General features: G+C 71.5%; 580 protein-coding genes, 2 tRNA genes, 2 rRNA genes, 26 pseudogenes and 2 riboswitches. Of the genes and pseudogenes, 244 read left to right on the top strand and 366 right to left on the bottom strand.

All coding sequences use genetic code 11. The features are described from left to right. Together ACWD5D_RS03050 and ACWD5D_RS03045 are read left to right on the top strand one after the other, a co-directional pair. The coding region (locus ACWD5D_RS03050; protein WP_451371007.1) for a DDE-type integrase/transposase/recombinase at nucleotides 1-235 on the top strand (235 nt) is incomplete at its 5' end. Nucleotides 236-315: 80 nt separating this feature from the next. After that, nucleotides 316-456, top strand: a complete 141-nt coding sequence (locus ACWD5D_RS03045) for a hypothetical protein (protein WP_451371006.1) — start codon at nucleotides 316-318, stop codon at nucleotides 454-456. Between the two features lie 141 nt (nucleotides 457-597). Here ACWD5D_RS03045 and ACWD5D_RS03040 read toward each other — a convergent pair. From ACWD5D_RS03040 to ACWD5D_RS03030, 3 genes and pseudogenes are all read right to left on the bottom strand, one after another. Beyond that, a tRNA-Leu gene (locus ACWD5D_RS03040) sits at nucleotides 598-682 on the bottom strand. A gap of 175 nt (nucleotides 683-857) precedes the next feature. Beyond that, on the bottom strand, nucleotides 858-2,444 hold the full coding sequence (locus ACWD5D_RS03035) for an aldehyde dehydrogenase family protein (RefSeq protein WP_451371005.1): 1,587 nt from the start codon (nucleotides 2,442-2,444) through the stop codon (nucleotides 858-860). Nucleotides 2,445-2,613: 169 nt separating this feature from the next. After that, nucleotides 2,614-3,291, bottom strand: a pseudogene (locus ACWD5D_RS03030) (ATP-grasp domain-containing protein); the annotation flags it as partial. 208 nt (nucleotides 3,292-3,499) lie between these two features. Between ACWD5D_RS03030 and frc the strand changes: the two are divergent. The 5 genes from frc (at nucleotide 3,500) to ACWD5D_RS03005 (ending at nucleotide 10,164) form a co-directional block, all read left to right on the top strand. After that, entirely contained in the window at nucleotides 3,500-4,741 is a 1,242-nt protein-coding gene (gene frc, locus ACWD5D_RS03025) for a formyl-CoA transferase (protein WP_451371004.1), read from the top strand. A gap of 4 nt (nucleotides 4,742-4,745) precedes the next feature. Next, nucleotides 4,746-6,947 (top strand): acetate--CoA ligase family protein, encoded by a 2,202-nt coding sequence (locus ACWD5D_RS03020; RefSeq protein ID WP_451371003.1) that lies wholly within the window; start codon nucleotides 4,746-4,748, stop codon nucleotides 6,945-6,947. Nucleotides 6,948-7,064: 117 nt separating this feature from the next. Beyond that, a complete protein-coding gene (locus ACWD5D_RS03015) occupies nucleotides 7,065-8,453 on the top strand; it encodes an OFA family MFS transporter (protein WP_451371002.1) in 1,389 nt (462 codons plus the stop codon). A gap of 1 nt (nucleotide 8,454) precedes the next feature. Further along, entirely contained in the window at nucleotides 8,455-9,855 is a 1,401-nt protein-coding gene (locus ACWD5D_RS03010) for an OFA family MFS transporter (RefSeq protein ID WP_451371001.1), read from the top strand. A gap of 81 nt (nucleotides 9,856-9,936) precedes the next feature. Beyond that, nucleotides 9,937-10,164: a hypothetical protein gene (locus ACWD5D_RS03005; RefSeq protein WP_451371000.1), complete on the top strand. Its 228-nt coding sequence runs from the start codon at nucleotides 9,937-9,939 to the stop codon at nucleotides 10,162-10,164. Nucleotides 10,165-10,204: 40 nt separating this feature from the next. Here ACWD5D_RS03005 and ACWD5D_RS03000 read toward each other — a convergent pair whose 3' ends face one another. Both ACWD5D_RS03000 and ACWD5D_RS02995 read right to left on the bottom strand, forming a co-directional pair. Further along, entirely contained in the window at nucleotides 10,205-10,882 is a 678-nt protein-coding gene (locus ACWD5D_RS03000; protein WP_451370999.1) for a GntR family transcriptional regulator, read from the bottom strand. Nucleotides 10,883-11,059: 177 nt separating this feature from the next. After that, nucleotides 11,060-12,007, bottom strand: coding sequence for a beta-ketoacyl-ACP synthase III (locus ACWD5D_RS02995; RefSeq protein WP_451370998.1), 948 nt, complete (start codon nucleotides 12,005-12,007; stop codon nucleotides 11,060-11,062). A 318-nt stretch (nucleotides 12,008-12,325) separates the two neighbouring features. Between ACWD5D_RS02995 and ACWD5D_RS02990 the strand changes: the two genes are divergently transcribed. Then, nucleotides 12,326-13,297: a 2-dehydropantoate 2-reductase gene (locus ACWD5D_RS02990; protein ID WP_451370997.1), complete on the top strand. Its 972-nt coding sequence runs from the start codon at nucleotides 12,326-12,328 to the stop codon at nucleotides 13,295-13,297. A 352-nt stretch (nucleotides 13,298-13,649) separates the two neighbouring features. Here the strand turns inward: ACWD5D_RS02990 and ACWD5D_RS02985 are convergent, their stop codons facing one another. Beyond that, nucleotides 13,650-14,741: a bile acid:sodium symporter family protein gene (locus ACWD5D_RS02985; protein WP_451370996.1), complete on the bottom strand. Its 1,092-nt coding sequence runs from the start codon at nucleotides 14,739-14,741 to the stop codon at nucleotides 13,650-13,652. Between the two features lie 85 nt (nucleotides 14,742-14,826). Between ACWD5D_RS02985 and ACWD5D_RS02980 the strand changes: the two genes are divergently transcribed. Both ACWD5D_RS02980 and ACWD5D_RS02975 read left to right on the top strand, forming a co-directional pair. Then, nucleotides 14,827-15,696 (top strand): LysR substrate-binding domain-containing protein, encoded by an 870-nt coding sequence (locus ACWD5D_RS02980; RefSeq protein WP_451370995.1) that lies wholly within the window; start codon nucleotides 14,827-14,829, stop codon nucleotides 15,694-15,696. Nucleotides 15,697-16,059: 363 nt separating this feature from the next. Further along, nucleotides 16,060-17,886: an AMP-dependent synthetase/ligase gene (locus ACWD5D_RS02975; RefSeq protein WP_451371025.1), complete on the top strand. Its 1,827-nt coding sequence runs from the start codon at nucleotides 16,060-16,062 to the stop codon at nucleotides 17,884-17,886. A 52-nt stretch (nucleotides 17,887-17,938) separates the two neighbouring features. On the opposite strand, the gene ACWD5D_RS02970 is transcribed toward ACWD5D_RS02975, so the two are convergent. Beyond that, nucleotides 17,939-18,118 carry a hypothetical protein gene (locus ACWD5D_RS02970; protein ID WP_451370994.1) on the bottom strand — a complete coding sequence of 60 codons (180 nt, stop codon included), beginning with the start codon at nucleotides 18,116-18,118 and terminating at the stop codon, nucleotides 17,939-17,941. A gap of 40 nt (nucleotides 18,119-18,158) precedes the next feature. Next, nucleotides 18,159-18,278, bottom strand: a pseudogene (locus ACWD5D_RS02965) (hypothetical protein); the annotation flags it as partial. Between ACWD5D_RS02965 and ACWD5D_RS02960 the strand changes: the two are divergent. Both ACWD5D_RS02960 and ACWD5D_RS02955 read left to right on the top strand, forming a co-directional pair. Then, complete coding sequence (locus tag ACWD5D_RS02960) at nucleotides 18,241-18,456, top strand: hypothetical protein (RefSeq protein ID WP_451370993.1); 216 nt, start codon at nucleotides 18,241-18,243, stop codon at nucleotides 18,454-18,456. The pseudogene ACWD5D_RS02965 and the gene ACWD5D_RS02960 sit on opposite strands and share 38 nt — an antisense overlap. 192 nt (nucleotides 18,457-18,648) lie before the next feature. Continuing rightward, nucleotides 18,649-19,485 (top strand): aldo/keto reductase, encoded by an 837-nt coding sequence (locus ACWD5D_RS02955; protein ID WP_451370992.1) that lies wholly within the window; start codon nucleotides 18,649-18,651, stop codon nucleotides 19,483-19,485. A 185-nt stretch (nucleotides 19,486-19,670) separates the two neighbouring features. Here the strand turns inward: ACWD5D_RS02955 and ACWD5D_RS02950 are convergent, their stop codons facing one another. Continuing rightward, complete coding sequence (locus ACWD5D_RS02950) at nucleotides 19,671-20,282, bottom strand: hypothetical protein (protein ID WP_451370991.1); 612 nt, start codon at nucleotides 20,280-20,282, stop codon at nucleotides 19,671-19,673. 191 nt (nucleotides 20,283-20,473) lie between these two features. Here ACWD5D_RS02950 and ACWD5D_RS02945 point away from each other — a divergent pair, with 191 nt between their 5' ends. Further along, a complete protein-coding gene (locus ACWD5D_RS02945; RefSeq protein ID WP_451370990.1) occupies nucleotides 20,474-21,178 on the top strand; it encodes a glycoside hydrolase family 75 protein in 705 nt (234 codons plus the stop codon). 13 nt (nucleotides 21,179-21,191) lie between these two features. On the opposite strand, the gene ACWD5D_RS02940 is transcribed toward ACWD5D_RS02945, so the two are convergent. The 4 genes from ACWD5D_RS02940 to ACWD5D_RS02925 all read right to left on the bottom strand — a co-directional run bounded on the left by ACWD5D_RS02940 (nucleotide 21,192) and on the right by ACWD5D_RS02925 (nucleotide 24,357). Then, a complete protein-coding gene (locus ACWD5D_RS02940) occupies nucleotides 21,192-21,893 on the bottom strand; it encodes an SDR family oxidoreductase (protein ID WP_451370989.1) in 702 nt (233 codons plus the stop codon). A 174-nt stretch (nucleotides 21,894-22,067) separates the two neighbouring features. Then, nucleotides 22,068-23,048 carry a class I SAM-dependent methyltransferase gene (locus ACWD5D_RS02935; protein ID WP_451370988.1) on the bottom strand — a complete coding sequence of 327 codons (981 nt, stop codon included), beginning with the start codon at nucleotides 23,046-23,048 and terminating at the stop codon, nucleotides 22,068-22,070. Nucleotides 23,049-23,290: 242 nt separating this feature from the next. Continuing rightward, a complete protein-coding gene (locus tag ACWD5D_RS02930; protein ID WP_451370987.1) occupies nucleotides 23,291-24,046 on the bottom strand; it encodes a class I SAM-dependent methyltransferase in 756 nt (251 codons plus the stop codon). A 5-nt stretch (nucleotides 24,047-24,051) separates the two neighbouring features. Next, nucleotides 24,052-24,357 carry a 4a-hydroxytetrahydrobiopterin dehydratase gene (locus tag ACWD5D_RS02925; protein WP_451370986.1) on the bottom strand — a complete coding sequence of 102 codons (306 nt, stop codon included), beginning with the start codon at nucleotides 24,355-24,357 and terminating at the stop codon, nucleotides 24,052-24,054. A gap of 136 nt (nucleotides 24,358-24,493) precedes the next feature. Between ACWD5D_RS02925 and ACWD5D_RS02920 the strand changes: the two genes are divergently transcribed. From ACWD5D_RS02920 to ACWD5D_RS02910, 3 genes are all read left to right on the top strand, one after another. Then, the gene (locus tag ACWD5D_RS02920) at nucleotides 24,494-25,351 is read left to right on the top strand and encodes a helix-turn-helix domain-containing protein (RefSeq protein WP_451370985.1); all 858 of its coding nucleotides are present in this window, start codon (nucleotides 24,494-24,496) and stop codon (nucleotides 25,349-25,351) included. 96 nt (nucleotides 25,352-25,447) lie between these two features. After that, complete coding sequence (locus ACWD5D_RS02915) at nucleotides 25,448-26,311, top strand: helix-turn-helix domain-containing protein (protein WP_451370984.1); 864 nt, start codon at nucleotides 25,448-25,450, stop codon at nucleotides 26,309-26,311. 93 nt (nucleotides 26,312-26,404) lie between these two features. Then, entirely contained in the window at nucleotides 26,405-27,205 is an 801-nt protein-coding gene (locus ACWD5D_RS02910; RefSeq protein ID WP_451370983.1) for an SAM-dependent methyltransferase, read from the top strand. 193 nt (nucleotides 27,206-27,398) lie between these two features. Here the strand turns inward: ACWD5D_RS02910 and dnaK (ACWD5D_RS02905) are convergent, their stop codons facing one another. The 4 genes from dnaK (ACWD5D_RS02905) to ACWD5D_RS02890 form a co-directional block, all read right to left on the bottom strand. Continuing rightward, entirely contained in the window at nucleotides 27,399-29,267 is a 1,869-nt protein-coding gene (dnaK, locus tag ACWD5D_RS02905) for a molecular chaperone DnaK (RefSeq protein WP_451370982.1), read from the bottom strand. Between the two features lie 253 nt (nucleotides 29,268-29,520). Then, complete coding sequence (locus ACWD5D_RS02900) at nucleotides 29,521-29,946, bottom strand: OsmC family protein (protein ID WP_451370981.1); 426 nt, start codon at nucleotides 29,944-29,946, stop codon at nucleotides 29,521-29,523. 112 nt (nucleotides 29,947-30,058) lie between these two features. Next, nucleotides 30,059-32,128, bottom strand: a complete 2,070-nt coding sequence (locus ACWD5D_RS02895) for a phage holin family protein (protein ID WP_451370980.1) — start codon at nucleotides 32,126-32,128, stop codon at nucleotides 30,059-30,061. A 167-nt stretch (nucleotides 32,129-32,295) separates the two neighbouring features. Then, complete coding sequence (locus ACWD5D_RS02890; RefSeq protein WP_451370979.1) at nucleotides 32,296-32,727, bottom strand: hypothetical protein; 432 nt, start codon at nucleotides 32,725-32,727, stop codon at nucleotides 32,296-32,298. Between the two features lie 85 nt (nucleotides 32,728-32,812). Here ACWD5D_RS02890 and ACWD5D_RS02885 point away from each other — a divergent pair, with 85 nt between their 5' ends. Then, nucleotides 32,813-33,586 carry an MBL fold metallo-hydrolase gene (locus ACWD5D_RS02885; protein WP_451370978.1) on the top strand — a complete coding sequence of 258 codons (774 nt, stop codon included), beginning with the start codon at nucleotides 32,813-32,815 and terminating at the stop codon, nucleotides 33,584-33,586. Next, a complete protein-coding gene (locus ACWD5D_RS02880; protein WP_451370977.1) occupies nucleotides 33,583-34,218 on the top strand; it encodes a DedA family protein in 636 nt (211 codons plus the stop codon). The genes ACWD5D_RS02885 and ACWD5D_RS02880 overlap by 4 nt, the downstream gene beginning before the upstream one ends. Here ACWD5D_RS02880 and ACWD5D_RS02875 read toward each other — a convergent pair. Beyond that, nucleotides 34,178-34,555, bottom strand: a complete 378-nt coding sequence (locus ACWD5D_RS02875; protein WP_451370976.1) for a hypothetical protein — start codon at nucleotides 34,553-34,555, stop codon at nucleotides 34,178-34,180. The two genes, ACWD5D_RS02880 and ACWD5D_RS02875, sit on opposite strands and share 41 nt — an antisense overlap. Nucleotides 34,556-34,592: 37 nt before the next feature. Further along, nucleotides 34,593-35,234, bottom strand: a complete 642-nt coding sequence (locus tag ACWD5D_RS02870) for an HAD family hydrolase (protein ID WP_451370975.1) — start codon at nucleotides 35,232-35,234, stop codon at nucleotides 34,593-34,595. Between the two features lie 419 nt (nucleotides 35,235-35,653). On the opposite strand from ACWD5D_RS02870, the gene ACWD5D_RS02865 reads away from it, so the two are divergent. Beyond that, on the top strand, nucleotides 35,654-36,505 hold the full coding sequence (locus tag ACWD5D_RS02865; protein ID WP_451370974.1) for an alpha/beta fold hydrolase: 852 nt from the start codon (nucleotides 35,654-35,656) through the stop codon (nucleotides 36,503-36,505). Nucleotides 36,506-36,686: 181 nt separating this feature from the next. Here the strand turns inward: ACWD5D_RS02865 and ACWD5D_RS02860 are convergent, their stop codons facing one another. The 6 genes from ACWD5D_RS02860 to ACWD5D_RS02835 form a co-directional block, all read right to left on the bottom strand. Next, complete coding sequence (locus ACWD5D_RS02860; RefSeq protein WP_451370973.1) at nucleotides 36,687-37,898, bottom strand: amidohydrolase; 1,212 nt, start codon at nucleotides 37,896-37,898, stop codon at nucleotides 36,687-36,689. A gap of 35 nt (nucleotides 37,899-37,933) precedes the next feature. Beyond that, a complete protein-coding gene (locus ACWD5D_RS02855) occupies nucleotides 37,934-38,935 on the bottom strand; it encodes an ABC transporter ATP-binding protein (protein ID WP_451370972.1) in 1,002 nt (333 codons plus the stop codon). Continuing rightward, nucleotides 38,932-39,945 carry an ABC transporter ATP-binding protein gene (locus ACWD5D_RS02850; RefSeq protein WP_451370971.1) on the bottom strand — a complete coding sequence of 338 codons (1,014 nt, stop codon included), beginning with the start codon at nucleotides 39,943-39,945 and terminating at the stop codon, nucleotides 38,932-38,934. The genes ACWD5D_RS02855 and ACWD5D_RS02850 overlap by 4 nt, the downstream gene beginning before the upstream one ends. Continuing rightward, entirely contained in the window at nucleotides 39,945-40,946 is a 1,002-nt protein-coding gene (locus tag ACWD5D_RS02845; RefSeq protein WP_451370970.1) for an ABC transporter permease, read from the bottom strand. Before ACWD5D_RS02845 ends, ACWD5D_RS02850 begins: the two co-directional genes overlap by 1 nt. A 61-nt stretch (nucleotides 40,947-41,007) precedes the next feature. Continuing rightward, nucleotides 41,008-42,726, bottom strand: a complete 1,719-nt coding sequence (locus ACWD5D_RS02840) for an ABC transporter substrate-binding protein (protein ID WP_451370969.1) — start codon at nucleotides 42,724-42,726, stop codon at nucleotides 41,008-41,010. 73 nt (nucleotides 42,727-42,799) lie between these two features. Then, nucleotides 42,800-43,816 (bottom strand): ABC transporter permease, encoded by a 1,017-nt coding sequence (locus ACWD5D_RS02835; protein ID WP_451371024.1) that lies wholly within the window; start codon nucleotides 43,814-43,816, stop codon nucleotides 42,800-42,802. 246 nt (nucleotides 43,817-44,062) lie between these two features. On the opposite strand from ACWD5D_RS02835, the gene ACWD5D_RS02830 reads away from it, so the two are divergent. Then, a complete protein-coding gene (locus ACWD5D_RS02830) occupies nucleotides 44,063-45,535 on the top strand; it encodes a chlorohydrolase family protein (protein WP_451370968.1) in 1,473 nt (490 codons plus the stop codon). Between the two features lie 58 nt (nucleotides 45,536-45,593). On the opposite strand, the gene ACWD5D_RS02825 is transcribed toward ACWD5D_RS02830, so the two are convergent. From ACWD5D_RS02825 to ACWD5D_RS02785, 9 genes are all read right to left on the bottom strand, one after another. Beyond that, the gene (locus ACWD5D_RS02825; RefSeq protein WP_451370967.1) at nucleotides 45,594-46,274 is read right to left on the bottom strand and encodes a hypothetical protein; all 681 of its coding nucleotides are present in this window, start codon (nucleotides 46,272-46,274) and stop codon (nucleotides 45,594-45,596) included. 242 nt (nucleotides 46,275-46,516) lie between these two features. Continuing rightward, nucleotides 46,517-47,548: a peptidase gene (locus ACWD5D_RS02820; RefSeq protein ID WP_451370966.1), complete on the bottom strand. Its 1,032-nt coding sequence runs from the start codon at nucleotides 47,546-47,548 to the stop codon at nucleotides 46,517-46,519. Between the two features lie 4 nt (nucleotides 47,549-47,552). Then, on the bottom strand, nucleotides 47,553-48,062 hold the full coding sequence (locus ACWD5D_RS02815; RefSeq protein WP_451370965.1) for a hypothetical protein: 510 nt from the start codon (nucleotides 48,060-48,062) through the stop codon (nucleotides 47,553-47,555). 178 nt (nucleotides 48,063-48,240) lie between these two features. Continuing rightward, entirely contained in the window at nucleotides 48,241-49,461 is a 1,221-nt protein-coding gene (locus ACWD5D_RS02810; protein ID WP_451370964.1) for an MBL fold metallo-hydrolase, read from the bottom strand. A 160-nt stretch (nucleotides 49,462-49,621) separates the two neighbouring features. After that, nucleotides 49,622-50,878 (bottom strand): aminotransferase class I/II-fold pyridoxal phosphate-dependent enzyme, encoded by a 1,257-nt coding sequence (locus tag ACWD5D_RS02805; protein ID WP_451370963.1) that lies wholly within the window; start codon nucleotides 50,876-50,878, stop codon nucleotides 49,622-49,624. Nucleotides 50,879-51,191: 313 nt separating this feature from the next. Next, nucleotides 51,192-52,106, bottom strand: a complete 915-nt coding sequence (locus tag ACWD5D_RS02800) for a hypothetical protein (RefSeq protein WP_451370962.1) — start codon at nucleotides 52,104-52,106, stop codon at nucleotides 51,192-51,194. A 196-nt stretch (nucleotides 52,107-52,302) separates the two neighbouring features. Continuing rightward, nucleotides 52,303-52,590, bottom strand: coding sequence for a DUF6158 family protein (locus ACWD5D_RS02795; protein ID WP_451370961.1), 288 nt, complete (start codon nucleotides 52,588-52,590; stop codon nucleotides 52,303-52,305). A gap of 96 nt (nucleotides 52,591-52,686) precedes the next feature. Continuing rightward, nucleotides 52,687-54,306: an ABC-F family ATP-binding cassette domain-containing protein gene (locus tag ACWD5D_RS02790; RefSeq protein WP_451370960.1), complete on the bottom strand. Its 1,620-nt coding sequence runs from the start codon at nucleotides 54,304-54,306 to the stop codon at nucleotides 52,687-52,689. Between the two features lie 129 nt (nucleotides 54,307-54,435). Next, entirely contained in the window at nucleotides 54,436-55,092 is a 657-nt protein-coding gene (locus tag ACWD5D_RS02785; RefSeq protein ID WP_451370959.1) for a histidine phosphatase family protein, read from the bottom strand. Between the two features lie 177 nt (nucleotides 55,093-55,269). Here ACWD5D_RS02785 and ACWD5D_RS02780 point away from each other — a divergent pair, with 177 nt between their 5' ends. Beyond that, the gene (locus ACWD5D_RS02780; RefSeq protein WP_451370958.1) at nucleotides 55,270-56,115 is read left to right on the top strand and encodes a class I SAM-dependent methyltransferase; all 846 of its coding nucleotides are present in this window, start codon (nucleotides 55,270-55,272) and stop codon (nucleotides 56,113-56,115) included. A 25-nt stretch (nucleotides 56,116-56,140) separates the two neighbouring features. On the opposite strand, the gene ACWD5D_RS02775 is transcribed toward ACWD5D_RS02780, so the two are convergent. The 3 genes from ACWD5D_RS02775 to ACWD5D_RS02765 all read right to left on the bottom strand — a co-directional run bounded on the left by ACWD5D_RS02775 (nucleotide 56,141) and on the right by ACWD5D_RS02765 (nucleotide 59,584). Next, on the bottom strand, nucleotides 56,141-56,914 hold the full coding sequence (locus tag ACWD5D_RS02775) for a GvpL/GvpF family gas vesicle protein (RefSeq protein WP_451370957.1): 774 nt from the start codon (nucleotides 56,912-56,914) through the stop codon (nucleotides 56,141-56,143). Nucleotides 56,915-57,085: 171 nt separating this feature from the next. Then, nucleotides 57,086-59,026 (bottom strand): transketolase, encoded by a 1,941-nt coding sequence (locus ACWD5D_RS02770; RefSeq protein WP_451370956.1) that lies wholly within the window; start codon nucleotides 59,024-59,026, stop codon nucleotides 57,086-57,088. Nucleotides 59,027-59,137: 111 nt separating this feature from the next. Next, on the bottom strand, nucleotides 59,138-59,584 hold the full coding sequence (locus ACWD5D_RS02765; RefSeq protein ID WP_451370955.1) for a phage holin family protein: 447 nt from the start codon (nucleotides 59,582-59,584) through the stop codon (nucleotides 59,138-59,140). Between the two features lie 126 nt (nucleotides 59,585-59,710). Between ACWD5D_RS02765 and ACWD5D_RS02760 the strand changes: the two genes are divergently transcribed. Beyond that, nucleotides 59,711-60,058 carry a VOC family protein gene (locus tag ACWD5D_RS02760; protein WP_451370954.1) on the top strand — a complete coding sequence of 116 codons (348 nt, stop codon included), beginning with the start codon at nucleotides 59,711-59,713 and terminating at the stop codon, nucleotides 60,056-60,058. Between the two features lie 52 nt (nucleotides 60,059-60,110). Here ACWD5D_RS02760 and ACWD5D_RS02755 read toward each other — a convergent pair whose 3' ends face one another. The 12 genes from ACWD5D_RS02755 to ACWD5D_RS02700 form a co-directional block, all read right to left on the bottom strand. After that, entirely contained in the window at nucleotides 60,111-62,072 is a 1,962-nt protein-coding gene (locus ACWD5D_RS02755) for a DUF5107 domain-containing protein (protein WP_451370953.1), read from the bottom strand. Between the two features lie 189 nt (nucleotides 62,073-62,261). After that, on the bottom strand, nucleotides 62,262-62,813 hold the full coding sequence (locus tag ACWD5D_RS02750; RefSeq protein WP_451370952.1) for a GNAT family N-acetyltransferase: 552 nt from the start codon (nucleotides 62,811-62,813) through the stop codon (nucleotides 62,262-62,264). A gap of 52 nt (nucleotides 62,814-62,865) precedes the next feature. Continuing rightward, nucleotides 62,866-63,111 carry a LapA family protein gene (locus ACWD5D_RS02745; RefSeq protein WP_451370951.1) on the bottom strand — a complete coding sequence of 82 codons (246 nt, stop codon included), beginning with the start codon at nucleotides 63,109-63,111 and terminating at the stop codon, nucleotides 62,866-62,868. 110 nt (nucleotides 63,112-63,221) lie between these two features. After that, nucleotides 63,222-64,145, bottom strand: a complete 924-nt coding sequence (locus ACWD5D_RS02740) for a S66 peptidase family protein (RefSeq protein ID WP_451370950.1) — start codon at nucleotides 64,143-64,145, stop codon at nucleotides 63,222-63,224. After that, nucleotides 64,142-66,118: a prolyl oligopeptidase family serine peptidase gene (locus ACWD5D_RS02735; RefSeq protein ID WP_451370949.1), complete on the bottom strand. Its 1,977-nt coding sequence runs from the start codon at nucleotides 66,116-66,118 to the stop codon at nucleotides 64,142-64,144. Before ACWD5D_RS02735 ends, ACWD5D_RS02740 begins: the two co-directional genes overlap by 4 nt. Nucleotides 66,119-66,132: 14 nt before the next feature. After that, nucleotides 66,133-67,437: a M20/M25/M40 family metallo-hydrolase gene (locus tag ACWD5D_RS02730; protein WP_451370948.1), complete on the bottom strand. Its 1,305-nt coding sequence runs from the start codon at nucleotides 67,435-67,437 to the stop codon at nucleotides 66,133-66,135. Beyond that, nucleotides 67,430-68,263: a M55 family metallopeptidase gene (locus tag ACWD5D_RS02725; RefSeq protein ID WP_451370947.1), complete on the bottom strand. Its 834-nt coding sequence runs from the start codon at nucleotides 68,261-68,263 to the stop codon at nucleotides 67,430-67,432. The genes ACWD5D_RS02730 and ACWD5D_RS02725 overlap by 8 nt, the downstream gene beginning before the upstream one ends. Before the next feature lie 57 nt (nucleotides 68,264-68,320). Then, nucleotides 68,321-68,575, bottom strand: a complete 255-nt coding sequence (locus ACWD5D_RS02720) for a hypothetical protein (protein WP_451370946.1) — start codon at nucleotides 68,573-68,575, stop codon at nucleotides 68,321-68,323. Beyond that, nucleotides 68,572-69,291, bottom strand: a complete 720-nt coding sequence (locus tag ACWD5D_RS02715) for a class I SAM-dependent methyltransferase (protein WP_451370945.1) — start codon at nucleotides 69,289-69,291, stop codon at nucleotides 68,572-68,574. Before ACWD5D_RS02715 ends, ACWD5D_RS02720 begins: the two co-directional genes overlap by 4 nt. A gap of 152 nt (nucleotides 69,292-69,443) precedes the next feature. Continuing rightward, the gene (locus ACWD5D_RS02710) at nucleotides 69,444-72,014 is read right to left on the bottom strand and encodes a SpoIIE family protein phosphatase (protein WP_451370944.1); all 2,571 of its coding nucleotides are present in this window, start codon (nucleotides 72,012-72,014) and stop codon (nucleotides 69,444-69,446) included. A 153-nt stretch (nucleotides 72,015-72,167) separates the two neighbouring features. Next, nucleotides 72,168-74,600, bottom strand: coding sequence for an MFS transporter (locus ACWD5D_RS02705; RefSeq protein WP_451370943.1), 2,433 nt, complete (start codon nucleotides 74,598-74,600; stop codon nucleotides 72,168-72,170). Nucleotides 74,601-74,754: 154 nt separating this feature from the next. Beyond that, nucleotides 74,755-75,198 (bottom strand): SRPBCC family protein, encoded by a 444-nt coding sequence (locus ACWD5D_RS02700; protein ID WP_451370942.1) that lies wholly within the window; start codon nucleotides 75,196-75,198, stop codon nucleotides 74,755-74,757. 134 nt (nucleotides 75,199-75,332) lie between these two features. Between ACWD5D_RS02700 and ACWD5D_RS02695 the strand changes: the two genes are divergently transcribed. The 4 genes from ACWD5D_RS02695 (at nucleotide 75,333) to ACWD5D_RS02680 (ending at nucleotide 79,135) form a co-directional block, all read left to right on the top strand. After that, nucleotides 75,333-76,415 (top strand): Rv2578c family radical SAM protein, encoded by a 1,083-nt coding sequence (locus ACWD5D_RS02695; RefSeq protein WP_451370941.1) that lies wholly within the window; start codon nucleotides 75,333-75,335, stop codon nucleotides 76,413-76,415. A 138-nt stretch (nucleotides 76,416-76,553) separates the two neighbouring features. Further along, entirely contained in the window at nucleotides 76,554-78,116 is a 1,563-nt protein-coding gene (locus ACWD5D_RS02690) for an alpha/beta hydrolase (RefSeq protein ID WP_451370940.1), read from the top strand. Nucleotides 78,117-78,171: 55 nt separating this feature from the next. Beyond that, the gene (locus tag ACWD5D_RS02685; protein ID WP_451370939.1) at nucleotides 78,172-78,591 is read left to right on the top strand and encodes a RidA family protein; all 420 of its coding nucleotides are present in this window, start codon (nucleotides 78,172-78,174) and stop codon (nucleotides 78,589-78,591) included. Nucleotides 78,592-78,616: 25 nt separating this feature from the next. Continuing rightward, nucleotides 78,617-79,135: an N-acetyltransferase family protein gene (locus ACWD5D_RS02680; RefSeq protein ID WP_451370938.1), complete on the top strand. Its 519-nt coding sequence runs from the start codon at nucleotides 78,617-78,619 to the stop codon at nucleotides 79,133-79,135. A 23-nt stretch (nucleotides 79,136-79,158) separates the two neighbouring features. Here the strand turns inward: ACWD5D_RS02680 and ACWD5D_RS02675 are convergent, their stop codons facing one another. Together ACWD5D_RS02675 and ACWD5D_RS02670 are read right to left on the bottom strand one after the other, a co-directional pair. Further along, nucleotides 79,159-79,827 (bottom strand): hypothetical protein, encoded by a 669-nt coding sequence (locus ACWD5D_RS02675; RefSeq protein ID WP_451370937.1) that lies wholly within the window; start codon nucleotides 79,825-79,827, stop codon nucleotides 79,159-79,161. A 70-nt stretch (nucleotides 79,828-79,897) separates the two neighbouring features. Beyond that, nucleotides 79,898-80,482 carry an adenylosuccinate lyase gene (locus ACWD5D_RS02670; protein WP_451370936.1) on the bottom strand — a complete coding sequence of 195 codons (585 nt, stop codon included), beginning with the start codon at nucleotides 80,480-80,482 and terminating at the stop codon, nucleotides 79,898-79,900. 383 nt (nucleotides 80,483-80,865) lie between these two features. Between ACWD5D_RS02670 and ACWD5D_RS02665 the strand changes: the two genes are divergently transcribed. The 9 genes from ACWD5D_RS02665 (at nucleotide 80,866) to pssA (ending at nucleotide 92,591) form a co-directional block, all read left to right on the top strand. Beyond that, the gene (locus ACWD5D_RS02665) at nucleotides 80,866-82,671 is read left to right on the top strand and encodes a 3-hydroxyacyl-CoA dehydrogenase family protein (RefSeq protein WP_451370935.1); all 1,806 of its coding nucleotides are present in this window, start codon (nucleotides 80,866-80,868) and stop codon (nucleotides 82,669-82,671) included. A 169-nt stretch (nucleotides 82,672-82,840) separates the two neighbouring features. Beyond that, on the top strand, nucleotides 82,841-83,665 hold the full coding sequence (locus ACWD5D_RS02660) for a TetR family transcriptional regulator (protein ID WP_451370934.1): 825 nt from the start codon (nucleotides 82,841-82,843) through the stop codon (nucleotides 83,663-83,665). A gap of 1,175 nt (nucleotides 83,666-84,840) precedes the next feature. Continuing rightward, on the top strand, nucleotides 84,841-86,178 hold the full coding sequence (ccrA, locus tag ACWD5D_RS02655; protein WP_451371023.1) for a crotonyl-CoA carboxylase/reductase: 1,338 nt from the start codon (nucleotides 84,841-84,843) through the stop codon (nucleotides 86,176-86,178). Nucleotides 86,179-86,187: 9 nt separating this feature from the next. Further along, a complete protein-coding gene (locus tag ACWD5D_RS02650) occupies nucleotides 86,188-88,215 on the top strand; it encodes a protein meaA (RefSeq protein ID WP_451370933.1) in 2,028 nt (675 codons plus the stop codon). After that, on the top strand, nucleotides 88,212-89,171 hold the full coding sequence (locus ACWD5D_RS02645; protein ID WP_451370932.1) for an HpcH/HpaI aldolase/citrate lyase family protein: 960 nt from the start codon (nucleotides 88,212-88,214) through the stop codon (nucleotides 89,169-89,171). Before ACWD5D_RS02650 ends, ACWD5D_RS02645 begins: the two co-directional genes overlap by 4 nt. Nucleotides 89,172-89,186: 15 nt before the next feature. Beyond that, the gene (locus tag ACWD5D_RS02640) at nucleotides 89,187-89,714 is read left to right on the top strand and encodes a MaoC family dehydratase (RefSeq protein WP_451370931.1); all 528 of its coding nucleotides are present in this window, start codon (nucleotides 89,187-89,189) and stop codon (nucleotides 89,712-89,714) included. A gap of 3 nt (nucleotides 89,715-89,717) precedes the next feature. Beyond that, nucleotides 89,718-90,923: an acyl-CoA dehydrogenase family protein gene (locus ACWD5D_RS02635; RefSeq protein WP_451370930.1), complete on the top strand. Its 1,206-nt coding sequence runs from the start codon at nucleotides 89,718-89,720 to the stop codon at nucleotides 90,921-90,923. Nucleotides 90,924-91,093: 170 nt separating this feature from the next. Beyond that, a complete protein-coding gene (locus ACWD5D_RS02630; RefSeq protein ID WP_393879431.1) occupies nucleotides 91,094-91,750 on the top strand; it encodes a phosphatidylserine decarboxylase in 657 nt (218 codons plus the stop codon). 22 nt (nucleotides 91,751-91,772) lie between these two features. Further along, nucleotides 91,773-92,591 carry a CDP-diacylglycerol--serine O-phosphatidyltransferase gene (gene pssA, locus ACWD5D_RS02625; RefSeq protein WP_094220827.1) on the top strand — a complete coding sequence of 273 codons (819 nt, stop codon included), beginning with the start codon at nucleotides 91,773-91,775 and terminating at the stop codon, nucleotides 92,589-92,591. Between the two features lie 227 nt (nucleotides 92,592-92,818). On the opposite strand, the gene ACWD5D_RS02620 is transcribed toward pssA, so the two are convergent. Next, on the bottom strand, nucleotides 92,819-93,970 hold the full coding sequence (locus ACWD5D_RS02620) for a glycerate kinase (RefSeq protein ID WP_451370929.1): 1,152 nt from the start codon (nucleotides 93,968-93,970) through the stop codon (nucleotides 92,819-92,821). 169 nt (nucleotides 93,971-94,139) lie between these two features. Between ACWD5D_RS02620 and ACWD5D_RS02615 the strand changes: the two genes are divergently transcribed. Genes ACWD5D_RS02615 through ACWD5D_RS02605 form a run of 3 tightly spaced genes read left to right on the top strand, consistent with a single transcriptional unit; the run spans nucleotide 94,140 to nucleotide 96,456 of the window. Further along, nucleotides 94,140-95,213, top strand: coding sequence for an ADP-ribosylglycohydrolase family protein (locus ACWD5D_RS02615; protein ID WP_451370928.1), 1,074 nt, complete (start codon nucleotides 94,140-94,142; stop codon nucleotides 95,211-95,213). Then, nucleotides 95,210-95,704, top strand: a complete 495-nt coding sequence (locus ACWD5D_RS02610) for an NUDIX domain-containing protein (protein ID WP_451370927.1) — start codon at nucleotides 95,210-95,212, stop codon at nucleotides 95,702-95,704. The genes ACWD5D_RS02615 and ACWD5D_RS02610 overlap by 4 nt, the downstream gene beginning before the upstream one ends. Nucleotides 95,705-95,733: 29 nt before the next feature. Next, a complete protein-coding gene (locus ACWD5D_RS02605; RefSeq protein WP_451370926.1) occupies nucleotides 95,734-96,456 on the top strand; it encodes an SIR2 family NAD-dependent protein deacylase in 723 nt (240 codons plus the stop codon). Between the two features lie 63 nt (nucleotides 96,457-96,519). On the opposite strand, the gene ACWD5D_RS02600 is transcribed toward ACWD5D_RS02605, so the two are convergent. The 3 genes from ACWD5D_RS02600 to ACWD5D_RS02590 form a co-directional block, all read right to left on the bottom strand. Continuing rightward, the gene (locus ACWD5D_RS02600) at nucleotides 96,520-97,002 is read right to left on the bottom strand and encodes a methylated-DNA--[protein]-cysteine S-methyltransferase (protein WP_451370925.1); all 483 of its coding nucleotides are present in this window, start codon (nucleotides 97,000-97,002) and stop codon (nucleotides 96,520-96,522) included. Between the two features lie 23 nt (nucleotides 97,003-97,025). Continuing rightward, on the bottom strand, nucleotides 97,026-98,516 hold the full coding sequence (locus ACWD5D_RS02595) for an AlkA N-terminal domain-containing protein (RefSeq protein WP_451370924.1): 1,491 nt from the start codon (nucleotides 98,514-98,516) through the stop codon (nucleotides 97,026-97,028). Between the two features lie 117 nt (nucleotides 98,517-98,633). Beyond that, nucleotides 98,634-99,500 (bottom strand): methylenetetrahydrofolate reductase, encoded by an 867-nt coding sequence (locus ACWD5D_RS02590; protein ID WP_451370923.1) that lies wholly within the window; start codon nucleotides 99,498-99,500, stop codon nucleotides 98,634-98,636. Nucleotides 99,501-99,772: 272 nt separating this feature from the next. On the opposite strand from ACWD5D_RS02590, the gene ACWD5D_RS02585 reads away from it, so the two are divergent. Both ACWD5D_RS02585 and ACWD5D_RS02580 read left to right on the top strand, forming a co-directional pair. After that, entirely contained in the window at nucleotides 99,773-100,351 is a 579-nt protein-coding gene (locus ACWD5D_RS02585) for a TetR/AcrR family transcriptional regulator (RefSeq protein ID WP_451370922.1), read from the top strand. A 114-nt stretch (nucleotides 100,352-100,465) separates the two neighbouring features. Beyond that, a complete protein-coding gene (locus tag ACWD5D_RS02580) occupies nucleotides 100,466-102,430 on the top strand; it encodes an oxidoreductase (protein WP_451370921.1) in 1,965 nt (654 codons plus the stop codon). Between the two features lie 150 nt (nucleotides 102,431-102,580). Here ACWD5D_RS02580 and ACWD5D_RS02575 read toward each other — a convergent pair whose 3' ends face one another. The 4 genes from ACWD5D_RS02575 to ACWD5D_RS02560 form a co-directional block, all read right to left on the bottom strand. Then, a complete protein-coding gene (locus ACWD5D_RS02575) occupies nucleotides 102,581-103,090 on the bottom strand; it encodes an O-acetyl-ADP-ribose deacetylase (protein WP_451370920.1) in 510 nt (169 codons plus the stop codon). Beyond that, entirely contained in the window at nucleotides 103,087-104,496 is a 1,410-nt protein-coding gene (locus tag ACWD5D_RS02570; RefSeq protein WP_451370919.1) for a phytoene desaturase family protein, read from the bottom strand. The genes ACWD5D_RS02575 and ACWD5D_RS02570 overlap by 4 nt, the downstream gene beginning before the upstream one ends. Nucleotides 104,497-104,583: 87 nt before the next feature. Then, complete coding sequence (locus ACWD5D_RS02565) at nucleotides 104,584-105,456, bottom strand: inositol monophosphatase family protein (protein ID WP_451370918.1); 873 nt, start codon at nucleotides 105,454-105,456, stop codon at nucleotides 104,584-104,586. A 138-nt stretch (nucleotides 105,457-105,594) separates the two neighbouring features. Continuing rightward, nucleotides 105,595-107,412 carry a gamma-glutamyltransferase family protein gene (locus ACWD5D_RS02560; RefSeq protein ID WP_451370917.1) on the bottom strand — a complete coding sequence of 606 codons (1,818 nt, stop codon included), beginning with the start codon at nucleotides 107,410-107,412 and terminating at the stop codon, nucleotides 105,595-105,597. A 720-nt stretch (nucleotides 107,413-108,132) separates the two neighbouring features. Here ACWD5D_RS02560 and ACWD5D_RS02555 point away from each other — a divergent pair. Further along, the gene (locus tag ACWD5D_RS02555) at nucleotides 108,133-108,582 is read left to right on the top strand and encodes a hypothetical protein (protein WP_451370916.1); all 450 of its coding nucleotides are present in this window, start codon (nucleotides 108,133-108,135) and stop codon (nucleotides 108,580-108,582) included. Between the two features lie 268 nt (nucleotides 108,583-108,850). Here the strand turns inward: ACWD5D_RS02555 and ACWD5D_RS02550 are convergent, their stop codons facing one another. From ACWD5D_RS02550 to ACWD5D_RS02540, 3 genes are read right to left on the bottom strand one after another with little or no spacing between them, the layout of a single operon-like run. Continuing rightward, a complete protein-coding gene (locus ACWD5D_RS02550; RefSeq protein ID WP_451370915.1) occupies nucleotides 108,851-110,125 on the bottom strand; it encodes a COG4705 family protein in 1,275 nt (424 codons plus the stop codon). A gap of 38 nt (nucleotides 110,126-110,163) precedes the next feature. Next, complete coding sequence (locus tag ACWD5D_RS02545; RefSeq protein ID WP_451370914.1) at nucleotides 110,164-111,432, bottom strand: sensor histidine kinase; 1,269 nt, start codon at nucleotides 111,430-111,432, stop codon at nucleotides 110,164-110,166. Further along, the gene (locus ACWD5D_RS02540) at nucleotides 111,423-112,076 is read right to left on the bottom strand and encodes a response regulator transcription factor (protein ID WP_451370913.1); all 654 of its coding nucleotides are present in this window, start codon (nucleotides 112,074-112,076) and stop codon (nucleotides 111,423-111,425) included. The genes ACWD5D_RS02545 and ACWD5D_RS02540 overlap by 10 nt, the downstream gene beginning before the upstream one ends. A 369-nt stretch (nucleotides 112,077-112,445) precedes the next feature. Between ACWD5D_RS02540 and ACWD5D_RS02535 the strand changes: the two genes are divergently transcribed. Further along, nucleotides 112,446-113,621, top strand: a complete 1,176-nt coding sequence (locus ACWD5D_RS02535; protein WP_451370912.1) for a PP2C family protein-serine/threonine phosphatase — start codon at nucleotides 112,446-112,448, stop codon at nucleotides 113,619-113,621. 214 nt (nucleotides 113,622-113,835) lie between these two features. Here the strand turns inward: ACWD5D_RS02535 and ACWD5D_RS02530 are convergent, their stop codons facing one another. After that, nucleotides 113,836-114,669: a COG4705 family protein gene (locus ACWD5D_RS02530; RefSeq protein ID WP_451370911.1), complete on the bottom strand. Its 834-nt coding sequence runs from the start codon at nucleotides 114,667-114,669 to the stop codon at nucleotides 113,836-113,838. A 40-nt stretch (nucleotides 114,670-114,709) separates the two neighbouring features. On the opposite strand from ACWD5D_RS02530, the gene ACWD5D_RS02525 reads away from it, so the two are divergent. Beyond that, nucleotides 114,710-115,459, top strand: a complete 750-nt coding sequence (locus ACWD5D_RS02525; RefSeq protein WP_451371022.1) for a hypothetical protein — start codon at nucleotides 114,710-114,712, stop codon at nucleotides 115,457-115,459. 23 nt (nucleotides 115,460-115,482) lie between these two features. Here ACWD5D_RS02525 and ACWD5D_RS02520 read toward each other — a convergent pair whose 3' ends face one another. After that, nucleotides 115,483-116,799: a HAMP domain-containing sensor histidine kinase gene (locus tag ACWD5D_RS02520; protein WP_451370910.1), complete on the bottom strand. Its 1,317-nt coding sequence runs from the start codon at nucleotides 116,797-116,799 to the stop codon at nucleotides 115,483-115,485. Nucleotides 116,800-116,954: 155 nt separating this feature from the next. Between ACWD5D_RS02520 and ACWD5D_RS02515 the strand changes: the two genes are divergently transcribed. From ACWD5D_RS02515 to ACWD5D_RS02495, 5 genes are read left to right on the top strand one after another with little or no spacing between them, the layout of a single operon-like run. After that, nucleotides 116,955-117,596: a hypothetical protein gene (locus ACWD5D_RS02515; protein ID WP_451370909.1), complete on the top strand. Its 642-nt coding sequence runs from the start codon at nucleotides 116,955-116,957 to the stop codon at nucleotides 117,594-117,596. Nucleotides 117,597-117,601: 5 nt separating this feature from the next. After that, a complete protein-coding gene (locus ACWD5D_RS02510; RefSeq protein ID WP_451370908.1) occupies nucleotides 117,602-118,315 on the top strand; it encodes an ABC transporter ATP-binding protein in 714 nt (237 codons plus the stop codon). Then, nucleotides 118,302-118,964 (top strand): ABC transporter ATP-binding protein, encoded by a 663-nt coding sequence (locus ACWD5D_RS02505; protein WP_451370907.1) that lies wholly within the window; start codon nucleotides 118,302-118,304, stop codon nucleotides 118,962-118,964. The genes ACWD5D_RS02510 and ACWD5D_RS02505 overlap by 14 nt, the downstream gene beginning before the upstream one ends. After that, on the top strand, nucleotides 118,961-121,612 hold the full coding sequence (locus ACWD5D_RS02500) for an FtsX-like permease family protein (RefSeq protein ID WP_451370906.1): 2,652 nt from the start codon (nucleotides 118,961-118,963) through the stop codon (nucleotides 121,610-121,612). The genes ACWD5D_RS02505 and ACWD5D_RS02500 overlap by 4 nt, the downstream gene beginning before the upstream one ends. Before the next feature lie 38 nt (nucleotides 121,613-121,650). Continuing rightward, the gene (locus tag ACWD5D_RS02495; RefSeq protein ID WP_451370905.1) at nucleotides 121,651-122,379 is read left to right on the top strand and encodes a response regulator transcription factor; all 729 of its coding nucleotides are present in this window, start codon (nucleotides 121,651-121,653) and stop codon (nucleotides 122,377-122,379) included. Between the two features lie 122 nt (nucleotides 122,380-122,501). On the opposite strand, the gene ACWD5D_RS02490 is transcribed toward ACWD5D_RS02495, so the two are convergent. Continuing rightward, complete coding sequence (locus tag ACWD5D_RS02490) at nucleotides 122,502-123,509, bottom strand: M56 family metallopeptidase (RefSeq protein WP_451370904.1); 1,008 nt, start codon at nucleotides 123,507-123,509, stop codon at nucleotides 122,502-122,504. Between the two features lie 4 nt (nucleotides 123,510-123,513). Next, the gene (locus ACWD5D_RS02485; protein ID WP_451370903.1) at nucleotides 123,514-123,939 is read right to left on the bottom strand and encodes a BlaI/MecI/CopY family transcriptional regulator; all 426 of its coding nucleotides are present in this window, start codon (nucleotides 123,937-123,939) and stop codon (nucleotides 123,514-123,516) included. A gap of 143 nt (nucleotides 123,940-124,082) precedes the next feature. Between ACWD5D_RS02485 and ACWD5D_RS02480 the strand changes: the two genes are divergently transcribed. The 4 genes and pseudogenes from ACWD5D_RS02480 (at nucleotide 124,083) to ACWD5D_RS02465 (ending at nucleotide 128,011) form a co-directional block, all read left to right on the top strand. Continuing rightward, on the top strand, nucleotides 124,083-125,471 hold the full coding sequence (locus tag ACWD5D_RS02480; RefSeq protein WP_451370902.1) for an MGDG synthase family glycosyltransferase: 1,389 nt from the start codon (nucleotides 124,083-124,085) through the stop codon (nucleotides 125,469-125,471). After that, nucleotides 125,468-126,271 (top strand): polysaccharide deacetylase family protein, encoded by an 804-nt coding sequence (locus tag ACWD5D_RS02475; RefSeq protein ID WP_451370901.1) that lies wholly within the window; start codon nucleotides 125,468-125,470, stop codon nucleotides 126,269-126,271. The genes ACWD5D_RS02480 and ACWD5D_RS02475 overlap by 4 nt, the downstream gene beginning before the upstream one ends. A 59-nt stretch (nucleotides 126,272-126,330) precedes the next feature. Further along, nucleotides 126,331-126,613 (top strand): annotated as a pseudogene (locus tag ACWD5D_RS02470) (hypothetical protein); the annotation flags it as partial. 81 nt (nucleotides 126,614-126,694) lie between these two features. Next, a complete protein-coding gene (locus tag ACWD5D_RS02465) occupies nucleotides 126,695-128,011 on the top strand; it encodes a hypothetical protein (protein ID WP_451371028.1) in 1,317 nt (438 codons plus the stop codon). Between the two features lie 54 nt (nucleotides 128,012-128,065). On the opposite strand, the gene ACWD5D_RS02460 is transcribed toward ACWD5D_RS02465, so the two are convergent. Further along, nucleotides 128,066-128,509: a MarR family transcriptional regulator gene (locus ACWD5D_RS02460; RefSeq protein ID WP_451370900.1), complete on the bottom strand. Its 444-nt coding sequence runs from the start codon at nucleotides 128,507-128,509 to the stop codon at nucleotides 128,066-128,068. Nucleotides 128,510-128,830: 321 nt separating this feature from the next. Then, nucleotides 128,831-129,028 (bottom strand): annotated as a pseudogene (locus ACWD5D_RS02455) (site-specific integrase); the annotation flags it as partial. A 270-nt stretch (nucleotides 129,029-129,298) separates the two neighbouring features. On the opposite strand from ACWD5D_RS02455, the gene ACWD5D_RS02450 reads away from it, so the two are divergent. The 4 genes and pseudogenes from ACWD5D_RS02450 to ACWD5D_RS02435 all read left to right on the top strand — a co-directional run bounded on the left by ACWD5D_RS02450 (nucleotide 129,299) and on the right by ACWD5D_RS02435 (nucleotide 131,826). Beyond that, the gene (locus tag ACWD5D_RS02450; RefSeq protein ID WP_451370899.1) at nucleotides 129,299-130,477 is read left to right on the top strand and encodes a Cmx/CmrA family chloramphenicol efflux MFS transporter; all 1,179 of its coding nucleotides are present in this window, start codon (nucleotides 129,299-129,301) and stop codon (nucleotides 130,475-130,477) included. Beyond that, nucleotides 130,474-130,690, top strand: a pseudogene (locus ACWD5D_RS02445) (leucine zipper domain-containing protein); the annotation flags it as partial. The gene ACWD5D_RS02450 and the pseudogene ACWD5D_RS02445, both read left to right, overlap by 4 nt. A 243-nt stretch (nucleotides 130,691-130,933) precedes the next feature. After that, a complete protein-coding gene (locus ACWD5D_RS02440) occupies nucleotides 130,934-131,422 on the top strand; it encodes a Fur family transcriptional regulator (protein WP_451370898.1) in 489 nt (162 codons plus the stop codon). Beyond that, complete coding sequence (locus tag ACWD5D_RS02435; protein ID WP_451370897.1) at nucleotides 131,365-131,826, top strand: GTP-binding protein; 462 nt, start codon at nucleotides 131,365-131,367, stop codon at nucleotides 131,824-131,826. The genes ACWD5D_RS02440 and ACWD5D_RS02435 overlap by 58 nt, the downstream gene beginning before the upstream one ends. 1,180 nt (nucleotides 131,827-133,006) lie before the next feature. Here the strand turns inward: ACWD5D_RS02435 and grpE are convergent. The 3 genes from grpE to ACWD5D_RS02420 are packed head-to-tail and all read right to left on the bottom strand — an operon-like array spanning nucleotide 133,007 to nucleotide 135,862. Further along, nucleotides 133,007-133,612: a nucleotide exchange factor GrpE gene (grpE, locus tag ACWD5D_RS02430; RefSeq protein ID WP_451370896.1), complete on the bottom strand. Its 606-nt coding sequence runs from the start codon at nucleotides 133,610-133,612 to the stop codon at nucleotides 133,007-133,009. Between the two features lie 2 nt (nucleotides 133,613-133,614). Beyond that, nucleotides 133,615-135,465 (bottom strand): molecular chaperone DnaK, encoded by a 1,851-nt coding sequence (gene dnaK / locus ACWD5D_RS02425; protein ID WP_451370895.1) that lies wholly within the window; start codon nucleotides 135,463-135,465, stop codon nucleotides 133,615-133,617. Nucleotides 135,466-135,511: 46 nt separating this feature from the next. After that, nucleotides 135,512-135,862 (bottom strand): J domain-containing protein, encoded by a 351-nt coding sequence (locus ACWD5D_RS02420; protein ID WP_451370894.1) that lies wholly within the window; start codon nucleotides 135,860-135,862, stop codon nucleotides 135,512-135,514. Between the two features lie 870 nt (nucleotides 135,863-136,732). Here ACWD5D_RS02420 and ACWD5D_RS02415 point away from each other — a divergent pair. Next, nucleotides 136,733-137,266 (top strand): MarR family winged helix-turn-helix transcriptional regulator, encoded by a 534-nt coding sequence (locus ACWD5D_RS02415; protein WP_451370893.1) that lies wholly within the window; start codon nucleotides 136,733-136,735, stop codon nucleotides 137,264-137,266. Between the two features lie 34 nt (nucleotides 137,267-137,300). Here the strand turns inward: ACWD5D_RS02415 and ACWD5D_RS02410 are convergent, their stop codons facing one another. The 11 genes from ACWD5D_RS02410 to ACWD5D_RS02360 are packed head-to-tail and all read right to left on the bottom strand — an operon-like array spanning nucleotide 137,301 to nucleotide 147,406. After that, nucleotides 137,301-138,350, bottom strand: a complete 1,050-nt coding sequence (locus tag ACWD5D_RS02410) for a Rieske 2Fe-2S domain-containing protein (protein ID WP_451370892.1) — start codon at nucleotides 138,348-138,350, stop codon at nucleotides 137,301-137,303. Between the two features lie 2 nt (nucleotides 138,351-138,352). Continuing rightward, the gene (locus ACWD5D_RS02405) at nucleotides 138,353-138,580 is read right to left on the bottom strand and encodes a recombinase-like helix-turn-helix domain-containing protein (protein WP_451370891.1); all 228 of its coding nucleotides are present in this window, start codon (nucleotides 138,578-138,580) and stop codon (nucleotides 138,353-138,355) included. A 58-nt stretch (nucleotides 138,581-138,638) separates the two neighbouring features. Next, the gene (locus ACWD5D_RS02400; RefSeq protein ID WP_451370890.1) at nucleotides 138,639-139,574 is read right to left on the bottom strand and encodes a PDR/VanB family oxidoreductase; all 936 of its coding nucleotides are present in this window, start codon (nucleotides 139,572-139,574) and stop codon (nucleotides 138,639-138,641) included. A 13-nt stretch (nucleotides 139,575-139,587) separates the two neighbouring features. Beyond that, complete coding sequence (locus ACWD5D_RS02395; protein WP_451370889.1) at nucleotides 139,588-141,213, bottom strand: thiamine pyrophosphate-binding protein; 1,626 nt, start codon at nucleotides 141,211-141,213, stop codon at nucleotides 139,588-139,590. Between the two features lie 12 nt (nucleotides 141,214-141,225). Continuing rightward, nucleotides 141,226-142,008: an SDR family oxidoreductase gene (locus ACWD5D_RS02390; protein ID WP_451370888.1), complete on the bottom strand. Its 783-nt coding sequence runs from the start codon at nucleotides 142,006-142,008 to the stop codon at nucleotides 141,226-141,228. A 19-nt stretch (nucleotides 142,009-142,027) separates the two neighbouring features. Then, entirely contained in the window at nucleotides 142,028-142,765 is a 738-nt protein-coding gene (locus tag ACWD5D_RS02385; protein ID WP_451371021.1) for an SDR family oxidoreductase, read from the bottom strand. A gap of 19 nt (nucleotides 142,766-142,784) precedes the next feature. Beyond that, nucleotides 142,785-143,306, bottom strand: a complete 522-nt coding sequence (locus tag ACWD5D_RS02380; protein ID WP_451370887.1) for a cupin domain-containing protein — start codon at nucleotides 143,304-143,306, stop codon at nucleotides 142,785-142,787. Between the two features lie 9 nt (nucleotides 143,307-143,315). Further along, nucleotides 143,316-144,107, bottom strand: a complete 792-nt coding sequence (locus ACWD5D_RS02375; RefSeq protein ID WP_451371020.1) for an alpha/beta fold hydrolase — start codon at nucleotides 144,105-144,107, stop codon at nucleotides 143,316-143,318. 8 nt (nucleotides 144,108-144,115) lie between these two features. Next, a complete protein-coding gene (locus ACWD5D_RS02370; RefSeq protein WP_451370886.1) occupies nucleotides 144,116-144,919 on the bottom strand; it encodes an aspartate dehydrogenase domain-containing protein in 804 nt (267 codons plus the stop codon). Then, nucleotides 144,916-145,884, bottom strand: coding sequence for a VOC family protein (locus tag ACWD5D_RS02365; RefSeq protein ID WP_451370885.1), 969 nt, complete (start codon nucleotides 145,882-145,884; stop codon nucleotides 144,916-144,918). Before ACWD5D_RS02365 ends, ACWD5D_RS02370 begins: the two co-directional genes overlap by 4 nt. Nucleotides 145,885-145,921: 37 nt before the next feature. Beyond that, on the bottom strand, nucleotides 145,922-147,406 hold the full coding sequence (locus ACWD5D_RS02360; RefSeq protein WP_451370884.1) for an aldehyde dehydrogenase family protein: 1,485 nt from the start codon (nucleotides 147,404-147,406) through the stop codon (nucleotides 145,922-145,924). 182 nt (nucleotides 147,407-147,588) lie between these two features. On the opposite strand from ACWD5D_RS02360, the gene ACWD5D_RS02355 reads away from it, so the two are divergent. The 3 genes from ACWD5D_RS02355 (at nucleotide 147,589) to ACWD5D_RS02345 (ending at nucleotide 150,767) form a co-directional block, all read left to right on the top strand. Continuing rightward, nucleotides 147,589-148,965: an MFS transporter gene (locus ACWD5D_RS02355; protein ID WP_451370883.1), complete on the top strand. Its 1,377-nt coding sequence runs from the start codon at nucleotides 147,589-147,591 to the stop codon at nucleotides 148,963-148,965. Between the two features lie 282 nt (nucleotides 148,966-149,247). Then, complete coding sequence (locus tag ACWD5D_RS02350) at nucleotides 149,248-149,913, top strand: hypothetical protein (RefSeq protein ID WP_451370882.1); 666 nt, start codon at nucleotides 149,248-149,250, stop codon at nucleotides 149,911-149,913. Nucleotides 149,914-150,164: 251 nt separating this feature from the next. Next, nucleotides 150,165-150,767 (top strand): hypothetical protein, encoded by a 603-nt coding sequence (locus tag ACWD5D_RS02345; RefSeq protein ID WP_451370881.1) that lies wholly within the window; start codon nucleotides 150,165-150,167, stop codon nucleotides 150,765-150,767. Nucleotides 150,768-150,785: 18 nt separating this feature from the next. On the opposite strand, the gene ACWD5D_RS02340 is transcribed toward ACWD5D_RS02345, so the two are convergent. From ACWD5D_RS02340 to ACWD5D_RS02325, 4 genes are all read right to left on the bottom strand, one after another. Next, nucleotides 150,786-151,331 carry an RAMP superfamily CRISPR-associated protein gene (locus ACWD5D_RS02340; RefSeq protein ID WP_451371019.1) on the bottom strand — a complete coding sequence of 182 codons (546 nt, stop codon included), beginning with the start codon at nucleotides 151,329-151,331 and terminating at the stop codon, nucleotides 150,786-150,788. A gap of 368 nt (nucleotides 151,332-151,699) precedes the next feature. Next, complete coding sequence (locus ACWD5D_RS02335; protein ID WP_451370880.1) at nucleotides 151,700-152,752, bottom strand: cytochrome P450 family protein; 1,053 nt, start codon at nucleotides 152,750-152,752, stop codon at nucleotides 151,700-151,702. A gap of 888 nt (nucleotides 152,753-153,640) precedes the next feature. Beyond that, nucleotides 153,641-154,120 carry a hypothetical protein gene (locus tag ACWD5D_RS02330; protein ID WP_451370879.1) on the bottom strand — a complete coding sequence of 160 codons (480 nt, stop codon included), beginning with the start codon at nucleotides 154,118-154,120 and terminating at the stop codon, nucleotides 153,641-153,643. Between the two features lie 126 nt (nucleotides 154,121-154,246). Next, nucleotides 154,247-155,032, bottom strand: coding sequence for a hypothetical protein (locus ACWD5D_RS02325; RefSeq protein WP_451370878.1), 786 nt, complete (start codon nucleotides 155,030-155,032; stop codon nucleotides 154,247-154,249). A 417-nt stretch (nucleotides 155,033-155,449) separates the two neighbouring features. Between ACWD5D_RS02325 and ACWD5D_RS02320 the strand changes: the two genes are divergently transcribed. Further along, complete coding sequence (locus tag ACWD5D_RS02320) at nucleotides 155,450-157,978, top strand: FG-GAP-like repeat-containing protein (RefSeq protein ID WP_451370877.1); 2,529 nt, start codon at nucleotides 155,450-155,452, stop codon at nucleotides 157,976-157,978. Nucleotides 157,979-158,517: 539 nt separating this feature from the next. Here the strand turns inward: ACWD5D_RS02320 and ACWD5D_RS02315 are convergent. The 8 genes and pseudogenes from ACWD5D_RS02315 to ACWD5D_RS02280 form a co-directional block, all read right to left on the bottom strand. Further along, a complete protein-coding gene (locus tag ACWD5D_RS02315; protein WP_451370876.1) occupies nucleotides 158,518-160,065 on the bottom strand; it encodes an NCS1 family nucleobase:cation symporter-1 in 1,548 nt (515 codons plus the stop codon). A 275-nt stretch (nucleotides 160,066-160,340) separates the two neighbouring features. After that, nucleotides 160,341-160,553: pseudogene (locus ACWD5D_RS02310) on the bottom strand (nitrate reductase); the annotation flags it as partial. Nucleotides 160,554-160,674: 121 nt separating this feature from the next. After that, entirely contained in the window at nucleotides 160,675-161,697 is a 1,023-nt protein-coding gene (locus ACWD5D_RS02305) for a TIGR03842 family LLM class F420-dependent oxidoreductase (RefSeq protein ID WP_451370875.1), read from the bottom strand. 11 nt (nucleotides 161,698-161,708) lie between these two features. Further along, nucleotides 161,709-163,112, bottom strand: a complete 1,404-nt coding sequence (hydA, locus tag ACWD5D_RS02300) for a dihydropyrimidinase (RefSeq protein ID WP_451370874.1) — start codon at nucleotides 163,110-163,112, stop codon at nucleotides 161,709-161,711. 40 nt (nucleotides 163,113-163,152) lie between these two features. Next, nucleotides 163,153-163,338: pseudogene (locus ACWD5D_RS02295) on the bottom strand (acyltransferase); the annotation flags it as partial. Continuing rightward, nucleotides 163,316-163,540, bottom strand: a pseudogene (locus ACWD5D_RS02290) (PucR family transcriptional regulator ligand-binding domain-containing protein); the annotation flags it as partial. The pseudogenes ACWD5D_RS02290 and ACWD5D_RS02295, both read right to left, overlap by 23 nt. A 102-nt stretch (nucleotides 163,541-163,642) precedes the next feature. After that, the gene (locus ACWD5D_RS02285) at nucleotides 163,643-164,929 is read right to left on the bottom strand and encodes an aspartate aminotransferase family protein (RefSeq protein WP_451370873.1); all 1,287 of its coding nucleotides are present in this window, start codon (nucleotides 164,927-164,929) and stop codon (nucleotides 163,643-163,645) included. Beyond that, on the bottom strand, nucleotides 164,926-165,768 hold the full coding sequence (locus tag ACWD5D_RS02280; RefSeq protein ID WP_451370872.1) for a nitrilase-related carbon-nitrogen hydrolase: 843 nt from the start codon (nucleotides 165,766-165,768) through the stop codon (nucleotides 164,926-164,928). The genes ACWD5D_RS02285 and ACWD5D_RS02280 overlap by 4 nt, the downstream gene beginning before the upstream one ends. 295 nt (nucleotides 165,769-166,063) lie before the next feature. On the opposite strand from ACWD5D_RS02280, the gene ACWD5D_RS02275 reads away from it, so the two are divergent. Further along, nucleotides 166,064-168,622, top strand: a complete 2,559-nt coding sequence (locus ACWD5D_RS02275; RefSeq protein ID WP_451370871.1) for an ATP-dependent Clp protease ATP-binding subunit — start codon at nucleotides 166,064-166,066, stop codon at nucleotides 168,620-168,622. A 118-nt stretch (nucleotides 168,623-168,740) separates the two neighbouring features. On the opposite strand, the gene ggt is transcribed toward ACWD5D_RS02275, so the two are convergent. Continuing rightward, entirely contained in the window at nucleotides 168,741-170,540 is a 1,800-nt protein-coding gene (ggt, locus tag ACWD5D_RS02270; RefSeq protein WP_451370870.1) for a gamma-glutamyltransferase, read from the bottom strand. A gap of 143 nt (nucleotides 170,541-170,683) precedes the next feature. On the opposite strand from ggt, the gene ACWD5D_RS02265 reads away from it, so the two are divergent. After that, nucleotides 170,684-171,436, top strand: coding sequence for a hypothetical protein (locus ACWD5D_RS02265; RefSeq protein WP_451370869.1), 753 nt, complete (start codon nucleotides 170,684-170,686; stop codon nucleotides 171,434-171,436). A gap of 112 nt (nucleotides 171,437-171,548) precedes the next feature. Next, nucleotides 171,549-173,114: a CocE/NonD family hydrolase gene (locus ACWD5D_RS02260; RefSeq protein WP_451370868.1), complete on the top strand. Its 1,566-nt coding sequence runs from the start codon at nucleotides 171,549-171,551 to the stop codon at nucleotides 173,112-173,114. A 49-nt stretch (nucleotides 173,115-173,163) separates the two neighbouring features. Here ACWD5D_RS02260 and ACWD5D_RS02255 read toward each other — a convergent pair whose 3' ends face one another. The 13 genes from ACWD5D_RS02255 to ACWD5D_RS02195 all read right to left on the bottom strand — a co-directional run bounded on the left by ACWD5D_RS02255 (nucleotide 173,164) and on the right by ACWD5D_RS02195 (nucleotide 184,847). Continuing rightward, nucleotides 173,164-174,042, bottom strand: a complete 879-nt coding sequence (locus tag ACWD5D_RS02255; RefSeq protein ID WP_451370867.1) for an amino acid ABC transporter permease — start codon at nucleotides 174,040-174,042, stop codon at nucleotides 173,164-173,166. Then, nucleotides 174,039-174,683: an amino acid ABC transporter permease gene (locus ACWD5D_RS02250; RefSeq protein WP_451370866.1), complete on the bottom strand. Its 645-nt coding sequence runs from the start codon at nucleotides 174,681-174,683 to the stop codon at nucleotides 174,039-174,041. Before ACWD5D_RS02250 ends, ACWD5D_RS02255 begins: the two co-directional genes overlap by 4 nt. Before the next feature lie 11 nt (nucleotides 174,684-174,694). Beyond that, nucleotides 174,695-175,615, bottom strand: a complete 921-nt coding sequence (locus ACWD5D_RS02245; RefSeq protein ID WP_451370865.1) for a glutamate ABC transporter substrate-binding protein — start codon at nucleotides 175,613-175,615, stop codon at nucleotides 174,695-174,697. Between the two features lie 17 nt (nucleotides 175,616-175,632). Then, nucleotides 175,633-176,376 (bottom strand): amino acid ABC transporter ATP-binding protein, encoded by a 744-nt coding sequence (locus ACWD5D_RS02240; protein WP_451370864.1) that lies wholly within the window; start codon nucleotides 176,374-176,376, stop codon nucleotides 175,633-175,635. Between the two features lie 138 nt (nucleotides 176,377-176,514). Continuing rightward, nucleotides 176,515-176,934 (bottom strand): DUF6278 family protein, encoded by a 420-nt coding sequence (locus ACWD5D_RS02235; protein WP_451370863.1) that lies wholly within the window; start codon nucleotides 176,932-176,934, stop codon nucleotides 176,515-176,517. A gap of 15 nt (nucleotides 176,935-176,949) precedes the next feature. Continuing rightward, nucleotides 176,950-177,729 (bottom strand): exodeoxyribonuclease III, encoded by a 780-nt coding sequence (locus tag ACWD5D_RS02230; RefSeq protein WP_451370862.1) that lies wholly within the window; start codon nucleotides 177,727-177,729, stop codon nucleotides 176,950-176,952. Between the two features lie 93 nt (nucleotides 177,730-177,822). Next, nucleotides 177,823-178,458, bottom strand: a complete 636-nt coding sequence (locus ACWD5D_RS02225; RefSeq protein WP_451370861.1) for an MBL fold metallo-hydrolase — start codon at nucleotides 178,456-178,458, stop codon at nucleotides 177,823-177,825. Nucleotides 178,459-178,493: 35 nt separating this feature from the next. Then, a complete protein-coding gene (pcaDC, locus tag ACWD5D_RS02220) occupies nucleotides 178,494-179,783 on the bottom strand; it encodes a bifunctional 3-oxoadipate enol-lactonase/4-carboxymuconolactone decarboxylase PcaDC (RefSeq protein WP_451370860.1) in 1,290 nt (429 codons plus the stop codon). Nucleotides 179,784-179,815: 32 nt separating this feature from the next. Beyond that, nucleotides 179,816-180,913, bottom strand: coding sequence for an IS110 family transposase (locus ACWD5D_RS02215; protein ID WP_451370859.1), 1,098 nt, complete (start codon nucleotides 180,911-180,913; stop codon nucleotides 179,816-179,818). Between the two features lie 723 nt (nucleotides 180,914-181,636). Further along, nucleotides 181,637-182,842 carry a PP2C family protein-serine/threonine phosphatase gene (locus ACWD5D_RS02210; protein ID WP_067246241.1) on the bottom strand — a complete coding sequence of 402 codons (1,206 nt, stop codon included), beginning with the start codon at nucleotides 182,840-182,842 and terminating at the stop codon, nucleotides 181,637-181,639. A gap of 402 nt (nucleotides 182,843-183,244) precedes the next feature. Then, on the bottom strand, nucleotides 183,245-183,613 hold the full coding sequence (locus tag ACWD5D_RS02205; protein WP_451370858.1) for a hypothetical protein: 369 nt from the start codon (nucleotides 183,611-183,613) through the stop codon (nucleotides 183,245-183,247). Next, nucleotides 183,610-184,281 (bottom strand): Asp23/Gls24 family envelope stress response protein, encoded by a 672-nt coding sequence (locus ACWD5D_RS02200; RefSeq protein ID WP_359378555.1) that lies wholly within the window; start codon nucleotides 184,279-184,281, stop codon nucleotides 183,610-183,612. The genes ACWD5D_RS02205 and ACWD5D_RS02200 overlap by 4 nt, the downstream gene beginning before the upstream one ends. Continuing rightward, nucleotides 184,272-184,847, bottom strand: coding sequence for an RNA polymerase sigma factor (locus ACWD5D_RS02195; RefSeq protein WP_451370857.1), 576 nt, complete (start codon nucleotides 184,845-184,847; stop codon nucleotides 184,272-184,274). The genes ACWD5D_RS02200 and ACWD5D_RS02195 overlap by 10 nt, the downstream gene beginning before the upstream one ends. A 153-nt stretch (nucleotides 184,848-185,000) precedes the next feature. On the opposite strand from ACWD5D_RS02195, the gene ACWD5D_RS02190 reads away from it, so the two are divergent. The 7 genes from ACWD5D_RS02190 to ACWD5D_RS02160 all read left to right on the top strand — a co-directional run bounded on the left by ACWD5D_RS02190 (nucleotide 185,001) and on the right by ACWD5D_RS02160 (nucleotide 189,381). Next, on the top strand, nucleotides 185,001-185,498 hold the full coding sequence (locus ACWD5D_RS02190) for an Asp23/Gls24 family envelope stress response protein (RefSeq protein ID WP_451370856.1): 498 nt from the start codon (nucleotides 185,001-185,003) through the stop codon (nucleotides 185,496-185,498). Nucleotides 185,499-185,582: 84 nt separating this feature from the next. After that, nucleotides 185,583-185,750, top strand: a complete 168-nt coding sequence (locus ACWD5D_RS02185) for a hypothetical protein (RefSeq protein WP_030645371.1) — start codon at nucleotides 185,583-185,585, stop codon at nucleotides 185,748-185,750. Then, nucleotides 185,747-186,154, top strand: a complete 408-nt coding sequence (locus ACWD5D_RS02180; RefSeq protein WP_067246275.1) for an Asp23/Gls24 family envelope stress response protein — start codon at nucleotides 185,747-185,749, stop codon at nucleotides 186,152-186,154. The genes ACWD5D_RS02185 and ACWD5D_RS02180 overlap by 4 nt, the downstream gene beginning before the upstream one ends. A 112-nt stretch (nucleotides 186,155-186,266) precedes the next feature. Next, nucleotides 186,267-186,893, top strand: coding sequence for a DUF6286 domain-containing protein (locus ACWD5D_RS02175; RefSeq protein ID WP_451370855.1), 627 nt, complete (start codon nucleotides 186,267-186,269; stop codon nucleotides 186,891-186,893). Nucleotides 186,894-186,921: 28 nt separating this feature from the next. Then, nucleotides 186,922-187,548, top strand: coding sequence for an alkaline shock response membrane anchor protein AmaP (locus ACWD5D_RS02170; protein WP_451370854.1), 627 nt, complete (start codon nucleotides 186,922-186,924; stop codon nucleotides 187,546-187,548). A gap of 85 nt (nucleotides 187,549-187,633) precedes the next feature. Continuing rightward, nucleotides 187,634-187,789 carry a DUF6131 family protein gene (locus ACWD5D_RS02165; RefSeq protein WP_099054839.1) on the top strand — a complete coding sequence of 52 codons (156 nt, stop codon included), beginning with the start codon at nucleotides 187,634-187,636 and terminating at the stop codon, nucleotides 187,787-187,789. Between the two features lie 350 nt (nucleotides 187,790-188,139). Next, nucleotides 188,140-189,381 (top strand): PP2C family protein-serine/threonine phosphatase, encoded by a 1,242-nt coding sequence (locus ACWD5D_RS02160; protein WP_107461330.1) that lies wholly within the window; start codon nucleotides 188,140-188,142, stop codon nucleotides 189,379-189,381. A gap of 108 nt (nucleotides 189,382-189,489) precedes the next feature. Here ACWD5D_RS02160 and ACWD5D_RS02155 read toward each other — a convergent pair whose 3' ends face one another. After that, nucleotides 189,490-190,050, bottom strand: coding sequence for a DUF5994 family protein (locus ACWD5D_RS02155; RefSeq protein ID WP_107461328.1), 561 nt, complete (start codon nucleotides 190,048-190,050; stop codon nucleotides 189,490-189,492). Between the two features lie 344 nt (nucleotides 190,051-190,394). On the opposite strand from ACWD5D_RS02155, the gene ACWD5D_RS02150 reads away from it, so the two are divergent. The 3 genes from ACWD5D_RS02150 (at nucleotide 190,395) to ACWD5D_RS02140 (ending at nucleotide 193,463) form a co-directional block, all read left to right on the top strand. Then, nucleotides 190,395-191,087, top strand: coding sequence for a DUF5994 family protein (locus ACWD5D_RS02150; protein WP_107461326.1), 693 nt, complete (start codon nucleotides 190,395-190,397; stop codon nucleotides 191,085-191,087). A 124-nt stretch (nucleotides 191,088-191,211) separates the two neighbouring features. Then, nucleotides 191,212-192,075, top strand: a complete 864-nt coding sequence (locus ACWD5D_RS02145) for a slipin family protein (protein WP_350834317.1) — start codon at nucleotides 191,212-191,214, stop codon at nucleotides 192,073-192,075. Between the two features lie 119 nt (nucleotides 192,076-192,194). After that, nucleotides 192,195-193,463: an ATP-binding protein gene (locus ACWD5D_RS02140; RefSeq protein WP_451370853.1), complete on the top strand. Its 1,269-nt coding sequence runs from the start codon at nucleotides 192,195-192,197 to the stop codon at nucleotides 193,461-193,463. A 39-nt stretch (nucleotides 193,464-193,502) separates the two neighbouring features. Here ACWD5D_RS02140 and ACWD5D_RS02135 read toward each other — a convergent pair whose 3' ends face one another. The 4 genes from ACWD5D_RS02135 to ACWD5D_RS02120 form a co-directional block, all read right to left on the bottom strand. Further along, the gene (locus ACWD5D_RS02135) at nucleotides 193,503-193,988 is read right to left on the bottom strand and encodes a DUF5994 family protein (RefSeq protein ID WP_069777876.1); all 486 of its coding nucleotides are present in this window, start codon (nucleotides 193,986-193,988) and stop codon (nucleotides 193,503-193,505) included. A gap of 283 nt (nucleotides 193,989-194,271) precedes the next feature. Next, complete coding sequence (locus tag ACWD5D_RS02130; RefSeq protein ID WP_373304000.1) at nucleotides 194,272-194,796, bottom strand: hypothetical protein; 525 nt, start codon at nucleotides 194,794-194,796, stop codon at nucleotides 194,272-194,274. A gap of 6 nt (nucleotides 194,797-194,802) precedes the next feature. Further along, nucleotides 194,803-195,339, bottom strand: a complete 537-nt coding sequence (locus tag ACWD5D_RS02125) for a DUF5994 family protein (RefSeq protein WP_030645391.1) — start codon at nucleotides 195,337-195,339, stop codon at nucleotides 194,803-194,805. 189 nt (nucleotides 195,340-195,528) lie between these two features. Beyond that, complete coding sequence (locus ACWD5D_RS02120) at nucleotides 195,529-196,506, bottom strand: magnesium transporter CorA family protein (protein ID WP_351961978.1); 978 nt, start codon at nucleotides 196,504-196,506, stop codon at nucleotides 195,529-195,531. Between the two features lie 248 nt (nucleotides 196,507-196,754). Between ACWD5D_RS02120 and ACWD5D_RS02115 the strand changes: the two genes are divergently transcribed. The 3 genes and pseudogenes from ACWD5D_RS02115 to ACWD5D_RS02105 all read left to right on the top strand — a co-directional run bounded on the left by ACWD5D_RS02115 (nucleotide 196,755) and on the right by ACWD5D_RS02105 (nucleotide 200,010). Then, the gene (locus ACWD5D_RS02115) at nucleotides 196,755-197,807 is read left to right on the top strand and encodes a fatty acid desaturase family protein (protein ID WP_351961977.1); all 1,053 of its coding nucleotides are present in this window, start codon (nucleotides 196,755-196,757) and stop codon (nucleotides 197,805-197,807) included. A 391-nt stretch (nucleotides 197,808-198,198) separates the two neighbouring features. Beyond that, nucleotides 198,199-199,420 (top strand): annotated as a pseudogene (locus tag ACWD5D_RS02110) (IS30 family transposase). A gap of 443 nt (nucleotides 199,421-199,863) precedes the next feature. Next, nucleotides 199,864-200,010 (top strand): hypothetical protein, encoded by a 147-nt coding sequence (locus ACWD5D_RS02105; RefSeq protein WP_451370852.1) that lies wholly within the window; start codon nucleotides 199,864-199,866, stop codon nucleotides 200,008-200,010. Nucleotides 200,011-200,042: 32 nt separating this feature from the next. Here the strand turns inward: ACWD5D_RS02105 and ACWD5D_RS02100 are convergent, their stop codons facing one another. Further along, nucleotides 200,043-201,401: an ABC transporter ATP-binding protein gene (locus ACWD5D_RS02100; RefSeq protein WP_451370851.1), complete on the bottom strand. Its 1,359-nt coding sequence runs from the start codon at nucleotides 201,399-201,401 to the stop codon at nucleotides 200,043-200,045. Between the two features lie 510 nt (nucleotides 201,402-201,911). Here ACWD5D_RS02100 and ACWD5D_RS02095 point away from each other — a divergent pair. Continuing rightward, nucleotides 201,912-202,958 (top strand): AraC-like ligand-binding domain-containing protein, encoded by a 1,047-nt coding sequence (locus ACWD5D_RS02095; RefSeq protein ID WP_451370850.1) that lies wholly within the window; start codon nucleotides 201,912-201,914, stop codon nucleotides 202,956-202,958. A gap of 186 nt (nucleotides 202,959-203,144) precedes the next feature. Here the strand turns inward: ACWD5D_RS02095 and ACWD5D_RS02090 are convergent, their stop codons facing one another. After that, entirely contained in the window at nucleotides 203,145-203,951 is an 807-nt protein-coding gene (locus tag ACWD5D_RS02090; protein WP_451370849.1) for an SGNH/GDSL hydrolase family protein, read from the bottom strand. 309 nt (nucleotides 203,952-204,260) lie between these two features. Here ACWD5D_RS02090 and ACWD5D_RS02085 point away from each other — a divergent pair, with 309 nt between their 5' ends. Continuing rightward, entirely contained in the window at nucleotides 204,261-204,641 is a 381-nt protein-coding gene (locus ACWD5D_RS02085; RefSeq protein ID WP_451371027.1) for a hypothetical protein, read from the top strand. On the opposite strand, the pseudogene ACWD5D_RS02080 reads toward ACWD5D_RS02085, so the two are convergent. From ACWD5D_RS02080 to ACWD5D_RS02035, 10 genes and pseudogenes are all read right to left on the bottom strand, one after another. Continuing rightward, nucleotides 204,578-204,775 (bottom strand): annotated as a pseudogene (locus ACWD5D_RS02080) (transposase); the annotation flags it as partial. The gene ACWD5D_RS02085 and the pseudogene ACWD5D_RS02080 sit on opposite strands and share 64 nt — an antisense overlap. Continuing rightward, the gene (locus tag ACWD5D_RS02075; protein ID WP_451370848.1) at nucleotides 204,715-206,610 is read right to left on the bottom strand and encodes an ABC transporter ATP-binding protein; all 1,896 of its coding nucleotides are present in this window, start codon (nucleotides 206,608-206,610) and stop codon (nucleotides 204,715-204,717) included. The pseudogene ACWD5D_RS02080 and the gene ACWD5D_RS02075, both read right to left, overlap by 61 nt. Before the next feature lie 235 nt (nucleotides 206,611-206,845). Then, the gene (locus ACWD5D_RS02070; protein ID WP_451370847.1) at nucleotides 206,846-208,801 is read right to left on the bottom strand and encodes an SWIM zinc finger family protein; all 1,956 of its coding nucleotides are present in this window, start codon (nucleotides 208,799-208,801) and stop codon (nucleotides 206,846-206,848) included. 482 nt (nucleotides 208,802-209,283) lie between these two features. Next, nucleotides 209,284-212,142 (bottom strand): DEAD/DEAH box helicase, encoded by a 2,859-nt coding sequence (locus ACWD5D_RS02065; protein WP_451370846.1) that lies wholly within the window; start codon nucleotides 212,140-212,142, stop codon nucleotides 209,284-209,286. 126 nt (nucleotides 212,143-212,268) lie between these two features. Then, nucleotides 212,269-212,850 carry a sugar kinase gene (locus tag ACWD5D_RS02060; protein ID WP_451370845.1) on the bottom strand — a complete coding sequence of 194 codons (582 nt, stop codon included), beginning with the start codon at nucleotides 212,848-212,850 and terminating at the stop codon, nucleotides 212,269-212,271. Continuing rightward, entirely contained in the window at nucleotides 212,847-213,992 is a 1,146-nt protein-coding gene (locus ACWD5D_RS02055) for an ROK family glucokinase (protein WP_451370844.1), read from the bottom strand. The genes ACWD5D_RS02060 and ACWD5D_RS02055 overlap by 4 nt, the downstream gene beginning before the upstream one ends. 118 nt (nucleotides 213,993-214,110) lie before the next feature. Then, complete coding sequence (locus tag ACWD5D_RS02050) at nucleotides 214,111-214,881, bottom strand: ATP-binding cassette domain-containing protein (protein WP_451370843.1); 771 nt, start codon at nucleotides 214,879-214,881, stop codon at nucleotides 214,111-214,113. Continuing rightward, nucleotides 214,878-215,912 (bottom strand): ABC transporter permease, encoded by a 1,035-nt coding sequence (locus tag ACWD5D_RS02045; RefSeq protein WP_451370842.1) that lies wholly within the window; start codon nucleotides 215,910-215,912, stop codon nucleotides 214,878-214,880. Before ACWD5D_RS02045 ends, ACWD5D_RS02050 begins: the two co-directional genes overlap by 4 nt. Further along, entirely contained in the window at nucleotides 215,909-216,913 is a 1,005-nt protein-coding gene (locus tag ACWD5D_RS02040; protein WP_451370841.1) for a sugar ABC transporter substrate-binding protein, read from the bottom strand. The genes ACWD5D_RS02045 and ACWD5D_RS02040 overlap by 4 nt, the downstream gene beginning before the upstream one ends. A gap of 189 nt (nucleotides 216,914-217,102) precedes the next feature. After that, nucleotides 217,103-217,840, bottom strand: coding sequence for a GntR family transcriptional regulator (locus ACWD5D_RS02035; RefSeq protein WP_451371018.1), 738 nt, complete (start codon nucleotides 217,838-217,840; stop codon nucleotides 217,103-217,105). 130 nt (nucleotides 217,841-217,970) lie between these two features. Here ACWD5D_RS02035 and ACWD5D_RS02030 point away from each other — a divergent pair, with 130 nt between their 5' ends. After that, complete coding sequence (locus ACWD5D_RS02030) at nucleotides 217,971-218,993, top strand: Gfo/Idh/MocA family protein (protein ID WP_451370840.1); 1,023 nt, start codon at nucleotides 217,971-217,973, stop codon at nucleotides 218,991-218,993. 13 nt (nucleotides 218,994-219,006) lie between these two features. Here the strand turns inward: ACWD5D_RS02030 and ACWD5D_RS02025 are convergent, their stop codons facing one another. From ACWD5D_RS02025 to allB, 5 genes are all read right to left on the bottom strand, one after another. Then, nucleotides 219,007-220,197, bottom strand: coding sequence for a cytochrome P450 family protein (locus ACWD5D_RS02025; protein WP_451370839.1), 1,191 nt, complete (start codon nucleotides 220,195-220,197; stop codon nucleotides 219,007-219,009). Between the two features lie 316 nt (nucleotides 220,198-220,513). After that, nucleotides 220,514-220,909 carry a ribonuclease domain-containing protein gene (locus tag ACWD5D_RS02020; protein ID WP_451370838.1) on the bottom strand — a complete coding sequence of 132 codons (396 nt, stop codon included), beginning with the start codon at nucleotides 220,907-220,909 and terminating at the stop codon, nucleotides 220,514-220,516. Nucleotides 220,910-221,226: 317 nt separating this feature from the next. Next, nucleotides 221,227-222,042 carry an AIM24 family protein gene (locus ACWD5D_RS02015; protein WP_451370837.1) on the bottom strand — a complete coding sequence of 272 codons (816 nt, stop codon included), beginning with the start codon at nucleotides 222,040-222,042 and terminating at the stop codon, nucleotides 221,227-221,229. 110 nt (nucleotides 222,043-222,152) lie between these two features. Beyond that, the gene (gene alc / locus ACWD5D_RS02010) at nucleotides 222,153-223,268 is read right to left on the bottom strand and encodes an allantoicase (protein ID WP_451370836.1); all 1,116 of its coding nucleotides are present in this window, start codon (nucleotides 223,266-223,268) and stop codon (nucleotides 222,153-222,155) included. Between the two features lie 52 nt (nucleotides 223,269-223,320). Beyond that, the gene (allB, locus tag ACWD5D_RS02005) at nucleotides 223,321-224,658 is read right to left on the bottom strand and encodes an allantoinase AllB (RefSeq protein WP_451370835.1); all 1,338 of its coding nucleotides are present in this window, start codon (nucleotides 224,656-224,658) and stop codon (nucleotides 223,321-223,323) included. 281 nt (nucleotides 224,659-224,939) lie between these two features. Between allB and ACWD5D_RS02000 the strand changes: the two genes are divergently transcribed. Continuing rightward, nucleotides 224,940-225,734, top strand: a complete 795-nt coding sequence (locus ACWD5D_RS02000; protein ID WP_451370834.1) for an IclR family transcriptional regulator — start codon at nucleotides 224,940-224,942, stop codon at nucleotides 225,732-225,734. Between the two features lie 188 nt (nucleotides 225,735-225,922). Here ACWD5D_RS02000 and ACWD5D_RS01995 read toward each other — a convergent pair whose 3' ends face one another. Then, on the bottom strand, nucleotides 225,923-226,210 hold the full coding sequence (locus ACWD5D_RS01995; protein WP_451370833.1) for a DUF5955 family protein: 288 nt from the start codon (nucleotides 226,208-226,210) through the stop codon (nucleotides 225,923-225,925). A gap of 181 nt (nucleotides 226,211-226,391) precedes the next feature. Here ACWD5D_RS01995 and ACWD5D_RS01990 point away from each other — a divergent pair, with 181 nt between their 5' ends. Together ACWD5D_RS01990 and aceB are read left to right on the top strand one after the other, a co-directional pair. Further along, the gene (locus ACWD5D_RS01990) at nucleotides 226,392-227,009 is read left to right on the top strand and encodes a nucleotidyltransferase family protein (RefSeq protein ID WP_451370832.1); all 618 of its coding nucleotides are present in this window, start codon (nucleotides 226,392-226,394) and stop codon (nucleotides 227,007-227,009) included. Nucleotides 227,010-227,194: 185 nt separating this feature from the next. After that, the gene (gene aceB / locus ACWD5D_RS01985) at nucleotides 227,195-228,820 is read left to right on the top strand and encodes a malate synthase A (protein ID WP_451370831.1); all 1,626 of its coding nucleotides are present in this window, start codon (nucleotides 227,195-227,197) and stop codon (nucleotides 228,818-228,820) included. Nucleotides 228,821-228,870: 50 nt separating this feature from the next. Here the strand turns inward: aceB and ACWD5D_RS01980 are convergent, their stop codons facing one another. The 3 genes from ACWD5D_RS01980 to ACWD5D_RS01970 all read right to left on the bottom strand — a co-directional run bounded on the left by ACWD5D_RS01980 (nucleotide 228,871) and on the right by ACWD5D_RS01970 (nucleotide 233,846). Continuing rightward, nucleotides 228,871-229,782 carry a HipA family kinase gene (locus tag ACWD5D_RS01980; RefSeq protein ID WP_451371017.1) on the bottom strand — a complete coding sequence of 304 codons (912 nt, stop codon included), beginning with the start codon at nucleotides 229,780-229,782 and terminating at the stop codon, nucleotides 228,871-228,873. 127 nt (nucleotides 229,783-229,909) lie between these two features. Continuing rightward, nucleotides 229,910-232,978 (bottom strand): NPCBM/NEW2 domain-containing protein, encoded by a 3,069-nt coding sequence (locus ACWD5D_RS01975; RefSeq protein ID WP_451370830.1) that lies wholly within the window; start codon nucleotides 232,976-232,978, stop codon nucleotides 229,910-229,912. A gap of 106 nt (nucleotides 232,979-233,084) precedes the next feature. Next, nucleotides 233,085-233,846 (bottom strand): DeoR/GlpR family DNA-binding transcription regulator, encoded by a 762-nt coding sequence (locus ACWD5D_RS01970; protein WP_451370829.1) that lies wholly within the window; start codon nucleotides 233,844-233,846, stop codon nucleotides 233,085-233,087. Between the two features lie 571 nt (nucleotides 233,847-234,417). Here ACWD5D_RS01970 and ACWD5D_RS01965 point away from each other — a divergent pair. Then, nucleotides 234,418-234,984 (top strand): sigma-70 family RNA polymerase sigma factor, encoded by a 567-nt coding sequence (locus tag ACWD5D_RS01965; protein ID WP_451370828.1) that lies wholly within the window; start codon nucleotides 234,418-234,420, stop codon nucleotides 234,982-234,984. Between the two features lie 104 nt (nucleotides 234,985-235,088). On the opposite strand, the gene ACWD5D_RS01960 is transcribed toward ACWD5D_RS01965, so the two are convergent. Beyond that, a complete protein-coding gene (locus tag ACWD5D_RS01960) occupies nucleotides 235,089-236,057 on the bottom strand; it encodes a hypothetical protein (RefSeq protein ID WP_451370827.1) in 969 nt (322 codons plus the stop codon). Between the two features lie 200 nt (nucleotides 236,058-236,257). Here ACWD5D_RS01960 and ACWD5D_RS01955 point away from each other — a divergent pair, with 200 nt between their 5' ends. Beyond that, nucleotides 236,258-240,748, top strand: coding sequence for an FtsK/SpoIIIE domain-containing protein (locus ACWD5D_RS01955; protein ID WP_451370826.1), 4,491 nt, complete (start codon nucleotides 236,258-236,260; stop codon nucleotides 240,746-240,748). 366 nt (nucleotides 240,749-241,114) lie between these two features. Here the strand turns inward: ACWD5D_RS01955 and ACWD5D_RS01950 are convergent, their stop codons facing one another. The 4 genes from ACWD5D_RS01950 to ACWD5D_RS01935 all read right to left on the bottom strand — a co-directional run bounded on the left by ACWD5D_RS01950 (nucleotide 241,115) and on the right by ACWD5D_RS01935 (nucleotide 244,234). Further along, nucleotides 241,115-242,800: a putative T7SS-secreted protein gene (locus ACWD5D_RS01950; protein WP_451370825.1), complete on the bottom strand. Its 1,686-nt coding sequence runs from the start codon at nucleotides 242,798-242,800 to the stop codon at nucleotides 241,115-241,117. Between the two features lie 43 nt (nucleotides 242,801-242,843). Then, nucleotides 242,844-243,485, bottom strand: a complete 642-nt coding sequence (locus ACWD5D_RS01945; RefSeq protein ID WP_451370824.1) for a hypothetical protein — start codon at nucleotides 243,483-243,485, stop codon at nucleotides 242,844-242,846. A gap of 39 nt (nucleotides 243,486-243,524) precedes the next feature. Continuing rightward, nucleotides 243,525-243,809 (bottom strand): hypothetical protein, encoded by a 285-nt coding sequence (locus ACWD5D_RS01940; protein ID WP_451370823.1) that lies wholly within the window; start codon nucleotides 243,807-243,809, stop codon nucleotides 243,525-243,527. Nucleotides 243,810-243,940: 131 nt separating this feature from the next. After that, nucleotides 243,941-244,234 carry a WXG100 family type VII secretion target gene (locus tag ACWD5D_RS01935; protein WP_451370822.1) on the bottom strand — a complete coding sequence of 98 codons (294 nt, stop codon included), beginning with the start codon at nucleotides 244,232-244,234 and terminating at the stop codon, nucleotides 243,941-243,943. A gap of 249 nt (nucleotides 244,235-244,483) precedes the next feature. Between ACWD5D_RS01935 and ACWD5D_RS01930 the strand changes: the two genes are divergently transcribed. Together ACWD5D_RS01930 and ACWD5D_RS01925 are read left to right on the top strand one after the other, a co-directional pair. Next, entirely contained in the window at nucleotides 244,484-245,245 is a 762-nt protein-coding gene (locus ACWD5D_RS01930; RefSeq protein WP_451370821.1) for a DeoR/GlpR family DNA-binding transcription regulator, read from the top strand. Between the two features lie 97 nt (nucleotides 245,246-245,342). Further along, nucleotides 245,343-246,128 (top strand): LamG domain-containing protein, encoded by a 786-nt coding sequence (locus tag ACWD5D_RS01925; protein ID WP_451370820.1) that lies wholly within the window; start codon nucleotides 245,343-245,345, stop codon nucleotides 246,126-246,128. Between the two features lie 8 nt (nucleotides 246,129-246,136). On the opposite strand, the gene ACWD5D_RS01920 is transcribed toward ACWD5D_RS01925, so the two are convergent. Continuing rightward, entirely contained in the window at nucleotides 246,137-247,660 is a 1,524-nt protein-coding gene (locus ACWD5D_RS01920; RefSeq protein WP_451370819.1) for an IucA/IucC family protein, read from the bottom strand. Between the two features lie 155 nt (nucleotides 247,661-247,815). Here ACWD5D_RS01920 and ACWD5D_RS01915 point away from each other — a divergent pair, with 155 nt between their 5' ends. Genes ACWD5D_RS01915 through ACWD5D_RS01905 form a run of 3 tightly spaced genes read left to right on the top strand, consistent with a single transcriptional unit; the run spans nucleotide 247,816 to nucleotide 251,414 of the window. Continuing rightward, entirely contained in the window at nucleotides 247,816-249,330 is a 1,515-nt protein-coding gene (locus tag ACWD5D_RS01915) for an IucA/IucC family protein (protein WP_451370818.1), read from the top strand. 9 nt (nucleotides 249,331-249,339) lie between these two features. Continuing rightward, nucleotides 249,340-250,602 carry a VWA domain-containing protein gene (locus ACWD5D_RS01910; protein WP_451370817.1) on the top strand — a complete coding sequence of 421 codons (1,263 nt, stop codon included), beginning with the start codon at nucleotides 249,340-249,342 and terminating at the stop codon, nucleotides 250,600-250,602. Beyond that, nucleotides 250,602-251,414: a hypothetical protein gene (locus ACWD5D_RS01905; protein WP_451370816.1), complete on the top strand. Its 813-nt coding sequence runs from the start codon at nucleotides 250,602-250,604 to the stop codon at nucleotides 251,412-251,414. Before ACWD5D_RS01910 ends, ACWD5D_RS01905 begins: the two co-directional genes overlap by 1 nt. A 130-nt stretch (nucleotides 251,415-251,544) precedes the next feature. Here ACWD5D_RS01905 and ACWD5D_RS01900 read toward each other — a convergent pair. After that, a pseudogene (locus tag ACWD5D_RS01900) lies at nucleotides 251,545-252,199 on the bottom strand (winged helix-turn-helix transcriptional regulator). Nucleotides 252,200-252,312: 113 nt separating this feature from the next. Here ACWD5D_RS01900 and ACWD5D_RS01895 point away from each other — a divergent pair. Both ACWD5D_RS01895 and ACWD5D_RS01890 read left to right on the top strand, forming a co-directional pair. Beyond that, the gene (locus ACWD5D_RS01895; protein WP_451370815.1) at nucleotides 252,313-252,954 is read left to right on the top strand and encodes a hypothetical protein; all 642 of its coding nucleotides are present in this window, start codon (nucleotides 252,313-252,315) and stop codon (nucleotides 252,952-252,954) included. 192 nt (nucleotides 252,955-253,146) lie between these two features. Then, nucleotides 253,147-253,740 (top strand): 3'-5' exonuclease, encoded by a 594-nt coding sequence (locus tag ACWD5D_RS01890; protein WP_451370814.1) that lies wholly within the window; start codon nucleotides 253,147-253,149, stop codon nucleotides 253,738-253,740. A 111-nt stretch (nucleotides 253,741-253,851) separates the two neighbouring features. Here ACWD5D_RS01890 and ACWD5D_RS01885 read toward each other — a convergent pair whose 3' ends face one another. The 7 genes from ACWD5D_RS01885 to ACWD5D_RS01855 all read right to left on the bottom strand — a co-directional run bounded on the left by ACWD5D_RS01885 (nucleotide 253,852) and on the right by ACWD5D_RS01855 (nucleotide 259,605). Then, nucleotides 253,852-255,420, bottom strand: coding sequence for a nucleobase:cation symporter-2 family protein (locus ACWD5D_RS01885; protein WP_451370813.1), 1,569 nt, complete (start codon nucleotides 255,418-255,420; stop codon nucleotides 253,852-253,854). Nucleotides 255,421-255,487: 67 nt separating this feature from the next. Beyond that, a complete protein-coding gene (locus tag ACWD5D_RS01880; RefSeq protein ID WP_451370812.1) occupies nucleotides 255,488-256,870 on the bottom strand; it encodes an 8-oxoguanine deaminase in 1,383 nt (460 codons plus the stop codon). Nucleotides 256,871-256,997: 127 nt separating this feature from the next. Further along, nucleotides 256,998-257,921 carry a factor-independent urate hydroxylase gene (gene pucL, locus ACWD5D_RS01875; RefSeq protein ID WP_451370811.1) on the bottom strand — a complete coding sequence of 308 codons (924 nt, stop codon included), beginning with the start codon at nucleotides 257,919-257,921 and terminating at the stop codon, nucleotides 256,998-257,000. Nucleotides 257,922-257,929: 8 nt separating this feature from the next. After that, nucleotides 257,930-258,331, bottom strand: coding sequence for a hydroxyisourate hydrolase (gene uraH, locus ACWD5D_RS01870; RefSeq protein WP_451370810.1), 402 nt, complete (start codon nucleotides 258,329-258,331; stop codon nucleotides 257,930-257,932). A gap of 4 nt (nucleotides 258,332-258,335) precedes the next feature. Continuing rightward, nucleotides 258,336-258,848, bottom strand: coding sequence for a 2-oxo-4-hydroxy-4-carboxy-5-ureidoimidazoline decarboxylase (gene uraD, locus ACWD5D_RS01865; protein ID WP_451370809.1), 513 nt, complete (start codon nucleotides 258,846-258,848; stop codon nucleotides 258,336-258,338). A gap of 146 nt (nucleotides 258,849-258,994) precedes the next feature. After that, nucleotides 258,995-259,306: a helix-turn-helix domain-containing protein gene (locus tag ACWD5D_RS01860; protein ID WP_451371016.1), complete on the bottom strand. Its 312-nt coding sequence runs from the start codon at nucleotides 259,304-259,306 to the stop codon at nucleotides 258,995-258,997. Between the two features lie 47 nt (nucleotides 259,307-259,353). Continuing rightward, nucleotides 259,354-259,605 carry a hypothetical protein gene (locus ACWD5D_RS01855; RefSeq protein ID WP_393879835.1) on the bottom strand — a complete coding sequence of 84 codons (252 nt, stop codon included), beginning with the start codon at nucleotides 259,603-259,605 and terminating at the stop codon, nucleotides 259,354-259,356. Nucleotides 259,606-259,764: 159 nt separating this feature from the next. Here ACWD5D_RS01855 and ACWD5D_RS01850 point away from each other — a divergent pair, with 159 nt between their 5' ends. The 5 genes from ACWD5D_RS01850 (at nucleotide 259,765) to ACWD5D_RS01830 (ending at nucleotide 264,548) form a co-directional block, all read left to right on the top strand. Further along, entirely contained in the window at nucleotides 259,765-260,604 is an 840-nt protein-coding gene (locus ACWD5D_RS01850; protein WP_451370808.1) for a TIM barrel protein, read from the top strand. Nucleotides 260,605-260,648: 44 nt separating this feature from the next. After that, entirely contained in the window at nucleotides 260,649-261,539 is an 891-nt protein-coding gene (locus tag ACWD5D_RS01845; protein WP_451370807.1) for a 2-hydroxy-3-oxopropionate reductase, read from the top strand. 181 nt (nucleotides 261,540-261,720) lie between these two features. Continuing rightward, nucleotides 261,721-263,178 carry a catalase gene (locus ACWD5D_RS01840; RefSeq protein WP_451370806.1) on the top strand — a complete coding sequence of 486 codons (1,458 nt, stop codon included), beginning with the start codon at nucleotides 261,721-261,723 and terminating at the stop codon, nucleotides 263,176-263,178. Nucleotides 263,179-263,569: 391 nt separating this feature from the next. Continuing rightward, nucleotides 263,570-263,803, top strand: coding sequence for a hypothetical protein (locus ACWD5D_RS01835; RefSeq protein WP_451370805.1), 234 nt, complete (start codon nucleotides 263,570-263,572; stop codon nucleotides 263,801-263,803). Nucleotides 263,804-263,966: 163 nt separating this feature from the next. Further along, the gene (locus ACWD5D_RS01830; RefSeq protein WP_451370804.1) at nucleotides 263,967-264,548 is read left to right on the top strand and encodes a TIGR04222 domain-containing membrane protein; all 582 of its coding nucleotides are present in this window, start codon (nucleotides 263,967-263,969) and stop codon (nucleotides 264,546-264,548) included. Nucleotides 264,549-264,601: 53 nt separating this feature from the next. Here ACWD5D_RS01830 and gcl read toward each other — a convergent pair whose 3' ends face one another. After that, on the bottom strand, nucleotides 264,602-266,389 hold the full coding sequence (gcl, locus tag ACWD5D_RS01825) for a glyoxylate carboligase (RefSeq protein ID WP_451370803.1): 1,788 nt from the start codon (nucleotides 266,387-266,389) through the stop codon (nucleotides 264,602-264,604). Between the two features lie 195 nt (nucleotides 266,390-266,584). Here gcl and ACWD5D_RS01820 point away from each other — a divergent pair, with 195 nt between their 5' ends. Beyond that, on the top strand, nucleotides 266,585-267,277 hold the full coding sequence (locus ACWD5D_RS01820; RefSeq protein WP_451370802.1) for a hypothetical protein: 693 nt from the start codon (nucleotides 266,585-266,587) through the stop codon (nucleotides 267,275-267,277). A 33-nt stretch (nucleotides 267,278-267,310) separates the two neighbouring features. Here ACWD5D_RS01820 and ACWD5D_RS01815 read toward each other — a convergent pair whose 3' ends face one another. Together ACWD5D_RS01815 and ACWD5D_RS01810 are read right to left on the bottom strand one after the other, a co-directional pair. Continuing rightward, entirely contained in the window at nucleotides 267,311-268,900 is a 1,590-nt protein-coding gene (locus ACWD5D_RS01815; protein ID WP_451370801.1) for an AMP-binding protein, read from the bottom strand. After that, nucleotides 268,897-270,570 carry an AMP-binding protein gene (locus ACWD5D_RS01810; protein ID WP_451370800.1) on the bottom strand — a complete coding sequence of 558 codons (1,674 nt, stop codon included), beginning with the start codon at nucleotides 270,568-270,570 and terminating at the stop codon, nucleotides 268,897-268,899. Before ACWD5D_RS01810 ends, ACWD5D_RS01815 begins: the two co-directional genes overlap by 4 nt. Before the next feature lie 173 nt (nucleotides 270,571-270,743). Here ACWD5D_RS01810 and ACWD5D_RS01805 point away from each other — a divergent pair, with 173 nt between their 5' ends. The 5 genes from ACWD5D_RS01805 (at nucleotide 270,744) to ACWD5D_RS01785 (ending at nucleotide 277,927) form a co-directional block, all read left to right on the top strand. Beyond that, nucleotides 270,744-271,580 carry a response regulator transcription factor gene (locus ACWD5D_RS01805; RefSeq protein WP_451370799.1) on the top strand — a complete coding sequence of 279 codons (837 nt, stop codon included), beginning with the start codon at nucleotides 270,744-270,746 and terminating at the stop codon, nucleotides 271,578-271,580. A gap of 174 nt (nucleotides 271,581-271,754) precedes the next feature. Beyond that, on the top strand, nucleotides 271,755-274,607 hold the full coding sequence (locus ACWD5D_RS01800) for an ATP-binding protein (protein WP_451370798.1): 2,853 nt from the start codon (nucleotides 271,755-271,757) through the stop codon (nucleotides 274,605-274,607). A 207-nt stretch (nucleotides 274,608-274,814) separates the two neighbouring features. Further along, nucleotides 274,815-275,606: a S1 family peptidase gene (locus tag ACWD5D_RS01795; RefSeq protein WP_451370797.1), complete on the top strand. Its 792-nt coding sequence runs from the start codon at nucleotides 274,815-274,817 to the stop codon at nucleotides 275,604-275,606. A 311-nt stretch (nucleotides 275,607-275,917) separates the two neighbouring features. Next, the gene (locus ACWD5D_RS01790; protein WP_451370796.1) at nucleotides 275,918-277,054 is read left to right on the top strand and encodes a magnesium and cobalt transport protein CorA; all 1,137 of its coding nucleotides are present in this window, start codon (nucleotides 275,918-275,920) and stop codon (nucleotides 277,052-277,054) included. 30 nt (nucleotides 277,055-277,084) lie between these two features. Beyond that, nucleotides 277,085-277,927: a patatin-like phospholipase family protein gene (locus tag ACWD5D_RS01785; protein ID WP_451370795.1), complete on the top strand. Its 843-nt coding sequence runs from the start codon at nucleotides 277,085-277,087 to the stop codon at nucleotides 277,925-277,927. Between the two features lie 103 nt (nucleotides 277,928-278,030). Here ACWD5D_RS01785 and ACWD5D_RS01780 read toward each other — a convergent pair whose 3' ends face one another. From ACWD5D_RS01780 to ACWD5D_RS01750, 7 genes are all read right to left on the bottom strand, one after another. Next, nucleotides 278,031-279,347 carry an ABC transporter substrate-binding protein gene (locus ACWD5D_RS01780; RefSeq protein ID WP_451370794.1) on the bottom strand — a complete coding sequence of 439 codons (1,317 nt, stop codon included), beginning with the start codon at nucleotides 279,345-279,347 and terminating at the stop codon, nucleotides 278,031-278,033. Nucleotides 279,348-279,355: 8 nt separating this feature from the next. Further along, nucleotides 279,356-280,444 carry a hypothetical protein gene (locus ACWD5D_RS01775; RefSeq protein ID WP_451370793.1) on the bottom strand — a complete coding sequence of 363 codons (1,089 nt, stop codon included), beginning with the start codon at nucleotides 280,442-280,444 and terminating at the stop codon, nucleotides 279,356-279,358. After that, nucleotides 280,441-281,991 carry a VWA domain-containing protein gene (locus ACWD5D_RS01770; RefSeq protein ID WP_451370792.1) on the bottom strand — a complete coding sequence of 517 codons (1,551 nt, stop codon included), beginning with the start codon at nucleotides 281,989-281,991 and terminating at the stop codon, nucleotides 280,441-280,443. Before ACWD5D_RS01770 ends, ACWD5D_RS01775 begins: the two co-directional genes overlap by 4 nt. A gap of 48 nt (nucleotides 281,992-282,039) precedes the next feature. After that, on the bottom strand, nucleotides 282,040-284,289 hold the full coding sequence (locus ACWD5D_RS01765; RefSeq protein ID WP_451370791.1) for a tetratricopeptide repeat protein: 2,250 nt from the start codon (nucleotides 284,287-284,289) through the stop codon (nucleotides 282,040-282,042). Then, nucleotides 284,286-285,977 (bottom strand): S1 family peptidase, encoded by a 1,692-nt coding sequence (locus ACWD5D_RS01760; RefSeq protein ID WP_451370790.1) that lies wholly within the window; start codon nucleotides 285,975-285,977, stop codon nucleotides 284,286-284,288. Before ACWD5D_RS01760 ends, ACWD5D_RS01765 begins: the two co-directional genes overlap by 4 nt. A gap of 176 nt (nucleotides 285,978-286,153) precedes the next feature. Beyond that, on the bottom strand, nucleotides 286,154-286,624 hold the full coding sequence (locus ACWD5D_RS01755) for a TIGR03668 family PPOX class F420-dependent oxidoreductase (protein WP_451370789.1): 471 nt from the start codon (nucleotides 286,622-286,624) through the stop codon (nucleotides 286,154-286,156). Between the two features lie 17 nt (nucleotides 286,625-286,641). Beyond that, nucleotides 286,642-287,292: a phosphoribosyltransferase gene (locus ACWD5D_RS01750; RefSeq protein ID WP_451370788.1), complete on the bottom strand. Its 651-nt coding sequence runs from the start codon at nucleotides 287,290-287,292 to the stop codon at nucleotides 286,642-286,644. 169 nt (nucleotides 287,293-287,461) lie between these two features. Between ACWD5D_RS01750 and ACWD5D_RS01745 the strand changes: the two genes are divergently transcribed. After that, complete coding sequence (locus ACWD5D_RS01745) at nucleotides 287,462-287,587, top strand: hypothetical protein (protein ID WP_451370787.1); 126 nt, start codon at nucleotides 287,462-287,464, stop codon at nucleotides 287,585-287,587. A gap of 94 nt (nucleotides 287,588-287,681) precedes the next feature. Then, nucleotides 287,682-287,779: pseudogene (locus ACWD5D_RS01740) on the top strand (polysaccharide deacetylase family protein); the annotation flags it as partial. A 15-nt stretch (nucleotides 287,780-287,794) separates the two neighbouring features. On the opposite strand, the gene ACWD5D_RS01735 reads toward ACWD5D_RS01740, so the two are convergent. Further along, the gene (locus ACWD5D_RS01735) at nucleotides 287,795-289,012 is read right to left on the bottom strand and encodes a cytochrome P450 (RefSeq protein ID WP_451370786.1); all 1,218 of its coding nucleotides are present in this window, start codon (nucleotides 289,010-289,012) and stop codon (nucleotides 287,795-287,797) included. A 157-nt stretch (nucleotides 289,013-289,169) separates the two neighbouring features. Between ACWD5D_RS01735 and ACWD5D_RS01730 the strand changes: the two genes are divergently transcribed. Beyond that, the gene (locus ACWD5D_RS01730; RefSeq protein ID WP_451370785.1) at nucleotides 289,170-289,610 is read left to right on the top strand and encodes an SRPBCC family protein; all 441 of its coding nucleotides are present in this window, start codon (nucleotides 289,170-289,172) and stop codon (nucleotides 289,608-289,610) included. Nucleotides 289,611-289,686: 76 nt separating this feature from the next. Here the strand turns inward: ACWD5D_RS01730 and ACWD5D_RS01725 are convergent. The 6 genes and pseudogenes from ACWD5D_RS01725 to ACWD5D_RS01700 form a co-directional block, all read right to left on the bottom strand. Continuing rightward, nucleotides 289,687-289,907 (bottom strand): annotated as a pseudogene (locus tag ACWD5D_RS01725) (hypothetical protein); the annotation flags it as partial. 15 nt (nucleotides 289,908-289,922) lie between these two features. Continuing rightward, nucleotides 289,923-291,074, bottom strand: a complete 1,152-nt coding sequence (locus tag ACWD5D_RS01720; protein ID WP_451370784.1) for an XdhC family protein — start codon at nucleotides 291,072-291,074, stop codon at nucleotides 289,923-289,925. 44 nt (nucleotides 291,075-291,118) lie between these two features. Further along, nucleotides 291,119-292,576, bottom strand: coding sequence for an NCS2 family permease (locus tag ACWD5D_RS01715; RefSeq protein ID WP_451370783.1), 1,458 nt, complete (start codon nucleotides 292,574-292,576; stop codon nucleotides 291,119-291,121). Nucleotides 292,577-292,734: 158 nt separating this feature from the next. Further along, nucleotides 292,735-295,116, bottom strand: coding sequence for a xanthine dehydrogenase family protein molybdopterin-binding subunit (locus ACWD5D_RS01710; RefSeq protein ID WP_451370782.1), 2,382 nt, complete (start codon nucleotides 295,114-295,116; stop codon nucleotides 292,735-292,737). 1 nt (nucleotide 295,117) lies between these two features. Continuing rightward, entirely contained in the window at nucleotides 295,118-295,693 is a 576-nt protein-coding gene (locus ACWD5D_RS01705) for a (2Fe-2S)-binding protein (RefSeq protein ID WP_451370781.1), read from the bottom strand. After that, nucleotides 295,693-296,595 carry an FAD binding domain-containing protein gene (locus ACWD5D_RS01700; protein ID WP_451370780.1) on the bottom strand — a complete coding sequence of 301 codons (903 nt, stop codon included), beginning with the start codon at nucleotides 296,593-296,595 and terminating at the stop codon, nucleotides 295,693-295,695. The genes ACWD5D_RS01705 and ACWD5D_RS01700 overlap by 1 nt, the downstream gene beginning before the upstream one ends. A 342-nt stretch (nucleotides 296,596-296,937) precedes the next feature. Here ACWD5D_RS01700 and ACWD5D_RS01695 point away from each other — a divergent pair, with 342 nt between their 5' ends. Further along, entirely contained in the window at nucleotides 296,938-298,665 is a 1,728-nt protein-coding gene (locus ACWD5D_RS01695) for a PucR family transcriptional regulator (protein ID WP_451370779.1), read from the top strand. Nucleotides 298,666-298,831: 166 nt separating this feature from the next. After that, a complete protein-coding gene (locus ACWD5D_RS01690) occupies nucleotides 298,832-299,599 on the top strand; it encodes a hypothetical protein (protein ID WP_451370778.1) in 768 nt (255 codons plus the stop codon). Between the two features lie 239 nt (nucleotides 299,600-299,838). Here ACWD5D_RS01690 and ACWD5D_RS01685 read toward each other — a convergent pair whose 3' ends face one another. Continuing rightward, on the bottom strand, nucleotides 299,839-300,672 hold the full coding sequence (locus tag ACWD5D_RS01685; RefSeq protein WP_451370777.1) for a GntR family transcriptional regulator: 834 nt from the start codon (nucleotides 300,670-300,672) through the stop codon (nucleotides 299,839-299,841). An 822-nt stretch (nucleotides 300,673-301,494) separates the two neighbouring features. Here ACWD5D_RS01685 and ACWD5D_RS01680 point away from each other — a divergent pair. Next, entirely contained in the window at nucleotides 301,495-302,538 is a 1,044-nt protein-coding gene (locus tag ACWD5D_RS01680; RefSeq protein ID WP_451370776.1) for a DUF2637 domain-containing protein, read from the top strand. A 104-nt stretch (nucleotides 302,539-302,642) separates the two neighbouring features. On the opposite strand, the gene ACWD5D_RS01675 is transcribed toward ACWD5D_RS01680, so the two are convergent. The 3 genes from ACWD5D_RS01675 to ACWD5D_RS01665 all read right to left on the bottom strand — a co-directional run bounded on the left by ACWD5D_RS01675 (nucleotide 302,643) and on the right by ACWD5D_RS01665 (nucleotide 306,846). Beyond that, complete coding sequence (locus ACWD5D_RS01675) at nucleotides 302,643-303,137, bottom strand: ATP-binding protein (protein WP_451370775.1); 495 nt, start codon at nucleotides 303,135-303,137, stop codon at nucleotides 302,643-302,645. A gap of 298 nt (nucleotides 303,138-303,435) precedes the next feature. Continuing rightward, nucleotides 303,436-305,178: a pyruvate dehydrogenase gene (locus tag ACWD5D_RS01670; protein ID WP_451370774.1), complete on the bottom strand. Its 1,743-nt coding sequence runs from the start codon at nucleotides 305,176-305,178 to the stop codon at nucleotides 303,436-303,438. A 78-nt stretch (nucleotides 305,179-305,256) separates the two neighbouring features. Next, the gene (locus ACWD5D_RS01665; protein WP_451370773.1) at nucleotides 305,257-306,846 is read right to left on the bottom strand and encodes a protein phosphatase 2C domain-containing protein; all 1,590 of its coding nucleotides are present in this window, start codon (nucleotides 306,844-306,846) and stop codon (nucleotides 305,257-305,259) included. Between the two features lie 457 nt (nucleotides 306,847-307,303). Here ACWD5D_RS01665 and ACWD5D_RS01660 point away from each other — a divergent pair, with 457 nt between their 5' ends. Together ACWD5D_RS01660 and ACWD5D_RS01655 are read left to right on the top strand one after the other, a co-directional pair. After that, on the top strand, nucleotides 307,304-308,293 hold the full coding sequence (locus ACWD5D_RS01660; RefSeq protein ID WP_451370772.1) for a helix-turn-helix domain-containing protein: 990 nt from the start codon (nucleotides 307,304-307,306) through the stop codon (nucleotides 308,291-308,293). Nucleotides 308,294-308,329: 36 nt separating this feature from the next. Beyond that, the gene (locus ACWD5D_RS01655; protein ID WP_451370771.1) at nucleotides 308,330-308,812 is read left to right on the top strand and encodes a DUF456 domain-containing protein; all 483 of its coding nucleotides are present in this window, start codon (nucleotides 308,330-308,332) and stop codon (nucleotides 308,810-308,812) included. Nucleotides 308,813-308,874: 62 nt separating this feature from the next. On the opposite strand, the pseudogene ACWD5D_RS01650 reads toward ACWD5D_RS01655, so the two are convergent. From ACWD5D_RS01650 to ACWD5D_RS01620, 7 genes and pseudogenes are all read right to left on the bottom strand, one after another. After that, nucleotides 308,875-310,116, bottom strand: a pseudogene (locus ACWD5D_RS01650) (SGNH/GDSL hydrolase family protein); the annotation flags it as partial. A 211-nt stretch (nucleotides 310,117-310,327) separates the two neighbouring features. Beyond that, on the bottom strand, nucleotides 310,328-311,452 hold the full coding sequence (gene rsgA / locus ACWD5D_RS01645; RefSeq protein WP_451370770.1) for a ribosome small subunit-dependent GTPase A: 1,125 nt from the start codon (nucleotides 311,450-311,452) through the stop codon (nucleotides 310,328-310,330). Nucleotides 311,453-312,450: 998 nt separating this feature from the next. Further along, a pseudogene (locus ACWD5D_RS01640) lies at nucleotides 312,451-312,580 on the bottom strand (MBL fold metallo-hydrolase); the annotation flags it as partial. Beyond that, a complete protein-coding gene (locus ACWD5D_RS01635; protein ID WP_451370769.1) occupies nucleotides 312,580-313,671 on the bottom strand; it encodes an S-(hydroxymethyl)mycothiol dehydrogenase in 1,092 nt (363 codons plus the stop codon). The gene ACWD5D_RS01635 and the pseudogene ACWD5D_RS01640, both read right to left, overlap by 1 nt. Before the next feature lie 398 nt (nucleotides 313,672-314,069). After that, nucleotides 314,070-315,515 carry an aromatic amino acid ammonia-lyase gene (locus ACWD5D_RS01630; RefSeq protein ID WP_451370768.1) on the bottom strand — a complete coding sequence of 482 codons (1,446 nt, stop codon included), beginning with the start codon at nucleotides 315,513-315,515 and terminating at the stop codon, nucleotides 314,070-314,072. Further along, on the bottom strand, nucleotides 315,515-316,801 hold the full coding sequence (locus ACWD5D_RS01625; protein ID WP_451370767.1) for an MFS transporter: 1,287 nt from the start codon (nucleotides 316,799-316,801) through the stop codon (nucleotides 315,515-315,517). The genes ACWD5D_RS01630 and ACWD5D_RS01625 overlap by 1 nt, the downstream gene beginning before the upstream one ends. Before the next feature lie 402 nt (nucleotides 316,802-317,203). After that, on the bottom strand, nucleotides 317,204-318,019 hold the full coding sequence (locus ACWD5D_RS01620) for a HalD/BesD family halogenase (protein WP_451370766.1): 816 nt from the start codon (nucleotides 318,017-318,019) through the stop codon (nucleotides 317,204-317,206). Nucleotides 318,020-318,153: 134 nt separating this feature from the next. Between ACWD5D_RS01620 and ACWD5D_RS01615 the strand changes: the two genes are divergently transcribed. From ACWD5D_RS01615 to ACWD5D_RS01600, 4 genes are all read left to right on the top strand, one after another. After that, on the top strand, nucleotides 318,154-319,074 hold the full coding sequence (locus tag ACWD5D_RS01615; protein WP_451370765.1) for a LysR family transcriptional regulator: 921 nt from the start codon (nucleotides 318,154-318,156) through the stop codon (nucleotides 319,072-319,074). Nucleotides 319,075-320,053: 979 nt separating this feature from the next. Continuing rightward, nucleotides 320,054-320,473 (top strand): hypothetical protein, encoded by a 420-nt coding sequence (locus ACWD5D_RS01610; protein WP_451370764.1) that lies wholly within the window; start codon nucleotides 320,054-320,056, stop codon nucleotides 320,471-320,473. After that, nucleotides 320,470-322,860 carry a tetratricopeptide repeat protein gene (locus ACWD5D_RS01605; protein WP_451370763.1) on the top strand — a complete coding sequence of 797 codons (2,391 nt, stop codon included), beginning with the start codon at nucleotides 320,470-320,472 and terminating at the stop codon, nucleotides 322,858-322,860. The genes ACWD5D_RS01610 and ACWD5D_RS01605 overlap by 4 nt, the downstream gene beginning before the upstream one ends. Next, nucleotides 322,857-322,991 (top strand): DUF397 domain-containing protein, encoded by a 135-nt coding sequence (locus ACWD5D_RS01600; RefSeq protein ID WP_451370762.1) that lies wholly within the window; start codon nucleotides 322,857-322,859, stop codon nucleotides 322,989-322,991. Before ACWD5D_RS01605 ends, ACWD5D_RS01600 begins: the two co-directional genes overlap by 4 nt. 112 nt (nucleotides 322,992-323,103) lie before the next feature. On the opposite strand, the gene ACWD5D_RS01595 is transcribed toward ACWD5D_RS01600, so the two are convergent. The 4 genes from ACWD5D_RS01595 to ACWD5D_RS01580 form a co-directional block, all read right to left on the bottom strand. Continuing rightward, nucleotides 323,104-324,591: a cellulose binding domain-containing protein gene (locus ACWD5D_RS01595; protein ID WP_451370761.1), complete on the bottom strand. Its 1,488-nt coding sequence runs from the start codon at nucleotides 324,589-324,591 to the stop codon at nucleotides 323,104-323,106. 304 nt (nucleotides 324,592-324,895) lie between these two features. Continuing rightward, complete coding sequence (locus ACWD5D_RS01590; protein ID WP_451370760.1) at nucleotides 324,896-326,215, bottom strand: radical SAM protein; 1,320 nt, start codon at nucleotides 326,213-326,215, stop codon at nucleotides 324,896-324,898. 58 nt (nucleotides 326,216-326,273) lie between these two features. Further along, nucleotides 326,274-326,948 (bottom strand): pyridoxamine 5'-phosphate oxidase family protein, encoded by a 675-nt coding sequence (locus tag ACWD5D_RS01585; RefSeq protein ID WP_451370759.1) that lies wholly within the window; start codon nucleotides 326,946-326,948, stop codon nucleotides 326,274-326,276. A 146-nt stretch (nucleotides 326,949-327,094) separates the two neighbouring features. Then, a complete protein-coding gene (locus ACWD5D_RS01580; protein WP_451370758.1) occupies nucleotides 327,095-327,241 on the bottom strand; it encodes a hypothetical protein in 147 nt (48 codons plus the stop codon). 251 nt (nucleotides 327,242-327,492) lie between these two features. Here ACWD5D_RS01580 and ACWD5D_RS01575 point away from each other — a divergent pair, with 251 nt between their 5' ends. The 4 genes from ACWD5D_RS01575 to ACWD5D_RS01560 all read left to right on the top strand — a co-directional run bounded on the left by ACWD5D_RS01575 (nucleotide 327,493) and on the right by ACWD5D_RS01560 (nucleotide 333,911). Beyond that, nucleotides 327,493-328,746 (top strand): FAD-binding protein, encoded by a 1,254-nt coding sequence (locus tag ACWD5D_RS01575; RefSeq protein ID WP_451370757.1) that lies wholly within the window; start codon nucleotides 327,493-327,495, stop codon nucleotides 328,744-328,746. A 258-nt stretch (nucleotides 328,747-329,004) separates the two neighbouring features. Then, the gene (locus ACWD5D_RS01570; RefSeq protein ID WP_451370756.1) at nucleotides 329,005-330,309 is read left to right on the top strand and encodes an ROK family protein; all 1,305 of its coding nucleotides are present in this window, start codon (nucleotides 329,005-329,007) and stop codon (nucleotides 330,307-330,309) included. Beyond that, entirely contained in the window at nucleotides 330,297-333,179 is a 2,883-nt protein-coding gene (locus tag ACWD5D_RS01565) for a glycoside hydrolase family 2 TIM barrel-domain containing protein (protein WP_451370755.1), read from the top strand. The genes ACWD5D_RS01570 and ACWD5D_RS01565 overlap by 13 nt, the downstream gene beginning before the upstream one ends. A gap of 147 nt (nucleotides 333,180-333,326) precedes the next feature. Next, entirely contained in the window at nucleotides 333,327-333,911 is a 585-nt protein-coding gene (locus ACWD5D_RS01560) for a TetR/AcrR family transcriptional regulator (RefSeq protein WP_451370754.1), read from the top strand. A gap of 62 nt (nucleotides 333,912-333,973) precedes the next feature. Here ACWD5D_RS01560 and ACWD5D_RS01555 read toward each other — a convergent pair whose 3' ends face one another. Next, nucleotides 333,974-334,795, bottom strand: coding sequence for an isocitrate lyase/PEP mutase family protein (locus tag ACWD5D_RS01555; RefSeq protein WP_451370753.1), 822 nt, complete (start codon nucleotides 334,793-334,795; stop codon nucleotides 333,974-333,976). A gap of 9 nt (nucleotides 334,796-334,804) precedes the next feature. Further along, complete coding sequence (locus ACWD5D_RS01550) at nucleotides 334,805-336,562, bottom strand: DUF2264 domain-containing protein (RefSeq protein ID WP_451371015.1); 1,758 nt, start codon at nucleotides 336,560-336,562, stop codon at nucleotides 334,805-334,807. A gap of 148 nt (nucleotides 336,563-336,710) precedes the next feature. Here ACWD5D_RS01550 and mmuM point away from each other — a divergent pair, with 148 nt between their 5' ends. Further along, nucleotides 336,711-337,646 (top strand): homocysteine S-methyltransferase, encoded by a 936-nt coding sequence (gene mmuM / locus ACWD5D_RS01545; protein ID WP_451370752.1) that lies wholly within the window; start codon nucleotides 336,711-336,713, stop codon nucleotides 337,644-337,646. A 231-nt stretch (nucleotides 337,647-337,877) separates the two neighbouring features. Here the strand turns inward: mmuM and ACWD5D_RS01540 are convergent, their stop codons facing one another. Together ACWD5D_RS01540 and ACWD5D_RS01535 are read right to left on the bottom strand one after the other, a co-directional pair. Next, nucleotides 337,878-339,425 (bottom strand): carboxylesterase/lipase family protein, encoded by a 1,548-nt coding sequence (locus ACWD5D_RS01540; protein ID WP_451370751.1) that lies wholly within the window; start codon nucleotides 339,423-339,425, stop codon nucleotides 337,878-337,880. Between the two features lie 226 nt (nucleotides 339,426-339,651). Beyond that, complete coding sequence (locus ACWD5D_RS01535; RefSeq protein ID WP_451370750.1) at nucleotides 339,652-340,302, bottom strand: ThuA domain-containing protein; 651 nt, start codon at nucleotides 340,300-340,302, stop codon at nucleotides 339,652-339,654. A 156-nt stretch (nucleotides 340,303-340,458) separates the two neighbouring features. Here ACWD5D_RS01535 and ACWD5D_RS01530 point away from each other — a divergent pair, with 156 nt between their 5' ends. After that, nucleotides 340,459-340,857, top strand: a complete 399-nt coding sequence (locus ACWD5D_RS01530) for a VOC family protein (RefSeq protein WP_451370749.1) — start codon at nucleotides 340,459-340,461, stop codon at nucleotides 340,855-340,857. Here the strand turns inward: ACWD5D_RS01530 and ACWD5D_RS01525 are convergent. Continuing rightward, nucleotides 340,849-341,529: pseudogene (locus ACWD5D_RS01525) on the bottom strand (helix-turn-helix domain-containing protein); the annotation flags it as partial. The gene ACWD5D_RS01530 and the pseudogene ACWD5D_RS01525 overlap by 9 nt on opposite strands. Nucleotides 341,530-341,577: 48 nt before the next feature. Then, entirely contained in the window at nucleotides 341,578-342,513 is a 936-nt protein-coding gene (locus tag ACWD5D_RS01520; protein WP_451370748.1) for an AraC family transcriptional regulator, read from the bottom strand. 207 nt (nucleotides 342,514-342,720) lie between these two features. Between ACWD5D_RS01520 and ACWD5D_RS01515 the strand changes: the two are divergent. Next, nucleotides 342,721-343,107, top strand: a pseudogene (locus ACWD5D_RS01515) (NmrA family transcriptional regulator); the annotation flags it as partial. A 114-nt stretch (nucleotides 343,108-343,221) separates the two neighbouring features. Here ACWD5D_RS01515 and ACWD5D_RS01510 read toward each other — a convergent pair. Next, complete coding sequence (locus ACWD5D_RS01510) at nucleotides 343,222-344,388, bottom strand: YihY/virulence factor BrkB family protein (RefSeq protein ID WP_451370747.1); 1,167 nt, start codon at nucleotides 344,386-344,388, stop codon at nucleotides 343,222-343,224. 130 nt (nucleotides 344,389-344,518) lie between these two features. Between ACWD5D_RS01510 and ACWD5D_RS01505 the strand changes: the two genes are divergently transcribed. The 15 genes from ACWD5D_RS01505 (at nucleotide 344,519) to ACWD5D_RS01435 (ending at nucleotide 359,758) form a co-directional block, all read left to right on the top strand. Beyond that, nucleotides 344,519-346,156, top strand: coding sequence for an acyl-CoA dehydrogenase family protein (locus tag ACWD5D_RS01505; RefSeq protein ID WP_451370746.1), 1,638 nt, complete (start codon nucleotides 344,519-344,521; stop codon nucleotides 346,154-346,156). 462 nt (nucleotides 346,157-346,618) lie between these two features. Then, the gene (locus ACWD5D_RS01500; RefSeq protein ID WP_451370745.1) at nucleotides 346,619-347,890 is read left to right on the top strand and encodes a GAF domain-containing protein; all 1,272 of its coding nucleotides are present in this window, start codon (nucleotides 346,619-346,621) and stop codon (nucleotides 347,888-347,890) included. Nucleotides 347,891-348,071: 181 nt separating this feature from the next. Then, the gene (locus ACWD5D_RS01495; RefSeq protein ID WP_451370744.1) at nucleotides 348,072-349,409 is read left to right on the top strand and encodes a hypothetical protein; all 1,338 of its coding nucleotides are present in this window, start codon (nucleotides 348,072-348,074) and stop codon (nucleotides 349,407-349,409) included. A gap of 118 nt (nucleotides 349,410-349,527) precedes the next feature. Then, complete coding sequence (locus ACWD5D_RS01490; protein ID WP_451370743.1) at nucleotides 349,528-350,103, top strand: GNAT family N-acetyltransferase; 576 nt, start codon at nucleotides 349,528-349,530, stop codon at nucleotides 350,101-350,103. 127 nt (nucleotides 350,104-350,230) lie between these two features. Further along, the gene (locus tag ACWD5D_RS01485; protein WP_309486338.1) at nucleotides 350,231-350,314 is read left to right on the top strand and encodes a putative leader peptide; all 84 of its coding nucleotides are present in this window, start codon (nucleotides 350,231-350,233) and stop codon (nucleotides 350,312-350,314) included. Nucleotides 350,315-350,494: 180 nt separating this feature from the next. Beyond that, nucleotides 350,495-352,192: a nitrite/sulfite reductase gene (locus ACWD5D_RS01480; RefSeq protein ID WP_451370742.1), complete on the top strand. Its 1,698-nt coding sequence runs from the start codon at nucleotides 350,495-350,497 to the stop codon at nucleotides 352,190-352,192. Continuing rightward, complete coding sequence (locus ACWD5D_RS01475) at nucleotides 352,189-352,407, top strand: hypothetical protein (protein ID WP_451370741.1); 219 nt, start codon at nucleotides 352,189-352,191, stop codon at nucleotides 352,405-352,407. Before ACWD5D_RS01480 ends, ACWD5D_RS01475 begins: the two co-directional genes overlap by 4 nt. Next, the gene (locus ACWD5D_RS01470; protein WP_451370740.1) at nucleotides 352,404-353,123 is read left to right on the top strand and encodes a phosphoadenylyl-sulfate reductase; all 720 of its coding nucleotides are present in this window, start codon (nucleotides 352,404-352,406) and stop codon (nucleotides 353,121-353,123) included. The genes ACWD5D_RS01475 and ACWD5D_RS01470 overlap by 4 nt, the downstream gene beginning before the upstream one ends. A 26-nt stretch (nucleotides 353,124-353,149) precedes the next feature. Then, entirely contained in the window at nucleotides 353,150-353,686 is a 537-nt protein-coding gene (gene cysC / locus ACWD5D_RS01465; protein WP_451371014.1) for an adenylyl-sulfate kinase, read from the top strand. After that, nucleotides 353,683-354,618 (top strand): sulfate adenylyltransferase subunit CysD, encoded by a 936-nt coding sequence (gene cysD / locus ACWD5D_RS01460; protein ID WP_451370739.1) that lies wholly within the window; start codon nucleotides 353,683-353,685, stop codon nucleotides 354,616-354,618. Before cysC ends, cysD begins: the two co-directional genes overlap by 4 nt. 2 nt (nucleotides 354,619-354,620) lie before the next feature. Then, a complete protein-coding gene (locus ACWD5D_RS01455; protein ID WP_451370738.1) occupies nucleotides 354,621-355,955 on the top strand; it encodes a sulfate adenylyltransferase subunit 1 in 1,335 nt (444 codons plus the stop codon). 222 nt (nucleotides 355,956-356,177) lie between these two features. Next, nucleotides 356,178-357,284, top strand: a complete 1,107-nt coding sequence (locus ACWD5D_RS01450) for an aliphatic sulfonate ABC transporter substrate-binding protein (RefSeq protein ID WP_451370737.1) — start codon at nucleotides 356,178-356,180, stop codon at nucleotides 357,282-357,284. A gap of 32 nt (nucleotides 357,285-357,316) precedes the next feature. Further along, nucleotides 357,317-358,102, top strand: coding sequence for an ABC transporter ATP-binding protein (locus tag ACWD5D_RS01445; protein ID WP_451370736.1), 786 nt, complete (start codon nucleotides 357,317-357,319; stop codon nucleotides 358,100-358,102). After that, nucleotides 358,089-359,003, top strand: coding sequence for an ABC transporter permease (locus tag ACWD5D_RS01440; protein WP_451370735.1), 915 nt, complete (start codon nucleotides 358,089-358,091; stop codon nucleotides 359,001-359,003). The genes ACWD5D_RS01445 and ACWD5D_RS01440 overlap by 14 nt, the downstream gene beginning before the upstream one ends. An 8-nt stretch (nucleotides 359,004-359,011) precedes the next feature. Then, nucleotides 359,012-359,758: a sirohydrochlorin chelatase gene (locus ACWD5D_RS01435; RefSeq protein ID WP_451370734.1), complete on the top strand. Its 747-nt coding sequence runs from the start codon at nucleotides 359,012-359,014 to the stop codon at nucleotides 359,756-359,758. Between the two features lie 640 nt (nucleotides 359,759-360,398). Here the strand turns inward: ACWD5D_RS01435 and ACWD5D_RS01430 are convergent. The 4 genes from ACWD5D_RS01430 to ACWD5D_RS01415 all read right to left on the bottom strand — a co-directional run bounded on the left by ACWD5D_RS01430 (nucleotide 360,399) and on the right by ACWD5D_RS01415 (nucleotide 367,279). Continuing rightward, a complete protein-coding gene (locus tag ACWD5D_RS01430; RefSeq protein WP_451370733.1) occupies nucleotides 360,399-361,034 on the bottom strand; it encodes a mycothiol-dependent nitroreductase Rv2466c family protein in 636 nt (211 codons plus the stop codon). A gap of 248 nt (nucleotides 361,035-361,282) precedes the next feature. Then, nucleotides 361,283-366,295: a trypsin-like serine protease gene (locus tag ACWD5D_RS01425; RefSeq protein ID WP_451370732.1), complete on the bottom strand. Its 5,013-nt coding sequence runs from the start codon at nucleotides 366,293-366,295 to the stop codon at nucleotides 361,283-361,285. Then, complete coding sequence (locus ACWD5D_RS01420; RefSeq protein ID WP_451370731.1) at nucleotides 366,288-366,650, bottom strand: trypco2 family protein; 363 nt, start codon at nucleotides 366,648-366,650, stop codon at nucleotides 366,288-366,290. Before ACWD5D_RS01420 ends, ACWD5D_RS01425 begins: the two co-directional genes overlap by 8 nt. 83 nt (nucleotides 366,651-366,733) lie before the next feature. Beyond that, complete coding sequence (locus ACWD5D_RS01415) at nucleotides 366,734-367,279, bottom strand: DUF1697 domain-containing protein (protein ID WP_451370730.1); 546 nt, start codon at nucleotides 367,277-367,279, stop codon at nucleotides 366,734-366,736. Between the two features lie 395 nt (nucleotides 367,280-367,674). On the opposite strand from ACWD5D_RS01415, the gene ACWD5D_RS01410 reads away from it, so the two are divergent. After that, on the top strand, nucleotides 367,675-369,933 hold the full coding sequence (locus tag ACWD5D_RS01410) for an MMPL family transporter (protein ID WP_451370729.1): 2,259 nt from the start codon (nucleotides 367,675-367,677) through the stop codon (nucleotides 369,931-369,933). Between the two features lie 126 nt (nucleotides 369,934-370,059). Here ACWD5D_RS01410 and mgt read toward each other — a convergent pair whose 3' ends face one another. The 4 genes from mgt to ACWD5D_RS01390 form a co-directional block, all read right to left on the bottom strand. Continuing rightward, complete coding sequence (gene mgt / locus ACWD5D_RS01405) at nucleotides 370,060-371,274, bottom strand: macrolide-inactivating glycosyltransferase (protein WP_451370728.1); 1,215 nt, start codon at nucleotides 371,272-371,274, stop codon at nucleotides 370,060-370,062. Between the two features lie 77 nt (nucleotides 371,275-371,351). Continuing rightward, entirely contained in the window at nucleotides 371,352-372,632 is a 1,281-nt protein-coding gene (locus ACWD5D_RS01400; RefSeq protein ID WP_451370727.1) for an ABC transporter substrate-binding protein, read from the bottom strand. Further along, nucleotides 372,632-373,465 (bottom strand): carbohydrate ABC transporter permease, encoded by an 834-nt coding sequence (locus tag ACWD5D_RS01395; protein WP_451370726.1) that lies wholly within the window; start codon nucleotides 373,463-373,465, stop codon nucleotides 372,632-372,634. Before ACWD5D_RS01395 ends, ACWD5D_RS01400 begins: the two co-directional genes overlap by 1 nt. Beyond that, nucleotides 373,462-374,367: a carbohydrate ABC transporter permease gene (locus ACWD5D_RS01390; protein ID WP_451370725.1), complete on the bottom strand. Its 906-nt coding sequence runs from the start codon at nucleotides 374,365-374,367 to the stop codon at nucleotides 373,462-373,464. Before ACWD5D_RS01390 ends, ACWD5D_RS01395 begins: the two co-directional genes overlap by 4 nt. A 157-nt stretch (nucleotides 374,368-374,524) precedes the next feature. On the opposite strand from ACWD5D_RS01390, the gene ACWD5D_RS01385 reads away from it, so the two are divergent. Further along, nucleotides 374,525-375,388, top strand: a complete 864-nt coding sequence (locus ACWD5D_RS01385; RefSeq protein WP_451370724.1) for a phosphotransferase enzyme family protein — start codon at nucleotides 374,525-374,527, stop codon at nucleotides 375,386-375,388. Between the two features lie 159 nt (nucleotides 375,389-375,547). Here ACWD5D_RS01385 and ACWD5D_RS01380 read toward each other — a convergent pair whose 3' ends face one another. From ACWD5D_RS01380 to ACWD5D_RS01365, 4 genes are all read right to left on the bottom strand, one after another. Further along, nucleotides 375,548-376,273, bottom strand: a complete 726-nt coding sequence (locus ACWD5D_RS01380; protein ID WP_451370723.1) for an exonuclease domain-containing protein — start codon at nucleotides 376,271-376,273, stop codon at nucleotides 375,548-375,550. Between the two features lie 101 nt (nucleotides 376,274-376,374). Then, a complete protein-coding gene (locus ACWD5D_RS01375) occupies nucleotides 376,375-377,613 on the bottom strand; it encodes an SAV2148 family HEPN domain-containing protein (RefSeq protein ID WP_451370722.1) in 1,239 nt (412 codons plus the stop codon). A gap of 101 nt (nucleotides 377,614-377,714) precedes the next feature. Next, nucleotides 377,715-379,046 (bottom strand): copper amine oxidase, encoded by a 1,332-nt coding sequence (locus ACWD5D_RS01370; RefSeq protein ID WP_451370721.1) that lies wholly within the window; start codon nucleotides 379,044-379,046, stop codon nucleotides 377,715-377,717. Between the two features lie 105 nt (nucleotides 379,047-379,151). Further along, nucleotides 379,152-379,967 (bottom strand): Tat pathway signal sequence domain protein, encoded by an 816-nt coding sequence (locus ACWD5D_RS01365; protein WP_451370720.1) that lies wholly within the window; start codon nucleotides 379,965-379,967, stop codon nucleotides 379,152-379,154. Nucleotides 379,968-380,163: 196 nt separating this feature from the next. Between ACWD5D_RS01365 and glgX the strand changes: the two genes are divergently transcribed. The 4 genes and pseudogenes from glgX (at nucleotide 380,164) to ACWD5D_RS01345 (ending at nucleotide 386,547) form a co-directional block, all read left to right on the top strand. After that, a complete protein-coding gene (gene glgX / locus ACWD5D_RS01360; RefSeq protein ID WP_451370719.1) occupies nucleotides 380,164-382,272 on the top strand; it encodes a glycogen debranching protein GlgX in 2,109 nt (702 codons plus the stop codon). 93 nt (nucleotides 382,273-382,365) lie between these two features. Further along, nucleotides 382,366-384,756, top strand: coding sequence for a malto-oligosyltrehalose synthase (treY, locus tag ACWD5D_RS01355; protein ID WP_451370718.1), 2,391 nt, complete (start codon nucleotides 382,366-382,368; stop codon nucleotides 384,754-384,756). 135 nt (nucleotides 384,757-384,891) lie between these two features. Next, nucleotides 384,892-385,191 (top strand): annotated as a pseudogene (locus ACWD5D_RS01350) (dihydrolipoyl dehydrogenase); the annotation flags it as partial. Nucleotides 385,192-385,296: 105 nt separating this feature from the next. Next, nucleotides 385,297-386,547: a M14 family zinc carboxypeptidase gene (locus ACWD5D_RS01345; RefSeq protein ID WP_451370717.1), complete on the top strand. Its 1,251-nt coding sequence runs from the start codon at nucleotides 385,297-385,299 to the stop codon at nucleotides 386,545-386,547. 36 nt (nucleotides 386,548-386,583) lie between these two features. Here ACWD5D_RS01345 and ACWD5D_RS01340 read toward each other — a convergent pair whose 3' ends face one another. Together ACWD5D_RS01340 and ACWD5D_RS01335 are read right to left on the bottom strand one after the other, a co-directional pair. Beyond that, a complete protein-coding gene (locus ACWD5D_RS01340) occupies nucleotides 386,584-386,997 on the bottom strand; it encodes an SSI family serine proteinase inhibitor (RefSeq protein WP_451370716.1) in 414 nt (137 codons plus the stop codon). Between the two features lie 114 nt (nucleotides 386,998-387,111). After that, entirely contained in the window at nucleotides 387,112-387,666 is a 555-nt protein-coding gene (locus tag ACWD5D_RS01335) for an FHA domain-containing protein (protein ID WP_451370715.1), read from the bottom strand. Nucleotides 387,667-387,839: 173 nt separating this feature from the next. On the opposite strand from ACWD5D_RS01335, the gene treZ reads away from it, so the two are divergent. Further along, a complete protein-coding gene (gene treZ / locus ACWD5D_RS01330; RefSeq protein WP_451370714.1) occupies nucleotides 387,840-389,585 on the top strand; it encodes a malto-oligosyltrehalose trehalohydrolase in 1,746 nt (581 codons plus the stop codon). A gap of 101 nt (nucleotides 389,586-389,686) precedes the next feature. Here treZ and ACWD5D_RS01325 read toward each other — a convergent pair whose 3' ends face one another. The 3 genes from ACWD5D_RS01325 to ACWD5D_RS01315 form a co-directional block, all read right to left on the bottom strand. Then, nucleotides 389,687-390,631: an aminoglycoside phosphotransferase family protein gene (locus tag ACWD5D_RS01325; RefSeq protein WP_451370713.1), complete on the bottom strand. Its 945-nt coding sequence runs from the start codon at nucleotides 390,629-390,631 to the stop codon at nucleotides 389,687-389,689. Between the two features lie 52 nt (nucleotides 390,632-390,683). Continuing rightward, complete coding sequence (locus tag ACWD5D_RS01320; protein WP_451370712.1) at nucleotides 390,684-391,811, bottom strand: M24 family metallopeptidase; 1,128 nt, start codon at nucleotides 391,809-391,811, stop codon at nucleotides 390,684-390,686. Between the two features lie 487 nt (nucleotides 391,812-392,298). Further along, the gene (locus tag ACWD5D_RS01315; protein WP_451370711.1) at nucleotides 392,299-392,934 is read right to left on the bottom strand and encodes a PDZ domain-containing protein; all 636 of its coding nucleotides are present in this window, start codon (nucleotides 392,932-392,934) and stop codon (nucleotides 392,299-392,301) included. A 197-nt stretch (nucleotides 392,935-393,131) separates the two neighbouring features. Between ACWD5D_RS01315 and ACWD5D_RS01310 the strand changes: the two genes are divergently transcribed. Beyond that, nucleotides 393,132-394,697: a hypothetical protein gene (locus tag ACWD5D_RS01310; protein ID WP_451370710.1), complete on the top strand. Its 1,566-nt coding sequence runs from the start codon at nucleotides 393,132-393,134 to the stop codon at nucleotides 394,695-394,697. Nucleotides 394,698-394,704: 7 nt separating this feature from the next. On the opposite strand, the gene cyc2 is transcribed toward ACWD5D_RS01310, so the two are convergent. Next, complete coding sequence (cyc2, locus tag ACWD5D_RS01305; protein ID WP_451370709.1) at nucleotides 394,705-396,897, bottom strand: germacradienol/geosmin synthase Cyc2; 2,193 nt, start codon at nucleotides 396,895-396,897, stop codon at nucleotides 394,705-394,707. 220 nt (nucleotides 396,898-397,117) lie between these two features. On the opposite strand from cyc2, the gene ACWD5D_RS01300 reads away from it, so the two are divergent. Continuing rightward, the gene (locus ACWD5D_RS01300; protein ID WP_451370708.1) at nucleotides 397,118-397,909 is read left to right on the top strand and encodes an alpha/beta fold hydrolase; all 792 of its coding nucleotides are present in this window, start codon (nucleotides 397,118-397,120) and stop codon (nucleotides 397,907-397,909) included. Then, nucleotides 397,906-399,207 (top strand): cytochrome P450, encoded by a 1,302-nt coding sequence (locus ACWD5D_RS01295; protein ID WP_451370707.1) that lies wholly within the window; start codon nucleotides 397,906-397,908, stop codon nucleotides 399,205-399,207. The genes ACWD5D_RS01300 and ACWD5D_RS01295 overlap by 4 nt, the downstream gene beginning before the upstream one ends. Here ACWD5D_RS01295 and ACWD5D_RS01290 read toward each other — a convergent pair. Further along, the gene (locus ACWD5D_RS01290; RefSeq protein ID WP_451370706.1) at nucleotides 399,184-400,383 is read right to left on the bottom strand and encodes a damage-control phosphatase ARMT1 family protein; all 1,200 of its coding nucleotides are present in this window, start codon (nucleotides 400,381-400,383) and stop codon (nucleotides 399,184-399,186) included. The genes ACWD5D_RS01295 and ACWD5D_RS01290 overlap by 24 nt on opposite strands. A gap of 30 nt (nucleotides 400,384-400,413) precedes the next feature. Next, a complete protein-coding gene (locus tag ACWD5D_RS01285) occupies nucleotides 400,414-401,061 on the bottom strand; it encodes a ScbR family autoregulator-binding transcription factor (RefSeq protein ID WP_451370705.1) in 648 nt (215 codons plus the stop codon). A gap of 268 nt (nucleotides 401,062-401,329) precedes the next feature. On the opposite strand from ACWD5D_RS01285, the pseudogene ACWD5D_RS01280 reads away from it, so the two are divergent. Together ACWD5D_RS01280 and ACWD5D_RS01275 are read left to right on the top strand one after the other, a co-directional pair. Continuing rightward, nucleotides 401,330-401,563 (top strand): annotated as a pseudogene (locus ACWD5D_RS01280) (DUF6114 domain-containing protein); the annotation flags it as partial. 220 nt (nucleotides 401,564-401,783) lie between these two features. Continuing rightward, nucleotides 401,784-402,806, top strand: a complete 1,023-nt coding sequence (locus tag ACWD5D_RS01275) for a sporulation protein (protein ID WP_451370704.1) — start codon at nucleotides 401,784-401,786, stop codon at nucleotides 402,804-402,806. Between the two features lie 162 nt (nucleotides 402,807-402,968). Here the strand turns inward: ACWD5D_RS01275 and ACWD5D_RS01270 are convergent, their stop codons facing one another. The 9 genes from ACWD5D_RS01270 to ACWD5D_RS01230 all read right to left on the bottom strand — a co-directional run bounded on the left by ACWD5D_RS01270 (nucleotide 402,969) and on the right by ACWD5D_RS01230 (nucleotide 411,611). Then, nucleotides 402,969-403,925, bottom strand: a complete 957-nt coding sequence (locus tag ACWD5D_RS01270) for an ABC transporter substrate-binding protein (protein WP_451370703.1) — start codon at nucleotides 403,923-403,925, stop codon at nucleotides 402,969-402,971. Between the two features lie 97 nt (nucleotides 403,926-404,022). Continuing rightward, nucleotides 404,023-404,691 (bottom strand): ABC transporter permease, encoded by a 669-nt coding sequence (locus ACWD5D_RS01265; RefSeq protein ID WP_451370702.1) that lies wholly within the window; start codon nucleotides 404,689-404,691, stop codon nucleotides 404,023-404,025. Then, nucleotides 404,688-405,341, bottom strand: coding sequence for an ABC transporter permease (locus ACWD5D_RS01260; RefSeq protein WP_451370701.1), 654 nt, complete (start codon nucleotides 405,339-405,341; stop codon nucleotides 404,688-404,690). The genes ACWD5D_RS01265 and ACWD5D_RS01260 overlap by 4 nt, the downstream gene beginning before the upstream one ends. Next, nucleotides 405,338-406,513, bottom strand: coding sequence for an ABC transporter ATP-binding protein (locus ACWD5D_RS01255; protein WP_451370700.1), 1,176 nt, complete (start codon nucleotides 406,511-406,513; stop codon nucleotides 405,338-405,340). The genes ACWD5D_RS01260 and ACWD5D_RS01255 overlap by 4 nt, the downstream gene beginning before the upstream one ends. A gap of 255 nt (nucleotides 406,514-406,768) precedes the next feature. Beyond that, entirely contained in the window at nucleotides 406,769-408,061 is a 1,293-nt protein-coding gene (locus ACWD5D_RS01250; RefSeq protein ID WP_451370699.1) for a PP2C family protein-serine/threonine phosphatase, read from the bottom strand. 97 nt (nucleotides 408,062-408,158) lie between these two features. Beyond that, nucleotides 408,159-408,566, bottom strand: coding sequence for a peptide-methionine (R)-S-oxide reductase MsrB (gene msrB, locus ACWD5D_RS01245; RefSeq protein WP_451370698.1), 408 nt, complete (start codon nucleotides 408,564-408,566; stop codon nucleotides 408,159-408,161). 13 nt (nucleotides 408,567-408,579) lie between these two features. Then, nucleotides 408,580-409,971 (bottom strand): UDP-N-acetylmuramate--L-alanine ligase, encoded by a 1,392-nt coding sequence (gene murC / locus ACWD5D_RS01240; RefSeq protein ID WP_451370697.1) that lies wholly within the window; start codon nucleotides 409,969-409,971, stop codon nucleotides 408,580-408,582. A 204-nt stretch (nucleotides 409,972-410,175) separates the two neighbouring features. Further along, a complete protein-coding gene (locus tag ACWD5D_RS01235) occupies nucleotides 410,176-410,649 on the bottom strand; it encodes an indole-3-glycerol phosphate synthase (protein WP_451370696.1) in 474 nt (157 codons plus the stop codon). A 155-nt stretch (nucleotides 410,650-410,804) separates the two neighbouring features. After that, entirely contained in the window at nucleotides 410,805-411,611 is an 807-nt protein-coding gene (locus ACWD5D_RS01230) for a pyrimidine reductase family protein (protein WP_451370695.1), read from the bottom strand. 36 nt (nucleotides 411,612-411,647) lie between these two features. Between ACWD5D_RS01230 and zapE the strand changes: the two genes are divergently transcribed. The 9 genes from zapE to ACWD5D_RS01185 all read left to right on the top strand — a co-directional run bounded on the left by zapE (nucleotide 411,648) and on the right by ACWD5D_RS01185 (nucleotide 421,619). Then, entirely contained in the window at nucleotides 411,648-412,751 is a 1,104-nt protein-coding gene (zapE, locus tag ACWD5D_RS01225; protein WP_451370694.1) for a cell division protein ZapE, read from the top strand. 177 nt (nucleotides 412,752-412,928) lie between these two features. Continuing rightward, nucleotides 412,929-413,729, top strand: coding sequence for a slipin family protein (locus ACWD5D_RS01220; protein WP_451370693.1), 801 nt, complete (start codon nucleotides 412,929-412,931; stop codon nucleotides 413,727-413,729). A gap of 9 nt (nucleotides 413,730-413,738) precedes the next feature. Next, nucleotides 413,739-414,302: a YbhB/YbcL family Raf kinase inhibitor-like protein gene (locus ACWD5D_RS01215; RefSeq protein ID WP_451370692.1), complete on the top strand. Its 564-nt coding sequence runs from the start codon at nucleotides 413,739-413,741 to the stop codon at nucleotides 414,300-414,302. 243 nt (nucleotides 414,303-414,545) lie between these two features. Next, the gene (locus tag ACWD5D_RS01210; protein WP_451370691.1) at nucleotides 414,546-415,400 is read left to right on the top strand and encodes a polysaccharide deacetylase family protein; all 855 of its coding nucleotides are present in this window, start codon (nucleotides 414,546-414,548) and stop codon (nucleotides 415,398-415,400) included. Between the two features lie 95 nt (nucleotides 415,401-415,495). Then, on the top strand, nucleotides 415,496-416,212 hold the full coding sequence (locus tag ACWD5D_RS01205) for a peptidyl-tRNA hydrolase (RefSeq protein WP_451370690.1): 717 nt from the start codon (nucleotides 415,496-415,498) through the stop codon (nucleotides 416,210-416,212). A 266-nt stretch (nucleotides 416,213-416,478) separates the two neighbouring features. Continuing rightward, nucleotides 416,479-417,801: a DUF692 domain-containing protein gene (locus ACWD5D_RS01200; protein ID WP_451370689.1), complete on the top strand. Its 1,323-nt coding sequence runs from the start codon at nucleotides 416,479-416,481 to the stop codon at nucleotides 417,799-417,801. Nucleotides 417,802-418,153: 352 nt separating this feature from the next. Then, the gene (locus ACWD5D_RS01195; protein ID WP_451370688.1) at nucleotides 418,154-418,930 is read left to right on the top strand and encodes a DUF4142 domain-containing protein; all 777 of its coding nucleotides are present in this window, start codon (nucleotides 418,154-418,156) and stop codon (nucleotides 418,928-418,930) included. A gap of 96 nt (nucleotides 418,931-419,026) precedes the next feature. Then, on the top strand, nucleotides 419,027-419,830 hold the full coding sequence (locus tag ACWD5D_RS01190; protein ID WP_451370687.1) for a TIGR04222 domain-containing membrane protein: 804 nt from the start codon (nucleotides 419,027-419,029) through the stop codon (nucleotides 419,828-419,830). A gap of 148 nt (nucleotides 419,831-419,978) precedes the next feature. After that, a complete protein-coding gene (locus ACWD5D_RS01185) occupies nucleotides 419,979-421,619 on the top strand; it encodes an alpha/beta hydrolase (RefSeq protein WP_451370686.1) in 1,641 nt (546 codons plus the stop codon). 210 nt (nucleotides 421,620-421,829) lie between these two features. Here ACWD5D_RS01185 and hemQ read toward each other — a convergent pair whose 3' ends face one another. Then, a complete protein-coding gene (gene hemQ, locus ACWD5D_RS01180) occupies nucleotides 421,830-422,561 on the bottom strand; it encodes a hydrogen peroxide-dependent heme synthase (protein WP_451370685.1) in 732 nt (243 codons plus the stop codon). A 5-nt stretch (nucleotides 422,562-422,566) separates the two neighbouring features. Continuing rightward, nucleotides 422,567-424,075 (bottom strand): protoporphyrinogen oxidase, encoded by a 1,509-nt coding sequence (hemG, locus tag ACWD5D_RS01175; RefSeq protein ID WP_451370684.1) that lies wholly within the window; start codon nucleotides 424,073-424,075, stop codon nucleotides 422,567-422,569. Nucleotides 424,076-424,251: 176 nt separating this feature from the next. On the opposite strand from hemG, the gene ACWD5D_RS01170 reads away from it, so the two are divergent. The 3 genes from ACWD5D_RS01170 to ACWD5D_RS01160 are packed head-to-tail and all read left to right on the top strand — an operon-like array spanning nucleotide 424,252 to nucleotide 427,562. After that, entirely contained in the window at nucleotides 424,252-425,247 is a 996-nt protein-coding gene (locus ACWD5D_RS01170; RefSeq protein WP_451370683.1) for a DUF4349 domain-containing protein, read from the top strand. Between the two features lie 37 nt (nucleotides 425,248-425,284). Beyond that, a complete protein-coding gene (locus ACWD5D_RS01165; RefSeq protein ID WP_451370682.1) occupies nucleotides 425,285-426,682 on the top strand; it encodes an FAD-dependent oxidoreductase in 1,398 nt (465 codons plus the stop codon). A 55-nt stretch (nucleotides 426,683-426,737) separates the two neighbouring features. Next, the gene (locus tag ACWD5D_RS01160; RefSeq protein WP_451370681.1) at nucleotides 426,738-427,562 is read left to right on the top strand and encodes a rhomboid family intramembrane serine protease; all 825 of its coding nucleotides are present in this window, start codon (nucleotides 426,738-426,740) and stop codon (nucleotides 427,560-427,562) included. A gap of 10 nt (nucleotides 427,563-427,572) precedes the next feature. Here the strand turns inward: ACWD5D_RS01160 and hemE are convergent, their stop codons facing one another. Continuing rightward, nucleotides 427,573-428,640 (bottom strand): uroporphyrinogen decarboxylase, encoded by a 1,068-nt coding sequence (gene hemE / locus ACWD5D_RS01155; protein WP_451370680.1) that lies wholly within the window; start codon nucleotides 428,638-428,640, stop codon nucleotides 427,573-427,575. A gap of 121 nt (nucleotides 428,641-428,761) precedes the next feature. On the opposite strand from hemE, the gene ACWD5D_RS01150 reads away from it, so the two are divergent. The 5 genes from ACWD5D_RS01150 (at nucleotide 428,762) to ACWD5D_RS01130 (ending at nucleotide 435,577) form a co-directional block, all read left to right on the top strand. Next, the gene (locus ACWD5D_RS01150) at nucleotides 428,762-429,439 is read left to right on the top strand and encodes a DUF3000 domain-containing protein (RefSeq protein WP_451370679.1); all 678 of its coding nucleotides are present in this window, start codon (nucleotides 428,762-428,764) and stop codon (nucleotides 429,437-429,439) included. Between the two features lie 326 nt (nucleotides 429,440-429,765). Continuing rightward, the gene (locus ACWD5D_RS01145) at nucleotides 429,766-430,425 is read left to right on the top strand and encodes a helix-turn-helix transcriptional regulator (protein ID WP_405451316.1); all 660 of its coding nucleotides are present in this window, start codon (nucleotides 429,766-429,768) and stop codon (nucleotides 430,423-430,425) included. Nucleotides 430,426-430,559: 134 nt separating this feature from the next. Then, complete coding sequence (locus ACWD5D_RS01140; protein ID WP_451370678.1) at nucleotides 430,560-431,846, top strand: ribonuclease D; 1,287 nt, start codon at nucleotides 430,560-430,562, stop codon at nucleotides 431,844-431,846. Nucleotides 431,847-432,233: 387 nt separating this feature from the next. Beyond that, nucleotides 432,234-433,451 carry a thiolase family protein gene (locus ACWD5D_RS01135; RefSeq protein ID WP_451370677.1) on the top strand — a complete coding sequence of 406 codons (1,218 nt, stop codon included), beginning with the start codon at nucleotides 432,234-432,236 and terminating at the stop codon, nucleotides 433,449-433,451. Further along, nucleotides 433,448-435,577: a 3-hydroxyacyl-CoA dehydrogenase NAD-binding domain-containing protein gene (locus ACWD5D_RS01130; protein ID WP_451370676.1), complete on the top strand. Its 2,130-nt coding sequence runs from the start codon at nucleotides 433,448-433,450 to the stop codon at nucleotides 435,575-435,577. Before ACWD5D_RS01135 ends, ACWD5D_RS01130 begins: the two co-directional genes overlap by 4 nt. A gap of 54 nt (nucleotides 435,578-435,631) precedes the next feature. Here ACWD5D_RS01130 and ACWD5D_RS01125 read toward each other — a convergent pair whose 3' ends face one another. From ACWD5D_RS01125 to ACWD5D_RS01105, 5 genes are read right to left on the bottom strand one after another with little or no spacing between them, the layout of a single operon-like run. Then, the gene (locus ACWD5D_RS01125; protein WP_451370675.1) at nucleotides 435,632-437,599 is read right to left on the bottom strand and encodes a hypothetical protein; all 1,968 of its coding nucleotides are present in this window, start codon (nucleotides 437,597-437,599) and stop codon (nucleotides 435,632-435,634) included. 49 nt (nucleotides 437,600-437,648) lie between these two features. Further along, nucleotides 437,649-439,745 carry a glycosyltransferase family 4 protein gene (locus ACWD5D_RS01120; RefSeq protein WP_451370674.1) on the bottom strand — a complete coding sequence of 699 codons (2,097 nt, stop codon included), beginning with the start codon at nucleotides 439,743-439,745 and terminating at the stop codon, nucleotides 437,649-437,651. Next, a complete protein-coding gene (locus tag ACWD5D_RS01115; RefSeq protein WP_451370673.1) occupies nucleotides 439,742-441,505 on the bottom strand; it encodes a stealth conserved region 3 domain-containing protein in 1,764 nt (587 codons plus the stop codon). The genes ACWD5D_RS01120 and ACWD5D_RS01115 overlap by 4 nt, the downstream gene beginning before the upstream one ends. Next, a complete protein-coding gene (locus ACWD5D_RS01110) occupies nucleotides 441,502-443,118 on the bottom strand; it encodes a sugar phosphotransferase (protein ID WP_451370672.1) in 1,617 nt (538 codons plus the stop codon). Before ACWD5D_RS01110 ends, ACWD5D_RS01115 begins: the two co-directional genes overlap by 4 nt. 15 nt (nucleotides 443,119-443,133) lie before the next feature. After that, nucleotides 443,134-444,762: a stealth family protein gene (locus ACWD5D_RS01105; RefSeq protein ID WP_451370671.1), complete on the bottom strand. Its 1,629-nt coding sequence runs from the start codon at nucleotides 444,760-444,762 to the stop codon at nucleotides 443,134-443,136. 405 nt (nucleotides 444,763-445,167) lie between these two features. Here ACWD5D_RS01105 and ACWD5D_RS01100 point away from each other — a divergent pair, with 405 nt between their 5' ends. Further along, a complete protein-coding gene (locus tag ACWD5D_RS01100; protein WP_451370670.1) occupies nucleotides 445,168-446,268 on the top strand; it encodes an LCP family protein in 1,101 nt (366 codons plus the stop codon). An 18-nt stretch (nucleotides 446,269-446,286) separates the two neighbouring features. On the opposite strand, the gene ACWD5D_RS01095 is transcribed toward ACWD5D_RS01100, so the two are convergent. The 3 genes from ACWD5D_RS01095 to ACWD5D_RS01085 all read right to left on the bottom strand — a co-directional run bounded on the left by ACWD5D_RS01095 (nucleotide 446,287) and on the right by ACWD5D_RS01085 (nucleotide 449,017). Further along, a complete protein-coding gene (locus ACWD5D_RS01095; RefSeq protein ID WP_451370669.1) occupies nucleotides 446,287-447,414 on the bottom strand; it encodes a hypothetical protein in 1,128 nt (375 codons plus the stop codon). A 143-nt stretch (nucleotides 447,415-447,557) separates the two neighbouring features. Beyond that, on the bottom strand, nucleotides 447,558-448,574 hold the full coding sequence (locus tag ACWD5D_RS01090) for a hypothetical protein (RefSeq protein WP_451370668.1): 1,017 nt from the start codon (nucleotides 448,572-448,574) through the stop codon (nucleotides 447,558-447,560). 62 nt (nucleotides 448,575-448,636) lie between these two features. Beyond that, complete coding sequence (locus ACWD5D_RS01085) at nucleotides 448,637-449,017, bottom strand: hypothetical protein (RefSeq protein ID WP_451370667.1); 381 nt, start codon at nucleotides 449,015-449,017, stop codon at nucleotides 448,637-448,639. A 75-nt stretch (nucleotides 449,018-449,092) separates the two neighbouring features. Between ACWD5D_RS01085 and ACWD5D_RS01080 the strand changes: the two genes are divergently transcribed. Then, nucleotides 449,093-449,485 carry an NTP pyrophosphohydrolase gene (locus ACWD5D_RS01080; RefSeq protein WP_451370666.1) on the top strand — a complete coding sequence of 131 codons (393 nt, stop codon included), beginning with the start codon at nucleotides 449,093-449,095 and terminating at the stop codon, nucleotides 449,483-449,485. Between the two features lie 302 nt (nucleotides 449,486-449,787). On the opposite strand, the gene ACWD5D_RS01075 is transcribed toward ACWD5D_RS01080, so the two are convergent. The 10 genes from ACWD5D_RS01075 to ngcE all read right to left on the bottom strand — a co-directional run bounded on the left by ACWD5D_RS01075 (nucleotide 449,788) and on the right by ngcE (nucleotide 463,511). Continuing rightward, the gene (locus ACWD5D_RS01075) at nucleotides 449,788-451,236 is read right to left on the bottom strand and encodes an ArnT family glycosyltransferase (protein ID WP_451370665.1); all 1,449 of its coding nucleotides are present in this window, start codon (nucleotides 451,234-451,236) and stop codon (nucleotides 449,788-449,790) included. 93 nt (nucleotides 451,237-451,329) lie between these two features. Beyond that, entirely contained in the window at nucleotides 451,330-452,853 is a 1,524-nt protein-coding gene (locus ACWD5D_RS01070) for an amino acid permease (protein ID WP_451370664.1), read from the bottom strand. A gap of 270 nt (nucleotides 452,854-453,123) precedes the next feature. After that, complete coding sequence (gene dxs, locus ACWD5D_RS01065) at nucleotides 453,124-455,064, bottom strand: 1-deoxy-D-xylulose-5-phosphate synthase (RefSeq protein WP_451370663.1); 1,941 nt, start codon at nucleotides 455,062-455,064, stop codon at nucleotides 453,124-453,126. 127 nt (nucleotides 455,065-455,191) lie between these two features. Continuing rightward, entirely contained in the window at nucleotides 455,192-456,514 is a 1,323-nt protein-coding gene (locus ACWD5D_RS01060; RefSeq protein WP_451370662.1) for a sugar ABC transporter permease, read from the bottom strand. Beyond that, a complete protein-coding gene (locus ACWD5D_RS01055) occupies nucleotides 456,511-457,302 on the bottom strand; it encodes an ATP-binding cassette domain-containing protein (protein ID WP_451370661.1) in 792 nt (263 codons plus the stop codon). Before ACWD5D_RS01055 ends, ACWD5D_RS01060 begins: the two co-directional genes overlap by 4 nt. Before the next feature lie 182 nt (nucleotides 457,303-457,484). After that, nucleotides 457,485-458,585 carry a substrate-binding domain-containing protein gene (locus ACWD5D_RS01050; protein ID WP_451371013.1) on the bottom strand — a complete coding sequence of 367 codons (1,101 nt, stop codon included), beginning with the start codon at nucleotides 458,583-458,585 and terminating at the stop codon, nucleotides 457,485-457,487. A 133-nt stretch (nucleotides 458,586-458,718) separates the two neighbouring features. After that, nucleotides 458,719-459,930, bottom strand: coding sequence for an ROK family transcriptional regulator (locus ACWD5D_RS01045; protein ID WP_451370660.1), 1,212 nt, complete (start codon nucleotides 459,928-459,930; stop codon nucleotides 458,719-458,721). A gap of 187 nt (nucleotides 459,931-460,117) precedes the next feature. Beyond that, a complete protein-coding gene (locus ACWD5D_RS01040) occupies nucleotides 460,118-461,038 on the bottom strand; it encodes a carbohydrate ABC transporter permease (protein ID WP_451370659.1) in 921 nt (306 codons plus the stop codon). A gap of 15 nt (nucleotides 461,039-461,053) precedes the next feature. Continuing rightward, nucleotides 461,054-461,989 (bottom strand): carbohydrate ABC transporter permease, encoded by a 936-nt coding sequence (locus ACWD5D_RS01035; protein WP_451370658.1) that lies wholly within the window; start codon nucleotides 461,987-461,989, stop codon nucleotides 461,054-461,056. Nucleotides 461,990-462,062: 73 nt separating this feature from the next. Beyond that, complete coding sequence (gene ngcE, locus ACWD5D_RS01030) at nucleotides 462,063-463,511, bottom strand: N-acetylglucosamine/diacetylchitobiose ABC transporter substrate-binding protein (RefSeq protein WP_451370657.1); 1,449 nt, start codon at nucleotides 463,509-463,511, stop codon at nucleotides 462,063-462,065. Nucleotides 463,512-463,854: 343 nt separating this feature from the next. On the opposite strand from ngcE, the gene ACWD5D_RS01025 reads away from it, so the two are divergent. Together ACWD5D_RS01025 and ACWD5D_RS01020 are read left to right on the top strand one after the other, a co-directional pair. Then, nucleotides 463,855-467,658: a GH92 family glycosyl hydrolase gene (locus tag ACWD5D_RS01025; protein WP_451370656.1), complete on the top strand. Its 3,804-nt coding sequence runs from the start codon at nucleotides 463,855-463,857 to the stop codon at nucleotides 467,656-467,658. Nucleotides 467,659-468,161: 503 nt separating this feature from the next. Beyond that, complete coding sequence (locus ACWD5D_RS01020) at nucleotides 468,162-470,870, top strand: SpoIIE family protein phosphatase (RefSeq protein WP_451370655.1); 2,709 nt, start codon at nucleotides 468,162-468,164, stop codon at nucleotides 470,868-470,870. A 90-nt stretch (nucleotides 470,871-470,960) separates the two neighbouring features. On the opposite strand, the gene acnA is transcribed toward ACWD5D_RS01020, so the two are convergent. Together acnA and ACWD5D_RS01010 are read right to left on the bottom strand one after the other, a co-directional pair. Next, entirely contained in the window at nucleotides 470,961-473,678 is a 2,718-nt protein-coding gene (acnA, locus tag ACWD5D_RS01015) for an aconitate hydratase AcnA (RefSeq protein WP_451370654.1), read from the bottom strand. A 243-nt stretch (nucleotides 473,679-473,921) separates the two neighbouring features. Next, nucleotides 473,922-475,238 carry an MFS transporter gene (locus tag ACWD5D_RS01010; protein ID WP_451370653.1) on the bottom strand — a complete coding sequence of 439 codons (1,317 nt, stop codon included), beginning with the start codon at nucleotides 475,236-475,238 and terminating at the stop codon, nucleotides 473,922-473,924. 141 nt (nucleotides 475,239-475,379) lie between these two features. Here ACWD5D_RS01010 and ACWD5D_RS01005 point away from each other — a divergent pair, with 141 nt between their 5' ends. From ACWD5D_RS01005 to ACWD5D_RS00990, 4 genes are all read left to right on the top strand, one after another. Beyond that, on the top strand, nucleotides 475,380-476,234 hold the full coding sequence (locus tag ACWD5D_RS01005; RefSeq protein ID WP_451370652.1) for a FadR/GntR family transcriptional regulator: 855 nt from the start codon (nucleotides 475,380-475,382) through the stop codon (nucleotides 476,232-476,234). Nucleotides 476,235-476,438: 204 nt separating this feature from the next. After that, a complete protein-coding gene (locus ACWD5D_RS01000) occupies nucleotides 476,439-477,815 on the top strand; it encodes a pyridoxal phosphate-dependent decarboxylase family protein (RefSeq protein WP_451370651.1) in 1,377 nt (458 codons plus the stop codon). Nucleotides 477,816-477,907: 92 nt separating this feature from the next. Continuing rightward, nucleotides 477,908-479,437, top strand: a complete 1,530-nt coding sequence (locus ACWD5D_RS00995; RefSeq protein WP_451370650.1) for a helix-turn-helix domain-containing protein — start codon at nucleotides 477,908-477,910, stop codon at nucleotides 479,435-479,437. Nucleotides 479,438-480,037: 600 nt separating this feature from the next. Next, complete coding sequence (locus tag ACWD5D_RS00990; RefSeq protein ID WP_451370649.1) at nucleotides 480,038-480,529, top strand: hypothetical protein; 492 nt, start codon at nucleotides 480,038-480,040, stop codon at nucleotides 480,527-480,529. 88 nt (nucleotides 480,530-480,617) lie between these two features. Here the strand turns inward: ACWD5D_RS00990 and ACWD5D_RS00985 are convergent, their stop codons facing one another. Beyond that, nucleotides 480,618-488,303 carry a golvesin C-terminal-like domain-containing protein gene (locus ACWD5D_RS00985; RefSeq protein ID WP_451371012.1) on the bottom strand — a complete coding sequence of 2,562 codons (7,686 nt, stop codon included), beginning with the start codon at nucleotides 488,301-488,303 and terminating at the stop codon, nucleotides 480,618-480,620. A gap of 1,609 nt (nucleotides 488,304-489,912) precedes the next feature. On the opposite strand from ACWD5D_RS00985, the gene ACWD5D_RS00980 reads away from it, so the two are divergent. Next, on the top strand, nucleotides 489,913-490,380 hold the full coding sequence (locus tag ACWD5D_RS00980) for an MmpS family transport accessory protein (RefSeq protein ID WP_451370648.1): 468 nt from the start codon (nucleotides 489,913-489,915) through the stop codon (nucleotides 490,378-490,380). Between the two features lie 361 nt (nucleotides 490,381-490,741). Here the strand turns inward: ACWD5D_RS00980 and ACWD5D_RS00975 are convergent, their stop codons facing one another. Further along, nucleotides 490,742-491,500 (bottom strand): SDR family NAD(P)-dependent oxidoreductase, encoded by a 759-nt coding sequence (locus tag ACWD5D_RS00975; RefSeq protein WP_451370647.1) that lies wholly within the window; start codon nucleotides 491,498-491,500, stop codon nucleotides 490,742-490,744. A 340-nt stretch (nucleotides 491,501-491,840) separates the two neighbouring features. On the opposite strand from ACWD5D_RS00975, the gene ACWD5D_RS00970 reads away from it, so the two are divergent. Then, complete coding sequence (locus ACWD5D_RS00970; protein ID WP_451370646.1) at nucleotides 491,841-492,734, top strand: LysR substrate-binding domain-containing protein; 894 nt, start codon at nucleotides 491,841-491,843, stop codon at nucleotides 492,732-492,734. 181 nt (nucleotides 492,735-492,915) lie between these two features. Here ACWD5D_RS00970 and ACWD5D_RS00965 read toward each other — a convergent pair whose 3' ends face one another. Next, nucleotides 492,916-495,375 carry a beta-N-acetylglucosaminidase domain-containing protein gene (locus tag ACWD5D_RS00965; protein ID WP_451370645.1) on the bottom strand — a complete coding sequence of 820 codons (2,460 nt, stop codon included), beginning with the start codon at nucleotides 495,373-495,375 and terminating at the stop codon, nucleotides 492,916-492,918. 118 nt (nucleotides 495,376-495,493) lie between these two features. Here ACWD5D_RS00965 and ACWD5D_RS00960 point away from each other — a divergent pair, with 118 nt between their 5' ends. Continuing rightward, nucleotides 495,494-495,721, top strand: a complete 228-nt coding sequence (locus ACWD5D_RS00960) for a hypothetical protein (protein WP_451370644.1) — start codon at nucleotides 495,494-495,496, stop codon at nucleotides 495,719-495,721. On the opposite strand, the gene ACWD5D_RS00955 is transcribed toward ACWD5D_RS00960, so the two are convergent. Continuing rightward, the gene (locus tag ACWD5D_RS00955; protein WP_451370643.1) at nucleotides 495,716-498,910 is read right to left on the bottom strand and encodes a GH92 family glycosyl hydrolase; all 3,195 of its coding nucleotides are present in this window, start codon (nucleotides 498,908-498,910) and stop codon (nucleotides 495,716-495,718) included. The two genes, ACWD5D_RS00960 and ACWD5D_RS00955, sit on opposite strands and share 6 nt — an antisense overlap. 498 nt (nucleotides 498,911-499,408) lie before the next feature. Further along, nucleotides 499,409-499,873 (bottom strand): DUF6299 family protein, encoded by a 465-nt coding sequence (locus ACWD5D_RS00950; RefSeq protein WP_451370642.1) that lies wholly within the window; start codon nucleotides 499,871-499,873, stop codon nucleotides 499,409-499,411. A 237-nt stretch (nucleotides 499,874-500,110) separates the two neighbouring features. Between ACWD5D_RS00950 and ACWD5D_RS00945 the strand changes: the two genes are divergently transcribed. Continuing rightward, entirely contained in the window at nucleotides 500,111-500,305 is a 195-nt protein-coding gene (locus ACWD5D_RS00945) for a DUF5999 family protein (protein WP_451370641.1), read from the top strand. Between the two features lie 178 nt (nucleotides 500,306-500,483). Here ACWD5D_RS00945 and ACWD5D_RS00940 read toward each other — a convergent pair whose 3' ends face one another. Then, nucleotides 500,484-500,882 (bottom strand): RidA family protein, encoded by a 399-nt coding sequence (locus ACWD5D_RS00940; RefSeq protein ID WP_451370640.1) that lies wholly within the window; start codon nucleotides 500,880-500,882, stop codon nucleotides 500,484-500,486. Next, on the bottom strand, nucleotides 500,879-502,015 hold the full coding sequence (locus tag ACWD5D_RS00935) for an acyl-CoA dehydrogenase family protein (RefSeq protein WP_451370639.1): 1,137 nt from the start codon (nucleotides 502,013-502,015) through the stop codon (nucleotides 500,879-500,881). The genes ACWD5D_RS00940 and ACWD5D_RS00935 overlap by 4 nt, the downstream gene beginning before the upstream one ends. A 182-nt stretch (nucleotides 502,016-502,197) precedes the next feature. Between ACWD5D_RS00935 and ACWD5D_RS00930 the strand changes: the two genes are divergently transcribed. After that, complete coding sequence (locus tag ACWD5D_RS00930; protein WP_451370638.1) at nucleotides 502,198-503,790, top strand: AMP-binding protein; 1,593 nt, start codon at nucleotides 502,198-502,200, stop codon at nucleotides 503,788-503,790. Between the two features lie 15 nt (nucleotides 503,791-503,805). Further along, complete coding sequence (locus ACWD5D_RS00925) at nucleotides 503,806-504,639, top strand: PaaX family transcriptional regulator (RefSeq protein ID WP_451370637.1); 834 nt, start codon at nucleotides 503,806-503,808, stop codon at nucleotides 504,637-504,639. Nucleotides 504,640-504,651: 12 nt separating this feature from the next. On the opposite strand, the gene ACWD5D_RS00920 is transcribed toward ACWD5D_RS00925, so the two are convergent. The 3 genes from ACWD5D_RS00920 to ACWD5D_RS00910 form a co-directional block, all read right to left on the bottom strand. Then, nucleotides 504,652-505,062, bottom strand: coding sequence for a hypothetical protein (locus ACWD5D_RS00920; RefSeq protein WP_451370636.1), 411 nt, complete (start codon nucleotides 505,060-505,062; stop codon nucleotides 504,652-504,654). A gap of 147 nt (nucleotides 505,063-505,209) precedes the next feature. Then, nucleotides 505,210-507,630, bottom strand: coding sequence for a bifunctional salicylyl-CoA 5-hydroxylase/oxidoreductase (locus tag ACWD5D_RS00915; RefSeq protein WP_451370635.1), 2,421 nt, complete (start codon nucleotides 507,628-507,630; stop codon nucleotides 505,210-505,212). Between the two features lie 3 nt (nucleotides 507,631-507,633). After that, a complete protein-coding gene (locus ACWD5D_RS00910) occupies nucleotides 507,634-508,461 on the bottom strand; it encodes an enoyl-CoA hydratase family protein (RefSeq protein ID WP_451370634.1) in 828 nt (275 codons plus the stop codon). 297 nt (nucleotides 508,462-508,758) lie between these two features. On the opposite strand from ACWD5D_RS00910, the gene ACWD5D_RS00905 reads away from it, so the two are divergent. Next, nucleotides 508,759-509,211, top strand: coding sequence for an ATP-binding protein (locus ACWD5D_RS00905; protein ID WP_451370633.1), 453 nt, complete (start codon nucleotides 508,759-508,761; stop codon nucleotides 509,209-509,211). On the opposite strand, the gene ACWD5D_RS00900 is transcribed toward ACWD5D_RS00905, so the two are convergent. The 3 genes from ACWD5D_RS00900 to ACWD5D_RS00890 all read right to left on the bottom strand — a co-directional run bounded on the left by ACWD5D_RS00900 (nucleotide 509,171) and on the right by ACWD5D_RS00890 (nucleotide 513,107). Next, on the bottom strand, nucleotides 509,171-510,619 hold the full coding sequence (locus tag ACWD5D_RS00900; protein WP_451370632.1) for an APC family permease: 1,449 nt from the start codon (nucleotides 510,617-510,619) through the stop codon (nucleotides 509,171-509,173). The two genes, ACWD5D_RS00905 and ACWD5D_RS00900, sit on opposite strands and share 41 nt — an antisense overlap. A gap of 146 nt (nucleotides 510,620-510,765) precedes the next feature. Continuing rightward, nucleotides 510,766-511,797, bottom strand: coding sequence for an ornithine carbamoyltransferase (argF, locus tag ACWD5D_RS00895; protein WP_451370631.1), 1,032 nt, complete (start codon nucleotides 511,795-511,797; stop codon nucleotides 510,766-510,768). A gap of 86 nt (nucleotides 511,798-511,883) precedes the next feature. Continuing rightward, complete coding sequence (locus ACWD5D_RS00890) at nucleotides 511,884-513,107, bottom strand: arginine deiminase (protein WP_451370630.1); 1,224 nt, start codon at nucleotides 513,105-513,107, stop codon at nucleotides 511,884-511,886. A 145-nt stretch (nucleotides 513,108-513,252) separates the two neighbouring features. On the opposite strand from ACWD5D_RS00890, the gene ACWD5D_RS00885 reads away from it, so the two are divergent. After that, nucleotides 513,253-514,398, top strand: a complete 1,146-nt coding sequence (locus ACWD5D_RS00885) for an SPFH domain-containing protein (RefSeq protein ID WP_451370629.1) — start codon at nucleotides 513,253-513,255, stop codon at nucleotides 514,396-514,398. Further along, nucleotides 514,395-515,282 carry a hypothetical protein gene (locus tag ACWD5D_RS00880; protein WP_451370628.1) on the top strand — a complete coding sequence of 296 codons (888 nt, stop codon included), beginning with the start codon at nucleotides 514,395-514,397 and terminating at the stop codon, nucleotides 515,280-515,282. Before ACWD5D_RS00885 ends, ACWD5D_RS00880 begins: the two co-directional genes overlap by 4 nt. Before the next feature lie 89 nt (nucleotides 515,283-515,371). Here ACWD5D_RS00880 and ACWD5D_RS00875 read toward each other — a convergent pair whose 3' ends face one another. The 4 genes from ACWD5D_RS00875 to ACWD5D_RS00860 all read right to left on the bottom strand — a co-directional run bounded on the left by ACWD5D_RS00875 (nucleotide 515,372) and on the right by ACWD5D_RS00860 (nucleotide 519,780). Beyond that, the gene (locus ACWD5D_RS00875) at nucleotides 515,372-517,156 is read right to left on the bottom strand and encodes an HEXXH motif domain-containing protein (protein WP_451370627.1); all 1,785 of its coding nucleotides are present in this window, start codon (nucleotides 517,154-517,156) and stop codon (nucleotides 515,372-515,374) included. 93 nt (nucleotides 517,157-517,249) lie between these two features. After that, nucleotides 517,250-517,486 (bottom strand): hypothetical protein, encoded by a 237-nt coding sequence (locus tag ACWD5D_RS00870; RefSeq protein WP_451370626.1) that lies wholly within the window; start codon nucleotides 517,484-517,486, stop codon nucleotides 517,250-517,252. 102 nt (nucleotides 517,487-517,588) lie between these two features. After that, nucleotides 517,589-518,719, bottom strand: a complete 1,131-nt coding sequence (locus ACWD5D_RS00865; RefSeq protein ID WP_451370625.1) for an effector-associated domain 2-containing protein — start codon at nucleotides 518,717-518,719, stop codon at nucleotides 517,589-517,591. Next, on the bottom strand, nucleotides 518,716-519,780 hold the full coding sequence (locus tag ACWD5D_RS00860) for an alpha/beta fold hydrolase (RefSeq protein ID WP_451370624.1): 1,065 nt from the start codon (nucleotides 519,778-519,780) through the stop codon (nucleotides 518,716-518,718). The genes ACWD5D_RS00865 and ACWD5D_RS00860 overlap by 4 nt, the downstream gene beginning before the upstream one ends. Before the next feature lie 272 nt (nucleotides 519,781-520,052). Here ACWD5D_RS00860 and ACWD5D_RS00855 point away from each other — a divergent pair, with 272 nt between their 5' ends. Then, nucleotides 520,053-521,375 (top strand): cation:proton antiporter, encoded by a 1,323-nt coding sequence (locus tag ACWD5D_RS00855; protein WP_451370623.1) that lies wholly within the window; start codon nucleotides 520,053-520,055, stop codon nucleotides 521,373-521,375. 62 nt (nucleotides 521,376-521,437) lie between these two features. On the opposite strand, the gene fxsT is transcribed toward ACWD5D_RS00855, so the two are convergent. The 5 genes and pseudogenes from fxsT to ACWD5D_RS00830 form a co-directional block, all read right to left on the bottom strand. Next, nucleotides 521,438-525,901, bottom strand: a complete 4,464-nt coding sequence (gene fxsT, locus ACWD5D_RS00850) for an FxSxx-COOH system tetratricopeptide repeat protein (protein WP_451370622.1) — start codon at nucleotides 525,899-525,901, stop codon at nucleotides 521,438-521,440. A 72-nt stretch (nucleotides 525,902-525,973) separates the two neighbouring features. After that, on the bottom strand, nucleotides 525,974-527,053 hold the full coding sequence (locus ACWD5D_RS00845; RefSeq protein ID WP_451370621.1) for an AAA family ATPase: 1,080 nt from the start codon (nucleotides 527,051-527,053) through the stop codon (nucleotides 525,974-525,976). 11 nt (nucleotides 527,054-527,064) lie between these two features. After that, nucleotides 527,065-528,600 (bottom strand): VMAP-C domain-containing protein, encoded by a 1,536-nt coding sequence (locus tag ACWD5D_RS00840; RefSeq protein ID WP_451370620.1) that lies wholly within the window; start codon nucleotides 528,598-528,600, stop codon nucleotides 527,065-527,067. A gap of 178 nt (nucleotides 528,601-528,778) precedes the next feature. Next, nucleotides 528,779-531,342 (bottom strand): annotated as a pseudogene (locus tag ACWD5D_RS00835) (polynucleotide kinase-phosphatase). Next, complete coding sequence (locus ACWD5D_RS00830) at nucleotides 531,339-532,856, bottom strand: 3' terminal RNA ribose 2'-O-methyltransferase Hen1 (protein WP_451370619.1); 1,518 nt, start codon at nucleotides 532,854-532,856, stop codon at nucleotides 531,339-531,341. The pseudogene ACWD5D_RS00835 and the gene ACWD5D_RS00830 overlap by 4 nt, the downstream one beginning before the upstream one ends. Before the next feature lie 165 nt (nucleotides 532,857-533,021). Between ACWD5D_RS00830 and ACWD5D_RS00825 the strand changes: the two genes are divergently transcribed. Both ACWD5D_RS00825 and ACWD5D_RS00820 read left to right on the top strand, forming a co-directional pair. Continuing rightward, nucleotides 533,022-533,945: an LLM class F420-dependent oxidoreductase gene (locus ACWD5D_RS00825; RefSeq protein ID WP_451370618.1), complete on the top strand. Its 924-nt coding sequence runs from the start codon at nucleotides 533,022-533,024 to the stop codon at nucleotides 533,943-533,945. A gap of 230 nt (nucleotides 533,946-534,175) precedes the next feature. Next, the gene (locus tag ACWD5D_RS00820) at nucleotides 534,176-534,313 is read left to right on the top strand and encodes a hypothetical protein (protein ID WP_451370617.1); all 138 of its coding nucleotides are present in this window, start codon (nucleotides 534,176-534,178) and stop codon (nucleotides 534,311-534,313) included. 171 nt (nucleotides 534,314-534,484) lie between these two features. On the opposite strand, the gene ACWD5D_RS00815 is transcribed toward ACWD5D_RS00820, so the two are convergent. From ACWD5D_RS00815 to ACWD5D_RS00800, 4 genes and pseudogenes are all read right to left on the bottom strand, one after another. Beyond that, on the bottom strand, nucleotides 534,485-534,970 hold the full coding sequence (locus ACWD5D_RS00815; protein ID WP_451370616.1) for a DUF6099 family protein: 486 nt from the start codon (nucleotides 534,968-534,970) through the stop codon (nucleotides 534,485-534,487). Between the two features lie 285 nt (nucleotides 534,971-535,255). Then, nucleotides 535,256-535,600, bottom strand: a complete 345-nt coding sequence (locus tag ACWD5D_RS00810; RefSeq protein WP_451370615.1) for a nucleotide pyrophosphohydrolase — start codon at nucleotides 535,598-535,600, stop codon at nucleotides 535,256-535,258. Next, a pseudogene (locus tag ACWD5D_RS00805) lies at nucleotides 535,597-536,933 on the bottom strand (ATP-binding protein). Before ACWD5D_RS00805 ends, ACWD5D_RS00810 begins: the two are co-directional and overlap by 4 nt. 222 nt (nucleotides 536,934-537,155) lie before the next feature. Next, nucleotides 537,156-537,545 carry a cell division protein SepF gene (locus ACWD5D_RS00800; protein ID WP_451370614.1) on the bottom strand — a complete coding sequence of 130 codons (390 nt, stop codon included), beginning with the start codon at nucleotides 537,543-537,545 and terminating at the stop codon, nucleotides 537,156-537,158. A gap of 305 nt (nucleotides 537,546-537,850) precedes the next feature. Between ACWD5D_RS00800 and ACWD5D_RS00795 the strand changes: the two genes are divergently transcribed. Further along, nucleotides 537,851-539,536 carry a hypothetical protein gene (locus ACWD5D_RS00795; RefSeq protein WP_451370613.1) on the top strand — a complete coding sequence of 562 codons (1,686 nt, stop codon included), beginning with the start codon at nucleotides 537,851-537,853 and terminating at the stop codon, nucleotides 539,534-539,536. Nucleotides 539,537-539,538: 2 nt separating this feature from the next. Here the strand turns inward: ACWD5D_RS00795 and ACWD5D_RS00790 are convergent, their stop codons facing one another. Continuing rightward, complete coding sequence (locus tag ACWD5D_RS00790) at nucleotides 539,539-540,054, bottom strand: YceI family protein (protein WP_451370612.1); 516 nt, start codon at nucleotides 540,052-540,054, stop codon at nucleotides 539,539-539,541. An 85-nt stretch (nucleotides 540,055-540,139) separates the two neighbouring features. On the opposite strand from ACWD5D_RS00790, the gene ACWD5D_RS00785 reads away from it, so the two are divergent. The 5 genes from ACWD5D_RS00785 (at nucleotide 540,140) to ACWD5D_RS00765 (ending at nucleotide 546,300) form a co-directional block, all read left to right on the top strand. Then, entirely contained in the window at nucleotides 540,140-540,646 is a 507-nt protein-coding gene (locus ACWD5D_RS00785) for a MarR family winged helix-turn-helix transcriptional regulator (protein WP_451370611.1), read from the top strand. 167 nt (nucleotides 540,647-540,813) lie between these two features. Then, a complete protein-coding gene (locus ACWD5D_RS00780) occupies nucleotides 540,814-542,637 on the top strand; it encodes a methylmalonyl-CoA mutase family protein (protein WP_451370610.1) in 1,824 nt (607 codons plus the stop codon). Further along, nucleotides 542,637-544,820: a methylmalonyl-CoA mutase gene (gene scpA / locus ACWD5D_RS00775; RefSeq protein WP_451370609.1), complete on the top strand. Its 2,184-nt coding sequence runs from the start codon at nucleotides 542,637-542,639 to the stop codon at nucleotides 544,818-544,820. The genes ACWD5D_RS00780 and scpA overlap by 1 nt, the downstream gene beginning before the upstream one ends. A 7-nt stretch (nucleotides 544,821-544,827) precedes the next feature. Beyond that, complete coding sequence (meaB, locus tag ACWD5D_RS00770; RefSeq protein ID WP_451370608.1) at nucleotides 544,828-545,826, top strand: methylmalonyl Co-A mutase-associated GTPase MeaB; 999 nt, start codon at nucleotides 544,828-544,830, stop codon at nucleotides 545,824-545,826. 126 nt (nucleotides 545,827-545,952) lie between these two features. Further along, nucleotides 545,953-546,300, top strand: a complete 348-nt coding sequence (locus ACWD5D_RS00765) for a DUF1330 domain-containing protein (protein WP_451370607.1) — start codon at nucleotides 545,953-545,955, stop codon at nucleotides 546,298-546,300. A gap of 30 nt (nucleotides 546,301-546,330) precedes the next feature. On the opposite strand, the pseudogene ACWD5D_RS00760 reads toward ACWD5D_RS00765, so the two are convergent. The 5 genes and pseudogenes from ACWD5D_RS00760 to ACWD5D_RS00740 form a co-directional block, all read right to left on the bottom strand. Beyond that, nucleotides 546,331-546,582 (bottom strand): annotated as a pseudogene (locus ACWD5D_RS00760) (MmyB family transcriptional regulator); the annotation flags it as partial. A gap of 127 nt (nucleotides 546,583-546,709) precedes the next feature. Continuing rightward, entirely contained in the window at nucleotides 546,710-547,948 is a 1,239-nt protein-coding gene (locus ACWD5D_RS00755; protein ID WP_451370606.1) for a TIGR02679 family protein, read from the bottom strand. Next, the gene (locus ACWD5D_RS00750; RefSeq protein WP_451370605.1) at nucleotides 547,939-552,129 is read right to left on the bottom strand and encodes a TIGR02680 family protein; all 4,191 of its coding nucleotides are present in this window, start codon (nucleotides 552,127-552,129) and stop codon (nucleotides 547,939-547,941) included. Before ACWD5D_RS00750 ends, ACWD5D_RS00755 begins: the two co-directional genes overlap by 10 nt. Continuing rightward, nucleotides 552,126-553,361, bottom strand: coding sequence for a TIGR02678 family protein (locus tag ACWD5D_RS00745; protein ID WP_451370604.1), 1,236 nt, complete (start codon nucleotides 553,359-553,361; stop codon nucleotides 552,126-552,128). The genes ACWD5D_RS00750 and ACWD5D_RS00745 overlap by 4 nt, the downstream gene beginning before the upstream one ends. Next, nucleotides 553,358-554,953 carry a TIGR02677 family protein gene (locus tag ACWD5D_RS00740; protein WP_451370603.1) on the bottom strand — a complete coding sequence of 532 codons (1,596 nt, stop codon included), beginning with the start codon at nucleotides 554,951-554,953 and terminating at the stop codon, nucleotides 553,358-553,360. The genes ACWD5D_RS00745 and ACWD5D_RS00740 overlap by 4 nt, the downstream gene beginning before the upstream one ends. A gap of 304 nt (nucleotides 554,954-555,257) precedes the next feature. On the opposite strand from ACWD5D_RS00740, the gene ACWD5D_RS00735 reads away from it, so the two are divergent. Both ACWD5D_RS00735 and ACWD5D_RS00730 read left to right on the top strand, forming a co-directional pair. Then, a complete protein-coding gene (locus ACWD5D_RS00735) occupies nucleotides 555,258-555,542 on the top strand; it encodes a hypothetical protein (protein ID WP_451370602.1) in 285 nt (94 codons plus the stop codon). Then, nucleotides 555,539-555,937, top strand: coding sequence for a PIN domain-containing protein (locus ACWD5D_RS00730; protein WP_451370601.1), 399 nt, complete (start codon nucleotides 555,539-555,541; stop codon nucleotides 555,935-555,937). The genes ACWD5D_RS00735 and ACWD5D_RS00730 overlap by 4 nt, the downstream gene beginning before the upstream one ends. Nucleotides 555,938-556,330: 393 nt before the next feature. On the opposite strand, the gene ACWD5D_RS00725 is transcribed toward ACWD5D_RS00730, so the two are convergent. From ACWD5D_RS00725 to ACWD5D_RS00710, 4 genes are all read right to left on the bottom strand, one after another. Further along, nucleotides 556,331-557,422 carry a hypothetical protein gene (locus ACWD5D_RS00725; protein WP_451370600.1) on the bottom strand — a complete coding sequence of 364 codons (1,092 nt, stop codon included), beginning with the start codon at nucleotides 557,420-557,422 and terminating at the stop codon, nucleotides 556,331-556,333. Between the two features lie 350 nt (nucleotides 557,423-557,772). Next, nucleotides 557,773-559,239, bottom strand: coding sequence for an AAA family ATPase (locus ACWD5D_RS00720; protein ID WP_451370599.1), 1,467 nt, complete (start codon nucleotides 559,237-559,239; stop codon nucleotides 557,773-557,775). Between the two features lie 492 nt (nucleotides 559,240-559,731). After that, the gene (locus ACWD5D_RS00715) at nucleotides 559,732-561,060 is read right to left on the bottom strand and encodes a class I SAM-dependent RNA methyltransferase (RefSeq protein WP_451370598.1); all 1,329 of its coding nucleotides are present in this window, start codon (nucleotides 561,058-561,060) and stop codon (nucleotides 559,732-559,734) included. 354 nt (nucleotides 561,061-561,414) lie between these two features. Beyond that, nucleotides 561,415-563,463, bottom strand: a complete 2,049-nt coding sequence (locus tag ACWD5D_RS00710; RefSeq protein ID WP_451370597.1) for an APC family permease — start codon at nucleotides 563,461-563,463, stop codon at nucleotides 561,415-561,417. Nucleotides 563,464-563,625: 162 nt separating this feature from the next. Between ACWD5D_RS00710 and ACWD5D_RS00705 the strand changes: the two genes are divergently transcribed. The 3 genes from ACWD5D_RS00705 (at nucleotide 563,626) to ACWD5D_RS00695 (ending at nucleotide 565,316) form a co-directional block, all read left to right on the top strand. After that, complete coding sequence (locus ACWD5D_RS00705; RefSeq protein ID WP_451370596.1) at nucleotides 563,626-563,763, top strand: hypothetical protein; 138 nt, start codon at nucleotides 563,626-563,628, stop codon at nucleotides 563,761-563,763. A 210-nt stretch (nucleotides 563,764-563,973) separates the two neighbouring features. Beyond that, on the top strand, nucleotides 563,974-564,645 hold the full coding sequence (locus ACWD5D_RS00700) for an NAD-binding protein (protein ID WP_161297838.1): 672 nt from the start codon (nucleotides 563,974-563,976) through the stop codon (nucleotides 564,643-564,645). Next, nucleotides 564,645-565,316 carry a potassium channel family protein gene (locus ACWD5D_RS00695; RefSeq protein ID WP_451370595.1) on the top strand — a complete coding sequence of 224 codons (672 nt, stop codon included), beginning with the start codon at nucleotides 564,645-564,647 and terminating at the stop codon, nucleotides 565,314-565,316. The genes ACWD5D_RS00700 and ACWD5D_RS00695 overlap by 1 nt, the downstream gene beginning before the upstream one ends. An 84-nt stretch (nucleotides 565,317-565,400) precedes the next feature. Here ACWD5D_RS00695 and ACWD5D_RS00690 read toward each other — a convergent pair whose 3' ends face one another. The 9 genes from ACWD5D_RS00690 to ACWD5D_RS00650 form a co-directional block, all read right to left on the bottom strand. Further along, nucleotides 565,401-566,186 carry a DUF3159 domain-containing protein gene (locus tag ACWD5D_RS00690; RefSeq protein WP_451370594.1) on the bottom strand — a complete coding sequence of 262 codons (786 nt, stop codon included), beginning with the start codon at nucleotides 566,184-566,186 and terminating at the stop codon, nucleotides 565,401-565,403. 3 nt (nucleotides 566,187-566,189) lie between these two features. After that, nucleotides 566,190-566,588 (bottom strand): OB-fold nucleic acid binding domain-containing protein, encoded by a 399-nt coding sequence (locus ACWD5D_RS00685; RefSeq protein WP_451370593.1) that lies wholly within the window; start codon nucleotides 566,586-566,588, stop codon nucleotides 566,190-566,192. A gap of 137 nt (nucleotides 566,589-566,725) precedes the next feature. Continuing rightward, a complete protein-coding gene (locus tag ACWD5D_RS00680; protein ID WP_451370592.1) occupies nucleotides 566,726-567,412 on the bottom strand; it encodes a response regulator in 687 nt (228 codons plus the stop codon). Then, the gene (locus ACWD5D_RS00675) at nucleotides 567,409-569,964 is read right to left on the bottom strand and encodes an ATP-binding protein (RefSeq protein ID WP_451370591.1); all 2,556 of its coding nucleotides are present in this window, start codon (nucleotides 569,962-569,964) and stop codon (nucleotides 567,409-567,411) included. The genes ACWD5D_RS00680 and ACWD5D_RS00675 overlap by 4 nt, the downstream gene beginning before the upstream one ends. Nucleotides 569,965-570,136: 172 nt before the next feature. Next, entirely contained in the window at nucleotides 570,137-570,835 is a 699-nt protein-coding gene (locus ACWD5D_RS00670) for an ABC transporter ATP-binding protein (RefSeq protein WP_451370590.1), read from the bottom strand. Nucleotides 570,836-570,962: 127 nt separating this feature from the next. Beyond that, nucleotides 570,963-571,145 (bottom strand): hypothetical protein, encoded by a 183-nt coding sequence (locus tag ACWD5D_RS00665; RefSeq protein ID WP_451371026.1) that lies wholly within the window; start codon nucleotides 571,143-571,145, stop codon nucleotides 570,963-570,965. Between the two features lie 54 nt (nucleotides 571,146-571,199). Continuing rightward, nucleotides 571,200-571,970, bottom strand: a complete 771-nt coding sequence (locus ACWD5D_RS00660) for a DUF3710 domain-containing protein (protein WP_451370589.1) — start codon at nucleotides 571,968-571,970, stop codon at nucleotides 571,200-571,202. Nucleotide 571,971: 1 nt separating this feature from the next. After that, nucleotides 571,972-572,523, bottom strand: coding sequence for a dUTP diphosphatase (dut, locus tag ACWD5D_RS00655; protein ID WP_451371011.1), 552 nt, complete (start codon nucleotides 572,521-572,523; stop codon nucleotides 571,972-571,974). A gap of 38 nt (nucleotides 572,524-572,561) precedes the next feature. After that, on the bottom strand, nucleotides 572,562-573,146 hold the full coding sequence (locus ACWD5D_RS00650; RefSeq protein WP_451370588.1) for a PaaI family thioesterase: 585 nt from the start codon (nucleotides 573,144-573,146) through the stop codon (nucleotides 572,562-572,564). 58 nt (nucleotides 573,147-573,204) lie between these two features. Between ACWD5D_RS00650 and ACWD5D_RS00645 the strand changes: the two genes are divergently transcribed. Then, on the top strand, nucleotides 573,205-573,663 hold the full coding sequence (locus tag ACWD5D_RS00645) for a DUF3093 domain-containing protein (protein ID WP_451370587.1): 459 nt from the start codon (nucleotides 573,205-573,207) through the stop codon (nucleotides 573,661-573,663). 19 nt (nucleotides 573,664-573,682) lie between these two features. On the opposite strand, the gene ACWD5D_RS00640 is transcribed toward ACWD5D_RS00645, so the two are convergent. The 4 genes from ACWD5D_RS00640 to ACWD5D_RS00625 form a co-directional block, all read right to left on the bottom strand. Continuing rightward, nucleotides 573,683-574,603, bottom strand: coding sequence for a hypothetical protein (locus tag ACWD5D_RS00640; protein ID WP_451370586.1), 921 nt, complete (start codon nucleotides 574,601-574,603; stop codon nucleotides 573,683-573,685). Nucleotides 574,604-574,616: 13 nt separating this feature from the next. Further along, nucleotides 574,617-574,913 carry a DUF4193 domain-containing protein gene (locus tag ACWD5D_RS00635; protein WP_003997302.1) on the bottom strand — a complete coding sequence of 99 codons (297 nt, stop codon included), beginning with the start codon at nucleotides 574,911-574,913 and terminating at the stop codon, nucleotides 574,617-574,619. A gap of 393 nt (nucleotides 574,914-575,306) precedes the next feature. Next, the gene (locus tag ACWD5D_RS00630) at nucleotides 575,307-576,563 is read right to left on the bottom strand and encodes a sensor histidine kinase (protein WP_451370585.1); all 1,257 of its coding nucleotides are present in this window, start codon (nucleotides 576,561-576,563) and stop codon (nucleotides 575,307-575,309) included. A gap of 5 nt (nucleotides 576,564-576,568) precedes the next feature. Next, nucleotides 576,569-577,222, bottom strand: coding sequence for a response regulator transcription factor (locus ACWD5D_RS00625; protein WP_451370584.1), 654 nt, complete (start codon nucleotides 577,220-577,222; stop codon nucleotides 576,569-576,571). 415 nt (nucleotides 577,223-577,637) lie between these two features. Between ACWD5D_RS00625 and ACWD5D_RS00620 the strand changes: the two genes are divergently transcribed. Beyond that, the gene (locus ACWD5D_RS00620; protein ID WP_451370583.1) at nucleotides 577,638-577,811 is read left to right on the top strand and encodes a hypothetical protein; all 174 of its coding nucleotides are present in this window, start codon (nucleotides 577,638-577,640) and stop codon (nucleotides 577,809-577,811) included. Nucleotides 577,812-577,989: 178 nt separating this feature from the next. Here the strand turns inward: ACWD5D_RS00620 and ACWD5D_RS00615 are convergent, their stop codons facing one another. Continuing rightward, entirely contained in the window at nucleotides 577,990-578,805 is an 816-nt protein-coding gene (locus tag ACWD5D_RS00615) for an inositol monophosphatase family protein (protein WP_451370582.1), read from the bottom strand. Between the two features lie 8 nt (nucleotides 578,806-578,813). Further along, nucleotides 578,814-579,941, bottom strand: a complete 1,128-nt coding sequence (locus tag ACWD5D_RS00610; protein WP_451370581.1) for a ferrochelatase — start codon at nucleotides 579,939-579,941, stop codon at nucleotides 578,814-578,816. Nucleotides 579,942-580,127: 186 nt separating this feature from the next. Here ACWD5D_RS00610 and ACWD5D_RS00605 point away from each other — a divergent pair, with 186 nt between their 5' ends. Both ACWD5D_RS00605 and ACWD5D_RS00600 read left to right on the top strand, forming a co-directional pair. Further along, nucleotides 580,128-581,366, top strand: coding sequence for an MFS transporter (locus ACWD5D_RS00605; protein ID WP_451370580.1), 1,239 nt, complete (start codon nucleotides 580,128-580,130; stop codon nucleotides 581,364-581,366). After that, nucleotides 581,326-582,654, top strand: a complete 1,329-nt coding sequence (locus ACWD5D_RS00600) for a D-arabinono-1,4-lactone oxidase (protein ID WP_451370579.1) — start codon at nucleotides 581,326-581,328, stop codon at nucleotides 582,652-582,654. Before ACWD5D_RS00605 ends, ACWD5D_RS00600 begins: the two co-directional genes overlap by 41 nt. On the opposite strand, the gene ACWD5D_RS00595 is transcribed toward ACWD5D_RS00600, so the two are convergent. Continuing rightward, the gene (locus ACWD5D_RS00595) at nucleotides 582,578-583,354 is read right to left on the bottom strand and encodes a hypothetical protein (RefSeq protein ID WP_451370578.1); all 777 of its coding nucleotides are present in this window, start codon (nucleotides 583,352-583,354) and stop codon (nucleotides 582,578-582,580) included. The two genes, ACWD5D_RS00600 and ACWD5D_RS00595, sit on opposite strands and share 77 nt — an antisense overlap. A 478-nt stretch (nucleotides 583,355-583,832) precedes the next feature. Here ACWD5D_RS00595 and sepH point away from each other — a divergent pair, with 478 nt between their 5' ends. After that, nucleotides 583,833-584,873, top strand: a complete 1,041-nt coding sequence (sepH, locus tag ACWD5D_RS00590) for a septation protein SepH (protein ID WP_451370577.1) — start codon at nucleotides 583,833-583,835, stop codon at nucleotides 584,871-584,873. Between the two features lie 340 nt (nucleotides 584,874-585,213). Here sepH and ACWD5D_RS00585 read toward each other — a convergent pair whose 3' ends face one another. Next, a complete protein-coding gene (locus ACWD5D_RS00585) occupies nucleotides 585,214-586,065 on the bottom strand; it encodes a sulfurtransferase (RefSeq protein WP_451370576.1) in 852 nt (283 codons plus the stop codon). Nucleotides 586,066-586,380: 315 nt separating this feature from the next. Between ACWD5D_RS00585 and ACWD5D_RS00580 the strand changes: the two genes are divergently transcribed. Then, the gene (locus ACWD5D_RS00580) at nucleotides 586,381-587,172 is read left to right on the top strand and encodes a VOC family protein (protein WP_451370575.1); all 792 of its coding nucleotides are present in this window, start codon (nucleotides 586,381-586,383) and stop codon (nucleotides 587,170-587,172) included. A gap of 43 nt (nucleotides 587,173-587,215) precedes the next feature. Here ACWD5D_RS00580 and ACWD5D_RS00575 read toward each other — a convergent pair. Next, nucleotides 587,216-587,407: pseudogene (locus ACWD5D_RS00575) on the bottom strand (thymidine kinase); the annotation flags it as partial. A gap of 419 nt (nucleotides 587,408-587,826) precedes the next feature. Here ACWD5D_RS00575 and ACWD5D_RS00570 point away from each other — a divergent pair. Next, nucleotides 587,827-590,464: pseudogene (locus ACWD5D_RS00570) on the top strand (SpoIIE family protein phosphatase). A gap of 83 nt (nucleotides 590,465-590,547) precedes the next feature. Here ACWD5D_RS00570 and ACWD5D_RS00565 read toward each other — a convergent pair. The 4 genes from ACWD5D_RS00565 to ACWD5D_RS00550 form a co-directional block, all read right to left on the bottom strand. Further along, nucleotides 590,548-591,198 carry a thymidine kinase gene (locus ACWD5D_RS00565; protein WP_451370574.1) on the bottom strand — a complete coding sequence of 217 codons (651 nt, stop codon included), beginning with the start codon at nucleotides 591,196-591,198 and terminating at the stop codon, nucleotides 590,548-590,550. A 60-nt stretch (nucleotides 591,199-591,258) separates the two neighbouring features. Next, nucleotides 591,259-592,449, bottom strand: coding sequence for an alkaline phosphatase family protein (locus ACWD5D_RS00560; RefSeq protein ID WP_451370573.1), 1,191 nt, complete (start codon nucleotides 592,447-592,449; stop codon nucleotides 591,259-591,261). Further along, nucleotides 592,449-593,045 carry a DUF5998 family protein gene (locus ACWD5D_RS00555; protein ID WP_451370572.1) on the bottom strand — a complete coding sequence of 199 codons (597 nt, stop codon included), beginning with the start codon at nucleotides 593,043-593,045 and terminating at the stop codon, nucleotides 592,449-592,451. The genes ACWD5D_RS00560 and ACWD5D_RS00555 overlap by 1 nt, the downstream gene beginning before the upstream one ends. A 201-nt stretch (nucleotides 593,046-593,246) precedes the next feature. Next, nucleotides 593,247-596,258 (bottom strand): bifunctional acetate--CoA ligase family protein/GNAT family N-acetyltransferase, encoded by a 3,012-nt coding sequence (locus ACWD5D_RS00550; RefSeq protein ID WP_451370571.1) that lies wholly within the window; start codon nucleotides 596,256-596,258, stop codon nucleotides 593,247-593,249. 178 nt (nucleotides 596,259-596,436) lie between these two features. Between ACWD5D_RS00550 and ACWD5D_RS00545 the strand changes: the two genes are divergently transcribed. Then, nucleotides 596,437-596,718 (top strand): HPr family phosphocarrier protein, encoded by a 282-nt coding sequence (locus tag ACWD5D_RS00545; RefSeq protein WP_184565564.1) that lies wholly within the window; start codon nucleotides 596,437-596,439, stop codon nucleotides 596,716-596,718. A 179-nt stretch (nucleotides 596,719-596,897) separates the two neighbouring features. On the opposite strand, the gene ACWD5D_RS00540 is transcribed toward ACWD5D_RS00545, so the two are convergent. The 4 genes from ACWD5D_RS00540 to ACWD5D_RS00525 form a co-directional block, all read right to left on the bottom strand. Continuing rightward, nucleotides 596,898-597,593, bottom strand: a complete 696-nt coding sequence (locus ACWD5D_RS00540; RefSeq protein WP_451370570.1) for a GntR family transcriptional regulator — start codon at nucleotides 597,591-597,593, stop codon at nucleotides 596,898-596,900. 274 nt (nucleotides 597,594-597,867) lie between these two features. After that, complete coding sequence (locus tag ACWD5D_RS00535; RefSeq protein WP_451370569.1) at nucleotides 597,868-598,626, bottom strand: M23 family metallopeptidase; 759 nt, start codon at nucleotides 598,624-598,626, stop codon at nucleotides 597,868-597,870. A gap of 12 nt (nucleotides 598,627-598,638) precedes the next feature. Further along, nucleotides 598,639-598,803, bottom strand: a riboswitch (cyclic di-AMP (ydaO/yuaA leader). Between the two features lie 269 nt (nucleotides 598,804-599,072). Then, a complete protein-coding gene (locus tag ACWD5D_RS00530; RefSeq protein ID WP_451370568.1) occupies nucleotides 599,073-600,476 on the bottom strand; it encodes a M16 family metallopeptidase in 1,404 nt (467 codons plus the stop codon). Next, a complete protein-coding gene (locus tag ACWD5D_RS00525; protein ID WP_451370567.1) occupies nucleotides 600,473-601,894 on the bottom strand; it encodes a M16 family metallopeptidase in 1,422 nt (473 codons plus the stop codon). The genes ACWD5D_RS00530 and ACWD5D_RS00525 overlap by 4 nt, the downstream gene beginning before the upstream one ends. Nucleotides 601,895-602,191: 297 nt before the next feature. Here ACWD5D_RS00525 and ACWD5D_RS00520 point away from each other — a divergent pair, with 297 nt between their 5' ends. Next, nucleotides 602,192-604,651 (top strand): DNA gyrase/topoisomerase IV subunit A, encoded by a 2,460-nt coding sequence (locus ACWD5D_RS00520; RefSeq protein WP_451370566.1) that lies wholly within the window; start codon nucleotides 602,192-602,194, stop codon nucleotides 604,649-604,651. Here the strand turns inward: ACWD5D_RS00520 and ACWD5D_RS00515 are convergent. Then, on the bottom strand, nucleotides 604,648-605,742 hold the full coding sequence (locus ACWD5D_RS00515) for a CobW family GTP-binding protein (RefSeq protein ID WP_451370565.1): 1,095 nt from the start codon (nucleotides 605,740-605,742) through the stop codon (nucleotides 604,648-604,650). The genes ACWD5D_RS00520 and ACWD5D_RS00515 overlap by 4 nt on opposite strands. A 402-nt stretch (nucleotides 605,743-606,144) precedes the next feature. On the opposite strand from ACWD5D_RS00515, the gene ACWD5D_RS00510 reads away from it, so the two are divergent. Next, entirely contained in the window at nucleotides 606,145-606,690 is a 546-nt protein-coding gene (locus ACWD5D_RS00510) for a DUF6082 family protein (protein ID WP_451370564.1), read from the top strand. Nucleotides 606,691-606,842: 152 nt separating this feature from the next. Continuing rightward, entirely contained in the window at nucleotides 606,843-607,079 is a 237-nt protein-coding gene (locus tag ACWD5D_RS00505; RefSeq protein ID WP_451370563.1) for a hypothetical protein, read from the top strand. A gap of 171 nt (nucleotides 607,080-607,250) precedes the next feature. On the opposite strand, the gene ACWD5D_RS00500 is transcribed toward ACWD5D_RS00505, so the two are convergent. Then, nucleotides 607,251-608,414: a citrate synthase/methylcitrate synthase gene (locus tag ACWD5D_RS00500; protein ID WP_451370562.1), complete on the bottom strand. Its 1,164-nt coding sequence runs from the start codon at nucleotides 608,412-608,414 to the stop codon at nucleotides 607,251-607,253. A 114-nt stretch (nucleotides 608,415-608,528) separates the two neighbouring features. Between ACWD5D_RS00500 and ACWD5D_RS00495 the strand changes: the two genes are divergently transcribed. From ACWD5D_RS00495 to ACWD5D_RS00480, 4 genes are all read left to right on the top strand, one after another. Beyond that, complete coding sequence (locus ACWD5D_RS00495; RefSeq protein ID WP_451370561.1) at nucleotides 608,529-609,785, top strand: citrate synthase; 1,257 nt, start codon at nucleotides 608,529-608,531, stop codon at nucleotides 609,783-609,785. Between the two features lie 54 nt (nucleotides 609,786-609,839). Then, a complete protein-coding gene (locus tag ACWD5D_RS00490) occupies nucleotides 609,840-610,781 on the top strand; it encodes a sucrase ferredoxin (RefSeq protein WP_451370560.1) in 942 nt (313 codons plus the stop codon). Nucleotides 610,782-610,964: 183 nt separating this feature from the next. After that, complete coding sequence (locus ACWD5D_RS00485; protein WP_451370559.1) at nucleotides 610,965-612,698, top strand: ATP-binding protein; 1,734 nt, start codon at nucleotides 610,965-610,967, stop codon at nucleotides 612,696-612,698. Beyond that, a complete protein-coding gene (locus ACWD5D_RS00480) occupies nucleotides 612,695-613,375 on the top strand; it encodes a response regulator (protein WP_451370558.1) in 681 nt (226 codons plus the stop codon). Before ACWD5D_RS00485 ends, ACWD5D_RS00480 begins: the two co-directional genes overlap by 4 nt. An 18-nt stretch (nucleotides 613,376-613,393) precedes the next feature. Here the strand turns inward: ACWD5D_RS00480 and ACWD5D_RS00475 are convergent, their stop codons facing one another. The 3 genes from ACWD5D_RS00475 to ACWD5D_RS00465 form a co-directional block, all read right to left on the bottom strand. Next, nucleotides 613,394-614,455, bottom strand: a complete 1,062-nt coding sequence (locus tag ACWD5D_RS00475; RefSeq protein ID WP_451370557.1) for an ABC transporter substrate-binding protein — start codon at nucleotides 614,453-614,455, stop codon at nucleotides 613,394-613,396. 75 nt (nucleotides 614,456-614,530) lie between these two features. Then, a complete protein-coding gene (locus ACWD5D_RS00470) occupies nucleotides 614,531-615,394 on the bottom strand; it encodes an ABC transporter permease (RefSeq protein WP_451370556.1) in 864 nt (287 codons plus the stop codon). Continuing rightward, the gene (locus ACWD5D_RS00465) at nucleotides 615,384-616,199 is read right to left on the bottom strand and encodes an ABC transporter ATP-binding protein (protein ID WP_451370555.1); all 816 of its coding nucleotides are present in this window, start codon (nucleotides 616,197-616,199) and stop codon (nucleotides 615,384-615,386) included. The genes ACWD5D_RS00470 and ACWD5D_RS00465 overlap by 11 nt, the downstream gene beginning before the upstream one ends. A gap of 158 nt (nucleotides 616,200-616,357) precedes the next feature. Between ACWD5D_RS00465 and ACWD5D_RS00460 the strand changes: the two genes are divergently transcribed. Beyond that, complete coding sequence (locus ACWD5D_RS00460) at nucleotides 616,358-617,050, top strand: response regulator (RefSeq protein ID WP_451370554.1); 693 nt, start codon at nucleotides 616,358-616,360, stop codon at nucleotides 617,048-617,050. 46 nt (nucleotides 617,051-617,096) lie between these two features. On the opposite strand, the gene ACWD5D_RS00455 is transcribed toward ACWD5D_RS00460, so the two are convergent. The 6 genes from ACWD5D_RS00455 to ACWD5D_RS00430 all read right to left on the bottom strand — a co-directional run bounded on the left by ACWD5D_RS00455 (nucleotide 617,097) and on the right by ACWD5D_RS00430 (nucleotide 624,256). Beyond that, complete coding sequence (locus ACWD5D_RS00455) at nucleotides 617,097-618,689, bottom strand: solute symporter family protein (RefSeq protein ID WP_451370553.1); 1,593 nt, start codon at nucleotides 618,687-618,689, stop codon at nucleotides 617,097-617,099. After that, complete coding sequence (locus tag ACWD5D_RS00450) at nucleotides 618,686-619,234, bottom strand: DUF485 domain-containing protein (protein WP_451370552.1); 549 nt, start codon at nucleotides 619,232-619,234, stop codon at nucleotides 618,686-618,688. Before ACWD5D_RS00450 ends, ACWD5D_RS00455 begins: the two co-directional genes overlap by 4 nt. Before the next feature lie 69 nt (nucleotides 619,235-619,303). Beyond that, complete coding sequence (locus tag ACWD5D_RS00445; RefSeq protein ID WP_451370551.1) at nucleotides 619,304-619,990, bottom strand: response regulator transcription factor; 687 nt, start codon at nucleotides 619,988-619,990, stop codon at nucleotides 619,304-619,306. After that, the gene (locus ACWD5D_RS00440; RefSeq protein WP_451370550.1) at nucleotides 619,987-621,138 is read right to left on the bottom strand and encodes a sensor histidine kinase; all 1,152 of its coding nucleotides are present in this window, start codon (nucleotides 621,136-621,138) and stop codon (nucleotides 619,987-619,989) included. The genes ACWD5D_RS00445 and ACWD5D_RS00440 overlap by 4 nt, the downstream gene beginning before the upstream one ends. Further along, complete coding sequence (locus tag ACWD5D_RS00435; protein WP_451370549.1) at nucleotides 621,135-621,656, bottom strand: DUF1453 domain-containing protein; 522 nt, start codon at nucleotides 621,654-621,656, stop codon at nucleotides 621,135-621,137. Before ACWD5D_RS00435 ends, ACWD5D_RS00440 begins: the two co-directional genes overlap by 4 nt. A gap of 476 nt (nucleotides 621,657-622,132) precedes the next feature. Beyond that, nucleotides 622,133-624,256, bottom strand: a complete 2,124-nt coding sequence (locus ACWD5D_RS00430; protein ID WP_451370548.1) for a DNA gyrase/topoisomerase IV subunit B — start codon at nucleotides 624,254-624,256, stop codon at nucleotides 622,133-622,135. Between the two features lie 440 nt (nucleotides 624,257-624,696). Here ACWD5D_RS00430 and ACWD5D_RS00425 point away from each other — a divergent pair, with 440 nt between their 5' ends. Then, nucleotides 624,697-624,927 carry a DUF7455 domain-containing protein gene (locus tag ACWD5D_RS00425; RefSeq protein ID WP_451370547.1) on the top strand — a complete coding sequence of 77 codons (231 nt, stop codon included), beginning with the start codon at nucleotides 624,697-624,699 and terminating at the stop codon, nucleotides 624,925-624,927. 100 nt (nucleotides 624,928-625,027) lie between these two features. Here ACWD5D_RS00425 and ACWD5D_RS00420 read toward each other — a convergent pair whose 3' ends face one another. From ACWD5D_RS00420 to ACWD5D_RS00395, 6 genes are all read right to left on the bottom strand, one after another. Next, on the bottom strand, nucleotides 625,028-625,888 hold the full coding sequence (locus tag ACWD5D_RS00420; protein WP_451370546.1) for a S1 family peptidase: 861 nt from the start codon (nucleotides 625,886-625,888) through the stop codon (nucleotides 625,028-625,030). Between the two features lie 121 nt (nucleotides 625,889-626,009). Further along, nucleotides 626,010-627,554 (bottom strand): RNA polymerase sigma factor, encoded by a 1,545-nt coding sequence (locus ACWD5D_RS00415; protein WP_451370545.1) that lies wholly within the window; start codon nucleotides 627,552-627,554, stop codon nucleotides 626,010-626,012. A gap of 486 nt (nucleotides 627,555-628,040) precedes the next feature. Further along, the gene (locus ACWD5D_RS00410; protein ID WP_451370544.1) at nucleotides 628,041-628,928 is read right to left on the bottom strand and encodes a FadR/GntR family transcriptional regulator; all 888 of its coding nucleotides are present in this window, start codon (nucleotides 628,926-628,928) and stop codon (nucleotides 628,041-628,043) included. Nucleotides 628,929-629,091: 163 nt separating this feature from the next. Then, the gene (locus tag ACWD5D_RS00405; protein ID WP_451370543.1) at nucleotides 629,092-631,557 is read right to left on the bottom strand and encodes an ABC transporter ATP-binding protein; all 2,466 of its coding nucleotides are present in this window, start codon (nucleotides 631,555-631,557) and stop codon (nucleotides 629,092-629,094) included. Nucleotides 631,558-631,726: 169 nt separating this feature from the next. Continuing rightward, complete coding sequence (locus tag ACWD5D_RS00400) at nucleotides 631,727-632,485, bottom strand: NUDIX hydrolase (protein ID WP_451370542.1); 759 nt, start codon at nucleotides 632,483-632,485, stop codon at nucleotides 631,727-631,729. Between the two features lie 287 nt (nucleotides 632,486-632,772). After that, nucleotides 632,773-634,320 (bottom strand): DUF4192 domain-containing protein, encoded by a 1,548-nt coding sequence (locus ACWD5D_RS00395; protein ID WP_451370541.1) that lies wholly within the window; start codon nucleotides 634,318-634,320, stop codon nucleotides 632,773-632,775. A gap of 131 nt (nucleotides 634,321-634,451) precedes the next feature. Here ACWD5D_RS00395 and ACWD5D_RS00390 point away from each other — a divergent pair, with 131 nt between their 5' ends. Beyond that, nucleotides 634,452-636,617, top strand: coding sequence for a RecQ family ATP-dependent DNA helicase (locus ACWD5D_RS00390; protein WP_451370540.1), 2,166 nt, complete (start codon nucleotides 634,452-634,454; stop codon nucleotides 636,615-636,617). A gap of 294 nt (nucleotides 636,618-636,911) precedes the next feature. After that, on the top strand, nucleotides 636,912-637,532 hold the full coding sequence (locus ACWD5D_RS00385; RefSeq protein WP_451370539.1) for a hypothetical protein: 621 nt from the start codon (nucleotides 636,912-636,914) through the stop codon (nucleotides 637,530-637,532). A gap of 432 nt (nucleotides 637,533-637,964) precedes the next feature. Here the strand turns inward: ACWD5D_RS00385 and ACWD5D_RS00380 are convergent, their stop codons facing one another. From ACWD5D_RS00380 to ACWD5D_RS00370, 3 genes are all read right to left on the bottom strand, one after another. After that, entirely contained in the window at nucleotides 637,965-638,597 is a 633-nt protein-coding gene (locus ACWD5D_RS00380; RefSeq protein ID WP_451370538.1) for a hypothetical protein, read from the bottom strand. Nucleotides 638,598-638,665: 68 nt separating this feature from the next. Next, complete coding sequence (locus ACWD5D_RS00375; protein ID WP_451370537.1) at nucleotides 638,666-639,367, bottom strand: ribonuclease HII; 702 nt, start codon at nucleotides 639,365-639,367, stop codon at nucleotides 638,666-638,668. Between the two features lie 80 nt (nucleotides 639,368-639,447). Then, nucleotides 639,448-640,071 carry a TetR/AcrR family transcriptional regulator gene (locus tag ACWD5D_RS00370; RefSeq protein ID WP_451370536.1) on the bottom strand — a complete coding sequence of 208 codons (624 nt, stop codon included), beginning with the start codon at nucleotides 640,069-640,071 and terminating at the stop codon, nucleotides 639,448-639,450. A 185-nt stretch (nucleotides 640,072-640,256) separates the two neighbouring features. Between ACWD5D_RS00370 and ACWD5D_RS00365 the strand changes: the two genes are divergently transcribed. Further along, on the top strand, nucleotides 640,257-641,804 hold the full coding sequence (locus tag ACWD5D_RS00365) for an MFS transporter (RefSeq protein WP_451370535.1): 1,548 nt from the start codon (nucleotides 640,257-640,259) through the stop codon (nucleotides 641,802-641,804). 461 nt (nucleotides 641,805-642,265) lie between these two features. Here ACWD5D_RS00365 and ACWD5D_RS00360 read toward each other — a convergent pair whose 3' ends face one another. From ACWD5D_RS00360 to ACWD5D_RS00350, 3 genes are all read right to left on the bottom strand, one after another. Then, entirely contained in the window at nucleotides 642,266-643,171 is a 906-nt protein-coding gene (locus ACWD5D_RS00360) for an ADP-ribosylglycohydrolase family protein (protein ID WP_451370534.1), read from the bottom strand. 12 nt (nucleotides 643,172-643,183) lie between these two features. Next, complete coding sequence (locus tag ACWD5D_RS00355) at nucleotides 643,184-643,843, bottom strand: histidine phosphatase family protein (protein ID WP_451370533.1); 660 nt, start codon at nucleotides 643,841-643,843, stop codon at nucleotides 643,184-643,186. An 80-nt stretch (nucleotides 643,844-643,923) separates the two neighbouring features. Next, nucleotides 643,924-644,529, bottom strand: a complete 606-nt coding sequence (locus ACWD5D_RS00350; protein WP_451370532.1) for a YdbC family protein — start codon at nucleotides 644,527-644,529, stop codon at nucleotides 643,924-643,926. 153 nt (nucleotides 644,530-644,682) lie between these two features. Between ACWD5D_RS00350 and ACWD5D_RS00345 the strand changes: the two genes are divergently transcribed. Further along, a complete protein-coding gene (locus tag ACWD5D_RS00345; protein ID WP_451370531.1) occupies nucleotides 644,683-645,216 on the top strand; it encodes a TerD family protein in 534 nt (177 codons plus the stop codon). Nucleotides 645,217-645,328: 112 nt separating this feature from the next. Here the strand turns inward: ACWD5D_RS00345 and ACWD5D_RS00340 are convergent, their stop codons facing one another. Next, a complete protein-coding gene (locus ACWD5D_RS00340; protein ID WP_451370530.1) occupies nucleotides 645,329-648,223 on the bottom strand; it encodes a vitamin B12-dependent ribonucleotide reductase in 2,895 nt (964 codons plus the stop codon). Between the two features lie 165 nt (nucleotides 648,224-648,388). Next, nucleotides 648,389-648,940 carry a transcriptional regulator NrdR gene (gene nrdR / locus ACWD5D_RS00335; protein WP_451370529.1) on the bottom strand — a complete coding sequence of 184 codons (552 nt, stop codon included), beginning with the start codon at nucleotides 648,938-648,940 and terminating at the stop codon, nucleotides 648,389-648,391. Nucleotides 648,941-649,514: 574 nt separating this feature from the next. On the opposite strand from nrdR, the gene lexA reads away from it, so the two are divergent. Then, entirely contained in the window at nucleotides 649,515-650,294 is a 780-nt protein-coding gene (gene lexA, locus ACWD5D_RS00330; RefSeq protein ID WP_451370528.1) for a transcriptional repressor LexA, read from the top strand. Between the two features lie 169 nt (nucleotides 650,295-650,463). On the opposite strand, the gene ACWD5D_RS00325 is transcribed toward lexA, so the two are convergent. From ACWD5D_RS00325 to ACWD5D_RS00310, 4 genes are all read right to left on the bottom strand, one after another. Further along, nucleotides 650,464-652,449 carry an ATP-dependent DNA helicase gene (locus ACWD5D_RS00325; RefSeq protein WP_451370527.1) on the bottom strand — a complete coding sequence of 662 codons (1,986 nt, stop codon included), beginning with the start codon at nucleotides 652,447-652,449 and terminating at the stop codon, nucleotides 650,464-650,466. Nucleotides 652,450-652,685: 236 nt separating this feature from the next. Beyond that, nucleotides 652,686-653,471, bottom strand: a complete 786-nt coding sequence (locus ACWD5D_RS00320) for a GNAT family N-acetyltransferase (RefSeq protein WP_451370526.1) — start codon at nucleotides 653,469-653,471, stop codon at nucleotides 652,686-652,688. Between the two features lie 155 nt (nucleotides 653,472-653,626). Beyond that, nucleotides 653,627-655,573, bottom strand: coding sequence for an IucA/IucC family protein (locus ACWD5D_RS00315; protein WP_451370525.1), 1,947 nt, complete (start codon nucleotides 655,571-655,573; stop codon nucleotides 653,627-653,629). Between the two features lie 259 nt (nucleotides 655,574-655,832). After that, nucleotides 655,833-657,305 carry a diaminobutyrate--2-oxoglutarate transaminase family protein gene (locus tag ACWD5D_RS00310; protein WP_451370524.1) on the bottom strand — a complete coding sequence of 491 codons (1,473 nt, stop codon included), beginning with the start codon at nucleotides 657,303-657,305 and terminating at the stop codon, nucleotides 655,833-655,835. Between the two features lie 287 nt (nucleotides 657,306-657,592). On the opposite strand from ACWD5D_RS00310, the gene ACWD5D_RS00305 reads away from it, so the two are divergent. Continuing rightward, on the top strand, nucleotides 657,593-658,825 hold the full coding sequence (locus tag ACWD5D_RS00305; protein WP_451370523.1) for a trypsin-like serine peptidase: 1,233 nt from the start codon (nucleotides 657,593-657,595) through the stop codon (nucleotides 658,823-658,825). 56 nt (nucleotides 658,826-658,881) lie between these two features. After that, nucleotides 658,882-659,442 (top strand): annotated as a pseudogene (locus ACWD5D_RS00300) (hypothetical protein); the annotation flags it as partial. A 156-nt stretch (nucleotides 659,443-659,598) separates the two neighbouring features. On the opposite strand, the gene hflX reads toward ACWD5D_RS00300, so the two are convergent. The 6 genes from hflX to miaA form a co-directional block, all read right to left on the bottom strand. Further along, the gene (gene hflX, locus ACWD5D_RS00295) at nucleotides 659,599-661,092 is read right to left on the bottom strand and encodes a GTPase HflX (RefSeq protein ID WP_451370522.1); all 1,494 of its coding nucleotides are present in this window, start codon (nucleotides 661,090-661,092) and stop codon (nucleotides 659,599-659,601) included. 181 nt (nucleotides 661,093-661,273) lie between these two features. Continuing rightward, nucleotides 661,274-662,944, bottom strand: a complete 1,671-nt coding sequence (locus ACWD5D_RS00290) for a M1 family metallopeptidase (RefSeq protein ID WP_451370521.1) — start codon at nucleotides 662,942-662,944, stop codon at nucleotides 661,274-661,276. A 240-nt stretch (nucleotides 662,945-663,184) separates the two neighbouring features. Then, a complete protein-coding gene (locus ACWD5D_RS00285) occupies nucleotides 663,185-665,482 on the bottom strand; it encodes a RelA/SpoT family protein (RefSeq protein WP_451370520.1) in 2,298 nt (765 codons plus the stop codon). A 295-nt stretch (nucleotides 665,483-665,777) separates the two neighbouring features. Then, nucleotides 665,778-666,647 carry a diaminopimelate epimerase gene (dapF, locus tag ACWD5D_RS00280; protein WP_451370519.1) on the bottom strand — a complete coding sequence of 290 codons (870 nt, stop codon included), beginning with the start codon at nucleotides 666,645-666,647 and terminating at the stop codon, nucleotides 665,778-665,780. A gap of 188 nt (nucleotides 666,648-666,835) precedes the next feature. Continuing rightward, nucleotides 666,836-667,465: a hypothetical protein gene (locus ACWD5D_RS00275; RefSeq protein WP_451370518.1), complete on the bottom strand. Its 630-nt coding sequence runs from the start codon at nucleotides 667,463-667,465 to the stop codon at nucleotides 666,836-666,838. A 101-nt stretch (nucleotides 667,466-667,566) separates the two neighbouring features. After that, nucleotides 667,567-668,505: a tRNA (adenosine(37)-N6)-dimethylallyltransferase MiaA gene (gene miaA, locus ACWD5D_RS00270; RefSeq protein ID WP_451370517.1), complete on the bottom strand. Its 939-nt coding sequence runs from the start codon at nucleotides 668,503-668,505 to the stop codon at nucleotides 667,567-667,569. A gap of 459 nt (nucleotides 668,506-668,964) precedes the next feature. On the opposite strand from miaA, the gene ACWD5D_RS00265 reads away from it, so the two are divergent. Further along, nucleotides 668,965-669,243 carry an antitoxin gene (locus tag ACWD5D_RS00265; protein ID WP_451370516.1) on the top strand — a complete coding sequence of 93 codons (279 nt, stop codon included), beginning with the start codon at nucleotides 668,965-668,967 and terminating at the stop codon, nucleotides 669,241-669,243. A gap of 262 nt (nucleotides 669,244-669,505) precedes the next feature. Here the strand turns inward: ACWD5D_RS00265 and ACWD5D_RS00260 are convergent, their stop codons facing one another. The 3 genes from ACWD5D_RS00260 to ACWD5D_RS00250 all read right to left on the bottom strand — a co-directional run bounded on the left by ACWD5D_RS00260 (nucleotide 669,506) and on the right by ACWD5D_RS00250 (nucleotide 672,825). Then, complete coding sequence (locus tag ACWD5D_RS00260; protein WP_451370515.1) at nucleotides 669,506-670,219, bottom strand: class III extradiol dioxygenase subunit B-like domain-containing protein; 714 nt, start codon at nucleotides 670,217-670,219, stop codon at nucleotides 669,506-669,508. A gap of 220 nt (nucleotides 670,220-670,439) precedes the next feature. After that, entirely contained in the window at nucleotides 670,440-671,966 is a 1,527-nt protein-coding gene (gene miaB / locus ACWD5D_RS00255; RefSeq protein WP_451370514.1) for a tRNA (N6-isopentenyl adenosine(37)-C2)-methylthiotransferase MiaB, read from the bottom strand. Nucleotides 671,967-672,075: 109 nt separating this feature from the next. After that, complete coding sequence (locus tag ACWD5D_RS00250; protein ID WP_451370513.1) at nucleotides 672,076-672,825, bottom strand: PP2C family protein-serine/threonine phosphatase; 750 nt, start codon at nucleotides 672,823-672,825, stop codon at nucleotides 672,076-672,078. A gap of 287 nt (nucleotides 672,826-673,112) precedes the next feature. On the opposite strand from ACWD5D_RS00250, the gene ACWD5D_RS00245 reads away from it, so the two are divergent. After that, entirely contained in the window at nucleotides 673,113-673,697 is a 585-nt protein-coding gene (locus ACWD5D_RS00245; RefSeq protein WP_451370512.1) for a histidine phosphatase family protein, read from the top strand. 118 nt (nucleotides 673,698-673,815) lie between these two features. Here ACWD5D_RS00245 and ACWD5D_RS00240 read toward each other — a convergent pair whose 3' ends face one another. Both ACWD5D_RS00240 and ACWD5D_RS00235 read right to left on the bottom strand, forming a co-directional pair. Beyond that, nucleotides 673,816-674,574, bottom strand: coding sequence for a CbtA family protein (locus ACWD5D_RS00240; RefSeq protein ID WP_451370511.1), 759 nt, complete (start codon nucleotides 674,572-674,574; stop codon nucleotides 673,816-673,818). A gap of 21 nt (nucleotides 674,575-674,595) precedes the next feature. Then, nucleotides 674,596-674,817 (bottom strand): CbtB domain-containing protein, encoded by a 222-nt coding sequence (locus ACWD5D_RS00235; RefSeq protein ID WP_451370510.1) that lies wholly within the window; start codon nucleotides 674,815-674,817, stop codon nucleotides 674,596-674,598. 35 nt (nucleotides 674,818-674,852) lie between these two features. Further along, nucleotides 674,853-675,003: riboswitch (cobalamin riboswitch) on the bottom strand. Nucleotides 675,004-675,140: 137 nt separating this feature from the next. On the opposite strand from ACWD5D_RS00235, the gene ACWD5D_RS00230 reads away from it, so the two are divergent. From ACWD5D_RS00230 to ACWD5D_RS00220, 3 genes are all read left to right on the top strand, one after another. Beyond that, complete coding sequence (locus tag ACWD5D_RS00230) at nucleotides 675,141-675,500, top strand: DUF6204 family protein (RefSeq protein WP_451370509.1); 360 nt, start codon at nucleotides 675,141-675,143, stop codon at nucleotides 675,498-675,500. A 53-nt stretch (nucleotides 675,501-675,553) separates the two neighbouring features. After that, nucleotides 675,554-676,012, top strand: a complete 459-nt coding sequence (locus ACWD5D_RS00225) for a MarR family winged helix-turn-helix transcriptional regulator (RefSeq protein ID WP_451370508.1) — start codon at nucleotides 675,554-675,556, stop codon at nucleotides 676,010-676,012. A 260-nt stretch (nucleotides 676,013-676,272) separates the two neighbouring features. Further along, nucleotides 676,273-677,727, top strand: a complete 1,455-nt coding sequence (locus ACWD5D_RS00220) for a hypothetical protein (protein WP_451370507.1) — start codon at nucleotides 676,273-676,275, stop codon at nucleotides 677,725-677,727. Nucleotides 677,728-677,730: 3 nt separating this feature from the next. Here the strand turns inward: ACWD5D_RS00220 and ACWD5D_RS00215 are convergent, their stop codons facing one another. Then, entirely contained in the window at nucleotides 677,731-678,135 is a 405-nt protein-coding gene (locus ACWD5D_RS00215) for a pyrophosphohydrolase domain-containing protein (protein WP_451370506.1), read from the bottom strand. Between the two features lie 107 nt (nucleotides 678,136-678,242). Here ACWD5D_RS00215 and ACWD5D_RS00210 point away from each other — a divergent pair, with 107 nt between their 5' ends. Then, nucleotides 678,243-679,241 carry a TAXI family TRAP transporter solute-binding subunit gene (locus ACWD5D_RS00210; protein WP_451370505.1) on the top strand — a complete coding sequence of 333 codons (999 nt, stop codon included), beginning with the start codon at nucleotides 678,243-678,245 and terminating at the stop codon, nucleotides 679,239-679,241. Between the two features lie 50 nt (nucleotides 679,242-679,291). On the opposite strand, the gene ACWD5D_RS00205 is transcribed toward ACWD5D_RS00210, so the two are convergent. Together ACWD5D_RS00205 and ACWD5D_RS00200 are read right to left on the bottom strand one after the other, a co-directional pair. Next, complete coding sequence (locus ACWD5D_RS00205; RefSeq protein ID WP_451370504.1) at nucleotides 679,292-680,695, bottom strand: ATP-binding protein; 1,404 nt, start codon at nucleotides 680,693-680,695, stop codon at nucleotides 679,292-679,294. A gap of 9 nt (nucleotides 680,696-680,704) precedes the next feature. Further along, on the bottom strand, nucleotides 680,705-681,391 hold the full coding sequence (locus ACWD5D_RS00200; protein ID WP_451370503.1) for a response regulator transcription factor: 687 nt from the start codon (nucleotides 681,389-681,391) through the stop codon (nucleotides 680,705-680,707). Nucleotides 681,392-681,685: 294 nt separating this feature from the next. Here ACWD5D_RS00200 and ACWD5D_RS00195 point away from each other — a divergent pair, with 294 nt between their 5' ends. The 8 genes from ACWD5D_RS00195 to ACWD5D_RS00160 all read left to right on the top strand — a co-directional run bounded on the left by ACWD5D_RS00195 (nucleotide 681,686) and on the right by ACWD5D_RS00160 (nucleotide 688,323). Further along, complete coding sequence (locus tag ACWD5D_RS00195; RefSeq protein WP_451370502.1) at nucleotides 681,686-682,462, top strand: amino acid ABC transporter ATP-binding protein; 777 nt, start codon at nucleotides 681,686-681,688, stop codon at nucleotides 682,460-682,462. A gap of 76 nt (nucleotides 682,463-682,538) precedes the next feature. Then, entirely contained in the window at nucleotides 682,539-683,372 is an 834-nt protein-coding gene (locus ACWD5D_RS00190) for a glutamate ABC transporter substrate-binding protein (RefSeq protein WP_451370501.1), read from the top strand. A 75-nt stretch (nucleotides 683,373-683,447) separates the two neighbouring features. Next, nucleotides 683,448-684,113, top strand: a complete 666-nt coding sequence (locus tag ACWD5D_RS00185; protein ID WP_451370500.1) for an amino acid ABC transporter permease — start codon at nucleotides 683,448-683,450, stop codon at nucleotides 684,111-684,113. Further along, nucleotides 684,110-685,003, top strand: a complete 894-nt coding sequence (locus ACWD5D_RS00180; RefSeq protein ID WP_451370499.1) for an amino acid ABC transporter permease — start codon at nucleotides 684,110-684,112, stop codon at nucleotides 685,001-685,003. The genes ACWD5D_RS00185 and ACWD5D_RS00180 overlap by 4 nt, the downstream gene beginning before the upstream one ends. A gap of 177 nt (nucleotides 685,004-685,180) precedes the next feature. Then, nucleotides 685,181-686,839 (top strand): FAD-dependent monooxygenase, encoded by a 1,659-nt coding sequence (locus ACWD5D_RS00175; RefSeq protein ID WP_451370498.1) that lies wholly within the window; start codon nucleotides 685,181-685,183, stop codon nucleotides 686,837-686,839. Further along, complete coding sequence (locus ACWD5D_RS00170) at nucleotides 686,836-687,003, top strand: putative leader peptide (RefSeq protein WP_451370497.1); 168 nt, start codon at nucleotides 686,836-686,838, stop codon at nucleotides 687,001-687,003. The genes ACWD5D_RS00175 and ACWD5D_RS00170 overlap by 4 nt, the downstream gene beginning before the upstream one ends. Nucleotides 687,004-687,130: 127 nt before the next feature. Beyond that, on the top strand, nucleotides 687,131-687,670 hold the full coding sequence (locus ACWD5D_RS00165; protein WP_451371010.1) for a cysteine dioxygenase: 540 nt from the start codon (nucleotides 687,131-687,133) through the stop codon (nucleotides 687,668-687,670). Nucleotides 687,671-687,864: 194 nt separating this feature from the next. Beyond that, nucleotides 687,865-688,323, top strand: a complete 459-nt coding sequence (locus ACWD5D_RS00160) for a rhodanese-like domain-containing protein (RefSeq protein WP_451370496.1) — start codon at nucleotides 687,865-687,867, stop codon at nucleotides 688,321-688,323. Nucleotides 688,324-688,378: 55 nt separating this feature from the next. Here the strand turns inward: ACWD5D_RS00160 and ACWD5D_RS00155 are convergent, their stop codons facing one another. The 3 genes from ACWD5D_RS00155 to recA form a co-directional block, all read right to left on the bottom strand. Continuing rightward, a complete protein-coding gene (locus tag ACWD5D_RS00155; RefSeq protein WP_451370495.1) occupies nucleotides 688,379-690,907 on the bottom strand; it encodes an ABC transporter permease in 2,529 nt (842 codons plus the stop codon). Nucleotides 690,908-691,226: 319 nt separating this feature from the next. Next, on the bottom strand, nucleotides 691,227-692,051 hold the full coding sequence (recX, locus tag ACWD5D_RS00150; protein ID WP_451370494.1) for a recombination regulator RecX: 825 nt from the start codon (nucleotides 692,049-692,051) through the stop codon (nucleotides 691,227-691,229). Between the two features lie 2 nt (nucleotides 692,052-692,053). Then, on the bottom strand, nucleotides 692,054-693,181 hold the full coding sequence (recA, locus tag ACWD5D_RS00145; protein WP_451370493.1) for a recombinase RecA: 1,128 nt from the start codon (nucleotides 693,179-693,181) through the stop codon (nucleotides 692,054-692,056). A 374-nt stretch (nucleotides 693,182-693,555) separates the two neighbouring features. Here recA and ACWD5D_RS00140 point away from each other — a divergent pair, with 374 nt between their 5' ends. The 4 genes from ACWD5D_RS00140 to ACWD5D_RS00125 all read left to right on the top strand — a co-directional run bounded on the left by ACWD5D_RS00140 (nucleotide 693,556) and on the right by ACWD5D_RS00125 (nucleotide 697,093). After that, entirely contained in the window at nucleotides 693,556-693,834 is a 279-nt protein-coding gene (locus ACWD5D_RS00140) for a polyprenyl synthetase (protein WP_451370492.1), read from the top strand. Next, nucleotides 693,824-694,879 carry a polyprenyl synthetase family protein gene (locus tag ACWD5D_RS00135; RefSeq protein WP_451370491.1) on the top strand — a complete coding sequence of 352 codons (1,056 nt, stop codon included), beginning with the start codon at nucleotides 693,824-693,826 and terminating at the stop codon, nucleotides 694,877-694,879. The genes ACWD5D_RS00140 and ACWD5D_RS00135 overlap by 11 nt, the downstream gene beginning before the upstream one ends. Before the next feature lie 142 nt (nucleotides 694,880-695,021). After that, a complete protein-coding gene (locus tag ACWD5D_RS00130) occupies nucleotides 695,022-696,206 on the top strand; it encodes an oxygenase MpaB family protein (protein WP_451370490.1) in 1,185 nt (394 codons plus the stop codon). A gap of 143 nt (nucleotides 696,207-696,349) precedes the next feature. After that, on the top strand, nucleotides 696,350-697,093 hold the full coding sequence (locus ACWD5D_RS00125) for a hypothetical protein (RefSeq protein ID WP_451370489.1): 744 nt from the start codon (nucleotides 696,350-696,352) through the stop codon (nucleotides 697,091-697,093). Nucleotides 697,094-697,105: 12 nt separating this feature from the next. On the opposite strand, the gene ACWD5D_RS00120 is transcribed toward ACWD5D_RS00125, so the two are convergent. Together ACWD5D_RS00120 and ACWD5D_RS00115 are read right to left on the bottom strand one after the other, a co-directional pair. Further along, a complete protein-coding gene (locus ACWD5D_RS00120) occupies nucleotides 697,106-698,404 on the bottom strand; it encodes an AI-2E family transporter (RefSeq protein ID WP_451370488.1) in 1,299 nt (432 codons plus the stop codon). Between the two features lie 178 nt (nucleotides 698,405-698,582). After that, on the bottom strand, nucleotides 698,583-698,777 hold the full coding sequence (locus ACWD5D_RS00115) for a DUF3046 domain-containing protein (RefSeq protein WP_451370487.1): 195 nt from the start codon (nucleotides 698,775-698,777) through the stop codon (nucleotides 698,583-698,585). Between the two features lie 80 nt (nucleotides 698,778-698,857). Between ACWD5D_RS00115 and ACWD5D_RS00110 the strand changes: the two genes are divergently transcribed. Next, the gene (locus ACWD5D_RS00110; protein WP_451370486.1) at nucleotides 698,858-699,802 is read left to right on the top strand and encodes a hypothetical protein; all 945 of its coding nucleotides are present in this window, start codon (nucleotides 698,858-698,860) and stop codon (nucleotides 699,800-699,802) included. Nucleotides 699,803-699,898: 96 nt separating this feature from the next. On the opposite strand, the gene ACWD5D_RS00105 is transcribed toward ACWD5D_RS00110, so the two are convergent. From ACWD5D_RS00105 to ACWD5D_RS00095, 3 genes are all read right to left on the bottom strand, one after another. Further along, the gene (locus ACWD5D_RS00105; protein ID WP_451370485.1) at nucleotides 699,899-700,207 is read right to left on the bottom strand and encodes an AzlD domain-containing protein; all 309 of its coding nucleotides are present in this window, start codon (nucleotides 700,205-700,207) and stop codon (nucleotides 699,899-699,901) included. Next, on the bottom strand, nucleotides 700,204-700,944 hold the full coding sequence (locus tag ACWD5D_RS00100; RefSeq protein WP_451371009.1) for an AzlC family ABC transporter permease: 741 nt from the start codon (nucleotides 700,942-700,944) through the stop codon (nucleotides 700,204-700,206). Before ACWD5D_RS00100 ends, ACWD5D_RS00105 begins: the two co-directional genes overlap by 4 nt. Before the next feature lie 77 nt (nucleotides 700,945-701,021). Continuing rightward, nucleotides 701,022-701,861, bottom strand: coding sequence for an AraC family transcriptional regulator (locus ACWD5D_RS00095; RefSeq protein ID WP_451370484.1), 840 nt, complete (start codon nucleotides 701,859-701,861; stop codon nucleotides 701,022-701,024). Nucleotides 701,862-702,119: 258 nt separating this feature from the next. On the opposite strand from ACWD5D_RS00095, the gene ACWD5D_RS00090 reads away from it, so the two are divergent. From ACWD5D_RS00090 to ACWD5D_RS00080, 3 genes are all read left to right on the top strand, one after another. Next, entirely contained in the window at nucleotides 702,120-707,189 is a 5,070-nt protein-coding gene (locus tag ACWD5D_RS00090) for a DEAD/DEAH box helicase (protein ID WP_451370483.1), read from the top strand. Nucleotides 707,190-707,299: 110 nt separating this feature from the next. Next, nucleotides 707,300-708,160: an Fpg/Nei family DNA glycosylase gene (locus ACWD5D_RS00085; RefSeq protein WP_451370482.1), complete on the top strand. Its 861-nt coding sequence runs from the start codon at nucleotides 707,300-707,302 to the stop codon at nucleotides 708,158-708,160. Between the two features lie 61 nt (nucleotides 708,161-708,221). Then, on the top strand, nucleotides 708,222-708,986 hold the full coding sequence (locus ACWD5D_RS00080) for an SDR family NAD(P)-dependent oxidoreductase (protein ID WP_451370481.1): 765 nt from the start codon (nucleotides 708,222-708,224) through the stop codon (nucleotides 708,984-708,986). Here ACWD5D_RS00080 and ACWD5D_RS00075 read toward each other — a convergent pair. From ACWD5D_RS00075 to ACWD5D_RS00030, 10 genes and pseudogenes are all read right to left on the bottom strand, one after another. Next, nucleotides 708,934-709,212 (bottom strand): hypothetical protein, encoded by a 279-nt coding sequence (locus ACWD5D_RS00075; protein WP_451370480.1) that lies wholly within the window; start codon nucleotides 709,210-709,212, stop codon nucleotides 708,934-708,936. The genes ACWD5D_RS00080 and ACWD5D_RS00075 overlap by 53 nt on opposite strands. Before the next feature lie 116 nt (nucleotides 709,213-709,328). Further along, nucleotides 709,329-709,403: pseudogene (locus ACWD5D_RS00070) on the bottom strand (DNA starvation/stationary phase protection protein); the annotation flags it as partial. A 201-nt stretch (nucleotides 709,404-709,604) separates the two neighbouring features. Then, on the bottom strand, nucleotides 709,605-709,979 hold the full coding sequence (locus ACWD5D_RS00065) for a helix-turn-helix domain-containing protein (RefSeq protein WP_451370479.1): 375 nt from the start codon (nucleotides 709,977-709,979) through the stop codon (nucleotides 709,605-709,607). A gap of 109 nt (nucleotides 709,980-710,088) precedes the next feature. Further along, nucleotides 710,089-710,634 carry a CinA family protein gene (locus tag ACWD5D_RS00060; protein WP_451370478.1) on the bottom strand — a complete coding sequence of 182 codons (546 nt, stop codon included), beginning with the start codon at nucleotides 710,632-710,634 and terminating at the stop codon, nucleotides 710,089-710,091. Next, the gene (pgsA, locus tag ACWD5D_RS00055; protein ID WP_451370477.1) at nucleotides 710,631-711,398 is read right to left on the bottom strand and encodes a CDP-diacylglycerol--glycerol-3-phosphate 3-phosphatidyltransferase; all 768 of its coding nucleotides are present in this window, start codon (nucleotides 711,396-711,398) and stop codon (nucleotides 710,631-710,633) included. Before pgsA ends, ACWD5D_RS00060 begins: the two co-directional genes overlap by 4 nt. Then, a complete protein-coding gene (gene rimO / locus ACWD5D_RS00050; protein WP_451370476.1) occupies nucleotides 711,395-712,867 on the bottom strand; it encodes a 30S ribosomal protein S12 methylthiotransferase RimO in 1,473 nt (490 codons plus the stop codon). Before rimO ends, pgsA begins: the two co-directional genes overlap by 4 nt. Before the next feature lie 92 nt (nucleotides 712,868-712,959). Further along, complete coding sequence (locus ACWD5D_RS00045) at nucleotides 712,960-713,805, bottom strand: helix-turn-helix domain-containing protein (protein WP_451370475.1); 846 nt, start codon at nucleotides 713,803-713,805, stop codon at nucleotides 712,960-712,962. 299 nt (nucleotides 713,806-714,104) lie between these two features. Then, complete coding sequence (locus tag ACWD5D_RS00040; RefSeq protein ID WP_451370474.1) at nucleotides 714,105-716,840, bottom strand: DNA translocase FtsK; 2,736 nt, start codon at nucleotides 716,838-716,840, stop codon at nucleotides 714,105-714,107. A gap of 124 nt (nucleotides 716,841-716,964) precedes the next feature. Then, nucleotides 716,965-717,645 (bottom strand): response regulator, encoded by a 681-nt coding sequence (locus ACWD5D_RS00035; RefSeq protein WP_451370473.1) that lies wholly within the window; start codon nucleotides 717,643-717,645, stop codon nucleotides 716,965-716,967. A gap of 273 nt (nucleotides 717,646-717,918) precedes the next feature. Next, nucleotides 717,919-723,369 (bottom strand): HAMP domain-containing protein, encoded by a 5,451-nt coding sequence (locus tag ACWD5D_RS00030; protein ID WP_451370472.1) that lies wholly within the window; start codon nucleotides 723,367-723,369, stop codon nucleotides 717,919-717,921. 406 nt (nucleotides 723,370-723,775) lie between these two features. Between ACWD5D_RS00030 and ACWD5D_RS00025 the strand changes: the two genes are divergently transcribed. Next, nucleotides 723,776-726,532, top strand: a complete 2,757-nt coding sequence (locus tag ACWD5D_RS00025; RefSeq protein ID WP_451370471.1) for a SpoIIE family protein phosphatase — start codon at nucleotides 723,776-723,778, stop codon at nucleotides 726,530-726,532. Nucleotides 726,533-726,624: 92 nt separating this feature from the next. Here the strand turns inward: ACWD5D_RS00025 and ACWD5D_RS00020 are convergent. From ACWD5D_RS00020 to ACWD5D_RS00005, 4 genes are all read right to left on the bottom strand, one after another. Next, nucleotides 726,625-726,697, bottom strand: a tRNA-Thr gene (locus ACWD5D_RS00020). Nucleotides 726,698-726,795: 98 nt separating this feature from the next. Continuing rightward, nucleotides 726,796-727,458, bottom strand: coding sequence for a DegT/DnrJ/EryC1/StrS family aminotransferase (locus ACWD5D_RS00015; RefSeq protein WP_451371008.1), 663 nt, complete (start codon nucleotides 727,456-727,458; stop codon nucleotides 726,796-726,798). A gap of 114 nt (nucleotides 727,459-727,572) precedes the next feature. Next, a 5S ribosomal RNA gene (rrf, locus tag ACWD5D_RS00010) occupies nucleotides 727,573-727,689 on the bottom strand. Between the two features lie 84 nt (nucleotides 727,690-727,773). Beyond that, a 23S ribosomal RNA gene (locus ACWD5D_RS00005) occupies nucleotides 727,774-727,870 on the bottom strand; the annotation flags it as partial.

Below are 727,870 nucleotides of genomic sequence, written 5' to 3'. Positions count from 1 at the left end.
GAAGTACTTGAACAACCGTGCAGAGAACAGCCATCAGCCCACGAGGCAGCGCGAGAGGGCTATGAAGAACTTCCGCTCAACGGGTGCGGCGCAGATATTCCTCGCCGCGTTCTCAAGGATCTCGACACTCTTCCGGCCCCGCCGGCATCTGATCACAGCGAGTGACTACCGTGCCGAGATGACCGAACGATTCCGTCTCTGGAAGACCGTCACCGGCGCGGCCGCGCAGGCCTGAGCACCGTGCCCGGCACGGAACCCGAGCGCCATCAGTACGCCACAACTCACCTGCCCCACACGCAACTTGACAAGGCCCTCGTGAGCCGTGACCCGGCGCCACCGACACCGGCCCAGGCAATCGCCCGCCTGCGCAGCGAGGAGATCACCCTGACCTACGACCCCGCGGCCAGGACCCTGACCGCGAACACACCCCAGGCAGAAAGGAACACCATCAGCTGACCAAACCCACCACTGAAACGTCGGCGAAGGGAGAGAAGCCGCACCGAAGGCACCGCAACGACGAACACCCGCCCCGGCCAAGAGCCGGAAACGGGTGCCGATTACCCCTGCCCAGAAACCGGGCGCCGTGGGGGAACTCTGTGTCCGAGGGGGGACTTGAACCCCCACGCCCGATAAAGGGCACTAGCACCTCAAGCTAGCGCGTCTGCCATTCCGCCACCCGGACCAGGTGTCTGTCGCCTTGCTCGGAGTGTTCCCCGCGGCGACATGAACAACAATACCAAGGTTTCGGAGTGCGTTTCACCTGCGTATCCGTCCGCCGGGCAGCGGACCGGACACGGAGAGTGTCCGGGCCGCGGGGCCTGAACGGCGCGCGATCACGCGTACGCGTGTCGTGAGGATCAGGGCATGAGCTGGTAGTCGGGGAAGTTCCCGGGAGGCCGCTCCCCTGCCGGGCCCTGGGTGACGGCGCGGACGAGGAGATCGCCGCCGACGAAGGCGCCGCGCCAGGAGGCGCCGAAGCCGCCGAACAGTTCGTCGCGGTCGCCGCGGGAGCGGGGGCGGCCGTGGCCGGTCTTGAAGGCGCGGATCTGCGGGGCGAGCCGGTCGAAGGTGGCCGGGTCGTCCGTGGACAGGGTCGCGACGAGCGCGCCGTTCGAGGCGTTCATCGCGGCCAGCAGTTCCGCCTCGGTGTCGACCAGGACGATGGTGTCGACCGGGCCGAAGGGTTCCGCGTGGTGCAGCGGGGAGGAGGGCGGCGGGCCCAGGAGGGTGACCGGCTGGACGTAGGCCGAGGTGTCCTGGCCGGGCAGGAAGCGCGCCTCGTCCGGCCGGCCGCGGTGCAGGGGTACGGCGCCCCGGTCGACGGCCTCGGCGACCTGGTCGGTGAGTTCCTTGGCCTTGGCCGCGTTGATCAGCGGGCCGAAGTCCAGGGCGGGGAGCGGGTCGCCGGGGTAGGCGACGGCCAGCGGGTGGCCGACGCGCACGGTGCGCACCGCCGGCAGGTAGGCGGCGAGGAAGGAGTCGAACAGGGAGCGCTGGACGACGAAGCGCGGGTAGGCGGTGCAGCGCTGCTTGCCGTAGTCGAAGAGCTTGGGGATCACGGCGGTGAGCCGCTCCCAGTCGGAGAAGTCCCAGATGCCCCAGGTGTTGAGCCCCTCCTGTTCCAGGATGTGCCGTTTGCCGAGGTCGGCGACGGCGGTGGCGACCGCGGCGCCGGTGTCGCGGCCGCCGACGAAGGAGACACAGCCGATCTCGGGCGCCCGCACCAGCGCCCGGCTCAGCTCGCCGCCGCTGCCGCCGACCAGGGTGACGGGCACGCCTTCGCGGGCGGCCAGCGCCGAGGCGAGGGTCAGGCAGGCCACGCCGCCGTCGGTCGGGGTCTTGGCGATGACCGCGTTTCCGGCCAGGGCCTGGACGAGCATGGCGTGCACGAGCACGCTCATCGGGTAGTTCCAGCTGGCGATGTTGGAGACCGGCCCGTCCAGCGGGGCCCGGCCGGCCAGCATCCCTTCGATGCCGTCGGCGTACCAGCGCACCCCGTCGATCGCCCGGTCGACGTCGGCGAGGGCGAGCCGCCACGGTTTGCCGATCTCCCAGACGAGGAGCAGGGCGAGGAGTTCGCGGTGCGCGACGAGGGCGTCCAGAGTGGCGGCGATCCGGGCCCGCCGCTCGGGCAGCGGGACGTGCCGCCAGGCGCGGTGCTGGTCGAGGGCCGCGCGTACGGCGCGTTCGGCGGTGGCGCCGTCGAGGCGGGGTGCGCCGGCGATCGGGGTGCCGTCGACGGGGGTGGTCGCGGGGAGGGTGCGGCCGTCGGGGTGCCAGGTCGCACCCCAGAGGTTGAGGACACGGTCGTCCCGGAAGGCCTCGGGGGCCCCGGCCCGGCAGCGCTGCCAGGCGTCGGCGTAGGCGGTGCCGGGTTTCAGGGTCGGGACGGGGGGCGGGGGTGGTGTCGGTTCGGTTCCGTTCGGGGTGAGGGTGGGTGCCATGCGTCGGCTCCGCTCTCGCTGCACGGTCGGGGCGGGGAGGGTGGCAGGGGGGTGTGGTGGCCGGTGACGGTGAACGCATCGCGTCGGTGACGGTGAACGCATCGCGTCGGCCGTACTGAAGTGTCTGCGGACCAGCCGAGCCCTCTCAGTGGAGGTGCGGCTCGTCCGGTTCGGCTCCCCAACGGGCCTGCCGGAAGCGGGCGTTGTCGTCCAGGGTGATCTTGCCGTCGAGCGCGACGAGGTGTCCCTGGGTGGTGCGCACGAGCGGGTTGACCTCGGCCAGCAGCGCGTCCTCGCGGACCAGCACCTGCCACAGCCGTACCAGGACGTCGGCGGTCTGCGGCGGCAGTCCGGCCGCTTCGGCGATCTCGGCGGCCTTGGCGGCCTTGGCGGCCTTGGCGGAGGTGACGCCCCGGGCCGGGTCGACCGGCACCCGCGCCACGGCCTCGGGCCGGGCGGCGGCGACCTCCTCGATGTCCGTGCCGCCCTCGGCGGAGGCGATGGCGAGGAAGTGGCCGGCCGTGCGGTCGAGGACGTAGGAGACGTAGAACTCGCTGTCGATGTCGACGGGTTGGGCGAGCATGACCGCTGCGACCGTGTGCCCCTTGATGTCCATGCCGAGTATCTGGCGGGCGGTCAGTTCGGCGGCGGCCGGGTCGGCGGCCATCTTCACCCCGCCCGCCCTGCCCCGGCCACCGGTCTTCACCTGGGCCTTCACCACGACCCGGCCGCCCAGCCGCCGGGCGATCCCGCGTGCCTCCTTGGATGAGTCCGTCACCTCTGCCCGCGGCACCACGATGCCGTGTTCCTCGAGGAGTTCCCTTGCCTGGTGCTCGTACAGGTCCATTCCGGCTCCTGTCTTGAAAGTGCCGCACGCCCCCTGGACACCACCCCATCGGATGCGGGATAACAAGCTTCATACAGTATTCGTCGACTGTATGCAATCTACTGTCGACCGCATGCAGTGAGCCGTACACGGGAAGGGGATGCCGCACCGCACGACCGCGCACACCCCCCTGACCGTGATCCAGACCATGTACAAGTGAGGTGGCCCAATGACCGCAACGACCACCAAGGCGCTCGACGGCATTCGCGTCCTGGACATGACGCACGTCCAGTCCGGACCCTCCGCCACCCAACTGCTGGCCTGGCTCGGCGCCGACGTCGTCAAGCTGGAGGCACCGACCGGCGACATCACCCGCGGGCAGCTGCGGGACCTGCCGGACGTCGACTCGCTGTACTTCACGATGCTCAACTGCAACAAACGGAGCATCACCCTCAACACCAAGACCGAACGCGGGAAGGAGATCCTCACCGAGCTGATCCGGCGCTCGGACGTCATGGTCGAGAACTTCGGGCCGGGTGCCGTGGACCGCATGGGGTTCACCTGGGAGCGCATCAGGGAGATCAACTCCCGGATCGTGTACGCCTCCATCAAGGGCTTCGGCGACGGCCCGTACACCGACTTCAAGGCGTACGAGGTCGTCGCGCAGGCCATGGGCGGGTCGATGGCGACCACGGGCTTCGACGACGGGCCGCCGCTCGCGACAGGCGCCCAGATCGGCGACTCGGGCACGGGTGTGCACGCCGTGGCGGGGATTCTCGCGGCGCTGCTCCAGCGGGAGAGGACCGGGCGCGGGCAGCGGGTCAACGTGGCCATGCAGCACGCGGTGCTCAATCTGTGCCGGGTGAAGCTGCGCGACCAGCAACGCCTCACGCACGGGTCGCTGGCCGAGTACCCCAACGATGACTTCGGCGACGAGGTCCCCCGCTCCGGCAACGCCTCCGGCGGCGGCCAGCCCGGCTGGGCGGTCCGCTGCGCGCCCGGCGGCCCCAACGACTACGTGTACGTCATCGTCCAGCCCGTGGGCTGGAAGCCGATCACCGAACTCATCGGCCGGCCCGAACTCGCCGACGCCCCCGAGTGGTCGACGCCCCAGGCCCGGCTGCCGAAGCTGAGCAAGATGTTCCAGCTGATCGAGGAGTGGTCGTCCACGCTGCCCAAGTGGGAGGTGCTGGAGCGGCTGAACGCGCACAACATCCCGTGCGGGCCGATCCTGTCCACCAAGGAGATCATCGAGGACGAATCGCTGGCCGCCAACGACATGGTGGTGCGCGTCCCGCACCCCGAGCGCGGCGAGTTCGTCACCGTCGGCAGCCCGCTCAAGCTCTCCGACTCCCCCGTCGAGGTGACCTCGTCACCGCTGCTCGGCGAGCACAACGAAGAGGTGTACATCGGCGAACTCGGCCTTGGCGACGAGGAGTTGAGCCTGCTCAAGTCGAACGGGGTGATCTGACGTGATGGCCGAGGACCGGCAGTCGCGGGTGCGCGCCCTCCTGGACTCCGTACGGGCACAGGGGCGTACCGCGCTGACCGCACCCGAGGGGAAGGTGATCGCCGACGCGTACGGGATCGCCGTACCGGGCGAGGAGGTGGCCACGGACGTCGAGGAGGCGGTGGCGGCCGCGGCGCGGCTGGGCGGGCCCGTCGTCATGAAGATCGTCTCGCCGGACATCCTGCACAAGACCGAGGCCGGTGGCGTAGTCGTCGGGGTCGAGGGGGCGGCGGACGTCCGGGCCGCCTTCTGCAGGATCGTCGAGAGCGCGCGTGCCTACGACGCGGACGCCCGCATCGAGGGCGTGCAGGTGCAGCAACTGCTGCCCCAGGGACAGGAGGTGATCGTCGGCGCGGTCACCGATCCCACGTTCGGGAAGGTCGTGGCCTTCGGGCTCGGCGGGGTGCTGGTCGAGGTGCTGAAGGACGTGACGTTCCGCCTCGCGCCCGTGGACGCGGACGAGGCGCTGTCCATGCTGGACTCCGTCCGCGCGGCCGAGGTCCTGCGCGGGGTGCGCGGACAGGCGGGGGTGGACCGGGAAGCGGTCGCCGAGCAGATCCGGCGGGTGTCCCAACTGGTCGCGGACTTCCCCGAGATAGCCGAGGTGGACCTCAACCCGGTGATCGCCACGCCCAAGGCCGCGGTCGCGGCCGACATCCGGGTGATCCTCGCCGACAAGCAGCCGCCGCAGCGCAGGAAGTACACGCGCGAGGAGATCCTCACCTCCATGCGCCGGCTGATGGAGCCGTCGTCGGTCGCCGTGATCGGGGCCTCCAACGAGCAGGGCAAGATCGGCAACTCGGTCATGCGCAACCTCGTGGACGGCGGGTTCTCCGGGGAGATCCATCCGGTGAACCTCAAGGCCGATGACATTCTGGGCCACAAGGCGTACAAGAGTGTGACGGACGTTCCCGGTGAGGTGGATGTGGCAGTCTTCGCCATTCCCGCCGCGTTCGTGGCCGCCGCTCTCGAGGAGGTGGGACGCAAGAAGATCCCCAACGCCGTCCTCATCCCGTCGGGCTTCGCGGAGACCGGCGAGCTCGAACTCCAGGCGGAGATCGTGCGGATCGCCGAACGGCACGGCGTCCGTCTGCTCGGCCCGAACATCTACGGCTACTACTCCACGTGGCAGGACCTGTGCGCCACGTTCTGCACGCCGTACGACGTCAAGGGCGGTGTGGCGCTGACCTCGCAGTCCGGTGGCATCGGCATGGCCATCCTGGGCTTCGCCCGCACCACGAAGACGGGTGTGTCCGCGATCGTCGGCCTCGGCAACAAGTCGGACCTGGACGAGGACGACCTGCTGACCTGGTTCGGTGAGGACCCGCACACCGAGTGCATCGCCATGCATCTCGAAGACCTCAAGGACGGCCGGGCGTTCGTGGACGCGGCGCGCGCGACCGTGCCGAAGAAGCCGGTCGTGGTGCTGAAGGCGGGCCGTACGGCGGCCGGCGCGAAGGCGGCCGGCTCGCACACCGGTGCGCTCGCGGGCGACGACGCCGTGTACGACGACATCCTCCGCCAGGCCGGTGTCATCCGGGCGCCGGGCCTGAACGACATGCTGGAGTACGCCCGCGCCCTGCCCGTCCTGCCCACTCCCCAGGGCGACAACGTGGTCATCATCACCGGGGCGGGCGGAAGCGGAGTGCTGCTGTCCGACGCCGTGACGGACAACGGGCTGTCCCTGATGGAGATCCCGCCGGACCTGGACGAGGCGTTCCGCCGGTTCATCCCGCCGTTCGGCGCGGCGGGCAACCCCGTGGACATCACCGGGGGCGAGCCTCCGTCGACGTACGAGGCGACCATCCGCCTCGGCCTGGAGGACCCGCGCATCCACTCCCTGGTCCTCGGCTACTGGCACACGATCGTCACCCCGCCGAGGGTCTTCGCCGAGCTGACCGCGCGCGTGGTCGCCGAGTTCCGCGAACGGGGCATCGAGAAGCCGGTCGTGGCCTCGCTCGCGGGGGACGTCGAGGTCGAGGAGGCCTGCCAGTACCTGTACGAGCGTGGAGTCGTGGCCTACCCGTACACCACCGAGCGGCCGGTGGCCGTGCTCGGCGCGAAGTACCGGTGGACTCGGGCGGCACAGAGGCTGCGGGCCGAAGGCCCCCCAGGCAGGGCGGTGGCCGGAGACGGGCGGGAATCCGGGAGGCGGCGCATGAGGTGAGTGAGGAGGGGCCGGCCGACGGTGCGCGTCGGCCGGCCCCGGGACCCGAGCGCGCACGAAAGGCATTGACCAGGGGGCGCTGGCCAGAGCTTTCGACGCAAGGGGTGCTGAGCACATATGACAACGACCGACTATTCGGCGTCCGTCCCCTACAGAGAAGTGACGGATCGCCACGGCCGCGTGTACCGGATCGGCGAGTCCGATGTGGACATCATGGGCCGCTCACGCAAGTGGATGGTCATCCTGCCGTGGGTGGGCATGATGGGCATCAGTTCCGCCGAGTACGCGTTCACGTCGGCGGAGGACACGCTCCACGAGGCGCATCTGTGGAGCAGTGGGCACATTTTCTGGCTGATGGGCGTCTGGGTGTTCTTCCAGGCGGCCGTGGCCTTCCCGGCCGGGCAACTGCGGGAGAGCGGACGGCTCTCCGCGCGCACGGCCATGCTGATCGGCGCACTGGGCACCCTGCTGGGCTATGTGGCGCTGGCCTTCGCGCCGCACGTGTTCGTCGCCTATCTCGGCTTCGGCATGTGCAGCGGCATCGGTGCCGGCCTCGTCTACGCGACCTGCGTGAACATGGTCGGCAAGTGGTATCCGGAGCGCAAGGGCGGCAAGACAGGGTTCGTCAACGGCGGTTTCGCCTACGGGTCCGTGCCGTTCGTGTTCCTCTTCACCTCCGTGCTCGACCTGAGCAACTACGAGGTCGTGCTCTCCACGGTCGGCATCGGACTGTGCCTGATGGTGGCCTCCGCGGGCTGGTTCTTCAAGGACCCGCCGAAGAACTGGTGGCCGGCGCACGTCGACCCGCTGAAGGCGACCGACGACCCGAGGATCCGGCGGGCGCTGGCGAAGAACCCGCCGGCGATCAAGCAGTACACCCCGCGGGAGGCCGCTCGCACGCCGGTCCTGTGGATGATGTGGTTCTGTCTGCTGTGCACGGCCGGCATCAACATCTTCGGTATCGCCTTCCAGGTGCCGTTCGGCAAGGACATGGGCTTCGCGGGCGGGATCGTGGCCACCGCGATGTCCCTGAAGGCGATCGTCAACGGCACCGGGCGCGGCGTCATCGGCTGGATATCCGACCGGTACGGACGCCGCAACACGCTGATCATCGTGTGTCTCGTGCTCGGCAGCGCACAGTTCGGCGTGCTGGTCTCCGGCCAGATGGGCAGCATGCCGTTCTTCCTGTTCTGCTCCATGGTCTCCGGGTTCGGCGGGGGCGCGATCTTCCCGCTGTTCGCGGCCATGACGGCGGACTACTTCGGTGAGAACAACAACGCCTCCAACTACGGGATGGTCTACAGCTCGAAGCTGATCTCCGGCCTGGTCGGCTCCGGCCTCGGCGCGGTCGTCGTCGGCGAATGGGACTACCACGGCGCGTTCGTGCTCGCGGGCTCCATCGGCCTGGCCAGCGCGGTTCTGGCCCTCTTCCTCAAGGCACCGGGCAGGCCGAACGCCCGGCGCATCGTTCCCAACCCGCACCCGCTCGGCGAGGAGATGGCGTGACATGACCGCAGACCCGATGGCCACGAACACCACCGGCGCGGGCCGGCACCCCTACCGTGAAGTGACCGACGCGCACGGACGCGTGTACCGCGTCGGGGAGACCGACCGGGACATCCTCGGCCACTCCCGCAAGATCATGGTGTACCTGCCCTGGATCGCCATGATGGCGATCAGCGTCTTCGAGTACGCGTACGGCTCCGCGGAGGACACCCTGTCCCACGCGCACGGCTGGACGCAGTCGAACACCTTCTGGATCCTCAGCGTCTGGGTCTTCTTCCAGGCCGGCATCGCCTTCCCGGCGGGCTGGCTGCGGGAGAAGGGCATCCTCACCGCGCGCAAGGCGATGTACGCGGGATCCTTCATGTGCCTGATCGGATTCCTCGCCCTGTCGCATCTGGACAACGTGTGGCTGGCGATCCTCGGGTTCGGTGTGATCGGCGGCGTGGGCTCCGGCCTGGTGTACGCGACGTGCATCAACATGGTCGGCAAGTGGTTCCCCGAACGGCGCGGCGCCCGCACCGGTTTCGTCAACGGCGGCTTCGCCTACGGCTCCCTGCCCTTCATCTTCATCTTCAACTACGCCTTCGACACCGCGAACTACCACCGGGTCCTGGACCTGATCGGCGCCTACGTCCTGATCGTGGTGTTCGCCTCGGCGTTCTTCTTCAAGGACCCGCCGAAGAACTGGTGGCCCGCGGACATCGACCCGCTCACCTACTCCGCGGACGGCAGCAAGTCGCAGTCCCTCACCAGGAACCCGCCCGCCGTACGGCAGTTCACGCCCAAGGAGGCCATCCGCACCGGGATGCTGCCCCTGATGTGGATCTCCATCGTGATGACGGCCGGTGTGTCGATCTTCGGCATATCGTTCCAGGTCGACTTCGCCAAGGAGGTCGGCTTCGGCCCGCTGGTCGCGGCCTCCTCCATGGGTGTGATGGCCGTCATCAACGGCATCGGGCGCGGTGTCGTCGGCTGGATGTCGGACCGGTGGGGCCGCAAGCCGACCCTCGTGTTCGTCATCCTCGTCCTGGGTCTCGCCCAGTTCGGTGTGATCTGGGCCAGTGACGTCAAGAGCGAGTGGCTGTTCCTGTTCTTCGCGTTCCTCTCCGGATTCGGCGGCGGCGCGTTCTACCCGCTGTTCGCCGCGCTCACCCCGGACTACTTCGGGGAGAACTACAACGCCACCAACTACGGCCTGGTGTACAGCGGCAAGCTGGTCAGCGGCCTGTTCGGCGGTGGCCTCGGCTCCATGGTGGTCGGCGCCTGGGGCTACAACGGGGCGTACGCGCTGGCCGGTTGCGTGTCCATGGCGGCGGCTGCGATCGCCCTGCTGCTGCGGCAGCCGGGCCGTGGCAGCGGTACGGCGACGGTGGCGGTGCCACGCCCGCAGACCGCCTCCTGACGACCGCCCCGGGCGGCGCGTCGGCCGCGCGGTGTTCCCCCTCCACGACCGGCTCGCCGATCACCGGAGGGGGAACACCGCATGGACAGCACGCCCTCGGGCGCGGCGGCCGACGGGCCGGGGCGCCGGGTCACCACCCACGCGCCGGTGATCCTCACGACCGCGGTCCTCGCGACCGCGGTCCTCGGCGTCGGCATCTGCGTGGCCGTTGAACTCGTGGCCCTGGTCGCGGCGTCGGTGGCGATGCCGGGCGCCGAGGCCCGCTGGGGTTTCCGGGCCGCCGAGGTGCGGGAACCGGCCCCCGCGTGAGCGGGCCGCGCACCGCCGCCGTCCGTGTCCCGGCCTGCGCTCAGGAGTCGCCCTGCGCGAGGTACGACTGCCGGGTGCGCTCGGTGTGGTCCCGCATCAACCGGGTGGCGCGCTGCTCGTCGCGGCCGTCGATCGCCCGGATCAGCTCCTCGTGCTCGTCCCAGGAGGTGCCCCCGCGCAGGTGGGCCACCGGCGTGTAGTACCAGCGGACCCGGCGGTCGACCTGGGCGGCGAGTTCGGCGAGGACCGCGTTGCCGGCCAGTTCCATGATCTTGGCGTGGAAGGCGGCGTTCAGGGCGACGGCCCGCGTGACGTCGTGCGCGTCGACGGCGAGCCTGCCCTCCCGCGCGATCTCGTGCAGGGCGTCGATGCCCGCCTTGTCGGCGTTCAGGGCGGCGAGCCGGGCGGCCTCCGCCTCCAGGAGCGAGCGGACCGACAGCAGCTGGTCGGCCTCCGCCTGGGTGGGCTCGTGCACGAACGCGCCCTGCGCGGGCCGCAGGTCCACCCAGCCCTCGGTGTTCAGTCGCTGCAGCGCCTCGCGCACCGGCTGCCGGGAGACGCCGAGCTGACCGGCGAGTTCGCTCTCCACGAGGTGCCGGCCCGGCTCCAGGGCGCGGGTGGTGATCAGCTCCAGCAGTGCCTCGTAGACACGCTCGCGCAGCGGGCCGGGCCGCTCGAGTCTGGGCACGGCTCCCTGCGGCAGTCCCGTCGGCAACATCGCGGCCCCCTCCTGCGGTGCACAGTGGACTGCCCACTATGGATTGTCCTTCGTCTACAGTCTACGGTGCACAAAATCCAGCGGACTCGGGTGCCGGACGCGTCACGCCCGCCACGCGCCCCCCTTCACTCCTCAGGGACACCGCGCTTCCCTCCTCAGGGCACCGCGCTTCCCTCCTCAGGGACACCGCACGACCTGGCCGGCGTACGACAGGTTGCCGCCGAAGCCGAACAGCAGGACCGGGTCGCCACTGCGCACGCTGCCCTGCTCGATCAGCTTGGACAGGGCGAGGGGGATGCTGGCGGCGGAGGTGTTGCCGGATTCGGTGACGTCGCGCGCGACCACGGCGTTCACGGCGCCGATCTTCTGCGCGAGGGGCTCGATGATGCGCAGGTTGGCCTGGTGCAGGACGACCGCGGCGAGGTCGGCGGGGTCGACTCCGGCCTTCTCGCACGCGCTGCGGGCGATCGGCGGCAGCTGGGTGGTGGCCCAGCGGTAGACGCTCTGCCCCTCCTGTGCGAACCGGGGCGGCGTGCCCTCGATCCGTACGGCGTTGCCCATCTCGGGCACCGACCCCCACAGCACCGGTCCGATCCCGGGCTCCTGGCCCGGCGCGCACGCCTCGACCACCGCGGCGCCGGCCCCGTCGCCGACGAGGACGCAGGTGCTGCGGTCACTCCAGTCGGCGACGTCGGACATCTTGTCCGCGCCGATGACCAGGGCCCGGGTGGCGGCGCCGGCCCGGACCGTGTGGTCGGCGGTGGCCAGGGCGTGGGTGAACCCGGCGCACACCACGTTCACGTCCATCGCGGCGGGCTGCGGAATGCCGAGCCGGGCCGCGACCCGGGCGGCGGTGTTCGGGGAGCGGTCGATCGCCGTGGAGGTGGCGACCAGGACCAGGTCGATGTCGGCGGGGGTGAGGCCGGCCGCGGCGAGGGCCTTGGCGGCGGCGTGCGCGGCCAGCTCGTCGACCGGTTCGTCGGGGCCGGCGATGTGCCGGGTGCGGATGCCCACCCGGCTGCGGATCCACTCGTCACTGGTGTCGACCATGCCGGCCAGGTCCTCGTTGGTGAGCACCTTGGCCGGCTGATAGTGACCGATGGCGGCGATGTGCGAGCCGGTCATGTCGGGATCCCCCTCGTTGCCATGGGTAGCGGGATCATCCAGTCTGATCAGTGACCGGCGGGTACGAGGGCACGTAAGGCCACAGGAATCAGGCATCCCAGTTGTCGGCTTCTCTCAGTCCCTCGGAAGCCCGAGCACTCACCCCGCGACCAGCCACGTCACCGTCTCCCCACTTCTCCCCACCGGCCGGCGCGCGGACCCTTGCCGAGCCTCATCCCATACTGTAGACAATATCCATCGAAAGGATCGAGCCGACGGAATTCCGCGGCACCTCCTCCCCACCTCCGCGGTATCCCTCAAACCGAACGGAGTGCCCCCGTGAAAGTCGCAGTCCTCGGCGCCGGTGCGATCGGCGCCTACGTCGGTGCCGCGCTCCACCGCGCCGGTGCCGAAGTCCACCTCGTCGCCCGTGGACCGCATCTCGCGGCCATGAGGCACCACGGAGTACGGGTGTTCAGCCCGCGCGGAGACTTCACCGCGCATCCGAACGCCACCGACGACCCGGCCGAGATCGGCCCGGCCGACGTCGTCTTCCTGGGCCTGAAGGCCAACACGTACGCGGCGTGCGGGCCGCTGATCGAGCCTCTGCTGCACGAGCGCACAGCGGTGGTGGCCGCCCAGAACGGCATCCCCTGGTGGTACTTCCACCGGCACGGCGGCCCCTACGACGGTCATCGCATCGAGAGCGTCGACCCGGGCGGCGCGGTCAGCGCCGTCCTCGCGCCCGAACGGGCCGTCGGCTGCGTCGTCTACGCGGCGACCGAACTCCAGGCGCCGGGCGTCGTACGGCACTTGGAGGGCACCCGGTTCTCGATCGGCGAGCCCGACCGCAGCGTCTCCACGCGCTGCGTGGACTTCAGTGACGCCATGAAGGCCGGTGGCCTGAAGTGCCCGGTGGAGCCGGAGCTGCGCGGCGACATCTGGGTCAAGCTGCTGGGCAACATCTCCTTCAACCCGATCAGCGCGCTGGCCCGCGCCACGATGCGGCAGATGTGCCTGCACGGCGGCACCCGTGAGGTCATCGAGACGATGATGCGCGAGACCCTCGCGGTCGCCGAGGCCCTCGGCTGCGAGGTCGGCGTCTCCGTCGAGAAGCGGCTCGCGGGCGCCGAACGCGTCGGCGACCACCGCACCTCCACGCTCCAGGACCTGGAGCGCGGCAAGCCTATGGAACTCGACGTGCTGCTCGCGGCCGTCGTCGAACTCGCGGAGATCACGGGCGTACCGGTGCCCACCCTGCGCACCGTGCACGCCATCACGGACCTGCTCGCCGTGCGGAGCGCCGCGTGAGGCGGCGGCACCCCACGGCGTAGCCGCCGGGCAGCAGCCGAACGCGACGCGGGCGAGGACCGCGTCACCCCGCGGGCCGCGGCCGTCGGGGTGACCGGTCCCCCGCGGCGCGGCCGCGACCGAGCCGTGGCGGGACCTGCCGGAGGCCGAGCGGGAGGGGCTTTCCGCTCGTCCGCCGAGTCGCTCCCGGTGGGGCGGGTCGGTGAGCCGGCGGATGTGGCGGAGGCGTATCCATACCTGCTGCGCGGCGGCTGCAGCACGGGGTCGGTGGTGGTCGTGGACGGGGGCGGTGTGCTGGTCCGAGGCGGTTCAGCCGATCGCGAGGCGCGCCTCGGCGGCGAAGGACCCGCGGTCAGCGAAGGACACGGTCCTGTGGCTGCCCCTGGACCACGTGGGCGGTCGACGGCGGCGGGGTGTCCCGCGGGTCGCGGGCCCGGCGCTTGGCGATGACCGCGCCCACCATCAGCTGCATCTGGTGGAAGAGCATCAGCGGCAGTACGGCCAGGGAGGCGTGGGCGCCGAAGAGCACGCTCGCCATCGGCAGTCCGGCGGCGAGGGACTTCTTCGACCCGGCGAACTGGATGGCGATCCGGTCCTCCCGGCCGAAGCCGAGCGCCTTGGCGCCGTACCAGGTCAGTGCGAGCATGACGGCCAGCAGCACGGCCTCGACGCCGAGCAGCCCGGCCAGCCGCAGGGGGCTGACCTGGTGCCAGATGCCCCGGGTCACGCCCTCGCTGAACGCGGTGTAGACGACGAGCAGGATCGAGCCTCGGTCGACAAGACCGAGCACCTTCTTGTGCCGGCCGACGAAGCCCTCGATCCAGCGGCGCAGTACCTGTCCGGCGAGGAACGGCACCAGCAGCTGGAGCACGATCTTCACCAGGGAGTCGGCCGAGAACCCGCCGCCGCTGTTGCCGAGCAGCCCGGCCGCCAGCAGCGGGGTGACGACGATCCCGACCAGGGAGGAGAAGGAGCCCGCGCAGATCGCGGCGGGCACGTTGCCCCGGGCGATCGAGGTGAACGCGATGGACGACTGGATGGTGGACGGCACCAGCGTCAGGAACAGCAGCCCCTGGTACAGCGGCTGGTTCAGCAGCACCGGCACCAGGCCGCGGGCGGCCAGTCCCAGGACTGGGAAGACGAGGAAGGTGCAGGCCAGCACGGTGACGTGGAGCCGCCAGTGGCGCACTCCGTCCAGCGCCTCACGGGTGGAGAGCCGGGCGCCGTAGAGGAAGAAGAGGAAGGCGATGGCGGCCGTCGACGCCCCGGAGGCGACGTCCGCGCCGGTGCCCCGGGCAGGCAGGAGTGCCGCGAGTCCCACCGTGGCCAGCAACAGCAGGATGTAGGGGTCGATCGGCATCCAACTCGGCCAGCGCAGGCGTTTCACGGTGCTCCGATTGCTGTTCGTCTCGGTCCTGAGCGGGCCCGGAAGGCCCCTCTCCATCGTCCTCCTCCTCGGGCCGATCGGGAATCCCACATACCACTCTTACTGTCATTGCGTTTCGTGATGAACTGGCTAGGCTGCCGTCATGTACGACCCCACGCAGCTGCGCACGTTCCTCGCGGTGGCCCAGACGCTGAGCTTCACGCAGGCCGCCCGGCGTCTCGGGCTGCGTCAGTCGACGGTCAGCCAGCATGTGCGCCGGCTGGAGGACGCCGCCGGTCGTCAGCTGTTCTCCCGGGACACGCACTCGGTGGAGCTGACCGAGGACGGCGAGGCCATGCTGGGCTTCGCCCGCCGGCTGCTGGAGGTGCACGAGCAGGCCGCCGCGTTCTTCACCGGCACCCGGGTGCGCGGCCGGCTGCGGTTCGGCGCCTCGGAGGACTTCGTGCTGACCCGGCTGCCGGAGATCCTGGAGGGCTTCCGCTACGACCACCCCGAGGTCGATCTGGAGCTGACCGTCGAGCTCTCCGGCACCCTGCACGAGCAACTGGCCACCGGGAAGCTCGACCTGGTGCTGGCCAAGCGACGCCCCGAGGATCCGCGCGGGGCGCTGGTGTGGCGCGACGACCTGGTGTGGATCGGCGCGGAGCGGCTGCGCCTGGACCCCGAGCGGCCCGTCCCGCTGATCGTGTATCCGCCGCCCTCCATCACCCGGGCCCGGGCGATGGAGGCACTGGAGGCGGACGGGCGCGACTGGCGGATCGCGTGCACGAGCGGCAGCCTCAACGGGCTCATCGCCGCCGCGCGTGCGGGGCTCGGCGTGATGGCCCACTCCCGGCGGCTGATCCCGCAGGGTCTGCTCCAGGTACCGGAGCGGGTGGGCCTGCCGGAGCTGGGCAAGGTCGACTTCGTCGTCGTCCACGGGCTCCGCCGGGCGGCCGCGGAGGACGCCGCGAACGCGCTGGCGGCGGCGATCCTGGCGGGCGGCGAGCGGCTGCGGCGCCGCGGCGACTGAGCGGCAGGCCGGCGCGGCGGGCACTGAGCGGCGGGCCGCCGCGCGCCGGCGAAGCGTGCGGCGGCAGGGCGTCCGGGCAGGTCGGCGGGGTGCCTCCATGGCCGCACACGCATCGTCGCACGCGGTAACCGCGTCGTACAGATTCGGTGGAGATTGCGGTATCGGAACTTACTGACCCGTCAGTATTGTGTCCGTCCCTTCCCCATGTGCGGGCATTTTCCGGGACAGGCGCGGGCAGAAGGCGAGCTTTGGCCGGTTTCCGTACCCCTCCCGCCCACGAGGCGGGTGGGGTAGCTTTCACGGCGCTGAGCGGAGCATCACGGCATGACCGAAGAGCGAAGAGCGAGGAGCGGGGAGCGGGGTTTGCGCGAGTTCACCAATCCTCCGACGATGTCGGCACCGCAGGTTGGCGGCCTGGCCGATGTCGTCTTCGACCATGCCCGGACGGACCCCCTGCACGTCGCACTGGGCCGCAAGGACGAGGCCGGACAGTGGCACGACGTGACCTCCGCGGAGTTCCGCGACGAGGTCCTCGCGCTCGCCAAGGGGCTGCTCGCCCGTGGCATCCGCTTCGGCGACCGGGTCGCGATCATGTCCCGCACCCGCTACGAGTGGACCCTGTTCGACTTCGCGCTGTGGACCATCGGCGCCCAGGTGGTGCCGGTCTACCCGACGTCCTCGGCCGAGCAGTGCTTCTGGATGCTCTACGACGCCGAGTGCACCGCGGCGATCGTGGAGCACGAGGACCACGCGATGACCATCGCCACCGTCATCGGCCGCCTGCCGCAACTGCGGCAGCTGTGGCAGCTGGACGAGGGCTGCGTGCAGGAGCTGTACGACGACGGCGCGCACCTGGACGACGAGTTGGTGCACCGGCACCGGCAGGCGGTCACCCCCGACTCGATCGCCACGATCATCTACACCTCGGGCACCACGGGCCGCCCCAAGGGCTGCGTGCTCACGCACGGCAACTTCATGTTCGAGGCGGACACCGTTATCCGGCGGTGGGAGCCGGTGTTCCACTCCAAGAAGGGCGACGAGGCCTCCACGCTGCTCTTCCTGCCGCTGGCCCATGTCTTCGGCCGGATGGTGGAGGTCGCCGCGATCCGCGGCAGGGTGCGCTTCGGGCACCAGCCGCAGCTGCACGCGGCCGCCCTGCTCCCGGACCTGGCCGCGTTCCGCCCGACGTTCGTCCTCGCCGTGCCGTACATCTTCGAGAAGGTGTTCAACGCGGCCCGGCGCAAGGCGGAGAAGGACGGGAAGGCGGGGCCGTTCGAGAAGGCGGTCGACGTCGCCGTGAAGTACGCCGAGGCCGTCGAGGCGAAGGCGTGGGGCATCGGACCGGGGCCGTCCGCGGCCCTCAGGATGCAGCACCAGCTCTTCGACAAGCTCGTGTACGTCAAGGTCCGTGCGGCGATGGGCGGCAGGATCCGCAACGCCATGTCCGGCGGCTCGGGCATGGACCGCCGGCTGGGGCTGTTCTTCGCGGGCGCGGGCGTGCAGATCTACGAGGGCTACGGCCTGACCGAGTCGACGGCCGCGGCCACCGCCAACCCGCCGCACCGCACCCGCTACGGCACCGTCGGCCAGGCCATCCCCGGCATGACCGTGTACATCGCGGAAGACGGGGAGATCTGGCTGCGCGGCGACAACGTCTTCCACGGGTATCTCAACAACCCCAAGGCCACCGACGAGACCCTCCACGACGGCTGGCTCGCCACGGGTGACCTGGGTTCCCTGGACGAGGACGGCTATCTGACGATCACCGGCCGCAAGAAGGAGATCCTGGTGACCTCCGGCGGCAAGAGCGTCTCCCCCGGTGTGCTGGAGGAGCGGGTCCGCGACCATCCGCTGATCAACCAGTGCATCGCCGTCGGCAACGACCGTCCCTACATCGCCGCCCTGGTCACCCTGGACATGGAGGCGGTCGAGCACTGGCTCCAGATGCGCGGCAAGCCGAAGCTGACCGCGGCACAGCTGGTGCGCGACCCGGACCTGGAGACGGAGGTGCGGCGGGCGGTGGTCGCCGCCAACACCCTCGTCTCCCAGGCCGAGTCGATCCGTACCTTCCGCATCCTGGCGCAGCCGTTCACCGAGGAACACGGCCTGCTGACACCGTCGTTGAAGCTGAAGCGGAAGGCGATCGAGAAGGCGTACGAGCGCGAGGTCGAGGCGCTCTACCAGGCCTAGCGGCTCGTCCGCCGGTGGACCGCCGGCCGACGGTCCACCGGCGGACGCCCGGTCAGCCGATGGTCACGCGGAAGATCTTGTCGAGCAGACCGCCCTCGCAGTCGGTGGTGACCGCGTTGGGGACGCTGCCGACCTGGGTCCTGGTGCCGTTCTTGGCCAGCTTGAACACCTTGAAGTTGTCGCGTTCGGTGACCTGGGCGGTGGAGCCGGGACAGGTTCCCGGCGGCGTCACGGGCCACCACGTTCAGGGTGTAGGGGCTGTTGCAGGCGAGGCCCGTGAGCCCGGTGGAGGTGGCGGGCGGGGTGCCGGTGACCGAGTCGTACACCGTGGTGCCGCTGCGGACATCGTAGGCGGTGACCGCCTTGTCGTCCGTGGAGGCGCCCCAGCTCAGCTTGACGCTGTTCGCGGTGACGTTCGAGGACGACAGGGTGCCCGGCGTGGTCGGCGGGGTGGTGTCGGAGCTGGGCGGGGTGGCTCAGCTCAGGTCGGGAGCGTCGAGATTGGATGCGCCGTTCGCCGTGGCCGACGTCACGCTGATGACCTCGGAGCCCGCGACGAGCGGCCCGTGAGCGTCGAAGTGGCCCAAGTGTCCCAGGATCCGGGGAAATTGAAAGCCCTGTCGCCGGATACGACGTTTCCGTCGACGCCGACGTCCATCGGGCGGCCGGTGGACGAGCCGTTCGCGCCATAAGGAATGCAGGACGGCCGGTGATCGTTCACGATAGGAGTACCACCTGTCGACAACCGAAGGATCACGGCCCGTGAGCAGCAAGGTCCCCCCGATCATCCTCAACAACGGCGTCGAGATGCCCCAGCTGGGCTTCGGCGTCTGGCAGGTGCCGGACGACGAGGCCGAGCGGGCCGTCGCCACGGCGCTCCAGGCCGGGTACCGCAGCATCGACACAGCGGCGATCTACCGCAACGAGGAGGGCACCGGCAAGGCGATCAACGCCTCCGGCCTGCCCCGCGAGGAAATCTTCGTCACCACCAAGCTCTGGAACACCGACCAGGGGTACGACTCCACCCTGCGCGCCTTCGACGCGTCGCTGGAGAAGCTGGGTCTCGACTACCTGGACCTGTACCTGATCCACTGGCCGCTGCCGTCGCGGGGCAAGTACGTCGACTCCTACAAGGCGTTCGAGAAGCTGTACTCCGAGGGCCGCGTCAGGGCGATCGGTGTGTCGAACTTCCTTCCCGAGTACCTGGAGCGGCTGATCGAGGAGACCTCGGTCATCCCGGCGGTCAACCAGATCGAGCTCCACCCGCATCTGCAGCAGCGCGCGGCCCGCGCGTTCCAGGCCGACCAGGGCATCCGCACCGAGGCCTGGTCGCCGCTCGGCTCGGGCAAGGGCCTGCTGGACGTGCCGGCGATCGTCGCCATCGGGCAGAAGCACAACCGCACGCCGGCCCAGGTCGTGCTGCGCTGGCACATCCAGCTCGGCAACATCGTGATCCCGAAGTCCGTGACGCCCTCACGGATCAGGGAGAACATCGAGGTGTTCGACTTCAGCCTGGACGACGAGGACCTCGCGGCGATCAGCGCGCTGAACGAGGACCGGCGCCTGGGCCCGGACCCGGCCACGTTCGACGTCGGCTGACGTCTCCGGCACGGACCGACACCTCCGGCGACACGAGGCGGTCGGCCCCGCCACCCGGCCGCACCGACGGCGGGACGGCGGGGCCGACCGCCTGTGTGCGCGAACCGCCGTGCGGGCCGGCCTTCTGTGCCGCCGAACCGGCATGCGGGGCGGCCCAGTCGGGGCGGACGTCCTCGCCGGCCGGTTCAGTCGAGGCACACGTCCGCGTGGAGGACCTCGAACTCCTCCAGACCGACCACGTTCGCATGGGCCTTGGCCGCGCCCTCGTGCCGGGCGGCGGCCTGGCCGGCCCGCGACGCCACCATGGACTCCCGGTCGGCGAACATGGTCCCGGCCTGACCTACGCCCCGCTCCCGGTCGATGAACAGGCCTGCCGCGGCCAGCCCCGGCAGGGTCTCCAGGCGTGGGAGCACGGTCGCCCGGAAGGTGTCGGCGATCAGGTCGGCGTCCCTCGGATCGAACTCGATGCGCGTGACGCGCAGTCCCCCGCCGATGCGTGCCGGCTGGACCGAGTGATGGACCACCGCCTCGAAGTTCTCCACGGTGAGCGTGCCGGCGAACGGCTCCAGCATCTTTGGCCGGTGCTCACGCATCACCTCGTCGCTGTTGCGCCGCGCCGCCTCGGAGTCCCACCAGCTCACCCCGAACAGCTTGCCGAGCTCCCGGTCCACGAAGACACCGGCGCCCCGGTAGCCCGGACGTTCCTCGAGCAGTTCCCGGCCCTGGGTGTTGAGCGCTCTGACGGCCGTGTCGATCTTCGCGGGGTCACCGGTCGCATAGATGGTGCGCACGAACATGACGTTTCGCCTCCCGGCTCGACACGACCAGTCTTGCCCCGGGGGCAGAACACCGCAAAACAGGACCGCCGCCCCGGCCCACCCGAAGGGATGCCCCCGAGTTGCCCTCAGAGGGTTGACGGGGACATGCAGATGAGGCCACCTTGTTGGCACCCGGTAAGGAAACTTTCCTAACAGAAGGGTCCCCCACAGTGCTTCTTCGTTCACTGACCCTCGCCGCGGCCTCAGGGGCCGCCCTGCTCACCGCCGGAATACTCCCCGCCAGCGCCTCGGGGCACACCCGGGCCGACGCCCCGCCGTCGGCCCAGGAGGGCACGGTCAGCGCCTCCGCCCTGCTCGCCAAGGTGACGTCCTGCTCGCAGATATCCAACGGCAAGTACAAGACCGACGACGAGACGTCGGCCACCGTCCCGGTGTGCGGCAAGAACGGCGCGGTCTTCTGGAAGGCCGACATGGACATCGACTGCGACGGCCAGCGCACCACCAACTGCAACGAGAACCGCGACCCCTGGTTCCAGGCCGACACCGCGTTCCACCAGTCGGGCGGCCAGCCGCTCAAGGCCGAGTCCCTGCCGTACGTCGTGGTGCCGAGCTCCAGCAGCATCTGGAACTACTCGGGCGCCGGCATCAAGGGCGGCGGTGTCGTCGCCGTCGTCTACGGCGACAAGGTCGAGTACGCCGTCGTCGGCGACACCGGCCCCACGAAGATCATCGGCGAGGCCTCGTACGCCACCGCCAAGGCCCTCGGCATCGACCCCGACCCGGCGACCGGCGGGGCTGACTCCGGCGTGACCTACATCCTGTTCAAGAACTCCAAGGTCTCCCCCATCGAGAGCCACAGCGCGGCCGTCTCCCTCGGGGACCAGCTGGCCAAGCAGTTCCTGGCCGACAACTGACCTTGTCCGTACGTCAGTTGGGCTGGCCCAGCGGGCGTACGACCACGGTGTTGACGTCGACCCCGGCCGGCTGCCGGATCGCCCAGACCACCGAGTCGGCGATCTGGTCCGCGGTCAGCAGGTGCCCCGGGGGCAGGCTTCCGTAGCTGTCCCAGAACGGGGTCTCCACCCGGCCGGGGGCGACCAGCGTCACGCCGATCCCGAACTCCGTGACCTGGCGACGGGTGTTCTCGGCGAGCCCGGTCACCGCCCACTTGGTGGCGCCGTAGATGTTGCCCGGGGTGTTCACGAACCCGGCGACGCTGCCGAGCAGGACGATCCGGCCCCGGCTCTCCTTCAGCGCGTCGACGGAGGCACGGATGAGCAGGGCGGGGCCGAGGACGTTGGTGAGGACCATCTCGGTCCAGCCCGCCGGATCCCCCTCGGCGACCGAGTCGTGGGTGGCGAAGCCGGCGTTGGCGATCACCGTGTCAAGGCGGCCGTAGGCCTTGAGCGTACGGTCGACCGCGTCCTGGACGTCGCCGAAGTCCGCCGTGCTGCCGACGACCGTCTGCAGCGCGGCCGGATTGCCCAGACCGTCCGCGAAGTCCCGAAGCCGCTGTTCGCCGCGGCCGGTGACGGTGACCCGGTGTCCCGCGTCCAGCAGTTGCCGGGCGACGGCGGCACCGATACCGCTGCCGCCACCGGTGATGAGCGCGACCGGAGCGTCGTTCATGGTGTCCCCCTTGTGTGTCGATGAACGACGCGGAGTCAACCACTTGGAGAAGGCTCCAAGTCAAGCGCCTTCGTGGGGCGGGGCGGTACGGCACCGAGGTGGGAGCCTGTGGTGCCATACCACCTTGGGGGCCGGCCGGAGCGGCGCCCCCCGTGGGCTCTCGTGCGGCGTGCGCTACGCAGGCCGGACCGCGGTGTGCACGGTGTACGCGCCCAGGACGAACACGTCCGGCCGCTGGTGCACGCTCGCCGGGTCGGACGGGTCGAGCAGCCGGTCCAGGGTGGCGCGGTCCTCGGCGTCCAGGTCGTCGCCGACACCTTCGCGGAGACGAGTGAGGGAGGCGACGACGTAGGCGCGGGCCCGGTCGGAGGCCGGGGCGGGGAGGTCGAGCAGGAAGGTGCGGGTGCGGGTGTGCTTCAGACCCGCGGCGGCCAGCAGCGCCGGCCAGTCCTCGGTCACGGCGACGGAGCCGGGCAGGCCGGCCCGCATCCGGGCGAACCACTCGTCCTCCAGCACGTCCAGCCGGGACCGGAGGCCGGGCCGTCCGATGCCGATGTCGCGGGGCAGGAAACGGGTGGGCAGGCCGCCTTCGAGGAGGGCGAGGGTGCCACCGGGAGCCAGCCGGCCGGCGAACGCGGCGATGCCGGCTTGCTGGTCGCCGAGATGGTGCAGGCTGCGGCTGGCCCACAGCAGATCGGCAGGGTAGTCCAACTCGCCGAGAACTCCGGGCAGTTCACCGGCAACGGTGTCGAAGCGGTCCGCCACGCCCTGGCGGGCGGCGCGGGCGCGGGCGCGTTCCAGCAGCGGCACGGCGCTGTCGACGGCCACGACCCGCGCCCCGGGGAAGGTCTCGGCGAACAGGCATGCGACGACCCCGGGCCCGCTGCCCGCGTCCACGATCAGACCGGGCTCGGTCACCTCACGCGCCAGCCAGGCCGCCGCCCGCTCGTACACGGGCCCGAACAGCTCCGCCTGCGCTTCCAGCGTGGGGCCCATCGCGGCCCAGTCGAGGTCGGTGTTCCCGTGCCCGTGCCCCTGTCCATGGCCGTGACCCTGCCCGTGGCCGCTCTGGTGCCCCGGTGCGTGCCCATGGCCGGGATCGTGGTCGCCGCGGGTGTCGCGACGGTCCTGGTGGTCCTCGTGGTCGTGCGCCATGGTCGTCAGCCTCTCGTCCGGAGGGGATCAGCCTGCGACGGCGCACCGGGAGCGGGCCAGTCCTGTTGCCGGTCCGGCAAAAGCGGGGGCGGCGGCGGTGCGGAAGTCGGGACGCCGGACGCGGTGTCGGTCGTCGACGACGGCGCGGTGGACGACGAGTTGACGACCCGGTTGCCGACCGACGGATTCGGGAGGCTCCAGGGTGCGGTCGCGCCGCGCTCCGCCCCCCTTCCTTCCGTGTGCTACGACTCGCCGTGGGCCGGTTTCCTGAAGGCGCGCAGGGTGAAGACGGGGTCTGGGCGGCGGCGGTCCTGGTCGGAGAGGCGGGCCAGGCGGGCGGCGAACTCCTCGGTGCGGGGCTCGCCGGGCGGCAGCACCGTGAACCAGCCGCGCCGGAGGTCGGCGATGGTGGCGCGGGGGCTGCGGCCCTGCCCGACGCCGGCGAAGGAGGCCCGTCCGGCCGGGGTCAGCCCCGCTGCGGCGGCGAGGCCGGTGACGGTGGCGGCGCCGTCGTGGACGGTGCGGCGGGGCCGGGTGGCGAGGACGGTGTCGATGTCGCTGCCGACGTCGTGCGCCTCGGCCTTGTCGACCGTGGTGACGTACACACCGCCGGGCCGCAGCAGGCGCGCGCACTCGCCGATCACGGCCCGCACGTCGGCGGGGTCGGACAGCAGGTGCAGCAGCCAGATGCTGGTGACGGCTTCGAAGGTGGCGTCGGCGAAGGGCAGCCGGCGGCTGTCGGCGCGCAGGATCGCGCCGGGCAGGCGGGCCGCGGCCATCCGGGTCATGGCGGAGGCGAGGTCCGCGCCGGTCACCCGCAGCGCGGGCCGGCCCGCGGCCAGGCGCCGGGTGACGATCCCCGTGCCGCAGGCGGCGTCCAGGAGGCGGCCGGGCCGGTCGGGCAGCAGGCCGAGGACGGCCTCGGCTGCAGCCTCGGCCCGCGGCTCGCCGCCGCGCGACGCGTCGTAGGCGTCGGCTTCCTCGTCGTAGTCGAGCACAGCTGTCAGTGTGCCCCGTGGCCTGGAGCGATGTCCTCCACCCTGCGGGCGAGTTCGAAGTCCTTCCCGGTGACGGCACCGCCCACGCTGTGGGTGTTCACACTGAACCGGACGGAGTGGTAACCGAGCGTGAGGTCGGAGTGGTGGTCCAGCTCGTCCTGGACGGCGGCGATGTGCAGGACCAGCGTGGCCGCCGCGAAGTGCGAGCCGAGCCGGTAGGTCCGGGTGAGGTGGTCCTCCTCGAACGACCAGCCGGGCAGCTCGGCGAGCCGGTCCTCGATCTCCTTCTGCGAGAGCGGTTCGACGGCCATGCCTGTCTCCCTCGGTCCTCTGTGGTCAGCCATGCGTCCAGCCTGCCACGCCCGGCCCCGTACTGAGCGTACGGACCACGCCGCAAGGTCCTCCACCGGCGGCCGTCCGAGCGACTCCTCGACTACGGTCGTACGCATGACCATTGTCGCGTCCGGCCTCGCCGACTCCGCCGCCACCCCCGCCGACAGGACCGACAGGACCGACAGGACCGACAAGGGCGTCGGTCCGCTGCTGCGCTCCTGGCGGGAGCGGCGTCGGGTCTCTCAGCTGGAGCTGGCGCTGCGCGCCGACTCCTCCGCGCGGCACATCAGTTTCATCGAGACCGGCCGCTCGCGGCCCAGCGAGGAGATGGTGCTGCGGCTGGCCGAGCACCTGGACGTGCCCGTGCGCGAGCGCAACGCCCTGCTGCTCGCGGCCGGTTACGCCCCGCGTTATCCGGAGACCCCGCTGGACGACCCGGCGCTGGACGCGCTGCGCGACGGCATGGAGCGCCTCATCCAGGGCTACGAGCCCTACCCGGCGCTGGTCGTCGACGCCACCTACACGGTCGTCGCCGCGAACCGGGGCATCGCGATGCTGCTGGACGGCGTACCGGAGAAGCTGATGACTCCGGCGCCGAACGCGATGCGGCTCACCCTGCACCCGGAGGGTCTCGCCCCGCGCATCCGCAATCTGCCCGAGTGGCGCGGGCATCTGCTGGCCCAGATGGAACGGCAGATCGCGCTGCACCGCTCCGACGACCTGCGCGCCCTGTACGAGGAGGTGTCCGCCTACCCGGTGCCCGAGGGGGCGGAAGACGGTGAACCGGCTGAGCCCGTGCCGTACTTCGCGCTGCCGCTGCGCGTCGAGCACGACGGCCGGATCCTGTCGTTCGTGTCGTCCATCTCCACCTTCAACACACCGATGGACGTGACGGTCGCCGAACTCGCCATCGAGACGTTCCTTCCGGCGGATCCGGCGACCGCCAAGTACCTGCACACCCAAGCTGGTTGACACCCGGTACGGACCGTCGCCCGTCGACCACGTGTGCGAGACGGCGGTCGCGTGGCAGACTGCCCGGGTACGACCGCGCGCAGGGGAGGACGTGGCGTGAGTGAGCGGCGGGCCGCGCCGACCGTGGGCCAGGTGGTGCTCGGCAAGCGGCTGCAGGAACTGCGGGAGGCGGCGGGCCTCAGCCGTGACGAGGCCGCCGGCATCCTCCGGGTCGCGTCGGCGACCGTGCGGCGGATGGAGACGGCCGACGTCGCGCTGAAGATCCCCTACGTGCAGGTGCTGTTGACCGCCTACGGGCTGAGCGAGGAGGACGCCGGCGCGTTCGTGCGGCTGGCCGAGGAGGCGAACCGGCCGGGCTGGTGGCAGCGGTACCACGACGTGCTGCCGGACTGGTTCAGCCTGTACGTGAGCCTGGAGGGCGCCGCCCGCATCATCCGCTCCTACGAGCCGCACTTCGTGCCCGGTCTGCTGCAGACGGAGGCGTACGCGCGCGCCGTGCTGGAGGCCGGGACCATCGGGCAGACCGGGCCTGAGTCGGTCGACCGGCACGTGTCACTGCGCATGGAGCGGCAGCGGCTGCTGGAGCGGGACGACGCGCCGCACCTGTGGGTGATCATGGACGAGACGGCGCTGCGGCGGCCGGTGAGCACTCGCGGCGACGTGATGCGCGAGCAGGTGGACCGGCTGCTGGAGTACGCCGAGCGGGACCGGGTGACCCTTCAGGTCGCCGAGTTCGCGGCCGGCCCGCACCCGGGGACGTACGCGCCGTTCACCCTGTTCCGGTTCTCCGAGCCGGAGTTGCCGGACATGGTGTTCACCGAGTACCTGACCGGCGCCCTGTATCTGGACTCCCGCCAGGAGGTCGCCGCGCACCTGGAGGTGCTGGACCACATGACGGCCCTGGCGGCCTCGGCGCGGCGCACCCAGAAGATCCTGCGGGAGTACCGCGAGAACCTCTGACACCGACCGTGCGACACCCGACTCGTGACACCCCGCGCCGCCTCCCGCGACAGCGGGCGAAACCCCTTGTGACACCAGAGGAGCACACAGCGCATGACCGGTTCCGAGACCGCGCCCAGGACCGTCGACACCAGCAGGCCGCACCCGGCACGCGTGTACGACTGGTTGCTGGGCGGCAAGGACAACTACCCGGTGGACGAGGAACTGGCCCGCCGGATCCTCGCGGTCGACGGCACGGCCGTGCGCGGCGCCAAGGCCAACCGGCGGTTCATGCACCGCGCGGTGCGCACGCTCGCCGAGCAGGGCGTGCGCCAGTTCCTCGACATCGGCACGGGCATCCCGACCGAGCCGAACCTGCACCAGGTCGCGCAGGGCATGGCCCCCGAGTCCCGGGTGGTGTACGCCGACAACGACCCGATCGTGCTGCGGCACGCCCAGGCGCTGCTCAACGGCACCCCCGAAGGCGGCACCGAATACGTGCACGCCGACGTCCGCGACCCGGACACGATCCTGCGGCTGGCCGGCGAGTCCCTGGACCTCGACCAGCCGGTCGCGCTGTCGCTGGTGGCCCTCACGCACTACCTGGACGACGGCGCGTACGACCTGCTCGCCGGGTACGTCGACGCGCTCGCACCGGGCAGTTTCCTGGTGCTCTCCCAGGTCAGCCCGGAGCTGGACCCGGAGGCGATCGAGCGCGTCACGGACTTCTTCAGCAGGAGCGGCACCCCGCTCTTCCCGCGTACGTCCGAGGAGTTCTCGCGGTTCTTCACCGGGATGGAACTGCTGGAGCCGGGGGTGCGTCCGGTCCTGGACTGGCGGCCCGGGGCGGAGGACGAGGCCGCGGCGAAGGAGGGCGCGGTACCGGTGATCGCGGGCGTGGCGCGCAAGGCGTGAACTGAGAGAACGTCACGAAGCATACGGGTGAGCTTGGTTGCTCCGGATCGACCGGAGCGGCCGCGGTACTGGCGGTACCAAGCGGGTCCGGCGAAGTCTGGTGCGGTTCGGCAGCGACCCGAAGGGGCGCGGGGAACCGCACGACCAGTCACGACCGGCCCGCGGATGACGCACCGGATTTCCAGCGGAGCGCTCAGACGGCGCCGCCCCGGGTGCCGGGCTCGTCGTCGACGATCTCCGCGTCGACCACCTGGTCCTCGTCCGGTGCCGTCGACGGTTGCCCGGTGTCCGCCTGCCCCGCGCTCTGCTGCCCGGCCTGGGCGTACATCGCCTGGCCCATCTTCTGGCTGACGGAGGCGAGTTTCTCCGCGCCGGTGCGCAACTCGGATGTTTCGGCGTCCCGTTCCAGCAGTCCCTTCAGTTCTGCCGCGGCCGCCTCGACCTCGGTGCGGACGTCGGCCGGCACCCGGTCCTGGTTGTCGCGCAGGAAGCTCTCCGTCTGGTAGACGAGTTGCTCGGCCTGGTTGCGGGTCTCGGCGCGTTCGCGGTGCTTGCGGTCCTCCTCGGCGTACTGCTCGGCCTCGCGCATCATGCGGTCGATGTCGTCCTTGGGAAGGGCCGAGCCGCCCGTGACGGTCATCTTCTGTTCCCGGCCGGTCGCGAGATCCTTCGCGGAGACATGCATGATCCCGTTCGCGTCGATGTCGAAGGCGACCTCGATCTGCGGGACTCCGCGCGGGGCGGGAGGCAGGCCGGTGAGGTCGAAGACGCCGAGCTTCTTGTTGTAGGCGGCGATCTCGCGTTCGCCCTGGTAGACCTGGATGCCGACCGAGGGCTGGTTGTCGGTGGCGGTGGTGAAGATCTCCGAACGGCGGGTCGGGATCGTGGTGTTGCGCTCGATCAGCCGGGTCATGATGCCGCCCTTGGTCTCGATGCCGAGGGACAGCGGCGTCACGTCGAGGAGCAGGACGTCCTTGACGTCACCGCGCAGCACGCCCGCCTGGAGGGCGGCGCCGACGGCGACGACCTCGTCGGGGTTGACGCCCTTGTGCGGGTCCTTGCCGGTGAGTTCCCTGACCAGGTCGGTGACCGCGGGCATCCGGGTCGAGCCGCCGACCAGGATGACGTGGTCGATCGCGGACAGGTTCACCCCGGCGTCGCGCACGGCCTGGTCGAAGGGGGCGCGGCAGCGGTCGAGCAGGTCGGCGGTCAGCTCCTGGAACTGCGCCCGGGTCAGCTTCTCCTCCAGGTGCAGCGGGCCCGCGGCGGAGGCCGTGATGTAGGGCAGGTTGATGGAGGTCTCCGAGGAGGAGGACAGCTCGATCTTGGCCCTCTCAGCGGCCTCGCGCAGCCTCTGCACCGCCATCTTGTCGCCCGCGAGGTCGATGCCGTTCTGTCCCTTGAACCGTTTGACCAGGTGCTCGACGACCCGCTGGTCCCAGTCGTCGCCACCGAGGCGGGTGTCGCCGTTGGTGGCCTTCACCTCGATGACGCCGTCGCCGATCTCCAGCAGGGACACGTCGAAGGTTCCGCCGCCCAGGTCGAAGACGAGGACGGTCTGCTCCTCGCCGCGGTCCAGACCGTAGGCGAGGGCGGCGGCCGTCGGCTCGTTGATGATCCGCAGCACCTTCAGGCCGGCGATCTCCCCGGCCTCCTTGGTGGCCTGCCGCTGGGCGTCGTCGAAGTACGCCGGCACGGTGATCACGGCGTCCTTGACGTCCTCGCCGAGGTACGCCTCCGCGTCCCGCTTCAGCTTCTGCAGCACCCGTGCCGACAGCTCCTGCGCGCGCAGGCGTGAGCCGTCGATCAAGCCCTGCTCGGGGAAGCGCCAGTCCGCGTCGCCCATGTGCCGTTTCACCGAGCGCGCGGTGCGCTCGACGTTGGTGACGGCCTGCCGCTTGGCGACCTCGCCGACCAGAACCTCTCCGTTCTTCGCGAACGCCACCACGGAGGGGGTCGTGCGCGCGCCCTCCGCGTTGGTGACGACGGTGGGCTCACCGCCCTCCAGAAGGGCCACCACCGAGTTCGTCGTCCCGAGATCGATCCCGACCGCACGTGCCATGGTCCGTCCCCTTCCGCCGGGACCCGCCGCGAGGGCGTGTCCACCAGGAGGCCTGCCGCACTCCCAGCACAGGACGTGCGTCCGTCCTTGTCAATGCGCGGGCGCCCGCTGTCGAGACGCGGGAGCCCCGGAAACAGCGATGCCGCGCCCCGGGCGGGGGCGCGGCACGCGGGAGGCTTGACCGGGCGTACGGGCGTACGGGCGTACGGGCGCCGGATCGGCCCGTGCCCCGGCCGTCAGGCCAGCTCGGCCGTCAGGCCAGCTCGGCCGTCAGCGTGATGGTCGTACCGGCCAGGGCCTGGCTGACCGGGCAGTTCTTCTTGGCGTCCTCGGCCGCGGCCTGGAAGCCGTCGGCGTCCAGGCCCGGCACCTCGCCGCGGACGGTGAGGTGGATGCCGGTGATGCCCTCGCCCGGCTGGAAGTCCACGTCGGCCTTGGTCTCCAGGCGGGTGGGCGGGGTGCCGGCGCCGGCCAGGGCGTGCGAGAGGGCCATGGAGAAGCAGCTGGAGTGGGCGCCGGCGATCAGCTCCTCGGGGCTGGTCTTGCCGTTCGCCTTCTCGGAGCGTGACGCCCACGACACCGGCTGAGAGCCGATACCGGAGGAGTCGAAGTTGACGACGCCGCTGCCCTTGAGCAGGTCGCCTTCCCAGACGGTGTGCGCGGTGCGCGTGGTGGCCACGTTGGTTCCTTTCGCGTGGATGCCGTTTCCGGTTCCTGTGCGCCCATCCGATCACATCTGGGCTCCCCGTACCCGGAACAACGGTCCACGAGGGGTGAACGGCGGCCGGCCGTCAGGCGGCCCGCTCCTGCGCGGTCTCCTCGGTGATCGGCACCTGGGGTCCGTTCGCCTCGCGCAGCCAGCGGCGCAGGACGTGGTGCACCTGCTCGGCGCCGGTCAGCTCCTCCCCCTGCTCGACGGGTGCGGACAGCGTGCGCGGGGAGAGCAGGAACGGGTGGGACTGGGCGCCGCCGAGACCGCCGTGGGAGCCGATCTGCTCCTCGAAGGCGAGGACTTCGCCGTCGGCGGGGTCGTGGGCGGAGTTGACCATGATGTCGGCGGTGCGCGGGAAGGAGTGGGTACGGCGGACGGCGTCGGCGGCTCCGGGGCCGAACCGGGCCAGCGGGCCAGGGTTCTCGTCCAGTTCGGCCAGCGGGATCTCGGTGGAGCCCGGGCCGAGCACCACGCCGTCGTGCTCCTCGCTGCGCACCAGCAGGAAGCCGATGCCGGGGTGGTTGGCGAGGGTGGTGAGCAGAGCGGGGTGGCGGGCGTCGATCTCCTCCTTGCTCATCCGGTGGAGCACGTCCGGGAAGGAGACCAGGCCGAGGTTGCCGGAGGCGAGCACGAGGGGTTGCGAGCCGGGCGCGGACCGGTGACGTTCGCCCTTCTCCTCGACGGGCCGGCCGAGCGCGGCGCGGACGGCGGCGCGGGCCTCGGCACCGCTGCGCGTGAGTTCGGCCCGTCGAGGCACCGGGAGTCCGCAGCCGGCGCGGACGAGGTCGGCGAGGGTGAGGCCGTAGCGGGCGTGGAAGGTCTCGCCGGGGCTCTGGCCGTGGTCGGAGAGGATCACCAGGTGGTAGGGGCGCGGGGCGTGCTCGGCGGCCTTCGCGATGAGGGCGAGGGAACGGTCGAGGCGCTCGAGGACCTTCTCGGCGTCCCTGCTGTGCGGCCCGGAGTGGTGGGCGACCTCGTCGTAGGCGACCAGGTCGGCGTAGATGGCGGTACGGCCGGCGAGCAGGTCGCCCATGACCGCCGCGACGACGACGTCCCGCTCGACGACGGTGGCGAAGGCGCGCACGAAGGGGTAGAGGCCGCCGCGGCTCACCCGGGGGCGCTGTTTCCTCATCCGGGCACGGGTGGACTGGCCGATCTCGCGGGCGACCTCGGCGACGAACGACAGGGCGGTGCGGACCGCGTTGGCGGGGTCGCAGAAGTAGGCGAAGTAGCCGGCGCGGGAACGGTTCTCGCGGCCGCGCCGACGGGCGGCGATGGACAGCACGAGGGCCTGTTCACCGGCGCCGCCGCTGAACAGGTTGCCGCGGCTGGCGCCGTCGACGGTGAGCAGTCCCCCGTCGCCGGTGTGCGCGATGGCGCGGCGCTGCAGTTCGGCGGCGCTCGTCGGGCGGTTGGACACCATCACCTCGCCGCGCTCCTTCTCGTACCAGCGGAACGCCGGCACGTCGAAGGTGCTGCCGTGCAGGATGCCCAGCTGGCTGGCGCCGGTCTGGCTGGACCAGTCGGTGCGCCACGGGGTGAGCCGGTGGGTGGGCTCCGCCCCGTCCCGCGTCGACAGCAGGCGGGCGACGGTCGGCATGAGGCCCTTGCGGACGGCGGCGGTGAGCACGTCGTGGCCGACGCCGTCCAGTTGGACGCAGACCGTGCCGGGCGTCACCGGGCAGGCCGGGGTCGATCTGCGACGGCGGTCGGCGAGGCGCAGCAGGCGTCGGCGGTAGGCGTCGTCGTCGCGTACGGTGAGCGCCGCGCCGGTCGCGGAGGCGACCGCGGACATCACGGCGGCGACGATGACGGCGGTCTCCGGGGCCGCTTCGCCCCTGCCGGAGGGGTTGACGCGCAGGGCGAGCAGCAGCAGGGAGCCGTTGAGGAAGAAGACCAGCAGGCCGAGCACGAAGGCGGGGACGAGCAGCAGCAGCCGGACCAGCAGCGGCCAGACCACGGCCGACAGGACACCGAAGGCACCGGCTCCGCACGCGGCCGTGATGGCTATGTGGGTGGCGCTGTCACCGTCGGCGGACTGGAGCTGGAAGTCCGGCAGGAGACCCGCGAGTACGAGCATGGTGACCGTGGAGACCGCCCACACCGTGGCGCTCCGCCCGATCTGACTGGCAACCCGCCGCCACCGCACGCCTCGTACACCTCACGTCCCGGCCTCCCGCACCCTTCGGGCGGGGCCCTGTCTCGCCACGCTCGCCGCAGAGCCTTGCTCCACCTTGTCATACCGCGCGGTCCCATCGGGTGGGCGAACCCTCGCCGAAGGACCGGCCGGGCGGTCGCGGGGAGGAACGGCAGCCGTCAGCGGCCGTCGTAGCCGGCCGTCGGCATGGACAGCCGGCGGTGCACGCGGGCCTTCATCTGCGCGTCGTAGGACGGCTCGGTGTGCCCCACCGTCTCCACCCGCACCCCGCGCCGCTCGCACTCGGCGGTGAACTCCTCCACCGAGGACAGCGCACGCTCCAGCACCCGCCGGCTGGGGGCGACGAACACGTCGACACCGGGCCGGACTCCGTCCCACAGGGCGCAATGGTCGTAACGCAGGCCGCCCACGAGGAGTTCCCGGGCGACGACGTAGCCGCGTTCCGCGGCCCATCGCGCGCACATCGCGTGCTGGCTGCGGGAGTCCACCAGGAAGGGGTCGGCGTCGAGTTCCTCGAGCGGTGTCAGGCTCGCGATGGCGGTGACCCGCACCGGCGGGCGCCCGCCGGAGGCACTCCGCAGCTGTCCCATGGAGTCCCCCTCACCTCCGGATTTCCCCGCCGACCCTACTCCTGCCCGTAGGCTTCGGGGGAGTCGCGCGGAGGAGGCGAAGAAGGTGCCGGTGGAGATCACCTGGTGGGGTCACGCCACCTGCACGGTCGTGGACTCGGACATACGGGTGCTCACCGACCCGCTGTTCGCCCGTCGGCTGGCGCATCTGCGGCGCCGCCGGGGCGCCGTGCCGCCCACCGCGGCCCACCGCGCGGACGTGGCACTCGTCTCGCATCTGCACGCCGACCATCTTCACCTCCCCTCACTGGCCGCCCTCGCCCCGGGCACGCGCCTGCTCGTGCCCCGGGGCGCGCCCCGTGCGGTACCCGGGCTGCGCCGGCTGCGGGACCTGCGGATCACCGAGGTGGCCCCCGGGGACGAGGTGACGGTCGGGGACGTACGGGTCCGGGTGGTGTCCGCGCTGCACGACGGCCGCCGGCTGCCGGTCGGACCGCACCGCTCCCCCGCGCTCGGGTACGTCGTCGAGGGCGAGGCACGGACCTATTTCGCCGGGGACACGGGCCTGTTCGACGGCATGGCCGAGGAGGTCGGGCCGGTGGATGTGGCGTTGCTGCCGGTGGGCGGCTGGGGGCCGTATCTCGGGGAGGGACATCTGGACGCCGGACGGGCGGCGCGGGCACTGGCCCGGCTGGCGCCGCGCAGCGCGGTGCCGGTGCACTACGGAACGTACTGGCCGATCGGCCTCGACGCGGTCCGGCCGCACGAGTTCCATGCGCCGGGGGACGAGTTCGTACGCCTGGCGGCCGAGACGGCGCCGCAGGTGGCGGTGCACAAGCTGGGGCACGGACAGAGCGTGCGGCTGGAGGTCGCGCGGTGAACTGGCTGCCCGCCGCCGTCACCCTCGCCGCCGCGTCGGCGCGGAGCGTGCCGCCGGAGTCGACACAACAGGCGGTCGGCTACCCGTCGTTGTTCCTGCTCGTGCTGATCGGGGCACTGGTGCCGGTGGTGCCGACCGGGGCGCTGGTGAGTTCGGCGGCGGTGGTGGCGTTCCATCAGACGACGCCGTTCTCACTGGCGCTGGTGTTCGTGACGGCGTCGCTCGCGGCCTTCCTCGGGGACGCGACCCTGTACTGGCTGGGCCGGCGCGGGATGCGGTCGAGGAACGGCTCGCGCTGGCTGGAGGCGATCCGGGCGCGGGCGCCGGAGGAGCGGCTGGCGCAGTCGCAGGAGAAGCTGGCCGAGCACGGTGTCACCGTGCTGGTGCTGTCCCGGCTGGTGCCCGCGGGACGGCTGCCGGTGATGCTGGCCTGTCTGGTGGCCGACTGGCCCCTGCGCAGGTTCAGCCGCGGAAACCTGCCGGCCTGCCTGGCCTGGGCGTTGACGTACCAGGTCATCGGCATCCTGGGCGGCTCGTTGTTCCAGGAGCCGTGGGAGGGCGTGGTGGCGGCGGTCGCGCTGACGGTGGCCATCAGCGTGGTGCCGGGGGTGGTGCGGCGGGTTTCGCGGTAGGGCCGGTGGAGGCGTCGGCTTCGGGGCGTGGGAGTGGTGGCGCTGTGAGCAGGGCGCGCAGCCGGGGTGCGCGGTCGGGGTGCGCCTGCCTCGGGCCGCGGGCACGGTCGCGCCGTGCGGGAGTACGTCGGCTTCGGACCGCGGGCGCAGCCCTGTGTCGCCGGAAGCGCCCCGTGCCGTCGGCGGACAGCGTGAAGTCGAACGCGTCGAAGACGATCCCGAAGTGACGCAGGTACGCGAACAGTGCGCGCTCGACATCCAAAGGCGCCTGGACCGGCATATAGGTGTGCGTGCGGTAGTCGGTGCGCCGGTCGAGCAGCCCCGAGTCGATCCGCACCGCCTGTGACCCGCAGGCGGGGCTGTTCGCTGACGGATCACCGCGCGACGAGCCGTACGAGCTCCATGAGCGAGTCGATCCGGTGGTCGGCCGCTGCGACGACCTCGGGGTCGTCCGCCCACAGGTAGCCCCATGGGCCGCGCCGCAGGTGTGCTGTCCGCAGTCCGGCCGCTCGCGCGGGCAGTGTGTCGCTCTGCGGGTGATCGCCCACGTACAGAATCTCTTCGGCCGGCACACCGGCCTCGACGACGAGCCGCTCGAAGAACGCCGGCGACGGCTTGGCGACGCCCCACTCGCCGGATGTGGCAACCAGGTCTGCGGGGAGTTCGAGCGCGCGGAGCAGTGCGGCCGCCTTCACTGTCTGGTTCCCCGCGATGACGACGCGCGCTCCGGCATCGCGCAGGGCGGACAGCGCCGGCCGGACGTCTTCGTACACGTCCCTCTCGTCGAGGTACTCGCCGCGTCCGGCGTCCTCACGGGCCTGGTAGGCGGCGTGGACGTCGATGCCGGGTCGGATCAGTTGCAGCGCGTCGGCGTTGTCCTGGCCACGGGCGACGACGGCGCCGACGAGCGCGGACACGGTATGACGTGGGAGGTGCAGCCAGTCGGCCCACGCCGCCCAGTAGCGGTCATCCCGTACGAGGGTCTCGCCTACGTCGAATGCGAAGGTACGGATCATCCAGCGACCCTATCCACGTGTGGTTGTGGTCGCCCGTAGGAACGACGCATACGTTCTGCGTGGTCACGCAGGTCCTCGACGAGATCATGTTCGTCGTCATGGCAGGGCGGCCAGTACACATCCCGCGGGCCGGCCTGCGTTTCGAGTCAGGAGCTGAGGGCGACGGCCGGGCCGCCGGTCTCGAAATGTACGTCACATGACGGATGTCACCGTAAAAGCGCTCTTCATAGGGTTCACGGCGTGCCATACCGATCAAAGTCGGCCGTGCGCGGCTGAGCCCGCCGACCGAGCCGAACTCCTGACGGCACACCCGTTCAGGTGGTGCCCGCCGCCACATCAAGTCGCCGCCCTCGCACGGCAGCTCAGCGGCGAGTTCTCCGTCGGACCCATTCCCTCAACCCCATTGCGTGAGGAGTCCCATGAGTTCCGAGGTTTCCCGCCGTCAGGTACTGGCCGCCGGAGCGGCGCTGGCCGGGTCGGCGGCGCTGACAGCCGGCTCAGAAGGCACGGCGGACGCGGCGCCGGCCGCAGGCGGTACCGGTGAGGAGAGGTCGAAGGTGAAGCCCACGATCGTGTTGGTGCATGGCGGCTACGCCGATTCGTCCTGCTGGAACGCCACCATCCAGGAGTTGCAGTACAAGGGCTACACCACGGTCTGCGGGTCGAATCCGCTCCGGGGTATTCCGACCGACGCCCCGTACATCGGGAGTCTGCTGGACTCCATCAGCGGACCGGTCGTGCTGGTCGCGCACTCCATGGGTGGCACGGTCATCACGAATGCCGCTGCCGGGAAGACCAATGTCAAGGCGTTGGTCTACATCGCCGCGTTCGTGCCCGACGTGGGCGAGACGCAGGGGGAGCTCATCACCAAGTTCCCCGGCAGCGAGGTCGGACCGGTGAGCGTTCCGGTCCCGTACACGAAGGCCGACGGTACGACCGGAACCGATCTGTACCTGGGCAAGGACGGCCAGGCGGCCTTCGCCGCTGACATACCCACCTCTGCCTTCCGGGTCCTGCAGGCCACGCAGCGGCCGTTCGATGCCGATTCCTTCATCTACCCGACCACGGCCGCAGCCTGGAAGACGATCCCGACGTGGGGGCTGGTCGCCGGCCGGGACAAGGCGATCCCGCCGGCGTGCGAGCGCTGGATGTACAGCCGTGCGAACGCGCGCAAGGTCGTCGAAGTGCCGAACTCCTCCCACGTCGTGATGATCAGCCACCCCAGGATCGTCGCCGATCTCATCGGGGACGCCGCCGAGGCGGTCAGCTGACGCTCGCGACGAGTGCCCCGGTCCACCACCACGGACCGGGACGCTCTCCCCACCGAGCAGATGTGTTCCGGTTCGTCCGCCTGCGGCTCGGCCTGGTCCATGACGCCGGGATTCCCGGCGCCGCACGCCGAAACGGCCCCGCTCGGACGGCATTTCCGAGTCGGGGCCGCTGTCGGCCGGATCAGCCGCGTACGACGGCCAGTTGGTCGGCGACGACGATGCCGTCGTGCAGGACGGTGCGGTCGGTGCCGCGGTCCATCACGGCGCTGGCCGGTGTCTCTCCGTCGACCAGGAGGAGGTCGGCGCGGTCGCCGACGGCCAGGCCGGGCCGGTCGGTGACGCCGGCGAGCCGGGCGACGTCGTGGCTCATGATCGAGGCGCCGCCGATGGTCGCGACCGCCAGGGACATCTCGATCAGGTCGTCACGGCGGAAGTTGTTGGTGAAGGCGAGCTGCCAGGTGCGGTCGAGCATGTCGCAGTTGCCGTAGGGGCTCCAGTAGTCGCGCTGGCCGTCCTCGCCCAGGCCGACGCGGACGCCGGACTCCGTCAGCGCCTCCAGGGACAGCTGGCCGCGGGCCGGCGGCGCCACCGTGGCCATCGCGACGTCCAGTTCGGCGAAGTCGTCGATGATGCGGCGGCTGACCGACTCGGAGATCGAACCCAGCTCGTAGGCGTGGGACATGGTGACTTTGCCCTGCATGCCCAGCGCCCGGGTGCGTTCGAGCACGAGGTCGGTGGAGAACACCCCGAGGTGGCCCGGCTCGTGCAGGTGGATGTCCACCTCGACCTGGTACTTCTCGGCCAGCCCGAACACCACGTCCAGATGCCCCTTGGGGTCCTTGTCGAGGGTGCAGGGGTCGATGCCGCCGATCACGTCGGCGCCCGCCTTCAGCGAGGCCTCCAGGTAGTCGGCGGTGCCCTTCTCGCGGAGGATGCCGGCCTGCGGGAACGTCATGATCTGGACCTCGGCCAGATCGGCGAACTTCTCCTTCGCGGCCACCACGGCGTCGAACTTCTCGAGCTTGCAGTCCACGTCCACCTGGGCGTACGACCGCACCCGGGTGGTTCCGCGGGCGATCATCCGCTCCAGCGTGCCGGCCACCCGCTCGTCGAGCGGGACCTCCGCGGTGCGCCAGTTCTCCCGGTCGTTGAGCATCATCGTCCAGACCCCCGGGCCACCCGTGTGCGGCCGGAACGGGAGGCCGATCCGGGTCGAGTCCAGGTGCACGTGAACGTCGCTGAACGACGGCAGCAACAGCCGGCCGCGACCCTCGACCACCTCGCCGGCCGGCTGCGCGGCCGGGTCGTGCGGGCGGATCGCCGCGATGCGATCGCCGGACAGTTCGACGTCGCTGCGCTCGCCACCCCACGGGCGGACGTCACGGATCAACACGGTTGTCACCTCTCTGTTTCGTGGTACGGACCGGCTCATCGGGCCGTCATGGCCAGTGTCTCGGCGACGACGTCCGTGTAATGGCAGGCGATGTCGCCGCTCGGCACGGCGTCGGTGCACAGCTGCCGGCGTTCCGGGGTCAGCCGCGGATGTACAGGGCAGCGGGACCGGAACACGCAGCCGCGCGGCGGGTCGGCCGGGCTGGGCAGATCGCCGGCCAGCCGGATCCGGCCGCTGCGGTCCGCGTCCGGGTCCGGTTGCGGGACGGCGGAGAGCAGGGCCCGGGTGTAGGGATGGCTCGGGGCGCCGAACACCTCGTCGGTGCCGCCGTGTTCCATGATCCGGCCCAGGTACATCACCGCGATGCGGTCGGCGAAGTGCTGGACCACGGACAGGTCGTGGGCGATGAAGAGGTACGCCACGCCGGTGTCCCGCTGGATGTCCTCCAGCAGGTTGATCACCTGGGCCTGTACGGAGACGTCGAGCGCGGACACCGGTTCGTCGCAGATGATCAGCTTCGGGTCCAGGGCGAGCGCCCGTGCGATGCCGACGCGCTGCTTCTGGCCGCCGGAGAACTCGTGCGGGAAGCGGTTGTAGTGGTCGGGGCGCAGGCCCACCCGGTCCATGAGGTCGCGCACCCTGGCCTTGACACCGCCGGGCGGGGTGATCCGCTGGGCCAGCAGGGGTGCGGCGATGGCACTGCCCACGGACTGGCGCGGGTTGAGCGAGGACGACGGGTTCTGGAACACCATCTGCACCCGGCGCCGGTACTCCTGGAGGTCCGAGCGGCGCAGTTCGGAGATCTCCCGGCCGTCGAGCCGGATGCTCCCGGAGGTGGGTTCCAGCAGTCGCATGAGGAGGCGGCCGGTGGTCGACTTGCCGCACCCGGACTCCCCCACGAGGCCGAGGGTCTGGCCGGCCTCGACCGTGAAGCTGACCCCGTCCACGGCTTTGATCACGCCGCCTGCGGACCGGAAGGCGCCGGAGCGGCTGGGGAAGTGCTTGGTCAGGTCGGTGACCTGCAGCAGCGGTGTCATCGGAGCACCTCTTGGGCCGGTTCCAGGGTCGTCAGGTGGCATCGCGACGGGTGCCCGTCGGGGCCGGTCAGTGCCGGCCGGCGGGTGGTGCAGGCGTTGTCGGGTACGAGGTGCGCCTTCGGGCAGCGGTCGGCGAACAGGCAGCCCTCGGGCAGCGCCAGCAGTGACGGCGGGAAGCCCGGGATGGGGCTCAGCCGCTCGGACTTCGTGGCCAGCGACGGCATCGAGGCCAGCAGCCCCTGGGTGTAGGGGTGGCGCGGGTCGTGGAACAGGCCGGTGACGGTGGCCTGCTCCACGCACACCCCGCCGTACATCACCACGACCCGGTGACAGACCTCGGCGACCACGCCGAGGTCGTGGGTCACCATGATGACCGAGGAGCCGGTCTCGGCCTGCAACTCGCCCAGCAGATCGAGGATCTGGGCCTGCACGGTGACGTCGAGCGCGGTGGTGGGCTCGTCGGCGATCAGCAGCTCGGGTTCGCAGACCAGCGCCATGGCGATCATCGCGCGCTGGCGCATACCGCCGGAGAACTCGTGCGGGTACGCGGAGCAGCGGCGCTTCGGGTCGGGGATCCCGACCCGGCCGAGCATGTCGACGGCGACCGCCGCGGCGGCCTTCTTGGACACGTCGTTGTGCACCCGGTAGGCCTCGGCGATCTGCGCGCCGACGGGATAGAAGGGGTGCATCGCCGACAGCGGGTCCTGGAAGATCATCGCGATCTTCTTGCCGCGGTAGGCACGCATCTGCGCCTCGGTCAGCGGGTTGAGATCCTGTCCGTCCAGCAGGATCTGCCCGTCGACGGTGGCCGAGGTGCCCTTGAGGAGCCCCATCAGCGCCTGGCTCGTGACGGTCTTGCCGGATCCGGACTCACCGACGATGCCGATGGTCTCCCCGCGCGCCAGCGTCAGGTCCATCCCGTTGACCGCGTGCACCACGCCGTCGTCGGTCGGGAAGCTCACCCGCAGATCGCGGATGTCCAGCAGGGGCGCGGCTTCGGGCGTGGTCATCAGGCAACCCTCACTCGCGGGTCGATGACCGCGTAGGCGGCGTCGACCAGGACGTTGGCGATGATGATGAAGAACGCGGCCATCATGGTGATGGCCATGGTGACCGGCAGGTCGCCGGCCTGTGCGGCATGCACGGCGGTGAATCCGACCCCGGGCACCGAGAAGATCTGTTCGGTGAGCACGGCGCCGCCCAGCAGGCTGCCGATGTCGAGGCCGAGCATGGTGACCACCGGGGTGATGCCGGCCCGCACACCGTGCTTGAACACGATGCTCCGCCGGGACAGTCCCTTCGAGCGCGCCGTGCGCATGAAGTCCTCGCCGAGGGTCTCCAGCATGTTGCTGCGGGTGACCCTGATGTACTGCGCGCTGAACAGCACGGCCAGCGCCACCCAGGGGAGCAGGTAGTTCAGGAACCAGCCGCCCGGGCCAGCGGCGCCGAACGGCGAGGTGATCTCGTTGGTGGTGAACGGCAGCAGGTTCAGCGTGCTGACGAAGAACAGCAGCAGCAACAGGCCGGTCACCGGAATGGGCAGGGACACGCCGACGGAGGCGGCACCGACGATGAACTTGTCGGTGAGCCGGCCCTTGCGCAGCGCGGCCAGCAGGCCAAGACCGACGCCGACGAGGGTCCACAGCACGATCGCGCCGCTGGCCACCGACAGGGTGTACGGCAGGGCCCGCCCGATGATCGCGGTGACGTCCTCGTTGGTCTGGAACGACTTGCCGAGGCACGGCCAGGAGCACAGCGTCTCGGTGCCCGGCGCGCCGACCATGCGGCCGCCCACCAGGCCCGACATGTAGTCGAAGTACTGGGTGAGGAACGGTTTGTCCATCCCGAGCGCGACCCGGGCCTCGGCGATGCGCTGCGGGGTGCACTCCTGACCGCAGGCCGCCGCGGCCGGGTCCGCCGGACCGAGCTGGAACAGGGTGAACGTCACGAAGCTGATGACGAACAGCAGCACGATCATCGCGACGAAACGCCGCATCAGGAAACGAGTCATGGGCGCGACCTGCCGACTCGGGAGGGACTCACCGTTTCAACCTCTTTAGTGACGCGATCCGTCAGTGCTGGACGCCGACGATGGACAGGTCGATGGCGCCGAAGAAGTAACCCATCTGCGCGTTACGGACCTTGGAGCCGACCACGCTGCTGGTGTAGCTGCGCACCAGGGGAACGATGGGGTAGCCCTGCATGGCCTGGTCGAACAGGGTCGCCCACTTCTTGCCGAGTTCCTCGCTGGACCCGTTGGTGCCGCGCAGCTCGTACATCTCGTGGGAGACCTTCGGGTCGTAGTAGCGCGGGATGTTGGAGAAGCCGTACGTCTTGCCGTCCACGCTCGGGCCCAGGTTCGGGTCGATGGTGGTGCGCACCGAACCGCTGTCCGCGCCGCCGCACCAGCCGCTGCGGGCGATGTCGGGCATCTGGTCACCGGCCAGGATCGTGTAGTAGTTGGCGGCCGGGATGGGGCGCAGTTGCAGGTCGATGCCGAGCTGCTTGAGGTTCTGCTGCAGCACGGTGCCGACGTTCTTGTAGCGGGGGTTGGCGTCGGCGTAGCCGTAGACCAGCTTCTTGGGAACCGTCTTGCCCGCAAGAAGCTTCTTGGCCTCGTCCAGCTTCGGCTTGCCGGTCGGGTCGAGGTCGGTGTGCTGCTCGACGTAGCCGCGCTGGGCCGGGTTGATGTACGACTGGGCCAGCTTGCCGAACCGCTCGCCGCCGTACTGCACATGGACGGCGCTGCGGTCGACGGCCAGTGCGATCGCCTTGCGGACCTGCGGGTCCTTGATGGTCTCGGTGTTGAGGTTCAGCACGTCCGTGCAGCCCAGCAGGCCGGCCGCGGTGCGGGCCTTGACCTTGGGGGTGCCCAGCTGTGCGGCGTCCGACGCCTGCAGACCGCCGTTGCTGTCCAGCGTGATCGCGGTCGGGTCCGAGTCGGCGAGCAGCTGCTGGCTGATGGTCGCCTGGGCGGTGGACAGGGTGAAGGTGAACGTGTCCGGCAGGGCGGTCCGGTTCGGGTCGGTGGCCGGGTCCCACTGGTCGTTGCGGACGAGCTTCATCGACCGGCCGCGGTCGTACGACTTGATCTTGTACGGGCCCGACGAGACCGGGTGGTTGGTGTAGTCGAGCTTGGTGTCCTCGGCCTTCGGCACGGGCGCCGTGTTCGAGCGCGAGACCAGGGCGGGGAACTCGGCGAAGGGCTGTTTGAGGTGGAAGACGACGGTGCGGTCGTCCGGGGTGTCGATCCCCTTGAAGTCGCCGCCGGTGTACGGGCCCTTGTAACCGTCGTCGGCCAGGGCGGAGTTCAGTTCCTGCGGTGCCTGGGTGTAGACGTCGCGGGCGTAGGTGCGCTCGACCCCGTACTTGATGTCCTTGCTGGTGATCGGCTTGCCGTCCTCGAACTTCAGCCCCTTCTTCAGGGTGTAGGTCCAGGTGAGGCCGTCGGCGGAGGCCTTGCCGAGGTCGGTGGCCAGGTCCGGCACGATGGTCGGCGGTTTGCCGGCGGTCTCCTTGGCCATGGTCAGCGTGCGGTAGTACAGCTGCCCCACGTTGGCGGTCTGCACGTAGTTGCTGTTGCCGGGGTCCAGCGTCTGGAAGTCCGAGGACATCAGGACGTTGACGTTCCCGCCCTTGGTGGCGTAGCCCGCCCCGATCGTCACCGGCGCGTAGGCGTCGCGCGGGGTGCCGGAGTGGGAACCGGCGGCGGGCTTGGGGCCGCCGCAGGCGGTCAGGGCCAGCCCGGCGCTCACCGTGAGGGCGATGGCCGCCGTGGTGCTTCTGTTCACTGCGTCTCCTTGCCGATAACAAAGGGATGGCGCGTCAGGAAGAAAGGGCTGGCGCGTCAGAGGGGTCAGTGGGTCAGCCGCGGGAGGACTTGGGGTCCAGTGCGTCCCGGACCGCGTCGCCGAGCAGGTTGAACGCCAGGACCGTGATCGCCAGCGCACCGGCCGGGACGGCCAGGAACCAGGGGTCGGACAGGTACCAGTTGCCGGCCTGGGCCGCGTTGAGCATCTGGCCCCAGGAGGGTGTGGGGTCCTTGACGCCGACGCCGAGGAACGACAGGGCGGCCTCTGCGGTGATGTTGGTGGGGATCATCATGGTCGCGTAGACCAGCACGACCCCCATGACGTTCGGGATGATCTGCCGGAAGATGATGCTCCGGTGCGAGGCCCCGTAGGCCTGGGCGGCCTCGACGAACTCCTGCTCCCGGATCGAGAGCACCTGGCCGCGCACGACTCTGGCCAGGTACGCCCAGCCGAAGAAGCCGAGAATGATCACCAGTGACGCGATCGGTACCAGGCTGCCCGAGTCGAGGGCGGTACCACGCAACCGCGACTGCATGATCGGGGTCAGCGACAGCACCAGCAGCAGGTGCGGGAAGGCCAGGAACAGATCCATCACCCGGCTGATCACCATGTCGACCTTGCCGCCGAAGTAACCGGCGGCGGCGCCCAGCACGGTGCCCAGTACCACCGACACGAGCGTGGACAGCAGCGCGATGGTCAGCGAGATCCTCGCTCCGTAGGCCATGCGCGCGAAGATGTCGCGGCCGAGTCCCGGTTCCAGGCCGAGCCAGTGCTCGCCGGACGGGAAGCGGTAGTACGGCAGCGGCAGACCCGGCGTTGCGAAGGCGTCCAGGAAGTCCGGCCCGGTCTGCGAGGTGAACGGATCCGAGCCCTCGATGGACACCAGCACCGGGGCCAGGACCGCGAACAGCACCATGAGGACCACCACGACCAGCGCGGCGACGGCGATGCGGCTGCGCCGGATGCGAAGCCAGGCCGTGCCCAGCAGCGAACGCGCGCCGGCGATCTCCGCGCCGGGACCTCGCCCGGCTGTCGCAGCCGCGGATTCTGCTGGAGGCAGGGTGGCCACCTGCCCGTCGGACGGGTCCGGCGCGCCGGTGCGGCGCGACGGACTCTGCGGCTCATGCGGATGCGGATCCGGCACGTCGATCCTCTGGTGCTCGATGGGGTCGGGCAAAATTGGTATACCAAATCGGGGTGAGGTGGCGATACGGTATACCAAAGACCGTCGTCCTACTAGGGTTCGGTGCCATCCGGTGCATCGCCGCCGCACGGACCGTCGGACGCGCCGGCGAAACCGGTCGAACGTGAAGGGATGTCCATGAAGACCCTGGTCACTGCTTCCTGGGTGATCGCCCACGACGGACGCTCGCACGTGGAGATCCCGGACGGCGCCGTGCTGATCGACGGCGACACCGTCCTCGATGTGGGTGATCGCGCCGAACTCGGCCGCCACCAGGCCGACATGAGCATCGAGCTCGGTGACGCGGTGGTCACCCCCGGCCTCATCGACCTGGACGCCCTCACCGACATCGACCACCTGATCCTGGACTCCTGGGCGTCCCCGGAGCACGCCTCCGGTTTCGTCTGGTCGGCCGAGTACTTCACCGCGCCCCGGGCGGTGTTCGACGCCGCGCAACGGCGCACCGTGCGCGAGTACGCGCTGGTCCAGCTCGCCCTGCACGGCATCACCAGTTACATGCCGATCGCCTCCGAGGTGCACAGCGACTGGGCGGAGACCTACGAGGACTTCGTGGCGATGGCCGAGGTGTCCTCACGGCTGGGTCTGCGCGGCTTCCTCGGGCCGTCCTTCCGGTCCGGCGTGAACGTGGTCGGCGCCGACGGCAAGCGCACGGTGATGTTCGACGAGGAGGCGGGCCGGCGCGGTCTGGCCGAGGCGCTGCGCTTCCTGGACCACACCGCACAACTCGCCGATCCCCTGGTGACCGGGGTGCTGCTGCCGTGCCGCATCGAGACCCTGACCCCCGATCTGCTCAAGGACGTCGCCGAGGCCGCACACCGGCGCGGCGCGCTGGTACGCCTGCACGCTCTGCAGGGCACGGCGGAACGCGACTACATCCAGGGCGCCTACGGACGCACCCCACTGCAACTCATCGCCGACTCCGGGCTGTTGTCGGACCGGCTGATCGTCCCGCACGGAGTGGTGCTGGACGTGCACCCCGACGTACTCGGGACCGACACCGGGGATGTCGCGACGCTGGCCGACGCCGGCGTCTCGATCGTGCACTGCCCGCTCACCAACGCCCGCTACGCCCACAACCTGCACACCTTCGGCGGCTACCGGGCGCAGGGGGTGAACCTGTGCCTGGGCACCGACTCCTTCCCGCCGGACCTGATCCGCGGAATCGACGTGGGCACCCAGGTGGCCAAGCTCCAGGCCGGCGACCTGGGCCAGGGGCATCTTCCCGGCTACTTCGACGCGCTCTGGACCGGTGGGGCGAGGGCCCTGCACCGACCGGATCTCGGGCGTCTTGCCGCCGGGGCCACCGCCGACCTGGCGGCGTTCGCCCTGGACGACTTCCGGATGGGCGTCACCGAGGATCCGCTGCGCACCCTCGTACTCAACGGCACCGCCCGCGACGCGGTCCTGACGATGGTCGCGGGCAAGGTCGTCATGCGCAACGGATCGATCCCCGGCGTCGATCTCCCCGCACTGAGGCGAGCCGGCCAGCAACTGTTCGACACCATGCGCGCCGCGTACCCGGAGCGCGACCACCGCCGGCGCACGGAGGAGGAACTCTTTCCGCCGGTGTTTCCACGACGGTAGCGCGCACCGTCCGTGGACCCTGTACGCCTTCCGCTAGGTCCACGTGGGCTGAGTGTTGTCAGCGGTCGTGGCGATCGCAGTGGTCATGATGCCCGTCGCGGCCGTCGCGGCCGTCGTGCCCGCCGCCGTCGTGACCGTGGTGCTCGTGGTTCTTGATCTTGGTGGTGTTGGTGGCGGTGTGGGTGGTGGTGTCACCGCCACCAGTGACGGTAGCGGTGTTGGTGACCCGTGCACGGGCGTTGCAGGAGACGTCGACCCTCAGGGTGACGGGCGGGTAGCTGTGTCCGGGAGGCAAGACGTCGCCGCGTGTACAGGTGAGGGATGCCAGAACGCAGTGCCATCCCTTGCCCGTGATCCTGTCGGCCCGAAGACCTGCGGGGAGGATGTCGTGGACGGTGACCGTGGTGCCATTGGTCGGGACGGCCGCGGCGGCGTTGCCCACAGTGATGGTGTAGACGCCGTCCTCGCCCCGGGTGAAGGTGCCCGCGTGACTCTTGGTGATGGTCAGGGAGGGCTGGCTGACCGGGACGACCGTGAATGTGATGTCGGTACTGCCGGTGCTGTCGGTGCCGCCGGGGTCAGTGGTGGCGGTGCCACTGGGTTCGGTGAGGCCGGTGGTGGTGAAGGTGTCGAGCACCGGCACCGTCCTGTCGTCGACCTGGGCGACGTAGGCGGGCTGAACCGTGGCGGTCCAGGCTGAGGCCATGACGATCACCAGGACAGCCAGCCTGGCCGTCATGACCGCCCCCGTCCTGCGGGACCGCACCCTCAGCCACGATCGAAACATGCCGCCCATACCTCCCGTGCCGCGGCTTGCTCCAGCCCGCCCTCTCGCATGCCTGAACAACGACATCTCCGCTTCCAAACGGTCGACAACAAGCCGCAGCTACTCATTGTGATTTGAATATCACTCTATGCTTCCACCGGTGGGCTCGCGCAGCAGATCAGCCGACTGCGAGGGGCGTGGCTCGCTCGGAGTGGTCACCGGCGGCGCCGGAGGAACGTGGAGAGCGGAAGGCACAGAGCGGTGAGGACGAGAACGGAAAGGCCGGCGACCACAGGGGTGTTGAAGTGCCCTTGCTGGGCGGCCGCCGCGGCGACCGCTCCGGCGCTGCCGGGAGTCGTCGGGAAGGTGACGGTGGCACGCTCGGTGTGCTCGACCATGCCGCTTCTGAGCGTGAGCGCCGCGGTCCACGGACCGTCCGGCAGCCGTGCGTCCAGCGGGACGACCGCCTCCGCGAGGTCGCCCGGAGCCAGTGTGGTGCCCGTCTTCGCGGCGGAGAACGGTCCGGCGCGCAGTCTGCCCGGCCCGTCGGAGAGGGAGAGTGCCCCGCTGATGTCCAGGGCGCGGCCCCCCGTGTTGTGGATCCGGGCGCGTACCTCCCCCCGCCCGTCGCGGGCTCGGGTCGGATAGAGCCGCTCGATCCTGAAGTCCGAGGGTGGCTCACCACCGGGACCGACGTCGACGTACATGCGGACGCCCACCCGGCCCAGCATCGCCAGATTGTGCGAGCGGTCCGTGCCGGTGCCCGTCTGCGCCCAGATGACGCCGTATCGCTCCCCGGCGGCGGCGTCCCTGGGCACCCGGATGGTGGTCCGTACCCGCGCCGTCTGGAAGGCCGCCAGCTCAAGGTCCGCCCTGTCGAGTGACGTCCAGCCGGTCAGCTCGTTGGGGGTGCGCTGCGGCGCGAAGGTGAACTCACCCTTCGCGATGGTGGCCGCCGCGGCGTAGACGTCGACGTGCATCGGTGTGGACGACTCGTTGATGACCTCCACCCGCCGCTCGATGGTCGAGCCGGGCGCGACGTGGTCGACGATGTAGGCATGCGCCCTCGGATCGGCACGGCGGCTTTCCGGAGCGTCGAGCAGCTTGATACCGATGGTCCGGCCCGCGGCCGGGTGCCGGCCGGAGGGCGCCCCGGGCACCTCGTGTCCCGCTGCCGGCATCACCCCGGCCGCCTGTACGAAGGCCAGCACCAGCAGGAGAACCCAGTACCGGCGCGCGCCCTTCATTCCGTCAGGCAACGGACTGGGTCAGCGTTCCGGTGTAGGACCCGCCGACGGCGCCGGCGGGCACGTGAACGGTGACTGTCGGGTTCCAGCTCGCGGTGTTGTCTCCGACACCGGCGCTCCCGGTGACCACCGGCTGTGCGGAGTTGCTCAGCGTCACGGGCGTCCCGGTGGCGGTGATGGTACCGGTCGTCGTGATCGTCCCGGGATTGTAGTCAGCTCTGGTGGCGGGAATCGTCGACGGACCGCTCGCGAAGTCCGTCTCCGCCGCGGTCACCGTCCAGGAGGCCGAGGCGAGGGCGCGATCGTCGGTGACGGTCACGGCGCCGATGGCCGCGCTGATCGCGGTGCCGGGCGCTCCCGAGCCGAGGGTGGCGCTGGCCGGTACCGACATCGACAAGGCGCCGGACGTGACGGTGAAGTTGACTGTGGTGGCGGGGTCGTCCGCCGCGACGGCGAGACCCGGCTGGACCAGGACGAGAGCGGCGGCTGCGGCCGACACGGATAGGCTTCGCACGATAACTCCCGAAGTAGCCGCCCGCCAGCGGACGTCCTGGCTGACAGCGGACCTGCTGGCTGACGTGACGCAGGAAATCGGGCGCGGCCTGTTCACACAAGCCGACGCGCGCCGCACTCCGCCACACGAATGACCACGTTTCAGCCGGAGCGCAGCCCAGCCCGCATCGCCTGCACCCTCAGATCGCCTGGCCGCGATGACGAAGGACCGTCTGGTGGTCCAGCACTCTCGAGGCTCCGACCGGGAGATCCCACAGGTCCTCCCGGTCCAGCCCCGCCTTCTCCCACGCCGTCCGCACCCGCGTCAGCGGTTCCAGCACCGGTTCCGCCGACAGCACGAAGGTCCCCCAGTGCATCGGAGCCATCCTGCGGGCGCCCGCGTCCACGGTCGCCTGGACCGCCTCCTCCGGGTCGCAGTGGACGTCCCTGAGCCACCAGCGTGGGTCGTAGGCGCCGATGGGCATGAGGGCCAGATCGATGCCGGGGTAGCGGCGGCCGATCCGGGTGAACCAGTGGCCGTAGCCGGTGTCCCCGGCGAAGTAGACGCGCGGGCCGTCGGGTGCGGTGAGGACCCAGCCGCCCCAGAGGCTGTGACAGGTGTCGGTGAGGGTGCGTTTGGACCAGTGGTGGGCCGGCACGAAGTCGAAGCGGACGCCGGACAGTTCGGCACCCTCCCACCAGTCCAGCTCGGTGACGCGGGTGAAGCGGCGGCGCCGGAACCACTGGCCGAGGCCCGCGGGCGCGAACACCGGTGTGTCGCACGGGAGTCGGCGCAGGGTGGGGGCGTCCAGGTGGTCGTAGTGGTTGTGGCTGATGACGACCGCGTCGATGCGCGGCAGGCTGTCCCAGGCGACGCCGACCGGGGTGATACGGGCGGGCGTGCCGAGGATGCGCCGGGACCACACGGGATCGGTGAGCACGGTCAGCCCGCCGATCCGGACGATCCAACTGGCGTGCCCCGCCCAGGTGACGGCGAGGGTACGGCCTACCACACGAGGTACCGGGGCCGGTTCGTAGGGCAGTTGGCGGATGCCGGCCAGGCCGTCGGCGCCGGGGCGCACGGCGCCCTCGCGGGCGAAGCGGGCGAGGGCCTTGAAGCCGGGCAGGGGCGCGGTGAGCCGGTCGTGGAACGTCCGCGGCCACACGCGGTGTTCACCCAGCGGACGCGGCTCGGCCAGCGGCGGGAACGGAGTCGCGAGCGGGGCCGCGGAGGCGAGCCGCGCCGGAGACGCGGGCGGGGGCGGGGGCGGGGACGCGGGCGCGGGCGGAGACACGGGCGGGGGCGGAGACACGGGCGGGGAGACGGACGCGCCCGGCGAGGCGGCGTCACCGTCCGCGTCGCTCGTCGCACTCGCCCTGCCCGGCGCACTCGTCCTACTCGCCCCGCCTGGCGCACTCATCGCACTCGTCGTGCCTCGCGCACTCGTCAAGTCCGTGGTGTCTCCCGTGCTCGTCCCGCTCACTGTGCCTTCCGCGCGCGTCACGGTCGTCGTGCCGGTCGGGTTCGTGGTGGTCGTCGTGACGGTCTCGCGGTGGACCCGGACTCATGCGTCTGCTGCGTCATCGAGGAGACTCCCATCGCTCGGCGTCGTCGCGGAGATCGTCGAAGACCGACCCCAGGGTGCTCAACGCGCGGTGCACATGCGGCAGTTCCAACGGTGAGGGGGACGTGAGGCATTCCGTGCGTTCCTCGTCGCCGCCGCCGAGCAGGGGCCCCGTGGCGAGCCGTACGCGCAGCGCCCCGAGGTCGTCGCCGAAGCGGTGACCACCGGGCGCGGGCATGCCGAGCCGGGCGGTGAGGAAGTCCTCCAGCTCCTGAGCGTCGCCGACGCCCTGCTCGGCGAGCGCCTCGCGCAGCGGGCCGAGGTCCGCGTACAGGTGACGGCCGGCCTGCGGCGGCCGCGCGACCGCACCGGCCGAGACGACCGCGGAGTACGCGGCGGCGGCCACGCGCGCGTGCAGGCGTACGGCGGCCTCGCGGCGTTCGGTGACCGGCTCGGGTTCGTCGAGCGCGTACCCGGCCGCGGCGGCGACGGGCGCGGCGACGCGGGCGCCGAGCGCGGTGAGGATGTCGAGCACGCGCGCGTGGAGCCACTCCCCCGCCTCCCCCGACGGGAACCGGGCCACGGCCGCGGGCCAGCCGGCCGGGAGCAGGGCGCCGGCCAGGTCGGTGACGACGGTGACCCGCTCGGGCTGCATCTCGGCGGGACTGAGCAGCACGGTCTCGTGCGGGGCGTGCAGGGTGTCGCGCCAGGTCTCGTCACTGATCAGGTGCAGACCCTCGGCGGCCGCCGCCTCGACGGTCTCGTGCAACAGCTCGGGCGGGGCGACGGTGGCGGTCGGGTCGTCCGCGACGGACAGCACCAGCAGCCGGGGGTCGCCGCCCTCGGTACGGACCCTGCGGACGGTCTCCAGCAGCGCGTACGGGTCGGGCACGCCGCCGCTCTCGGCCGGGGTCGGCACGTAGAAGACGGGCCTGCCCAGCAGCCGGGCGTAGGGCGCCCACCAGGCGGCGCAGGGACGGGGCACGAGGACGTCGCCGCCGTCGCCGGCGATGGCGGCGGTCAGGGCCAGCAGCAGGGCGGGCGCGCCGGGACCGGCCGCCACCCGGTCGGGGACGCAGGGCAGTCCGCGCCTGGTCCAGTAGCCGCAGGCCGCTTCCAGCAGGACGGGGGCGCCGCCGACCGGCTGGGCCTCGGCGCGGTGCGCGGCGGCGGCGAGGTGCGCGACGAGCTCGGGGAGCACGGGCAGTCCGTCGGCGGGCAGGGGCGGCCCGAAGCGGACGGGGCCGTGGCCCTCGGGGTCCGTCCGCCGCATGTCCGCCTCCGCGCAGTCCGTGTGCCGTGTGGTGTTCCGTCCGGGCCGTGCTCGTGTCGTCGGCTGCTCCTGTTCGGGCCACCGGCCGGGTGCCGGGGGCAGGGCTGGTGCGTGCGGTGGGTTCGGGGCGTGCCGTGTGCTCGGTGGGTGCCGTGTGTTCGGTGCCTACGGGGGCTGCGGGTGGTGCTCTCGGGAGGGTGTGTACCCGGTCGGCCGCCGTCCATGGCCCGCGGCCGCAATCGGCCCTGTCACGGCTTCGGGAACGGCCTCGGAGCCTGACCCGGTCACGGCCCGCCCGGCGCCGCGCCGCGCGTCAGCCCTGCACGGAGCGCCCGCGGCCGTACAGCCGGTAGGCCGCGCCTCCGCACGCGGCGACGATCAGCGCACCGCCGATGACCAGCGCGGGCACCGAGTCGTTGAACGATCCCCCCGCTCCGGCCTCGACCCCGCCCTGCACGGTCGCCGGGGCGCAGTCCCCGCTGTGCGACTCCGCGCATGCCTGGTCGCCGCCGCAGGACCGCCCGGAGCCGCACTCGCGCCCCTGACCTTGGCCCTTGCCGTGGCCCTGGCCGTCACCCTGGTCCTGGCCCTGATCCTGACCCCGACCCTGGCCCAGACCTTGGCCCTCGCCCTCACCCTCGTCCTCGTCCTCGTGCTCGTCCTGGAGCCGGCCCTGATCCTGGCCGCCTCCCCGCACCCCCTGGTCTCCCTGCTCCCCCTGGCCCCCCGCGCAGTGCTGCCCCTGGGCGCACGACCCTCCGTCGTCCGAACCGGTGCCGCCGATGTCGCTGTCGCCGTCGCCACCGCCATCGGTGTTGCCTCCGGCTTCGGCCGCGCCCGGGACACTGTCCGGGCTCCCCGACTTGGCCTGCCCGACCGCGCCGGCGGGACAGTCGGCGTCGCCGCTGCGCGTGAGGACGGGAGTGGAGGCGGGCCCCGGGACGCCGGCGGCGCCGGACTCCCGGCTCAGGCTCATGGTGTGGTCCTCGAAGGCCTGCGGGGTGGCCTCGGGGGCTTGCGGTGCCGGTCCGGTCGAGGTGTCGCAGGCCGCGGACGCGGCGGCCCGGACGCCGGGCCGGACGGTCCCGGGGCTGCCGGGACTGCCGGGACTGCCGGGACTGCCGGGGCTCGCCTGGGCGGCTGGGTCCGCGTACGCGGCGGGCCCCGGTACGGCGAGCGCGGCGCCTGCCAGGACGGCGACGGACAGGGCACGGGCGGTGCGGCGCATGGGACGGGCTCCTCGGCAGGACGGCGGCCGGCGACCGGCGGCCGGCCGATGACCGCCGGCCCGACACCACTCGCCGTACACCTCAGGGACACGGCTCTCGTGCCCTCGCTGCCATCACAGCCCCCCGGACGCCGTACCGCGCGCGGCCGGACCCCATTCGCGGGACGCGAACGGCCGGGCGGGTGACCTCAGGGCCTCAGGCGCCGGAGGGCTCCGCGGCCGCCGGTTCGCCGCAGTTGCGTTCCCGGGCGCCCTCGCGGGTGCGGCCGGCGCTGACCAGGCGGCGCGGGTTGCGGCGCAGGTATTCGCCCTCGAGCTGGGCCATGCGCTCGTTGTGGGTGCGCAGGGCGTCGTTCGAGCCGTACAGGAGGGTGTCGTGGCGCGTGCGGTGGATCGTCTCCAGCTCTTTCATGAGCTGCAGGTCGTCCAGCCGGCCGGGGTCGACTCCGGTCATGGTGGTACCCCGCTCGTCGAGTGCGTTCATGCGGCCCGGGTACCCGCCCGGCGTGCACCGCCCCGAGCGGTTCCGGGAGGGAGCCATGGAGCTCGCGTTCCTGCCTCCACTGTACGAACTTCCGGGTCAGCGGGCGCGCTCCACCCGGCGTTCGTCCCAGACGGGCTCGGGGGTCTCCCGGAGGCGGCCGTCGCTGCCGAAGACCAGGAAGCGGTCGAAGGAGCGGGAGAACCAGCGGTCGTGGGTGACCGCGAGGACGGTGCCCTCGAAGGCCTCAAGGCCTTCCTGGAGCGCCTCGGCGGACTCCAGGTCGAGGTTGTCGGTGGGCTCGTCCAGGAGCAGGGCGGTGGCGCCGGCCAGTTCCAGGAGCAGAATCTGGAAGCGGGCCTGCTGGCCGCCGGAGAGCCGGTCGAAGGCCTGCTCCGCCTGGCCGGTGAGTTCGTAGCGGCGCAGCCGGGACATGGCGGCGCCCCGGTCCTGGGAATGTTCCTTCCAGAGGATGTCGAGGAGACTTCGGCCGACCAGCTCGGGGTGGGCGTGGGTCTGTGCGAAGTGGCCGGGCACGACCCGGGCGCCGAGCTTGAACTCTCCCGTGTGCGCGACGTCCTCGCCGGCGAGCAGGCGAAGGAAGTGGGACTTGCCCGAGCCGTTGGAGCCGAGGACGCCGACCCGTTCGCCGTAGAAGACCTCCAGGTCGAACGGCTTCATCAGGCCGGTGAGTTCGAGCTGCGCGCAGGTTACGGCCCGTACGCCGGTGCGGCCGCCCTTCAGGCGCATGGTGATGTCCTGCTCGCGCGGGGGCTCGGGCGGCGGTCCGGCCTCCTCGAACTTGCGCAGGCGGGTCTGCGCGGCGGCATAGCGGGAGGCCATCTCGTGGCTGACGGCGGCGGCCTGACGGAGGTTCAGGACGAGCTTCTTCAGCTGGGCGTGCTTCTCGTCCCAGCGCCGGCGCAGTTCCTCGAAGCGGGCGAAGCGTTCACGGCGGGCCTCGTGGTAGGTGGCGAAGCCGCCCCCGTGCACCCAGGCGTCGGCGCCCGCAGGTCCCGGCTCGACGGAGACGATCTTCTCGGCGGCGCGGGCGAGGAGTTCGCGGTCGTGGGAGACGAACAGGACCGTCTTACGGGTCTCCTTGAGCTGTTCCTCGAGCCACCGCTTGCCGGGTACGTCGAGGTAGTTGTCCGGCTCGTCGAGGAGCAGCACCTCGTCGGTGCCGCGCAGCAGCGCCTCCAGGACGAGACGCTTCTGCTCCCCGCCGGAGAGGGTGCGCACCTGACGCCACTGGGCGCTCTCGTAGGGGACGCCGAGCGCGGCGGTGGTGCACATGTCCCAGAGGGTCTCGGCCTCGTAGCCGCGCGCTTCGGCCCAGTCGGCGAGCGCCTGGGCGTAGGCGAACTGCGCGGCTTCGTCGTCGACCGTCATGATGAGGTGCTCGGCGTCGTCGACGGCCTTCGCGGCGGCGCGGATGTGGGGCGGCGCGACGGAGACGAGCAGGTCGCGTACGGTCGTCTCGTCCCGTACGGAACCCACGAACTGGCGCATGACGCCGAGGCCGCCGCCGACGGTGACGGTGCCGCCGTGCGGTTTCAGCTCGCCGGAGATCAGCCGCAGCAGGGTCGTCTTGCCCGCGCCGTTCGGGCCGACCAGCGCCACGACGGCGCCTTCGCCCACCCGGAAGGAGACGTCGCCGAGCAGCGTCCTCCCGTCGGGGAGGTGGTACTCGAGGTGTGCGGCTTCCAGATGTCCCATGGGCAGGCATTCTGCGGGGCGCGCCCGAGCCGGGGCAAACTCATATCGGGTGGTGAGGGGGTCGACGCACGCTCACCGGGCCGTCACCGGGCCGTCACAGCGACCGACGTCCGGTGATCGTCACGGGTGTCACCCCGCCGTGTCCACCGGTTCTCCCGTCGGGCCGCTGTCCCCCGCCGGCACGACCGTGGCGCCTTCCCACGACAGGGCCTTCCAGCCGTCGGACGGGGAGCCCTCCAGGACGACCACGCCGGTGTTCGCAAGAGGGTGGGCGGCGGCGAAGGCGACGTCGACATTGTCCGCGCGTGCGGCGACCCACACCCGGATCGCGGCGCCGTGGCTGACCATGGCGACGGCACCGGCACCGCTCGCGGCGGCCTCGGCGATCACGGCGTCGTACCGGCCGAGGGCCTCCTCGCCGCTCTCCCCGCCGGGAACGCGCAGCGCGGTGTCGCCCGTCGCCCACGCGAACGCGATCCGCATGTACACCCGGCCCTCGGGGGACTCACCGGGCAGCATCTCCAGGTCGCCGGCGGACAGTTCGCGGATGCCGTCGCGGACGATCACCTCCAGGCCCCGGGCTGCGGCCAGCGGGGCGGCGGTGAGCTGTGTGCGCAGCAGCGTGGAGGCGTAGAGGGCCTCGATGTCCTCCCCGGCGAGCACCTCGGGCAGCGCGGCGGCCTGCCGCTCGCCGAGCGGGGTGAGACCGGGCCCGGGTACGGCGGTGTCGAGCAGGTGGTCGACGTTGGACGGGGTCTGACCGTGACGGACGAGGAGCAGGCGCATGCTCCAGGGTAACCGCACCGCACCCGTCGACCCGCCACATCTGACACTCCATCAGTCCATATACCAGAATGCGGGTCTCATCATTCGACATGCGGGAGTAGCGTTCAGTGCATCGCGGAACGGGGCCGGGTCCGGCCTCGTGACCGGTCAGTCGACAAGGGCGAAGGGGCAACCGTCATGCCGAACGCGCAGCAGCGGCCGCAGCCGAGGGCACAGGAGACCGCCGTCTACACGCACGGGCACCACGAGTCGGTGCTGCGGTCGCACACCTGGCGGACCGCGGCCAACTCCGCCGCCTACCTGCTCGGTTCGCTGAAGCCGCACATGAAGATCCTCGACATCGGCTGCGGTCCCGGCACGATCACCGCCGACCTGGCGGAACTGGTCCCCGACGGCCATGTCACCGGCGTCGACCACGCGCCCGGCATCCTGGAGCAGGCCCGTGCCACCGCCGCCGGGCGCGGACTGGCCAACGTGGACTTCGCGGTGGCGGACGTCCACGCCCTGGACTTCCCGGACGACACCTTCTGCGTGGTCCACGCCCACCAGGTGCTCCAGCACGTCGGCGACCCGGTGCAGGCGCTGCGCGAGATGCGCCGGGTGACCAGGCCGGGCGGGTTCGTCGCCGTCCGCGACGCGGACTACGCGGCGATGACCTGGTATCCGGCCGCTCCCGGCCTGGACGACTGGCTGGACCTGTACCGGCGGGTGGCGCGGGCCAACGGCGGCGAGCCGGATGCCGGCCGCCGGCTGAGGGCGTGGGCGCTGGCAGCCGGCCTGATGGACATTACGGCCACGTCCGGCACGTGGACGTTCGCCACCGCCGAGGAGCGGGAGTGGTGGAGCGCTCTGTGGGCGGACCGCACCCTCGCGTCGGCGTACGCCGAGCGCGCCACGCAGGGCGGCCACGCCACCCCTGAACAGTTGCGGACGGTGTCGGGGGCCTGGCGGGACTGGGGCCGGCACGAGGACGGCTGGTTCGCGGTCCTGCACGGGGAGATTCTGTGCCGCAAGGAGGCGTGAGGCGTGACTCCGTGGCACCACCGGGTCACGTCGCCGCCTCCCCGGTGAAGGAGTAGGCGGCCCAGGGACCTCTGAGTTCCACGCGGAGCCCGGGTGCCTCGTCCCTCGCGCGATCGACCAGTTCCACGAATTTCTCGCACTGTGCGCGGGGCACCAGATACGCCGCGTCGAGGATCTTCCGGCCCGGCACCGTGGAAGGCGCGACGTGGTGCGGGGCGTGCAGCCGGGAGTCCTCGGCGTGCCGGGAGAGACGCTCGTGCAGTGACCGGGCGAGTCTCTCGGCGGCAGCGGGGACCGGCTCGGTGGCAGCGGGGACCAGCTCGGTGGGCTCGGCCCCGGACTCGGACTCAGGCTCGGCACCGGACTCAGGCTCGGCACCGGACTCGGGCTCGGGCTCGGACTCGGGCTCCAGAGAAATCCGTACGCCCCACTCCACCCGGCCCTCCAGCCGGTCCAGGATCCGCCGGAAGTCGTCCCCGCGGGTCTCGATCATCGTGCGCACGCCGCTGTCGTCCGGGATGACGGTCGCGAGCCGGAGCGGCAGGGGGGTGGTGACGGTGGTGAGCGCGTCGATCACGCCCTCGTGGGCGCGGACGGCGGCGGCCCGCCAGTCCGGGTCCTCCAGGTGCGCGAGCAGTGCCTCCTCGTCGAAGTCGGCCTCCGGGACCTTACCGACGACCGCGACCAGCCCCTGGTGGTGCAGCAGCGCCGGAGGTACGCCCCCGACGCCGGTGAGCTCGGCCTGCAGGGGCGCGTCGAGGGGACGGCAGATGGCGTAGACGTACCGCAGTCGGGTCATGGCGCCTCCTCCGGCGTACGGCCCGGCCCCACGCGCCCGGACGTCCTTGGGACCGGTGCTCGCCATGCTCTCAGAATCGCTCCTCGCCATGTCCTCAGAATCGCTCCTCGCCATGTCCTCGGAATCGGACCTCGCCATGTCCTCGGGTCCGGTGCTCGCCGGGACCGTCACTCACCGCACGATCGCCTCCTCGACCAGCAGCTTCGCGGCGGTCGCGATGTTCAGGGCGTCGATGCCGGCGGCGTGCAGCTGCTCGTCGGGGTCGGCGGAGCCCGGCATCGTGCGCACCGCGAGGCGGACCAGGCGGGGCACGGGCCGCCCGTCCGTGAAGGCCTCCGCGACGGCGTCGCCGAGGCCGCCCTGCTCGTGGTGGTCCTCGACGGTCATCAGACAGCCGGTCTCCTCGGCGGCCCGTCGCAGGGTCTCGGCGTCGACGGGCTTGACGGAGTACAGGTCGATGACCCGGACCGCGATGTCGTCCTGCGCGAGCCGGTCGGCGGCGGCCAGCGCCTCATGCACCGTGATCCCGGCCGCGACGACGGTCAGCCGGTCCTCCTCGCCGGCGCGCAGCACCTTGCTGCCGCCGACCGCGAACTCCTCGTCGGGGCCGTAGATCACCGGGCTCGCTCCCCGTGTGGTGCGCAGGTAGCGGATGCCGTCCAGGTCGGCCATCGCCGCGACGAGCTCGGCGGTCTGGTTGGCGTCGCACGGGTACAGCACGGTGGAGCCGTACACGGCCCGGAACACGGCCAGGTCCTCCAGGCCCATCTGCGAGGGACCGTCCTGCCCGATCGCGACTCCCGCGTGCGAGCCCACCAGGTTGATCCCGGAACCGCTGATGGACGCCATGCGTACGAAGTCGGAGGCGCGGCTGAAGAAGGCCGCGAACGTGGACGCGTACGGCAGCCAGCCGCGCGCCGCCATGCCGACGGCCGCGGCGACGAGCTGCTGCTCGGCGATGTAGAACTCGAAGAACCGGTCGGGGTGCTCCTTGGCGAAGAACTCGGTGCGGGTGGAGTCGCCGACCTCGCCGTCCAGGGCGACGACGTCGCCGCGGGCGGAGCCGAGCGCCGCGAGGGCCTTGCCGAAGGCGTCCCGGGTGGCGACGTGGTCGCCCCGGGCGTAGCGCGGGAGCCGCAGGGGCTCGTCGGTGATGGAGCGCCGGACCGCGGCGGCGGGCGGCTCGCTGACGCGGATGTGCAGGTCGCGGCGTCCGCCGAGTTCCGTGATGGCCTCCTCGGGGTGGGGCAGCGGTTTGCCGTGCAGGCCCTCGCGGTCCTCGGCGGAGGCGACGCCCCTGCCCTTGAAGGTGCGGGCCAGGATCGCGGTGGGCCGTCCGCTGGTCGCACGGGCCTCGGCGTACGCCCGGTCGATCGCCTCGACGTCGTGACCGTCCGTCTCGACGGTGTGCCAGCCGAAGGCCCGGAAGCGCCGGGCGTAGGCGTCCAGGTCGTGGCCGTGCCGGGTCGGGCCGCGCTGGCCGAGCCGGTTGACGTCCACGATCGCGGTGAGGTTGTCCAGGTGCTCGTACGCCGCCGCTTCGGCGGCCTCCCACACCGAGCCCTCGGCCATCTCGCTGTCCCCGCACAGCACCCACACACGGAATCCGGAGTGGTCGAGCCGTTTCCCGGCGAGGGCGATGCCGACGCCGACGGGGAGGCCCTGGCCGAGCGAGCCGGTGGCCGTCTCCACCCAGGGCAGCCGGCGCGGGGTCGGATGCCCCTCGAGCCGGCTGCCGAGCTTGCGGAAGGTGAGCAGTTCGCCGTCGTCGAGCACGCCGGCCGCCTTGTAGGAGGCGTACAGCAGGGGCGAGGCGTGGCCCTTGGAGAGGACGAAGCGGTCGTTGGCGGGATGCTCGGGGCGTTCGAAGTCGTAGCGCAGGTGATGGGCGAGGAGTACGGCCATCAGGTCGGCGGCGGACATCGAGGAGGTCGGGTGTCCGGAGCCGGCCGCGGCCGCGGCCCGCACACTGTCCACCCGCAACTGCTGGCCCAGTTCAACGAGTTCGTCGGTGTTCATGTGTCTCCTTGTGCGCTGCGCCCGGGGCGCCGGGGCTCGTCGGCGGTCTTCCGCGTAACCGGAGCCGGGCCGCCCGAACCCCGTGCGCGTCACCGGACGCCGTATGGGCCCGGGGCGGCCCGCCGCGGACCGTCCCGGGCGTCGCGGGTCGTCGCGGGTCGCCCCGGGTCGTCGCGGACCGTGACGAACCGCCCTCGTGAGCCCTCAGGCCCGATGGTGCGGGCCGCCCGGGTCGAGGTCGGGAGGGACCGCCGGGGGCGGCGGAGGCGTCGAGGGCATGGGCGGGTAGCGCATGCCGAGGCCGGCCGGGATGCCGTGACCGGTGCCGGGGCCGGTGCCGGTGCCGGTGCCGTGCGGGTGTCTCCGGTGGGCGACGCCGCGCAGCACCTGGGCGAGGACGCCCAGGATCGCGGCGGTGATCAGGGCGGCCGCCCAGGCGGGCAGGGTCGTCGCCAGCGCCAGGCCCACGGCGAGCGCGACGGCGGCGCCCGCGTACAGGGCGAGGGTGCCGGACGCGGCGTAGAGCATGGCCGTGCGGCGCTGCTTGCGGGTCTGCTCGCGCAGTTCGTCGCGCACCGTCTCGCGTGCCACCTGAGCCAGCTCGTCGACGAGGTGCTTGTCCAGATGTTCCAGGTGATCCAAACGCTCCATGGCCCCCGGGTACCCCTTGGACACGACGCGTAACGGTGCCGGCCCGGGCGGGGTGGACGCGTACCCGCAGGGCGTGCGGGAGCGGTGCCCTGTGCGCGGCCGGGCGATCCAACTAGGCTCCTCTGTATGGAGATTACGGGCGCCTCGCTGCGCATATGCGTCGACGACCTCGACGCCGCCATCCCGTTCTACGAGCGTCTGGCGGGCGCCGGAGCGCACCGGTTCGAGCGGGGTGGCGTGCAGGTCGCCGCGGTCGGCTCCTTTCTTCTGATGAGCGGGCCCGAGTCCGAGCTGGAGGTGCTGCGCTTGGTGACGGCGACCATCGCGGTGAAGGACGTGGACGAGGCCCACCGGCTGCTGACCGAGCTGGGCGCCCAGATCGTCGCGGGGCCCGTGCCGACGCCGGCGGGCCGCAACCTCCTCGCCGTGCACCCGGACGGCTCGATCTTCGAGTACGTCGACCAGACGGGCTGAACGAACGGGCCCGGAGCCCACCGCCCCTGCCCTCCAGCTCGAAGCCCCCCGCTCAGGGCGTGTCCGGTTGCATCCGGAAGTCGTACCGGGCAGGGAGGGGCTCTCCGGTCAGGCGGGCCCACAGGTGGCCGATCGTGATCGCGCCCTCGCGCAGGTCGGCCACCTCGAACCCCTCCTCGAAGACGGCGCGGGCGTCCGCGGGCCGCCCCTCGGCGAGCAGCAGTTCGGCCTCCAGCAACCGGAACCGGCCGCGCTGCCGTACGGCGGGCAGCAGCCGCTCCCAGACGGCGCGGGCGTCGGCCGTCCGTCGTGCCCGGAGCAGCGCCTCCAGGGTCTCGCGGCCGAGCGCGGCGAGCGCGGCGGTCCAGGTCTCGCCGTCGTCGCGCCGCTCGCGGCACAGGTCGTCGAAGGCGTCCGCGTACCGTTCGGCGGCGCGCTCGTGGTGGCCGGCCTCCTGGTCGGCGACGGCCAGACAGCGCAGCAGGGGCCACTGGGACGGGGCGAGCGGGAGGCCGCGTTCCCAGCTGCGGACCGCCTGGGCCCGGTCGCCGGCGTGCCACTGGGCGACGCCGAGGTGGTACTCGGTGTGCGGGGTGGCGGGCGCGGTCTCCAGCATGTCGCGCCAGTGCGGGCCGACGAGGGTCTCGCCGGGCGGGCGGACCCGGCGCGGCTGCGGCAGCGAGCCGCTGCGCAGCAGTTCCCGCCAGGGTGCCTGTGCCTCGCCGAGGGTGGACTCGGGGAAGGGGGTGCCGGGCAGCTTCCAGTCGGCCCGGAGCACTTCGAGCGCGCCCCAGCCGGATCCGGTGGCGAGGCTCTCGCCGGGTTCGGCGTCGGCGTACGGCCTCCAGGCCGCGTACGCCTCGTCGACGCGGGCGCGGGGCAGCACCGCCTCCAGTCGCTCCTCCGCCGACCGGACGACGTCGTCCCAGGCGCCCTCGGGGGACGTGTCGAGCGGGCCGTACGCCTCCAGCCAGGAGATCTCGCTCTCCGCCTCCATGGGGACGTGTTCCAGCTGGGTGCGGGCGAGGCCGGCCTGGATCTCGCAGTAGCCGCCGGTGCCGGGTTCGGTGAGCCAGCGCTGCCAGCGGCGACCGCCGGGCCGACTGCCCCACACGAAGAGTTTCCGGCCGCGCAGCACGTCGGTGGAGGTCTGCACCAGCCCGTGCCCGTCGGCGGCCTGCGCGGCGATCCAGCGGCGGCGGCCGTCGGGCACCTCGTAGAAGTAGTCGGCGGCGTACGCGCTGTTGAGCGGGTGGGTGCGGTCGACGCCGCCGTAGGACGGGACGGGTACCCGGCGCAGGTGGCGTTCGTAGCCGAAGTGCCAGGCCTCCTCGGCCGGGGCGAGGATCCTGCGGTCCTCGGGCACGGCGATGTTGGACCACCAGTACGTGGCCGCGGGCCGCTCGTGCGGGTTGCGGACGCGGACACCGACGTAGAGGAAGTCGGAGCCGTCCGGGAGCCACAGATCGACCTGGAAGGGGAGGTCGCGCAGCCGTTCCCACTCCCACAGGCGCAGCATCTCACCGCCGTCGGGGGCGGGTACGCGGGCGGCGTGCAGGGGTGCGCAGGAGAGGGTGGTGTGGCCGGTGGCGCCGATGTTCCATTCGACGCCGCCGGAGTACCAGGCTCCGTTGAGGGCGAAGTTGGCGGGCTGGAACACCGGGTTGGAATAGAGGAGTTCGCGTCCGGTGGGCAGGTGCACGAGGGAGGCGACGCGGCCGCCGAGGCCGGGCAGGACGGTGGCGCGCAGCCGGTCGTTCTCGATCACCAGCGCGTCGAGGGTGCGGGGTTCGCGGTGCCTGCCGTACCCGTCGCGGACGCGGACCGGGAGCAGGCTGGTCAGCGGTGCGTGGCCGAGCTGCCGGGCCATGTCCCGGGGCATCTCGTCCCGTTCCCGGTCGTCGATGCGGTGGACCTCGTCGAGGGGGCGCAGCGGGGGCAGGGGGTTGTCCGGGCCCAACTGCGCGGCGGGCAGGGTCAGTACCTCACGTCGGATCCTCGTCACGTCGACCATGGAACCTCCCGGCGCGTGACACGGCCAGGGGACGTACGGGTCAGGATTGCGCAAAGGCGTCCACGACCGCGTCGGCGTGCGGAGGCGGTCGGGAGGTCCGCGACGGTCAGCCGGAAGACGCGGGAGGTCAGCCGGAAGGCGCGCGGTCAGCCGGAAGGCGCGGGGCGGTCAGCCGGAAGGCGCGGGGCGTCAGCCCGCGGAGCGCATCTCGGCGGTCAGGGCCCAGCGTTCGTGGTCCCGCCAGGCGCCGTCGATGTAGATCATGGCGGGCGAGAAGCCCTCCAGGCGGAAGCCGGCGCCCCGGGCGAGGGCGACCGAGGCGGTGTTCTCGGGCTGTGCGTTGATCTCCAGGCGGTGCAGGCCGAGCGGCCCGAACGCGTACCCGATCACCAGGTCCAGGCCCTCGCGCATCAGCCCCCGTCCGGCCGCGTGCGCGAAGACGCCGTAGCCGAGGGCGCCGCACAGGAAGCCGCCCCGGACGATGTTGTTGATGTTGATGAACCCGGCGATGCTCCCGGAGTCGCTCTCGCACACCAGGAAGCCCGCCTTGGTCGGGTCCTCGATCAGCCGGCCCGCGTAGGCGGCGTACGCCTCCTCGGTGTCCGGCGGGAACAGCCACGGCCGGTGCAGGTCCTTGCTCTCCCTGGTCCGGGCGGTGAACTCGGGCCCGTCCTCGAGGGTGAAGTGGCGGATGCCCACGCGCGGGCCTTTTGCGAGGTAGTGGGGTGCGGTGTGCGGCATCGGGTCAGACTACGCGCGGCGCCGGCCGCGGCGCTCGCGGAAAACAGAGACGTCACTGGTTGCGGCGCTTCACCGCGTACGCCCCGCACAGCGCGCCGATGGCGCCGGTGGCGAGCAGGGCCGTCCACAGCGGCAGGGTGACCTCGGAGCCCAGCAGCCGGATCCGGACGGGGCCGGTGTTCTGGAAGACGAAGACCAGCGCGAGGACAGCGAGGGCGAGCACGGTCACCCGGGTGGGCGCCGTGAGCTGCCCCTTGCCGCCGGTGGCGGCGCCGCTGTCCGGGGTCTTCGGGCTCATGCGACCAGCGTGGCGGCGAGGACGCCGGCCCGCACGGTGGACGGCGCCCTCCGGGTGACGACGCGACTACCGGTCAGTAGCTACCGGCCGGGAGCCACGGGCACGGAAGTTCAGCGCAGCGCTGGTTCGTCCAGCGTCAACGTGCCCGCGTCCGCGTCGAGTTCGGCCGCCACGCCGAAGGGGACGGTCAGCGCGCCCGCGCAGTGCCCGAACCCGAACTCCTCGACGACGGGCACCCCGAGCCCACCGAGCCGGTCGGCGAACAGAGGGCGCAGCCGGTCGTAGGGGTCGCACTCCTCCCAGGAGCCGAGCAGCACCCCGCGCACCCCCTCGAACCAGCCGGAGCGCAGGAGTTGGGTGAGATAGCGGTCCAGCCGGTACGTCTCCTCGCCCACGTCCTCCAGGCACACCAGCCCGCCGCTCGCGGAGGGGCGGGCGTGCGGGGTGCCGCGTTCGGCGGCGAGCAGGCACAGGCAGCCGCCGAGCGTGACCCCGCGGGCCCGGCCGGGGACGAGGGCGGTGCCGCCGGACGCGATGGTCCGCACCGTCTCCGGCGCGAAGAGCGTGGCCTTCAGATGGTGTTGCGCGCGCTCGCTCTTGATGAGGTCGATACCGGCGGCCATCGGCCCGTACAGGGTGGCGAGGCCGAGGCGGGTGGCGAAGGCCTCGTGCAGGACGGTGAGGTCGCTGAAGCCGACGAACACCTTGGGGCCGGCCGCGCGCATCGCCTCCCAGTCCAGCAGGTCGATCATCCGCTGGACGCCGTAGCCGCCGCGGGCGCACACCACCGCGTCCACCGTCGGGTCGCACCAGGCGTTCTGGAGGTCGGCGGCCCGGTCGGCGTCCGTGCCCGCGAGATAGCCGAACTCCTCGTGCCGGTCCAGCACATGGGGGGCGACGACGGGGTCGAGGTCCCAGCCGCGCAGCACGTCGAGGCCGGCCTGCAGCCGTTCCTCGGGCACCGGTCCGCTGGTGGCGACGACGGCCACGCGTGCTCCGGGGGCCAGCCGGGCGGGCCGTACCAGCTCTCTCATGTGCGCAGCTCCAGCGTCGGGACATCGGGTACGTCCAGGCCGAACACCTGGGCGTACAGGGACAGTTCCGCCTCCAGGGCGCGCACCATGGTGTCGGCCCGGCGGAAGCCGTGCCCCTCGCCCTCGAAGGTGAGGTAGGCGTGCGGCACACCCCGGCCCCGGACCCGGGCGAGGAAGCGTTCGCTCTGCGCGGGCGGGCAGATGACGTCGTCCAGGCCCTGGAGCAGCAGGAAGGGGGCGGTGAGCCGGTCGGCGTGCGCGGCGGGCGAGCGCTCGGCGTACCGCGCGGGCACCTCGGCGAGCGGGCCGACCAGCGACTCCAGGTAGCGGGACTCGAAGTCGTGGGTCTCCCCCGTCGCCCAGGCCGTGAGGTCGAGGACGGGGTAGATGATCGTGCCGCAGGCGTAGACGTCGGTGGTGGTCAGGGAGGCGGCGGTGGTCCAGCCGCCCGCGCTGCCGCCCCGGATCGCCAGCCGGTCGCGGTCGGCGGTGCCCTCCTCGGCGAGGGCGAGCGCGACCGCCGCGCAGTCCTCCACGTCGACCACCCCCCACTGCTCGCGCAGCCGCTCACGGTACGCGCGGCCGTATCCGGTGGAGCCGCCGTAGTCGACCTCGGCGACGCCGATGCCCCGGGAGGTGAAGTAGGCGATGTCGAGGTCCAGCACGAGCGGCACCCGGCCGGTGGGGCCGCCGTGCGCCCAGATCACATAGGGCGGCAGCTCCCCGTCGGGGGCGGTGCGGCCGGGATGGTGGGGCGGGTAGACGTGGGCGTGCACCTCGCGGCCGGCGGGGCCGGTGAAGGTGCGGATCTGCGGCTCCGGGTAGTAGGCGGGGTCGACGGGATCGTGGTGGTGGGCGCCGATGGCGCGGGCGCGTCCCGTGCAGGTGTCCAGCTCGACGACCTCGTACGCGGTGCGCGGGCCGGCGCCGACCGCGACGATGCGGGTGCCGTGGGCGGCGAGGGTGCCGGCGAACTCGGTCCACGGTCCGGCGGCGTCGACGACCTCACCGGAATCCGGCTCCAGTATCCCGAGCAGGGCCGAGCCGCGCCCATGCACGACCGCGATCAGCCCGTTGTCCAGCGGCGCGAACCAGCGCGAGCCGAGCTTCCACAGCGGCCCGCCGAACTCCTCCTCGCGGGGGCACATCGGGGTGCCGTCGCGGTACAGGTTCCACCAGCCGCTGCGGTCGCTCGCGTACAGAAGGGCGCCGTCCGCGGCCCACTCCACCTGCGCGACGGATTCCTCGGGCCCGCCGGCGACCGTGTGCACCGCCCGCAGGGTGCCGTCGTCGCCGACCTCGCCGACGCGCAGCTCCGTCCCGTCCCACGGCATCCGCGGATGGTCCCAGGCGAGCCAGGCGGCCCGGCGCCCGTCCGGGGAGAGGCGGGGGCCGGTGACGAACCGGTGCCGTTCGTCGGTGAGTTCGCGTACCGCGGCCCGGTCGCCCGCGGCCGAGCCGTCCAGTGGTACGGCGGCGAGGACGCGCCGTACGTCACCGGGTCCGTCCCCGGTGAACTCCTCAAGCACGCACCACACCTCGCCCCGGGCGAGGTCCACCCGCGGCTCCACCCAGCGCAGTCCGCCGCCCACACCGGAGAGCGGGGTCAGCGGGACGGGCTCGCCTCCGGGCTCGTACCGGTACAACCGCTGGTCGGCGAAGTGCGTGAACACCACCAGCGGGACCCCGTCCCGTACCTCCCCGTGCCAGGGCCGGCCGCCGTACTCGATGACCCGGCTGCGCACGTTCCACGGCGCGGGCAGCACCGACTCCTCGGTGCCGGCGGCGGTGCGCCGCACCAGGGCCCGGCGGCCGCCCTCTGCGGGCCGGGGCTCGGTCCACCAGACCTCGTCCCCGACGAACCCCACCCATTCGGGCTGCCCGTCGTGCGCGGCGGCCAGCGCCGCGTCGATGGGCGAGGGCCAGGAACCGTACGCCGACCTGAGCACCTCGTCCCCCCTTGTCTCCGGCACGTTCTCCCCCTCGCCTAGGCCGTCCGCAGGAACCGGTCGAGGACCCGGACGCCGAAGTGCAGCGCCTCGACGGGCACCCGCTCGTCGACGCCGTGGAACAGCGCCTGGTAGTCGTACCCCTCGGGCAGCTTCAGCGGCGAGAAGCCGTAGCCGGTGATGCCGAGCCGCGAGAACTGCTTGGCGTCGGTGCCGCCGGACATGCAGTACGGCACCACGTGCCCCTCGGGCGCGAACTCCCGCACCGCCGCGCGCATCTTGTCGAACGTCGGCGAGTCCACGGGGGCCTGCAGGGCGACCTCGCGGTGGTGGAACTCCCAGTCCACGTCCGGCCCGGTGAGCCGGTCCATCGTGGTGGTGAACTCCTCCTCGCCACCCGCCAGATAGCGCCCGTCGACGAAGGCGACCGCCTCGCCGGGGATCACGTTCACCTTGTAACCGGCGTCCAGCATGGTCGGGTTGGAGCTGTTGCGGACGGTGGCCTCGACCAGCTTGGCGGCCGGGCCGAGCTTCGCCAGCAGCTGGTCGACGTCGCCGAAGCCCGGCTCGATGCCGTAGAGGGCGGCGAGTTCGGTGAGGGCGGCCCGTACGGTCGGGGTGAGGCGGAGCGGCCACGTGTGCTCGCCGATGCGGGTGACGGCGGCGGCGAGGCGGGTCACCGCGTTCTCGTGGTTGACCTTGGAGCCGTGCCCGGCCCGGCCGCGCGCGGTGAGCTTGAGCCAGCCGGTGCCCCGCTCCCCCGCCGCGATCGGGTAGATCTCGCGTCCGGCGCCGTCGTGGAAGGTGAACGCGCCGGACTCGCTGATGCCTTCCGTGCAGCCCTCGAACAGCTCGGGATGCCGGTCGGCGAGGAACCCGGAGCCGTCCTCGGCGCTGGCCTCCTCGTCGGCGGTGAAGGCGATGACGAGGTCGCGGCGGGGCCGTACCCCCTGCCGGGCCCAGGCGCGGACGACCGCCAGGATCATCGCGTCCATGTTCTTCATGTCGACGGCGCCGCGCCCCCACACCACACCGTCGCGGACCTCGCCGGAGAACGGGTCCACGCTCCAGTCGGCGGCCTCGGCCGGCACCACGTCGAGATGGCCGTGGACCAGCAGCGCGTCGGCGGACGGGTCGCTGCCCGCGATCCGGGCGACCACGTTGGTCCGCCCCGGCGTCCGCTCCAGCAGCACCGGCTCCAGGCCCGCACCGGCCAGCCGCTCGGCCGCGTACTCGGCCGCCGGCCGCTCCCGGCAGTCGCCGCCGCCCCGGTTGGTGGTGTCGATCCGGATCAGGCCCGAGGTGAACTCGACGACCTCGTCCAGGGCCTGCTGGTCAGCCATACTGCTCCTCCACGGCGGCCGAGGCGATCGTGGTGACCGCCTTGAACGTACGGATCCCCTCGTACATGGTGCTGGTGGTGTACGCGACCTTGCGTTCCCCGATGCGGGCGACGCCCGGCACGACGGTGGCGGCCATCGCCAGGTGCTCGGCGTCGAACTCCACCGCGACGGTGAACGGCCCGGCCTCCACGGGTTCGTGGCGGACCGCCAGCCGTGCGCCCTCCTTCGCGGCGGCGCGGATGTCGGCGGCGGTGCGGGCGGGGGTGCGGCACACCGCCGCGTACCGCGACACGTGGTCCTTGACCGCGACCTTCGGCGCCTCGGGCGCGTAGCCGAGCGCGTCCTCGCAGGCCACGTCGTCGCCGGTGATCAGCACGACCGGGACGCCGTACTCGGCGACGACGTGCGCGTTGAGCAGCCCCTCGCTCGCGCGGACGTCGTTCAGCCACACCCCGGTGATCTGGTTGGCGAGGTAGGTGTGGGCGAGGACGCCCTCCATGCCGGCGGCGGCGTGGTAGCCGACGAAGGCGATGCCGTCCACGTCGCCGTGCTGGACGCCCTCCACCATGGACAGCGCCTTGTGCCGCCCGGTGAGCATCTCGACCCGATCGTCGAGCTGTTCCAGGAGCAGGTTGCGCATGCTCCAGTGGGCCTCGTTGACCAGGACCCGGTCGGCGCCGCCGTCGAAGAAGCCCAGCGCGGCGGCGTTCACGTCCGAGGTGAACATCGACCGGCACCGCTCCCACTGCGGCGTCCCCGGCAGCACGTCGGCCGGCCAGGTGACGCCGGTGGCCCCCTCCATGTCCGCACTGATGAGGATCTTCATGCTGCGCACGTTACGCGCCCGGCGGGCGGCAGGGCTACGACACGGCACCCCCTGACCTCAGTCGTGCCCCTCTCCCTGTCCGGCACCGCCCTGTCCGATCCAGATCTCGAAGTGCCCGCCGCCCGTGGACGTCCGGTACGGCAGCGATCCGGTCAGCCGGTAGCGGCCGCTGGAACGCATTTCCTGGCACACCGCCTCCTCCGCCGGCCGTGCGGGCGGATCCGGCCGGGTGCGGCGCGAACCGCGCGGGACGGCGGCGACAGTGCCGTCCGCCCCGCGCCGCGCGGCCTCGGGGGGCCGGGCCCGACTCATCTCCCGGCGAGCACGAACCAGCGTGCGGGCAGGTCGATGCGGGTGCCGTCGGCGAGGTTCTCGGTCTGCGGCAGGACCGTTTCGCCGGTGGCGAGGATGTCCAGGCCGGCTTCGGCGAGCAGCTGGGAGATCTCCTCGTTCTCGGCGTCGGCGGGCTTGAGGCCGTGCTCGAAGACCCGGCGCAGCTTGGGCCCCGGACCCTCCGGGCCGGATGCGGCGTGCTTGAGGACGTCCCGGGAGTCGGAGGTGAGTTCGACGACGAACGCGCGTCCCGCGCTGCCGATGATCTCGGCGACGGCGGTGGCCACCGCGGCGCGGGCCCCCGGTTCGCTCTGGTGGATGACGGCACGCATGTAGACGTTGCTGTCGCCGAGGCGGGTGTGCAGGGCCTGTACGGCCTCGGTGTCCGTGAGGTCGAGCTGCTGGAACTCGATCGTGTCGTGGCCGACGGCGCGGCGGGCGTGCTCGATGGCGGCGTGCGAGAGGTCGACGCCGACGGCGCGGGCGAACCGGGTGGCGAGGTAGCGGGTCTGGGTGCCGTTGCCGCAGCCGAGGTCCACGATCGTGCGCGTGGTGTCGGCGTACGGCAGGAGTAGTTCGCTGTGCGGTTCGGCGGTGAGGGACGGATCGGAGTCCCAGATCGCCTCGCCCGTCTCGTCCGACGTCTCGCGCCAGTAACTCTCCCAGGAGTTGCGGTAGTTGTCCGAAACGTTCATTGCGATCTCCCCACGGTCGGTTCCGTGATCGGGATATCGCGGTCGCTACGTCCACGGCAAGAGGCCGGTGCCCACCTTCACCGGATGTATGGACCCCGGACATGCCGGCGGGCGCACGCGTCCGGGCCGCGCGCCCCCGGGGCGTGGCCTGTTCAGCGGCCTGCGGTGAGGGCCTGTTCGAACCAGACGGTCTTGCGGTGACCGGTGGCGGTGGCGCCCCACTCGCGGGCCAGGCGGCTGACCACGCGCAGACCGCGGCCGGACTCGTCGGACGGGCCGACGGCCAGCATGGCGGGCAGGTCGGACTCGTCGTCGGTGACCTCGAACAGCAGCGCGTCCGTGCGCACCACCCGCAGTCCGACCCGGCCGCCTCCGCCGTGCTGGACGGCGTTGGTGACGACCTCGCTGACCAGCAGCTGCGCCGTCTCGACCGTATGCGGCAGCGCCCACCGCTCCAGCTGCTCGCGGACCAGCCGGCGGGCCCGGGCCACTTCGCGCGGGTCGGCGTCGAGCTGCCACTCGGCGACGTGGTCGTCGGGGATGCCGTTGAGCCGTGCCATGAGGAGGGCGACGTCGTCCTTGCGGCCGCCGTGGGTGTTGAGGGCGCGGATGATCGTGTCGCAGGCGTCGTCCATGGATGCGGCGGGGTGTGCGGCGGACTCGCAGAGCGCGGCGAGGCCCTCGCCGATGTCGGAGCCGCGCACCTCGACCAGGCCGTCGGTGCACAGGATCAGCCGGTCACCGGGCCGGACGCGGACCACGGCGGCCTCGAACGGGACACCGCCGACGCCGACGGGGGCGCCGGTGGGCAGCTCGATCAGTTCGCTGCTGCCGTCCTCGGCGCGGACCAGCACGGGCGGGATGTGCCCGGCGTTGGCGAGCCGCACCTCGCCGCGGATCGGGTCGTAGACGGCGTACAGGCAGGTGGCGAGGTAGTTCTCGCCGAGCCGCCGGGCCAGGTCGTCGAGGTTGCGCAGGAGTTGGACGGGTGGGGTCTCCATGACGGCCATGGTCTGCACGGCCGTACGCAACTGGCCCATCATGGCAGCGGAGTTGAGCCCGTGGCCCATGACGTCGCCGACGACGAGGGCGGTGCGGGAGCCCGGCAGCTTGATGGTGTCGAACCAGTCGCCGCCGATCCGCCCGAGCCGGGTGCCGGGCAGATAGCGGGTCGCCACGTCACAGCCGGGCATCCGCGGGGTGACCTGCGGCAGCATGCTGTCCTGGAGGATGTCGGCGACGTTCTCCTGGTACGTGTACATGCGGGCGTTGTCGAGCACGAGACCGGCGCGGGCGGCGAGTTCGGCGCCGGTGGTGCGGTCCATGTCGTCGAAGGCCGGGCGGTCGGGGCGGCGCATCAGGACCATGAAGCCGAGGACGACGTTGCGCGCCTTGAGCGGGACGATCAGCAGGGAGCGGCCGCCGATGAGGGGCCGCAGGTCGCGCTTCTCGAACTCGCCGGAGATCCGGTCGGACAGTTCCTCGGTGACCCGCGGGACGAGGACCGGTTCGCCCGTGACCATGCACTTGTAGAACGGGGTGTGTTCGGGGAAGGCGAACGTCTCGCCGACCGGCACGGTGTCGTCCCAGCGGCCGGGTTCGTCGTTGTGCTCGACCCAGACGCGGTGCATCACCGTGGTCGCGTCGGGTGGGCCGTCCGGGAAGCCCTCGCCCGCCAGGACGGCCGAGCGCAGATGGGTGCCTGCGAAGTCGGCGAAGCGGGGTACGGCGGCGCTGGTGACCTCGCGGATGGTCTCGCCGAGGTCGAGGGAGGTGCCGATGCCGGAGCTGACCTCGTTGAGGAACTCGAGCCGCTCGCGCACCGCGGCGTACTCCAGGTCCCGCTCGGCGCCGACGGGGACGACCGGGCCGGTGCGCTGATGAGGTACGACGACGGGCTCGGGGCGGCTGCGTCCGGCGCGCCGGGGCACACCCCAGTACGGGGTGACGGGCACCCGGTCGAACCGACTGAACTCCAGGACGGGATAGCCGAGTTCGAGGATCTGGGAGACGATGCGGCCGCTCGGTCCCGGCCCCATGTTGGGCAGGATCTCGGGCAGGCGCCGCTCCAGTTCGCCGGAGGCGGGCAGTTCGGTGTGGCGGGCGAAGCCGGGCGAGACGCGTTCGGCGGTCTCGTCGTGGTGGCCGCGTTCGTCGCGCAGCCGGGTGGCGTCGGCGGCGAGCACCAGCAGCCGGAACGGCCCCGGGCCGATCAGGGGGTAGGCCCACCACAGGACGTCGACCCGCTCGCCGTCTGCCGGTTCGGAGCCGGGCACGTCGCGGGCGGGCGCGTCGGGGCCGGCCGCGACGGGGGCGGACGTCGCGGTGCCGGGCGCGCCGGAGGCGGGCCGGCCGTCCCGGCGGGAGGCGTCCCCGTTCGGGAAGAGACGGGCGCGGCCCGCGGTGGGGTAGGCGGTGCGGCCGCCGAGGAAGCCCTCCAGGTCGGGGCCGAGTCCGTCGTCCGTCTCGTACGGTTCGTGGGACTCGGGTCGCTCGGCGCCCTGTTGGTCGTCGGGGAGCGCGCCGGAGACCGGCAGCAGGTCGACGGCGGGACGCCCGACGGCGTCCGCACGACTCGCGCCGAACAGCCGGTGGGCGCCGCTGCTCCAGTGGGAGACCAGGCCGTCGCGGTCGACGACGACCACGGCCAGCGGAATCCGGCCAGCCGAGGCCTCACCGGCGCCGCGGCCGGGAGGTGTGTCCCGCTCGCTGGCAGGGTCCATGGCCCAGGCCCTCTCTCCCCAACGGCTGTCCGCAACGATCTGTGCCGCCCGCCACTACCGTACGGCGGCCGCCGGTCGCGATGTGCGGCAATCCTGGAATTGGCTGCCCCGGTTCGCACCGGCGCGCGGACCGGACCCGGGTGGGCGCCTGCGTCAGTCCTCGTGCCCCAACTGCAGGTCCCGTTCCGTGCGGCCACCGCCCGCGACCTGCAACACCGTGGCGACCGGCGGGTAACCGGCGGCGATGACGGTGTACTCCCCGGACGACAGATCCACGAACCGGAACGTTCCGTCGGCTCCGGTGGTGAGGGTGTCGACGACGTTCCCGGCGGCGTCGAGGAGGGTGACGCGGGCGTCCTCGACCGGCCGTCCGCCGCCCGCCCGGACGGTGCCCTTGAGGACGGCGCCGCCCGCGAGTTCGACGTCCTGCCGGGTCTCCCGGGCGGCCTGCACGGTGACCGGGAGCGCGGCTGGGCGGAAGGCGGGGGCGCTGGCCGCGAGCGTGTACTCGCCGGCGACCAGTTCGGTGATGACGTAGCCGCCCTCGCGGCCGCTGCGGGTGGTGGAGACGACCTCGCCGTGCACGTTGGTGAGGGTGACGGTGGCGTCGCGCACGGGGCTGCCGTCGGCGGTGAGCACGCTGCCGGCGAGGCGTCCGGCGCCGCCGAGGACGACGTCGAGCTCGACGGGCCGCTCGCCGACGGTGACGGAGACCGCCTGGGGCTGATGGCCGCCCGCGGCGGCGATCAGCACGTACGACCCGGAGCCGGGCGTGGCGAGCGCGTAGCGGCCGTCCTCGCCGCTGGCGCCCCGGCCGATCTGCTGTCCGGCGACGTCGATGAGGGTGAGGGCCGCGCGGGGCACCACGGTCCCGTCGGGGTGCTGCACCGTGCCGCAGACGGGGATTCCGGCGGCGTACGAGGCGCGGGGCGCGTGGGCGGTCCGGCCGGCCGGCGGCTCGGGGCGTGCCCCCGGGATCGAGGCGTTCAACGGCGCGGTCTCCGGGTCGGTGGCGGGGGCGTTGTGGGACACCAGGGGTTTCTCCTTGAGGAAGAAGGCGATGAGCAGGCCGACGAGGAGCACCGGGACGAGGTACAGGAAGATCCGGGGCATCGCGTCGGCGTAGGCGCGGATGTAGGCGTCGCGAAGGGCCCCCGGCAGCGCGTGGACGAGCTGCGGGGTGAGGGACTCGGGGTCGGGCAGTCCGGCGCCCGCGCGCGGGGGCAGTTCCCTGCGCAGGGAGTCGGTGAGCCGGTCGGCGAAGAGGGTGCCGAACACGGCGGCGCCGACGCTGCCGCCGATCTGCCGGAAGTAGTTGTTGGCGCTGGTGGCGGTGCCGAGGTCGGCGGGGCGCACGGAGTTCTGCACGGCGAGCACCAGGACGGGCATGACCAGGCCGATGCCGGCGCCGAGCACGGCCATCCAGATGCTGTAGTGCAGCCGGGGCGTGTCGGTCTCGAGCCGGGACAGCAGCCACATGCCGACGGCGGAGAGGGCGCCGCCGAGGAGGGGGAAGATCTTGTAGCGGCCGGTGTGGCTGATGAGCTGTCCACCGATGATCGAGGCGCCGACGATGCCGGCCATCATCGGCAGCATCAGCAGTCCGGACTCGGTGGCGCTGGCCCCGTCGACCATCTGCAGGAAGGTGGGCAGGTAGCTGGCCGCGCCGAACAGGGCGACGCCGATCACCAGGCCGACCAGGCCGGTGACGTTGAAGACGGAGTCCCGGAACAGCCGGAGCGGGATGAGGGGTTCGGCGGCGAAGTGTTCGGCGACGAGGAAGAGGGCGATCGCGGCGAGCGCGCCCGCGCCGAGCCCGAGGATCTGTTGTGAGCCCCAGGCGTACTCGGTGCCGCCCCAACTGGTCAGCAGGACGAGGCAGGTGGAGGCCGCGGCGAGCAGCAGGGCGCCGAGGACGTCGAGGTGGGCGCGGACGCGCGGCCGGGGCAGTTTGAGGACCGCGGTGACGACGGCGAGGGTGACCAGGCCGAAGGGCACGTTGATGTAGAAGCACCAGCGCCAGGAGAGGTGGTCGGTGAAGTAGCCGCCGAGCAGGGGGCCCGCGACGGAGGCGAGGCCGAACGCGGCGCCGATCAGGCCCATGTAGCGGCCGCGCTCCCGGGGCGGCACGATGTCGGCGATGATCGCCTGCACGCCGATCATGAGCCCGCCCGCGCCGATGCCCTGCACGGCGCGGAAGGCGATCAACTGGTCCATGCTCTGGGCCCGTCCGGCGAGGGCGGAGCCGACGACGAAGACCAGGATCGCGAACTGGAAGACGCCCTTGCGGCCGAAGAGGTCGCCGACCTTGCCGTACAGCGGCAGGCCGATGGTGGAGGTGAGCAGGTATGCGGTGATCGCCCAGGACATCTTGTCCAGGCCGTGCAGCTCGCCGACGATCTTCGGGAGCGCGGTGGCGACGATCATCTGGTCCAGCGCGGCGAGGAGCAGCGCCAGCATGAGGCCGAGGAAGACCAACCGCACGCGGTGCGCGCCGAGTTCGGCGGGTCCGGCCGGTGGGGGCGGTGCGGGGGCCTCGGCCGTCGCCGTGACCGGCTCGTCCCGCACCAGAGTCGTCCCGCCCACGTACCGCTCCCCTCGTCGCACCTGTCGCACATTTCCCGCGTAAGGCGACAACTACGAACAAGTACGGCGAGTTACGGCAAGGCCCGTGGTTCGCGAGGAGATCCACTCGAACCGGTGAAGGGCACAACGCCCCCTCACCGGTTCGTGTTTGGGGTTACTTCTCGACCTCGGTGGCGAGCCGGGCGAGGATCGCGTCGTAGATCCGGCCGAGGCCCTTGGGCGCGAAGGTCTTCTCGAAGAAGCCGCCGATGCCGCCCGCGCCCTTCCAGGTGGTGGTGACGACGACCCGGGAGCTGCCCTCGCCGGCGGGGGTGACGCGCCAGGTGGTGACCATGGACGAGTTGCGGTCCTTCTCGACCAGCTCGCCGTCGGTGGGCTCCGCGACCTCCAGGAGACAGTCGCGCACCCGCTTGCTGGTGGCCTGGAGCTTCCAGTGGACGAGGGTGCCCTCGCCGTCGCCGCCCTCGCGCACCTCGTACTCGCTGAACTGCTCGGGCAGCAGCTTCCGCCGCGTTCCGCTGTAGTCGGCGAGCGCGTCGAACACCGTGTCCGCGTCCGCCTTGACGACCCGCTCCGTAGTGGCTTCGACCTGCGCCATCGCGTTCCTCCAGGACCTGTTCTCTCGGGATGGGGACAAGCCAACCACCCTCGCACCCGGCCGCCCAAATCGGGGGTCGCACGATCATGGGAACAGATGTTCTATTGTGTGCGGCGAGCTACCGAGGAGGCGTCATGCGCTGGGAGAACCTCACCGTGGAGTCCGAGGGGTCCGAGGGGTCCGAGGGGTCCGAGGGGTCCGGCGGTCACGGCCGGGCCGCCGATGCCACGCTGTTCGGCGCGGACGCCGTCACCACCCGCACCTTCGACACGCCCGAGTTCCGCGGGATCACCTTCCACGAGGTGCGGGCCCGCTCGATCCTGAACCGGGTCCCCGGCGCCTCGCGCATGCCGTTCGAGTGGACGGTGAACCCGTACCGCGGTTGCTCGCACGCGTGCGTGTACTGCTTCGCGCGCAAGACGCACAGCTACCTGGACCTGGACACGGGGATCGGCTTCGACACCCAGATCGTGGTCAAGGTGAACGCGCCCGAGCTGCTGCGCCGCCAGCTGGCCTCGCGCCGCTGGCAGGGCGAGCACGTGGCGATGGGCACCAACGTCGACTGCTACCAGCGCGCCGAGGGCCGCTACCGGCTGATGCCGGGGATCATCGCCGCCCTCACCGAGCGCGCGAACCCGTTCTCGATCCTGACCAAGGGCACCCTGATCCTGCGCGACCTGGACCTGCTGACCCGGGCGGCCGAGGTGACGGAGGTCGGCATCTCGGTCTCCGTGGGCTTCACCGACACCGAGCTGTGGCGCACGGTGGAGCCGGGCACGCCGGCACCCGAGCGCCGGCTGGACGTCGTGCGCGCCCTCGGGGAGCGCGGCATCGGCTGCGGGGTGCTGATGGCGCCGGTCGTCCCGTTCCTCGGCGACCACCCCGCCCAACTGCGGGCCACCGTGCGGGCGATCGCGGCGGCCGGGGCCACCTCGGTCACCCCGCTGGTGCTGCACCTGCGGCCGGGCGCCCGGGAGTGGTTCATGACCTGGCTCGGCAGCCACCACCCGCACCTGGTGCGCCGCTACGAACGGCTGTACGCGGAGGGCGCCTACGCGCCCACCTGGTACCAGCGCCGGATCACCCGTCAGGTGCACGAACTGGCCCAGGAGTACGGCATCGGGCCCACGCGCGCGGGCCTGCCCCGCCGGATCCGCCCGGCAGCGGCGCCGGAGCAACCGGCCGTGACCGAGCCGACCCAACTCACTCTCATCTGAGAGAGCGTTCGAGGGCTTCCCTCGGCCCAATTGGGTCAACTCTTGCCGGAACACGTTCCGAAAGGCCCCGATACCGGGACGATGCGGCGAGAACCGTGATCCTCGCGGTTCGCGTCACCCTCCGTCCCGGGAGGACCCATGAGAAAACGCGCAGCCGTGCTGTGCGCCACCGCGGCCGTGCTGGCGGGCTCGATCACAGCCCTGCCCGCCCAGGCGGCCCCCGCCGCGGCCGCCGCGAAGCTCACCTGGAAGAAGTGCGGCACCGACGACTATCCGACCCTCCAGTGCGCGTCCCTGAAGGTGCCGCTGGACCACGCGCACCCGTCCGGACGGCAGATCACGCTCGCCCTGTCCCGGGTCCCGCACACCGCGAAGACCTTCCAGGGCCCGCTGCTGGTCAACCCCGGCGGCCCCGGCGGCAGCGGTCTCTCGCTCGCGGGATTCGTCGCCTCGGCGCTGCCCAGGAGCGTGGCGGCCCAGTACGACGTCATCGGCTTCGACCCGCGCGGCGTGGGCAAGAGCGCGCCCGCCCTGGACTGCTCGCCCGGCTACTTCGGGCGGGTCCGCCCGGACACGGTGCCGCTCACCGAGGCGACGGAGCAGGCGAGCCTGAAGCGCGTGCGGTCCTTCGCCGCCGCCTGCGTCCGCGCGCACGCGGACGTCCTGCCGTACATCGACACCGTCGACGCGGTCCAGGACATGGACCTCGTCCGCAAGGCCCTCGGCGCGCCGCAGATCGGCTACTTCGGCTACTCGTACGGCACCTACCTCGGCGCCGTCTACGCCAAGCTCTTCCCCGACCGGGTGCGCCGCCTGGTGCTGGACTCGATCGTGGACCCGAGGGGCGTCTGGTACGACGACAACCTGGGCCAGGACTACGCCTTCGACCGGCGCCACCGCGCCCTGATGACGTGGATCGCCAGGTACGACTCCACGTACCGGCTCGGCAAGGACCCCGCGAAGGTCGAGGCCCAGTGGTACGCGATGCGGGCGGCCCTGGCCAAGAAGCCCGCGGCCGGCCGGATCGGCGCCTCCGAACTCGAGGACACCTTCATCCCCGGCGGCTACTTCGACGGCTACTGGCCGTACCTCGCCGAGGCCTTCGCCGCCTACGTCCACGACAAGAACGCCGACCCGCTGGTGGAGGCGTACGACAGATTCGCCGCCGTCGACTCCTCCGGCGACAACGGCTACAGCGTCTACTCGGCGGTGCAGTGCCGGGACGCGGGCTGGCCGCGCGACTGGCGGCGCTGGGAGCGGGACACCTGGGCGGTGTACCAGGAAGCGCCCTTCATGGCCTGGAACAACGCCTGGTACAACGCGCCGTGCGCGTTCTGGTCGGGCTCCACCCGCAAGGCCACGAACATCGCCAACGGCAAGCTGCCGCCGGCGCTGCTGTTCCAGGCGACGGACGACGCGGCGACCCCGTACTCCGGCGGTGTGACGGCCCACCGGCTGCTGGCCGGGTCCAGCCTGGTGGTCGAACAGGGCGGCGGCAACCACGGTGTGACGCTGAGCGGCAACTCCTGCCTGGACAAGTACCTGGCCGACTACCTCGGCGACGGCACGGTGCCGCGCGGCACCGGCGATGCCGACGCGGTCTGCCGGAAGTCCCCGGACCCGAAGCCCCTGAGGACGAAGGCGGCCTCCACGTCGTCGCGCGGTTCGGCCCTGCACGGCCTGCTGGGCTTCCGCCGGTAGGCCGTTCCCCGGGCCCGTCGGGGGCGTTGTCGGTGCCGTGGTCCACCATGGACGCATGAGTGCACCGACCCGGATCCCCGCCCCCGACGGCGTCGCCCCCGCCGCCCAGTACAGCCATGTGGTCACGGCCTCCGGCCGCCTGGTCGCCGTCTCGGGCCAGCTCGCCCTGGACGAGGACGGCAAGCTGGTCGGCGCGGGCGACCCGGCGGCCCAGGCCCGGCAGGTCTTCGAGAACCTGAGGCGCTGCCTGGCCGCCGCCGGGGCGGGATTCCAGGACGTCGTCAAACTGACCTACTTCGTCACGGACATGGCGTACATGCCGGCGATCCGCACCGCCCGCGCCGCGCACATACCCGACGACCGGCTCCCGGCCGCCTCCGCCGTCCAGGTGGCCGCTCTGGTGGCGCCGGAGTTCCTCATGGAGATCGAGGCGATGGCGGTCGTGCGCGACCGATCGATAATCAGCGGCGCCTGAGGTGCCCGTTCCCCAGGGTGCCGGCATGGACGACCCGCTCCCCCGCATCCGCCCGATGGCCCTCGCCGACTGCGAACGCGTCTCCGAGATCCGCGTCCGCGGCTGGCGGCACGCCTACCGAGGGCTCATGCCGCAGACGTACCTCGACGCACTGGACGTCTCCGCCGACGCCGAGCGCCGGCGGGCCTGGTTCGCGCGGAGCGACGACGCGGTGGTGAACCTGGTCGCCGAGCAGGACGGCCGGATCGTCGGCTGGGCCGCGCTCGGGCCGTACCGGGACGAGGAAGTGCGCACCTCGGACGCCGAGTTGTACGCGCTCTACGTCGACCCCGAGCACCTCGGCAGCGGGATCGGGCGGGCGCTGCTGGCCGAGTCGGTCGAGCGCTGCGCCGGGTACCCGCGGATGTTCCTGTGGGTCCTGAAGGAGAACAGCCGCGCCCGCCGTTTCTACGAGCGCGCCGGTTTCCGTCCGGACGGCGCCGAGGAGCCCTTCGACGTGGACGGCGTCCGCGTGCCCGAGATCCGGTACGTCAGGAATCCCTGAGCACCTCGGGATCCCGGCCGGGCCTAGGGGCGGCGCCCGCGCTGGGCCGCTGCCGTGCTCAGGATCGCGTGGGCGGCGGCGCCGACCACCAGCAACAGCCCGATCCCGCCCGGCAGTACGCTCTTCGCCGTGCCCAGCTGCTCCTTCGTGCCGGCCATGGGGAGGACCACGTGCGCCGGGTCGTAGACCACCGGCACATGGCTGTGGTCGAGCATCGGATGCGCGCGCTCACAGGTCCCGCTCGACGCCTGCAACCGCCGTTCGTCGCCGTTGGGCAGAACGACCGTGCAGGTGTAGGCCTCGCCGCCGCCGCGCGTCGTCTCGCTGCTCCTGCCGACGACGGTCGCCGTGCCCGTCCTGCCCCAGATGTCGAGGTAGATGCGGGTCGTGCCGTAGCCCGCGCCGACGACCAGGACGACGAAGCCGAGCCCCGCGAGGATTCCGGCCGCCTTGCGCCCCGGCGAGTGCGGCATCCGCCGCCGCAGCCAGAAGACGTACACGACGCTGAACGCGACCCAGGTGCCGACCCCGGGCCAGTTCCCCGCCTTCACGGCGACGAGTGCGGTGAACGCCACCATGGCGAGGTCGAAGACGACCAGCTCCGACCAGCGCCGCACAACGAGCGGAAGCGGCGCCTCCGGCGTCGCCGGGCGGGCGGGGCCCGTCGACCGGCCGGAGCGCCTGGCGCTCATATGTCACTCACGGCAGGGGACCCTGACAGCGTCTCACCGGCGCCTCCGGGCGTCCGCGGCCGACCGGTCGTCACCTGGCCTGTTCCTGTTCCGGGATGCTCGCCAGCGCCCGCACCGCCGCGCCGGCCAGCGCCGGATGGGCGAGGGCCTCCTTCAGAACGCGGCGGGCGCGGGGGTCGGCGAGGGAGCCGAGGCCCTCCACGCAGGCGAGGGCGACGCGACCGTAGGGGTCATGGGGGCGCAGCCTGCGCTCCAGGGTGGTGATGAGCGCGGGAACGGACTCGGGGGCACGGAGTTCCGTGAGGAGGCGTACGGGGTGCAGGGCGTAGGCCACGCGCAGTTCGTTCGTCGCCAGGGCCGCCGCCGCCCGGGCCGTGCGCGGATCGCCGAGCCGGGCGAGGGCGTAGGCGGCGGAGGCGCAGCGCGGTGGGTCACGGTGGTTGAGGAGGAGCACCAGGGACTCGAAGGCACGCCGGTCGCCGGCGACGCCGAGCCGGAACGCGGCCAGCTCCCTGGCCCACAGGGGCTGTCCGGGCGCGGTGAGCAGGTCCGCGAGGTCGTCGTGGTTCTCGGTCGCGAGCAGGCCGTCGTACCCCGGCGTGCCGCGCGACTCCTGCCGTAAGCGTTCCGTGAGCGATCGCAACTCTTCGTCCACGGGGCCAGCCTAGGCGGGCGGCAGGGGCCGGGGGAGCCACATCACAAAGTCGAGTTCCGCCCGAGGCCTGGCGCGCTCGTTACCGGCCGGTTAAGCTCATACGAGCGAGTTACCCACTCGTGGTTCGCTGACGACGGTTTGGTGACGCAGCCGTCGTGAGCACTGGTCGGTTCGGTACATCGGTACCGCAGTACGACCCGGCTCCGGGACAGGGCCGGTCGGAATCCGCTGCCGGCGGGCGTGTGCACGCCCGTGCGGACGGCACCGGGCGTGTGCGCTCGCAGCCCGGTAACACCCGCACTCCCTTTCATTCCGCTCCGTCGTGCGCCCTCGGCACACGCGGCGCGTTCCTCGTCGTCACCCCTCATTCCTGGAGTCCCGCGATGGCCACTCCCCTGTCCGACACCCCCCTGTCCCCGCTCAAGACGATCGCAGTCGTCGGCCTCGGCACCATGGGCACCGGCATCGCCGAGGTCCTCGCGAAGGCCGGCCGCGAGGTGATCGGCATCGACGTCAGCGAGGCCCAGGCCACGACGTCGGTCGCCGCCCTGGAGGCCACGACCGCCCGCGCCGTGGAACGCGGCCGGATGACCGGGCAGGAGCGCGCGGACGTGCTGGCCCGGGTCCGCACCTCCACCGACCTCGCCGCGGCGGCCGACGCCGACCTCGTCATCGAGGTGGTCCCGGAGTCGTACGAGATCAAGCACCAGATCTTCCGTGCGCTCGACGGCATCGTCCGCCCGGAGACGATCCTCGCGACCGGCACCAACGCGCTGTCCGTGACCCGCCTGGCCGCCGACTCGGCCCGCCCCGAGCGCGTGCTCGGCCTGCACTTCTTCAACCCGGCCCCGGCGATGAAGCTGGTCGAGGTCGTCTCCTCCGTGCTGACGGCGCCGGGGGCCGTCGCCGCGGTCACCGACCTGGCGATCGAGCTGGGCAAGGAGCCGGTCGCGGTCGGCGACCGCCCCGGCTTCGTCGCGGACGGGCTGCTGTTCGGCTACCTCAACCAGGCCGCCGCGATGTACGAGGCCCGGTACGCCTCCCGTGAGGACATCGACGCGGCGATGCGGCTCGGCTGCGGCCTGCCGATGGGCCCCCTCGCCCTGCTGGACCTGATCGGCATCGACACCGCGCGCACGGTCCTGGATGCCATGTACGTGGAGTCCCGCGACCGGCTGCACGCCCCCGCCCCGATCCTGAAGCAGCTCAGCGAGGCGGGCCTGACCGGCCGCAAGTCCGGGCGCGGCTTCTACACCTACAAGGCCCCGGGCAGCCCCACGGTCGTCGCGGACGCCCTGACCCCGGACGCCGTCGGCACCGGGACCCCCGGCCGCGAGGTGCGCTCGGTCGGCGTCGCCGGCTCCGGCACCATGGCGTCCGGTATCGCCGAGGTCTTCGCCAAGGCGGGCTACGACGTCGTGCTGGCCGCGCGCAGCGAGGAGAAGGCGCAGGCCGCCAAGGCCCGTATCGGCAAGTCGCTTTCGCGCTCTGTCGACAAGGGTCGGATGACGGCCGAGGCCGCCGCCCAGACCCTGGACCGGATCACCGCGGCCGGCTCCTACGAAGCCTTCGCCGACGTCGACCTGGCCGTCGAGGCGGTGGCCGAGGACCTGGAGGTCAAGCGGCAGCTGTTCGCGGCGCTGGACAAGGTCTGCAAGCCGGGCGCGGTCCTGGCCACCACCACCTCCTCGCTGCCCGTCGTCGCCTGCGCCCGCGCCACCTCGCGCCCGCAGGACGTGATCGGCATGCACTTCTTCAACCCGGCCCCGGCGATGAAGCTGGTCGAGGTCGTGCGCACGGTGCTGACCGGCGACGACGTGCACGCCACGGTCCGCGAGGTCTGCGTCAAGGTGAGGAAGCACCCGGTCGACTGCGGCGACCGGGCGGGCTTCATCGTCAACGCCCTGCTGTTCCCGTACCTGAACAACGCGATCAAGATGGTGCAGGAGCACTACGCGTCCCTGGACGACATCGACGCGGCGATGAAGCTGGGCGGCGGCTACCCGATGGGCCCGTTCGAGCTGCTGGACGTGGTCGGTCTGGACGTCTCGCTGGCCATCGAGAAGGTGCTGCACCGCGAGTTCCGCGACCCGGGCCTGGCTCCGGCCCCGCTGCTGGAGCACCTGGTGGCCGCGGGCTGCCTCGGCCGCAAGACCGGCCGCGGATTCCGCGAGTATGCCTGCCGCTGACGGCGGCGGCGACCGGTCCCGCACGACCCGCGCGGAGACGGACTGGGGCGGGCTGCTCGACCCGGGCGGCTTTCCGCCGCCCGGCCGGTCCGGTCCTCCCCCGCCCCTCGTGGGCGGGGGAGATCCCGCGGCTGCGCACCGCACCGCACATATGCAGTACGTTCGGGTCATGTCCCAGCCCGCCAAGTCCTCCCGTACACCAGCTACGCCCGACGCGCCCGAGAGTGCCGCAGGCAGTCGCGCAGCGGCCCAGCGGCTCAAGATGCGCCGAGAACTGGCGGCCGCCGCGATGGAACTCTTCGCGACGAAGGGGTACGAGGCGACCACCGTCGACGAGATCGCGGCCGCGGCCGGAGTGGCCCGCCGCACGTTCTTCCGTCACTTCCGTTCGAAGGAAGAGGCGATCTTCCCGGACCACGACGACACGCTGATCCGTGCCGAGGCGGTCCTCAACGCGGCTCCGGCGCACGAGCATCCGCTCGACACCGTGTGCCGTGGCATCAAGGAAGTCATGAAGATGTACGCGGCCCGGCCGGAGATCTCGGTCGCCCGCTACAAGCTGACCCGTGAGGTGCCGACCCTGCGCGAGGCCGAGATCGCCTCGGTGGCCCGCTACGAGCGGCTGTTCACCCGCTATCTGCTCGGCCACTTCGACGAGCACGCGCACGCCGACGACGCCAACGACGACCCGCTGCTCGCCGAGGTCGCCGCCTCCGCCGTCGTCACCGCCCACAACCACGTCCTCCGGCGCTGGCTGCGGGCCGGGGGCCAGGGCGACGTGGAGTCCCAGCTCGACCACGCCTTCGCGATCGTCCGCAAGACCTTCGGCACGGGTATCGGCGTCGGGCGCGGCTCCGCCCCGAGGACGGCCCCCGACGCCGTTCCCGCGACGGTCTCCGCGCACGGCGAGGTCCTGGTGACCGTCGCCCGCACCGACGCCCCGCTGGACGAGGTCATGCGGACCATCGAGGAGGCCCTGAAGGAGCGGCAGTAGGAGTCACGGGCTTTCCTCCCGCTCCGGGATCCTCGCGGCTTCTCACGCGCGGCGCACGGGCCGAGTTCTCGCGCGCTCCGGTGCGAACAGGGCCGCGAGGTTCCGGTCCGCCTCCCCCGTCAGCAACCCGGCCACCAGCCGTCCGGTCGCCGGGGCCGGCATCGGACCGCGCATGTTGTGGCCGGTGGCCGGCAGGATCCGGGGCCGGCCGGGGAGCGGGCCGATCAGCGGGTGGCCGTCCGGGCATCGGGCGCGGGCCCGTCCGCTCCTGTTCCCACCGCTCCCGGCCGGCGCCGGGCGGGTACGGCCGCGCGGCGGCCACGAGGGCGGCCACGCGGCCCTGCCGGAAGCGGTCGGGGTCCCGGGGGCGGACACCATCGTCCCGGCCGACCCGCACGCCCCTGCCCAGCGGTGTCGGCACCGTTTTCGCCGTCCCGGGGTGGACCGGCCGGCGTGGGGCCGGATCGGCCGGGACGGCGAAGCCGTAGCCCCTGCCGGCCGCGAGACCGAGCGGTGCACCCGGCGACCGGCAGACCGCGCGGGACCGCACCCCGGCGGCGACCACGACCGCGTCCGCGCCGTACACCCCGGCGACCACCACCACCGCGTCCCCGCCGTACGTCCCGGCGACCACCACCGCCGCGTCCGCGCCGTACGTCCTGGCCTTCGTGCGGGGACCTCCACGCGCCTCGCCAGCTCGCACACGGCGGCGACCCACGCGCGCCCCGCCGGCTCGCACACGACGGCAGCCCACGCCTCGTCCATCAGCTCGGCTCTGTCGGAATCTCCCCCGAAGCCGCATGACCGGCCACTTTTCCCTACTCGGCGGTAGCTTTGATCGATCATCGCTCATTTGTTACGTAAAGATTTCATCTGAGAGCAAGTTCTGGCACTCAGTGCCTTGCCACGTGACACGCGGTGTCATACGTTGAAGGTGTCCGGGCGGCCCGGCGAACAGAAACCGTTCGCTCGCCGGCTGTCCCCGCAAGCCTCATGGCCTGCGCGCCCGGACGCCTGCGTCACAGGCAACCTCTCGCGCCACAAAGCGCTGCCGAAGCACCGCCCCGCCGAACCGACGGCACCTCTCTCCAAAACCCTCAGCAGCACTCCCCGCACCGACGAACCCTCAGCACCCCTCCCTCAGGGTGCGTACCGCCGGAGGCAACACCGTGACCGTGAAGGACATCCTGGACGCGATCCAGTCACCCGACTCCACGTCGGCCGACTTCGCCGCCCTGCCGCTCCCCGAGTCGTACCGCGCGATCACCGTGCACAAGGACGAGACGGAGATGTTCGCGGGTCTCGCGACGCGCGACAAGGACCCGCGCAAGTCGATCCACCTCGACGACGTTCCCGTGCCCGAACTGGGTCCGGGCGAGGCCCTGGTGGCCGTGATGGCCTCCTCGGTCAACTACAACTCGGTCTGGACCTCGATCTTCGAGCCCCTGTCGACCTTCGGGTTCCTGGAGCGCTACGGAAAGCTCTCCGAGCTCACCAAGCGCCACGACCTGCCGTACCACATCATCGGCTCCGACCTCGCGGGCGTCGTCCTGCGCACCGGCGCGGGCGTCAACGCCTGGAAGCCCGGTGACGAGGTCGTCGCCCACTGTCTGTCCGTCGAGCTGGAGTCCTCCGACGGCCACAACGACACGATGCTCGACCCCGAGCAGCGCATCTGGGGCTTCGAGACCAACTTCGGCGGCCTCGCGGAGATCGCCCTGGTCAAGACCAACCAGCTGATGCCCAAGCCCAAGCACCTCAGCTGGGAGGAGGCCGCCGCGCCGGGCCTGGTCAATTCCACCGCCTACCGCCAGCTGGTCTCCCGCAACGGCGCCGCCATGAAGCAGGGCGACAACGTCCTGATATGGGGCGCGAGCGGCGGCCTCGGCTCGTACGCCACCCAGTTCGCGCTGGCCGGCGGCGCCAACCCGATCTGTGTCGTCTCCAGCGACCAGAAGGCGGACATCTGCCGGTCCATGGGCGCCGAGGCGATCATCGACCGCAACGCCGAGGGCTACAAGTTCTGGAAGGACGAGCACACCCAGGACCCGAAGGAGTGGAAGCGCTTCGGCAAGCGCATCCGCGAGCTCACCGGCGGCGAGGACGTCGACATCGTCTTCGAGCACCCGGGCCGCGAGACCTTCGGCGCCTCGGTCTACGTCACCCGCAAGGGCGGCACGATCGTCACCTGCGCCTCGACCTCGGGCTACAACCACGAGTACGACAACCGCTACCTGTGGATGTCGCTCAAGCGGATCATAGGCTCGCACTTCGCCAACTACCGCGAGGCCTGGGAGGCCAACCGGCTCGTCGCGAAGGGCAAGATCCACCCGACGCTCTCCAAGGTCTACTCCCTGGAGGAGACCGGGCAGGCGGCCTACGACGTGCACCGCAACCTGCACCAGGGCAAGGTCGGCGTGCTGTGCCTGGCCCCCGAGGAGGGGCTGGGCGTGCGCGACGAGGAGCTGCGCGCCAAGCACATCGACGCCATCAACCGCTTCCGGAACATCTGAGGGCCCCAGATGACAGAGCGTCAGAAGGACCGGCCGTGGCTCATGCGCACGTACGCCGGCCACTCCACCGCCGAGGCGTCCAACGAGCTCTACCGGCGCAACCTCGCCAAGGGCCAGACCGGCCTGTCGGTGGCGTTCGACCTGCCGACGCAGACCGGCTACGACCCCGACCACATCCTCGCCCGCGGCGAGGTCGGCCGGGTCGGCGTGCCGGTCTCGCACCTCGGTGACATGCGCCGGCTGTTCCAGGACATCCCCCTGGAGCAGATGAACACCTCGATGACGATCAACGCCACCGCCATGTGGCTGCTGGCGCTCTACCAGGTCGTCGCCGAGGAGCAGGGCGCGGACATCACCCAGCTCCAGGGCACGACCCAGAACGACATCGTCAAGGAGTACCTGTCCCGGGGCACCCACGTGTTCCCGCCGGGGCCCTCGCTCCGCCTGACGACGGACATGATCGCGTACACGGTCTCCCACATGCCGAAGTGGAACCCGATCAACATCTGCAGCTACCACCTGCAGGAGGCCGGGGCCACGCCGGTGCAGGAGATCGCGTACGCGATGTCCACCGCCATCGCCGTCCTCGACGCCGTGCGCGACAGCGGCCAGGTGCCCGAGGAGCGCATGGGCGACGTGGTCGCCCGCATCTCCTTCTTCGTCAACGCGGGCGTCCGCTTCGTCGAGGAGATGTGCAAGATGCGGGCCTTCGGCCGCATCTGGGACAAGGTCACCCGTGAGCGCTACGGCATCGAGAACCCCAAGCAGCGCCGGTTCCGCTACGGCGTCCAGGTCAACTCGCTCGGCCTGACCGAGGCGCAGCCGGAGAACAACGTCCAGCGGATCGTGCTGGAGATGCTGGCCGTGACCCTCTCCAAGGACGCACGCGCGCGTGCCGTGCAGCTCCCCGCCTGGAACGAGGCGCTGGGCCTGCCCCGGCCCTGGGACCAGCAGTGGTCGCTGCGCATCCAGCAGGTCCTCGCGCACGAGAGCGACCTGCTGGAGTACGAGGACATCTTCGAGGGCTCGCACGTCATCGAGAAGAAGGTGTCGGCGCTCGTCGAGGAGTCCCTCGCGGAGATCGACCGGATCCAGGAGATGGGCGGCGCGATGGCCGCCGTCGAGTCCGGCTACCTCAAGGCGCAGCTGGTCTCCTCGCACGCGGAGCGGCGGGCGCGGATCGAGTCCGGCCAGGAGAAGATCGTCGGCGTCAACATCTTCGAGACGACCGAGCCGAACCCGCTCACGGCCGACCTGGACACCGCGATCCAGACGGTCGACCCGGCTGTCGAGGCCCGCGTGATCACGGCGCTGGGGACCTGGCGGGACACCCGCTACCAGCCGCCCTTCAACCACCCGCGTCCCTGCAAGGCGCTGGAGCGGCTGAAGGAGGCCGCCCAGGGCACCGGCAACCTCATGGAGGCCACGCTGGAGTGCGCCCGCGCCGGTGTCACCACCGGCGAATGGGCCGGGGCGCTGCGCGAGGTGTTCGGCGAGTACCGGGCGCCCACCGGGGTCTCCTCCGCACCGGTGGCCGTCCCCGTCGAGGCCGGCTCGGCCCTCGCGGACGTCCGCGCCAAGGTGGACGCCACCGCCCGGGACCTGGGCGTCGGCAAGCTCCGCTTCCTGGTCGGCAAGCCGGGCCTGGACGGACACTCCAACGGCGCCGAGCAGATCGCCGTACGCGCCCGTGACGCCGGCTTCGAGGTGGTCTACCAGGGCATCCGGCTGACGCCCGAACAGATCGTCGACGCGGCCCTGGCGGAGGACGTCCACGCGGTGGGCCTGTCGATCCTGTCCGGCTCGCACGCCCAGCTGGTGCCCGACGTGCTGGAGCGACTCCGTGTGGCCGGTGCCACAGATATACCGGTGATCGCAGGTGGCATCATCCCGAACGGTGACGCCGAGCAGCTGAAGTCCGCCGGCGTGGCCGCGGTCTTCACCCCGAAGGACTTCGACATCACCGGAATCATCGGCCGCATCGTCGACGAGATCCGCAAAGCGAACAAGCTCGACCCCCTGGAGGTCCCCGCATGACAGTCAACCGTCTTCGTCCGCGGCGCTCCTGCCTGGCCGTGCCGGGCTCGAACCCCCGCTTCCTGGAGAAGGCGCAGGGCCTCCCCGCCGACCAGGTCTTCCTGGACCTGGAGGACGCGTGCGCGCCGCTCGCCAAGCCGGGGGCGCGGCACACCATCGTCAAGTTCCTGAACGAGGGCGACTGGACGGGCAAGACGCGGGTCGTGCGCGTCAACGACTGGACGACCGAGTGGACGTACCGGGACGTCGTCACGGTCGTCGAGGGCGCCGGCCAGAACCTCGACTGCATCATGCTGCCGAAGGTGCAGACCGCCGAGCAGATCGTCGCGCTGGACCTGCTGCTGACCCAGATCGAGAAGACCATGGGCTTCGAGGTCGGCCGGATCGGCATCGAGGCGCAGATCGAGAACGCCCAGGGCCTGAACAACGTCAACGCGATCGCGCAGGCCTCCCCGCGCGTCGAGACGATCATCTTCGGCCCGGCCGACTTCATGGCGTCCATCAACATGAAGTCCCTCGTCGTGGGTGAGCAGCCGCCCGGCTACCCGGCGGACGCCTACCACTACATCCTGATGAAGATCCTGATGGCCGCCCGCGCCAACAACCTCCAGGCGATCGACGGCCCCTACCTGCAGATCCGCAACGTCGAGGGCTACCGCGAGGTCGCCCAGCGCGCCGCCGCGCTCGGCTTCGACGGCAAGTGGGTGCTGCACCCGGGCCAGGTCGAGGCGTCCAACGAGATCTTCTCGCCCTCCCAGGAGGACTTCGACCACGCCGAGCTGATCCTGGACGCGTACGACTACTACACGTCCGAGGCGGGCGGCAAGAAGGGCTCCGCGATGCTCGGCGACGAGATGATCGACGAGGCCAGCCGCAAGATGGCCCTGGTCATCTCGGGCAAGGGCCGCGCCGCCGGCATGCGGCGCACCGGCAAGTTCGAGATCCCCGGCGACTGAGGAGCCCTGAGCGCGATGCAGTTCGGACGCACCTACGAGGAGTTCGAGGTCGGGGCGACGTACAAGCACTGGCCGGGCAAGACGGTCACGGAGTACGACGACCACCTGTTCTGCCTCCTCACGATGAACCACCACCCGCTCCACATGGACGCCAACTACGCCGAGAAGACGACCGACTTCGGCAAGAACGTCGTGGTGGGCAACTACATCTACTCGCTGCTGCTCGGCATGTCCGTGCCGGACATCTCGGGCAAGGCGATCGCCAACCTGGAGATCGAGTCGCTCAAGCACGTGGCGCCGACCTTCCACGGCGACACGATCTACGGCCAGACGACGGTGCTCGACAAGTGGCCGTCCAAGTCGAAGAACGACCGCGGCATCGTGTACGTCGAGACCAAGGGCTACAAGCAGGACGGCACCCTCGTGTGCGTCTTCCGCCGCAAGGTCATGGTGCCCACCGAGACGTACATCAAGGAGCGCGGCGGCGAGCAGCCCGGCCGCCCGGAGCTGACCGCACCCGCGGACAAGAACACGGAGAAGTAGGCCATGGCCCGTCTCGCCCAGACCGCCGGTCTGACCGACGTCCAGCAGGAGATCCTCTCCACGGTTCGGGACTTCGTCGACAAGGAGATCATTCCTGTCGCGACCGAGCTGGAGCACCGCGACGAGTACCCGCAAGCGATCGTGGACGGGCTGAAGGAACTCGGCCTGTTCGGTCTGATGATCCCCGAGGAGTACGGCGGCCTGGGCGAGTCCCTCTTGACGTACGCCCTGTGCGTCGAGGAGATCGCCCGCGGCTGGATGTCGGTGTCCGGCATCATCAACACGCACTTCATCGTCGCGTACATGCTCAAGCAGCACGGCACGCAGGAGCAGAAGGACCACTTCCTGCCGAGGATGGCGGCCGGCGACGTCCGCGGCGCCTTCTCGATGTCGGAGCCGGGCCTGGGCTCCGACGTGTCGGCGATCACGTCGAAGGCGGTCAGGGACGGCGACGAGTACGTCCTGAACGGGCAGAAGATGTGGCTGACGAACGGCGGTACGTCGTCTCTGGTGGCCGTTCTGGTGCGAAGTGACGAAGGACACCCTGAGGGCACGCCGCCCCACAAGTCCATGACGACCTTCCTGGTGGAGAAGGAGCCCGGCTTCGGCGAGGTCCGCCCGGGTCTGACGATCCCCGGCAAGATCGAGAAGATGGGCTACAAGGGCGTCGACACCACCGAGTTGATCATGGACGGTCTGCGGATTCCGGCCGACCGGGTGCTCGGCGGCGTCACCGGCCGAGGTTTTTACCAAATGATGGACGGCGTGGAGGTCGGCCGCGTCAATGTGGCGGCGCGTGGCTGCGGCGTCGCTCAGCGTGCGTTCGAACTGGGCGTCCAGTACGCCCAGCAGCGGCACACCTTCGGCAAGCCGATCGCCCAGCACCAGGCGATCCAGTTCAAACTGGCCGAAATGGGCACCAAGGTCGAGGCCGCACATGCCATGATGGTCAACGCTGCACGCAAAAAGGACTCCGGCGAGCGAAACGACCTCGAGGCAGGGATGGCGAAGTACCTCGCCTCCGAGTACTGCAAGGAGGTCGTGGAGGATGCCTTCCGGATCCACGGCGGCTACGGCTTCTCCAAGGAGTACGAGATCGAGCGCCTCTACCGGGAGGCCCCGATGCTGCTCATCGGCGAAGGCACCGCCGAGATCCAGAAAATGATCATCGGGCGCAGGTTGCTGGAAGAGTATCGCTTCCAGGGCTGATTGTCCGGATGCGGGATGTTTTCTTCGAGAAGAAGATCACACCCCGTTGACGGCCCTCAGTCGCCGACTCGGCTTCCTGGCTTGCCCAGTTGTAGCCCGCGACCGGTACGATCCCCGGAAAGCCGCCGTCCCCCGTCATTGCGCGGCATCATCCGCTACGAAGGTCATCCATGCCCCACAGCCAAACCTCTGCACCTCGCGACAGCCGAGCCGGCGTACGCCTCGCGCGCGGAGCATCGCCGTGGCTTCTCCCGACCGTCGCCACCGCAGCCCTCAGCCTGGCCCGTGCGCGCCGCTCCGGCGCGGCCAGGGCCGTCGCCGTGCCCGCCACCGCACTCGCGGCGGGCATGCTGTGGTTCTTCCGCGACCCCGAGCGTGAGATCGCCCCCGGCAGGGTCATCTCCCCCGCCGACGGTGTGGTGCAGAGCATCATGCCCTGGAAGGACGGCCGCACTCGCGTCGCGATCTTCATGAGCCCGCTGAACGTCCACGTCAACCGCGCGCCCCTCGCGGGCACGGTGACGTCCGTCGAGCACGTTCCCGGTGGCTTCGTTCCCGCCTTCAACAAGGAGAGCGAGAACAACGAGCGCGTAGTCTGGCACTTCGACACCGAACTCGGCGACATCGAGATGATCCAGATCGCCGGCGCGGTGGCCCGCCGCATCGTGCCCTACATCCCGCAGGGCACGAAGGTCGAGCAGGGCGACCGCATCGGCCTGATCCGCTTCGGCTCGCGTGTCGACCTCTACCTGCCCGAGGGCGTGGAGGTCGCGGTCGAGGTCGGTCAGAAGACCGTGGCTGGGGTGACTCGCATTGACCGTGATTGATCCGGAGACTCAGGCGGGCTGGGTGCCCGAGGCCGACGAGGTCGACGACGAGGAGGAGATGCCGCTCTCTCTCCGCCTCTCGATAGCGGACACCCTCACGCTCGGCAACGCCACGTGCGGCTTCATGGCGGTGTACTTCACCACCACCGGGATCCTGATCCCGCACCTCACCGACAGCCAGGAGTCCGGCATGGCGCGCAACAGCGCGGCCACGGCGGTCATCCTGATGCTGTGCGCGGCCGTGTTCGACCTGTTCGACGGCCTGGTCGCGCGCAAGCTGCGCTCCTCGCCCATGGGCGCCGAGCTGGACAACCTCTCGGACCTGATCAGCTTCGGCCTCGCGCCGGCGTACTTCGTGCTGGTCTACGGCATGGTCGCGGACGACGCCTACCAGAAGGTGGCGGCGGTCGGGGCGATCGTGGTGCTCCTGGCCGTGGTGCTGCGGCTCGCGCGCTTCTCGTGCGTGACACCGACGAACGGCATGTTCCAGGGCATGCCCTCCCCGTTCGGCGCGCTGACGGTCGTCTCGATCGTCCTCCTGGAGCTGCCCTTCTTCGCGACGCTCCTCGCGATCCTGGGCACGGCCTGGCTGATGGTGAGCCGGGTCGAGTACCCGAAGCCGCGGGGCCGCCTCGCCGTGGCCATGCTGTCCTGGATCGTCCTGTCCATGGGCCTTTTGACCGCCTGGGCCTTCGACGCCCCGGGTGGCCAGCTGCTCCTCCAGACCGGCTGTGCCCTGCAGCTGGTCATGGGCGCGGTGATCCCGCTGTTCGCCACGGCGCGCCGGGTGAACAACTTCCGCGACAACCGTCGCGAGGCGCGGGCGGCCCAGCTGCCGTAACGCTCCGCTCCGAGGGCCCCGGACCGATCTGACGATCTGGTTCGGGGCCCTTTGCCGTGTGCGCGTCCGCTGTGTACGCGTCCGGTGGCGGGGTGACCGCCTGGGGCTCCGCTCCCGGACCCCGGCCCATGCCCACCCACCATCCGGCTCGGTGGGTCGGGAGGGCACCCGTCCAACGGACCGGGACGGGATCGCGGAGGGGAGACGGGGGTCCGGGAGCAGAGGCCTCAGGCCAAGTTGTCCTCAGCGATCCGAACGGCGACCAGCTCCAGGATCGGACCGGCGTCCGCGATGCACTTGGCGATGTCCGGCTCGACCGAGGTGAGAGGGTAGGCCCTCCCGATACCGGCCCGCAGCAACGCCTCCTCCGACAGGGCCAGCCGGCCGCACACCGCGACGACGTCCTTGCCGGCCGCCCGGGCCGCCGCGGCGACCCCCGCCGGGGCCTTCCCGTGGAGCGTCTGCTCGTCCAGCGAGCCCTCGCCGGTGATCACCAGGTCGGCCCGCTCCAGCGCCGGAGCGAAGCCGAGGACGTCCAGCATGACCTCGATGCCGGCCCGGAAGCGGGCGCCCAGGAGGAGCGCGCCGTAGCCGATTCCGCCGGCCGCCCCGGCGCCCGGTGCCGCCGCGTGCTCGGCCGCACGCTCCCCGGCCTCGGCCTCCAGGACCTTCGCGAAGTGGGCCAGCGCGGCGTCCAGCGCGGCCACGTCGTCCGGCGAGGCGCCCTTCTGGGGGCCGTACACCGCGGGCGCGCCCTTCGGCCCGGTCAGCGGGTTGTCGACGTCGCTGGCGAGCACCAGCTCGACGGAGGACAGGCGCGGGTCGAGGCCGGACAGGTCCGCGCGGGCGAGGCCGGCGAGCCCGCCGCCGCCCGGCGCCACCGGTTCCCCGTCCGCGTCCAGGAACCGGGCGCCCAGCGCCGACAGCATCCCGGCGCCGCCGTCCGTCGTGGCGCTACCGCCCACGCCGAACACGATCGTCCGCGCGCCCGCGTCCAGCGCGGCCCGCAGCAGTTCCCCGGAGCCGTACGTGGAGGCCGTCAGCGGGGCGAAGACACCGGCCGGCAGCCGCTGCAGCCCGCTCGCCTCGGCCATCTCCACGACCGCGGTGTCGCCGCGCAGCGCGAACGCGGCCGTCACCTCGTCCCCGAGCGGTCCGGTGACCCGGACCTCCCGGCGCTGGAATCCGGCCGCGACCGCCGCGTCCACGGTCCCGTCACCGCCGTCGGCAACGGGCAGCGCCTCGACCTCGACCGACGGCACGACCCGGCGCAGCCCGGCCGTCACCCGCTCGGCGACCTGCACGGCCGTGAGCGAGCCCTTGAACTTGTCCGCGGCGATGAGCACCCGACGGGTCTCGTTGCCTGCAGCTTCCGCCACCTTGCATTCCCCTTGCTCTCCGGGCCCCGCGCACGTCAGGGCCAGTCGCGCCGCTGCGACCTTAACCTCAGGACACCCCCGCCGTCATGCCCCGCCCGCCCTCTGGAAGCCGTCCGCACGTGGACGGCGCGGCCGTGAGATCAGGCGGAGCAGCGGGTAGACCACAGCCATGAGCGACCTCGACACGGGACCGGACCTCGCCGACCGCGTCCACGGCGGCTGGCTCGGGCGGATCGCGGGCAACATGCTCGGCAAGCCGGTCGAGCAGGGCGAGGTGTGGACGCGCGAGCGCATCGACCGGTATCTGCGCCGGGCCGCCGCCCTGCCGCTGACCGACTACCTGCCCGAGCCCGCCGACCCGGCCGACGGCGCCGTGCTGCGCCCCGAGTGGCGCGACTGCGTGCGCGGCCGCATCCACGGCAGCTGCCGCGACGACGACGTCGACTACGCGATCCTCGGCCTGCACCTGCTGGAGACCCACGGCTTCGGCTTCAGCACCGAGCAGGTCGGCGACCTGTGGCTGCTCAGGCTGCCGTACCTGCAGACCTTCACCGCGGAACGGGCGGCGTACCGCAACCTCGCCAACGGCCTGAAGCCGCCGCTGACGGCGACGTACGACAACCCGCACCAGGAGTGGATCGGCGCGCTGATCCGTGCCGACGCCTACGGCTGGACCTGCCCGGGCGACCCGCGCCGGGCCGCCTCGCTGGCCCGCCGGGACGCGGTGCTCTCGCACACCGGCAACGGTGTCTACGGCGCGATGTGGGCGGCCGCCCTGATCGCTGCCGCGTTCACCGCGCCGAGCGTGCGGGACGCGCTGGAGTCCGCGCTCGCCGAGATCCCGGCGAGCAGCCGGCTGGCCCGCGCCGTGCGCCGGGTGACGTCCCTGCACGAGACCCGGCTGCCCTGGGAGGAGACGCTGGCCACCGTGTCCGCGGAGACCGCGGGCCTCGGCTGGATCCACAGCGTGCCGAACGCGGCGGTCCTCACCGCGGGTCTGCTGTACGGCGACGGCGACTTCACCCGGACCATCACCCTGACCGTCCGCGGCGGCCTGGACACCGACTCCAACGGGGCGACGGCCGGCTCGGTGGCCGGCGTCCTCACGGGTGCGGCCGCGATCCCCGCCCAGTGGAAGGACCCGCTGGAGGACACCGTCCGCAGCGCCGTGTTCGGCTTCGACGGCGTACGCATCAGCGACCTCGCCGAGCGGACGCTGAGGCTGGCTACCCTGTCCGGATGACCTCCACCCAGGACTTCGCCACGTACATCGCGGGTCTCCCCCGCATCATCGCCGGTGCCGCCGTGCTCTTCCGGGACGCCACGGGGCGGGTGCTGCTCGTCGAGCCCAACTACCGTGACGGATGGGCGCTTCCGGGCGGCACGATCGAGTCGGACGACGGCGAGACACCCCGCCGGGGCGCACGCCGCGAGACGCTGGAGGAGATCGGCCTGGACCGGGAGCCGGGCCGGCTGCTGGCGGTGGACTGGGTGCCCGGCGCCGGCCGGCCGCCGCTGGCGGCGTACCTGTACGACGGCGGTGTCCTCACCGACGCGGAGTTGAAGACGATCCGGCTTCAGGAGGAGGAGCTGCTGTCCTGGCGCCTCGTGCCCCGCGAGGAGCTCACCGCCCACCTGCCCGGCGCCCTCGGCCGCCGCGTCCTGGCCGCGCTGGACGTCCTTTCGGAGGGCTCGGGCACGGCGGAACTGGAGGACGGCCACCGGGTCGCGTGAATCCCGCCGGGCCCGCATACGGTGCCGACGTGGCGATCCTCAGCGGCGCCGGCATCTCCACCGACTCCGGCATCCCCGACTACCGCGGCCCGAACGGACTGTGGCGGCGCGATCCCGAGGCCGAGAAGCTCGTGACGTACGAGTACTACATGGGCGATCCGGAGATCCGCCGCCGCTCCTGGCAGATGCGGCGCGCGAACCGGACCCTGCGGGCGGAGCCGAACGCCGCGCACCGGGCCGTCGCCGGGCTGGAGCACTCCGGCATCCCGGTGCGGGTGCTCACCCAGAACGTGGACGGGCTGCACCAGCTGGCCGGGATGCCGGCCCGCAAGGTACTGGAGCTGCACGGCACGGCCCGCAGCGTGGTGTGCACCATGTGCCACGCCCAGGGGCCGATGGAGGACGCGCTGGCGCGGGTGGAGGCGGGTGAGGAGGATCCGGCGTGCCTGGAGTGCGGCGGGATCCTGAAGTCGGCGACCGTCATGTTCGGTGAACGGCTCGACCCCGCGGTCCTCGGCCAGGCCCTCTCGATCAGCAAGGCCTGCACCGTCTTCATCGCCGTCGGCTCCAGCCTCCAGGTGCAGCCCGCCGCCGGCCTCGCGGGCGTCGCCACCGGCAGCGGCGCCCATCTGGTCATCGTCAACGCCGAACCGACTCCGTACGACGAACTCGCCCAGGAGGTCGTGCGCGAACCGATCGGCACGGCGCTTCCGGCGCTGCTGGACCGGCTGGCCACGGAGTACGACGCCTAGGACGGCGTACGGTACGTACGCCGTCGGAGAGCTCCTGGAAGAGACGCCTACTGGAAGAGGCGCCTAGAAGAGCGCCGTTCCGCGCTCGAAGTCCAGCAGGCGGCGCTTGCGGTCCAGGCCGCCGCCGTAGCCAGTGAGGTCGCCGGCGGCGCCGATCACACGGTGGCAGGGGACGATGATGCTGATCGGGTTCTTGCCGTTGGCGAGGCCGACGGCGCGGGAGGCCTTGGGGTTGCCGATGGCGTCGGCGAGTTCGCCGTAGGAGCTGGTCTCGCCGTACGGGATGCGGGTGAGCTGTTCCCAGACGCCGCGCTGGAACGGGGTGCCGTTCAGGCGGAGTTCGAGTGTGAACTCCTTCAACTCGCCCGCGAAGTAGGCGGACAGCTGTTCCTCGGCCTCGGCGAAGGGGGCGTCGTCGGGGCTGCCGAAGGTCTCCTCCGAGGGGCGGTGGCGCTGGTCGGTCATGTAGACGCCGCACAGGACGCCGTCGTCGGCGACGAGGGTGAGGGGGCCGTAGGGGCTGTCGATGACGGTGTGCTGCTTCATCGTGAAGGTCCTCTCGAAGGTTCTTATACGGGAAGGAAGTTGACGGGGTGGCTGTCCGTCGCCCACAAATACTGGACCGCGTAGGCCCGCCAGGGGCGCCAGGCCTCGGCGCGGGCGGTGAGCGCGGCCGGGGTGCCGGGCAGGCCCAGTTCCTGGGCGGCGCGCCGGATGCCGAGGTCGGTGGGGAGGAAGGCGTCGGGGTCGCCGAGGGCGCGCATGGCGATGACGTCGACCGTCCAGGGGCCGAAGCCGGGCAGTGCGAGCAGACGGGACCGGGTCTCGGCCCAGTCGGACTCGACGCCCAGGTGGAGCGTGCCGTCGGCGAGCCGGTCGACGAGAGTGGTGAAGGTCGTGCGCCGGGTGCGGGGCATGGCCAGGGTCTCGGGATCCACGGCGGCCAGCGCCTCGGGCGACGGGAAGAGGTGGGTGAGTCCGCCCTCGGGGTCGTCCAGCGGTTTGCCGTGGGCCGTGACCAGGCGGGCCGCGTGGGTGCGGGCGGCGGCCGTGGACACCTGCTGTCCGAGCACGGCCCGGATGGCGAACTCGGCCTCGTCGACCGTGCGCGGGACGCGGCGCCCCGGGGCCTTGTCGACGAGCGGCGCGAGGAGCGGGTCCGTGCGCAGCCGGTCGTCGGTCGCCACCGGGTCGGCGTCCAGGTCGAGCAGGCGTCGGCAGCGGCTGATGGCGACGGTCAGATCGCGCGGGTCGCTGAGGGTGAGGCGGCAGGCGATATGGTCGGGGCGGGGCGTGAGCGCGGCGATGCCGTGCCCGTACGGGAGCCGCAGCGTGCGCCGGTACGCGCCGTCGCGCCACTCCTCCACGCCGGGTACGGCCGTGGCGGCCAGGTGTCCGAAGAGGTTGTCGGGGTTGAGCGGGGCGCGGAAGGGCAGCCGCAGCGCGATGGTGCCGGGGGTGCCGGCGATGCCCGCGGCGCTGCCCCGCGGCACCCGGGCGCGCAGCTCGCTCGGGGACAGGGCGAAGACCTCGCGGACGGTGTCGTTGAAGGTGCGGATGGAGGAGAAGCCGGCCGCGAAGGCGATCTCCGCCATGGGCAGCGGTGTCGTCTCGACCAGCAGCCGTGCGGTCTGGGCGCGCTGGGCGCGGGCCAGGGCGAGGGGTCCGGCGCCCAGCTCGGCGAGCAGCTGGCGCTCGACCTGGCGGGCGGAGTAGCCGAGCCGGCCGGCCAGTCCGGGCACGCCCTCGCGGTCCACGACACCGTCGGAGATCAGCCGCATGGCGCGGGCGACAAGGTCGGCGCGCCGGTTCCACTCCGGGGAGCCGGGGCTGGTGTCCGGGCGGCAGCGCTTGCAGGCCCGGAATCCGGCCTGCTGGCAGGAGGCCGCGCTCGGATAGAACGTCATGTTCTCCGGCTTGGGCGGGACCACCGGGCAGCTGGGCCGGCAGTAGATGCGGGTGGTCAGGACGGCGGTGAAGAACCAGCCGTCGAACCGTGCGTCCTTGGACTGCACGGCGCGTACGCAGTGCTCCCGGTCGAGGTGCATCCCTGTCTGCATGCGTCCAGGATCGGCCCTGGCGGGGACTCACCGCTGGCGGAAATCCGACATGTACCTGGGGTGGCCTGGGGCGGGAGCAAATTCCCTGGCGGGATCGATCCTCCTTCCCGGTCGGGGTCAGCCGTGCTGCCCGAAGCCCGCGATCCACTCGGAGGTCGTACGCAGGCCCCCGAAGGTGTAGAAGTGCACCTTCACGACGCCGTGCCGCGCCGGGTCGTAGCGGCGGGCGAGTGCGCGCAGGAAGCGGTCGGGGCCCGTCGTACCCATGAGGTTGGTCAGCGAGAAGCCGTACTTGCGGGCGACGGAGGCGCTGGTGGCGACGCCGAAGCGGGCCGCGTAGCCGAGCAGCCGGCGCACTCCTGCCGGGCCGGGGACGCCTATGCGGACCGGCAGGTGCACCCCGCGGTCGCGGGCGGCCTCCAGCCAGGCGAGGACCGGGTCGACGTCGAAGCCGAACTGGGTGATCACGTCGCCGGTGAGCCGCTCGGTGTCGAGGGCCGCCGTCTTGTCGGTGAGCGCCGACCACAGGGTGCCGTCCGTGATGGCCGGGTGCCCCTCCGGGTAGCCGCTGACGCCGATGTGCCGCACCCCGTGGTGCTGGAGCAGGCCGGTGCGGATGACGGAGAGCGCGTCCTCGTACGGGCCCTCGGGGCGGGCGGGGTCGCCGCCGACCACGAACACGTTCTCCGCGGTGCCGTCCGCGGCGAGCCCCGCCAGGAACTCCTCCAGGTGATCCCGCGAGGGCAGCCGGCGGGCGGAGATGTGCGGCACGGGGACGAACCCGAGCCGCTTGACCGCGCGGGCAGCGGCCAGCCGCATACCGAGATCCTCGCCCGCCAGGAACGTCACGTTGATCCGCGTACCCCGGGGGATGCTGTCGCGCGCCTCCTCCAGTTTCGGCACGTCCTTGCCGGTCATCTCCAGGGAGAAGTCGTCCAGCAACGAGGTGCCGACCGCCGGCGCGGCGGTGAGGGCGGCGTTCATCGGGCTCCAGGGTGCGGTTACGGCCGTGATCCCGGCCGATGATGCCATGCGCCCACGAAGGCTCGGTCGGCCAGGTGCTGCCAGGACAGGGCCCTCCGAGGCGGTCCGTGCCGGACAGGGGCGCCGGCCGCCATCTCGAGGGAGTAGGGCATTGTGTCGGGCGTCACAATAATGCGTTATTATTAGCTGGCAAGATGGGCGGGCGAGAACATGTGGCCCGGAAGGTGAAGCCGAGCGCGTGACACCGGGAACGTGCGGCAGCGGGAGCGATCGTGGACGAGCAGAGGGAACGGATCCTGCGGGCGGCGGCCGAGGTGCTGGCCGAACGGGGCTTCGACGCGGGCCGGTTGCGCGATGTCGCCACGGCGTCCGGACTGTCCATCGGTTCGCTGCAGCACTACTTCGAGACCCGCGACGCCCTCTTCCGCGAGGCCTTCGCCTGGTCCATCGACGAACTGATCGAACGCTGGCGGGCCGCGGCCGTCGACGCCCCCGGGGCCTGGCGCCGCTTCGAACTGCTCGTCGGGGCACTCACCTCCGATCCCGGCCTCGTCCGGCGCTGCGCCACATGGACCGAGTTCTGCGCGAGCGCCTCCCGCCGGGAGGAGCTGGGCGAGGGGGTGCGCCGCGTCCACGCCGCATGGCGGGCGCTGGTCACCGAGATCGTCCGACAGGGCCTGCGCAGCAAGGAGTTCGACCCTCCGCTCGCCGCCGACCTCGCCGTCGGTTCGCTGGTGGCCCTGGTCGACGGCTGCGAGATGGCGGTGGCGTCCGGATCCGGGCTCACCGCCGAACGCTACGCCGAGGTGATGCTCGGCACCGCGCGCGTCGTGCTCGGCGTCCGCGCCTAGGCGGGTTCGCGGCGCCCCGTAGGGGCGCGGGGAACCGCGCGACCAGCCACGGCGGACCCGCGGACGACACCGGATTTTCAGCGGAGCGCCAGGCTCCGAGGGAGGAGACGTGCCATGGGAGTGCGGTTCCCGCACCTGTTCATCCCGCTCGAAATAGGCCAGGTGACGGTGCGCAACCGGATCCTGTCCTCGGGCCACGACACCGTCCTGGTCAGGGACGGCGCGGTCACCGAGGAGCTGATCGCCTATCACGAGGCCCGCGCGGCGGGCGGTGTCGGCCTGATCGTGCTCCAGGTCTCCGGCGTGCACGAGTCCGCCCGGTACACCACCCACGTGCTGATGGCCACCGAGGACGAGTGCGTGCCCGGCTACGCCAGGCTCGCCGAGGCGGTGCACCGGCACGGCACGAAGGTCTTCGGCCAGCTGTTCCATCCCGGCCGGGAGATCCTGGAGTCCAAGGACGGCAGCGCGCCCGTCGCCTGGGCACCCTCGGCCACACCGAGCGAGCGCTTCCACGTCATGCCGCGCGCCATGACCGAGGCCGAGATCCGTGAAGTCCTCGACGGCTACGGCCAGGCGGCCCGCCGGCTGCGCGAGGCGGGGCTCGACGGCGTGGAGGTCGTCGCCAGCCACGGCTACCTGCCGGCACAGTTCCTCAACCCCGCGGTCAACGTCCGCACCGACGGCTGGGGCGGCGACGGGCCTGGCCGGCTGCGCTTCCTGCGCGAGGCACTGCGCAGCGCCCGGGAGCACGCGGGAGACGGCTTCGTGGTCGGCCTGCGCATCTCCGGCGACGAACTCAGCCACGACGGCCTGGGTACCGATCTGGTCCTCGAATCAGTCGCCGCGCTCGACGCCGAGGGACTGATCGACTACGTGTCGGTGGCTGCGGGCAGCTCCTCCAGCCTGTCCGGGGCCCAGCACATCGCCCCGCCCATGTTCCACCACGCGGGCTACACCGCGCCGCTCGCCGCCAAGGTGCGCGCCGTCGTCGGCGTCCCCGTGATGGTGGCCGGGCGCATCAACCAGCCGCAGGAGGCCGAACAGATCGTCGCGGACGGTCAGGCCGACGCGTGTGCGATGACCAGGGCCCTGATCTGCGACCCGGACATGCCGGTCAAGGCCGCGGACGACCGCGCCGAGGAGATCCGCGCCTGCATCGGGTGCAACCAGGCCTGCATCGGCCACTTCCAGCTCGGCTACCCGATCTCCTGCATCCAGCACCCGGAGACCGGCCGGGAGCGCCGTTTCGGGGTACTGCCGACGATCACACGGCGGAAGAAGGTACTGGTGGTGGGCGGCGGGCCGGCCGGCCTGAAGGCCGCCGCCGTGGCCGCGGCTCGCGGGCACGAGGTGGAACTGCACGAAGCGGGGCGACGCGTCGGCGGACAGGTACTCCTCGCCGAACTGCTGCCCGGCCGCGCCGAGTTCGGCGGTGCGGTCACCAACCTCGAAGGTGAGGCGCGACGCGCGGGAGCCCGCATCCTGGTGAACTCCCGGGTGGACGGACAGACCCTCGCCGCCGCGGCGCCGGACGCGGTGGTGCTCACCACCGGTGCACGGCCCCGCCGTCCGCGGCTGGAGCTGATGGACGACCCCGTGGTGCTCGACGCCTGGTCGGTCATCCGTGGCGGCGAGGTGCCGCGCGGCCGGATCGTGGTGGCGGACTGGCGCGGCGACTGGATCGGCCTGGGCGTCGCCCTCCAACTCGCGTCCCTGGGACGGAAGGTGACGCTCGGCGTGACCGGCTTCGCCGCCGGCGAGCACCTCCAGCAGTACGTACGCGCCGCCATGCTGGCCCAGGCCGCGCGGGCGCGGATCGACGTCGTGCCCAACGTGCGGCTCTACGGCGCCGACAGCGACACCGTCTACCTCCAGCACACCCTCACCGAGGAGCCGGTACTGCTCGACGGGGTCGCGGGCATCGTCCTCTCCCAGGGCCACGAACCGGTCAACGACCTCGACCCGGTCGCCCTGGGCGTCCCGGCCGACCGTGTCTTCTCCGCGGGTGACTGCGTCGCGCCGCGCACCGTGGAGGAAGCGGTGCTGGAGGGCCTGACGGTGGCGGCCGAGCTCTAGGCCGTACGGCATCCGGGGCCGCCGAACCTCAGGGGCCGGGCGGGGTCGGCGAAGTCCGGTGCGCTTCGGCCGCGCCCGCGGGGGCGCGGGAAACTGCGCGACCAGCCACGACGGACTCGCGGATGACGCACCGGATTGCCGGCGGAGCGCTCAGCCGAGCTGCCGGGCGAACGCGTCGTACGCATGGTCGTCGAAGAGGACGAAGCGCACCTCTTCGACGGCGGTCGGGGTGGTGCGTACGGTTTCCACCGCGACGCGGGCGGCGTCCTGCATCGGGTAGCGGTAGACGCCGGTGGAGATCGCCGGGAAGGCGACCGTGCGCGCGCCCAGTTCGTCGGCGACGCGGAGGGATTCCCGGTAGCAGGAGGCGAGCTGGTCGGCGCGGTCCTCGGAGGCGGACCAGACCGGGCCCACGGTGTGGATCACCCAGCGCGCGTCCAGCTCGCCCGCCGTGGTGGCGACGGCCTGGCCGGTGGGCAGGCCCTTGCCGTACCGGGAGGCGCGCAGGGCGCGGCAGTCCGCCAGGATCGCGGGGCCGCCGCGGCGGTGGATGGCGCCGTCGACGCCCCCGCCGCCGAGCAGGGAGGAGTTGGCCGCGTTCACGATCGCGTCGACGGTCTGCCGGGTGATGTCGCCCCGGACGAGGGTGATGGTGATCATGTCTGCCTCAGTCTTCTCCAGACGGCCTTCGCCGCGTTGTGCCCCGACATCCCGTGCACGCCCGGGCCGGGCGGGGTCGCGGAGGAGCAGATGAAGACCGCCGGGTGGGGGGTGCGGTACGGGGACAGGGACAGTCTGGGGCGCAGCAGGAGCTGGAGTCCGGAGGCCGCGCCGCAGGCGATGTCGCCGCCCACGTAGTTGGCGTTGCGGGCGGCCATCTCGGCAGGGCCGGCCGTGGCGCGGGCGAGGACGCGGTCGCGGAAGCCGGGGGCGAAGCGCTCCAGCTGGCGTTCCATGGCGTCGGTGAGGTCACCGCTCCAGCCGCTCGGGACGTGGCCGTACGCCCAGAAGACGTGCTTGCCCTCCGGGGCCCGGGTCGGGTCGGCCACGCTGGGCTGCACAGTGATCATGAACGGCTTGTCCGGGGCGCGGCCCTCGCGGGACGCGGCACGCAGGGCCCGGCCGATCTCGGCGCGGCTCGCCCCGATCTGCACGGTGCCGGCGACCCGGGCCTCGGGCGCGGTCCACGGCACGGGGCCGTCCAGCGCGTAGTCGATCTTGAAGACGCCGGGGCCGTAGCGGTAGTGGTCGTAGTGGCTGCCGAAGCCGGCGATGCGGGCGAGGGCGGTGGGCGAGGTGTCGAAGACGTACGCGCGCGCGGGCGGCAGGTCGTCCAGGCGCTTGACCTCGTAGTCGGTGTGGATCGCGCCGCCGAGATCCGACAGGTAGCCGGCGAGGGCGTCGGAGATCGCCTGGGAGCCGCCGCGGGCGACGGGCCAGCCGCGGGCGTGCGCGGCCAGGGCGAAGACCAGGCCGACGCCACCGGTGGCGAAGCCGCCCAGCGGGGCCATGACATGGGCGACGAGGCCGGAAAAGAGGGCCTTGAACCGCTCGTCCCGGAAGCGGCTCATCAGCACGGTGGAGGGCGGGAGTCCGGCCAGGCCGAAGCGGGCGAGGGTGACCGGGTCGCGGGGCAGCGCGGTCAGCGGCAGGGACATGAAGTCCCGGGCCAGGGTGTCCCACCTGGACAGGAACGGCGCGACCAGTCTGCGGTAGGTGCCCGCGTCGCGCGGGCCGAACGAGGCGGCCGTCTCGGCGACGGACCGGGCCAGCACGGCCGCGCTGCCGTCCGGGAAGGGGTGCGCCATCGGCAGGTCGGCGTGCAGCCACTCGAGGCCGTAGCGCTCCAGCGGAAGGGCACGGAACGCGGGCGAGTTGATCCCGAGGGGATGGGCGGCCGAGCACGGGTCGTGCCGGAAGCCGGGCAGCGTCAGCTCCTCGGTACGGGAACCGCCGCCGACGGTGGAACGCGCCTCGAACAGGGCGACGGAGAACCCGCGGCGGGCCAGCTCCACGGCCGCGGTCAGTCCGTTCGGCCCCGCACCCACCACGACCGCATCGAGCATCGACGGCACCTTCGGACCCCCTCGTCAGCCGATGGCCACTCGGCTTCAGGATATGCCGGGGGACCGACAGTGCCCGGGGCGGGTGCCTCAGGCCGCCGTGCGCAGCAGCTCGGCGACGCGGCGGGCGGTGGCGGCGTCCCGGGCGGCCGTGAAGGGCAGCGCGTTGCCGCCGGTGATACGGAACGGCTCACCGGTGAGGGTGATGTCGGCGCCGCCCGCCTCCTGGACCAGCAGCAGACCCGCCGCGTGGTCCCAGGCGGCCTCCCAGGAGAACGCGACCGCGTCCAACTCGCCCCGGGCCACGGCGAGATACTCAAGCCCCGCCGAACCGCAGGGGCGCGGGGCGATGCCGTCGGTCCACAGGGCGCGCAGCGAGCGCTTCTGCTCGTCGGTGGTGAAGTCCGGGTGGGAGGTGGCGACGACGAGGTCCCGGCCGGGGGCCGGCGGGCCGGCGAACAGCCGCTCCCCGTCGAGGTAGGCGCCCTGTCCGCGCACCGCCGTGGCGAACTGGTCGCGGGCGGGGGCGTAGGTCCAGGAGGCGAGGAGGGTGCCCCGGTGGGCGAGCGCCACCAGGGTGCAGAAGCCGTCGTCGCCGTGCACGAACTGGCGCGTGCCGTCGACCGGGTCGACGATCCAGACCGGGGCGTCGCCCTGGAGCGCGTCGTACGTGGCCGGGTTGGCGTGCACCGCCTCCTCGCCGACCACCACCGAGCCGGGCAGCAGGGCGCCGAAGACCTCGGTGAGCTGCCGCTCGGCGAGGCGGTCGGCGTCCGTCACCAGGTCGTGCGGTCCGCTCTTCTGGTCCACCTCGTGGTCGGCGAGCCGGCGGAAGCGGGGCAGGATCTCGGCGGCGGCGGCCTTGCGGACCGCGTCTTCCACGTCGGCCGAGCGGCGGGCGAGGAACTCTCCCCCGAGAATCTCGTCCAGAGGGGACTCCCAGGTCTCGGTGTCGTCGATCATGCCTCCATGAGAACACGCCCCGCTGACAATCCCCGCCCGTGCGGTGGATGGGGTATGGAATCACGATGAATACGCGGGGCTGCCCCTCGGGCCCCGGCTGCTCCCCCGCCCGCGGCCGTCAGCGGCCGTCAGCGGCCGTCAGCGGCCCACCGCGTACCCCTGCATGCCGCGCGGGTTGGCCGCGGCCGACAGGATTCCGGTCCGCGGGTCCCGGGCCACCGCGCACAGGCGCCCCTCCGACCATGCGGGGCCGACGGTGACGTCGTGGCCGCGCCGGCGCAGCTCCTCGATCACGTCCGCCGCCATGCGCGACTCCACGGTCACGCTGCCGGGGCGGTGGCCGCGCGGGTAGAAGGAACTGGGGAAGCTGTCGTTGTGCCAGTTCGGGGCGTCGATGGCGCCCTGCAGGTCGAGGCCGCCTCGGACCGGGGCACGCAGCACCGCGGCGAGGAAGAAGTGCAGCTGCCACTGGTCCTGCTGGTCGCCGCCGGGAGTGCCGAACGCCAGCACCGGGACGCCGTCGCGCAGCGCCAGGGACGGGGTGAGGGTGGTGCGGGGGCGGCGGCCGGGGGCGAGGGAGTTCGGCAGGCCCTCCTCCAGCCAGGTCATCTGCAACCGGGTGCCGAGCGGGAAGCCGAGTTCCGGGACGACCGGGTTCGACTGGAGCCAGCCGCCGCTGGGCGTGGCCGCGACCATGTTGCCCCAGCGGTCGACGACGTCGAGGTGGCAGGTGTCGCCGCGGCTGGTGCCGTCGGCGGCGACCCGGGGCTCGGCGGGCGGGTGCGCGACGGTGGGCTCGCCGACGCCCAGCGGGCTGAAGTCGTCGCCGTCGTCGCCCACGCGCGCGTGTGACTGCGCGGGAAGGCGCGGCGCGCGTCCGCCGGGGCTGCCGGGGCGCAGCTCGCGGGATGCCGCGGCGGTGACGAGCGCGCGCCGCTCGACGTTGTAGCCGTCCGACAGCAGTTCGGCGACGGGCACCTCGGCGGCGTCGCCGTACCAGGCCTCGCGGTCGGCCATGGCGAGCTTGCAGCCCTCGATCAGCAGGTGGACGTAGTCGGCGCGGCCGTGCGGGGGCAGCTCGGGCGGGAGGAGGGCGAGCTGCTGGAGGAGGGCGGGGCCCTGGCTCCAGGGGCCGGCCTTGCACACGGTCCAGCCGTTCCAGTCGTAGGTCACGGGTGTCTCGTACGACGCCGACCAGCCGGCCAGGTCGGCCTCGGTGAGCGTGCCGGTGTGCCGTTCGCCGCTGGTGTCCATGGTGGGCCGCCGGGACTGCCGCAGGAGGGCCTCGGCGATGAAGCCGGTGCGCCACACCTCGCGCGCGGCGTCGATGCGCGCCTCCCGCTCGCCGGCGCCGGCGGTCTCGGCGAGCAGCCGCTTCCAGGTGGCGGCGAGGGCGGGATTGCGCAGCGGCTCACCGGGCCGGGGCGGTGTGCCGCCCGGCAGGTACACCTCCGCCGACGAGGTCCACTCGGTCTCGAACAGCTTCCGCACGCTCTCCACGGTCGCGCCGACGTTCTCCACGGGCGGGTGTCCGTGTTCGGCGTACCCGATGGCGTACTTCAGGACGTCGTCCAGGGACTTGGTGCCGTGGTCGCGCAGGAGCAGCAGCCAGGCGTCGAAGGCGCCGGGCACGGCGGCCGCGAGCGGTCCGGTGCCGGGTACGAGGTCGAGGCCGAGCCCCTTGTAGTGCGCGACCGTGGCGCCGGCCGGGGCCACGCCCTGTCCGCACAGCACCCGCACCTCGCCGCCGGCCGGGGCCAGCAGGATCGGCACCTCACCGGCGGGCCCGTTGAGGTGCGGTTCCACCACGTGCAGGACGAACGCGCCGGCGACGGCCGCGTCGAAGGCGTTGCCACCGTCCTCCATGACCGCCATCGCCGACTGGGAGGCCAGCCAGTGCGTCGAGGACACCATGCCGAAGGTGCCTTTCAGGGTGGGACGAGTCGTAAATTCCATATCTGACCTCGGTGCTTACGTGTATCGGTCGGCCCAGAATGGGCCGTGGGGAGCGTCTGGGGAGAATGAGCGCGAGGCCATCTCCTCCAGGTAGACCCATTGCCCCCTCTTTCCTGGCCAGGCTGTTGAGGCCCGACACTGCTGCGCTCGCGGAGTCAACGTGCACAACGGATCAGCGGCAATCCGTCTCACCTGGTGAAATGGGTCCCCTTATGGGCGCCAAAATCTCCTGGTGCACGCTGCCGCTCCGTTACGCGGACATGTCGTTCTCGCCGACTCACGACGCCCCCACGATCGCGAACCCGATACCGCAGGTGGAAGAGCTGGACATCAAGTTGTCCAGAATCTCGATACCTTGACCCGTCAACCAGGCGGCTGATCCAGTCACTCTGCGGTGACCGCCTCCACCGTGATCATTTCCTCGCCTGGCACGCCCTCCTCCGGCGTGCGGCGGCGGTGACCTGTACGTTTGTACCGAAGACGCGGCAGCAGATCGCCCGAACTCGGCGGCGACATGCACAACACAACTCTGCGCGTGACCGTCACCGTGAAGACCGGTTGGTCATCCTCCGCTTCGCGCCCCATCCGGAGAGGCAGCTCCGCACGAGCGCGCCCTGATGCGCAACGAGTTCGCGACCCTGCCCTACCTCGCGCCGATCGCGCCGCTGCCCCCGGCTCATCGCCGCCGACTTCACCCACGAGGTCATCGAACGGAACGTCATGATCCAAACACTCCTGGATGGCGTTCCGGCCGCCGAGCGGCTCGGCGTCTACCCGCGCACCACCTGGCCGGCATTTTTCCGGCAGCTCGGTGAGGTCGCCCGCACCATCCATGCGGTGCGCGGCCGGCACTTCGGCCCCGTGGCCGGCCCCGGCTACACCACCTGGAGTGAGGCGCTGACCGCTTCCTTCTCGGATGATCTCACGTCGGGTCTTGCCCTCCTGGGTGCGGCGTTCGTAGTACGCCTGGGTGCGGGGATCGAAGCGCAGCCGGGTGAACACAATACGGTGCGGGGCGGCGTTGGCCTGCCGGCGAAGGACGCCTCGGTGTTCAGCCGCTCGGGGTTGTCTCCCATGGTGATCAGGAGAGTGGCGGCGCTGTCCGGGCCGATGCCCACCGGTATGAGCAGTTGCGGGGCGTGGCGTTCGACGAGCCGGGTCAGGCGCTGATTCAGCTCTCTGAGCAGGGGCGGCAGCGGGCCGCGTCGGCGTCGAAGGAGCTTCCACGCTCCGGCCCAGGTCGGAAGCCGTGGTGATGACGGTGCGGTCGAAGGTTCCTCGTTGTACGCCAGCACCGTGCGCGCATCGGTGACGCGCGGCAGCTCGGGCAGCACGTGGTCGAAGGTGGGCGCGTCGGAGACCATTGCGTCACTGATCCCGTGCACCGCGAGAGCGTGATCGGCGGCGACCTCGGAGGAGTCGCCGCCGATCAGGTCCGTCAGCGCATGTCCGTGAGGAGGGTGCGGAGTTCAGCCTCCTGGTGGGCCGGCGACATCGGCGGGTTCGGGTGGTCGATGCCGAAGGTCTTCAGGACCTGGTCCATCTGGGCGTCGAGGAACGTCCAGCCGGTGTTGTCCAGCGGCTGCAACGAAGCCTGGTCGGCATCCCAGAGGTCTCGCAGCGACTGGGCAGCCGCGTGGGCCCCGGTCGCGTTCCCCGACTGTGCGTCCCTGAGCGAGGTCGATGCGAGTGCCTTCAGCGCGTCGACCTTCTTGGACGGGAACTTCTTCACGGCCTGGCCAGGGGCGAGTTGAACGGTGGAGGTGGCGTCGGTCTCCGGCGCCGGTCCGACGTGCGGCTGGCTGTGCGCCCAGACCAGCAGGACCCCGGTGGCGACGGCGAGGAGACCGAAGCCCGCCAGCCCGATGCGCTCCCTGCGCGGGTCGGCGGTGATCTGCGGGGTGTGCGAAGCCTCGTAGGTCTCGGTCACGTCGGAGCGCGTCACCGTCAGGTAGATGACAGTCGCCAGGATCAGGCCGAGGAAGATCAGGCTGGTGGTGAAGGTGCCCAGCGCGAGGCCGGTCGGCTCGCCCGGCTGGGCGACCTTCGGGGAGGCGAGCCAGTCACCGATGTTGGCGCCCAGCGGGCGGGTCAGGATGTAGGCGAGCCAGAAGGACAGCACCGGGTTCGCGCCGAACTTCCACAACAGCGTGATCGCCGCGATGAGGCCGAGGGGCAGCAGGACCGAGACTCCCGGGCTCCAGCCGGTGAGCTCGAGGGTCCAGTCGCCGGTCGCGGTGCCGAGCGCGAAGGTGACGAGAACGGCGAGCCAGTAGAACGACTCACGCGGCAGCGTCGTGACCGAGTGGATCGAGAGGGTGCGCTCGCGCAGCCACCACACGCCGAAGACCACGGCGAGCAGGACCGAGAACACCGCGGAGCTGATCCACAGAGGCACGTTGAGCTGGTCGGTCAGGATGTCGGTGTACAGCGTGCCCGTGACACTGACAACGACCACGGTCAGCCAGTACGGGAACGGGACGTACCGTTTCAGCCGCAGCTGGACGCCCAGAACCACCACGAACACGGCGGTGAAGATCCAGGCCGTGTTCACCAGGCCGACGCCCAGCTTCATGTTGATCCAGTCGGCGAAACTCTCACCGACGGTCGTGCACAGGATCTTGATCACCCAGAACCAGATGGTGACCTCGGGAACCTTGTTCAGCATCAGCCGCCCGCTGCGGTGCGTGCGGGCTTCGCTCGTCGTTGTCATGCGACGAGGCTGGCTCGGCCAACCTGCACACAACCTGACTACGCGATCGCCTCCGGCGTGGGGAAGGTCACCTCGACGCGACCGTGACCATCCGCGATCGCACGGACTGCCACTCCCGCGGACGCGGCGAGACGCCTTACCACGGCCAGCCCCAAACCGTGCCCGTTGCCGCTGGTCACGCCCGCTTCGAAGACCCGATCGACCTCCGCCGGATCGAACCCCGGGCCGTCGTCGAGGACATCGATCACGACGCCTTGGGGCTGAATGCGTGCCGTGACCCAGACGCGCGAACTCGCATGCTGCAGGCCGTTCTCCAGAAGGGGGGACAACACGGCCACGACGAGTTCGCTTGCCACGGCGACGTCGACGTTGGTCGGGATGGCGAGTTCGATGGAGCGACCGGCGATCGCCTGTCGCGCCGCCGCCCTGAGATCGCAGCGGGTACCGCCGTCGATCCGTGTCCGGGCGGCACTCAGAATCGTCGTGATCGCCGTGTTCAGGCGGTCGACCTCGGTCAGAACGGACTCCGGTGCCACATGCTGACCGGAGAGTTGCGCCAACTGTGCCTCGCCCCGCAGGGCCGTCAGGGGCGTCCGCAACTCGTGGGCGATCTCGTCAGTGAGCCGGCGCTCGTCCGCGAGCGCGTTGTCCACGCGGTCAAGCAGGCGATCGAGAGTTCGCCCGAGCTCTCCGAATTCATCGTGCGGAACGCCGAGGTCGAATCGGCGCCCGGGTTCGTGATCGCCCCAGTCGTCGGCAAGAGTGGCCATTTCGTGAACCACCCGCAACGCACGCCCCACCATGAGGTATGCGACGACGCCTGCGAGCAGGATCGAGATGCCACCCAACATGAGCGCCATCGTCAGGCTGCGCTGCTCTGACGTCTCGTACGGCGTCAGATCCACCCTCACGACCGCCACGGCGCGGTGGCCTTCGAGCCGGATCGGCTGGGCATACAGAAGGTGACTGCCGACCGTGGTGGTCTGCGACTGCCCGGAGCCGGCAAGCGCCTCGACGCGGCCAAGAAGGCTGCCCGGCACGATCCCGTCGATGAGGTGCCCATCGGCGTACACCCACGTGACCGTGTCCAGCGCTTCGTTGCCGTTCTCGATCAGCACGACGTGACCACCGCGTACGGTTACGTTCGCCGCCACCGCCTCTGCACGCGTATGCGCCAAAGCGTTCGCGTCGGCGTCGGTCACCCGGCTCAGCAACACGTGCGAGACCACCACCAGCACTGCGACCACCGCTGTCGCGATCAGAACCGCAAGCGCGACAACCCTCCCACGGAAGCCCGTCACTCCCATCGATAGCCCACCCCACGGACCGTCGCCAGGCGATCGGCCACACCCAGCGCACCGAGTTTGGTCCGTAGCCGGCGAACGAAGGAGTCAAGGGTGTTGGCGCTGACCTGCGCGCCATGCGGCCAACCGGCAGCAACGAGGGCGTGGCGGCGTACAGCATCGCCCTGCGAAGCGATAAGCCTGCCCAACAGCCGAAACTCGGTCGGCGTCAGGCTCTCGCTCGTCGAACCGTAGATCACGACATGTTTCGCCGGATCGAGAACGACGCCCCTCGGCGGGGACGTCGCGGTTGTTCTGCGCAGCAGGGCGCGGACCCTCACCAGCAACTCCGGGACGTCGAACGGTTTCGTCATGTAGTCGTCGGCTCCAGCCTCGAAGCCGCCCACCTTGTGATGCATGCCGTCCAGGGCGGTGAGCATCAGCACCGGGGCATCAACGCCACGTGCCCGCAGCGCCAAGCAGACATCGCGGCCATCGGCGTCCGGAAGCCCCAGATCCAGGACGACCAGGTGAGGGACCGGCTCAAGGTGCCGCAGCAGGCCGTCCGCCGTAGAAGCGACTGCGACAGTATGGCCGTCGTGTTCAAGTGCGCGCTTCAGGACGTCGCGGACCGCCGCATCGTCTTCGCACACCATAATAAAAGCCACACGCCGACCCTAGGCACTCCGGCGAAAGTTCTCCATTCTCCCTGGTCAGCGCCCTGGTGGTCCGCGAGGCCCGTAAAGCTTCTGCTCCCGGTGCGGCTGGACGGTCCCTGCCCCCCGGCGAGCGTTTCATTCTCGACCGCATCGCCCTGCCCTTCATGTTCAGCGCCGGCGACGACCCCCGCCACTGAGGGGGGCGCCGGCGGGCGTTCGGATACGGAGCGGCAGCACCAAGATCAATCTCATCGGTGCCTGTCGGCTGATGAGCGTCGGCCGGGCCACATGTCGAGCGGTGCGGCTCCGAGCCGAAACCCAAGGTGTTCCCGGCAGCTACGCTCGCCGACCGGAGTGCGCGGGTGCACTGTGGAAGACGTGGGGTTCGAGCAGCGGCGTTCGGCGGGATTCGGGCGGCAATGGCGCTCAGGGCACACACTGCTGCTGATTCCACTGTCGCTGATCGCCTTGATCACCATTGTGGACATCCTGACTCCGAACGACATCGCGCTGGGCCCCCTGCTGGTGATCGCGCCTGCACTGACCGCGTGGTTCGAGGGCCCACGGGCAACGGCAGGCGTCGGGATGCTGGCCATGGCGGCGCAGACGCTCATCGGCTGGGAATCCGGCGCACTGGGGTCACGAAGAATGCTCGTGCCAGTAGCCGCCCTCGCAGTGCTCACTGCGCTTATCGTGTCGCTGTGCGTAGTCCGCGACCGGCGCACACGCCAGCTGGCGCAGGTCCGCTCCGTCGCCGAGGCTGCCCAACACGTCCTCCTGTGGCCGCTCCCGAGCCGACTCGGGCTGATGCACCTGGCCAGCGTCTACCTGGCCGCCGAGGAGGAAGCGGAAATCGGCGGCGACCTGTACGCCGCTGCCCGCACGCACAACAGCACCCGCATGATGATCGGTGACGTACGCGGCAAGGGTCTGCCCGCCATCGGCGAGGCGGCCCTCCTGCTGGGCGCGTTCCGGGAGGCTGCACGCCAGCACACCACCCTGTGCCAGCTTGCCGCCGCCCTGGAGCGGAGCGTTCTGCGCTACCTCGCCGACTTCGAGCCGGACGAGGAAGCCGGTGAACGCTTCGCCACCGCTCTTCTGCTGGAGATCCCCGACGACGAACCCATCGCCCAGGTGATCAGCTGTGGACACCCCGCACCCCTGATACTCGGCCCGGGCCACGCGGTGACCACTCCCGCCCTCAACCCCGCACCACCACTCGGCATCGGCCTGACCACGCCCGGAGACCACAACCTCGACCAGGTGCCCTTCGGGCCGGAAAACACTCTGCTCCTCTACACAGACGGCGTCATCGAAGCCCGCGATCACCACGGCACCTTCTACCCACTCGCCGAACGCAGCGCCCAATGGACCGACAAAGCCCCTGAGATCCTGCTTCACCACATCAGGCGCGACCTGCTCAGTCACACCAGTGGACGCCTCGGTGACGACGCCGCCCTCGTCGCCGTCCGCCGCGCGCCTACCAAGCACGTGGCCCGCCCCGGGCGCCCCACCATGCGCAGTCTGGTACACCCGGACTCCGAAGAGGAGTGACCGCGCAGAGGCAGCGCCCGGGCTGCCTGCCCAGGGTCGCCGTGAAGTTCAGCGCGCAGGCCGGGCGTGCCCGGCCCCACGGCAGAGGTCTTGCAGACGTCGTAACGCGGTCGTACGACAGCGCACCCGCCTGAAAAGGCGATGCCCTGTGGGATGAACCGGCAGTCGAGCGCTTCCGGAGTTGACGGCGGGAACCATCGGACCGGCTCATCGCTCAGGCCGCGTGACCCGGCGCGTTCTCCGGTTCGGCGACGTCCCTGCGGGTGACGGAGAGGTGGACGACCAGTGCGAGGATGACCGCCAGGAACAGAGAGCTGGTCACGACGGTGCCCAGGCCGAGGCCGCCGTCACCGGTGGGCTGAGAGAGGTAGTCGCCGATCGACGCACCCAGCGGGCGGGTCAGGATGTAGGCGATCCAGAAACTCCACGCCGCGTCCAGGTCCAGCTCGAAGTGCGCGATGGCCACCACGGCGATGGCCGCCGCGAAGAGGACGGCGGACAGCCAGTAGCCGAGGGCGATGCGCTCGGACACCAGGTCACCGGCCGCGGTGCCGAGGGCGAAGGTGAACAGGACCGCCGACCAGTAGAAGGATTCGCGGCTGGTGGTGTCGATGTGGTGGATGGACAGGGTCCGCTCGCGCCGGTACCAGACGGCGAACACGACCACGAGGACGATCGCGAAGACCGTGGTGCTCGTCTCCAGTGGCACGCCCACGTTGTCGGTGAGGTTGTCGCTGATCAGCGTGGCGACGACGCTGATCAGTGCCACCGCCGACCAGTACACGCCCGGCCGGTGGGCGTTGGAGCGGAACTGGACCACCAGGGCGACGGCCAGCAGGGCACTCATCAGGGCCGACACACCGGTGAGCCCGAGTCCCGCCTTCTCGTTCAGCAGGTCCGCCGCGGTCTCGCCGACCGTCGTGCACAGCACCTTGATGATCCAGAAGTGGACTGTGGCCTCGGGCACCTTGTTCCGACGCAGCCGGTCCCGAGAACCCGGGGGCCGACCAGCCTGCGGAACCAGTCTCTCAGACGCTTCATAGGTCACGTTGTCCGACCGTGCCACCGGGCACCTGAACGCATCCTGACTGCTGGCGCGCTTCCTGCACGGGACGCCCGACACCGACGGAGGCTGCGGGCTGGTCACCGCGATGATCCTCATCGTGACGATGCCCGTGGCGGCAGGCGCCACGGTGTGGACCGGCAAGGGCGACGGCGACCAGCCCACGATGGCCGGCCTGGTGCTCGCCTCCACCCTCCTCAGCCCGCTGACCACGCCCCTGGTGATCCAGCTCCTGGTCCCGCTGCTCAGCGGCGGCTACGCCGACTCACTCACCGCGCGCCTCCAGACCGCGGGCGACGGCCTCACCCTCGTCGGTGTGGTCCTGCCCTGCACCGCGGGCATCGTGATCCGGCTCGCCCTGCCTTCGTCGCTGCTCGGCCGGGTGCTGCGCGTCGTCGTACCCGTGGCGCTGGTCGGTTCGCTCGTCGTGACGTACGTCGACGCCGGCGCGCTCGGCTCGTTCATCGCCCAGCCGCGCCCGCTGCCACTCATCGCCGCGGTGACCGTGGCGACGTCGGTCCGCCTGCTGTCGTTCCTGCCGGGCCGGTGCGCGGGACGGCTGCTGCGGCTCGACCCGCCGGCCGCCTCCTCCCTCACCCTCGCCTGCGGCATGAACAACAGCAACGCCAGCGCTGTCCTGATCAGCGCGGCCCTCCCCGACAAACCGCACCTGCTGCTCCCCGGCCTCGCCTACGACCTGCTCCAGAAGACGGCCGCGAACCGTGTCGTACGATCCCGGGCACGACGCCCGGCGCACGCGCCGTCCCCGGGCTGACCGGAATCGCGGGCTGCCGCTGCTCACCCCGCTCCGTGCGACGTTCCCTCGGAGGGAACCGGGACGAGCAGGGTGAAGGTACTCGGAGCGCTGCCGGTCAGGGAGAGCCGGCCACCGAGGGCGATCGCCAGATCATGGGCGAGGGCGAGGCCGATGCCCGTTCCCCGCCCGCCACCACTGTGGCCTCGGTCGAACAACCGAGGCGCCGGGCCGTGTACCTCGCCCTCGTCCGTGACGTCGAAGGCGAGGGCGTCGTCGAGGTCACGTACGACCAGACGGACCGTGCCGCGGCCGTGGACACGGGCGTTGTCCAGCAGGATGTCGAGGATCTCCGTGACCGGACCGCCGGGCACAGGGACGCCGTCCGGCACGTCCCATGCGTGGCATTCGAAGCGCCGACCGACCTGAGCGAACGGGCCGTGCCAGCGTTCCTCCGTGGCACGCAGCACATGGCCTACGGGGCGCTCGGCCGCCCTGGGCCGGAGCGCCGCCCGGGATGTGGACAGGCGGAGCACCTCCTCCACCGTGTCGTGCAGCCGGCGGGTGGTGGCGAGGGCCTCGGTGAGAACGGGGCGCAGCCGGGCGTCGTCGTCCTGCTCCAGACCGGTCTCCAGCGTGAGCTGAAGACCGGCCAGGGGCGTACGCAGCTGATGGGAGGCGTTGGCCGCGAAGTCCCGCTCGTGTCGCAGGAGTTCGGACAGACTGTGCAGCATCTCGTTGTGGGTGCGGGCGACCTGGTCGATCTCGGCGATGCTGCTGGGGGCCGCCCGGGCGTTGAGGTGTCCTTCGGTGACGGCCCGGCAGTGCCGGGAGAGGTCCTCCAAGGGCGCGGTCAGGGCCCGTGCCTGACCGCGGGCGACGAGGACGGCGACGGTCAGCGCGACCACGGCCACGCCCAGCAGGGCCGCCCAGGTCAGCAAGACCCGGTCGCGTACGGCGGCGACCGGGGAGGACGCCCGTACGACACCGATCACCTGCTCGGCGTGCGAGACGGGCACGGCCACGACCAGGTCACCGCCCGACCGGGTCCGCACGGCCGCACCACCGAAAGCGTGGTGAACGGGGGAGTCGGCGGTCGCGGGTCCGCTGCCCGCGCGCAGCCGCGCCTGGGGGTCGTACAGGCCGAGGTGCCCGCCGGCCGGGGATGCGGGCAGTTCCACGGGGTCGCCGGTCACGTAGTCCGGGCTCACGCGGACGGCCGCGGCCAGAGCGGCCCGCTCCAGGGTGTCGCGCTGGTCGGCGTACAGGGCCGAGCGGATGGCCAGGGCCAGAGGGACGGCGAGAAGGACGACGGCGACCAGGGCGGCGACGACGGCGACTCGCACCACGCGCTGTCTCATGCCCTCATCATGCGGCCCGGTCGGCAGCCGGGACCACGCGCGCCACACGTTTTGCCGTCGTCTAACCGTCGGCGAGCAGGGCCTTAACCGGCCCGCCCCTAGCGTCGACGGTACGACCGTCCGGTCCGAGAGCTCCATATTGGAGGGCAGTGGGCATGGCAGCGCACGTACGGACGTCCGCATTTGTGGGCCTGGCGCTTGTCGCCGCGGTGACGGCGGGCTGTTCGGGACCTGGCTCGTCGGCTTCCAAGAGCCCTCCCCCGTCGGGCTCGGCATCGGGCTCGACGTCCTCGTCGGCCGGCGGCACGCAGAACAATCCGGCACCCACCGAGTCCAACCCGCCCGGTGACATCCCCGACAACCAGGTGTACGTCCCCTTCCACGCAACCGGTTTCACCGTGAAGGTCCCCGAGGGGTGGGCCCGGACCCAGCGCGACGGCACGACGGCCTTCACGGACAAGCTGAACACCGTACGGATCCAGACGGCTTCCGTACGCACCGCGCCCACGGTCGGCGATGTGACGAACACCGTCGTCCCGCAGCTGCGGGGACAAGTCCCGAGGTTCGCCGCGCCCAAGGTGTCCGAGGTGACCCGGCACTCCGGCCGCGTCGTCCTGCTGACCTACCAGGGGGACTCAGCGAAGGACCAGGTCACCGGCAAGGTCGTGCGGGACGCGTTCGAGCGGTACGCCTTCTACCGGTCCGGCCATGAGGTGGAGCTGACGTTGTCCGGGCCGGTCAACGCCGACAACGTCGACCCCTGGCGAATCATCAGCGACTCCTTCGCCTGGCGGTGACCCCCGTGACGAATGAAACGGTCCTCACCGCCCGTGAGCTGTACCGCTTCTACCGGGCCGGCGAGGAGGAGACGCTCGCCCTGCGCGGGGTGTCCCTGCGGGTGCGGGGCGGCGAGACGGTCGCGGTGGTCGGGCCGTCCGGGTCGGGCAAGTCGACCCTACTGACCTGTCTGGCCGGGCTCGACGAGCCCTCTGGCGGTGAGGTGCGCGTGGGCGGCGTACGGATCAGCCACCGGCCGGAAACCGAACGGGCGCGGCTGCGTGCCCGCCGCATCGGGGTGCTGCTGCAGACCCGCAATCTGCTGCCGCACCTGACCATTCGCGACAACATCCGGCTGGTTCAGCGTGCCGGGGCGGGCAAGCCCGCGGTCTCCGCGCAGGAGTTGCTCGGCCAGCTGGATCTCGCTGGGCGAGGCCATGCCCTGCCCCAGCAGCTGTCCGGTGGTGAACTGGCACGCGCCGGCCTGGCCGTCGCACTCGCCAACTCCCCCGACATCCTGCTGGCCGACGAGCCGACCGGCGAGCTGGACGGCGAGACGGAAGCGGTCGTCCTCGCACTGCTGCGCGACCGGGCCGCCCGGGGCTGCGCCGTGCTGATCGTCACCCACAGCGCGGCCGCTGTTCGCGTTGCCGACCGGGTCATCGGCCTGGAGGACGGAAGAACCGTCGCCGCTTCAACGGAGCTGGAGCGGCAGGAGGCCCCCGATGTCACCGGATGACCCGCTCGTCGTCTGCCGGGACGCGGCGCTCACGTTCGGCCAGGGCCCACAGGCGGTCGTGGCCGTGCACGGAGCCGATCTGGAGATCGGGGCCGGCGACCGGGTGGCCGTCGTCGGCCCGTCCGGGTCGGGGAAGAGTTCGCTGCTGCACCTGCTGGCGGGGCTGGAACAGCCCACCAGCGGCACCGTCACCCGGGCCGAGTCCCTGGACTCCTACGGGATCGGGCTGATCTTCCAGGGCGACAGCCTGATCCCCGCCCTGAGCGTGGCCGAGAACGCCGCCCTGCCCTTGATCCTCGCCGACCGGCCCGAACCCGAGGCCCGCGAAGCCGCCCTCGCCGCGCTCGCCCTGGTGGACGCGGCCGACCTCGCAGACCGGCTGCCCGAGGAGATCTCCGGCGGCCAGGCCCAGCGCGTGGCCGCCGCCCGGGTCCTGGCCCAGGCGCCGCGCCTGATCCTCGCCGACGAGCCGACCGGCCGTCTCGATCATGCCACCGGCACGCGCGTGCTGGACGCCCTGCTCACGGCCGCAGACCACACAGGCGCGGCCCTTGTCGTCACCACCCACGACCCCGCCGTCGCCGCACGCCTGACGGTCCAGCGCACCATGCGCGACGGCCGGCTGCTCGCACCCGAGGAGGTTCCGTGATCACCGTCTGGGCCCGCGGTCTGGCCCGCCATCGCACCGGGCGGCTGCTGGCCGCCCTGACCGGGATCGCACTCGCGGTCGCGCTCGTCGCCGCGCTCGGTTCCTTCCTCACCGCTTCGAAAGCGACCATGACCCAGCGCGCCCTGCGCTCCGTCTCCGTCGACTGGCAGGTCCAGGTCCAGCCCGGAGCCGACCCGAACACCGTGCTGTCCCTGGTGCGGAACACGCCCGCCACCCGGTCCGCCCTCCCGGTCGGGTACGCCCGTACCGCCGGCTTCACGGCTCGTGTGCAGGGCAGCACCCAGACCACCGGTCCCGGTGTGGCGCTCGGCCTGCCCGACGGCTACCGCACCCTGTTCCCCGACGCGATCCGCACCCTGTCCGGCGCCTCCACCGGTGTCCTGCTGGCCCAGCAGACCGCCTCGAACCTGCATGCCGCCCCCGGCGACACCGTCACCGTCCGGCTGCCGGGCGCCGGAAATCACCGAGTGAAGGTGGACGGCGTGGTCGACCTGCCGCAGGCCGACTCCCTCTTCCAGACGGTCGGCGCCCCCAGCCAGTCACAACCGACCGCGCCCCCGGACAACGTCGTCCTCCTGCCCGCCGCCCAGTTCGCCGCCCTCACGCACGGCTCCACCGGTACGACCACCCAGATCCACGTCGCCCGCGACACCACGCGCCTGCCCTCCGACCCGGCCGCCGCCTACACCGCCGTCACCCGGGCCGCCCACAACCTGGAGGCGCGCGCGGCCGGCACCACACTCGTCGGCGACAACGTCGGCGCCGCCCTCGACTCCGCCCGCCAGGACGCCCTGTACGCCCAGATCCTCTTCCTCTTCCTCGGCGTCCCCGGCGCGGTCCTGGCCGCCGCACTGACCGTCGCCGTCGCCTCCGCCGGGAGCGAGCGACGCCGACAGGAACAGGGACTGCTGCGCCTGCGCGGCCTGCGCCCCGGCCAGATCATCCGCCTCGCCGGTCTGGAAGCGGCGCTGATCGGCCTGCTCGGCGGCCTGGCGGGACTGGGGGTGGCCGCGCTGACCGGGCGCCTCGCCTTCGGCAGCGCGTCCTTCGGGACCGGCGCCGGCACCTGGGGAGTCTGGTACGGCATCGCCTTCGTCCTCGGCGCCGCCGTGGCCACCGGCGCCGTCCTCGTCCCCACGCTGCGCGACCTGCGCACGGTGACCGTCGCCGAGACCCGCAAGGAATCCGGCACCTCCGGCACCCGCGCCCCCTGGTGGGCGCGCTACGGCCTGGACTTCGCCCTGCTGACCGGCTCCTGGCTGGTCTTCCGCGCCTCCTCCGGCAACCAGTACGCCCTGGTCCTCGCCCCCGAGGGCGTGCCCAGCATCTCCGTGTCGTACTGGGCGTTCCTCGGCCCCGCACTGCTGTGGCTCGGCGCCGCTCTGCTCCTGTGGCGTCTCACGCTGGTGGCCCTCACCCACGGCCGCCCCGCCCTCGCCCGGCTGGCCCGACCACTTACCGCGAACCTCGCCGGCACCACCGCCGCCACCCTCTCCCGGCGCCGCCGCCCGCTCGCCCGCTCGGTGGTGCTGCTCGCCCTCGCCGTGTCCTTCGCTCTCTCCACAGCCGTCTTCAACGCCACCTACAAGCAGCAGGCCGAGGTCGACGCCCGGCTGACCAACGGCGCCGACGTCACCGTCACCGAACCACCCGGCGCCCATGTCCCGCCGAGCGGGGCGGACACGCTGAAGATCTCCGGCGTCCAGCACGTCGAACCGCTCCAGCACCGCTTCGCCTACGTCGGCTCGGACCTCCAGGACCTCTACGGCGTCCGCCCCGACACCATCGCGCAGGCAACCTCCCTCCAGGACGCCTACTTCGCGGGCGGCACCGCCCAGCAGCTCATGCGGCGCCTCGCCGAGCGCCCCGACAATCTGCTGGTCAGCGCCGAGACCGTCAACGACTTCCAGCTCTCCCCCGGTGACACCGTCAACCTGCGCATCCAGGACGCCCGCACCAAGATCCTGCGCACCGTTCCCTTCCACTACGCCGGCATCGTCAAGGAGTTCCCCACCGCCCCCAAGGACAGCTTCTTCGTCGCCAACGCCTCCTACATCGCCAAGACCACCGGCAGCGACGCGGTGGGCGCCTTCCTCCTCGACACCGGCGGCACCCACCAGCAGCAGACCGCCGCACAACTGCGGGCCAAGCTCGGCACCGCCGCCACCGTCACCGACCTCACCCAGACCCGTGGCACCGTCGGTACCAGCCTGACCTCGGTCGATCTGGCCGGCCTCACCCGCATCGAGCTGGTCTTCGCCGTCCTGCTGGCCGCCGGCGCAGGCGGACTCGTCCTCGCCCTCGGGCTCGCCGAACGCCGCCGCACCTTCGCCATCGCCACCGTCCTCGGCGCCCGCACCGGCCAACTGCGCGGCATGGTCCTCACCGAAGCCCTGCTCCTGGCCGTCACCGGGCTGGCCGGAGGCATCCTCATCGGCTGGGCTCTGTCGGAGATGCTGGTCAAGGTCCTCACCGGCGTGTTCGACCCACCCCCCGCCACCCTGGCCGTGCCCGGCGCCTACCTCGCCCTGACCGCGCTGGCCGCTCTGATCGCCGTGCTGGCGGCGGCCCTCAACGGGATCCGCCGGGCCCGGCGCCCCGCCATCGAGGAACTGCGCGACCTGTGAGTCAGCACGCGACGACCGACGTGTCTACCCTGTCGGCCATGGGCACGCCCGCCGCACCCGACAACGGCCGCTTCCGGGTCCTCGTCGTCGAGGACGACGACGTCATCGGCCACCACCTCCAGACCGGCCTGCAAGGCAACGGCTACACCACCACCTGGAGCCGCACCGGTACCGCCGCCCTTACCGAAGCAAGCCACGCCCCCTACGACGCCCTGCTCCTGGACCTCGGCCTGCCCGACATGGACGGCCTGGACGTCGCCCGCACCCTGCGCGGCCGCTTCCGGGACCTGCTGATCGTCATCCTCACCGCCCGCACCGACGACATCGACATCATCGCCGGACTGGACGCCGGCGCCGACGACTACCTCGTCAAACCCTTCAGCCTCACGGTCCTGCTGGCCCGCCTCCGCGCCCACCTGCGCCGCCAGTCCGTCACCACGGTCGCCGACCAGCCCATCCGCCTCGGCGACCTCGTCATCGACTCCGCAGCACGCCGCTGCCACCTGCACGACACGGAACTCCCCCTGCGCCTGAAGGAGTTCGAACTGCTCGCCCTCCTCGCCCGACACGTGGGCGAGGCCGTCTCCCGCGAGACCCTCATGGCCGAGATCTGGGACGAGAACTGGTTCGGCTCCACCAAGACCCTCGACGTCACCATGGCCGCCCTGCGCCGTCGCCTCACCGACGCCGCCGAGGCACACCCCGCCCCCAGCCGCTTGCCTCGCATCACCACGCTCAGAGGACACGGCTACCGCCTGGATCCGTGACCCACTTCGTTCACCGGCCTCCCGCGGTTCCGAGCCGCACCCTCACCCTGTTCCTCCCGGGCGACCGCGAGGACACCACGTCGATGACCGAATGAGCGCGGGCGCCGCACCGGTGACGGGCTTTACTCCCCGCGGCCCTGACGCTCGTGACCGACACAGCAGAAGCCCGGCCGATGCCGATGCTCTCCCGGCGGCACCGCACTGACGGTACCGAAGCGCGTCGAGCACCGCGCCCACTGTGCGCTGTCGACCATGTGATCACTGTCGGATGCGGCGTTGGCCAGGCTGGTACAACAAACGGTCAGCAGCAGGCCCCCCACCACGAAGGGCAGGCTCCGGCGTGCGGGAGGCGGAGCCAGCAGGGCCCGCACCCGCTGCGGCACAGCCCCACCAGTCACAGCCAGAGCCGGGGGACGCGACGCGCCGGCCGACGCCAAGGCGGCACGTCCGACGGCATGAGCGACGACCCTTCGGTCTCCAACACGCTCGGCGGCCTCCTCGTCCGCCCAGCGTTCCAGGACGTAACCGCCGGCGACGACCAGCGGCCGCAGCAACGGGTTCAAAGCCGCCGTCAGCCGCCAGACGCTCTGGAACAGGTGGTGCCGGCCCCGCAGATGTGCCCGCTCATGCATAAGGAGGGCCTCGCGCTCGTCGTCGCCGAGGCAGCGCAGCATTCCCCGCGAAACCACGACCCGTCCCGGTGCACCGGGCAGCGCGAAGGCCAACGGGGTGTCATCGTCCACCACGACCAACTCGGTCTCCCCTGGCAGGTCGGCGCACTCCCGCCGCGCCAGTACGAGGTGGCGGACCTGCCGTATGGCGGCAACGACCAGCGAGACGAGTCCGACGGCCAGCACCAGGGCGCTGCTGGCCGCGACGACGCGGTACACCGGGTCCTCGGCGCGCAGCGCGGCAACGGACCAACGGCCCTCGGCGGCGATTTGCGGTACCTGGGCCACTCCGGTGAAAGCCAGCAGGGCGAGTGCCCCCGCCCAGCCGATCGCCGTCACGAGCGCGGCGCAGGCCAGAGCCCAGGCGGCGGGACGCGGGGGCAGCCTGCGCGCCAGCCCGGGCCCGAACACGGCGAGCAGAGCCGTGACGACGAACGGGACGTAGACGCTGATCAGCATCGGCTCACCGCTTTCCGCGGGAGCGTTCACCCTCGGCACGCAGGCCGTCCCCGGACAACAACTGCTGCAGCATTTGTTCGTCCCGCGCCGACAGTTCGGAGACGAAGCGGGCCAGCACCGCCTCACGGTCGGAACCGCCTTCCAACAGCGAGTGCATGCGGTGGGCGGTGTGGGACGCCTCGTCGCGAGCCGGCTCGTAGGCGTAGCCGCGGCCCTCGCGATGCCGGACGAGCACGCCCTTGCCGTACAGCCGGGACAGGATCGTCAGGACAGTCGTATAGGCCAGGTTGCCGGGCAGTCGCTCCTGTACCTGACGTGCGGTCGACGGGGCATCGGCAGCCCAGAGCACGGCGAGCACATCGCTCTCCAGTTCACCGCGGGCCCGCTTGCCCGCCGCTTCCGTGGCCTCCTCGTCCCTTCGGTCCGTCACCGTCCACCTTCCTTCGCCATGAGTCCGCACAGCTTACCCGGCCACCAACTACGAGTTGTAGAAGGTATGCTCCAGGCTTCAACTCACGGACTACTACAAGTCGTAGAGCTCCGTCGCTCCCTTCATGTGCGGAGGAACAGCCCATGCCCCACGCCGCAAGCACGATGACCGGACCCGCCTTTGCGGGCGCCATTCCGCAGCAGCGGGCCACGTCGCGCGGCGCGGGCGGGGTCGCGGTCGTCTCGGCGAGCGTCGGAGCCGGTCACGACGGTGCCGCCACCGAGCTGGAGCGCCGCCTCACCGCGGACGGCTTCGCCGTCGACCGCTACGACCTGATGGATCTGTTGCCCGCCGGACTCGGCCGGGCCGTCCGGGACGGCTACCACCGCATGCTCGTCATGGCCCCCTGGGCCTACCAGCGGATCTACACCGGCACCCAGCGCGCGGGCGGCAGCGGCCCGGTGGCACGGGCCCTGCTGCGCAGCTCCGAGGACCACGTGCTGCGCGCGCTGCGCCCGGACGTCGGGGCGGTCGTCTCCACCTACCCGGGAGCCAGCCGGGTGCTGGGCAATCTACGTCTGAAGGGGCGCCTGACCATCCCCGTCGTCACCTACCTGACCGACTTTTCGGTGCATCCGCTGTGGGTGGCACACGGTGTGGACGTCCACCTCGCCGCCCACGCGGTACCCGCCGGCCAGGCTCGAACCGCCGGCGCCAGGGACGTACGGGTGTGCGGACCGGTCACCGACCCGCGCTTCCGCCCTTGCGACGCCGAGCAGCGGGCCCGTGCCCGGGCGTCGTTCGGGTTGCCCGTGCACGTGCCGCTCGCCCTTCTGGTCGCGGGGTCCTGGGGTGTCGGCCCGGTCCGCAAGGTGGCCCTCGAGCTGCGTGACTGCGGGGCCGCCGTCCCGGTCGTGGTCTGCGGCCGGAACGAGGCCCTGGCCGAGCAATTGCGTGCGGACGGGATCGAGTACGCCTTCGGCTGGGTCGACGACATGCCCGGCCTGATGCGCGCCGCGGACGTCCTCGTCCAGAACGCCGGCGGCCTCACCTCCCTGGAGGCGTTCGCCTCGGGCCTGCCCGTCGCCAGCTACCGCTGCATACCGGGACACGGGCTGACCAACGCGGCCGCCCTGGACGAGGCTGGCGCGGCCGTCTGGATCCAGGACCCGGCCGACCTCAAGGCAGTGCTGTGCGACCTGATCGACGGTCAGCTCGGAGCCCGGCAGCGGGCAACGGGCCTCGCCCTCTTCGCCCAGACCCAGGACTCCGGCCCGGCGGCCGAGATAGCGCGCGTTCACCGATCAGGACTACGGGGCCGGAGCCAGAATCCCTCGCCGCCCCACCGTCGTGCTCCGCGCCGTCTCGCAGCCACCGCCGCGGTGGCGTTCACCGTCTGGGCCTGCGCCGTCGGCACGGGGATGGCGACAACGTACGACACCTCGAACCTCCTGCACACCATCGACCACGACCTCCGTCTCGGCAGTCTCACGCAACACCACGCCCCTCACACAGCACAGGACCACTCGTGAACGCCGCCCGGACACTCCGCTCGGCCGCCGCTGTGGCCCTGCCCGCACTGATCGCCGCCCATGCCGCACCCGTGGTCTCCACCTTCGGGCCGCTGCGCAACCGCACCATGCCGCGTCTGTCCGGCCACGGCCACGCGGGCCACGTCGCCCTCACCTTCGACGACGGACCCGACCCGCTGTCCACCCCGTTCTTCCTGCGCCTCCTCGACCGGCGCGGGGTGTGCGCCACCTTCTTCCTGCTGGGCAGCGAAGCCCACCGCTCCCCCGGCGTGGTGCGCGAGATCGCCGCGGCCGGCCACGAGATCGGCGTCCACGGCTGGCGGCACCGGCCGCTACTGCTGCGCGGCCCGCGCGCGACGTATGACGACTTCGCCCGCGCCCGCGACACGGTTGCCGACATCACCGGCACCCGTCCTACGCTCTTCCGGCCGCCTTACGGCGTCATGTCCACCGCCGCTCACGTGGCGACCCGGCGCCTCGGGCTCACCCCCGTGCTGTGGACCTGCTGGGGCGAGGACTGGACGGCGCGGGCCACACCCGAGTCGGTCCACCGGACGGTGACCGCGGACCTCGACGGCGGTGGCACGATCCTGCTGCACGACTCGGACCGCACCTCGGCCCCCGGCGCCTGGCGTTCGGCCCTGGGCGCGCTCCCCCGCATCCTCGACACCAGCGCGGAGCGGGGTTACGAGGTCGGCCCGCTGCGCGAGCACGGATGGCAGCTGTCGGCCACGACCCGTGGGGAGCGCACCGCGGCGAACGATCGTCTACCTTCACGTAGACCGTCGACTCCGGTGTAGTCGTTCACGCCTGTCCGCCCACCGCCGTCACATCGCTCCCAGAGAAGGGCTTCGGCCGCTTGCCCCCACCACTGCACCTCGCGTCGCAGCTCGCCGTGAACGTGCTCGACGCCAAGTCGCTCCTGTACGCCTTCGGCGTGCTGGGCGTCGGCTTGGTGATGTTCGCCGATACAGGGCTGCTCATCGGCTTCTTCCTGCCCGGGGACTCGCTGCTGTTCACAGGTCGTCGGCGGGCTGGTGTGGAGCCTCGGCCTCACGCTCGGCGGATACGGGCTGGGTTCCTCGATCCCGAACGTCGACCGCTATTTGCTGCCACTGGTCGCTTCGATCGTCGTCGTGTCCACATCGCGAGCTGAAGCAACACCCCGGAGAATGACCTTGACGACCAACAATAATCAGTGGGCTTCGCTTCTCACGGGCTCGATGCGGAGAACTCCCTCGCGCAAGCCGATGGTCGTCGACCGGACGGCACCACGCCCGGCGGTGTGGACGGCCGGAGCCGGTGTCGCACTGTTCGCTCTGGTCGGCGCGAGCGCGCCCAACCACAACACGCTCAAGGTACCGATCACCTGGCTCCTGCTGCCTGCCATGTCCGACACCGTCTCCCAGACGGTCACGATCGCCGCGATCGTGTTGTCGTGCTGGGGCGTGCTGGGCATGCTCAAGGCCCATGAGCGGGGCTGGAGACCCGATGCCCGGCTCCTGTTCCGGCTCGGCGCGCTCACCGCGCTGGCCATTGCCAACCTCACCCCGGTCGGCTCTTCCGACATGGCCAGCTACGCCGCCTACGGCCGTATCGCCGCGCTCGGCGGTGACCCGTACGTGACGACTCCCGCCCGGCTGGGCGGCGCGTACGCCCAGCTGGTGAGCGAGGCGTGGCGGAACACACCTTCCGTGTACGGGCCGGTGGCGACGTGGTGGCAGGGCGCTGCGGCGTTCGTCGGCCAGGAGCGGCCGTGGCTGACGGTATGGGCGCTGATGCTCGCGAACGCCGCCGTCTTCGTGGGTACTGGGTACCTGTTGCTGCGTACTGCCGACGATCCGGTCCGGGCGGGATTGCTGTGGAGTGTCAACCCTCTGCTGATCGGCGTGCTGGTCGCGGGCGGGCACCTGGACACCCTCGTCGCGGGCCTTGCCGTCTGCGCGATCCACCTCGCCCGCAGGTCGACTCGATGGCACCACGAACTGATCGTGGGAGTACTGGTCGGCCTCGCCTGCGGCGTGAAGGTCAGCGCCGGCCTGCTGGGCGTCGGACTGGCCTGGCCGCTGCTGCGTTCAGGCGCCTGGCGACCGGTCGCCCGGCAGGCATGCGCGGCCGCGCTGACCCTGGCCGCGTTGTACGGGGCGTACGGCACGCACGCACTCGCACCGCTCTCCGCGGCCTCCCAAATGGTCTCGATCCCCTCTATGTGGGCGGTGTTCGATCAGTTCGGTGACGCCGTTCTGGGCCCTCGCGCAACGACGGCGTTCGTCAGTGTGCTGTGGCCGGTGGTGATGCTCGCGCTGGCGTGGGCGCTTCGCCGCCGCGCCGCTGCGGACGCCCCCTCTGTCATCGCCCTGCCGTTCGCGCTGGCACTCGCCTGGGTCCTCGCGGCACCGTGGTCGATGCCGTGGTACACGGCTCTCGCCTGGGCCTTGGCGGCCCTGTTCAGCCAGAGACGCCCGACTCAGTACCTCACCGTGGCCACCGCCGTCCTGGCCCTGTCCCACAACAGCGGCGGCCACGGCTGGTCATGGTGAGAGAGACCATGCCGGGCCGGTCGCCGAGGTGTTCGGCCGTACGGAAGAGGGCGGTCAAGGCGGCCCAGGCTGCGGTCCGTTCTGCCTCGCCGAGCCTGTCGTGCGCGGCGCCGAGGCGATGTTCGCGAACCTGAGGACAGACTCCCGGCCCGGCGCGGCTGGTGTCGGTGAAGGTGACGGCCGCGGGCGGCGGTCGGTGGGGGCGACCTCGCGGGTGACGAGCCCGGTGGCGAGCAGTCGGTCGATCAGGCCGCTGGCGGTGAACGGTGCCAGGCACCGGCGGGAGGCAAGGTCAGAGACACGGACCGGAGAGTGCTCGGCAAGGGTCTCAACAGCTCGACCTGGGGCATGGGCAGGCCCTCCCTCGGTAGTCGAGGCGCGCAGGGCCCTGTGCAGCGGATCGCCACTTTTATGCCGCGTCGAGCACCGCGCACCGAGCCCAGCCCCGAACGCGGAGACCCCCGTCGGCGCCAGCCGACGGGGGTACTCACCTCTCACGTGCTATCGCAGGCGCTCTCACACGCCTCTCGCCGACTGCGTCGACTCCCTTGGACCGGGATGCCCTGACCTGGAACTACGCACCCGTCCTGGACTGGCTTGGACGTCTATGGACGGCCGTTACGACCTGTGCCATGTGGGACCGTATGACTCAGAGCGGGTGGCCACCCCTCTGCGACCACGGCCGGCCGATTGCTGCCCTGCGCCAGCAGCGCGAGAGCTGCAGCTTCCATCCCGAAGGTGCCCTGGAGCGTCGGACGGGTCGTGAACATACGGCCTCTCACCTCGCTGTTTACGTGTGCCGGCCCGGACGATGGGCTCTCAGGACAGGTCCTGGGGAGAATCTGGGGAGTTTGCGCCAGGGACATCCTCCCGCTCCCCCAGAAGGCTATCGATCGCCCTGCGCCCCTTCTTCCCTGCCTCCGGCATGAAGTGGGCGTAGTGGTCGAGGGTGATGGTCGGCGACGAGTGCCCCAACCACTTGGCGAGCGTCACGACCGACTCGCCTGCCTCGAGGACTAGGTGTTGCGGGACATGACGTTGATGACACATGCCGGCAGCTGTGAAACCGATGTGCCTCGACGGGCATCGGTCGGGTACCGTGCGGGCCATGTCGAGTCCTGAGTCGGACAAGGTAGGGGCTTTCGGTCACGCCGTCAGCCCCCTGAACCGCTGAGTTCGTAGTCCTGCTGTCTCGCCGCGTTCTGCGGCCGGACGAGTGCGCCCCTGGGGGCTGACCCCGGTGACGAGATGACCTTCTCGTGCTTCTCCTCACATCGGAGCCACTCGATGCCTCTCCCCCTGTATCTGCTTGCCGCGGCGGTCTTCGCCATGGGCACTTCGGAATTCATGCTCGCCGGCCTCTTGCCGGACATCGCCTCGGACCTCGACGTGACAGTCGGGACAGCAGGCATGCTCACCTCGGCTTTCGCTATCGGAATGATCGTCGGTGCCCCGCTTATGGCCGGGCTTGCCCGCAACTTGCCTGGACGGTCCAGCCTTCTTGGGTTCGTCCTCGTGTTCTTGGCAGCCCACGTCGTGGGCGCTGCCACCTCGAGCTTCCCGGTCCTGGCTGTGACCCGGGGGGTCGCAGCGCTCGCGTACGCGGGGTTCCTCGCCGTAGCGTTGACGACTGCCACCACGCTGGTCTCGCCCGACAAGAAGGGACGCGCGCTCGCCGTGCTGCTGTCGGGCACCACGGTGGCCACGGTCGCCGGGGTCCCAGGGGGATCGGTGCTCGGCACACTGTTCGGCTGGCGGGCCACTTTCTGGGCCGTCGCTGCTCTCTGCCTGCTCGCAGCTGTCGGCATCGTCAAAGGGATCTCAGCGCGACGTGTGCAGCACGATGCTGCTGACGGGCCGGCCTTGCGATCGGAACTTGCGCAGCTCAAAAGGCCGCGGTTGCTCCTGATCATGCTGCTCGGCGCCACGGTGAACGCGGCAACCTTCGCCAGCTTCACCTTCCTCGCCCCCGTCGTGACCGACACCGCCGGGCTGGGCGAGCTGTGGATCTCCGTCGCCCTGGTGCTCTTCGGTGCCGGTTCCCTCGCCGGGGTCACCGTCGCCGGCCGGTTGTCCGACCAGCACCCCGGCCCGGTCATCGCGGTCGGCGGTCCGCTACTACTCATCGGCTGGCCGGCCCTGGCCGTGCTGGCCGACAGGCCGGCCGCTCTGCTCGCCCTCGTGTTCGTCCAGGGCGCGCTGTCGTTCGCGCTGGGCAGCACGCTGATCACGCGGGTCCTCTACGAGGCGGCAGCAGCGCCCACCATGGCCGGCTCCTACGCGACCGCCGCACTCAACGTGGGCGCCGCCGTCGGACCCCTCATCGCCGCGACGACCCTCAGCACGGCAGCCGGGGACCTCGGGCCGCTCTGGGCAAGCGGAGTCCTCGTCCTGGTCGCGATGCTCGTCGCGTTCCCCTTGCGCAGTGTGATCGCAGCGGGTCGGAGCAGCGAGGTGCTCCAGTGACGCACGCGAACGCCCCGTTGAGCGTCGAGGGACGACGAAGGCTCGTCGAACGCTGCCGCACCCGGCCGATCGCCCACATCGCCGCCGAGGCCGGCGTCTCCCGAGCTTGCCTGTCCAAGTGGAAGAACCGGCCACGACAAGTACGGCGAGACGGGGCTGCTTGACCGGTCCAGCGTCCCGCACTCCTCACCGACCCAGACCCCGCCCGAGACCGCCGTGGCCGCGGCTCGCGGGCCCGGGCCCGCACGGAGGGCCAGCCCTGACTCGCCCAGCCCCACGGCCCGCCGTACCCGCGCAGGTGCGACGGGCCGTTGCCGTCTGATTGCTCCGGCAGCACTGCGAAACCCAGGCGATGCCACCCAGTCACACATGACGGGCATTCACATGGACATGGATTTCATTTCCATCTACGGTGGAGCGTGCCGACCCGGCACAAGCCATAGGGGGTGATGCGCCATGGGCGGCCGGACGACCCGACAACGCAAGGCGGTCACGCGGGCACTCGCGGGCTGCCAAGACTTCGTGTCGACCCAGGAGTTGTACGCCCTTCTGGTGGCCGGCGACCACGCGATCGGCCTGACCACCGTCTACCACGCCCTGCGCGAGCTGGAGACGGACGGCGGTGTGGACGTCGTACGCGACGAGACCGGCGGGCGGCTCTACCGGCTGCGTCCGGCCGACGGACACCGCCACTACCTGATGTGCCGCGACTGCGGTCGCAGCCGGCCGGTGGACTCCGAGGTCGTCGAGGAGTGGGCGGGCCGGATCGCCGCCGCGACCGGCTTCACCGCGGTGGAGCACACCGTCGAACTCACCGGCGTCCGCGCCGACTGTCCGGCCCGCACAGACGGAGGCCGGCCGTCCGGGCACGAAGGAGGAAAGCCGCCATGCCGCTGGGATCGTGGCCCGGGCCTCCAGGGCCCAGTCCACAGCTGCGCGAGCTGAAGGAGACCGTGCGTGCCCTGCTCGGTCTCGACGACGACACCGCCGTCCTGATCCGCCAGCTCGCCTGCACCGAACCGGGCTGCCCGCCGTTGGAAACCGTCATCGTCGTGTTGCCGATGGAGGGCGACGCCCGCCGCTGGACGCTGCACCGCGCCGCCGACCAGATCGCTGAGGACGACCTGCGCGACGCTCTCCGCGCCACACCCGAACAGCACGACCAGGAGACTGAATTGACCTCCCCGGAACCCGCCGAACCCCGCGATGAGCGGGTGCCCGTCACCGTCCTGACCGGCTTCCTCGGCTCCGGCAAGACCTCCCTCCTCAACCGCATCCTCACCGAGAACCCCGCCTCGCCTTCGACGACACCGGCTTCTGGCTGGCCGCCGACGGCGCACCCGACGTGACCGTCTGGGACTTCTCCGGCAAGGGCCCGGAGGGCACCGCACCGCGCTCGCTCCGCTGCCACGAGACGGTGACCGCGCTGGCCTGGCGGCCGGGCGCGGCCGGGCATCTGGCCAGCGGCGGCGCCGACGGCACCGTAGCCCTGTGGCACGCCGCGCGGGTACCTCGTACACACGATGAAGAGAAGAACGCGCGCGTAGCGCCGAGGGCTGCGACGCCGGGGCGAATGTCGCCGACGACATGCACGTGGCCTTGCGTCTGGGACGGCGCTGCGTACCAACTGGTCTCCTGCCGTGCGAGGCCACCGTGGGAAGGGAACGGCGAGATACCGGCGGCACCGCAGTGACGTCCCGTCCCCGGCGCCGGGCACACGGCTGCTCGGCCGTGCGCGTCGCCGGACAGGTGTCCTTGACCATGCGCACGGCCCCGATGCGTCCTGTCGCTCTTCTCAGGTTGGGCCCCGGGCGCGACCTGTCCCGGTTCCTGTCGACCGGACTGTCCTGGCGGACGGCGCCCAAGCCCTTCTCCCTTGGAGATTGGCGCGGGCGGTCGAGGCGGCGTGAACGGTGCCCGGCCGGATCTCAGAGCGCATTCCTCACCTGAACAGCCCAACGTCGGGTCGGCTGCACTGGGCCGGATGCCGCACCGATACGGGGCGCTTCTGGCTGGGCAGCGGACTCACCAATGTACTGGGAACGCCTGGCATGGACGGGTCTGCGCTTTCGGACGGCGGCCATCCGGGTGACTATGGCCGCGTGGCGGGCCGAGCGATCCATCCCACCTGAAATGACGCCGACCGTATGTCTGCCCGGACCCCCGCCCTGCGTGCCCGTTTCGGCACCCGCGGTGGTCACCGCGCCACAGGGCAAGCCGTACAGGGAGGCGATCATGGTCTTGTGCCTGCTTGTTCCGGTACTGATGCTCGGGCTGTTGATCGGTATGGATCTGTTCGAGGAGCGCCTCTTCCGCACAAGGCCATCGCCGCCAAGCTCCCTGTCGAACCCTGAGACCGCCGAAGCCGCAATCCTGGTCGTCCCGGAGTTGCCACCACGCAGCCGCCCGGAGAACACTCGAGCGCCAAGCGACTGACGCCCAGCCGTCCAGTCGGTTCCGGAGACACAGCCCGGCTCCGAGTTGCGAACAGACACTGAGCGTGACCACCGTCGCGCGACGGCAGCCCGGTCAGATCGAGGGCCGGGGAGGAGCACGCCGGTACGACGGAGCCCACGTGTTCGGTGCCGCGGGCCGGACTGGGGAGCTGGGCCGTTCGTCGTCTCGTTCCGCGTCCTCGTGGGACTCTTCGCCATGTCCCGTGAGCAGGTTCCTCGCGGGCGGGGGCGGCCCGGTGGCCTCCACGTGGGCCGGACGCAGGAGTTGGTCACCGAGCCGGTAGCCGGGTCGCAGGATCTCCGTGCAGATCAGCCGGTCGGCGTCCGGGGAGACGTGATGGACCACGGCCTCGTGGCGGGCGGGATCGAAGGGGTCGCCCTCCTGGCCGAACGCCTCCAGCCCCAGGGACCCCAGCTGGGTCCGGAGGGTGTCCGTGATGTCCTTCAGCCCCGGGGTCATGGGCTCGTGCGCGCACGTGCGGTCGACGGCGTCCAGGACCGGCAGGAGGACGCGCAGGACGTTGGCCGCGGCGATCTGACGTACGGCCATGCGGTCGCGGCGCACCCGCTTGCGGTAGTTGTCGTACTCTGCCTTCACCCGCTGCAGGTCCTCCGTGCGTTCCCGAAGCAGCCGCTGCAGCTCGGTGGGGTCCGTGTTCAGTGGCCGGCCGTTGTCCATCGTCAGCCCGCCTCCCCCTTCTCGTCGTCGACGATCTCGGCGTCCACCACCTCGTCGTCCGATCCCGAGGCGCCCGGAGCCTGCCCACCCGCGGGCTGCTCGGTGCGCGACCGCTCGTACAGTGCCGTGCCGATCTTCTGCGCCGCCTGTGCCGCCCGGTCCATGGCCTGGCGGACGGCCGCGGTGTCGTCGCCCTTGAGCTTCTCCTTCAGGTCGGCCACCGCCGCCTCGGTCTCGGTCTTGGCGTCGGCCGGGATCTTGTCGGGGTTGTCCTTGATGAGCTTTTCCGTCGAGTAGACGAGCTGCTCGGCCTGGTTGCGGGTCTCCGCAGCCTCCCGGCGCCGGCGGTCCTCCTCCGCGTGCTGCTCGGCCTCCCGCACCATGCGGTCGATGTCGTCCTTCGGGAGCGCCGAGCCGCCGGTGACGGTCATCTTCTGCTCCTTGCCGGTGCCCAGGTCCTTCGCGGAGACGTGCATGATGCCGTTCGCGTCGATGTCGAAGGCCACCTCGATCTGCGGCACACCGCGTGGCGCGGGTGGCAGACCTGCGAGTTCGAACATGCCGAGCTTCTTGTTGTAGGCGGCGATGTCGCGTTCACCCTGGTAGACCTGGATCTGCACCGATGGCTGGTTGTCCTCGGCCGTGGTGAAGATCTCCGAACGCTTGGTCGGGATGGTCGTGTTGCGCTCGATCAGCTTGGTCATGATGCCGCCCTTGGTCTCGATACCCAGGGACAGCGGGGTGACGTCGAGCAGCAGGACGTCCTTGACCTCGCCCTTGAGGACACCGGCCTGCAGGCTGGCGCCCACGGCGACGACCTCGTCCGGGTTGACGCCCTTGTGCGGGTCCTTTCCGGTCAGCTCCCTGACCAGGTCGGTCACCGCCGGCATCCGCGTCGAACCGCCAACGAGGATCACGTGGTCGATGTCGGACACCTTGATCCCGGCATCCTTGATCGCGTTGTGGAACGGCCCCTTGCAACGCTCCAGCAGGTCGGACGTCAGCTGCTGGAACTGGGCGCGGGTCAGCTTCTCGTCCAGGTGGAGCGGACCCTCGGCGGAGGCGGTGATGTAGGGCAGGTTGATGTTGGTCTCCGACGAGCTGGACAGCTCGATCTTCGCCTTCTCCGCCGCCTCACGCAGCCGCTGAACGGCCATCTTGTCCTTGGACAGGTCGACGCCGTAGCCGTTCTTGAACTGCTTGACCAGGTGATCCACGATCCGCTGGTCCCAGTCGTCACCTCCCAGGTGCGTGTCGCCGTTGGTGGCCTTCACCTCGATGACGCCCTCTCCCATCTCCAGCAACGACACGTCGAAGGTGCCGCCGCCCAGGTCGAAGACGAGCACCGTCTGATCGTTCTCCTTGTCCAGCCCGTAGGCCAGTGCAGCCGCCGTCGGCTCGTTGATGATCCGCAGCACGTTCAGGCCCGCGATCTCACCGGCCTCCTTCGTCGCCTGCCGCTGTGAGTCGTCGAAGTAGGCCGGTACCGTGACGACGGCATCGGTGACGTCCTCCGCGAGATACGCCTCGGCGTCCCGCTTCAGTTTCTGCAGCACCCGCGCGGAAATCTCCTGCGCGGTGTACCGCTTGCCGTCGATGTCACCGTGATCCGGGAACCGCCACGCATGGTCCCCCATGTGCCGCTTGACCGAGCGGGCGGTGCGCTCCACGTTGGTCACCGCCTGCCGCTTGGCGACCTCGCCCACGAGAACGTCGCCGTTCTTGGCGAACGCCACGACCGACGGCGTGGTCCGTCCTCCCTCCGTGTTGGTGATGACGGTGGGCTCGCCGCCCTCCAGGACCGAGACCACCGAGTTCGTCGTACCGAGGTCGATACCCACCGGACGTGCCATCTGGAATCACCCTCCTCTTCCCTGCCCTGCCTGCCAGGGCCCTCGTTCACCTGTGGGGTTCCCATCGGACCGGACCCGCGCGCAACGGCGGTTCGGGGGCTGTGGTGCCGAGTACGACGACGAACCTGCGGGGCGGCCGAGGCGGTGCCGGAGCCTGAGGGGACTCGGCCGGGCCGCGGTACGTCCGCTCGTACGTCTGGTCATAGGCCGCGCGCCGGATGGGATCGCGCAGCGTCTCGTACGCCGAGCGCAGCTGCCCGAACCGTTCCGCCGTGCGGGCATCCACCCGGGTGTCGGGGCGCAGCTCCCGCACCTGACGCCGGAAGGCGGAGATGATCACCTCGACCGTGGCCGAGGGCTCCACCCCCAGCACCGCATACAGGTCCGGCACCTCCATCCAGGCCACCTCCTCGACCGCTGTGAGCTGCGGGTTCGGACCAACCTGCCTATAAGTATGGATAAAACTTGAGTTCCCTCTTGTCAAGCCTGACGGGACGAGGTACAGGGATTGTCGACGACACTCCGGGCCCCCGGAGCCCGGATCGGCGAACTGCCAACGAACCGGTTCCCACCAGCGGAAGCTGGCCGGTCACGGCACGCCAGCAGCGCACCACCGGCTCCCCGAACAGCTCATAGACACTCGAACGGTCACGCGCGACGGACACCACCGCGAGGATGTCGGTGGTCACCGCGATGGCGACTATCACCGCCCGTCCGTTCCACGCCTTCGGCCGGAGTCTCCCGCGCGCCCGCTCGGTGGCACTGCTGTGATCATCGGATTCGGCCGGGATCCGGAAGACCCCCGGCCGGGGCGCGCAGGGCCTGGGACCCCATGGGCTTCCCCCTGGGGCCACTCCTCGGCACCCCGAAGCCACAGGCGAGCGGCCCTCTGCTGGGATCTTCCCAGCCTCTCCCCGTGGGGAGCGGCTGGGGAGCCCAGGTCAGCGACCCGCCCCCGGGACCTCCACGCCAAAGGCGCCCTGGAGGGTGGGGCGGGTCGTGAACATGCGGCTCTCACCTCGCTGTCGGCCAGGACGCGCGTGCGCTTGATCGTCGAACAGACTATCGACCGGTGTCCGGTGCGCGCTGCCCCGTCTCGCCGGCCACGGGGCGTCCATGGATGGCGACACCGGCCGCACCGCACCTGCGGCACGCGCTGCACGAATGTGTGGCGCCCCCCGGGCACAGCGCTCCGTCGGGCCGCATTCGCCTCAGGGGTAGAATTTTCAGGGGTAAGGGACCTCTACCTGGGTGAACGGGGGCCGGGATGGCGGAGCGGAAGACGACGGCGGAGCGGGACGCCGTCGCGATGGTCATCGAGGACTGGGCGCGGGAGCGCCCCGAACTGGACACCACTCCGCTGGAGGTCCTGGCCCGGCTGCACCGCTCGTTCCTGCGCTACAGCACCCGCCTCACCACGTCCATCGAGCGCCACGGACTGTCCGTGGCCGGCTTCGACGTGCTGACCGCCCTGCGCCGGTCGGGTGCGCCGTACCGGCTGACCGCGGGCCAGCTCGCCGACTCGGGGCTGGTGTCCTCCGCCGGGGTCACGCTGCGCATCGACCGGCTGGAGAAGGACGGGCTGATCGTGCGCGAGCGGGACGCCGAGGACCGCCGTGTCGTGTACTCGCGGCTCACGGACAAGGGCCTCGCCAAGGTGGACGAGGTGTTCGCCGAGCACCTCGACAACGAGCGCCGGATGCTCGGCGAGCTGTCCCCGGCCGAGCGCCGCCAGCTCGCCCGGCTGCTGCGCAAGCTGGAGCACTCCATCCTCGCCTCGGACGAGGATCTTCCCCTCTGACGAGGATCTCCCCCTCCGAGCCCCCCGGTCCGGGTCACCCGGCCAGGCCGCCGGCCGCCTCCTGTGCCGCCGGCCGTGCCGACGCCTGCGCCTCGGCCTGCGCCCGGTACAGGCGCCGCAGCCGGACCACGCCCAGGTCGTGCTGGTAGAGGTTCTCCTGCTGGTCGGCGTCGGCGGGCAGGGCCTCCAGCATGACCCGGTCCTGCTCCAGCACCTCCCAGTGCCGCTCCTCGATGAGCGTCTTGTACAGGAAGCGCCAGGTGTCGCGCTGCCAGCCCTGCACGCGGCGGTAGCGCCAGAAGAAGACGCCGGTGCGCTCGGCGTCCACCGGGCAGGCCATGCCGACGATACCGAAGGCGCCGCCGGGGCCGGCGGAGGCCGGGTACGGGATGGACAGGTCCACCCAGTCGATCCCGGTGCGGCACAGCTCGACCCAGTCGAAGTTCACGCCCCGCTGGTCGGTCTTCTCGAAGAAGTAGCCCCGCGCGGTCTCGCGGATGCGGAAGCGGGCGGAGGTGTCCCCGTCGTACATGGTGTGGGACTCGTGGTGCAGGAAGGCGCCGTGCATGGGGTCGAGGAGGTTCTCCATGGCGAACCGCCACGGCACGTCCCACTCGGCGTAGCACAGGATGGGCTCGACGTCGGGGTCGTCGAGCGGGTCGGGGAGGGCCAGTTCGACCGGTTCCGGGTGCTGTTCGTCGCCGAAGTAGGCGAGGATCGCGCCGGCGACCTCGCGCACGGGCAGGGAGGCGACGAGCTTCTTGCCCTCCAGGTTGCAGCCGGGCAGGCCGGGCACGGAGGACACGGTGCCGTCGGAGCGGACCTCGACGCCGTGGTACCAGCAGGCGACCCGGTCCCCCAGGTGCTTGCCCAGGGACAGCGGGGCGCCGCGGTGCGGGCAGCGGTCCGCGAGCATCGACAGGGTGCCGTCGGAGCGGCGGAACAGCAGCCACTGCTCGCCGAGCGCGGTCACCCTGCGCATCGCGCCGGGTGCGACGAAGGAGGAGGGGACGACGGGGTGCCACTGGTTGCGCAGGCCGGTGGCGTGGACGTGGTCGGCGGTGACGTTGCTGGACAGGGTCATGGTCAGGCTCCCAGGCGGTGCATCTCGGCGCGGAAGGACTCCTCGGTCCAGGGGGCGCCGTCGGGCGCGTGGACCTGACGTGCGTTCAGCCCGTGGACCACGTCGGTGAGTTCGTGGCCGTCCTTGGTGAAGACCTCTTCGAGGGTGGCGGCCAGCCGGTACTCGTAGGGGGTGGGTTCGTGGCGGCGGGACTGGTGGGCGTCCAGGTAGGGCCAGGGCGGGGTGGTCATCGGGGTCTCCAGCGGTCGGGGCTCAGGTCATGGGGTCGAGGGGGTGCGGGTCCCCGGGTCACAGATCGAGGACGAGGCGGCCGGAGGCGCAGCGCGAGACGCAGATCATCATGGTCGCGTTCGCGGTGTGCTCGGCCTCGCTGAGCAGGAAGTCGCGGTGGTCGGGGGTGCCGGCGAGCACCCTGGTCTCGCAGGAGCCGCAGATGCCGTCGCGGCAGGAGCTGTCGACGCTGATACCTGCGTCCTCCACGGCCTTCAGGATCGAGGTGTCGGGGCCGACGGTGAGGGTGCGGCCCGAGGTACGGCACTCGACCTCGAACGCCTCGTCGTCCCCGGTGCGTTCGACGACGGGCGCGGCGAACCGTTCGACGCGCAGCCGGTCGGCGGGGCACTTCCGCTCGACGGCCGCGAGCAGCGGTTCGGGTCCGCAGCAGTAGACGAGCGTCCCTTCGGGCAGGTCCGCGAGCGCGGCGTCCAGGTCGATGTGGCCGTGCTCGTCCTGCGGTACGACGGTCACCTCGCCGCCGAGAGCCGCGAGTTCGTCGGTGAAGGCCATCGAGGCACGGCTGCGGCCGCCGTAGACCATGCGCCAGCCGGCGCCGCGCCGGGCGGCCTCGCGGGCCATGGCGAGCAGCGGGGTGATGCCGATGCCGCCGGCCACGAAGACGTACCCGGGTGCGTCCTCCAGGGCGAAGTGGTTGCGGGGTTCGGAGACCGTGACGGTCTGGCCGGGGCGCAACTGGGTGTGCACGTGGCGCGAACCGCCGCGTGAGGCGGGCTCGTTGAGCACGCCGATCCGGTAGGTGCCCGTCACCTGGGGGTCGCCGCACAGGCTGTACTGGCGGATCCGGCCGCCCACCTCGACGTCGATGTGGGCGCCGGGGGTCCACGCGGGCAGGGGCTTGCCCTCGGGGTGGGTCAGCTCGACGGACAGGACGCCGTCGGCCTCCCAGGTCATGCGGCGCACGGTCAGCTGCTGTGACGTCTGGCTCATCTCGGCTCGCTCCTCACTGACCCGGGATCGTCACGGGCGGGGTGAACGGGTTCTTCATGGGGCCCAGCGCCGTCAGGTCGACCTCGACGAGCACCGGCCCGTTTGCGGCGACGGCCTGCTCCAGCACCGGTGTGGCGTGCTCCTCGGCGGCGATGCGCAGGTAGGGCAGTCCGCAGGCGCCGGCCAGCCGCTCGAAGTCGGGTGTGGCGAGGTCGACGCCGGCTCGGCGCTCGCGGTAGGTGTCCTGCATGTTGCGCAGGACGCCGTAGCCGCCGTCGTTGAAGACGATGAGGGTGAGGCGGGGCCGTTCCTGGGCGAGGGTGAGGAGTTCGCCGAGGTGGACGGCGAGGCCGCCGTCGCCGGCGATGACGACGGTGGGCGTCTCGGGCCGGGCGAGTGCGGCTCCGATACCCATGCCGAGGCCCTGTCCGATGCCGCCGCCGCGCGGGAAGACGTTGTCGCGCGGGTCGTAGATCTCCAGGAGCCGGTTGCCCCAGCTGCTGGAGGGGATGGTGACGTCACGGGCCACGACGGCCTCGCGGGGCAGGGCGGCGCGGATCGCGTCGCAGATCGCGGCCTGGGGGCCGATGTTCTCGTGCAGGGTGGCCCGCACCTGGTCGCGGACCTCGGTGACCCGGCCGGTCCAGGACGGTTCGGCCGGGACCGCGTGCGGCAGCAGCGCGGCGAGGACGTCGGCCGCGTCGCCGTGCAGCGGGTGCCGTGCCGGGTACACGCGGCCGAGGGCGGCGGCGTCGAGGTCGATCTGGATGTGGGCCGCGGGGAGTTCGAGCGTGTAGTCGGCGGTCTCGTTCGAGCGGAAGTGGGTGCCGACGGTCAGCAGCACGTCGGCGTCGGCGAGGAGTGCGCGGACGGCCGGATTGGCGGCGAAGTTGCCGACGACCTGAGGGTGGTCCTCGGGTACGGCGCCACGCCCGGAGTTGGAGGTGATCAGTCCGGCGCCGGTCGCGGCGAGCAGGTCGGCGAGTTCGCCGCGGGCCCGGGTGGCGCCGCCGCCCGCCCAGACGAGGGGCCGGCGGGCCGCAGCCAACAGGGCCGCCGCGGAGGCCAGTTCGCCCTGCGCGGGAGCCGGTACGGCAGCCGCGGCGATCTCGGTGACGGTGTCGGTCTGGGCCGCGTACTGCAGGTCGATCGGCCACTCGACGCTCGCGGGGCCACCGGGGGCGGTGAGCGCCGCGTGCGCCGCCTCGCGCAGGACGCGGCCCGCGTCGTCGGCCGATGTCACGGTGGCGGCGTGCTTGGAGACCGCGGTCAGCATGCCCAGCTGGTCCTTGGTCTCGTGGATGAAGCCGCGCCCGCTGCCGAGGAACCCGCTCTCCACCTGCCCGGTGACGTGCAGCACGGAGGTGCCCGCGCTGAGCGCCTCGATCAGCGAGCCGGCGGCGTTGCCCGCGCCGGTTCCGGTGGAGGTGAGGGCGCAGCCGATGCCGCCGCGGGCGCGGCCGTAGGCGTCGGCGGCGTTCACGGCGGACGCCTCGTGCCGCACGGGCACGAACCGCAGCTCGCGGTCGACGGCCTCGACGAGCGGCAGGTTGTGCACGCTGACGATGCCGAAGACGGTGTCGATGCCCAGGTCCCGCAGGACGGCGACGAGGAGATCGCCTCCGTTGTCGTAACGCATGGTGAGGTCTCCTCAGAGGATGGAGCGGCCGACGCCGCCGCAGACGTCGATGGCGGTGCCGGTGATGTACGAGGCTCGGGGGGACAGCAGCGCGACGATCGCGTACGCGACCTCCTCGGCCCGGCCGAGCCTGCCGAGCGCGACCCCCCGGTCGGCGGCGAGGTGCGCCTGCCACTCCTCGTAGCTCTGGTCCGTGTCCGCGGCGGCGTGGCGGCGGGTCCACTGGCCGGTGTCGATCAGGCCCAGGCACACGGAGTTGACCCGGATGCCGTCGGCGGCGAGTTCGAGCGAGAGGGACTTGGAGAGGTTGAGGATGCCCGCGCGGGCGGCGCTCGTCGTGATGAGGCGGGGCTCGGGCTGCTTGGCGAGGACGGCGTTGACGTTGACGACGCTCGCCGCGGGCGACGCCTTCAGGTGCGGGCGGGCCGCGTGCAGCGGGTTGAGGACGCCGTGGAACTTCAGCTCCAGCTCGTCGCGCCAGTCCTCGGCGGTGGACTCGTCCAGGCCCTTCATCCGGGACTGGCCGGCGTTGTTGACGAGTCCGTCGACGCCGCCGAAGCGGCCCGCGGCCTGTTCGACGAAGTCGCGTACGGCGTCGGCGTCCCGTACGTCGCACACGGCGGTCAGCAGCCGGCCGGCGTCGAGGCCGGCCGTCGCGCGGGCGAGGCGGTCGGCGTCGCGTCCGCAGGTGGCGACGTTCGCGCCCTCGTCGAGAAGGGCGCGGACCGTGGCCAGGCCGACGCCCGAGCTGCCGCCGGTGACCACGATGGTGCGGTCGGCGAGGCCCAGATCCATGGCGGGTGACTCCTGTCGCTCAGTGCATGGTGAAGCCGCCGTTGACGGCGATCACCTGTCCGGTCAGATAGCGGGACTCCTCGCCGAGCAGGAAGGCGACCGCTCCGGTGAGGTCGTCGGCCTGCTGGGGGCGGGAGATGGCGCGGTTCGCGCGGTAGAGGTCGTGCCGCTCGGCGGGCACGGTCTCGGTGGCCTCGACCTCGGTCAGCCCGGGGGCGACCGCGTTGACGGTGATGCCCTTGTCGCCGAGTTCCCGGGCCATCGCCCGGGTGAGGGCGATCACGGCGCCCTTGGAGGCGATGTAGTGGGCGAGGCGCGGGGACCCGTACAGGGCGGCGTCGGAGGCGAGGTTGACGATGCGGCCCGGTCCGCCGTGGGCGAGGAGCTGCGGCAGCAGGGTCTTGGACACCAGCCAGGGGCCCCGGGCGTTGACCGTCATCAGCCGGTCCCACGTCTCGACGTCGATGTCCTGGAACTCCTTGCCGCCCACGCCGTTGGCGAGCGCCGCGTTGTTCACCAGGCCGTACAGAGGACCCAACTGCGCGGTGAACAGCGCCAGTTGCTCCACCGAGGCGGGGTCTGCGACGTCGCAGCGCGTGAAGTGGGCGTCGATGCCGTCCGCGCGCAGCTCCTCCTCGGCGGCGCGGCCCCGCTCCTCGGCCAGTTCGGCCAGGACGACGCGGAAGCCGTCCCGGCCGGCCCGGCGGGCCATGGCCAGTCCCAGGCCACGGCCCGCCCCGGTGACGACGACCGTCATGGCATCGCGCGGGAGGCGCTCAGTCACGGGTGACGCCGTGCATCGGCGAGTGCTCGGGGTAGGTGGGCACCTGCGGCTTCTGCGTACCGATGACGACGCAGAACAGCGCGTCCGTGTCGCCCTCGTTCTTCAGCGAACGGGCCACGCCCGCCGGGACGACGATCATGTCGCGGTAGCCGAGGGTGCGGTACTCCGCCTCGCCCTCGCCGCGGTGGATGCCGACCCGCACCTCGCCCTCCAGGACGAAGAAGGCCTCCTCGACGTCGTGGTGGGTGTGCTCGGGACCCTCGGCGCCCGGCGGGAGCAGCATGTTGGAGAAGGTGAACCCGCCGGACGGGAGGATCCGGTTGTCGCCCTCGTGGTTGCCGGTGGCGCCGGAGCCGACGTAGCGGATCTGCGCGCGGCGGTACTGGTCGCCGGCCTTCGCCTGGAAGGCGAGGGTGTTCCAGTCGGGCTCGCGGGAGTCCTTCGTCGCGATGAGCGAGTCGGTGTACGCGGCGAGGTCGCCGCCGTTGTCGTACGCGGTGGTGGTCAGAGGCACGGTGAACTCCTAGGCGGGGATACGGGCGGTGATGCGGAGGTGGGAGAGCACCCAGGCGTCGAAGCGCTCGGGCTGCTCCTGGTTGGCCAGGTGACCGGCGTCCTTGACGATCACGTAGGCGGTCTTGTGGATGGCGCCGGCGATGGCCTGGGAGGCGTCGACGCCGGTGACACGGTCCTGGTCGCCGCACAGGACGAGCGTCGGGGCGGTGATCCGGGGCAGTTCGGCGCGCAGGTCGGCGGCGGCCATCGACTCGGCGGCGTACGCGTAGCCCGGCAGCCGGACGGCGTCCGCCATGGTGTCGGTGACGCGTCGCACGAGGTCGGCGGGGGCCTTCTCGGACAGCAGGCGGGGTGCGCGCCGCTCGGCGAACACCCTGGGGCCGGCCTCGGCCAGCTCGCCGGCCCGCGCCCGCATGGCGGCCGCCTTCGCAGGGTCCGTGCCCGAACCCGGGCTGGAGTCCGCGACAATGAGGGAGGCGACCAGCTCCGGGTGACGGACGGCGAGCCGCAGCGCGATGACCCCGCCCCAGGAGACGCCGAGGACGTGGGCACTTCCACCGCGGGCGCGGATCAGCGCGGCGGCCGTGTCGGCGTAGTCGTCCAGGGTCAACGGGCGGTCGGGGTCCGGGGACTTGGCGTACCCGGGGGCGTCCCAGGCGACAACGCGTGCGTACCGTCCCAGCTCGGCGAGCTGCGGTGCGAAGGCGGCCGAGGAGGAGCCGATGCCGTGCAGGCACAGCAGCAACGGGCCCTGGTCGCCGGCCTCTTCGACGTGCAGGGCGCAGGCGAGGGCCGTCACCGAGGCCGTCACAGGATCTGTCCCGTCCGTCCGGCCAGCGCGGCGAGGCTGCGCAGTACGGCGTACGGCACGACCTGGCTGGTGGCCGGGTTGCCCGGGTCGGGCAGGTGGGCGACCTCGAAGCGGTACGCGCCGTGCGCCCCGGCGGCCTCGACGACGTGCCGGGTGTGGTGCGCGCCGGGGTCGGCGACGACCTGGACCCGCACAGCGTCCAGGTCGCCGACGGCCAGCGCGACCGAGGCGGCCACGTTCGTCGACTTGGGGAACTTCACCGGGATGTCGCGCGCGGTGCCCGACATCACCTCGACCGGGCCGGTCGCGGTCCGCAGCCGGGTGAGCAACTCGTCGTCCATCCAGGGCTGTTCGAGGGTCGAGGGCAGCTTGGTGGTGGTGAGCCGCACGTCGTGCAGCGGGCCGAGGGAGCGTACGGCCTGGAGGAGGTCGAGGCCGCCGACCGCGCCGCCGGTGAAGTACACCCGGCCCGGCCCCGCCGCGAGCAGCCGCTTGGCCAGCTCCTCGTCGGTCATCGCCCCGGTGGAGGCGATCAGCAGGTCGGTGCCTGATTCGAGGACGCGCTCGCCCCACTCGCGGACGACGCCCTGGCCGGCCGCCTCGACGATCAGGTCGCAGCGCCGGAGGGCCTCCTCGAAGGCGATCTGAGGAGCGGGCGCGCTGTCGCCCAGGGGGCGGTTGTCGACGATGCACTCCAACACCGCGCCGGGGATGGACTGTTCGGCGAGGGCGGAGCCGACGACGCGTCCGATGGCACCCCAGCCGACGACACCGACCTTGCGGATCTGGTTCCTGCTCATGCGGGGGTCTCCTCGGCGAGGGCGGGGGCGGAGGGGGAGGGTGAGGGTGAGGGTGAGGCGGCGAGCGGGCCGGGGTCGGGGGTGCCGGCCATGTGGCAGCGGATCTCCGAGGAGGGCGGGCCCGCCGTGCCCCACAGGTCGGACAGTTCGGGGGTGCGTCGCCACACCTTGGCGATCCAGCGGTCCTCGACCACCTGCGCGACCTCGGAGGTGTACTCGCAGACCAGGCCGGTCGGGTCGGTGAAGTAGGAGAAGGTGTTGTCGCCGGGGCCGTGCCGGCCGGGTCCCCACTGGGGGGTGATGCCGTGGTGGCGCAGCCGGCCCAGTCCCCGCATGAAGTGGTCGACGGAACGCATCTCGTAGGCCACGTGGTTGAGCGAGGCCCAGTCGGCCTGGTTGAAGGCGATGCAGTGGTGGTCGGCGTTGCAGCGCAGGAAGGCCATCTGGTGCTCGGACCAGTCGGAGACGCGCAGGCCGAGGACGTCTCGGTAGAAGGCGACGGACGCGTCGATGTCGGTGGTGTTGAGGACGGCGTGGGTGACGCCGACCGGCACGGACTCGTCCCCACCGCGGGGTCGCACCGCCCAGGTCTCGGCGGACAGCTCGATCAGGCGGCCCTCGGGGTCGGTGAAGCGCAGGCCGTAGCCGCCGCCGACCTGGTCGAGGGGGCCGGGTCCGGCCACCGGGGTGATGCCCCGGGCGAGCAGCCGGCGGGCGGCCTCGTCCACCTCGGCGGGCGTGGCGAGCGCGAAGGAGATCCGGCCGAGGCCGACGCGGTGCGAGCGGGTCAGCTGCAGCGCGTGGTGCTCCTCGCCGGTGCCGCGCAGCCAGACGGCGTCGGGCTCGGACTCGACGACCCCGAGCCCCCAAGCCTCGGCGTAGAAGTCCGCGGCGTCGCCGAGTTCGGGTGTGAGCAGCTCGACCGAGCGCAGGGCGCGCAGCCGGGCGATGGGCGGGTGGGACATGACGGTCTCCAGACGTACGAACACGAAGGGTGGGGGCTCATCCGGCCCAGGGCAGCGGCGTCTCGGACGTCCCCCAGTACAGGGACTTCTGCCGCTGGTAGGCACGGATGGCGTCGCGGCCCTTCTCGGTGCCGAGGCCGCTGTCCTTCATCCCGCTGAACGGGGTGGAGATGCTGAACTGCTTGTACGTGTTGATCCAGACGGTGCCGGCCTCGATACGGCGCGCCAGGCGCCAGGCGGCGCGGTGGTCCCGGGTCCAGATTCCGCAGGCCAGGCCGTAGACCGAGTCGTTGGCCTGGCGGACCAGGTCGTCCTCGTCGTCGTAGGGCAGGGCGATCAGCACGGGGCCGAAGATCTCCTCCTGGCACACCCGGGCGGTGTTGGGGAGGCCGTCGATCACCGTCGGCAGGTAGTACGCGCCGTCCTGGTACGCCTCGCCCTCGGGTACGGCGCCGCCGCACAGGACGCGGCCGCCCTCCTCGCGGGCGAGGTCGACGTAGGCCGCGACGGCGTCGCGGTGCCGGTGGTGGACGAGGGGGCCGACCTGCGTGCCCGGGGCGGTGCCGGGGCCGACGCGCAGCTTCCGTACCCGCTCGACGAGTTCGCCTACGAACTCGTCGTAGATCTCACGGGCGACGAACAGCCGCGACCCGGCGATGCAGGACTGCCCGCTGGAGGAGAAGATCCCGAACATCACGCCGGCCAGGGCCTGCGGGATGTCCGCGTCCGCCCGGACGACGGTGGGTGACTTGCCGCCCAGTTCGAGCGAGGCGGGTACCAGTTTGGCGGCGGCGACGGCGGCGATGGCCCGGCCGGTGTCCGTGCCGCCGGTGAAGCCGATGCGGCCGACCAGCGGGTGGGTGGCGATGGCGTCGCCGACGGTGCGGCCGCTGCCCGGGAGCACCGACAGCAGCGCGGTGGGCAGGCCGGACTCCTCCAGTGCGCGGGTGATCAGCCGGCCGAGCGCGAGGGAGACCAGCGGGGTCCAGGCGGCGGGCTTGAGGAGAACGGCGTTGCCGGCGGCGAGCGCGGGGGCGATCTTCTGGGCGTCGCTGGCGACCGGGGAGTTCCAGGGGTTGATGGCCGCGACGACGCCGATCGGCTCGTACACGCTCATCGTGACGTAGTCGCCGCGCGAGGGGGTGATCGCCTCCTCGGCCGTTTCCAGGGCGGCCGCGGTGTAACGGAAGGTCGCGGCGGCGCTGAGCGCGAGGGCCTTGGTCTCGGTGAGGGTCTTGCCGGTGTCGGCGGTCTGCACGGCGGACAGTTCGTCCGCGGCGCCCTCCACCAGTTCGGCGATGCGGTGCAGCAGCCGGGCGCGCTGGTGGGGCAGGAGGCCGCGCCAGGCCGGGTCGGCGGCGGCGCGCGCGCCGGCCCGGGCCGCCTCGTCCACCTCCGCGACCGAGGCCGCCCGGAGTGTGGCGAGGACCTCGCCGGTGGCCGGGTCGACGGTCTGAAGGGGGTCGCCGGCGCCGGGGCGCCACTGGCCCCCGATGAGGATGTCGGTGGCGAAACGAGGCACGGCGAACCTCCCGGACGGGTCGGTGGAGTTGGGGCTGACTCTCAGCGCTAGAAATCTAAGCGCTTAAGTATCTGGCTAGCAAGACCCGGATCAATGAAAAGTGTCTTTGCCCTTAACCATTGACCGCTTAGGTATCTGCTCCTACTGTCTCGGCAACCTCTCTGTTCGCGGAAGGAACCTCCATGACGACTGTGGCCGGCGAAACCGCCGCGGGATCGGCGGAATCAGTAGCCGCACGCCTCGAACGACTGCCGCACTCCCGCTGGCACGTCAAGGTCCGCTGTCTCATCGGCACCGTGACGTTCTTCGAGGCGTTCGACCAGCTGCTGGCCGCCTCCGCGCTCCCTGTCCTGATACGGGACTGGCACCTCACGACGGGACAGGCCACCTTCGCCGTGACCGCCGGCTCCGTCGGCATGCTCCTGGGCGCCCTGGGCGCCGGATCCCTGGGCGACCGGATCGGCCGGGTGCGCACCGTCGCACTCGGGGTCGCCGTCACCGCGCTGGCCAGCCTGGCCGTCGCCTTCGCGAACGGCATCGAGCTGTTCTCGCTCTTCCGGTTCGTCCAGGGCCTGGGCATCGGAGGCGTCGTCCCCGTCGCCGCCACCTACATCAACGAGATCGCGCGCTCGGACCGCCGCGGCCGTTTCGTGCTCCTCTACGAGATGATCTTCCCGGCCGGTCTGGCCGCCGCGACCCTGGTCGCCGTGTGGGTGGTGCCCCACTTCGGCTGGCGGGCGATGTTCGTGATCGGCGCCCTGCCCGTACTGATCGCCGCCGCCCTCCCCAAGCAGGTCGAGGAGTCCCCGCGCTGGCTGCTGGCACGCGGGCGGACGGAGGAGGCCGAGCGGGTCCTGGCCCGGATCGAGGAGCAGGTGACCCGGACCACCGGCGCCCCGCTGCCGAAGCCGGCCGTCGCCACCGGGACCGTGGAGACCGCCCGGGGCCGTCTGCGGGAACTGTTCACCGGCCGCTACCTGCGCCGCACCGCCGTCCTGTCGGCCCTCTGGTTCGTCGCCTACTACGTCAACCACGGCATCTCCACCTGGCTGCCGTCCCTGTACACCAAGTACTTCGGCCTGGACCTGACCACCGCGCTGGTCTATACGCTGCTCAGCAACGTCACCGGCCTGCTCGGCACGTTCGTCGTGGCGCTCGTGATCGACCGGGTGGGCCGGCGCCCGTCGCTGGTCGCCGCACTCGGCGGCACCGCGCTGACCCTGGCCGCGCTCGCCGTCAGCGGGGTCGTCTCCGGCGTCCAGGTCGCGGTGTTCGCATCCTGCACCACCTTCTTCGTGTACGCGATCAACGCCGGGCTCTACCTGTACTCCCCCGAGCTGTACCCGACGCGCAACCGCGCCCGGGGCGCGGCCTTCGGCGGGGTCTGGAACCGGTTGGGCGTCATCCTCGGCCCCGTCACCGTCGGCGCGATCCTGGGCGCGGGCGGCAGCCTGACCCTCGTCTTCGCCCAGCTCGCCTGCGTGGCCGCGGTGGGCGCGGTCATCGCACTGTTCGCGGTGGAGACGAAGGGCCGGACACTGGAGGAGCTGAACGCCTGAGCACCTGAACACCCGTCACCACCGGCGCCGTCCCCCTTCCGGGACGGCGCCTTCGGCCTTTCACCCGCAGGTCACGGCCCGGCCGGAAGCCGGCCGACCGGGCCGGAAGGCAATTGACGTACACCAGGACATACCCGACGCCGGTCGTGGGTCTGTGTCACCGCGTGGGCACGCAGCGAGTTTTCACTTCCGCCCCGCACGGAGTCGTGTGAGACTGTCGTCCCCGTCCACGATGCGGACCCCTTTTGTTTTCCGCACCCCCTCCCCCACGAGAAGTGCGCCGTGCGTTCTCTTCCTCTGCCGCTCGCCCTCACCGCACGTCTGACCCCGGTGGCCGTGCTCGCCTGCGCCGGCTGGGCACTGTCCTCGGGCCCGGACACGCCGGCCGCCGCCGCGCACCGGCCGGACGGGCAGACCGCCACGACGTCGGCCACCGCGCCCGCCTCCGCCGGCACGACGAAGTCGTTCTCCTCCTCGCCCGCACCCTGCACCGGTGTGCCCACCGCGACGGTCAAGTCCCTGGTGCCCGGGGCGAAGACGAAGGGCAAGGAGATCCCCTCGACGGACACCAAACTGCGCCGCACCTGCTCCTGGAACGCCCTCGACGGCTACGACTACCGCTGGCTGGACGTCTCCTTCGAGCTGACCGGGTCGGACGACGACGCGACCAAGGCGTACCAGCAGCGCGTCGCCGGCAAGAGCGGCGGCGGCACCGTTCCGGGGCTCGGGGACGCCGGCTACTCCGTCGTGAACCTCACCACCGACGACAAGCAGGAGACCCGGGAGGGCGTGGTGATGGCCCGCGTCTCCAACGCCCTGGTGATCGTCACCTACAGCGGCAGCAACTTCGACACGAAGAAGGCCCCGAGCACGGACGAGATCAACAAGGGTGCGATCAAGGCCGCCAAGGGTGCGGTGGCCGCGCTGCAGGGCAGCGCGGCCGGCTGACCGGGACGCATCGACCGCCCGCAATGCCGAGGCCCCCGGCGGCACACGGCCGCCGGGGTCCGACACCCGGACTCGGCGCCTGACTCTCCCTCAACCCGCCTGCGCCGCCTCACCCTTGCGGCCGGTCAGCAGCATCAGCAGCAGGTAGAGCACCAGCATAGTGGCAACAGTCCCATACCGAGCTCGATCGACATGACTGCCGTCACCTCAGCCGGAGTGCCGATCGTCAGTGCGAACATTCCGAATACTCCGTGAGCTGGCGGGTGGCCGTGCCTGACATGGGAGCAAGAGCAGCGCAGCAATGGGTGGATCGCCTGCAGGAGGCGACAGACTGGCGGGGGCCCCGACGAGAGTGCGACTGGACGGCGATCGAGTCCGAGCTGGGCACGCAGTTGCCGACCGGCTGGAAGGAGATTTGCGTCCGCTTCGGTCCGGGGTCCTTTTCCTATTACATCTTCGCTCTCCAAAATGGTGAGAATGTGGATTCGCTGGTGCGCTCTTGGCGCACCCTGCGGCGGGAGTCCGAAGAGAAGCCGGAATGGATGGCCAAGTATTTCAGCCCGTTCAGGTTGTATGACCCGGCTGAGGGAAAAGGCCTGATCATGTGGGGCAGGTCTGAAACGGAAGGCCGGTTCTACTGGCTGGCCGACCGTTCCGCCGACCCCGCCACCTGGCCCCTGGTTGTGCGACTGATGTGGGGCGAGGAGTGGCACCGCATCGACATGTCCGTCCCCGAGTTCATCTGTCGCGCGATCACCGACCCTGAATTCCAGCCGTTCACGGTCGCCGACCCCAGGAACCCGCCGGCCTTCTATCCCCTGGAGGGCACCTCGCCGGATCCAGGCCCGGAGTGACATTCCGGCCACCTGGGCTCACGGGCACTGCGCGGATCGACTACACCGCTTTTCAGGTGAGCTCGATGTCGACCCGGTCATGGCTCGGTTGGCCGGAAACGGCCACCCCGGGCCGTAGTCGGACCGACCCCGTGAGGGGTGTGAGGCTCCACCGCGAAGTCGGTGGAGCCTCACATCCGTTACGGGATCAGGGGGCCCGGGCTTGAGGAACGTCGTCGCTTGCCGCAGCCGAGGCTTGTCGCGCAACGCCGTGACGACGCTACGGGGGTAGTGCAGGCTGTCGACGAACAAGGCCGCCGGGCGGGGGCGACCCGTTCCTGCCTCTTCGACGACGCCGCGTCGCTCCAGGCCCCGTTGGCTGCCGAAAAGGTACTCCAGCCACGCGTGCCAGGGGCCGCGTTCACCTTCGCCGAGGGCGCACACGGCGCTCTCGCACCCGTCGCGCCACACACCGGCCAGCGCCTTCCCGGGGATGAACGGGAGCCCGTCATCGTCGAGTTGGACGCTGCGATCGACCATGCTGTGGCGTCCCGCGCCGGTGCCGATGTGCCAGTCCCCAAACATGGTGAGAGTCAGGTCGAGCCTTCCGGTATGCATGGACCTCCCGCCGGTGCAGCTTGGGGCCCGCATGCTGCTTGGCAAACCACCGTCGGCCCCGGGCACTTGGAGTTCCCAGAGGGACGGCCTCATGGCGCCAGGGCGGGGGTGTTCGGCAACCACGGTGTACGTGTCGGTTACCGACTCCACCAGTTCGTGGAGTGCGCCGGACATTCTCGTCACCTCGGTGCGCCCTTCCGTTCGCCGAGCCACCCGGCACGGATCCGTACAGCATGCGACTGGGTGGATTCTCTGGGTCACCGCGCGTGCATGAGTAGCCTGCCAAGAGGCACTGACAACGGCCGCTGAACCGGGCGTTTTCCATTCGGCTCGCCTCAGCCGGGTCGGCGCATGGGCTGCAGCCGCACGGGCACCATGCGGTGCCCGTTGACGAGGAGGCTCGCCACCGGCTCAAGTTCCTCGGGCGGCACTGCGAGGGCCATGTCCGGGAAGCTGTTGAAGAGGGCGGGAAGCGCGGACCGCGCTTCAGCGCGGGCGAGGGGAGCGCCGAGGCAGAAGTGCGCGCCGTGTCCGAAGGAGAGGTGCTGCTTGTCCTCCCGCATGACGTCGAATGCTCCGTCGGTGGCGCCGTGCAGGTTCGGATGCCGGCCGGTGGCGCCGTACGACGCGAGGATCGCCTCGCCCCGGCGGATCACGACCCCGTCCGGGAGGGAGATGTCCTCGACGGCGTACCGAAGCGGCAGGTGGCTGATGGGTGCGGCGCATCGGAGGGACTCCTCGATCACGTCGTCCCACGACGCGCGCCCCTCGCGGACGTGAGCGAGCTGGTCGGGGCTGGTGAGCAGTGCTGTGACGGCTTGATCGAGCAGGTTGACGGTCGTCTCGTAGCCGGCGCTGATGACCAGGAGCAGCGCGTCCAGGAGTTCCTGCTCCGTGAGAACGGAACCGTCGCCCTCGTCGTCGCGTACGTGGATGAGTGCCGACGTGATGTCCTCGCCGGGGGTGGCCCGCTTCGACGCGACCAGCTCGGTGAGGATGCCGTACAGGGCCATGGTGTTGGCGCGGGCCTCCTCGCTGCTGAGCGTGGTGTCGAAGACTCCGTCGACCACGGCTCGGAAGCGGGGCCACGCCTCCTCGGGCAGACCCATGAGATCGCCGATGACCTGGATCGGAAGGGGGAAGGCGAGGGCCTCGCGCAGTTCGACGACCTCGCCGGGCCGGGACCGGGCCATCTGCTGAACGAGGCGGTCCGTGATCTGTTCGATCCGCGGCACCGTCTCGACGGTACGTCGGGCGGTGAACGCCTTGCTGACGAGACGCCTCAGCCGCCGGTGGTTGTCTCCGTAGGCGGTGAACATGTTGTCCACGCCGACCCACGGCGCACAGAACACATTCACCCGGTCCCACGGCGGGAAGTCGGCTGGCACAGCCCGCCACTGCGGGACCGCATGGCGGGTGCAGCGGTCCGCCTCGCGTAGCCGTCGCAGACCGTTGTCGAGCTTGCGTACCCTTTCGTGGCCATCTGTTGCATGAACTGCCGCAGACGGCGGGGCGACCGGCCTACCTGGAGAACAACACTGCGTGTGTGTTCAAGGACCTTGACGAACGAGATCCGGTCGGGGTCCAGACCTTCGCCGTCTGCCAGCCGCATGATGATCCGGTTCAGACAGTGATGGAGGGTCAGGAGCCCAGATCTCCTGCCGCACCAGTTCCGGCGACACCGACCGCTGCACCGCGGTCCTTCCCCGCTGAAAGGTCTTCAGCTGTCGGTAGGCGGATTCGATCTCCCAGCGCTCGTGATGCAGGGCTGCCAGCTCCTCGGCGGGCCAGGCCCTCGGGGTCGAGCAGGTCGGTCAGCAGCCTGGTTGTCTCGCCGCCGTCGACCTGGTAGTCGATCACCCTCACTGTCACTCCGCCCGGATGGGAGCGTCGCTGCCCGGCGAGATTCATCCGGGTCAGACAGGTCCTGTCGGGCAAGACCTCCGTGGGCTTCGCGGCGACGAAGGTGCGGGCCCTGAACCACGCGGTCGACGATTCGTAGGCCGGCCGCGGAGAAGTCGAGGGGGAGCTGCGCCTTCGCGGTCGTGCGGGATGCGAACCTGGAGGCCTACCGGCTCATGTCGGCGGCCCGCAGCGTGCGGCTGACTCGGTCCACCGGTCCCACCCCTCGTGTATGAACCGGCCTGGTTCCCCCGGTCCCCTGGTTCCTCGGGAGGACCGCAGGTCTTCCACGTCCTCCCAACAGGCCCGCGGACCGGGCGCGGGATCGTCACGGGTCCGCGCTGTGATCACTGTCACAGCCTCGGGTGGGCCCGCTATCGGCCGAAGTCGGGGTCGGCGGACATGCGCCTGAAGTCACAGGGGAAGGAATAGGGATCCCCTCCGCTCGCCTCGACACTCCAATTCATCTGCAGCTTCCCCCGCTCCAGGGTGAACGGCATGAACTGATGGTCGTTCCGGTTGTCGAAACGAAGCACCATGTAGGGCGGCAGGCCGGGGTCCTTGTTGACCGCATGCCATTTCCCTTCGCCTGAGCGGCGCGTCACCTTCGCGCCCGGCTCGGGGCCGTCCCACGCGACCGGAAAGCCGTTGGCGGAAAAGGTGTAATCGTCACGCAGGCGAACGACCGGCGAGCCGCATTTCTGGCCACCGTCCCATCGGCCGACCAATTGGGAATGCTGTACGGCCTTCGGAAATACAGGGGCGGGTTTGCTCGGCCCGCAAGCGGTCGAGGCGACGATCGTCAGAGTGGCAGTCGCAAGGCCTGCGCCGATGCGAAATACGTCGAGCTTCACGACATCTACTTCCAGTCGTTCCGGGTGGCGGGGTTGTCCCCCAGGGATCCCCGGGGGACAGCTCCGCCGTTTTTCGAGGCGCGTCCCGACCGGTCGACCGGCGGGAACGAGCGCGTCAGCCTGCCGTCAGAAGAGGCTGCCCAGGAAACTTGCCACAGTGTCCAGGAGGCTACTCGAATCCTCCGACGACGAGGACGAGGACGAGGACTGCGACGGAGCCTTGGGATCATCGAGGTCGACCGTCTCCGTCCACGTGATGTTCTGCGTCTTCTTACTGAAACGCCCCGTGAGGCAATAGTCGTTGAGAGGTTGGGCGATGTGCTCGTCCCACCAGTCTCTGTACCCACCCATCCCCGGGGAGATATGCGTTCCAGAGTTCGTGGTGCTTTTGTTTTCCACATGGAACTGAATGGTCGCCGTCCCCGCCTCCTTGTCGACGGACTTCACCGTGTAGTCCATGTTGGAGGAACCGAGGAACGCCGCGGACAAGTTCGACGTGAAGTCCATGAAGAGGGTCTTCGCGTTCAGCGACTGATTCAGACCGTTGTTCTCCATGACCCCCGTTTCCTTGTTGTACTGCGTGAAGGCGTCGTTTCCGCCGAAGTCCCGATGCTTGGGGCCGGTGCCCGAGACCCATTCGAATCCCAGATCCACTCCGTTGGGATTACCGGGAGTTCCGAAGCATCCTGGGCACTTCTCCCGCAGGATCGGCTCTGCGGCGACCACGGGGCTGGCAAGCGTGTCGGCGACAGTCGTGACGGTGCCGACCCAAGCAGAGGCAAAGTTGTCGTCCCAGGGGCAGAAGGCGCCGTCTTCACACCAGTTGTGACCATCGATCTCGACGCCGCTGATCGGGTTGCCGCCGGTGAAGGCGTAACGGTTCCCCGTGAAGGGGTCCGATCCCAGCCGCATGTCGGCCAGGGCGCGGCCCTGCCACAGTGACCGTGCAACTCGGCGCCAAGGGCGGCCACGCCTCCTGCCGCGTCGACCTGCGTGTCAGAGAGGTCCAGATGCCCACGGCCTCGGGCCCGTACGGACGCGCCACCTGTACTGCGGGAATTCCGCCCAAACAACGCTGAGACCTTCGCGCCTGGACGCAATCGTCCCTTTCATGCCGACGGTTGCCTCCCAGTATGTGGCGTTAAAGCCCCGCATTCAGTCACGAATGCGTCCGATGCCCATCGTGAGCGGCGCCAGCAGGATGTGACAGATGTGGTGCCTGGTGCGCTGGAGTTGGTGCAGACCATGTACATCGAGATACCAGGACGGGAATTTGTGGCGAACAGCAGTAATACAGGATTGGGCAGACGTCGGCTGCCGCAGCGAAGAATGCGCAGGATCGTCCTGCCCTCCCTCGCCACGGCGCTGATCGGTTCCGGCGCGCTGGCCGCCCTGGCCATCGGCACCACTTCCTCGCCCGAGGACTCGCAGCGCGAGGTTCGTCCCGCCGCCGTCCGCACCCTGGCCCTGGAGGGTTCGTCCGCGACGGCGCGTGAGCGGCAGCAGACCACCACCGAGGATTTCTCGATGGTGGCCGTGAGCTGGCCGTCGGCCAAGGCCCGGCTCAGCGGCAAGGTGGAGATCCGCACGCATGCCGCCGGAAGCAGCACCTGGAGTGGCTGGCGCGGGCTGGAAATCGCCGACACGCCGCCCGACTTGGGGCGTGACGGCTCGGGCAAAGGCATGCGCGGCAGTACTGAGCCGCTGTGGGTGGGCCCGTCGGACGGTATCGAGGCCCGGGTGAGCGGCAAACGGTCCCTCCCCGCGTCGATGCGTCTGGACCTGGTCGACCCCGGGACGGGCGGGTCGCCCACCGCGGGCAGCGAGTTCGCCGCGTTCACCGCCGAGAGCGCAAGCCCGTCGCCGTCGCCGACCTCGGTGACCGGGCCGCGTTGCCTGGACGGCCGGTCGACTGCGCCCGCAACGCCGGCCACCGGGCCTGTCCCCAAGCCGGCGATCATCTCCCGCGCCGCCTGGGGCGCGGACGAGTCGATCGTGCAGTGCCCTACCGTCTACAGCCCGGCAGTCAAGGCCGTCGTGGTTCATCACGAGGCGGGCAGTAACAGCTACAGCTGTGCGCAGTCCGCAGCCATGGTCCGGTCCATCCAGGCCTTCCATGTCAAGACCCAGGGCTGGGGCGACATCGGGTACAACTTCGTCGTCGACAAGTGTGGGCAGATCTTCGAGGGCAGCAAGGGCGGTGTCGACAAGCCGGTCAAGGCCCGGCACACCCTCGGCTTCAACCCCGACACGGTCGGCGTCTCTTTGCTGGGCAACATGGAGACCGCGAAGCCCACTTCGGCCGCGCTCGCCGCGATCTCCCGTATCGCCGGGTGGAAGCTCGGCCTGTACGGCGCGGACCCGCTGTCGAAGACGACGCTGACCGCCGAGTTCGACAACGGCCGCTACACCGCGGGCCAGCAGGTCGAGACCGACCGGATCACCAGCCACCAGGACCTCATGGCGACCGCCTGCCCCGGTGCCAACCTGCACGACCGGCTCGCGAACCTGCGTGCACTGACCACCTCACCCACCGCCTCCGCCGTCCGCCCCACCGCGGACCTGGGCCGCGACGGCGTCAGCGACCTCGTCGCCGGCATGCCGAAGAACGCCAGCGGCAGCCTCACCGTCGTCCCCGGCTCACTGACGGGACCCTCTGCAGCCGCCAGGAAGACGCTGACCCAGGCCAGTTCGGGCGTCCCGGGTACGGCGGAGAGCGGCGACTCGTTCGGCGCCGCCACGGCAGTAGGCGACATCAACGGGGACGGCTACGCGGACCTCGCCATCGGAGCACCCGGCGAGGACGACACCTCCGGCAACGCCGACCGCGGCGCCGTCACCGTTCTCTACGGCCCCAGCCTCACCTCGGGCCTCTCGTACACCACGGTCGGCACCACCGCGGCGGGCGCCAAGCTCGGTTCCGCCGTCACCGTCGGCGACTTCAACGCCGACGGCAAAGCCGACGTCTTCTCCGCGGGCACCGGCAGCGGCGGCAGCTGGAACACCCGTCTGACCGGCTCCACCACGCAGTACGGCACCTTGACCACGGCCACCACCCAACTCGCCTACGAGGACGCCGCATCCGGCGACTTCAACCGCGACGGGTACGCGGACGTCGCCCTCACCTACCGTGACGCCGCCGGCATCGGCCGCCTGGTCTGGTTCAAGGGCGGCAGAGGTGGCCTCGCCAAGGCCGGGCTCCTGTCCATCAAGGGCGGCCGCTCCCTCGCCGCCGGTGACATCAACGGCGACGACATCGACGACATCGCCGTCGGCCAGCCCTACACCTCCGAGTCCGGCGCGCACGCGGGCGGCCAGGTCACCGCCGTCTACGGCACCGCCGGCACAGGTCTGACCTCCACCGGCGCGACGGTCGTCCACCAGGACACCTCCGGCGTGCCGGGCGCGGCCGAGTCCGGCGACGCCATGGGCACCGCCGTCTCGGTCGGCGACTACAACGCCGACGGTTACGCGGACGTCCTGACCGGCGCGCCGAACGAGGACATCACCCGCAACTCGGTGAACCAGTCCGACGCGGGCGCATCGATCCTCCTCAAGGGCAGCTCGACAGGACTCACCGGAACCGGCGCCCAGGCCATCTCGCAGGACACCACCGGCGTCCCTGGCTCCACCGAGACAGGCGACAACTTGGGCTCGTCCGTATCCCTCACGGATCTCTCCGGCTACGGCCGCGCCGACCTGACGATCGGCGCAGCGGGCGAAGACACGGGCAACGGCGCACTCCTGGGCGTCCCGAGCAACAGCACGGGCCTGGGCCTGTCCACGTCCACCTACTACGGATCGACCCAGCTCGGCACACCGGCCGGGGCTCACCTGGGAACAACCTTGACCCCATAAGCACCGCCTCTTGCGTCCGCGTGGCACGGCAACAACCGTGCTGCCGCGCAAGCATCGCAGCCAGGTCGGTGGGCGGTCCGGTCTCCAGCCGGACCGCCCACCCCAGCAACGCGAGTAGCGATCGCTACGTCGAGATGGGTCTCAGCCAGCATTTCTGTTTCCCAGAGTCGTAAGTTCGATGGCCCACCGATCGTCCGCGCGGGTCGGGCCCCATCGGGGCAAGCTGCCCGCTCTGGCCGTGCGGCAGCAGCGACGACGGCTGCGCGAGGTAGGCCGCGGGCGCGGTGGCCGGCGCAGTCGGCCGGCCGGGGATGAGCGGCACGGTGGGCACGCCCGGGTCGGCGTCTGGCAGGCCGAAGTTAGGGGCGGACGAGTCGGCCTCTACGCCGGGTACAGGCTTCCTATCCCGGTGTCACTGCAGCAAGGCCGCCTCCCCTGCCGCAGGAGATCACCCCGGGTCCTCGCCCTGCGGATGGCGTGAACGCCCCGCCTCGCGGCGAGGCGCCGGGAGGCGGGGGCGGCTGCGGGGTTTCGGGCTCTCAGCGCCTGGTGCGTTCGCCATGGTTGAGGAGGGTGTAGAGGAGGAGGGAGGAGGCGAGACCGACGGCCCAGCCGTAGTCGGCGAGGGGTTTGAGGAAGGGGATGAGGCCGTCGGTGGGGAAGGGGCCCTGTGCGGTGCCGTTGGCGTCGATAGTGGAGTAGGAGCCGCCGATGGCGAGGACGCCGCCGACGGCAAGGGCGAGGACAGCGCGCAGGTTCCAGCCACCCGTGTACCAGTAGCGGCCGGCAGGGCTGTACAGCTCGGCCAGGGCGAGTTCAGTGCGGCGGACGATCCAGTAGTCGGCGATCAGGATGCCCGCGACGGTGCCGAGCAGGCCGCCGACGACGCCCAGCCAGGTGAAGATGTAGACGTGCGGGTTGGCGATCAGCTTCCACGGCATGATGGCGATCCCGACCACGCCCGTGATCAGCGCGCCGGTACGGAAGTTGATGAAGCGCGGGACCAGGTTGGCGAGATCGTAGGCCGGGCTGACGACGTTGGCCGCGATGTTCACCGACAGGGTGGCGACCAAAACCACGAGCAGGGCGAAGAGCGTCCCCGCAACGCTGTCCATCTTCGCGGCGAGCGCGATCGGGTCCCAGATCGCGACGCCGTAGACCGCCTGCGAGCCCGAGGTGACCAGCACCGAGAGCAGTGCGAACAGCGTCATGGTGGTGGGCAGACCCAGGGCCTGACCACGCATCTGGGCGCGCTGGCTGCCGCCGAAACGGGTGAAGTCCGAAATGTTGAGCGAGAGCGTGGACCAGAACCCGATCATGCCCATCAGAGACGGGAAGAACACCTTCCAGAAACCGCTCCCCCATCCCAGCGCCGACGGCTGCGACAGCAGCGGACCGAACCCACCCGCCTTCACCGCGATCCACACCAGCAACGCCAGCGCGCCCACGATCACGAACGGCGCGGCCCAGTTCTCGAACCGTCGCAGGGTTTCCATGCCCCGCGCGATCACCGCGATCTCCAGGGCCCAGAACAGACCGAACGACAGCCACAGTGTCCACGGCTGCCCGGCGACCTGACCAACACTCTGCCAGCCGCTGCCGAAGAGCTTCCCGGCCAGCAGGAAGATCCCCTCGCCGCCGATCCAGGTCTGGATACCGAACCAGGCACACGCCACCGCAGCCCGAATCAGCGCCGGCAGATTCGCACCCCGCATCCCGAACGACGCCCGCGCGAACACCGGGAACGGAATCCCGTACTTCGTCCCCGCATGCCCTGTGAGCAGCATCGGCACCAGCACGATGAGGTTGGCCAGTGCGATGGTGAGGACCGCCTGCTTCCAGTCCATGCCGAGCGCGACGAGACCGGAGGCCAGGGTCCAGGACGGGATGTTATGAGCCATTCCCACCCAAAGGCTCAAATAGTTGTAAACACCCCATGTACGTCTCTCGACGGGCACCGGCGCCAGGTCGTCGTTGGCGAACCGGGCATCGTCCAGGACGACCCCCTCGGCGAGGGCCACGCGGCCATCGGGATAGGTCTGCTGGACCGTGGACGTCTCGGGTATTGACGGTGCACTGGAGGACATGAAGCCACCTCGGTTCGCGGAGTCTCGTGCGGGGTAAGCGACTTCCCCGAGAGTTCGACACTGGGCCCTCGGGGTCATACGACGGAGCGGGACGACAGTCAGCCCAGTCAGCCCCTGGTGCTGCTCGGGGAAAAGGGGCCAAGGCCACCGGCGTCGGCTCAGCCAGACGCGAAAGCAACAGCAACAGCAACAGCCCACGGCGACAGGCCGAACCCGGACGAACCGGACCCGGCATCTCCCGCCTGACGAGCACCCCCACGAACCCGCAGGTCAGCGCCCCGCGCCAATGTTCGTGTTTCTTCTTGCGCGACCCACAGCGCGGAGAAGTTGTACGTCGTCCAGGTGCGCCTCGACACGGGGACGGGGAGCAGGTCCTCGTTGGCGTAGGGGCCGCTGGGCTGCGGCGCACCGGGGGCGATCTCCACCCGGCCGTCGGCGAGGGTGACTTGAGCGGTCGGCGGTATGGCCGTGGGAGCCGTGTCGGTCATGAGCAGGCCAATCGATGAGGGGTGGGTCGGGAGGCCGTGCGGGCACCAGCCCCTCCCCGGGACGGCGGGGAGGGGTGACCAGGGGGTGGGAGGAGGCGAGGGCGGACAGGGAAGGGGGCGGTCAGCCGTTGACGGCCGGGATCACCGTCGTGCCGTAGGCGTCGATGGTGGCTTCCTGGGCGTCGTGCATGTCGTACACCGCGAACTGGTCGACGCCCAACGCGCGCAGCGCGTTCAGTTTCTCGATGTGCTTCTCGGCCGGCCCGATGACGCAGAACCGGTCGACGATCTCGTCGGGCACGAACGCGGTGTCGGGGTTGTCGGCCCGGCCGTGGTGGGAGTAGTCGTACCCCTCGCGGGCCTTGATGTAGTCGGTGAGTTCGTCGGGGACCTGGCCGGAGTGCTCGCCGTACTTGGCGACCAGGTCGGCCACGTGGTTGCCGACCATGCCCCCGAACCACCGGCACTGGTCCGTCGCGTGGGCGAGCGCCTCGGGCGAGTCGTCCTCGGTGACGTAGGCGGGGGCGGCGACGCAGACGGTGACCTCCGCCGGGTCGCGCCCTGCGGCGACGGCCGCGTCCTTCACCGCCTTGACCATGTACTCGGTGAGATACAGGTCGGACAGCTGGAGGATGAACCCGTCGGCCTCCTCGCCGGTCATCTTCAGCGCCTTGGGGCCGTACGCGGCCATCCAGACGGGGAGTTCGGCGCCCGGCTTGATCCAGGGGAACCGGACGACCGTGCCGCCGCCGAGGTCGGCCGGCTCGCCCCGGCCGAGGGCGCGGATGACCTTCATGGCCTCGCTGATCCGGGCCAGGGTGTTGGGCTTGCGTCCGGCGACACGCATGGCGGAGTCGCCGCGGCCGATGCCGCAGACGGTGCGGTTGCCGAACATGTCGTTGAGGGTGGCGAAGGTGGAGGCGGTGACCTCCCAGGTGCGGGTTCCCGGGTTGGTGACCATCGGGCCGACCCTCAGCTTCGTGGTGTTCGCGAGGATCTGGCTGTAGATCACGAACGGCTCCTGCCAGAGCACGGCGGAGTCGAAGGTCCAGCCGTAGCGGAAGCCGTTGCGCTCGGCCCGCTTCATCAGGCTGATGACCCGGGAGGCCGGCGGGTCGGTCTGCAGGACGAGTCCGAAGTCCATGGGCTCTGCTCCTAGTCGAGGTACTGGCAGGTGGAGCGCGGGGTGTAGACGCCGTGGCCGGCGTGCCCGGTGTACTCCCGCTCGGTGATGACGGGTTCGCCGCGCGAGAGCACGGTCTCGACCCGGCCGGTGGTCCGCTTGCCCTCGTAGGCCGAGTAGTCGACGTTCATGTGGTGGGTCTGCGCGGACATGATCTGCTCGGCGTGCGGGTCGTAGATGACGACGTCGGCGTCGGCGCCGGGGGCGATGGTGCCCTTCGTGGGGTAGAGGCCGAACATGCGGGCCGGGGTGGCGCAGGCGATCTCGATCCAGCGGCGGCGGGAGATGTGCCCGTCGACGACGGCCTGGTGCAGCAGGTCCATGCGGTTCTCGACGCCCGGCAGACCGTTGGGGATCTTGGAGAAGTCGCCGCGGCCCAGCTCCTTCTGGCCGACGAAGCAGAAGGGGCAGTGGTCGGTGGAGACGACCTGGAGGTCGTTGGTGCGCAGGCCCTGCCAGAGCTTGGCCTGGTGCTCCTTCGGCCGCAGCGGCGTGCTGCACACGTACTTGGCGCCCTCGAAGTCGGGCTCGGCGAGGTTGTCGGTGGACAGGAACAGGTACTGCGGGCAGGTCTCACCGAAGACGTGTCGCCCTTCGTCGCGGGCCCGCGCCAGCTCGGCGACCGCCTCCATCGCCGAGACGTGCACGACGTACAGGGGGGCGCCGGCCACCTGGGCGAGCCGGATGGCGCGGTGGGTGGCCTCGGCCTCCAGCAGGGCCTTGCGGACCTCCCCGTGGTAGCGGGGGTCTCTCTCGCCGCGGGCCAGCGCCTGCTCCACGAGGACGTCGATCGCGATGCCGTTCTCCGCGTGCATCATGATGAGGCCGCCGTTCTCGGCGGAGCGCTGCATCGCGCGCAGGATCTGGCCGTCGTCGGAGTAGAACACCCCCGGGTAGGCCATGAACTGCTTGAACGAGGTCACGCCCTCCTCGATCAGCAGGTCCATCTCCTTGAGCGTCTCCTCGTTCACATCGGAGACGATCATGTGGAAGCCGTAGTCGATCGCGCAGTTGCCCTCGGCCTTGGCGTGCCAGGTGTCCAGGCCCTCGCGCAGGCTGTGCCCGACGCTCTGCACGGCGAAGTCGACGATCGTGGTCGTCCCGCCCCAGGCGGCGGCCCGGGTGCCGGTCTCGAAGGTGTCGGAGGCGAAGGTGCCGCCGAAGGGCAGCTCCATGTGGGTGTGGACGTCGACGCCGCCCGGGATGACGTACTTCCCGGTGGCGTCGACGACCCTCTCGGCGGTGAACGCCTCGGCGGCGGGCGTGCCGGTGGCGGCGAGGGCGGCGATGCGGCCGTCCTCGATCAGGACGTCGGCGTGGATCTCGTCGGACGCGGTGATGACGAGACCGCCGCGGATGACGGTACGGCTGCTCATGGTCCCTCTCCTCCCGGGGTGGACGGTGCGGTCGGTGCGATCAGGGTGCGGTCAGCGGCGTGTACGCCCCCGGTGCCCGGTCCCTGTGGAACTGCCGGCGGTCGCGGACCTCGCGAAGCCCCGCCATGTCCAGGTCGCGGACGACGAGTTCGGTCTCCTTCTCGCTCGCCGGCTCGCCGACGAACCGGGCCTCGGGGTCCACGAAGCAGGTCGTGCCGTAGAAGTCGATCGCCGCCGCTGAGCATCACTCCGACGTCGGGGGCCTCGGCGACGTGCACCCGGCGCACGGGCCTGTCGAGCTGCCCGGCGCCGGCCACCACCTCGGGCTCCCCGGCGAGCACCCGCTCAAGGGTCAGCACCTGGCGCACGGAGGGGGCGGGTTCGGACTGCTGCCGGCCGGCGGGACGGGGCTCCGAGGTGGTGGTCATGGCCGTGGACCTCCTTCTCTCGGTTCTCTCGTACGTGCTCCGCAGGTGCTCGGGACCTCGGCGTTCTCTAGTACGCGCTGCTCGCCGACCGGTACGTGCCGCTCACCGGTGCACGCCTCTCAGGGCGTGTTCGAGGATCGCCGCCCCTTCCTCCGCCTCCGCGACGGTCAGGGACAGCGGCGGGGCGATGCGCAGGGCGCTGGTGTCATGGCCGCCGCCCTTGCCGATGAGCAGGCCCCCCTCGCGGGCCGCCTCCAGGACGGCGGACGCCGCCCGCGGATCGGCCTCGTCCGTGCCGGGCTTGACCAGCTCGACGCCGATCATCAGTCCGCGTCCGCGCACCTCGCGGACGCCGGGCAGCTGGGCGCCGACGGCGCGCAGCCGCTCGATGAGCAGTCCGCCGACCCGCCGAGCGTTGCCCTGGAGGTCGTGTTCCACGAGGTACGCGAGGTTGGCGAGGCCGGCGGCCATGGTGATCTGGGTGCCGCCGAAGGTCGAGATGCTGTTGGCGTCCAGGCAGTTCATGATCTCGGCGCGGGCGATCACCCCGCCGATGGACATGCCGTTGCCGATGCCCTTGGCGAAGGTGACGATGTCCGGCGGGCCGTTGCGGTCATGCGCCTGCCAGCCCCAGAAGTGGTCGCCGGTGCGGCCCCAGCCGGTCTGCACCTCGTCGGCGATCCACAGGATCCCGTGCTCGTCGAGCACCTCGCGGAACGCCGCGTACAGCCCGTCGGGCGGGGAGGTGAAGCCGCCGACGCCCTGGACGGGTTCGGCGATCAGCGCGGCGGGCGGCCGGGTCTGTCCGAGGAGGTCCTTCAGGTCCGCCACGCAGGCGTCGGTGAAGGCGCGGTCGTCCAGGTGGGCGAAGGGGCCCCGGCCGCGGACGCCGCCGTGGACGTACAGGGTCTGCAGCGGGGACAGGGAGGTCGGGGACCAGCCGCGGTTGCCGGTGATGCCGACCGCGCTGAAGGAGCGGCCGTGGTAGCTGTTGCGCATGGCCAGGATCGTGTTGCTGCGGCGGTAGGTGGTGGCGAGCAGCAGGGCGGTGTCGTTGGCCTCGGTGCCGGAGGTCGTGAAGAACACGCGGGCGTCCGGGATGCCGCTCAACTGGGCGATACGCTCGGCGAGTTCGACCATCGGACGGTTGAGGTAGAGGGTCGAGGAGTGGATGATCCGGCCGGCCTGCTCGCTGACCGCCTTGGTCACCTCGGGCAGGGCGTGGGCGGTCATGGTGGTGAGGATGCCGCCGAAGAAGTCCAGGTAGCGGTTGCCGGCGGAGTCCCAGACGTGGCGTCCCTCGCCGTGGGTGAGCTCCAGCGGACGGTCGTAGTAGAGGGCGAGCCAGTCGGGCAGCACCTGGCGGTGGCGGTCGAAGAGGTCGTTCACGGCTGCACCAGCCCTTCGTAGGCGTCGGGACGGCGGTCGCGGTAGAAGGCCCACTGCTGCCGCACGTCGTCGATGAGGTCGAAGTCCAGGTCGCGTACGAGGAGTTCCTCGGACTTGTCACTGGCGACGTCGCCGACGAACTGTCCGCGTGGATCGACGAAGTACGACGTCCCGTAGAAGTCGTTGTCCCCGTACTCCTCCTGGCCGACCCGGTTGATGGCGGCGACGAAGTACTCGTTGGCGACGGCCGCGGCGGGCTGCTCCAGCTGCCACAGGTAGGAGGACAGGCCGCGGTGGGTGGCGGAGGGGTTGTAGACCAACTGGGCGCCGTTGAGCCCGAGTTGCCGCCAGCCTTCGGGGAAGTGGCGGTCGTAGCAGATGTAGACGCCGACCCTGCCCACGGCGGTGTCGAAGACGGGCCAGCCCAGGTTGCCGGGTTTGAAGTAGTACTTCTCCCAGAATCCCTTGACCTGGGGGATGTGGTGCTTGCGGTACTTGCCGAGGTAGCTGCCGTCGGAGTCGATCACGGCGGCGGTGTTGTAGTAGAAGCCGGGCTGCTCGATCTCGAAGACCGGTACGACGATCACCATGCCGGTCTCGCGCGCGAGGTCCCGCATGCGGCGCACCGTGGGCCCGTCGGGCACCGGCTCCGCCCAGCGGTAGTGCTCGGGCTCCTGGACCTGGCAGAAGTAGGGGGCGTTGAAGACCTCCTGGAAACCGATGATCTTCGCACCCCGGCGGGCCGCCTCACGCGCGTGTTCCTCGTGTTTCGCCACCATGGACTCGGTGTCGCCGGTCCAGGTGGCCTGGACCAGTGCGGCACGTACGACGTTGGCCATGAGCTGCTCCTTCGACGCGACGTCCGAGCCTCTACGCCCGTAGAGACGGCCGTAGAGGGACGAAAGTAAGCCCCACCGAGGTCCTTGCCAAGACCATCGTCGTCAACCCGCTGGGTCGATCGTGTTTCACACTCCTTAGGGTGAGCGCGGGTACCCCCCTCGTCTGCGGGCCGTAGGCAAAAGGCCCGCCCTCACGAGCGAACATGCCCCCTCCAACGGATCGTGTCATCGTGGCATGAGCGGCCTCCCGGCACCCGTGGCCGCTCCGCACATCCTTCGGCGAAGGACGGACACGATGAACAGCGGCTACCTCGGCCCGGAGGGCGACCCATTCGGAGAGTTTTTCGCCCGCTTCTTCGGCGGAACCGGCACCACGCCCGGACAGCCCGGCCAGCGCCACATCGACATCGGCCGTCTGCTCAGCCAGCCGGCCCGGGAGCTGGTCAGAGGGGCCGCGCAGTACGCCGCCGAGCACGGCAGCCGGGACCTGGACACCCAGCACCTGCTGCGCGCGGCGCTGTCGGCCGAGCCCACCCGGAGCCTGCTCAGCAGGGCGGGCGCGGACCCGGACTCGCTGGCGACGGAGATCGACGGCCGTGCGGGCCCCGTCCAGCACCAGCCGGGCGAGGGGCCGCCGCCGACCTCGCTGTCGCTCACCCCGGCGGTCAAGCGGGCCCTGCTGGACGCGCACGAGCTGGCACGGGCGAGCGGCGCCGGGTACATCGGCCCGGAGCACGTGCTGAGCGCGCTGGCCGCGAACCCGGACTCGGCGGCCGGGCACATCCTGCACGCGGCCCGTTTCCCCGCGAGCAACGTGCCGCCGGAGACCACGGAGGCCGTCCAGGCCCGCCCGGAGCGCCAGCGCCCCACCTCCACGCCGACGCTCGACAAGTACGGCCGCGATCTGACCGAGCTGGCCCGGCAGGGCCGTATCGACCCGGTCATCGGCCGGGACACGGAGATCGAGCAGACCATCGAGGTGCTGTCCCGGCGGGGCAAGAACAACCCGGTGCTGATCGGTGACGCGGGGGTCGGCAAGACGGCGATCGTGGAGGGGCTCGCGCAGCGCATCGTGGACGGTGACGTCCCGGACGTCCTGGCCGGTCGCCGGGTCGTGTCCCTGGACCTGACCGGGGTCGTCGCCGGCACCCGGTTCCGGGGCGACTTCGAGGAGCGCCTGAACAACATCGTGGAGGAGATCCGGGCGCACTCCGACCGGCTGATCGTCTTCATCGACGAGCTGCACACGGTGGTGGGGGCCGGCAGCGGCGCCGAGGGCGGCGCGATGGACGCGGGCAACATCCTCAAGCCGGCCCTGGCCCGGGGCGAGCTGCACATCGTGGGCGCGACCACCCTGGAGGAGTTCCGGCGGATCGAGAAGGACGCGGCGCTGGCCCGCCGGTTCCAGGCGATCCTGGTGCCCGAGCCGACCGTCGAGGACACGATCGAGATCCTGCGCGGACTGCGCGACCGGTACGAGGCCCACCACCAGGTCCGTTACACGGACGAGGCGCTGGTGGCCGCCGTGGAGCTGTCCGACCGCTATCTCACCGACCGCCGGCTGCCGGACAAGGCGATCGACCTGATCGATCAGGGCGGCGCCCGGGTGCGGCTGGGCGCCAGGACGAAGGGGACGGCCGTACGCGCGATGGAGCGCGAGCTGGAGCAGCTGGTCCGGGACAAGGACCAGGCGGTCGCCGACGAGCAGTACGAGCAGGCCACCCAGCTGCGCGACCGGATCGGCGGGCTGAAGCAGCGGATCACGGAGGTCAGCGACGAGGGGGAGGCCGACGAGGGGCAGCACCTGGAGGTGACGGCGGAGGCCATCGCCGAGGTGGTGTCGCGGCAGACCGGCGTCCCGGTGAGCCGGCTGACCCAGGAGGAGAAGGAGCGGCTGCTCGGCCTGGAGGAGCACCTGCACCACCGGGTGGTCGGCCAGGACGAGGCGGTGAGCGTGGTCTCCGAGGCCGTGCTGCGCTCCCGGGCGGGGCTGTCCAGTCCGGACCGGCCGATCGGCAGCTTCCTCTTCCTCGGCCCGACCGGCGTCGGCAAGACCGAGCTGGCCCGCGCGCTCGCCGAGGCCCTGTTCGGCAGCGAGGACCGTATGGTCCGGCTCGACATGAGCGAGTACCAGGAGCGGCACACCGTCTCCCGGCTGGTGGGCGCCCCGCCCGGGTACGTGGGCCACGAGGAGGCCGGGCAGCTGACCGAGGTGGTGCGCCGGCACCCGTACTCGCTGCTGCTGCTCGACGAGGTGGAGAAGGCGCACCCTGACGTCTTCAACATCCTGCTCCAGGTCCTGGACGACGGCCGGCTCACCGACTCCCAGGGCCGCACGGTGGACTTCACCAACACGGTCATCGTGATGACCAGCAACCTCGGCTCCGAGGCGATCACGCGGCGTGGTGCCGGCATAGGGTTCGGGCCGGGCGGCGCGGACGCCGACGAGCAGGCACGGCGGGAGCGGATCCTGCGGCCCCTGCGCGAGCACTTCCGGCCGGAGTTCCTCAACCGCATCGACGAGATCGTGGTCTTCCGGCAGCTCACCGGCGAGCAACTGCGGCAGATCACCAACCTGTTGCTGGAGGGCACCCGCCGGCTGCTGGACGGTCAGGGCATCACCGTGGAGTTCACGGAGGCGGCCGTCGACTGGCTGGCCGAGCACGGCTACCAGCCGGAGTACGGCGCCCGGCCGCTGCGCCGCACCATCCAGCGCGAGGTCGAGAACCAGCTGTCCAGGCTGCTGCTGAAGGGCACGATCGCCGAGGGCGGCCATGTGACCGTGGACGTGCGGGACGGACATCTGGACTTCCGGGCACGGCACGCCCCGCCGCCGCCCGCGGCCGAGGCGTGACGCCCAGGACGGTGTGACGCCCGGGACATCGGCGCTCGACGGGCATCGGCGCCGACGTCCTGGGCGTCGGGATCTGACGTCGAGGTCGGGACCTGACGTCCGGGTCGGGGTCCGGCGTCTAGGGCGTCGGGTCCACGACCATCGCCGAGCCGCCACCGCGCCGTACCTTCTCGGCCGCGGCCAGCCACTTGCCGTCCGGCAGTCGCTGGACGCCGGTCGCTGCGCCGATCTCGGGGTTGAGCTTGAAGCTGTGCCCGATGGCCTCGAGCTGTTTCCTCATGTCGCTGTCGTACAGGCCGGGTTCGAGTTCGGTCTGGGCCGCGTTGCGCTGGCTGGCGCGGGGGGCGGCGATGGCGTCGACCAGCGGCAGATGCCGGTCGAGGAACTCGGTGAGGGTCTGCAGCACGGTGGTGATGATGGTCGCGCCGCCGGGCGAACCGACCGCCACGACGGGCCTGTCGTGCCGGTCGAGGACGATGGTCGGTGAGATCGACGAGCGCGGCCGCTTGCCCGGTCCGGGCAGGTTCGGGTCGTGCACGGCCGGGTTGGCCGGGGCGAAGGAGAAGTCGGTCAGCTCGTTGTTGAGCAGGAAGCCGCGGCCGGGCACGGTGATGCCGCTGCCGCCGGTCTGCTCGATGGTGAGCGTGTAGGCGACGACGTTGCCCCACTTGTCGGCCACGGTGAGGTGCGTGGTGTTCTCGCCCTCGTACGTCGTCGGGGCCGCCGTACCGCCGGCGGCGCAGGCGGCGGGGTGGCGCGGGTCGCCGGGGGCGAGCGGGCTGGTGAGGACCGCGTCGTCCTTGATCAGACAGGCGCGCGAGTCGGCGTACTTCTGCGACAGCAGTTCCTTCGCCGGTACGTCCTCGAAGGCGGGGTCGCCGACCCAGCGGCCCCGGTCGGCGAAGGCGATACGGCTCGCCTCGATGTAGTGGTGCAGGTACTGCGCCTCGCTCGCCTTGGAGAGGTTTGTCCGCTCAAGGATGTTGAGGGCCTCACCGACGGAGGTGCCGCCGGAGGAGGAGGGTGCGATGGAGTACACCTTCAGGCCCCGGTACGAGGTCTTCGTAGGCTGCTGGAGCTTGGCGCGATAGGCCGCGAGGTCCTTGTCGGAGAGCTTGCCGGGACGGGCGTTCCAGCCCGAACCCGGGTCCACCGGCGGCTTGTTGACGGTCGACACGATGTCGTCGCCCAGGTCGCCGTGGTAGATCGCGCCGACGCCCTTGCGGCCCAGTTCCTCGTAGGTCCGGGCCAGGTCCGGGTTCTTGAAGGTGGAGCCGACGACCGGGAGCTGTCCGTTCGGCAGGAACAGCTTGGCGGTGTCGGGGAAGTAGCGGAACCGGGTCTCGTTGGAGGCGGTCTGCGAGCGGAAGGTGTCGTCCACGGTGAAGCCGTCGCGGGCGATGCGCTCGGCGGGCTCGAGGACCTTGCCGAGTTTCCTGCTGCCCCATGTGTCCAGTGCCGTCTGCCAGGTGGCCGGGGTGCCGGGGGTGCCGACGCTCAGACCGCTGCTGACGGCGTCGCCGAAGGCGAGCGGTTTGCCGTTCTCCGTGAACAGGTCGGAGCCCGCGGTCAGCGGCGCGGTCTCGCGGCCGTCGATGGTGTGCACGGTGCGGGACCTGGCGTCGTAGTAGACGAAGTAACCGCCTCCGCCGACGCCCGCCGAGTAGGGCTCGGTGACGCCGAGCGCCGCGGCGGTGGCGACGGCCGCGTCGACCGCGTTGCCGCCCTTTTTCAGTACCTCGATGCCTGCGGCCGAGGCGTCCGCGTCGACGCTCGCGACCGCGCCGCCGTAACCGACCGCCACGGGGACCTTCGGGGCGGTGGCGTCCGGTGCGCCCGGCGGAGCCGCCGCCCCCACCGTCACCACAGCGGCCGAGACCGCCAGAACCGCCAGCTTCCGCGTGCCTGGACGACCCATACGAACCTCCCGTCGGAACCGTCCGCGCAGCCTAACCAGACTACCGGCGGTACCGACAGAGCGCCTGAGTCACCCACTGCACGAACGTCACACTTCGAACAGAGGTACGTACCCGTCACCGGGGCCCGCTACCATGCGCCCCCATGAACGACGACGTACGCAACATCGTCCTGGGTGTCGTGGCCGCCGGCATCAGCACCGCGCTGGGCTGGTTCGCCCGCACCTATCTGTGGAAGCGCAAGCTGCGCCGCAAACAGGCCTTCTTCGGTCTGCCGGAGAACTCGGAGTCCATGCTCGTCGTCAACCGCGACCCCTCCACCTCGGAACCGGCGGTCCACCGCTTCGACGTGTTCGCCCTGCTGGAGCTCTCCGCACTGATCAAGGACTGCGGTGCGCACTTCAACATGGTCACGCAGGACACGCCCCAGCAGAGCTTCGGGGAGCGCACCGAGTTCTGCGTGGGCGGGCCCGCCTCGAACCGGCGGATGCTGGCCCACATGGCCGCGATGCTGCCCGGCATACGCATGAACGTCGACCCCGAACCGGGCCCGGACCGGGGTGCGTTCCAGATCGGCGACGAGCGCTACCGCATGGAGGCGGGGGTCACGGAGTACGTCCTGCTCGCCCGGCTCTCGGCGGGCGCGGAGACCCGGCCGGTGTTCCTCTTCTGCGGCCAGCGTGCCATCACCAACCAGGCCGCCACCCGCTATCTCGCCCGCAATCACGAGCGGTTGGCGCGCAAGCACGGCTCGGGCACCTTCGTGCTGCTGCTGAAGGTGGTCAACTCCCAGGCGTACGGCCCCGATCTTGTCGAACTGGTCGCGGACGTGACGCGGGTGGCCCAGGCGCCGCTGCCGGCCACCACGGAGTCCCGGAGCAAGCACCGGGCGTCGTAACGCCCAACAATCTTTACTCGCACGTAACTTACCCACGGGTTACTTGCGGTAAGGGGTGCCCATTACTGTCGGGTCACTTTGCACTGGCACGAGTTCAGGTCAGGAGTGACCCATGGGAACCGCACGCGCAGCTGTGCGCACCTCGGCCGCGGGAGTCGTATCGGCGGCACTCATCGCCGGCACCGTCGTCGGACTGGCGCCGGCCGCCCAGGCCGCGCCGTCCGTCCGGTTCGTCGACATCACCGGCGACGGCGGCATCGTACTGAAGGCGAACGTCGTCACGCCCGCGGGCGCCGACGGCACACACGACTACCCGCTCATCGTGCTGCCCACGAGCTGGGGCCTGCCGCAGGTGGAGTATCTCGCCCAGGCGCGGAAGCTGGCCGACGCCGGGTACGTCGTGCTCACCTACAACGTGCGCGGGTTCTGGCAGTCGGGCGGACAGATAGAAGTGGCGGGTCCGCCCGACACGGCGGACGCCTCCAAGGTGATCGACTGGGCGCTCGCGAACACCCCGGCGGACCCGCGCCGCATCGGCATGGCCGGCGTCTCCTACGGCGCGGGCATCAGCCTGCTCGCCGCCGCGCAGGACAAGCGCATCAAGGCCGTCGCGGCGCTCAGCGGCTGGGCCGACCTCATCGGCTCGATCTACTCGGGCCGCACCCAGCACGTCCAGGCGGGCGCCCTGCTGGACGGCGCGGGCGTCCTCACGGGCCGGGAGAGCCCCGAAGTCAGGCAGATCTTCGACCGTTTCTACGCCTCCGACCTCTCCAAGGAACAGGAGATGATCGACTGGGGACGGAAGCGCTCGCCGGCGACCTACGTCGACCGGCTCAACCGGAACGGCGCCGCGGTCCTGCTCGCCAACGCCTGGGGCGACTCGATCTTCCCGGTGAACCAGTACGCCGACTTCTATCAGAAGCTGACCGGACCCAAGCGTCTGGAGCTGCGCCCCGGCGACCACGCCACCGCCGAGATGACCGGCCTGTTCGGACTGCCCAACGACGTGTGGACGGACACCGGGCGCTGGTTCGACCACTACCTCAGGGGCGTCGACAACGGCATCGACCGCGAACAGCCCGTCCAGCTGAAGTCCCGCGGCCCCGGCGGCTACGAGGGCTACCCGGACTGGAAGTCGGTCGGGGCCATCGACCGCAAGATCGCGCTCGCGGGCTCCCCGACCGTCCACACGAACGTCGACTCCGGCGCGGACGGCGGGGTCGTCTTCCTCTCCAGCATCCTGGACCAGGTCGGCCGGCTGCCGCCGATGGCCTCGATCCCGCTGCTGCCCCGCCGCTGGGCGGCCGTGTGGCAGTCGGAGCGGTACGGCACCGCGCAGCAGGTGCGCGGCACGGCGAGGCTGCACACGACGCTCACCCCGACCGCGGAGAGCGGCACCTTCATCGCCTACCTGTACGACGTGGGCCCGCTCGGCCTCGGAAAGCTGGTCACCCACGCGCCCAGCACCTGGCACGGGCGGACGCCCGGAAAGGCGTTCGGCGTCGACCTCGACCTGTTCTCCTCGGCCTACGACGTCCCCGCCGGGCACCGTCTCGCGCTGGTCGTCGACACCGTCGACCCGCTGTACATCGAGCACAACCCGTCCGGCGCGCAGCTGACCTTCTCCTCGCCCCCGGACGACCCGTCGTACGTGTCCGTCCCCGTGCGCGAGCAGTGATCTCCGGCTGCCGCCGGACGAGCCTGGCCCGTGTGAACTGCCGCCCCCCTTACGGTCTCGGGGCCGTGGGGGGCTCCCCACCCGGCAGCAGCGTCCCAGGTCCGACCGTGGCGACCAGCGCGGCCTCGGTCTTGGGACTGCGCTGCTCACGGCGGGACACCCAGCCGGCGAACCACGAGAGCAGCATGCACATCCCGATGTAGATCGGCGAGATCACCATCACCACAGGGATGAACGGCAAATCGTAGTCGAGGTTCGACGCGATGAGCTTGCCGGCGTGGAGGAACTCCTCGTAGGTGATGAGAAAGCCCAGCGAGGTGTCCTTGAGGGCGACCACCAGCTGGCTGATGATGGCCGGGAGCATGGCCCGCACGGCCTGCGGGACGAGTACATGGGACATGACCTGGGTCTTGCGCATGCCGAGCGCGAACGCGGCCTCCTTCTGACCGCGTTCGACGGCGTTCACGCCGGAGCGGAAGACCTCCGCGAGCACCGAGCCGTTGTAGAGGGCGAGTCCGGCGACGAGCGCGGGCAGGGGCTGGACCTTGAGCGCCACGAAGATGAAGAAGATCATCACCAGTACGGGCATGGCGCGGAAGAACTCCACGAAGACCGTGGCCACCCAGCGCACCGCACGGTGGTCGGAGAGCCGTCCGGTGGCCAGGACGCCCCCGAGGGCGAGCGAGAGGACGGCCGCCGTCGCGAACGCCTTGAGGGTGTTCCCGAGGCCCCGCAGCAGCAGTTCCTGGATGCCCTTGTACTCGAACGGCGTCCATTTGGTGGCGGTGAACTGGCCGGTGTCGAAGAGGAGATACAGGATCCAGGCGAGGAGGGCGAGCAGGACGACCGTGGACATGACGCCGTAGAGGGCGTGCCGCCGCCTGGTGCCGGGTCCGGGGACGTCGTAGAGCGCGGTGGCGTCGGTCATCGGGCGACTCCGTAGGTGCGCTCCAGCACGTTGAACAGGGCGCTGATGGCGAGCGTGATGATCAGGTACCCGACGGCGATCCAGACGAAGGTCCAGACGACGTTGTAGCCCAGTTCGCCCAGGGTCTTGTAGGTGCCGAGCAGCTCGGTGACGCTGAACGCGCCCGCGATGGCGGAGTTCTTGGCGAGCGCGATGAGCGTGGAGCCGACCGGCGGGATCACGGACCGGAACGCCTGCGGCAGGACGACCACTTTGAGGGTCTGCGTGAAGGTCATGCCGAGGCTGCGCGCGGCCTCGCCCTGCCCCTTGGGCACGGTGTTGATGCCGGAGCGCAGCGCCTCGCAGATGAACGCCGAGGTGTAGCAGCCGAGTGCGAGGACCGCGAACACCTTGAAGGGCAGCACGAGTCCGAACCGGGGCAGGCCCAGCAGCACCGCGAAGAACAGCAGGGTGAGCGGGGTGTTGCGCAGCACGGTGACCCAGGCCGTGCCGAAGACGCGCAGCGAGGCGACGGGCGCGACGCGGAAGGACGCCATCACGAAGCCCAGCGCCAGGGCCAGCAGGGAGGCGTAGACGGTCAGTTCGACCGTGCCGAGGAAGCCCTCTGCGTAGGTCGAGAAGTTGTCGGTCAGTACGTTCATGCCGTCCTCGTTCAGCTCGCCGGGTAGCGGTCGATCGCGGGCGGCCTGGGCGCGGGCACGCCGGACAGGCCGAGCGTCGCCTCGTACGCCTTCTTCCAGTCGCCGTTCCTCTCGCGTGCCTCCAGTGCGTCGTCGAGGGCGAGGCGCAGCGCGTTGTCGCCGCGCGGGACGCCGATGCCGTACGGCTCCTTCGAGAACGGCTTGCCGACGACCTTGAGTTCGCGGGGGACCTTGGCCGCGTAGCCGATGAGGATGGCGTCGTCGGTGGTGACGGCGTCGACCTGGTAGGTGAGCAGGTTGTCGACGCACACCGAGTAGGTGTCGTAGGCGACCAGGATCGCCTTCGGGAACTGCTCCTTGATGCGCTGGTACGGGGTCGAACCGGCCGCCGAACAGACACGTTTGCCGTCCAGGTCCTCGGGGCCGTGGATGTCGTTCTCGTTCCGGCGGACCAGCAGGGACTGGCCGGCCATGTAGTAGGGGCCGGCGAAGCCGACGAGCTTCTTGCGGTTGTCGTTGATGGTGTAGGTGCCGACGTAAGTGTCGATCTGGCCGTTCTGCAGGGCGGTCTCGCGGTTGGCGGAGGCGATGGTGCGGAAGCGGATCCTGTCCGCCGGGAAGCCGAGCGAGGCCCCCAGCATCTTGGCGATCTCGATGTCGAAGCCGGAGTAGACACCGCTCGCCGGGTCTCTCTCGCCGAGGTACGGCTGGTCCTCCTTGACCCCGACGCGCAGGTACCCGCGCTTCTTCGCCCGGGTCCAGGTCCTGGAGTCGGGCAGCGTGAAGTCCCGGTCGACCTCGTAGTGGGGAAGTCTGTTCGCCGCCGGGCCCTTGGTGGGCGGGCTGCCCTCCTTGCCGCAGGCGGCTGCGAACAGCGCGGTCAGGGCGGCCAGAACGGCCAGGAGGAGGGGCACACGTGTGGTACGGAGCATGGGTCGCACTCCCCCGGTCAGTGCTTGAGGATCTTGGAGAGGAAGTCCTTGGCGCGTTCGCTGCGCGGGTTGGTGAAGAAGTCCTCCGGGGTGCGGTCCTCGACGATGCGGCCGTCGGCCATGAAGACGACCCGGTTGGCGGAGGCGCGGGCGAAGCCCATCTCGTGGGTGACGACGACCATGGTCATGCCGTCACGGGCCAGTTGGCGCATGACCTCCAGCACCTCGTTGATCATCTCGGGGTCCAGGGCGGAGGTGGGCTCGTCGAAGAGGAGGGCCTTGGGCTCCATGGCGAGGGCGCGGGCGATGGCCACCCGCTGCTGCTGTCCGCCGGAGAGCTGCGCGGGGTACTTGTCGGCGTGGGCCAGCAGGCCGACCCGGTCGAGCAGCGCACGGGAGCGGCTGTCGGCCTCGTCCTTCCCGCGCCTGCGGACCTTCACCTGGGCGAGGGAGACGTTCTGCAGGACCGTCTTGTGGGCGAAGAGGTTGAAGGACTGGAAGACCATGCCGACCTCGGCGCGGAGCTTCGCGAGGGCCTTGCCCTCCGAGGGCAGCGGCCGGCCGTCGAGGGTGATCGTGCCGGACTCGATGGTCTCCAGCCGGTTGATCGTCCGGCACAGCGTCGACTTCCCCGACCCCGAGGGGCCGATGACCACGACCACCTCCCCCTTGCCCACCGTGAGGTCGATGTCCCGCAGGACGTGCAGCTCCCCGAAGTACTTGTTGACGTTGCGCAGCTCGATCAACGGATCGACGGCCATCCGCAGCCCTACTCACCCTCTGCCGTGTCGTGGTCGCCGCAAACTATCCAGAGAGCCGTGGAGCCGACGGACGACACGCACTTTTCAGGCATTAGGCGTATTTACCCTTCGGGCGGATGCCGGTGCCCGCGATCGGGCTCAGGACTCGGCGACCTCCGCGTACAGCTGCGACAGCTCGGGGACGCCGCTCGCGGCCCACTCCTGCCCGGACTCCACGACCTCGACCTCGCGGCCCGAGGGCAGCCGTATGACCGGCTCCCCGTCGGGCCGGATGCGCCACACGGCGCCGGGTACGGTGCGCACGACCACCGTGCCCAGGTACAGCCCGGCGTCGTTGCCGAGCCAGGGCAGTGTTTCCGCGTCGTCGCGCCAGCGCGGGACCAGCTGGTCCAGCGCCTCCAGGGAGGCCGGCGTGTCGTCCAGGTCGACGCCCGCCCCGGCCGCCTGGGAGCGGAGCAGTTCACATTCCGACAGGAGCGCGGCGATCGCCTCGGGGTCGGCCGGGAGCCCCGCTCCACCGCTCTTCTTGTGCCGGGGGCCCAGGAACGGAAGGTGCATGGACCCAGCGTGGCATCACACGTCGAGGTCGACCACCACCGGCGCGTGGTCGGACGCGCCCTTGCCCTTGCGCTCCTCCCGGTCCACGTACGAGTCCTTGACGGCCTTCGAGAACGGCTCGTTGCCGTACACCAGGTCGATGCGCATGCCGCGGTTCTTCGGGAAGCAGAGCTGGCGGTAGTCCCAGTACGTGAACGGGTGGTCGTACTTCAGCGGGCGCGGGACGACGTCGGTCAGGCCCGTCTCGCGCAGGGAGGCGAGGGCGGCGCGCTCGGCGGGGGTGACGTGGGTGGCGCCCTCGAAGGCGGCCCGGTCGTAGACGTCGTCGTCCGTCGGCGCCACGTTGTAGTCGCCCAGCACCGCGAACGGGCGTCCGCCGGCCGCGTCACCGGCGACGGCGGCCTTCAGGGCCTCGAACCACTGGAGCTTGTAGGCGTAGTGCGGGTGCTCCACCTCGCGGCCGTTGGGCACGTACACCGACCAGACGCGGACCGGGCCGCAGGTCGCCGAGACGGCGCGGGGCTCCACCACGCCCTCGTACCCCGGGTCGCCGGGCAGGCCCTTGACGACGTCCTCCAGGCCGACGCGGGAGAGCACCGCCACGCCGTTCCACCGGCCGGTCGCGTTGACCGCCGACTCGTAGCCCAGCTCGCGCAGCTCGTCGAACGGGAACTGATCCTCGGCGAGCTTGGCCTCCTGGAGGCAGAGCACGTCGGTGCCGCTGCTCTCCAGCCAGGCGAGCAGCCGCGGGAGGCGGGCGGTGATCGAGTTCACGTTCCAGGTGGCGATGCGCATGTCTCACAACCTACCTGCCGGGTGTGACAACCGGCCCCGGCGCACGGCTCACCGCTCCTCGCCCCGGCGCACGGCCCGGCGGAGGCCCGCGGCTCACAGCTCGGCGGAGGCCCCCGGGGCGAGTCGCAGGTGCTCCGCACCGGCCAGGGCGCCGATCTGGCGGTCGTAGATCGGCCGGGCGAGGTCGGTGAGGAGGGCGTCGTGGACGTCGTAGGCGCGCTGCGGAGCGAGCTCACGGACGTAGTCGATGACCTCGGCGATCTTGTTCCAGGGGGCCATCACCGGGAGCATCAGGGTCTCCACCGGGTGGTCGGGGACGGTGAGGGCGTCGCCGGGGTGGAAGACCCGGCCGCCGTCGATCAGATAGCCGACGTTGGTGATGCGCGGGATGTCCGGGTGGATCACCGCGTGCAGCTCGCCGTGGACCTGGACGTCGAAGCCGGCGGCGGTGAAGGTGTCGCCGTGGCCGACGGTGTGCACGCGCCCCGGGAAGGCGGCCGAGATCTGCTCGGCGACGGACTTCAGGGTCCAGATCTCGGCGCCCGGGTTCGCCTCCAGACCGGCCCGCAGCCGGCCCTCGTCGAAGTGGTCGGGGTGCTCGTGCGTGACCAGGATCGCGTCCGCGCCGACCGCCGCGTCCTGCTCGCTGTACCCGCCCGGGTCGATGACGAGTGTCCGCCCGTCCTTCTCGAGGCGGACACAGGCGTGGGACTTCTTGGTGAGCTTCATGCCTCCCCATCCTGCCGTGACCGGGTTCCCGGGGCTCACTCGGCGGGCGTGGTCTCCGCACGGATGACCTGCTGGGCCACCCGGAACGCGCCGCTCGCCGCCGGGACCCCGCAGTACACGGCCGCCTGGAGCAGCACCTCGCGGATCTCGTCCGGGGTGAGGCCGTTGCGCAGGGCGGCCCGGATGTGGGCGGCCAGCTCCTCCAGATGACCACCGGCGACCAGCGCGGTGAGGGTGACGCAGCTGCGGGTGCGGCGGTCAAGTCCGGGCCGGTCCCAGATCTCGCCCCAGGCGTAGCGGGTGACGAACTCCTGGAAGTCGCCGGAGAAGTCGTCGGCGTCGGCCAGGGTCCGGTCGACATGCGCGTCGCCCTGCACCTCGCGGCGGATCTTCAGCCCGGTCTCGTACCGGTCCGGCATTCCGAGCGGCTGCGCCGGGACGACCGCGGGGGCGATCTCGGCGACGGGGCCGACGTGCGGCGCGGCGGTCAGGGCGGGGTTGACCGGGGCGGCCGGCAGGGCGGTCTGGCCGGTGTCGAAGGGCTGCTGCCAGGCGGTGGAGAAGTGCCGTACGAGGAGGTCGGTGACGGCGGCGGGCTGCTCGACCGGCACCAGGTGCGAGGCGCCGGGCACGACCGCGAGGCGCGCGTCCGGTATCCCGGCGACCAGGGTGCGGGCCTCGGCCGGGCCGGTGACCTGGTCGTCGGAGCCGACCAGCACCAGCGTCGGCGCGTCGACCCGGCCCAGCTCGGGCCGTACGTCGAACCCGGCGAGGGCCTCGCAGGCGGCGATGTAGCAGCCCGGGTCGGTGGTGCGCACCATCTGCACGGCCCAGTCGGTTATGGCGGGCTGGGCGGCGGAGAAGCCGTTGGTGAACCAGCGGTCGGGGGCGCTGCGGGCGATGGGGTCGAGCCCGTTCGTCCGTACGATCACGCCGCGCTGGCGGAACTCGTCGGCGGTACCGAACCGGGGCGAGGCGGCGACCAGCGCGAGCGAGGCGAGCCGCTCGGGGTGGCGCAGGGCCAGCTCGATGCCGATGGCGCCGCCCAGCGAGCAGCCGGCGTAGCCGAAGCGCTGCACGCCGACGCTGTCCAGTGTGACCAGCAGCCGGGCGGCCAGCTCACCGACCGAGCCGGCCGGGTGCGCGGGGGCGCCGCCGTGGCCCGGCAGGTCGAAGCGGAAGACGCGCCACTGCTTGACCAGCTCCGGTACCTGGCGGTCCCACATGTGCCATGTGGTACCCAGTGAGGGACCCAAGATCAGGACCGGAGCGTCTTCTGGCCCGTCAAAGCGGTATTGCAGGGTGTTCGGTGGTGTCTCACTCACGCCCCAGACCCTCTCACGTCTCACGGACGCCCCTATAACGCGGGGGCGCGAGAAACCGGTCTGACCAGGTTGAAGACCTCGCGGGCTGCGTATCGCTTGAGGCATCGGACGATCTCACGCCGGGTCTTGCCCTCCTGCGTGCGGCGCTCGTAGTACGCCTGGGTTCGGGGGTCGTGGCGCAGGCGGGTGAACACGATGCGGTGCAGGGCGGCGTTGGCCTGCCGGTCGCCGCCGTGGTTGAGCCGTCGCGTGATGCGCCGCCCGGAGGAGTACTCGATGGGGCTGACTCCGCAAAGGGCAGCAAAGGACGCCTCGGTGTTCAGCCGCTCGGGATTGTCCCCCATGGTGATCAGGAGAGTGACGGCGCTGTCCGGGCCGATGCCCATCGGTACGAGCAGTTGCGGCGCGTGGCGTTCGACGAGTCGGGTCAGGCGTTGGTTCAGCTCGTTGATCTGCCCGGTGAGCTGTTCGATGCGTTCGGCGAGCATGCGTAATGTCATGTGGGTGGCCTGGACCACCGCGTCCTCGTCTCCCCCACCATCGGGTGGGCTGAGGGTCGCGCAGGTGCGGAACAGCTCGGCATTGCCCAAGCTCGACAACCGTTCCCGCAGGGCGGGGTCGGCGATCACTAGGACGGCCTTGAGCTGGTTGATCGCCTGTGTGCGGGCCTTGACCGCGGAGTCCTTGGCGAGTTTGTAGATCCGGGCGCCTTGCACGGGTCCGTCGCCGGACTTGGCCTGGGCCCGGGTGCGACCGCTGAGCACGGCTCGCGCTGCGGCCTGCGCATCGAGCGGGTCCGACTTGCCGAGCAGACGGCGGGCTGTGCGGTCAGGCCGATTCACTTCGAACACCTGGACATGCTGGGCCAGCAGGTAGCGGGACAGGCCCGCGCCGAAGGTACCGGTGCCCTCCACACCGGCCTGGCGCACCGTCCCCCGCCTGCGGGCCCACACGAGCAGCCGACGGTAGCCGGCCACCGTCGCCGGAAAGGACTCGGTGCCAAGGACCTTCCCCAGCGGGGAGATTACGGCGGCGACGTGCACCTCACCGTGCGTGTCCACGCCGAGCACGACTTCTCTCCGCACGGGAGGATCCGTACTGGAGGAGGTGCTGCGCTGTCTGGTCGTCATGGTGGTTCGCCTCCCGCAGGGTGACACGCTGAGTGGATGGCACCGGCCCGCTCGGGCGGTCTGAACCGTGATGGCGCCTGGAACTCGGCAAGGCCCCTATGGGGACACGCCCTGTGGCTCGGTGACAGCAGAAGCCAGCCCGCAACGACGGTCGACAAGCCTGTGACTGGACACTTCGGTCAAAGATCTCAAGAGTCAGACCCCCGTCCGGGACGGCATCGCGCAACCGTCGCATCGATCCCGGCGTATCGGCATCTACCGACCACAGCCGGATGGCTTCGCCCGAACCAATGCCCAACCTGGCCGGAGCAGGCTGAGAATGAGTTGACTCCCCGCCCACTCGCGACCGGCAATGACAGACAGCCGTCTGGGCCGCCTTACGGTCGCCCTCCATCGGCCATCGCACGAACGGCTTCGAGCCCTCATTCTGGTGCACGGTTGTCCGCAGTCATGGCGCGGGCTGCCAAAGAGACTGCCTAGCAACTCGGCAAAGGCACCGGCGAGTGCTTGGGAACTCGGTCTACTCGAGTAACGGGGAACAGCAGCACCGCACGAAGGGGCGCCCGCGTGGAAGGCATGGCGCATGTGGGCGCTGCCGGACCCGATGCTCGCGGCCCCCGTCACCGACCCGGCGCCGCCCGATGGGTGAGCCGCCGAGGAGAAGTGGGACGGTTCTCCAGACACCTCGTGATGTCTCATTCGCGTTGGCACCGTTCACCCAGGTCACGACTGGTCCTTCGTGCGTGCGGCTGAGGCTTGCCGGGTGTCTGCGCCGCTGCTGACGTGCCGCTGGGTCTCCTGGGGGCCGTGCCAGTCCAGGCAGACGGCGGTGGCATCGTCTTCGAGCCGGCCGTCGGCGGCGTCCCGGACCGCGGACGTCAGCGCCAGCGCGGTCTCCCTCGGGTGCAGATTCCGGGTGCACCCCAGCAGGGCGGGCAGATCGACCTTCTCTCCGTGACGTTCGAGCATGCCGTCGGTGAACATGAGCAGACGGTCACCGGGCCGCAGGTCGAGGTCCTGCACACGGTACGGGTGGGGAGTCAGCTCAGACAGCCCGAAGGGATGGTCCACCTCGCAGGTGATCGTCTCCACAGCCCCGTCGCGCATGCGCAGCGGCCAGGGATGACCGGCGTTGACGAATTGGGCCCGCCCGGTATGGAGATTGATGCGCAGGAGCTGCCCGGTGGCATGACCGTGGCCGTGTTCGATCAGTGCCTGGTCTGCCCGGTGGGCCTGTTCGCCCAGGCCGGTGCCCGCCCGGCGGGCACCGCGCAGGGCGCCCACCAGGACCGTGGCGGCCAGGGCGGAATCCATGTCGTGGCCCATGGGATCGGTCACCGACACGTGCAAGGTGTCGCGGTCCACGGTGTAGTCGAAGGTGTCGCCGCTGAGGTCCTCGGAGGGCTCCAGGTTCCCGCACAGGGTGAACTGTGCGGCCTCGCACGACAGCGACAGGGGCAGCAGCTGGTACTGGATTTCAGCTGCCAGGGTGGCCGGCTTGGAGCGTTTGCCCCAGGTGTAGAGATCGGTGAAGCGGCCGTTGGCGATCACGATGTAGGCCAGGATGTGGGCGGCTTCCCCGACTGCGTCGAGCACGTCCTCGCCAGGGCCGGTCGGCAGGAGCAGTTCCAGCAGCCCGATCGCATCCCCGCGGTTGGTGACGGGCACGATCACCCGCTGCCCCTCGCCGGTCGCGTCCTGATACAGGCGCTGGGTACGGATCACCTCCTCGTAGACACTGCCGAACAGGGGAACCCGCTCGGCCTGCCGCCCACCCTGAGTGGGAGCGGTGGACAGCCGAGCCACCGCCTTCCCCGTCAGGTCCACGATGAGGAAAGAGACCTTAGTGGCCTCGAAACGCCGCCGCAGGTCCTCCGCGATCACGTCGACGGCGTCCGCCGGCGCCGCTGTCTCCGCTGCTGTCAGCAATCGAGTGAGCCCACTTTGTCCACCGCTCACGACCGCAGTCCCTTCCGCAACCCCCCACCAGCTTGGTAATCACCGCAGTGAGCGTCAATCCGTGAACAGTCACGCTCCGGCGTTCGCCCGCGGACGGGGCCGCCACGGCTGCTCTGTACAAAAGCGGCTCGACAGGCCGATGTCTTATGCGACACGCCAGAGTCTGGAGCTCCATGGTGGGCGGGCTTCGACACGTCCGGAGGAGTAACTCACAGCCGGTCACCCCGTACGGGAGCCGGATCGTCGGCGGCACCGAGGCTTGAGCCGCGACCACCCATGTAGGACTTCCGGACGGGGAGCAGCGCGCTCCCACGGTCGGCGACCTGCCGCTTGCCGAACGACGGTTCGTGGGGCCTGTGCCCGCGCCGCCGCTCATGCCGCGTCGCGCCAGGCGGCGATACCGGTCACCGTGACCGCGACGGTGACCGGCTCCGCGGCACCGTGGGTGGCGAGGTGGGTGACGAGGGCGGCTGTCACCCGGTCGTGGACGATTCGGGCGATGTCCAGCGCCCGCCGACCCTCCGTCAGGACGCAGCGCACCTCGATGTGCCATCCCGACCCGTCCGGCGCCCGGTCGGCGCGTATGCCGGCCTCGGGTGGCGTGGTGTCCACCCGGGTGGGCGCGGCGGCTGCCGCGAGGCGCCGGGCGAGGCGGGGTTGCAGGGCGGCCACGCCAGGAACCGCGAGGGCTGCCTCGGCCGCGACGCCGGGGAGCGCGGTGGTGCCGGTGGCGGTCATCATGCGCCACCGCCCGTCGGGAGGCGGGGACCGAGGGTCGGTCCCGGTTCCAGTACGTCGGCCACGGTGATGTCGACGGCTGTCACCGTGAGCCCCAGGTCCTGTCCGGCCGAGTGGAGGACCGATCGGCGTACCTGGTGGACCCGGTCGGGCAGCGGGCGGTCGAGGGCGGCGGCCAGGGTCATGGTCACCCGCACGTCGGTGCCGTTGCCCTCGGGTACGAGCCGGCAGGTCGCGGCCCTGGCACCGGGGACCGTGTCCGCGGCCTGCCTCAGCACCTTGGCCGCGGCGCTCTCGGCGATCCGCAGGTCCCGGTCGGGGTCGGCCAGGGGCAGCAGCCGCCCGAACCGGACCTCTGCCCTGACGACGTCCATGACCCGGTCGGCGAGTGCATGCAGGCCCGGAGGGTCCTCGTCGCGCAGCGTCCGGGCGGCCGCGTTCACCGTGGCCAGTCCCTCGACCGCCTCTCGGCAGTATGGACAGGACACTGGGTGCGGGTCCACGGCCGGTGGTGCGTCCCGCGCCTGTTCCCAGACCCGGCTGAGCAGGCGGCCGCAGGGCAGTACCTCATCGCCTGCGATCGGGGGCACGTCGGCGGCGGCCCAGCCGTTGCGGGGCCCGTCGGCTCCGGGCGGTTCGGGAGGCCGCGTGTGCGGGTCGTCTAGCGCCATGAGCCCATCGCCTCCTGCAGGGATCGGCGTGCCCTGAACAGTCTGCCGCGTACCGTCTGCTCGCCGGTACGCGTCACGTGCGCGATCTCCTTGTAGGGCAAGCCCTGCACCTCCCTCAGGATCCAGCAGACCCGCTGCCCGGCGTCCAGCTCGGCGAGTGCGCGGGACAGGGCGGCCGTGGCCGCGTCCTGCTCGGCGGTCCGGGCGGGCTGGCTCCACGCGTCGCCCGCCGCGGGTTCGGCGACGGCGTCCAGGGGGAGGGGCGGCGGTCGGCGGCGGCACATGGTCTGGCAGCGGTTGACGGTGATCCGGTACATCCAGGTGCGGAACTCCGCCCTGTGGCGGTATTCCGGCAGGTGGCGCCAGGCGCTGACGAAGGCGTCCTGGACGGCCTCTTCTGCGTCCTGGGGGTTGCCCAGCATGCAACGGGCCAGGGCCAGGAGGGACCGGCTGTGCCGCTGGACGAGAACGGCGAAGGAGTCCTCGTCCCCCTCGGCCGCCCGTACGGCCAGCAGGCGGTCGGGCAGGTCGCATCCCAGTCGTGGGGAAGCAGTGCGTTCGATCATGGCGCTCCCACGCAGGCTCGGAACAAGCGTGTACCCCTGAACCGAGCTGTGATGCATGTCACACATCGGGCATGTGAGGAACACGCCGCCCGGTATGTCCAACCTTTGACGGGCACCATTCCGGTGTCCGGCCGACCGATCGAGGCGACCGCCATGACGGACAACATCACCAGCGTCGGCGGGGGCAGCCGGCCCGAAGCGGACGTGAGCGCGCTCAAGGGCCGCACCGGGGCCGGGGCTCCGGCCGAGACACGGGGCAGGACCACCATCGCGGACGGTGTGGTGGCCAAGATCGCGGGCATGGCCGCCCGCGAGGTACCGGGCATCCACAGCCTGGGCGCGGGGATGGCCCGCGCCTTCGGCGCCATGCGCGAACGCGTCCCCGGCGCAGGCGGAGGCGGAGGCGGAGCGGTCACCCGCGGCGTCAAGGTCGAGGTCGGGGAACGGCAGGCCGCGGTGGACCTGGACGTCGTCGTCGAGTACGGCGTCTCCATCGTCGACGTCGCGGGCGGCGTACGCGTCAATGTCATCAGCGCCGTGGAGCGGATGACGGGCCTGGAGGTCGTCGAGGTGAACATCGCCGTCGACGACGTCCACCTGCCCGACGACGAGGAGGAACAGACCGGACCGGACGAGGGCCGCGTGAGGTGACCGCTGCCGGGAGCACCGCCGTGTCCTCGGGCCCGAGCGGATGATCACGGCGAGAGGGACGCTCGCGAGACGGGTGAGTGCGAGATGAACACAGCAACGACGGGACTCGCGGCCGGCATGGCCCTCGGCTTCGCCGGCTACTTCGGCGGCTTCTGGGCCTTTCTGCTGGTGCTGGTCCTCGGTGCGGCGGGGCTGATCGTCGGCCTCGTCGTACAGGGCGACCTGGACCTCCGGACACGGAGGCAGCGGTGAAGACCCGGCCCGGTTCCCCCGGCGAGGGGTCGGGCCCGCCGGCGCCGGCCGCCGGGCTGCCGCCCCCGGCCGAGCGGGGCGCCACCGTCATCCCCGACAGGGTGGTCGCCCGTATCGCCGCCCAGGCCGCACGCACGGCCCAGTCCCGGCGCGCCGCCGTACCACCCGACCGCGGCGGACCGGCGGCACCCCACGCCTCCGCCGCCGTCCGTACCGGATCGGTGCGCCTGCATCTGACCATGGACCTGCCCTACCCCACCGACATCCCCCGTGTCTGCGAGCGGATCCAGCGGGACGTCGCTGAACGGGTCGCCCAGCTGACCGGGCTGCGAGTGGGAGAGGTCCTCCTCACCGTCCGGCGGCTGGTGACCGCCGCCGACTCGAGCCGGGGGCGGGTCCGGTGAGCGGCCGGGCGGCCCGGGTCACCGGGCACGCCGTGCAGGAAGGGCGATCGCGATGACATCCGGTCCACGTCCCCCGGGCCGCGGCTCCGAGTCGACCACGCACCCTGCCGCGGTGCCCCTGGCGAAGGAGCCCGACCCTCCCGAACGCGACGTGTCCACCTCGGACCTCACAGCCGGTGAGCGCGAAGGAGGGCACCGAACCCGTCGCAAGTGGTCCGCGCGCCGCATCACGGCGGCGCTGGTCGCCGCGGTGATCCTCGTGGCCGCGGTCGCGACGCTCGTCGACGTCATCGCCGTACGGGCGGGACGTCCGGCGGCGGCCTGGCGACGACACCTGGCCGACGAACTGGCCACCCGCCCGGTGGACGACGTGTGGATGCTGACGGGAGCCGCCGTGGCCGCCGCCGTCGGCGTCTGGCTGATCGTCCTGGCCCTCACCCCCGGTCAACGCCGTTGGCTGCCCCTGCGCTCACCCGCCGGCTGCCCGCGCTTGCGGGCCTTCGTGGACCGCGACGGAGCCGCCGTCCTGCTGCGCGACGCCGCCATGCGGGTCCCCGGAGTCGGCGCGGCGCACGTCCTGGTGGGCCGCCACCGCATCAAAGCCCGCGCGGACGTCCGCTTCCGCGAGCCCCGACAGGTGAAGGACGACCTCACCGCCGTCCTCGACGAGGAGCGCGACCGGCTCGCCCTCGCCCGTCCTCTCCGCATCGCCGTACGGACGCGGCGACGCACCCGCTGACACAAGACCCGCAGCACCGGAGCCCGCCATGACGCCGCGATCCGCTCTCAACCGCACCCTGCTGGCCCTCGCCGGGCTGGTCCTCCTCGGCGGCGGACTGCTCATCCTCTTCGCCGGGCTCGACCTCTACAGGCGGCACGATCTGGCCCCGCCCGCCGGCTGGCCCCTGACCACCCCGGCCGACGTCCTGCTCGGCTCCGCCGACCGGGCCCGCTGGAGCAGCCAGGGCTGGTGGTGGTGGCCCGCGGTCATCGCCGCCCTCGTCCTCACCGCCCTCCTCGCCCTGTGGTGGCTGCTCGCCCAGCTGAGCCGACACCGCCCCGGCTCACTGCCCGTCGGCGGCACACCCCCGCAGGAGGGCGTCGAACTGCGCGACCGCGCACTCAGCGAAGCGATCGCGAACGAAGCCGGTGCCCTGCCAGGGGTAGGCCATGCGGCCGTAGTCATCACCGGCCGACCGGCCCGCCACCGCACCCGCACCCGCACCCGCACCCGCATCGACCTCACCCTCACCCCCGAGGGCACGCCCGGCGCCACTCTCGGTGCCCTGTGCGAAGGCCCGATCGGCACCGCGCGTCGGTCCACCGGCCTCATCGACATGCCCGCCGAGGTCCGCCTACAGGTCAGCCGCCACGGACCACACCGTGTGGAGTAAGGAGGAGATCGGCCGTTCCCGCCGACGCCCTTGCGGCCCATAGCAGTTCGCGGGCGCGCCGGCACCACCCCCCGAAGGAGACATCATGATCATCCTGGGCGTCATTCTGCTCGTCGTCGGCTTCCTCACCGGCCTGTCCATCCTGTGGACCATCGGGATCATCCTGCTGGTCGTCGGAGCCATCCTGTGGATCCTCGGCGCGATGGGACACGCCGTCGCCGGTCGACGCCACTACTGGTAGGCGGGATCATTGCCCTGCAGGGCAGTGATCCATGCTGCGGGCAGGCCGGCAGACGGCGCGGACCCCACCAAGATGTTCGCGGCGGCGGACGACGACGGCGAAGAGGTCGATCCGCCTGAGGCCGCCGCCGGTGCCGGCCAGCCGCCGCGGCTCGGACGCGGGGCGCCCGGTGGCCGTTGTGCCGGTCCTCGCCGCACGAGCGCACGGCCGACTCGTTGGGGAGTCGGTGGATCGGCCCCCACGGTCCGGGCGGAAGTTCCCCACCGCGTCGGCCGGTGAGTCTCCGTCGGGAGTTCGTATGCACAGCACCTTCGTGAGGATCCGCCCGAACGTCCCCCGGGGCCACGGCGATGACGGGCGGTGAGCGGCAAGGACCCGCGGAAGGCTCCACCCGGTCGGAGCACTTCGGGGAGGAGTTTCTGGGAGTCCTGCTGGACCAGGGGCACGAGTTGCCGCCGCACCAGCTCGGTCCGCTCGTCGCACGGCAGATCGGCAGGCTCGACGGCCGCGAGACCTCTATCTTCCTGCAGGACTACGGCCAGGTGTGGCTCGTCCCCCTGCCGGGCGACGGGCTGGCGGCCGGGGAACCGCAGCCGATCGACGGCTCCGACGCCGGACGCGCCTTCCGGGAAGCGCGTCCCGTCGAGGTTTCGCAGGCCGACGGTGTGCGGGTCTACCTTCCCCTGCTGGACGGTGGAGACCAGGTGGGAGTGATGGCCGTCACCCTGGACCACCTCCAGGACGACGAGCGACGGCTGCTGCGCAGGCTCGCCTCACTCGTGGCCGACATGCTGGTGACCAAGCACGGTTACACCGATCTGTTCTTCCGGCTGCGGCGCAGAGAACCGATGAGTGTGGCGGCGGAGATCCAGTGGTCGCTGCTGCCACCGCTGGCGATGTCCACGCCCCGGGTCGAGCTGGCCGGGATGCTGGAACCCGCCTACGACGTGGCCGGCGACAGCTTCGACTACGCCCTCAACGGCGATGTCCTGCATGTGGCCATGGTCGACGCGATGGGCCACGGACTGGACGCCGCCACGATGGCCACGGTGGTCATCGGAGCCTACCGGCATGCCCGGCGCATCAGCGTCGGCCTGTCGGAGATCTATACGTTCATGGACCGGGCCGTCGCCGATCAGTTCGGCCCCGACCACTTCGTGACCGCTCAGATGATGCGGCTCAACACGGCAACGGGCAGGCTTCAGTGGGTCAACGCCGGACATCCCGCTCCTCTGTTGATCCGTGGACACCGTGTCGTACGACGGCTGCAGGGCCCGACGACGCTGCCCGTCGGCTTCGGCGGTCACGAGCCCCGGATCAGTGAAGTGGCTCTCATCCCCGGCGACCGGATCCTGTGCTTCACCGACGGACTGATAGAGGAGCGCGATGTCGGCGGTGAGGAATTCAGTGAGGAGCAGCTCATCGGGTGGGTGAACCGCCTTGAGCCCACGGCGCAGCAGATCCGGACGGTGGCGCGCTCCCTCTCCCACACGCTGCAACGGGCGCGGGGCGGGATCACGACGGACGATGCGACGCTCCTGCTGATCGAATGGCGCGGGAGCGCCACCGACGACCTCGCCCTCCCGGAGTGAGCCGGCCTCCCGCCCCCAGGGAAAGGCCGACGGCACGCAGCCTTTCCCCCACCGCCGATCTCTCACACTCCTGCTGCCGCGGTGGGCACGTGACGGGTGACCGGTCCGTCAGGAGTGCGTGAGGCGGGGGTGGGGGGCGTCGTGTCCGCCTTCGGAGTCCCAGACCGCCTCCCGGAGCGAGTCCGAGTAGGCCGCTGCCTCTGCCGCGGCCCGGAAACGTTCGGCCTCATGGATCAGGCCGCTCGCCGTGAGGCTCCGCGACGGGTCGGTGGCCGTGGCCATGAGCCGGGCTGCGGTGGCCGGGGCTGTCTCCGGTGGGATCACCAGCAGGTCCCAGCGGCCGAAGGTGTGGGACAGCAGCAACAGCTTGTGCGGGTCCTGCCCGGCGTTGGACCAGCCGACGCGCACCATGTGGCCGTGCGCGGGCACTTCACCCGGGATGACCGGCCACAACGTGCGGCTCACCGCTATCCGGGTGATCCGCCCCCACAGCGGGTCGAGACATTCGACGAGCGCCGGGAGCTCCTCCGTCAGGTTGCGCGAACGGGGCCACCAGGCACCGTCGATCAGGGCCGGAGGGGCGCCGGCCCGCGCCAGCGTGAGTCGGAGCGGTGACGAAGAAGGGGCCCGGTCTCCGACTGCGGGTGTGAACGGAATGGTCGCGGTCATGACGCGGACCCAACCCCGGGCCGGTCACGGCCGGCCCGGTTGCCATGAATCGCCGAGAACGACCCGGCGTGGAAGCCGGTGTACGAGATGCTCTCGGTAATCACCAGGATACTCCTCGCCGAGGCCCGGCGGACTGGCGGGGAGTGACGGGCTGAACGGAACAACACACGTCACAGAGCCAGGGGAGTGCTGGGCCGGGGCATGCGGGCCGTCGGGCGTGAGACCGGTCCGGGAGCCGGCATACGAAGGGCCCCGGCGCCCTCGGCCCACTGCCGCCGGTATCGACAGCCGCTTCACCGAATGCGGCGGCGTCTCCACAACCGCCCCGGCGTGTGCGGAGTACCGTGGACAGCACCGAGGGCATTTCGCACACCGGCTTCCACGCCGGGTCGTTCTCGGCGAGAGACGAAACCCGGGGCGCCGCCAAGGCGGCCCGGAGACGGGTCCGCATCATGTCGGCGACCTTGCACCAACTCCTGCCACACCACGAGCCCGTCGCAGCCCCGGCCGTGCGTCTCGCGCTGAAGACCGACGGCCCGTCGCGCGGCCTCCTGGACGGTGCCTGGTGGCCCCGCTCCCGAGACCTGCTGAGCGAGCTGCCCGCACTGACCGATGTGCTGGACCCTCTGTGGGGCCGCATCACCCGCATCGCCGTCAACCCGAAGTACTGGCCGGTCATCCCGCACGAGATCCCCGTGGGCGGTCATGTCGTCAAGGTCGGATGGTTCACCCCGGAGATCGACCCGCACAAGCTGCTGCTGCTCTCCTACGGCACCGGCCGCTGGGACCTGCTGGTCATCCCGCCCGAGACCGAGACGGAGTCGGCGGCCCGCCTGATGGCGGCCGCGTCCGACTACGACGGCCCACCGCTGACCGCAAGCGCTCTCATCGCCGCGGACGAGACCCGGCACGCCGTCTCCGCCGCCGACCGGCCACTCGAACCGGACGAGGCAGGGAAGCACGAGGAGGACGGCCCCGCCTCAGCGGCCGTTCCGGCACGGACGGATCGCGCCAGTCGCCTGGTCATCGGCATGTGAGACGGCCGCCACGACCGGTGCCTTCACGGGTTTCGGACCTGCCTCACGAGCCGGCGCAGGCACATGCAGGGGTCTCGACCGGCGAGTCTCCGCCCCACGTGGTCCTCGTCCCGAGGAGCAGTACATGCAAGCCCTGATCGTTCTCATCGTCGTGATCGGTCTTCTGGCCGTCCTGGCCCTCGCCCTGTCCGTGAAGGTCGTCAAGCAGTACGAGAAGGGAGTGCTGTTCCGCTTCGGCCGACTCGCCGGAACACGCTCCCCGGGACTGCGGTTCATCATCCCGTTCGTCGACGCCCTGCACCGGGTGTCGCTGCGGGTCGTCACCATGCCGATCCAGTCCCAGGGCATCATCACCCGGGACAACGTGAGCGTGGACGTGTCGGCGGTCGCCTACTTCCGGGTCGTCGACGCCGTGAAGTCGGTCGTCGCCGTGGAGAACGTCAACGCGGCGATCAACCAGATCGCCCAGACCACCCTGCGGAAGGTCGTCGGCCGGCACACGCTCGACGAGACGCTGTCGGAGACGGACCGTATCAACCTGGACATCCGCCAGATCCTGGACGTCACCACCGTCGACTGGGGTGTGCAGGTCACCCTGGTCGAGCTCAAGGACATCCAGCTGCCCGACACCATGAAGCGCGCCATGGCCCGCCAGGCCGAGGCCGAGCGGGAGAAGCGAGCGAAGATCATCAACGCGGAGGGCGAGTCCCTGGCCGCAGCCGCGCTCGGCGACGCCTCGGACACCATGATGGCCCACCCCCTGGCGCTTCAACTGCGCAATCTCCAGAGCCTGGTGGAGATCGGTGTCGACCAGAACACCACCGTCGTCTTCCCGGCCCCCCTCATGAGCACGATCGGCGAGCTCGGCTCCTTCCTCGCCCGGGAAACCGCTGCCGCCGCACCCGCCGCGGCAGCGCCACCGGCCGGCACCGGCCGCACCCACACGTCCCTCAGCCCGGCAGGCAGCGCGCCCGGCACCGCGGCGTGAAGCCGACTACGGCCCGAGCGATCCGTGGCGCCAGGGAGGATTCGTGACCGTCGCCTGTCGCGCGCATCCTCCGGGCACCGGCTGATGATGGGGGTACGGCCGAACACGCGGAGCTGATCATGACGGGTTGGCGGGTCAGGGACTACACCCAGGACGATCTCGAAGCGGTGATCCGTGTCGACATGCAGAGCGGCACGACCGAGGAGCCGCCGCTCTTCCCGCTCTCGGACGCCGTGACGGCCCTCCAGACCCGCCACCCGGCCGTGGTGGCCACGGCCGACGACGTGCTGATCGGCGCCGCGGTGAGCAGGGTGGAGGGCGAACGGGCATGGATCCTGCGCATCTGCATGGCGCCCGGCTGGCGGCAGCGCGGGCTGGGCAGTGCCCTGATCACCGCCCTTGAGCAACGGCTCTTCGCCGCCGGCGTCCGCGCGGTGCACGCCGCCCTGCCCGAGGGCGAGACCGGTGCCACCGCCCTGCGCAACTGCGACTTCGGCGCCCGCCCCGGGCTGGTCTTCTTCGAGAAACGCGGACCGGTGACCCCGCAGTCGGCCGGCACGCTGTCCTCGCTCGGAGCGGAGCTGCCGCCAGGGGGGCTGTGGCAGAAGGTCGCGGGCATGCAACGGGAGAAGCAGCTCATCGAGCGGCGCCTGGTCCTGCCGCTGGCCCATCCCGAACTGGCCGCCCAGCACGGAGTGGAACTGCCACGGGCGGTGATGCTGTTCGGCCCGCCCGGGACCGGCAAGAGCACGTTCGCGCACGCGATCGCCAGCCGCCTGGGATGGCCCTTCCTCGAACTGTTCCCCGCCCGTCTGGCCGCCGAGTACGGCCTGGCGACCGGGCTGAACCGGCGCTTCGACGAGATCGCCCGGCTCGACCACGTCCTCGTCTTCATCGACGAGGTCGAGGAGGTCGCCGGCGAACGCGGCGGCGCGGACGCGACCGCTGTCGGCGTCGTCAACGAACTGCTCAAGGCGATCGTCCGGTTCCGAAGCCAGGACGGACGGCTGCTCGTCTGCGCCACGAACAACGTGACCACGCTCGACTCCGCGTTCCTGCGGCACGGCCGCTTCGACTACGTGCTGCCGATCGGCCCTCCCGACCACACCGCCAGGACCGCACTGTGGGAGAGCTACCTGGCCCGAGCGGGCGCGCGGGCCGACAGCGCGGTACTCGCATCCGCCAGCGAGGGGTTCACCCCCGCCGACATCGCCCACGCGGCACGTACCGTCTCCCAGGCCCAGTTCGAGCGCACCTTCGACACCGGAACCCGGACCACCCCCACCACCGACGACTACCTGGACACGATCTGCGACACCAAGCCCACGGTCAGCGCTGCCATGGCCCGGGAATTCGCCCAGCAGACGGAGGAGTTCGCCCGCATCTAGCGTCCAGGCCGGGTGGGGAGTCGATCTGCGACGGACGTGTCAGGCCGGCGTAGGTGGCGTGTCGCTGCCCGTTTCGATGAGGATCTGCCTGGCCTCGGTGACGTTTTCGGCCCGTACGGCCCTGGCCATCGCGGCGCGTGCCGCGTCGGGCGACGTGTCCGGAGGAACCAGCAACAGAGAGAAAAGGTCCCCTTCGCCTCGGGTGATGAGGACGGTGTCGTCACCGACCGGGAAGGAGTCGATGTGCACGACCCGGTCGTCGACCATCACCCGGGTCGGCAGTTCGTCCCAGGCGCTGCCGTCCAGACCGACCCGGGTGACAGGCCCGAGATGCTCGGTCAACGCGGAGATCAGCGAGGGAAGCTCGGCACCGATGTCCCGGGACCGCGGCCACCATGCGCCGTCCAGGATTCCCTCGCGTGCGTGGGTGGTCTCCAGTCGCAGCAGGGCCGTTCCGGGTTTCACCGACCGGTGCACGGCGTCCGGCAGGAGCCTGGGGAAGTCGGGGGTGTCTGAGCCTGCCATGGTGTCCGCCCGTCCGCAGAGAGCAGTGCGACCGCACGGCGTGCGACCACGATACGACCCTGCTACCTCACGGTACTCCGCACGACGCGCCCGCGAGCGCTTCGCCGCAGGCGCGGTTGCGGAAACAGGCAACGGCTCCGGCGTATACCCGCCGGAGCCGCCCTTCCGGGTCATTGCACGTGAGCGTGCGCCGACCCGCTTTCCAGGTTACGTCAAAGGGACTAATCCGCCATAAGCAATCCTTGCGAGGGTTCACTTCGGTCCGAGAAGCCGACGCGGCGGTTCAGCCACGCCCTTCCTCTTCCGTCTCCATCTGCCGGATCCCCTGGTGCGTCAGCGTGATCATCCCGGGCGTGTTGCCCCTCTCCCAGTCCACGACGACCCAGCCTTCACCTGCCAGGTACATACAGGCAGCGGCCATGTCCTGCTCAGGGATACCCAGGTCCGTGCGGAGCTTCGCCCCATCGACACCCAGGAGGCGATTGCCCTCGGCGGCCTGGTACAGAGCCTGCATGATCCTCTCGCGGTACGTCTTCCGGTCCCGCAACATCGCCATGACGCGCCTTCCTCTACTGCCCACGGTCGGGCCGAAGCCGATGTCATCCGCGGTCGCCGTCGCGGTGGGGCGCGTCGGAACGGTCGCATCCACCGACCGACGGTGTCTCCGGGGCCGACGCCCGATCCCCGGCAGAACATCGCTGTAGTGGAAGGCAGCGATCCGTTCGGCGTGCTGGCCGTTGAGCCGGTGGATCAGAACGACTCCGACGGCGATCAGGACGAGCAGCACGGCCACGGCGATGACGAGCATGGGATCTCACCTCCGCCGACCGGCGGGCGAAGGCCCTGCCGAGCCGATGGGCCGGGGCAGGGACGACGGTCGACCTGCTCCGCCGTCGGCCTCCCAGGCTTCTTCCCTGTTTCGTGCATCGATCCTGTCTGCTGCTTGCTCCCGGGCCGAGGCATCGACGCCGTCGCCGACCATCAACTGCGCGGCGGCATCCGCACCGGTTTCCGGCGGAATCACCAGCACGTCCCGGCGGCCGTCAGCGGAGAAAAGAGTGAGTCTGTGGGGATCCTGCTCCTCGGTGGACCAGCCCACCTGCACGGTGCGCCCGGCGTAGGACACCCAGTGCGGCAGGACGGGCCAGTAGGCCGGGTGCACGGTGACACCCGTGATACGACCCCAGAGATCGCCCAATGCGGCCGTCAACGACGGCAGCTCACGGGTGAAGGCACGGGAGCGAGGCCACCACATACCGTCCAGCCCGCCCGGCGCGGGCGTCAGGGACAGCCGGGCCGGCTGCGGCGGCGCACATCTGATCGATGTCGTACGGTCAATGGTCACAGCCATGGCGCGGACCTGTCCCCGGGCTCGTGGGTGCGGCCCGGCGCTGTCGATCACCGGGAACGGCACCCGCGTCGGAGCCGGTGCGCGAAAAACTCCCGGTGTCTTCACACTACTCCGCTCACTGGCCCGAAAAGCCCGGGATGACCAGGCAGTTTCCTACCTTCAGGACCTGGTCGCCGGTGCCGATGCCGGTCAGAGCCAGTCCTTGCGCTTGAACGTCCGATACAGCAATGCGGACAGGAGCACGATGACTGCGGCGGAGGTGATGAATCCCGACTCGCGGCCGAAACCGGGATAGGGGAGGTTCTGGCCGTAGTAGCCGGTGATCGCGGTGGGTACGGCGATGATCGCGGCCCAGCTCGTCACCTTCTTCATGATCAGGTTCATGCGATTGGCCTGGACCGAGAGGTTCGTCTCCATGACCGAGGCCACCAGGTCCCGCAGCGATTCCGTCCACTCGGTGGCACGCAGCACGTGGTCGTAGACGTCCTGGTAGTACGGGACGAGAGGGTCGCTGATCAGGTGCAGGCCGGGGCGCATGAGCCCGTTGACCACCTCGCGCATCGGAAGTACGACGCGGCGCAGCCGGACGAGCGACTTACGCAGTGCGAAGACCCGGCGCTGCACGGCTTCGACCTCACGGCGCCCGGCCGCGAAGAGCAGGCCCTCCAGCTCCTCGATGCTGTCGTCCAGTTGCTGGACCGCGGCGAAGTGTCCGTCCACGAGATGGTCGAGCAGACCGTGCAGCAGGAATCCGACGCCGTGGCCGGCCAGGTCCGGGCTCTCGTCCCAGCGGGCGACGACGTCCTCGATGTCGAGGCCGTCGTCCTTGCGGACGGTGATCATGGCCTGACTGGTGAGGAATACGGCGATCTCGCTGTACGTCAGTTCCGCACCGTCCGGGCTGACGGTCACGGCGTAGGCGCTGAGGAACTCGTGGGTGCGATAGCGGTCGAGTTTCGGCCGCTGTCCACGCTGGGCGGCATCCTCCAGAGCCAGTTCGTGGATGCCGAACTCCTGACCCAGCATGGTGAGTTCATTGGCTCCGGGCCGGTGCAGGTCCAGCCACAGGACCGACGCCGGATCAGCGAGATGCGCAGGGACGTCACTGACGGGAAAGCCCTCCAGGACCAGAGTGCCGTCGTGATACAGCCGGGTGCGCGTCACCATGGCCCGAGGCTAGTGTCTTATACCCCTGTCATGCCGCTTCGCCCCGATTGCCAGCGCGGCAGGTTCATCGACAGCAGCCACCCTCCGTGGGGGCCTTACGTCAAAGCCCGCGACATCCGGACCTCCGACCGACGAGCATCGGGTGCCGGTCCGAAGGCAGGGATGTGGGTACCCGGCCGCCGCATCGCATCCGGCGTACACCGCCCGACCGGATGCCGCCCGTCAGCCGGGAAGGACACTCCGGGACCATGACCACGCATACCCCGCGCCGTCGCCCGCCTCCCCCCGCAGGTGGCAGTGATTTCGCCCGCCTGTCGAAGAAGATCGCCGAGGCCGGCCTGATGAACCGGCGCCCCGGCTACTACATCGTCCGGTCCATCGTCGTGGCCGTCGCCTACGCCGGGGGCTGGAGCGCGTTCGTCGTCATCGGCGCCGGGTGGTGGACCCTGGCGCTCGCCGCGTTCCTCGCCGTGATGTTCGGGCAGGTGGCTCTGCTCGCCCACGACGTCGCGCACCGCCAGGTCTTCCGCCGGCGCCGGCCCAGCGAAACGGCCGGCCGCATCGCCGGGGCCGCGATCGGGATGGGCTACGGATGGTGGCAGGACAAACACACCCGCCACCACGCCAACCCCAACCACGAGGGCCTCGACCCCGACATCGCCCCGGACCTGCTGGTGTGGTCCCAGGACCAGGCCCGCGCCGCGACCGGACTGCCGAGGCTCCTCGGCCGCCGGCAGGCGTTCCTCTTCTTTCCCCTGCTCCTGCTCGAAGGGGTCAACCTTCATGTCTCCAGCGCGCGAGCACTGGGCAACCGCACCCTGAAGAACCGCGCCCTGGACGGCGCGCTGCTCTACGGGCACACCGCCGCCTACCTGACCGCAGTGTTCCTCGTCCTCCCACCCGGCATGGCGAGCGCGTTCCTGGCCGTCAACCAGGGCCTGTTCGGCCTCTACCTCGGCTGCCTGTTCGCCCCCAACCACAAGGGCATGCCGACCCTGACCGGCAACGACCGCCCCGACTTCCTGCGCCGGCAGGTCCTCACCGCACGCAACGTACGCGGCAGCTGGTTCACCGACCTAGCCCTGGGCGGCCTGAACCACCAGATCGAACACCACCTGTTCCCCAGCATGCCCAGCCCGCACCTGCGCAGGGCCCGGCCCATCGTCCGCCGCTACTGCCAGGACCTGGGAGTCGACTATCTGGAAACCGGACTGATCGCCTCCTACCGGCAAGCACTCGCCAGTCTCCACCAAGCAGGAGCCCCACTGCGGCGAGCCCGTATCAGCAGCGCCCGAGCATGACGCACCGGCGCCGGCGGTAGATGATCTCGCCACCCTGTCTGAACCAGGAGGCAATCCCGTCGAACCGCTTGCATGAGTCGGCAGCTGTAACGCATCCAGATTCCCTTGCCGTACTCCAGCGCCTTTTCCCGGTGCCCGACTGAAGTGATCCGGTGAGACCCAGCGGCTGGAACAGCCCCGTCGGCTTCCCGGCGCGGCTGCGTCGTCTTACGGCTCCCCTCCCAGATGGGCGCAATCGCAAATCCAGCGTCCCGCGAGCATCGCAGGAGCGCGCACTGTGTGCGGAGCCGAACGCGGTCATGCGCGCAAGCACAGTCGAGATCACGGCGAGCCCCGCCGGAGTGCTCTTGAGTTCTAGTGGTCGCCGCAACACCCCAGCTCAAGGGGTGCGATGGACTTCAAGATCCGGGAGAACCGTGGTCCTGGGGGCGGTGGCCGTCTGCTGCGTGAGCGGGAGGTATATCTCCAGCTCATGCAGCAGGGCTACAGCAATCGAGAGGCCAGCCGGATCGTCGGCATCAACCCGCGGACCGGCAAGCGGTGGCGCAACGGGCTGGCACTCTCCGCCGACAGGGAAGCCGAAGCCTCCCATCACTGTGGAGATCCCGGCTTGCGAGCCGTCGCGCTACCTGCGCGAGGCCAACCGCATCCACATCGCCGACCGGCTGCGGGAGCGCGCCTCCATCCGGCAGATAGCCGCCGAGCTGGGCCGCAGCCCGTCCACAGTCAGCCGGGAGATACGCCGCAACGGCATCCCCCTGCGCGGGGACGCCTCCCGCTGGGCCTACCGGCCGCACGCCGCCCAGCGCCGCGCCGAGCAACGCCGCCCCCGCCCCCAGCCCGGCAAGATCGGCCAGAGTCAGCAGCTGCGGGACTTCATCCAGCGCCATCTCGACCTGCGCTGGAGCCCCGAGCAGATCTGCAACGCTCTGCAGACCGCCTTTCCCGACCGGCCGGAGATGCACGTGGTCCACGAGACGATCTACCAGGCCCTCTACGTTCAGGGCCGCGGAGAGCTCCGCCGCGAGCTGACCCGGGCCCTGCGCACCGGCCGGGCCATGCGCCGGCCGCACCGGCAGTCCTACAAACGCCTGCCCCGCGCCATCAAGGACAAGGTGATGATCAGCGAACGCCCCGCCGAGGCCGCCGACCGGGCCGTCCCCGGCCACTGGGAGGGCGACCTCATCATCGGCAAGGAAGGCAAGTCGGCCATCGCCACGCTCGTCGAGCGCAGCACCCGCTACGTGCTGCTGGCCCCGCTTCCCAAGGACCACAGCGCCAGCACCCGCGACGCCCTGGTCGAAGCCGTCACATCGCTCCCGCCGCACCTGAAACGGTCCCTGACCTGGGACCAGGGCTCGGAGATGGCCGCGCATAAGGCGTTCACCATCGCCACCGACATCCCGGTCTGCGACCCCGGCAGTCCCTGGCAGCGCGGCTCCAACGAGAACACGAACGGCCTGCTGCGACAGTACTTCCCGAAGGGCACCGACCTGTCCCAGCACAGCCGCGAGCACCTGGCCGCTGTCGCCGCCGAACTCAACGGCCGCCCACGCAAAACGCTCGGCTGGGAAACCCCAGCCGAGCGCCTCGCTAAACTGCTCGCGGCTTGATCAACTCACCACGTGTTGCAACGACCCCTGGAATTCGCCGCTCCGGCGGGGCTTCGTCTCATGGCGCCGAGCAGAAGCCCCGTCGGGGGATGGTTCCCGGAAGGGCTTCACTGCTTCTCCCTCTCTCACACCGCTGTCACGAACTGAGCGGACACCCGCGAACCATAGGGACCTGACCTGCAATTTTGTGCGTGTTCTGGAGTGGCTGGACACCCATGGACGATCGTTACGACCTGTGCCATGTGGTACCCAGCGAGGGACCCAGGATCAGGACCGGAGCCTCTTCCGGCCCGTCAAAGCGGTATTGCAGGGTGTTCGGCGGTGTCTCACTCACGCCCAAGACCCTCTCACGTATCACGAGATCTCACACGACCGGGTGAACCCAGCGGCTCTTGACCCTCTCCGCACGACAGGTCCGGCACCACCGTGCCCCGAGGCTCTGTATGAACCACCTGGAAGCCTTCCGGGGCGGCGCCGACACCGGCGCACCCGACCCGGGCACACTCGACCCGATGGCCTGGTACGCGGTGACGAACAAGGCGAGCGGCAAGTGCATCGACGCGCGGCGCGGGCAGCACCAGCGGCGCTGACTTCCGGCTCGATGCGCCGTGCCCGGCCTGTCTCAGTCCTCCAGTTGCGGCAGCTGCGCCGGGGCCGGGCTGATGCGCTCGCCGTGGTGGTCGAAGACGAACAGGTGGGCGAGATCGACGAGAAGGCGGACCTGCATGCCGTGCCGGAGCTCGAGGTCGGGCGTGGTGCGCACGATGAGGTCACCGGGCAGGGCCGCACGCTGCAAGATCTGGCCCTCGGGCGGTGCCGGGTCGGCCTCGTCGTCGGCCGGGTGCTCCAGCGTCACCACCGGCCCGGCGCGCAGGGCACCCGCGCGGCTGCGCAGCCGGTCCAGCACGGTACCGACGTCACGGCGCCGACGCCGGACCGGCGGGGCGGGCCGCGGGCCCTCCAGATCGGGTACGACGGCGGGGTGGGAGCCGGTGTTGAAATGGACGAGCGTCTCGTGCCCCTGGAACTCCAGATGCTCGACCAGGCCGGTGATCTGTACCTCGCCGGGCCGGGCGGCGGAGGCGCGGTCCGCGATCCGGACCGCCTCCGAGCGCAGCCCCACGATCACCTCGCGCCCCTGTTGCACCCGGAGCAACTGGTGGTCCAGGGAGAGGGGTTCGGGCAGGCGGAGGTACTGCTTGCCGAGGCTGATGGTCATCGCGCCGCCGAGCGGGGCATGCACGACACCGCGCAGGAGGTTGATGCGGGGGCGCCCGACGAAGGCGGCGACGAAGACGTTGCGGGGCAGCGCGTACACCGAGCGCGGGGTGTCGACCTGCTGGAGGACGCCTCCGCGTAGGACGGCCACCCGGTCGCCCAGCGACATCGCCTCGGACTGGTCGTGGGTGACGTACACCGTGGTGACGCCCAACTTCCGGGTGAGGCCGGCGATTTCGGCGCGCAGATGGTTGCGGAGCTTGGCGTCGAGGTTGGACAGCGGCTCGTCCATCAGGAAGGTGGTGGGGCGGCGCACGACGGCCCGGCCCATGGCGACACGCTGACGTTCACCGCCCGAGAGCTGGGCGGGGAAACGGTCGAGGAGGTCCTCGATCCCCAGCATGCGGGCGGTGGCCTCCACCCTCGGTCCGGGGTCGGTGTCGGGCGACTCGATGCGCAGCGGAAAGCCCATGTTGTCGCGGCTGGTCATGTTCTGGTACAAGGCGAAGTTCTGGAAGACCATCGCCAGCCGACGCTCGGCGGGCTGCAGGTCGTTGGCGTACTCGCCGTCCAGCAGCAGTTCGCCCTCGTCGATCTCCTCCAGACCGGCGATCATTCTGAGCACGGTGGACTTGCCGGACCCGGAGGGCCCGAGGAGGACGAGGAATTCGCCGGGCTCGATGTCCAGCGAGAGCCGGTCCACTACGCGGACGCCTTGCGTGTATGACTTGCTCACGTCGTGCAGAGAGATGGCGCGTGTCATGACGGATGCCCCCGGGTCTCGATCAGGCGCCAGAGCAGCTCCAGCATGTGTGCCGGCGCGCGCCGCCGGGCTGTCCCTGGGTGTTCTGCTGTCGAACGCCCCGTGCGGGTCGTACGGGGCGTGTGCGGAACTTACCGAATGTGTACGGGCGGTGGGAACAGGACTGGGCCGGATCGGGTGTCGTGATCCAGCAACTGACAAAGCGGACGCGGCCCGCCCGGTGATCGGCTCGCCCGCGGGTCGATCACGCCTTCCACTCGCCGCTACCGGCTCCGATGCTCGGCGAGTTCCGGGCCGTACTCGACCGCATCGGGTTCAACGCGCCCACACTCACCGCCGTCACCGTGCGCCCGGCCACGGACAGCGAACCGGGAACGGGCGAAGCCTGGCGCAGCCGAGGAGTGGATTCCCTTGAGCTCGGTGCGTCTTGCTCTTGAGACTTCGCTGCCCGGGAGGAGGTGCGTGACGGCGCATGTGACCGAAGTGCTGCTGGACCGCGTATGTCTCCCCATGTCACGTTCGAAGCCGAAGGGAAACGGCTACGGGGGGCTGGGAATGCTGGTGACGGAGTTCAGCACGGACGTCGTGGCAGCGCCGGAGCGGTTCGCGTTGTGGGCGGAGGCGACGGAACAGTCGCATATGCGCAATCTGCTGGACAGCAACGACCGCAGAGACTTCCGCGCCAGGATGCGCGGCCTGGACTTGGGGGAAGTACAGGTGGCCGCGCTCGCCTACCCGCATCTGGAGATCGCGCGGACAACCCGGTTGATCCGGCAGTCCGACCCCGAGGTGTACCAGATCAACTACTTTCTGCGTGGACAGGGAATTGTCTCCCTGGACAGGCGTGACGTGACGCTGGGTGCCGGTGACCTTGTGGTGATGGACAGCAGTCGTCCCTTCCGAGGCGATGTCCACGCCGGTCCGGGCAGGTGGTCGCATGTGACCGTGCAGTGTTCGCGCGGGCTGCTGCCACTGCCGGAGAAGACGGTCCAGCGCCTGCTCGCTGTCCCGATCAGCGGGCGCAGTGGCATGGGCGGGATGTTCGCCCGCTGGCTGTCCGACCTCAACGCACGTGCCGACGAGTTCACCCCAGCCGACATCCCCACCCTCACCTCGGTCACCCTGGACCTCCTGGCCTCCGTCATCGCCCGCTGCCTGGGGGCTGAGGAGTCACTGACCGGGGAGACCCGCAAGACCGCCCTGCGGGCCAGGATCAACGCATTCGTCGAGCAGCACCTCGCCGACACGGACATGGGCCCCCAGACGATCGCCGACGCCCATCACATCTCTCTGCGCCACCTCCAGCAGCTGCTCGCCGAGGACGGCACGTCACCGGCAGCCTGGATACGCCACCGCCGTCTGGAACGCTGCCGTTTCGACCTGGCCGACCCCCGCCTGAACGCCCGCCGCATCCAGGCCGTCGCTGCCCGATGGGGTTTCACCGACCCGGCACACTTCAGCCGCCTGTTCCGGGCCGCCTATGGGATACCACCGCGGGATTACAGGAACCTGCTGCCCGAGGCGTGCGCGAATCGTCAACAACCCTCCGCGGAATGACAAGGCCAGGTGCTGTCCCGCTCGGCATCGGTCGGGCATCGGCCCCACTGAAGTGGACGTTGACCGCTGCTGGCAGTCGTTCCTCCGACGCCTCGACCTCGAGCACCTGGAGGGGCGATCAAGGTCAACGACACAAAGGCCGGCGCCCCGAGAAGGGCCGTACGGGGGCACCGGCGCATGCATGGGTCACGGACGTACGTACTGCCAGACGAGCCAGCCCAGAGCCTGCTGGCCCGTGGCGTTCGGATGGAAGGACTCGACCCTTGACCACAGGGGGCGGACTCCGTTGACCCATTCAGGGTCGCCGCAGCTTTCATGGCCGTTGAACGATGCCCTGGGGTCGACGAAGACGTAGCCGTGCTCTCTGGCCTTGGCCGCGAGTACGGCGTTGAGGGCGTTGGCCGCGCGGCGCAGGGCCTGATGCGTACTGGTGGGCCATGCTCCGTCGTTGAAGCACAGGATCGTGGACCGGCTCAGCACGAGGTGTGGGTAGCCGACGACGACGACCTTCGTACTCTTTGCCTTCCGGATATCGATTCGGTCGTACAGTTTCTCGAGCCTCTCCGGGAGCCGAGTCCGGAAATTGTCCGCGATGCGATTGATCCTGGCGTTGCACTCGCCGGTGGACGGCGGGTTCCACAGGAAGCAGTAGGTGAGGTGCCTGGAGAAGCCGAAATCGTTGGCTCCCGTCTGCACAGTCACGAGGTCGGTTCTCTTGGTGACGGCTGGAACTTGCTGACTCCTGACCGTGGCCACGTCCGACCCGCAGGAGGCACGGTCGATCAGCCTTGCCCCGAGCGCTCTTGCGACGCGCTTGGGATACGCGAGGCTGGAGTTGGGGACCTTGGGCCCGCTCTCTCCTCCGTTCACGTAGCAGGTCCTGGAGTCGGCGGAGGGTGAACCAGCGCCTATTCCAGCTGCTACGGAATCGCCCAGCGCGACGTACTGAGTGACGCGGGCCTCCACGGCTCCCGCCGGCCTGGGCAGTGCCACGACCGTCGCCGTGAAGAGGGCCGTGAGGGTGAGGACCAGTCGGCTCGTGCATAACCGTCTCGCCACTGATGAATCCCTTCTCGATTGCTGGTTCCCGACTGGCAGGATGCTGAGGGCAGGCGACGATGTCCTTGGCCAGGCGCGCACGGTGCTTACCGAATCACGCACGGCTTCGTGGAGAGCCTGGTGGCAGTAGTCCCTGCCCAATGGCGTGATCGCACCCAAGGGTTGGTGGGACGCTGGGGGTCCATCGACAGGCACTCATAGGCCGGCCGGTCTCATCTGACGCACCGCGACGAGGATCAGCCCATGCGCGACAGCACCAGGATCCGCCTGACAGAGCCCGCCGGTGCCGCCCCGATCGCCTCGCACAGGGTGAGGGACTTCGAGGCTTTCCGGCCGTGGGAACCGGCCCAGCCGGGCGACTTCTTCACCCCGGAGGGCCAGGCGGAGCGGATCGACGGCTTGCTGACCGGATACCGGGCCGGCACGGTCTGGCCGGGCGTGGTACTCGCCGAGGACCGGGGGATCGGGCAGGTCACCATCGGAGGCATCCTGCCGCAGCCGCACCTTCGCCGCGGTTCCGTCGGTTACTGGATCGCCGGCGTCGTGACTGACCGACCGTTTCACAACGAGGTCCGCAGGCGGCGGGGGCATACGAGGCTGTGGGCCGGTTCGAGCAGGCCCTGATGGCGGTCAGCACGTCTTTCGTAGCGGACGCGGAGTCGTTTGAACCGGTGAGGCCAGGCGAAGGCGCGCTCGACTACCCAGCGGACCTTGCCCAGTCCGGAGCTGTGGGCGGGTCGGCCGGTCCGGGCAGCCCGCTGGGGCCGGCTCCCGGGACCGGACGTCCAAGGGCCGACTCGGTGCTCTCGCCGAGGAAGCCGCCCGACTGGTGCTGCCACAGCTTGGCGTAGGCACCGCTCGCCGCGAGCAGCTCCTCGTGGGTGCCCTGCTCGACGACGCTTCCGCGGTCGAGGACGACGAGACGGTCCATGCCGGCGACGGTGCTCAGACGGTGGGCGACCACGAGGGCCGTACGTGCGTCCATCAACCGCCACAGGGCGTCCTGAACGAGGAGCTCGCTCTCCGAGTCCAGCGCGCTGGTCGCCTCGTCGAGCAGCAGGATCGGGGCGTCGCGCAGGATGGCCCTGGCGAGGGCGACGCGCTGGCGCTGGCCGCCCGAGAGTTTCACTCCCCGCTCCCCCACCAGAGTGCCGAAGCCGTCGGGGAGTTGGTCGGCGAACTCCGTGACGTGCGCGGCCGCGGCTGCGGCGTGGATCTCCTCGTCGGTGGCGCTGGGCCGGGCGAAGGCGATGTTGTCCCGCAGACTGCGGTGGAACATGGCGGGTTCCTGCGGGACGTAGGCGATCAGTGAGCGCAGGTCGGTCTGGCGCAGCCGGCTGATGTCCTGACCACCGATCAGGATGCGTCCGCCGTCGATGTCCGACATCCGCAGCAGGAGCCGGGTGAGTGTGGTCTTGCCGCCGCCGGACCTGCCGACCAGACCGATCCGTGCGCCTGCGGGCACGTCCAGGTCGAGTGCCTGGAAAATCGGCTTCGCGCCCATGTGAGCGAAGGTCACCGCCTCGAAGCGGATGCCTGTGTCCCGCGGTGCGAGCGGTTCGGGTTCCGTCGGGTCGAGCACGGTGGGCGGATCCAACAGCAGCTCGGTGAACTGCGCGGCCTCGGTCATCGAGCTTTCCAGCCGCCGGTAGATCTGGTTGAACTCGAACATGATCTGGGTCGCGTTGGAGTAGTACGTGAAAGCGACGACGACCTCCTCCACTCCCTGGCCCGAGCCACCGAAGGCGATGGCGACCAACAGACCCATCACGTTGGTCAGCACGGACATGGGGGCGATCAGGGTGTCGACGCGCAGATTGCCGTAGTCCCACGACCTCAGCGTCAGGCGCCGGGAATCCGCGACACGGCTGCGGTGTTCGTCGGCCTCCCGTCCCTCGGCCGCGAACGCCCGGATGGTCTCCATGTTCACGAGGCTGTCGGCGACGTGGCCGGAGACCCGGGCGATCGCCGCCTCACGGTCGTTGACGAGCCTCTGCCGGCGACGGATCAGAGGTGTCGCGGCCACCACGGTCAGCACGATCATCACCAGAAGGCCGACGACGAGCATCGGTTCGTAGCTCCACAGCACCGCGGCACCGAACACCAGGGGGACGAGACTGCCCACGATCCGGTACGTCACCGTGTCGACGAAGTCCTCGAAGCGCTTGCCGAAGCTCAGCACCCGTTTGGTCAGGGATCCGGCGAAGTTGTCGTGGAAGAATGCCGCGTCCTTGGCGAGGAGTTCGTCCATGCCGCTCACGTACAGGTGTTCCATGCCGAGGGCGTCCACGCGGTTCAGGCAGTGCTGCCCGACCCGCCACACGGCCTCGGCGAGCAGCAGCGTCACGCCGAAGCCCAGCACGTACGGCAGCGCCGAGCTGAGGGTGAGACCGTCGATGCCGGCGGCCTGTCCTGCCAGTTTGGCGATCAGCAGGGGGGCGACGTAGCGGATGCCGATGTTGCCCGCGGCCGGCAGCAGCAGCGCGGGCATGGCCAGCCGTCGTAGTCGCAGCAGTTCCCGGCCATAGCGGCGCAGTGCCAGAACGACCGCGCTCCTGCCCGGCATCGGCCCTCGCGTATCTGTTGTCCCCATCACACTCCCGGAGGTTCGGAAGTCGGAAGTGTCCCGTTGGGGGAGGTCCTCAGTCCAGGCATTTACCGCGGACTGGCGATAACCAGACACCACTGCGTTCAGCGCACACAGCGGACGTATTGCGGAACCCTCACAGCCCCTCCGGGAATCACTGCGACCCCCAACAGCCCCTTCACGGGATCACGGACTGAGAGGCTGGGAGCTGGTGAGCCGAGCGGGACGCCGGGCCCCAGTTTCACAGGTCGTTCGCGGTGTCCAGGCCGGTGAGGGCGCCGACCGGGTCGAGGTCGGGGGTGCCGCGGGGCCACCAGTCGTCCTGTCCGGGTTCGGACTCGTAGGCGTACCAGAGCCCGTCCCGGCCCAGGCGGAGCTGGACGTGGCCGCGGGGGTGGGTGAGGTGGTTGCGCCGGGGGCGAAAGGCCGGCAGGTCGGCGGCGAGCAGGAGCGGGCGGGCACGGTCGAAGCGGCCCGCAGGCGGGTCCCACGGTTCCTCCAGGACCGTCAGTCCGGCGAGGCCGCCCTGCCGCCAGGCGGCGACCGCGCGCGCCAGGTCGGCCGTGGTGCGGCCGGTGGCCGTGGCGAGCGTGGCGTACAGGGCGCGGGTCGTGGCGGTCAGACCGGAGCCGGGGCGGGCCGCGGCGAGGCGCACCGCGTCCTCCCACAGTGTCAGCTCGCCGACGGGGTCGCGGCCGGAGGTGAGGAGGGCGTGCGCGCGGGCGGCGGCGTCGGTCGCCAGCTGGTCCAGCGCGAAGGGATCCGGGCCGCCCGGCGCCGCCGGGTACACCGGAGGCTGCTCGGGATGCGGCGGTGGGGGCAACGGCATGGGCAGCGGCGGAAGTTGACGGGGGGCCAGGGCCTCCGAGGCCCGTACGCCCGGCAGCGCGCCCGGCTGCCGTTCCTGGGCGGCGCGGGCCGCGCGGGCGGCGCTGCGCCGGGACAGCGCGTCAAGCAGGTTCCGCTCGCCCCGGCCGCGCAGCAGGAGCAGCACGAAGGGGTCGGCGTCCAGTAGGCGTGCCGTCTGGTAGCAGAGGGCGGCCGCGTGCTTGCAGGGGTGGCCCGAGTCGGGGCAGCTGCAGCGCGGGGCGAGGTCACCCGGGCCGGGCAGCAGGGGCACACCGCAGTCGGCCAGGGACTGGGGCAACTCCTTGTCCAGCAGCGCCGCGATGTGCCCCGGCCGGTCGGCGGCAGCGTCCAGGAACCGCTCCCAGTCCGCGTCGTCCAGCGTCCGCAGCCGCACCTGGACCCGGTACGGCCGCGGCCGGCTCCCCCGCACGTACGCCAGCACGAGGCCGGGAGTCACCGTGATCGCGTCGACTTCGCCCCCGTCCGCGTAACCACGCCCCCGGCCCAGTCGCTTGACGTCCAACGCCCCCTGCTCCAGCGCCTCGACCCAGGCATTGCCCCACCAGGTCTCGGCGAACGCGGCGTCCTGCGCGGAGGCCGGCCTGGCCCGGAACGCCGGGAAGGTGCGGCGGAGTTCGGTGTCGCGGTGGGGGGTGGCCATGGTGGCGGGTACGTGTGGGACGGCTCCGGGGTCCGACGGGCCGGCTCCGCGGTCGGCGGACACGCGGGCGTCGGGCGCCGGGGCCTCAGCGCCGGGTTCCGGCGTGGGCGCGGGAGGTTGGGGCGCGATCCGGGTGGTCGCGTTGCCGAAGATGTCGGCGTCGTCCGTGACCTCGAGGTCCTCGATTTCCTCGAGGTCCTCCAGGGTGTCGGTCCCGGACGGCATGCGGAACGCGGTGGCGAGGAACTGCCGCATGTCGTGGGCGGCTTGGGAGCGAGTGGTCCGGGATTCCGTCCCGGGGTGGGCGGTAGCAGGGCGTGCCGGGGTACGGCGCGGGCGCCTGTGGTCCGGCTGCGTCACCTCGGGGAGGAGCGCCTGCCGACGGGCAGCACGCAGCGCCTCACGGGCGACGTCCCCCGGTCGCGCTCCGGCGGGCGGTGCTTCGCCGGACGGCTGTTCGGGGCGCACGCCGTGGACGGTGTCGGATGCCGAGGAAGGGGCTGCCTCGGTGGCGGATCCGCCCGACGTGCGGGTGTCCCGCTGCCCGCGCGGTCGCCCGTCGGCGGCATCGTCGGCCGCCGGCTCGCCCACGCGTCCGGACGCGGCCTCGGCTGCGGCCGGGCCGGCCGCCGACGCGTCCTCCCTGCCGGGCACCGCCCTGGCCGGGGCACGGCCGGCCGGCGACACGTCTCCTCGGCCAAGCGCCACCCCGACCTCAGCACGGCCGGTCCCCGACACGCCTTCCCCACTGGTCTCCGACACGCCTCCCCCACCGGACGCCGCCCCGACCGAACCACCACGCCCCGAATTCGATGCGTCCTGCCGACCGGGCGCCGCCCCGTCGGCAGCCCCCTCCGTCCTCGGCGCTTCGCTGTCGGCGGCCTCCCGTCGCACCGAACGCGCCGCCACAGCCGCGCGCAGAGCCTCCCTTGCCGCCTCGCCGGGCCTGGCTTCCGCCGTGGCGGGTCGGTCCGCCGACTGCTCGTGGTCGTCGCCGTCCGCCCCGCCCCCGGGCGTGTGGGACACCGCAGGGGTGTTCGAGGGGGGCTGCTCAGCGGGGGCCGTCCGTTCGACGCCGTCCCGCGCCGCCTCCCGGTCCGTCTCCGCTCGTTCCCGGGCTGCCCGCAGGGCGCGGCGGGCGGCGTCGGCGGGGCGGGGGGCGCCGGTGGTCACGGGGTCCTCCGGAGGGAGACCAGGTCGGACAGCTCTCGGTCGGTCAGTTCGGTGAGGGCGGACTCGCCGGAGCCGAGGATGGCGTCGGCCAGGGCGCGCTTGGATTCCAGCATCTCGGCGATGCGGTCCTCCACCGTGCCCTCGGTGACCAGGCGGTGGACCTGGACGGGCTGGGTCTGGCCGATGCGGTAGGCGCGGTCGGTGGCCTGCTCCTCGACGGCCGGGTTCCACCAGCGGTCGAAGTGGACGACGTGGCCGGCGCGGGTGAGGTTGAGGCCGGTGCCGGCCGCCTTGAGGGAGAGGACGAGGACCGGGGTCTCGCCGTTCTGGAAGCGGTCCACCATCCGCTCGCGCTCCGGGACCGGTGTGCCGCCGTGCAGGAGGTCCACGGGGACCGCGCGGGCGGACAGGTGGGCGGTGATGAGGCGGGCCATGCCGACGTACTGGGTGAAGACGAGCACGGAGCCGTCCTCGGCGAGCACGGTGTCCAACAGCTCGTCGAGCAGGGCGAGTTTGCCGGAGCGGGCGGCGAGCCGGTCGGGGCTCGCCGCCTCCTTCAGGTACAGCGCCGGGTGGTCGCAGATCTGTTTGAGGGCGCCGAGGAGCTTGAGGACGAGGCCCCGGCGGGCGATGCCTTCGGCGGTCTCGATGGCCAGCATCGACTCGCGCACCGTCGCCTCGTACAGCGCGGCCTGTTCCCGGGTGAGCGGGACGGGGTGGTCGGTCTCGGTCTTGGGCGGCAGTTCGGGGACGATTCCGGGGTCGGACTTCTTGCGACGCAGAAGGAAGGGGCGCACGAGACGGGCCAGGCGCTCCACGGCCTCCTGATCCTCGCCGTTCTCCACCGCGCGCGCGTGCCGTGCGCGGAAAGACTTGAGGGGGCCGAGGAGTCCGGGGGTGGTCCAGTCGAGCAGGGCCCACAGTTCGGAGAGGTTGTTCTCGACCGGGGTGCCGGTGAGGGCGACGCGCGCGGGGGCGGGGATGGTGCGCAGCGCCTTGGCGGTGGCGGAGTACGGGTTCTTCACGTGCTGTGCCTCGTCGGCGACGACCATGCCCCAGGGCTGCTCGGCGAGGTGAGCGGCGGCGGAGCGCATGGTGCCGTAGGTGGTGAGGACGAAGCCGCCGGCCAGTTTCTCCAGGGTGCGGCCCTGGCCGTGGAACCGGCGGACGGGGACGCCGGGCGCGAACCGGGTGATCTCCCGCTGCCAGTTGCCGAGCAGGGAGGCGGGGCAGACCACGAGGGTCGGCTCGGTGCGGGCCCGCTTCAGGTGCAGGGCGATGAGGGTGATCGTCTTGCCGAGGCCCATGTCGTCGGCGAGGCAGCCGCCGAGTCCGAGGGAGGTCATGAGGTCGAGCCAGGCCAGGCCGCGGAGTTGGTAGTCGCGGAGGGTGGCGGCGAGTCCGGCGGGCGGTTCGGCGGGGCGCAGCCCGGCCGTGAGCCGGTCGCGCAGGCCGGCGAGCGCGCCGACGGGGACGGCCTCCACGCTCTCGCCGTCGACCTCGGCGGTGCCGGTGAGCGCGACGGACAGTGCGTCTACCGGGTCGAGCAGGCCCAGTTCGCGTTTGCGGGCCTTGCGGACGAGGGCCGGGTCGACCAGTACCCAGCTGTCCCGGAGCCGTACGACCGGGCGGTGGGCCTCGGCGAGCGCGTCCATCTCGGCCTCGCTGAGCGGGTCCCCGCCGAGCGCCAGCTGCCAGCGGAACTGGAGCAGTTCCTCGGTCTCGAAGAAGCCGGTGCCGTCGGTCGCCGAGCCGGGGGCGGGCCGTACCACCGCGGCGGCGGTGAGGTCGCGGGCGAGGTCCCGGGGCCAGTGCACGGCGACGCCCGCGGCGGCGAGCCGGGAGGCCGCCGCGCCGAGCAGGTCGCCCAGCTCGTCCTCGGACAGCGCGAGTACGTCGGGGACGTCGCGGACGTCGTGCTCGATGAGCCGGTCCAGGGGCGGCCACACGCGGGCCGCGCGCCGGACGGCGAGGGCGGCGTCCACGCGCGCGCGGGGGCCGAAGGCCGTGTCGGCCTCCCCCGCCCACAGGGCGGCCGCGTCGGCCACCAGGGTCGGGTCGGCGAGGCTGTGGACCTGCGCGATCGCCGCGCCCGCGGCGCGCGCGCCCTCGGCGGCGGCCCCCGTGTCGAAGACGTCGTGGGCGGACAGGTCCAGGCGCAGCGAGATCCGCACGCCCGCGTCCATGCCGGCGGCGACCTCGGCCGCCCAGTCGTGGGCACCGGGCAGCGCCTGGGCCGCGCGGGCGGCGAAGGGTCGGCCGCAGGTGTGGGGGGCCGCGGGGGTGCGGGGCAGGGTGTCGGTGACCGCGTCCAGGAAGGAGCGGACCAGTGCCTCCGGCTCGGGCAGCCGCAGCGGGCCGGGGTCCGGCAACGGGACGGCGTGGCCCTCCGGGGGCAGGGCGGCGGCCACCGCACGCAGGTGGGCGATGTCGTCGGGTTCCAGTGGGCCGGCGCGCCAGGCGTCGTGGCCGTTCGGGGTGAGGCCGGGCAGCAGCCGGCCCCGGGCGACGAGCCGCAGCGCGTGCAGGGCGGCGGCGCCCCAGCAGGCGGTGGCCGGGTGCGCGGCCGGGTCGCGCCGCGCCCGGACCAGCAGCGGCAGGGCGTCGGCGAGCGGCAGGGTCAGCGCGGGCACCTGCCGGCGGCGCACGGTCGCGCCCTGGCGTCGTACGACGGTCAGTTCGCCGAGGCCGGTTCCGGCGGGCAGGGGGCCGCCGTCGGGGTCCCAGAAGGCGATGCGGCCCTCGCGCGGGAGGGGCGCGGGCAGGTAGACGGACGCGAGCCGGACGGGAACGGGGCCCGGGACCGGCCCGGACCCCTCCGTGCGTTCGACCACCGCGGCCGTGCCCTCGCTCATACGTCCTGCCACCTCCCGCCCGTGTTTCGGATCAGACGTCTTCGACTGTACGGGCGGGGTCTGACAATCGGCTCCGGCGACCGGTCGGGGCCGGGCGACACGGGGTGGAGGGCCCTGCCGGCCCGGTCACGGCACGGTGCGGGAGACGACGTACACCGTCGGGTAGACGGGGTCGGCCGTGTTCACGACCACGTCCTGGGTGGGCGCGGGGTTCTTCTGCTTGTGGGTGAGGCCCGACCAGGTGCCGGGGCCGGTGAAGTTCCAGCCGGTGACCTTGCGGTCGCGGGCGCCGATGGTGACGTGGTCCTTCTCCAGCTGGTCGCGGCGTACGCCCATGGCTCCCAGGAAGCTGTCCAGACCGGCGTCGGTCGTGCGGAACTGGACGTACAGGCGGCTGGTCCGCCAGTTATTGGTCTCGTAGGAGGCGAGGGAGTCGGCGGGGTGCGGGACCGCCACCTGGTAGAGGCGGCGCTGCACCTTCGACGGCCAGCCCGGGGTGAGACCGGTGGCCGCGTACTTGTCCTCCTTGGCCCTGCCGCTCGCGCGGCTCTGGTCGGCGGAGATGTTCAGGTAGACGGCCGGGACGCCGATGAGCAGCACGATGATCAGCAGGGTGAGCGTCCTGCGCACGATCTTGTGGCGGCCGCCCTCGGGCGCGGGGCCCGGTCCTTCCGGGGACGTGGCCTGGCGGGGAAGCGTCGTCGTCATGCGGTGTCCCGGTCCTGGCGGGCCTGGGCGTACCGCTCGTAGCGTTCGTACCGCTCCACCCGGCGCCTCTTGGCTCGGCGGAAGCGGCGGGCGACCAGCCGGGAAAGGTCGGCGGCGCCGACCATGCCGGCCTCGGGGCCGAGCTGGGCCCGGGTGATACGGGCCTCGGGGCGGTAGCCGCGGCCTGTGAGGTGGCGTTTGAAGGCGTCCCGGGCGGGGCCGATGAGCAGGTCGTCGGCGGCGCTGACGCCACCGCCGATCACGAAGCAGGACGGGTCGAGTGCGGCCGCGAGGTTGGCGATGCCGACGCCGAGCCACTGCCCGATGTCCTGGAGCAGCTCGATGCACATGGCGTCGCCCTCGCGCGCCAGCTCGGTGATCATCGGGCCGGTGATGTCGCCGATGTTGCCCTTGACGTGCTCGATGATCCCGTACGCCACCGGCGAGTCGGCGGCGGCCAGCTCCTTGGCCTCGCGGACGAGGGCGTTGCCGGAGCTGTACTGCTCCCAGCAGCCGCGGTTGCCGCACGGGCAGCGGTGTCCTCCGGGGACGACCTGCATGTGGCCGAACTCGCCCGCGACGCCGTACTTGCCGCGCTTGACCTGGCCGTCCTCCAGGATGGCGCCGCCGATGCCGGTGCCGAGCGTGATCATCACCAGGTGGTCCTCGCCGCGGCCGGCGCCGAAGCGCCACTCCGCCCAGGCGGCGGTGTTGGCGTCGTTGTCCACGAGGACCGGTACGGACAGGCGGCCGGCGAGGCGGTCGCGCAGCGGTTCGTTGCGCCAGGACAGGTGGGGCGCGAACAGGACGCGGTTGCGGTCGGCGTCGACCCAGCCGGCGGCGCCGATGCCGACGGCGTGGACGTCATGGCGGTCGGAGAGGTCCAGGACCAGCTCGACGATGGTGTCCTCGACGACCCTGGGGCTCTTGGACTTGTCCGGGGTCTCCGTGCGGAGCTTCTCCAGGATGTTGCCGTCGGCGTCCACGACGCCTGCCATGACCTTGGTGCCGCCGATGTCGATCCCGACCGTGGGCACGCGGGGTGCGGTCAGGTGGGAGCGGCGTTCCCGGGTGCCGACCGTCCGGAGGACCGGGGCTCGGCGGGAGCCGATGGGGGCGGTGAGGTCGCGGTAGGTGCTCATCGCTTGTCGATTCTGCCTCACCGCGGGAGTGGGCGGCGTAAGGAACAGGTGTTGGGGGTGACGCGAGCGTCGCGGGGTGCGGGTGCTTCGTGGCCTCCCGGGCAGTGCCCCGCGCCCCTCAACCTCGCTGCAGTTCATGGCGTAGGGCGTCCAGGTCGGAGCCTCCCGCCATCTGTTGCGTCAGCTCGTCCAGGTTGATTTCGTCCCGTGTGTAATTGCCCACCATTGTGCCGCGTCGCAGCAGTACGAAGCGGTCCCCCACCAGGTACGCGTGGTGCGGGTTGTGGGTGATGAAGACAACGCCCAGGCCGTTGTCGCGTGCCGCCGCCACATATTTGAGGACCACACCGGACTGCTTCACGCCCAGTGCCGCCGTCGGCTCGTCGAGGACGAGGACCTTCGCGCCGAAGTAGACGGCCCTGGCGATGGCCACGCACTGGCGTTCGCCCCCCGACAGGGTGCCGATGGGCTGGTCGACGTCGCGGAGGTCTATGCCCATGCGCAGCAGTTCGGCGTGGGTGGTGCGGCGCATGAAGTCGACGTCTATGCGCTTGAAGGGGCCCCTGCCCTTGCGGGGCTCGGAGCCGAGGAAGAAGTTGCGCCACACCGGCATGAGGGGGACGACCGCGAGGTCCTGGTAGACCGTGGCGATGCCACGGTCCAGGGCCTCGCGCGGGGAGGAGAGGGTCGTCTCCTCGCCCTCGATGCTCAGCGTGCCGCCGTCGTGCCGGTGCAGGCCCGCGACGATCTTGATGAGGGTCGACTTGCCGGCTCCGTTGTCGCCGAGGACGCAGGTGATCTCGCCTGCGTCGACCTCCAGCGAGACGCCTTCCAGGGCGCGGACGGTGCCGTAGTGCTTGCTGACGTCGGTCAGCTCGACGAGAGTCACTTGGTCGCCTCCGCGCGCTTGCGGACCCAGGCGTTCAGCAGGGTCGCGAGGAGCAGCATCGCTCCGAGGAAGAACTTGAACCAGTCGGGGTTCCACTCGGCGAAGACGATGCCCTTGCTCGTCATGCCGAACAGGAGCGCGCCGACCGCCGAGCCGATCGCGCTGCCGTAGCCGCCGGTGATCAGGCAGCCGCCGATGACGGCCGCGATGATGTAGATCAGCTCGTTGCCGACACCCTCGCCGGACTGGACGGAGTCGAAGGAGAAGAGCAGGTGCTGGCCGGAGATCCAGGCGCCGAACGCGACACCCATGTAGAGGCCGATCTTGGTCCTGGCGACCGGGACGCCGACCGCGCGGGCCGCGTCCTCGTTGCCGCCGACCGCGAAGATCCAGTTGCCGGCGCGGGTGCGCAGCAGGATCCAGGAGGCGACGGCGACCAGGGCGAGCCACCACAGGATGGTGACCTTGAAGGCGACGCCGCCGACGGTGAGGGTCGAGGCGAAGACGGCGTGGGCGCTCGGGAAGCCCTCCATGTCGCCGATGGTCTTGGTGGAGACAGTGCCGTCGATCAGCTTGGTGAAGCCGAGGTTCATGCCGGTCAGCATCAGGAAGGTGCCCAGCGTGATGATGAAGCTGGGCAGCTTGGTGCGGGTGAGCATGAAGCCGTTGAAGGCGCCGATGGCGAGGGTGACCAGCAGGGACACGCCCGCGCCGACCCAGGCGTTCGCCGTCATCTGGTAGCTGAAGAGCGAGGAGACCAGCGCCGAGGAGGTCACGAGGACGCCCGCCGACAGGTCGAACTCGCCGCCGATCATCAGCAGGGCCACGGGTACGGCCATGATGCCGATGGTCGAGGAGGCGTACAGGACCGTGCTGAGGCTGGCGGCGCGCAGGAAGCCGTCGGCCGTGACGGCGAAGAACGCGAACACGGCGAGCGCGCCGACGATCGAGCCGAGCTCGGGGCGGGTGAGCAGCCCCCGCAGCGGTGAGGCCGGGAGCAGCCGTTCGTCGCTGCGGAGGATCGTGCTCATCGCGTGCCCCGCGCGGTGTAGTCCGCGAGCGCGCCGGCCTGGTCCTTGGTGATGATCTGCGGGCCGGTGAGGACCGGCTTGCCACCGCCGAGGACGTCGCCGTTGTACTTGTACAGCCACAGCAGGTCGACGGCCTGGTAGCCCTGGAGGTAGGGCTGCTGGTCCACGGCGAAGCCGAGGGTGTCGTCCTCCAGCTCGGCGGCGACCTTGGCGTTGAGGTCGAAGGTGTCGATCTCGGCCCTGCTGCCCGCGTCGGTCTTCGCCTTCACGGCGGTGTCGGCGTAGGGGGCGCCCAGGGTGACGACGGCGTCGACGGACTTGTCGGCCTGGAGCTTGGCCTCGATCGCGGACTGCACGTCGGGCATGTTGGTGCCGTTGACGTAGAGCTTCTGGACGTTGCCGTGGAAGGTCTTGGCGACGCCGTCGCAGCGCTGCTCGTGGCCGACGTTGCCCTGCTCGTGCAGGACGCACAGGGCCTTCTTCCTGCCGCGCTTGTTCAGCTCGTCGCCGACGGCCTCGCCGGCGACGGTCTCGTCCTGACCGATGTGGGTGAGGGCGCCGAAGGCCTTGGACTCCTCGGAGCCGGAGTTCACCGTGACCACCGGGATGCCGGCCTTCTCGGCGCGGGCCACGGCGGCCTTGAGGGCGTCGGGCTTGGCGAGGGTGACGATGATGCCGTCGACCTTCTTGTCGACCGCCGCGTCCACCAGCTGGGCCTGCTGCTGGGCCTCGTCGTCGTGCGAGTACAGGAAGTTGATGTTGTCCTTGACGGCGGCCTGCTTCGCGCCGCTCTGCACGATGTCCCAGAAGGTGTCGCCGTCTCCCGAGTGGGTGATCATCGCGAAGGTCCAGCGGGGCGTGTTCACCGCCGCCCGCCCCTGGGCCGCGGCGGCCTTGCGGGCGTCCTCGGCCCGCTTGCCGCCGGTGCTGCTGCAGGCGGCGAGGGACACGGAGAGTGCCCCCGCCAGCGCTATGCCTACCCAGGTCCGAAACCGTGCCACGAGGCCGTGCCCTTCTTGCCGTGTTCATCCGTACGCGGGGGCCGCGCGGCGCATGCCTCAGCGGCCCCAAACACTCCAGTATCGAACACAGGAAACACTCATGACACGGCCGGGGAGCGCACGCCGGTCACATTGTCCGGACATCATGGCGAACCCGGGTGGGCGCTCACGGTGGCGTGGAGAGCCCGCTCAGGGCCTTACGAGCAGCTGGAACTCGAAGGAGTAGCGGGTCGGGCGGTAGGTGTGGTCGCCGAACTCGACCGCGCGGCCGGTGTCGTCGAATGTGACGCGTTGCATGGTGAGCAGCGGGGCGCCCTCGGCCTCGGCGAGCCGCTCGGCCTCGGCCGCGGTGGCGGTGCGGGCGCCGATGGACTGCCGGGCGCTGTGCAGGGTGATCCCGGCCGAGCGCATCAGCCGGTACAGGCCGGTGGCCTCCAGCCGACCGGTGTCCAGGTCGAGCAGGCCGGGGGGAAGGTGGTTGACCAGGTACGCCATCGGCTCGCCGTGCGCGAGGCGCAGCCGCTCGACGCGGTGGACGTCGCCGCCCTCGGCGATCCCGAGTGCGGCGGCGACCTCGGCGGAGGCGGGGACGACGGTGTTGACCAGGACCTTGGTGGCGGGGCGCTGGCCGGCCGCCTCCAGGTCGTCGTAGAGGCTGCTCAGCTCCAGCGGGCGCTTGACCTGGCTGTGCACGACCTGGGTGCCGACTCCCCGGCGGCGGACCAGCAGGCCCTTGTCGACGAGGGACTGGATGGCCTGGCGGACCGTGGGCCGCGACAGGCCGAGCCGTGCGGCCAGTTCGATCTCGTTGCCCAGCAGGCTTCCCGGGGTGAGGCTGCCGTGCTCGATGGCGGCTTCCAGCTGCTGGGACAGCTGGAAGTACAGCGGCACCGGGGAACTACGGTCCACACGGAGATCGAGCGACACGGTCGGGTCCACAGCTGGTTTCGGCACGGGCCCGAGCGTAGTCGTGTGCCCGGTTGACGGGAAGTCGTGAAGTCCGATTGTCCGGACATAACCGTTGACAGCGCGCGGGGTCCGCCCTCACTTTGTTTTCATGCGCATCGGGGTCATCGGGACGGGTCGCATCGGCACCGTCCATGCGAACACGCTGAGCCGCCATCACGACGTCGGGGCGCTGATCCTGACGGACGCCGATCCGGCGCGGGCGCAGGCGCTGGCGCAGCGGCTGGGCGAGACGGCCGCGCCGGGGGTGGACGAGATCTTCACATGGGGCGTGGACGCCGTGGTGATCACCACCGCCACCGCCGCGCACGCCGAACTGATCGGCCGCGCCGCCCGCTCGGGCCTGCCCGTGTTCTGCGAGAAGCCGATCGCGCTCGACCTGCCGGGGACCCTGCACGCGCTCGCCGAGGTGGAGGCGGCCGGCACCGTGCTGCAGATGGGATTCCAGCGCCGCTTCGACGCGGGGTACGCCGGCGCCCGGGAGGCGGTGCGCTCGGGCCGGCTCGGGCGGCTGCACACCGTACGGGCCATGACCTGCGACCAGTCCCCTCCCCCGCCGCAGTGGCTGCCGCTGTCCGGCGGGCTGTTCCGGGACACGCTGATCCATGACTTCGACGTGCTGCGCTGGGTGACGGGCCGTGAGGTGGTCGACGTGTACGCGACCGGCTCCGACGCCGGCCCCGCGATGTTCCGCGAGGCCGGTGACGTGGACACCGCCGCGGCCCTGCTCACCCTGGACGACGGCACGCTGGCCACGGCGAGCGCGACCCGGCTCAACGGGGCCGGCTACGACGTCCGCATGGAGCTGGCCGGGGAGCGCGACACCGTCGTGGTGGGCCTGGACGACCGTACGCCGGTGGCGTCCACCGAGCCGACCGGGCCGCCGCCCGCCGACAAGCCGTGGACCGGCTTCCTGGAGCGGTTCGGACCCGCCTACGAGGCCGAGCTGAACGCCTTCGTCCAGGTGCTGCACGGCAAGCTGGCGAACCCCTGCGACGGCCGCGAGGCGCTGCAGGCGCTGCGGATCGCCGAGGCCTGCGAGGTCTCCCGGCGCGAGCGCCGCCCGGTGCGGCTCGCGGAGATCCCGGACCGGCTCGCGCTCCCGTACGGCTGACCGCTCGGGCGGCTCACCAGCGCACCGGCAGGCTGCGCATCCCCCTCATCAGCAGGCCCGGCAGCCACTCGCCCTGCGCACCGTCGAGCGCGAGACCGGGGGCGCGCTCCAGGAGGGTGCCGATGGCGATACGGCCTTCCAGACGGGCCAGCGGTGCGCCCAGGCAGAAGTGGATGCCGTGGCCGAAGGCGAGGTGGCCGCGGGCGTCGCGGCGGATGTCGAACCGGTCCGGGTCGCCGAAGCGGCCGGCGTCGCGATCGGACGCGGTGATTCCGACCACCACGGTGTCGCCCCGCTCGATGGCCGTGCCGGCGATCTCCAGGGGCTCCGCCGCGAACCGGTACGTGGAGCCCTCCACCGGGCCCTCGTAGCGCAGCATCTCCTCGACCGCCCCCTCCAGGAGGTCCATGTCGGCGCGCAGGGCGGCGAGTTGGTCGGGGTGGGTGAGGAGGGCGTGGACGCCGTTGCCGATGAGGTTGACGGTGGTCTCGTGGCCGGCGACGAGCAGCACGTAGGCCATGCCGCGCAGTTCCCGCGCGGAGAGCCGGTCACCGTCCTCGGCTGTGACGCGCATCAGATCACTGAGCAGGTCGCCGGTGGGGCCGGAGCGGCGCTTGTCCTCGATCAGCTCGGTGAGGTACTCGGCGAGGCGGACGATCGCGTGCTCCCCCGCCTGCGCGTCGGTCGGCGCGACCAACTCGGTGGACATCTTCCGGAAGGCCGCGCGGTCCATGTCGGGGACGCCGAGGAGTTCGCAGATGACGGTGATGGGCAGCGGGAAGGCGAGTGACTCGATGAGGTCGGCGCGGCCGTGCGGCAGCATCTCGTCCAGGAGGTCGTCGGTGATCCGCTGGATGCGGGGGCGCAGTTGCTCGACCCGGCGCATGGTGAACGCGCGGGTGACGAGGCCACGCAGGCGGGTGTGCTGGGGCGGGTCGGAGGCGAGCAGGTGCTTGCCGATCAGTTCCTCGTCCAGGTAGGTGACGCCCATCTTGGCGCTGTCCTTGGCGAGCCGGGGGTCGGTGAGGGCCGCGCGCGCCTCCTCGTACCCCACGATCAGCCAGGTCATTTGGGTCGCGTCCGCCCCCGGCAGCCGGACGCGGTGCACGGGGCCCTGCTCGCGCAGCCGTGCGTACACCGGATGGGGATCGCTGCGGAACGCGTCCCCGAACTCCTCCAGATCGACCACCTGTAGCTCGTCCATCGCTCCCCTTCCGAACTCCCCTGAGGACAACCGGGATTCCCCGGTACGAGGACAACGGGCGGGGTGCCGGCTTGGTGCCCGTCCTCGCCGGGAAATCCCGCGTCGCAGGCCGGCAGGGCGGTCCGGATCCGGTCCCGGCTCACCGCGTCGACGATCTCGTCACGACCTCGGGCGTCCGGCCGGGTCCCCGTACGCGAGCGTCGCGCTTCTGGTGGTCGCGGTGGCGCTGTTCATCGCCGCGAAGCGCCTGGGGTCCGGCCGAGCGCGGACCGGACCCCAGGCTGTGCGCACCGTTCCTCTGGACCTGCCGGACGGTTCAGCAGCCGAAGTCGATCAGGTCGAACGTGGCGTAGTGGTCGGACGTGTAGTAGTCCTCCTGGTACTCCTCGCCCGTGACGATGCGGCGGGCGCCGCGCGTGGAGGAGCCGGGGGTCTTCACCGTGTACTCGTGGTAGTAGCCGGCCGACTGGCCGGGCAGCACGTGCTCACGGTTCTGGAAGACGACGCCGTCCTGCGAGTACGGGAAGGGGCCGCCCTGATCGATGAGGCGCAGGGTGTCGTACGCCTGCGACGGCAGGCTGCCGTAGCAGATGCTGCCGACGGACGTGACCGCGGCGTCCGCCGTGGTCGCGGAGACGGTGCCGCCGACGAGGACGGCGGTCAGGAGAGTGGCTGCGGCGCTGATGCGCGTTGCGCGTGGGGGGATTCGCATGCCCCCATGATGACGCGCGTAGATATTGGCATGTCAACGACAAGGTGGAAGATTTTCCCGTCAAGTCACCTGAGTTCCCGGGAAGTTAACCCGCCACTCGGCGCCCCCACGCGGTCCCCGCCGGCACCAGCGCACCGCCCGCGAGACCGAGCACCCCGAGCCGCTCCCCGCCGAGCGCGATGCCGGTCCCGGCGGCTCTCCCGGTCTCCGGACGGGGTGCGGAGACATCGGCGGCTCGCCCGGGGCGCGATCACCGTACCGGCGGGGACGATCTTCGGCCAGGGATTTCGGCCGGGAGTCAGTCGCCCGGTGGCGGGTCAGCCCGCGTTCGTGGAGAACAGTCCGCCGGTCGGGCCCTGCTTGTCACCGCCCTGGGCCTTCTTCAGGGCGTTGGCGAGGCTCTCGATGGTGAGCGACTGCAGGATCACCCGGCCGTTGCCCTCCAGAGTGGCCAGGGACAGTCCCTCGCCGCCGAAGACGGCGTTCATGATGCCCTGGCGGTTGAGGCCGCCGACACGCTGGACGCCGTACTGGATGCCCTCCTCGAAGGCGACGACGCAGCCGGTGTCGACCTCGATGCGGCCGCCGAAGTCGGCCGGGTTGAGGTCGATGAAGTTGCCCGCGCCGGCGATGATCACCGTGCCGCGCCCGGTGAACTTCTCCAGGATGAAGCCCTCGCCGCCGCTCATGCCGGTACGGCCGCCCTGGAAGGCGATGCCGAACTCGACGGTGGACTCGGCGGCCACGAAGGCGTCCTTCTCCGCGAACCACGCGCGCGTGCCGTCGAGTTCCAGGGCGCGCATCTCGCCGGGCAGCACGCCCGCGAAGCCGACGGTGCCCTCGCCGCCCTGAGAGGTGAAGTACTGGAACGCCAGCGACTCGCCGGCCAGCATGCGCTGGCCGACCTGCATGGCGGTGCCCATGGCCTGGCGCAGCATGCCGCCCATGCCGCCTCCGCCGCCGCTCTGCTGCTGGCCGCCGTTGCCCGACGGCCCGGACAGCCGGGTCTCCATGGTCACGTTCGTCGTCTTGAACAGGAACTTCCCGGCCTCGCAGTACACGGTCTGGCCGGGGTGCAGGTTGACGACCGCCATCTGCATGGCGTTGCCGACGATTTCTTGCTGAAGGGTCACGCGAGGAGAACGCGGGAGGAGGAGCAAAGAGTTCCGGGCTCGTGGGTGAAAGGTGAGAGCCCACCCGGACGCGCCGAGGAGCAGCGGCGCAGGGCCCGGGTGGGCGGAGGTCAGGCGCCCAGTTCCTGGTGCCGGGCCGACAGCGCGGTCGCGCCCTGCTCGGTGAGAGAGCCGTACAGGCGCAGGCGGGAGATGCCGCCGTCGGGGTAGATGTCCACGCGCGCGTGCGTGCCGACGGCCGGGGCCGGGAGCAGGAAGCGGTGGTTGGTGTCGGGCTGGAGGCGGGTGCGCGGGAGGATCTCGGTCCACTCGCCGGTCTCGCCGTCCTTGACCGAGACCGAGGCCCATCCGGCGCTGTTGCCCTTCAGGTACGCGGTGTCGATCTCGATCGCGCGGATCTGGGACTGGGCGACGAGGCGGTAGCTGATCCAGTCGTTGCCCTGGTCGCGGCGCCGGCGGGTCTCCCAGCCGTCGTCCATCTTGCGGGAGCGCCCCGGCTGGATGGTGTTGGTCGCCGGGGAGTAGAAGCGGTTGGACGCGTCCTCGACCTGGCCGCCGTTCTCCAGGGCGACCACGTCGAAGGTGCCGAGGGCCGACAGCCACGCGGGGTCGGGTACGACCTCGCCGTACACACGCAGCCGCGCGATGCCCCCGTCGGGGTGCTGCCTGACGCGCAGGTGCGTGAAGCACTGCTCGGCCGAGACGGCGAAGCCGTTCGCAGCGTGGCCGCCGACCGCGGTGCGCGGGACCAGCGTCGTCCACTTCACGTCGTCGCCGAGCAGTTCCTCGGGAGAGGGCGAGCCGGGCACGGACGCGCCCTCGACCGACACCGCCTGCGGGTAGTTGCCGCGGAAGTGGGCCGTGTCGACGATGATGCCGCGGATGACGCCGGGGGCGCCGAGACGGACCAGCGCCCAGTCGTGGTCCTCGGCCGTCGGCCAGGGGTGTTCGGCGGAGGAGCCGCGCCGGCGGCGGGTCTCCCAGCCGTCCATGATCTTGCCCTTGTGGCCGAAGTGCTCCGGGTCGAACTCGGCCCGCTCGGGCACCAGCAGGTTCTCCCGCTGGGCGAAGAACTCGTCGTTGGCGGCGATGACGCCGGCGCCGAGCTGCCGGTCGGCGAGGTTGGCGTACTGGGTGAAGGGGAAGTCGGCGGTGCGGTAGTCCGCGTACGGGTCGCCGCCTCCGTAGGGGTTCGCGTCGCCGGTGAAGCTCGGGGTCGCCGTCACGGTGATCAGGGGGTCCTTTCTGGAGTCGGCCGGTTGGAGTGGGGAAGGTGGCTTACTGGGGGCGGGAGAGGAGCGTGCCCTTCGGCTCGGTGAACTCGCCGTCCGCGAGGATGCGTTCGCCGCGGAGCCAAGTGGACTTCACGACGCCGTACAGGGTCTTGCCGGCGTACGCGGTGACCCGGTTGCGGTGCTGGAGGCCGACCGGGTCGACGGTGAAAGTCTCGTCGGGGGCGAGGACGGCGAAGTCGGCGTCGCGGCCCACCTCGATGGCGCCCTTGCCGCGCAGGCCGACCAGGGCGGCCGTCCGCGTGGACATCCAGCGGACCACGTCCTCCAGGCCGTGGCCGCGCCTGCGGGCCTCCGTCCATACGGCGGGCAGGCTGAGCTGGAGGCCGGAGATGCCGCCCCAGGCGGTGGCGAAGTCGTCGGTCTTCAGGTCGGCCGTGGAGGGCGAGTGGTCGGTGACCACGCAGTCGATGGTGCCGTCGGCGAGGGCCTGCCAGAGCAGTTCCTGGTTGGCGGCCTCGCGGATGGGCGGGCAGCACTTGAACTCGCTGGCGCCGTCGGGGACTTCCTCGGCGGTCAGGGTGAGGTAGTGCGGGCAGGTCTCCACGGTGACGCGGACGCCCTCGGCGCGGGCGGCGGCGATGAGCGGCAGCGCGTCGCTGGAGGACAGATGGAGGATGTGCACGCGCGCGTTCAGGCGCCGGGCCTGGGCGATGAGGCTCGCGATGGCCGTGTCCTCGGCGTCGCGCGGCCGGGAGGCGAGGAAGTCGGCGTACTTGGGACCGCCGTGCTGGGGGGCCGCGGCCAGGTGGTGCGGGTCCTCCGCGTGCACGATCAGCAGGCCCTCGAAGCCGGCGATCTCCGCGAGGGACTGGGCCAGCTGGTCCTGGTCGAGGTGCGGGAACTCGTCCACGCCGGACGGGGACAGGAACGCCTTGAAGCCGAAGACCCCGGCGTCGTGCAGCGGGCGCAGGTCCTTGACGTTGTCGGGCAGGGCGCCGCCCCAGAAGCCGACGTCGATGTGCGCCTTGTCGGCGGCGACCGCCCGCTTCACCCGCAGGTTCTCGACCGTGGTGGTCGGCGGCAGGGAGTTGAGGGGCATGTCGACGAGGGTGGTGATGCCGCCGGCCGCCGCCGCGCGCGTGGCGGTCCAGAAGCCCTCCCACTCGGTGCGGCCGGGGTCATTGACGTGCACGTGGGTGTCGACCAGGCCGGGCAGCAGGACGTGGTCGCCGACGTCCTCCAGGCGTGCGGAGGCCGGGACTTCGGCGTCGTACGGCAGTACGGCCGTGATCGTGCCGCCGGAGACGGCGACCGAGGCGGCCCGCGTCCCCTCCGGAGTGATGACACGCGTCGAACGCAGCACCAGTTCAGCGTCGGACACCCGAACCCCTCTCTTTGCCGTTTTGCACCGTCCTGCATCCAGGAAACGGGATTTAAGCCCACGTAACGGAATTCAACGTTCTGTTGAAGGAGTCTTCACTCCCGGTTCCCCGCCGTCAAGAGGCACACTTCTGGGCAGGGCACCACACGCGTCCACTCTGGACCTTTCCACAAAGTGGAATTAGAATTCCGACAAGCAGAACGTAGCTACGTACAAGCAGGGAGTCAACCGACTGCCGGGTAGGCTTCTGCCCTTCCTGCCAGTCCCGAAAGGAACGCGCCGTGCCGACGTCCAGCGCCAGCACCACCGACTCCGCCAAGCCCGCCGCCAGTGGCGGGGTCCAGTCCCTGGAGCGTGCCTTCGATCTGCTCGAGCGGATGGCGGACGCGGGCGGCGAGGTCGGCCTGAGTGAGCTGTCCGCCACCAGCGGGCTGCCGCTGCCCACCATCCACCGGCTGATGCGCACGCTGGTGGCCTGCGGTTACGTACGGCAGCAGCCGAACCGCCGGTACGCGCTCGGGCCCCGGCTGATCCGGCTCGGCGAGTCCGCCTCCCGACTGCTCGGCACCTGGGCGCGGCCTTACCTGGCCCGGCTGGTGGAGGAGACCGGCGAGACCGCCAACATGGCGCTGCTGGACGGCGACGAGATCGTGTACGTGGCCCAGGTGCCGTCGAAGCACTCGATGCGGATGTTCACCGAGGTGGGCCGGCGCGTGCTGCCGCACTCCACCGGGGTCGGCAAGGCGCTCCTGGCGAGCGCGCCGGACGAAGAGGTGCGGGCGCTGCTGTCCCGTACCGGGATGCCGGCCACGACGGAGAAGACGATCACCACGCCGGAGGGGTTCCTGGCGGCGCTCGAGGACGTGCGGCGCCTCGGGTACGCCGTCGACGACAACGAGCAGGAGATCGGGGTGCGGTGCCTCGCGGTGCCCGTGCCGGACTCACCCACGGCTGCGGCGATCTCGATCTCCGGGCCCGCGGGGCGGGTCACCGAGGCCGCGACGGACAAGATCGTGCCGGTGCTTCAGGAAGTCGCGGCGGAGCTGTCCCAGACGCTGGCCAGTTCGGGCGCCTAGTTCCGGGCGCCCAGGGGTGGGGGGCCGCCCGGCCATCGGCCGGTGCGGGTGCGTCGCGGCTTGCCGCTCCCCCACTCTCGGCTTCTCCCCCACCGCGAGGGACCCCCACCGCGGGGGACCCCCATCACGGCGGAACCGCATGTCGACACAGCCCCGCGCCCCTTCGGCGGGACCCCGCGTCGGCACTTCTAAGAACCCGGCACCTGTCCGAAGAGGTCCACCGCTTCCCTGACCTCCGACAATCCTCGCGCCAGTGCGCTGACCGAGCCGATCGCGCCCGCGATCAGCAGCAGGGAGCCACGAAGGCGGGGGGTGTCCGGAGCGCCGCCGGCGGCCATCGCGGCGAGCGTGGCCAGTTCGTCCTCGGCTACGGCGCGGTCGGGGAACTCCGAGGGAAGAGTGGCGAGTTCCCGGCGCAGGCGGGAGACCGCGGTCCGCAGTTCGGCCACCCTCGGGTCCTCGTCACTGCCGGTCACCAACCTCTGCCCCAAGCTCTGCCCCAAGCTCCGCAACACAGCCCTCCCCCCACCCACGGCCCCATGCGCGGGCCAGTTAACGCCACGCCGTGCGGGAGCGCCACCGCGCGGACCGAAATTCAGCCCAAGGGACAACCCGAGGGAACGGATCGTCGGCGCCCGCGTCAGGTATGCAGGACGTATGACGGACAACCAGGACCATCGAGACCCCCGCCAGGACGTCGCCGGGCTGCTGCTCGCCGCCGGCGGTGGGCGACGGCTCGGCGGCCGGCCCAAGGCGCTGCTGGAGCACCGGGGGCGGCCGCTGGTCGAGCACGCGATCGGCGTACTGCGCGCGGCCGGATGCGGCCGGATCCATGTCGTCCTGGGCGCGCGGGCCGAGGACGTCCGCGCCCGGGCCGACCTGAGCGGCTGCGTGGTGGTCGACAATCCCGGCTGGGCCGAGGGCATGGGCTCCTCGCTGCGCGCCGGGCTGGGCTCCCTCGCCGGTACGGGGGTGCGTGCGGCCCTGGTGAGCCTGGTCGACCAGCCGGGTATCGGGCCGGAGGCGGTCGCCCGGGTAGTGCGCGCGTACGAGGGCGACGAGTCGCTGGTCTCGGCCACCTACGACGGCGAGCGCGGGCATCCGGTCCTCTTCGGCGCGGCGCACTGGCCGGGCATCGCGGCGACCGCCACCGGTGACCGCGGCGCCCGTGCCTACCTGCGCGAACACGCCGACGCGATCAGGCTCGTGGAGTGCGCGGACATCGCCGAGGCCTACGACATCGACATCGAGGCCGACCTGAGCCACCTTGAGTGAGCGGGGTGGCACCGGGCGCCACCTTGCCTCGACCCAGAGAATCTCGACATCAACAAACCATTGAGATTCCACGATGAGGAAACTACTATCCACTGTTCAGAAGCGCCTGACCGCACAGCCGGCGCTGTCTGTCCTGTTTCGTACCAACTGGCACCCGGTGCCACCGCTGAAGGAAGTGACAGCTCATGTCCGCACCAGCGCCGTCCCCGCTGGCCATCGTCGACGCCGAGCCCCTGCCCCGGCAGGAAGAGGTCCTCACGGACGCTGCGCTCGCCTTCGTGGCGGAGCTGCACCGGCGGTTCACCCCGCGCCGTGACGAGCTCCTCGCCCGCCGGGCCGAGCGCCGCGCCGAGATCGCCCGCACCTCCACGCTCGACTTCCTTCCGGAGACGGCCGCCGTCCGCGCGGACGACTCCTGGAAGGTCGCCCCGGCTCCCGCCGCGCTCGACGACCGGCGCGTCGAGATCACCGGCCCCACCGACCGCAAGATGACCATCAACGCCCTCAACTCGGGCGCGAAGGTCTGGCTCGCCGACTTCGAGGACGCCTCCGCACCCACCTGGGAGAACGTGGTCCTCGGCCAGCTCAACCTGATCGCCGCCTACAGCCGCGGCATCGACTTCACGGACGAGCGCACCGGCAAGTCGTACGCGCTGCGCCCGAACGAGGAGCTGGCGACGGTCGTCATGCGTCCGCGCGGCTGGCACCTCGACGAGCGCCACCTCGTCGATGCCGACGGCAAGCCGGTCCCCGGCGCCCTCGTCGACTTCGGCCTGTACTTCTTCCACAACGCCCAGCGTCTGCTGGACCTCGGCAAGGGCCCGTACTTCTACCTGCCGAAGACCGAGTCGTACCTCGAAGCCCGCCTGTGGAACGACGTGTTCGTCTTCGCGCAGGACTACGTCGGCATCCCGCAGGGCACCGTCCGCGCCACCGTGCTGATCGAGACGATCACGGCCGCGTACGAGATGGAGGAGATCCTCTACGAACTCCGCGACCACGCCTCCGGGTTGAACGCGGGCCGCTGGGACTACCTGTTCTCCATCGTCAAGAACTTCCGTGACGGCGGGGCCAAGTTCGTCCTGCCGGACCGCAACGCGGTCACGATGACCGCCCCGTTCATGCGGGCCTACACCGAACTCCTCGTCCGTACCTGCCACAAGCGCGGTGCGCACGCGATCGGCGGCATGGCGGCGTTCATCCCGTCCCGCCGGGACGCCGAGGTCAACAAGGTGGCCTTCGAGAAGGTCCGCGCCGACAAGGACCGCGAGGCGAACGACGGCTTCGACGGCTCCTGGGTCGCCCACCCCGACCTGGTCCCGATCGCCATGGAGTCCTTCGACAAGGTCCTCGGCGACAAGCCGAACCAGAAGGACCGGCTGCGCGAGGACGTCCACGTCGAGGCGGCCGACCTGATCGCGATCGACTCGCTGGAGGCGAAGCCGACGTACGCCGGTCTCGTCAACGCCGTCCAGGTCGGCATCCGGTACATCGAGGCCTGGCTGCGCGGGCTCGGCGCGGTCGCCATCTTCAACCTGATGGAGGACGCGGCCACCGCCGAGATCTCCCGTTCGCAGATCTGGCAGTGGATCAACGCGGGTGTCGAGTTCGAGAACGGCGAGAAGGCGACGCCCGAGCTGGCCCGCAAGGTCGCCGCCGAGGAGCTGGACGCCATCCGCAAGGAGATCGGCGAGGATGCCTTCGCCGCCGGTCACTGGCAGGAGGCCCACGACCTGCTGCTCCGGGTGTCCCTCGACGAGGACTACGCCGACTTCCTCACCCTGCCGGCGTACCAGCAGCTCAAGGGCTGACGATCACGCGGCGGCGGCCCCGGGGACTCCCCCGGGGCCGCTTCGTGTGTTCAGCCCAGGTGCGCCGACCAGTCCTGTTCCGCCGCCGGCTTGCCGTGCAGGTCGGGGACGTTCTTCAGCCAGGCCGGGCGGCCTGCCTGGGTGCGCGCCGCGCGGGCGGCCTCCTCGGCAGCGAGTTCCTCACGGCTCGGGAAGTCGGTGGGCAGCCACTCCCGCGACAGACGTACCCGCGCGAGGAGGTAGTCGGTGTAGGCGGCGCGGACGTCGTCGGGCGTGGCGAAACCGGCGTCCTCGGCCAGCCAGGCGTCCGGCACCTCGGCGACGACGGCCCGCAGCAGCTCCTCGGTGACCCGGGGTGCCAGCTCGGCGTCGGCGGCCCGGACGTCGGGCGTGTAGTGGCCGAGTGCGTGGTGGCGGAAGTCGTACTTCTTGCCGGGGGTCGTGGTGTCCCAGCGGTGGTGGAAGACGAGGGCGGCGCCGTGGTCGATGAGCCACAGGCGCGGGGGCACGGTGCCGAGCGTCGGCCAGACCATGAGGTTGGAGCTGTGGACCGTACGGTCCACGTTGACGGTCAGGGCGTCGAGCCAGACGATCCTGCCCGCCTCCAGGGGGTCCACGGGGAAGGTCTTCGCGATCTCGGGCGTGAAGTCCTTCGCGCCCGGCAGATAGTCCATGCCGAGGTTGACGCCCGCGCTGGCTCCGTGCAGGTCCCGCACCTCCTGGTGCGGCTCCTTCGCGGCGATGGCCGGGTCGAAGTGGACGAGGACCAGTTCGGGAAAGCGCAGGCCGAGCGCGCGGGCGAGTTCGCCGACGATGATCTCGGCGACCAGCGCCTTGTGGCCCTGGGCCGAGCCGGTGAACTTGACGACGTACGTGCCGAGGTCGTCGGCCTCGACGATTCCGGGCACGGAGCCGCCGGAGCGCAGGGGCTCGATGTAGCGGGTGGCGGTGACCTCCCTCAGCGTCTTCTCTAGCCCCACGGCACTTTTCCCTTGCTCACGGCCTCCGTCATGAAGTGAGCATATTAACCGGGCGTGACATCGGGCCGTCCCGATGTCACGCCACGGCCGCGGGTGTCCTGCTACGACGTCAGCCGCAGGTGAACCGGGCGGCGGCCCAGTCCCCGTGGTCCCCGGTCTTGGAGTTGTTGGTGTCCGTGACCCGCAGACGGACGTGCCGCGCCCCGGTGACGTCGACGTCGGCCGGGACGGTGGCCGACGCGCCGGTCACCTTGGGCGAGGTCCACAGCACCTTGCCGTCCGCCTCGACGGAGAAGGCCACTTCGCCGTAGCCGTTGATCTCGTCGTCGATGCCGACGTCCGTGGTGAACCTGGTGCAGCGCCCGCCGAGATAGACCTCGATATCGGAGTCGGCGTGTGCGCCGATGCCCTTGTCGTACGTCTTTCCGGCGAGGGTGAGGGTGTGGCCGTCGTGGGCTCCGGACTCGCCGTTGCTGCGGTCGCGTTCGGGCGGTCCCCAGCCGTTCGTCGACTTCAGCCACACCAGGTCGCTCGCCCAGGTGTCCCCGGTCGGCGGCTGCGGCATCACGGCGACCGCGAACGCCTGGGTGGAGGTGCGGTCACGCCCCGCGGCCCGGTAGCGGGCGGTGGCGGTGAGCGTCGCCTCGCCGGGGTTCGCGTCCTTGTCCGGGGTGACGGTGACGTCGACGCGGCGGGTGGTGCCGGCCGGGATGCCGTCGATCGGGGCCGGTGCGGTGACCTGCCAGCCGTCGGGCGCGTCGAGGCCGATCCGCACGTCTGTGGCGTCCTTCGTGCCGGCGGTGACGTCGACGCTCACCTTGCCGGGGACACCCGCGCCGAGCTCCGAGTCCGCGGGGGCGGTCACGACGGCGGGGGCGCCGGGCGGAGCGCCGCCGACCGCGCTGGTGCCGCCCAGTTTCAGCTCGAAGGGCTCGGACGTCGACCGGGTGCCGGTCTTCACCAGCACGACGCCGCCACGGTCGTCGCGGTCGTAGAACCAGCCCTGCGCGGCCTTGCCGTAGGCGTCCTTGTCCGCGAGCTTCGGCAGGGCGCGCCCGTCGAGCTCGACGCGGCTCGGCTCGTCTCCGGTGTGCACGGTGAACGTGTACGGCCGCGCGGTCTGCTTGCCGTCGAACCGTCCCTGGCTCGCTCCGATCCGCACGGTCACGTCACCGTCGCCCCTCTGCGGTGCGGAGACCTCGGCACGCTGGGTGCTGTACCCGCCCGTGCGGTGCTGCAGCGTCACACCGTCGTCCTCGTACAGCGTGAACGACGAGGTGCCCTGCGGGTAGATGTCCCACGCGAGCGACGAGTCGGGGGTTCGGTCCTTGTAGGAGCGGATGCCGGGCCACATGGGCACGGCCGCGCCCGCTTTGACGAACAGGGGCAGCGTGTCCAGCGGTGCGCTGTACCCGTCGATGGTGGTCGGGCCCTGGTAGGTGCGCCCGCTCCAGTAGTCGATCCAGGTTCCCTTGGGCAGGTAGATCCCGTCGCGGACGGAGGTGTCCCGGTAGACCGGCGCGACGAGGAAGTCCTCGCCGGTCAGGAACTCGTACTTGGCCGCGTCCGTCGCCGCCTTCGGATCGTCCGGGTACTCGAGCGCGAGCGGCCGGACGGCACCCACACCGGTCTTGGTGGCCTCGTGGGCGTACGAGTAGAGGTACGGCAGCAGCGACTCGTGCAGCTTGAGGTACTTGCGGTTGATGGAGGTGTACGGCTCTCCCTGGCGGAAGGGCTGCTTGTCGCTCGCGGCCCAGCCGTCCATCGACATGGTCACCGGCAGGAAGGACTTCCACTGCAGGTCGCGTACGTACGTCTTGGGGCTGCCGCCGAAGATGCCGTCGATGTCGCCCGTGGTGTACGCGAGACCGGACATCGTCGCACCGGCGTACGTGGGGATCTGCCAGCGGATGTAGTCCCAGCTGCCGGACTGGTCGCCCGACCACTGCACACCGCAGCGCTGTGCGCCGGACCAGCTCTCGGGGGCCCAGGTGAAGCCGCGTGCGTCGCTGTTGTCCTCGATGCCCCGGTAGGCGTCCTTGCAGCCGTCCAGCGCGAACTTGTAGCCGGCGCCGACCCAGGCCACGTCCAGCTTGGCGACGCGCTGGCCCGCCTTGACCTGGTCGGCGATCTTCCCGATGCCGTTCTCGGTCCACAGGCCGAGCTGCGCCTTGTCGCCCTGCAGGCCCTGGGCGGTCTCGGGGAGGTTCTCGTAGCCGCAGCCGTAGCCGTCGTTGACGAGCATCCAGCCGAGCGGCATGTCGTGCTCGACGTACTGGTCGGCGATCTTCACGGCGTCGAGGGTGTGCCGTTCACCGCGGTTGGCGTTGTGCAGGTAGCAGTCGGCATCGCCCACTTCGAGGCCGTAGACGGGTGGCAGGAAGGGCTTGCCGGTGAGCGCGGTGTACTGCCCGATGACGTCCTTGGCGCCTCCGGCGGCCGGACCGGTGAAGTAGTAGGCGTCGAAGCGCTGTTCGCGGGCGGCGGCCGTGACGGGCTCGCCGAAGGTGTAGGTGTTGGGGGCGTACGTGTTGCGGAAGACGCCGTATCCGGCCGTGGAGAGGTAGAACGGCACGGAGTTGGGGTGTCCGCCGTCGTTCCAGTTGTAGTCGACGCCCACTTGGACGGTCTTGCCCCGGTGCGAGGTGTTGCCGCGGCCGTTCTGCATCCCGGCGCCGTAGAACTGTTCGTCGGCACCGCGCGCCATGCTCTGCGTGGTGGTGTCCGCGGTCCAGGTCAGGCCCTTGGTCTCGGCCCAGACGCGGGTGCCGTCGGCGCGGAACAGGGCGAAGCGGAGCGGGCTCTTGTACGCCTGCAGCGTGACCTTCGACGTGCTCAGCTCGTACCGGTCGCCCTTGTCCTTCCAGTGTGTCGTGGGCGGCTCGCCCCGCGGGAGCACGATGTCGTCGCCCGTGGGATCGGTGAAGGTCCCCTCGGGGGCGAGTTCGAGGCGGAAGGTGTCCGGGGTGACGAAGCTGACCCGGGCTTCGGCCTTCCCCGCCGTCAGGTGGTAGACGGAGCCGCCGGGGTCGGCGGAGAAGGCGGTGACGTCGCCGACCGTCGTCCCGGTCGGCTCGGCCGCCTGTGCGCCGCCGGGGCCCGCGAAGACCGCGAGGAGCCCGAAGAGCCCCAGCAGCGTTCCGATCACCGTCGCTCTGGTGCGTATTGGTGATTGCATAGAGCGCTTTTAGCGCAGAATCACGCATGGAGGCCAGAGGTACGACATGACTGGCCCGGTATGTCGGGAGGTGGGTGGTGGCCCGGGTGCCGGCGGGCCGGGTGGTTCACACCCGGATGACCTGGGGGCCGAGCAGGGAGTAGCGCTGGACCTCGGCCGACGGGAGGCCGGCGTCGGTCACGATGGCCTCGACGTCGCGGACCTCGGCGAACCGGCAGAAGCTCACGGCGCCGAACTTGGTGTGCACCCCGGCGAAGACGCGGCGCCTGGCACCACGCACGGCCTGGGCCTTGACCGCGCTGACGGCGGGGTCGGGCGTGGTCAGCCCGTATTCGCGGGAGATGCCGTTCGCCCCTATGTACGCGAGGTCGATGACGAATCCTGTGAGCATCCGGGTGGCCCAGTGGTCGACGGTCGCCAGGGTGCCCCCGCGCACCCTGCCGCCCAGCAGGAGCACGGAGACGTGGCCGGCGTCGGACAGGACGTCCGCCACGGCGAGGGAGGCGGTGACGACGGTCAGCGGCCGGTCCCGGGGCAGCCCGGCGGCGATCAGCTGCGGCGTGTAGCCCTCGTCGATGAAGATGGTCTCCGCGTCGCCGAGGAGCGCGGTGGCCGCGCGGGCGATCCGGGCCTTCTCGGGCACGAGCCGCGTGGTACGGACCGCGAGGGTCGTCTCGAATCCGGCGGTCTCGACCGGGTAAGCGCCGCCGTGGGTACGGCGGACCAGCCCGTGTTCCTCCAGCACCCGCAGGTCCCGGCGGATCGTCTCCCTGGCGACCTTCAGGTGCGCGGCCAGGTCGTTGACGGCCACGGAGCCGGTGAACCGGGCGAGTTGGAGAATCTCCCGTCGACGTTCCTCGGTTTCCACACCATTCATCGTGTCTCCGCTGTGACTCGGCCCCGTTCGGGCGGGGATGTTCGTTCGTACAAACGCGAAAACGACGGTGAACGGGCCTCTCCCGGTGGGATCGGGTCCGTATGCATCCGTCGTGTCCGAGACGTTCTCCCTGGTCAGCCGCGTGACCTGCGGGTGGGCGCCCGGTGGAGCGACCCGATGTGGCGTCAGTTTTCCTGCCTGTGCTGTCCGTTCGCCTCGATGTGGCGTCCGCGGGCACGCAATGGGGCGCCCGACACGGTCCGTTCGGGCCCGACCGCTTGTTTCGCGGGCCCGGTCGGAGCGGAAGCGGGCAGCCACGCGGGCCGGACGGGCGGCACAAACGGGTGGCACATCGCCGATCGCCCTTGGTGAACCGCGATTTCTGGTTCTGCTGATCGGTCAGACTCGGCCCAGATACCCCTCGTTCCGGGCCCGTCGAGCATCCGTTTCCGTCGGTAGAAAGTTCATGCCCCTCCACACCGCGCGTGTACGCGCACCCGCACCCGCACCCGCCTCGCGCGGGACGGCGCGGCCACCGCCACTGATCGACTGGGGATCTGCCATGCAAGTCCTGCTTCCGCGCACCCACGACGCGCTCTGTACCTCCGACTCGGAATCGGCCGAGGCAGAGGCCTTCCTCAAGGCGGTGTACGAACGGCACGGCCCGGTCCTGCTGCGCTTCGCGGCCCGGCTGCTGAGAGGCGACTGGCATCGCGCGGAGGACGTGCTCCAGGAGGCGGCCATCCGTGCCTGGCACAACGCCGCCGACCTGGATCCGACGGCAGAGTCCATACGCCCGTGGCTGTTCACCGTCGTCCGAAACCTGGTCATCGACGGCCACCGGGCCCGGCTGGCGCGGCCCCTCGAGGCCGGCGAGCCGGACATCCCGCATCTGCCCGTACCGGACGTCATCGACGACGCGCTCACCGCGCAGGTCGTGGTCGGGGCCATGAAGGCCCTGGCGCCGTTCCAGCGCGAAGTGCTGCTGCACCTCTACTACTTCGGCCGCAGCGTGAACCAGACGGCGGAGCTGCTGGGGGTGCCTCCGGGCACCGTCAAGTCGCGCTCCTACTACGCGATGCGTGCGCTGCGCGAGGTGCTGCACAGCCGTGAGGTGCTCGCCGGCTGAACCGGAAGCACCCCTCGGGCAGGGTCCCCGCACTCTCCCGGCCGTCTCTCCCGGCGTCGGCCGGCGCGGGCGGCCCGGGTGGCCGGGAGAGTCCGATGCGCCGGTCAGGACATCCGCCCGGCATGGGGGTCGACCCGCAGGTCCAGCGGCCGTGCCTCGAGCGAGCCGTCGGGGGCGACGACGAACCACCAGCCGGCCTCCTTCGAGTCGCCGATCAGCACCAGCGCGTCCGTCGCCCGCAGACCCGCCATGGCCCGCTTCTCGTCCGCGAACTGCGTCGCGTCCACCACGAACAGCCGGGGGACGCGCCCGCGCTTGGTGGCCGCACCGGTGCCCGTGATCATCCGGAAGGGCTGGGTGACCGAGGAGTCCAGGGCGCCCGCGCCGGCGGACTGCGACGGGTCCGTGCCCCAGTCCAGCCCCTCCTGGAGCGTGGCGACGGTCCGCAGCCGCGCGGAGCGCAGCCCCAGCGCGGAGGTCAGCTCGACGGTGGCCGCCGATCCCACCAGGGTCACCTCGGCGTGCCGCCCCACGGGCCCGGTGATCAGCTCGTTGACGAAGGCTCCGACCAGCTCGCGTACGCCGCGGCTGTCGCCGATGACGGCGATCGGCGCGGACGCCCGCGACAGGTCGACCAGCAGCCGTTCGCCCTGGTCCAGTCCGACGGTGACGGCCAGGGAGTACGGATGCGCCGCGTGGGCCGCGTCCGCGGCACTGGTGCCGTTCAGCGCCGCCGGCTCGACAGACCACGTATCGCCCTCCGCGTCCGCGGTCCAGGGTGCGGGTGCCTCCACGTCGGGATCGGCCAGCCGGAGCGTCAGTTCGTCTCCGGAGTAGGAGACGGCGTACACATCGGGCAGCGGCCGCCCCAGCCGCTGGAACTCCGCGGACAGCTTGCGCAGCCCCAGGTCGATGGAGTCCAGGGCCTCCCGTCCGGTGACGGTCGCGGGGGCGGGGCGGGGCGTTTTGCGGCCGTGGGAGAGACCGGGCTTCAACTCGGTGAAGACGAGCGCGGCGATGGCGCCGATCAGCGCCAGACCGAGCACGACGGCCAGGACAGCGGACGTGTTCATCCGACCACCTTTGTCAGGGTCACGGGAGTACCGGGGATGGGTCAGGGCTCCCTACGGACCGGGCCCCCGAGTGGTTCACGCCTGCCGGACAGGGGCGTGGTGAACCACCTGCGGGTCCGCTGCGTAGGGCCGGAGGCGATCGGGACGACCTGCGCGCCCCGACCGAATCCAGCCCACTTCCGCCAGCTTGGGAGAACCTCGTGCGGATGACATTCACCGTGGTCGACGACGTCGGCGACGCCTTCGACGTACATCTCGAGGCCGATCCGGACACACCGGTCGGCACCATCGCACAGGCGCTCGCCGACACGAGCGGCCCCTCGCGGTCCCTGGACGGCCCGGCCCTGCACATCGACGGGGCCGCGCTGCCGGAGGACATGACCCTCCAGGACTCGCCGCTGCGGGACGCCGTCGTGGTCAGCCTCGGCCGTTCCTCCGAGGCCTCCGCGGAGGAGCCGCACGGCCTGGTGGAGATACGCGTGGTCGCCGGTCCGGGCGCCGGCGCGGTGCAGCGCCTGGACATCGGCGAGTACCAGATCGGACTCGACCCCGACGGCAACCCGCAGATCCTGCGCGGAACCGCCCACCGGCTGCTGGCCCTGCTCCGGGTCGGGCCCGGCGGCCGCTGCCTCGTCCTCCCGCAGGGTGCGGGTACGACCCTCCAGCTGGACCGGGAGGACGTCGAGGGCGTGCAGCCCTGGCCGCTGGGCGCCCAGCTCCTGCTCGGCGACAGCATGCTCGAACTGGTCCGCCCCGACCGGCCCGACGCCGCCCTGCAGCCCTCCGAGGACGGCACCGGATGGGACTACAACCGCCCGCCACGGCTGCTGCCCCCTCAGGCGCAGACGAAGTTCACCCTGCCGACCCCGCCGACTCCGCCGGCCAAGCGGCCCCTGCCGTACGTCACGGCGATCCTCCCGGTGGTGGCGGCGGTCGCCGGTGCCATGTTCTTCGGCCGGCTGTCCATGCTGCTGTTCGCCGTCTTCTCGCCGATCTCGATCATCGCCAACCACTTCATGAACAAACGGTCCGGCAAGGAGTCGCACACCACCGCGGTCGCCAAGTACGAGGAGAAGAAGGAGCGCATCGAGGCCGACGCCGACCAGGCCCTGGTCGCCGAGCGCACCGCCCGCCGCACCGGCTTCCCCGACCCGGCCGTCGTCCTCCTCACCGCCGTGGGCCCGCGCCGCAGACTGTGGGAGCGCCGCAAGTCGGACGCCGACTTCCTCGAACTGCGCGTCGGCACCCATGACCAGCCCTCCGAGGTGGTGCTGCAGGACCCCACCAAGGACGAGCACCGGCGCATGGATCCCCGGACCGCGTTCGACGTGCCCGTCACGGTGGCGATGCGCGAGCACAAGGTGCTGGGCATCGCCGGGCAGGGGCCGGCCGCCCAGGCCGCGGCCCGCTGGGTCGTCGCCCAGGCAGCCGTCCTGCACAGCCCCAAGGACCTGCGGATCTATCTGCTCACGACCGGCCACGGCGGCGAGGACGCCTGGGCCTGGATCCGCTGGCTGCCGCACGTGCGGCAGTCCTCCGGCGACACCCTGACCCTCGTCGGCACCGACACCGAGTCCTCGGCCCGCCGGGTCGCCGAGCTGACCGCGCTGATCTCCGCCCGGATCTCCGCGGGACGCGACCGCGAACCCACCCGTGAGCCCGACGTGCTCGTCGTCCTGGACGGCGCGCGCAACCTGCGCTCGCTGCCGGGCGTGGTGCAGATCCTGCGCGACGGCCCGTCGGTCGGCGTCCACGCGGTGTGCCTGGGCACGGAGGAGCGCCTGCTGCCCGAGGAGTGCCAGGCCGTCGTGGTCGAGGAGTCGGGCGGCACCCTGCGCGTCGGACTCTCCGGCTCGGCCACCCTGACCCAGGTCCGCCCGGACGTGGTGTCCGGCGAATGGTGCCGTTCCGTGGCCCGCTCGCTCGGCCCGCTGCGGGACAGCGGCGGGGCCGACGAGGAGGGTTCGGCGCTGCCCGGCTCCGCCCGGCTGCTGGACGTCCTGGCCCTGGACGGTCCCACGCCGGAGAAGATCACCGCCCGGTGGAAGACCGGCGGGCGTACGACCTCCGCGGTCGTCGGTGTCTCGCTGGACGGGCCGTTCTCCCTGGACCTGCGCCGCGACGGCCCGCACGGGCTCGTCGCCGGTACCACCGGCTCCGGCAAGTCGGAGCTGCTGCAGACGATCGTCGCCTCACTGGCCGTGGCCAACCGTCCCGACGCCATGACCTTCGTCCTCGTCGACTACAAGGGCGGATCGGCGTTCAAGGACTGTGTGTCCCTGCCGCACACGGTGGGCATGGTCACCGACCTCGACGCCCACCTGGTGGAACGCGCGCTCACCTCGCTCTCGGCGGAGCTCAAGCGGCGCGAGCACATCCTCGCCGAGGCCGGGGCCAAGGACATCGAGGACTACATAGACCTGCTGCGGCGGGAACCGGGCCGCACCGAGATGCCCCGACTCCTCATCGTCATCGACGAGTTCGCCTCGATGGTCCGCGACCTGCCCGACTTCGTGAAGGGACTGGTCAACATCGCCCAGCGGGGCCGGTCCCTGGGCATCCACCTGATCCTGGCCACCCAGCGCCCCAGCGGCGTGGTCTCCCCGGAGATCCGGGCCAACACCAACCTGCGGATCGCGCTGCGGGTGACCGACGCCAGCGAGAGCCAGGACGTGCTGACCGCGCCGGACGCGGCGTCGATCCCCAAGAGCGCCCCGGGCCGCGCCTACGTACGGCTCGGCCAGACCTCGCTCGTGCCGTTCCAGGCCGGACGGGTCGGCGGCCGCAGGCCCGGAACGGCGGCGGCGACGATCCCGGTGCCCTGGGTCGTGCCCGTGGGCTGGCACCAGCTCGGCCAGCCGCTGCCGGCGCGTCCCCGCGCCGCGTCCCAGCAGAACGACGACGCGATCACCGACCTCGCCGACCTCGTCGAGGCGATCCGCGGTGCCAACGAGGAACTGCACCTCCCCGTGCAGCACAGCCCCTGGCTCCCGGCGCTCCCCACCACACTGGTCCCCGATGATCTCCCCCCGGTCGAGGCGCGCGGCACCTACGACCTCCCGCCGGTCGCCTACGGTCTGGCGGACCTGCCCGAGGAGCAGGCCCAGCGTCCCCTCATCCTCGACTTCTCGACACTGGGACACCTGCACATCGTCGGTTCCCCGAGGTCCGGCCGGTCGCAGACGCTGCGCACCATGGCCGGAGCCGTGGCCCGCAGCTACTCCACGGCCGACCTGCATCTGTACGGGCTCGACTGCGGCAACGGAGCACTGCTGGCCCTGGAGGCGCTGCCGCACTGCGGTGCCGTCGTCCAGCGCACCCAGCCCGAACGGGCCGCCCGGCTGCTGTCCCGGCTCGCCAAGGAGGTGACCCGGCGTCAGGAACTCCTCGCCGCCCGGGGCGCCGCCGACCTGCCCGAACTGCGCAATGCCCTGCCGCCGCAGGAGCGCCCGCCGCACATCATGCTGCTGCTGGACCGGTGGGAGGTCTTCGAGAAGACGCTCGCCGAGTACGACGGCGGAAACCTGCTCGACCGGATGCTCGCCCTGCTCCGGGACGGCGCCAGCGTCGGCGTGCACGTGGTGCTCGCCGGTGACCGCTCGCTCTTCTCCAGCCGGCTCGCGGCCACCACCGAGGACAAGCTGGTGCTGCGTCTCAACGAGAAGTCCGAATACGCCATGATCGGCATCCAGCAACGGTCGGTCCCCGACGACATCCCCCCCGGCCGCGCCCTGCGCGCGGGCGACAAGTCCGAGGTGCAGATCGCCCTGCTCGGCCCCGACGGCAGCGGGCAGGCGCAGGCCGCGATCCTGCAGCAGATGGCCGCGTTCTGCCAGGAGCGGGACGCCGGACTCCCGGCCTCCGCACGGCCGTTCCGGGTGGATGTGCTGCCCGACCGGCTCGACTACGAGCAGGCCGCGGCCCTCGTGCCGGCGCAGCGGCCGGGACCGCTGTGGGCGCTGGCCGGGGTCGGCGGCGACGAACTCACCGCGGTGGGGCCGGACCTCGCGATGACACCGACCTTCCTCGTGGCCGGGCCGTCGCGGTCCGGTCGCAGCACCGCCCTGCTGACGGCGGCGCTCTCGCTCATGGAGGCGGGCACGTCGGTCGTGATCGGGGCGCCGCGGCGCTCCCCGCTGCGGGAACTCGCGGGCCAACCCGGGGTTCTGGCCGTCTTCGACGGGTCCGACATCGATCCCGAGGAGTTGGAGGAGGCTCTGGGCCGGGCGCCGGGTGCCGCCGTGGTGATCCTGGACGACGCGGACCTGCTGATGCAGACCCAGGCCGAGGTCGTGCTCAACCGCATCGCGCGCACCGGGGCGGAGACCGAGCAGGGCCTGATCGTGTCGGGCCAGGCCGAGCGGCTCTCCTCCGGCTACTCGGGCTGGAGCGCGGACATCCGGCGCAACCGGCAGGGCCTCCTGCTGAGTCCGCAGAACATGGGTGACGGCGACCTGATCGGGGTCAAGGTTCCACGCAGCCGGCTCGGCACCGGAAAGGCCGGACGGGGCATCATGCACCTGGGCGACGGAGTGATGCGCACGGTGCAGGTCCCGTTGGCCGCCGTGCCGGAGCCGGTGGCCGCCCCGGAGCCCATCGCCGATCCGGAGGCCATCGCCGATCCGGAGGCCACGGCGCCCGCCACGGACGGCCTTCTGTCCGCAAGCGGTGACGCCGGGGCCGAGGACTGACGCACCGACACGAAGAGGGCTCCCGCGCCGTATTCGGCGCAGGAGCCCTCTTCGTCGTGTGCCCTCCGGAGCCGGATCGACCAGAGGCGACTCAGGCGCTGATTCCGCTGCCGGGCGGATTCCCGTCGTCGGGGCCGCCCGCGCGCACGGTGCCATTCCACGCACCGGCGCTCGCACCGGAGCGTCGGCGGTGCCACCGAATGCGGTGCCGGAGCCGATGTCGCCAGGGATCTCGTCCCAGCCCCACACGCCGCTCCTCAAGTCTCGCACCCACTGGTCGCCGAGGGCTGACGCACCGACACGAAGAGGGCTCCCGCACCGGGTTCGGTGCGGGAGCCCTCTTCGTCGTGCCTTACCAGAGGCGGATCAGGAGCCGTTTTTGTTGTCGGGGTCGCCCGCGTGCACGGTGCCGCTCCACGCACCGGAGGTCGCGCCCGGAGCGTAGATGGTGCCGCCGAACGCGGTACCGGAGCCGATGTTGCCGGGGATCTTCTGCCAGCCCCACACGCCGGTCTTCAAGTCCTGCACCCACTGGTTGATCATGCCCGGGTTGTCCGGGAGCGGATCCGTCACACGGGGCGGGTAGGTGTGTGGCGGTTCGGGGCTCGGCGGTCGCGGAGCCGGGGGCGGTTCGGGGCTCGGCGGTCGCGGAGCCGGGGGCGGTTCGGGGCTCGGCGGTCGCGGAGCCGGGGGCGGAGTGGAGTGCGGGGGTGCCGACGACGGCCGGGGCGGCGGGGCCGGCGGGTCCGGTGTCGGCGCCGGGGGCCGCGGGGGCGGCGTCGTGGAGTGCGGCGGGGCCGACGACGGCCGGGGCGGCGGGTCCGGTGTCGGCGTCGAGGGCCGTGGCGGTGCCGACGACGGCCGGGGCGGCGGGGCCGGCGGGTCCGGCTTCGGCGCCGGGGGCCGTGGCGGAGTGGACGCCGGGGGTGCCGACGACGGCCGGGGCGGCGGGGTCGGTGTCGGCGGTTTGGGGGCGGGTGGCGGCGTGGCGGCGGGCGGCGTGGGGTTCGGTTCGGGGGTGGGCGTCCTGGGCGGCTGCGGCTGCGGAGGCGGCTCCGGAGCCGGCGGCCGGCCGGCAGGGGTGGGCTTGATCGGGCCGCCGCGGATGCCCTTCAGGTTCTGTCCCGCGCCCTTCCAGATGCCGCCCCACCCCGCAGAGAGACCCTTGACCACGGCGAAGCCGCCGAAGCCGGCTCCCAGGGTGCCCAGCACGATGCCCGCGACGTCCCAGTCACCGGTGACCACGCCTCTGGCGATATTGATGCCGAGCGGGACGAGCCCCATGACCAGGCTGAGGGTGCCGATCACGAGGCCGATCGCTCCGAGCCCCGGGATGAGGAAGGAGATGACGCCCAGGACGGCGCTGATGATGCCGAAGATCGAGCCGATGGTGTCCCAGAGCTTGTCCCAGAAGTTCTTCTTCTTGACGGCCTGGTCCTTGGCGTGCCCCAGCGAGGAGGCGGCCGTCGAGGCGTCGGACTCCCGCAGTCCCTGGGCCTCCCGGGCCAGTTGCTTCGCCGCGTCGAGGTCGGACTGCGCCGCGTCGACCGCGGCGTTGGCGGTGGACACGGCGGAGTTGGCGTCGTTCAACGCCTGCCGGGCGGAGGCCTTGGCCTGCTCGTCGTCGGGGGGTGGTGGGGTCGCGCTGTTCAGTGACGAGACGTGGGCGGATGCCGCCGCGGCCGTCTGGATCGCCGCGTCGAGCCTGGTCTTGGCCTCCTTGCCGTTGGCCAGGGCTATCGCGGCCTTGTCCTGGTGGTCCTTGAGCAGGGGGTGGTAGGAGTTGACCGCCTCGGAGGCCGTCTCGTAGGAGTCGCGGAGGGCGGCCACCTGGCCGGGCAGGTCGTCGAGGACCTTCCTGAGCTCCTCCATCGACTTGCCCTTGCCCAGTTCCGAGTTCTTGATCCGGGAAATGGTCTCGTGGGCCTTGGCGGCCTCGTCGGAGAGTTTCTGGTATTCGGCGGCGAGGTTCCTCAGGACGTCCGGGTCGCCCGGAGTCGGATCCTCCCTGAGATCCAGAACCTCCCATTCGGCCAGTTCGGGGCGTGCCATCGAGCCGACCTCTCTTTCTCTTTTCCTGAAGGGGTACGGAAGGTCAGGGGAGGAACCGAAGCGTCCCGCTGATGGCGTCGAACACGTCGAAGAACGCGTCCAACAGGCTGAGATTGGGAGTCGAGCTGGAGATCACCACGAAGTCCCGGCTGTGCGGCACCGGCACGATGGTGTGCATCAGCGCCGTACGCACGGTTCCGCGCCCCCAGTAGTCGATGTCCTCGATCGCCGTGGCGCGGCCGACGGTGCCGACCTCGGGCAGTTCGAGCATGTCCACCTTGTTCGCCCGGGTGCCCTTGCCCATCGGGTTGTCGGCGTTCTTCAGCGCGACGGGGAGCAGCAGTTCGGAGAGGTCGGTGGACGCGCCCTCGGGGACGGGCACCCGCAGGACCACCGTCGTCGCGCTGAGCGTGGCACCGCTCTCGGTGAACTGGAGCATGCCCGCCAGTTGCAGGGCACCCTGCGCCGCGGCCTCACGGGCGGATTTGCGGGTGGTACGGACCACGGTGTCGACCCACTCGCGGTCGACACCGTGCCCCTCCGCCTGGGCCTCGATCGCGCGGCGGATCGCCGCGTCCCTGGTGTTCGAGTCGAGGTCGAGCTTCCACCAGGAAGGGGGGTACGCCATGGTGAAGTTCTGGGGTGCGGCGGCGGTCGCCGCGGCACCGGAGGCAGTGTCCGTCATCGGATGCGCGCCCCTCCCCCGGCGATGTGCCGGCTGCCGCTATTCGAGGTTCTGTGTGGTTTCATCGTCTGTTCTCGTGAAGTTGTCGATGATTCCGGTCGTCGCGTCCTTGAACGCGTCCACGTTTTCCTGGACACGTTCCTGTCCGCCCTTCCAGGCGCCGTCGAAGTCGTGTATGGCTTTGATGAGTTTGCGGTCGCCCACGTCGTTCTCGGACCCGACGCGTTCCAGGCCCGTCTTCTCCTCGATCCGCTGGCGGATGTCCTCGAGCATGGTCAGGGTGTCCCTGAGATCGTCGATGGGAATCTCGATCGAGTCGGCCACGTGCCCGCTCCTTTCCGTTTCCGTTCCTGTACACCGGGCCGCAATGCCCGGCCGGCCGGGGTCCGGACCGCCTGGGGCGCCCCCAGACGGAGTCTGGGGGAGGTCCGGACCCCGGCCGGCGGAGTCAAGGGTCAGCCGACTCCGCTGGCCGTCGTGTTGTCGGTCTCCTCGAACGCGTCAGCGGTCTTCCTCAGGTAGTCGCCGATCTGCGTCATCTCGTCGACACCCTGTTCGAGTTGCTGCCGGAACTGCTGCCACATGGGCTCGAACTTCGCCTTGGCCTGCGGGGTGTTGTAGGAGTTCTCGACGATGTGGTTGATCTTCTCGTTCGCCTGCCTGATGGCGGTCTGCATCTGCTCCTTCTGGTTGTCCATCCAGGCGGCGCCTTCGCGCATCTCCTCCGGAGTGATCTTCATGGCTCCCATGCCGGTTTCCTTCCGTATCGTCACGCGACCGCGGCAGGCGTCCGTGCCGCCGCATCGGTCCCTACGGAGGGTCCGCGAAAACGGTTCACACGACGCACTGTTACCTGGTCGTCACCCGCGGGTCTTGATCCGTTAACACGACCGCCGGTAGAAAGTGATCCACCCACCCGGAACCGGCTTGACCGCGAGGTGAGTTCGAGCGATGTACAGGCTGCCGTGGGGCCACGGGGAAGACCGGAGGGCTGCGTAGTGGAGGCCGAGGACCGCCGTCGTCGCATCGTTCAACTGGCGCGGCAGACGGGTTCGGTGGACGTCATGCGGCTCGCCGAGGACCTGGGTGTGGCCAAGGAGACCGTACGGCGCGACCTGCGGGTCCTCGAACAGCACGGTCTGGTGCGGCGTACACACGGCGGCGCGCACCCGGTGGAGAGCGCCGGCTTCGAGACGACCCTCGCCTTCCGGACCACCAGGAGCGTTCCGGAGAAGCTGCGGATCGCCAAGGCCGCGGCGGAGCTGTTGGACGACGCCGAGACGGTGTTCATCGACGAGGGCTTCACTCCGCAGCTCATCGCCGAGGCCCTGCCCGATGACCGTCCCCTCACGGTGATCACGGCCTCGCTCACGACCGCCGCGGGGCTCGCCGTCCGGGACAACATCACCGTGCTGCTGCTCGGCGGCCGGGTCCGCGGGGGCACGATCGCCACGGTCGGCCAGTGGGCGACCGGGATGCTGTCCGGCTTCGTCGTCGATCTGGCCTATGTCGGCGCGAACGGCATATCCCGCGAATACGGACTGACCACGCCCGACCCGGCCGTGAGCGAGGTGAAGAACCTGGCCGTACGAGCCTCCCGGCGCCGTGTCTTCGCCGGTGTGTACACCAAGTTCGGCGTCGTGAGCTTCAGCCGCTTCGCCGAGGTCGGCGACTTCGAGGCGATCGTCACCGACACCGGACTCTCGCAGACGGAGGCTCATCGCTACGCGCGGATGGGCCCCCGGATCATCCGCGTCTGAGGCCGCTCGGGCGTGTCCGGTTCCCGTTGAACCACTTTCGCACGGCGTCCGTCGACCACAGCGCAGATCCCTCCACCCGTAATCACTGGAGAGCAACATGACGCGCAGATGGTCGCTCATCGGCCTGATCGTCGCCCTGACCGCCGCACTGGCCTTTGTGCTCGTCGACATGGGCTCCGGGAGCGGCGGCACCGGCTCCGGGAAGAAGTCCCCGGAGGCCGCGGCTGCCACCCCCGCGCCGAAGGTGCCGCTCCCGGCGGGCCTCGGCTGGTGGCCCGCCGACCAGGACACCGGGCCCGTGGCCAAGGACGTGGTGGGCCGGCACGACGCGACGCTCAAGGGCGACGCCAGCTGGGCGTCCGGCTCCGGCCGAAGTGCCCTGATGCTGAACGGCACCAGCAGCTATGCGGACACCGGCGCGCCGATCATCGACACCAGTCGCGACTACTCCGTCGCCGCACGCGTCCGGCTGGACGCCGCCGTGGCGTTCAAGACCGCCGTCTCCCTCGACGGCAAGAAGAACAGCGTTTTCTACCTCCAGTACAACGGCGACAGCAAGCGGTTCTCCTTCAGGCTCGGGGACATCATGGCCATCGGCATCGCCGCCGGCGAGCCACAGATCGGACGCTGGTACCACCTGGTCGGCACGTACACCCACGGGGACGGCACCCTCAGGATCTACGTGAACGGCCGCCTGGCCGGCAGTGTCATGGGGGAGAGCAAGGAGAAGCCGACCGGGAACATCGTGATCGGCCGCGGCAAGTACCAGGGCAAGCCGGTCGACTACTGGCTGGGCGCCATCAGGGACGTGCACGTCTACGGCCGTGGCCTGACCCCGGCGGAGGTCGCCTCCCTCGCCGCCCACGAACCGGCTCGCCCGTAAGCGGGCCCTCACTCCCCTCCGGCCAGGGGGTTCGGCAGGGGCAGGTAGCGGGCGGCGGCGCCGTCCGCCCCCGTCCAGCGCAGCAGCAGGTTGGTCTTTCCGGGCAGGGTGGGCGAGGCGAGCAGCGCGGGGATCTCGGGCAGGTCGTGGCGGGCCAGTTCGCGGCGGGCGGCGGGCCAGGGGTCGAGGCCCGGATGGTGTTCGGCGAGGGCGGCGGCGATCTCGGTGAGGTGGTTGACCACCAGGCAGTACACCAGCCGCTCCCAGCCGGCCGCGCGGGAGACGTCAGGCAGCAGTTTGGTGCCTTCGGCGTCGCGGAACAGTGCCTGCACGGGCGTGCCGGTGGCGTCCACGGCGACGAGGGTGTTCTGCAGGTGCGCCTCCAGGACGACGCCGTGGTCGTCGAAGGCTGCTAGGGCGGGCGGGACGACCTGGCGCAGGTAGGCCTCCCACCAGGCGTGCGGATCGGGTGCGGCGGACAGTGGGCTGCCCTCGAAGCCCTCCGCCAGTGCGGCCGCGAGCAGGGGGGTGGCGCCGGGCAGGAGGTGGCCGCGCAGTCCGTCGCGGACGAGGACGGCGAGTTCCTCGAAGGCGAAGGCCGCGGTGCGGTAGCCGCGGTCGGAGAGCCAGGCGGCGGGTGGTCCCATGGCCGCGAAGGCGTGAGTGGCGGCGGTGTCGGTGTGCCGGAGGCCGAGCAGGTCGTGGCGCCACAGCCGGCGGATGTCGTTGGTGATGCGGACGTCGAGGCTGAACTTCAGGAACAGGTCGCGCGCGGGCTCGTACAGCGTGCGGATCGCCGCCGTCGGCCAGGCGTCGAAGGCCGTGGTGCCGAGCCGCAGCAGACGCCGGTCGGCGAAGGCGGGGGCGAGGTCGCGGGCGAGGAGGTCGAGCTGCCAGGGGTGGGCGGGCAGCAGCCGGTAACCGGGCGGGGCCGTGCCGAGGGCGTCGAGGTCGCGGGTGTCGCCCTCCTCCACGACCAGGTCCTCGCGGACGCCGAGCAGCACCAGCGGGAAGCGGGCGTGCGCCTCGGGGGCGTACGGCAGCCAGGCCGCGGCCGGGCCGCCGCCGCGGGCCTTGGGCGCCGGGTGGTAGGGATGGCCGGTGATCAGGGACTGCTCCGAGCGCAGGTACGGGCCCTCGGGCGCGGCGGTCCGGTCCCGGGCGCCGAGCAGGGCGGCGACGGCGTCCCGGCTGTCGATCATCTCGGCGGGCAGGTCGCCGCCCGCCAGCCCGGTGTGCCGGCGCAGTTCCTCGGCGACCAGTTTGACCAGTTCGGTGTGGCCGACGCGGTGCCAGGCGCCGTTCGCGTACACCTCGGGGTCGGCGGGCCGCCGGCCGGGGCGTACCCGCAGCAGCCGCCCGGTGCCGGGCAGCCGGTGGACGGGCCGGTCCCCGGCGTCCGGGACCGGCCGGGCCACCTCGCGCAGCAGACAGTTGAGCAGGGGCGCGGACGCGTAGGCGTCGGCACGGCGGCCGACGGCGTCGGTGCGGGGCTCTGGGTCCAGTCGGTCCACTCGGTCCACTCGGTCCATTCGTTCCTCGTCGGGCCCGGTCGGGCCGGGCCGGCCAGTGCGTCCCTCCGTGAGCTCCTTCGGTACGGCGTTCAAGGAGGGGGGCCGGTCACGATCAGTATGTCTGGCATACCCGACAATCGTGCCCTGAGCTGCCCGTCCCCGAGGAGCCGAACGTGTCCCACTCTCCCACCGCCGAGGCCGAGGTCGCCGAGGAGCTGGCCGCCGTCCGGCCGGGCCTGCTCGCCCGGTACACGGCCGAACTGCCGGGTGCCCGCGCGGCGGTGCTGACCCGGCTGTGGCGGGCGCTCGCCCACGAGCCGCTGCCGTGGATCACCGGCCGCTCCCGGGGGGCGCACCGGCTCGCCCTGCGGCTCGCGAGCGGCCGGACGCTGCACGGGCCGCACGCCGATCCGTACGCCACCGGCGACCACGTCACCGCCGTCCATCTGGACCGGGAGCGCTACGACGACCCGGCGCGCCTGATGACCGACCTCGCGGTGCCGCACGCGGCGGCCTTCGCCATGGAACTGGCGCACAGCGTCGCCTCGCTGGCGCTGTCCCGGGCCGACGCGGAGAGGGCCGGTACGGAGCCGGCGCACGACTGGGAGTGGGAGCAGCGCGTGGTGGACGGGCACCCGTTCCATCCCAACTGCCGTACCCGACCGGGCTTCTCGGTGGCGGACCAGCTGGCGTACGGTCCGGAGCACCGGCCGGTGGTGGAGCTGGGCACGGTGGCGGTACCGGCGGCGGAGTGCCTGGTGTCCGGCGAGTGGCCGGGGGAACTGCGGGACGGGAACGCCCTGTTGCTGCCGGTGCACCCCTGGCAGGCGACCCACGTGCTCAAGCGGTCGTACGAGCCCTGGCGCCCGGCGCACCCGCTGATGTCCCTGCGCACCCTCGCGCTGCCCGGCGGCCCGCACGTGAAGACCGCGCTGAGCGCCCGGCTGACCTCGTCGGTGCGGGACATCTCCACGTACTCCGTGGCCGCGTCGGCGGCGCTGTCCGCGCTCGGCACGGAACTGGCCGCGCGCTCGGACGGCCTGCTGCACCTCACCCGGACCCTGGGCGCGGCGACCGCCCACTCCCCCGACCTGGCGGCGCTGCTGCGGGAGTCCCCCGAGGCGTACGTGAATCCCGGCGAGCGCGTCCTGCCGGTGGCCGCCCTCGCCACCACCCCGCTCCCCGGCTCCCCCGCCTGGCTGGCCGCCTTCACCCGTATCGCCCTCACGGCCGGCCTGCGCCTGCTGGACCTGGGGGTCGCACTGGAGGCCCACGGCCAGAACCTCCTCGTCGTCCTCGGCGCCGACGACACTCCGCTGCGCCTCGTCTACCGCGACCTCGCCGACATCCGCATCAGCCCCGCCCGCCTCGCCCGTCACGGCATCACGCCGCCCGGCCTGACCGGCCGTCTGATCACGGACGACGAGACGGCCCTGCGCCGCAAGCTGTTCGGTTCCCTGGTGGCGGGCGCGCTCGCCGGTGCGGCGGGCTCGGGCCCCGCCCTGGGCACCGCGCTGCGGGCCGCGCTGCCCGACCTGCCCGAGACCCCGGATCTGGCGGCGCTGCGCGAAGGCCCCCTGCCGGCGAAGGCGTTGACGCTGATGCGCCTGTCCCCGGAGACCCCCGGCGACCAGTGGACCGCCCTGCCCAACCCGCTCGTTTTGGAGCCCGGCGCATCTGATCAATAAGATCCGCCGATGATCAGAAGACAACGGCTGGCGGCAGGCGTATGTGCTCTGCTCGCCGCCCTGGCGGCCGGGATCGCGTTTCCCGGCGGAGCCGTCGCCGACGAGACGGCGCGGCCCGCTCCGAAGGTCGAACTCGTGCTGGACGTCAGCGGTTCCATGCGGACCCGCGACATCGACGGCGGCTCCCGGATGGCCGCCGCGAAGCAGGCGTTCAACGAGGTGCTCGACGCGACGCCCGAGGAGGTCCAGCTCGGGATCCGCACCCTGGGCGCCAACTACCGTGGAAACGACCGCAAGACGGGTTGCACGGACACCGCGCAGCTCTACCCGGTCGGACCGCTGGACCGGACCGACGCGAAGACCGCGGTGGCCACGCTGGCACCGACCGGCTGGACACCGATCGGACCCGCGCTGCAACAGGCGGCCAAAGACCTGGACGGCGGCGACGGCACCCGCCGGATCGTGCTGATCAGCGACGGCGAGGACACCTGCCAACCGCTCGACCCGTGCGAGGTGGCCCGCGAGATAGCCGCCAAGGGCATCGGGCTGACCATCGACACCCTGGGCCTGGTGCCGGACGCCAAGACCCGCGACCAGCTCAGCTGCATCGCGGACGCGACCGGCGGCACGTACACCTCCGTGCAGCACAAGGAGGAACTGACCGACCGGGTCGGACAGTTGGTGGACCGCGCGGCCGATCCGGTGGTGACGCCGGTCGCCACCGAGGGCGCCGCCCAGTGCGCCAGCGCGCCCTCGCTCAAGTCCGGCCTGTACACCGACCGTGAGGAGTTCGGGCAGCAGCGCTGGTACAAGGTGGACGTCGAGCCCGGCAAGGAGCTGCGCGCCTCGGTGAGCGTGGCGGACGACCGGGCCGTCAACCCGAACTACGGGGTGCTGCTGCGGGCGGTGACCGCGCACGGCCGGGAGATCGTGCGCGGCGAGGCCGCCGGCACCGGCCGAACCGACGTCCTGTCCACGGGCCTTCGCTACCCGAAGCCCGCGCAGGACGAGGACACCGCGACCCCGGAGACGGTGTGCCTGCAGGTCACCAACTCCTTCGCGGCGGCCGCGGGCGTGAAGACCACGCCGGGTCTGCCCATCGAGCTGACGGTCGACGTCGTGGACGGCCCGGACAAGGCCGGTGACGTGGCCGCCTTCGGTCTCGGGCGCGGCTGGTGGCTGCTGGGCGCGCTGGTGCTGACCGGTTTCGTCGCCGGTGTGCTGTGGGGCTGGCTGTCGCGTTGGCGGGTCGCGGTCTGGAGGACGAACTGATGCGTTTCACACGTGTGTTGAGCACCACCTTGCTGGCGCTCGGACTGACCGCCGGACCGGCCGCCGGGCTCGCCGCCGCCGACTCCTCGCCGTCGCCGAGCGCCTCGGCCGACGGCTCGGCGCCCACCCGCGCGGGCACCTCGTTCCGTACGGCGACGGAGATCGAGCAGGGGCAGCAGGCCACCGCGTCCGCCTCCACCGGTGACTACCTGTACTGGTCGTTCGCGGCGGACTCCGGGCAGCGCCCCACGGTGAAGGCGACCGTGAAGCTGCCTCAGACGCACTCCGCGCAGACCTGGCAGATCGACGTGTACGACGGTCTGCGCCGCCGCCAGTCCTGCCAGTACGGCGCCCAGACCCGCACCGCCGCACAGGACGCCGCCTCGGTCGAGCTGGCCTGTGTGCTGCGCACGGTGCGGGCCTGGTCGGAGCCGTGGGCCGACGACCCGCTGCCGGGCACGTACTACGTCCGGCTGACGGTCCTGGACCTGGGCTCCTCCGACCTCGGCCTGCCGGTGAGCACCGAGGTGCGCGTCGACTCCAAGGACATCGGCGGCGCGGCCGCCGTGGACGGTTCGCTGTCCGAGCCGCTCATCCCCGGAATCGCCGTCAAGCCCGAGGCGGAGCAGGACGACACGAAGTCCGCGGTGCTGTCCGGCATCAAACCGGAGGACGGCTGGTCCTCCGGCTGGTGGTCCGACCGCTGGGTGTGGACCGCGCTGGGCGGCGTACTGGCCGCGCTCGCGGGCATCGGCGGATACGCGCTGACGCGCGGCTCGGGCCGCCCGTCCCGGGTACCGCCGACCATGTGAGTCCACCCTGACGGTGACTCCCCCTGAAGGCCCGCCCCACCGGCGGGCCTTCTCCTTTGCCGGCGCTTCGACGGCCGCCGGACCCGCTCGCCGTCCAGGACTCGCGCGCCCGGCATGAGCCTCGGTCGACTCAGCTCTCGCGCATCGCCTTCGCGAACGCGCCGTCGCCGGTCACGGTGATCCGCCCGTCCCGGACGGCGTCCACGAGACCGAGCCCGCCCCGGCTGATCGCCGTACACGTGGCCGTGTCCATGGCGAGCCGCGCGTCCGCGTCACCGGGCGCGGGCCCGTCGCCGTGGACCGGGCCGTCCTCAGCGCCGACGTGGAGGTGGAAGTCGCCCTCGTCCAGGTGGACTTCGACGACGCCGGTGCCCGCGTTCGCCGCCTCCAGCACGCGCAGCACCGGCGGGGCGAACCAGTGCGCGCGCACGGCGTCGCCTGGACCTGAGCTCGTCCAGCTCGGGCCCTCCCCACTCCCCCAGGGCCTGGAGGACCGGCAGCAACCGCCGTCCGCGCGGGGTGAGTTCGTATACGTTCGCCGCAGCCGGCGGGGGCGGGCGGCGCCGGGTGGCGAGGGTGTCGCACTCCATGTCCTTCAGCCGTGAGGCGAGGACGTCCGTGCTCACCCCGGGCAGGTCCGCGTGCAGGTCGGTGTAGCGGCGGGGGCCGGCCAGCAGCTCCCGGACGATCAGCAGGGTCCAGCGGTCCCCGACGAGGCCGAGGGCGCGGGCCGGCCGGATCGGGCGGTTCCTGAGCGGATACCGCCAGTAGGAGGCGCCGGGCACGGTGACGTCTGCGGGCAGCGGGGCGTTGTCGTACCCCGGTCGTACTCTTCGGAACAGGAGGAGGACTGCCGTCCGGTGGTCCGCGGCGCGTCCGGGGAGGGAGGGAGCACGTCGTGACACGAGCACCGAGTGCCGCGCAGCGGCTGGTGATCGAGGGGGCCGATCCGGTCACCGGGCGGTTGCGCGGGACGGAGGCGCAGCTCGCCGCGCTGGTGAAGCGGGGTCTCGCCTTCAGGCACCCCCGGCCGCCGCACGACCACTTCCTCACTCCGGCCGGCCACCGCATACGCGAGGCCACCCCGGATGCCGCCACCGCTCACCCGGCCGACGCGCCGGCGCAGACCGCACCCTCCACCGGCGTGTTCGCGGCGCGTGTCGGCGGGGAGGAGGCACCCCTGTCCGGACCTGCCCGGCAGCGCGAGGTGCACAGCGCCTGGCAGGGGCTGCTGGAGCTGCGCCGGATGACCAACCCCGACGGCTCCGTGGACCGGCCCTGCGGCTGGGAGCGCACGCATCTGGTGCGGGCCGCCGCGCTCGCGCTGGAGGCCGCCGGACACCGGCCCGAGGGCCCGGACGGTCCCGGCTACCGGGTGCGGGCGACCCCGCAGCCGGAGGCGGTCGCCGTGTACGCGCCGGACACGCAGACCCTGGACGCCTGCGCGGCCACGCTGGAACGGACGGGCTGGCAGGCCGGCGCGTACACCGAGCCGCGGACCCGGGTGCGCTACCTCCTGGCCTCGCCGCGCCGCGTCTGAGGGCATGTCAGGATCGGGGTTTCGAAGGTCGACAGGGCGGTCTGTGACCGGCGCCGTGAGTGAGAGAGGCCGAGAACCCTGAGGCGGGTGAGGCCGAGGGGAGGCGGGTGAGCGCGGCCGGCAGGCCGGGACGCGCTGCCGCGGCCGAAACCGGATGCGCGGTGAGGCAACCGGCTGCCATGCTCCGCTCTCATGTCCGAACGACACGTCAAGCCCAGCCGCTACATCTCCGTCGACATCGAGGCCGACGGCCCGATCCCGGGGCCGTACTCCATGCTGAGCCTGGGTGCGGCCGTCGCCGGCACCCAGGACGCCGACAGATTCACCCCGGCGGACCCCGAAGAGCAGACCTTCTACCGCGAACTCCGCCCGATCTCCGCCGACTTCGTCCCCGAGGCCCTGGCGGTCAGCGGCCTGGACCGCGACCGGCTGCGGACCGAGGGCGCCGACCCGGCCGTCGCCCTCGCCGAGTTCACCGCCTGGGTCCGCGAGGTCGGCGCCGGAGCGCAGCCGGTGATGTGCGGCTATCCGGCGTCGTACGACTGGACGTTCCTGTACTGGTACCTCATCCGCTTCACCGGCGAGAGCCCCTTCGGCCACTCGGGCTGCCTCGACATGAAGACGCTGTACGCCACCAAGGCGGGCCTGCCGCTGCGGGCGGTGGCCAAGGGCACGATGCCGAGGCATCTGCTGTCGAGGCGTCGCCACACGCACCACGCCCTGGACGACGCCGTCGAACAGGCCGAGTTGTTCGCGAACCTCATGGCGTGGCCCGGTCCCGCCTGACCGGCACCGGGACCTGGTTGAAGCCGTGGTGCGGGGCCAGGAGGCGGTGTGCGGCGAGGGTGGCGCCGTACCGCGGCGGGGCCGAGGAGTGACCTCGGCCCCGTCACACCGTCAGTGGGCCGGGGCCAGTTCCTCGCCCGCTTCCATGGGATGCGTGACGTCCTGCGCGTCGCGGCCCTTGCCCAGGTGGTTGAAGACCAGGTTGAGCAGGACGGCCGTGACGCAGCCCGTGGAGATGCCGGAGTCCAGGACGATCTTCGCGGTCTCCGGGAAGGCGTGGTAGAACTCCGGCGCCGTGATCGGGATGATGCCGACCGCGAGGGAGACGGCCACGATCAGGACGTTGTTGTCCTTCTCCAGGCCGGCCCGCACCAGGGTCTGGATGCCGCTCGCGGCGACCGACCCGAACAGGACGACGCCGGCGCCGCCGAGGACGGGACGCGGGACGACCGCGATGAGCGAGGCGGCGATCGGGCACAGGCCCATCAGCACCAGGAAGCCGCCGCCGGCCGCGACCACGAAGCGGCTGCGGATGCGGGTCATCGCGACCAGGCCGATGTTCTGCGCGAAGGCGCTGCACATGAAGCCGTTGAAGATCGGGCTGATCGCCGAACCGAGGGTGTCGGCGCGCAGGCCCGCGGCGATGGTCTTCTCGTCCGCGGGGCGCTCCACGATCTCGCCCAGCGCCAGCATGTCCGCCGTGGACTCGGTCATCGAGACCACCATCACCACGCACATCGACAGGATCGCCGCGATCTGGAACTGCGGGGCGCCGAAGTGGAACGGGGTCGGGAAGCCCACCAGGTCCGCCGTCGTCACCGGGCCGAAGTCGGTGACGCCGAACGGGATCGCTATCAGAGTGCCGGCGACCAGGCCGAGCAGCACCGCGATCTGCTTGACGAAGCCGCGGGTGAAGCGGCGCAGCAGCAGGACGATCAGCAGGGTGATGCCGGCCAGGGTGAGGTTGGTCCGCGAACCGTAGTCGTGCGCGGCCGGGTTGGGCCCCTGGGCCCAGTTGAAGGCGACCGGGAGCAGGGAGACGCCGATCAGCGTGATGACCGTGCCGGTGACGACGGGCGGGAAGAAGCGGACCGCCTTGCAGAAGACGGGGGCCGCGAGGAAGCCGAGGAGGCCGGCGACGATGACCGCGCCGAAGATGATCGGCAGCGCGTCGGACTTGTCGTGCGTGGAGGCGACGATCGCCGTCATCGGCGCGACGCCGGCGAAGGTGACGCCGTTGACGAAGGGCAGCCGGGCACCGATCTTCCAGATGCCGAGGGTCTGCAGGAAGGTGGCGAGGCCCGCGGTGAACAGGCAGGCGCCGGTGAGGAAGGTGAGCTCGGTGCCGGACAGGCCTGCGGCCGCGCCGACGATCAGGGGCGGGGCGACGACTCCGGCGTACATGGCGGCGACGTGCTGCAGGCCGCTGGTCGCCATCTTCAGTGCGGGGAGTTTCTCGTCCACGGGGTGGACGGCCTTCTCTTCAACGGGGTGGGGCCCGTCGATGGGGTGTGCGGTCACTGCGGCTCCTCCGGTCGGTGAGACACGTCGACTTCGTACGTGGGTGTCAGGGAGGTGGTGCGCGGCGGTCGTGCGGGACCGGTGGGACCCGTGGGGGTCTCGGAACGGAGACCGTTCCGGGGCGCGCGCTCTCACACGCGCCCCGAAGACGGCCGCCATGGACCCGGCTCGGGTCCACGGCTGCCGGCCGGGAGCCGTCCCTCTCGGCCGGAGTCAAAGGGGTGGCTCAGCCCTGGGCGGCGATCCGCGCCAGGCGCTGTGCCTCGTCCCGCGTGGAGCGGGCGACGGCGTCCTCGTCGACGGTCAGCAGACGGCCGTTCTCGACGATCTGGCGTCCGTCGACGAAGGATGCGGTGACCGGGGCCGCCGCTCCGAAGACCAGCGCGATCACCGGGTCGGCGATGGAGGCGTGCGCGAGGGTGTCCAGCTTCCACAGCACCAGGTCGGCCAGCTTGCCGGCCTCCAGGGAGCCGGTCTCGGCCGCGCGGCCGAGCACCTGTGCTCCTCCGTAGGTGCCGAGGCGCAGCGCCTGACGGGCGTTCAGCGCGGCCTCGCGGTGGGCGCCGAGGCGGTTGATGAGCAGGGCGTTGCGCAGTTCGGTGTGGAGTTCACCGGACTCGTTGGAGGCGGTGCCGTCGACGCCGAGGCCGACCGGGACGCCCGCCTTCAGCATGTCGGGGACCCGGGCGATGCCAGCCGCGAGGCGTGCGTTGGAGGACGGGCAGTGCGCCACACCGGTCTTCGTGCGGCCGAAGGCGGCGATGTCGGAGTCGTTCATGTGGACGCAGTGCGCCATCCACACGTCCTCGCCGAGCCAGCCCGTTGACTCGAAGTAGTCGGTGGGGCCCATGCCGAACAGCTCGTGGCAGAACTTCTCCTCCTCCACGGTCTCCGAACCGTGGGTGTGCAGGCGCACCCCGAGCCGGCGGGCCAACTCGGCTCCCTGACGCAGGAGTTCGGTGGAGACGGAGAAGGGCGAGCAGGGGGCGACGGCAACCTGGGTCATCGCGTCGAAGGAGGCGTCGTGGTGTTCCTTGACGGTGGCCTCGGTGGCGGTGAGGGCGCCTTCGAGGGTCTCGACGGCGAAGTCCGGGGGCAGTCCGCCGTCCTTCTCGCTGCGGTCCATGGAGCCGCGGGCCAGGGTGAAGCGGACACCCGTCTCGCGGGCGGCGCGGATGATCGCGCCGGACAGGTCGCCGGTGCCGCGGGGGTAGACGTAGTGGTGGTCCATGGCGGTGGTGACGCCGCCGCGGGCCATCATCGCGAGCGAGCCCTGGGCCGCCGAGTAGGCCATCTGCTCGTCGATGCGCGCCCAGGTGGGGTAGAGCGCGACCAGCCAGTCGAAGAGGTTGTGGTCCGTGGCCATACCCCGGGTGATCCACTGGTAGAAGTGGTGGTGGGTGTTGATCAGGCCGGGGGTCACGAGATGCCCGGATGCGTCGATACGGCGTACGACGTTCTCCAGGCCTTCAGGGGCCGTGCCCGCGCGGACCGCCTCGATGCGGTTGCCGGCGATGACGAGGTACCCGGAGGCGTACTCGGTGTCGTCGGCGTCGACGGTCGCGATCGCACAGTTCTCGATGACGATGCGCTGGGCTGCTGCTGCCATGATTCGTCCTTTTCGCTCAGCGGACTGAAATGGGAGGGCACGGCAGGACCCTGGAGGTTTTGAGTGCCGTGACCGGGGAGACGGAGCAACGTGTTCCCCGGTCACGGGTGCCGCGAGAGAGGAAGGATCAGAGGTTGGTGAGGTCCATCGGGATCTTCGCCTCGCAGCCGTCCCGGAGGATGGTCGCCTCGATCAGGCCGTAGGGCCGGTCGGCGGCGAAGTAGACCTCGTTGTCGTTCTTGAGCCCGAAGGGTTCCAGGTCGACGAGGAAGTGGTGCTTGTTCGGCAGCGAGAAGCGGACCTCGTCGATCTCGCCGCGGTTGTTGATGATCCGCGAACCCATCTGGTACAGCGTCTGCTGCAGCGAGAGGGAGTACGTCTCGGCGAAGGCCTGGAGCATGTGCTTCCTGACCTGCTCGTAGGACTTCTCCCAGTGGGGCATCTTCTGCTCGTCGTCGGTCCAGTTGAACCGCCAGCGGCTGGAGACCTGGGTGGCCAGGATGCGGTCGTACGCCTCCTGGAGGGTCGTGTACTTGTCCTTGACGTAGCCCCAGAACTCGGAGTTGGTCGAGTTCATCACGACGAGGTCCTTCAGACCGGAGATGACCTCCCACTTCTCACCGTCGTAGGTGATCTGGGTGAGACGGGTCTCCTGGCCCTTGCGGACGAAGGAGTGCTTGACGTCGTCCGCGCCGATGAACCTGGAGTTGGCGTCGGAGGTCTCGATCCGCTCCCAGGAGTACTCCTCGATGCGGATCCGCGCGGTCTTGATCGGCTCCTGCGAGCCGACGAAGTGGCGGGCGAGGTGGATGCCGAACTGCTCGGCGGACTCGATGCCGTACTCCTTGGCGAACGCGTACACCGTGTTCTTGGTGGTGTCGGTCGGCAGGACGTTCGCGTTGGAGCCCGAGTAGTGGACCTCCTCCATGTCGCCGCTCAGAGCGATGGAGACGTTGAGGTCCTTGATGTGATGGGTGGCGCCGTCCCGCGTGATCTTGACGACCCGGTTCTCGGCCTTGCCGTACTGGTTCTGTCCCAGAATGGTGGGCATGGTGTCTGCTAGCTCCCTCGGTAAACGGAGTAGCCGAACGGGTTGAGCAGCAGCGGTACGTGGTAGTGCTCCCCGGGCTTCACGGCGAAGGTGATCGCCACCTCGGGGAAGAACACGGAACCGCTGTCCCGATTCGCGGGGGCGTCCTGCTGCGCATCGGCTTGCTTGTTCTCGGACTTCAGGAAATACGCCTCGACGGCGAAGTCGAGCCGTACGTGTGTGGTCCCCTCCGGCAGGGCCGGCAGGTCTTTGCACCGGCCGTCGGCGTCGGTCGCGGAGCCGCCGAGCGCCTGCCAGTCCCCCTCGCGCCCGCTGCGGGCGGAGAGCTGGACGGCGACGCCCTCGGCGGGGCGGCCGACGGAGGTGTCCAGGATGTGCGTGGACACGGAGGCGGTGGTGCTGGTGCTCATGGTGTCAGGCGTCCTCTTCGACGAGTCGGGCCAGTCGGATGCGGTTGATCTTGCCGAGCTCGGTGCGGACGATCTCGCGCTCCTGCTCCGGCGCGTTGCCGATCCGCTCCTTGACCGCGTCGCGCATCTGCTCGCCGGTCCGGCCGGTGGCGCAGATGAGGAAGACGTGGCCGAACTTCTCCTGGTAGGCCAGGTTCAGTTCGAGCATCTGTGCCCTGAGGTCCTCGGAGGCACCGGCCATGCCGCGCTGCTCCCGCGCGGAGGTCGGGTCTCCCGGCTTGGGACGGCCGATCGGCGGGTGGCCGGCCATCGCCTCTGCCAGGTCCGTGGCACTCAGCTCGGCCATGGCGGCGTCGCTGGCGGCGTAGAGGTCGTCTACGTTGCTGTACGGGCGGGCGGCGGACAGTCGCCTGGCCCACTCGGTGGAGGCGCACGCCTCGTGGAGTGCGGCGAGGGCCGCGCTCTCCTCCAGGACGTTGAACCGGGCCAGACCCGGTGGCGTGGAAGTCGAAGTCACGGGAGCCTCCGTGGCCGCGTCGGGCCTTCGTGCTGAACGGGCTGCCGATAGCTAACGCCCTCGGAAACATCGCGTCAACACTTTGTTGAAAAATCCGCGTAACAAGCCGCGCCGCCCGGGGCCCTGACCCTGCTCCCCCGGGGGCTTCAGCCCTCCTTCTCCCGGTTGAGGTAGTTGTAGACGGTGAAGCGGCTGACGCCGAGCGCGCCGGCCACGGTCTCCACGCCGTGCCGCACGGCGAAGGCGCCGCGCGCCTCCAGCGAGCGGACGGCCTCCTGCTTGGCCCTGCGGTCCAGGTCGGCCAGCGGTCGGCCCTGGCGGCGCTCCATGGCCGCGAGGATGTGGTCCAGGGAGTCGGCGAGCTGGGGCAGGCGCACGGCGACGACGTCGACGCCCTCCCAGGCGAGGACGACGTCCTCGGACCCGGCCTCGTCGGGCGGGACCATCTCCCCGCCCATGGCGTCGACCAGTGGCTTCACGGCCGCGATGAAGGGCTCCTCCCCGCTCACCTATCGCCCTCCCCGACCACATTGAGCTGGAGCGAGATCCGGGTGGCACCGGCCTCCAGGCTCTGGCGCAGCAGCGCGTCCACGGCGGTGAGCACGCTGTCGGCGCCCCCTTCCGCGGTATTGCCGAACGGTCCGACGTCGACGGCCTCCAGATCGGCGGCCTCGAGGACCTGTCGCGCCACGACGGCGTGCGCGGGCGCCTCGTCGAGGTCGAAGGGTTCGGTCGTGAACTCCACTCTCAATCGCACGCGCACAACCTAACGCGCGACACGGATTTCGGGCATCCCCGCGAGGTCCGGCCGCCCGACCCCCTTGACAAGCGGCGACCCCCGACGGCAATCTTCCATTACGCAGAAACGAACTTCCGTAATACGGAATCTCTACCACGGAAGGGAGCGCGGCCCCCGATGGGATTTGCAGACCAGCGCTTCAACGTCAACCTGTCGATCCTCTTCACGGAACTCCCGCTCCTGGAGCGCCCCGCGGCCGCCGCCGCGGCGGGCTTCACGGCGGTCGAGCTGTGGTGGCCCTGGGTCGACTCCCCCACCCCCGAGCAGTCCGAGCTCGACGCCCTGAAGAAGGCGATCGAGGACGCGGGTGTCCAGCTCACGGGGCTGAACTTCTACGCCGGACAGCTGCCGGGCCCGGACCGCGGCGCCCTGTCGGTCCCGGGTGCGGAGTCCGAGAGGTTCCGCGCCAACATCGACGTGGCCACCGACTTCGCCGCCGCCCTTGGCTGCAAGGCGCTCAACGCGCTGTACGGCAACCGCGTCGAGGGCGTGGAAGCGGCCGAGCAGGACGCACTCGCCCTGGAGAACCTCGTCCTCGCCGCGCGGGCGGCCGACCGGATCGGCGCGATCCTGCTGGTCGAGACGCTGAACCGGCCCGAGTCGCCGCTGTACCCGCTGGTGTCGGCGCCGGCCGCGATCGAGGTCGTCGACAAGGTCAACGCCGCGACGGGCCTCGGGAACGCGAAGTTCCTGATGGACCTGTACCACCTGTCCATGAACGGCGAGGACCTGCCCTCGGTCATCGAGCAGTACGCGGCGAAGACCGGCCACGTGCAGATCGCCGACAACCCCGGCCGCGGCGCCCCCGGGACGGGTTCGCTCCCCCTGGAGGAGCTGCTCGACCAGCTGCGGAAGGCCGGTTACGACGGCTGGATCGGCCTGGAGTACAAGCCGGGCGACAAGCCCAGCGCCGAGGCCTTCGAGTGGCTCCCGCGCGAAGCGCGCGCCGCGCGCTGACCCCCCCCTGACTTTGCAGAGCAGTTGAGAGAGGCACCCCAATCATGAGCAACCTCCCCAAGATCGCATGGGTCGGCCTCGGCATCATGGGCTCCCCCATGTCCGAGAACCTGATCAAGGCGGGTTACGACGTCACCGGCTTCACGCTGGAGCAGGACAAGCTGGACCGGCTGGCCGCCGCCGGCGGTACCGCCGCGTCCTCGATCGCCGACGCCGTGCGCGACGCCGACGTGGTGATCACGATGGTGCCCGCCTCCCCGCAGGTCGAGGCCATCGCCTACGGCCCCGCCGGCATCCTGGAGAACGCGAAGTCCGGCGCGCTGCTGATCGACATGTCCTCGATCACCCCGCAGACCTCCGTGGACCTGGCCGCGGCCGCCAAGGACAAGGGCATCCGCGTCCTGGACGCCCCGGTGTCCGGCGGCGAGGCCGGCGCCATCGAGGCCGTGCTGTCGATCATGATCGGCGGCGAGCGGGCCGACTTCGAGCAGGCCAAGCCGATCTTCGAGGCGCTCGGCAAGACCATCGTGCTGTGCGGCCCGCACGGCTCCGGCCAGACGGTGAAGGCGGCCAACCAGCTGATCGTCGCCGTGAACATCCAGGCCTGCGCCGAGGCCGTGGTCTTCCTGGAGAAGTCGGGCGTGGACCTCGCGGCCGCCCTCGACGTCCTCAACGGCGGCCTCGCCGGCTCGACCGTGCTGACGCGGAAGAAGGACAACTTCCTCAGCCGCGACTTCAAGCCGGGCTTCCGCATCGACCTGCACCACAAGGACATGGGCATCGTCACCGACGCCGCCCGCAACGTCGGCGCCGCCCTGCCGGTCGGCGCCGTGGTCGCCCAGCTGGTCGCCTCCCTGCGCGCGCAGGGCGACGGTGGCCTGGACCACTCGGCCCTGCTGCGGGCCGTGGAGCGCCTCTCCGGCGCCCAGGTCTGACGACGGGTCCGACACCCCCGAACTTCCGGTCCGTGGCGCCGCTGACACCTGTCCTGTCGCGCCCAGGCGGCGCCGCGGCCCGGAATCCACTTCAACAAACTGTTGACGCTCAGATCGCCCCACTTCTAGGCTCCACAAAGCGGAAACAGGTTTCCGCTGACTCCCGCACGGAAGGTCCACGATGTCGAAGCGCGTGCTCACGACCGAGTCCGGCGCCCCGGTCGCCGACAACCAGAACTCCGCCTCCGCCGGCGTCGGCGGCCCGCTCCTCCTCCAGGACCAGCACCTCCTGGAGAAGCTCGCGCGCTTCAACCGTGAGCGGATCCCGGAGCGTGTGGTGCACGCCCGCGGCTCCGGCGCGTACGGCCACTTCGAGGTGACCGACGACGTCACCGGCTACACCCACGCCGCCTTCCTCGGCGAGATCGGCAAGCGCACCGAGGTGTTCCTGCGCTTCTCGACCGTCGCCGACTCGCTCGGCGGCGCCGACGCGGTCCGTGACCCGCGCGGTTTCGCGGTGAAGTTCTACACCGAAGAGGGCAACTACGACCTCGTCGGCAACAACACCCCGGTGTTCTTCATCAAGGACCCGATCAAGTTCCCCGACTTCATCCACTCGCAGAAGCGGGACCCGTTCACGGGCAAGCAGGAGCCGGACAACGTCTGGGACTTCTGGGCCCACGCCCCCGAGGCCACGCACCAGGTGACCTGGCTGATGGGCGACCGCGGCATCCCGGCGTCGTACCGCCACATGAACGGCTACGGCTCGCACACCTACCAGTGGACGAACGCCGAGGGCGAGGCCTTCTTCGTCAAGTACCACTTCAAGACGAACCAGGGCGTCCGCTCGCTGAGCAGCGAGCAGGCCGCGGAGACCGCGGGCAAGGACCCCAACTCGCACCAGACGGACCTGCTTCAGGCCATCGAGCGGGGCGTGCACCCGTCCTGGACCCTGTACGTCCAGATCATGCCGGCGGCCGAGGCGGCCGACTACCGCTTCAACCCGTTCGACCTGACCAAGGTGTGGCCGCACAAGGACTACCCGCTGCAGCGGGTCGGCCGTCTGGTGCTGGACCGCAACCCGGACAACGTCTTCGCCGAGGTCGAGCAGGCCGCGTTCTCCCCGAACAACTTCGTTCCGGGCATCGGCCCCTCCCCCGACAAGATGCTCCAGGGCCGCCTGTTCGCCTACGCGGACGCGCACCGCTACCGCCTGGGCGTCAACCACACCCTGCTGGCCGTCAACGCCCCGAAGGCGACGACCGCGCAGAACTACGGCCGCGACGGCCTCATGGCGTCCAACTCCCAGGGCCGCCACGCCAAGAACTACGAGCCCAACTCGTACGACGGCCCGGTGGAGACCGGTCGCCCGCTGTCGGCCCCGCTCGCGGTGTCCGGCCACACGGGCACCCACGTGGCCCCGCAGCACACCAAGGACGACGACTTCTACCAGGCGGGCGAGCTGTACCGCCTGATGTCGCAGGAGGAGAAGTCCCGTCTGATCGCGAACATCGCCGGCGGCCTCTCGCAGGTCTCGCGCGACGACGTGATCGAGAAGAACCTGGCCCACTTCCACGCCGCCGACCCGGAGTACGGCAAGCGCGTGGAGGAGGCGGTCCGCGCCCTGCGCGAGGACTGAGCCGAAGGACTGCGTCCGGGACCCGACGGGGAGGTCGGGATTCCGGACGCGTACGACCCGCCGCCGAGCGATCCGGATGAGGGGTGATCACTCGGTAGCGCGGGCAGGGCAGGACCGCGGCGCCGTGCGAGCCAGTGCGGTGGTGAAGGTTCCGAGTCCCCTTCTCGACCAGAGGGAAGGGCCCCGGTTCCGTCGCATGCGCCGCGGTCCCCAGCCACGGCCTCCATGTGAGGTCCCAGAGCTCCGTCCGGCGGCGCGAACGACCTGTCGCGCCCAGCCTCGCGCCGTCGGACGGCCATCACGCACCACCGAAGCGCCCCCTGTCCGGGGGCGCTTTCGCATGTCCCGGCCACGACGTGCGCGTGGGCCGTATCCGCAGGACGCTGAAGCCATGGGCAATCCGACGCAGTACCCGCACATCGTGGTCCACGCCCCGGCCCTGGACGGATCCCGGCGGGTCACCGAGGGAGACGTGACCCTGGGGCTCGCCTCCCACCTGGACGACGTCGTCGAGATCCTGCGGCTGGCCGATCTGGACCGGGTCGAGGTCGAGGAGAGCGACCTCATCGAATGGCAGGGCGGCGGCCCGGACGACTGGCCCGGACTGTCGGAGCACGAGGTGTGACGACCCGGGTTACGGCAGCGGCCGTAGGGGGTCTACGCAACCCTCAGATCAACCTCTGAAACACCACCGAGGAGGCTTCACCCACCGGCGCCGGTGGGCACAACACCGTTGTGCGGGGCCCGTCGGCACGGGGACGGCGGGCCCCGCCCCAGGGGGGTGTGACATGGCGGGTGAGACGAACGTCCCGACGGACCCGCACGCGCTCGCCCTGCTGCGCGGGGGAGCCCGCGCAGCGGTGACGGTGGCGGTGCTGGGGCTGCATCTGCGCGGTGCGGTTCAGGCCGGACGGGCCGGCACGATGCGGACCTCGGGCCCGGCGCCACGAGGCCCACTGCCGGCCCTGGCCAGGGCGGTGCACGCCGCCCTCTACCGCCCCGCCGGGCTGCGTCAGCTGCTCGACCGGCAGGGCGTCCGCACGGCCCTGGCCGGACTGCGCGCGGAGCTCGTCGCGGCGGGCATGCTGCGCCGCACCCTCCCCGGCCCCACCCGGGCCGCCCGCCGCGCGCTCCGGCGCATGCGTTCCCGCGACCCCCTGCCCGCCCGCCGCTCCGGCCTGTCCCCCGACGACACGCTCCTGCTGGTGGCGCTCCACGGCGACAAGGCGCTGACCCTGCTGGCCCCCCGCTTCACCCGGGAGGCGGGCCTGACGGGCCGCGGCGGCACCACGGAACGGGGGCTGCCCACGTCCTGGGGCAGCGGAGGAGGAGCAGGAGGGGGCTCCGGCTGCGGGGACGTCCATGCGTGAGGGGCGGTTCCATCCCCCGGGATGGAACCGCCCCTCGTGTGCCTGTCGCCGGATCAGACCTTCAGCGGCTTGATCGAGGTCGGCGCGTGGCCGGGCTCGGTGGCCAGGTCCTCGAACTCGGAGATGTCACTGATGTCCATCGTCCGGCTCATCGAGATGTTGGTGATGCGCTCCAGGATCGCCTCGACGACGACCGGCACCCGGTACTCGGCGGCCAGCTTCTTGGCCTGCTCGAAGGCGGCGCCCAGCTGCTCCGGCTCGGTGACCCGGATCGCCTTGCAGCCAAGGCCCTCGGCGACCTTGACGTGGTCGACGCCGTAGACGCCGAGCTCCGGGGCGTTGATGTTCTCGAACTCCAGGTTGACCTGGAAGTTGATGTCCAGGCCGATCTGCGCCTGGCGGATCAGGCCCAGGTAGGCGTTGTTCACCAGGACGTGGACGTAGGGGATCCGGTGCTGGGCGGCGACCGCCAGCTCCTCGATCAGGAACTGGAAGTCGTAGTCGCCGGACAGGGCGACGACCGGGGAGTCCGGGTCGGCCTTGGCGACGCCGATCGCGGCCGGGATGGTCCAGCCGAGCGGGCCGGCCTGGCCGCAGTTGATCCAGTGACGCGGCTTGTAGACGTGCAGCATCTGCGCGCCGGCGATCTGGGAGAGGCCGATGGTGGTGACGTAGCGCGTCTCCGGGCCGAAGGCCTTGTTCATCTCCTCGTACACGCGCTGCGGCTTCATCGGCACGTTGTCGAAGTGCGTGCGGCGCAGCAGGGTGGCCTTGCGCTCCTGGGTGGAGGCGACCCAGTCGGCGCGGTCGGGCAGCCTGCCCTCGGCCTTCAGCTCCTTGGCGACCTGGACGAACAGCTCCAGCGCGGCCTTGGCGTCGGAGACGACACCGTAGTCCGGCGGGAAGATCTTGCCGATCTGGGTGGGCTCGATGTCGACGTGGACGAACTTGCGGCCCTCGCGGTAGACGTCGAGCTTGTAGCCGGTGTGGCGGTTGGCCCAGCGGTTGCCGATGCCGAGGACGAAGTCGGACTCCAGGAAGTTGGCGTTGCCGTAGCGGTGCGAGGTCTGGACGCCGACCATGCCGGCGTTCAGCTCGTGGTCGTCGGGCAGCGTGCCCCAGCCCATCAGGGTCGGGATGACCGGGGTCTGGGTCAGCTCGGCGAACTCGACCAGCAGGTCGCTCGCGTCGGCGCCGATGATGCCGCCGCCCGCGACGATGACCGGGCGCTCGGAGGCCAGCAGGAAGGAGATGGCCTTCTCGATCTGGGCACGGGTCGCGGTCGGCCTGTAGACCGGCAGCGGCTCGTACGTCTCCGGGTCGAACTCGATCTCGGTGAGCTGCACGTCGATCGGCAGGTCGATCAGGACCGGGCCGGGACGGCCGGAGCGCATCAGGTGGAAGGCCTGCTGGAAGACGCCGGGGACCTGCGCGGCCTCCAGGACGGTGACCGCCATCTTGGTGACCGGCTTCGCGATCGAGGCGATGTCGACGGCCTGGAAGTCCTCCTTGTGGATCACGCTGGTGGGCGCCTGGCCCGTGATGCACAGGATCGGGATGGAGTCGCCGATGGCCGAGTACAGGCCGGTGATCATGTCGGTGCCGGCCGGTCCCGACGTGCCGATGCAGACGCCGATGTTGCCCGGCTTGGTGCGGGTGTAACCCTCGGCCATGTGGGAGGCGCCCTCGACGTGGCGGGCGAGGGTGTGGCTGATGCCGCCACCCTCCTTGAGTGCCTTGTAGAAGGGGTTGATCGCTGCGCCCGGCACACCGAACGCGTCGGTGACGCCCTCGAGCTTGAGGATCTCAACTGCCGCTCGGGCAGCGGTCATACGAGCCATCGAGTACTCCTGCTTCGGCTGTCGGATGCGTACTCCCGTCGCGCCCCGCGGTGAGCACTTCCGTATTGCGGAAAGTAGTTTCTGCTATCTGAAAACAATGTAGGGGGGGTGGCGAAGGCCGTCAAGAGAAGGACACGGAAGGTCCGAAAGGAGCACGATGGGAGCGCTGTCCCGCCATGCCGCCCGGGAGGGGCCATGCCCGAGAGCGTGCCGGTGCGCTGTCCGGCCTGTGGGCGCGCGCACGTCTACACCGCGCCGCCGTACCCCTGCGCCTGCGGCACCCCGACCGCCCTGCGACCGGACCCGGACACCGGGCCCGCCGTGCTGCGGCACCGCAGCTGGGACGAGGACTGGGTCACCGTGCGGTGCGCCGTCTGCGGCCGCACCAACCACTGGCCGCGCCCGGAGCTGGGCTGCCCGTGCGGCACCGTCCTGCGCCTCTCGGTGACCGACGCCCCGGCGCCGCCGTCACGGACGGAACCGGCCGCCGCGAAGGCTCCCGCCACCCGGGCCGCGTTCCGGCCCGTCACCATCCGCACCGCCCGCGACGCGGTCACCGCCGCGGCTCTCTATCTGCGCTGGCTCGGCTACGGCGACATCCGCCGCACCGATGGGCGGCCCCCGTCCGGCATCGGGATCGCCGCGCACGGCCTGGTGGCCCAGGTGGACCCCACGGTGCGCCCGGCCTCGGTGCGGGACGTGGAGTGCCTGTGGCTCACGGCCATGACGGAGTCCGCGGCCTGCGCCTACTTCTCCCTGGCCGGATACGCCGAGGACGCCCGCGCGCGTGCCGACACGCTGGGCGTCCCCTTGTTCGTGCTGGACCTCACGGGCACCCCGCGGCCGGTGAACGACCCGGCCGGCGAGCTGCACGCCATGGGCGCCTGACCCGCCGGCCCCGCCGTTCGGCCCTGCCGCCGCTCAGCCCGCGTACCTCTCCCGCAGCTCCGCCTTGCGCACCTTCCCGGACACGGTCATCGGGAAGGAGTCGAGGATCTGCATCCGGGTCGGGATCTTGTAGTGCGCGAGCCGGCCCCGGCAGAAGGCCTGGAGGTCCTCCAGGGTGAGCGGGACGGTGCCGTCGTGCGGGATGACGCAGGCGAGGACCTCCTCGCCGTACGTCTCGTGCGGGACGCCGACGACCTGGACGTCCCGGATCCCCGGGTGGGCGTAGAGGAACTCCTCGACCTCGCGCGGGTAGATGTTCTCGCCACCCCGGATGATCATGTCCTTGATCCGGCCGACGATCTCGACGTACCCGTCCTCGCGCATCACCGCGAGGTCCCCGGTGTGCATCCAGCGGCCCGCGTCGACGGCCTCGGCGGTCTTCTCGGGCTCGTTCCAGTAGCCGAGCATCACGCTGTAGCCGCGGGTGCACAACTCCCCTGCCACACCGCGCGGTTGAGTCACCCCGGTCGCGGGGTCGACGACCTTGACCTCCAGGTGGGGCAGTACGCGGCCGACTGTGCCGGTGCGGTGCTCCAGGTCGTCGTCCCGGCGCGTCTGCAGGGAGACCGGGGAGGTCTCGGTCATGCCGTAGCAGATGGCGACCTCCTCCATGTGCATCTCGGCGACCACCCGCTTCATCACCTCCACCGGGCAGGGGGAGCCCGCCATGATGCCGGTGCGCAGCGACGACAGGTCGTAGGAGGCGAACTCGGGCAGGTTCAGCTCGGCGATGAACATGGTCGGGACGCCGTACAGGGACGTGCAGCGCTCCTGCTGGACCGCCTCCAGGGTGGCCCTCGGTTCGAAGGAGGGGGCCGGGATCACCATGCAGGCGCCGTGCGAGGTGGCCGCCAGGTTGCCCATGACCATGCCGAAGCAGTGGTAGAACGGCACCGGGATGCAGACCCGGTCCTGCTCCGTGTAGGCGATCAGCTCGCCCACGAAGTAGCCGTTGTTGAGGATGTTGTGGTGGGAGAGGGTGGCGCCCTTCGGGAAGCCCGTCGTGCCCGAGGTGTACTGGATGTTGATCGGGTCGTCGCAGGACAGGGGCTCATACACGGCGTCACCGGTCGCCCGGCCGAGCAGCGCCACCCAGCTCGGGTCGCCTATGTACACGACCTCGCGCAACTTCGGGCAGCTGCCCCGCACTTGCTCGACCATCGCCCGATAGTCGCTCGCCTTGTGGCTGAGCGAGGCGAACAGCAGCGAGACCCCGGCCTGGTTGAGGACGTACTCGACCTCGTGGGTGCGGTAGGCCGGATTGATGTTCACCATGATCGCGCCGATACGGGCGGTCGCGTACTGGACGAGCACCCACTCCGGGCAGTTGACCGCCCAGATGCCCACGCGGTCGCCCTTGGCAACCCCACTTGCGACCAGCGCCTGCGCCAACTCCTCGACGTCCGCCCCGAATCGGGCATACGTCCAGCGCCGCCCCGACGGCACGTCGACCAGCGCCTCGCGGTCCGGCCAGGCCGCGACAGCCCGGTCCAGGTTGGCCCCGATGGTGTCCCCGAGCAGGACGGTCTCGCTGGTCCCGTGCGTGTACGACAACTCGCTCACCGGAAGTCCTCCTCGCGGTACTCGTCGGCCGAGCCCGCGGCGGTCGCCTCGCGCAGCTCGATACGGCGGATCTTCCCGGAGACGGTCTTGGGCAGCGCGCCGAACTCCAGCCTGCGGATGCGCTTGTAGGGCGCGAGCACCTCACGGGAGTGCTCAAAGATGACCTTCGCCGTGTCGGCGCCGGGTTCCCAGCCCTCGGCGAGGACGACATACGCCTTGGGCACGGCGAGCCGCAGCTCGTCGGGCGCGGGCACGACGGCCGCCTCGGCCACCGCCTCGTGCTCCAGCAGCGCGCTCTCCAGCTCGAACGGGCTGATCTTGTAGTCGGAGGCCTTGAAGACGTCGTCCGCGCGGCCCACGTAGGTGATGTAGCCGTCCGCGTCGCGGGAGCCGATGTCGCCGGTGCGGTAGTAGCCGCCGCCCATCGCCTCCGCCGTGCGCTCGGGGTCGCCGTGGTAGCCGGTCATCAGGCCCACCGGGCGCGCGGACAGGTCGAGGGAGATCTCGCCCTCGTCGGCGCCGGGCGCGCCGGAGACCGGGTCGAGCAGTTCGACGCGGTAGCCGGGGCTGGGCCGGCCCATGGAGCCGGTCTTCAGCGGCTGGCCGGGGCTGTTGGAGACCTGGACGGCGGTCTCGGTCTGGCCGAAGCCGTCCCGGATGGTGACGCCCCAGGCCCGCCGGACCTGCTCGATGACCTCGGGGTTGAGCGGCTCGCCGGCGGCGACGACCTCGCGGGGCGGGGTGGCGAGCTGGCCGAGGTCGGCCTGGATGAGCATGCGCCACACAGTGGGCGGCGCGCAGAAGGTGGTCACCCCGGCCCGGTCCATCTCGGCCATCAGCCGGGTCGCGTCGAAGCGCGTGTAGTTGAAGAGGAACACGGTCGCCTCGGCGTTCCACGGGGCGAACAGGTTGGACCAGGCGTGCTTGGCCCAGCCGGGCGAGGAGATGTTCAGGTGCACGTCCCCGGGCTTCAGGCCGATCCAGTACATGGTGGCCAGGTGGCCGACCGGGTACGAGACGTGGGTGTGCTCGACCAGCTTGGGGCGGGCGGTCGTACCGGAGGTGAAGTACAGCATCAGCGGGTCGCCGGCCCGCGTGGGACCGTCGGGCTCGAACGCGGCCGGCGCGGTGTACGCGTCCTCGTACGGCTCCCAGCCCTCCGGGGCCGCCGCGCCGACGGCGGTCCGGGTGTAGGCGCCGGGCACGTCCGCGAACTTGGCGGCGTCCTCGGACCGGACGACCACGTGCTTCACCTGGCCCCGCTCGACCCGGTCGCGCAGGTCGGCGGGCCCGAGCAGCGGGGTGGCCGGGATGACCACGGCCCGCAGCTTCATCGCGGCCAGTGCGGTCTCCCACAGCTCGGCCTGGTTGCCGAGCATGACGAGGACGCGGTCCCCGGCTCCGACGCCCCGGGCGCGCAGATGGTTCGCGACCCGGGCCGAGCGCTCGGCCAGCTCGGCGAAGGACAGCCGGGTCTCGCCGCCGTCCTCCTCGACGATGTGCAGCGCGATCCGGTCGTTGCCGTCGGCGATCACGTCGAACCAGTCCAGCGCCCAGTTGAACTCCTCGGGCCGCGGCCAGGCGAAGCCCTCGTAGGCGGTGGCGTAGTCCTCGCGGTGTTCCAGCAGGAAATCCCGCGCACCGCGGAACAGCTCCGTCGCCGTCGTCATCAGCGTCCTCCTCGCTCGTTCCGGCCGTTCGCCCCGGTGCGCCCCGGGGGCTCACTCCCGGTTCCCGGCCATTGCCGGGCGGCTCCTTCGCATCGTCTAATCCGTGATGCGGGTCTCACTACCCCCGAACGGGGGTAGGGGCAGCGAGATAGCTGCGGCGAAGGAGCGATGAGGTGGCAGCAGAGGCCGTGACGGCGGTGGAGATTCGCGGTGCGCTGGCCCGGCTGCGGCGTACGACCGGGCTCCCGGTGGCCTTCGGCGGGCTGGTCGACGCCGGCCGGCCGCAGATCCGCATCAGCGAGCTGAGCGGAACCACCACGGCGGCCCTGCGCTCGCTCGCGGTGACCTCCGGCAACGGGCTGGGCGGCAAGGCGGTCGCGCTGGCGCGGGCGTGCGCCGTCACGGACTACTCCAGCTCCCGGCAGATCAGCCACGAGTACGACGTGCCGGTGGCGGCCGAGGGCATCCACTCGGTGCTCGCGGTGCCGGTCGTGGTGCGCCGGCGGGTGCGCGGGGTGCTGTACGGCGCGCTGCGCACGGCCCAGCCGCTCGGCGACCGCACGCTGTCGGCGGCGGTGGCGGTGGCGCGGGACGTGGAGCAGGCGCTGGTGGTGCGGGAGGAGGCGCGCGGGCTGCTGGCGGCGGCACGGCCGGCGCCGGGTCCCGGTCACCCGGGCACGGGGGCCGGCTGGGAGCAGGTGCGTGAGGCGCACGCCGCGCTGCGCGCCCTCGCGCCCCGGATAGCCGACCCGCGGCTGCGTGCCGAACTGCTCGCCGCCTGTGGGTTGTTGACGGCACCGCACACCGCCGGGGGCGCGAGCCTGGCGCCGCGCGAGCTGGACGTGCTGTCCTGGGTCGCGGCGGGCGCCACCAACGCGGTGGTGGCCGAGCGGCTGGGCCTGCGCCCGGAGACCGTGAAGGGATACCTGCGTTCGGCGATGCGGAAGCTGGGCGCGCACACACGGGGGGAGGCGGTGACCGCGGCACGCCGAGCCGGACTGCTGCCCTGACCGGACCCGCTTCCGAGGGCCCTCGGCGGCGGTAAGGAAACCTGCCCATTCATGGGACGGTGCATTGAATTTCCTCATCTTTGACTGTTTGTTATTTCCCTCACCACGACTTCCGTCCGAATTCCACGGATCGTTGCCTAGAATTTGGCCCGGACACGACACACGAGGGGAGCGGTGACCGTGCGACGGGACTTCCAGGAGCCTGCCCGATGCCGCCCCGACCTGGTCATCGGCCGCGAGGAGCTGTTCGCGGGCGCACGGGACCAACTGGCCTCCGGGGGCAGTGTGCTGCTGCACGGCCCCGCCGGAATAGGGAAATCGACCGTCCTGCGGGCATTGGCCGAGGAATACGGCGCCACGGCCCGGACCGTGTTGCGCTGCTCGGCCACCGAGTCCGAATCGCACCTGCCCTTCCTCGCCCTCGCCGACCTCCTCGGCCTGGTCCTGGACGAGGTCTCGCCCCGGCTGCCCGCCGCCCAGCGCACCGCCCTGGAGTCCGCCCTCACCGGACGCGGCGAGTCCAGCCTCCAGCGCGACGGCCTCGCCCTGCGCCTCGCGGTGCTCTCCGCGCTGCGCGCACTCGCCGCCCAGGGGCCGGTCCTCATCGTCGCCGACGATCTCCAGTGGCTCGATCCCGCCAGCGCCGAACTGCTCGGCTTCGCCGCCCGCCGCCTGGAGGGCACCCCGGTGCAACTCCTGTGCGCGGTACGCACGGAGGGGCAGGAGAGCCAGGAGTACGACCGCCATCTGCGCGCCTGCCCGCCGGACACCGTCTCCTTCCGGCTGAGCGCGCTCACCCGCGCCCAGGTGGCGCAACTGCTCGACCACCGCGGCCACGGCGCCCTGTCCCGCTCCACCGTCCGCGAGATCCACCGCACCAGCGGCGGCAACCCGCTGTTCGCCCTGGAACTCGGCCGCGCCCTCGGCGACAGCCCCACCCCGCCCCGGCCCGGCGAGCCGCTGCCGGTGCCGACCTCGCTGCGCGCCCTGGTGCTGAGCCGGCTGGACATGCTGTCGGTCGAGGCCCGCCGCACGCTGCTGGTGGCCAGCGCCGGCGCCCGTCCCACCCCGGCGCTGCTGCGCGCGGCCGGCCGGGAGAACGCCGAGGCCGAGTGCGCCCAGGCCGCCGAACTCGGGCTCCTCGCCACCGACGCGGAGGCCCCCGCCGTGCGGTTCGCGCACCCGCTCATCTCCGCCGCCCTGTACGCGGAGACACCAGCCCCGGAACGCCGGGCCGCGCACGCCGCCCTGTCGACGGCCGCCTCCGACCCCATAGAACGCGCCCGGCACCTGGCCCTGGCCACCACCGGCACCGACCCCGAGGTGGCCGCCCGGCTCGCCGAGGCCGCGACCCTCGCCCGGGACCGCGGCGCGCCGTCGGTGGCGGCGCAGCTGGGGCTGCTCGCCGCCCGGCACACCCCCGCCAACAGCCTGCCAGGACCGGAGGAGCGGCGGCTGCAGGCCGCCGAGGACGCGATCACCGCGGGCGATCTGGACCTGGCCCGGGACATCGCCCGGGAGGTGCTGACCCGGGCGACGGCGCCCGTGGAGCGGGTGCGTGCCTGGATGATCGTCATCGACACCGCGGGCCACACCATGGTCGAGGTCGACGCCCTCTTCCCGCAGGCCCTCGCCGACGCCGGTGACGACCCTCGGCTGCTGGCCCTCGTCCACTACCAGCTGGCCTGGCGCGCGCTGATCGTGGAGGGCGACTTCACCGAGGCCCGCGAGGCGGCCGCGCACGCCGCCGACCTCGCCGCGCGCGGCGCCGACCGGCGCACCGAGCTGCTCTCGCTGGCCTTCCAGGCCCAGGCGGAGACCCTGATGGGTCACCCGGAGGCGCCCCGCACCATCAAGCGCGCCCTGATGGAGCCCCAGGACCCCCGGGTGGCGTTCCATCACAACGGCGCGGGCAGCGCCCGGTTCCGCTGGCTGGTCATGGGCGACCAGCTGGCCGAGGCCCGGGCCACGATCACCGCGCTGCTGCGCGAGGTGCGCCGGCGCGGCTCCGTGGAGAGCGAGGTGCACTTCCTGCGCGCCCTCGCCGAGATCGAGCTGCACACCGGCCAGTGCGGCCGCGCCCTCGAACTGGCCCGGGACAGCCTGCGGCTGGCCCGGGACTGCGGGATCGGCAGGACCGCCTCGGCGATGCTGACCTCGCTCGCCGAGGCCTCCGGCGGCGACGTGGACCGGGCACTGGCCCTGGCCCGGGAGGCCGTGCAGCACGCCGAGGAGGACGGCGACCAGATGTACCTGTCGCGGGCGCTGGCCGCGCTCGGGTACGCCCAGTTGGTGGCCGGCGACCCGGCGGGCACGGTCCGCTCGCTGCGCCGGGTGCGCCGGCTGGAGCAGGACCTGGGCGTCACCGACCCGGCACGCGGCCGCTGGCAGGGCGACCTCGCCGAGGCGCTCGTCCGCATCGGTGAGCCGGCCGAGGCGCAGGACGTCATAGACACCAGCCGCGAGCACGCCCTCAGGCTCGGCCGGGAGAGCGTGCTCGCCGTCCTGGACCGGGCGGAGGCGCTGGTGCGCGCCGCTCACGGGGACCTGGAGGCGGCAATCGCCCAGCTGACGTCCGCTCAGGACCGGCTCGGCAAGCTCGGCTACGGCCTGGAGGAGGGCAGGGCCGCGTTCGCCCTGGCCCGGCTGCGCGTCCGCCGCCCGGAGGCGGGCCCGCGCAGGGCGACGGCGTACGACGAGGCCACCCGGCTGTTCCGGCGCTGCCGGGCGCTGCCCTGGCTGCGTCAGGTGGAGGAGGCCGTCACCGGCACCGAGCCGGCCCCCGCCCGCCCGGTGCCGGACGCCCGGGACGTCCCGGACGCCCCGGACGCACTGGCGGGGCTGGCCGCGATGGAGCGTCAGGTCGCCGCGCTGGTCATGGAGGGCGCCACCAACCGGGAGATCGCCGCCCGGCTGTTCGTCAGCGTCAAGACGGTGGAGGCGACCCTGACACGGGTCTACCGCAAGCTGGGGATCCGGTCGCGGGTGGACATCGTCCGATTGGCCGCAGGTCGCCGCGCGAAGTGACGGCACCCCCGGTTAACTGAGCGGGACCGAGGGTTTTCCCTCACGTGCCCCCCTAGGGGGTTCCCTCATTGGGAGGCGGGAGTTCCGGGTCCTAGCGTAAAGGGCGTGCCGCTCGCCCGGGCACACGGGGGTCTGTCCCGAGACCCCCGTGACGTACCTCCCGCCCGCGCGACCCCCCACCGGCAGCAACCCCCCACGAGGAGACGCATGTTCGGGCTCAGACGTGCAAGAAAGACCGCCGCGGTCATGGTGGCCACCGCCGCCGCCGCGGCGACCGCGCTGATCGCCTCCCCCACGGCGACCGCCGCACCCCGGCCCATCGTGGGCGGTACGGCCACCACCACGACGGCGTACCCGTTCGTCATGCAGCTCACGGACGCGTCCGGTAACCAGTTCTGCGGCGGCACCCTGGTGGCCGCCACGAAGGTGGTGACGGCCGCGCACTGCATGGTCGGCGAGTCGACGAGCAGTGTCCGCGTGGTCGGCGGCCGGACCTACCTGAACGGCACCGACGGTACGGTCGGCAAGGTCAGCAAGATCTGGGTCGACCCGGACTACACGGACGCCGTGAACGGCGACGACGTGGCCGTCCTGACCCTGTCGACGCCGATGCCGTACAAGCCGGCGTCCTACGTCTCCTCGTCCCAGACGGGTGTCTACACGGCCGGCACGACGGCCCGGATCCTCGGCTGGGGCACCACCTCGGAGAGCGGTGGCCCCTCCAACCAGCTGCGGACCGCGACCGTCCCGATCATGGCCGACTCCAGCTGCGGCAGTTCCTACGGTTCGGACTTCGTCCAGTCCGACATGGTTTGCGCCGGACACCGGTCCGGCGGCGTGGACACCTGCCAGGGCGACAGCGGCGGTCCCCTGCTTGTCGGGGGCGTCCTGGCAGGGATCACTTCCTGGGGCGAGGGGTGCGCGGAGGCCGGCTACCCGGGTGTCTACACCCGGCTGGCCACCTTCTCGGACCTGGTGAGCGCGCAGGTCACCTCGTGACCCGGAAGAAGACCGCCTGAGCAGCGCTCGGGCAGATACCAGGGGGGCGTTGCGGGCCTCCACGAGCGGCCCGCAACGCCCCCCTCTCCATACGTGGGGCGCTGAGCCGTCCGGGGGGCGGCTCAGCGCCGCACGACAGTGCGACACCCCTTGTCTCCGCCTCTCAGTCCCCTCTGTCCCTGCCTCTCACCGAATCTCTCACCGAACCCTGGACCGGCACCGGGTGCCCCGGAGCAGGAGGCCGCGGCTATCCTGCGCGTGTCCCGCTTCGTGATCACGCCGTACGCAGGCTCGACGGAGAGGCAGCCCCGATGCCCGAGCGTCCAGGCGGCAGGAACGGCGGCCGGAAGTCCGTCTGGCGCCGTGCCGTCACCGCGGCCCCCGCCGTCGAGACCCCGTCCGCCCCGGACCCCGCGGAGGCCGGGCCGGCGAGCGTCGTCGAGGCGGCCCTGTACCGGGACGGCGTCCGGGTCTCCTCCCCCACCACGCTCGCGGAGACCTTCCGCGAACTGCGCGAGCAGCCCTCGGGCGTGGCGTGGATCGGCCTGGCCCGGCCCACGGCGGACGAACTCCTCTCCCTGGCCGCCGAGTTCGACCTGCACCCGCTCGCGGTCGAGGACGCGATGGAGGCGCACCAGCGGCCGAAGCTGGAGCGGTACGGCGACACCCTGTTCGTGGTCCTGCGCGCCGCCCGTTATCTGGACGCGCCGGAGGAGGTCGACTTCGGCGAGCTGCACGTCTTCGTCGGCCCCGACTTCGTCATCACGGTCCGGCACGGCGCGGCCCCCGACCTGTCCGCGGTGCGGCGCCGCATGGAGGACTCCCCCGACCTGCTGGGGCTGGGCCCGGAGGCCGTCCTGTACGCGATCCTCGACGCGGTCGTGGACGGGTACGCGCCGGTCGTCGTGGGCGTGCAGAACGACATCGACGAGATCGAGACGGAGGTCTTCCGCGGCGACCCCGAGGTGTCCCGGCGCATCTACGAACTCTCCCGCGAGACGGTCGAGTTCCAGCGCGCCACCCGCCCGCTGGTCGGCATGCTGCACGGCCTGATCGCCGGGTTCGCGAAGTACGGGACCCACGAGGAGCTCCAGCGCTATCTGCGGGACGTCGCCGACCACGTCACCCACATCAGCGAGCGCGTCGACGGTTTCCGCCAGGCCCTCACCGAGATCCTCACCGTCAACGCGACCCTGGTCACCCAGCAGCAGAACGCGGAGATGCGGGCGCTGGCGGAGGCGGGCTTCGAACAGAACGAGGAGGTCAAGAAGATCTCCAGCTGGGCCGCCATCCTGTTCGCGCCCACCCTCGTCGGCACGATCTACGGCATGAACTTCGACAGCATGCCGGAACTGCACTGGGCGCTGGGCTACCCGTTCGCGATCGGCCTGATGGGCGTGGTCTGTGTGAGCCTGTACCTCGTCTTCAAGCACAAGGACTGGCTGTAGCCGGAACCGGACCGACTTCAAGGAGCTGACATGAACGGGGCGTTGGTGCTGGGCGGGGGCGGTGTGGGCGGGATCGCCTGGATCACCGGGCTGCTGACGGGGCTCGCGGACGCCGGGCGGGACGTGACCTGCGCCGGGCTGCTGGTCGGCACCTCCGCCGGGTCGTCCGTCGCGGCCCAGGTGGGCAGCGGTCTCGGCCTGGAGGAGTTGTACGCCCGGCAGGTGGACCCCGCGCTGCAGTCCGCCGAGATCATGGCCGAGATGGACCTGGAGAAGTTCGCCGAGGAGATCGGGGCGGCCCTGGGCGCCGCGGCGTCGGTGCCGGACATGCGACGCGCGGTCGGGCGGGTGGCCCTTGAGGCCCGGACCGTCCCGGAACCGGAGCGGCGCGCGGTGATCGAGTCCCGGCTGCCGTCCCACGCCTGGCCCGAGCGTGCGCTGAAGGTCGTCGCCGTGGACGCGGAGACCGGGGAACCGCGGGTCTTCGACCGGGACAGCGGTGTGCCGCTGGTCGACGCGGTCGCGGCGAGCTGCGCCGTGCCGGGGGTGTGGCCGCCGGTGACGATCGGCAGCCGCCGGTACGTCGACGGCGGTGTGCGCTCGATCGCCAACGCCGACCTGGCGGCCGGCTGCGAACGGGTGCTCGTGATCGCGCCGATGGGCACCACCGAGCCGTTCCCGAGCGAACAGCCGCTGGAGCGGACCGTCGAGGAACTGCGCGCCCAGGGTGCCGAGGTGGCGGTCGTCGTGCCCGACGACGCGTCCCTGGCGGCGATCGGCGACAACGCCCTGGACCCGGCCACCCGGCGCCCGGCCGCCGAGGCGGGGCGGGCCCAGGGCAGGGGGCTGACGCTGCCCTGGAGCCGGGGCTGAGGAGGCCGCCCACCGGCGCGCCGTGTCGATCGGTGCGCCGGAGGCCGGACGGGGCAGAGGTGCGCGTGCGGCGGAGGGCCGGTGCCGGTCCTCCGGAACGGGCTCAGGTGCCGTGGTCGCAGACGGCGGGGAGCCAGGTCAGGCCTTCCGCGCCAGACAGTTTGTCGAGGTTGGTCAGGAGGGCTTTCAGGTGTGCTTCGCCGGGGTCGGCGAAGTAGTCGATGGTGGCCTGGGTGAAGGCGTCGCGGACCGAGGGCGGCATGGCGTCGGAGGCGTCGAAGCAGTGGACCGTGCCGGGGTCGAGGAGGGTGGCGGCCAGCTCGTGGTGCCAGGCCGGGGCCGACCTGGGGGATGTGGGCTGCGCCTTCGCGGCGACGGTGAAGCCTTTCCCCTGCGTGCTCCAGGTCCGCTGGGCCTCCTCGGAGGCCAGGTAGCGGATGAGGTCCTCGGCGGGTGAGGTGTCGTTCAGCAGCGCGACCAGGTCGCCGGACACCTCCCAACCTCTCGGAGTGCCGGCACCGGGGATCAGCTTCGCCGAGGGCACGTAGCGGCCGTCCTCTCTCTGCCAGGAAAGTCGGCTGCGGATGTACGACGCCTGGTGTTCCAGCGTGCACTCGTTCTTCGCGACGAACTCGGACGCGTCCCCGTACCCGGTCGTGAGTGCCCGCCGCACGAGGTCCTCGCGCTGGTCGTCCCTCGCCAGACTCACCCAGGTCCGCCAGGCCCGCCGCACGTCCCCGGAGTCCCACGGTTGCAGGCCGCGTGCCCACTTCTGGTAGACGTCGGGGCCGCTCTGCTGGAGCAGGATGTCCTCGATCCAGTCGGTGCCGGGCCAGCCGCTGGTGGCGTCGGAGCCCAGGCCCAGACACCAGTTGCCCGGCTGCTTCGCGGCCTGCACGCTCTCCTGCTCGCTCATGCGCCCGGGGTACCAGACGATGCTCTTGAGGTCGGCCTTGAGCGGGAACCAGTACACCTTGTCCTGCGCCTTGTCCTGCAGCGGCATGGCCCAGAACTCGCTGAAGTCGCCTGGCGACAGGATGTCGCCGAGCGGCTTGAGCTGCTTGCGCTGCGCGTAGGCGGCGAGTTCGCCGGGGCCGGTCAGCACCACGACGTCGGGCGGCGTCCCGGTCTCGACGTCGGCGCTGAGCACCTGGCTCTCGGCGGAGCTGCCCTGGTAGTCGACGTGGACGTGGTACTCGCGCTCGAAGGGGGCGAGGACCGACTTCCGGAAGCTCACCTCGTCGTCGCCGCTCCAGTTGGCCAGCAGGGTGACGGTCGGCTCGTGCCCGAGGAATCGTGCGCTCGCCACGATGCCCGCCGCCAGCACGGCCATGCAGATCGCCACCACCATGACGGTGCGGACCAGACGGCGGGAGGGCCGGCGCCGGGTGGCGGGGGCGGCCGGCGCGGAGCCGCTCACGGGGGCGCTCACCAGGGCCTGAACCGGTAGTCGTTGATGTGCCGCCGCAGTCCTCGCTCGGCCAGCCACATGAGCAGGACACCTCCTATCAGGATCCATACCGAGGCCGCCGCGCGGAAACCCGTGTGCTCCAGGTCCGAGGCGGTGTCGTGCCGCGCGGTGATGATGTCCGCCCCGGTCAGCGCACCGTCGAGCCGGCCGGACGTGCCGGCCATCCCCCGGTGCGTCGTCCACGTGAACCAGGCGAGGAGCACGAAACCGGCCACCGTCAGGGCGAGGGCGGCCAGGATGCGCCAGTTGTACTTGCGCCGGAAACGGCGACGCAGGAAGAGCTGGGTCTCGGTCAGGGCCACCGCCAGCACGAGGAGCAACAGCCCGGTCACGCTCCAGCCGACCCACAGCAACCAGCCGAAGCCGGCCTGACGCTTCATCACGGACTGCTGTGCCTTCTGCAGTTTTCGCAGGCGGGGCTCGATGCCGGAGTCCGTCGCGGTCAGCATGCTGTCGGCGTAGCTCAGATAGGCCCCGCGCAACAGGCTGCCCTCGGGCTCCACTTGGGCTTTCTGCACCATGCCGGTGTATCCGGTGATCAGTCCGGAGACCGTCTGCAGGGCCTGCCGGCCCGCCGCGCCGCCCACGCCGTCGGTGGCGGCCACGGTGAGGCTCTGCGTGGCCACCGACACATGTGTCTGGAACTCGCTGATGGACGGGGTCGGACCGGTGGCGGCCTGTTGCGCCTCGTCGAGCGCGTACAGCGCGGTGTCGAGGGCGATGACGGCGGGCGCGCTGGAGGTGCGCAGCGGGTTGGCGTCGCCGTGGACGCCCTCGTAGGAGAGGAACAGCGACAGGGTCAGCAGCGCCGACAGCGCCAGCAGCAGGCGGCGGCGCACCGACAGGTCGTGGGCGGTGGTACTGCCCCCGTCCGCCGGGCGCCGGCCGGCGCCGAGCAGGCGGCCGGGGAACCGGGGCAGGGCGACCGGGTCGCGGGGACCGGTGGCCGCGCGCCCGCGCGCGGGCGTGCGCGAGTCCGTGGGCCGGGCGGGCCGTGAGTCCGTGCCCACCCGCGCCTCGGCGTCCGCGCCGGTCTCGGCGCTCACGCGGAGCCTCTCAGCAGCCGTCCGCACGTTCCGCCGCAGTACACGGAGTCGGCGGGGCCGATCCATCGGCAGCCGGGGCACTCCACGAGGTCGTCGGGGCCGGGGGCGTCGGTGCCCGGTGGGGGCGAGGGATCGGCGGCGGGCGGGTCGGCGCTGGGTTGCCGGGGCGCGGTGGTCATGGCGCTGGAGAGGATGAGGTGCTGCCAGTCGACGTCCTTGAGAGGCGTGCGGACGTGCCCGCCGCGCTCGGGGTCCTCGATCCGGCGCAGCGCGCCGAGGAGGTTCGTGTCGCCCAGTTCCGCGGCCAGTTCCAGCGCCCGGGCGAGTTCGCGGTCCGCCGCCGCGCTGCCGTCCGCGCCGCGCACCCAGGCCCGGTAGGCGCGGGCCACGGCGGCGCCCGCCTGCTGGTACTGCTCGTGCCGGTGGACCCCGGGGTGCCGCCGGGAGGCGTCGAGCGGGTTGTCGGTCCAGCGCACCAGGACGGGCTTCGGGGCGGGCAGCCGTACCGTGCGGCCGAAGTCGGGTACGACCACTTCGACGGCCGCGAGCTGGAGCTCCTCGCCGATCTCGCGGCCGGTCGGGTCGGCGGCGAGGACGACCTGGAAGTGCCGGGTCTCCTCGCCCCACGCGCGGGTGACGTACTCGGCGCCCCGCCCGCCCGACTCGCCGCCGGTGGCGAGGAGTTCCTGCTCGCTGGGCACGACCTGCTTGACCTGGCGGATCACCGTGCCCATGGTCGGGGTGATCCGGATGCGCAGTTCGGGAACGGCGGTGCCGAGCAGTCCGTTCATCAACTCCTCGTATGCGGCGGTGAGTTCGGATTCCTCGCGGACCGCGCCTGCCCGGCCGTGCAGGCGCCGGGTGATGTCCAGCAGCAGGTCGGCGTCCCAGTCGTCGCCGATGCCCCAGGCGTCGCAGACGAACCGGCCCTCGCAGGCGTCCAGGACGGTGTCCAGGCGGGTGGGGGCGGCGGTGCGGTGGTCGTGCTCGTTGCGTCCGTCGGTGAGCAGCAGGACGTGTTTGACGGGCGCCGGCTGTTCCTTGAGCAGCCGGCGGGCCAGGTCGAGCCAGGTGCCGATGGCGGTGCCGCCGTCCGCGTCCAGGATCCGTACGGCCCGTTCGGCCGCCTCGCGCTCGGCGGGCCCGGCGACGGCCATCACGGCGCGGCCGGCGCCGGGGTGGACGACGGTGGCCTCGAACCGGCCGGAGAGCACGGCGAAGGCGGTGCTCTCCGGCAGGAGCCGGATCGCGGCGACGGTGGCGTCCTTGGCGGCGTGCAGTTTGGCGTCCGGGTGGAGCATGGACCGGGAGGTGTCGACGATCAGCACCTCGGCCAGGGCGGGCCCGGTTCCGTGGCCGGCCCCGCCGGCGGACCGCGGGCCGTCGCCGGTCCTGACCCCGATCTCCAGGATGGCGTGCATCTCCCGGTCGCGTGGTTGCCCGGCTGCGTCGGGTGCGGCGGACAACTCCGTGTTCTGGCCGACATCGAGGGTCACCTCGACGTCCTCGGCTCTCTCGGCGCGCTCGGCACTCTCGGCCACGCTCATGGCCGCGTCCCCCTCGCTTCCGTGTGGGCTCATGTGGTGTCGCAGGTCTCAGAAGTTGGTCAACGGCCGCACGGCGTGGGCCAGATCGAGCAGCCGACCGTGTTCGCCGGCGGTGCGGGCCTGTGCGGCCAGGTTCCGGAAGGACTGTTCCAGCAGTTCGCCCAGCCCGTCCTGGTCGCCCTCGCCGAACAGGTCACCGGTCGGGAAGTCGGGGCCCCAGCCCTGCGCGGGCCGGCTGTCCCGGACGTTCTCCCGGACCTCCGCGACCAGCCGGGCCCGTGACTCGCCGTCGGCGGCGCCGCCGTCCAGGCGCAGCTCGGGCAGCCGCCGGTCCGCGTCCCGCAGGTCGGCCACGGACGGCGGGCGGCCGTGCAGGACGCCGGCCCGGATACGGACGGCGGCGATACGGGCGGCGTCGTAGTGGCGGGAGGTGGAGGGGACGTCGTCGAGGACGCGTACGGCCGCGTCCCGGTCGCCGCCCGCGAGGTGACCGCGGGCGAGGCCGAACGCGGCGGCGGTGTGGGCGAAGCCGCGCGCCCACACGGCCTCGTAGAACCGCATCGCGCGGGCCGTGCGCCCCTCGCCGTCGCGTTCGGCGCAGTAGCCGAGGGCGAGCTTGGGGACGTACTCGCCGGGCAGCGCCCGGTAGACGGCCTCGAAGCAGCTGCCGGCCTGCCGTACCTCGTCCTGGCTCAGGTGGAGGACGCCGAGGTGCCAGGCGATGCGCCAGTCGTGGGCGGCGGCGCGTTCGCCGAGCTGGGTCCCGGCCTCGGCCAGCCAGCTCCTGGCCTCGTCCTGCCGGCCCTGCCGCAGATAGGCGCGGCACAGCCACAGGGCGGTCTCGGGGGTGCCGAGGCGGGACTCGCGGGGCCACTGCTCGGCGACCCGGTCCGGGGTGTCGGGCGGGAGGGTGTGCAGCAGCAGGGCGGCGCGGTCGTCGGGGTCGGGAACGGGTTCGGGGAGGGCGCCGGCGACCTCGGCGGCGGTGGGCGGGGAGACGTCCAGTCCGGTGGGCCGCTCACCGGGGCGGGCGGTCCACCGGTGCAGGGCCGGGATGGCGCCGAGTCCGGCGTCCAGGCTGGCCTCGGTGGCCCGGAACCGGGTGGAGCTCTCGGGCAGCTGCTCGCCGAACTGGAGCGAGCGGAACTCGCGCAGGACTTCCCAGAGCTGGCGGGACATCTCGGCGGCGGAGTGGAACCGGGCGCGGGGTTCGGCGTGCGTGGCGCGGTCGACCAGGCGGCGGAAGGAGTCGGAGGAGAGGCCCCGGGCCGGCTCGGCGCTCCGGAACAGGGACTGGAGGGTCATGCCGACGGTGTAGAGGTCGCTGTCGACGTGCCAGCCGCGGCTGTCGATCTCCTTCTTGGGCGGGGCGAACGGCGCGGTGTACACGGGGTCGGAGTCGTGGTCGCCGATCGTGCGGACCGCGCCGAGGTCGATGACCTTGATCGCCCGCCCGAAGTGGATGACGTTGGCGGGCTTCATGTCGCAGTAGAGCAGCCCGCGTTCGTGCATGTACTGGAGGGCGCCGAGGATCTTGCAGCCGTAGGTGAGGACGTGGTCGAGGCGGGGGCGGCCCTGGAAGATCCGCTCCGCGTCGTCGGCGTCGAAGAGCTGCTGCAGGGAGCGGCCGTCGATGTAGTCCATGACCAGGTAGCCGTCCGGGTAGCGGCCGGCGACCGGGTGTTCGGCGAAGGTGATGATGCGGACGATGTCGGGGTGGTGCAGGTCGGTCAGGGAGCGGCGTTCCTCGACGGCGTTGCGGCGTGCGGCGGCGTCGTTGACGTCGATCAGCCCCTTGAGGACGACCCGGTAGCCGTCGGCACGGGTGTCCTCGGCGAGGTGGATCAGGCCGAGGCCGCCACGTGCCAGGAGGCCGCGGACCCGGTAGTGGTCGGCGACGACGTCGCCGGGTTTCAGAAAGGAGTAGGGGGTGCCGCAGCGGGGGCAGCGGCCGTCGGAGCGCGCTTTCTGACCGCCGTAGCCGACCCCGATGGTCATGGTGCAGCCGTTCGCGCCGCAGCGGCGGCCCCCGGACGGTGGCCCCTCGTCCTCGGCGAGGCCGCCCTCGGGGGCGGGGACGTCGGGGAGCCGGACCAGTCCGTGTTCGTCGAGGTCGCCGACACCGGCGACGGCGTGCACGGGCGGCGGGGCGGGAGGCTCCTCGGTGCCGGTGCCGGGCGGCGGGAGCCGCCCCGAGAGGGGTTCGCCGAGCGGGTCGTGGTGGCGGTGCCCGCAGGTGTCGCAGTAGCCGGTGGCCATGATGTGGCCCGCACAGCCGGGCCGGACGCACGAGGTCACGAGGCGCCCTCCTTTCCGGGTGCCGTGCCGGAGCAGAATCCGATGAACCGCCCGGCGGCGTCCTCGGCCCGGTCGACGTCGCAGGGGGTCTGCCGCAGCAGCGACAGGGCGCTCTCGTACAGCTGGTAGGCCTCGACGACGCGCTCGCCCTGCTGGGCCGCCCGCTCCTTGCACAGCGGCCATTCGGCGGCGACACGGCCGAGGAGTTCGTCGCGGCGGCGCAGTCGGGCGGCCAGGGATCCGATGGCCTGTTCCAGGCGCTGCCGGCGGCGGTCGGCGGCGTCCTCGAAGGTGAACAGCATGTCGGCGCGGCGGGGTTCGCGCTCCTGGTCGGGGCTGTGGACCACCCAGGCGTGCAGCATCCGGGAGCGCCGTACGCCGGACTCCGCCTGGTCCAGCAACCCGAGGGTGTCGGCGTCGGGCAGCACACGGTCGCGGAGCTCGTCGAGCTGTGGCCCCAACTCGTCGACGATGTTGTCGAGTTCGTGGCGCAGCCGGCTCCAGCGGTCGCGCAGCGGACGCCGGACGAAGGTTTCGGCGGCCTGGTCGGCGCGTCCCCCGCGGCGGCGGAAGATCAGGAGCAGCCGCGCCCCCTGCCGGGCCAGCCGGTCCAGCAGGCCGAGGAGGGCGTCGGGGTCGGCGGCCTGGTCGACGCCGACGAGGACGGCGGAGAGCGGCACGCGCAGGGCGCCGAGGCGTTCGGGCCGGGGGTCGTCACCGATGCCGAGCCGTTCGGCGATACGGTCCATGATCTGAGTGACCGTCATGTCCCTGGCTTCGAGGGCGAGATCGAGTCCGCCGGCCGGCGGGACGGTCTCGGGCGGGCCCTGTCCGTAGGTGCTGGTGTTGTGCGCGGTGCGCAGCTCCCGGTCGGCCAGGGTGATCGCCCGCTCCAGGGTCCAGGCGCGGCTGCCGCGGGCGGGGACGTGGGTGACGAGGACCGGCCAGCCCTCGCCCCTGAACCAGGAGGCGAGTTCGGTGGCGAGGGGCAGGTCCAGCCGTCCCGGGCCGCCCGTCGCGCCGCCGCGCAGCTTGGGGTCGACGGCCTCGGCGCCGTCGGTCCAGGCGGCCACCTGCGGCAGATGGCTCAGGATGGTCTCGGTCGGACTCATGTGGCTGAAGACGGAGCCCTCGCCCACGTCGGCGCTGAGGACGATGCCGATGACCCGGTCGGTGTCGTGGTCGACGACCACACCCCCGCTGAAGCCGGGGACGACCAGTTCGTCCCGGCTGGTGGGACGCAACTGCACCTGGCTGTCCCGGCCGCGGGCGGCGACCAGGGTGGCCTCGAACCAGCGGCCGCCGAACCAGCCCTCCGGGAAGCCGCACATGCTCACGGGCCCGTGCGGGGCGGCGAGCCGGTGGAGCCGTGTACCGTGCCCGTCGGGCCGGGGCTCGGCGAGCCTGAGCAGCGCCAGGTCGCCGACGGGGTCGCCGTAGGAGTCCACCTGCTGCGGCACATGGTCCGCCGGGTCGACGGTGGCCTGTGCGCCCCGTCCGTCACCCGCGCCGACGAAGTGGACGACGTAGGGCGTGCCGGGACTGACCACGTGGGCGGCGGTGAGCACCCGGTCGCGGCCGAGCAGCACCCCGGCACCGACCACCCGCCCGCCGGGTTCCTCGATGCGGGCGATCCAGGGCGGCATCCGTAACCACGGGATGACGGCTCGCTCCCCCGTGCGCGTCATGTCAACCGAGGCTACTCCGTGCATCCAGCAGGTACCACTGGTGTGCACGAGGTCGTCAAGGACGGACGCGGGCCAGGGGGTGCTGTCCGCCAAATATGCTTGCTCCAACGGAAGTTGAGGGACTTCAAGAAAGCCCGGATCGAGAGGAGCCGGCCCGGGCCGCCCCGAGTCCGGCCTCAACCGCCCGACGCGTCCGGGCGCGCCTCCCAGCCGCTCCACCGGTCCACGGCGACGGCGACGACCGGTCCGGACGGTGGACGGCCCCGGTACTGCGGGTACTTGGCGCACAGCGCCGCGACGGCGGTCGCGTACGCCCGCCACACGTCCGGGTCCGCCGGGTCCGGGGGCAGGACGCGGGCCTCGCCGTCGGCGCGGACCCACCACAGGCGGTCCCAGTCCTCGTCGTAGGCGTCCACGAGCAGGCACACCGGGGGATGCGCCTCGATGTGGGCCAGCCGGCGCAGCCGGACGGTGGTCTTGGGCTTGTGGTCGACGGCGGTGACGATCCGGTCGGCGCCGCCGGCGGTGAGCCGGGCGAAGACGACCGGCACCTGGTGCGGACGGCCCGCCGGGTCGACCGTGGCCAGCCGGGCCACGCGGGCCGCGGTGAACCGGCGTCGCGCCTCGGCCGCGTCAAGTGCGGGCATCCTCGCTCCTTCCGGGCTCAGTGCGCATGGAGCGCCTGCAGCACGTCGAGCACGTCGGCGTCGGTCAGTTGCCCGAAGTCGTCGTACCACTGGCCGACGGCGCTGAAGCCGGCCGGCCGGAGCGGGCAGACCACCGTGTCGGCCTCGGCGGCGAGCTGATCGAGGGAGTCCGGGGCGCCGACCGGGACGGCCAGCACGAGCCGGGCGGGCCGGCTGCGCCGTACGTGGCGCAGGGCGGCGCGGGCGGTGGCGCCGGTGGCCAGGCCGTCGTCGACCACGACGACCGTACGGCCGGTCAGGTCCGGGGGCGGCCGGTCGCCGCGGTAGCGGCGCTCGCGCCGCTCCAGTTCCTGCCGCTCCCGCTCCACGGCGTCGGCGAGCCGGCTCTCGGTCAGGCCGAGGTGTTCGAGGGTGCCGGTGTCGAAGAGGGGCGGGTCGTCCGCGGCGAGGGCGCCCACGGCGAACTCCTGGTGGTGCGGGGCGCCGATCTTGCGGACGACCAGCACGTCGAGCGGAGCGCCGAGGGCGCGGGCGACAGGCGCGGCCACGGCGATCCCGCCGCGCGGCAGGGCCAGGACGACGGGGTCGGGGAGCTCGCCCCGGTCACGCAGGTCCTTCAGCAGGCCGGCGAGCGCGCGGCCGCCCTCGGCACGGTCCCTGTAGCGCATGGGTCCGTCCTCTCGCCAGAGGTCAGCAGGGGTGTCTGCCCCCGCACCTCCATGGTGCTACGGCGGTTCCGGCCGCGGCGCCGGAGCGGATTCCGTGCGGTGTGCGAGTCTCGGGTGACACCGCAGAAATTCGTACACATGAACTATTCACTGCATGTAGAGCCCCGGCATGCCTCGCGGCCGCGCGGAGGTCGACACCGCCTCACCGCGCAGCGCGCGCGGCGAGGCGGCACTCGGGACGCAGGCCCGGTTCGGGAGCTTCGACTGCCGCGAGGCGAGCGGAGCGGAGTCGTAGCGAATCGGGGTACCCCCTCTGGGGGGAGCATCGCGCCGACCTTCGACGCGGGGCCCAGGGCCGCACGGACGCCGCGCCCGCCGCGCCCGCCGCGCCCGCCGCGCCCGGAATCATCGCGCACCGAAGGCGCGCGGATACGTCTTCGTGACAGTGCCTCAACTGCTGTCGCCAGGCAGAGCGGAACCGGGAAGGCGTACCGCTGGCGGCTCACCACGTCAGGTGCAGTTCCTCCGGGGAGCGGAGCACCATCGGCAGCATCGCGACCGGGTGATCCTCGGGCAGTCGCAGCTTGGGCAGCCGCGATGTCAACTCCCTCAGTGTCAACTGGAGTTGTGCGCGGGCGAGCCGGGCACCGGGACAGCTGTGGGCGCCGACCCCGAAGGAGAGGTGGCGGCCCGGGTCACGGGTGATGTCGAACTCGTCGGGGCGCGGATGGGCGTCGGCGTCCCGGTTGGCGGCGCCGAAGGAGACGAACACATCGGCGCCCGCCGGGAGTTCGGTGCCGGCCAGGGTGACAGGACAGGCGGTGACCCGGCGGAAGCCCTGGAGCGCGGTGTCGTAGCGGGCCGCCTCCTCCACGGCCGCCGGGATCCGGTCCGGCTCCGCGCACAGCAGCTCCCACTGGCGAGGGTGGCGCAGCAGGTGCAGCACCGTGGTGCCGATCAGCGCGCTCGTGGTCAGGTGCCCGGCGAGCAGCAGGTTCACCAGGTGGGAGACGGCCTCGTAGCGCTCCTCGGGGGTCAGCTCGGCCGTACCCTCGCCGGCCACGTCGACGACGATCTCGGTGCACAGGTCGTCACGGGGGTCGGCCCGGCGGTCGCGGACGTATCCGTCCAGGACGTGCTGCATGCGGACCACAGCCTCGGCCGCGGCGACCTGCTCGTCCTCCGGCAACGGGAGGAAGACCAGTTCCAGGAACCGGACCCCGCCGTGCACGACGGCCGGTACGTCGGCGGGGTCGACGCCGACGATCCGGCCGATGACCTCGCCGGGCAGCCGTCGGGCGTAGGCCGACATCAGCTCGACGGACCCCTGGTCGGCGAACTCGTCGACGAGGGCGGCGGCGCGCTCGGCCACGAACGGCGCGATCGCGGCGACCCGCGCCGGGGACAGGCCGCGCACGATCGGCTCGCGCAGTCGCCGGTGCAGGTCGCCGTCGGTGACGACCACGTGCGGCCGGTCGGGGAAACCGCGGCCGAGGACGGCGAGCGCGGCGGGCGAGGGCACCACGTCGGGCTTCAGCGCGTTGACGGAGGAGAACACCTCGGGCCGGCCCAGGACTTCGCGTACATCGGCGTCCCGGGCCACCAGCCAGGCGTCCAGCTCGGGAACCCGAACGAGCCCGTCGGCCTTCCGTGCCCGGTCGTAGTGCGGGTACGGGTCGCGATTCATCGTGCCGAGTCTGTCGAGCCGTTCGCGGTCCATGGGCGTCCTCCGGCCGGTGCTGGGGGGCGGGCGGGGCCATGGTGCCGTAGGGGTGTGCGGGTGCGGAAGAGGGCCTGTGCGGACCCCGGTCCGGGGCGACCGCGCCGGGGGGGGGTGAACGCGCAGGTGGTGGGCGGCGACTGCCTACGATCGTGCCGTGCCTCTCTTCACCCTCGAACGCACCGCCCCGCTCACCCTCGACGAGGCGTGGCGCCGGCTCACCGACTGGCCCCGCCACGGTGACGTCGTCCCGCTGACCCGGATCACCGTGCTCACCCCCGGGCCGACCGGCACGGGCACTCGTTTCACGGCCCGCACGGGCATCGGCCCGCTCGGCTTCGAGGACCCCATGGAGGTCACGGTCTGGCTGCCGCCCAGGGACGACGAACCCGGGCTGTGCCGGCTGGAGAAGCGCGGGCGGGTCGTGCTGGGCTGGGCCGAGATCGAGGTCCGGCCGGGTCCCGGCGGCCGTTCCCGGGTGGTGTGGCGGGAGGACCTGCGGGTCCGCTTCCTGCCGCGCTTCCTCGACGGGGTCGTGGAGGGCGCGGCGCGCTCGCTGTTCGGGCGGGCGGTGAACCGGCTGCTCCGGCGGACGTGAGCGCCCACGCGCCATGGCGACCCTCTGAGCGGCGGTCCGACGCCCGGTCGGGCCCTCACTCTGAGCGGCCGTCGGCTCAGTCCTTGCGGCCGGTCACCGCGACCGTGACGCCCAGGCCGATCATGGTGAGCCCGCCCACTCCGCCGACTGCGCCGAGCCGCCGGGGCTGGGGGTCCCCCCTGTTCGAGCGAAGCCGAGAACTTGGGGGAGGGCGAACCAGTCCCGGGCGGCGGAGGCGACGAGCCCCCAGACGCTGTCGGACACGAGGGCGACGAGGTTGAAGACCAGGCCGAGCAGCCGCTCCACCGTCACTCAGGCCACGGACCCGATCCGCCCCGCCGGACGCGGCACCGTGTCGTGGTGGATCGGGGTGTGCGCGCCCGTCAGGGCCACCCCGCTGCCGCCGCGCCGCGCCGCGACGATCTCCGCGCCGATCGACATGGCCGTCTCCTCGGGTGTACGGGCGCCGAGGTCGAGGCCGATCGGGGAGTGCAGGCGGGCCAGTTCGAGTTCGCTCACGCCGACCTCGCGCAGCCGCTCGTTGCGGTCGAGGTGGGTGCGGCGGGAGCCCATCGCGCCGACGTAGGCGACCGGCATCCGCAGGGCCAGCCGGAGCAGGGGCACGTCGAACTTGGTGTCGTGGGTGAGGACGCACAGGACGGTACGGGCGTCGACCTCCGTGCGCTCAAGGTACCGATGGGGCCACTCGACGACGATCTCGTCGGCCGCGGGGAAGCGGGTCCGGGTCGCGAACACCGGGCGGGCGTCGCACACGGTGACGTGGTAGCCGAGGAACTTGCCCACCCGTGCCAGCGCGGACGCGAAGTCGACGGCGCCGAAGACGATCATCCGGGGGGCGGGGACGGAGGACTCGACGAGGACCGTGAGCGGGGAGCCGCAGCGCGAGCCCCGCTCGCCGATCTCCAGGGTGCCGGTGCGGCCCGCGTCCAGGAAGGCGCCGGCCTCGGCGGCGACGGTCCCGTCCAGCTCGGGGTGGGCGTCGAAGCCGCCGTCCCAGGTGCCGTCGGGGCGGACGAGGAGGGCCCGGCCCAGCAGCTCGGCCGGGCCGTCCACGATCCGCGCGACGGCTGCCGCGTCCCCACGGGCGGCGGCGGCCAGCGCGGCCGCGAACACCGGTCGGGCGGGACCGTCCGCCCGGACCGGCGTGACGAGGATGTCGATGACGCCGCCACAGGTCAGACCGACGGCGAACGCGTCCTCGTCGCTGTACCCGAAGCGCTCCAGCACGGTCTCGCCGTCCTCGAGCGCCTGGCGGCACAGGTCGTACACCGCGCCCTCCACGCATCCGCCGGAGACCGAGCCGATGGCCGTGCCGTCGGCGTCCACCGCGAGGGCGGCGCCGGGCTGGCGCGGGGCGCTGCCGCCGACGGCCACCACGGTGGCGACGGCGAAGTCACGGCCCTGCTCGACCCACCGGTTCAGCTCCGCGGCGATGTCCAGCATCTCTCGGTCTCCTAACGGTGTTGCGTGCGCGGGGTGTTGGGGGCCTAGTGGACCCCGAGCCAGCCCTCGATCGGATGCAATGCGAAGTAGATCAGGAAGATGACCGTCAGACCCCACATGAAGGCGCCGATCTCGCGGGCCTTGCCCTGGGCGGTCTTGATGGCGACGTAGGAGATGACGCCCGCGGCGACTCCGGTGGTGATGGTGTACGTGAACGGCATCAGGACGACGGTCAGGAAGACCGGGATCGCGGTCGCGCGGTCGGCCCAGTCCACGTGCCGGGCGTTCATCAGCATCATCGCGCCGATGACGACCAGGGCGGCGGAGGCGACCTCCTGCGGGACGATCGCGGTGAGCGGGGTGAAGAACAGGCAGGCCGCGAAGAGCAGACCGGTGACGGCGGAGGCGAGACCTGTGCGGGCGCCCTCGCCGACGCCGGTGGCCGACTCGATGAACACCGTCTGGCCGGAGCCGCCTGCCACGCCGCCGATCGCGCCGCCGGCGCCGTCGATGAACAGCGCCTTCGACAGGCCCGGCATACGGCCCTTGTCGTCGGCCAGCTCGGCCTCGGTGCCGACGCCGATGATGGTGGCCATCGCGTCGAAGAACCCGGCGAGCACGAGCGTGAAGACGATCATGCCGACGGTCATGACGCCGACCTTCCCCCAGCCGCCGAACTCGACGTGCCCGAAGAGCGAGAAGTCGGGCATCGAGACCGCGCCGCCCTTGAGTTCGGGAGCGCCGTTCGCCCACTGCCGGGGGCTGACGACGCCGGCGGCGTTGAGGATCGCGGCGACGACCGTGCCGGAGATGATGCCGATCAGGATGCAGCCGGGGACGTTGCGGGCCTGGAGCATGAAGATCAGCAGCAGGGTGCCGGCGAAGAGCAGGACGGGCCAGCCGGCGAGTTCGCCGGTGGGGCCGAGGGTGACCGGGGTGGCCTTGCCCTGGTGCACGAAGCCGGACTTGTAGAAACCGATGAGGGCGATGAACAGGCCGATGCCCATCGTGATGCCGTGCTTGAGCGCGAGCGGGATCGCGTTCATGATCATCTCGCGTAGGCCGGTGACGACCAGCAGCATGATGACCACGCCGTACATCACACACATGCCCATGGCCTGCGGCCAGGTCATCTCCGGGGCGACCTGCGAGGACAGGACGCCGGAGACGGACAGGCCGGCGGCGAGGGCGAGCGGAACCTTGCCGACGAAGCCCATCAGCAACGTGGTGAAGGCCGCCGCGAACGCGGTCGCGGTGATCAGGGCCTTCTGGCCGAGCGTGTCCCCCGCCGCGTCCTTGCCGGACAGGATGAGGGGGTTGAGGAGGAGGATGTAGGCCATCGCCATGAAGGTGGTGACGCCGCCGCGGACCTCTCGCGAGACCGTGGACCCTCTCTTGGTTATGTGGAAGTACCGGTCGAGCCAGGACCGACCTGCGGGGACGCGGCTGCCGTCGCCGGCGTCCTCGGCCGTGGTCCTGGGCTCCACTGACTGCTGGGTCATGGTGCCATCTCCCAAGGTTCACAGGGGCACCCGTACACCTGCCTTTGCAGGTACGGGATTTGGGGGAATGGACGACCCGGGGGACGGCCCGAGACGAACAATGGGGGCCTGGGGGAACGAAGTCCCCCCAGGGAAACACCGGTTGAAACCCCGAAGGGTCAGGTGCCCGTCAGGTGCTCGGGCCGTACCGGAGTGCGGTTGAGCTCCAGTCCGGTCGCGTTCCGGATCGCCGCGAGGACGGCCGGAGTGGACGACAGGGTGGGGGCTTCGCCGACGCCGCGCAGCCCGTACGGGGCGTGCTCGTCGGCGAGTTCGAGGACGTCGACCGGAATGGTCGGCGTGTCGAGGATGGTCGGGATCAGGTAGTCCGTGAAGGAGGGGTTCCTGACCTTGGCGGTCTTCGGGTCGACGATGATCTCCTCCATCACCGCCACGCCCAGGCCCTGCGTCGTGCCGCCCTGGATCTGGCCGACGACGGAGAGCGGGTTGAGCGCCTTGCCGACGTCCTGGGCGCAGGCAAGCTCGATGACCTTGACCAGGCCGAGTTCGGTGTCGACCTCGACGACGGCGCGGTGCGCGGCGAAGGAGTACTGGACGTGTCCGTGGCCCTGGCCGGTGCGCAGGTCGAAGGCCTCGGTCGGCCGGTGCCGCCACTCCGCCTCGATCTCCACGGCCTCGTCGCCGAGGACGTCCACGAGGTCGCCGAGGACCTCGCCGCCGTCGGTGACGACCTTGCCGCCCTCCAGCAGCAGTTCGGCCGTCGCCCAAGCGGGGTGGTAGGTGCCGAACTTGCGCCGGCCGATCTCCAGGACCCGCTCGCGGACCAGCTCGCAGGCGTTCTTCACGGCGCCGCCGGTGACGTACGTCTGCCGGGAGGCCGAGGTCGAACCGGCGCTGCCGACCTGGGTGTCGGCGGGGTGGATGGTCACCTGGGTGACACCCAGCTCCGTGCGGGCGATCTGGGCGTGGACGGTGACACCGCCCTGGCCGACCTCCGCCATCGCGGTGTGCACGGTGGCGACCGGCTCACCGCCGACGACCTCCATACGGACCTTGGCGGTGGAGTAGTCGTCGAAGCCCTCGGAGAAGCCGACGTTCTTGATGCCGACCGCGTAGCCGACACCGCGGACGACGCCTTCGCCGTGCGTGGTGTTGGACAGGCCGCCGGGCAGCTGCCGTACGTCGGCGCCCTCGCTGGACTCCCACTGGCGCTCGGGCGGCATGGGCATCGCCTTGACGCGGCGCAGGAGTTCGGCGACCGGGGCCGGCGAGTCGACCGGCTGCCCGGTCGGCATGATGGTCCCCTGCTCCATCGCGTTCAGCTGCCGGAACTCCACCGGGTCCATGCCCAGCTTCTTCGCCAGCTTGTCCATCTGCGCCTCGTAGGCGAAGCACGCCTGGACCGCGCCGAAGCCGCGCATGGCGCCGCAGGGCGGGTTGTTGGTGTAGAGGGCGATGGCCTCGATGTCCACGTCGTCCACCACGTACGGGCCGACCGACAGGGACGAGGCGTTGCCGACGACCGCCGGGGAGGCGGAGGCGTAGGCGCCGCCGTCCAGGACGATCCGGCACTTCATGTGGGTCAACTTGCCGTCGCGCGTGGCCCCGTGCTCGTAGGAGAGCTTGGCCGGGTGCCGGTGGACGTGGCCGAAGAAGGACTCGAACCGGTTGTAGACGATCTTGACGGGCTTGCCGGTGCGCAGCGCCAGCAGGCAGGCGTGGATCTGCATCGACAGGTCCTCGCGACCGCCGAACGCGCCGCCGACGCCGGACAGCGTCATGCGCACCTTCTCCTCGGGCAGGCCGAGGACGGGCGCGATCTGGCGCAGGTCGGAGTGGAGCCACTGGGTGGCGATGTAGAGGTGGACGCCGCCGTCCTCCTCGGGCACGGCGAGGCCGGACTCGGGGCCGAGGAAGGCCTGGTCCTGCATGCCGAAGGTGTACTCGCCCGTCACGATCACATCGGCGCGCTTCGCGGCCTCGTCCGCGTTGCCGCGCACGATCGGCTGGCGGTGCACGATGTTCGGGTGCGGGACATGGCCGGCGTGGTGGTCGTCGCGGCCCTCGTGGACGAGGATCGCGTCCGGCGCCGTGGCGGAGGCCTCGTCGGTGACGACCGGGAGTTCGCGGTACTCGACCTTGATCTTGGCGGCGGCGCGGCGGGCCGTCTCCGGGTGGTCGGCGGCGACGATCGCGACCGGCTCGCCGTGGTGGCGCACCTTGCCGTGGGCGAGGACCGGGGTGTCCTGGATCTCCAGGCCGTAGTTCCTCACCTCGGTGGGCAGGTCGTCGTACGTCATGACCGCGTACACGCCCGGCGTGGCCAGGGCCTCGCCCGTGTCGATCGAGACGATCTCGGCGTGCGCGACGGTGGAGCGCAGGATCTGGCCCCAGAGCATGTCCTCGTGCCACATGTCGGACGAGTACGCGAACTCGCCGGTGACCTTGAGGGTGCCGTCGGGGCGGAGCGTGGACTCGCCGATGCCGCCCCTGGTCCGGGAGCCCTGCGTGATCTTCGTGGGAGCGCCGTTGGCCGGCATGTCAGACCCCCTCGGACTGGCGGGCTGCCGCCAGGCGGACCGCGTCCATGATCTTCTCGTAGCCCGTGCAGCGGCACAGGTTGCCCGACAGGGCCTCGCGGATGTCCGCGTCGGTCGGGTTCGGGTTGTTCTCCAGCATCTCGTCGGCGGCGACGAGCAGACCCGGGGTGCAGAAGCCGCACTGGACGGCGCCGGCGTCGATGAACGCCTGCTGGACAGGGGAGAGCGTCGCACGCGGGGAGGTGTCTCCCTCGCCGGTCTGCGAGTCGGTGCCCTTGGCCTCGTCCGGCGAGGTGCCGCACGCACCAAAGTCCCCGCGGGAACGCTGCCTGGCGTACTCGGCCAGGCCCTCGACGGTCACGACCTCGCGGCCCTCGACCTGTCCGGCCGCGACCAGGCAGGAACAGACCGGGACGCCGTCCAGGCGCACGGTGCAGGAGCCGCACTCGCCCTGCTCGCAGGCGTTCTTGGAGCCGGGCAGGCCGAGGCGCTCGCGCAGGACGTACAGCAGGGACTCGCCCTCCCAGACGTCGTCGGCCTCCTGCGGACGTCCGTTGACGGTGAAGTTGACGCGCATCACGCAGCGCCCCCCTTCGGGTATGCGGTGCGGCGGGCGTCGCGGTACGACTCCCAGGTCCAGGTGAGCGTCCGGCGGGCCATGACGCCGACCGCGTGGCGGCGGTAGCTCGCGGTGCCCCGGACGTCGTCGATCGGGTTGCAGGCGGCGGAGCACAGGTCCGCGAACTGCTTGGCGACCGAGGGGGTGATGATCTTTCCGTTGTCCCAGAAGCCGCCCTCGTCGAGCGCCGCGTTCAGGAACTCCTCCGCGGTCTTCGCCCGGACGGGCGTGGGCGCGGCCGAACCGATGCCGGTGCGCACCGTGCGGGTCTCGGGGTGCAGCGCGAGACCGAAGGCGCACACGGCGATGACCATGGCGTTGCGCGTGCCGACCTTCGAGAACTGCTGCGGGCCGTCCGCCTTCTTGATGTGGACGGCGCGGATCAGCTCGTCGGGCTGGAGCGCGTTGCGCTTGACCCCGGTGTAGAACGCGTCGATCGGGATCAGGCGGGTGCCCCGGGCGACCGACTCCACCTCGACGTCCGCGCCGGCGGCGAGGAGGGCGGGGTGGGCGTCACCGGCGGGCGAGGCCGTGCCGAGGTTGCCGCCGACGCCGCCGCGGTTGCGGATCTGCGGGGAGGCGACCGTGTGCGAGGCGAGCGCGAGACCCGGCAGCTCGGCACGGAGATTCTGCATGATCTTGGTGTACGGGACGGAGGCACCCAGCTGTACCGTGTCCTCGCCGACCTCCCAGTCGTAGAGGTCGCCGACGCGGCCGAGGTCGAGCAGGTACTCGGGCCTCCGGTGGTCGAAGTTGATCTCGACCATCACATCGGTGCCGCCCGCAATCGGCACAGCGGTGGGGTGCTCGGCCTTCGCGGCGAGCGCCTCCTCCCAGCTGGCGGGGCGAAGGAAGTCCATGACCGGCTCTCTTCTGCGTCTCGTGGGTCGTTCGGATTGAGCCAATCCGTGTGCAGCGGGCCCGGCTCGTTCATGTCCTGTTAACGCGGAGTGGAGCCAGTACACCGCTCGGTGCTCCGGGAGGTCAGTCACCGAAACCATGAAGGAGTTGGCTGGCCACGGCGGGCATCTTGTAGATTCGTATGAACAGAGGTCATCAGTAACCTCTCCGTTTTCCTCGGGAAACGCAGGAAACAGCCGGACGACCGCGGAGAAGGCCTGGCCACCACCACGCCGGGCCGCTCCCCCGTCATCCACCCAAGATCCATCGTAGTTTTCTAGACAAAGAACGGCGGCGACGAGATGCGGCTGCGCGCACTCCTGGACACCGATGCGCTGGGCCTGCGGCTGCTCGGCGGCGAGGACGAGCTGGACCGCTCGGTCCGCGGTGTCATGACCACCGACCTGCGCGACCCGAGCCGCTATCTCTCCGGCGGTGAGCTCGTGCTGACGGGTCTGGCCTGGCGCCGGGACGCCGACGACTCCGAGCCGTTCGTACGGATCCTGGTGCAGGCCGGCGTGGCCGCGCTCGCGGCCGGTGAGGCCGAACTGGGCGACGTGCCGGAGGACCTCGTCCTGGCCTGCGCCCGGCACCGGCTGCCGCTGTTCGCGGTGAACGAGTCGGTGGCGTTCGCGACGATCACCGAGCACGTCGTACGGCAGGTCTCCGGCGAGCGGGCCGGGGATCTCGCGGCGGTGGTGGACCGGCACCGGCGGATGATGACCTCGGGCCCGGCGGGCGGCGGCCCGGACGTGGTCCTTGACCTGCTCGGCTCCGACCTGGACCTGCGCGCCTGGGTGCTCTCGCCGACCGGCCGGCTGATCGCGGGTTCCAAGGTCGTGGGCCCGGAGCTGTCCCCGGAGAGCTGTGCGAAGCTCGCCGCCGAGCACCTCGCGGCCACCCGCGGCGGACGCCGCGGACCCCACCGGGTCCTGATGGGCGGCAGCACGTACTCCCTGTTCCCGATCCGCTCCTCCGGCCGCTCCGCGCAGGCCGCGCGGGACGTGCGCGAGACGGTCCTGTCGGACTGGCTGCTGGCCGTCGAGGCGGACGCCGGTGACTGGCCGGCCGAACGGCTCGACCTGCTCCAGGGCGTCACCCAGCTGATCGCCGTCGAGCGGGACCGCCGGGACGCGGCGCGCACGGTACGGCGCCGGCTCGCCCAGGAGGTGCTGGAACTGGTGCAGGCCGGTGCCGCGCCCGCCGAGATCGCCGCGCGCCTGCGGGTCGCGGCCCCGGTGCTGCTGCCCGGTCTCGGCACGGCCCCGCACTGGCAGGTGGTGGTGGCCCGCGTCGAGTGGGAGGAAACCGGGGGCGGGCCCGCAGGGCCCTCGGTTGAGGGTGGTGGCGGGCGACGGGCGGGAGAGACGGAGGGCGGTCCGGTCGCCCAGTCGCTGCTGGAGGAGGTCCTGGTCGACCCGCTGGCCACCGGCCCGGAGCCGTCGGACCGCATCGCCGTGGCGCACACCGGCGACGAGGCGATCGCCCTGGTTCCGCTGCCCGCCGTCTCCTCCGAGCAGGACGGCTCGGAGACCGGGCTGCTCGCCGACGCCCTGCTCCAGGCGGTGCGCGAGCCGCTGTCGGCGGGCCTGAACGGCGACGGCCGGCTCACCCTCGGCGTCAGCGCGGCCGTCCATTCGGCGGACGGGCTGCGCGGCGCCCTGGAGGAGGCCCGGCACGCCCGCCGGGTGGCGGCGGCCCGTCCCGGCCGCGTGTGCGCGGCGGGGCACCAGGAACTGGCCTCGCACGTCCTGCTCCTGCCGTTCGTCCCGGACGACGTCCGCCGCGCCTTCACCGCCCGCCTGCTGGACCCGCTCGAGGACTACGACCGCCGTCACCGCGCCGAGCTGATCCCGACGCTGGAGGCGTTCCTCGACTCCGACGGCTCCTGGACCCGCTGTGCCGCCCGTCTGCACCTGCATGTCAACACGCTGCGCTACCGGGTGGGCCGTATCGAGCAGTTGACGGGACGGGACCTGTCGCGCCTCGAGGACAAGCTCGATTTCTTCCTGGCACTGCGCATGAGCTGAGGTCAGCCGGGTGCGGGGCGGTCGAACCCGCTCGCACCCACTCCGCGACACTTTGTGAAATCTTTCACCCACCCTCTTGGCCCGGTGCCGATATTGGTGCTGGAATGCCGCCACCACTCAACAGCTCGACGGCGTGCTCGGGGAGGGCAACGTGGCGTATTCCGCCATGTCTGGAAACGGAACGACCGCCGGTGACGATCCGCTCCAGACCGCGGTGTGGCGGCTGCGCTCACGGGCCTGCTGGGCCGACGCGGCGGCCCTGCTGCCACGGGACACCCCGACGGCCTCGCTCCAGCGGGCGGTACTCCTCGTCGAACGGTGCCTGTACACCGAACGGGGCTGGGAGGAGGCGGAGGACGCGCTGCGCACGGCGGAGGCGCAGGCGCAGACCGACGAGGAGCGCGGGGCGGCCGCCTGCGAGCGCGGTCAGCTCGCCTACGCCGCGACCCTGCACGGGGTGCGGGACCGGGCGGACGAGGCGCGGGCCGCACTGGGGCGGGCGGCGGCGCTGATCCCTCCGGGGGCGGCGGGCCGGGCCCTGCTGGACTTCCGCCGCGGCCTGCTGGCCGAGAACCTGGCCCGCTCCCCGCAGGCGGCTCGCGCCGCGTACCGCCGGGCCCACGCGGGCGCGACCGCCCACCCCGACCCGCTGCTGCTGTCCTTCACCTGGCGCCATCTCGCCGGACTCGCCCTGCGCGACGGCGAGTTGGCCGAAGCCCGACACGGCTTCGCCGAATCCCTGCGCATCCGCGAGGAGTTGGGCTACCTCGTGGGTACCGCCCCCGCCCTGGTGTCCCTGGCCGACACGGAATCCGAACCGGAGGCCTCCCGTCTGCGGGACGAAGCACGCCGCCTCTTCCGCCTCCTCGGCGGCGTCCCGACCTGGCTGGCCCGCCAGCTGACGCCTCCGGCGCCTGACGCGGCCACGGCCTAGCGGTTCGCGTGCCGCGGCCTGGAGGCGGGTGGGCACGGCCGGTTCGCCGCCTGCGGCCCGGCAGGGGCCGGTCGCGCAGTTCCCCGCGCCCCTGGGTCAGCACCAGCGCACGCTCAGCACAAAGGCACCGGGACGACCAACTCCCTCAGGGTGCGTGGAACTGCGCGACCGACCACACCGGACCCGCACCGGCAGACGACCCTCAGCCTCACGGCGCGACTCCCCCGGCAGGACTCCGCTCAGCGCGCGCCGGCGAAGTGTTCCCCCACCAGCGCCCGCACCACGTCCAGCTCGCGCGCGGCCAACGCGTCCAACAGGGCCGTGTGTTCCGCCGCGTCGGCGACCAGATCCGCACGACCGTGCCGGACGGGACCGCCGACCAGGGGCCACTGGGAGCGCCGGTGCAGGTCCTCGGCGATCCGGACCAGCTGCTCGTTGCCCGACAGGGACAGAAGCGCCCGGTGAAAGGCGCGGTCGGCCTCCGCGTACGTCGCCGCGCGGCCGGACGCCGCCGCGTACACCGTCTCCTCCGCGAGGGGCCGCAGCTCGGCCCAGCGGTCGGCGGGCACCGTACGGGCCAGGCGCAGCACCACCGGCACCTCGATCAGTGCCCGCACCTCGGCCAGCTCGGCCAGTTCGCGCACCCCCCGCTCGACGACCCGGAAGCCCCGGTTGGGGACGACCTCGACGGCACCCTCGAGCGTGAGCTGCTGCATGGCCTCCCGCACGGGCGTGGCGGACACCCCGAACCGGTCCCCGAGGACGGGCGCCGAGTAGACCTCTCCGGGCCGCAGCTCGCCGTTCACCAGGGCCGTACGCAGCGCGTCGAGGATCTGGCCGCGCACCGAGGAGCGCTGCACCACCGCGCGGGGCTGCGGGATCGGCCGCTCACCGTGCGTGTGCTCGCCACGCGCCGCCGGTGCTCCGGTGCCCGGCTCGGGCACCCCGCCCCGGGAGTCGGCGGCGTCGGCCGCGTCGACGGCACACGGCTGGGCCGGTACCCGCACGGCGGCGGCCCGCTCCCTGCTCTGCGGTCCCCCCGCCCCCGCGGACTCGTGCAGGCCCTGCTTCACGGGTCCTCCTCCGGCTGGTCGGCGGTCCGGGTCATTGACGACGGTTTGGCACTTGTCCGTCAAGCACCTTAGGCGTACAAGGCGGCAGGTCAAACTCCCCCAAGGTCGAATAAGGGCAGCCTTCCCTACATCTCCTTGGGCGAGATGGAGCACTACCGGACCGCGGAGAGCGGGCCCACTCGGACGCGACCGCCACTGCGGCCTGCACCGCTACGTCCGCATCGGCCTGCGCGCCGATCACCGTCCCTGGCGCCCGCACCACCGGACACCCGGCCACCCGTGACGTATGTCTCGGATGTCTCGTACGCCTGTCTCGCGCCTCGTACGCCCGTCCGGTGCGACCGCACCACCGGCCGCGCGACCGCACACCCCGCCCCCGCGGGCCCCGTACGGGCCGGGCCCGGGCGCCACATGGTCCACACCGCACACCCCGAGGGCACCCGCCTCGCACACCGAGGACCGAAGCGCCGGACGGACGTCAACCTCAGCCCTCGCGGCATTGCCTGAGGGCCCCTCAGTTCACCGGAAACGGCCCGGAGCACACCCGCCCGTCCACTAAGATCATCACGATCGGACCACCCGGCCCGGACAGGTCGTTCACGACTTCCTCACGCATCGCAGGAATGTTCCGAGGAACCATCCGTACGGGTAGTCTTATTCGAACTCAGCTCCCGCCCCTCACGCGGCAGTTCGAGCAGAACGCTGCCCTGGGCATCCCCTTGCACTTCCTTGGCGGCCTCTTGCCCCGAAACCCCCTGAGGGCCCTCGGGAGTGGGCCACTATGGCGGGCGTTACGCCCTATCCCAATGCAAGGGACCCCTGATGAGACTGACCGACATATCGCTGAACTGGCTGCTTCCGGGCGCCGTGCTGCTCCTGGGCATTCTGGCGGCGGTGGCGGTGCTCGCGCGCGGCAAGCGCTCCTCCGGGGAGAACGCGAGTGCGGACGACTCGTGGGAGCGCAGCGAGGAGCGCCGCAGGCGCAAGGAGGCCATCTACGGCACGGCCTCCTACGTGCTCCTCTTCTGCTGTGCGGCGGTGGCCGCCGCCCTCTCCTTCCACGGCCTGGTCGGCTTCGGCGAGCAGAACCTGGGGCTCACGGACGGCTGGCAGTACCTGGTGCCGTTCGGCCTGGACGGCGCGGCCATGTTCTGCTCCGTCCTCGCGGTGCGTGAGGCGAGCCACGGCGACGCGGCGCTCGGCTCCCGGATACTCGTGTGGATGTTCGCGGCGGCTGCGGCCTGGTTCAACTGGGTGCACGCGCCCCGGGGCGTGGATCACGCGGGCGCGCCGCAGTTCTTCTCCGGCATGTCGCTGTCGGCGGCCGTCCTGTTCGACCGGGCGCTGAAGCAGACCCGCCGGGCCGCACTGCGCGAGCAGGGTCTGGTACCGCGTCCGCTGCCGCAGATCCGGATCGTGCGCTGGGTGCGGGCGCCCCGCGAGACCTACAGGGCCTGGTCGCTGATGCTGCTGGAGGGCGTGCGCAGCCTGGACGAGGCGGTCGACGAGGTCCGCGAGGACAAGCGGCAGAAGGACGCGGCGCGGCAGCGCCGGCGCGACCAGCAGCGGGTGGAGCGCGCCCAGCTGAAGGCGATCAGCCGGGGCCACCGCGGCTTCGTCGGGCGCGGCGCCGGCCGGCAGGTCGAGATACAGACCGTGGAGCGCGGTCCGGCGCAGGCGACCGCGGAGCCTGCCATATCGACCCCGGAAGCACTGCCCGTACGCTCGCGGCCCTCCCTTCAGCCGGTCCGCAAGAGTTCTGAGCCGCTCACCGTCGACCTGACGGCGGAGGACGACACGATGGCGCTGCCGAAGCTGGACTCGCTGGAGCGCAAGCTGAAGGACCTGGAGCAGCAGTTCGGCTGACGCCGGTGTCCCGGGTGCGTCGCGGCTCGCCGCGCGGTTCCCGGCCCCCTGGGGAGTTCGACGGGGTGTGACCTTCGAAGGTCACACCCCGTCCCGTTGCCGTCTCACGCCGCCTCGGCGCCCAGTTCGAACCACACCGACTTGCCCACGTCGTGCGGCCGTACGCCCCACGCGTCCGCGAGGGACTGGACCAGGACCAGACCCCGGCCGTGGGTGCCGTCGCCCGTGTCCGGGGCGCACAGGCGGGGGCGGCGGGCGACGAAGTCGCGCACCTCCACGCGCAGCGCGTCCTGGGAGACGACGGCGATCAGGACCGCGTCGTCGTCGGTGTGGACGAGCGCGTTGGTGACGAGTTCGCTGGTGAGCAGCTCCGCTATCTCCGAGCGGCCTGGTCTGCCCCAGTGCCGCAGTAGTTCGCGCAGTTCCCGGCGCGCCCGGGGCACGGCCCCGAGGTCGGCCCGGACCAGTTTCCGCCGGAACCGGTGCGCGTCCTGCGCGCCGGCGCCGGCTCCTTCCCCGATGGTGCCGGTCTCTTTCTCCGCCGTTGCCGAGGAGGCCCCGATCGTGCCGGGACCGCCCCCTCGTGCCTGCCTCGTCATGACCCCCGCCGCACGTTGCCGGACCTGTCCCCTCGTGGTCGAGCATGTTCACGGGGATCCATTCCCATCGGTCCCCGGGCCAGTCCTGGCCTTTGGCCGACGGCCGTCTGTTCGGCCACCCCCCTCCGGCGTCCCGGCCGGCCCTCGGGCACTCCCTTCGCCGCATCGGGCACGTCCGTGACGCCGTACGACGCCACGGGCGCCCCGACGTGACGATCCGGGCCCGTCCGCTGCCAAGCGCGCCCGTCCCGTCACACCGCGTGAAAGTGGCCGGAAATCACCGCTGCGCGACGCCGGTTCAGAGGCGGGGTACGTTCCTCAGGTTGGAGCGGGCCATCTGGACCATGCGGCCGACGCCGCCGTCCAGCACGATCTTCGACGCGGACAGCGCGAACCCGGTGACCATCTCCGCGCTGATCTTCGGCGGGATGGACAGGGCGTTGGGGTCGGTCACGACGTCCACCAGGGCCGGGCCCTTGTGCCGGAAGGCGTCCCGGAGCGCCCCGGCGAGCTGCTTCGGCTTCTCCACCCGCACCCCGAAGGCCCCGCAGGCGCGGGCGACGGCCGCGAAGTCGGGGTTGACGTCGGTGGTGCCGTACGCCGGCAGGCCCGCGACCATCATCTCCAACTCGACCATGCCGAGGGAGGAGTTGTTGAAGAGGACGACCTTGACCGGCAGGTCGTGCTGCACGAGCGTCAGGAAGTCGCCCATCATCATGGTGAATCCGCCGTCACCGGACATCGAGACGACCTGCCGGCCCCGGTCGGTGAACTGGGCGCCGATCGCCATCGGCAGCGCGTTCGCCATCGAGCCGTGGGTGAAGGAACCGATGATCCGGCGGCGGCCGTTGGGCGTGATGTACCGGGCGGCCCACACGTTGCACATGCCGGTGTCGACGGTGAACACCGCGTCGTCGTCGGCGACTTCGTCGAGGACGGACGCCACGTACTCCGGGTGGATGGGCACGTGCTTCTCGACCTTGCGGGTGTACGCCTTGACCACGCCCTCCAGCGCGTCGGCGTGCTTCTTCAGCATCCTGTCGAGGAAGCGCCGGTTCGTCTTCTCCTTCACCCGGGGGGTCAGACAGCGCAGCGTCTCGCGGACGTCGCCCCACACGGCGAGGTCGAGCCGGGAACGGCGGCCGAGGACCTCGGGCCGTACGTCGATCTGCGCGATCCGCACGTCGTCCGGCAGGAACGCGTTGTACGGGAAGTCGGTGCCGAGCAGGATCAGCAGATCGCACTCGTGGGTGGCCTCGTAGGCTGCGCCGTAGCCGAGCAGCCCGCTCATCCCGACGTCGTACGGGTTGTCGTACTGGATCCACTCCTTGCCGCGCAGGGCGTGTCCCACCGGGGACTTGATCCGCCCGGCGAACTCCATGACCTCGGCGTGCGCGCCGGCGGTGCCGCTGCCGCAGAAGAGGGTGACCTTGTCGGCCGCGTCGATCATCCGCAGCAGTTCGTCGATCTCGGCGTCGCCGGGGCGGATGGTGGGCCGGGAGGTGACCAGGGCGCTCTCGAAGGACTTGTCCGGGGCGGGTTCGGCGGCGATGTCACCGGGGAGGGAGAGCACACTCACCCCGCGCTGACCGATCGCGTGCTGGATGGCGGTCTGCAGCAGCCGGGGCATCTGCTTCGGGTTGGAGATCAGCTCGCTGTAGTGGCTGCACTCCTGGAACAGCCGGTCCGGGTGGGTCTCCTGGAAGTAGCCGAGGCCGATCTCGCTGGACGGGATGTGCGAGGCGAGGGCGAGCACCGGGGCCATGGAGCGGTGGGCGTCGTACAGGCCGTTGATCAGGTGCAGGTTGCCGGGGCCGCAGGAGCCCGCGCAGGCCGCCAGCTTCCCGGTGATCTGGGCCTCGGCGCCGGCCGCGAACGCGGCGGTCTCCTCGTGGCGCACATGGATCCAGTCGATGGCGGAGTTGCGGCGTACGGCGTCGACCACGGGGTTGAGGCTGTCGCCGACAACACCGTAGAGACGGCGCACGCCGGCTCGGGCGAGGATGTCGACGAACTGCTCGGCGACGTTCTGTTTGGCCATGACGGACCACTGACCCTTCGCTGCCCCGGGAACCCGGACTGAGCCGCTGTCCGTTCCATCAAGTCACAAGGATCGCCGTCACGCCTCCCACACCGCTGCCGCCGTACGGTCGTCGGCGTAACCCTTCACCCGCACCTGGGCGTCCGCGAGGAACGCGGCGAGGCCCGGCGGGGCGGGGCGGGACCAGCGGCGGGACAGATAGGCGCACAGGGCGGGCTCGCCGCGCAGCGGGTCGGCGAGGCCACCGCTGCACATCACCAGCACGTCACCCGGGCGGGCTATCGAGGCCCGGAACAGGAAGGGGTCGCGCGGCGGCTCGGCGGCGCTCCCCCGGCCCGCCCCCGCGAACGTCTCGTACGGGCTCGGCGGGGTCGGGATGCCGAGGTCCATGGTGAAGCGGTCGTCCTCGGCGAAAAGAGGTGCGGCGCCGGCCGATCCGGCGGACCCGGTGGGTGCGGTGGGCGGCGGCGCGCCGAAGCCGACGACCGGTTCGCCGGCGGTGTCGGCCGAGGACGCCTGCGGCTCGATGTCCTGCCACGCGCCGCCCCGCAGCCGGAACAGGCCTCCGTCGCCGACGCCGAAGAACACGCGGGTACGGCAGTCGGGGTCGGCGGGCAGCAGCAGACAGCGCAGGCTCGCCGTGTACTCCTCGGGGTCCACGTCCCGTTCGACGGCACTGGCGCGCAGTTTGCCGAGGCTGCGGTCGGTCAGCCGGTGCAGCCCGGACTTCAGCTCGCTGCGCCGGGCCTCCCGGATGTCCTCCACCAGCCGCCGGTGACTGCGGCCCACCGCCTGCCCGATCCACCGGCACGCCTCGGCCGCCGCCCGGTGCGCACCGGGCGTGGCCCGCGCCCCGGTCGCCATCGCGACGAGCAGGAGCGCCTGCTCCCCCACCCCGAACCGCGCGGTCAGCAACGCGTCCCGGCGCGGCTCCCCCCGGTACCGAGCGGAGTCCCCCCGCATCGACACGGCCCGCACCGTACAGACCCCGTACCGGGCGCCGTCGAGCACGGTGTCCGGGACCACCTGCGCCAACTCGTCCGGATCGGCGCCGGGGAGCGCGGTGGGCTCGGGGTCGTAGGTGGGCGGCCCCGAGCCGACGTGGTCGGGGCCGGAGGGGATCGAGAGGCCATCGGTCGGGCCAAGGCCGGTGCGGGCCGCGAACTCGCCCGACCGGGAGCCGGGCGGGGCCTCGGGCGGCGCGAGGGAGGTGTGGGGTGCCAGGTCCGCGGGCGCGGGAGCGTCGAACGGCTCGGGTGACGGGAGCGGTGCGGCGGACGGGAAGATCCGCGCAGAGGTGGGCTCTGCGGGTGCGGGTTCCCAGGGAGCGCCCGGTCCGGGCGGGGTCGAGCGTGAGGAGGGGCCGGTCGGAGACGGTCCGGTCACGGACGGGCCAGGTGGTGAGGCCGGTGCCGCGGTGGCCCGTTGGGGTGGGATCGACGGGTCCGGGGACGGTTCCCGCTGCGGCTCCGGGTTCTGGTGGGCCGTGTCCTCGGGCGGGCGTTCCGGTCCGCGGGGCCGGCCCGTCACCGTGCTCTTCGCCGAGGCGAAGCGGTCTTCCAGGGAATCGGGCGCGGCCGTGGGCCCGGTGTCCTCGGTGGAGTCGTCGTACAACTGCCCCCACCAGTCGTCCTCGCGACGAGCGGGCCTACCCCCCTGCTGGCTCATGCCCTTCATTGTCCACCGCACAGGCCGTATGAAAACGGGGCATCGGGAAAAACCGGCGCCTCGTCCGACCTCACCCGACCTGCCGGAGGACGGCGCGAACGGCCTTACGACAGAAGGCCGTTGGCCGCCGGGCGGCCCCACCCCCCACGGGAGGGCCGCCCGGCGACACCCGATGTGACCCGGTCCCGGATCCCCCGCGCGCTCACGCGGGTCCGGTCCGGGCCACCGTCTCGCGCGGCCGGCTCGCCGAACGAGCCGGTCCGATGGCCGGATTGCGGTGTGGTTCCCGGGATGCGGCGATGCGCCTTGAACACCGCCATGCGTCCCACACGTCCGCCACCTTGGCAGATACGCCTCCCGTACGGCGATGATGTCCGGCGGCGGGTTTGTGCCGTGGCCGGTTTCCGCCACGGCACGCCGCTGCGAGTTGCTCGCTATCTGGGGAGGACGTAGGTCGATGCTGGCTGCGATAGGGCTGGACGATACGCACGAGGCGGCATACCGGGCACTGGTGTCCGTGGGCGCCACCGAGGTGGCGGAGCTGGCCCGGCGCCTGTCACTGGCCGAAGCGGACACCGAGCGCGCGCTGCGCCGGCTGGAGCGGCACGGCCTGGCGGCCCAGTCCCCGGCCCGGCCGGGCCGCTGGGTGGCGGCCCCGCCCGGGGTGGCGCTCGGCGCGCTGCTCACCCAGCAGCGGCACGAGCTGGAGAAGGCGGAGCTGGCGGCGGCGCTGCTCGCCGAGGAGTACCGGGCGACGGCGGCCGAACCCGAGGTGCACGACCTGGTGGAGGTGGTCACCGGCGCCGCGGCGGTCGCCCAGCGATTCCTCCAGCTCCAGCTGGGCGCCACCGAGGAGGTGTGCGCGCTGGTCACCGGCAACCCGGTGGTGGTGACCAGCATGGAGAACGACGCCGAGGAGCAGGCGGCCGCACGCGGGGTCCGCTACCGCGTGGTGCTGGAGCGGGCGGCCCTGGACCTGCCGCACGGGCTGACCGAGCTGACGACGGCGCTCGGCCGGGACGAGCAGGTGCGGGTGGTGGACCAGGTGCCGACGAAGCTGGTGATCGTCGACCGCACCCTCGCCCTGGTGCCGCTGACGCCGAAGATGGCCGAGCCCGCCGCACTGGTGGTGCACGCGAGCGGGCTGCTGGAGCTGCTCACCGCGCTGTTCGACTCGGTGTGGCGCCAGGCACTGCCGCTGCGCCTGGGAACGGACGGCCTGGAGGAGGAAGAGCCAGGCGGCCCCGACGCCACGGACCTTGAGGTGCTGTCGCTGCTGCTCGCCGGACTGACCGACGCCAGCGTCGCCAAACAGCTCGACCTCGGCCTGCGGACCGTGCAGCGGCGGGTGAAACGGCTGATGGAGCTGACCGGGGTGACGACCCGGCTCCAGCTGGGCTGGCACGCCTACGAGCGTGGCTGGGTGTCCCGCGAAGGCTCCCCGTGACCTGCGGTTTCTTCCGGCTTCCGGCACTCTGGGCAAATGGGAGCGTGGGAACTCCTGCTGGTCGGCCTGGTGATCGTGCTCGGCCTGTGCGGAGTGCTGGTGCCGGGTGTGCCGGGGTCGTGGCTGGTGTGGGCCGCGGTCCTGTGGTGGGCGCTGGAGGATCCCCGGCCGGCCGCCTGGGGCGTCCTGGTGGGCGCCACCGTCGTGCTGCTGCTGTCCCTGGTGGTGCGCTGGGCGCTGCCCCCGCGCCGGCTGCGGGCGAGCGGCGCGACGCCGCGCATGGCCGTGTACGCCGGTGCGGGCGCGTTCCTCGGTTTCTTCCTGATCCCGGTGGTGGGCGCCCTGCCCGGCTTCATGGCCGGGATCTATCTGCACGAGAGGCTGCGGCTGGGCCGGCACGGTGAGGCCATGGCCGCCCTGCGCACGGTGATGCGGGCGGGCGGCGCCGGCGTGCTGGCCGAGCTGTTCGCCTGCCTGCTGATCGCGGGGGCGTGGCTGGGGGCCGTGGTGTGGGGGTGAGCGGCGGTGTGTGAGGCGCGGTGCCGGGGACCTGACGTCGGCGCCCGGTGCGACAGGGCGCGGTCGACGGCGTCGGCGATCGTGTGCAGGCCCGTGTCGTTGAAGTGCAGGTGGTCGCCGGGGTCGTAGGCGGGCCGGATGCGCTGCGGGTCGGCCGGGTCGCGTACGACGGCGTCCGCGTCCACCACCGTGTCGAACACGCCGCCGCCGCGGATGAACGCGTTCACCCGCTGTCGTACCGCCTCACCGGCCGGGGTGTAGGCGGGGTATCCGGCGTACGGGGTGAGGGTGACGCCGACGACGGCGACGCCACGGGCGTGCGCGCGGGCGGCGAGCGTGCGGTACGCGGCGGCGAAGGCGCCCGGGTCGTCGGCCACCGGGAAGCCCTTGATGTCGTTGATGCCCTCCAGGACGACCAGGGTCCGCACCCCGGCCCGGTCGAGGGCGTCGACGTCGAGGCGGGCCAGCGCGCTCGGTCCGGTGCCGTCGCGCAGCAGCCGGTTGCCGCTGATGCCCGCGTTGAGGACGCCGAGACGGTGCGGGCGCAGGCGTGCCGCGAGCCGGTCGGGCCAGCGGTGGTTGGCGTCGGGGGTGGACGCGGCGCCGTCGGTGAGGGAGTCGCCGAACGCGACGACGCTGCCGAGGGCGGTGCCGCGGACGTCCACGCCGGTCACGTAGTACCAGGAAGAGGTGACGGCCGTGTACGCGGAGCCGTCCTCGTCGGCGGCCCGGCCGGCACCGGCGGGGGCCACGTAGCTGGTCTGCAGGCCGTCGCGATGGTAGGTGGCCGGTCCGCAGGCGACCGGCGTGAACACCGTGACCAGCAGATCGGCGGCGTCCGGGACGGCCAGGGGCACCGGATCGGTGAGCAGGTCCTGCCCCGGCGCCACGCTGACGGCCGGCCGGCCGCCGAAGGTGGCGGCACGCATCGTGCCGCGCACGGCGTCCGCACCTCCCGCCCCCGTGCCCTCCGTGCGCCGCCTCGCGACCGTGACCGCCCCCAGCACCAGCGGCACCGTGCCGAACCGATTGCTGATCCGCACCCGCACCACCGTCCCGCCCACACTGAGGTGTACGACGTTGCGCACGGCCGCCCCGGGCAGCGCGGGCGCGGTACCCGAGGGCGCGGTCTCCCAGGACCCGGCCCACGGCCGCGGGCCGTCCTGCGCACCCACCACGGCCGCCCGCACCGGGCCGGCCGCCGTGGCCGAGGCCGCCGTGGCCGAGGCCGCCGTGGCCGAGGCCGCCGTGGCCGGAAGCATGGCGAGCAGCAGTGCCACGAGAACCCGTGCGATCTTGCCCATGCGGGTGCCCGCCCTTTCCGCTCCCGGTCCGTCGGAGGTGACCGTGCCACACGGGCGGCTCACGGCGGCGGAACATGATCACCGGTCCACCCGCTCGGCCCAGCGGGGGCGTGGGGCTGCCCTTCCGGCGCAGGGCGGCATAGGCATAGGGCGGGGTGGGGGTACTGGGAGCACAGACAGCCCCCAGAACCCCCACCCCGGGCACAGACGCCTAGCGTCGGCGCCCCTGCTTCAGCTCCATCGCGGCCCGCCCCTCCGCCCCCTTCCGCTTCCAGTCCCTGCGCAGCTCCGCACGGACCCTCGCGTCGGTCTTGGCCACGATCCACTGGTTCTCCCGGATCAGCTTCCGGTAGCTCTCCAGCCGGCGCACGGGCAGTTCCCCGTTCTCCACGGCGGAGCGCACCGCACAGCCGGGCTCGGACTCGTGGGCGCAGTCGTGGAAGCGGCACTGCTCGGCCAGTTCCTCGATCTCGCTGAATACCTGGCCGACCCCGCTCTCGGCGTCGTACAGCCCGACACCGCGCAGTCCGGGGGTGTCGATGAGCACACCTCCACCGGGCAGGGCGAGCAGGTTGCGGGTGGTCGTGGTGTGCCGGCCCTTGCCGTCGACGTCCCGGGCGGCGTTCACGTCCATGACGTCCTCGCCGACGAGGGCGTTGGCGAGGGTCGACTTGCCGGCGCCGGACTGCCCGAGCAGCACGGTCGTACCGGAGCCGACGAGGGCGACGAGCACGTCGAGGCCGTCGCCGTGCAGGGCACTGACGGTGAGCACGGGCACGCCGGGCGCGCTCGTCTCGACGTCCTCGACGAGGTGGGCGAGCGTCACCGGGTCGGGCACGAGGTCGGCCTTGCTGAGGACGACCACGGGCTGCGCGCCGGACTCCCAGGCCAGGGCCAAAAAGCGTTCGACGCGGCCGAGGTCCAGTTCGACGGCGAGGGACACGGCGACGACGGCGTGGTCGACGTTGGCGGCGAGGATCTGCCCCTCGGACCGCTTGGAGGAGGTGGAGCGCACGAAGGCGGTCCGGCGCGGCAACAGCGTCCGCACGTACCGCGGATCACCGCCATCGGAGTCGACGGCGACCCAGTCCCCCGTGCACACGACCTTCATCGGGTCGCGGGGGACGACGAACTCGGTGTCGGCCCGGACGGTGCCGACGGGGGTGACGACGTCACACTGACCGCGGTCGACGCGTACGACACGGCCGGGCAGGAAGCCCTGCTCGGCGTACGGGGCGAACTCGGCTTCCCAGCCCTCGTCCCAGCCGTACGGGGCCAGAGGGTGCGACGAAGTGGAAGAAGAAACGGAAGAAGCCGAACGAGAAGAGAGATTCAAGGGGAACCCTTCACAGGGCGGCCCCGGCCGCGCGCACTCACAGGCGCGAAGAAGACAGGAAAGATCAGCCGGAGACCACGGAGGTGGAGTGGATGAACTTCTGGTTGCGGGCAACGCCCATCACAGAGACAGCCATCGGTCACACCTCCCGTTTCTCACTCGGTCGACGGCAGCGGCCAACGGCCACCGCAAGAAGTGAAGCCATCCTAGAAGCGCATGCATTCGGGCGCCATCGAATTCTCGCTCCGCGTCGCCTCCACACAACGGAGCTGCCGCGAAGCGGGTTGTGCAGGACACCAGCGATCTTGCTGGGCAAGGTTTCGTAAGTCTGCCGCAGACCTGAGGGCACCGCCGGATACCGGTGCCCGGCCCACCCGATTTCCACATGTCCGTCAGGGGGTCAGGAGTGATCAGGAACGTTTTGACCTGCGGCGGAGCGGGGCCGACGGACCGGCGGCGGACAGCCGGACTCACCCGATGGCCGTGGTTGACGACTGCGGTGACCTGAGCACGAAGGCAGTCCCGGTCCGATCGAGCCATGACGCTCCGGGGGCGCTGTCACCGGTCGGTTCGCCAGATGAGGGGTGCGGCCCGACCGACACCCCCTGGAGATGAAAAATTTACCCAAAACCTATTGACATTTGATATATCCGGTACATCCTGATTACCAGGCCATAACACCGAAAGAGCCACAAAGTCGACGAGGACGTCTAGCCGACGGAGTGACTTGGACAGGATGTGGCTCAAGCCCCCGGCAAGCCGGCGCGATACCGAGGCGACAGTGACGACTGAAGCGTCAGGACACGTGCAGCACTACCGGGGACTGCTTTTGGCCCTGGGAGCCTTCGCGCGAGCCTGACTGCGGCGCGAAGGCTCCCTTTCGGTCTCGCTCGAAGAGACGGCCGCCTTGCTGCGCGCCAATCAGGGCTGACCCCGTGGGGTACATCACGCGATTCACGCCGCACGCACAGCGGGACATGCTCAAGATCCCGCGCCCGGACGACGGCCTCGTGGTCGTCGCCGGCCAGCCAGACGTTGTCGTCGACCTCCCTGGTGTCGCCGTCAGAAGGTGCCGAAGGTGATGAGGCGGTCGATGCGCGCCCTCCCCGCTCCCGGTGCCGCCGCCATCACCGCACCACCGAGCGCAGCACCTCGCCGCGGTGCATCTTGGCGAACGCCTCCTCCACTTGGTCCAGGGTGATGGTCTCGGAGACGAACGCGTCCAGGCCGAGCCGCCCCTGCAGGTAGAGATCGATCAGTATGGGGAAGTCCCGCTCCGGCAGGCAATCGCCGTACCAGGAGGACTTCAGCGCTCCGCCGCGTCCGAAGACGTCCAGCAGCGGCAGCTGAAGCTCCGTCTCCGGGGTGGGCACCCCGACCAGGACGACCGTGCCGGCCAGGTCGCGGGCGTAGAAGGCCTGCCGCCAGGTCTCGGGCCGTCCCACGGCGTCGATGACCACGTCGGCGCCGAACCCGCCGGTCAGGCCCTGGATGGCGGCTACCACCGCGCCCTCGTCCATGCCGGCGGAGTTGATCGTGTGCGTGGCCCCCAGATCGCTGGCCCAGCCCAGCTTCTTGTCGTCGAGGTCGACGGCGATGACGCGCCGCGCCCCGGCCAGGACAGACCCGGCAACAGCGGCGCAGCCCACCCCGCCGCAGCCGATGACGGCCACGGTCTGCCCTCGCCGGACGGGGGCGGTGTTGACCGCTGCGCCGATCCCGGCCATCACCCCGCAGCCCAGCAGCCCGGCGACCGCGGGGTCGGCGGCGGCGTCGACCTTGGTGCACTGCCCGGAGTGCACCAAGGTCTTCTCACAGAAGGCGCCGATACCCAGCGCCGGCGACAGCGGGGTCCCGTCAGTCAGGGTCATGGGCTGGGCGGCGTTGCGGGTGTCGAAGCAGTAGTGCGGCTCCCCACGCTTGCAGGCGCGGCATTGACCGCACACCGCTCGCCAGTTCAGCACCACGGTGTCGCCTACGGCGACGTCGACGACGCCCTCACCCACTGCGGAGACCACGCCGGCGGCCTCGTGGCCCAGGAGGAAGGGGAAGTCATCGCTGATGCCACCCTCGCGGTAGTGCAGGTCAGTGTGGCAGACACCGCAGGCGGTGATGTCGACGACCGCCTCCCCTGGGCCGGGGTCAGGCACCACGATGTCGACCAACTCGACGGGTTCGCCCTTGGCTCGGGAGACGACTCCCTTGACTGTTTGCGGCATGAGGCTCCTCATCAGTGTGGGTGGATCGATGGGTTGTGCGGGACGAGTCTGCGCAGCGGTCGGCAGCGTCAGGCGAGACGCTTCATCCGGTCGTGAGGTCCTCCGCGCGCCCGGCCTGCGCGTCCCGCAGCGTGCGGCGGATGCTCCGGGCAACCGGGTCAGCGGCCTCGCCGGTGCCTTGGACTAGTTACTCGTAGCTGCTCACGAGGCGGTCGACAGGGGTGACGACGGCGGCCGTGCCGCCGTCGAAGACCTCATTGATCCGGCCTTCGGGACACGCCGCTCAAGGGGTGTTGAGCTACGTCCCGAAGGCCGGTCCCCGCTCGGCAACGGCGCGTGAACCGGGCGGGAGCCTGTGAGTTGTGCTGTCGCGGTGCTCCGGCTCGTGAGGCATTGGGTCAACTGGCGGCCAGTAACGCGGCTGCCTCGTGAATGTCTTCGGTGAGATTGCGGTCGGCGACGGATGAGTCGAGCCGCTCCGCTACGCCTTCGTAAAAGCTCCGCAGTTCGCCGTCGCCGGCTGGAACGAGCCCGCGCATCCGCAGTGCGCGAACCGCGGCCACGAGTTCACAGGCCAGTACGAGGCCGAAGTGCTCCGCCGACTCCAGCAACCGCCGGGCGCCGGCGGAGGCGAAGCTCGCATGTTCCTCCACCCCGCGCGATATGACCGCATGGCCGAGAGTCACCGGCTGTGCCGCGCCGCGCAGCTCGGCCAACGCGGACTGCGCCGCGTACTCGGTGATCATGAGGCCGCTGCTGCCGTCCTCACTCTCGGCAAGGAAGGGCGGCAGCCCGGTGAAGGCCGGTTCGAGCAGGATGCCGAGCCGGGTCGTGGAGAGCTCCGCGGTGCCCAGCAGTCCCAGCCGGAACTGGTCGAGGGCCAGCCCCAGCCGGGCCAGGTGGAAACCACCGTGGTGGTGGTAGTCCTCCGCGTCGGCGTCGAGCAGCGGGTTCTCCACGGCGGCGTTGATCTCCACGAAGAGCACCTGGTCCAGCGCGGACCAGGCGTCCAGTGCCGTGCCGTGCACCTGCGGCAGGCAGCGCAGACCGAAGGGATCCTGTACCAGGGGCGAGTCCCAGTCCGCCGCGGCCAGCAGCTCACGCATCCGCGCCGCGAGCAGCTGCGCGCCCGCGTGCGGGCGGAGGTCGTGCACATACGTGGCGTACGGCTCGGTGGAGCCGCGCAGCGCGGTCAGGGTCATTGCGGCGACCAGCGGCACCCGGTCCAGCAGATGTCCCAGATCGGTGGCGGCGAGCGCGGACTGGCCGATGGTCAGTGCGCCACTGGACATCAGGGGCAGGGCGTCCCAACGGGTCAGCTTCAACGGTGCGCAGGCGGGCCCGGAGCCGCCTCGCCAGGGCAGCTCGCCGGCCAGGGTGAGGCCGAGCTCACCGAGCGCGGAGAGGTCCCCGGTCCCGATCGCGCCCAAGGCGTGCACAGTGGGCAGGTGACCGCGGGTGAGTGCCTCGGCGATGCGGTCCACTACGGCGACGTCGACCGCCGCCCCGCCGCGCAGCAGCTGGTTCAACCGGACCGTGAGCATCGCCCGGGTCTGGTCGTCCGGCACCACCGGGCCGATTCCGCCGCTGTGGCTGCGCAGCAGTCGCATCCCGAAAGCGTCCACCGCGTCGTCCGGAACGGTCGCCGTCCGGTTGGCGCCCACACCAGTGGTGTAGCCGTAGACCCGGCGGCGGGCGGTGACCCGCTCGGCGATCCGCCGGGCATCCCGCACCCGCTCGCGGGCCTTGGCGTCCAGCACGGGCTGGGCCTGGCCTCGGGCCAGGGAGGAGACTTGGGCGGCGCTGAGCGAGTGCCCGTCGAGTGTGAGGTGAGGGTTCGTCATCAGTGGTGCCAGCCCTCGGCGGTGAGGGTGTCGCGGGTTTCAGGTGCCCAGGTCAGGCTGACGATCGTGCCGAGCAGCAGCACCAGCGCCAACCAGCCCATCGACCAGCCGACGCCGAGGCGGCTGAGGCTGACCGGCAGGACGAAGGTGCCCACCGCCGAGGCGACGCGGCTGATGCCGTTGAGAAAGCCGACGCCGGAGCCGCGCAGCGCGGTGGGGAAGAGTTCGGGCGGGTAGACCTGGGTGATGTTGGACGCCCCCGCCATCACGAACGTGTAGACGAGGAACGGGATCATGAGCACCCAGCCGGAGGCGTCGCTGAGTACGGCCATGGCCGCCAGGCAGACGGTGAGGACAGCGAAGGTGCCGATGGTGAACGGCCGGCGGCCCATCCGCTGCACCGGCCACAGGCCGATGACGCCGCCCAGCAGCAGGGCCAGGTTGAGCGCCAGGTTCTGGGTGTCGGCGTCGGAGATGTGGATGGTGCTCAGGATCAGCGACATGAAGGTGTAGATCGCGAAGTACGGAAGCACCTGGGCGCTGAAGAAGGCCGCGCCGAACCAGGTCTTGGCCGCCTGGCCGCGGGCGAAGAGGTCACGGTAGCGGGCGGCGGGCGGTTGCTCGGCGGCCGCCGTCTGCGCGGCCTCGGCGGTGGCCTCGGACTGCCCGAGGTACTTGCGGCGGATCTGCGCTGCCTCGGCGGCACGGCCGCGGGCGGCCAGCCAGCTCGGGGACTCCGGGATTCCGATCCGCAGCAGCAGCACCAGCAGAGCGGGCAGTGCCCCGCTGGCCAGCAGCCAGTGGGCGGCGCTGTCGGTGATCGGGATGTAGGTGCCCAGGATGTTGGCCAGTACGTAGCCGACGGTCCACAGCACGGTGAGCGAGCCGAGCAGGACGCCGCGCAGCCGGCGCGGGGCGAACTCCGCCAGCAGGGTCGGGCCGACGGCGTAGTCCGCCCCCAGGCCGAAGCCGATCACCAGCCGGAGCAGGAAGAGGACCAGCGGGTCGTGCGCCCAGAACTGGGCGGCGGAGGCGATCGCGATCAGTGCGAAGTTGTACAGATACAGCTTCTGGCGCCCGACCGTGTCCGCCACCCGCCCGAGCACGATGCTGCCGAAGAACAGTCCGATCAACGCGGAGGCGCCGAGCAGTCCCTGCCAGACGCCGGACAGGTGCATGGTCGTGCTGAGCACGGGCAGGACCGCGCCGATGATGCCGAGGGCATAGCCGTCGGAGAAGTTCGCACCGAAGGTGGTGGCCGTTACCCGAAGATGGAACGTGGTCATCGGTTCCGTCGGGGCGGTGCCCGAGGGATCCCTTGCTATGTGGTCGCGTGTCGCCTGCGCATCCATTGGCATGTATGACTCCCGACAGCTCTGATGTGGGGTGCCGACGGCGTCGGCACCCTGGTGGGCGCGCAGCGTCTCCTTGAGTCCCTCAGCGGACGTCTCCCGCCCGGGACGTGATGACCTGCTCGCAGAAGTGCCGTCGCCGACAGCCGCTCATGGGCCCGCTCGCCCCGCCCCCACACTTCCTCTGGTACGACGACCCCCGGTCTTCGTACGCGATCTCGAGGAGTGTGCGGATCCTCAGCGCTTGCCTGTCCGGGACGACGGGGAGAGCGCTGATCCTTGGTCGGGCGATGGGGACTCTTCACGGCTGTCGACGTGCGGGCACGCATGGCACGGTCAGGAGCTGCGGCCGTAAAAGAGCTCCTGGGTCAGCGTGTTCATCTTGTCGTCAGGCTTCGTGGAGTAGGCGAGCACAGCGTTGATACGGGTGGTGTCGCCCTGCACAGGGGTCACCCGGTGCAGGGAGTACTGGCCGCGGAACAGGCTCAGCGTGCCGGGCTCGTTCGGGAGTGTGATCCGGCCGGGCTGCTCATCCTCCAGTGCGGCGACGACGCCCGCCCTGTTCTCGTCGTCGGGGCGGCGCAGGCGGTGGTGGTACTCGTAGGCACCGCCCTCGGTGGCCGGCTGGAGCATGAGCGTGACCGCGAACGGCGAGCGGTCGAAGTGCCAGCCGAGTTCGTCACCTTCGGCGAAGATCATCAGCGATGCGGCACCCAACGGGTCGGCATATCGGTAGAACTCGGGCGTGTCGAGGGCCTGGCCGAGAAAGTTGGTGAGGGCATCCCACTCGTAGGCGATCCGCAGGGCCGAGTCGGCGCCGATGAGGTCCCAGGCGATCGCGGACTTCGAGGAGTGCTGGAGCATCGACTGCGGGTCATCGGGCGCGGAGGTCTCCGGGACGGCCTCGAAGTAGACGTTGTGCTTGGCGTCGGTGCGGTATGCCTGATCGCGCCTGGCGACCGCCTCCGCCACAAGCCGCTCCACGGCCGCCGGCCGGATGAATCCGGGCAACTGGCAGGCACCTTCGAAGGCCAGGGATGCCCGGCAGAACTCCACCAGGGCCTTGCCCTTGGGGCTGTCCAGACGGTCGATCGGGTAGCGGTCGAGGTCAATCACCTGCGACGCGCGTGTGGTCTGCTGCGACTCGGTCATCGCGCTTCCTTCCAAAGGGAGAACTTGGTGTGCGAAGAGGTTCCCGCCCCTGGCCCATCACGACAAGCGTGGTTATTTTCTACTTAACATTCCGTTTGCTTATGGGGGCTACGGTGACACAACTCTGGGCGCGCTTGGACATCCGTCACTTCGTGACGCTCGCAGAGGTGGTGCGCACGGGATCCTTCACCGCCGCTGCGGACTCACTCGGCTACACGCAATCGGCGGTCAGCCAGCAGATCGTCCGGCTGGAGAAACTGATCAACCACCAGGTCGTGAACCGCTCCCCCGGCGGCAGGTCCCTGTCGCTCACGCCCGCCGGCCGGGTGCTGATGCAGCACGCGGATGCCCTCACCACGACCCTGCAACGGCTCGCAGCCGACGTCGCGGCGCTTTCTGACGGCACGGCCGGGATCCTGCGCGTCGGCTGCTACGAGAGCGTGGGCGCCCATCTTCTGCCCCCTGCCCTCGCGCGCTTCAGGCAGGGTTTTCCCAAGATCCAAGTGGAGCTCACCGAGCTACCCGACGACGGGGACCTGCTCGATCAGGTCCAGCGAGACGACCTCGACCTGACCTTCGTCGTCTTCCCGCTGATCGAGGGCCCCTTCGCGTCGCGGGAGCTCCTCGAGGACCCCTATGTCCTCGTTGTGGCCGAGGGCTCACCGATGGCTCACGCTGTTGAACCGGTCGTCCTCGATGACCACCCGGACGTTGCGCTGACGACGTACGCCAACCTGCGTCCCGTGCACTCCATGGAGTCGCGGCTGGGCCGCCCCGGCTACGCGGACCGGGTGGTGTTCCGCAGTAACAGCACCGCGACGTTGCTCAGCCTGGCCGCGCAGAACTATGGGGTCGCGTTTGTTCCCCGAATGGCGGTGGACCCATACATCCCAGGCATACGGGTCCTTGAGCTTGCGAGGGTCAGCCCCCGGTTGATCGGCATCGCCTGGCATCGCAATCGGCCGCTCAGTGACGCCGCCGCCGGTTTCATCCAGGCCGCCGAGGCCGTCGCCTGTGAACTTGAGGCGCGAGCCCAAAAGACCTTCCCGGGCTGACGTCGAGTTCAGGCCTGAGCTCCTGTCGGCCGGCACGGGGGAACGGTCAGTTGAACAAGCCGGCGTAGGGGTCCGGCTCTGGATCGTCCCGGACCCGTACGCATCCATGAACTGCCGTTGGGCGACCGTGTGACGACGCCACGGTGGCTTCCGGTCCGACCGGGCACAAGCGTCCAACTGTCCTTTGCGGACCGCCGATGGGCCTACGGCATTGCGTCAGACGCATCACTGCCGCTACCCGGTGCGACCGCCGCCGGGGCCGTCGTCCGGACTCGTGCTGCTCGGACGAATGTCGTGCAGACTGTTGACGGTGATCACAGACGGCGGATGCGAAGGCGTGGGAACCTGAATGAGAACAGGGACATAAACCATGTCGCCGTGTCTGTACTCGGCCTTCCATGAATTCCTGTAGCACAGGATCATCTGCGGGTTACCGCGCATCGCATAGCATTGAGTTACCGACTTCGCGGGAGTCATCCGCGGTTTATTCGACAAAGGACCTGCTTCACTCGCTGATGCGCCCCGAGCACCAAGCGCGATACAGCAGGAAGCCGCGACCACAAGACCGGCGCCCCGCAAGGCTGCGTTCTTCATTCTCATCACCCGCTCATCACCCGCTCGACGAAGGTGCGATCCCTCCGGGATCCCCCTCTCCTCTCGATATACCCGTAGCTTCACGTGGTCTACCAGATTGCGTAACGAGAGCGCGCCGGGCCGGCGCGGGACACTGCCTGATCATCGACGGATATACGGCCGGCGGAAATGAAGAATTCGGGCCGGTATGTCCGGGACCTGCGTGTCGACATGTGCCGGGCCACTGAATAAAAGGGAATAAAGAGGCGCGGCCCACCGGGTGCCACACATGCGTTTCGGCCAAGATGCGGGCCACCCGGGCATCGAGGCGGCGGATGGGCTGCTCGGGCGGCGCGTGGCTGCCTATCATCGTCGTCACATGTCGAGAGGTGCGGGGGAAGCGGGCATGGATCCGGAAGTGCTGGCGCAGACCGCGGGAACGACCGTCGTGGCGTTGATGGCCACCGACGCGTGGCAGCGGACGCGTGAGGGCGTGGTGGCACTGTGGCGTCGGGTTCGCCCCGCGCAGGCCGACGAGGTCGACACGGCGCTGGAGGAGACGCGCGAGGAGATTCTCGGGGCCCTGCGCGAGGGCGACTCGGCCGGGGCCGACGACCTGGAGCGGGACTGGCGCCGCAGGTTGCGGCGGCTGCTGGCCGCGGATCCGTCCGTCGCACGGGAGCTCGAGGAGGTCCTGGCACAGGCTCGGGCGTCCCTGCCGAAGGACGAGCAACCTCCCGTTCCCTCGGTGCGGTTGGAGGCACACGCGTCGGGGAGCGCGCGGATCTATCAAGCCGGCCGCGACCAGCGCATCATCGAGCGATGACGGAGGGTCCGGGCACTTCGCGAGCGGATCAGGTCCTGCGGGCCGTCGCCGACGGAAGCGGTCGCGTCTACCAGGCCGCCGGCCACCAGATCATCGTGGAGTACTCCGTCCACCAGGACGAACGGCCGTCGCCGGGTGCGGGGTTGGTGTGGTCGAGCCCCGAGTCGGTGCGTACTCCCCTGGTCACTCCGCTCGGTTCGCCCTTCCGTGACCGCGTCGACGTACGAGAGGCCCTCCTGCGGGACATCCGCGATCCGGCGACGGCGGCGAGCGGGCTGCACGTCGTGCACGGCATGGCCGGGAGCGGAAAGACGGCGCTGGCCCAGACGGTGTTCGACGAGGCGATGTCCGGCCACGGCGTCGTGGGCCTGTGGGTCAACGCCTGTGACAGTTCGTCGTTCAGGTCCGGGATGCTGGCCGTGGCCCACGATCGCGGTGCCACGCAGCGCGAGGTCGACGCCGCCCGGGAAGGTCGTCGCGCGGACGCGGATCTGGTCTGGCATTACCTGGACCGCTCGCCCGAGCCCTGGTTCCTTGTCCTCGACAACGCGGACGACCCCTCGCTGTTCCGGCACGGTGCCTGGCTGCGGTCGAGCAGACGCGGCGTCGTGCTGGTCACGACCCGGCACCGGGACGCCCCCGAGTGGCGCCGCGGTGCCACCCATCGCCTGGACGTCCTGGACCTCTCCCATGCCGTGGACGTCCTTCGGGATCTCGCGGTCAGCACGAAGGACGTGGCGAAGCTGGAGCTGCTGGCACGGCGGCTCGGCTGTCATCCGCTCGCGCTGTCTCTCTCCGGCGCCTACCTGGGCCGACAACTCCTGGAGGCGGTCTCCGTGGACGAGTACCTGAAGCGCCTCGACTCCGACCCGGCGCTCCTCGACCGCGGGGCGGCGCCCGGCGAGCAGGAACTGCGCCGACTGATCACCAGCACCTGGCAGGTCTCCCTCGACGCGCTCTCCGAACAGGGTGTGCCCGAGTCGACGACACTGCTCAGGCTGCTGTCGTGCTTCGCTTCGGCGCCCCTGCCGGTGGGTGTTCTCGCTCCGGCCGGTATCGACGGCACAGGGCTGCCCGATGCCTGTCCCCCGCTGACCGGCGATCGCGCGAACCTCGCTCTGGAACGGCTCGTCTCGCATTCCCTGGTCTCGATCCTGGACGCGCCGGCCGGGTCAGGACGTGCCGACGTCCGCAGCGTGCAGGCCCACCCGCTGCTTCTGGAGACGGTCGCGGCACGCATGCCGGCCGACCAGCGAACCCTGGTGCTGGAGGCCGCCGCCGATCTGCTGCGGCGGCTCCTGTCGACGGCCCCCGGCCACTACGTCGACACGCACACCCTGCGGTTGTTCACGCCGCACGCCTCCGCCCTGCTCGGGCATGCCGCCGCGCTGCGCGCCGGGACCGCCACAGAGGCGGCGTTGTCCATCGTGCGCGACCTGCGTGACCAGGCGTTCGTACGCGGGGACTTCCCCACCGCGCGGGCGCTCGCCGACGACGCGGTCCGGGTCGCGCGCGACCCGGATGCCGAGGACGCGCTGACCGACCGGCACGAGCGCGGGCGCGCGCTAGCGGCCCTCGGCCGCTTCGACGAGGCGGCCGAGTTGCACCGGGCGACGTTGCGGGCCCGGGAGGACCTGCTGGGCGTTGATCATCCGGACACCCTGGACAGCGCCCACGCCCTGGGCATCGCCCTGTACGGCCTGGGCCGGTGGGCGGAGGACGAGGAGTACATGGGCCGGGCGGCAGAAGGCCGCGCGGCGGTCCTCGGCCCCGCGCACCCGGACACGATCGACAGCCGAGGAAGGCTGGCCGAGGCGATCGGGCAGCAGAAGCGCTGGTCCGAGGCCCGCCGGCTGGCAGCGGAGAACCTGACGGTCAGCGAGCGGGCGCTGGGCGCCGATCACCCCCACACGCTCCTGAGCCGGATCGCGCTGGCGTGGGTGCTCGCCGGCACCGGGGAGTGGGACGAGGCGGAGACCCACACCCGCGCCACCCTGGAGGGCAGCGAGCGCGTCCTGGGGCCCGATCACCCGCGTACGCTCGCCGCGCGGCAGCGCCTCGCGGACGTCCTGTCCCATCTCGGCCGATGGCAGGAGGCGCTGGAGGCGGCGCGGACGGTACGTGCGGTGCGGCAGCAGGTCCTCGGTCCGGAGCATCCGCACACCCTCTCCGTCGAGATCGTGCTGTCCCGGATCCTGTGCGGAATGGGGCGCTCGGACGAGGCGAGGGAACTGGCCGCGCGTACGCTCGCCGTCTGTGCCCGTGTGCTGGGAGACGATCACCCGGACACGCTGGCCTGCCGGGCGGCGGGCGAGGCGGCCGCGGAAGCAGTTCACTCGACGCCGGAGCGATCCGGCACCGTTGACCAGGAGGACCAGGAGTCGTGACCGAGCCGATACGGGTGTGGCGCAAGAGCAGTTACAGCGGCGCCGACAACGGCTGCGTCGAAATCATGTTCCCCCCCCCCCGCCGGAACGGGCCCCGATTCGTGACTCGAAGGTGCCCGGGGGTCCGGTGATCGACTTCGTGGATCACTCGTGGGAGTTCTTCGTCGAGGCCGTCCGGCGCGGCGAATTCGCCAGGCCCTGACCGAGTCACCTCGCGGGACCGCGTCACCTCGCGGGACCACGTCAACTCGTCGTGCAAGGACTCCCGTTGAGCGCGAAGTCGGAAGGCGCCCGGTTTCCGTCCCGCCACGTGCCGACGAACCCGAAGGTGAAGGCCGAGTGGGCGGCCACGGACTTGTTGTAGTCGCGGGCGGCGGCGGTGACACGGGCGCCGTCCTGACGGGCGGCCGCGTCCCACATCCGGCCGACCTCCTGGCCGTCGCGGAAGGTCCAGCCGACCTGCCAGTCGGTGAGTGCCTCGTCGGTGGTGACCGTCAGGGAGGCCTGGAAACCGGTGCTCCACTCACTGTCCAGGTGGTAGGAGACCCGGCAGGTGGTGGCGGAGGAGGCCGAGCGGCCAGGGGTGGGGGTGGAGGTGGGAGTCTCGGCGGAGGTGCCCTGGGGTGCGGGCTCCGGGTTCCTTTCGCGGGTTCGGCCCCCCGTACGGGTCGCGGAGGGGGCGAGGGAGGGGCCGGACGACGGGGCCGAGGGGGCGGGACCGGATGCGGTGCCGGAGGTGAGAGTGCCGGGGTCGGCGACCGTCTGCCGGTCGTCGTGGGCGGCGGCCCGGTCCTCGCCGGAGCCGTCGAACGGCATCATCGAGACGCCGAGTGCCAGCGCGGACAGCAGGACGGCGGCGGCGAGCAGCCCGCCGCGCAGGACGCGGTGGCGGCCCGCGTTCTCCTCGGAATCACCGGTGCCGCCCGGCGTGGGGCCGTCCGCGCCGAGGCGGACCTCGGCGGCGCGGCGCCGGCGTTCCAGATAGGCGAGGCCGCCCCAGCCGATGACCCCGCCGGCCAGCGCCGCGGGCAGGCCGCCACCGTGCAGACGCAGGCAGGCGGCCGCCTCGGCGCACCGCACGCACGTGGCGAGGTGCCGGGAGAGGTCCTCGGGCGTGTCGGCGGCGGGCGAGCGGGTGACCCCGTCCAGCAGGCGGGCGTAGCTGCGGCACCGCGCGTCCATCGGGGTGTCGCGGTGGGCGCGCTGGCAGCGGTCGCGGAACAGCACGCGGACCTGGTCGAGTTCCTCGGCGGCGGTGTCCGGGTCCAGGCCCAGGCGGCGGGCCACGGTGGGCAGGGGCAGCGCCTCCACCTCGGCGAGCCAGAGCAGTGAGGCGTCCGCCTCCTGCATGTCCCTGAGGCCGCGCAGGGCGATCGGGCGCTGCAGGGGAGGTCCGGTGTAACGGGCCGCCTTGCCCGAGTTGAGCCACAGCCTGAGGTCGGGGTCGAGCTTGTCGCCCTGGCCGTCGGCCTCCCACGCGGCGGCCGTGGCACGGACGGCGGTGAGCAGTTCCGGGATCATCGGCAGCCGTGCGGAGCGCCGGCCCGGACCGCGTAAGGACGAGCCCGCGGCGCGCACCTCGCGCATACCGGCCGTGAAGGCCTCGGTCGCCAGCTGGTGCGCCGCCAGGGAGCCGGCGGTGCACAGGTCGGCGTAGGAGAGCACCGCGTCCCAGCACTCGGAGAACAGCGCGGACTCGGTGGCGTCCTGAGGGGCCGGCAGGTCGGGCATGGGACTCCTGCATCCACGAGCGAGGTCAACTCGCCACAGAACAATGGGAGTTGAGGGGAGACCTCGCGGCGGGCAGGAGCCTTTCACGTCATCCACACAACTGACAAGCGGCATCTGCGAATACGGTGACCGCTCGTCGCTGGGCGTGACCGCGAAACGCCCGGCCCGCAACTCCGGCGTGGAGTACGGACGCGGGCGTCCCGGTGTTCAATGTGCCGGCGGTTCTCTGTCCGACGCCTCGCCGGCTCGCGCCGGCTCAGACCTCCGCCGGCTCAGACCTCCGCCGGCTCAGACCTCCGCCGGCTCAGACCTCCGCCGGCTCCTCGGCGGGCAGACTGTCCATGAAGGAGCTGACGGAGAACACCGCGCGGCCGGGGCCGGGCGGGCCGTAGCCGGGCGGGGAGGAGAGGCCGAAGTCCTCCATCGTCGACCGGTAGGCCTCCAGCAGACGGATGTGGTACTCCAGCGGCGCGCCCTGCGGGTTGGCCTTGCCGAGCGGGGTGGTGGGCTCGGGGCACCAGGTGGTGAAGCGGGGGGTGATGCCCTGCGACATGAAGAAGCGCAGGCCCTCGGTCGTGGAGGCGATGGCCTCGTCGACGGTGGTGAAGCCGAACGGCTCGGCCATCTCCACGCCCGCCACGAAGTTGGGGATCACGTTGCGCGCGCCGAAGATCTCCGCCGAGTCGAGGATCCGCTTGTGCCACTCGTCCCGGCCGACGTAGCGCTCCTTGCCGGGGCAGTACAGCTCGAACAGCCGGCGGTCCCACACCTCGAAGTTGGGGTGGTAGATCTGCACGCCGTAGTCCTTGAACCGCTGCACGTCGTCCTTGGGCAGCGCCTGCGCGACGACCTTGCCGATCCAGCGGCCCGGGAAGCGCTCCTCGATGGCCTTGGCGTAGTGGCCGTAGAAGTCGGCCTCGTCCCGCCCGGCGACGGTCTTGGTGATGGCGCCGCCGGTGAGGGTGTAGGCGGTGGACGTCTTCTGGGTGTCGTACCGGTCGATGATCTCGAGGGCCTCGAGGACCTCCTCGACGTCCTTCACACCGGTGTACGGGCGCCCGGCCGCCTTGTGCTGGCGCCAGTTGTGGTTGATGTCGCAGTACTGGCACTCCTCCTTGGCGCCGAAGTACTGGCAGACCCGGAAGACGGTCAGGTAGATCAGGTAGCCCCACTGGATGGTGGGGGCGACCTCCATGACGGACTTCCCGTTGGAGAGGGTGTGGCGGTAGTACTCGGGCATCGGCGGCACACCGACGTCGGCGATCCGCTTCCCGTCGAGGTAGAGGCCGAGCAGCCCCTCGTCGTCGGCGGCGACCCGGTACGGCGAGGCCGGATTCACCCGTACGGAGACCACCGTACGGCGCAGGTCGTACGGGCCGCCCGTGAGGATGATCTCCTCCGGGGGCCGGCGCAGCGCGGCCTCGCCCAGTTCCGGCAGGGTGCCGTGGTCGAAGGAGAAGATGAAGTACGACTTCGGCTTGACCTCACCGCTCTCGTTGTCGCTCAGGGCGGACGGGTCGAAGGCGACACCGCCCCGGAGCAGGTCCTCCTTGAAGACGGCTTCCCTCGGCACGTGCGGGAAGCGCTCCATCAGATCCTCGACCAGCGCGGTACGGCTGCCCATCCCGTTTCTCCTCCCGGCTCAGGCGTACGGCTCCTCACGGTATGCCCCCGCCCGCGCGTCAGCCGTGGCGGGTCCCCTCTCGCCGCGCGATGTGTCCCGGAACCGGAACGTCCGGCGGCAGCACCGGGTCGGCCACGGGGGTGCCCCAGACGGTGGTCAGCGGCAGGGTCCCGGCCCACAGCCCCAGCTCGGCGTCGGGTCCGTCGCCGTCCTCGGGGGCGCCGGTGCGGATCTTGACCGAGGCCTCTTCCAGGGAGAGGGCGAGGAGGGTGGTGGCGGCGAGTTCCTTACGGTTCGGCAGGCGGGCGTACGACCATTGACCGGGCGTGGCGTGCTCGGTGAGCCGGCGCAGGCCCGCCAGCTTCTCCTCCGGGTCGGTGACTTTGCGGGCCTCGCCGTGGATCACGGCGCTGCGGTAGTTCACCCCGTGCTCGAAGACCGACCGGGCCAGCACCAGTGCGTCGACGTGCGTGACGGTGACGCAGACGGGAACGCCGCCCGCGAGACTGCGGCTCGCCACGGACCCGTGGAGGTACAGCTGCCGCTCGTCGCGGCCGTACACGGTCGGCACGACCAGCGGCCGCCCCTCGACCACCACACCCAGGTGGCAGACGAACCCGGCGTCCAGGATCGCCTCGAGATCGGCCCGCTCCCGGCTGCCCTGCTCGCGCAGGCGACGGTGCCGGGTGAGGTCGGTCTCGGGGAGCTGCGAGGGGAGGGCGTCTGAGGTCATGGCCGGTCAATCTACTGAAAGCGCAGTCAGAGAGCCATGAATTTGCGAAAACGCTTTATCGGCGGCAATTGATCAACGAAATCCGCGCCCATCCGATCCTGCGCGATCCGCTGTCCCGCCGTCCGATCCTGCGCGATCCGTCGGATTCACGCCGTCCGATCCAGATCCGCAAGGCCGACTGCGTGCCGGAGACCGTCGCCCGCCACCAGGAGCCCGGCCTCCTCGACCACCGTCCGCCCGAGCCGGGCCAGTTCGTTGCCCTCCGAGCCGGCGAGGTTCGGCGAGCTCGGCACCGGGCGCCTGAGCGCCGTACTCGATGTCACCGACCCCAACTCGGGACTGCAAGGGACCGCTCGGGACCGCTGAGGAACGGCCCCGCGGCGACACGGCCACGGCTCGCGGCGACTCGGAGACGGCGCTCACGGCGACTCGGAAACGGCGCTCGCGACGGCTCCGGACGTACGGGACGGCAACCGGTCTCCACCGTAGGTCGCCGCGGATGAGAGGGTCAACGCGGACGCACTCTCCGGGAAGGACGACAGCGATGACGGATTCGCCGCAGGCGGTCACCAACTGGGCGCGCAACATCACTTACACGGCCGGGGAGTTCCACCGGCCGGACTCCCTCGACGCGCTCAGGGCCCTGGTGGCCGGCAGTGCGAAGGTGCGGGTGCTGGGCAGCGGCCACTCGTTCAACCGCATCGCGGATCCGGGCGGTGAGGGCGTGCTGCTGTCGCTCGCCGCTCTTGCGCCGGTCGTCGACGTGGACACCGCGGCCCGTACGGCACGCGTCTCGGGCGGCGTCCGGTACGCGGAACTCGGCCGCACCCTCCACGCGCACGGCCTCGCCCTGCCCAACATGGCCTCGCTGCCGCACATCTCGGTGGCGGGCTCCGTGGCCACCGGCACGCACGGCTCGGGGGTCGGCAACGGACCGCTCGCGGCGGCGGTGCGGGAGGTGGAACTGGTCACGGCGGACGGCTCGACGGTGACGATCGCCCGCGGCGACGCCCGCTTCGACGGGGCCGTCACCTCGCTCGGCGCGCTCGGCGTGGTCACCGCGCTCACGCTCGACCTGGAGCCGTCGTACGAGGTCGAGCAGCACGTGTTCACCGAACTGCCGCTCGCCGGGCTGGACTACGAGAGGGTGGCGGGGGCGGCGTACAGCGTGAGTCTGTTCACCGACTGGCGGGAGCCCGGCTTCCGGCACGTGTGGGTGAAGCGGCGCACCGACCAGGCGCCGGTGGACTTCCCGTGGGCCGAGCCGGCGGCCGAGGCGGTGCACCCGGTGCCGGGGATGCCCGGGGTGAACTGCACCGCTCAGTTCGGGGTACCGGGGCCCTGGCACGAGCGACTGCCGCACTTCCGGGCGGAGTTCACTCCGAGCAGCGGGGCGGAGTTGCAGTCGGAGTATCTGATGCCCCGGTCGACCGCCCTCGATGTGCTGCGTGCGCTCGACGGCATCCGGCCCACGATCGCCGGTGTGCTGCAGACCTGCGAGGTGCGTACGGTCGCCGCGGACCCGCAGTGGCTCAGCCCGGCCCACGGCCGCGACTCGGTCGCGGTGCACTTCACCTGGGTCGCGGACGCGGCGGCGGTGCTCCCGGTGGTGCGCCGGGTCGAGGAGGCGTTGGACGCCTTCGATCCCCGCCCGCACTGGGGCAAGGTGTTCGCGATGCCGGCGGCGGCCGTCCGTCGGCGCTACGCACGCCTGACCGACTTCCGGGCCCTGGCCGGCACCCTCGACCCCACCGGCACGTTCACCAACGCGTTCGTCCGGGACATCCTCGGCGACTGACGCCTGCCCGCGCCTGGCCGCACTCGGCCGCGCTGCCCCGCCCCAGCTCCTTCATCCCGGCCCCCTCCCCGGCACGCCCGGCTCCTCCTGGCTTCCCCAGGCTTCCCCGGGTTTCCCCCGGCTTCCCCGGGTTTCCTCCCCCGCTTTTTCCACCCCCTTTCGTAACCCCTTGTCGAAAGTCCCCCCTGGCCCTAGCCTGGCGCCGGCCGGTGCTCCTGACGCACCGGCCGCCGCAGGAGGGGTTGGGAGGGCAGCTCCGTGAAGCGCACCTCACGGGACATCCGCACCGCGAACCGCTACGAGGTGCTGCGCCAGATCATCGCCGTGTCGCCCACCTCCCGGCAGGAGCTGGCGGCGGCCACCGGACTGAGCCTGGCCACGGTCGCCACGCTCGTCGGCGAGCTGCTGGGCCTGCGGCTGATCACCGAGGTCGGCTTCGAGGACTCCTCCGGGGGCCGCCCCCGGGGCCTGGTCGCCGTCGACACGTCCGGGGGCGCGCTGATCGGTGTCGACATCGCGGAGACGTACGTCCATGCCGAGCTGTTCGACCTGTCGCTGAACGTGCTGGCCCGCGCCGAGGAGGAGGTGCGGCCCGGCGCGAGCCGCCCGGAGCAGGTGGCCGGCCAGGTCGTCGCCGCCGTCGGCTCGGTGGTCGCGCGGGCGGAGGCCGGGGCGGCGACCCGAGTGCTGGGGGTCGGTGTCAGCATGCCGGGCCAGGTGGACCGGGACACCGAGGTCGTGGAGTACGCGGCCAACTGGAACTGGCGCGACGTCCCGTTGCTCGACCTGCTCGGTGAACATCTGCCGTATCCCCTCTACTTGGACAATCCGCTGCGCGCCTGCACGGTGGCCGAGCTGTGGTTCGGGGCCGCGCGGGGCCGTACGGACGCCGTGGTGGTGAACCTGGGCACCGGTGTCGGCGCGGGGCTGGCGCTCGGCGGCGGCCTGCACCGGGGTGTGAGCAACAGCGCGGGCGAGTGGGGGCACACCACACTCGTGCTGGACGGCCGGCCCTGCCACTGCGGCGATCGGGGGTGCGTGGAGACGTACGTCGGCGCGCCGGGCATCATGCAGAACCTGCGCGAACTCAGCCCGCGATCCCCGCTGTTGCACCCCGGGAACCAGACGGCCACGATCGACGCGCTGGCCGGGGCCGTGGCCGCGAACGACCCGGTGGCGCTCGACGTGCTCCGGGACACCGCCCGTTACCTGGGCGCCGCGATCTCCGACCTGATCAACCTCCTCAACCCCGAAGTGGTCGTTCTCAGCAGCTGGGTGGCGGCCCGGCTGGGCGAGCCGCTGCTCCGGGAGGTCCGTGCGGCCGTCGCCCGGCGCGCGCTCGGCCGTCCCCTGGCCGCCACCGAGATCGTCCTCTCCCCGATTCCCACCGACCCCGTGTCCCTCGGCGCGGCCACCTTCGCGCTGGAGGGGGTCCTGCGGTCCGCCGGGCAGCGGACCGGTCCGAACGCCGCGCCACCCGCCGGCCACCCGCGCGCGGCGGGGCGGCAGAGCCGTACATCGCTGTTCCCTCGTGCTGAGCTAGGAGACCGATGGCTTCCCTGACCACCACCGACTACGTCGAGGACGTCTCCCCGGGCAGCGGGGCGCTGCCGCCCCGGGCCTGGTACGCGTCCTCGGACGCCAAGGCCCTCTCCCTGAACGGCGACTGGCGCCTGCGGCTGTCCGGCACGGCCGACGCCGAGGACGACTCCTTCGCGCAGGAGGGGTACGACGCCGACGGCTGGGCCGAGGTGCCGGTCCCCGGGCACTGGGTCCTGCAGGGCCACGGTTCCCCGATCTACACCAACCACCGCTTCCCCTTCCCCGTGGACCCGCCCCGCGTCCCGACGGAGAACCCGACCGGCGACCACCTGCGCGTCTTCGACCTGCCCGGCGACTGGCCGGACCTCTCGGACGGCGGGGCGGTGCTCCGCTTCGACGGCGTGGAGTCCTGCGCCCGCGTGTGGCTGAACGGCACCGACCTCGGCGAGTTCAAGGGCTCCCGGCTGCCGCACGAGTTCGCGGTCGGCCATCTGCTGAAGCCCGCCGGCAACGTCCTGGCGGTCCGGGTCCACCAGTGGTCGGCGGGCTCGTACCTGGAGGACCAGGACCAGTGGTGGCTGCCGGGCATCTTCCGTGACGTCACCCTGCTGCACCGCCCGGCCGGCTGCGCCCTCGACTACTTCGTGCACGCCTCCTACGACCACGTCACCGGCACCGGCACCCTGCGCGTCGACTCCGACGTGGACGGCCGGGTGACCGTCCCCGGCCTCGGTGCCGACATCGCGACCGGTGAGTCGGTGACCGTGCCGGTCGAGCCGTGGTCGGCCGAGACGCCGAGGCTGTACGACGGCGTACTGGCCACCGAGGGCGAGCGGATCCCGCTGCGCATCGGCTTCCGCACGGTGGAGCTGTCGGACGGCCTGATCAAGGTCAACGGGAAGGCCGTCCTCCTCAAGGGCGTCAACCGGCACGAATGGCACCCGCGGAAGGGCCGCGCGCTGGACCTCGCGACCATGCGCGAGGACGTGACCCTGATGAAGCGGCACAACATCAACGCCGTCCGCACCTCCCACTACCCGCCGCACCCCGCCTTCCTCGACCTGTGCGACGAGCTGGGCCTGTGGGTGATGGACGAGTGCGATCTGGAGACCCACGGCTTCACCGAGCAGGGCTGGCGGGACAACCCCGTCGACGACGACCGCTGGACCCCGGCCCTCCTCGACCGCGCCGCCAGGATGGTCGAGCGGGACAAGAACCACCCCTCGGTCGTCATCTGGTCCCTCGGCAACGAGGCCGGCACCGGCCGCGGCCTGACCGCGATGGCCGAGTGGATCCACGACCGTGACCCGGCGCGGCTCGTGCACTACGAGGGCGACATCGACTGCCGTGACACGGACATGTACTCACGCATGTACGCCGACCACGCCGAGGTCGCGCGCATCGGCAGGCGCCAGGACGGCGGCACCCACAAGCGCCGCGAACTCCCCTTCATCCTCTGCGAGTACGCCCACGCCATGGGCAACGGCCCCGGTGGACTCGCCGACTACCAGCGGATCTTCGAGTCGTACGACCGGCTCCAGGGCGGATTCGTCTGGGAGTGGATCGACCACGGCATCGAGGACGAGCGGTACGGCCACGCCTACGGCGGCGACTTCGGCGAGGAACTGCACGACGGCAACTTCGTCTGCGACGGCCTGCTCTTCCCGGACCGGCAGCCCTCCCCCGGGCTGATCGAGTTCAAGAAGGTGATCGAGCCGGTCACGATCGAGGGCGTGGGCGTCGGCGGCACGGTCCGGGTCACCAACAAGTACGACTTCGCCGACCTGTCGGCGCTGGCCTTCACCTGGTCGTACCAGGTGGACGGGGAGACGGTCGGGACGGGCGCCCTGACGGTCCCCGCGCTCGCACCCGGTGAGTCGGCCGAGGTGAAGCTGCCCGATCCGCCGGTCACGGCCCCGCAGGGCGAGGCTCTCTGGACGGTACGGGCGCTGCTCGCGACCGACACCCCCTGGGCGGCGAAGGACCACGTCGTCGCCTGGGGCCAGTTCACCGTGTCGCAACGCCGGGCCCCGTCGCTCGAGCCGACGGCCGCGCCGGTGTCCGGCACGGCGAACGGCCGGATCACGCTCGGCCCCGCGTCCTTCGACGCCCGCTCCGGCGCGCTGCGGACGATCGGCGGGGTGGACGTCACCGGACTGCGCCTGGACGTGTGGCGGGCGACGACCGACAACGACGACGGCGCCCCCTGGCAGCCCGACCTCCGCCACGGCCTGCTGTGGCGCGGACTCGGCCTGCACCGTATGCGGCACCGTCTGGACGCGGTGGACCTGGACGACGACGCGCTGACGGTCCGCACCCGGGTGGCGCCGGCCGCCGCGGAGATCGGGCTGGCCACGGTGTACCGCTGGACGTCGGACGGCGACCGTCTCCGGCTGACCGTGTCCGTCACCCCGGAGGGCGACTGGCGCGTACCACTGCCCCGGCTCGGCATCCGCTTCGCATTGTCCGCGGCCGACCGTGTGCGCTGGTACGGCGGCGGGCCGGGCGAGGCCTACCCGGACAGCGCACTGGCCTCCATGACCGACCTCTGGCAGTCGACCGTGGACGACCTGCAGACCCCGTACGTCCGTCCCCAGGAGAACGGAGCCCGCGCCGACGTCCGCTGGGCCGAGCTGGGCGGCCTGCGCGTCGAGGGCGACCCGGAGTTCTACTTCACCGCCCGCCGCTGGACCACCGAGCAACTGGACGCCGCCGGGCACCGCACCGACCTCAGCCCCGGCGACACCGTGTGGGTGAACCTCGACCACGGCCAGCACGGCCTCGGCTCCCAGTCCTGCGGCCCCGGCCCGCTCCCCCAGTACTACCTGCGGGCCGAGCCCGCCCGGTTCTCCTTCGTCTTCTCCCCGACCGAAACCCCGAAGACCGACTGACCGACCCGACCGACCCGACCGACCTGACCAACTGCCCGACTGCCCGACTGCCCGACTGCCCGACTGCCCGACACAAGACCACCGACCCACCTCCTAGACACTCTAGGATCCAGCCTAGGAATCCTAAGAACGTCCAGGAGGTGGCTCGTGGCGCGAGCAGGGCTCACCGTTGACCGACTGGTGGCGGCCGCCGCCGAACTCGCCGATGAGGCGGGCTTCGAGAGTGTCACCCTGTCCGCGCTGGCCCGGCGGTTCGGTGTGAAGGACGCGAGTCTGTACTCGCACGTCCGGAGCCTGAACGACCTGCGGACCCGGCTCGCGCTGTACGCGGGCGGTGAGTTGATCGACCGGATCGCGGAGGCGGTGGCCGGGTGGGCGGGCAAGGACGCGTTGACCGCGTTCGCGAACGCCTACCGCGCCTACGCCCTGGAACACCCCGGGCGGTACGCCGCCACCCAGATCCCCATCGACCAGTCCCTGATCGCCGACACCCCCGCCCTGCGCCGCACGGCCGACATCACGTACGGCATGCTGCGCGCCTACGACCTCGACGAACCCGACCTGACGGACGCCGTACGCCTGCTGCGCAGCACCTTCCACGGCTACTGCGCCCTGGAGTCCACGGGCGGCTTCGGCGCGGACCGGGACGTCCGGGCCTCCTGGGACAAGGCGGTCGACGCCCTCCACCTCGCCCTCACGCACTGGCCCCGGGAAGGGAAGAACGATGACTGAGGAGACCTCGTACGCCTACGACGTCACGCGCAGCGGTCCCGTCCTGCTGCCCGCACCCTCGATCACCCCGTGAAGGTCGTCGACCTGCTCACCGAGACGCTCCTCTCCAGCGCGCACACCTCGTCGTAGGAGGGCGTCGCACCGCCCGGCGCCCGGCCGGCCGCGATGTCGGCCATCGCGTCCAGGGCCGCGCCCAGCGCCCGCCGGTAGAGCAGCGAGCCGAGGCTGACCCTGCGGACGCCCAGGTCGGCGAGCTGGGCAACGGTGGGGCCGGCGGGCGAGTAGAGGATGTTGAGCGGGGCGTCGAGGTGCCGGACGAGGGTCTCGATCCGGCCGGGGTCGGTCAGGCCGGGCACGAACACACCGTCGGCGCCCGCCTGCCGGTAGGCGTCGAGGCGGCGCAGGGTCTCCGCCTCGGCGTCCCTGCCGTGCCCGTCGCCCAGCCAGTACGTGTCCGTACGGGCGTTGACGAAGAGGCCGGGCACGGCCGCCTTCACCGCGGCGATCTTCGCGGCGTGCCGAGCGGCCGGGCCGAGCCCGTCCTCCAGGTTGATACCGACGGCGCCGACGGACCACAACTCGCGTGCGAACTCGGCGACTTCGCACGGGTCGTCGGAGAATCCGTCCTCCGCGTCGACGGAGAGCAGGTAGGGCTCGGAGCCGAGCGTGAGGGCGAGCCGCAGGGTGTGCTCGCGGGTCGCGGCCTGACCGTCGGGGAGGCCGACGGCCGCCGCCACGGCAAGGCTCGTCGTGGCGATGGCGGCGAAGCCGCGGGCCGCGAGGGCGGCCGCCGAGGCGTGGTCCCATGCGTTGGGCAGGAGCAGTGGCTCGCCGGGGCGGTGGTGGAGTGCGGCGAACGATGTCACGGCTTGTTCTGCGGTCATACGTCCACGCTAGGCACCGGACGTTTCGGCGCCCGCCGAACCGTCACCGGGACGTGAGCCATGCGACGAGACCGCTCCCCGTGGTCGCCCTATGTCCACGCCCGACGCGCCCAGCCGGGCCCGGATCCCGGCTCCGCCACTCCACCTGACCTCCAACTCCCCTGCGCCGTCCGCCTCTACGGACACCAGCTCGGCCAGGGGCCGCGGCTGCGGCTCGGCGGTCAGCCGGGCGAGCGCGACGAACAGGGTGTCCCCCTCTCCCGTTTCCCCGGTGAGCGTCTCCGACAGGCCGACGGCGGGCAGGAGTTCGGCTCGGGCGCCGTTCCGTGCGGCCCACCCGGTGATCCGTACCGGGGTCCCGGGAGCGGCTCCCGATACGAGGTGGGCCCGCACCTCCGCCGCGCCCTCGGCGAGCACCAGACTCGTCACAGTGACGACATCACCCACGGAGTGCCGGGAGGCGATCCAGCCCGGCCCCGTCCCCAGCGGCACGATCTCCGTGCGGCCGGGGTCGTCGCCGACGATCACGCTGTTGTCGTACGACGGTGCGGGCCCGGTCGCGGTCGAGTAGGCGAGCCGGGTGTAGTACGGGGCGTAGCGGGCGTCCTCGCTGCCGTGGTTGTGGAGGCGGACAAGGCCGTCCGAACGGGTCGACTGGAGCAGCCAGTTGGGGGCGCTCACGGACCTGACCTCGTCCGTGCGCTCGGCCGGGCCCGGCTCCTCCGTCTCCGTCCACACCTCGTGGTCCGGCGGCAGCAGCAGGCCGAGGAACCCCTTGCTCGCCCAGTACGGGGAGGCCGGGCCGGAGTAGCTCTGCGCCAGCGACTCGTCGGGGCCCAGCCAGCCGAGGGACAGCAGGCCGTGCTCGTCCACCGCGCCCCCGTCCAGGAAGTAGCGCAGCGCTCCCGAGGCCAGCCTGCGGGTCTCCCCGGAGGTCAGCGGGGTGCGGCCGGTGAGGGCGCCGAGCCACAGCGGGGCGGCGGTCGCGAACCGGTAGACGAGGGAGCGGCCCTGCAGCATGGGAGCGCCGTCGCCGCCGAACAGGCGGGCGTAGTCGGCGAGATGGGCCTGGAGCCGGCCGCCGTAGAGGTCGAGCAGCTCGGTGTCGTCGGCCAGCCAGGCATGCAGCACGGTGTAGAGGTGCAGGGCCCAGCCGTTGTAGTAGTCGAACTTGCGGCCGTCGCCGTCGGTGTACCAGCCGTCGCCCACGTACCAGCGCTCGACGCGCTCCAGGCCGCGGTCCATCGCCTTGCGTGCCGCCTCCGGTTCATGGCCGATCTCGTTCAGGAAGCCGCCGACGGTGACCGGGAACAACTCCCAGTTGTTGGGCCAGGCTTCGGCGGTGAGCGCGTCCGCCAGCCAGGCGGCGGTCCGCTCGCGTACCGGTTGGTCCAGGCGGTCCCACAGCAGCGGCCGGGTCAGCCGCAGGGCCAGTGCGATCGAGGCGGCCTCGACCAGGGGCTGGCTGCGGTGGTCGATGCGGGGCCAGACGCCGCCGGGGCCGGTCACGAGGCCCTCGGCGTAACGGCCGAGCACGGTCTCGTCCTTGCGGAAGGCGGCGAGGAGGAACGTACGGGCGTACCCCTCCAGGCCGTCGGAGAGGTGGCCCGAGTGGCTCACGTGGTCGCCGGGGAGGTGGTAGAGGGCGCGGTCGGGGGTGGCGTGGGGCTCGACGGCGGCGAGCAGGGCGTCGGCGGCGGCTTCCCAGTGGGCGCGGGTGTAGCCGGTGTACGGGCTCGGGGTGCGGTCGTCGGCGGGCAGGTTGATCACGTCGGGCCGTTCCTTTCTGACGTCCGGCGGGTCCGGGGCAACCCCAGGGGATCTGGAGCGGACAGGGCCGGCGGCTGGACCGTACCGCTCGGGAGCAAGCGCTTTCTAGAGGCCGTCGCAGGGTGGATTGGACTAGCGTCGTGACATGAACAGCCACTCCTCCCCCGGCCTCGCCGAAGCCCTCACGACCGGAACCGTCGTACTCGACGGCGGCATGTCCAACCAGCTCGAATCGGCCGGGTACGACCTGAGTGACGACCTGTGGTCGGCACGGCTGCTCGCCGAGCGGCCCGAGGCGGTCACCGAGGCGCACCTCGCGTACTTCACGGCGGGCGCGGACGTGGCCATCACCGCCAGCTATCAGGCCACGTTCGAGGGCTTCGCCCGGCACGGGATCGGGCACGAGGGTGCGGCGCGACTGCTGGCGTCGAGTGTGGAGTCGGCCCGCGAGGCGGCACGGCAGGCGGAGGACGCCGGGGCCGCGCGGCCCTTGTGGGTGGCGGCATCGGTCGGGCCGTACGGGGCGATGCTCGCGGACGGCGCCGAGTACCGGGGGCGGTACGGGCTGAGCGTGGCCGAGCTGGAGCGCTTTCACGGGCCGCGGATCGAGGTGCTGGCCGGTGCCGGGCCGGATGTGCTGGCGCTGGAGACCGTGCCGGATGCCGATGAGGCGGTCGCGCTGCTGAGGGTCGTGCGGGGAATGGGCGTGCCGGCGTGGCTCTCGTACACGGTCGACGGTCGGCGGACGCGGGCGGGGCAGCCCCTGGACGAAGCGTTCGGGCTTGCCGCCCAGGTGGACGAGGTGATCGCGGTCGGGGTCAACTGCTGTGCGCCGCGGGACGTGGAGTACGCGGTGGAGACGGCGGTGCGGGTGACCGGTAAGCCGGTCGTCGTCTACCCCAACAGCGGGGAGTCGTGGGACGCGCAGGCGCGGGCCTGGGACGGTCGGGCCACGTTCAGCGCCGAGCAGGTCAGGGGGTGGCGTGAGATGGGGGCGCGGTTGATCGGGGGGTGCTGCAGGGTGGGGCCCGAGGGAATCGCCGCGATTGCGGGGGCGCTGGGTGGGGTTGCGGCGCCGTAGGGGCGGGGGGGTCTCGCCGGTGCGGGCGGTCTGTGGCTGAGCGCGCAGTTCCCCGCGGGTGCGCGGGGCTGGAAGGCGGGGCGCCGTAGGGGCTCGGGAAGTACGGCTGGTGCCGGTGGCCTGTGGCTGAGCGCGCAGTTCCCCGCGGGTGCGCGGGGCTGGAGGCGGGGCGCCGTAGGGGCTCGGGAAGTCCGGCCGGTGCCGGTGGCCCGTGGCTTGGGGCGCTTTTGGTCAGTGGCGGCGGGTGGTGACGGAGCGGCGGAGGCGGCGCGCGGCGGAGGTCGGTTCGGTGGATGGGGTGGGTTCGGGGACGGTGGGGGTGGTGGACCAGAGGGCGAATTCGGCGTCTCGTGGGCCGTGGGCGATCTGCGGTCGGCCGGCGTCGAAGACGCATACCGGATGGGTCGCGTCCCAGTGTTGCCAGCCGGGGTCGCCGGTCCTGGCGAACCGTACCCAGGCGCCGTGCATGGCGGTGGCCAGCTCTTCCGGGGCACCCTCGCCGGCCAGTCTGGCGGACTCGGGGACGTCGCCGGAGTCGAAGACGAAGCCGAGTTCGAGGGCGTGGCATGCGCCGAGGCCGGGGAGGCGGGAGGGCCAGGCGAACTCGTAGAGGTGGGAGGTGCCGGGGCGGGCGTCGGCGAGTCGCTGGAGGGGGATGCGCAGGATGCGGTCGGTGACCATCTGTCCGACGATCTCGGCGGCTCCGGCGTCCGGGTGCAGGGCGCGATAGCCGCGCGGGACCTCGTGGCCGGCGCGGCAGCGGGCCATGGCGCCGGCCAGGGCGACCGGGCCGAGCCGGTCGACGTGGTCCACGAGTCCCCCGGGCACGAGCCACAGCCGGTACTCGTCCCGGGTCCAGCCCATGAGGAGGTCGATGTCCGGGGCGGCCTCCCCGTCGATCAGGGCCTGCAGCGGGTCGCGGGGCACGAGGTCGCCGTCGACGACGATGCCGAACGCCGGGCCGCCGAGAACGGGGCTGCTCAGCCGCCCCACCTCGGCCTGGGTGCGCAGCAGAAGGTCACGGTCGACGGCACCGAAGGCCGCTGCGGTGGCGGGGATCTTCAGCCGGGTGGCCATCCGGCGGACCATGCGCCGCACCTTGTCGCGTTCCGAGGCCTCCGGTGGCCCGCTCTGCAGGACCGCCCGTCGGACGAGGCCCTGGGCCTGGGGCGCGGCGATGAGGGCACCCGTGCTGATGGCGCCGGCGGACTGTCCGCACAGGGTGATGTTGTCCGGGTCTCCGCCGAAGGCCGTGATGGCCTCGTGGACCCATTGCAGGGCGGCGAGCTGGTCGCGCAGGCCGGGGTTGGGGGGTGCGTCCGGGAACAGTCCGTAGCCCTCCACGCCCAGTCGGTAGTTGACCGAGACACAGACGACGCCGTCGCGCGCGAAGGTGCTCCCGTCGTAGACCGGAACGGCCGAGGAACCCCTGGTCAGAGCGCCGCCATGGAGCCAGATCAGGACCGGGAGGCGGGCACCTGGGTCGGGATCGGGAGTCCAGACGTTGAGATTGAGACAGTCCTCGCCCGGGATGACGGGGTCGGAGAGGTACTGGGCGAACGCCTCGGAGTACGGCGGTTTCGGCGCGGTCGGCCCGAAGGCGCCGGCGTCGCGGACTCCGTCCCAGGGTGCGGGCGGCTCGGGCGGCCGGAACCGCCGGGGGCCGAAGGGCGGGGCGGCGTAGGGGATGCCCCGGAACGCCGCGATGCCCCGCTCGTACCTGCCGCGTACGGCCCCGTGGGGCGTCCTGACCACGGGGCCGGTCTGTTCTGCCGTCATCGCCCACCAGCCCTTCGCCGAGCTCGTGCACCGTTCACATCAGAGCACCACACCGCGCGGATGTATTCCGGCGCACGGACTTCGTTTACGGCCGAACGGTGTACGGCGGGGTGTCCCGCCGGGGCCGACAGGAGGCACGGGCACATGGGCATATGGGCACACGTGGCGGAGAGGGCACCACGTGGCGGAGAGGGCACATGGAGAGGGGCACGTGCCGTCGCACTGCTCACTCGAAGCGCCGTACCGCCCAGTCCAGACCGCCGCGCAGGTGGGTCAGGAAGTGCGGGTCGCGATAGGCCGATGCGGCGTGTCCGAGTGCCGTGTAGAACACCCGTCCGGTTCCCTGCGCGCGGCACCAGGCCAGCGGATGGTCGGCGCCCATCCCGCCGCCCTCGTACGACTCCTCGTCGGCCCGCAGCAGCACCCGTGCACGCTCGCGCGGGCTGGAGCGGAAGTCGTACCACTCGTCGGTGAAGTCCCAGACGGCGGGCAGCCGGCGGGTGGCGGGGTGGGCGGCGTCCTCGACCACGGCCCGGCCCGGCTGGTACGCGGGGTGGCGGGCGAAGCGGGCGCCGAGGAGGTCGCCGTAGTACGGCCAGCCGTACTCGGTGCAGGCGGCCGCGTGCACTCCGGCGAAGCCGCCGCCCGACTCCACGTACCCGGCGAGGCGCTCACGCCCGGCCGGGGTCAGCACGTCGCCGCTGGTGGAGAGGAAGACGACGGCCGCGTACGGCTCCAGCGGCCGCTCCAACCGCGCCGGATCCTCGGTGTGGTCGACGGCGAAGGCACTCATCGCGCGTACGGCGGCGACGGCGGCGGGGATCGAGTCGTGGCGGTAGTCGGTGGTGCGGGTGTAGAGGAGCAGTCGGGGAAGCATGGCGGCGACCCTATGCCCGGTGGCGGGGCCCACGATGTGCGGCGGTGGCGGCGGAGCCCGCCGTCCCCGGTGGCGAAGTCCGCGGCCGGACGGAGTCCGCCACCGTGTCCGATTCCTTCAAGACGTGCCCGCCGCCCCCTGCCTACGGTGTCCGGCATGACTCCACGATTCGCCGTGATCGGCGTGGTGGCCTCCGACCTGGCCGCCTCGCTCGCGTTCTACCGTCGCCTCGGGCTCCGCTTCCCGGCAGGGGCCGAGGAACAGCCGCATGTCGAGGCCGAGTTGCCCGGCGGGCTGGTGCTCGCCCTGGACACCGAGGAGACCGTCCGCTCCTTCCACCCGGGCTGGCGGCCGCCGTCCGGTGGGGGGCGGGTCGGGCTCGCGTTCCGGTGCGGCTCACCGGCCGAGGTCGACGCCGTGTACGAGGATCTGGTGGGCGCCGGGTACCACGGGGAGTTGAAGCCGTGGGACGCCTTCTGGGGGCAGCGGTACGCGACCGTGCACGACCCCGACGGCAACGGCGTCGACCTGTTCGCCCCGCTGGGCGGCGAGTAGTTCGCCGAGCGTCGTGCCGGCCAACTCCCGTACGTCCCGGGCGAGATGCGGCTGGTCCGCGTAGCCGGCGCGGGCCGCCGTCTCGGCGTACGGCACTCCGGCGCGGGCGAGGGCCAGGGCGCGTTGCAGACGCAGGATGCGGGCCAGGGTCTTGGGTCCGTAGCCGAAGGCGGTGCGGCAGCGTCGGTGCAACTGGCGGGCGCCGATGCCGAGTCGGTCGGCGGTCGCCGCCACCGGGCGGCCCTCGTCCAGCTGCTCCACGAGGCGGTGCAGGAGCGGGTCGGGGCCTGCCGCGGGCTGTGCGGCCCGGTCGAGGGCGACGGTCTCCAGGCCCGTCGCCGGGTCGGGCGCGGCGGCGACGCGGTCGAGCAGGCGCCATACCCGGGCGGCGGGCCACAGGTCGGCCAGGTCGACGCGGCTGTCGCGCAGTTCGTGGGCGGGGACGCCGAGCAGGGCGGGCGCGGTGCCGGGGAAGAAGCGGACACCCGCCCAGGAGCGCGGCGGGCCCTCGACGACGTGCGCGCGGGTGTCGGGGCCGGCGACCAGCAGCCGGCCCTCGCTGAACAGCAGATCCATGCAGCCGTCGGGGAGCACCGGCCGGGCCGCGCGCCCGTCGGGGGTGTTCGTCCACACGACCGCGCCGGTCAGCCGGGACGCCCGCTCCGTGTACACGTCCGCCAGGGTACGTCGGTGCGGGGGCGGCGCACGGTGCGGAGCCGGTCAGGCGCCGCGGGCGCGGTGTTCCTGGGGGCTGACGCCGTAGACGCGTTTGAAGGCGCTGGAGAGGGCGAAGGGGCTGCCGTAGCCGATCCGGCGGGCGAGGGAGTCGAGGGTGTCGTCCGTGTCGCGCAGCCGGTCGGCGGCCAGGGCGAGACGCCAGCCGGTGAGGTAGGTCATCGGGGGCTCGCCGACGAGGTCGGTGAAGCGGCGGGCGAGGGCGGCGCGGGAGACGCCGGTCTTGGCGGCCAGCGAGGACACCGTCCACGGGTGCGCCGGGTCGTCCTGCAGCAGGCGCAGGGCGCGGCCGACGACCGGGTCGGCCATGGCCCGGTACCAGGCGGGTGCCTCGGCCTCCGGCCGGGAGAACCAGGCCCGCAGCGCGGAGATGACGAGCAGGTCCAGCAGCCGGTCGAGGACGACCTCCTGGCCGGGCTCGTCCCGCACGATCTCCTCCGTGATCAGAGGGGTGAGCGGGCACGTCCACAGGTCTGAGGTGAGGGTGAGCAACGGGGGCAGCGCGGTCAGCAGCCGGCCGCCGATCTCGCCCTGCATCGGGTAGGTGCCGATCAGCATCACCGTGGAGCCGTCGAGGCGGTCGCCCCAGGTGCGCACGCCGAGGTCCATGGAGCCCTTGAGGGAGGTGCCGTCGGGGTAGCCGCACTCGCCGCCCGGGAGGATCAGTGCCTGCGGGGCGGTGGTGGGGTCGTCGGCGCAGGTGTACGGCTCCGGGCCGCGGGCGATGGCGAGGTCCCCGGCCCGCAGGCGGACGGGGTCGCCGCCGTCCGGCAGCACCCACGACTCGCCGCGGGCCTGGACCATCACGGTCAGCGGTGCCCGGTCCTCCACGCGCACGGCCCAGGGCGGGTCGAAACACGCCCGGATCATGAAGGCGCCCCGGGCGCGGGGGCCTTCCAGGAGGCCTGCGAGTGCGTCCATGGGGTCAGCGTAGACGGGCGCGTATGGGAATGAGCCGTTCGGCGACGGGCCCGTGCGCAGAGCGGCAGTTGACTGGCGGACATGACGGAGAACAGGACGCGAAGGACCCGCATGACGATGACGACGACCGTGGTGGTGACCGGTTCGTCCGGGCGGACGGGGAGCCGGGTGGCGCGGGCCGCGCGGGCGGCCGGGCTGCGGGTCCGGGTGCGCGAGCCGTTCATCGACGTGGGGGATCTCGCGGACGTGGTGGTGGCGGCGCTGGCGGCCGAGGACGGCCGGTACGTCGGGCGGACCCTGGAGGTGTCCGGGCCTCGGCTGCTGACGTTCGGCGAGGCGGTCGCGGAGATCGCGGCACAGGCCGGGCGGGAGCTGACGTACCGGGCGGTTCCGGCGCGCGAGTACGGCGAGCGGCTGGCCCGTTTCGGGGTGCCGCCCGAGGAGGCCGGGTTCCTGGTCGAGCTCTTCGGGTCGCTGCTCGACGGACGGAACGCGCACCTGAGCGACGGGGTGCGTCAGGTGCTCGGCAGGGAGCCGAGGGACTTCACCGAGTTCGCGAAGGAGGCCGCGGCGGCGGGCGCGTGGACGCGGTGAGCGCCGGCGGGGGAAGCGGGGTCGGGGAAGGGCCCGGGGCCCGGGCGAGGGAGCCGGTGGACCCGAAGGAGGCGGAGGCCGCCCCCTGCCTCCCCCCGGTCGCGGCCCCGCTCCTCACTGATCCGGATGTGCCGTGTCCGTCGCGCTCTTGTGGCCGGCGTGGGTGTGGTGGTGGGGGTTCTTGGCGTGGGTGCGCAGGCGGGCGGTGACGTCCTCCGGGGGGAGGAAGCGGGACCAGCGTTCCGGGAACTCGGACGGCATGTCGGGGTCCTCGGGATCGGTCTCGCGGGCGGCGGCGACCCGGCTGACGTACTCGACGACCTCCGCCTCGCGCAGCCGCTCGTTGGCCGCGCGGGCGGCGGCCGTGGCGGCGGCCGGCCACACCCGGTCGATGGCGGCGTTGACCGCGGCGCCGACGAGCACGGCGAAGGCGCCCACACCGATCCACAGGAGGACGGCGACGGCGGCGGCGAGGGAGCCGTAGATGGTGGCCCCCTCGATGGTGTGGGTGAGGTAGATGCGCAGCAGGAAGCTGCCGAGGACCCACATGGCGAGGGCGACCAGGGCGCCGGGCACGTCCTCGATCCAGGGGGAACGGACGGGCACCGAGACGTGGTAGAGGGTCGTCAGGAAGACGATGGACAGGACGATGACGACCGGCCAGTACAGGACCTGTACGACCGTCTCCGACCAGGGCACGACCCGGACCACCGCGTCGGGCCCGGCCACCATCAGCGGCAGCGCGACCGAACCGATCAGCAGGGCCACGATGAACAGCAGGAAGGACATCACCCGGGTCCTGACGATGCCGCGGACGCCGTCGAGGCCGTACATGACGGTGATGGTGTCGATGAAGACGTTCACCGCGCGGGAGCCCGACCAGAGCGCGAACAGGAAGCCGATGGAGATGACGTCGGGGCGGCCGCCCTTGATCACGTCGTGCAGGATCGGCTCGGCGATCTCCTTGACGCCCTTGTCCGACAGGATCGTGCGGGCGGCGTCGAGGATGTTGGTCTGCAGGCTCTGGATGGTGTGGGCGCCGGTCCAGGCGTCGACGTAGGCGAGGAGGCCGATGAGGCTCAGCAGCAGGGGCGGCACGGACAGCAGCGTGAAGAACGCGGCCTCGGCCGCCAGGCCCAGGATGCGGTACTCCATGCAGGAGTTGACGGTGTCCTTGACCAGCAGCCAGGCGGTCCGGCGCTTGGAGACGTTCCGGTAGAGGACTCTGGCGCGGTGGAGGCGGCCGGGCGGCCGTTCGGGGGTTTCACTTGCTGGCTGCACGACCTAACGGTATCCGCCGAACGGGGCCGCCCTCACCTCCCGGGGCGGGTGCCGGGCCCCGACGCGCAGACGGGCCGCGCTGTGCCACGCTGAGTCCATCATGGCCGCCGTCCCGGATAGGTTCGCAACCATGGCAGGCATCTCCACCCACACCGTGACGAACCAGCCGCCCCCGCTGGTCGGATACGACGTCTTCACCGCCGACCGCGCCCTCGTCGAGGCGGTGCGGCGGTACACCGGTCCCGGGCCGCGGGAGGAAGTGCTCGCCGAGCTGTCCGAGCTGGGGCGGGCCGCGGGCTCGGCGCAGCTGCAGGAGTGGGGGGTGCAGGCGAACGAGCATCCGCCGCGGCTGCGCACGCACGACCGGTACGGCCACCGCATCGACGAGGTCGAGTTCCACCCGGCCTGGCACCGGCTGCTCGGCAAAGGTGTCTCGGCGGGGCTGACCGGCGCCTGGACGCGGCCGTCCGGGCATGTGCGCAGGGCGGCCGGGTTCCTGGTGTGGACCCAGGTGGAGGCGGGCAACTGCTGCCCGCTGTCGATGACCCACGCGGCGGTGCCCGCGCTGCGGACCGATCCGGAACTGGCCGCCGAGTGGGAGCCGCGGCTGACGTCCACGATCTACGAGCGCGAGCTGCGGCCCGCCGGAGCCAAACCCGGCGCCATCTTCGGCATGGCCATGACGGAGAAGCAGGGCGGCAGCGACGTACGGGCGAACACCACCGAGGCCCGGCCGCTCGCCGAGGAGGGGACGTACACCCTCACCGGGCACAAGTGGTTCTGCTCGGCGCCGATGTCGGACGGCTTCCTGGTGCTGGCCCAGGCCGCGCAGGGGCTGACCTGCTTCCTCGTCCCGCGCGTCCTCGCGGACGGCACCCGCAACGTCTTCCTCGTCCAGCGGCTCAAGGACAAGCTGGGCAACCGGTCGAACGCCTCCGCCGAGGTCGAGTTCGACGGCACCTGGGCCCGCCGGGTGGGCGAGGAGGGGCGCGGGGTGCGCACCATCATCGAGATGGTCGCCGCGACCCGCCTGGACTGCGCCCTCGGCTCGGCCGGCCTGATGCGGCAGGCCGTGGCGCAGGCGATCCACCACTGTGCCCACCGGGAGGCCTTCGGCGGCCCGCTGATCGACAAGCCGCTGATGCGCAACGTGCTGGCCGACCTCGCGCTGGAGTCCGAGGCCGCGACCGCGCTCGCCCTGCGCCTCGCCGCCGCCTACGACGACGGCTCCGAGCAGGAGCGCGCCTTTCTGCGGCTCGCGGTGCCGGCCGCGAAGTTCTGGATCACCAAGCGGTGCGCCCCGGTGGCGGTCGAGGCCGCGGAGTGCCTGGGCGGCAACGGCTACGTCGAGGAGTCCGGCCTGCCCCGGCTGGTGCGCGAGTCACCCCTGAACTCCGTCTGGGAGGGCGCCGGCAACGTCCAGGCGCTGGACGTCCTGCGCGCGCTCCAGCGCGAACCGGGCGCACTCGACGCCTGCCTCGCCGAGATCGGCCGGGCCCACGGCGCCGACCACCGGCTGGACCGCGCCGTGAAGGACCTCTTCACCGAACTCGCCGACCTGGACGGCATCGAGGGCCGGGCCCGCCGCCTGGTCGAACGCCTCGCTCTGGTCCTCCAGGGCTCCCTCCTGGTACGTCACGCCCCGACCGAGGTCGCCGACGCCTTCTGCGCCTCCCGCCTGGGCGGCGACCGAGGCGCCTGCTTCGGCACCCTGCCGACGGGCCTGGACCTGGCATCAGTGGTGGAACGGGCGCGCCCGACGGCCTGAGAAGTCCAGCGATCCGACACCGGGCGGACCAGCCGGCCCAAGGGGCGCGGGGAACCGCGCGACAAGCCGAAACGGACCCGCACCCGGCGCGCGTCGACCCGCACCCCCTGCCGCGCCGGCCGAACCGCCTGCCGCGCCGGCCGAACCGCCTGCCGCGCCGGCCGAACCGCCTGAGGCAGGGGTGGTGCTGCGCCGACACGGCACCACCCCCACCTCATGGGGCCAGTTGAAGGCCAGGAGCGCCACCCGTGGGCGGTGCCGGAGTCAAGTCTCAGCCAGTCCCCGACCGTCCACCAGGGTTGCAGGGGGTTGCAACATGTTGGTGATTGTGCGCGGACTGTGTGCCTCCGGCATGCGCCGAACGGCAGTATGTGGGGAACAGACGGACCGGAAGCGCCGCCCGGACGGCTGGACCAGTGTGTTCGACAGCCTTCCGGGAGGGCCCCAGTGGTGAACCCGTCGATGAACGTGACGCGTCTGGCCGCCGTGGACGCGGCGCAGGCGGCACGGGTGCTGAGCGAGGTGCGCGACGCGACGCTCGCCGGACAGCGTGCGCGGATCGCGCCCCGGCCGGTGATCGAGCAGTCCTGGGGGCGGATGCTGCGCGGCGGGGTGGACCCCGAGCACGACTTCAGATCGGGGCTGCTGTCCGCAGAGGAGGTGCAGCGCCGGCGGGAGGAGTCGCCGCTGCGGCACGTCATGCCGGTGCTGCGCGAGGGCCTGCTCTCGGTCGCGGACGTCGCCCAGCACATCATGGTCGTCGCCGACGCGGACGGTCGGGTGCTGTGGCGGGAGGGCTCCTCGCAGGTGCTGCGCAAGGCCGACGGGCTCGGCTTCGAACTCGGGGCGGACTGGCGGGAGGACGTCGTCGGCACCAACGGCGTGGGCACCCCGGCGGTCGTACGACGGCCCGTCCAGGTGTTCGCCTCCGAGCACTACGTACGCTCGCACTCCACCTGGACCTGCTCGGGCGCCCCGATCACGGACCCCAGGGACGGCCGGCTGATCGGTGTGGTGGACGTCAGCGGTCCGCTGGAGACCATGCACCCTGCGACCCTCGCCTGGGTGGACTCGGTGGCCAAGCTCGCCGAGGCACGCCTGCGCGAGCTGCACCTGGCCTCGCTGGAACGGCTGCGGGCGGTGGCGGCGCCGGTGCTGGCCCGGCTGGACGAGCGGGCGCTGGTGGTGGACCGGAACGGCTGGACGGCGACGGTGACCGGGATGCCGTACGTGCGGCGCGTGGCGCTGCCCAAGTCCCTTCAGCCGGGCCGCCGGTGGCTGGCCGCGCTGGGTCCGTGCGCGGTGGAGCCGCTGGCCGGGGGGTGGTTGCTGCGGGCCGCCGAGGATCCGCAGGCGTTCTCGGCCGCACGGATCGTGCTGGACCTGACCCGGCCGGCCCACTGCTCGGTGACGGTGACGTCCACCGCGGGCTCGTGGTCGCGTGAACTCAGCCCCCGGCACGCCGAGTTGCTGTATCTGCTGGCCGAACACCGCTCCGGGCGCGGGGCGTCGGGGCTGGCGGAGGACCTCTTCGGCGATCCGTCGCGGACGGTCACCGTGCGGGCCGAGATGTCACGGATCCGACGATATCTGGGGGATCTTCTACAGCATCGGCCGTATCGTTTCCGCGAAGACGTCGAGGTCGAGGTGCTGGCGCCCGACGACCCCCGTGACCTGCTGCCTCAGTCGACGGGACCGGGGGTGGCACGCAGACGGGTGGTGTCCGACGCCTGAAGAGGGACGAGCCGTCCGCCACCCCGAAACCCCCTCCCCTGGGGAGCTCTTACCTCACATTTGCGGGGTCTTCGCCCGGCGGCGCACCCCACTGCCGTAGCATCCCCTGACGGGCCTTCCCTCCTGCTCCTCGGTCAACGTACGGACCATCAGGCGCAGTTGGCCCGCCTCGGGAGGAGACATGAAGCATCGCGGCAGACACCGCAGGCGCAGGCGGGGCGCGGCCCTGCGTGCGGTCCTGGCCGGTACCGCGCTGGCACTCACCGCGGCGGCCACCCTGATCAGCGCCTCGCAGGCCACGATCGCCGGGGACCCCGGGGCGCTCGCGCCGCTGACCTCCCCGTCGGACACCGGCGCGCTGCGTCTGAAGGAGGACCTGGTTCCCGCCCGTACGCTGAACCGGCTCGCCGCGTCCATGGGCCGCCCGGTCGGTGTGGACGCCGTACTGCGCAGCGCCGACCGCAGGATGCGCGAGGCCGCCCACTGCTCATCCGGGGACCGCGAGTCCCTTCCCGTCGCCCCGGCCCCCACCCACGCCTACTGCTGGGACCGGGCCGACGGTGCGGACACCGCCTGGCAGCCGGCCTCGGTGACGACCCCCGGGGACGCCGACGACGACGGCGCCTGGGGCACCCACCGGGTGATCCTCACCGGCTGGACCCACAGCACCACCAAGGGCCCCGCCCCCGAGCGAGGCCTGGCGAGGGTCGCCTTCGTCGACGCGGACGACCCCGCCCGGCCGGTGTACCGCTGGGTGCTCCTGGTGGTGCCCGTCGACGGCGGCCGGGACTACCGCGGCCTGTCCTCCCGTGTCTCCGGCATGGTCTGGTACCAGGACAAGCTGCTGGTCACCACCCGGACCGGCAGCGCCGACGCGCTCCACGTCTACGACCTGGACCGCATCCAGCGCACCACCGTGGACGGCCCCGCGATCGGCCGGGTGCCGGGCGGCTGGTCCGCCGACGGCTACGGGTACGTGATGCCCGCCGTGGGTTCCTACCGGCTGCCCGCCGGTCACTGCACGGCGTCCGGGGCGCGGCCCTGTCCCGGCACGCTCTCCCTGGACCGTACGACCGCGCCCGACAGTCTCGTCGCCGGCGAGTGGACCGCCCCGGGGGGCGAGCGCCGGACCCGGCTGTGGCGGTACGCGTTCAGCGACGCCCCGGAGCGCGGCGGGCTGCTGGCCACCGACGCCGCCGGGCTGGCGAAGCCGGTCGAGGCGTACCGGACGCGGGCGGGCGGCATCCGGGGCGTGCTGGCGTACCGGAAGGCCGGCGCGTCGCGCTCGTCCTGGTATGTGGGACAGCTGTCCGGATCCCCGGACCGCCACGGCGCGCTGTGGCGGCAGGACACCGGTGGCGCGAGGACCGCGCGCTGCGGCTCGGACGACGCCCACCACTGCTGGGCGCGGTCCACCGGCTCCCTCTCCTATTGGCAGGAGACCGGCGAGGTGTGGTCGCTGTCGGACCGGATGCTGTTCTCCGTCCCGCTGGCGGCACTGGACCGGTCGCTGGGGTGAGCCCCGCCGGCCGAGGACAGCGGCCGGCGTGACACGTGAGACCGACGGACCGCGAGGCGGCCGGCCGCGTGACGGGAGCGATCGACAGACCGTGGGACGGGATGATTCCCTGGCCCGCATGAACAGCGTCCCTGTCACCATCTGGTCCCTGGAACAGACCTCCCCGAGCGATCTCCTGCCGGCCGCCGCACCCGAGGGCGACGACGTGCGGATCGTGCGCGCCGAGGTCCCCTCCCCCGAGTTCAGCCGCTTCCTGTACGCCTCGGTCGGCGGTGACATCCACTGGACGGACCGGCTCGGCTGGGACCACAAGAGGTGGCAGGAGTTCCTGGACCGGCCGGGTGTGGAGACGTGGGTGGCGTACGACCGCGGGACGCCCGCCGGATACGTCGAGCTGGAGGCGCAGGACGAGGGCGTGGTCGAGATCGTCTACTTCGGCCTGATCGCGGCTTTCCGCGGCCGCCGTATCGGTGGTCATCTGCTGTCGCACGGCATCGCGCGCGCCTGGGACCTGGGCGAGCGGTGGCCGGACCGGGCGCCGACCAAGCGGGTGTGGCTGCACACCTGCAGCAAGGACGGCGAGTTCGCGATGGCCAACTATCTGCGGCGCGGGTTCAAGCTGTTCGACACCAAGGTCGAGGAGGAGGCCGAGGTGGCCACGCCCGGTCCCTGGCCCGGCGCCTACCCTGCCTGACCTGCCGGGACAAGCCGTCCCTCCGTACGTGTGACCGACGACACCCTTGTTCCACATTTCGGGACAAGGGTGTCCGCATGTTGGATAAAGCTGGACTGTGTCCAGATCGCCGTGCCACGCTTCCGTCATGTCTGGAACTGGAATTGCCTTGGTGAGTCGGCGGCACGTCGACCTCGGCCGCATGTCCAGCGCCATCTGTCCGGCGAGCTGAACTTTCCAGCACCGCCGATCCCACCGCACCTCCTCGCCTGCCGCGCGATGACGCGCGCCTATGCACGCATGCGCCCGCGTGCGCAGGTCAGGGCCTCCCGCCCGCCGCCCGACCACCCCCCCCTCAAGGACGGCGCTGCGCGCCGACCCCATCCGTCGCTGTCCCGAAGGACGTAGAACCATGGCCGCCACCCCACCGAACCCTGCCGCCTCCGCGCCCCGACGCAAGGTGAGCCGTCACCGCGGCGAGGGTCAGTGGGCCGTGGGTCACCTCACCCCGCTCAACGGCAACGAGCAGTTCAAGAAGGACGACGACGGTCTCAATGTGCGGACACGCATTGAGACGATCTACTCCAAGCGCGGCTTCGACTCGATCGACCCGAACGATCTGCGCGGCCGTATGCGCTGGTGGGGGCTGTACACCCAGCGCAAGCCCGGGATCGACGGCGGCAAGACCGCGATCCTGGAGCCGGAGGAACTGGACGACGAGTACTTCATGCTGCGGGTCCGCATCGACGGCGGGCGGCTGACCACGGAGCAGCTGCGCGTCATCGGCGAGATCTCCCAGGAGTTCGCCCGGGGCACCGCGGACATCACCGACCGGCAGAACATCCAGTACCACTGGATCCGGATCGAGGACGTGCCCGAGATCTGGAACCGGCTGGAGGGCGTGGGCCTGTCCACGACCGAGGCCTGCGGTGACACGCCCCGCGTCATCCTCGGCTCCCCGGTCGCCGGCATCGCCGAGGACGAGATCATCGACGGCACCCCGGCCATCGAGGAGATCCAGCGCCGGATCATCGGCAACAGGGCCTTCTCGAACCTGCCCCGCAAGTTCAAGTCCGCGATCTCCGGCTCGCCGCTGCTCGACGTGGCGCACGAGATCAACGACATCGCCTTCGTCGGCGTGAACCACCCCGAGCACGGCCCCGGCTTCGACGTATGGGTCGGCGGCGGCCTGTCCACCAACCCGAAGATCGGTCAGCGTCTGGGCGCCTGGGTCCCGCTGGACGAGGTCCCGGAGGTCTACGAGGGCGTCATCTCGATCTTCCGTGACTACGGCTACCGGCGACTGCGGACGCGGGCACGCCTGAAGTTCCTGCTCGCCGACTGGGGCGTGGAGAAGTTCCGGCAGGTGCTGGAGGACGAGTACCTCGAGCGCAAGCTGGTCGACGGTCCGGCGCCGGCCCAGCCCGTGGAGCGCTGGCGCGACCACGTCGGCGTGCACCGGCAGAAGGACGGCCGTTTCTACGTCGGATTCGCGCCGCGCGTCGGCCGCGTGGACGGCGCGACCCTGGCGAAGATCGCCGACCTCGCCGAGACCCACGGCTCGGGCCGGGTCCGTACGACCGCCGAGCAGAAGATGCTCGTGCTGGACGTCGAGGAGGACCGGGTCGACTCCCTCGTCGAGGGCCTGCAGGCGCTGGACCTCACGGTGCACCCGTCCCCGTTCCGGCGCGGCACCATGGCCTGCACCGGCATCGAGTTCTGCAAGCTCGCGATCGTCGAGACGAAGGCGCGCGGCGCCTCGCTGATCGACGAACTGGAGCGCCGCATCCCGGACTTCGACGAGCCGATCACCATCAACCTCAACGGCTGCCCGAACGCCTGCGCCCGTATCCAGGTCGCGGACATCGGTCTCAAGGGCCAGCTGGTCCTCGACGACAACGGCGACCAGGTCGAGGGCTACCAGGTGCACCTCGGCGGCGCGCTGGGCCTGGAGGCGGGCTTCGGCCGCAAGGTCCGCGGTCTGAAGGTCACCTCGGACGAACTGCCCGACTACATCGAGCGGGTGCTCAAGCGCTACCAGGCGGAGCGCGAGGACAGCGAGCGGTTCGCGACCTGGGCGGCGCGTGCCACCGAGGAGGCCCTCTCGTGAGCGAGCGGGCGGCACCCTTCTACTGCCCCTACTGCGGCGACGAGGACCTGCGTCCGAACGAGCAGGGATGGGGGTCCCCCCGCGCGAGCGGAGCCGAGCGTGGGGGAGGCGCCTGGGAATGCGGGGCGTGCAACCGCGCATTCCAGCTGAAGTTCCTCGGGCTGCTCGCCCGCGGGCTGAAGCACGCCGACGACGGAGGGGACGAGCAGACATGACGACGACTCAGCAGGAGCGCAGCGCCGACGCGTTGAGGGCGCTCGCCGAGCAGGCGGGCCGTGACCTGGAGGACGCCTCCGCGCTGGAGATCCTCCAGTGGGCGGTGGACACCTTCGGCAAGCAGTTCTGCGTCACCTCCTCCATGGAGGACGCGGTGGTCGCCCATCTCGCCTCCCGGGTGATGAAGGGTGAGGCCGCCGTAGATGTCGTCTTCCTGGACACCGGCTACCACTTCCCGGAGACCATCGGCACCCGCGACGCGGTGGAGGCCGTGATGGACGTCAACGTCATCACCCTCACGCCGCGGCAGACGGTCGCCGAACAGGACGCCCAGTACGGTCCGAAGCTGCACGACCGCGACCCCGACCTGTGCTGCAAGCTGCGCAAGGTGCAGCCGCTGGAGGAGGGGCTGAAGGGCTACGCGGCCTGGGCGACCGGACTGCGCCGCGACGAGTCCCCGACCCGGGCGAACACCCCGGTCGTCGGCTGGGACGAGAAGCGGCGGAAGGTCAAGATCTCCCCGATCGCCCGCTGGACCCAGGACGACGTGGACGCCTACGTCGCCGAACACGGCGTACTGACCAACCCGTTGCTGATGGACGGCTACGCGTCCGTCGGCTGCGCCCCGTGCACCCGGCGGGTTCTGGAGGGCGAGGACGCGCGCGCCGGCCGCTGGGCCGGCCGGGCCAAGACCGAATGCGGGCTGCACGGATGAGCGACGACCAGATTCAGGAGAACGACGTGACCACCGGAGCCACCGTCTGGCTCACGGGTCTGCCGAGCGCCGGCAAGACCACCATCGCCCACGAGCTGGCCGGCCGGCTGCGCGGGGAGGGCCACCGCGTCGAGGTGCTCGACGGCGACGAGATCCGCGAGTTCATCTCGGCGGGCCTCGGCTTCTCCCGCGAGGACCGGCACACCAACGTGCAGCGCATCGGCTTCGTCGCCGAACTGCTGGCCCGCAACGGCGTCAAGGCGCTCGTCCCGGTGATCGCGCCGTACGCGGACAGCCGCGACGCGGTGCGGGGGCGGCACGACGAGAACGCGACGCCGTACCTGGAGATCCACGTGGCGACCCCGGTCGACGTGTGCTCGGTGCGGGACGTGAAGGGGCTGTACGCCAAGCAGGCCGCGGGCGAGCTGAGCGGGCTCACGGGGGTCGACGACCCCTACGAGGAGCCCGAGAAGCCCGACCTGCGGATCGAATCGCAGCACCAGAGCGTGCAGGAGTCCGCGGCGTCGGTGTACGCCCTGCTCAATGAGAAGGGACTGGCATGACGACCGTGGCGAAGACCGAGGGCGGTACGGACACCCCGTACGCCGTCTCGCACCTGGACGCGCTGGAGTCCGAGGCGGTGCACATCTTCCGCGAGGTGGCGGGCGAGTTCGAGAACCCGGTGATCCTGTTCTCCGGGGGCAAGGACTCCATCGTCATGCTGCATCTCGCGCTGAAGGCGTTCGCGCCGGCCGCGATCCCGTTCTCGCTGCTGCACGTGGACACCGGGCACAACTTCCCCGAGGTGCTGAAGTACCGGGACCGCGCGGTCGCCCGGCACGGACTGCGCCTCCATGTGGCGTCCGTGCAGGACTACATCGACCGCGGTGTGCTCAAGGAGCGTCCCGACGGCACCCGGAACCCGCTGCAGACCCTCCCGCTGACGGAGAAGATCCAGAGCGAGAGGTTCGACGCGGTCTTCGGCGGCGGCCGCCGTGACGAGGAGAAGGCCCGCGCCAAGGAGCGGGTGTTCTCGCTGCGCGACGAGTTCTCCCAGTGGGACCCGCGCCGGCAGCGCCCCGAGCTGTGGAACCTGTACAACGGCCGGCACGCCGCGGGCGAGCACGTGCGCGTGTTCCCGCTCAGCAACTGGACCGAGCTGGACGTCTGGCAGTACATCGACCGCGAGGGCATCGAGCTGCCGGAGATCTACTTCGCGCACGAGCGCGAGGTGTTCCAGCGGTCCGGGATGTGGCTGACGGCCGGCGAGTGGGGCGGCCCGAAGGAGACCGAGACCGTCGAGAAGCGCCTGGTGCGCTACCGGACCGTCGGTGACATGTCCTGCACGGGCGCCGTCGAGTCCGACGCGACCACGCTGGACGCCGTCATCGCCGAGATCGCCGCCTCCCGGCTCACCGAGCGCGGTGCGACCCGCGCCGACGACAAGCTCTCCGAGGCCGCGATGGAAGACCGCAAGCGCGAGGGGTACTTCTAAGCATGAGCACGACCACGACCGAGGCGCTCTCGGCCACCACGCTGCTGCGGTTCGCCACCGCGGGCTCCGTCGACGACGGCAAGTCCACGCTGGTGGGCCGGCTGCTGCACGACTCCAAGTCGGTCCTCGTCGACCAGCTGGAGGCCGTGGAGCGGGCGTCCGCGAGCCGCGGCCAGGACGCGCCCGACCTCGCGCTGCTCACCGACGGCCTGCGCGCCGAGCGGGAGCAGGGCATCACGATCGACGTGGCCTACCGCTACTTCGCCACGCCCCGCCGCCGGTTCATCCTCGCCGACACCCCGGGCCATGTGCAGTACACCCGCAACATGGTCACCGGAGCCTCCACCGCCGAGCTGACGGTGGTCCTGGTCGACGCCCGCAACGGCGTGGTCGAGCAGACCCGCCGGCACGCGGCGATCGCCGCGCTGCTGCGTGTCCCGCACGTGGTGCTGGCCGTGAACAAGATGGACCTGGTCGACTACCAGGAGTCCGTGTTCGCCGCGATCGCCGAGGAGTTCACGGCGTACGCGACCGAGCTGGGCGTCCCCGAGGTCACCGCGATCCCGATCTCGGCGCTCGTCGGTGACAACGTGGTGGAGCCGTCCGCGACCATGGACTGGTACGGCGGCCCGACCGTCCTGGAGCACCTGGAGACCGTCCCGGTCAGCCACGACCTGGCGCACTGCCACGCCCGGCTGCCCGTGCAGTACGTGATCCGGCCGCAGACCGCGGAGCACCCCGACTACCGGGGCTACGCGGGCCAGATCGCGGCCGGCAGCTTCCGGGTCGGCGACCCGGTCACGATCCTGCCGTCCGGCCGTACGACGACGATCTCCGGCATCGACCTGCTGGGCAAGCCGGTCGACGTGGCCTGGACGACGCAGTCGGTGACCGTGCTGCTCGCTGACGACATCGACATCTCGCGCGGCGACCTGATCGTGCCGACGAAGGACGCGCCGGCCACCACGCAGGACGTGGAGGCGACCGTCTGCCACGTCGCCGACCAGCCGCTGACGGTCGGGCACCGGGTGCTGCTCAAGCACGGCACCCGCACGGTGAAGGCGATCGTGAAGGACATCCCGTCCCGGCTCACGCTCGACGACCTGTCCCTGCACCCGCATCCGGGGCTGCTCGTCGCCAACGACATCGGCCGGGTGAAGATCCGCACTGCGGAGCCGCTGCCGGTCGACTCGTACGCCGACTCCCGGCGCACGGGCTCCTTCATCCTGATCGACCCGAACGACGGCACCACGCTCACCGCGGGCATGGTCGGCGAGTCGTTCGCGTCCCCGGAGCCCGTCAAGGACGAGGCCGAGGACGACGGATGGGACTTCTGACATGAGCCCGAACGACGTCTACTCCACGTTCGCGAAGGAGGGCGGCCGCGTCGGCAGCGGTGCCGTCGGCAGTGGGCAGGGCGGAGTGGCGCGATGTGCGTGCTGACGTACGCGCACCGCATGCGCGCCCTCAGTCCCCACCGCCGTAGACGCAGACCTGCCGACCTCCCGGCCACGACCTGAGAGACCGTGACCGCCGGGCCGACGAGAGGAACACCTCCCGTGCCTGCCAATTCAGCCCTCCGTCGCACCCTCGCGGTGGCAGCCGCGCTCCCCCTGCTCGCCCTGGCCGCCTGCGGCTACGGGTCCCAGGCCAAGGGCGACACCTCCGGCGCGCAGATCGCCGCCGGGGCGAGGAAGACCGACGGCCTCGACTCCGTGCGGATCGGCTACTTCGGCAACCTCACGCACGCCACCGCTCTGGTCGGCAAGCAGAAGGGCTTCTTCCAGAAGGAGCTGGGTGCCACCAAGGCCGAGTACCAGGTCTTCAACGCCGGTCCGTCCGAGATCGAGGCGCTGAACTCGGGTTCCATCGACATCGGCTGGATCGGCCCGTCCCCTGCGGTCAACGGTTACACCGCGTCCCAGGGCAAGAGCCTGAAGATCATCGGCGGTTCGGCGTCCGGCGGCGTGAAGCTGGTCGTGAACCCGGAGAAGATCGCGTCCCTGAAGGACGTCAGGGGCAAGAGGATCGCGACGCCTCAGCTGGGCAACACGCAGGACGTGGCGTTCCTCAACTGGGCGGCCCAGCAGGGCTGGAAGGTCGACGCGCAGAGCGGCCAGGGCGACGTCTCGGTCGTCCGCACCGACAACAAGGTGACCCCGGACGCCTTCAAGTCCGGCTCCGTCGACGGCGCCTGGGTGCCGGAGCCGACCGCGTCCAAGCTGGTCGCCGAGGGCGGCGAGGTGCTGCTGGACGAGTCCTCGCTGTGGCCGGACAAGAAGTTCGTCATCACGAACATCATCGTGTCGCAGAGCTTCCTCAAGGAACACCCGAGGGCCGTCGAGGCGGTGCTGAGGGCATCCGTCGACACCAACAAGTGGATCAACGCCAACCCGGACCAGGCGAAGGCCGCGGCGAACAAGCAGCTGGGCGTCGACTCCGGCAAGGAGCTGCCGGCCGACGTCCTGGACCCGGCCTGGAAGTCCATCCGGATCACCGACGACCCGCTGGCCGCGACCCTCGGCACCGAGGCGCGGCACGCGGTCGACGCGGGTCTGCTGGAAGACCCGAAGCTGGATGGCATCTACGACCTCACTCTCCTGAACAAGGTCCTCGTGGCCGCGGGTGAGCGCTCCGTCAGCGACGCCGGTCTCGGCGCGAAGTAAGTCCGGATCCGAGTTCCCAGGAGGTGACGACCATGGCAACCGCCCTCGCCAAGGCCGCCGAAGCAGAGGCAGTCGAGTACGCGGCCCGCATCGAGCACGTCTCGAAGTCCTTCCCCGGGCCTGCCGGGCAGCAGCTCGTGCTCGACGACATCAGCCTGGACGTCGCGCCGGGCGAGTTCGTCACCCTGCTGGGGGCCTCGGGCTGTGGCAAGTCGACGCTGCTGAACCTGGTGGCGGGCCTCGACAGGCCCTCGGCCGGCGGCATCGCGACCCATGGGCGGCCCGCCCTGATGTTCCAGGAGCATGCCCTGTTCCCGTGGCTGACCGCGGGCAAGAACATCGAACTCGCCCTGAAACTGCGGGGAGTTCCGAAGAACCTGCGGCGCGGCCGGGCCGAGGAGCTGCTCGAGCTCGTCCGGCTGGGCGGCTCGTACGACAAGCGGGTGCACGAGCTGTCCGGCGGTATGCGCCAGCGCGTGGCCATGGCCCGTGCGCTCGCGCAGGACAGCCAGCTGCTGCTGATGGACGAGCCGTTCGCGGCGCTGGACGCGATCACCCGCGACCTGCTGCACGACGAACTGACCCGGATCTGGACGGAGACGGGACTGTCCGTCCTGTTCGTCACGCACAACGTGCGTGAGGCGGTGCGGCTCGCCCAGCGGGTCGTGCTGCTGTCGTCCCGGCCGGGCCGGGTGGCCCGCGAATGGCGGGTGGACCTCCCGCAGCCCCGGCGCATCGAGGACGCGCCGGTGGCCGAACTGTCCCTCGAGATCACCGAAGTACTGCGTGGGGAGATCCGCCGACATGGCCAGCACTGAGACGAAGACCCCCGCGGACGCGAAGAACGCCGACGCGGGGAGCCCCGACGCGGGCAGCGTCGAGGCGGGCCTGGACGCCCTGGCGACGACCGTCACCGGACGTACTCCGCTGCGGAAGACGTTCGTCGACAAGATCCTGCCGCCGCTCGTCGCGACCGTGCTGGTCCTGCTCGTGTGGCAGGCGCTGATCTCGTTCAAGGTCGTCGACGATCCGACGAAGCTGCCCTCCCCCGCCGATGTGGGCGCCGAGTTCAAGAAGGCCTGGCTCGAGGGCACGCTGCTCGGCTACATCTGGACCAGCGTCTCGCGCGGTCTGCTGGGCTTCCTGTTCGCGCTGGCCATCGGGACCCCGCTGGGCCTGCTGGTGGCCCGGGTGAAGTTCCTGCGTGCCGCGATCGGCCCGGTGCTGTCCGGCCTCCAGTCGCTGCCCTCGGTCGCGTGGGTGCCGCCGGCGGTGATCTGGCTGGGCCTGGACAACAAGATGATGTACGCGGTGATCCTGCTCGGCGCGGTCCCGTCCATCGCGAACGGTCTGGTCTCCGGCATCGACCAGGTGCCGCCGCTGTTCCTGCGGGCGGGCCGCACGATGGGTGCGACCGGTCTGAAGGGTGCCTGGCACATCGTGCTGCCGGCGGCGCTGCCGGGCTATCTGGCCGGTCTGAAGCAGGGCTGGGCCTTCTCCTGGCGCTCCCTGATGGCCGCGGAGATCATCGCCTCCTCGCCGGACCTGGGCATCGGCCTGGGCGCGCTGCTGGAGAACGGCCGCAACGCCAGCTCCATGGCGATGGTGTTCGAGGCGATCTTCCTGATCCTGTTCGTCGGCATCGCGATCGACCTGCTGATCTTCAGCCCGCTGGAGCGGTGGGTGCTGCGCAGCCGCGGCCTGCTGGTGAAGGGCTGAGGCACACCATGCGCACGCCGGTCCGCCCCGTCCTCGTGGTGATCGCCCACGGCAGCCGCGATCCGCGGCACGCCGCGACCGTGCACGCCCTCGTGCAGCGGGTGCGGTCGCTGCGGCCGGGGCTGCGGGTGGAGACCGGCTTCCTGGACTTCAACGTCCCCTCCGTGCAGGGCGTACTGGAGTCACTGGCCGAGGAGGAGGTGCGGGACGTGGTGGCGCTGCCGCTGCTGCTGACCCGCGCCTTCCACGCGAAGGCCGACATCCCCGCCGTGCTGCGCCAGGCGCCGCCGCGGCTGCGGATCCGGCAGGCGGACGTGCTCGGCCCGTCCCCGCTGCTGCTGTCCGCGCTGGAACGGCGGCTGTACGAGGCGGGGCTGACGCCCGCCGACAAGTCCTCGACCGGGGTCGTGCTGGCCTCGGCGGGGTCCTCCGACCCGGAGGCGATCGCGGTGATCGCCGATATCGCGCGGGAGTGGTGGCACACCGGTTGGTGCGCCGTGCGACCCGCGTTCGCCTCCGCATCTCTCCCGCGCACCGAGGACGCCGTACGGGAGTTGCGCGCCGCCGGCTGCGAGCGGGTGGCCGTCGCCCCGTACGTACTGGCCCCCGGTTTCCTCCCCGACCGCATCGTGCGGGGAGCGGCCGGCGCGGATGTGCTGGCGGACGTGCTGGGCCCGGCGCCGGAGGTGGCGCGGCTGCTGCTGGAGCGCTACGACGAGACCGCTCGGTCGGTCCCGTTGGCGCTGGGCGCCTGACCCGGTTCCGTGTGCCCCTGATCCGAGTCGGCGGCCCCTGACCCGATTCCGTGGGCGCCCGGAGCTTTCCTGGCGGCGCCGGGCGGACGGCCCCGCGGCGGTGGGGCCGTCCGACGCTCACAGGTCCAGCTCGTGCAGGGGCTGCCGGCAGATGCCGAGGCTGCCGGTGCCGGCGCGGGCCACGGTGAGGGGCGCACCGCCTGACTCCCTGGTGCCGCAGACGTCACCGAGGACGCGGGTCGCCCTACCGACTCCTTACCGTGGACCTGTGTGCCGGGTGCGTGGGCAGAGGGCCGAAAATCGCCACTCATACGGGTGAACAACACCCGTTGGCCCGGCCGTGCCTCCTGCTTTCGCGCTGCCCTCGCGCCTCCGTGGGCGCGTGACGCGCCCGGGACGGCGCGGCGGGTGGGTCACGGGGTTCGTGCGGGTCGGGTCCGCCGCGGGCGGCCGGAATCGGGGACCGGTCGCGGTCCGGCGCTCCCCTGTGGCGTCGGACCGCGATCGGCTCTACCTTCTGCGTCACATCGGGCCTGCGTGTCACAGGGAACGGCCCGTCGTCGCCGCCGATGGACGGATATCGGCCAAGCTCGCGACAGGGCCCCGGTGTTGACACCTGGGCCGCCGTTGTGCCGGCGCATCAGTCGAACCGGAGCGCTCCCGTACGGGTGCGCTTCAGCTCGAAGAGGTCGGGGTGGCGGGCCAGCACCCGGAAACTGTCGAAGAGTTCCGCCGCGTCGGTGCCGCGCGGAACGGCCCTCAGGACGGGGCCGAACCACACGGTGCCGTCGACGTGGATGGTGGGCGTGCCGACGTAGCCGCCCGACTCCAGCTCGACACCCGCCTCGTGACCGCGGCGCACCGCGTCGTCGTACGACGGGTCGTGCGCCGCGTCCGCCAGTTCGGCCGGCAGCCCGAGTTCGGCCAGGGAATCGGCGACCACCACGTCGAAGTCCTCGACGCCCTGTTCGTGGATGCGGGTGCCGAACGCGGTGTACAGGTCGCGCAGCACCTTGTCGCCGTGCCGCTCGGCGGCGGCCACGGCGACCCGCACGGGGCCGATCGACCGGTCGACCAGGTCCCGGTACCAGTCGGGGAGTTCGTTGCCGGTGTTGTGCAGGTACAGGCTCATGACGTGGAAGCGGAGGTCGAGCGGACGGGCGCGCTCGACCTCCAGCATCCAGCGGGAGGTGATCCAGGCGAACGGGCAGGCGGGGTCGAAGTAGAAGTCGACCCGGGTCGGGGTGGTCGTACGGCCGTGCTCGGAGTGCGTCATGGCGACGACGCTAGTGCCCGAGTGGCACAGACTCCCGGTCCAATTGCCCTCGCTGTCACTGGTCCACTTCGGCCTCCGGGGCCCCGGCGGACGGTTCCTCGTCCCGGGCCGCGACGTCGATCTCGATCGGCGACACCGACCTCGTCGGCCAGCAGCACCTCGCGGGCCGGGTCGCCCGCACACGGACCCGCGGCTCGCCGTGCCTGCGGAGGTCCTGTCACCGACGCGGTTCCACGGGCTGCGGAAGGTCACGCCGCCCCGGCCGACTCCATGACGAGGGCGACCAGGTCCGCCAGGACCTCCGGGGCGAGGAGCGCGAGCGCCTCGACGGTCGGCACCCAGTTCCCGGCGGCGAGGGCCTCGGCCACCAGGGCACGGGCCTCGGCACCGATCTTCGACGCGGGCCCCTCGTCCGCGTCGGCGCGGTCCGCCCCGGCGAGGGCGAGCGCCGCCCCGACGAGGGCGCGCGCGGTGACCTCGGAATCGGGGGCGGCGCGGCCGAGGTCGACGGCCTCCCGGGTGAGGGCGACGGCGTCGTCGGTGTCACTCTCCTCGGCCAGGACGCGGGCGACGCACAGGAGAGCCCGCACCCGGTGGTCGGCGTGGGTGAGCGTGCGGGCCACTTCCAGCGCCTCGCCGGTACGGCCCTCGGCGGCCGAGAAGCGGACCAGATTGACGAGTTCGTACTCCTGGCGGTCCGTGTGGGTCATCGTCCCGATCAGTTCCAGCGCCTCAGTGAGGCGCCCCTGGTCGGTCAGGGCGGCCACCACGGACACGAACGCCTGCGCCTGCCGGTCGGTGTAGGTGATGCCGCGGGCCAGTTCCACGGCCTCGTCCGTGCGGCCCTCCTCCGCCAGGGCGCGGACCACGTCGGACATGGCCTGGGCCCGCACCTTGTTGTCGGTGACGCTCGCGACGCGTGCCATGGCCTCGTCCGCGCCACGGCTGCGGGCCAGCGCCCGTACGACGACGGCGTGGGCGGCGGAGCGGGCCCGGGCCCCGGGGATGCTCCGGGCGACGCCGAGGGCGCGGTCGAACCGCTCGTCCGCGACCAGGGCCCGGACGACGGTCTGCGTCGCCTGGGCCCGGTGCTCCGGGTGCTCGATGGTCCGGGCGAGGCGGCCCGCCCGGTCGGGCCGGCCGGTCAGGGCCAGCGCCCGGACCACGGCGGACAGCACCCGGGCGCGCGGCTCGGCTTCGGTGATGCCGTCGGCGAGGGCGCACGCCTCGTCGATGCGGTCGGCCTCGGCGAGTGCCTGGGCGAGGGCGACCATGGCCTCGGCCCGCCGGTCGGGCTGGACGATGGCCCGCGCCAGTTCACGGGCCTGCGTCACCCGGCCGGCGCGGGCCAGTGCGCGGGCGGCGACCACCAGGGCGGAGGCACCCTTCTCGGGGTCGTCGACGGTGCGGGCCACCGCGTGGGCGTCGTCGGGCCGGTCGGCCTCGAGCAGGGTCCGGGCGAGGACCGTCAGCGCGTCGGCCCGCCGGTCGGACCGGGCGATCGTCCGCGCCAGCTCCTCGGCCTCCCTCACCCTCCCCTCGCGTGCCATGGCACCGACGACGACCACCAACTGGGCGGCGGACCGGCCGGGATCGTCGATCAGCCGGGCCGCGTCCGCGGCGATGCCGGTGCGGCCGGCCTCGGCGAGGGAGTGGACGACGGCCGCCTGGGTCTCGGAGCTCTGGTCGTGGTTGCCGGCGGCTCGGGCCACGGCCATGGCCTCGCGGGCCCGCTCGGTGGCCGCCCGCGTGCGTTCGGCGCGGGCGAGCGCCCACGCGGCGGCGGACAGCGCGGCGGCCCGCCGGTCCGGATTGCTCAGGGCCGGGATCAGGTCGACGGCTTCCCCGGCCAGGCCGGCGGCGGCGTCCAGCGCCCCGGACCGGGCGAGGGCGCGAGCGGCGGACGCCAGCACCTCGGCCTGCCGGTCGGGGGTGCCTGCCGCGCGGGCCAGGGCCGCCACGTCGTCCGCCCGGCCGGGGTCCTTGGCCGTCGTGCGGGCCACGCCTTCCAGAACCTGTGCCCGCAGGCCGGCCTGGGTGATACCGCGGGCGAGCGCGAGGGCCTCGTCCAGATGGCCGGCGTCGACCAGAATGTGCAGGACGGTCACCAGCGCCCCGGCCCGGCCGCCGCCCTCGCCCAGCGCGCACGCGTCGCGCACGATGTCAACGGCGAGCGCGACGGCCTGCGCGGTACGGCCGGCTCCGGCGAGTGCCTGGGCGACGACCACCAGTGCCTGGAGCCGGGTCTCCGGGTCGTCGATCGTGTACGCACGGGCGAGGGCGTCGTCCGGGCGGCCCGCGTCGGCGAGCAGCCGGACGACGTCCACCAGAGTGCCGGCCGCCCGGTGCGGGCGGCGCGTGCGGCGGGCGAAGTCGATGCTCTCGTCGGCGAGTTCGGCCAGCTCCCCGGCGACGCCGACGGCCTCGTCGATGCGGCCGGCACCGATCAGCGCCTGCGCGACGGCCTTCAGCGCGGGGGCCCGCCGAGCCGGGGCGACGGTGCGCGCACAGGCGTGGGCCTCGTCGACAAGGCCGCCCTCGGTCAGTCCGAGCACGACGCCGTTCAGGACGTGCGTCCGTGCCGCGGGCTGCAGTTGGGAACGGACGAGGCGCACCGTCCGGTGGGCCAGGGCGAGCGCTTCCGCGGTGCGGCCGGCGCGGGCGAGGCTGCGAAGGACGCAGTTCTGCGCCTCGGCCCTGTGGCGCGGTCCGTCGATGGTGCGGGCGCACTTGCCGGCGGTGTCCGGGTCGTCGGCATCGGCGTGGGCCCGCACGACGTGGAACAGGGCGACGGCACGGTTCGCGGGGTCGTCCACGGTGCGCGCGAGCGCTTCGGCGGCGTCGGGCCGGCCCGCTCCGGCCAGGATGCCCGCGATGCGCTCGTAGGCGTGGGCCGGCAGGCCCCGCGGGGGAAGGCCGGCGAGGAGGGCGAGGGCGTCGTCCGCGAGACCGGATTCGACGAGCGCCTCCACGACGTGCGCGAAGGGGTGCGGCGCCGGTCCCGGTCCGGTCAGCGTCAGGGCCACCGCGGCGGCCTCACGGGCGAGGTCGACGGCGGCCTCCGCACGGCCTGTCCGGGCCAGTGTCCGCACCGGGACGAGCAGGGCCTGCGTGCGCCGGACGGGGTCGCTGACGGCGCGGGCCGCCTCGGTCGCCTGGGCCACGATGTCCGGCCGGGCGTCGAGGAGAAGGATCTTCGACAGCAGGTCCACGAGCCTGGCGGGTTCGTTCGCGGACCGCGCCAGGGCGATGGCCCGGCGTGCGCGGCCCAGTTCGGCCCACGTCAGGATCACGTCGTCGGTGACCCGGCCGCCGCGCCCGCGCAGGGCCTCCCGGTGCAGGGCCAGCCGCAGGCAGGCGTGCAGGTCGGGTTCGGGGGCGCGGACATGGAGGCGGAAGGCGTCGGCGATCTCGGACAGGGCCTGCGCGTCCGCTCCCGTGGTCTGCCACAGGCGTTCGTGCCGTACGGGATCGGTGGCCAGGTCGGTCAGGCGTGCGACGTCGCCGAGTTGGCGAAGCAGCACGGGGTAGCCGACGAGCACGTACTCGGGCGTGTCCGCGGGCCAGCCCGCCGCGCGCCAGGTGTCGGCGTAGGCGTGCACCCGGGCCCGGTAGGTGTCCAGCGAGGCGGTCATCCGGCCGAGGACGGCCTGGTCGAGTTCGTCGTGGCCGAGGGAGAACAGCGGCTCCGGTTCCGCGCCGTCGACCGTCCACTCGGCCTGCCGGCGGCGGAAGGAGCGCCCAGCCTCACCGGCGAGGGTCTGTCCGACCTCCCACGCCGCCCAGCGGGGCCGGTCCTCGCCCGCCGCGCGTGCCATGTGCGCCAGGTCGGCGGCGCTCAGTCCGCCTCCCGCGGCCGCGGTGACGCAGGCCACCTCGAGGCCCAGCGGCGGTCCCGCCCACAGCTCCGTCATGGCGCGGTCGGCCGCCTGCCGGGCGACCCGGGCGGCCGGGGAGACGTCGAGCGGGTGATCGATGGCACGGTCGTGCAGCGGGTGTTCGTCGAGTACGTCGCTGGGCACGGGCGGGTCCGGCCGTCCGGCGACGAGGACGCGCAGCCCGGCGGCCGGCCGGCGCGGCAGCAGTGCGGCGATGCTGTGTCCGCTGCCGCCGTCCGGGACGCCGGTGTCCTCGTCCAGACCGTCGACCAGCAGGACCAGCCGCCGCCCCGCCGCCCGCGCCTGTTCGGCGGCCCGCTCCAGTCCGTGCAGGAACTGCCCCTCGGAGGTGCACACCAGGCCGGGGTCGTGGAGGTACTCGCGCAGCCGGCTCTCCATGACCGCCAGGAAGGCGGTCTGGTCGGAGCGGCCGAGCTGGCGGCGGGTGACGAAGAACGCCAGGACGTCCACGCCCTGCGGCGGGTCGACGACGAACTGGGCCATCAGGGCGGTCTTGCCGGACCAGGCGGGGGCGAGCCAGCGCCAGTACCGGGGGGCCGCGGGGTCGTCCGCGGTGCAGAAGTCCGTCATCCGCGCCAGTTCCTCGCCCCGGCCCTCGAAGGGATCGGCGGCGAACTGCTGGCGCACCTCGAGCCGGTATCCCGACGCGGGCACGGGCGGGCGGCCGTCGACCGCGACGAGCACCGGCGCGCCCACGCCGTGCCGGCGCAGGTGGTCGGTGAACGCCGTGTCGGTGGCGAAGGTGTGGACGGGTACGGCGCGCAGCCGCCGGTTCCCGTGGCGGTCGTCGTTGTAGATGGTCACACCGACCAGGCGGTCGCGGCAGAACACCGCGGCGCCCGAGACCCCGCGCCAGGCCTGCGACCCGTCGGCGGGCACATCGGGGCTGGCGCCCAGGTCCAGTGCGTAGAGGTCGTTGACGCCCGAGCCGCCCGTGATGGGCTGCAGCCGGCCGCTGAACGCCTCCACGCCCCGCTCGCCGTTCGCGGCCTTGCCGTGCCAGGGGAAGCCGCTGCCCGTGTAGGAGATGGGTTCGCTGCCGTCGGGGCGGCCCCACAGGACCGTGCCCGGCGCCTCGACCCGCTGGGCCAGTTCCAGCAGGGCCACGTCCAGACCGCCGGGACCGATCCAGCGCACGGTGCCGTCGCACCGGTGCACCGCCGTGTCCAGCCGGGGGTGTCCGACCCTGACCCTGATCTTCGGGTACGGCCGCCCTGTCTCCTCGGACACGACGACGTGACGTGCCGTCAGCACGAGGCCCGGCGCGACGAGATAGCCCGACCCGGAACGCAGGGCCCGGCCGTCCCGGCCGGCGCTGCCGCAGCGGATGTACGCCAGGCGTTCCGGGTGGTCCTCAGTCATCCTCGTCCCACGGCTCGCCCTCGCCCTCGTCGCTCACCTCCGCCAACTGCCCGCCGACGGCACGGTCCTTGACCTTCAGCTTGAGCACGAGCTTGTGCGTGCGGGCCGAGCCCTGGCTGCCGTTCGCGTCGACCGTCGCCACGCCGAAGCTCACCTTCCCGCCGAGCTGCCCCTGTTCGCGCAGCTCGAGCGTGAGCTCCAGCTGGGCTTCCTCGATCTCGAACGCGAACTGCTCGCCCACGCCCTCGCTCTGGGCGTCGTAGAGCTCCTGCCGCAGCTCGGCGATCGCCGCCGCCAGTCCGACCTCGGCCACCGGATCCCCCCTGCGCTCCTCGGCCGGTGTCCCGGCCGCCACCTGACAGACCCCTCCGATCTTACGTGCCGTCAGCAACCGCGACGACCGGCCGCGATGCCGTCCGGATCAGGCCGGACGGTCCGTCAGTTCTCCGTCATCTCGACGAGCTTGAGCACGGTGTTCCAGTTCCGGGAGGTGGCGATCAGCCCCTTGGCGACCCGGGGGCGGGACAGTGCCTCGCCGAGCTTGGAACGGCCGAGACCGTCCGGGGCGTAGAGGTACAGGCAGCGGTCGCCGAGGCGGAACTCCTCAGGGAGGTGGGCGGCGGGGTCGATCTCCGCGTAGCGCTCCGCGGCGACCGGCGCGGAGAAGTACGTGACGTGGAGCTGCCTGGGTTCCAGTTCGGCGGCCGGGAAGGGGCAGGCGTCGGCGACCGCCTTCAGATAGGCGTGGTCGCGCACGATCACGTCGACCGGGAACCCGAACCGCTCCTCGACGGCCCGGCTCAGCTCCGCCGCCAGGGAGTCCTCGTCGCCGTGGTCGGTGGTGAAGACGGCCTGGCCGCTCTGCAGATGGGTCCGTACTCCGTCGTGCCCGAGGCCGGCCATGAGGGTCCGCAGATCGGCCATGGGGAGCTTCTTGCTGCCGCCCACGTTGATTCCGCGCAGCAGCGCCGCATAGGTCGTCATCCCCACACCATAGGGCGGCCGTCGTGCCCCGTGGGGGCGAGCACGACGGCCGCACCCGGGGCGCGCCCCGGACTGCGCGAAACTCTGTCCGATCAGGCGGGCACGGATCAACATCTACACGCGGCTGTGACTTGTTCAACAAGGTTTCGCAATCACAAAGCGCCTGTCTGTCGGCGGATCGGACACGGGAGCACCCCGAGAGGCATCCCCGAGAATCACCGATAGATGTAAGGGGCCGACGTACTCCCCAGCGGTGACCCGGGCCGCGCGCACCTCACCGGGCAGCACGACGAGACGCTCTCGTCCGGCCCATACCGTCGAATCGAACGAAGCGAACCAATCGGATCAGCGTGGCGGCTGGGGGCCGCCACCGCACACAAGGGGGCAATTCCGTCATGGGGAACGGAGATTCGCGGGTGCGGGCGCGGGGGCTCGCCGCCCGGGCCGGCGGCTGGAGCGCGCGGCACCGCTGGGCCGCCGTCGGCATCTGGGTGCTGTTCGTGGTGCTGGCGATGGGGCTCGGCTCGGCGGCGGGCCGGGTCGACGTCGACGAGGCCGACCAGCTCAAGGGCGAGACGCACACCGCTGCGAAGATCATCAGTGACGCGGGGATCAAGCAGCCCGCCGGTGAGACGGTGCTGATCCAGGCGAAGGACGGTTCCGTCAAGGCCACGGACGCGTCGTTCAAGGCCGCCGTCGCGGATGTCGTCAAGGCCGTCGACGGCACCGGCAAGGTCACGTCCGTGACGTCGCCGTACAACACCGGGACGATCGCCGAGGACGGGCGCAGCGCACTGGTGCAGTTCGACATGCGCGGCGACGCCGACACCGCCGCCGACCGGGTGAAGCCGGTGCTGGACGCCGTGGCCGGGGTCCAGAAGGAGCACGGCGCGCTGCGGATCGAGGAGATCGGCGGCGCCAGCATGCAGAAGCAGTACCAGGACGCCTTCGGGGACGACTTCCAGAAGGCGGAGTACTCGGCGGTGCCGGTGGCGCTCGGCATCCTGCTGATCGCGTTCGGCGCGCTGGTGGCGGCGCTGCTGCCGGTGGGTCTGGCGATCACCGCGATCATGGCGACGATGGGTCTGATGGGCCTCGTCAGCCATCTGCAGCCGATGAGCGACACCGCCAACTCCGTGATGCTGCTGGTCGGTATGGCCGTCGGCGTCGACTACTGCCTCTTCTACCTGCGCCGCGAGCGGGAGGAGCGGGACGCCGGGCGGGACGCGGGCACCGCGCTGCGGATCGCCGCCGCCACCAGCGGCCGGGCGATCATCGTCTCCGGTGTCACGGTGTGCGTGGCGATGGCGGGCATGCTCTTCACCGGGCTCGCCGAGTTCGAGGCGATGGGCCTGGCCTCCCTGATGGTGGTGGCCGTCGCCATGGTCGGCTCGGTCACCGTGCTGCCCGCGCTGCTGTCGCTGCTGGGCGAGCGGGTGGAGAAGGGCAGGATCCCGTTCCTGCGCCGGCGGCGCAGGCCGGGCCCGGACCAGGGCAGCCGGTTCTGGACCGCCGTGCTGCGCGGTGTGCTGGCCAGGCCCCTGGTGTCCGTCGTGGTCGCGGCCGGCGCGCTGCTCGCGGTGGCGGCTCCCGCGCTGGGCATGAAGACCCAGCAGCTCACGCTGGACCAGGAGTTCGGCGACTCGCTGCCGATCGTGCAGACGTACAACCGCGTCAACGACGCGTTCCCGGGCGGCTCCGAGCCGGCCCAGGTGGTCGTCAAGGCCGACGACATCAAGGCGCCCGAGGTACAGAAGGCGCTGGCGGACTTCAAGAAGCGGGCGATCTCCTCGGGCGCCTCGCGCGGCCCGGTCGACATCAGGCTGCACGAGGCGCAGAACGTGGCCCTGATCTCGGTACCGCTGGTCGGCGGCTCCGACATGGACCGGGCGGTCGCAAGCCTGCACACACTGCGCGACGAGGTCCGGCCGGCCACCCTCGGCAAGGTCGGCGGCGTCCAGGCGCCGGTCACCGGGCAGGTCGCGGGCAACAACGACTTCAACGACCAGCTGGCAGGCTCGGTCGTCCCGGTCTTCGTGTTCGTGGTCGCGTTCGCCTTCCTGCTCATGCTCCTGTCGTTCCGCTCACTGACGGTCGCCATCACGTCGATCGTGCTCAACCTGCTGTCGGTGGGCGCGGCCTACGGTGTCCTCGTCGCGGTCTTCCAGCACGGCTGGGGCGCCTCGCTGGTGGGCGCCGAGGGCGTGGGCGCGATCGTCACCTGGCTGCCGCTGTTCCTCTTCGTGATCCTGTTCGGGCTGTCGATGGACTACCACGTGTTCGTGGTCTCCCGGATCCGCGAGGCGCGGATGCGCGGCCGCGGCACGAAGGACGCGATCCGGCACGGCGTGGTCACCACGGCCGGCGTCGTCACCAGCGCCGCCGTCATCATGGTCGCCGTGTTCGCGATCTTCGGGACGCTGTCCATGCAGTCCATGAAGCAGATGGGCGTCGGCCTGGCCGCGGCCGTCCTCATCGACGCGACGGTCATCCGCGGTGTGCTGCTGCCGGCCGTGATGGCGCTGCTCGGCGAGCGCAACTGGTACCTGCCCAAGTGGCTGCACCGCCTGCCCGACCTCACCCACGACGAGTCGCCGGAGCCGGTCCCTGCGGCCGCCCCGGTGCACGGTGAGAGCGAGCGGCTCGGGGTCTGATCCCGATCGCTCGCGGGAAGGGCCCGTCGGCTTCCTGGAGGGAGCCGGCGGGCCCTTCGCCGTGCCGGCCCGAGGGGCTCTGACGATCCCTTCGCCATGCCGGGGCGAGGGGGGCCGACGGGCCGGTCAGCCCTGGCGTCGTCCGGGCAGTTCCGCCTCGATCAGGTCGGCCGCGCGCCGCGTGCCGCCCTCCTCGGCCATCCCGGCCTGGACGTCCTTCAGCCGCCGGGCGACTTCGGGGTCGTCGACGAGGGCGAGGGCCGCCTCGCGCAGCCGGTCCGCGGTGGCCTCCTCGGTGGCCAGTCGCCGGGCCACCCCGAGGGACCGGAGCATGTCCGCGTTGCCGAACTGGTCGACCGCCTGCGGTACGGCGATCATCGGCGTCGCGGTGGCCAGCCCCTCCTGGCTGCCGCCCGCGCCGGCGTGCGTGACGAACAGGTCGGCCTGCCGCAGGACCGCCAACTGCGGTACCCAGTTGCACACTTCGACATCGTCCGGTACGTCGCCCAGGTCGGCCGGGTCCACGTGCCGGCCGATCTGGAGGACCAGGTGCCAGCCGGGCAGGTCGCCGAAGGCGCGCACGCACTCACGGTAGAAGGCGGTCTGCTTGGTGAAGGTGGAGCCGAGGGAGACGAGGACCACCTTCTCGGCGCCGGCGGGCCGCTGCCAGTCGCCCTGCTCGGTGCGGTCGCCCTGGCAGGCGCCGACGAAGGTGTACACGCGCTCGTCGACCCGGTCGGCGTTCGGCTGCAGGGCCTTCGGGATCAGGACGAGGGAGCGCGCGGGACGGCCTGCGAAGGAGTCGGGGTCCTGGGTGATGCCGTTCTCCTTCAGCCAGGCCTCGAACCGGGCGTAGTACGCCTGCCCGCGCTCGGTCTTCTTCGGCTCGGCCCACATCGGCTCGGCGACCTCCTTCTCGTACCCGTCCCAGGCGACGAGGTTCGGCGAGAGGGAGATCGCGGGCACGCCCCAGCGGTGGGCGAGGACGCGTGCGGGATAGGAGGCGATGTCGTGCAGGACGAGGTCGGGTTCGTCGCCGTCGTACGCCTCGATCAGCTGCGGCAGCGCCTGGATCGCGTCGTTCAGGAAGGGCTCCACGTTGTCGAGCAGGGTGCTCCCCCACGCCTCGGGGTCGGCGTCGGGGCCGGGCAGGACGGACGTGTACGGCACGGGGCGGGCGCCGGTCGCGGCGACCTTGTCGGCGAAGGCCGGCGGGATGCCGTACGTGACCCGGTGGCCCCGGGCGACGAGTTCGCGGATCACCTCCAGGCTGGGGTTCACATGGCCGTGGGCGGCGATGGAGAACATGGCGATATGGGCGGGGGTGGTCGTGGCGTTCATGACGCCGAGGCTAGGCGAGACGATACGTCTCGTTCAATTCAATTAGCTCGAGCGGCGGTCGCCGCGACCGCGAACGCTCAGCGCTGGTACCGGGCCAGGACCAGGTTGCCGTCCTTCTCCAGGCGACCGCGCAGGTCGTCGAGGCCGATCGAGCCGCTGTAGTACTCCTGGAAGGCGGGGGTGGCCACCTTGTCCTTCCACTCGGGATAGCCGCGCACGGACTGGGCGGGCGCGGGGCGCAGGTGCGCCGCGAGGGCGGTGCCGGTGGCCCAGCCGTTCTTCGCGGTGTGCAGGTCAGGGTCCTTCAGGGCCCGGGTGCCGGTGGGCAGCATCCAGTCGCCGAGGGCGAGACGGACCATGTTCCGCGGCCGCAGCAGGAAGTCGATGAACGCTGCGGCCTCCTTCTTGTGCGGGCAGTCCGCGGCGATGGACAGGGTCTGCGGACTGACGCCCTGGGTGAGCCCGTCCGCGCCCGCGGGGGCGGGCAGCACCTCCCACGCGAAGCCCTTGGGGGCCTGCTGAACAATCTGCTGGCGGTAGGAGAAGCCCAGCGGGACCATCGCGTACCGGCCGCCGAAGAAACCGGGCAGCGTGTCCGAGCCGCCGCTGCCGAGCGTCGAGGCGGGGGCGCTGTGATCGACGGCGACCTGGTCGTGGACGGTGCGCGGCACGACGGCGTCGCCGTCCCCGAAGCGCACGGTCACCTTGCCGTCGGCGCCCCGGTGGAAGAGGCCGCCGCCCGCCGAGAGGGACAGGTTGAGGGTGGCGGAGACGGGCTCCTTCAGCGGCCAGGCCACGCCGTACTTCCCCGCACCGCTGAGCTTCTTGGTGACCTGCCGGAACTCGGCCCAGCTCCACGGGTGTTCCGGGGTCGGTATGCGCACCCCCGCCGTGCGCAGCCACCGGGTGTTGGCGATCAGCACCCGGGGTTCCTGGAGGAAGGGCACGCCGTAGACGCCGTCCCCGAAGGTCGCGGTGTCCCAGCCGCTCCGCGGGATGTCGGACCTGAGCGTTGCGGGCAGCAGCTGGGTCAGGTCGGCGAGGTAGCCGCCGTACGCGAAGTCGGCGAGGTCGTCGGAGGCGTCGTGGATGACGTCCGGGGCCTCGCCGCCCTCGAAGGAGGTGAGCAGCTGGTCGTGCACGCTGTCCCAGCTTCCCTGGACGTACTCGACCTTGACGTCCGGATGGCTCGCGTTCCACTCCCGCACGAGTTCCTTGTTGGCGGCGACGGACTCCTGCTGCCAGGCCAGGGACTGGAAGCGCAGGGTGACGGGGCCGCCCTTGCCGTGCCCGCCCGAGGAGCAGCCGGCGAGGAGCAGCAGGAGGACGAGAACGGCGGTCGTGATCCTGGTCCGCATCAGCTCTTCACCGCCCCGGCGATCAGGCCGCCCGTGATCCGCCGCTGGATGAGGGCGAACACGAGCAGGGAGGGCAGGGTGGCGAGGAACGCGGCGGCGGCCAGCGGACCGAGGTCCGCGGCGCCCTCCGCGCCGATGAAGTGGGTGAGGACGACCGGGAGCGTCTGCTTTCCCGGGCTCTTCAGCAGCACGAGCGCGAAGAAGAACTCGTTCCACGCCGTGACGAACGCGAACAGCGCCGTCGCCGCGATGCCCGGTGCGAGCAGCGGCGCGGTCACCGACACCAGGGTCCGCAGCCGCCCGGCGCCGTCGACGGCGGCCGCCTCCTCCAGCTCGGCCGGCACGGCCCGCACATGGCCGACCAGCATCCACAGCGCGAACGGCAGCGCCCACACCACGTAGACCAGCACCAGTCCGGGCAGCGAGTCGATCAGCCGCAGGTTCTTCAGCACCAGGAACAACGGGATGATCAACAGCACGAACGGGAAGGCCTGGCTGACCACCACCCATCCGCTCGCCGCCCGCGAGAGCAGGGTGCGGCGCCGTGCCATGACGTACGCCATCGGGGTCGCGACGAGCACGGCGACGACGGCGGCGCCGAGCGCCGCGAGCAGGGAGTTGAGCGCGGCGTGCAGCAGCGGCTGTTCGTCGAAGGCCTGGCGGAAGTTGGCCAGGGTGGGGTGGCGCGGGATCCAGGTGGGGTGGAGGCTGCCCAGCTCGCGCGGCGACTTGAACGCGACGGACAGCAGCCACAGGAGCGGGAAGGCCAGGAAGAGGAGGTAGGCGAGCAGGGCCGCGTACTGGCCGGCCCGGGCGGCGGGGCGGGTCCTCATGCGTCCTCGCCTCCCCGCAGCCGGCCGGCGAGGAACACCGCGAGCAGGATCGAGATCACCGCGACCATCACGCATCCCATCGCCGCCGCGTAGCCGAACTGGCCGTAGCGGAAGGCCTCTTCGTAGGCGAACAGCATGGGCAGGCGGGTCTTGCCGCCGGGCCCGCCGTTCGTGAGCACGTACACCAGGGCGAAGGAGTTGAAGTTCCAGATGAGGTTGAGCGCGGTGATCGCGAGGGCCACCGGTCTGAGGGCGGGCCAGGTGACCGTGTGGAAGCGGCGCCAGGCTCCGGCGCCGTCCACGGCCGCCGCCTCGTGCAGTTCGCGCGGGGTGTTCTGCAGTCCGGCGAGCAGGGCGACCGTGGTCTGCGGCATGCCCGCCCAGACGCCGACGACGATGACGGCGGGGAGCGCGGTGCCGATTCCGCTCAGCCAGTCCCGGCCGTCGCCGAGGCCGAGGTCGTGCAGGGTCTCGTTGAGGACGCCCGCGTCCGGGTTGTAGACGAGGCGCCACATGATGCCGACGACGACCTCGGGCATGGCCCACGGCACGATGGCGAGGGCGCGGGCCGCCCAGCGCATCCGTAAGTCCTGGTTGAGCAGGAGGGCGAGGCCGAGGGCCAGCAGGAACTGGGGCACCGTCACGCCGATCGCCCACAGCAGGCCGATCCGGAACGACTCCCAGAACAGCGTGTCGTGCAGCAGGTCCTGGAAGTTGAGGCCGCCGATCCACCGGGTGGGCGCCGTCCGGCCGGACTGGGAGTCGGTGAACGCCAGCAGGATGCCGTACAGCAGCGGGCCCACGCTGAGGACGAGGATCGGGATGAGAGCGGGCAGGACCAGGAACCAGGCGCCGGGACCGGCGCGCCGGGTCGGCCCTCTCGCTTCGGCCACTGATGTCATGGAATCAGCCCCTTTGCCAGATCCGATTGGCATGCTCATGGTCGTAAAGCGGCCGGGCCTCGTCAAGGGCCCGCGCACACGGCCCGACCTGTGCGAATGCGAGACTGGCCGGGGACCGGGCACGCACGGCACGGGACGAACGGCACGGAGGCGGACGATGGACGAGGCACGGGCGCGGGACGTACTGGCCGCGGCGCGGGTGCTGCCGGGCACGGCACGGGACGCGCGGCTCCTCGCCCTCGGCGAGAACGCGGTGTTCGCCTCGGGCGACCTCGTCGTCAAGGTGGGCCGCGACGCCGAGCTGCTGGACCGGGCCCGCCGGGAGCTGGAGATCGCCGGCTGGCTGGAGCAGGCGGACGTACCGGCGGTGCGGTCCGCCGAGCCGAAGCCGCTGCTGGTCGACGGACACCCGGTGACCGTGTGGCACCGACTGCCCGAGCCGGTACGGCCGGCCGAGCCCGGGGACCTCGCCCGACTGCTCCGGATCGTGCACGCACTTCCCGCTCCCCCCTTCGCACTGCTGCCCCGCGACCTGCTGGGCGGTGTGGAACGCTGGCTGCGGCTCGCGGGCGACGCGATCGACCCCGAGGACGCGGCGTATCTGCGGGAGCGCCGGGACGGCTTCGCGTCCGCCGCGGCCGCACTGACGCCCCGTCTGGCGCCGGGCCCCATCCACGGCGACGCCCTGCCCCGCAACGTGCACGTCGGCCCCGAGGGTCCGGTCCTGGTCGACCTGGAGACCTTCTCCGCCGACCTGCGCGAGCACGACCTGGTGGTCATGGCCCTGTCCCGCGACCGCTACGGCCTGCCCGCCGACGCGTACGACTCCTTCACCGGGGCCTACGGCTGGGACGTACGCGAGTGGGAGGGCTGCGGCGTGCTCCGCGGGGCCCGCGAGACGGCCAGCTGCGCGTGGGTCGCCCAGCACGCGCCGACCAACCCGAAGGCACGCGCGGAGTTCGAGCGCCGGGTGGCTTCCCTGCGGGACGGGGACGAGACGGTGCGGTGGTATCCGTTCTGAGGGCGCTCGGGCCTGGGCGCCGTGCGACCCGGCGCTACGGGGCGCCGGCTGCGCCGTGACGGCGGGCGGCACCGCAGCTCCCCAGGGGCGCGGGGCTGTGTCGATGTGCGGCTCCGCCGCGTGGGCGCGACCGGCCTCGACGAGCCCGCGGACGAAGTACTACGCCGGCTGCCCCTCGGAGAGCTCTCGCAACGGCCACGTCCCGTCGATCACCGCACCGGCTTCCCCCTTGCGGCGCAGGAACGTCTGGAAGTCCGCCGCCCACTGCGCATACCACTCGATCTGGCGGCGGTGCAGTTCAGCTGTTCCCATGCCGGCGATCTTGGGGTGCCGGGACGCTATCGCCGAGGCGAGGCGCGCCGCGGCGAGGGCGTCGGCCGAGGCGTTGTGCGCGGCGTCGAGGACTATGCCGTACTCGGCGCAGACCGCTTCCAGGTTGCGCTTGCCGCGGCGGTAGCGGTCGACGCGACGGTCGATGGTGTAGGGGTCGACGACCGGTGCGGGCTGTGCGCCGCCCAGTCGGTCCGAGAGGGACGGCAGTCCGTGGCGGCGCAGTTCGGCGGAGAGCAGGGTGAGGTCGAAGGCCGCGTTGTAGGCGACGACCGGCACGCCCGTCTTCCAGTAGGAGACCAGCACGTCCGCGATGGCGTCGGCCACCTCGTCGGCCGGGCGGCCCTCGGCCGCCGCGCGTTCGTTGCTGATGCCGTGCACCGCCACCGCGTCGGCCGGGATCTCCACGCCCGGATCCGCCAGCCATTCCCGGCGCCCGACGGGTTCACCGGCCTTGACCTCGATCACCGAGCCGGTGACGATGCGCGCCTCGTGCGGATCGGTCCCGGTCGTCTCCAGGTCGAAGCCGATCAGCAGCTCCTGGTGCCAGCCCATGGGCGGCCCCCCTTCTCGATGGTGCTTTCCCCCAGTGATCTCCACCATCGCACGCGGCACTGACAAACCGAGGGCCGTGTTCCGCTTACCCGACGGACAGTTCAGGACACGGGGCGCGAATCCACCCAGGCCAGCTCGAATTCCTCGCGATATATGGGGAAGAGCCCTGATTCGCCCGCGTCGTCGGACTTCACCACCCGGCTGCCGCCCCGCAGCACCAGCACCGGCGACTCCATCCCGCGCGCCCCGCGCAGATAGGACTGCACGACGCCGATGCCGTCGGCGCCGTCGCCGTCCACCAGATAGGCGGTGAACCGGGGCGTCTCGTCGTACACCTGGATCTGGAAGGCGTCCGGGTCGCGCAGCCGGGACCTCACCCGGCGCATGTGCAGGATGTTCATCTCGACCGAGCGGCTCAGTTCGCCCTTCTTCATGCCCAGCTCGCGCTCGCGGCGCTTCACCGCGCTGGAGGCCGGGTTGAGGAAGAGCAGCCGCACCCGGCAGCCGGTCTCGGCGAGCCGGACCAGACGGCGGCCGGAGAAGTTCTGCACCAGCAGGTTGAGACCGATGCCGATGGCGTCGAGGCGGCGGGCCCCGCCGAAGAGGTCCTCGGCCGGGAACTGCCGCATGAGCCGCACCCGGTCCGGATGGACCGCCACGACGTCCGCGTACCGGTCGCCGACCAGGTCCTCGACCGCGTCCACGGGCAGCCGGCGCGCGGAGGGCACGTCGCCGCCCGCGCCGAGCAGCTGCAGGAGCCGGGCCGCGGCCCGCTCGGCCTGCCCCAGCACGGCCTCGGACAGGGCACGGTTGCGGGAGACGACGTTGCGGGTCACCTCCAGCTCGTCCAGGGCGAGTTCGAGGTCCCGGCGCTCGTCGAAGTACGGCTCGAAGCACGGCCAGTGCTGCACCATCAGCTCGCGCAGCTGGGGCAGCGTGAGGAAGCTGAGCACGTTGTCGTCGGCCGGGTCGAGCAGGTAGCCCTTGCGGCGGCTGACTTCACGGACGGCGACGGCCCGCTGCACCCACTCCTGTCCGGCCGGGCCGGCCGCGGCCACCACCCATTCGTCGCCGTGGACGGGTTCGTAGATGGGCCGCAGGACGGCGGCCACGACCGCGCGCAGCCGCTGTTCGACAAGGTTCAGCCAGATGTAGGCCCGGCCGGCCCGCTGGGCGCGGGTGCGTACCTCGCGCCAGGCGTCGGCGCCCCAGTCCAGTTCCGGTCCGATGGAGCCCGCGTCCATCGGACGGGCGAGGGACACCGCGCCGGGCGGGACGTCCGTGGAGTTCCCCTCGTGACCCTCGTCACCAGGGGGCAGCTCCAGCCCTCCCGACCCCACCCGCGCACCGCCTTCCGTCCCCGGTCATTCCCCGTCCCAACGATCAAGGAAGGGTACTCCGGGAGCGGTCGGCGGTGCAGCCGGATGGACAGGTCGGTTTCTCAACTGCGTGGCCGCCAATGGCCGTTCTGCCAGCCGAGCTCGTCGGGAGTGAGCGGATTCATAGCGGTGACGTCCCTGGGAGCGATGGCGAAGCCCTGCCAGTGGATCGGCATGGGCTGCTGGTCCTCGTCGCGGGCGATGTGGTGGAAGCCGACGTTCATCCAGACCACGGGGTGAGTGAGGCTCTGGCCGTTGACCCACGCGTCGACGGACTTGCCCGCCCCGGCCGGGCAGGTGCCCGGGTTGTTGCTGGCGAACTGCTCGCACTTGTTGTACTCGGTGAAGTACACGTCGTGCCTGGTGAAACTGCGGCCCGGGTACTTGGTGGTGGGCCCGGGGACGATCTCGTACGAACGGGCGTGCCCGTCCTTGTTCTTGCCGGTCTCGCTGACGACCCGCCACCAGCGGTACGTCTTGTAGTCACCGGCGAGTTCCTTGGTGACCTTGGTGCGCGTGGTCTTGTTGGTGGGTGCCTGGCTGCCGCGGGCGGGCGGGGTGACGGCCGAGTCGTACTGCTCGACCTTCGTCCTGGACGAGCCGTCGAGGCCGAAGTCGAGCCGCCAGAAGACGTTGTGACTGTGGCTGGTGGCGTAGGCCTTGGCGCCCTTGCCGATGGGCCAGCCGCGGCCGTCGCCGGCGTCGTAGTCGTCGTAGGACAGGCTGCCGGTGGCGCCGACGTTCATGTCGACGGTGCCGTCGTCCTGGAAGCGCCACTCGGTCATGTACTCGTACCAGCCGACCTGGTTGACCGTGTAGACGAGCAGGTCCTTGCCCTGTGCCTGGAAGACCTTGTTCGCGCTGTCGCCCTGCATGCGGTAGGCGTGGCCGCGTGAACGTGTGGTCGTGCACAGGCCGTTGACGTTCGGGTGCCGCGGGTCCCAGGCGCTCGGGACCTTGACGGTCTTTATGGTGCCGCCGGGGCACTCGCCCGGTGCCAGGTTCACCAGGCCCTGGGCGAAGCCGAAGCCGGTGAGGTCGTCGTACTCGACGCTGCCGTCGTCGTAGGGGACGTCGATCTGGGCGAGGCGGGCGCTGTTGAGGACCTTGATCGGCTTCGGCTCGCCCTTGGGCTGGTAGGAGACGTTCTCCAGGACGAGTCCGGCCTTGCTGTCGTAGCGCCAGCACATCCGCCAGGTGGTACCGCTGGAGAGCTTCTGCTCGATCCGGTAGGCGGCGCTGCAGTCGGCGGCGGAGGCGGCCGTGGCGGCGGTGGCCGTCCTGGGCTGGGCGACGGCCGGGCCGGCGCCGGCGGTCGCGCCGGCGGCCAGGGCGGCGACGGTGAGGCCGACGCCCGCGCGCGTGCGGGCACGGCGCATCGTGTTGTCACGCATGACGAGGAGACTCCCTTGCAGAAGGCGCAAGTCGGAAAATTTGATGGGCTGCCGGACTGCCGGGCTGCCGGGCTGCTGGGCTGCCGGGCTGCCGGGCTGCCGGACTCAGTGGCGGTCGAGCTTCGCGACCTTGCGCGCGCTCAGGTCGACGACGAACCACCGGGCGTCGATCCAGGGGCCGTTCACGACCTTCGGGAACAGCCGGACGCAGCGGTGCTCACCGCACTTGTCGAGCACGGCGGGCTGCCCGCCCGGAATGGCCCGGTAGACCGCGCCGTTGAGCAGCAGCTGGTCCGGGGAGGTCAGCTCGCGGCCGGTGGCGTCCTTGTAGTCGGCCCTGAGGCCCGCGCCCAGCGGATCGGCGATCAGCAGCTTCGCCGCCTCGGCGTTCTCGGCCCGGCTCAGGGGCGGCTGGACGCCGTGCCGGCGGGTGGTCTGCTCGACCTTGCCGGTCTCCAGGTTCACCGTCCTGGTGACCAGCTCGTCGCTCCGGTAGTCGTAGAAGGTCACGTCGGCGCGGCGCGGCGCGCTCGGGTCGTCCAGTTCGTCCGCCGTGGCCGGGTCGGCGAGGTCGACGCCGAGGCGCTCGGGTCCCCGGTCGCCGTCGACGTTCTCGCCCGCGCTCAGCATCTGCCTGTCCACGGCGATCTTCTCGACCCGCCGGATCTCGTCGTCGGTCAGCGGGTCGCGGCCGGTGCCCTTCTCCCCCTCGGCCGGCGCCCGCTCCACCACGCCCGGCCGAACCGCCGGCGCACCCTCTCCCGCCTGTCGCGCGGCCTGGGTGCCGCCGCCCTTGCCACCGGTCTCGTCCGCCCCCGCCGTGCCCGGCAGGGTGATCCCGACCATCACCGCGGTCCCGGCCACCGCCAGAGCCGCCCCCGCCATCACCTTGCCCAGATGGCGGTGCACTGTCTCACGCACATCTTCCCCCTGCTCCCCGTACGTCCCGGGAGTACGTCTTTACCCCACTGGTTCGGCGCACGGCGGGTAGTCAGGCCGCCGTGCGCACCGGTCGGCCGGTAAGAGGGGCGCGACCGGCGGGCGGTTCCGTCATTTTCGGGCAGACTCGGGGCCGAAGGCGGCCCCCTCGGGCGGCACACCTGGGAGAGTCGTCCCCATGCAGGTCTGGCCTGGAGAGGCATATCCGCTCGGCGCCACCTATGACGGCGCGGGAACCAACTTCGCGGTCTTCACGGAGGCCGCGGACCGAGTAGAGCTGTGTCTGCTGCACGACGACGGCTCGGAGACGGCGGTGGAACTGCGCGAGAGCGACGCGTTCGTCCGGCACGCGTACGTGCCGGGCGTGATGCCGGGACAGCGGTACGGGTTCCGGGTGCACGGCCCGTACGACCCCGGCCGCGGGCTGCGCTGCAACTCCGCGAAGCTGCTGCTCGACCCGTACGCGAAGGCGATCAGCGGCGCGATCCGGTGGGGCGAGGAGGTGTACGGCTACCACTTCGGCGCACCCGAGCGGCGCAACGACCTGGACTCGGCGCCGCACACCATGACCTCGGTGGTGATCAACCCGTACTTCGACTGGGGCGACGACCGGCTCCCGCGCACCGAGTACCACCACACGGTGATCTACGAGGCCCACGTCAAGGGCCTGACCATGCGTCATCCGGGGCTGCCGGAGGAGCTGCGCGGCACGTACGCGGCGCTCGCCCACCCGGCGGTCATCGACCACCTGACCACGCTCGGCGTGACGGCGCTGGAGCTGATGCCCGTACACCAGTTCGTGAACGACCACCGGCTGGTCGACATGGGCCTGAGCAACTACTGGGGCTACAACACGGCCGGCTTCTTCGCCCCGCACAACGCCTACGCCTCCTGGGGCGACCGCGGCCAGCAGGTACTGGAGTTCAAGTCGGCGGTCCGGGCGCTGCACGAGGCCGGGATCGAGGTCATCCTCGACGTCGTCTACAACCACACGGCCGAGGGCAACCATCTGGGTCCGACGCTGTCCTTCAAGGGCATCGACAACCCGTCGTACTACCGGCTGGCCGCCGATCGTCGCTACTACACGGACACCACGGGCACCGGGAACTCGCTGCTCATGCGGTCCCCGCACGTACTCCAGATGATCATGGACTCGCTGCGGTACTGGGTGACCGAGATGCATGTCGACGGGTTCCGCTTCGATCTGGCGGCGACCCTGGCCCGGCAGTTCCACGAGGTGGACCGGCTGTCGTCGTTCTTCGACCTGGTCCAGCAGGATCCGGTGGTCTCCCAGGTGAAGCTGATCGCGGAGCCGTGGGACGTGGGTGAGGGCGGCTACCAGGTGGGCAACTTCCCGCCGCTGTGGACCGAGTGGAACGGCAAGTACCGCGACACCGTGCGCGACCTGTGGCGGGGCGAGCCGCGGGCACTCGCCGAGTTCGCCTCCCGGCTGACCGGTTCGTCGGACCTCTACCAGGACGACGGGCGCCGCCCGCTCGCCTCCATCAACTTCGTGACCTGCCACGACGGCTTCACGCTGCACGACCTCGTGTCGTACGACGAGAAGCACAACGAGGCCAACGGCGAGGACGGCCGGGACGGCGAGAGCCACAACCGGTCCTGGAACTGCGGCGCCGAGGGCGAGACCGACGACCCGAACGTCCTCGGGCTGCGCAAGCGCCAGATGCGCAACTTCGTCGCCACGCTGATGCTGTCCCAGGGCGTGCCGATGATCAGTCACGGCGACGAGTTCGCCCGTACCCAGCGCGGCAACAACAACGCCTACTGCCAGGACAACGAGCTGACCTGGCTGGACTGGTCCGAGGAGAGCGGCGACCTGCTGGAGTTCACGCGCGCGATGGTGTGGCTGCGCCGGGACCACCCGGTGTTCCGGCGCCGGCGTTTCTTCCACGGGCGGCCGGTGGAGGGCACGCACGACGACCTGTCCGACATCGCGTGGTTCACACCGGAGGGCGAGGAGATGACCCAGCGGGACTGGGACTCGGCGCAGGCGTCCGCGCTGACGGTGTTCCTGAACGGCAACGCCATCTCCGAGCCGGGACCGCGCGGGGAGCGCATCGCCGACGACTCCTTCCTGCTGATGTTCAACGCCTCGCCGGACCCGCTGGACTTCGTCGTGCCCGTCGACCACGGACGGCAGTGGCAGGTGGCCGTCGACACGGCCGACCCGGACGGGGTGCCGTCGGGGACGGGTGCGAAGGTCGCGGCCGGCGACCGCATCACCCTGCCGGACCGCAGCCTGACGGTGTTGCAGAGGCCCGCGTGAGCGGCCCGGTCGAGGGGTGGGTACAGGACCTCGTTCAGGGGGTCGCGCGGGGTCGATGACACGAAAGGGGGCGGGCTGGGTACGTAGGGTTGCATGACTTCTGCGCGACCCGGCCCGGGGGTGCCCACGGCCACCTACCGGCTGCAGCTCCAGCCCGCGTTCCCGTTCGCCGCCGCCGCGGCGGCCGTCCCGTACCTGGCGTCGCTCGGCGTCTCGCACCTGCACCTGTCCCCCGTCCTGGAGTCCGTGCCGGGTTCCACGCACGGGTACGACGTCGTGGACCACGCGCGCGTGCGCGAGGAACTCGGCGGCGAGGTGGGCCTGCGCGCGCTGGCGCGCACCGCGCGGGAGCACAGTCTGGGCCTGGTCGTGGACATCGTCCCGAACCACATGGCGATGGTGCCCCGGCACAACCACGCCCTGTGGGAGGTGCTGCGCGAGGGCCCCGGTTCGCCGTACGCGCGCTGGTTCGACATCGACTGGGAGGCGCGGGGCGGGCAGGTGCTGGTGCCCGTGCTCGGCGGGCCGATCGGGAGCGAGCGGGAGCACCTGGTGGTCGACGGCGGCGTCCTGCGCTACCACGACCACGTCCTCCCGCTGCGCGAGGGCACCGAGGAACTGCCGCTGCCCCGGCTGCTGGACGCGCAGTGGTACCGCCCGGTGTGGTGGCGTCTGGCCCGCACCGAGCTGAACTACCGGCGCTTCTTCAGCATCTCGGAACTGATCGGGGTCCGCGTGGAGGACCCGGAGGTGTTCGAGGCCACCCACGCAAAGATCCTCCAGCTGCTGGCGGAGGGCGTGGTCGACGGGCTGCGCGTCGATCACCCGGACGGGCTCGCCGACCCGGACGGCTACCTGGAGCGGCTGCACGAGGCGACCGGCGGCCGCTGGATCGTGGTGGAGAAGATCCTCGCCGACAGCGAGCACCTGCCGGCCTCCTGGCCCGTCGCGGGCACCACCGGCTACGACGCCCTGCGCCACGTCGACGGCCTGTTCACGGACCGGGCCGGAGCCGGTGAACTCCTGGACGGCTACCGGGCCTTCGCGGCCCCGCAGACGGACCGGGGCGGCGACTGGGCGGCCACGGTGCGGCGCGCGGCCTACCTGGTGCTCACGCACGAGCTGGCCGCCGAGACCGACCGGCTCACCCGGGTGACCGCCCGGCTGTGCGCCGCCTCGCCGGACCTCTCGCTGCGCGACCGGGCTCCGTGGGCGCTGCGCACCGCCCTGGAGGAGCTGCTGGTGCGGATGCGGGTGTACCGGCCGTACGCCTCGGGTGACGCGGCCGCCGTGGTCACCGAGCGGGCGGCCGAGGAGGCGCGGGCGGCCTTCCTGGTGCCCGAGGAGGCCGGGGCGGTCGGGGTCGTACGCCGGCTGCTGGTCGAGCCCCCCGACGACGGTCCTGCCGAGGACCGCGCCGGCCGGGCGGAGCTGTGCGCCCGGTTCGCGCAGACCGCGTCGGCGCTGCGGGCCAAGTCCGTGGAGGACACGGCGTTCTACCGGTACGTGCCGCTGCTGTCGGCGACCGAGGTGGGCGGCGATCCGGGCCGCCCGGGTGTGTCCCCGGAGGACTTCCACGCGTACTGCGCGCGCGTGCAGCGCGACTGGCCGCTCACCGGCACCGTCGTCACGACGCACGACACCAAGCGCAGCGCGGACGTGCGGGCGGCGCTGGCCGTGCTCACCGAGTGCCCCGGCCGCTGGGCGAAGCTGCTCGCCGAGGTGTCCCGTGACGAGGACGCCGTCCCGGACGGGCAGTTGGCCTGGGCCGCCTGGCAGACGGTGTTCGGGCTGGGCCCCGCGGACGAGGAACGGGTCCGGCGGGCGCTGCTGAAGCACGTGCGCGAGGCGGGCCTGTACACCAGCTGGACCGAGCAGGAGCCGCCGTACGAGGAGGCGGTGGCCGCCTTCGTCGCGGCCGGGCCGTGCGGGCCGCCCGGCGAGCGCGTGGCCGCCTTCCGCAAGGCCCTGGAGCCGCACATCCGGGCCAACGTGCTGGGCATCGCCCTGGTCCATCTGACGATGCCGGGGGTGCCGGACGTGTACCAGGGCACGGAGAGCGAGTACCGGGCGCTGGTGGACCCCGACAACCGGCGGCCGGTGCCGTTCCCGGCGGCGGCGCCCGGCGAGAAGGACGCCCTGACGGCGGCGGCGCTGCGGCTGCGCGCACGCCGGCCCGGCGCCTTCGGCGCGACGGCGGCGTACGCCCCGCTGGCCGCCGACGGCCCGGCGGCCGGTCACTGCGTGGCGTTCACACGCTCCGGTGAGGTGGTGACGGCGGTGACCCGGCTCTCGCTGCGGCTGGCTCAGGCGGGCGGATGGCGGGAGACGAGGCTGGCCCTGCCACCCGGGCGGTGGGCGGACGTGCTCACACCGGGACGGGAGTTCACGGGGCACGCGCGCGTGGCGGAGCTTTTCGAGGGGGTTCCGGTGGCGCTGCTGGAGCGGGCCGGGGAGGGCGGCGGGGCGAGCCCGGGCGGCTGAGGGGATTCAGCCCTTCCGCGCCGCCGTCGGCTCACGGTCGGCGTTCGCACCGGGCGGCGTGGCGGTGGCTCCCGGAGAGGGCCAGGCGGTGTGCGTGAGGGCCACGAACGCCGCCGCGGCCCGGGGGGGGCGGTACGCGCGCGTGGGCACCAGGCGGACGTGAACACGCTGCCGCCGACCGCCGTCGCCAAGGCGACGGCGCGCGGACGGGGCGCAGTGGTGAAGGTCGTCGCCGAGGCCGGCGGCCGCCAGGTCCTCGGCGTCCATCTGATGGGTCCGAACGTGTCGGAGACGATCGCCGAGAGCCGGCTGATCGTCGGCCGGGACGCCCGGCCCTCGGACGTGGCCCGGCACGTGCACGCGCATCCGACGCTGTCGGAGGCGATGGGCGAGGTGTTCTTGACGCTCGCGGGCCAAGGCCCGCACCAGCGGTGAGCCGCGCATCCCGGCGCCCCCTGGTGCGTCCCCCACCGTGTCCTTGACAGTTCACCCATGCCGTGCGGCACTGGGAGGGCGAAGCCGGGCGGACACGAGTCGGGGGTGAGTCTCCTGCCGGTGCTGCGCTATCCCAGCGTTCCCGAACTGGTCGCCTTCGCAGGGGCGTTGGCCGCCCAGGAGCCCGGTCTGTGCGCACTGCGACAGGTGGGGCTCTCGCGGGCCGGGCGGCCCCTGCACCTGCTGTCGGTGGGGCACGCCCGCCGGTCGGTGCTGGTGGTGGCGGGCGCCCATGCCAACGAGCCGACCGGGGGCTCCACCCTGCGGACACTGGCCGAACGGGTACTGGTGGACAGGGAGTTGCGGACCGCGACGTCCTGGCACTTTCTGCTCTGCGCCGATCCGGACGGCGCGACTCTGCATGTGACGCCGGCGCCGCGCAGCCTGCTCGAGTACCACCGCGGCTTCTACCGGCCGACGGGCGCCGAGCAGCCCGAGTGGGCTCCGTCGGTGCTGCCCCCCGACCGGCTGCCGCCCGAGACCCGCGCGCTGACCGGCGTGATCGACGAACTGCGCCCCTATCTTCAGGTGACCCTGCACGGCACCGATCTGGGCGGCAGCTGGGTGCAGTTGACGAAGGACGTGCCGGGGCTCGCCGAGCCGTTCGCGAAGTCGGCGGCGGAGCTGCACATTCCGGTGGAGACGGGCGCCGCGGACGCGGCGGGCTGGCCGGCCTCGGGGCCGGGCGTGCACGTCATGCCGGGCCCGGACTCGCGCGCCGCCTACCCGAGCATGCCCGACGACGCGCGGCGGAGCACCTGGTACCACGCGCACCGCTACGGCGGTCTGACGGCGGTGGTGGAGGTGCCGATGTGGGCCAGCGACCTGGTGGACGACCCGGCGCCGCACCCGGCGCCGGCCGCGGCGCTGCGGCGGGTGGCCGCGCGGCTGCTGCGGGACGCGACGGAGGTGGAGGGGGTGCTGGCCGAGGCGCTGCCCCGGCTGGACGGCGCGGACGGGCCGCTGCTGCGGGCCGCCCGCTGGGCACTGGAGCTGATCCCCGGCCTGGCGCAGGACTGGAGCGACACCCAGCCGGCCGGGACGACGATGGCGTACGTCGGCAGCGTGGACGCCTTCGGACGGCGGCTGCCGCTGCGGGCGGCCGCGATGCTGCTGCGGGTGCTGCGGGAGACGGACGACCGGGCGGTGCCACGGCTCGAACACCTCGTCGCCTCCTGGTGCGAGGCCTTCGCGGTGCGCTTCCGGGCCCGCTGGGTGCCGTTGGAGCATCAGGTCGAGCATCAGGCCAGGACGGTGCTGGTGGCGGCGCAGCAGGCCCGTGAGCGGGTGGCATGAAGGCCGTACGCCACCCGCTCGGTCCGTCGGCGCGGCTCAGCGGTCCAGGGCGAACACCGATCCGGTCCGCGCGTTCATGACGCAGGCATTGGTGTACGTCTCCCGGAAGTCGACCGCCCGTCCGTTCCACCGCCCACGGGCGTGGGCGGTCACGGGGGCGTAGATCATCGTGCAGAAGACGTCCTTCTGCGGGATGCGTGCGATGTCGCCGCCGGCCGCGGCGAGTTCGGCGCACGCCTCGGCCGCGTGCGGGTGACCCGCGGGCGGGTCGCACAGCAGCAGGGTGCCGCGGGTGCCGCCGGCCGGGGCCTCGCCGCGGGTGACGGTCAGGAAGAGCCAGTTGCCGGCGCGTGCGTCGCGGGGCGCCGCCTGGGCGGGGCCCGCGGTGAGGAGGCCGGCCGCGGCCAGCAGGGCGCCGGCGGCCGCTGTCGCTCGGGTGAGGTACGTCATTCCCGATGCATCGGCACGGGCGCCCGTGTTCCCCACCCGACTCACCCGAACGGGATCCCACCCGGCTCACCCGAACGGGATCTCACGCGCGCGTTGCGGGTGACCGCGAGCGTGTCAGTGGGCCGACAGCCGGAAGGCCATCTCCCCGAAACCGACCATGTCGCCCTCGGACACGACGACGGCGCCGACCACGCGGCGGCCGTTGACCGTGGTGCCGTTGGTGGAGCCGAGGTCCCTGAGGACCCATGTGCCGCCTTGGCGGCGCAGCTCGGCGTGCACCCGGGAGACCGTGTCGTGGTTCAGGCGCAGTCCGCTGGCGGGGTCGCGGCCTATGCGCAGCGGATACCCGTGCGCCGGGTGCGGCAGCAGCAGCTTGGGCAGCCGCTCGGCCTGCCACGCGCGGCGCAGCCGTACGGTGAAGCCGGAGAGGGCCTCGACGGTGCCGATCACCGCGCGGGAGAAACGGTTCTCGTTGGGCAGGTCGGCGGTGAGCACGGCGAGTTCGTCGGCGCGGCGCGCGGCCAGCGCCAGCTCCATGCGACGCACGAACGTGTCGTGCGACAACCGGCCCATCGCGACGCCGTCTCGCAGCACCTGCAGCACCTTGTCGCGCTCCGCGTCGGAGAGCCGAGCCGCATATGTGGGGAACTCGAAGGAGGACGACGTCACGTTGGTGATTGTCGGCCAGTGAACCCCGGGTGTCCAGGAAAGGGGGGAAGGGCGGCCACGCGCGGGACTTCCGCGACACCCGCCGGGAAAGGCCGGATTCGAAAGCGGATTGATCGTTTTCGCGGCACGATGGACCCGCTACATCACGGTGAGCAGACGAAGGGGAACCGTCCGTGCAGTTCGAGGTGTGGGCACCGAAAGCAGACCGAGTGACGCTCCACTGCGGCGACGCCACGCGCGCGTTGGAACGCGATCCCGGACGGGCGGGATGGTGGGCCGGGGAGGCGGCGGGCGAGGACGGCACGCGCTACGGCTTCGCGCTGGACGACGGCCCCGTACTGCCCGATCCGCGCTCGCGCCGCCAGCCGGACGGTCCGGACGGCCCGAGCGCTGTCGTGGATCACGAGCGGTACGCGTGGCGTGCCCCGTGGGCGGGGCGCGGGCTGCCGGGAGCGGTGCTCTACGAGCTGCACGTGGGGACGTACACGCCCGAGGGCACGCTCGACGCCGCCGCGGGCCGACTCGAGCATCTCGCCGAACTTGGCATCACCCATGTCGAGTTGATGCCGCTGTGCCCCTTCCCCGGGCGGCACGGCTGGGGGTACGAGGGGGTGTCGCCGTGGGCGGTGCACGAGCCGTACGGCGGTCCCGAGGCACTGAAGCGGTTCGTGGACCGGGCGCACGAGCTGGGCCTCGGGGTCGTCCTGGACGTCGTGCACAACCACTTGGGCCCCTCCGGCAACCACCTGCCCGCGTTCGGGCCGTACTTCACGGACACGCACCACACGCCCTGGGGCTCGGCGGTGAACCTGGACGCGCCCGGCTCGGACGAGGTGCGCGCGTACTTCCTGGGCAGCGCGCTGGCCTGGCTCAGGGACTACCGACTCGACGGGCTGCGCCTGGACGCCGTGCACGCGCTGCACGACACGCGCGCGTGCCACTTCCTGGAGGAGCTGTCGGCGGCGGTCGACGCCCTCGCCGACGAGGTGGGCCGGCCGCTGTTCCTGATCGCCGAGTCCGACCTGAACGACCCGCGGATCATCGCCCCCCGCGAGGAGCACGGTCTCGGGGTGCACGCGCAGTGGAACGACGACTTCCACCACGCCCTGCACACCGCGCTGACCGGCGAGTCCCAGGGCTACTACGCGGACTTCGCGCGCGCCTCGCTCGGCGCGCTCACCAAGACGCTCACCGGTGGCTACTTCCACGACGGCACGTACTCCGGCTTCCGGGGCCGCGGCCACGGCCGGCCGCTGGACCGCGCGCGCGTGGCCGCCCACCGGTTGCTGGGCTACAGCCAGACCCACGACCAGGTCGGCAACCGCGCCCAGGGGGACCGGCTCGCGGCCCACCTCTCCCCCGGTCTGCTGGCCTGCGCGGCCACGCTCACGCTGACCGCGCCGTTCACACCGATGCTGTTCATGGGCGAGGAATGGGCGGCGGGCACGCCCTGGCAGTTCTTCACCGACCACACGGACCCGGAGCTGGCCGAGGCCGTACGGCGGGGCAGGCGGCGGGAGTTCGCGGCGCACGGCTGGGCCGAGGAGGACGTACCCGACCCGCAGGACCCGGCGACCCGCGACCGGTCCTGCCTGGACTGGTCGGAGCCCGGACGCGAACCGCACGCGCGCGTGCTGTCCTGGTACCGGCGGCTGATCGCACTGCGCCACGACGAGCCGGACCTCACCGACCCCGATCTCGCGGACACGAAGGTGGCGTACGACGAGGAGCGGCGCTGGCTGGCGTTCCGCCGCGGGGACGTCCGGGTCGCGGTGAACCTGGGCAAGGACCCGGCGGCGATCCCCCTGGGCACCGGCCGTGTCGAGGTTCTCGCCGCCTGGGACCCGGTGGAGGCCCCGGGGCCGGACGGCCTGCTTCAGGTGCCGGGCGAGTCCTGCGTGGTGCTGAAACAGCCCTGAGGGAGGTCGTACCGGGCGCCCCGGACGAGCGGACGGGGCGCCCGGCCGCGGCACGCCCGGCCACCGGTTGCCTTCACGGGCGGCCCGGCCGGAGGGGCTTCCTAGGACTCCGCCTCGTCGTCCTTGAGCTCGCTGACCCACTCCAGCATGATCGGCTCCCAGGCGCGGCGCAGCCGGGTCCTGAGCAGCGGCAGGTCGCCCGGGGCGCGGCCCTCGACGTGGTCGGTCAGGCGCATGACGGTGTCGCAGCGGGCGAGCCACAGGCCACGAAGGCAGGGGCGGGCGCCGTAGCCGGCGAGGGTGGCGGCGCGGACGGCCGCCGGTGAACCGACGGCGACGGCGAGCCCGGCGATGTCCTCGGCCGGGTCGCCGATCGCCGCCTCGGTCCAGTCCAGGATGCCGCGGACCCGCCCGTCGGCGCTGACCACCACGTGCTCGCCGACGAGTCCGTGATGGGTGAGCACGGCGACTCCGTGCTGTGCGGCGAGCTGCGCGGCGCCGGGCGGGGTGAGCTGGTGCAGCCGCGCGGCGTCGAACTCCTCGGCGGCGGCGAGCCGTTCGGCCGCGTGCACCGCCATACGGCGCAGCGCCTCCAGGGAGCGTGGGGCGACACGCGGCACGCCGAGTGTCTCGGCCTGCCGTACGGGCACCGCGCGCAGACCGGTGAGCAGCCCGGCGAGGTCGGCCTCGCCGACGGCGGAGACGTCGTGCTCGTCCGCGGTGCCACCGGGCAGCAAGGCGTCGAGCGTGTAGGCGAGGCCGGGTGCCCAGTCGCCGTGCGCGACGCTCGTCGGCACGGAGACCGGCACGTGCGGGCGCACCAGGTCGCGCAGCCGCAGTTCCCGGCGGCGGCGCACGGAGGCCTCGCGGTCGGGTGCGAGCCGCAGCACATGGCGGGTGCCGACCCACCAGGTGTGCTCCCGGCTCCTCGTGACCGGGCGGACGTCGGGGCCCGCGGCGCCGTTCGCCGTCTCCGTGCCCTCCTTGAGCAGCGAACGGACCAGTCTGCGCACGGTGTCCGCGGTGGGTGTCGGTGCCTGGGTCATGGTCGCGTCGTCGCCGTTCCCGGATGTCGTCCTGGTGTGTCTCCTGGCTCTGTCAGTCCACTATGACCATCTCACGGGTGGTGTCGTTGAGGCGGCGGCCGCCGTCCTCGGTCACCGTGACGATGTCCTCGATGCGCACCCCGAAGCGGCCGGGCAGGTAGATGCCGGGCTCCACGGAGAAGCACATGCCGGGCACAAGGGGCTGTTCCTCGCCCTCGATCATGTACGGCGGCTCGTGCGTGGTGACGCCGATGCCGTGCCCGGTGCGATGGATGAAGTACTCGCCGTACCCGGCGTCGGTGATCACCGCGCGCGCGGCGCGGTCGACCTCCTGGCAGGCCACCCCGGGACGCACGGCCCGAAAGCCCGCTTCCTGCGCGGCGCGCACGATGTCGTGGACCCGGCGTTCCTCCTCGGTCGGTTCGCCGACGTGGACCGTGCGCGTGGTGTCGGAGCCGTAGCCGTTCTTGAGGCCGCCGAAGTCGAGGACGACCATGTCCCCGTCCCGGATGACGCGGTCGCCGACCTCGTGGTGCGGATTGGCGCCGTTGGGGCCGGAGCCGACGATGGTGAAGTCGACCTGGGAGTGCCCGAAGCGGCGCAGCAGGTCCGCGAGGTCGCCCCCGACGTCGGACTCGCGGCGGCCGGCGAAGGGAACCTTCCGGATCTCCTCGAACGTTGCGTCGGCAGCCGCTCCCGCGGCTGCCAGGAGCTCCAGTTCGGCCGCGTCCTTGACCGCGCGCAGCATGGGCAGGGCGTCGGTGAGGGAGGCGTAGGAGCTGTCCGGCAGCGTGCGCTGGAGGCCCAGCAGGTGCATCGCCCAGGTGTTGTCACTGATGCCGAAGCGTCCCCGGTCCTCGAGGAGGCCTGCGGTGACCGCGTACGGGTCCGTGCCGTCGGTCCAGTCGCGCAGGGTCAGCGCGGTCGCGCCGGCCGCCGCCTCCGCGTCGGGTGCCTCCAGGGTGGGCACGACGAGCACGGGGGCGCGGCCGGGGGCGAGGACCAGCACGGTGAGCCTTTCGGTGACCGCGGTGGGCGTGTACCCGGTCAGCCACACCATGTCCGGTCCCGGCGCCACCAGCAGTCCCGCGAGACCGGCGTCGGCCGCGGCGCGCGCGGCGCGCTCCATGCGGGCCCGGTAGTCGTCGGCGGTGAAGGGCGCGGGAGTCGTACTGGTCATCCGGGCCTCCGAGCGCGGTCGAGGTGACAGGGGCGAAGCGGTCTCGGGCAGCATCCTGCCCGGCCGAACAGGGCGACGCGAGCCGATCGCGGGGTCCCGCGACCGCGGCTTGCGGGGCCGGCGATCGGCACGGGGCCATGATGACGCGCGGGGCGGGGTGTGACCAGCGGGTTTCCGGGTGAGGCGGGGCTCGGGGTGATGGTCGGGTGTGGGGGCCGGCGATCGGATGGTCCGGCCGGTGGTCGCGGTATTCGGAACCTGCGCGCTCATTCCGGGGAGCGATCGGAAATTGCGGCCGAAGCACGTAAATATGGTCGATGGTTCGGAGAAACGGTCCGGTGGTCGGCCATACGCTCCGGCGCGCGGCCTGCGGTCCACCGGCCGGGCGAGCGGGCGGGACCCCGGCCTGCCGTCCGGTGCTTGGGAACTGATCCGGAGTCCGGCCCGGAGTCGGCGCTCGGGCCGCGGTCCCGCGGCCCGGCGCCGGTCAGGTCAGCACGCCCGGGACCACCTTCAACTGCTGGTAACCGCCGCCGTGGTGGCGCACGGTGAGGGTCACCTCCGTACCCGGGCCGGCCTGGGCGACGGCTCGGGCGAGGTCGGCCGCGGCGTTGACGCGGGTGTTGCCGAACTGGAGCAGGACGTCGCCGCGGACCAGGCCCGCCGTGTAGCCGGGGCCCGGCACGTGGACGCCGGTCACCAGCGCCCCCGCCTTCTCGGCGTCGACGACCTCCACGCCCAGGGTGGCGCCGGGCCGGGCCCCGGCCGGACCCGGGGCCACGGGAGCGGCGGACGCGGCGGGCGCGGCGGGTGCAGCGGGTGCGGCGGATGTGCCGGGTCCGGTGGGCGCGGCCTTGGGCGGGTCGGCGCCCGGCGGCGCCTGCTGCCGCATCTCGGCCAGCTTGCTCATGCCGATCACCGTGGCGCCGACGGTGCCGAGTCCGACCCCGCAGAGCACCAGGGCGGTGCCGATGAACAGGCAGAACAGCAGGGCTCTGATCCGCCGGCCGCGGCGCCGCGCGGCATGCGGGCGCCGGACGGGAGCGGCCGTACCCCCGCCCGCGCCACTGTCCCTCCGTTCCTGACCGGGCATCGGCTTGGGACGCAACGCAGTCTGTTCCATGGTTCGCTCGCCTCCGGCTGGTGCTTACCCGGGGCGCCGGGCCGCGACAAGACACGAACGAGTGAGACTGGCCGGAGGGTGGCGGAGGGTAGCCATGGAGGGTCCGCGTGGAGGATCCGCAGGGAAGGCGCCTGGCAGGTCCCCCTCGGACCCAGGATCCACCCTCGCTGTCAGTGGCGGCTGTTACGTTCGGTGACATGACCGATCACGCGCTGCGGATGCTGCGACAGCACCGGAACCTCGCCGAACTGGCGGCGTTCCCCTTCAACTTCGACCTGGAGCGTGCCCGCCATGGCGAAGCGGTGCGCCTGGCCTCCGGCGGCCCACTGGAGGTGCTCGCGGGGGACGACACGGGAGGCACGTACTTCCGGTGTGCGGACGGTTCGATGCTGTACGCCGACTCGGAGGGTTCGGCCGGGATCATCGGGACGAGCGTCGACGAGGCGCTGGAGATCATGATCGCTCTGCCCGGCTGGCACGACTACCTGGACCTGTCGCCGGCGGACGGTGAGGAGGCGATCCTCGCGTGCGTGGCCGAGACCGAGGACGACATCCGCGAGTCCTACGGCATAGACGCCGAGCGTACGGAACTGCGCACCGCCCTCGGCCTGCCCGAGCGGTCCCCGGTCGAGCTGATCGGGCTGCTGCACTCGGCACTGCTGCGCACGGAACCGGACCACGTGCTGCTGCTCGACGCCGAGGAGAGCCTGGCCTACAACCTGCTCGACCGGCATCCCCGCCCGCCACTGTGGGAGCCGGTGCTGCAGCGCGGCCGTACCGACCTCGCGCTGCTGCGCGCCGGGGACGCGGCGGCCCGCGCGGCGGTGGCCGGTGATCCGGTACGCCGCCGGCTGGTGCTGCGCGCCGCCCAGTTCGACCGCTCGGACGACGACCTCGCCCTGCTCCGGGAGCTGCTGCCCCGGGAGGCGGAATCGTCGATGACCGACGAGCTGCGCCTGGCCGCGGTCCTGGTGGGCCTGCACGGGGACCCGGCGGACCTGACGCTGCTGAACGAAGTGCGGGAAACGGACTTCGACACCTATTGCGGCCTGGGCGGGATACCGGAGCCCGGCGCCGGCGGGGCGGAACTGCGCCGCTGGGCGGAGGACTTGGACGCGTCCCTGTTCGGCGCGGATCCCGCCGACGAGCCGCAGTCGACGTGGACGGACCTGGCCGTGGCCCAGGGGCTCACCGAACTCGCCCGGGTCACCCTGATCCGCCGGCTGGACGCCCTCACCATGAACCAGTCCCTGCTGCGGCGCCCCGGTGCCCCCACGCGGCTCGAACCGGCCCCGCTGCGCGGGCTTGCCCACGACCTGGAGCGCCTGGGCGACCTGGAGCAGGCCCTGCGCGCACAGCGCCTGTACAACGCGCTCCAGGAGACCGCCCGGGACCGCGTGTCGGCCCGGCGGGACCTGGCCCGTCTGGAGCGGGAGACGGGCCGGCTCGTCCCGGCCGCGCGGACCCTCGCCGCGCTCCGCGACATCCTGGGCGTCCCGGACGACGGCACCCTGGAGATACCCGGCCTGGACGTCCCCGGGGACACCTCCTTGGCGCACTGGCGGGAGGTGAACCTCGGCCGGTTCGTCGCCCAGGAGCACTACGCGCTGGCCCGCGCCCTGGCCGACGCGGACCTCGTCGAGGAGGCCCGCGCCGTCCTGGCGGGAGCGGACGCGATACGCGCCGAACTGCGGGGAGCGGCCGTCCAGGGGCTGGACGATCTCGCGGCGGAGGCGGTGGAGCGAATCGGCGACGTCGGCTGACCGGACCTCAGCCGACCAGCTGGACGGGGGCCGGGGCCCGGTCGGGCAGGAAGCCGTGGGTGCGGCGGCCGAGCCACTCGGCCTTGTAGCGGTCCACGGTCCGGTGCCAGTGCAGTATGCCCGCGAGCCAGTTCCGCAGGTCGTGGACGTAGGCGTCCAGCGCCGTACGCGCCTGCCCGGAGAGCTGGAAGTCCTCGTGGAGGACGGGCAGTTCGTGTGCGACGACGTGCTCGAACTGCTCCATGCGCTGGGTCATCAGGTCGTGGATCACGGCGAGTGCGGCGGGGTAGTCCACGCCGAAGAAGTTCTGCACGACGAGGATCGCGTTGTGGATCTCGCCCTCGTGCTCGATCTCCTTCTGGTACGAGAAGACGTCGTTGATCAGGCAGGCGTAGTCGACTGCCGCGTTCTCCAGGGAGCGCACGGGGCCACTGCGGTACACCTCGGGCGGGATCGCGGGGCCCTGGCCCATCCGGCACAGGCTCAGGGTGAGGTCCGAGCCGAAGGTGGCGCGGCGCATCTCCAGGTAGTCGATCGGGTCGGGGATGCGGTTCTGCAACTGGTTGGACAGCTCCCAGACCCAGCTCTCGGTCATGCTGTCCACGGCCGTCTTCAGGGTGCGCCGCTGGTCGGCGGTCATCTCCGCCGTCGTACGCGCCCACAGGTCGATCAGCCCGCGCTCCATGGCGTTGGCCGGAGCCAGGGTCGGCGCGCCCTCCAGCGGCATGCACCGGGAGAGGCGGACCGTGGTCAGCCGGGCGGCGGTCAGGTCGCGGCGGTGGCCGAAGACCAGCGGGTAGTAGTCGTCGCCGTACGTCCCCCAGGCGAGCCACTGCGCGCTGAGGTCGAGGGCCTCGGGGGTGCCGTCCGGGTCGATGCCGGCGGAGCAGAGCGCGAGGTCGCAGGCCGCGAGCTTGTCCTCGTCCCAGACGCCCTCCTGGACGATGCCCATGCGCCGCGACCACTCGACGAGGTTGCGGCGGGTGGCCTCCAGGTGCGGGCTCAGGGTCAGCGGGAACGGCATGTGGAAGTCGGGCAGCAGGGAGGGCCCGACCTTCTGGAACGGGACATGGGAGTAGGCGCGCCGCCTCCCCCACTGCCCGAAAGACGTGGGAGGTGCCCCCATGGCCGCCGCCGAGGCCAGCAGCGCGCCGACGTCGGCGGCCGACATGCCGGCGCCTCCGGCGAGCTGCCACGGCGAGTCGGACCTGGCCCCCTTGTTCATGTAGCGGCTGGAGCGCAGATGCCATTCGTGGCCGCCGGACTGCCAGTCCTGGAGTCCCTTGGTGTAGGCGGCGACCGCGGCCACCTCGTCGGCCCTGAGCCCCTTCTCCAGGGCGAGGGCCGGGACTTCGGTGAGCGCGGTGTGCTCGAACTGGTGCAGGCGCGAGGTGAGGATGTCGTTGACGGTGTCGGCGGCCTCCTGGGTGGAGCAGCCGAAGAAGGTCTCCAGGACGAGCACGCCGTTGCTGTTCTCACCCTCCTCCTCGACCTCCCGCTGGTAGGAGAAGAGGTCGTTGCGCAGGTGGACGGCGTCGGAGAAGGTCTCCATGAGCACCCTGAGCGCCCGGCTCCCGGCGACGGCGGTGGGCACCTCGGCGGTCGCGTACTCCACGAGCCCCGCCGACCAGGGGGCCCCGCCCACCTTGCGGCGCATCTCGATGTACTCGACCGGGTTGGCGATGCGCCCCTCGTTGATGTTGGACAGTTCCCACAGCGACTCGTTGAGCAGGTGCTCGGTCGCCACGGAGAAGCGCCGGCGCCAGTCGGCGGACATCGCCGGGACCGTGCGCCTCCAGAGGTCGGCGAGACCGGCCTCCACCGGGTTCTCCGGCTCCGGCACCGGCGTCGCGGGGGCCGGCGGCATGAAGAGCGGCAGGCGGTCGAGGTGGGCCTTGCCGGCGGCGCGGTCCTGGGTGCGTTTGAACATGTCGAGGAAGTGGTCGTCGAAGAAGAACACCCAGACGTACCAGTCGGTGATGAGCGAGAGGGCGGGGCCGTCGCAGTCGGGGTGGGTGTAGGCGCACAGGAGCCCGTAGTCGTGCGCCTCCAGGTCGGCCTGTTCCCAGATCCCGGAGCCCTCGAGCATGCCCATCTCGCGCGCCCACGCGGTCGAGTGGGCACGGGCCTCGTCGACATGGGGGTTGAGCCGCGCGGGATACGGCATGTAGAAGTGCGGGAGTTCGAACGGCTGCGTCATGGCCGGGCCCTACCCGTGGCCCGGGACCCGCATCCGCCCGGCGGGACATGATCACACCATCGCGTGAAAGGCCGCCGAATCGGTGAACTGCGCGCATTCCGTGTGACGTTGAGAAGGACACGGTGGCATGGGCGGGAACGGCCGGCCGGGGCCGGGCCGTCAGCGGGTACGCCCCGTCCGCGCTCTTGCCGAGCCTGCGCGCGCGGTCCACGGTAGGCGCATGACCTCCTTCGTGCTGCCTCACGAGGTGCATGGCGACGGCGCCCACAAGGTGTTCGCCGTGCACGGCTGGTTCGCGGACCGTTCCGCCTACGCGCCCGTCCTGCCGGATCTCGACCGCACCGCGTTCACCTACGTGCTGGTCGATCTGCGCGGCTACGGCGAGGCCCACGACGCCGTGGGTGCGTACACGACCGCCGAGGCGGCCGGGGATCTCGTGGAGCTGGCCGACCGGCTCGGCTGGGACCGGTTCTCGGTGATCGGGCACTCGATGGGCGGCGCGGTGGCGCAGCGGCTGCTGTCGATGACCCCCGGGCGGCTGCGCCGGATCGTGGGCGTCTCGCCCGTGCCGGCCTCGGGGGTGCCGCTGCCCGGCGAGCAGGGCGTGCTGTTCGCGGACGCGGCGCACAAGCCGGAGAACCGGCGCGCGATCCTCGACATCACCACCGGCGGCCGCCGCCCCGACGCCTGGCTGGACCGGATGGTCGACCGCTCGCTGGAGCGTAGCGACGCGAAGGCGTTCCGGGCCTGGCTCGACTCCTGGGCGAGTGACGACTTCCGCGCGGACGTCGAGGGCAGCGAGGTCCCGGCGCTGGCGGTGGCCGGGGAACTCGACCCGGCGCTGTCCCCGGCGCTCATGCGGCGGACATGGATGTCCTGGTATCCGCGCGCGGAGCTGGTGACACTGCCGTGCGCCGGGCACTACGCCATGGACGAGACGCCGCTGGAGCTGGTCTCCGTGGTGGAGGACTTCCTGCGGGCGGATCCCGCCGGCGCGGACGAACCGGCGTGAGCGTGCGCCGGACGCACCCGGTACCCGATGTCTTCGACCCGCGCCGGTACGCCGCGGGGGTGCCCTACGACGACTACCGGGTGCTGCGCGAGGAGCATCCCGTGGCCTGGCAGGACGAGCCGGAGGTGCTGGGCTGGCCGGCCGGGCCCGGCTTCTGGGCGGTGACCCGGCACGCGGACGTGGTCCGGGTGCTCAAGGACGCGACGACGTACTCCTCCTTCGTCGGCGCGACCCAGATCCGCGACCCCGACCCGGACGACCTGCCGTTCATCCGGCGCATGATGCTCAACCAGGATCCGCCGCAGCACGGCCGGCTGCGGCGGCTGGTGAGCCGGGCGTTCACGCCGGGCCGGGTCGACCGGTTCGCGGCGCTCGCCCGCGACCGGGCGCACGCCCTGCTCGCGCGGGCGGTCGACCGGGCCCGCGCCGGCGACGGCACGGCCGATCTGGTGGCCGCCGTGACCGACGAGTACGCCCTGCTCAACCTGGCCGATCTGCTGGGGGTGCCGGAGAGCGACCGGCGGCTGCTGCTGGACTGGACGCAGCGGGTCATCGGCTACCAGGACCCGGACGAGGCCGGTCCGGCGGTGCGGGACGAGGCGGGCAGGCCGGTCAACCCGCGCTCGCCGGCGATGCTGCGGGACATGTTCGCCTACGCCCGGCAGCTGGCGGCCTACAAACGACGTCATCCGTCCGACGACATCATGACGGCGCTCGCCCTCCCCCGGTTCTCGGCTCCGCTGGGACCGGGCGGTATCCCCGCCGCCGAACTCGCCGCATCCGAGCTGGAGATGTTCTTCTTCCTGCTCACCGTCGCGGGCAACGACACGGTGCGCAGCGCGGCTCCGGGCGGGCTGCTGGCCCTGGCCGAGCACCCGGAGGCGTACGAGCTGTTGCGCGCCGGGAAGGTGGGCCTGGCGTCTGCGGTGGAGGAGTTGCTGCGCTGGCATCCGCCGGTGCTGACCTTCCGCCGGACGGCGGCGCGCGACACCGAGCTGGCGGGCCGGCGGATCCGGGCGGGCGACAAGGTCGTGGTGTTCCATGCCTCGGCCAACCGGGACGAGCGCGTCTTCACCGAACCGAACATGCTGGACCTCGCCCGCGCCCCGAATCCGCACGTGTCCTTCGGCGACGGGCCGCACGTGTGTCTGGGCGCCCACTTCGCCCGGCTTCAGCTGCGGCTGCTCCACGAGGAGGTGCTGCGCACTCTGCCCGCGCCGCGTCTCGCCGGGCCGCCGCAGCGCCTCGTGTCCAACTTCATCAACGGCATCAAGTCACTGCCCGTGCACGTTGTTTGAGGCGTTGACCTGGATCAGGGCGTGGGTGCCGCCGGTGCGCCAGCCCTGCCCCTCCGCCGCGTCCAGTTCTGCCTCGGCGGATGCGGACAGGCCGGTGATCACGTCGGACTTCAGGGTGCGCAGGGCGGCGACCGGGCCCGGGAAGTAGCCGGTGACGTCCGCGAAGGGCGTGGTGGGCGGCCACATCCGGTCGCCCACCAGGCGCCGGTAGTTGAGGTCGCCCTTGACGATCGTCAGGGTGGCCGCGGCGAACCCGGCACGCAGGTCGTCGGGCATGTCGGTGTACGGCAGCGGGGCGGCGGCGAAGGGGTGGGCGTGCACGGTGAGACGGCCGTCGGCCATCGCCGACCAGAGCACAGCGCCGTAGGAGGCGGCCGCACCCCGCACCGCCCTGAGCCGGCTCAGCGCGTCGACCACGTCGGAGACCGTGGCGTCGGAGACGTAGTACGGGTACGGCTTGACGTGCAGCGATGCGCGGGCGATCCGGCCCTCGGCGAGGAGGTGGGCGATCAGCAGCAGGTCGGGGACGAGTTCGCGGCCGGCGTTGTCCGCGACCAGGCAGAGCGTGCCGGTGCCTGAGGGCGGCAGCAGCGACCAGAGGGTGTCGCTGTCGTCGGCGACCAGCCCGGGTACCGGTTCGTGGTCCGCGGCGCCACCGGCGGAGAGGCGGAAGCCGAGGTCGGCGCGGTTGCCCCACAGTGAGCCGTGCAGCAGGGCGCGGTCCCGCTCACGCACCGGCCGCTGCTGGAGCGCGTCGAGCGCGGCGAGTTCCTCGTCGGTCTCCCGGGAGTCGAGTTCGGCGCGTTTGAAGGGGCGGAAGGGGTCGATGCCCTGCCAGGCGCCCGGCCTGACGTAATCGACGGCGTCGAGCAGCCGCCGGTAGAAGTAGCTCTCGGACCACAGCCAGGGCACGTCGAACCAGGACTGCCCGGCGTAGGAGTGCAGTCCCCACTGACGCCACCGGTCGCGGTCGCCCGCGTCCTGGGGCAGCGGTTCGATCACGCCTTCGGCGCAGCTCTTCAGCAGCTCGTCCAGCGCGCGGTGCTGCCCGGGGCCGTACGGGAAGGCGTCCCGCACCTGCCCGATGATCGCGGGGTGCCGCTCGGCCAGCACGCTGTGCGGGAACGAGCCGGGTTCGTCGCCGAGGATCACGGGCGCGCGGGGGGTGTCGGGCATGCCCGTCACCGTATCGCGCGACTTCGCCGGTCAGCCGGTTCTGATCTCCCGTTCCAGCTGCGTGGCGAGGGTCAGATAGCGCGGCCGGCGGTGCACCGGGACCAGGCCCCGGATCATCAGGATCCACATCTCGACGACCCGGCGGGGCAGTCGTCCGACCGGTTCGAGGGAACGGCCGGCGACCCGGGTTCCGACGAAGAAGAAGACGAGGGAGTGGGCGACGGCACCGACGTCGATGTCGGCGGGCACGTCGGCATCCTTGACCGCCCCGTGGAACTTGCGGGTGGCGAAGTCCAGCCACTCGGTGAAGGGGTGCCTCAGCGGCGCCCGTACGACGATGTCGGCGGTGGCGAGGCGGAGTCCGGCGCGCGGCACCGGGTCGTCGACGGCGAGCCGGGCGATCCCGAAGGTGGTGCGCATCAGGGCCTCGAGCGAGGAGCCGCCGCGGGCCTCGACGTCGGCGACCAGCCGCTGCGCGGCCGCGGCCTGGAGTTCCAGAATGGCGTGGGCCAGGTCCTCCTTGGCGGCGAAGTGAAAGTACAGAGCGCCCTTGGTGACCTTCGCGTGGCTGACGATGTCACTCAGACTGGTGGATTCGTAGCCTTGGCGGTCGAACAGGTCGGCGGCGGCCGTGATGATCGTTGCCCGGGTCTGCTCAGCACGTAACTGCCTCGCCATCGACCGACCCCTCTCTCAGCCCACGAACGAACGGGACACGCGGTTTGTTTTCACTGCCTGCATACGATAACTCACCGACCGGGAACGGGAGTCAGTTGGGCGGCGCGAAAATCCGGCACCGTTCATGAGCCGTTCAGGCCGCGCCTCTCGGAGGGTGCGGGGCCTCCCGGGGCGAATCCGGAGCGGTTCCGGAGCGGGGGGCGTGTACAGGGCGCACAACAAAACCGCAGGACCGGTCCGTGTTCGGCGAGTGGATCGCCATCGCCGGCCCGCCCAGCGGCTGTTCTACTCCCTCACCGGCATCCTGGTCTCCCTGGGCACCTGGCTCACCTCCAACCTGGGCGGGTTCTTCCTCGGCCTGCTCCTCGGCGCCGTCGGCAGCTGCCTCACCTTCGGCTGGCTGCCCGACCAGGAACCCCGGATCTCCCGGCGGCGGCGCAGGCGGGCGCGGGCCGCGGAGCGGGGCGGCGGCCTGGGCGAGGGCGCGGGGGAACCGGCCTGAGGCTCGGGGGAACCGGCCGGGTACACGGGAGAACCGGCCTGGCACACGGGAGAACCGGTTTGCGGCACGGCTTCCGGTCGCGCCGTCCCCCGATCAGGTGACGCGGGCCCGTGGGTCGGGAACTTCGCGGACGTCGTGGCGAGTTCACCGGGCAGCGGGGCGGTGATGGCACACTCCCTGCGACGGTACGACATCCGACGGGTGAAGGAGCTACGGCGTCATGGTGTTCAAACGGCTGCTGGGGGCGGTCGGGGCAGGCGGCCCCTCCGTGGACACGGTGCTGGACGGCGGCGCCGTACTGCCCGGCGGGACACTGACGGGCCGGGTCCTGCTGAGGGGCGGCGGAGCGAGCGTGGAGGTCGAGCACATCGGCCTGGACCTGCTCGCGCGCGTGGAGGCCGAGCACGAGGGGGGCGAGAGCGAGGGCGCCGTCGTCTTCGAACGCTTCACCGTCGCCGGCGGCTTCCGGCTCGGCGAGCACGAGGAGCGTGCGCTGCCGTTCAGCGTGCCGGTTCCGTGGGAGACCCCGCTCACCGAACTGTACGGCCAGCCGCTCGGCATCGTCCTGGGTGTGCGCACGGAGGTCGCGGTGGCCGGCGCCCGCGACAAGGGCGACCTGGACCCGCTCGCCGTCCGTCCGCTGCCCGTGCAGGAGGCCGTCCTCGAGGCCGTCGGCCGACTCGGCTTCGGCTTCCGCTCCGCCGACCTCGAGTACGGCCACATCCGCGGCTCGGGCCAGCGGCTGCCCTTCTACCAGGAGATCGAGCTGATCCCGGCCCCGCAGTACGCCCACGCGGTGAACGAGATCGAGCTGACCTTCCTGGCCTCCCCCACCGGCGTCGAGATCATCCTGGAGGCCGACAACCGCGGCGGCCTCCTCACCTCGGGGCACGACGCCGTGAACCGGTACGTGGTCCGCCACGAGGACGCCGTCACACGCGACTGGACCGGAGAGGTCGACGGCTGGCTCCGCCGTCTGACCGAACACCACCAGCCCCACGGCAGCCACGCGGCGCACGGCTACGGCCGTGGTCACGGCCACCACGAACCGCACTACGACCACGACTTCGACGATCACTCCGGACCCGGCCTGGGCACGGCCCTGGCCGCGGGCGCGGCGGGCCTCGCCGTCGGCGTGGTGGGCGGCATGGTCGCCGCCGAAGCCGTCGACGAGATCGGGGACTTCTTCGAGGACGACGGGGACGGTGACGACGGGGACGACGGCGACGGGGACTGGTTCTGACACCTCGGGGACGGACCCGGCCACGGCCGGGCACGACGAACCCGATGAACCCGATGAACCCGACGAGCACGTCGAACACGAAGCGGGTGCCCCCGGTCTCCGGGGACACCCGCTTCGTCGATCCGGGTATGGGCCGCGCCGTGACCGGTCAGCCGAGGCCGGTCAGCCGAGGCCGGCGGACTTCAGCCAGGCCTTGGCGACGTCCAGCGGGTCCTTGTTCTGCGACTGCACCTGGGTGTCCAGGTCCCGCAGGGTCGCCGTGTCCAGCTTGGCGGAGACGGCGTTGAGCGCGTCCACACCCTTGCGCGGCAGGGCGCTCTTGTTCACGAGGGGCTGGACGTTCTCCAACCCGAAGAGGGCCTCCGGGTCCTGCAGGACGACGAACTTCTCCTTGGCGACGACCGGGTCCGTGCTGAAGATGTCCGCGGCCTGCACGGCGTTCTTCGTCAGTGCCGTCTGGGTCAACGGGCCGCCCGCGTCCAGCGCCTTGAAGGACTTGAACTGGAGGCCGTACACGTCCTTCAGGCCCAGCAGGCCCTGGTGGCGTGTCTGGAACTCCGGCGAGGCGCCGAAGACCAGGTCCTTCGCGACGTCCTTCAGGTCCGCGATGGAGGACTTCTCCGTGAGCCCGTACTTCTTCGCGGTCGCCGCGTTCAGCGTCACCGAGTCCTTGTCCTCGGCGGGCGAGGGGTCCAGCAGGGTCAGCTTGGAGTCCAGCTTGGCCTGGATGGCCGAGGTGGTCGCCTCGGCCGTCTTCGGGGTGGCCTTCGGGTCGAGGTACGCGAGCAACGCGCCGTTGTACTCGGGCAGGACGGATATGGAGCCGTTCTTCAGCAGCCCGTAGGTGGTCTCGCGGCTGCCGATGTTCGGCTTGTATTCGACCTTGATTCCCTTGGCCTTGAGAGCCTCGCCGTAGATGTCCGCGAGCAGAATGCTCTCGGCGAAGTTGTTGGATCCGACGACTATGGTGTCGCCGCTTGCCTTCTTGTCCGTCAGAGGGTTGGCGTTGTCGTCGGAGGAGTTACAGCCCGTCAGCAGCGCCGTCGCCGCCGCGAGTGCGACCACTGCCGCGCCTCGGTTCCTCCGGATGGGCCTGCTGATGCGGTTCGTGGAAGTCACTCACTGATCCAATCCAGCCAGTAATTCGACAGTCAAGTATCTTCAGGTCACCGATTGGCCTCGATGTACGCGCAGTTGGCCGCACGGGGCTCACCTGTCAGTTGCTTCGCCGTACCCCCGGCGACACCGCGACGCGGCCCACCGCCCAGAACACCACGAGGGTCGCGAGGGCCATGCCGGCGACCAGGGTGGCGCCGCCGACGACCTTCTCGTAGTTCTTCTGGTAGAGGCCGTCGATGATGTAGCGGCCCAGGCCGCCGAAGCTGACGTAGGCCGCGATGGTGGCCGTGGAGACGATCTGGATGGCCGCCGTGCGCAGCCCGCCGAGGATCAGCGGAAGCGCGACCGGGATCTCCACCTGGAGCAGGATGCGCGGCTCGGGCATCCCGAGGCCCCGCGCGGCGTCCACCGGCGACGGGTCGAGGGAGCGGATCGCCTCGTAGGTGGTGACCAGGATCGGCGGTACGGCGAGCACGACCAGCGGGATCATCACCGGCAGCGTGCCGAACCCGAGCCAGATGAACATCAGCACCAGCAGACCGAAGCTGGGCAGGGCCCGGGCGGCGGTGGCGATCAGCGCGAGGGCGTTGCCGCCCCGCCCGAGGTGACCGGTGACCAGGCCGACGGGCAGGGCGATCACGGCGGCGAGAGCGAGGGCCTCCAGCGAGTACCCGATGTGTTCCAGCACGCGGGTGGGGATGCCGTCGTAGCCGTGCCAGTGGGAGCCGTCGGTGAAGAAGGCGCGGGCGAAGTCCACAATGTTCACCGGGTGGCACCCTTCTTCGGCATCCAGGGGGTCAGCAGCGCGCGGACGAGGACCAGCACCGCGTCGACGAGGATGGCCAGGACCGCGGTGGTCAGCACGGAGTTCACGGCGAGCTCGGGCCGGTGGTAGAGGTTGGCGTCGTTGAGCAGGTTGCCGAGGGCGCCCTGGTTGCCGATGAGCATGCCGACACTGACGAGGGAGATGCTCGACACGGTGGCGACCCGCAGGCCCGCGAAGATCGCGGGTACGGCGATCGGCAACTGCACCTGGAGATAGCGCCGTACCGGCCCGAATCCCATGGCCCGGGCCGCGGCCAGGGTCTCCGGCGGCACCGAGCGGACGCCGTCCACGATCGCCGGGACGAGCACCACGAGGCTGTACACGGCGAGCGGGATCATCACCGTGGTCTCGCTCTGGCCGGTGTAGTCGATGAGGATGACGAAGAAGGCCAGCGAAGGGATGGCGTACAGCACGGTGGTGACGCCGAGGACGGGCGGGTACAGCCAGCGGAAGCGGACGCAGAGCTGGGCGACGGGCAGCGAGACGAGAAGCCCGGCCAGTACCGGCACCAGGGCCTCGCGCAGATGCAGGCCGATCAGCCCGAAGTAGCCCTGCTGGAGGTCGCTGGGGAGGTCGAAGAAGCCACTCATCGCACGGCCTTCGCGTCCTGCTGCTCCCCGGCGTCGGCGGCCCGGTCCGCGCCGTGAGCGGTCTGCTCCTCGGTGTGGGCGGCGCGGATCGCCTCCCCGATGGCCTGCTGGGAGACGACTCCCACCGCGCGCCCCTCGCCGTCCACGGCCACGGCCCAGCCGGTGGGCGAGAGCACGGCTCCGTCCAGCGCGGTGCGCAGCGAGTCCCGGCCGGGCACGAACGGCCTTCCGTACGGCAGCAGTCGGTCGCGGTCGATGTCCCCTGGGGCGAGCCGCTCCGGCTCGCCCCAGCCGAGGGGGATGCCGTCGGTGTCCGTGACGAGGAGGTAGGGGGCCCCGTCGGCGGCGCCGCGTACGGCGAGCCTGTCGGCGTCCGCGTCGATCGGGACGACGGGGGCGGTCTGCAACTCCAGTTCGTCCGACGCGAAGAAGGAGAGCCGGCGGATGCCGCGGTCGGCGCCGAGGAAGTCCTCGACGAACGGGTCGGCGGGCGCGGTGAGCAGTTCGGCGGGCGGGGCGAACTGGGCGAGCCGGCCACCGGTGCGCAGCACCGCGACCATCGTGCCCAGCTTGACGGCCTCGTCGATGTCATGGGTGACGAAGACGATGGTTTTGCCCAACTCCTCCTGGATCCGCAGGAGTTCGTCCTGCAACCCCTTGCGCACCACGGGGTCGACGGCGGAGAAGGGCTCGTCCATGAGCAGCACCGGCGGATCGGCGGCCAGGGCGCGGGCCACGCCGACACGCTGCTGCTGCCCGCCCGAGAGCTGGTACGGGTACCGCTTGGCGAGCGCGGCGTCGAGGCCGACCCGCTCCATCAGCTCCCCGGCCCGCTCCCGTGCCTTCTTCTTGTTCCAGCCCAGCAGGCGGGGGACCGTGGCGATGTTGTCGAGAACCGTGCGGTGCTGGAAGAGTCCCGCGTTCTGGATGACGTAACCCATCGACCGGCGCAGGGAGTTGACCGGTTGGTCCCTGATGTCCGCGCCATCGAGGAGGATGCGGCCCTCGGTGGGCTCCACCATCCGGTTGATCATCCGCAGGGTCGTCGTCTTGCCGCATCCGGACGGGCCGACGAGGACGGTGATCGCGCGGTCCGGTATCTCCAGTGACAGTCCGTCGACGGCGACCGTTCCGTCCGGGTACCGTTTCGTTACTGCATCTATCCGTATCAAAACGCCGCGTACCCTTCGGATTTGGCAGATGTCTGCCCACTTTCGGCCACGGTCCGGGGTGCGGAGGCCGCTGCGGGCCGAGTCTAGACCGCTTGTGTTGCAGCATTTCTGCGACGGTGTGGCGGGTCCGTGCGGGCACCTGCGCAGGCGGAGCGGCGCCGCGCCTGTCTCCCGGTCCCACGCACCCTTCCGCTTCCCCCGTGCCCTCCGGTCACGTCTCGCGCTCCCGCCGACTCCCCCGCACCCCCGGTCACGCTATGTCGCCGGTATCACCCGCGCGGCGTCGTCCTCCGGTCCGGGCGCCGGCTGCCTCGCGTGCGGCCGGGCGGCGAGGACGGCCACGTCGTCCTCGGCGTTGTGGGCGTCCAGGCGCGTGAGGATGGTGTCGAGGAGGTCGTCGACGCGCCGGCCCGGGGTGAAACGGAGGGTGGCCAGCCGGGCGAGGGAGCTGTCGATGTCCTCGCCCCGGCGTTCCACGAGGCCGTCGGTGAACAGCAGCAGCGTCTGCTCGGGCTCCAGCGTCGCGGTGGACGACTCGTACCCGCCGAACCCGGTACCGAGCGGCGGACCGACCGGGACGGACAGCAGCGAGGCCTCGCCCTCCTGGCTGATCAGCACGGGCGGCAGATGCCCGGCGCTGGCCAGGGTGAGCTGGCCCCGGCCGGGATCCACGCGGGCGAGCAGACACGTCGCGGGCCTGCGCTCGGCCTCGCCGGCGGCGATGTCGTCCATCTGCCGCAGCACCCGGTGCGGGGGCAGCTCGGAGGCGGCGATGTAGCGCAGCGAGGAGCGGTAGGCGCTCATGTCGACGGCGGCCTCCAGGCCGTGCCCCATGACGTCGCCGACGACCAGCAGCGTGCGGCCGAAGTGCAGCCGCACGGTCTCGCACCAGTCCCCGCCGACCAGCGCCCGCTGCCCGGCGGGGAGGTAGCGGACCGCGACGTCCATGTTCGGGTGCGGCCGGCCGGGCTCCGCGAGCAGGGCTCGCTGCAGGTCACCGGCGGTACCGCTGATCTGCTCGTAGGCCCGCACCTCCCGGATGTGGGAGGCGGCGCGCTCGACGAGGAGGGCGAGCAGCTCGGCTTCGGGCAGGCTGCACGGCTCCCCGTCCCGCGCCCAGACCAGCACGCCGTACTGGTCGTCTCCGCTGGCCAGCGGCAGACAGAGCGCGGCGCTGGTGGTGGCGCCCGTGTACTCGACCCATGGCCGCGCCTTCTCGTCCAGCGTGGGCAGAGCCGTCTCCCGGGCCACAGCGGCGGCCCACCGGGCATCTGGCAGCAGTCCGGAGTCGCCGGCGATCTGCTCGTACTCGGAGACGGTGTGCCCGCTGCGCCGCATGACGGCGGCGGCCCCGCCGACCAGCCGTACGACGACCCGGGCCAGCTCGGCTCGGGCGGCGTCCTCGTCCGGCTCGTTCCCTATGCCGGCCGCGGCGGTCCGCAGCGCGCTCAGCCAGGCCGCCGCATCCTCGGACGCGTCGTCCGCCCGTCGGTGGCTGCCAACGGGCAGCGGCCCACGACGGGCCTGGATCCAGCGCGCGACGCCCATCACACTCACAGAATCTCAAACCGGAGCGTGCGCGGCAGCAATCTCACGAGCCCCTCACACCCCGGCCGTCCCACGAGCCCGTGGAGCCCCGGGGGCATCAGGGCTGCAGCGGCTCCATCCGCAGCGAGATGCTGTTGATGCAGTACCGCTGGTCGGTGGGGGTGGCGTAGCCCTCGCCCTCGAAGACGTGCCCCAGGTGTGAGCCGCAGCGGGCGCAGCGGACCTCGGTACGGACCATGCCGTGCGACCGGTCCTCGATCAGCTCGACGGCGTCGGTGTCCTTCGGGTCGTAGAAGGACGGCCAGCCGCAGTGCGACTCGAACTTGGTGTCCGAGGTGAACAGCTCGGCGCCGCAGGCGCGACAGGAGTAGACGCCCTTGGTCTTGGTGTCGGTGTACTCACCGGTGAAGGCCGGCTCGGTGCCGGCCTGGCGCAGTACCCGGTACTCCGCCGGCGTCAGCTCCGCGCGCCACTGCTCGTCCGGCTTCTCGACGTCGTACGACATGACTCTCAGCCCCTCAATTCTGCGACAGGCGGTCCAGGATCCGCGGGCCCAGGTCTGTCACGTCGCCCGCGCCCATGGTGAGAACGAGATCACCCGGCTTCGCCATTCCCGCGATCACCTCGGGGATCTCCGCCTTGTCGGACACGGCCTTGACGTCGGCGTCCGCCGCGCGCGCGGCGTCGATGATCAGCTCGCTGGTCACCCCGGGGATCGGGTCCTCGCGGGCCGGGTAGATGTCGAGCACCACCGAGGCGTCCGCGAGGGCCAGCGCCTGGCCCATCTCCTTGCCCAGTTCCTGGGTGCGGGAGAACAGGTGCGGCTGGAAGACGACGAGGATCCGTGCGTCGCCGGCGGCGGCCCGCATGGCCTCCAGATCGGCGCTCATCTCCGTGGGGTGGTGGGCGTAGGAGTCGATCACCTGGACGCCGGCCGCCTCGCCCTTGAGCTGAAGGCGCCGCTTGACACCGGTGTAGGCGGCGAGCGCGGGCGCCAGCTCCCCGGCCGGGATGCCGAGGGCGGTACCGGCGACGAGCGCGGCGACGGCGTTGTGCGCGTAGTGCCGGCCGGGGACGGAGACCGTGAAGGTCAGCTCCTGGCCGTCCAGCTCAACGGTGACCTGGCTCTTCAGCCCCTGCGGCACGACCGAGAGAACCCGCGCGTCGGCGTCCTCGGCCGCGCCGTACGTCACGGTGCGCACCGAGTCGCCGAGCCGGCGGGTCAGCTCGCGGGCGCCCTCGTGGTCGGCGGAGATCACCAGGGTGCCACCGGGCACGATCTTGCCGGCGAAGGTCTCGAAGGACTCGTAGATCTCGTCCATCGACGCGTAGTTCGCGTGGTGGTCCAGCTCGACGTTGAGGACGATGGCGACCTCGGGCGCGTACTTGTGGAAGCTGCGGTCCGACTCGTCCGCCTCGGCGACGAAGATCTCGCCCTCGCCGTGCTGGGCGTTCGAGCCGGGCGCGTCCAGGTCGCCGCCGATGGCGTACGACGGCGAGCGGCCCAGCTCGCCGAGGGAGACGGCCAGCATGGACGTGGTCGTGGTCTTGCCGTGCGTGCCCGCCACGGCGATCGGGCGCAGCCCCTCCATCAGCGCGGCCAGCGCGTCGGACCGGTGCACCACCAAAATCCCCAGCTCGGCGGCGCGGGCCAGCTCAGGGTTGTCCTGCCGGATCGCCGACGACACCACGACACAGCTGGCGTCGTCGGCCAGGTGCTCGGCGGCGTGCCCGATGTGCACGGTGACCCCGAGCGCCCGCAGCGCCTCCGCGGTCGCCGATTCCCTGGCATCACTGCCCGCCACCTTGGCGCCACGCTGCGCGAGGATCTTGGCGATGCCCGACATCCCGGCGCCGCCGATGCCGATGAAGTGCGGTCGGTCCATGGCGGTAGGAAGGCCGGGTGCCATGTGGTTCTCCCCAAGATTCCGGTACGAGGCTGAGCGGGCCCTAGCCTATGCGCACAAGCACCGGGCTCCTCGCAACGCCGGGCGCCGGCCCGACCCAGGGGGCGCCGGGCTCTGCTGATATGCGGCTCCGCCGCGCGGGCGCGACAAGCCACAACGGACCGCCGGCCGCGAACTCACCGCACCCCCGACGGCGCCCAGGCCCGCCTAGGCCTTGCTGTGCGAAAAGAGCTTCAGCACCGGCACCCCCACCCGGTGCCGGGCCCGGGAGGCCCAGTCCCGGTGGAAGAACTCCTCCACGTAGTGCGGATCGGTCAGCACGATCACCTCGTCCGCCCCCACCTCGGCGACCAGTTCCTTCAGCGCGTCCAGCGGGTGGTCCTCGACCAGCCGCCCCTGCGCCTCGCACCCCGCCGCCCGCAGGGCCTGCACGGAGACGTCCAGCGCCTGCTCCCCCATGCCCCGCGCAGCCTGCCCCTCCGGTGTCCCGCCCTCGTGGACGGCCTCGTCGAGTTCGCCGAGCGCGATGTCGTCGATGGCCCGCAGCAGTCGGTCCGCCTGATCGCCGCGCGGCTGGAGCAGCACGTGGAAGGTGACCGGCTCGTCCCCGTGCAAGGTGGTGACGAACTCCACGTCGGCAGACGTCAGGGCCTTCTCGATCATCAGAACGCTTGTGAACACCAGGCGCCTCTTCTCCTTGGAGGGCCCGTCGGACCCTCTGTCTTCCGTGGGCCCGGTCAGGCCCTGCGGAAACCATCCTGCCCTGTGATCGCGCGGATGCTGCCGGACTGAGTGTGCCCGCCGGACATTAAACGGAACGGTAGATTCCAAGGTTTTCAGGAGCGTCGGTAACGACCGAACAGATATCCGTCCTCTTCCAGCAGATACGCGAGTTCGAAGCGGCGCGGAACGGTCACCGACGGCCCCCCGGCGATACGCTGCGCGTCCCCCGCCGTGAGCATCGGCGAGAGCGTCAGGCACAGCTCGTCCAGCACGCCCGCGGCCACCAGCTGGCCGAGCAGCCGGGGCCCGCCCTCGGTCAGCTGCCGGGTGTGGCCGAGGTCGGCGAGGGCCTCCACCGCGCGGCCGGGGTCGACGCCCGTGCCGTCGCCGGCGACGATCACCCGGGCGCCGGCCCGCTCCGCGGCGGCGACCCGGTCCGCGGGCGCGGCGGCGCCGGTCAGGACGACCGTGGGCACCAGGGGCGAGGTGAACAGCGGCAGCGAGAAGTCCAGGTCCAGGCCCGCGGTGACGATCGCGATCGCCGGGGCCGGGCCCTGTCCCGCCGCCTTCCGGGCCTCGGCGAACTCCTCACGCGCGCGTGCGGGCCGGTACCCCTCCTGGCGTACCGTCTCCGCGCCGACGAGGACGACGTCCGCGAGCGCCCGGAGCGTGCCGAAGATCCGCATGTCCGCGGCCGAGGAGATGGGCTGGGAGCGCCCGTCGTGCTGGGCGGCGCCGTCGAGCGTGGAGACCATGTTGGCCCGCAGCCAGGACCGGGGGCCGCCGGGGGCGGGCTCGGGGTAGGCGTAGGCGGCGGCCAGCTCCGCGAAGGTCCACTCCCGCCCCACCCCCTCGTCCTCCACACCCTCGCCGGGGGCCTGGGCTGCTGTTTCGTAGGTCACAGGGAACAGGCGTCGCATTCGTGCAGTGTGACACGGCGCTTAGCATGGGTAACCGTGTCGTCCTCCACCACCGCCTCCGGTTCCGTCCCTCTGACCGACGCGGGCCCGCTGTCCCTGTGCGAGCGCGAGCCGCGCGTCCCCGCCGACCGCCTGGTCGCCGAGATGGTGCCGCCGCCGCGGTTCGACTCGGTGCGCTTCGCGACCTACATACCGGACCCGAACCAGCCCAGCCAGAGCGAGGCCGTACAGGTCCTGGAGGGCTTCGCGGCCGGGCTCGGCGGCGCGCACGCCTCCGGCGCCGGCAAGCGCGGCTTCTTCGGTCTCGGCCGGACGAAGGCCCCCAAGAAGCCGGCCGGTCCGCGTGGCGTCTACCTCGACGGCGGCTACGGCGTCGGCAAGACCCACCTGCTCGCCTCCCTCTGGCACGCCACCCCCGCCGAGCCCTCCCGCAAGGCGTTCGGCACCTTCGTGGAGCTGACCAACCTGGTGGGCGCCCTCGGCTTCCAGCAGACGGTGCAGACGCTGTCCGGGCACAGCCTCCTGTGCATCGACGAGTTCGAGCTGGACGACCCGGGTGACACCGTGCTCGTCTCCACCCTGCTCGGCAAGCTGGTCGACGCCGGTGTGGCGCTCGCCGCCACCTCCAACACGCTGCCCGGCAAGCTGGGCGAGGGCCGGTTCGCGGCCGCCGACTTCCTGCGCGAGATCCAGGGGCTGTCCGCCCACTTCCGCCCGCTGCGCATCGACGGCGAGGACTACCGCCACCGCGGCCTGCCCGAGGCTCCGGCGCCCTTCTCCGACGAGCAGGTGACGAAGGCGGCGTACACGACCGAGGGCGCCTCCCTCGACGACTTCCCGCATCTGCTGGAGCACCTGGCCCGGGTGCACCCGAGCCGGTACGGCGCCCTGACCGACGGGATCAAGGCGGTGTGCCTCACCGATGTCCGGCCGGTGCCGGACCAGTCGACGGCGCTGCGGCTCGTGGTGCTGGCGGACCGCCTGTACGACCGCGAGGTCCCGGTGCTGGCCTCGGGGCTGCCCTTCGACCAGTTGTTCAGCGAGGAGATGCTGAACGGCGGCTACCGCAAGAAGTACTTCCGCGCGATATCCCGGCTCACCGCGCTGGCGCGGGACGCGAAGGGCCTCGTCACCTCCTAGCGGACGCCCCGCCCTTCCCTCCATCGGCGCACCCCGGCCGGGCACTGCGGCCGGGGGGCCGACGCCCCTGGGCACCCCGGCCCCGCCGTTCCGCTCCGGCCATGGCCTTAGCCTCCGCCCGGAACTATCGTTGCAGCAGCGGACACAAAACGCGGACCTCTCGACGAGGAGGCCGTCATGCTCCAGGACCTGTTGGGTGCCCTGGCGGCACTCGGTTCCGTGGGCGTCGTCTACCTGGCGATGGCAGCGCGGATCGTCAAGCAGTACGAACAGGGTGTGCTGTTCCGGCTCGGCCGGGTCAGCGGTGACGCACGGTCGCCGGGCCTGAACCTGGTGATCCCGTTCGTGGACCGGCTGCACAAGATCAATATGCAGATCGTGACGATGCCGATCCCGGCTCAGGAAGGCATCACCCGCGACAACGTCACCGTGCGCGTGGACGCGGTCGTCTACTTCCGGGTGGTCGACGCGATCAGCGCGCTGATAAAGGTCGAGGACTACAAGTTCGCGGTCTCCCAGATGGCACAGACCTCGCTGCGCTCGATCATCGGCAAGAGCGACCTGGACGACCTGCTCTCCAACCGGGAGAAGCTCAACCAGGGCCTGGAGCTGATGATCGACAGCCCGGCCGTCGGCTGGGGCATCCAGGTCGACCGGGTGGAGATCAAGGACGTGTCCTTGCCCGACACGATGAAGCGGTCCATGGCCCGCCAGGCCGAGGCCGACCGGGAGCGCCGGGCGCGGATCATCAACGCCGACGCCGAGCTTCAGGCCTCGAAGAAGCTGGCCGAGGCCGCGCAGCAGATGTCCGACACCCCGGCCGCGCTCCAGCTGCGGTTGCTGCAGACGGTGATGGCGGTGGCGGCCGAGAAGAACTCGACGCTGGTGCTGCCCATCCCGGTGGAGCTGCTGCGCTTCCTGGAAAAGGGCCCTCAGCTGCCCGCGCCGAACGGTGAGCGGGCGGTTCGTCCCGGCTAGCGTGCGGGCATGCGCAAAGGTTGGCTGGCGGCCGTGGCCGCGATGGCCGTAACAGCGGGGTGCGGGGACGGCGGCGGCGCGGCCCCCGCACCCTCCTCCCCCTCCGCCTCCGCCTCCGCGGGCCACCGGCTCACCGTGATGAGCACGGCCTTCGGGGACGGCGGCACCATCCCCCGCCTCTTCACCTGCGACGGCGGCAACATCTCGCCCCCGCTCGCGATCGGTGGCGTCCCCGGGAGAACCTCCAGCCTGGCCTTCACGCTGGAGGACCTCGACGCCCCGCACGGCGCCTTCACGCACTGGCTGGTGTGGGACATCGACCCGCACACCACCCGTCTCATCGCCGGCGAGCGCCCCAAGGGGGCCGCCGAAGGCCGCAACGACTTCCGCACCACGGGATACAGCGGCCCCTGCCCGCCCCGGGGCGACCGGCCGCACCGCTACGTCCTCACGGTGTACGCCACCGACCGCCACCCCGACCTCGCCTCCGACGCCACGCCCGCCGACCTCCGGCGGGACCTGTCGGGCCACACGCTCGCGACTGGCACCCTGACCGGACGCTACGGACGCTGACGCGCGGAGCCTCCTCGGGCACCCCGTCAGGAGACTCCATGAAGGGCCTCCACGGAGGGACCCCCATGAGGGGCCTCCACGAAGGGCCTCCGTGAGAGGCCTCAGTGAGGGGCCTCCGTGAGGGACCTGATTCCTGCCGACCGGCAAGCGCCTCCCCCGGACCTACCACCGCACGAGTGACCGTACGGCCACGCTCACGGTCAGATAGTCATACAAGCAATGCATTAGTCCTATTTTCGTACGGTGATTGCACATGCACGCCGTATCGCCGTCGTCTGCGCCCTCGGCGCGACCCTCGCCGCCTGCGGTTCCGCGGGCAGCTCCGGCAGCGCGCACCCGGCACACGCCAAGCCCGCCGCCACTCCGTCCCCGTCCGCCTCCCACCCGCCGACCCTCACCCCGGGCCCCGGCGCTCTGACCCCGGTGTTCGACCACGGGCCGCGCACCCTGGGCAAGACCGTCGCGCTGACCTTCGACGCCGACATGACCGCCGACGAGGGGCCGCGCGCCGCGGCCGGCGAGCACTTCGACAACCCCGAACTCATCGGCACCCTGCGCACGCTGAAGGTACCGGCGACGATCTTCATGACCGGCCGGTGGGCCGACCAGTACCCCGCCCAGGCCAGCTCCCTCGGCCACGACCCCCAGTTCGAGGTGGCCAACCACTCCTACAGCCACTACGCGTTCACCCCCGACTGCTACGGCCTGCCGACCGTGCCCCCGGACCGGATGCGCTCCGAGGTCGAGCGGGCGTACTCGTCCCTCCGCAAGGCGGGCGTACCCAACCCGATGCCGTACTTCCGCTTCCCGGGCGGCTGTTACGACCAGCAGGCACTGCGTACGCTCAGCACGGTCGGGATCACCGCGGTGCAGTGGGACGTGGTGAGCGGTGACGCGTTCGCCACGGACGCCGACGCGGTCGCCCGGCAGGTACTCGACGGGGTGAAGCCGGGGTCGGTGGTCGTCATGCACTGCACCCGCAGCGCCGCCCCGACCACCGACCAGGTCGTCCGCACCGTGGTGCCGCAGCTGCGCAAGCAGGGCTACCGGTTCGTGAAGGTCTCCGAGCTGATCGGCGAGACGAACGACCACCGCTGACCGTCCGCCTCCGAAGCACCACCGCGAGGGGCGACGAGCCGTCCGCGCGGACCGGCGTATCCGGTCCGCGCGGACGGCTCGTAGGGTTGTTCCTCGTGAGCCAGCTTCCAGACGCCCCCGGTGACAGCCCCTTCCAGGCCGAACGCAACCCTCGCGACGAGGCGCCGCAGTTCGTGCTGCCGCTCGTCGTGCGGATCGAGCGGAGCGCTCCGCCTGCCCGCACCGACGCCCTGGAGACCGCCGCGCGTGCCGTGCTCGTGCTGCTCGGCGACGAGCGGTCGCTCGGCGACGGCGAGTGGGCCGCGGCCGTACGGAACTGGGAGGACGCGCGGATCCGGAAGGTCGTACGGCGGGCCCGGGGCGCCGAGTGGCGGCGGGCCGAGGCACTGCCCGGGATCACGGTGACCGGCAAGTCCGCCGAGGTACGGGTCTTCCCGCCGGTCCCGTTGGACGGCTGGCCCAAGGACCTGGCGAAACTCCAGGTGTCCGGCACGGACCTGGACGACCCGGAGCCGCCCCTCGACGCCGACCGCGCACAGCCCGTGCTGTGGCTGAACCCGGAACTGGAGATGTCGGCCGGCAAGGCGATGGCCCAGGCCGGGCACGGCGCCCAGCTGGCCTGGTGGGCCCTGGACGACGAGGCGCGCACCGCATGGCGCGAGGCGGGCTTCCCGCTGGCCGTGCGCAGCGCCGATCCCGCCGAGTGGCGCCGGCTGACCGACAGCGGGCTGCCGTTGGTACGCGACGCGGGCTTCACGGAGATCGCACCGGGCTCCTCCACGGTGGTCGCCGACCACCCCGCGCTGCGCTGAGCGGGTCCGGCGAAGTCCGGTGCGGTTCGGCAGCGCCCCGAAGGGGCGCGGGGCTGTATTGATGTGCGGCTCCGCCGCGTGGGCGCGACCGGCCACGACCGACCCGCGGATGACGCACCAGATCTCCAGCGGAGCGCCTGGCGGGCCACGAAGCCGCCGGATCGGGAACCGGGAACCTCAAATGTTGCTCTGAAGGCGCGGGCGCGGGGATTCGGGACCGGCCGGCGCGGCCATACCCCCGTCATCCGAAGGCAGGGGGACGAGCCATGGAGCGACTGGGCACGGGGATCGGCTGGCGGCCGGAGATCGCGGACGTCGTGGAGGACATGCCGGGTGTCGACTGGGTGGAGGTCGTGGCGGAGAACGTCTGCCCCGGCCATCTTCCAAAGGCGCTGGTACGGCTGCGCGAGCGCGGGGTGACCGTGGTCCCGCACGGTGTCTCGCTCGGCCTCGGCGGCGCGGAGCGGCCCGACGAGGGGCGCCTGGCGGCGCTCGCCGAGCGGGTGGAGGCGCTGGGCGCACCGCTCGTCACCGAGCACATCGCGTTCGTCCGGGCGGGCGGCGCGCTCACCGCGTCCCCGCAGCTGGAGGCGGGCCACCTGCTGCCCGTGCCGCGCACCCGGGACGCCCTCGGCGTGCTGTGCGAGAACGTGCGCGTCGCGCAGGACGCGCTGCCGGTGCCGCTGGCCCTGGAGAACATCGCCGCGCTCTTCTCCTGGCCGGACGAGGAGTTGACCGAGGGCCAGTTCCTGTACGAACTGGTCGAGCGGACCGGCGTACGGCTCCTCGTCGACGTGGCCAACCTGCACACCAACCACGTCAACCGGGGCGAGGACCCGGCCGAGGCGCTCGGCGAACTCCCGCTGGAGGCCCTCGCGTACGTCCATGTCGCCGGCGGCTTCGAACGGGACGGCGTCTGGCACGACAGCCACGCCCACCCCGTGCCGCGCCCGGTTCTCGACATCCTGACCGACCTCGCCTCCCGGGTCGCACCGCCCGGGGTCCTCCTGGAGAGGGACGAGAACTTCCCGGAACCTGCCGAGCTGGAGGGCGAGTTGGAGGCGATCCGGCGGACGGTGGCGACTGCCGGAAGTTCCCGGGAGTCCCTGGCGACCGCCAGGGCGACCGACGCCCCCACCGCAGGACGGGCCGAGGCGGGCGGCGTAGCAGTCCTGGCGCCCCCGCAGGCCCACCAGCGGCTCGGTGTCGCGCAGGCCGCGGTGCTGTCCTGCCTGGTGGCCGGGACGCCGGTGCCCGAGGGGTTCGACCGTGTCCGGATGCGGGTGCAGGCGCGCGCGCTCGCGGCGAAGCGGGCGGGTGTGGTGGCCAAGGTGGCGCCCGAGTTGCCGGTGATCCTCGGCGACGGGTACCGGGAGATGTTCCTGGCGTTCGCGCGGGAGCGGCCGATGCGCGGTGGCTACCGGCAGGACGCCCTGGACTTCGCCGCGCAACTGCTGAAGACCGGCAGGCCGACGGACGCGCGAGCGCGCCGCCACCTCCACGACTGGTGGGTGGACCGCTCCGGCCCCGCCCCGTGTCCCCGGAACCTGGCGGCACGGGCCCGCCGGGTGCTGCGACGGAGGACCTGACCGGACATCCGGCGCCGACCCCGAAGCGGTCGCACAGCCACGACGCCCACACAGCGGACGGACCTGCAACTCCCCAGGCACACGAGGAACTGCGCGGCGCGACCAGCCACCACCCACTCGCAGCCGAAAACCCCAGCCACCCAGCCACCGCGCCCACACAGCAGACGGAACTCCAACTCCCCAGGGGCGCGGGGCCGTGTCGACGTGCGGCTCCGCCGCGTGGGCGCGAGCAGCCACCACCCACCCGCAGCCGGAAACGGCCCGCACCCGACCGCGCGGTAACCCGCGTCCGACTCCGCAGTAATATGCCAGCCCGCACCCAGGCGCATCGGAGTGCGGTGCAGGAGGCACCATGCGATCGCGACCCCACATCCAGGGCCGAGGCATATTCAGCGGTACCGGACTCGTCATCACAGCCCTCACGGCGACAGCCGTCGCGCTGCTCATACCCCTGTGGTCGTACGCCGGCCGACCGGACGCGGCGGACACAGCGGCGGCGAGCACGCTGAGCGCGCAGACCGTGACGACTCCGTACGGCCCGCTGTCCGCGCAGGACCGGGACTTCGTCACGAAGGTCCGCCTCGCGGGGCTCTGGGAGCTGCCCGCAGGCCAGTTGGCCCTGCGCAAGGGGACCACGCCCGCCGTACGCGAAGCGGGTCAGCACCTGGTCGACGGGCACACCTCCCTCGACACACATGTCCGCATCGTCGCCGGCCGGCTCGGCGTACCCCTGCCCAACGAGCCCAACGCGCAGCAGAAGCAGTGGCTCGACACCCTCCGCTCCGCGCAGGGTCAGGACTTCGACCGGAAGTTCACCGGCATCCTGCGCCTCGCGCACGGCCGGGTGTTCTCGCTGGTCGCGCAGGTCCGCGCCGGCACCCAGAACTCGCTGGTCCGCGATCTCGCCGACGACGCCAACACGACCGTGCTGGACCACATCAAGATCCTGGAGGCGACGGGGTACGTCGACTTCTCCGCGCTCGCCCGCGACTTGGCGGCATCCCCCTCCCCCGTGCCCTCCCCTCCCGCGGTCGACCCGGCCGCCGCCGTCCCGGTCGCACCCTCGCCGTCCGCGTCGTTCGCGCTGCCGCCCGCCACCGCCGAGCCGCCGTCGTCCGCCACCCCCTGACCTGCGGGAAAGGCGGAACGTCACATACCGGCAACACTCTGTCCGGATAGTGAACCGGGCATGGCGTTTCCTGGGCAACTGGCATAGAAACGCGTCATGTTCTGGGTCCTTCTGCTGCTTCTCGCCTGCGCGTTCGCCGGAGTCGCCTGCGCCCGGCTGTGCCTGGCCGCGGTCCGTACGGCGGCCGAGGACAGGGAAGCGGCGCCCGCGGTGGACCTGGGACCCGAGGCGACACGACGCGATCTGACGCTGTACGAGGCGGCGTTCCTGTCCGGCGGCCCCACGCGGGTCGCCGATCTGACCATGGTGTCCATGGCCCGGCAGCGGCGGCTGCTGCTCGCGCACACCGGCTGGGCCACGGTGGTGGACCCGCAAGGCCGCGACGAGATGGAGCGGTCGGTCATAGGGGCGATCGGGCCCGAGGGCCAGTCCCGGATCGCTCCGGTACGCACCGCCGCGGCCGGCGCCGAGGCCGTGCGCCGGCTCGCCGACGGGCTCGTACGTGCCGGGCTGGCCGTGCCCGACGGCGCCCACACGACCGTGGCGGCCGGGATCCGCCAGGTGCGGGCCGCCGCGGTGGCCGTGCTCGCGCTGGGCGTGACCGCGCTGCTGATGCCCACCCAGACCGCGGTGCCGCCCACCCTGGTCGCCCTCTGGTTCGCGCTGCCGCTCGTCCTGACCCTGAGCTGCCTGGCCATCGCGCGGGTCGAGGTGCACCCGTACTCACCCTGGGCCTCCCCGGCGGGGCAGCGGCTGCTCGTCACCCTGACCCGGCAACGGCCCGGACACGGCGACGAGCGCTCCTTCCTCACCTCCGTCGCCGTACGGGGCGTCCGCGCGATAGGCGAGCCGGACCTGCGGGCCGCCTTCACGCACCGCGACCAGCCCTGGCGCGAGTGAGGGGCGTCCCGGGGGCGCATCGGGAGCATTGAGGCCGACACCGGCCTGACGGTGCTTGCCTTCACCGACAACCGTACGAAATATCCCTTTTGTTGTTGCCGGGCCGTGGCAGCCGTGCCATCGCCGCCGCGCACCGAAGGGATTCGCGATGAGAACTGCCGTCCTCTACTCGGCCGCCGGTTCCCTGCTCCTGACGGCCCTGGCCGCGGCCCCCGCGGCACCGGCTGCCTCCGCGCCCGGCGCGGCCGAGGCGCACGGGACCGCCGTCGCCGCCGCGCGCGCCCGCGCCGGCGGTATCAAGTTCGGCGCCTGCCCCGCCGGCCAGGAGGGGCCGGCCGGTATGCGGTGCGGCACCGTGCGCGTCCCCCTCGACTACGCACACCCCTACGGCAGGCAGATCGAGCTGACGGTCAGCCGGGTGCGGGCCACGCAGAAGGACCCGCGCAACAGCAAGCGCAAGGTGCCCCGGCAGGGCGCCCTGGTCTACAACCCGGGCGGCCCCGGTGCCTCCGGCATGAACTTCCCGATGATCGGCGTGCTGCCCGAGTGGAAGCGGATCGCCGCCGCCTACGACCTGGTCGGCTACGCCCCGCGCGGGGTGGACCGTTCGGCCCCGCTGTCCTGCGTGGACCCCAAGCGCTTCTTCAGGGCGCCCACCCAGGCGCCGGCCCGTCCCACCGAGGCGTACAAGCGGCAGCGCATCGCGCAGGCGAAGGCGTACGCGCGCGGCTGCGCCGAGCGGTCGGGCAGCAAGCTGCGGTTCTACACCTCCGTCAACAACGCCCGTGATCTGGACGTCCTGCGGGCCGCGCTGTGGGAGAGCCGGCTGACGTTCGTGGGCGCGTCGTACGGCACCTACATCGGCGCGCTGTACGGCACGCTGTTCCCCTCGCATGTGCGGCGCATGGTGCTGGACTCCGCGGTGAACCCGGACCCGGCCCAGGTCTGGTACCGCGACAACCTCGACCAGTCGGCCGCGTTCGAGCAGCGCTGGACGGACTTCCGCGAGTGGATCGCCCGCCACGACGACGTGTACGGGCTCGGCTCGACGGCGGCGCGGGTGCGGAGCAGTTACGACACCGCGAGCGCCCGGCTGGCCACGAAGGCGGCGGCCGGGAAGGTCGGTCCGGGGCAGCTGCACAACGCGTTCCTGACGGCCGGGTACTACGACGACTTCTGGCCGAGCCGGGCCGCCGCGCTGTCGGCCTATCTGAAGGGGGACGCGAAACCCCTGGTCCGGCTGGCCGAGCCGAGCCCGGAGACGGCCACCGAATCGGAGAACAGCAGCGCGGTGTACACGGCCGTCGAGTGCAACGACGCGTCCTGGCCGACGAACTGGGCGGTGTGGGACCGCGACAACACCCGGCTCGCGCGCGTAGCGCCCTTCGAGACCTGGGACAACGCGTTCGCGAACCTGCCGTGCGCCTACTGGCCGGCGCCCCGGCAGCGGCCGGTGGACGTGCGGACCGGGCCCGGTGAGCTGCCGCCGGTGCTGATCCTCGCGGCCGAGCGGGACGCGGCAACGCCGTACGCCGGGGCGCTGGAGATGAACCGGCGGCTGGCCGGCTCGGTGCTGGTGACCGAGCGGGACGCGGGCACGCACGGGATCGGCGGCAGCCAGAACAGTTGCGTCAACGCGCACCTGGACACCTACTTGTTGGAGGGCCGCTTCCCGGTGCGGCACGCGTCCTGCGCACCGCACCCGGAGCCGCAGCCGGCCGCCGAGGCCGACCGCACCGCCCAGCAGGCCCTCAGGGACTCCCTGAAGGGCAAGAGCGACGACGCCTAGGCGAGCCCGGCAACCAACTCGGCCACCGACCTGCGGCGCCCCGTGCCGCATCTCCCGGGGGACAACCCCCGGACCCCCGGCCGGGCAACCGCGCCGCTGACTGTCAGGCGAGCCCGGCGACCAACTCGGCCACCGACCTGCGGCGCCCCGTACCGCATCTCCCGGGGGACAACCCCCGGACCCCCGGCCGGGCAACCGCGCCGCTGGCTGTCAGGCGAGCCCGGCAACCAACTCGGCCACCGACCTGCGGCGCCCCGTGAAGAACGGCACCTCTTCGCGGACGTGCATGCGGGCCTCGGAGCCGCGCAGGTGGCGCATGAGGTCGACGATGCGGTACAGCTCGTCGGCCTCGAAGGCGAGGACCCACTCGTAGTCGCCGAGGGAGAACGAGGCGACGGTGTTGGCGCGCACGTCCGGGTAGCCGCGGGCCATCTTGCCGTGGTCGGCGAGCATGCGGCGGCGGTCCTCGTCCGGCAGCAGGTACCAGTCGTAGGAGCGCACGAACGGGTAGACGCTGACGTAGTCGCGGGGCGTCTCGTCGGCGAGGAACGCCGGGATGTGCGAGCGGTTGAACTCGGCGGGGCGGTGCAGCGCCATGTTCGACCACACCGGCTCCAGGGCACGGCCGAGCCGGGTGCGGCGGAAGAGGTTGTACGCCTCCTGGAGCTGGTCGCTGGTCTCGGCGTGCCACCAGATCATCAGGTCGGCGTCGGCGCGCAGGCCGGACAGGTCGTAGGTGCCGCGGATCGTCACGTCCTTGGCGGCGAGCTGGTCGAACAGCTCCTGGACCTCGTCGGCGTAGCCCGCGCGGTCCTCGGGCAGCACGTCCTTCAGCTTGAAGACCGACCACAGGGTGTAGCGGATGACCTCGTTGAGGTCCTTGGCCAGCTTGCCCTTGTTCGGGATCCTGCCGGACTCGGTGGTGGGGGCATCGTCACTCATGGTCCCTATTCTCCCGCTCCGCCGTGCAGGCTCTGCACCGGGTGGGCCGTCAGGGCCGCGACCCCTCTCAGGTCGCCCTCCAGCTGGTCCACCGCCGCGTAAGCGCTCGCGATGCAGGCGGGGATCCCGACGCCGTCGTACTGCGCGCCGCACACGGCGAGGCCGGGCAGTTCGGCGACGCGCGCGCGGATGCGGGCCACGCGCGCGTGGTGGCCCACCGGGTACTGCGGCAGCCCGTCGGTCCAGCGCGTGACGCGGGTCGCGAGGGGTACGGCGGCCAGGCCGGTGGCCTCGCACAGGTCGTGCCGGGAGATCTCGACCAGGTCGGCGTCCTCGCGCTGGAGCACCTCGGTCTCGCGGTGGCGGCCCACGGAGGTGCGCACCACCACCACGTCCGGGTTCTCCTCGGCGATCCAGCCCCACTTCTGGGAGGCGAAGGTGGAGGCCTTGATGGTGCGGCCGTCGACGGGCGGCACGAGGAAGCCGCTGCCCTCGGGCAGGGCGAGGTCGGCGCGGCGGTAGGCGTGGGTGATCAGGGCCATGGAGGCGTACTCCACGCCGGCGAGTTCGCTCGCGGCGGCCGGGGCCTGCGCGCGCAGCAGGTCGGCGGCCGCACACGCGGGGACGGCCAGGACGACGGCGTCCGCGTGCAGCACCCGGTCACCGGCCACGACCCGCCAGCCGCCGTCGGCCCGTGCCTCGCCGGCGGCCCGCGCCCCGTCGGCGCCCGCGCCTGCTGTCACCTCGGCCCGGCGCAGCTCCCGGACCGGCGTCCCGGTAAGGATCTCGCCCCCGCGCGCCCGCACCGACTCGGCGACGGCGAGCGGCAGTCGGCCCACTCCGCCCTCGATGCCCATGAACACCGGGCCGTCCTGCGGGTTCGCCGCGGCCTTGGCCTGGATGTCGCGGACGGCGGCCGTCAGGGAGTCGTGGGTGCGGGCCGCCTGGAAGAGCTGCGGAACGGCCGAGCGCATCGAGATGGCGTACGCGTCGCCCGCGTACACCCCGCCCAGCAGGGGCTCGACCAGCCGGTCGACGACCTCCCGGCCGAGCCGCGCCGCCACGTACTCGCCCACGGCCACGTCGTCGCCGACCTCCGTGCGGGGCAGTTCGGCGTCGCGCGCGATGCGGGCCAGGCCCTCGTCGGACAGCACGCCGGTCAGGGCGGCGGCGGTGCCGGGGACGCCCATCACATGCCCCTTGGGCATGGGGCGCAGGGCACCGCGCGTCCAGATCGACGCGCTCGCGGTGGCCGGGGGCCGCAGCCGGTCGGCGAGCCCCACCTCGCGCGCGAGGTCCACCGCCTCGGGGCGGCGGGCGAGCATCGACTCGGCACCAAGGTCCACCCGGACGCCCGCGATCTCCCCCGGCAGCAGCTTGCCGCCGACCCGCTCGGAGGCCTCCAGCACCGTCACGCGCGCGCCGCGCCGCAGCAGCCGGTGCGCGGCGGCCAGTCCGGCCACGCCGGCTCCGATGACGACGACATGCCCCGTGCCCGTACCCGTTGCGCTCATGCACCCACTCTCTCAGAACCCTCCGACACTCCCTCCGGGGCCCGGCGTCACCCCGGTCAGGCACCCGTTGACCGGGGCGTGTCCGGACCGTGACCGCATCGGGACCGCGGACGCCCAACGCTGCCGGGGGCCCCGGCGTCGAAGAAGCGTCACCGTCACCGCCCCGGGGGTACCCCATGCGCACACCACACTCCGCACGCCCAGCACGCCCCGCCCGTCCCCTGCCGTCCGCGCGATCCGTCCGGGTCCTGGCCGGGGTCCTCCTGGCCGCCTCCCTCGCGCTCGCCGGGTGCGGCGGCGCGAACGATTCGAGCGGCGACTCGAAGTCCGCCGCCGCCGGGGAGGCGCGGGCGGGCGCGGCCGGCGGCAAGGCGGACAGCGGGAGATCCGCCCGCAGGACGCCCCGGCTCACCCCGAACGCCATCATCCGCACCGCCTCCCTGACCGTCGAGGTGAAGGACGTGGTCAAGGCCCTGGCCGCGGCCCGTACGACCGCCGAGAACGCGGGCGGCTACGTCGGCGACGAGACCACGAGCGTGGACTCCGACGGCCACGAGCAGACCCGGGTCGTGCTGCGCGTGCCGGCCGACGAGTACGACGATGTCCTCACCGGCCTCCAGGGCGCCGGCAGGCTGGTCGAGCGCACCGCGAAGGCGCAGGACGTCACCGACCAGGTCGTGGACGTGGACAGCAGGATCAAGTCCCAGCGGGCGAGTGTGGCCCGGATCCGCGAACTGATGGACAGGGCGTCCAAGCTGAGCGACGTCGTCACCCTGGAAGGGGAGCTGAGCAGCCGCGAGGCCGACCTGGAGGCGCTGCTGGCCCAGCAGGCGTCCCTGAAGGACCGTACGAGCCTGGCGACCATCTCCCTGTCGCTGTCCGAGAAGCCCGCGCGGAAGGCCGCGAAGGACGACACGCCGGACTTCCTGGACGCCGTGTCGGGCGGCTGGCACGTGTTCGTGACGATGCTGCGCTGGATCGCCCTCGCCCTGGGCGCCGTCCTGCCGTTCGCGGTGCTCGCCGCGCTGCTCGCGCTGCTGTGGCGGCGGATCGTCCGCCCGCGGCTGCCGCGCCGGGCGGAACCGGCTCCCGCGGCGACCGCCCTGGGCCCGCTGCCCCACGCGCGCCCGGCCGAGGAGACCACCGCTGCGGAATCCGGGGACGGGAGCTGACCGGGCGTGACATGACCGTGCCCCGTAGCGTGTTCGCATGAGCATGAACGGTGGGCGGGACGGCAGGGAACGACTGGTCGTGATCGGCGGCGACGCCGCGGGGATGTCCGCGGCGTCGCAGGCGCGCCGGCTGCGGGGGCCGGACGAACTGGAGATCGTGGCCTTCGAGCGCGGGCACTTCACGTCGTTCTCGGCGTGCGGGATCCCGTACTGGGTGGGCGGCGACGTGCCCGAACGCGACCGGTTGATCGCCCGCACCCCCGAGGAGCACCGCGAGCGCGAGATCGACGTGCGGCTGGGCACCGAGGTCACCGAGATCGACGTGGCAGGGCAGCGGGTACGCGCGCGTGACGTCGATTCCGGCGCCGAGTCCTGGACGTCGTACGACAAACTCGTCCTCGCCACCGGCGCCCGCCCGATCCGCCCCGACATGCCGGGCGTCGACGCCGTCGGTGTGCACGGGGTGCAGACCCTGGAGGACGGGCAGGCCCTCCTCGACACGCTGGAACGCACGCGTGGCCGGCGCGCCGTGGTCGTGGGGGCCGGCTACATCGGCGTGGAGATGGCCGAGGCGCTGATCCAGCGCGGCTTCGAGGTGACGGTCGTCAACCGCGGCAAGGAGCCCATGGCGACCCTCGACCCGGACATGGGCCGTCTGGTGCACCGGGCCATGGAGGGGCTCGGCATCACGATGGTCGACGACGCCGAGGTCACCGAGGTCCTCACCCACGACGACGGACGGGTCCGGGCGGTCGCCACGCGGGACGCCGAGTACCCGGCGGACATCGTCGTCCTCGGCATCGGTGTGCGCCCCGAGACCGCCCTCGCGCGCGCGGCGGGCCTGCCCCTGGGCACCCGCGGCGGGCTGCTCACCGACCGCGCGATGCGGGTGCGCGGGCACGAGAACATCTGGGCGGGCGGCGACTGCGTGGAGGTGCTGAACCTGGTCTCCGGCCAGGAGCAGTACGTCCCGCTGGGCACGCACGCCAACAAGCACGGCCAGGTCATCGGCAGCAACGTCGGCGGCGGCTACGCCACCTTCCCGGGCGTCGTCGGCACGGCGGTCAGCAAGGTCTGCGACCTGGAGATCGCCCGTACCGGCCTGCGCGAGAAGGACGCCGACCGCGTGGGTCTGCGGTACGAGACCGTCACCATCGAGTCCACGAGCCGCGCCGGCTACTACCCCGGCGCCTCCCTGATGACGGTCAAGATGCTCGCCGAACGCCGCACCGGCCGGCTGCTCGGCGTGCAGATCGTCGGCAGGGAGGGCGCGGCCAAGCGGGTGGACATCGCGGCGGTGGCGCTGACCGCGCAGATGACGGTCGAGCAGATGACCGCCCTGGACCTCGGGTACGCGCCCCCCTTCTCCCCGGTGTGGGACCCGGTTCTGGTGGCGGCGAGGAAGGCGGCGTCGAAGATACGGGCGGAGAACTGACCGACGGGCGGAGAACCGGCCGGTTCACGCGGCCCGTCCGGGGCACTAATCCAACGTGGTCATCCCCGTCCATGACGTGAACCCCGTGCGCCGCACCCCGTACGTGACGTACGCCCTCATCGCGGCCAACGTCCTCGTCTTCCTCACCATGCCCGGCATAGCCGGTTCCGTGGCCGGGGGGAGCGACCTGGCGCAGCTGTGCCACCTCCAGGCCTTCATGGACCACTACGCGGCGGTCCCCCAGGAGCTGATCCACCATCAGATGCCCCGGCTGGTACCGACGGGCGAGGTGGGCGTGGGGGCGCACGGTCCGGGATGTGTGGTGGCACCGCCCGCTTACGACAAGTCGCCGCCCGTGTCGGTCTTCACGGCGATGTTCCTGCACGGCAGCTGGCTGCACCTGCTGGGCAACATGCTGTTCCTGCTGATCTTCGGCAACAACGTCGAGGACCGGATGGGCCACATCCGCTACTTCCTCTTCTACGTCGTCTGCGGCTACGCGGCCGGCTACGGCTACGCGCTGCTGAACGCCGGCTCGGGCGATCCGCTGATCGGCGCGTCCGGCGCGATCGCCGGCGTGCTCGGCGCCTACATCGTGCTGTGGCCGACGGCCCGGGTCTGGGTCCTGGTGCCGTTCCTGGTCTTCCTGCCGCTGCGGCTGCCCGCCTGGCTGGTGCTGGGCTTCTGGTTCGGGCTCCAGGCGGTGTACTCGTCCGGGCACGGCGTCTCCGGCGCGGGCACGGTGGCCTACGCGGCGCACGTGGTCGGCTTCGTCGCCGGCATGCTGCTCGCCTGGCCGCTCAAGCCCGGCACCCCGCCCCCGCCGGAGCCGCCCCGCCTGCTGTTCGGCAGGCAGGCCAGGCCCCGTCAGGCGTGGTGACCGGCCGCGCTCAGCGGGCGCTCTGCGTGTGGACGTACTCCACGAGCCGGGTCAGGGCGTCCGGGTCGGTGTTCGGCATGACGCCGTGGCCGAGGTTGAAGACGTGCCCCTCCAGACCGGCGGCGGCGTCGAGGACCTCGCGGGCCTTGACCTCGACGGTGTCCTTGTCGGTGAACAGCACGGTCGGGTCGAGGTTGCCCTGGAGCGCCTTGCCGGGGCCGACGCGGCGGACGGCCTCGTCCAGCGGGATGCGCCAGTCGACGCCGACGACGTCCGCGCCGGCCTCGCCCAGAAGCTTCAGCAGCTCACCGGTGCCGACACCGAAGTGGATGCGCGGGACGCCGTAGCCCGCGACGGCGTCGAACACCTTCGCCGAGGCGGGCATCACGGAGCGGCGGTAGTCGGCCGGGGCGAGCGCGCCGACCCAGGAGTCGAAGAGCTGGATCGCGCTCGCGCCCGCCTCGATCTGCACCTTCAGGAAGGCGGCCGTGATGTCGGCGAGGCGGTCCAGCAGGTCGGCCCACAGCTCGGGGTCGCCGTACATCATCGCCTTGGCGTTCTCGTACGTCCGCGACGGGCCGCCCTCGACCAGGTAGCTCGCGAGGGTGAACGGCGCGCCCGCGAAACCGATCAGCGGGGTGGTGCCCAGCTCGCGGGTGAGCATGCCGATCGCCTCGGTGACGTACGTGACGTCCTCGGGGGTGAGGTCGCGCAGCCGGGCCAGGTCGGCGCGGGTGCGGATCGGCTGCTCGACGACCGGGCCGACGCCCGGCTTGATGTCGAGGTCGACGCCGATGGCCTTGAGGGGGACGACGATGTCGCTGTAGTAGATCGCCGCGTCCACGCCGTGCCGGCGCACCGGCTGGAGCGTGATCTCCGTGACCAGCTCGGGCCGCGTGCAGGATTCGAGCATGGGGATGCCCTCGCGCACCTTGCGGTACTCGGGAAGCGAGCGGCCGGCCTGACGCATGAACCACACGGGGGTGTGCGGTACGGGTTCGCGCCTGCACGCCTTGAGGAAGGCGCTGTCGTACGTGGCGGTCGGCTGCTGGCCCGTGCGGGCGTCATTGGCGGTCACGGGGCAAGTCTCGCACGACGCCGGTGCGCGCCCGGGGGCGGCAGCCGCTGGTGAGGGGGCGGGAAAACCGGGCGGGGTGTCTCGGCCCCCACCGGGCGCCCGTTCCCCTTACTCTTCCCGCATGGCTGCGGCTCAGGGACGAATGTCGGACAGCGCTGACGGAATGGACGACGTGTTGGACACCGAGGAGGCGGACCGGAACTCCAGTACTTCGGCTCCGCCGGCTTTCCGGGCCGCGGTCGAAGCCCTGCGCGGCAGCCGGCTGCGGCCGCAGGTCGAGGTGGAGCCGACGCCCGCGCCCCAGCGGCTGGCCCCGTTCGCGTACGCGCTGGAGGCCGTGGCGGTCGACGGCGAGCAGGACCTGGCCGACGGCCGGCTGGTGCTGCTGCACGATCCCGCGGGGCATGACGCCTGGCGCGGCATGTTCCGGCTGGTGACGCTGGTGCGTGCGGAGCTGGAGCCGGAGATGGCGGCCGATCCGCTGCTGCCGGAGGTGTGCTGGTCGTGGCTGACCGGCGCTTTGCAGTCGCGGGGGCTGGCGTGCGGAGAGCCGAGCGGCACGGTCACGCGCGCGAGCTCGCACTACTTCGGCGGGCTGTCGGAGCGGCCGGCCGCCTCTCAGATCGAGATCCGTGCGTCGTGGACGCCCCGCGAGGGTCTGGGCGGTGTCCCCGACACCGCTGCCCATCTGGCCTCCTGGTGCGATCTGCTGGCCCAGGTCGGGGGGCTGCCGCCGGCCGGGCCGGGCGACGCCTCGGTGGTGACACTGCCGCAGCGAAGGGATCCGCAGTCGCGTTGACGCAGGGGTCAGGCGGTCCGGTGACCTGGTCACCGGGCGCACTGTTGTGTCCCTCGGGTGCTCCGCACGGGCCCTCGCGATCGTTCTATTGACCATCTCTTTGTCGATACGGCCACTTTCCGCACTCGAATCGCACTGGCCCGAACCGATTCGATCTTCGGATGATCGATCGCGTGTCCGAATTGCACACATTGTGACTCACTAGATCGTGATCATTCTCTAAAGGCGGACGGGTTTGCTGCCGAAGACGACTGTGACCCTGAAAGCACGGTTCGTCCCGGCTTCTTCCCCCACAAGCCGGCCCCGTCCCCCACCCAGGAGGCCTGGTGTCCGTTCTCCTCGAGCAGCCCGCAAGCCTGGTCGCCTACCGCCCGAACAAGCCGACCGCCATGGTGGTCGTGGCCGACCCGCGCGTCCGCTCCACCGTCACCCGCCACCTGTGGGCGCTCGGTGTGCGCGATGTCATCGAGGCCTCGTCCATCGCGGAGGCTCGTCCCCGCATCGGCAACCCCCGCGACATCTGCGTCGCCGACGTCCACCTGCCCGACGGCTCCGGCCTGACCCTCCTGTCCGAGACCCGCGCCGCCGGCTGGCCCAACGGCCTGGCGCTCTCCGCCGCCGATGACATCGGCGCCGTCCGCAACGCCCTGGCCGGCGGAGTCAAGGGCTATGTCGTCACCGGCACCCGCACCAACATCGGGCTCCCCACCCGACCCGGTGCCGCCCCCCTCGGCGCCGCCTCCCGCATGCACCGCCGCCCCCCGGGTGCCCCGAGCCACCCGGGCGGTTACCGCGAGCTGTCGGGACGCGAGGTCGAGGTGCTCCGGCTGGTCGCGGAGGGCCAGTCGAACAAGGCGATCGGCGTCTCCATGGGCCTGTCCGCCCTGACCGTCAAGAGCCACCTGGCCCGCATCGCGCGCAAGCTCGGCACGGGCGACCGGGCCGGCATGGTGGCCGTGGCCCTGCGCACCGGGATCATCCACTGAGCCGTTCGGCGGCACGCACCGGTCCCTCCGGGGAACCGGAAGTTTCACCGACCTGACTGGTTTACGACCCTCCAGCGCCCGCCGACGGAACGTTCCGTCGACGGGCGCTGTCGTTGCACGGATACCCTTGACAGGTGACCGACGCCCAAGAGACCGCAGCAGACAGTTCCCTGCGTACCACCGGAGGCACTCCTCCGGACGACGCCGGATCTTCTGTGACGGGGGCGCCGACTCCCCTGCTGGAACCCCGCGAGGGCATTCCGCCGGTGATCGCCGACGGGACCGCCCTCGCCGACGTGATCGCCGCGTTCGCCGCCGGCTCCGGCCCCGTGGCCGTCGACGCCGAGCGCGCCTCCGGCTACCGCTACGGGCAGCGCGCCTATCTGGTGCAGCTGCGCCGCGAGGGTGCCGGCACCGCGTTGATCGACCCCGTCGCCTGCCCCGACCTGTCCGGTCTCGGCACGGCACTGTCCGGCGTCGAGTGGGACCTGCACGCCGCCACGCAGGACCTGCCCTGCCTGCGCGAGATAGGCATGGTGCCGAGCCGGCTGTTCGACACCGAGCTGGCCGGGCGGCTCGCCGGGTTCCCCCGGGTCGGCCTCGGCGCCATGGTCGAGAACGTCCTCGGCTTCGTCCTGGAGAAGGGCCACTCCGCCGTCGACTGGTCGACCCGCCCGCTGCCCGACCCCTGGCTGCGGTACGCCGCGCTGGACGTGGAGCTCCTCGTCGACCTGCGGGACGCCCTGGAGAAGGAACTGGACCGGCAGGGCAAGCTCGAATGGGCCCTGCAGGAGTTCGACGCGATCGCGACCGCGCCGCCGGCCGAGCCGCGCAAGGACCCGTGGCGGCGCACGTCCGGGATGCACAAGGTGCGACGGCGCCGGCAGCTGGCGGTCGTCCGGGAGCTGTGGCAGACGCGGGACCGGATCGCGCAGCGCAGGGATGTCTCGCCGGGCAAGGTGCTGAGTGACGCGGCCATCGTGGAGGCGGCGCTGGCGCTGCCCTCCGGCGTCCACGCGCTCTCCGCGCTGAACGGGTTCGGGCACCGGACGGGACGGCGTCAGCTGGAGCAGTGGCAGGCCGCCGTCGACCGGGCCAAGGCGCTGCCCGACACGGCGCTGCCGCAGCCGGGCCAGCCGGTCGCCGGACCGCCGCCGCCCCGGGCGTGGGCCGACAAGGACCCCGTCGCCGCGGCCCGGCTGTCCGCCGCCCGCGCCGGGGTCTCGGCGCTGGCCGAGCGGCTCAACATGCCGCAGGAGAACCTGGTCTCTCCGGACACTGTGCGCCGGGTGTGCTGGGAGCCTCCGGCCGCCGACGCGGAGTCCGTGTCGGCGGCGTTGGCGGGATACGGGGCGCGGCCGTGGCAGGTGGAGCTGGTCACGCCGGTGCTGGTGGCCGCACTGGCGAAGACGAGTGCCTGATCGCCGCCGCGGCTTCTGACACCGGGCGGCCGCCGGTTGACGTAGGCCGGTCGCTCCCCCACTCTCGACGCCTCCCCCATTCTCGACGCCTCCCCCACTCTCGGCTTCGCTCGAGCGGGAGGGACCCCCACCGCGGGAGGACCGCCATCGCGGGGGGACCGCCATCGCGGGGGGACCCCCATCGCGGCGGAGCCGCATGTCGATACAGCCACACGCCCCTTTGGGGCGCTCTTTCTCGGCCAAGATTTCGAAATGCTCGGTGTGACCTTCGCCGCTCCACCCGCCAGGGCTGTGCAGCTACGTTACTCAGCAGTAGCATGAGGTGAGCGCGCGCTCAGCGCATGCGTGCCGCAGCTGTGCCACCCCGCACCCTGGAGGAGAGCCATCGTGCCTCGTACCGTCAGGGACGTCGTCTTCGTCGACGGCGTCCGCACCCCGTTCGGCAAGGCGGGCCCGAAGGGCATCTACCACGAGACCCGCGCCGACGACCTTGTCGTGAAGGCGATCCGGGAGCTGCTGCGCCGCAACCCCGGGCTGGACCCCAAGAAGATCGACGAGGTCGCCATCGCCGCGACCACGCAGATCGGTGACCAGGGTCTGACCCTCGGCCGTACCGCCGGCATCCTCGCCGGTCTGCCGCAGTCCGTGCCCGGCTACTCGATCGACCGCATGTGCGCCGGCGCCCTCACCGCCGTCACCACCACCGCCGGTTCGATCGCCTTCGGCGCCTACGACGCCGTCATCGCCGGTGGCGTCGAGCACATGGGCCGCCACCCGATGGGCGAGGGCGTGGACCCGAACCCGCGGTTCGTCTCCGAGAAGCTGGTCGACGAGTCGGCTCTGTTCATGGGCATGACCGCCGAGAACCTGCACGACCGGTTCCCCACCATCACCAAGCAGCGCGCCGACGAGTACGCGGTGCGCTCGCAGGAGAAGGCCGCCAAGGCGTACGCCGACGGCAAGATCCAGCAGGACCTGGTGCCGATCTCCGTGCGCCGCACCAACCCTGAGGCCGGCGAGACCGGTTGGGGCCTTGTGACGGCGGACGAGCCGATGCGTCCGGGCACCACGCTGGAGAACCTGGCGAGCCTCAAGACGCCGTTCCGCGTCCACGGCCGGGTCACCGCCGGCAACGCGGCCGGTCTGAACGACGGCGCCACCGCCTCGATCATCGCGTCCGAGGACTTCGCCCGCGAGAACAACCTGCCGGTCAAGATGCGCCTCGTCTCGTACGCCTTCGTCGGCGTCGAGCCGGAGGTCATGGGCTACGGGCCGATCCCGGCCACGGAGAAGGCCCTCGCCAAGGCGGGCCTGTCCATCTCCGACATCGGTCTGTTCGAGATCAACGAGGCCTTCGCCGTCCAGGTCCTGGCCTTCCTCGAGCACTACGGCATCGCGGACGACGACGCGCGCGTCAACCAGTACGGCGGCGCCATCGCCTTCGGTCACCCGCTCGCCTCCTCCGGCGTCCGTCTGATGACACAGCTGGCCCGCCAGTTCGAGGAGCAGCCGCACGTCCGCTACGGCCTGACCACCATGTGCGTCGGCTTCGGCATGGGCGCGACGGTCATCTGGGAGAACCCGCACTTCGAGGGGGACAAGTGAGCACCACCGCTGAGCTTTTGAAGGGTGCGGCCGAGCTGTTCCCCGACGAGGTCGTGACGTCCGCGCACGTACGCCACCTCGACCTGCCGTTCGGCGCCGGGCGCTTCGCGCTCATCACGCTGGACAACGGCTTCGACCACACCAAGCCGACCACCTTCGGCCCGGCCTCGCTCGCGAACCTCAACACCGCGATCGACCAGGTCGAGAAGGAGGCCGCGGCCGGCGAGATCGTCGGTGCCGGCATCACGGGCAAGCCGTTCATCTTCGCGGTCGGCGCCGACCTCAAGGGCGTCGAGCTGCTGAAGGAGCACAAGGACGCGCTCGCCATCGGCAAGGGCGGCCACGAGGTCTTCAAGCGCCTCGCGGGCCTCGCGGTCCCGACCTTCGCGTACTACAACGGTGCGGCGATGGGCGGCGGCGTCGAGGTCGGCCTGCACTGCACCTACCGCACGGTGTCGAAGGCGCTGCCCGCCTTCTCGCTCCCCGAGGTCTTCCTGGGCCTCGTCCCCGGCTGGGGCGGCTGCGCCCTGCTGCCGAACCTGATCGGCGCCGACAAGGCCGTCTCGGTCATCATCGAGAACTCCCTGAACCAGAACAAGCAGCTGAAGGGCAAGCAGGTCTTCGAACTCGGCATCGCCGACGCGCTGTTCGAGGGTGCCGACTTCCTGGAGCAGTCGCTCATCTGGACGGCGAACGTCCTCAAGGGCGACGTCGAGGTCGAGCGCCCGGTGATCGACCGCGGCGAGGCCTGGGACCAGGCCGTCGCCAAGGGCCGCTTCATCGCGGACTCCAAGGTGCACGGCGCGGCCCCGGCCGCCTACCGCGCCCTCGACATCATCGCCGCCGCCAAGAACGGCGACCTCCAGCAGGGCTTCGACGCCGAGGACCAGGCGCTCGCCGACCTCATCATGGGCGGCGAACTGCGCGCCGGCATCTACGCGTTCAACCTGGTGCAGAAGCGCGGCAAGCGCCCCGCGGGCGCCCCGGACAAGAGCCTGGCGCGTCCGGTCACCAAGGTCGGTGTCGTCGGCGCCGGTCTGATGGCCAGCCAGCTCGCGCTGCTCTTCCTGCGCCGCCTCGAGGTGCCGGTCGTCCTGACCGACATCGACCAGGAGCGCGTCGACAAGGGTGTGGGCTACGTCCACGCCGAGATCGACAAGCTGCTCGGCAAGGGCCGGATCAACCAGGACAAGGCCAACCGCCTCAAGGCGCTGGTGACCGGTGTCCTGGACAAGGCCGAGGGCTTCTCGGACGCGGACTTCGTCATCGAGGCCGTGTTCGAGGAGATCGGCGTCAAGCAGCAGGTGTTCGCCGAGGTCGAGGCCGTCGCCCCGGCGCACGCGATCCTCGCGACCAACACCTCCTCGCTGTCGGTGTCGGAGATGGCGTCGAAGCTGAAGCACCCCGAGCGGGTCGTCGGCTTCCACTTCTTCAACCCGGTCGCGATCCTCCCGCTGCTGGAGATCGTACGCGGCAAGCAGACGGACGACGCCTCGCTCGCGACCGCGTTCGCCGTGGCCAAGAAGCTGAAGAAGACCGCGGTTCTGGTGAAGGACGCCCCGGCGTTCGTCGTGAACCGCATCCTGACCCGCTTCATGGGCGAGATCCAGAACGTCATCGACGAGGGCACCCCGGTCGAGGTCGCCGAGAAGGCCGTCGAGCCGCTCGGTCTGCCGATGTCCCCGCTGGTGCTGCTGGAGCTGGTCGGTCCCGCGATCGGTCTGCATGTCTCGGAGACCCTCAACCGGGCCTTCCCGGACCGCTTCACGGTCTCCCCGAACCTCGCGGCCGTCGTCAAGGCGGGCAAGCGCGGCTTCTACGTCTACGACAGCGGCAAGCCGGAGCTGGACCCGGAGGTCGCCGCGCTGCTGAAGCAGGGCGACGTCGTGCTGACCGAGGAGCAGGTGCGGGCGCGGGTTCTCGACGCGGTGGCGCAGGAGATCGGGCTCATGCTCGACGAGGGCGTCGTCGCCGAGGCCCAGGACATCGACCTGTGCCTGATCACGGGCGCCGGCTGGCCCTTCCACCTCGGCGGCATCACGCCGTACCTGGACCGCGAGGGTGTCTCGGAGCGCGTGAACGGGAAGAAGTTCCTGGCTCCCGGCGTGGCGTCGGTTCCGGCGTAACACCGAAGCGCGCATGAAGAGGGCCTCCGCCGAAGGGCGGAGGCCCTCTGTCGTTCACGAGCGCCAGGGCCCCAGCGGGCTTCCCACGGTCGGGGACAACTGGCGGCGGACGTGCAGCAGTCCGTCGGTCCCGATGACGGCCAGGACGAGGGCGCCCGTCGCGTCGTACGCCATGGACGGGGCGTGGGCGAACATCTCGCCCGACTCGCGCCAGTGCGTCCCGGAGACGTTCTTGTCCCGGTCGGGCAGGGAGGTCACGAGCCGGCCGCGGCTGCCGCGGTGGGCCAGGAAGGCCTCGCGGGCGCCGCGCTCGGGGGCCCACAGCGCGGCGACGGCGCCCGTGCCTCCGTGACCCCCGAGTCCGGCGCCGGAGCCGGGCCAGCGGCCGTCGGCGTGCTGGCGGTAGGCCATGACCTGCTGGGTGCCGGCCTCCCGCAAGTAGAGACAGGTGCGGCCGCCGCCCGAGTCGACGGCGGTGATCCCGCCGGTCGCCGGCCGGCCGGTCCGCAGGGTCTCGTCCAGCAGGAAGGGGCCGCCGGGCTCGGCCTGGTGCCAGCGCCACACGGAGTTCTTGCCCGGCACGTACAACTCCACGGTGCCGCGCTCGGTGGCCAGGGCGGTCCCGGCGTCCTGGACGAATCTGCCGCCGATGTCCTCCCACGGGGACCAGGTGCCGTCGATGTCCCGGCGGCGGACGCCGATGCCCTGGTCGAAGGTGCGGACGAAGACGTACAGCCGGCCGGCGGTGTCGACCGCGGCCGACGGAACGCCGGTTTCGCGCTGCCGGCGGCCGTCGCCGTGCGCCCACTCGGGGTTCTCCAGGCTCTGCCAGCCGTTGAAGCCGTTGCCGCCGGGGTCCTGGACGGTGTGCACGACGTCCACGGTCACCCCGCTGCCGACCACGTTCTGACGGCGCAGGGCCATGAGTTCGGCCGGTCCGCCCGGCACCCCGGTGACGGCGAGCGTGGGCGCGATCCAGCCGTCGCCGAGGACGAAGGGGCCCTTCCACTCGCCGCTCCCCGCAGCGGTCTCCGTCCAGAAGGCGAGCCGGCCGGCCAGCACCCCGAAGGCGTTGAGCCGCCCGCCCGGCCCCAGGCGCAGCCAGTCGGTGGTCGGGGAGTAGCGGTACGCGGCGCTCATCATGTGCGTGCTGCGGTACGGGTTCGGCCCCAACTGCCGGTCGCCGCAGGTCTGGCAGGTGCCGTGCGGACAGACCGCGGGGGCGTCGAGGCCGCCGTACGTGGCCAGGTACTCGGCCTTCTCCGCGGCCGCGGCCGAGTCGAGGTTGTAGCCCCAGAAGCGGTTGGCGTAGCCGCGATAGTGCTCGACGACCGGGTTGTGGCCCGCCTCCCGGTGCCGGGTGAGGGCGGCGACGGCGAACTGGGTGGTGGTGGTGTGGTCGACGTGGTCGGAGCAGACGAACTCGCTCCGGCCGCCGTCGTGTTCCGGGTCGGGGTCCATGGTGCGCACCGTTGTGGGCCGGACGTGGCCCATGAGGGCGGTCAGTGCGGCGATCACCTGCTCGCGGGTGATGTGCTGGACCTCGCCGACGGTGCAGCCGTGCACCGGCAGCGTGGCCTGGGTGCGCAGGGCGCCCTCCCACAGCTCGTGGAGCCGGGTGCGGGTGCCGCGCTCGGTGGGGGCGCCCATGTGCAGCTGGAGGAAGTAGAGGCACACGGAGTCGTCGCCGACGAGGGTGAACCGCTCCGCCGCGAACCCGGGCACGAGGTCCATGGGTTCGCGGCGCCAGGGATGATCGCGGTCGCCGGTGGTCATGCGGGCGTAGGCGGAGCGCAGCCCGCAGCCGCGCTCGGTGCTGTACCGGGCGAAGTCCGGTGTCACAGCGCCGCGCTCGGGGGAGTTGGTGTCGACGTTGATGCCGTCGCCCTCCCCCGCGGTGAGGACCACCGTCGTGATCCGGTCGCCGTCCTGGAGTGAGCGCACCAGGTCGGGGTTCATGAAGTAGAGGTCGTCGTCCTGGTGGGCCACGATGTGGAGGATCGAGCGGGTGGTCGTGGTCATCAGGCCTCCTCGGGCATGGTGTTCACCGGGGTCGTCGGTGTGGTCCGGCTCATCGGTCCACGACGTTCATCGCCATGGCCCCCGACACCGAACAGTACGGCCGTACCCACACGGGGCGGGCCGGGTAGACCACGACGTGCTCGGAGGCCTCGTCGCCCGTCAGTGGAACGGACGGGTAGACGTACGCGCCCTTGACGTCGGGGAAGTCCTCCAGCAGGTGGCAGATGCGCACCTTGCGGCGCTCGAAGGGGTCGGGCTGGAGCCACCAGTCCCAGTCCTCCCAGCGCTCCAGACGGTGGTCGACGACGCGGCGCAGCGGCACCTCGGCGCGGAACGACTGGCGGCCCAGGCCCTGGACGGGCACGGAGAAGCTGTGCCCGTGCCGGCCACGGCGGCTGACGGTGAACAGGGCGCCCGGCTCGATCCGGCGTCCCCCGCACAGCACGCCCCACAGTGTGATCGCGCCGTCGCCGGCCTCCACGCCGGTGCACTCGACGTGCTCCTCGCGCAGCACCGTGCGCAGCATCAGCCGGCCGTTGGGCTGCGCGTAGGGCAGGTTCCAGCCGACCGGGCCGGCCGGGGGGCGGGCGATCAGGCGGGCGCGGGCGTCGATGAGAGCGCGGGTGTCGCGGACGCCGGCCTTCATGTGAACGGGCGAGGACTTGGGGGCGCTCATCGTCACCTGCCAGCGTCCGTCGCCGAGTTCGTCGAGGGCCGTCGGTGTGAGGACGGCCGTGTAGCGGGTACCGCCGTTGTCCAGGTCCGTGCGGGAGGTGCGCAGCGGGAGGTCGGGGCGGCGGTCGCCGTCGGAGGGCTTGTGGCGCAGCACGAACTGCCAGCGGCGGCGGCCCTCGGCGGGCCCGTCGGCGGAGAAGCGCAGCCAGCCCGCGTCGGCGGCGGTGACGTCCACGGTGGCCGCGCCGAGGGAGACCGGCGCCACGGTGAGCTGGTCGGCTCCGGCCCTGCGGGGCCCGGCGGGGGCTCGGTAGCCGCGGTGGGCGGCGGCGCGGCGGCGGGCCGCGTCCTCGAACAGCTCCAGGTAGCGGTCGGCCACGGCCGACGGGTCGAAGCGGGCCGCGTTGCGCAGCGCGGCGGCGCCCATGGTGCGGCGCAGCGGCTCGTCGGCCATGAGCCGCCGCAGGCCCCAGACGATGCCCTCCACCTCGCCGTTGGGCACGAGGAAGCCGTCCTCGCCGTCGGCCAGGATCTCCCGGGGGCCGACGGGGCAGTCGGTGGAGACCACGGGCAGGCCGCAGCGCATCGCCTCGACCAGCGTCATGCCGAACGACTCGGCGCTCGACGTGACGGCCGCGATCGAGCCCTTGGCCCACTCGGACTCGATGGGCGAGAAGCCGCCCATGAACAACACCCGCCCGGTCAGGCCCAGTTCCGTGACCAGGGCGCGCAGCTTGCCGGCCTCGCCGCCGTCGCCGTAGATGCGCAGCTGCCAGTCGGGGAACTCCTCGGCCAGCCTGCCGAAGGCGCGGATCAGCAGGTCGTACCGCTTGATCCGGTGCATGCGGCCCGCGCTGACGACGACCTTGCGCGAGCAGTCGGACGGCGCGACGGACGGCTCGGGAACGCTGTTGGGGATGCCGACCACGGGGATGCCGGGGATCGGCGTGTTCTCCATGAAGGAGCGGGCGTCGGCCTCGGTGACCGTCGTGATCGCGTCCAGCCGCGGGTAGACCCGGGCCATCTCCGCACGCACCGCCGGCGGGATGGCCAGGTGGGTCATGTGCTCCTGGGCGACGCGCAGGGCGCCGTCGCGGGTGTGGGCCGCGACGAAGAGGTTGAGGCTGGGCCGGGTGCCGACCACCACGTCGGCGGACGTCTTCTGCAGGTCACGGATGATGCGGCTGTCGGTGAACCTGCTGTACTGCGCGGAGAACTCCTCCTGGCGCGGCACGACCTCGCTGGGTTCGTCGCTGCCGGCGGCACCGCGGTCGGCGGAACCCGGGCGCAGGTCGACGAGGGCGCGCACGGCGACGCGCGGGGAGATCTCGAACTTGGTGGCGGTGGCGCGCCGGAAGACCGAGACGATCTCCACGTCGTGGCGGACGGAGAGCGCCTCGGCGAGGTTGATGACGGTGCGGTTGGTACCACCGATGCCGTAGATGTTGTTGATCAGGAAGGAGATCTTCACCGGACCTCGCCCTCCTTGCGCTCGAAGGGACTCGGCACCGGGTAGTAGGCGCGCAGGAACGTGTTGAGCATCTCCGTCTGGCGGTCGACGTCGTGGCCGTCGGAGAGGGTGTCGTTGATGCAGAACGCCTGCCGGTCGCGGCGGGCCAGCAGGATGCCCAGCCGGCGCTGGATCTCCGGCTTGGCGAGGTCGAGGTAGGCGAAGGTGATGTTCGAGGGGACGGCTCGGCCGGTGAAGTAGGCGTAGTAGTGGTACAGCGAGGACGGGATGGAGATGTCGGTGGCGCTGCGGAACCTGCTGTGCGAGGTGTTCCAGTGCTCCTGCGCGAACTCGTGCTCGATCTCCTGCAGCACACTGCGCCGCAGCGCGTAGGGGGCGTGCCGCAGCTTCTGCACGATGGCGGTGCCGAAGTGCTCCAGCAGCAGGCGCCGGTTGTTCTTGCCGGCCGCGTCGACCGGGCGGTCCACGGGGCTGGGGTCCCACCGGGGCACCTGGGACGGCGAGAAGAAGGTGCGGGTCATGCCGTTGGACAGGAAGAAGTCCTGCGGGGTGACGGGGCTGCCCAGGAACATGTCGTCGTTGAAGTAGAGAAAGTGCTCGGACAGGCCCTTGATGTGGTGCAGGCGGCTCTCGATGGCGTGCGAGTTGAAGGTGGGCAGCGCGGCCGGGTCGTCGAAGATCTCCGAGTGGTCGACGACGGTGATGCGCGGATGGCTGTCGTTGAGCCAGGCCGGACGCTGCCGGTCCGTCACCAGGTAGACATGGCGCACCCAGGGGGCGTTCTGCTCCAGCGCGCGCAGGGAGTAGCGCAGTTCGTCGCGGCTGATGTAGCGGGCGGCGTTCGCCGACTCGCTGTGGTAGCCGCCCTCGCCGTACCCGCCGCGCCGCCGCTGCCAGGCGGGGTCGCTGCCGTCGACCCAGGTGTAGACGACGTCCACGGGAAAGCGCACGTCCTCGGGCAGGGGATCGGCGCAGGGACGAATGGTGCGCACCGAGCGGGTGCGGCGGGTGTGCAGGGCGGCGAAGCCGGTGAGCCGGCTGATCGGGACGGTGACCCGGGGCTCGTCGAGGGCGACGTCCTCGGTGACGCGATTGGGCCGCGGGGCCAGCAGGCGTCCGTCCGCGGGCTGCCAGAACTCGATGTCGCAGCCGTGCTCCAGACCGAGGACCAGGGAGCCTGCCGGGTCGCTCCACACCATCCCGACCCGCAGGACGGCGGCCCTGCGGGCGAGGCGCACGCCGGCGCGCGAGCCGGCCAGGACGGTGCCGCCCTGCGCGGCCTCACCGCGGCAGGCGCGCAGGTGGACGGGGCTGTGCTCGGCGCAGCGCGCCAGTACTCGGCCGACCCGGTCGCGGTCGGCCTCGGCGACGGCGAGGCAGGAGCGGAAGTCGGAGGTGCCGCGCACGGCGAAGTAGTCGACGCCCGCCTCCTCCAGGGCGGTGACGACGAGTTCGAGGTTGGCCTCGCGCAGGCCCAGCGGGGACACGGTCGGCCGGACCAGGGCGATCCGGGCGCCGTGCCCGGCGAGGGCGGCGAGCCGCTCCCCCGCGCCGAACAGGTGCGGCCAGCGGCGTCGGGCCCGCGCGCCACGGACCAGGCGGGCGCCCAGGTTGACGATGTGCAGTCGGCGCAGCAGCTGCTTGAGCGCCATGCGCAGGCGAACCGGTACCCGGCGTGCGATACGGCGTCTGAGGCCCGCGGGGACGAGGCTGCGGTACGCCCCGACCGCGGCGGATGCCTCCGGGTTGCCCATGCTCACGGCTGGTTGTCCGCCTCGTCGGTGTGGTGATCGCGCTCGAAGACGCTGGGGACCGGGAAGTAGCGGTGCAGGAAGCGCACGACGGCCGTGGTGCCACCGTGGAAGCGTGCCTCCTCGGTGCCGAGGCCGAAGAGCTGGATCTGCTGGGTGTCGCGGCGGACCAGGAGGCGTTCCAGCTGGGTGCCGATGCCGGGCAGCGCCGCGTGCAGCGCCACCGACGCCTCGCCCGAGGGGTCGGCCAGTCCGGCGGTGTGCCCCACGTGGTGGACCACGCCGTCCAGGGGGTGCGTGCCGGGTACGACGGGCAGCCGCTGCCCGTCGTCGAGGGGCAGCGGCGCGGCGCCGGACTCCATGAGACGGGCCAGCGTCTCGGCACGGTGCGGCTGCGGGCCGTGCGCGTAGCCGTGGGCTGCGACCCGCCCGGTGGCCGAGTACGCGGTGCGCGTCCACGGGGAGAAGGACTCCTCGGCGTTCCAGGGGCCGCGCCGGGGACGGGTCGAGCCGTGCGGGGTGAAGTAGTCGAAAGGACGGACCGGCCGCCCGAACAGGGCTCCGGGCCGCAGCAGCAGGAAGTGGTCGGCGAGGTCGGGCAGTTGGTGCAGATGCCACTCGGAACCCGGCCGGGCGCGGAGCACGTCGAGCCGGTCGCCGGGCTTCAGCCAGGCCGGCGGCTCCGCCTCGGCGACCACGTGGACGACGTCGACCCAGGGCGCGTACTGGTGCAGGGAGCGCAGGCCGGCCCGCAGCAGTTCCTCGCCCCACGGGGTGGGGTGCTGCCACAGCAGGACCGCGTCCACGGGGAAGGTGATCTCCTCCAGGCGCGGGACGTCGAAGCTCTCCAGCGTGATCGTCGGCTCCATGTCGCCGTCGATGTCGCAGTAGCCGGACAGCCGGTCGAGGCCGATCTCGACGCCGGGCGCGTCACTGGGCACGGCACGCTGGACCCGGTTGGGGCGGGGACCGATCAGCCGCTCGACGGGCAGATCGGTGTTGGCGGTCCAGAACTCGATCTCGATGCCCTGGTCCTCGCCCACCCAGAGGTTCCCGGTGGGCTCGGTGCGCAGCCAGGTCAGGCGGATCACCTTGGCCTTGCCGTACTGCTTCCACGCCTTGACATGGCTGCCCGGGAGGTCCGGGGTGCCGTTCTGGGCGGGCGAGACGGAGACGACGTAGCCGGTGTGTTCCTCCAGCAGCGCGCGGAGCACCCGGCGGACGGCGCCCTTGTCCTGCTGGTCGACGGCCAGGCAGATCCGGCGGTCGTCGAGGGCCGGGACCGCGAACCAGGGGATGTCGGCGGCGTCCAGGGCGTGCGTGACCAGGTCGTGGTCGAGCCGGCGGGCCCGGTCGACGGTGAGGCCGGTGTGCACGTGGCCGACCCTGCCGTCGGGTGCCTGGGTGCGGCGCTCGGAGTGACCGAACTCCACCCTGCGCACCCGGCGCAGGGCCCTGCGGTGCAGCCGTGCCTCGCGGCGGCTCAGGGTGCGGGCGAGCTGCCGCTTGACCTTGCGCCGGACGCCCACGGGCACCGTGGTCGCGGCGGCGGAGCGTACCGGCTGGGGAACGAGGCGTTTGTAGACGTTGGCCGCGGAGCTCATGGACGTCGGGTCCGGCACGTCATGAACTCCGTTTCATCGCTCGTGGGGGCTGGGTGTGGGGAAGTACGAATCGAGGAAGCCGTCCAGCAGCTCCGTCTGTGTCTCGATGTCCTCGGGTGTCGAGAAGGCGTCGTTGAGGCAGAAGGAGTCCTGGTCCCGGCCGTCGAGCAACCGTTGCAGCCGGTCCGCCAGGTCCGGCACGGCCAGCTGGAGGTAGGTGAAGGGCATCGAGCCCGGTTGGGCCCGGCCGGTCAGTGCCGCGTAGTAGAGCGCGAAGGACGAGGTCGGCGACAGGTCGGTCATCGCCCGGAACCTGCTGGCCGCGGTGCGTGCCCAGGCCTCGGGGAAGTCCCGCTCGGCCTCCTCCATCACCGAGCGCCGCAGGGCGTACGGGATGTGCTCCATCGGCTGGGTGATGACCTTGCCGAAGCGTTCCAGCAACAGGGCGCGATTGTTCTTGCAGGCCGCGTCGACCGGGGTGTCGGTCTCCACGACCGGGCCCTGCGGAATGCGGTTGCGTGACGGGAAGTAGCGGGCCGTGCCGCTCGGCGTGAAGAAGGCGTGCGGGGCCACCGGACGGCCGATGAACATGTCGTCGTTGAAGTACAGGAAGTGCTCGGCCAGGTCCTCGATGTGGTGCAGCTGCGACTCGATCGCGTGCGAGTTGAAGACGGGCAGCACCGAGCGGTCGCGGAAGATCTCGCGGTGGGTGGCGATGCGCAGTCCGGGCACGTCCTCGCTCAGCCAGGCCGGGACCTGGTCGTCGGTCACGATGTGGACGGTGCGGATCCACGGCGCGAACAGGTGCAGGGAGCGCACCGAGTACCGCAGCTCGTCGCGGCTGATGAAGCGGGCGTCGCTCGCGGACTCCGCGTGGTAGGCCTCGCCCTTCGCCTGCGCCTTGCGCCGCTGCCAGGCGGGGTCGTTGCCGTCGACCCAGGTGTAGACGGCGTCGACGGGGAAGGCGATGTCGTCCGCGCAGTTCACCAGGAACTCGGGACGCGTGGGCAGCGGGGGCGCGAGGTGGCGCGGGGTCCAGTCGGAGACGAACCGGCTGAACAGCCGGGCGGACCCGAGGACGTTCCCGCCGTCGGCGGCGACGGCCCAGGCGGCGCGGTTGGCGCGGGGCGCGAGGAGGTACGTGCCCTGCCGCTGCCAGAACTCGACGGCGCAGCCGTACTCGTGCCCGAGCAGCAGGTGCCGGCCCGGGTCGGTGCGGGACCAGCTGATCTGCAGGACGCGCGCACCGGAGACGTCGCGCCAGGCCTTGGGGTCGCGGGAGGAGACGGGCTTGGCCGGCCGGGGCGCGTCCGGATCGATCACGCTGAGGTGTCCCGGATACTGGCTCAGCCCGCGGAACAGCACGCCGAGCACGCGGTCCCGGTCCTCCTCGGCGACGGCGACGACCGTGCCGTGGTCAACGGTGCCACGGACGGCGAAGTGGGCGACGCCTTCCAAGTCGAGCAGCGCGGTGAGCGCGGAGCGGTTGGCCTCGCGGGCGGCAAGCGGTGTCAGTCCCGGCTCGACGTAGACGTCGCCGTGCTCCGCGGTGGCCGTGGTGGGGCCGGTGTCGGTGGGGCGCTGCCGTACGGCGCCGGTCGGCGGGGTGGGGCCCGTTGTGCCGGGCACCTGCCGAAGGGCGTGGTCGGAGACGGTCGTCACGCCGTTCGCCCTCCACGGGCCGACGCACGCACCAGCACAGCCACCCCTCCCTCTCCTCACCCCGGCCGGCCGGGCAGGCCAGGGGCGAGTACCGCGTAGCCGCTCGCCCTCGTGCCCCCCGGCTCGAATGCGCGGCCACGTCAACGCGACGGCACGGGCCGTCGCGAGTTCACACCGAAAATTTAACCTTCAAAGGACCGACCCATCATCATCAAGCGCTTACCTGGCTGTCAAGGCAGCCAGAAATGACACAGAACACATACAACCCTTACGCCCCCATGAACGTCTGATGACCGGTGGCCAACTGTCCACCGCCGCAGACGGGCCCGGTCTCTCTCCCCCCACTCGTGCCCTGAGCTCCTGAGGACCACGGCATCGAGCCGGTACGAGAGAGGAACCGAGGCAATGACGGATGCCCTGACGGAGACGGGCCCCCGGAGATCGCGACGTGCGCCGGCGGGCCGCCGGGCCAGGCCGCCACGGCGGCGCCGTCGCGTGTGGCGCTGGATCGCGCTGAGTCTCGTCCTGCTCGTGCTGGCCGCGGGCGGGGTCGGCTACTGGCTCTACAGCGGCCTCAACGGCAACATCAAGGGCGTGGACCTCGAGAAGGCGATCGGCGACGACCGGCCGCAGAAGCTGCCCACCTCGGGGCAGAACCTCCTGGTCCTCGGCTCCGACTCACGGTCCGGCGCCAACGCGTCACTCGGCACCGGCAAGGTCTCCGGCGCACGCTCCGACACCGCGCTGGTGATCCACATACCCGAGGGCCGCAGCAAGGCCGTAGCCGTGAGCATTCCGCGCGACACGCTGGTGACCCGGCCCGAGTGCACCGCGAAGGACGGCTCGGCGCTTCCTTCCGCGAAGCGTGTGATGTTCAACTCCGTCTACTCACAGGCCGGTCCCGCCTGTGTGGTCAAGACCGTCGAGGAGATGTCCGGGGTGCGGATGGACCACTTCGTGGAGATCGACTTCGCGGGCTTCAAGGGGCTGGTGGACGCGATAGGCGGGGTCACCGTCACCGTCGACCAGGACATCCACGACACGTCCAGCGGGCTGGACCTGACCGCCGGCACCCACCGGCTCGACGGCACCCAGTCCCTGGAGTTCGTCCGCACGCGGCACGGCATCGGCGACGGCAGCGACCTCGGCCGCATCGGGCTCCAGCAGCAGTTCCTGATCGCCCTGCTGAGCGAGATCAAGAAGCAGGACCTGCTGGGCAGCCCCACCAAGGCCTACCGGATCGCCGACCAGCTCACCGCGTCCCTCACCACCGACTCGGGCCTCGCCTCCCTCACCAAGCTCGCCGAGTTCGGGCGCAGCATGAACGGCGTCGATCCGTCGACCATGGAGACGATCATGCTGCCGGTGCGGTACGACACCCAGGACCCCAACCGCGTCGTGGCCGCCCAGCCGCAGGCCGGCCGGTTGTGGCAGGCGCTGCGCAAGGACCAGGAGGTCCCCGAGTCGGCGAAGAAGTCGCCGGCGACGGGGGGTTCGACCTCCTGACCCGGGGCGGAGCAGGCGTCAGACGCGGACCGAGGGCGACAGCGCCAGGCCGGGTCCGCCGGCCTGGCGGGCGATGTGGAGCGCACCGTCCGGTGCGATCACGGCGAGCACGATCCGGCCGTACGCGTCCAGAGCGAGCGCCGGGGCGCCGACGCCGTGCTCGCCGGTCGGCGACCACCACAGACCGGCCTGCTCGTTCTCCACGCCGCAGGCGGCGAGCACGACCTGCCCGTCCATGTCCCGATGGGCCAGCACCGCGCAGTCGTACCCGTCGAGCACCGCGCGCAGCAACGCGACGGGGTCCCCGGCCGGGGCGCCGCCGAGGGGGATCACCCAGCCGCCGGGCCGGTGGGCGACGAGGCCGCCGCTGCCGGGGTCTGCCCAGTAGTACGACGCCCGGTCCGGAGCCGTCTCCAGCGCCGACACCGTGCCCGGAGCCACCAGCAGCGCGATGTTGGGCTCCTGCCGGAAGTCGCCGTCGGCCTCCGCCTGCCGCCACCACATGACGTCCCGCTCGCCGGCCGCCAGCACCTCGATGCGTCCGGAGGCGTGGGCGATGGCGGCCGGCCCGTCGTGCACCCCGCTGCCCTTGAGGTCCTGCCACGGATCCCACTTCCCCGTGGGCCCCTCACGGCGCAGCATCAGCCCGCCACCGGCGTTGCGCGCGAAGACGTGCACGCGTCCCGAGGCGCTGACCGCGGCCACCGGGACGCCGAAACGGGCGGCCTTCTCCCGGTCCTTGTGCGGGTTGCCCAGCGACCGCCACTCGCTCACCGGGCGGCCGGTCTGGTACTGGATGGCGTGCACGATGTCGACGGCGGGCGGGCCCTCGCCCCGGGGGACCTCGCGCCGGCCGACGAAGTGGACGTAGGTGTCGGCCCCCTGGGCCACCGACAGATGGGTCAGGTCCGCCGCGGGGAAGAAGTCGGGGCCCGTCCAGTGCGGGCCGCCCGGCCGGGATTCGGTCCAGCGGAGCAGACCGGCGCGGGTGCGGGCGTAGGCGGTGAGCCGGCCGTCCTTGCCGAGCACGAGCCAGCGGCCCGACACGGTCGCCTCGGCCCGGTGCCGCTCCGTCGTGCGCGTGTGTGCGACGACGTGGTCGCCGGCTCTGCGCCGGGCGGCGCCGCGCCCGGATCCGGTCCGCATGACGTGACCCGCCCCTTCCCTACCGCCCGGCGTGACGGACCTGCCGATTCCCGAACACCTGTTGCACGGGGAGGCCGAGCGCGCCTCATCATAGGTCGAACGTTCGACGAACGCGGTGTGACGATGGCCTGCACGCCCGGCCGTCACACCTGTCGCCACGCCTCCAGCGCCAGCCCCGACTCGTCCTTACGCCGGGTCAGCAGAAGCCGGCCGGTCGACGGGGACAACGTTGCCGCGACCACCCGCTCGTCCTCGTCCACCGCGAGGCACACCCGTGCGTCCAGGGGCAGTTCGGGCCCGGACTCCGTCCACCAGGCGCCCGCCGACTCCAGTTCCGTCGGGTACGCGGCGAACGAGACCCGGCCGCTCGCCGAGCGCTGGGCCAGCAGCGTGCAGTCATGGCCGTCGAGTTCGCAGCGGACGGCCGCGACCGGGCCGTGGCCCGCCGCGGCCAGCAGCGTGGCCGGCTCGGTACCGGGGCGCCAGGCGCGCAGGCCGCCCGAGGTGTCGGTGTAGAAGAGGGTCGTCCGCTCCGGGGACGTGGCCAGGGCGCGCAGGGTGCCGGGGCGCACCGGGGTCTTCAGGGTCTCCCGGAGGACCGGCCGGGCGCCCGGCTCCTCCTGGGACCAGTGCAGGACGGCGCCCGGTGCGGCCGCGTACAGCTCGACCCTGCCGGACTCCCCCGTCACCGCCGCCAGTCCGTCCTGGACGTCCTCGCCCGACAGGTCCCGCCAGGGCTCCCAGCCGCCCTTCTCCTTCTGGGCGAGCAGGCTCACTCCGCCCTCGGCGTTGCGCACGAAGACATGGGCGCGGCCCTGCGCGTCCACCGCGACGGCGGGCGTGCCCGTGCGGTCGCCCTTCTTGTTCGGGTGGCCGATCGGGTTCCAGTCCAGGGCGGCGAGGCGCGCGCGGAAGTGGGTGGAGTGCACGAGGCCCGACTCGCTCTTGGCCGTGGGGCGCCAGGAGACCAGGTGGGCGTATCCGTCCGCGCCCTGGCCGACTCCGAGCACGGGGTGCAGTGTCTGGTCGCCGCCCACCGGGCGCGGCTCGGTCCAGGCGCCGCCCGGTCCGCGCTCCGCCCGGCACAGGACGGCCTCGCCCGACTGCTGGTAGACACTGAGCCGACCGTCGCGGCCGCTGATGAGCCAGTCGCCGTTCACCGGTTCACTCTAGTTCGCCCGTCGCCCCCGCCGCGGCCCGGCCCCGGCGCCCCGCACGGTGGTCACATCCGCTTCGCGCCGGCCGCCCCGAGGCGGGCGCCGCCCTCGTCGAGCGCGCGGCGCACCCGGTCACTGAGCATGCCGGTGCGTTCGCGCTCGTCGCTGACGGGCTCCCGCGGTACGGCGGCGGTGCAGTCGGCGCGGTCGAGCAGCAGCGGGGCCGGCCGGGCCGGCAGCAGCACCGCGCGGACGGCGAGCGGGGCGCGGGTGCCGATCCGGCGCGGGCCGTCCGGGCGCGGGTGGGACCGGACCGCCGATGCCGTCCACGTGCCGTTCCCGCACGCCGAGTTCGCCCCCGAGGTGCGCGCGGGTGGACCGCCCGGCGAGCGCGCGGCCTCCGCCGTGGCCGGGCGCATCCGCCGGTGGGCGACACGATGACGCACTGAGGGCACGGCATGGGCCTGCCCGCACGGGCGCCGGGCCGTGCTCCCGCGCGGGTGGCGTGCGACCCTGGTGCCATGGACGACGATCCCGGTTCCCCGGACACGGACGCCCCGTTGCTCGCGATCGTCGATGGCGCGAACGTCGTCGGTTCACGGCCCGACGGCTGGTGGCGGGACCGCAAGGGGGCCGCCGAACGGCTGCGGGACCGGCTGGCCGCCGGCGGACTGCCCGGCCGGCCGGATCCGGTGGAGATCGTGCTGGTCGTGGAGGGCGCGGCCCGCGGTGTGGAGTCCGTGCCCGGGGTACGGGTGGAATCGGCGCCCGGCAGCGGGGACGACCGCATCGTGGAACTGGTCGCCGGCTCCGCCGGCCGGGGCCTCCTGGTCATCACCGCCGACCGCGAACTGCGCCGCCGAGTGAGCGAGCTGGGAGCCGAGGTGGCGGGCCCCCGCACAGCCCTTTCCTGACCGGGCACCGCCCACCGGACGCCCGCACCGCCCGCCGGTCAGGACACGCGACACGGCCGCCTGTCGCCGCACCGCACCGGCACCGCCCGCCACAGCGCCGGGCCCACACACGCACCGCAGGCAACAGCGCCGGGCCCACACACGCGCCGCACGCCACACCGGCGGACCGGACTGCGATCGGCCGAACCGCCACCGGCGACAGGCATACGGTGATTCCGGGCCAGGGGGCGCAGGGCACGTGCGGCCGCCCCGCGCGGCCCGGCTCCTCCGCCCCCACCCCGACTTCGTACGTCCCCCTCCCCCTACTCCCCCACCACCCGCGCGTACAGCACCGCCCCGTCCACCCTGCCCACCTCCTCGTAGCGTGCCGACAACAGCCGGCGCAGGGTGGGGAGCCGGTCGGGGGCGTAGGGCTTGCCGCGGGAGTCGTCCACGACCAGGGCGGGGGCGTGGGCGGCGAGTTCGGCGCGGAAGACGGGCCAGGTTCCCTGGACGGCGTACTTCTCGCCCACCTCGGGCCCGTCGCGGCCGCCGCTGTAGTTGGTGAGCAGGCCCGCGGTGAGGTAGCGGGTGGCGGGGGTGCGGCCGGCCAGCCAGTAGGTCTCCGGGTGCATGCCCCACACCAGGACCCGGTCGTCGGGGCCGGTGCGGTGGGCGAGGGCGGTGGCGAGGCGCTGGGCGTGGGCGAGTTCGGGGCGGGGGGCGAGCAGTCCCCAGGCGAGGAACAGGGCGCAGGCGCAGGCCGAGGTGCCGAGCGCCGCGGTCAGCCGTTCCCGGGGCAGGGTCCGCAGCGCGGCGGTGGCCAGCAGGGCCGCGGGCGGGGTGAGTTGCAGGTAGTAGTGGCCGAAGAAGTGGAAGCCGAGGGTCACCGCGACGACGGAGGATGCCAGCCACAGCCACAGGTCGGCCGTCGCGGTGACCGCGGTACGCAGGGCCCGTACCACCGGCGGGACCAGGCCCGCGCAGGCCACTGCCAGGATCGCGGTGTTGGTCAACGCCCGGACCAGGACGTGGAGTTCGGAGCCGGTGAAGGTGGCGTACGCGGTGGATCCGGTCACCGTCCAGAACAGGAAGCCGGCGGGATCCGTCAGCTGGGCCACGGCGAGCACGGGGAGCGCGAAGCCGGCCGCCAGCCGGAGCGCTCCGCCGCGCGGGGTGTCCGATTGGTGCAGCAGCCAGGCCACCGGCACCAGCACCGCGCCGCCGGTCTGCTTGGTGAGGAAGGCGCAGGCGACGGCGGCCCCGGCGGCGCCCCAGCGGCCGCGGTCGGCGCACCACAGGGCGGCCGCCGTGCAGGGCAGTATGAACACCTCGAAGGTGGCGGCCTGCGCGTCCTCGGGGCTGAGCCCGACCGACACCAGCAGGTACAGCACCCCGGCGGTGCGGCCCGCGGTGTCGCCCCAGCGGCGCCGGGCCAGCGAGGCCAGCAGCACGGCGGTGAGCAGCTGGGCGAGGACCGCGAGCACCCGCACCGGGGTGAGGGAACCGGAGCCGCACACCGCGAAGGCGGCCTCGTACAGCCAGGGCACCAGCGGCGGTTTGCGGTCCACGACCGTCTCGTACAGCCGGCCGCCCTGGGCGAGCAGGCGTGCCTGGACGGCGAGGTAGCCCTCGTCGGGGTTCCACAGCGGCCGGACGAACGAGGGGATCCGGGTGAGGCAGGCCAGGGCCACGAGCGCGGGCAGCAACCGTCTCCAGTACGCCGTCCGGGTGGCCACGGTCGGTGCGGGGGCGAGGGGGACGGCGAGCATGGGGAGCACGCTATCCGGCCCCGCGGTCGCAGCCGAAACGAGACATACGGTGCCGTAAGGTCGGTGCGGGGTTACACGCCCGCCCGGGAGTGGTTACGGAGCGTTCGCGGGCGGCGCCGGGGGGACCTTGCCCGCCGGTGTCTTCTCGCCCTGGGCGAGGCGGCTGTGCGTGCGGCCGTAGAAGAAGTAGACGACGAAGCCGATGACCATCCAGATGGCGAACCGGAGCCAGGTCTCGGCGGGCAGGTTGAGCATCAGCCACAGCGAGGCGCACACCGACACGATCGGCAGGAGGGGGACCCACGGGGTGCGGAACGCGCGGGGCAGGTCCGGGCGCGTCCGGCGCAGGATGACGACGCTGATCGCGACGACGACGAAGGCGAACAGCGTGCCGATGTTCACCAGCTCGGCCAGCTCGCTCAGACTGGTGAACCCGGCGACGATCGCGATGATGACGCCGAGCAGGATGGTCGGCCGGTGCGGGGTCTTGAAGCGCGGGTGGACCCGGGAGAAGAAGCGCGGCAGCAGTCCGTCGCGGCTCATCGCGAAGAACACCCGGGTCTGGCCGAGCAGCAGGATCATGCACACGGTGGTCAGGCCGACGGCGGCGCCGAAGCTGATGACGCCCGCGTACCAGGGGTGCCCGATCGCCTTGAAGGCGTCGGCGAGGGGGGCCTCCACGGACAGCTGGGTGTACTTCTGCATGCCCGTCACGACGATGGAGACGGCCACGTACAGCACCGTGCAGATGACCAGCGAGCCGAGGATGCCGCGCGGCATGTCCCGCTGCGGGTTGCGGGTCTCCTCGGCGGCCGTGGCGACGATGTCGAAGCCGATGAACGCGAAGAACACCACCGAGGCGGCGGTGAAGATGCCCATCACGCCGAAGTTGGACGGCGCCCAGCCGAACATCAGCTGGATGAGCGGGGCCTTGAGGTTGCCGCCCGCCGGGACCGGCTGGGACGGGGGGATGAACGGCTTGTAGTTGCCGGCGTTGACGAAGAAGGCGCCGGCGATGATCACGATGAGGACGACGATCACCTTGATGGCGACGACGAGGGAGGTGATCCGGGCGGACAGCTTCATACCGAGGACGAGGATGCAGGTGAGCACCAGCACCAGCGCGGCGGCGAGGACGTCGAAGCCGAAGCCGGTGGCGTTGTCCCGGCCGGACAGGTAGTCGGGCAGGTGCCAGCCCGCGTTGTCGAGCAGGGAGCGGATGTAGCCGGACCAGCCGACCGCCACCACCGCCGTGCCCAGCGCGAACTCCAGGACCAGGTCCCAGCCGATGATCCAGGCGGGCAGCTCGCCCAGGGAGGCGTACGAGAAGGTGTACGCGGATCCCGCCACCGGGACCGTGGAGGCGAACTCGGCGTAGCAGAGCGCGGCGAGACCGCAGACGACACCGGCGGCGACGAAGGACAGGGCGACCGCGGGGCCGGCGTTGTTCTTGGCCACCTGCCCGGTCAGCACGAAGATGCCGGTACCGATGATGACGCCGACGCCGAAGACGGTCAGGTCGAGGGCGGAGAGGGACTTTCTGAGCGAATGCTCCGGTTCCTCGGTGTCCCGGATGGACTGCTCGACGTTCTTCGTCCGGAAGAGCGTGCTGCTCACGTACCTACCTCCCACGCTTGTCGTCCTCGACATGATCGAGAGGGCCGGGATGCGTATGCCCGGCACAGGCAGGTTCACGCAGACGGGCCGGTTCCGCCACCGGGAGGAGTGGCGGAACCGGCCCGTGAAGGCTCTTGCCGGCTGAGCCGGTCCGGCGAAAGTCCGGTGCCGTTCGGCAACGCCCCAAGGGGGCTCGAGGAACGGCGCGACCAGCCACGACGCACCCGCGGGTGACGCACCGGCTTTCCGGCGGGGCGCTTGGCGGAGCGCTCAGTCGCGGGCGGGCTCCACGGAGTCCACCGCGGCGTCCACTTCGGCGGCCGTACGGTCGAACCTGCCGTCGAGCTTGGCGACCAGGCCGGTGACCTGGCGGGCGATGTCCGGGGCGGTCAGCCCGATCTCGGCCAGGACCTCGGCGCGGGAGGCGTGGTCGAGGAAGCGCGGCGGGATGCCGAAGTCGCGCAGCGGCATGTCCACGCCCGCGTCGCGCAGGGCCTGCGCGATCGCGGAGCCGACACCGCCGACGCGGCTGTTGTCCTCGACGGTGACGACGACCCGGTGGCGCTCGGCGAGGGGCGCCATGGCCTCGTCGACGGGCTTGACCCAGCGGGGGTCGACGACGGTGGTGGAGATGCCCTGCTTGTCGAGCAGGCCGGCGATCTCCAGGCACATCGGGGCGAGGGCGCCCACCGAGACCAGGAGCACGTCGGGTGTGTCGGTGCCGGGCTCGCGCAGCACGTCCATGCCGCCGACGTGGCCCACGGCCGGTACGGCGGGGCCGACGGCGCCCTTGGAGAAGCGCACCACGGTCGGCGCGTCGTCGACCTGGACGGCCTCGCGCAGCTGGGCGCGGACCTGGTCGGCGTCGCGCGGGGCGGCGAGCCGGAGCCCGGGGACGACCTGGAGGATCGACATGTCCCACATGCCGTTGTGGGAGGCGCCGTCGGTGCCGGTGACGCCGGCCCGGTCCAGCACGAAGGTCACCCCGCACTTGTGCAGGGCCACGTCCATGAGGACCTGGTCGAAGGCGCGGTTGAGGAAGGTGGCGTACACGGCGAAGACGGGGTGCACCCCGCCGTGCGCGAGGCCGGCGGCGGACACGGCGGCGTGCTGCTCCGCGATCCCGACGTCGTACACGCGCTCGGGGAAGCGCTTGGCGAACTTGTCGAGGCCGACCGGCTGGAGCATGGCCGCCGTGATGGCGACGACGTCCTCGCGCTCCTCGCCGAGCCTGACCATCTCCTCGCCGAAGACGGAGGTCCAGTCGGCGCCGGAGGAGGCGATCGGCAGGCCCGTGTCGGGGTGGATCTTGCCGACGGCGTGGAAGCGGTCGGCCTCGTCCTGGAGGGCGGGCTGGTAGCCGCGGCCCTTCTCGGTCAGGCAGTGCACGATGACCGGGCCGCCGAAGCGCTTGGCGCGGGACAGCGCCGACTCCAGCGCCTCGATGTCGTGGCCGTCGATCGGGCCGACGTACTTCAGGCCGAGGTCCTCGAACATGCCCTGTGGGGCGATGAAGTCCTTCAGGCCCTTCTTGGCGCCGTGCAGGGTCTCGTAGAGCGGCTTTCCGACGACCGGGGTGCGGTCGAGGAGCTCCTTCGTGCGGGCGAGGAAGCGCTCGTAGCCGTCGGTCGTGCGCAGGGTGGCCAGGTGGTTGGCGAGGCCGCCGATGGTGGGGGCGTACGACCGCTCGTTGTCGTTGACGACGATGACCAGCGGGCGGTCCTTGGCCTCGGCGATGTTGTTCAGCGCCTCCCAGGCCATGCCGCCGGTCAGGGCCCCGTCACCGATGACGGCGACGACGTGGCTGTCCCTCTTCTTCAGCTGGTTCGCCTTGGCGATGCCGTCGGCCCAGCCGAGCACCGTGGAGGCGTGGCTGTTCTCGATCACGTCGTGCTCGGACTCGGCCTGCGCCGGGTAGCCCGACAGGCCGCCCTTCATCTTCAGCCGGGAGAAGTCCTGCCGGCCGGTGAGCAGCTTGTGCACGTAGGACTGGTGGCCCGTGTCCCACAGCACCTTGTCCTTCGGCGAGTGGAAGACCCGGTGCATGGCGATGGTCAGCTCGACCACACCGAGGTTGGGGCCGAGGTGGCCGCCCGTCTTGGAGACGGCCTCGACGAGGAAGGTCCGGATCTCCTCTGCCAGCTGGTCCAGCTCCTCCAGGCTGAGCCGGTCCAGATCGCGCGGTCCCGTGATGCGGGTCAGCAGCGGCACCCGTGCCTCCTTGCAGTTGAGCTGATCGAGCTGTTGCCGGGCTTGGAGAGTCTAATCTTCAGCATTTGCGGGACACGACAGTGCCCGGCACCTTGACGGCACCGGGCACTGGCCCTGCGGAGGAGTGTTACGCGCGACCAGCGGTCTTCTGCGTCTTACGGGTCACCGCGTCGATGACGACGGTCGCCAGCAGGACGCCACCGGTGATCATGTACTGGACCGGGGAGGCGATGCCCTGGAGGGCGAGACCGTACTGGATCGAGACGATCACCAGCACACCGAGGAGCGCGTTCCAGGTGCGGCCACGGCCGCCGAAGAGGGACGTGCCGCCGATCACGGCCGCCGCGATCGCGTTCATCAGCAGGTCACCGGCGCCGGCGCCCTGGTTGGCGGACGCGATCTTGGAGGCGATGAACAGACCGCCGATCGCCGCGAACGTACCGGAGATGGCGAACACCGAGATCCGGACCATGTCCACGTTGATACCGGCACGGCGGGAGGCCTCGACGCTGCCGCCGAGCGCGAAGATCTTCCGGCCGTACGCGGTGCGGCGCAGCACGAAGTCCGTGATGAACAGCGCGGCGACGAAGACCACCACGGCCAGCGGCAGGCCCTTGTACTGGTTGAAGACGATCGCCACGGCGAAGGCGACGATCGCCAGCAGCCCGGTGCGCAGGACGGTCTCGCTCAGCGGCCGGGACGGCACGCCGGCGGCCTCGCGGCGCTTGTTGCCGAGGAAGGAGCTGAGGAAGAACAGCACGGTCACCACGGCGGCGAGCCCGTAGGCGGCGGCCACGTCGGAGAAGTAGTAGCTGGTCAGCTTGGCGACCAGACCGTCGCTGTTCAGGTTGATCGTGCCGTTGTCGCCCAGGATCTTGAGCATGAAGCCGTTCCAGAACAGCAGACCGGCCAGGGTGACCGCGAAGGCCGGCACACCGATCTTCGCGAAGAAGAAGCCCTGGAGCGCGCCCGCGACCGTTCCGGTGAGGATCGACAGCACCAGCGCCAGGATCTCGTTCATGCCGTGGGTGATGTTGAGCACCGCGAAGGTGGCACCCGCGACACCGGAGAGCGAACCGACCGACAGGTCGATCTCGCCGAGCAGCAGGACGAACACGATGCCGACGGCGATCATGCCCGTGCCGACCATGGCGACGGAGATGTCGGACAGGTTGCCCGCCGTCATGAAGTTGGGGTTCAGACGCCAGAAGATCAACCAGATGACCGCCAGGCCGATGACGACCGGCATGGAGCCGAGGTCGCCGGCCTTCAGCTTCTGCTTGAACTCGGTCCAGTACCCGAGGAGGCCGTGCTCGCGCACCAGCAGGCGGGGGTCGACGGCGGTGACCGCGGCGGGCGCCGCGGCCGAGGCCTCGGTCTTCACCGCGGACGTCTCTTCAGGACCCTCGGGGGTCTTGCCGAGGTTCGCGGAGGTCTTGTCGATGGTCACTTGGAAACCTCCCCGTTCGAGCGCGCCGCACGACGGGTCACGGCGTTGTCCGTGGCGCCGGTGATGGCGGAGATGATCTCTTCCTGCGAGGTCGACTTGACCTCGAAGACGCCGTTGTTGCGGCCCAGACGCAGGACGGCCACCTTGTCGGCGACGGCCTTCACGTCGGCCATGTTGTGGCTGATGAGGATCACGGCGTGACCGCGCTCCCGCAGCCGTTCCACCAGGTCGAGGACCTGCGCGGTCTGCTCGACGCCGAGGGCGGCGGTGGGCTCGTCGAGGATGACCAGCTTGGGCTCGCCGAGCATGGAGCGGGCGATGGCCACGGTCTGGCGCTGACCGCCGGAGAGCGAGGCGATCGGGATGCGCACGCTCGGGATGCGGATCGACAGCGTGGTGAGCAGTTCGAGGGAGCGGCGCTCCATCTCCACCTCGTCCAGGACGCCGTAACGGCGCAGCTCCCGGCCCAGGTAGAGGTTGCCGACCACGTCGATGTTGTCGCACAGCGCGAGGTCCTGGTAGACCGTCGCGATGCCCAGGTTCTGGGCCTCGTACGGCTTGCCGATCTGGACGGCCTTGCCTTCCCATTCGATGACGCCTTCATCGATGGGGTGAACGCCGGCGATCGTCTTGACCAGCGTGGACTTTCCGGCGCCGTTGTCGCCCACCAGGGCGACCACCTCACCGGCGTGGACCTCAAGCTCTACGTCGGTGAGCGCCTGGACGGCACCGAACCGCTTGGAGACCCCGCGCAACGCCAGCACGGGCGTAGCGGACACGTGAACCATCTCCTTCGCCGCCTGACCCGGCGGAAGGTCGTACAGAAATTGGGGGGTGTTCCGTCCGGCGCCCCGCGCCGAGCTTGCGGGGCTGTCTGATGCGCGGGGCGCCGGCGGAGCTGTGGGGGCCTGCTTGCGCCCAAGGGAATCCACGAGTGAATCGCCTTGGGCGGAAGGGCCCGTGGGACTGCTTACTTCAGGCCGAGCTTGTCGCAGGCCGCCTTGTACTGCGCGGTGCAGATGTCGGCGATCGTGTAGACGCCGTCCTTGATGACCGTGTCCTTGATGTTGTCCTGGGTCAGCGCGGTGACCGGGACCAGGACCGAGGGGACCTGCTTCGTGGTCGGGCTGTCGACCTTGTCCTTGGCGACGGAGTCGAGCGGCTTGCCCTGGGCGAGGTCCACGGCCATCTCGGCGGCGGCGGCGGCCTCGGGGGCGTACGGCTTGTAGACGCTCATGTACTGGTCACCGGCGACGATGCGCTGCACGCCCGCCAGTTCGGCGTCCTGGCCCGTGACCGGGACCTTGATGCCGGCGGCCTTGAGGGCGGTGATGATACCGCCGGCCATGCCGTCGTTGGCGGAGTAGACGCCGATGACGTTCTTCTTGCCAAGGGCGGAGATGGCACCCTCCATGTTGGAGTTGGCGTTCTCCGGCTTCCACTCCTTGGTGTCGTACTCCTTGCCGACGTTCACCTTGCCGTCGAGGACCTCGTGGGCGCCCTTCTTGAACTGGGCGGCGTTCGGGTCGGTGACGGAACCGTTCATCATGACGATCTTGCCGGACTTGGCCTTGGAGCCGAGGGCCTTGAGGAGGGCCTCGCCCTGGGTCTTGCCGACGGTCTCGTTGTCGAACGAGGTGTAGGCGCTGATCGGGCCCTGCGCCAGGCGGTCGTAGGCGACGACCGGGATGCCCGCGTCCTTGGCCTTCTGCACCGAGTTCTTGATGGCGGCGGCGTCCACGGCGTCGATGATCAGCACGTCCACCTTGTTGGTGATCATCGTGTCGACCTGCTGGTTCTGCAGCGTGGCGTCCTGCTTGGCGTTGGCGTAGACGATCTTGCCCTTGCCGTTCGTCAGCTCCTTGACCTTCTTCTCGATCAAGGGGCGGTCGAACTTCTCGTAACGCGCGGTCTGGTTCTCCGGCAGGAGCAGACCTACCTTGATGTCATCGCCCTTCTTGGCGCTGTCGGACGACTTGGCGGAGCCGCCACCCGACTCCTTCGCGCTGCCGCAGGCGGCGAGAGAGACGGCCATGGCACCAGCAGCAACGGCGAAGGCCGCACGACGCATACGCGTGTTCACTCTTTGAACCTCCCTGACGAGGCCGCGTCGTTGCGGCCGAGGTGGCTGGAAGTCAACTCGGCCACACGTGCGACGTCAAGAAGTAAATCCTTAACGAGATGGCAACGGTGCCATCCGTTTTCTAAGTGAAGGCAGGCGCGACCGCGGGGAAGGTGCCCCCCACAGAGCCGTCCAAAAGGGTTGAATCACCCATCTCGCTGAGCGCGAGCGCGAGCGCCCCGAGCACCTCCGCACGGCTGCCAAGTGCCCCCGGAAGAACGGACAGTTGACGCGCCGCACTGGGGATCGCGTAGCGGCCGACGGACTCCCTGATGGGCCCGAGCACCAGTTCACCGGCATCGGCGAGATCACCGCCGAGGACCACCCTGCTCGGGTTCAGCAGATTGCAGAGATTGGCCACTCCGCTGCCGATGTGGCGTCCGACGTCGGCGATCACCCGCCGGCAGCCCGGGTCTCCGTCCCTGGCCAGCCGTACGACGCCCTCCATCGTCAGGTCGGTGCCATGGCTGGACCGGAGCAGCGGGAGCACGTAGCGCGCGGCCGTGAAGGTCTCCAGGCAGCCGCGGTTCCCGCACCGGCAGACCGGACCGGATTCGTCGAGCGTGATGTGCCCGATCTCCCCCGCGGTTCCGCCCGGCCCGCGGTAGATCTTCCCGTCGATCACCAGGCCGGCGCCGACACCGCTGGCAACCTTGATGTAAGCAAGATCACGCACGCCCTTGCCGCTGCCCCAGACCAGCTCACCGAGGGCGCCGAGGTTGGCGTCGTTGTCCACGTGCACGGGGACGCCGAGGCGCCCGCGCAGCTCCTCGGCGGGCTTGGTGCCGCCCCAGCCGGGGAGGATCGCGGTGGAGCCCAGGGTGCCCGATTCCACGTCGATCGGGCCGGGCACGCCGAGCCCGACGCCCGCCACCTTGGTCCGGTCCACCCCGGTCGCCGCGATCAGCCGGTTGACCAGCTGCTCCGCCCGGTCGAAGCCCTGGGCGGCGGAGGCGTCGACGTCCAGCGGCTCGGTCTCCTCGGCCAGCACCTGGTGCGCGAGGTTCCCGATCGCGACGCGCAGGTGCTCGTGTCCGAAGTCGACGCCGATCACGATGCCGGCGTCCCCGCTCAGCGACACGCTGCGGGCCCGCCGGCCACCGGCCGAGGTGGGCGTGACCTCGACGGTCCCGCCGTCCTTCAGCTCCCGCACGATGTTGGAGACGGTCGCTGCGGACAGGCCGGTCGTCCTCGCGATCTCCGCCTGCGTGAGCGACCCGGCAAGGCGTACGGCCCGTACGACCCGCTCCAGGTTGGCCCGGTGCAGCGACGACTGCGACCCTGGAGTCTCCACGACGACCTCCTGAGCGCGGGGCCGCTTCGGCGAGGCCCCGCGTATGTCCAACTAGTGAACTCTAAGCTGAGCCGTTCGGGGCGACTTACGTCAAGAGGTTGAACCGTTTCGGGACCCCGGACGCGGCTGTGCACGCCGCCTCGAAGGCCCGGAGCGGCGTGCACACGATCGGTCGCGGGGTGTCCCGCTACTTCAGGGTGGCCGAGGTCAGGCCCGCCTGCACCTGGCGCTGGAAGGACAGGTAGACGACCAGCATCGGGATCATCGCGATGGTGACACCCGCGAAGAGAACCGGCAGGTCGGAGGCGTAGCCCTGCTGCTGTTGCAGCTGGATCAGACCCTGGGTGAGGACGTAGCGCTCGGGGTCGTCGCCGCTCTGCGGCTGCATGAGCACCGTGGGCAGGATGAACTGGTTCCACTGGCCCAGCGTGTTGAAGATCCCCACGCTGATCAGGCCCGGCTTGGCCATCGGCAGCATGACCTGGAAGAACGTCCGGGTGTGCGAGGCGCCGTCCAGGATCGCCGCCTCGAAGACCGCCGTGGGCAGGGTCCGGAAGAAGGCGTGCATGAAGAACACGGTGAACGGCATCGAGTAGGCGACGTAGACCAGGATCAGACCCTGGTAGGTGTTCAGCATGTCCAGCCGCTTGACCATGAAGAACAGCGGGACGAGGGCCAGGAACACCGGGAACATCGCGCCGGCGACGAAGAAGTAGTACAGCGCCCGGTTGCCCCAGAACCGGTAGCGGGCCAGCACGTACGCGGCCATCGAGCCGAAGAGCATGGTCAGCGGCACGGAGAACACCAGTACGATCACGGTGTTCAGGAAGTAGTCCCCGATGCCCTTGTTCCAGGCCCGCCGGAAGACGTCGAAGGACCAGTCGTGCGGCCAGCCGAAGGCGGAGCCGCCGATCTGCGCGTCGGTCTTGAAGGAGCTGAGCACCAGCCACAGCAGCGGCAGCACGATCAGCAGCGCCCACAGGGCGAGGAACCCGTGCGAGAAGACGTTCAGGACCACGCCCTCGCCACGTCGGTCGCCGGCCCGGACGGGCATCTTGGCCACGGGCCCCTCGGCCGGGGCGGAGGCGGTCTCCTTGAGTGCAGTCATCGTCGTATCTCCCGCTCAGAACTCGATGCGCTCGCGGCGGGTGGCGCGCAGCGTGACCACGGACAGGACGAGGGTGAGCAGCAGCATGACCACGCCCATGGCGCAGGCGTAGCCGCTCTTCCCGTAGTAGAGGAAGTTGCGCATCATGACCGTCGACATCACGTCGCTGTCATGGTCGGGACCACCGCCGTAGGCGCCCATGTTCGCGGTCATCGAGGACACCAGCACGAACATGTCCATGGCGACGATGCCCAGATAGACCCAGGCGGTCTGCACGGTGTCCCACAGCAGCGGCAGGGTGATGCGGAAGAAGGACTGGTTGCGGTTGGCGCCGTCGATCAGCGCGGCTTCGTAGACGTCCCTCGGGATGGACTGCATGGCGGCGGAGAACAGCACCAGGTAGAAGCCGACGCCGTGCCAGACCACCACCAGCATGAGCGCCCACAGCACCAGGTTCGGCTCGTTCAGCCATTCCACCGGGTTGTCGGCGTCCACCAGGCCGGTCTTGATCAGCACACCGTTGAGCAGACCGCCGCCGTCACTGCGGTACACCGCGTTGAACAGCACCGCGAGAATGGCCAGCGACAGCACCTGCGGGAAGAAGTAGACGATCTTGTAGAACCCGGATCCGGCGACGCCCTGCACTCCGCCCGCCCTGCTGCGTCCGCCCGCATTGATCATGAAGGCGAAGAACAGGGCCAGCAAAATGGTGATCACCGGGATGAAGACCAGGAACAGGATGTTGTGCCAGATGGCCTTCAGGAAGATGTCGTCCTGGAACAACGCCCGGTAGTTGGCCAGTCCGACGAACTTGAAGGTCTGCGACTGCCCCTTCCAGTCCGTCAGCGAATAACCGAACGTCTGGATGTACGGCCAGATCACGAAGATCAGGTAGAGCGCCACGGGAATGAGGAGAAATCCCGCGACGAACCTGTACTGCCCTTTGCGCATGGTGTGCCTGCTCCTGGTGTCCCGTACCGGGCCGGGGAATCCCCGGCCCGGAATCCGGTCGAGTCGAGCGAGATCAGTCGCGGTGGTTCTTCTTGGAGGCAGGGTCCTTGGCCTGCTTGTCGACCGCGGCCTGACACCGCTTCAGCCACTCCTTCGGCTGAATGCGCTTGGCCATCAGCTCGTTGGACGCCGCCTCGATGGCGGTGCCCATCTCGCTGTACCACTCGGTGTACAGGTAGCGGAAGGTGTTGGTACCGGCCGCCTTGGACGCCTCGACGGTGGACTGGGTGCCCGGACGCAGCTGGACGCTCGGGTCGACACCGTCCTTGAGGATGGTGAGGGAGTTGGCCTCCTTGGCGAACAGCGTCGACCACTCCTTGGAGAGCATGCGCCGCATGAACTCCTTGGCCGCGGGCAGGTTCTTGGCCTTCGCCGGGATGACGAAGGGCTCGCCGGAACCGGCCCGGATCGCCTCGAACGGCAGCTTGCTGTCGGGCAGCAGCGGCATCGGCATGAACTTCATGTCGAAGTCCGTCGGCGTCTGCTTGAGCTGCTCGTTCTCGAGCCAGGAGCCGCAGGTGATGAACGCGGCCTTGTACTGGTTCCAGCGGGTCTGGGACTCGGTGTGGGTCAGGCCGTTGGTGCCGGGCATCAACAGGCCCTTCTCGACGATCTCGTAGATCGCCTCGATGCCCGCCTGCGCCGCCTCGGAACCCACGAACGCCTTGGGGTCAAGGTTGTCGATCGCCTTCATGGCGTCCAGACCGCCCTTCTTGGCGATCATGTCCATGATGGCGACGTTGATGTAGTACGGGTACTTGCCCTGGTGGGCGAGGCCGCCGATGCCCTGCTTCTTCGCGTCCTGGCAGATGGCGATGAAGTCGTCCCAGGTCTTGGGCTCCTCCCAGCCCTTCTCCTTGAAGAGCTTGCCGGAGTACCACAGACCCCACACCGTGTAGATGTAGTTGAGGGCGACGATCTTGCCCTCCTGCAAACCGGCGTCGAGGGTGCCCGGGATGATGAGGTCGCGGACCTTCTTGCTCGGGTCGTCGACCGCCGGCGCGTCCAGGACCTCGGAGAGGTCCAGCAGGTTGCCGTTCTTGTACAGGACGTCGATCTTGATCTGCTGGGCACCGGAGTCGTCGACGATGTCCGGCGGGTTGCCGGCGTTGAAGCGCGGCTGCAGCTTGCCGGTGATCTCCTGGGTGCCGGTGTGGGTCGAGGTGACGCCGAGCTTCTTGTTGAAGTCGGCCTCCCACGCCTTGGCGTAGTCGTCGCCGTAGCCGCCCTTGAAGACGACGACGTCGAGCTTGCCGCCCTTCTCCACACCGAAGGGGTTCGACTTGGACGTCTTGCCCTTGGCGGAGTTGCCGTCGTTGCCGCCGTCCCCTCCGCCGCTCGCGCAGGCGGAAAGGGCGGTCAGCCCAGGTACCGCGATCAGGCCGAGTGCCGCGGACCGCTTGATCAGATCGCGGCGGCCTACACCTTCGGAACCGTGGTTCCCAGGGGTGGTGGATCCCATGCTCAAGTCCTCGCCTTCTCCAGGACTCAGGCGGTGAACCGGATCCTCCCCGGCACCGCGGTCGGGTAGTGCTGGGTCTTGCAGGAAACGCCGACAGGTATAGTCCACTTCCCGCCAGCTGAGCAAGATCGAATGCAAGGTTCCCCAGTGGTCTTTTCCGAGTTGAGACCTCACGGAAATTTCCACGAGCCATTCGCGCTCCGCGCGAAATATTTCCGACATAGGCCCCTGAATGCCACACCCAACACCCTTGACACCAAGGGCCACTTGACGACCTACTGGTTCCTTGCGCAGCAGAGTTGACAACGTTGTCCACAGCGGAGTGCAGGAGGGGAATCCGTAGATGCAGCGGAGAACTCGGCACAGATACGGTCCGGCGGTCGTGCTCACGGCCGCCTTTGTCATGGCCGTCGGCACACAGGGCGCGGCCGTCGCCCTGCCCGCCAAGGCCCCGGCAGCCGGCGGGGAGTTCGCATCCTCGTTCGAGTCGGGCGATCCGGCGCCCGACTGGCTCAACACCGTCGACACGGGCGCGGACGGCGGCAAACGCGCCTCCGGCGTGGACGGCGGCTACAGCACCGGCATCCCGGGCAATGTCACCGACCATGTGACCGAGGTCCGGGCGAGCGGCGAGAACTCGGGCGCGGGCGAGGTGAAGGAGAACCTCGTCGACGGCGAGCCCGGCACCAAGTGGCTGACCTTCGAGCCCACCGGCTGGGTCGAGTTCGACCTGGACAAGCCCGTCAAGCTGGTCACCTACGCGCTCACCTCGGCCAACGACTACGACGCGCGCGACCCGAAGGACTGGACGCTCGAGGGCTCCACGGACGGCAAGGGCTGGAAGACGGTCGACACCCGCTCGGGCGAGTCCTTCCCGGACCGGTTCCAGACGAAGTCGTACGACCTGGCCGAACCGGCCGAATACCAGCACTTCCGGCTGGAGGTGACGAAGAACAACGGCGCGTCGGACATCCTGCAACTGGCCGATGTGCAGTTCTCCACCGGCGGCACGGGCGGCCCGGTGCCCCAGGACATGCTGTCGCTGGTCGACAAGGGCCCGAGCGGCTCGCCCACGGCCAAGGCGCGGGCCGGTTTCACCGGCACCCGGGCGCTGCGCTACGCCGGCCGGCACACGGCGAACGGGCGGGCGTACTCGTACAACAAGGTCTTCGACGTGAACGTGCCGGTGGCCGCCGACACGCAACTGGCGTACCGCGTCTTCCCGTCGATGGCCGACGGCGACCGTGACTACGACGCCACGAACGTCTCCGTCGACCTGGCCTTCACGGACGGCACCTTCCTCAGCGACCTCGGCGCGAGCGACCAGCACGGCTTCCCGCTGACCCCGCGCGGCCAGGGCGCGGCCAAGGTGCTGTACACCAACCAGTGGAACGACGTCACCTCGTCGATCGGCTCGGTGGCGGCCGGCAAGACGGTCGACCGGATCCTCGTGGCGTACGACTCGCCGAACGGACCGGCGAAGTTCCGCGGCTGGATCGACGACGTGGCAATCCGTCCGGTGGCGCCCGAGAAGCCGAAGGCGCACCTGTCGGACTACGCGCTGACCACGCGCGGCACCAACTCCAGCGGCAGCTTCTCGCGCGGGAACAACTTCCCGGCGACCGCCCTCCCGCACGGTTTCAACTTCTGGACACCCGTCACCAACGCGTCCTCGCTGAGCTGGCTGTACGAGTACGCGCGTGCGAACAACGACGACAACCTGCCCACGATCCAGGCGTTCAGCGCGAGCCACGAGCCGAGCCCCTGGATGGGCGACCGGCAGACCTTCCAGCTGATGCCGTCCGCGGCGGCCGGCCCCCCGGACACCGGACGGGAGGCGCGCGAGCTGGCCTTCCGGCACGAGAACGAGACCGCGCGGCCGTACTACTACGGCGTCCGGTTCGAGAACGGTCTGAAGGCGGAGATGACGCCCACCGACCACGCGGCCGCGCTGCGCTTCACCTACCCGGGCGACGACGCGAGCGTGCTGTTCGACAACGTCACCGAGCAGGCGGGCCTGACCCTGGACAAGGAGCACGGGATCGTCACCGGCTACTCCGACGTGAAGTCGGGGCTGTCGACGGGCGCGACCCGGCTGTTCGTGTACGGCGAGTTCGACAAGCCGGTGACCGCCGGCTCGTCCAGCGGGGTCAAGGGCTACCTGCGCTTCGCCGCCGGGTCCGACCACACCGTCACGCTGCGCCTGGCCACCTCGCTCATCGGCATCGACCAGGCCAAGGACAACCTGCGCCAGGAGATCCCGGACGGCACCTCCTTCGACACGGTGAAGCAGCAGGCCCAGCGGACCTGGGACAAGCTGTTCGGCAGGGTCGAGGTGGAGGGGGCGACCCCGGACCAGCTGACCACCCTGTACTCCAGCATGTACCGGCTGTACCTGTACCCGAACTCCGGCTTCGAGAAGGTGGCCGGCAAGTACCGCTACGCCTCGCCCTTCTCCCCCATGCCGGGCCCGGACACCCCGACGCACACCGGCGCGAAGATCGTCGACGGCAAGGTGTACGTCAACAACGGCTTCTGGGACACCTACCGGACCACGTGGCCGGCGTACTCGCTCCTGACGCCGTCCCAGGCCGGCGAGATGGTCGACGGGTTCGTGCAGCAGTACAAGGACGGTGGCTGGACCTCGCGCTGGTCCTCCCCCGGCTACGCCGACCTGATGACCGGCACCTCCTCGGACGTGGCGTTCGCCGACGCGTACGTGAAGGGCGTGGACTTCGACGCGAAGGCGGCCTACGACGCGGCCGTGAAGAACGCGACCGTCGTGCCGCCCGCGTCGGGCGTGGGCCGCAAGGGCATGAGCACCTCGCCGTTCCTCGGCTACACCAGCACCGACACGCACGAGGGCCTGTCGTGGGCGATGGAGGGCTATGTCAACGACTACGGCATCGCCAAGATGGGCGAGGCGCTGTACAAAAGGACCGGCGTGAAGCGCTACCAGGAGGAGTCGCAGTACTTCCTCAACCGCGCCCGGGACTACGTGAACCTCTTCGACTCCCAGGCCGGCTTCTTCCAGGGCCGCGACGCCCAGGGCAAGTGGCGCCTGGACTCCACGAAGTACGACCCGCGCGTGTGGGGCTACGACTACACGGAGACCAACGGCTGGGGCTACGCCTTCACCGCCCCGCAGGACAGCCGGGGCCTGGCCAACCTGTACGGCGGCCGCGCCGGACTCGGGGAGAAGCTCGACACGTACTTCTCCACCCCGGAGACCGCCTCGCCCGAGTTCGTCGGCTCCTACGGCGGTGTCATCCACGAGATGACCGAGGCCCGGGACGTCCGGATGGGCATGTACGGCCACTCCAACCAGGTCGCGCACCACGTGATCTACATGTACGACGCGGCCGGGCAGCCCTGGAAGACGCAGGGATACGTCCGCGAGGCGCTCTCCCGCCTCTACACGGGCAGCGAGATCGGGCAGGGCTACCACGGCGACGAGGACAACGGCGAGCAGTCGGCCTGGTACCTGTTCTCCTCGCTGGGCTTCTACCCGCTCGTGATGGGCAGCGGTGACTACGCCATCGGCTCCCCGCTCTTCAAGAAGGCGACCGTGCACCTGGAGAACGGCCGGGACCTCGTCATCAAGGCACCGGCGAACAACGCGAAGAACGTGTACGTGCAGAGCGTGATGTTCAACGGCCGCCCCTGGAGGTCCACGTCGCTTCCCCACCGGATTCTGGAAAAGGGCGGTGTACTGCAGTTCGCCATGGGCTCCGAGCCGTCCGCCTGGGGCACGGGCAAGAACGCGGCCCCGGTCTCCATCACCCAGGACGACAAGGTGCCGACGCCGCGCGCGGACGTGCTGTCGGGTGACGGCGCCCTCTTCGACAACACGTCGGCGACGAGCGCGACGGTCACCTCGGTGAACCTGCCGACCGGTGGTGCCGTCAAGGCCGTCCAGTACACGCTGACCTCCTCGGCGGACCACACGAAGGCGCCGGCCGGCTGGACCCTGCAGGGCTCCACCGACGGCACGACGTGGAAGACCCTGGATCGCCGCACCGGGGAGGCGTTCCCCTGGGACCGGCAGACCCGGGCGTTCACCGTCGCCGCACCGGGCTCGTACACCAAGTACCGCCTGGTCCTGAGCGGCGCGTCGACGCTGGCGGAGGTGGAACTGCTGGCCTGACGGTCTCCGGGCACCAAGAAGGGGCGGGTCCCTCGCGGGGCCCGCCCCGTCGTCGTGTGGCGGCGCCCGCGAGGGCGGGGGTGGCTCCGCGGGCAGACAGGGTGATCGCCCGGCGGCCACCCCGGGATCACCCGGTCGGGTGACCTCAAGTGAGTTGACATCGTTGTCGGTTGCCGCGGTAAAGTCATGTACAGACCATGAGATAACGTTGTCGCGCGCCACGCGTCCAAGCCGTCGGCACGCGCAGGAACCTCACCACCCGGGCGGGGATCCAACCCCCCTCACCCGCCCGGCTCGCGGACCCGGTGCGCACCGCCCACCGGGTCCGCCCAGAGCCACCCGCACAGCCCGCGAGACGCGTGTGCGACCGGCGCGGAATGCGACGGCAGGCCACGCGTACGCGCCACGGGAGCGCCCGAGGCCCCCGCGCCCCGGCTCCAAAACCCCGCCCGCATCCCGGGCCGACCATGGCCACCAGCATGCGCCCGTGCTACAAATGCCACATGTCGGACCTCTTCGGCCGACTCAGGCGCGTCTCATGGCGCTCGGTGATCGGCAAGAGCCCGCGCAGCGTCGCCGGGCAGGTCTTCCTTCTGCAGGTGGCCCTGGTGGTGCTGCTCGTCGTGTGCGCCGTCATCGCCCTCGTCCTGCAGTCGGACCGCGACACCAGCACCGAGGCCAAGCGCCGTTCCATCGCCGTCGCGCAGACCTTCGCGCACTCTCCGGGCGTCCTGGATGCGCTGCGGACCCCCGATCCGAGCAAGGTGCTCCAGCCGCTCACGGAGGCGGCGCGCAAGGCCGCGGACGTCGACTTCATCGTCGTCATGAACACCCGGGGCATCCGCTACACCCACCCCATGCCGGGGAAGATCGGAGAGCGGTTCGTGGGCCGGATCGGTCCGTCGCTGGCCGGCAAGGTCTACACCGAGAGCGTGCACGGCCCGCTCGGCCACGAGGTGCAGGCGACCGTCCCCGTCGACGACCCTCACGGCAAGGTGGTCGCCCTCGTCTCCGCCGGGCTCAAGGTCGAGAACGTGAGCAACCAGATGAACCGACAGTTGCCGATCATCCTGGGTGCCGGGGCCGGTGCCCTGGTGGTCTCGACCGGCGGGACGGCACTGGTGGGCCGGCGGCTGCGGCGGCAGACCCGCAGCCTCGCCCCGGACGAGATGACCCGGATGTACGAGCACCACGACACGGTGCTGCACTCGGTGCGGGAGGGCGTGCTGATCGTCGGCGCCGACGGTCGGCTGCTGCTCGCCAACGACGAGGCCAAGAGACTGCTGGAGCTGCCGCCGGAGGCCGAGGGACGGCACCTGCGGGAGCTGCCGGACCTCGACGCCGGCATGCTGGAACTGCTCACCTCCGGGCGCGAGGCCAGCGACGAGGTGCACTTCGCCGGGGGACGGCTGCTGGCGGTCAACCAGCGGCCCACCGACCGCGCGGGAGGCCCCGAGGGGACCGTGGTGACCCTCCGCGACTCCACCGAGCTCCAGGCGCTGTCCGGCAGGGCGGAACTGGCCCGGGAGCGGCTGGAGCTGCTCTACGACGCGGGCCTCGGCATCGGCACCTCCCTGGACGTGGTCCGCACGGCCGACGAGCTGGCGGAGGTCGCCGTGCCCCGCTTCGCCGACTTCGTGACCGTGGACCTGGCGGACGGCGTGCTGCACGGGGACGAGCCGGCCCCGTCCGCGACGGACATGCGACGCGTCACCGTGCACGGCATCCGGGACGACCATCCGCTCTACGAACTGGGCCGGCTGATCGACTTCCTGCCCTCCACCCCTCAGGCGCGCGGCTACGACTCCGCGCTCTCCGAGCTGGTGCCCGACCTGTCGTCCGCCGTCGGCTGGCAGGTCCAGGACCCGGAGCGGGCCCGGCAGATCGTGGAGTACGGCATCCACTCGCTGATCACCGCCCCGATCCGGGCCGGCGGGGTCGTGCTCGGCATGGCGAACTTCTGGCGCTCCAAGCGGGAGCCGTTCGACGAGGAGGAGGTCTCGCTCGCCGAGGAGCTGGTGGCCCGGGCCGCGGTCAGCATCGACAACGCCCGCCGGTACACCCGCGAGCACGCCCTCGCGGTCACCCTGCAGCGCAGCCTGCTCCCCCGCGCGCTGCCCGAGCTGAGTGCCCTGGAGGTCGCCTACCGCTATCTCCCGGCCCAGTCGGGTGTGAGCGGCGACTGGTTCGACGTGATCCCGGTGTCGGGCAGCCGGGTGGCGCTGGCCGTCGGCGACGTCGTCGGACACGGGCTGCACGCCGCCGCGACGATGGGCCGGCTGCGGACCGCGGTGCACAACTTCTCCACGCTCGACCTGCCGCCCGACGAGGTGCTCGGCCATCTCGACGACCTGGTCGGCCGCATCGACCAGGACGAGGCCCGCATGGAGGACGGCGGGGAGATCGTCGGCGCCACCTGTCTGTACGCGATCTACGACCCGGTGACCCGGCGTTGCGTGATGGCGAGCGCCGGGCATCTGGCGCCCGCGCTGGTGCATCCCGACGGCTCCGTCACCTATCCGGAGCTGCCGGCCGGGCCTCCGCTGGGCCTGGGCGCGATGCCGTTCCGGACGATCGAGCTGGAGCTGGCCGAGGGCACCCAGCTGGTCCTGTACACCGACGGGCTCATCGAGGACCGCAGGCGTGACCTGGACGTCGGCATGGAGCTGCTGCGCCGTGCGCTGGCGGGCCGGCCGGGGCGGTCGCCGGAGGCGAGCTGCCAGGCGGTGCTGGAGGAACTGCTGCCCGAGCGCCCCAAGGACGACGTGGCCCTGCTGATCGCCCGCACGAGGGCGCTGCCGGCCTCCCAGGTCGCCGACTGGGACGTCCGTTGCGACCCGGCGTCCGTGTCCGGGATGCGCGTCGCGGTGTCCGCCCAGCTCGACGAGTGGGGGCTGTCGGAGCTGGGCTTCGGCATGGAGCTGGTGCTGAGCGAGCTGCTCACCAACGCCGTACGGTACGGCTCCGAGCCGATCCACGTACGGCTGATCCACGACCGCACGCTGATCTGCGAGGTGTCCGACGGCAGCAGCACCTCGCCGCATCTGCGGTACGCCGCGACGACCGACGAGGGCGGCCGGGGTCTGTTCCTGGTCTCGCAGCTGTCCGAGCGCTGGGGCACCCGGTACACGCCCACGGGCAAGGTGATCTGGGCGGAGCTGGCCGTGCCGAAGTTCCCGGAGCTCGACGTCCCGGAGATCCCGCCGGACTGAGGGCGCTTCGGCGGTCGCGGCACGGGTACGGCGGAGGGCCGCACCCCCGGTCGCCCGGGAATGCGGCCCTCGTCCGTCGTGCGCTGCCGCCTACTTGCGGATCAGGTTGCGCAGCACGTACTGCATGATGCCGCCGTTGCGGTAGTAGTCGGCCTCACCGGGGGTGTCGATGCGGACGACCGCGTCGAACTCGACACCGGTGTCGGTGGTGACCTTGACCGTGCGCGGCGTGGTGCCGTTGTTGAGCTCCTCGACGCCCGCGAAGGAGAAGGTCTCCTCACCGGTCAGACCGAGGGACTCGGCGCTCTGGCCCTCCGGGAACTGGAGCGGCAGGACGCCCATGCCGATGAGGTTCGAGCGGTGGATGCGCTCGTACGACTCGGCGATGACGGCCTTGACGCCGAGGAGCGCGGTGCCCTTGGCGGCCCAGTCGCGGGACGAGCCGGAGCCGTACTCCTTGCCGGCCAGGACGACCAGCGGGATGCCCTGCTCGATGTAGTTGCGCGAGGCATCGTAGATGAAGGAGACCGGCGCGTCCGCCTGGGTGAAGTCGCGGGTGTAGCCGCCCTCGGTGCCCGGCGCGATCTGGTTGCGCAGGCGGATGTTGGCGAACGTGCCGCGGATCATGACCTCGTGGTTGCCTCGGCGGGAGCCGTAGGAGTTGAAGTCACGACGCTCCACACCGTGCTCGGTGAGGTACTTGCCGGCCGGGGTGTCGGCCTTGATGGCACCGGCCGGGGAGATGTGGTCGGTGGTGACCGAGTCACCCAGCTTGGCGAGCACGCGGGCACCGGCGATGTCGGTGACCGGGGCCGGCTCCATCTGCATGCCCTCGAAGTACGGGGGCTTGCGGACGTACGTCGACTCGGCGTCCCACTCGAAGGTGTTGCCGGTCGGGATCGGCAGGGACTGCCACTGGGCGTCGCCCGCGAAGACGTCCTGGTAGGACTTGTTGAACATGTCCTCGCCGATGGCGTTGGCGACGACGTCGTTCACCTCGGCCTCGGTCGGCCAGATGTCCTTCAGGTAGACCGGGTTGCCGTCCTGGTCGGTGCCCAGGGCGTCCTTGGTGACGTCCACCTTCATGGAGCCGGCGAGGGCGTACGCGACGACCAGCGGCGGGGACGCCAGGTAGTTCATCTTGACGTCCGGGTTGATCCGGCCCTCGAAGTTCCGGTTGCCGGAGAGGACCGAGGTGACCGCGAGGTCGTGGTCGTTGACAGCCTTGGAGACCTCCTCCGGCAGCGGGCCGGAGTTGCCGATGCAGGTGGTGCAGCCGTAGCCGACGAGGTTGAAGCCGACCTTGTCGAGGTACGGCGTCAGGCCCGCCTTGTCGAAGTAGTCGGTGACGACCTTCGAGCCCGGGGCGAGGGTGGTCTTGACCCACGGCTTGCGGGTCAGGCCCTTCTCGACCGCCTTCTTGGCCACCAGGGCGGCGGCGACCATGACGTACGGGTTCGAGGTGTTGGTGCAGGAGGTGATGGCCGCGACCGTCACCGCACCGTGGTCGAGGGTGTAGGTCGTGCCGTCGGGGGCGGTGACCAGGACCGGGTTGGACGGGGCACCGTTCGGGTGGACGGCCGGGGAGTCGGAGGCCGGGAAGGACTCCTCGCCCGCCTCGTCGGCGGTGGAGACGTAGTTGAGCACGTCGTGGGCGAACTGCTGGGCGGCGTTCGCGAGGACGATGCGGTCCTGCGGGCGCTTCGGGCCGGCGATGGACGGGACGACCGTCGACAGGTCCAGCTCGAGCTTCTCGGAGAAGTCGGGCTCGGCCGTCGGGTCCAGCCAGAGGCCCTGCTCCTTGGCGTAGGCCTCGACGAGCGCGACCTGCTGCTCGCTGCGGCCGGTCAGGCGCAGGTAGTTGAGGGTCTCGCCGTCGATCGGGAAGATCGCGGCGGTGGAGCCGAACTCCGGCGACATGTTGCCGATGGTGGCGCGGTTGGCAAGGCTCGTGGCCGCCACACCCTCGCCGTAGAACTCGACGAACTTGCCGACCACACCGTGCTTGCGCAGCATCTCGGTGATGGTGAGCACGAGGTCGGTGGCGGTGGTGCCCGGCTTGAGCTCACCGGTCAGCTTGAAGCCGACGACGCGCGGGATGAGCATGGAGACCGGCTGGCCGAGCATGGCGGCCTCGGCCTCGATGCCGCCGACGCCCCAGCCGAGAACGCCGAGGCCGTTGACCATGGTGGTGTGCGAGTCGGTGCCGACGAGGGTGTCGGGGTAGGCCTGCCCGCCTCGCACCATGACGGTCCGCGCGAGGTGCTCGATGTTCACCTGGTGGACGATGCCGGTGCCCGGCGGGACGACCTTGAACTCGTCGAAGGCGGTCTGGCCCCAGCGCAGGAACTGGTAGCGCTCCTTGTTGCGGCCGTACTCCAGCTCGACGTTCTGCTTGAACGCGTCGTTGGTGCCGAACTTGTCGGCGATGACGGAGTGGTCGATGACCAGCTCGGCCGGGGCCAGCGGGTTGATCTTGGCGGGGTCGCCGCCGAGCTCCTTCACGGCCTCACGCATGGTCGCGAGGTCCACCACGCAGGGCACGCCGGTGAAGTCCTGCATGATCACGCGGGCCGGCGTGAACTGGATCTCCTGGCTGGGCTGGGCCTGGGAGTCCCAGCTGCCGAGGGCACGGATGTGGTCGGCGGTGATGTTCGCGCCGTCCTCCGTGCGGAGCAGGTTCTCCAGCAGCACCTTCAGGCTGTAGGGAAGGCGCGCGGAGCCCTCGACCTTGTCCAGCCGGAAGATCTCGTACGACTCGTCGCCCACCTGCAGCGTGCTGCGGGCGTCGAAGCTGTTCGCCGACACGACAGTCTCCTTCATTGATGTGCGCGTTCCACCGCATCCTGCCGCCACGCCAACCCGCCCGATCCGCTAAGGTAAGGCTAAGTCAGGTAACCCTTACTGGATGACGGCCGCGGTGCGCCTCGCCAGATATCTCGATGTCGAGATAACACTAGTACATCACCCCCTCATGGTCATGTGTGCCCCGCGCCACGGCACGTGGAAGGCCCGGCCCGCCGGCGGTGCCCGCTCACCCGCCACGCCCGGTCAGGCGGTCTCGCCCTCCGTTCCGCGCGCACAGGCGACCAGGCAGACCGCGCTGATCGCCGCCATGGCCGCGAAGGCGACCGCGACCGGGGTCCAGGACTCGTGGAAGGCCGAGAAGAGCCAGCTGGTCGCGGCCGGGGCGAGGGTGCCGAGGAGGCCCGCGGTCTGGAAGCTCATGGACAGGCCGGTGTAGCGGACCCGGGGGGCGAACCAGCCAGAGGCGAGGGTGCCCAGGGAGGCGTAGGCGATGGTGCTGGCCAGCATCGGCAGGCACATCGCGAGCCACAGCCCGGCGGTGGACCGGGTGTCGGCGAGCCAGAACATGGGGAACGCGACGACGAGGTGCAGCAGGATGCCGACGAGCGTCACCCTGCGCAGCCCGAACCGGTCGGCGAGCAGGGCGCTGAGCGGCGTGAACACGATGACGACGACCGACGCGGCCGTGCCGGCGGCCGCCGTCTGCGCGTCCGTGAAGCCGAGCGTGGTGACGGCGTAGCTCGACATGAAGGTGACGACGATGTAGTAGCCGCCGACGGTGATGAGGAAGGCCCCGGTGGCGAGCAGCCAGGTCCGCCAGGCGTCGCGGATGACGCCGACCACGGGGGCGGCCTCCTTGCTCTCCGACTCGGCGGAGAGCTGGGCCGCCTCGAACTCGGGCGACTCGTCCATGGAGGAGCGGATGACCAGGCCGACGAGGACGAGCACGGCCGAGAGCAGGAAGGGGACGCGCCAGGCCCAGCTCACCAGGGCGTGGTGGCCCAGCAGCGAGGTCAGGGCGAACGCGCCGGTGGACAGGAAGTAGCCGACGCCGTCGCCGATCTGCGGGAAAGAGCCGAAGAAGGCCTTGCGGCGGGGCGGCGCGTGCTCCACCGCGAAGAGCACCGCGCCGCCCCATTCGCCGCCGACCGCGAGTGACTGGGTCATCCGGATGAGGACCAGGAGGATCGGCGCGGCGACGCCGAGGGAGGCGTATCCGGGGAGCAGGCCGATGCAGACGGTCGCCGAGCCCATCAGGGTCATCGACCAGATGAGTGCCTTCTTGCGGCCGTACCGGTCGCCTATGTGACCGAAGACGATCGCGCCGAGCGGGCGTCCCAGCGCGCCGACGAACAGGGTCGCGAAGGACATCAGGGTGCCGAGCGCGTGGTTCATCTCGGGGAAGAACAGCTCGGGGAAGACCAGGGCGGCGGCCGTCGCGTAGATCCCGAAGTCGTACCACTCGACACTGGTGCCGATCATCGAGGCGGTGGCGATCTTCCAGGGGCCGGACCGGCGCCGGGAGGCGGGGGGAGCGGAGGCGTCCGTGGTTGTGCTCATGTGCGTACTCCAACGGGGACGAAGGGGGTCGCAAGGGGTCGCAATTGGATCCGGGGAAGACCCAAAAATGTCGGGGCGACGCTAAGCGGGGGTTCGGCGACTGTCAATAGGGTTCGCCGTAAGTCCAATAGGCTGGGATCCGTGAGCAGCAGCGAGAAGCCCGCGGGCGACAGCGGAAAGACCCTGGGTGGCGACAGCGGCAGGAAGCCGGCGAGGGGCGGCGGCAAGAAGGCGGCGGAGAAGCCCGCGGGGATGCCGGCGGAGAAGAACGGGACCCGGCAGGCGCCCTCGCACGCCGTCGTGGCCGAGGCACTGCGCCAGCGCGTCGCGCTCGGCGGGTTCGGGCCCGGCGACAAGCTCCCCACGGAGCGCGAGCTGGCGACGGCGTTCGGCGTGGGCCGCAACACCGTGCGGCAGGCCGTGCGGGAGCTGGCCGAGGAGGGCCTGGTCACGACCACGCTGGGCCGCTCGGGCGGCACCCGTGTGGCGCCCGCGCGGCCCGGGGGGCGCGACGCGCGCGCGGCGATCGCGGCCGGGATCCGCGCCTCGCTGCGCGACTACATGGAGTACCGGCAGGCCATCGAGCCGTTCGCGGCCCGCCTCGCGGCCGAGCGCGGCGGGCGGGCGGCCCGGCAGGAGCTGGTCGGGATGCTCGACGCCAAGGTCGCCGACCTCGGCGCGTACCACCGCATCGACACGCGCTTCCACCTCGGCATCGCGTCCGCGGGCGGCAACGACGTGCTGGCGGAGGCGGTGACCCGGGCCCGTACGGAGATGTTCGTGGCGGGCAACGCGCTGTGGCTCGGCTCCGACTGGAGCGAGGTGTACCCGGCGGACCGGGACTTCGGGCTCGCGTTCCGCGAGGAGCACGAGGCCGTCGCGCTCGCCGTGCTGTCCGGCGACGGCGACGCCGCGGAGGCCCGGATGCGGGAGCACCTGCGCGAGTCGCACCGGCAGTTCCTGGTGCTGCTGGACCAGTTCACCGCGTCGCACTGAGCCTGCCGTACGGCATCGGACGGAGCACCGGACGGGCCTTCGCCGCCCGCCGGGTGCGGGCGGGACCGGATTGACGGCCGACCTGGGTCGGACTTAGGCTCCGAATTGGGTTCCACAGAGACCCAAATAGCCAGCTGATCCGATCCACACCACAGTCCGGCGCGCGCAAGCCCGCCGCCCAGCCCCCAGAGGGGAACCGCACCCGTGCACGCACCCGACGAGGACCTCACCCGGCAGGTCATGGACCACGTCCTGCACCGGCTCCGGCTCGACCCGCCGCCGCTCGGCCGCCTCGGCGAGGCCGAGGAGCTGTCACTCGCGCTGAAGGGGGCGATCGGCGCGGCGCCGCGCGACCCCGCCGCCGTTCTGCGGACGTACGCGGAGTCGCTGGAGCCGACCGTCGTGTCCTGCGACCACCCGGCGTTCCTGGCCTTCATCCCGGGCGCCCCGACGAAGGCCGCCGCGCTGTTCGACATGGTGCTGTCGGCGTCGTCGCTGCACGGCGTGTCCTGGCTGGAAGCGGCCGGCGCGGTGGCCGCGGAGAACCAGGTGCTGCGGCTCTTCGCGGATCTCGCGGGGCTGCCCGAGGGGGCCGGCGGCTGCTTCGTCAGCGGCGGTTCGGCGGGCAACCTGTCGGCGCTCGTCGTGGCCCGCGACACGGGACGGCACCGGCTCGGCCTGCCCACCTCGGCGCCGGTCCGGATCGCGGTCAGCGACCAGGTCCACTCCTCGGTCGGCAACACGCTGCGCATCCTCGGCGTCGAGCCACTGGTCGTGCCCACCGACGACCACCGGCTCACCGGCGAAGCCCTGCGCGCGGCGCTCGACGCGGCCGAGCGGGACGGCGGCGCCCCGGTCGTCGCGGTCGTCGCCACGGCCGGTACCACCAACGCCGGCATCATCGACGACCTGTCGGGCGTGGCCGAACAGGCGCGCGCCCGCGGCCTGTGGCTGCACGTCGACGCCGCGTACGGCGGGGCGGCGCTGTTCGTGCCGGAGCTGCGCGAGCGGCTGGCCGGGATCGAGCACGCCGACTCGCTGGTCGTGGACCCGCACAAGTGGATGTTCGCGCCGTTCGACTGCGGCGCCCTGCTCTACCGCGACCCGCGGCTCGCCCGCGCGGTGCACACCCAGGACGCCTCGTACCTCGACGCGATCCACGGCGCCGACGGGGCGGACGGCGACACCGACTGGAACCCGAGCGACTACGCGTACCACCTCACGCGCCGGCCCCGCGGACTGCCGCTGTGGTTCTCGCTGGCCGTCAACGGCACGGACGCCTACCGCGACGCCATCGCGCACGGGGCGCGGACCGCCGAGCGCACCGCCCGGCTCGTCGAGGCCACGGAGGGCCTGGAGCTGCTGCGCGAACCGGAGTTGACCGTCGTGCTCATACGCCGGGTGGGCTGGACCCCGGAGGACTACTACGCCTGGTCCAAGCGACTGCTGGCGGCCGGGACCGCGTTCATCACACCGAGCGTATGGGAGGGCGAGACCGTGGCGCGCCTTGCGTTCCTCCATCCGGGTGTATCGGAGGAAATGGTGCAGGAAATCATAAAGTCGCTGATCGGGGACTTTTGACGCATTATCGGATATGAAGAGAAGAGGGTGAAGCTACCCGCCACGAGAGCCCCGGTTGTCGCTCCATCTCATATCCGATATAGCCTCAACTCATGACCGACGACTACCTCGTACGCATCGGCAAGCTCATCCGTGACGCACGCCAGCATCGTGGCTGGACACAAACGCAGCTTGCCGAGGCGCTGGCCACAAGCCAGAGCGCCGTCAACCGCATCGAGCGCGGGAACCAGAACATCAGCCTTGAGATGATCGCCCGAATCGGTGAAGCCCTGGACAGCGAGATCGTGTCGCTGGGCTACGCGGGTCCGATGCATCTGCGGGTCGTCGGCGGCCGTCGGCTGTCCGGCGCCATCGACGTGAAGACCAGCAAGAACGCCTGCGTCGCCCTGCTGTGCGCCTCGCTGCTGAACAAGGGCCGCACGGTGCTGCGCCGGGTGGCCCGCATCGAGGAGGTGTACCGCCTTCTGGAGGTACTGAACTCCATCGGCGTGCGCACCCGCTGGATCAACGACGGGGTCGACCTCGAACTGGTGCCGCCCACCGAGCTGGAGATGGCCGCGATCGACGCCGAGGCGGCCGTCCGCACCCGCTCCATCATCATGTTCCTCGGCCCGCTGCTGCACCGCATGGACGCCTTCAAGCTGCCGTACGCCGGCGGCTGCGACCTCGGCACGCGGACCATCGAGCCGCACATGATCGCGCTGCGCCGCTTCGGGCTGGACATCGCGGCCACCGAGGGCCAGTACCACGCCCAGGTCGACCGCACGGTCCGCCCCGACCGCCCGATCGTGCTGACCGAGCGCGGCGACACCGTGACCGAGAACGCGCTGCTCGCCGCCGCCCGCCACGACGGCGTCACGGTCATCCGCAACGCCTCCTCCAACTACATGGTCCAGGACCTGTGCTTCTTCCTGGAGGCGCTGGGCGTACGGGTCGAGGGCATCGGCACCACCACGCTGACCGTGCACGGCGTGCCGAACATCGACGTCGACGTCGACTACTCCCCCTCCGAGGACCCGGTCGAGGCGATGAGCCTGCTGGCCGCCGCCGTGGTGACCGAGTCCGAGCTGACGGTGCGCCGGGTGCCGATCGAGTTCCTGGAGATCGAGCTCGCGGTCCTGGAGGAGATGGGCCTCGACCACGACCGCAGCCGCGAGTACTTCGCGGACAACGGCCGTACGCGCCTGGTGGATCTCACCGTCCGGCCCTCCAAGCTGGAGGCCCCGATCGACAAGATCCACCCGATGCCGTTCCCGGGCCTGAACATCGACAACGTCCCGTTCTTCGCGGCCATCGCGGCGGTCGCGCAGGGCAAGACCCTGATCCACGACTGGGTCTACGACAACCGGGCGATCTACCTGACGGACCTCAACCGCCTCGGCGGCCGCCTGCAGCTCCTCGACCCGCACCGCGTCCTGGTCGAGGGCCCGACCCGCTGGCGGGCCGCCGAGATGATGTGCCCGCCGGCCCTGCGCCCGGCCGTCGTCGTCCTGCTGGCCATGATGGCGGCCGAGGGGACGTCCGTCCTGCGCAACGTGTACGTCATCAACCGCGGTTACGAGGACCTCGCCGAGCGCCTGAACTCGATCGGGGCGCAGATCGAGATCTTCCGGGACATCTGAACAGCACGGTGTCGTGCCCCTTGGAGGCAAGGGGCACGACACCGCGACATGCCGGCTGACCTGCGGATATCCACCTTCGCGGCCCTTCACTGATCACTGTTGTTTTTCAGCACCTTGTGCAACGCACATGCAAGATGATCTTGTGTGGCTGGCGATGCGTCAGAGATGTCTGAGCATCCGTCATCCTTCACGGAGGGTTGTCGCCGAAGTAGCCTCGCAACGCTCGATGTCGGTCGCGTCACGCCAACCGCGTCTGGTCGACCATGGGCACCCACGTCTTCGCCCCCATCACGTTCGGCGCCACCGGCGGACCCGGCCTGGGCGGGGTCTGTGTAGCGTCCTGTCGTCAGGCGTTCTCGTCGTGGATCCGCGCCCCAGGTCCTCCGCCCACTCCAGCGCCCACATCCTGAGCTCTTCGATCTGCGAGGACGTGAGTCCGTACGCCGCGTAGTCCTCGTCCTCGTACCAGTCCGCGCCGGTGAGCCGGTCGCGGAGATCTTCGAGGTGGCGTTGACCGGGTCGGGAGGCGGGCGGCGCTGTCGGTGGGTGAAGCCCCAGACGGGGCCTGGTCCCCCACCACGCTCTCAGTAGGCTGGCGTAATGAACGAAGACTGGTTCGAGGTCGAAGATGAAGTGGACGATACACAGAAGGCTTTTCTGGATGTCTTGAGGCCGTATGCCAGAAGCTGGGTGGATTGCCCCCCGAGTCATGCCATCGCACTCGTGTTCGACGAGGACCTGGAGGAGGGCGATGAGGTGGAGATGCGGGCGGTCGTGGACGTGAGTGACGCGGCGGGGAACCGAATTCTGCTGAGCCTCGCGGCCTCCCTGGTCGGGAACACCATGCACTGCAGCGAAGTGCACACGCAGACGTATCTGCCTGAGGAAAGCAGGGACGGCGTGCGGGTGATCGAGGCCACCGGGGCCCCGGAAGACCTGGCCCGGACGGCCGCCGCCTGGTTCGACGAGGTGCTGCGGCGACCGGTGATCACCCCGGTGGGGAAGCGGGGGTGGTCCTTCGCCGACCCGGGCCGACCGCTCCCTGAGGGTTTCCGCCTGATGCGTGGCGAGATGCCGGGCCCCCGCGCATGAGACCGCGGGGCGCTCAGGGAGTTTTCCTGAGCGCCCCGCTTACGTCAGTCCCGTCGCCCGTTGTCCGCCGGGGCAGGGGCGTGGTCCGTCACTCGTCCTCGAGGCCCATCGCCATGCCTTCGGCCATGGCCTCCGCTTCCGCTTCGGCCAGTTCTTCGGCTTCCGCTTGCGCCAGTGCCGAGTTCGAGCCCTGCTGGAGGTCGAGGCGCCCACCGGGCCTGAAGTTCGCACCGGACGCCCTGAACTGCTCCAGTTCATGGGTGCCCTGGCACCGGAGACAGATCTCGACCTCCTGGCCCCCGCGCGGACCAATGGCCTTGGTGAACTGGAGATCCTCCTTCGCGGATCCGTTCTTCACCGCTTCCTGGTCGCACAGGTCCTCGGCGCAGTACGGGCTCGATCCCTTGTTCTGTGCCTTCAGGGCAGCCACATAGATCATGCCCTTCTTCTCATCCCAAGCAGCCGTGACGACGGTGAAGGACTTGAACTGCCGGTTGCTGATGGCTCCCGACTCGTTCAGTTCACGCAGTTGCGCGATCACACCGTCACGTGCCCGCTGGGCGGCGGCGAGATAGTCCTGCGTCTGCCACTTCTCGTCGCCGACGGCGAGTGCGTGGGCGACGGTGTTCACGCCGCTGACCTTGGCCGTGTAGACGTCCTCGCCGTACGCCTCCTGCGCCTTGGCCGCCTCCGCGAGCGCCGAGTTGGCATAGCTCGGCTTGGCCATCGGGTCGAAGCCCGAGCAGTTCTCCGCGGTGCAGTTGTCGCCGAGCCCTTCCTGATTGGCGAGGCTCTGCGAGATCGGTGCCGCATCCGGGGACGTGGGCTTGTTCATGGTGGGGTCGGCCCACCAGTTGTCGTGCCCGTCCAGCTCGATGTTGGTGATGGGGTTGCCGCCGCCGAAGGCGTAGCGGTTGCCGGTGAGTGGGTCGGTGGACAGGTTCATGTCGGCGAGGGCGCCGTTGTACATGTCCCGGCTGGTGAAGCGGTTCAGGCCCGGGTCGTAGGTCCGGAACCCCATGTCGTACGTACCGGCAGTGGCGTCCCAGCGCTTGGCGTTGAACCGGTAGGCGTTGTACGGCTCCTTCGTCGGGTCCTGGGCGTCGGGCTTGTCGATGCCCGTGAACTCGCTCTTGTCGTCGGCCCCGTAGGCGGTGTAGCCGTAAGTGGCCTCGGTGTTTCCGGAGCTGTCGGTCAGGGTCTCGACGTCACTGTGGCTGTCGTAGCCGTAGTAGCCGTCGGAGGTGGTGCCATCCGTGTTGTGGGTGATCTGGGAGAGACGTCCGCCCCACGGGGAGTACTGGTAGGACTTGGTGAGCTGGCCGGCCACCGTCTCGTCGAGGACCTGGCTGGTCAGGCCGAGATAGCTGAAGTCGGTGGTCTTGCCGCCGACGGTCTTGGAGGCGGTGCGGTCGAGTGGGTCGTAGGTGTAGCTGGTGGTGGTGTTCGTGGTCCCGTTGAGTTTGGTGTTCTTGGTGATGTGGTCGAAGCCGTCGTAGGTGTTGCGTTCGATGACGGTGCCGGCGCTGGTGACGGTGTCGAGGCGGCCGTAGGGGTCGTAGTTGTAGGCCCCGGTGGCGCCGCCGGAGGCGGAGGACAGCAGGCGGTTGCGGTCGTAGGTGTAGGTGGTGGAAGTGCCGCCGACGGTCTGGGAGATGACGTTGGCGTTGTCGTCGTGGACGTAGGTCTCGGTGCTCGCGCCGTTGCCCGTCTTGACGGCCTTGGCCAGACGGTCGACGGGGTCGTAGGTGTAGTCGGTGGTCGAGTTCAGGTATGCGCTGTGGTTGTCGGCGTTCTGCTTGCTGGCGATGTCTTCGGCTTTGTTGCCGTTGGGGTCCCAGGTCAGGGTGTGGTCGTCGACCAGGGTGTTGCCGGCGGTTTTCTCGGTCTGGGTGTGTGGTTCGCCGGAGGGCCAGTAGGTGTAGTCGACGGTGTTGTTGTTGCCCTTGGTCTGGCGTAGTTGCTGGCCGCGGGGGGTGTAGGTGTAGCTGGTGGTCTTGGGTGACGGGTCGGTTGCGGAGGTGCCGACCTTGACGTTCTGTACGAGTTCACGCAGGTCGTAGGTGTAGGCGGAGTACTGGCCGGGATGGTCGACGGTGGCCGGCTGGCCGTCGGGGTCGTAGGTGTTGGAGGTGTGGGTCTTCTCCGTGCCCGACGCCGACTCGGTGACCTTGGCGACCTGGTTCAGGCCGGTGTAGTCGATCGTGTAGGTGTCGACGGCCGTGCCCGGCGAGGTGTCGCCGATGGTGGTGAGGTTGCCGTTGGGGTCGTGGCTGTAGGTGAAGGTGTGCTTCTCGTTGTCGGTGTCCGCGCTGTTGTCGCGGACCAGTTTGACCGCGTCCGCGGACACGGTGCCGCCGGTGTTCTGGGCGAGGGAGACCGATGAGGTGCCGCCCTGGGTGAAGCTGTAGGCGCCCAGGGACACCCACGTGCCCGCGCCGGTGGTCTGGTTGACGGTCTTGGCGGTGTTGGTGCCGTCATGGGTGACCGTGTACGCGGCCGCCGTTGCCGCACCGGTGACCTGCGGGTACTTGGCGTAGACGGTGTAGGTGCCGTCCTGGGGGATGTTCAGCTGCCAGTTGAAGGCATCCGTACCGCTGCCTGCGGCGTGGGTGCGGTAGTCGTACCCCTGATGGTCCGTGCCCGTGGACGCGGTGGCCCAGGTGCCGGTCGTGGTGGTGTTCTGGGTGTCGGAGTTGTCGACCAGCACCACCTGCAGGCCGACCGGCACACCGTCGTCACTGCGCGAGGCCAGCGCCCCGTCGGGGTAGTACGACCAGCCCATCGTCCGCGACGACGACCCACCGGCCGACGTCAGCGTCCGCGACGTCTGCTGGCCCAGTTCGTTGTAGTCGTAGGAGGTGGTGATGTCCCACGGGTCGGTCGAGGTGTGGACCTGGCCGTCGTCGTAGTAGCTGTAGGTGGTGTCGTTGCGGACGCTCTGTCCGTTCGACGGTGGCGCGGAGGTCTTGGTCACCCGCCCGGCGTCGTCGTAGTACGTGTACGAGGAGACCGGGTGGTTGTACTTGGCGTCGTTGGGGTCGTACGGCTGGATCGTCTCCTTCGGGCGGTTCAGCTCGTCGTAGACGGTCTGGGAGATGAACGCGGTGGTGCTGCCCGCGGCCGTGGCGCGCGGTGAGTAGACCTTGGTGGTGTTGCCGACCTGGTCGTACTCGTACTTCGTCGTCCGGTACGTCGGCGCGCCGGCGCTGCCCTGGTAGGGGGCCTGGACCTGGGAGACCTTGCCCCGCTCGTCGTACGAGGTCGTGGTGGTGTTGTTGTCGGCGTCCGTGGACGTCGTCTTCAGGCCGTCCTTGTCGTAGCCGGCCTTGGTGACCTTTCCGGCCGCGTCGGTGACCTGGTACGGGCGGTGGTCGAAGTCGAAGGCAGTCTTGCTTGTGTAGTCGGTGGCGTCGGCGGTGGCGTTCTTGACCGGGTCGATGACCGTGGTGGCGTTCCCGACGTCGTCGTACTGGTACGACAGCTTGTCGCCCTTGGCGTTGACGGTGTCGGTCAGTTCACCGATGGAGTCGTAGGTGTTGGTGGTGACGTAGTCCGTCGGATCGGACGTGGTCAGGGTGCCCTTGGGCTCGGTGATGGTCTTCAGCTCACCCATGTTGTCGTAGGTGTAGCTGGTGGTGCGGTCGGGGTCGGTGGTGTGGTCCTTCGGCGCGGTCGCCGCAGTGACCTCGTCGGCGTTGTCGTAGACGGCGGTGGAGACGGCCCCGTTGGGAGCGGTGGCCTGGGTGACGTTGTCGTTGGTGTCGTACACCGGCGCCGGCGTGGTGATGTACACGCCGCCCGCCTGGTCCTTGGGCACCTTCTTCACCAGCGGCCGGCCGTACACGTCATACGTTTGCGTCGTGGTGTGGCCGAGCTGGTCGGTCACCGAGGTGACCTGCCCGAGCGGGTCGTAGGCGGTCGTGACCGGCTTGTTGTACGGGGCCGGGCCGGTGGTGGTCTGCGGGTAGCCGTTCGCTTCGAACGAGCTGTAGGTGGTGGTGTGCTGGTTGGCGTCCGTAAGGGTCGTCAGCTGGCCGTAGGAGTCGTAGGCGTAGGTAGTGGTGTAGTCCCCGGCGGTGGGGGTGGAGACGCCCTTGGGGTCGGTGACGGAGGTGAGGTTGCCGAAGGTGTCGTAGCCGAACTGCCACTTGCGGCCCTCAGGCGAGGTCTTGGTGTACAGGTCGGCGCTGTAGCCGTTCACGCGGGTCTGATACGTGTAGACCGTGGCCGGCCAGCCGTTCTTGACCGCTTCCGCGTCCTGCGACGTCAGCGGATAGCCGGTCTTCGGGTCATACGTCCACTTGCTGGTGGCGCCGTTGTCCTCGATCAGCTGGGTGACGTTGTTGTCCGCGTCCCAGGACAGTTTGGTGACCTGGTTCTTGGCGTTGGTGGTCTGCACCAGCCGCGCGAAGTCGTCCGTCACATACGTGGTGGCGTGTGACTGGGCATCGGTGACCGTGGTGTCGGTGAACGCAGGCGTGCCCGTGTCGGCCGCATACGCGAAGCCCGTCTGGTTCGTCAGCCGGTCGGTGATGGTCTTGGCCCACCAGTGGTACTTCGGGTCGTCACCGGTCTGCGGCGCGTAGTACGCGAGTTGCGTGGCATGCCCGCGCGGGTCGGTGATCTTGACGAGCTTGACGTTCTTCGTACCCTGCGTGGCGTCGTAGGTGAAACCGAACACCTTCGGCTGCGACGAGCCGGCACCATCGGTGAGCTGCGCCATCAGTCCCTGCGTGGTGTACAGGAACGTGACCTTCCGCGCCGGGTTGGTGCCGTCACCCAGAGCCGTCATCGACGCGACATGATCGATGATCTTCGGGTTGGTCAGGTTCGTACCCGACTGGACCGTGCCCGTGTCATCCACGTACTGGTAGGCGTCACCCTTGTTGTAGTAGGTGAGGGTGAGGGTCTGCCGGCCGGTCGGGTCGGTGATGTACTGCAGGAACTTGCGCGGTGCGTTGTTCGACTTGCGGACCGCGTAGGTGAACGTCTCGGTGTTGCCGTTCTTGTCCACGATCGAGGACGGGTAGCCCTCGCAGTCGTAGAAGAACCGGGTCCCGTCCGGCTTGGTCATCGACCACGCGTCCGGGGTGTCGTCCTTGTCCGGCGTGCAGGACACCCCGCCCTTCATCGCCAGCAGGTAGTGCACCCCCGCCGGCGCCTTGAACGTGCCATCGGCCTGCTTGGTGAACACCGACGCGGTGCCGTCACCGTCGGTCAGGGTGACCTCGGTCGGGTTGGGGTTGGGGTGGAAGTCCAGCGCGGCACCCAGCCGGATCGGTGCGGATGCCTGCGCGGACCAGCCCGGGCCCATCACCGTGTCGGAGGTGTCCAGCGAGTTGTAGGAGAACCGGCCGAACGTTCCAAGACCCCGGCCCGGATTGGTGAACGCGTTGTACGACCACACCGCATTGCCCGACGCCAGGTTGTCCATCACCGTCGAACCGGCACCGGTGTTCTTGCCCGCGTAGGAGTAGAACTTCTCCAACCCGATCGTGTCGGAGGTCGGGTCCTCGACGGTCTCGGCCTGCGTCAGACCGGCCACGCCGCCGGTCGCCGAATTCCAGGTGGAATTGGTCTTGTTGTAGGCGTCCCAGGTCAGCGCGTACGCGGTCCGCTTGTTCGTCGGCTGGCCGGAGTCGGCGTTGGTGGGTGCCTTGACCTGGGCGTGGACCAGGACGGTCTCGCCGGGTGAGATGTCCTGCGGCAGCGCGGTCTGGATCTGGTTGCCGCCGTTCGTGACATCGGTGCCATCCGCCAGCGTCCACCGGTAGGACAGCGCCTCACCAGCCGCCGTCCACGTGGTATTCGTCGTGTTCGTCAGCGAGACGTCGACGTTGTAGGTAGTGCCCGGCGTCATCCGGGCGGGTGTCGTGGGCGCGTAGTACGTCGAATCCGTCGTCGCGTCCACATAGGTGACATCCAGCTGCGGCCGCAGCTGCGCCTCGGACGTCTCGGAGGAGACGAAGACGCTGCGCTCCTGCGGGCCGGAGGTCGTCGACTCGTTGGCGACCTTCAGCAGCACGCCGTGGTTCGACGTGGGCGTGGTGATCCATCCCTGGGTGAGCGAGGTGGCGTCCCACCAGTGCCGCACCGGGTCATTGGTGACGTTCGCGACCGTGTCCGAGACCGTTCCGGAGTAGTCACCTCCCGCCGTGGTCCACGCGGTCGTGGAGGTGGCGTTGTTCCAGGTGGCGGTCGCCTCGTCGAAGTCCCGGTTGAGGGCGTGCAGTTCGTATGTCGCCTGGCCGCCGCCGCTGTTGGTGGTGATCGTCGACCACGCCTGGAACTGCGCGCTGATCACCCGCGCCGTCGACGGCAGCGAACTTGTCGGGAACTTCAGCACGGCCCGGGTCTTGCCGTACGTGGCCGAATTGTTGCCCACCTCCAGCCACTTCTGGTTCACACCGTCCGAAGCGATCGTGTCGTGCGCGGTGGTCGGCTCGGCGGAGGACAGCGTGGTGTCGGCGTAGCCCGTCCCGGCCTGGATGACCTGCGTGGTCTGTCCGGCTTTCGGCAGCTCCGCCAGCTGCACCGGACCGCCGATGACCTGGCCGCCCTTGGTCTTGACCGCGACCTCGTAGTAGACCGCGTGGAAGGGGTCCGTGGCATCGGCGGCCGTGGGTACCGCGGTGGTGTCGGTGAAGGACGTGGTCCCGGCCGCGACCGGCGCCACCAGCGTCGCCGAGGTCGGGGTGAAACCCTGGAAGACGCTGCGGTGGACCTGGTACTCGGCCAGGTCGTTCGCCGCGTCCCCGGTGGTGTTGGTGTACGCCGGCCAGGACAGCTCCGCACCCGTCGCATGGATGACGGTCGGCGGCTTCACCGCGACGCCGGGGGTGCCGTAGACGACGGTCAGCTTCGGGTAGGTAGCGGTCTCACCGCCGTAGCCGAACTCACTGGCCTCGTACAGCGGGCCGCCCTGGCCCAGCGTCGACTCGTCGGCGGCCTGCAGCACGAACCCGTTGTTCGCCGTCCCGTTGACCCACTTCTGCACGGTGTCGGTCACCGCGAAGTTGTGCCACTGGTCGTAGGAGCCGGCCGCCTTCGTCAGCGTCGTCCCCGGCTCGACCAGCCGTACCGCGTCCGCGATCACCGAGGTCGTCGTGGACGCCGGCCCGTCACCGAGCACGATCTTGCCCGCCGTGCCGGCCGAGAACGGCAGCGCTGTGCCGTTGTTCAGCGACCGCCACACCCCGCCGGTCCCCGCGGACTGGTCGACGGTGCCGTTGTAGGTGCCGCCGTTGTACGTCACCGTGTACGGCGCGTTCGTCGCCCGGTCGCTCGCAGGGATCGAGTGCACGTCCACCCGGTACGAACCAGCCGCCGGAACGGTCGGCTGCCAGGTGTAGGTGTCCCCGGCCACCGTGTCCTTGTTGTAGGCGTAGTCGCCGTTGACCGCGTACTGCGTGTACGCGGAGTTGGTCGAGTACGGCCACGAGCCGTGCGCCGCCGTCCCCGGGTCACCGTCGTCCAACTGCACCGTGGTACCGGACAGTTCACCCGACAGGCCGCTGGTGCCGTTCCACGTCGCCGTCGTGGCGTCCCACGCACTCGTTGCCCGGTGCGCCTCGATCTCCACGCTGTTGGTGTTGGAGGTGTGGACCTGGTTGTAGTACACGCCCAGCTGTGCCGAGGTGATCTTCGTGTTCGCAGGGATGCCCGTCAGCGGGAACTTCAGCAGCGACCGCAGCTTGCCGGTCGCCGTCGTGCCCACACCCAGCTGCCACGTGCCATTCAGGTTCGTCGTCGGCTGCGTGGAGTCCACCATCACGTCCTGCGACGTCGACGGGGTCGGCGAGATCATGACCGTCGGGTCCACGGTCACCGGGAAACGGCGGCCCTTCGCTCCCAGCCACCTGGCGTCAGGCGTCAGCGTGATCCGCCAGGACGATCCGTGACGGGTCAGCTTCTGCCCGACCCGGCCGTGCGTCAGATCCGCCACCGGGCCGTCGCTGTGCGCCGGCGCCTGGAACATCACCGCCGCCGGGATCACCATCAACGGCCGGCCCGACTCGGTGCCGCCGTACAGCCCGATCGAGCCATCCTTCAACTGCCGGGGAGTCAGCCCGCCGGTCTTGAGGGTGAAGGTGAACGAGGGCGGGCTGCTCGGGGCCCGGTTCAGGACGATGTTCTCCTTCACCTCACCGCGCCCGACCCGGTAGTCGACATCGGCACCGCCGGCCAGGCCGGGGTACGTGACGGTGTCGCCCTTGGCCACCGGGGAGACGGCCTTGTCCGCACCGGCCAGGCCCAGAGTGACGGTGTTCCCGTCTGCCTCGAAACGCAGTAGGCTCCCGCTTCGGGAACCGAAGTAGGCGCGGGCCAGGTTGGCAGTGTTGGCGTACTTGTAACCGGCCCGGCCACTCGCAGCGACCTTCGTGTCGATCGCCTTCCAGCCGTGTGCCGAACGATACGACAGCGGGACCGCGGAGACCTCAGCCTGCGTGGTGCCGTCCGACAGCTTCCAGTACCGCGCCGACGAGGTGCGCTTGGACGTCAGCTCCCGCACCCGATGCGCCGCCGGCGCCTTCTTGCCCGGCGGCAGCTTCTGCCGGTCGGCTATCGCGCCCTTCGGCCCGACCGGCGGCTTCGGCGCGGAATGCCCGCCACCGAACCAGCCCTTGACCGTGTCGATGATTCCGGGACCGCCGTCGCCCGACGACGGCGCGGACGCGAACGCCGGGGTCTGTAGGACAGAACCCAGCAACGCACCGGCCACCAGGGATACGGCAATCCGACTTCGTCTCGCCACTCACAACTCCTTGTCACGCATGCTCGACAAACAGCACGAGCGACCGCGCCTGCGCGTGATTTTCGGAGCGCGAACATCCCGAGACAGGTCGAAATGACCATTCCGGCATGCCCCCTCTTTCTCGAGGCTGTTGCCGGCGAGCAGGACAGACTGAACCGCAGCACCGTAAACCACGTACATAGACGCGCCCGCACAAAAACGGCCATGGCAGTTCCATAGCCGTTGATGCGACCAGTGCTGGGGGACACCGAATCAACGGCGGGACTGTGACACGAAGATCGCGGCAAGGTCTAGCGGGAGCACCATTCGAGGAAAAACAGGACGAACCATCCATCCGGCCAGCCGAATCATCTGGTTCACCCGTTTCATGGGCTCAGATTCAGCCACAGGTTACACACAACCTTGGGATCGACTTGACCTTTACGGTCGACGCATTACCGAGTCGAGACAGCTATTTATCTGCACTTCAGGGATAAGCTGGCTCAGACATGGTGAGCCGCAGACACGAAAGGGACTTTCCGGTCCGGCACTTGCGCCTTTCAGTCGCCCTGGCTCTAATCGACGGGCACACTCCGAAGAACTCGAAGCCAGGCGTTCACGCCCATCCGTGCAATGGAAGTCGGCGATGGAAATCCACACAACAGCAGGACCCGAAACCCGCGAAAACAAGGAAACCGCAGCAGCTTCCGCCACCCGGCGCCGCGCCCGCCCTCTCGCATTCGGCGCCGCCCTCCTGTGTGCCGCCCTCGCCACCGTCGGCGCCCTGTTCGCCGCCCACAACGGGAACGCCAAGAACGACGCGGACGCCAGGCGCCACAGCCCCACCGTCCCCGCGTCCTACCAGATCACCGGCCACGGCACCGCCCGGATCAGCTACGCCGGACCCGACGGAAGACTGCACACCGTCAACGCCCACCTGCCCTGGCACGGCGATACCGACCTGACCGTCGGCGCCCCGGTAGTCGTCTCCGTCGTCCTGGGCAAGGAAGGCGGCAACGCCACCTGCTCCGTCAGCCTGCACGGCACAGTGGTCCAGCAGGCCACCGCCTACGGCTCATACGGACGCGCCAACTGCCAAACGGCATCGCGCTGACGTTGCCCCGGACGCAGAGGGGAGAGGGTGACAACGCCGTCCGGCAGGTTCCCGGTAGAGACGAACTGCCGCGAACACAGCCCAGACGGAGGTCGGATGTCGGCGGCACCGACTAACGTCCGTGCTCGCCGTCGATAGGAGAGCCGTGAACACGCGCGTGCACTGGTCGGGAGTTCGGGAACGTGTCATCGCAGTGGAGGAGGCTGAACGGCGAGCCCTTGGAGGCGGTCGCGCCGCGACGTACGGCCCAGACGCCTGCGCGGCGTCGGCCATCGCCCGACCTGCCTTCGTTTGCCGCCCACCCGGAATCTCGTGTACGGCCACCGGGTGGGCGGCTCCTTGGGTCACCTCCGCCTGCGCATCAAGCGGTCGCACCCCCGTCGAAGACCAGGTCGTGGCCGACGGCGAAGCCCGCCTCGGGTGATGCGAGCCAGAGCACGGCGGAGGCCGCTTCGTCGAGTGTTCCGACCCTGCCGATCGGCAGCATGCCCTTCATTCGTTCGGTGCGGTCGTCCTCGGTCTCGCCCGGCAGCAGAGACATGGGTGTTGCGATAGGCCCCGGGCTGAACGCGTTGATGCGGATGCCCTCCCCGATGTACTCCTTTGCGGCCGCCCGGCTCAGCGCGCTCACCGCCGCCTTGGAGGCCGCGTACGCGCCGAGGAACGGCAGCCGCATGTGCGCACCCAGGTTGGAGGCGGTGTTGACGATCACGCCGCCACCACGGCCGCGCATGTGGGCGATTTCGTGTTTCATGCTGAGGAAGACGCCGGTCAGGTTCACGGCCAACTGGCGGTCCCAGAGCGCCTCGTCCATGTCCGCAAGCGGCCCGGCCTCGAGAACTCCTGCGTTGTTGATCGCGATGTGCAGACCGCCGTGGAGCTCCACGGCGGTCGCGACAAGCCGGGCGATGTCCTGGGAGGAAGTGACGTCAGCAGTCACGGCGCCGGCCTCGCCGCCTTCGTCCTTGATCAGTTTCACTGTCTGCTCGAGCGGGTCGATGCTGCGCCCGGCGACTACCACGGTCGCGCCTTCCCGGGCGAAGGCAAGCGCGGTGGCACGGCCGATGCCGGAACCTCCGCCGGTGACGAGGGTCACCTTGCCGGCGAAACGTGCGGTCATTCCGCATTCTCCTTCGGTTACTCGGTGCGGCGAGAAAGCACCGAGAACAGGGGGTGACGAGCAGGGCGACTGCGGCGACGCGTAGAGCGAAGGCGTAACCGCTCGACAGGTGATGTGAGTGGGCGGCGGCAAGAGGGACCAGCACCGCGAGATCCCTGTCACCCGAGATCTCACCCTGTGCGCGCCCGCGTCAGCGCCGAGGTCATCACGGTCTCCAAAGTGCCCCGACTCGCCTCGACTGCCGCCAGGCGTTTCAGCATCCTCTTCACCGTCAGACCCGTCCAGCGAAGTGAGCGTTGAGATAGGCGTCCGTGTCTGGGCCTTCAGGATTGTCGAGGACGTGGCGCAGCCATGCCCGCCGCTCGAAATCGGTGACAGCCAGTTCCCAGACGCAGCCGATGGCCTCGCCCGGATGCGGCCGCAGCGCATGCGGCTGCTCCAGGGGCGCCGAGAACGGCCGCTGGTGAATCTCGTTCTCCCCCTGCCACCAGTCCACCAGCGCGAAACAGTGGTCGGCCGCATCGTGCACGATGACGCCGCCGTCATCAGCAGCCAGATCGCCGCAGCGGAGACGGCACTGGCCGACCTGAGGGAGGGACGGACAGGCCGGCTGTCGATTCTCTACTTCGCCACGATCGGCTCCACGGTGGTGGCGCCCGCGGTCGCGGATTTCGGTGAGCAGTACCCCGACGTGTGCATAGATCTGAAGATGACCGATCCTGACGATCCGCTGCTGGAGGTGGCGGAGGGGCGCGCCGACCTGGCTGTCGTGGTCACGGCGGAGGGACCGCGGTACGACCGTGTGCGCCTGGTGCACCTGCTCGACGACCCGTACCGCCTTGTCCTGTCGAAGGGGCACAGGTTCGCGTCGAAGCGGAGCATCGATCTCGGTGACCTCGCCGACGAGTCATGGGTGGGCAGCGAGCCGCCCGGCACATGCCGAGACACGGTGATGAACGCCTGCGCGGCCGCCGGGTTCAGCCCGGCCTTTGCCGTGGAGAGCGGGGACTACGTCACCGCGCAAGGGTTCGTCGCCGCGGGGCTGGGCGTGAGTCTGATCCCGGACACGGGTCTGGTCAGTCATCATCCTGGTGTCGTAGTGCGGAAGGTGCGCAATCCCGAGCCGGTCCGGTCCATCGATGCGGCGGTTCGCGAGGCGTCGGTAGGCCATTCGGCGCTGGACGGGCTCCTCCTCGCCCTGAGGAATGCGGCCGCCGCGGCAGGGGCACACTGAGCGTGCCGGATTGTCCCTCACCCGCATCGGTGGGTGGACCCGGCCGTGACCAGCGGTGAAACAGCCGAAAGACCATCTACACACCCCCGCGCTCCGCCGCGATCCGTCACAGCAGGGTGCGGGGGTTCCTGGTCTCTTCCGGGACATCTGACCCACGGGCCCTTCGGCCGCGTGCGGGATGTCACGCCTTCTCCGCGCGGCCGAGGACCTCCACCTCGGCCATGTTGAGTTCCACGGGCGACGTGCTCGCGAGCCAGACCCGCACGTAGCGGCCCTTGGCCGTCGTGTCGATGGTGGTGGGGCCGGCGGCCTGGGCGGTCTCGTGGTGGGCCCAGACGTCCGGGTCGGCGAGCTGGTCGGCGAGGGTGCCGGTGAAGGGCTGGTCGGAGACGAGGACGTAGTAGTCCTTGAGGCGGTCGGCGCAGCAGTCGGTGCGGTTGTAGATCCTGATCTGCTCCAGGTCGGCGCCGGCTCCCAGGTCGACCTGCCACCAGGGCTGTGCCTCCTTGCCGCTGGTGGTGGAGAAGTCGTAGCGGTCGCCGTCGACGGACTTGTCGGCGGAGAAGGGGAAGGCACCTCCCCAGTTGTAGTCGGAGCTCTGGGTGGCCGTCTTGCCGTGCGCGAGTTCGCGCAGGGGCGGCAGGCCCATCGACTCGTCGTGGAGGTCGCGCACACGGGCGACGAAGTCCTCGATGTACGGGTCGCCGATCTTCACCTGGCCGTGCTGGTGGTGCTCGGCCGGGTCGACCGTGATCGCGGTCGCGTCCGCCGCGCGGTCGTCCATGGCCGCGCGCTCCCTGGCCGCTTCGGGCGCGTCGCCCGCGTCGATCGCGGCGAGGGCGTCCAGTCCGTGCTCCATCGCCCGGCCCCACAGCTGCGTGGCGTCCAGCCAGCGTGCGGCGTCGGAGAGGAACAGCCGGTCGGTCACGCCGGAGCGGATGCGGGCCGGTGCCCCGGTGACGGTGCGCACGGACGGGCGGAGGTCCCGGACGGCCTGGTGCGGGTCGGTCGCGTAGTCCCGCCAGAACCGGTCCAGTTCGGCGCCGAACACCGGCGCCTGGGGCTGCCACGGCTCGGAGCCGAAGGTCGGGGCCATGTGGTTGAGGTCGACGAACACCTGGATCGCGTCGGCGGTCGCGGGGTCGCCGCCGGCGAGGTACAGGGCGGCCTGGCGTCCGGAGCGGTCCCGGTCGTAGCCGCGGTCGTTCCAGGAGAAGTCCGACATCGTGAAGACGGCGAGCTTGCTGGCGGCCTCCTGGTTCATCGGGTTGGAGACGATGCCGCTGACGTGGTCGGACAGACCGGGCTCACGCTTGTCGTAGGGCGCCAGCAGCAGCCGGCCCGCGGTCCGGGCGAAGTCGTTGACCGGGTAGTTGTCCCACACGAAGACCTTGCGGCCGAAGAGTTCGGCGGCCTTGGACGCCTGGGCGTTCGTGATCTCCCGGGGGACGACGTCGGTGCCGGTCCACATCACCTGCACAGCGGGGTCGAGCGTCCCGCGGAGGGTCTGCTTGTAGGCGGTGTCGGTCAGGTCGCCGTACTCGGTGGGGACCATCTGCAGCGGGTTGGTCCCCGGCCAGGCGGCGACGGCGTCGTGCTGCACGGTGTTGAGCAGGCCCACCTGGGCGCGGGCTGCGGGGCCGCGGCCCGGGGCGCCGAACTTCTGCTGGTCCGCGGCGCAGTTCCAGCGCGTGTAGCTGATGTCGTCCAGCGGGATGGAGAAGGAGCGTACGCCGACGTCGTACATGGCCTTCAGCTTGTCGGTGAGCGCCTTGACGTCGGCCGGGTCGGAGTAGCAGATGGAGGCACCGGGCGAGACGGCGAAGGTGAAGCGCACATGGTTGGCGCGGGCGCGCTCGACCAGGGTGCGCAGTTCGGAGAGCTTGTCCGCGGGGTAGGGCTCGCGCCATCGGTCGCGGTGGTACGGGTCGTCCTTCGGCGCGTAGACGTACGTGTTGGACTTCGTGTCGCCGAGGAAGTCCATCTGGTCCAGGCGCTCCGCCGTGGTCCACGGCGGCCCGTAGAAGCCCTCGATGGTGCCGCGCAGCGGCATCGACGGGTGGTCGGAGACGCCGGCGCCGGCGATCCGCGCCCCGTCGCCCCCGTCCCCGTCCCCGTCAGTGCCGACGATCAGTTGGCGCAGGGTCTGTACGGCGTAGAACTGGCCGGTGGCGTCGGTGCCGCCGAGGGCCACCGTGCCGTGCGCGGCCCCGGTCCCCCGGCGCACCCGCAGCGCGTACCCCTCGCTGTGGTCGGGGACCTCGGTGCCCGAAAGGGCCCGGGCCACGTCCGGGCGGCCGGCGGGTCCGAGGAGCAGGGTCAGCGGCGCGTGCCCCGAGGGGTGCCCGGTGACGTCGGCGCGCTGGACTCCGTGGGAGCGCAGGGTGCGGACGAGCAGGGCGCGGGCGGCGGCGTCGGTGTCGTCACCGACGACGACCTCGGCGGTGTCGGGCAGCACCAGGTCCTGGCCGACCCGGGTGATGTGCTGAGGCGTCGGGGAGACCGGGGGCAGTGCCCCGGCCTCCTGCTCCCCCGCGGCGGCGGGCCGGCCGCCGGCGCCCGGGGCGCCGAAGGCCGCGGGGGCCGTGGTCAGGGACAGTGCCGCCAGCAGGGCGGCGAGGACTCTGACGGAGCGGGACATGCTGCCTCCAGACGAGCGACGCTCGTGGTGCGGACGCTCGTAGTGCGGTCGGAAAGGACGTGCGGTGGGGGGTCCTCGCGGCCGTGGGTCTTCGCTGGGGCCGGTTCAACTCCTTTGTGTGGACGGGCTGGTGGAGGCCGGGGGCATGGCCGGGCCGGCGCAGGTACGGGTCGAGGCGGGCGAAGCCGTCGACGGGGTCATCACGGGTCGGGTGGCGGCGGCCGTGGCCCGTGCGCCGCCGACGGAGGTCACCGTGGCGCACACGGTCAGCGCGGGTACTCCGGTCAGCGGGCGTCGTGACACGGGCATGCGGTCCCTTCTCCTCACCGGCCGCGGGCCGTCATGACGGCAGCACCTCGACCTCGGCAAGGGACAGGGGTGCCGTGCCGGCGAGCTGGATCCGCACGTAGCGGCCCGTGGCGTTCACCGGGACGGTCGTCGGGCCGGCGGCGGTGTCGGTGCGGTGGACGGCGCTCACGTCCGGCCGGGCGAGCGTCGTGGCCAGGGAGTCGCTGGTGAACGGGGTGTCGGAGACGAGGACGTAGTAGTCGCTCAGGCGTTCCGAGCAGCAGTCCGTGCGGTTCCACAGCACGACGTCGGACAGGGACTTCGACGCGCCGAGGTCGACCTGCCACCAGGGCTCCGCGGAGCCGTCCTCGGCGGTGTGGGTGACCGAGCCGACGGTGAAGTTGCCGTCGGTGACGCCGTCGACGGCGCGCGAGGCCACGCCGCCCCAGGCGGTGGTCTTCTGCGTGGCCGGTCTGCCGTAGGACAGGGAGGTGACCTTGAGCGCGATCATCGTGCTGCCGAGGGACCGGCCGGTCGCCGTGTCGGTCATCCGGAACTCGACGGTGCGCGGGCCGGGCTTCGCGGAGTCGTCGGCGGTCACGGTCACCGGGGTGGTGGCACGGGCGCCCGCGGCGACCGTCAGCCGGCCCGAGGCCGGTGACACGCTCACGCCGGAGGGGGTGACGGCGGTGAAGGCGACCTCGGCCGGGGAGTCGGAGAGGTCGGCGGCTCCCACCCGCGCCTCGATGCTGCTGCCCGGTGCGAGGAGTGCGGGGCTGTCGTCGGGGAGCGTGGTGAAGGGCCGGACACCGGGGTCCGTGCTGCCGTGCCGGGGCGGCTGGTCGCCGCTGCCCCGGCCCCAGTCGGTGCTCGCCGGGTCCGTGGTGAGGCCGAAGTCGATGGTGCCGGCGCGGAGCAGATCGGCGTGGCTGATCCACGACTCGGTCCGGTCGGCGCCGCCCACGCGGACCGAGGACACGTACTGGAGCTTCGAGCGGTCGGCGCCGGGCGCGGTGATGTCGACGGGCCGTCCGCCCTGCGGCTGGATGCGGACCCGCTCGAACATCGGCGCGGTCATCACGTACTCGGCGGAGCCGGGCATCACCTCGTACATGCCGATCATGGACCAGACCAGCCAGGAGGAGAGGGTGCCGAGGTCGTCGTTGCCGGGCATGCCGTAGGCGTCGTCGGTGAACAGCGGCTGGGCCGCGCGCAGCACCGCGGAGGTCTTCCACGGCTGGTCGGTCCACGCGTACATCCACGGGGCGTGCAGGTCGGGCTCGTTGTTCGGGTTGTAGGCGAAGTTGTTGTGGTAGTCGTAGGCGCCGACCACCCATGATTTCCTGGCCACTTGGGTGTGGTCGCTCAGGACGCCCGGCATGTCGAAGAAGGTGTCGAGCCGCTGCTCCGCCTTGGCCTTCCCGCCCATCAGCGCGAACAGGCCGGGGGCGTCCTGCTGGGCCAGCCACTGGTACTGCCACGGGGTGCCCTCGTGGAAGCCGGTGCTCTCGGTCGGGTCGGCGCTGCCCACCCAGGTGCCCTCCGGGGTGCGGGCGCGCGGAAAGCCGTCGAAGCCCTTCGAACCGACCCCGTCGTCCCACTCGTCGGCGAAGTTCCCGCACCGCGCGTGCAGCACCCGTGCCTTCGCCGTCTCACCGAGGCCGTCGGCCATCGTGGCCAGACCGCAGTCGGCCAGCGCGTACTCCAGCGTCGCGGAGCCGGCCTGCCGGGAGTCGCCCCAGCGGTAGCCGCCCTTGTCCTGGTAGCCGATCCAGCCGTTGCTCAGATACGTGGGGTTGCCGTCGCGGCCACGGAAGACCGACTGGTCGGCGGGCACCTCGGTGACGTTCTTCCACAGCGCGTCGAACAGGGCCTTCGCGGTCGGCCGGTCGAGCAGCCCGCGCGCGTACAGGGAGGTGATGAACGGTGTCGGGCCCTCCCCGCTCATCACGTTCGTCTCGCTCGGACCGAGCCCCCAGCGCGGGACCCAGCCGCCGTCCTGGTAGACGCGCAGCAGCGACTTCGCGATGTCGGTGGCGCGGCGCGGTTCCAGCAGCGCGACCAGCTGGTTCTGGGCCCGGTAGGTGTCCCAGAGGGAGAACATCTGGTAGTAGGGCCGGTCGCTGTGGTGCACGGTCTTGTCGAAGCCCATGTACCGGCCGTCGACGTCGGAACCGACGGACGGGTGGAGCGTGGCGCGGTAGAGGGCCGAGTAGAAGGTGCGCCGGTCGGCGTCGCCGCCGCCGGCGACCTGGAGCCGCCGGAGCTGCCGCTTCCAGGTCCGGTGGGCGGCGGCCCGGACGGTGTCGAAGCTCTGGTCCGCGCTTTCGGTACGCCGGTTCAGCCGGGCGCCGTCGACGGAGGTGTAGGAGACGCCCACGGTCGCGCCGACCCGGCCGCCGCCCGCGCCGAAGCCGAGCATGGCGCCGCCGTCGGCCCGTGAGCCGTCCGAGGAGGTGCCGCTGATCGCCGCCGACCTGCGGCCGGTGCTGACCTGGCCGCCGTCCGCCCACGTGCCGAAGGAGCGGAACGGCCGGTCGAACCTGGCACTGAAGAAGATCTTGTACCGCTCCTTGCCGGTCTCCCAGCAGAAGTTGCCGCCGGTGATCCAGCCCTCGACGGTGTCGTCGCCGACGACGTCCACCTGGCCGCCGTACGTGTAGCCGTTGCTGGAGCCGACGTTGACGACCACCGTGTCCTGCGCGGCACCGGCCGGGAAGGTGTAGCGGTGCCAGCCGGTCCGCTCGGTCGCGGTCAGCTCCGCGGTCACCCCGCTGTCCAGCCCGACCTTGTAGTAACCGGGTTCGGCGTGCTCGTCGGCGTGCCGGAAGCCTGCGGCCTGCTGCGCAGGCTGTGTGCCGGGGAAACCGCCGGTCACCGGCATCAGGCGGACGTTCCCGTTGGTCTGGCAGCCGACGCCGGACAGGTGGGTCTGGCTGAAGCCGAGGATCCTGGAGTCCGCGTAGTCGTACGACGCGTAGGAGTTGAGCCGGGTGTCGGGGCTGTTCTGCACCATTCCGAACGGCAGGGCGGCGCCCGGGAACGTCGTACCCGATCCGTTGTTGCCGATCGAGGTGTTCACATAGGCCGTCGGGTCGTCGGGGAACCCCGGCGTTCCTGCCGCCGGAGAGGCGGAGGCGACCGTCGCCTGGGTGCCGCCGGCGATGACGGCGGCACAGACGACGGCGGACAGTATGCGAGTCAGTCGGGTGGGTCTGGGCAGGCGCGGGTACGGGCGCAGGCGCATCGCTCTCCCTCGTCGATCCGGTGGACGGCAATGCGTGACATCGTTGTCAGAGCCTGTCGGTGCGTCAATGCACCGCGGCGGGGCGGTTCTTGGACTTTTCGCGCGACCCCAGGTCGAGCGGCACGAACCGTCGAACGGCGAGGCGGCGGGGGCGGTCCGGGTGGCCCGGACGGTGCGTGGGAGGCACCGCCCGGGCAGCCGGAGGCAGGGGACGGCCGGAAGACGGAGGCGGGAGACGAGAACCAGAGGGTGGCCACGCAAGGTGACGAGACGCCCGAAGTTAATCACACATCGTAGCGACCGAGGGGTGCAGGCTCGAAAGGCTGCCCGTTTTACCCCGATGGGCGGTAACGCTGTGTGTCCGGCGAGGCGGTGCTCCACGGCGCCCGACGCCCCCCTCCGGCGGTGCGCCCCGCACCCGGCAGCCCTCCCGGCCTGTGCCGGATACGCCGAGCGGCCCGGTGCACCCACACGGTGCCGGGCCGCTCGGCGCGGATGTCAGTTCTGGACGAGGGCGACGTCCCGTTCCTGGACTGCGTGGAAGGCCGGCAGCGGGACGAGGCCCGCGGGGCGCAGCTCCATGAGCGAGGCCTCGACGTGGGCCCCGCCTGCCTTGAGGGACTCGGACGTGACCCGGCCCGAGTTCGCGAAGGGGTGCTCGGCGCCGTCGCACACGGCCTTCGTGCCGCCGATGCCGTGCTTCACGCGGGAGTCGCTCTGGCTGAGCGAGGTGCTGACGAACACGGGACCGGTGCCGGCGACGCAGCGGTACGAGCCGGAGACGGTGACGGTGCCGTCCGCGCCGATCCGGCCGATCGGGTCGATGGAGACGCTCTCGGACGAGTCGGCGACGGCGGCCGGTGCCGCGGCAGTGGCCGGTGCGGCGCCGGCGGCCGGTGCGGCGACGGCGCACAGGAGCGCGGTGGCGCCGAGCGCCGTGGCGAGCGCGGTGCGTACGGACAAGGGATGCCTCCCGGTTTCCATGGGGTGGGGGCCTCAACTGGTACCGGGCGGCGTCGCCGCGAGAGGTGATCATCACCCCATCGGTGGCGCGTCATGGAACCATCCACGAGTTGTCCGCGTGTTGTCACGCTTCACCGCAGGGCGTTCCGATGAGTTCACGCCGGGGGCATGGTCTGTATGAGGCCGGACGGTGACCGTTCCGCCGGCCCCCCATCGGATCCGATGTGGAGGTGCGCCATGTGCTCCCACCAGTCCTCCTGCCCCGCGGCGGACATCAGCGCCCCGCACTCCGTCGCCGCCCACCCCGAGCAGGGCTGGACCCTGCTGTGCGACGGGTCGATCGTCTTCGACGACACCGGGGAACTGCACCCCGACGGCAGCGTGGTCCCGCCGCACCGGATCCCGGCCGAACGCCTCGCGACGGCCGCGTAGCCCCAGGCCGCGTAGCCGCGGGCCGCGGCGGCACGGACCCGCCCGCTCCGTAGCGCGGACCCGCCCGCCCGGCGGCACCGACTCGCCCGCCCGGCAGCACGGACCCACCCGCCCCGTGGCGCGGGCTCCCCCGCCGCGGCGGCGCCCCGGCCGTCATCGGGGCACGGCGGCGGCCCGGCTACGGCAGCACCGCGAACCCGTCCAGTTCCACCATCGCCTGCTCGTCCCACAGCCGTACGACCTCCACGACCGCCATCGCCGGGTAGTCCCGGCCGGCCAACTCCTTCCAGATCCGGCCGAGTCGGCGGGCGTGGTCACGGTAGGCGGCGACGTCGGTGGCGTAGACGGTCACGCGGGCGAGGTCGGCGGGTGTGCCGCCGGCCGCGCGGAGGGCGGTGAGGAGGTTGCCGAGCGCCTTCTCGAACTGCTCCGGGAGCGTGCCGCCGGTGATCTTGCCGTCGGTGTCGAGGGCGGTCTGGCCGGCCAGGAACAGCACGCGGGAGCCGGACGCGACGACGGCGTGGGAGAAGCCGGTGGGCGGGGACAGCTCGGGCGGATTGACGCGTTCGGTGGTCACCGGGCCTCCCTGTCACGGTGCATGGCGTACAACTCCTTGGCGATGATGCCCCGTTGGACCTCGCTCGCCCCCTCGTAGATCCGTGGGGCGCGGACCTCACGGTAGAGGTGTTCGAGGAGGTGGCCGCGGCGCAGGGCGCGGGCGCCGTGCAGCTGGACGGCGGTGTCGACGACGTACTGCGCGGTCTCGGTGGCGAGCAGCTTGGCCATGGCGGAGCGCCCGGGGACGTCGGTGGCGCCCCGGTCGTAGGCCGACGCCGCCGCGTAGACCATCAGGCGGGCCGCCTCCGTGCGCAGTGCCATCTCGGCGACCTGGTGGGAGACGGCCTGGAGGTCGCTGAGTTTGCCGCCGAAGGCGTCCCGCGCGCGGGTGTGGTCGAGCGTGGCGTCGAGGGCGGCCTGGGCCATGCCGACCGCGAAGGCGCCGACGCTGGGCCGGAAGAGGTTGAGGGTGGCCATGGCGACGGTGAAGCCCCGGTCCACCTCGCCGAGGACGTCGTCCTCGGTGACGGGCACGGCGTCGAAGTCGAGGGCGCCGATGGGGTGCGGCGAGATCATCTCCAGTGCGGTGCCGGTGAGTCCGGGCCGGTCGGCGGGGACCAGGAAGGCGGTGACGCCGCGGGCTTTGGCGCCGGGGGTGGTGCGGGCGAAGACGGTGTAGAAGTCGGCCTCGGGGGCGTTGGAGATCCAGCACTTGGCGCCGGTGAGGCGCCAGCCGGAGCCGCCGTCCGGCTCGGCGGCGAGGGAGAGGGCGGCCGCGTCCGATCCGGCGCCCGGCTCGCTCAGCGCGAACGCGGCCACCGTGCCGCCGTCGGCGACGCCGGGCAGCCAGCGCTCGCGCTGGGCCGGGGTGCCGTGGGCGTGGACCGGGTGGGCGCCCAGGCCCTGGAGCGCGAGGGCGGTCTCGGCCTCGGTGCAGACCTGGGCGAGGGACTCCCGCATCAGGCACAGGTCGAGGGCGCCGGAGCCGAAAAGCCGGGCGAGCAGTCCGAGCCGGCCGAGTTCGGCGAGGAGCGGGCGGTTGACCCGGCCCGGCTCGCCCTTGTCGGCCAGCGGGCGCAACCGGTCGGCGGCCGCCCTGCGCAGCTCGGCACACCAGGCGGTCTGCTCCGGTTCGAGTGAGAATGCGAGCACTGCCGGTCCTCCCTGTGCGGCGGGGCGCCGCCCTCCCGGTCAGGAACCCTGGGGGCGCCCGTCCGACGTTATCGCGCAGAGTTGACTGCCGTCACCAACACGATACGCTCCTGTCAAGCCCAGGACGCCCGTGCTTCTCAGGACGCCCGTCTCCACGCTTGTCACGGCAAGGGGGCATCGCCATGCACGACTCGGCCCATGTCGACACCTTCGCGCGCGACCACCTCCCGCCGCCGCAGGAGTGGCCCGAGCTGTGTTTCGACCTCCCGGAGCTGAACTACCCCGAACGGCTGAACTGCGCCGTCGAACTCCTCGGCCACACCGACCCGGGCCGCCCGGCCTTCCGCACCCCGGACGGCCCCGTGTGGACGTACGGCGATCTGGGCGCCCGCGTCGACCGCATCGCGCACGTCCTGACCGGCGAGCTGGGCGTCGTCCCCGGCAACCGGGTGCTGCTGCGCGGCCCGACCACGCCCTGGCTGGCCGCCTGCTGGCTGGCGGTGCTGAAGGCGGGCGCGGTCGCGGTCACGGTGCTGGCCCAGCAGCGCCCGCACGAGCTGGCGACCATCTGCGAGATCGCCCGGGTCGGGCACGCGCTGTGCGACATCCGCTCCGTGGACGACCTGGTGAAGGCCGAGGTGCCGGGCCTGCGCCTCACGACGTACGGCGGTGACGGCCCCGAGGACCTGCTGAACCGGCCCGCGCCGCGGACGCCGTACCCGGCCATCGACACCGCCGCCGACGACGTCGCCCTGATCGCCTTCACCTCGGGCACCACGGGCCGTCCGAAGGGCTGCATGCACCTCCACCGGGACGTGCTGGCCATAGCCGACACCTTCTCCCGGCACGTGCTGCGCCCCCATGAGGACGACGTGTTCGCCGGGAGTCCGCCGCTCGGCTTCACCTTCGGCCTGGGCGGACTGGTGATCTTCCCGATGCGGGCCGGTGCCAGCACCCTGCTGCTGGAGCAGGCGGGTCCGCGGCAGCTGCTGCCCGCGATCGCCGAGCACCGGGTCTCGGTCCTGTTCACCGCGCCGACCGCGTACCGCGCGATGCTCGACCACCTCACCGGGCACGACGTGTCGTCCCTGCGGCGCTGCGTGTCGGCGGGCGAGAACCTGCCCGCGGCCACCTGGCAGGAATGGCACGAGCGCACCGGCGTGCGGATCATCAACGGCATCGGCGCCACGGAGCTGCTGCACATCTTCATCTCCGCCGCCGAAGAGCGGATCAGACCGGGCACGACCGGCCTTCCGGTGCCGGGCTGGCAGGCGCGCGTCCAGGACGAGAACGGCACCCCCGTGCCCGACGGCGAACCGGGTCTGCTGGCGGTGCGCGGTCCGATCGGCTGCCGCTACCTCGCCGACCCCCGGCAGCGGGAGTACGTGCGCGGCGGCTGGAACATCACCGGCGACACCTACGTCCGCGACGGCGACGGCTATTTCCGCTATGTGGCACGCGCCGACGACATGATCATCTCAGCCGGGTACAACATCGCCGGGCCGGAGGTGGAGGACGCGCTGCTGCGCCACCCGGACGTGGCCGAGACGGCCGTCGTCGGCCGGCCCGACGAGGCGCGCGGCCAGATCGTGGTGGCGTACACCGTGCTGCGCGCGGGGGCGCGGCGCGACCCGGAGGCGCTGCGCACTTTCCTGAAGTCGGAGCTGGCTCCGTACAAGTGCCCGCGCTCGTTCGTGTTCCTGGACGCCCTTCCCCGTACGGCCACCGGGAAGTTGCAGCGGTTCCGGCTGCGCAGCGAAGGTGACCAGCAGTGATGCGGACGACTTAAAATGATCAACGTGTCCGAGCAGCACGCCCCCAGGTCCCTCATCGTCACGCTCTACGGCGCGTACGGCCGCTTCGTGCCGGGCCCGGTGCCCGTCGCCGAGCTGATCCGGCTGCTGGCCGCGGTCGGGGTGGACGCGCCGTCGGTGCGTTCCTCGGTGTCCCGGCTCAAACGCCGCGGCCTGCTCCTGCCCGCCCGCACCGAACAGGGCGCGGCCGGCTACGAACTCTCGCCCGAGGCACGCCAGTTGCTCGACGACGGCGACCGCCGCATCTACGCGACGGCGCCGCCCGAGGACGAGGGCTGGGTGCTCGCGGTGTTCTCCGTGCCCGAGCCGGAACGGCAGAAGCGGCACGTCCTGCGCTCCCGGCTGGCCGGCCTGGGCTTCGGCACGGCGGCGCCGGGGGTGTGGATCGCCCCGGCCCGGCTGTACGAGGAGACCCGGCACACCCTGTCCCGGCTGCGCCTCGACCCGTACGTCGACTTCTTCCGCGGTGACCACCTCGGCTTCGCCCCGACCCCCGAGGCCGTCACCCGTTGGTGGGATCTCTCGGCGATCGCGAAGGAGCACGAGAACTTCCTGGACGTCCACGCCCCGGTCCTGCGCGCCTGGGAGCGGCGCACGGGCACCCCGCCCGAGGAGGCCTACCGCGACTACCTCCTCGCCCTGGACTCCTGGCGCCACCTGCCCTACACCGACCCGGGCCTGCCGGCCCGGCTGCTGCCCGCCGACTGGCCGGGCGTGCGCTCGGCGGAGGTGTTCCGCGGGCTGCACGCCCGGCTGCGGGACGCGGGGGCGGAGTTCGCCGGATGCGCGGGGGCTGTGCCGGGGCCCTGAACCCCGGGCGCCTCAGAAGCGCCGCAGCCGGACCGCGACGCCGTGGCCGACCGCGAGGTAGATCACCGCGGGCAGGCCGTAGTTGAGCAGGACCCGGAGGTTCTCGGTGTCCATCGTGAAGATGTCCTGCGACCACCAGGCGAGCGCGTCGGCCACGTCCCCGACGAACCGCACGAAGACGTTGCCCTGGTTGGCCTCCAGCATGTACAGCAGGATCCACAGGCCGAGGAACGCCGCCGCGACGTCGCCGATCGTGTGGATGACGAGAGCCGCACGACGGGAGCCCGAGCCGTCGGGGCGGCGCTGCCGGGCGGGGGCCGGCTCGTACACCGGCGCGGGCCGGGGCGCCGGGGCCGGGGCCGGCGCCGACGGGCGGTTGTAGCCGTATCCCGGCTGCTCGGGCAGCGGCCTGGTGTCACTCATCGCAGTCTCGATCCCTGTCCGTGGTCCGGTTCGCTCGACAGAACGTAGTCACCCGCCGATAACAGGTCAGTTCCAAAACCGTGCGAATCGAGTGGAAGGGCTGTGACCGGCGCTGCACGACCGCTCCCCGGCCGCCCTCGGCCGCCCTCACCCGTCGAGCGACAGCCTCGGTTTCGGGGCGTCCGTGCGCCCGGTCTGCGGACGCCTGCTGCCCGCCCGGTAGGGCGCGGGCCAGGCGGCTCCGGGTCCCGTGTACCCCTGCTCGGCGGCGGCGTGCAGCGTCCAGTGCGGGTCGTACAGGTGCGGCCGGGCCAGCGCGCACAGGTCCGTACGCCCGGCCAGGATCAGCGAGTTCACGTCGTCCCAGGAGGAGATCGCGCCGACCGCGATCACCGGGACGCCGAGCTCGTGCCGGACGCGGTCGGCGAACGGCGTCTGGTACGACCGGCCGAACTCCGGCCGCTCCTCGGCGACCACCTGACCGGTGGACACGTCGATCGCGTCGGCGCCGTGCGCGGTGAAGGCGCGGGCGATCTCCACGGCGTCCTCGGCCGTGGTGCCGCCCTCGGCCCAGTCCGTGGCCGAGATGCGCACGGTCATCGGCCGCTCGGCCGGCCACACCGCGCGTACGGCGTCGAAGACCTCCAGCGGGAACCTGAGCCGTTTCTCCAGCGAGCCGCCGTAGGCGTCGGTGCGCCGGTTGGTCAGCGGGGAGAGGAAGCCGGAGAGCAGGTAGCCGTGGGCGCAGTGCAGCTCCAGCAGGTCGAAGCCGGCCCGCGCGGCCCGCGCGGCGGCGGACGTGAACTGCTCGCGGATGTCGGTGAGTTGGGCACGGGAGAGCTGGCGCGGGGTCTGGCTGTCCGGCTTGTACGGCAGCGGGGAGGCGGCCACGAGCGGCCAGTTGCCGTCGGGCAGCGGCTCGTCCATGCCCTCCCACATCAGCCTGGTGGAGCCCTTGCGGCCCGCGTGCCCGAGCTGGACGCCGATCGCGGTGCCGGGCGCCTGGGCGTGCACGAAGCCGGTGATCCGCGTCCACGCCTCGGCCTGCCGGCCGGTGTACAGGCCGGCGCAGCCGGGGGTGATCCGGCCTTCCTCGCTCACGCACACCATCTCGGTCATCACCAGGCCGGCCCCGCCGAGGGCGCGGGCGCCGAGGTGGACGAGGTGGAAGTCGCCGGGGACGCCGTCGGTCGCCGAGTACATGTCCATCGGCGAGACGACGACCCGGTTGCGCAGGGTCAGCCCGCGCAGCCGGAACGGTGTGAACATCGGGGGCGTGCCGGCCGGGCAGCCGAACTCGCGCTCCACGGCCTCGGTGAAGTGGGCGTCGCGCAGCCGGAGGTTGTCGTGGGTGACGCGGCGGCTGCGGGTGAGCAGGTTGAACGCGAACTGGCGGGGCGGCTGGTCGAGGTAGAGCCGCAGGTTCTCGAACCACTCCAGGCTGGCCCGTGCGGCACGCTGCGTGGAGGCGACGACGGGCTTGCGCTCCTCCTCGTACGCCGCGAGCGCCTGTGGCACATCCGGCTGTTCCTCCAGGCAGGCGGCCAGGGCCAGCGCGTCCTCCACGGCGAGCTTGGTGCCGGAGCCGATGGAGAAGTGGGCGGTGTGGGCGGCGTCGCCGAGGAGGACGACGTTGCCGTGCGACCAGTGCGCGTTGGTCACCGTGCGGAAGGTCGTCCAGGCGGAGTTGTTGGAGCGCAGGGGGCGGCCGCGGAGCGCGTCCGCGAAGATCTTGGCGCAGCGGTCGACCGACTCCTGCGGGTCGGCCTCGTCGAAGCCCGCCGCCCGCCAGACCTCCTCGCGCATCTCGACGATCACGGTGGAGGCGTCCGCCGAATACGGGTAGGCGTGCATCTGCATGACGCCGTGCTCGGTCTCGGCGATCTCGAAGCGGAAGGCGTCGAAGGGGAAGTCGGCGGCCAGCCAGATGTACCGGCAGCGGTGCGCGGTGACGTGGGGGCGGAACTCGGCGGCGTAGGTTCCGCGGGTGGCGCTGTGCACACCGTCGGCGGCGATGACCAGGTCGTGGCTCGCCGAGAGGTCGTCGGGGTGCGGTGCCTCGGTGCAAAAGCGGAGGTCCACGCCGAGGGAACGGCAGCGCTCGTGCAGGATCTCCAGGAGCCGGCGGCGGCCGAGGGCGGCGAAGCCGTGTCCTCCGGAGGTTTCGCGGGTGCCCCGGTGGGTGATGTCGATGTCGTCCCAGCGGACGAAGTCCTTCTGGAGGGCCGCGTAGACGACGGGGTCGGCGTGTTCGATGCCGCCCAGGGTCTCGTCGGAGAGGACGACTCCGAAGCCGAAGGTCTGGTCGGGGGGGTTGCGTTCCCAGAGGGTGATCTGCCTTGCGGGATCGAGGCGTTTCAGCAGGGCGGCGGCGTAGAGGCCGCCGGGGCCTCCGCCGATGATCGCGATGCGTTGGGGGTGGCTCGTCCCGTCCGGCGAGTGCGGGTCCGTTGTGGCTGGTCGCTCCCCCACTCTCGGCTTCGCTCGAGCGGGGGGACCCCCATCGCGGCGGAGCCGCGAATCGACGGAGCCCCGCGCCCCTGAGGTGGGACCGGCTGACGTTGGCATCTGCTACCTCCCCCTCCACTTCGGGGGGCGCTTTTCCGTGAACGCCGCGTGGAACTCCGCGTAGTCCTCGCCGTTCATCAGGAGGGCTTGGGTGGAGGCGTCCAGTTCGATCGAGGTGGCCAGGGGCATGTCCAGCTCGGCGGTCAGCAGGGCCTTCGTCTGGGCGTAGGCCAGGGCCGGGCCGTCGGCCAGGTGGCGGGCCAGTTCGAGGGCTCGCTCGTCGGTCCGCCCCTCCTCGGTCAGTTCGCTGATCAGGCCGATGCGCTCGGCCTCGGGGGCGCGGACCGGTTCGCCGAGCATCAGGAGACGGGTGGCGTGGCCGAGGCCGACGACGCGGGGCAGGAGGTAGGCCGCGCCCATGTCGCCGCCGGACAGGCCGACGCGGGTGAAGAGGAAGGCGAAGCGGGCCGAGGGATCGGCGATCCGGAAGTCGGCCGCCAGGGCGAGCACCGCACCGGCGCCGGCCGCCACGCCGTGCACGGCGGCGATCACCGGGAAGGGGCATTCGCGGATCGCCCGTACCACCTGGCCGGTCATGCGGTTGAAGTCGAGCAGCTGGGCGGTGTCCATGGACAGCGTGGCGCCGATGATCTCGTCCACGTCGCCGCCGGAGCAGAAGCCGCGCCCCTCGCCGGTGAGCACCAGGGCCCGCACCGAGCGCTCCCGGGACAGCTCGGCGAGCAGGTCGCGCAGGTCGGCGTAGGCGCCGAAGGTGAGTGCGTTGAGCTTGTCGGGGCGGGCCAGGGTGACGGTGGCGACGCCGTCGGCGAGCCGGACCCGCAGATGCTCCCAGTCGGAGGTGCGGGCGGCGGAGCCGGTGAAGGGACTCATGACGTGCGGCCTCCTAGGGGGGCGGTGCCTCACGTTGCGGTGTCCCATGAAGTTATCACTTTTTCGTGACTGTCGTCATGAGGGCGACACAACCGTGTCACGCGCCCGGCCGGGTCACCGCACGCAGGTCACCGGTCGGCGACAGCGCGGTAACAGTGGGCGCGGCCGTGCGAGACGGGGCGTTCGGCCGGGTAGGCAGCCCGGTGCCGGGGACGGAGGTCCCGGGCGGTGCCCGCCGACGGTTTTGGTGGCCGGGCCCGTACCATTCCTACAGTCGAAAGCAGGACAGCCTGCTCCATGAACGGACTCGCCTTGCACGAACGCCCCACCGAATCGGCCTCCTGGCGTATCGCCCTGCCGCACACCGCCGCGGCGGTGCCGGCGGCGCGCGCTCTGGTGCGCGAGGCCCTGGCCGAGGTGGAGCACACGACGGACTGCGACACGGCGGAGCTGCTCACGGCGGAGCTGGTGGCCAACGCGGTGGAACACACCGCCGGGCGCGGCCCGATCGAGCTGGTGGTGGAGTTGCGGCCGACCGGCTGCCAGGTCGAGGTGCACGACCCGGACCCGGCGCCGCCCGGCCATCTCACCCGTCCGGTGATCGAGCAGCCCGACCCCTGGCAGGAGGGAGGGCGCGGTCTGTTGTTGATCCGCGCCCTCAGCTCGTCCTGCGGTCACCGCCCGACCTCGTCGGGCAAGGCGGTGTGGTTCAGACTGCCTGTGGTTCCCGCTCAGCGGCGTCCGAGCTGACCTCGGCGGCGGCCGACCGGGCCAGCGTGGAGTTCCGGCGCCCGTAGGCGAGGTAGATCAGCAGGCCCACCACGAGGAACACCGCGAACTGGATCCAGGTCCCCCAGCCGGTCTCGTACATCAGGTACAGGCAGAAGCCCACGCCGAGCAGCGGGCCGACCGGATAGAGCGGCACCCGGAAGCTGCGCCGCAGGCCCGGCTCGCGGCGGCGCAGGGCGATCACCGCGATGTTGACGACGGCCATGATCGCGAGGGTGCCGATGGTGCACAGGTTCATCACGGCGTCGAGCGAGGCGAAGGCCGCCGGGACGGCGAAGACGATCGCGACGATGAGCGTTCCGGCCACCGGGGTGGAGGTCTTCGGCGAGACCTTCTCGAAGACGCGCGGGATGAGGCCGTCCCGGGACATCGACATCAGGATGCGGGTCTGGCCGTACATCACGGCGAGGACGACGGAGGCGATGGCGACGACCGCGCCGAAGGCGACGACACCGCCGCCGACGGCGGAGCCGGTGACCGTGTTGACGACGTAGGACAGGGCGGCGGGCCGGCCGGCGACCTGGTCGCCGCCGATGGCACCGATCGCGGCGAGCGCGACCGCGCAGTACAGGACCGTGACAAGACCCATGCAGACCATGATCGCGATCGGGATGTCGCGGCGCGGGTTCTTGGCCTCCTCGCCGGCGGTGGTGATCGCGTCGAAGCCGATGTAGGAGAAGAACGCGGCGGTGGTGCCGGCACCGATGCCGCCGAGGCCGGCCGGGGAGAACGGGGTGAGGTTGCCGTCCTTGAAGGCGCTGTAGCCGATGGCGCAGAAGGCCAGGAGGATGACGAGCTTCACGGCCGCCATGGCCGCGGTGGCGCGTGCGCTCTCCCGCACCCCGCGCACCAGCAGCACGGACGCCATGGCGATGACGATCACGGCGGGCAGGTTCATGATGCCGCCGTCGCCGGGCCCGGCGGACAGGGCGTGCGGGAGCTGTCGGCCGGTGAGGCTCTGCAGGAGTTCGTTGACGTACTGGCTCCAGCCGAGGGCGACCGCCGAGATGGAGATGCCGTACTCCAGCAGCAGGCACCAGCCGACCAGGAAGGCCGTGGATTCGCCGAGGCCGGCGTAGGCGAAGGAGTACGAGGAGCCGGAGACCGGGATCGCACCGCCCAGCTCGGCGAAGGAGAAGGCGGTGAAGACGCAGGTGATCGCGGCGAGGACGTAGGAGACGACCACGGCCGGTCCGGCCTGGGCGACGGAGTCGGAGAGGCCGACGAAGATGCCGGTGCCGACGATGGCGCCGACACCGAAGCAGATGAGCTGGAAGAGGCCCATCGAGCGCTTCAGGCCGTGTCCCTCGCGGTCGGCGCCGGATTCGGCGACGAGCAGATGCGGGGACTTGATGCGGGGAGCGGGCATGCGGGTGGTGCTCGTTTCTGGTGGTGCGGTGCGACCGACGGGGTCGCCCCCGCTCGAGCGGCGTCGAGTGGCGGGGGGAGGTCGCTGCGGTGACCCGGAAGGGGTGGCTCCGGGCCGCCGGTCAGGATAAGGCCTGGTGAGGCGGGTCAGGCAAGGCTGTGTGACGCAGGCCGGGCCAGCGAGGCCACAAGGACCGCCTTGATGGTGTGCATACGGTTCTCGGCCTCGTCGAAGACCACCGAGTGCTCGGACTCGAACACCTCGTCGGTGACCTCCAGCTCGGTCAGTCCGTGCCGCTCGTGGATCTCGCGGCCGACGGCGGTCCCGAGGTCGTGGAAGGCCGGCAGGCAGTGGAGGAACTTCACGTCCGGCTTGCCGGTGGCGCGCAGCACGTCCATGGTCACGGCGTAGGGGCCGAGCAGCGCGATGCGCTCGTCCCAGACCTCCTTGGGCTCACCCATCGACACCCAGACGTCGGTGGCGATGAAGTCGGCGCCGCGCACACCCTCCCGCACGTCGTCGGTGAGCGTGATCCGGGCGCCGGACGCGGTGGCGAGCTGCCGGGCCACCTGGACGATCGTCTCGTCCGGCCACAGCACCTTGGGCGCGACGATGCGGACGTCCATGCCGAGCAGGGCGCCGGTGACGAGGTAGGAGTTGCCCATGTTGTAGCGGGCGTCGCCGAGGTAGGCGTAGGCGATCTCGGACAGCGGCCGGTCGCTGTGCTCGGTCATGGTGAGCACGTCGGCGAGCATCTGGGTGGGGTGCCACTCGTCGGTGAGGCCGTTGTAGACGGGGACGTGGGCGTACCGGGCCAGTTCCTCGACCACGCCCTGGCTGTGCCCCCGGTACTGGATGGCGTCGAACATCCGGCCGAGGACGCGGGCGGTGTCCTTCACGGACTCCTTGTGTCCGATCTGCGAGCCGGCCGGGTCGAGGTAGGTCGTGTGGGCGCCCTGGTCGGCGGCGGCGACCTCGAACGCGCAGCGGGTGCGCGTCGAGGTCTTCTCGAAGACCAGCGCGATGTTCCTGCCTCGCAGGTACTGCGTCTCGTCGCCCGCCCTCTTCGCCGCCTTCAGCTCCGCGGCCAGCTCGACCAGGCCGCGGAACTCCTCGGCGGTGAAGTCCAGCTCCTTGAGGAAGTGGCGGCCGGCGAGGGCGGTCGGGACTGTCGCCATGGGGGCGCTCCAGAGGTACGGGTACAGGGCTCTGGAATTATATACGGTCATCAGCATGTTTATGCGCCGCCTGAAAGTGGGCCCGCTCACACTGCATCACGCTCCACGGGACAGCTCATGCACCGCGGCCCGCCCCGCCCCCTCCCCAGTTCACTGCCCGGGATCTCGATCACTTCGATGCCCTGCTTGCGCAGATGCGTGTTGGTGGTGGAGTTGCGCTCGTAGGCGACGACGACCCCGGGCTCGACGGCGAGCACGTTGCAGCCGTCGTCCCACTGCTCACGTTCGGCCGCGTGCACGTCCTGGGTGGCGGTCAGGACCCGGATCTCGCCGAGCCCCAGGGCGGCGGCGATCGCGCGGTGCATGTGCTCCGGCGGATGGTCGGTGACCTTCAGCTCCCGCTCACCGGCCCCGGGCTCGATGGTGTACGAGCGCAGCATGCCGAGCCCGGCGTACTGGGTGAAGGTGTCGCCGTCGACCATGGTCATCACGGTGTCGAGGTGCATGAAGGCGCGCCGCTTGGGCATGTCCAGCGCCACGATCGTCCGCGCGGAGCCGGCCGCGAACAGCTTGGTCGCGAGCATCTCCACGGCCTGCGGGGTGGTGCGCTCGCTCATGCCGATGAGGACGGCGCCGTTGCCGATCACCAGGACGTCGCCACCCTCGATGGTGGAGGGGTAGTCGGCCTGGCCGCGCGACCAGACATGGAACATTTCGTCACGGAACAGCGGATGGTGCCGGTAGATCGCCTCGAAGTGCACGGTCTCCCGCTGCCGGGCGGGCCAGCGCATGGCGTTGATCGAGACACCGTCGTAGATCCACGCCGAGGTGTCCCGGGTGAAGAGGTGGTTGGGCAGCGGACGGAGCAGGAAGTCGTCCAGGTCCATGGCGTGGAAGCGGACGGAGGCCGGCTCCTCGTACGCGCCGAGGAACTCCCGCTTGGTCATGCCGCCGATCAGCACCTCGGCCAGCTCGCCCGGGGTCATCCGGTCGAAGGCGGCGCGCAGGTGGCCGGTGGCGAGGGGACCGTACTCCTTCTCGTCGAAGACCCGGTCCAGGACGAGGGTCCGGGCCTCGGGGAGCGCCAGGGTCTCGGTGAGCAGGTCGCCGAAGAGATGGACGGCGACCCCGCGGTCACGCAGGACGTCGGCGAACCCGTCGTGCTCGGCGCGCGCCCGGCGCACCCACAGCACGTCGTCGAAGAGCAGGGATTCCTTGTTGCTGGGGGTGAGCCTTTTGAGCTCGAGGTCGGGCCGGTGCAGGATCACGCGGCGCAGCCGACCGGCCTCGGAGTCGACGTGGTATGCCATGCCTCCATCCTGGCCGCCGACGCCCGCCTTCACGCTCATCTCTGCTGTTTGCACCGCTCCCAGTTTTCGTCCTATTGACGAGAAGCGGCCTCCGAGTTTATCGTCTCAGTGACGAAAATCGAGGGGTTCTCCCGAGGGGGTTTCCATGGCCGACATCACGCGGCGCCTGGGCTGGCGTCATCTGCGCGGCGCGCCCACGGCGCACGTCCGGCACCACCGCTCCGGCACGCTGGTCCACGACGGTCCGGGGCTCAGCTTCTGGTTCCGGCCGCTGGCCGCCGCCCTGTCCGAGGTGCCGGTGGACGACCGGGAACTGGCCATGACCTTCCACGCCCGCACCTGCGACTTCCAGGACGTGTCCGTGCAGGCGACGGTCACCTACCGGATCGCCGACCCGTCCGTCGCCGCCGCCCGCCTGGACTTCTCGATCGACCCGGACACCGGCGCCTGGCGCGGCACACCGCTCGAACAGCTGGGCACCCTGCTCACCGAGACCGCCCAGCAGCACGCGCTGGACGTCCTGGCCCGTACGGCGCTGTCGGCCGCGCTGACCGACGGCGTGGCCGTGGTCCGCGAACGGCTCGCGGCCGGGCTCGCCGCGGAGCCGCGGCTGCCGGCCACCGGCATCGAGGTGGTGGCCGTGCGCGTGATGGCCCTGCGGCCGGAGCCGGAGGTGGAGCGGGCGCTGCGCACCCCGGCCCGGGAACAGATCCAGCAGGAGGCCGACCGGGCGACCTACGAGCGGCGGGCCGTGGCGGTCGAGCGGGAGCGCACGATCGCCGAGAACGAGCTGGCCAGCCGGATCGAACTGGCCCGCCGCGAGGAACAGTTGGTCGAGCAGCGCGGCACCAACGCCCGGCGCGAGGCAGAGGAGCAGGCGGCCGCGGACGCGGTGCGCGCCCAGGCGGAGGCGGCCCGGTCGGTGAAGCTGGCGGAGGCGGAGGCCACTCGGTCGGTGAAGCTCGCCGAGGCGGAGGCGGCCCGGAACGTGCGGCTGGCGGACGCGGAGGCGGCCCGTTCCCTGAAGCTGGCCGAGGCCGAGGCGGCACGGACGGCGGCGGTCGCCCGCGCGGAGGCCGAGGGCGCCCGCGAGGTCGGCGAGGCACGGGCCCAGGCCCAGGCGGCCTGGCTGCGGGTGCACGCGGAGGCCGGGGTCGACGGGGCAAAGACGCTGCGGGCGCTCACCGCCACCCGGCTCGCGGAGAACCTGCCGCGGATCGACAGTGTGACCGTCTCGCCGGACGTGCTGACCGGTCTGCTGGCCAGGCTCGCGCCGGGGACGGCCGAGTGAGCCTCGCACCGCGCGCCGTCCTGGTCCATCGCACCACGGAGTACGAGGAGTTGGTGGCCCGGCACGGCACGCACGGCCAGGCCGCCTTCTTCCTCGCCTCCCGGGGCCGGGACATCGAGGAGGTCACCGAGCGGCACCGCCGTACGCGACGGGCGCTGGCTCTGGTGACCGGCGCCGTGCCGCTGACCTGGCGTCAGGCGCGGGTGGAGCGAGCCGACCTCGACCGGTTCCTGTTCGCTCCGGAGGATGTCGTGGTCGTGGTCGGGCAGGACGGACTGGTGGCGAACGTCGCCAAGTACCTCGCCGGGCAGCCGGTCGTGGGCATCGACACCGACCCCGGCCGCAACCCGGGCGTGCTGGTACGGCACCGGCCCGAGGACACCGCGGCGCTGCTCACCGCGAGCACGACGGTGGAGGAGCTCACCATGGTCGAGGCCTTGGCGGACGACAGCCAGCGACTGGTCGCCCTCAACGAGATCTACCTCGGCGCCGCCGGTCACCAGACCGCCCGCTACCGCCTGGGCCTCGAGGACGACGGGGGTGTCGTCGAGGCCCAGGCCTCCTCGGGGGTGCTCGTCGGCACGGGGACGGGCGCGACCGGCTGGCTCCGGTCGCTGTGGCAGGAGCGGGACTCGCGGCTGCGGTTGCCGGCCCCCGTGGAGGACCGGCTGCTGTGGTTCGTGCGCGAGGCCTGGCCCTCCCCCGCCACCGGCACCTCCCTGGTGGCGGGGGAACTGCTCGCGGCACGCCGGCTCCGGATCACGGTCGAGTCCGAGCGCCTGATCGCCTTCGGGGACGGGATGGAGGCCGACGCGCTGGAACTGACCTGGGGTCAGTCGGTCGACGTGCGCGTGTGCGCGGACCGGCTGCGGCTGGTGGCGTGAACACCGGCCCCTGGGCTGTACACCGATGGGTGGGGTGAACCGGTGAACACCGGTGGGTGGGGTGAACCCCTGCCCCCTGCCCCCTGCGCTCACCGCCCGGATGGCCGCAGCAGTTCCGGCCGGGCCAGCATGCGCCGGGCCGTCCGGCCTGGTTCGAGGGTCGCGCGGGCGACGATCCACCCGGCCAGGGCGTGCGGCTCGGCCGGATCGTCGGCGAGGGCGTCCTCGTAACGGGCCAGCGCGGCTGCCGGACGCCCCGCGGCGAGGTACTCGTCGGCCGTACGAGGCGCGGTGGGACGGGTGGCGAAGGCCTGGGTGCGGACGTCCGGCCACAGGGTCCGGTCGGGACGGAACCCATGAGTGCGCCCGAGGGGCTCACCTGCCGGGTCGACAGTCCTCAGCCGCCACTCCGTGCGGTGCAGGACGGCGGCCGTACGGGCGCGGGCGAGGGCCGCCTCGGGCACCGGCTCGCGCAGCCAGCCGTCCAGCGTGCGGGCGAGCCCGGACACGAGGGCGGTGCCCTGGGTGGTCAGCCGGCCGCTGGTCAGCAGGGTGCGGACGACGAGACGGCTCTGCAGGCGACGCAGCGCGAAGTGGTATCCGGCCTCCTCGGGGGGCTTTGGCCCGGCCAGCCGGTCCCGCCAGAAGCCCGCGACGCCGGTGAACGCGTAGGCGCCGTGCAGGAGTCCGGTGAGATGGCGCGGGTCGGCGCGCCAGGGGGCGTAGTAGCGCTCCGTCCGGTCGTCGTCGAGCAGCGGGAAGAGGTGGAGGAGGGCGGCTAGTTTGCTGTGCTGGAACTCGTGGACGAGGGTCTCGGCGAGGGCCGGCGCGGAGGCGGGACGGGCGATCACCATGGCGCCGTAGGAGTCGCCGCTCGAACCGGACAGGGGAACCGCGGGCGGTGGGGGCGGCAGGACGCCCGTGCGGCCGAAGGGGACGATCGCCCGGATCGCGGCGGGGTCCACACGGCCCGGCCCGGTTCCGCCGGGGGTCGCCAGAATGGCGACGGCGTCGTCGAACAACCGCTGCCACTCGTCCGCCTCGTCGGCGTCGAGCCGGGCGGGCGGGACCGGGTCGTCGAGGTCGCGGTACGGGTCGAGGTCGTCGAGGGGTATCGCGGTGACTCCGGCCCGGCCGATGTGGGTGAGGGTGCGCAGCGGGTACCAGGTGGCGGGGCTCTCGGTGTCCTCTGCCCTGCTGCGGATCCCTGACTCTTCCGCGCCGCGGGTCCCTGATTCCTCCGCCCTGTCGTACCCGGGCACCGGCACTCGGGCGGCCCTGCGGCTGCGCAGCGGGGCCGTGGCCGGGCGGCAGGTGAGGGCCGTCGGCACGGAGTGCCGTCCGGGGCCGGTGAGGGTGAGGACGCCCCTGCTGGTGGCGGCCACGCCGACCGTGCGGCCCGGGGCCGCCTCCGGCAGCCGGGCCTGGCCGAGGCCCGGGAGGGACAGGGCCCCGTCGGTGAGCGGGACCCGGAGCTCTGCCTCCGTCCCCGCGCGCAGGGACGCCGTCACCGCCAGCGCGCACAGGTGGCCGGCCTCCACCCACAGCGGCGGGCCCGACGCGGTGCCGTGCACCCGGCGCAGCATGTGGGCGAGCCAGCCACCGGTCGCCGGGGCGAGCAGCAGCCGCTCGACCGGGCCGGGCGCCTGCTCGGCGGCGTCCTTGAGGACGTGCCACGCCTCGGCGGCCGGGGTCAGCGGTGTGGGCAGCCCGTCGAGGTGGTCCAGCAGCGTGCGCAGGAGCAGCAGCCGGCGCGCCCGCTCGCTCTGCTCGAGGAACGCGAGGGCCTGCGCCGAGCCGCCGCCGACGGCCAGTTCCGCGAAAAGCCCCTCGGGCATACGGAAGGGGGCGGCGGCGCGCGGCTCACTGGTCATGGACGGGGACCTCCGGTCGCTCGGAAGGGGCGCACGTGGACCCCGGCGGGCAGGCGGAGACCTCATGAGGGCTCGGCCGATCGGGCGGGACGGCTATTCGGCCCGGGCTCCGCCGCCGCCTCCTTCGTTCCCGGCTCTCATGCTGCTGCGGGCGCGCAGGACTTCGGCCAGCAGACGGGCCGACGGACGCAGCGGAGCGAGGTCGTCCACCGCGGTCAGGGGCAGCCCCGTGAGGTCGGCCAGATCCGCCTCCCAGAAGTCGGTCCCCGAGACGACGGCCGGCTCATGGACGGCGGCTTCGACATGCAGCCGTGCAGACGGCTGATCCAAGGTGCTCCCCCCTTCACGAAACGGTGGCACACAGTTCCTCGTGTCCATTTCCATCATGACCATTCCTCCCCCCGTCGAAAACCGTACGATCACGCCACCTGATCATCCCCGGCCGCGCGGGCGTCCGAACCGGTCCCCGAACTCCCTCAACGCCGCCTCCAGTTCGGCCCCGCGCTCCGGATCGTCGTCGACGGACACCACCGCGTCGTACAGCGCCCACAACGCGTCCGCACCGCGCTTGGCAAGGTGGTTGAGCAGGTAGGTGGCCTCCGTGCGGGCCTTGGTGTGACGGGCGAGCGTCGCGGTGTGGGAGGAGTCCAACGCGGCGACCACCGCCTGCCGTTCGACAGGGTCGGCCATCAGTGGATAGGCCATGAGGGCGTCCACGGCCCGCAGCAACGGCGAGACCGGACGGCCCGTCGAGGACGGTGCGGACGGGGGCAGGCTCTCCGTGCGTTCGGGGCTCTGCAGGCGGATCTCGGGATACTGCAGAGTACGGCCCGCTTCCCTGAGGGCCCCGATGCGTACCCGGACGGCGGGAAACAGTTCCTCGGGATCCGGCGGCGCGGGCAGGACGCCTGCCCTGTCGGCCAGGAGACCGAGCAGGACGTCGGAGAACAGCCCGGTGCCCCGCACCGGGTCGTTGGCCGCCGCCCGGCCGCGGCCCGCCGCACGCAACAGGGTCTGCTGGTGGGCGAGGTTGCGCCCGCCCACGGGCAGTGCGTCGGGCGGGAGCTGCTCCCGCAGGGCGAGGTCCTCCTCGAAGGTCTCGCAGGCGTCCACGACCCACATCTGCCGGGCGAAGCCGGGCACGGCGTCCCCGGCGTACCGTTCGAGCGCGGAGTCGAGGTCGATGCCCAGTTTGTCGGCGGTGGTGGCGTCCGAGCAGAACAGCCGCAGGCGCCCCGACCGGTCGAGAACCCCGTGCCCGCCCCACCACACCCACAGGATGTCGCCCTGCGCGAGCGGAAGTTCGCGGACCAGGACGCGACGCAGGGTGGCCTGGTCGGTCGGCGCGTAGGGCAGTCCGGGGTCGTACGGGGGCAACGGTGCCAAGTGCAACCGCAGTTGGCTCTCCGGCACCCCCGCGTCGCGCAGCAGCCGGTGGAAGCGTACGGCGTCCCGGGCCGGGCCCGGCAGATCCCAGGCGGGTCCGGCGTCGTAGGTCTCGACTCCGACGATCAGGGCGTGGACGCGGTTCGGGTCGACGCGGGCGGGCGTGGGAGCGGTCACGGCAGGCGGTCCACGATGTGCCGGTACACCTCGGGGTTGGTCCAGTAGGCGCTGTGCGCGGCCGGGAAGGGCTGGCGGCTGTCGACGGCGACGTCGGTGACGCGCCCCGGGAACAGGGCCGCGCCGAGGTAGCCGAGCAGGTCGCGGGGATCGTACAGGTTCAGCCAGTCCGGGACGTGGGGCGGCAGGGGCGCGGGGTGTTCGAGGGAGGGCAGGGAGCCCGACTCGTACAGGAACGGGCCCTGGGAGCCGGCCGTCACCAGGAGCCGGACCTGGGACAAGGGCGCGGAGATCAGGGTGTCCAGGGCGATGATGCCGCCCAGGCTGTGTCCGACGAGCACGACGGGCGGCTCCAGGCCTCCGACGAGGGTGCGCAGATCCGCCCGGACGCCGGCGCCGCGGCTGAGGTAGCGCAGGACGTCCCCGGCGGCGGGGTGGGCGGCTTGGGTGAGGGCGCGCCGACGGCGTACGACCGCACGCGAGGCGGCCGGACCCGCGACCCGCAGCAGCAGGGAGCGCATCCCGCGCTCGCTGCCCCGCGGTGGGGCGCCCAGGGCCTCGGCGAGCCGGTCGACGACGGCGTCGCGGGTGTCGCCGACCGGGACGAGCGGGGCGTCGGCGTCGAGGGCGTCGGCGATGATCCGGGCGGCCAGGCTGCGGGCGGCGAGCGTCGCCAGGTCTTCCGGGGCGAGGGCCTCGGCCGCGGGCGCGAGCAGCGGGTGCGCGGCCAGGTCGGTCGCGGCGCGGGCGAGCCCCGGCCCCAGTTCGGCGGCGGGCGTGTCGCCCTGGGCGGCGAGCGCGGTCAGGTGCGCCTGGAGCTGCTGCTGAGGCGCTAGGTAGCCGGGCGGACGTTCGCCCTTCGGCTCCGCGCCGGCTGCCGCGAGGGCGAGTTCGGCGTACGGGTCGGCGTAGAGCGCGGCCCAGGCCGCGGTCGTGTCGTCGGCAGTGTCCCCGGCGGCAGGGGACTCGTTGAGTCCACGCGTGGTGCCCGCCTCCGGCGGCAGGCTCGCACCGCCCGCCGCGAGCGTGGCGCCGTGCGTGCCTCCCCAGTAGTAGGGCACGATGCGAAGTCCCCCGCGCAACGTGGTCAGCCCGGCCGCGACGCGCCCCGCCAGCGCAGAGAAGTCAGGTTCGCGAACACCTGTCCCATGAATGAAGACGAGCGCTGTCATGTGCCCCCCGTGACACCTGTGAAGCGTCGTGTACGACTGCCGTCGCGACATCAACTTACCAGTATCATGGGGAAGTTGAGATCGAGCAAACTTGCGGGAGCTGTGGCACCCGCCACCGGCCGCACTGACGGCCTCCGCGTCTGGACACCGAGGGGGACAGCGTGAGCCCTGATGAGACGGTCATGCACATCCTGCTTGCCACCGCCCTGATCCTCGTGGTCGCCCATGCCTCGGGCTGGGTCGCACAGCGGCTGAGGCAGCCGTACATCGTGGGCCAGTTGACCGCGGGCATCGCGCTCGGGCCCTCGCTCCTCGGCAGCGCGTGGCCGGACGGGCACGACTACTTGTTCCCGAAGGAGATCGACACCGCGCTGACCGGCTTCGCACAGCTCGCCCTCGTGCTGTTCCTGTTCGCGGTGGGCTACGAGCTGGATCTGAAGGTCCTGGGCGCCCGTGCGCGTTCGGCGGTGTTCGTGGCGGTGGCCGCGTTCGTGGTGCCGATGGCGGCGGGGAGCGGATGTGCCCTGCTCTTCCAGGACCAGCTGCGTGATCTGGGCATGCCGCATCTGACGCCCGCCCAGGTCGTGTTCGCCGGGGTCGCCCTGTCGATCACGGCGGTTCCGGTGCTGACGGCCATAGTGCGGGAGAACAACATGTCCCACACGGTGCCCGGAGTGGTGGCCGTCTCCGCCGCCGGACTCCTCGATGTGATCGGATGGACCGTGCTGGCCGGGGCGCTGCTGGGCGCGGGCGGCCAGGGCCAGTCCCTGAGCTGGGGGTGGCGGGCGCTGCTGGCGGTCGGCTTCCTCACGCTGATGCTCGTGGTGGCCCGGCCGGTACTGCGCAGGCTGCTGTGGCGCACCCGTATGGAGCCCTCGCAGCGGCTGGCGCTGCTGACCAGCTTCGCCATCGCGTCGGCCGCGGTGACGCATGCGCTCGGACTGCACGTGATCTTCGGCGCTCTGCTCGCGGGTGCGGTGGTGCCGCGCGAGGAGGACGGCACCCTCGATCCGGACCTGCTGCGGGCACTGCACACCGTCGGCTATCTGCTCGTGCCGTTCTTCTTCGTCCTCTCCGGCAAAGCCGTCGCCCTCGACAGCATGGGCGGCACCGGCTGGGCCGTCCTCGCGGCGGTGACCGTACTGGCCGTCACGACGAAGATCGGCAGCGGCACCGCGGCGGCAACGCTGAGCGGTCTGGACCGGAGCGACGCGTGGACCGTGGGCGTCCTGATGAGCACGCGCGGCCTCACCGAACTGATCGCGCTCAACGCGGGCTATCAGGCCCATCTGATCAGCAAGCCCCTCTACACGGTCCTGGTCTTCATGGCGCTGGCCACGACCCTGTTCACCCAGCCGCTGCTCGTCCTGATCCGCCGCTGTGCCGGCCGGGGCAGGGAAGGTGTTCCGATGCCGCCCCTCGATCCGGCGCTCCGGCACCCGCAGGACGGCGCGTCGGCCGCCCCCGCGGCCGACGTGGGCTGAACCGGACGAGGCAACCGGGCCCGGGCCCGCGTACGACGCGGGCCCGGCGGCTCCCAACGGCACTACAGCGGCATGGGCGCCATGTCGCACTCGATGCGGCGGCGCGTCCGGGCCGCGTTGAACCAGGGGTGGTCGGCACGGACCACCGCGGCGAAGCCCTCCACCGCCTTGCGCTGGAGCTCGTCCGCCTCAGCTCCGCGGCCCAGACCGCGCAGGTCGAGCGCGAGGTTCGCGGTGCACGCCAGGGTCAGTGGGTGCTTCTCTCCGGCGGCCTCGGTGAGCAGCGCCAGGTTGGCCTCGCCGATCTCGCGCGCCCGGTCGAAGTCCAGTCGTGCGGAAGCCGTGTTGGCCTGACCGATCGCGACGGTGAGCGCCGTGATGTGACGCGGTCCGACGGAGTCGGCAAGCCGGCGGGCCGCTTCGTCCTCCAGTTCCTGCGCACGGTCGAGGTTGCCCAGCGCCCGCATGGTCGCGGCCAGATTGGCCTTGGTGAGCAGGGTGTACGCGTGGTTCTCCCCGAGCCGCTGCTCGAAGCGCGGCACGGTCACCTCGGCCAGCTGCCGGGAGGCGTCGAGGTCCCCAGCGAGGCGGTGGTCGACGGACAGGTTCGTCGCGGTCGTCAGCGAGTCGAAGTGGTCGGGGCCGTAGCGGTTGACGAACCGCCGCAGCGTGTCCTCCGTGAGCTTGGCGGCCTCGGCGAGCGCCCCGTCACGCCGTCGGCACACGGCGAGATTGCGGGCGATGCGCAGGGTGAGCGGGTGTTCCTCGCCCAGCGTGCCGCGCGCCCGCCGGTACGCGTCCTCCTGGAAGTCGCGGGCGCCGGGGTAGTCGCCGGACTCACGCATGTCGATGGAGAGGGCGTTGAGGGTGTTGAGGGTGAAGAAACTGGCCGGGCCGAAGAGCAGGTCGCGCTGGCGGGCGTTCTCCTGGTCCAGGGGCAGGGCCTCCCGGAACTGCCCGCACAGCCGCAGGTCCACGCCGTAGGCATGGGTGGCGCGCAGCGTGATGGGGTCGTCGGGGCCGAACAGGGACCGCGCCAGGTCCCTGGCCTCCTCGGTCAGGTCCCGTGCCTCCTGGAACCGGCCCTGGTAGCCGTACGCGTCGGCCATTTCGCACAGGGACTCGATCATTTCCTCCGGCTCGACCTCGATCCGGCGCGAGGTCTCCAGCGCCTTCTCGGTGAGCGGGATGGATTCGGGCACCTGACCGATCTGCCGCAGGAGGAACGCGAAGGCCTTCGCCATGCGGATGACGTGGAGGTTCTCCTCACCGGATGCCGCGAGCCAGGCGTTCCAGGCCTGCCGTGCGAGGTTCGCGGCGCCCTCGTGGTCACCCCAGTAGTAGAGGAACCACACCGTGTCGAACACCAGGTCGCGCACATAGGTGTCGGTGCTGGTCACCGCCTGCGAGGTCAGGACATGGGGCAGCAGCGCCTGGTACGCGCGCCATTCCAGGGAGGAGCCCGGCGGGCCCGGCTTCGCGGCCGACAGCAGCTGGTGGGCGGCGTCCCGCATCCGCTCGCGTTCCTCGCTCCCCAGCTTGGCGAGGAGCACGGTCTGCAGCAGGCGGTGCATCTGCAGGGTGTCGGTCCGGGGGTCCACCTTGACCAGGGAGAACTGGTTGAGGTCACGGATGGCCCGGTTGAGTTTGATCGACTCGCGCAGCAGCGGGTCGACCTCGGGCGTGATGTTCACGCCACGGCTGCCGCGCAGCATGGACCGCGGGATGGGCTCGGGGGCCATGCTGGCGCAGATGTCGAGGAGTTGCCGGGCACCCGGGTTGTTCTCGAGGATCCGCTCCAGTGAGATGTCCCAGGCCGCGGCGACGGAGACCGGGTAGTCGGGGGACGGGTCGAGTTCGAGGATGTCCGGGCTGCGCGCGGTGAGCAGGTCGAGGTACTCGTCGACCTGCATGCCCGTGACAGCCCGCCAGGCGCCCGCCTGCTCGACGGCGAGCGGCAGGTCGCCGAGTGCCTCGGCGAGGCGGCCGGCGTCGGCGGCGCTCAGATCGGGCGAGCGCTTCTGGAGCAGCTCGACGGACTCCTCGCGCTCGAAGACGTTCACCGGCAGCGAAGTCGCCACCCGCTCCCAGGCGCGGTTCCGGGAGGTGACGATGACCTTGCCGGGCCCGTTGGTCGGGAAGAACTGGCGGACGGCGTCGACGTCCTCGGCGTTGTCGAAGACCAGCAGCCAGTTGTCGTACGGCGCCCCGGTGCGCAGCGCCTCCAGGACCGCGGGCACGGCGGTGTTCGCGGCGGGGGCACCCGCGCTGTTCTGGCCGGCCGGGGCGACGCCCAGTTGGCCCGCCAGGCTGGCGAGCGCGGCCAGGATGAGGCTCTCGCGCTCGGCCGGGATCCAGCAGATCACCCGGTAGTCGTGCTGGTGGGTGTAGACGTACTCCAGCGCCAACTGGGACTTGCCGACTCCGCCGAGCCCGTGCAGCGCGTTCGGCAGGACGGCCGCGGTGTCCTGGCTCGAGAGCTGCTCCTCCACGGCCCTGAGCAGTCCCTGGCGGCCGACGAACGACGTGTTCCTGAGGGGCACGTTGACCAGTAGGGCCGGCGTTGCGGTCGTGGTGCTCGTCATGAGCTGTTCAGCCTCCGGGGCTTCGGGTTGGGTGGCGTCGGTTACCAGGGGCGGCACGGTTTCTCCAGGCTCGTCGGGGACTCTCGACGCTGGAACACTGCCTTCTCCGCCACCGGATGATCCGTCGCCGCCCGTACGGTTCACCCGCTCGGCGGCACCGCTCGTCCGCGTGGCGAGGTTCGGTTCGATGCGTTTGGCGCGTTCGGAGTACGGCCCCGACAGGGCGCGCATCACGGCCAGCTCGCTGCGCGCCCAGCCGAGCTCGGCGGGGTCGGGCAGGGTGGTGCCGATCGGGTCGCGCAGGGCGGCGCGCAGCGCGACACCGCGCGGGCCGGCGGCGGGCAGGTCGCCCACCACGCTGACGGTGCGGGCGAGTTGGCTGCGCGTGGTGGTGGCGAGCAGGGCCTCCCGCACCCCGTCGGCGAACTCGGGGCGCCCGTCGCCGCCGCTGTTCCAGTCGATCAGGCCGCCCATCAGGATCTCTGCGAGATGCCCCGGCCCGGTCTCCGGCATGGTGCGCCGCCGCAGTTGCTCCACCAGATCGAACTCGAAGGGGATGGTGGCCAGTTGCGTGGCCAGTCGGCGCGCGGCCGGGGTGGCGAGCGTGAAGAAACGGCGTACCGCGGCGGGAGCGGCGCGCGGGAAGCGCGGGGCGCGCAGGCCGGGCGCGGGCGCGCCCTTGGTGAGGGTGCCCGCCAGGACGACGGGCAGCGAGCGGCGCACCCCGCGCTCGCCGGTGACCAGGTCGGCCCAGGCGGCGAGGGAACCCGGCTTGAGGGACAGCACGGGCACCGGCACGGACTCGTCGCCCCCCTCGGGCAACGGCCGCAGCGGGTCGGGGCCGCCGGGCGGCGCCCAGTGTCCGAGGCCCTGGTTCGGGGCGCCGAATCCGCCGGCCTCCAGGACCGCCGGGTACGGGTAGAGCGAGGAGCGGTGCCTCAGATGCGGCGGCAGCAGGTGGATCAGCGCGGTGGGTCCGGCGTGGGCAAGTCGGCCGAGCAGGTCGTCGGCGGCGGGGGCGGCCCAGCCGTGGGCGAGTCCGTCGGTGACGACGAGAAACACCCGGCCGCCACGCCCGTCGAGCAGTTCGCCGGGGTCGGCGGCGGTCCGCCCGGTGGGCCAGCGCAGCGTGGCGGTGCCGGTGCGCGCCATCTCCACCTGCACCGTGCGTACGGCCCGGAAGGCGCCGCTGTGTTCGGCGGCCTCGGCGAGCCGGGCGACGGTGTCCTCCCAGACCCACATCGTGGGAGCCGCGTCGGTGAGGAGGACCAGGTCGAAGGCGGAGGTGCGGGCGGGCCGCAGGAAAGGCATCCACATGCCGTCCACGACTCCCTGTTCGGCGGTGGTCTCCTCGTCCAGTTCCAGGGTGTCGCGGGAGGGGATGCGCCGGGCCAGCCGGTGCAGGGCGCGGGCGAGCAGGGCCGTGGCCCTGCCGGGGCCCGGCTGTCTGGGTTCGTCGGCGGGCAGCAGCGGCCGTCCGACGTGCAGGCTGTAGGGGCCCTCGGGGTGGGGTAACAGCTGTGCCGGTACGGCACGTTCACCGGGGCTCGCCGATGTGGTCGGGACGGCGGGATCGCGGGGCGGGACCGGCGTCGGCCGGACGTCGGCAGCGACGGCGGGCAAAGACACGGGGTCCGGGTCAGGTACGGCGGGCGGTTCCGCGGGCGCGTCCGCGCGTGCGCTCCCGCGGTCCGGGAGCGGGCGGGGCCGCTCCGCCGTCCGCCCTTCCCCGGCCACGTCGGGACCGCCGTCCCGGCTCCAGTGCGCGGCGAGCCACACCGCGTCGGCGATCTCCTGCCAGTGCGGCGCGAACCGCTCCTCGGCTTCTGGCCCGTCCGCCCGGGCCGACGGGTAGGACCGGTCCGACGCCCGGGTGTTGACTTCCAGGGCGTCAGGGAGCGCCGCACCGTACTCACGCGCGTACGCGCTTGCTTCCGGCATCGCCGAAGCGGGCGACGACCCCGAAACGGGACCTCCGTCGCCGAGCCCGGATGCGTGCTCCCTGGAAGTCATTCAGCGGCCCTTCGCGAGGTCGCGGAGGAGCATTTCTACGAGCTTACGCCCGTCGCCGTCCACCTGGAAACCACCCGCGGTAGTCATCTGGACAGCGTTGAGCAACTGATCCAGCGAGTGGGTGCCACCCGCCTGGACCCGCTGCACGAACAGGTCGACCAGGTCCTCGGCACCCTGCGGGAGGGCGCCGAGGTGCCCCTCGACCATGGCCAGAAGTTGCTCCCGGGTGGGGGTGCGCATCTCCAACGGCAGGCACCGCCGACGGAACGCGGCCGGGAACTCGCGTTCCCCGTTGCTGGTGATCACCACGACCGGGAACTCCCGGCACTCGACCCGCCCGTCGACCAACTCGGCGCGGCGCCCGGGGTCACTGGTGTGGACGCGCGAGGTGTCCGCGGCGTCGCGCACGAGTTCCGGGATCTCATAACTTCCGTTCTCCAGGACGTGCAGCAGGTCGTTCGGCAGGTCGATGTCGCTCTTGTCGAGCTCATCGACAAGAAGCACCCGGGGACGATCGTAGGGCAGCAGAGCGGTGCCCAGGGGACCCAGAGTGATGAAGTCTCCGAGAACCGGGGGAAGTTGACCTTCACTTGAGGAAGTCGCTGAGTCGGCCGTGCCTCCCGCGGACGCCTCCGAAGTCCCGTTGCGCAGTCCGGCCTGCCAGGCGGCGATGGCCTGGGCGCGCCCCATGGCGTCATGGACGTACAGGCCGTCCCGCAGCGTCGTCCGGCTGACGACGTTCCACTCCAGGACCCGCCCGAGGCCGAGCTCGCGGGCGATGACGTAGGCCAGGGTGGACTTGCCCACGCCCGGCGGGCCGGTGATCAGCAAGGGCCGGCGCAACAGGAGGGCCGCGTTGACGGTGTCGATGTCGTCCGCGCGCAGCTGCGGGGTGACGTCGCCGGGGCCGAGCCGGCGCAGCGCGGCCTCAGGGTCGTCCGGCGGGGCGGGCTGGGCCGGGGCGCCGCGGAAGCGTCGCCAGGGCGGCGCCTGTGGCAGCCGTGGCGGGGAGTCCGGCGCACGACCGGTGGCGTTGAACACCCGCCAGCCGTTCACGACCGTCTGCTCCTGCGCGCTCATGCCGATGCCTCCTAGCTGGCGAGGTCCGGGTCAGCGGGATGAAGATCGACGACCCGATTGGGATCATCCCAGAGAAATCCGATATGTCGGCCGAGGAACCGGCCCGGTCCCTTGGCGTGGAGTACCGCGGTCTGCCTCAGTCGGTGGATCGCGACCGGGATCTGCGCAGGCGTCTGCACGGACGCGAACACGGCGGTCACCACCTCTCTGCGCTCGTCGTCGAACACGCCCCTGCGATCCCAGACCGCGAGGCCTATCCCCTCGGCGAGCGCAGCCTTGAGTGCTTCCAGTGCCGCGAGGTCTGCCGGTGCGTCCAACACCACGGCTGTCCTCATGGATTCCCCGGCGAGGGTGGCCTGCCACGCGTCGAGGCGACCGCCGTCCGGCTCGGTCCAGCCCTGCACGGTGACGCCGTGCCGCCGCAGGGCCAGCCAGCGCTCCCGCCACTGCTGGAGAACGACGGCGTCATCGGTGCGCATCCGTTCGAGACTGCGCAGATGCACCCCGTACTTCAGCCCCAGCGGCATGGGACGCCCGTCGCCGATCCGGTACGTCAGTCCCGCCACATCGTAGTTGAGGAGATCGTACGGAAGGACGAACTCGACGTACGGCGGCGGCTGGAGGCGCTCCCCCGCGTCCGGCTCACGCGGGACCGACCAGAGCCGGGCGCCCTGCCGCAGCGCGGTCTCGACGGCCGCGCCCAGGCCTTCCAGCGTGGTCGTGGCCGGATCGCCCGGTTGTGGATCCCAGCGGCCCTGCGTGGTGTTGAGCCACGGGCGTACGACGATCTCGCCGCTGCCGTCCCGGGCAGGTTCCACCGCGACGATCAGGCAGCGCGGGACCTCGGGGTCGGACGGCGGGTCGGGCCGCGCGCTGCGACGCTCTTTCAACTCATGGGAAAGATTGGCGCGTTGGGCCCACTCGTCGACCCATTCCGACAGGGCGACGCCGTGGGCTCGGGTACGGGCGAGCCGGGACGCCCGATCCAGGAGGAGGACGGCGGGCGGCAGTCCGTCGGGCTGCGTGTTCCATTCGAGGACGTGCGCCAGGAGCTGTTCGGGGGACAGTCCGGCCGGCAGGTCGAGGCCGTTGAGTTCCTCGACGAGGTCGTCCCGCAGACGGCGGGCCGGCAGCTCACCCTGGACGAGGACGGCGCGCGCCTCGGCCTCCTCGGCCGGGGTCAGCGGGCCCGGCAGGATGCCGGGGGCGGCCTCGGGTAAGACCACGGGCTCGATCAGACGGTCGAGTTCGTCGCCGGCGGGGCCCCCTTCGAGGATGCGCACCACACCGACGAGCACGCGCTCGCCGCCCGCCACGTTCAACGCGGCGCGCACCAGCGCCGCGACGTCCTCGCGCAGCTTGACGCCCCGCAGATCCACCGGCCGCTGCAACTGGTCCGCCAGCATCGCGGCGAACTGGGCCCGCCCCGGCGCGTCTTCCATGCAGCCCAAGGGGCTGAGCGCGTCGGTCAGCTGTAACAGCAGTTCCCAGCCCCTGCCCTGCCCGACACCGCTCTCGGGGTCGCCGGATTCCGCACCTGTCTCCACCGACTTTCCCCCTGAGTCGGTACACCTGCCTGACTGACCAGCGAAGTTAGCACGGCAACCAGCGGTTAACCAGGGACTTGTGGGACCGGAATCACCGGGCCCGGCCAGGGTCGTCTCATACGGGACGCACCTGGCCGGAATCAATCGCTCCGGCGTGCCGTACCCGGAGCCGACCCGGTCACAGCCGCGGGTCCACCGGCTCCGACTCCAGGGCCAGCACCCCGAACACCGCCTCGTGCACCCGCCACAGCGGCTCGCCGTCCGCGAGGCGGTCCAGGGCCTCCAGGCCGAGGGCGTACTCGCGGATCGCCAGGGACCGCTTGTGGTTCAGGAACCGCTTGCGCAGCCTGGCGAGGTTGTCCGGACGGGTGTACTCGGGACCGTAGATGATCCGCAGGTACTCCCGTCCCCGGCACTTGATGCCCGGCTGCACCAGCCGGCCCTGCTCCGTGCGCACCAGAGCGCCGAGCGGCTTGACGACCATGCCCTCGCCGCCCCGGCCGGTCATCTCCAGCCACCAGTCGACGCCGGCCCGCACCGATTCGGGGTCGCCGGTGTCGACGTACAGCCGTCGGGTGGTCTGCAGCAGGCCGGTGCCGTCGTGCTCCACCATCCGGTCGATCAGGGCCAGTTGCTCGTCGTGCGGCAGCGCGGCGAGGCTGCGTCCGCGGGCGGCCAGGATCTGGAAGGGGGCCAGGCGTACGCCGTCCAGACCGTCGGTGGTCCAGCAGTAGCGGCGGTAGGCGTCGGTGAACGCGGCGGCGTCGCCGGCGCGTTCCCGCTGCCGGGACAGCAGGTCGCCCACGTCGGCACCGCGCTCCGCCGCGGCCTCCAGGGCGGCGAGCGCACCCGGGAACACCGCCCCGGACGCGGCGCCCACGGCCGCGTACTGGCTGCGCAGCAGACCCGACGCCTTCAGCGACCACGGCATCAGCTCGGCGTCCAGCAGCAGCCATTCGGTGTCGAGTTCGTCCCACAGTCCGGCGTCCGTCACCGCCGTGCGCAGGCGGCCCAGGATCTCCTCGGTCACCGTCTCGTCGTCGAAGAACGGCCGCCCGGGCGGGTGTACAGCGCGCCCGTGGGACCCTGCACGCCGAACCGCTCGCGCGCCGCCTCCGCGTCCCGGCACACCAGGGCCACGGCCCGCGAGCCCATGTGCTTCTCCTCGCACACGACTCGCGCGACCCCGTCCGCCGCGTACTGCGCGAAGGCCTCGGCCGGGTGCTCGAGGAAGTGTCCATCAGCGGCTCCGCCGCGGGCCTCCACCTGCGAGGTCGCCGTCGGCGCCATGGTCGGCGGCAGGTACGGCAGCAGGCGCGGGTCGACGGCGAAGCGGCTCATGACCTCCAGGGCGGCGGCCGCGTTCTCCTCGCGGACCGCGACCCGGCCCGCGTGCCGGGTCTCCACGGCCCTGCGCCCGTACACGTCTGCCAGGTCCAGCGGCCGTCCTTCGTGTCCGCCGGGCGCCTCGCTGCGCAGCGGCTTCGCCGGCTCGTACCAGACCTTCTTCGCCGGTACGTCGACCAGCTCGCGCTCCGGCCAGCGCAGCGCGGTCAGCTTGCCGCCGAAGACGGCGCCGGTGTCCAGGCAGATGGTGTTGTTCAGCCAGGTGGCCTCCGGGACGGGGGTGTGCCCGTAGACGACCGCGGCCCGGCCCCGGTACTCCTCCGCCCACGGGTAGCGCACGGGCAGCCCGAACTCGTCGGTCTCGCCGGTGGTGTCGCCGTACAGGGCGTGCGAGCGCACCCGGCCGGAGGTGCGGCCGTGGTACTTCTCGGGCAGGCCGGCGTGGCAGACGACCAGTTTGCCGCCGTCGAGGACGTAGTGGCTGACCAGCCCGTCCAGGAAGCGGCGCACCTCCGCCTTGAACTCCTCGCTCTCGCCCTCCATCTGCGCGACGGTCTCGGCGAGCCCGTGGGTGTGCTGGACCTTGCGGCCCTTGAGGTAACGGCCGTACTTGTTCTCGTGGTTGCCCGGCACGCACAGGGCGTTGCCGGAGCCGACCATGGACATCACGCGGCGCAGCACGCCGGGGCTGTCGGGGCCCCGGTCGACCAGGTCGCCGACGAACACGGCGGTACGGCCCTCGGGGTGCACGCCGTCCGCGTATCCCAGCCTGCCGAGCAGCGACTCCAGCTCGAAGGCGCAGCCGTGGATGTCGCCGATGATGTCGAAGGGGCCGGTGAGGTGGGTCAGGTCGTTGAAACGCTTCTCGGTGACGACGGTGGCGTTCTCGGCCTCCTCGACTCCGCGCAGCACGTGCACCTTGCGGAAGCCCTCGCGCTCCAGGTGGCGCAGGGAGCGGCGCAGCTCGCGGATGTGCCGCTGGATGACCCGGCGGGGCATGTCGGCGCGGTCGGTGCGGGCCGCGTTGCGCTCGGCGCACACCTCCTCCGGCATGTCCAGCACGATGGCGATGGGCAGCACGTCGTACCGCTTCGCCAGCTCGATCAGCTGGCGCCGGCTGTCCTGCTGCACGCTGGTGGCGTCCACGACGGTGCGGCGGCCGGCGGCCAGCCGCTTTCCGGCGATGTAGTGCAGCACGTCGAAGGCGTCCCGGGTCGCGCTCTGGTCGTTCTCGTCGTCGGAGACCAGGCCGCGGCAGAAGTCCGAGGAGATCACCTCGGTGGGCGCGAAGTGCCGCCGGGCGAACGTGGACTTGCCGGAGCCGGAGGCGCCGACGAGGACGACGAGGGAGAGGTCGGTGACGGGGAGGACCCGTCCCGTGCGTGTCTCGGTCATGCCGCCTTCGCCTCCTTGCCCGTCTTCTCGGTCTTCTCTGTCTTCTCGGTCTTTTCCGTCTTCACGGTCGTGTCTGTCTTCACGGTGAACAGGGCCATCTGGGTGGGTGGTCCCACCTCGGGGTCGTCGGGGCCGACGGCCCTGAACTCGACGTCGTATCCGTGCCGTTCGGCGACCGTCGCCGCCCAGGTGCGGAACTCCTCGCGGGTCCACTCGAAGCGGTGGTCGCCGTGCCGGACGTGTCCGGCGGGCAGGGTCTCCCAGCGGACGTTGTACTCGACGTTCGGGGTGGTCACGAGGACCGTGCGGGGGCGGGCCGCGCCGAACACCGCGTACTCCAGGGCGGGCAGCCGGGGCAGGTCGAGATGCTCGATCACCTCGCTGAGCACGGCGGCGTCGTAACCCTTGAGCCGCCGGTCGGTGTAGGCGAGCGAGCCCTGGACGAGCTGGACCCGGGACGCCTGCCGCTCCCCCATGCGGTCCAGCCGGAGCCGGCGCGCGGCGATGGTGAGGGCCCGCACGGACACGTCGACACCGACGATCTCGGTGAAGCGCACGTCCTTGAGTAGAGCCTGCACCAGTTGCCCCTGCCCGCAGCCGAGGTCCAGCACCCGAGCGGCACCGGACTCGCGCAGCGCGTCGAGGATCGCCTCGCGGCGCTGCACCGCGAGCGGCGTCGGCTTCTCCTCGGTCTCCGTCTCCTCCTCGACCGCGTTGTCGATCTCCTCGACCTCGCTGTCGTCGGCCTCGGCCAGGCGCACCAGCTCCAGCCGCTCCATCGCCTCCCGGGTCAGCGACCAGCGGCGGGAGAGATAGCGGCTGGTGATCAGCTTCTGCTCCGGGTGGCCGGGCAGCCAGCCCTCGCCGGCCCGCAGCAGCTTGTCGACCTCGTCGGAGGCGACCCAGTAGTGCTTGGCGTCGTCCAGCACGGGCAGCAGCACGTACAGGTGGCGCAGCGCCTCGGCGAGGGTGAGCGTCTCGGACTCCAGGACGAGGCGGACGTACCGCGAGTCGCCCCACTCCGGGAAGGCGGTGTCCAGGGGCACGGGTTCGGCGGTCACCGCCCAGCCCAGCGGCTCGAACAGCCTCCGCACGAGGTCCGGGCCGCCGCGGGCCGGCAGCGCGGGCACCTCGATGCGCAGCGGCAGCGGGGCGGCGGCCCGCTCCGGGCGGGCCTTGCACACGCCCCGCATGGCGCTGGAGAAGACGGCGCTCAGTGCGACCGCGAGCAGCGAGGAGGCCGCGTACGGCCGGTCGTTGACGTACTGTGCGAGCGCGGCGTCCGGCGCTCCGCCACGCCCCTTCCCCTTGCCCCGCCGCACCAGCGCCACCGCGTCGACCTCCAGCAGCAGCGCCGCCGTGCAGCGCTCCGCGTCCGCCTGCGGGTAGAAGACGTGGGCCTTCCCGGATGAGGTCGAGAAGGCCTGTGCGTTGTCGGGGTGCTTGTGCAGCAGAAACCCGAGGTCGGTGGCAGGGCCGGCGGCGGTGCCGCGCGTGGAGATCGTCAGGAACACATGTCCGAGTCTTCCGCCCTCACGCCTGAGTGACCACCGGTTTTCCCGCAGCTCCCCGGTCACGGTGGAGGAGTGAGCGGGGGTGCACCCGTTCCCGGCGGTCCCGCGATCCGGCAGGCGTGTACATGCGGCCGTCAAGCACACACCTGCATGCATGATGGATACATGGATCTTCGTGTGTTCACAGAGCCCCAGCAGGGGGCGACCTACGAGACGCTCCTCCGCGTCGCCAAGGCCGCTGAAGAGCTGCGCTACGGGGCGTTCTTCCGGTCCGATCACTACTTGCACATGGGCAACGGCGACGGCCTGCCCGGTCCCACGGACGCCTGGATCACCCTCGCGGGCCTCGCCCGGGAGACGAGTCGCATCCGTCTCGGCACTCTCATGACCGCCGGCACGTTCCGCCTCCCCGGCGTCCTGGCCATCCAGGTGGCGCAGGTCGACCAGATGTCCGGCGGGCGGGTCGAACTCGGTCTCGGCTCCGGGTGGTACGAGGACGAGCACAAGGCGTACGGCATCCCGTTCCCGAAGGAGAAGTTCGGGCGCCTGGAGGAGCAACTGGCCGTGGTGACGGGCCTGTGGAACACCCCCGCCGGCGGGCGGTTCGACTTCGACGGCACGTACTACCGGCTCCAGGACTCTCCGGCGCTGCCGAAGCCGGCGCAGAGCAGGATCCCCGTCCTCATCGGCGGCCACGGCGCGAAGCGGACGCCGGCCCTTGCTGCGCAGTACGCCGACGAGTTCAACATCCCCTTCGCCTCCGTCGAGGACACTGAGCGCCAGTTCGGCCGCGTCCGGGCCGCCGCCGAGGAGCGCGGCCGCAAGGCCGACGACCTCGTCTACTCCAACGCCCTTGTCGCGTGTGTCGGAAAGACGGACGCCGAGGTGAAGCGCCGGGCCGACGCCATCGGACGCGAGGCCGACGAGCTGAAGATCAACGGGCTTGCCGGATCGCCGGCCGAGGTCGTGGAGAAGCTGGAGCGGTACAAGGCCGTCGGTTCGCAGCGCGTGTACCTCCAGATCCTGGACCTCGACGACCTGGACCACCTGGAGCTGATCGCCTCGGAGGTCATGCCCCAGGTCGCCTGACCCCGTCGGCCGCCCCCGGCCGTCGAGGAGCCGAAGGTCCATCCGTCCGTCCCGCACGGCCCCTCCCCCGTCGATGTCGTCGGCACCGCCTGGGACGGCCGTCCACGGGCGGGTGAAAACCGCACCGTCGCGCGGGCGGTGGCCGTCCCGGTCGGTGACCGGTCCTGGTGGTGATCGTCGGGCCGTCGGATCCGGCGCCCTGCCGGGCCGCGGCCGAGGAGGACGTCGTGATGTCGCGGGAGTCCGTTCCCCCGAAGGGATTGCTGGAGCGGATCGAGGAGCTGATGGCCGCGCCGAACGCGCACCTGTCGGCGCTGGAGGATCCTCAGGCGGCCGGGGCCGGTGCGGGCCGCGGCCAGGGAGGGTGAACTCCGCCGAGGAACGGGCGTCGATGCGGGAGGCTGAGGCCTGGGGGGGGCGCCACCCCGGACCCCGGCATCGCCGAATTCCCGCGTCGCCGAAACTCTGCTTCGGCCCTGAACGGCCTCGTCCTCAAACGCCGGAGGAGCTGTTCCCCGTCCGCCCGTCCCCTCTCTCCGTCACACGCCCGAAGGGCTGTCCTTCGTCCCCTCCGGCAGCATCTCCTCCCGAGCCGCCAGCTTGCGCAGCATCTCCAGGACGCGGTCCCGTGACTCGTCGGCCGCGTCGATGGCCTCCATGCACTGCCAGTAGGTGGTCTCGTCGGCCGCCGCGCTGGCCAGGCCGACCAGGGCTATGCCCACCTCGCCGAGGAGGCCGCCGAGGCACAGCAGGGTCTGGCGGGCGTCGGCCAGTTCGGTGAGCTGGGCGGCGCGCAGATCGCCGGGGTCGAGTTCGGGAGGGTCCAGGACGCCGCAGCCCCGGCCCGCCAGTTCGGTGAGGCCCAGTGCCTCGCCCCGCAGTTCGGGCGGGCCGGACACGGCGAGGCGACTTCCGATCGCCTGCGCCAGGGACTGGGCCTGCCACACCTCCGCCATGACCTCGGGCGCGTCGGCGCCTCCCGCCAGGGCGCGCCTGCTCATGTCGATGAGTCGTACCGCGTCCATCCGCTGCCCCCGTCCGGTCCGCCGTGATTCTCCGCACGTATGCGTGAACCTCTTTGTCCACTACCCAGCGTGAGGGTCGCTGGGGCGAAAAGCCAGAGGAAGGCGGAAATCTGTGGACAACAATTCGGATTCGACACAGGAGTTAACTCCGGAGAGTGATAACGGAGTGCGCAAGTCCGGCAGTTCGGACGCCGAAAACAGGCCCGGCGACCCGTTTCAAGCTCCCGGCGACCCGTTTCAGACTCCCGATGACCCGTCTCAGGTCCTCGGCTCCCGGATTCCCGGCTACGAAGTGCCCTCCGCCCCCGGTGCCGGGAAGCGGTGTTCGTTGCGGTCGATCTTGGCGGAGAGGGCGGCCAGCGGGTCGACGCCGAGGACCTCGCACAGCTGGAGGAGGTAGGCGAGGACGTCGGCGACCTCGTCGGAGACCCGGTGCGCGGTGTCGGGGTCGTCCATCACCCGGACCGACTCCTCCGGGGTCAACCACTGGAAGATCTCGACCAGTTCGGAGGCCTCCACGCTGAGGGCGGCCACGAGGTTCTTCGGGGTGTGGTAGGGCTGCCAGTTGCGCGCGGCCGCGAACTCGGCCAGCCTGCGCTGGAGTCCGGCCAGGTCAGAGTGTTCCGTCACGGATTCAGGTGTACCACTGTGACGCCCGGCGTCCCCGCGGCCCACGAGGCGTCGCTCACCGCGCCCACGCAGCGGATGTGGCCGCGCTCGCCCATCCGGGCCGCCGTCAGCAGCAGCTCCCGGCGCTGGTCCGGGTCGAGGCACCGGTCGAAACCGTCGGCGAGGAGGGTGAGGGTACGCAGGGCGTCGGGCACCTCGCCCGGTGTGTCCATGTCCAGGACGCCCGGACCGGTCAGCAGCACCAGTGCCAGCGCGATGTACCGCAACTCGCCGTCCCCGAGCCGTCCGAGGTCCGTACGGTGGCCGTCGCCGCGGTCGAGCAGCGCCCGTACGGTGCCGTCGGACAGCGCCTCGGCGACCAGGTCGGTCACCGGCCCGGCACAGCCGGCGCGCAGCACCTCGACCAGCAGGGCGTGCCGCCGGCCGCACTCCGACCGGGTGCGGGACAGCACGTCGGCGAGGTTGTCACAGCCGGGCAGGAGGTGCCCCGAGCCCAAGGGAACAGGGCTGCGCATGCACTCGGGACGCGGATCGCACGCGAAGACGGAGCGCAGGGCGACGACCATCTGCTCGGCGGCGGCGAGGACCTGGCGCTGTCCGTCCGTCTTCCCCGCCACGCGCAACGGCAGCAGGGCGGTGCCGAGTTGGTCGTCGGGGAGCGGGGCGCGGGTCACCGGGGAGGAGCCCGCGGTGTGCCAGGCGGCCTGGACCGTCCTGCGCCCCGGATCGCGCAGGGCGGTCTCCAGCAGGACGACGCCGCGCGCGGTCAGCCGCTCGCCCACGATCCGCAGGTACGGCTCGGCCTGTACGGCGACGTCGAGTCGTACCGGCCCCTCGACCCCGTCGGCCGTACAGCCGATCCGGAATCCGCGCCGCCCCCGGCGTCGGGCCGCGCGCGCTCCGGGATCCAGGCGACCGGATCCGGGAACACCTCCACGAGCGGCATCCCGCCGCCGAGCCGGGCAAGCGCCTCGAACGCCGCGAACGCGGTCGACTTCCCCGCCCCACTGGGCCCGGCGAACAGGGTGACGGCCCCCAGGGGGAACACCGCCCGCCGGTGCCCGGCGAAGGCGGAGAGCCGTAACTCGGTGATGCGGGCCCGTACGTCGCACCGTCCATCGGCCCTTCCGCCGGAGGAGGCGTCCCGGGCTTCCGGGGCTTCCGGGGCTTCCGGGAGCCCCGCGGAGTCCGAGGCTTCACGGCACGGACCACCCGGATCCTCGCCGCGGGCATGTCGGGCCGGCACGACCGGCGCACCGGGTGTCGTGAAGTCGTATGCCGCCGAAGACCCGGACGGTACGGAGGGCTCGGCGGGGGCGGAGGGCACGGCCATAGGGGGACCGTAGGGCTCGACCGCACCGGCGAACCGTTTCGCCCTCGGACCTTCCTACGATCGGGGGAAGCCCAGGGGAGGAACGGGGACGACCGAGTACGAAAAGACGGACGACGGAGACAGCACCGGACGGAAACGACGGGCGACGGAGACGGCACCGGACGGAGACGGCACGGGCCGGAGACGACAAGCGCCCGCCTTCACCCCGCCGGACCTCCCCGCTCAGCCTCCCGAGATCCCCGCCCCCTCCATCAGCCCGCTGACCTCCGTGCCGGGCGGGGTGAGCAGGAACACGTTCCGGTCCACCCGGTGCATCCCGCTGCCCAGCCCGAACACGACGCCGGTGCTGAAGTCGAGGACGCGCTTGGCGACATCGCCCTCCGCGCTGGACAGGTCGAGCAGCACCGGCACCCCGGCCATCAGCGTCTCGGCGACTTCGCGGGCGTCCGCGAAGATGTTGACCCGCAGGACCACGAACCGGCGCCGGGTCTCGGTCTCGGCGTCCGGCAGCGAGCGGTGGTGCACGGCGGACGGCCAGGCGTCCCGGCCCCGCAGCGGCACGACCTGGGCGAGCCCTTCCCACTGTTCATCGGTGACGTCGTAACGGCTCACCGGCTCCCCCCGACCTGACTCGCTTTTCTCGCCTGCACCAGCCAATTCTTACGCCAAGTCACCCGTTCGGCCCAACAGCGACACACTGTGCGATCGTCCCGGATCACTCCCGTCCACTCCGACGCGCGGGGCACATGTACGAATACATCCCCTTCTTACTGCCCTCACACCCGAATCTTCACGTCGGTCCACGCCTCACTCACCGGCTGCCACTAGCGTCCGATGCCGTGCACTTGGCAGAAAAACAGAGGGTGACACCCGGGCGGCGGACACAGTCGGCGGTTCCCGCCGCCCCGGACACCCCAATGGCGGCCCCTGGAACTCCGGCGCAGTGGCACCGTGTGCTGACCCTGCTCGCCGACGTGAGTCTCTTCATCGGCACGCGCTCGGTGTGGACGCAGGCCGCCACGCACCGGCTCGTCCTTGCGGGGGTCATCTCCCTCTGCTACGCCTCGATCCTGGTCAGCGGCGTCCTCGCGCTGACGGTCCGGCGGGCCCGCTCGCTGGCCCGCCTGGACCTCGTGGTGCTGCTGACCGCGATCACGCTGACGCTGTGCAACTGGGCGCTGAACCACGCGGGCGGCGACGAGGCGGCCCTCACCGCCCAGGCCGCGCGGGAGCTGGTCCACGGGCATGCGGTCTACGGCCAGCCGTGGCCGTCGCTGTTCCACGGCAAGGGGGTCGCGCTGACGCCGACGATGGAGGGCGGGTACGACTTCACCTACGGCTATCCGCCGCTCACCCCGCTGCTGACCGCGCCCTTCCTGTGGCTGGGCCACGGCGGCGCCCCGGCGTCGGCGTCGGCGACGGTCGCGCTCGTCGCCGGCGCGGTGGTGCTGTGGCGGATGCTGCCGGGGCCGTGGCGGTCGGCGGCGACGATGGTCTGCCTGGGGTTCGGTTTTCTGCCGATGTACGCCCGTCAGGGGTATCCGGCGATCGTCGCCATGGTGCTGCTGATCCCGGTGGTGGTGCGCTGGCCGCGAATCGGCAGCGGCGGCCGGCTCGGCACGTCCGGGATCGCGCAGGCGGTGTGCCTGGGTGCCGCGTGCGCGGCCCAGCAGCTTCCGTGGTTCGTGACGCCGTTCCTGCTGGCCGGGATCTACGTGGTGCGCAGGGGCGAGTCGGGCGGCCGGGTGGCCGCTCTGGTGGTCCTGCGGATCCTCGGCGTCGCCGTGACGACGTGGCTGCTGCTCAACGTGTACTTCGTCGTGCACGAACCGGGTTCCTGGCTCGGCGGGATCGCGCTGCCCCTGACGCAGGGCGCCGTGCTGCACGGCCAGGGTCTGGTGGGCATCTCGCTGTACTTCACGCACGGCAGCGACCGGCTCGACTGGTACGGCCACGCGAGCGCGCTGCTCGCCGTGGGCCTGCTGGGGCTGTTCGTGCTGTTCGTGAGGCGGCTGGGCCCGGCCGCGACCGTGCTGCCCTGGTGCGCCTTCTATCTGGCGACGCGGTCCCAGGACGGCTACTACCTGATGATGACCCCGCTGTGGCTCGCGGCGGCGATCACGGTGCCCCTGTCGGACTTCTCGCACGCCTGGCAGCCTCGTCCCCGGTGGCTGACGGTGCCGCGCCGCCGCCCGGCGCTGGTCGGCGCGGTGGTTCTGCTGGTGCTGCCCGCGCTGGTGAGCGCGACGCTGGCGGTGACGGGCCGGCCGCCGCTGCGGATGGACCTCGCGGGGGTGCGGCGTGGGTCGGGGAACTCGCTGACCGCGCTGACCCTGCGGGTGACGAACACCGGGAGCGACCCGCTCACTCCGCACTACATGCTCACCACGGGCCAGGGCTCGGGCCGGTACTGGACGCTCGCGCGCGGCCCCGTCACGATCCCGGCGCACGGCACGGCGACCGTCGAACTGTGGGCGCCCTCGGGCCGGTTCGTGCTGCCGGACAAGAAGAGCTCCCCGCTCCGGCTGCGTGCCTTCACCGCCGCCCCGCAGACCCTCTCCACCCGCGATGTGCGGCGGGCCGAGCTGGGCCTGAAGGGCTGAGGTCAGGCCGCCGCGCGCGTGAACCGCAGCCTGGCCGTCACCGTGGTCAGGCCGCGCATCATCCCCATCTGGTTCCAGGTCATGGCGAACTGGTCGCGGTCCACGTCGAACTCGGTCTCCAGGGTGAGCGCGTCCGCGTCGGCCGAGACCAGGCGCGCGGTGAAGTTCAGGGGCCGGCTGGTGCCCCGCACGGTCAGCCGGCCGGTCACCCGCAGGGTGTCGCCGTCCAGGCGGTCGGCGCCCTGCACCGCGAAGGTGATCTCGGGGTGGTTGTCGGTGTCGAAGAAGTCGCCCGAGCGCAGGTGGACGTCCCGCTTGGTGTGGCGCGTGTCCAGGGAGGCCGCGTCCAGGGTCACGGTGCCGGTGGCCGAGCCGTCGGGGCGCACCTCGCCCGTGCCGGTGACGGCGGTGAACGTGCCCTTGACGGTGACCAGGCCCCAGAAGGTCTTGTGGCGCACACCCACGGTGGACGCGGAGGGGTCGAGCTGCCAGGTCCCCGTCTCCACGACAACAGCCATGATCATTTTCCCTTCAATCGTTCAAATTTGGATGACTACACGCTAGCCCATCATCCAAATTTGAACAACAGGTAGAATCGGTGCCATGACCGCACCCGACGAGCCCTGCGCCGACCAGCCCGGATGCCCGTCCACCAGCGGCGGACTGCTCCCGGGAGAGCTGCGCGCATGGATGCTCCTGGTGGCCGCGACGGGGGCGATCGAGCAGCGGCTGCGGTCGGTCGTGAAGAAGAACCTCGACATCTCACACGACGAGTTCCTGATCCTGTGCGTGCTCGCCGAGCAACCGCACGAGGGCCTGCGCATGACCCGCGTCGCCGAGCTCCTGGGCCGCCCCAAGACCCGGCTCACCTACCAGATCGCCTGCCTCCAGCACGCCGGCCTGGTCACCCGCAAGTCCGTCTGCGGCGACAAGCGCGGCGTCGAGGTCGCCCTCACCGAGAAGGCCCGGGACCTGCTGCGCGAGTCCTCCGACACGCTCGCGCTGAACGTCAAAGGGGCACTCGCCGAGTTCGTCGGGCCGGACCAGCGCGAGGCCTTCTGCGCACTGGCACCGGACACGCCGGACACACCGGACACGCCGGAGTCCTGACGTTCCGACACCCTCGGCGAGCCGGAACGCCTACCCTCAACGGGCCCGGACCGACGCCCTCGACGAGCCCGGAACCCGCCGCGAGAGCCAGGTCACAGCCGTGAAGAGGGCAACGTCACAGCCCTCGCTCCGCTCTCAATTGAGCACACTGGCCTAGCATCCGAGCCATGACGGTCCTGCCTGACGACGGGCTCTCACTGGCCGCCGAGTTCCCTGACGCGACACACGAGCAGTGGCAACGCCTGGTCGAGGGTGTGCTGCGCAAGTCGGGCAAGGAAGTCTCGGGCGCGGCAGCTGAGGACGCTCTGTCCACGACGCTGGAGGACGGGCTGCGCACCCGCCCCCTCTACACCGCGCGCGACGGCGCGCCCGACCCCGGACTGCCGGGCTTCGCCCCGTTCGTGCGCGGCGGCCGCCCCGAGGGGAACACCACGGGCGGCTGGGACGTACGGCAGCGGCACGCGGCACTCGCCGACGACACGGCCGGCACAGCCGGCTCCGTGCTGGCCGACCTGGAGAACGGCGTCACCTCCCTGTGGCTGGTGCTGGGCGAGGGCGGCATCCCGGTCGCCGAGCTGGACCGGGCCCTGGACGGCGTCTACCTCGACCTGGCGCCGGTCGTCCTGGACGCGGGCCGGGAGACCGAGCAGGCCGGGGCCGCCCTGCTGCGGCTGTACGAGGACAAGGGCATCGACCCCAAGGCCGTGCGCGGCAACCTGGGCGCCGACCCGCTCGGGTACGAGGCACGGACCGGCAGGCCGCTGGACTTCGCGCCCGTGGCCGCCCTGGCCGCGCGCTGCGCCGAGGGGTACCCGGGCCTGCGCGCCCTCACCGTGGACGCGCTGCCGTACCACGAGGCCGGCGGCTCGGCCGCGCAGGAGCTGGGCGCCTCCCTCGCCACCGGCGTGGCCTACCTGCGGGAGCTGACCGAGGCGGGGCTGTCCGTCGAGCAGGCGGCCGGACAGCTGGAGTTCCGGTACGCGGCCACCGCCGACCAGTTCCTGACGATCGCCAAGCTGCGCGCGGCGCGCCGGCTGTGGGCGCGGGTCGCCGAGGTGTCCGGGGCGCCCGGCGCTGCCGCACAGGTGCAGCACGCGGTGACCTCGCCGGTGATGATGAGCCGACGCGACCCGTGGGTGAACATGCTGCGCACGACGGTCGCGACGCTCGCGGCCGGGGTGGGCGGCGCCGACTCCGTGACCGTGCTGCCCTTCGACCACGCGCTCGGTCTGCCGGACGCCTTCGCCCGCCGTATCGCGCGCAACACCTCCACGATCCTGCTGGAGGAGTCCCATCTGGCCCGGGTCATCGATCCGGCGGGCGGCTCCTGGTACGTCGAGCGGCTCACCGACGAACTCGCCCATGCCGCCTGGGAGTTCTTCCGGACGATCGAGCGGGACGGCGGTCAGGCTGCCGTGCTGCGCTCGGGCCGCATCCGTACGGATCTCGCGACGACCTGGGCAGAGCGCTCCAAGAAGCTCGCCAAGCGACGCGAACCCATCACCGGCGTCAGCGAGTTCCCGCACCTCGCCGAGAAGCCCGTGGAGCGCGAGCCCGCGCCCGAGGGGCCCGCCGGCGGACTGCCGCGTGTGCGCCGCGACGAGGCGTACGAGGCGCTGCGCGCCCGCTCCGACGCCCATCTCGCGGCGACCGGTGCCCGCCCCCGGATCTACCTCGCCACGCTCGGCTCGGCCGCCGAGTACACCGCGCGCTCCACGTTCGCCGCCAACCTCTTCCAGGCGGGCGGCATCGAGCCGGCCACCGAGGGCACCTTCGAGGACAGCGGTGCCACCGAGGCCGTGCTGTGCTCCAGCGACGCCCTGTACGCCGAACAGGCCGAGCAGGCCGCCGCGGCGCTGCGCGCGTCCGGCGCCCGCCAGGTGTTCCTCGCGGGCCGGGGCGAGTACCCCGGCATCGACGCGTACGTCTTCGCGGGCTGTGACGCCGTGGCCGTCCTGTCCGCGACCCTCGACCGCATGGGAGTGTCCTGATGGGAATCCCCGACTTCTCCGGCATCGAGCTGGAGACCGCCGAGGGAACCGCCGCCGACGGCGGTGCCGAGGAGTGGCGTACGGCCCTGAAGCGGGCCACGGGCAGCGAGGAGACGGTGTGGGAGACCCCGGAGGGCATCGGGGTCAAGCCGCTGTACACCGGCCGTGACCTGGAGGGCCTGGACTTCCTGGGCACCTACCCGGGCATCGCGCCGTACCTGCGCGGCCCGTACCCGACGATGTACGTCAACCAGCCCTGGACGATCCGCCAGTACGCGGGCTTCTCCACCGCCGAGGAGTCCAACGCGTTCTACCGGCGCAACCTCGCGGCCGGTCAGAAGGGCCTGTCGGTCGCCTTCGACCTGCCCACGCACCGGGGCTACGACAGCGACCACCCACGCGTGACGGGCGACGTCGGCATGGCGGGCGTGGCGATCGACTCGATCTACGACATGCGGCAGCTGTTCGACGGGATCCCGCTCGACAGGATGACCGTGTCGATGACGATGAACGGCGCCGTGCTGCCGGTGCTGGCGCTGTACATCGTGGCGGCGGAGGAACAGGGCGTACCGCCCGAGAAGCTGGCCGGAACCATTCAGAACGACATTCTGAAGGAGTTCATGGTCCGCAACACCTACATCTATCCGCCGAAGCCGTCGATGCGGATCATCTCCGACATCTTCGCGTACACCTCGCGGCGGATGCCCCGCTACAACTCGATCTCCATCTCCGGCTATCACATCCAGGAGGCCGGTGCGACGGCCGACCTGGAGCTGGCGTACACGCTCGCGGACGGCGTGGAGTACATCCGGGCGGGCCGGGAGGCGGGCCTGGACGTGGACGCGTTCGCGCCCCGGCTGTCGTTCTTCTGGGCGATCGGCATGAACTTCTTCATGGAGGTCGCCAAGCTGCGGGCCGCGCGCCTGCTGTGGGCCAAGCTGGTCTCCCAGTTCGACCCGAAGAACACCAAGTCCCTGTCCCTGCGCACGCATTCGCAGACCTCGGGCTGGTCGCTGACCGCGCAGGACGTGTTCAACAACGTCACGCGCACGTGCGTCGAGGCGATGGCGGCGACCCAGGGCCACACCCAGTCGCTGCACACCAACGCCCTGGACGAGGCCCTGGCCCTGCCGACCGACTTCTCGGCGCGCATCGCCCGCAACACGCAGCTGCTCATCCAGCAGGAGTCGGGCACCACCCGGGTCATCGACCCGTGGGGCGGCAGCGCGTACGTCGAGAAGCTGACGTACGACCTCGCCCGCAAGGCCTGGGCGCACATCCAGGAGGTCGAGCAGGCGGGCGGCATGGCGCAGGCCATCGACGCGGGCATCCCGAAGCTGCGCGTGGAGGAGGCCGCGGCCCGCACCCAGGCCCGCATCGACTCCGGCCGCCAGCCGGTGATCGGCGTGAACAAGTACCGCGTCGAGAACGACGAGGCGATCGAGGTCCTCAAGGTCGACAACTCCTCGGTGCGCGCCCAGCAGATCGAGAAGCTGCGCCGGCTGCGTGAGGAGCGGGACGAGACCGCGTGCCGGGACGCCCTGGACGCGCTCACCCGGGCGGCCGACGGCGACGGCAACCTGCTGGAGCTGGCCGTGCACGCGGCCCGCGCCAAGGCGACCGTCGGCGAGATCTCGGACGCCCTGGAGAAGGTGTACGGCCGGCACGCGAGCCAGATCCGTACGATCTCCGGCGTGTACCGCAACGAAGCAGGGGAGTCCCCGTCCGTGGACCGCACCCGTGCCCTGGTCGACAGGTTCGAGGAGGCGGAGGGCCGCCGCCCGCGCATCCTGGTCGCCAAGATGGGCCAGGACGGCCACGACCGCGGCCAGAAGGTGATCGCCACCGGCTTCGCCGACCTCGGCTTCGACGTCGATGTCGGCCCGCTGTTCCAGACCCCGGAGGAGGTCGCCCGCCAGGCGGTCGAGGCGGACGTCCACGTGGTCGGCGTGTCCTCGCTGGCCGCCGGTCACCTCACCCTCGTACCGGCGCTGCGCGAGAAGCTCGCCGAGGAGGGCCGGGAGGACATCATGGTCGTGGTCGGCGGTGTGATCCCGCCGCAGGACGTGCCGACGCTGCTGGAGATGGGCGCGGTGGAGGTGTTCCTGCCCGGGACGGTGATCCCGGACGCGGCGTACGACCTGGTGCGGCGGCTGTCGGCCGACCTCGGCCACGAGCTGTGACGGCGCGATGGCACCGATCGATCTCGACACCTATGTGAAGGGTGTGCTCGACGGGAAGCGGGCCCTGGTGGCCCGCGCCATCACCCTCGTCGAGTCCACCCGGCCCCAGCACCGGTCACTGGCGCAGGAGTTGCTCACCGAGCTGCTCCCGCACAGCGGCCGGGCGCGGCGGATCGGCATCAGCGGGGTGCCGGGGGTCGGCAAGTCGACGTTCATCGACGCGTTCGGCACGCTGCTGACCTCGCTGGGCCACCGGGTCGCCGTCCTCGCCGTGGACCCGTCCTCGACCCGCACCGGCGGCTCCATCCTGGGCGACAAGACCCGGATGGAGCGCCTCGCGGTCGACCCGAACGCCTTCGTCCGCCCCTCCCCCAGCGCGGGCACGCTGGGCGGGGTCGCCAAGGCCACCCGCGAGTCGATCGTGGTCATGGAGGCGGCGGGCTACGACGTGATCCTGGTCGAGACCGTCGGCGTCGGCCAGTCGGAGACCGCGGTCGCCGACATGGTCGACTCCTTCCTGCTGCTGACCCTGGCCCGCACCGGCGACCAGTTGCAGGGCATCAAGAAGGGAGTCCTGGAGCTGGCCGACGTGATCGCCGTCAACAAGGCGGACGGCCCGCACGAGCGGGACGCGAAGGCCGCCGCCCGCGAACTGGCGGGCGCGCTGCGGCTGATGCACGGCAAGGACGCGTTCTGGAATCCGCCGGTGCTGCACTGCAGCGCCCGGGAGTCCACGGGTCTGGAGACGGTCTGGGAGCGGCTGGAGCAGCACCGCACCCTGCTCGACTCCACGGGCCGGCTCGCCGCCAAGCGGCGGGACCAGCAGGTCGGCTGGACCTGGTCGATGGTCCGCGACGAACTCCTGGGCCGCCTGCACGCCTCCCCCGCGGTACGCGACGCGGCCCCCGTCCTCGAACAGCAGGTCAGGGACGGCTCGTTGACGGCGACGCTGGCGGCGGAGCGGATCCTGGGCGCCTTCGAGGGCCGGGCGGCTCCGGGAGCCTGAGAGGGGCGGGCGGCTGCGGGAGCCTGAGAGGGGCGGGCGGTTACCTGACGGGTAATCGCCCGCACCGCGTCCGGCTGCCAGGATCGTCCGCGTACCGAGGCCCTGCCGACCGGAAGGACGTCCGCCATGACCGCCTACGTCATAGGCCACCTGCGGGATGCGGCTCCGCACCCGGAGATCGCCGAGTACATCGAGCGCATCACCGCCACCTTCGAGCCGTACGGCGGCCGGTTCCTCGTGCACGCGGGACGGCACGAGGTGAAGGAGGGCAGCTGGCCCGGACATGTGGTGGTGATCGGGTTTCCCGGGATCGCCGAGGCGCGGGCCTGGTGGGACTCACCCGCCTACCGGGAGATCGCTCCGCTGCGGTCGCGGCACATCGAGGGTGACGTCATCCTCGTCGACGGCGTCCCTGACGACTACGACGCCACGGCCACCGCCAAGGCGATGCGGGAGACCCTTCCGGGGCTGTGACGTCCAGGGCCGCCGGGAGAGAACCGGACCTCACTGCGTGGCCTGGACGTCCTGCGTCCCCAACACCATCAACAGGGCGAGGCGTTCGGCGTCCTCGGTGCCGGGTTCGGCGGTGTAGACCATGATCCGCAGGTCGCTGCCGGCCACGGAGAGGACGTCGCAGTCGAGGGTGAGCGGTCCGACGAGGGCGTGGTCAATGGTCTTGCGTGCAGCGTCGTGGAGGCCCGCCGCGCCGGTGTCCCACAGTTCGGCGAACCGGGCACTGTGCTCGCGCAGTTCGGCGTCGGCCGGGTTCGGCAGACCGGCGGTCAGGGCCTCGGCCTGCGCCAGGGTCCGCGCAGCCTCCTCGGGCCGGGCGAGCCGGGTCGCGACGGCGGCGGCGTCACGTACCGACCCGGCCGTGCCACCGTCACCCCAGGTCCGGCAGCAGCGAAGCGATGAGCGTCTCTTCCTCGACACGTACGCCCAGTTCCAAGAGGGCCTGCCGCAACTCCGGATCCCAGGGGGCGTCGGCCGGCCGGCCGGTGAGGGGCGGACCGGCGGCGCCGTCGCGCACCGCGCCTCGGTAGTCCACGGCAGTGAAGCGCCAGGGCTGCCAGGGAACATGCCGCGACAGCGCCGAGGCGATGCGTATCCCGCCCCAGTCGAAGTCGCCGTGGTACGAGAGAGTCGTTCCGCGCGCGTGCAGGTGCCGGAGCAGGGTGAGGGCGGCGGCCGATGGCTGGCCTTGTACGCAGACGAGCGGCGCGGAGCGTGAGCCGTACTCCTGTGCCGCCGCCGCGAGCACGGCGGGGTTCTCGCAGACCCGGACCACCGAGGCAGGAGCGCCGGGGAGACGACGGGTCAGCTGTCGCAGGGTGAGGACCGCGGGCTCCCCCTCGTCGGCCATCCAGTCCAGCGCCGGTGTACCCCGAAGATTCAGGGTGAGGACCGTGGAGGACAGTTCGTCACGGAGCAGGCCCGCGGAGGCCCACGCCTGCCTGCGCCACTCGGCGCCTGTCCCGTCCGGGAAGCCGGTGAGGGAACGCGCACCTGACAGTGTGAGCGTGGCGAGCGGGGTTCCGTCGTCCAGGGCGTGGGCGCTGCCGAGGACGCGGGCCGCGAAGGAGGGGAGGGACACCGGTTCTTCGGAGGGGAGGGCGTTCAGTGCGGTGGCCACCTGGTCGAGCAGGGCGCGCGCCGCTGTCGGCGTCCCCGCGAGGCGCCGTACCAGCCCGTCGCCGCGCAGCCGCTCGGCCCATGCGGCGAGCGCCGGTTGCCGGTCCGCGAGAGCGGCGAGCGGGGCGTACGCCTCCTTCCACGCCTTCTCCTCGGCCTCGCGTGCCGGGCCGAGCGGGACGACCGGCCCGGTGAGGGCCGTCACCGCCGCGTCCAGCCCCTCGGGGCTGATTCCCGAGCGGCGCAGCAGCACGTCCACGTCCTCGAGCCGGATCGACAGGGAACGTCCGCGCCCGGGAACGCGCCCCAGCAGCCGTTCGGCGGCTGCCCGTTGGTCCGAGGTGGGGCTGTCGAGCGAGACGGTGCCGGTGAGCACCTGCCCGCGTTCCATCCGTCGCCGGGCTCGCTCGACCAGCCAGCCGAGTCCGGGATCGCCGAGCAGGCGGTGGAGCCGGGGCTCGTCGACCGGGGACGTGGGGGTCAGGTCCATTGTGGTTCCGTCCCGCGGTCGGTCCCGGTCCGTGGCGTCGGCAGGGTACTCGTGGGGCGTACGGGGTCTTCGTGGCGGGTCCGCCGGGTGCCGTCCCACTCCCAGCGGGTCACGAGGACCGCCGCCACCTCGTCGATCCGCGAGAGCTGGGCGATGGCGATCCCCGGCACCTGCGGATAGCACGCCCACTCCCGTTCGCTGGTCATCACGACGTCGAGGTCGAAGGCGTGCAGGAGTCCCAGACACTTGGCGCGCGAGTCGTCGTCCACACCCGCGAACGCCTCGTCCAGGGTGACCAGGCGCGGTGCGTGAGGGCTGCCGGCACTGGCGTAGTGCGAGGAGGCCGCGGCGAACAGGGGTACGGAGACGGCCAGGACCCGCTCGCCGCCGGAGGCGGGTCCGGTCGCGGGTACCCAGCGTCCGTGCTGGTACCGCTCGACGGCGAACTCGTGCCAGGTCCGGTGGTCGAGGGCGGCGGTGAGGTGTTCGAGCCAGCTTCCGGAGGTGTCGTCGGTCTGCTGCCGGGCGATCTGTTCCTGGAGGAACTCACCGACCGCCGCCCGGTCCTCGGGTGACCACGCGTCGGCCGACTGCCGCAGTCGCTCCCTGGCCCGGGCGAGACCGGGCGGTGCTTTGCGGGAGGCCCGCCAGAGGAGGCGCAGCTTCATGCCGGTGGAGGTGGGCCGGTCCTCCAGCTCGGCGTTCATGTCCCGCACCTGCCGCTCGGCGGCGCCGATCAACTCCTGCAGCGTGCCGGCGACTTCCGTGATCAGGTGTGTTTCGAGGATCTCCCGTTCCCTCGCGGAGAGGATGCGGGTGAGTTCGGCCACCTCGGTGGCCAGCGCCTCGGCGAGCTCCGCCACGCCTCTTTCCCGGCCCTGGTAGACGATGTCGACGACCATGCCGTCCTCCACCATCCGGGCCGACGCGGTGTGCCCGTGCCGGGACAGGGTGTCCTGGAGGGGCATGAGCTCCTCGCCGAGGCGCCGCTGGATGCGTTCCCAGGCTCCGTCGGAGTCGTCGGTCGCCGCCAGGCCCGCCTCGACGGCGCGTGCCAGGGCGATGGCGGGGGTGGCCGCCCAGGGACCGGCGTCGACGGCGGGCACGGCGAGGTCCGGGAGGGCGATGGCCAGGAGCCCGGTGGTCGTGAACCGCTGCAGGGCCGCGATGGCCGCCGCGCGTGTCTCGACCGCCTCCGCGAGGTCCTTCTCCAGCCGTTCGATGGCGCCTTCGGCCTTGCTCACGGCCTTTTCGGCCGCGATGTGGCGCCTGCCCGCCAGCTGCTGTCCGGCCTGGCAGGCGCCCAGCGCCTCTGCGGTCTGTGCCAGTCGTCGTTCGAGGTCGGCGACGGCCGCGCCGACCGTGGAGCCCAGCGTGGCGTGCCGTTCCTCCGCCGCGACCGCCTGCTCGGCTGCCGCCTGCGCCCGCTGGGAGAGTTCCGCGGCCCGCTCCGCGGCCCGGACGGCGTCGGCCTGTTCCTCCTCCGCCCGGCGGGCTGCCTCGGCGCGCTCGCGCAGGGCGGGCCACAGGGCGGCGAGGAGCGGAGCGAGGGAGGTGAGGGCTTCGCGTACGGCGGTGAGGCCGGACCGGTCGGCGGGCAGGCCGAGATCGGCGGCGGTCTCGGCGAGTTCGGCCGCCGCACGGTCGGCGCGCTCGGCGGCCTCGGTGAGACCCGCGGCCCGGTCCGCCCGGCGTGCGCGGGCGCCGCGTAGCGTGTCCGCGGCGGCGGTGACCATCGCGTGGGCCCGGGTGAGCGGTCCGGGGTCCGGTACGTCGGCCAGTTCGGCGTCAAGGGCACGGCGGCGGGCGGCGACCGCGTGGGCCTGGGCCTCGATGTCCCGCAACTCCCTTTGAAGGTCGGCTAGTTCTCTACCGATCTCTGCCAGCCGTGCCCGGCGAGCGGCCTCCCGGGCCCCCTCGCCGATGTACTCGGCGGCGGGTTTGGCCCAGCGCCCGGTGAGGGCGCCGACGCGGAAGCGGCCGTCCGTCGCGACCCAGGTGTCCGCCGCGCTGCCGGGCCCGCCGGTGCCGCCCATGCCCGCGCCGCCCATGCCCGCGCCGACCGCAGCCTCCGCACCGACCGCACCGAGCAGCCGGGCTACCGTCGCCTCGCCGACCGTCGCGGCCTGTGCGTCCCCGTGGTCCGGCGCGGGGCGTAGCCAGGTGGCGAGCGAAGCACCGGCGACGGGCCCGGTCGCGGGGTCGAGCAGCACGTCGTGTCCGTCGGCGGTGCGTACGAAGCCGTCGGGCTGCACCCAGGCGTCCAGCAGGCCCGATGCCTCCAGCGCGGCTTCGAGGCCGGCGCGTTCCGGTTCGGTGAGTCCGTCCTGGAAGTCGACGAGTCGCCACAGCGGCGCTCCCGGCAGCCGCTCCCGCAGGCCCGGTGTACGCGTGTGCGGTGGCTCGGGTGTCCGGCGCCCACCGGCTTCGAGCGTGTCGGCTTCCTGCCGCAGCAGGTCGATCCGGTGCGCCAGCTCCGACCCGCGGCGCGCGGCGTCGGCGGACGCGTCCGCGAGGAGGGCCGCGGCGGCGGTGTGGGCTCGCGCCGCGCGCTCACGCGCCGGATAGGGCCCGTCGAGGCTCTGGGTCCACTCCTGGAGTTCGTCGAGCAGTCCGACCGGGTCGGGGTAGGCCAGTTCGGTCCATGCGCGGGCACGCTCTCGTACGTCGTCCACGAGCGACCTGCCCGAGGCGGCGACGGCCTCCTCGGCCTGAAGGTGCCTGCGCACGGCCTCGTCGAGGTCGGTGTCGGCTTCGTCGAGCCGCACGGCCTCGCGGCGGCGCTCTTCGATCGCCCGCTGCACCGCCTCGGCCAGGGACTCGGTATGGGCGAGCGCGCGCTGTGCGCGGTCCACCGACTCCTCGGTGACGCGGCGCAGTTCGGCCTCGGGCAGCCCGTCGGCGGCGGTAAGCAGCTCCACCCGGGCGGCGGCCGCTGCCTCCCGAGCCTTCCGGAATCCGGTCTCGGCCCCCTGTTCAGCGGCGCGCAACCGGTTCTCGGCCGCGCCCAGCCGCGTCCGTGCCCGCCTCTCACCCTCAACAGCCTGGGCCTGGTCGCCCTGTGCCTGGCGCAGGGCGTCGGCGGTGCGTTCCACGGCTTGTGCCGCCTGCTCCAGTGCGCGTGCGTCCCGCATCTCGGGGCTGCTGCGCAGGACGGACTCCTGTTCTCGCAGTCGCACGGCGGTTTCGGCCAGTTCGGCGATCTCCCGCTCCGCCGCCGCCCTCGCCTCCTCGGCCTCGGTGTGCTGGGCCTGGGCCTCGCCGAGGTCCCGCTGGAGGTGCTCGTACCGGGAGTGCTCGGCACGAGGGAGGCGGGCCCGGCGGCGGGTGGCGATCCTGGCGTACCGCCGGTAGTGGTCGAGGAACGTGGCGGCCGCGCGCTCGGCGGAGGTGGCGGCGGTCAGCGCCTCCTTCTCCTCGTCCAGGGAGCGGAACGCCTCGGCGACGTCGGCGATGACGGCCTGGTCCATGGGCGGCAGGGCTTCGCTGAGCGCCCGGGAGAGGGCGGCCTCGTTGGGCCGCTTGGACAGCTGGGGCTGACGGAGCTGGATGAGCAGGTCGACGAGGGCTCCGTAGCGCTGCTCGCCGAGACCGAACAGTGCCTCGTCGACGGCTCTGCGGTACGTCTTGGCCTGGTCGTACACCATGCCGTGCCCGGCGACGGCCTCGGCCAGCCGGTCCCGGGAGAGCGCCGTGCCGGTGGGGTCGAGGAGCCGTAGCGTGCCCTCCCCCGCTCCCCCCGGACGGTGGTCGACGCGCTGACCGGTGACGGCGTACCAGTGGCGCGCGATGCCCCGGCCGCCGACGGCCTTAAGACCGCACAGCAGGGTCCGGAAGTGCCGCTCGCCGGTGAACTCGTCGAGGCGGCCGAACTCGATCCACGTGTAACCGAGCCGTTCGGGGTGGGGGTGCTCCCCGCCGAGCAGGAGGTTCCACTCCATCCGCTTCCCGGGGTCGCCGTCCGGTTCGACGCGACGCGAGGAGAGGTCGCCGTCGAGCAGGAAGGGCAGGGTGAGCGCGAGCACCTTGGACTTGCCGGTGCCGTTGTTGCCGCGCAGCAGCAGGCGCCCGTCGCGGAAGTGGAACTCCTCCACGTCGTAGTGGAAGAGATCGACGAGCCCGATGCGCAGCGGCTGCCAGCGTGCGCGCGTCGGCTGGGGCAGGGGCGGGGCGGGGGTCACGGCTGGCCGTTCTTTCGCTGAGCGGGCGTGCGGACGGTGTCGGGTTCGCGTACGACGGCCTCGCCGACCGCGTACCGGGCCAGGGCCGGGCGGGGTGTCACGCCGTCGGCGGAGCGGGAGACGAGTCCGAGGGCGGCGAGCCGGGCCACGGCCTGGGCGACGAGTTCGCCCTCCGTTCCCGGCTCCCGGGCGGTCTTGGACCAGAAGGACCCGTGTACGGCGGCGAGTTCGCGCACCCGCTGTTCCAGCCGCGCGCCGGGGACGGGCCCGGACGCCTGGGCCAGGTACTCGGCGAGCAGGAGCGTGATGTGTCCGTGTGTGCCCTGCTCGGGCATCCGTACGTCGGTGAGGTCGTCGTCGGGGTCGACCATGGCGATGCCCTCGGCGCGGACCTCTGCGACGAGTCCCGTCAGTTCGGTGATGCGCGCGGTGAGGAATCCACGCTGGCGGGTCAGATAGGCCAGCTCGGCGTCGGTCAGTTCGTCGTAGTAGAGGACGGGGTCGTCCAGGAGACGGCGGGTCAGGGACCGGCGCAGGGCACGGAACCGCAGCTCGTCGCTGTCGAGGGCGGTCTCCGCGACGAGTTCGCCGAGCCGCTCGTCGAAGCTCTCCGCCTGCACGGTGGAGGGGCCTCTGCGGGTGGCGAGCAGTCCGGCCAGAACGCGTCGCTCGACGTCGTAGAGCACGTCCCCGGAGCCGCTGACGTACGCCTCCTCGTCGCCCGCGACCCGCCGGAGCACGCCGAGGCCGAGCAGCAGCCGTACGACGGCGGCGAGGTCGAGGCGCTCGTCACGGCGGTCCAGGGTGAAGGTGATACCGGACCGGACGAGCCGGGGATCCGCGGCTTCGAGGACGACCTGGTCGGCGAGGCGGCCGAGAGCGATCTGTCCTTCGCCCCGCTCCAGGGCCGCGAGCGCGAGGCAGAGCAGGACGTACCTGCGGCGGGTGAAGGGGGCGGCGGCACGGCTCGCCTCCCGCGCGGGATGGGTGGGGTCGGTGAGGACGCCGGGAACCTTGCGCAGCCGTGCAGCCTCGGCGTCCACGTGGAGGGGCCAGCCGGTGTTGCGGTCGAACCAGTCGCGCAGTTCGGAGGCGTGCCGGCGGACGAGGCGGAACTCGTCGGCGTACCGGCCGCGGGCGAGCAGGAGGGGTTGCTTCAGCAGGGCGCGGGCGGCTTTGCGGAGGTCGGCGGCGTGCTGTCCGTCGAGGACCTCGGCGCGCGGCGTGGTCATGAGGCGAGGTTTCCCTGTGTCGCTTCCGGGTCCGTCAGGTCGATGATCTCGATCAGGTGGTCGGGGCCGCGGAACGTGCCGGAGGGAGTCCGGATCTCCGCAGCCGGCCCGTCGGCGATGGCGGTGAGCCGGATCTCCATGGAGCCGTCGTTGCTGGTGGCGACGGTGTGGCTGATGCCGGGCCGCCAGGTGGCGAGGGCGTCGCCGAGCAGCTGGAGGAAGAGCTGGAACGACGTCGGGTCGAACTCACCGAGCTCGGAGAGCCGGGTGACGCCGTCCGTGACGAGCCGGGCCCGGGCAGCGGCCGTCTCGGCGGCCTGCTTGGCGGCCAGCTCCGCGAGGTGACGGCGCCGCTCGTGCCGGTCCTCGACCTTCCGGGGTTTGCCGCGCCGCTCGTAGCTGCCGGTGCGGCGCAACTGCGGGCTGATCCGCAGGGGTTCGGCCGCCGCCCATGGGGTGGCGGCGGGCGCCGGCCGGGCGGCGCGGGCCGCGAGGGTGTCGGCGTCGACGGTGAGGTGCCGTGCCGGGTGCAGCCCGAAGGCGGTACGCCACAGCCGGTGCCGGGAGTCGTCGTCGGGAGCTTCGGCGAACCAGTGGGCGAGGGTACGGAAGTCGGCGGACCGGTCGGACCGCCCGGCCCGGCGCTCTCCCAGGGTCCGGACGACGGCGAGGAGCTGCGGGATGGCCCCGAGGGCACGCCCGCGCAGCAACCGGGCCTGCGACTCGCGCCCCTCCCGGCTGACGAACCACGCCCCGAGCCCGTCCCAGCGGCCGGCCCAGCGGGCGTACGCCTCCTGCTCGGCCTGCCCGGCCTCCTCGGGGGTCGCGTCGGCGGCCTCGCGCACGGCGGCGGCCCGCAGCAGCCCGTCGATGCGGCCGTCCTCCTCCAGGCTCAGGACGAGCTGGGCGCTGCGCCCGCCGAGGGTGATCAGGTCCTGGATGAACCGCTCCAGGTACTGGATGAGCTGGTCCTTGTACGCGAGGAAGACCTCCTCCTCGACGTCGTGCAGGTCGATGGTCCGCTGGAGCGATCCCATGAAGGCCCGCGCGTTGTCGGCGAGCGCGGCGAAGCGGCTGGCCAGCCCGTCGAGCGTGAGATACGTCTTGGCCGGGTCGGGCTCCTCCTCGGCCGCAAGGACGAGCAGCGCACGCAACTGCGTGACGATGTCGTGCAGCGCGACGGCCTGGAGCGCGCCGCGCCGGCCGAGCGCCTCGTCGTAGGCGGCGAGCGCCTCCTCGGCGGCCTCCCCCTCCCGCGTGAGCTGGTAGATGAACCGCTTGCGGTAGAAGTCCTCGACGGCGGTGACGCGGGCCGTGTCGGGGTCGGCCCGCAGGTTGCCCCACTCGACGAGGCTGTCGAGGGCCTTGGCCACGGTCTCCACGCCTGCGGGCCGCATCTCCGCCGGCAGCGCGGCATGCACGTCCTCCGGCCGCAGATGGACGGCGAACCGCTCCTTGGCGCCGACGAAGGCTCTCATCACCTGCCGGTACAGGGCCGCGTTCGGTGCGGTGAGATGCGCGAAGGGACTGTAGGCGTCGGGCCGGGGAGCGGAGACGGGGGCGGAGGCGGGGGCGGAGGCGCTGGTGGTCATCGGTTCCCATTGTCCAGGGCCCGTGGTGAGGCGCGGGCCTGGTCAGGAAATCCTGACCCTTTTGCGACAGTTGCCCTATATATGCCTCTCATCGCTGCCTGCGGGGGAGCCCATCGCCGTCCCCTGCGGCGACTGCATCCCCTGCGTCAGTGCAGTCAGCTGGTCGGCCCGCGCGAGCGCATTACGGGCACCATGGGTGTAACGCGCGACCTCTCGGCGCACAACTCGACCTTCCGTGCGGGCCCCGAGCCTCGCCACTGGCAAGGATCTCGCCCTATAGCATTCGAAATGCCATACTCAAGTCATGGCTGATGAGGACCCCGACTTCCCGCCCGGCGACGGCCCCAGCAGCGGCATCTCCGTCTCCCTTACCGCCGGCACCCTGCAAGCCATCCGCGAGCGGGTCGGCAAGCGCGGGGTGTCCGCCTACCTGGAGAAGGCCGCGCAACGGCAGATCGAGCGCGACAACCTGGACGAGCTGATCGCCGACTTCGACAAGACCCACGGCCCCGCCGATCCCGAGGCCGTGGCCGCCAAGCGGGCCAAGCTCACCGGCAGCTCCTCCTCAGGTGCCGGGGCGGCCGCGTGAGCGGCGCCCTGATCCTGGACAGCGAGGGCCTCGCCAAGGCCGTACAGCGCGACCGCGAGGTCCACGAGTGGCTCGCCGCGGCCCGCGGCGCCGACCTCCCGGTGATCACCTCCGCCGCGGTCCTCGTCGAGGTGATCCACCCGCGGATCAACGACGGCGCCCTGAAATGGACGCTCTCCCGGCTCCGGGTCGAGCCGGTCACCCAGGCCCTCGCCCAGTCCGCTGCCGCGCTGCTGCGCGCAACCGGGCTGCACGGCCACAAGTACGCCATCGACGCCATGCTCTGCGCCACCGCCCTCGCCCAGCATGGCCGCGTCACGATCCTTACGTCCGACGTCGAGGACATCACCATGCTCACCACCGACCACGATCGAGTGACCGCCGAAAAGATCTGACGGGCGCCGCCTGGGGCGCGCGAGGGGCACGGACGGCGCGTTGACAGGGGCTGACCTGCCCGACAAGGCGCCTGACACCCCATCAGGACGAGCGGCAAGTGAGCGCCACGAGCGTCATCTCAGCGTCAGGAGATCGCCTGTAACGCCCACACCGCACATAATGCGCACACACAAAACCGCAGGTCAGGAGCCCTTTGCGGCAGGCTCCAAAATCGCCACGCACTCCACGTGATGCGTCATCGGGAACACATCCACTATGGGCTTCTTCAGAAGAACCGCAGTTCAGGCACCATTTCGCGAGCGTCACGAAGATACCTCCAAGGGCCAGAGCGTCAAACGAGCGTCACCGCACGCGGTCGGAGAGCCCCGACAGGACTCGGCCGCCTGTGTCTTTCACGGTGTCGCCAGGTGGAGCAGGACCGGCGTGCGGCCCAAGGTGAGATATCCCCGGCCGGGTGGTGCGGTGAAGTACTGGTCCGGCTCGAGCGTGATGCTGTGGGCCACGGCGGCAGGGCGTCCGGCCGGGGTGAGCAGGAGTCGGTGTCCCGTTGCCACGATGGCATTGATCAGGCGGGCCAGTGGGCTGGGGAAGCCGGTGAGGACCGGTGTCGCGTCGGCGCTGAGGACGAGGGCGTGGCGGCCGCGTGCGGAGGGTCGGGCGATGTCGTCGAGCAGGGTGGGCGCGTCGGTGAAGCCCTGCTGGGTGGGCAGCACCGTGATGTGGTCCGCGTCGTCGACGACCAGGGTGTCGGGGCCGTCACCGAACGCCTCGGCGGCCTCGCGGAGGTCGCTGTCCTTGTGCGAGATACCGGTGAGGACCCGCACCCCCGGGTCGTCGGGGAGCAGGGCCGGCAGCGGGGAGCGGGGCGAGGCGAGGGCGAGCACGCCGATGCCTGCTCGGCGTAGGGAGTGGGCGAGGGCAGCGGTGGCGGTGGTGCGGCCGGAGCCGGGCGGGCCGGAGACCAGCAGCAGGTGGGCGCCTTCGATGAGGGCGATGCCAACCGTGGTGTATCCGGTTCCCCCGACGCCGAGGGGTATCCAGGTCGGCGAGCGGGGCGGCTCGGGCAGACGCAGTTCACCGAGGGTGATCCGGGTGGGCAGGGCGGGGAAGCGCCGGGGCAGGCGAGCCGGGTCGAGGTCGGTGAACCGGGACGGCAGGTCGGCGGGGAGCGGATCCGGTTGGCAGATCTGCACGTGGCGCCCTGTGGCTGCGTCGATCGCGCGGCCTGGCAGGACGGGCGGACTGGCCATGCGTGAGGTGAGGTGCGCCCGGCGGATCTCCTCCTTGGGGAAGGGGAGCAGCAGGCGCCGGGTGTAGTAGGTGGGGAGCTTGTGGTTGAGCATGTCGTGGCCGCCGAGCGGAACGATGTGCACGCCCAGCGGGGCACCGGCCGCGATGCCCCGCAGCGAGGTCAGCAGCGAGGTCTCGGTGAAGGCGGGGTCGTCGTGGTCCTCGAAGTACTCCCAGCCGTCGATGACGACCACGATGCGCGGCTGCTGCGCCGCCTGCGGGCGGGTGCCGGCGGAGCGGCGCTGGATTTCCTCGTCGAGCCAGGACGAGCCGTCGCTTCTCCTTCACGATCGCCCAGGGCAAGAAGGTCCGCACCGCCATCGCCGCCATCGACGAGGCCGCATGGACGGCGATCAAGTACACGGAAGCGGTCTTCGACGAGGACACCCGGCGGTGGGTCACCGAGACCGAATACACCGCCTTCAGAACGCCCGCGCCTTGCCACACACGCACCGAGCAACGGGGGGATGTCCGGTCCCGATGGATCAGTTGAAGCCGGTCCACGAGCCGCAAGGCTTGGGCCGGCCCGTGCACCCCATTTGCATCACTCTCCGTGGTACATGCGGTGCAGGTCGACGAGCTCGACATCGCTGCGCCGGTCGGCCTCCCGCCGGAGATCGTCGGTGAAGCCGGAGCGGGCGAAGAGCAGGAGCTTGGGCAGAGCTCCCACCCTGGCGCTGGGCAGCAGCCCCCGCAGGTGCTCCAGCCGCTCCAACTGCGGCAGGCCGACAGGCGTGAGGGTTCCCTTGGCCTCACCGATCGCGGTGATCCGCTCGACCCCGAACGCCGGCGACTCCGCCACCACAAGATCCAGTTCATGACCGCGCCGGTGTTCCCGACAGGCGATCTCGGTCGGGCGCACCCAGCTCGCCCGACCCCCGAGGCTCTCCACCGAGGCATGTTCGAAGCACCACTGACGGGCAAGCTCCTCGAAGTGCGGGCCGTAGATCTTCGCGGCAACGGTGTCCGCGTTCTCCTCCCACACCCGGTCGGCCCGGCCCACGACCAGTTCCGGCTCGTGCCGCTGGATCAGCAACTGGTGCAGTCGTACGACCGGCTCGGCGATCCGGAAGACGCTGCGCTTGTCCCGTATGGCATCCTCGACCTGCTCCAGCAGGCCGATGTCCTGAAGTCCGGAGAGCAGGTGCGCCAAGGCACTGCTCGCCCGTCCCAGTACTCCCGCGATTTCCGACCGCCGGTGATGCCCCGCGCTCACCGCCGCCAGGACCGCCGCATACGAGGTCGGGTCCGAGATCGAGGGCTCCTCGCGCAACAACAACCCCCCTTCGCGGAACATGGCCGAGGCCGGATTCAGCAGCCGGCGCGAAACCCACCGGTCGAAGTCCGCCAGGCCCTCCGGCCCCTTTCCCCCGCACATCTCCTTGTAGGCCGGGGTCCCACCCACCAGCGCATGCAGCCGGAACGCCAGCTCGGGATCCTCCTCCACTCCCCAGAAATCGGCCGCCTCCCTGAACCTGAAGGGCCGCACCACCAGCTCCATGCTCGCCCGCCCGCGCAGCGGGGCTCCCCCGCCGAGCAACTGCGCCATGGTGGTCAAGGCACTGCCGCAGAGAATCAGCCGAGTACGGGTGTGCTCCTTGGCGTGACTCATCGGACTGAGTGCCTGCTGAAGGTAGGAAGGCAGCGCGGGGGTCGCCGACACCAGGTAGGGGAATTCGTCAATCACCACCGGCATCGGGGCGTCCTCACCGATCCGCAGCAGCTCGTCCAGCGCTTCCCGCCAGTCGCCGAACAGTACCGGCCGCCGCAACCCGCGGAACGCCGCATACGCCGCGCCGAGATCCGCCAGATTCTGCGCCTCACTCTGCTGGGTCGCCGCGAACAGAAACCCGCCCGCCTGGCGCGCCAGCAGCTCAAGCATCAGCGTCTTCCCCTGCCGCCGACGCCCGTACACAAGCCCCAGCGACGCACCGTCCTGCCCTGATGCCGCAAACTCGCCCAGCTCACGCCACTCCACATCCCGCGCGAACAGCCGCTCCGGCTTGACCATCGAAAGCACCTCCGCCAACTATGATAGCTGCGACTATCATAGTTGTTGGCATTACTGGGTGGCCGCATCACATACTGGACGGGAACATCCCAAAAAGGCACCAGCGCCTAGCGCCGAAGCGGCAGAAAGCAACGAAAGCGGAACCGGAAGACGCCTCACCGAGACCCCGCAAGTGCCACAACGGGCGCGTGACACTCCGGTCGGCAATTACGGTGCGCGTTCAGCGGAGCATCCGCATCGGCGACGTCGAGACACTGCCACCCCAGCCCTTGCGCACGCATCAGCCAGACTGGTTGCGCACCTATCAACAACCTGACGTGTCGTCAGTTTCAGCGTCACATGAGCGTCAGCAGTCCGAAAACCGGGAGGCCCTCATGTGCGCGAAACGGTCCGTTCACACACAAATCCGCAGGTCAAGACGAGGCGAAAAGCTCGACCTGTTGGATCCCCAGAAACAGGTCGAGATTCCTGCCGCCACAACAAAGCAGCAGGTCAGGCCCCCTTCGCAACCGGCTCAAGAATCGCGACGCACTCCACGTGATGCGTCATCGGAAACAGATCGAACGCCCGCAGCGTCCGCACCCGGTACCCGCCGTCCCGGAAGTACCCCAGGTCTCGGGCCAGCGCAGCGGGATCGCAGGCGACGTAGGCGATGCGGCGGGCGCCGAGGGAGGAGAGGTGGTCGACGGTCTTGCGGCCGGCGCCCGCGCGCGGGGGGTCGAGGACGACGAGGTCGACCTCGGTGATGCCGGTGCGCGGCAGGACCGACTCGACCTTGCCCTGTTCGATGCGGACCCGCGGGAAGTCGGCGAGGTTGTGGCGCGCGTCCTCGACCGCTCGCTTGCCGGACTCGATGCCGAGGACCGCGCCCTTCTCGCCGAGGCGGTCGGCGAGGGCGCCGGCGAAGAGGCCCACGCCGCAGTAGAGGTCGAGGGCCATCTCACCCTTGCGGGGCAGCAGGCCCTGCATGACGGCCTTGACCAGGGTGTCGGCCGCCATCGGGTGGACCTGCCAGAAGCCGCCGCTGCCGACGCGGTAGGTGCGGCCGTCGGCGCGCTCACGCACGAACGCGCGGCCGTGGACGCGGTGGATGCCGCCGTCGTTCTCGTCGACGCGCATGACAGAGACGGGCCTGTCGAGCTCGACGAGCGGCAGCCGGGCGCCGGGCCGGGGTTCCAGGATCACCATGCGGTCCTGGGAGCCCGTCGCGGCGATCGCGTCGACGGACGCCATGCCGGCCCAGTCCCGGTCCTCGATGCCGAGCTCGGTGACACCGGGCGCGGCGATCATGCAGTGGTCGATCGGTTCGACCTCGTGCGAGCGGTGGCGGCGCAGTCCGGCGTTGCCGTCGGCGTCCACCGCGTACTGCACGCGCGTCCGCCACTGGGGCACCTCGCCCGCGGGCAGCTTGTCACCCTCGGCCGGCATCACCGTGCCGTCCCAGCCCGCCTCCTCGGGGGTGAGGCCCGCGAGACGCTGGAGCTGCTCGGCGATCACCTCGCCCTTCAGGCGGCGCTGGGCGCCCGGCTTGGCGTGCTGCCAGTCGCAGCCTCCGCAGCGGCCGGGGCCGGCGAAGGGGCAGGGGGCCTCGACGCGGTCCTTGGAGGCGTCGAGGATCTCGACGGCGTCCGCGCGCAGGAAGCGGGCGCCCTCCTCGCCCTCCGTCACCCGTGCCACCACCCGCTCGCCGGGCAGCGCGTGCCGTACGAACAGCACCTGGCCCTCGGACGTACGGGCGATGCAGTGGCCGCCGTGGGCGACGGGTCCGATCTCGACCTCGTACTCCGCGCCCACCAGAGACTTGGTCGGTTCTGCCTGCATGGTGGGGTGACTCCAGATCGGGAGAGGAAGGCGGGACATCGGGAAAGCGGGAAAGCGAGAAAGCGGGAAACCAGGACATCGGGAAACCGGGACATCGGCAGGCGGTCGCGGGAAAAGGACGCGGCCGCAGCCAGTGGGCCCGACAACAGCCCACCAGTCTACGGCCTTCACTCGGCGCCTCGGTCCCGGCGCCATGGTCTCGGCGTCTCGGTCCCAGCACGTCGGTCCGTCACCTCGGTCCCAGCACGCCGGCCCCGGCGTCTCGGCCCCGGCACGCCGGCCCCGGCGTCTCGGCCCCAGCACGTCGGTCCGTCACCTCGGTCCGGCACCTAGGTCCCGGCGGCTCCTCGCGCCTCAGTCCCTCGCCGCCGGCTCCTTGGGTCGCTCCGTCGCCGGACCACGCCGCACCGCACCCGGCGCGCTCCACTCCTGCCGCTTGCGGGCGCGGAGCTTGGCGGCCTCGGAGGAGGCCAGCTGGTAGGGCACCGAGGTGACCATCACGCCGGGGGTGAAGAGCAGGCGGCCCTTGAGGCGCAGGGCGCTCTGGTTGTGCAGCAGGTGCTCGTACCAGTGGCCGACCACGTACTCGGGGATGATCACCGAGACCGCGTCACGCGGGGACTCCTTGCGCAGGCCCTTGACGTACTCGATGATCGGTCGCGTGATCTCGCGGTAGGGCGAGTCGAGCACCTTCAGCGGTACGTCGATGCCGCGCCGCTCCCACTCTTCCCGGAGTCCCTTGGTCTCCGCCGGGTCGACGTTGACGGTGAGCGCCTCCAGGGTGTCCGAGCGCATCAGCTTGGCGTAGGCGAGGGCGCGGAGCGTCGGGCGGTGGATCTTCGAGATGAGGACCACCGAGTGGATCCTGGACGGGCGGACGCTCTCGTCGTCCGGGCCCTCGGGAGCGGAGATCTCCTCGCTGACCCGGTCGTAGTGCTTACGGATCGCCGTCATCGTCGCGTAGAAGATGACCATGCCGAGCAGGGCCACCCAGGCGCCGTGCGTGAACTTGGTGACCAGGACGACGACCAGCACGAGGCCGGTGAAGAAGGCGCCGAACGTGTTGATCGCGCGGGAGCGGATCATGTGGCTGCGCTTGGCCGGGTCCTTCTCGACGGCGAGGTGGCGGTTCCAGTGCCGGACCATGCCGGTCTGGCTGAGCGTGAAGGACACGAACACGCCGACGATGTACAGCTGGATCAGGCGGGTCGAGTCGGCGCCGTAGATGACGGTCAGCAGGGCCGCGGCGCCGGCCAGCAGGACGATGCCGTTGGAGAAGGCGAGGCGGTCGCCGCGGGTGTGCAGCTGGCGCGGGAGGTAGCGGTCCTGGGCGAGGATCGAGCCGAGCAGCGGGAAGCCGTTGTACGCCGTGTTCGCCGCGAGGAAGAGGACCAGGGCGGTGGCGGCCGCGAGCACGATGAACAGGAAGCTGCCCTTGCCGAACACCGCCTCGGCGACCTGGGAGATCACCGGGTTCTGGACGTAGCCGGAGCCGAGCGGGATGCCGTGGTGGATCAGATCGGTGGCCGGGTTCTCGGCCATGCGGACCTTGGTCGTCATGGCGAGGGCGATGATGCCGCAGAACATGGTGACGGCCAGCAGACCCATCATCGCGAGCGTGGTCGCCGCGTTCTTCGACTTGGGCTTGCGGAAGGCGGGGACACCGTTGGAGATGGCCTCCACGCCGGTGAGCGCGGCACAACCGGAGGAGAAGGCGCGCAGGAGGAGGAAGACCAGCGCGAAGCCCGCCAGGCCCTGGTGCTCGGCCTTGATGTGGTAGTCGGCCGTCGGGGCGCGCAGCGTGTCACCGAGGACGAGACCGCGGAAGGCGCCCCACACGATCATGATGAAGACGCCGCCGACGAACACGTACGTCGGGATCGCGAAGAGCTTGCCCGACTCCTTCACGCCGCGCAGGTTCATCACCGTCAGCAGGACGATGACGGCTACCGCGCACAGCACCTTGTGCTCGACCACGAAGGGGACCGCGGAGCCGAGGTTCTCGATGCCGGAGGCGATGGAGACGGCGACGGTCAGGACGTAGTCGACGAGCAGGGCGCTGGCGACCGTGAGGCCGGCCTTGGGGCCGAGGTTGGTCGTGGCCACCTCGTAGTCGCCGCCGCCGCTCGGGTACGCGTGCACGTTCTGCCGGTAGGAGGCGACGACCGTGAACATCAGCACGACGACCGCGACCGCGATCCAGGGGCTGAAGTGGTACGCCGACACACCCGCGACGGACAGGACCAGCAGGACCTCTCCGGGCGCGTAGGCGACGGAGGACAGCGGGTCGGAGGCGAAGACGGGGAGGGCGATGCGCTTCGGCAGGAGCGTTTCGCCCAGCCGGTCACTGCGCAGTGCGCGCCCGATCAGGATCCGTTTGGGCACGTCGGTCAGTTTGGACACGACAGAGGATCGTAGGCCTTCGAACAGGCAGCCGCCCACCCGGTGTCTCGAATCTGCCTCACGAGTGAAATCGCGGGCGAACGGAACTGCGGATTCCGTGGTCTGCGCGCCCGCCGTGCCTAGATGGCAGACCCCGCCTGTCATCGCACCTGTGGAGGTTCCATGCCCGCGACCGCAGAGCTGATCGGGGCCACGGTCGCCCTCGTCGGCCTCGGAATCCTGACCGCGTGCAGCGTGCGCAGCATCACGCGCCGACGGGTGCCGCCGGTGCCTGTGCCGGTGCGCGCCGGGGACGAGTGACGCGGCGCGGACCGTCGCCGAAGAAGGTCACCGAGGGACGTCACCGAGCGCCCGGACGCGTGACATCGCTGCGTACAGGGGATGATCGCCGACAGTGTCGGTCGCGACTCCCGCACAGGGGTGCCCACCCCGAGCACGCCTGTGTAGCTTTGGGCGTCGGTCTGAGACCCTGATGCTGAGCAGTAACTTTTGGACACCGGAAGGACGGTCGTGCACATCGTCATCATGGGCTGCGGGAGAGTGGGTTCCGCTCTTGCCCAGACCCTGGAGCAACAGGGCCACACGGTCGCAGTGATCGACCAGGACCCCACCGCCTTCCGCCGGCTGGGCCCGGGATTCGGCGGCCGCCGGGTCACCGGTGTCGGCTTCGACCAGGACACCCTGCGCGAGGCGGGCATCGAGGAGGCCGGCGCCTTCGCCGCCGTCTCCAGCGGTGACAACTCGAACATCATCTCCGCACGTGTGGCGCGCGAGATGTTCGGCGTGGAGAACGTGGCCGCTCGCATCTACGACCCCCGCCGCGCCGAGGTCTACCAGCGCCTGGGCATCCCCACCGTGGCCACGGTCCGCTGGACGGCCGACCAGATGCTGCGCCGTCTGCTGCCCTCGGGCGCGGAGCCGCTGTGGCGCGACCCCACCGGGGGCGTCCAGCTCGCCGAGGTGCACGCCTCCGCCAAGTGGGTCGGGCACAAGATCAGCAAGCTGCAGGAGGAGACGGGCGTCCGCGTGGCGTTCCTGACCCGACTCGGCGAGGCCGTCCTGCCCACCTCGCAGACGGTGCTGCAGGAGGGGGACCTGGTGCACGTGATGATGCGCACCGACGACGTCGAGAAGGTCGAGGCGGCGTTCGCCGGTGGCCCGGAAGAGGAGGGCGGTCACTGATGAGGGTCGCCATTGCCGGAGCCGGCGCCGTCGGCCGCTCGATCGCGGGCGAGCTGCTGGAGAACGGCCACGAGGTCCTGCTGATCGACAAGGCTCCGACCGCCATCTCGGTGGAGCGGGTGCCGCAGGCGGAGTGGCTGCTGGCCGACGCCTGCGAGATCACCTCCCTGGACGAGGCGGCGCTCCAGCGCTGCAACGTCGTCATCGCCGCGACGGGCGACGACAAGGTCAACCTGGTCGTCTCGCTGCTCGCGAAGACGGAGTACGGCGTCCCGCGCGTCGTCGCCCGTGTGAACAACCCGAAGAACGAGTGGCTGTTCAACGAGGCGTGGGGCGTGGACGTCGCCGTCTCCACCCCGCGTCTGATGTCCGCCCTGGTCGAGGAGGCGGTGAGCGTCGGCGACCTGGTCCGCCTGCTCCGCTTCAGCCACGGCGACGCCAACCTCGTCGAGCTGACCCTGCCCGAGGAGTCGGCCCTGGCCGGCACCCAGGTCGGTGACGTGGAGTGGCCCGAGGACACCTCGCTGGTCACGATCATCCGCGGCACCCGCGTCCTGACGCCGTCCAAGGAGGACTCCCTGGAGGCCGGCGACGAACTCCTCTTCGTGGCCGCCCAGGCCCGTGAGGAGCAGCTGGAGGACCTGCTGTCGGTTCGGCGCGAGCAGAGCTGAACGCATGAGAAAGGGCGCCCTTGGTACCAAGGGCGCCCTTTCTCGTCGTACGGCGGCGTCTACCCGTCACGGTACGACGGCTGTCTACACGTCGCGGCGGTGCCGTCCGCCCGTGGGCTCACCGCTCTCGGCGGCGAGCGCGGCCTTGCGCTCCTTCTCGGCCTTCTCTGCCTTCTCGGCCTTCTCGGCCGCTTCCATCTCCGCGAACACGTCGATCGGCGCGGGTGCCTTCGCCAGGAAGACCCAGGTGAGCCAGACGGCGAGCAGGAACGGCGGGATCTTCAGGGCGACCAGGACCCAGCCGAGCTTGGTCGTGTCGGACCACCAGTACAGCGGGAAGAGGATCGCGCACTTGGCGAGCAGGATCAGGCCCCAGGCCCAACTGGCCTTCGCGTAGGCCTTCTTGCGGCCGGGGTTGCGGGTGCGCCAGGAGAGGTTCTCCTTGAAGACCGGGCCGAGGATCAGACCGATCAGGGGGACACCGGCGAGGGTCGTGACGATGTAGGCGAGTGCCAGGCCCAGCGTGTAGAGCATGCCGGGGAGGTAGAAGTCCTTGGCGTTGCCGGTGAACATCGCGAACACGACGCCGAAGGCCACGCCGAAGACGCCACTGAAGGCGTGCTTGACGGTGTCCTTGCGCACCAGCCGGACCACGACCAGCACCAGGGACACGGCCAGCGCGGCGATCGCCGAGATGTGCAGGTCCTTGTTGACCGTGAAGATCGCGACGAAGAGCAGACCGGGCAGGACCGTCTCGACCATGCCGCGGACTCCGCCGAACGCCTCGAACAGCGCGGCCTCGGTCACCGCCCGGGCGTCGTCGGTCTGCGCCTTCGTGGCGTCTTCGGTCGGCTTGTCGAGGGACGTCACCGGCTACTCCCGTCCGAGGGGTCGCAGTTCGTATTTCGGGTTGAACAGCACCCGGCGGCCCCGGCTCATCGAGATCCTGCCTGATGCGATCAGCCTGCGCCCCGGTTCTATGCCGACGATGGAGCGCCTGCCGAGCCACACCACGTCCAGTGCGGCGGAGCCGTCGAACAGCTCTGCCTCCAGGGCCGGAACCCCGGCGCGCGGCCGCAGGGTGACGGTGCGCAACGTACCAGTTACGGTGACGATCTGGCGGTCCTGACAGTCACCGATCCGGGTGCATCCGGCGGTCTCGGCATCCTCCCGCAGCTCCTCGGACTCCAGGTCCTCCTGCGACGAGGAGAGCCGGTCGAGCATGCGCCGGAACCGGCCCGCCGGCTTTTCGGAATGAGGAACAGCAGTCATGTCTGAAGCGTACCGGGGTGCACCGACAGCACCGTAGTCCATCTCACTTCGGTCGGGCTCACTTCGCGAAAGCCCGGCTGGCCTGCCGAAACCCCGGCCCGCCGCCCGAATCCCGGCTCACTTCCCGAAACCCCCGCTCACCTCTCGAACCGGTAGCCCATGCCCGGCTCCGTGATGAAGTGCTTCGGATGCGACGGGTCCGTCTCCAGCTTCCGCCGCAGCTGGGCCATGTACACCCGCAGGTAGTTGGTCTCCGTCCCGTACGACGGCCCCCACACCTCCTGGAGCAGCTGCTTCTGGCTGACCAGACGGCCGGTGTTGCGGACGAGCACCTCCAGCAGGTGCCACTCGGTCGGGGTGAGCCGCACGTCCTTGCCGGCCCGGTTGACCTTCTTCGCGGCCAGGTCGACGGTGAAGTCCTCGGTCTCCACGGTCGTCACGTCGTCCTCGCCGGGCCCGACCGGCTCGGCGCGGCGCACGGCGGCCCGCAGCCGGGCGAGCAGCTCGTCCATGCCGAAGGGCTTGGTGACGTAGTCGTCGGCGCCCGCGTCCAGCGCCTCGACCTTCTCGTCGGAGGAGTGGCGGGCGGACAGCACCAGGATGGGCACGCGGGTCCAGCCGCGCAGGCCCTTGATCACCTCGACGCCGTCCATGTCCGGCAGCCCGAGGTCGAGGACGACCACGTCGGGGTGGCGGGAGGCGGCGAGTTCGAGGGCGGTCCTGCCGTCGGGGGCCGCGTCGACCTCGTACTTGCGTGCCTTCAGGTTGATCACGAGGGCGCGCACGATCTGCGGCTCGTCGTCGACCACGAGCACCCGGGTCATAGGGTCTGCCTTTCTGGTTCTGGGATGTCCTGCCCCACGGGAAGGGACTCGGGACGCGATCCTGCCGCGCGGAGGCTGAGCACCATGGTGAGCCCGCCGCCCGGCGTGTCCTCGGCGTTCAGGGTGCCACCCATGGCCTCGGTGAAGCCGCGGGCGACCGCGAGGCCGAGACCGACCCCGGCGCCACGCGGGGCGTCGCCGTAGCGCTGGAAGGGCTCGAAGATGCGCTCCTTGGCCTCGTCCGGCACTCCGGGGCCGCGGTCCACGACGCGGATCTCCACCCGGTCCCCTATGCAGCTGGCCGAGACCAGGACGCGCTGCCTGGGCGGGTTGTACTTGACCGCGTTCTCCACCAGGTTGGCGACGGCCCGCTCCAGCAGTCCGGGGTCGACGGCGACCATGGGCAGCGTCTCGGGGATGTCCAGCTCCACGCTGCCCTCGGGTACTCCGCCCAGGGCCATCGGGACCACCTCGTCCACGTCGATCTCGCGGATGAGCGGGGTTACCGTGCCGGTCTGCAGGCGGGACATGTCCAGCAGGTTGCCGACGAGGTGGTCGAGCCGGTCGGCGCCGTCCTCGATGCCCTTCAGCAGCTCCGCCTGGTCCTCCTCGGACCAGGCCACGTCGTCGGAGCGGAGCGAGGACACCGCGGCCTTGATGCCGGCGAGCGGGGTGCGCAGGTCGTGGCTGACGGCGGCCAGCAGGGCCGTGCGGATGCGGTTGCCCTCGGCGAGCGCGCGGGCCTGGTCGGCCTCCTCCTGAAGGCGCCGGCGGTCCAGCACGACGGCGGCCTGGGCGGCGAACGCGGCCAGCACCCGGCGGTCCTCGGCGGGCAGCACCCGGCCGGTGAGCGCGAGGGCCATGTGATCACCGACCGGCATGTCGACGTCGGCGTCCTCGGGCCGGTCCAGCGTCGGCCCGAAGCCGACACGGCCCGCGCAGGTCCAGGGCTCGACGTCGCTCGCCCGCTCCAGCAGGGCGGCCGACTCCATGGCGAAGGTCTCCCGGACCCGTTCCAGCAGTTCCTCGAGGCTCGTCTCGCCGCGCAGGACGTTCCCGGCGAGGAAGGAGAGGATCTCGGACTCGGCGCGCAGCCGGGCCGCCTGGTGGGTGCGCCGGGCGGCGAGGTCCACCACCGACGCCACGGACACGGCGACCCCGACGAATATCGCGATGGCGACGATGTTCTTCGGGTCGGCGATCGTCAGCCGGTGCAGGGGCGGGGTGTAGAAGTAGTTCAGCAGGAGCGTGCCGAAGGCCGCCGCGGCCAGGGCGGGCAGCAGGCCGCCGAGCAGGGCCGCCGCCACGGTGACGGCCAGGAACAGCAGCATGTCGTTGGCGAGGCCGAGCGCGTTGGAGTTCAGCAGCATCGCGAGCACGGCCGGCCCGATCAGCCCGACCAGCCAGCCCGCGATGACCCGGGAGCGGCCGAGCCGGGCGCCCCGCGCCACCGGCAGTCCGCGGCCCTTGGCGACCTCTTCGTGGGTGACGATGTGGACGTCGAGGTCGGGCCCTGACTCGCGGGCGACCGTGGCGCCGACACCGGGACCGAACATGTACTGCCAGGCCTTGCGGCGCGAGGAGCCCAGCACGATCTGGGTGGCGTTGACGCCGCGGGCGAAGTCCAGCAGGGCGGCGGGTATGTCGTCGCCGACGACATGGTGGAAGGTGCCGCCCAGATCCTCCACCAGGGTGCGCTGCAGGGCCAGTTCCTTCGGGGAGGCCGCGGTCAGACCGTCACTGCGGGAGATGTACACGGCCAGCACCTCACCGCCCGCGCCCTTCTCCGCCAGCCGCGCGGCACGACGTATCAGCGTCCTGCCCTCCGGCCCACCCGTCAGACCGACCACGATCCGCTCACGCGAACCCCAGATCTTCGACACCCGGTGCTCACTGCGGTACTCGTTCAGGTACTCGTCGACCCGGTCCGCCACCCACAGCAGCGCCAGCTCCCGCAACGCCGTCAGATTCCCCGGCCGGAAGTAGTTCGACAACGCCGCGTCGACCCTGTCCGACTTGTAGATGTTCCCGTGCGCCATCCGACGCCGCAGCGCCTGCGGAGACATGTCCACCAGCTCGATCTGGTCCGCCCGCCGCACCACCTCGTCCGGCACCGTCTCCCGCTGCCGCACCCCCGTGATCGACTCCACCACGTCACCCAGCGACTCCAGATGCTGGATGTTCACCGTGGAGACCACATCGATACCGGCCGCGAGCAGCTCCTCCACGTCCTGCCAGCGCTTGGCGTTGCGCGAACCCGGAATGTTCGTGTGCGCCAGCTCGTCCACCAGGGCGACAGCGGGAGCACGCCGCAGCACCGCGTCCACGTCCATCTCGCTGAACGTGCTGTCCCGGTACTCGATCTCCCTGCGCGGGACCTGTTCCAGACCGTGCAGCATCACCTCCGTGCGTTGACGGTTGTGATGCTCGACGAACGCGACCACGCAGTCGGTACCCCGCTCGATACGGCGGTGCGCCTCGGACAGCATCGCGTAGGTCTTGCCCACGCCCGGTGCCGCGCCGAGATAGATCCGAAGTTTGCCGCGTCCCATGGCCCCATTGTCTTCCAGTCACCGCTGCGTACGCAGCAGTGACCTTACGGCCAACGATGTGGAGAAAGCGGACGAGAGGCCGGTCACCGGGGGTATTTGACGCAACTCTGACGGGCCCTGCGGCCCCGCCGAGCGGCGCTCCCGCCGGCTCGGGCCCGCTGGTCTCCCCCGCTCAGTGTTCGACGATCTCGCCGTCGTGCAGCTCCAGAACCCGGTCGGCGAGGTCGAGCAGGGCAGCGTCGTGCGTGGCGACCAGGGCGGTGGCCTGTTCGCTGCGGACGACGGCGCGCAGCAGCTCCATGACGGCGTGCCCGGTCTCGGCGTCCAGCTGGCCGGTGGGCTCGTCGGCGACGAGGAGGGCGGGCCGGTTGGCGAGGGCGCGGGCGATGGCGACCCGCTGCTGCTGGCCGCCGGACAGCTCGCCGGGCCGCTGGGCCGCGTGGTCGGCGAGCCCGACGAGGGACAGCAGCAGCTCGACGCGCTCCTCCCGCTCGCGCGGGTCGGCCCGGCGCAGCCGCAGGGGTACGCCGACGTTCTCGGCGGCGGTGAGGATCGGGATGAGCCCGAAGGACTGGAAGACGAACCCGATCCGGTCCCGGCGCAGCCGCAGCAGTCCGTTCTCGCCCAGCTCGGCGAGGTCGTGCCCCTCGACCTCGACCCGTCCCCGGTCGGGGCTGTCGAGACCGCCGACGATGTTCAGCAGGGTGGTCTTGCCGGAACCGGAGCGTCCCTTGAGGGCGACGAGCTCACCGCGCGGGACCTCGAAGGAGACCCCGCGCAGGGCGTGCACGGCGGTGGCTCCGCGGCCGAACGACCTGTGGACGTCCTCGACGCGCACCATGGTCTCGGTGATCACCTGGCTGCCGCCCATGCCGCCTCCCCCGGGTTCCCCGCGCCCCCGTGTCGCGCGTCCCCGTATGCGCGCGTCTCCGTGGGCCGGGCGCCAGTATGGCCGTGGTCGCCCGGCCGTTCAACGGTTCGGTCGTCCTCGGAGCGGTTCAGTTCGGGTTGTCGCCGTGCGTGAGCGTCTCCCAGGCCACGAAGAGGTTGTTGCTGCCGGCAGGGCGGTTGTCGAGGGAGGGCGCAACGACGCCCAGCAGCTCGCGGTCGGGGACGTCCGTGCTCGCGCCACGGCGGACACGCCCGTCCTCGATCGCGAGCCGTGCCCTCAGCACGGACACCCACGCATACGAAAGGGCCGCACCCATGGGGTGCGGCCCTGTGTGCTCCCGGACTCAGCGGACCTCGGTGATCTCCGGTCCGCGCTGAAGCTGGCCCATGCCGCCGGAGAAGCGCGAGCCCTCCTCCTGCTGGACGCCCTCGGGGACCATCTGGGCGTCGTTCGGCAGCTTGAGGACGATCGGGTCACGGGGCGCCATCGGGCCCTCGCCGCGCACCACGACCGTGTCCCGGAAGATCTGCTCCAGCAGACCGGCCGCCTGCGGCTGCACCGCGCCCTGCCCGGAGATCACTCCGCGCAGGAACCAGCGCGGGCCGTCCACACCGATGAACCGCACGACCTGGAAGCCGCCGGTGCCGTCCGGCAGCTGCACCGGCACCTGGGCCCGCAGCTCCCAGCCCAGCGGACCCTCGACCTCGTCGACGATGCCGCCCTGCTGGGTGATGCCGCCCGCGATCTCCTCACGGACCTCACCCCAGATGCCCTCACGCTTGGGCGCGGCGAAGGCCTGCAGCTGGACGGCGCTGTCGTGCAGCACGACGGTCGCCGCGACGATCGCGTCACCGGCGACCTCCACCCGCAGCTCCATGCCGTCGACGCCCGGCACGAAAAGTCCGCCGAGGTCCACCCGGCCCGCGGCCGGGTCGCTCACCTCGGTGCTGTCCCACGGCCCCTCGGGCCGGGGCTCGGGCTCCAGCCGGACGCGCTCGCGCTCGGCCTCCGCCTCGTCCACCTCGTCCGCCTCGGTGTCGACGCTGTCGACGACCTGCTCGGCCTCGCCGGCCGCGTCCTCGGCGGCACCCTTCTTCTTGCGACGTCCGAACACGTCACTGTCCTTCCCGGTCGGATACGACCGAAGCGTATCGATTCCCACCCGTCGGACCGCCCATGGCGGCCTCACCGCTTGTGCCGCTTCCGCCGCCCACCGCGGCATGACCACCGGTGGACCCGAAGCCCCCCGCGGCCCGTGCCGAATCGGGAAGCTCCGCGACCTCCTGGAAGCGGACCCTCTCGACCTGCTGGACGACCAGTTGGGCAATCCGGTCGAAGCGCTCGAACCGCACGGACTCGCGCGGGTCGAGATTCACCACGATCACCTTGATCTCCCCACGGTACCCGGCATCAACCGTCCCCGGGGCATTCACGAGGGCGACACCGCAGCGGGCGGCGAGACCGGAACGCGGGTGCACGAAGGCCGCGTACCCCTCCGGGAGGGCGATCGACACACCCGTGGGCAACACGGCCCGCTCACCGGGCGCCAGCTCGCAGGCCTCGGTGGTGCGCAGATCCGCTCCCGCGTCCCCGGGGTGCTCGTACGCCGGGAGCGGCACCTCCGGATCGACGCGGCGGATCTGCACGTCCAGGGCGTCGCGGCGCACAGGGCCGCCCGGGTGATCGCCGAGAGGTCGGTCGGGGCTCACGGGTTCACCTCGAAGGCGCGGGCGCGCCGGATCCGGTCCGGGTCGCTCATGGCGGCCTGGATCTCCTCCTTGCGGCCGTGGTCGACGAAGTGGTCGACCTTCACCTCGATGAAGAGGGCGTCGGCGCGGACGGCGACGGGGCCCTCGGGGCCGTCGATGCGCCCCGTGGCGGTCGAGTAGATCTTCCGCCCGGCGACGGCGGTGACCTCGGCCTCCAGATACAGCGTGGTGCCCACCGGGACCGGACGCACGAAGTCGGTCTCCAGCCGGCCGGTGACGGCGATGGTCCGCAGCAGCCAGTTCAGCGAGCCGAGGGTCTCGTCCAGGGCGGTGGCCAGCACACCCCCGTGCGCGAGGCCCGGCGCGCCCTGGTGGGCGGGCTGGACGGTGAACTCGGCGGTCAGCGCGACACCGTCGCGGGCACGGGCCTCCAGGAGCAGCCCGTGCGGCTGACCGGGACCACAACCGAAACAGTGTTCGTAGTGGGCACCCAGAAGCTCACCGGGCGCGGGGGCATCGGGGTGCCGCACCGGCTGCACGGCGTCGGCGGGGGGCTGAAGAGCTGCGGAACTACCACTCACAGGCGCAGACCTTACCCGCGAGTCGGGCCTGACCCGACCCCGTGCCAAGCTTGGTTTCATGCAGATCTCCGCCACCCCCTACGAAGAACGCCTCACCGCCCCCCGCTCGTGGTGGCTGATCAGTGTCCTCGTGGGCGTCTCGTTCGCCCTGATCCTGCTCCCCTTCGGCACCCTGCCGCTGCTCGGCGGCCTGGTCGGCGGTACGGCCGTCTCGGCCGTGGTGGCCAGCGCGTACGGCTCCCCGCGCATCCGTGTCGTGGGTGACTCCCTGATCGCGGGCGAGGCGAAGATCCCGGTGTCGGCGCTCGGTACGTCGGAGATCCTGGACCCGGAGGAGGCCCGCGCCTGGCGGACCTACAAGGCCGACACCCGCGCCTTCCTGCTGCTGCGCGCGTACATCCCCAGGGCGCTGAAGGTCGAGGTCACGGACCCGCAGGACCCGACGCCGTACCTGTATCTGTCGACCCGGGAGCCGGAGCGCCTCGCGGCGGCGATCGAGGCTGCGCGGAAGGCCTAGGGGCGGACAGGGGGAACCGCTAGTTCCCCGGCTCCCCGGGCGGCTCCAGCTCCTCCAGCCGCAGCGGGTCCACCGGCTTCTCCAGGGGCGGCAGCTCCGTCAGCTCGTCCCACGGCACCTGGATCTTGCGCAGATCATCACGGACCCGTGCGGCGAGCTTCTTGGTGTCGCGGCGGTTCATCGCGGCACCCACGGCCGCACCGACCATGAACGGCATGAGGTTGGGCAGGTCCCGGACCATGCGCTTCATGATCTGCTGACGCAGTTCGCGTTTCATGCGGCCCCCGAGGGCCGAGTCGATCGTCGACGGCTTCATCACGTCGATCCCGCGCTCCCCCGCCCAGGAGGACAGATACGCGGTGCTGCGGGCCTTGAGGTTCCCCGGCGGACGTACGCCGTACACCTCGTGCAACTCCGCGATGAGCTTCAGCTCGATCGCGGCGACCCCGGTGATCTCCGCGGCCAGCTCGGTCGGCATGGCCGGCGGTACGGGCAGCATCGCCGCCGCCCCGATCCCCGCTCCGACGGTCGAGGTGCCCGCCGCCGCGCCCGCCACGAGCTTGTCGGCGAGCTGCTCGGGCCCGAGGCCCGGGAACTGCCCGCGCAGCGTCGCCAGGTCGCGTACGGGGACGCGCGGGGCGATGTCGATGACCCGGTCCGCGACATACGCCACCCCCGCCCTGACGTGGTCGGCGCCCCTGCGGGCGCCTTCCCGGGCGAGGTGCCGCGCCTTCCCGCGGATCACCGCGGTCCGGCGCACGGCGGCGTGCTCCTGCACCGGTGCCGGCAGGTCCTGCCGGTCGGCAGCCGGTTCGAGCGAGGCTCCCGCGTCGGATGAGCCCCGCTCGTCGTCATGCGCGCCGTTCGGGCCGTCGGACGGCCCTGAGTCCGCTCCCCCGAAGGGGAAGCGGCGCTTCCGGGGAGGGGTCGAGCCAGTCACGGCCGACCCGTCCTCAGTCGCAGTCGCGGCAGATCGGCTGGCCGTTCTTCTCCCGGGCCAGCTGGCTGCGGTGGTGCACCAGGAAGCAGCTCATGCAGGTGAACTCGTCCTGCTGCTTGGGCAGCACACGGACGGCCAGCTCCTCGTTCGAGAGGTCGGCGCCCGGCAGTTCGAGGCCCTCGGCGGCCTCGAACTCGTCGACGTCCACCGACGAGGTGGACTTGTCGTTCCGACGGGCCTTCAGCTCTTCAAGGCTGTCCGAGTCGACGTCGTCGTCGGTCTTGCGTGGAGTGTCGTAATCGGTTGCCATGTCGCTCTCCCCCTCTGGGTGTCTGCGGTGTCTCCAGCGCACGTAACGCGTGAGAGGCCGGACTTGTGCCCGACCTGAGGCGGAGATTTTGCCTCACATCAAGGTCTGTTACTCAATCGACACCCAATCCGACCCCTCAAGAGTGATCGGCTTGGATGGCGGTGAGGACCGTACACGGTTCGAACGGCGCACCTCAAAGGCGCCTCACCGTGTACTTCCCGTGATCAAGAGCCCTGAAAACCCGGATTTTCCCGGCTTTCCACCGACTGTCATGATCACGGAGAGTACATGGCTTAAAATCCGCCCATGTGATCGATCACACAAGAAGAACCTCGCAGGGTGCTGAGAAAATTCCGCGCAAAGCGAACATCCTCCGCGTGTGTCGGATCCTCGTCACAACGGCAGGGTGACACGCATCACCAGACCACCGCCCTCACGCGGGCGCGCCGCGATGTGCCCGCCGTGCGCGCGGGCCACGGACCGGACGATGGACAGGCCGAGGCCCACCCCCTTGTCGCTGCCCGTGCGCTCCGTACGGAGCCGCCTGAAGGGCTCGAAGAGGTTGTCGATCTCGTACGCCGGCACCACCGGCCCGGTGTTCGACACGGTGAGCACGGCGTGCCCGTTGTCGACCTCGGTGGCCACCTCGACCCAGCCGCCCTTGGGCACGTTGTAGCGCACCGCGTTCTGGACGAGGTTCAGCGCGATCCGCTCCAGCAGCACGCCGTTGCCCTGCACCACGGCGGGCCGCCGCTCGCCGCGGATCTCGACGCCCTTGGCGTCCGCCTCGGCGTGCACCTGGTCGATGGCCTGGCCGGCGACCTCGGCGAGGTCGACGGGCTTGCGCTCGACGATCTGGTTGTCGCTGCGGGCGAGCAGCAGCAGGCCCTCCACCAGCTGCTCGCTGCGCTCGTTGGTGGCCAGCAGCGTCTTGCCGAGCTGCTGGAGCTCCACCGGCGCGTGCGGGTCCGACAGGTGCACCTCCAGGAGCGTGCGGTTGATCGCCAGGGGCGTGCGCAGCTCGTGGGAGGCGTTGCCGACGAAGCGCTGCTGGGCCGTGAAGGCGCGCTCCAGCCGCTCCAGCATGTCGTCGAAGGTGTCCGCCAGCTCCTTCAGCTCGTCGTCCGGTCCGTCCAGCTCGATCCGGCGGGACAGGTCGGAGCCGGCCACCTGACGGGCGGTGCGGGTGATCCGGCCGAGCGGGGACAGCACGCGGCCCGCCATCGCGTAGCCGAACGCGAAGGCGATCACGGCGAGCCCCAGCAGGGCCAGCAGCGAGCGGCTGAGCAGGTCGTTCAGGGCGGTCTCGCGCCGCTGGTCGACGCACTGGCTGATCGCGTCGTTGAAGTCCTGCAGCGACAGGCTGGACGAGTTGATCGCCGGGCAGTAGTCGCTGGTGATCTTCAGCTGGGAACCCTGCGAGAAGCTGACGATCCGAAACGGCGGCTGGTTGCCGGTGCTGATCGCCTGCGCGGCGAGCAGATAGATGATCGACAGCAGCAGGATGCCGGCGATCAGGAACATGCCGCCGTACAGCAGCGTGAGCCGTATCCGGATGGTCGGGCGCAGCCACGGAAAGGGGGGCTGCGGCCTCCTGGGGTCCCAGGTGGGTCTCGGGGGCGCCTGGGGCGGCGCGGGCGTCGCGGCCACGGGGATCAGATCCGGTAGCCGGAGCCGGGCACCGTCACGATGACGGGCGGCTCACCGAGCTTGCGGCGCAGCGTCATGACCGTCACGCGCACGACGTTGGTGAACGGGTCGGTGTTCTCGTCCCAGGCCTTCTCCAGCAGCTGCTCGGCCGAGACGACGGCGCCCTCGCTGCGCATCAGCACCTCCAGGACCGCGAACTCCTTGGGGGCGAGCTGGATCTCCTTGCCGTCGCGGAAGACCTCGCGGCGGTTGGGGTCGAGCTTGATCCCGGCGCGCTCCAGGACCGGCGGCAGGGGCATGCTCGTCCGCCGTCCGAGGGCGCGCACGCGCGCGATCAGCTCACTGAACGCGAACGGCTTGGGGAGGTAGTCGTCGGCGCCGATCTCCAGGCCCTCGACGCGGTCGCTGACGTCGCCGGAGGCGGTGAGCATGAGCACGCGCGTGGGCATGCCCAGCTCCACGACCTTGCGGCAGACGTCGTCGCCGTGCACGAGGGGGAGGTCGCGGTCGAGGACGATCACGTCGTAGTCGTTGACGCCGATGCGCTCAAGGGCGGCCGCACCGTCGTACACGACGTCGACGGCCATGGCCTCCCGGCGCAGTCCGGTGGCCACCGCATCGGCGAGCAGCTGCTCGTCCTCGACGACGAGTACGCGCACGTCGCTTGTCCTTCCTGTGTCCACCCGCGCGGCGCACCAGGGCGCCTGCGGGCAGGGGGGTCCGTGGGAGTGTGACGTCCATCCTGCCCTTTTCGGCCATAAGTCGGCTGTAAGACGGGGGCCGGGGCCGCAGAGACGGGGGCGGCGGGGCGGGAATACGAGATTTTCTCCATGTGTTGAGGTTTCCGGGAGAAGGAGCAGGGGGAGGACGGCTGGTACACCCCGCGATCACGCTCTGCATGTGCCGCAGCACCATGTGGTACTTCACGGTCCGCTTCCGCAGAGTTGGCGTGGGTGTCCGGCACCGTCGCCGCCCAGCAGGGCGTCGCTGGGCACCCGCGAGAGCCGTGATCGCCCCTTCTCAACCGGCACACCCCCGTGCCACCGACCCACGACCCAGGACGAGGGGGCGCACATGGACGCATTCACCGCAGGACTTCTGCAGCGCATAAGGGCGACCGAGTCCGACATCTCGCGGGCCCGTGACGAGGGCGACGACTTCCTCGTCGAGGTGGAGCAGGCCGAGCTCGACGACCTGCGACGCCTCGCCGCCGAACACGGTGTGGAAGTCGGCGCGTCACGCGTCTGACCGACCCGAAGCGCACACGAGGAAACCCCCGGCGAATCCAGCGCCGGGGGTTTTCCCGTCTCCGTGTCCCGCGCGGGGCGTACCGCTCCCCGGTGCCGCGCCATCTGCCGGGCGCCATCTGCTCGACGGCGCCGCGCCCCCGCCGGGCGGCACCTGCTCGCCCGTGCCGCCCGCACCGTCAGTCGTGCCACGCTCCGAAGTCCTCCAGCAGCCGCTGGAGGGGCTCGAAGACCCCCGGCGTACCCGCGACGGTCAGGTCCCGTGAGGGCCGCTCTCCGGGCCGTCCACCGGTCAGGGCGCCGGCCTCCCTGGCGATCAGGTCACCCGCGGCGAAGTCCCACGCGTTGAGTCCCCGCTCGAAGTACCCGTCCAGCCGGCCGCAGGCCACGTCGCACAGGTCGACCGCCGCCGAGCCGCCGCGCCGGATGTCCCGCAGCAGCGGGATCAGCCGGGCGGCCACCTCGGCCTGGTGGGCGCGGACCTCGGCGACGTAGTTGAACCCGGTGGACACCAGCGCCTGGTCCAGCGGGGGCGCGGGGCGGCAGGACAGCACCCGCTCCCCCTCCCACGCGCCCGTGGCCCGGGCACCCGCGCCGCGCACCGCGTGGTATGTCTCGCCGCGCATCGGGGCCGCGACGACTCCGACGACGGTCTCGCCGTCCTGCTCGGCCGCGATGGACACGGCCCAGGTCGGCAGCCCGTACAGGTAGTTGACGGTGCCGTCGAGCGGGTCGATCACCCAGCGGATGCCGCTGGTTCCCTCGGTGGCGGCGCCCTCCTCACCGAGGAAGCCGTCGCCGGGACGGCGGGCGGAGATCAGATCGGTGATCAGCTTCTCCGCCGCGATGTCCATCTCGGTGACGACGTCGATCGGGCTGGACTTGGTCCTGGCCACCGCGAGGTCGGCCGGGCGGCCGTCCCGCAGCAGCTCGCCGGCGCTGCGGGCGGCCTCCTGGGCGAGTTCCAGCAGTTCCCTGTGCAGGGTGTCGCTCACGGGTCTCCTCACGCGTACGGGCTGTCGGCGCCCGCGGCGGCCGGGCGGGGGGTGCGGGACGGGCAGCAGCCGACCGGGCAGACGTCGTGGCTCGCGCCGAGCGCGCCGAGGGCGCACGGCGTGACGTCCTGGCCCCGCTCCGCGCCGGCCCGCTCCAGGATCAGCTCGCGGACGGCCGCGGCGAAGCGCGGGTCGGCGCCCACGGTGGCCGAGCGGCGCACCGGCAGGCCCAGCTCCTCGGCCTTGGCCGTCGCCTCGGTGTCGAGGTCGTAGAGGACCTCCATGTGGTCGGAGACGAAGCCGATGGGCGCCATGACGACGGCCGGGGCGCCGGCGGCCTGCCGCTCCTCGAGGTGGTCGCAGATGTCCGGCTCCAGCCAGGGGATCTGCGGGGCGCCGGAGCGGGACTGGTAGACGAGCCGCCAGGGGTGGCCGACGCCCGTGCGTTCGCGGACCGCGTCGGCGATCAGCTGGGCCACGTCCAGGTGCTGCTCGACGTACGCGCCGCCCTCACCGTGGGCCTCGACCGGGCCGGAGGTGTCGGCGGCGGCGGTCGGGATGGAGTGGGTGGTGAAGGCGAGGTGGGCGCCGTCGCGCACATCCCCGGGGAGGTCGGCGAGGGAGCGCAGGACGCCGTCCACCATGGGCTCGACGAAGCCCGGGTGGTTGAAGTAGTGCCGCAGCTTGTCGATCCGGGGCGGCTCGAGGCCCTCGGCCTCCAGCGTGGCGAGCGCGTCGGCGAGGTTCTCGCGGTACTGGCGGCAGCCCGAGTAGGAGGCGTAGGCGCTGGTGGCGAGCACCAGGACGCGGCGGCGGCCGTCGGCGGCCATCTCGCGCAGGGTGTCCGTGAGGTACGGCGCCCAGTTGCGGTTGCCCCAGTAGACCGGCAGATCCAGGCCGTGCTCGGCGAAGTCCTTGCGGAGGACGTCGAGCAGGGCGCGGTTCTGGCCGTTGATCGGGCTGACCCCGCCGAAGAGGAAGTAGTGCTGCCCGACCTCCTTGAGGCGTTCCTTGGGGATGCCGCGCCCGCGGGTGACGTTCTCCAGGAACGGGACCACGTCGTCGGGGCCTTCGGGGCCTCCGAAGGAGAGCAGGAGCAGGGCGTCGTACGGAGTGGCATCGAGCGCGTCTGGCATGTCTTGATCCTCCCACCCGGCGCTGACAGCCGGGCAACGACGGGGTGAAGAGTCGAGTTCCAGATGGTTTGGTCCGGTATATCCGGCTACTTCGCGCGACTGTCATCCCTAGTGCGATGAGGTTCACCTCGCCCGTAAGCTGTATCAACCGCATTCGCGCCTTACGAGCCCCGCTCCGGAGACCACGTGCCCAGCCCTTACCGCGCCCTGTTCGCCGAACCCGGCACGAAGGCCTTCTCCGCCGCCGGGTTCCTCGGCCGGATGCCGCTGTCGATGATGGGCATCGGCGTGGTCACGATGGTCTCCCAGATCTCCGGGCGCTACGGCCTCGCCGGCGCGCTCTCGGCCACCATCGCGCTGTCCGCCGCCGTCATCGGACCGCAGATATCCCGGCTGGTGGACCAGCACGGGCAGCGCCGGGTGCTGCGCCCCGCGACCCTGGCGGCCCTCGCGGCGGCGACCGGTCTGCTGCTCGCCGCGCATCTGCGGTGGCCGGACTGGACGCTGTTCGTGTGTGCCGCCGGCATCGGTTCGGTGCCGAGCCTGGGCGCGATGATCAGGGCCCGCTGGGCCGCCCTGTACGCGGGGACCCCGAAGCTGCACACCGCCTACTCGTTCGAGTCGGTCGTCGACGAGACGTGCTTCATCTTCGGGCCGATCATCTCCATCGGCCTTTCCACGGCCTGGTTCCCGGAGGCGGGACCGCTGCTGGCCGCCTGCTTCCTCGCCGTCGGCGTCTTCTGGCTGACCACCCAGCGCGCCACCGAGCCCGAGCCGCACCCGCGCGCGCAGCAGGGCGGCGGCAGCGCGCTGCGCTCGCCCGGACTCCAGGTGCTGGTGGCGACCTTCGCCGCGACCGGGGCCGTCTTCGGCGCGGTCGACGTGGTCACCGTGGCCTTCGCCGACGAACGCGGCCACAAGGGCGCCGCGAGCGTGGTGCTCGCCCTGTACGCCGCCGGCTCCTGCGTGGCCGGCATGGTCTTCGGGCTGCTGCGTCCGGGCGGGGCGCCGGAACGCCGCTGGCTGCTGGGCGTGGTGACGATGGCCGTGAGTATGATCCCCCTCCTACTGGTCGGAAACCTGCCGCTTCTGGCCGTGGCGCTGTTCGTTGCGGGGCTGTCCATCGCACCGACGATGATCACGACGATGTCCCTCATCGAAAAGCACGTACCTCGCGCGAACCTCACCGAGGGCATGACCTGGGTGAGCACCGGCCTCGCGGTCGGGGTCGCGCTCGGCTCCTCCGCGGCCGGCTGGGTGATCGACGCAGCCGGTGCACGCGCCGGGTACGGGGTTCCGGTCGCGTCCGGGGCCGTCGCGGTCACGGTCGGTTTCCTCGGGTACCGCCGGCTGCGCAGGCCGGCCGCGGGTCGGGGAGGCACCGTTGAGCACCACAACGAGCGGCAGGAACGGCACTTGGCGTAACTGGGCCGGCAATGTGTCCGCCCGGCCCGCCCGGCAGGTCACGCCGGCCTCGGTGGAGGAACTGGCGGCCGCGGTGCGCAAGGCCGCCGAGGACGGCCTGAAGGTGAAGGCGGTCGGAACCGGCCACTCGTTCACGTCCATCGCCGCCACCGACGGCATGTTGATCCGCCCTCAACTGTTGACGGGTGTGCGCAACATCGACCGCGATGCCATGACCGTCACCGTGGAGGCGGGCACCCCGCTCAAGCGACTCAACGCGGCCCTGGCGCGCGAGGGGCTGTCGCTCACCAACATGGGCGACATCATGGAGCAGACCGTCTCGGGGGCCACGAGCACGGGCACGCACGGCACCGGCCGGGAATCCGCGTCCATAGCCGCCCAGATCAAGGCGCTCGAACTGGTCACGGCGGACGGCTCGGTGCTCACGTGCTCGGAGACGGGGACCGAGGAGGAACGCGCCGTCTTCGCCGCCGCCCGCATCGGCCTCGGCGCGCTCGGCGTCGTCACCGCGATCACGTTCGCCGTCGAGCCGCTGTTCCTGCTCAACGCCCGCGAGGAGCCGATGCCCCTCGACCGGGTCCTCGCCGAGTTCGACCAACTGTGGGCCGAGAACGAGCACTTCGAGTTCTACTGGTTCCCGCACACCGGCAACACCAACACCAAGCGCAACAACCGCAGCGCGGGCCCGGAGCAGCCGGTGGGGCAAGTGGCCGGCTGGTTCGAGGACGAGTTCCTCTCCAACGGCGTCTTTCAGATGGCCCAGTGGGTCGGCCGCGCCGCGCCCACGACCGTCCCGGCGATCGCGCAGATCTCCAGCAAGGCACTGTCCGCGCGGACGTACACCGACATCCCTTACAAGGTCTTCACCTCGCCGCGCCGGGTGCGCTTCGTGGAGATGGAGTACGCCGTCCCGCGCGCGGCCCTGGTCGAGACGCTGCGCGAGCTGAAGGCCATGGTCAACCGCTCCGGCCTGCGCGTCAGCTTCCCGGTCGAGGTGCGCACCGCCCCGGCCGACGACATCACCCTGTCCACCGCCTCCGGCCGGGACAGCGCCTACATCGCCGTCCACATGTTCCGGGGCACGCCGTACCAGGCCTACTTCACCGCCGCCGAGCGCATCTTCACCGCGCACGAGGGCCGGCCGCACTGGGGCAAGGTGCACACGCGGGACGCGGCGTACTTCGCCGAGGTGTACCCGCGCTTCGGCGAGTTCACGGCGTTGCGGGACCGACTTGACCCGGAACGGCTGTTCCAGAACGACTACTTGCGGAGGGTTCTGGGGTCGTAGGCGTGGCCGTGGGCGCGCCGGGCGTGGGAGTCGCGGTGGCCGGTGCGCCGCTCGGCTCCCCGCTCGGGGAGTCGCTCGGGGAGTCGCTCGGGGAGTCGCTCGGCGCGGGCGTCACCGACCGGGTCGCGGCGCCGTCGCCGAACGGGGCGCCGCCCTCACGGGGCGTGTCCGCCGGGGACCGGGAGGAACCGGTGTCACCGGAGTTCGATCCGGAATCCGCGCCGGGCCTCGACACGGAGGGGCCCTTGCCGCCGACGGCGTCGCTGACCGTCGTACCCCTGCCGCCGCTGAAGCTGCTGCCGGACACCAGCTCGTACGTCGTGATGCCGGCCATGGTGACGCCGAAGACGACGGCGGCCGCGAGGACCGGGCGCTTCCAGCTCTTCACGCGCGCGCGGTAGACGGTCCCCTCGCCGAACTCCCCCGCGGCCGGTGCCTCCTGGTCCTTCGCCGCTTCCCCCTGCGGCCGGCCGGTGCCGGACGCCTCACGGATCTGCTCCCCGGTCCGCCGGAAGAAGTGCTGGAGGACGGAGCCGCCGCAGGTGGCGACGACGCTGACGACTCCGGCGCCGAGGATCGTGCCGTACACCCCGAAGCTGGAGGCCAGCTTTGCCGCCACGACCGCCGCCAGCGCACTGCTCGCGACCTGGGGGACGCTCAGATCGATCCGCTTCCGACCCGCATCGGGTGCTTCACCCATACCCGCGACTGCCTCCGTTCCCGTACCCGATCGCCATGGACCGACCGCCTGCACGAGAGAGGGACGTACGGACGAAACCAATAGTTCCGTTTCTGTGCATTACGTGAAGTTCGCCACGTTCGTGACCGGCACAACAGCTTGCCCACCGCCAAGTCGCAGCCCTTGCCAGAAGTTGGGCGGCGCGCCAATCCACGCCCGTGGTCCAAATGGAGTACTGTTGCGAGCCCTGGGTCCGGTCTCCCACCAGGGTGTCCGGGGCCTTGCAGGACCGCCGGGAGGGGGCTAGTTGCACAGGGTGACAGAATTCGTCACTTAGCGTTGCCAACAGGTAACCGTGCCATAACGGCGATCCAGGGCCCGTGCCCGACACGCCGGGCAACTCGGCAAGGTTGTGGCAGGCTGCACCCGGGCAGGCCACACTCGACTAGCGGAAGCAGCGACGCACGTGACGTCGGCAGGCACCACCCGGGAGGTCCCCATGCCCGAACTGCGTGTCGTGGCCGTCTCGAATGACGGCACACGGCTGGTGCTCAAGGCTGCCGACGCGACGGAGTACACGCTTCCGATCGACGAGCGGCTGCGCGCCGCCGTGCGCGGCGACCGGCCCCGCCTCGGCCAGATCGAGATCGAGGTCGAGAGCCATCTCCGCCCCCGTGACATCCAGGCCCGTATACGTGCCGGTGCCACCGCGGAAGAGGTCGCCCAACTCGCCGGCATCCCCGTCGACCGGGTCCGGCGCTTCGAGGGACCGGTGCTGGCCGAGCGTGCCTTCATGGCCGAGCGCGCCCGCAAGACCCCGGTCCGCCGCCCCGGTGAGAACTCCGGCCCGCTGCTCGGCGAGGCCGTCCAGGAACGCCTGTTGCTGCGCGGTGCCGAGAAGGACACCGTGCAGTGGGATTCCTGGCGACGGGACGACGGCACCTGGGAGGTCCTGCTCGTCTACCGGGTCGCGGGCGAACCGCACTCGGCGAGCTGGACGTACGACCCGCCCCGGCGGCTCGTCCAGGCCGTCGACGAGGAGGCCCGCTCGCTGATCGGCGAGTCCGACGACCTCGCCGTACCGGAGCCGAGCTTCCCCTTCGTGCCGCGCATCGCACGGCTGCCGCGCGAGCGTTCGATGGACCGCGCTCTCGAGCGGGTCGACCGCGAGCGGCTGAGCCTGCCCGCGCAGGCGTCCGAGCCCGCCGAGGAGAGCACGAGCGAACGGGACTCGTTGACCAGCCTGTTGGAGGCGGTGCCGAGCTTCCGGGGCGACCTGGTGGTCCCGGAGCGGCCGTCGGAGACCCCGGAGGAGCCCGCCGAGGAGCCCACGACGGAGGAGCCCCCGGCGCCCGCCGCATCGGCCGGCTCCGCCTACGCGGACGTCCTCATGCCGCGCTCCGTGGGCAGCCACCGCGACCGGCTCATCGGCTCCACCGACCGCCAGGCCGAAGCCGACGGCGTGCGCCCCGGCCGCCGGGCCGCCGTCCCGAGCTGGGACGAGATCGTGTTCGGCACCCGGCGCAAGAAGCAGGAGTAAACGGACCGTACGTCCGTTCGAAGTGGGGGCACGCGCGTGTGCCCCCACTTTCTGCTGCCGTCGGCGGTATTTCGGCTGCCCCCGGCGGGTCGGGCCCATGGCTTTCCACTCTGCGTCAGGAGGCCACGGCTTCCCATGGCTCGCCAAGTCCGCGGGGTCCCACGGTCGGTCAGCACGCTGTCTCCCATCGGAGGCCGAGCACGCTGTTTCCCACCGCAGGCCGGGCCCCGCTGCCGCCCGTCGCAGGCCCGGCACGCTGCCACCCGTCGCCGGTCGGGCCGACGGCCGCCCACCATGCCTCGGGCCGACAGCCACCACCGCGCCTCCGGCCGACGGCCGCCTACTGCGGATCCGGGCCCACCACGACCGGGCGGGACGGGTCGGAGGACCACTCGGACCAGGAACCGACGTACAGGGCCGCCGGGATGCCCGCGACCGCGAGGGCCAGCGCCTCGTGCGCTGCCGAGACGCCCGAGCCGCAGTACACGCCCACCGGTGCCTCCTCGGACACCCCGAGGGCCTTGAAGCGGTCCAACAGATCGGCGGCGGGCAGGAAGCGGCCGTCCGGGCCCACGTTCTCCGTCGTCGGCGCCGACACCGCGCCCGGGATGTGCCCGCCGACCCGGTCGATCGGCTCCACCTCGCCGCGGTAGCGCTCCCCCGCGCGCGCGTCCAGCAGCACACCCGCGCGCGCGAGGGCGGCGGCCCCGTCCGCGTCGAGCAACTCCGTGGCGCCCGGCGCCGGTTCGAAGTCGCCCTCGGCCGGGGCCGGCACATCCGTCGACAGCGGGCCCTCCCACGCCGCCAGCCCGCCGTCGAGAACCCGCACGTCCGGGTGCCCCGTCCAGCGCAGCAGCCACCACGCGCGCGCGGCGGCCCAGCCCTGTCCGCCGTCGTAGACGACGACCGGCCGGCCGGCCGACACGCCTGCGTGGCGCATCGCCGCGCCGAACTCCGCGACGTCCGGCAGCGGATGCCGGCCACGTTCACCGGGAGCCGAGGCGAGTTCCTCGTCCAGGTCGACGAAGACCGCGCCGGGGATGTGGCCGGCCGTGTACTCGGCCCGGCCGTCGAAGGCGGGGACTCCCGCGGCCTTCGCCATGGTCAACTGCCAGCGGACGTCCAGCAGGACGGGCGGACGCTCTCCGGTGAGGTCGTGGGCGAGTTCGGACGCGGTGATGATGGCTGTCATGGCGTCCATCCATACGCCAGGGGTGGCCCCGGCGTCCAGGTCCGGCTACTCTGCTCGGCCGGACCCGCTCGATCACCAGGCGTACGGGATCGGGCACGCGCTGTACGACCGACCGACACCAGCCGTCCACCTTCAGGAGGCGGCGAGAGGCGGCGGATCGGACATCCTTGCGAGAGATACCGAGCGGCGGCTCGGCGTGGCATGTGACACGACGGAGGATGTGGGTACCGGCACGGACGTGCACGCGTCAGCTGCATGTCCGATCCGGGCGGATGCGACACGGCCACCGTGAGGGGCCGGGGGAGAGAGTGATCGATGACCGAGGCACGGGAGTCGGCCGTCCCGGGCGCGCCACGCGCGCCCGGGGCGCCCTGCTGGGCGACCCTGATGGTGCACGGCCTTGCCGACACCAAGGCGTTCTACCAGGAGCTGTTCGGCTGGGAGTTCGGACCCGGTCCGCAGGAGCTCGGCCCCTATGTGCGCGCCCTCCTGGACGGGCGCGAGGTGGCGGGCATCGGCCAACTGCCGCCGGACCTGCGGCTGCCGGTCGCCTGGACGCCCTACCTCGCCTCGGACGACGTGGACCGGACGGCCGATCAGGTGCGGCTGTGCGGCGGCACGGTGGCCGTCGGACCGCTGGAGGAGCCCGACGCCGGGCGGATGGCCATCGCCTCCGACCCGTCGGGGGCCGTTTTCGGTATCTGGCAGGGGGCGGCACACCCCGGCACGGCCCTCAGCGGCGTACCCGGCACACCCGCCTGGAACGAGTTGCTGACGTACGAGACCGTCAGCGTCGCCAAGTTCTACGAGACGGTGTTCGGGTACGAGGAGGATCCGGTGGTCTCCGCCGACTTCGACTACGTCACCCTGCACGTCGAGGGGCGCCCGGTGGCCGGCCTGCACGGCGTGGGCCACGGGCTGCCCCGGGACCGGGGTTCGCACTGGCTGACGTACTTCCAGGTCGAGAACACCGATGCGACGGTGCGGCAGGTCGTCGACCTGGGCGGCCAGGTCCTGACGCCGCCCCGGGACAGCGCGCACGGGCGGGTCGCGACGGTGGCGGACCTGGAGGGGGCGCCGTTCTCGCTGATCCAGGACCCGCGCTGAACGCTGAGCGCGGAGCACACAGCGCCGGGCGGGCTCGGTGCGGTCAGGTCCGGGACACCGGCAGGACGTCCGGGGGCAGAGCCGCCGCGTGGGCCGAGGCGGCGGTCATCGGGCGCCGGTCGTGGCGCCTGCACAGCGCTTCGTAGTCGACCTCGCCCGCAAAGTGGTCGACGTCGCCCGCTGAGTGGCTGACGTCGCCGACGACCACCTGGGCGCCCTCGACGACGATCTCGCCGTAGCCGGCAGAAGATCAAGTACAGCAGTCGCGGAGCCATGAACCGCGATCACGCCCGAGAGACGACCGCCCGCAAAGCAGCTGATCAGCCGCCGTACGAAAGTAAAGACCCGCACGATCGGCGTCGGGCCGGCCGCGCAGCGCACGGCTCAGCAAGCGTCGGGGCTCGTCGGCGGCCGATGGTGCCGGCGTGGACCATCGTTCCGCCTGGCCGAAGACCTCGTCGAACACCCCGGGAATGCGTCCCTCTCGGCGAAGTGGCAGCGTGGAAGGGGGTGGACCCGATGTACGGGATGGCTCGGATGCACCGAGAGCACAGCAGCGCCCTCGGGAACGAGGACATGGGTGGACAGGAGGAACACCTGTCGCCGTGGCGTCGGCTGCGTTCCAGGCTGCGGGTGCGCAGTGTCGCCGGGCAGATGTTCCTGTTGCTGCTGGCCGTCGTGGTGCTGCTGGTCGCCACGGCGCTGGCGGCGCTCGTCCTGCAAGCCCAGCGCTACGGCAAGAGCGACGCGGAACACCGCACGGCCGCCGCCGCCATCGCGGTGTCGCAGGCCCCCGGGATGGTGCGCGCCCTGGACAGCCCCCACCCGACCGCGGTGCTCCAGCCGATCGCCGAACGGACCCGGAAGAGCGCCGGCCTCGACTACGTCGTCATCTACAATCCCGCGGGCATCCGCTACACCCATCCCGATCCCAAGCTGATCGGGCGCCACGTCCTCGGCCCGTACGAGTACGCCCGGAAGGGGCCGACCACCTTCACCGTCAGTACGCCCCTGGGCCACACCGTCGACACGACCGCGGCCGTCAAAAGGCCTGACGGCTCGGTCGCCGGGTTCGTGTCGGTGGGCATCACCGTGCAGCACGTGGGCGATGTGGTGACCCGCCAGCTGCCGGTGCTCCTCGGCGGCGCGGCTGCCGCGCTCGCCGTGGGCACGACCGGAGCGACACTGGTGCGGCGGCGGCTGCGCCGCCAGACGCACGGGCTCGGACCGGCCGAGATGACGCGGATGTACGAGCACCACGACGCGGTGCTGCACGCGGTCCGCGAGGGTGTGCTGATCGTCGACGGGGACGCACGGGTACTGCTGGCGAACGACGAGGCCCGGCGGTTGCTGGATCTGCCGCCTGATGTGGAGGGGCGGCCGGTCACCGGGCTCGGCCTCGATTCGGGCCTTTCGGAGCTGCTGGCGTCGGGGCGCGTCGCCGCCGACGAGGTGCATGCGGCCGGGGACCGGCTGCTCGCCGTCAACTGCCGCCCGACCGAGCCGTTCGGCGGACTTCCCGGTTGCGTCGCGACGATCCGGGACACCACTGAGCTGAGCGCGCTGGCCGGGCAGGCCGAGGCGGCCCGGGCCCAGCTGCATCTGCTCTACGACGCCGGGCTGCGGGTCGGCACCAGCCTGGACGTGGAGCGGACCGCACAGGAGCTGGCGGATGTGGCTGTCCCGCGGTTCGCGGACTTCGCCACGGTCGAGCTGGCGGACCCCGTACTGCGCGGCGATGAGCCGCTCCCGGGCACCGGCACCGCGGGGGCCCCGCAGGTCCACCGTATGGCGGTGAGCGGCATCCGGGACGATCACCCGCTGTACCCCGTGGGTTCGCTGATCAACTTCGTCCCCGCCACGCCCGAGGGCACCGGTCTGCTGACCGGGCACGCCGCGCTCGCCGCCGATCTCCACCGGGCAGACACCTGGCGAACCCGCGACCCGGCGAATGCCGACCTGGTTCTCGCATACGGGATCCACTCGCTGATCTCCGCGCCGCTGCAGGCCCGGGGCCTGGTCCTGGGCCTGGCCAACTTCTGGCGTGCGGCGGAGTCCGAGCCGTTCGGGGAGGACGACGTCTCCTTCGCCGAGGAGTTGGCCGCCCGGGCGGCGATCTCCGTCGACAACGCCCGTCGTTTCACCCACGAGCGCCGCATGGCCGAGACGCTGCAGCGCAGCCTGCTGCCCCGCGGCCTGCCCGAGCAGAACGCCCTGGAGGTGGCGCACCGCTACCGGCCGGCGCTCCGGGGGGTGGGCGGGGACTGGTTCGACGTGATCCCGCTGCCGGGATTCCGCGTCGCGCTGGTGGTCGGCGACGTCGTCGGCCAAGGGCTGCACGCCGCGGCCACCATGGGCCGGCTGCGGACGGCCGTACTCAATTTCTCCACCCTCGACCTGCCGCCCGACGAACTGATCGCCCGCGTCGACGAGCTGGTCGTCCTGATCGACCAGAACGAGGCAGCCGCCGGCGAGGTCGACGGTGCGGGTGTCACCGGCGCCACCTGCCTGTACGCGATCTACGATCCCAGCTCCGGAGGCTGCACCATGGCTCGGGCGGGTCACCCGCCGCCCGCGCTCGTCAGACCCGACGGCAGCACGGAGTTCGTCGACCTGCCCGCGGGTCTGCCGCTCGGCGTGGGAGCCCTGCCCTTCGAGGCCGTCGAACTGCGGCTCGAGGCAGGCACCCGGGTGGTGCTCTACACCGACGGACTCGTCAAGAACGGCGACGGCGACCTCGAGGACGGGTTCGCCCGGCTGCGGGGCTCCCTGCTGGGCGTCGACGGCTCACCGGAGGACACCTGCCAGGCCGTCTTCGACACGATGGTGCCGACGCGACCGACTGACGACATCGCGCTTCTCGTCGCGCGTACGCATCTGTTCGAGCCCGGTCAGGTGGCCGACTGGGACGTGCGGTCCGACCCCGCCGCCGTCTCCCAGGTCCGTTCCGAGTGCGCCGAGCAGCTGACCGCCTGGGGGGCTGGAGGACCTGACCTTCACGACTGAGCTGATCCTCAGCGAGCTGATCACCAACGCCGTCCGCTACGGGACCGATCCGATCCACGTCCGCATGCTGCGGGACCGCAGCCTGGTCTGCGAGGTTTCCGACGGCAGCAGCACGGCACCGCACCTGCGCTACGCGGCCACCACGGACGAGGGCGGCCGCGGGCTGTTCCTGGTCTCCCAGCTCGCCGAGCGCTGGGGCACCAGGTACACGGCCCGCGGCAAGGTCATCTGGAGCGAGCAGTCACTGACCGCGATGCCGGAGCAAGCCTTCGAAGCGGTGTTCTGAGACGCGTCGGCACCGACCGGAACGACCGTCCCCACTCTCGCGACGGACGCCACTCCGAGCGAAACGCACGGCGGTTGTACGGGTCAGCCCGCCGTGACCGGCAGCACGTCAGGCGACAGTGCCGCCGCTCGCGCCGTCGCACCCGTCATCCTCTTGCGATGATGACGGCGGCACAGAACCTCGTACCCCACGGCCTCCTCAGCCGCGCCGACATCCCCCACCACGACCTGCTCGCCCTCGACGACCATCTCGCCGCCCACCGTGCGAGCGTTGTGCGTGGCGCGGGCACCGCACCAGCACAGCGCCTCCACCTGGAGCACCTCGATACGGTCGGCCAGTTCCACCAGCCGCTGGGAGCCCGGGAAGAGCTTGGAGCGGAAGTCGGTGGTGATGCCGAAGGCGTAGACGTCCAGGCCGAGGTCGTCGACCACACGCGCGAGCTGGTCGATCTGCTCGGGCACGAGGAACTGCGCCTCGTCCGCGATCACGTAGTCCGCGCGGCCGCCCTGCGAGAGGTGGTCGACGAGGTAGGCGTACAGGTCCTGACCGTCCTCGACCTCCACCGCGTCGGTGACGAGGCCCAGCCGTGAGGACAGCTTGCCCTCGCCCGCGCGGTCGTCCCGGGTGAAGATCACGCCGGCGAGGCCGCGCGCGGAACGGTTGTGCTCGATCTGCAGAGCCAGCGTCGACTTCCCGCAGTCCATCGTTCCGGAGAAGAACACCAGCTCGGGCATGAGGAGTTGAGCACCTTTCGGCGAGGAGGGGGCGGGCGGGGGTCGCGGGGTCGGGCAGGCTCAGGTGCGTACTTCGAGCAGCGGGACCAGCTGCTCGGCCGGGGTCATCGAACCGTGGTTGCCGACCAGCGCCGACTCCTTGGGCTCCCGCTCGGAGGCGGTGATCAGCACGTCGTCGTACGCGGCCGCGACCACGTCCCCGAGGCGCTGATACACACGCTCGTCGACATGGGGACCGAACCAGCCCGCGGCGATCGCCTCGTCCCGTGAGGCCACCCAGAACTGCTCGCCGAGCACCTCGCGCCAGACGGTCAGGACGTCGTTCGCGGCACCCGGCACCGCGTACACGTGCCGGGCCCGGCCCTCGCCGCCCAGCAGGGCGACCCCGGCGCGCAGCTCCCAGTCCGTGTCGAAGTCGATGCGGTGCTCGTCGTCGAACGGGATGTCGACCATGCCGTGGTCGGCCGTGATGTAGAGCGCGCTGCGCGGGGGCAGCTGTTCGGCGAGGCGCTGGACGAGCCGGTCGACGTACATGAGCTGTCCGCGCCAGGTGTCGGAGGCGACGCCGTAGCGGTGTCCGGCGCTGTCCAGCTCCGCGTAGTACGTGTACACCAGCGAGCGGTCACCGGCGGCCAGCTGCTCGGCCGCGAGGTCCATGCGGTCCTCGCCGCTCAGGCGTCCGACGAACCTGCCGCCGCTGAGCGCGATCTTGGTGAGCGGGGTGTTCTCGAACGCGGGCGACGAGACCTGGGCGGCGTGCACACCGGCCTCGTGGGCCAGCTGGAAGACCGTGGGGTACGGCTGCCAGAGGCGCGGCGAGGTCCACGGGTGCCAGCGGAGCTGGTTCATCAGCTCGCCGGTCTCCGGGTTGCGGGCCGTGTAGCCGGGCAGGCCGTGGGCGCCCGGGGGCAGGCCCGTGCCGACGGATGCCAGGGAGGTCGCGGTGGTCGCCGGGTAACCGGCGGTGAGCGGGCGGCCGGTGCCGCCGCGCGAGCTGCCGAGCAGCGAGGCCAGGAAGGGCGCCTCGTCCGGGTGCGCGCGGAGCTGCTCCCAGCCGAGCCCGTCGACCAGGAAGACACAGACCCGGTCGGCCGGGGTCAGTTCCTCGATCGTGGCGGTCATACCGGGGACGCCGAGACCGGCGGCCAGGGTGGGCAGGAGGTCGGCGAGGGAGCCGGTGCCGTACTCGGGCAGCGGCGCGGTGTCCAGGGCGAGCGGTTCCGGGTGGTCCCAGGCGGAGAGCTGGGACATCAGCGCGTGGGGTCCGCGGTCGCCTCGGAGATGGCCTGCGCGAAGGTGAGTGCCTGGCGCACCGTCTCCGGGCCGTCCCCGGCCTCGCTGACCCGCAGGCTGAGGTCGTCCGCGGTGGAGCTGCCCGTGTAGCCGTGGTCGGCCTCGCAGTTGGGGTCGCCGCAGGCGGCGGGCTCCAGGTCGATGCGGTTGACGGCGCCCCAGCCGATGGTCAGCACGACCTCGCGCGGCAGCGTGCCCGGCGTGTACTGCTCCGGGTTCGCGACCATCCGGCTGACCACCACGGACGAGACCCGGTCGAGCTTCACGGACTCCGTGGACGTCGTGGCGTACGGCGTCGGGGAGGTGCTGTCGGCGGTCTGCTCGTCGGTGTGGCTGACGATGAAGCGGTTGCCGGTGAGGACGAGCACGGTGACGTGCCGGCGCACCTCGTTCTGGTCGAACGTCGTCTCCTGGTGGACCAGGTACGACCGGATGGGCTCGCCGCCCACGGCGGCCTCCACCGCCTCGGCCACGAGGGCCGGGTAGTAGCCGCTGCGCTCGATCGCCGAGCGCAGCCCCTGGGTCGTCGTACTGGTCTTGGCCATGGCGTCCATCCTAATCCGTGGGCAAGGGCGCTCCGGGCCAGTCACGGACACCCGGGCGGACCGCGGCACCCGGGTGCGCGTGGCGCCGGGCGAACCCCGCCGCGATGTCCAGCCGCTCGGCGGCGACCAGACAGGACACGGGTTCCGGACCGCCGGCATCCAAGCGGCGCCCCCTCCCCCGCTCAACAGGCCGACGTCATGCCCGGGTGCTCAGTAGGCCGGCATCGTGCGTGGGCCCAGGTCGTCGCGGGCGGGGGGTGGGGCGAGTCGCACGGTGGCGCCGAGGACGCTCACTCCGTGCTGGGCGACGACGACCGGCTCCAGGGTGACCGCGACGACCTCGGGGTGGTCGTCCACGAGCCGGGAGACGCGCAGCATCAGCTCTTCCAGCGCGGGCGTGTCCACGGGGGTGGAGCCGCGCCATCCGAACAGCAGCGGGGCCGTCCGGATGGCTCTGACCAGCGAGGTCGCTTCCCGGTCGGTGACCGGGATCAGCCGGTGCGCCATGTCCCCGAGCAGCTGCGAGGCGGCCCCCGCGAGGCCGAAGGACAGCACAGCCCCGGCCGCCGGATCGATCACCGCCCGTACGACGGTGTCGACGCCCCGGGGTGCCATGGCCTGCACGACCGGCCGCAGTTCCTCCGGCGTCCCGAACAGCTCGGTCAACTCGGCGTAGGACCGGAGCAGTTGCTCCTCGTTGGCGAGGTCCAGCCGGACGCCTCCCAGGTCGGCGCGGTGCCGCAGATGGGGGGCGGTGGCCTTGAGGGCGACCGGGTAGCCGAGGGCGCGGGCGGCCTCGACGGCGGCGTCCGGAGTGGGGGCCAGAAGCGCACGGCGCACCTGGATGCCGTACTTCCCGAGCAGGTCGCAGGTCTCCGCCTCCCCGATGGTGAGCCCCTCGCCCCGCGCGAGCAGCCCTCCGATCAGTTCGGCGGCGCCCTTCTCGTCGATGTCCTCGTACTCCGGCACCTTGCCCGGATCAGCGGCCTCCCGCCGCCACTGCGCGTACTTCACCGCTTCGGCGAGGGCGCGCACGGCCCGCTCGGCGGCGGGGTAGGCGGGGATGAGGCGGGGGGTGGGCGGTTCGAAGGGGCGGGTTTCGGGGGCCTGGGTCTCGGGGGCACGCGGTCCGAAGGGGGCCGGGCTCGCCGGGAGGCCGGCGCGGCTTGCCGGGAGGCCTGCGTGGCTTGCCGGTGCGTCCGCCGGGGCGGAGGGTCCCGTCCGGTCGGCCGCTCCCGTGGTGGACGGTCCTCCCGCCGGGCGGCCCGAGTCCCCTCGCGCGAACGGAGCCGGGTGTGCGGGGCGGTGCGCGTGGTCCTCGGTTCCGGGCGCCCCGGAAACGGCTTGTGGTGCCGTACTCGTCGCGGCCGACAGCGCCTCGGCGAGCCCGCCGAGCTCCACGTGGACCACCAGCACGGGCTTGCCCGGAACCTGGGCGGCTGCCGAACTCAGCGCCTCGGCCAGCTCGACGTCCCCCGGCGGCCCCTCGCCGATGGCCGGAATCGCGGTGACGACCACCGCGTCACTCGTCTCGTCCGCCAGCACCCTCGCGAGCGCCCGGTGGAAGTCCTCCGGCCTCGCCCCGGTCGTCAGATCCAGCGGGGGCGCAGGCCGCAGCCCCTCCGCGAGGCACCGGTCGTACGTCAGCATGCCCAGGGACTCGGAGTTGCCGAGGATGGCCACGCGCGGCCCGGCGGGCAGCGGCTGGCGGGCGAGCAGCAGCCCGGCGTCGACCAGTTCGGTGATCGTGTCGACCCGGATCACCCCGGCCTGTCGCAGCAGCGCGGACACGGTCGCGTGCGGCAGCCGCGTCGCCCGTACCGCGTGCCCCTGCGGCGCCGACCCCGCGCCCTGCACCACGACGAGCGGCTTGGCCGCGGCGGTCCGCCGGGCGAGGCGGGTGAACTTGCGGGGGTTGCCGATGGACTCCAGGTACATGAGGACGACGTCGGTCTCGGGGTCGTCGTACCAGTACTGGATGACGTCGTTGCCGGAGACGTCGGCGCGGTTGCCGGAGGAGACGAAGGTGGAGACGCCCGTGACCCCGGTCACCCCTCCGCCGCGGCGGTGCAGCCGGGACAGCAGCGCGATGCCGATGGCGCCGGACTGGGCGAACATTCCGATGCGTCCGGGACGGGGCATCTCCGGGGCGAGCGAGGCGTTGAGCCGGACGTCCGGGGCGGTGTTGATGACGCCGAAGGCGTTGGGGCCGATGAGCCGCATGCCGTACGCGCGCGCGTGCCGGACCAGGGCCCGCTGTCGCTCGCGCCCCTCGGGCCCGCTCTCGGCGTACCCGGCGGACAGCACGACGAGGCCCTGCACTCCGTGCTCCCCGCACTCGGTGACCACGGCCGGTACGTGCTCGGCCGGCACGGCCACCACGGCGAGGTCCACGGGTCCCCCGATGTCCCGCACCGAGCGGTACGCCGGCACGCCGTCGACGTCCTTGAGGTCGGCTGGGAACGCCTTGTTCACGGCGTGCAGCGGGCCGGTGTAGCCGGCGTCCCTGATGTTGCCGAGGACGCTGCGGCCCACCCCGCCGGGCGCGCGGCCGACGCCGACGACGGCGACGGATCGGGGGGCCAGCAGCCGCCGTACCGAGTGGGCCTCGGCGCGCTGCTCCCGCGCGCGCTGCACGGCGAGGGAGCGGTCGGTGGGTTCGAGGTCGAACTCCAGGCGGACGACGCCGTCCTCGAAGCTGCGCTTCTGGGTGTACCCGGCGTCCGTGAACACCTTGATCATCTTGGTGTTGGCGGGCAGCACCTCGGCCGTGAAGCGGCGGATGCCGCGCTCGCGGGCGACGGCGGCGATGTGTTCCAGGAGGGTGGAGGCGACGCCGCGGCCCTGGTGGGCGTCCTGCACGAGGAAGGCGACCTCGGCCTCGTCGGCGGGTGCGGAGGCGGGCATTCCGTCGGCGCCGACGCGGTCGTAGCGTACGGTGGCGATGAACTCGCCGCCGATGGTGGCCGCGAGTCCCACCCTGTCCACGAAGTCGTGGTGCGTGAAGCGGTGGACGTCCTTGGCGGACAGGCGCGGGTACGGCGCGAAGAAGCGGTAGTACTTCGACTCGTCCGAGACCTGCTCGTAAAAACTGACCAGGCGGCCGGCGTCGTCGACGGTGATGGGCCGGATGCGCGCGGTGCCCCCGTCGCGCAGCACCACGTCCGCCTCCCAGTGGGCGGGGTACTCGTGCCGGTCCTGCCGGTCCGCCGGGGTCTGCATGGGCCCCAGAGTACGGCTCGCCAACGACAACGGCGCGAGGCAGTCTGTGGGGAACGGAAGCCGGACCGAGGCCGCGGTCCGGCGACACGCCCGGGTCGGACGAAGGTCCGCTCCGGGCACGCTTCACGGTATGGGAAACTGGTCTAGACAACCCTGGGAAACTGAAGGGCAGCATCACATGGCTGAGCGCCGCGTCAACGTCGGCTGGGCCGAGGGTCTCCACGCCCGCCCCGCCTCCATCTTCGTCCGAGCCGCCACGGCCGCAGGCGTCCCGGTGACGATCGCCAAGGCTGACGGCAACCCCGTCAACGCGGCCTCCATGCTGGCTGTCCTGGGACTGGGCGCCCAGGGGGGCGAGGAGATCGTCCTCGCCTCCGACGCCGAGGGCGCGGACGTCGCCCTGGACCGTCTGGCCAAGCTGGTCTCCGAGGGCCTCGAGGAACTGCCCGAGACCGTCTGAGCACCGACGCACGGAACGCGGAAGCCGCGTCGCCCTTTGCGGGCGGCGCGGCTTTCGTGCTTCACCGAAGGCTGCACGGACGACTTGACAGGAAATCGCGTAAATCGCGGACGCACGAGAATTCGGGCAGCAGAAATACACCCCCGCAGAATTACTCTTCTTTGTATACGGCGGCGATGTTAATGCCGTGGGCGCGACATGTTTACGGCATGTTGCGAAGTCCTCACGCGCCCCTGGCGGTCCGTGCCGCCGGAAAAGCGCAACCGGTGCGCGAGTGCCGCGCGCTCGGTGTGCAGCGCCGTGACCGCCCGCGCGCGCTCGCCGTCGCCGCGCGCCACCGCGTCCACGATGGCGCCGTGCTCCGCCCAGGACTCCACCGGGCTCGGCGGCGCGTCCACCGTGTACATCCAGGCGATCTTGTGCCGTAGCTGGGTGAGCGCCGAGGTCAGCGCCTGGCTGCCGCAGGCCTGGGCGAGCGTCTCGTGGAACCAGCCGCCGAGCGAGCGCAGATCCTCGCTGCGGCCCCGGTCGGCCCGCTCCTGACCCAGCCTGACCAGGCCGCGCAGCACCTTCAGGTGGGCCTCGGTGCGCCGCTGCGCGGCCCGGGCGGCACCGAGCGGCTCCAGCAGCAGGCGCATCTCCAGCAGGTCGGCGGCCTCCTGCTCGGTCGGCTCGGCCACGCACGCGCCGGCGTGCCGCCGGGTCACCACGAAGCCCTCGGCCTCCAGGGTGCGCAGGGCCTCGCGGACGGGGACGCGCGAGACGCCGTAGCGGCGGGCGAGGACTTCTTCGGTGAGGCGGCTGCCGCGCTCGTGGACACCCGTGACGATGTCGTCCCGGATCGCCGTGCACACCGAGTGTGCCGGAATACGCATGACCGACCTCCGTCTTAATCCCCGCGAAACGTCGACGATGGACGTCTGTTCAGTGACTGTATTCCAATCAGCGGGAATTTCCGACGGCGGGCCAGAATCCATGGATATTTTTTGGCCAGCCGACCGGGGAAGCGGTACGGGATACGGCGAAAGCCCCGACTCGGGTGAGCCGGGGCTTTCGGGGTGCGGTGCGTTTCGCGGGGCCGTCGCTTCAGAACGCCGTGCACTCCGTCGCTTCAGCACACCATGTGCTTCGGCATGCCGCGCGGGACCGTCAGACGGCCACGCCGTGCTTGCGGAGGTAGGCGACCGGGTCGACGTCCGAGCCGTACTCGGGGGTCGTCCGGGCCTCGAAGTGCAGGTGCGGGCCGGTGACGTTGCCGGTCGCGCCGGACAGGGCGATCTGCTGGCCCGGGACGACCCGCTGGCCCACGCTGACGCCGATGGACGACAGGTGACCGTACTGGGTGTACATGCCGTCGGCCATCCGGATCACGATCTGGTTGCCGTATGCCCCGCCCCAGCCGGTGGAGACGACGGTGCCCGAGCCGACCGCGTGGACCGACGTCCCGCTGGCCGCGTGGAAGTCGATGCCGGTGTGGGAGCCGGAGGACCACAGGGAGCTGCCCGCCATGTAGCCGGTGGAGACGTACGAGTGCGCGATCGGGGCGACGAAGGCGTTCAGGCGCTTGCGCTCCGCCTCGCGGGCGGCGCGGACCTTGGCCTCCCGTGCCTCCTTCGCACGCTCGGCGGCTGCCTCGGCGGCGGCCTCCTCGGCGGCCTTCCGCTCGGCGGTGGCCTTCTGGGCGGCGGCCTGCGCGTCGATCTCCTCGGCGAGCGTGTCGCTGACGGTGATGACGGGAGTGAGACCGGTCTGCTCGACGGAGTTCTCCGCGGCGACGGCGGGTGAGGCCGCGAGGGTACCGACGACGCCGGTGGTGGTGGTGAGGGCCGCGATGCCAGCCGCCTGAGCGGTGGTGCGCTTGACCCGGCCGGGCTTGCGATGCTTCCCGGAGGCGCACATGAACGCCATGAAGTGGCTGGTCCTTTCCTTCCCTCTCGCCTACCGGGTTAGCTGACGGGTTCGGAGCAGGAAGGTCTCCTACGGACTCCCTCGCTCACGCGCGGGCGTCCGATTCACCCCAGGGACTGCGGTTGGGTCCCCGGCTCCCCTGGCTCGCGCCGTACGGGGACTCGGCGATGACTGTCCGGTGCCGCGGGCGCGGCGCACTGCCTGACGAACAGCCCGGAAGACGCTAAAGGGGGCGGCTCGCGATGCCCAAACGGATCCGGGTTTTTGTAGCGCATCCCACAGAGCAGACAGGCAACCTCCATACCAATCCGGACATCTGGGGAACGTTGCCTCAGCACGCCGCAGAACAGCACGGGCCCTGACGACCCGTCGGTCGCCAGGGCCCCGTGTACAGCCCTGCGCGCGGCCGCACACGCGCGTGCGGCCGTCGCCGTGCTCCGCGGTCCCTACTCGGCGGCCACGACGGTGACTTCACCGATGCCGAGCGCCTCGACCGGCGCCTTGATCTGGGCGGCGTCACCGACGAGGACAGTCACCAGGCGGTCCACCGGGAAGGCGTTCACGACCGCCGCGGTGGCCTCCACGGTGCCGGTGGCGGCCAGCTGCCGGTACAGCTGCGCCTGGAAGTCGTCGGGCAGCTGCTGCTCGACCTGGTCGGCCAGCGTGCTCGCGACGGCCGCCGCGGTCTCGTACTTCAGCGGCGCCACCCCGACGAGGTTCTGCACGGCGACGTCCCGCTCGGCGTCGGTCAGGCCCTCCGCCGCGAGCGTGCGCAACACCGTCCACAGGTCCTCGAGCGCGGGACCGGTGTTCGGGGTGTCCACGGAGCCGCTGATGGCGAGCATCGAGGCGCCCCCAGCCCCTCCGGCGGAGGCGGGAGCCACAGAACGGAGGACCTGCCCGAAGGCCCGCACACCGTAGGTGTAGCCCTTCTCCTCGCGCAGGACCCGGTCCAGGCGGGAGGTGAGGGTGCCGCCGAGGCAGTAGGTGCCGAGCACCTGCGCGGGCCACACCCGGTCGTGCCGGTCGGGGCCGACCCGGCCGATGAGCAGCTGGGTCTGGACGGCGCCGGGCCGGTCCACGATGACGACGCGGCCGGTGTCGTCGGCGGACACCGGCGGCACGGGCCGCGGCGCGCCGGGGGTGCCGGTCCAGGCACCCAGGGTGTCGGCGAGCAGCTCGTCCAGGTCGGTGCCGGTGAGGTCGCCGACCACGACCACGGTGGCCGTCGCGGGGCGCACATGGCGGTCGTAGAAGGCGCGTACGGCGGCCGCGTCGATCTTCTCGACCGTGTCCTCGGTGCCCTGGCGCGGGCGGGACATGCGCGAGGTCGCCGGGAACAGCTCCTTGGAGAGTTCCTTGGCGGCCCGGCGGGAGGGGTTGGCCAGCTCGTGCGGGATCTCGTCCAGGCGGTTGCGGACCAGCCGCTCGACCTCGCTCTCGGCGAAGGCGGGCGCGCGCAGGGCGTCGGACAGCAGACCCAGGCCCTTGGCCAGGCGGGAGGCCGGGACCTCCAGGCTGATCCGGACGCCGGGGTGGTCGGCGTGCGCGTCGAGCGTGGCACCGGCGCGCTCCAGCTCGGCGGCGAACTCCTCGGCGGAGTGCTTGTCGGTGCCCTCGGAGAAGGCCCGCGCCATGATCGTGCCGACACCGTCCAGGCCGGCCGGCTCGGCGTCCAGGGGCGCGTCCAGCAGCACCTCGACGGCGACGACCTGCTGGCCGGGGCGGTGGCAGCGCAGGACGGTCAGGCCGTTGTCCAGCGTGCCGCGCTCGGGGGCCGGGAACGCCCAGGGCTTGGCCTCGCCGGGCCGCGGCTGGGGGTGGAAGTCCATCGTGGCGAGCTCGGTCACCGGTCCGTCTCCTCGTTGTCGTTCTGGTCGGCAGGCGCGACGCCCGCTTCCACGGTGGCCTCCGACTCCGGGTCCTCGCCGCGCCCCGCCTCCTCGGTGTGCTCGGCGGACTCGGGGGACAGCGGCTCGTAGACGAGAACCGCGCGGTTGTCGGGGCGCAGGCGGGCCTTGGCGATCTCCTGGACCTCCTCGGAGGTCACGGCCAGGACGCGCTGGACGGCGGTGAGGGCGAGCTGCGGGTCGCCGAACAGGACGGCGAACCGGCACAGTTCGTCCGCGCGGCCGGCGACCGTGCCGAGCCGGTCCAGCCACTCGCGCTCCAACTGGGCCTGGGCGCGCTCCATCTCCTCGGGCGTGGGGCCCTCCACGGCGAACCGGGTCAGCTCCTCGTCGATGGCGGCCTCGATGACGGGCACCTCGACGTCACCGGAGGTCTTCACGTCCAGCCAGCCCAGCGAGGGCGCGCCGGCCAGGCGCAGCAGGCCGAAGCCGGCCGCCACCGCCGTACGGTCGCGGCGTACGAGGCGGTTGTACAGACGGGAGGACTCGCCGCCGCCGAGGACGGTGAGCGCCAGGTCGGCCGCGTCGGCCGCGCGCGTGCCGTCTTGCGGCAGCCGGTAGGCGGCCATCAGGGCGCGCGACGGGACCTCCTCGACGACGACCTCGCGCAGCTGCTCGCCGATGACCTCCGGCAGGGAGCCGTCGCGGGGCTCGGGCTTGCCGGTGTGCGCGGGGATGGATCCGAAGTACTTCTCGACCCAGGCGAGGGTCTGCTGGGGGTCGATGTCGCCGACCACGGAGAGCACCGCGTTGTTCGGCGCGTAGTAGGTGCGGAAGAACTGGCGGGCGTCCTCAAGGGTGGCCGCGTCCAGGTCCGCCATGGAGCCGATCGGCGTGTGGTGGTACGGGTGGCCCTCGGGGTAGGCGAGGGCGGTCAGCCTCTCGAACGCGGTGCCGTAGGGCACGTTGTCGTAGCGCTGCCGGCGCTCGTTCTTGACGACGTCCCGCTGGTTCTCCATGGACTCGTCGTCCAGGGCGGCGAGCAGGGAGCCCATGCGGTCGGCCTCCAGCCAGAGGGCGAGCTCCAGCTGGTGGGCGGGCATGGTCTCGAAGTAGTTGGTGCGCTCGAAGCTGGTGGTGCCGTTGAGGGAGCCGCCGGCGCCCTGCACGAGCTCGAAGTGGCCGTTGCCCTTGACCTGTCCGGAGCCCTGGAACATCAGGTGCTCGAAAAGGTGAGCCAGGCCGGTTCGTCCCTTGACCTCGTGGCGGGAACCGACGTCGTACCAGAGGCAGACCGCCGCCACCGGGGTCAGGTGGTCCTCGGAGAGCACCACGCGCAGACCGTTGGCCAGCCGGTGCTCGGTCGCTGTCAGGCCCCCGGAGCCTGCCTCGGCCGTGGTCGTGTGACCCATGGGCATGTACGTCCCTTCGCAAGCGGAGGCGGTCGTCGAAACCGCGGTTTTCCTGCCGTTCCTGCCACTGTATGCAAAGCGTGCGGGACCTCGGCGAAGTTCCCGCGGACATACGCCCACAGCGGATCGCGTAGCCTGCGTCAGGCGTGCCGTCGATCGGTTCCGGGGCGCCGGGGGGAAGGCCTCCGGCGCCGGTCGCGTCTGCGGGGACCGGGTCGCGGCCCGGGTTGTCAGTGCCGCGGTCCACAATGGTCCGCGTCAGATCCGTCAAGCGCGAGCAGAAAACAGGAGGAGCCGGCAGCGATGGCCCGCCGCAGCACGAAGACCCCGCCGCCCGACGATTCGTACGAGGAGAAGATCCTCGACATCGACGTCGTGGACGAGATGCGTGGCTCCTACCTCGAGTACGCGTACTCGGTCATCTACTCGCGCGCCCTGCCGGACGCCCGTGACGGTCTCAAGCCGGTGCACCGCCGCATCGTCTACCAGATGAACGAGATGGGCGTGCGTCCGGAGCGGGCCTACGTGAAGTGCGCCCGTGTCGTCGGCGAGGTCATGGGCAAGCTGCACCCGCACGGCGACTCGTCGATCTACGACGCTCTGGTGCGCATGGCGCAGCCCTTCTCGATGCGGCTCCCGCTGGTCGACGGCCACGGCAACTTCGGTTCGCTGGGAAACGACGACCCTCCGGCCGCCATGCGGTACACCGAGTGCCGGATGGCCGAGGCGACGAGCCTGATGACCGAGTCGATCGACGAGGACACGGTCGACTTCACGCCGAACTACGACGGCCAGGAGCAGGAGCCGGTGGCGCTGCCCGCCGCCTTCCCGAACCTGCTGGTCAACGGCTCTTCGGGCATCGCGGTCGGCATGGCGACGAACATGCCGCCGCACAACCTGCGGGAGGTCGTCGCGGCCGCCCGCCACCTGATCAAGCACCCGAACGCGGACCTGGACGCGCTGATGCGGCACGTCCCGGGCCCGGACCTGCCCACCGGCGGCCGGATCGTCGGCCTGGACGGCATCCGGGACGCGTACGCGACGGGCCGCGGCACCTTCAAGATGCGCGCGTCGGTCTCGGTCGAGGCGGTGACCGCGCGTCGCAAGGGCCTGGTCGTGACCGAACTGCCGTTCACGGTCGGCCCGGAGAAGGTCATCGGGAAGATCAAGGACCTGGTCAACTCGAAGAAGCTGCAGGGCATCGCCGACGTCAAGGACCTCACCGACCGCGAGCACGGCCTGCGCCTGGTCATCGAGATCAAGAACGGCTTCGTGCCCGAGGCGGTCCTGGAGCAGCTGTACAAGCTGACTCCGATGGAGGAGTCCTTCGGCATCAACAACGTGGCCCTGGTCGACGGCCAGCCGCTCACCCTGGGCCTGAAGGAGCTGCTCGAGGTCTACCTCGACCACCGCTTCGACGTCGTCCGGCGCCGCAGCGAGTTCCGCCGCACCAAGCGCCGGGACCGGCTGCACCTGGTCGAGGGCCTGCTGACCGCACTGGTCGACATCGACGAGGTCATCCGGCTGATCCGGTCCAGCGAGAACTCCGCGCAGGCCAAGGAGCGCCTGATGGAGCGCTTCTCGCTGAGCGAGGTCCAGACCCAGTACATCCTCGACACGCCGCTGCGCCGGCTCACCAAGTTCGACCGCATCGAGCTGGAGGCCGAGAAGGACAGGCTCACCGCGGAGATCGAGGAGCTGACCCGGATCCTGGAGTCGGACGCGGAGCTGCGCAAGCTGGTCTCGGCCGAACTGGCCGCCGTGTCCAAGAAGTTCGGCACCGACCGGCGCACGGTCCTGCTGGAGTCCGCGGGCGCCCCGGTGGCCACCGTGCCGCTCCAGGTCGCCGACGACCCCTGCCGGGTACTGCTGTCCTCGACCGGCCTGCTGGCCCGTACGACGGGCATCGAGCCGTTCCCGGAGGACGCCGACGCCAAGCGGGCCAAGCACGACGTGATCGTCTCGGCGGTCCCGGCGACCGCGCGCGGCGAGATCGGCGTGGTCACCTCGGGCGGCCGGCTGCTGCGGATCAATGTCGTCGACCTTCCCCAGCTGCCCGACACGGCGGCCGCGCCGACCCTCGCGGGAGGGGCGCCGCTCGCCGAGTTCGTGTCCCTGGAGGACGACGAGACGGCCGTCTGCCTGATGACGCTGGACGAGTCCTCCCCCGGTCTGGCGCTCGGCACCGAGCAGGGTGTCGTCAAGCGCGTGGTGCCCGACTACCCGTCCAACAAGGAGGAGTTGGAGGTCATCACGCTCAAGGACGGTGACCGGATCGTCGGCGCGGTGGAGCTGCGCACCGGCGAGGAGGACCTGGTGTTCATCACGGACGACGCGCAACTGCTGCGCTACCAGGCCTCGCAGGTCCGCCCGCAGGGCCGTCCGGCGGGCGGCATGGCCGGCATCAAGCTCACCGAGGGCGCCAAGGTCATCTCGTTCACCGTGGTCGACCCGGCCGCCGACGCGGTGGTCTTCACGGTGGCCGGCTCGCGCGGCACGCTGGACGACTCGGTGCAGACGACGGCCAAGCTGACCCCCTTCGACCAGTACCCGCGCAAGGGCCGCGCCACCGGTGGTGTGCGCTGCCAGCGCTTCCTGAAGGGCGAGGACTGTCTGGCGCTGGCCTGGGCGGGCCCGGTCCCGGCCCGGGCGGCGCAGAAGAACGGCACGCCGGTCGACCTGCCGGAGCTGGACCCGCGCCGGGACGGTTCGGGCGCCTCGCTGCCGAAGACGGTGGCGGTGGTCGCGGGGCCGGTCTTCTAGGCGGGCGGCTCTTCGAGGACCAGGTCGTCCGGGTCGTCCGGGGCCTGTACGTAGCGCAGGACGCCCCACATGCCGTGCTCGTCGGCGCGTGGGGCGTCGTTCGTGCACGCCTCCAGTTCCTTGCCGAGCGCGTCGGGGTCGATGCCGGCGCCGATGAGGACGAGTTGGGTACGGCGGGCCTCGGCGAGCGGCCAGGGCTCCGGGTAGAAGCGCAGGAAGCGGCCGACGGCGTGCACCGCGTACCGGTTGGCGGTGTCGTGCGGCCCGAAGTCGACGTACCCCTTGATCCGGTACAGCCCCTCGGGGCGGCTGTCCAGGAAGCGCATCAGCTCGCGCGGGTCCATGGGCGTGTCGGAGGCGAAGGACAGGCTGTCGTACCCCGCGTGCAGATGACCGGCATGCCCATGGTCGCCGTCGTGATCGTGGTCCTCGTCGCCGCGCGCGTGCAGGTCGTCGAAGGACAGCTGCCCGATCCGCTCCTCGCTGGGTTTGCAGTCGAAGAGGAACTCGGGCTCGATGCGGCCGTAGGTGGCGGGGACGACGGCGGCACGGTCGGTGAGCGAGCGGACCAGGCCGAGGACGCGGTCGGCGTCCGGTGCCCGGTCGAGTTTGTTGACCACGACGAGGTCGGCGAGGGCGAGGTGCCGGTCGATCTCGGGGTGCCGCGCGCGCGTGTCGTCGAACTCGGCGGCGTCGACCACCTCGACGAGGCCGCCGTAGACGATGCCCGGATGCTCGCTCGCGAGCAGCATCCGCACGAGTTCCTGCGGCTCGGCGAGGCCGCTGGCCTCGATGACGATGACGTCGATACGGGCGGCCGGCGCGGCGAGCCGGTCGAGGTAGACGTCGAGTTCACTCGCGTCCACGGCGCAGCACAGGCAGCCGTTGCCGAGCGAGACGGTCGAGTCGCCGAGCGCGCCCGCGACGGCCAGGGCGTCGATCTCGATGGCACCGAAGTCGTTGACGATCGCCCCGATCCGGCTTCCTCCGCTGCGGTGCAGCAGATGGTTGAGGAGCGTGGTCTTGCCGGAGCCAAGAAAGCCGGCGAGCACGACGACGGGGATCTGCTGCGGACTGCGGTTGTTGCCCAACGGGCGGCACCTTTCCCATGACGGACGGACCGGGCGGCCGAGGCGAAGGATCGGCTCGGCGGCCGAGGATCGACTGCCCGACCAGGATACGAGCGGGAAGAAACACGGCGGAGTGAACGATTGTTAGCACGTCTTGCGGGGCAGACGTTGGACATGGCACCGAGGTGTGCGACCCTCGCTTCCCTCTGTGCGCCTCCTCTCCGCCTCCCCGCCGATCAGAGCCGCTCGGCAGTCTGGGAGGCGGCCCGGGGGTGTCTTCCGGAGCGCATCGGCCGGAAGCAACGGAGCTGTGCGCCCTCGTACGGCCTTGAGGACACGCCCAGCACCGCTCCTGGCTCACCGGTCCCCTCCGTCGACCCGCGCCCGACGACCGGTGGACGGCTGCCTGATTCGGGGGTTGACATGGTCGCACGGAAGCGCTTCGCGGGGAGGGTGAGCCCCGCCGCGCTCATCCTCCTGGCCACTGCCGTGACGGTGGCAGCGCGTCAGAGACGTCTCGAGGCAGCACGGCTGCAGGAGAGGGAACTGGAGCTCGAGGCGCTGGCGGTCCGGCGCAAGGCTTTCGCACATCAGCAGCGCATGCACTGGGAACTGTTGTCCAGGGCGATCGACGACCCCTCGCTCGCCGCGGTGATCGACACCTACGACAAGAGCGTCCCGGCGCAGAAGCGCCGCCAGTTCCTCTACGCCAACGCGTGGTACGCCTACCTGTTCCATCTGTACCGAGCCGAAGTCCTGGACCGCGAGGAGCTCTACACCCATCTGCGCGAGTTCTTGCAGAGCCCGCTGTTCCGGGAGTACTGGGAGGCGTCAAGGGCCCAGCGTGCCACGCTGAAACAGTCCTCCGACGAGGCACAGGTCGGACGCATGGTCGACGGCCTCGTGAACGACCTCGACGAAGCCGACACGGACGAGTGGTGGGTCGTGGGCAACCCCCCGACGGACTGACCGGACCCGCCCGCTACGCCACATCGGTCAACTCTGGGGTGCCAAGGAGACAGCTGAGGAATTTTGCGGCCGTGTGGGCGCCAACGCGATACGAACCGCAGTAGGTTTCCTGCCATTGTTTTCCTCGCAACCTTTGTAAGGACCGGTACCTCTTGAAGATCGTGCGCCGAATCGGTGTGCCGCCGAGTGCCCGTGGCAGCAACTCGGGAGCCAACTGCCCGGACGTGTTCGAGCTCAGCGACGGCAACTTCGCCGTCATCGGCACCGAGGCCACCGACGCGCTGGACGGTGAACTGCCCGCCGACGCCTCCCGCGCCGACTACGAACGCATCGTCATCGTGAGCCGGGAGACTCTGATCCGCGCCAAGGCGGACATCCCCGATGCCTGAGATGTCGGTGCCCCCGGGCGTCCAGCCCTGACATCCCTCACCCGCGCAGGCCCCGCACGACCATGAAGCAGGTCGCGCCGGCCGAGAGACGAGCAACCGGGCACCCCGTCACTGCTCGCCCACTCACCGATGAGGCCTGGCGCCAGAACGGCACCAGACCACGCGCATGCCTTATGCCACCGCCGGGACCATCACCGGCGGCTCCGGCCCCACATACCGTGCCACGGGGCGGATGATCTTCGGGTCGGCCGCCTGTTCCAGGATGTTGGCGCTCCAGCCGACCACGCGCCCCGACGCGAAGGTGGGGGTGAACATCTCGCGGGGCAGGCCGCACAGTTCCATGACCACTCCGGCGTAGAACTCGACGTTGGTGTGCAGTTCACGGCCGGGCTTGAGTTCGGCGAGCATCGCCTCGACGCGCCGCTCGACCTCGACGGCGAAGTCGACGCGCGGGCCGCCGAAGCCGAGGGCGATCTCGCGCAGCATCCGCGAACGGGGGTCCTCGGTGCGGTAGATGGCGTGTCCGAAGCCCATGATCCGGTCGCCCGCGAGGACCCTCTCCCGGATCCAGGGGTCGATCCGCTCCGGCGTGCCGATCGCGTCCAGCGTGTCCAGGGCGCGGCTCGGGGCCCCTCCGTGCAGCGGCCCGGAGAGCGCGCCCACGGCCCCCACGAGGCAGGCCGCGACATCGGCGCCTGTGGACGCGATGACCCGCGCGGTGAAGGTTGATGCATTGAATCCGTGATCAATGGTTGAGATCAGGTATTGCTCGACCGCACGCGCCTTCCGGGGATCCGGTTCCTCACCCGTGAGCATGTACAGGTAGTTGGCCGCGTACGGCAGGTCCTCGCACGGCTCCACGGGCTCCAGTCCCCGCCCGAGCCGGTACAGGGCGGTGAGCAGCGTGGGCACGGCGGCACAGGCGGCAACGGTGTCCGCACGGCGCCGGTCCTCGTCGACGTCGTAGACCGGTTGGAACCCCTGGGCCCCGCCGAACAGCGACAACGCCGTACGCAGCCCGGCCAGCGGGCCGGAGACGCGGCTCGCCGCGGAGACGGCGGGCAGGGCCGCCCGGACCTCCTCGGGCAGCCGGCGCAGCGCCGCGCTCTCGGCGGCGAAGGCGGCGCGGCGCTCCGCGTCCGGGAGCGTCCCGTGGACGAGCAGGTGCCAGACGTCCTCGAAGGTGCGGGTCCGCGCGAGTTCGACGGCCGAGTACTGGCGGTAGTGGTAGAAGCCCTCGAGTCCCCTGACGTCCCCGATCCGGGTGTCGGTGACGACGACGCCCGCGAGACCACGGGGCACGTCGACGAGGGTTGCGGTCCTGTTGATGGACATGATGTTCCTCCCTGGACTTGATCCGACTGTCCATGCTTGACTCATTTCGTGTCAACATTGATTGAATCAACCGATCAGATATCAATGTATGGAGAGGCGACTACCGTGACCTCCATGCGCGATCACGAACCCGCTCCCGGCCGCCCCGGGCGAAGGCTGACGACCAAGGAGACCGCCGAACTGCTCGGCGTGAAGCCCGAGACCGTCTACGCCTACGTGAGCCGCGGCCTGCTCAGCAGCAGACGCGAGCCCGGCGGCCGTGCCAGCACCTTCGACACGAAGGAGGTGGAGGCCCTCGCCCGGCGCAACAGACGTGAGGCCGCGGGGACTTCGGGATCCGGTGCGGACCTGTCCGTACGGACCCGCATCACGCTCATCGAGAAGGACCGCTACTACTTCCGTGGCGTCGACGCCACGGAACTGGCCACCCGTCACTCCTACGAGGAGGTCGCGGAGTGGCTGTGGACGGGCCTCCCGGCTCCCGGCGCCGTCTTCACCGCGCCCGAGGCCACCGTCGAGGTCGCCCGCCGCGCCGTGAACGCCCTGCCCGAGCACACCTCCCCCACCGACCGGCTGCGCGTGGCCGCGATCGCCGCCGCGGCCGAGGACCCTCTGCGCTTCGACCTGTCCGAGGAGGCCGTGCTCGGCACGGGGCGCGTCCTGATCCCCACGCTCGTCGCCGCGCTGCCGCCGGCCCGGTACGACCACAAGGACGGCGGCCCGCTGGCCGAGCGCCTGTGGGCCAGGCTCACCGGCCGCGCGCCCGACAAGGCCTCCCTGCGGGTTCTGGACACGGCCCTCGCCCTGCTCGCCGACCACGACCTGGCCGCCTCCACGCTCGCCGTCCGGGTCGCCGCCTCGGCCCGCGCGCACGCGTACGCGGCCATCTCGGCCGGACTCGGCGTCCTGGAGGGCCCCCTGCACGGCGCCGCCAGCGGCCTGGCCCACCGGCTGCTGCTCGAGGTTCTCGACCAGGGCACCGCGGCCCCCGTGATCGCCGACGAACTCCGCGCCGGCCGCCGTGTCCCCGGACTCGGCCACCGGCTCTACCCCGGCGAGGACCCGCGCGCGCGGGTGCTGTTCGCGCTCCTGGAGCAGGTCCCGCGCGCGGAGCCCGCGCTGCTCGCGGCGCGCGACGTCGTCGCCACGGCCGCCCGCCACACCTCGCTGCACGCCAACGTGGACCTTGCCCTGGCCGTGTTCACCGCGTCCTCGGGCATGCCCGCCACGGCCGGCGAGACGATCTTCGCCGTGGCCCGGACCGCGGGCTGGATCGCCCACGCGCTGGAGGAGTACGGCGAGCGCCCGCTGCGCATGCGTCCCGTAGGTCACTACGTCGGTCCGAGGCCCCCGCAGCCCATGCCGGAGTAGGACACGGTCACGGCCGGAAGTCGCCTTGCGCAGAGTCAGGTTAGGCTCACCTCTGTGAGTAGGTGCGCGACCGTTTCCAGGAGCCTCGACGAGCCCGTTTCCGGCACGGCGGCCACGGCGACGACGTGGCTGCTGCTGGAGCAGCCTGGCCCATGGGGTGCAAAGGCGCTCACTTCGAGCCATCTCGACCCCACGCTGGGCCGCGCCCTGGAAGCCGCCGCCGAAGGGACGGGCGTACGCATCGCACTCATCCGGCGTCCCGGCCGCCACGCAGACCCCGGCCCGCCCCCGATCCGGCAGGTGTACGCGGCCCACACCGTCCCCGGAAAGGTCTGGCTGCACAGCGCCACCACCCGCGACCCGAGCCTTCTGCTCGGCCTGGACTTCGCGGCGCTCGGCGCCGGTGACCACCGTTCGTTCGGCTCCGCGCTCGGCGGACGTCCGGACACCGGCGACCCGCTCGCGCTCGTGTGCACCAACGGCAAGCGTGACCGCTGCTGCGCCCTCCTCGGCCGCCCTCTCGCCGCCGAACTGGCCGTGTCCGGCGTCCAGGGCGTCTGGGAGGTCACTCATCTGGGCGGACATCGCTTCGCGCCGACGGTGCTCGTCCTGCCGTACGGCTACGCGTACGGTCGTGCCGAGGCGCGCATCGTCAAGGAGGCGCTGCACGGCGCGCAGGAGGGGCGCGTGGTGGTCGAGGAGTGCCGCGGGCGCAGCGCCTGGGAACGGCCCGGCCAGGCCGCCGAGCTGGCCGTGCGCGCCGTGGCCGGCGAGTACGCGGCAGACGCGCTGAGTGTCGTACGGTCCGAGGGCGCGGCCCCGCGCTGGGAGGTCACCGTCGCCCACGCGGACGGCCGCGGCTGGTGCGTGACCGTGGCCCAGGCCGCCGGTCTGCCGCCCCGCCAGGAGAGCTGCGGCGCGGCGGTGCTCGGCACGCCCGCGCGGATGGACGTCGTGGCGGTGCGCGAGCTGCGGACGACGGCGCTCGCGAGCTGATTCCGCACCGCTGAGGACGGATTGCTCGGGAGAGCCGCATCTGTTGAGGAACCGCATCCCCGGAGCCGCCGCTTCCGCCGAAGACCCGATTCCGCGAGGCCGCCGCTTCCGTCAAGAACTGGTCAAGAGATCCACGCCACACCCCGTGGGGACGCGCCGGTCCCGCCACGTACCGTCGTGGGTATGAGCCCCACTCCCCCCGCCCGCCGCCTGCGCCTCGGTCTGCCACGACGGGTCTTCTCGCAGGTGCTGCTGATGCAGGTGGCGATCGCTGCGGGAGTCGCGGTGCTCGCGACCGGGCTGTTCCTCGCGCCGCTGAGCAAGCAGCTGGACCAGGAGGCGATGCGCCGCGCGCTGGCCATCGCGCAGACCACGGCGCAGGACCCGCAGATCGCCGAGGGTGTCCTGCACACCCCGCCGACCGAGGACGGCCCGGTGCAGAAGGAGGCGGAGCGGATCCGGCACGCCACCCGTGCCGAGTACATAGTGGTGCTGGACACGCACTGGGTGCGCTGGTCCCACCCGACCCCGGGCCAGATCGGCCACCGCGTCTCCACGGACCCCAGCGACGCCCTGGCCGGCAAGGACGTCATGGAGATCGACAACGGCACTCTGGGCCGCTCCGCGCGCGGGAAGGTGCCGTTGTACGACGCCGACCACCGGCTGGTCGGTGCGGTGTCGGTCGGCATCGCCTACGACAGCGTGCGCGCCCGGCTGATCAGCGCGATCCCGGGGCTGTTCGCGTACGCCGGCGGCGCCCTCGCGGTGGGCGCACTGGCCGCCTGGCTGATCTCCCGCAGGGTCCAGCGGCAGACCCGTGACCTTGCCTTCTCCGACATATCGGCGCTGCTCGCGGAGCGCGAGGCGATGCTGCACGGCATCCGGGAGGGCGTGGTGGCCCTGGACCGGAGCGGCCGGATACGCCTGCTCAACGACGAGGCGCGACGGCTGCTGGGCATCGGCGACGAGGCCGTCGGGCTGTCCCTGGACGAGGCGCTCGGCGCGGGGCGCACGGCGGACGTCCTGGCCGGTCGGGTGACCGGCACGGACCTGCTCACCGTGCGTGGACAGCGCGTTCTGGTGGCCAACCGTATGCCCACCGACGACGACGGCGCCGTGGCCACCCTGCGCGACCGTACCGAGCTGGAGCAGCTGGGCCGCGAACTCGACTCCACGCGCGGTCTGATCGACGCCCTGCGCGCGCAGGACCACGAGCACGCCAACCGCATGCACACCCTGCTCGGCCTGCTCGAACTGGAGATGTACGACGACGCGGTGGAGTTCGTCGGCGAGGTGGTCGGCGATCACCGGGCCACCGCCGAGCAGGTCACGGAGAAGATCCAGGATCCGCTGCTCGCGGCGCTGCTGGTCGGCAAGGCCACTGTCGCGGCGGAGCGCGGGGTGGCCCTGTGGGTGTCGGAAGGCACTCTGCTCCCGGACCGGCTGATCGACCCCCGGGGCCTCGTCACGGTCGTGGGCAACCTGGTGGACAACGCGCTCGACGCCGTCGCGGGCACGCTCCACGCGCGCGTGGAGGTCGAGTTGCGGGCCGAGGGACGTACCGTCGTCCTTCGCGTGCACGACACCGGGCCAGGTGTCCCCGAGGACCAACGGGAGTTGGTCTTCACCGAGGGGTGGTCCACGAAGAAACCGCCCGCGCACGGCAAACGCGGCATAGGGCTCTCTCTGGTGCGCCGCTTCGCCGAGCGGCAGGGCGGGAGCGCGACGGTGGGCGCGGGGGACGGCGGGGGCGCGGAGTTCACCGTGGTCCTGCCCGAGGCACTGACCGAACCGGAACTGGCGCCCGCGCTCACCGGCTGCGCGGAATCCGGAGCGGCCGTACCCGACCCCCGTTCCGGGCCGCCCGGTGCCGCCGCCGCGGACGGTCCGGCCCCTGCCGAGGAGGAGGCGCGATGATCGAGGTCCTGGTCGTGGACGACGACACCCGGGTTGCCCGGGTGAACGCCGCCTACGTCGAGAAGGTGCCCGGTTTCCATGTCGCCGGCGAGGCGCACAGCGCGGCCGAGGCGATGCACCAGTTGGAGACGCTGCCCCGGCTCGACCTGGTCCTGATGGACCACTACCTGCCCGACGACACGGGACTCTCGGTCGTCCAGGAGATGCGCAGGCGCGGCCACCAGTGCGACGTGATCATGGTGACGGCCGCGCGGGACGTGTCGACCGTGCAGGCGGCCATGCGGCACGGCGCCCTGCAGTACCTGGTCAAGCCGTTCGCCTTCGCCGGGCTGCGGGCCAAACTGGAGGCGTACGCCACCCTGCGCCGCACGCTGGACGGCGGCGGCGAGGCCGAGCAGGCCGAGGTGGACCGCATCTTCGGCGCCCTGTACGCACCGTCGGAGCCCAAGCTGCCCAAGGGGCACTCCCCCACGACCGCCGAACTGGTGCGCCAGGCCCTGCTGAGCGCAGAAGGCCCCCTGTCCGCCCAGGAGATCGCCGAGCGGACCGGGGTGAGCCGGCAGACCGCCCAGCGCTATCTCAAGCTCCTGGAGCGCACCGGGCGGGCCCTGCTGACCCTTAAATACGGCGACGCGGGCCGCCCGGAACACCGTTACGTGTGGGCGACCCGCGCCTGAGCGGGCTTCGGCGAGCGGCTACTTGCCGGCCTTCTCGACGAACTCGGTCGTGTACGTCTTGCTGAGGTCCACCTTGGCGTTCTTGATGTTCGGGTTGAACGCTTTGAGGACCGACTCGACGGTCTGCGGACCGTCGGCGGGCATCACGCCGTCCTTGGTGAACATCGGCAGCGTGCTCTTGATCGCGTCGGCGTAGAGCGTCTTGTCACCCTGGGAGTAGTCCGCGGGCATCTTGTCCGCGATCTCGGTGGCGCTGTGGGTGGACATCCACTGGAGCGTCTTGACGAACGCGTTGGCCAACTTCTGGACGGTGTCCTTGTGCCCGTTCACCCAGTCCGTCTGCATGTACAGACTGGACGACGGGTACGGCCCGCCCAGCGCCTGCTGCGAACCCTCGGGGGTACGCATGTCGACGAGCACCTTGCCCGCCTTCTTCGACAGGATCGTCGCGACGGTCGGGTCGGTCGTCATGCCCGCGTCGATGGCGCCCTTCTCGAGCGCCGCGATGAACGTCGGACCGGCTCCCACCGCGACCGGCGTGAACTCGTTCACCTGCACGCCGTTCTTGACCGCGAGGTACTTGGTGAGGAAGTCGGTCGAGGAGCCGAGGCCGGTGACGCCGAGCTTCTTGCCCTTGAAGTCCTTGGGCGACTTGACGTCGCCCGCCGCCTTGTTGGAGACGATCTCGACTTCGCCGGGAGCGTGCGAGAACTGCACCACGGACTCCACGGACTTGCCCTTCGTCTGGAGGTCGAGGGTGTGGTCGTAGAAGCCGACGGCTCCCTGGACCTGGCCGGAGACGAGCGCGGTCTCGGCCTGGACGCCGGCCGGCTCGCTCAGCAGCTCCACGTCGAGGCCCTCGGAGTCGAAGTAGCCCAGCCGCTGGGTGAGCATCGCGGGCAGGTAGATGACCTTGTCCAGGCCACCGACCATGATCTTGACCTTCTCGCCCTTGCCGTCGCCCTTGCTGCCGGAGCCGCTGGAGGCGGTGCTGGCCGCGTCGTTCGCGCAGGCGGTGAGGGAGGTGAGGGCGAGCAGGCCGGCGGCGGCCAGCGACGCGTATCTGGCGGTCTTGCGCATGGCGGTTTCACGTCCTTGTGAGAGGGCGGTGCGGGGATGGGAACAGAGTGTGTGGGGGGTGTCTGCGGGGCTCGGTCAGCTGTCCGAGCCGCTCGCCTTCCACCGGAAGATGCGGCGCTCGGCGAAGGTCAGCAGGCCCTCGGCGACGAGTGCGACGGCCGCGAGGATGACCATGGCGGCGTACACGCCGGCCGCGTTGAAGGTGCCCTGGGACTGCGCGACGAGCAGGCCGATGCCCTTGGTGGCGCCGATGTACTCGCCGACGATGGCGCCGATGAGGGCGAAGCCGAAGCTGACGTGGAGGCTGGTGAAGATCCACGAGGTGGCCGAGGGGATGACGACCTGAAGCGTCACCCGCCGGTCGCTGGCACCCAGGATGCGGGCGTTCGAGACCAGGTTGCGGTCCACCTCGCGGGCGCCCTGGAAGGCGTTGAAGAACACCGGGAAGAAGACGAGCACCACGGCCGACGCGACCTTGGAGGCCGGTCCGAGGCCGAACCAGATCACGAAGATCGGGGCGAGGACGATCCTGGGGATCGAGTTGAGCACCTTGATGTATGGACCGAGGACATCGGCGAGGAAGGCGATCCGCCCGAGCGCGATACCGAACACGACACCCGCGATCACACCGAGGACCCAGCCGACCAGCGCCTCGTACAGCGTGGCCCAGATCTGCTCGCCCAGGGAGCCGAGCGCGGTGCCGTGCGTCACCCAGGTGTAGATCTGGTCCCAGATCTTCGAGGGCATCGAGAAGTTGAACGGGTCGATGACCTCGGCCCGGGACAGCGCCTCCCACAGGCCGAGCACGGCCACCAGGAGCAGCACCCGCGCGGCGACGACGAGCGCCTTGCGTCTGCGGGCGGCCTGGGCGCGCGACTCCGCGCGGCCCGTCGTCTTCACCGTGTCCACCACCGGCGTGCTGATGACGTCAGGCGACATTGGCGGCACCCCTCTCGCGGGTGATGCGGACCTCTTCGCCGAGGGACTCCCAGATCTCGCGGTAGATCTCGATGAACCGCGGTTCCAGGCGCACCGACTCGACCTTGCGCGGCCGGGGCAGGTCGATGTCGAAGACCTGCTTCACGGTCGCGGGCCCGGCGGTCATGACGACGACCTTGTCGGCCAGCGCGATGGACTCCTCCAGGTCGTGGGTGACGAAGACGACCGAGGCGCCGGTCCCGGCCCACAGCTCCAGCAGCTCGTCCGACATCAGGGCCCGGGTCTGCACGTCGAGCGCGGAGAACGGCTCGTCCATGAGCAGGATCTCGGGGTCGTTGACGAAGGTGGCGGCGAGGGCGACACGCTTGCGCTGACCGCCGGAGAGCTGGTGCGGATAGCGGTCCTCGAAGGCGGCGAGGCCGACGCGGGCCAGCCACTCGCGGGCCTTCTGCTTGGCCTCCGCCTTGGGCACGCCCCGGAAGCGAGGGCCCGCCATGACGTTGGACAGCACCGTCCGCCAGGGGAAGGTGGCGTCCTGCTGGAAGACGAAACCGACCTTGTCGCCGACGCCGTCGACCGGCTCCCCGGCCACCAGCACCTCGCCCTCCGAGGGCTCCTCCAGGCCGCTGACGAGGGTCAGCGTGGTGGACTTTCCGCAGCCCGTCGGCCCGACGACGGCCACGAACTCACCACGCCGCACGGTGAGGTCCAACCCGCGCACGGCCGTGTGCAGACCCCCCGACGGGGTCCTGAAGGTTTTGCTCGCGCCCCGTAGCTCGATGGCGGGGCTGGTGTCTGTGCTCATGGCCGGGACGGTAGGTGTGGCCCCCGCCACAGCAGCAGTCTTGTGAGCACAAGCCGTTCTTTTGCTCGCTAGCACCTGTTGTGCTCGTTTTGCTCGCGCTACAACTGCGGAGCACGTAACACGGGCTTAACGCTCGCCGGCCTTGAAGGAGAGGCCTGATGATTGACGTCCTGGTGGTGGACGACGACTTCCGCGTCGCAGAGATAAACGCGAAGTACGTGGGGAAGGTTCCCGGCTTCCGGGTGGCCGCCCGCGCGCACAGCGCTGCCCAGGCTCTGGCCGCTGTCGAGCGCGGCGCCGTCGACCTGGTCCTGCTGGACCACTACCTGCCGGACCAGACCGGCCTCGAACTCGTCCACCGCATGCGGGAACAGGGCCACGGCACGGACGTCATCATGATCACCGCGGCCAGCGACGTGACGACCGTCCAGAAGGCGATGCGGCTGGGTGCCCTCCACTACCTGGTCAAACCGTTCACCTTCGCCGCCCTGCGCAGCCGCCTGGACTCGTACGCCGCCCTGCGCCGCACCGTCGACCGGGTGGGCGGCCGGGGGCTGACGGGCCAGGAACAGGTCGACCGGATCTTCGGCGCCCTGCGCACGGCTCCCGCATCGTCCGCGCCGGGCCTGCCGAGCGGCCACTCAGAACCCACGACGGACCTCATCTGCGGTGTCCTGCACGGCGCGGACGAGCCTCTGTCCGCCCACGAGGTGGCCGCCCGGACGGGCCTGAGCCGCTCCACGGCCCAGCGCTACCTCCGCCATCTGGAACAGGCAGGCCGCCTGCGTCTCTCCCTCAAGTACGGCGACACCGGCCGCCCCGAGCACCGGTACGCCTGGGTGGCGCCGTAGCGGAAATCCAGGCTGTGGCGTCGTACGACGGCGTCGGCACCGATGGTCATACGGCCCCGGCGCCCGTCAGCGACCGCACCTCGGTCTCCGCGTACCTGGCCTCGTCGGCGACCTCGTCGGAGGTGACCGTGCCCAGCCAGCCGACGAGGAAGCCGAGCGGGATGGAGACGATGCCGGGGTTCTGCAAGGGGAAGTACTGGAAGTCGACGTTTGGGAACAGCGCTCCCGGGCTGCCGGACACCACGGGCGACAACAACACCAGCGCCAGCGCGGGAATCAGCCCTCCGTAGACGGACCACACCGCGCCGCGTGTCGTGAAGCCGCGCCAGAAGAGCGAGTACAGCAGCACCGGCAGGTTCGCGGACGCGGCCACGGCGAAGGCGAGACCCACCAGGAAGGCGACGTTGAGGTCACGGGCCAGCAACCCGAGCGCGATCGCGACGACGCCGATACCGACCGCGGCGATCCGCGCCACCGCCACCTCGCTGCGCGCCTTGGCGTGCGGCCGCCTGAGCGACGCGTACAGGTCGTGGGCCACGGACACCGAGGAGGCGAGCGTGATACCGGCGACCACGGCGAGGATCGTCGCGAAGGCGACGGCGGCGACGACCGCGAACAGAACCGTTCCCCCCGTGGACGATGCGCCGCCGCCCAGGTCGAGCGCGAGCAGGGGAACCGCCGTGTTCCCGGCCGCGTTGGACCTGCGCATGGCTTCCGGCCCCACGATCGCCGCCGCCCCGAAGCCGAGCACGATCGTCATCAGGTAGAAGCCACCGATCAGCCCGATCGACCACACCGTGGAACGCCGGGCGGCCCGCGCGGTCGGCACGGTGTAGAAGCGGGACAGGATGTGCGGCAGACCCGCCGTGCCCAGCACCAGCGCGAGACCGAGACTGATGAAGTCCAGGCGTGCGGTCCAGTCCCCGCCGTACTTCAGCCCCGGCGCCAGGAACGCGACCCCGTGCCCGCTGCGCTCCGCGGCCGTGAGCAGCAGGCGGTCGACGTCCCCGTGGAACCGCACCAGGACGAGCGCCGTCAGCACGATCGTCCCGCCGAGCAGCAGCACCGCCTTCACGATCTGGATCCAGGTGGTGGCCCGCATCCCTCCCAGCGACACGTAGATCACCATGAGCGCGCCGACCCCGATGACCGCCCACGACTGGGCCGCCCCGCTCGTGCGCCCCAGCAGCAGCGCCACCAGGCTGCCCGCGCCCACCATTTGCGCCACCAAATAGAGAACGGACACGGTGACCGAGGAGGTTCCCGCCGCGATCCGCACCGGCCGCTCACTCATCCGCGCGGCCACCACGTCGGCCAGCGTGAACCGCCCGCAGTTGCGCACCAGTTCCGCCACCAGGAACAGCACGACCAGCCAGGCCACGAGGAACCCCACCACGTACAGCAGTCCGTCGTAGCCGAACAGCGCGATGAGCCCCGTGACCCCGAGGAAGGAGGCGGCCGACATGTAGTCACCTGCGATGGCAAAACCATTCTCCATCGGGGAGAACAGCCGCCCGCCGGCGTAGAACTCCTCCGCCGACCCGTGCCGCCTACGGCTCACCCATGTGGTGATCCCCAGCGTGACGGCCACGAACCCGCTGAACAGCACCAGTGCCAGCATCTGATGCTCGCCCGTCACGAGGCGCCTCCCTTGACCCCACGGGTCAGTTCCTGGGTGTCCCAGCGCAGCTCCAGCGCGTCCCGGTCCCGACGCAGTCGCGCATGCCGCGCATAGGCCCAGGTGAGCAGGAACGTGCTGAGGAACTGCCCGAGCCCCGCGAGCATCCCCACATTCACCGCCCCGATGACGGACCGGGCCATGAAACCGGGCGCAGCCGTCGCGGTGACCACATACCCCACGTACCAGAGCAGGAAGGTGACGACCCCCGGCACCACGAATCTCCGGTACCGGCTGCGCACTTCCCGAAACGCCTCGCTCCGCTGCACCTCTGCGTACACGTCGCGGGCGCGAACATCCACCCCGTCCCGCTCCTCGCGGGCAACCGGCACGGTGGGCGCCGGCATGCCCGTGCCGTCCAACTCGCCCCGGCCCGAGGCCAACGCGTCGTACCAAGGGTCCTCGTACCGCACGTCTCGTGAGGCCGCACCGTGGTCGTCCTGGTTCTCGGCCGAACTCTCGGAACCGCCCCCGGTTCCGCGGGGACGACCGTTACTTGACTGCATGCCCAAGGATGGACAGATCGGGTAGATCTCTGACTCTTCTTCCCTGAGCTCTTCACCCCATCAGGTGATTCACTTCCCCGGCGGCCGCACCAGCCCCTTCCCGTACGCGTAACGGACCGCCTGCGACCGGTCCTTGAGGCCCGTCTTGGCGAAGAGGTTGTTGATGTGCGTCTTCACCGTCGCGGTGGAGACGTGCAGCTTGCGGGCGATCTCCTGGTTGGTCAGGCCCTCGGCGATCAGCACCAGCACCTCCGTCTCCCGCGCGGTCAGCCCGTCCGGCGCCTCGGGCGGCGCCACCGGCGCGGCCTCGGGTTCCGACAGCCTCTCCAGCAAACGCCGTTGGACGCTCGGCGAGAGCCCGGCCTCCCCCGACAGGACACTCTCGACGGCGCGCACGATCTCGTCGCCGCCCGCGTCCTTGGTGAGGTAGCCCCGCGCCCCCGCGCGCAGCGCCGGGAACAGCGAGTCGTCGTCCGCGAACGTCGTCAGCACCACGACCTGGGTGCCCGGATACCGCGCCCGGATCCGCCGCGTGGCCTCCACACCGTCGCACCGTGGCATCCGCAGGTCCATCAGCACCACGTCCGGCGCGAGTTCCCCGACCAGCCGCACAGCCTCCTCGCCGTCCCTCGCCGAGCCGACGACCTCCACCCCGGGCAACAGTCCGAGAAGCATCACGATGCCTTCCCGTACGACGGTCTGGTCGTCGGCGACCACCACCCGCGCGGGTTTCCTCGCTTCCTCCGCCTCCGTCATACGGGCACCTTCAGCGTCACCACGAACCCCTCCTCGTCCGGACCCGCGTCCAGCGAGCCACCCAGCAGCTCGGCGCGCTCCCGCATACCCATCAGACCGTACCCACCGCCGGATCCCGAGATCTCGCTCGGCAGGCCTCCCGAATCCCGGACGTTCAGGGTCACTTCTCGCTCGGTGTAGTCGAGTCGCACCCGCACCTTGGCGCCCTGGGCATGCTTGTGGACGTTCGTCACCGCCTCCTGCGCCACCCGCCGTACGGCCTGGGACGCCTCGGCCGAGAGAGTCCTGCGCTCACCCGTGACGCTGACCTCGGCGCCGTCGGTCGCACGGACGAGTTCCGTCAGGAAGTCCTCCAGCGGGCTGAGGTCGCCACGCAGTGCCGACAGGGCCTGCCGGGTCTCGGCGAGTCCGTCGCGGGCCATCCCGCGGGCGGCCACCACGCGCTCCAGGATCTGCTCCTGGTCGGCGCCGCGCTCTATCAGCAGCCGGGCCGCCTCCAGATGCACCAACTGCGCCGAAAGGCTGTGCGCCAGCACGTCGTGGATCTCCCGCGCGATCCTCGCCCGTTCGGCCAGCGCCGCGGACTCCGCCTCGGCGGCCCGCGCGGCCCTCTCCTGCGCGAGCAGCCGCTGCGACTGTCCCCGGGCCTCCGCGTCCAGTCGCAGCACGTACCCGGCCAGGGCCATGCCCCCCGCGGTGGCGGCCGTGGTCAGCCACACGTCGTTGTTGAACGCCGAGTACGAGGCCAGTGCCACCGAGGTCACGGGCAGGGCCGCCGCGAGGGGCAGCCGTTCCAGGGCGGAGATCCCGCAGCCGCACCAGATCACCAGGGCCGGTTCCCGGAACCCCGTGGCCTGGGCGATGATCGCCAGGCCCAGGAGCACGCTCAGAAGCGCCAGGGAGGACACCAGGCGGTGCTCGTAGGTGGTGCGGAAGAAGGCCCAGGAGACGACGGCGGCCAGCGCGACTCCGGCGGCCCCCACGAGCGCGCCGACGACGCCGACATGTGCCTGGTGGAAGGCCCCCCACAGGAGCAACCCGATCACCAGCAACCGGATGCCCCAGGCGATCAGGCGTCGGGGCCTGGAGGTTCCGGCGCGACCCAACGCCTCGCGTGACGGCCAGCGGGTCCAGGCGTTCTCCGTCACACGTGCTCCTTCCGGGCCGACCGCACCTCGTCACCGTACGCCGGAGCGGAGTCGCTCACGGAGCCCAGGGACCGGGCCCGCCAGGTCACGATGCCCGCGCGGACCAGCAGGGTGGCGGCCAGGCCGAGCATCAGGGCGGAAGTGTCCTGGTGGACGCCGAGCGTACGGCCGAGGGCGAAGACACCGACGCGCAGGGCAATACCGACACCCCAGACAGCCAGGCTCGCCATGGTGCTCGTGGACCACACGACACCGTCCGGCTCCCTCCATACCCGGCTGGTCCAGGCCCAGCCGGCCCCCGTCGCCAGGCCTATGAGCATTTCCACGGCGAGCAGCGCGGCGGATTCGGTGCGGTGGTGGGCGTCGAGTATGCCGCCCCCGCGCACCGCCATGACTGCGAGGATCGCGGGCAGCAACCACCAGCGCCGGTCTGTGTCGATCGCGCGGGCACGGAACTGCCGCGCGATCACAATGGCCACCACGGCCACGATCGCCAACGCGTTGAGGAGCCCGGACATCCAAGCCTCCGTGAGGGAGAAGGTGGTGTCGGGAGCGAGCGCTGCCGACACCCTCGAAATTACGGAAACTCGCTGGTCGGGGGATCGGAGCGGGGGTGGATCAGGGGTGGAACCCTGCGAGCCGCCGACCTCCACCCGGGGGTGGAGACAGCTACGGCGGGAAAGGCAGGGATGCGGCGGTCCTCAGCGAGCCGAGCCGGGCCGAGCCGGGGCCGAGCCCGAGCCGGGCCGGGCCGGAGAGAGGCCCGCAGTATGGAGCCGGCCCGGAGAGAGACGGCACCGCAGAGCCGGGCCGGAGTGACGAGCGTGCGCGGGATATACCGCCCCACACCGCGGCCACTGCGTACCGGAAGCACAGGCGTCGGGCCGACGATGCCCCGCTGCGACCGCAACGGCCGGTGACAACCTCCTGCTACGGCTTCGGCCGACCGCGGTCCTGAACAGACACCCCGGTCGGCCGAAGCCCAGTGCAGCGGTTACGCGTCGATGCGCGAACGGTCCAAGGTCGCGGCCGAACTGGAGATGAACTCCTTGCGCGGGGCCACGTCGTTGCCCATCAGCAGGTCGAAGACCTGTTCGGCGGCTTCGAGGTCGGCGAGGTTGATCCGGCGCAGGGTGCGATGGCGCGGGTCCATCGTGGTCTCGGCCAACTGGTCGGCGTCCATCTCGCCCAGACCCTTGTAGCGCTGGATGGAGTCCTTGAACCGGATGCCCTTGCTCTTGAACTCCATGAGCTTGTCACGCAGCTCACGGTCCGAGTACGTGTAGACGTACTTGTCCTGGCCCTTTTTCGGCTGGATCAGCTCGATGCGGTGCAGCGGCGGCACAGCGGCGAAGACCCGGCCCGCCTCGACCATGGGGCGCATGTAGCGCTGGAACAGCGTCAGCAGCAGGCAGCGGATGTGGGAGCCGTCCACATCGGCGTCGGTCATCATGATGATCTTGCCGTAGCGGGCCTGGTCGATGTCGAAGGTGCGGCCCGAGCCCGCTCCTATGACCTGGATGATCGCGCCGCACTCGACGTTCTTGAGCATGTCGGTCACGGACGACCGCTGCACGTTGAGGATCTTGCCCCGGATCGGCAGCAGCGCCTGGAACTCGGAGTTCCGCGCCAGCTTCGCCGTACCGAGCGCGGAGTCGCCCTCGACGATGAACAGCTCGCTGCGGTCGACGTCGTCGCTGCGGCAGTCGGCGAGCTTGGCCGGCAGGGACGAGGACTCCAGGGCGGTCTTCCGCCGCTGGGCGTCCTTGTGCTGGCGGGCGGCCACGCGCGTGCGTGCGGCGGCGACCACCTTCTCCATGACGACCCTGGCCTGGGCCGCGGCGTCCCGCTTGGCGGTGGTCAGGAACGCCTTCAGCTCCGAGGTGACCACGTTGTTCACGATGCGGCGGGCCGCCGAGGTGCCGAGGACCTCCTTGGTCTGGCCCTCGAACTGCGGCTCGGCCAGGCGCACCGTGACGACGGCCGTGAGGCCCTCCAGGGCGTCGTCCTTGACGATGTTGTCCTCGGCCACGCGCAGCATCTTCTTGGCGCGCAGCACGTCGTTCATCGTCTGGGTGATGGCCTGCTCGAAGCCGGTGACGTGGGTACCGCCCTTGGGCGTGGCGATGATGTTCACGAACGACTTCAGGGTCGTGTCGTAACCGGTCCCCCAGCGCAACGCGATGTCCACGCCCAGCTCGCGTGTGACGTCGGTGGGCGTCATCTGGCCGTGCTCGTCCAGGACCGGGACGGTCTCCTTGAAGGTGCCCTTCCCCGAGAAGCGGAGCACGTCGCACACCGGCTTGTCGTTCGCCAGGTACTCGCAGAACTCGCTGATGCCGCCGTCGAAGCGGAAGGACTCCTCACCCTTGCTGCCACCCTCGCCGAGGCCGACCTCGTCGCGGACGACGATGGTCAGGCCGGGCACCAGGAACGCGGTCTGGCGGGCGCGCTGGTGCAGGGTGTCCAGGGTGAGCTTGGCGTCCTTGAGGAAGATCTGCCGGTCGGCCCAGTACCGCACGCGCGTGCCGGTGCGGGTCTTGGGGATCCTCTTGGCCTTGGCGAGGCCGTTCTTGGCCTCGAACTTGGCGTCCGGGCCGGTTCCCGCGAAGACACCCGGGACACCACGCCGGAAGCTGATGGCATGAGTCTGGCCACCACGGTCCACCTCGACGTCGAGGCGCGCGGAGAGGGCGTTGACCACGGAGGCGCCCACGCCGTGCAGACCGCCGGAGGCGGCGTAGGAGCCGCCTCCGAACTTGCCGCCGGCGTGCAGCTTGGTCATGACGACCTCGACGCCGGACAGGCCGGTCTTGGGCTCCACGTCCACGGGGATGCCGCGGCCGTTGTCCCGGACCTCGACGGAGTTGTCGTCGTGGAGGATCACCTCGATGTGGTCGCAGTAGCCACCGAGGGCCTCGTCCACGGAGTTGTCGATGATCTCCCAGAGGCAGTGCATCAGGCCGCGGCTGTCGGTCGAGCCGATGTACATGCCCGGGCGCTTGCGCACGGCCTCGAGCCCCTCGAGGACGAGCAGGTGCCGCGCGGTGTAGTTGGAGCTGTCCCGGTCTGCTCCTGCCAGCAGCGCTGTGGACGGCACGGACGTGTCGGCGGTCACGCGGTTCGCTCCTCGCTGAATTTCTGGTGGGCCCCTTTGGCGTACGGGGCCGGCTTCGGTCGCCGCTCAGAGGGTACCGAGGCCTGGTAGAGCCGGTGTAACGCCACCCTCGTCGGGAAACTCAGACTAGTCCACACTCGTATGAGTGTTCGATCCCTCGATGGAGTGAAGTACACATCACGTTCCGTTGGAGGCATGAACCAATTAGGCTCCGGGCACGTCCTCATGAACAACCGGCAACCCCGCCGGGAGGACCGAGACTGAAGACAGCGCGAAACCGTAAGCACACAAGAAGCGCACTACGGCACATTCGCCGCCAACCGGCAGCAGCAGCCGCCCCGGAAAGATTTTTTCGAGGAAAAGCCACGAGCGGGAACGTTTTCGGGCTGGTTGGATGTTGACCCTGGTACGACAGCTCGTCGAGCTAGAGAAGAGGCGACGTGACTACTGTTCTGACCCCCGCGAGCCCGTTGACGGCCGCCGATCGCTGCGACCGCTGCGGCGCCCAGGCATACCTGCGCGTCGTCCTGCTCAGCGGCGGAGAACTGCTCTTCTGCGCCCACCACGGTCGCAAGTTCGAGCCGGAACTCAAGAAGATCGCCGCTGAGATACAGGACGAGACAGAGCGACTGACGGCCGTTCCTGGTACCGCTTCCGAGGAAGAGCGCTGAATCTCGCGTCCACGACGAGCCAGCCCCGGCACAGGCCGGTGAACGGGCGGCCGCTCCTTTCCAGGAGCGGCCGCCCGCGCTCATCCCCCCGCGAACGCCCTCAGGAGGCCCTCTGAGCCACCTTCGGGTTCCCGGCGTCCATTCCCAGCAGGCGTACGACGTCGGACACGCGTGTGTAGACACCGGGGCTTCCGGGCCGCCCGCAGCCGTTTCCCCATGACACGAGCCCGATCAGCCGCCCGCCGGCCACCAGAGGGCCGCCACTGTCACCCTGGCAGGCGTCCGGGCCTCCTGCGGCCTCTCCGCCGCAGAGCATGGAGTCGGCACGGTAGACCTCGTCCGCGGTTCCCGGATAGGCCTGGGCGCAGAGATCGTCCGCGAGCACGTGCACGTGTGCCCCGTGCAGGCGACGGGTGTAGGACCCGTCCCCACCCGTGTCACCCCATCCTGAGACGAGGGCCTGCGTACCCGGCGTGTACCCCGGGTCGCCGGCAGCGGCCATCGGCACGACAGCGCTCTTCGGCAGCGGCCGGGCGAGCGTGAGCACGGCGAAGTCGCCGGAGTTGGTGGCCGCGTCGTAGCCCGGATTGACCCGGGCATCCTGTACGGCGACCTCCTCGCCGCCGCTGGACAACAGGTCGGTGCGCCCGGCGATGACCTTGAGGTCACCCAGCTGGTTCGGAGGTCCTCCGAGGACGTCCTCGCCCAGGCAGTGGGCCGCGGTGAGCACGGTGGTCGGCGCGACCGCCACCCCGCCACAGAACTGCCCGGCCCGCGTACCTCCGAACCGGTCACGGCTGGACAGCGCCACCGTCCACGGGGCCTGTGAAACGTCCATCGGGAAGCCCCCGACCACGACACTGCCGGCGGCCGGCGGGGCCGCGCCGATCAAAGGTATGGCGCTCATGGCGGCCGCCAGAGCCAGCGGCCGGATCAACGTCCGGACAACGGAACGGCGCATGCGAACTCCTCACTCAGGGTGGTGCTGGAACACCCAGAGTCATCCACCGCACGCAAGTACGCAGCACGAAGGCCCGGCTCCCACGGAGGGAACCGGGCCTTCGCCGTGGTCCGAATGCGATCTAGTCGAGGTAGTCGCGCAGCACCTGGGAACGCGAGGGGTGGCGCAGCTTCGACATGGTCTTGGACTCGATCTGGCGGATGCGCTCACGCGTCACGCCGTACACCTTGCCGATCTCGTCGAGGGTCTTCGGCTGACCGTCGGTGAGGCCGAAGCGCATGGAGACGACGCCCGCCTCGCGCTCGGACAGGGTATCCAGGACGGAGTGCAACTGCTCCTGCAGGAGCGTGAAGCTGACGGCGTCGGCGGGGACGACGGCCTCGGAGTCCTCGATGAGGTCACCGAACTCGCTGTCGCCGTCCTCACCCAGCGGGGTGTGCAGCGAGATGGGCTCGCGGCCGTACTTCTGGACCTCGATGACCTTCTCAGGGGTCATGTCGAGCTCCTTGGCCAGCTCCTCCGGGGTGGGCTCGCGGCCCAGGTCCTGGAGCATCTGGCGCTGCACGCGCGCGAGCTTGTTGATGACCTCGACCATGTGCACCGGGATACGGATGGTGCGGGCCTGGTCGGCCATGGCGCGGGTGATCGCCTGACGGATCCACCAGGTGGCGTACGTGGAGAACTTGTAGCCCTTGGTGTAGTCGAACTTCTCGACCGCGCGGATCAGACCGAGGTTGCCCTCCTGGATGAGGTCCAGGAAGAGCATGCCGCGGCCGGTGTAGCGCTTGGCCAGGGAGACCACCAGGCGGAGGTTGGCCTCCAGGAGGTGGTTCTTGGCGCGGCGGCCGTCCTCGGCGATGATCTCCAGCTCGCGCTTCAGCTTCGGCGCCAGCTTGTCGGCGTTGGCCAGCTTGTCCTCGGCGAACAGACCCGCCTCGATGCGCTTGGCCAGCTCGACCTCCTGCTCGGCGTTGAGCAGGGGGACCTTGCCGATCTGCTTGAGGTAGTCCTTGACCGGGTCGGCCGTGGCGCCCGCCGCGGCGACCTGCTGGGCGGGGGCGTCGTCCTCGTCATCGTCCGACAGGACGAAGCCGGCGCTCTCGGTGCCCTCGGGCTCGTCGGCGACCTTGGTGTCCTCGAGGACTTCTTCCTCGAGCAGCTCGCCGTCGTCCTTCTTGGCCGTGGTCTTCTTCGCGGCCGTCTTCTTGGCGACGGTCTTCTTCGCCGCCGCCTTCTTGGCGGTCGCCTTCTTGGCTGCGGCCTTCTTGGCGGGTGCGGCTTCCTCGACGGCATCGTCGGCGACCGGAGCGGTGGGCGCGGCCGGGGCGGACGCCGTGGCGGCGGTGGCCTTCCGGGTGGTCACCGTCTTGGCCGCGACCGTCTTGGTGGCGGTGCGCTTCGCCGGGCTCTTCGCTGCGACGCTCTTTCGGGTGCGCTTGGGCTCTGCGGCACTGACCATCAGCGTCACACCCTCTTCCTCAAGGATCTGGTTGAGGCTGCGCAGTACGTTCTTCCACTGAGTGGCCGGAATCTGGTCAGCTTCGAAGGCCCGACGCACATCGTCGCCGGCGATCTGCCCCTCAGCCTTTCCCCGCTCAATGAGCGCCATGACAGAGACGGACTCGGCGATCTCCGGCGGGAGCGTACGGGATGTGCTGGCCGACACGAACAACCTCTCGGAACGTTGGAAAACGGCTTCCGGCCCCGTCCATAGTGGACCGGAGCCGACCACCGGCCTGGGGATGGGCCGACGGCGCGGGCGGGGGCCGGGAAGATACACAGCGCCTTGTATGGCGTCCGTATTCCCTCCGCGACTGTCGCCTCTTAGGTCATCGCGTTGTTTCCGTGAGCGTTACGCCCAATCTGCGTGGCCCGAGTCACACCCCGTAAGCGGTCAAAAGCGGTCAGACATGAACGAAAGAGAATTCTTCATACCGGTCGAGACCATCCCGCAGGGACCACCCCGCACACCCGGACGACCCGCCGCGCCGCCGGGCCCCGCCGGACTTGGCGAAATCCGGCGAGGTCCGGCGACGGCCGGGACCCGGGCCCGGCACAGCCCATCAGAACCACGAGAACGCTCATCAGAACCGCGGGAACACAGAACCACGTGACCGCGGCACACCGGCGACCGCACCGCCTTCGGCGCGGCTCAGTGCTCGCGCGGGGCAGGCACCACGCGCTCCACCTCGGGCTGGGCGGTGAGCAGCTGACGCATGGCCGCCTCGGCCGCCGCGCCGTCGCCGGTGCCGAGCGCGTCCACGATCCGCGCGTGGTGCGCGAGGGAGCCCTCGTTCGGCCGGTCACACCCGGTGACCGGGCCACCGGAGACCTGGAGCGCCGCCGAGACGATCCCGGAGAGGTGCTCCAGCATGCGGTTGCCGGCGATCTGGATGAGCAGCGTGTGGAACTCGGTGTCCGCACGCGAGAAGGTCAGCGCGTCACCCTGCGCGAGGGCGTGGCTCATGATCTCGACCATGTCGGACAGGCGCTGCTGCACCTCCTCACGGCCGTGCCCGGCGGCGAGACGGGCGGCGAGCGGCTCGATCGTCCAGCGCAGCTCGCTCAGCTCGCGGCGCTGGTCGTCCCGCTGCGGCCCGAAGGCCCTCCATTCGATGATGTCCGGATCCAGGAGGTTCCAGTCGCTGACAGGACGCACGCGCGTGCCGACGTTCGGCCGTGCGCTGACGAGGCCCTTGGCCTCCAGAACACGGAGGGACTCACGGACGACGGTGCGGGAGACCTCGAAGCGCTGGCCGATCTCCTCGGGCACCAGCGGACGGTCCGCCCCCAGATCGCCGGAGACGATCATCTGTCCCAACTGCTGGACGAGTTGGCCGTGCAGCCCGCGCCCGCGGCTCCCCGCGGCGCGCCGGTTCACGCGCCCCAGCTCGGGCTCCGTTCCTTCCCAGGAGGGCGCTCCGACACGGTCGGGCGCCGGAGCCTCGGCGTAGGGGTAGCGGTCGAGTTCGCCCGGGCCGGCCAGACCTGAGTCTGTGGAGCGGGCGGCGGTCATCATGGTGTGCGCAAGGGTACTCACGGAACCTTTGTCGGCCTCGCCTCCAACTCCCTTGAGGGCTTTGGTGAAAAGCACACGAAAGGGTGATCGCTCACCCCGTCGCAATTGACGCCTTATCGGAAAGAAATGGGCTTTCTCCGGGGAGTTGCGCGCACAGCAGGGCGGGAATCGTACGGGACGCCCGTCATCGGGCTCTGGCGCGCAGCGTCGTGAACACATACGCGCAGAGCAGAACGGTGAGCGACAACGTCATTGCACCGCCCACGGGTTGGACCACGACGCGGGCCGCGGCGAGCAGGTAGCGCTCACCCCCGAAGGGCCATTGCAGAAGAAACAGCTCCCGCATCCGCACCTGAAGACCGGCGGCGGCCCGCACACCCGAGCCCCCGAGCGACTTGTGCACGAGCGGTACGACGACAACCGGCACGGCAAGGACAGCGGCGAGGCCCGCCGCCGTGGAGCGGAAGACACCGGCCGCGAGCACACCTGCCCAGGCACAACCGATCACCAGCCCGAACCAACCCGCGCTCAGCGAAAGCCAGTCCGCGGGAACTTGTGTCAGTTCCCGACCGTAGACGACATAGAGGGCTTCGGCGTCGCAGCCCAGACCGAGGAAGGCCAGCAGGGCGGCGGTGACTCCGGAGACGAGGAGTTTCGCGGTGAGCAGCCCCAGCCGACGGGGCACCGTGCCGCGGTCGACCGCCAACGCGGGGTGGCGGAACTCGTCTCCGAAGGCCAGAGCACCGAGCAGCCCGGCCGCGAGCGCCACGGGCGGCAGCGGCAACTGGCGCGGCCACGCGGCGAACAGCCGCCCCTGCGGTGTGTGACCGAGCCTGGCCAGGAGTACGGCAGTGAGGGCGGACACCACCAGCACGGCTCCGCAGGTGAGGAAACCCGTGCTGATGCCGGTGGCGCGCCGCAGTTCGTAGCGCAGGGGACGGAGGGGGCTGGGGGCAGGGCGGACGGAGATAGGGGGCGGAAGGGCGGACAGAGCGTCGAGACTGCGGTCTCGTGAGGGGCCCGAGGGCCGGTCGGCCTCGCTTCGGCGGGCGGAGTGGTTCCTGGCCCCGGGGAGCGAAGGGCTGGTGGCGGGGGCGACCGCGACGGAGGCACCGGCGACTGCGGGGTACGTGGTGCCGGCCGACGCCTCGGGGACGACCGAGGTCGACGGAAGGGCCACCTCCGGCGTGCCTTCGGCGGAACGGGGACGCTCAGCGCTCGTGAGGGCGGCGATGGGAAGGAGGCGAATGCTTTCGTCCGCCGCGTCGACGGCGTCCGGAGCGTCAGCCTCGACCGCTGTCCCGTCGGAACGGGCCCCGGACATGCTCGGCGTGGATCCTTCGACACTGGGGGTGTCCGCGGCAGCCGACGCACTTTCCGCCCGGATGCCGCCGACAGCCGGGGCACTGTCGGAGTGATGGGTGCTTTCGACGCCGCCGGTGCCGTCATTGCTCTCGGTGCGGTTCGACATCGAGTGATGCCAGCGTGGTTGCGCAACCGACGGCCACCTGCCACCGGGGCTCTCCTGCTTCTGTTCCACCAAGGAGATGCCGGGTGCGACCTGCTTCTCGTCCCGTACCACGGAGCCTGATGGGCCCTGGGCGCACCCACCAGCCTGTTCTTCTCGCACGGCTCCGGAACCGGAGACGGAGTCGCCACCGGAACTGGTCAGCGCCGCACCTTCCGACAAGGATTCCGACGTGTCCCCTTCCCGTGCGCCCTGCGCCACCTCGGCATCCCATTCCTCCTCGCCTTCGCGGGCCGCCCCCGCACCCGCCCCCATGTCCCCGACCTCGTCGGCGAGTTGGTGGACGAGGACGCCGTGCCGGAAGGCCATCTCGCCGATGTCGGCGGTCGTGCTGCCATACACGGAGAGGCGGTTGCCACCCTCGCGCACGACCTCGACGGAGCGGTGCCCCGTGCGGGCCTCTCTGGTGAGCAAGGCCGCGAGGCGCGCGGCGTAGGGGCTGCGGACGGCCACCCGGGGGCGCAGTCTCGTGCGGGCGAACTCCGTGGCCTCCTGATCGGCGACGAGCCTGCCACCGTCGAGGGTGACGACGCGGTCGGCCGTGCGCGCGGCTTCCTTGGGGTCGGCGGTCGTGACGAGCACCGTGCCGCCCTGGGAGGCGTGTTCCCGCAGCATGCTGTGCAGCCAGCGCGCCTCTCGGGCGGAGAGCCCTTCGGTGGGTTCGTCCAGCACGAGCGTGTGCGGGTCGGGAAGCAGGGCGCAGGCGAGGCCGAGCCGGCGGTCCATGCCGCGCGACAGGGTGCCGAGCCGTTCCTCGCGGAGGCTGACGAGCCCGACCGCCTCCAGGATCTCGTCGGCACGTCGCGCCGGGACTCCTGCTGCCGCACAGAGCATGCGCAGATGGCCACGGACCGATCGGGCCGGATGCCCGGGTACGTCGCCGAGGAGTGCGCCGACCTCCCGGGAGGGGTGGGCGATCTTGTGGAGGGGGCGTCCCCTGAAGCAGGTGATGCCGCGTCCCCGCTGGAGTTCGAGCATCAGCCTCAGCGCCGTGGTCTTACCCGCTCCAGGCGCCCCGAGGAGCACGGTGACACGGCCCGAGCGCGCTTCGAAGGAGACATCGTCGACAGCGGGCGGGTGCGCCTTGCGGGGATCGCTGGTCAGTCCGAAGGCCTGGATCACCTGAAGCAAGATAGCGCGCAATGTCCGTTTTTTCGGGCATCACTGGTTCTACTCCCCGGTGGCGCGACGGGTGGCGCAACCGGGGTGAGCCGTTCGAGGGACTGGAGACCAGAGTCCGGAGCGAGCCACGCCGCATTTTCACCGTCACGGTGACCAGGCGGCGCGCTCGTCACACCTCGGGACGGAGCATCGGCGGGTTGAGCAGGGTGGCGCCGCCGGCCCTGAAGAGCTGGGCCGGTCGCCCGCCCTGCCGGGTGGTCGTACCCCCCGTCGGGACGAGGAACCCCGGCGTTCCGGTGACCTTGCGGTGGAAGTTGCGTGGGTCGAGGGCCACTCCCCAGACCGCCTCGTAGACGCGCCGCAGCTCCCCCACGGTGAACTCGGGCGGACAGAACGCGGTGGCCAGCGACGAGTACTCGATCTTGGAGCGGGCCCGCTCCACCCCGTCCGCGAGGATCTGGGCGTGATCGAAGGCGAGCGGCGCCACGGGCTCGCCGTCACGGCCGTATCCGCCCTGCTGGAGCAGCTCTTCGACCGGCGCCCAGCGCGCGTTGCTCGCGTCGCCGCCGGCCCGTGGTGCGGGCAGGTCGGGGGCGAGGGCGAGGTGCGCCACGCTGACCACGCGCATCCGCGGGTCGCGCTTCGGGTCTCCGTAGGTCGCGAGCTGTTCCAGGTGAGCACCGTTGTCCTGGGCCGGGGCCGCGGGATCGTGGACGCACAGCCCGGTCTCCTCGACCAGCTCACGCGCCGCCGCCTGGTTCAGGTCCTCGTCGTCCCGTACGAAGCCGCCTGGCAGCGCCCAGCGCCCCTGGAAGGGCGACTCGCCCCTGCGTACCGCCAGCGCGCACAGGGCATGGCGACGCACGGTCAGCACGACCAGGTCCACGGTGACGGCGAAGGGCGGAAAGGCTGACGGGTCGTAGGGCATGCCGCGATCATAGTCGTCTGCCTGACGATAAACACTCCCTTCGCCGGTCGCATCGAGCGGGGAACCGCTTCGTCGCGGTATGGGGTTCCGCGTCACCTCCTGTTCGCCGTGGGAGTGACGTCGTACGAGGTCACCCGCCCCGTTCCAAGGTGTCCGCCGCCTCCTCGACCATGGCCGTGCCCGGCCGGCCGACCCATAAGGCCCCGGCGCCATGAAGGACTTGCGAGGTCCCCCGCTGAAGTGAGCGGCCCCATCCCGATATCAGCCACGACTCCCCTGGCCGACCCTCATCCCTCGCCCTCCGTCTCCCGGCGGCCGCTTCCCGCCCGGTTTCCCTGGCTTGTGCGGTCGCCGGCAGTCGTCCGCTTGGCACTCGACCCCGAGTCGCCCGGGCGCGAGGGGGCGGCAGTGGAATTCCGGGGGCCCGAGCGGGGCGGGCGCCGCCGTCCATCCTCCGAACGCGCCACCCCGGAGGCGCCGGCACCCGCATCCGTGGACCGTGCTCGGCGCCGCCGGCGGGATGCACTGCGAGAGGTCGGCTCGGCACCGCCACCGTCTCCGTGGGGTTCCGAGCCGGCGTCCGAGGACTGGTCCGGAGCCGTTTCCGATGGGCCGTCGGTGTGCTCGGTACTGCTCTTCACCGTCCGGCCTGCCCGTTCCGCCCGCAGGCAGCGGCGGATCGACTCGGGGTCGAGTCCCTCGTTGCAGGCCTGGTGCAGGAGGCGGGCGAAGAGATAGTCGGGGTCCGCGCCCAGTGCCATCGCCAGGGCTTCGCGGGCCTCCAACTCGTCGCCCATCGACCAGGCGACCCAGCCCGCCAGGGTCAGCGGGGCCGCGGCGTGCTCGCCGTACGGCCCGATACAACGGCGGGCCAGGGCGCGCCAGAGCCGAAGAGCCGGGCCGGCCTCGTCGCCTTCCATCCAGGCGGCTGCCTGATCGCGGGTCGTACGGTCCTGGAGCCCGAGGATCAGGGTCGCCGCCTCGTCGTGCGTGAGCAGGGTGTCGTCGCGCAGGTCCGCCGGATGGGTGCCGGAGACCGGTGGTGCGGCCGCGAAGCGGCGAATGATCCCCTCGGCGAGGTCGAGGGTCTCCGTCGCCACGTCCGCGCGCCTCGCGTCGTCCAGGATGCGGGGCAGCAGGGACATGCCGGCCGCGTCGAGGGCGATCTCCTGTTCCAGGGCGGCGGAGGTCTCCCAGGGCAGCATCCTGGAGCGCAGTTCCCTCAGCGTCCCGCGTACCTGGATTCCGGCGTAGGTGGCGGCCGCGGCCAGGACCGACGTGCCCGGCAGGCCCATGGGCGTGCCCTCCACCGGGCAGCATCCCTCGGTCGGGCAGACGTACGACCAAAAGCGGCTGTCCGAGATACATAGAGCCTCGACGACGGGCACATCGAGGTTTCCGCACTCGGTCCGCAGCGCATGCACGAGCGGGCCGAGCCGGAGCATGACGTCCCGGCCCGATTCACCGGCGCCCGGCTCCTGGCAGACGTAGGCGACCATCCGCTCGGGCCGGGTGCCCCGTCGCTCACCGCCGGTCACCAGCCCCCTGGCCAGCTGCCGCGCCGCCGCTTCCCAGTCCTCCTCGCTCGCCGGGATACCGAGTCGGGCACGGCCGCCGAACCTGCCGCGGTGGTCCCGATCGTGCATGGCGACGAGGACGATGCTGTCCTCGGGACGGTAGCCGAGCAGGTAGGGCAGGGCGTCGGCCAGCTCGGCCGGGGTGCGCAGAGTGACCTGCGTGTCGTGTGCCGACAGTCCGCCAGGTCCGTCGAGCGGTACTCCTCCCGTGATGTCGCTGTTGTCGAAGGGTCCGGTGGTTTCGTCGTGATTCGTCATGTCCCGACGATCTCGCGGATCTTGAAGTTCCGGTTGAACCTGTGGATAACTCGAATCAGGGACACGACAAGGTTGACTCGTCCGACGCCGGCCGCGCCCGATTGTCAGTCCCGTCCTGTTGGATAGGGCGCATGGAGTACACGAGCAACGCGGACCTCCGGGCGCAGGCAGACGCCGTCCTCGCCCGGCTGGTCGGGGATGCCACAGGCACCGCCCGGCTGCGCGAGGACCAGTGGCGGGCCATCGAGGCGCTGGTCGCCGACCGGCGCCGGGCCCTGGTCGTACAGCGCACGGGGTGGGGCAAGTCCGCGGTGTACTTCGTGGCGACCTCGCTGCTGCGGGCCAGGGGAAGCGGCCCCACGGTGATCGTCTCGCCGCTGCTCGCGCTCATGCGCAACCAGGTGGAGGCGGCCGCCCGGGCCGGCATCCACGCTCGCACCATCAACTCCTCCAACACCGAGGAGTGGGAGGCCGTCCAGGCCGAGATCGCGGCGGGCAGGGTCGATGTGCTGCTCGTCAGCCCCGAGCGTCTGAACAACCCCGACTTCCGTGACCAGGTGCTGCCCAAGCTCTCCGCGGCGACCGGACTGCTGGTCGTGGACGAGGCTCACTGCATCTCGGACTGGGGTCACGACTTCCGCCCCGACTACCGGCGACTGCGCACCATGCTCGCCGACCTTCCGCCCGGTGTCCCCGTGCTGGCCACCACCGCCACGGCCAACGCCCGCGTGACCGCCGACGTCGCCGAGCAGCTCGGGACCAGCGGTTCCTCGGACGCCCTGGTGCTGCGCGGACCGCTCGACCGGGAGAGTCTGAGCCTCGGCGTCCTGCGGCTGCCGGACGCCGCGCACCGGATGGCCTGGCTCGCCGACCACCTCGACGACCTGCCGGGCTCCGGCATCATCTACACGCTCACCGTGGCCGCTGCCGAAGAAGTCACCGCATTCCTGCGGCAGCGTGGGCACACCGTCACCTCGTACACGGGCAAGACGGAGAACGCAGACCGGCAGCAGGCCGAGGACGATCTCCTCGCCAACCGGGTCAAGGCCCTGGTTGCCACCTCCGCGCTCGGCATGGGCTTCGACAAACCTGACCTCGGGTTCGTCGTGCACCTCGGTTCGCCGTCGTCCCCGATCGCGTATTACCAGCAGGTCGGCCGCGCCGGCCGCGGAGTCGAACACGCCGAGGTGCTCCTGCTGCCCGGCAAGGAGGACGAGGCGATCTGGTCGTATTTCGCGTCACTGGCCTTCCCCTCCGAGGACCTCGTACGCCGCACGCTGGACGTCCTGGGCCGGTCGGCGGGGCCCCTGTCGCTGCCGGCTCTGGAGCCGCTGGTGGAGCTGCGCCGCTCCCGGCTGGAGACCATGCTGAAGGTCCTGGACGTGGACGGAGCCGTGAAACGCGTCAAGGGCGGCTGGATCGCGACCGGGCAGCCGTGGTCGTACGACGGCGAGCGGTACGCGTGGGTGGCCCGGCAGCGCGAGGCCGAGCAGCGTGCGATGCGCGCGTACGCGTCCACCACGGACTGCCGGATGGAGTTCCTCCAGCGGCAGCTGGACGACGAGGGCGCCAAACCCTGCGGCCGCTGCGACAACTGTGCGGAGCCGCGCTTCACGGCCGACACGTCCGCGACGGCGGTGGACGCCGCGCGCGTGGACCTGGGCCGCGCCGGGGTCGAGGTGGAGCCCCGCCGTATGTGGCCGACCGGGCTCCCGACGATCGGTATCGACCTCAAGGGCCGTATTCCGGCAGGCGAACAGGCCTCGCCGGGGCGGGCCTTGGGTCGGCTCTCGGACATCGGCTGGGGAAACCGGCTGCGCCCGCTCCTCACACCCCAGGCACCGGACGCGCCCGTGCCGGACGACGTGGCACGAGCCGTGGTGGACGTGCTGGCGGACTGGGCGAAGGGCCCGGGCGGCTGGGCCCCGGGGGTGACGGACGCCCAGGCTAGGCCGGTGGGTGTGGTCACCCTGGCGTCACGCACCAGGCCCCGGCTGATCCACTCCTTGGGGGCCCGGATCGCCGAGGTCGGCCGGCTTCCCCTCCTCGGCTCCGTCGAGTACGCCGGCGACGGGGACCGAGTGCCGCGCAGCAACAGCGCCCAGCGACTGAAGGCACTCGACGGCGCCCTGGCGGTGCCGCCCACCCTCGTTGCCACGCTGGCCGAGGCCCAGGGCCCGGTCCTGTTGGTGGACGACTTCACGGAGACCGGCTGGACCCTGGCGGTCGCGGCACGCCAGCTCCGGAAGGCCGGGGCACGCGGGGTGATGCCCCTGGTGCTGGCCGTCCAGGGCTGACGCTCCCGCGTCGGCTCAGGTCGCCTCGCGTCTGCGCTGGTGGCTGCGTCCGGACGTGTCGATGTCGAAGACCTCAGGGGTCATCGCTGGTCCCTGCGGGTAGGGATATATGCCACGCACCGCCAGATAGCGGTCGGTGGCCCCAATTGCTCGTTGCCGCATCCAAGTTCGCCAGGAAGAATTGAAGTCCGCTCCCCGCACGGCTCGCCCGTGATCCGGTTGGGCTTTGCTGCGGTGCGCGCTCCCCGAATCCGACCTCGCCCGCAGTGTGGGCGCGTAGCCGAAGGGAGGAACGTGACCTTCGGATTCGCCTCGTCCTCGGCGGCCTCGTTGTCGACGCCCGCGTCCGACGCTTCCGCCACTCGCCTGCTCGAGCCCGCGGAGTGGGCCGACGCCGGGATCCCGCTGCTGCGTAACCCCCGCGAGGTCGTCAGCGGGCTGCACGCCCGTCATCACCCCAGAGAGTCCACGGCCATCGTGGCCGTCCTCGATCCGGACGAGCGGCTGCTCGCCAGCGCCTCGTTCACTCGTCGCGCCACAGCGGCCGACGGCTGGATGTTCCGCAACGCGCTGCTCGACCAGCTGCGCCGCGTCATCCCGCACGACCTGCGCCGCCGCACCCCGGTACGCACGGCGGTACTGCTCTACTGCCGCGAGGGCGACGCGCGCTGGACCCAGGAGGACGGCGCCTGGATGTGGGGGCTGCGTGACGCCTGCACACTGCACGGGCTGCGCTGCGGCGCGTACATCACCCTGACGCAGGACGGCTGGCAGGTGCTCGGCGAGGGACGCGGCGGACGCCGTCCGAACTCCCGCTCGGCGCCGGAACCTTTCGCCTTGGCCGAGCTCCCGCCGCTGATGCCTCGCACCGGAGGCCCGGTCTCCGAGGTCCTGCGCCGCGCGGCGGCCCGCTGACAAGCAGGCTGTCGACGCTAGGGACACCATGGGCGCGCCGTACGCGATCAGCCTGCCGCAGGAAGAGAGGCCTCGGCGGGGAACCGCCTCCGGGTGCGCACCAGGATGACGGCCCCAGCCACGTGTACCTACACCACGCCGAACGGCCTTACCCCGCCGAACGGTGCGCACGACACCCTGGTCGCGTACCCTCGGCGTCCAGCCGTGAGGGCCGGGCCGCACACGGGACCTGAACCAAGCGCAGAGCATGGCCACGGAATCGTGACCGGCCCCGCGCGCGGCGCCGTCGGCTCGGTCCTCGTGCCCGTCCGGCGGCCGCCGTGCGGGAGGGCCGGCCACCGGCGCCATCCGGGCATACCAAGCGCAGCACCGTGCCGATGCCGTCAGGGCGGCTCTCTCCTCGCTCCGACGCCCCTAGGAACGGGGCATGGCTCAGACGCCGGCGCCCAGCACCGAGTTGATCTCCTGCGGGTCGCCGCAGACGATCAGCAGGGCTCCGGCCCGGGAGTGGGCCAGCGGAAGGGCCGAGGCGGCAGCGGAGGCGGGGCCACCGTTGACGGCCACGACGACCACGGGACGGGACGCGGCACGGGAGGCCGCGGCAGCGTCCGCGTAGAAGATGTCGTCGCCGGCGTCGTGCTGCGCCCAGTAGGAGGCGTCGCCGAAGGACAACTCATGCTCGGCCCACGGGTGCTGGGCACCAGTGGTGAGCACCAGGACGTCACCCGGGGCGCGTCCCGAGTCGAGGAGCAGGTCCACCGCCTCCTCTGCGGCGTCGACCGCGCCCTCGACCGAGGCCGGGATCAGCTGGATCTGCGGGGTCGCCGCGCTGGCGGCGGACGTGGCCGGACCCGAGGGGCCTGGCTTGGCCGGAGTCGCGTCACGTGGCGTGCGCTGCACCGGCGCCGTGGGCCTCAGGGGGCCGGGACGACCGGGACGGGGCGGTGCCGCGGGGCGGGGGCCGGGTACGGGGCGGGGGGTCGGCGCGGTGCGGCCGGTGGCCGGAGTGACGCGGGGACCCTGGGCACTCTCGTGAATCTGAGGCTCCTCGGGAATGAGAGGCATGGGCTGATATTTATCAAACGCTGGTGCGGCGCCGATGAGCGGGGGGCACATCAGTGCGAGCGGAACCGTCAGAAGTCGAAGCCGAGCTGACCCTCGATCTCCGGAACGCTTCCGTCCGCCAAGCTGCGGACCTTCTTGAGGTGCCGCCACTGGGGCAGCGCATCAAGATACGCCCACGACAAGCGGTGGTACGGGGTGGGCCCCCGCTCCTCCAGTGCGGCCTTGTGCACGGGCGACGGATACCCGGCGTTGTCCGCAAACCCGAAGTCTGCATGGTCGATACCCAGTTCGGCCATCATTTTGTCGCGTTGAACCTTGGCGATCACCGACGCCGCCGCGACGACCACGCACGACCGGTCGCCCTTGATCACGGTGCGCACCTTCCACGGGGCGCCGAGGTAGTCGTGCTTCCCGTCGAGGATCACGGCGTCGGGGCGGACCGGCAGGGCGTCCAGGGCGCGGACCGCGGCGAGCCGCAGCGCGGCGGTCATCCCCAGGTCGTCGATCTCCTCCGGGGAAGCATGCCCCAGAGCGTAGGCCGTCACCCACGACCGCAGTATCTCGGCCAGTTCCGTGCGCCGTTTGACCGTCAGCAGCTTGGAGTCGGTCAGACCCTGCGGCGGTCGGCGGAGTCCGGTGATCGCCGCGCAGACGGTGACGGGTCCGGCCCAGGCACCCCGCCCCACCTCGTCGACACCGGCAATGACCTTCGCTCCGGTCGTGGCGCGAAGGGAGCGCTCGACGGTGTGAGTAGGTGGTTCGTACGGCATGGCGCCCTTAGCGTACGCCGCCGGGATCACCGTGCGACACCCCGGCCCCCGAGCGGGATCGCGACGTCCGACTCAGGCCGTCAGGCTTCGTGCGGCCGCAGCAGCGGCAGCATGAGCCGGTCGATCATCTCCTCGAGATCCCGGTCGCTCCATTCGCTTGTGCACATCTTCGATCGGTACATCATCATCGCTGGCAGGACGTCGAAGACGTAACCGTTGGCCGCATCCCTGCGGACCTCTCCTCGTTCTATTCCACGGGTGATGACCTCACGAATCAGCTTGATCGTCGGTTCCACCACACCCTCGAAGATCACACCATGGAACCGCTCGGCCTGACTGGGATCGCATTCGTGAATCACCGACCGCAGGGCGAAACCGGGCCGCGAGTACATGGCGTCCCGGGCCACCCGGCACAAGGCCAACAGGTCCTCTCGAACGCTCCCGAGGTCGGGCACGTCCTGCACGCGAGGCAGTCCGGCCTCGAGCGCGTCGGCGACCAGGTCCTCCTTCGAGGGCCATCGACGATAGACAGCGGCCTTGCCGGTCTGGGCACCGGCCGCGACACCCTCCATCGTCAGGCCTTTCCAGCCGACCGTGCCGAGCTGTTCCAGAGCGGCGTCCAGGATCGCGCGCTCCAGCACCGCACCGCGCCGACGAGGGGAGGCCGTCTGAGCAGGAGCGGCCGTGCGGCGCGAGGTAACCATCTGTATTTCTCCAGCAAACAAAGGGAAGCGGGGGTTCCGGGGCGGATCAGGCCGGGTCGCAGCAGAGGGGGACACGACGCGCGGCGAGGATCTAAGTGAACGCTTGCGTTCACTGTTGAGGACTCACTACCGTTGACGCGACAGTGAACGCGAGCGTTCACTAACTCCTTCGTGGGGGATCCATAGTGACAACCTCTCAGCTGCTTCAGGACCAGAAACCGGGTGCGGCCCGCCGGGAGGGGCATCCCGGCATCGCCCTCTTCGTCATCGCGGCCTGCCAACTCATGGTGGTACTCGACGCGACGATTGTGAACATCGCGCTCCCGCACATTCAAGACGCTCTCAAGTTCAGCACCACAGACCTCACTTGGGTGGTCAGTGCCTACACACTCACCTTCGGCGGCCTGCTGCTCCTGGGTGCCCGGGCCGGTGACATCCTCGGCCGTCGACGGGTCTTCATCACCGGCATCCTGCTGTTCTCCGTCGCCTCGCTCCTGGGCGGCCTCGCCCAGGAACCCTGGCAACTGCTGGCCGCACGCGCCCTGCAGGGCATGGGGGGCGCGATAGCGTCGCCCACCTCTTTGGCGCTGATCACCACCACGTTCCCCGAAGGGCCGGAGCGCAACCGGGCGTTCGGCGTGTTCGCGGCCGTCTCGGCAGGCGGCGGTGCCATCGGCCTGCTCGCGGGCGGCGTGCTGACCGACTGGCTCGACTGGCGGTGGGTGCTCTTCGTCAACGTGCCCATCGGCCTGCTGATCGCCGCACTCACCCCGCTCTACATCGGCGAGTCCGAGCGCCACCCGGGCCGGTTCGACATCGTGGGCGCACTGACGTCCACGGCCGGCATGGCCTCGCTCGTGTACGGCTTCATCCGCGCCTCGGAGGACGGCTGGCGCGACGAACTCACCCTCGGCTCGTTCGGGGCGGCGGTGGTCCTGCTGGTGGCCTTCGTCCTCACCGAGTTGCGGGCCAGGGAACCGATCACGCCGCTCAAGATGTTCGCCGACCGCAATCGCTCGGGCACGTACGTGATCATGCTGAGCCTGGCCGCGGCGATGTTCGGAATCTTCTTCTACATCGTGCTCTTCGTCCAGAACGTGCTCGGTTACAGCCCTATCAAGGCCGGCCTCGCCTTTCTCCCCGTGACGGCCGCGATCGCGGTCGGCGCCGGTCTGTCGCAGCGGTTCCTGCCCACGCTCGGGCCCAAGCCGTTCATGATGGCCGGCTCGACGCTGGTCGTCATCGGACTTGTCTGGCAGACCTTCATCACACCGGACAGCTCCTACCTCGGCGGAGTGCTCGGCCCGATGCTGGTGTTCGGCTTCGGCATGGGCCTGAACTTCGTGACCGTGACCGTCACGGCGGTCTCCGGGGTCGCGCAGCACGAGGCGGGCGCGGCCTCCGGACTGCTCAACGCCACGCAGCAGGTGGGTGGCTCGCTCGGCCTCTCCATCCTGACGACCGTCTTCGGATCCGCCAGCAAGGACGAGGCGAAGAAGCAGCTGCCGAAGTTCCTCGTGAACGGTTCGCCGGAGCAGAAGGCCGAGTTCGCCAAGACCAAGCAGTTGCCCTCGCCGTGGGGGCACGAGGTGCTCGCCCACGGAATCTCCACCGCATTCGTGCCCGCAGTGGCGATGGCCGTCCTTGCCTTCATCACCGCCTGGCTGGTGATCAAGGTCCGCAAGAGCGATCTCGAAGCCCTCGCGGGCTCCGCCGGACCGGGCATCGGCTGACCCGCCCGGCGCCGAGCCGAGCCGCGGTCGGCCGGTCCGCCGCCCAGTGCCTGAGGACACGAGCGGCGGACCGGCCGACCGCATCACAGCAACAGGAACAGGAACCGAAACCAGCACCGGCCCCCACGCCCGCGCCCTCCCCCACACCCGCAGCAACACCGCCAATCGGCCCAGCACGACCAGCACGAATGTCAGGGCCGCCGCAGCCGGCGCATCCAGCACATTCACCACGACCGACAACACCCACACCCCCTCGGACCCTCACCCCGGCCGCCGATCGAACCCATCCCGATCGACTCGACGGCCCGCCACCGACGGCCGGCCGCGGACATCGACGCCGGACAGCGGATACCCGAAGAACGGGAGCGGTCACGCAGAGTTCCCGGCGCGCACGGAGAGTTCTCAAGCGAGGCGGTGCAACATCCCGGACCCACCCGGGCCGACCTCGGAACTGCCAGCCGTCAGGACCCCGCAGGCACCCAGTCCGGCAGTACCTCGGTCCGCTCCACCCACTCGGCCGGCGGCGTCCCCGCCTTGGCGCACGCGAGCACGCCACCCACGATCGCACAGGTGGTGTCCACGTCGCCGCCCACCTGGGCGGTCGTCCAGAACGCCGTCTCGAAGTCGCCGAGGGCCCGCGCGGCGGACCAGAGAGCGAAGGGCACCGTGTCATGGGCGGTCGTACGGCGACCGCAGCCGAGGACGGCCGCGACCGTGGCCGCGTCGCCGTAGTCGAGCATGTCCCGGGCTCGCCGCAGACCCGCGCCGACGGCGCTCTTCGGCACGAGCGCGACGACGCCGTCGAGAAGTGCCTCGGGGCTGGGCGGGCCGTCCGGAGAAGCGGCCATGGCAGCCGCCGCGGCGACCGCCATGGCACCGACGACGGCTTCCCGGTGCTGGTGCGTGGGGTACGCGGAGATCTCGGCCTGGTGGGTCGCCTGCTCGGGATCGTCGGCGTACCAGGCACCCAGGGGGGCGATACGCATGGCCGCGCCGTTGCCCCAGGACCCCTGTCCCTTGAAGAGTCCGGCAGCCAGCTCGCGCCAGTCCTCGCCCTCCCGGACGAGGCGGAGCAGCCGGTTGACCGCGGGGCCGTAGCCCCGGTCGAAGTCGTGGTGCTCGGCGAACGAGCGGGCCAGCGCGTCCTGGTCGATGCGTTGGTGGGCGGCCAGGACGGCCACCACGGAGCAGGCCATCTCCGTGTCGTCCGTCCACTGCCAGGGTCCCGCGGGCAGCTCGCGCCGCTTGAGCAGGGGGTAGTTCGCGGGAACGAAGAACTGTGAGCCGAGCGCGTCGCCCACTGCCAGGCCGCGCAGACTGGCCAGGGTGCGGGTCAGGCGCCCGAGAGGAGAGGAGTCAGCGGTCATCGCCCTGCCACTCTAGCCGTTCGCCCAGTACGAAAACGGGTCTCGCCAGCGCTCGAAGGGCCGGTCGAGTGTGTACTTGCCGTCCTCCCCGAGAACGAGCATGCGCATTTCACCGTTCCCCGGGTTCGACAGCGATTCGAACTCCGCCACCGACCAGTGGAACCAGCGCATGCAGAACAGCCGCATCGCGAGCCCGTGTGTCACCAGGAGGACGTTCGGTGGGTGGTCGGGGGCCTCGAAGCTGCGGAACAGGCTCTCCAGGAATCCTCCGACGCGGTCGTACACGTCGGCACCGGACTCGCCCTGCGGAAAGCGGAAGAAGAAGTGGCCGTACGCGTCCCGGTACGTCTTCTGGAGACGTACGTCGTCGCGTTCCTGCCAGTTGCCCCAGTCCTGCTCGCGCAGTCTGGGTTCCTCACGCACCCGTATCAGGTCGGGGTCGAGATGGAAGGCGCGGAGGGTCTCGTGTGTACGGCGGTACGGGGAGACGTACACGCTCACGCGCTCCTGTCCGAAGAGTTCCCGGAGCCTCTTACCGGTCTCCTCGGACTGCCGCCAGCCGCGTTCGGTGAGCGCGAGTGCGTGGTCGGGCTCCCGCTCGTAGACGGAGTCATCAACATTGCCCGTTGACTCGCCGTGCCGGACAAGGACGATGCGCCGTGGTCGTGCCATGCCGAAACCCTAGATCGAGCGAGGGGCGATCGAGCACTCGTACGGGCTCCATACGGCGTAGGTCACACACACAGTGCGTCTCAGACCGTCCAGGACGGCTCCAGTTCGACGATGTCGCCCGAGAGTGCCGCGATGTCGGCCTCCGTCTGGGCCCGTAGCGCCAGGCGCTCCACGCGTTCGGTCCGGTACTTTCCGTGTTCGGCAGCCGACCGCCACATGGACAGGATCATGAACTCCTGCTCGGGGGCCTCGGCGAACATGCCGCGGATCATGCCCGGCGAGCCGGCCATCGCGGGGTTCCAGACCTTCTCCTGCATGAGGGTGAAGTGTTCGACGCGCTCCTCGTGCACGCGGCACAGGGCTACGCGGATCAGGTCGGTGTCGGTGAAGCGGGGTTCGAAGCCGGTCTTCACGTCGAAGCGGTACTCGAACAGCTTGACCTGGGCTTCCTTGAAGGTGCCGGACTGGGATGCGGCCAGGCGGTCGTGGGAGCGGGCCATGAAGGAGTCATAGAAGGCGCGGCTCTCCCAGAAGGCGAAGATGTGCGCCACGCCGGGCCGCTGTCGGCTCCACCCTCCGCCCTGCCCCCGAAACCCCGGCTCCCCCAGAAGCCCCGCCCATTTCCGCTGCCCCCGCTCGAAGCCGCGGCGGTCCACCACGGTGCAGCGAATCCACTTGACCAGCACCGCGCCATCGTAAGGCCAGCGGGCCTGGCGTCGGTCACGCTCCAGTGGGGATCACCCGCGCATACGCTCCCACGCGCGTGGCACGATGGACAAGAAGCCCCGACTTCACAGGAGTTGGGGAAGAGGGAGCCACAAGGGGGAAGGGGAAGCCCGGTGACCGGCTTCAGCAAGGGAAACCGCAAGATCGAGGTCGCACTCAAGTGGGACCCCAGTCCGGCAGGCCGGGCGCCAACCGATCTCGACATCATCGCCGCGACGTTCGTGTCGAGCGATGCCTATGGGACACCGGCCTATCTGGTGCACTTCGACAGCCGCTCGCCGGACGGCACGATCTTTCTGAACCGGGACAGCACGGACGGCAAGGGCTTCGGCTGGGACGAGGTCATGACGCTCGAACTCGACCGGCTCGACAGCCGGTACGCGCGCGTGGTGATCGGCGCTGTCATCCAGCAGGCAGGCGGGCACCGGGCGTTCGCCCAGGTGCTGAATCCCGGCATGCGTATACGCGAGGGCTACACCGTCCTCGCCGAGGACGACTTCGGCTCGGTCCCCGAGGCCACGGCGGCGACGATCGCCGAATTCGTGCGCGACGAATCCGGCGGTTGGACCTTTCACGCCGGTATCCATGGCTTCCACGAGGATCCGGCGACCTTCACCCGCGTGATGGGCAGGGCACACCGGCCCTGACTCCCGTGCGGTCGGGGCAACGGCTACGGGCAGGCCCTACGGACGCAGCGCAGAAGTAAGGGGCGCCGGCGATTGCCGACGCCCCTTACTTCACTTCAGATACTGCTTGTCATCAGCTGCAGCCGCTGGTGGAGCCGCAGCCCTCGCAGATGTAGCAGGAGCCGGCCCGCTGCATCTTCGTGCCGCAGGAGAAGCACAGCGGGGCGTCGGCCTGGATGCCCAGCTGCATCTCCACCAGTTCGGCGCTGGTGTGCGCCTGCTTCGGGGCGGGCTCGACCGCCTCGACCTCGGCCTTCGGCACGGCGACGGCCTTCAGCTCCTGGGCGCGCGGCGCGGACTGCGCCAGGCCCTCGACGTCGACCTCGTCCTCGGTCGGCTCGTAGGAGCCGGTCTCCAGGTGACGCTGACGCTCCTCGGCGGAGTGGATGCCGAGCGCGGAGCGGGTCTCGAAGGGCAGGAAGTCCAGCGCCAGGCGGCGGAAGATGTAGTCGACGATCGACTGCGCCATCCGCACGTCCGGGTCGTCGGTCATGCCGGCCGGCTCGAAGCGCATGTTGGTGAACTTCGAGACATACGTCTCCAGCGGCACGCCGTACTGGAGGCCGACCGAGACGGCGATGGAGAAGGCGTCCATCATGCCGGCGAGGGTCGAGCCCTGCTTGGACATCTTCAGGAAGACCTCACCGAGACCGTCGTCCGGGTAGGAGTTGGCCGTCATGTAGCCCTCGGCACCGCCGACCGTGAAGGACGTGGTGATGCCGGGGCGGCCCTTCGGGAGGCGCTTGCGGACCGGGCGGTACTCGACCACCTTCTCGACCGCGGTGCGGATCGTGTCCTCGGCCTTCTCGGCGATCTCGGCCTTCTCGTCCTCCTTCTTCTTGGCAGAGAGCGGCTGGCCGACCTTGCAGTTGTCGCGGTAGATCGCGAGCGCCTTGACGCCGAGCTTCCAGGCCTCGTAGTAGATCTCCTCGACCTCCTCGACGGTCGCCGTCTCCGGCATGTTGACCGTCTTGGAGATGGCGCCGGAGATCCACGGCTGGATCGCGGCCATCATGCGGACGTGGCCCATCGGGGAGATGGCGCGCTCGCCCATGGCGCAGTCGAAGACCTCGTAGTGCTCGGTCTTCAGGCCCGGGGCGTCGATCACATTGCCGTTCTCGGCGATGTGGGCGACGACCGCCTCGATCTGCTCCTCCTGGTAGCCCAGGCGGCGCAGGGCCTGCGGGACGGTGCCGTTGACGATCTGCATCGAGCCGCCACCGACGAGCTTCTTGAACTTCACCAGCGCGAGGTCGGGCTCGACACCGGTGGTGTCGCAGGACATCGCCAGACCGATGGTGCCGGTCGGGGCGAGGACGGACGCCTGGGAGTTACGGAAACCGTTCTGCTCGCCGAGGCGCAGGACGTCCTGCCAGGCCTCGGTGGCGGCGGCCCACACCGGGGTGTCCAGGTCGTCCATGCGCACGGCGGTGCCGTTGGCGTCGGAGTGCTGCTTCATGACGCGCTTGTGGGCGTCGGCGTTACGGGCGTAGCCGTCGTAGGCGCCGACGACCGCGGCCAGCTCGGCGGAGCGACGGTAGGCCGTACCCGTCATCAGGGAGGTGATGGCGCCGGCCAGGGCGCGGCCGCCGTTGGAGTCGTACGCGTGGCCGGTGGCCATCAGCAGGGCGCCGAGGTTGGCGTAGCCGATGCCGAGCTGGCGGAACGCGCGCGTGTTCTCGCCGATCTTCTGGGTCGGGAAGTCCGCGAAGCAGATCGAGATGTCCATCGCGGTGATGACCAGCTCGACGACCTTCTGGAAGCGCTCGGTCTCGAAGGACTGGGTGCCCTTGCCGTCGTCCTTGAGGAACTTCATCAGGTTCAACGAGGCCAGGTTGCAGGACGTGTTGTCCAGGTGCATGTACTCGCTGCACGGGTTCGACGCGGTGATCCGGCCGGACTCGGGGCAGGTGTGCCAGTTGTTGATGGTGTCGTCGTACTGGATGCCCGGGTCGGCGCAGGCCCAGGCGGCCTCGGCGATCTTGCGGAAGAGCGCCTTGGCGTCGACCTCCTCGATGACCTCGCCGGTCATACGGGCGCGCAGGCCGAAGTTGCCGCCCGCCTCGACCGACTTCATGAACTCGTCGTTCACGCGGACCGAGTTGTTGGCGTTCTGGTATTGGACGGACGTGATGTCGTCGCCGCCCAGGTCCATGTCGAAGCCCGCGTCGCGCAGGACGCGGATCTTCTCCTCTTCCTTGACCTTGGTCTCGATGAAGTCCTCGATGTCGGGGTGGTCGACGTCGAGCACGACCATCTTGGCGGCACGGCGGGTGGCGCCACCGGACTTGATGGTGCCGGCGGAGGCGTCGGCGCCGCGCATGAAGGAGACGGGGCCGGAGGCGTTGCCGCCGGAGGAGAGCAGCTCCTTGGAGGAGCGGATGCGGGAGAGGTTCAGGCCGGCGCCGGAGCCGCCCTTGAAGATCATGCCCTCTTCCTTGTACCAGTCGAGGATCGACTCCATGGAGTCGTCGACGGACAGGATGAAGCAGGCGGAGACCTGCTGGGGCTGCGGGGTGCCGACGTTGAACCAGACGGGGCTGTTGAAGCTGAAGATCTGGTGCAGGAGGGCGTAGGCCAGCTCGTGCTCGAAGATCTCGGCGTCGGCGGGCGACGCGAAGTACTTGTAGTCCTCGCCCGCCTTCCGGTACGTCTTCACGATGCGGTCGATCAGCTGCTTGAGGCTGACCTCGCGCTGCGGGGTGCCCACGGCACCACGGAAGTACTTGCTGGTGACGATGTTGACCGCGTTCACCGACCAGAAGTCGGGGAACTCGACGCCACGCTGCTCGAAATTGACCGAGCCGTCGCGCCAGTTGGTCATGACGACGTCACGATGCGCCCACTCCACCTCGTCATACGGGTGTACGCCGGGGGTCGTGTGGATGCGCTCGATACGCAGTCCCTTGTTGGCCTTGGCGCCCTTGGCTCGGGAACCTCGTGCCGGACCGCTCGCCGTCTCTGTCATGCCGCCTCCCTCTACGGGCGAAAACGCCCTGAAGTGCCCCGTTTGTTCCCGTGGCACGGTGTTCTGTCTTGTGTCGCGGGCACCCTCAACTGCCACCCGCAACAGGTCTTCGTTCGCCGCCCTCCGGCCGGAATCCGGTTCTCCTCCCGGTTTCCCGCCCGCCGGTCAGTCGGCGGCGTTGGCGGGCACCGGGACCTCGACGGTCCGACCGGGCCCGCGTTCGTCTTCCTGGCTCCCCACTCCGGCGTCCTCGCCGTTCGCGGCGGGGTCTCCTGTCGCTTCCCGCAGTTCCGCGATGGCCGCATCGAAGTCCTCGAGCGAGTCGAACGCCCGGTAGACGGAGGCGAATCGCAGGTAGGCGACGAGGTCGAGCTCCTGCAGCGGGCCGAGTATGGCCAGACCCACGTCGTGAGTGGTCAGCTCGGCGCTTCCGGTGGCCCGCACCGCCTCCTCGACCCGCTGGCCGAGCTGGGCGAGCGCGTCCTCGGTGACAGGCCGCCCCTGGCACGCCTTGCGCACGCCATTGATGATCTTGGTGCGGCTGAAAGGTTCGGTGACTCCGGACCGCTTGACCACCATGAGCGAGCACGTCTCCACGGTCGTGAAACGACGGGAGCAGTCAGGGCACTGGCGGCGCCTGCGGATCGACGTGCCGTCGTCGGTCGTACGACTGTCGACCACGCGGCTGTCGGGATGCCTGCAGAAGGGGCAGTGCATGATCTCCAACCCTCCTCACAGCAGACTCAATAGCCTCGCCGGGCCTCACAGGCCCCTCGAAGCAGCCCCAAGCATAGGCGATCGCGGAGACCTCGAAGACCCGGGGTCCAAGGAAAACCACAACTTGTGGGCCGCTATAGCCATCCAACCACTAGATGTGGGGATCGGCGCATACACCGAGGAAGACTCGCGTGTCGCTACGGAGAGCCACGCATCCGGCACTCAGCGAACACCGGAGGCGAACACGCGGACGCACATCCGTACCACTGGGGCACTTACGGAGATACCGTGGGCGCCACACGGAGGACGCGTGGGGCTCCGACGCAGAAGGGACCCGGATCCCGGTCGGCGGAATTCCGGATGGCACACTGGGGTCCGACTCACGAGGTCACCGACCCCAGCGGTGAAGAGTACAACAATGGGCGCTTTTGCCCGTCAGAGGTCGCGGTAGCCATACACCCGGACACATGATCGCGTCAGGTGAATCGCACTTTTTCACTCGAACGTGTGTTTGGCGCAACCTTTCGAAAGCAACTACCGTTGTCCAGCAGGGAGACCATCGAGAGGGGCCGACGTGACCACCACCGCAGACAGCGCCACCATCAGTGCCCAGGACCGCTCCCAGGGCCGAGTCGAGCCGGTACACGCGTTGAACGAAACCACGCATCCAGAGGCGCACAAGCGCTCTCTGCCGGGCCGACCTCCAGGCATCCGGGCGGACAGCTCCGGACTCACCGACCGTCAGCGCCGGGTGATCGAAGTCATCCGGGACTCCGTGCAGCGACGCGGCTATCCGCCGTCGATGCGGGAGATCGGCCAGGCCGTCGGACTCTCCAGCACGTCCTCGGTCGCGCACCAGCTGATGGCACTGGAGCGCAAGGGCTTCCTGCGCCGTGACCCGCACCGCCCGCGCGCGTACGAGGTGCGCGGTTCCGACCAGGCCATGACCGTGCAGCCCACGGACACGGCCGGCAAGCCCGCCGCGTCGTACGTCCCGCTGGTCGGCCGCATCGCCGCCGGTGGCCCGATCCTCGCCGAAGAGTCGGTCGAGGACGTCTTCCCCCTCCCCCGTCAGCTCGTCGGTGACGGCGAACTGTTCGTTCTCAAGGTCGTCGGCGACTCCATGATCGAGGCCGCGATCTGTGACGGTGACTGGGTCACGGTCCGCCGTCAGCCGGTCGCCGAGAACGGCGACATCGTGGCGGCCATGCTCGACGGCGAAGCCACGGTCAAACGCTTCAAGCGCGAAGACGGCCACGTCTGGCTCCTCCCGCACAACTCCGCCTACGAACCCATCCCCGGCGACGACGCGACCATCCTGGGCAAGGTCGTCGCCGTGCTGCGGCGCGTCTGACGCCTGCGGCGGGCCCCTCGGCTCGTCCCCCTGACCGGACCCCGGAACCCCTGCGCCGGTTCCGGGGTCCTGTGCGTTCGGCTCCGGGCGGAGCCACCGCCCAGCCCCTGGCCCGTTGAACCGCGTGCGGTTCAGCCGCGGGCAGCCCTACAGCCCAGGGGCCAAAGGCCTACACCTGCGCCTGCTCCTCCGCCTGCTTCGCCGCCGCGTCGATCGCCGTGAGCGACTTGCGCACCTGGTTCCGGTCCGTGGTGAACCAGAAGTCGGGCAGCGACGCCTTCAGGTACCCGCCGTACCGCGCGGTGGCGAGCCGCTGGTCCAGTACGGCGACCACACCGCGGTCCCCGGAAGCCCGCACGAGACGGCCGGCGCCCTGCGCCATGAGCAGGGCCGCATGGGTGGCGGCGACCGCCATGAAGCCGTTGCCGCCCGCGTCCTCGACCGTCTTCTGGCGGGCACTCATCAGAGGGTCGTCGGGACGCGGGAACGGAATCTTGTCCATGACGACGAGCTGACAGCTCGGGCCCGGGACATCGACGCCCTGCCACAAGGACAGCGTGCCGAACAGGCAGGTGGCGGGGTCGGCCGCGAAGTTCTTGATCAACTCGCCGAGCGTCTCCTCGCCCTGGAGGAGGATCGGGAACTCGGGGATCCGGGAGCGAAGTTCCTCCGCGGCGAGCTGGGCGGCCCGCATGGACGAGAACAGCCCGAGGGTGCGACCGCCGGCGGCCTGGATCAGCTCCGTCAACTCGTCGAGCATGTCGGCGCGATCGCCGTCCCGCGCGGGGCGCGCGAGGTGCTTGGCGACATAGAGGATGCCCTGCTTGCGGTAGTCGAAGGGCGAGCCGACGTCGACGCCCTTCCACGGCGGCAGATCCTCGCCCTCCGTGCCCTCGGGACCGAGCCCCAGGGAGGCGCCGACGCCGTTGAAGTCACCACCCAGCTTGAGCGTGGCCGAGGTGAGGACGACGCTCCGGTCGGCGAACAGCTTCTCCCTCAGCAGCCCGGAGACCGACATGGGGGCGACGCGCAGGGAGGCGCCGAAGCGGTCGTGACGCTCGTACCAGACGACGTCCCACTCCGAGCCGTTCAGCACCCGCTCCGCCACGTCGTGGACCGTCTCCACGGAAGCCAGCGCCTGCTTGCGGACCGCATCCTCGTCCTGGACCGACTTGTCGCGAGTCGAACCGATCGCGGAGATCACCGTGCGGGCCGCGTCTCGCAACGCCATCAGCGCATAGCCGAGGTCCTCCGGGATCTCCTCCAGACGGCCCGGAAGGGCCAGCTCCATCAGCCGCTCGAAGCCCTCGGCGGCGGTCTGGAGCTGGTCGGCGGCCTTCTCGTTGACGAGCTTCGCCGCCCGGCGCACGGCACGGTTGACCTGGCCCGGCGTGAGCTCGCCGGTGGCGACACCGGTGACCCGGGAGACGAGTTCGTGCGCCTCGTCCACGATCAGGACCTCGTGCTGAGGCAGCACGGGGGCGCCTTCGATGGCGTCGATGGCCAGCAGAGCGTGGTTGGTGACGACTACCTCGGCGAGCTTGGCCCGCTCCCGCGCCATCTCCGCGAAGCACTCGGCGCCGTAGGCGCACTTCGTCGCGCCCAGGCACTCCCGCGACGACACCGACACCTGGGCCCAGGCCCGGTCGGAGACGCCCGGCGTCAGGTCGTCCCGGTCACCGGTCTCGGTCTCGTCGGCCCAGTCGCGCATCCGCAGCAGATCCTGGCCGAGCTTGCTGGTGGGCGCGGCCGCCTCGAACTGGTCGAAGAGGCCGTCCTCCTCATCCTGCGGGACACCCTCGTGCAGGCGGTGCAGGCACAGATAGTTCGACCTGCCCTTGAGCATCGCGAACTCGGGCCGGCGCCGCAGCAGCGGCTGCAGGGCGTCGACCGTACGCGGCAGGTCGCGCTCCACGAGCTGGCGCTGCAGTGCGAGCGTGGCCGTGGCGACGACCACGCGCTCCCCGTGCGCGAGCGCGGGCACGAGATAGCCGAGCGACTTTCCGGTGCCGGTGCCGGCCTGGACCAGCAGGTGGGATCCGTCGTCGATCGCTTCGGCGACCGCTTCGGCCATCGTGACCTGGCCGGGGCGCTCCGTACCGCCGACGGCTGCGACGGCGGCATGCAGGAGTTCGGGGAGTGAGGGCTTCGTCATAGCCCGACCACCCTACGGCCCGGCACTGACAAACGGGCGATCACGACGGGGGCGGCGGGTGGGATCACGGCCGGGGCTCCTGGGCGGGGTGGGGCCGACGCCCTTGCCGGGGCGGTGCGGCGGAGTGGCCCCAGCGGCTCGGCACGACTTCTGAGAATTTTTCCGAATGAGCGGGTGCAGCGGGAACCCGAGCGGATCGCCGTTCGTACAACATGCGAGCGCTCGACCACGCAGGGTTACAGAACATCACGCAGGTCTCGGTCCCGGATCATGAGGGCGGCCCGCTTACCGGGCAGGTCGATCTCGGCCGCGAACCGGAAACCCGCGTTCAGGAAAGCGGCGACGGAGGGGGTGTTGCGCAGGTCGGGCTCCGCTACCACTCGTGCGCAGGCGGAGCGGTGGGTCAGAATCACGTCGGCCGCGGCTCTGATCAGGATCGAGCCCAGTCCTCGTCCTCGGTCGGCCGAGCCTCCGACCAGGAGGTGGATCCCGGTGTCGTGCGGCCGAGCCGGGTAGTGGCGGGCCAGCGGGTCGAGGTCCGCCCGATAGATCTCCCAGTAGCTCATGGGAGTGCCGTTCAGCACGCCGAGGCACGGCACGCTGTCCCCGTTGCCGTCGAGTTGGGCGCGCAGGTGGTGCTCCGTCGTGCTCCGGGGACCGTCCAGTTCCCAGAATGCGGCAACGGCGGGATCGCTCATCCACCGGTGGACGAGCGGCAGGTCCCGCTCGACGCGGACCGGCTCCAGCTGGAACCGGCCCACGAGGGTGTCGATCGGCCCCCAGGTGTGGATGTGGTCGAGGAGGCCGTCGGCCTCGACCGTTCCGTGCACCGTCGGGTCGGTGAGGGGAGCGGCGAAGTCCTCGCGCGGGCGCAAGTTCATCGTGTGCTCACAGTCCTCGCGGTCCCCGAGGAGTGTGGTGTCACCCGCACCCGCGCTCTCTTCGGCAACGGCGCGGCCCGGGTGGACGGGGCTGAGGCTGGGGCCAAAGCCGGCGCCGGCACTCGTGTCGGTGGGAGGCACGGTGCGCTCCTCTCGGAAGGCGAGGTGGATCGAGCACCTCGGGAGTCGAGGTGGACCGAGCACCTCGGGAGTCGAGGTGGTGCGGGCACCTCAGGAGTCGAAGTGGATCGGTGCTCTTCGGACGATGGAAGGCGGTGGATGACGGTGCGGTTCGTTCAGGCAAGAAGGGGGTTGGCGATGGTGACGTAGACCGACTGGGTGTCGACCGGGCCGACGAGTTCGTCGAGGCCGTGCAGCCGGGTCAGCAGGTTGGCCTTGCAGCGCAGGACGGGTGAGTCGAGCAGGTGGGCCGACAGGGAGGTACGCAGCGGGGCGGGTCCTGTGGCGACGTCGGCGAGGAAGCGGCGGAAGGCCGCGAGGAGCAGCCGCTCGTCGGCAAGGTGCTGGGAACCGAACGCGCCGATCAGGCCGAACACGTTGTTGATGGCGAGGTAGTACGCGAAGCGTTCGTCCGTGACCTCGTCGGAGACGAAGGTGTCGCTGTGCTCGCCGATCCCGGGCAGCCGGGCGTCGAGGTCGGCTCGTCGGGACTCGCGGAAGTAGTAGCCCTGGTTGTCGCGGTAGCGGCCGCCGGCGGGCCAGCCGTCGCGGTCGAGCAGGAGCAGCGTGTTCTGCTGATGCGCCTCGAGGGCGATTCCGGCCTCGCTGTCGAGCCACAGCACGGGGCGGACGACCTGCTCGAGATAGCGCAGGAACCACTCCGTGGCCACGGCTCCGGCGGACCGGCCGGTGCGGGTGACGAGGTGGGCTACGAGCCGGGCCAAGCGGGACCGCAGATGCCAAGGGCCCTGCTCCGGACCGGAGTCGGTGACCGGTGCGGTGAGCGGGCGGGGCGAGACGAGCCCGGCGACGCAGCTGACGTCGTCGGCCGGGACGAACGGGTTGTGCCTGATCACGACGTCGAGTCCGGGCACGGGAAGGCCGTCCGGGTCGTCGACGGCGAGCCACGCCGGGTCGCGGACGATGTCGAACCCGGGGTGGACGGCCTGCCACTCCTTGGCCAGGCCGGTGCGCAGCAGGCGGTGCACCTCGACTCCGCGGTGGAGTTCCTTGCGCAGGTTCTCGCGACGGGAGTTGGTGATGCGCAGGCCCAGCGACAGCTTGAGCATGGCGCGAGCACCGCTTCGGTGGACGGTTCGGACGGAGGAGGTGGGATGCCAGGGAGAGCCCAGGGGGCCGATGTCGCGGACGAGGCCGGAGTCGAGCAGGCGGGCGACCGCCGGGCGGTGTCGCGCGTCGCGCGCCTGCCAGGGGTGCAGGGGAACGGCGGCGTACCCGTCGGCCAGGGGCAGGGCGGTCCCGGCGAGTTGGCGGGTGAGGTACTGCGCGGTGACGGGACGGCCGCGCTCGGTCCAGGCCGAGTCGGTCGCGAGCAGGGAGGGAGCGACAGCCAGCCAGTGCAGGGGAAAGGAACCACGCAACTCCGGTGAGTACTGCCGGAATTCGGTGTCGGTGAGACCTTCGCGGCTCTTCGGGGTCGGGTGCAGGGGGTGTCCGAGGAGCAGGGCCTGTTCGGCGCTGAGAAAGAGGTCCGGGCCGTCGGCGGGGTGCGCTCGGCGGTCATGGAGGAAGGTCGCGGTGCGGCGTTGCGAGTCCGCGACCCTGGCGACGAGGTCGGTGCCGTCGGCGCCGGTGGACTGCGGCAACGGAGTCGGGGCGTCCTCGGATCGGGGCGTCTCCCTGGAGAGCAGTGCGGCGAGGGTGACGGCGTCGACGGGAGCCGTCTTCTCGGGGGCGTCGGCGAGACGTGGTGGTCCGAAGCGGTGCCAGCCCGTCGGGGACCAGTAGCGGACGGGTGCGAGCAGTGCGGTGCCGCTGGCAGACAAACGGATGCGGAGCGTGCTGGTGGCCGGGGCGGCGAGGTCGGTCTCGCGGACCCAGCAGCGCAGGAGGTTCTCGACCGCGGCGGCCTGCGCGGCGGTGTGCGGGTCCGCGTCCTCCAGCGGGTCGGCGCCGGACTCTCCTCCTCGCGTGGCGTCCGGCTGCCGTCTCTTTTGCGGGGGAACCGACTCGGCGCGCGGCGCGGGGGCCGGCGGGGCGCCGGGGTCCCCGGTTTCGTCGGGGGTGCCGGAGCGGCCGTCGGGTGCGGGGGTGGCGTTCAAGGCGGCTCCTCGGGTGTTGGCCGGGGGTGTTGTGGGGGGGCGTCGTCGGTTCGGTCGTCGTTTCCACGGTGGTGGAGCGCCTCGGTGGCGCCGAGGGGGCAGTCTCGGCGGAGGGGCGGATATCGGTGCCGTCCGTCGGGACGTGCTGGAAGGAGGGGCGAGGGAGATGTGGCGTGAGGGTGGTCGGCACGGCATGGTCGGCCGCGGCCGAGGGCGTCGTCCGGTGCACCACCATGGCGGGGCGCCCTTTTCGCGGGTGTCAGCCGGCGCGTTCGGCCGGCCCGTCGTGTCGTCGCTGCAGGCGGTCGTGGTCCTGGTGGTGGCGGGCCGCCGCTGCCACCGCGTCGGTCAGGCGGTCCAGCACAGCCGCCGCCTGCTCATCGCTGATCGTGAGGGGTGGGAGGAGGCGTACGACACTTTGGTGGCGGCCGCCGAGTTCGACGATCAGGCCACGGTGGAGGCACTCCCGTTGGACGGCGGCGGCGAGTTCGGGGGCTGCGGGACGGGGAGCTCGGGCGCCGTCCGCCCCGGGCTGCCCGGCCTGTCGAGTGTCGGCACGGGGAGACTCACCCCGTCCGGTCTCTTCGCTCTCCGGGTCCACCAGCTCGACACCGATCATCAGTCCGCGGCCTCGGACGTCTCCCACGCAGGCGAACGCGTTCTTGAGTGTGCGCAGCTGGGAGAGCATGCGGGAGCCGAGCTCGGCAGCGCGCTCGGCGAGCCCGTTCTCGCGGACGTGGGCCAGGGTGGCGGTGCCCGCGGCCATGGCGAGCTGGTTGCCGCGGAAGGTTCCCGCGTGGGCGCCGGGGCGCCAGACGTCGAGATCCTCGTGGTAGACGACCGCGGCCAGCGGGAGGCTGCCGCCGATGGCCTTGGACAGGACCATGACGTCGGGGATCACTCCGCTGTGCTCGACCGCCCAGAAGGCCCCGGTGCGGCCGACTCCGGTCTGGATCTCGTCGGCGATCAGCGGGACGGACCGGTCGGCCGTGAGCTGCCGCATGCGCCGCAGCCAGTCGTCCGGCGCCGGGTTCACCCCGCCCTCGCCCTGGACGGGTTCGAGGATCATCCCGGCGGCCAGTGGCACGCCCGACTTCGGGTCGTCGAGGAGGGACTCCGTCCAGCGGGCGGCGAGTTCGGCGCCGCGTGCGCCGCCGACACCGAAGGGGCAGCGGTAGTCCTGGGGATAGGGCAGGCGGGCGAACCGTACGTCGGTGGCGCCGCCGGAGGCGGCCAGGGCGTCGGCGGTCATGCCGTGGTACGCGCCGGTGAAGGCGAGGATGCCCGTGCGCCCGGTCGCGGCCCGGACCAGCTTGAAGGCGGCCTCGACGGCGTCGGTGCCGGCCGGTCCGCAGAACTGGACTCGGGCCCGGTCGGCGAGTCCGGGTGGCAGGGTGCGGAACAGCTCGGTGATGAAGGCGTCCTTGACCGGAGTCGCCAGGTCGAGCACCGAGAGCGGGGCACCCGAGTCGAGGACCTTGCGGATGGCCTCCAGCACCACGGGGTGGTTGTGGCCGAGGGCGAGCGCTCCGGCGCCGGAGAGGCAGTCCAGGTAGCGGCGGCCGTCGGCGCCCTCGATGGTCAGGCCGCGCGCCCGTACGGGCACGATGGGCAGGGCCCGCGCATAGGTCCGTGCCGCGGATTCACGCGCCGACTGGCGTCTGAGAATCCCCTCGTGCACGGCACGGGCTTCCCTGTGGGCGCCTTCAGCCACCGACTCGGTCACGGCCACGGCTCGCTGTCCTCCCGCTGTTCACAGGCGAGTTGATGGGCGGGGCCCGGAGACAGGCATCAGGATCCCCACCGCTACCAACCCCGCACCGGCCTGGTGGTTACGGGTTGCCTCAAGATCCTTGCCGTGACGGAACCGTTGCCCTTCCATCGAAAGTCCCCCACGACGAACGCATAGTGTGAGATCTCGTTCCAGCCGGCCGCGGGACCGGTGTGAGTTCTCCACGAGTTCCGTGCCGGTGTCGGCCTGAAGCACCAAGTACCTTCACATCAGGGGGAATAAAGACCATGCGATCCATACGGCCGTCGTTCACCGTCCGCCGCGGGAGGGGCGCGCCCCGCAGAACCTCCCCCGTGCTGGCGACGGTCGCCCTCGTCTCGGCGCTGGCGCTGACCGCCACCGCGTGCAACGGCGACGGTGACGACAACGCCGACGGCAAGCCGAGCGCCACCGCGACCGCGGCCGGCGACGGAAAGGTCCAGATCCCGGCCGACATCAGGCAGAAGCTCAAGGAGCACGGGATCGACATCGACAAGTGGAAGGACGGCGCCTGGAAGAACTGGAACAAGGACGACTGGCTGCGCGAGGCCAACGACTTCGTCAACCCGATCATCAAGGGTCTGTGGGACCCGGACCGGATGCGCGGCGCCAACGACCCGGACAAGGACAAGGGCGTCGACGAGAACGACATCTCCGGTGACCAGGGGGTGACGGACCCGACTCCGGCGGCGGTGAAGGCGCAGGCGGCGAAGTCGCCGTACCACACCAACGCGGCCACGTCGGGGAAGGTGTTCTTCGACTCCCCCGAGGGCACGATGGTCTGCTCGGCGACAGTCGTGGCGGACCCGGCGCACCCGGGCAAGTCCAACCTCATCTGGACGGCGGGCCACTGTGTGCACGCCGGCAAGAAGGGCGGCTGGTACCGCAACATCGCCTTCGTGCCGTCGTACAACAATCAGGCCATGTCGACCGACAAGCTGAACAAGGCCGGCCGGGACCAGATCGCCCCGTACGGCGTCTGGTGGGCGAACGCGGCCAAGACCTCGCAGCAGTGGATCGACCAGGGTGGCCAGACCGGCGGCAACGGTGCGTCGTACGACTTCGCCGTGATCCATGTGACCCCGGAGCAGGGCAACGCCGGCAGGTCGCTGGAGGAGACCGTCGGCGGTGCGCTTCCGGTGAACTTCAACGCCCCGGCCGTGCCGCAGGTGGAGAGCATCACGGCGAGCGGCTACCCGGCCGCGCCGCCGTACGACGGTCAGCTGTTGTACCAGTGCCAGGACAAGCCGGGCAGGCTGTCGCTCAACAAGACCGACCCGACGATGTACCGCATCGGCTGCACGATGACCGGCGGTTCCTCCGGCGGCGGTTGGGTGGAGACGGGCTCGGACGGCAGGCCCGCCCTGGTGTCCAACACCTCGATCGGCCCGGTGTCCGCGGGCTGGCTGGCCGGTCCGCGACTGGGTCCGGTGGCCAAGGGCGTGTACGACTCGGTCAGCAAGCAGTTCGCCGGTCAGTAGCGGACCCGCGCACACGGCAGGGTGACGGGCGGCGGCCAGGTCTCTCACAGGAACCTTCAGACCTCGGCAAGTCCGAGTTCGGGCTGTCGAACGCACCGTCCTCCGAGATCGCCCCGTACGGCGCCTGGTGGGCGAACTTGGCCTCGACCTCGAACGAGTGGATCCAGGGCGGCTCGGAGACGGGCGGTGACGGCGCGGCGTACGACTACGCGGTGCTGCACGTGAAGCCCGAGTCCGGCTCGAAGTCCCTGGAGGAGACGGTCGGCAAGGCGCTGGACGTCGACTTCTCGGCGCCGTCCGCCACCGAGGTCGACACGATGGGCGCCTGGGGCTACCCGGCGGCACCGCCCTACAACGGGCTGAAGATGTTCAAGTGCCTCGACCGGCCGGGCCGGCTGTCGCTGAACCCGACGCTGCCGACGATGTACCGCATCGGCTGCACGATGACCGGCGGCTCCGCCGGCGGTGGTTGGTTCCGGGTGGTGAACGGCAAGACCGAGCTGGTGTCGAACACCTCGATCGGCCCGGTCACCAACACCTGGCTGGCCGGCCCGCAGCTCGGCAAGGAGGCCGAGTCGCTCTACCAGAACATGAGCAAGACCTACGGCGGTCAGTGACGGCGCCGCCAGCATGAGGAAGGCCCGCCACCCGGGAGAGGGTGGCGGGCCTTCCTGTCGTACGAGTTGTGCGGGGCCGGGCCCCGCGCGCTCGGGCCCTCGAAGAGCCGAGCCCTCCAAAGGGGCGAACCCTCGGAGGGCCGGATCGTCGACAGGTCAGACCGATGACGCGGGGACGTACGGCGCCAGGTCCGCCGCCAGTTCCTCGTGCACCCGGACCTTGAGCAGCGTGCCCTCCGCGGTGTGCTCCTCGGAGAGCACCTCGCCCTCGGTGTGGGCGCGGGCGACGAGCTTGCCGTGCGTGTACGGAACGAGCGCCTCGATCTCGACCGAGGGGCGGGGCAGATCGTTGTCGATCAGCGCGAGCAGTTCCTCGATGCCCTGCCCGGTGCGGGCCGAGACCGCGATGGAGCGCTTCTCCACCCGCAGCAGCCGCTGGAGGACCAGCGGGTCGGCCGCGTCCGCCTTGTTGATCACGACGATCTCGGGCACGTCGGTGGCGCCGACGTCCCGGATCACCTCGCGCACGGCGGCAAGCTGCTCCTCCGGGATCGGGTGCGAGCCGTCCACCACGTGCAGGATCAGGTCGGCGTCACCGACCTCCTCCATGGTGGAGCGGAACGCCTCGACCAGGTGGTGCGGCAGATGCCGGACGAAGCCGACGGTGTCCGCGAGGGTGTACAGGCGGCCGCTCGGGGTCTCCGCGCGGCGGACGGTCGGGTCCAGGGTCGCGAACAGGGCGTTCTCGACCAGGACGCCGGCGCCCGTGAGGCGGTTGAGCAGCGAGGACTTGCCGGCGTTGGTGTAGCCCGCGATGGCGACGGACGGCACCTTGTTGCGACGGCGCTCCTGGCGCTTGATCTCGCGGCCGGTCTTCATGTCCGCGATCTCCCGGCGCATCTTCGCCATCTTCTCGCGGATCCGGCGCCGGTCAGTCTCGATCTTGGTCTCACCGGGACCACGGGTGGCGAGGCCGCCGCCCTTGCCGCCGCCCATCTGGCGGGACAGCGACTGACCCCAGCCTCGGAGCCTCGGCAGCATGTACTGCATCTGCGCGAGCGAGACCTGCGCCTTGCCCTCTCGGGACTTGGCGTGCTGGGCGAAGATGTCCAGGATCAGGGCCGTACGGTCGATGACCTTGACCTTGACGACGTCCTCGAGCTGGATCAGCTGGCCGGGGCTGAGCTCACCGTCGCAGATGACCGTGTCGGCGCCCGTCTCGATGACGATGTCACGCAGCTCCAGGGCCTTGCCGGAGCCGATGTAGGTGGCCGCGTCCGGCTTGTCGCGGCGCTGGATGACACCGTCGAGCACCAGCGCACCCGCCGTCTCGGCGAGGGCGGCCAGCTCGGCGAGGGAGTTGTCCGCGTCCTCGGAGGTGCCCGTGGTCCACACGCCGACGAGTACGACACGCTCCAGGCGGAGCTGCCGGTACTCGACCTCGGTGACGTCCTCCAGCTCGGTGGAGAGGCCGACGACGCGTCGCAGGGCCGCACGCTCGGAGCGGTCGAACTGTTCGCCGTCACGCTCCCCGTCGATCTCATGGCTCCAGGCGACGTCCTCTTCCATCAGGGCATCGGCCCGAAGGCCCTCGGGGTAGTCGTGCGCGAGGCGCTTGGTGTCCTGGGAAGGGGAAGAAGAGGAGGTCATTGGATCCTTACGTCGTTGGGGGGGGCCGATTCGGCGTTCGTGACATCGGCGGTCATGTATGACAACGCACGAGTACCCCGGGAGATTCCCGTGTCCCGTGCCGCGCCGACCCGGAGATGGTCGCACGGCACGGCTCGTCTCGTCACCGTGTTATCGCGGGGCAGAGCCCTGATCGGGCGGGTCATCGCGTCGTGCGCTCCGCGGCCGCCTTGGTGTCCTTGCCTGACTTGGTGGCCCCGCCCGCCCCGGCAGACTTCGCCGACTTGGCCGACTTGGCCGACTTGGCCGCATTGACCTTCTTGGCCTTCGTGGCCTTCTTCGCTGTTTTCGCCGGCTCCGTGGACTTCCAGTCGCGGTGGCCGGGCATCGGCGGGGTCTTCTCGCCGTAGAGCCAGGCCTGGAAGAAGCCGGTCAGGTCTCGGCCACCGATGGCCGAGGCGAGGCGGACGAAGTCGGCGGTGGTGGCGGTGGAGTCCCGATGGTCCTGGACCCATGCCTTCTCCAGCCGTTCGAAGGCAGGCCGGCCGATCTCCTGGCGAAGGGCGTACAGCACCAGGGCGGCTCCGTCGTAGATGCTGGGGCGGAAGATGCTGATCTTCTGGCCGGGGGCGGGCACCTTGGGCTCGGCGGGCGGACCACCGGAGGCGCGCCATCGGTCGGAGGCGCTGTAGGCGGCCTTCATCCGGTCCTCCATCGGCCGGTTCGCCTTCTCCTCCGAGTAGAGGGCCTCGTACCAGGTCGCGTGCCCCTCGTTCAGCCAGACGTCGGACCAGGTCCGAGGGCTGACGCTGTCGCCGAACCACTGGTGTGACAGCTCGTGCACCATGATCGACTCGAGGTACCACTTGGGGTAGGCGGGCTCGGTGAACAGGCCCTTCTCGAAGAGGGAGAGGGTCTGCGTCTCCAGCTCGAACCCTGTGGAGGCCTGGGCCATGAGCACGCCGTAGGTCTCGAACGGGAAGGGGCCGACCTTGCTCTCCATCCAGGCGATCTGGTCGGGCGTCTTCGCGAGCCAGGGTTCGAGCGCCTTGCGGTCCGCGCTGGGGACGACGTCCCGGACCGGCAGCCCGTGCGGGCCCCGGCGGTGCAGGACGTCGGAACGGCCGATGGACACCTGGGCGAGTTCGGTGGCCATGGGGTGCTCGGAGCGGTAGGTCCAGGTGGTGGTGTCACCGCTCCGGTCCGCCCCGGCCGGCAGACCGTTGGCGACGGCCGTGTAGTCCTTCGGCGCGGTGATCCGGAAGGTGAACATCGCCTTGTCGGACGGGTGGTCGTTGCACGGGAAGACCAGGTGGGCGGCGTCGGCCTGGTTCGCCATGGCAAGACCGTCGGAGGTGCGCACCCAGCCGCCTTCCTCGTTCTTGGCCGCGACGGGGTTGCTGGTGTGCCGCACGGTGATCCGGGTCCAGGTGCCCAGGTGGAGCGGCTTGTCCGGTGTGACGACCAGATCCTCGTCGGCGCTGGTGAAGCCGGCGGGGCGGCCGTCGACATCGACGGACTCGACCGTGCCGTGCGCGAAGTCGAGGTTGATGCGGTCCAGCTCGGTGGTGGTCCGGGCGTAGATGGTCGTGACGGCCTGCAGCGGCTTGTCGTTGGTGCCCGGGTAGGTGAAGGACAGGTCGTACGACGCCACGTCGTAGCCCGGGTTGCCCAGATACGGGAAGAGCCGGTCGCCGACACCCAGGGGTTCGGCGGATGCGCTTGCGGCGAGGAGGCAGACGCTGACGGCGGAGGCGAGCAGGGCCGCCTTCCGGAGCCGGAGGGACCGTCGGAAAGGCCGGGGTGTGGTGGCACCCGGCAGCGAGGTCGCGCGCGGGCCGGCGCTGGGGCGCGTACGGGGGGTGAGCAGCATGCACCACCGCTACCAGCGCCCCCGCCCCCTGCGGCGGCGACGCGCGCCCGGCCCACCCGAACGAGTTGGCCGCGGGGAGCCGTTTCCAGGAAGGCCGGGAAGGCACGGAGGGACTGGAGGATCTGGTCGGTCTGGTGGGCCCGGCGAGTCCTGAGGATCCGGCGAGTCCTGAGGATCCGGTGGAGCCCGCTTCGGCACTTTCCGAAGCGGGCGGCACGCTGCCGGCGCTCGCCCCGGTGCTCAGGTCGTCGTCGGTGCCTGGGCCCGACTCACGTCGTACACCCCGGGAACGTCGCGCATCGCGCGCATGAGGACCGGGAGGTGGGCCGCGTCCGGGAGCTGGAGGGTGTATGTGTGGCGTACCCGCTGCTGGCTGGGCGGTTCCACGGTCGCGGAGACGATCTCGGCGCCTTCCAGTGCGATCGCCTCGGTGAGGTCGGCGAGGAGGTGGGGGCGGCCGAACGATTCAGCGACGAGGGTGACCCGGCACTCGGCGGTGTCCCCCCAGCGCACGTCGATCTCCGCGCGCCCCAGGCTCTTCATGTGCGCCGCTGTCGCGCACCCCGCGCGGTGGACGGTCACCGCTCCCCCGCGTACCGCGAAGCCGGTGATCTCGTCGGGCGGTACGGGAGTACAGCACCCGGCGAGCCGTACGACGGCTCCGGGCGCGTCCACGAGGACGTCGGCACCGCGCGGGCGGGCCGCGGGGGCTCTGCTCGCCGGGTGTCCGGAGGGGGCGTGGTCCGCACGGTTTCCGGGACGTGTGGCGGAGGCCTTGCGCGCGGGGCGCGCGGTCGGCGCACTGTTCGTGGGGCGTGCGGAGGGTGCGTCCTGCGACGGGCCCGCGCCCTCCATGGTGTGGCCGGTGGCGGCCGTGGCCGCTCCACCGTCCGCCGGGCGGGCACCGGAAGCGATGTCGCCGGGGTGTGTGGCCAGCCACCGCTGGATGGCGATGCGCGCGGCGGGCGTGTGGGCGTGCTCCAGCCATTCGCGGGAGGGCTCGGAGGCCGGGTCCTGCCCCATGAGGAGCTGGACGGTGTCGCCGTCCCTGAGGACGGTGCTGAGGGTCGCGAGGCGGCCGTTGACGCGGGCGCCGATACAGGCGTGGGCGTCCTCGCCGTACTGGGCGTACGCCGCGTCCACGCACGTGGCTCCCTCGGGCAGACCCAGGGTGCCGCCGTCGGGCCGGAAGACGGTGATCTCACGGTCCTGGGCGAGGTCCTCGCGCAGGGTGGACCAGAAGGTGTCGGGGTCGGGGGCCGCCTGCTGCCAGTCGAGGAGGCGGGAGAGCCAGCCCGGGCGGGTGGGGTCGGCGCGCTCGCCGTCGGCGGTCTGTGACTGGTCCTCGGCGGGAGGCGCGTAGGGGTTGCCGAGGGCGATCACGCCGGCCTCGGCGACCTTGTGCATCTGGTGGGTGCGGATGAGGACCTCGGCGACCTGTCCGTCCGCGCGGGCCACGGCGGTGTGGAGTGACTGGTACAGGTTGAACTTCGGTACGGCGATGAAGTCCTTGAACTCCGAGACGACCGGGGTCATACAGGTGTGGAGCTCGCCGAGGACGCCGTAGCAGTCCGCGTCCTCGTTCACGAGCACCAGCAGGCGGCCGAAGTCGGCGCCGCGCAGTTCGCCACGCTTGCGGGCGACGCGGTGGACGGAGACGAAGTGGCGCGGGCGGATGAGGACTTCGGCGGGGATGTCCGCCTCGCGCAGAACCCCTCGGACCTCGTCGGCGATCTCCCCGAGGGTGTCGTCGGGGTGGGCCGTGTTCGCGGCGATGAGTTCCCTGGTGTGCTCGTACTCCTCGGGGTGCAGGATGGCGAAGACGAGGTCCTCCAGCTCGGTCTTCAGGGCCTGCACGCCGAGGCGTTCGGCGAGCGGGATGAGGACGTCGCGGGTGACCTTGGCGATCCGCGCCTGTTTCTCGGGGCGCATCACGCCGAGGGTGCGCATGTTGTGGAGGCGGTCGGCGAGTTTGATCGACATCACGCGCACGTCGCTGCCGGTGGCGACGAGCATCTTGCGGAAGGTCTCGGGTTCGGCGGCGGCCCCGTAGCCGACCTTCTCGAGTTTCGTCACACCGTCGACGAGATAGCGAACCTCCTCGCCGAACTGTTCCCGCACCTGGTCCAGCGTCACCTCGGTGTCTTCGACCGTGTCGTGGAGCAGAGAGGCCGTCAAGGTGGTCGTCTCGGCGCCGAGTTCGGCCAGGATGAGGGTCACGGCCAGTGGGTGCGTGATGTACGGCTCCCCGCTCTTGCGCATCTGGCCGCGGTGCGAGGACTCCGCGAGGACGTAGGCGCGGCGCAGGGGTTCGAGATCCGCGTCGGGGTGGTGGGCGCGGTGCACCTCGACGACGTGGCCGATGGCGTCGGGCAGCTTCCCGCGCGTCGTGGGGCCCAGCAGCGCGGCCCGTCCGAGCCGGCGCAGGTCGATGCGCGGCCGGGACTTCCTGCGGACCGCCGTGGGCACGGTCGGCGCCGTGGAAGCTGTGGGCGCTACCGGGCCAGGACTCGCGGGGTTCGTGGCCTCCGCACTCATGGGCACCTCCGGCTCGTGGACCGGCGGACGGGGCCCCAGGGCATACACGGCTCAGGGAAGGCGACTTTCCCCCGTCCGTGCCGGTGCTTGATGCTACCGAGCCCACCACGTGCGACCGACCGCCTCCCGCCGAGCGTGAAACGGATCACCCATTCGAGCGACGAGGAGGAGGTTTAGGTTTTACGCCACCTGCCCTGCCTCAGACCGCCGTTCGGCCGCGCTTTCGATCGGCCCCGGCCGCCCGGACACGCTGGACCTGGGGGTCCGGAGCCGCCGTCGCCCCGGTTCTCTCAGATCAGCGGAGCGTGCTTTCCAGCCACTCGCTGTCGATCTCTCCCTCGGCGACGATCACGGCCGGTCCCGTCATCTCGATCTCCCCGTCGGGGTGTTCGGTGATGACGAGGCGTCCGCCGAGCACGTCCACGGTGTACGTCACCGGGGTGCCGGTGACGGCCGGGTCGGCGCCGTCGCGCCGGGCGGTGGCCACGGCGACGGCGCACGCGCCCGTGCCGCAGGAGCGGGTTTCGCCGGATCCGCGCTCGTGTACGCGCATCGCGACGTGGCGGGGGCCGCGGTCGACGACGAACTCGACGTTCACGCCGTCGGGGTAGGCCGAGGGCGGGCTGAACGGCGGCGGGGAGTACAGGTCACCGGCGTGCGCGAGGTCGTCCACGAAGGCGACCGCGTGCGGGTTTCCCATGTTCACGTTGCGCGCGGGCCAGTTGCGCTCGCCGACGTTCACCGTCACGTCCCCCTCGGGGAGGCGGGCGCGGCCCATGCCGACGGTGATCTCACCGTTCTTGGCGATGTGCACGGACTTCACACCCCCGCGGGTGGCGATCGCGGTGTCCCCCTCGGCCACATGTCCCGCCTGCTGGAGGTAGCGCGCGAACACACGCACTCCGTTGCCGCACATCTCGGAGACCGAGCCGTCGGCGTTGCGGTAGTCCATGAACCAGTCCGCTTCGCCGGCCATCCCCTTGGCCTCCGGGTGCGCGGCGGACCGCACGACGTGCAGCACCCCGTCGGCGCCGATGCCGGCGCGGCGGTCGCACAGGGCGGCGACGGCGGCGGGCGTGAGGTCGAGGGTGTTCTCGGGGTCAGGGACGATCACGAAGTCGTTCTCGGTGCCGTGACCCTTGAGGAAGGCGATCCGCGTGCTCATTCCTCGATCGTACGGGAGCGGGGGCGCTCCGCTGGGGGCCTGTGGATCAGTGCGGGCCTGTGGACGAGTGCCGGCCCGTGGATCAGTGCGGGAATGCGGACCGACGTCGGCCTGTGGATGACTGTCGGCCCGTGGATCGGTGCGGGTCCGTGGAGGGGCGCACGGTTTCCCGCGCTCCCGGGGGGGCTTCAGCGGAGCCTTGCGACGCGCCAGACGGCGAGAACGACCACCACGGCCACCAGCAGGACATACCCGAGGGCGACCCGCCAGTCCGGGCGGCGGCCCGAGCCGCGGGCCGGCAGGCCCGGCCAGGTGTAGCCCACGCGGCGGGCGGCCATCATGCCCCAGCCGGCGGCGCAGGAGCAGATCAGCAGGCCCAGCATGGCGATGACCGCGCCGCTGTCCCCGAAGTCGAAGGCGAGCGGGAAGGCGAACATCAGAGAGCCGACCGAGGCCAGGCCCACGATGGGCGCGAGCTGCCAGATGCGCAGCCGCCGCTGCGGGCGCAGCTCGACCTCGACCTCCGGTCCGCCCGCGTACATCTCCTCGGGCTCCGGTCCGTCGGCGGTCACCCCGCCGGAGACCTCGTCGGGCCCGTCGTCGGTCAGCCGGTCCTCGGGGAGACGATCTTCACCGAAGCGGTCCTCGGCGAAGCCGTCCTCGATCAGACGCTCACCGGAAACACGTTCACCGGAGAGGCGCTCGCCGGAGAGACGATCCTCGATCAGACGGTCCTCGTCCTGCTGCGAGCCGTCACCGTCGGTGGTGACATGCTCGGTGCTCTGTGCGGTGTCGCGAGGGCCGGCCTCCATCGCCACGCGCCCTCCCAACTAGGACTCCACTGGTCGATCGAAGCTCGATGATGGCACGGTGTCAGAGGCCTCGATGACCGGCGGCGCATCCCGATGCCATGACGTGATCAGGCTGTAACCGGTCGTTCGACCAACGCCAGGGCGAGTCCCGGAAGTGCCGCGCGGTCCTCCGCGGCCCCGCTCAGCCAGTGGACCCGCGGGTCGCGCCGGAACCAGGAATCCTGGCGGCGCGCGAAGCGCTTGGTGGCGCGTACGGTCTCGGCGCGCGCCTCCTCTTCCGTGCACTCCCCGGCGAGCGCCGCGAGCACCTGCTGGTAGCCGAGCGCGCGTGATGCCGTACGCCCCTCACGCAGCCCCTGGGCCTCCAGGGCGCGCACCTCGTCCACGAGCCCCGCCTCCCACATCCGGTCGACCCGGAGCGCGATCCGCTCGTCGAGTTCGGGGCGGGCGACGTCGACGCCGATCTGGGCGGTGTCGTAGAAGGAGTCGTGACCGGGGAGGTTGGCCGTGAAGGGCTGACCGGTGATCTCGATGACCTCGAGGGCCCGGACGATACGGCGGCCGTTGCTGGGCAGGATCGCGTGAGCGGCCCCGGGGTCGGCGGCGGCCAGGCGCGCGTGCAGGGCGCCCGAGCCGCGCAGCGCCAGCTCCTCCTCCAGACGCGCCCTGACCTCGGGGTCGGTTCCGGGGAACTCCAGGTTGTCGACCGCTCCGCGCACGTACAGCCCGGAGCCGCCCACCAGGATCGGCCAGCGGCCCTCGGCGAGCAGGGCGTCGATCCGGGCGCGGGCCAGCTTCTGGTACTCGGCGACGGAGGCGGTGACCGTCACGTCCCAGATGTCCAGCAGGTGGTGCGGCACGCCGCCGCGCTCCTCGGGCGTCAGTTTGGCGGTGCCGATGTCCATCCCCCGGTACAGCTGCATGGAGTCGGCGTTGACGACCTCGCCTCCGAGCTGCTGGGCCAGGAAGACGCCGAGATCGGACTTTCCGGCCGCGGTGGGTCCGACGACGGCGATGACACGGGGGGCGAGGGATGCACTGCTCACCGCACCAGTTTCGCAAACCTCACGCCCGCTCCTCGAACGAGTTACCCGACCGCACCCATACCGGGACACCGCCCGTGGCGCGGTGTGGCCGCCGCTGCCGGAGGCGGTGACCGGGGTGACGCGATCGGGCGCACCGCGTGACGCGGGATTTCGTCCGCACGAGTAACGTATGGAGTGAATATGGGCGTTTTGCAGGGCTCCTCGGCAGGTAGAAGACACGGGAGGCACCGGCCGCCGAGATGCGGGCCGGGGCCGAGGCGGAGGAGAAGGCGGCCGGGGTCGCGGAGGCGAGAGGCCCGGCCCGGGGACGGGCGTGACGACGTCGTGGCGGAGTCGGTGACCGCCGGGGCCGACACGGCCGAGGACCCGGTCCCCGGGAGGAAGTCCGCGGACGAGGCCGCCGACAGCGAGTCCGGTGCGGACGCCCGCACATGACTGTCCCGCGAGGGAAGGTGGACCATGGGTCTGATGGACAACATGAAGGCCAAGCTCGGCCCGGCCAGGGACAAGGTGTCGGACCTCGCGCGCCAGCACGGCGACAAGGTGACGCACGGCCTCGACAAGGCCGCCCAGGCTGTCGACGAGCGGACCAAGGGCAAGTACAGCGAGAAGATCCACGCCGGAACGGACAAGGCGAAGGAGGCGATGGACCGTCTGGCGCACAAGGAGGGTCCGCACCCCGGCGACGCCACCGCCCCCACGCAGCAGCCCGAGGGCCCGCCGCCCCCGGCCTCCTGAACCGCACGCGGAACCGCGGCCCGCGCTTCCTGGGAGCGCGCGGATCGACGGACGGCAGCGGAGTGCGACGGCGCACCCGTCGGCGGACAGTAGTGGCGCCACGGCGCGCGAATCGGCGGACGGCCAGGGGGTGCTACTCCTCCTGGCCGTCCGCCGTTGTCTCACGTCCGGACGTCGGCTCCCGATCAGGTGCGGATCGGATGCCTCACCCTCCTGCCGCACCGCGCCTGCCTGAGCACACCCGTCTGGACACACCCGGCGCCTAGGACCAGGTCGCGACCAGGTACCCCACGCCGTACGGCGCGTCGTCGTACAGCAGAGCGCCGCCGAGGTCCGCGCCCTCGGCGGCTCCTGCGAGCACCTGCCAGGGCGCGCGGCCGGACACCTTCAGCTCGTGGGCCAGCTCGGCGTCCAGTGCCGCGACGGCCGCCACGTCCGCCGCCCCCAGCGCACGTGCGACCTGTGCGTCGAAGGGTTCCGCCCGCTCGTCGAGGTATCCCGGCGCCTTGAGCGTGCGACACGCGCTGGCGTCCCCCATCACCAGCAGGGCCACACGTCCGGCCCGGGCGGCGATCTCCCGGCCGGTCTCGAGGCACCGCTCGGGCTCGAGGGGCTCTCCGACGCCGAGCCCCTCGATCGGCGCGTCCGCCCAGCCGGTGCGCTCCAGCAACCAGGCCCCGACGGCCAGCGACGACGGCAGCTCGCGGTCGGGCACGGCGTCCGTGGGGGTACCGAGCCGTACGCCCACGTCGACGCCGAAGCCACGGAACGATCCCGGGGTCCCCTGCGGGTGCCGGCCGCGCCCGCTCGGCTCGGCGGGGCCGACGACCACGAGCCGGTCCGGGCGGGCGGCGGCGAGCACACCGAGCGCGTCGGTGCACGCCGCGCGCGCGGCGTCCAGCTCGGGCGCGGCGCCCGAGGCGACCTCGGGCACGAGCAGCGGGGGGCAGGGGCAGACTGCGGCGGCGACAAGCATGATCGGCAGCGTAACGCCGCGCGGGGGCCGAATGTCAGTGCGTGCGGAGCACGTCGGCCGGATCGATCATCGCCCGACGTGCTCGGGTGCCGCGATCACGCGCGTCGGTCACGCCCGGGGCTCCGGACGACTTCCGGAACCTCGGACGCGCCCCCGAACCTCGGACGCGCCCCGGAAACCTGGCCGCGTGGCAAGATCCTCGGCCGCGCCCCCCTGAACCTCAGTCGCAGCCGCAGGCGCTCTGCGCGGCCGGTAGCGGCTCCGGGACGCCGATCTTCGGCAGGCCGAGCATGACGCCCGCCGGCTTGGCGGCCTCGGCCGCGTTCCGCTTCTCCCAGGCGTCGCCCGCGCGCGTGCGGCGGACGGCGAGGACGGGGCCCTCGGCGAGGAGGTGGTGCGGGGCGGCGTAGGTGATCTCGACCGTGACGACGTCGCCGGGACGCACTTCCTGGTCGGGCTTGGTGAAGTGGACGAGGCGGTTGTCGGGGGCGCGACCGGAGAGGCGGTGCGTGGCGCCGTCCTTGCGGCCCTCGCCCTCGGCGACCATCAGCTCCAGGGTGCGGCCGACCTGCTTCTTGTTCTCCTCCCAGGAGATCTCCTCCTGGACGGCGACGAGGCGCTCGTACCGTGCCTGGACGACCTCCTTGGGGATCTGGTTCTCCATGGTGGCGGCCGGGGTGCCGGGCCGCTTGGAGTACTGGAAGGTGAAGGCCTGCGCGAAGCGGGCCTCGCGCGCCACGTGCAGGGTCTGCTCGAAGTCCTCCTCGGTCTCGCCCGGGAAGCCCACGATGATGTCGGTCGTGATCGCCGCGTGCGGGATGGCGGCCCGCACCTTCTCGATGATCCCGAGGTAACGCTCCTGCCGGTAGGAGCGGCGCATCGCCTTCAGCACGGTGTCCGAACCGGACTGGAGCGGCATGTGCAGCTGCGGCATCACGTTCGGCGTCTCGGCCATCGCGGCGATGACGTCGTCGGTGAAGTCGCGCGGATGCGGGGAGGTGAAGCGGACGCGCTCCAGGCCCTCGATCTTTCCGCAGGCGCGCAGGAGCTTGCTGAAGGCCTCGCGGTCGCCGATGTCGGAGCCGTACGCGTTCACGTTCTGGCCGAGCAGCGTGATCTCGGAGACGCCTTCGCCGACCAGGGCCTCGATCTCGGCGAGGATGTCGCCGGTGCGGCGGTCCTTCTCCTTGCCGCGCAGCGCCGGGACGATGCAGAAGGTGCACGTGTTGTTGCAGCCGACGGAGATCGACACCCAGGCCGCGTACGCGCTCTCGCGCCGGGTCGGCAGCGTCGACGGGAACGCCTCCAGCGACTCGGCGATCTCGACCTGCGCCTCCTCCTGGACGCGCGCGCGTTCCAGCAGGACGGGCAGTTTGCCGATGTTGTGCGTGCCGAAGACGACGTCCACCCAGGGCGCCTTCTTCACGATGGTGTCCTGGTCCTTCTGCGCGAGGCAGCCGCCGACCGCGATCTGCATGCCGGGCCGGGAGGCCTTCTTCGGCGCGAGCCGGCCGAGGTTGCCGTAGAGCCGGTTGTCTGCGTTCTCGCGCACGGCGCACGTGTTGAACACGACGACGTCCGCGTCCCCGTCCGAGCCCTCGGGCGCGCGCACGTACCCGGCCTCTTCGAGCAGCCCGGACAATCGCTCGGAATCATGGACGTTCATCTGGCACCCGTAGGTACGAACTTCGTAGGTCTTGGGTGCCTGAACGTCCACTGCGGGGCTCCGGTCGCTGCTGCTGGTCATGCCTTAAAGGGTAGGCGGTCCCCGACGGGCCCCGTCCCCGCGCTCACACGGCCCGCTACGCCGGTCCTTCGCACGGGGATCGCCGGGCGTCTCCCCAGGTCCGGCACCCCTACTCGTCCGCGATACGCAGGAGCGCCAGCGTGATGTTGTCGGGGCCGCCCGCCTCGATGGCGGCCTTCCACAGCAGGAAGGCCGCCCGGCCGTCGTTGGGCTCCCGCATCACCTCGTCGAGCGCTTCCGGCGGCACAGGATCGGTCAGGCCGTCGGTGCAGATGAGGTAGCGGGCGCCTGGCGAGAGGGGCTCGGCTGTCAGATGGGGGCGGACGGCCCGGTACGCGCGCGTGCCGCCCAGGCACTGGGTGACGATGGACGTGGTGCGCTGCCCTGGAGCGAGCGGGGGGCTGTCGTCGACGCTGACCTGGCGGAGCCCGTCGTCGCAGGCCTTCAGGACCCGGCTGTCACCCACGTTGAACACCAGCAGCGAACCCGGCTTCACGACGGCACCGGCGACCGTCGTCCCCATGGCCGCGAACGCACCTCCCGCCTCGCCGCCGGCGGCCTCGTACACGGCGCGGTTGCAGGCGTTCAGGGCGTCGCGCACAGCGTCATCGCTGCTCAGAACGGGGCCGACCGACGCGATACGGCGCACGACCAGCGCGCTGGCCACATCGCCGCCGGGATGCCCGCCGAGCCCGTCGGCGACGGCGACCACCAGGGGTGTCCCGATCGGGAAGACCAGAGTCTGCGGATTCTCCGTCGCCGTGGCGCACAGGGTCCACGGCCCGACCACCAGGCTGTCCTCGTTCCGTTCGCGGAGCAGCCCGGGATGGCTGAGCGCACTCACCGACACGTACCGCATGGAACGTCACCGACTTCCGGCATGGGACGCACCGCCGGACACCTCAAGCGTAGGCGGAACCGGGAGGCCGTTCCCTCCGGCGCGGTGCTCCCTGGTCTCCGGGCCGGGCGTACCTTCGTACGGACGCAGACGCAGCCGTGCGGATCCGATCCCACGGACCCGTTCGTACAGACCCGTCCGTACAAACCCGTCCGCACAAACCCGATCGCACAGAGCCGGTCGCACAGAGCCGGTCGTCCGGACTCGGCTCCGGCGCCCACCCCGGCCGAACCACAAGGAGCAACCGCGTGACCAGCCGTGTCACCCTCATCTCCCCGGCGATCACACCATCGCTGCGGCGTGCCCGCTTCGACGACGGTGACTCGATCGAGGACAGTGCGGCTGTGCGGGCCGGATCGGCGGCGACGTCCCTGCGCGCCGCCGGGCGCGCCTTCGCCTCCCCCAGCGTGCGCTGCCGGGAGACGGCCTCGGCACTCGGCCTCGACGCCTCGGAGCAGCCGGATCTCTCGGGCCTGGACGTCGGCCGGTGGCGCGGGCGGACGCTGGAGGAGGTCGGTGCCGAAGAGCCCGAATCGGTGGCTCGCTGGCTGGCCGACCCGGACGCCGCACCGCATGGCGGGGAATCGGTACGGGAGTTGTGCGCGCGGGTCGTCCGTTGGTGGGAAGCGGCGGGGTCGGGCGACGGAGGGACGGTCGCCGTGGTGGAGCCGGAGGTCGTACGGGCTGTGGTGGCGCACGTGTTGGGAGCACCCGCGTCCGCGTTCTGGCGCGTCGACGTCCCGCCGCTCACGGCAACGGAGTTCACCGGCCGGTCCGGGCGCTGGAACATGCGGGTGGGGCACGTCCTCGCCGCGTCGAAGGACGTCGTATGACGGGTGCCCGGAGCGTCCCGTCCCGGTGGCGACGAGCGCCTGCGCCGGTTCCCCGAGAGCGTGAAAAGGCCCCCGGACGGTCATCCGTCCCCGAGGGCCCTCTCTCATGTCCTGAAGGTCAGTGCGCGGCCGGCACCGCCCGCCCCGACGCGGAGGTCGCGGGCTTCGGGTTCAGCAGTCGTTCGGCCAACTCGCCGAAGAGCAGGCCGAAACCGCCCCAGAGGACGGCCTGGACGGCCAGGGCCGACAGCCGGAACCGCCACAGCAGGGTGGCCGGGAATTCCTTCGGCACCTCGTTGACGGCCGGAAGGAAGGCGTAGGCCAGACCGATCACCAGGAGGAAGCCGGCCACCGCGACGACGGTGGCGTACCAGGTGCCCAGCCGGGGTGCGAGCCGCTTGCCCAGGATGGTGGCGGCGACCGCGAGCAGCACGCTGAGCAGCATCATCAGGAAGTACAGGCCGGTCCGCTTGCCGATGGTGTCGGGGTCTCCGACCGACGGCGGGTTGGCCGGGTACTTCAGGAACGGCACGACGTAGACGGCGAGCAGAGCGCAGCCGGACAGCAGCAGCGCGGTCGCCCGCGGGGAGAAGCGGCCCACGCGGCCGAGCGCGACGCAGAAGGCGAGCGCGGCGACGCCGCCGAAGGCGACTCCGTAGACCAGGACACCGGTGGCGAGACCGGCGGTGGACTGCAGGGAACGCGAGACGACTTCCATCTCGTGCTCGTGGGCGTGGGCATGGGCTTCCTCGAAGCCGATCGCGCTGTCGATGTTCGGCTCACCGAGGAAGTACGCGACGCCGAGGGCGAGCACGCCGGCACCGAGGCCGGCGAGCATGCCCCGCACGAGCAGATTTCTTACCGTTGCGGAGTTCATGACGGGTGCGGCGTCCCCGGCTCAGTGGCAGGGGAAACCGAGCAGGTGGCGGCCGTCGTGCAGCCACTCGTGAACATCCGTGCCGTTGAACACGGAGGTGGCGCCCTGCTCGGCGCCGACGAAGTACAGCAGGACCAGCATCAGGACACCGAAGAAGACCGCCCACGGGGCGATGGTCTTCAGCGGCAGCGTGGCGGGTACGACGGGGGTGGTGGCTGTCGGCTGGGCGACGGTCTGCGCCATGGCAGGACCTCCTCTGGGAGTTCGCGTCCCATCTCGGTGGTGCACAGGACGACGGCCACGGGTCTGACTCACGAAACACCCCCCTTGGAGGGCGCCTCGCACACAGTGGCGCGACCGTGCCGGGCTCTCACCGGCTTCCGTCGTACCGTCGTCGATATCGGACAGACCGTACCGCGTGACGAGTGCATGGCCAAGACCGCACCAACTGACGCGATCTTGCTCTCGCGCCAGTGACCCGTCGGTGACCCATCGGGCGGCAGGCGGGCCGTCCGGTGCCGGAAACCCGGTGGAGCCGCGACGCACGCTCTGCCTAAGGTCGCGGGATGAGTACTCGTACCTTCCGTATCACCGTCCGCGGCGCCTTCGACGACCTCGGCGACGCGCAGCGGGCCGAGTTGCTGGCCGACGCCGCCGAGCACGACGTGCTGCACTCCGCCTACACGCCCGAAGGGCATCTCAGCTACGACATCGCCGCCCGGCCGGCCTTCGTCTTCCGCTTCTCGGACACCGGGGAGGAAGAGGAGGACATCCTGGAGGCGACGGAACGGGCCGAGGAGGCGGCGAAGGCGTGGCTGACCGAGCGTGGCTACGGCTTCAAGAACCTCCGCTCCAGCGCCGAGGACCTCTCGCAGGCGCCCCTGGGGAAGCGGCAGCGACGCAACGCGCGCATCAGGGGCGCATAAACTTGAGTACTCAAGGAGTAGGCAATGAATCGAGGAGCGGGAAATGACCGGCAATGACTGACGCGCTGGACGCGTCGTTGCGGCTGATGCGGGCGCAGGCCGCACTCGTACGGCGCTTCGACGCGAGCCTGGGTGGGCTGCACGGGGTGAGCCTGGCCGACTTCACGCTGCTGCTGCGGCTCGGCCAGGCGCCGGGCGGCCGGATGCGCAGAGTCGATCTGGCCGAGGCACTGGGGCTGACCGCCTCCGGGGTGACCCGAGGGCTGGCGCCCCTGGAGCGGATCGGACTGGTGACCCGCGAGGCTGACGCCCGTGACGCGCGCGTGGCCTACGCCTCGCTGACCGACACCGGACGGCGACTGCTGACGGAGATGCGGCGCACGGCCGAGGAGACCGCCGCCGAGTTCTTCACCGCACCACCCTGGGGCGAGGGGGACATCGGACTGCTCTCCACCCTGCTGACCCGCCTCGGCGGCACTGGTCTGCCCGGCCTCGGTGGCCCGCCCCGATGATCCCCTGCCGCGATCCCCTGCCGCATTCGGAATCCGGCCACAAGATGACCTGAACTCGCCGTGTTTCAGGTCACGTTGAGATGTGATCGGATTGTGAGGGGTACGTGCGCGCAGGCATGGCATGCTCATGCCTCACCACTGAGTTACCGACCGGTTCTACCTCACGGTAGCCGGGCCTGTGGTCATTCTTCGCCCGCCACGGGCCTGTGGTGTTTCTTCGCCACCCCCCACTCCACACAGGACTGACCTTGCGCAGACCCATGAGGCACAGGCGTGCCCTGCTGCCCGCCTTCGCCGTGACCACTCTCCTCGTCGCCGCCGGCTGTTCCTCGCCCGCACCGCATACCGAGCGGGCCGCGGCAGGGCACGGCAAAGAGATCCGGGCCACCGACGGCCACGCCGCCGGCCAGAACCACTCGCTCACCGTCGCGGCGGCCCCCGACGCGGCCGCGACCGCCACCGCAGGCCCGGCCGGCTCGGGTACGCGGGCGCACAAGACCACGCTGACCGTCAGCTCGTACGACAGCCGCAGCCGGCGTGCCGTCATCGCCAACGGCGGTGCCGGAAAAACGACTTCGCCCATCTCTCCTTCCTCCCCTTCCTCCCCTTCATCCCCTTCCTCTCCATCCTCCGCCGCCCCCTCCGCCTCCCCGGCCGCGCCTCACGGGGCCGCCGTGGGCGACGTCATCGCCAGCGCCCCGGCGCCCGGCGCACCCGACGGACTGCTGGCCCGGGTCACCAAGGTGATCGGCGAATCGGACCAGGGCACGGAGGTGCAGACCGAACCGGCCGACCTCAACGCCGTGTTGGGCGACGACACGGCCAAGGGCACCGTGCCGGTCAACCCCTCATCCTTCGCCGTTGACAAGCTGCTGCCCGACGTGAAGGTCTCCTGGTCCAAGGCGGGTGACGTGCACGTCGGACCCAAGGGCGCCACAGTGCCGCTCGGCAGCCTCCGGCTCGACGTCGGCGCCACGGTGCCGACGTCCGAGGACGCCCCTGCCTCGGCCACCGCCTCGGTGTCCGGGTTCGTGCAGGTGGCCCCGCAGGTCGACTTCACCTACGACGGCACGGGCACCGACGCCGCGCCGAGCTCGGCGTACCTGGGCGTGTCCGGCGACTGGACCTCCGGCTGGGCGGTGAAGGGCCGCGCGGCGGCCACCGCCGCCCCGCTGCGGATCCCGTTCGCCAAGCTGCACGCCGACCCCGTGCTCCAGGTAGGCGCGGTCCCCGTGGTCGTCAACCTCGACCTGACCTGCTATGTCCAGATCAACGGCGACGGGCACGTCACCGTCGACGTGGAGCAGGCCATCAAGGGTGGCTTCAAGGCCGGCGGCACCTTCGGCGCGGCCCAGGGGTGGTCACCGGTCAGCTCCGCCGACATGACGAGTGCGCCGGTACGGGCCTCCCTGACCACCGGCGGGAAGGTGACAACGGCCCTCGGCGCCGAGGCCTCGGTCGGCCTCTACGGCAGCGTCGGCGTCACCGCGGATCTTGCTCCGTATCTGCGCGGTGAAGGCTCCGGTACGGTCACCGCCTCCACCGACACCCCTGCGACGGCGCATGGCGTCTGGGAGGTGTACGGCGGCGTCGATCTGTCGGGCACCCTGCGGCTCCAGCTGTCGCTCTTCGGCACACCGGTGCTGGAGCGGAGCGTCCCGCTGGGCTCCCTGCACCGCGAGTGGAAACTGGCGGACGGCTCACTGGGGGAGTAGCCCTCAGGCGCCGTCAGGTATCCAGCCCTGGCGGCGCAGGACGGCCGACACGTCCGGTGCCCGGTAATGCTCCCCCTTGAGGACCTTGCCGTCAGAGCGGCGGGCGACCTGGCCGTCGGGGCCGAGTTTGCTCATGTTGGCGCGGTGGATCTCGGCGATCACCTCGTCGAGGTCGATGCCGTGGACCAGCGCCGTGCCGTACGCCACGTACACCACGTCCGCCAGTTCGTGGGCGAGCCGGTCCAGCGGGCCCTCGACCGCCACCTCGGCGACCTCCGCGGCCTCCTCGGCGAGCAGCTCCCCGCGGTGCGCGGCCAGGCCGGGCGACACCTCTTCCGGCCTGCTGCGGGCGTCGAGGCCGAAGGCGAGGTGGAACTCACGGACGAGGTGGGCGGGGGAAGTGCTCATACGGCGACTGTAGCCGCCGACGCTGACAGCGCCTCAGAGTTGTCCACAGGTCCGCGGAGTGGCCTCGGCCCTGGCCAGCCCCGGGCAGGCCTGGCAGGATCGCCCGCATGTCCCAGGTGCTCTCCTCCCCAGGCCGGCGCCGTGCGCTGCGCGGCTCGGCCGTCGGCGTCGTCGCCCTCGGCCTGCTGCTGTGGTGGTTGGTGCCCCTGGGCGAGAAGCCGCCGACGGGAACGATCGTCTTCAGCACGGGCACACCCCGAGGGGTCTACCAGGAGTACGGCGAGCGGCTGCGCACTGAGCTGGGCAGGGACATGCCCGGCCTGACGGTGAAGCTGCTGAACAGCGCGGGTTCACAGGAGAACGTCCAGCGGCTCGCGGACAGGGAGGCCGACTTCACCATCGCCGCGGCCGACGCGGTGGAGACGTACGGTCTGCGGCACCCGGACGGCATGGCCCGGCTGCGCGGCGTGGCCCGGCTCTACGACGACTATGTACAGCTCGTCGTGCCGACCGGATCCAAGATCTCCAGCGTGGCGGATCTGCGGCACAAGCGGGTGGCCACCGGGTTGCCGAACTCCGGGGTGCGACTGATCGCGAACCGGGTGCTGAGGGCCGCGGGCATCGACCCCCAGAAGGACATCACCCCCGTCTCCGAGGGCATAGACACGGGGCCCGGACGGCTGCGGCAGGGCCGGATCGACGCCTTCTTCTGGTCCGGCGGGCTGCCCACGAAGGGCCTGGTCGGGCTGGCCGAGAAGTCCGCCTTCAAGTTCGTGCCGATCGGCGATGACCTCGTCACCCGGCTGCACGCCGACGGCGAGGCGGCGCGTTACTACCGGGCCACCACCATCCCCGAGTCGGCGTACTCGTCCGTGCAGCACGGCTCCGCAGTGCCGACGATCGCTGTCTCCAACCTGCTGATGACCCGCAAGGACATGGATCCGCGGCTCACCGAGTGGGTGACCCGCACGGTGCTCAAGAGCCGCGACGACATCGGCGCGCACGTCCACTCCGCGCAGCTGGTCGACCTGCGCACGGCGATCTACACCGACCCGCTGATGCTGCACGAGGGGGCCAGGCGCTACTACCGGTCGGTGAAGCCCTAGAGGCGCCTCTTGCCCCTGGGCCTGAGCCTCCCCCCCCGGGCCGTTCCTCCCTAGGGCTGTACGTCCCTCGGGATCTTCACCGTCACCCGCAGCCCGCGGGGCTCGTGGTGCGCGTAGTCGATCGAGCCGCCGCCTGCCGCGAGCAGGACGCGTGTGATGGACAGGCCGAGCCCCGAGCCCTTGACGTTCTGGTGGCGGCCGCTGCGCCAGAAACGGTCGCCCACGCGCGCGAGTTCCTCGTCGGTCAGGCCGGGTCCGGTGTCGGTGACCACGACCTGCGTGGTGTCGCCGTCGAAGGAGACGGAGACCTCCACCGTGCCGCCCTCGGGGGTGAACTTCACGGCGTTGTCGATCACCGCGTCCAGGGCGCTGGAGAGGGTGATCGCGTCCGCCCAGGCGGTGGTGGGCGGGCAGTCGCCGGACAGCCGGACGCCCTTGGCCTGGGCGGCTGGCGCCCAGGCGGCGACGCGCTCCTCGGTCAGCGCGCCGATGTCGGTCAGCTTGAGGTCGGCCTCGGCGTGCTCGGCCAGCGCGAGGTCGAGCAGGTCGTCCAGGACCTGCGCGAGGCGCTTGCCCTCGGTGCGGACCGAGGCGATCTCCTCGTTGCCCTCCGGGAGTTCGAGGGCCAGCAGTTCGATGCGTAGCAGCAGTGCCGAGAGCGGGTTGCGCAGTTGGTGCGAGGCGTCCGCGACGAAGGCGCGCTGCTGCTCCAGCACGTCCTCGACGTTGTCCGCCATCTCGTTGAACGACCGGGCGAGGCGTCTGAGTTCCGGCGGCCCGCCGGCCGCCGCGACGCGGGACTTGAGGCGTCCGGTGGCGATGTCGTGGGTGGTGGCGTCCAGGATCCGTACGGGCCTGAGCACCCAGCCGGTCAGCCGCAGCGCGGCACCGACGGCGAGGAGCATCGCGGCGATCTCGCCGGCTCCGATGAACAGCCAGCCGCGCAGGGTCCGCGAACGCATCTGCCCGGTGGGCGAGTCGGTGACCACGACGGCCACGACGTCCCCGTCCCGGATGACCGGCGAGGCGACGACCAGCCGGCTGCGCTGCCAGGGCCACACCTGGCTGGGGTCGTGGCTGCGACGGCTGAGCAGCGCCTCGTCGAAGGCCTCCCGCAGTTCCCCCGTCGGCGGTACGAGCCAGTCGCCGGGAGCGTTGGCCATCGCCGCGCCGTTGCGGTAGAAGACACCGGCGCGGATGCCGTAGACGCCGTAGTAGCTGAGCAGTTCTCGGCGCAGGGTCTCCCGGCGTTCGTCCGGGGCGCTCGGGCGGGATCCGCCGGGCACGTCGGTGACGAACTGGGCGAGCGCGGCGAAGCGCGCGGTGTCGTCGATCCGGTCGACGACGACCTTCTGCTGCTGGGCGGCGGCCACGCTGACGGCGAGCGGGACGCCGAGCGCGAGCAGGACGGCCGCCATCAGGACGATGAGCAGCGGCAGGAGCCGTGTGCGCACCCGTCCTCGCTACCGGACCGGGGCGACGAGCCGGTAGCCGACGCCGCGTACGGTCTCGATCAGGGCGGGCATGCGCAGTTTGGCGCGCAGGGAGGCGACGTGCACCTCCAGGGTGCGCCCGGTGCCCTCCCAACTGGTGCGCCACACCTCGCTGATGATCTGCTCCCGCCGGAAGACCACACCGGGGCGCTGGGCGAGGAGCGCGAGGAGGTCGAACTCCTTGCGGGTCAGCTGGACGACCGAACCGTCCACGCTGACCTGCCGGGTGGGCAGGTCGATGCGGACCGGGCCGAGCAGAAGGGTGCTCTCGCCGGCGGTCGCGGGGTCCTCGTGGACGGTGCGCCGGCTGACGGCGTGGATCCGGGCGAGCAGTTCCCCCGTGTCGTAGGGCTTCACCACGTAGTCGTCGGCGCCCAGGTTGAGCCCGTGGATGCGGGAGCGGACGTCGGAGCGGGCAGTGACCATGATCACCGGGGTGCTGGTGCGCTTGCGGATCTTGCCGCAGACCTCGTAGCCGTCCTGGTCGGGCAGGCCCAGGTCGAGCAGGACCACACCGAATCCGGCGCCCTCGGGGACGAGCGCCTGGAGGGCCTCCTCGCCGCTGCGCGCGTGCGTGACGTGGAATCCGTGCCGGGCGAGGATCGCGGACAGGGCTGCGGCGACGTGGTTGTCGTCCTCGACGAGCAGCAGTCTCATCTCCGCCCCCTCCGGTTCAGTGTTCGTACGGTCTCGGTTCTTGTTCGGCTTGTACTTCGTGCACGCGCGCGCGTGCACCATGGCAGTGACGCCGATGGAGAAGGACGGCGTCAAGAGGGTTCCGGTTGCCCGTGGCTTCCGTTATCCGGCCGATACGCACGCACGTGACGAGTGGTACGACACGTGTCCGATTGCTATCGGATCGTGATGCTCAGATTCCCCTCAGATGTGATGACGCTGGTCACCGGCCTCACTACTGTCCACCGAAACCGAGGAGGACGGAGCCTGAGAGCGATGACCAATGTATCGGTGGCCAAGGAAGACGTGGCCACGTCCGACGACCTGGTCGTCCTGAAGAGCGTCAACAAGCACTTCGGCGCGTTGCACGTGCTCCAGGACATCGAGCTGACGATCGCCCGCGGCGAGGTCGTCGTGGTCATCGGGCCTTCCGGGTCCGGGAAGTCGACCCTGTGCCGCACCATCAACCGCCTGGAGACGATCGACTCCGGCACCATCACGATCGACGGCAAGCCGCTGCCTCACGAGGGCAGGGAACTGGCCCGGCTGCGCGCCGACGTCGGCATGGTCTTCCAGTCCTTCAACCTCTTCGCGCACAAGACCGTGCTCGAGAACGTGATGCTGGGCCAGATCAAGGTCCGCAAGACGGACAAGAAGCAGGCCGAGGAGAAGGCGCGCGCCCTGCTCGACCGGGTCGGTGTGGGCACCCAGGCCGACAAGTACCCCGCACAGCTGTCGGGCGGTCAGCAGCAGCGCGTCGCCATCGCCCGGGCGCTGGCGATGGGTCCGAAGGTGATGCTCTTCGACGAGCCGACCTCGGCCCTCGACCCCGAGATGATCAACGAGGTCCTCGAGGTCATGCAGCAGCTGGCCCGCGAGGGCATGACGATGGTCGTCGTCACCCATGAGATGGGGTTCGCGCGTTCGGCCGCGAACCGGGTGGTCTTCATGGCGGACGGCCGCATCGTCGAACAGGCCGCGCCCGAGCAGTTCTTCAGCAATCCGCGCAGCGACCGGGCGAAGGACTTCCTGTCGAAGATCCTGCACCACTGATCCGTCCGGCCGCCGGACGACCTGGGTCATCCGTCCCTCACGGACCTCGTCTTTCACCACTCAAAGGATGTTCACCATGAAGCTCCGCAAGGTCACCGCCGCCTCGGCCGTCGTGCTCGCCCTCGCCGTGTCCGCCACGGCGTGCGGTGGCGACAAGAAGGACGACAAGGGCTCCGGTGGCGGCGACAAGATCACCGTCGGCATCAAGTTCGACCAGCCCGGTATCGGCCAGAAGACCCCGCAGGGCTACTCGGGCTTCGACGTCGACGTGGCCACCTACGTCGCGGGCAAGCTCGGCTACAAGCCGGACCAGATCGAGTGGCGGGAGTCGAAGAGCGCCGACCGCGAGACCATGCTGCAGCGCGGTGACGTCGACTTCATCGCCGCTTCCTACTCGATCACCCCGGAGCGTCAGTCGAAGGTCGACTTCGCCGGCCCGTACCTGCTGGCCCACCAGGACGTGCTCCTGCGCGCCGACGACAGCTCCATCAAGGCGCCCACGGACCTGAACAGCAAGAAGCTGTGTTCGGTGACCGGTTCGACGTCGGCGCAGAACGTCAAGGACAAGCTGGCCCCCAAGGCGCAGCTCCAGGAGTACCCGACGTACTCGGCGTGCCTGACGGGTCTGCAGAACAAGGCGATCGACGCGCTGACCACGGACGACTCGATCCTCGCCGGTTACGCCGCCCAGTCCCAGTTCAAGGGCAAGTTCAAGCTCGGCGGCTTCAAGATGACCAACGAGAACTACGGCATCGGCGTCAAGAAGGGCAGCGACCTCAAGGCCAAGATCAACAAGGCCCTGGAGGAGATGGTCTCCGACGGTTCGTGGCAGAAGGCCGTGACCAAGAACTTCGGCCCGGCCGGCTACAAGAACGAGCCCGCCCCGAAGATCGGTGACATCAAGAGCTGAGGCAACGCCCAACGGGTGCGCCGTCCCTGAGGGCGGCGCACCCGGGCATCCCTACACGCGGAAGCGCGGGAGATCGTGTTCGACTTTCTAGGACGTTACGACGTGCTGGGCGCCTTCTGGACGACGGTGCAGCTCACGCTGCTGTCCGCTGTGGGCTCCCTGATCTGGGGCACCTTGCTGGCCGCCATGCGGGTGGGCCCGGTGCCGCTGATGCGCGGTTTCGGCACCGCCTACGTGAACATCGTGCGGAACATCCCGCTCACGGTGATCATCCTGTTCACCTCGCTCGGCCTGAACCAGACGCTGGGCATCAGCCTGGGCGCGGACACGGTCGACGTGATCAACTTCCGGCTGGCCGTGCTCGGTCTGATCGCCTACACGTCGGCCTTCGTCTGTGAGGCGATCCGCTCCGGCATCAACACCGTGCCGGTCGGCCAGGCCGAGGCGGCTCGGGCCATGGGCCTGAGCTTCACCCAGGTGCTGGGCCTGATCGTGCTGCCGCAGGCCTTCCGCGCGGCCGTCGGCCCGCTGGCCAACGTGCTGATCGCGCTGACGAAGAACACCACGGTGGCGGCCGCGATCGGCGTGGTGGAAGCCGCGTACCTGATGAAGAAGATGGTGGAGAACGAGGCGCAGCTGCTGCCGATCGCCGCGGTCATCGCCTTCGGCTTCTGCTGCCTGACGCTGCCGACCGGCCTGATCCTCGGCTGGGTGGGCAAGAAGGTGGCGGTGAAGCGATGAGTTCCGTCCTGTACGACGCCCAGGGCCCCCGCGGCAAGCGGCGCAACGTCCTGTACACGGTGGTCTTCCTGGTCGCCTTCGCGGCCGTCCTGTGGTGGGTCTACACCTCGCTCGACGACAAGGGCCAGCTGGACTGGGTCCTGTGGAAGCCGTTCTTCAGCGGCAGCGAGGCCTACTCGACGTACATCTGGCCCGGCCTGCAGAACACCCTGAAGGCCGCGGCGCTCGCCATGGTCATCGCGCTCCCGCTGGGCGCGACGCTCGGTATAGCCCGCCTCTCGGACCACCGGTGGATACGCGTGCCCGCCGCGGTCCTCGTCGAGTTCTTCCGGGCGATCCCGGTGCTCGTCCTGATGATCTTCGGGCAGGCGCTGTATTCCCAGTACACCGACGTCAGTTCGGACGACCGCCCGCTCTACGCAGTGGTCACCGGTCTGGTGCTGTACAACGCGTCCGTGCTCGCGGAGATCGTCCGCGCGGGCATCCTCTCGCTGCCGAAGGGCCAGGCCGAGGCGGCCGTGGCGATCGGTCTGCGCAAGGGGCAGGTCATGCGGCTCGTCCTGCTGCCGCAGGCGGTCACCGCGATGCTCCCGGCGATCGTCAGCCAGCTCGTCGTGATCGTGAAGGACACGGCACTCGGTGGCGCGGTCCTGACCTTCCCCGAACTCCTCGCCTCGGCGAACACGATGAGCGGCTACTACGGTGCCAACACCATCGCCTCGTTCACCGTCGTCGCCGTGATCTACGTGATCATCAACTTCTCGCTGACCCAGTTCGCGAGCTGGCTGGAGGGACGGCTGCGGCGCCGCAAGAAGTCCACCGGCGCGGTGCTCGGCGTCGATGACACCGTGGGCGTCGCGGGCCACGGGGGAACCGGAACCTCGGCCTGACGCCGGGTCAAACCCGAATGCAGCACCCGGAGGCAGTGGCATGATCGCCACTGCCTCCGGTCACTTGACGCATACTCTGCCAATGGGTTGCATACGTTCTGTGATCGTGCACCCCGCTTCACCCACCTGTTCCCTCATGTCCGTCAGGGCACCGCTGCGGGCAGGGGGCGCCGCGCCGTGGACCCGGTGATCATCGTCGGAGCGGGGCCCGTCGGGCTCACGCTCGCCCTGGCGCTCGCCCGCCAGGAGGTTCCGTCCGTCGTCCTCGACGAGGGTCCCGGCAAGGACGAACCACGCCCGGCCCGCACCGTCGTGCTGCGCGAGGACACGGCCGCCCTGCTGGAACGGCTGACCGGAACCCCCCTCGGTGACCTCGGCGTACGCTGGACCGGCTGGCGGTCCCTGCGCCGCCGGCAGGTGATGAGCGAGATCGACTTCGCGCCGGACGAACCCGCCCCGCTGCACCTCGCACAGCACGTCCTCATGCGCGCCCTGCGCGCGGCCGTCGCGCGGCAGCCGCTGATCGAGGCGGCCGCGGACAGCCGGCTCGACTCGATAGAGCAGGAGCGTTCCGGCGTCACCGCGCACACCCGTGGCCCCAAGGGCACCTGGTGGCGCGGCAGTTACCTGGTCGGCTGCGACGGACCCCGCTCGACCGTGCGCAAACTGCAGGACATCCGCTTCCCGGGCCGTACGGCGGTCGAGCGGCACGCGGTCGCCGCCCTGCGCACGGAACTTCCGTGGGAAGGTCGCGCGTTGATCCATCGGATGCCGCCGTGGCGGTCGTCCGGGCCCTCGGCCGGGGAGGTGATCGCCCGCCCCCTCCCGGACGACGTGTGGCGCCTGGACTGGCTGCTGCCGCCGGGCAAGGACCTGGTCACGCCCGAGATCCTGGTGACCCGGATCCGCGAGACCCTCGCGGGCTGGACCGACGGCACCGCACCGGCGTACGACCTCCTGGACACCGGTGTCCACACGGTGCACCACCGCCTGGCCCGCCGCTGGCGCGTGGGCCGGGTCTTTCTCGCCGGGGACGCGGCCCATCTGCTGGGCGCGCTCGGCACCCAGGGACTCGACGAGGGACTGCGCGACGCCGACAACCTGGCCTGGAAGCTGGCCCCTGCCTGGCATCACGGCCCGTACGAGGCCCTGCTGGACAGCTACCAGGCCGAGCGGCGTGCGGTGGTCGCCGCCCGGCTCCGCGCCGCCGACCAGCTGCTGCCCGTGCTGCGCGGTGGCGGTGGACTGCGCCACTACGTCCCGGGCGCGGCCCGGGGACACGACGCGCTGCTCACGGACGGTCATCTGGGGCGCGGGACGCTGGGTGCGCCGGGGGCGTACGCCGACTCGCCGCTGGCGCCCCGGCATCTGGAGGCCGAGATCCCCGTCGACACCCCGCCCGGCGCACCGGTCACCGATGTGCGCGTCACGGCGGAGGACGGTTCCTTCGTCCGGCTGCGCGACCGGCTCGGCCGGGGCACGCTGCTCGTCGTGCTGATCGCGCCGGGCACGGGCGTGTGGGACCGCAAGCACTGGGTGTCCGCCGGGGTGATGCCCCGCCTCGCCGCCGCGGTGACCGCGCTGCCGCATCCGGCCGAGCTGCTGGTGGCCGAGAGCTACCCGGGCGCGCCGGCGCACAGCGTGCTGCTCGTACGCCCCGACGGCCACCTGGTCACCGCGCTGAGCGGGGTCCGCCCGGCCGATCTGTACGCGGCCGCGGAGGCGACGCTGGGGGGAGCCGTGGAGGAGAACGCGAAGGAGAGGGACCAGGAGCGCGAGCGGGAGCGGGAAAGGGAAAGGGAGACTGCGGCGGAGGCCGGCTCGGCCGCGCGGTGACCGTGAGTCAGGTCACGCCGTGTCCACATGGTGTCGGTGGATTGACCGGAGTGCGGCCCCATGCTGTACTCCGGATCGTGACCGACACCTGTGTGCGCCTGTGGCGGAGGGTCCATATGGACCTCGTCCGCTACGCGGGCTGCGTGTGTCGCCCGTCCTGCTGAATTTCGCATCCCCTTTTGCGGGCGCCGTCGTGCGCCCGTTCGGCGAACCTTCTTCAGGACGGTGCATGTGTCTGTCTCCCCCTCCGTGTCTGTGTCCTCCTCCACGTCTGTCGTCTCCCCCACTCCTGTGTCCTCCTCGGCGTCCTCTGCCGCCGAGCCCCGCGTCTCCGGCTCGGCGCCCACTCAGGCGGACCTTCTCGACTTCGTGCGGCGTACGGCCGCCGACGCCGAGCTGATCGCTTCCCTGCCGCTCGACCCCGAGGGCCGTACCTGGGTGCGGCTCGAAGGCCCGGGCGGCGGCGAGGCCTGGCTGATCGGCTGGCCTCCCGGCACGGGTACCGGCTGGCACGACCACGCGGACTCGGTCGGCGCGTTCGTCACCGCCTCGGGCGAACTCAAGGAGAACGCGCTGGCCGCCCGGCTTCCCTCGGACGGCTGGAAGACCCTCGAACTCACCGACGACGTGGACCGCGAGCGCCGGCTGCCCGCCGGTCAGGGCCGCTCCTTCGGTCACCATCACGTGCACGAGGTGCTCAACGAGTCCCCCGACCGTCACGCGATCTCCGTCCACGCCTACTATCCGCCGCTGCCCCGCATCCGTCGCTACAGTCGCACCGGCCAGGTGCTGCGGCTGGAGCAGGTCGAGCGACCGGAGGACTGGCAGTGAGCGGGGGACTGCCGGTGAGCGGCGGGGCGGCGCCGAGCGGTGGGGCGGCGCCGAGCGGTGGGGCGGCGCCGAGCGGTGGGGCGGCGCCGAGCGGTGGACCGGTGCCGAGCGGTGAGCCATCGGTGAGCGGCGGGGCGGCGCCGAGCGGTGGACCGGTGCCGACCAGTGGACCGGTGCCGAGCGGTGAGCCATCGGTGAGCGGCGGGGCGGCGCCCCTCGGGGAGGCGGCGCCGGACGGCGGCACGGCCCTCCGGCCGGTCGGCATCGACGCGTTGCTGGAGCGGGTGCGCGGCGGATACCAGCGCATCGAGGCACAGGAGGCGCACGAGGCGGCGCGGACGGGGGCGGCCGTGCTGGTCGACATCCGGTACGCGGCCCTGCGCGAGCGGGACGGCCTGATCCCCGGCGCCCTGGTGATCGAGCGCAACGAACTGGAGTGGCGCCTCGACCCCCAAGGCAGCCACCGTGTCCCCGAGGCCACCGGACACGACCTGCGCGTCGTGGTCATCTGCAACGAGGGCTACGCCTCCAGCCTGGCCGCCGCCTCCCTCCACCAACTGGGCCTGCACCGGGCGACGGACCTGGTCGGCGGCTTCCAGGCGTGGCGGAGTGCGGGGCTGCCGGTGGAAGCGGCGGAGGCGGCGGAGGGCTGAGGCGGTCACGGCTCTCCGGCCGGGCGGGGAAGCCGGCCGGTGCGCCCCTGACCGCCTATTCCTTCGCGGTGGCCACCGTCACCGCCCGCACCCGGAGCGCCACGCGGCCGGGTACTGCACTGGCCACCAGGGCGAGGAGGGCGGCGACCGCGACCACGGTGGCATAGAGCAGAGGGGTGATCGTGGGCGCCGCACGGCCCGTCATGCCGGCGCTGAACGCGGTGAGCACGGCGAGGGAGATGCCGCTGCCGAGCGCGGTGCCGATCAACAGCACGGACAGCGCCTCGGTGCGCAGCATGCGCAGCACCTGCCGGCGGGTCGCACCGGCGAGACGGAGCAGGGCGAACTCCCGGACACGTTCCGCGACGGACATGGCCAGCGTATTGACGACCGCGATGGCGGTGAAGGCCAGGACGAGCCCCATGGCGAGGTAGTTGACCTCGGCGTTCGTCTGCTGACGGCCGGCCTGGAGCTTGTCGGCGGCGCCCGGAGAAAGAATCCGCAACGCCGGGAACTCACGCAGGGTAGTCGCGAGTTGTGTCTTTGTACGGGTCGAGCTGACGAGGACGGAGGAAGCGAGCGGGTTGTCGACATGGCGGGCCACGAGGTCGTGGGCGATGGTGAGATCACCGAAGCCGAGACCCTGGGCGTAGACGGCGGCGACGGTGAGTGTGGCGGGCGTGCCGTCGCCGAGCGTGAGTTTCAATGTGCTGCCGGGCTTCAGGTGGTGCTGGTCCGCGGCCAGTTCACTGACGGCCACGGTGCCGGGGGCGAGGTCGCCGAGGGAGCCGGCGGTGACCTTCGGGTCCCAGGTGCGGGTCAGGCCTTCCGGCGTGACGCCCTGGGCGGGGTACTTGTCGAGGCCGATGCGGACGGTCGTGCGGACCACCTCGGTGACGGTGTCGTGCTGCGCACGCAACCGGCGTGCGGCGTCGGCCGGGACGCCGGGCCCCTGGGCGGCGACGACCCAGTCGGCGGTGACACCCTCGCGCGCCTGAGTCCGGGCGGCGTCGCCGAGGGTCGACTGGACGAACAGCACGGTGCAGGTCATGCCGATGAGCAGGGTGAGGGGGGTGACGACGGAGGCCATCCGGGCGGCGTTGCCGCGCAGGTTGGCGGTGGCGAGGCGACCGCCGTGCCCGGTGAGCCGCAGCGGCCCGGCGAGGAGCAGCGCGGCCGCTTTGACCAGGAGGGGGCCGAGCAGGGCGACGGAGGTGGACAGCACCACAACGGCGAGGAAGGTCACGGGAGTCGAGGCAGGCTCGGTGCGCAGGGAGGCGAGGACGACGATCAGGACGACTCCGCCGGTGAGAAGCAGCAGGCCGGCGGCGAGACGCCCCCAGACGGGACGGGTGGGCTCGTTCCTGGCCTCGGCCAGGGCCTGCGCGGGGCGGATCCGGGCGACCCTGCGGGAGGCGATCCGGGCCGCGGCCCAGGAGCCGAGCAGAGTGGCGGCGAGGGCGGCCAGCGGAGGAAAGACGCTGACGGTGTGCTGGAGCGTGTCGGGTACGGCGCCCAGAGCGACGAACCTGGAGTGCAGCCAGCCGCCGAGCGGCAGCCCGAGCAGAGCGCCGACAGTGCCGGCCGCCGCACCGACGATCAGCGCTTCCCGGCCCAGCAGCCTGCGGATCTGTCCGGACGTGGCGGCGACGGCCCGGAGCAGGGCGAGTTCGCGGTGCCGTTGCTGGACGGTGAGCGCGAAGGTGCCGACGACCACGAGCACGGCCACCAGCAGCGAGGTGCCGCCCATCGCGCCGCCCATGCTGACCAGTCGGGTGCGGGCGGTGGCCGCGTCGAGGAACTCGACGGGCCCGCGGGCATCACCGGTGCTGACCTGGGCGGTGGTGCCGTGCAGTGCTCGCGCCAGGGCCTGCCGCACCCTCTCCGGCTCGGCACCCTTGGCCGGCAGTACGCCGAACGCGGTGACCTGGCCGGGGTGCGCGGCGAGCCGACGGGCCTCCGCGGTGGAAAAGAACAGGGCCGTCTGGTGGCGCACCGCGGAGGCCGGGGCGGCGATACCGGTGATGCGGTAGGCGCGCGGGGACTGCGTCGACTGCACGACGAGGTGGTCGCCGGGCCGGAGATGGTCGCGGGCGGCGAGGTCACGGTCGATGACGAGGTCACCGGCGGCCTTGGGCGCCCTGCCCGCGGTGAGCCGGTACGGCGTCAGCGCGGCGGAGTCCCAGGCGTGCCCGTAGGCGGTACGGCCGTCCGTGCCGGCCGGGGTCAACGGCTGTGCGAGGAAGGTCAGTTCGGGGACGACACGGGCGACGCCGGGAGTGCGGGCGAGGACGACCTCCAGGTGGGCCGGCAGCCACGCGCGTTCGGCGATCGGCTTCGCCTTGTGCTTGACCTTGGTCTTGCCGTGCTTGTGCTTGACGGTGGTGCGGTGGACGTACTGGTCGGCGGAGACCACGACGGGAGCGGCGGCGTAGCGCTCGGTGCGGATCGTGCCGCGCAGGCCGGTGTCGAGCAGGGTGCCGCAGGCGGTGATCAGAGCGGCCGCGCACATCAGGGCGAGGAAGGCGCCGAGGAAACCCGCTTTGCGGGCGCGGACGGTCCGGAGGGCGTAACGCAGCATCATCGGGACGGGCTCTCTTCTGTTGTGCGTCTCGGTTGTCCGTGCGCCTGCTGGTCCCGGCGTGGGCAGTGGTCCGGCGCGTGGGTACACCCTCGCCCGCGCAGAGGGAAGGACACATTGCGGCGTCCCGGCGTCTTGGGCGGGGGTTAACCCCACCAGGAGAGCACTGCCATGCCGCTCCGTACATGACAATTGAGCCGCCGGGGGGAGTGCCCTCGCACGCGGAGAAGCGCATGCCACCTGTGCGGAGAACCGGGATGCGCCTCCCCCACGTCTGCCGGAAGGCCTCACCTCTCGGAGCCCCCCTCACCAGAGCCCCGACTCAGAACCCCTCGTCCTCAAGGAACTCCGTGTCCTCGCCCTCTTCCTCCAGGGCCTGACGGACGACGCGGAGGGCCATCCCCTCGGGGTAGCCCTTGCGGGCGAGCATGCCGGCGAGGCGCCGGATGCGCTTGTCGCGGTCGAGGCCACGGGTGGCCCGCAGCTTGCGGTCGACCAGGTCGCGGGCGGTCACCTCCTCCTGCTCGGAGTCGAGCTGGGAGACGGCCTCGTCGATCAGCGTCGAGTCGACGCCCTTGGTGCGCAGTTCCCTGGCGAGTGCGCGGCGAGCGAGCCCCCGGCCGTGGTGCCGGGACTCCACCCAGGCGTCGGCGAAGGCGCTGTCGTTGATCAGCCCGACCTCCTCGAACCGCGAGAGCACCTCCTCTGCCACGTCCTCGGGGATCTCCCGCTTGCGCAGAGCGTCCGCGAGCTGTTTGCGGGTGCGCGGGGTCCCGGTGAGCAGGCGCAGGCAGATGGCCCGCGCCCGCTCAGCCGGGTCCCCTGAAGACTCCCCCCGCTCGGCCCTCGACGAGGAAGGGGCGCCTTCGTCCTCACCGGCCGGCTCCCCGAAGCCGCCGCGCCGGCGGCCCCGTCCCCGGCCGCCCCGCGCCCCGGCGGAACTCCGGGAGCCGCGGCCCGACGAGCCGCCCCCGTGGGGCTCGTCGTCCGGGTGTGTGCCGTGGTCCCCGGGACCGCCGTACGCCAAATCCCCGTATCCGTCGTCACCACCGGCCGGGGCGAAGGCCGGCTCGCCCACGGTGCCCCTCCCCCGTGGGGCACCGGGGGTGGCGTACTCGTACTCGGCCCAGTCGGTTCGTCGTGTCACGGTCAGCTCTTGGCTGCGGTGGCCTTGGGCTTCGTGGCCTTGGCGGCTGCCGGGGCGGGCGCGGCCTTGGCGTCGTCGGCGGCAGCGGTGGTGACCGCGGCGTCCGTGCCGGGCTCGGCGGCGGGCTCCTCCGGCCGGACACCGACGCCCAGCTTCTCCTTGATCTTCTTCTCGATCTCGTTCGCCAGATCGGGGTTGTCCTTGAGGAAGTTGCGCGCGTTCTCCTTGCCCTGGCCGAGCTGGTCGCCCTCGTACGTGTACCAGGCACCGGCCTTGCGGACGAAGCCGTGCTCCACTCCCATGTCGATCAGGCCGCCCTCACGGCTGATGCCCTGGCCGTAGAGGATGTCGAACTCGGCCTGCTTGAAGGGCGGCGCGACCTTGTTCTTGACGACCTTGACGCGGGTGCGGTTGCCGACCGCCTCCGTGCCGTCCTTCAGGGTCTCGATGCGGCGGATGTCGATGCGCACCGAGGCGTAGAACTTCAGGGCCCGGCCACCGGTCGTGGTCTCCGGGGAGCCGAACATCACGCCGATCTTCTCGCGGAGCTGGTTGATGAAGATCGCGGTGGTCTTGGACTGGTTGAGCGCGCTGGTGATCTTCCGCAGCGCCTGGCTCATCAGACGGGCCTGCAGACCGACGTGGCTGTCGCCCATCTCGCCCTCGATTTCCGCACGCGGGACGAGCGCGGCGACGGAGTCGATGACGATCAGGTCGAGCGCGCCGGAGCGGACGAGCATGTCCACGATCTCCAGCGCCTGCTCACCGTTGTCCGGCTGGGACAGGATCAGGTTGTCGATGTCGACGCCCAGCTTGCGCGCGTACTCGGGGTCGAGCGCGTGCTCCGCGTCCACGAAGGCGACCTGGCCGCCGGCCTTCTGTGCGTTGGCAACCGCGTGCAGGGTCAGGGTCGTCTTACCGGAGGACTCCGGTCCGTAGATCTCCACGACGCGGCCGCGCGGCAGGCCGCCGACGCCGAGGGCGACGTCGAGGGCGGTCGACCCGGTCGGGATGACCTCGATGGGCTCCTTCGACCGCTCGCCCATGCGCATGACCGCGCCCTTGCCGAATTGCCGTTCAATCTGTGCGAGCGCGGCGTCGAGCGCCTTCTCGCGGTCGGTTCCTGCCATGGGTTCCACCCGGTTTGCTTGAGTCGATCGCTTCACGTCAAAGACGCTAACGCCTGCCACTGACAATGCGCCCCGACGTCGGCCCGCCCTGTGGATAACTGGGGGACATCCCTACCAAAACCGCGCCGAAATCCCTGTCGCGAGCCTCGCCTGAGCCCCTATGAGAATAGATGTTCGATTTTCGTGTCAAGCGTGCCACGCGCGGCGAGCAGCGGCTCGGACCGGGCGGCGCGGCACGGTTCAGGCGGCGATCCGCGCGGCCGAAAGCCGATCACCCGATCGTGAGTTCCCCCGTCCCCGCACCCGCCGTGCCCCGATGCTCGAAGGACACGGCAGGTGACCGCTGCCGTGCGGACGTGCCGTGGGGAGAGGACATGACACAAGGAGCGGGACACCGCGCACGCATGGACGAGCAGGCCGTGCTTCTGGTGGCGGGGATGGCCGATCTGGCCGTGAGCACACTGGATTCGGCCCTGACGGCGGTCCGCGGACTGCTGCGCCGCTCCGACGCGACGGAGCTGGCGGCACAGGCCGAGCACGATCTGATGGCACGCGGCCGCCTGGCACTGGACCGGTACGCGTCCGTGCCCCCGGCCCACCTGGAGATCCTCGCGCGGCACACCCTGGCACGGCGGCCGGCCGATGGCGTCTGAGCGATGGGAACCGGCCGCGTTCAAGGCCCGTGTGGACCAGGTGCTGCACCACTTCGTCGCCGAGGAGGCCGACCGGTTCGCGGCGGTCGACCCGGCCCTGGGACCGGTGGCCGAGCAGTTGGAGACGGCGGTCGCGGACGGCAAGCGCCTGCGGGCGGCGTTCTGCTACTGGGGCTGGCGCGCGGTCGGCCAGCCGGACAGCGACGCGCTGGTGCGGGCCGCGGCCTCCATGGAGCTGGTGCACGCCGCCGCCGTCGTCCACGACGACCTCATCGACGACAGCCCCCTGCGACACGGCCGGCCCACGGCCCACCGGGCCCTGCGCGCGGCCGTGCCCGAGCACCCGCGGACCGGTGCCGCCGCCAGATCGCTCGCCATGCTGGTCGGCGACCTGTTGATGGCACTGGCGGGTCAGCTGTTCGTCGCCAGCGGACTGCCCGCCGCGTACCTCGCTCGGGCCCGCCCCCTGTGGTCGGCGCTGGCCCGGGAACTGATCGCGGGCGAGTGCCTGGAGATCCTGTTGACCGGCGCCGCCCCGGACACCACGGCCTCGCTGAAGGTGATCCGGTACAAGACGGCCAAGTACACCGTCGAGCAGCCCCTGTTGATCGGCGGCACCTTGGCCGGAGCCGGCGAGCGGCTGCGCGAGGGCTACTCCGCCTACGGGCTGCCGCTGGGTGAGGCGTTCCAGCTGCGGGACGACCTGCTCGGCCTGTTCGGGGATCCCGGCCGCACCGGCAAGGCCGACACCGACGACGTACGCGGCCACCGGCCCACCGCCCTCCTGGCGGAGACCTGGCGCATCTCGGACGAGGCCGAGCGGGGGAGGCTGCGCGCCCTGCTGGGCCGCAGCGACCTGGACCGGAACGGCCTGGACGCCGTACGCCGGGTGATGTCCCGGCTGGGGACACCCGGCCGCGTCGAGAACATGATCACCGCGCGGGTCGAGGAGGCGCTCGACGCCCTGCACGAGCTGGATGTGCCCCGTCCCGCCGCCGATGCCCTGACCGCGCTGGCCCATGCGGCGACGGTCCGACCGTCCTGACCCGCACGGGAGTGGCACGCGCGCGTGCCACTCCGGCCACCTCCCCTTCCCGACGGCCGGGACGTCCCGTGTCCGGACAAGGAGCCCTGCCATGACCCGTAGAGAAGCATCGGCGACCGACGCGTCGACGACGGAGGCTTCAATGACCGAGGGATCGCCGACGGAGGCGTCGATGGACGCCCTGCGCCGGGTCGGCGACGAACTCGCCGACGCCACCGTCGCCACGCTCTTCGAGCGTGGCGAGGTCGGCAAGTTCAACACCCTGATGCGCTACGTCTCCATCGCCGGCGCCCCGCTGCCGGACGGGCTGCCCGAGGTCGCCCGGGAGTACCTGGAGGCCACGAGCGCCCCGCCGGCCTGGGTGGACTGGGGCGAGATGGAGAAGGCACGGCAGTTCTTCCTCGACAACAACGTGCACATCTCCACCGCCCTCTCCTTCGCCTCCATGCCCGCCTGCTACGTCGTGCCGCACGTGGCGAAGCTGCTGTCGGCCACCCACTCGCTGAAGTACCCGTCCAAACGGATGGCGGAGACCGGCCAGTTCACGGTGTACCTGATGCGGCCCGACGCCTTCGAGGCCGACGGCCGCTTCGTCCCCGCCGCACAGAAGGTGCGGCTTCTGCACGCCTCGATCCGCCATCACCTCAAGCGCGAGGACCGCTGGGACACCGACGCCCTCGGGACGCCGATCTGCCAGGAGGACATGATCGGCGGGCAGATGTTCTTCTCCCTGCTCGTGCTGGACAGCCTGCACCGACTCGGCATCCACATGTCCACGGAGGGCGCGGAGGCCTACTACTACGCCTGGCGTGTGGTCGGCGCCATGCTCGGCGTCGACCAGGACGCCGTCCCGGTGAACCTGGAGGAGGCCCGGCGGTTCCTGGACCTGTACATGATCCGGCACATGGGGCCCTCCGAGGAGGGCGCGCACCTGACGCGCCAACTCATCGACCTCTACGAGGAGGTCGTACCCGGGACCCTCTTCGACCCGATCGTGTCCGCCCTCATCCGCCATCTCGTGGGAGACACCTGCGCGGACTGGCTCCAGGTCCCCCGCACTCGATGGGACACCCTCGTCAAGGCCGTCCCGCACCTCCTCGGGGTCCTGGAGACCGTCGAGGACCGCTCCCCGCTCGGCGCCTGGGCCCTGGACCGCCTCGGTCACCTGACGGCCGTCCTCGAACTGTCGTCCCTCACGCGCGGACGGGTCATGCACTACGCCATCCCCGAGCAGCTCAAGAAGGACTACGGCGTCGACAGCTCGGTGCCGCCCACCCGCCGCTGGGCCCCACCCGCCGCCACGGTCTCCCCCTGGCCCTCCGCCTGACCCCGGCCCGCCGGTCCGCCAGCCCGGCCTCGGCTCTCGGTCCGCCTCCCGCTCCGTACGGGGCGTCGGTACTCCCGGTGTCGTACGTCGGCTGTATTCGGCGGGACGACGACGGGGCCGGGACGCCCCGAGAGCCTTGGCGCATGAAGAAATCGCGCCCTGTCGAACGGCTCTGTCACGCCGTCGGTCTGCTCCTGGTGCTCTCGGGTCTCGCACATCTGGTGGTGTTCGCGGTCGACGGCGGCCCCTGGTACGGGCCCGTCTCCTGGCGCAAGCCCGTCACGTTCGGCCTGTCCTTCGGGGTGACGCTGATCGCGCTCACGTGGGTCACGTCGTACCTGCGCGTCGGGGCGCGGCTGCGCACCGTGCTGCTCGTCGTCTTCGCCGTGGACTGCGTGGCGGAGGTCGGCGGCATCACCCTTCAGGCGTGGCGTCGGGTGCCCTCGCACCTGAACATGGAGACGCCCTTGGACACGGCGGTGTCCATGACGCTCGCGGTGGGCGGAGGCGTCCTGGTGGCACTGCTCACCGTCTTCGCCGTCGCGTCCATCCGGCACCGGCCCACAGTCCCTGCCGGGATGCCGCTCGCGGTGCGCTCCGGGTTCGCCCTCCTGCTGGTGGCGCTGGCCTCGGGCGCGGCGATGATCGCGCGCGGGGCCGTCCTGACCCGGACCGGCCACCAGGATGCCGCCTACCACTCGACGGCCCCGCTCAAGCCACTGCACGGGGTGAGCCTGCACGCCGTGCTGGTCCTGCCGCTGCTGGCCTGGCTGCTGTCCCGCACCTCGTGGAGCGAACGGACGCGGTGGCGGATCGTGGCGACGGCGGTCGGCCTCTACGGGGCCGCCGTCGCCGGGACCGGGGTGTGGGCGGCGCTGACGTACTGAACGCGTGCCCTCCTACGATGGCTCCTCCGCGTCCGCGGGAGGGGCGACGTCGGCCGCCCCGGAGTCGGCCGTCCCGGCGTCGGCCCTGCCCTCTCGCAGCCGCCTCGTCCGGGCGAGCATCCCCGGGGCGCCCGGCCCGCGGGAGCGGTACCCGAGCACCCGGGGATCGTCCGTGACGGCGTACCGCTTCACGTACGCCCCGAGGAAGGCCTGAAGCGTGGCGACCGCCGGGATGGCGATCAGCGCGCCGACCGCGCCGAGCAGCGCGGTGCCGGCGATCACCGAGCCGAAGGCGACGGCCGGGTGGATGTCGACGGTCTTGGCGGTCAGCTTGGGCTGCAGCACGTAGTTCTCGAACTGCTGGTAGATCACGACGAAGATCAGCACCCACACCGCGTACCAGGGATCGACGGTGAACGCGATCAACATCGGCAGCGCACCGGCGAGATAGGTGCCGATGGTCGGGATGAACTGCGAGACCAGACCGACCCAGACACCGAGCACGGGCGCGTACGGCACGCCCAGGGCCTCCAGCAGGATGTAGTGCGCGACCCCGGAGATCAGCGCCATCAGGCCGCGCGAGTAGAGATAGCCACCGGTCTTGTCGACGGCGATCTCCCAGGCGCGCAGCACCTCGGCCTGCCGCGCGGGCGGCAGAACGGAGCACAGGCCGCGGCGCAGCCGGGGGCCGTCGGCGGCGAAGTAGAACGAGAACAGCGCGACGGTCAGCAGCTTGAAGAGGCCGCCGAGCACCTGGGTGGACACGTCGAGGACACCCGCCGCGCCGGTCTGCATGTACTTCCGCAGCCAGTCGGAGTGCAGCAGTCCCTCCTGGATGTCCACCCGCCTGAGGTTCATGTGGAACTTCTGGTTGGCCCAGTTGATCAGCGCGTCCAGGTATCCCGGGAAACCCTCGATCATCGTGACGATCTGACCGGCCAGCATCGAGCCGAGCAGGGTGACGAAGCCCGCGGCGAAGATCGCCAGGCCGAGGAAGACCAGGAAGGTGGCGAGCCCCCTGCGCATTCCGCGAGCGGCCATCCAGCTCACCGCGGGCTCGATCGCGAGGGCCAGGAAGAAGGCGATCAATATGTTGATCAGGAGCCCGGTCAGTTGGTGGAAGGCCCAGCTTCCCAACTGGAACCCCGCGATCAGGGCGAGCGCGAGCACCATGGCGCGCGGCAGCCAGCGCGGCATGCGGCCGCTCAAAGCAGCGGCGCCGCCGTCGGCGGGGGGACCGGCGGGCGGCATCGTGCCGGTCGGGGATGCTGCGTGCCGGTCTACCGGCGCGGTGTCGTCAATGGGAGCCACGGGCCAAGTCTCGCCCATGCCGACGACTGCCCGGTGACCGCACCTGATCCACGAAGCCCCGCCACGGTTGGACGACCGACACGGACATCGACATATCGACGCACAGTCCACGCGTTCCCGTCAACGTGGCCTCTCAATGTGGCCTCGATGTCGTCGATCACTGATCAACGCTTTCCGGTCAGTGCCTCTCCCCCGGCACGTTCATGACCGAGCAGACCACTCGCCAGACGTCCTTGGCCTCCCAGCCGGCGTCCAGAGCCTCGTTCACCGTGCGCTCGCCCAGCTCGGACATGACGTGATCGCGCGCGAAACTGTCGGCGTACCCCGAACCGAAGTGTTCCGCCATCCGCTGCCAGAAGACCGTCAACCGCATGACACCAGTATCCCGCCCCTTGGGGTGGGCCCAGCACGGGACGGCTTGCCGAGGCCGCTTTCCGCCCTACGGTCTGACGCATGGCCGAAACAGGAGCATCCCCACTCCCCCCAGCGTCCCAGGCGCGCTCACCGCTCTTCCGCGCCGAACAGTTCGTCTGGCTCACCGCGCGCGTACTTGAGCAGCGGCTCTTCGCGTACCACTTCCTGAACGGCTCCGCCGATCCGGTGGAGGTGGCGCTGGACGCCTACCGCAACGAGGACGGGGGGTACGGCCACGCGCTGGAACCCGACCTGCGAGGTCCCGTGAGCCAGCCCCTGCACACCGGGCGCGCGCTGGGCGTACTGGACGCCGTGGGGCGCTGCGGCGGGCAGCGGGTGGAGCGTGTGTGCCGGTATCTGACGTCCGTCTCCACCGCGGACGGCGCACTGCCGGCGATCAGTCCCAGCCAGCGGGGATACCCGGTGGCGCCGTTCGTGCCGGTGGTGGACGACCCGCCGGCGGAGCTGCTGGCGACCGGACCGGTAGTGGGCCTGCTGAACCGCAACGAGGTGTGGCACGCGTGGCTGTTCCGGGCCACCGACTTCTGCTGGCAGGCGGTGGAGTCCCTCGACAAGTCCCACCCCTACGAGGTGGAGGCTGCCGTGGCGTTCCTGGACTCCGCTCCCGACCGTCCGCGCGCGCAGGCGGCGGCTGACCGTCTCGGCCGTCTGGTGCGCGAGCAGCGACTGGCCGCGCTGGATCCGGACCGCCTCGACGCGTACCCGGTCGCGCCTGGGTACGCCCGCGGCGAGCACCACTTCCCGCACGACTTCGCGAAGAGCCCGCAGTCGCTCGCGCGCGCGTGGTTCACGGACGAGGAGATGGCGCGCTCCCTGGACCTCCTCGCCGCCGAGCAGCAGGAGGACGGCGGCTGGCCGATCCGCTGGCGCCACTGGGCACCTGCGCCCGCTCTGGAGGCGCGCTCCATGGTGACGATCGAGGCCCTGCGCACCCTCCGGGCGTACGGGCGCTTCGTGGGCTGACCAGGCGCACCGCTGCGTGGGCCGACGACCGGGTACACCGTTGCGACCGCCGGCACGCCCACGCTCCGTCCGACCGTCATGTTCCGACCGGCCGCCTCATCCGCCGAGGGCACGCACCCCCGCCGTCACCACCACGGCCGCCGCGACGACCAGCAGGAACGGCGCGCGCAGCACCAGTGCCACGGCGGCCGCGCCGAGGCCCGCGACCCGGGCGTCCAGCACGAGCGCGTGCCCGTCGGCGAACGTCTGCTGGGCAGTGAGAGCGGCGAGGAGGGCGACCGGCAGCAGGGCGGCGAGCCGCCGGACGAGCGGTCGCTCCACGGCGGCCGCGGGTACGAGCAGTCCGACGAGCTTGACGGCGTAGCAGCCGACAGCGGTGATCCCGATGGCGATCCAGATGTTCAACGATCCTCCTCCGATGCGCTCGGCACCGCGCTCGGTACGACGGACGATCCCGCCGCCTCGCCGCCCCGGCGCGCACGACGGCCTTCGGCGAACAGGGCGATCGGGGCGGCCAGCGCCGCGACCAGGACCGGTACGCCGGCCGGGAGAACCGGCAGCAGGCCGAGGCCCAGGAGGACCGCGAGGCCGGCGACCGCGCGCTCGGTGGGCGTCTTCAGCATGGGTGCGAGCAGGGCCAGGAAGACGGCGGGCCCGGCCGCGTCCAGGCCCCAGGCGTCGGTGTTCCCGATGGCCTTGGCGCCCAGCGCGCCGAGCAGGGTGGTCAGGTTCCACAGCAGGTACAGGCTGAGGCCGGTGACGGTGAAGCCGAGCCGCGCGGCCCGCCGGTCCGGCTGAGCCAGGGTCACCGCGGTGGTCTCGTCGATCACCCACTGGGCGGCGAACGGCCGCACCGCGCGCGGGAGGGCGAGCAGCTGCGACAGCCGCAGCCCGTAGAAGGCGTTGCGCACACCGAGGAAGAAGGCGCCCGCGGCAGCCGTGAACGGGTTGCCCCCGGCGGCGAGCGCGCCGACCAGGGCGAACTGGGAGGCGCCCGTGAAGACCAGGAGACTGAGCGCACAGGTCTGGAGCAGCCCGAGCCCGCTGCCCGCCGAGGTGACGCCGAAGGCGAACCCGGACAGTCCTACGGCGACACCCACGCCCAGGGCGTCCCGTACGACGGCTCGGTCCGGCTTTCCCATGTCCTCGCCGGCCCCGTCCGGGGGTGCCGCGAGTGCTGTTTGTCGCTGTGCCACGCCTCGGACGGTACGGGCGGCCTTCAGTTCGAGTCTTGTACGTTCTTGCGCTCGCGCTGATAGGCGCCCGGCGGCACGCCGACGATCCGGGTGAAGTGCCGGTTGAGGTGGGGCTGGTCGGTGAAGCCGACGGAGAGGGCCGCCTCGGCAGGGGCGGTTCCCGCGTCCAGCAGAAGCCGGGCACGGCGGACCCGGGCGTCGGTGAGCCAGGTGTGCGGGGGCATGCCGTAGGCGTCACGGAAGGCCCTCAGCAGAGCGAAGGGGCTGGTCCCGAGGTCGGTGGCCAGGCGCTCCAGGGTCGGCGGCTCGGCCATCCGCTCCTCGAGGACGGTCCGCGCGCGTGCGGCGATCGCGGCACCGGCCGTCCGCGTCCGGCGCTGCGGCAGCGGCCCTCCGTTCAGCTGGAGCAGCCTGGTCACGGCGACACGCAGCAGGGTGTCGGCCGCGAGGGCGTTGCCCTCCTCTGTGGCGCGGAGCACCTGGTGGACCAGGCGGACGGTGGACGGGTCGTCGAGGACCGGACTGACGAAGCCGGGTGTGCCCCGGATCGTGGTGGTCTCGGCCGCGATCCGAGCCACCACGTCGGGCGACGGGTAGATGGCGCCGTACCGCCAGCCCTCGGGAACGCCGGCCCGGCCGGTGTGCGGGGTGTCCGGGTTGACCAGGGCGAGCGCCCCCGCCCCGGCGGACACGTCGGAGCCGCGGTGCTGGAAGACCTCGACCCCGTCGGCGATCGCCGCGATCACGAAGTTCTCGTGGGTGTGCCGGACGAAGGTCTTGCGGATGTACCGGGCCCGCAGCAGGTCGACGCCGGGCAGCTCCTCGTACCGCCAGTGCCGCGCCCGCTCCCGTGATCCCGCCATGCGCCCATTCTCCGTCACGCCCGGCGGCCCTCCGCTCGAAGCCCGGCGGCCCCTCCCCTCCACGCCCGGCGGCCGTCCGCTCCAAGCCCGGCCGCCCCACCACTCCACGCCCCGCTGGCCCTCCCCTCCACGCCCAGCGGCGGCCCCCCTCCGCCCCGTCCACCGGCCCACCGCCGACACCAGCCCACCCTGCCCACCCCGCTCACCCCGTTTGCCCAGGTCAGCACGTTTGTCAGTGGCGGGGTGCAGGATGGACGCATGGTCAGCTCCGCACACCGAGCCCTCGACGGCTTCTCCCCCGCGACCCGCGGCTGGTTCACGGGGGCGTTCTCCGCGCCGACCGCGGCCCAGGCGGGCGCGTGGCAGGCCATCGAGGAGGGCTCGGACGTGCTGGTGGTCGCCCCGACCGGCTCGGGCAAGACACTGGCCGCCTTCCTCGCCGCCCTGGACCAGCTGGCCTCGACCTCGCCCCCGGCCGACCCGAGGAAGCGCTGCCGGGTGCTGTACGTGTCTCCGCTGAAGGCCCTCGCGGTCGACGTCGAGCGCAATCTGCGCAGCCCGCTGACCGGCATCCGCCAGGAGTCCGTGCGCCTGGGCCTGCCCGAGCCCGAGGTCAAGGTCGGCATCCGCTCCGGTGACACCCCGGCCGCCGAGCGGCGCGCCCTGTCCACCCGCCCGCCGGACATCCTGATCACCACCCCCGAGTCGCTGTTCCTGATGCTGACGTCGTCCACGCGCGACGCGCTGACGGGTATCGAGACGGTGATCCTCGACGAGGTGCACGCGGTCGCGGGCACCAAGCGCGGCGCGCATCTCGCGCTCTCCCTGGAGCGGCTGGACGAGCTGCTGCCGAAGCCGGCCCGCCGGATCGGCCTGTCGGCGACCGTGCGCCCGGTGGACGAGGTGGCGCGGTATCTGTCGCCGCGCCGCAAGGTGGAGATCGTCCAGCCGGAGTCCGGCAAGGAGTTCGACCTGTCCGTGGTCGTCCCGGTCGAGGACATGGGCGAGCTGGGAGGCTCCCCGGCCGCCGACGGCAACGACGGGGCGGAGCGGCCGTCGATCTGGCCCCATGTGGAGGAGCGGATCGCGGACCTGGTCCAGGCCCACCGTTCGACGATCGTGTTCGCCAACTCGCGGCGCCTGGCTGAGCGGCTGTGCAACCGGCTCAACGAGATCGCCTACGAGCGGGCGACCGGCGAGCCCCTGGAGGAACACCACGCCCCGGCCCAGCTGATGGGCGGCTCGGGCGCCGCCCAGGGCGCACCCCCCGTGATCGCCCGCGCGCACCACGGCTCGGTCTCCAAGGAACAGCGCGCCCTCGTGGAGGAGGACCTGAAGGCGGGCCGGCTGCCGGCGGTGGTCGCCACCTCCAGCCTGGAGCTGGGCATCGACATGGGCGCCGTCGACCTCGTCGTGCAGGTCGAGTCCCCGCCGTCGGTGGCCTCCGGACTGCAGCGCGTCGGCCGCGCGGGGCACCAGGTGGGCGCGGTCTCGACCGGTGTGGTCTTCCCCAAGTACCGGGGCGATCTGGTGCAGGCGGCGGTGGTCACCGAGCGGATGCGCACCGGTGCCATCGAGTCCCTGAAAGTGCCGGCGAACCCGCTGGACGTGCTCGCCCAGCAGCTCGTCGCCATGACGGCACTGGACACCTGGCAGTACGACGACCTGCTCGCCACGGTCCGCCGCGCGGCGCCCTTCGCCTCGCTGCCCGAGTCGGCGTTCACGGCCACCCTCGACATGCTCGCGGGCCGCTACCCGTCGGACGCGTTCGCCGAACTGCGCCCGCGCGTGGTGTGGGACCGCGTCGCAGGCACGATCACCGGCCGGCCCGGCGCCCAGCGCCTCGCCGTCACCTCCGGCGGCACCATCCCCGACCGCGGCCTCTTCGGTGTCTTCCTCGCCGGTTCCGACCCCAAGAAGGGCGGCGGCCGGGTCGGCGAGCTGGACGAGGAGATGGTGTACGAGTCCCGGGTCGGCGACGTCTTCACGCTGGGCACGAGTTCCTGGCGCATCGAGGACATCACGCGCGACCGGGTCCTGGTCTCCCCCGCCCCCGGCGTGCCGGGCCGACTGCCGTTCTGGAAGGGCGACCAGCTGGGCCGCCCGCTCGAACTGGGCCGCGCGGTGGGCGCGTTCCTGCGCGAGGTCGGCTCCCAGCCCAAGGACGACGCCCGGCTGCGCCTGCTCGCCGCGGGCCTGGACGCGTGGGCTGTGGACAACGTGCTGTCGTACCTGCACGAACAGCGCGAGGCCTGTGGTCACGTCCCGGACGACCGCACGATCGTGGTCGAGCGCTTCCGCGACGAGCTCGGCGACTGGCGGGTCGTCATCCACTCCCCCTTCGGCGCCCAGGTCCACGCCCCCTGGGCCCTCGCGCTCGGCGCCCGGCTCTCCGCGCGGTACGGCATGGACGCACAGGTCATGCACGCAGACGACGGGATCGTGCTGCGCCTGCCCGACGCCGACCTGATGGGCCTGGACCTCCTCGACCAGGAACCCCTGAGGACCGGCACACCCCTCGACACGGCGGCCGACAGCGACCAGGCACCGGTGGGTGCGGCGGACGTCGCCTTCGACAAGGGTGAGGTCGACCAGATCGTCACCGACCAGGTCGGCAGCTCCGCCCTGTTCGCCTCCCGGTTCCGCGAGTGCGCCGCCCGCGCGCTGCTGCTGCCGCGCCGCAGTCCCGGCAAGCGCACCCCGCTGTGGCAGCAGCGCCAGCGCGCTGCCCAACTGCTCCAGGTGGCCAGCGAGTTCGGCTCCTTCCCCATCGTCCTGGAGGCGGTCCGCGAGTGCCTCCAGGACGTCTTCGACGTCCCCGGGCTGGCCGAGCTGATGGGCGACATCGAGTCCCGCAAGGTCCGCCTGGTCGAGGTCACCACCCCGGAGCCGTCCCCCTTCGCCCGGTCCCTGCTCTTCGGTTACGTCGCCCAGTTCCTGTACGAGGGCGACTCCCCGCTCGCCGAGCGCCGTGCCGCCGCCCTCTCCCTGGACTCCCGGCTGCTGGCCGAGCTGCTGGGCCAGGCGGAGCTGCGCGAGCTGCTCGACGCGGAGGTGCTCAGCGAGCTGGAGCGCGAACTCCAGTGGCTCACCGAGGACCGCCGGGTCAAGGACGTCGAGGGCGTCGCCGACGTGCTCCGCCTGCTCGGCCCGCTGACCGACGCCGAGCTGGCCGAGCGCGGCGCCGAGCCGCAGTGGGCATCGGAACTGGCGGGAGCCCGGCGGGCCATCAAGGTCCGCATCGCCGGCGCCGACCACTGGGCGGCCGTCGAGGACGCCGGGCGCCTGCGCGACGCGCTCGGCACGGCGCTGCCGGTCGGTGTCCCCGAGGCCTTCACCGAGCCGGTCAAGGATCCGCTCGGCGACCTTCTCGCGCGCTACGCCCGCACCCATGGCCCCTTCACCTCGGCCACCGCCGCGGCCCGCTTCGGCCTGGGCGTGGCGGTCACCGAGGGCGCGCTGCAACGGCTCGCCGCGAACGGCCGTGTCGTACTGGGCGAGTTCCACCCGGCGGGCATCGGCCAGGAGTGGTGCGACGCGGCCGTACTGCGCAGGCTGCGCCGCCGTTCCCTGGCCGCGCTGCGGCACGAGCTGGAGCCCGTGCCGCCCGCCGCGCTGGCCCAGTTCCTGCCGCAGTGGCAGCACGTCGGCAGGGGCCACGGCCTGCGCGGTATCGACGGACTGGTGCGCGCCGTCGAGCAGTTGCAGGGCGCGTCCGTGCCCGCGTCCGCGCTGGAGAAGCTCGTCCTGCCGTCCCGCGTGGCCGGCTACACACCGGCGATGCTCGACGAACTCACCGCCGCGGGCGAGGTGGTGTGGGCGGGAGCGGGCGCGCTGCCCGGCAAGGACGGCTGGGTCTGCCTCTATCTGGCGGACACGGCCCCGCTGCTCCTGCCGCCACCGCACCCCCTGGAGCTGACCGCGCTCCACCAGTCCGTCCTGGACACCCTCTCCGGCGGCTACGGCCTGTTCTTCCGGCAGATCGCCGACCAGGTCCGCGTCACCACACATCCCGACGCCACCGATCCCCAACTGGCCGACGCCCTGTGGGACCTGGCCTGGTCCGGGCGGCTCACCAACGACACCCTCGCCCCGATGCGCTCGCTCCTGGGCTCCGGCCGCACCGCGGGCTCGACGGCCCACCGCGCCAAACGGACCGTCCCGCGCGGGCGCTACGGCTCCCTGACCGCCGCGGCGAGGACCGCTTCCCGTACCGGGCCGCCGACCGTCGCGGGCCGCTGGTCCCTGCTCCCCGCCCCCGAACCGGACGCCACCGTGCGCGCCCACGCGCGGGCTCGCGCGCTCCTCGACCGGCACGGCGTGGTGACCCGGGGAGCGGTCGCCGCGGAGGGGGTCGAGGGCGGTTTCTCGGCGGTGTACCGCGTGCTGTCCGCCTTCGAGGAGAGCGGTCAGGCGAGGCGCGGTTACGTGGTCGAGGGCCTGGGCGCGGCCCAGTTCGCGATGGACGGCGCGGTCGACCGGCTCCGCGCGGTGTCCAACGCGCGCGAACGCGGCGAGGCCCTGCCCGCTCCGGACTCCGCGAACGGTTTCGGCCTGCCCGACGGCCACGGTTCCACCCCGCTTTTCCCGGGCGGCACGCGACCATTCCCGGGAAGCACCCCACCCTTCCCCAGCGACGCGCACACGACCCCCAACGCCTTCGACCAGGCGGACAGCGCCCTCGCCCACCCCGGGCTCGACGGCGACTTCACCTGGCCACCCGAGGGTCTTCCCGCCGCGCCCGGCGACTTCTCCTGGCCACCGGAGAGCCACCGCGCCTCCCCCGGCGACTACGTGTCCCCACGCGACCGCGCCTCCGCCGACCCCTTCGCCTCTCCCGGCTACGGCGGCCCCCGAGGCGGCGGCTCCGCCTCCTCGTACGGCTCGCAGGCGAACGGCCGCTTCGGTGACCGCCGTACGCGCTCCTCGGCCCCCGATCCGCGCGCGGTGGTGCTGGCCGCCGCCGACCCCGCGAACGCGTACGGCGCGGCCCTGCCCTGGCCCGAGCCGCCGGCCGGGGCCGGGCACAAGCCGGGCCGCAAGGCCGGCTCGCTGGTCGTCCTGGTCGAGGGCGAGCTGACGCTGTACATGGAGCGCGGCGGCAAGACCCTGCTGGCCTGGCCCTCCACCCCGGACACGGTCGCCGACGACGATCCGCGTCTGCGCACGGCCGCGGAAGCCCTGGCCGCGGCCGCCCGCGCGGGCTCCCTCGGCACGGTGACGGTCGAGCGGATCAACGGCGCCCAGGCCCTGACTTCCCCCGCGGGCGCCCTCCTGGAGGGAGCCGGCTTCATAGCGACCCCGCGCGGCCTGCGCCTGCGTGCCTGAGCGCCCGGGCCGCGGGGCTCCACACACAACGCGGGCCCGTGGTCCGCAGCGCTGTCCGTCGCCCACGACGCGGCCCGCCGGACCTGATCCGGCCGTGGCACCCTGGACGCATGCCCGAAGGTGACACGGTCTGGCAGGCCGCGAAGCGGCTGCACGACGCCCTCGCGGGCAAGGTGCTGACCCGCAGCGACTTCCGGGTGCCGAAGTACGCCACGGTCGACCTCACCGGCCGTACGGTCCTGAACACCGCGCCGCGCGGCAAACACCTGCTGACCCGCTTCGAGGGCGGCCTGACCCTGCACACGCATCTGCGTATGGAGGGCGCCTGGAAGGTGTTCGGCGCGGGCGAGCGCTGGCGGGGCGGCCCGGCGCACCAGATCCGCGCGGTCCTCGGCACCGCCGACCGCACGGCCGTCGGCTACCGCCTCCAGGTGCTGGAGCTGCTGCGCACCGGCGAGGAGGAGCGTGTCGTCGGCCACCTCGGCCCGGACCTGCTCGGCCCGGACTGGGATCCCGAGCGCGCCCTCGCCAACCTCCTCGCGGACCCCGCCCGTCCGCTCGGCGAGGCCCTGCTCGACCAGCGCAATCTCGCCGGCGTCGGCAACATCTACAAGAGCGAGCTGTGCTTTCTGCTCGGCGTGACCCCGTGGCTGCCGGTCGGTGCCCTGCCCGCGGAGCACGCCGCCCAGTTGCCCGCCGTGGCCAAGAAGCTCCTGGAAGCCAACCGCGACCGCCCGGTCCGCCAGACCACGGGCCTGCACCGGCACGACCTGTTCGTCTACGGCCGGTCCCCCCGCCCCTGCCTGCGCTGCCACACCCCGATCCGCGTGGCCGATCAGGGCGACGGATCCCAGGAGCGCCCCACGTACTGGTGCCCCACCTGCCAGACCGGCCCCGCTCCGGCACCGGGAGCACCCCGGCCATGGCGCGAGCGCCACCCGCGCCGCCCCTCCCCACCTCGCGCCCACTGACCGGCATTCGCCCCCACCCAACCAATTGACGGTCCGTCAGAAACGCTCGTACCGTCGCCGTATGCCCCTCATGGCGTACGACCTCACCGGACGCACCGCGTTCGTCACCGGAGCCGCCGGCGGCATCGGCCGGGCCTCCGCCGTCCTGCTGGCCGAGGCGGGAGCCGCGGTGCACTGCGCCGACCGGGACGCGGACGGTCTGCGCGGCACCGCCAAACTGATCGAGGACCGCGGCGGCAGCGCCCGTACGCACGTCCTCGACGTCACCGACCGGTCGTCCCTGGGCGCGGCCGTCCGCTCCTGCGGACGTCTGGACGTGATGGCGGCGATCGCCGGGATCATGCACAGCAGCCCGGTCCTTCGGACCCGGGACGAGGACCTCGACCGGGTGCTCGGCGTCAACTTCAAGGGCGTGCTGTACGCCTGCCAGGAGGCGGCCCGGCTGATGCTCGACCACGACACCCGGGGCAGCATCGTCACCATGGCCTCCGGCGCCGTCGACACCGGCGGCCCCGGGCTGCTCTGCTACGGCGCGGCGAAGGCGGCGGTGGTCCAGTTGACGAAGACGCTGGCCACCGAGGTCGGCAGGTACGGCATCCGGGTGAACGCGGTCGCACCGGGCTGGATCCGTACTCCCATGACGGACCGCCACGACAGCGGACAGCAGGCGCACACCGAGTCGCTGATGGCGCGCATGTCGCCGCTGGGCAGGGTCGGTGAGCCGGACGACGTCGCGCACACGGTGCTCTACCTGGCGTCGGACGCCTCGGCGTTCACGACGGGTCAGATCCTTCGCCCGAACGGGGGTGTGGCGATGCCGTGGTAGCGCTCCCCGTCCGCCAGGCCCGCCGCCACCGCCCCGTTGCCACGGCGCCGGCCGCCCGCCCCTTGGGCATGCAGTGGACCGGCAGCAGGCTCAGCCCCCAACCGCTGACCGCCACGGCCCCTTCGAGGACACCGGCACCCTGCCCGAGGGAGATCCGCAGCACGGCCCACCACCACGCCGCTCCCAACCCGAGACCGGCCCCCCACCGCACTGCCCGCCCCACCATGGCCGCCACCTCCAGCCGGACGCTAGACCGCCGCATGACCCGCGAGAACGGCGCACCAAGGGCTCACCGATGCAACGCCGGGCCCTTCCAGCCCCGGCCGGTACCGCTGGATGTCTGTCCGCCTGGAACATCCGGTGATGCTTCTCCAGGCCGGCCGTGATCCCGATGAAGGTGTCCTGGGACACGGGATCTCGCCCCTCCACCATGACCGTCCCGCCGGACTCCGGCAAACGGAGCAAGGTCACCGGCCGCGCCCGGACCTCATGGGGCTCCCGGGGCGGTTCCTGAGGCGCCCGGAACACGCGAAAGCCCCGGCCGCGCTCCCCGGGTGTTCCCGGAGAAGCCCGGCCGGGGCTTCACACGTATGGGTCGCTAGGCCGCGCGCGCAGGCGTCACGCGGCGACCACGTCCACCGCTCCGGCGGGCGCCTTGATGGTCACCCGTTCCGGAGGCACACCGGTCACCGACACGGAACCCAGCACCGGACGGACCGGCGTGGGCACAGACTCGGTGGCCGCGGCGGACTGGGCCAGTTCGGCGAGCGCCAGTTCGTCGCTCACTTCCCGCATGAGTTCCGACATCCGTACGTCCAGCGCGTCGCAGATGGCGGCGAGCAGTTCGGAGGAAGCCTCCTTCTGCCCCCGCTCCACCTCGGAGAGATAGCCGAGTGAGACTCGGGCGGACGAGGAGACTTCGCGCAGAGTACGGCCCTGGCGTTGGCGCTGCCGACGCAGCACGTCACCCAGCAGGCGACGGAGCAGAATCATCGGTGGCTCCCTCCTCGGACCGCGTAGCCGCATCCTTCTCGCCCCACCGTACCGCCTCGCGCTGCGGCCGTGCGGGGAGCGATGTCGTGTTCACTCAGGGCTGCAAACATCAAAACCCCCCGTTCTGTTCCGTATCCTGTGCCCGCTCATTCCCGGTCTGTTCGCCCGCAAGCTCCTTCAGAAGCAGTGCGAGTACGCTCCGTACACTCTCCATACGAATTTCCGCACGGTCGCCGTTCAACCGCAGGGCCCCCACTTTTCCGCCACCGGCGGAACCGGAGGCGCCCGTGAGGGGCCCGTCGACGGCCACGAACACCGTCCCGACGGGCTTGCCGTCCTGCGGGTCGGGTCCGGCGACCCCGGTTGTCGCGAGGCCCCAATCGGCGCCGAGGGCCTTGCGCACTCCGGCGGCCATCTGGGCCGCCACCTGCGGGTCCACGGCTCCGTGGTGGGCCAGCAGAGTAGCGTCGACGCCCAGCAGCTGCTGCTTCAGCTCGGTGGCGTAAGCGGTGACCGAGCCCCGGAACACCTTGGAGGCGCCGGGGACCGCGGTGATCTCCGCGGCGACCAGGCCACCGGTGAGCGACTCCGCGACGGCGAGGGTCTCGCCCCTGACCGTCAGTAGTCGCACCAGTTCGGTGGCCGTGGACTTCACGCTTTGTTCTCCTCCAACGCTGCCGCGCGCTCGGCGATTCCCTGCCTGCGCAGCACAATGGCCTGTCTCACGTAGTCGAGGCCGGTGACGACGGTGAGGACGACCGCCGCGGCCATCACCCAGAACCTCAGGGTGGCCAGCCACCCCGTCAGTGCCAGGACGTACATCCCGACGGCGATGCCCTGGGTGAGTGTCTTCAGTTTGCCCCCGCGGCTGGCCGGGATCACGCCGTAGCGAATGACCAGAAAACGCAGCAGCGTGATGCCGAGTTCCCGGCCGAGGATCACCGCCGTGACCCACCAGGGCAGATCACCGAGGGCGGACAGACAGATGAGCGCCGCCCCCATGATCGCCTTGTCGGCGATGGGGTCGGCGATCTTTCCGAAGTCGGTGACCAGGTTGTAGGTGCGCGCCAGATGACCGTCGAACAGGTCGGTGATCATGGCGATGGCGAAGGCCGCCCAGGCGAGCGAGCGCCAGGCCGGGTCGTAGCCACCGCCCGCCAGCATCAGCGCCACGAACCCGGGGACGAGGACCAGCCGGAACATGGTCAGCAGGTTGGCGACGTTCCACACGCTGGCCTGGTTGACGGCCGCGGCCGTCAGCTTCCCGCCACGCGCGGGCTTGGCGTCACCCGCCGTGCCGGAGTCGGGAGCGGGAACAGAGCCGGAGGCCTCGGGAACAGCGCCGTCGGCAGCGGCCTGGCCCCGGGCGCCGTGCGCGCCGGAGGAGCCGCCTGCGGCGGATGCCGGGACTCCGGTCATCTGCCCGCCTCCTCACTACACGCGAGCGAGCCGGCCAGCGGCTCGGCCACCAGGTCGACACCTTCGGTACCGACCACCTTCGCCTCGACCATACGTCCGACGCTCAGGCCCTCGCCGCTCGTGAGGAGGACCTGGCCGTCCGTCTCCGGCGCCTGGTGCGCGGCACGGCCGTACACGCCCTCCTCCTCGTCGACGGACTCGACGACGACGTGCACGGTTTCTCCGAGGCGCTCCTCGGAGCGCTGTGAGACGAGTTCCTCGGCGAGCCGGGAGATGTGGGCGAGACGCTCGTCGACGACGTCCTGGGGGAGCTTGGCGTCGTACGTCGCCGCTTCCGTGCCCTCCTCGTCGGAGTAGCCGAAGACACCGATGGCGTCCAGCCGGGCGCCGGTCAGGAAGCGCTCCAGTTCGGCGAGGTCGGACTCGCGCTCGCCGGGGAAGCCGACGATGAAGTTGGAGCGCACGCCGGCCTGGGGGGCCTTGGAGCGGATGGTGTCCAGCAGCTCCAGGAAGCGGTCGGTGTCGCCGAAGCGGCGCATGGCGCGCAGCACGTCGGGGGCGGAGTGCTGGAAGGACAGGTCGAAGTACGGGGCGACCTTCGGGGTGGAGGTCAGCACGTCGATCAGGCCCGGGCGCATCTCGGCCGGCTGGAGGTAGGTGACGCGCACGCGCTCGATGCCGTCGACCTCGGCCAGCTCGGGCAGCAGGGACTCCAGCAGGCGGATGTCGCCCAGGTCCTTGCCGTAGGAGGTGTTGTTCTCGGAGACCAGCATGATCTCCTTCACGCCCTGTTCGGCCAGCCAGCGGGTCTCGTTCAGCACGTCACCGGGCCGGCGCGAGATGAAGGAGCCGCGGAAGGACGGAATGGCGCAGAAGGAGCAGCGCCGGTCGCAGCCGGAGGCGAGCTTGACCGAGGCGACCGGGGAGCCGTCCAGGCGGCGGCGCAGGGGCGCGCGCGGGCCGGAGGCGGGGGCGACGCCGTCGGGGAGGTCGCTGGGGCCGTGGCCGGGCAGCGCGACGGCTGCGGCCGACTCCTGGCGCTCGGCCGGGCTGATCGGCAGCAGCTTGCGGCGGTCGCGCGGGGTGTGGGCGGCGTGGATGCCGCCGGACAGGATGGTCTGCAGGCGGTCGGAGATATCCGCGTAGTCGTCGAAGCCGAGCACACCGTCGGCCTCGGGCAGGGCCTCGGCCAGCTCCTTGCCGTACCGCTCGGCCATGCAGCCCACCGCCACGACGGCCTGGGTTCTGCCGTGATCCTTGAGGTCGTTGGCCTCCAGGAGGGCGTCGACCGAGTCCTTCTTGGCGGCCTCGACGAAACCACAGGTGTTGACCACGGCGACATCGGCGTCCGCGGCGTCCTCGACGAGCTGCCAGCCGTCCGCCTCCAAACGGCCTGCGAGCTCCTCCGAGTCCACCTCGTTACGGGCGCAGCCGAGAGTGACAAGTGCGACGGTACGGCGTTCAGGCATGGGCTCAAGACTACTTTGTCTGTCTGACACCCCACGTCGACGGGGTTGGCCGATCCTGGCCAACCCCGTCACATCCGCACCTTCCCGGGCCGTTACCCGACCTCGGGGTCACCCTTCGTGTACGTGAGGCGCTCGACGGCACCGGGCTGGAAGTCGTCGTGGATCTTCTTGCCGTTGACGTACAGCTGGATCGCTCCGGCGTCCCCCAGGATCAGGTTGATCTTGGAGCTGTCCTGGAAGGTCTTGGACTCGCCCTTGTTCAGCAGCCCGTCGAAGAGCATCCGGCCGTTGTGGTCCTTGGCGGAGATCCAGCTGCGCCCGTTGTCCGCGCTGACCTGGACGGTCACCTTGTCCTGCGGCGCGGCAGCGATGGCGCTGTCGGACGGGTCGGATTTCGGCGGGGCGGGCTTGTCCTTGGTGGGGGTGGGCGAGGCGGTCTGGCCGGCGGAGGGCGAGGCGCCGCCGTCGGCGACCTGCGACTTGCCGTCGCTCCCGCTGTCGCCGCCCTTGAACGCGGTGAACCCGACGAAGCCGATCACCGCGACGATCGCGGCGACCATGGCCGCGGTCCAGTTGGGTCCGCGCCGCTCGGGACGGATCCGCTCGGCCTCGAACAGAGGTGCCGCCGGGGTGGGCGCGGGGCGCCCGCCGTGCGCCGCGTCGAACTGCGCGAGCAGCGGTCCGGGATCGAGGTGGACGGCCCTGGCCAGCGTGCGGATGTGCCCACGGGCGTACACGTCGCCGCCGCAGGGAGCGAAGTCGTCCGCCTCGATGGCATGCACGATGGCGATACGGACGCGAGTGGCACTGCTGACGTCGTCGACGGTGAGCCCGGCCGCGATGCGCGCCTGCTGCAGCGCGTGCCCCACGGAGGGACGGTCTTCCTCGGACATGTCGTGGAACGGACGCTCGTCTTCAGGGGAGTTGCCGATGGACACGGGGGCGCCTTTCGAGCGTTTGAGCCACCTGTGCTGGAGGTTCAGTCTAGGGGGGGTACGAAAGGGTGGGGCAACCGGGCGGTGATATTTGTACGCCATCGGAACGGCCGGTCAGCCCGACGGGGGAACGGGCACGGACCCCTGTTCGGGCTCCCCGCCTGTTCTCTCGCTCAACTTGACGTACGACAAGGGGAAACGGTTGCTCGTCGGCTTCTAACAGGTGGATCACGGGTTCGGACGGGTGGATCACGGCGATGCCGCCACCCGGCGTAGTCCGACACGCCGGGCAGCGCGCGGCCTTACCCCTCAGACTCCCCGCGAATCAGGGCGAGCACGCCGTCCAGCTCGTCCGGCTTCACGAGAACGTCACGTGCCTTGGAGCCCTCGCTGGGCCCGACGATGTTCCGGGACTCCATGAGGTCCATGAGCCGGCCGGCCTTGGCGAAGCCCACGCGCAGCTTGCGCTGGAGCATGGACGTCGACCCGAACTGGGTGGAGACCACCAGCTCGGCGGCCTGGCACAGCAGGTCGAGGTCGTCGCCGATGTCCTCGTCGATCTCCTTCTTCTGCTTCGTACCCACGACGACGTCCTCCCGGAAGACCGGCGTCATCTGGTCCTTGCAGTGCTGGACGACGGCCGCGACCTCGCCCTCGGTCACGAACGCGCCCTGCATACGGGTTGGCTTGTTCGCGCCCATCGGCAGGAACAGACCGTCGCCCTTGCCGATCAGCTTCTCGGCGCCGGGCTGGTCGAGGATGACCCGGGAGTCGGCGAGCGAGGAGGTGGCGAAGGCCAGCCGGGAGGGCACGTTCGCCTTGATCAGACCGGTGACGACGTCGACCGACGGCCGCTGCGTGGCGAGCACCAGGTGGATGCCGGCCGCGCGCGCGAGCTGCGTGATGCGCACGATCGCGTCCTCGACGTCACGCGGGGCGACCATCATCAGGTCGGCCAGCTCGTCGACGATCACCAGCAAGTACGGGTACGGGTGCAGCTCTCGCTCGCTGCCCTCGGGCAGCTTCACCTTGCCGTCGCGGATGGCCTGGTTGAAGTCGTCGATGTGCCGGAAGCCGAACGCGGCCAGGTCGTCGTAGCGCAGGTCCATCTCGCGCACGACCCACTGCAGGGCCTCGGCGGCCCGCTTGGGGTTGGTGATGATCGGCGTGATCAGGTGCGGGATGCCCTCGTAGGCGGTCAACTCGACCCGCTTGGGGTCCACCAGGATCATGCGGACGTCCTCCGGGGTCGCCCGCATCATCACCGACGTGATCAGACAGTTGATGCAGGACGACTTGCCGGATCCGGTCGCGCCCGCGACCAGCATGTGCGGCATCTTCGCCAGTGAGTGCATCACGTACCCGCCCTCGACGTCCTTGCCGAAGGCGACCAGCATCGGGTCGTCGTCCTCGGCGGACTCCGCGAGTCGCAGCACGTCGCCGAGGTTGACCATCTCGCGGTCGGTGTTGGGGATCTCGATGCCGACCGCGGACTTGCCGGGGATCGGGCTGATGATCCGCACGTCCGGGCTGGCGACGGCGTACGCGATGTTCTTGGTGAGCGCGGTGATCCGCTCGACCTTCACCGCGGGGCCGAGCTGGACCTCGTAGCGGGTGACCGTCGGTCCGCGGGTGAATCCGGTGACGTCGGCGTCGACCTTGAACTCGGTGAAGACGTTGCGCAGGGAGTCGACGATGGCGTCGTTCGCCGCACTGCGCGCCTTTCCGGGGCCTCCGCGCGTGAGGAGGTCCAGCGACGGCAGCGCGTACGTGACGTCCCCGGAGAGCTGGAGCTGCTCCGCGCGCGGGGGCAGGTCGCGGGGCGCGTCCGGGGCGGATTTCGTGAGGTCCGGGACGCTGTCGGCCTTGAGCTTCTCCTGCTTGGGGCGGGAGGCCGGTGCCGGCACGGGCGACGGTGCGGGGACGGGTGTGGTCTCCTCGCGCTCGCCCACGCTCACGCCCTGGGTGAGGTCGGCGACGAGCGGGGACGGCGGCATGCCGTGCAGGACGGCACCGTCGAGCGCGGCCGCGGCGGCCGCGGCGACGTCCACGGCGTCCATCTGACGCTGCGGATCGGGCTGCGGCACCGCGGAGCGCCTGGGACGGCCGCGGCGCCGCGAGAGGGCCGCTTCCTCGGCGTCCTCGGCGTCGTCGGCTTCGTACGCCAGGGGGGCGCTCCGGCGCCCGCGGGAGCGCCCGGGAACCGCCTCGCGCCACTGCTCCTCGTAGCGCTCGTCGTCCTCGAGGAACTCGTCCGCGGTGTGGTCGTGCAGCACCCCCAGGCGCACGCCGAGCGCGCGCAGGCGCTGCGGGACGGCGTTGACCGGGGTGGCGGTCACCACGAGCAGCCCGAAGATCGTCAGCAGCGCCAGCAGGGGTACCGCGAGCACCTCGGTCATCGTGGATGTCAGCGGGGTCGCGGCCGCCCAGCCGATGAGGCCGCCGGCGTCCCTTATGGCCTGCATGCCGTCGCTGCGGGCGGGCGAGCCGCAGGCGATGTGGACCTGGCCGAGCACGCCGATGACGAGCGCGGACAGACCGATCACGATCCGGCCGTTGGCGTCCGGCTTCTCCGGGTGCCGGATGAACCGTACGGCGATCACGGCGAGCAGGATCGGCACGAGGAGGTCGAGCCGGCCGAAGGCGCCGGTGACCAGGATCTCCACCAGGCCGCCGACAGGACCGTGTAGATCGGCCCAGGTGCCGGCGGCGACGATCAGGGCGATGCCGAACAGCAGCAGCGCGACGCCGTCCTTGCGGTGCGCCGGGTCGAGGTTCTTCGCGCCCTGCCCTATGCCCCGGAAGACGGCGCCGACCGCGTGCGCGACGCCCAGCCAGAGGGCGCGCACAAGCCGGTACACGCCCCCGGTGGGGTTCGGGGCCGGCTTGGGCGGCGCGGCCTTCTTCGCCGGAGCCTTTCTGGCAGGCGCCTTCTTGGCCGGGGCCTTCTTCGCGGCGGCCTTCTTCGCCGGAGCCTTCGCGGGAGCGGCCGCCTTCTTGGCGGGCTGCTTCTTGGCTGCGGAGGGACGTGAGGCCATGGGTGTGAGGTTACCGGGGGAGACCACGGCGGACACGTGTGCCCAGGGCTTCACCCGTTCGTGTCGCCCTTGCGGTGACGCGGAACTGACGCATGCTCATGGCCAACCCCGCTGTCGCGGTACGTCAGTTCTGCGTCGGCAGGACCGGCCCGCCGCTGCCCGTGCCCGGCTCCAGGGCGTCCAGTGCGCGGCGCAACCCGGTGAGTTTGCGCTCCAGATGGGCTGCGGTGGCCACCGCGGCCGCGTCCGCGGACTCGTCGTCCAGCTGCTTGGACAGCGCCTCGGCCTGCTCCTCCACGGCCGCGAGCCGCGCGGAGAGTTCCGCGAGCAGTCCGGCCGACTCCTTGCCGGCGACCGCGCCCTTCCCGCCACCCTCCAACTGGAGCCGCAGCAGCGACGCCTGCTCCCGCAGCTGGCAGTTCTTCATGTACAGCTCGACGAACACCGAGACCTTGGCGCGCAGCACCCACGGGTCGAACGGCTTTGAGATGTAGTCGACCGCGCCCGCCGCGTAGCCCCGGAAGGTGTGGTGCGGGCCGTGGTTGATGGCGGTCAGGAAGATGATCGGGATGTCCCGGGTCCGCTCCCGCCGCTTGATGTGCGCGGCGGTCTCGAAACCGTCCATGCCCGGCATCTGGACATCCAGCAGGATGACCGCGAAATCGTCCGTGAGCAGTGCTTTGAGCGCTTCCTCCCCGGACGATGCCCGCACCAGCGTCTGATCGAGCGCAGAGAGGATGGCCTCCAGCGCCAGCAGATTCTCCGGCCGGTCATCGACCAGGAGGATCTTGGCCTTCTGCACCATGGCCCGCCCTCCTCGCCCCGGCGGTACACCGGGCGCCGCCCCAGGGGACGACTCCCTTTCGCCGCCCGTCCTTGTGCCGGTCATCGTAGCCGTACCCCGCCCGTCGCCACACCCTGTCACCGCGATGTCACTGTGCACATAACAGAAACGCGGACGGACCCCGGAAGGTTCCCGGAATCCCAGATTCCATCACGTCGTCGGCGCCGACGCGACGACGGTTCCGCATTCACACCCGCCGTACCCTCAACGTTCACCGACGGCCGCCCGGTTCCCTCACTCCTCCCGCATCCACTGCCGCATCACCGCCAGCAGGTGATCGGGATCCACCGGCTTCGTGACGTAGTCCGAGGCACCCGACTGGATCGCCTTCTCCCGGTCGCCCTTCATCGCCTTCGCCGTCAGCGCGATGATCGGCAGCCCGGCGAACTGCGGCATCCGGCGGATCGCCGTGGTCGTCGCGTACCCGTCCATCTCCGGCATCATGATGTCCATCAGGACGACCGCCGCGTCCTCGTGCTGCTCCAGCACCTCGATGCCCTCACGCCCGTTCTCGGCGTACAGCACCGAAAGACCGTGCTGCTCCAGGACGCTGGTGAGCGCGAACACGTTGCGGATGTCGTCGTCGACGATCAGCACCTTCTCCCCGCCGAACCGCACCGCGCGCGCCTGCTCCGCCGCGCTCTCCTGCTGCTCGCCGCCGGCCGTCCACTGGTCGGCCGGCGGCAGGCTCCGGCGGCGGCGCCGGAAGAGGGCGGCCGGCCCGTTCCGCGTCTCCTGGTACGACTTCACCTCGGCCGGCGTCTCGATCTCCACGGCGGACAGCTCCGAGGACAGATACACCTCGGAGGCGACCAGTTCACCGGCCTCCAGGGGGACCACAGGCTGCTGGTAGCCCTGCGGCGGGAGCTCGCTCGGGTGCAGCGGCAGGTACAGCGTGAACGTGGAGCCGCGGCCCGGCTCGCTCTGCGCGTGGATCTCACCGCCGAGCAGCTGTGCGATCTCCCGGGAGATCGACAGGCCGAGACCGGTGCCGCCGTACTTGCGGCTGGTCGTGCCGTCCGCCTGCTTGAACGCCTCGAAGATCACCCGCATCTTGCTGGCAGCGATACCGATGCCCGTGTCGGTCACCGAGAACGCGATCAGCTCGGCGTCCGGATCGGTCAGCGCACCGGCCTCCAGCAACTGCTCCCTGACGGACTGCGGCACGCCGACACCGGCGGGCCGGATCACCAGCTCCACCGACCCGGAGTCGGTGAACTTCACGGCGTTCGACAGCAGGTTGCGCAGCACCTGCAGCAGTCGCTGCTCGTCGGTGTGCAGGGTCGCCGGCAGCTCCGGGGAGACCCGTACCGACAGGTCCAGGCCCTTCTCCGCGGTCAGCGGCCGGAAGGTGGCCTCCACGTAGTCGACGAGCTGGACGAGGGCGATGCGCGTCGGGGAGACGTCCATCTTGCCCGCCTCGACCTTCGACAGGTCGAGGATGTCGTTGATCAGCTGCAGCAGGTCGGAGCCGGCGCCGTGGATGGTCTCGGCGAACTCGACCTGCTTCGGGGAGAGGTTGCCGTCGGCGTTGTCGGCGAGCAACTTGGCGAGGATCAGCAGGGAGTTGAGCGGGGTGCGCAGCTCGTGCGACATGTTGGCGAGGAACTCGCTCTTGTAGCGCATCGACACCGCGAGCTGCTCGGCACGCTCCTCCAGGACCTGCCGGGCCTCCTCGATCTCGGTGTTCTTCACCTCGATGTCCCGGTTCTGCCGGGCCAGCAGCTCGGCCTTCTCCTCCAGCTCCGCGTTGGAGGCCTGAAGCGCCTTCTGCCGGTTCTCCAGCTCGGCCGACCGCTCGCGCAGCTGCTCGGTCAGCTCCTGCGACTGCTTCAGCAGCTGCTCGGTCTTGGTGTTGACCGAGATGGTGTTGACGCTGGTCGCGATCATCTCGGCGATCTGGTTGAGGAAGTCCTTCTGGATCTGCGTGAACGGGGTGAAGGACGCCAGCTCGATCACGCCGAGCACCTTGCCCTCGAACAGCACCGGCAGCACGATCACCTGCGCCGGCGGGGCCTCGCCGAGGCCGGAGGAGATCTTCAGGTAGCCGCTGGGCGCGTTCTCCACCAGGATCGCGCGTTTCTCCTGGGCGGCCGTGCCGATCAGCCCCTCACCGGGCCGGAACGACGTCGGCATGGAGCCCATCGAGTAGCCGTACGAGCCGAGCATCCGCAGCTCGTAGCGGTCCTCGTCGTCGCCTGCGAGGTCCTGGCCGTCCATGATCGGCATCGTCACGAAGAACGCGCCGTGCTGCGCGGAGACCACCGGGGTCAGCTCGCTCATGATCAGCGAGGCCACGTCCTCCAGGTCCCGTCGGCCCTGCATCAGCGCCGAGATGCGGGCGAGATTGCCCTTGAGCCAGTCCTGCTCCTTGTTGGCGATCGTGGTGTCGCGCAGGTTGGCGATCATCTTGTTGATGTAGTCCTGCAGTTCCTGGATCTCGCCGGACGCGTCCACGTCGATCTTCAGGTTCAGGTCACCGCGGGTCACCGCGGTCGCCACGCGCGCGATGGCACGCACCTGCCGGGTAAGGTTCCCGGCCATCTCGTTCACGGACTCGGTGAGGTCGCGCCAGGTGCCGTCGACGTCACGCACGCGTGCCTGACCGCCGAGCTGCCCCTCGGTGCCCACCTCACGGGCCACACGCGTGACCTCCTCGGCGAAGCTGGACAGCTGGTCGACCATCGTGTTGATCGTCGTCTTCAGCTCGAGAATCTCACCGCGGGCGTCGATGTCGATCTTCTTCGTCAGGTCACCCTTGGCGATGGCCGTGGTGACCATGGCGATGTTGCGCACCTGACCGGTCAGGTTGGACGCCATCTGGTTCACGGACTCGGTGAGGTCCTTCCAGGTGCCGGCCACACCCGGCACATGCGCCTGGCCGCCCAGGATGCCGTCCGTGCCCACCTCACGGGCCACCTTGGTGACCTGGTCGGCGAACGAACTCAGCGTCTTCACCATCGTGTTGATGGTGTCGGCGAGCTGCGCCACCTCGCCGCGCGCCTCGATGGTGACCTGACGCGTCAGGTCACCGTTGGCGACGGCCGCGGACACCTGGGAGATGTTCCGCACCTGCATGGTCAGGTTGTTGGCCATCAGGTTCACGTTGTTGCTCAGGTCCTTCCAGATGCCCGTGACACCCGGAACGTGCGCCTGGCCGCCCAGGATGCCCTCGGTGCCCACCTCACGGGCCACCCGGGTCACCTGCTCGGCGAAGCTGGACAGCTGGTCAACCATCGTGTTGACCGTCGTGACGAGCTCGAGAATCTCGCCCTTCGCGTCAACAGTGATCTTCTTCGACAGGTCACCCTTGGCGACCGCGGTCGTGACCTCGGCGATGTTGCGCACCTGGATCGTCAGGTTGTTCGCCATGAAGTTCACGGACTGCGTGAGGTCCTTCCAGGTGCCGGAGACACCCTGCACCTCCGCCTGACCGCCCAGGATGCCCTCGGTGCCCACCTCACGGGCCACACGCGTGACCTCCTGGGCGAACGACGACAGCTGGTCGACCATCGTGTTCAGGGTGTTCTTCAGCTCCAGGATCTCCCCGCGCGCGTCCACGGTGATCTTCTGGGAGAGGTCACCGCGGGCCACGGCGGTGGCGACCTGGGCGATGTTGCGCACCTGGGCCGTCAGGTTGCCCGCCATGCCGTTCACGGAGTCGGTCAGATCCCGCCACACACCGGCGACGCCCGGAACCTGCGCCTGACCGCCGAGGCGGCCCTCCGTGCCCACGTCCCGGGCCACCCGGGTCACCTGGTCGGCGAAGGCGGAGAGCTGGTCGACCATCGTGTTGATCGTGTTCTTCAGTTCGAGAATCTCGCCGCGCGCGTCGACGTCGATCTTCTGGGACAGGTCGCCGCGCGCCACGGCCGTCGTCACCTGGGCGATCTGCCGCACCTGGGAGGTGAGGTTGCCGGCCATGAAGTTGACGGAGTCCGTCAGTTCCTTCCAGGTGCCCGACACACCGTCCACCCTGGCCTGACCGCCGAGGCGGCCCTCCGTGCCCACGTCCCGGGCCATCCGCGTGACCTGGTCGGCGAAGCTCGACAACTGGTCCACCATCGTGTTCACGGTGTTCTTCAGCTGGAGCATCTCACCGGACACGTCCACGGTGACCTTCTGGGAGAGGTCACCATTGGCCACCGCGGTCGTCACCTGGGCGATGTTGCGCACCTGCCCCGTGAGGTTGCGGAACGCGGTGTTGACGGAGTCCGTCAAGTCCTTCCAGGTACCGGCCGCTCCCGGTACCTGGGCCTGACCGCCCAGCTCACCCTCGACACCGATCTCCCGGGCGACCCGGGTCACCTCGGCACCGAACGCCGACAACTGGTCCACCATCGTGTTGACGGTGTTCTTCAGCTCCAGCATCTCGCCGGCCACGTCCACGGTGACCTTCTGCGACAGGTCACCGCTCGCCACGGCGGTCGTCACCGCGGCGATGTCCCGCACCTGCGTCGTCAGGTTCCGGAACACCGTGTTGACGGAGTCGGTGAGGTCCTTCCAGGTTCCGGCGACGCCCGGCACGGTCGCCTGACCGCCCAGCCGGCCCCCGGCACCGACCTCGTTGGCCACTCGCGTGACCTCGTCCGCGAAGATCCGCAGCGTCTCGGTCATCTGGTTGATCGTGTCCGCGAGCTGCGCGACCTCGCCCCGCGCCGGAACGGTCACCTTCTGCGACAGGTCACCGTTGGCCACCGCGGTGGTGACCTGGGCGATGCCCCGCACCTGGGCCGTCAGGTTGCCGGCCATCAGGTTCACCGAGTCGGTGAGTTCCTTCCAGGTGCCGTCGACCCCCGGGACGTGCGCCTGACCACCGAGGATGCCGTCCGTGCCGACCTCGCGCGCGACCCGCGTCACCTCCGAGGAGAACGCGGAGAGCTGGTCGACCATCGTGTTGACGGTGTTCTTCAACTCCAGCATCTCACCGGCGACATGGACGGTGACCTTCCGCGACAGGTCACCCTTGGCGACCGCGGTCGTCACCAGGGCGATGTCCCGCACCTGGGCGGTGAGCCGGGACGCCATCGTGTTGACGGAGTCCGTGAGGTCCTTCCACGAGCCGGACAGCCCGCGCACGCGTGCCTGCCCGCCGAGCTTGCCCTCCGTGCCGACCTCACTGGCCACACGCGTGACCTCGTCGGTGAACGTCGACAGCTGGTCGACCAGGTTGTTGACGGTACGGCCGACCTTCAGGAACTCGCCCCGCAGCGGATGTCCGGTCCCGTCCGGCGCCTGCGTGCGCAGATCCATGCGCGGCGACAGATCACCCTCGGCCACCGCCGTCAGCACCCGGCTGACCTCGGAGACGGGCCACACCAGATCGTCGACGAGCGCGTTGGAGTGGTCGATCGCGGTCGCCCAGGAACCCTCGCAGGCGCCCGTCTCCAGCCGTTCCGTGAGCTTTCCCTCACGCCCCACCATGCGGCGCACCCGGGAAAGCTCACCGGTCAGGTGCATGTTGCGGTCGGCCACCTCGTTGAAGACCGCCGCGATCTCCGACATCACGCCGTCCCCGGACACCGTGAGCCGCTTGCGGAAGTTTCCGTCGCGCATCGACACGAGAGCCGCCAGCAGCCGGTTCAGGGCAGCCGTGTCCACGGCGGTGGTGCCGCCGTTCCTGCCCAGGGACGGTCCACCTTTCGCGCGCGTCTTCGTGCCCCGCGTCGCTCCGCCAGACTCCACTGTGTCCCTCCCGGAGGGGTAGACCGTTACTGCTGCTCGGCCGCTTCGTCCCGGCGTGCCGCTTCCGGCATACCGGTTACTTCCGCGTACTCATTACTGCTCGGTATTTGTGCCAGATGAGAACCGGCCACACCAAGACCTGCTGCCCGCCGTACGCGGAACGCACGCAGCCCGACCGGACCTTCACCAGAAGCTTGCCCAGTGTTTCACCCCGGCCGAACCAGGCCATAACAGTTCGGCAGCTTCGCACATCGTCCGCACACCCTGGGGGGTAAACACGGGCGACCGGCATCCGCTCGGACGGTGAAGGTAAGTAACCTTGCATGCGGCTGTCCAGCCGCACCGGTCCGACCGGCCTGGGCGGTGGCACCAGAACGAGCGGGCATCGGAGGGGCGGCCGCAGACCATGACCACCGGACTGATCCCCGGGGGAGACTCCCCGGAGCCACGGCCGACGGGCGAGCGGATGCCGCAGCAGCGGCACGACCCGGCCGGCCGACCAGCCCTGCACGTCGACGACAGGCCGAGGAGTTCTGTGATCACCGCGCGCGCGGCCGCCAGCTTCGAGCCCGTCGGGCGATCGGTCGCGACCGCCCGATCCTTCGTCCGCGACACCCTCCAGGGCTGGGGCTTCGCCGACATCATCGACGACGCCGTGGTGCTCACCAGTGAACTGGTGACCAACGCCGTGGTCCACGCGGGCACCCACGCCGAGGTGCTGTGCCTGCGTGCCGAGGACGGCGTACGCATCGAGGTGTCGGACCGCTACCCCGAGCGCGAGGTCCCCCTCCAGAGCGCCCACGCCGCGATGGCCAACCCCGACCGCGAGGGCGGCCGCGGTCTCCAGCTGTGCGCGGCCCTGGCCACCCGCTGGGGCGTCGACTACACGCCCACCCACAAGAACGTCTGGTTCCAGCTGGACCTGCCCGAACGCCCGGTGGGCACCCGCGCCGCCGGCCCTGCCCTGCCCGCCGACCTCCTGCCGCTCGCCGACGCCCGGGTCCGCGTCGCGGTCCTCCAGATCGACCGGAAGGGCGCCATCGGCTCCTGGAACGAGGACGCGGAGCATCTGTTCGGCTACGCCCCGGACGACGTCATCGGCAGGCCCCTCACCGACCTCGCGGCCTGGCCGCACACCCCGGGCACCGCCACCGGCATCGCCGAGGCCCTGCGGCTCTCCCGCTGGGAGGGCAGCTACGGCATTCGCGGCGCCGACGGCCGGGTGGCCCGCGTGTACGCCTCCCACCTCAGGGTCCGCGACACCGGCGGCGAACCCTCCACCGTCTGCCTCCTGGTACGCGACCACGAACGCGCCGTCCTGCAGACACCGCAGCGCGTTCACACCAGCGACCAGGGCACCGGCTCCGACGGGCAGAACACCGACCCGTTCGAGGTGTTCATCGGCTCCCCCGCCCCGGACGATCTCGACGGCCTGCTGCAGCGCACGGTGGAGCGCGCCCGGGACATGCTCGACGGCGACTCCGCGTTCCTGCTGCTGGCCACCGACGACGAGACCGAGCTGGAGGTCCGCGCCTCCACCGGCCTGCCCTCCGCGCGCCAGCGCTTCGCCCGCGTCCCCGTGGACGCCGGCCCCGGCCGCTACGGCTCCGCGCGCATGCCGGCCGTCCACGACGACCTCGACGCCGTCCCCGGCGCCGTCCCCCTCCTGGCCGGCACCGGCATGCGCTCGGTCGTCACGGTCCCGCTGAAGGTCGAGGGCCGCCTCACCGGCTCGCTCGGCGTCGCGGCCGAGGCGCCCACCCGGTACTCCAACGAGGAGGCGCTGCGCCTCCAGTTCGCCGCCGACCGCATCGCCCTGGCCGTCGAGTCGGCCCGCCTGGGCGAGCTGGAGCGGCTGCGCCGCGGCTCCCTCAGCTTCCTCGTCGAGGCTTCCGACCTGCTGGCCGGCACCCTGGACCGCGACCAGACCCTGGCCCTGATGGCCCAGATGACGGTCCCCACCCTGGCCACGTGGTGCGCCGTCTACACGATCGCCGACCAGGCCTCGGAACCGTATCTGTCGTACGTCCTGCACGAGGACGAGGAACTCATCGACGGCATCAAGTCGTTGCTGTCGAAGGTCCCCCCGCCCGACCCGGTGCCGACGCCCGGCGCCCGCGTCTGGACCGTGCCCGGCGAGGTCGCCCACCAGGCGGCCCTGCGCACCTCGATGCGCAGCCTCGGCCTCGCCGGCGGCCCCACGCACCAGGTCGCCCCGGGTATCGGCCCGACCCTCGCGACGGCCTCCGCCGTCGGCGGCGAGACGGTCGTCCTGCCGCTGGTCGCACGCAACCGCGTCATCGGCATGCTGACCCTCGGCAAGCCCACTGACGAACACTTCCGCCAGGAGATCCTGGAACTGGCCGAAGACCTGTCCCGCCGGGCCGCCCTGGCCCTGGACAACGCCCGCCTGTACTCGGAGCGCACGGCCATCAGCCAGTCCCTCCAGCGCAGCCTCCTGCCGCCCGGCCTGCCGAACATCGACGGCGTCGAGGTCGAGGTCATCTACCGCGCGGCCGGCGAGGGCAACGAGGTGGGTGGCGACTTCTACGACCTCTTCCCCATCGGCAACGGCGCGTACGGTTTCGCCATCGGCGACGTCTGCGGCACCGGCCCCAACGCAGCGGCCGTGACGGGCCTGGCCCGGCACGCCCTGCGCCTGCTGGCCCGTGAGGGCCTGAGCGGTCCTGCGGTCCTCGAGCGCCTGAACTCCGCGATCCTCGACGAGGGCGACCGCAGCCGCTTCCTGACCCTGCTGTACGGCGAGATGCGGCCCCAGGCGGACGGCAGCGCCGAACTGAAGGTGGTCTGCGCCGGCCATCCGCTCCCCCTGCGCCTGCGCCAGGACGGCACGGTGGCCGCGGCGGCCGAACCGCAGCCGCTCCTCGGCGTCATCGAGGACCTGGACCTGTACGAGGAGACGGTCACCCTCGACCCCGGTGACGTCCTGCTCTGCGTCACGGACGGCGTCACCGAACGCCGCGAGGGCACACGCATGTTGGGCGACGATGGCCTCGCCGACGTCCTCACCACCTGCACGGGCCTGACCGCGGGCGCGGTCGCGGCCCGCATCATGCGCGCGGTGGAGCGTTTCGCGTCCGACGCCCCGTCGGACGACATGGCGATTCTGGCCATGCGGGTCCCGGGACTTCAGCAGGACTGAGCCCGGGGCCCGCCCCGGGCTCATCTCCGGGAGCAGCGCCCTATCCGGGCATGCAAAAAGGCCCCGCCCTAAGGGCGAGGCCTTTTTCCTTGAGCCCCCAAACGGAATCGAACCGTTGACCTTCTCCTTACCATGGAGACGCTCTACCGACTGAGCTATAGGGGCTTGTCACTTTCGAGGTTTCCCTCGCGGCAACAAAAAGATCGTACCCTGAACAGGCCGGACTTCCAAAATCCGTTGAGCCTCGATCAGATGGGCCTCGATCAGAAGGCGGGCTGAAGCAGTCCCCCGAGCGTGTTGCACGCCGAAACGATGCGCTGCATCTCCCGCTTGGTCAGGGCCGCGTCCACGGGCAGCGCCAGCGTCTCGTCGGCGGCCAGCTCGGTCTCCGGCAGCGCCACGCAGCGCCGAAACTCGGGCAACCGGTGTACGGGCGTCTTCACGGGCACCCGGCAGTCAACCCCCCTGGCCCGCAGGGCCCGTGCGAAGGCGTCGCGATCCGGCCGCCCGTTGCCCGGCACCCGCACCACGTACTGCTGGTAGGTGTGCCCGTCACCGCCGTCCGGCGTCCGCACACCCCTGAGCTTGGCATCGAGGTACGCCGCCCGCTCCCTGCGCTGCGCTATCTCGTCGTACGGAGCCTCGGACTCGCCCCGCTCCAGCACGAGCAGACCGTGCTGCTGCCCTATCTCGTGCAACCGCCCGATGCCGGCCCGCCGTCCGAAGCGGTGTACGACAACGACCGCCGCGGTACGGGACGTTACGGCCGCCTCCACGGCTGCCGCGTCCAGGCAGTACGTGAGCGGGTCTATGTCGGCGAACACCGGGAGCGCACCCGCCAGGGTCACGGCCTCGGCGACTTCGACGTTCCCGAAGGCCGGTACGACGACCTCATCGCCGACTCCGACGCCGGCGGCCCTGAGCATTGCAGCAGTACCCATGTGATGGATGCTGAGTGCGCAACGTGAACATGAAGTTACGCATACCAAAAAAGGGTCGGACCCTGAACCGAAGTTCAGGGTCCGACCCTTTCAATATTAGTTCGGCGGCGTCCTACTCTCCCACAGGGTCCCCCCTGCAGTACCATCGGCGCTGTGAGGCTTAGCTTCCGGGTTCGGAATGTAACCGGGCGTTTCCCTCACGCTATGACCACCGAAACACTATGAAACTGTGAACGCCACACCGCTTCATCAGCGGGGCTGTTCGTGGTTTCAGAACCAACACAGTGAACGCGAGCGTCTGAGGACAAGCCCTCGGCCTATTAGTACCAGTCAACTCCACCCGTTACCAGGCTTCCATATCTGGCCTATCAACCCAGTCGTCTACTGGGAGCCTTAC

The organism is Streptomyces sp. NPDC002520 (assembly GCF_053595235.1).
The sequence above is the reverse complement of the archived record's forward strand: the minus strand, read 5'-3'. Positions and strand labels throughout refer to the sequence as shown.

What these genes read in the sequence shown, in the direction of transcription:
- ACWD5D_RS02595 (WP_451370924.1), bottom strand. Translation starts at nt 98,516, where the DNA reads ATGCAGACAGGGATGCACCTCGACCGGGAGCACTGCGTACGCGCCGTG.
- ACWD5D_RS01285 (WP_451370705.1), bottom strand. Translation starts at nt 401,061, where the DNA reads ATGGCGAGGCAGTTACGTGCTGAGCAGACCCGGGCAACGATCATCACG.
- pgsA (WP_451370477.1), bottom strand. Translation starts at nt 711,398, where the DNA reads ATGACCGGAGTCCCGGCATCCGCCGCAGGCGGCTCCTCCGGCGCGCAC.
- ACWD5D_RS02690 (WP_451370940.1), top strand. Translation starts at nt 76,554, where the DNA reads ATGAGAAAACGCGCAGCCGTGCTGTGCGCCACCGCGGCCGTGCTGGCG.
- ACWD5D_RS00540 (WP_451370570.1), bottom strand. Translation starts at nt 597,593, where the DNA reads ATGCGTATTCCGGCACACTCGGTGTGCACGGCGATCCGGGACGACATC.
- hflX (WP_451370522.1), bottom strand. Translation starts at nt 661,092, where the DNA reads ATGACCTCCTCTTCTTCCCCTTCCCAGGACACCAAGCGCCTCGCGCAC.
- dapF (WP_451370519.1), bottom strand. Translation starts at nt 666,647, where the DNA reads ATGAGCACGCGGATCGCCTTCCTCAAGGGTCACGGCACCGAGAACGAC.
- ACWD5D_RS00550 (WP_451370571.1), bottom strand. Translation starts at nt 596,258, where the DNA reads ATGCAGACCCCGGCGGACCGGCAGGACCGGCACGAGTACCCCGCCCAC.
- ACWD5D_RS02315 (WP_451370876.1), bottom strand. Translation starts at nt 160,065, where the DNA reads ATGTCCTCCAGTGCACCGTCAATACCCGAGACGTCCACGGTCCAGCAG.
- ACWD5D_RS01395 (WP_451370726.1), bottom strand. Translation starts at nt 373,465, where the DNA reads ATGAGGACCCGCCCCGCCGCCCGGGCCGGCCAGTACGCGGCCCTGCTC.
- ACWD5D_RS00595 (WP_451370578.1), bottom strand. Translation starts at nt 583,354, where the DNA reads ATGGGTGAAGCACCCGATGCGGGTCGGAAGCGGATCGATCTGAGCGTC.
- ACWD5D_RS00130 (WP_451370490.1), top strand. Translation starts at nt 695,022, where the DNA reads ATGACCGAGGGATCGCCGACGGAGGCGTCGATGGACGCCCTGCGCCGG.
- ACWD5D_RS02095 (WP_451370850.1), top strand. Translation starts at nt 201,912, where the DNA reads ATGTCACGTTCGAAGCCGAAGGGAAACGGCTACGGGGGGCTGGGAATG.
- ACWD5D_RS02250 (WP_451370866.1), bottom strand. Translation starts at nt 174,683, where the DNA reads ATGAACGTACTGACCGACAACTTCTCGACCTACGCAGAGGGCTTCCTC.
- ACWD5D_RS00965 (WP_451370645.1), bottom strand. Translation starts at nt 495,375, where the DNA reads ATGTCCCGCTCCGTCAGAGTCCTCGCCGCCCTGCTGGCGGCACTGTCC.
- ACWD5D_RS01620 (WP_451370766.1), bottom strand. Translation starts at nt 318,019, where the DNA reads ATGACCGAGTCGCAGCAGACCACACGCGCGTCGCAGGTGATTGACCTC.
- ACWD5D_RS02660 (WP_451370934.1), top strand. Translation starts at nt 82,841, where the DNA reads ATGTCCCAGCCCGCCAAGTCCTCCCGTACACCAGCTACGCCCGACGCG.
- ACWD5D_RS00115 (WP_451370487.1), bottom strand. Translation starts at nt 698,777, where the DNA reads ATGCGGTTGACGGTCTTCTGGCAGCGGATGGCGGAACACTTCGGTTCG.
- msrB (WP_451370698.1), bottom strand. Translation starts at nt 408,566, where the DNA reads ATGTCGTACGACGTCGAGAAGCCGGACGAGCAGTGGCGCGCGGAGCTG.
- ACWD5D_RS00420 (WP_451370546.1), bottom strand. Translation starts at nt 625,888, where the DNA reads ATGCGCCGTTCCGTTGTCCGGACGTTGATCCGGCCGCTGGCTCTGGCG.
- ACWD5D_RS00095 (WP_451370484.1), bottom strand. Translation starts at nt 701,861, where the DNA reads ATGGCGGGATCACGGGAGCGGGCGCGGCACTGGCGGTACGAGGAGCTG.
- ACWD5D_RS00260 (WP_451370515.1), bottom strand. Translation starts at nt 670,219, where the DNA reads ATGCTTGTCGCCGCCGCAGTCTGCCCCTGCCCCCCGCTGCTCGTGCCC.
- ACWD5D_RS00875 (WP_451370627.1), bottom strand. Translation starts at nt 517,156, where the DNA reads ATGACCAGTGAGCCGCGCGCCGCCGCCCCCTTCCGTATGCCCGAGGGG.
- ACWD5D_RS01100 (WP_451370670.1), top strand. Translation starts at nt 445,168, where the DNA reads ATGACGGATGCCCTGACGGAGACGGGCCCCCGGAGATCGCGACGTGCG.
- ACWD5D_RS02515 (WP_451370909.1), top strand. Translation starts at nt 116,955, where the DNA reads ATGGCAGCGCACGTACGGACGTCCGCATTTGTGGGCCTGGCGCTTGTC.
- ACWD5D_RS01705 (WP_451370781.1), bottom strand. Translation starts at nt 295,693, where the DNA reads ATGCGCGTCAACTTCACCGTCAACGGACGTCCGCAGGAGGCCGACGAC.
- ACWD5D_RS00450 (WP_451370552.1), bottom strand. Translation starts at nt 619,234, where the DNA reads ATGCAGTCAAGTAACGGTCGTCCCCGCGGAACCGGGGGCGGTTCCGAG.
- ACWD5D_RS01835 (WP_451370805.1), top strand. Translation starts at nt 263,570, where the DNA reads ATGGGCAATCCGACGCAGTACCCGCACATCGTGGTCCACGCCCCGGCC.
- ACWD5D_RS02680 (WP_451370938.1), top strand. Translation starts at nt 78,617, where the DNA reads ATGGACGACCCGCTCCCCCGCATCCGCCCGATGGCCCTCGCCGACTGC.
- ACWD5D_RS02440 (WP_451370898.1), top strand. Translation starts at nt 130,934, where the DNA reads ATGGGCGGCCGGACGACCCGACAACGCAAGGCGGTCACGCGGGCACTC.
- ACWD5D_RS02950 (WP_451370991.1), bottom strand. Translation starts at nt 20,282, where the DNA reads ATGTTCGTGCGCACCATCTATGCGACCGGTGACCCCGCGAAGATCGAC.
- ACWD5D_RS00915 (WP_451370635.1), bottom strand. Translation starts at nt 507,630, where the DNA reads ATGCCAACGTCAGCCGGTCCCACCTCAGGGGCGCGGGGCTCCGTCGAT.
- ACWD5D_RS02060 (WP_451370845.1), bottom strand. Translation starts at nt 212,850, where the DNA reads ATGACGACGACGCTTCCCCGCCAGGCCACGTCCCCGGAAGGACCGGGC.
- ACWD5D_RS00100 (WP_451371009.1), bottom strand. Translation starts at nt 700,944, where the DNA reads ATGGGAAAGCCGGACCGAGCCGTCGTACGGGACGCCCTGGGCGTGGGT.
- ACWD5D_RS02910 (WP_451370983.1), top strand. Translation starts at nt 26,405, where the DNA reads ATGACCGGTTCCGAGACCGCGCCCAGGACCGTCGACACCAGCAGGCCG.
- ACWD5D_RS01960 (WP_451370827.1), bottom strand. Translation starts at nt 236,057, where the DNA reads ATGAACACGTCCGCTGTCCTGGCCGTCGTGCTCGGTCTGGCGCTGATC.
- ACWD5D_RS01490 (WP_451370743.1), top strand. Translation starts at nt 349,528, where the DNA reads ATGAACAGCGTCCCTGTCACCATCTGGTCCCTGGAACAGACCTCCCCG.
- nrdR (WP_451370529.1), bottom strand. Translation starts at nt 648,940, where the DNA reads ATGCACTGCCCCTTCTGCAGGCATCCCGACAGCCGCGTGGTCGACAGT.
- ACWD5D_RS02765 (WP_451370955.1), bottom strand. Translation starts at nt 59,584, where the DNA reads ATGGAGCGTTTGGATCACCTGGAACATCTGGACAAGCACCTCGTCGAC.
- ACWD5D_RS02385 (WP_451371021.1), bottom strand. Translation starts at nt 142,765, where the DNA reads ATGACGGTCGTCGTCACCGGGGCGGGCCGTGGCCTGGGACTGGCCATG.
- ACWD5D_RS00085 (WP_451370482.1), top strand. Translation starts at nt 707,300, where the DNA reads ATGCCCGAAGGTGACACGGTCTGGCAGGCCGCGAAGCGGCTGCACGAC.
- ACWD5D_RS01470 (WP_451370740.1), top strand. Translation starts at nt 352,404, where the DNA reads ATGACGACGACTCAGCAGGAGCGCAGCGCCGACGCGTTGAGGGCGCTC.
- ACWD5D_RS02635 (WP_451370930.1), top strand. Translation starts at nt 89,718, where the DNA reads ATGGCCCGTCTCGCCCAGACCGCCGGTCTGACCGACGTCCAGCAGGAG.
- ACWD5D_RS00285 (WP_451370520.1), bottom strand. Translation starts at nt 665,482, where the DNA reads ATGAGTGCGGAGGCCACGAACCCCGCGAGTCCTGGCCCGGTAGCGCCC.
- ACWD5D_RS02465 (WP_451371028.1), top strand. Translation starts at nt 126,695, where the DNA reads ATGCGGAGAACTCCCTCGCGCAAGCCGATGGTCGTCGACCGGACGGCA.
- mgt (WP_451370728.1), bottom strand. Translation starts at nt 371,274, where the DNA reads ATGAACGCCACGACCACCCCCGCCCATATCGCCATGTTCTCCATCGCC.
- ACWD5D_RS00925 (WP_451370637.1), top strand. Translation starts at nt 503,806, where the DNA reads ATGATCAACGTGTCCGAGCAGCACGCCCCCAGGTCCCTCATCGTCACG.
- ACWD5D_RS02590 (WP_451370923.1), bottom strand. Translation starts at nt 99,500, where the DNA reads ATGAACGCCGCCCTCACCGCCGCGCCGGCGGTCGGCACCTCGTTGCTG.
- ACWD5D_RS00380 (WP_451370538.1), bottom strand. Translation starts at nt 638,597, where the DNA reads ATGCCTCTCATTCCCGAGGAGCCTCAGATTCACGAGAGTGCCCAGGGT.
- ACWD5D_RS02480 (WP_451370902.1), top strand. Translation starts at nt 124,083, where the DNA reads ATGCCCCACGCCGCAAGCACGATGACCGGACCCGCCTTTGCGGGCGCC.
- ACWD5D_RS03000 (WP_451370999.1), bottom strand. Translation starts at nt 10,882, where the DNA reads ATGTTGCCGACGGGACTGCCGCAGGGAGCCGTGCCCAGACTCGAGCGG.
- ACWD5D_RS02230 (WP_451370862.1), bottom strand. Translation starts at nt 177,729, where the DNA reads ATGCGCATCGCCACCTGGAACGTGAACTCGATCACCGCCCGCCTCCCG.
- ACWD5D_RS02030 (WP_451370840.1), top strand. Translation starts at nt 217,971, where the DNA reads ATGCGCATCGGGGTCATCGGGACGGGTCGCATCGGCACCGTCCATGCG.
- ACWD5D_RS02745 (WP_451370951.1), bottom strand. Translation starts at nt 63,111, where the DNA reads ATGAGCCCGAAGACCCCGGACAGCGGCGCCGCCACCGGCGGCAAGGGG.
- ACWD5D_RS01500 (WP_451370745.1), top strand. Translation starts at nt 346,619, where the DNA reads ATGAACGTGACGCGTCTGGCCGCCGTGGACGCGGCGCAGGCGGCACGG.
- meaB (WP_451370608.1), top strand. Translation starts at nt 544,828, where the DNA reads ATGGCACCGATCGATCTCGACACCTATGTGAAGGGTGTGCTCGACGGG.
- ACWD5D_RS01380 (WP_451370723.1), bottom strand. Translation starts at nt 376,273, where the DNA reads ATGGGCTGGCACCAGGAGCTGCTGATCGGCTTCGACCTGGAGACGACC.
- ACWD5D_RS01325 (WP_451370713.1), bottom strand. Translation starts at nt 390,631, where the DNA reads ATGACCCAGGCACCGACACCCACCGCGGACACCGTGCGCAGACTGGTC.
- ggt (WP_451370870.1), bottom strand. Translation starts at nt 170,540, where the DNA reads ATGGGTCGTCCAGGCACGCGGAAGCTGGCGGTTCTGGCGGTCTCGGCC.
- ACWD5D_RS02550 (WP_451370915.1), bottom strand. Translation starts at nt 110,125, where the DNA reads ATGACAACGACGAGCGAAGCCCGCACGCACCGCAGCGGGCGGCTGATG.
- ACWD5D_RS01785 (WP_451370795.1), top strand. Translation starts at nt 277,085, where the DNA reads ATGAACGGGGCGTTGGTGCTGGGCGGGGGCGGTGTGGGCGGGATCGCC.
- ACWD5D_RS01675 (WP_451370775.1), bottom strand. Translation starts at nt 303,137, where the DNA reads ATGACGAGGCAGGCACGAGGGGGCGGTCCCGGCACGATCGGGGCCTCC.
- ACWD5D_RS00250 (WP_451370513.1), bottom strand. Translation starts at nt 672,825, where the DNA reads ATGCGGTACGTGTCGGTGAGTGCGCTCAGCCATCCCGGGCTGCTCCGC.
- ACWD5D_RS01415 (WP_451370730.1), bottom strand. Translation starts at nt 367,279, where the DNA reads ATGACGACCTATGCGGCGCTGCTGCGCGGAATCAACGTGGGCGGCAGC.
- ACWD5D_RS01440 (WP_451370735.1), top strand. Translation starts at nt 358,089, where the DNA reads ATGGCCAGCACTGAGACGAAGACCCCCGCGGACGCGAAGAACGCCGAC.
- ACWD5D_RS00695 (WP_451370595.1), top strand. Translation starts at nt 564,645, where the DNA reads ATGAGGGTCGCCATTGCCGGAGCCGGCGCCGTCGGCCGCTCGATCGCG.
- ACWD5D_RS00155 (WP_451370495.1), bottom strand. Translation starts at nt 690,907, where the DNA reads ATGATGCTGCGTTACGCCCTCCGGACCGTCCGCGCCCGCAAAGCGGGT.
- dnaK (WP_451370982.1), bottom strand. Translation starts at nt 29,267, where the DNA reads ATGGCACGTGCGGTCGGGATCGATCTCGGGACGACGAACTCGGTGGTG.
- ACWD5D_RS01660 (WP_451370772.1), top strand. Translation starts at nt 307,304, where the DNA reads ATGCTGGCTGCGATAGGGCTGGACGATACGCACGAGGCGGCATACCGG.
- ACWD5D_RS02730 (WP_451370948.1), bottom strand. Translation starts at nt 67,437, where the DNA reads ATGGCTGACCAGCAGGCCCTGGACGAGGTCGTCGAGTTCACCTCGGGC.
- fxsT (WP_451370622.1), bottom strand. Translation starts at nt 525,901, where the DNA reads ATGCCGGAAGCAAGCGCGTACGCGCGTGAGTACGGTGCGGCGCTCCCT.
- ACWD5D_RS02410 (WP_451370892.1), bottom strand. Translation starts at nt 138,350, where the DNA reads ATGACCCTGTCCAGCAACGTCACCGCCGACCACGTCCACGCCACCGGC.
- ACWD5D_RS02135 (WP_069777876.1), bottom strand. Translation starts at nt 193,988, where the DNA reads ATGGCAGGCTCAGACACCCCCGACTTCCCCAGGCTCCTGCCGGACGCC.
- ACWD5D_RS03020 (WP_451371003.1), top strand. Translation starts at nt 4,746, where the DNA reads ATGGCCGAGGACCGGCAGTCGCGGGTGCGCGCCCTCCTGGACTCCGTA.
- ACWD5D_RS02145 (WP_350834317.1), top strand. Translation starts at nt 191,212, where the DNA reads ATGCAAGCCCTGATCGTTCTCATCGTCGTGATCGGTCTTCTGGCCGTC.
- ACWD5D_RS02255 (WP_451370867.1), bottom strand. Translation starts at nt 174,042, where the DNA reads ATGACCGACGCCACCGCGCTCTACGACGTCCCCGGACCCGGCACCAGG.
- ACWD5D_RS02370 (WP_451370886.1), bottom strand. Translation starts at nt 144,919, where the DNA reads ATGAGCAGGAACCAGATCCGCAAGGTCGGTGTCGTCGGCTGGGGTGCC.
- ACWD5D_RS00240 (WP_451370511.1), bottom strand. Translation starts at nt 674,574, where the DNA reads ATGAACTCCGCAACGGTAAGAAATCTGCTCGTGCGGGGCATGCTCGCC.
- ACWD5D_RS00340 (WP_451370530.1), bottom strand. Translation starts at nt 648,223, where the DNA reads ATGACAGAGACGGCGAGCGGTCCGGCACGAGGTTCCCGAGCCAAGGGC.
- ACWD5D_RS02645 (WP_451370932.1), top strand. Translation starts at nt 88,212, where the DNA reads ATGACAGTCAACCGTCTTCGTCCGCGGCGCTCCTGCCTGGCCGTGCCG.
- ACWD5D_RS00645 (WP_451370587.1), top strand. Translation starts at nt 573,205, where the DNA reads ATGCAGATCTCCGCCACCCCCTACGAAGAACGCCTCACCGCCCCCCGC.
- ACWD5D_RS02115 (WP_351961977.1), top strand. Translation starts at nt 196,755, where the DNA reads ATGACCACGCATACCCCGCGCCGTCGCCCGCCTCCCCCCGCAGGTGGC.
- ACWD5D_RS01095 (WP_451370669.1), bottom strand. Translation starts at nt 447,414, where the DNA reads ATGCGGACCGGATCCGGGCGCGGCGCCGCCCGGCGCAGAGCCGGCGAC.
- ACWD5D_RS00135 (WP_451370491.1), top strand. Translation starts at nt 693,824, where the DNA reads ATGGCGTCTGAGCGATGGGAACCGGCCGCGTTCAAGGCCCGTGTGGAC.
- ACWD5D_RS01215 (WP_451370692.1), top strand. Translation starts at nt 413,739, where the DNA reads ATGCGCAAAGGTTGGCTGGCGGCCGTGGCCGCGATGGCCGTAACAGCG.
- ACWD5D_RS01535 (WP_451370750.1), bottom strand. Translation starts at nt 340,302, where the DNA reads ATGCTTCCCCGACTGCTCCTCTACACCCGCACCACCGACTACCGCCAC.
- ACWD5D_RS01590 (WP_451370760.1), bottom strand. Translation starts at nt 326,215, where the DNA reads ATGGGCAGCCGTACCGCGCTGGTCGAGGATCTGATGGAGCGCTTCCCG.
- ACWD5D_RS01190 (WP_451370687.1), top strand. Translation starts at nt 419,027, where the DNA reads ATGTTCTGGGTCCTTCTGCTGCTTCTCGCCTGCGCGTTCGCCGGAGTC.
- ACWD5D_RS00910 (WP_451370634.1), bottom strand. Translation starts at nt 508,461, where the DNA reads ATGAGTCCCTTCACCGGCTCCGCCGCCCGCACCTCCGACTGGGAGCAT.
- ACWD5D_RS02665 (WP_451370935.1), top strand. Translation starts at nt 80,866, where the DNA reads ATGGCCACTCCCCTGTCCGACACCCCCCTGTCCCCGCTCAAGACGATC.
- ACWD5D_RS01260 (WP_451370701.1), bottom strand. Translation starts at nt 405,341, where the DNA reads ATGAGTGGCTTCTTCGACCTCCCCAGCGACCTCCAGCAGGGCTACTTC.
- ACWD5D_RS02805 (WP_451370963.1), bottom strand. Translation starts at nt 50,878, where the DNA reads ATGCGGCGGACGGACCCCGAGGGCCACGGCCCCGTCCGCTTCGGGCCG.
- ACWD5D_RS02260 (WP_451370868.1), top strand. Translation starts at nt 171,549, where the DNA reads ATGGGAACCGCACGCGCAGCTGTGCGCACCTCGGCCGCGGGAGTCGTA.
- ACWD5D_RS01920 (WP_451370819.1), bottom strand. Translation starts at nt 247,660, where the DNA reads ATGGACCGAGTGGACCGAGTGGACCGACTGGACCCAGAGCCCCGCACC.
- ACWD5D_RS02865 (WP_451370974.1), top strand. Translation starts at nt 35,654, where the DNA reads ATGAGTTCCGAGGTTTCCCGCCGTCAGGTACTGGCCGCCGGAGCGGCG.
- ACWD5D_RS01625 (WP_451370767.1), bottom strand. Translation starts at nt 316,801, where the DNA reads ATGACCACGTTCCATCTTCGGGTAACGGCCACCACCTTCGGTGCGAAC.
- murC (WP_451370697.1), bottom strand. Translation starts at nt 409,971, where the DNA reads ATGGCACCCGGCCTTCCTACCGCCATGGACCGACCGCACTTCATCGGC.
- ACWD5D_RS00585 (WP_451370576.1), bottom strand. Translation starts at nt 586,065, where the DNA reads ATGACAGCCATCATCACCGCGTCCGAACTCGCCCACGACCTCACCGGA.
- ACWD5D_RS00290 (WP_451370521.1), bottom strand. Translation starts at nt 662,944, where the DNA reads ATGCTGCTCACCCCCCGTACGCGCCCCAGCGCCGGCCCGCGCGCGACC.
- ACWD5D_RS02275 (WP_451370871.1), top strand. Translation starts at nt 166,064, where the DNA reads ATGAACAGCGGCTACCTCGGCCCGGAGGGCGACCCATTCGGAGAGTTT.
- gcl (WP_451370803.1), bottom strand. Translation starts at nt 266,389, where the DNA reads ATGGCTCGTATGACCGCTGCCCGAGCGGCAGTTGAGATCCTCAAGCTC.
- sepH (WP_451370577.1), top strand. Translation starts at nt 583,833, where the DNA reads ATGCCCGAACTGCGTGTCGTGGCCGTCTCGAATGACGGCACACGGCTG.
- ACWD5D_RS00705 (WP_451370596.1), top strand. Translation starts at nt 563,626, where the DNA reads ATGCCCGCGACCGCAGAGCTGATCGGGGCCACGGTCGCCCTCGTCGGC.
- ACWD5D_RS01430 (WP_451370733.1), bottom strand. Translation starts at nt 361,034, where the DNA reads ATGACGCACTCCGAGCACGGCCGTACGACCACCCCGACCCGGGTCGAC.
- ACWD5D_RS00795 (WP_451370613.1), top strand. Translation starts at nt 537,851, where the DNA reads ATGGCGGCCCCTGGAACTCCGGCGCAGTGGCACCGTGTGCTGACCCTG.
- ACWD5D_RS01885 (WP_451370813.1), bottom strand. Translation starts at nt 255,420, where the DNA reads ATGGCGGCCGTCTTCGGGGCGCGTGTGAGAGCGCGCGCCCCGGAACGG.
- ACWD5D_RS00485 (WP_451370559.1), top strand. Translation starts at nt 610,965, where the DNA reads ATGAGCCCCACTCCCCCCGCCCGCCGCCTGCGCCTCGGTCTGCCACGA.
- ACWD5D_RS00620 (WP_451370583.1), top strand. Translation starts at nt 577,638, where the DNA reads ATGGACGCATTCACCGCAGGACTTCTGCAGCGCATAAGGGCGACCGAG.
- ACWD5D_RS02450 (WP_451370899.1), top strand. Translation starts at nt 129,299, where the DNA reads ATGCCTCTCCCCCTGTATCTGCTTGCCGCGGCGGTCTTCGCCATGGGC.
- ACWD5D_RS00180 (WP_451370499.1), top strand. Translation starts at nt 684,110, where the DNA reads ATGAGTTCCGTCCTGTACGACGCCCAGGGCCCCCGCGGCAAGCGGCGC.
- ACWD5D_RS02545 (WP_451370914.1), bottom strand. Translation starts at nt 111,432, where the DNA reads ATGGGAGTGACGGGCTTCCGTGGGAGGGTTGTCGCGCTTGCGGTTCTG.
- ACWD5D_RS02890 (WP_451370979.1), bottom strand. Translation starts at nt 32,727, where the DNA reads ATGGGACAGCTGCGGAGTGCCTCCGGCGGGCGCCCGCCGGTGCGGGTC.
- ACWD5D_RS01840 (WP_451370806.1), top strand. Translation starts at nt 261,721, where the DNA reads ATGTCGAAGCGCGTGCTCACGACCGAGTCCGGCGCCCCGGTCGCCGAC.
- ACWD5D_RS00510 (WP_451370564.1), top strand. Translation starts at nt 606,145, where the DNA reads ATGGTCGCACGGAAGCGCTTCGCGGGGAGGGTGAGCCCCGCCGCGCTC.
- ACWD5D_RS00500 (WP_451370562.1), bottom strand. Translation starts at nt 608,414, where the DNA reads ATGTCCATCAACAGGACCGCAACCCTCGTCGACGTGCCCCGTGGTCTC.
- ACWD5D_RS01025 (WP_451370656.1), top strand. Translation starts at nt 463,855, where the DNA reads ATGCAGCGGAGAACTCGGCACAGATACGGTCCGGCGGTCGTGCTCACG.
- ACWD5D_RS02715 (WP_451370945.1), bottom strand. Translation starts at nt 69,291, where the DNA reads ATGAACGTTTCGGACAACTACCGCAACTCCTGGGAGAGTTACTGGCGC.
- ACWD5D_RS00975 (WP_451370647.1), bottom strand. Translation starts at nt 491,500, where the DNA reads ATGACCGCACGTTTCGCCGGCAAGGTGACCCTCGTCACCGGCGGAGGT.
- ACWD5D_RS02075 (WP_451370848.1), bottom strand. Translation starts at nt 206,610, where the DNA reads ATGGGGACAACAGATACGCGAGGGCCGATGCCGGGCAGGAGCGCGGTC.
- hemQ (WP_451370685.1), bottom strand. Translation starts at nt 422,561, where the DNA reads ATGAGTGACGATGCCCCCACCACCGAGTCCGGCAGGATCCCGAACAAG.
- ACWD5D_RS02640 (WP_451370931.1), top strand. Translation starts at nt 89,187, where the DNA reads ATGCAGTTCGGACGCACCTACGAGGAGTTCGAGGTCGGGGCGACGTAC.
- ACWD5D_RS01080 (WP_451370666.1), top strand. Translation starts at nt 449,093, where the DNA reads ATGGACGACGATCCCGGTTCCCCGGACACGGACGCCCCGTTGCTCGCG.
- ACWD5D_RS02830 (WP_451370968.1), top strand. Translation starts at nt 44,063, where the DNA reads ATGTCCATGAAGACCCTGGTCACTGCTTCCTGGGTGATCGCCCACGAC.
- ACWD5D_RS00225 (WP_451370508.1), top strand. Translation starts at nt 675,554, where the DNA reads ATGACTGACGCGCTGGACGCGTCGTTGCGGCTGATGCGGGCGCAGGCC.
- ACWD5D_RS01165 (WP_451370682.1), top strand. Translation starts at nt 425,285, where the DNA reads ATGAGCATGAACGGTGGGCGGGACGGCAGGGAACGACTGGTCGTGATC.
- ACWD5D_RS02920 (WP_451370985.1), top strand. Translation starts at nt 24,494, where the DNA reads ATGACCATTGTCGCGTCCGGCCTCGCCGACTCCGCCGCCACCCCCGCC.
- ACWD5D_RS02855 (WP_451370972.1), bottom strand. Translation starts at nt 38,935, where the DNA reads ATGACACCGCTGCTGCAGGTCACCGACCTGACCAAGCACTTCCCCAGC.
- ACWD5D_RS00685 (WP_451370593.1), bottom strand. Translation starts at nt 566,588, where the DNA reads ATGACTGCTGTTCCTCATTCCGAAAAGCCGGCGGGCCGGTTCCGGCGC.
- ACWD5D_RS01020 (WP_451370655.1), top strand. Translation starts at nt 468,162, where the DNA reads ATGTCGGACCTCTTCGGCCGACTCAGGCGCGTCTCATGGCGCTCGGTG.
- ACWD5D_RS01655 (WP_451370771.1), top strand. Translation starts at nt 308,330, where the DNA reads ATGGGAGCGTGGGAACTCCTGCTGGTCGGCCTGGTGATCGTGCTCGGC.
- ACWD5D_RS00370 (WP_451370536.1), bottom strand. Translation starts at nt 640,071, where the DNA reads ATGGTTACCTCGCGCCGCACGGCCGCTCCTGCTCAGACGGCCTCCCCT.
- ACWD5D_RS02820 (WP_451370966.1), bottom strand. Translation starts at nt 47,548, where the DNA reads ATGAAGGGCGCGCGCCGGTACTGGGTTCTCCTGCTGGTGCTGGCCTTC.
- ACWD5D_RS01610 (WP_451370764.1), top strand. Translation starts at nt 320,054, where the DNA reads ATGGATCCGGAAGTGCTGGCGCAGACCGCGGGAACGACCGTCGTGGCG.
- ACWD5D_RS01810 (WP_451370800.1), bottom strand. Translation starts at nt 270,570, where the DNA reads ATGACGACGGCGACGGAGCTGTTCCGCGGTGCGCGGGATTTCCTGCTG.
- ACWD5D_RS01185 (WP_451370686.1), top strand. Translation starts at nt 419,979, where the DNA reads ATGAGAACTGCCGTCCTCTACTCGGCCGCCGGTTCCCTGCTCCTGACG.
- ACWD5D_RS02400 (WP_451370890.1), bottom strand. Translation starts at nt 139,574, where the DNA reads ATGAGCCAGACGTCACAGCAGCTGACCGTGCGCCGCATGACCTGGGAG.
- ACWD5D_RS01505 (WP_451370746.1), top strand. Translation starts at nt 344,519, where the DNA reads ATGGCAGGCATCTCCACCCACACCGTGACGAACCAGCCGCCCCCGCTG.
- ACWD5D_RS01850 (WP_451370808.1), top strand. Translation starts at nt 259,765, where the DNA reads ATGGGATTTGCAGACCAGCGCTTCAACGTCAACCTGTCGATCCTCTTC.
- ACWD5D_RS02100 (WP_451370851.1), bottom strand. Translation starts at nt 201,401, where the DNA reads ATGACACGCGCCATCTCTCTGCACGACGTGAGCAAGTCATACACGCAA.
- ACWD5D_RS01905 (WP_451370816.1), top strand. Translation starts at nt 250,602, where the DNA reads ATGCGTTTCACACGTGTGTTGAGCACCACCTTGCTGGCGCTCGGACTG.
- ACWD5D_RS01315 (WP_451370711.1), bottom strand. Translation starts at nt 392,934, where the DNA reads ATGGAACAGACTGCGTTGCGTCCCAAGCCGATGCCCGGTCAGGAACGG.
- ACWD5D_RS02630 (WP_393879431.1), top strand. Translation starts at nt 91,094, where the DNA reads ATGCCCCACAGCCAAACCTCTGCACCTCGCGACAGCCGAGCCGGCGTA.
- ACWD5D_RS02200 (WP_359378555.1), bottom strand. Translation starts at nt 184,281, where the DNA reads ATGGCGCTAGACGACCCGCACACGCGGCCTCCCGAACCGCCCGGAGCC.
- uraH (WP_451370810.1), bottom strand. Translation starts at nt 258,331, where the DNA reads ATGAGCACCAGCACCACCGCCTCCGTGTCCACGCACATCCTGGACACC.
- ACWD5D_RS02390 (WP_451370888.1), bottom strand. Translation starts at nt 142,008, where the DNA reads ATGGATCTGGGCCTCGCCGACCGCACCATCGTGGTCACCGGCGGCAGC.
- ACWD5D_RS02580 (WP_451370921.1), top strand. Translation starts at nt 100,466, where the DNA reads ATGGGAGTGCGGTTCCCGCACCTGTTCATCCCGCTCGAAATAGGCCAG.
- ACWD5D_RS01575 (WP_451370757.1), top strand. Translation starts at nt 327,493, where the DNA reads ATGACGGATTCGCCGCAGGCGGTCACCAACTGGGCGCGCAACATCACT.
- ACWD5D_RS00355 (WP_451370533.1), bottom strand. Translation starts at nt 643,843, where the DNA reads ATGGCACGACCACGGCGCATCGTCCTTGTCCGGCACGGCGAGTCAACG.
- ACWD5D_RS02415 (WP_451370893.1), top strand. Translation starts at nt 136,733, where the DNA reads ATGGCGGAGCGGAAGACGACGGCGGAGCGGGACGCCGTCGCGATGGTC.
- ACWD5D_RS01050 (WP_451371013.1), bottom strand. Translation starts at nt 458,585, where the DNA reads ATGCGTCGTGCGGCCTTCGCCGTTGCTGCTGGTGCCATGGCCGTCTCT.
- ACWD5D_RS02265 (WP_451370869.1), top strand. Translation starts at nt 170,684, where the DNA reads ATGAACGACGACGTACGCAACATCGTCCTGGGTGTCGTGGCCGCCGGC.
- ACWD5D_RS01925 (WP_451370820.1), top strand. Translation starts at nt 245,343, where the DNA reads ATGACGCGCAGATGGTCGCTCATCGGCCTGATCGTCGCCCTGACCGCC.
- ACWD5D_RS00015 (WP_451371008.1), bottom strand. Translation starts at nt 727,458, where the DNA reads ATGCTCAGGGCCGCCGGCGTCGGAGTCGGCGATGAGGTCGTCGTACCG.
- ACWD5D_RS00125 (WP_451370489.1), top strand. Translation starts at nt 696,350, where the DNA reads ATGAAGAAATCGCGCCCTGTCGAACGGCTCTGTCACGCCGTCGGTCTG.
- ACWD5D_RS02570 (WP_451370919.1), bottom strand. Translation starts at nt 104,496, where the DNA reads ATGCTCGATGCGGTCGTGGTGGGTGCGGGGCCGAACGGACTGACCGCG.
- ACWD5D_RS01990 (WP_451370832.1), top strand. Translation starts at nt 226,392, where the DNA reads ATGACGGACAACCAGGACCATCGAGACCCCCGCCAGGACGTCGCCGGG.
- ACWD5D_RS01195 (WP_451370688.1), top strand. Translation starts at nt 418,154, where the DNA reads ATGCGATCGCGACCCCACATCCAGGGCCGAGGCATATTCAGCGGTACC.
- ACWD5D_RS01495 (WP_451370744.1), top strand. Translation starts at nt 348,072, where the DNA reads ATGAAGCATCGCGGCAGACACCGCAGGCGCAGGCGGGGCGCGGCCCTG.
- ACWD5D_RS01710 (WP_451370782.1), bottom strand. Translation starts at nt 295,116, where the DNA reads ATGCCGGCCAACGGCGCTCCCACGAAGATCACGCAGGGCTCCCGGACC.
- ACWD5D_RS01425 (WP_451370732.1), bottom strand. Translation starts at nt 366,295, where the DNA reads ATGACTGAGGACCACCCGGAACGCCTGGCGTACATCCGCTGCGGCAGC.
- ACWD5D_RS02695 (WP_451370941.1), top strand. Translation starts at nt 75,333, where the DNA reads ATGCGCTGGGAGAACCTCACCGTGGAGTCCGAGGGGTCCGAGGGGTCC.
- ACWD5D_RS00480 (WP_451370558.1), top strand. Translation starts at nt 612,695, where the DNA reads ATGATCGAGGTCCTGGTCGTGGACGACGACACCCGGGTTGCCCGGGTG.
- ACWD5D_RS01680 (WP_451370776.1), top strand. Translation starts at nt 301,495, where the DNA reads ATGAGACTGACCGACATATCGCTGAACTGGCTGCTTCCGGGCGCCGTG.
- ACWD5D_RS00955 (WP_451370643.1), bottom strand. Translation starts at nt 498,910, where the DNA reads ATGCGCCTGCGCCCGTACCCGCGCCTGCCCAGACCCACCCGACTGACT.
- ACWD5D_RS00520 (WP_451370566.1), top strand. Translation starts at nt 602,192, where the DNA reads ATGGCCCGCCGCAGCACGAAGACCCCGCCGCCCGACGATTCGTACGAG.
- ACWD5D_RS01735 (WP_451370786.1), bottom strand. Translation starts at nt 289,012, where the DNA reads ATGGACCGCGAACGGCTCGACAGACTCGGCACGATGAATCGCGACCCG.
- ACWD5D_RS02810 (WP_451370964.1), bottom strand. Translation starts at nt 49,461, where the DNA reads ATGAGTGCGCCAGGCGGGGCGAGTAGGACGAGTGCGCCGGGCAGGGCG.
- treY (WP_451370718.1), top strand. Translation starts at nt 382,366, where the DNA reads ATGACTTCTGCGCGACCCGGCCCGGGGGTGCCCACGGCCACCTACCGG.
- ACWD5D_RS01445 (WP_451370736.1), top strand. Translation starts at nt 357,317, where the DNA reads ATGGCAACCGCCCTCGCCAAGGCCGCCGAAGCAGAGGCAGTCGAGTAC.
- ACWD5D_RS02940 (WP_451370989.1), bottom strand. Translation starts at nt 21,893, where the DNA reads ATGAACGACGCTCCGGTCGCGCTCATCACCGGTGGCGGCAGCGGTATC.
- ACWD5D_RS01845 (WP_451370807.1), top strand. Translation starts at nt 260,649, where the DNA reads ATGAGCAACCTCCCCAAGATCGCATGGGTCGGCCTCGGCATCATGGGC.
- ACWD5D_RS01605 (WP_451370763.1), top strand. Translation starts at nt 320,470, where the DNA reads ATGACGGAGGGTCCGGGCACTTCGCGAGCGGATCAGGTCCTGCGGGCC.
- ACWD5D_RS02675 (WP_451370937.1), bottom strand. Translation starts at nt 79,827, where the DNA reads ATGAGCGCCAGGCGCTCCGGCCGGTCGACGGGCCCCGCCCGCCCGGCG.
- ACWD5D_RS00470 (WP_451370556.1), bottom strand. Translation starts at nt 615,394, where the DNA reads ATGTCGCCTGACGTCATCAGCACGCCGGTGGTGGACACGGTGAAGACG.
- ACWD5D_RS01390 (WP_451370725.1), bottom strand. Translation starts at nt 374,367, where the DNA reads ATGACATCAGTGGCCGAAGCGAGAGGGCCGACCCGGCGCGCCGGTCCC.
- ACWD5D_RS02925 (WP_451370986.1), bottom strand. Translation starts at nt 24,357, where the DNA reads ATGGCCGTCGAACCGCTCTCGCAGAAGGAGATCGAGGACCGGCTCGCC.
- ACWD5D_RS01530 (WP_451370749.1), top strand. Translation starts at nt 340,459, where the DNA reads ATGACTCCACGATTCGCCGTGATCGGCGTGGTGGCCTCCGACCTGGCC.
- ACWD5D_RS02935 (WP_451370988.1), bottom strand. Translation starts at nt 23,048, where the DNA reads ATGGCGCACGACCACGAGGACCACCAGGACCGTCGCGACACCCGCGGC.
- ACWD5D_RS01910 (WP_451370817.1), top strand. Translation starts at nt 249,340, where the DNA reads ATGATCAGAAGACAACGGCTGGCGGCAGGCGTATGTGCTCTGCTCGCC.
- ACWD5D_RS02750 (WP_451370952.1), bottom strand. Translation starts at nt 62,813, where the DNA reads ATGCCGCACACCGCACCCCACTACCTCGCAAAAGGCCCGCGCGTGGGC.
- ACWD5D_RS00990 (WP_451370649.1), top strand. Translation starts at nt 480,038, where the DNA reads ATGAACGAAGACTGGTTCGAGGTCGAAGATGAAGTGGACGATACACAG.
- ACWD5D_RS02600 (WP_451370925.1), bottom strand. Translation starts at nt 97,002, where the DNA reads ATGAAGCAGCACACCGTCATCGACAGCCCCTACGGCCCCCTCACCCTC.
- ACWD5D_RS01485 (WP_309486338.1), top strand. Translation starts at nt 350,231, where the DNA reads ATGTCTGGAACTGGAATTGCCTTGGTGAGTCGGCGGCACGTCGACCTC.
- ACWD5D_RS01880 (WP_451370812.1), bottom strand. Translation starts at nt 256,870, where the DNA reads ATGGCAGCAGCAGCCCAGCGCATCGTCATCGAGAACTGTGCGATCGCG.
- ACWD5D_RS00890 (WP_451370630.1), bottom strand. Translation starts at nt 513,107, where the DNA reads ATGGCATACCACGTCGACTCCGAGGCCGGTCGGCTGCGCCGCGTGATC.
- ACWD5D_RS01690 (WP_451370778.1), top strand. Translation starts at nt 298,832, where the DNA reads ATGTCTGGAAACGGAACGACCGCCGGTGACGATCCGCTCCAGACCGCG.
- ACWD5D_RS02190 (WP_451370856.1), top strand. Translation starts at nt 185,001, where the DNA reads ATGACGGACAACATCACCAGCGTCGGCGGGGGCAGCCGGCCCGAAGCG.
- ACWD5D_RS01585 (WP_451370759.1), bottom strand. Translation starts at nt 326,948, where the DNA reads ATGACCTCAGACGCCCTCCCCTCGCAGCTCCCCGAGACCGACCTCACC.
- ACWD5D_RS01290 (WP_451370706.1), bottom strand. Translation starts at nt 400,383, where the DNA reads ATGCCCGACACCCCCCGCGCGCCCGTGATCCTCGGCGACGAACCCGGC.
- ACWD5D_RS03005 (WP_451371000.1), top strand. Translation starts at nt 9,937, where the DNA reads ATGGACAGCACGCCCTCGGGCGCGGCGGCCGACGGGCCGGGGCGCCGG.
- ACWD5D_RS02215 (WP_451370859.1), bottom strand. Translation starts at nt 180,913, where the DNA reads ATGACGACCAGACAGCGCAGCACCTCCTCCAGTACGGATCCTCCCGTG.
- ACWD5D_RS00200 (WP_451370503.1), bottom strand. Translation starts at nt 681,391, where the DNA reads ATGAGACTGCTGCTCGTCGAGGACGACAACCACGTCGCCGCAGCCCTG.
- ACWD5D_RS00460 (WP_451370554.1), top strand. Translation starts at nt 616,358, where the DNA reads ATGATTGACGTCCTGGTGGTGGACGACGACTTCCGCGTCGCAGAGATA.
- ACWD5D_RS00825 (WP_451370618.1), top strand. Translation starts at nt 533,022, where the DNA reads ATGGATCTTCGTGTGTTCACAGAGCCCCAGCAGGGGGCGACCTACGAG.
- ACWD5D_RS02045 (WP_451370842.1), bottom strand. Translation starts at nt 215,912, where the DNA reads ATGAGCACGATCCTCCGCAGCGACGAACGGCTGCTCCCGGCCTCACCG.
- ACWD5D_RS03035 (WP_451371005.1), bottom strand. Translation starts at nt 2,444, where the DNA reads ATGGCACCCACCCTCACCCCGAACGGAACCGAACCGACACCACCCCCG.
- ACWD5D_RS02395 (WP_451370889.1), bottom strand. Translation starts at nt 141,213, where the DNA reads ATGCGTTACGACAACGGAGGCGATCTCCTCGTCGCCGTCCTGCGGGAC.
- ACWD5D_RS02740 (WP_451370950.1), bottom strand. Translation starts at nt 64,145, where the DNA reads ATGAGAGAGCTGGTACGGCCCGCCCGGCTGGCCCCCGGAGCACGCGTG.
- ACWD5D_RS00900 (WP_451370632.1), bottom strand. Translation starts at nt 510,619, where the DNA reads ATGCCCGCTCCCCGCATCAAGTCCCCGCATCTGCTCGTCGCCGAATCC.
- ACWD5D_RS00475 (WP_451370557.1), bottom strand. Translation starts at nt 614,455, where the DNA reads ATGCGCAAGACCGCCAGATACGCGTCGCTGGCCGCCGCCGGCCTGCTC.
- ACWD5D_RS00435 (WP_451370549.1), bottom strand. Translation starts at nt 621,656, where the DNA reads ATGTCCGGGCTCCTCAACGCGTTGGCGATCGTGGCCGTGGTGGCCATT.
- ACWD5D_RS00305 (WP_451370523.1), top strand. Translation starts at nt 657,593, where the DNA reads ATGCGATCCATACGGCCGTCGTTCACCGTCCGCCGCGGGAGGGGCGCG.
- ACWD5D_RS02170 (WP_451370854.1), top strand. Translation starts at nt 186,922, where the DNA reads ATGACGCCGCGATCCGCTCTCAACCGCACCCTGCTGGCCCTCGCCGGG.
- ACWD5D_RS02560 (WP_451370917.1), bottom strand. Translation starts at nt 107,412, where the DNA reads ATGGAATTTACGACTCGTCCCACCCTGAAAGGCACCTTCGGCATGGTG.
- ACWD5D_RS01540 (WP_451370751.1), bottom strand. Translation starts at nt 339,425, where the DNA reads ATGACGGCAGAACAGACCGGCCCCGTGGTCAGGACGCCCCACGGGGCC.
- ACWD5D_RS00790 (WP_451370612.1), bottom strand. Translation starts at nt 540,054, where the DNA reads ATGGCTGTTGTCGTGGAGACGGGGACCTGGCAGCTCGACCCCTCCGCG.
- ACWD5D_RS00885 (WP_451370629.1), top strand. Translation starts at nt 513,253, where the DNA reads ATGGCCGACATCACGCGGCGCCTGGGCTGGCGTCATCTGCGCGGCGCG.
- ACWD5D_RS00545 (WP_184565564.1), top strand. Translation starts at nt 596,437, where the DNA reads ATGGCTGAGCGCCGCGTCAACGTCGGCTGGGCCGAGGGTCTCCACGCC.
- ACWD5D_RS02340 (WP_451371019.1), bottom strand. Translation starts at nt 151,331, where the DNA reads ATGTTTGGGGACTGGCACATCGGCACCGGCGCGGGACGCCACAGCATG.
- ACWD5D_RS02055 (WP_451370844.1), bottom strand. Translation starts at nt 213,992, where the DNA reads ATGAGCACCTACCGCGACCTCACCGCCCCCATCGGCTCCCGCCGAGCC.
- ACWD5D_RS01385 (WP_451370724.1), top strand. Translation starts at nt 374,525, where the DNA reads ATGGACGAGGCACGGGCGCGGGACGTACTGGCCGCGGCGCGGGTGCTG.
- ACWD5D_RS02755 (WP_451370953.1), bottom strand. Translation starts at nt 62,072, where the DNA reads ATGGTCGACGTGACGAGGATCCGACGTGAGGTACTGACCCTGCCCGCC.
- ACWD5D_RS01055 (WP_451370661.1), bottom strand. Translation starts at nt 457,302, where the DNA reads ATGGTTCACGTGTCCGCTACGCCCGTGCTGGCGTTGCGCGGGGTCTCC.
- ACWD5D_RS01400 (WP_451370727.1), bottom strand. Translation starts at nt 372,632, where the DNA reads ATGCGGACCAGGATCACGACCGCCGTTCTCGTCCTCCTGCTGCTCCTC.
- ACWD5D_RS01435 (WP_451370734.1), top strand. Translation starts at nt 359,012, where the DNA reads ATGCGCACGCCGGTCCGCCCCGTCCTCGTGGTGATCGCCCACGGCAGC.
- ACWD5D_RS00930 (WP_451370638.1), top strand. Translation starts at nt 502,198, where the DNA reads ATGCACGACTCGGCCCATGTCGACACCTTCGCGCGCGACCACCTCCCG.
- ACWD5D_RS02685 (WP_451370939.1), top strand. Translation starts at nt 78,172, where the DNA reads ATGAGTGCACCGACCCGGATCCCCGCCCCCGACGGCGTCGCCCCCGCC.
- ACWD5D_RS00820 (WP_451370617.1), top strand. Translation starts at nt 534,176, where the DNA reads ATGTCGCGGGAGTCCGTTCCCCCGAAGGGATTGCTGGAGCGGATCGAG.
- ACWD5D_RS00230 (WP_451370509.1), top strand. Translation starts at nt 675,141, where the DNA reads ATGAGTACTCGTACCTTCCGTATCACCGTCCGCGGCGCCTTCGACGAC.
- glgX (WP_451370719.1), top strand. Translation starts at nt 380,164, where the DNA reads ATGCAGGTCTGGCCTGGAGAGGCATATCCGCTCGGCGCCACCTATGAC.
- ACWD5D_RS02280 (WP_451370872.1), bottom strand. Translation starts at nt 165,768, where the DNA reads ATGGCCAACGTCGTACGTGCCGCACTGGTCCAGGCCACCTGGACCGGC.
- ACWD5D_RS01480 (WP_451370742.1), top strand. Translation starts at nt 350,495, where the DNA reads ATGGCCGCCACCCCACCGAACCCTGCCGCCTCCGCGCCCCGACGCAAG.
- ACWD5D_RS02235 (WP_451370863.1), bottom strand. Translation starts at nt 176,934, where the DNA reads ATGCACCTTCCGTTCCTGGGCCCCCGGCACAAGAAGAGCGGTGGAGCG.
- ACWD5D_RS03010 (WP_451371001.1), top strand. Translation starts at nt 8,455, where the DNA reads ATGACCGCAGACCCGATGGCCACGAACACCACCGGCGCGGGCCGGCAC.
- ACWD5D_RS02420 (WP_451370894.1), bottom strand. Translation starts at nt 135,862, where the DNA reads ATGGAGGTGCCGGACCTGTATGCGGTGCTGGGGGTGGAGCCCTCGGCC.
- aceB (WP_451370831.1), top strand. Translation starts at nt 227,195, where the DNA reads ATGTCCGCACCAGCGCCGTCCCCGCTGGCCATCGTCGACGCCGAGCCC.
- ACWD5D_RS00195 (WP_451370502.1), top strand. Translation starts at nt 681,686, where the DNA reads ATGACCAATGTATCGGTGGCCAAGGAAGACGTGGCCACGTCCGACGAC.
- ACWD5D_RS00985 (WP_451371012.1), bottom strand. Translation starts at nt 488,303, where the DNA reads ATGGTGGACTCCACGCAGCCGACGACGAACCTGAATGGCACGTGGCAG.
- ACWD5D_RS02610 (WP_451370927.1), top strand. Translation starts at nt 95,210, where the DNA reads ATGACCTCCACCCAGGACTTCGCCACGTACATCGCGGGTCTCCCCCGC.
- ACWD5D_RS01370 (WP_451370721.1), bottom strand. Translation starts at nt 379,046, where the DNA reads ATGCGTGACAACACGATGCGCCGTGCCCGCACGCGCGCGGGCGTCGGC.
- ACWD5D_RS01795 (WP_451370797.1), top strand. Translation starts at nt 274,815, where the DNA reads ATGTTCGGGCTCAGACGTGCAAGAAAGACCGCCGCGGTCATGGTGGCC.
- ACWD5D_RS00360 (WP_451370534.1), bottom strand. Translation starts at nt 643,171, where the DNA reads ATGACCGCTGACTCCTCTCCTCTCGGGCGCCTGACCCGCACCCTGGCC.
- ngcE (WP_451370657.1), bottom strand. Translation starts at nt 463,511, where the DNA reads ATGGGATCCACCACCCCTGGGAACCACGGTTCCGAAGGTGTAGGCCGC.
- ACWD5D_RS00555 (WP_451370572.1), bottom strand. Translation starts at nt 593,045, where the DNA reads ATGGACGCCATGGCCAAGACCAGTACGACGACCCAGGGGCTGCGCTCG.
- ACWD5D_RS01760 (WP_451370790.1), bottom strand. Translation starts at nt 285,977, where the DNA reads ATGACGCGCACGGGGGAGCGAGCCGTCATCCCGTGGTTACGGATGCCG.
- ACWD5D_RS01220 (WP_451370693.1), top strand. Translation starts at nt 412,929, where the DNA reads ATGCTCCAGGACCTGTTGGGTGCCCTGGCGGCACTCGGTTCCGTGGGC.
- ACWD5D_RS00675 (WP_451370591.1), bottom strand. Translation starts at nt 569,964, where the DNA reads ATGGGACGCGGCAAACTTCGGATCTATCTCGGCGCGGCACCGGGCGTG.
- recA (WP_451370493.1), bottom strand. Translation starts at nt 693,181, where the DNA reads ATGGCAGGAACCGACCGCGAGAAGGCGCTCGACGCCGCGCTCGCACAG.
- ACWD5D_RS01010 (WP_451370653.1), bottom strand. Translation starts at nt 475,238, where the DNA reads ATGAGCACAACCACGGACGCCTCCGCTCCCCCCGCCTCCCGGCGCCGG.
- ACWD5D_RS00980 (WP_451370648.1), top strand. Translation starts at nt 489,913, where the DNA reads ATGGAAATCCACACAACAGCAGGACCCGAAACCCGCGAAAACAAGGAA.
- ACWD5D_RS02245 (WP_451370865.1), bottom strand. Translation starts at nt 175,615, where the DNA reads ATGCTCCGTACCACACGTGTGCCCCTCCTCCTGGCCGTTCTGGCCGCC.
- ACWD5D_RS01250 (WP_451370699.1), bottom strand. Translation starts at nt 408,061, where the DNA reads ATGGGCGTCGCGCGCTGGATCCAGGCCCGTCGTGGGCCGCTGCCCGTT.
- ACWD5D_RS00090 (WP_451370483.1), top strand. Translation starts at nt 702,120, where the DNA reads ATGGTCAGCTCCGCACACCGAGCCCTCGACGGCTTCTCCCCCGCGACC.
- ACWD5D_RS02490 (WP_451370904.1), bottom strand. Translation starts at nt 123,509, where the DNA reads ATGCTGATCAGCGTCTACGTCCCGTTCGTCGTCACGGCTCTGCTCGCC.
- ACWD5D_RS01340 (WP_451370716.1), bottom strand. Translation starts at nt 386,997, where the DNA reads ATGACGTACCTCACCCGAGCGACAGCGGCCGCCGGCGCCCTGCTGGCC.
- ACWD5D_RS01670 (WP_451370774.1), bottom strand. Translation starts at nt 305,178, where the DNA reads ATGGCCAAACAGAACGTCGCCGAGCAGTTCGTCGACATCCTCGCCCGA.
- ACWD5D_RS02650 (WP_451370933.1), top strand. Translation starts at nt 86,188, where the DNA reads ATGACAGAGCGTCAGAAGGACCGGCCGTGGCTCATGCGCACGTACGCC.
- ACWD5D_RS02195 (WP_451370857.1), bottom strand. Translation starts at nt 184,847, where the DNA reads ATGATCGAACGCACTGCTTCCCCACGACTGGGATGCGACCTGCCCGAC.
- ACWD5D_RS00560 (WP_451370573.1), bottom strand. Translation starts at nt 592,449, where the DNA reads ATGTCCCAGCTCTCCGCCTGGGACCACCCGGAACCGCTCGCCCTGGAC.
- ACWD5D_RS00140 (WP_451370492.1), top strand. Translation starts at nt 693,556, where the DNA reads ATGACACAAGGAGCGGGACACCGCGCACGCATGGACGAGCAGGCCGTG.
- ACWD5D_RS01150 (WP_451370679.1), top strand. Translation starts at nt 428,762, where the DNA reads ATGGCTGCGGCTCAGGGACGAATGTCGGACAGCGCTGACGGAATGGAC.
- ACWD5D_RS02980 (WP_451370995.1), top strand. Translation starts at nt 14,827, where the DNA reads ATGTACGACCCCACGCAGCTGCGCACGTTCCTCGCGGTGGCCCAGACG.
- ACWD5D_RS01040 (WP_451370659.1), bottom strand. Translation starts at nt 461,038, where the DNA reads ATGACTGCACTCAAGGAGACCGCCTCCGCCCCGGCCGAGGGGCCCGTG.
- ACWD5D_RS01755 (WP_451370789.1), bottom strand. Translation starts at nt 286,624, where the DNA reads ATGCCCGCACTTGACGCGGCCGAGGCGCGACGCCGGTTCACCGCGGCC.
- ACWD5D_RS00945 (WP_451370641.1), top strand. Translation starts at nt 500,111, where the DNA reads ATGTGCTCCCACCAGTCCTCCTGCCCCGCGGCGGACATCAGCGCCCCG.
- ACWD5D_RS01410 (WP_451370729.1), top strand. Translation starts at nt 367,675, where the DNA reads ATGGGGAACGGAGATTCGCGGGTGCGGGCGCGGGGGCTCGCCGCCCGG.
- ACWD5D_RS01720 (WP_451370784.1), bottom strand. Translation starts at nt 291,074, where the DNA reads ATGCTGGACATCGCCGCGGAGCTGAACCGGTGGGTCGAGCAGGGCCGT.
- ACWD5D_RS00715 (WP_451370598.1), bottom strand. Translation starts at nt 561,060, where the DNA reads ATGCAGGCAGAACCGACCAAGTCTCTGGTGGGCGCGGAGTACGAGGTC.
- ACWD5D_RS01075 (WP_451370665.1), bottom strand. Translation starts at nt 451,236, where the DNA reads ATGCTCGCCGTCCCCCTCGCCCCCGCACCGACCGTGGCCACCCGGACG.
- ACWD5D_RS02105 (WP_451370852.1), top strand. Translation starts at nt 199,864, where the DNA reads ATGAACCACCTGGAAGCCTTCCGGGGCGGCGCCGACACCGGCGCACCC.
- ACWD5D_RS00535 (WP_451370569.1), bottom strand. Translation starts at nt 598,626, where the DNA reads ATGGCGTTCATGTGCGCCTCCGGGAAGCATCGCAAGCCCGGCCGGGTC.
- ACWD5D_RS01555 (WP_451370753.1), bottom strand. Translation starts at nt 334,795, where the DNA reads ATGACCGCAGAACAAGCCGTGACATCGTTCGCCGCACTCCACCACCGC.
- ACWD5D_RS02995 (WP_451370998.1), bottom strand. Translation starts at nt 12,007, where the DNA reads ATGACCGGCTCGCACATCGCCGCCATCGGTCACTATCAGCCGGCCAAG.
- ACWD5D_RS00780 (WP_451370610.1), top strand. Translation starts at nt 540,814, where the DNA reads ATGACGGTCCTGCCTGACGACGGGCTCTCACTGGCCGCCGAGTTCCCT.
- ACWD5D_RS00905 (WP_451370633.1), top strand. Translation starts at nt 508,759, where the DNA reads ATGAACGGACTCGCCTTGCACGAACGCCCCACCGAATCGGCCTCCTGG.
- ACWD5D_RS02725 (WP_451370947.1), bottom strand. Translation starts at nt 68,263, where the DNA reads ATGAAGATCCTCATCAGTGCGGACATGGAGGGGGCCACCGGCGTCACC.
- ACWD5D_RS02565 (WP_451370918.1), bottom strand. Translation starts at nt 105,456, where the DNA reads ATGATCGACGACACCGAGACCTGGGAGTCCCCTCTGGACGAGATTCTC.
- ACWD5D_RS00325 (WP_451370527.1), bottom strand. Translation starts at nt 652,449, where the DNA reads ATGACGAAGCCCTCACTCCCCGAACTCCTGCATGCCGCCGTCGCAGCC.
- ACWD5D_RS02165 (WP_099054839.1), top strand. Translation starts at nt 187,634, where the DNA reads ATGATCATCCTGGGCGTCATTCTGCTCGTCGTCGGCTTCCTCACCGGC.
- argF (WP_451370631.1), bottom strand. Translation starts at nt 511,797, where the DNA reads ATGGCGACAGTCCCGACCGCCCTCGCCGGCCGCCACTTCCTCAAGGAG.
- hydA (WP_451370874.1), bottom strand. Translation starts at nt 163,112, where the DNA reads ATGAGCAGCCGTACCGTCATCCGCGGCGGTCTCGTCATCACCGCGTCC.
- ACWD5D_RS03015 (WP_451371002.1), top strand. Translation starts at nt 7,065, where the DNA reads ATGACAACGACCGACTATTCGGCGTCCGTCCCCTACAGAGAAGTGACG.
- ACWD5D_RS02985 (WP_451370996.1), bottom strand. Translation starts at nt 14,741, where the DNA reads ATGGAGAGGGGCCTTCCGGGCCCGCTCAGGACCGAGACGAACAGCAAT.
- ACWD5D_RS02575 (WP_451370920.1), bottom strand. Translation starts at nt 103,090, where the DNA reads ATGATCACCATCACCCTCGTCCGGGGCGACATCACCCGGCAGACCGTC.
- ACWD5D_RS02320 (WP_451370877.1), top strand. Translation starts at nt 155,450, where the DNA reads ATGCGCAGGATCGTCCTGCCCTCCCTCGCCACGGCGCTGATCGGTTCC.
- ACWD5D_RS02615 (WP_451370928.1), top strand. Translation starts at nt 94,140, where the DNA reads ATGAGCGACCTCGACACGGGACCGGACCTCGCCGACCGCGTCCACGGC.
- ACWD5D_RS02790 (WP_451370960.1), bottom strand. Translation starts at nt 54,306, where the DNA reads ATGGGACATCTGGAAGCCGCACACCTCGAGTACCACCTCCCCGACGGG.
- ACWD5D_RS00110 (WP_451370486.1), top strand. Translation starts at nt 698,858, where the DNA reads ATGGCCGAAACAGGAGCATCCCCACTCCCCCCAGCGTCCCAGGCGCGC.
- ACWD5D_RS00635 (WP_003997302.1), bottom strand. Translation starts at nt 574,913, where the DNA reads ATGGCAACCGATTACGACACTCCACGCAAGACCGACGACGACGTCGAC.
- ACWD5D_RS00995 (WP_451370650.1), top strand. Translation starts at nt 477,908, where the DNA reads ATGACCGACGACTACCTCGTACGCATCGGCAAGCTCATCCGTGACGCA.
- ACWD5D_RS01975 (WP_451370830.1), bottom strand. Translation starts at nt 232,978, where the DNA reads ATGCAATCACCAATACGCACCAGAGCGACGGTGATCGGAACGCTGCTG.
- ACWD5D_RS02325 (WP_451370878.1), bottom strand. Translation starts at nt 155,032, where the DNA reads ATGCGGCTGGGATCGGACCCCTTCACGGGGAACCGTTACGCCTTCACC.
- hemG (WP_451370684.1), bottom strand. Translation starts at nt 424,075, where the DNA reads ATGAGCGCAACGGGTACGGGCACGGGGCATGTCGTCGTCATCGGAGCC.
- ACWD5D_RS01945 (WP_451370824.1), bottom strand. Translation starts at nt 243,485, where the DNA reads ATGACGGACACTGCCTCCGGTGCCGCGGCGACCGCCGCCGCACCCCAG.
- ACWD5D_RS02125 (WP_030645391.1), bottom strand. Translation starts at nt 195,339, where the DNA reads ATGGCTGTGACCATTGACCGTACGACATCGATCAGATGTGCGCCGCCG.
- ACWD5D_RS02155 (WP_107461328.1), bottom strand. Translation starts at nt 190,050, where the DNA reads ATGACCGCGACCATTCCGTTCACACCCGCAGTCGGAGACCGGGCCCCT.
- ACWD5D_RS02710 (WP_451370944.1), bottom strand. Translation starts at nt 72,014, where the DNA reads ATGGACCCTGCCAGCGAGCGGGACACACCTCCCGGCCGCGGCGCCGGT.
- ACWD5D_RS02775 (WP_451370957.1), bottom strand. Translation starts at nt 56,914, where the DNA reads ATGACCCGACTGCGGTACGTCTACGCCATCTGCCGTCCCCTCGACGCG.
- ACWD5D_RS02850 (WP_451370971.1), bottom strand. Translation starts at nt 39,945, where the DNA reads ATGACCACGCCCGAAGCCGCGCCCCTGCTGGACATCCGCGATCTGCGG.
- ACWD5D_RS01770 (WP_451370792.1), bottom strand. Translation starts at nt 281,991, where the DNA reads ATGAGCGTGGCCGAGAGTGCCGAGCGCGCCGAGAGAGCCGAGGACGTC.
- ACWD5D_RS00390 (WP_451370540.1), top strand. Translation starts at nt 634,452, where the DNA reads ATGGAGTACACGAGCAACGCGGACCTCCGGGCGCAGGCAGACGCCGTC.
- ACWD5D_RS01275 (WP_451370704.1), top strand. Translation starts at nt 401,784, where the DNA reads ATGGTGTTCAAACGGCTGCTGGGGGCGGTCGGGGCAGGCGGCCCCTCC.
- ACWD5D_RS01965 (WP_451370828.1), top strand. Translation starts at nt 234,418, where the DNA reads ATGCAAGTCCTGCTTCCGCGCACCCACGACGCGCTCTGTACCTCCGAC.
- ACWD5D_RS02365 (WP_451370885.1), bottom strand. Translation starts at nt 145,884, where the DNA reads ATGTCCCACCCGCCCATCGCCCGGCTGCGCGCCCTGCGCTCGGTCGAG.
- mmuM (WP_451370752.1), top strand. Translation starts at nt 336,711, where the DNA reads ATGAACAGCCACTCCTCCCCCGGCCTCGCCGAAGCCCTCACGACCGGA.
- ACWD5D_RS00375 (WP_451370537.1), bottom strand. Translation starts at nt 639,367, where the DNA reads ATGCCGTACGAACCACCTACTCACACCGTCGAGCGCTCCCTTCGCGCC.
- ACWD5D_RS02085 (WP_451371027.1), top strand. Translation starts at nt 204,261, where the DNA reads ATGCGCGACAGCACCAGGATCCGCCTGACAGAGCCCGCCGGTGCCGCC.
- ACWD5D_RS00220 (WP_451370507.1), top strand. Translation starts at nt 676,273, where the DNA reads ATGAGGCACAGGCGTGCCCTGCTGCCCGCCTTCGCCGTGACCACTCTC.
- ACWD5D_RS00610 (WP_451370581.1), bottom strand. Translation starts at nt 579,941, where the DNA reads ATGCCAGACGCGCTCGATGCCACTCCGTACGACGCCCTGCTCCTGCTC.
- ACWD5D_RS00465 (WP_451370555.1), bottom strand. Translation starts at nt 616,199, where the DNA reads ATGAGCACAGACACCAGCCCCGCCATCGAGCTACGGGGCGCGAGCAAA.
- ACWD5D_RS01715 (WP_451370783.1), bottom strand. Translation starts at nt 292,576, where the DNA reads ATGACCCAGCAGTCAGTGGAGCCCAGGACCACGGCCGAGGACGCCGGC.
- pucL (WP_451370811.1), bottom strand. Translation starts at nt 257,921, where the DNA reads ATGCCCACCATTCTGGGACAGAACCAGTACGGCAAGGCCGAGAACCGG.
- ACWD5D_RS02305 (WP_451370875.1), bottom strand. Translation starts at nt 161,697, where the DNA reads ATGGACTTCGGACTCGTCCTGCAGACCGACCCGCCGGCCTCCCGGGTC.
- ACWD5D_RS01520 (WP_451370748.1), bottom strand. Translation starts at nt 342,513, where the DNA reads ATGGACGCACTCGCAGGCCTCCTGGAAGGCCCCCGCGCCCGGGGCGCC.
- ACWD5D_RS01170 (WP_451370683.1), top strand. Translation starts at nt 424,252, where the DNA reads ATGCGCACACCACACTCCGCACGCCCAGCACGCCCCGCCCGTCCCCTG.
- ACWD5D_RS02505 (WP_451370907.1), top strand. Translation starts at nt 118,302, where the DNA reads ATGTCACCGGATGACCCGCTCGTCGTCTGCCGGGACGCGGCGCTCACG.
- scpA (WP_451370609.1), top strand. Translation starts at nt 542,637, where the DNA reads ATGGGAATCCCCGACTTCTCCGGCATCGAGCTGGAGACCGCCGAGGGA.
- ACWD5D_RS01750 (WP_451370788.1), bottom strand. Translation starts at nt 287,292, where the DNA reads ATGCGCTACAGGGACCGTGCCGAGGGCGGCCGCGCGCTCGCCGGCCTG.
- ACWD5D_RS02225 (WP_451370861.1), bottom strand. Translation starts at nt 178,458, where the DNA reads ATGAAGCTCACCAAGAAGTCCCACGCCTGTGTCCGCCTCGAGAAGGAC.
- rimO (WP_451370476.1), bottom strand. Translation starts at nt 712,867, where the DNA reads ATGCCTGAACGCCGTACCGTCGCACTTGTCACTCTCGGCTGCGCCCGT.
- ACWD5D_RS00075 (WP_451370480.1), bottom strand. Translation starts at nt 709,212, where the DNA reads ATGGTGGGGCGGGCAGTGCGGTGGGGGGCCGGTCTCGGGTTGGGAGCG.
- ACWD5D_RS02240 (WP_451370864.1), bottom strand. Translation starts at nt 176,376, where the DNA reads ATGGCCGTCGATCCGTTGATCGAGCTGCGCAACGTCAACAAGTACTTC.
- ACWD5D_RS02140 (WP_451370853.1), top strand. Translation starts at nt 192,195, where the DNA reads ATGACGGGTTGGCGGGTCAGGGACTACACCCAGGACGATCTCGAAGCG.
- miaB (WP_451370514.1), bottom strand. Translation starts at nt 671,966, where the DNA reads ATGACCAGCAGCAGCGACCGGAGCCCCGCAGTGGACGTTCAGGCACCC.
- ACWD5D_RS02065 (WP_451370846.1), bottom strand. Translation starts at nt 212,142, where the DNA reads ATGAGCGAGGGCACGGCCGCGGTGGTCGAACGCACGGAGGGGTCCGGG.
- ACWD5D_RS00395 (WP_451370541.1), bottom strand. Translation starts at nt 634,320, where the DNA reads ATGACGAATCACGACGAAACCACCGGACCCTTCGACAACAGCGACATC.
- ACWD5D_RS00765 (WP_451370607.1), top strand. Translation starts at nt 545,953, where the DNA reads ATGACCGCCTACGTCATAGGCCACCTGCGGGATGCGGCTCCGCACCCG.
- ACWD5D_RS02020 (WP_451370838.1), bottom strand. Translation starts at nt 220,909, where the DNA reads ATGCGAATCCCCCCACGCGCAACGCGCATCAGCGCCGCAGCCACTCTC.
- cyc2 (WP_451370709.1), bottom strand. Translation starts at nt 396,897, where the DNA reads ATGACGCAGCCGTTCGAACTCCCGCACTTCTACATGCCGTATCCCGCG.
- ACWD5D_RS02720 (WP_451370946.1), bottom strand. Translation starts at nt 68,575, where the DNA reads ATGAGTCGGGCCCGGCCCCCCGAGGCCGCGCGGCGCGGGGCGGACGGC.
- ACWD5D_RS01665 (WP_451370773.1), bottom strand. Translation starts at nt 306,846, where the DNA reads ATGAGCCAGCAGGGGGGTAGGCCCGCTCGTCGCGAGGACGACTGGTGG.
- ACWD5D_RS01830 (WP_451370804.1), top strand. Translation starts at nt 263,967, where the DNA reads ATGGCGGGTGAGACGAACGTCCCGACGGACCCGCACGCGCTCGCCCTG.
- ACWD5D_RS02130 (WP_373304000.1), bottom strand. Translation starts at nt 194,796, where the DNA reads ATGCTCGTCATCGCCGTGGCCGTGCTGCTCGTCCTGATCGCCGTCGGA.
- dnaK (WP_451370895.1), bottom strand. Translation starts at nt 135,465, where the DNA reads ATGGCACGTCCGGTGGGTATCGACCTCGGTACGACGAACTCGGTGGTC.
- ACWD5D_RS01790 (WP_451370796.1), top strand. Translation starts at nt 275,918, where the DNA reads ATGCCCGAGCGTCCAGGCGGCAGGAACGGCGGCCGGAAGTCCGTCTGG.
- ACWD5D_RS01695 (WP_451370779.1), top strand. Translation starts at nt 296,938, where the DNA reads ATGCGGCTGCGCGCACTCCTGGACACCGATGCGCTGGGCCTGCGGCTG.
- ACWD5D_RS02205 (WP_451370858.1), bottom strand. Translation starts at nt 183,613, where the DNA reads ATGATGACCGCCACCGGCACCACCGCGCTCCCCGGCGTCGCGGCCGAG.
- ACWD5D_RS00580 (WP_451370575.1), top strand. Translation starts at nt 586,381, where the DNA reads ATGACCGAGGCACGGGAGTCGGCCGTCCCGGGCGCGCCACGCGCGCCC.
- ACWD5D_RS02405 (WP_451370891.1), bottom strand. Translation starts at nt 138,580, where the DNA reads ATGACCACCCCGCCCTGGCCCTACCTGGACGCCCACCAGTCCCGCCGC.
- ACWD5D_RS02520 (WP_451370910.1), bottom strand. Translation starts at nt 116,799, where the DNA reads ATGAGACAGCGCGTGGTGCGAGTCGCCGTCGTCGCCGCCCTGGTCGCC.
- ACWD5D_RS01320 (WP_451370712.1), bottom strand. Translation starts at nt 391,811, where the DNA reads ATGACCAGTACGACTCCCGCGCCCTTCACCGCCGACGACTACCGGGCC.
- ACWD5D_RS01595 (WP_451370761.1), bottom strand. Translation starts at nt 324,591, where the DNA reads ATGCCCGACCTGCCGGCCCCTCAGGACGCCACCGAGTCCGCGCTGTTC.
- ACWD5D_RS02780 (WP_451370958.1), top strand. Translation starts at nt 55,270, where the DNA reads ATGCCGAACGCGCAGCAGCGGCCGCAGCCGAGGGCACAGGAGACCGCC.
- ACWD5D_RS02795 (WP_451370961.1), bottom strand. Translation starts at nt 52,590, where the DNA reads ATGAACGCACTCGACGAGCGGGGTACCACCATGACCGGAGTCGACCCC.
- ACWD5D_RS01455 (WP_451370738.1), top strand. Translation starts at nt 354,621, where the DNA reads ATGAGCACGACCACGACCGAGGCGCTCTCGGCCACCACGCTGCTGCGG.
- ACWD5D_RS02700 (WP_451370942.1), bottom strand. Translation starts at nt 75,198, where the DNA reads ATGGCGCAGGTCGAAGCCACTACGGAGCGGGTCGTCAAGGCGGACGCG.
- ACWD5D_RS02160 (WP_107461330.1), top strand. Translation starts at nt 188,140, where the DNA reads ATGACGGGCGGTGAGCGGCAAGGACCCGCGGAAGGCTCCACCCGGTCG.
- cysD (WP_451370739.1), top strand. Translation starts at nt 353,683, where the DNA reads ATGACGACCGTGGCGAAGACCGAGGGCGGTACGGACACCCCGTACGCC.
- ACWD5D_RS02355 (WP_451370883.1), top strand. Translation starts at nt 147,589, where the DNA reads ATGACGACTGTGGCCGGCGAAACCGCCGCGGGATCGGCGGAATCAGTA.
- ACWD5D_RS02185 (WP_030645371.1), top strand. Translation starts at nt 185,583, where the DNA reads ATGAACACAGCAACGACGGGACTCGCGGCCGGCATGGCCCTCGGCTTC.
- ACWD5D_RS00525 (WP_451370567.1), bottom strand. Translation starts at nt 601,894, where the DNA reads ATGCCCATGGGTCACACGACCACGGCCGAGGCAGGCTCCGGGGGCCTG.
- ACWD5D_RS00065 (WP_451370479.1), bottom strand. Translation starts at nt 709,979, where the DNA reads ATGATTCTGCTCCGTCGCCTGCTGGGTGACGTGCTGCGTCGGCAGCGC.
- ACWD5D_RS00025 (WP_451370471.1), top strand. Translation starts at nt 723,776, where the DNA reads ATGACCACCGGACTGATCCCCGGGGGAGACTCCCCGGAGCCACGGCCG.
- ACWD5D_RS01700 (WP_451370780.1), bottom strand. Translation starts at nt 296,595, where the DNA reads ATGGACTTCCTTCGCCCCGCCAGCTGGGAGGAGGCGCTCGCCGCGAAG.
- ACWD5D_RS00845 (WP_451370621.1), bottom strand. Translation starts at nt 527,053, where the DNA reads ATGAGCGCGCAGGAGCAGACGGTCGTGAACGGCTGGCGGGTGTTCAAC.
- ACWD5D_RS02825 (WP_451370967.1), bottom strand. Translation starts at nt 46,274, where the DNA reads ATGACGGCCAGGCTGGCTGTCCTGGTGATCGTCATGGCCTCAGCCTGG.
- ACWD5D_RS00735 (WP_451370602.1), top strand. Translation starts at nt 555,258, where the DNA reads ATGGCTGATGAGGACCCCGACTTCCCGCCCGGCGACGGCCCCAGCAGC.
- ACWD5D_RS00265 (WP_451370516.1), top strand. Translation starts at nt 668,965, where the DNA reads ATGGGTCTGATGGACAACATGAAGGCCAAGCTCGGCCCGGCCAGGGAC.
- ACWD5D_RS00445 (WP_451370551.1), bottom strand. Translation starts at nt 619,990, where the DNA reads ATGACGGAGGCGGAGGAAGCGAGGAAACCCGCGCGGGTGGTGGTCGCC.
- ACWD5D_RS01890 (WP_451370814.1), top strand. Translation starts at nt 253,147, where the DNA reads ATGTCCGAACGACACGTCAAGCCCAGCCGCTACATCTCCGTCGACATC.
- ACWD5D_RS00755 (WP_451370606.1), bottom strand. Translation starts at nt 547,948, where the DNA reads ATGGACCTGACCCCCACGTCCCCGGTCGACGAGCCCCGGCTCCACCGC.
- ACWD5D_RS00040 (WP_451370474.1), bottom strand. Translation starts at nt 716,840, where the DNA reads ATGGCCTCACGTCCCTCCGCAGCCAAGAAGCAGCCCGCCAAGAAGGCG.
- ACWD5D_RS01820 (WP_451370802.1), top strand. Translation starts at nt 266,585, where the DNA reads ATGCCCGAGAGCGTGCCGGTGCGCTGTCCGGCCTGTGGGCGCGCGCAC.
- ACWD5D_RS01860 (WP_451371016.1), bottom strand. Translation starts at nt 259,306, where the DNA reads ATGGGCGGGGAGATGGTCCCGCCCGACGAGGCCGGGTCCGAGGACGTC.
- grpE (WP_451370896.1), bottom strand. Translation starts at nt 133,612, where the DNA reads ATGGACAACGGCCGGCCACTGAACACGGACCCCACCGAGCTGCAGCGG.
- ACWD5D_RS01745 (WP_451370787.1), top strand. Translation starts at nt 287,462, where the DNA reads ATGCCTCGCGGCCGCGCGGAGGTCGACACCGCCTCACCGCGCAGCGCG.
- ACWD5D_RS00670 (WP_451370590.1), bottom strand. Translation starts at nt 570,835, where the DNA reads ATGGGCGGCAGCCAGGTGATCACCGAGACCATGGTGCGCGTCGAGGAC.
- ACWD5D_RS00815 (WP_451370616.1), bottom strand. Translation starts at nt 534,970, where the DNA reads ATGGACGCGGTACGACTCATCGACATGAGCAGGCGCGCCCTGGCGGGA.
- ACWD5D_RS00785 (WP_451370611.1), top strand. Translation starts at nt 540,140, where the DNA reads ATGACCGCACCCGACGAGCCCTGCGCCGACCAGCCCGGATGCCCGTCC.
- ACWD5D_RS02435 (WP_451370897.1), top strand. Translation starts at nt 131,365, where the DNA reads ATGCCGCTGGGATCGTGGCCCGGGCCTCCAGGGCCCAGTCCACAGCTG.
- ACWD5D_RS02760 (WP_451370954.1), top strand. Translation starts at nt 59,711, where the DNA reads ATGGAGATTACGGGCGCCTCGCTGCGCATATGCGTCGACGACCTCGAC.
- ACWD5D_RS01935 (WP_451370822.1), bottom strand. Translation starts at nt 244,234, where the DNA reads ATGGGAGCCATGAAGATCACTCCGGAGGAGATGCGCGAAGGCGCCGCC.
- ACWD5D_RS01035 (WP_451370658.1), bottom strand. Translation starts at nt 461,989, where the DNA reads ATGCGCAAAGGGCAGTACAGGTTCGTCGCGGGATTTCTCCTCATTCCC.
- ACWD5D_RS02120 (WP_351961978.1), bottom strand. Translation starts at nt 196,506, where the DNA reads ATGGTGACGCGCACCCGGCTGTATCACGACGGCACTCTGGTCCTGGAG.
- ACWD5D_RS00680 (WP_451370592.1), bottom strand. Translation starts at nt 567,412, where the DNA reads ATGACCCGGGTGCTCGTGGTCGACGACGAGCCGCAGATCGTGCGCGCC.
- ACWD5D_RS01630 (WP_451370768.1), bottom strand. Translation starts at nt 315,515, where the DNA reads ATGACGAACCCTCACCTCACACTCGACGGGCACTCGCTCAGCGCCGCC.
- ACWD5D_RS00190 (WP_451370501.1), top strand. Translation starts at nt 682,539, where the DNA reads ATGAAGCTCCGCAAGGTCACCGCCGCCTCGGCCGTCGTGCTCGCCCTC.
- ACWD5D_RS00035 (WP_451370473.1), bottom strand. Translation starts at nt 717,645, where the DNA reads ATGGTGCAGAAGGCCAAGATCCTCCTGGTCGATGACCGGCCGGAGAAT.
- frc (WP_451371004.1), top strand. Translation starts at nt 3,500, where the DNA reads ATGACCGCAACGACCACCAAGGCGCTCGACGGCATTCGCGTCCTGGAC.
- ACWD5D_RS00740 (WP_451370603.1), bottom strand. Translation starts at nt 554,953, where the DNA reads ATGACCACCAGCGCCTCCGCCCCCGCCTCCGCCCCCGTCTCCGCTCCC.
- ACWD5D_RS00080 (WP_451370481.1), top strand. Translation starts at nt 708,222, where the DNA reads ATGCCCCTCATGGCGTACGACCTCACCGGACGCACCGCGTTCGTCACC.
- ACWD5D_RS02845 (WP_451370970.1), bottom strand. Translation starts at nt 40,946, where the DNA reads ATGACTCGTTTCCTGATGCGGCGTTTCGTCGCGATGATCGTGCTGCTG.
- ACWD5D_RS00495 (WP_451370561.1), top strand. Translation starts at nt 608,529, where the DNA reads ATGCGCGATCACGAACCCGCTCCCGGCCGCCCCGGGCGAAGGCTGACG.
- ACWD5D_RS01125 (WP_451370675.1), bottom strand. Translation starts at nt 437,599, where the DNA reads ATGACCACGACCACCCGCTCGATCCTCCACATCGTGGCCCACCAGGAC.
- ACWD5D_RS00565 (WP_451370574.1), bottom strand. Translation starts at nt 591,198, where the DNA reads ATGCCCGAGCTGGTGTTCTTCTCCGGAACGATGGACTGCGGGAAGTCG.
- ACWD5D_RS02800 (WP_451370962.1), bottom strand. Translation starts at nt 52,106, where the DNA reads ATGCGCCGCACCGCCCGTGCCCTGTCCGTCGCCGTCCTGGCAGGCGCC.
- ACWD5D_RS02025 (WP_451370839.1), bottom strand. Translation starts at nt 220,197, where the DNA reads ATGGACGAGCTACAGGTGGTCGATCTGGAGGAGTTCGGGGACGCGTTC.
- ACWD5D_RS00235 (WP_451370510.1), bottom strand. Translation starts at nt 674,817, where the DNA reads ATGGCGCAGACCGTCGCCCAGCCGACAGCCACCACCCCCGTCGTACCC.
- ACWD5D_RS01310 (WP_451370710.1), top strand. Translation starts at nt 393,132, where the DNA reads ATGACCGATCACGCGCTGCGGATGCTGCGACAGCACCGGAACCTCGCC.
- ACWD5D_RS01950 (WP_451370825.1), bottom strand. Translation starts at nt 242,800, where the DNA reads ATGGCACGCCCCGAACTGGCCGAATGGGAGGTTCTGGATCTCAGGGAG.
- ACWD5D_RS02870 (WP_451370975.1), bottom strand. Translation starts at nt 35,234, where the DNA reads ATGATCCGTACCTTCGCATTCGACGTAGGCGAGACCCTCGTACGGGAT.
- ACWD5D_RS00215 (WP_451370506.1), bottom strand. Translation starts at nt 678,135, where the DNA reads ATGAGCACTTCCCCCGCCCACCTCGTCCGTGAGTTCCACCTCGCCTTC.
- ACWD5D_RS01635 (WP_451370769.1), bottom strand. Translation starts at nt 313,671, where the DNA reads ATGCCGCAAACAGTCAAGGGAGTCGTCTCCCGAGCCAAGGGCGAACCC.
- ACWD5D_RS00210 (WP_451370505.1), top strand. Translation starts at nt 678,243, where the DNA reads ATGTCCCAGGTGCTCTCCTCCCCAGGCCGGCGCCGTGCGCTGCGCGGC.
- ACWD5D_RS00745 (WP_451370604.1), bottom strand. Translation starts at nt 553,361, where the DNA reads ATGACCACGCCGCGCGCCGAGGTCCTCGACGGACAGCACGCCGCCGAC.
- ACWD5D_RS02495 (WP_451370905.1), top strand. Translation starts at nt 121,651, where the DNA reads ATGGGCACGCCCGCCGCACCCGACAACGGCCGCTTCCGGGTCCTCGTC.
- ACWD5D_RS02785 (WP_451370959.1), bottom strand. Translation starts at nt 55,092, where the DNA reads ATGCGCCTGCTCCTCGTCCGTCACGGTCAGACCCCGTCCAACGTCGAC.
- ACWD5D_RS01300 (WP_451370708.1), top strand. Translation starts at nt 397,118, where the DNA reads ATGACCTCCTTCGTGCTGCCTCACGAGGTGCATGGCGACGGCGCCCAC.
- ACWD5D_RS00400 (WP_451370542.1), bottom strand. Translation starts at nt 632,485, where the DNA reads ATGCCCTACGACCCGTCAGCCTTTCCGCCCTTCGCCGTCACCGTGGAC.
- ACWD5D_RS01565 (WP_451370755.1), top strand. Translation starts at nt 330,297, where the DNA reads ATGGCTTCCCTGACCACCACCGACTACGTCGAGGACGTCTCCCCGGGC.
- ACWD5D_RS02555 (WP_451370916.1), top strand. Translation starts at nt 108,133, where the DNA reads ATGATCCAAACACTCCTGGATGGCGTTCCGGCCGCCGAGCGGCTCGGC.
- ACWD5D_RS00920 (WP_451370636.1), bottom strand. Translation starts at nt 505,062, where the DNA reads ATGAGTGACACCAGGCCGCTGCCCGAGCAGCCGGGATACGGCTACAAC.
- ACWD5D_RS00720 (WP_451370599.1), bottom strand. Translation starts at nt 559,239, where the DNA reads ATGGTCAAGCCGGAGCGGCTGTTCGCGCGGGATGTGGAGTGGCGTGAG.
- ACWD5D_RS01200 (WP_451370689.1), top strand. Translation starts at nt 416,479, where the DNA reads ATGGAGCGACTGGGCACGGGGATCGGCTGGCGGCCGGAGATCGCGGAC.
- ACWD5D_RS01230 (WP_451370695.1), bottom strand. Translation starts at nt 411,611, where the DNA reads ATGCGACGCCTGTTCCCTGTGACCTACGAAACAGCAGCCCAGGCCCCC.